Source organism: Billgrantia tianxiuensis, from assembly GCF_009834345.1.
GTDB classification, from domain to species: Bacteria; Pseudomonadota; Gammaproteobacteria; order Pseudomonadales; family Halomonadaceae; genus Halomonas; species Halomonas tianxiuensis.
Genome location: NZ_CP035042.1, coordinates 3,247,807 through 4,160,746, shown reverse-complemented (window position 1 = coordinate 4,160,746; position 912,940 = coordinate 3,247,807). Strand labels below are relative to the sequence as shown.

Here is a 912,940-nt window from a genome sequence, read left to right as displayed (position 1 = left end):
GTCGGCCAGGCGCTGAAGGAGGCCCTGCTCGAAGCCGCGGCGCGGCAGGTGCGTATCGAAGTCACGGTGGACGGCTACGGCACGGCGGACCTTGGGGATGAATACGTCGCCGAGCTGACTGAGGCCGGGGTACACATGCATATCTACGACCCACAACCCCGTCGCCTCGGCGTGCGCACCAACCTGTTCCGCCGCTTGCACCGCAAGATCGTGGTGGTGGACGGTGAGGTGGCCTACATCAGCGGGATCAACTTCGGCTGGGACCACCTGCCCGAGGCATACGCCATGGGCAAGCAGGACTACGGCATTCGCGTGCGGGGGCCAATCGTCGAGGACATCCGCCGCACCGCCAGGGCGCTGCTGCTGGAACACCAGGCCGTGCGGGGGTTGCCGGAAACCCTGGCGGAAACGCCACCGGTGGGGCAGGCCGCCATGCGTATGGCCATCCGCGACAATCACCGACACCGCACCGACATCGAAGATCACTATCTACAGGCGATTCGTACGGCCAGGTCGCGGCTGGTGATCGCCAATGCCTATTTCTTTCCCAGCTACCGTATCTGGCGTGAGCTGCGCAATGCGGCCCGGCGGGGTGTCGAGGTGGTGCTGATCCTGCAGGGCCGGCCCGACATGCCCTGGGCCAGGATGTTCTCCAGCTCGCTGTACAGCTACCTGCTCAAGGACGGCATCCATATCTACGAGTACAAGGAGCGGCCCCTGCACGCCAAGATTGCCATCGCCGATGACGAATGGGCCACGGTAGGGTCGAGCAATCTCGATCCGCTCAGCCTCTCGCTGAACCTGGAAGCCAACCTGTTTATTCGCGATGCCAAGCTCAATCGCAAGATCCACGATCACCTGATGGAGCTGATCGAGAACAGCTGCCACATGGTTACTCCCGAAGCGGCGGAAAGGGGGCGCTGGTGGCGGGCTCCGCTAATGTTCGTGAGCTACCATTTCCTGCGCCACTTCCCGGTCAGCGTGGGCTGGCAACCGGGCCACACCCCGAGGCTCGAGCCGCTGACACCAACCCCTCAGGCCCAGAAGCAGGACAACGAACAGGAACTGCACTGAAGCAAGGATGCCTATGAACGCTTCCGCAACGCACAGGTCCCGCTCACGCCAACGCTGGCTCGGCTGGGCAAAGCGCATCGTCACCCTGGCGTTCTTCGTGCTGGTGGTCGTGCTGCTGTTCTCGCTCATCAGAAACGTCGACTGGCCGGCGGTGGCCGAGACCCTAAGAGGCTACAGCCTGCTGACCCTGGCGGGCGGGTTGGTCATTGCCGTCGCTAGTTATGTCGCGTTCAGCAGCTACGACCTGCTGGGCAAGAGGTACACCGGGCACGAGCTGTCGGTCCGGCAAGTCCTCGAGGTTGCCTTCGTCTGTTACGCCTTCAACCTCAACCTGGGCGCTTGGGTCGGCAGCCTGGCCATGCGCTACCGGCTCTACACCCGCCTGGGCCTCGGGGTGGGCACCGTGACCCGTGTGCTCAGCATCAGCCTGATCGCCAACTGGCTGGGCTACATGCTCCTCGCCGGTACCATCTTCTCATTTCGCCTGCTCGAACTGCCGCGAGCGTGGGAGATCGGCGCCACGGGCCTTCAAATCATCGGCTTTGGATTGCTGGGCGCCTCGTTGGCCTACCTGCTCGCCTGTCGCTTCTCCAAGCGACGCGTATGGCATGTACGAGGCCACGAGATCGTCCTGCCCCCGCTCAAGCTGGCGCTGATGCAAGCAGCGCTGGGAGCGGCGAACTGGTCGCTGATGGCTACGCTGATCTACCTGCTGCTGCCGGAGGAGGTGTTCTTTCCCAGCGTTCTCGGCATCCTGCTGATCAGTGCCATCGCCGGGGTGATCACCCACATACCTGCCGGCCTCGGCGTGCTGGAAGCGGTCTTCCTCGCTCTGCTCCAGCATCGCCTTGCAACGAGCGAGATCCTTGCCGCGCTGATCGGCTACCGCGCCCTCTACTTCCTGCTGCCGCTGGCGGTGGCTTTCCTGATGTTCCTGGTGCTGGAACGGCGGGGGAGGAAGCGCAAGCGGGCCGAGAGAGTCAGCGATAGATAGCCGGACGCGCGGACAGGAGTCAGCGTTGGCTGGCGTCGCCTACCGTCTGGATGACCTCGAAGCCCTCGAATTTCGGCGGACCCAGGTACAGCCCCTCGCGACGGCTCTGGCCGGCATTGGCATGCGCCTTGCGAAATGCCTCGGAGTGGGTCCAGGCCTCGAAATCCTCGCGTGAGCGCCACACGGTATGCGAGGCGTAGAGCACGTGATCCTCCTCTTCAGGGCCGCGCAGCATGTGGAACTCGACGAAGCCGGGCAGCCCCTGCAGATGGGTCTCGCGCTCCAGCCAGATCTGCTCGAACTCTTCCACCCTCTCGGGGTTGACCCGGAAACGGTTCATGGCAATGAACACAGCGACTCTCCTTGGATGTGGTGGCGGTGGCCTGGTGGGTACAGCCTGAAGAGTGACGATGACACCTTGCCCGCGGCGGGGCAAGGTGGGGTGGGGGCTGGAAAGGCGCTGCACTTCACCCAGCAGGACATCACCGACCGGGCCGGCATGGTACGTCAGCAATATCAACGGCTTGAGTGTGGTGGTGCCCCGCGTCTGGATACGCTCGAGCTGGCTGCGGATGGGCTCAATGCCAGACTTATGCTGATCCCATTAAAGAAATTGTATGCTGTACAGGCACTATTGAGAGAAGGGCCGAAGCGGGCCGAGCGTCTGGATGAAGACCCATGGCAAGGTCTTTTGGGAGACGAAGAGTGTGGTGAAAACGGACGCGATGGTAAATGAAGCTCCTTTGCTGAAGTCGTACTGGAGGGTGCCAAGGCATGCGGTATCGCACTGACTCGCTACAAGCCATAACGGCATAAGGCGGCCGATGGCCGCCGTCTTCAATGACGCTGCTCATTCTGCAGTTGGGGGTATGGCCGCCGGGTCCATCCAGAATGACTCCCAGACGTGTCCATCGGGGTCTGCCAGGGAGCGGCCGTACATGAAGCCATGATCTTGCCGCGGGTTGATGTCGGCCGTGCCGCCATTGGTGCCGACCGTCTCGATCATGGTATCCACCGCTGCGCGGCTCTCGCAGGAGAGGGCCAGCATCACCTCGCTGGAGTCGGTCGGCGGAATCGGGCGGTCGGTGAAGATGCGCCACTTGGCATGGGTGAGCAGCATCACGTGGATCGTTTCGCTCAGCACCATGCACGCCGCCGTTTCATCGCTGAAGTTCGGGTTGTTGGTAAAACCGAGCGCCTCGTAGAACGCCATCGACTTTTCGAGATCGGCAACGGGCAGGTTCACGAAGATCATGCGCGACATGGAAAGCTCCTTCTGACTGGAAGAGGGAATGTACTCTCCTGTATCGGATGGGCCGGGGCGGTTTCGACAGTTGGGCTGGAACTCGTTCGGCCTCAGCCCATGTACTGCAACCGCGCCTCGCGCCGCAGGCGCAGCATGGTGATCACGTTGGTCAGAAAGATCAGGCTTTCGGCGATGGTGCCGCCGATGGAGCCCGCCAGCAGGTTGCTGGCCACCCAGCACAGCGCCGCCGCGGCCAGCGCGATGCGCATGGGAATGCCGCGTAGCATGAACATGCCGTAGGTGCCGAGCAGGCCCGCGGCCAAGGCTGGGATGTCCCGCGGGCCGCTCCAGGTCGCTAGGGCGACCGCCACGGTGGCGAGCAGCATGGCCAGCATGACGGCACGGTTGCGAGGAAAGCGGCGCACCAGGGCGATGCGCAGCACGATCAGTGCCGAGATGCCGGAGGCCACCCAGCTCTCGAACAGGGCGAACTGTGCCGCGAAGGCCACGTTGGCGAACAGCAGCAGGACGAACAGGCGGTCGTCGCGCTTGCTGGCGAAGGCGACCAGGCACAGGGTCAGCGCCACCAGGCTGACGCCCTGGCCCAGCAGCCACCGGAGTCCGATCTCGTCCATGCGCCATTCCGTTATCGAGCTAAGAACTCGAGCTTAGCATGGCGACATCGCCAGGGCGCCCCGGGCTTACATCTGCGAGAGGAGGTAGTTCGGTTTGCCCAGCATCTTGATCAGTCGCAGCTGCTGCTCGAGCCAGTAGGCATGATCTTCTTCGGTATCGGCCAGCAATCCCAGCAGCACGTTACGGGTCTGGAAGTCGCGCTCCCGCTCGCACAGGGCAATGGCTTCCTTCAGGGCGTCGCCCACCTCGTATTCGAGCTGCAGATCGTTGGCGAGCATCTCCTCCACATCCTGGCCGACGCGCACCGGGGTGCGGGTATGCATGTCGGGTTTTCCTTCCAGGAACAGGATTCGCTCGATCAACTGCTTGGCATGGCCCTTCTCGTCGTCGAACTCGTGGGCGATGCGCTCATAAAGCTTGGTGAGCCCCCAGTCGGCGTACATTTCGGAATGAATGAAGTACTGGTCCATGGCGGCGAGTTCCGCCGCCAGCAGGCCGTTCAAGGCGTCGATGATGTCTTGGTTGCCTTTCATGGGGTTCCCTGTATTAGCCGAGGGTGGTGATCGGCCTATCCTAGTGCGAGTCGAAGGGCTGGTCAATTTTTCCTTTAAATTCAGCTGCTTGATATTATCTTCGCGTGCGATTCGCATTCGGCTTCCCATGCGGCCGCAAGGAGCCGCCTCGGCGTGCTTGCCGAGGCGGCTCCTGTAGGGACTCACGACATTGGCTCGACTCAATCGACATCGGCAGAAAAGGCCACGTCGCGCTGTGCCTCGAGCATGCGGAGGCGCTCTTCCAACGCCTGCTTGATGCCCGAATATGCCGTGCTGCCGAGTGCCAGCCGCAATGGCGGCTTCGCCGCGTCGGCGGCAGCGATCATGGCGTCTACCGTCCTGGCGGCATCGCCTTTTATCTCGAAGCTGCCATCTGCCAGGGCGCGCCTGACATCGCCCGCCGGCGTTGCGTCATAGGCGCTCATCGGCGCTCCGCGCACGAGCCCTGCGGCGAAGTCGGTCGCGGTGGGGCCCGGTTCGACAATGATGAAGTCGATCCCGAACGGCGCCACGTCCTGCGCCGTCGCTTCGACGAAGCCCTCGATGCCCCACTTGGTGGCGTGATAGAGCGAGAAGTTGGGGTAGGCCTTCTGGCCGCCTTCGGAGGAGACCTGTACGATGCGTCCGCCGTCTTGGGCGCGCAGGTGGGGCAGCGCCGCGCGGATCAACTGAATCGAGCCGGTGAGGTTAGTGGCGATCTGGTGATCGATCTGCTCATCGCTGAGTTCTTCGGCGGCACCGAAGAGCCCGTAGCCGGCATTGGACACCACCACATCGATCCTTTCCATACGCTCGAAGGCCTGTCTTGTGACCTCGCGGATCCCAGCCACATCGGTAAGATCGAGTTTCAGCACCAGCAGGCGTTCGCCATGGGCCTGCTGCAGTTCGTCGAGCACGCCTTCCCGGCGCAGCGTGGCAACCACGCGATCGCCACGCGCCAGCAGACGTTCCGTCATCAGTCGGCCGAGGCCCGAGGATGCTCCGGTAATCAACCATGTCTTGCTCATCGTTCCGTTCCTTCCTTCGGGTGGATTGACGGCTCCATGGTGGCGCTCCCGATTGGAATGAAGAAGTAGGCTACTGTGGTATGAACTCGTGAGAGGATTTCACTAATGACCAAGCCGACACTGGCCGACCTGGAAGCTTTCGCGGTGGTGGCTGCCGAGCGCAGCTTTCGGCGCGCAGCCGATGTCATCGGGGTCTCGCGCTCGGCGCTGAGCCACCGAATGCGGCATCTGGAAGAACAACTCGGCGTGCGGCTGCTACACCGCACTACCCGCAGCGTTTCCCTGACCGATGCCGGCGGCCGGTTCCTGGCGCGTATCACACCGACCTTGAGTGAACTGAACGCCACGCTGGATACCCTCGCCGACGACCGCGGCGAACCCGGCGGCGTGCTGCGCATCAACGCCAGCAGGGCAGCGGCTCGACTGCTGCTTGCCCATGTCGTGCCGGCTTATCTACGTCGCTATCCGGCGGTGGAGCTCGATCTCGTCAGCGAAGGGCGCCTCGTAGACATCGTCGAACAGGGCTTCGATGCTGGGGTCCGGCTGGGCGAGGCGGTACCCCAAGACATGATCGCGGTGAAGCTGGGCGGTGCCATGCGCTTCCTGGCGGTGGCCTCGCCGGAGTACCTGCATCGATTCGGCACGCCCGGCGTTCCCGACGATCTGCACAAGCATCGCTGCATCCGCCAGCGGCTGCCCAGCGGCAAGCGCTACCGCTGGGAGTTCGAGCGGCGAGGGCAGGAGATCGCCATCGACGTTCCCGGCGCGCTGACGCTTGACGACAACGAACTCATGGTCGAAGCGGCAGCCGACGGCCTCGGCATTGCCTACGTTCCCGAAATCGTGGCCGGCGAACGCCTCGCCTCGGGCCAGCTCGTGGCGCTGCTCGAAGCGTGGAGCCCACCATACCCCGGCTTGATGCTCTACTACCCTGGGCATCGCCACGTACCCGCGGCGCTGCGCGCCTTCATCGACCTGATGAAGGCGCCAGATGTTCAGGCTGGCATGGGTATGGCTCCGGCCGCCGATAACCGCTAGCCATTTCCGCAATAATGTCCAAGCTCCCGTCCTGGGCTGGGCCTAAGCTATGCCATAGTGGCGTTCAGGGAGGTGTGGCATGGCCAAGCAATCCAGTCGGTTCGACTACTACAAAAGCCGGCAGATACCCGGAGTGACAGTGCTCCAGGCATCGCTGAGCGACTTCAGCTACGACCGCCATGCACATGAAGAGTACGCTTTCGGCGTGACCCTTTCCGGCCGGCAGGACTTCTTCAGCGGCGGTGAATTCCACCGCAGCCCGCCCGGCAACGTCATCCAGTTCAATCCGGATCAGGTGCACGACGGCCATCCCGGGGACGATGCCACGCTGGGCTATGTGATGATCTATGTGCCCTCCGCCCAGCTCGAGGCCTCGTTTGCCGATGCGGCGGGGTGCGAACGTGCCGCCCGGTTCCACGGCAGCGAAACCCTGCTGGCCGACCCCGAGCTGCGCCACGCCATCCTCGATCTCGCGCAATTGCTGATCCATTGGCAGGGCACGCGCATCGACCAGGAGCACGCACTGCACCGCATGGCGACTCGCCTGGTGCAGCGGGCCGGCAAGTTCCAGCCCGGCGGCAGGGCGAGCCGCCCCGATGCGCTGCTGCTGAGGGCCAAGGAGTACGTGCTTGCCAACCTGGAAGCGGACCTCTCGCTGGACGAGATCAGCCAGGCCGCCCATCTCTCGAAGTTTCACTTCCTGCGCCTGTTCCGGCAGCAGTTCGGCATCACGCCGCACCAGTACGTGTTGAGTTGCCGGGTCAACGCCGCGCGCAGCGCGCTGGAGGCCGGCGTGGCCCCTTCCGAGGTGGCCTTCCGCTACGGCTTCACCGATCTCAGCCACTTCAATCGCCGCTTCAAGCGCATCTACGGCAAGACGCCCTTTCAGTACCAGCGCAGCGTGACCTAGCGGCACTGAACTCCGGCCGCTCGGCCACACACGACACACCATCTATCGGAGAGACTCCCATGGAGATCGTCGCCTATGCCCTGGGCGTCATGTACACGCCTGGGCCCGTGAACCTGCTCGGCCTGAACGCCGGCCTCAACGGCCAGGCCAAGACATCGCTTGGCTTCTTCGCCGGCGTGGGGCTCGCCATGCTCACGCTATTCCTGCTATTCGGTTGGGCCGGGGCGGCCTGGGTGCGCGGCGACATGCTCGCGGTGGTGGGGCAGTGGGGTGCGGCTACATTCTCTACCTGGCGCTCAAGGTCGCCCGCTCCAGCATCGATCTTGGTGCGGTAAAACACGTACCGCGCGTGCTGAGCTTCCGTGATGGCCTGATCATGCAGCTCTGCAACCCCAAGGCGATGATCGCAACCCTGCCGATCGCCACCATCCAGTTCCCCGCCGCCGGCATCCATGGCGTGAGCCTGCTGTTCTGGTCGCTCGGGCTGGCTGCACTGGCCTTTGGAGCTCCCACCAGCTACGCGCTCATGGGCGCCGTGGTTGGTCAGCGCCTCGCGAGTCCCTGGCTGCTGAAGGGCTTCAGCCTCGCCATGGCCGCGCTGCTGGTGTGGGTCGCGATCACCATCGGCTACGAACACGTGTGGCTGCCGCTGGCCTCGGGCACTTTTTGAGAGACCCCTTTCGCCGCGCGGCTACTCCTCAATCCGCCCCGTATCGTCACGATCGCAGTCGTAGCGCTTCATGTGCGGAAACGGCGGCAGCCAGGCCTCGCGGCGCACGACCCAACTTTCGTAGGTGGGCCTTAGCTGGTCAGGGGTATCCAGGGTGCCCAGGTGCACCTCGACTTCGTCCCCGGTGCGGGCGAACACCGACGAGCCGCAGCGGGGGCAGAAGAAGCGCCCATGGTAGTCGCGGGTTTCGCCTTCGATCGCTACCGCCTCCTGGAGGAACACCGCGGAGGCGTAGAAGAGCGCGCCATGATGCTTGCGGCAGTCCAGGCAGTGACAGATGCCGACGCGGTAGGGGCGTCCCGACGCCACGATGCGCACGTTGCCGCAGAGGCAACCGCCGGTGTACTGGTCCATGCTGCGCCTCCTAGGGATCGAGTAACCGGAGCTTCAGGGGGCCTAAGGGGGCAAAGTGCCCTTCGGCGACGATAATGCCAAAGATAGCGGTCAGCCCAGCGCCTGGCGAAATGCAATGCGCGTCGAAATAAAAGATAATAAGCAGGGTAACGAAACGACACGCATATCATGAGGCGACATGAACCCCACCATCGAACTGCTGAAATCCCATCGCTCGATTCGCAAATTCACCGACCGCAAGATCCCGCATGAGCTCTTGGTCGAGCTGATTCGTGCCGGTCAGGCCGCCGCGACCTCCAGCCATGTCCAGGCCTATACCGTCATCCACGTTAAGAACCCGGCCAACCGCGAGAGGATCGCCGAGCTGGCCGGCGGGCAGTCGTACGTAGCTACCGCCTCCGATTTCCTGGTGTTCTGCGCCGACATGAAGCGACCCACCGAGGCCTCGGAACGCACCGGCGCCAACGTCGTGCGCGGTATGACCGAGCAACTGCTGGTAGCCAGCGTGGATACGGCGCTGATGGCCCAGAACGTGGCCATCGCCGCCGAGTCCGAGGGTCTCGGGATCTGCTACATCGGCGGCATTCGTAATAACCCGCAGGCCATCAGCGACCTGCTGCACCTGCCCGAACACGTCTATCCGGTATTCGGCATGTGCCTCGGCTACCCGGCCGCCGATCCGGACGTCAAGCCGCGCCTGCCGGTGGAAGCGATCCTCAAGGAGGACTATTACACCGACGACAGCGAGCTGGTGGCCGCCTTCGATGATGCCATGCAGCACTATTACAGTGAGCGTCGCGGTGGCACCAAGGATTCCAACTGGTCGCGGAACCTGACCCCGCTGTTCGACAGCAAGCTGCGCGCCCACATGCGGGAGTTCCTTACCCAGCGCGGCTTCGAGATGAAGTGAGGCATCTGCCGCCGTTCAATCAGCTTCGCCGCAGCGGCAGATACGAAACTCCCCCGTACCGATATAGGCCGAGGGTAGGGCATCGAACATGTCGCGGCGGTGCGCCTGGTTGGCCGGCAGCAGGCCAAGCAGCATCCATTCAAGCAACAGACGCCGGTAGGGCAGCTCAATGCCCCGCCGGACGCGGCACGCGCACCCCCAACTTGTGCGCCACTTCGAAGGTAACGAAGATCGGGCCGATCAGCAGAAAGACTAGGTCTTCAATGAAGGACGGCTTCTTGCCTTCCACCTTGTGGCCCCATACCTGCACCGCCCACGCCACCACCCAGGTGATCAGCGAGATCCAGAACAGTGGCCATCCCAGGTTCTGGATGGCGAGGATTCCCAACACGGAAAGGGCGAGCCAGGCGAGCATCATCAGGAAGACGCCGAAAGAGAGGCGCAGGTAGACTGCGCTGGCAAACAGGCCCAGCAGGGTGGCGCCATTGATCCACTCGGCGGCGGCACCCTCCAGCCCCAGCCAGCGGCCAATCGGCACCAGCCACAGCAGGCCCAGGGTGGAGAACAGGATGGCCGGCACACAGACGATGTGTACCCACTGGTTCACCGGGTGGCGATGGCTCTCGCCATAGTCGTCGAGAAATTGCTGCAGGCTACGCATGGTCATGCCCTCGTTGTTCTTGGCAGATCATGCTCATGCTAGGCTTGTCGATAGCACGCTGCCTTGTATGTAACCGCTACAGGTTCCAAGCGAGAAATTTCAATGCATTCGAGGTGAAGCGATGACCTCCACCGAGCACCGTATCACCCTTCAACCGCATGATCGACGGGTGCAAGTCATGATCGGCGACACCCTGCTTGCCGATACCACCCGTGCCCTCGAGCTGCGCGAACGTGGCTACCCGCCACGCCTCTATGTTCCCCGCGAAGACGTGAGCCTGGACCGGCTGACCCGCTCCGACACCGTGACCCACTGCCCGTTCAAGGGTGATGCCGCCTACTTTTCGTTCGGCGACCAGGCCGATGTGGCGTGGAGCTACGAGCGACCGCTAGAGGGAATGGAGACGATTGCGGAATACCTGGCATTCGATGACGACAAGGCGCTCGTGACGGAAAGCCGCTAGGCGGAGGGCCGCGACGGCCTGGGCTATGCTTCAGCTCGTTGGACATTCCCCAGGGAGAGGTGAGCCATGGCCAAGCGTTTCAAGGTAGGCGATCACGTGAGCTGGAACTCCGAGGCGGGCCGGGTGAGCGGCAAGATCATCCGCGTTCACACCCAGGATACGGAGTACAAGGGGCACAAGCGCCACGCCAGCGAAGACGAGCCGCAATACGAGATCAAGAGCGACAAGACCGATCATATCGCCATGCACAAGGACTCGGCGTTGACCAAGCTAGACGACTAGGCCTAGCCAGGAGCCCCGGCGGTATCAAACGATTAGCAAAAGGGCCGCTTTTCGGGAAAAGCGGCCCTGCACGTTACGGCTTAAGCAGTCGGCATGTCCGACGTGCTGGTAAATCCTTGAGGTCGGTCTTAGGCGGCTCCCGACTCCCGGAAATGATGCCAGGCATGGTGGTAGAGCACGCCGGCGTAGCCGTTGCGCTGAATGATCTTGAGAATCTTGGCGGGATTTTCTTCATCCAGGGCCTTGTGCAGTTTCGCCTGCTGCTCTTCGTCGAGGGCCTCATACCAGTGGTAGGGCTTACCCTGGGCATTGCTATCCTCGGCCTTGCGCATCAGGTCCATTTCGATACGCCCGCCATGTCGATACAGGATATCGTAACCCTCCTGCAGTTGGGACGACGGCACGTCGCACGGTTTTTCGAGACCTTCCAGCACGTTGTAGTAGTAATAGCTCAGCGGTTGCATGTGGCTCCTCCAGCGGTATGCCGTTGCTTGTCTCTACCAACCTGCTTTCCTCTCTCCATCCTGCCTGAGGCAAGGCGGCGGGCTCAATGGAAAAATGGTCTCTATCCGCGCGCACCCAGGCGACGGCGGCGAAGCCGCGCGGAGCGAGGCCCATCTCGTCGGGCTCACTGCTGGAAGATATTCGGCCAGTGGTCGTCGGCCGCGGCGATGTAGCCGGGAATGTCCCTTTCCCAGCGCCACTGGATCAGCCTGCTGAAGTTCAGATAGAGCTTGCCGTCGACGATCTTCCACGCCTCGGGAATGGTTGCCGCGGCCTCACCGCGCGCCGCTGCCCAAGCGCACCAGCCGCCGTACTGGGGGGCATAGGCTTCGGGGTCTGCCTGGAACCGGTCGCGATGCTCGGCCGACACGAACTGCCAGGTGGCATTGCGCCACTCCCACTGGTAGTCGGGCGAGCCCTGGACCGGTTGCCCCTGGGTGAAGTAGGCCACTGGGTCCGTGCCGCCAATGGCCAGGCCATCGCGGGTAAAGATGCGCCCCTCGGCGAACGCCCCCATGGGCCAAACCAGACCGATCACCAGGGCGGCTGCCAGCCACCAATTCATACGCTTCATGTTTCACCTCCTCACGACTCGTCGCTCCAGAGGTGTTGTCGAGAAATGGTCCTCCCCCTTACAGGCGCTGCCGCCGTACATGACGAGATCAGCCTCAGCCCCAGCAACTGCGTCGATGGCAGTGCCTCGAACATGCCGTGGATCATGCGCTCGGGGGCGGTGTTGGCACTAAACTGAAGTCAGCAAGGGGCATCGGCAAGGGTGTGGAGCAGGGTGGGGGCGGACGATGAACTACGAGCAAGTGGTAAAGACTCTCTGGCGCCATGGTGGCGGGCAGTTGCCCGACCAAGCCGCAAGGCTGAAGGAACTCATTCGCTATGCCACCCTGGCCCCTTCCGGCCACAACACCCAGTGCTGGCGCTTCCACATCGCCGAGGATGCCATCACCATCCTGCCGGATCTCACTCGGCGCACCCCGGTGGTCGATCCGGACGACCACCACCTTTACGTCTCGCTGGGATGCGCCGCCGAGAACCTGAGCCTGGCGGCGCGGGCGCTCGGCATGCAGGGCGAGGTCACCTTCCATCCCGAAGGGGCCGGGGAGGTGCGCGTGACGCTGGCGCCCTGCCACCCGGAGGTCTCCCCACTGTTCGAGGCCATTCCTGCACGGCAATGTTCGCGCACCGACTACGACGGCTCGCCCCTTGCCGATGAAGAGCTGCACTTGCTTCAGGCCGCTGGCACCGGGCATGGGGTTTCCATCAGCCTGCTGACCGAGAAGAAGGCCATCGAAAAGGTGTTGGAGTACGTGCTCCAGGCCAACGGCCGGCAGATCGCCAACGCGGCGTTTCGCCAGGAACTCGAAGGCTGGATCCGCTTCGGCGAGCGGGAAGCGGTCGAGGCTGGGGATGGGCTGTTCGCCCGCTCGATGGGCAGCCCCGCCACGCCGCGCTGGCTGGGCCGCTGGCTGTTTCGCGCGTTGCTGCGGCAAGGCGCCGAGAACGCCAAGGTCGCCCGTCAGGTGCGCAGCTCCGCCGGCATTGCCGTATTCATCTCGGCAGCCGACGACCGGGCGCACTGGGTCGAAGCCGGGCGCTGCTACCAGCGTTTCGCCCTGCAGGCCACGGCGCTGGGCATCTGCAACGCCTTCATCAACCAGCCGGTCGAGGAGGCGAGCGTACGCCCGGCCTTCGCCGAGGCCCTGGGGATCGTCGGCGGGCGCCCCGACCTGGTGGTGCGGTTCGGCCGGGGCAAGGCGATGCCGCGCTCGCTGCGCCGGCCGGTGGAAGCGGTTCTAGTCCCGACAAGCACAGCGTGCCTCAAGACTCGCGATACCCCTCCAGCGCGAAGGGATTGAGAAACTGCCTGCCCCAAAGATAGTCCCGGTCGACTTTGCTCAAGTCGGCTTCATCGCAAACGCTTTCCCACCGTTCCCGAATCGTGGCGAGCTGGCGGCCGATGATCTCTTTTGCCTGCATTTGGGTTAGACCAAGTCCCTCAGCTGCCCTCAGGCAATGGACAAGCTGGCTGCGACGCTCCTGGTCGTGCAGCAGCATCGCTTGAGTGGCTTCTCCCCCGGTTCTTGATTGTGGGCAAATGTCATAGGCTGGCGTCAGCCGATAGGTCTCGCCATCCCAGAAGGCAGCGTGGTTGCGAGCGTGGTCATCGGTATTGCCGCAAAGTATGTTGAAGACGATGCGCCCGAACAGTTCCTGGAGGGTTGAACCCGGCTGGTCGAATTCCGCCCGTATGAGATGGCCCAGATCCTCATAACTGGCATAGCGAGCGGTCATCTCGTCAAGGCCTAACAGAGTCAATGCCGAAAGGACGATCCTCCGGGACCAACCGTCGACGGTTTTCATGCGGTCGAAGCGTTCTACCAGCAGCACGTCTTTACCCAGCGAGCGGGTCATCTCGACGGGAGCCACATCGAGTCCCACGAGACTGGCGAGGCGCATGGCGACGAACTCCGCCTTTACCACGCTATAGAGGTCGGTGCTGGAAGAGAATTTCGCCACCAGCTTGCGATCCCGATCATTTAACAGAGCCTTGGGGCGGGCGCCGCCGATACTGCTGCCGTGCTGAATGGCCTGGTCGAGAGCGGGAGGTAGCGGCTCCCCCGCCTCCACGTATTCAGAAGCCGTCTGCAACTCCGCCAAGGAGGCATCTTGATATTCGCGAGGCTGATATTCGGTGGGAGAGAGCTGAAAATCGAGCGCGCCGATTCGATCCGATCCCGATTCCAGCAGATAAACCATTTCATTGAAGTCGGCCTGATCGGCTCTCGCGCCTGTCTTTCCCGTCAGCCGGTTGATGATGACACGGCGCCCCCAGGCGTCTGGGGACGCATCCCGCAGGCAAGAAGGCAGTGTGCCGTCTGCCTGTTCCTGGCTGCCGGGGCGCAGGGGAAGCTCACGGGGAAAAAGGCTGATGGCATCCTCTCGGGCAAGATAGCGCCGCCCGTAAGCGAAACGGTACCGATCCCGATCCCGATCGTCGCGTTCCACTAGGCCGGCGGTCACTGGAGAGGTCTGATTGGGCAGCCAGACCCAAACATAGGCACGTTGGCTAGAAGTCATCGTCGAGAGGCTCTCGCGGCTGGCGGTAGGCACGCTTGGGCAAGAGTGACAGCCGTTCCAACTGGGTGGTGTACTCGCGTTTCAGGGTGTCAGAATCATCGGTGAACAGCGATACGCCGACCAGCGTAGCTGCTTCGAAGTAGGTGCCGATGGCTACCCGGGGGAACCCTTGGCGATCTGGCGGATCGTGACCACACCAACGCCCACCCGCTCGGCGAGTTCGTCCCGGGTCCAACCCTTGCGTAGCCGCCCCTCCTCGATCAACCCGGCGAACAGGCGAAGCGAGAGGGAGGCTTGGGGGCTGAGGGTGACGTGTCTCGTTTTCATGCCGATAGTATAGTATCGGTTGTAAGCGCTATCGACATTTTAATGTCGGTTTAGGCTGCCGGGTGCCACTAAGCTACCCGGAGCCGCCAATGCCCACCATGAGCCTCGCTTGAACCGTCAGCCGAATCGCCCATCTATTCGGCTCAGCAAGTGAGTCGAATATTCCGCTTTTTCGGCTCATCGGCACGTGCCTACCTGACTGCGCCTGGCTTTGCTTTCGTCCCGAAGGCCTCCATAGTTCTGTCAGTTGTCATTCATTCTGGAGCCCAGCCATGTCCGACTCCCTGCATCTGGCCTGCCCCCACTGCCTGGCCATCAACCGCGTGGCTACGGCGCGCCTGGCCGCTTCGCGCTGCGGCAAGTGCAAGCAGCCAATGTTCACCGGGGCACCCCTGGAACTCACCGGCGCCAACTACGCGGCGTTGATCGAGCGCAGCGAGCTGCCGGTGGTGGTGGACTTCTGGGCCGGCTGGTGCGGACCCTGCAAGATGATGGCGCCGATCTTTTCCCAGACCGCCGCCGAGCTGGAGCCGCGCATCCGCTTCGCCAAGCTCGACACCGAGGCGGAACAGGCCCTGGCCGGGCGCTTCGGCATTCGCAGCATTCCCACGCTGATCGTGTTCAAGCAGGGGCGTGAGGTCGCCCGCCAGGCCGGGGTGTTGCAGGGCTCACAGCTCAAGCGCTGGCTCGAGCCGCACCTGGTCTAAGCCAGACCAGCATGGACCTTTAAATCTACCGTGGAGAGACCATGATGGAGCGCCTGATCCCACCGGCGGCATTGAAGAAGCTGCAGGACAATAACGGTGTGCCCTTTGCCGAGGTGTTCCGACACGGCTCGCTCCAGGTCGAGATCTACAAGCCGGAAGGCGTGGACCGGCAAATGCCGCATACCCGAGACGAGGTGTATGTCGTCATCTCCGGCTCGGGCCATTTCGTCAACGGTGACACCCGACAGCCCTTCGAGGCCGGTGAGGTGCTGTTCGTGCCGGCGGGCGTCGTCCACCGGTTCGAAGACTTCACCGACGACTTCGCCACCTGGGTGTTCTTCTATGGCCCGGAAGGGGGCGAAGCCGCGTCGGACACTCCCTGACCCGGCCACCCATGAGCGTCAGCGATCCAACAGCCCCCGGCCAGCGCCTCGCCGAGCCGGTCCAGGGCGGCGGCCAGCTTCTCGTCGATGACGTGGAGGTACTCCGTCCAGTCGTCGACGTGGTGTAGCTCCGCCTTGCCGTCCGAGATGCCGCGCAGCACCACCAGCGGAACATCGAAGCGGGTGCAGGCGCGCAGGCAGGCGTAGCTCTCCATGTCCACCATCTCGGCGGCGATGGCGGAATAGGCCTCGCCCGAGACGATATTAGCCCCGGTCGAGAGCGTCGCTTCACGAATGCCGGGAATGCGTAGTGGCAGGGGAACGATCGCCGGAAGGTCGAGAAAGGGCGTGGTGCCCTTCTCGAAGCCCAGCGGTGAGGCGTCCATGTCGCGGTAGGCAACGGACGTCGCCTGATAGATCTCGGTCTGCTCGAGCACCCGGCTGCCCGCTGAGCCCAGCGACACCACCAGATCCGGCAGGCGTCCCTGCTGAGCAAGAGCTGCCAGGGCCGCGGTGAGTTCCACTGCCGCCTCCACCGGGCCGACGCCGGTCATGATCGGAATAAAACGCTGCTTGAGATGAGGCCCGTACTCGGCCTCGGCGGCCATGGCGAAAAGAACCTGGTGGCCGCCCAGTGCTGTCAGCGTGGGTGCGCCGCAATCCGCGGCACGGGGGGCAGAAGGTGAGAAATCGTTCATCGATGCGGTTTGCCTTGCCATAAGGGACTTCATGTCAGTGTACCGCCTTGATACAGAGGCCACAGTAATAGGCGGCTAGGTGTCGATCATCTCGGCATCGCATTAACATGTCCAAAAGCCAATCAGCGCCGCAGCAATGCAGGGAAGACAAATGAACGGCAACCAGGACTGGGCGTTACGTGCTCCACCATCCGCGAAGCTGGAGCGCATGGAAGCATTCTTCGGTGGATATGGCTTTGAGCCACACCGCCATGACACCTATGCCATTGGCCGGACGCTGGCTGGGGTGCACTGCTTTCATTATCGCAACAGCATGCGCCACAGTTTGCCGGGCGGGACCATCGTGCTGCACCCGGACGAACTGCACGACGGTGAGGCGGGAACCAATGCCGGCTTCCACTACCGTATCTTGTATATCGAGCCAGCCTTGCTGCAGCAAGCTCTCGGCGGCAAGCCGCTGCCGTTCATACCCGAAGGCATCTCCCGTGATCCGCGGCTGTACGCGGCCACCCAGACCCTCATGCAGGGCATGGAGTGCACAATTGATCCTCTTGAGGAAGACGACGCCATCTATGACCTGGCCCAGGCATTGGCCCTGGTGGCAGGAGCGCGGCGTGGGCGAAAGGCGCTGGATTATCAGGCCGCAGAGCGCGCTCGCGAATACATTCACAGCGCGCTGGACAGCACCATCACCCTCGAAGAACTCGAACAGGCCAGCGGACGCGACCGCTGGTGCCTATCGCGTGATTTTCGGGCACTCTATGGCACCAGCCCCTACCGCTACCTGACCATGCGCCGCCTGGATCATGTGCGCTCATTGATCGTCGCAGGGCAGACGCTGACAGAGGCCGCCCTGATTGCCGGCTTCTCCGACCAGAGCCACATGACCCATCATTTCTGCCGGGCATATGGCATTACGCCGGCGCGCTGGCTGCGAATGCTGCGCTGCCACGGAACGGTCGCTCCCACCTGATCGCTCCCGCAACGCGACCACGGCAAACCTGCACGATCTTACAAGACGCATGTTAAGTCCTCTCTCTAGACTCGCCCTCACGTGACGCAATGGCGAGTGAACGATGAATGATGCGCAACCGGCCATGGATGAGAGGGCGGCACCGTCCGGTGGCAACAGCAGAGTCGCCGTGCTGCGGCGAGTGGCACCAGCGGCAATCGCGGTTGTGCCGGTCAGCATGCTGTTCGGCGTGCTGGCCGTTCGCTTCGACTGGTCACTGCTCGAGGTCGTGGCCATCAGCCTCTTGGGATTCTCCGGAAGTGGCCAGTTTGCCTTGCTGCCACTTGCCGATGCCGGCGCTGGCTTTTTCACCATGCTGCTGGTCACCGCCTCGATCAATAGCCGTTATCTGCCAATCGCCTATATCTCTGCCAAGCGGTTGCCATCGGGGGCTGGCATGCGAGCCTGCCTGGCCCACATGCTGGGAGACGAAGCGTACGCCACGGAGCATGAGCGGGATAACGCCGCCAGCGTGAGGTGGATCCGGCTCATCATTTTCACCGCCTGGGTATTGGCTGGGCTGATTGGCGCGCTGCTGGGGCAGGCCATGCCGGCTGCCTGGCTTGGGTCGGAGGTAAACCTGGGGTATCCCGCCAGTGTGGTGCTGATGTACCTGTCGGCTGTACAGCTGCGAGTTCGGCTGTGGCATCAAGGGCAACGAAGGGGGGCGCTACTGGCCGCGGCCGGAGTGAGCGCAGGTCTGGCACTGCTGTTCATTCTGTGGCTCGGGCCGGTGTACTTCTGGATTCCGAGCGTGCTGCTCGCGACTTTTATTTTGGGGAGAGCGTGGTCGTGAGCGAATCCGTACTGGTGGCGATTGCCGCGCTATTCACCACCAGCTGTCTGGTTCGCATCGCACCGACGTTCATCTCACTGCGAATCGATACACAGACACAGCGCTATTTCGAACGTCTGCTGCCGGCGGCGGTATTCATCAACTTCGCCGTCTACATTGCATATAGTGAAATGGTGCGCGAACCGGTTCCGGCATTGATATCCCTGGCGGTGGTCGGTGCCATTGCCCTACTCAATCTTTTGGGTCTGATTGGCACCGCCGTGCTAGGCCTGACGCTCTACTTCGCACTGGTACACACCTTAGGTTGAAGCAGTCCGTCAGGATCCGATGACCGGATAGGCTTCGATCACTCAGCGCATGCCGCCGTTTGGCTCGCCCCGGCCCAGCGGGGCGTGTGCTTCGGTCGTAAACAGGCCAAGATAGCGAAAACGCCACCCGGGAGAAGACGCCGATGCACCAGGGAAGCTGCCTATGCGGCAAGGTGGAATACGAGTACCGCGGCGAGATCGATGAGGTCTCGATGTGCCACTGCAAGCAGTGCCAGAAGGCCCAGGGCTCGGCCTTCGTTGCCGTGGCGCCCATCCGCTCGGCCGACTTTTCCATCACCCGAGGCGCGGAGTACCTCAAGGAGTATCGCGCCACGCCGGGCAAGGTGAGGGTGTTCTGCGCCGAGTGCGGCAGCCCACTCTACAGCGCCCGCGACGACCTGCCCGAGGCCAAGCGGCTGCGGCTGGGCACGCTGGATACGCCGATAACGCCCAGCAAACGCTACCACGCTTGGGTCTCGTCCAAGGCCGAGTGGTTCGAGTTCGAAGACGGGCTGCCCTGTTATCCGCAAGGCGCGCCGAAGCGCTGATCTTTACCGATAGCCTGGCCTCGTCTCCAGAGCTGGCCGATCCCTTCAGGCCCGGTACATGCCGGCATCTTGCGCCACATGCGCCCCACCCTCGACGGTGAAGCCCTGCTGAGACACCAGAGCGGCACCAACCACATTGGCAGAGTGACCGTGGAAGGCAGAGACTCGAGGTAGGCGGGCCTTCAACTCATGCCGGCTGTCTCGAGAATCGCCTGGCGCAGTGCCTCGGGCGGTTGGGCGCCCGACAGGCCGGTAGTGTCGTTGATGATGAAGGTGGGCACACCGCTCACGCCCAGGCGCCTCGCCTCGTCGAGGCCGGCTCTGACCTCGCGGCGGCCTTGGTCGCTGGCGAGAAAGGCGGGTATGTCGATATTCGCCAGCCCGCCGTCCCGGGCGGCCTTGGCCAGTACCGCACTATCACCGATGTCCTTACCCTCGACAAAGTAGCTGCGGAAGAGTGCTGCGACCACGGCTGTTTGAACACCATGCTCCCCGGCAAGCCAGATCACCCGGTGGGCATCGAAGGTATTGGGCGTTCGCGTCATGCGCTCGTGGTGGATCTGGATGCCGGCCTGGGCGGCAGCGGCCTCCACCTGGGCGTCGAGCGCCTGGGATCGCTCCCACGAGCCGAACTTGGCGGTGCGGTACTCACGCCGCGACAGGCCCCCGGCAGGCATGTCGGGGTTGAGCTCGAAGGGATGCCAGGCCACCGATACGCTGATCTCCTCGGGCAGTTCGGCCAGGGCGAGGTCGAGGTGGCGTTTGCCGATGAAGCACCATGGGCAGATGGCATCGGAGATCACGGCGATGTCGACGTGGGGCATGATCGCGGAGCCATTGGGTAGGGTTTCCTCGTACCCTAGCATCTCCAGGTCGTGTTTGAACGATGTCAGCCATCGAATAGCGAAACGGTATCGTAAGCGCAAGCCACCGGGAAAAGAGACCGGTGTTCTGTGCCGAGTGCGGCAGCCCGCTACGGATAGGCTGGCGACACTTGCCAGGTCAGGTGGTTGCTGTAAAGGTAGTGTAAACCTCGCCGTGGGTGACCGCATGACAGTTGAACCACCTCAGCAGATGCAGCAATCCTTCCACGATGCCCTCATGGGGCATCCGCTGATTCGCGAGCTGTGGAATCACTTCCCCGAGAACATGTTCCTGGTACGTGTGGAGGATAACGGACACTTCACGGTCGAGGCAGCCAACCCGGCGCAGCTCGACACCATTGGCCGTGAGTGCCTGGGCCAGCCGCTGCCGGCATTCTTGCCCGCTGCTACGGCTGAGTCGATCTATGCGCGCTACCGTGAATGCGTGGCGCGGAACAAGCCGATGCGCTATCAAGAGCATGCCGCCTTCTTCGACGAGCATGGCAACGAGCAGTACGGCTACTGGCTGACGCTGATCGTGCCGCTGCACAATGCTGACGATGCCCCGCAGCGCGTCACTCACCTGTTCGGCATCTCTCAGGACGTGACCGAACTGCACCGGGCCCGGGATGCGCTGGAGCGCCACAATCAGGTGCTGGAAGCACGCGTGGAGCAGCGTACCGCTGAATTGCAGTACGCCAACCGCGAGCTCAGGTTGCTCAACGGCCAGCTCGAGGAGATGGCCACCCGCGACTTCCTGACCGGCTGCTACAACCGTCGACATATCGAGACCCTGGGCCAGCGCGAAATTGAGCGGGCACGGCGCTACGGCACTTCGCTCAGCGTGTTGATGATCGATCTGGACGCCTTCAAGCAGGTCAACGACACCCAAGGCCATGCCGCAGGTGACGCCGCGCTCAAGCGCGTTGCGGCGAGCCTGCAGAGCGCCTTGCGCGCAAGCGACCTGCTGGGCCGCTTCGGCGGCGATGAATTCATGATCCTGCTCCCCGAAAGCAGCAACGAAGACGCCCGTGCCACCGCCGAGCGACTGCAGCAGCAGACGCACGAGCTGGCCGCCATCTCGATCAGCGTGGGGGTTGCCACCCTGCGCCGCGATGACAGCCTGGAAAGCCTCGCCGTCCGCGCTGACCAGCAGCTACTCGCCGCCAAGCGGGAGTATCATCGAAAAGTGTCCGGTTAAACGCATTCTACGAGAAGGTGGCCCTCTCTGAAGGCTGAAACGGGAACGGCAGCGGAGCGAAGGAGCAGGCGAATGGCATACCTGGCAATGGCCATAGCCCTGCTGCTGGCGCTAGTACTCATCGGCGTACTGGCCATGCAGGCCTGGCGCCTGACCGACAACAGCGCCATGGAAAAGGCCTGGACCTGGCTGCAAGCCCAGGCGCCCGCCAGCGTCGAAGCGTTCGACCCCGCCATGGTGGAAGGCCTGCCCGATGCCGCCCGGCGCTACTTCCGCTACACCATCGCCCCGGGCACGCCGCTTCATATAGTCAGCGTGATCCGCATGACAGGCGAGATCGGCCTGGGTAGTAAGGAAACACCCGGCTATCGCCCCATGCGGGCACGCCAGCTACTCGCGCCACCGCACGGCTTCATCTGGCACCTCGAACGGGCCGGCGCCGGCCTGATGCAGATGAGCGGCTCGGACGGCATGGCGGAAGGCCGCTCCTGGACGCGCTTCTGGCTCAACGGCACGCTGCCCGTCGCCAGGGCCGGGGGCGACGACAACCACCTGCGCGCCTCGTTCGGGCGAGCGGTGGCGGAAGCCGCCTTCTGGGTCCCGGCAGCGCTGCTGCCGCAGCACGGCGTGCGCTGGGAAGAGACCGGCGAACCCAACCTGGTACGAGCGATCATCACCCACGGCAGCCTGGAGCAAGCGATAGAGATCGCCGTGGCCGAAAACGGCCAACCGCGCTGGGTGCAAATCCAACGCTGGAGCAACGCCAACCCCGAGAAGGAGTGGCGGCTCCAGCCCTTCGGCGGCTACCTGGACGACTTCCAAAACTTCGAAGGCTTCACCCTGCCCACCCAGGTCGAGGCGGGAAACCACTTCGGTACCGAGGCGTACTTTCCGTTCTTCCGGGCGAGGGTGGAGGAAGTGCGGTTTTCGGTGTCGTAGCGCTCAATTGCACTAGGCAAGATCAGCGAGATGCTCGAGGGTTTCAGGATACTTCTGGACCAGCCGGATGAGTGTCATGGCCTGGGCATTGGGCTTGGCGCGGCCTTGCTCCCAATTCTCCAGCGTCCTTGGGTTGGTGCGGAGGTACATGGCGAAAACCGGGCGGGACATATGCAGCCGCTCCCGCAGCTCGATGAGCTCGCTGGCTGTGACGTCGGGAACCTCTGCCAGCTCTACGGAGTGGGAGCGTAGCGTGCGCTTGCCATGGCGCTCATCTGCCAATGCATCGAAGCCCTCGATGAGTTCATCAAAAATGTTACGGCCCATGGTCATGTCCTCGCGTTGATTTCCGCATCCAGCAGCTGTCTCAGGGTCTTGCGCTGGGCTGTCGTGAGGTCATCCTGTGAATCCTTGTCGTACAGGGTGAACAGCCAGAACTGGGAGCCTCCCAGCCACCAGTAGTAAATGATGCGAACACCGCCCCGCTTTCCCTTCTGCCGCTTGGGATCACTGAACCGGACCTTGCGCAGCCCGCCTGTTCCTTGGATGACGTCACCGGCCCCAGGGTTCTGAAGCAAGAAATTCTGGAAGGCACGAAAGGCGGCGTCATCGAAGTAGGTGGAACGGTGCCGCTCGAAGGGTGGCAGCTCGACAAATATGGCTTTCATGTAGTGTACGTAGATTGCGTATAGCTTTGCTGCAGCGCCAGGCTATGTCAAGCGCACACGATGGTTCGACATAGAGATATTACATCAGCAAAGGGCGATGGTTTGCCTTCCCTCGAATCAATCCTCACTCCACCAATCGCAGCTCGAGGACATGGCGAATTCGTTCACCGCCCCACTCATAGCCGAAGTGCCGGCCCTGCCAGGTGGCCGACAATACTGGCGGACGAAGCACCGCGGCATACTCACCGCCCGGATCACGCACGCTTGGGTAGACGCGTGGGGCTCCCAGGCCTTATTGCCTTTTTCTTGGAACCTGTTAGTCAATCAGCTGTGCGCGACAGCTTGCCAGCGCTTCGACATCGAACGGTTCAATAGGCTTGAATACTCCCGTCTTGGTCATTTTTCTTCGCAGCTCGAAGCGCTCCAAAGTGGCAGGTGGCTCGATGTCGGCCAAGGCCTGGAAGTTGATTTCTCGCCACTGGGGCTTAGTGACCAGGACGCTGTAGAGGTAGCTTTCGGTGGGTTGTCCAGTACCAGCGTCGAGTGCCGGCATGTAGGCCGATACCAGCGCCACCTGAACGGTTGGGAGGCGGTGGAATATCTCACCCAGCACCCGCATCGCAACACCATGAGCGTAGTCGCGGTAGAGCATTCGACGTCGCGTGGAGGCAACTTTTTTGACGGAAACCTTTGCCTGTTTGGCGGCCAGGTTGTACTCCACGTCCGGGAAGGCATCCTCTTCGGGTAGCTCGATGTCGATAGCGATGGTGCTGGCATCATCACCGAGATCGAAGCTCACGTTCGTCTCCCTCGGCCATGGGATTTCCCCCAGATGTTCCTCAAGGACATTGGCCATGGCATCGAGGCTCGTCAGTACTAACTCGGTCTCTTGCTTGCGCCGTTGCCGTTCCTGCTCGTTGAAGGCTCGCGCCGCCGCCTCCCATTCGCTGAAGGCGTGTGCGTATTGCCCAGCCCGTTGCTCGTTCTGTTCTTCTAGCCGACGCCCCGCCGGTGGCCAGATACGGCACCACAACGTCGGCTTGAGGCGAGTCCAGCGCTGAGGCTCAGGCTCGGAAAACGCACGAGCCTGAAACACTGGGGTGTCTCGTGGGGGCAGCGTATCAAGGTGCACCGTCGCCAGCGCGGACAGATCGGCGTTTAGCCGATCGCACGCTTGCTGGAGCAAATCGCGCATGCCCTCTCCAGCGTACTTACGAAGTACACGGAGCTCCGTCTCATCATATGGCTGGCCATCGTCGTCGGTGATCACGACCTCGCCGTTCTCATCGACACGGACACGCGCAGCTGCCGAGCCACCTGTCTTGAGCTGTTGCTCAAGTATTTTTCCCGCAGAAGGTGCCCCCGCCAGGGCGCTGGTTGAGCGCCGGCCACCGCTCTTGTTGAGCTTCTCACGGAAGGCGAGGCCGGTACCCGGCAGCCCCACGTTGGCATAAACGCCACGACTCCCTACGCTTATCTTGGCGCCACGAGGACCGATGGAGGCCCCGATCCCGCTTTTGCTGAGGTTGAGGCTAATGCCTGGGGCAATACGGATGCGGCGACGGAATCGAAGTGCCATTCCCTGCTCCCTGTCTTGTCACTTGTTGTTGTCGTTTTCAGCCTGCTCCCGACGTTTCTGCATGGCATCGCTGAAAGCAGCAGCCAGGATGCCGGTCGGCATGGCGATCATGCCGATGCCGACGATGGCGGTCAGGCCTGCAAACAGCTGCCCAGCCGCAGTCACCGGTGTCACGTCCCCATAGCCCACCGTGGTAAGTGTGGCTACGCTCCACCAGAGCGCCCTGGGAATGCTCCCGAAGGCCTCGGGCTGATGGCTGGCTTCCAGAACATAGATCACGCTGCTGGTGACGATCAGCAGTGCCACAGCCACCATCAAGCTTACCGTGAGTTCATAGCGCCGACCGCGCACTGCTGAATAGAGATCGCCGATCGCGTTGGAGAAGTGCCCCAGGCGCGCTAGCCTGAGCAGCCGGATCAGCTTGAGCAGACGCAACGCAAAGGCGTTGACTGCCCCCATGGTCAGGAAGAATGGCAGAATCGCCAGCAGGTCGATGATTGCCCATGGGCTGACCATGAAGCGTAAACGTCCAGCTAGCCCTCGATATCGAGCATCTTCGCCAGCCGCAATCACGCGCGCGACGTACTCCACCAGAAAAGCCAAGGCCAGCACTGCCTCGGCGGTGACGAAGAAGCTAGGAGCCAGCGCTCGAACTACCGGCTCCGTCTCCAAAATCGTCAGTGCCGTTGCGAGAATTATTACCACGGCGATGAAGCGGTTGGGGATCGACAGCCCAGGAGCTTGGCGAGCGGTGGGCTCGAGCATCAGGTAAAGGCGACGGCGCCAACCCGCATAGGGGCTGGCCTTCTGGCTATCCAATGGCTGCATGCGTCCCCCTATCCCGTCGCCAGCTGGCCAGTTCAAGCTTCTCAGACCCATTGCCAAAATGAATGGGGATCGCAGCATTATTAGCATAATGCTTAGGTGTACGGATGGCGCTATTGCCAACGCTTCCACCGAGCCCTCACGGACGAACAGCATGGCGGAAGGCAGCTCCTGGACGCGCTTCTGGCTCAGCGTCACACTACCCGTCGCCAGGGCGGGGGTGACGACAACCACCTGCGCGCCTCGTCCGGCCGAGCGGTAGCGGAAGCCGCCTTCTGGGCCCCGGCAGCGCTGCTGCCCCAGCACGGAGTGCACTGGGAAGAGGCCGGCGTGCGCTGGGAAGATACCGGCGAGCCCAACCTGGCCCGAGCGATCATCACCCACGGCACCCTGGAACAAGCGATAGAGATCGCCGTGGCCGAGAACGGCCAACCGCGCTGGGTACAGTTCCAGCGCTGGAGCAACGCCAACCCCGAGAAGGAGTGGCGGCTCCAGCCCTTCGGCGGCTACCTGGACGACTTCCAAAACTTCGAAGGCTTCACCCTGCCCACCAAGGTCGAGGCGGGCAACCACTTCGGCACCGAGGCGTACTTTCCTTTCTTTCAAGCGAGGGTGGAGGAGGTTAGGTTTCCTGTGGCGCAGAGCTGATCCTTTCGTAGAGCTGCGTTGATTCTCGTCATAGGACAACACATGTTTCGGTGCTAGGCTGAAACGCAAAGATACATAACAATACAACCGTACGCGTAGGACAATCGCCTGGAAAAGGAATCCACTGAGACTAAGCTAACGCTCCAGCCGCTTGGCTGTCGAGAGCATGTTATCCAGCGCCGTTACTCCCAGTGCTATAAAATTTCGCGAGCGAGGATGCCTGCCACGCTGGCCGGTATCGATACAAAGCGGACTGTCGAAGGTTATATTATAAATGAGCAGGGATGCTTAATTTTTTGTGATGAATGCTGGGTGGTGATTGGCTTGCAAGGGTGGTGGTTGGTAATTTCCTGTGCAGCAAGTTGGCGGGGTGGGTCCATGAATCGTATAGTTGGCTTTGTGGTTGTTTTGTTGACTCTTGTTTTTATTTCTGAATGCAGCGCCGCGGCAGGAAAGAGTTATATTAATCCTGAGTATTTAGGGTATGGGTTTTCATCTGTGGCGGTGTATGTGAACAATAGGGGAGATGTTGGGGGAGTTGCTTGAGGAAGACAGTATCTGCTTTGATAGGCGCACTATCAGAGTCAGGAATGATTTAACTTTTGTGTTGCAGGGAGTGGGTTGGGCAATAGGCTTTATGGCCTTGGGGTTTATGTATGCAATGTCCCGCTTATGGCCATATTGGAAACGTTAGTCTATGCTGATGAAAAGCGTTTGGCAGCTGTCGGCCCATAGCGGCCATGGTGGCAAATGCAGCATGCCCGTACATCAGTGTTATGCGGCATGCGCGATGACAGATGTTATTTGGCCGAGCCATTCTTAATGTCTCTGAGTTTCAATGGTTGAGGGGGAAAGTGGCGTGAAGTATGACATTGTTAAACGTGCATGCGGATTCATCCGATATCATGCCGTGTGGTTTAATGCCTGTTGGACATCGAAGCACAGGAGCTCACATGCAAAGAGATAAAGAACAAATTCGGCAGCTTGTATCTACTTGGATGGCTGCCACTAAATCGGGCGATGCCGAGACTGTCTTGTCACTCATGTCCGAGGATGCCATCTTTCTGGTCACTGGCCAGCCGGTAATGAGAAAGAGCGATTTCGTAGCCGCGGCCAATGCCCAATCGGGTGAAAATGCGCCGCAGTTTGATGGCACGAGCGAAGTTCAGGAGATCAAGATCCTGGGAGAATGGGCTTATATGTGGACTAAGCTCACCGTTGTGGTTACGCCGCCTGGCGGTAAAACAGTCACTCGTGCGGGCCATACGCTATCCATCCTCAAAAAAGAGAACGGCAAATGGGTGCTTGCACGGGATGCAAACATGCTGGCTCCAGTGCCGGAGGATGGCGAATGACGCCCAACAAGGCGCTTCAGCCGACCGCCAAACCTCTGCGCGGTTTCCCAGCTGAGCTTGAGCGTTAGGATTCTGCGGCTCCCATCGCTTGATCACCTACTCAGTACCCGAGCTGCTCTCTTCTGTCTCTACCTGCCCGCGCCGCTGCAACCAGCGCATCACCAGCCAGCACAGCGCGGCCCAGGCCGCTCCGGCGGTCCAGCCGGCAAGTACATCCGTCGGCCAATGCACGCCGAGGTAGACACGGCTGATGCCCACCAGCAGGGTGAGCAGTATCGCCAGTATCAGCAGGTAGGCCTTCAGCCTCAGCGCCGGCTGTACTCGAATGAGCAGGGCGGCCAGGGTGAGGTAGGTGACGGCAGACATCATCGAGTGACCGCTGGGGAAGCTCGCGGTGTAGACCATGGCTTCATGCGGCACGAGGTCGGGCCGAGGACGATCGAAGCCCATCTTCATCAACGTGCTGAGCAGCATGCCGCCTGGCACCACGACCGAGGCAAAGAGCGCCGCGCGATAGTGCCGGGCGAGTAGCAGGTAGCCCAGGGCGCCCAGGGTGATCACGACCAGCACGCCGACACCGCCGAGCGCGGTAAAGTCCCGCCCCATTTCCTCGACCCAGCCCGGGCCGAGCGGATCGGTGTGATCGGCAGGATTGCGCAGGGAGAGCAGCAGGGTTTCGTCGATGCTCTGGGTCTCTCCCTCGATGACAGCATCGGCCAGTTCGATGAACCCCCAGACCCCGCCGGAAAGGACCGAGACACACAGCAGCACTGCCAACTCGTAGCGGCCGAGCCGAGCCAGCAGGGAGAGGCCGTGGCGTCTCACATGTTCGATTTTTCTGTAGTGCTTCATTCGCAACTCCCTTGCTTTGATAACTATACATGTCGATTTCCAGGGCACCCCTTGGGCTTTATTACAACTTCCCCAACCCACTCACCCTGACCACCTCCCTCGTCACCGCCTCATCCAGCATGCCGCGGCCCGTCTCCACCAGCGTCAGCCAGTCCCGCGCCCGGGTGATGCCGGTATAGACCAGCTCCCGGGTGAGGATGGGATTGGGGGCGTCGGGGAGCAGCAGGGCGGTGTGGGTGAATTCCGAGCCCTGGGATTTGTGTACCGTCATGGCGAATACGGTTTCCACCGCTTGCAGGCGGCTGGGCAGCACCCATTTGATGTCGCCGCTGCCGTCGCTGGCCGGGAAGGCGACGCGCAGCAGGGTGCGGCCGGGCGTTTCGCTTGCGCTGCGAGCTTCGGGCACGGCGAGGGTGATGCCGATATCGCCGTTCATCAGCCCCAAGCCGTAGTCGTTGCGGGTAACGAGCACCGGGCGGCCTTCGAACCAGCCCTGTTCCAGCTCCAGGTCGCTGGCCTTGAGCCAGCCGGCGCGGCGCAGTGCGCGGCCGATGCGCGGGTTCAGCCCTTCGATGCCCCAGGGGCCTTTTCTCAGTGCGCACAGCAACTGGAAATGGCCGTGGGCGGCGAGTACCTGGCGGGCCCAGTCGTCGTAGGGCTGGCGTGCATCGCCTTCGCCAAAGAACGGCTGGGCGGGCCGCGCGGCCTGCCTCACTTCCAGGTAGTGAGCGTAGCCGCGGGGCGGGGCGATGGGCTCGCCGCGTCGGTCATGGCGGCCTTCGCCGCTGTTGATGAAACCAGCCGGGTTGCCATTCACCACCAGGCGATCCAGCGCCGAGTCGTCGGCGTCCGCCAGGGCGAGCCGGGCGATGTCGGCGTAGCGTGACTTTTCATCAGTGCCGAAGATTTCGCGTACCGCGCGTTTTTTCTCTTTTTGCCCATGCTCGGGTGCGAGCGGGCGGTTGACCGCTTCGGCGAGCTGGCCGATGCCGCTTTTGGCATCGAAGCGGTGGCTCACCCGCAGCATGGCGATGGCCTGGTCCAGCGGCTGGCCGGTTTCGTCCCGGTATTGCTCGGGAATCGGCGTGCCGGTCACCCGTTGCAGCCAGTCGCAGGTGGCCGGGGTGTAGTGGCCGCCTTCGGCGCGTTGGCACAGGTCGCCGAGCACGGCGCCGGCCTCCACCGAGGCGAGCTGGTCCTTGTCGCCGAGCAGAATCAGTCGCGCCTTGGGCGGCAGGGCGGTGAGCACGGCAGCCATCATCTCGATATCCACCATCGAGGCTTCGTCGATCACCAGGGCGTCCAGCGCCAGCGGGTTGCCGGCGTGGTGACGGAAGTGGCGGGTATCCGGCCGTGAGCCCAGCAATCTATGCAGCGTAGTGACTTCGGTGGGAATGCTGTCGCGCAGGGTTGAGATATCCACACCCTGTTGGCCCACGGCGGCGGCCAGTTCCACCAGCGAAAGCCCCTGCACCTGCTTGGCGATGGATTCGTTGAGCCGGGCGGCAGCCTTGCCGGTGGGGGCGGCCAGGCGAATGCGCAGCGGGCGCGGGGCGCTTGAGCCCGCCTGTACCGGCTCCCCCAGGGCCAGCGCCTGGAGCAGGGCGAGCAACTTGACCACGGTGGTGGTCTTGCCGGTGCCGGGGCCACCGGTGATCACGGCGAAGCGCGAGCGGCTGGCCAGCGCACAGGCGGCCTGCTGCCAGTCGAGTTCATGCCCTGGGGTAAAGAGCGCGGCCAGTGCCCGGGCCAGGGTGACGGTATCGGCTTCTGCCTCGGTGGCGGCTGTAAGCCGGCTGCCGATCAGGCCGCGAATGTCCTGCTCGTACTGCCAGTAGCGGCGCAGGTAGAGCCGCACGTTGCCGTCGCGTTCGCTGCGCACCAGCGGGGTGTTTCCCGGTGGTTCGTTGCCGTCCGCCACCAGGGCGGTGTGGTGCAGGGCGTCGCGCCAGGTGGCGAGATCCAGTTCGGCCAATAGGTCGCTTGGCAGCGGCGGCGGGTCGCTAAGGTCGTCGCCTTCCGGCGGCAGCGAGAGCGCCAGGTCGGGAGCGGCGAGGGTCTGGGCGAGGTCGAGGCACACGTGGCCGCGGCCAAGCTGATGGCTGGCCAGCGCCGCGGCGAGTAGCAGCAGGGGCGGGGCGTCGTTCACCTCGCGCTGGAAGAAGCTCGCCAGTGCCCGATCCAGCGCGCGCAGCCAGCCGCGCTCCACCCAGCGGTCGAGCAGGGCGAACAGTGCCTGGGTGTCGTGAAGCGCGGCTTGTGCGCTGCCCGGCGCGGCTTGGTTCGGTTCCGGCTCGGCTTGGGGCGGTTCAGGTTCGGCGCCCTCGTCGGCTGCCTGGCAGCTGCCTGCTGGTTCCTCTCCGAGATCGGCGAACAGGTCCGGGGTGGCGTCGTCGTGGTGCTTGATGCGCTTGCTCATGCCGGCGCCTCCGTGGTGGTGCGGGTGCCTGCCGCTCGGGTGTCGCCCTGGAACAGCGCGTCCAGCGCTTCGATCAACTCCCGCGGGGGGCGCTCGGCGTATACGCCTCGGCTCTCGGCGTTGGCGCCCCGGAGAAAGACGGTGAGCGAGCCGCCGATATGGCGGTCGTAATCGTAGCCCGGCAGGCGCGCCTTGAGCAGACGATGCAGGGCCAGCAGGTAGAGCGCGTACTGCAGGTCGTAGCGCTTGGCGGCCACCGCCTGGCGCATGGCCTCCTGGCTGTAGGCGCTGTCGTCCGGCCCCAGGTGGTTCGATTTCCAGTCGGCCACGTAGTAGCGCCCCTCATGCTCGAACACCAAGTCGATGAAGCCCTTGAGCATGCCGTTGAGGGTGTCGGCATCCAGCGCGGGGCGGGGCAGGCCGGCATCCGAGCTGTTATCCGGGCTTGCCAGTGTGTAAGCACTTACGAGGGCGTCCAGCCGACGGGTGTCGACCTGGCGCGAGGCGAACCAGAACTCCATCTCGACCTGGTAGCGGCTGAGCGCTTCGAGCCTGAGGCTGCCCGCGCCGTTGGGCAGCGGCAGCGGGGCGGCGAGCAGGGTGCCGAACCAGGCGTGCAGGGTGTTCAGCCACGGCTGCCAGCCGCGCACCTGGCAGCGCCGGGCCAGGGTCTCCTCGCGCAGGGCGGGGTCGCGGGCCACGCGGGTGAAGCCCAGTTCCCCAGCCCACTCCAAAATCCCGTGGAGGAAGGTGCCAGGCCCTGGACCCCGGGGGAACCGATGCAAGGAAGGCAACGGTTCGCTCTGGCCGCTGTCGCGGGGCTCTTCCAATACCTCCAACGCGGTGGCTTCCATGGCGGTGGCGGGTTCGGGCAGGCTGTCGCTCCGCTGCGCTTCGCTGTCATGGGGGCTTGGCGGTAAGTCAGTCCTTACTGGGGCGCTGGCCGATTCGACGCTGACGATCTCGCCGGAGAGGCGCAGCGCCGAATAGCTGGCAATCCACCAGTGTTCCCGGGCGGGGCGCGTGGGGGAACGTGCTTCGCCAAGGGCATCGTCGCGCTCGGTCTGGCGGACGATCTGCGCATGGGCCGGCGGCGCCGGGGCGATCTCGATGGCGGCGCAGTCGCCCTTGAGCCGGGTGAGTGCGCTGGGGAATCCTGCCGGGCTCAGCGGTTCGCCGTTGGCCAGCAGCTGGCCGATGGCGCTGCCTTCGCCGCCCTTGAGCGGGGCCATGCCAAGCCAGGTGGCGTGGCGCGCGCGGGTCAGCGCCACGTAGAGCTTGCGCAGGTCCTCACCCAGTCGTTCGCGGTCGACGGTGGCCAGGGTCTCCTCGTCGGCTTCCAGGCTGATGCGCAGGCGGCCCTCGGCGTCGTGCCAGCGCAGCGGCGAGTCGTCCTTCCTGGTCGGGCGGTGGTTGCAGATGAAGGGCAGGAACACCAGCGGGTACTCCAGCCCCTTGGACTTGTGAATGGTGATGACCTGCACCAGGTCGGCGTCGCTCTCCAGGCGCAGCTTGTGGGTATCGCCGTGGCCTTCGGGGTTGGCGATGGCTTCGGCGAGAAAGCGGATCAGCGCGTGTTCGCCGTCGAGCTCCTGGCTGGCGTGCTGCAAGAGTTCACCCAGGTGCAGTAGATCCGTTAGGAAGCGCTCACCCTCGCTGGCGGGGCCGCTGGAGAGCAGCCGCTGCGCCACGTCGAAGTCGTGGATGATCTTGCGCACCAGTGGCAGCACGCCCTGGCGCTGCCACAGCCGATGGTAGTCGCGGAACTGCAGCACGCGGCCTTCCCAGGCCAGCTCGTCTTCGTTCAACTTATCCAGCGTGGCGTTTTCGAGCCCCAGCACCGGGGTGGCCAGGGCGGTGCGCAGCAGTCGGTCCCCCTGTCCTGAAGAAGCGCCGGGCTCGGCGCAGGCGCGCAGCCAGGCGTCGAGCTGGGGGCGACGGGCGAGGCGAACACCTTGTCCTTGTCCGAGAGGTAGACGCTCTTCACCCCGCGCCGGGCCAGCGCCTGACGGATAGAGCGCGCCTCGCCCAGGCCGTTGACCAGCACCGCCATATCGGAAGGCTTGAGTGGCTGCAATTCGCCCTGCTCGTTGAGGAAGCCGGTGCGGCCACTTAGCCCCTCGTTGAGCAGCTCCACCATGGTGGAGGCGCAGCGCTCGGCCATCTCCTGCTGGTAGGCGGTCTTGGAGAGCGGTTCGTCGCACTCAAGCTGCCACAGGGTCATCGCCGGCAGGGGCTGGCCCTGGCGGGTGAGTGAGTCTTTGCGACCTTTCGCTCCCACGGGCAGGAAGGGAACGGGGTTCCCCTCGGGCGAGTTGAACAGGAAGGCGCCGGGCGGGTGCGCTTCGGCGAATGCGAAGCAGCGGTTCACCGCCTCGACCATCTCGCGGCTGGAGCGGAAGTTGGTGCCCAGGGTGACGTGGCGGCCTTGGGTGTCGCGGCGGGCGCGCAGGTAGGTGTGGATGTCGGCGCCGCGGAAGGCGTAGATCGCCTGCTTGGGGTCGCCGATCAGGAAGACTCCGCACTCTGGGCGGTTCTCATGGATGCGGTAGACGCAGTCGAAGATGCGGTACTGCACCGGGTCGGTGTCCTGGAACTCGTCGACCAGGGCGACCGGGAACTGCCGGCGTATCTGCGCGCCCAGCGCTTCGCAGTTGGGGCCGGTGAGCGCCCGGTCGAGATGGGTGAGCAGCTCGTTGGGGCCCATCTCGGCGCGGCGTTCCTGCTCGCGGTCGAGTCGCGCCCGGCACCAGTGCACGGCGTGGGTGAGCAGGTCGGCGTAGGGATCGGGCAGGGCGTTGAGTTCGTCCTGGAGCTTTTCCAGCGCAGCCAGCGCCGGGTGATCCGGCGGCTCGCCCTTGAGCCAGATATCGGCCATACCCTGGGGCGTGAGGCGCTTCCAGGCGGCATCGGTCAGGCCGGGCCAGGTGGCCTCCCCTTGGCACCATTCACGCAGGGCGCCGAGCCAGTTGGCGCGGCTCTTGGCGTTGAAGCTCTGGCCCTTGAAGGCCTTCTGCTGGGCGGCCTCCTCGAACAGCGCTTCGCACTCGTCCACCCACTGGGGCCAGGGGGCCTTGAGCTGGGCCAGGCGCTCGGCGGTCTCGCGGCTGGCGTTGGCGATGGTCTCGGCCGGGGCGGGGCATTCTTGTTCAGCGCTTCGGCTTCGGGCATCAGACCGCGCACGGCGGCGTGGAGCTGCTCGGGCGTGCTCCAGTGGCGCACCACGGTGGCCAGCTCGTCGAGGTTGAGCGGGTAGTAGAAGCTGCGCCAGTAGTCGCGCACCACCTCGAGTTCCATCTCGGTCTGGTCGTTTTCCAGGTCGAGCGAGAACAGACTGCCGCTGTCGAAGGCGTGCTCGCGCAGCATGCGATAGCACCAACTGTGGATGGTGGAGACGGCGGCTTCGTCCATCCATTCGGCGGCGAGCTGCAGGCGCCGGGCGCAGGCGGGCCAGGTGGCGGGGTCATACTGGTCGCGTAATTGAAGAAGAAGACCGTCGCCCTCGGCGCCTTCCACCGGTTGCAGAAAAACATTGGCCGCCTCGACCAGCCGCGCACGGATACGCTCGCGCAGCTCCTGGGTGGCGGCGTTGGTGAAGGTGACGACGAGGATCTCGGGCGGCGTGAGCGGGCGCTCGAAGGCGGTATCGTCGTCGGCCGAGCGGGCGCCGAGCACCAGGCGCACGTAGAGCAGGGCGATGGTGAAGGTCTTGCCCGTACCGGCGCTCGCCTCTATCAACCTGCTCCCATGTAAGGGAAAATCGAGCGGATTTAGCTGCGTCACGTCGCTCATTTCTTGCCTCCCGCTGTCTTCCCTCTTCCCTCTTTGCTCTTCCCTTCTTCTTTCTTGTCGCCTTTCACGGCCAGATGCACCGGGGCGAGCAGCCGCTCAGTGAGTTCGGCGAAGCCGAGCCTGTCCTGGCGGGCTTCATAGAGCGCGGTGAAACTCGGCCAGCGGTGGGCGAGGTAGGCATTGCGGCCCGCCTCGCCGGCATTGAAGTCGTCGCCGTTGTAGGCGCTGGCGGCGGCGCGCCAGGCGTCGCTGTCGCGCTCGCTCTCCGGTGTTCCCAGCTTGCTCAGCCACACGAAGGCGGTGTCGCAGGCCAGCGGCAACGGCATCTGCATGCCGGCCTGCCAGGTGCGGACGATCTCGCGCAGCTGCTGGCGTGCCGCTTCCGGATCGAGGGGCGGCAGGGTGACGTGGCCGGCCTTGGAGAGCAGCAGGCTGGTCATGGGCCTGTCGTTCAAATGCCCGGCCAGGTGCGCAACCCAGTGGCGCAGAATGTGCGACCAGCGGTACTTGCCCTTCTTGACCAGGCTGCTGCTGGCGAGCACCAGGCGGCAGCGCTCGCCGGTGGCGCTCTCGCGCAGCTCATCGAGCCAATCCTCGAGGGGCGGGGCGCCGGGCACGTCGAGCTGCACCGGCTCGGGCTCCTCGATGTCGTGGGGCCAGGCTTCCAGCGCTTCCTCGTAGGCTTCGAACAGCGCGTCCATCGGTTCGCTGAGCTGTTCGCGCATGCGCTCGCCGAAGGCGCCCATGGCCAGCACGCCTTGGCCCTGCAAACGGTCGAGGGTGTCGAGCAGCACGGGCAGGCGCTCGCGGCCTTCATCCACGGCGCGGCGCTGCTCGCGGATCAGCAGGTCCTGTAGCTGCCAGTTGGCGAGACCGTCCAGGTCGAAGGGCTCGTGGTCGAGGCTGACGATGTCCTCGCGTTCCAGGAAGACCTTGAGGCGAGTGGTGAAGAAGGCGCGGGCCGGGTCTCTCAAAAAGCTCCCTAGCTGCGTGAGAGTCAGCGGGGCGTCCTGCGCGTATGGCGTCAGCTCGAGGGGTGCCGCTGCCGGAGCCGCTTCACCATGCACCTCGCGCCATTCGTGGGCGAAGGTGAACAGCCGCCTGGCGGCAACGCTGCGTTCGGCCTGCTGCGCCGCGGTGGGGAAGTAGGTGCGGCTGAACGGCTGCAGCGGGTGCTCGGTGGTGAGGGCGTCGAGCAGGTCGCTGCCATCGCTTGTGCGCCAGCCGGCCTGTAGATGATCGCGCAGCTGGCCGACCAGCACCGAGGGTGGCTTTTCGCTGTTGTCGACGATGCTGCGGCCCACCCAGCTGACGTAGAGCTGCTCCCGGGCGGAGAGCAGTGCTTCCAGGAACAGGTAGCGGTCGTCCTCGCGGCGCGAGCGGTCGCCGGGGCGGTAGTCGCCGTTCATCAGGTCGAAGTCCATCGGCGGGTGGCTGCGCGGGTAGTCGCCGTCGTTCATGCCCAGCAGGCAGACCCGCTTGAAGGGGATGGCGCGCATCGGCATCAGGGTGGCGAAGTTCACCGCGCCGGCCAGGAAGCGCTGCGACAGGCTCGGCTCGTCGAGTTGGGACAGCCAGTGCTCGCGCACCACGGAAAGCGGCAGCTCACGGGCCAGCCCCGCCTCCTCGGCGCTCTCCTGCCAGCTCTGCAGCGCCTGTTCGAGCTGGGCCAGCATCAGGCTGTCTTCCGGCGCTTCCGCCAGAAAGCTCGCTTCCAGCAGGGTGCGCAGGCGCGCTACCCAGCCGGCCACGTCGGTGGGCTCGCGCAGGCGGCGCCACTGCTGTTCCAGGGTTTCCAGCAGCGCGGCCAGCGGGCCGGCAAGCGCCGCTTCCAGCCCGCCGATGTCGTCGAAGGGTTCGATGCCCTGCCACGGGCCGCTGGCGGCTTCGCCCACGGCGTAGCCCAGCAGCAGCCGGCGCAGGCCGAAGGCCCAGGTGTTCTGCTCCATGCCGGCGGGCAGGTCGAGGCTGCCGCGCTGGCCGGCGTCGAGCCCCCAGCGGATGCCGGCGCCCTCGATCCAGCGGCGCAGGGTGGGCACGTCCTGCTCGTCGATGCCGAAGCGAGCGCGGAGGGCGGGCACGTCGAGCAGGTCGAGCAGGTCGCTCACCGAGAGGCGCAGCTCCGGCAGGCGCAGCAGTTTCTCCAGCGCGATCAGCAGCGGCAGGCGGTGGCGGCTGCCCTGGTCGGAGAGGGTGAAGGGGATGTAGCGCGGGTCGTCGCGCTCGATCTGGCCCCTCGCATATTGACCGAAGACCGCCTGAACATGCGGAGCGTAGTGGTCGATATCCGGCACCATCACGATCACGTCGCGGGGCTTGAGCTTCGGGTCGGCGCTGAAGGCGGCGAGCAACTGGTCGTGCAGGATCTCCACCTCGCGCTGGGGGCTGTGGGCGGCGTGGAAGACGATGGAGTCGTCGCGGCTCGGGTCCACCGCCGGCCAGGTCTCGTGGGTCTCGTGCAGCGGGCGCAGCTCGCGGATGTCGTCCTGCAACTGCTGCAGCAGCCGGCCGTCGCCCTCGCGCACGAAGGGCTCGAACAGGTCGATGCGCAGCGAGTCGGCCCGGAACAAGGCCTCGTACTGCTGGGCGTCGTCGTGCTCGTCGAGCAGGCGCAGGTAGTCGCGGCCCTGCTTGCCCCAGGCGGCCAACAGCGGCTGGGCGTGCAGGTGCAGGCTCTCGGCTCCGTCACCACTGGCGTCGCCAACGCCGAGTACGTCGAGCCGCTCGGGCATGCCGGCCTTGCGCCGCTGGCGGTAGCGCTGGGCGCGGAGCAGGTCCTTGTGCTCGATGATGTCGGCCCAGTAGTGCTGGCAGGGGTTGTGCACGCACAGCACCACCTGGCAGCAGCGGGCGATGGCGGCCAGCGCTTCCAGCGCCTGCTGGGGCAGCGAGGAGATGCCGAACACCATCACCCGCCGCGGCAGGCCGGGGGGGCATTCGCTGCCGTGAAGCTCGCGAGCGGCGGCGAGAAAGCGCTGGTGCACCATGGCGCGGCTGGAGGCCACGCCGTCGTCGCCCACGTCCTCGGCAACGCTTTTCACCACGGCACGCCACAGGGCGGGCTGCCAGCGCTGGGTGTCGTCGATAGGGCGGGCCTCGCCGCGGGCGGAGATCAGCACGTCTTCGCCGCGGGACCAGGCCTCGAGCCAGTCGGCGCGGTACACCTGGTACTGATCGAGCAGGTCGGCCAGGCGCTCGGCGAGCTGGTGATGCTTGCGCAGGTCGCTGTCGCCTTCGAGGAAGCGGCGCAGCGGAGCGAACTCGTCGCGCGGCATCAGCTCCGGCAGCAGGCGCAGCAGCCGCCACAGCAGGCGCGACTTGTCGAAGGGCGAGGTGGCCGGCACCGCGTTGGGGTCGCCTTCCACGTGGTTGAGCACCGCGCGGTAGGCCTGCCACAGGAAGCGCGCCGGCAGCGTGACGTCCAGCGCGGCGGCGATGCCGCTGCCGCCGTCGGCCTCGTCGGCGGCCAGCGCCAGCTTCATCCACTGGCCGATGCCGTTGCTCTGCACCAGGATCGTCTCGTTCTCCAGCGGTGCCAGCGGGTGGCGCTTCATCCACTCCACCGCCACGCCGCGCAGGTCCTCCAGGCGATTGCCGTGAACGACCATAAAGCCGGGGGTGAGGTCATTCTGCAGAGGGGCGGCGAACGGCATGGCGGGTCCTTGCTGCAAACTTAAATACAGTTTTGCAGTTTTACAGGTTTACGCTTTTACAGTCATGCGCTTCCAAGCCGAGACGCCTATACGGATAGGCGCTTGTCTGGCCGAAAACTCTGAGGCATGGTCTGGAGATCGTGCGTTGCACTTCTTCATCAGGGACGACCATGGCCTACGATCTCAGCGAACGCTTGGTAATCGGGCTGGCATCCAGCGCCTTGTTCGATCTGGAGGAATCCGATCGGGTCTTTCGCGAGCAGGGCGAGGCGTCCTATCGCATCTATCAGCGTGACAACGAGAACAAGCCGTTAAGCACTGGCGTTGCCTTCCCGTTCATCAAGCGTCTGCTGTCGTTGAACGAGCTGAGCCCGGACAACCCGCCCATCGAGGTGGTGCTGCTTTCACGCAACGATCCGGAAACCGGGCTGCGGGTCATGAAGTCGATCGAGCACCATGAGCTGGGCATCACACGGGCCATCTTCCTGCAGGGGCGTTACCCCCATCGCTTCATTCCGGCGTTGAACATCAGCCTCTTTCTGTCCGCCAATCGCCAGGACGTCGACCAGGCGATCCTGGCCGGGCATCCGGCGGGGCAGGTGCTGTCATCGGGCGATCTCGACCTGACCGACGAGGAGGAGCTGCGCATAGCCTTCGACTTCGATGGCGTGCTGGTCACCGACGAGTCCGAAACCATCTACCAGCAGCAGGGGATCGAGGCATTTCGCGAGTACGAGCGGGCCAATGCACAGGTGCCGGCGGAGGCGGGTTTGCTGGCCGTTTTCCTGCGCAAGCTGGCGCATATCCAGATGCTGGAGAAGCAGCGCGAAGAGGAAACGCAGGGAGCATATCGACCCAAGGTCAGGGTTTCCATCGTCACCGCCCGCAACGCGCCGGCCCATGAGCGGGTCATCCACACCATGCGTAGCTGGGGCGTGACGGTCAACGAGGCCTATTTTCTCGGCGGCATCGCCAAGGAGCATGTCCTCGGCATTATCAAGCCGCATATTTTCTTCGACGACCAGGCGTCTCATCTCTCGGCCACCAGCGATATTCTGCCGTCGGTGCATGTGCCGTTCGGTCAGCTCAATCAGGGCCTCGTTTCCGGTGAGGAGGGGGCGTCTCGACCTGTCCACTCCCTACCTGAAGAGAATTCGCCTTGAAATTAGCCAGCCTTCTGCCAGAAACGACGAAGGGGGCCTAGGGGCCCCCTTATCAATGTGCAGGCTGAAAATGCTATTGCTTGCCTGCATTGGCTTTGTGCTATGCCCACCGATCAACGCGGACGGTGGTGGAACTCCTGGCGGGAGATCCTGCCGTCATGGCTGCGATCCATGAACAGGAATATCTCCGGCAGCGTACCCGCCTGGGCCTCTTCACGTGAGATATAGCCATCCCCATCCAGGTCCAGCCGATCGAAGCCGTTCTGGCCGGTATGCGAGGAAGTGGGAGGTAGCGGAACCAGCTCTTCTGCCCCTTTTCGGCCAAGGCAAATCCCGAGGCTAGAACGAGGGCAAGAAACAGTGCGGTTTTCTGATATTTCATCTGGCTATTCCTTCGGCAATTGAATGACTGCTGAGTGCGGCTCATTGCGGTGGCTGGGCTTATGCCGGGCTGGCGGTGGGGCGGACCACGATTTCGCTGGTGTCCACGTCGTCGGGCTGGTCGATAACATGGGCGATGGCCGTGGCGATGGCGTCGGGCTTGAGCGCGATCTGGCGGTAACTCTTCATTGCTTCGGCGGCGCCGGGATCGGTGATGGTGTCGGCCAGCTCCGATTCGACGACGCCGGGGCAGACGCAGGTGACGCGCAGCGTGTCGTGCTCCTGGCGCAGCCCGTCGGAAATCGCCCGCACGGCATACTTGGTCGCGCAGTAGACGGCGGCGGTGGGCACCACATAGAGCCCGCCGATGGAGGAGATGTTGATTACCTGTCCGCTGCCCTGGGCCTGCATGGTGGGCAGTACGGCGGCTATGCCATGCAGCACGCCGCGGATGTTGACGTCGATCATGCGGTCCCATTCGTCGACCTTGAGCGAGGCCAGGGGCGAAAGCGGCATGACGCCGGCATTGTTGACGATCACGTCGATGCGGCCATGAAGCTTCAGTGCAGCATCGGCGAAGGCCTGCACGTCTTCGCGCAGGGTGACGTCCAGCGCGTGGTACTCCACGTTGCCGCCCTCGCTGCGAATGCCCTGGGCCAGCGCTTCCAGCCTGTCGGTGCGGCGTGCGCCGATGACCAGCCGATGGCCGTGGCTTGCCAGCAGGCGGGCGGTAGCCTCGCCAATACCGCTGCTGGCGCCGGTGAGAAGGATGACTTTGCTCATCAGGGTGACCTCCGTAGGGGTGGCTTGAAACGACCCTCTCGCTGGGCTCGGAAAGCGACCCGTGGGTGAGCCCAGGAGCCAGAGCGTCGTTGAGACAAGACTACGGAGGCGGTGGCAAGGCCGACAGAGCCAATCCTATCGAAGTCTTGCCTGATCCTATTTGTGAGGCTGCGATATCGAGCAAAGTTTGCCGTTTGAATTGCATAAAGATAAATTGATCCGGAAACGAGGAGTTTCCCTGTGGCCAGCCTGTCTTCCCCTCCCCCCCAACAGCGCATGATCGAGCTGCTGTATCGGCTCGCGCCGCACGAGGGCTATACCGAGTCACAGCTGGATGGGGTGCGTTTCCTGCGTTCCAATCGTCCGCTGAAGCTCACCCCGGTGCTGTACGAGCCGAGCATCGTGATCGTGTGCCAGGGTCGCAAGCGAGGCTACCTGGGCGGTGAGGTCTATCTCTACGATGCCCTACACTATCTCGTGCTGTCGGTACCGCTTCCCTTTGCCTCGGAAACCGAGGCCAGCCCCGAGGAGCCGCTGCTGGCCATGTCGATTCGACTCGACATGGCCGTGGTGGCGGAGCTGGTCTTCCTGCTGGACCAGATGGATGCGCGCACTGAGGCGCCGCCGCGGGGCATCCTCTCCACGCCGCTCGGCGCGTCCATGGCGGATGCCACGCTCAGGCTGCTCGAGGCGCTGGCCTCGCCCACGGAAGCGCAGGTGCTGGCGCCCAATATCGTGCGGGAGATCTGCTATCGCGTGCTGGTCGGCGAGCAGGGCGGCAGCGTGCGCGCGGCGCTGGCCCAGCAGGGCCAGTTCGGCAGGATCGCCAAGGCGCTGCACCGCATCCACGCGGAGTTTGCCGAGCCCCTGGAGGTGGGCCGCCTGGCCGGCGAGGTCGGCATGAGCACGGCGGCCTTTCACGTGCACTTCAAGGCGGTGACGCAAACCTCGCCCCTGCAGTACATCAAGTCGACGCGACTGCACCAGGCACGGCTGTTGATGATCCGGGATGGCCTGCCCGCCGCCGCCGCTGCTGCCCGGGTGGGCTACGAGAGTCCTTCGCAGTTCAGCCGCGAGTTCAAGCGCTTCTTCGGCCGGCCGCCCGGCGAGGAGGTGCGCGAAATGAAGGCTTCGCTGGCGCTGTTGCCGCCGGCCCAGGCGGCGGGCATGGCGATGACACATTGAGCAATGCCTCGGCGGGTGTAGGATGGAAGGCCTTACCGAATGCAACAAGGGCTGGCCATGAGCGACTATCTGCTGGAAGAGTCACCGCTGAGCAGCGGGGCCATCTATCGCCTGTTCTGCGGCACCATCTGCCCGCGCCCCATCGCCTGGGTGTCGACCCACGATCGCGACGGTAACACCAACCTGGCGCCGTTCTCCTTCTTCAACGTGGTGAGCGTGGCGCCGCCGGTGCTGGGCTTCTCGCCGCTGCTCAATGGCGAAAGTCAGCCCAAGGACACCATTCGCAACCTGGAGCAGGTGCCGGAGTGCGTGGTGCACATCAGCGGCGAGGCGCTGGTCAATGAAATGAACGCCACCAGCGCCAGCCTGCCGGCGGGAGAGGACGAGTTCGCCCTGGCCGGCCTGGAGAAGGTCGCCATGCCGGGGCTGTCGGTGCCGCGGGTGGCGGCGGCCCCGGTGGCCTTCGGCTGTCGGCTGCGCGAGATCGTGCGCTTCGGCGACCAGCCCATGGCGGGCTGCCTGGTGCTGGCGGAGGTGGTGTCGATCCATATCGACGATGCCATCTGGAACGGCCGTCACGTGAGCGTCGAGGCACTCAAGCCCATCGGGCGGATGGCGGGCAGCGACTACGCCCGTACCAGCGACTTGTTCGGACTGGAGCGGCCGTCGTGAGGTGAGGGTTGCGAGACGCAGGTGCTTCCGTTGTCTCAGTCGTTGGGCTCTTCGGCATGCTGGCGACGCCAACGCTGTGGTGTCATGCCCAAGCGGCGGTGAAAGTGGCGAGTGAAGTGCGATTGGTCGTAGAAGCCGCATTCGTGCGCAATGTGCGATAGCGGTGCAGTACTGGCCAGCATCATCTCGCAGGCCAGGGCCAGGCGACGGCGGGTCACGTAGGCCAGCGGCGGTTCGCCGAAGGTCAGCTTGAAGGCGTGCGAGAAGTGACTGAGGCTGAGGCGCGCTTCGGCTGCCATCTCCTTTACGTGGATCGTCGTATCTAGGTGCGTATCGACGAAGGCGATCACGCGCCGAATCTGCCAGCCGACAAGCCCACCATGCAGCGCCGGCTCCGGTGCGGTTGCCAAAGGTGCCTGTGCCAGCAGCAGCAGGGCCTCGGCCAGGCTTTTGCGTGCCGCTTCCTGATCCCGGGCCAGAGTCGCCGTGGCTTCGTCGAGCAGTTGGATCAACCTTTCCCGCATCTCATGGATGGTGCTTGGTACTCGCGGTGTCCCGGCAGGTAACGGCGTCATTGGCATCGCCCCCGAAAGTTCGGACATCCTGGGCGAAGCTGGAGTCTTGTCGCTCAGAGGGTCTGGTTCCGTTGAACGGGCCGTTAAGAAGTATAGGCTAGCCCAACTCCCGCCAATTCCCATTCGGGCCTGCCGGACAGCTGAATTATCTCCTCCAAGCACAGACGCGAGTGCCTAGGCACTCGCGTCGACACGGGCAGGGATATCGCGATCAGTTAGGGTGATAGTCGTACTCCTGACGGCTGAGAAAGCCGTCGCGATTGTGGTCGAGCTCCCAGAACGAATCGGTCAGCGCCGCACCGACGGTTTCGGCCTGCGACAGCCGGCCGTCGTCGTCGGTGTCGAGTTGATCGAAGCTACGCTTGACCAGCGGGGCTTCCATGCTGCCGCTGCGGGTCATCAGCGGGCCATCCTCGGGGCCAGGACGTTCGGCTAGCGCCGTGATGGGAACGCTGGCCAGGGCAAGCAACAGGGCAAGTGTGCGAAGTCTCATGTTGGCGACCTCCTGTCATGCTCCAGGGGTAACGAGCCGGAAAGTCCGGTTCGTCGCATTGATGATGAGACGTCGCCCAGGATGGGGCTTGCCCGGCCGTGCGGTGGTTTGCACGTTTCTGCTGTGCCAAACGATGAAGTCGTCGTGACCGCCTCAGCGCCGACGCTTCGCAGCAGAGGATCAAAACGCTCCGGCGAGCTTCTTCTCGACCAGCTCCAGGCGGTCCTGGCCCCAGAACGGTTCGCCAGCGACCTCGTACCATGGCACGCCGAAGCAGCCGGCGGCGACGGCTTGCTCGCAGGCATCGTCGAGCCGCTCCTGCCCCGCTTGGGTTTCCGATTCGTCCAGCAGCGCCTGGCCGTCCAGGCCGCAGGCATCGGCGATCTCGCGCAGGGTGGCGAGGTCGGCAATATCGCGTTCCTCGGCCCAGCAGGCCCGCAGGATGGCCAGCGAGAGTCCCGCAATGCCGTGCCCCTGGGCCTTGGCGCTCAGCGCCATGCGTGCCGCCGGGCGATCGTCGGTGGGGAAGTGCTTTGGTTCCACGTTGAGCGGAATGCCCAGCAATTGCGGCCAGCGCTTGAGCTCGATCAGGCGATAGGCCTGGCGCTCCGGCGCACGCTTGGGCAACGGCAGCCCGCCGGTCCGGGGGAACACCGCGCTTACCGTGACCGGCACGTAGTCGATGGTGGCGCCGTGGTGGGTAGCGATTTCGCCTAGCCGGGCGTGGCCCAGGTAGGTCCACGGCGATACCAGGCTGTAGTAGTAGGTGATGGTGTGCGACATGGGGGCTTCCTCACATCCGTTGCGTAGGGTTTCCTGAGGCTAGCGCGCTTGGGGGTAAGTGTCCCGCTTTTGGCTGCACGAACGGAGCGGCGTGACCGTGGCGACAGTGAGACGCAAGCGAGGAGAACGAAGCATTCGTTGGATGCATAACGCCAATTGTGCCGCAAACGCCAAATATCCGGTCGGTCTGGCTACTTCGCTGCGTTCTTGAAAGCACTATGGTCGGCCTTGGAACTGACTTTCATAACTATAATGAGCCCCCCTCATGCACTTACGATTCCGCTCCCTTCAACTGCTCGTCGTCACCCTGGCCGGTGCGTGTCTCTTGGCCGTAACGGCTGCCCTGGTAGGCTATTCACTGGTGTCTGCTTCGCGCACCCAGGACGTGGTGGCCGAACATACCCAGTCACTGCTCGAAAGTGGCATCGATGAGCGGCTCTCCTCGCTCGCCGACGCCGAAGCCGAGCGCATCCGCAACGAACTGGATCGTGCCCTGACCCTGGCCAGCCAGTTGGCCCATGCCAATGCTCTCATGGGAATGTCCGGTGACGACGGTCGCCCCCAGTTGCGCCTGAGTCGCGAGGAGCTTTCCAACCTGGTACGCCACACGGTGGTCGAGAACTCCGGATTGATGGATGCCTATGTCGCTTGGGAGCCGGACGCATTCGGTCCCGACGCCCGGTATGCCGGTCGTGAGGCCGGCTTTGGGGAGGATAGCGGACGCTTTCGGCCCTGGTGGGTGCGCGAGGCCGACGGCAGCATGCGCCTGGGGCTTCTCAACGAGGAGAACATGGAGAGCGAGGCGCCACTGGGCAACGGTATGCGCCGGGGCGAATACTATCTCTGCCCGCGCGATACCCTGGCTCCCTGCATCATCGATCCGGCAGCCTATGACTATGCGGGCGTCATGCGCATGGTCACCTCCTTCAACGTGCCCATTCTCGTCGCGGGTGAGTTCCGCGGTATCGCCGGCGTCGACCTGTCGGTGGATTTCACCCAGGAGTTCCTGAACCGGGCCAACCAGGAACTCTATGACGGTGCCGGCGAGATGGCGCTGATTGCCTCGCTGGGCAGCGTGGCGGCTTATACCGCCGATGACGGTACCTTGGGGGATGCGGCCGGTCAGGTGCTGGGCGATGCGGTTCAGCAGCGCATTCTCGAAGCCCAGCGCAGCGGCGAGATGCAGCGGATAGAAGATGCCGACGGTATGCTCGAACTCTACCTGCCCTTCAGCGTCAGCGACGACCAGGCTCCTTGGGTGCTGCTCACCCGCCTGCCGCGGGAGGTGGTGTTGGCGGAGCTGGGGGCCTTGCAGCGTACCTTGGGCGATCAGCGCCGCGAGCACTTGCTGGGCATGGGCCTGGTGGGGCTGCTGGTCGCCGGCCTCGGCCTGATCGCGATCTGGCTGGTGGGAGGCGGCATCGCCAGGCCGCTGCGAGAGTTGGCCGGGCGCATGCGCGAGATTGCCACCGGCGACGGTGACCTGACCCAGCGCCTGCCGGTCAAAGGGCGCGACGAGAGTGCCGAGCTGGCCATCCAGTTCAATGCCTTCGCCGACAAGATCCATGACGTGCTGCTCGAGGTACGCGTAAGCAGCGAGGCGGTGCGTGTCGCCGCCAGCGAGATCGCCAGCGGCGGACAGGATCTGTCGCGGCGTACCGATACTGCCGCCGCCAGCTTGCAGCAAACCTCGGCCTCGATGGAGGAAATCACCAGCACCGTGGAACACACCGCCGAATCCGCACGCGAGGCCAATGACCTGTCGCAGACAGCCTCCGACGTGGCTGCACGTGGTGGCGAGGTGGTGTCCCGGGTGGTGGTGACCATGGACGAGATCTCCGAGGCCTCACGCAAGATCGCCGAAATCGTCACGGTGATCGACGGTATTGCCTTCCAGACCAACCTGCTGGCTTTGAACGCCTCGGTGGAGGCGGCCCGTGCCGGCGAGCAGGGGCGCGGGTTCGCGGTGGTCGCCGGCGAAGTGCGCCAGCTCGCCAGCCGCTCGGCGGCGGCCGCGAGCGAGATAAAGGCGCTGATCGAGGCATCGGGGGCCAAGGTGCGTGACGGTACCGAGCTGGTCGGCCAGGCTGGCACCACCATGAGCGAGATCGTCACTAGTGTCTCCCGGGTGAGTACCGTGCTCCAGCAGATCACGGCGGCCACCGGCGAGCAGAGCGACGGTATCGGCCAGGTCAATGTGGCGGTTGCCGAGCTGGACCGCATGACCCAGGAGAACGCCGCCCTGGTCGAACAGTCGAGCGCCGCCGCCGAGCGGCTCGAGGAGCAGTCGCTGCGTCTGGCCGAGGCGGTGGGAACCTTCACCTTGGCCGGTGCGACCAGCGGAGCTCCGCTATGGAGCCCTGCTGTCCTGCCGCCGGCAGTTACCCGGGTCGAGGAGGAGGCCCTGGCTGGGGCTCACCCCAGCACCTTGCCCTCACGCCAGTAGCCCATGCTGCTGACGCAGTGCTTGGGCAGCCCGCACTCGTTGACCAGGTAGCGCCGGATACCCAGCGCCACCTTGGTCTCGGCGGCGATCCAGGCATAGAAGGGAGCGCCATCGTTGGTTTCCGCCGCTTCCCACAGCAGCTCGTCGTCGCCTGGCTCCGCTGGCGTCTCGGCGCCGCCTTCGGGGCTGGCGCCCTGGTGGGCGATCTCGCGGCGCAGGTCGACGTCGCGAATCGCGCGCAGCAGCCGCTCGCCGTGGGCGCAGCCGGGCGTGGCATCGCGCGGCAGCCAGCGCACCCCGGCGGTGGCGGCTAGTGGCCGGGCGTCATCGCCCAGGGGGACCTCGATCAGTGCATCCACCTGTGGGCGATCGGCACGCGCAGCGAGTTCCTCCAGGATGCCGGCCGCCGCCGGCAGGGCCGTTTCGTCGGCCACGACGAGGATACGCTTCACGCCGCGCGGCGGCTTCCATTCGTAGCCAACGCCGAGGTTTTCCACCTCGACGGCCGGTGCGGTCATGGCCAGGCGCTCGTCCGGCTGGGCGCGCATGGCCCAGCGCGAGGCGGGGCCTGCGTCGCCGTGCAGCACGAATTCGACGTCGACTTCGCCGCGTTCGGCGCGCAGCTCGCGAATGGTATAGGTGCGCATCGGCGGGCGCAGGGCTTCCGGCAGGGCGCGATAGGCGGCGTACCAGTTTTCGGGCTCGCGCTCGACGCAGTCGAACAGGGCGTCGAGACTGCCTTGGGCTTCGGGGAAGAACAGCTTGATGCGCTGGTCCGGCGCGAAGGTGGTCATGCGCGAGACTTCGGGCCCGGTGAAAGTGAACCTGACCAGCGAGGCGCTGACCTGATGCCGGTGGGCAAGGGTGATATCGAAGACCTGGTAGCTCTGCTTGGCCATGGTTTGTCGCTCCGCGTGAGATGGCGGCAGGCTAGCATTCTTCGATAATGGTTCTCAATACTATTTCTCGGTACTATTTCTCAGTGCCGTTCCGCCGCCGATGGGGCTCACCGGCGGCGTCATAAGGTGGCCGATGCTGTGAATGGCGTGCTTACTGCGCTTCGGGCGGCACCAGTTCCTCCGGTACCTCGATACCGATCTCGCGGTAATAGCGCAGCGCGCCGGCATGCAGCGGCGTGGCAGTGTTCTCCACCGAGATTTCGGCACTCATGCCCTGGGCCGGGGCGAAGGTCTGGCCCAGTTGCTCGACGTTCTCCCAGTAGGCGCGGGTGAATTCGTAGGCGGCGTCCTCCGAGAGGTCGCTGGTGGCGGCGATGCCGATGTAGGTGCCAAGCGTGGTGGCCGCCGGCATGTCGCGGTAGGTGCCTTCGGGGATCTCGGTGGCCGAGAGGAATGGCAGCGCCTCGGTGGCGGTGGCCACCTGTTCGTCGGTCAGCGAGAGCACGTGCAGCGGGCGTGAGGAGTGCACCTCGGTGAAGGCCGGGATCGGCGGGATGCCGTTGTAGCTGAAGCCGACGATGCGTCCATCGACCACGGCATCGGCGGCATCGGACATGCTCATGCGCTGGAAGTCCGGTGAGATGCCCAGGGCATCGAACACCAGTTCGGTGATGTATTCGCCGCCGCCGCCGATGCTGCTGGGGTTGAAGCGCTCGCCCTCGAGATCCTCGAAAGTCTCGATGCCGCTGTCCTGGCGTACCGCCCAGTGCATGGTCGAAGGCGCTACCCACAGCACCATGCGCATCTGCTCGATGGCGTCGTTCTCGTAGCGCCCCGTGCCGGTATAGGCCTCGTAGGCGCCCGGGGCGTCGATCAGGCCCATGTCGATCTCGCCGCGGCCGAGGCGGATGGCGTTCTCCCGCGAGCCGCCGGTCTCGCGCACCGAGACCTCGAGCGGCGAATCGGCGCTGACCAGCCGCGAAAGCTCCGAGAAGCCGAAGTACCAGCCGGAAGCCGCCGGTGCCACGCCGATGCCGATCGCCTCCTGGGCGGCGGCTGGCGCGACCAGGCCGGCGGCGAGAGTTGCCGCGGCGAGCGGCTTCAGGGCGCGCTGGAGTGGGCTGGGCAATCTCATGGCGAATCTCCTCGCTTGTCGTTGTGGTTATGGTGGTGGCCGGTGGCTCAGTTGCCGGCCTGCTGCTCTTCGCGGTAGGCGGCGATCACCTCGCGGGCCACCCGCAGGCCATCGATGGCGGCAGGAAAGCCGCAATAGGGCACGCACTGCAGCAGCACCTCGCGGATCTCCTCCTCGCTGCAGCCGTTGTTGAGTGCGCCGCGCAGGTGCACCTTGAGTTCGTGGGGCCGGTTGAGCGCTACCAGCATGCCGATGTTGATCAGGCTGCGGGTGGGGCGGGCGAGTCCTGGGCGGTTCCAGATGTCGTTCCAGCAATTGCTGGTGACCAGCTCTTGCATCGGCCAGCCGAAGTCGTCGGCCTGGGCGAGGGCGGCGTCGACGTAGGCATCGCCGAGCACCTCGCGGCGGGTGGCGAGCCCGTTTGGGTCGAGCCTGTCTTGGCGTGAGGTCATGGGAGTGTCTCTCCTTGCGGGCGGCCCGTTCACTCGGCCAGGTTCTTCACCGGCCGGCCCGCCTCGAAGGCCAGCAGGTTGTCGAAGGCATCGCCGAAGTAGAGTTCGTAGCTGTCCTTCTCCACGTAGCCCAGGTGCGGCGTGGCGAGGAAGTTGGGCAGCGCGAGCAGGGGATGGCTCGTCACCGGCTCCTCTTCGAACACGTCCACCGCGGCGCGACCCGGGCGGCCGGCGCGCAGGGCAGCCTCCAAGGCGCCCGGCTCGATCAGTGGCGCACGGCTGGTATTGACCAGCAGGGCGCTGGGCTTCATGCGCGCAAGGTCCTCGGCGGTGACGATGCCTTGGGTTTCCGCGTTCAATCGCAGGTGCAGGCTCAGCACGTCGCTGCGCTCGAACAGTTCGGCCTGGCTGCCTGCCACTTCGAGGCCGGCTTCGGCGGCGCGGGCGCGGGTACCCTCGCGGCCCCATGCCAGCACGTTCATTTCGAACGCCTGGCCATAGCGGGCGATCAACTGGCCGATCTTGCCGTAGCCGAAGATCCCCAGGGTGCGGCCCTTGAGGCCAGTGCCCAGGGTGCGCTGCCAGCGGCCGGCCTTGAGGTTCTCGAACTCCTCGGGAATGTGGCGCATGGCCGCCAGTACCAGGCCCCAGGTGAGTTCGGCGGCGGCATGGGGCGAGCCGGTGCCGGCCATGACCGTGACGCCGTGGCGCTGGCAGGCGGCCATGTCGACGTGTGCCGCGCCGCCGCCGGTCTGGCTGATCGCCTTCAGATTGGGCAGTTTGGCCAGCAGGGACTCGGTGATCGGCGTGCGCTCGCGAATCAGTACCAGGGCATCGGCATCCCTGAAGCGTTCCACCAGGGCGTCCTCGTCGCTCACGCTGTCGTTGTAGAGGGTGACTTCCTTGCCCTCCAGCTTGGCGAAGGCGTCGAGGTGGCGCACGCAGTCCTGGTAGTCGTCGGGAATCACGATCTTCATTGGGCAGGCTCCTTGCTGGCCGAAGGGGATGAAGAGGCTCCTAATGTGCTGCGATTCAGCCGATATTGCCAGGCCCACACGGCGCCGATCAGGGCGATGCCCACTGCGTCGGTGATCAGTTGGCCACTGATCAACATCAGTGCTGCTGCCAACAGCAGGCCGCGCTCGGGCCAGGAGCAGGGGCGCAGGAAGTAGCCAATGGTGGAAGCCGCCAGGGCGATGATGCCGAGCACCCCGCTGCCCACCGCCAGGGCGATTTCCAGCCCCGTGCCGTTGCCCAGCAGCGGCGGGTGGTAGATGAACATGTAGGGGATCAGGAAGCCGCCCAGCGAAATCTTGGTGGCAGTGAGCGCGGTGCGGAACCAGTGCGAGCCAGCGATGGCGCCACCGATGTAGGCGGCCAGCGCCACCGGCGGCGTGACGCCGGAGAGGATGGCGAAGTAAAGGATGAACAGGTGGGCCGAGAGACTCGGCAGCCCGGCCTCGACGAAGGCGGCGGCGACCACCGAGGCGGCCAGCATGTAGGCCGCCACGGTGGGCAGGCCCATGCCGAGGATGATTGCCACCACCATGGCCAGCAGCAGGGTGATCAGCACGTCGCCGCCGCTGACCACGAGGATCACCGAGGAGACCTTGAGCCCCAGACCGGTGAGGCTGATGACCGAGGCGATGATCGCCACGCTACCGATGATCACCGCGATCATGGCGGCGGTCATGGCGCCGGTTTCCAGCGCCGCCGGCAGCGACTTGAGGCGCTCGACGAAGGTGCCGGGGCTGCGCCAGGAGAACAGATAGAGCAGCAGCGCCGTGAAGTAAGCCGCCACCGCCGCGGTGGTGGGCGTGTAGCGCATCACCAGCAGCGCGATCAGCACCGCCAGGGGGATCGCCAGGGTCTCGATGTTGTAGAGGCCCTGGCGCAGGGTGGGGCGTTCCGACTTGGGGATCGGGTTGAGCCCCAGGCGCTTGGCTTCGAAGTGCACGCTCATCCAGATGGCGAGGTAGAACAGCAGCGCCGGGATCAGTGCGGCGCCGATGATGTTCAGGTAGCTGGTCGAGATCACGTCGGCCATGACGAAGGCGGCCGCGCCCATCACCGGCGGCAGGATCTGGCCGCCGGTGGAAGCGGAGGCTTCCGTGGCGGCGGCGAAGCGCGGGCTGTAGCCGTTGCGCTTCATCAGCGGGATGGTGAATACCCCGGTGGTGGCCACGTTGGCCGCGGTGCTGCCGCTGATGCTGCCGAACATGGCGCTGCACAGGGTGGCGGCCTTGGCCGGGCCGCCCGCCATGCGTCCGGTGGCCGCGTTGGAGAGACGCATGAAAGTGTCGCCGCCACCGGTGGTGACCAGCAGCGCACCGAACATGATGAACATCACGATTACCGTGGAGGAGGTGCGCATCAGGCTGCCGTAAACGCCGGTGGGGCTCATGTAGAAGGTCGCCACCAGATCGTCCCAGCGGAAGCCGCCATGGCCCCACACCCCGGGCAGGTAATGGCCGAAGGCGGCGTAGGCCAGGGCGATCAGCACCAGGATGGGAAAGGCCAGGCCGATGGCACGGCGGCATGCCTCCAGCAGCAGCAGGATCGCCGAAACCCCGAAGACCAAGTCCAGCGTGGTGGGCATCAGGTAACCCAATTGATAGATGATGCGGTCGAAATGGTGGATGTAGTAGGCGCTGATCGCCACGCCCAGCGCGACCGGCACGATGTCGAACCAGGGCACGCGGTCGGCGTCCCGTGCCCGGCAGCTGTATGCCAGGAAGATCAGCGGAATGGCGAACAGCAAGTGCACGGCGTTCTGCGTGTTCACTGGGCCGGTAACGGCGGTGTAGAGATGGAACAGTGCCATGGACACCGCGGCAAGACGCGTTACCAGGAACCAGAAGCCCGTGAGCTTCCGCTTTCCCGAATCCTCGGAATATTTTTCGACCACTTTCGGATTTTCAGGGGTGTCCATCGGATGACTCCCGTGCCGCCGCATCCGGAGGGAGGCGGCGGCACGTCATGCTGTGGTTACGGTTTGCCTCGCGGGCTGGCGCGGGGCAGGGGGGCGGTTTATTGCGCTTCGGGCGGCAGGACGTCGTCGGGGATGTCGAGTCCCAGCTCCTGATAGTAGCGCAGCGCCCCGGCGTGCAGCGGGAAGGTGGCGTTGTCGATGACAGTCTGAGGCGTCACGCCCTCGGCGGGTTTGAACGAGGCCGCGACCTGTTCCTGGTTCTCCCAGTACGCCTTGGTGATTTCGTAGACCACATCATCGTCGAGGTCGGCGTTGGCGGCCACGCCCATGAAGATGCCGAGCGAGGTGGCCTCGGGCATGTCGCGGTAGGTACCTTCCGGGATCACAGTGCCGGTCAGGAAGGGCAGCTCGGCGGTGACCTGATCGACCTGCTCCTCGGAGAGCGACAGCAGCCGCAGCGGGCGTGACGAGTGCACCTCGGTGAAGGCCGGGATCGGCGGTACGCCGTTATAGCTGAAGCCGACCAGGCGTCCGTCGACCACGCCCTCGGCGGCATCGTCGATGCGCATGCGCTGGAAGTCGGGCTCCACGCCGAGGATGTCGAACACCAGTTCGGTGATGTACTCGCCGCCGCCGCCGATGCTGCTTGGGTTGAAGCGCTCGCCATTGAGATCTTCGAAGGTTTCGATGCCGCTGTCCTGGCGCACCGCCCAGTGCATGGTGGACGGGGCGATCCAGTAGATCAGCCGGGCATCCGGGTTGGGGGTGTCCTCGAAGCGACCGGTGCCGTTGTACATTTCATAACCCACCAGGGCCTCGGTGAAAGCCAGGTCGAGTTCGCCGCGGGTCAGACGAATGGCGTTCTCGCGGGTGCCGCCGGTCTCGCGCACGGTAATCTCGTACGGAGTATTGGCGCTGATCACCCGTGCGCCCTCGGAGATGCCGAAGAACCAGCCGGTGCCGGTGGGAACGGCGCCGAGGTTGAGCGCGGTATTGGCCTGGGCAGTAGTGGCCGCCAGGCTGCCGAGTACCAGCAGGGAGGCGGGTATGATCTGGCGTGTTTTCCAGCGGAATTGCGTCATTGTTATGTCCTCTTGCGGTTAGGGAGGCCATTTCTCGTCAGGCAAAATATGGGAGCCTCTCCTGATTGAATCGGGCCGTTGAGGGCTGCCTGGGGGCACCCCATTGCGGCGCGAAAAGGCGAATCAACCTCGCCATACTCTATTGATACCTGCTCACCATGGCCTTGTGTATTGGTGATTCATGAGCCTGCCTTCGCGAACGGAGAAGGCTGGAAGTGCACGCACTTTTTGCTGCAACCGCGAAGGAAAAGCGGTGAATCAAGCCGGTCTTTGCAGCGGAATTGACTCTTGATCGGCCGCCGACTGCACCAGGTGATCGACGAACAGGCGGGCCGCCATCGAGAGCCGTTCCACGTCCTTCACGTAAATGCATAGCTTGCGCCGCGCCCAGGCGTCGCGAATCGTCAGCACCTTGACCCTCAGTCCGCCTACGTACTGGCGGATGGCCCCCCTGGGTACCACGCCGATGCCCAGCCCGGCCTGCACCATCATGCACAGCGCGTCGTAGCTGGTGACCTGGATGCGCAGCTTCAGCGGCCGGTTGGCGAGGCTTGCCGCCTTGAGCAGCTCCAGGTTGATAGCGCTGGAGGTGTGCAGGCCAACATAGGCATGATCGAGGCTTTCACGAAACGCGATGCTCTCCCTGTCGGCCAGCGGATGATCGAGCGGAGTGACCAGTACCAGGTCGTCCGTATGGTAGGGAAATTCGGCCAGCTCGTAGCCGTGGGGGAGCTTGGCACAGATACCGATATCGGCACCGTTGCCCATCACTTCGCGGGTGATGACCGGGCTGACCTTTTCTTCGAGGTGCACGCCGATATCGGGATACTTGGCGAAGAAGTGCTGAGTCTCTCCTGGCAGGTACTGGGTGATTGCCGACATGTTGGCATAGACACGGATGTTGCCGCGCGCACCGCTGGTGTACTCCTGCATTTGCAGGTCGAGATCTTCCAGGTTGTGCAGCACGCCACGCGAAAGATTGAGCAGGGCGTTGCCCGCCGGGGTCAGTTCGACCCCGCGATTGTTGCGGCGTAGAAGTGGCGTGCCGAAGTACGCCTCCAGCTCGCTCAAGCGCTTGCTGACCGCTGAGGTGGCGATGTATTCGGCCTCGGCTGCTGCAGTGATGGTGCCCGTTTCGGCGACGCGTACGAACAGCTTGAGGGAAGTGGTATCGAGTTTCATGACGTGGCCGAGCGGGCCCCTTTCTTGACATTGTATGCAATGTGGCTCGATTTCTGAGAAATGTAGGCCTATATTGACCCTTTAAGCAAATAATCGTACACAATTATGCCTTCGACCTTAGTCGGGAAACGTTCCGACCCCGGCCCTTCGCCAGGAACCCGAGATGACCGCAACGCCAGTGAGGGCAGCCCGATGACCGCTGCCGATCGCGTTTACCAGATCATCAAGAAGCGCATCCTCAACGGCCAGTATCCGGCGGGAAGCTACGTACGTGAGGCCACTATCGGCCAGGAGCTCGAACTCAGCCGAACGCCGATTCGCGAAGCCCTGCGCCGGCTGGTGTCGGATGGCTGGGTGGAAGCCATTCCGCACCACGGAGCACGGGTCGTGGCGTGGACCCAGCACGACGTCGAGGAAGTGTTCGAGCTGCGGGTGCTGCTCGAACCGCAGGTGGTGAGGCGTGCTGCCTCGCGTATCACAGCGGAGCGCCTGGAGACGCTCGAGGCGCTGGCCGCGCGCATGGACGCCCTCTGTGAGCAGGTCAACGAGGCGGCTGTCGAGGAGATCGCCGAACTCAACGACCGCTTTCACGCCGAGCTCGTCGCGGCGGCCGACAGCCCGCGGCTGCAACGCCTGCTGGAAACCATCGTGCAGGTGCCGGTGTCGCGCCGCAGCTTCCATCACTACACCTGCGTAGAGCTGCGCGGCAGCATGCAGCATCATCGCGAGCTGATCCGCGCCCTTGGCGCCGGTGATGGCGAATGGGCCGCCTCGGTGATGCGTGCTCACATCCTGGCCGCGCGGGCGGCCCAGCTTCGCCCGGCGCCGGGCGAAGAGATGCCTGAGCCGCCGAGGCGGCGCCTGAGCCGGGCCTGACTCGCTACCTGACGATCGGCGCGTATTCGACGACAACCGCCTCCAACAACAACCGTTTTCGACAACAACAGCAACAGGACCGCTCGACATGACAGCCCCCATTCCCGACGGCCCGCTCAACCTGGCCCAGCAGCTCATCCGCGACCACCTGGTGGCCGGAGAGATGAGTCCCGGCCGCGAGATCGCCCTGCGCATGGACCAGGCGCTGCTGCAGGACGTGCTCGGCACCCTGGTCATGCTCGAACTCGAGGCCATGGGCCTCGACCGGGTGAAGACCGAGCCCAGCGTGCAGTACATCGACCATGGCCTGATCCAGGCCGACAACCTCAACGCCGAGACCTACCTGTTCCTCAAGAGCGCCTGCGAGCGCTTCGGGGTGTGGTACTCCGGTCCCGGCAACGGCATCAGCCATCCGGTGCACATGGAGCACTTCGGCGTGCCGGGGCAGTCGATCGTCGGCTGCGACAGCCACACCACCGCCGCCGGCTCGCTCGGCATGCTGGCCATCGGCGCCGGTGGCATCGAGGTCGCCATGGCCATGGCTGGCGAGCCGCTCTACCTGACCATGCCGCGGATCTGGGGTATCCGCCTGGAGGGCAGCCTGCCCGACTGGGTCTCGGCCAAGGACGCGGTGCTCGAGCTGCTGCGCCGCCACGGCGTGGCCGGTGGCAAGGACACCATCATCGAGTACCACGGCCCGGGGCTCGCCAACCTCTCGGCCATGGACCGCCACGTGCTGGCCAACATGGGCACCGAGATGGGCGCCACCGCCACCGTCTTTCCCAGCGACGGCGAGACGCGGCGTTTCCTCGCCGCGCGCGGCCGCGAGGCGGACTGGCGGCCCCTCGCCGCCGAGCCGGGCTGCCGCTACGACCTCGAGGAAACGCTCGATCTTTCCGCGCTGGAGCCGATGATCGCGCTGCCCTCCAGTCCGGACAGGGTAGTGCCGGTGCGCGAGGTGGCCGGCGAGCCGCTGCACCAGGCCTATGTCGGCTCTTCCGGCAACCCCGGCTATCGCGACTTCGCCGTGGTGGCGAGCATCGTCAGGGGGCGCCAGGTCGCCGATGGCGTCTCGCTGGACATCAACCCGTCGTCGCGCCAGGTGCTGGCCACCCTGGTACGCGACGGCTATCTGGCCGACCTCATCGCCTGCGGTGGGCGCCTGCACCAGACCGGCTGCAACGGCTGCATCGGTATGGGCCAGGCCCCCGCGGTGGGGCGCAACAGCCTGCGCACCGTGCCGCGCAACTTTCCCGGTCGCTCCGGCACCCGCGAGGACAGCGTCTTCCTGTGCAGCCCCGAAACCGCTGCCGCTTCGGCGCTGGCCGGGGCGATCACCGACCCGCGCAGCCTCGACATGGCCTATCCGCGTATCGACGAGCCCGAGCGCATGGTGGTCAACCGTGAGCTGTTCACACCGCCGCTGCCGCCGGCCGAGGCACGCCTCAAGCCGTTGCAGAAAACCGAGAACACTCCGGCCCTGCCCGAGCTGGCAGCGCTGCCGGAGCGCATCGAAGTGCCGGTGCTATTGGTCGCCGGCGACAACGTCTCCACCGACGACATCATGCCGGCCGGGCAGCGGGTGATGCCCTACTGGAGCAGCGTCTACGCCTCGGCGCCTTTCACCTTCGAGGCGCTCGATCCCGACTATGCGCGCCGTGCCGAGGCGAGTCGTGGGCATGGCGGTCATGCCATCGTGGCCGGCCATAACTACGGCCAGGGGTCGAGCCGCGAGAATGCCGCACTGGTGCCCCGCTATCTGGGGTTGCAGGTGGTGCTGGCCAAGAGCTTCGCCAGGATTCACTGGCAGAACCTGGTCTGCTTCGGCGCCCTGCCGCTGAGCTTCGTCGACGAGGCCGATCATGCCCGCCTCGAGCGCGGCGACGCCGTGGTGATCGAGAACCTGCATGCCCAGCTCGCTACGGGTACCGAACTCGTCGCCGAGATCGTCGGCAAGGGGCGGGTGAAGCTGCATCATGGCCTGACCGAGCGGCAGCGTAGCTTGCTGGCGTGCGGCGGCGTCATCAACCAACTGCGCTATGGCAGTGCGCCGCCCGAGGTGGTGCAGAGCCGCTAACGCAGCGAGAGCGAGTGGAAGCAGTGAAGAGAGGAATACGGAGGGGTGAACAGGAGGGCGTTATGGTATACCGGGTTTCGATGGATTTCTCGGCATGCCAGGCCTCTCCAGCACCCGCAAGGTCTGGCGGTGACGCTGAGAGTTCACCGAAGAATAGGGAGTTACCGCAGTATCGAGGCGTCAGGAAAATAATCGATTATTCCTGGTTGACAGGTTTTTCCCGCTTGGCTAGTCTCAGTGACGTACGAGGTTGGTATACCAGCTGGCGAGAGCCGGCCGAGCCGATACGAGGTCGATCATGAGCGCCTTGGACAGTCATTCTCCGGGCACCCACTCCCTGGGGCAGTTCAAGCAGGAGCTGATCAAGGACTACAACGAGATCAACCATCGTATCTTCGGTATCGGCGTGGTGCGCCAGAAGGTCGACGTGCAGGGCGACAAGATTCTGATCGTCGCGCTACACAAGCGGGTTCCCTCGCTGGCCTATCTGAATGCACTGAACAGCAACGTGAGCGAGCTGGCCGACCACTACTTGATCAAGGGTTTCAAGAACGAATTCAAGCAGCTGCTGGTAGAGAAGTACGGCTTCGAGATCGTTTCCATCTTCAAGGACTACGACGCGCAGGCCGAGCTTTCCGCTACCGTGGTGTTGTTGCAACGAGACGTGCGCGACTACCTCTGACCCCGACGTCAGGGCATAGGCCGCAAGTCGTACAGGAAAGACCGTTGACTGGTGATGTGAACTCGCCCTGACAGGACGAGTGCTCGAGACCGTCAGCGCAGTTGGAGGCAAAGGCCTCTTGCTGTGCTGGCGGTTTTTTTTGTGGTCGAGATGGCGACCGGAAAGAGGAGAGAGCCGATGGCCAAGGTAGCGGATATCGTCAATGCGATGAGCGTGATAACGGGCGGCAGGACGGTGTCGTCCATGGAGGAGGTGAAGCGGGGGGATCACCCCTTCGTGATCCTGAAATCCTCCGGCATCTACGGCAAGGAGGTGTTGGAGATTCCGGGGCTGATCTACGGCGACCCAAACAAGGAGGTGAAGAAAATCGCCGTGTGCATGACCATGACCGAGCTGGTGATCGAACTGGCGGGCGCCACCGGCGTGGATGCCGTCGTGGCGCATCACCCCATCGCCGATGCCGCCAGCTGCGGCGGGGTGACGCTGAAGAACTACCTCGACCTCTACGACGTGGCGGGGCTGGAGTGCCACGAGGCCTTTCACGGCCTGCACCCCGGCATTCCCTACCTGCACGGCCACAAAGTGCTGAAGGGCAGCATTGCCTACGGCGGCGTGCATGGCAATATCATGTTCGTGGGCCAGGCGCTGCCGGGGATCGCCACCCTGGGCGACATTCTCGACCGCCTGGACGGCTTCATGGCGCTGGACCAGGACCGTGCCCTGCTGGCCGAGGAGCGCCTGGTGCGCGGCATCGAGGAGATCCGCGAAACCAGCGTGGAGACCCGAGGCTTCATCCACCTCGGCGAGCGCGACAGCCGGGTCGAGAACGTGCTGCACATCTTTCCGCATACCGGTTTCTCGCCGGAGAACCTGCGCCAGGCCGTGGCCGAGAACCCCGATGTGGATACCGTGCTGGCCTCGATCAGCCGCGTCTATGCCGGCCACGAACTGATCGAGACGGCCTGTGAGCTGGGGCTCAACTTCCTGGTCGGCAATTGCCACGTGATGGAGATTCTGGAGAACGGACTGCCGCTGGCCCATGCCCTCGCCGAGCTGCTCGAAGGCGTGGAAGTGGTGCTGTTCCGCGACCGGGTCACCTCCACGCCGGTGCACAAGGTCGGCAACGCGGCCATGCAGGCCTATGCGCGCGAGATGTCGGCGAGCCATCTACTGGGCAAGCATGCCTTGAGCGAGACCTAAGCGGACACAGGGTTATGACACGTTAAACACAGGTTATCCACAAGCGCCCGATCAATGACAAGGCCCAACCAACAACAATAGAGGCACCGACATGAAGACCTCAGTCACTACCCTGAAGCGAAGCCCGCGCTGCCCGCGAGCAAGCGCGCCTGGAAGCGCATCGAAGTGGTCGGCATCGTACTGCTGTGCATCTGCCTGCTGATGTTGCTGCTTTCTCCCACCAGTCTCTCGGGACTGTTCAACTCGATTCTCGATTCCGTGCGGCCCGTGGTGGTCGACGTCTTCCTCACCGGCGTGGTCGGTACGGCGATCATCGTCAGCGTGATCATCGGCCGGCTGCTGGAGCGGCTGGGCTTCACCGATGCCCTGGTACGCATCTTCGTGCCCGCCATGAAGCTTTTGGGCGTCAATCCGGCAGTGATCATTCCCAGCGTCTACAACATCTTCGGCGACATCAACGCGGCGGGTAAAATCTCCGGGCCGATCCTCAAGAAGGCGGGCGCCACCAAGGACGAACAGAAGCTCGCCGTGGCCACCATGGTGCAGTCGCAGCAGTCGTTTTCCACCTTCATGCTGGGCCTGATGGCGCTGACCTTCGCCGGCGTCAACGTTTTTGCCGTGGTGCTGCTGGCGGTGTTCCTGCCGCTGGTGATTTCGCCATTGATCCTGTCGAAGGTGCTCTATCGTGACGTCAAGCGGGTCGAGATCGGCCATCTGCCCACCTTTACCCCGAGCGCGACTTCATGCCCACACTGTTCAGCGCTGCGCGGGAGGGCGTGGAGCTGCTGCTGTTGATCCTGATTCCCGCCGTGGCGCTGGTCTTCGCCGTGATCGGCGTGCTCGACTACGTCGGCATCTGGGCGCCGATCGAGGCGGGGCTGGGCAAGGTCATGCTGTTGTTCAACATCCATCCCGAAACCGGCGTGCTGTCGGTGCTGGTCAGCCCGACCCTGGCCATGGGACAACTGCAGAGCATCGCCGCCGATCTCGATCCCTCGCTGGTGGTCGGCTCCTTCGTGCTGGCCTCCTCGGGCCTGCCGCTCTCCGCCGTGTTCGGCCAGGTGCCGGTGGTGTGGGCGGAGAGCTCCGACCTTAGCGAGCGCGAGGCGATGGGGGCCGCCGTGTTGGGCATCGCGATGCGCCTGGTCACGGCCTTCGTGATCGCCTTCTTCGTCACGCCGCTGGTGGTCTAGAAGAAGCAGGGTTGGGAACGAGCGCAGCCCGGCCGGTGCAAACCGGCCGGGCTGGCCTGGGTGGCGAACGCAAGATCAGCGATAGATATCCTGATAGCGCTTGCGCAGCTCGTTCTTCTGCACCTTGCCCATGGTGTTGCGCGGCAGGGTCTCGGCGAAGAACACCCGCTTGGGCTGCTTGTACTTCGCCAGCCGCCCTTCGAGATGGCCAAGCACCTGCTTTTCCTCCAGCCTGGCCCCCGGCTCCGGTACCACCACGGCGGTGACGCCCTCGCCGAAGTCGGGGTGCGGCACACCGATCACCGCCGATTCCACCACGCCCTCCAGTTCGTCGATGACCTGCTCGACCTCCTTGGGATAGACGTTGTAGCCGCCCGAGATCACCAGGTCCTTGTCGCGACCGACGATATGCACGTAGCCCTGCTCGTCGGTCATGGCCAGGTCGCCGGTGACGAAGAAGCCATCCTCCAGCAGCTCCTCGCGGGTCTTCTCGGGCATGCGCCAGTAGCCGATGAAGACGTTGGGGCCGCGAATCTCGAGCATGCCGATCTCGCCTTGGGGTACCGGCGCGTGGGTCTCGCGGTCGGTGATGCGGTACTCCACCCCCGGCAGCGGCATGCCCACGGTACCGGCACGGCGCTCGCCGTCGTAGGGGTTGGAGAGGTTCATGTTGGTCTCGGTCATGCCGTAGCGCTCGAGGATGGCGTGCCCCGTCTTCGCTTCGAAGGCCTGGTGGGTCTCGGCGGTGAGCGGGGCGGAGCCGGAGACGAACAGGCGCATGCTGGCGGTCGCCTCGGGCGTGAGACGCTCATCGGCCACCAGGCGGGTATAGAAGGTGGGCACCCCCATCAATACCGTGCCGCGCGGCATCTCCTCGAAGATCACGTCGGCATCGAACTTGGGCAGGAACAGCATGCTAGCACCTGCCATCAGGGTGACGTTGCAGCCGACGAACAACCCGTGGGTATGAAAGATGGGCAGCGCATGGATCAGCCGGTCTTCGGCGGAGAAGCGCCAGGCATCCTTGAGAGTGGCGGCGTTGGAGCCCAGGTTGCGGTGGGTCAGCATGGCGCCCTTGGAGCGCCCGGTGGTGCCCGAGGTGTAGAGAATGGCGGCGAGGTCGTCGTGCTCGCGCGGCTCGATGCTCGCGTAGGGCTCGGCCTGTTCGGCCAGCGTCAGCAGGCTGCCGTCGGCGTCGGTGCCCAGCGTCTCCACCGCCGGGCAGCCGGTCTCGCCGGCCACGCGGCGGGCCTCCTCGAGGGCGGCGGGGCGGCACACGAACAGCGCCGGTTCGGCGTCGTTGAGGAAATAACGGATCTCGTCAGAGGTATAGCCGGTGTTGAGCGGCAGGTAGACGCCGCCCATGCGCAGGCAGGCGAGATAGAGCAGGATCGCCTCAGGACTCTTGTCGACCTGCACCGCGACGCGGTCGCCGGGAGCGACACCCAGCGTTTTCAGCGCACCGGCCAGGCGGGCGCTGGCGTCCAGGGCATCGCGGTAGGAGTAGCGCCGGCCCTCGCGGGTGGTGATGAAATCGGCATCGCCACGGTCGCGCATGCGGGCGGCGAAGGTTTCGAAGAGGTTGTGACTCATTTGGCAGGCTCTCCTTTGGCCATCTTGCGGGCGCGGCGATTGAGGTCGCGAACCCCACTGGAGCAGACCACAGTGGCATTGGCGGTGTAGTTCTCGTGATTGCGCTCGATGTCGTCGAGCACGTAGAGATAGTTGACCATGAGCCCGGCGGCCTGCTTCAAGCCCTTGGGCGAGATGTCGCCAAGCCAATTGATGCGATGCAGCTCGGCGCCGTTGCCGAGATGGAAGCGGGCTACCGGATTGAGCGGCAGGCCGCCAGCGTTCTTCTCCTCGACCAGGTAGCGGGCGGCAAGCGGCTTGACCACTGCCTTGAGACGCTCGCTGTGGGCCGGGTCGAGGTGCCATTCGGGGGCATCGAGCTCATGCAGCACCTGGCGCAGCTCGTCGGGCAGGATGTCGTCGTCACGGCGCTCGGCCAGCCAGGCGGCGAAGCCCGGCACCGGAGAGAGCGTGACGAAGTGCTTGAGCTGGGGCAGTTCCAGCTTCAGCTCCTGGACCACCTGCTTGATCAGGAAGTTGCCGAAGGAGATGCCGCGCAGGCCGGTCTGGCAGTTGCTGATGCCGAAGAAGGCGGCGCTGTCGGCAGCCTCGGGGTCGTCGATGTCGCGCTCGCCGGCACGCTCCCCGAGAGGATGGGCTGGATACGGTCGGGCAGGCCCCGGCACAGCGCCACCTCGACGAAGATCAGCGGCTCGTCGCCAATGGCGGGGTGGAAGAAGGCGAAGCAGCGGCGGTCGCGGGCGTCGAGACGCCGACGCAGGTCGTCCCAATCGCGAATCTCGTGCACCGCCTCGTAGCGAATGATCTTCTCCAGGATCGAGGCCGGGGTGTTCCAGTCGATACGCTTGAGCACCAGGAAACCGCGGTTGAACCAGGAGCCGAACAGGTGGGCGAAGTCGGCATCGATGGCCTCGAATTCCTGCCTGTCGTCGTCGCTCCGTTCGCGCAACCGCGCGAGCAGCCCTTCGCGCATGCGTACCAGCTCATAGGTGCCGTTGCTGGCCAGGTTGAGACGCCGGAACAGCTCTTGGCGGCGTGGCTCGCAAGCATCGAAAAGCGCCTGCAGGCTGCGGTTGTCGCGCCGCTCCCGGTAGGCCGAGTAGGCCTCGTCGATGCGCGCCGGGTCGGCGGCGAACTCGCTGGCCAGCCCCTCGAAGAAGCGGGTGCGCTCCTCCTCCGTCAGGCGGTTGTACATGGAGAGCGCGCGGCTGGCCAGGCTGATGCTCGAGGCCTCGCCGTCGCTCTCCAGCAGCGCCCGGCAGGCGGTGAGCATCTGGTCGTGGTCGGGAGCGCCGGTATCGCCCTGGCGCCGCCACAGCAGGGCGTCGCGCTGGGTGATGCTGTTGAACAGCTCCTGCAGGAAGGTCATGTTCATGATGGCTCTCCGTCAGCCCATGATCAGGTTGGGCAGCCACAGGGCGATGCCTGGGAAGAAACACAGCAGGACGATGCCCAGCACCATGCACAGGGCATAGGGCAGGCTACCCATGAGGATGTTGCGCAGCGAAATGTCCGGTGCAATGCCCTTGATGATGAACAGGTTGAGACCCACCGGCGGAGTGATCAGGCCGATCTCCAGGTTGATGGTCAGGATCACCGCGAACCAGTAGGGGTCGAAGTCGGCGGCCAGGATGATCGGCAGCAGGATCGGCGCGGTCATCACGATCACCGCCACCGGCGGCAGGAAGAACCCGGCGACCAGCAGGAACAGGTTGATCACACCCATCAGCACCCAGCGGTTCACCTCCATGTCGGCGATGGCCGCGGCCACGGTCTGGGTGATGAACATCGAGGAGAGGGCATAGGCGAACACCTCGGCGCAGGCGATGACCAGCATGATCATCACGCTCTCGCGCAGCGAGTCGCGCATGATCAGCTTGATCGGGCCCACCTGCCACATGCGATAGATCAATACCGCCAGCGCCACGCACAGGAAGGCACCGACCCCGGCGGCCTCGGAGGGCGTGGCCACGCCGCCGTACAGGGCGAACAGGATCCCCGCGATCACCGCCAGGAAGGGCAGCACGCGAACCAGCGCCTTGAGGTTGGCGTCGACGTTGGCCTTGACGTTCTGCTTCACCTGGGCGGCAGCCTGGGCCATGGGATTGGCGTAACCCCCGGCCAGGCGGCAGGCGATCATGGTCCAGGCCATGAACAGCCCGGCCAGCATCAGCCCGGGCATCACGCCGGCAATGAACAGGCGACCGATAGAGGTCTCGGTGGAAATGCCGTAAATGATCATGGTCACCGAGGGTGGGATCAGGATACCCAGCGTACCGCCGGCGGCGATGCAGCCCGCCGCCACGCCGTCGGGATAGCCGCGGGTGCGCATCTCGGGAATGCCCATCTTGCCGATCGCCGCACAGGTGGCCGGCGACGAGCCGGAGAGCGCCGAGAACACGGTACAGGCACCGATGTTGGAGACGGCGAGCCCACCCGGCAGCCGGCCCATCCACAGGTCCAGAGAGCGATAGAGATCGCGACCGGTGGGCGAGGAGGCCACGGCGGCGCCCATCAGGATGAACATGGGGATGGCGACGAAGCCGAATTCGGCGATGCGGTCGAAGAAGGTTTCGCCGAAATAGACGAGTTCCGGCAGGCCGCGATCGTAGATCAGGGCCAGCAGCGAGACGCCGCCCAGGGCGAAGGCGATGGGCGTGCCGATGGCCATCAGCACGATGAGCGCAATGGCGACGATGATACCGAGGGTGATCGGATCCATGCTCACTCCTCCCCGCGCAGGATTTCGGCCACGTACTGCAGCGTGAGCAGGCTGGTGCCCAGCGCCATCGGCAGCAGTCCCGGCCACAGCAGCGGGTTCCATACGGTGCCGGTGCGCCAGTTGAACTGGTACGCCTCGATCACGTAGACCCAGGAGGCGTAGGCCAGCGCCGCGCAGAAGGCGAGCCCGCACAGGGCGGCGACCAGGCGCATGATCTTGCGTGCCACTCCGCCCAAGGCGTCGGGCAGGATCGTGATCGCCACGTGGCCGCCGGTCATCAGTACGTAGGGGCTACCCATCAACATGGCGCCGGTCACCGAAAAGACCGTGAACTCGGTCTGCCAGCTGGTGCTCATGCCGAGCACGTAACGGATGAAGACCATCTGGCAGATCACCGCCACGCCAGCGACGAACATCACGGCTGCCAGGTAGGCGCTGGCGCGGGACAGGAGGTTCATCAAGCGGATGTAGCTGCCGACGAGGCCGGCTCGTTGAGTCAGGGGATGAGAGTGGGCCATGGCCATGCAGTCCTCCCGGGGGTCGAAATGGGGGCCACCCGCTGGGGTGGCCCGGCTCACGCGGGGAAGGGTTCGGCGTCACTCGACCGCGAGGGCCGCGTCGATGATGGCCTGGCCGTTGGGCACGTTTTCGGCGAAGTTCTTGTAGGAGGTCTCGCGGGCGATCTCGAGCCAGGCGTTGTAGTCCTCCTCGCTCATGCGCACCACCTCGATGCCGTTCTCCTCGTAGACCTGGACCATTTCCTGATCGATGGCGGCGGCCTCGGCGGCGAAGAACTCCTCGGCAGCCTTGCCGGCTTCCATCAGGGCGGTCTGCTGCTCTTCGTTGAGGCCCTGCCAGACCTGCTCCGAGATCAGGATCGGTTCATACATGAACCACAGCGCGAAATCGCCCGGTTCGGTCAGGCACTCCACCTGTTCATAGAGGCGGAAGGAGATGAACGACATCGACGAGGTGTTGGCGGCATCCAGCACCCCGGTCTGCATGGCGGTGTAGACCTCCGAGGAGGGCATCGAGGCGATGGAGGCCCCGGCGGCCTGCAGCATCTGCTCGAAAGCCGGGCCGGCGGCACGGATGTTCTGGCCGCGCACGGTATCGGGCGAGGTGATGCACTGTTCGCTGGAGGCGAAGCCGCCGGAGAGCCAAGCATCGGCCAGCACCCGCGCGCCGTTGTCCTGGATCACCTGCTTGATCATGTCCATGTACTCGGACTGGTTGAGCCGCTGGGCATGCTCGTGATTGCGCACCAGGCCCGGCATCAGGGTGGCGGAGAACTCCGGATGGCGACCGCTGGCGTAATCCAGCGGCAGGGCGGTGATGTCGAGGCGGCCGCGCACCAGCGCGCCCCACTGCTCGTTGGCCTTGAACAGCGATTGACCGGGATATACCTGGATCTCGAGCCCGACGTCGGATTCGGCCACCTGGCGGGCCATCATCTGCACCATTTCATCGCGCACGTCGCCCTGGCCACCGGGGAACTGATGCGAGGCGCGCAGCACGGTATTGGCGGATGCGGTGGCGCTCAAGGCGAGGGACAGACCGAGAGCCACGGCCAGGGCGGTTAGGGTTTGGCGTTGCATTTGGCGTCTCCATGATTTGTTGTTGTGTGGGATCATGCTTGTTTTGATGTTTATCAGTCGAGCTGATGTATACTTCAATAGACGCTATGTATATCGATGTCAAATCCATTACAGTTGAAAGCCAAGCGTCGAGGAGGTGCCCATGGCCGATACCAAGCGCTCCGATATCAAGCGCTCCAACGCACAGCGCCTGCGGGATTCGCTGGAGAACGACATCATTAATGGCCGCCGGGTGCCGGGCGAGCGGCTCGACCCCGAAGCGCTGGGTCGCGAGTTCAATGTGTCGCGTACCCCGGTGCGCGAGGCGATCCAGCAGTTGGTAGCCAGCGGGTTGGTCACGGTCAAGTCGAAGAAAGGCACCTTCGTGGCGCGGGTGGGCATCGATCAGCTGATCGAGATGTTCGAGGTCATGGCGGAACTCGAAGGCATGTGCGGGCGGCTGGCGGCGCGGCGCATCAGCGAGGAGGAGCTGGCCGAGCTGCGCGGGGCGCTGGAGCGCTGCGAAGCCGCTGCCCTGGCTGGTGACACCGATGAGTACTACTACGAGAACGAAGCCTTCCACGACTGCATCTACCGGGCCAGTCACAACGGCTTTTTGCTCGGCGAGGCGCGCCAGCTCAAGCAGCGGCTCAAGCCCTATCGTCGCCTGCAGCTGCAGGTTCGCCAGCGCATGCACAGTTCGCTGCGCGAGCATCGGGCCGTGGTGGCGGCCATCGAAGCGGGCGACCCGGCCGCGGCGGAGCATGCCCTGCGCGATCACGTGCTGATCCAGGGCGAGCGCTTCAGCGACTTCGTGGCCAGCATCCGTGAGTTCGAACGGCCGGTTTCCGCAACCGGCTAGTCGCTTGTAAGCGCATGCAAAGACTCTCGATTTTCGCCCTTCGCCCACCTACAGTGACGGCAGGAACGTCAGTGGAGTCGTCATGTTTCCCGCTTTTACCCTTCGCTATTCCCGCCTGCCGGAGCGCTTCTACGAGCGCTTCGAGCCGGTGCCCGTGCGCGAACCACGGCTGATCGCCTTCAACCGGCCGTTGGCGGAAGCGCTTGGTTTCGATCTGGCCGCCTTCGACGCCGAAGAAGCGGCGGTATGGTTTTCCGGCAATGTCGTGCCGCGCGGCGCGGAGCCGCTGGCCCAGGCCTATGCCGGGCACCAGTTCGGTGGCTTCGTGCCGCGACTGGGCGACGGCCGTGCGGTACTGCTGGGCGAGGTGACCGACCGCGACGGTCGGCTGCGCGACATTCAGCTCAAGGGCGCCGGGCGCACGCCGTTCTCCCGCGGCGGAGACGGGCGTGCGCCGCTGGGCCCGGTGCTACGCGAGTACCTGGTCAGCGAGGCGATGCATGCCATGGGCATTCCCTCTACCCGGGCGCTCGCCGCAGTGACCACCGGCGAACACGTGGTGCGCGGCATTCCCGAACCGGGCGCCATTCTCACCCGGGTGGCGGCCAGCCATATTCGCGTCGGTACCTTCCAGTACTTCGCCGCCCGCGGCGACATCGACGGCGTGCGCGAGTTGGCCGATCACGCCATCGAACGGCACTATCCGGAACTCACGAAACGCAAGGGTGGCGAGCGCTACCTGGGGCTGCTGGAGTCGGTGCAGGCACGCCAGGCGGCGCTGATCGCCAAGTGGATGGGTGTCGGCTTCATTCACGGCGTGATGAATACCGACAATACCTCGATCTCGGGCGAGACCATCGACTTCGGTCCCTGTGCCTTCATGGAGCAGTACGACCCGCAGATGGTGTTCAGCTCCATCGATGAAGGCGGTCGCTACGCCTACGCCAACCAGCCGTGGATTGCCCAGTGGAACCTGGCGCGGCTGGCCGAAACCCTGCTGCCGCTGATCGACGACGACACCGACCGGGCAATCGAGCTTGCCACCGAGCTGCTGCAGCGTTTTCCGGAGCGCTACGAAGAGGAGTGGCTCGCGGTGATGCGGGCCAAGCTCGGCCTGGAGCGGGCACAGCCCGGCGACAAGGCGCTGGCCGAGGCGCTGCTGGCGATCATGCACCGGGGGCGTGCCGACTTCACCCTGACCTTCCGCCGCCTGGCGGACGCCGCCGAGAATCGTGAGGCCGAAGCCTCGCTGATCGCGCTGTTCGAACGCCCGGAGGAGATCGCTGGCTGGCTAGAGGATTGGCGCCAACGCCTGGCCCAGGATCTGTGGACCGAAGACGAACGGGCGCGGCGAATGCGCCTGGCCAACCCGGCCTTCATCCCGCGCAACCACCGCGTACAGCAGGCGCTCACCGCGGCCATGGACGAGAACGACTACGGCCCCTTCGAGACGCTGCTCGAAGTCATCACCCATCCCTTCGACGACCAGCCCGGACGCGAGGAGTACACGCGACCGGCCGAGCCCACCGAGCGGGTGTTCCGTACTTTCTGCGGGACCTGAGATGAGCCGCGGCAGCTTGTCACTGTCACTTGGTTCCGAGCGTGGATCGCGACATGATGGCCGAGGCGCCGGGCTGCACCGGCATGCATCGCGGTTATTCCAGGGAGAGAACGAAGACAATGGCAGCAAGAGGCAAGCACGCCTTGCGTTGGGGCGTCGTGGCATGGCTAGGACTGATGAGCCAGCCGCTCTGGGCCCATGCCCATCTGATCGATCAGGTGCCGGTGGAAGGCGAAAGTGTCGAGGTATCGCCGGAGCGCTTCGAGCTCCGCTTCGATGCGCCGCTGCGGATCACCCAGTTCGAGGTCTCCGGCCCAGAAGGGGGAGTCGAGCTGAGCGATGCGCCCGTCGGTGAGATGGGAAAACACCATGAGGCGCGGCCGGCCAATGTCTTGGCTCCGGGCGAGTATCGGGTGATCTGGCGCGGCCTTGCCGGGGACGGCCATACCATGTCGGGAGACTACCGCTTCTCGGTGCAGGAGTGATTGGCCAAATCCTCCTCGGGTTGGATGTCTGGACGGCCGGGCGCGTCGTCGTATCGGCGGGGTTCTATGGCGCCGCTCTGCTAACCGTGGGCGGCCTGCTGTTCCGCCTGGCGTTCCCCAGTCTGCCGTCCTTCGAGGAGCGGACCCTGCGGCGTGTCAGCCTGGTGGCTGCCTGGGCGGGCATCGGCCTGGTGCTTCTGCTCTGGCCGCTGCAGGCCGCCTATCTGGGCGGTGGTAGCCTGGCCGCGGCGAGAGACCCGATCCTGCTTCGAATCGTAGCGGAAAGCCCCAAGGGCATCGCCTCTTTCTGGCTGTAGCCGGGTTCCTGCTGCTGCAACTCAGCCTATGGGAAGGACGATGGCTCGCTGTGCGCCAAGGGGTCGGCTTGGTCGGTGCGGCCCTGGCGCTGCTGGCCTTCGCCCAGGTGGGGCATACCCGCGGCGACTTCCGCCTGGGCGGCCTGCTGATGCTTCATCTACTCGTCGCGGCTTTCTGGCTGGCCGCCCTGTCGCCGCTGTATCGCCTGGCCGGCGAGCAGCATCGCGGCACGCCTCCGGTGCGGTTGCTGCGCCGTTTCGGGCGCCTCGGGCTGGTATTGATCCCCCTGCTGCTGCTCGCCGGGGGCGGCCTGGCGATCTGGCTGGTGGAGGGGCGTCCCGCCTCCCTGCTGGGCTCCGCCTATGGCCAGGTACTGATGCTGAAACTAGGGCTGGTGGTCCTGCTGCTCGCGCTGGGCGCGTTCAACAAGTGGCGCCTGGTCCCGGCCATCGAGCGCGGTGTGCCGGGGGCCAAGCACCGGCTGCGCCGCAGCATCGCCACCGAGGGCGTGCTGATGGGGCTGTTGCTGCTCACGGTGGCGCTACTGTTGACGACGGGGGCACCCCGCGGATAGGCGTCGGTGGCCTTGGGGTGAACTCCCTTCGTACACTGTCGATAGACAGCCGGACAGGACGGGAGCGGCCATGACGAGGAAGAGCAACGAAGCGCCGCGCGGCGGTGCGCTGGACCTCTCGCAGGAGGGCGTCCATTGGGACCAGCCGATGAGCTACGGCGAATACCTGCAGTTGGGGCCGCTGCTGTCGGCCCAGCAGCCGGGTACCGCGGAGCATGACGAGATGCTGTTCATCGTCATCCATCAGGTCTCCGAGCTGTGGCTCAAGCAGTGCCTGCATGAGGCCCATGCCGCCGCCGCCAACATCGCCGCCGACCGCTTGCGCCCGGCGTTCAAGATGCTCACCCGGGTGGCTCGGATCCAGGCGCAGATGATCAACGCCTGGGAGGTGCTGGTGACCATGACGCCGGCCGACTACGCGCGCTTTCGCGACAGCCTGGGCCAGAGCTCGGGCTTCCAGTCCTTCCAGTATCGCGAGCTGGAGTTCCTGCTCGGCAACAAGAATGCAGCGATGGTCGAGGTGCACCGTCGGCATCCGGCGCATTATCAGCGGCTCCGCGAAGTGCTGCATGCGCCCAGCCTCTACGACATCACCCTTCAGCTGCTGGCGCGGCGCGGCTTCGACCTTCCCGAGTCGGTGATCGAACGCGATTGGTCGGAGCCCTACCGGCCCAGCACCGAGGTGGAGCAGGCCTGGGCGGATATCTATCGCGATGTCGGGCGTCACTGGGAACTCTATGAGCTGGCCGAGAAACTCGTCGATACCGAGTACCATTTCCAGCAGTGGCGCTTCAGCCACTTGAAGACCGTGGAGCGCATCATCGGCCAGAAACCCGGTACCGGCGGCACCGGCGGGGCCTCGTATCTCGCCAAGGCGCTGGACCTGCAGTTCTTCCCCGAGCTGTGGTCGGTGCGCACCACCCTCGAGGAGGGCGCCTCGTGAGCCGGCTCCATGACATCTCCCAGCCGCTGCGCCCCGGCATGCCGGTGTGGCCGGGCGATACGGCCTTCGCCCGCGAGCCGAGCTGGGTGCTCGGTGAGCACTGTCCGGTCAACGTCTCGCGCCTGACGCTCTCCACCCACACCGGCAGCCATGCCGACGCGCCGAGCCACTACGCGGCCGACGGCCAGCCGATCGATGAGGTGGACCTGTCCCGCTACATTGGCCCCTGCGTGGTGCTGGACATGCGCCATGCGGTACCGACGGTACGTCCCGAGCACCTGCTGCCCGTGTTGCCGAAAAGCGTCGAACGGGTGCTGCTACGTACCTGGGCGCGCTTCCCTCACGACGAGTGGCGCAGCGACTTCACCACTCTCGCGCCGGAGAGCATCGACCTGTTGGCCGAGCGTGGTGCCAGGCTGATCGGCGTGGATGCGCCTTCGCTCGATCCCGAAGTGGACAGTGCACTGCTAGCGCACCATCGGGTGCGGCACCACGGCATGGCGATCCTCGAAGGGCTGGTGCTGGACGCGGTACCGCCGGGCCATTACGAGCTGGTCGCCCTGCCGCTGAAACTGGCCGGGGCCGATGCCGCGCCGGTGCGCGCCATTCTGCGCGAGCTGGAAGGCTAGCGGCGTGAGCTGGTTGATCGCCGCTTCCCGATCCTTGTTTCCCCTTGCCGGAGCCGATCATGCCCCTGACTCTCGATGATGTCCGTGAGCTGGACCGCCAGGACCCGCTGGCGACTTTCAAGTCACGCTTCGCGCTGCCGGAGGGGGCGATCTATCTCGACGGCAACTCCCTGGGCGCCCAGCCCGTGGCTGCTGCCGAGGCCGTCGAAGCGCTGATGGCGCAGTGGCGCGACTCGTTGATCCAGGGCTGGAACCAGGGCTGGTTCGACGCCCCGAGCGGCTCGGCGACCGGCTGGCGCCGCTGCTCGGCGCCGCGCCGGCCGAGGTGCTGGTGAGCGACACCATCACCCACAACCTCTACAAGCAGCTGGGCTATATCACCGAGGGACAGGGACGGGCGCGGCCAGTGATCCTCAGTGAAGGGGGCAACTTTCCCACCGACGGCTACATCGCCCAGGGCTTCTGTCGCTTCGGCGGCTTCGAGCATCGGGTCGTGCCGGAAGGCGAGCCGCTGGATGCCTATCTCGACGAGCGGGTGGCGGCGGTGGTGCTCAGCCACGTGCACTATCGCACCGGGCGCCTGCGCGACATGGCGGCGATCACCAGGCAGGTCCATGCCAGCGGCGCCGAGGTCGTCTGGGACCTGGCCCACTCGGCCGGTGCCCTGCCGGTGAACCTCGCCGCCTGCGGCGTGCGCTACGCGGTGGGCTGTACCTACAAATATCTCAATGGCGGCCCCGGCGCGCCGGCCTTTCTCTACGTGCGGCGTGACTGTCAGAACCGGGGCTGGCAGCCTCTTTCGGGCTGGCTGGGGCACGCGGCACCATTCGCTTTCGAAGCCGACTACGCGCCGGCGCCAGGCATCTCGCAATTCCGCACCGGTACCCATTCGCCCCTCGCCTTCGCGGCGCTGGAAGCATCGCTGACCCTGTGGCAGGAGGTGGATCTCGCTGCGCTACGCCACAAGAGCCAACGCTTGATTGATCTGTTTCGCGAGTCGCTGAGTGACTGCCTGGACGAGCATGGCATCAGTGACATCACGCCGCCGGAGGCTCAGCGCGGCAGCCAGGTAGGGTTGGTGGTGTCGAACCATGGCTCTTCCAACGCCCCGAACCCTGGCTATGCCATCGTCCAGGCGCTGATAGAGCGCGGCGTGATCGGCGACTACCGCGAGCCGGGACTGATGCGCTTCGGCTTCGCGCCGCTCTACCTGAGCCATGAGGACGTCTGGCAGGCGGCGCGGCATCTGCGTGAGGTGCTTGCCGAAGGCGAGTATCTCGCGCCGCGCTTTCAGCAGCGCGGGGCGGTGACGTGAGCGCGGCTGGGCGTTGCGGCTGGGTAGTGGAGCTCAGGCGCTGGGCAGCACCAGCTCCCGCGCCTCACCCATCAACAGCGCCTGGTTGGCCTCCAACGCCTCACGCAGGAAATCCCACAGCAGCCTCACCCGCGCCAGGCGGCGCTGCTCCTGGCGTGAGGTGATCCAGAACTGGCGCACGATCTCCACTTCTTTGTTTAGCACGCTCTCGAGCCGGTCTCCGGTCTCGGCCATGAAGCACGGAAGCACGGCGAGCCCTGCCCCCTGCAGGGCGGCGGCGTGCTGGGTGGTGACGCTGGTGCTGCGAATCGAGAAATGCGGTGTTGTGCCCACCACCGCAGGATCGAGCAGCGGGTCGAGGTAGCTCAACTGCTCGCTGAAGATCAGGTCGTCGACGTAGCCGATCAGCCGGTGGCGGCCCAGTTCGTCGAGCCGTGCCGGGCGGCCATGGCGGCGGAAGTAGCTCTGGCTGCCGTAGAGACGCAGGCGGTAGTCGCACAGCCGCGAGATGACCAGCCCCTGGCTTGCCGGGCGCTCCACGGTGATCGCCAGATCGGCCTCGTGACGGCTCAGGTTGACCACCCGCGGCAGGGCCAACAGATCCAGGGTGATCCCCGGGTGGCGCTCGCAGAAGGCCGAGAGCAGCGGGGCGATCACCCAGGTGCCGAAGCCTTCGGTCACGCCCAGGCGAATCTGGCCGCTGAGCTGGCGGTTCTTGTCGGAAAGGCTCTCGCCCGCCTCGAAGGCGTGGCGCGCCATCTCTTCGGCATGTGCAAGCAGCTGCTGGCCGGCCTCGGTCAGATGGTAGCCATGGGTGCTACGCTCGAAGAGCTGGGTATTGAGTTTCTGCTCGAAGCGACGGGTGCGCCGCGACAGTGTGGAGTGGTCCAGCCCCAGGCGCCGGGCGGCGTCGGTGAGTCGCTGGCTGCGTGCCACTTCGAGAAAGATCTGGATGTCCTGCCAGTCGAGCATTGGCCCACTCTGTACGCGAGGTTGGTTGTGCATTTTTGCACAAATCTTGTGAATAAGTACGCATTGTCACGCCGGCGGGCGGGTCTATAGACTCAAATTAATCATATTTCGTGTATTTCTACACATAAAGTCTAACCCGGCTCAGCCTTATAACGATGACAAGCACGACAGGAGAATACCGCCATGTCCGTTCGCGAAATTTCCATGTACATCGACGGCCAGGCCGTCCCCTCCAAGAGCCAGGAGTGGCGAGACGTCGTCAATCCCGCTACCCAGGAAGTGGTGGCGCGGGTGCCGTTCTGCACCGCCGAGGAGGTCGATCGCGCCGTGGCCAGTGCCAAGGCCGCGTTCAAGGAGTGGCGCAAGACACCGCTGGCCAAGCGCATGCGCATCATGCTCAAGTTCCAGGCGCTGATTCGTGAGCATACCGAGGAGCTTGCCGCACTGATCACCGAGGAGCACGGCAAGACGCTGCCCGACGCTGCCGGCGAGGTAGGCCGTGGCCTGGAGGTGGTAGAGCACGCCTGTTCCATCACCTCGCTGCAGCTCGGCGAGCTAGCCGAAAACGCGGCCAGCGAGGTCGACGTCTACACCCTCAACCAGCCGCTGGGGGTGGGCGCCGGCATCACCGCCTTCAACTTCCCGATCATGCTGCCCTGCTTCATGTTCCCGCTGGCCATCGCCGCCGGCAACACCTTCGTGCTCAAGCCCTCCGAGCAGGACCCCAGTTCCACCATGCGCCTGGTCGAGCTGGCCCATGAGGCGGGCGTGCCGGCCGGCGTGCTCAACGTGGTGCACGGCGGCCCCGACGTGGCCAACCAGATCTGCGACCACCCCGACATCAAGGCGCTCTCCTTCATCGGCTCCACCAACGTGGGCACCCACATCTACCGCCGCGCCTCCGAGGCGGGCAAGCGGGTACAGTCGATGATGGGTGCCAAGAACCATTGTGTCGTGATGCCCGACGCCAACCGCAGCCAAGCGATCAACAACCTGCTGGGCTCCGCCTTCGGCGCTGCCGGCCAGCGCTGCATGGCCAACTCGGTGGTGGTGCTGGTGGGCGAGGCCAAGGCATGGCTCGACGATATCGTCGAGGGGGCGCGCAACATGAAGGTGGGGCCGGGCACCCAGCGTGACGCCGATCTCGGCCCGCTGGTCTCCAAGGCCGCCCGCGACCGCGTGGTACGCCTGATCGACGCCGGCGAGAAAGAGGGCGCCAAGCTGTTGGTCGATGGCCGCGGCTGCCAGGTGGAGGGCTACCCGGACGGCAACTTCGTCGGTGCCACCGTGTTTGCCGACGTGAAGCCGGAGATGACTATCTACCGCGAGGAGATCTTCGGCCCAGTGCTGTGCGTGGTCAGTGTCGATACCCTGGATGAGGCGATCGAGTTCATCAATGCCAACCCCAACGGTAACGGCACCTCGATCTTCACCAACTCCGGCTGGGTGGCGCGCCGCTTCGAGACCGACATCGACGTCGGCCAGGTCGGCATCAACGTGCCGATTCCGGTGCCGGTGGCCTACTTCAGCTTCACCGGCTCGCGCGGCTCGAAGTTGGGCGACCTGGGCCCCAACGGCAAGCAGGCGATCCAGTTCTGGACCCAGACCAAGACTGTCACCGCACGCTGGTTCGAGCCGGAGAACGTCTCCAGCGGCATCAACAGCACCATCTCGTTGAGCTGACGAAGTCCCACGAGGAAGTCGAGGCCCCGTCCCAGAGGCGGGGCCTTTGCGTAGGTGCTCGTTGCGGCGCAGTGGTGCCGCCCTAATGATGCTAAGGTGTAGGGATCGTAAGGACACGATCATGGAGGCCTTGTGCCCATGCGCTACGCGCTTGCCGGGATGCCAGCCGGCTTGGCCAAAGGGATGGCCGTTCTTTTCTGGCTATTTGCCTGGCTGCCTGCGTGGCAGGCTCAGGCTGCCATCGACATTACCGAGCCTGCCACCACTCTCAATCCCGCTCCGCAGGTGTCGGTGTTCGAGGACGAAGCGAATCGGCTCGGCATCGACGAGGTGCTGGAGGCGAGCGCAACACTACCCTGGCAGCCCTTGCAGCAGGAGACGCCCAAGTTCGGTTTCACCGATTCGGCCTGGTGGCTGAGGCTGGAAATACAGAACGGCTCTCCGGCCCCCTGCGGCGACTGCTCGAACTGGCCTCGCCGCTGCCCGATTTCGTCGACGCCTATGCGGTGGACGAGCAGGGCAGGGTGGTACAGCAGTGGCATACCGGTAGCCGCCGCCCGTTTGCTTCACGTCCCATTGGGCATCGCTCCTTCGTGTTGCCGCTCCATGTGGGGCCGGAAGAGACACGCCAGGTCCTCGTGCGCCTCTCGAGCCACGATGGACTAATACCCGCCACTCCGCTGCTGTTGATGGACGATGTCAGCTTCCTCGAGCGCACCCAGGGCGAGTTGATGGCCTACAGCCTGCTCTATGGCGGACTTCTGGCGCTGCTGATCTACAACCTGTTGACCTTTATCGCCACACGCGAGCGGGCTTTTCTGCATTCCGTGCTCTACCTGGGCGCCTTCCTGCTGTTCAACTTCACCCTGCGAGGGTTCGGCTACCAGTTCCTGTGGCCGGAGTGGCCGCGCTTCAATCAGCAGATGCTGCTGTTGAGTGCCGGTCTGCTGTACGGCGCCTTGACCCTATTCAGCATCGATTACCTGAACCTGCGACAACAGGCGCCGCGCCTGGCCCGGCTATTCGCGTGGCTGACGGGATTGATTCTGTTGTCCGTGCTGCCGGTCTTCGCCGACCGTTTCGCCTGGGTACTGCGCGCCCTGGTTCCGCTGGGTATCGTTTACGCGCTGCTGCTGCTTGGCACCGCCATCTGGCTCGGGCATCGGCGCGACAGCCTGGCGCGGGTCTTCCTGGTGGCCTGGGGCGGTTTGCTGGTGGGCAGCGTGGTCTACTGCTTGCGGCTGGGCGGTTTCGTGCCTTATGGCATCGTCAGCGAGTATGCGCTGGAGCTGGGTGCGGCCTTTGGCTTCCTGCTGCTGGCCTTCGGTCTGGCCTGCAAGATCAGCCGGCTGAAGCGGGCCAAGCTGGCGGCGGAACGCGAAACCTACGAGCTGCAGCGCTCCCTCAGTCAGCAGCTCGAGACCCAGGTAAATGAGCGCACCCAGGAACTGGAGGAAGCCAACCAGCGGCTGGCCGCCATGGTGCGAACGGATCCGCTGACGGGGCTGCTCAACCGGCGCCAGTTCGAGACGTTGCTCAGCGAGGAGATTCTGCGCCATCAGCGCGACGACAAACCGCTGTTGTTCGCCATGATGGATATCGACGACTTTAAGTTGTTCAACGATACCTATGGCCACCAGGCCGGCGACGAGGTGCTGATCGAGGTCAGCAAGCTGCTCAGGGCGCACTTTCGCCGGGCCGGTGACAGGCTGTTCCGCCTGGGAGGGGAGGAGTTCGGCATTCTGCTGGAAGCCGATTCGCTGGAAGCGGGGCAGTTTGCCCTCGAACGCTTTCGTCATTCTCTCCAGCAATTGCAGATCCCGCATAAGAAATCGCGCCATGGCGTCGTGACCGCTTCCTTCGGGCTGGTGTGCTGCAGCGACTACCGTCAGGCGCCCTCGGCCATGGCGCTGTATCGTCAGGCAGACCAGGCGATGTACGAGGCCAAGGAACTTAGCCGCAACCGGGTGGTGACGCGCTCATTGCTGGAGAAGGCTTGAACGGGGTAGGGCCGATATGCATGGACATTTCGTTGACGTTAACGTTAACTGACATGAGCGAAGTGACAACGACAAGAGATAACGCCATGCCAGCACCACTCAGCCGCTTTCCGGTACCCGAATCGATCCAGGACCTGCCCGAAGACATATGCGATGCCATTCTCGCCGTGCAAGAGAAGGCCGGCTTCGTGCCTAACGTCTTTTTGATGCTGGCGCATCGTCCCGACGAGTTCCGCGCCTTCTTCGCCTACCACGATGCGCTGATGGAACGGGAGTCCGACACCCTCACCAAGGCGGAGAAGGAGATGATCGTGGTGGCCACCAGTGCCCGCAACCGTTGCCTCTACTGTGTGGTAGCCCACGGCGCGCTGGTGCGCATCTACAGCAAGGATCCGCTGCTGGCCGACCAAGTGGCGATCAACCACCGCACCGCGCCGCTCAGCGAACGTCACCGAGTGATGCTCGATTTCGCCCTGCACTGCGGCCTGGAGGTAGGGGAACTCACCGACGAATGGCAGGCGCGTCTCACCGAGGTCGGCTTCACCCATGACGACATCTGGGATATCGGCGCCATCACCGCCTTCTTCGGCCTCTCCAACCGCCTGGTCACCCTCACCGGCACGCCGCCCAACCCTGAGTTCTACCTGATGGGACGGGTGCCGAGGGAGAAGTGAGAAGAGAAGCGAGGGCTCAGCGTGTAGGGGCCAGGTGGCGGCACGCCTCCAACAGCATCAGTACCGGCTCGAGCTGGCTGACGTGTAGAACGAGTACGCTGTCACCGGATGCGCCCTCGGCGGGGCACACCACGGCGAACTCGCCCTCCTCGAGATGGAACTCGTGAATCTCGCGAGCGCCATCCGGTGTTTGGCAGTGGATCGAGCGGTAGCTGTCGTCCTCGCCGTAAGTCAGGCGGTGATAGACCTTGAAGAAGGTGTACAGCGAAAGGCCACGCTCGAAGGCGGGCCAGCGGGCGGGAATGGTGCGCGTCTCTTCGTCGAGCACCTGCCCTTTGGCCTCGGCGGCAGCGATGGCCTCGGCCAGCGGCCCGGCCAGCAACGACGTCTCGTCATGCGGTAATGGGGCGGCTTTCTCGAAGGCCTGCTGGAAGTGCAGGCGCACCCGATCGAGTTCGTCGAGTGAGGCAATGCGCTTGTCGCTATGGGCCAGGTCGGCCGGGTCGAAGCCTCCGTTCTCCCAGCCATGGATGACGCGCAGCGTCAGATGGCCGCCAGCCAATGGCTCGCAGACCAGCGCCTGCAGTGCGACCCGCAGGTGCAACTGGCGCTCGACGGCCAGGTTGTCGAAAGCGGAGTAGGGGTCGGCAAAGATGTGATGAAGGCGCCCTGGGGCGTGTTCCTTGGCTTCGCTGAATGGCATGACAGGTTCCCTGCGGGGAGGAGTGTCTGGTTTTTTCGCTGTTATATCAGTTATATCATTCCAGGGGCTCGAGGTCATATCGGCCCGTATGGGGCCAGCTTGAGCCTTGCGAAGAAAAATTCATTCACTGTCGCCAGGGGAGTCTCGCTGCGGCGAGGCTGAGAGAGCGCCTACGCTGACCCTGGAACCTGATCCGGTTCATGCCGGCGGAGGAAGTGCGACATGTCATACCTGACGTCTGCCGTACTCGGCGCGGCGCTGCTATGCTTTGCGCTACTGGGCCTGCGGGCTCGCCGGGCCGACGGCCCCCTCGACGACTACGTCACCGCCCGCAATTCCCAGTCTGCCTCGACCTTGGGGTTGTCGTTCCTGGCTTCTGGGATGGGAGCATGGATCCTCTTCGCGCCGCCGGAGATCGGTGCCTTCGTCGGCCCGGTGGCGCTGGCGGGCTACGCCATCGGTTCAGCGCTGCCGTTCATCGTGCTGGGGCTCTACGGCCCCGCGATTCGTCGCCACCTGCCTGAAGGGCGCAGCATCGGCGAGTTCGCCGAGGCGTGCTACGGCGCCGGCGTGCGCCGCTGGGTATCGCTGATCTCGATTCTCTACATGGCCTGCTTTCTTGCCGCCGAACTGACCGCCATCGGGGCGATCACCGCGCTGCTTTCCGACGTGCCCCCCGCGCTGGTGGTGATCGGCGTGGCCGTGACCACGCTGCTCTATACCGCCATCGGTGGGCTGCGTGCGAGCCTGGCCACGGATCGCTGGCAGGCCTGGCTGCTGATCGTGTTGTTGCTGGTGGTGGGCGGCGTGGCGCTCGTACGCCTGCCCGAAATGCCTGTCCAGGCGGCCTTGCCGGCCATTCCCGTCGGCAGCGCGCTGGGCGTGGCGCTGACGCTGATCATCGCCGTGACCGCGGCCAACCTGTTCCATCAAGGTTACTGGCAGCGGGTCTGGGCGGCTCGCGACGAGCGTGCCCTCAACCGCGGTGCCTGGCTGGGCGGGGCGACCACCGTGGCGGTGGTCGCCCTGGTGGGTGGGCTTGGCATGTTGGCGGCGATGAGTGGCGTGTCGCTCGGCGAGCCGCCGATTCCCTTCTTTGCCCTGTTGGCCGAAGCGCCGGGTTGGCTGGCGTTGCCGGCCCTGGTACTGGCGGTCACTCTGGTCGCCTCCAGCGTCGATACCCTGCAGAACGGTATTGCTTCGCTGGCGGTGGCGGGGTCGGGCAGGCGAGGGTTATCCATCGGTGCGGCGCGGCTGGTCACCGTGGTGCTGATGGTGCCGGTGGTGATCGTGGCGCTGCAAGGGCTCTCGGTGCTGCGGCTGTTCCTGATCGCCGATCTGCTGTGTGCCGCCATCGTGGTGCCGGTGCTGCTGGGACTGTGGCAGCGTATGACGCCGCTGGCGGCAGTGGCGGGAGGCGTGGCGGGCATGCTCGGCGCGATTCTGCCGGGCTGGGTGGCATACGGCAGCGCTGCGGCGGGTGTGTTGGCGGCGAGCTTTCCCGATAGCATTCCCACGCTGCCGCCCTTCCTCGGGGCACTGGTGGCTTCGACTCTGGTCAGCCTGACGATCGCCTGGCTCAAGCCCCGCGCCATGCCGCGCACCGTCTGAGCATTTGCCAGAAGGCGCCATAACGACCAACCTCAGGGGTGCGTAACCGAAACGGAGAGCGCCCCATGAGCGATACCCCGGACCCGCGCCGTCGCCACTCCGCCCCGGTGGTGGATGGTGTCGGCAAGTCTGCCAGCCGTGCCATGCTGCGCGCGGTGGGCTTTTCCGACGAGGACTTCAGCAAGCCCCAGGTGGGCATCGCCTCGACCTGGAGCATGGTCACACCGTGCAACAGCCACATTCATGAGCTGGCCGAGCGAGCCCGCGACGGCGCCGATGCGGCCGGTGGCAAGGGCGTGATCTTCAACACCATCACCATCTCCGACGGCATTGCCAACGGCACCGAGGGAATGAAGTACTCGCTGGTCTCGCGCGAGGTGATCGCCGATTCCATCGAGACCGTGGCTGGTTGCGAGGGCTTCGATGGGCTGGTGGCCATCGGCGGCTGCGACAAGAACATGCCGGGTTGCCTGATCGGCCTGGCGCGCTTGAATCGCCCCAGTGTGTTCGTCTATGGCGGCACCATTCGGCCCGGTGCCAACCGCACCGACATCGTCTCGGTATTCGAGGCCATGGGCGCCCACGGCCGCGGCGACATCGACCGGATCGAGCTGAAGCAGATCGAGGAAACGGCAATTCCCGGTCCCGGCTCCTGCGGTGGCATGTACACCGCCAATACCATGGCCTCGGCGATCGAGGCGCTGGGCATGAGCCTGCCCGGCAGCTCGGCGCAGGAGGCGGTGTCCCAGGCCAAGCGCGCCGATTGCGAGGCGGCCGGTGCCGCCGTGCTCGAACTGCTCGAGCGCGACCTCAAGCCCTCCGACATCATGACTCGCCAGGCGTTCGAGAACGCCATCACCGTGGTCATTGCCTTGGGCGGCTCCACCAATGCGGTGCTGCACCTGATCGCCATGGCCAGTGCCGTGGGCGTGCCGCTGTCGCTTGCCGATTTCACCGCGATTGGCCGCCGCGTGCCGGTGCTGGCCGACCTGCGCCCCAGCGGGCGCTACATGATGAGCGAGCTGGTCGAGATCGGTGGCATCCAGCCGTTGATGAAGACTCTGCTCGAGGCTGGCATGCTGCACGGCGATTGTCTCACGGTGACGGGGCGCACGCTGGCCGAGAACCTGGCCGGAGTCGAACCCTACCCCGAGGGTCAGCAGATCGTCGCACCGCTGGATGCCCCGCTGAAGGAGGAGAGCCACCTGCGCATCCTCTACGGTAACCTGGCGCCCCAAGGAGCGGTGGCCAAGATCAGCGGCAAGGAGGGCACCCGGTTTTCCGGCAGTGCCCGGGTATTCGGCTCGGAGGAGGAGGCCCAGGCGCGCATCGACGACGGCACCGTAGCTGCAGGCGACGTGGTGGTGATCCGCTACGAGGGCCCCAGGGGTGGCCCGGGGATGCGTGAGATGCTCACGCCGACTTCGGCGATCATGGGCCGCGGCCTGGGCAATTCGGTGGCGCTGATCACCGATGGGCGCTTCTCCGGCGGCAGCCACGGCTTCGTAGTGGGACATGTCTCGCCCGAAGCCTTCGATGGCGGCCCGCTGGCGCTGGTGGAGGATGGCGACGCCATCACCATCGACGCCGAGGCCGATACCATCGAGCTGCATGTCGATGAGGGAGAGCTTGCCCGCCGCCGTGCGGCTTGGCGACAGCCCGAGCCGCGCTACACTCGCGGCGTACTGGCCAAGTATGCGCGCACGGTCAGCTCGGCCTCGACCGGGGCGGTCACGGACCTGCCCAAGGAGCCATGAGCCATGAGCCATGAGCCAAGAACCAAGTGCCAGGAGGCCCCGTTTGGCTTTCCGGCAGAGCTTGGCTAGCTTGATCGAGTACGGATGCGGGGTGCCGCACCGTGCGAGACGAGTCCAATCGCAACGCTCAGGGAGGTCCTATGAAAAAGGCGAGCAACAAGCAGGCGCGGGTGGAACCCATCTACGAGGCGAGCGACCTCAACCAGACGGTAATCGGCTGGAACGTAGTCGACGAATCGGATCCCGACAACGAGGTGGTCGTCTCCGAGCACGAGACTCAGAGGGAGGCCATTCAGGCCGCCGAGGCATTCGAGCAGCGTGAGAACTGAGTGCCGCCGTTTTCTCTGGCGGCGTCAAAACGACGCCTCGTCCTTGGACGAGGCGTCGATGTGTCTGAGCCAATCACAACGGGAACCCGGCGGCCCTAGTAGTTCAAGGCGCCTTCCGGATCGATGGTGTGATAGACGAGGCGTAGCTCATCGAGCGAGAGATGCTCGAGGCGGCCGGCCAGCAGATCGCTGATCTTCTGTGCCGGAAGTCCGGCGCGGCGAGCGATCTCGCGGCAGCCGAGGTCGGATACGGCGATGAGCCGTGTAACGATGCGCATCAGGCGTGTGCGCTTTTCCAAATCCCTGACATCGAGGTCAGGGCAACTTCGCGGGGGTCGAGAGGTTCCGCGTTGGAAGTGTGTCGTGCCGTACTCATGATTCTCCAGTGGGCGGTTGCGACAACCACATCATGGGGGCATTTCGGCAATTTTGCCAGTGCCGATTCGCGACTTTTTCGTGACGCTGCGACGCATGCTGCTCAGTGCACGCCCCGACGGCCTGTCGGGCTAAACCGACCTTGGTGGGATTGCCGAAAATCCTTCAGAACGTAGAAACTATCGATTAGCCTCTCAGTGCAGGGGCGTGCTAGCTTTTGTCAGGTAAACGACCGGTTTCCCCGGTGCGTTCCAGGAACAACCATAAACGATCCGGTTTCAGGACGGAGGAGACTCATGCGCGCTCTCAAATATGTCGCGGCCGCTTCGCTGATGGCCACGGCCCCCCTGGCCGCTGCCCAGCAGCTCTCGATCGCCACTGGCGGCACCGGCGGCGTCTACTATCCGATCGGCGGCGGTCTTGCCGAGATGATCAACAACCACATCGAGGGAGCCAGCGCCACGGCGGAGGTCACCGGCGCCTCGGTGGAGAACATGGGCCTGATCATGCGCGGTGACGCCGACCTGGCGCTGGTGCTGGCCGATACCGCCTACCAGGCCTACAGCGGCTCCGGCGACTTCGAAGGTCGCCAGATCGAGAACACCCGCGCCCTGGCGTCGGTCTATCCCAACGCGGTGCAGCTTGTCACCCTGGCCGATTCCGACATCCAGTCGCTTGAGGATCTCAAGGGCAAGCGCGTCTCCGTCGGCGCGCCGGGCAGCGGCACCGAGCTCAACGCGCGTGCCCTGTTGGAGGCCAACGGCATCACCTATGACGATTTCACGCCGCAACGCCTGAACTTCAACGAGACCGCCGACGCCATCCGCGACGGTGACATCGACGCGGGCTTCTGGAGCGTGGGACCGCCCACCAGCTCGATCCTCAACCTGGCTGCCACGCGCGACATTCGCCTGATCGGCTTCTCCGATGAAGAGATCGAGAACGCCCGCGAGGCCGAGCCGGTCTTCGCGCCATACGAGCTGCGCGCCGGCATGTACGAAGGCATGGACGAGGCGGTGCGGACCATCAGCATCCCCAACGTGCTGGTCGTCAACGCCGATATGGACGAAGAGCTGGCCTACGAGCTGACCAAGCTGCTGTTCGAGCGTACCGACGAGCTGATCGCGGTGCATCCGGCGGCCAACGACACCACCGTCGAGTTCAGCATCGACTCCACTCCGGTTCCCTTCCACGACGGCGCGCTGCGCTACTATGAGGAAGTGGGTGCCGAAGTGGCCGACCACCAGCGTCCGTAAGGTTCGCCCTGTCAGGCATCCATGATGCTTGCCTCGAACCTGCGCAGGAGTCGCCGTGCCCTTGGGCCGGCGACTTTCTGCGTGTTGGCCCTGTACTGTGTCACGGCCTGGGCCGATACTTCGCGCCTGGAAGTGCTCGACGATCACGGCAATGTGCTGGTGACGCTGCCGATGCCGGAGGGCGAACGCTGGTGCCTGGAGTGGAATCACTCCGTAACGGGCATTCGTGTGCAGGATTGCTATCGCCACGACCAAGGGAAGATGGTGCTGGAGCGCAGCCACCAGCCGGATTTTGCCGCTGGCCTCGGCCACGTACCGGGGCGGGGCCGCCAGGTTTCGGACGGTCAGGGCGGCTATTGGATCGAGGATATCGACGAGCCGGTGCCCGGCAACCGCTATCGACTACGGGTCGGCTCCGCCAGGGTCGACCATAGACTGCTGCATGAGGGACGTCGGACCAGCCTGAGCGAACTGGCGGCCGGCGAGCGGGTGACGATCCACCTGCGCACCCCTGATTCCACCCCCTGAGAGGCGCGCATGAGCGAATCTGCCAACCCTCCTGTCACCGTACCCGGTGGCAATGCCATCCAGCCCCGACCAATCCTGTGGTTGATCACCCTGGTCGCCGTCGGTCTGTCGCTATTCCAGCTCTACTCGGCGGGCATCCAGCCGCTGGGCCTGTTCTATCAGCGCAGCATCCACCTGATGCTGATCATGATGCTGGCATTTCTGATCTTTCCCGTCTTCGGTCCCAATCGCAGACGCGGTGTGCTGGGCTGGGCCATCGATGCGATCTTCTTCGCCGGTGCGCTGATCACCGGCGGCTACCTGGTGCTCTACCTGGACGAGATCATCCGTCGCGCCGGGTTCTGGAGCCAGACCGATATCATCGTCGGCTGCATTGCCACCATCACGGTGCTGGAAGCCAGCCGTCGCGCGGTGGGGCTGGGCATGACCATTATCGGTGCGCTGGCGATCGTCTATGCCTTCGCCGGACCGCGTGGCGAGCTGCCCTGGCTGGGCGAATGGCTGCCCGGCATCCTCGGACACCGTGGCTACAACATCGATCGTGTGGTGGGTCAGCTCTACCTGGGCCAGGAGGGCATCTTCGGCCTGCCGCTGGGCGTAGCGGCCACCTATATCTTCGTCTTCGTGCTGTTCGGCGCCTTCCTCGAGAGCACCGGCGCCGGCAAGTTCTTCATCGACATGGCCTACGCCGCCACCGGCCGCCAGCGCGGCGGTCCGGCCAAGGCGGCGGTCATCGCCTCCGCCGGCATGGGCTCGATTTCGGGCAGCGCCATCGCCAACGTGGTGACCACCGGGGCTTTCACCATTCCGCTGATGAAGCGCCTGGGCTACAAGCCGCACCAGGCCGGCGGTATCGAGGCCGCCGCTTCCACCGGCGGCCAGATCATGCCGCCGCTGATGGGGGCCGGTGCCTTCCTGATCGCCGAGTACACCAACACGCCTTATCTCGACGTGGTCAAGGTCAGCATCCTGCCGGCAATCATGTACTTCGCCACCGTCTACCTGTTCGTGCACATCATCGCCCTGAAGCAGGGCATGCAGGGCCTGCCCCGCAGCGAGCTGCCGCAGATGCGCGACGTGATGCGTGAGGGCTGGCACTTCCTGCTGCCGTTGGCGGTGCTTGTCTGGCTGCTGGCGATGCACATGTCGCCGATGCGGGTGGGTTTCTATGCGGTTATCACCATGGTCGCCGTGGCCGCTCTGCGCTATGCCATCTGGTTCCTGTTCGTTGCGCCGCAGCAGGGCCAGCCGGTCACGCTGGCTAGCACCGGCCGGGTGGTGTGGGCCGGCGTCGTCAAGCTGATCGAGGGGCTCGAGCTGGGAGCGCGCAACGCGGTGGCGGTGTCCATGGCCTGTGCCGTGGCCGGCATCATCGTCGGCGTGGTGGGCCTTACCGGACTGGGGCTGAAGTTCTCCGCCATGATGATGGCTTTCTCGGGCGGCAACATCGTGCTGGCGCTGCTGATGGTGCTGCTGGCCAGCCTGATCCTAGGCATGGGCTTGCCCGTAACCGCTAGTTATATCGTGCTGATCGTGCTGGTGGGGCCGGCGCTGACTGCCGAGTTCGGCATCCCGCTGCTGATCGCCCACCTGGTGGTGTTCTGGTATTCGCAGGATTCCAACGTCACACCACCGATAGCGCTGGCGGGCTTCGCCGGAGCGGCTATCGCCGGCAGCAAGCCGATGGCCACCGGGGTGCAAGCGTGGAAGTTCGCCAAGGGCCTCTACCTGATCCCGGTGTTCATGGTATTCAACCCCGAGATCATCATGGGCGGTCCGCTGCACGTGCTGGCCTGGAACGGCGTAATTGCCATACTCGCCTTGGGAGCCTTTGCCGCGGCACTGGAGGGCTACCTATTCACCCGCATGTCGTGGTTGCCGCGCATTGCCATTGCCGGCGCGATCGTGGCGGTGTTCTACCCGAGCTTCCTGGTCGAGGCCGCCGGCGTGGCGGTGATGATCGTTGCCATCGGTGCCAACTGGCTGGCCAGCCGGCGTGAAACTCACCCGGCAGGAAGCGGAGCCGCCTGACGGCAGCCGACCGCTTCCGACAGGAAACGGTCGGCTGCCCGACTGGTCAAGATGACGGCGCCTGCGGGCGCCGTTAGAATACCTGCCCTTCGAATTCTCAGCGCCATTCCGGGAGCCACACATGCAGTCCAACGAGCAGCCACGCGTAGGCGTGATCATGGGGTCGAAGTCCGACTGGCCGGTCATGGAGCACGCCGTGGCGATGCTCGAACGCCTGGGCGTGCCCTACGAGACCCGCGTGGTGTCGGCGCATCGCACGCCGGACCTGCTGTTCGACTACGCCAAGAGTGCCGCCGGGCGCGGCCTGCAAGTGATCGTGGCCGGCGCCGGTGGGGCCGCCCACCTGCCGGGCATGGTCGCTTCGCAAACGGCGCTGCCGGTGCTCGGCGTACCGGTGGAGTCCAAGGCGCTGAAGGGGTTGGACTCGCTGCTCTCCATCGTGCAGATGCCGGGCGGCATCGCCGTGGGAACCCTTGCCATCGGCAAGGCCGGGGCGACCAATGCCGGGTTGTTGGCGGCGCAGATCGTCGGCCTTCAGGATGCCAAGGTGCGTGCGGCCGTGGAGGCGTTCCGCGCCGAGCAGACCCAGTCGGTGCTCGACAATCCCGACCCCCGCCCCGACAGCGAATGAAGGAGCGAACCATGAACATCGGCGTACTCGGTGCCGGCCAGCTCGGCCGCATGCTGGCCCTGGCCGGCTACCCGCTGGCCAACCGCTTCACCTTCCTCGACACCACCGGCCACCCCAGCGCCGGGATCGGTGATGTCATGATCTACACCGACCAGCATCACCTGCTCGACGACTTCCTGGCCAAGGTCGACCTGGTCACCTACGAGTTCGAGCACCTGCCCGTGGCGCTGGTGCAGGCCATCGAGGAGGTCAAGCCGGTCTATCCCTCGAGCGAGGCGATCCGTATCTGCCAGAACCGTGCCGAGGAGAAGGCGCTGTTCGACCGCCTGGGCATTCCCACTCCCGCCTACCGAATCGTGGAGAGCGCCGAGGCATTGGAAGCGGCTGCCCGCGAGCTAGGCACGCCGGTGGTGGCCAAGTCGGTCACCGAGGGCTACGACGGCAAGGGCCAGGCGGTGCTGCGCGACCCGGGCGAGGCGGCCGAGGCTTGGCGTTCGATCAATCATCCGAAGCTGATCGTCGAGGCCTTCGTCGATTTCGTGCGCGAGGTGTCGATCATCGCCGTGCGCGGCCGCGAGGGCGAAGTGGCTTTCTATCCCATGGCCGAGAACCTGCATGTCGACGGCATCCTGCGCTACTCGCTGGCGCCCATGCCCGACCTCGACGAGTCGGTGCAGCAGACCGCCGACGGCTATATCCGCGCGCTGCTCGACGAACTCGACTACGTCGGCGTGCTGACCCTGGAGCTGTTCCAGACCCGTGACGGCAAGCTGCTGGCCAACGAGATGGCGCCGCGGGTACACAACTCAGGCCACTGGACCATGGACGGCGCCGTCACCAGCCAGTTCGAGAACCACCTGCGCGCCATCCAGGGCCTGCCGCTGGGCGACACCTCGGCGCGCAAGCCGACCTGCATGGTCAACGTGATCGGCCAGGAGGGCGACCCGGCGGCGATACTCGCCATCACCGATGCCCATCTGCACCGCTACGACAAGAGCGAGCGCCCCGGGCGCAAGCTCGGCCACGTCAACCTGGTGGCCGAAAGCCACGCCGAACTGCTGGAGAAGGTGCACGCCTGCGCCTGGCTGCTGCCCGAGGCGCCGGAGGCGCGCTTTAGCTTCGAGGGTTGATGAGCGACCGGTTGTAGGCTTGCTCGATCAATTCCCGGGTGGCGTCGGCTGACATGGGCTCACCCAGGTACAGCCCCTGTGCCTGGCTACAGCCGATCGTCGCGAGGATGTCTAACTGTTCTGCGTATTCGACTCCCTGGGCAGTGATGTCGAGACCCAGCGTTTCGCCGATGGCGACCATGGCGCTAACCAGGGCCTGGCTGCCCGGATCCGGACTCAGTTGCTCGATAAAGCTGCGCGCGATCTTGATCCGGGTGAACGGGAAGCTGTGCAGGTAGGAGAGCGATGAATAGCCCGCGCTGAATCCGTCGAGAGCCAGCAGGAAGCCCGACTCCAGCAGTCGTTGCATGCGGACGCGGATCACCTCGGTGATTTCCAGCAGCGAACTTTCCGTTAGCTCCAGTTCGATATCGCCGCGGGAGAGAGTAGAGGCGCGCAGTATCGAGACCAGGCCTTCGATAGCCTCATCGTGTTTCAACTGTTGCCCGGAGAGGTTGAGGCTGAGCTTGAGGCCAGGGGCGATGCGTTTCCATTCGGCCAGTCGTTGGCTGGCCTGCTGCAATATCCACTCGCCGATAGGGAGGATCAGTTCGGTGTTTTCCGCGACGGGGATGAATTGAGCGGGAGCGATCTGGCCTAGTTCGGGATGATCCCAGCGCAATAACGCTTCGAATCCGACCAGCTTGCGGTCGGCGGTTGTGTATCGGGGTTGGTAATGCAGCTGTAGCTGATTCGACACCAGGGCTTCGTGCAGGTCGTTCTCTATTCTGAACAGGTTGTCGAGATAGGTCGCCGACTCAGGGCGATAGATACTGTAGCCGTTCTTTCCCTTCTCCTTGGCCTGGTACATGGCAATGTCCGCGTACTTGACCAATAGCTCCTTGTCCGCGGCATGCTCGGGGCACAGGCTGGCACCGATGCTGCCGGTGACGAATACCCGTTTACCCTGCAGTTGGTAGGCCGGCGCCATCAATTCGACCAATCCCTGGGCGAGCTGCTGAATCTGGTCTCGCGTGGCATCGCCTCTGGCAATGATGGCGAACTCGTCGCCACCCAAGCGACAAGCGATGTCGCTGTCGCGAACCCCGTTCCGGAGCCTGGAAGCCACCTGGCGCAGGAGCTCGTCGCCCATGTCGTGGCCCAGGGTGTCGTTGATTTTCTTGAAGCCATCGAGATCGATCATCAGTACCGCGCAGCCATCACCGTGCCGGCAGGCCTGGTCGATCACCTCATCCAGCCGCTCCTTGAAGAAATGGCGGTTGTGAAGACCCGTGACGCTGTCGTGATAAGCCAACTGGTTGAGCCGCGCTTCGGCCGCTCGGCGTTGACGGAGTTCTTCCTTCAGCCGCACGTCGTACCGTTGCAGCTGATCCATCATGCCGTTGAAGTCGCTGGCCAGCCTGCCGACTTCGTCATTCGAGGCGACAACGGCACGCAGGCTGAAATCCTGCTGCTGGCTTACCTGCTGTGTCACTCTGGAGAGATGGAACAGCGGCAAGGTGATGCGGGTGGCGAAGCGCCGCCAGATCAGCAGCGACAGCAGCAGGGTCAACAGGATGGCGAGAATTCCGAATAGCAGCTCGAAAAGGATGCTGGAAAACAGCGGCGCCAGGCTGTACTCGAGGGCAACGCTGCCGATACGTTGCCCGTGCAGGACGATGGGCTTGTGGAGCTGTACGCTGCACCAGGAGAACTGCAGGCTGCTCGACTCCGGCACGACCGATACAGTCGCGATGCCATGGCGACAACCGAGGCCGGCCTGCGAATGGTAGTCGGCCAGCCGAGTGCCGTCGGGGAGCAAAACGGTAGCATGTAGAATGTCGGGTGCGGCGGCCAGTGACGAAAGCACTTCGGCGGCGTCCGCTTCATCGCCGAACAGTATGGCGGCGGCGCTGTTGCGACCGATGACATCGGCCCCGACATGCATGGCGCCGCTCAGCGCCCGGTACTTGTCCCAGGTGTTGTAAGCCAGCGTTCCCAGCATGAGGATGGCCAGGGCCAGGGCGGTGAGACTGACACCGTAAGCGACCAGCTGCGTGCGAATCGATCGTCGGCTTTGCTTCATCGTGTTCCGCCTCATCGGGTGGCGACATGGCGCGCCAGCTTCAGCAGCCGGGCGCTGATGTGCATCTCGGCTTGCTGGGCGGCCCATAAGTTGACTTCGAAGGCGACCCGATTTCGCAGCGTACCCATTTCGATCATTGCACCACGGTCGGCCAGTCCCTGCGCATCGGTGATCGTCAGGATCGGGGCTGAGCCCAGGTGTCTCAGCAGCACATCGATCTGTCGGCGCTGGTTCTCGTCGAAGTAGAGCGAATGGCAGAACGCCAGATCGTCGCCAACGGCGACGTGGACCACCCTGATGGTGATGCCGTGGCGCACCGGCTGACCCTCCAACTGGTGCAGTTCGTTGTCCAGCGAGGTGCGCCCCAGGATGCACAGGTAGAAGGGCTGCTCCAGCGCGATGGGCCACTCGGTGAAGCGGATGAAGTTGTAGATATAGGCGGCCTTGACGGCACGCTCATCCAACGACTGCGCCGAGGCTGTGGTTGCCCACAGCAGCAGTGCCAGAAGGAGGCCGACGAACCTCATGGGAACCGGTACCCCAGCCGCAGCCAGACCGTGCGGCCGTCCTGGGCCAGCAGCCCATTCTCGTCGCCGAAATATGAGACGTGGCCATAGCGGGTGTCGAACAGGTTTCTCACTCCCAGGGTGAGGGTCGTACCGGGCAGTGGCTCCGATGAAGTCAGGGTCAGATCGGTGAGCGTGTAACTATCGAGTGGTTCGTACGCCAAGCTGCGGTGTTCGCCGACGTAACGCAGCGCCAGACTGGCGCGCAGCCGCTCGCCCAGCAGCGGTGTCGATACTTGGAGTTTGCCGATATGGCGGGGTACGTTGGGCATCTCCCTGTCCTGATTGTCCTCCGCGTGCTGCCAGGCATAGCTGAGCCGAAGCGTCCTGGCACCGGGCCACTGCCATTCGGATTCCAGCTCGGCGCCCCGGATCGTCTGCGACTCCACCCCGAGGAAGTCCAACGGCAACCGGTCTACGCGGTAGCGGTACAGAGAGGCGAGCAGGCGGCGGTTGTCCGTGGTGTGCTCCGCCACCAGCTCGGTGGTGCGTACCCTGGATGGCTGATCGACCTCGCTCCGGACCTCGTGGATTGGGATGAGCCGGCTTGCCTGGCCATAAGAGAGCTTGAGCGACAGCTCTTCCCAGGGGGTGTGAATCAGCGCCAGGCGCGGGTTGAAAACATCCTGGGTAGTGTCGAGCGACCGATAGTGACGGCGGTCGTAGCGTCCGCCGACGCTGGCGCTCAACGAGGGAGTCAATGCGATCCTGTCCTCGCCATAGAGACTGAGGGTGTCGCCGTTATCGAGTGCATCCCTCATATACCACAGTTCGCTGCTTGAAACGGCATGGATGCGAGTGTGGAAATCCTGCTGCTCGTCGACGCGGTATTCGCCGCCGAACAGGATCTGATGCCTCTCGAGCCCGAGGTAGATCAGCTTGCTATCGACGCCATACCACCGGCCGTTGTTCCAAGAGTCTTGCGTCATGCCAAAATCGGGATAGTGCGCTCGACCGCTGAACAGATAGTCGCCATAGTAGAGCCGGGTGGTCGTGCGCCAGTTCAGGTCCAAGTCCGCGTCGTAGCCGAGATTGACGAAACGATTACGATCCCTGTTGCGATATTCCATATCAAAGATCGAATTGGCGCTATTCCGCCACTTGTCCGCGGTAGCGGCTTCCAGTGACCATCCCCGGTAGTTTCCCTTCAGGAACAGACGTTCGCCAACCAGGTCGGCATTGGCGATGGTGTCGCCGTCATGATAGTGGCGCACGCCGTCGCTGGTGAGGCGTGAGGCCGAGATCAGCCACTCCGCGCCGTTGGCGAATCGGTTGCCCCAAGTGACCCGGGCCTCTCGCTCATTATGGGAACCTGTGGTCAGCTCGGTATCGAAGCCCTCGAAGTCCCGTCCCTTGCGGGTGATGATGTTGATCACGCCGAGAAAGGCGTTGTTGCCGTAGATGGCCGAGCCCGGGCCGGGGGCGTATTCGACCCTTTCGATCAGGGAGGTGTCGAGATAACCGTCTTCGGCGATGAAGATCTGATTGTAGTAGTTCTCCGCGGCGGAGTAGCCGTCGATCAGAATCATGATACGGCCGGCATACTCACCCGGTGCACCGTAGCCGCGCCCACCCAAGTAGCTGTAATCGCGGTCCCGCGTAATATGGATACCGCGCATGCTGTCGAGTATCTCGGCGATGGTGCGGTAGCCGAAGCGGCGAATTTCCTCGGCGGTGACGACCGATACGGCGGACGGCGCATCGACCATCTGCTGCGCGAAATAGGTCGCGCTGGTTACCTCGGTTTCCGCCAGTTCCTCAAGTGATAACTGGGTGAGGGCCAGGGGGCCTGAGATGGCGTATGCCGAGCCCCATGGGCTGGCATGCAGGCAGAGCGCTGCGAAGAGAGCGAGCGCCGTGGTCCTGGGAAATATCGATGCCTGCGTCTTCAGTGGCGATGAGTGGGCAGGTGGGGAAAGTGCCTCGAAGAGGGAGTGAATCAAGTTCAACATCTAATGTGAAGTATTCCTCGGCTCACTGTCTGTGCACAAATCCTTCTAAGCACAGATTCTTGTCCACGCTGCTCGAAAGCCATTTCGAAGTAAAAGTAATAGGTATATAGTAAAGGGCGGCCAAAGAATAATTGAGGTCAATGTATAATTTGGAAGCACGGTTTCAGGATTTTCTCAACTTGAGAGCTCGCTGTCATGAGAATTAAATCGTCGTTTGTCTCATTAATTGACGATTTGCAAGAAAGGGCATGTGGTATGGCGGCCATATCGGGTCGGGAAAGGACGGGGATGAGAAAGAGAAGAGCGAGAAAAGAATAGCGAGAACGCGAAGCAAAGCAATAGGCGCATCAAAGCGCTGATGCGATAAAGAGAAAACGCCGCTGACATGGGCAGCGGCGTTGTGCGGCGAGGACGATCAGGCGCCGATGATGCCGCCGTCCTCGCGCGTTATCACCAGCGTGGCCGAGCGCGGGATGGCGTTGCCGCCATCCGGCCAGTGGCTGGTCAGTTCGCCCGCGGCAAATGCCTCTGCTTCGGTGGTGGCGCCGGGGTGCTGCACGTTGACGAACATGGTGCGCTGGTCCGGTGTGGTGACCACGCCGGTTATCTCCTGGCCGATGGGGCCGGTGAGGAAGCGTCGCAACTCGCCGGTCTCGGGGTTGGCCACCAGCATCTGGTTGTTGCCGAACACCTCATGGATACCGGTGTTCATCACCGACTCGCTGATGTCGGTCTGGATCCACACGCGGCGGTCTGCATCGATCCACAGCCCGTCGGGCGAGGCCAGGATGGCGTCCTGGTCGAGGGGCTCACCATTCAGGTCGCGGCCACTCTCCTGGTCTCCCGCCAGCAGAAAGATATCCCACTGGAAGCGCTCGGCGGCATGGGTGCCGTCTTCCTGCCAGCGAATGATGTGACCGAAGTGGTTCTCGGCGCGGGGGTTGGCGGCGTCGACTTGCTCTTCGCTGCGGCGAGTGTTGTTGGTCAGGGTGAAGTAGACCTGGCCGGTAGCCGGGTCGACCGCGCCCCACTCGGGACGGTCCATCTTGGTCGCCCCGACGTGGTCGGCGGCGCTGCGGGCATTGACCAGGATGTCGGCCAGGTCAGCGAAGCCGTTCTCCGGCGTCAGGCCGTTCTCGCCCGGCGCCAGGGCCAGCCATTCGCCGCTGCCATCGTCGTTGAACCTGGCCACGTAGAGCGTGCCTTCATCGAGCAGCGAGCCGTCGGCGCTGGCAGCCTGATAGGGTCGGGCCGATACGAACTTGTAGATGTACTCGAAGCGGGCATCGTCGCCGGAGTAGCAGACCACCGGTTGGCCTTCCACCGCGGGAGCGAAGATCACTCCCTCGTGGGCGAAGCGACCCAGGTGGGTGCGTTTGACCGGGGTGCTCTCGGGATCGAAGGGGTCGATCTCCACCATGTAGCCGAAGGCATGGGGCTCGTTGCGGTAGTCGTCACGCGGCGAGTCGCCGCGCGAGGTGGCATCGAAGCGCACGAACTCGTCGGCGCCGCCCTCGGCGCGGTGCCATTGGTAGCGGCCTTCGGCGCGAGTGGCGATGCCGTAGCGGGCCTGGCGCCGGTCGATCTCGGCATCCTCGTTGGCGAAGTAGCCCGACCAGTTTTCCTCGGCGGCGAGGTAGGTATTCCAGGGCGTGACGCCATGGGCGCAGTTGTTGAGGGTGCCGCGGATCATGCTGCCGTCGGGGCTGTACTTCGTCATCACATGCTCGGTGCCGGCCACGGGGCCGGCCAGGCGCATCGGGGTCAGGCCGGTGATGCGACGATTGTAACGATCTTCCACCACCTGCCATTGGCCGTCGCCGCCCTGGCGCACGCGAATTACCGAGACGCCATGGGCGTTGAGTTCCTTGCGTACCTGGTCGGCATCGCGGGAGCCGTCCTCGCGCTGCGGGAAGCCCTCGGAGTCGAGCGCCAAGCCACTGGCCGCGGCATGCAGGAAGCGCGGCTCGACGTATTCGTGATTGAGCACCAGCAGGCCGTCGCGGGAACTGCCATCCAGCGGGAAGAAGTGCATGCCGTCGTGGTGGCTGCCTACCTGGTGGGCCTGATCCTCTCCGCTCGCTTGCAGCGAGAAGGCCGGCATGGAACCGCTGATTGGCGTACCCCACGGAATGAAGGTCTGTACCCGGTAGCCCTCCGGCACTACCACGCTGTCGCCGGTACCGACCGGAATCGCCTTGAAGCCGATACTCGGTGACGGTGCGCCATTGCCTGCGGCCAGGGCGCGGCCGAAGGGCAGGCTGGTGGCCATGGCACCGGCGACCGCCGCCGCCAGGCTACCGCGCAGCAGCGTGCGGCGACTCATGCGTGCCTCGAGGATGTCGCCGAAGTACACGTTGCGGGATGCGTTGCTCGCCGGCTCGTCGCCGGCGGCAAGAATCGGGTCGACGTGTCCGGGCTTGTACGACTGGTTCATGAGTGGCCTCGTGCTGAATAAGAGATCGACGAAGCCCGATCTTGGTAGCGCCATGTTGCATCGGCATGAACGAATGAAGACGATGTCATGACGCTACGATGCCTTGTACCGAGATGCTCGCTTGGAAGTGGGCTTGGTTTAGTCGTCGGTTCCGGGCGACCGCTTGCGACGATAACCCAGGATGGCGCAGGCCAGGCCGATCATCACCATAGTGGCGATCACCCAGATGGGGCTGTAGAAGGTGGTATAAACCTCCCAGCCGGTGAGGCGCAGCAGTTCGGAGAAGCGGGTCGTCGCACCGGCCAGATGACCTCCCAAGGTACCGGTAGTAGCGAACAGCAATCCACCGATCAGTGCCAGGATCACCAGTACCCAGCGCCGGCTTCCGTCAAAGGCGGCCGCACCGGCCCGCCATACCAGCACGGTGAGCATGGTATAGAGTCCCAGCGACCACATCGCCATCAAGATATGGTTGCGGACCATCGGACTGGCCAGGTTGGCCTCCAGCGGCCAGACCAGCAGGCCGCTGACGATGGCAGCCAGGGCGCCGAGCAGGCTGAGCACCAGTACCGGCAGCAGGGCGGCGCGGCTGAGTTCGGCCAGGCGACCGGGCAGCAGGGCGCCGATCAGGATCATCAGGGTGGCCAGCGCCCAGAACGCCTCCGGAAAATGAACGAGCATATGGTGCATACCGGTCATGAGCGGTCTCCTCGGCGATGCGGGCGGAAGGTGGGCAGCAGGGCGAGGGTGACGCCGAGCATGGCGAGCAGGCCGGCGAAGAGGGTCAGCCACCACTGGCCGGTGATGGCATCGTTGAACTCCATCTCCACGCCATAGAGTGCCAGCTGCTTCTCGCTGTGGCGGGGGCGAACAGGCTTGCCGGCGGCGATGTCCGGGGCGCCGGCATGCGCGCGGCTGATCAGCAGCGGCCAGTCCACCTGACCGGGGTAGAACAGGGTCATCTCGAACCAGTCGTCGCTCCAGTCCGGAGAGTCGCCGTCGATGCGCTGGGCCTGGATGTCGGCATGGCGGCCGAGCCCCAGCGAATGGGGATGCGAGACGTAGTGCCAGCGGCTGCCGGTGGCATTGCGGTGTACGGCGATGCCGATGTCGTAGACGCCCTGCTCGCGGAACGCCTTGTCGTCCAGCGGGTTGCGGGTGTCCAGGTCGCGTACCAGGGTCACGTCCCAGTGACCGTCGGCCCAGCGGGCGTTGCCGTGTACGCTGATGTCGCTGCGTGAGCCCTGCCCTTCGCTGAGCAGCCGCCGGGGAATGACATCGCCGTCCTGCCAATCGTGGTCGGGATCGAACTCGACCGCCATGGCCCGGGAGAGGTAGTAGATACCGTCGAAGTCGACCTGGTCAGCCTGGACTTCCTCCCAGCGCAGCGCATGGATCCCGGTGCTCTCGGGATCGAACATCCACCGCGGCTGGCCGGTCGCGCCGTCCCAGTTGGTGGTGAAGGGGCCCTGGCCGGCGTCTCCGAACCGGTCCTCGCCGATCCACTGGTCGTCGGAGACGCCGATGGGGTTGGAGCGTCCGGCACGCCAGTGCCAGAGGTCGAGGAAGTAGCCGGCCTCGCGCTGGGCGGCGAGCGTCTCGGCATCCACCACGCTGCGCCAGTCGGCGGCGTCGCGGCGAGTCTCCGGCAGGTGCTTCTGGACCTCCGTCAGGCCGAGCGTCTCGCCGAGATGGGGGTGGGCGCCTACCTCGGCCGGACTCGCCGAGTCGGTGAAGAAGCGCATCCGGTCACCGACGGTGATATAGCCACCGTAGCGGCCGAAGTCAGGTACGCCACCATCGTCTACCAGCATGGTGACCCGGTCCTCGTAGGTGCCGTCCGGGTCCGGCCCGACACGCGATGCACCGTGTCGTACCCAGTTGCCCCCTTCGTAGCGCAGCATATCGTGATAGACATGGGCGCGCTCGGCGGGCCAGCGGTAGCGGAAGAAAATCCTCTCGCCGTTGTAGGCGGCCTGTACCTGCAGCGGCATGGTCAGGTCGTCGGGAATCCAGATGTTGCGCTCGAGGTCGTTGCCGACCACCCCGGTGCCTTGAGTGATCCAGGACAGTCCGAGGGCAATCGGCAGGCCGAGGACCAGCCACGAGCCGACGCCCTTGCCGTGATTCGCCATATGTTCACCAACGATCATTTGTTAGAGGAATCTTACTGAGTATCAGTGTGGTCGACGTACAATTGGATGAGCTGACCCAGGTCAAGAAAAGAGCGGCAATCTGCCTCATCGATTGAAAGTGCCAGCCAATCCGCAACAATGAGTAGCAGGCGAGGGACGAGGGGGGAGGGATGATGCGGCGCTATCCGAAGCCGGGCGATGTCGCTCTGATAGCAGCCCTGCTAGTGCCGTTGGCGGTGGCACTGCCGCGGCTGGGCTGGCCGGGTGCCGGGGGCGCCATTGCCTGGTTGGATTGGTTCGGCCGTACCGCCGGAATCCTGGGCTTTGCCATGATGCTGCTCGCGGCGGCGGTAAGCCTGCGCGTGCCGGGCTTCGACCGGCCCTTCGGTGGCCTGACCCGGCTGTGGCGAGTGCATCACTGGCTGGGGTTCTGGGCCTTCATCCTGGTCATGCTGCATGCGTTGGCACTTGGGTTTGCCGGCATTCCCCTATCCCTGAACGCCGCTGTTCTCACCCTGTTCCCTCCCGCTGGCGAGTGGGTCATCTGGCTTGGCTGGCTCGCCTGGCTGGCCATGGTGATCTTCCTGGCGCCCACCTTTGGTTTCTTCGGCCGTCTCGAGTATCAGCGTTGGAAGCGGCTGCACTTGGTCTCGGTGGCGGCGCTGGTGCTGGGGCTAGGCCATGCGCTGCCGCTGGCCGGCGAGCGCTGGCCCTGGTGGCTGCTAGGCATCGTCGGGCTCGGGGCCATCGCCTGGCGCAAGGGGGGGCGCCGCAGCGGCGGCAACCTTATCGGATCGAGCAGGTGGTGCCGCTGGCGCGCGGTGTGGTGGAACTGAAGCTGCGCCCGGAGGGGGAAGGCATCAGCCATGGAGTGGGTCAGTTCATCTATCTGACACCGCTCGACGAGACGCTTGCCGCCGGTCGTGGCGAGGAGCACCCCTATACCATCGCCTCGGCACCATCGGATGAATGCCTGCGTATCGGCATCAAGGAGCTTGGCGATGCCAGCCACGCCCTGCAGACGGTCACCCCAGGCACCCGGGTATTGGTCGAGGGACCCTACGGTGACTTCTTCGGCCGTCGCTTCCCGCAGCGAGACATGCTCTGGGTGGGTGGCGGCATCGGGATCACGCCTTTCGTCGGCGCGGCTCGCAACCTGACGCCGGACGGCCCGGCTGAGGGCCGGATACAGCTGCTCTATCTGGCCAAGGATTGCAGTCGCGCCTATTACATGGACGAGCTTGGCCAAATTGCCGAGGCGAATGACGCCTTCACTTTCACGCTTCATTGCTATCGCGACCATGGGTTTCTCGATGAGGCATTCCTGCGCGAGCACTGCCCCGATTTCACCGAGCGCGAGATCTACCTATGCGGCCCGCCGGGCATGAACGCTCATGTCCGACAGCTGCTGATCGGTCAAGGGATCCCTGCCTCACGCATTCACAGCGAGGTCTTCGATTTCCTATGAACAAGATCGCCTATACCGCCTTCGTCGCCTTCGTTTCCAGTGTGCTGAGCCTGCTAGCCGTGAATGCCTTGAGCCTCGCCGGGGAGGAGCGCGACGCGGATGAGCTGCCCCTCATCACCCTGGACGAGCTGGCTGAGCACGATTCGGCCGAGAGCTGCTGGAAGGCCATTCATGGACGGGTCTATGACATCACCCGCTATGTGCCCGACCATCCCACCGACGAGGCTGTCATCCGCGAGTGGTGCGGCAAGGAGGCCAGCGAAGGGTGGGACAACAAGCGCCCCGGCGTGCCGCACAGCCCTCGTGCACAGGACCGCCTCGAACGCTACCTGATCGGACGACTGGAAAGGAGCGATGCCGCGCCGTGGGAGGCCGTGGTCGTGGAATCAGTCGCTGACAGCACCGAGGCGCAGGAGCGAGAGCCCAGCGTGGACGAACGGCTCGCTCGTGCCCTGCTGGGCTTGCCCTTGGACGGCCACTATCGGGGCGTCTTTACCGACCGTGGCAGTATCCAGATCAATGTCACCTTCGACTTGCGTGATGGGCGCATCCACGCGCTGGAGTATCGCCACCTGGCCTACCGCGGCGTCGATTATCTGGCCTTGGAAGAGGGCGACGAGGGGTATGCGGTCTTGCTGCAGCACCGACAGATTGCCGAGCGCCTCGAGGGGGAGCCCGTTACGCGGATCTTTGCGCTCTATGAGCCCGAGCGAGTGGTCGACGACATCGATGGCTTCAGCGGGGCGACCTTGCGGGGAGGCAAGGTGATCTCGGCCATCCGCGATGCCTTGAATCGTGGCGTCTATTCCTGGCCGTAGTTATTTTATTTCTCTGGCTGTAGTTGTTTCTCTGGCTATAGGCACTTCTGGATATAGGCGCTTCGCGGAGCCACGCGGGAGGGTTCGGCGATTGGCACACGGGGGAAGCCGAATTGCGTTGAGGGCACAGCCTCGCCAAATTCGGCGCGATCAAGTAAAGATAGGGCTGCGAACAATAACAGACTCGGACCCCTCCGCATGTCCTTCCCGCTTCAGGATGAGCAACGCGAGCACGACGCGGCACCGCTCTTGGACGTTTCCTACCGTCGCCAGCTGGCCCATGAACAGGTGCGCCTGCTCTATGAGCGGCTATGGCAGCCGATACTGGCCAGTGTCCTGGCGGCTTGCCTGCTGGTAGGCGCCATGTGGACGATCATGCCATCGAATTATCTGTTGGGCTGGCTCGGTGCGTTGATCGCCGTGTCGAGCGGTCGCCTGTGGCTCGCCTGGTACTATCACCGTCAGCCCGCCAGGCAGCGCCAGAGACGGCGCTGGCTCCAGCGTTTCGCCTGGGGAGCGGTCATGGCCGGCCTGCTCTGGGGGGTGGCCGGCGCCTCGATGTTCACCATGGAACACCACGGTCAGCTCGCGGCATTGGCGATCGTGCTGACCGGTATTGCCGCTGGCGGGGTGACCACACTCTCCTCTGTCATGTGGATGGCCCCGCTGTTCGTCCTGCCCACCATGCTGCCGCTATTGGTCCAACTTCTGCTGCAGGGCACCTCCCTCTCTCTGCTGCTGGCCGCCATGGTCATGCTGTTCTTGGGGCTGGTACTGACGATCAACCGGCGGCTGTATCGCACCATTACCGACAATATCTCCCTGCGCCTGGTCGTTTCGTCCCGCGAGCGGCAACTGCGGGTCAGCGAAGCGCGCTACCGTGCGATCTTCCGCCATACGCCGCTGGGCGTGATGCACTTCGACCGCGAAGGCCGGGTGGTCGACTGCAACGAAATGTGCCTCGACATCCTCGGCACCTCCCGTAAGCGTCTGCTGGGCATGAACCTGCTGACCCAGTTGAGCGACGAGCGCGTGACCGGGGCGATACGCGATGCCCTGGAGAGTGGCACCGGCTACTTCGAGGGCACCTACCGCACCGTGGTCAGCGGCAAGCAGACGCCGCTGCGTGCCTTCTACAGCGCTCTGCGCAACGAGTCGGGCGAAGTGGTGGGCGGTGTCGCGGTCATCGAGGACTTCACCGAGCGCAAGCTGGCGGAGGAGACGATACATCGCCAGGCCTACTACGATCCGCTCACCGACCTGCCCAACCGGCGCCTGCTGATCGAGACACTGGCGTCGACCATTCGCGACCGCCGTGACGATGGCCGTGTCGGGCTGGTGATGTTCCTCGACCTGGATCGCTTCAAGATCATCAACGATACCCTGGGGCATGCGGTGGGTGACGAGCTGCTGCGCCAGGTCAGCAAGCGCCTATTGCTGAGCATCGATCAGGACGCCATGGCAGCGCGCCTCAGTGGCGACGAGTTCGTCGTCATGATGCCGGCCTTGAGCTCCGACCGCGAGGCCGAGATCCAGCGTGCCGAACACCGTGCCGAACGGCTGCTCACGACGCTGCGCCGGGCCTACGACCTGGGCGGCCAGCGTATCAGCGTGACGCCGAGCATCGGTTACACCCTGTTCCCGCTGGCCGACGAGGACGTGGGCGACGTGCTGCGCCATGCCGATACCGCCATGTACCAGGCCAAGCTGAAGGGGCGTGCGCAGATCTGCGGCTACGAGCCCTCCATGCAGACCCAGATGAGCTGGCGCCTGGAGATGGAGCAGGCGCTGCGCCGGGCCCTGGCGGAGGATCAACTGAGTATAGCCTTCCAACCCCAGCTCGACGAACGTGGCCGGGTGGTGGGCGGGGAAGCGTTGATGCGCTGGCAGCATCCCCGGCATGGCTGGGTCTCGCCCGAAGTGTTCATCGCCATCGCCGAGGAGAGCGACCTGATCGTCGAGCTCGAGACCTGGATGCTCGACCGTTGCTGCGAACTGCTGTCACGGCTGCCGGCCGAGACCCTGCCGCGGCTGTCGGTCAATATCAGTGTGCGTCACTTCACCCAGCCGGGCTTCGTCGAGGGGCTCACCTGGGTCACCGGCACCCATGGCATCGAGCCGTCGCGACTGATCGTGGAATTCACCGAGAGCATCATGATCGACGGGCTGCAAGACGCCGCCGAGCGCATGCAGGCCCTCAAGCGGTTGGGCGTGCAGTTGGCCCTGGACGACTTCGGCACCGGCTTCTCGTCGCTGGCGTATCTCAAGTCCCTGCCACTGGATGAACTCAAGATCGACCGTAGCTTCGTCAGTAACCTCGATACCGACGGCAGCGATGCCGCTATTGCCGAAACGATCCTGGCCATGGCCCAGCATCTTGGCATCGACGTGGTTGCGGAAGGCGTGGAGAACCGCGCCCAGCACGAATTTCTGTTGGCGCGAGGCTGCCGGCTGTTTCAAGGTTATTATTTTCACCGGCCCATGCCGGCCGAGGCATTCGAGGCGCTGCTGGCCGGCAGGGAAGTGGAGGCCGACCAGCCGCGCGACTGATGCTCAGCCTAGCCCGCCGCTTGCCCATAGCCACAGGGCGATTAGGGCGAAGTGGCCGGGATACCACGCCAGCCACAGCCGGCGGGGCATGGCGGCCGGCACCCCGGGTGTCAGGCGATGGGCGCCGGCGGCCAGCCACAGCACCGCCAGGCAGGTGGCAACGGTGAACGACTTGGCCATGTCGGAGCTGTTCATCAGCCCCGCCACGATCAGCAGCGGAGCGGCCATGGTCACGGCGCCGAGACGCTCGGCAAGCGTCTCTCCCGCATCGTGCAGGTGGTGCATGGCAAGCATGAACAAGGGCACCAGCAGCAGCCCGCGATGGCCGTATTCGACCCACTCGCCGAGCAGGTACCAGACTGCCAGCGTGGCGACTAGCGCAGCCCCCAGCCAGGCACTGCCCAGGCTGCCGCTGCGGTGCCGGGCGAGCAGCTCGCGCAGCCAGGCGCCCCAGGCCAGACCCAGCGCCAGGGTAAAGCAGACATTGAGAATGAAGGCATCGGAAGCCCGCGGCATCAGCATGTAGGGGAGCTGTGCGGCAAGGCCGATGATCAGGATGCGTCGGGCGTAGCGCAACGGGTTGCGCGTATTGAACAGGCCATGCCAGGCGACCATGGCGGCGAACAGGGGGAAGGCGATACGGCCCAGCGAAGAACCGGCCCAGCCGAGTTCCCAGCCGCTGGGCGCCACGTAACGGGTTAGATGATCGATGGTCATGGTGGCGAGCGCCAGCCATTGGCCCCAGCCGGTCCAGGTGGAAACGGGGCGAGCGGGCAGCGGCCGGGCGGCGGCCTGTGCGGTCATCGGGACCTCCCTGTAGTGATGACGACAACGTTTGTGACCGGTGCGCTGCAAAGAGAGTTCCAGCGCCCGGCATAGTAGAGCGAGGATACGCGCATGCGCAGCGGCTTCGGTTTCGATCTTCGCAGCATGGAAATCTTCGTCGAAACCCTGGAACAGGGCAGCCAGAGCGCGGCGGCCAGGCGGCTGGGGCTGAAACAGTCTTCGGTGTCGCAGAGCCTGGCCAACCTGGAGGAGAGCATGGGCGTGACGCTGTTCAAGCGCCACTCCCGTCCACTCGAACCGACCAGCGCGGGACGCTTCTTCTACGACCGCGCCCGGCGCCTGCTCGACGACGCGCGCAGCACCCGCCGCGAGCTGGTCAGCGGCGGCTTCGGCCAGCTCCACCAGGTGCGCCTGGCGCTGGTCGACTCGCTGGCAACGGCGGTGGGGCAGCCGCTGATCGAACTGATCCGACGCTACACCCGCGACTATACCCTGACCACGGGGCTGTCGCACATGCATGGCCACTCCCTGCTGACCCGTCACGTGGATATCATCATTTCCGATGACCGGCTCGAGAACTACGACGGCCTGGAGCGTCATGCCCTGCTGCGCGAGCCCTTCGTGCTGGTGGTGCCGCTCTCCTGGGACGGCCCGCTGGACAACCTGCGCTGGCTGGCGCGACATCTGGATTTCGTGCGCTATACGCCGCAGTCGCTGATCGGCCAGGCCATCGAGCGCCACCTGCGCCTCAACCAGCTCGAACTGCCGGCCCGGCTGCATCTCGACAATACCTTTGCCGTGCTGCGCCTGGTCAGCGCCGGTGCGGGCTGGACCATCACCACGCCGCTGTGCCTCTACCAGGCCGGCCTCGACGCGCTTCAGGTCACGGTTGCGCCACTGCCGCTGGCGCCGCTGGTACGGGAACTGACGCTGGTGGCCCGGCGCGATGAGCTGGGGGAATTGCCTGCACTGCTGGCCCGCGATGGCCGCCGGCTGCTGGAGCAGCGTTTCCGCACCCAGTTGGAGCGGGAGCTGCCCTGGCTCTTTGCTGAAGTCGTGACCCAAGGGTGAGCGTTCCCCTGTTCCCTTCCTGAGTGCTGCCGTGCCCCGATGGGGGGCGCGGTGGGGTGTGTGCGCCCTGTCGCGAGGCACTATCGATTTCATCGATACCCCGGGCGTCGCTATAACCGATGCTCGTTGCGCACCGCACGATTTCGTCCAAAGACTTGAACGAAACTCAAGGCAACCCTCAAGGTCGGCCGAACGATGCCAAGAATAATAACGCTCTACGTTCGCTGGGTGGATGCATTCAACCGGGTGGTGGGGCGCATCGTCATGTTCATGATCTTCGTCATGATCGGCGTGCTGCTCTATGCCTCGGTGTCGCGTACCGCCTTCAACGCTCCTCTGATCTGGAGCATCGAGGTCTCGCAGTTCATGTTGGCCGCCTACTACCTGCTGGGCGGTGCCTACGCCATGCAGATGGGCGCCCATGTGCGCATGGACCTGTTCTACTCGCGCTGGTCCGACCGCACCCGCGCCTGGGTCGATGCCCTTACCATCCTGCTGCTGATCGTCTTCCTCGGCGCGCTGCTGGCTGGCGGTATCTCCAGCACCGAGTACGCGCTGCGCTACGGCGAGAAGAGCTACACCTCCTGGGCACCGCGGCTGGCGCCGATCAAGATCGTCATGACCTTCGGCGTGTTCCTCATGCTGCTGCAGAGCGTGTCGACCCTGTTCAAGGACATTGCCCGGGCGCGCGGCGTCTCCCTGGACCGGGCGGATGCCTCCGTGGAGCGGGGGGCGGGCGAATGAGCTACGAGATGATCGCCCTGCTGATGTTCTCGGCCATGATGCTGCTGCTGCTCACCGGGCAGCGGGTGTTCGGCGTGATCGGCTTCGTCGGCGCCGCCTCGGCGCTGCTGCTGTGGGGGCAGGGTGGGGTGGAGATGCCGTTCAGCGCCGCCATCCAACTGATGAACTGGTACCCGCTGCTGACCCTGCCACTGTTCATCTACATGGGCTACATGCTCTCCGAGTCGGGCATCGCCAGCGAACTCTACGAGATGTTCCACGTCTGGATGGGCTCGCTCAGGGGCGGCCTGGCGGTGGGCACCATCGGCCTGATGGTGGTGGTCTCGGCGATGAACGGGCTGAGCGTGGCGGGCATGGCCATCGGCGCGACCATCGCCCTGCCGGAACTGTTGCGCCGCGGCTACGACAAGATCATGGTCACCGGCGTGATCCAGGCGGGCAGCTCACTGGGCATCCTGGTGCCGCCCAGCGTGGTGCTGGTGCTCTACGGCATGATCGCGCGCCAGCCGGTCAGCCAGCTGTGGCTGGCGGGAGCCATCCCGGGGCTGATCCTTGCCGGGCTGTTCGTGATTTACATCGTCATCCGCTGCCGCCTGCAGCCGCATCTGGGGCCGGCGCTGCCCGCCGAGGAGCGCCAGATGAGTCTGGCCGAGAAGCTCAAGCTGCTGCGCGCCGGCCTGTTGCCGCTGATGATCTTCTTCTTCATGACCGGGCTGTTCCTGATGGGCGTGACCAGCCTGGTGGAGAGTTCGGCGGTCGGCGCCGTGGCCGCCACCCTGGCCGCGCTGATCAAGCGGCGCCTGACCTGGAAGGTGATCGAGAGCACCGTGCACAAGACGCTTGGCATCAGCTGCATGTTCATGTGGATCATCCTCGCCGCCCTCTGTTTCGGCGCGGTGTTCGACGGCCTGGGTGCGGTGCGCGCCATCGAGAACGTGTTCCTCGACCGCATCGGCATGAGCCCATGGCAAATACTCGTGATGATGCAGCTCTCCTACATCCTGCTCGGCATGTTCCTCGACGACACTGCCATGCTGGTGATCGTCGCGCCGCTCTACGTGCCGTTGGTGATCAGTCTCGGCTTCGACCCGATCTGGTATGGCGTGCTCTACACCATCACTGTGCAGATCGCCTACATGACTCCGCCGTTCGGCTACAACCTGTTCCTGATGCGCGCCATGGCGCCGCCGGAGGTGTCGCTGGGCGACATCTACCGCAGTGTCTGGCCCTTCGTCGGCATCATGCTGATCGGGTTGGCGCTGATCACGATCTTCCCGCAACTGGCGCTGTGGCTGCCGCAGCTCTATCGCGGCTACTGACACCCAGGAGGTGAACCCGGCACGACGAAAGAGCACCGCGTTTCTTCCCACAACAAGCAAAAACAGCAGGAGAAGAGAAATGACCAATCGTCGCGACTTTCTCAAGAAGGCGGGCCTGGCCACCGCCGCCACCGTGGGGGCCACGACCCTCGCGGCGCCCTACGTGCATGCCCAGCGCCGACCGATCCGCTGGCGCCTGCAGACCTACGCCGGGCCGGCGCTGGCCGCCCACGTGATCAAGCCCTCCATCGATGCCTTCAACAAGGCCGCCAACGGCGAGATGGAGATCGAGCTCTACTACGCCGACCAACTGGTGCCCACCGGTGAGCTGTTCCGCGCCATGCAGCGAGGCACCATCGATGCCGTGCAGAGCGACGACGACTCGATCAACGCGCCCGTGGACGTCTCGGTGTTCGGCGGCTACTTCCCGTTCGCCTCGCGCTACAGCCTCGACGTGCCCGCGCTGTTCCACCACTACGGGCTCAAGGAGATCTGGGAGGAGGCTTACGGTGAGATCGACGGCGTCACCTGGCTCGGCTCGGGCGCCTGGGACCCGTGCAACTTCGTCACCCGCGACCCGATCAGGAGCCTCGACGATCTGCAGGGCAAGCGCGTCTTCACCTTCCCCACCGCGGGGCGCTTCCTCAGCCGCTTCGGCGTGGTGCCGGTGACGCTGCCGTGGGAGGACATCGAGGTCGCCATGCAGACCCGCGAACTCGACGGCATCGCCTGGGCCGGCATCACCGAGGCCTACACCGTGGGCTGGGCCGATGTCAGCAACTACTACCTGACCAACAACATCTCCGGCGCCTGGGCCGGCTCTTACTTCGCCAATACCGAGCGCTGGAACGAAGTGCCCGAGCACCTGCAGGTGCTGTTCAAGCTGTGCATGGACAGCTCCCACTACTATCGCCAGCACTGGTACTGGTGGGGCGAGGCCCACTACCGCACCACCGGCGGCAAGCTGGAGCTGACCTCGATTCCCGAATCGGAGTGGCAGCGGCTGGAGGACGAGGCGCTGGCCTTCTGGGACGAGATCGCCCAGGAGAGCGAGCGTAGCGCGCGAGTGGTGCAGATTCTCAAGGACTATCGCCAGACCATGCAACAGGCGGGACCTCCCTACCGTTATGGCTGAGGGAAGGACGGGAGTGCCGGGCCCGGCTCGGTACTCCCGCCGGCTTTCATCGAGCGGTTTCGAAGAACTGTTTTGAAGAACAATGACAACGAAGGGTGGACGAGGAAGCAGCAATGAGCCGACTCCAGGCAAGAGACGTAAGAAATGCCGACGATGCCCGGCGGATCGTCGAACAGCGCGGGCTGAGCCACGTCAAGGTCGGCATGTTTGACATCGATGGCGTGATGGTCGGCAAGTACATGCGCCGCGACAAGTTCTTTCACGCGCTGAGCGAAGGCTTCGCCTTCTGCGACGTGGTGCTGGGCTGGGACAGCAAGGACGAGCTCTACGACAACGTGACGTACACCGGCTGGCACACCGGCTACCCGGACGCCGCCCTGCGGGTGATTCCCGAGAGCTGCCGCGAGCTGCCCTGCGAGGGCGACATGTTGTTGTTCCTGGCCGAGTTCACTGGCCCGGCCGGGGAGATCTGCCCGCGCGGGCTGCTGCGCCGCGTGCTGGCCAAGGCCGAGGCCATGGGCTTTACCGCCTGCGGGGCGCTGGAGTACGAGTTCTTCCTGTTCCAGGAAACGCCCGAGTCGGTACGCGAGAAGGGTTTTCGCAATCTCAAGCCCTTCACGCCGGACATGATGGGCTACTCGATGCTGCGAAGCTCGGTGCATGGCGAACTCTATCATGAGCTACTGGGCATGGCCGAGGCGATGGACTTCCCCATCGAGGGGCTGCACACCGAGACTGGCCCCGGCGTGCTGGAAGCGGCGATCCGTGTCGACGAGGCGCTGGCCGCCGGCGACAAGGGCGCGTTGTTCAAGACCTTTACCAAGGTGTGGGCGCAGCGTCGCGGACTGATGGCCACCTTCATGGCCAAGTGGTCGCCGGACTACCCCGGCCAGAGCGGCCACATCCACCTCTCGTTGAATCGCACCGACAGCGGTGAATCGGCCTTCTTCGATGCCGACCAGCCCCATGGCATGAGCGACATCCAGCGCCACTTCGTCGCCGGCCAGCAGAAGCTGATGCCGGAATTTCTGGCCATGTTCGCCCCCACGGTGAACAGCTACACCCGCCTGATTCCCGGCTTCTGGGCGCCCACCGACGCCACCTGGGGAGTGGAGAACCGCACCACCGCGCTGCGGGTGATTCCCGGCAGCGCCAAGTCGCAGCGGGTCGAGTACCGCCTGGGCAGCGCCGACGCCAACCCCTACCTGGCGCTGGCCGCGGCGATCGGCTCGGGCCTCTACGGTATCGAACACCAGCTCGAGCCCGACGAAATGGTAACCGGCAACTCCTACGAGCTGGCCCACCCTGAGCATCAGGCGCTCTCGCGCACGCTGTGGGAAGCCGCCCAGCGGTTGAAAGCCTCCGACGCGGCGCGCAGCCTGTTCGGCGACGCCTTCGTCGAGCACTTCGCGGCCACGCGGGAGTGGGAAGAACGCCAGTTCAGGCGTCATATTACTGACTGGGAGCTCGATCGCTACTTCGAGATTATTTGATCCGCACTGGCTGCGCGATCCGCAGGCTGTGTTGGAGCGAAAACTCGCGATGCTCATTGACTACAGTCAACTCCGCTCGCTCCTTTTCGCTCCGCCTTGCCTGCGAACCGCTCGCTCAGCGCTCACCTTGTACTTGAGGCAATGAATTAGCAGGAGAACGCCAAGTGGCCATACAGAAGACGATTTCTCCGGTCGACGGTTCGGTCTACGTCGAGCGGGAGCTGGCCGACCCAGCGCGGGTCGAGGCGGCGCTGGAAAGCGCGGTGGCGGCGCAGCGTAAGTGGCGCGAGACGAGCCTGGCCGAACGGGCGCGGCTGTGTTCGAGGATGGTCGATGCCTTCGTCGCCCGGCGCGACGAGCTGGCGCGCGAATTGACCTGGCAGATGGGCCGGCCGATCGCCGTGGCCGGCGGCGAGATCGGTGGCTTCGAGGATCGCGCACGGACCATGATCGCCATGGCCGAGGAGGCCCTGGCGCCGATCCGCCTGGCCGACAAGCCGGGCTTCACCCGCTACATCACCCGCGAGCCGCTGGGGGTGTCGTTCATCGTCGCGCCCTGGAATTTCCCCTTCATGACCGCGGTGAACGCCGTGGTGCCGGCGATCATGGCCGGCAATGCAGTGATCCTCAAGCATTCGGCCCAGACCCCGCTGTGCGCCGAGCGCTTCCAGCAGGCCTTCGACGAGGCGGGGCTGCCGGAGGGCGTGTTCCAGCACCTGCACCTCGCCCATGACGACGCGGAAAGCGTGATTCGCGATGTCCGCATCGCCCACGTCTCCTTCACCGGCTCGGTAGCGGGTGGGGCGATGGTCGAGCGCAACGCCGCCGGGCGCTTCATCGCCACCGGCCTGGAGCTGGGCGGCAAGGACCCGGCCTACATCCGCGCCGACGTGAACCTCGACGAGGCAGTGCCCGGGGTGATGGACGGCGCCTTCTTCAACTCGGGCCAGAGCTGCTGCGGCATCGAGCGCATCTACGTGCATGCCTCGATCTTCGACGACTTCGTCGAGCGCGCGGTGGCCTGGGTGCGCCAGCTCAAGCTCGGCAACCCCACCGACCCCGCGACCACCCTGGGGCCGCTGGTGCGCCCGGCGGCGGCGGACTTCGTGCGCGGCCAGATCGAGGAGGCGGTCGCCGTCGGCGCCAGGGCCTGGATCGACCCCGGCGAGTATCCGCTCTCGCGGCCGGGCAGCGCCTACCTGGCGCCACAGGTGCTGACCGAGGTCGATCATTCGATGCGGGTGATGAACGAGGAGAGCTTCGGCCCGGTGGTCGGCATCATGCCGGTGGCGGACGACGACGAGGCCGTGCGGCTGATGAACGACAGCGACTTCGGTCTCACTGCCGCCGTGTTCACCCGCGATATCGCCACGGGCGAGGCCATCGCCCGGCGACTGGAAGCCGGCACCGTGTTCACCAACCGCTGCGACTACCTCGACCCGGAGCTGGCCTGGACCGGCGTCAAGCAGTCGGGGCGCGGCTGTTCGCTGTCCCGCGTCGGCTACGAGACGCTGACCCGACCCAAGTCGTTCCACCTCAAACACGCCTAAGCCGGCCCAGGAGAACGCAATGAGCCACGACATCAACCACTACACCATGGGCTGGAACTACCCCTCGAACATCCTCACCGGGGCGGGGCGGATTCGTGACCTGCCCGACGCCTGCAAGGCGCTGGGCATGGGCGCGCCGCTGCTGGTCACCGATCCCGGTCTGGCGGCGCTGCCGATGGTGCAGGCCTGTGTGCAGGCGTGCCAGGATGCCGGCCTGCGCACCGCCGTATTCAGCCAGGTCAAGGGCAACCCCACCGGACGTAATGTGCTGGATGGTATCGCTGCCTTCCGCAGCGGCAGTCACGACGGCGTGATCGCCTTCGGCGGCGGCTCGGGGCTGGATGCCGCCAAGGCGGTGGCGCTGATGGCCAACCAGCGCGAGGGGCTGTCGCTGTGGTCGCTGGAGGATGTCGGCGACAACTGGAAGAACGCCGACGCCCGGGCCATCGCCCCCATCGTCGCTGTGCCCACCACCGCCGGCACCGGCTCCGAGGTGGGACGCGCCTCGGTGATCACCGACGAGGCGGAGCACGTCAAGCGCATCATCTTCCACCCCGGCATGGTGCCGGCGACGGTGATCCTCGACCCCGAGCTCACCGTAGGGCTGCCGCCGGCGGTTACCGCCGCCACCGGCATGGATGCGTTGTCGCACTGCATGGAGGCGTGGTGCTCGCCGCTCTACCACCCCATGGCCGAGGGCATCGCGGTGGAGGGCATGCGCCGCATCGACCTCTACCTGCAGCGCGCCTACAGCGACGGCAGTGACCTCGAGGCGCGCATGAACATGCTGGTGGCATCGAGCATGGGGGCCACCGCCTTCCAGCGCGGCCTGGGCGCCATGCACGCCTTGGCGCATCCTCTCGGGGCGCTCTACGACGCTCACCATGGAACCTTGAACGCGGTGCTGATGCCCTACGTGCTGCGTGCCAACGAGCGCGCCATCGGCGAACCGATGGTGCGCCTGGGACGCTATCTCAACCTGGACCAGCCGGGTACGGCGGCGGTGATCGAATGGGTGCTCGGCCTGCGCGAGCGGCTCGGCATTCCGCACAGCCTGGCCGAACTCGGTATCGATACGCGCCAGGCCGACAAGGTCGGGCGCATGGCGGTGGCGGATCCGTCGTCGGGCACCAACCCGGTCGCCTTCGACGCCGACGAGTACCGCGGTATCTTCGTGGCTGCCGTGGAAGGTCGGATCTGATCGTATTTGCCCGACGAGGCTGTTGTAGCAGGCTGAGACGACAGGGATGGCTCAATGAAAGGAGATTCACCGATGCGCATCGGACTACTGCAGTGCGATGACGTGGCGCCGGAACTGCGCGAGGCCCACGGCAACTACCCCGAGATGTTCGCCGCCCTGTTCCGACAGGTCGAGCCTACGCTGGAGTTCCAGGTGTGGCGCTGCCTGGATGGCGAGATTCCCGACGACATCGATGCCGTCGACGCCTGGATGACCACCGGCTCGAAATACGGCGTCAACGATGGGCTGCCCTGGGTCGACGAGCTGTGCGACTTCGTGCGCGAGCTGTGGCGGGCCGGCAAGCCGCTGGTGGGCATCTGCTTCGGCCATCAGCTGATGGCCAAGGCGCTGGGCGGCGAGGTGGTCAAGAGCGAGCGGGGTTGGGGCGTGGGCATGTCGTTCAACCGCGTCACGGCGCGGGCGGCGTGGATGGAACCCTGGCAGCCGGGCATCGACCTGCTGGTCAGCCACCAGGATCAGGTCGAGATCCTTCCCCCGAGGCTACCATCGTGGGCGGCAGCGACTTCTGCCCCAACTATTTGATGCAGGTCGGCGAGCACTTCCTCGGCGTGCAGGGCCACCCTGAATTCACCAAGGCCTACTCCCGCGACCTGATGGCACTGCGCCGCGAATTGGTCGGCGACGAGCGGGTGCGCGAGGGAGAGGAGTCCCTGAGCGCCCCGGTGGGGATACCTTGATGGCGCGCTGGATACTGAACTTTCTGCGGCGTGCGATGGCAGCGCGTAAATGAACCCGAGGGTGTCTTCGATTTAGCGAAAACGGCCGGCGCCGCAGGCGGCCAACCAGGCGGGTGCTTCGCCCTTGATGCTGGCCGCCAGCAGCCTTCCGGTGGTGGCCGCCAGGGTCAGGCCTAGGTGGCCATGGCCGAAGGCGTAGCTGACGCCGGGTAGGGCGGTGGCGGGGCCGATCACCGGAAGCGAGTCGGGCAGCGAGGGGCGCAGGCCCAGCCAGGTGTGGCTCGGCTCGCCGAGCGGGCCGAACAGGCTCTCGGCGTGACGGCGAATGTAGTCGAGCCGCCGGGAATTGATCGGGTCGTCATTGTGACCCAGCTCCACGGTGCCAGCGATGCGCAGGCGGCCCTGCATCGGCGTGAGATAGAAGGCGTACTCCCCGGGACTGCAGGGTCGGCTGACCAGCCCCCTGGCAGTGGGAAACTCCAGATGATAGCCACGTTCGGAGATCAGCGGTATGCGGTCGCCGCAGGCCAGTGCCAGCGGTCGCGACCAGGTGCCCGCGGCGATCACCACCTTTTCGGCCTGCCAGGGGCCTCGATCGGTATCGATGTCGATACGGCCGCCGTGCGACGCGAGCCCCAGTGCCTTGGCGCGTACCAGATGAACGCCGCGGCTTTGCAGGCGTTCGGCCAAGCGCTGGGCCAGGGTCAGCGGGTCGCTGACGTGGCAGGCGTCGGGAAACAGGATGCCGCCTCGGGCCAGGCCTTCGAGGGCCGGTTCCAGCTCCGCCAGTGCCTTGGCGTCGAGGCGTTGCTGGTTGACGCCGAAGCGCTCGCGCTCGGAGAGCTCGGCCTGAGCCTTGCGCCAGCCCTTGGCGCTGAGATAGAAGCACAGGCTGCCGCGCTGCTGCAGAAGGGTGCCGTTGTCCTCCAGATCGTCGAAGATAGTCAGCCAGTCATTCACCGAAGGCGTTAACAGCTCGCTCAGGATCTGAGTGGCCTGGGCGGCACTGCGGCGGTTGGCGCGCTGCATGAAGCGCCACAGCCACGGGGCGAGCCCGGGCAGATGGCGCCAGCGCAGGTGAAAGGGGGAGTGCGGCGACAGTACAAGCCCCGGGGCCTGCCGCCAGATGGCGGGTTGGGCCAGGGGCTCGATGGCGAAGTTGGCCAGGAGTCCAGCGTTGCCGGAGGAGGCCGCGGCGCCGGGCGGCTCGGGATCGACCAGGGTGACCTCGAAGCCTTGCCGCTGCAGGTGCCAGGCGCAGGCCAGGCCGACGATACCGGCGCCGATGACCATGATCTCGGTGTGCTCCGATGACTCCCTCATGACAGTCCTTATTGCACCGTGTTCTCCTCGAAGGCTTCATCATGCCCGAGATCACGCTGCGGCCTTTCAACGCCTGGCCGCCTGCCATGGCGTAGCAGGCGCAGTCCGTTGGCCACCACGATCAGGCTGGCGCCCATGTCGGCGAATACCGCCATCCACAGGGTGGCGTGGCCGCTGAAGGCGAGCGCCATGAATACCGCCTTTAGGCCCAGCGCCAGGAGGATGTTCTGCATCAGCACCGTGCGCGTATAGCGAGACAGATGCAGGAAGTCGGCGAGCCGACGTGGGTCGTCGTCCATCAAGGCCACATCGGCGGTCTCGATGGCCGCATCACTGCCGAGCGCCCCCATGGCGAAGCCGATATCGGCTCGCGCCAGTGCCGGGGCATCGTTGACGCCGTCCCCGACCATGCCCACGGGGCCTTGCTGAGCACGCGCCTCGATCATCGCCAGCTTGTCTTCCGGCAGCAGCGAGCCATGAGCCTCGTCGATGCCGGCCTGGGCGGCCATCGCGGCCACGCTCGCCGGGTTGTCGCCGCTCAGCATCAGCGTGGTCACGCCCAGCCGATGCAGCGCCTCGATGGCCTCGCGGCTCTCCGCGCGCAGCGGGTCGCCGACGGCGAACAGCGCCAGAGGCCGGCTCTCCTCGCCCAGGATCACCAGTGTCTCGCCGCGTGCCTCGTGCTCGGCCAGGTGGTCGTCGAGCGCCTCGTCCGTCGTTGCGAACTGCTGCATCAACCGGCGATTGCCGAGCCAGACCTGGCATTCGCCCTGCCGAGCGACCACGCCACGACCGGGAAGCTCGCGTACGTCGTACACCTCCAGCGGGCGGATGCCGTCCGCCTCGGCAGCGCGGGCCAGGGCCGCCGACACCGGATGTGACGAACGCCCGGCGAGTCCCGCAGCCAAGCCACGCAGCCGTGAGCGGGCGGGCTCGTCCAGCGTGGCATCGAGCGGGTGCCAGATTCGCTGCGTGGGGCGGCCCCGGGTCAGGGTGCCGGTCTTGTCGAAGGCCAGGGTCTTGAGGCGATAGCCCTGCTCGAGTACGTTGCCTCCCTTGACCAGGATGCCCGTGCGCGCGGCAGCGGCCAAGCCGCTGACGATGGTCACCGGAGTGGAGATTACCAGTGCGCAGGGGCAGGCGATCACCAGCAGCACCAGGGCACGGTAGGTGCCTTCGAGCCAGCCGATGCCGAACAGCCATGGCCAGCTGAGCGCTACCAGCAAGGCAATGGCGAATACCGCCGGTGTGTAGACGGCGGCGAAGCGGTCGATGAAGCGCTGGGTTGGGGCACGGCTGGCCTGGGCCTGCTCCACGGTGTGGATGATACGGGCCAGGGTGGTATCGCTCGCCGCACGGGTGGTGCGATAGAGAAACTCGCTGCCCTGGTTGACGCTGCCGGCGTACACGGCATCGCCCGGTGCCTTGTCTACCGGCAGGCTCTCGCCGGTGATGGGCGACTCGTCCAGCGACGGGTGGCCTTCCATTACGCTTCCATCCAGTGCCAGGCGCTCGCCCGGACGTACCCTCACCAGGCTTTCGACCGCGACCTCGCTGGCGGGCATGCGTTGAAAGTCGCCGTTGGCCTGGCGCACGCTGGCGCTCTCGGGGGCCAGCGAGAGCAGCTCGCGAATGGCGTTACGCGCCCGGCCCAGCGAACGCGCCTCGATGCACTCGGCCAGGGTGAACAGTACCAGCACCATCGCCGCCTCGGCCCACTGGCCGATCAGCAGGGCGCCGGTCACCGCCACGCTCATCAATGCATTGATGTTGAGCGTACGGTGGCGCAGGGCGATGAAGCCCTTCTTCCAGGTCGGCAGGCCGACCAGGGCGATGGCGGTAAGCGCCAGAGCGGCAGCGAGCCAGGGCTCGGCCAATCCCAGCCAGTGGCTGGCTTCGGCGGCCAGGGCCAACACTGCGGCCACGCCCAGTTTCCACCAGGCCTCTTCCCGGCTCGTGGCAGGCATGCGCTGGGCCGGGTCGTGGCGCTTCGCCGTCATCCCGGTGGCGGCGACACGACGCAGAACGGCTTCTTCCTCCACGTCATGATGGCGCACGGTGAGCACCCGGCCGATCAGGTCGAAGTCGAGCCGTACGATGCCCGGCATGTCGCCCAGCGCCCGACGCAGCAGTGCTTCCTCGGTAGGGCAGTCCATCGCCTCGATATGCAAGCGCAGCGAACGTGTGCCGGGCGGGAGCTCGTCCCGTGTCGGTGGGGCAAGGGTATCGGCAGTGGCGCTGCAACCCGAGCAGCAGGTGCGTTCGGTCATGGTAGGACTCCGTGTCATGGCATATGCTGATGACACACCCTGTAGCAACTACAGAGTCAAGCTGCTGGACATTTGCGTTTTCCAAAGTACATGCGAGGCCTCACATGAAAATCGGCGAGCTTTCCAGCCGCACCGGTTGCCCGGTAGAGACCATTCGCTACTACGAGCGCGAGGGATTGTTGCCCGAGCCTGCACGCTCGAGCGGCAACTACCGGCTCTACGCCGAGCCCCACGCCGAGCGGCTGAGCTTCATCCGCCACTGCCGCACGCTGGACATGACACTCGACGAGATTCGCACCCTGCTCGACTATCACGACCACCCGCGCCAGCCGTGCAACGCGGTCAACGGCTTGATCGACGATCACTTGGCCCACGTCGAGGCGCGCATCGAGCAGCTCCAGGCGCTGCGCGAGGCACTGGCCATCCTGCGTTCGCGTTGCAATGGCGAAACGGACTCCAGCCACTGCGGTATTCTTCAGGAGCTGGCCCAGCCGGCATCGCATCAGCTGCCCTCCGAAACCGGCGAGCCCAGCCACGTTCCTGGGCCGCACGGCGGCCGTTGAAGCTCCGCTGGACGGCTCAATCGCGCCGATACACCCGCCGGCCCAATGCCCACACCTCATCGATGGACCATTCACCTTCGGCTAGTATCAGCAGGTCGGCATCGTGACCTGGCGCCAGTCGGCCCTTGGTACTGAGCCCGAGCGCGTCGGCGGCGTGGGTGCTGGCGACACCGATCGCGGTCTCCCAAGCGATGCCGTGTTCGTCGATACATTCGCCCAACACCTCGAACGGGCTCGACAATCGGCCGGGTTCGAGTCCGACGAAGCGGCGCTCGGCGTCGAAGCGTGGCAGCGAGGCATTGGCATCGGAAGAGAGGGTGATACGCGACGGCTCGACGCGGGCATGCAGGGCGCGAGCCACGGCTTCCGAGGCCGGGACTTCACCGCCGGCGAGAAGCTCCGCCGTGGTACTGGTGGTGAAGTCGATGCGGCCGCCCTCGCGGGCGAAGCGCAGGCCGTCCTCGAACAGCTCGGCGGTGCGGTTGATATGGGTCGGCAGGAACTGGGCGAGGGGAATGGCGCTGTCGCGGCTCGCCGCGCGCAGCGGCTCCAGATGCGAGGGAGCGTCGCCGGTATGTATGAAGACGATCCCCGACTTGCCTGCCAGCATGCCGGCGGTACGCGCTTCCGACGCCAGGCGGGCCAGCTCGAAGGGCGAGGGCTGTGAACCGCGATGGTCGCTGATGGCCACCTCGCCGACGCCGATGAACTCGGGGATGAACAGGATGTCGCTGCCCACCGAGCCGGTCAGGGTGACCGGCGGCAGCTGGTAGGAGCCGGTGTAGCAGTAGGTGGTCAGGCCGCCGGCGGCGAGTTCGCGGGCCTTGCCCAGCAGGTTGGCCGGGGTGCGGGTCAAGGCATCGGTGCCCAGCGCGCCGACCAGCGTGGTGACGCCGGAAGCCAGGGCATCATCGAGCGTCAGCTCGGCGGTGCGAGTGCCGAAACCGCCTTCGCCACCGCCGCCGATGAAGTGGACCAGGGGATCGACCAGGCCAGGAATGACCCGACGCCCCTCCAGATCGATCTCGTCAACCGCCATGCCGAGCGCGGGTGCTTCCCGCTCGGCCGATACCACGGCGGCAATGCGGCGGTCGGCAAGCAGCAGGTGGCACAACCCCATGGAGGTTGGGGCATATAGCTGGGCATTCTTCAGCAGGGTTAGCATCGAGGCTCCTCATCAAGGCGAACGCCGGCCTGTGCCGGCGTTCGCTGGACGGTGCGGATCGGTTCAGAGTTTGACGTCGTAGTTGAAGTAGCGCTCCATGAGGGCATCGTAGGTACCATCCTCCTTGAGCGCCGCCAAGGCCTCGTTGAAACGCTCGGCCAAGGCCTCGTCGCGCGGGCGGAACGCCACTCCCACGCCCTTGCCGAAGATGTGCTCGGGCTCCTTGATGAACCCGCTGATGCGCTTGAAGTCGCTGCCTACGGTATCGATGGCGATGGTGGACTCGGCGACCGGATAATCCATGAAGGTGAGGTCGAGCCGGCCGGCACGCATGTCGGTGACGACGTCATTGGCGCTGGTATAACGGCGGATCTCGAGTACGTCGCCGTACAGCTCTGTCACGTAGTTGTCCTGCAGGGTAGCGCGCTGCACGCCGACCACCAGGCCCTCGAGGCTGGCGCGATCCTCGATGTCGATGTCGCGGTCATTGGCGGTGATCCAGGCGCTGGGCGTGGTGTAGTAGGGTTCGGAGAACAGCACGCGCTCGGCGCGTTCCTCGGTGATCGACATAGAGGACATGATGGCGTCGTAGTTGCGTGCCAGCAGGCCGGGAATGATGCCGTCCCAATCCTGCTCCACCCATGTGCAGTTCACTTCCAGATAATCGCATACGGCATTGCCCAGCTCGATCTCGAAGCCGGTCAATTCGCCATCCGGCTGACGGTACATGAAGGGCTCGTAGGGAATGTCGACACCCAGACGAATGTCGGAATAGTCGCGGGCCTGGGCGGTACCGGCGGTCAGGCCGGCTGCCAGTGAAGCGGCCAGGATCACATTGATGGAACGCATGAGACTTCCTCCCGGGAAGGCATTGTTGTTGAACACGGTTATTGCAATAGGTCGTTGAGACCGAGACAGAGTCGTCAAGACTGAGTCGTGGTCGGGTCTTGCGTATTTGCCAAGGTTGGCGGAAGCGTCGCAGGTTCAGTTGCGACGAGGCTCACGCTCTTCGCCGTTCAGGCGATGGCGTGTCGGATGGCACGGGTGTGCCGACGCAGCCAGGCAGGCCGCGGGAAGGGGCTTATTCGTCGAACCATTCGCTGAGGTAGAAGCTGTCGAAGTAACAGCAGTAAACCTCGCGCGGCGGTTGGTTGAAGAGATCGATCATGGACCAGGCCCTGATGCGATGTTGCGTTGACGATCGTATCGACTGTCAGTGAAAGCGTGGTAGCTGTCAATTCCTGCCCCGGTCGAGCGACCGGGGCAGGGCGACGAATGCGTTATTCGCCGAAGTAGCGCTGGTAGATCTCGTCGTAGGTGCCGTCTTCCTTCAGCGTGGCCAGGGCCTCGTTGAAGCGCTCGGCCAAGGCCTCGTCGCGCGGGCGGAAGGCGATGCCGAAACCTTCGCCGAAATACTCCTCGGGCTCGGTTACCATCTCGCCCACAACCCTATATTCGCCGTCCTCGTTCTCGAGCAGCGTGGCCTGGCCGACGATGAACTCGAGGAAGACGAGGTCCAGGCGCTGGGCCTGAAGGTCGAGCACCATGTCGTCGGCGGTGGAGTAGCGGCTGACGTTGGCTATGTTGCCGTAGTTGTCGGTGACGTAGCCGTCGAAGGTGGTGCCACGCTGCACGCCAATGCTTTTCCCGGCCAGGGTTTCTTCATTGATCTCGTCGACCTCGCTGCCGGCGGGGGCGAACCAGGCGCCGGGGATGGTGATGTAGGGATCGGAGAAGAGCAGGGTCTGGCGGCGCTCGTCGTTGATGGTCATCGAGGACATGATGGCGTCGTAGTTGCGTGCCAGCAGGCCGGGAATGATGCCGTCCCACTCCTGCTCGATCCACTCGCAGGTAACGCCCATCTCTTCGCAAAGTGCATTGCCGAGATCGATGTCGAAGCCGGTCAGTTCACCCTCGGCGGTACGATACTCCATCGGCTCGTAGGGCACGTCGACGCCGAAGCGCACGTGATCGTAGTCACGGGCCTGGGCGGTACCGGCGGCAATGGCCACGCCCAGCAGAGACACAGTCAGCAGTTTTTTCATCTTTCGTTTCCCTTTTGTAGTCGTTCGTGCACCTTTTGGGTGACGTCGCGCCTGAATTTAGCGCAGCCGTGCCTGAGCCGAAAGTCCCAGAGCGCGGTTTTTCCAACGCCTGTTTGACGTTGCTCAATTTCCGCTCTGCGGCTTGAGGTGTGCCAGCAGCCGTTTCTCGAGATAGCGGAAGAAGTAAAGGATGGCGAAGGTCAGGCACAGGTAGATCGCCGCGGCGAACAGGAACGCCTCGAACGGTGCGTAGAAGCGCGCATAGACGAAGCGAGCTGCGCCGGTGAGATCCATCAGCGTGACCACGCTGGCGATGGCGCTGGCATGCAGCATGAAGATCACCTCGTTTCCATAGGCCGGCAGGGCGCGGCGGAAAGCGCTGGGCAGCACGATGCGCCGCATCATCAGGCTCTGGGACATGCCGTAGGCCCGTGCCGCCTCGATCTCGCCGCGCGGCGTGGCCTTGATCGCACCGCGAAAGATCTCGGTGGTGTAGGCCGCGGTATTGAGGGTGAAGGCGATCAGCGCCGGATAGAAGGCCTCGCGCAGGATCGGCCAGAGAAAGGTCTGCTGGATGCCGTCGAAGAACACCACGCCGTAGTAGATGATGTAGAGCTGGATCAGCAGTGGCGTGCCACGGAACACGTAGGTATAGACGTAGATCGGCAGGCTGATCCAGCGACGGCCCGAACTGCGTCCGATGGCCAGTGGTATCGCCAGTACCAGGCCGATCACCAGCGACAGGAACACCAGTTGGGTGGTGGTGACCAATCCCCCCAGTAGTAGGCCAGGGTCTGGGGAGTGAAAATGCGGTTGTCGGCGAGTAGCTCGTTGAGCCAGGTCAGGTCGATCATGTCAGTGCCCTCCGAAGCCGACGTTGTAGCGCTTCTGCAGCCGGGCGAACATCCACTCCGACACGCTGGCGATCAACAGGTAGACCGCGGCGACGGGAATCAGGAAAGTGAACGGTTCGTGCGTTGCGCGAGAGGCCTCGGCGGCCACGCGAACCATGTCCGAGAGCCCGATCACCGAAACCAGCGCGGTGGTCTTGAGCAGTACCATCCAGTTGTTGGAGATCCCCGGCAGGGCGTGGCGCATCATCTGCGGGAAGCGAATGCGGCGGAACACCAGCCATGGCGTCATGCCGTAGGCCTTGCCGGCTTCGATCTGGCCGTGCTCCACGGCCATGAAGGCGCCGCGGAAGGTCTCGCCCATGTAGGCGCCGAAGATGAAGCCGATGGTGATCACCCCAGCGGCGAAGGCGTTGAGGTTGACGTACCAGTCCAGCCCGGTGCGGTCGTAGATGGCGTCGGTGACGATATTCAGCGCCATCTGGCCGCCGAAGAACAGCAGCAGCATCAGTACCAGGTCGGGAACGCCGCGAATCACCGTGGTGTAGAGCGTGGCGACCTTGTGCAGCAACCAATTGCGCGACATCTTGGCGCTGGCGGTGAGCAGGCCCAGCACCAAGGCGAGAATCAACGAGAGCACGGCGAGCTGCAGCGTGACGCCAGCGCCCTCCAGCAATCGTGGGCCGTAGCCGTGTAGATCGAGCATGGTGGTCCCCTCAGTACTTCGGCGCCAGGAACTGCTTGAGCCGCGGCGAGGTGGGGTTGACCAGCACGTCCTGGGGCGGGCCGGCCTCTTCGACCAGGCCCTGATGCAGGTAGATCACCTGGCTGGAAACGTCGCGGGCGAAACCCATCTCGTGGGTTACGACCACCATGGTGCGGCCCTCCTCGGCCAGGTCGCGCATGACCTTGAGCACGTCGCCGACCAGCTCCGGGTCGAGTGCCGAGGTGGGTTCGTCGAACAACATCACCTCGGGGTCCATGGCCAGTGCCCGGGCGATCGCCCCGCGCTGCTGCTGGCCGCCGGACATCTGCGCCGGATAGGCATCGGCGCGTGCCGTGAGGCCGACCCGCTCGAGCAGGGCGCGGGCTTTGTCGATGGCCTCCTTGCGGGGCACGCCGAGCACGTGGATCGGCGCTTCGATGACGTTCTCGAGCAGGGTCATGTGCGACCACAGGTTGAAGCTCTGGAACACCATCGACAGCTTAGCGCGCATGCGCACGACCTGTTTCCAGTCGGCCGGCTCGCGACCGTGCTTGGTCTGCTTGAAGCGGATCTCCTCGCCATGAACGATCAGGTCGCCCTCGTCGGGCTGCTCCAGCAGGTTCATGCAGCGCAGGAAGGTGCTCTTGCCGGAGCCGGAGGCTCCGATCAGGGTGATGACGTCACCCTTGCGAGCCTCGAGCGAGAGGCCCTTGAGAACTTCGGTATCGCCAAAGCGCTTCTTGATGTTGCGCACTTCGAGCGGAATCGGGGTATCGGCCATGGGACGGGCTCCAGATCGGGACGAGTCGCCTGTGGCGACGGGCCAGTGCAAGCGGGCAGGCGCGAAAAAGGGGCGATTCTAACAGGCCTGAGCGCTTTGGGCAGAGGGAGGCGAAGCCCGCATCATGAGACGATGGTCGATAAGCTGAGACAAGGAATGCATCAAAAGGCTCCTGGTTATTGTTATCTATCGAGAAAAATTTGCTGAAGAACTACATGTTTTGGATTTTTATTCCTATGCCTTAGCCAGGCGGTGAGGCTGGTCGGGCCAATAGCGCGGCACGCGCACCCAGCTCGACCTCGGCATTGGGAAATACCACGCTTAGAGGCTCGCCCTCGACGGTGAAGGGGCCGGCCTCGGCATCCTCGGCGAGCCGGCTGCCGGGCGCGAACTCAGTGAAGTTCGGCGTATCGTCGGGAAAGCACAAGCGAAAGTCGGCGGAGTGGCGCCGCAGCTCATGGGCGACCCGGAAGAACACCATGCGCGCGGGATCGGCTCCCCGTGGCTCGCGTCCTTCCAGCAGGGCTTCGATAAGCCGGGCCATCGGCACCAGCGGGATAAGATCGTTGTGGCCGAAGGGGTTGACCCGCCCCAGCTCCAGGGTGAAGGCCTGGGCCTGATGATAGTGCTTTGAGTAGTGCGAAAACGTCCAGCTGTGCTGATGCTGATGCAATACCGCCTGGATATTCGCTTCCGCCAGCCAGCGCCACTGCTCGGGACGCGTGGCCGCATCGGCGAAGGGCTCGACGGCGAAGCGCGGGAAACGGCTATCGCGAATCGCCGTGTGCAGGTCGTAGTGGAGTCGCTCTCGGCCGGGATGGCGGGCGTAGAAGGCATCCACGGCGTCCATCAATTGACGGGCGCGATCCGGTTCCAGGCCGGTTTCGTCGAGGTCGCGGCGGAACAGTCGATTGAGATTGGTGGTTACGTAGCGCTCGGCGCGACGAATGGCCTCGAGGTTGCCGAGGATGATCAGCGCCGGGGCGCCCAGCGGCAGCATGCCCGCTTCGATGCGCGCCAGGCAGTCGCCGAGCAGCTCGATGGGCGCTGTCTCGTTGCCGTGGATGCCTGCCGACACCACGCAGGCGTGCGCCGTCTTGCGGCATTCGCTGGGGGTCAGCTCGAGAATGCCCGGTGCATGCAGGGTGTAGGTGCCACCGCGCAGCCGACCGCTGCGCGATCTGGGGCTGATATCTTCAAGGCTATGCTCGATCCATTCCGACAACATGCTGTGTCCGGGGTAGTGAGTCGTTGATAGTGAACAGGATGGTGCAACCAAGGCCACCTTCCTGCGCACCGGGAAAACGTACAAGCCCGAGCGTCGGGCTGGTGAAAGCCCAGGTGCGATATTGAAACTGGGCGTGCCGACCTTTGGTCAATGGGGGCAGCACCGGGCGAAGGCTATGCTGGACCCTCCTGATCCGGATGGCGAGGAGCCTCGATATGCCAACCGCCCGCAGCGAGATGACACCTGAACACGCTGGCCGGCTCAATGCTCACTACGATGCCGCTAGCGCACACGAAGGCCAGCCCCTGCTGGCCCGCCTGCGCGAGGCATTCCTGGCGGCGGGGCACGACCCGGAGCACTTGAGCCTGGATGATGTGGCCGGTATCGATCAGCTTCATCTCGGTGGGCGCAGTGCCAGTCGTGCGCTGGCCGCACTGGGTGGGCTCGAAAAAGGCGAGCGCGTGCTCGACGTGGGCTGCGGTACGGGTGGCACGAGCCGGCTGCTGGCCGCTGAGTTCGGTTGCGATGTGGCCGGAGTCGACATCACCGCGAGCTTCATCGAGGTGGCGAGCTGGCTCAGCGCGGCCACTGGACTGGCCAAGCATACCCACTTCCTGTGCGCCGATGCCGCCAGTGTGCCGCTAACGGCGGATAGCTTCGAGGTGGTCTGGTGCCAGCATGCCCTGATGAACATGCCACAGGTACCGCGTGTGCTGGCCGAATGGCATCGCCTGCTGGTACCCGGCGGCCGTGTGTTGCTGCATGAGGTCGTGGCTGGCGACAATCCCGCGCCCCTGACACTGCCCGTGCCCTGGGCGCGTACCCCCGATACCAGTCATCTGCGCAATCGGCAGCAGCTCGAGCGTGCGATGGCGCTGGCTGGTTTCGAGCCGCTGAGCATCGAGGACGTCACCCAGGCGGCCCTGGCCTGGCGTCAGGAGCACAGCCGGTGCGAGAGCGGCCCCGGCGAGACTCGCCAGCAGGCATCTGCGCTGCCTGGCCCCACGTTGATCTTCGGCAGCGACTTCGTGCAGATGGGACGCAACCTGCGCGACAACCTGGCGGCCGGCAAGGTGCGGGTGCTCCAGGGAGTCTGGCGGCTCGGGCATCGATAATATCGAAGTGGGCGAACGAAATGCTTCGCTGTTCTTCATCGCATCCCTTTCTATGCTGTAGGCACTCGCTGGCGATGCCGGCGTTTGGATGGCAACGATGAAAGGAGGCGCAAGATGACCAAGGTACTCGTGCTCTATCACTCCATGTACGGCCATATCGACACCTTGGCCAAGGCGGTCGCGGAAGGCGTTCGCCAGGTCGACGGGGTCGCGGTCGACGTGAAGCGCGTACCCGAAACCATGGATCCGGAGGCTTTTGCCAAGGCGGGCGGCAAGACCTTCGATACTCCCGAGGCAAAGCCTCAGGAGCTGGCCGATTATGACGCGGTGATCTTCGGCACGCCCACCCGCTTCGGCAACATGACCGGGCAGATGCGCACCTTCCTCGACCAGACCGGCAGCCTTTGGGCCAAGGGCGTGCTACGCGGAAAGGTAGGCAGTGTGTTTACCTCGACCGGTACCGGGGGCGGCAACGAGACCACCATCATGACCTCGTGGACCACTCTGGCGCATCATGGCATGTTGATCCTGCCGATCGGCTATGGGCTGGAGTCGCAGTTCGACATTTCCAGCGTACAAGGGGGCTCGCCCTATGGCGCTTCGACCCTGGCCGGGGCCGATAACTCGCGTCAGCCGACCGAGCACGAACTGGAACTGGCCCGCCTGCAGGGGCGCAGCGTTGCCGAGGTCGCGCTCAAGCTGGCAGCCTGACCAGAGATGTTGATCAGGCACGAAGAAGGCGCGGCATGGCCGCGCCTTTCTCATTCGGGCTTCTCTCATTCGCTCAGTTCATGCCCTGGTTGGGTTCATTCACGCGTTCATCCCCGTCCAGTTCCTCGAAGTTGTCGTCATCAAGCTCGTTGGCGGCGCGTTCACCGCTTTGGGACTGAAGGACGACTTCACCCTCCGAGCGAATTTCGAGGTCGGAAACCGGGTAGGCAATTTCATCCTCGCCGAAACCGAGGAAGCCACCTTCGCTCACGACCACATAAGTGTCGTTACCCTGGGTATCGCGCACCACGCGATCGATGTCGCCGAGTTCCTCGCCATCCTGATTGACGAGATCGCGTCCCTCGAGTTCGCTGACCTGGATGCCCTGTCCTTGAGCGTCCTGACCCTGAGCAGCCTGATCAGCGTCTTGTTGCTGCTGATCTTGCTCCTGTTCGTCCGGATCACGTAGTTCTGCCTCGGCCTCATCGGCCGGCTGGACCTCGACATCGGCTTCACCCGTCTCCTCGACGGTGACGTTGGGCTCGGCCTGGTCGACCTCGACGTTGGGGTCCTCCTGCTCGATGGTGACTTCCGGCGGCTGCTGCTCGACGGTCACATCGGGTGGCTCCTGCTCAACCTGAACCTCGGCAGGCTCTTGGTCGACGTTCACGTCAGCCGGCTCTTCCTCGATCTGAACCTCGGCTTGACCCTGACCTTCGGCCTCGCCCTCTCCAGACTCACCTTCTCCAGAATAGGGCTGCTGGCCTTGATCCTGGGGGTCGAAGCCGGTTTCTCCCGGCTCGCCGGCACTCTCACCTTCAAACTGATCCTGATCGCTCTCCTCGGTTGCCTGCTGCGGCTCGCGCAGCTGCGCATCCTCATCCTGGGCGAGGACGCCCTGGGTCAGTCCAGTGCTCAAGGCGCCCACTGCGATGGCGATTGCTGTCCTTTTCATGCCTGTTCTCCTTTCATTGCGCTTTGCCCTAGTGAGCTTGCAATGATCAGGCTAGACGAAGAATCTTCTTCAAAGGCCGGCACTTACCGAGTGGAAACGAAAACCAAGCAGAACTTGACGCAGGAGAGTGCCTGTTTCGTTCTCACGGGCATCGAGTTAACACGGATCAAGTCGTGAGTGTGAGACACCCAGGCAGGGCAGGTCGCTATCTCTCAATGGCCTGCCTGAGAGCCGACAGGCCGTCGGCTCTGTTTACGCTTGGCGTCGGATGCTTACGAAGCTACCCGCTCGGCGATGGCCCGGCCCAGGGTCTCGGTACTGCCCTGGCCGCGAACGTCCGGCGTCAGCACGGCCGGGTCGGCCTCTGCCAGTACCGCTTCGAAGGCAGTGACGATGGCGTCGGCAGCCTCCTTGTGGCCCAGGTGCTCCAGCATCATGGCGCCGGACCAGATCTGACCGATGGGGTTGGCAATGCCCTTGCCGGCGATGTCCGGGGCGCTGCCGTGGACCGGTTCGAACAGGCTCGGGAAGGTGCCCTCGGGATTGATGTTGGCCGAGGGCGCCACGCCGATGGTCCCGGTACAGGCCGGGCCCAGGTCGGAGAGGATGTCGCCGAACAGGTTGCTGGCCACCACCACGTCGAACCAGTCGGGATGCATGACGAAGTTGGCGGTGAGGATGTCGATGTGGAACTTGTCGACGCTGACCTCGGGATAGTTGCCCGACATGGCCACGACCCGCTCGTCCCACCATGGCATGGTGATGGCGATGCCGTTGGACTTGGTGGCCGAGGTGAGCTTCTTCCGCGGCCGGCTCTGGGCCAGCTCGAAGGCGAACTTGAGCACCCGGTCGGTGCCGTGGCGGGTCATCACCGTTTCTTGGATCACCACCTCGCGCTCGGTGCCCTCGAACATCTTGCCACCGACGCTGGAGTACTCGCCCTCGGTGTTCTCGCGCACCACGTAGAAGTCGATGTCGCCGGGCTTGCGGTCGGCCAGCGGGCTCTTGATCCCAGGCAGCAGCTTGCACGGGCGCAGGTTGATGTACTGATCGAACTGGCGGCGGAACTGCAGCAGCGAGCCCCACAGCGAGATATGGTCCGGCACCGTGTCGGGCCAGCCCACCGCGCCGTAAAAGATGGCGTCGAAGTCCTTGAGCTGCTCGAACCAGTCGTCGGGCATCATCTTGCCGTGCTTGGCGTAATAATCGCAGCAGGCGAAGTCGAAGTGCTCGAAGGCCAGGTCGATGTCGAAGCGCTTGGCAACGGCTTCGAGAACGCGTAGGCCTTCCGGCATCACTTCGTTGCCGATGCCGTCGCCGGGAATCACAGCGATACGATGGGTCATGGTCGAATCCTCAGGTGGGGGTGGTCATGAATTGAGTAATGCGTGAATACAGCGTTTCAGGCGCTTCCTCAGGAATGTAGTGGCCGCAGGGTAGGGCTTCGCCCTCGACCCGTTCGGCCACGGCTCGCCATTCCGCCAGCGGGTCGAAGCAGCGCTCGATGATGCCGTGCTTGCCCCACAGCACGCTGACCGGGCAGCCGATGCGGCGTCCCGCCGCCCGGTCGGCGCGGTCGTGCTCCAGGTCGATTGTGTTCGACGCTCGGTAGTCCTCGCATAGGGCGTGGGCGGCACCGGGCTGAGCCAGGCAGCGCTGGTATTCGGCGATGGCTGCCGGGTCGAAGGCGTCGAGGCTGGCATGACGCCCGCCCATGGTGCGGGTGATGTAGTCGGCGGGCGAGGCCTCGATCAGGGTCTCCGGCAGCGGCGCGGGCTGGATCAGGAAGAACCAGTGGAAATAGGCGGTGGCAAAGGTGCGGTCGGTCTGCTCGTACATGGCAAGCGTCGGGGCGATATCGAGCAGCATCAGTTTTTCCACCGCCTCGGGATGATCCATGACCAGGCGATGGGCGACGCGCCCGCCGCGGTCGTGGCCGCACAGGAAGAAGCGCTCGAAGCCCAGCTCGCGCATGACCGCAACCTGGTCGTCGGCCATGGCACGCTTGCTGTAGTTGGCATGATCCGGCTCGCCGGGTGGCTTCGACGAATCGCCATAGCCGCGCAGGTCGGTGGCCACCACGGTGTAGCGGCTTGCCAGCGGCTCGGCCAGGCGATGCCAGATCACGTGGGTCTGGGGATGGCCGTGCAGCAACAGCAGGGGTGGCCCCGAGCCGCCGATGCGGCCGTGGATGCGAATGTCGCCGTGGGCGATGTCGAACGTACGGAATCCCTCGAACATGAGTGCTTCCTCCGAATTCTGACTGTCCCAGTCTAGCCCTTGGCTTCAAGGAGATAATCGGGCTGAATGGAAAGCCATTATTGAACGAGAGTGGAGAGTGACATGGCTCAGCTCGATGACCTGGTCTTCTTCCAGCAACTGGCGCGTGCCGGCAGTCTGACGGCCACGGCGCGCGATCTGGGCCTGTCGCTGTCGGCCGTGAGCAAGCGTCTCAAGCAGCTCGAGGCGCGCCTGGGCGTGGAGTTGGCCAGCCGTACCACGCGGCGCCTGTCGCTGACCGCCGAGGGCGAGCGCTACTTGGAGCGCGGGGCGGCCATCCTCGAGGAACTGGCCGAACTGGAGGAGGCGCTGGGCGAGCAGCAGGCGGCCCTCTCGGGACCGCTCAGGGTCAACGCCACCTTTGGCTTCGGCCGCCGTCACGTGGCGCCGCTGCTGTCGGAATTCTGTGCGCGTCATCCAGGCGTCGAGGCGACGCTGGAACTCTCCAACTATCCGTTGAGCCTGGGTGAACAGGGCTTCGACGTTGGCATTCGCGTGGGAGAACCGCCCGATTCGCGCCTGGTGGCGCGACGCATCCTCGCCAACCGGCGGGTGCTGTGCGCCTCTCCCGATTACGTGGCACGCATGGCGTCCTTGGCGTCGCCCGCCGATCTCGCCACCCATCCCTGCCTGATACTGCGCGAGAACGAAAGCGACTACGCCGTATGGCGTTTTCATCGCCGCAGCGACAGTGGGGAAGAGCAGGCGGTCAAGGTGGCCGGCCCGCTGGCCAGCAATGATGGCGAAGTCATCGTGCAATTGGCCCTCGACGGTCACGGTATTGTGCTGCGCTCCTGGTGGGACATCCACCATCATCTGGCACATGGCCGGCTGGTCGAGCTGCTGCCCGAGTGGCGCGGGGTGCGTGCCGATTTCCATGCTGTCTATCAGCAACGGCGCCACGTGCCGGCGCGCATTCGCGCCTTCGTGGCGTTTCTTGAGGAGGGCATGCCGGGCCGGGTGCCGGCGCTGAGCGACGCCCCCTGACCGTCAGTGGCGGCGTCGCCGCCGTTGGCGGGTATCGGCGTAGCGTTTGAGGGCGTAGAGCAGGGCGAGGCCCGCGACGATGCCTCCCGCCGCCCAGGCCAGCTCACGGCGATCCTCGGCGGTCAGTAGCGTGCCGAGCTGGCTGCTCAGCAGAATGATACCAGCCAGACCCGGTGTGGCGCCGATGAAGGTTCCCAGCATGTAGTCGCGAAAGCGGATGTGAAACGCGCCGGCGAGCAGGTTGGTCAGCGTATAGGGGGCCAGGGGCAGTAGATTGAGCACGGTCATGGTGCGTACGCCGCGCCCTGCCAGGTAGCGCGAGAGGCTGACCAGTCGTGTACCGCCATAGCGCAGCAAGGCGTCACGTCCTAGCCAGCGCCCCACCCAGAAGGTGGCGACGGCACCGAGAAGTGTACCGATGAGCGAGTAGACGAAGCCCCATACGGAACCGAAGATCAGCCCTGCCAGCACCACCAGCACGCTCAGCGGAAACAGTACCAGTGAGGCGACGACGAAGACGACAACCACCACGGCGCCGGCCCAGGGCCGGTCGCGCCAGGCCAACGAGCCTTGCAGCATGGTGAAGAGCGTGTTGGCGTCGAACATGTCGCGCGCGGCCAGCCACTGCCACAGGAACCCCAGCAGGGTGAGCGTTACCAGGGCGGCGAGGACGAGGAGGACCTTGCGGGACATGCGGGCGGCCTGCGCAGGAGCGTGGCTTCAGCATAGGCGGGGCCGTTCGCTACGGCCAAATCGGGAAAACCGCGTGGTTCACTCGACTACCTCCAGTACACCGACCATGCCGCGGTCACGGTGGCTGGGGAGAAACAGCAGACGCTCATCACAATAGAACTCGACGCGTCCCGGTACCTCGGGGGTAAAGCGGATCGTAGTCGGCTCGGTCGCAAGCGAGGCCTCGATATCGATCCCCATCGGGGCAGAGCGGATCACGAGGTTGTGAGGAGCGAGGCCGGACCGCCGGCGCGCCTGCAGTTCCACCGGCACGCCAGCCCTCACCACGATATGCTCGGGCTCGAAGTAGTAGCTACCGCCGACCAGGGTGACCCGCTGCACGCCATCATCGGCGACAGGCACCACCTCGATCGGGGTGTCGCCCCATGCCTGGCTCCCGGCCAGCCCCATGGCGATGAGTAGCGCCAGCCATGCGCGGCGAGTGGGGATCGCAATGTTCATCGAATACCGCCTGTTGCGGTCAGCAAGGCCTCGGGCGGCACAGCCTCCGAGGCGCCTTTATTTATCAACATATACTTATCGATATATGTTTATCAACATGGGGCAGGGCCTTGGAAGCGCGTGGTGGAGGCCTGCGGCCAACTTGCTTGCGTAAGGTTCAAGACGACTACGTACTCTCGCCGATCAGCAGTTCGAAGCCGACATCGTGCTGCAGGCGCTGGATCCGCTTGCCTTCCAGGCGGCGTATCACTTCGGATGCGGCGAGCTGCCCCATGTGCTGGCGCGGTGAGCGTATGGTGGTCAGGCGCGGGGTGACGTGCTGGCCGATGGGAAGCCCATTGAACCCGGCAATGGCCAGCTCGTGGGGTACGCGAATGCCGAGCCGCTGGGCGTGCAGCAGGGCGCCGGTGGCCAGGTCGTCGTTGGCGAAGTGAATGGCGCTGACATCGCCATGTTTCTCCAGTGCATGCGCCAACCCCGCGGCGCCGGCATCCAGTCCGCCATGGTCGAGTTCGATCAGCGGTGCCGCGAGACCGGCTTGTTCCAGCACCTCGCGATGGCCGTCGTAGCGCATTCCTGCGCGATAGTCGCTTGCCAGGCGGGCGCCGACGAAGAGCACTTGGCGATGGCCCCGTTCCAACAGGTGGCGAGCCATGCAGCGCCCAGCTTCGGTATGGTCCAGCCCCACGTTGAGATCCAGTGCCTCTCCCAGCTCCATGACCTCCATGATCGGCTTGTCCCAATTGGCGAGCAGGGTACGGCAGGCCTGGCTGTGGCGCAGGCCGGCGGTCACCAGTGCCGAGCAGGACCAGCCGAGGAAGGTGCGGACCAGCTGGTATTCGCGCTCGGTGTCGTAGTCGGTATTGCCCAGCAGGATCTGGTAGCCCTGGGCCTCGAAGGTTTCCTGCAGCCCCTGGATCACCTCGATGAATACGGTATTGGCCAGCGAAGGCACGATGACGGCAATGAAGCGCGAGCGTGCCGACGCCAGGCTGCCGGCCACCAGGTTGGGCACGTAGCCCAGTTGTTCCACGGCCTCGAGTACCCGCGCGCGGGTGTGCTCGTTGACCTGGTCCGGGTGATTCAGCGCACGGGAGGCGGTGATCGCCGAGACGCCGGCGGCCTCTGCCACTTCTTTGAGCGTCGGCTGCTCCGAGCCGCGGCGTCGGCGTGGCGAGTGGGTTTCATTAGACATTGGTCGCATCCTCCTGGCGCCTTCTTGCTGGGCTCCATTAAATCATCTACAACCATGTTAGCGCTAACATGATAGCGCTAACAGGTGATTGTCACTGGCTTAACGTCATCGATGGGTAACGCGAGGCCGCACGGCGGCGGGAGGCAGCAGGTGAGCGACAGCACGACCAAGCCGCGAGTAGGTGTCATCGGCCTCGGTGCGATGGGCCTGGGGTCGGCGACTGCATTGCACGAGCGCGGCCTGACGGTCGTGGGCTGCGACGTGTCCGCAGCGGCACGTCGTGCCTTCGAGGGTGTCGGCGGGCGCTGCGCGGCCAACCCCGCCGAGCTGGCCGAGCAGTGCGACGTGGTGCTGGTCGTGGTGGTCAATGCCGCTCAGGTCGAGCAGGTGCTGTTCGGCGAGCAGGGACTCGCTTACGCCCTGGCGCCGGGTGGGCTGGTGATTCAGTGCGCTACCGTGGCGCCGAGCCTGGCCGAGCGGTTGGGGGCACGCTTGGCCGAGCGCGATCTGCTGATGCTCGATGCCCCGATCAGCGGCGGTGCGGTCAAGGCCCGGGCGGGCCAGCTCTCGGTCATGGCATCGGGTAGCGAGGAGGCCTTCGCCAAGGCCGGCCCGGTGCTCGACGCCATGGCCGCGACCGTCCATCGGCTGGGCGATTCGCCCGGTATCGGCTCGAGCATGAAGCTGGTCAATCAGCTGCTCGCCGGGGTGCATATCGCCGCCGCTGCCGAAGCGGTGGCGCTGGGTATTCGCATGGGCCTGGAGCCGCGCCGCGTGTATGAGGTGATCACCCAATCCGCCGGCAATTCCTGGATGTTCGAGAATCGCGTGCCGCACATCCTCGAAGGCGACTACACCCCGCTCTCGGCGGTGGACATCTTCGTCAAGGATCTCAATATCGTGCACGAGACCGGCCGCGAGCTGGCCATGACCACGCCCATCGCTGCCAGCGCCCTGCAGCAGTTCACCGCCGCCAGGGGCGCCGGCTTCGGTCGCGAGGACGACTCGGCGGTGATCAAGGTCTATCAGCGCCTTTCCGGTATCGCCTTGCCCGAGGCGGCCAACGACGGGGGCAGTGAACATGGCGGTCGTGCTGGGCGCCATTGCCGACGACTTCACCGGAGCCACCGACCTGGCCAACAACCTGGTGCGCGGCGGCATGCGCTGCGTGCAGCTGATCGGCGTACCCGGGCAGGGGCTGGGTGAGTTGGTCGAAGGAACGGACGAGATCGACGCGGTGGTGATTGCGCTGAAATCGCGCTCGTGCCCGCCGGCAGAGGCCGTTCGCGATTCGCTACGGGCGCTGGAATGGCTGCGCGCCGAGGGGGCTCGCCAGCTCTATTTCAAGTATTGCTCTACTTTCGACTCCACCGATGAGGGCAATATCGGCCCTGTCAGCGAGGCCTTGCTGGAGCGTCTCGAGGCGCCGTTCACCGTGATGGTGCCGGCCTTCCCGGCCAACGGCCGCACCGTCTATCAGGGCCATCTGTTCGTCGGCGACCGTCTGCTCAGCGAGAGCGGCATGCAGCACCATCCGCTCACGCCCATGCGCGATGCCGATCTGGTGCGGGTACTGTCGCGCCAGAGCCGGTATCCCGTGGGCTTGCTGCCGTGGTCGACATTGGCCCAGGGCGCCCCTGCCGTCAGCAGGCAGCTCGAGGAATTGACCGGGCAGGGGGTGCGTCAGGTGATCTGCGACACCCTGGATCGCAACGATCTGGCGGTGCTGGCGGAAGCGACGGTCGACCTGCCGCTAGTTTCCGGTGGCTCGGGGCTGGGCCAGGCATTGCCGGCCCAGTATCGTCATCGTGGCTGGTTGGGGGAGGTCTCGGCGGCAGGAGCCCTGGCGCCGGCTTCGGGTAGCGCCCTGGTGCTTTCGGGTAGCTGCTCGCGCGCCACCCTGGCCCAGGTCGATGCCTTTCTCACGCGCTTTCCCGGCTTTCCCCTCGACCCGCTGATGCTGGCCCAGGGGCCCGAGCACCTGCGCCAGGCGCTGGCGTTCGCCCGCCGCCACCTGGCCGGTGGGCGTCCGGTGTTGGTCTATGCCTCGGCCGAGGCCGAGCGCGTGAGTCGGGCGCAGCAGGCGCTGGGCCGCGAGCGTGCCGGCGAGCTGGTCGAGCAGGCCTTGGGGGAGCTGGCGGTGGCGCTGGTCGATGAGGGGGTGGGGCGGTTGGTGGTGGCCGGCGGCGAGAGTTCCGGTGCCGTGGTCTCGGCGCTGGGCGTGCGTGCCCTGCGTATCGGCGAGCAGATCGACCCCGGCGTGCCCTGGACCCAGACCACGCTTGCCGAACACGAGGCGCCACTGTCGCTGGCGCTGAAGTCGGGCAACTTCGGCGGTGAGGACTTCTTCCTGCGTGCTTTCGAGGTGCTGCCATGAGCGTCCACGACGCGAATCGCCTGCGCGAGCAGATCGCCACGCTTGGCAAGTCGCTGTTCGACCGCGGCCTGACCATGGGCTCGAGCGGCAATATCAGCGTGCGCCTGGACGATGGCGGCTGGCTGATGACGCCGACCAATGCCTGCCTGGGGCGGCTCGACCCGGCGCGTATCTCGCGCCTCGACCGTGACGGGCGCCTGCTCGACGGCGACGCGCCGACCAAGGAGAGCTTCCTGCACCGTGCCATGTACGACGAGCGGCCGCAGTCCGGCGCCATCGTGCATCTGCATTCGACGCACTCGGTGGCGGTGTCCTGCCTGCCCGATATCGACCCCTGCGACTGCATTCCGCCACTGACCGCCTACTATGTGATGCGGGTGGGGCGCCTGCCCCTGGTGCCCTACCACATACCTGGCGATCCGGCATTGGGCGATGCCGTGCGCGGCCTGGCCGGCAAGCACAGCGCGGTACTGCTGGCCAACCACGGTCCGGTGGTGGCGGGCAAGAACCTGGAGGCGGCGGTCTACGCCACCGAGGAGCTGGAGGAGACCGCCAAGCTCTACCTGCTGCTGCGCGGCCACAATCCGCGCGGGCTGACGCCCGAGCAGGTCGCTGAACTCGAGGCCCGTTTTCCCCGTGACTGACGCCGCTACACGACCCAAGGACACGAGACACGAGCGATGATACGACTGGCCGCCAATCTCAGCATGCTGTTCACCGAGCACGACTTCCTCGACCGCTTCCAGGCGGCGGCCGACGCGGGCTTTCGCGGCGTGGAGTACCTGTTCCCCTATGCTCACGCCCCCGAGGCGCTGGCAAGCGCACTACGGGAGAGCGGCGTCGAGCAGGTGCTGTTCAACATGCCGCCGGGTGACTGGCAGGCCGGTGAGCGCGGCCTGGCCAGCCTGCCCGGGCGCGAGGCGGAGTTTCGCGATGGGGTGATCGAGGCGCTGCGCTATGCCGAGGCGCTGGGCTGTCCACGCCTGCATGCCATGGCCGGGCGGCTGCCGGAAAGCGCCGACAGCGACACCCTGGCCGCCCACCGTGCCACCTACGTGGAGAACCTGCGCTTTGCCGCCGCCGAGGCTGCCAGGCTGGGGCGCGAGGTGCTGATCGAGCCGATCAACACCCGCGACATGCCGGGCTACTTTCTTTCGCGCCAGGACCAGGCCATGGCGGTGCTCGAGGAGGTAGGCGCCGACAACCTCAGACTGCAGTTCGATTTCTACCACTGCCAGATCATGGAGGGCGACCTGATCCGCCACCTCGAGCGGCAGTTCTCCGCCATTGCCCATGTCCAGATCGCCGGCGTGCCGGAGCGCCACGAACCGAATGTCGGCGAGGTGCATTATCCGGCTATCTTCGCCCAGCTCGAGCGGCTCGGTTATGCAGGGTGGGTCGGCTGCGAGTACCGCCCTGCGGCGGGCACACGCGAGGGCCTGTCCTGGGGACGCGACTACGGGCTTGCGGGCTGATCGGCCGGTTCGCTCGACAACACAACGACAACGACAAAACGGACACGAGACCCATGCATATCGTCATCACCGGCGCCGCCGGCTTCCTCGGCCAACGCCTCGTCGCCCGCCTGCTGGCGCGCGGCGAACTCCAGGGCCAACCCATTCACCGCCTGACGTTGATCGACCAGGACGAGGCTCCGCTGCCCGCCGACCCTGGAGAGGTCGATGTCGAATCTCTGGCCATGGACATCACCGAGCCCGGTGAGATCGACATCGTGCTCGATGCACGTCCACGCGTGATCTATCACCTGGCGGCGGTGGTCAGCTCCGCCGCCGAGGCGGACCTGGAACTCGGCATGCGGGTCAATTTCGACGCCACCCGGCTGCTGCTCGAGGGCTGCCGTGAACGTGGGCTGAACACCACCCGCTTGGTGATGGCCAGTTCGGTGGCGGCCTATGGCGGCGAACTGCCCGCGGTGCTGGACGACATGACCGCGCTGCAGCCACAGAACTCCTACGGCACCCAGAAGGCGATGTGCGAGCTGTTGATCAACGACTACAGCCGACGCGGCCTGGTCGATGGCTGCGTGCTGCGCCTGCCGACCATCATCGTGCGCCCCGGGCGGCCCAACGCCGCTGCCTCGAGCTTCGCCTCCAGCATTCTGCGTGAGCCGCTCAACGGCGAGGAGGCCGTGTGCCCCGTACCCACCGAGCTGACCATGTTCGTGATGTCGCCAGGCAAGGTGATCGAGGCACTGGTGCACGCTGCCGAGGTGGCGGGCGAGACGCTGGCACCATTTCGCGCCTTCATGTTGCCCGGTATCACCGTCAGCGTGGCCGAGATGCTGGAAACCCTGCGCCAGGTGGCAGGGGATGAGGCCTTGGCGCGAGTGCGCCATGAACGCGACCCGCAGGTCGAGGCGATCGTCGCCAGCTGGCCGGCCCGCTTCGAGACTCGCCGTGCGCGGGAGCTGGGCTTCAGCGGCGATCGCAGCCTGCGTGAGATCGTCGAGGCGTTCCTCGACGAGCGCGGCTAGCTAGAAGAGAGCGGCACACAAGTCGCCAATTACAACCAAGGTGTTTCACGACGAAGAGGATACAACAATGAAAATGCAGTTCGTACGCCATGCCCTGACGGTTGCCATCGGTGGTATCAGTGCCGCTGCGATGGCGGTCAACGCCCAGGCGGCCCAGGAGGTCAGCCTGGGGCATACGCTCTCCTCCACCTCCCACTATGCCGTGGGCGCCCAGGCCTTCAAGGAGACGCTGGAAGAACTCAGCGACGGGGCCTTCGTGGTCAATGAGTATGCTTCCGGCGCGCTGGGCGGCGAGCGGGAGATGATCGAGGGCCTGCAGATCGGCACCGTCGATGTCGTCATCACCTCTACCGGCCCGCTCGGCAACTTCGTGCCGGAAACCTACGTGCTCGACCTGCCGTTCCTGTTCGAGAACTACGACCAGGCGCGCTGCGTGCTCGACAGCGAGATCGGCGACGAGCTGCTGGAGAAGATGAGCAACCACGACCTGGTCGGCCTGGCCTGGTCGGAAAATGGCTTTCGCCACCTCACCAACAGCCGTCGTGAAGTGACCAGCCCCGCCGACGCCGAAGGGCTGCGGGTACGCACCATGGAAAACGAGGTGCACCAGGAAGCGTTTCGCCAGTTGGGTGCGCGACCCACGCCGATGGCCTTCCCGGAGCTGTTCACGGCGCTGCAGCAAGGTACCGTGGATGGCCAGGAAAACCCCATCACGGTGATCGTCGCCACCAACTTCTGGGAAGTGCAGGATCACCTCTCGCTGACCGGCCACGTCTATTCGCCGGCCGCCGTGCTGGGTTCGCCGCTGCTGCTCGACGGGCTCAGCGACGAGGAGCGCGGGTGGTTCCGCGAAGCCGCCCGCGCCTCCGCCGAGGCGACCCGCGCCGAAGTGTCGCGCCTGGAAGAGGAGGGCGTGGCACTGCTGCGCGAGAACGGCATGACGGTCAACACGGAGATCGACATCGGCCCCTTCCAGCAGGCCGTGGAGCCGGCCTACGAGATCTTCACCAACCAGCATGGCAGCGAGATGCTGGAGAGGGTGCAGGAGAAGGCCAGTAGCTGTTGAGGCTCCTCACGCTAAATCTCCATGCATGTCCTCGGCGTGATGCCGGGGACATGCCAGCAGGAATCTTGCGCTCATGGTGGACCTGTTTCTTCGTTTCGAACGTCAGTTGACGCGCCTGGCCATGGCGGTCGCGGTGGTCATGCTGGTGGTGTCGGTCTCCTTCAGCTTCTATCAGGTACTGACCCGGTTCGTGTTCAATGCGCCCTCCACCTGGTCGGAGGTGGCGGCACGCACGGCAATGATCTGGTGCGTGTTCATGGCGGCCGCCGCGACCTTCCGCGGCGGCTACATGATGGCCGTGGAAGCGATCTACAAGGTGGTGCCGGGGCGCCTGGTGCCGGTGCTGGAGGTCGCCATCGTGCTGTGCTGCCTGCTGGTGCTGGCGGTACTGATCCACTTCGGCATCCTAATGACCCAGCGGGTCAGCAACCAGACCATGTCAGGCATGAACGTCTCCATGGCCTACGCCTATGCTGCGATCCCCGTTGGCGCCGGTTTCGCCATGGTGGCGGTGCTGGCGCGACTCCTGGCGCAGCTCAGCGGGCGTGAAGCGCTTGGCCCCGACCTGGGCGACGCCTCGCCGGAAGTGGAAATGCACGACCCGAGGCAGACGATGCCCGAAAGCACCGATGCCCCCCGTCGTGGAGGGACACGCCCATGAACCTGGTCATCGGCCTGTCGCTGATCATCCTGTTCGCCTTCGGTGTGCCGATTGCCGTATCGATCATGCTGGCTTCGATCATCGGCATCGAGTTCTTCACCCGGCTACCGCTGCTGCTGGTGCCGCAGCAGATGTTCATCGGCATCGACAAGTTCCCGCTGATGGCGATCCCGTTCTTCATTCTCGCCGGCAACCTGATGGCGGCGGGCGGCATCTCCCAGCGGCTGGTGGATCTGGCCAAGTCGATTGTCGGCGGCGTGCAGGGCGGCCTGGCGATGACTTGCGTGCTGACCTGCATGATGTTTGCCGCCGTGTCCGGCTCCAGCGTGGCGACCACCTTCGCCATCGGCGCCATCCTGATCCCGGCGATGGTGCGCCACGGCTACCCCAAGCCGCTGGCGGCCTCGATCCAGGCCTCTTCGGCGGAACTCGGCGTGCTGATCCCGCCGTCGATCCCGTTGATCCTGTTCGGCGTCAGCACCGACACCTCCATCGGTCAGCTGTTCCTGGCCGGCGTGGGGCCGGGATTGCTGATCGGCATGGCGCTGATCCTGTTTCTCTACCTGTTCTGCAAGGTGCGCGGCTACGGCCTAGAGGATCACAAGGACAGCACCAGCTTCGTGGTCTCCTTCAAGCGCGCCTGGGCGGCACTGCTGATGCCGGTGGTGGTGATCGGCGGGATCTACGGTGGCGTGTTCACCCCCACCGAGGCGTCGGCGGTGGCGGTGTTCTACGCCCTGCTGGTCGGCGGGTTCTACTACCGCGAGCTGAAGGCCGCCGACCTGTGGCCGATCCTGCGCCAGAGCGTGATCTCGACGGCTGCGGTGATGCTGATTATTGCCGCCGCCTCGCTGTTCAGCTTCCTGATCAGCCGCACCGGCCTGCCGGGCCATATCGCCGGCTGGGTTACCCAGGTGTTCGACAGCCCGATGACCTTCCTGCTGGCGGTCAACGTGCTGCTGCTGCTCGTCGGCATGTTCATAGAAACCTCCGCCGCCATTCTGGTGCTGGCGCCGATTCTCACGCCGATCGCCATGCAGTTCGGCGTCCATCCGGTGCACTTTGGCCTGATCATGGTGGTCAACCTGGCTCTCGGCATGATTACCCCGCCGCTGGGCGTCAATCTGTTTGCCGCCTGTGCGGTGGCGAGAATATCCATCGACCAGATGCTGCCCTGGCTGGCGCGTTTCGTGCTGGTGGTGCTGGCTTGCCTGGTGGCGATCACCTACCTGCCGTGGATCTCCATGGGCTTGGTTTGGCTGGTCTATTAGCGAAGAAACGAGGCTTCGCTCGAGGAACGACAACGACAAGAGACAAGGAGGAAACATGACAGCTCTGCCCGTACCCCCCCCGAGCGACGCCCTGATCGGCGGCGAATGGGTGCCGACCCAGGCACTGCTGGAGGTGCAGACGCCCTCCAGTGGCCAGACCATTGCGCAGATCGCCCGCTGCCAGACCGAGGAGGTCATGGTCGCGGTGGATGCCGCGAGACGCGCTTTCGCCGGCAGCGTAGGCGATTGGGCCCGCTGGACGGCCCGGCATCGTGGCGAGTGGCTGCTGGCCTTCGCCGACGCCATCGACGCCGACCGCGACAACCTGGCGGTACTGGAATGCGCCGACACCGGCAAGCCGATGACCCAGGCACGCGGCGATATCGCCGCCTGTGCCCGCTATTTCCGCTTCTATGGCGGCGGAGCCGACAAACTGCACGGCGAGACGATCCCGTTCGACGAGGGGTTCGCCGTGCTGACCCTGCGCGAACCCTATGGTGTATGCGCCCAGATCATTCCCTGGAACTACCCGGCGCAGATCTTCGGTCGCTGTGTAGCGGCGGCCCTTGCCACCGGCAACACCGTGGTGCTCAAGCCCGCCGAAGACGCCTGTTTGAGCGTGCTGCGGCTGGCCCAGCTGGCCCAGGAGAACGGCCTGCCGCCCGGCGTGCTGAACGTGGTGCCGGGGCTGGGGCGTGAAGCGGGGGCGGCCCTGGCATCGCATCCGGCCATCGACCACCTCTCGTTCACCGGCTCGCCCGAGACGGGTACCCACGTGGCTCAGGCCGCGGCGGCGCACCATGTGCCGGTGACGCTGGAGCTGGGCGGCAAGTCGCCGCAGATCGTTTTTGCCGATGCCGACCTCGAGGCCGCGCTGGAAGCGGTAGTGCGCGGTATCGTGCAGAACGCCGGCCAGACTTGCTCGGCCGGCAGCCGCCTGCTGGTGGAGGCGAGCTGCGCCGAGGCAGTGCTGGGAGCACTGGTCGAACGTTTCTCGACGCTGCGCTGCGCTGCCGGCGAGGCGGATGCCGACTGCGGGCCGTTGATCAACGCCCGCCAGAAGACCCGGCTGGAGGCGAGCCTGGAAGCCGCCCAGGCCGATGGTGTGCGGGTGGCAGCCAAGGGGCAACTGGCCGCAGGAGCACCGAGCGGCGGTCACTTCGTCGTGCCACAGTTGCTTACCGACATACCCGCTGGCCATGCCGTGTTGCGCGAAGAGCTGTTCGGCCCCGTGCTGGCGGTGCAGGTCTTCCAAGACGAAGCCGAGGCGCTGCGGCTGGCCAATGCCACCGACTTCGGTCTGTGTGCCGGTGTCTGGACCCGCGACGGCGGCCGTCAGCTGCGCCTGGCCAAAGGCATTCGCAGCGGCCAGGTATTCATCAACAACTATGGTGCGGGCGGCGGCATCGAGCTGCCGTTCGGCGGCGTGGGGCGCTCCGGACACGGTCGCGAGAAGGGCTTCGAAGGGTTGCGCAGCTATACGCGACTGAAGACCGTGGCACTGAAGCACGGATGATCCGAAAGCGGTCAGCAACGAGACATCGGTGAAGAGGAGAAGTGGCATGAAGCAATCACGCAAGGTAGGCCTGATCGGGGTCGGCCTGATGGGGCATGGCATCGCCGCCAATATTCTGCGCGGAAGGCATGCACTGTGCTTCCTGGATCACCCGGGCAACCAGCCGGTGGAGGACCTGCTCGACGCCGGTGCGGGGGCCAAGAGCAGCGGACGCGAGGTGGCCGAGGCCGCCGAGGTGGTGATCCTGTGCGTGACCGGCTCGCCCCAGGTGGAGGCGGTGCTGTTCGAGCCGGGCGGCGTGCTCGAAGGGCTTGCGCCCGGAACGGTAGTGATCGACTGCTCCACGGCGCTGCCGAGCTCCACCGAACGGGTTGCCGCCCGAGTGGAAGCGGCGGGCGGGCGTTTCATGGACGCTGCCATGACCCGCACGCCCAAGGAAGCCGAGGAGGGGCGGCTGAACTTGATCGTCGGCGCGTCCGAGGCGCTGTTCGCCGAAGTGCGCCCGCTACTCGAATGCTTCGCCGAGAACATCGCCCACGCCGGGCCGGTAGGAGCGGGCCATACCCTGAAGCTGTTGCACAACTTTGTCTCGCTGGGCTTCACCGCGGTATTGGCTGAGGCCGCGGCGGCCTCGCGCCGAGCCGGCATCGACGATGCAGCCCTGCTCGACGTACTGGGCAAGGGCGGCGGTGGTGGGGTGGTGCTCGAGCGGCTGCGCCCCTACATCGAAGCCGACGATCCCTCGGGGTTTCGCTTCAGCGTGGCCAATGCGCTCAAGGACATCGGCTACTACCGCACCATGACCGAGGATCTCGCCGCCGAGCATGGCGTGGCGGAAGCGGTGCTCACACTCTACCGGCAAGCCAGCGATGCCGGTCATGCCGAGCGGCCGGTGCCGGAGCTGATCAGCCTGCTGGAGGGAAAATGAACTCAGGCGTGCGTGGTGGCGCCGGCTTCGGGCAGGCGGCGCAGCGGGTCCTGGCGGAAGTAGTGCGTGAGTAGCTCGTAGAGATCGGGGTAGGCGCCGCTGAGCACGTCGGGGGCAGAAAAGAAGTATTCGCAGCACACCGCGAAGCACTCGCCGGGATGGGTGGCAGCGTAGTCGTCGATGGGTGGCTCCTCACCTCGCTTGAGGTGCGCCTGCAAGTCATCCCACACTGCGGTGAATACGCGGTGCCACTCCTTCGGGTCCAGGTCGCGTGGCAGCGGCGGGAAACCGTCGACGTCGAGTGAGTTGCCCATGTCGAGCTTGTGGGCGAGCTCGTGGATCACCACGTTGAAGCCGGTGAAGTCGCCGCTCTCCATCAGGTCGGGAAAGGCTACCACCACCGGGCCCTGATGCGAGGTCTCTCCCGCCCGCTCGTCCTCGTAGGCGTGCATCACGCCGAATTCGTCCATCTCCTCCACCTGACGGTGGAAAGCGTCGGGCAGGATCAGGATTTCGTGAAAGCCGCTGAACGCCTCGTCGTGGTCGTCTTCCGACCAGCTCAGCGTCAGCAGGCAGGCCTGGGCGGCCAGGGCGAGCTGCGCGGGCTCGTCGAACGGTGTGCTCGCGGCCAGGTCGGGGTGCATGCTCAGGCGCTTGGTATGCAGGAACCGCCACGCGCGACGCCCGAGGCGCTCGGCCTCGTCGTCGCCGAGGACGGCCAACAGCGGCAGGCGCGAGCGGGCTTCGGCCCAGGCATCCGCCGGGAACGGGTGGCGGGCCTCGAAGCGCTCGACCCGCCAGCGGCGCAGGCGACCAAGCATGGCCTCAGCTCTCTTCCTGCCGTGCGCCGGACTTCCACGACCAATCGCGCCAGCGCAGGTCGAACAGATCCTTGCGCCGATCCTTGAGGTTGGTCACCGAGCCCTCGGCGCGCACCACGGTGAGGCGGGTGAGGTCGAGGTCGGAGAAGATCACCATCTCGGTGTTGGGCGTGGTCTCGGAGAGCACTGCGTCGTGAGGGAAGGCGAAGTCCGAGGGCGAGAACACCGCCGACTGGGCGTACTGGATGTCCAGGTTACGGATCGACGGCACGTTGCCCACGCTGCCGCACAGCACCACGTAGCATTCGTTCTCGATGGCCCTTGCCTGGGCGCAGTGGCGCACCCGCAGGTAGCCGTTCTTGGTATCGGTCCAGAACGGCACGAACAGGATATCCATGTCCTGGTCGGCCAGCAGTCGGCCGAGTTCGGGGAACTCCACGTCATAGCAGATCAGGATGCCGATGCGTCCGGCATCGGTCTCGAACACGCGCAGCTCGTCGCCGCCCTCGATCACCCACTCGCGGCGCTCCTGGGGGGTGATGTGGAGCTTCGACTGGTGCTCCACGTGGCCGTCGCGGTGGCACAGGTAGCTGACGTTGTAGAGCCGACCGTCCTCACGCTCCTCGATCATCGAGCCGGCAATAATGTTGATGTTGTAGGAGACCGCCATGCGCGATATCTCGGTCTTGAACTGCTCGGTGAAACCGGCCAAGTAGCGAATGGCAGCGAGCTGGTCCTGCTGGGTGGCGCGGTCCTGCAGGCCCATCAGCGGTGCATTGAACAGCTCCGGGAAGACGGCGAAATCGCTCTGGTAGCTGGAGATGGCGTCGACGAAGTACTCCACCTGCTGCAGCACCGACTCAACCGAAGCGCACTCGCGCATCTGCCACTGCACCGCCCCCACGCGCACCTGGGTGGGGCGGTTCTCCAGTACCCGCTCGGCGGGTTCATAGAGGATGTTGTTCCACTCCAGCAGAGTGGCGTAACCCTGGGATTTCTCATCTTCGGGCAGATACTTGCGCAATAGCCGCTTGACCTGGAAGTCGTTGGCCAGCTGGAACGACAGGATCGGGTCGTAGATCGCCTTGCGTGCCACCTGGTCGATGTACTCGGTGGGCGACAGCTCTCCGGCGTGTTCGTGGTACTGGGGAATACGTCCTCCGGCCAGTATCGCCCGCAGGTTGAGCGAGCGGCACAGCTCCTTGCGCGCTTCGTAGAGGCGCCGGCCCAGGCGGTAGCCGCGATAGTCAGGATGGATCAGCACGTCCAGCCCGTACATGGCGTCGCCTTCGGGGTCGTTGAGGATAATCTCGCGGTTGCCCACCAGGTCGTCGTACTTGTGCGGATTGGAGAACTCGTCGTAGTCGACCCGCACGGTCAGCGCCACGCCCACCAGCCGCTCGTCGTCCTCAATGGCGATCTGGCCGTCGGGGAACTCCTGGATCAGCCGGTCGATGGAATGCTGCGGCCAGGCGCCACCGATGTCGTCGTAGACGGCATCCATCAGCTGCTTGAGCTGAGGGTAATCGTCCTGCGTCAGGTTGCGGAGATTGAGATGCAGGTCGTCAAGGGACATTGCGCTCGGTTCCTGATCAGGGGAAAGCTGCCATTCTAGCATGCGGTAAGGGCCGCCAGGACGTCGCCATCGGTCGTCATTCCGTCATCGCTGCGTCATCGAAAGGCGCCAGGATGACCGCAAATTGTCGAATTACCGGCTACGCTGAGTTCGGGAGAATCGATGACAGCCATGTCACGCCTTCACGGGCAACGCGGACGCAGCATGAACCCAGACAATAACAATCAGCGACGCCAAGGCTCGCATGTCGACCTGAGGAACCGTCAGCAAATCCGGCTCGAGAGCGTCAGCAAACGCTGGGGCGAGACCGTGGCCGTCGACAGCATCGGCTTCGACGTGGCGCCGGGCGAGTTCGTCATCCTGCTCGGCCCCTCGGGCTGTGGCAAGTCGACCACACTGCGCATGATCGCCGGTCTCGAACAGGCTAGTGCCGGACGTATCCACATCGGCGAGCGCGACGTTACCCACCTGCCGCCTGGCGACCGGGGCATCAGCATGGTGTTCCAGTCCTACGCGCTGTTTCCCCACCTCAGCGTGGCCGACAACATCGTCTTCGGCCTGCGCAGCCGCAAGGTGCCCAAGGCCGAGCGGTGCGAGCGGCTGGCGCGGGTGGCCCAACTGGTCGATCTCGAAGCTTATCTTGAACGCAAGCCGGCGCAGCTCTCCGGCGGCCAGCGCCAGCGGGTTGCCCTGGCCCGGGCGATCATCTCCGAACACCCCATCTGCCTGATGGACGAGCCGCTCTCCAACCTCGATGCCCGCCTGCGCGGCGAGATGCGCCGCGAGATCAAAGCGTTGCAACAGCGTCTCGGTATGACGGTAATCTACGTCACCCATGATCAGGTGGAGGCGATGAGCATGGGCGATCGGGTGATCCTGATGCAGGACGGCGGCATCGTGCAGGACGGTACGCCTGAAGAGCTCTATGCCAAGCCGGCGACGGCGTTCGCCGCCGGTTTCATTGGCAGCCCGGCGATGAACCTGGTGACGCTCGCCGCTGCCGCCGACGGTGCGGTGATCGAAGGCGAGCCTCACTGCAGCGTGGCGGCTCACGAAGCCAAGGGCCACTGGCTGGGCGTGCGCCCCGAGGAGATTCGCCTGCTGTCGGCCGACGCCCACGGCGTGCCCGCCGAGGTGGTCGACGCCGAATACCTCGGTGCCGACAGCATCGTACGGCTCAAGGTCGGCAGCCAGCAGCTGCGTGCGCGGCTCGACGGCAAGCCGACCGTCGCAGCCGGTTCGGCGTGCCGGCTACAGTGGCGGCGCGAGGCGGCGCATTTCTTCGACGCAGGCGATGGGCGGCGGCTGGCGATTGTGGGGCACGACCTTGCCGCGCCTCCCGGACGTCGTCGCTTCGAGCCGGGCTTTTCCACCGCGGCGCATGCGTCATTGCAAGACAACGAGGCCCGAGCCTCGTCCAACCACGTAGGGAACGACTCTTCAGGAGTGAACCGATGAACGCACGCTTCGCACTCACCAAGAGTGGCCGGCTGAGCGCAACGGCCCTGGTCGGCCTGCTGGCAAGCGGCTCGCTGACCGCCCAGGCCCAGACTGAACTGACCATGTACTACCCGATCGCCGTGGGCGGGGCTCTGACCGACGTGATCGATGGCCTGGTGGCTGAGTTCGAGAACGAGCATCCCGATATCTCGGTGAATGCCATCTATGCCGGCAACTACGACGATACCCGGGTACGGGCCATGTCGGCCATCGAGGCGGGTAATGCACCGCAGCTCTCGGTGCTGTTCTCCATCGACCTGTTCGACCTGCTGGAGCAGGACGCCATCATCGCGTTCGACGAAGTCATCGAGACCGACGAGGAGCGTGAGTGGCTCGATGGCTTTTATCCGGGGCTGATGGAGAACGGCCAGATCGACGGCCAGACCTACGGCATTCCGTTCCAGCGTTCCACCATTGTGCTCTACTGGAACAAGGACGCCTTCGAGGCAGCCGGGCTCGACCCCGAGACGCCGCCGGAGAACTGGGAGGAAATGGCCGAGATGGCTGCCGCGGTGCGCGAGGCAAGCGGCGGAGAGCAGTGGGGCGTGATGGTACCCTCCACCGGCTATCCCTACTGGATGTTCCAGGCCTTTGCCTTCCAGAACGGCCACCGGTTGATGAACGAGGAGGGCACCGAGGTCTACTTCGACGACCCGGCCGCCATCGAGGCGCTGGAGTATTGGGTATCGCTCGCCCGCGATCACCAGGCCATGCCCGACGGCACCATCGAGTGGGGCACGCTGCGCCAGAACTTCATCGAGGGCGCCACTGCCATGATGTGGCACACCACTGGCAACCTCACCGCGGTGCGCAACGAGGCCGATTTTGACTTCGGCGTGGCCATGCTACCCATGAGCACCCAGCGCGGCAGCCCCACCGGCGGCGGCAACTTCTACCTGTTCAAGGACAGCAGCGAGGAGGAGCAGCGCGCAGCGATGACCTTCATCCGCTGGATGACGGATCCCGAGCGTGCCGCGGCCTGGTCGATCGAGACCGGCTACATGGGCGTGAGCCCCGCCTCCTACGAGACCGAGGCGTTGCGCAACTACGTCGAGGAGTTCCCGCCCGCAGCGGTGGCTCGCGACCAGCTCGAACACGCCACCGCGGAGCTGGCCACCTACCAGGGCGGGCGGGTGCGCCGGGCGCTGGACAACGCCGTGCAGGCGGCGCTGACCGGCCAGATGTCGCCGGAGGAAGCGCTCAAGCAGGCCCAGGCGGAGGCCGATGCTGCCTTGCGCCGTTACGCGCGTTCCCGCTGAGGAAACACTGACAAATGGCTGCGCGAGCGAATCGCGGCGTTGCGCGGTGCCGAAGCGTCGGACCGTCGGAATCCTCACCTATACCCCATAGGCTCCGGTTGACTCGCAGCCTTCGGCTTCTCGCCCCTTCGGGGCCAGCCTACGGCTGTTTGTCGCTTCGCTCGGTACTGTGCTCCGTGCGCCTTGCGCTTCATCTCGCTCGCCTATTTGTGCAGCGCTTCCCTTTGTGGACTCAACAAAGAGAGGCAAAGGGAAGCAGGGGCAAGTCATGCTGATACACAATGCCGACCGACGCATGCAGATCTATGGCGCGCTGTTGCTGCTGCCGGCGGCGGTGCTGCTCGGCACCTTCGCCTACCTGCCCACCGTGGCCACGCTGATCAACAGCTTCTTCCTGCCCGGCTTCCGCGGCGCGCCGCCGGAGTTCGTCGGGCTGGAGAACTACGCCATGCTGGTGGAGGACCGCACCTTCTGGCGGGTGGCGCGCAACAACCTGATCTATGCCCTCGGCACCATTCCCACTTCCATCGCCCTGGCGCTGGGCATGGCGCTGTTCGTCAACGCCCGCCTGCCGGGACGCGGCTTCGTGCGCATGGCCTACTTCACCCCGACCATCCTGCCGATGATCGCCGCGGCCAACATCTGGATGTTCTTCTATGCGCCGCAGATCGGCCTGTTCAACAAGCTGCTCGGCGCGCTGGGGCTCTCCGGGGTGAACTGGCTGGGCGACCCAGCGTGGCGCTGACCTCGGTGATCGTGATGACGGTGTGGAAAGAGGCCGGTTTCTTCATGATCTTCTACCTGGCGGCGCTGCAGAGCATCCCGCCGGAGCTGAAGGAGGCCTCGGACCTGGAGGGCACCAGCCGCTGGAGCTTCTTCTGGCGGGTGACCTTCCCGCTCTTGATGCCGACCACGCTGTTCGTGCTGATCAATGCCCTGATCAACGCCGTGCGGGTGGTCGATCACCTGTTCATCCTGACCAAGGGCGGGCCCAACAACGCCACCAACCTGCTGCTCTACTACGTCTATGAGAACGCCTTCTCGTTCTTCGACCGCACCTATGCTGCCACCATCACCGTGGTGATTCTGCTGGTGCTGGCGGTGGTGGCCACGCTCAAGTTCACCGTGATCGATCGCAGGACGCACTATCAATGAACCGAGCCATCAGCCCCGCCGTCAGCCGCTTCGCCCTGCGCGTGCCGAGCCTCGAGACCACGGCCGCCTGGCTGCTGGCCATCATCTGGATATTCCCGCTGCTCTACGCGATCTGGGCCGCCTTTCATCCGCCGGCCTACATGGTGCGCTTCGATCTGTTCGCGCCGCTGACGCTGGACAACTTCGCCAACGCCTGGGCCCAGGCGCCGTTCGCCCGCTACTACTTCAATACCTTCCTGCTGGTCACCGGCGTGGTGCTGGCGCAGTTCGTGGTCTGTACCCTGGCGGGCTTCGCCTTCGCCCGCTTCCCCATCCCCGGCCGCGACGCGCTGTTCATGCTGGTGCTAATTCAGCTGTTCGTCTTTCCCGAGGTGCTGATCGTCGAGAACTACCGTATCGCCAGTGGCCTGGGGCTGGTCGACACCATCACCGGTATCGGGCTGCCCTACGTGGCCAGTGCCTTCGGCATCTTCCTGCTGCGACAGACCTTCAAGACCATCCCCCGCGAGTTGGAGGAGGCGGCCCGGGTGGAGGGCTGCGGCTGGATGGCGATCCTGCTCAAGGTCTACGTGCCCTTGGCCAAGCCCACCTACCTGGCCTACGGCCTGGTGTCGATCAGCCACCACTGGAACAACTTCCTGTGGCCGCTGGTGGTCACCAACTCGGTGGAGAGCCGTCCGCTCACCGTGGGGCTCGGCATCTTCTCGGCGCCGGAAACCGGCGTCAACTGGGCCACCGTCAGCGCCGCCACGCTGCTCAGCATCGCGCCGCTGCTGGTCGCCTTCCTGCTGTTCCAGCGCCAGTTCGTGCAGTCGTTCCTCAGGGCGGGGATTCGCTGAGCCAGCACCACACGCTCACGCCTGTACCTCCCGGCGACAGGAAACCATCGGCGTTTGGGTTGAGGTAAAATAGGCCCGAAAAGCACCGTGGGCAGCGTATCTGACGCGTTCCGTCATGCCGTTGACGTTGGGTGCGTTCGGAGTTGTCCAATGGTTCCTTCCCTGTATCGCGGCGTGCTGGCTTGCCTGTTCGCTCTGGTTCTGTCGCTGGCGACCGGCGGTGGCGTGGCCGTTGCCCAGAATCGGGTCATCGTGGTTGGCGGCGACCACAACTATCCGCCCTACGAGTTCCTCGACAAGGAGGGGCAGCCGGCCGGCTACAACACCGACCTGACCCGGGCGATCGCCGAGGTGATGGGCATCGAGGTGGAGATTCGGCTGGGCAACTGGGCCGAGATGCGCCAGCTTTTGGCGGAGGGTGAGATCGATGTGCTCCAGGGGATGGCTCATTCACCCGAGCGGGCCGAGCTGTACGACTTCGCGCCTCCGCATGCCATCGTCCACCAGTCGGTCTTCGCGCGCAGGGGAGAGGCGGCGATCAATGATCTGCAGGAGCTGCGCGGCAAGGAGGTGATCGTGCAGGAGAACGGCGTCATGCACGACCTGATGCTGCAGCACGACGTCGGCGCCCGGCTGGTTCCGGTCGAGGCCCATGCCGATGCGCTGCGCCTGCTGGCCTCCGGCAAGCATGACTATGCGCTGGTTGCGAATCTGCCGGGGCTCTATCTCGGCCGTGAGCTGGAGCTCTCGAATATCAGGCCGATAGGCAAGACCTTTGCCGCGCGACGCTACGGCTACAGCGTGCTCAAGGGCAACGAGGAGCTGCTGGCGCAGTTCAGCGAAGGACTGGCGATCCTCCGCAACACCGGACGGCAGCAGGAGATCTACGACCGATGGCTGGGGCCGCTGGAACGCCAGGGCATGCCCTGGAAGAAGATTGGCCAGGGCGCGGCGGCGATCTCGGTGCTGCTGCTGGTGATCCTGGGCGGCATCGTGATCTGGAACCGGATGCTCACCCGCGAGGTCGCCCGGCGTACGCAGGAGCTGCAGGTCCAGCAACAAAAGCTGATCCAGACCGACAAGATGACCTCGCTGGGGGTACTGGTATCGGGCGTGGCGCACGAGATCAACAACCCCTGCAGCCTGGTGACGATGAACCTGGCGATGCTCAAGGAGGTGCTGCGCGACAGCGAGGAGGCGTACGAGGCGTATTATGAACAGCACGGCGACTTCCTGCTGGGCCACTTGCCCTACAGCCGCATGAGCAAGGAGATACCGCGCATGCTGGAGGACATCTCCAGCGGCGCGCAGCGCATTCGCCGGATCGTTGACGATCTGCGGGATTTCGCCCGCCAGGGGCCTGTCGAGCTGAACGAGTCGGTGGACCTCAACGAGGTGGTGGCCGCCGCCATTCGCCTGGTCGATAGCACCATCCGCAACTCCACCGATCGCTTCGAGGTCCGCTACGCGCCAGCGGTGCCGCGCTGCCGGGGCAACGCCCAGAAGATCGAGCAGGTGGTGATCAACCTGATCGTCAATGCCTGCCAGGCGCTGGATTCTCGCGACCAGGCCGTCTGCGTGGCAACCTATCACGATGCCGGCAGCCGTCTGCTATGCCTCGAAGTCCGCGATGAGGGGCGCGGCATCGAACCGCAGAACCTTTCGCGGCTCAGCGACCCCTTCTTTACCACCAAGCGGGACCAGGGCGGAATGGGGCTTGGCCTGTCGGTATCCCTCAGCATCGTTCAGGAGCACGGTGGTACCTTGAGTCACGATTCTGCACCCGGCAAAGGGACTTGCGCGGTGCTGGCGCTACCGATCCAGCGGGGAGCAGCGACCCATGAGCAGTAACCTCTACCCCTCCTTCGGCATACTGCTGGTCGACGACGAAGCCTCCTTCCTGCGCAGCTTCAGCCTGATGCTGGAGAGCCAGGCGGGAATCAATCATCTCTACCAGTGCCAGGACAGCCGCGATGTCATGCAGACCCTCGCCCGGGAACCGATCGGACTGGTGCTGCTCGACCTGACCATGCCCCATCTCTCCGGTGAAGCGCTGCTGCGCCAGATCGTCGAGGAGCACCCGGAGATCGGAGTAATCGTCGTCAGCGGCCTGAACCAGCTGGAAACGGCAGTGAACTGTATGCGCCTCGGCGCGCATGACTACTTCATCAAGACCACCGAGGAGAGCCGCCTGATCGACGGCATTCACCGGGCGATCCGAATGCAGGAGATGCGCCTGGAAAACCTGGAGATGCGCCGCCGCTTCCTCAGCGATACGCTCGACCGGCCGGAGGTGTTTGCCGACATCGTGACGCAGGACAAAGGCATGCGCTCGGTGTTCCAGTACCTCGAGGTGATCTCGGCAAGCAGCCAACCTGTACTGATCAGCGGCGAGAGCGGCACCGGCAAGGAGGCGATCGCCCGTGCCATCCATGTATTGAGCGGGCGCAGCGGGCCACTGGTCTGCGTCAACGTGGCCGGCCTCGACGATGGCATCTTTGCCGACACCCTGTTCGGCCACAAGCGCGGCGCCTTTACCGGCGCCGACAAGGCGCGCGCGGGAATGATCGACCAGGCCAGCGGTGGCACCCTGCTGCTGGACGAGATCGGGGACCTCAGCCTGGCATCGCAGATCAAGCTGCTGCGTCTGCTGCAGGAGGGCGAATACTACCCACTCGGCAGCGACCGGCCCAAGCGGCTCCACGCCCGGGTGCTGGTGGCGACCCACCAGGATCTGGAGCGGAAGCAGCGTGACGGCAGCTTCCGCAAGGACCTCTACTACCGCCTGCGCACTCACCAGGTGGAGCTGCCTCCGCTGCGCCAGCGCCTGGGGGACATTCCGCTGCTGCTGGATTACTTCCTCGCCGAGGCCGCCGAGGAGCTCGGGCGCAACAAGCCGACGGTGCCCAAGGAGCTGCCGGCACTGCTGCGCCACTACGCCTTTCCCGGCAACATCAGGGAGCTGCGCGCCCTCTGCTTCGACGCCCTCAGCCGTCACCAGGGCGGTGTATTGTCGATGGAGGTGTTCCGTCGGGTGATCGGGCAGGACACGGCCCCGGCGAACCCCGCTGCGCAGAGCGACGCACCGCTCTTTGCTGCCGAGCGACCCTTGCCCTCGCTGCAGGAGGTGGCCGACCTGCTGGTCGCCGAAGCGATGAAGCGCGCCCAAGGGAACCAGTCCCTGGCTTCGCGCCTGCTGGGGATCTCCCAGCCGGCATTGAGCAAGCGACTGAAGAAATCCCAGTCGTCGTGAGACCCCTATAACCAAGGTTATGGCTATAACCTTGGTTTTCCTCTTTCAAGCTATTGAAATAAAAAGACTCAACGGGGGAGGTCGCGGCCTCGCCATGACTTTCGTTATAGCCCTTCCGACGCCTGTTCCTGTCGCTGCTCTCTTCTCGATACCTACGTGAAAACAAAAGGTTGCCCTTGGTTTTTCTGGGTTGGCAACTTTCTTGCTGTTCCCTACGGGTTGAGCCAAGGCGGATTGCTGCCGTGGCACTCGACACCCTGACAGACCACAACGACAAAGGAGTAGACATGGATTCCACTATTACCGAGTCCCGTCCTGCCGGTTTCTGGAGCAGGCTGGCGCTGTGGAAGAAGATTCTGATCGGCATGGGCCTCGGCATGCTGGCAGGGGTGATCCTGGGCCCCGATGCCGAACTGCTGAAGCCGATCGGAACGCTCTTCCTCAACGCCATCAAGATGCTCATCGTACCGCTGGTGTTCTGCTCGCTGGTGACTGGCGTCACCTCGATGCAGGACACTCGCAAGCTGGGACGCATCGGCCTCAAGTCCCTGGCGCTCTATCTTGGCACCACGGCCGTGGCGATCAGCATCGGCCTTGGCATGGGCACGCTTTTCGCACCGGGAACGGGTGTCAACATGGTGGCCGCCGGCAGTGCGCCTTCCGCCAGCGACGCGCCAACTCTGGTCGAAACGCTGCTCAACATGATTCCGACCAATCCGGTCGATGCGCTGGCGACCGGCAATATCCTGCAGATCATCGTATTCGCCTTGGGATTGGGCATCGCCCTGAACCTGTGCGGTGAGAAGGCCAAGCCGGCGGTGCAGATCTTCGAGAGCCTGGCGGAAGCCATGTACAAGCTGACCGAGCTGGTCATGAAACTGGCTCCCTACGGCGTGTTCGGCCTGATGGCCTGGGTGGCCGGCACCTATGGCATCGGTATCCTGCTGCCGCTGATCAAGGTCATCGCCGTGGTCTACATCGGCTGTGTCATTCACGTCGTGGTGTTCTATAGCGGCCTGATCAGCAGCCTGGGGCGCCTGAACCCGGTGCGCTATCTCAAGGGGGTGATCAATCCTGCGGCGGTAGCCTTCACCACCACCAGCAGCGCCGGTACCCTGCCGGCTTCCATCAAGGCCGCGCGTGAAGAGTTCGGGGTCTCCAAGGGGGTCTCCAGCTTCGTCCTGCCGTTGGGCGCCACCATCAACATGGACGGTACCGCCCTCTACCAGGGCGTCTGTGCCCTGTTCATCGCCCAGGCCTTCGGCATCGATCTGGCGTTTTCCGACTACCTGCTGATCGTCATGACCGCCACCCTGGCGTCGATCGGGACCGCCGGCGTGCCGGGGGCGGGGCTGATCATGCTGTCGCTGGTGCTGACCACCGTGGGCCTGCCCCTGGAGGGTCTGGCAATCATCGCCGGTATCGACCGCATCCTGGACATGGCCCGTACCACGGTGAATGTCTGCGGCGACCTGATGGTGTCGGTGCTGGTCGGCAAGAGTGAAAGCGAGCTCGATGAAAGCGTCTACAACCGCGCGCACTCCGCTGCGAAGGTCAGCGTAGTCTGATTCCGCCTGGGGAAGTCTCAGCAACCCTTGGCGTTAGCACCGTCGGCTCACAGATTCTTCCGGTGAGCCGACGGTGCTTTGGGCGATCCCGCCGTGCCCACCACTGAAGGTTCACCACCGCTGTCGATTGACTACCCTTGGGGGTGAATGCATGACCCAAGGAGAGATGCCATGGCTCACGGACAGACAGCAGGGCAGGTCAAGCAGGCCAAGCTATACCGCATGGTCATGAAAGAGCACCTGTGCCCCTTCGGCCTTAAGAGCAAGGACCTGCTGGAGAGGAAAGGCTTCGAGGTGGAGGATCACCACCTGACCACGCGCGAGGAGACGGAGGAATTCAAGGAGAAGCATGACGTCGATACAACGCCCCAGGCCTTCATCGACGGCCAGCGCATTGGCGGTTATGACGAGCTGCGCGAGCATTTCGGCTTGGACTCGCCGGGCGAGGACGAGACCACCTACCAGCCGGTGATCGCCCTATTCGCCACGGCGCTGCTGATGGGGTTCGCCGTCAGCTGGACCGCGACCGGCTCCTTGCTGAGCGCGAGAATGCCGGAGTACTTCGTGGCCATTGCCATGACCCTGCTGGGGCTGCAGAAGCTCAAGGACGTGGAGAGCTTCAGCACCATGTTCCTCAACTACGATCTGCTGGCTCAGCGCCAGGTGCGCTACGGCTACGTGTATCCCTATGCCGAGACGCTGGCAGGCATCCTGATGCTGGCCGGTGCCCTGGTGTGGCTGGCCGCGCCCGTCGCACTGTTCATCGGTACGGTAGGCGCCGTCTCGGTGTTCAAGGCGGTCTATATCGACAGGCGCGAACTCAAGTGCGCCTGCGTGGGCGGCGACAGCCAGGTGCCGCTGGGCTTCGTATCGCTGACCGAGAACCTGATCATGATCGGCATGGGCCTATGGATGCCGCTACGCATGTATGTCCTGTAGCGTCACTGTTTCGTCTCGGTTTCGGATGAGGAAAGGCCTGTGGCATGGTGCATGCCCTTGTGCGTCCGGGCCGGTGGCGCACCTTCTTGCAGTTGCGCCAGTACGCTGCGATTGCGCCCCTCGCGCTTGGCTTGGTAGAGCGCCTCGTCGGCGTGCGAGAGCAGTGCCGAAGAAGCCAGGGCTGCGACCGGGCGCATCACGGCCACACCGATGCTGACCGTGACCACGGGCGAGTGCGTAACGCCTTCGTTGGGTATGGCCAATGCTTCGATGCCCTGGCGGATGCGTTCGGTGATCTGGAAGGCCGCAGTGACTGAAGCATTGGGCAGCAGCACCACGAACTCCTCGCCACCGTAGCGCACCACCATGTCGGCTTCCTGACGGATATGGCGCTGCATCTCCAGGGCGACCTGGCGCAGGCAGGCGTCTCCCTGGAGATGGCCGTAGCGATCGTTGTAGTTCTTGAAGCAATCGATATCGATGACCAGCAAGCCGATCACCGTACGCTCGGCAATGGCCTCGCTCCAGCGCTGGGCCAGCATGCTGTCGAAATGGCGGCGGTTGGCCACGCCGGTCAAGGGGTCGGTGGCAGAGATCCTGGCCAGGGCCTGATTGTCTTGAAGAGCGGCTTCGTTCCGTAGCTTCTCGCGCAGGAGCAACAAGTAAGATTGCCGTTCGCTGGCTTCCAGACGGTAGTTGGCCACGAGAGTGAAGAGAACGCTGGAGAGAAAGACGACGAAGGTGTAGATCTTCACTTCTCCCTCCATGGGTTCGTAGGGCGCCACGAAGGCCACCATGACGAGAGTGCAGAGCAGCGACGAGACGACGGCGAAGCCAAAGCGCAGTGAAAAGACGATGTTCGGCCGGCCGATGCCTAATTTTACTTTTTATGCCTCTTTTATGCTTCTTACTCGTGCCGCTAGTCCGAATACGTGGCTGTCCTCGGCGCCGAGGTGTTCCAACGCTTCGGCGAGTTGAAGAAGATAGTCGCGATTGGCACCGCTGGGACCATGGGCGGTGGCGATCTGCCGGGCCATCTCTTCAAGCGGGGCGTCGCCGAGGAAGGCAGCGTTACCCTCCGTGGCAAGATAGATCAGCCCTTCGGCGTGGCTACCGTCATGGAAGTGCAATACTACCCGCTCGCGCAGGTAGCCGTTCTTTTCGCGAATATCCAGAGGGCCCAGCGTGTCGGCATCGATACGGTAGGCCATGCCTTGGCAGATCGCGCCGGGAGATTCGACCAGGGTGGCCACGCGCCCCGGTTCCTCTGGCGTGCCGCGGTGGTCATGCGAACCCTGCCAGAAGCGCCTGGCCCAGCCCACGATATGGGCGGGGCGCCGCTCGTGAAAGGGAAACTCGGCTTTCCATATCAGCGAGCCGTAGCCGAACAACCATAGTGTCTGGCCGGTGGTGAAGAAGTTTCTCTCCTGGTTGAGCGAGGTGGTATCGACGGTCATATGTTGCGGGTGGCTCTGCGTATCAGCGGCTGGGTCAGGGTCTGGGCCATGAGTACCCCGGCCAGCACCAGCGCGCCGCCGACCAGATGGAACAGGGCAATGCGTTCGCCGAGGAATGCCATGGCGATCAACGCGCTGAACAGCGGCATCAGGTTGATGAAGATACTGGCCTGGCTGGCGCCGATCTGACGGATGGCACGCATCCACAGGAAGGTGGTGACGATCGAGGCCGGAATGCCGGCGTAGAGGATCAGCCACACGTTCTGGCTGTCCACCGGTGTCATCGGTCCCATCAGGTAGGGTGGCAACAGGAACAGCACGGCGAAAACCACCTGGGCATAGAGCAGCACCCAGGGTGGCAGATCCAGCGGCCAGCGCTTGAGCATCACGCCGTAGAGGGCGTAGCAGGTCGCCGCCACCACCATCAGCAGGTCGCCGAGGGCTACCCGCAGCTCGAGCAACGAGAGCGGATCGCCGCGTCCCAGCAGTATCAGCACACCGAACAGGGCGACGAGCCCGCCCACCGTACCGCCGAGACTCGGTGCCTCGCGCAGGATCAGCGCACTGAGCAGCACCGTGAGCAGCGGCACCATGGCGGCCAGAATGCCCATGTTGGTGGCCGAGGTGGTCTCTGCGGCCACGTAGGCGAGTCCTTGCCAGAGCCCCATGCCGAGCAGGCCGAGAATGGCGAGCTTGAGCCACTCGCGACGGATGGTGTGGCGATGGCGCCAGGCGGCCGGCAGCAGAAAGGGAGTGAGAATCGCCAGGGCCAGCACCCAGCGCAGAAAGGCGATGCTGCTGGGCGCGATGGAGCCCACGGTGAGCTGGTTGATGGTCATGTTACCCGACCAGATCAGCACGGCACCCAGCGGGGGCAGGAAATAGAGCAGCGGCATGGCGATGTCTCGAGCATGGTGTGGCCCCGTGATGCCGGGGCAGCGAAAGGCCCCATGATATCGGGCTGCTTCGCCCATGCAAATCATGAGGACGCTAAGCGTATCCGGTTTGCGTACTCCGGCTGGCATCCGTAAACCGTGGTCTACCCTGATATAGCGAGACTCCCATACACAACGCTAAGGAAACACTGCACAAATGTTTGCGCGCGCGAATCACTACGTTGCGCGGCGCTCGGAATCCTCACATATACCCCATATGCTCCGGTTCCTGCGCTCCGTGCGCCTTGTGCTTCATCTCGCTCGTCGATTTGTTCAGCGTTTCCCTAATACCAAGGTGAAATCATGGAGCTACGACACTACGGATGGATGGCCCTGTGTGCCGCAGTGGGTCTGGTTGGCTTCGGTGGCCATGTTCACGCTCAGGACGACACCGACCCGGCGCTGGAAGACGCCGTTGCCTACGCGGGTCGTTGGGCAACCGAACCGGCGCTTTGCGCCGAGGGAGGCGATGAGGATCGTGCGATCACGCTCGGTCCATCGCGCTTCGAGGGTACCGAGGCGTCCTGCGACATGACGGTGACAGAGGAAGGCGCTAACGCCTGGGTGGCTGAACTCGACTGTCCGCCCGATGACATGGCCACTGACGAAAGCATTCGGATGTCTCTCGAACAGGAAGACGAAGAGGGTGACGGGGAGGTTCTGACGCTGACCTATCTTGACCGTGAGGACCACGAAGTCACGCTGATGCGCTGTCCCGGGCCAGGAGAGTGACCACGAGACGAGCCTCACCAAGGGTGAGGCTCGATGAGGGCCGAGGTGTCCGGGAGGGTGACGATCAGCGCAGTTGGCTGTCCTTGCTGCCGCGTCGGTTGTAGCCGCTGTAGACCGTACGCTGCTTGTCATGCTCGTTCTGGCAGGCGATACACAGGCGTACGCCGGGCATGGCCTCGCGGCGAGCCTGGGGAATCGGCTCATCACACTCCTCGCAGTGCGTCAGGCTCTCACCCCGTGGCAGTTCGCTGCGCGCGCGCTGCAACGCATCCTCTATGGTGCTGTCGATCTGCTCTTGTACCGCTCCGTCTCGCGACCAGCCACCTGCCATGCTTGCCTCCTTCGGCGCTTCGCGTGCCGACTCTCTAATTTTTCAGTTTGGAGTATCCGGTGGGTCCTTGCCAAGCGGCGGGGTCTTGCCAGCCGGCGGGACTTTGTAGAAAGACGAGCCCCACCTGGGTGGGGCTCTTCGGGTCAGGCGATACCGTCTGCGAATTGGCTACGAGGCAGGTTCGGCTTGTGTCACGCCATCGCCTTTCGCAGTGTGGTGGGGAAAGGTTTCCAGGTACCCCTGCTCGCTAGCGTGGGCCAGGAAGCGCAGATGGCGCTGATACTCATTGAGCACGTCATGCACGACCTGCATGCGCGTGTAGCCGTTGAGATCCTGGCCCAGGCCGCCTTCGGCCAGATGCACGTCGAGGCGCAGGTAGTAGTCATCGTCCGCGGGCAGGAAGCTCGGCGGCTGCATGCGCTGCGGACGTATGCCATATACGAAGCTGGGAGCGCCCTCGAAGTCGACCTGCAGGGTCGGGCAGAGCAGTTGGGTGCCATCCACTTGCTGTTCGGTGACGGTGGCCTTCTGGCCGCGGCGGGTCAATTCCTCGGCCAGTTCCGCCAATGCCGGGCGAATGGCGTGACGTAGCGTGCCCTCGGCGCCGTTCTGCGTGGTGGCGTCCAGGGTGCGATCGAGACGCTCGCGCCAGTCGCTGGTGGCGGAGGCGCTGGCAAGGATGTGATGGCGAGCATCGGCCTTGCCGGTTTCGACCTTCAGCGAGCGGTACATGCTGAACATGGTCAGGAAGATGATCGCCGAGAACGGCAGGGCGGCAATCACCACGGCGCTCTGCAGGGTGCGCAGTCCCCCGGCGATCAACAGTGCCAGGGTGATCAGGCCGATGATCGCCGACCAGAAGATCCGCAGCCGGGCGGGGGCGTCGTGGTTCACGTCGCGCAGCACGTAGGTGAAATTGGACAGCACCAAGGCACCGGAATCGGCCGAGGTGACGAAGAACACGATGCTCAGCATCAGCACCAGGGAGGCGGTAAGTCCGACCATGGGCAGTTGCTCGAGGAAGGTGTAGATAGTGGCTGGGGGCCGGTTCACGGCTTGGTCGCCGAGTACCACCAGGCCTTGCTCGACCATGTCGATGCCGCTGTTGCCGAACACGGACATCATCACCATCACGAAGATGAGCGGGATGAACAGGGCGCCGGCGACGAATTCACGGATGGTGCGTCCCCGTGAAATGCGTGCCAGGAACAGGCCGACGAACGGCGCCCAGGCGATCCACCAGCCCCAGAAGAACACCGTCCAGCCGCTGAACCAGCCTTGTGCTTCGGGCGAATAGGCATAGGTATCGAAGCTCTTACCGGTCAGCGCCACCAGGTAGTCACCGGTGTTCATGACCAGCATGTTGAGCAGCCTGAGCGTATCGCCCTGGAGCAGCACGAACAGCACCAGGCCCGCGACCAGCAGCAGGTTGAGTTCCGACAGCCGGCGAATACCCCGCTTCACGCCGCTCACCACCGACAGGGTGGCCAGGGTCACCACCAGCAAGATCAGCATGATCTGCGCGGGCAGCCCCTCGGGTATGCCGAACAGGTAGGTCAGCCCGTAGTTCATCTGCATCACGCCGATCCCCAGCGCCGTGGCGATGCCGAACACGGTAGCCAGTACGGCGGCGATGTCCACGGCATCGCCAATGGGGCCGTAGATGCGCTTGCCCAGCAGCGGATAGAGCGTCGAGCGAATCGCCAGGGGCAGCCGATGGCGATAGCTGAAATAGGCCAGGGCCATGCCCATCAGCACGTAGAGCCCCCAGCCCGAGATGCCCCAGTGCATGAAGGTTTGCACGATGGCTTGCCGTTGTGCCTCGGCGGTACCGCCTTCGCCGAGGGGCGGATTCAGGTAGTGAGTCAGCGGTTCGGAGACCACGAAGAACAGGATGGCGCCGCCCAGGCCGGCGGCGAACAGCATCGCCGACCAGGACAGCAGCGAGAACTCCGGTCGCGAGTGGTCGGGGCCCAGGCGGATCTTGCCGAATCGCGAGAAGCCGATCATCACCACGAAGACCAGATAGGCGACGACCGCCAGCATGTAGTACCAACCGAAGGTGTTGCCGATCCAGTCCAGCCCGGCATTGAAGAATGCCGTGGCGTGTTCGGTGAAGGCAATGGCATAGATCAGGAAGAGCAATATGCCTGCTACCGAGCCGTGAAACACGGCGGGGTTGAGCCGATTAGTCGACTCGCTGTCGGGATGTGGATGTGTCATGGGGAAAGCCTCTCATATTGTTATTGCCATTGGCTTGTCGTGGTTTCGAGCGTTGTCGCCATCGACGAGGCCAGCTCGTTGCAAGCGGGCCATGACGTCGGGCTTGGTCCAGACCAGGTACAGCCTTCCGCCCCGCGCCTGACAGCGACGTGCCTGGCCCTGGAGCAGATGAAGGCCGCTTAGGTCGATGAAGTTGATCCCCGCCGCGAGTACCACCAGGTTCGGCCGGTCGTGAGACTCGAGTTGCCGGGCAACCGATTCGCAGGCACCGAAGAACAGTGATCCGTCGATCCGGACGACGGTGCAGCATGGCTCCTCCAGGGCCTGCTGAATCTCCGCAGGGGCTTGGGACAGCGCGCATACGACCACTGGCGGGCGGGTGGTCCGGCGCAGGTAGACGGCCAGCGAGGCCAGTACGCCGAAATAGATGGCGAACTCCAGCGCCAGCAACAGGGTGCTGAAAAAGGTGATCAGCAGGATCGCCGTTTCCGAGCGGCTGATTGCCAGGGTCTCGCGAATGCTGTGCCGGTCGACCAGCTTGGCGGCAACCAGCAGCAGCAGGCCAGCCATGGCCGACATCGGCACATGGTGCAGCAGGGGAGCGGCGACCAGCACCATCGGTATCAGGAACAGCGCCGACAGTACCGCCGCCAGTGGTGAGCGGGCCCCGGCACTGGCGTTGAGTCCCGAGCGGGTGAACGAGCCCGACGAGACGTAGGCGGAGAAGAAGGCTCCGCCGATGTTGGAGAGCCCCTGGCCGATGAATTCCTGGTTGCTGTTCAACCTTTCGCCCGAGCGAGCGGCGAAGGCCCGCGCGATCGCGGCGGCTTCGACCAGCCCCAGCAAGCCCAGGGCGATGGCGCCGGGTGTCAGCAGGCGCAGGGTGTCGAATGAGAGCTCCGGTGCCGAGAGTGGTGGCAGGCCGGCCGGCACCTCGGCGATGCGCAGGATCTCGCTATGCGTCGGGTCGAGCCAGGCGGCCAGCAGCGACGCTGCTACGAGCGACAGCAGCATGCCCGGCCAGCGTGGCAGCCAGCGCTGAAATGCCAGGCAGAGGGTGAGCGTGAAGCCGGCGATCAGCACGACATCGGGACGGATGTCGCCGACCCGGGCGAACAGCTGGGGCCAGACGTCGAGAAAGCCGCTGCTCACCATGGGAGCCAGTCCCAGCGCATAGGGGAGCTGGCTGGTGGCAATGATCAGCGCCGCGCCGGCGGTGAAACCCGTCACCACCGAATGCGAGACGAGATCGACCAGCACCCCCAGTCGTGCCAGGCCCAGCAGCAGTTGGAAGGCGCCGGCAAGAAAGGTCAGGGTCAGCACCAGGGCGATGAACTCGCCGCTTCCCGCCTCGGCGAAGGGCTGTAAGGTGGCGAACAGCGCGATGGATAGGGCCGCCGTCGGCCCGCTGACCATCTGCCGCGAGGAACCGAACAGCGCTGCCAGCACCGTCGGGACGATGGCGGTATACAGGCCGTACTCGGGGGCAGCCCGGCCAGCAGGGCATAGGCTACCCCTTGAGGCACGACCAGCACCGCTCCGGTCAAACCGGCAACGGCTTCGGCACGCAGCGAGCGCGACGTCTGCTGCGGCAGCCAGTCGAGAAACGGCAACCAGCGCTTGGGCCTGGCCGGTTGCCGGCGAACGTCGGTTGCGGTTTCCATCATGGCTATTCGACGGAGGCCGCCGGGAAGCGCGCGCGCCGCTCGAGATCGTCCAGATCGATGGTGTTGCGCATGTACTGGGTGCTGGCGTCGAACGTCGGCTGGTGATCCCAGGGCGTGACCCTACCCTTCATGAGCGCACGGGAGACCAGCTTGCGCCGCCGCTGGCTGGCGATCACCTCAGCGTGCAGCCGTACATAGTCCCAGCGGCTGGCGACCTCGTCGCGGAACTGCTTGCACAGGTCCAGGTAGGCAGGTTCCTCTGCCAGGTTGCGGAGTTCCAGCGGGTCGGCCTCGAGGTCGAACAGCTGGTCCGGATCCGGCGCGCTGTGGACGAACTTGTAGCGCCCGCGGCGAATCATCAGCAGCGGCGCGATGGCGCCTTCGCCGAGGTATTCGCCGATCACTTCGTCGTGCCCGCCGTTGCCGGTCAGGTGCGGCAGCAGGCTACGGCCGTCGAGGGGCGCGGCGTATTCCGGTGCGATGCCGTCATGGGCGAACTCGGCGAAGGTCGGCAGCAGGTCCATGGTCGATACCGACTCGCGTACCCGGCCCGGAGTGAAGCGGCCAGGAGCGTGAACGATCATCGGCACCCGGGCCGAGTCCTCGAACCAGCTCATCTTGTACCAGAGGCCGCGCTCGCCAAGCATGTCGCCGTGGTCGCCGGAGAAGACAATGATGGTGTCCTGGTCGAGTCCGGTCTCCTCGAGGACCTTCAGCACGGCGCCGATCTGGTCGTCGACATAGCTGATCGCTCCATAGTAGGCGTGGCGTGCGTTGCGGATCTGTGCGTCGCTGAGGGTGTCCTCGTCGAGCTGGTAGACATGGCGCAGGCGCTTGGAGTGCGGGTCCATCAGCTCGCGGGAGTAAGGCACTCGCGGCATGTCGATGGCGTCGTGGTCGTAGCGGTCCCAGTACTCCTGCGGAATGGTATAGGGGTCGTGGGGATGGGTCAGCGACACGGTCAGGCAGAAGGGGCGTTGCTCGCCGTTCCTTGCGAAGTCGTAGAGGAAACGCTTGGCGCGGAAGGTGACCTCGTCGTCGAAATCGAGCTGATTGGAACGTGCGCAGGGGCCGGCCTGAGTGACCGAGGACATGTTGTGGTAGTAGCTCGGCCGCTCGTCGAAGTTTTCCCAGTCGACGAACCAGCCGAAGTCCGCCGGGTAGATGTCGGTGGTCAGGCGTTCCTCGAAGCCGTGGAGCTGGTCGGGGCCGCAGAAGTGCATCTTGCCCGACAAGGCGGTGAGGTAGCCGGCATCGCGCAGATAGTGGGCGTAGGTGGGGATGTCGGCGGCAAAGTCGGCGGCATTGTCGTAGGCGCCGATGCGCGACGGCAGCTGGCCGGCCATCAGCGTGAAGCGCGAGGGGGCGCAGAGCGGGCTGTTGCAGTACGCCGAGTCGAACACGACGCCTTCCTCCGCCAGGCGTGACAGGTTCGGTGTCTTGACCAGTGGATGGCCATAAAAGGGTAGGGCCGATGCCGTCATCTGGTCGGCCATCAGGAACAGGATATTGGGCTGCTTGCGGGTCATGGGGTCTCCTGCCGTTGTAAAAAATAGGCTTGAAAGCAGATGTTCGAACCGAACCTTGACTGGCTGTGACGACAGTCTCTCTGCTAATCTCAGGGCCTGTAAACTCGGTGAATTTTAATGGGAGGCATTAGTTAAGCTAATGTCGTGGATAGCTAGGTCGGTGTCGCCCAACGGCCTTCGGGTGTTCGAGGCGGCGGCACGACATTTGAGTTTTACCGCTGCGGCGCGCGAGCTGCGTTCTACCCAATCGGCGGTTAGCCAGCAGGTGCGCGCACTGGAAGAGCAACTAGGCTTGCCCTTGTTCGAACGCATCTACCGTGGCGTGAGGCTGACCGAAGCGGGACACGCGCTATTCGTCAGCGTGCAGGAGGGGTTCGCGACCATCGATCGCACCATCGAGCGACTTCAGCACAAGCATCGCCATCCTCACGTGAACATCCTCACCGACTTTTCGTTCGCGGCGTATTGGCTGATGCCGCGGCTGCCGCGCTTCCGCGAACAGCATCCGCATATCGACGTGCGCATCGTGACCAACCAGGGCGTGCTCGACTGGCGAGCCCAGGAAGTCGATGTGGCGATCGTGTTCTGTGACGAGCGAACTCTCGCTGGGGGCGTTCCCCTGCTGATTCGAGAAGAGGTCTTTCCGGTCTGCAGCCCGAGCTTCTTGCAACGCCATGGACCGATCGAGAACCTGGAGGCACTCAGCCAGTTACCGTTGCTGACGTTGACCGCCGATCAGGGGCAGAGCTGGCTGGACTGGCCGAGCTATTTCGAGCAACTGGCGGGAGTCGGCTATCTGGGATCTTCGGAACTGACGTTCAACAACTACACGCTGCTGATCCAGGCGGCGATCGCCGGACAGGGCATCGCCATGGGCTGGCATGGCTTGGTCGACGACCTGCTCGAGAACGGCATGCTGGTAGGGCTGAAAGCGCTTCGTTTACGCTCGCCACGAGGCTATGGGCTGGTCGATGCACGACCGGATTCACCCGGTGAGGCAAAGCGAGCCTTGCAGGAGTGGGTATTGGAATGCGCAGCGCAGGAGCGTGAGCGAAGGACGAAAGAATAGCGCGGAGAAGAGATGCCGGGCTGCACGCCCGGCATGAGCATCAAACGCCTAGTATCTCCTTGGCCTCGTTGAGCGCCTCCTCGGACTGGGCGTGGTCGCCATCGTTGTGGTACTGCTCGCCCTGTTCACGCAGCTCGCGCACCCGCGCGAGTTCGTCCTCGCTGAGCTGGGAAACCTTGGCATCATCCTCCAGCGCTTCGTCGATCTCTGACATGAGCATGGGGCACTGGCCGGCCCAGGCGGGCGCCATGAAGGCCATCAGCACCATGGCGGCAAAGAGTTTCTTGATCATTGTGTTTCCTCCCGTTTGGCGCGGCCCTGTCATTGCCATTTGGCCGCCCTGCAATTTGTCGATATCCCGCTAACGTCTGGGTGCCACCTCAGGCCGGTGACACGCCGTGTTCTGGTCTGGCGCTGTCAGTATAGATGGCCGCTGCGCTTCCTACCGAGACGATGAAACGGCAATCAACGGGAGCTTGTGACAGGAGGGTAGGGGTCGTAGGGTGTATAATAAATTCTTATTTATTTTAGATAAAAGGGAAGAATATCGTTATGGTTAGTTCGGGCGATCCAGCATCGACCAGCGACATGCACACGGATTACACCGTGGGCCAGGACAACATCGAGGGGCGGCTGGGGCCTATCGGCTTCGACATACACAATCGGGTCTTCGCCGTCTCGGCGCTCGCCTCCGTCGTTTTCATCATCCTTACCCTGCTGTTCCCGGAAAGAGCGGGTGCCATCTTCCAGGCCATCGTCGGTTTCGCCACCGGCACCCTCGACTGGTATTTCATGCTGGTGGTGGATTTCTTCATCCTGTTCTGTATCGCGCTCGTCCTGCTGCCCTACGGCTCGGTGCGCCTGGGCGGGCCCGATGCCCGTCCGGATTACGGCTATCTCTCCTGGTTCGCGATGCTGTTTTCCGCCGGTATCGGGATTGGCCTGCTGTTCTTCGGCGTGCTGGAGCCGGTCTATCACGCCAACGTCTCCCTGCCGCTGGGTATCCCTTCCCCATTCGGCGCCGACGGCGAGCTCGACCCGGCGGCCATCCCTGAGGCGACGGCCCTGGGCCTGGCCGGCACCTACCTGCACTGGGGCATTCACGGCTGGGCGGTCTACGTGGTGATGGCGCTGGCCCTGGCGATATTCACCTACAACAAGGGCTTGCCGTTCTCCATCCGTTCGGCCTTCTTCCCGATCCTGGGTGAGCGCGTGTGGGGCTGGTGGGGGCATGTGATCGACATCCTGGCAGTGTTCTCCACGCTGTTCGGGCTGGCCACCTCGCTGGGGCTGGGGGCGCAGCAGGCCAATGCGGGGATGAATTTCGTCTTTGGCCTCGAGGTCAGCGCCACGGCCCAGGTGATCATCATCCTGCTGGTCACGGCGGTGGCCCTGGTGTCGGTATGGCGGGGGCTGGAGGGCGGTGTGAAGAAGCTCTCCGAGATCAACATGATCATGGCGGTGCTGTTCTTCTTCTTCGTGCTGCTGGCCGGGCCGACGCTGGTGGCCCTGAGCGGCTTCTGGACGGGGCTTGCGACCTACGTGACGGAGTTCGTGCCGCTGTCGGCTCCCTTCGGGCGCGAGGATGACGCCTATCGTCAGGACTGGACGATCTTCTACTGGGCCTGGTGGGTGAGCTGGGCGCCGTTCGTGGGCATGTTCATCGCCCGGGTGTCGCGAGGGCGCACGGTGCGTGAGTTCGTCATCTGCGTGCTGCTGATACCCAGCCTGTTCATCTTCATCTGGATGGGGGTGTTCGGCAGCGTCGCTCTCGATCAGCTCTATGCCGCGCCGGAGATCAGTCTGGTCAAGGAGTACGTGATCGACAGCTACCGCCCCGAGCTGTCGCTGTTCGGCATGCTCAATGAGCTGCCGCTGACCGCGCTGATGTCGACCGTCGGCATCGTGCTGGCCTTGATCTTCTTCGTCACCTCGTCGGATTCCGGCTCGCTGGTGATCGACACCATCACTGCCGGCGGCAAGATCGATGCGCCCCGGCCGCAGCGCATGTTCTGGGCCACGGTGGAGGGGCTGATCGCCATCGTGCTGCTGCTCGGCGGCGGTCTTGCCGCGCTGCAGGCGGGGGTGACGGCCACGGCGATTCCGTTCTCCATCGTGATGCTGTTGATGTGCTACTCGATCGTCAAGGCGTTGAACGGCGAGCTGCGTCACCGGCGCCCCGGCAAGGCGTGATCGAGCGCTGCGGTTGCGCATGAAAAAGGCCGGCCGCGGCACCCTGTATCGGCAGGGAGACGCGGCCGGCCCGTTCGGCTTCGCCTCAGGCGACGGCGGCGATGCCGGCCTTGGCGACCTGTACGTCCTGGTCGGGCTTGACTCCCGATACCCCGACGGTACCCGCGACCTCACCATCGACCAGCACCGGAACACCGCCGGTGAGCAGGCCTGAAAGGGGGGCGGAGAGGAAGGCGTTGCGCCCGCCGTTGATCATCTCCTCGAAGACTTGGGTCTCCTTGCGGCCGAGAGCGGCGCTACGCGCTTTCTGTGTGGCGACATCCGGCGTCATCGGCGCGGCCCCGTCGAGGCGGCGCAGACCGAGCAGGTGGCCGCCGTCGTCGGCCACGGCGATGGTCACCGCCCAGCCGTTGGCTTCGGCTTCTTTCTGGGCCGCGTCGAGGATGGCGTTGACGTCGGTCAGGGTGAGTACGGGTTTGGTCTTCATGGGGTTCTCCTTGTTTAGTATTGGCTACGGGCTACGGCGGCTGATATCGCTCGCGGCCCGAGGCTCGTCGCCCGCTACCGGGCCAGTGACTCATCGACAATTTCAATCCAATGCCTGACCGGCGTGCGCCCTGCGCCGTTGAGGTGCGTCTGGCAGCCGATGTTGGCGGTCACGATGGTTTCCGGGTTGCCGGCCTCGAGGGCGTTGAGCTTGTTGTCGCGCAGCTGGGTGGCCAGCTCCGGCTGGGTGATCGAGTAGGTGCCCGCCGAGCCGCAGCAGAGGTGGGCGTCCTGGACCGGCGTGAGGGTGAAGCCGAGCTTGACCAGCACGCCCTCTACCGCGCCGCCGAGCTTCTGGGCGTGCTGCAGGGTGCAGGGGCAGTGGAAGGCCAGCCGGCGGCCCGCGTTGACCTGGAGGCTCGTCAGCTCCTCGTCGCGCAGCACCTCGACCAGGTCCTTGGCCAGTTCGCTCACGCGCCTGGCCTTGTCGGCGTAGGCCGGGTCGTCCTTGAGGATGTCGCGGTACTCCTTGACGAAGGCGCCGCAGCCGCTGGCGGTCTGGACGATGGCTTCTGCGCCGGCCTCGATATGCGGCCACCAGGCGTCGATGTTGGCCCGCGCGCGGGCGCGGCCGTCGTCCTGGGCGTTGAGGTGGAAGTCGACGGCGCCGCAGCAGCCCGCTTCGGCCACCGGCGTGAGGCCGATGCCCAGACGGTCGAGCACCCGCGCGGTGGCGGCATTGGTGTTGGGCGAGAGCCCCGGCTGCACGCAGCCTTCGAGGATCAGCATCTGGCGTGCGTGGCGCTTGTGGTCGGGGCGCGTGCCGGCATCCACCGGCTTGGGCGGCAGCTTGTCCTTGAGCTTGCCGGGCACCAGCGGCTTGAAGGTCTGGCCCAGCTTGAGCAGCGCCTGGAAGCGCTTCGGCTCCACCAGGGCCTTGCGCAGGGCGTAGCGCTGGGCGCGCTCGGCGGTGCTGCGCGGCACCCGACGCTCGATCTCGGCGCGGCCGATGTCGAGCAGCTTGTGGTACTCCACGCCCGAGGGGCAGGTGGTCTCGCAGTTGCGACAGGTCAGGCAGCGGTCCAGGTGCAGGCGGGTCTGCTCGGTGACGTTTTCGCTGTCGTCCGGGTTTTCCAGCATCTGCTTCATCAGGTAGATGCGCCCGCGCGGCCCGTCGCGCTCGTCGCCCAGCAGCTGGTAGGTGGGGCAGGTGGCGTTGCAGAAGCCGCAGTGCACGCAGCTGCGCAGGACGCGGTCGGCCTCCTGGATGTGCGGCTGCTTGAGGGCTTCCTCGGTGAAATGCGTCTGCATGTCGAAAGATCCTGTACGTCTCAGAACGCCGCGTAGAGCCGGCCGGGGTTGAACAGTCCCTTGGGGTCGAGCTGCGCCTTGAGGTTGCGGTGATATTTCATCAGCACCTCGGGCAGCGGCGTGAAGGGCTCCACCTCGGCCGGGCGCGGGCCGTAGCAGGTGGCGTGGCCGCCGACGGCCTGGCAGGCGTGGCGCAGGGCCTCGGCGTCGAGGTCGGCACGCAGCCAGCGCTGGGCGCCGGCCCAGTCGTGAATCATCAGCCGCTCGTCGGCGTTGGGCAGTTCCAGCGCCGGCGTGCGGTGAGGCAGCGAGAGCCGCCACAGCGGTGATTTGGTCTCGTCGAGCGGGCCGGCGCGGAAGAAGGGCAGGCGTTGGTCGCGCAGGGCAGCCCAGAAGTCGTTGTCGAGATCGTCGCCGCCGATGCGCGCACGGGTGGCGGCCACCGAGCTGGGGCCGCCTTCTAGGCGCAGGTGCAGGGCGCCGTCGAGCCACGCGGCGGCGCTGATCGGCAGTGGTTCGCGCCCCCATTCGGCCAGGCGCTGGCGGGCCTCGTCGAGGGAGAGCTCCAGGTGCAGGCTGTGGGTAGCCCCGGGCTTAGGCAGCACCTTGAACGAGACCTCGGTGATCAGCCCCAGGGTGCCCTGGGCGCCCACCATCAGGCGCGACAAGTCGTAGCCGGCAACGTTTTTCATCACCTCGCCGCCGAAGCGCTGCTCGTTGCCTTCGTGATTGATCACCCGGGCGCCCAGCACGAAGTCGCGCACGCTGCCGGCCCAGGGGCGGCGTGGGCCGGAGAGGCCGGTGGCGACCATGCCGCCCACGGTGCTTGCCGCGCCGTAGCGGGGCGGCTCGAAGGGCAGCATCTGGCCATGTTCGGCCAGGGCCGCCTCGAGCTCGCCCAACGGCGTGCCGGAGCGTACCGAAACCACCAGCTCCACCGGGTCGTAGAAGCTGATACCGCAGTGCTCGCGAGTCGACAGCTCGCTGCCTTCGACCTCGCGACCGTAGAAGAAGCGCGTGTCGCCGCCGACGATGCGCAGCGGGGTGCCCTCGGCGTTGGCCTCGCGAATACGCTCGGCCAGGGCTGCGCTGGCGTCATGGTCGGAGAGATGCGTTGCGTTTGCCATGGTCACTCCAGTTCAGCCTTGCAGGGTGCCGGGAGCGGTGTCGGCGCTCGCACTCTTGATGGTGCGGAACTCCGAGCAGCGCGCCGGGGTGGGGATGTTCTTGCCCGGGTTGAGCAGGTCGTTCGGGTCGAAGGCGGCCTTGGCGGCGCGGAAGGTGGCCAGTTCGTCGGGGCGGAACTGGGCGCACATCTGGTTGATCTTCTCGCGGCCGACGCCGTGCTCGCCGGTGATGGTGCCGCCGACCCGCACGCACAGCTCGAGGATCTCGCCGCCCAGCGCCTCGGCCACGGCCAGTTCGCCCTCGCGGTTGGCATCGAACAGGATCAACGGGTGCATGTTGCCGTCGCCGGCGTGAAACACATTCGCCACGCGCAGCCCATAGCGCTCGGAGAGGTCGCTGATGCCCTTGAGCACGCGGGCCAGCTCGCGCCGCGGAATGGTGCCGTCCATGCAGTAGTAGTCGGGTGACATGCGCCCCACGGCGGGGAAGGCATTCTTGCGCCCGGCCCAGAACTTGGCGCGTTCGGCGTCGTCGCGGGCCTGCTGGATGCCGGTGGCGCCGGCTTTCTCGAGTACCGCGCGCACTGTCTCGCAGTCGTCGTCGACATCGGCCTCGACGCCGTCGAGTTCGCACAGCAGGATCGCCTCGGCATCCACCGGGTAGCCGGCGCCAATGAAATCCTCGGCGGCGATGATGGCGAGCTTGTCCATCATCTCGAGCCCGCCCGGGATGATGCCGGCTTCGATGATGGCGCCCACCGCGTTGCCGGCCTTCTCCACGTCGTCGAAGCTGGCCATCAGCACCTTGGCGACTTCGGGCTTGGGCAGCAGCTTGACGGTGATTTCGGTGACTACGCCGAGCATGCCTTCGGAGCCGTTGAACAGCGCTAGCAGATCGAAGCCGGGGGCGTCCAGGGCATCGCTACCGAGCGTCATGCGCTCGCCTTCGATGGTGAGAATCTCGACCTTGATCACGTTGTGCACGGTGAGGCCGTATTTCAGGCAGTGCACGCCGCCGGCGTTCTCCGCCACGTTGCCGCCGATAGAGCAAGCGATCTGCGATGAAGGGTCCGGTGCGTAATAGAGCCCATAGGGCGAGGCTGCCTCGGAGATGGCCAGGTTGCGTACGCCGGGCTCGACCCGGGCAATGCGTGCCTCGGGGTCGATCTCGAGGATGCGCGCGAAGCGTGACATCACCAGCAGCACGCCGTGCTCCAGCGGCAGGGCACCGGCAGAGAGCCCGGTGCCGGCACCGCGGGTCACCACCGGCACGCCGAGGCGGTGGCACTCCACCAGCAGGCGCTGTACTTGATCGAGCGTGTCAGGCAGCGCCACCAGCATGGGCAGGGTGCGGTAGACCGAGAGCCCGTCACACTCGAAGGGACGCATGTCCTCTTCGCGGCTAAGCAGGGTCATGTCCGGAATGGCCTGGGTGAGGCTGTCGCGAATGGTCGCCCTGTCCAGCTTCGGCGCCGGACCGTCGAGTCGTTCGTCGTAGAGAATGTTCATGCAAGCGCCTCAATTGCGAGTCTTGGCGGCAAGGTTGTCCTTATGCAGGGCTCCAATCTGCGCCTTTGCGAGACCACCTGTCCAGTCTGCGGTCTACTGGTATGACCAGTTGTTCTTGGCTATGTTGGAAATTATTTTCATGATAAACCATGGCGCATTCGGCCGATCGACTCAAGGCGAACTTCACAGGCCCGGAGGAAGGCATGTTTCAGGACAATGAGCAGATGCTGCCGATGCGCACGCCCGATGCGGTGGCGGCGCGCCTCGAGCAGCTGATTCTCGATGGCGTGTTTCGCCCCGGGCAGCTGCTGCCCTCGGAGCGGCGCCTGTGCGATCGCCTCGGCGTCTCGCGCACCTCATTGCGGGAGGGGCTGCGCGTGCTGCGCAGCAAGGGCATCATCGTTACCCGGCAGGGGCGTGGGTCGGCGGTAGCGGCACTGGTACCGGGGCGAGACGACAGCCCGCTGATGCACCTTTTTCGCGACCACCCACGCACTCTGTACGACCTGCTGGAAGTGCGCTCACTGCTCGAGGGAGAGTCGGCCAGGCTCGCGGCGCAGCGTGCCACCCCGGCGGACCGGGTGATGATCCAGCGTCGCTACGAGGCGATGGTCGAGTACGTCAAGGACGGCGAAGCCATCGACGTGGAGCGGCTGGCACATCTCGATCACGCCTTTCATCTGGCGATCTGTCAGGCCTCGCATAACCCGGTCCTGGTGCATACGCTGCAGTCGCTTACCGACCTGCTGCTCAGCTCCGTGTTCGCGTCGGTGAAGAACCTCTACCATCGCGAGGTGCCGCGGCAAATGATCAACCGCCAGCATGCCCGCCTCTATCGGGCGGTGATGGAGGGCAAGCCCGAGGCGGCCCGTCGCGCCGCGCTCGATCATCTTGCCGGCATCGAGACACAGCTGCGCGAGATCGAAGCCGAGGACCAGCGTCTGGAGCGTTCGGCCATGCGACTGGGGAGTGGGGGTAGCCACCGTGGTGCAATTGACGCTCTGATTTTTTGAATGCATAATTAGATTTATTCGTTCTAGAAGTGAAGTTCCATGGACAAGATCAGGCAGAGTACGCTGCACGGAGAAGTGGCGGAAAGAGTTCGTGACATGATCGCCCAGGGCACCTTGGCTCCTGGCAGCCGGGTTCCCGAGAAGCAGCTGTGCGAACAGTTCGGCGTTTCCCGTACCCCCTTGCGAGAAGCGCTCAAGGTGCTGGCTCACGAAGGCTTCGTCGAGCTGCTGCCCAATCGGGGCGCGCGGGTCGCCAAGCTGACCCGCACCACGTTGAAGAACACCTTCGAAGTGATGCAGAGCCTCGAAGCCCTGGCGGGCGAGCTGGCCGGAGCGCGTATCTCCGATGCGGAGCTGGCCAATATCGAAGCGTTGCACTATCAGATGCTGGCGCATTACAAGAATGGCAACATGCAGGAGTATCTGCTGGCCAACCAGCAGATTCACGAGGCCATCGTGGTCGCCTCACAGAACGACGTGCTCATCGATGTCTACAAGAATCTCAACCATCGCGTGCGCCGGGTGCGGTTCACCGCCGAGCTCAGCAGCGACTACTGGTCCCAAGCCGTGAGCGAGCACGAAGCGATGATCGAGGCGCTGAGAAAGCGTGACGGCAAGGAGCTGGGTAGCATCCTGAGCTGCCACCTGCGTAACAAGGTCGAGGTCTCGGCGCTCGAGGAGATGGCCGAGTAGCGTCCTGCGCCATTTTGTTCAACACCTTTTCCATGCGATACGCAGATGCCACCCCCTGGGGTGGCATCTGCGCTTGGTGCTCATTGCCCCAGCGGCATGCGATAGAAGCGCACCGCATTGTCGTGGAACAGCCGGCGGCGTTCCTGGAGCGTGAAGCCTTCGGTGATGGTCGAAAAACCCGAGAAGATCGTGGCGAAGCTGGCCACCAGGCCGTCGACGGGAAAGTTGCTGGCGAACATGCAGCGTTCGACGCCAAAGGCCTCGATGGTTTCGAGCACGACGCGTCGATTCGTCTCGACGCTCCAGGGCTGTCCCGGCACGCCGATGCCGGAGATCTTCACCGCCACGTTGGGTTGGGCGGCCACTCGCTCCATCGCCCGGCGCCAGCCAGCGAGCCCGGCTTCGCTGCGATCCGCCGGCAGGCCGGTATGGTTGATGATGATCTGGGTCTCGGGATAAGACGCCGCCAGCTCGGCGGCCTCCTCGAAGTGCCACCAGGGCGTCTGCAGGTCGAAGGAGAGATCATGCGCCGCGAGCTGGGCGAAACCCCGACGCCAGGCCGGGTCGCCCATCGAGCCGGGGGCGCCGGGGAACACCTTGGCGGGCGAACTCGCGGCGGCGGGTTTGTGGCGAATGCCACGCACTCGCGGGTGGACACGGTGAGCGGCCAGTATCTCTTCCACATTGGGCCGGTCGAGCCGGGCCTGGGCGACCATCACCGTCGGCAGCCCCTCGCGCTCGGCCAGCTCATGGACCCAGCGGGTCTCCTCCACCGGTGTGCGAGGGTCCCACTCCGTCTCCACGAACACGCTGCCGATCACGTTGAAGCCCCGGGTATCCTGGCGATAATCCTCGGGCATGTAGTTGCGGCGAATGGCGCTGTAGTCGCCATAGCGAAAGGGAATGGGTGTCTTATCGCATAGCCAGGGCAGGTAATTGCGCTCGAGGTCCCAGAAATGCTGGTGGGCATCGATGATCGGAATGTCTGTCATGGTCATGCCCCTTGTGCATTGCCCTGTCGCGCTTGGTCTTCCAGCAGGGTGACGATGGCGGCGCCATCTAGCTCGCCCTTGCCTTGGGCGATCAGCATGCTGTAGAGCGAGTTGGCCATGCCGGCCATGGGCATGGCGACGTTCAGCGCGTTGGCCGCGTCCTGCAGCATGTGCAGGTCCTTGAGGATCTGGCGTGCATAGCCGCGCGGCTCGAAGTCGCTCTCCACCATGCGCGGCAGCAGATCGTTGAGCAGATTGCTGCCGGCGTAGCCCGAGGAGAGCGCTTCGGGGATCTTGCTCACGTCGATACCGAAGCGGTTGCCGAGATTGCAGGCTTCGGCAATCACGCAGTAGTTCGAGAGCACCAGCGCCTGGTTGATCAGCTTGGTGGCCTGGCCCGCTCCCACGTCGCCCATGTGGGTGAACTGGCCGAGCCGCTCCATGACCGGCCTTACGGCTGCGATGGCTTCTGCCGCGCCGCCCGCCATGATGGCCAGGCGACCTTCCGCGGCGGCGCCGGGTCCGCCGGACACCGGGGCGTCCACGAAGGGCATGCCGCTGCGCCGCTCGAGTTCCGCTGCCAGTCGCCGGGTCGTTTCCAGCTCCGTGGTGGAGTGATCGATCACGATCTTGTCGCCGCCCTGGTCGACCTCGGCGATGCCGTTCTCACCGAGTACCACCGCTTCTACGGCGGCGCTGGTGGTCACGCAGATCTGGATGAGATCGGAGCGTGCGGCCACGGCGGCTGGCGAGCCGGCAATGTCGGCGCCGCGGGCTTTTGCCGCATCGCAGTGAGCCGCTTCGATGTCGTAGCCGACCACCGAATAACCTTCGTCGATCAGCCGCGACACGAAGCCGCTACCCATCTTGCCTAGTCCAATGAAACCAACGGTGGAAATCGTCATGGTGAACTCCTTGCATTCTCAGCGCATGAAGCTTGGCAGCCACAGCACCAGATCGGCGGCGAAGGTGATGATGGCCAAGGTGGCGATGAGTGGGATGTAGAAGGGGACCAGTGCTTTCAACAACTGCCGCAGCGATACCTTGGCAATGGAAGAGACGAGGAACAGCGAGAGACCCATCGGCGGCGTCAGCAGACCGATCATCAGGTTGAAGATACACACGATGCCCAGGTGAACGGGGTCGACGCCGGCGAGCACCATGGGCGGTGCCACGATCGGGACGATCAACAGGGTCGCGGTGGTGGAGTCCAGGAAGATTCCTGCCACCAGGAAGATGAGATTGGCGATCAGCAGCAGGACCAGTGGCTCGTGCGATATTTGCAGGATGAAGGCGGCGAAGCGCTGGGGAATTTGCTCGACGGAGAGTATCCAGCCGAACATGGCCGCTGCCGCCACGATGATCAGGATGGCACTGGTGGTCCTGAGTGTGGCCAGTAGGGAGAACACGAGGTGCGACCAGGTGAGCTCCCGATAGAGAACGGAGCTGATGAAGACGACATAGGCTGCCGTTACCGCGGCCGCTTCCGTGGGAGTGAACAGTCCCATGAGCATGCCCGAGATCATCAGTGCTGGGGCCAGCAGGGCGGGCAAGGCCGGGATGAAGGCGCGATTGAGTTCCATGAGCGTTGGCCAGCGCTCGGCTCTCGGCATGTCGTGGCGCAGGGCCAGCAATGCCGCTGTGATCATCAGCAGCGCGATACAGATCAATGCCGGTACGATGCCGGCCAGTAGCAGTTGAACGATCGATACGCTGGTGACCGAGCCATAGACGATAAGAGGAATGCTGGGCGGAAAGATGGGGCCGACGACGGCTGAAGATGCCGTAACGGCGGCGGAGAAGGGCGCTCCGTAGCCGCGCTTCTTCATTGCCTCTATCTCGATCTTGCCCAGCCCGCCGACGTCGGCAAGCGCGGCGCCCGACATGCCGGAAAAGATCAGACTGGAGAATATGTTGACCTGAGCCAGTCCCCCGGCGCCCGGCCCACCAGGGTATTGGCGAAATGGAAGATCCGGTCGGTGATGCCCGACTGGTTCATCAGGTTGCCGACGAAGATGAAGATAGGGACGGCCACCAGGGGGAAGCTGTCCAGGGCATAGGTGACTCGCTGCCCCATCAGGCCCAGCGGCAGGCCTTCGAGTAACACGTAGATCGCAGAAGGAATCAGGATCGCATAGACGACCGGAAACCCGAGCAGAAAGAGAACGAGAAAGATGCCGAGGATGATCAAGCCCATGGAGGTGCCTTATACGCCGGAGTCGGATTTGTTATCGATCGTGCTCGTGCCTTGCAGAAGATGAACCAGGGCTGCGCCTAGGAGGCCAAGAACGGTGGTGCCGAAAAAGATCCAGTAGGGGATTTTCAGTACCGGGGTCGCCCTGTTGAAATTTGTCTGCACGGTGGTGGCGGCGGAGTAGGCAACAAATAGGCAAATGATGATTGAGGCCACCATGATCAGCCGGTTCAGCCATCGTCTCGGCATTGCCGGAAGGGCGTCACGCAGCTCCGACATCTGTATGTTCTCGCCGCTGGCGATGACCAGCGGATAGGATGAAAAGACGAGGCAAATCAAGAGAAAGCGTGTCAGTTCGCCGGAGCCGGGGATCGAGGTGCCGAGCAGATCACGAGAAAGCACTTGCAGGAAAGGAACCAGGATCATGCCGGCAAGAAGCAAGGCGCAGAAAATCTCGAGCCACTTTTTTCCGTATCTCATTTTTCACCCATCGGGTCATGTTCCGGCGAGAGGCCATTGCCCCTCGCCGGTGTATGGGCAGCTGGGTAGTTGCTCTAGCTGGACCGTTACTCCACTTCCCCGATCATCTCGATGTAGGGCTCGAAATTGGGGTAGTCGCGGTTGATCTGTGCCAGTACCTGCTCGCGGAAGGCATCGATATCCAAGCCATCCTCTTCGGTGATGATGGTCATGCCGCGCTGTGTCAGCTCCTCGATGAGCTCATCTTCGGTCTCTTGCGCCCAGCGCAGGGACTCTTCCGCTTTCTCCGTCAGCACGTTGGTGATGGCCTCCTGGTACTCCTCGTCCAGGGACTGCCATACGTTCTCGTTGATGAAGACGGCGAGGATGGAGTGCATGTGGCCGGTCATGGAGACATGCGACTGCACTTCGTGCAGGTTGTCGGAGCGGATCATGGTCAAGGGGTTTTCCTGACCCACGACCAGTCCCGTCATCAGGGAGGTGGGGAGTTCCGAGACTTCTACCGGGGTGGGGTCCGCGCCAAAGCCCCGAACCATGGAGATCCAGATGTCGAGCGGTACGGCACGAAACGGCTTGCCCGCCAGATCGTCGGGAGATGTCACGGGGAAGTTGGCCGTGATGTGGCGAGCGCCGCGATACATCCTGCCGATGATGCGCATGCCGGCCTCTTCGATCAGCTGTTCGTTCATTTCGCTGATGACCGGCGAGGTGGGGTCCGTGGCCCTGAGCGCATGCTCCGCATCGCGATAGATGAAGGGCGCGTTGAACACGGCGATGTCCGGTACGGATTGTGCCAGGGACGCAAACTCGTGGTGGGCCATGGAAATGGAGCCCAGCGAGACGCCGTTCACCATTTCGGACACGCCGCCCAGCTGGCTGGCCGGAAAGATGGTAATGCTGACGCCGCCGTTGGTGGCTTCCTCGATGGCGGCGGAGGCTTCCGAGGCGAAGCGGGTCTGCGCGTCGCCTTCCGCGCCGACATGAGCGTAACGCAAAGTAGTGGCGGAGACGGAAGCGGAGGCAAGCCCAAGGACAAAGGCTGCCGCAAGGGTGAGTGGGAACCGGTGTTTGAGCTTCATGTTGGACCTCGTTGTTGTTGTAGGGCGGGTGCCATGCCCTGGGGCTCTGCCCAGGGATGCGGGCGTGCCTTTGAAAAGCTAATGTTATTATGAACTCATAATTCATTATTTTTATATATACTTTCGTCTACCTCGCGTTGCGTCTCATGTTCATCAATGCGGGCTAAGCGCTGCGGTTGAGGGCATGATGCGCGCCCATCCGGCAGGCGATGGCGAAGGCGTGACGCATGGCTTCCACGCTGGCCTTGCCCTGGCCGACGATGTCGAAGGCGGTGCCATGGGCCGGTGTGGTGATGGGAATCGGCAGGCCGCCCTGAACGGTGACGCCGCGCTCGAAGCCCAGCAGCTTGAGGGCGATCTGGCCCTGGTCGTGGTACATGGTGACGACGGCGTCGAACTCGCCGTCGCGGGCGCGGCGAAAGAGGGTGTCGGCGGGGAAAGGGCCCTGGGCCGAATAGCCGGCGGCGATGCAGGCCTCGACGGCGGGCGCGATGACGTCGATCTCCTCTCGTCCGCAGGTGCCGCCCTCGCCGGCGTGGGGGTTGATCGCCGCCACCGCGATGCGCGGCTGCGTCACGCCCGCTGCCACCAGGGCATCGTGAATCAGGCGGGTGGCATTCAGGATGCGCTCCGGCGTGACGTAGCTGGCGGCCTCGCTGAGCGGCACGTGGGAGGAGATGCGCGAGGTCCAGAGGCTGCCGAGAGTATTGAACTCGCACACCTCTCCCGGGACCTGCAGGTATTCGGCGAAGAAGTGCAGCTCGTCCTCATGGCGCAGGCCGCCCCGCTTCATGGCCAGCTTGTTGAGCGGCGCAAAGCAGATGGCATCGATTCGTCCCGCCTGGGCAGCGTCCAGGCAGTGGGCCAGCACCTTCAGCACCGAGGCACCGCAGGCGGCATCGACCCGGCCGAACTCGACCTCCTCTGGCCGGATGGTGTCCAGCGGCAGCAGTACGGGGCCGGCCTGGCCGCGGACCTGCTCCCAGGAGGCGATCTCGGGCAGCGTAAGAGAAGTGCCGGCCACCCGCTGGCCTTCCTGCCACAGCCAGGGGTCGCCCACCACCACCACGTCGGCCCCTTCGATTGCCTGGCGGTCGGCCAGCAGCTTGGCGACCAGCTCGGGGCCGATGCCCGCCGGGTCGCCCAGGGGCACGGCGATGCAGGGTCTTGAGTGGGTCATCTCGGGTCTCCTTCGCAGTGGGTCAGCTATCCTGCCAGGCGGCGCCGTCCGGGTAGACGTGGCGCGACAGCGACTCGGGGTGGAGGCTGATGCTGTAGCCGGGGGCGGTCGGTACCTGATAGCGGCCGTTGCGGATCGTCACGGGGTGCAAGAAGTGCTCATGCAGATGATCGACGTACTCGAGGATGCGCCCCTCGAGGGAGCCCGAAACGGCGATATAGTCGAACAGCGAGACGTGCTGCACGTACTCGCAGAGCCCGACGCCGCCGGCATGAGGACAGACCGGCACGCCATGCTTGGCGGCCAGCAGCAGTACCACGATGACCTCGTTCAACCCGCCGAGACGGGCGGCATCGACCTGGCAGTAGTCGAGGGCGCCGGCCTGCAGCAACTGCTTGAACATCACCCGGTTGTGACAGTGCTCGCCGGTGGCCACCCCGATCGAGCCCAGTCGGCGGCGGATCTCGGCGTGGCCGAGGATGTCGTCGGGGCTGGTCGGTTCCTCGATCCACAGCGGATCGAATTCGGCCAGCCGGCGCATGTTGGCGATCGCCTCGTCGACGTCCCACATCTGGTTGGCGTCCATCATCAGGGTGCGCTCCCAGCCGATCTCCTCGCGTAGGATCTGGGCGCGGCGGCGATCCTCTTCGAGGTTGCCGCCTACCTTCTGCTTGAAGTGCGTCCAGCCTTCGGCCAACGCCTCGCGCGCCAGGCGCCGCACCTTGTCGTCGTCGTAGCCGAGCCAGCCGGCCGAGGTGGTATAGGCCGGGTAGCCCTGCTCGCGCATCTCCCGTTCACGGTCGGCGCGGCCGGCGGCATTGCGCCGGAGCAACCCCAGCGCTTCCTCGGGCGTCAGGGCATCGGTGACGAAGCGGAAGTCGAGGCAGCGAATCAGCTGCTCGGGCGGCATGTCGACCAGCAGCTTCCACACCGGCTTGCCTTCTGCCTTGGCCCACAGATCCCAGACGGCGTTGACGATGGCCGCCGTGGCTAGGTGGATCGCGCCCTTTTCCGGCCCGATCCAGCGCAGCTGGCTGTCGCCGCTGGTCAGCTCGCGCCAGAAGCGGCCCATCTCGGTGGTGATGTCGTCGAGCCGGCGACCCTCGATCAGGTAGGCCAGAGACTCGACGGCCTTGACGCAGATTTCATTGCCGCGGCCGATGGTGAAGGTCAGGCCGTGGCCGCTGAGCCCGTTTCCGGCATCGGTGTGCAGGGTGACGTAGGTGGCGGAGTAGTCCGGTGCCGCGTTCATGGCATCGGAGCCGTCCAGCGAGCGCGAGGTAGGGAAGCGGATGTCCTGAACCTCGAGGCGGGTGATGGTGGGCATGGCGACAATCCAGCAAGGTCTAAGGGAAGTAAAGATTTGTTGTCCAACCCAGCCTGGCGGCCAATTCAATAACCTGCCAATCGTTTTTTTCGTAACTCCGTTAACCAATGGTTATCAGTGTGCGTTGCAGGCTCGCCGTGACCTTTGAGGATACCGAGCAGTCAGGTCAAGACGCCTGACGGCAGCGGGGCGTTGGTTGATGCCGCTCAAAGCGGCGCCTAAGGTTAGTGATCGCTATTGGTTATCAGAGGCCGAACGTCTTGGACAAATTGTCATCGACCGGCCTGTGCGGCTGGATGCGCTTCAAGCACCTGCTGCTGCTGGTTCACCTCGACAAGCGCCGCAACATGCGCGCCGCCGCCCGACAGATGCATCTCAGCCAGCCGGCGGCCAGCAAGATGCTGCGCGACCTGGAGACCCATTTCGGCTTCGCCATCTTCGAACGCCAGCCGCGGGCGATGGTGCCGACCGAGTTGGGGGCTCAGCTGGTGAGGCATGCCGAGATCCTGCTCAACGACATAGAAAGAATGGTTGAGGACGTCCAGCGCATGCGCGAGGGCGGCTACGGGCGGCTGCTGATCGGTGCCATTCCGGCGGCCGCTCCCGAGATCCTGCCGGCGGCCATTGCCTCGCTCAAGCAACGGCGGCCGCGACTGTCGGTCAGCATCGACGAGCAGAGCAGCGACCGTTTGCTGCAGGCCCTCGAATACAAGCAGCTCGACCTGGTGATCGGCCGGCTCACGGCGGTGAACCAGCACAACCTGTTCGACTTCGAGCCGCTGCTCGAGGAGCCGCTGCGCGTCGTGGTGGCTCACGACCATCCTCTGGCCAGCCAGGAGCGGGTCGAGCTCGCGGCGCTGTGCCACTGGCCGTGGGTTCTGCACCCGCCCACCAGCCCCATGCGGCAGGTCATCGAGGCCGCGCTGGCCGACGCCGGCATCGCCTCGCCCGACGACACCATCGAGACCACCTCGACTCAGACCACCCTGCAACTGCTACTGAACGCGCCGATGCTGGCGGTATTGCCCTGGTCGGTGCTCAAGCGTCCTCTGGCCAGCGGCCAGTACGCGGTGCTGCCGCTGACCATCGGCAAGCCGCTGGACTACTACGGCATCATCACCCGCAAGCGCGAACCGCTCTCCAGCGCCGCCGCCGAGCTGGTGGCGGAGCTGCGCCGGCAAGTGGCATCCGCGAGACCAGGCGTGCCGCATCCCTCATGAAGGTCGACTGCTCACAGCGAGTAGACCAAAGTCGACATTGATGAAATGAATTATGAGTTCATAATTACATAAGACGGGGGAAACGCCCATCCGACCCGTACTCGCACGCCAGTTGCCGCCATGCCTTGGCGACGGCTTCTGAACCGACAACGACAAACAGGGTGATCGAGAAATGACGAAAACACTGATGGTCGGCAAGACCGCACTCTGCGGAGTGCTCTGCCTGGCTCTGGTTGGCGGCGCCCACGCCTGGGAGCCGCAGCGCAACGTCGAATTCGTGGTGCCATACAGCGCCGGTGGCGGCAGCGACATCAACGCACGCATGCTGGTCGAGGCGATTCGCGAGACCGACATGGTCAACCGCAACATTCTGATCAACAACCGGCCCGGCGGCTCCGGCGCGGTAGGCAACAGCTACACCTTCAGCAAGCGCGGCGATGGCCATACCATCACGACCTTCAACGGTGGGCAGATGATGAGCATGGTGGTCAACGACGCCTCGGTACAGCTGGACGACCTCACGCCGCTCGCCACGTTGTCGCTGGATACGCTGTTCGTGGGGGTCAGAGCCGAGGGCGACATCGAGGATCTTGCAGGCCTGATCGAGCGTGCCGAGCAGGATCCTGGCGGTGTCACCGTCGGTGGGGCCGGCCGCGGCGGCGAGGACCACCTGGCCTTCGCCATGCTCAACGATAACCTGGGCGTCGAGTTTCAGTACGTCCCCTTCGACGGTACCGGTGACGTCACTTCCGCCTTGCTGGGCGGTCATATCGATGCGGCCATCTTCAAGCTCGGCTCGCGGGTCGACCAGAGCATGGTCCGCTTCCTGGCCACCTATTCGGAGGATCGTCTCGATGCTCCCTTCGACGAGGTGCCGACCTTCGACGAGCTGGGCTATGAAGGCCTCGAGCTGATGATCTTCCGTGGCTATGCCGGCCCTCCCGACATGCCCGAGGAGGCCGTCGAGTTCTGGGAGAACGTCTTCCGTGCCGCTTCGGAAACGGACAAGTGGACCCAGGAGTACGTCGAGAACAACGGTCTGATTCCAACGTTCATGGGAGCCGAGGAGAGCGCCGAGTACTACCAGCGCGAGCAGGAGCGCTACCGGGCGATGTTCCAGGAGGCCGGCATGATCGACTGAGGCTCGCAGGGCGCGGCCGCCGCTGGGTGGCTGCGCCCCGGTCGTTGCTGCGGTCACTTCGTTTATCCCCGGTCGGCCGCTACCGCAAGAGGCGCACACTATGTCAAGCGTGAATCATGAGCCGGCCCATGAGGGCCGTTCCTGGCTCTCTCCACTGGTCACACTGGGCATCATCGCGATGGGGCTCGCCTGGGCTGGCTTCGGTTGGTGGAAGTATGGGGTATGGATGCACAACGGCCCCGGGGCTGGCTTCTTTGCCTTGGTGGCGGGGCTGGGTACCGCTCTGTTTGGCGGCTACGAGCTGCTACGCTGCAGGTTCGAGACGGATCGCGTGGTCTGGCGCAATCTGTGGCCCGCCTTGGCCATGGGGCTGGCCATCGCCAGCATAGCGCTGTTCGGCATGGTGCTGGCAATGACGCTGTTCATCGTGCTGTGGATGGCGTTGATCGAACGGCAGTCGTGGCTCAAGTCCGTGGTGATCGGCGCCTGCGCGGGCGGTGCGATCTATCTGCTGTTCGGTATGTGGCTGATGGTGGCGTTCCCTGAAGGCGCGCTCATGGCGCTGTTCTCCTAACCGAACGAAGAGTCCCCGTATGGATATTCTACAGTCCCTGATGCTGGGGTTTGCCACCTCGTTGACGTTCAGCAACATCCTGGCGGCCCTGGTCGGTGCCGGCCTCGGCATCATCGTCGGGGCCATTCCCGGCCTCGGTTCGGTCACCGGCATCGCCCTGCTGTTGCCGCTCACCTTCCAGATGGACCCCATCACCGGCATCATCATGCTCGGGGCTCTCTATTACGGCTGCATGTACGGCGGCTCCTACAGTGCCATCCTGCTCAACATCCCCGGCGACGCACCGGCCGTGGTGACCTCGCTGGACGGCTATCCGCTGTCGCAGCAGGGGCATGGCGGCAAGGCCCTGTTTACCGCCAACATCTCCTCGTTCATCGGCGGTACCGTGGGCATCGTCATGCTCACCTTCATGGGGCCCGTGCTGGCCCACGTGGGCCTCATGTTCGGGCCGGCGGAGGTGGCGGCGCTGATCCTGCTGGCGCTTTGCTCCATCGGCTGGCTGCTGGGGGACAACCCCGTCAAGGGCCTGATCTCGACCTTCATCGGTGTGATGCTGGCGACGATCGGCATTGGCACGGCCTTCGGCCAGCCGCGCTTCACCTTCGACTCCATGTATCTGCTCAACGGCATCTCCTTCATTCCGCTGGTGATTGGCATGTTCGGCTTCAGTCAGGTGTTGGTGATGATGGTCAACCGGGTCGACCCATCGGCCAAGGGGTTGAGCGGCCGGCTGGGGCTGAAGGAGAGCCTGCTCGACCGCAAGGAGGCGCGCAGCATCGTGCCGGTTTCGCTGCGCTCCGGGGTGGTCGGCAACCTGGTGGGCATCCTGCCGGGCGCCGGGGCCACCACCGGCTCCTTTCTCTCCTATGTGCTGGAGAAGAAGGTGGGCCGCAACGGCGCCGAGCTGGGCAAGGGGCGCATCCAGGGGGTGGCGGCCTCGGAGGCGGGCAACAACGCCGCCGCCGCCGGCTCGTTCGCACCGCTGCTGTCGCTGGGCATTCCCGGCTCGGGCACTGCGGCGGTACTGCTTGGCGGGCTGATGATGTGGGGCCTGCAGCCCGGGCCGCTGCTGTTCCAGAACAACCCCGACTTCGTCTGGGGGCTGATCTCGTCCATGTACCTGGGCAATGTCATGGCGGTACTGGCGGCGCTGGCGATCATTCCTTTCCTGGTCAAGCTGCTGCTGATCCCGGCTTCGATCATGATCCCGGTCATCGCCGTGGTGTGCGTGGTGGGATCCTACAGCGTCAACAACAGCATGTTCGATGTCTGGTTCATGCTCGGTGCCGGCGTGGTGGCCTTCTTCATGACCGCCGCTCGCTACCCGATTGCGCCGCTGCTGCTGGCCTTCGTGCTCACGCCTCGCCTCGAGACGAGCCTGCGTCAGGCGCTCGACATCTCCCGCGGCGATCCGATGATCTTCCTGAGAAGTCCGATAGCGGCCACATTGCTGACGCTGATCCTGCTGTTCGTGCTCTATCCGCTCGGCAAGCGCCTGTTCATGACGGCACGTCGGCGCGGTCACAAGGTGACGGCTGAATGAGGCCGGTCCACTCGCACCTATCTTCGTGAATTCTGAGTAGGAACCTTCCGGCGGTCGCTGGCTGGACCGCCGGGGGCTCCGCGTGGGGGCGTCCAGCGTAGGAAGCCAAATCCCAGGGTAATGATAATTCAGAATTCATAACAACGTTACAGCGTTCCGTCTGTTTGCCGCTATCAGGCTGTTTCTTATTGGTTTGTCTCCGTCTTCCCTAGGGGCGCTAGCCAAAGGTCTAACTTGATGAAATGAATTATGAGTTCATAATTACAAAAAGAGACGTCAGCGTCGACCCTGGCGCCGGCAGAGAAGGCAGAGAAGGCAGATGAGGCCGTAACGGGCTCCTGCCAGCCGCTGATGAAGCAGGAGGTCAAATGGAGCCGAAATCGACGGCCGAGCTGGAACTCATCAAGGATGGGCGCATCGCGTGGCTGATCTTCAATCGCCCTCAGGTGCGCAATGCCATGACCTGGGGTATGTACGACACGCTCGAGCGGCATTGCCATGCTCTGAGCGAGGACCCGGAAGTGGATGTAGTGGTGCTGCGCGGCAGCGGCGGCGAAGCCTTTGTTGCCGGTACCGACATCAAGCAGTTCACCGGCTTCGAAACGGCACAGCACGCGCTGGACTACGAGCACCGCATCGACGCGGTCGTCGGCGCCCTGGAGTCGCTCGGCAAGCCCACCATCGCTCTGCTTGAAGGGTTTTGCGTCGGCGGCGGCGCGGCCATCGCCATGGCCTGCGATTTTCGCTACTGCACGCCCGATCTGCGCTTCGGCGTGCCTATCGCCAAGACCCTCGGCAACTGCGTCTCCATTGCCAATGTGTCGCGCCTGGTCGATCTGGTCGGGGCCGCCAGGGCCAAGGAGGTGTTGATGCTGGCCAAGCTGTTCGGTGCCGATGAGGCAAAGCAAGCGGGCCTGGTCACCGAGGTCGTCGCCGCCGAGGAGATCGAGGCGGAGGTCAGGAAAGTGGCGGAGAGGCTGGGTGGCTTTGCGCCCTTGACGCTGCGCGCCTCCAAGGAGGAGATCAGCCGTGTGCTGGCGGCACGGCGGCCTCCGGCAGGCAGCGAGGAGGACCTGATCGCGCTCTGCTATACCAGCCGCGACTTCAAGAGCGCCGTCAAGGCCTTCGTCGACAAGACCCCCCATGCCTGGCGCGGCGAGTAGCGCCGGCGCCGTGAGTTTTCCTCAGCACTCCCTCCAATGACACGAGGTGGCAAGCATGCTCCCCTTAATGAAAATGAAGGTTCTCGACATTTCCCAGATCATGGCCGGCCCATACTGCACCATGGTGCTCGGTGACCTGGGGGCGGACGTCATCAAGGTGGAGAAGAACGGCGGCGACGACAGTCGCCAGATGGGACCTTACGTCAACGACGAGTCGACCTGCTTCGCCCAGATCAACCGCAACAAGAAGAGCATTTCGCTGAACCTCAAGGAGGAGGAGGGGCGCGAGATCTTCTATCGCCTGGCCAAGGAAGCCGACGTCATCGTCGAGAACTATCGCACCGGCGTGGCCAAGAAGCTGAAGGTGGATTACGAGACCATCAAGACCATCAACCCCGGCATCATCTACTGCTCCATCTCCGGCTATGGACAGACCGGCCCTTACAGCCACAAGGGGGGCTTCGACCTGGTGGCCCAGGGCATGACGGGGCTGATGTCGATGACCGGGGAGCCGGGGCGGCGCCCGCTGAAGACCGGCATCGCCGTCTATGACATCGGGGCGGGCATCACCGCCGTCTATTCGATCCTGGCCGCCTACATCCACAAGCTGAGCACCGGCGAGGGGCAGCACGTCGACGTGGCCATTGCAGAGTGCGGCCTGCCCTGGTTCACCTGGGAGGCGGCGGCGTTCTTCGCCGAAGGCACCGTGCCCGAGCCCACCGGCTGGCGTCACCGCGTATCGGCGCCCTACCAGGCGATCAAGGTCCGCGACGGTTACATCATGCTGGGCTGCGCCAATCAGCGTAACTGGGAGCGGCTCTGCCACGAGGTGATCGGTCGCCCCGACCTGCTGGAGGATCCGCGCTTCATCAGCAATTACCAGCGGGGGCAGAACGTGGAAGCGCTCGAGGCGCTGCTGGAGGAGATTTTCATCCACGACACGCGTGAAGCCTGGCTGGCAAAGTGCGACCAGGCGGGCGTGCCCGCCGGCCCCATCAACGATTTCGCCCAGGCGCTGGACGACCCTCATTATCAGGCGCGCGGCATGGTGCAGGAGATGGATCATCCGGTCATCGGCAGGATGAAGACCATCGGTTTTGCCAGCAAGCTCTCTGGCACGCCGCCGCAGATCCGCCGTCCGGCACCGCTCTACGCCCAGCACACCGATGAGATCATGACCGAGCTGGGCTTCGAGCAGGCGCACTGCGAGGTGCTGCGTCGCAAGGGGGTGATCAAGTGAAGCAAGGCAAGGTTCCTTGACTTCTCTGAGGGGCGAACTAGCTTCATCAAAGACGCATTACGAATAAAGAATTCAATTTTGCGTCGTTCGCCGACGCTCTATCGGGCGATTCGGCGTGCCGGACGGCCATGCTTCAGCGTCAACACTACAACAAGAGGAAACGCGCCATGCACCTGCTACGTCTCACGGCGGTCGCCGCCGTTGTTGCCTTTGTCTCGGCTCCCCTCCAGGCCCGTGAAATCACTTTTGGCCATGTCGGAGGTCCTGACTCCCTGTTTAGTGATTCCGCTGACTATTTCGCCGAGTTGGTCAACGAGCGTCTGCCCGAGCCCTACGAGGTGGTGGTCTTTGGTTCCAGCCAGTTGGGCACCGATTCGGAACTGCTCCAGCGCATGCGACTGGGCACCGTCGACTTGGCGCTGCCTTCTACCATCATGTCCTCGGTCGCGGACGAGTTCGGCCTCTTCGAGCTGCCCTATCTGATTCAGGACCGTGAGCACATGAAGCGGGTAGAGGAGGAGATCTTCTGGCCGCATCTGGCGCCGTTGGCCGAGCAGAACGGCTATCGGATCCTGGCGGTGTGGGAGAACGGCTTTCGCCACATCACCAACAACCGGCGCCCGATCAACACCCCGGAGGATCTGCGTGGCATCAAGCTGCGGGTGCCCCAGGGGGTGTGGCGCGTGCGCATGTTCGAGGAGTACGGTGCCGAGCCCTCGCCGATGTCGCTCTCGGAGGTTTTCATGGCGCTGCAGACCGGCGTCATGGATGGCCAGGAAAATCCGCTGGCCCAGATCGCCGGGCAGCGCTTCCAGGAAGTCCAGGACTACCTCTCCCTGACCGGACACGTCTACACCCCGGCCTACCTCACCGCCGGGCGTCGCTTCGACAACCTCCCCGACGAGATCCAGGAGATCATCATAGAGGCGGCCAAGGAGACCCAGGCGTTCGTCTACGAACATGCCGCCCAGCTCGATGAGGATCTCATCGACGTGATTCGCCAGGCCAACACCGAGGTGAACGAAGTCGATACCTCAGCCTTCATCGAGGCTTCCGATGCGATCTACGAAGCCTTTGCCAGCGAGGTACCCGGCTCCCAGGAGTTGATCGACAGGGTGCTGGAGCTCGGTAACGACGCTTGATTCGGCCCGCGCAGCCGTGAGGCTTCCACCTCCCCGCGTCGCGCGCTGGCGCGGGGGACCTGTCCCCCCCTGAACGAGTCGATGGCCATGGGTATCGTGAATCAGCTTTCCCGCATCATGGAGCGGCTGCTCGAGATCATCACGGTGGTATTGATGGTTTCGCTGACGTTGGTGGTGCTCTATGCGGTGGTGACCCGTTACGCTTGGCGAACGCCCTCCTGGTATGACGAAGTGGCCGCCATCATGTTGGTCTGGCTGACCTACTATGCCGGGGCTCTGGCAGCGCTCAAGCGCGGTCATATCGGGGTCGACGGAGTCCTGGCCGCCATGCCGGTGCATATCCGCATGCCGATCGCCTATCTCTCCGAGGCGCTATTCATCGGCTTCTTTGCCGTACTGTGCTGGGCTGGGCTGACGGTGATCGAGGTGATGCAGGGCATGTCGCTGATTACCCTGCGTTGGGTGCCGCTTACCTTCACCCAGTCGGTGATTCCCATCGGAGCGGCGCTGTTCATCATCGCCCAACTGCTCAGTATGCCGGCTCACCTGGCCAAGGTGCGCTCGGGGGTGACCCAGGAGGAAGAGGAGATCCGCCACGCCATTGCCGAGGCTGAGCGCGACAATACCAAGGCCGGCTTCACTGCGGATGAGCTGACCAAGAGGGCGCAGCCATGACGCTCCCTTTCATGATAGTGGGCTTGCTGGGGCTGATCCTGATGGGGCTGCCCATCGCGGTGGCGCTGGCAATCGTGGCCACGGTGGCCATCGTGGTCTACCAGGGGCTGGAGATGCTGCCCAACATCGGTCTCACGATGTTCGAGGGAGCCAGCAGCTTCCCGCTGCTGGCCATCCCCATGTTCGTGCTGGCCGGTGCCATCATGAACACTGGCGGCATCTCCAAGCGCCTGATCGCCTTTGCCTCGGCGCTGTTCGGCTTTATCCGCGGCGGGCTGGCGATGATCAACATCGGTGTCTCGCTGTTCTTCGCCGAGATATCCGGTTCGGCGGTAGCCGATGTGGCTGCCACCGGCTCGGTACTGATCCCGGCCATGAAGAAGCGCGGCTATCCCAGTCCCTTCGCTGCGGCCGTCACCTCTTCCTCGGCATCACTGGCGATCATCATTCCCCCCTCCATTCCGATGATCCTCTACGGGGTCATGTCGGGCGCTTCCATCGTCCAGCTGTTCGTGGCCGGTATTGTGCCAGGGCTGCTGGGGGCCGTGGGGCTTATGGCGCTGAGCTACTACTACGCGCGCAAGCATCACTGGCCGGTGGAAGAGGTCTTCCAGTTCAAGCGCGTCAGGCAGACCGCCAAGGAGGCGGCCTGGGCGCTGACCCTGCCGATCATCATCCTCGGTTCCATTTTCGGCGGCTTTGTGACCGCCACCGAAGGGGCCGGCCTGGCGGTGGCCGCAGCGATCTTCATCAGCGCCGTGATCTACCGCGAGCTGGACCTGCGCACCCTGTACAAGGCCATCGTCGATGGCGGCCAGCAGACCGCCGTAGTGATGCTGCTGGTGGCGGCCTCGGCGCTGATCGGGGTGTTCCTGACCGAGATGCGGATGCCTCAACAGTTGGCCCAGGCGGTGCTCAGCCTGACCGATAACAAGTATGCCATCCTGATGATGCTGAACGTCTTCTTCCTGCTGATCGGGCTCTTTCTGCACTCGGCGGCGGCGATCATCCTGGTAGTGCCCATCGTCATGCCGCTGGTCGGTGCGGCCGGGATCGACCCGGTCCACTTCGGCCTGGTGGTATGCCTCAACCTGGCCATCGGTCAGCAAACCCCGCCGGTGGCGAGTGTGCTGATCACGGCCTGTTCCATCGCCAAATCGGACGTGTGGTCGGTGACCCGCTCGAACCTCGGCTTCATCGCCGTGCTGCTCTTCATCCTGCTGCTGGTGACCTATATCCCCGCCATTCCAATGGGCCTGGTGGAGTTCTTCTACCGCTAGCCGAGAGGCCCGGCGATGTGGAGCTTGAGTGGTATAACGACGGAGTGACTCTGATGCTGAATCTCGACTTCCATCCTTCCGGCCGGCATTTTCTGCAGATCCCCGGGCCGTCGCCGGTGCCGGATCGCATACTGCGGGCCATCAGCCTGCCCACCATCGACCATCGCGGCCCGGAGTTCGGTGTCTTGGGCCTGGAGCTGCTGGCCAAGCTCAAGCAGGTCTTCAAGACCGAAGGGCCGGTCATGGTCTACCCGGCCTCGGGCACGGGCGCCTGGGAGGCGGCATTCGCCAACGCGCTCTCTCCCGGCGACCGGGTGCTGATGTTCGAGACCGGCCACTTTGCCACCCTGTGGCACAAGATGGCGCTCCGCCTGCAGCTCGAGCCTGAGTTCATCGGGCTGCCGGGTTATGAAGGCTGGCGCCAGGGCGTTCGGGCCGACATGATCGAGGCGCGGCTGCGGGAGGATGCCGGCCACCGAATCAAGGCGGTCTGCGTGGTGCACAACGAGACCTCCACCGGCGTGACCAGCGACATCGCCGCGGTACGCCGCGCCATCGATGCCGCCGGCCACCCGGCGCTGCTGCTGGTCGATACCATCTCGGGACTCGCCAGTGCCGACTACCGCCATGACGAGTGGGGCGTCGACGTCACCATCTCCGGCTCCCAGAAGGGGCTGATGCTGCCGCCGGGCATCAGCTTCAACGCCCTTTCCGACAAGGCCATCTCGGCCAGTCGCGAATCGACCATGCCCAGGAGCTTCTGGGCATGGGACGAGATCCTCGAGGCCAACCGCAACGGCTACTGGCCCTATACCCCCAGCACCAACCTGCTCTACGGCCTCAACGAGGCGCTGGACATGCTGCTCGACGAAGGGCTGGAGCACGTCTTTGCCCGCCACCAGCGCTGGGCCGCGGGGGTGCGTACGGCGGTCGAGGCCTGGGGCCTGGAGATCCAGTGCCAGGATCCGGCCCTCTACTCGCCGGTGCTCACCGGGGTGGTGATGCCGGATGGAATCGACGCCGACGCCGTGCGCAAGATCATCTACGAGCGCTTCGACCTGTCGCTGGGCATGGGGCTCGGCAAGGCCAAGGGCAAGATGTTCCGCATCGGCCACCTGGGCGACTGCAACGACCTGACGCTGGTCGCCACCCTCGGTGGCTGCGAGGCCGGCATGAAGCTCTGCGGCGTGCCCCTGGCGGGTAGCGGCGTGGCGGCGGCGCTGGAGTACTTCGCCCAACACCCGCTGGAAGCCAGGTGATTCCCCGCAACGGCTGAGGAAGGCACGATGACGTCTCTGACGGACAAGACCGCTACCCCGAATGCGCGGGTCAAGCCGGTGACCGAACTGGCGGCCCGGCTGACCCGGGAGATGGAGGGCGAGGTGCTGTTCGACCTCGCCTCGCGCGGTCGCTATTCCACCGATGCCTCGATCTACCAGGCGATGCCGGTGGGCGTGGTGATCCCGCGCCACCAGCGCGACCTGACGACGGCGCTGGAAGCCGCCCGCGACGCTCGGGTGCCGATCCTGGCGCGGGGCGCCGGTACCAGCCAGTGCGGCCAGACAGTGGGCGAGGCGCTGGTGATCGACACCACGCGCTGGCTCAGGGAAATCGTCGAGTTCGACCGCGAGGCGGGCACCGTGGTGGTCGAACCGGGCATCGTGCTCGACCACCTCAATGCCTGGCTCAAGCCCCATGGGCTCTGGTATCCGGTGGACGTCTCCACCAGTGCCCAGTGCACCCTGGGGGGATGGCCGGCAACAACTCCTGCGGCTCGCGCTCGATCCGCTACGGCAACATGGTGCACAACGTGCTGGGCATCGAGGCCTGGCTGGCCGACGGCAGCGAGGGCCACTTTGGCTTCTTCGACGAGCTGCCGCTCAAGGGCCGCGAGCGCGAGCTAGCCGAACGGGTCAAGGCGATTGCGGAGGGGGTGTCCGCCGAGATCCGCGAGCACTTCCCCAAGGTGCTGCGCCGGGTCGGGGGCTACAACCTGGATCTCTTCGATTGCCAGAACCCCAAGCCCTACGACCCGCAGGGGCGCGTCAACCTGGCCCATCTGCTGGTGGGCGCCGAGGGTACCCTGGGAGTGAGCCGGCGCATCAAGCTGCGGCTCTCGCCGCTGCCGACGCACAAGGTGCTCGGTGTGGTCAATTTCCCAACCTTCTATCAGGCGATGGACTTCACCCAGCACATCGTCACCCTCGACCCCACCGCGGTGGAGCTGGTCGATCGCACCATGATCGACCTGTCGCTGGAGAATCCGGCGTTCCGTCCGGTGATCGAGAAGGCGCTGATCGGTCGGCCCCAGGCGGTGCTGTTGGTGGAGTTCGCCGGTGAGGAGCGGCAGACCCAGCTCGCCTCGCTCAAACGTCTCACCGAGCTGATGGCCGACCTGGGCCTGCCCGGCAGCGTGGTGGAGATGCCCGAGCCCGCCGCACAGGCGGCGCTGTGGAACGTACGCAAGGCCGGTCTCAACATTATGATGAGCATGAAGGGGGACGGTAAGCCGGTCTCCTTCATCGAGGACTGCGCGGTGCCCCTCGAACATCTGGCCGAGTACACCGACAAGTTGACCGAGGTGTTCCATCGCCACGGCACCGAGGGCACCTGGTACGCCCACGCCAGCGTCGGCACGCTGCACGTGCGGCCGATCCTCGACATGCGGCGGGGCGGGGCGCGCAAGATGCGCGAGATCGCCGAGGAGGCTTCCGCCCTGGTGCGCCAATACAAGGGAGCCTACTCCGGCGAGCACGGCGACGGCCTGTGCCGCGGCGAGTGGGTGGCCTGGCAGTTCGGCGAGACCCTCAACGACGCCTTCCGGGCGATCAAGGGCGCCTTCGATCCGCAGAACCTGCTCAACCCGGGCAAGATCGTCGATACGCCGAAAATGGACGACGAGCGCTATTTCCGCTTTCCCACCCGCTACCAGCGCATTCCGCTCACGCCGCTGTTCGACTGGTCGGCCTGGAACGTCACCCGCGACCCGCTCACCGGCGAGCTGGGCGAGCCCGGCAGCGCCGGCGACGCCACCCATGGCCTGGCGATGGCGGTGGAGATGTGCAACAACAACGGCCACTGCCGCAAGTTCGATGCCGGCACCATGTGCCCCAGCTACCGCATCACCCGGGACGAGCAGCACCTGACCCGGGGCAGGGCCAACACCCTGCGCCTGGTGCTCTCCGGGCAGCTCGGCGAGCAGGGCCTGGCCGACGATGCGGTCAAGGAGGCGCTCGACCTCTGCGTCTCCTGCAAGGGCTGCAAGCGTGATTGCCCCACCGGCGTCGACATGGCCAAGTTCAAGATCGAGGCGCGTGCCGCTCGGGTGCGTACCAAGGGGCTCGCCCTGCGCGATCGCCTGATCGGCGAGATGCCGCGCTATGCGCCCATGGCACGGCGGGTCGCTGGGCTGCTGGCGGCGGTGGAGCGTCTCGATTTCCTGGCGCATCCGCTGAAGCGGGCGCTGGGCTTCGCCCCGCAGCGCCGTTTCCCGGCCTTCACCGGCGATTTCCTCAGCGAATGCCACGGCACGCCGGCCCTGGCCTCTTCGATCCAGACTGTCAGGGAGGTGGTCTTGTTCGTCGACACCTTCAACAACTATATGGAGAGCGACAATGCCCGGGCCGCCAAGCGGGTACTGGAGGCGGCTGGCTATCGCGTTCATCCCAACGTCAAGCCGGGGGAGCGGCCGCTGTGCTGCGGGCGTACCTACCTCTCGTCCGGCCAGTTCGACAAGGCGAAAGCCGAGGCCCGGCGAACGCTCGATGCCCTGATGCCCCATGTCGAGCGCGGCGTGGCCGTCGTCGGGCTCGAGCCCTCCTGCCTGCTCGGCATGCGCGACGAATTCCTGCAGTACGGCTTCGGCGAGCAGGCGCGAGCCCTGGCGGATGCTGCGATGCTGTTCGAGGAGTTTCTGGTCAGGGCCCGGCAGGCGGGCGAGCTTTCGCTCGATCTCAAGCCGCTGCCCGGGCGCGCGCTGCTGCACGGCCACTGCCACCAGAAGGCCTTCGACGCGCTGCGCCCGGTGGAGCAGGTGCTGTCCTGGATTCCCGAGCTCACGGTCGAGACCGTCGACGCCTCCTGCTGCGGCATGGCGGGCAGCTTCGGCTACGAGGCGGAGCACTACGACGCCTCGCTGCAGATGGCCGAACTGGCGCTGTTGCCGGCGATCCGCGAGGCCGACGACGACACCGTACTGGTGGCCGACGGCACCAGCTGTCGCCATCAGATCCGCGACGGCAGCGGCCGTGAGGCGATCCATGTGGCCCGCTTGCTCGAGCGGGCGCTGGCGTGAGCTTCGGTACACCATCACCATGACGGAAGCAGGCCTTCGGCCTTGGCGACCTGACAACCCCAGGGAGGAAAATACGATGGCAATCTATCGATTCGGAGAACACCGCCCCGACGTGCATGAGGAGGTCTACGTTGCGGAAACTGCCGACGTGATCGGACAGGTGACGCTCAGGCGCGGCGCCAGCGTCTGGTATCAGGCGGTGCTGCGCGGCGATACCGAACGCCTGGAGGTCGGCGAGGAGAGCAATATCCAGGATGGGGCCGTGTTGCACGCCGATCCCGGTTTTCCACTCAAGGTAGGCAAGGGCGTGACCGTGGGCCACCAGGCGATGCTGCACGGTTGCACCATTGGTGACGGGAGTCTGGTCGGTATCCAGGCGGTGATCCTGAATGGTGCGGTGATCGGCGAGAACTGCCTGGTGGCGGCAGGAGCCGTGGTCAAGGAGGGCGCCGAGTTTCCACCGAACTCGCTGATCGTGGGAGCGCCGGCGCGAGTGGTGCGGGAGCTCGACGATGCGGCCATCGAGGGCTTGCGTCTCAATGCGGCGGTCTACGTGGAAAAAGCGCGCCAGCACGAGCGCGATCTCGAACGTATCAACTGAAGACAGCGGCGTAAAGGAGAGCGCCCCCATGGCGGTTGGCATGGGGGCGCAAGCGTTCACGGGGTCAGGTCAGGCTCAGTCTTCCTGCTCCGCTTCCTCCAGAGGCTCCTGTTCCGCCCCTTCGAACTCTTCCATCTCCTCCTGCGGTTCCGCCGCATCCGCCGCTTCGGCAGGCTCCATCTCCTCGACGATGGGCTGCTCCATCTGGCCCACTTCCATCAGCGGATCGCTGACATTGAGCACGTAGAAGCCCACCATGGCGATGGCGCCGGCGAACACCAGGTAGTAGATCGTCGGCAGGATGGTCTTGCGAATCGTTTCTCCCTCGCGACCGAGCAGACCGACGGTGGCCGAGGCCGCCACCACGTTGTGGATGGCGATCATGTTGCCCGCCGCAGCCCCTACGGCCTGCAGCGCCACCATGAAGGCGGTGGAGAGACCGAGCTGCTGGGCCACGTTGAACTGGAACTCGGCCAGCATCAGGTTGGAAACGGTATTGGACCCAGCGATGAAGGCTCCCAGACCGCCCACGGCAGGGGCGAAGAAGGGGTAGACGTCGCCCACGCTGTCAGCAACGAACTGGGCCATGGCGACCGGCATGGAGACCAGGTCGGCGGCGTTGACGCCGGAGTTGATCAGGATACGCACCATGGGGATGGTGAAGATCAGCACGAAGCCGGCGCCGAGCAGGGTGCGCGAGGATTCACCGAAAGCAGCCTTGAGCTCACCGACGCGCATGCGATGCAGCACCGCGGTGACCAGCACCACCATCAGCAGGATGCCACCGGGCAGGTAGAGTGGGGCGATACTGCCGGATACGCCGGCTTCACCGAGGATGTTGCTCCAGCCGAAGGTCCAGGCGTTGAGCGCTTCACGCAGCGGATCGACGGTGCGAGATGCCACCAGGAACAGCGCCAGCAGCACGTAGGGCAGCCAGCCCATCCAGGTGGAGAGCGGTGTCTTGCCGGCGATATCGTCGATCTTGATCTCGATCTTGCCGATCCAGCCGGCCGGCCAGGCGTCACGCTCGGGGAAGTCCCAGTTGTCCTTGGGCAGCAGGAAACCGCGACGTGCCGCCGGTACGACGATGGCCAGGCCCACCATGGCCCCGATCATCGAGGGGAACTCCGGCCCCAGCAGCACACCCGCCAGGGCATAAGGCACCACGAAGGCCACGCCGGTGAAGAGGGCGAACGGGGTGATCGAGAGCCCCTCCTTCCAGGAGCGATTGGCGCCGAAGAAGCGCACCATGATGACCACCATGATCAACGGCATCAGGATACCGACGATGGCATGCACGATGGCGACTTCCGCTGCGATCAAGCGGAAGTACTCGAGCCAGGTGAAGCCGCCCGCTTCGAGCTGCTCGGTGATGGCGTTCATGTTGACGCCCCCGGTCACGCCGACCACGATCGGGGTGCCCACCGCGCCGAAGGAGACCGGAGTGGACTGAATCATCATGCCGACCACGACCGCGGCCAAGGCGGGGAAGCCCAGCGCCACCATCAGCGGGGCCGCCACGGCGGCGGGCGTGCCGAAACCCGAGGCGCCTTCGATGAAACAGCCGAACAGCCATGCCACGATCAGCGCCTGCACGCGGCGATCGGGGCTGATGCCCGAGAAGCCGTTGCGAATGGCGGCAATGCCGCCGGAATGCTTCAGCGTGTTGAGCAGCAGAATGGCGCCGAAGATGATCCACAGGATCGAGACGGTCAGGATCAGGCCCTGGAGCGTGGAGGCCAGCACCCGGTTGAAGCTCATCTCCCAGGCGAACAGCCCGATCAGGGCAGTGATCACGAATACGATGGGCATGGCCGTTCTGGCAGCCATGCGAAAGCCGATCAACAGCACGCCGGCCAGTATCAATGGCGTAAAGGCGAGTAGTGCTAGGGTTGTATCCGTCATGACGTTTCCTCGGATTTCTCCTTGTTAGAGTCCGGCAGGCGAAGGCCACCCATCGAAGCGCTTCTACCTGAGCCGGCCGCGGAGGCAACGATACGAAGTGCGCTGGGAAGTTGCCATCCTTGGATCATTGGTCTTACCAATTTGTAATGAAGTGGCGTTCCATGAGCCATCGCGATTTTGGATTTAAAATCATGCGGATAAGAGCCAAAAATGCCTGTTGCCACGTGCCTGGAAGCGATTCGTTATTAGACTAATGGACAGACTCATGGCCCCCAGCGTAGTCGAGCTCGGTGTGGTTGGCATAGTGGTTGGCATGGTGGTTGGCATCCTGTCGCCAAGGCTGGCACTATCCGAAGACCACTACCGACGTTCGCCAGGAGGCGCCATGGCAAGGGTTCTCTTCGACCTCTGCGGTATCGATGAAGGTCTGCGTTTTTCCCCATACTGCTGGCGTGTGCGCTACGCGCTCGCTCACAAGGGACTCGAGGCGGAGACGCGTCCTTGGCACTTCACCGACAAGCAGGCCCTGGCATTCGCCGACCACGACAAGGTGCCGGTACTGGTCGACGGTGACGAGACGGTCATCGACAGCTACGAAATCCTGCGCTATCTGGACCGCGCCTATCCCGAAGCGCCCCTGCTGGGCAATGGCATGGCCGAATCCCGGGCGCGCTTCTTCAAGCATTACGCCGAACGGGCGCTGCATCCGGCGATGATGCGGACCATCGTCATGGACCTGCTCAACGCCATCGACCCCAAGGACCGCGACTATTTCCGCACTAGTCGTGAAAAGCGTTTCGGCCGTTCCCTCGAGGAATTCCACTCACCGGCCAAAGGGTTGGCGCAGCTCGACGCCGCTCTGGCCCCGCTGCGAGGCCAGTTGGAAGACAGCGATTTCCTCGATGGCGAGGCACCTGCTGCGGCCGACTATCTCGTTTTCGGTGCCTTCATGTGGGCGCGGGTAGTGTCGACTGCCGACCTGGTATCGAATGCCGACCCTGTCTACGGTTGGGTCGAGCGCATGCTCGATCTCCATGGCGGCCTGGGACGCAAGGCCATGCGAATCACGGATATCGAAGGGGCCTATCGCTGAACGGGGGCGAGTGCGTCGACACGCTGAAGTCGCGGTGCTCAAAAAATGAGCTCAAATAATGTTGCACCGCACAAAACGAGCTGCTATGTTGCAATGCAACAAGGCGCGATCCTGCCTTGATAACGCAACGTAGGAGGTGTCTCATGAGCAAGACCCAAGATAAGGCGACCCAGCAGTTCGAAACCCTGTTCCTCGCTCCGGCGCGTGCCTATGGCTCGCTGACCCTGGAATACTACGAGAAGCTGCTGTCAGCACAGCTGGACGCCTTCCGTAGCTACTCCGACCTGAGCCTGGCCCAGGCCCGCGCCTGGATCGACGTCAAGGACTCCGAAGGCCTCAAGCAGGTGTTCGAGACTCAGCAGAAAGCCGTCAAGGAGCTGGGCGAGCGTCTGCAGGGCGACACCAAGAAGGTGGTCGACCTGAGCCAGGAGTTCCTGCAGAAGGGGCAGCAGCTGACCGAGCAGAACGTCAAGGCCGCCAGCGCCGCGACCAAGTAAGTCGCTGCATCCCCTGCCGATGCAAAGGCCGTCGCCCCTGAGGGGCGACGGCCTTTTTCTTGCGTGCCGTATGCCTCCCTCACGCTGCCGACGCGGTCATTCGCCAAGCAGCTCCATGACTTCCTCCTCCTCCACCTGGCCGAAGTCGATATAGAACTGGCCCACCGCCATGAAGCGCTGCGGGACATCGAGGCAGACGACCTCATCGGCGATCGCCTCCAGCCGCGTGACGGCGCTCGGCGATGCCACCCCCAAGGCTGCCACAAGTCGTGCGGCACGGCCGTGCAGGGTTTGCAGGGCTGCTTCCATGGTTGCGCCGGTGGCGCTGCCGTCGTCGACGATCACCACCACACGGCCCTCGGGCGGTATTGGCGGGCGAACCGGACTGTAGCGTTGGCGCCGCTGCTGAAGCAGCTTGCGCTGCTGCTCGGCTTCGCGCTCTACCGCTGTCTGGGAAAAGTGAGAGGCAGCCTCGTCGAGCTTCATGGTGCCATCTTCGCTGATGGCGCCAATCGCGAATTCGGGGCTGCCCGGGGCGCGGATCTTGCGCACCAGCACGACATCGAGTTCCCCCTCGAGAGCGTCGGCAAGGTAGCGCCCCATGGGAACGCCACCACGGGGAATGGCCAGTACCAGAGGGTTGGAGCCCTTGAGGTGCGCGAGGCGCTCGGCAAGTTGCTCGGCGGCATCCAGGCGGTCGCGAAACATGTCGCATTCTCCTCCATCCATCATGGATAACCGCAGTGTAGAACGCCCTGGCGGGATGGTCGGGCGCAGCGGCAGTACATGGGAAGGAGGGGCTAGGACAGGCTAGGGCAGGGCGAGGCGTGGCCTCGCCCTGATTCCTCCTACACGTTAGAGCGTACCTGCTCGCTCTTCGCGGCTACCGGCTCCTGTGGTGCCTGGCGGCGAGGCTTGCCGGGCAGAATGGCGTCCAGCAGCAAGGCGGCGACGGCCGCCGGTACCAGACCCGATTTCAACAGCAGGCCGGCCTGTCCTGGCATGGTCTCGGAGATCGCCTCCACCGCGGGCAGGCCGATGCCGAGGCTCAGCGACACCGCGATGATCAGCATGTTGCGCTGATCCAGCTCGCACTCCTTGATGATCTTGAGTCCGGCCGAGGCGATCATGCCGAACATGACGATGCCGGCCCCTCCCAGTACGGCATGGGGCATGGCCGCGACCAGGCCACCCAGCTTGGGAAACAGGCCCATGGCGATCAGCAGCAGGCCGCCGATGGTCACCACATGGCGGCTGACCACGCCGGTCAGGGTGATTAGGCCGACGTTCTGGGCGTAGGCGGTATTGGGCAGTGTGTTGAACACGGCGGCGAAGGAGGTCGCCACGCCATCGGCCATTACACCGCCCGAGAGTTCGCGATCCTTGGCCGGGCGCCCGGCTCCGCCGGTGGTAATGGCCGAGATGTTGCCGATGGTTTCGAGCCCCACCACGAACATGATCAGCGTCATGCCGACGATGGCGGTCATGGAGAACTCCATGCCGTAGACGAAGGGCTGGGGCAGGGCGAACCAGGCGGCATCGCGCAGGTTGGTAAAATCGACCATGCCCAGCGCGATGGCAACCAGGTAACCGGCCAGCAAGCCGAACAGGATCGACGAGGCCTTGATGAAGCCGCGCCCCAGCTGATGCACGGCGATGGTCACCACCAGCACGAAGAAGGCCAGCGTCAGGTTGGTCGGTGACGCGAAATTCTCCGAGCCCACGCCGCCCGCGGCGTAGTTGAGGCCTACCGGCATCAGCGTGATGCCGATCAGCAGCACCACGATGCCGGTCACCACCGGCGAGAACCAGTGGCGGATCTTCTTGAGGAACGCACCCAGCAGGATTTGCAGCAGGCCGGCAATGAACGAAGCTCCCAGCACCGCGGGGAGGCCGAAGGCCTTGGCCAGCGGCAGCGCAACGGGCAGGAAGCCGAAGCTGGTGCCTTGCACGATGGGCAGCCGGGCGCCGATGGGCCCCATGCCGATGGTCTGGACCAGCGTTGAAATACCGGCCACGAACAGTGCGACCTGGATGAGAAAGATCTGTTCGCCGGCGGTGGCGCCGATTACGCCGGCAATGATGATCGGCGGCGTCACGTTGCCGGCGAACATCGCCATGATGTGTTGCAGCCCGAGTGGAATCGCCTTGCCCAATGGCGGCATGGCGTCGGGGTTCTGGTTGATCGTGCGTGAGGGCTTGGTTGGCTGAGAAGGCTTTCCAGCGTCGGTCATGGTCAGGCTCTCGGTTGTTGTTGTCGCAGTGGTGCGTGTCCATGCACCACACCCTGCCAAGAAATGTACACAATGCACTGTCGTTTAAAAGACAATTTCTAGCTATTTTTGTCTACTAAAACTGCTTTCTATTCTATATCAATAGGTTGGATGTAGTATTTTGACCGTTTGGTCATGTTTTGTCGGCTATCGGCGATGCTCGAGCAGCGACGAAAAACCCGCCACGATATCACTGGCGGGTTTCCATGGGCCGATAGCACTGCGCCATATCGCAGACCGGCCGAAGGCCGGGAAGTCTGCGAGATCAGCGATTCGCGACACGCTCCTCCAGGCGAAAGCGGGCAATGCGATTGATCTGCTCGATGGCGGTACGGCGCTCCTCCGCGGGTGAGTTCTCCAGGCGCGTCTCGAAGGCCGCCAGAATGGCGTGCCTGTCGCTGCCCTTCACGGCCATGACGAAGGGAAAGCCGAACTTCCCCTTGTATGCCGCATTGAGGCGCTCGAAACGGGCCATCTCCTCGGGCGTGCATTGGTCGAGGCCCGCACCGGCCTGCTCGCGGGTGGAGTCGTCGGTCAGCTCGCCGGCGATGGCGGCCTTGCCTGCGAGGTCGGGGTGGGCGCGAATCACCTCGAGCTGACGTTCCGCCGTGGCGCTGCTCAGCGTCTGGCCCATGGCCTCGGCGAGGCCTGCCGGGGTGTCCTGCGCCGGCTGCAACCCGCGCTCCCAGGTCAACTCGGCCACCCAGGGGGAGTGCTCGTAGATGTCGCCGAAGCGTGCCACGAATTCGTCGCGGTCGAGCGTGCTGGGGCGCGGCGCGAGTGTCTTGTCGTTCATCGTGATCTCCATGGTCAGTGCTGTCATGCAGTGATCGAAGCGTGTTCTTTCAAAAGTGTATACAAAAAAACTTTGAAATGTACCACCAGAATGGCTAAAACTGTCTTCATGGCATGCGGCGAACCTCGGTCAGCGCCAAGGCTCGGGTCAGGGCCGCCGCTCAAGCTCCGGCTGACAACGGGAGAAACGATATGGGACGACTGACCACACACGTTCTGGATACTGCCCAGGGTCGCCCTGGCGAAGGCATCCGCATCGACGTCTATCGCCTGGAGGGCGAGCAGCGTTCGCTGCTGAAGACAGTAAGGACCAACGACGATGGACGCTGCGATGCACCGATTCTGGAAGGCGACGACTTCCGGGCCGGCGAGTACGAGCTGGTCTTCCATGCAGGCGACTATCTGCGCCAACAGGGGATCCAGGCGAGCGAGCCGCGCTTCCTCGATGTCATTCCGCTGCGCTTCGGCGTTGCCGATGCCTCGCAGCACTATCATGTGCCGCTGCTGGTGTCGCCCTACGGGTACTCCACCTACCGCGGAAGCTAAGCTTTATTCGAAGACTGGAAAAATTGGACCGGATTGGGTTAGAGAGCGGCTAAATCTGCCAATCAAACCCCGAGCCTTGGCCGGTTCTTGCCTAGCTTGGCCTCGCTCGCCGGCTTTCCGAATCAAAGCTGCGTATAAAACAATCACGTATCGAGACCCTTCAGATGCAAGCTTACCTGCTGGAATTCGTCAATTTCATGCTGCGCTGGCTGCACGTCATCGCGGCCATCGCCTGGATCGGCGAGTCGATCTATTTCGTCATGCTGGACAACGGGCTGCGCAAGCCCAAGGCCGCCGAGGATCGTGACAAGGGCGTGTTCGGCGAGATGTGGGCCGTTCACGGCGGCGGCTTCTATCACAACCAGAAGTACGCGACGGCGCCCGCCAAGCTGCCCGAGGATCTCCATTGGTCGTTCTGGAAGTCCTATACCACCTGGCTCTCCGGCTTTGCCCTGTTCGTGCTGCTCTACATGACCAACCCGGGCTTCTATCTGGTCAATCCCAACAGCAGTTGGGAGTGGGCCGCCAACATGAGCGGCTGGCAGGCCAACGTGCTGGCGCTGGTGTTTCTACTGGCGGGCTGGGTGATCTACAACGAGATGTGCAAGCGCATCAGCCCCAACATGGAGCGCGACGGGGTGCTCAGCCTGGCCGTCGCCGTGCTGATGATCGTCGTGGCTTACCTCAGCGTGCAGATGTTCTCGGGGCGGGCCGCCTTCCTGCTCACCGGTGCGGTCATGGCCACCGCCATGTCGGCCAACGTGTTCTTCTGGATCATTCCCGGCCAGCGGCGCATGGTCAAGGCGATGAAGGCCGGTGAGGAGCCGAACCCGCTGGACGGCAAGCGCGGCAAGCAGCGCTCGGTTCACAATACCTACTTCACCCTGCCGGTGGTGCTGCTGATGATCAGCAATCACTATTCGTTCGTGTACAACCACGAATACGCCTGGGTGCTGATGTCGCTGTTCATCTTTGCCGGTGCGCTGATCCGCCAGTTCTTCGTACTGATGCACATGGGCAAGATCCAGCCGGCCTACCCGGCGGCGGGCACGGCGCTGATCCTGGTTGTCTTCTGGCTGGCGATGCCCGGTGGGCAGGCCACGACCGGTGGAGCGACCCTGACGGAGGCCGAGGGGCCCAGCTTCGAGGAGGTTCACGCCCTGATCGACCAGCACTGCGTGGCTTGCCATTCGCGTCAGCCGACCCAGCCGGGCTTCTCCGCGCCGCCTGCCGGCATCGCCTACGACAGCGCGGACCAGATTCGCGGGCAGAAGGAGCGCATCCAGCAGGTGGTGGGCAGCAAGTACATGCCGCTTGGCAACATGACCGGCATGACCGATGAGGAGCGCGAGGTGATCGCCGCCTGGTCGGAGTAGACACCCACCGGGATCCGCAGACGCCCCAGCCCGCTCTCGGCGGCGCTGGGGCGTCTTCATTGGTTCGATAGTTGAGGGAGGTTGCGTATACAATGGCTACCAGTGTTGGCATGCGAGGAGGGGGATCATGAACCAGCGGCAGCGTCTGGCCGAAGCTGGCGATGCGGGCAAGGCCAAGCCCCGGCGCATGGGCAAGAATGGCGATGGCGCCGAGCGGCATGAGGCGATCTACCGCACCATCAGCGATGCCATCATCGAACATCGTCTGCGCCCCGGCGCGCGCCTGCGCGAAGATGCCCTGGCCGAGGTATTCGGTATCAGCCGCACCGGCGTGCGCAAGATCCTCCAGCGTCTGGCGCTGGAGCAGCTGGTGACCTTGACGCCGCGTCGCGGTGCCAGCGTCACACGGCCCACCGCCGATGAAGCCAAGGACGTCTTCGATGCTCGTCAGATGGTGGAGTGCGGGCTGATGCCGGAAGTGGCTCGGCGCATCACTGCCGAGGACGTCCGCGAGCTGCGCGACATGGCCCGCCGCGAGCGCGAGGCACTCAAGTCGGGCGAACAGAGCCGGGCAATCAAGCTCTCCGCCGCCTTCCATGAACGCCTGGCCCAGCTCTCGGGCAATGCCACTCTGGCGGCTTTCGTCGGTCAGCTCTGTTCGCGTTCGTCGTTGATCCTGGCGGTCTACGGCAGCTCCGGGCACCTGGGCTGCGAATCCCACGACCACGACGACCTGATCGGCTATCTCGAGGCACGCAACGGCGAGCGTGCCACGGCCTTCATGAGCCGTCACCTCAAGGCGATCGAGGCGTCGCTGTCGATCGTCGAGGAGGAGGCGGAAACCCCGACCTGCATCGTATATTCGGGGCCTGAAGCGCGCCGTCAGGGTAACGGCGCTTTCCTGCATCACCACGGCATGGCGAGATTCAGCAGTGTTCCTTGGGGTGGGGTGAGGCGCATCAGCATGAACATTCCCTGGGCAATGGCGTACACCGTCGCGCCATAGAGCAGGGCCGTCATCCAGCGCATTCGGGCACAGCCGATGAGCAGCCAGGCCAGCAGCAGCAGTGTGGCCAGATTGAACCCGATCAGCCACATGGCGACACCGTAGAGCAGAATGCCGCCGAGCACGGGCAGTTCCCGGCGGCTGGCGAGACTCACGCAACGCCCCCGGCGTCGTATCCTGACCAGCTGGCGGCCCAGTACGTAAAGGCTGAGCAGCAGCCCTGGCACGATACCGAGGCTCGGCATCAGTCGCGCATTGGGGCGGTAACCGAGCATTTCCACCAAAGCGTAGCCAAAAGCCACGGTCATCAGCAGTACCGTGATCAATACGACGCTGCTGTCGTGCCCCGGAAGTTCGCCTTCACCGGCGGTAGCTTCTGTCCTATGTCCCGTATCGTCGTCACCGTCGACTCGCCGCCGCAGTCTTCTTGCCACGTTCAACACCAGCGGAATCACGATCAGCGAGGCGATGATCAGTACGCCGGGGCGAGTCAGCCAAGTGAAGCCGTGGATCTGGGTGGTCAACCAGAAATATTGCTCCATGGGCGTGGCCAGGACGAAGCCGACCAGCACCGGCGCGCGCGGAATGCCAGCATTCTTCATCAGCCAGCCGAGCAGGCCAAGCGCAAGGAGGGCGAGGATATCGCCGAAGGTCTGGGTGCCCTGGTAGGCGCCGGCCACCATGATCAGCAACAGCGGGCGGCGATCAGGGCGAAGTTCACCCGAGTCAGCCGGGCGATGTAGGGTGTCACGGCGAAGCAGATCGCGGCACCCATCACCGAGGCCAGCGCCACGCTCCATACGATCATGTACATCAGATCCGGCGACTCGCTGACCATGCGTGGGCCGGGGTAGAAGCCGAACGAGAACAGCGCGCCGAGGAAAATGGCGGCAGCGGGGCCGCCCGGTACGCTGAACAGCATGGTGGGCACCAGGTCGGAAATGATCGTGGCGTTATTGGCTCCCTCGGCACTGGCTACGCCACGAATCTCTCCCTTGCCGAAGCGTCGTTTGTCCTTGGTGGAACTCATCGCATGACCGTAGGCGATCCAGGTGGAGGCGCTGGCTCCTACCGCCGGGACGAAGCCGCCGAAGATACCGATCACCGAGGAGCGGCAGATCAGCCAGCGGCTGCGCCAGAATTCGTGGAAGCTATCTCCCCACTTTCCCAGTGGAGTCGGCTTGGTGGCGATGCCCCCACCCGAGGCGACCATGCTGATCAGCTCGGCGACGGCAAACAGCCCCAGCGCCACGATGGGTAGCGAAAGGCCATCCATCAGGTAGGACTGGCCGAAGATGAATCGATAGTTGGCGGCGGCCGGCGCGGCGCCAACCACTCCCAGCAGGATGCCGAAGCAGGCGGCCGCAAGTCCCACGGCAAGGTCCTTGCCGACCATGCTGGCGGCAAAGCAGAGTCCCACCAGGGCGAACATGAACAGCTCCGGCGTACCCAGTGCCAGCACCAGGGGGCCGGCGATGGGAATGGCGACGGAAAGGATCAGGGCGCCGAACAGGCCGCCCACCATCGACGCCAGGAAACCGACGCCGAGCGCCAGCGAGGCCTTGCCCTGCTTGGCCAGCGCATGCCCTCGATGGCGGTGGGCGCCGAGGCCGGTGACCCCGGGGCACCGAGCAGTACCGAGGTGATGGTGTCCGAGGTGTAGATCACCGAGATGGCTCCGAGCAGCATGGCTAGCCCGGCGTAGCCGTCCATCAGGTAGATGAACGGCAGCAGAATCGACACGGCGGCTACGCCACCGAGTCCCGGCAGCATGCCGAAGACCATCCCGGCCAGCATACCAGCGAACAGCGCCAGCAGCCGCGCGGGCTGGAACAGGATGTCCAGGGCCGAAACGATATTCTCGAGCACGAGGCAGTTTCCTATGCAGAATCATCGAATGTGACCAGCCGCGGTAACGGCTGGCCACATCGGCACCGAGGCTACAGCTCGACGTCGTACTTGTCGGCGAGCAGGGTGCGCAGGTAATCGCGCACCTCGTCGGAGGGCTGCAGGGATTCGCTCAGCGAGCCGGTGACCACCGAGGCGGGCAACAGATCGTAGCCACCCACGGCTTCCTGGCTCTGCTCCTGGTAGTCGGGATCGGCGTTGATGGCGGCAATGGTCTCCTCGAAGATCTCGAGGACCTCGTCCGGTGTGCCTTCCGGCAGGTAGGCAGTCAGCCCGAAGTTGAAGGTCGTGGCACCGATCGCCTGGAAGGCATCCCACTCCACGCCGGAGGGTGGCTCGCCGTTGATCTCCTCGTAAACCTCATAGACCGAGGGGTAGTCGGGGAAAGCGGGGTCGCGAGCGCTGAGCACGCCGTCGTCGCCCACCGAGCCGCCGGTCATGATCGGAACTGCGGTGCCGGCCTCGACCATATCCACCACCTGCGACATGTAGGCGGGCGTGAACTGGAAGTCGATATTGGTTTCGCCGCGCTCGAAGGCCAGGCGGGCCGGGCCGCGGCCATCGAAGCCGAGCACCGCGCGCAGGTCGAGCTCCAGCAGCTCGAAGGCCAGCAGCACGGGCAGGTCGCTGGCGGCGGCGGCAATACCGCCATAGATGAGCGGCATGTCAGGCGAGTGCAGGTCGGCCGGCGACTCGATGCCGGTGCGCGGCGAGACGTAGATCACCGCCCCGAAGGGCAGGCTATAGGCGGGCCGCATCGCGGCCAGATCGTACTCCACCGCATCCATGCCCAGCACATAGGGATTCGAGGTCGAGGAGGTGGTGAACAGGATCGTCTCGCCATCGGGCTCGGCATTCTGCTGGAACCAGTTGGCGCCGAGAATCGAGCCGCCGCCCGGCCGGGTGCGCACGTTGACCTGGGGATTGCCCGGCAGATGCTTCTCCAGGAAGGGCTCGAGGAACTTGGCCGCCACGTAGGTGGCGCCACCCTCGCCGAACGGTACCACCATCTCGATGGCCTTTCCGGCGTAGAAATCCTCGGCCATGGCCGGGGCGCTGGCTAGACCGGCGGCGGCGACCAGCAGGGCGGCAGCGAGGGGTTTCGGCTTGGTATCGGGAATGTTCATGGCGTGCTCCTGTGTTGTTGTCGCGCTCGTTGGCGCTTGTGGAACCTGGTGCCGTGCAGATGACGGGCCGCTCAGTCGCCGACCCGATTTTCCAATGCGCCCATGCCCTCGACCTCGATACGCACGATGTCGCCGGCCTGCAGGAACCTGGGCGGGTTGAAGCCAATGCCGACCCCAACTGGGGTGCCGGTCAGGATCACGTCACCCGGCTTGAGTTCGATGCCGGCCGAGAGCGTCTCGATCAGCGTCGGTACGTCGAAGATCAACTGATCCAGGCGGGCATCCTGGCGCAGCTCGCCGTTGACCCAGCATTTGATGGTGGCATCATCGCGGTCTACTTCGTCGGCGGTAACGATCCACGGCCCCATGGGACAAAGGCCGTCCAGCGACTTGCCGAGATGCCATTGCTTGTGTTGCTGCTGGAGATCGCGGGCGGTCACGTCGTTGGCGATGGTATAACCCCAGACATGATCGTAGGCGTTGGCCCGCTTGATGCCACGGCCCCCCTTGCCGATGATGACGGCGAATTCAGCTTCGTAGTCGAGCTGGCGGGTGACCTCGGCATGGCGGGGAATGTCGTCGCCATGGGCGATCAAGGTGTTGTAGGCCTTGGTGAAGATGATGGGAAACTTGGGTATCACGTCGTCGGCGGTCGTGCTGCTGTCATAACCGGAGTGACTGAACTCGGCGGCATGCTCGAAGTAGTTCTTGCCGACGCAGAACATGTTGCGATGAGGGTGGATGGGTGGTTCGAGGCGCGCGGCATCGAGGAGGCGTCCTTCACCCTTGGGCGCGATCCGGGCAGCCAGGGAGGCCCAGTCGCGCAGCAACTGCTGCATGTCGCCCTGGAACTCGGGCACCAGCTCGTTCAGTGGCCAGTAGTGCTGGCCCGCAGCGTCGATCAAGGCGACGAGAGGCGGTTGGTCGGGCGCCGGTCGCAGCGTGGCGAATTTCATGACGATTGGCTCTCCATTGGTTTGTTTTTGGTTCTGTAATGACCGAGACTAGAAGCTGATTGGTACTAAATCAAGCTTGATTCTTTGTACTGAAGTACCAAATGGTCTAGATTCAGCAGAAATTGGATCCGCATGAAAGACATGAAGAAGGACGCCCAGTGAGCGAGAGGCCGATACGTGCTAATGACAACCGGGGCTCGCTGGCCGAGAACGGCATACGTTCGGATGGGGCCAGAGCCCTGGCGCGCTACGTGCGAGCCGAGATCGTCAGCGGTCGCTTTCCTCCGGGGCATCGGCTGCCCACGGAGCGTGAGCTGAGCGATCGCTTCGGCGCCTCTCGCGGCGCGGTGAGGCGAGTGCTGGGGCACTTCAAGTCGCTTGGTGCGATCACCCAGGTGGTGGGTAGCGGCACCTTCGTCAGCGAGCGTGCCGCTGAGTTGCTGTCCCCGAGCGGGGGCGAGTCCGCCGACATTGGCTCAGCATCTGCAGGGTCGCCGAGCGTGGGCAGCATGGCGAGACAGGTGAGCCCGGCTCAGTTGATGGATGCCCGGGTGCTGATAGAACCGCAGATGGTGACGTTGATCGTGCGCTTTGCCACGGCTGCCGATTTCGCGCGTATGGACGAGTGTCTCGAGCGCTCGGAGTCGGCCACCAGCATCGAAGCGTTCGAGCACTGGGACGGTGCCTTGCACCAGGCCTTTGCAGAAGCCACTCACAACAGCTTCTTCCTGCGTATTCTCGAATTGACCAACGCAGTGCGTGAGGAGGGGGAGTGGGGGCGGCTCAAGCGAATCTCCCTGACGCCTGAACGCCGCAAGCGTTACGAGGCGCAGCATCGCGCCATCGTCGCGGCGCTGCGCGACCGCGACGAGCAGACCGCGCGCGCACTGCTAGAAGAGCATCTGGGGGAAGTGAAGGCGAACCTGTTCGGGCGCGGCTGATGAGCGCAAGGCAAACCGCCGAACGCCTGGGCGTCCGGCGGTTTGCGTTTCTCCGTGTACGTCGTGGATGGTTCGATCAGGTGGCCGGTGCCACCGGTGCGGCGCGGTAGCCGTGCATGAGGCCGTAGTAGAACAGCCCGCCGAGTGCGGCGCCCATCATCCAGCCGTAGCCGTCGAGACCGGAGAGTGCCGGTACGACCACGGTGGAGATGGAGAACAGTGCGGCACCGCCGAATGCCATCAGCGCCCGGGTGTTCCAGCCCTTCACGTAGTAATAGGCGGTTCCCGGCTCGGAGGAGAACAGCTGCTGCATGTCGAGGTGCTGGCGCTTCACCAGGTAGTAGTCCACCACGATGATGCCGTAGAAGGGCGCGACAATGGCGCCGAGAGCGTTGACGAAGCCCGGCACGCCGATCTGGCTGATCAGCGAGACCCACAGCGCACCGACGAAGAAGGCCACCACGGCAGTGATCAGCCCGCCCACCTTGAAGCTGATCTTGCTGGGGAAGAGGTTGGCCAGGTCATAGGCGGGAGGGATGAAGTTGGCGACCAGGTTGATGCCCACGGTGGCGGCGAAGAAGGTCAGCGCGGCGACGATGGTCAACGGCAGGGAGTCGACCCGCTCGACGATATCGGCCGGGTTGGTCAGGGCATCGCCGAACAGCACCAGGGTGCCGGCGGTGATGATCAGCGCGATGAAAGAGAAGAAGGCCACGTTGAGCGGCAGCCCCAGCAGGTTGCCGAGCTTCATCTGGCGTTCGGTCCTGACGAAGCGGGTGAAGTCGCCGAAGTTGATCACCACCGCGGCGAAGTAGGCCACCATGGTGCCGACGATGGCCAGGAATGCCGCCACGGCGCTGCCGCTACGCTCGCCATCGGCGCTGAAGATGGTTCCAATGGCTGGCAAGAGTTCACTGCCGGCCTGGTACCAGACCACGATCATCAATGCCACCATCACCACGTAGACCAAGGGGCCGGCCCAGTTGAGGAAGTGCTTGATGCGCTCGATGCCGGACCAGAAGATCGCGATCTGGAACAGCCAGACGATCACGAACGAGACCCAGGCCACCCCGGAAAGCCCGAGGAAGGTGGTTCCGTTGCCGGCGCCGAACAGCGCGACGATCAGCAGTGCCACCGCAGTGGAAGCGAAGTAGGTCTGCACGCCATACCAGAAGATGCCGATGATCGCGCGCAGCATGGCCGGCAGGTTGGCGCCGCGTACGCCCATGCTGGCGCGCACCATCACCGGGAAGGGGATACCGTACTTGACGCTGGGCTTGCCGGTCAGGTTGACCAGGAACATGACGATGAAGCCGGCGAGAATGATCGCCGCCATCACCGCCCAGCCGTTGAGTCCGTAGGCCAGGAACAGCGAGGCCGCCAGGGTATAGCCGAACAGGCTCTGGATGTCGTTGGACCAGACGTTGAAGATCTCGAAGGCGCCCCAGTTGCGGTCCTTGTGCTTCAGCGGGGCCAGGTCCTCGTTGTAGAGCGTCGGGTCGATGCGCTGAATGTCCAGCTCACTCTCTTTCATCGTCGTCACCGTTATCGTTGTGGTCGAGCGTCATTCCCGCCCATGACGGGGCGGGAATGCGTGCGTGGAGTCACTGGCGGAAGCGCTGGCAGGGCGCCCAGTGCTGCATCAGCAGGTAGTAGGTCAGGCCGGCCGGGATCAGGCTGGCGTACCAGGAAACGGCGGAGAAGGTCAGTGCCGCCACGATGCCCACTGCGGTAGCGATGACCGCTGCGAGGTTGACGCCCTGGTAGGGGCCGCTCTCGTTATAGAGGTGGCCGAGGTCCAGCGTGCGACGCCGAATCAGGTAATAGTCGACCACCAGGATGGCGAAGATCGGGCCGAGGAAGGCGGAATAGGTCTGCACGAAGAGCTGCAGGCCGGCTGCGGAGTCGGGTTGTACCAGCTTCCAGGGGAAAGTGGCGAAGGCCAGCAGGCCGACGATGACCGAGGAGGTGGTGAATTTCAGCTTAAACACGTCCATCAGCACGTAGGTCGGCGGCACCACGTTGTTGAGCACGTTGGTGGTGACCTGGGCGAAGGCGATGAACAGCAGCGTGGTCATCAGCAGCGGCGTGTTGTCCACCGCGTTGGCGAACACCTGGATGGGGTCGGCGGTGCCGGTGGCCTCGGAGACCATGTAGCCGATCAGGCCCATGAACAGCGTGCAGGGCAGGATCGACATCGCGTAGATGGTCGTGAGAAGGCCTTGGCCGGTACCCTGCTTGTGTTCCCGCGAGTAGTCGCTGACATTGAGCATCATGGTGCTGTAAATGCCCAGGAACAGCATGGTGGCGCCCCAGAATGGCATGCCCCAGGAGCCTTCCATGGTCAGCAGGCTGGCCGAGAGCTCATCGCCATAGCGCTGCACCGTGGCATAGAACATATACATCAGCGAAGCCAGAATGAAGGCACTGCCGATGTTCTCCAGCCATTTGATACCCTGGAAGCCCATCACCGACAGGCCGATCTGCAGGAACTGGAAGGTGATGAAATAGAACACCAGGTTGTCGAAGCCGAACAGGGTAGCCGAGACCATGTTCAGGGCGCCCGCGCCGATCCAGCTCTGGAAGCCATACCACACCACCGCCGGCACCGCCCGCACCAGGCCGGGCAAGCGGGTGCCGGCGAAGCCGAAGGCACTGCGCGCCTGCACCATGAAGGGAATACCGTACTTGTAGCCGGCGGCGCCGTTCAGGGCGAGTGCGATGCCGATCACGAAGCAGCCGATGGCGATGGCCAGGGTCGCCTGGATCAGGTTCAGCGTGCCCACCACGCTTGAGCCCATGGCAAAAGTGCCGATCGACACGCAGCCACCGAACCAGGCCAGGAAGTAGGAGGTGCGCCCCATGATCCGTGTTTTCTGGGGCGCGAGGGATTCGTCGCCCAGGGCCTTGGAAACACCGGGCGCCGTCATGCCGGGATCCACGCTGGAATCCGCAGCCGCGCTATGGGGAGTGGGGTGTTGCATGGGTCTGTCCTCGCAAGTCGTTGCTCTGTGTTGTGGTTGTGCCCGCTGCTGCTGTCGGGCTATGAGACGTGACGTGCTTTCAAGTTGGTGTTGTTGTTATGGAATGCTGTTATGAGGCCATGGGCTCAGCGCTCCCTGGTCAGGTTCGAGTAGCCTTCGAAGCGTCCGATAAAGGCTTTGGGACGAGGGAAGGCCAGGTCGCCATGCTTGCTGGTGCCGAGCCCCAGTCCGACGAGTGCCTCGGCCAGTTTCACCGCGGCCGTGACCCCCTCGATCACCGGCAGACCGACCTCGCGCGAGATGGTCTCGGTCAGGTCGGCCATGCCGCCGCAGCCAAGCACGATGGCGCCGATACCGTCCTCGTCGCGGGCGCGATGGCACTCTTCGATGATGCGTGCCAGCGCCGAGGAACCGTCCTCCTCCAGGTCGAGCACCGGGATCTCGGCGGCGCGGACCCGGCGGCAGTGATGACGGAATCCGTACTGCTCCAACAGGTGTTCGGCGATGATGCCCGTGCGTGACAGGGTCGTGACCACCGAGAAGCGTGTGCTGATCAGGCTGGCCATATGGAAGGCTGCTTCGGCGATGCCGATGACCGGCGCGCGGGTCAGCTCGCGCGCGGCGAGCAGGCCGGGGTCACCGAAACAGGCGATCACATAGGCATCGGTGGCATCTTTCTCGCCGTTCAACACTTCCTCCATGACCCCTACCGCGCTGATGGCTTCGTCGAAGTGCCCTTCGATGGAAACGGGACCATCGGCCGGCTGGGTCGCCACGATCGTTGTACCGGGAGCCGCGATGCGTCGCGCTGCCTCGCCGATCTTGTGGGTCATGGCGACCGTGGTGTTGGGGTTGATGATGCGTAGGCGCATGCGAGCTCCGAACTTTTCTTGTGAACAATAAAAAATATCTTTGTACACAAAATAGGCGTTGCGTCACTTCGACGCAAGAATTTCATTCGATCTTCGATGAGTCGAGGTTTCCATATTTAATTCAATTACTTGTATGAATTTATGTGCAAGAGGGGCCATGCATGGGTTATTAGACAAAGGTCGGGCAGGTGGGTAAGAAAGGAAGATTGACGACGATTCTTCGACAAAATTGTATACAGTTGGATTGATGATGTGTTGCCTGACCGTTAGGCGCTTCCCTAATCAGCGCCAAGTCATGCTGAACAGCTCGCGTACGCATCGTGTTCGAGGGTTGCAGATATCGTTGTTTTTTGTATACAAAGATGGTGTGGCGTGCCAGGCTGTCCATAATGAAACAGGCCGGTTCGCAGGCAGTTGATACGAACAGAGCCCCTGCCAGAACAGCCGTGGCTCTTGGTGGACAACCTATTGCAACCTTCGTGGATACAGTCTATTTTCTGCATTGTATACATTTTGACGGAGCAGGGCCGCTTCGGCAGCATCAAACCCACGCCCTGCCAGCAAGAACAAGAGGAATTGCCGATGAGCGATAGCCGCGACTATCCCCGTGACCTGATCGGTTACGGTCGAACCCCGCCCCATGCCAATTGGCCGGGCCGGGCCAAGATCGCCGTACAATTCGTGCTCAACTACGAAGAGGGTGGGGAGAACTGCGTACTGCATGGCGACCCTGGCTCCGAGCAGTTCCTCTCCGAGATCATCGGGGCGGCTGCCTACCCTGACCGCCACCTCAGCATGGAGTCGATCTACGAGTACGGTTCGCGTGCGGGCGTATGGCGCATCCTGCGCGAGTTCGAGCGTCGTGACCTGCCGCTGACGGTGTTCGGCGTGGCCATGGCGCTGGAGCGCCACCCCGAGGTGGCGCATGCCTTCAAGGAGCTGGGCCACGAGATCGCCTGCCATGGCTACCGCTGGATCCACTACCAGGAGGTGCCGGAGCACGTCGAGCGTGAACACCTGCAGCGTGCCATGGAGATCTTCCAGCGCCTCTACGGCGAGAAGCCCCTGGGCTGGTACACCGGCCGCGACAGCCCCAATACCCGACGCCTGGTGCTCGATGAGGGTGGCTTCCTCTACGACAGCGATTACTACGGTGACGACCTGCCGTTCTGGACCCGGGTGACCGACAGCCAGGGCAGCGAGCACGACCACCTGATCGTGCCTTATACCCTGGACAGCAACGACATGCGTTTCGCAGCTCCCCAAGGCTTCAACACCGCCGATCACTTCTTCACCTACCTGCGCGATGCCTTCGACGTTCTCTACGCCGAAGGCGAGGACTCACCCAAGATGCTTTCGGTGGGCATGCACTGCCGACTGCTCGGCCGCCCCGGTCGCTTCCGCGCCCTGCAGCGCTTCCTCGACCATATCGAGGCACATGACCGGGTCTGGGTCACCCGGCGGGTGGATATCGCGCGACATTGGGTGGAGCACCATCCGGCGCCATCAGCTGGTTGAGAGGGCGTGTCGATGCTGCCAAACGGAATGTCTCACCGCCCGGCTGGGCCGGGTGGTGAGACATTGGCAGGTAGCGCCTCAGCCGACCCATTGCGTTGCCTGGGCGATGGCGAGGAAGCACACCGCGATCACTACCCAGACGCAGAACAAGGGAAAGAAGAACTTCACCCACTTCTGCCAGGGGACGCCGGCGATGGCCAGGGTGGCCATGAAGTAGCCCGAGGTGGGGAACAGAATGTTGCCGATGCCGTCGCCCAACTGGTAGGCAAGTACCGCGGTCTGGCGGGTCACGCCGATGATGTCGGAGAGTGGCGCCATGATCGGCATGGTCACCAGGGCCTGGCCACTGCCGGAGGGAACCACGAAATTGAAGGCGAGCTGAGCGAAATACATGCCGATGGCCGAAAGCAGGGTAGGCAATTCGCCGACCAGATTGCCCAGGCCATAGACCAGGGTGTCCATGATCTGGCCATCCTCGAGTACCACGGCCACGCCGCGCGCCACGCCGGCGATCATGGCGCCCACCAGCACGTCGCGAAAGCCCTTATTGAACGCTTCGCAGATGCTCTCGGTGGTCAGGCCGGCGATCAGGCCGACGACGATGCCCATGACGATGAACAGGCCCGCCATCTCCATCATGAACCAGCCCTGGCGCAGCACGCCGTAGACCAGGATGCCGAAGAAGGCGAAGGTGGCAATGGTGGCCAGTTTCTGGCGGCCGTTGGCGAGCAGTGCACCTTCGTCGGTGGCATGTTGGTAGAGCGAGCGCTTCTCGGCCTCGGTCTCATCACCGTCCATCAAACTCAGCCGGGGGTTGGATTGCACCTGGCGCGCATAGCGCATCACGAAGTAGATGGCGGCGCCGAGTACGACGATGAAAGCAGCAGCGCGCAGGCCGACGCCGGAGTAGAGCGGCAGGTCGGACAGCTTCTGGCCCAGCCCGGTGTTGATCGGGTTGAGGATGCCGGTGGTGAAGCCCGCCGTAGTGGCACACAGGGCCACGGCGGCGGCAGTCACCGAGTCGAAGCGCAGGGCGATCATCAGTGGCAGGATCACCGGCACGTAGACCAGGGCCAACTCCTGGGTGCCGATAATGGTGGCGACCACGGCGAACACCGTCATCAGCACGGGGATCATCAGCAGGCTGCGGTTGGCGAAGCGGCGGCTGAGCTTGTCGACGCCGATCTCGATGATGCCGGTGCGACGCAGCACCATGAACATGCCGCCGATCATGAAGGTGAAGAACACCACCTCGCCGGCACTCATCAGGCCTTTGGGTATCGCCAGCATGAAGTCGACGATGCCGGTGGGGTTCGATGCCACATACTGGAAGGATTCGGCATCGATGGTGGTGCGACCGTCGGGTCCAGGTATTCGCTCGAACTCACCGGCCGGGACGAAGTAGGTCGCTACCGCGGCAATGGCGATGAAGACGAACAGGATGACGTAGATATGCGGGATCTGCCAGTGACGCCGCTTGGCGTCGGTAGCCTGGGTCGTCTCGGAGGTTTGAGTCATGGGGATGCCTCGCCTTGTTGTTGGGGGTGTCGCTGCTGTTGGGGGTATCGCTATAGTGGTGCGGCGCCGAGGTACCCCGGTCACGATAGGCGCCGCGGGAGGGAGCGGACCGGGGAGGCTTGCCTGGGGCGGCCGTGCGTCTCTTCCACGAGCAGGTTGCTGCATGAAGCGGTGGTGACGATCGGCCAGGTGGGACGAGCGATGCCAGACGGGAAGTCCCCCGTCTGAGCCTTGAACTGTGGGGGAGCTTTTCTTGCGCACGCAACAAACCGGCATGAAGCCGCACATCGGCCAGCGCATCTCGGCGCAGTATGCCGAGCTGACCACCCAGGAGCAGCGGGTGGCCGGCTTCATTCTCGACCATTTCGATGATCTGGCAGTCTACAGCGCTGCCGATCTGGCTCGTCTGACTGGGGTCTCCAAGTCCACCGTCAGCCGGCTCTTCCGGCGTCTCGGCTTCGAGAGCTTTCAGGCCGTCAAACGCCATGCGCGCGAACTGCGCAGCCGCGGCGTGCCCCTGGTGACCGAGCCTGCGGGCGTAGCCGGTAATGGCGAGCGATTCAAACGCCACCATGAACGTGAACGGCAAAACCTGCGCAACGCGCTGGAAGGTATCGAGCCACGTGTCTTCGACGCCGTGGTGGAGAGGCTGAGCGCTGCGCACCGGGTCGTACTGATCGGCTTTCGTAACGGTTACCCGCTGGCGCTCCATTTTCGTCAACAGCTGATCCAGGCCCGCAACCTGGTCAGTGTCGCTCCCGAGCCGAATCAGTCGCTGGCCGAGGAACTCGTGGGGCTGGGCGAGGACGACATGGTCGTGCTGTTCGGTTTTCGCCGCCGCCCCAGTATGTTCGATGACTTGATAAACGAGCTGGCCGCGATGCCTTGCCGGCTGTTGCTGATCGCCGATACCACGGCCAGTGGCTATGCAGAACAGGTGGACTGGTGGATGCAATGCCCCATCGACAGCGTTTCCGCCTTCGATAGTTATGCCAGCGCCATGAGCCTTATCAGCCTGCTTGCCAATGGGGTCCTGCATGACCGACTCGCCGAGGGACGAGCCCGTATCGATGAAGTGAGCGAACTCTACCAGCGGCTCGACGAACTCTCGCCCTGACGAGGCTTCCTCGCGCTTGGCGGCATCGACTCCGGAACCTGTTACCACCCAGATACGCCTTGAGGGTCCATGGTTGGGCTCGACTCTTTGAATGAAACGAAAGTTGCTAGACACCGTAACTATGGGACGATAGTTTCACAAGATGGGCGGAGCCGGTTTTTTGATCTATCTCTCAGCCTGAAACGCATATGAAGGATGACACCATGACGACAAGAAAGTACTACGCCCCCCACGGCGGTCACCCGCCCCAGACCCAGCTGCTCTCCGACCGGGCGGTGTTCACCGAGGCCTACGCCTTCATTCCCAAGGGAGTGATGCGCGACATCGTGACCAGCAACCTGCCGTTCTGGGAGGCAACCCGGCTGTGGGTGTTGGCGCGCCCGCTCTCCGGCTTCGCCGAGACCTTCTCCCAATACATCATGGAAGTGGGGCCCGGCGGGGGCAGCGAACGCCCCGAACTCGATCCCGCCGCCGAGGGTGTGCTGTTCGTGGTGGAAGGCGAGATGACCCTGACCATTGCCGGCGAGCGCCACGAAATGGTGCCGGGCGGCTACGCTTACCTGCCGCCGGGCTGCCACTGGCAGCTGCGCAACGAAGCCGATGCGCCGGTGCGTTTCCATTGGGTGCGCAAGGCCTACGAATACGTCGAAGGCATCGAAGTGCCGCAAGCGTTCGTGGTCAACGAGAACGACCTGGAGCCCAACCCCATGCCGGGCACCGAAGGGCGCTGGGCCACCACCCGCTTCGTCGACCCCAACGACGTGCGCCACGACATGCACGTCAACATCGTCACCTTCCAGCCCGGTGCGGCGATCCCGTTCGACGAAACCCACGTCATGGAGCACGGCCTCTACGTGCTCGAGGGCAAGGCGGTCTATCACCTCAACCAGGATTGGGTCGAGGTCGAGGCGGGCGACTTCATGTGGCTGCGCGCCTTCTGCCCGCAGGCGTGCTACGCCGGTGGCCCGGGGCCGTTCCGCTATTTGCTCTATAAGGACGTGAACCGTCACGCGGCGTTGCGCCTGGGCACTCGCTGAGAGAGCAGAGTGCTTCTCCTAGAGAGAGGCGCCGGGAACAGGGTTTGAGAGGAGGTTTCGAGAGGGCGCTCTCATGCCAGCGTTGCACTGGCAGGAGGGCGCCCTTTTCTGAGCCTCCATGCGACAAAAGGGTGCATGACGTAGCACAGTTCCTGTTCCGTGCACTCTCATGGGGCAAGAGCATTCCTTGCTGGTACGGCGTGTACTGCTGTGCTGGCACTGTCTTTAGCACTTAACTCATTGACTTAACTGCGCTCATGGAGAGTTGGTCTCGTCATTGCCTTGTGATGAAACGAAAGTTTCTGAAGTAGAGGTAAGTGCAACGAAGCTTTCGTTAGCCAGACTCAAAAAATGACAGCGATCCCTGGAGAACCCGATGAGTGCCTTCTCTCACTGTGCCAAACGCCTTTACTCTCAGTTACTAGCCATTGGCTTGACCGCCACCGTCGCTCTGGGGGCCGCGGGGGGAAGCCCCGCTGTCCAGGCCGATGCCCTGGAAGCCATAGAGTCGCGTGGCACCATACGCATTGCCGTGCCCCAGGACTTTCCTCCCTTTGGCTCGGTCGGTCCTGACCTGCAGCCACGCGGTTACGATATCGATATGGCCAACTACCTGGCCGATGAGCTGGGGGTGACGCTGGAGCTGGTAGCAGTCACCAGCGCCAACCGGATTCCTTATCTGCAAACCGGTCTGGTGGATCTGGTGATCTCGAGTCTGGGCAAGAACCCGGAACGTGAAGCGGCGATCGATTTCTCCGCTGCCTATGCCCCGTTCTTTCTCGGCGTATTCTCCGCCAATGCCGACGAGAGCGTGAGTTCCCCGGAAGATCTGGCGGGTAAGACCATTGGGGTGACCCGCGGTGCCGTGGAAGACATGGAGCTGTCGGAAATCGCGCCTTCCAGTACTGTTATCCAGCGTTTTGAAGACAACGCCACGACCATCGCGGCGTTCCTGGCGGGCCGGGTGGACTACATCGCCACTGGCAACGTGGTTGCCGCGGAAATCGCCGAGCGCAACAGTGGACGGGCGCCGGAGCTGCTCTACCAGTTGCGCGACTCTCCCTGCTACGTGGGCTTGAACAAGAGCGAGCCGGCACTGATGGCCGAAGTCAATCGCCTGATTGCCCAGGCGCTGGAAGACGGCACCCTCAGCGAATTCTCGCAGCGCTGGTTCAGCGCCGAGCTGCCCGACAACTTCGGTAGCTGAGGCGAGACATGGGAGTAACGCTCGATTTCCTGACGCTACTGCCGTACGTCAGCGAGCTGGCACGAGGGCTAACCACCACGGTCATTCTGACCGTGGTGACCACGCTGACCGGCATTGCCCTGGCGGTCGTGGTGGCCTACCTGCGCATTCATGGTCATCCTTGGGTGCGCATGGGCATGGGCGGCTACGTCGAAGTGACTCGAAATACCCCCTTTATCGTCCAGCTTTTCTTTATCTTTTTCGGCCTGCCCGGGCTCGGTATCAAGATCGATGCCATCACGGCCGCCTTTCTGGCCATGACCCTGAACCTGGCTGCCTATAGTGCCGAGATTCTGAGGGCAGGCATCGGTGCGACCGCCAAGGGGCAGCTGGAAGCCGCTCGCGCCCTGGGCATGACGCGTCTGCAAAGCTATCGCCATGTGGTGCTGGTGCCCGCTTTTGCTAGGATCTATCCGGCGTTGATCAGCCAGTCGATCATCGTCATGCTCGGCTCGGCGGTGGTATCGCAGATTTCAGTCTTCGACCTTACTTATGCCGCCAATTTCATCCAGTCGCGCAACTTCAGGGGCTTCGAAGTCTATCTGGTGATCACGCTGGCCTACCTGCTACTGGCCTTTGGAATGCGCCGTGCCTTCATGCTGGCGGGTAAACGATTCTTTGCCTATCAGCAGGGGGAGCAACGATGATCGAATTCACCTTCTGGGATATCCTGCGCAATCTGTTATTGGCCACCCGCTGGACCATTGTTCTGTCGCTGATCGCCTTCGTCGGTGGGGCCACCGTAGGGCTCGTACTCACCTTCATGCGGCTCTCCAAGAGTCGCTTGATGCAGCGCTTCACCGCCCTGTACGTGGATCTTTTTCAGGGCACGCCGTTATTGATGCAGCTGTTCCTGATCTTCTTCGGCGCAGCGGCGCTGGGGCATCCCATCTCGGCGTGGTTGGCCGCATCGCTTGCCTTGACGCTCTTCACCAGCGCTTTCCTGTGCGACATCTGGCGTGGCTGCCTGGAAGCCGTTGCCAAGGGTCAGTGGCATGCGGCGCGGGTGCTGGGCATGAACTACTTCCAGACCATGCGTCATGTCATTCTGCCCCAGGCGATGCGCCTCTCGGTTCCGCCCACCGTGGGCTTCTCGGTGCAGGTCATCAAGGGAACCGCACTGGCTTCGATCATCGGCTTCGTCGAGCTGACCAAAGCCGGCACCATGCTCAACAATGCCACTTTCGAGCCCTTCACTATCTTCACGCTGGTGGCCCTTCTTTACTTTGCGCTGTGCTATCCCCTGTCCTGCTACGCGCGCCATCTGGAGAGAAAACTCTATGACGCTGGTTTGCGTTAAGAACGTCCACAAGGCCTTCGGCACGCTGGAAGTGCTCAAGGGTATCGATCTCGAGGTCGGCCAGGGTGAAGTAGTAGCAATCATCGGCCGCAGCGGCTCGGGGAAAAGCACGCTGCTGCGCTGCCTGAATCAGTTGGAGAAGCACGACGGCGGCGATATCACCATTGCCGGCAAGTGCCTGGATGGAGACGCCATGTCTCCAAAGGAGCTCAGCGCGAACGTTGGCATGGTGTTCCAGAGCTTCAACCTCTTTCCCCACAAGACGGTAGGGGAGAACGTCTGCCTGGCACCGGTCGTGGTGCGTGGCGAGAGCCGCCGGGATGCGGAACGAGTGGCTCGCGAGGTACTGGAGAAGGTGGGGCTTTCGGACAAGTACGACAGCTACCCCGCCCAGCTCTCCGGGGGGCAGCAACAACGGGTTGCCATTGCCCGGGCATTGGCCATGCATCCCAAGGTGCTGTTGTGCGATGAAGTCACCTCGGCGCTGGACCCGGAACTGGTGGGCGAAGTGCTGCGGGTATTGGAAGCACTGGCCGAGGAAGGCATGACACTGATCCTGGTAACTCACGAGATGGGCTTTGCCCGTGATGTGGCGGACCGAGTGGTATTCATGCATCAAGGGCGCATCCACGAGGCCGGAACTCCCACCGACGTGTTCGGTAATCCCAAAACGGCTGAGCTGAAGCAATTCATTTCGGCGGTGCTCTAGGAGCCTGTCGGGCTTAACGCTGATCTACCCCGAATCTCTCGCGACGTTCGGTCAAATCCGACAGGCTCCTAGTCTGACTGCCTAGGCTGGAGCCGGGGCAAAAGTCGTGGCAAAAAGTGTGTTCATTTTGCCAATATTTTTGTATACGATAAGTTGAGAGCAAGACGGTCTATCACTTCAACCAAGCCTAGGTCGAGGTCGAAGTCGAGAGCCGCGACTTCTTGTGGCGGCACGCCTTCTGCCCGCAGGCGTGCCGCCGGAACAGCCCTGGCGATACGGGCTGACTGCCGAATAAATTCAAGAGGCTGACATGCTGGAACTCAAAGCCGAGCCGCTGACGCCGGAGGCCTTCGCGCCCTTCGGTGACGTCATCGACACCCGCACGGCGGACTACTTTCACATCAACGCCGGGCGCACCCGGCGCTACCACGACCTGGCCAAGGTCGAGACGTTGGGCGAGCAGGCGAGGGCGCTGATCAGCATCTTCGTCAGTCAGCCCGTGTCGATCCCGCTGGAACTCGATTTCCTCGAACGCCACCCCCAGGGCAGCCAGGCCTTCATGCCGTTGCACGAGGAGCGCTTCGTGATCGTGGTGGCACCACCGGGCGATAGCATCGACCCAGCCGAGGTACGCGCCTTCGTCACCGATGGCCGTCAGGGCGTGAACTACCGCGCCGGCACCTGGCACGCCATCCAGTCGGTGCTCGAGCGCGAGGGGGAGTTCCTGGTGGTGGATCGTGGCGGTGAAGGCAACAACTGCGACGAGTATCCGCTGGCGCTACGCATTACGCTCTGATCTCCTCTCAGTGAGAAAGACCCAGGCTACTGTTTTGGCCTGGGTTTTTTGTGCTTAGAGAATTTTATGAAAATATTTTCCAGTTAATGTTGACGATGCGTGTCGAGGCTTCTAATCTCGGTATACAGAAATAATTTCCAAAAACAAAAGGCAGCCACTCACGGGAGGAACCGTCATGGCTCGTATGACCGCAGCAGAAGCCGCCGTTCACGTGCTCCGCAAGGAAGGTATCGACGTCGCGTTCGGCGTGCCGGGGGCCGCCATCAATCCGTTCTATGCCGCCCTGCGCAAGATCGGCGGCATTGACCACGTGCTGGCGCGTCACGTCGAGGGTGCGTCGCACATGGCCGAGGGCTACACCCGCACCAAGGCCGGTAACATCGGCGTGTGCATCGGCACCTCCGGCCCCGCCGGCACCGACATGATCACTGGGCTCTATTCGGCCAGCGCGGACTCCATCCCGATCCTGTGCATCACCGGCCAGGCGCCGCGTTCCAAGCTGCACAAGGAGGACTTCCAGGCCGTCGACATCCAGGCCATTGCCGGGCCAGTGACCAAGTGGGCGATCACCGTGCTGGAGCCGGCGCAAGTGCCGCGCGCCTTCCAGCAGGCCTTTCAGCTGATGCGCAGCTCGCGCCCGGGGCCGGTGCTGATAGACCTGCCGATCGACGTGCAGATGAGCGAGATCGAGTTCGACCCGGACACCTACGAGCCGCTGCCGGCCTACAAGCCCAGTGCATCACGGGCCCAGATCGAGAAGGCCATGGCCATGCTCGACGAGGCCGAGCGCCCGCTGATCGTCGCCGGCGGCGGCATCATCAACGCCGATGCCAGCGCGCTGCTGGTGGAGTTCGCCGAGCTCACCGGCGTGCCGGTCATCCCCACCCTGATGGGCTGGGGCAGCATCGCCGACGACCATCCGCTGATGGCCGGCATGGTGGGGCTGCAGACCTCACATCGTTATGGCAACGCCACGCTGCTCGAATCCGACTTCGTGATGGGCATCGGCAACCGCTGGGCCAACCGCCATACCGGCAATCTCGAGACCTACACCAAGGGGCGGAAATTCGTCCACGTCGACATCGAGCCGACCCAGATCGGGCGCATCTTCGGCCCCGACTATGGCATCGTCTCCGATGCCAAGGCGGCGCTGGAGCTGTTCGTCGAGCTGGCCCGCGAGAGAAAGGCGGCGGGCGCGCTCAAGGATCGCAGCGCCTGGGCCGAGTCCTGCCAGGAACGCAAGCGCACCCTGCTGCGCAAGACCCACTTCGATGACGTGCCGGTTAAGCCGCAGCGGGTCTACGAGGAGATGAACAAGGTCTTCGGCAGGAACACCCGCTACGTCAGCACCATTGGCCTGTCGCAGATCGCCGGCGCCCAGTTCCTGCACGTCTACAAGCCGCGCCACTGGATCAACTGCGGCCAGGCCGGCCCGCTCGGCTGGACCATTCCCGCCGCGCTCGGCGTGTGCAAGGCCGACCCGGAAGCCGAGGTGGTGGCGCTCTCCGGCGACTACGACTTCCAGTTCATGGTCGAGGAACTGGCCGCTGGCGCGCAGTTCAACCTGCCCTACATCCACGTGCTGGTGAACAACTCCTACCTGGGGCTGATCCGCCAGGCCCAGCGCGGCTTCGACATGGACTACTGCGTGCAGCTCTCGTTCGAGAACGTCAACTGCCCGGAGATCAACGAATACGGTGTGGATCACGTCTCGGTGGTGGAGGGGCTTGGCTGCAAGGCCCTGCGTGTCACCCGGCCGGACGAAATCGTGCCCGCCCTCAAGGAAGCAAAGGAGCTGATGGCCCAGTACCGGGTGCCGGTGGTGGTGGAGGTGATCCTCGAGCGGGTGACCAACATCGCCATGGGTACCGATCTCGACGCCATCAACGAGTTCGAGGCGCTGGCCGACGAGGGGGCGGATGCGCCGACCTCAATTGCCCAGCTCACCTAGGAAGGAAACACTGCGAGAACTCATCGTTTCGATTGATTGGCAGGCCGCGCCGAGGGGCGCCGGGGACAGGACGTAGAGGAGGTCTTTTGCCATGGATGGCAAAAGTAGCCCCAGGGATGGGTTCACAGCGCCTCCTCGCAGTCCTGTCGCCGGGTCAGCCCCGTTCGATAGCACAGCGCGAGACCTGGCTACGACCCAAGGAGTCAAATCATGCCCAAGTTTGCCGCCAACCTCAGCATGCTGTTCACCGAGGAGGATTTCCTCGACCGCTTCAAGGCCGCCGCCGAGGCCGGCTTCAAGGGCGTCGAGTACCTCTTCCCCTACGATTATTCCGCCGCCGAGCTCAAGGCGCGCCTCGACGAGCACGGTCTGACCCAGGTGCTGCACAACCTGCCGGCCGGCGACTGGGGTGCCGGCGAGCGCGGCATCGCCTGCCACCCGGATCGCGTCGAGGAGTTTCGCGCCGGCGTGGAGAAAGCCATCGACTACGCCACGGTGCTCGGCTGCAAGCAGGTCAACTGCCTGGCCGGCATCCAGCCCCAGGGCGTGAGCCTGGAGCAGGCGCGGCGCACCCTGGTGGAGAACCTGCGCTACGCTGCGGATAAGCTCGAGGCCGCCGGTATCCTGCTACTTGCCGAGCCGATCAACACCCGCGACATTCCCGGCTTCTTCCTCAACCGCACCGAGCAGGCCCTGGCGATCTTCGACGAGGTGGGCAGCCCCAACCTCAAGCTGCAGTACGACATCTACCACATGCAGATCATGGAGGGCGACCTGGCGCCGACCATCGAGAAGCACCTGGATCGCATCGCTCACGTGCAGTTGGCCGACAACCCGGGCCGCCACGAGCCGGGTACTGGCGAGATCCACTACCCGTTCCTGTTCGCCCATCTCGACCGGTTGGGCTACGACGGCTGGATCGGCTGCGAGTACAAGCCGAAGACGACGACAAAAGAAGGGCTGGGCTGGCTCGACCAAGCCCGCGGCTGAGGCGCAGCAGCCCCTCCTAACGAGGGGCGCCGGGGGCAGGCCAAAGAGGAGGTCTTTTGCCATGGATGGCAAAAGTAGCGCCCAGGGATGGGTTCACAGCGCCTCCTCGACGGCCTGTCGACGGATCAGCCCCGAGTGGCAACGTCATTCGCGACTGCCACTGCATCCGATTGCAACGACAAAGACAAGCGGAAAGGAGAAGCATCATGAGCAAGATCGGTTTCATTGGCCTTGGCATCATGGGCCGCCCCATGGCGGGGCATCTGCTGGATGCCGGCCACGAACTCGTCACCGTCAAGCGCGGCACGCTGGACGCCACCCTGGCCGAGAAGGGCATGCGCGAACTCGACAGCCCCCGCGCCGTGGCCGAGCAGGCCGAGGTCGTCATCACCATGGTGCCGGACACCCCCGACGTCGAGCAGGTACTGTTCGGCGAGGGCGGCGTCATCGAAGGGCTCAAGCCCGGCACCCTGGTGATCGACATGAGTTCGATTGCACCCATCGCCACCCAGGGCTTCGCCAAGCGCATCCATGAGGCTGGCGGCGAATATGTCGACGCGCCGGTGTCCGGCGGCGAGGGCGGTGCCATCAACGCGGCGCTGACCATCATGGTGGGCGCCACCGAGGAGGGCTTCTCGCGTGCCAAGCCGATTCTCGAGGTGATGGGCAAGACCATCACTCATATTGGCGGCCACGGTGCCGGCCAGACCTGCAAGGTGGCCAACCAGATCGTGGTGGCACTCACCATCGAGGCGGTGGCCGAAGGCCTGCTGTTCGCTTCCAAGGCGGGCGCCGACGTGGCCAAGGTGCGCGAATCGCTGCTCGGCGGCCTGGCGCAATCGAAAATCCTCGACGTGCACGGCGAGCGCATGATCAAGCGTACCTTCGATCCGGGCTTCAAGATCAAGCTGCACCAGAAGGACCTCAACCTGGCCCTGGAAGGGGCGCGCAGCCTCAACCTGGCGCTGCCCGGCACCGCCAACGCCCAGCAGCTGTTCCAGGCCTGCACCGCGCATGGCGGTGGGGAGTGGGATCATGCCGGTATCCTGCGCGCGCTGGAGGCGTTGTCCGACCATGAGGTGGGCAACTGAGCTGCGTACATTGAGGAGACGCTATGCGGCCTGCCAGTCGCGCAGACGGTAGGCCAGGCTTCCCTCCGGTGGGCGTCGGGCCGTCGTCCACCAACCGGCCGTACCCCATGCGGCCTTGACCCGGCGGCGGGATCCCCGGCTGGACCCGCCCGTCGCCGGGCTTTTTTCTCTCTTTGCCTGCTGCTACCGTCGAAGCCTGTCGCCAGTGAGGTGTATGTCCATGACTCCTGATCTTCCTTCCCTCGACTCAACGGCGGACGTGGCAGCGTGGTTGCGCCAGCTCGCCGACGTTGCCGTGACCGCCGTGCATCCCGATACCCTGGTCGCCGACCTGCTACCCGACCCTCCTCCGGGTCGCACCGTGGTGGTGGGCGCCGGTAAGGCCGCTGCGGCCATGGCCGCAGCGCTGGAGCGCGCCTGGCAAGAGCGCTGTCCTGACGCACCGCTCTCCGGACTGGTGGTCACGCGCTACGGGCATGGCGAGCCATGCGAGGTGATCGACGTACTCGAAGCCTCTCACCCGATGCCCGACGACTTGGGCGAAAAGGCGGCCCGGCGCATGCTCGAAGCCGTCGAGGGGCTGGATGAGGACGACCGCGTGATCGCGCTGATCTCCGGTGGCGGCTCGGCCTTGATGACGCTGCCTGCCGAGGGCATCTCGCTTGCCGACAAGCAGGCCATCAACCGCGAGCTGCTGCGGTGCGGGGCTCCCATCGGCCAGATGAACACGGTGCGCCGCCATCTTTCGGCGATCAAGGGCGGACGCCTGGCGGCGGCGGCGCACCCCGCCCAGGTGTTGACCTGGCTGATCTCCGACATCCCCGGCGACGTCGCCACGCAGATCGCCTCGGGGCCGACCCTACCGGATCGCTCGACCCCGGCCGATGCCCTGGCGGTGCTGGAGCGCTACGGCATCGAGGTGCCCGCTCACGTGCGTCGTCATCTGGAGCAGGTTCAGGGAGCGCCATCGCCCAACGACGAAGCCTTCGAACGCGACGACAGCGTCACCCTGGCGCGTGCCCGGGATGCGCTGGAGGCTGCCAGGGCCGCGGCCGAAGCGGCCGGCGTGACGGTGAAGGTGCTGGGCGACGACCTTGAGGGCGAGGCCCGCGAACTGGGGCGTGCCCAGGCGCGCCTGGCGCTCGAGGCCCACGACGAGGTCGCTTCGCCATTGCTGATCCTCTCCGGCGGCGAGACCAGCGTCACCGTGCGCGGCGACGGTCGCGGCGGGCGTAACGTCGAATACTTGCTGGGACTGTTCGAGGCGCTGGAAGGTGTTGCGGGCGTCCACGCCCTGGCCATCGATACCGATGGCATCGACGGCTCCGAAGACAATGCCGGCGCGCTGTTCTCGCCCGATGATTGGAACCGTGCCAAGGAGCGAGGCCTCGAACCGGCCGATTACCTGTCACGTAACGACGCGTATACTTTCTTCCAGGCATTGGATCGACTGATCGTCACTGGGCCGACTCGAACCAATGTCAACGACTTCCGTGCCATCCTGGTCTTGCCGAGGACACCATGACGCTTCCGCCACACGCTCCCATTCACGACCCCATCCGCCGCACCAAGATCGTCGCCACCCTGGGGCCGGCCAGCGATCGCGAGGGCGTGCTGGAGGCGATGATCCGCACCGGCGTCGACGTGGTGCGCCTCAACTTCTCCCACGGCAGCGCCGCCGACCACCGCCGCCGACTGATCGCCGTGCGCCAGATCGCCGACCGCCTGGGACGCAGCGTCGCCGCCCTGGGCGACCTGCAGGGGCCCAAGATCCGCATTGCCCGTTTCCAGGACGGCGCCGTGGTGCTCGAGGAGGGCCAGCCCTTCGTGCTCGACATGGCACTCGCCAGCGACGCCGGCGACGCCACCCGCGTCGGCTGCGACTACAAGCAGCTGATCGACGATGTCGCCCCCGGCGATCGCCTGCTGCTCGACGACGGCCGCCTGGTGCTCGTGGTGGAGCGCGTCGCGGGCGAACAGGTCCACACCACCGTGGTCACCGGCGGCAAGCTCTCCAACAACAAGGGCATCAACAAGCAGGGCGGCGGACTCTCGGCCCCGGCGCTCACCGACAAGGACAAGGCCGACCTCGCAACCGCCATCGAGATCGGCGTGGATTATCTGGCCGTCTCCTTCCCGCGCTCGGCCGAGGACATGCACGAGGCGCGCCGCCTGCTGGGCGAGGCGGGCAAGGAGATCGGCCTGGTCGCCAAGCTCGAGCGCGCCGAGGCGGTGGCCGACGACGCCACCCTGAACGGCATCATCGAGGCCTCCGAGGCGGTGATGGTGGCGCGCGGCGATCTCGGTGTGGAAATCGGCGACGAGAAGCTGATCGGCATGCAAAAGCGCATCATCAAGCGCGCCCGCACGCTCAACCGCGCGGTGATCACCGCGACCCAGATGATGGAGTCGATGATTACCTCGCCGCTGCCCACCCGCGCCGAGGTGTTCGACGTCGCCAACGCCGTGCTCGACGGCACCGACGCGGTGATGCTCTCGGCCGAGACCGCCGCCGGCGACTACCCGGTGGAGACGCTGGAAGCGATGCGCCGGGTGTGCCTCGGCGCCGAGCGCGAGCGCATCGCCCAGGAGTCGGGCCACCGCATCCACGAGGGCTTCTCGCGCATCGACGAGACCATTGCGCTGTCGGCCATGTATGCCGCCAACCACCTCACCGGGGTGGCCGCCATCGCCTGCATGACCTCCACCGGCTACACCCCGCTGATCGCCTCGCGCATCCGCTCGGGGCTGCCCATCGTCGGGCTGGCCCACAGCCCCATCGCCCAGCGGCGCATGGCGCTCTACCGCGGGGTGGTCTCGCTGCCGTTCGACACCACGGCGATGGCCGCCAGCGAGCTCAACGACCGGGCGCTGGCGCTGTTGGTGGAACAGGGGATTGCCGAACCGGGGGATCATGTCATCCTGACCCGGGGCGACCACATGAACGCCCACGGTGGAACCAATACCCTGAAGATATTGGATGTTTCCGAGAAACATTCTCCGGCCTGAGGTTTTGTATACAGAAAGTGGGCATTCGTGTGGCCAGGATCGGGGAAACATGCGAAGGTAGGCTCATGAACGAGGGAGACGAGGTCGGCTCATGAGCACTACCTGGCAGGACGAGATTGCCGCCGAGACGCGGGGCGGTGGACGGATCAGCGACCGCTTCATTGTCGACAAGGTACGCACTGCCGTGTTGACCCAGCGTCTGCCGCCCGGCACACGGCTGCCGGAGGTGGCGCTGGGCGAGATATTCGGCGTCAGCCGCTCGGTGGTACGCAAGGCGCTGACCCGGCTGGCGGCCGATCATGTCGTCAGCCAGCAGCCCAACCAGGTGGCCCGGGTACGCGCGCCGAGCATCGAGGAGACCCGCGAAACCTTCGCTGCCCGTCGCCTGGTGGAAGGGGAAGTGGCGGCACTGTTGGCCGGCCGGCTCGACAACGAGCTGCTGGCGAACATTGCCACGCTGGTCGAGCAGGAGGCCGATGCCCATGCTCGCGGCGACGAGCCTGAGCGTATCGAGCGCTCGCTGGCCATCCATCACCTGCTCGCCGAGCACTCGCCCAATCGCGTGCTCGGAGCGATGTTGACCGACTTGATCCTGCGTACCTCCATCGTCATCGCACTGTACAAGCGCGCCGGCCTGGCGAGCTGCTACCTGGCCGAGGATCATCCGGCGCTGCTCGCTCACCTGCGCAGCGGCGACGGCGAAGCGGCGCGGCGCTGCGTTCACGATCACCTCCAGGCGCTGGAAGGGCTGCTCGATCTGACCACTCGCGAAACACGCATCGACCTGATGGCGATCCTCGGTCAGCGCGAGGACGTTGCCTCCTGATTCCACGATGTTGGTGGTGGTACCTCCCCTGGCCGGCTTTACCGGCCGCAGCCGCTGAATGACAATGCCGTCACGTCATTCCCTGCGCCTGGGACGCTCACGATGAAATTTTTCCCCCGCTGGCTGGTAGCCGTCTGTCTGGTCCTGACGTGGAGTCCGGCTCAGGCAGCGTCGCCGATCGTCGCCGCGGCCTCGTCGCTGCAGTTCGCCTTCCCCGAACTGCTGGCGGCGTTCGAGGCCGAAACGGGGCACAGCGTGCGCGTCAACTACGGCGCTTCAGGCAACTTCCGGCGCCAGATCCAGCAGGGCGCACCGTTCGAGGTGTTCCTCTCGGCCGACGAAATCAACGTCGAGGCACTGGAGGAGGCCGGCCTGCTGGAGGAAGGGAGCGAGGTCTATGCCGTGGGCCGGCTGGTCTGGCTGCAGCGGGCCGGGCGTGGCGACCTGCCATCCACCGAGGCGCCGCTTGCCGGCGTGCAGGAGGCCCTGGCCGGGTTCGAACGGGGAGAAGGGCGACAGCGTATCGCCCTGGCCAACCCCGAGCATGCACCCTACGGGGTGGCGGCGCGTCAGGTGATCGAGCAGGCCGGGCTATGGGAAGCCACTACGCCACTGCGCGTATTCGGCGAGAACGTCTCCCAGGCGGCCCAGTTCGCCCTTTCCGACGATGCGCGCGGCGGCCTGGTGGCCGAGTCGCTGGTACTGGCGCCGCCGCTGGCCGAGCGCGGCGATTTCCTGTTGATTCCCGAAGCCTGGCACGAGCCGCTGGTGCAGCGCATGGCGCTGGTCAAGGGAGCCGGCGAGACCGCCCGGGCCTTCTACGCCTGGCTGCAGGAGGACGAAGCCCGGGAGATCCTGTCCCGCTATGGTTTCCGCCTTCCCGGCGAGGCTGGCGAAGACGCGAGCGGCGAAGGGAGCGAGACGCCCTGATGGACTGGACGGCGCTCTCGGTCTCGCTGCAGCTGGCGGTGCTGACCTGCCTGTTCCTGCTGCCCTTAGGCCTGTGGCTTGGCCGCGTGCTCGCCCAGGCGAGCTTTCGCGGCAAACCGCTGTGCGAGGCCCTGGTGGCGCTACCGCTGGTGATGCCGCCCACGGTGCTGGGCTTCTACCTGATGATGAGCTTTGGCCGCGACGCTCCCTTCGGAGCATTCTGGCATCGTCTCACCGGCGAGGGACTCAACTTCACTTTCACCGGCATCCTGCTGGCCTCGCTGGTAGCCAACCTGCCGTTCGCCGTGCAGCCGATCCAGCGCGCCTTCGAGGCGGTGCCGGCCAACCTGCGGGAGGCGGCCTGGTGCTGTGGGCTCTCGCCGTGGCAGACCTTCCTGCGCATCGAGTTGCCGCTGGTCTGGCCGGGTGTGATCTCGGCACTGGCGCTGACCTTCGCCCATACCCTGGGCGAGTTCGGGGTGATCCTGATGGTGGGTGGCGCCATCGACGGCGAGACCCGCACCCTGGCCATCGCCATCTACGACCGGGTGCAGGCCTTCGACGAGCGCGGCGCCGGCATCATGTCGGCCATGCTGCTGCTGGTCTCCTTCGTCACCATCGGCGTGGTATACGGCCTGGCGGGCCGCAGGCGGTGGCGTCGTGTCTGAGCGCAACACGGGACCTGTGCCCGGCCGTGAGTTGCTGCCTGCCTCGGGGCGGCTGGAAGTGGCCGTACAGCAGTCCGGCCCCATTCCTCTCGATGCCCGGTTCCACTGCGATGCCGGCGAAATGCTGGCGCTGGTCGGCCCCTCCGGCAGCGGCAAGACCACGCTGCTGCGAACCATTGCCGGGCTGATGAAGCCGCGCGAGGGGCGTATCGCCTGCGGCGAGGAGACCTGGCTCGACACCGCGGCGGGGGTCGATCGTGGGCCGCAGCGGCGGCGCGTAGGCCTGGTGTTCCAGGACTATGCGCTGTTTCCGCATCTGAGTGCCCGCGACAACATACGCATCGCGCTGCGCCATCTAGAGACCTCGCAGCAGGCGGAGCGCGCCGAGCACTGGCTGGCTCGCGTGCACCTGGAGGGGCTGGGTGGGCGCTACCCGGCGCAGCTCTCCGGCGGGCAGCGGCAGCGGGTGGCATTGGCGCGAGCGCTGGCGCGCGAGCCCCGGGCACTGCTGCTCGACGAGCCGTTTTCAGCCGTGGACCAGGTAACCCGCCGCCGGTTGCAGCGCGAACTGTCCCGGCTGCGCGAGCAGATTCGCATTCCCATCCTGCTGGTCACCCACGACCTGGATGAGGCAGTCGCCCTTGCCGACCGGCTCTGCGTACTGCATGGAGGAAGGAGTCTGCAGGAGGGCGATGCCGAGACACTCTTTCGTCGTCCGGCCAGCGCCGAGGTGGCACGGCTGCTGGACCGCCACAACCTGTTCGAGGGGCGGGTGGTAGCGGCCACCGATGGGCGTCGGCTACAGTGGGGACCGCTCATGCTCGAGGTGGCTCAGGGTCTCGATGCCTGTACGCCGGGACAGCGCGTGAGCTGGTACCTGCCCGATTCCGACGTGGTGCTACATCGGGGAACGCGGGCCGCCGAGGGCAAGCGCGAGAATGTCGTCGAGGGTGTGGTGAGCGAAATGATCGTAATGGGAGGCACCACCACGCTGGCGGTGGATGTCGAGCCGGTCGGAGAAACGCTGCGCTTCGATATCTCCACCCATGCCGCCAGGCGCAGTGCCCTGGCTCGCGGTGAAAGGGTGCAGGTCTCGCTGTTGGCGGCCGGTATCCACCTGTTGCCCGACGAACCCAAGGAGATGGCGACATGATCCGTGATCAAGTACTGAATGGCGGCGGGCTGGCGAGCATCATCGTGCTGGCACTGCTGTCCATGGCCTGGCCGTGGCCTGCGGCTGCCGATGAGCCCTCGACGCTCGAGCGTGTGCCGCTGGAGATTCATGCCGGCGGCGAGCGCTACCGGCTGGCAGTGGAGCTGGCGCGCACCTCGGCCGAGCGCCAGAAGGGGTTGATGGATCGCGACCACCTCGACCCGGAGGCCGGCATGTTGTTCCTCTATCAGGAGCCCCAGCCGCCCCAGGGCGGTTTCTGGATGTACCGCACCCGCATCCCGCTGGATATCGCCTTCCTTGACGCCGAGGGGCGGATCACCGCCCTGCATACCATGCAGCCGTGCACATCGCGTAACCCCTACGACTGCCCGGTCACCGTGGCCGGAGTCACCTATCATGCGGCGCTGGAGGTCAATGCCGGCTTCTTCGCGGCGCGCGGCATCGAGGAGGGCGCCTGCGTGCGCTGGCCTGGGCGCCAGAGTGCCTGCCCGTCAGCGGCCGAATAAGGCTCTGAAGCGGATCACGATCAGCGCCACGCCGGCGAGGACCATGGCGCCGCCGATCAGGATATGGGCGTTGAGCGCCTCGCCCAGCAGCACGATGCCCAGTACCACGGCGCCCGCTGGCACCAACAGGCTCAGCGGCGCCAGGCGGCTCACCGGGTGGCGTCGCAGCAGGCCATACCACAGGCCGTAGGCGACGATCGACGACATCACGGCGGTGTAGAACACCGCACCCCAGCCGAACCAGCCAGCCGCCGCCATGGCGCTCATGTGATCGTGCTCGAACCACCAGGAGCCGAGTGCCACCTGAGGCACGGCGAACAGCGCCGTCCATCCGGCCAATGCCAGGGGGGCGATATTGGGCCCCTTCTTGATCAATAGCTGCGACACCGCCCAGCCGAAGGCGCTGAGCAGCAGCAGGGCCATGGGCAGCGGTGAGGGCAGGCTGGGTCCGCCGGCCAGTACGACCACGCCACCGAACGAGAGCACGAGTCCCGCCAGGCGCTTGGCGCTCAGGCGCTCGCCGAGGAAGATCACCGCCAGCAGGGTGGCGAAGGGCGTGCCCATCTGCACCAGCAGCGCGCCGGTGCCGGCCTCGGCCTGGCCCAGGCCGATGAACAGTAGGGCGAAGTGCAGGGTGCCGAAGGTTGCCGAGATCATCACGAGGAAGGGCAACTGGTGACGCGCCACGGGATGAAAGGGCACCAGCAGGGCGGCGACCAGGATGAAGCGCAAGGTCGTCAGCAGTAGCGGTGGCAGTTCCGCGACGCCCAGCTTGATGACGATGATGTTCAGGGCCCAGATCGCCACGATCACCAGGCCCAGCAGCAGGTCGCGCAGTGGCACGTCGGCTTCCTCGATGAATTCGGCCAGGCGAGGGTAGCAGTCCAAAACCTCCGCGTCGCCCGATATCGTTATCGGGCTACCATTCAACGCATGACATCGTAGAATGTCGAGGCGTGGCGATGCTCGTCGATGCCCGCCAGAACGATAATCACGGCCGGCCCTGTCGGAGCTGGCCTCATCAGCTGCAAGGACACGTCATGAATTCAGCAAGCCGTATCACCCGTATCGCTGCGGCCTTGGCCGGTGCCGCCGTGCTGACCGCTTCGCTCACGGCGCAGGCACGCGAGCTTTCCGTTTCCACCGTGCTGTCCGATGCCTTCCCCTGGGGCCAGGCGGCGGAGAAATGGGCCGAACTGGTGGAGGAGCGCACCGGGGTGAACTCACCCTGCGCGTCTATCCCAACTCACAGCTGGTGGCCGGCGACCAGACCCGTGAGTTCTCCGCCATGCGTTCCGGTTTGATCGATGTGGCCGTGGGCTCGACCATCAACTGGTCGCCCCAGGTACCCGAGCTCAACCTCTTCTCGCTGCCGTTCTTCATGCCCGACGAGGCGGCCGTGGATGCCGTGACCGGCGGCGAGGCCGGCGAAATGATCTTCGAGGCCATCGAGTCGCGCGGCGTGATTCCGCTGGCCTGGGGCGAGAATGGCTTCCGCCAGATCTCCAATTCGCGCGGTCCGATCACCGAACCCGGCGATCTCAACGGCTTGAAGATCCGCGTGGTCGGCTCGCCGCTGTTCCAGGACACCTTCACCGCATTGGGCGCCGATCCCACCCAGATGAGCTGGACCGATGCCCAGCCGGCACTCACCACCGGTGCCGTGGATGGCCAGGAGAACCCGCTCTCGGTGTTCGACGTGGCGCGCATCGACCAGGTCGGGCAGGAGTACCTGACCCTGTGGAACTACATGAACGATCCGCTGATCTTCGCCGTCAACCAGCAGGTATGGGAGACGCTCTCCGAGGAGCAGCGCGAGATCCTGCGCGAGACCGCCGTCGAAGCCGGGGAGTGGGAGATCGCCATGACTCGCGAGCAGGAGAGCGAGCGTCTTGCGGCCATCCAGGAACGTGGCGTGCAAGTCACCGAACTCACCGAAGAGCAGCATCGCGCTTTCGTCAACGCCACCCAGAGCGTGCATGAGAAGTGGACTCCTCGCATCGGTCCGGAACTGGTCGAAGCGGCACGCCAGGCCATCGAGGAGCGCTGAGCCCACTTTCCCGCCGACCCGGCTCCACTGCTGGCGCCGGGTCTCTATCGCGAGGCTGTCATGAAATTCTCTCCCGATGCCAGGCCCGAGCGCTGGCTGGGCTCGTTGGCGCTGGCCGTCATTTCGCTGATCAGCCTGGGCAACGTCATCACACGTTATGTGAGCGGCGGCTCGCTGGCTTTCACCGAAGAGTTCTCGGTGTTCCTGCTGGTGGTGCTGACCTTTGCCGGTGCCTCGGTCGCGTTGCGCCGTAACGGCCATATTCGAATCGGTCTGCTCGAGCGTCACCTGCCGGCCGGCCCGCGGCGGGCCCTGATCCTTTTCCAGGGCCTGTGCGGTGCCACCGTGCTGGGCCTGATCACTTGGTACGGTGCCAAGCTCACCTGGCAGGAGTATCAGTGGGAGTCATTGTCTCCAGGGCTTGGGCTGCCGCAGTGGTGGTACCTGCTGTGGCTGCCGCTGCTCTCGGCCACCATGCTGGTGCGGTTAGCACAGCAGATACTCGACCGCTGGCGCGGGAGACTCGACGATGAGCCCTGACCTTTGGATGATCCTGGCCTTTGCCGGGCTGTTGATCGCCGGCGTGCCGGTGGCCTTCTCGCTGGCGCTGGCCGGTGCGGTCGGCATCGTCATGGGGCTGCCGCCCGCGATGCTGGCGACGCTTGGCACCAATACCTACAACAGCATCGCCAAGTATCCGTTGATCGCCATTCCGCTGTTCATCATGACCGGGCTGATCTTCGAGCGCGCCGGGGTGGCGTTGCGCCTGGTGCGCTTCGCCCAGGCGCTGATCGGGCCGCGCCATGGCGGGCTTGCCCTGGTGGCAGTGCTGGTCTGCATGATCATGGGTGGCATGAGTGGCTCCGGTCCGGCGGATGCCGCCGCGGTGGCCATGGTGATGCTGCCGAGCATGACCAAGGCGGGTTATCCCAAGCCCTTCTCGGCCACGCTGATCGCCGCTTCCGCTTCCACCGCAATCCTGATTCCGCCTTCGGTGGCGCTGATCCTCTACTCCATCGTGGTGCCCGGGGTCGACCTGCGGGCGCTGTTCGCGGCCGGGCTGTTTCCCGGCATATTGGCCGGTCTGGCGCTGCTGGTACCGGCGCTGTTGGTCTCCCGGCGGTACGGCTGGGAGGGGGCAATGCCATGCCGCTCGCCGAGCGGCCGAAGGTGGGGGAGCTTCAAGCAGGCATTGCCGGCGCTGTTCGCCCCGGTACTGATTCTGGGCGGGTTGCGCTCGGGACTGTTCACGCCCACTGAAGCGGCCGTGGTGGCGGTAGCCTATGGCGCCCTGGTCGGGCTGTTCCTGACCCGAGAAATCGGTTGGCGCGACTTGTGGAGCCTGTTCGGCGAAGCGGCGGTGATCTCCGGTGTAGTGATGCTGATCATCGCCCTGGCCGGTATCTTCGCCTGGGCCGGCACCATGCTCGGCACCTTCCGTCACCTGGCGGAGTGGATCATCAGCCTGTCCGACAGCGGCGTGCTGCTGCTGATCCTGATCATGCTGGCGGTGCTGCTGGCGGGCATGCTGCTCGATGCCATCTCGATCTATCTGATCATGATGCCGATCCTGATCCCGGTGATGCAGCACTTCGGTTGGAACCCGGTGTGGTTCGGCATCCTGCTGGCGATGAACATTGCCATCGGTCAGTTCACGCCGCCGGTGGCGGTCAATCTGATGGTCACCACCGAGATTGCCAAGATTCGCCTCGAGCAGACCGTAGGCTGGGCACTACTGTTCGTGCTGGCCATGGCCAGCGCCCTGGCGCTGGTCGCGATCTTCCCGGAAATCGCGCTGTGGTTGCCAAGGGTACTCGGCTACAACGTCTGATCCCGGGAGGTCAGGGTGCGCTGGAAGACTTTGGTGCTGCCGGCGTCGAACAGTACGAAGCGCACCTTGGCGATACCGGGGCAGCGAGGTAGCGTTTCGCGAACCGTGGCGAGGGCGATCCGGGCCACTTCCTCGAGGGGGTAGCCGAAGGCGCCTGCTGACAGGGCCGGAAAGGCAATGCTGGCAAGCCCATGGCGTTCGGCCAGCTCGAGTGCGTTGCGATAGCAGGCAGCGAGCAGTTCCGCTTCTGGCCTGTCGCGCCCGTATACCGGCCCCAGGCAATGAATCACGTGGCGGTTGGGTAGCCCGAACGCCTCGGTGATCACCGCCTGGCCGGGCTCGATCGGCGCCAACGGACGGCAAGCCTGCTCGAGTTCCGGCCCGGCTGCCCGATGCAGTGCCCCAGCGACGCCGCCGCCTGGGCGCAGGGCGGCATTGGCAGCGTTGACGACGACGTCGATATCGGGCTGGTCGGCGATGTTGCCCCGCACGCACTCCACTTTGGCTGGCATGTGGCATTCCTCATGGTGTGTCTTGTCAGTTTGGACAGCGGCGCGGTGCCGATTCAAGTATGGCGCGCGGGGTGTGACGACTCTAGGTGAGACGATGCGTTGCATTTGCTTGCTTTTTTCGTGACATTCGTTGCAATTCGCCTCCAAAACTTGCATCTCACTGCTCAAGACGGTACCAATGTGCTCCCCCGATAAGCCCTGGCTGTGCCGGCCCATGACCGGTGCAAAGGCGTCTCTGTGCGTGTCGCTGGCCAGGGCCATGACAACAGGAGGAGGCAATGAACCAGCGCGTGAACGTCGAACTCGGCCAGGCAGGGGCCGAGCCCATCGAGGCCCGGCAATTCAAGGTCTACACCCATCGCCAATTGGACAAGATCGAGGCGATTCAGTCTCTGCCTGAAGACCTGCGTTTCGAAATGCGGGTGGTCAGCCAGGTACTGCCGTTTCGGGTCAACGAGTATGTCATCGAAGAGCTGATCGACTGGAACGACATACCGGCCGATCCCGTCTTTCAGCTTACCTTCCCGCAGCGCGGCATGCTCAGGCCCGAGCACTTCGACGCGGTAGCCGAGCTGCTGCGCCGTGACGCCGATGCCGCCGAAATGAAACCGGTGATCGAGCGAATACGCGCCGAACTCAACCCGCATCCGGCGGGCCAGATGGATCTCAACCTGCCGCTGCTCGATGGCGAGCTGTTGCCCGGCATGCAGCACAAGTATCGTGAGACGGTGCTGTTCTTCCCCAGCCAGGGCCAGGTTTGTCACAGCTACTGCACTTTCTGCTTCCGCTGGGCACAGTTCGTCGGCGACAAGGATCTCAAGTTCGCCTCCAGCGAAGCCGATTCGCTGCATCGCTACCTGGCCGAGCACACCGAGGTCACCGACCTGTTGATGACCGGCGGCGATCCCATGGTGATGAAGGCCAAGCACCTGCGCCAATACCTGGAAGGGCTGATGGCGCCGGAGCTGGATCACGTCCAGGACATCCGCATCGGCTCCAAGAGCCTGACGTTCTGGCCCTACCGCTTCGTCACCGACCCGGACGCCGAGGATGTCCTGGCGCTGTTTCGTGAGCTGACCGCTGCCGGCAAGCATGTCGCCTTCATGGCGCACTTCAACCACTGGCGCGAGATGGAAACTCCCATCTGCCGTGAGGCGATCCGCCGTATCCGTGCTGCCGGCGCCGAGATTCGTACCCAGGCGCCACTGCTCAAGCACATCAACGACGATGCCGGACAATGGGCGCGCATGTGGATCACCCAGGTGCGCCTGGGGATGATTCCCTACTACATGTTCGTCGAGCGCGATACCGGGGCCCGCCACTACTTCGAGGTGCCTTTGGTCCGTGCGTGGGAGATCTATCGCGAGGCGATCAGGCGGATACCGGGACTGGCACGCACCGCCCGCGGGCCCTCCATGTCGGCCGATCCGGGCAAGGTGGAAATCCAGGGTGTGACCGAGATACACGGCGAGAAGGTGTTCGTACTGCGCTTCATCCAGGGCCGTGACAGCGACTGGGTGCAGCGACCGTTCTTCGCCAAGTACGACGAGACCGCCACCTGGCTCAATCACCTCGAACCGGCGCTGGGCGAGAGCGAGTTCTTCTTCGAGGAGGATTTCGCGGCGATGAAGGAGTACAAGCGGGAGCTGATCCTCCAAGCGTCCTAGCCTCTCAGAAGGGCTGCGCGCCGCGCGGGAACCGTCACGCGCATGGCGTTTCATTCGGTGGCGGTTATGTACGCTCATGGGTCATGCCCAGCAGGCATTAACGATCACTAAACGAAAAACGCGACTAGAATTAAGCCAGTTGAAAAAGACCCATCGTCACGACGTTTTTTTCGCTAAAGTAGAGGGGAGCGGTGGCAACCGCAGCCAAAGGCCAAGCGCCTGGCAACTCAGGGACTTTGCTTTCCAGCAATGACAGCTAGCCAATAACGTCAAGAGGTGTGTTAATGAAACGCCATGCTTTCTCCGCGGCAGCCTTCTCGGGAGCGCTCCTGGGCGCCGCCATGTTCTCTGCACCGGCCGTAGCGCAGGATCGCTTCATCACCATCGGCACCGGCGGTCAAACCGGCGTCTACTACGTGGTGGGTCAGTCAGTCTGTCGCATGGTGAATCGCGGCAGCGACGAGCACAACATTCGCTGTAACGCCCCGTCCACTGGCGGTTCCGTGGCCAACGTCAACGGCATGCGTAGCGGCGAGCTCGACATGGGCGTGGTGCAGTCCGACGTGCAGTACCGCGCCTACCACGGCGAGGACAACTTCGAATCCGACGGCGCCTGGGAAGACATGCGTGCCGTCTTCACCATGCATGGTGAGCCGCTGACCGTGGTGGCACGTGCCGACTCCGGCATCGAGCACTTCACCGACTTCCCCGGCAAGCGCGTCAACATCGGCAACCCGGGCTCCGGCCAGCGCAACACGATGAATGTGGTGATGGAAGCGATGGGTTGGGACACCAACACCTTCTCGCTGGCTTCCCAGTTGGATGCCGCCGAGCAGGCCGCGGCTCTCGCCGACAATAACATCGATGCCATGGTCTACGTGGTGGGCCACCCCAACGGCTCCATCCAAGAGGCCACCACCACCATCGATGCGCGCATCGTGCCGGTGACCGGTGACGAGATCGATGCCCTGATCGAGGAGTATCCCTACTACACCCGTTCGGTCATTCCTGGCGGTCTGTATCGTGGCAACGACGAGGACGTCGAGACCTTCGGCGTCGCGGCAACCTTCGTCACTTCCACTGCCACGGATGAAGAAGTCGTCTACGAGACCGTCAAGGCGGTATTCGAGAATTTCGATCGCTTCAAGCGCCTGCACCCGGCGTTCGAGAATCTCAACGAGGAAGACATGATCTCCGACGGCCTGACTGCACCACTGCATGATGGTGCCGCTCGCTACTATCGTGAGCGTGGCTGGATCGAGTGATGTGGCATTGAGGGGTAGAGATTCCCTCAGGTGAGATGCGCGGACCCTAGGGGGTCCGCGCATCCGTTTTGACCGGCCACTGGCCTTTGAATGAGCTGGCTTCTCGGAGCCGGTAATTTTCAGAGCTAAAGCGATCGTGGGGCACACGGTAATGACTGACGAAAAGACGAATCCACACAAGCCCGAGGCCGACCTCGAGGATATGGTAGCCTCGAGCGACACTGGGGCGCGCAAGCCGCTGGGTGTCCCGGGAAAGCTGCTGGTCGGCGTGGCGGCCGCCTGGTCGCTGTTCCAGCTCTGGATTGCTTCTCCGCTACCTTTTCTGTTCCGCTTCGGGGTATTCAATGCCACCGAGGCGCGTTCGATTCACCTGGCCTTCGCCACCTTCCTGGCATTCATGGCCTATCCGGCACTCAAGCGCTCGCCGCGTGACCGCATTCCGCTGCAGGACTGGGTCCTCGGGCTGGTGGGTGCCTTCTGTGCCGCCTATATCTATCTGTTCTATGCCGAACTCTCCCAGCGTCCCGGTTCGCCGATCCTGCAGGACGTGATCGTGGGTGTCGTGGGTATCGTGGTACTGCTCGAGGCGACCCGCCGTGCGCTCGGGCCGCCGCTGGCGATCGTCGCTTCAGTGTTCATCCTCTACTCGTTGTTCGGCCCCTACATGCCGGGCATCCTGGCTCATCGTGGGGTCAGCCTGTATGGCCTGATCAATCATCAGTGGCTGACCACCCAAGGGGTGTTCGGCATTGCGCTGGGGTCTCCACTAGCTTCGTATTCCTGTTCGTGCTGTTCGGCGCTCTGCTCGACAAGGCGGGTGCGGGGAACTATTTCATCAAGGTCGCTTTCTCGCTGCTCGGCCACTACAAGGGTGGGCCGGCCAAGGCTGCCGTCGTTGCCTCCGGCATGACCGGCCTGATCTCCGGCTCCTCTATCGCCAATACGGTGACCACCGGCACCTTTACCATCCCGATGATGAAGCGGGTCGGATTCTCGGCCGAGAAGGCCGGCGCGGTGGAAGTCTCCTCTTCGGTGAACGGCCAGATCATGCCGCCGGTGATGGGGGCGGCGGCCTTCCTGATGGTCGAATATGTCGGCATTCCCTATGTAGAAGTCATCAAGCACGCCTTCCTGCCGGCGGTAATCTCCTATATCGCGCTGATCTACATCGTCCACCTCGAGGCGCTCAAGGCGGATATGAAGGGGCTGCCGTCGAGCAACCCGGTACGCCCTTTCCTCAACAAGGCGATCGGCTTCCTGACCGGCCTGATCCTGCTCATGGCACTATCGTTCGCCGTCTACTACGGTCTCGGTTGGCTCAAGCCGGTGCTCGGCGATGCCACGCCCTGGGTGGTTGGCGTGGTGCTGGCCGTCGTCTATGTGGGCCTGCTCAAGCTCGGCTCTTACTACCCGAGCTGGAACTCGACGACCCCACCTCCAAGGTGGTGACGTTGCCGCAAACCAAACCCACGGTCATGGTGGGGCTGCACTACATTCTGCCGGTCATCGTGCTTGTCTGGTGCTTGATGGTCGAGCGCCTGTCTCCGGGCCTGTCGGCGTTCTGGGCGACGGTGTTCATGATCTTCATCATGATTACCCAACGCCCTATCACTGCCTTCTTCCGTGGCCGCAGCCGCCTTGTAGCGGACATCAAGGAGGGCTTCCTTGATCTGTGGGACGGCCTGGTCGCGGGTGCCCGCAACATGATCGGTATCGGTATCGCCACCGCGACGGCCGGTATCGTGGTCGGGGCGGTCTCGCAGACTGGGGTTGGCCTGGTACTCGCCGATGTGGTCGAGATACTCGCCATGGGCAACCTGATGCTGATCCTGCTGCTGACCGCCGTTCTCAGCCTGATCCTCGGCATGGGTCTGCCCACCACCGCCAACTACATCGTGGTATCGGCCCTGATGGCGCCGGTGATCGTACTGCTGGGCCAGCAGAACGGTCTGATCGTGCCGCTGATCGCGGTGCATCTGTTCGTGTTCTACTTCGGCATCATGGCCGACGTGACGCCCCCTGTGGGGCTGGCCTCGTTCGCCGCCGCTGCGGTTTCCGGCGGCGATCCGCTACGTACTGGCTTCCAGGCGTTCTACTACAGCCTGCGTACCGCGGCATTGCCATTCCTGTTCATCTTCAATACCGACCTGCTGTTGATCGACGTCGGGTGGGTACAGGGCATCGTGATCTTCGTCATAGCGACCATCGCCATGCTGATCTTCGCTGCCGGCACGCAGGGCTACTTCCTGGTGCGCAACCGTTGGTACGAGTCGATCCTGCTGCTGCTCGTTGCCTTCACCCTGTTCCGCCCCGCCTTCTGGATGGACCGCATACACGACCCCTATGAGTCCATCCCCCCGGCGGAATTCGCCCAGGCGCTGGCAGCGGTGGACGACGGCAGCCAGCTACGTGTGCAGATCGCCGGTGAGGACGCCTTTGGCGATCCGATGACCACCTACGTGCTGGTGCCGGTACCGCGCGGCGACTCGGCCGAGGAGCGAATGGAACGATTGGGTATGGAGCTGTGGGTGGAAGGCGACCAGGCCACCGTCGACTTCGTCGAGTTCGGCAGCCTGGCGGCGGATCTCGGCTTCGACTTCGACCAGGAGATCATCGAGGTGCTGGCGCCGGTGGATCGCTGGGCCAAGGAGTGGATGTGGATCCCTGGCTTCCTGGTGTTCGGCCTCGTAGTGCTGTTGCAGCGTCGGCGTCGCCAGCAGCAGCCATCGACCGCCCATGCCGCTTGAGGAGGGTGAAGATGTACAACAAGATTCTGCTGTCAGTGGACCTCAACGAAGAGTCCTCATGGACCAAGGCGCTGCCTACGGCCTTGACCCTGTGTCGTACTTTCGGCGCCTCGCTGCATGTGGTGACGGTACTACCCGACTATCACATGCCGCTGGTCGGCTCCTATTTCCCGAGCGACTTCGCGAAGAAGGCACACGAGGCGCTGTCCCAGGCGCAGCACCGTTTCATCGAGGAGAACGTTCCCGAGGACATCAAGGTGCAATCGGTGATCGTCGACGGCTCGCCGTGGGAGGCGATCGTCAAGGCAGCCAAGAAGCTCGACGTCGACCTGATCGTGATGGCCTCGCACAACAAGCGTAAATTCGCCGACTATGTGCTGGGCCCCAACGCCGAGCACGTGGTGCACCATTCCAAGATGTCGGTAATGATCGTTCGCTAAAGGCGTAATGCCTCCTTGCTCTCGGCAAAACGCGTTACGCCTTGGCCATGGCCGAGGCGTAACGCGTTTCAGACTTCAGGTTACGTCGAGTTCGGCCACGTGGCGGGCCGTTTCTCCGCTATCGTCCTGCCAGGTGAACTCGACTTCTCCGCTCTCCTGTGGCGCAAGGAAGAAGCGCAGGTAGGGGTTGGCCGATACCGATTGATGCAGTTCCGCTTCGAAGACGGTATCGCCGTTCAGCGAGACGCTGAAGCGCTCGACGATATGGCGTGGCACGACATTGCCGTCGTCGTCCTCGCGCAGCCCGGTCTCCATGGGGTGGTTGATCAACGTACGAACCTCGCCCGGCTCGCCCGCTGCCAGCCCGGAGGGGATGCTGACACGAGGGTTGGAGAGAGGATCCGGCATCTCCCCTCCATTACGCATCAGGCAGCCGCTGACGGTGACACGCACCTCGCGAGCGGTAGCGAAGCGTTCGCCCTGTTGGCTGGTGGCAATGGCGATCACCTGCTGGGTCTCGTTGAGTCGTATCCGGGTGGAGACCTCCGTCTTGCCACCGAGTGGCGTGAGATGGAAGGTGGCGATACTGGGCGATGGGTTGGCATTGGCGAACAGGTCGATGCGCTCGATATAGTCGCCTTCGTCGAGCTCGCCAGCGAAGCTTACCGTCAGCGGTACGGAAGAACCGTCTTCCGAGACATGGGGTAGATCGAGCGTAAGCCCTTGGGTCTGGGGCTCGCTGTCACCCAGCAACGATTGGGCGGCGTCCAGACGCTGCCACGGCTCGTTGGCCAGCGCCGACATGGCGAGCGCAGCGAGTGCGAGGCCGGCGGCAGCATGCGTCAGACTGCGCAGCGGGCCCCGGCGAGACGCGTGGTGGCGAGCGAAGCGGAACGAACGCATGGTCATCTCCATTAGGGTCATGAATTGGACAGCGCCAGTGGCCTGCGGATTCCCAGTTGGGCTCCCAGCACGATGCCGGCCACGGCGACGAAGGAGGTGAGCGACAGCGTCGAGATGCCCGACAGACCCTGGCCGATGGAGCAGCCCAGTGCCATGACGCCGCCAAGGCCCATCAACGCCCCGCCGGCCATGCTGCGCAGCATGTGTGTGGGTGAATCGAAGGAGCGTAGGGTCCAGTCGCGTCGTAACAGCGCCGTTGCCAAGGCGCCCAGGAGCACGCCGGCCACTACGCTGACGCCGAAGCTAAGGCGGGTGCCGGTGGAGAGCATCAGGTACTGCAGCGACTCACCGATGGGAGCGACGAAGGTCAGGCTGGCCAGGCGCACGGGCTCGAAGTCGTCGAAACCGAGTACGCCGGTGGCGTACCAGCCGGCGGGGACCAGTGCGCCGATGATCAGGCCGCCGAGCCAGTCACGCGGTGACGCGCGGAATTCCTGAGCCGCGAATGCCCAGCCCAGCAGGGCGCCACCGATGAGCAGTGCCAGCAGCCAGCCAGGCAAGCCTAGCAACGCGGGCAGGCCGGTGGCGGTAAGGCGCAAGCTGGCACTGCTCTCCAGCCACAGGCGCAAGGGGGCGAGCACGCCGGAAAGCGTCATGTAGGCCGCCAGCCCCAGGCATACCAGCACGACGAAGCTGCGCAGGTTGCCGCTGCCGAGCAGCACCAGGGCACGGGCACCGCAGCCGTTGGCCAGCGCCATGCCGTAGCCGAACAGCAGGCCACCCAGGGGACGGCGAGCCAGGCGAGAGAGGGAGTCGCATACAGCGAGGCGTCGAGCGACACCAGGCCGGCGGCGGCCAGGCTTTGGCTGCCAATCAGTGCCACGCCCATGGCCAGTGCGAAGGCGCGCAGCTTGCGTGTATCGCCCTCGGCCGTTGTGTTGGCGAGACCCCGCAACAGGCAGAACCCGGAGAGCTGGGCGGCGCTGCCGAACAGCACTCCGATCGCCAGGCCGGACCAAACGACTAATTCGGTGTGGGTCATTTTTCCCCCTAAGCGCAGGGCCACCCAAAAGGTGGCCCTGCGCATTATACCGCCGCCCGAGCGGGACGTGCTTCGATCAGACCGGAGTGCCCCAGGTGTCCTGGCAGATCGCGTTGTACCAGCCGACGGCGTACTCGGCTTCCAGGGCACGAGTGGTATCGGGGGCATCCAGCGGGCTTAGCCCTCCGGCTCCCTCCACCTCGGCGATGACGCCATCGCGCACGCGATAAACCCCGGCCACCGAGATGCCATACTCGGGACCCACCAGGCTGTAGCAGGTATTGGTCCAGTAGGCCTCGGGCGCTGGGCGCGACTCCAGGGAGGCGGCAATGGCCGCTGCCACCACCTTGGCCTGGGCATTGGCACAGAAGCCGGACTTGGGCATAGGGGCTGCGACGCTGGCATCGCCAATCACATAGATGTGCTCGGCCTGCTGCGACTCGAAGGTATCCGGCTTGACCGGTACCCAGCCGGAGTCGTCGGTCACACCGGCACGTTCGGCAATCCAGCCGGCCTTTTGCGGTGGAATCACGTTGAGCACGTCGGCCTGGTGGACGGTGCCGAATTCGGTTTCCACTTCCAGGCGGTCGGCGTCGACCCGGGTCACACGGCCGTCACCAGATAATCCTACCCATTCGATGCGATCGCCGTAGAGCCGCTCCCAGCCTTCCATGAACAGGCCCTGCTTGGAGAAGTTGTCCTTGGCATCGAGGATCAGCACCTTCGACTTCGGCTTGTACTGAGCCAGATAGTTGGCCACCAGGCTGGCGCGCTCATAGGGGCCGGGTGGGCAGCGGAAAGGGTTGGCCGGGGCGACCATGACGAAGGTGCCGCCGTCCTCCATGGCTTCCAGCTGGGCGCGCAGAAGCTCCGTCTGGGTACCGGCCTTCCAGGCGTGGGGCGCCTTCTCGGCGGCTGGCTCGTCGTAGCCTTCCAGCGCGTTCCAGCGAATGTCGATGCCCGGTGAGAGAACCAGCCGGTCGTACTCCAGCTCACGCCCCGTGGAGAGTCGCACCGTCCGGGCGGCGGCATCGATGTCCTCGGCCATGGCATGAATCACGCGCACGCCATAGCGATCCTGCAGCTCATCGTAGCCATGAGCAATGTCGTGCATGCTGCGCAGGCCGCCCAGGTGCAGGTTGCTGAAGGGGCAGGTGTAGAAGGTTTCGGCCGGCTCGACCAGAATCACCTCGATGGCCGGGTTGGTCCGTTTGAGATATTTGGCTGCGGTGGCACCGCCAAAGCCGCCGCCTATCACGACGACCTGTCCGGCATGTTGGCCGCCGATGGCAAAGGGTGTGACGCCCCCGACCAGGGGCAGCAACGAGGCAGCACCCAGGCCCTTGATCAGTTGCCGGCGGTTGAGGCCGGGACGTGAAGAATGCTGTGTCATGGCGTGCCTCTCACTGCTGCGGTTCTTGTTCTGATTCCGGAGCGTCGTCTTCATCCGGATCGATGGCGGCAAAATGCCCCGCCAATGCGGCTAGCTCCTCGTCCGTGAAGCCTTTGGCGATACGATCCATGATGGTGGCATCGGTCGTTTCGTTGTGCTTGAAAGCGAGCAGCCGGGCTTCCAGCACGGCCGCCGGGCGGCCGGCGAGGGTTGGCACACTGCCCACCAGGCGGCCATCGGTGCCGTGGCAGTTGGCGCAGGCACTTGCCATGAGATTGACTTGCTCGGAAGAGAAGGGCTCTTCAGCCAGCCCCGGTGAGGCGACACCCGTGAATAGCAGCAAACCGAACAGTGGCATGCCTGCCAGGCGAATGAACCGTTTCATCGTCAGGCTCCCTGGTGCGTTTTCGTTGTTGGGTAATGTTCGATATTAGTAGTATGCAGGGAGGCCCTGAAGTAACGCTTCGGTATCCTCTTATACCCGAATATGCCTCCCGCAAGAGTTCTTATTCCCTACGAGCCATCCAGGCCACGGCTTACCACTCAGGCCATGGCGGAAACAGGGTGAGAAACAGCGACGCATGATTGCCTCGAGTTGTCGCTGCGTTGACAACTTCGCTCGGCACGCTTGTGCACGGTCAACTACAGTAAAGCTGTATGAACAACAAGACGTCGTCCGGACCTCCCGGCCGGAAAGATGCTCACATCGTCCTTCCCATGGCGACCAACGGGGTACAACAATGAATGCAGCCACAAGAAGCGCCGGACAACCCTCCGCACCCAACGTCAAGATCACCATCAACCCTGTCGGCATGGACAGGCCCCGGGCCTGGCTGGCAGCCGGATTCGAGGACTTCCGTCGGGCCACGGCGGTCAGTCTCGCCTATGGCATGTTCTGGGTTGGCTTGAGCATCGCCATCACGGCCGGTGCCATCATGCTCGACCTATGGCACTGGCTATTGCCGCTGATCGCGGGCTTCATGTTCATGGGACCCCTGGTGGCGGTTGGCTCCTACGGTATCAGTCGTGCCCTGGAGGAGAACCGCGCCCCCCACCTGGGCGACGCCTTCGGCGCCTGGCGCCCGCATGCGGGGCAGCTGGCGATGATGGGCGTGATGATGATGATCTTCTTCCTGGCCTGGATTCGCCTGGCTACGCTGCTGTTCGCGCTCTTCTTCGGCTTCGAGGCGCCGGGAGCGGCGGAACTCTACGCTTCGCTGTTGACCACCCCGGACGGGCTCGGCCTGATTGCCGTGGGTACCGCGGTAGGCGCCGTGCTGGCGTTCGGTGCCTTTGCCATCAGTGTGGTCGCCATCCCGACGCTGATGGACCAGGACCTGACCTTCATGGAGGGTATCGAAGCCAGCGTGCGTACCGTGGCGCGCAACTTTCGTCCGATGCTGCTGTGGGCCGTCATCCTGACCGGCTGCGTACTGATCGGTGTACTGACCTTCTACATTGGCCTGGCCTTGATCCTGCCGGTGCTGGGACATGCCAGCTGGCACGCCTATGAGGACCTGGTACGCTGCGAGCCGGTGGAGAAGATGGCCTCCTGACGTCGGGAGTCGAGAGTGGCCGGCAGGGAGGTGTTTCCCTGCCGGCCACTCGAAGTGTTGGCGGGATCTACCTGAACTTTTATTGGCTTTCGCGTACGCTTGGTCCTTTCAGGTGATTACGGAAGCTAAGATGTTCCCACTACGGTCATGCCGCGCAGTCTCGCTCAGCCTGCTTCTCTTCCTCCTCGCGACCCTGCCGCCCGTGATGGCTGCGTCGCTGCCGCCTCCCGAGGGAGACGTTCTGCTGCGGGTGACGGGCAACATCGAGCATCCTAACGTCGGCGACGAGCTGCATCTCGATCGTGAAATGCTGATGTCGCTTTCGCCTCGGGTGATCGAGACGAGCACACCTTGGACGGAGGGGGTCGGGCGCTTCGAAGGACCGCTGCTGCGTGCCGTGCTGGAGGCGGCCGGTGCTCAGGGTGAACACGTGCGGGTTCGGGCGCTGAATGAGTACGAATTCGAGGTGCCGGTAGTGGACTTCCACGACTATGACGTCATCCTGGCCATGACGCGTGACGGCGAGCCCATTGCCGTGCGCGACCTGGGGCCAATGTTCGTGCTTTACCCCTTCGATGAACATCCGGAACTGCTCAACGAGACCATTCGTCATCGCTCGGTCTGGCACGTGGGCGCGCTGCATGTGCCATGACGCTTCGCGACAGCGAATTCGAGGTATGAGGCGCTGAGCATGCTGCGTTATCCGCTGCGCTTGAAGCTGGGGGCGATAGCGGCCCTGCTGTTCTTAACCGCCGCCCTGGTGGTGGTGGGACTGGCCGCCTGGCGCCAGGAGGAGCTCCACCACAGTGTGACCGGCGATGCTGCCTGGCACGCCTACAAGCTCGACCGTGACATCATCCAGTTGCGCAGCGACCTGGCGTGGCAAACCGGCAATGCCCGGTCCCTCGAAGCGCTGAAGCTGCGCTTCGATCTGATCTACAGCCGTATCAACCTGCTGCAGCGAGGCGACGTCAACCAGCTCCTGGCGAAAGTGCCCCTGGCCAGCCGGCTTTTTCCGGACCTGATAGTGTTGATGGACGATATCGACATCCTGCTCGACGAAATCGTGCAGCTGGGAGAGGGCGAGCGCCTGGTGCTGTCCGATCGCCTGGAGCGGGTCGGAGGATTGACCGAACAGCTGATCATCGCCATCAACGGCCACCTTGCCGAAGCGGCGACCCGGGATCGGGAAGTGCTGCAGACCCTTTATGCCGTGCTGCTGGCCCTGATCCTGGCCATGAGTCTGGCCGCCATGCTGGTGGCCGCCTTTCTCGTGCGCGAGGCGCGCGACAACGCCGAAGCCCGCCGTTCGCTGGAATCGCTCAGTCGCGAGCTGCAGGCCACCGCGCAACGGGCCGAGGCTGCCAGCCAGTCGAAGTCGGAGTTCCTGGCAACGGTCAGCCATGAGATCCGCACGCCGCTCAACGGGGTCATCGGCATGAGCGACCTGCTTCTGGATCAGCCGATCGATCCGCAATCGCATGAATACGCCCGTACGCTGCACGTCAGTGCCGCGCGCCTGCTGGAGTTGATCAACGACATTCTCGATTTCTCCAAGATCGAGTCGGGCAAGCTGGAGCTCGAGCGGCGCCCGCTGCGCTTGGCGACGTTGATCGGCGACGCCTGCCGGCTCTTCACCCCGCGTGCCCAGGCCAAGGGGCTCGAGCTGGTGGCCCATGTGTCGTCGTCGTTGCCCGAGCAGCTCATGGGGGACCCCGCACGGCTGCGGCAGGTGCTACTCAACCTGCTCTCCAATGCCATCAAATTCACCGAGCATGGCGAAGTGCGCGTCGAGGCGACGCTGAGCACCGAAGGACGGTTGAACCTGGCGGTCTGCGACACCGGCCCCGGTATCGCCGAGGACCAGCAGGACTGGCTCTTCGAGCCGTTTCGCCAGGGCGATGCCTCGACGGCGAGACGCTATGGCGGGACGGGACTGGGGCTTGCCATCAGCCGACGCCTGACCGAGGCCATGGGCGGTACCATCGGCGTCGATAGTCAGCCCGGCCAGGGGAGCCGCTTCTGGATCGAGTTGCCACTGGAGTCGACGCATAGCGAACACGAGCCGGAACTACTCGAGCCGCCGGTGCCGGAAACCGCCGTGGGCGGCAGGGTACTGCTGGTCGAGGACAACCCGATCAACCAGCAAGTGGCGGTGGCGATGCTGGAGCGACATGGCTGCGAAGTCGCCGTCGCCGACAGCGGGAGCAAGGCGCTGCAGCTCGCTGAGCGGGAAAGCTTCGACATGGTCTTCATGGATGTCCAGATGCCTGGCATGGACGGCTTGGAAACTACGCGCCGCTTGCGGCAGGCTGGCGGCCGAAGCGCCCGGATACCGGTCGTGGCGATGACGGCGGGCGGCCCTGGAGCGGAGCGGGAGCGCTGCCTGGCCGCCGGCATGACCGACTACCTGGTGAAGCCGTTGCGTCGACGTGAACTGGCGGCCGTGTTGCGGCATGGTCTGGCTGGCGCAGCCCGGCCCGCAGAGGCTGGTACGGATGCGGTTGAGGAGAGTCCGGGCGACATCGTGGATGAGAGGGTACTGGACGAGTTGCTGGAGTCGCTTGGGGAGAAAACGCTCGCCGGACTGTTTGCCGTACACCGCGAGCAGTTGCAACAGCATGCCGAGAACCTGCAGCTGGCGCTGGAGCAGGATGACATAGCTTCGCTGGCGGCTGGTGCGCATCGCCTCAAGGGCGAGTCGGGAAGCCTCGGCGGACGTCGGCTAGCCGGCATTGCCGAGCGCCTGGAGCGTTTTGCGCGCAGTGAACGGCGCGACGAAGCGGCTCTCGAACTCCGGCTCCTGCAGGCCAGCATTCCCGTGACGATCGAGGCGATGGAAGCGTGGCTGGAAGACCGCTAGAAGCCGCCTGGGCCGGCCTCTAGCGGATATTGCCAGGCCGTACGCCGTGATGCCGCGTGCAACGGCTCCGGCGTAGCACCGTAAGCATTGCCTTCTAGGCCTCGGGCTCGATCCGATAGAGGCCGCCATCGCTCTCGTCGGTGAGTACGTAGAGCAGGCCGTCCGGTCCTTGACGCACGTCGCGGATGCGGCCCAGCTCGTTCTCGAGCAGCACTTCCTCGTGTGCGATTTCCTCTCCCTCCAGTACCAGGCGATGAAGGCGTTCGGCATACAGGGCGCCGACGAACAGGTTGCCTTGCCAGGCAGCGAACTCGTCGCCGGTATAGAAGGCCAGTCCCGACGGGGCCAGGGTGTCGTACCACACGTGTACCGGGGGAGTGACGCCGGGCGCCTCCTCGCCGATGCCGATGAATTCGTCGGTGGAGTATTCGCGGCCGAAGGCAACCTGTGGCCAGCCGTGGTTGTTGCCGGCCTCGGCGATATAGAGCTGTTCGCCACCGCCCGAGGGGCCGTGATCGATGGCCCACAGTGCCCCGGTGTCGGGGTGCAGCGCCAACCCTTGGTTGTTGCGGTGACCGTAGGAGAAGATCTCGGGGCGAAGGTTGCCGGGCTCCACGCCGATGAAGGGATTCTCTTCATGGGCGCCGCCATCCTCGTTGAGACGAATGATCGAACCGCCCGGATCGGTGAGATCCTGGGACGGATAGCGGATGCCACGATCGCCGATCGAGAACATCACGCTGCCATCACCGGGAAAGACGATGCGCGAGCCGTAGTGGCGACCGGGAGCGGTGCGCGGTACTTGGGCGTAGAGTGTCTCGAGATCGGTGAGTTCGCTGCCGTCGTCGCTCAGGCGGGCGCGGGCCAGTGCCGTGCCGGTGCCGTACTCCTCGTCGCCCATCACCGAATCGTCGTCGCCGGGACTGGAATAGGTAAAGTAGATCCAGCCGTTGTTCGCGTAATCGGGATGCACGGCGACATCCAGCAGGCCGCCCTGGTTGCCACCTTGGGGAGCAGTGAGCTGATCTTCGTCGGCGTCGATCCTGGGCAGGTTGCCGACCTCGGTCACTTCGTCGCCGTCCACCAGGTAGAGCTGACCGGGGCGGGCCGTAATCAACATTCTTTCATCATCCAGCCAGGTCACGGCCCAGGGATGCTCGATACCGCTCACCAATCGGGTGACGCGTAGTGTTGCCTCCTCACTTTCCACTCCTGAGGCCACTTCTTCATGGGTGGCCTGAACCTCGGCATGGGCGAGGCCGCTATAGCTCAGGCCGGTGGCCATGGCGAGAGTAAGGGCGGAAAGCGGGGAAGAGAAAGGGTAGGATGAGACAGGGGTCCATTAAGCTGCATATCGCGTTGCTCCTTGCAGGCGCACCTTGCAGGCAAAGTGAGGGAAGGCGTCCGTAACGCTAGTCCCTCATCAACGTAGAAAAGCCTCGAGATTGTCACAAGGCTCGGTCGATGTTGGGCAAGCAGAGCCAGCACGACTTCCTTGCTGGCTCCAACGAACGAGCCGAACTCCCCCAAAGTACTGCCTCCTGGCAGGGCATCGAATGATTTACTGGACCTGAGTCGCCGGCATGTCGTACGGCTGCTCATCGATCCGACCATCCCACCAGGAGACTCGCCATGTGGACCAAGCCCAGCTTTCGTGATCTGCGCCTCGGCTTCGAGGTCACGCTCTATATCGCCAACCGCTGACCGACTGCCACGGATGGAGCCGGCAACGGCTCCATCCGTCGGTATCAGGAGGGCACCATGCAGGTATTGATACTCGGTTCGGCGGCCGGGGGCGGTTTCCCCCAGTGGAACTGCAACTGTCGCAATTGTCATGACGTGCGGCGGGGGCGCGCCGGCCTCGTGGCGAGAACCCAGTCGTCGATAGCGGTGAGCATGGATGGTGAGCGCTGGCTGCTGTGCAACGCTTCGCCCGACATTCGCGCTCAGCTTGGTGCCTCTCCGGCGCTCTTTCCCAGGCGTGGCCTGCGCCACACCGGCATTGCCGAGGTGCTGCTGGTGGATGCCCAGATCGATCACGTCAGCGGGCTGCTGTCATTGCGTGAGGGTTGCCCGCTCGATGTCTGGTGCACGCCCAGCGTGCATGAGGACCTCTCCAGCGGCTTTCCGCTGTTTCCCATGCTGCGCCACTGGAACGGTGGGCTCAACTGGCGCGAGATCCCGCTGGCAGGTGAGCGTGAGCGCTGTACCTTCCAGGTGCCGAGCTGCCCAGGGCTCGAGATCACTGCGCTCTCGCTGAGCTCCAATGCACCGCCTTATTCTCCGCGCCGTGGCGCACCGACCGTCGGCGATAACCTGGGGCTGCTGCTGCGCGACACGCTGACGGGAGGCACGCTGTTCTACGGGCCCGGTCTGGGCGAGCCGAGCGATGCGGCGCGGGAGCTGATGCAGCAGGCCGATTGCGTGCTGGTGGATGGCACGCTGTGGCACGACGACGAGATGGTGCGCCTTGGTATCGGCCATGCCACCGGACGCGAGATGGGCCATCTGGCGCTGGCCGGGGAGAGCGGCATGATCGCCGAACTCGATGCATTGCCAGAGACGACGCAGTGCATTCTCATCCATATCAACAACACCAATCCGGTACTGGACGAAACCTCAGCCGAGCGCGCCGTTCTGGACCGGCACGGCATCGAAGTGGCCTTCGACGGCATGCGGCTCACTCTGTAGCCGCTTGGCGAACCGGCGGCACACCGCTGAACAGCAACAACAAAAGAATAAAAGAGGTCGATATGAACGCCGTGCACACACCGCTTACGGTTGCACTCACGCCCGAGGCCTTTCGTGAGGCCCTGATGGCCAAGGGCGCCTATTACCATATTCACCACCCTTATCAGGTCGACATGGCCGAAGGGCGCGCCACGCCGGAGCAGATCCGTGGTTGGGTGGCCAACCGCTTCTACTACCAGGTGATGATCCCGCAGAAGGACGCCGCGCTGCTGGCCAACTGCCCGGACGCCGCCACCCGCCGCCGCTGGATCCAACGCCTGCTCGACCACGACGGTCGCGATGATGACGCAGGCGGCATCGAGGCCTGGCTGACCCTGGGCGAGGCGGTGGGGCTGACCCGCGACGAACTGTGGGCCCAGGAGCACGTGCTGCCCGGTGTGCGCTTCGCCGTCGACGCCTACGTCAACTTCGTGCGCCGGGCGAGCTGGCAGGAGGCGGCGATCTCGTCGCTCACCGAGCTGTTCGCGCCCCTGGCGCACCAGAGCCGGCTCGACACCTGGCCGGGCCACTACCCCTGGATCGACGAGGCCGGCTACGGCTACTTCCGCAAGCGCCTGAAGGAGGCGCGGCGCGATGTCGAGCACGGCCTGGAGGTGGCCCTCACGGTGTGTACCACCGTGGAAACCCAGCAGCGCGCCCTCGATATCCTGCAGTTCAAGCTCGACGTGCTGTGGAGCATGCTCGATGCCATGACCCTGGCTTATCAGCTCGACCGGCCGCCTTATCACAGTGTGACCGACCGGGCCGTATTTCATCGGGGGTTGGCATGAGCCCGCAGACGGTGCCGGCGCTGCGCCCCGGCTGGCGGCTGCAGTGGGAGGAGGTCCAGGGCCGTCACGTGCTGCTCTATCCCGAGGGCATGGTGCAGCTCAACGAGAGTGCCGGCGCCATCTTGGCGCTGATCGATGGCCAGCGCCGCCAGGCGGATATCGTCGCGATGCTGGAGGCGCGCTTTCCCGAGGCTAGCGGCATCGGTGACGATGTGGCGGAGTTTCTCGACGAAGCGCAGCGGCAAGGCTGGCTGGTAGCGGTGACGCCATGAGCGAGCGGCATGGTGTCGAAGCGATCGGTGCCCCCCTGTGGCTGCTGGCCGAGCTGACCTATCGCTGCCCGCTGCAGTGCCCCTACTGTTCCAACCCACTCGACTTTGCCCGCTACCGCGACGAACTCGACACCGATGCGTGGATCGACGTGCTGCGTCAGGCGCGGGCCATGGGCGCGGTGCAGCTTGGCTTCTCGGGCGGCGAACCGCTGGTGCGGCGCGACCTGGAGACTCTGGTCGCCGAGGCGAGGCGGCTTGGCTTCTACACCAACCTGATCACCTCCGGCGTGGGGCTGGATGGTGCCCGGATCGAGGCGTTGCGCGAGGCGGGGCTGGATCACATCCAGATCAGCCTGCAGGCGGCGGATCCCGAGATGGCTGCCGCCGTGGCCGGCTCGGCCAAGGCTCATGCCGCCAAGCTGGCCATGGCCCGGGCGGTCAAGGCGGCCGGCTATCCCATGGTGCTCAACGTGGTCCTGCACCGCCACAACATCGACGACGTCGATCGACTGATCGCCCTGTGCGACGAGCTGGGCGCGGATGCGGTGGAACTGGCTAGCTGCCAGTACTACGGCTGGGCCAGACTCAACCGTGCCGGGCTGCTGCCGAGCCGGGCCCAGGTCGAACGTGCCGAGGAGGTGACGCAGCAGTGGCGCCAGCGTCTTGCCGCGCGCGGGCGGGAGATGCGGCTGCTGTTCGTGGTGCCCGACTACTACGCCGAGCGCCCCAAGGCGTGCATGGGCGGCTGGGGGGCGATCTTCCTCACCGTAGCGCCGGACGGCGCCGTGCTGCCGTGTCACAGTGCGCGCGAGCTGCCGATGAGCTTTCCCCGCGTGGGCGACCGCTCGCTGGAGGATATCTGGTACGCCAGCGAGGCCTTCAACCGCTTCCGTGGCGACGCCTGGATGCGCGAACCCTGCCGTGGTTGCAGCGAGCGCCACCAGGATCACGCCGGCTGTCGTTGCCAGGCGTACCTGTTGACCGGCGATCCGGCGGCGACCGACCCGGTGTGCAGCAAGTCGCCGAAGCGCGAGCTGATCGAGCTGGCCCGGGCCGAGGCCGGAGACAAGCCCGAAGGGCGGGGCATCGAGGCGCTGGTATCCCGGCAGTCGAGGAATTCGCGCACTTTCCGGCGCGGCTGAGAGGGTACACGACCAAGGGCGAAGGGCACCGCATCGGAGCAGCTCTTACCATGACCATAATGCGCCCGCGCTAGGCGACGATATAACAAGACACCGCTGATCTCGGCCGTACCTCGCTACCGGTCAGCGTCGAGCGGGAGAACCTGCATGGCATCCAGTATCACCGAGCTGCGCAAGTTCGTGGCTCCCGAGATCATCTTCGGTGACGGCGCGCGTCGCGCCGTGGCCAACTACGTGGCCACCTTCGGTGCCGAGCGGGTGCTGCTGGTGTCGGACCCCGGCGTCGTTCTCGCCGGCTGGGTCGAGGAGGTGGAGACGGACCTGGCGGCCCAGGGCATCGTCTGCCAGCGCTTCACCTCGGTGTCGCCCAACCCGCGCGCCGAGGAGGTGATGGAGGGGGCCATGGTGTACCGCGAGATGGGTGCCCAGGCCATCGTGGCGATCGGCGGCGGCAGCCCCATGGACTGCGCCAAGGGCATCGGCATCGTCGTCGCCCACGACGGCCACATCATCGACTTCGAGGGCGTCGATACCCTGCGGGTGCCGATTCCGCCGCTGATCTTCGTGCCCACCACGGCGGGCACCTCGGCGGACATCTCCCAGTTCGCGATCATTTCCGATCAGCAGCGGCGCATGAAATTCTCCATCGTCAGCAAGTCGGTGGTGCCGGACGTCTCGCTGATCGACCCCCAGGTCACCCTGACCATGAGTCCCTTCCTCACGGCCTGCACCGGCGTCGACGCGCTGGTACATGCCATCGAAGCCTTCGTCTCCACCGGCAGCGGGCCGCTCACCGATGCCCATGCCCTGGAGGCGATGCGACTGATCAACGGACATCTGGTGGCGCTGGTACAGGCCCCCACGACCTGGAGCTGCGTTCCCAGGTGATGCTGGGCAGCATGCAGGCGGGGCTGGCGTTCTCCAACGCCATCCTGGGGCGGTACATGCCATGTCGCACAGTCTCGGCGGCTTTCTCGATCTGCCCCATGGCTTGTGCAACTCGCTGCTGCTGGAGCATGTGGTGGCCTACAACTTCGAGGCCGCACCGGAGCGCTTTACCCGCATCGCCGAAACCCTGGGCATCGACTGCCGCGGCCTGAACCACGGGCAGGTGAAGGTCCGCCTGCTCGATCACCTGATCGAACTCAAGCGTGCCGTGGGCCTGACCGGCACCCTCGGCAGGGTCGGCGTCAGCACCAGCGACGTGCCGTTCCTGGCGCGCCACGCGCTGGAGGATCCCTGCATCCTGACCAATCCGCGGCGCTCCGGCCCGCGCGACGTCCAGGTGGTGTACGAGGAGGCGCTGTGACGCCGGCAGGTGGCCGATGAAGAAGGTGACCGACCCCGACGGTTATTCGGTCAGCCAACTGCTGGGCCTTGGCCAGCAGTCGGCGCGCAAGAGCTATTACCCCGAACTGACGGCGCGCATGGCCGAACTCGAGGCCGAGCGCAACCGCTACAAGTGGCTGTTCGAGAATGCCCTGCACGGCATCTTCCAGGCCTCGCTGGGCGGGCGTCTGCTGGCCGCCAATCCGGCCCTGGCAGCGATGCTGGGCGATGCCGACGTGGCTGCCACGCTGGAGCGCTGTGCCTCGATCGAGGCACTGTTCGCCGAACCCGGGGAGGCGCAGCGGGTGGCGGCCCTGTTGCATGAACGGGGCCATCTGCAGGGGTTCACCACCTGGCTTGCCGGCAGCGACGGCAGGCGGGTGCCGGTGGCTCTGACCCTGCTGCGCAAGCCGGATCAGGGCGAGGAGATCCTGGTCGAGGGTTTCGTTGCCGACATCACCGAGCGCGAGCGCGCGCGACAGGAACTGCTGGCGCTCAATGCCCGACTCGAGGCCAGGGTGCGCGAGCGTACCCAGCGCCTGGAACAGCTCAATGCCGACCTGGCCGGGGAGGTGGCCGAACGTCGCTTGATCGAGGAGCAACTGCGTGCGGCGCGCGATCTGGCCCAGGAGGCCAACCGCAGCAAGGATCGCTACCTGGCGGCGGCCAGCCACGACCTGTTGCAGCCGCTAAACGCCGCCCGCCTGCTGGTCTCCACCCTGCGCGAGCGCAAGTTCGATGCCGACACCAGCCGGCTGGTCGACACCATCCATCTCTCCCTGGAGGGTGCCGAGGAGCTGCTGACCGACCTGTTGGACATTGCCCGGCTCGATCAGGAACGTATCCAGCCACAGCGCGAGTGTTTCTCGCTTTCGCGCATGCTGTGCGGGCTGGTGGCCGAATATGCCCCGCGCGCCCAGCGCAAGGCGCTGCGCTTTCGCTGCGTGGAGAGTTCGCTATGCGTCGACAGCGACTTTCGGCTGCTCGGCCGGGTGCTGCGTAATCTGCTTTCCAATGCCTGTCGCTACACCGAGTCGGGCAGCGTGTTGCTGGCGTGCGGCGCAGGGGCGACGCCGTCTCCATCGAGGTGCACGACAGCGGTCCTGGCATTCCCGCCGATCAGCTCCAGGCGATCTTCGAGGAGTACCACCAGCTCAATGCCGAACGGGCTCGCAATCGCCAGGGCGTGGGGCTGGGCCTGGCAATCGTCGAGCGGATCTGCCAGCGCCTGGACATGGCGATAGAAGTGACGTCCAGGCCGGGCCGCGGTTCGCGTTTTGCCGTGCGGGTGCCGATCGGCCAGCCTTCTCCCGCCCTGGAGGCAGCGAGCGTGACGGCGTTGCCCGAGAGTCCGTTGCAGGGCCGGCGCATGCTGGTGGTGGACAACGACAGTCGTATCCTGCTGGGCATGCAGGCGCTGCTCGAGCAGTGGGGCATGGAGTGCCATACCGCCCACGATCTTGACGAGGCGCTGGCCCAGGGGCTCGCCGCGCCCGACGTACTGCTGGTGGACCTGCACTTGGATGCAGGAGAAACGGGCGATCGCTTGGTGGAGAAACTGCGCCGACACTGGCGACAGCCAACGCTGCCGGCGGTAGTGATCACCGCGGACCGCTCCGAGGAGTGGCGGCGAAGCCTGGCCGGGCTCGACCTCCCGCTGTTGCACAAGCCGGTGCGGCCGGGCAAGCTGCGCGCCGTATTGAGCCAGCTGCTCGGTCGCGAGTCGCGCTGAGAGGTCTACGACCTTGGTCCTATCTCCTGATCTGGGCTTCGACACTCAAGTGCTATGTTGCTGCCCTGCATCAAGGCATAGACTGAAAGCGAGTATCTGGATTGCGAGAGGCCTGACATGCAATTGCCGCTAGCGGTGCCGCAGGAGAGTGGCGCAGTCGCACTGGATGGACCGCTGTGGGTGGCGCAGACCTCCGCCAGCGATCCCGAGCAGGCCGCCCAGTACCTGGCCAGCCAGTTGCTCAACCCCTACCTGGAAGGCGTGCTGTTCTTCTGTTCCGCCGAATACGATCTGCCGGCCCTGGCGGCGGCGCTGGAGGCCCACCTGGGGGGCGTCAAGCTGTGCGGCTGCACCACGGCGGGTGAGCTGGGCGTCGAGGGCTACTCGCGCGGCTCCATCGTGGCGGTAGGCTTCGATCGCCGTGCCTTTGCCCTCGACTACCGGCTGATCCGCGAGCTGGACCGCTTCACCCTGCTCGACGCCCAGCGCATCACCGACCAGTTGATGGAACATTGCACCCGTTCGGGGGTGGCGCCGCTCAAGGGCCACACCTTCGCCATGACCCTGCTCGACGGCCTCTCGGCCTGCGAGGAGCTGGTGCTGCTGACCCTGACCTCGGTATTGGCCGGCATCCCCCACTTCGGTGGCAGCGCCGGTGATGACAACCGCCTGACCGGTACCCACGTCTACGGCGAAGGGGCCTTCCATGATCGCGCCGCCGTGGTGCTGATGGTCAACACCGAGCTGGATTTCGAGGTGCTCTCGACCCATCACCTGCGCCCGCGCGGCGAGAAGCTGGTCGTCACCGCCGCCGATCGCGAGCGTCGCCGGGTGCTGGAACTCAATGCCGAGCCCGCCGCATTGGAGTATGCGCGCTTGGTGGGCTGCCCGGTGGAGGCGCTCAGCCCCGAGCTGTTCGCCCGCCATCCGCTGGCGGTCAGGCTCCACGACAAGACCTACGTACGCGCCATCCAGGGCGTCAATCCCGACCTCAGCCTGAGCTTCTACTGTGCGGTGGAGACCGGCATCGTACTCACCGCCATGCAGAGCAGCGACCTGCTGGCGGATCTCGGACGCGAGATCGATACTATCGCCGAACGCCTGGGGCCCGCCGAGTGCATCATCGGCTGCGACTGCTTCCTGCGCCGCCTCGAACTCGAGCAGGACGGGCTGCAAGCGGCCGCCAAGGCGTTCTACCGGCGCGAGCGCATCCTCGGTTTCAACACCTACGGCGAACACTGCAGCGGTCTGCACCTCAACCAGACCTTCAGCGGCGTGTTCATCGGGCAGGCCCGCCGTGGCCACTGAGCGCGAACGCGAGCTGGAGCGCCAGGTCGCCAAGCTCCAGCGCATCAACGCGGCGCTGATCGAGCGCGTCGAATCGAGCAACCTGCCGCGCACCGCACCCTATGCCGCCTTCGAGCATGCCGCGTTGCTCGCCGAGCAGGTGCGCGAACGCACCCGTGCGCTCAACCAGACCCTGCACGAGCTGCGCGCCAGCAACCGTCTGCTGGGCGAGGCACGCGAGCGTGCCGAGCAGGCCAACCAGTATCTGGTCGATGCCATCGAAAGCATTACCGATGCCTTCGTACTGTTCGATGCCGAGCAGCGCATCCAGCGCTACAACAGCCGCTTCGCTGAGTTCTGGCGCCCGGCCGGCATCGAGGTGCGGGCCGGCATGACGCTAGAGGAGCTGCGCCGGCTGGCGCTCAGCTCGGGGCTGGTGGTCAGCGAGCAGCTCAAGCAGCGCCAGGGGCGCACCGTCTACCAGCTTCACGACGGGCGCTGGGTGCAGGTCAACCAGCGGCCGATACGCGGCGGCGGGCGGGTGTTCCTCTACGTCGACATCACCGAACTCAAGCGCTACGAGCATGCCCAGCGCGAACACGCCCTGGCCCAGAAGTCGCGCCTGCTGCAGGCCACCCTGGACAGCCTCTCCCAGGGCGTGGCGGTGATCACGCGCCACGGCCAACTGGAGATGCACAACCAGCGCTTCTCGCAGCTCACCGGGCTCGAGGGTCTGGCGCTGCCGGTGGCATTGGCCGAGCTGGGGGCGGCGAGCGAGCTGGTCGATCCCGCCGATGCCCAGGCCGTGCTGCCGGCCTGCGAGCGTCGCCTCAGCGATGGCCGCGTGGTCGAGGTGCGCGGTCATCCCATGCCGGGCGGCGGTCAGGTGCTCACCTATACCGACATCACCGAGCGCATTCGCCAGGCCGAGGTGCTGGCCGAACGGGAGCGCTGGATCCGCACCATCACCGACCAGGTGCCGGCGATGATCGCCTACCTGGATCGCGAGCTGCGCTACGTGTTCACCAACCGGGTCTACGAGGAGTGGTACGGCTGGCCCCACGACCTGCTGCTGGGCTCCTCGCTCAGCGACCTGCACTCGGCGGAGCATTGCGCACGCCTGATGCCCTATCTGAAGCGGGTGCTGGCGGGGAGCGCATCAGCTTCGAGCTGCCCGAGCAGAATGCCGGTGGCGAGCACCGCGTGTTGCTGCGCGCCTACGTGCCGCATCGCGACAACGACGGCAGCGTGATCGGTTTCTTCGTGCTCATTCGCGACATCACCGAGCAGCGGCGCACCTCCGAGGCGCTGCATCACGCCTACCAGAACCTCGAGCAGCGAGTCCGTGAGCGCACTGTGGAGCTGACCCGGGTCAATGCCCAACTGCGCGAGGAGATCGAGGAGCGCCTGGCCGCCGAATGCCAGCTGCGCGAGGCCAAGACCGAGGCCGAGGCGGCCAATCTCTCCAAGACCAAGTTTCTGGCGGCGGTGAGCCACGACCTGCTGCAGCCGCTCAATGCGGCGCGGCTGTTCGTCGGCGCGTTGGTGGAGCAGGAGATGTCGGCCGCCAACCTGGAATTGATCCAGCAGGTGGGGCACTCACTGAAGGACGTGGAGACCTTGCTCGGTACCCTGGTGGACATCTCCAAGCTGGACGCGGGGGTGGTCACGCCCGAGATCGCCCCCTTCGCCATCCGCGACCTGCTCGATGGCCTGGCGCGCGAATATCGCCAGGTGGCTGCCAGCGAAGGGCTGGAATTTCACTATGTGGCCTCGTCGGCGCTGGTCAGCAGCGATGCCTCGCTGCTCGCCCGGGTAATGCGCAACCTGCTGAGCAACGCCGTGCGCTACACCCCCAGCGGGCGCCTGCTGCTCGGCTGTCGGCGCCGTCGCGAGGGGCTCGAGATCCAGGTGCTGGATACCGGCTGCGGTATCGCCGAGGAGGAGCGTGAACTCATTTTTCAGGAGTTCCGACGCCTGCCGGCGGCGGTCCACGCCCGCGATCGCGGCCTGGGCCTCGGCCTCTCCATCGTCGACAAGATCTCGCGCATGCTGCGCCAGCCGGTGCGGGTGCGCTCGCAGGTCGGACGGGGCACGCTGTTCGGCATTACGCTGCCCTATGCCGAACGGCTCCAGGCCGGCGAGCCCCGGGCGGCCGTTTCCTGCGGTGCCGGCCGCGAACTCGCCGGCCGGCGCCTGTGGGTGGTCGACAACGATCCCGCCATCTGCCTGGCCATGCGCCACCTGCTCGAGCGCTGGGGCTGCCGGGTGGTGGTGGCCGAGAGCGAGGAGCGCCTGGCAGAACGGGTCAGCCTGGCCCGCGACGACACCGACGCGCTGATCGTCGATTACCACCTGGACCATGAGCGCAGCGGCGTGGTGCTGGCGGAGCGCATCAACGCCCAGCGTGAAACGCCGCTGCCGGTGCTGGTGATCACCGCCGACCACAGCCGCGAACTGCGCCAACGGGTTCGCGAGCTGGGCTTCCAGCTGCTCAACAAGCCGGTCAAGCCGCTGCGGCTGAGGACCACGCTGCAGCAGCTGCTGGCCGATGCGCCGCTGGAAGCCGACGCCGAAGCCGCTCAGGGCTTGCGCAGGTAGCGGCTGAAGTCGATATCGCTGGCCGAGAGAATCGCCTGTACCCGGTTGCTGACACCCAGCTTGCGCAGGATCGCCGAGACATGGGCCTTCACCGTGGTCTCGGCGATGTTGAGGTTGTAGGCGATCATCTTGTTGGACTCCCCGCGGGTCATGTGCTCGAGCACCTGCAACTGCTTGCGGGTCAGTGTCTCGAGCTGTTCCGCGGTGATGGTGCGCTCGCTGGGCTCCTGGGGGCGGGTGCTGCCGGCGCGCATGATCTCGGAGGGCAGGTAGATGTTGCCCTCGAGTATCTGGGCGATGGCCTTGATCAGCTGCTCCTTGGGCGAGGACTTGGTGAGAAAGCCTACCGCGCCGCAGGAGACCGCCTGCAGCATCACGTTCTTGTCCTCCTCGGCGGAGATGATCGCCACCGGAATGGTAGGGGCCTCGTTGCGCAGCTGGATCAGTCCGGTCAGGCCGCTCATGCCGGGCATGTTGAGATCGAGCAGGATCAGGTCGAGGTCCTCTTCGTCGACGGTCACGGCCAGCGTCGCCTCGAGGTTTTCCGTCTCCAGCAGCTCGCTGCCGGGAAAGCCGTCGCCGACCACGCGCGAAATGGCATCGCGGAACAGCGGATGGTCGTCGGCGATCAGGATTCGATAGGTGGGGGCGTGCTCTTCCATCTTGTTATTGTCCTCGTGGCAGAGCCTCGGCGGGCTCGAAATGATAAGCGGCAAAAGGCGGTGGGCGAGGGGTGACGACCTCCAGCGGCAGGCCGGCGGCTTCCCAGCTGTCGATCCCATTACGATACCAGTAAAGTCGTTGAAACCCCGCCTCGGCCAGGCGCTTGACGACGTTCCACGAGAGCCAGCAGTCGGAGCGGCAGAGCACCACGACGGGATGGCTCGTATCGCCGCCGCTGGCGCTTGTGACCGTATCGAGCAAATAGCCCACCCAGTCGTGCCGGCTGTAGTACCAGTCGTCGTCGAGCTGGCCGAGCCCGGTATTGGGCAGCCACAGCGCCCCCGGTATCGAACGGTGCGGTTCGGTCTGCAGGAAGCGGCCGTCACGGAAGGTGAGATTGATCACATCGATCGCCAGCGCCGGTGGCGTCGCGCCCAGCAGGGCGCGTACCTCCTCGGTATCCACCGTGACGGCCCCGGGCGCCGCCTCGGGCGTCGGGCTGCGGTAGCGGTCGATGCGATAACCGCGTTCCGAGAACAGCAGCGCATCGCCCGGTGGCGCTGCGACGGCGGCCGAGCCGAGAGCCGCCAGGAACATGACGAGCAGATGGCGTGGTGCGATCCTCATGCGCAGAAATTCCGTGGCCTCATGTCGCTATGGGACCGCCTTTTGGCGTGGTCCGGAATTGCACCTTTGTAGCGAAGCGTGAAGCACGAAAGTACTATTCTGCCGCGATCCAGGGGCGCCTAGGCTGACGACATGAGCCTACGCACCCTGCCAACGCTCCCGCTGCTGCGCCTCGCGCTCTTCGTGCTGCTGCTGGGGGCTGCCGATTCCCTGCGTGCCGAGCTGCCGACGCTGCCGACGCTGCGGCTCAGCGTGCTGCAGTTCGGCACCGCGCACTGGGAGCTCGACCATCTCGAGCGCCACGGTCTCGACGAGGCGGCGGGCTTTGATCTCGACGTGCGCCTGGTCGCCAACCTGCCGGCCTCGCGCATTGCCGTTTCCAGCGGCGACGTGCATGGCGCCGTGGTCGACCTGACCTGGGCCCAGGCGCGCCATGCCGCCGGGCAGTCCTACCGTTACCTGCCATATTCCTCCCAAATGGGCGACGTGCTGGCACCTCCGGGGCAGCCATTCGCGACCTCGAAGACCTGCGCGGCAAGCGCATCGGCGTGGCGGGCGGCCCCGACAGCAAGAGCTGGGTGCTGATGACTCGGGCGGCACAGGCCCGGGGCCTCGCACTCGAGCGCGAGGCCGAGGTGCAGTTCGGCGCGCCGCCGCTGCTCAGCCAGGCTTTCAAGCGCGGCCAGCTCGACGTACTGGTGACCTTCTGGCACTTTGCCGCCGAGCTCACCGCCGCTGGCGAGGCGGAGGTGGCGCTGCCCATGGCGACGCTGCTGGCGGACCTCGACATGCCAGTGGGGCTGCCGATCCTCGGTTATGTCTTCCCCGAGACCTGGGCGCGCGACCACGAGACACTGCTTGCGCGCTTCGCCACTGCCGTGGCACAGGCCAAGCGGGAACTGCGCGACGAGCCGGATCATTGGAAAGCGCTGCGCCCGCTGATGCGGGTCGGCGACGATGCCCACTTCGAAGCGCTGCGCCAAGGCTACGTGCAGGGCATCCCCGAACCGCTGGACGAGGAGCGCGTGCGCGCACTGCAGCGATTGCTGGTACTGGCCGGCACCGCGCCGGAGGCGGTCATGCCCGCGGGGCTGTTCGTCATGAGCGGGGGAGAGACACCGTGAAATCCTCGCCGCTGGCCTGCTGGGTGGTGCTGCCGCTGCTGATGGCGCTGTGGTGGTGGCTGGCCTGGCAGCTCGACTCCTCGCTGCTGCCTTCACCGCCGGCGGTGCTGCATACCCTGCAGCAGGAGGCCGCCAGTGGTGAATTGCAGCGTCACCTGGCGATCACCCTGCAGCGGGTGCTGATCAGCTTCGCGCTGGCCATGGCGCTGGGGACGATGATCGGCATCGCCATGGGGCGACTGGCGTTGGTCAACGCGCTGCTCGACCCGCTGCTGGTGCTGTTGCTCAACCTGCCGGCGCTGGTGCTGATCATCCTGCTCTATGTCTGGTTCGGCCTGGTGGAGGTCGCGGCGATCCTGGCGGTGGTGATCAACAAGGTGCCCAATGTGGCCGTTACCCTGCGCGAGGGCGCGCGAAGCCTCGACCCACGCCTGGAACAGATGGCCCGGGTCTATGATTTCTCCTCGCTCAAGCGGCTGTTGCACGTATGGCTGCCGCAGCTGTTTCCCTACCTGATGGCGGCGACCCGCGGCGGGCTGGCGCTGATCTGGAAGATCGTGCTGGTGGTCGAGCTGCTGGGGCGCTCCGACGGCGTCGGCTTCCAGCTGCACCTGGCGTTTCAGGTCTTCGACGTGGCGGGGCTGCTGGCCTACAGCCTGGCCTTCATCGCCATCGTGCAGTTGATCGAACTCGCCATCCTGCAGCCCTTGGAGCGGCATGCTTCGCGCTGGCGTCGCGCGGGAGTCCAACATGTCTAAGCCCAGCATGCCTGAGTTCAGTGTACCCGCCGGCCATCCCATCCTGGCGCCGATGACGCTGCAGGTGGCGCGGGGCGATCACATCTGCCTGCTGGGCCCCTCCGGCACCGGCAAGACCACCCTGCTCAACCGACTCGCCGGCCTGGAGCCGGGGCAGCCGCGGCCGGCGCTGCGTGTCGGCTACCTGTTCCAGGAGCACCGCCTGCTGCCCTGGCGTACGCTGCGCGACAACCTGCGCCTGGTCGGGGTGAGCCGCGATCAGGTGGCCCCGCTGCTGGCGAGGGTCGGGCTGGCGGACGCCGCCGATCTCTATCCCGACCAGCTCTCGCTGGGCATGGCCCGCCGTGCCGCCCTGGCGCGCTGCCTGGCCGTGCGCCCCGACCTGCTGCTGCTCGACGAGCCGTTCGCCTCCCTCGACCCGCAGCGCGCCGTCGAACTCCAAGGGCTGATCCGCGAGCTGCTGAAGCAGTTTCCCGACATGGCCATGATCTGCGTGACCCACGAGGTACGCGACGCAGAGGCGCTGGCCAACCGCATCTGGTACCTGGCGGGGCGACCCGCCTGCCTGCAATTCGATGGCGCGCTCGACTCCACCTCGGCCTGCTTCGCCGGTCTCGCCCGGCGTCTGGAGGCGTTGGGACGGGAGGCAGCGAGCCCCGCCTAGGCGGGGCGCGTTCCCAGCAGGCTGGTGCGCTGCGGGCGGAAGCCGCCGATCGCCAGCGCCGCGAGCACCAGGGTCGTGGCCAGGGTGATGGCGATTGCCTCGCCGTTCCACTGCAGATAGAGCGCAAAGCGCAGGGTTTCGACGGCGTGGGTGAAGGGGTTGAGCTGGCACAGCCGATAGATCCAAGGGCTCGCCTCTTGCATCCGCCATAGTGGGTAGAGCGCCGAGGAAAGGAAGAACATGGGGAAGATGACGAAGTTCATGACCCCGGCGAAGTTCTCCAGCTGCTTGACCCAGGTGGCGATCAGCAGGCCCAGGGCGCCGAGCATCAATGACGCCAGCAACAGGGCAGGCAGCACCGCCAGGTAACCCTCCAGCGGCGGGCGCACGCCCACCCCCCAGCGGGCGATCAGCAGGAACGCGTAGACCTGTACCAGCGAGACGCTGCCCATGGCCAAAAGCTTGGTCAACAGCAGGAAGGGGCGCGGCAGCGGGCTGGTGAGCAGCACCCGCATGGAGCCCAGCTCGCGGTCGTAGACCATCGAGAGCGCTCCCTGCATGGAGTTGAACAGGATGATCATGCCGCACAGGCCGGGGACGATATAGGTCTCGTAGGTGGTGTAGGTGACGTAGGGCGGGTTGATCGACACCCCCAGCGCCATGCGAAAGCCGGCGGCGAACACCACCAGCCAGAGCAAGGGTCGCACGAGGGCGCTGGCGAAGCGGGTGCGCTGCTGCCAGAAACGCAGCCATTCGCGCTGCTGCACGCCGATGAAGCAGTACCAGTAGTCGCGCGGGTTCATGCCACGGCCTCCCGGGTCAGGGTGTTGAAGGTCTCCGTCAGGCTGGCGCCGCCGTGGTGACGGCAGAGCGCCTCGCCCGACTCGGCGGCCAGCAACCGGCCGCGGTGGAGCACCATGACCTGGTCCTGCGGTGCGACCTCTTCAATCAGGTGGGTGGCCCACAGCACGGTGAGCCCGCGCTCGCGGCATAGCTCACGAACATGGGCGTTGAGCGCTGCGCGGCTGTCGAGGTCGAGGCCGGCGGTGGGCTCGTCGAGCAGTAGCAGGGCGGGGCGATGCAGCAGCGCCCGGGCGATCTCCACCCGCCGGCGGTGGCCGCCGTTGAGCCGGCGTACCGGCGTGCGGGAGTGCTCGACGAGCTGCTGGCGCTCCAGCTCCTCGTCGCAGCGCTGGCGCGCCTGGCGGGGCGACAGGCCGTGCAGCGCCGCGTGGTACCTGAGGTTCTGCGTCACGCTCAGGTCCAGGTCCAGGGCGTTGTGCTGGAAGACCACGCCCAGGTAACGCATCACCGCGGCGGGCTGCCGCTTGAGTGAGCGACCACCCAGCAGCAGGTCGCCTTGCTGCAAGGCCAGCAGCCGTGTCATCAGGCCGAACAGGGTCGACTTGCCGGCACCGTTGGGCCCCAGCAGGGCATGGAAACGGCCGGAGGCCAGCGTGAAGCTGACCTCCTGCAGGACCGGATGACGCCGATAGCGGTAGCCGATGTCCCGAGCTTCCACGTTCATGACTCGTGCCCTGAGGTAATCTTGACGCCCCATGGGAAGCGGCCCACGTCGATGCTCTTGACCACTTCCAGCTTGTCGACGTCGATCACCGAGACGTCGCCGCTGACGCCGTTGGTGGTGAGCAGGGTCTTCTCGTCGGGGCTCAGCGCCACCTGCCACACCCGCGCGCCCACCAGCAGATAGTCGAGTACCTCGAAGGTCTGGGCGTCCACCACCGCCACGTGATTGGCCGGGCCCAGGGCGACGAAGGCATAGCGCCCATCGGAGGTGAGCTGAATGCCCACCGGCTGGACGCGGTCCTGGTTCACGCCCGGAATGCGAAAGTCGATGGTATGAATCTCCTCGTGGCTCTCGACGTCGATGATGTGCACCGTGCCGCCGATCTCCGCCGAGGCCCAAAGCAGGGCGTCGTCACGGGTGAACTCCACGTGGCGCGGGCGGGCGCCGATCACGATGTTCTTCTCGATCTCCAGGGTCTCGGTATTGATCCAGTGCAGCATGTTGGAGGTCTCGCTGGTGTTCACCGCCCAGCGTCCGTCATGGCTGATCCCCATGCCTTCGGGCTCGATACCCACTTCGATCTGGGCCAGCACGCGCTTGGTCTCCACGTCCAGCACGGTGACCAGGGCATCGTCCTCGTTGGCGATATAGAGGTGACGGCCATCGGGGTGCAGGGCGAACTGCTCCGGGTCCTCGCCGGAGGGCAGGGTGTCGATCACCTTGCGCGTGGCGAGGTCGACCACCTGGACGGCGTCGTCGTCGCTGGCACAGATGTAGAGAAGACGCTCGTCGGGGGAGAGCAGGATACCGCGAGGGCGCTGGCCGACGGGGAAGGTGTCGATGACTTCCAGCGAGGCCATGTCGATCACCGAGATGGTGTGGTCGCGCTCGTTGGAAACGTAGGCCAGGCTGGCGGCCCACAGCGGCGTGGTGAGACCGAGCATCAAGGCAGCGACGGCGAGACGGAGGGGGAGTTTCATTGTTCTGCTCCTGTCGGTTGGCGGGAAAGGAGATCGGCGGGGCAAGGCGTCAGTCGCGCAGGCGACAACGGCTTTCCGGACGGTCGTAGCCCAGGGTGTCCAGTTCGGTACGCTGGTGGAGAAAGCCTTCGAAGGGCGCCATGGCCACCAGGCCGTTGGGGTGGGCAAGGGGCACCGGCTGGCGTAGCTGGCCATTCCAATCGCGGAAGCTGAGCGGCCGGCCCTTGAACGCGGCCAGCTCGAAGTCGTCGTCGAGCAGGTAGGCGCGCAGGGTTTCCATGTCGTCGCTCTCGGTGCGCGTCACCGCCTCGCCCACGGCGCGGATCGCCGCCCAGGCGGCGTAGTCGGTGCCGGTCATGGGGCGCTCGGCCTGCCTGGCGAAGCGGCTCTGCAATTGCGCCGCCCCCCAGGCCTCGATGGCAGGATGCCAGGCATCGGGCCCCATGCCCTGGGTGCCTACCACTGGCCTTGGCAGCCAGGTGTTGAAGGGCACGAAATCGCCGAAGTCGTTGCGCTCGTCGGCCACCACCACCACGTCATAGTCGGGTCCCTGGGTGAACAGCGGCAGCTCGGAGGAGGCGTTGCGGCGCATGTCGGCCTCGAAGGTCCAGGCCTTGTCGGCCACCACGTTCAGGCCGAACTTTCCGGCGGAGCGACGGAAGGCGTCGGCCCAGGCGCGGTCGTCGTCGCTCTGGCCGTGGATCAGGAATACCGAGCGCCAGCGGCGCAGGTTGAGCCACTGGGCCAGGGCGTCGGTCAGCATGGCGTGACTGGGGGCGGTATGCAGCAGGTAGGGCGAGCAGTCGTCGAGCCGCAGCGCGACGTCGCGCGCACCGGCATTGAACAGCAGGGCGCGGTCGCTGCTGATCTCGGCTGCCTGGCGCAGGGTCGCTGCCGGGGTATTCAGCACGACCAGCTCGATGCCGTCGTCGAGCATGGCGGTGAGGGCTTCCAGCAGCGCTTCCTCGCTGTCGAGCATGGCGCTCTCCAACTGGTAGTGCTGGCCGAGGAAACGGCCGGTGCTCAGGTTGTCGCCGACCGCCAGGCGGGCGCCCTGCAGGCCGGCGTCCTCGGGCTCGGGCGTCAACCGGGCCAGGGCCGGACCGCGGTCGGGCTGCCACTGCAGGTAGCCGAGCCGCACCTCCAGTTCGTCGGCCTGGGCCAGGGGAGCGAGCAGCGCTCCACTCAGCAGCAGGGCCGAGGCCGCACGCTGCATGATTGTCGGGGTCTGCATGATGGGCTCCTTGTCGCGAGGCTCGCGTTCGTCACTGCACGACGAAGGTGCCGCTCACGCCGCGCTCTTCCAGGCCGGCGCAGGCCCACTCGTAGGTGCCGGGGCGGATGGGGACGAAGAACAGCTCTGCCTCGCCCTCCCGTTCGAATTCCAGCTCGGTCAGGGTGGGTGCCTTGATCTCGACATTGCCCACCTCGACCTTGCGCAGCCAGGCATTCTTGAAGAAGCCGGGGGCGACCCAGGCGCACTCCTGCATGCCGGTGGCCTCGATCACCAGGCGGTAGGACTGGCCGGTTTCCAGTTGATGCTCGCGCACCGAGACGCCGAGCATGCTCTCGCCGGTGCCGATCACCAGACGCTCCAGGCGCTCTGGTCGGTTGGCCAGGTCCCCGGCGGCCAAGGCCAGGGAGGATGAGAAACCGAGCGCCGCGGCGAGTAGCGCGCTGACATAACGGCGTGTGGAGCGTGTGGCCGGCGAGGCGGAGGGTGCGTAAGGCATGTCGTTTTCCTTGTTGTCGTGGTGCATATCTGCGCGGGGGTATGGAGCAGTTCAGCACTTCGTCCCGAGCCGGCCCATGACACCATGGAGCCCTTGCGCTCCTCCCAAGGGCGTAAGACGGGAGCACTGTGGTCAGAGCGAACTACTACCAAGGAAGGACGGCGAAGAGCCGGAAAGTGGCGATGCGGTGGCGCCGGTGCGCTACCTAGACTCGATTCAACCTGCCGTGGTCCAAGCGCATCGCGGCAGCCCAGGGTGAATCGTCACGACAACGTCAATAAGCAGGTGCCCCCATGAACCCCACGACTACCCCAGCCGTCTCCCTGACCGCTTTCGTCCGACGCACCGCCGTCGCTTCGCTTCTCGGCCTGTCGCTGGGTGCCGCCAGCGTTGCCCTGGGGCATGGAGATGTCACGCCGCAGGAGGTCGACACCCAGGGGCTGCCCGACCTGGGCGAGGCGCCCCTGATGGAGAACCCGTTCCGGCCAGGCAATCAGCACGCAGAGGAGCATGACACGGCCGTCGCCGTGGGCGAGCGCGGCTATGCCGGCAACTGCGCCGTCTGCCACGGCATCCAGGCCAAGTCGGGTGGTTTGACCCCGGACCTGCGCGAGCTCGAGGAATGGGACGACGAGTACTTCATCCAGCGCGTGCTCAACGGCACCGAGCGGGGCATGCCCTCATTCAAGGCGAACCTCGACCAGACGGCCATCTGGGCGATCAAGACCTATATCGAATCGGTGTCACCCTGAGGATTTGTTCAGCGTTTCCTGAGGGAAATCACACCAGGAAGCCGCGTCGGGAGGAAGTGCATATGTGGAAGGGTTTTGTCTTTGCGCTAACGCTGCTGTGCCTGACGCCGGCCTGGGGCACGGAACTCTCGACGGTGGCGCTGCGCGTTGCCGCCGTCGAGGTGGCGGGCGGCGAGTCGAGTGCCGAGCTGTTGCGTCGCCCGGCGCTGCGCGATCTCGATGAGGTGGTGGCATCGGGACATCTCAATGTGGGGCTGTACGAGAACTTTCCCCCCTACTCCTATCGCGACGAACATGGCGAGGCGCGCGGCATCGATGCCGAGATCGGCCGTGCCATTGCCGATGGGCTGGGCGTGGAATTCCGGCCGTTCTGGATCACACCGGGCGAGAGCCTGGGGCGGGATCTCGGCAACAACGTTTCACGCGGCCACTATCTGCGCCCGACCCAGGTGGCCGACGTCATGCTGCGCGTACCTTACGACCGCAACTTCTCCTACATGCGCGACTCCACCGGCGAGTACATCAACAAGAGCGTGGTGATGTTCGGCCCCTACCAGCAGGAGCAGTGGGCCATCGCCTACGACGCTGGACAACTGACACAAGCGCCCACCCTGGGCAGCTTTCGCCAAGCGCGTATCGGCGCCGAATACGACACCCTGCCGGCGACCTACCTAACGGCCACAATGGCCGGTCAGCTGCGCGACAACGTACGCCACTATCGCGACGTCGGTGACGCTTTCGCCGCCATGGAGCGAGGAGAGGTGGCCGGGATAATGGCCATGCGCGGCGAGCTCGAGCACTTCGTGGCACAGTTCCCCGAGCGCGACTTTCGCCTTGCCGATACGCTCTTTCCGGGTATCTCCCGCCAGCAGTGGGATATCGGCATGGCGGTGCGCGACAGCCACCGCCAACTGGGCTACGCCATCGAGGCGATCGTCGACCGGGCGGTACGCGACGGTAGCCTGAACGACGTCTTCCAGGCCCATGGCCTCGTCTATCGCACTCCCGACTTCTATGCCGAGATCCTCGGCCCGGCGGAGTGACGGCCATGCGACCGACTTACCGCGACAGGAGGCGTTGGTGCGGCTGGCTGGTCGCGCTGAGCCAGTTGACTGTCTTGTATTGGCTGCTCGTCGGAGCGGCGCTGGCTGAGCCGCCCGAGGATCCCTACCGCTCGCCGATGTGGCATTACAACCTGGCGCGCTACCTGGGCGAGGCCGCCGACATCCGCCACAGCGACCGGGTCGTGCTCAAGGTGCCGCACTTCGCCGAGGATGCGACCCAGGTGCCGCTGACCGTGGATCTCTCGGCCTTCGAACATGAGGTGGCGGAGGTCGTTACCTGGATCGATCTCAACCCGGTGCCGCATCTCTTCACCCTGCGACCCGAGGCGGCCGAGGTGCGCACCGTCGCGCTCAACTTTCGTATCCAGCAGGCCTCCACCGTGCGCGCTGCGGTACGCGACGAACAGGGCCGCTGGCACGTCGGCAGCGCTCACGTGGAGGCTGCCGGAGGCGGCTGTACCGCGCCCAGCGCCACCGCCAGCAATCCCGACTGGGCAGCCAGCTTCGGCCAACTGCGTGGCGCCCTGTTCAGCCCGGCCGGCGGTCTGGCCGGCGCCCGCCTGAAGGCGCAACTGATGCACCCGATGGACTCCGGCATGGTGAGCCATATTCCGCGCTTTCACATCGAGCATCTGGAGCTGCGCGGCGCCAGCGATCAGGGACGCCTCGCCAGCATGTCGCTATCCGAATCGGCCTCCGAGAACCCGCTGTTCGTCTTCGACCTGGAGCACGATGGGAAGGAGGACGGCATCACCCTATGGATGCGCGACAACGGTGGTAATGTCTTCGAAAGCCGGTTGGGAGGCTGAGCATGCGCTACCTGATTTTGCTGCTCATCAGCTTGGCCCTTGGCTGTCACGTCGCCTTGGCCGACGACTACCGTTATGCGCTTCAGCCAGTGGAAATCGCCCAGGGGGTGTGGCTGTTCGAAGGCGTGACCGAGGATTTTGCACGCGACAATGGTGGCAATATCGTCAACACCGCCTTCATCGTGACCGACGCGGGTGTGATCGTCTTCGACACCGGCCCCACGCGACGCTATGGCGAGCAGATGCGTGAGACGATCGGGACGGTGACCGACCTGCCTGTCACTCACGTATTTCTTTCGCATCACCACCCCGACCATGTCTTCGGTAACCAGGCCTTCGATCCGGAGTCGCTCTACGCCCTGGAGGGCACCATTCAGCGCCTCGCCGAGCAGGGCGACGACTTCTCCGACAATCTCTATCGAGCCTTGGGCGACTGGATGCGCGGTACCGAGGTCGTGCTTCCCACCCGAGGGATCACGCCGGGCCGCATGACGCTGGATGGTCGCGATATCGAATTGATTGCCATGAGCGGCCACTCCGGAGCCGACCTGGTGCTGCTCGACCATACGGCCGGCGTACTGCTGGCCGCTGACCTGGTGTTCTACCAGCGCGCGCCAACCACGCCGCACACCCCGGGGCTGGACGTCTGGCGCGAGGAGCTGCGTGAGCTGGAAGCACTCGATTTTCGCTACCTGGTGCCTGGCCACGGCCCGGTGGTGGAAGGCACGGTTCCCTTCGAGCAGATGCATGACTACCTCGGCTGGCTGGACGACACCCTGCGCGAGGCAGCCCGCCAGGGGCTGACCGCAAGCGAAGTCATGGCGCTGCCCATTCCCGAGCGATTCGACGAGATTGCCGTCGCTCGCCATGAGCTGATCCGTAGCGTCAGTCATCTTTATGGGCGCTATGAACGCGAGGCTCTCGCATTGATTTCCGAGGGAGGGTGAGCTGACGAAGCGCTGATTTATTTCTACCACTTCATGTCGCGCATGGCTTGCCATTCTACTTTCATTTCTTGAATGAAAGAGGGTGGCTTTTTTCATTATAAGCGGACTTTTTCGTGTTCGATTTCGTTAGGTAGTACGACCAAGAGAGGAGGGTGTGTCGTCCCTGTTGGCCATGGCCGGCCAGTCAACGATGGCACAGATTGAGAGGCGAGGCGCCGGTTCGAAGGCGCTGGAACCCGAATAACAACCGTTGACTCACTGCCCCTTCGGAGAGCGTCATGATCCAGCCAATTCCCTTCGGCAAGCTGGCCAGGCCTTTTGCCCTGACGACCCTTGCCGTCGCCATTTCCACCCAGGTCCAGGCCGTCACCTTCGACGACATGCTCAACGATCACCTGGCCACCGATCAGGTCGTCACCAACGGCATGGGGCTGCACGGCCAGCGCTACAGCCCGCTGACGACCCTCAATACCGACAACGTCCATCAGTTGAGGCCGGTGTGGGCCTTCTCCTTCGGTGGCGAGAAGCAGCGCGGCCAGGAGTCGCAGCCGTTGGTCAAGGATGGCGTCATGTACATCACCGGCTCCTACTCGCGTATGTGGGCGGTGGATGCGCATACCGGCGAGGAGATCTGGCAGTACGAGGCGCGTTTGCCCGATGGCATCATGCCCTGCTGTGACGTGGTCAACCGCGGTGCGGCCATCTACGGCGACAAGGTCTATTTCGGCACGCTGGATGCGCGCCTGGTGGCCCTCGACCGCGAAACCGGCAACGTGCAGTGGATCAAGCGCGTGGCCGACTACCAGGCGGGCCATGCAATCTCGGCGGCACCCATCGTGATCGATGGCAAGATCATCACTGGGGTGGCCGGGGGCGAGTTCGGCGTGGTGGGTACCGTCTATGCCTTCGATGCCGAGACCGGGGACGAGCTGTGGACCCGGCCGGTGATCGAGGGCCACATGGGCTACGTCTTCGAGAACGGCGAGGCGGTCGAGAACGGCATTACCGGCGGTGAGGCGGGGCAGACCTGGCCGGGCGACATGTGGCAGCAGGGCGGCGGTGCGCCCTGGCTGGGCGGCTTCTACGATGCCGACACCCACAGCCTATTGATCGGTACCGGCAACCCGGGGCCGTGGAACTCGCACCTGCGCCCCGGCGACAACCTCTACACCTCGTCTCGGCTGGCCATCGATCCGGATGACGGCACCATCAAGTGGCACTTCCAGGCCACGCCCAACGACGGCTGGGACTACGACGGTGTCAACGAGGTGATCTCCTTCGACTACGAGGAGAACGGCAGCCTGGTCAAGGCCGCGGCCACCGCGGATCGCAACGGCTTCTTCTACGTGCTCAACCGCGAGAGCGGCGAGTTCATTCGCGGCTTCCCGTTTGCCGACAAGATCAGCTGGGCCGAGGGTCTCGACGAGAACGGCCGCCCCATCTACAACCCCGCGGGGCGTCCGGGCAACCCGGCCGATGCCGAGGGTGAGCGAGGCGAGGCGGTGGAGGCGTATCCGGCCTTCCTCGGGGCCAAGAACTGGAACCCCATGGCCTACAGCCAGGATACCGGCCTTTTCTACATTCCCTCCAACGAGTGGATGATGGACATCTGGAACGAGCCGGTCTCCTACCGCAAGGGGGCGGCCTATCTGGGGGCCGGCTTCACCATCCGGCCCATCAACGACGACTTCATCGGCGTGCTGCGGGCGGTCGATCCGCGCACCGGCGAGGAAGTGTGGCGCTACGAGAATCGTGCGCCGCTGTGGGGCGGCGTGATGACCACTGCCGGCAACCTGGTATTCACTGGCACGCCCGAGGGTTACCTGAAGGCATTCGATGCCACCACCGGCGAGGAGCTGTGGGGCTTCAACACCGGCTCGGGCGTGGTCGGCACGCCGATCACCTGGGAGATGGACGGCGAGCAGTACGTCTCGGTGGCCTCGGGCTGGGGCGGCGCGGTGCCGCTGTGGGGCGGCGAGGTCGCCGAGGTGATCAAGAACTTCAACCAGGGCGGCATGCTGTGGACCTTCAAGCTGCCGCGAGAGTACGCGCAGTAGGCCCAGTCTGCCGGGCCCGAAGCGGGCCCGGCAGCCTACTACCAAAGACCCTCCCCAATGCCCCCAAGGGAGGATGAGGTACGCACCTCAAGGTTATCTACACTGCGAACTGAGGCCGGCCAACACCACTTGGCAATCTCTGGCGCGCCGGACGAGAGAAGCAAGGGGAGCCATTTTGAACACAGCATATTGGTGGCCCGTGAAAGCTGCAGCCATCGCTGCCTTCAGCCACCACTGAGCAACAACAACGCAACCCAGGAGCATGCATCATGATCTACGCCAATCCCGGTCAGTCCGGTTCCGTCATTACCTTCGAACAGCGCTACGGCAACTACATCGGCGGTGAGTTCGTGCCTCCGGTGAAGGGCCAGTATTTCGACAACGTCAGCCCGGTCAACGGCGAAGTGTTCTGCCAGATCCCGCGCTCCACCGCCGAAGACATCGAGAAGGCGCTGGATGCCGCACACGCCGCCGCTCCCGCCTGGGGCAAGACCTCAGCCACCGAGCGCAGCAACATCCTGCTCAAGATGGCCGACCGCATCGAGCAGAACCTGGAAATGCTGGCCGTGGCCGAGACCTGGGACAACGGCAAGGCGGTGCGCGAGACGCTCAACGCCGACCTGCCGCTGGCCATCGACCACTTCCGCTACTTCGCCGGCTGTATCCGCGCCCAGGAGGGCACGGCGGCCGATATCGACGCCAACACCGTCTCCTACCACTTCCACGAGCCGCTGGGCGTGGTGGGGCAGATCATCCCGTGGAACTTCCCGCTGCTGATGGCGGTGTGGAAGCTGGCACCGGCGCTGGCTGCCGGCAACTGCGTGGTGCTCAAGCCCGCCGAGCAGACCCCGGCCTCGGTGCTCGAGCTGATGAAGCTGGTCGGCGACCTGTTGCCGCCGGGCGTGGTCAACGTGGTCAACGGCTACGGCGCCGAGGCGGGCCAGGCCCTGGCCACCAGCAAGCGTATCGCCAAGATCGCCTTTACCGGCTCCACCCCGGTGGGTGCGCATATCCTCAAGTGCGCCGCCGACAACATCATTCCCTCCACCGTGGAGCTGGGCGGCAAGTCGCCCAACATCTATTTCGCCGACATCATGGACGCCGAGCCGGAGTTCATCGAGAAGGCCGCCGAGGGCCTGGTGCTGGCGTTCTTCAACCAGGGCGAGGTGTGCACCTGCCCGTCGCGGGCGCTGATCCAGGAAGACATCTACGACGCCTTCATGGCCAAGGTCATGGAGCGGGTGGGCAAGATCAAGCGCGGTAATCCGCTGGACACCGACGTTCAGGTCGGCGCCCAGGCCTCCCAGGAGCAGTTCGACAAGATCATGTCCTACATGGACATCGCCCGCGAGGAGGGCGCCGAGTTCCTCACCGGCGGCGACAAGGAGAGCTTCGATCCGGCCTACGACAAGGGCTACTACATCCAGCCGACGCTGCTCAAGGGCAACAACAAGATGCGTGTGTTCCAGGAGGAGATCTTCGGCCCGGTGGTGGCGGTGACCACCTTCAAGGACGAGGCCGAGGCGCTGGCCATCGCCAACGACACCGAGTTCGGCCTCGGCGCCGGGGTGTGGAGCCGCGACATCAACGTCGCCTTCCGCATGGGTCGTGGCATCCAGGCCGGCCGCGTCTGGACCAACTGCTACCACCAGTATCCGGCTCACGCCGCCTTCGGCGGCTACAAGAAGTCCGGCGTCGGCCGCGAGACCCATAAGGTGGCGCTCGAGCACTATCAGCAGACCAAGAACCTGCTGGTCAGTTACGACATCAACCCGCTCGGCTTCTTCTGAGCCAGCATGTCGTGAATCACGCCGCCCGACCGGGCGGCGTCCTTCCTCTTTTTTCGAGAGTGGCCCACCACTCCAGGCCCTGGCGATTGCGTTAATTCCGTCGCTCGGCAACTGCCGTCCGACACGACAGGAGAGATAAGGAGAGCAAGGCTATGGACAAGACGATGAGAGCCGCCGTGGTGCGCAAGTTCGGCGAACCGCTTGCCATCGAGGAGGTTGAGGTACCGCGTCCCGGCCCCGGCGAGGTGCTGGTCAAGATCGCTGCCTCCGGCGTATGCCATACCGACCTGCACGCCGCCCACGGCGACTGGCCGGTCAAGCCCAATCCGCCCTTCATTCCCGGCCACGAAGGCGTGGGCCACGTCGCCGCCGTCGGCGCCGGGGTCAAGCACCTCAAGGAGGGCGACCGTATCGGCGTGCCCTGGCTGCACTCCGCCTGCGGCCACTGCGAGCACTGCCTGGGCGGCTGGGAAACCCTGTGCGAGTCGCAGCAGAACACTGGCTATTCGGTCAACGGTGGCTTCGCCGACTACACCCTGGCGGTGGCCGACTACGCCGGCCATCTGCCGGATAATGTCGGATTCGTCGAAGTCGCTCCGGTGCTGTGCGCCGGCGTCACCGTCTACAAGGGACTCAAGGTCACCGACACCCGCCCAGGCCAGTGGGTGGTCATTTCTGGCATTGGCGGCCTGGGCCACATGGCGGTGCAGTACGCCAAGGCCATGGGCCTCAACGTGGCCGCCGTGGACATTGACGACACCAAGCTGGCGCTGGCCGAGCGGCTGGGGGCGAGCGTTACGGTCAACGCGGCCAAGACCGATCCCGTGGCCTATCTCAAGAGGACCATCGGCGGCGCTCATGGCGTGCTGGTCACGGCGGTGTCGCCCAAGGCCTTCGAGCAGGCCCAGGGCATGGTGCGCCGCGGCGGTACCATTTCACTCAACGGCCTGCCGCCCGGCAATTTCCCGTTACCGATCTTCGAGACCGTGCTCAACGGCATCACCGTGCGTGGTTCCATCGTCGGCACCCGCCAGGACCTGCAGGAGTCGCTCGACTTCGCCGGTGAGGGCAAGGTCAAGGCCACGGTGAGCACCGACCGGTTGGAAAATATCAATGATGTCTTCCAGCGTCTTCACGAAGGCAAGATCGAAGGCCGAGTGGTGCTCGACCTGGCCAGCTGAAACGAATGCTCTCTCGTCGCCAATCGCTGGCGACTTTCAGGCGCGACCCAGGTCGCGCTTTTTTTCTTCGCTGTCCTTCAACCCCAGGACACTGGCTTCATGCCGCCGACGCTGGCGGAGGTCCCACGCCACGGCGGCGGCCAGCAGCACGAAGCCGCTCAGCTCCTGTGCCATGGAGTAATCGATGAACAGGGCATGGAGGATGAGCAGCGAACCGACAGCTCCCACCAGAGTGGGCCATGGAGTACGGTGCCGACGTATGCCGGCGGCGACGCTGGCCAGGGTGACCAGCGCCAGGGTGGCAATGGCGCCGGCCCAGAGTCCTTCGTCGAGGGCCAGGTGAACGCCTAGCAGCGGCAGCAGGACGACCAGCGCCAAGGTGCCGTAGCAGCTCAGTAGCGCCAATATGAGCGCCAGCATCCCGAACAGGCCGCGGCGATACCACAGCCTTAGCCAGCGTCGCGGATCGAGCCGTCGACGCCAACGCTGGGTCCAGGCGGGGCTCGTCGCACCGCGGCGCATGCCGATTTCGACCGAGTGAGCACCGAAGCTGGCGGCGATTTCGCGGGTTTGAGGGCTGGGACTCAGGGCGAAGTAGTCATGGCTATCGACCACGCTGATGTCTTCGAAACCGGCTTCCTCGAACAGTGCCAGCAGTTCCTCCTCCACCGTGGCACCCACCACACACTCGACCCACAGGCGCGGGTCCTCGTGGCAGTCGACCGATACCGGGCGATGGATCACCACATCGGCCAGCTGTACGCGTCCGTGTGGCTTGAGCACGCGAAACATTTCCTTCACGGCGCGGCGCTTGTCCGGCACCAGGTTGAGGGCACCGTTGCTAGTGATACTGTCGATGCTGGCATCGGGCAGCGGCAGCTGTTCGGCGGAGCCCTGCACCACGGCGAGCCCCTCAATGCCGTGGCGCTCGGTGGCCTGCTGGAGCCGGCGCGTCATGGCCGCGGTCAAGTCGAGGGCGATGACCCGACCTTGTGGGCCAGCCAATTGGCGCGCGATCAGCGCATCGCCACCTGCTCCGGCGCCGATGTCGAGCACTCGATCGCCGCGACGGATGGCCTCTGCACGAAAGGGATAACCGACGCCGGCAAAGGCATCGCGTATCTCGGAAGGCAACGCGGCCAGACGCTCGGGCGGATAGCCGAGGCGCCGGCTGGCCTCGCTGCCGACGGGAAAATGAAAGGGGGACGTCGGGGAGTCCGCCACCGCCGTATACATCTCCTGTACCGCAGCCAGGATCTGCGGGCGGGAGTAACCTAGGATAGCCACCATGAGGCGTTCTCCTCACGGGTCAGCGGGTGGTGTCGGACTCGTCGAAGCGATCGAGCAAGGTCCGAATGCGCTGGTGCAGCCGTGGCGGGGCCTTTGCCGTACCGGTGGCCACTACCCTGGCCCGTAGTCGTCGTTCGAATTCGGCGCGTGTGAAACAGTCGCGGCAACGACTCAGGTGCCATTCGATATCGGCCGTCTGCCGCGGGTCGAGCTCCCGGTCGAGGTAGTCGAAGAGACGCTCGATGACTTCTTCGCAGCTCATGGCTTTCGGGCTCATCTCTGCGCTCCTCCGTCTCCCTTGCCGAACGTCATGCCCGCCTCCCTGGCTTGCTCCCACAGCGACTTCTGCAACTGGGAGCGCGCCCGGCTCAAGCGCGAGCGTACGGTGCCGAGCGGGACACCGAGCAGGCTCGCGACTTCTTCATACGTATAGCCCTGCACCTCGACCAGTACAATCGTCACCCGGTAGGCATCGGGCAGGGCATCCAGTGCCCGCTCCAGGTCCTCCTGCAGCAGGCCGTTGAAAAACTGCTCCTCGAGACTGCCCCACCACAGCAGGAAGGGCTGATGCAGCTGCTGGAACAGCGTGAAGCTGGCGCTATCGAGTTCGCTGGGCTCGGTGGTCTCGCCCGAGCAAGCCGATGGGCGGCAGCGCCGCTTGCGCCATTCGCTGATGAAGGTGTTGGTGAGGATATGGAACAGCCAGCCTTCGAAGCGCTGGGGATCGCGCAGCCGATCGAGCTGCGTCCAGGCCTTGGCCACCGTCTCTGCCACGATATCCTCGGCGTCGGCGGGGTGGCGAGTGAGCCGCAGCGCCGTGCCGTAGAGGCGGTCCATCAGCGGTGCCAGGTGCCGCTCGAACCACTCCCGCCGGCTGGCGGCTTCGTCGAAACGCATGCTGGCCCCCGTGGCGACCCGAGACGGGACGCGTGGCTGCGACAGTGGTTGGTCAAGAAGTGAACCTGCCCACGACATGGCGATACCTCTTCGAGCATGGTCCGCTCGCCCTCGTTGGGCAAGCGCTCGGGCATGGCAGGGACGCTTCGCCTTGCGTTTCGGTTCCCACTCCTTCCTCGGGTCATGCGATGGGCAGCCCCGCCGCTTTCCACTCCGGATACCCTTCCTCGAAGCGTCGGACTCGATAGCCGAGTTGACGCAGGCGTTGTACGGCCTCGTGCGACAGGACGCAATAGGGGCCACGGCAGTAGGCAACGATCTCCCTGTCCTTGGGCAGCTTGCCCAGCATGTCTTCCAACTGCTCCAGTGGGATATTGATCGCCTCGGGCAGGTGGCCAGCTTCGTACTCCTCCTCGGGGCGCACATCCAGCAGTGTCACCTCGCCGCTGGCAAGCCCTGCCAGCAACTCGTCCCGGCTGACCGCCTCCAGAACGCCATCGGCGTCATCCTCCGCGAACAGCCGACTGACCAGACGCTCCATCTCGGCCAGGTTGGTCTCGGCCACCTGCCTGAGCAGGCCCAGCAGGTTGACGATCCGCTCATCGGTCAGGCGGTAGATCATCTGCTTGCCGGAGCGCTGGGCCGTGACGAGCCCCGCCCGGCGCAGATGCTGCAGGTGCTGGGAGGCATTGCCGATCGTCAGATCGGTGGTGTTGGCCAAGGTTTCGACTGCGGCGTCACCCTGGGCCAGGCGCTCCAGCAACGCCAGGCGGTGCCCATTACCCAAGGCGCGTGCGACCTGGGCCAGCGTATCGAGAAGGTCCTGTTGCGAGGTCATGAGTCTCTCCGAGGGGCGTCGGCAGCACAGTGTGCACTTGACAGGTGAAGTTATCTATATCCATTATTCTATCAATTCATTGAATGATAGCAAGGGAACACCATGAAGACGCTCATCATCGTCAACGATCCTCCCTACGGTACCGAACGCCTCTACAACGGCTTGCGCCTGGCTCATGCGCTGCTGAAGCGCGAAGGCGACGTCACCGTCTTCCTGATGGGAGATGCCGTGTCCGGAGCCAAGGCGGGACAGAACACCCCGGATGGCTTCTACAACGCCGAGCGCATGGTCAAGCGGGTCACCACCAAGGGACGCGTGCTGCTGTGTGGCACCTGCATGGATGCCCGCGGGCTTACCGACGAGGAGGTGGTGGAGGGCGCCGAGCGCAGCACCATGGATGCCCTGGCGGAAGCCACCGAGCAGGCCGACAAGGTGCTGGTGTTCTAGCCCCAACCAAACGATCTCAAAATCCACGCTCATGGAGAGCATCGCGATGGAGTCAGCGCGCCGGGAAAAACAGAACGTGGCCATCCTGGTGGCCAGTCAGGTGTTGTTCATGGTGGCCTCGATCACCGTGATGACGTTAAGTGGGGTAGTTGGCCAACAGCTAAGCCCGATCCAGGGCTGGCCACGCTGCCCATCGCCATGATGATGCTGGGTACGGTGGTCTCGACCCTGCCGGCCTCGCTTTACATGAAGCGCGTCGGCCGTCGTCGCGGCTTCATCACCGGGGCAAGCCTGGGAGGCGTGGCCGGTGGCCTGCTGAGCTTCGGTGCCATTGCGCTGGGCTCCTTCTGGCTTTTCTGCGCCGGCAATCTTCTGTTGGGGCTCTACCAAGGCTTCGCCATGTATTACCGCTTCGCCGCTGCCGATGTGGCGAGTCCCGCTTTTCGCAGTCGAGCGATCTCCTTCGTCATGGCAGGCGGCGTGGCCGCCGCCTTCCTTGGTCCCTGGAACGCCAGTGCCGCCACCGGCCTCATCGCCGGTGTGCCCTCCGGCGGGCCTTATCTGGTGATCGCCATCCTCGCGCTGCTGGCCATCGGCCTGTTGACGCAACTGCGCGTACCACCCAGCGGCGAGCCGCAGCCCGGGGCGACATCACGCCCGATGGCGGAAATCGCCACCCTGCCCAAATTCAGGGTGGCGGTACTGGCCGGCGCGGTGGGCTACGCCATCATGATTCTGGTGATGACCGCCACGCCACTGGCGATGCGCGCCCAAGGCTTCGAGATGAGCCAGGTCGCCTTCATCATGCAGTGGCACGTGCTGGGCATGTTCGCGCCGTCGTTCGTGACCGGTAGCCTGATCGCCCGCTTCGGCGCGCAACGCATCCTGCTCAGCGGGGCGACGCTGCTCATCGGCACGGTACTGGTCGCCAATCTCGGCACCAGCCTGGCGCACTTCTGGGTTGCACTGGTGTTGCTGGGCGTGGGCTGGAACTTCCTGTTCGTGGGTGGCAGTGCCATGCTTTCCACGGTTCATAGCGAGGCCGAGCGGGGCAAGGTGCAGGGCATCAACGACCTGATCATCTTCACGCTGGTGGCCATCGGCTCGCTGATGGCCGGGCAACTGCTGCACCGCCTGGGATGGGAAGCCCTCAACCTGGCCATGTTGCCGCTGATCCTGCTGGTGGCCCTAGCCACTCTCTGGTTCAGCATGAAAGCCAAATCACAGCTGGCCAGCCAAGTCTCTGGACCACCTGAGTCATAAGTCCCCTTCCGCCATGCCAGCTCCCGTCTATCTGGATCACAACGCCACCCCCCCCCCCCGGTGGCGCCTGAGGTGGTCACGATATTCGCCCGGGAACCCTTTTGCCTGGCGCCGCGTCCTGGCGCACACGGCACCGCTCGGTGTCGTCGTGAAGCCGAATGAGGAGGGAGCAAACATGACCATCACGGCACCACTTTCATCCACCGGCGTGGATCGGCAAGAACTCGAATCGCGGGTCAAGGCGATGTACCGCGATGTGGCCGAATCGCCGCAGGGCGAATTCCATTTCGAGATGGGTCGAGCCCTTGCCGAAAGACTGGGCTACGACCCGAGCGCGCTGGACCGTATCCCTGCCGCCGCCATCGAATCGTTCGCCGGCGTCGGCCATTTCCTCGATCTGGCCGCCATTCAGCCCGGCGAGACGGTGCTCGACCTGGGCAGCGGTTCCGGTATGGACAGCCTGTTGGCGGCACTGGCGACCGGGCCTGGCGGTAAGGTGCTGGGGCTCGACATGACCGCGGCCCAGCGCGACAAGGCCGAGCGGCTGGCCCGCGAGGCCGGCTTCGGCCAGGTCACCTTCCACGACGGCTATATCGAGGCGCCGCCCTTTGCCGATGCCAGCGTCGATGTGGTGATCAGCAATGGCGTGATCAACCTGTCGGCAGACAAGCCGAAAGTCTTTGCCGAGGCGGCACGGGTCTTGCGGCCCGGCGGACGACTGGCGCTGGCCGACATCGTCACCGAATCGGCCCTGCCCGAGAGCGTCTCCTGCAATGCCACCCTGTGGGCCGCCTGCATCGGCGGTGCCCTGCAGCAGGACGACTATCGTGCGGCCATTGAGGCGGCGGGCCTCGTCATCGAAACCTGGCGCGAGCATCCCGAGTACCGTTTCCTGACCGAGTCGGCGCAGAAAGCCAGCGGTACCTACGGGGTCAAGAGCATCTCGCTGCTGGCCGTCAAGCGCTGAGCACGAGGCCTTCACATCGCAGAGGAGTGACGCGACATGAAAACAATCATCACACCGATCGCACTGACCGTTGGGCTGGTTGCGGCCATCCCCATCGGTGCATTCGCCCAGAACGATGCCTTGCCGGCAGGATTCGAGACCTCACCGGTATTGAAGACGACCGTTACCCGTGACGGCGATGCCATCGCCTGGCCCGATGGGTCACCGGAAATCGTCTCCGTGGTCGGTACCATCGAGCCAGGCGGCCGGACGCCGTTGCACCAGCATCCGGTACCCGTATACGTCTACGTGCTCGAGGGCGAGGTGGAGCTGCGCACCGAGGGCGGCGACCCCCAGACCTACGGCACCGGAGAGGCCTATATCGAGGCACTCAACCGCGACCACCAACTCTTCAACGTGACCGACAGCGACGCCAGGGTCCTGGTGGTGTTCGCCGCGGCAGAGGGCCAGCCCACCACGGTGACAAGCGAGTAACCCCTAGGTGCGGTTGCGCGGAGTCAAGGCGACTTCGTACAACCGCACCGGCGGTACAGAACCGGCGTTAATCGTCAATGATGGGGCGGTGCGCCTTGCGATGGCGAGGCAGCACGCTAGCATGGCGGGTAATCCCTCACGAGGAACTCGACCATGTGGCATCAGCAGGAACTGCGCCTGGCACCGCGTTCGCGCGGCTTTCATCTGATCACCGATGAGGTGACGGCAGCCGTCACCGAGTTGCGTAACGTGAGCGTAGGGCTGCTGCACCTGCAGCTATTGCATACCTCGGCCTCGCTGACGCTCAACGAGAACGCCGACCCCGACGTGCGCCATGACCTCGACGCCTTCCTGCGCGAGCGCATCCCGGGGGACCTGCCCTATTTCCGCCACACCCTGGAGGGACCGGACGACATGCCCGCTCATGTCTGCGCCAGCCTGCTTGGCACCCAGCTCACCCTGGCAGTGCGCGACGGACGCCTGGCACTGGGCACCTGGCAGGGTATCTGGCTCGGCGAGCATCGTGACCACGGCGGGGTGCGGCGGCTGATTGCCACGCTACAGGGCGAGTAGTGGACCCATCAGCTAGCCATGGCGGCCAGCCAGCGCTCGGACAATCTCCGGGCGTGGTCCAGATGGCGTACGGTTGATAGGCGCCCCGCCTGACGCTTGAGTCCGGCGCGTTTCAGCTTCACCACCATGCGTGCCGGCATGCCGATGAAGATCAGTCCCACCTGGCGCGCGCGCAGCTCCTCGACCAGCGACTGCAAGGCGACGATAGCCGTGGCGTCCAGGCTCGGTACGTCGCGCATGTCGAGCATCACCACGCGCACCTCGGGGTCGACCACCCGCAGCGAAGAGATGGCCTTCTCCGCCGCGCCGAAGAATAGTGGACCGTTGATGTCGTAGAGCGCCACTTGGCGGGGCAGGTCGCGGCTCTCTTCGTCACTGCCGGGTTCGAGGCGACGAGCGTGGGTCAGGTGAGCCATGCGGCGAATGAACAGCGCCGCGGCAAGGCCGATGCCCACTGCCACCGCCAGCACCATGTCGAACACCACGGTGAGCAGGAAGCAGATCGTCAGGATCGCCACGTCGCTTCCCGGTGCGCTCTTCAGAGTGTGCAGGAAGTGGCGTGCCTCGCTCATGTTCCAGGCGATGACGAACAGCAGGGCGGCCAGCGCGGCCATCGGCACCAGGGCGAGTACGCCGGCCAGTGCGACTACCGCCAGCAGCACGACCAGGGAGTGAACCACTGCGGCCAGCGGCGAGAAGGCGCCGCTGCGTACGTTGGTGGCCGTGCGCGCCAGCGCCGCGGTGGCGGTGATGCCGCCGAAGAAGGGCGCGGCGATGTTGCCGAGCCCCTGGCCGATCAGCTCGGCGTTGGGGTCATGGCGGGTTCGGGTCAGGCCGTCGGCCACCACCGCACAGAGCAGCGACTCGATGGCCGCCAGCATGGCGATGGCCAGTGCCGGTCCGAGCAGCTCGCGGATCAGGGCGAAATCCACCGTGAGTGGCGTACCGTCCGGCCCCGGCAGGCGCCAGGGCAGCACCAGACCGGGGGCGAAGGGGGGAATGCCGCTGCCGGCCTGACCCAGGTGCTCCCAGTGGAAGCGTGAGGCGATGGTCTCGATCTCCATGCCCAGCGGAGCGATGGCGAGCGCCGCCAGCGTGCCCACCGCCAGCCCGACCAGCGGGGCCGGCACCGGCAGCTTCAAGCGTGGCCACAGGATCAGCGTGGCCAGTGTCACCAGGCCCACGCCGAACTCGGCCGGTGCCAGCCCCGGGGCGGCGCGTACGATGGCGGCCAGGTTGTGCAGCGTACTGTCGCCCAGTTCGACGCCCTCGAGCCCGAGGAAGTCGGGCAACTGCAGCAGGGCGATCACCACGGCAATGCCGGCGGTGAAGCCGAGTACCACCGGATAGGGCACGAACTGGATCAGGTTGCCCAACCGTGCCAGGCCCAGCGCCACCAGGATCAGCCCCGCCATCAGCGTGGCGATCAGCAGCCCGCCGAGCCCATGGCTGGCAACGATGGGGAACAGGATCACCACGAAGGCGGCGGTGGGGCCGGAGATATTGAATCGCGAGCCACCGGTGAGCGCGATGATGGCGCCCGCCACGATGGCGGTGTACAGGCCGTGCTGCGGTGGTACGCCGGTGGCGATCGCCAGCGCCATGGAAAGCGGCACCGCAACGATGCCGATGGTCAGCCCGGCCAGCAGGTCGCGCTTGAGCTCGGCCAGGCCATAGCCTTGGCGCCAGGCGGCAAGCAGGGCGCTACCAGGCAGTGGGGGCCGGTAGCGAGGGAGGGTCTTGAACGAGCCATGGCGGTACCGAACGCTGAGCGAAGTCACGATAACGTTACTCCTGCATATTGCGTTGCCACAAGCCGGCCAAGGTCGATGATGGATGAAAAACGGCGGTACCCGGTGGGTACCGCCGTGACAAGGCTTGATGTGCCGGTCAGGCCGGGCTGGCGGCTGCCGGGGGTTCGCCCACCGCGCCCGGCATGGCCTGCACGCTACCGTCCTGGCCGGCCAGGGCCAGGAAGTGCAGGTGGCGCTCGTACTCCGAGAGCACGTCGGCGATCACCTGGCCGCGGGTGAAGCCGTTGAGATCCTTCTCCTGGCCGCCTTCCGCCAGGTAGACGTCGAGCCGCACGTAGTAGTCGTCGTCCGCCGGCAGGAAACTCGGCGTGCGCATGCGATGCGGGCAGACCTGATAGACGAAGCTCGCCGCGTTCTCCAGGTCGACCTGCAGGGTCAGGCTGGGCAGCAATTCGCCTTCGAGCTGTTCCTCGGTCACGTTGGCTTCCTGGCCACGGCTCTCGAGTTCCTGGGCGAACTGCGTCAGCGCCGGACGGATGGCATGCTCAATAGTAGCGGCGGCACCCGCACGGTTGGAGATATCCAGGGCGCGGTCGAGGCGCTCGCGCCAGTCGCCGCCCGGAGCGGTGCCGGCAATGCGGCTACGCGCCTCGGCCTTGCTGCCTTCCAACTTCAGTGCCTGGTACATGCCCAGCATGATGGCAAATATCACCAGCGAGAAGGGCAGGGCGGTAATCACCACGGCACTCTGCAATGCCGCCAGGCCGCCGGCCATTAGCAGGGCCACGGTCACCAGGCCGATCACTGCCGACCAGAAGATGCGCAGCCGGATCGGTGCGTCGTGGTTGACGTCGGACAGGATCGAGGTGAAGTTCGCCAACACCAGCGCGCCGGAATCCGCCGAGGTGATGAAGAAGACGATGCCGAGAATGGTCACCACGGCGGCCGTCATGCCCGCCCAGGGGTAATACTCGAGCAGCGTATACATGGTGGTTTGCGGTGTGTTCAGCGCCTGTTCGCCGAGCTCGACGATGCCTTGGTTGGCCACCAGTTCGATACCGCTGTTACCGAATACCGACATCCACACCATCATGAACGCCAGTGGAATGCCCAGTGCCCCGGCCACGAACTGGCGAATGGTACGCCCGCGAGAGATGCGTGCCAGGAACAGGCCGACGAAGGGCGTCCAGGCGATCCACCAGCCCCAGAAGAAGATCGTCCACCACATCTTCCATTCGTTGGCCTCGTCACCGGCGAAGGCATAGGTATCGAAGCTCTTGGCAACGAAGGTCGACAGATAGTCGCCAGCGTTGTTCACCGCCATGTCGAGCAGCCGCAGGGTATGGCCCTGGAACAGCACGAACAACAGCAGCGCCAGTGCCAGCAGCATGTTGAACTCCGACAGGCGTCGAATGCCCTTCTCCACGCCGCTGACCACCGAGATGGTCGCGAGCACCACGACCAGGGCGATCAGGATCACCTGCACCGAGAGGCTCTCGGGCACGTCGAACATGTAGGCCAGGCCGTAGTTGAGCTGCATCACGCCGATGCCGAGGCTGGTAGCGATACCGAACACGGTGGAAACCACCGCGGTGATGTCCACGGCATTGCCGATGGGGCCATGAATGCGCTTGCCCAGCAGTGGGTAGAGCGCGCTGCGAATGGCCAGCGGTAGGCGGTGACGGTAGCTGAAGTAGGCCAGGGCCATGCCCATCAGCACGTACAGCCCCCAGCCGGACAGCCCCCAGTGCATGAAGGTCTGCACCACGGCGTAGCGCATCGCTTCCTGACTCTCGGGGGCGAGGTCCGGCGGCGCCAGATAGTGGGCTACCGGTTCGGCGACGCTGAAGAACAGGAGGTCGATACCGATGCCGGCGGCGAACAGCATTGCCGCCCACGACAGCGTCGAGAACTCCGGTCGTGAATGATCCGGCCCCAGCCGGATGCGGCCGAAGCGTGACATGCCGATGGCGATGACGAAGACCAGATAGGCCAGTACCGCCAGCATGTAGTACCAGCCGAAGGTTTCACTGACCCAGGCCAGGCCGGCGTCGAAGAAGGCGCCAGCCTGCTCAGTGAAGGTCATGGTAAGAACGAGAAAGACCAGGATGCCGGCCACCGAACCGTGGAACACCACGGGATTGAGGCGGTCGCGTCTCTCGTTCGAGGATAGGTTCTGCGTCATGCGGGAGAACTCCTTTCCGAATGAATGAACCTTCCCGCCTGCTCCTTGCCGAGACATGCTGAGGATTGTTCCTCACAATCGAAAGCACGCCTGAGGACTGCCCCATGTTTCAGACCTGACAAGACCGTCGACGACTGTCGAGGCCGGGAGAATCGCGTAGATGCCGCGGGGGCGGGTGACGGTGTCAGGGCTGACGACTTCAAGGCGGAAAGTCGCTCTTATTGTTGAATGAACGTTCAAATAAAATACGCGCTTTGTGGGAGCCCTTCAACCCTGCGTTAACAGATCGGGACCAAGCGTTAACTGAACATAGGAGAAGCCGCTTGCGCCCACGCTTACCCAAGCTATACCTGATGTAACCGACTGCGAATCAGGGAAGCGAGGCGCATGCTGTGCCAGCATTGGCATGGAGGCTTCGGGATGACTGTGCGACCGGCCCGCGTCGGCTCGGCAGCCAGAAGTACAACGATAATAGTTTCCGGAGTATCTAATGGCTCAAGACAAGAACACGCCCGCGGTACAGGCCGAAGGGCAAACCGCCAGCAACAGCCAATCCACCAACAGCCAATCCACCGACACCTCGCGCCGCCGTTTCCTCACCGGTTCGGCAGCCGCGGTGGGTGCCGGCGCTGCGGCCGCGGTGGGTTTTCCCAGTATCGCCGTGGCTCAAACCACCACGCTGCGCTTCCAGAGTACCTGGCCCAACCAGGATATCTTCCATGAGTTTGCGGCCGACTACGTGCGCATCGTCAATGAGATGTCGGGTGGCAGGCTGCGTCTCAACCTGCTGCCGGCCGGTGCCGTCGTGGGTGCGCTGCAGTTGCAGGATGCGGTCATCTCCGGCGCGCTCGACGGAGGCCACGGGGTGACGGCCTACTGGTATGGCAAGCACAAGGCTTTCTCGCTGTTCGGTACGCCGCCGCCCTTCGGTTGGGATGCGCATCAGTTCCTTGCCTGGTACTGGACCGGTGGTGGCGCGGAGCTCTACACGGAGCTGCTCGAGAGGCTCGAGTTGCCGCTGGTGGGCTATCTCACCGGCCCGATGCCGACCCAGGCGCTGGGCTGGTTCAAGGAGCCTATTCGCGGTGCCGATGACCTGCGCGGGCTCAAGTACCGCACCGTAGGTCTGGCCGCCGACCTGATGCGCGAGTTCGGCGCGGCGGTAACCATCATGGGCGGTGGCGACATCGTGCCGGCCATGGACCGTGGTCTGCTCGACGGTGCCGAATTCAACAACCCCTCCTCGGATCGCCTGCTCGGTTTCCCCGACGTCAGCAAGACCTGGATGCTGCGCAGTTACCACCAGGACTGTGAATCCTTCGAGATCATCTTCAACAAGACCAAGCACGACAGCCTGCCCGAGGAATTCCAGGCGATCCTGCAGTACGCCGCCAAGGCGGCCTCCTCCGAGATGTACTGGAAGGCCATGGAGCGTTATCCGCGCGATCTTCAGGCCATGCGCGAGCAGCAGGGGGTGCAGACCTACATCACGCCCGACTCGGTGCTCCAGGCGCAGCTCGAGGCGTGGAATACGGTGATCGAGAACGAATCGCAGGACGAGTTCTTCAAGAAGGTGGTCGATCACCAGCGCGAATACTGCGAGCGGGTAGTGGGCTACCACCTCGAGCATACGACGCCCAAGGAGCCGGCCTACGTTCACTTCTACGGCAAGTCGCCCACCGACACCTCCACCATCCTGTAAGCCGCCGGGCCTCGATGAAGCCCGGCCTGATCGTGCTGCCCCGGTGCGGGATGCTGCCGGGCTCCATGTTCCACTCCGCATCGCCCCGGTGGGCGATGCGGAGTGGTGAGAGGTGACCATGCGTTTCATCTTCATCATCGATCATCTCAGCACTTGGGTGGGCAAGGTCTTCGCCTGGGCGATCCTGATCCTGACCTTCGTGGTGAGCTACGAAGTCTTCATGCGCTATGCCCTGCGCTCGCCGACCAGTTGGGCCTATGACACCAGCTACATGCTCTATGGCACGCTGTTCATGATGAGCGGGGCCTATGCGCTGGCGCACAATGCGCACGTGCGTGCCGACGTGGTGTCGCGCTACTTTTCCGCCCGCGTGCAGGCCGGCTTCGAGCTGGCGCTCTACCTGCTGTTCTTCTACCCCGGCATTCTCGCCTTGGTGTGGAGTGGCTGGGACTTCTTCGCCATCTCCTTTCGCCAGAACGAGCACAGCTCCTTCACGCCGGGTGGGCCGCCGATCTGGCCCTACAAGTTCGTGATACCCGCTTGCGGCGCCTTCCTGGCGATCCAGGGCATGGCCGAGGTAACCCGCTGCATCCTGTGCCTCAAGCATGGCAAGTGGCCACGGCGCCTGGAGGACGTCGAGGAGATCGAGATCCCGGTGAACAAGGAGGCCGAGATCAAGGCCGCCCAGCAAGAATCAGGAGACAAGCAGCCATGAGCGAACCGGAAATCGGAATCCTGATGCTGGGCATGCTGGTCATCCTGATCATGCTCGGCTTTCCCATCGCCTTCACCCTGATCGCCATGGGCATCGGCTTCGGCTACTTCGCCATCGGCGATATCATCTTCCCGCTGCTGGTGCAGCGTGCCTATGGCGTCATGTCCAACGACGTGCTTATTGCTGTGCCGCTATTCCTGTTCATGGGCTACATGGTCGAACGAGCCAACATCCTCGACCGCCTTTTCGCCAGTCTGCAGCTCGCCGCGCGCGGCATGCCGGCCTCGCTGGCGGTGGCGAGTCTGATTACCTGTGCGCTGTTTGCCACCGCCACCGGCATCGTCGGCGCAGTGGTCACGCTGATGGGACTGCTGGCGTTGCCGGCAATGCTCAACGCCGGCTACGACAAGCGCCTGTCGAGCGGGGTGATCTGTGCCGGGGGCTGTCTGGGCATACTGATCCCGCCGAGCATCATGCTGATCCTCTACGGGGCAATGGCGGGGGTCTCCGTGGTGCGCCTTTACGCTGCGGCGCTGATTCCTGGGCTGCTATTGGCGGGGCTTTATATCCTCTACGTGATGGGACGAGCAATGGTCAATCCCAAGGTGGCCCCCAAGCTGCCGGCGGAGAGCCTCGACGTACCGCTGAAAGAGGTCTACTGGGGACTGCTGACTTCGTTCGTGCCGCTGTTCGTGCTGATCATGGCGGTGCTCGGCGCCATCCTGTTCGGCCTGGCCACGCCCCACGAGGCGGCCGGTATCGGTGCCCTGGGAGCCATGGTGCTAGCAACGGCCTATCGACAAATGACCTGGCAGCGGCTCAAGGAGGCGGTCTTCCTCACCGCGCGTACCAGTGCCATGGTGTGCTGGCTATTCGTCGGTTCGTGGATTTTCTCCTCGGTGTTCTCGCTGCTCGACGGCCACTCGCTGATCGAGCACTGGATCAGCGGGCTGTCGCTGACGCCGCTGCAGTTCCTGCTGTTGGCCCAACTGCTGATTTTCATCCTCGGCTGGCCGCTGGAGTGGACTGAGATCATCATCATCTTCGTGCCGATCTTCCTGCCGCTGCTGCACCTGTTCGGCATCGACCCGCTGTTCTTCGGCGTGCTGGTGGCACTCAACATCCAGACTTCGTTCCTCACCCCGCCCATGGCGATGTCGGCCTTCTACCTCAAGGGCATCGCGCCCAAGGGTATACAGCTGGGCGATATCTTCATCGGTATCGCGCCGTTCCTGCTGATGGTGTTCGTGGCCATGATCATTCTCTACCTGGTGCCGGGTATCGTGTTCTGGCTGCCGGGCGTGCTCTATAACTGAGTCTTGCGGGATGACATGAAACGCAGCGGGCCCGGCATGTTGCCGGGCCCGCTGCGTTTCCGCCTTGACGATCGCTCAACCGCGGTGACGTTCGCCATGATGCTTGCCGTGGCCCTTGTGGTGGCGGGGCTGCATGAAGGCTTCGAGGGCCTCGATCTGCTCTTCGCTCAGCACCTCACCGAGGGCCTCGCGATGCTCGTCGCGCAGCGACTGCCAGGCCTCGCGGCGTTCTTCGCGGGAGTCGAACTCCTGACCGCGCAGCTCCTGCATGTCGGCATACAGCGATTCGCGCAGCTCGGTCAGTCGCTCGCGCTCCTCATCGGAGAGCTCCCAGCTATCGACCAGTGTGGTCAGACGCTCCTGCATGCTTTGGTGGCGCCCATCGCGCCGCTCGGCATGGTGCTCCTGGCGCATCTCACGCTTGGCCTCGCGCAGGGCTTCACGCTGCTCCTCGTCGAGGATCTCGTCCATGCGCTCGCGGTGTTGCTCGTGCAGCTCACGTAGCGCCTGCATGTGTTCGCTGTGGGCTTCTTCCAAGGCGCTGCGGGTCTCCTCGTCGAGTCCGGCGCGCTCGAACAGTTCTTGGCGGCGCTCCTCGAAGCGCTCCTGGCGCTGCTCGTGCCAGCCGCCTTCACCCTGTCCGGGGGCGGCGACAGCCGCCAGCGACATGGGGGCGATGGCCACGGCGAGCAGAGCGGGAAGCAGCAGATTACGGGTGGTGATATGGCGCATCTCGGTCACTCCTTTGCGTTGGGATGCTGGCAGTGTCGTAGGGCGCTGTGCAACCAACTTGCAGCAAACGTGAAAGAAGCAAGGTCACTCCTCGGGCTGGTACTTGTAGCCCACCCCATAGACCGATCGGATGATCTCGCGTTCGGGCCAAACGTCACTGATCTTGCGGCGCAGTTTCTTGACGTGGCTGTCGACGGTGCGTTCGGAGACGATGCGGTGGTCGCGATACATGCGATCCATCAGCTGATCGCGGGTAAAGATGCGTCCCGGCGACTGCATCATCACCTTGAGTAACTGATACTCCACGGCGGTGAGCCCGAGGTCCTGGCCGTCGGCCAGTGCACGCCAGCCTTCGTCGTCGAGCGTCAGCTGGCTGCCGGCGATCGCGGCCGGATCGCGCAGCGCCTGGCTGCGGCGCAGTACCGCCTTGACCCTGGCGACCACCTCGCGCGGGCTGAACGGCTTGCAGATATAGTCGTCGGCGCCGAGTTCCAGGCCCAGCAGGCGATCCACTTCCTCGACCCGTGCCGTCAACATGATGATCGCCACTTCCGGCCAGCGCTGGCGAATCTCGCGGCACAGGGTGAGCCCGTCGGTACCGGGCAGCATCAGGTCGAGCAACACCAGCGACGGTAGTCGCTCTTCGCCGTGCTGTTCCTGCAGCCAGGGCAGTACCTGATCGCCATGATCGATATGCCGAGTGGCGTAACCGCTGCCTTCCAGGTAGTCGGCGACCAGGCGTGCGATCTTGGGTTCATCCTCGACGATCAGCAGAGTGTCACGTGGGGTTTCGGCGTCGTGCATGGGCGGCTTTCCTTATGTTCGCTCATCGGCCGCGAGAGCGGGGAACTCGATAGTCCAGCATAACCCACCCAGCGGGGAGGGTGAGGCCTGCATGGTACCGCCATGGCTCTTGACCAGGGCATTGGCGATGGAAAGCCCGAGGCCGCTGCCGCCGCTGGCGCGGCTACGTGAGCCTTCGACCCGGTAGAGCCGCTCGGTGAGTCGCTCGAGCGCGGTCTCGGGCACTCCCGGTGGGCTATCCTGCCAGATCACCCGTACTTGGCTGCCCGTAGCCACCAGCTTGACTTCCAGTTGCCCCGGCGAGGTGGTGTAGGCGCAGCTATTGTCGAGCAGATTGGTCCACAGCTGGCGCAGGCGGCGGGAATCGCCACGAATCCAGGCTGGCCCCTGTATCGAGGTGGAAAGCGTCATGCCGCAATCGGCGAGCCAACCGTTGGCCTCCTCGAGGCGTGAGGTCAGGCTCGCCGCCAGATCGAGGGGGGCAAGCTGTACCTCGAGCGCGCCGGCATCGCTCTGGGAGAGCAGGCGCAGGTCGGCCACCAGCCGTTCGAGTTGGCCCACCTCCTGCGAGAGTGAGTGCAGGTTGTCCTCGTCGAACGGGCGGATGCCGTCCTGCATGGCCTCGATCTCGCCGCGCAGCACGGCCAGCGGCGTGCGCAGTTCGTGAGCGATGTCGGAGACCCAGCGGCTGCGCGCCTCGCGGCTGGCTTCCAGCGTGGCCGCCAGCATGTTGAAGTCGCGCGCCAGGCGCGAGAGTTCGTCACGGCCGCGCTCCGGCAGCCGCGCGCTGTAGTCGCCCTCGATCAGGCGCCGGGTTGCCAATGCCATGCTGCGGGTGCGCCGCCCCAGCCACCAGGCCAGACCGCCGGCCAGCAGCAGCGAGGCCAGGCCCAAGGCGCCGACGATGATGCCCAGGTTGCGCTGCTGGCGGGACAGGAAGATGCGGTCCATGCGTGCCATCAACTGCTGTGGAGGACGATAGCCGAGCGTGCCGATGCGCTGGCCATCGTGCTCGATGGGCAGCCACTCGAGTTCGGCGGCAAGCTCCCTGTCGTCCGGGGGCAGGCCGATCACCGGCAAGCCTTCGGCGTCGTGCAGTACGAAGTCGCGAGGGTCGCCCAGGCGGCGCTCGATGCCGTGCTGCGGAGGGCGGTCGCCGGGCCACAGCTGTCGGTGCACCAGGCGCTTCCAGGCCGGCGGCGAATCGCGCAACCACTGCCAGTCGCCGCGGCGTGCCCACTCCTCGGCCAGACCATCGGCGAGGGTTTCGGCACGCTGGGTCTGGGTGGTCTCGAGATACTCGAGAAAACCCCGGTCGAGGCTGCGCGACACCGCCAGGAATACCAGTCCGGCGATTGCCACGTTGACCGAGAGGATGATGACGAACAGTTTGACGCCCAGGTGCGAGAAGGGCGGACGGGCGAAGCGTGGCCTCATCGGATCGGCTCCCGGGTAGAGTGGGCGTTGCTCTGGTGCTCCCATCGTTCGCGCAGACCCTCCAGCATGAGATAGAGGCAGGGTACCAGTATCAGCAGGATGAGGGTGGCAAACAGCATGCCGAAGCCCAGCGAGATGGCCATGGGGATCATGAACCGCGCCTGGCGCGAGGTTTCGAAGATCATCGGCGCGAGGCCAAGGAAAGTGGTCAGGGTGGTCATCAGGATCGGCCGCAGGCGGCGGGTCGCCGCAGCGACGATGGCCTCGCGGGCGCCGAAGCCTTCACGCCGTCGCCGGTTGGCGTAGTCGATCAGCACCAGGGCGTCGTTGATCACCACGCCGGAGAGCGCCAGCATGCCCATCAGGCTGATCACCGAGAGGCCGAAGCCCATGATCGCATGACCGGCCATGGCGCCGATGATGCCGAAGGGAATCGCCGCCAGTACCAGCAGTGGCTGCAGGTAGCTGCGAAACGGGATCGCCAGCAGCGCGTAGAGCGCGATCAACGTCAGCCAGGTGGCCTGGCTCAGTGCCGAGACGTTGTCGGCGGTCTCCTGCTGGCGGCCGCCGAGGGTCAACTCCAGCCCCGGCCAGGCCGCCTGCAAGGCGGGAAAAGTCTCCGCCTGTAGGGTGGCGACCACCTGGTTGATTCGGGCGTCGCTGTCGGTGTCGGCGATGACGCTGATCTGACGCCGGCCGTCGAGACGCTCCAGGGTGGTGGCGGCGCGCCCCAGGTGGATCTCGGCGATCCGCTCGAGCGGTACCTCCAGGCCATCCGCGGTGCGGATCGGCAGCCGGTAGAGGTGCCCCAGGCTGTCGCGCTCTTCTCCCGGCAGGCGCACCTCGACGCTGATTTCGTGGCGCCCGACGAACTGCTCGACGGCGGTAACGCCTTGCAGCGGGCCGCGCAGTTGGGCGGCCAGGTCGGCCCCAGTGAGACCCAGGGCGCGCCCCTCCGGCGACAGGCGCAGTTCGAGCTGTGGCTTGCCGTCGGCCAGGCCGCTGTCGATATCGGTCAGGCCGTCGAATTCGGCAAGTTCGTCGGCGAGCCGGGTAGCGGCGGCCTCCAGTGCGCGGCTGTCGGGATGCGACAGGCGCAGGGTGAGCCCGGCGCCGGCGCCCGGACCGCCGAAATCCGACTCGAAGCGCACTGCCTGGGCGCCGAGGACGTCGCCGGCTTCCTCGCGCCAAGCCCGCGCCACGCGTGAAGGTGGCCAGGCGTCGAGGCTGGCGCGTTCCAGCGTCAGTCGCACGTTCAGGCGGTCGCCGTCGATCTGGGCGCGGGTATCGCTGAAGCGTGGGCCGTCGTCGCGTTCGGCGAGTGCCGTGGCGGCGTCCAGCAACTGGTCGCGAATGCGCCGGTCCTCGGCGATGGGGCTGCCCACCGGTAGGGTCACCGTAGCCTGGACCCGGTCGGACTCCACTCGCGGCATCAGCGAGAAGCCCATGCGGCCGCTCAGGCTCCAGGCGATGGCCAGGGTAAGCACGGCAATCGCCAGGCTCACGGTAAGCAGACGCAAATCGAGGGCACGCTGCAGGAACGGCTCGAAGCGCTGCTGTGTGAAGTGGGCCAGCCCATCCTGAAGTGTACGGCGCAGGCGGTCCAGCGGCTGGAACCAGGGGCGCGGCTCGCGACCGCCGGCGCGATGGGCCAGGTGGGCGGGGAGAATGAACAACGCCTCCAGCCACGACACCAGAAACACCGTGACCACCACCAGCGGTACCACGGCGAAGATCATGCCGAGGAAGCCCGGCAAGAACAGCAGCGGCAGGAAGGCGACGATGTTGGAGAGGATGGCGAAGGTGATCGGAACCGCCATTTCGCGCGCACCGCGCACCGCGGCCTCGCGCAGGGAGTGACCCTGCTCGCGGTAGCTGTGGATGTTCTCGCCCACCATGATGGCGTCGTCGACCACGATGCCCAGCGCGATGATGAAGGCGAACATCGACATCATGTTGATCGACACGCCGAGCCACGGCAGAAACAGCATGGCGCCGAGGAAGGCGGTGGGAATGCCCAGCGTGACCCAGAACGCCAGGCGTGCCTCGAGGAACAGTGCCATCAGCACCAGCACCAGGGCCAGGCCCAGCCAGGCATTCTTGAGCAGCAGATCGAGGCGGTCGCGGTAGATCTCGGAGCTGTCCTGGGACACGCTCAGGCTGACCCCTTCGGGCAGACCGGCACGCAGCCGCTCGAGCTGGGCATGCACCGCGTCGGAGATACCGATCGGCGTCTGGTCGCCGATCTGATAGACCTCCAGGCTCAGTGCCGGAGCGCCGTTGAACAGCACCTCGCGATCGCTCTCGGCGAAGCCGTCGACGACTCGGGCAATGTCGCCCAGGCGCAGTTGGCCGCCGTCGGTGGTACCGACCAACGGCAGCTCGGCGAATTCTCGGGCCTCGTCGCGCCGCCCCTGGTAGCGGATCAGCCATTCCCCCTCGGCGGTGGCCAGCCGGCCGCTGGCGAGATCCAGCGCTTCGTCGGCGATGCGAGAGGCCAGGCCGCGATGGTCGAACCCATGGCGATGCATCGCCTCGGCATCGAGTAGCACCTGGATCTCGCGCTCGCGATTGCCCGACAGTTCCACCCGCGAAATGCCGGAGGATGCTTGCAGCTCGGCGCGCAGCTCCTCGGCGACGTCATGCAGCAGCCGTTCGCCGACCCAGCCGTGGACCTGCAGGCTCATGACGCTGCGCGAACGGCCGGCAAGGCTGAAACGCGGCGGGTCGGCGGCGGCAGGCAGGTTGGTGATGGCATTGATCGCCTGCTGAATGTCCTGGTAGGCGCGCATCACGTCGACCCCGTCGATCAGGGTCAGCGAGACACGCCCGGCCCCTTCGTTGGCGGTGGCGGTCATCTCGTCGATGCCATCGACATCGGCCAGGGCCGCCTCCATGGGCAGCAGCAGGCTGCGCTCCACTTCTTCGGGCGTGGCGCCGGGATAGCCGATCGCCACGTGGACGATCTCCAGCTCGAAATCGGGGAAGACCTCTTTCTTGATCGTCAGCGAGGCCAGCAGGCCGCCGACGATCAGCAGTACCATCAAGAGGTTTGGGGCGACACCGTGATGGACCATCCAGGCGATGGGGCCGCGACGCGTCATGAGCGGCGCTCCCCGTGCTCGCCACGTTCGCCAGCCGGGCGTTCGCGGTCGGCGATGCGCGGCCGCAGGCGCATGCCTTCGCGCGGCTGGCCGAGCTGTGAGGTCACCACGCGTTCGCCCTCCTCGAGGCCGGCGCCGACCAGCACGCGTGTCTCGCCGCGATGCACTACCTCCACCGTGCGGCGGCGCAGGCGCTCCTCGTCGTCCAGCACCCACAGCAGGTCACCCGGGCGCAGGGCGGCGGCCGGAACGACGAACAGCCCCTCCCGGGGCCGGGCGTCGAATTCCAGGCGCACTACATCGCCCAGGCGCAGGGCGGGGGCGCCGCTCACGAGACCCAGGGGGTCGTCGACCGCCACCAGCAGCTGGGCCTGGAGGCCCTGCTCCTCGAGCGCCGGCAACATGGCGATCACCTCGCCGTGGCGCGCCTCGCCGCCGGGCCAGGTGCGCGATGTCAGGCGCACCTGGCTGCCGGGGCCGTTGGCATCGGCGGATGCGAGCCAGTCGAGTGCCGCACCGGGTAGCGAGACACGCACCCAGAAACGCGAGACATCGACCAGATGGATGACCTCGGTGCCGTTGGCCAGCATGCTGCCGGCACCCAGCAACTGGGCCTGGACCATGCCGCGCCAAGGTGCTGCGAGGGTGGCCCGTTCGAGATCCAGCCGTGCCCGGTCGCGGACGGCCCGGGCACGTTCCACTTCCGCCTGGGCCTGGCGTAGCTGTGGCTCGCGCAGTACCAGGGCGCGGCGTTCGGCGGACAGTTCGCGGCCGAAGCTGCGATATTCAGCTTCGGCGCGCTGCTGCTCGCCACGCTCCATGGCCAGCTGTGCCTCGGCCTGTGCCAGTGCCGCCTCGGCCTCGCGCAGGGCCAGATGCAGGTCGCTGTCGTCCAGGCGCGCCAGCGGCGTGCCGGTCTCCACCACGCGGCCCGGCAATGCCTCAGGAGTGAATTCGAGCAGCTCGCCGGCGACCCGGCTGGCCAGGCGCGCCTCACGCTCGGCGACGACCCGGCCGAAGCCGTGCAGCTCCGGGGCGGCCGCCTGGCGCTGTGCCAGCACCGTATCGACCAGCGGTGCCGGGACCTCTGCCGGTGCCCTACGCTCGATACGGGGCGGTTGTGAAACCAGCCACCAGGCACCGGCCGCACCCGCCGCCAGGATGAGTACGGCAAGCAAGGCAGTAAAAGTGAAACGACCGCGCTGACGGGCAGCGGCGCCGCTGCGTGAGGGCGGGGAAAGCGATGAAGAGGCTGGCATCGAAGACTCGCAGCGGAGAGTGAGCCCCGGCAGCATCGCGCAAGGCGATGCAGCCAATGGTCACGAAGCGTGCAAGCAGTGTGCAAGCGGGTCCGGCAGCTAGCTCAGGGGCAGGTTTCGCCCAGCATCAGCTCGGTGCCCAGCAGGCGTGAGTGGCCCGGTTCCAGGCCGAGGATCATGCGCGCCGCAAGGCGCCCCTTGTCGCCGCTCTCCTGACGTGCCGTGGTCAGCCGGGGAGCCCGGTATTGTCCCTCGGCGATGCCGTCGAAGCCGGTCAGGCACAGGTCCTCGGGAATGCGCAGGCCGCGCTGCTCGGCGAGTGTCAGAGCGGTCAGGGCGATACGGTCGGACATGCACAGTAGCAGGTCGGGCCGCTCATCGTCGGGAAGGTCGAGGATCTCCTCGAGCACCGGTTCGCAGACCTGGAAGGTGTTTTCCTCCACGTTCCACATGGGGATCCGGTCGGTGTCGAAACCGTGCTTTTCCAGGGCGCGATGGAAACCGGCCAGGCGTGAACGGGTGATGGTCAGTTCGGCCGGCAGCAGGGTGTGCTTGGGGTCGATACGACCGTTGCATGGCTCGCGGGTGAGACGCAGGTTGACGATGGCCGGGCGCTTGCGGGGGGTGGCCGTCAGGGCATGGTCGGCGATCTCGAAGCAGGCCGGCTCGTTATCGACGTGAACCGAAGGGTGGCCCGAGACGTTGAAGTCGACGGCGACCAGCGAGGCGTTGAGCGGGAGTGAGTCGAACAGCTCCTCGGAAGGCATCAGGCCGTAGACGATGAAGCCGTCGGCCATGCTCGCCGAATCGACCAGTTGGCACTTGGCCTGGCGTGCGGAGAGCAGCAGTAGGGTATGCCCCTGGGTGTCGAGCACCTCGGCTACGCCCGAGAGGAATTCGCTGGAGACGGCGTCGTTGAGGCTATAGGTAAGACTCTCGGCCAGGATCACCGCGATGATCCGCGAGCGCCCGGTACGCAGGCTGCGCGCCTTGGCATCGGGGCCGCGAAAACCTAGCCGCTTGGCCTCGGCAAGAATGCGCTCGCGCAGGTTGGGCGAGAGCTGATCCGGGCGGTTGAAGGCATTGGATATGGTGGCGGTGGAGACGCCGAGCTCGCGGGCCAGATCCTTGAGAGTGATACGGCGGGCCGGTGGCGACACGATGATTTTCCTGCTAATGAGTACGGTGCCCAGCATACCGCCCCGGCCGTGGCCGGGACAGTCCCGCCGTCGATTTTTGTGGCGATGCCATGGCCTTAGGCCACGGCACGCGCCGCCTTGAGCGGCAGCGCCCGGTTGCTGGTGTCGAACAGGTGGACGTGCTCGGGGTCGGGCGCCAGCGCCACGCGCTGGCCGACCGACCAGCGTGTGGGGGCTTCGCCGCGCTGGATCAGCAGGGTCTCGCCCTGCTTGGGCTCCAGGTAGACGTAGACCTCGTTGCCGAGATACTCGACGTTGACGATCTCGAACCCTTCGCTGCCTTGGGCCTCGGTCAGGCGCAGGTGCTCGGGCGAATGCCCAGCACCAGCTCCGCGCCCTGGGCGTGACCCGAGGCATCCTGGGGCAGGGCCAGCTCGGCCAGCCCGGCGGCGCTGACGCGGCAGCCGGTGGCATCGGTGCCGACCAACCGCGCGGGCAAGAAATTCATCGTCGGCGAGCCGATGAAGCCGGCAACGAACTTGGTCGCCGGGCGCTGATAGAGTTCCTGGGGGCTGCCCACCTGTTCCACGCGGCCGCCGTTGAGCACCACGATCTTGTCGGCCAGGGTCATGGCTTCGACCTGGTCGTGGGTGACGTAGATCATGGTCGAGCCGAGGCGCTTGTGAAGCCTGGCGATCTCGTTGCGCATCTGCACCCGCAGCGAAGCATCGAGGTTGGAGAGCGGTTCGTCGAACAGCAGGATGCGCGGCTCGCGGGCCATGGCACGGCCCATGGCGACGCGCTGACGCTGGCCGCCGGAGAGCGCCTTGGGCTTGCGTTCCAGCAGCTCTTCCAACTGCAGGATGCGGGCGGTCGCCATGACCCGTTCATGTACGGTCTCCTTGGCGGTCTTGGCCAGCTTGAGGCCGAAGGCCATGTTCTCGTAGACCGTCATGTGCGGGTAGAGGGCATAGGACTGGAACACCATGCCGACGCCGCGTTCCCGCGGCGGCAGCTCGTTGACCACCTGGTCGCCGATCGCGAGTTCGCCACTGGTGATCGACTCCAGGCCGGCGATCAGGCGCAGCAGAGTCGACTTGCCGCAGCCCGAGGGGCCGACGAAGACCACGAATTCGCCTTCGCCGATTGCCAGGTCCACGTCCTTGATGATGTGGGTGCTACCGAAGATCTTGTTGATCTTGTCGAGAGTGACGCTTGCCATTCCATTCCATCCTCGGCCGCTTACGGCCGGTCGTTGTTGTTCAAGACATTGCCACTTGTCCAAAATCGGCGAGCGAAGGCCAGACCAGGCAAAAATCAGCGAAAAGACGGAGTTTACGTTTTGTACATGAGCACTTTGAGCTGATTTTTAACGCAGTATGGCCAAGCGCAGCCATTTTTAGAGGCGGAAATAGGCCGCCTGATACGGCGGCAGATGTAACGTGCCACCGCTCACCTCGTACTGGAAACCATGTTCCTGCAGCGCTTCGCGAATCTCGGGCAGGGCGGCGGTCTGTGGTTGTCCGGTGAGATTGAACACGCACAGCAGCTTGTCGCTGCCCCGCTCGCGGGTGAATGCGACCAGCGCTTCGCCCAGTTCGAGCAGCTCCATGTCGCCGTCGAACAGCGCGGGGTGCTGGTGGCGGAAGCGCAGCAGGCGACGGGTGGCGTTGAGCATCGACTCGGGATCCTCCTGCTGGCGTGCCACCGACAGTGGCAGGTGCGGTTCGGCTACCGGCAGCCACGGTTCGATGGTCGAGAAGCCCGCCAGCGGGGTGTCGTCCCACGGCATCGGGGTGCGGCAGCCATCGCGGCCCTTGAAGTCGGGCCACAGCGGCAGGCCATAGGGGTCCTGGATGCGCTCGAAGGGCACGTCGGCCTCGGGCAGGCCGAGCTCCTCGCCCTGGTAGAGGCAGACGCTGCCGCGCAGCGAGAACAGTAGCGCCAGCGCCACGCGCGGGTAGGCGAAGGCGCACTCCTCGCTGCCCCAGCGGGTGGCGCTGCGCACCACGTCGTGGTTGGACAGCGCCCAGCACGGCCAGGCGTCGCCGGCGAACTGCTGGAAGCGCTGCAGCACGCCGCGGATGTAGTCCGGCGAGCGCGGCGAGTTGAGCAGGTCGAAGGTATAGGCCATGTGCAGCTTGTCGCCGCCCGAGGTGTACTCGGCCATTCGCTCCAGCGGCGTGTCGTCGCCGATCTCGCCCACCGTGGTGGTACCGGGATACTCGTCCATCAGCGCGCGCAGCTCGCGCAGGAAGTCGACGTTTTCGGGTCGGCTGATGTCGTATACGTGGCGCTGCCAGGTATAGGGGTTCTCCTTGGGCGCGCCCATGGTGCGGGTGGCATCGATGGTCAGCGCCGGGTTGCTGCGCAGGTGCTGGTCGTGGAAGTAGAAGTTCACCGTGTCGAGGCGGAAGCCGTCGACGCCCAGCTCCAGCCAGAAGCGCATGTTGTCGAGCTGGGCGGCGCGCACCTCGGGATTGTGGAAGTTGAGGTCCGGCTGGCTCGACAGGAAGTTATGCAGATAGTACTGCTGGCGCCGGCTGTCGAAGGTCCACGCTGGCCCGCCGAAGATCGACAGCCAGTTGTTGGGCGGCGTGCCGTCAGGGTTGGGGTCGGCCCATACAAACCACTCGGCCCGCGGGTTGTCGCGGTTCATGCGGCTCTCCTGGAACCAGGGATGCTGGTCCGAGGTGTGGCTGATGACCTGGTCGATGATCACCTTGAGACCGAGCGCATGGGCGCGTTCCAGCAGCCGCTTGAAATCGTCGAGCGTGCCGAACAGCGGATCGACGCCGCGATAGTCGCTGATGTCGTAGCCGAAGTCGCGCATCGGTGAGGTGAAGAAGGGCGACAGCCAGATGCCATCCACGCCGAGCGAGGCGACGTACTCGAGTCGCTCGGTCACTCCGGGCAGGTCGCCGACACCGTCGCCGTTGCTGTCCATGAAGCTGCGCGGGTAGATCTGGTAGATGACGCCGCCGCGCCACCAGAAGGTGTTGTCTTGCATGGGTTTCCCTTGTTCAAGCCTCGATTGGTGCAGTGTTCGTCAGGTGCGAGTCGGCGTGGACAGTGATGCTCGCACCGGGTTCAATCTTTCTGGCTCATCCCTTCACGGCGCCTGCTGTCAGCCCCGAGACGATGCGGCGCTGGAAGATGATCACCAGGATGACCAGCGGCACCGTGACCACCACCGAGGCGGCCATGATCGGTGCCCAGGGTAGCTCGTAGGCACTGCCGCCCGAGAGCAGGGCGATGGCCACAGGCACGGTGCGCTGGCTGTCGGTCAGGGTGAAAGTCAGGGCGAAGAGGAACTCGTTCCAGGCGGCGATGAAGGCGAGCAGCCCGGTGGTCGCCATGGCCGGCCACATCAATGGCAGGAACACCTTGGTGATGGTCACCCAGGGCGTGGCGCCGTCCATGATCGCGGCCTCTTCGAGTTCCAGGGGCAGCTGGCGCATGAAGGTGGTCAACACCCATACCGTGAAGGGCAGCGTGAAGATGGTGTAGCTCAGGATCAGCCCGCCCGGGTTGTTGTAGAGGTTGAGCGCGCGAATCACCTCGAACAGCCCTGACAGCACCGCCACCTGTGGAAACATCGATACCCCCAGGATTACCAGCAGTACCGTGGTGCGGCCGCGAAAGCGCACCCTGCCCAAGGCATAGGAGGCGGTAATGCCGAGCAGCAGGGCGATGAACACCACGCTGGTGGCGACCACCACCGAATTGAAGATCGCCTGAAGGAAACTGCGCTGGGAGAAGATCTGCAGGTAATTGGCCAGCGTCGCTCGGGTCGGCCACAGTTCGACGCGGAACAGATCGCCGGAGGGGGTGAAGGAGGTCTTGATCGCGTAGTAGAACGGAAACACCGCCATCACCACGACCAGCGCCACCAGCAGCCAGAAGCCGAGGCGTGCGGTAAGTTTGGAAAGCTGGCGCGAGGTCATCATTCACCTCCCAGTTGCAGTTGCTTGCGGCCCAGATAGAGGTAGGCGATGGTCGCCAGGGCGATGATCAGGAACAGCAGCGTGGAAGCGGCGCTGCCGTAGCCCACGTCCTGGAATTCCACCAGCTGTTGGCGGGCGTAGATCGACATCGACATGGTGCTGGTGGAGTTGGAGGTCAGCACGTAGATGACGTCGAACACGCGCAGTGCGTCGAGCAGGCGGAAGATTACCGCCACCATCAGAGCGGGAGTGATCAGCGGTAGGGTGACGCGAAAGAACACCTTAACGGGATGGATGCCGTCGACCTCGGCGGCCTCGTAGCAATCCTTGGGCAGCATCTGCAGCGCGGCCAGCACCAGCAGGGCGACGAACGGTGTGGTCTTCCACACGTCGACCATGATCACCGCCCACATCGAGTAGCGGGCATCGGCGGTCCAGGCGATGGGGCTGTCGATCAGGCCCACGCCCATGAGCAGGTGGTTGATGATGCCGAACTGGTCGTTGAGCATCCACGCCCACATCTGTGCCGAGACGATGGTGGGAATCGCCCAGGGAATCAGCACCGCGGCCCGCACCAGGGTGCGCCCCTTGAACTCAGCGTTGAGGATCAGTGCCACGACGACCCCGAAGACAACCTCCAGCGAGACCGAGACCACCGAGAAGTAGACGGTATTCCATACCGCCCGCCACCAGATGGGATCGGCCAGCACGCCGAACCAGCGACCGTCGTCGTAGACCAGGTAGTTTTCCAGGCCGATGAACAGCGTATCGCTAAGGTCGGAGAGCGAGGCGTCGGTCAGGCTGAAGTAGAAGGTGCGCAGTAGCGGCCAGCCGGCCACCATGGCCAGCGTCACCAGCATCGGTGCCAGGAAATACCAGGCGGCGCGTACCCGTTGGCGGCGTACCTTGGTGCTGCGATAGGTGGCCGGCAGGGGGCGCGCCGGGATCGGCGCGCTTTCTGTCACGGGAGTCGACATCTAAGGCTCCAGGTTTACCAGTTGCGGCGCTTGAGTCGGGTCAGCTCGCGGTCGAGATCGCTGACCGCCTCTTCGCCGCTCTTGTTGCCGGAGAGCACGTCGTGGGTGGCGCTGAAGAAGGCATTGCTGACGCGGCCGTAGGCGTCGCCGGTGGGGGCCGAGGGGCGTGCCACGGCGTTGACGAAGGTGTCGTAGAGCTCACCAAAGAAGGGCACCGCCGCGAGCACCTCATCGTCCTGGTAGAGCGACTCGAGGGTCGGGTTGTAGGCACCCTCGATGGCGCGGCGCTTCTGCTCCTGCTCACCGGCGAGGAAGGCCACCAGCTCGGCGGCAAGCTCGGCGTTCTCGCTGTAGCGCGACACCGCCAGGTTCCAGCCGCCCAGGGTCGCAGCGCTGCTGCCTTCACCGCTATGAGGAAGCTGGGTCACGCCCACCTTGCCGCGCACCTCGCTACCTTCGCTTTGGGCCAGCGCCCAGGCGTAGGGCCAGTTACGCATGAACACGGCGTTGCCGCCCTGGAATACGCCGCGGGCTTCCTCCTCGGTGTAATTGAGCACGCCGCTGGGCGAGATGTCGCCGATCCAGGAGGCGGCCAGATCGAGCGCGGCGGCAGCCTCCGAGTTGCCGATGGTGACCTCGCCGTCGGCATCGACGATGGTGCCGCCACCGTGGCTAGCCACCCACTCCAGGGCATTGCAGGTCAGGCCTTCGTAGGCACGGCCCTGGAAGACGAAACCGTGCATGCGGTCGTTGCCCGCCTCGCGTTCGGCGTTCTGGATCTCGCGGGCGATCTCGGTCAACTCTTCCCAGGTTTCGGGAGCCTCATGACCGTACTGCTCGAGCAGGTCGGCACGGTAGTAGAGTACCCCGGCGTCGGTGAACCAGGGCATGGCTACCAGGCGACCGTCGATGGTGTTGTTCTCGATGATGGCCGAGAAATGCCCCTCTCCCGCGTCGTCTCCCAGTACTTCGCGCAGGTCGAGCAGGTGATTGGCTAGCAGGCCCGGCCACACCACGTCGATCTGCATGATGTCGATATCGGTGGAGTTGGCGGAAAGAATCTGCTGGTAGAGCGAGAGACGTTCGGTGGAGGAGTTGGGGGTCGAGACCACGTCGACGCTATGGCCGGTTTGCTCCTCCCAGGCCCGTACGCCCTGCTGGCAGAGCTGAAGCTCGGCACCCACCGCACCGCAGGAGATGGTCAGGTCGGCGGCCTGGGCGTGGCCGAGGCTGGCGGCTCCTGCCACGACGAGGGTTGAGATCAACGACTTCTTGAACATGAAGAGTATCCTTGTCGGCTTGTTGTTATGGCTGGCTGCTGAACGAGCTTAAACGATTAAGTTCGTATGGCGCTCAGTTAGCCGTTTCTGCTCGACGAGTTCAACCTAGACTTTCGGCTAATCAGGGTGTGTGTCCTGGCACTACCTGAGCATAGCCCAGCCAGGTTTTTTCTCATCAGGGCGGCAGCGGTCAGAGCGAAAGGAAGAACAGGGTCAAGGGCGGCGACAACAGCGAGAGGATGAAGCCGCTGACCACGGCGATGGGCACGCAGGCCACGCCGCCGTGTTGCTGGATCACTGGTAGGGTGAAATCCATCGAGGTGGCGCCACCGTAGCCGATGGCCAGTGGCGCGTGGCGCCTGATGAGCAAGGGGATCAGGATGAAGGCAAGCAGCTCCCGGGTGAGGTCGTTGAAGAAAGCCACGCCGCCAAGCACCGGACCCAATTGATCGCCCACCAGGATCGCTGAGAGCGAATACCAGCCAAAGCCGGATGCCAGCGCCAGGCCCTCGTTCCAGCTCAGTGCCAGCAGGGGGGCGGCGAGCAGACCGCCGATCAGGGAGCTGATCGCCAGGGTCGTGGCAATGGCCAGCCCGTGACGGTTGAGCAGGATCTGCTTCAGTGGCATGCCCGAGTTGCGCAGCTGGCAGCCGATCAGTGCCAGCAGCACATAGAGCACCCATTCGGCCCATTGCTCGGCATGCTGGAAGATGACATCGCCACCCAGCCAGGCGAGCGCGAGCCCGAGCAGTATGCCGCCCGCCACCACGGCTACCAGGGAGAGCGAGCCGAGCAATGCCGCCAGCTTGGTGGTGGGGGCGTCCTTCACCACGGGTGATGAGCCCATGCGCAGCCCCAGGCGACGTGACAGCCACCACAGGGCGGCGAGATTACAGGCGGTGATCACCGCGAACAGCTGCATGGCCTGCCCGCCCATACGTGACAATTCGCGGCTGAGTTCGTCGAGCCCCGCCAGGCCGATGCCCATCAGCAGCAGGATGACGTAGACCGAGGCATTGACGCCGCGGTTGATGACGCTCATCACGCCGGCGTGGCGTACCGGCACCAGATAACCCAGCAGCAGCGGCAGCAGTACGATCAAAAGCCCCGAGAGCATCGCGGTTCCTTCGTTGGAGCCGCCCAGGCCAGGGCGGCGAAAACCGCTAACTCTACCAGCGTTTGGCTCGTTGCGCTGTGCTGGCGCCGTCAATAGGTGTTCAATGGCCCTCAGAGGTCAGCGAAGTAAGGGTGAGACGACTCTTGCGTTCGCCGTCGCGGTGATAATCCACCGCCAGCAGCAGCCCCGGATACTGCGGATGGAAGTGGAACAGCATCTTGCGCTCGGGAGTTTCCGGGTCGTTCACTTCGACCTTGATCGCCTCGAACTCGCCGGCAGGCAGGGTCAACGCTTGCGTTCCCAGCAGTCGATAGTCGAGCGTCTCCTCGCGACCACGATGATCCTGGTAGACGAGGCGGCAGACAGTGTCTTCGCAGCCACCGTTCGAGGCGCGGCGCGAGAGTTCGACCAGCGCCGCCTGACGGTCGGGCAGCCCGGAAAGCTCACTGCTGCCCAGGCGGTAGTTGCCGCCCACGCCCAACAGCGAGTAGCCGCTGGAGTAGTTCACCGAGCGCACGCCCTCCGGGGTGACGATGAAGCGGCTGCTTTCGTTGCCGCGGGCCACGGCAATCGCGGCCTGCATGCGGCTCTGCCAGTGTCCGCTCTCGCGGCTCAACCGGTGATCGATGGTGGCGTTGGGCCAGCCTTTGACCTCCAGCCGATAGCTGGCATTGAACGGCTGCAGGAGGGCTTGGGGCTCCGGCACCGCCGCCAGCGCCATGGCGGGGAGCCAGGCCAGCAGCAGACAGGTGAGGCAGCCGAGAGCGTGTCGGGGTCGGTTCATGGCGAAAGCACCGCTTGACTGAGAGGCGACAGTCCCTGTGAGCCCTGGCCGTGCGTATCGGTTCCCCAGTGCACGGTTGTTTCTTGTTTGCGCTTGGTCAGGAGGCCGCCAGCCGCTGGAGAGTTTCGCTCAGTACGACCGGGTACTCGGTGCTGCTCGTCGGTGGCTCCAGGCGTCGCAACCCTTCGGGCAATCGGGGTAGGGTCTGTTCGACCCGCTCGCGTGCCTGGTCGGCCGCGGCCATATGGGTGGTGTTGAGTTTGCCGCCACGCACCAGTGGCACCAGCAGCGGTTCGGCGTCGTCGAACATTTCATCGCGTCGGGCGATCACGTCGCCGATGTAGTGGCCGGCGTCGCCCTGGCGCCGGAACAGCTGCTTTCGCCCCGGCAGATTGACCTTGCCCGTGGAGTGTTTGACGCGCGGTATACCAGCATATTCCACCAATTTGTAGGAGAGGTCGATCGCTGGAGAATCGGCCGAAACGCCCATCCGTGTGCCAACACCGAAGGCATCGATGGGCGCCCCTTCCTCAAGGAGTCTTGCGATCTTGAACTCATCGAGCCCGCTGCTGGCGACGATCTTTATCCGCTCGTGGCCGGCCTCGTCGAGCAGCGCCCGGCAGTCTCGGGCGAGTTCGCCGAGATCGCCGGAGTCGAGCCGTATGGCGTCGACGCGCAGTTCCGGCTCATCGCGCAGCAGCGCGATGACCTGACGCACGCCGTCGAGCGTGTCGTGGGTGTCCACCAGCAGCGTAGTACCAGGGTAGTGGCGGGCGAAGGCGCGAAAGGCTTCGGTCTCGCTGTCGTGGGCCAGGATGTAGCTATGAGCCATGGTGCCGCTCAGCGGCAGGTCGTGGCGTAGCCCGCCCAGTACGTTGCTGGTGCCGGCCAGACCCGCTGCACGGTAGGCGCGCACACCGCGCACGGCGGCGTCGATGCCATGCATGCGGCGCAGGCCGAAGTCGATCACCGGGCGGCCGCGGGCTGCCAACACGATGCGCACGGCCTTGGAGGCCAGCACCGTCTCGAGCTGTACCAGGTTCATGATCAGGCTTTCTATCAGTTGCGCCTCGGCAATCGGTGCGTCGACTTCCAGTAGCGGCTCGTTGGGAAACACCGGGGTGCCTTCTGCCAGGGTCCAGATATCTCCGGTGAAGCGCCACTCGGCCAGCCAGTCGAGGAAGGCACTATCGAATCGTCCCATCCCGTCGAGGCACTCCAAGGCGGCAGGCGTGAAACGTATCCGGCTGGCAAGAGCCGCGGCGTACTGCTGGCCACAGGCAAGCATGAAGCGCCGCGACGAGGGCATCTTGCGAAAGAACAGGCTGAAGGTGGCTCGCTCGGTCATTGCCTCCTTCCAATAGGCCTGCAGCATGGTCAACTGGTACAGATCGGTCAGCAGCGCCAATTCGCTATCTGCCACCTGCACGGGGCCAGGCTCGCTCATTGTCGAATCTCGACTCCGGCAGCCTGGAGTTCACGGTGGCAGTGGCCGCGTGAATCCGGGGCGACGGGCATGGTCAGGGCATCGAGCACGATGACCTCGAAGCCCTCGCGACGGGCCTCGAGTGCGGTGGCCCGGACGCACACGTCCATCGCCAACCCGCAGACCGCAACGCGGGCGATGCCACGCTCGCGCAGATAGCCGGCGAGGCCGGTGCCGTCGAAAGCGGAATAGGCGTCGGTATCGAAGGCGGTGGCCTTGCTCACGCGCACGGTGTCGTCGGGAAGCTTCAACTGCGGGTGAAAGGCCGCGCCGGGGGTGTCCTGCACGCAGTGCACCGGCCATTGGCCGCCGCGGTGAGTGAAGCTCATGTGATCGATGGGGTGCCAGTCGCGGGAAGCCACGACCAGCGCACCTTCGCGACGTGCTGCCTCTATTTCGAGATTGATGCCTGTGACCAGGGCATCGCCGCCTTTTACCGGGAGCGCACCACCTTCACAGAAGTCGTTCTGCATGTCCACGACCAGCAGCGCGGTATCCGGGCCGTAGTCCACATGACGCATGACGAACCTCCAATGATTGGGAAAGGGTATCTATCAGCGTATGCCCTTCGCAACTCTCGTTGTAGTAGTGATGCAAGCCGTTTCCGCTTATGTCGGCAGGCATCGGGGAGGAGGCCTCATGCAGAGCCGCAGAAACCATGACGCCGATCAGCGTTTTCGCCGACGAACGTTCCGGCGGGTTCAAGATTTTCCGTGCCCGGCCGAAGTAGCGTTAGGCCGACGGATATCACAACAACAACGGCATGCTACGCCAGCCACGTCACGACCTTCGATATCACTGAGCTCGGCAGGGTTCCTATCATGCAAAATCTTCTTCACCGCATCCCGGTGTCACGCAAGTTCATGCTGGCGCTGGCACTCCCTCTTTGCATCATCGTCTGGCTGGCCGGTGTCGGCATCATGGAGCGGCAACGCCTGGCCAATGACATGCAGCAGGTCGATCGTTTCACCGAACTGTCCGCCCGTCTGGGTGGCCTGGTGCATGAACTCCAGGTCGAGCGCGGTCTCTCGGTCGGCTTCCTCGGTAGCCGGGGAGAGAACTTCGGCGATCGACTCGTTGCCCAGCGCACCAGCGTCGACGAACAATTGGCGACCTACCGTACCGCTTGGGAGGGGATAGATCTCAGCGGAGACCCCGAGATTGGCCAACGTCTGGAGGAGGTCGAGTCGCTGTTGGCCGCGATTGCCGGCATGCGCCGCGAGGTGGACGCCCTCGGTATCGCGGACCTGGATGCGCTCGAGTACTACACCGACATCAACTCGCGTCTGGCAGAGGTCGTAGGCCGACTGAACGCGCTCGGCAACGCCGGCTCGTTGACCCGCAGCCTGGGTGCCTATTACGCCTTGCTGGAAATCAAGGAGACCGCCGGCATCGAGCGTGCACTGCTGGCCAGTGCCTTTGCCGCCAATCGCATGTCGCCGGATGTCTACTACCGTTTCCTGAGGCTGCTGGGGGAGGAAGAGGCGTTCGAAGAGAGCTTCACGGTGCTGGCCGATGCCGACATGGCGGCGCGTTACCGTACCGCTACCGCGGAGCACGAGACACATGGCAGCCTGTACATGATGCGCCAGATTGCCATGCGCCAGGGCATCGATGGGGGGTATGGCGTTCGCCCCGAGCGTTGGTTCGAAGCCCAGACCGGCAAGCTCGAGCGTCTGCGCGGCGTCGAACTCGCCCTGGCTGATTACGTGAAAACGCGGGCTGCCGCGCAGGCGAGCGAAGCGCGGTTGGGCCTCTGGACATTCGCCGGCCTGGCGGCATTGGCCATCGCGGTGTCAGTGCTTCTCTCCTTTGTGCTGGTACGCACCATGGTGGTGCCGCTGCGCCGAGCCCTGGGCCAGATCGAAGCGCGCGGCGGCGATCTCACTCAGCGATTGGCCGAGCCCGGCAGCGATGAACTGTCTCAGCTCTATCGCGCCTTCAACACCTCCACCGCCGACATGGAAGCGCTAGTGGCTGCGATCCAGCAGGGCGCGCGCGGTGTCGGTTCGGCCAGCGGCGAGATCGCCCAGGGCAACGAGGACCTGGCGAGCCGAACCGAAGAGCAGTCCTCCTCGCTGGTGGAAACCGCCACCAGCATGGAGCAGATGACATCCACCGTACGTCAATCGGCCGACAATGCGCGCCAGGCCAATGCCATGAGCGAGCAGGCCGTCACCCAGGCCGAGCAGGCCAGCCGGGTCGCCGAGGAAGCGCGCCAGGCCATGCGGCAGATCTTTGAGGCCAACCGCCAGGTCACTGCCATCGTCGAAGCCATCGACGGCATAGCCTTTCAAACCAATCTGCTGGCGCTCAACGCCTCAGTGGAGGCGGCCAGGGCCGGCGAGCATGGCCGTGGCTTCGCCGTGGTTGCTGGTGAGGTGCGCAAGCTGGCCAGCCGTAGCGCCGAAGAGGCCGAACGCATTCGTCAGTTGATCGACAATACTACCCAGCGAGTGGAAACCGGCAATGGATTGGTGGGGCAGACCTCGGAAGCGCTCACGGCAATTTCCCGTGACGTGCGCCAGGTCGCCGACCTGGTGGCGGAGATCTCGTCGGCCAGCGATGAGCAGTCGGCGGGTATCGAGCAGATCAACCAGGCCGTGAGCCAATTGGAGGCCACCACGCAGCAGAATGCGGCGCTGGTGGAGCAGGTAGCGACCGCGAGCCGTTCGCTCGACGACCAGGCCGGCGAGATGTCCAGGCTGATCGAACGCTTTCGTGTCAGCGAGGTCCTGGAGCGCGAGCGGATCGAAGTGGCGGACGTCGCAGCGCTCGACTACCGCAAGACCAAGCGACTGCCACAGCCGGCGTAAAGTGACGAAGATGGGCTGACGGCGGGCTAGGTCTGCCGCCAGCGTATCGGGCAGAGCCAGGACTTCAATAACCCGCTTCGGGGTCGACGGTTTCCACTTTCTCGCCGGCCTCGAAGGCACGGATCGTCTCGACCACCTGGTCGACGGCGTCGAGCAGCGGCGTTGGCCCGGCCATGTGGGGCGTCACCCAGATGCGCGGATGGCGCCATAGTGGGCTGTCTGCGGGCAGCGGCTCCTCGGGGAAGGCATCGAGGATGGCGCCACGCAGGCGGCCTTCCTGCTCGCCTTCCCCCAGCGCTTCGAGCAGTGCCGCCTCATCGATCAGGCTGCCTCGGCCGGGATTGATCAGGCTGGCACCCTCGGGCAGGGCGGCCAGTGCCTTGGCATCGATGATGTGACGAGTCGAATTCGTGCCCGGCAGCAGCACCACCAAGGTGTGCACTTGACCCAGCAGTTCGGCCAGGCCTTCGTCGCCATGATGGCAGGTGATGTCATCGAGCGACTTGGGCGAGCGGCTCCAGCCATGCACGGGGAAACCATCGGCGGCGATCATGGCCGCCACCTTGGCGCCGATGGCGCCGAGGCCCAGTACGCCCACCGGCCAGTCGCGCTTGTCGGTGACGGTGTGCTCACGCCATTCGCGCTGAGTCTGCTGGCGTTGATAGCGATCGAAGTCGCGTTGGAAGTGAAGTATGCCGTAGCGCACGTAGTCGCCGATCAGCTCACCCATGCCGGCATCGCGCAGCTTGACGATGGGAACGTCCCGGGGGAGGGCGGGGTTGCTCAGCAGGGCATCGACGCCAGCGCCCAGGTTGACGATTCCCTTGAGGCGGGTCTGTTCGGCGAGCAGTGCCTCGGGCGGTTTCCATGCCGCCAGGTAATCCGCGTCCCGGCGCTTGTCGGAAGGGTCGGCGGCGGTGACGATCTCGGCGCCGGGCAGGCGTTGGGCCAGGGCGTCGCGCCAAGCCTCGATGTCGTTGATGTGCAGCAGTACGCGCATGGCGGCTCCTGTCGTTGGCGAATGTTCAGCACTCAGCGTATCAATAGACGATCTGCATCATGGGTGGGGGGCCTCGTCGAGCAACACGGCCAGGCGCTTGAGACCTTCCTCGAGGCGGGCAATGTCCTGCTCGGCGCCGAGGCTCACGCGGATGCGTCGTGGCGGTGGGGTCTGTTCCACCATGAACGGCACCGCCGTAGTGATCGCGAGCCCCTCCTGCTCGGCCTGCTGCTGCAGCTCCTCGGCGCGCCAGGCGTCGGGCAGCGATATCCATACGTGCAGGCTGGTGGGGCGTGACTCCAGCGCGTGGTGCCCCAGCAGGCGCCGGGTGAGTTGCTGACGTTCGCCGATCAGCGTGCGCTGCTCGGCGGCCATGGCTTCGACGGTACCGTCGGCCAGCCAGCGATCGGCGATCTCGAAGACCAGCGGGGTCGCCATCCAGGTGGTGGCTCGCATACGTGGCAACACATGATGCAATTGCCCGCGTGGCACGGTGAGATAACCGGCGCGCAGTCCCGGCACGGTCACCTTGGTCAGGCTGGTGACGTGGAAGCTGAGCTGCGGAATACGTGACGCGACCGGCGTGAAGCCCGGCGCCTCCAGCAGCGCATGAACGTCGTCCTCGATCAGCCACACTCGGTGACGAGCCAGCACCTCGGCCACGGCATCGCGGCGGGCCTCGCTCATGGTCGCCCCGGTAGGGTTCAGTTGGGTTGGGGTCAGGTAGAGTGCGCGCGGCTTGAAACGCTGGCAGGCCAGCTCGAGGGCCTCGGGTATTATGCCTTCGGCGTCGATGGCGATGCCACGCAATTGAAAGCCCAAGGTGCGCGACAGGGCGATCAGACCGTGGTCGGTCAGTGCCTCGGTCAACACCAGGTCCCCGTGTTGCACCACGCTGGAAATTGCCAGCATCAAGCCATGAGCGGCCCCGTTGCAGAGAACGCGGTCGTCCATCTCGCCGGGCACGTGGAGGCGGGACTGGAGCCAGACGCTGGCACGCTCGCGCTGGTGGGCGAGCCCGGCGATCGGACGGCAGGCGCTGATCACTTCGGGGCTGGCCTGCTCGGCCAGCTCCGCCAGCGCCTGGCGAAAGCGCAGGTGATGGCTGGGCGGACAGACCGGATGAGCGATCGAGAGATCGATGAGGGGGCTCTCGTGGCGGGTCTCGTGGCCGCGCAAATAGGCCGACTCCTTGGCATCGTCTAGTGCATTGATCCAGGTGCCGCTGCCCACCCGGGCCTGTACCAGGCCCATTTTCTCAGCCTGGGCATAGGCGCGCGAGACGGTCTGCACGCTCACGCCCAGGCTCTCGGCGAGCTGCCGATGAGGAGGCAGGCGCGTGCCGGGGACGAGCTCTCCCTGGCGCACCGCTTCCGACAGTGCGCGAGCGATGGCCAGGTACTTGGGCCCCGTATCCGAGAGATACGGAGTCAGATCAATTGCCATGATTCAATAAAGCCTTTGACCGCCAACCAAGGGGTGATGCTACTATCAGCTTAGCGGCATTGACCCGACATTGTCATGCTTTTGCCTAGGTGAGATCAGGACAATTCGACGCTGGCTCCTCCTGGCCGGCAATGACCGACTATCCGATGGCCCGGTCCTCTTCCTCGTGGAAGCAGGGCCGGTTCTTGGTGATGCTTTTGGCGAGTGCCCAATGACTCAGGTATCCCTGTCCTTCACTCGTGAGGAATATGCAAGCCGCCTATGGAAGGTGCGGGCCGAAATGGCCAGTCGGGGGATCGACGTGCTGGTGATCAGCGATCCCTCCAATATGGCCTGGCTGACCGGCTACGATGGCTGGTCGTTCTATGTCCACCAGTGCGTGCTGGTGGGGCTCGAGGGAGAGCCGGTGTGGTACGGGCGTCGCATGGACGCCAACGGGGCACTGCGTACCTGCTGGATCGATCCCGACAACATCACCTACTACCCCGACTACTACGTCCAGAATCCGGACATGCACCCGATGGACTACCTGGCCCAGTCGATCATGCCCGATCGCGGCTGGCATCAAGGGGTGGTGGGGCTGGAGATGGACAACTATTACTTCTCGGCCAAGGCATACCAGAGTTTGCTGCGCGAACTCCCGCACGCCCGCTTCATGGACGCCAACTCTCTGGTCAACTGGTGCCGCGCGATCAAATCGCCGCAGGAGATTGCCTACATGCGTATCGCCGGCAAGATCGTCGAGGGCATGCATTCACGCATTCTCGAGGTGATCGAGCCGGGGCTGCCCAAGAGCAAGCTGGTCTCCGAAATCTACCGCGTCGGTATCGAGGGCTGCGTCGACGAGCATGGCAAGGTGTATGGCGGCGACTATCCCGCCATCGTGCCGATGCTGCCCACCGGCAAGGATGCTGCCGCCCCGCACCTGACCTGGGACGACACGCCCTTCCGCGAGGGTGAGGGCACTTTCTTCGAGATCGCCGGCGTGTTCAAGCGCTATCACGCACCGATGTCGCGTACCGTGTTCCTCGGCCGGCCGCCCCGGGACTTCGTGCGTGCCGAATCGGCCCTGCTCGAAGGGATCGAGAACGGCCTGGCCGTGGCCAAGCCCGGCAACCGCACCGCCGACATCGCCATGGCGCTGGGCGCGGCGATGGACAAGTACGGCTTCGACCGTGGCGGTGCGCGCTGCGGCTACCCCATCGGTATCAGTTACCCGCCGGACTGGGGCGAGCGCACCATGAGCCTGCGCCCCTCCGACGAGACCATCCTGGAGCCAGGCATGACCTTTCACTTCATGCCCGGCCTGTGGCAGGACGACTGGGGGCTCGAGATCACCGAAAGCATCCTGATTACCGAAACCGGCTGCGAGACGCTGGCCAGCTTCCCACGCCAGCTGTTCGTCAAGTAAGGAGAGCCAAGATGAGCAAACGACCCAGCCCGATCAGCGCTACCGTCGATTTCGATGCCGATGGCGTCCAGCACGGTTTCCTCAAGCTGCCGATCTCCACTGACGAATCGGCCTGGGGCGCGGTGATGATCCCTGTCACCGTGGTCAAGAACGGCGAGGGCCCCACCGCGCTGCTCACCGGCGGTAACCATGGCGACGAATACGAGGGCATCACCGCGTTGATGAAGCTTTCGAGCGAGCTTCGCGCCGAGCAGGTGCGGGGCCGCGTGATCATCGTGCCGATGATGAACATGCCGGCAGCCATGGCCGGCAAGCGGACTTCACCGATGGATGGCGGCAACCTCAACCGCAGCTTTCCCGGAGACCCCGACGGCACGGTGACCGAGAAGATCGCCGACTACTTCACCCGGGTCATGACGCCGATGTGCGACGTGGTACTCGATCTCCACTCCGGCGGTCGCACGCTGGACATCATCCCCTTCGGTGCCTCCCACGTGCTCGACGACCCCGAGCAGCAGCGTCAGGCGCTGGAAGGGGCCAAGGCGTTCGGTGCGCCCTACGCGATGATGATGTTCGAGCTTGACGCCGCGGCGCTGTTCGATACCGCGGTGGAGAGTCAGGGCAAGATATTCGTCGCCACCGAGCTGGGTGGCGGCGGCACCTCGACACCCGAGAGTCTGGCCATCACCGAGCGTGGCGTGCGCAATTTCCTGATTCACTTCGGCCTCATCGAGGGCAAAGTGGAGATGCCCGCCGAGCCTCAGGTCTATCTCGACATGCCCGATGCCAGCTGCTACGTGCAGAGCGAGCATAGTGGCCTGCTCGAGCTGACCCAGGCACTGGGCGACAGGGTGGAGAAGGGACAGGTCATCGCCAGGGTCTACGACATGACCCGCAGCGGTGTGGCGCCGGTCGAGTACCGCGCCGGCCGCGACGGTATCCTGGCGGCGCGACGCTTCCCCGCGCTGGTCAACATGGGCGACACCATCGCCGTGATCGCCGACGTCGTCGATACCCTCGGCTGATTCGAGCCGCGTGCCAATAACAAGTGAGAACGATGAAGCTCGATAGATACGACCTGAAGATTCTCGAGATCCTGTCCCGCGACGGACGCATCACCAAGTCGAAGCTGGCCGAGGCGATCAACCTCTCGGTCAGCCCCTGCTGGGAGCGGGTGCGGCGCTTGGAGAAGGCCGGCATCATCGAGGGTTACAGCGCGCGCATCAATCCCGATGCGCTGGTCAAGCGCACGCCGGTGTGGGTGCAGATCGAGCTCAAGCAGCACAACGCCGAGAGCTTCGCCCGCTTCGAGGCGCTGGTTCACGACACTCCTGAGGTCACCGAATGCGTGGCGGTGGGCGGCGGGGTCGACTACCTGATGAAGGTCGAAGCCGACTCCGTCGATGCCTACCAGCGCCTCGTCGACGAGTGGCTGACTTCCGAGGTCGGCATCGAGCGCTACTTCACCTACATCGTGACCAAGACGGTCAAGCGCCCCGCCTCCGGCCTGGAGCGGGGCGACTTCCACGCCTGAGAGGTTGCGGGTCGACTGATTGCCGTTGGCGGCGCCGAGCTATTTTTTCGCCTTCCAGGTGTTCAGCCAGGCTTGGAAGCGGTTTCGTTTCGCCGAGATGGCGCCGCCAGCGGCATTCAGGCTGCCCTCCACGCCTTCCCATACCGGGTCGAGCCGGTTACGCCGGAAGCGACGCCAGCGCAGGTAGACGTACCCTGCGAATGCGGCCAGCACTACCATGAACAGGTTGGTGAACCAATTGAAGGGCTTGTCCTCGGGTCCATCCACCGGAGTGACGGAGATGGCGTTGGGGAATATCGACAGGAAAATGTTGCGCCAACCGAAGTGCATGATGGCGACCCACTTGGGGTCGGCCTTGGTGGAGATCAGGTCGCTGGCTTCGGTGTAAAGGTTCGCAGTGTCGAACTTGAAGTAGGGTGGCCATCCCCAGCCGGTATCCTCGTTGCGGTAGACGATGGTACGGCCGTTGGGGCGCACCGCCTGGATGAATTGCACGTCGCGATTGGCGAGCCGGCGCGACTGCTCGTCCGGATCCGCCCAGAACATGCGTGTCCAGCTGTCGAGATCCTGGCGTTTCTCGTAGGTGTTGACGATGCGTACGACATCGTACTTGGGCAGGCTGTAATGCAGGAAAGCGGCAACGATGGTCCAGACAATCAGCCAGAACCCCCATTTCACGTAGACCATGACGGATCCTCACATGAAGTTGATGACATAGACAATGAGCAGGATGACGCTCGGCGGCAGCACATAGACCAGGTGGATCAGCTTGCGCCGAATGGAGCGGTCATAGCGCTTCATGCCCTCCCGCAGAAACGTGCCCGGATCGCCGCTTGCCCCCAGCTCCCTCCAGCGCTGCTTGAGTGCCGCGTGGTACCTGAGGCGAACGTAGAGCGCGAGGGCGTTGTAGAAGATGGCCAGAATCGCGCAGAAGGTGAGTACGAGCCTGAGGAAGGCCAGCATCTACCAACATCCTCTCGCGCTCGTTACGAGGCGCTGACCGGCGATGGGCATCATGCCAACAGCGTCTCCCCGCCAGCGTTCGGGCCGGATATGGCGTCTCTCGCCTCGGCCTTGGGTTCTTCGATCGCGCCGTGCATGTCTGGCCCATCACCGAACAGCAAGGCACGAGCACCGGCCTTGTCCATGGCATATTCGCGAGACAGCATGTTCGTCACATAGGCCCTCTTCGATTCGGACCAGCTGCGGTAGCGGCGATAGAATTCATGCTTGTGGCAGATGAAGAGTTGGCGGAAGTCCAATGGCGAAAGTTCGGCCAGCAGCATATTGACGAGATCCCTGTCGGGCGTGTTCGTCGCGCGCAGCAGGTAGAAGTAGCTCGGATGCTCCATGCCGATTCTGGGTCTTGCCCCTCGCGTCTCGGCCCAGCGAGCCATGGCGGCGAGCCCTTCGTACTCCTTGGGAAGATGCTCGGTATGCCTGGGGGCAAGACGTCGCATATCGGAGCGCGACAGGTGATCTAGAGCCACGCCCCGGTGCGCCAGGGTGGCGGCGAGGATAAAGTCCATCTTCTGACGCAATATGACAACCTCGTTGGCTCCACGAGCTTTGACGATAGGCTCGGCAAGCTGGTTGTCCTCGAGGAATCTGGCGATACCCTTGCGGTCTTCGAAACTCAGAACGCGATCGACCGGAAGTCTGCCCCGCGGTTTCTCTCCGCTCGCGATCAGCGCCGAATGCTGCACGTCGGTGAACAGGTAGAGCCCACCGAAATGAGACGTCCAGAAATTCTTCTGCTCGAATTCGGCATGCTGCAGGCGCACCGGGTTGCGTGAGATGTCTCCGGTAAGCTTCGCTGTTTCCACCATTTCGGCGATCAACGCGCCATCGAACCAGGCGTCCTGCTCGCTGAGGAAGCGCTCAATCAGACTCTCCAGGCGAGCCGAGTGGGCGATGGTGCCGCCGGTCGTATCGGCTTCGACGACGATGCGGCGGGTGTCGAACAACTGCTCGGGGGAGGAGACCTCGAGTACCGAGTTCTCCAGTTCTCCGGCCACGGCATCCGTCCCGGTAAGGGCGAACAACTGGCGTTCGTTGGTGTCGATGAACCGGCGCAGGATGTCGCGGCTGGTGGAAAACTCGGCGTTGAGCAGAGGACAATGCCTCTGCTCGGTCGAGAGCAGAATGAACTGGCGGTTCACGCCGCCATGGTTCAGGTAGTAGTGGTCCGCGAGTTCATCGCCGATCTCTGGCGAGTAGCCGGAAATGTCGATATGGAACTCGGCCAGTGCGGTACTCTTTCCTGTCAGGTGACGCAAGGCACGGTTGTAACGCTCGACCAGAACCGGCGTGTCGACATGCATGAGATTGCCGAACATGAGGCCCTTTTCGATCAGGCGCTTCATGCCGTGCGCTCCTCCAGATAACGCCGCTTGGCCTCCTCCTGACGGCTGAGCTCGCGCACCATGGTTTCTATCGCTGCATCGTCGGACTTTCCGGCATAGCGGAACTCACTGTCGGCGTAGCGGTTGATCTCCTGAAGCACCATCTCTGTGGTGATGGGTACCCTCAGTTCAGCGATCATTGCCGTCTTGGTAGCGTAATCCTTGAACAGGAACAGCTCGGGATTTTCCATCCATTCGTCCGGCAGCTCGAAATCCATCGAGCGTACCTTTACGGCGTCGGTGATGTTCTTGACGGCACGTCCGGTGAAGCGCTCGTCGGCTTCCTGAATCGCCTTCAGATAGCTGCCGAGCTTGGCGATGGTGTCGAGTTCGCCGACCCGGGAATGCACGCGGTCGAAGACGGCCAGCAGCATGTCTTCCTGCGGGCGGTTATGCGACTCGAAGGAACGCGCGACGGCTTGCTTGATCTCCTGGGCGGCATACAGGTCGTGTTCGCCCAACGGAATCTCGTGGTTGCCGCCAAGTAACAGATGCAGGACATCAATATAGTCCTCTCGTGTCTGGGGACCGTCCACCAGGAAGCGGGCGCCCGACCGCTGGCGCAGGGCGTCGTCCACGTTCTCGGGATAGTTGGAGAACATGCCGAAGGTGCAGTTGCCTCGTACCAGGGTATTGGCACCGGCAAAGGCATCCATGAGCACGGCGGTGACCTCTTGCTGGCCGGCCGACGACTGGCGGTCACCGCGCTTCCCCGCGATTTGATCAATATCATCCACGGTGCCGAAACCGATTACGCCAGGGTCCATCAGCGCGTTGATGAACGCCTTGGCGTTCTGGCCGGACTTGCCCTGATAGCTGTCGATGTTGTCAATACCAAAGTTCTGGTAGCGAAAGGGATAGCCCGCCACCTGGCAATACTCGTGTAACAAGCCCGCCATCATTTGAATGAGGGTGGTCTTGCCCGTTCCCGGCTTGCCGTCGCCCATGAAGGTGAAGATGAACCCGCCCATCTCGGCGAAGGGGTTCAGGCGCCGTTCGAAATCATAGGCCATCAGCATCTTGGCCAGGCGCAGCGCTTGATACTTGGCGATATGGTTACCGACCACCTCATGAGGCTTCTTGAAGGTCATGGTGAGCGTGGAGGACTTTGCCTTGGTTGCCGGCTCGAAGCCGCGCAGGGTCAGGTCATCGGCTTCGATGCGCCATACCACATCGGAAAAGGACGCGAGTCGAGGTGCGTTCTGCGCGCGTAGAGTGACCCTCTCCATGACCTGCTCGGCAAAGGCGGCCAGGGTGGCGATCAGTCGTGCATCGTCATGGGCATGTATCGCGAGTTTCTGGTCGAGCTCCCAGAGCGTTCCATGCAGCGCAAGCTGAGCGTTGTCGGTCAGCACTTCCTCGACCTCGCCGACCTCGACCTGGACCTCGCTGGCATGAGGGGCAAGCAGGAAGGCAGTGGCGTTGCCAAACACGTGCAGCACGGCCAAGGCTTCAGCGGCCAGCAGCTCCGTGAACTCGGCCCGGCGGCTGGCATTCAGGGTGCCGGCCAGGTTGGCGCGCTTCAGTTCGGCCAGGCCCGAGCTGGAAGAGAAGGCGTCGCCGACGGCCAGGGCGATGGCAAGCGCTCGACGCAGCTGATGCTGCACGGTGGCCTGCAGCGGTGACACGAGAGGCTCGTCGGCATCGGTGGATTCGATCCGCCTGCGGAGATGGACGCCATCGGGACGAGCCGTTGAGCGAGTCACCAGGCCCGGTGTCGTGGAGCGCAGACGGCGCATACGGGCAATCCCGGGCGAGCGCTCGGGTTCCGTCAGGGCATCGGTCTCCTGGGGGTGGGCGATTCGCGGCGTATGATCGAAGCCCTCGAGCATGGACATGGCGGTGCCGTAGTGCTTGCGGATCTCCTCTTCGCGAAGCTCCATCTGGTCGCTGGTAATACTCATGACATTCTCTCTCGTGGGCGTTCCTGCCCAATGATGTAAATCCGGCTCACTCAGTCCCGCGTGCCACGGGCAAACATCAGGAAGCCGCTCTCACTCCGTCGTACGGCGCTTTAAGCTCAGTACTGCAAGACCTGTCCGCTGGGGCTGACGACGAACTTGCGCACCTCGGCAAAACCCGGTGGATCGAGTTCGGCCAAGGCTTGGAAGGGACGCTGGGGCAGGATGATCGCCCGTTCGGTACGCGTTGCGCCCGTATCGGCGGCTTGCCCGCCGAAAGGGTCCAGGGCGAAGACCTCACGCTCTGCCTTGCTGAACCAGCCAACTCTTTGTTCGCGCACGTCCTCGCTCTCCAGTACCTCCATGGTCCAAGCCAACACCCAGTCCTGCCCCTCGGTGCCGCCGGCGGCTTCCAGCATTCGGCGCAGCGAGCCGGCTTGTCGGGTATAGGTCGAGGAGTACATGGGGCCCACGTGAAAGCGCAGCAGGCGTTTGGGATGCAGGCAATTGAAGTCTTCGTCGAAGCCGCGGGCAATGGTGAGAAGCTTCAGGCCGGCCAGCGACTGAGCCATTAGGTGCTCCTGTACATCCGGCCAGCGAGCGAGGTCCTGGAGCAGCGCGATCTTGCCGCTATCCTCGACCTCGGCCAGGTAGATCACAGGCAGATTGACCTGGCTGTCGTAGGCGGCCCAATGCAGCATGAACCGGCGTCGCCCTTGGCCAGCATCGCCGCGCCATTCGCACTGCGGGTGATTCTGGGCCCAGAACAGCTGGCCCTTGGCAAGCTCCTCGTAATAGAGCCGCTGCGACAAGGCCTGCTGCAGTCGGGTCGGTGTCCTGCGCTCGCTCAGAATGGTACGTACCATCTGCTCCTTCAGCTGTGTGGCATTGGGCAGGTGGGCAAGGTGCTTGTGCGCCTGCAGCGCATCGTTCGCCATGTGCAGCAGTTCTGCGGCCAGCGGAAAGCCGCTGTTGTGACGGTCCACGGTCAAGTGGCTGGAGAGACGCCCGCTGTGCTGACCGCTGAACAGGTACTTCATGCTCAGCGCCTGGAAGCTGAAATTGAGCTGAACCAGATAGCCGGTTAGTACCTTCACCGCGTGCTTGTCGAGCTGCCCTTCGAGATGCATGGCGGCAGCGGCTCGCGTCAGATGCTTGAGAATCTGCTCGAACTTGCGGAAATAACGACGTGAGGCAAGGGGATCAGTCAGGTCGGCATGATCCAGACTAGGATCCGTCATCATGGTCTCTCTCTGGTTGCACCGAGCGGTTCGAGTTCTTGAGCGAAGCGCAGCCACTGACGAGGCATGCCCCCATCAGTGGCTTTAGAGACATCTCTTGCCGGCAGGCAGTGAAGGTCAGCCGACGTACAGATTCTTGTCGTGCTTCTCGACGATGGCCGAGAAGCGGCGCGCGAAGCGCTCGTCCGCCTTGGCCTTCTTCTCGAGCACTTCTCGGGCGAACACCATTTGGCCTTCGTGGGCCTCCAGCATGTCAGCCATTCTTTGATTCGTGGCGGCGCCGATCGCGGCCATTGCGGTTTGCGCTTCCTTATCGGTCTCGGTGCCGATTTCGTTGATGCGATGCGCAACGTCTTGCTGCTGGGCGGTCTTCAGCGATTTGGTCAGCGCATCGTAGAGCACCACGCGTTGCTGGGTGTCGGTCTGCAGCTTGTTGATCAGGACCTGTTGTGTCGCCGCCTGGTTCTGGAGGCTGTCGATCCAGGTCTTGCCCTTTTCGATATAGCGCTCCAAGGTCTGGGAGCGTGCGATCATGACCTGCTCGTCCTGAACCATGGCATTGTAGTCTTCGTTGATATCGGCCAGCTCGGTTTCCAGCCTGGCCCGCGCGGCGGCATCCTGCTCGACGGCGATCTTGTTTTCCAGTTCGACGATCCTGGGATCGAGGGCGAGGATGGCAGCGCGGACCTTTTCCAGTTCCTGAACCGTCAACTCCCGATCACCCAGGGTAGCGGCCAGATTGCGCTGCACTTTCTCACGCTGCTCCTCCAGCGTTTCGAGCTGATTCTGCAGCAAACTGACGATGACATCGGATTTGGCGATCAGATCCTGCAGCTTGTCGTCGATGCTCGCGGTACGAATACGCTCCTGGCGCATCGACTCGGATTTGGCCTTGCTGAAGAAACTGATGAAGCTCTCCCATCCGGTCTTGTTGCGCATCTCGTCGAAGTCCTTCGAGAAGGCGGCGGTGGTGTCGTCCAGTCCCATGATGAGTTCGGCGATATTGGCGTTCATCAGCTCGGTATGAGTGTGAACGTCGTCGAGGGTCGCGTTCTCGATATCGATGCCGGCATTCTCGCCAGCCTCGATCTTGCTGCGTGCGGCCTCCATGCGCGAGGTGACGGCAGCGATCTTGGCCTGCGAGTCCTTGACTTTGTCCTGGGATTCCTGAATCAACTTGTCGAACTGCGCGGAGCTCATGAATTCCTTTCCTTAAAGGGCGATGGGCGACCAGTGGGAGGGTGAGATTTATTGTTCTTTTACGTTTGGTGTCAAATCGTAAAAGCTGGCGAAAAACGGTGGTTTTCTGCTCCGCTTGCTCTGGGAAAAGCAGGTATTTCCCTGGGCTGCCGAACCGGAAGGAATCGAGAAGAAATGGACACTACGTCAAGATGACAGTAGAGACGCTGTGGCTTGCTCTTGAGTGTCGATAAGCCAAATTCTTACAGCGCTGTGGACAATATCTTACAAACTAGTACTAATTTAGCGTACAAGAACAGCAGAGACTTCGTACAGCGGAATGGAATTCCCATGGTCCCGCTGTACCTCGGTCTGCCCGATGAAGGGCGATTGGCGCCGTCAGCGGAACACTGCTCTCATGGCTATCGTCGCTGGAAGGATCCATTGCCGCCTCCGGCCTGGAACGGGGCGGCTTCCTCAGTTGATTTAAGCCGAGGTCGCCGGTAGCGCGGCCTCCAACGCGAACTCAACGTTGATGCTCTGAGTGGAACCATGGCATAAGCTAAAGGCGAGGTGAGTGAAGACTCACCAGGCCGGGCGATCTTTCCGGCATGTCATCGTGGTGCCGGACGAGATGGATAGCGCCCAGAGACGAGATCGCCTGACGCAGAGAGATGCCCATGTCCTACTTCACCATCGCCGGGGTGCAGATGCAGGCCCCGCATCACGGCGACAATACCGAGGCCATGCGCCACCGGGTCGATGTGCTGATGAGCCGCTTCCCCCAGGTGCAGATGGTCTTGTTCAGCGAGCTGATGCCGCTGGGTGCCTCGCCGCACCATGCCCACCCGCTACCGAGCCACATCGAGCAATTCTTCTGCCAGTTGGCAGAGCAGTACCGCATCTGGCTGATTCCCGGCTCGATGTTCGAGCGTACCGAGCACGGTATCTACAACACCCTGTCGGTGATCGATCCAAGCGGGCAGGTAGTGGCGCGCTACCGCAAGATGTTCCCCTTCCGCCCCTACGAGGCCGGCGTGGAGAGCGGCAGCGAGTTCGTCCTCTTCGACGTACCCAACGTCGGCCGCTTCGGCGTGTCGATCTGCTACGACATGTGGTTTCCCGAGACCACCCGGACCCTCGCGGCCATGGGCGCCGAGGTGATTCTCCATCCGACCATGACCGATACCATCGACCGCGACATCGAACTCTCCATCGCCCGGACCAACGCCGCGGTCAACCAGTGCTACTTCTTCGACATCAATGGCGCGGGTGCCATCGGTAATGGTCGATCGATCGTCGTGGGGCCTTCGGGCGACGTCATTCACCAGGCCGGCTCGGGCGAGGAGATCATGCCGATCGAAGTGGATTTCAACCGCGTCCGGCGCGAGCGCGAGACCGGCCTACGTGGCCTGGGGCAGCCGCTCAAGAGCTTCCGCGACCGCCAGGTGGATTTCTCCATCTATCGCTTCGAGCACGGCCCCTCGCCGTTTCTGGCCAGCCTGGGGCCGCTGGCCAAGCCGCAGCGCACCGATATTGAGGAGTATTGACCGTCAAGGAGGTCGCCATGTGGGAGTCCCTGGTTCACCTGATACAGCGATGCTTCCAGCCGCCGGGCTCCACCCAGGTATCGGTCGCCGGCCCGGGGCGTGCCGATATCACCCCTACCGTCATCGATGGAGCGAGAACAATGAAAATCAACAACATTGCCGACGTTCGCCGCCATTTTCGCAACAACCAGGAGCCGGTCTACTTCATCTCGGCTACCAACTTCAACCTGCTCGGTATCGGTGACTGGGTAGGCAACTTCCGGCACATCAACTACATCGACTGCTTCGATGGTCAGCAGCGCAACGTCTTCGTGCCCAAGGAGAAGTTCCCGCGCGACTTCGAGAGCATCGAAGACATCAACAACTACCTGCTCGAGCACAAGGAGGTGATCGATTTCATCCAGTCGCGAGCCTCTGGCGAGAATGCCGGGGTGGCCGCGTTCCTGATGTTCGACGAGCATACCGAGGAGATCTGCCGGCAGCTCGGCTTGCGCGTCGCCTTTCCACCGGCGGCACTGCGCAGCCGAATGGACAACAAGATCGAGACGGTGCGTATCGGCAACAAGGCCGGGGTGCCCAGCGTGCCCAACGTGCTGGCCAAGGTCGGCAGCTATCGGGAACTGCTCGAGGTCAGCCGTGAGCTGGGCGATGACCTGGTCGTGCAGACCGCCTACGGCGACTCCGGCCACACCACCTTCTTCATCGCCAGTGAAGAGGATTACTACAAGCATGCCGAGGAGATCGAGGCCGAGCCCGAGGTCAAGATCATGAAGCGCATCAACTGTCGCGGCTCGGCCATCGAGGCCTGTGCCACCCGCTGCGGCACCGTGGTGGGCCCGTTGATGACCGAACTGGTCGGCTTCAAGTCGCTGACGCCCTACAAGGGTGGCTGGTGCGGCAACGAGATGTTCGCCGGCGCCTTCAGCCAGGAGATCCGCGACAAGGCCCGCGAGTACACCTTCAAGTTCGGCGAAGCCCTGCGCGAAGAGGGCTACCGCGGCTATTTCGAACTCGACTTCCTGATCGACATGGACAACGGCGAGGTCTACCTGGGAGAACTCAACCCACGCGTCACTGGCGCCAGTTCGTTGACCAACGTGGCGGCCTTCGCCCACTCCGATATCCCGCTGTTCCTGTTCCACCTGCTGGAGTTCTCCGACGTCGACTTCGATCTCGACATCGAGGAGATCAACGAGCGCTGGTCGCATCCCGACAGCGTCGACAGCTGGAGTCAGTTGGTCATCAAGCACACCGACGAGAGCGTCGACCTGCTCACCCGCGCGCCCCGTACCGGTGTGTGGACACTGGGCGAGGACAACCGGATCGCCTACGACCACTACAGCTACCATCCCCATGCCGCCGAGAACGAGCGCGAGGCCTTCTTCCTGCGTATCAGCGGGCCGGGCGACTTCCGCTACGAGGGCGCCGATCTGGGCATCCTGATCACTCGCGGCCGCCTGATGGATGACGATTTCCAGCTCACCGAGCGGGCCAAGGCCTGGATCGAGGGCATCCGTGGCGAGTATGCCGGCCAACCGCTGCAGGACCCGGTGGTGGAGGAGGTCGCCGTGAATCACGCCATCGGCGGCGGCAATTTCAAGATCCTATGAACGGCGGAGCCAAACGGCATCACGAGGCGCGGCGGGTCGAGATGGAGAAAGTGCTGGTCTTTCGTACCTTGCACGAGGAGACGCCTGGCTCCAAGTGGCGGTCGCTGTTCGACTACCACTGGCCGGCCTACGAGGCGTGGTACCTCTCTGAGGGGGAGCGTGAGCGGCCGGGCTACCTGAGCTGCTACAACGCCCTGCGCCAGCACATGCCGGAGCTGCTGGAGACTTACCGGGCACTGTGCGAGCTGGCCGGCGGTGGCGACCTGGCGGCGCGCTTTCTCAGTCTCTACCAGCCGCCGCCGTACATTACCGGCTGCTCCCAGGCGGTGCTGGCACGCCCTGGCGCGCCCCTGCTGGCGCGCAACTACGACTACCCGCCGGAGCTGTGCGAGGGCACCGTCCTCTATACCCGCTGGAACGGGCGCGGCGTGATCGCCATGACCGATTGCCTGTGGGGCGTGCTGGATGGCATGAACGAGGCCGGTCTCGCCGTGTCGCTGGCCTTCGGCGGGCGCAAGGCGGTGGGCGAGGGCTTCGGCGCCCCCATCATCCTGCGCTACCTGCTGGAGTTCTGCGACAGCGTGCCCCAGGCCGCCGAGGTGCTGGCCCGGGTGCCGACCCACATGGCCTACAACATCACCCTGACCGATGCCGCGGGGCGCTACGTCACGGCGATGATCGCCCCCGATCGTCGGGCCAGCATCCGCCGGGTGCCGGTGGCCACCAACCACCAGAAGAAGATCGAGTGGTACGCCCATGCGCTGGCTTCGGAGACGCTGATCCGCGAGCGCCAGCTATCGATCCTGGTGGACGATCCGGCCACCACCGAGGCGCGCCTGCTCGAGGCCTTCGCCGCGCCGCCGCTGTTTCGCCGTGACTATGCGCGTGGGCTCGGCACCATCTATACCGCGGCCTATTGGCCGGTGACGGGACGGGTGAGCTACCGCTGGCCGGGGGAAACCCTCGACCTGGCCTTCGATCATTTCGCTGAGAAGCAATTGAGGGTCCGTTACGGCCCCAGATAGCCGGTATTGGCGGCGAGCGTCGTCGCCGGAAGAAAGACAATGAACAACGATGGAAAGGGTGTCGCCATGCATGAGAGCAGCCATACCGAAACGCCCTATACCGCGCTGGGCTTCTATCACAAGATTTCCCAGCTTCGCGCCGACACCTGGAACGCGCTCAAGCGCGACCTGGGACAGCTGGTGCGACTCAACGACGAGAGCCGGGCGCGCAACCTGATCAAGGCGATCGACGTCAAGCTGACGCGGCTCGAGATCATCGAGGACTACCACGCCTTTCCCTCCAAGGAGGACTTCCGTCATCTGTGGTCGCTGTTCGACCGCGAGGAGTACGTGCTGCTGGAGAAGGTGGTCAAGCGGCTGGTGCGGGCGCTGATCAGCGAATCCTATCGGCGTCGTCACGTCGACCTCTCCGAGACCGATGCCGACGCCGAGGATCTCGAGACCCTCGATGCCCTGGCGCAGCTGCGCCACGGGCACCCGGCCTCCAACAGCTCGGCGCAGCCCTATTTCGAGCTGCTGATCGTCGACAACCTTTCGGCCCAGGAGGAAGAGGTGGTGCGCGAGGCGTTCCACAGCCTGCGCCGGCCCGAGGACCGTTTCGTCTACGACGTGGTCACGGTGCGCAGCTTCGAGGATGCGTTGATCGCCGTGCTGGTCAACCCCAACATCCAGGCCTGCCTGATCCGCTACGAGTTTCCCTACAAGTCCAAGTACAACCTCAGCGCCCTGCGCAACTACCTGGAAGGGCTCTCGGAGCAGGAGCTGGAGCACCAGTCCGAGGCGGAGCGCAGCATCTTGCTCAGCTCGATGATCCATGAGCTGCGCCCCGAGATCGATCAGTTCCTGGTCACCAGCGGCGACGTGGAGGCCACGGCGAGCCGCGACATTCGCCACTTCAACCGCATCTTCTATCGCGAAACCGACTACATTGAGCAGCACCATACCATCCTGCGTGCCATCGACAGCCGCTATCGCACGCCGTTCTTCGATGCCCTGCGCGAGTACAGCAAGAAGCCCACTGGGGTGTTCCACGCCATGCCCATCTCGCGGGGCAAGTCGGTGACCCGCTCGCACTGGGCGGGGCACATGATCGATTTCTACGGTATCAACATCTTCCTCGCCGAGACCTCGGCGACCTCGGGTGGGCTCGACTCGCTGCTGCAGCCCTACGGGCCGATCAAGAAGGCTCAGGAGTATGCCGCCCGGGCCTTCGGTGCGCGCCAGAGCTTCTTCGTCACCAACGGCACCTCGACGGCCAACAAGATCGTGGTGCAGGCGCTGGTCAAGCCGCGAGACATCGTGTTGATCGACCGCGACTGCCACAAGTCGCACCACTACGGCATGGTGCTGGCCGGTGCCCACGTCAGCTACCTGGACTCCTACCCGCTCAACGACTACTCGATGTACGGCGCGGTGCCGCTGCACGAGATCAAGAAGACCCTGCTTGCCTACAAGCGCGCCGGTCAGCTTCACCGGGTCAAGATGTTGCTGCTGACCAACTGCACCTTCGACGGCGTGGTCTACAACGTGCGCCGGGTGATGGAGGAGTGCCTGGCGATCAAGCCCGACCTGGTGTTCCTATGGGACGAGGCGTGGTTCGCCTTCGCCACCTTCAACCCCACCTACCGGCCGCGCACCGCCATGCACGCCGCGCGTACCCTGCGCGACCGCTACCGCAGCGAGGCCTACCGCGAGGAGTATGCGGCGTGGAAGGCGGAGTTCGACACACTCGATCCCGACGACGACGCTACCTGGCTCGACCGTCGGCTGATGCCCGACCCCGAGGCGGTGCGCATCCGCGCCTACGCCACCCATTCCACCCACAAGACCCTGACCTCGCTGCGCCAGGGCTCGATGATCCACGTCTACGACCAGGAGTTCCGCCAGCGCGTGGAGGCCCCGTTCCACGAGGCCTACATGACCCACACCTCCACATCGCCGAACTACCAGATCCTCGCCTCGCTCGACGTGGGCCGCATGCAGGCCGAGATGGAGGGCTTCGAGCTGGTCCATGCCCAGGTGGAGGCGGCGCTGTCGCTGCGCGAGCAGCTCTACACCCATCCGCTGCTGCAGAAGTACTTCCGCGTGCTCAAGAACAGCGACATGGTGCCCGCCGAGTATCGCGAATCGGGGTCGAGTCCTACTACGACCCGGTGACCGGCTGGAACCAGATGGAGGAGGCCTGGGCGCGGGACGAGTTCGTGGTCGACCCGACCCGAGTGACCATCGCCATCGGCAACACCGGGGTCGACGGCGACGCCTTCAAGAACGAATACCTGATGAACAAGTACGGCATCCAGATCAACAAGACCTCGCGCAACACCGTGCTGTTCATGACCAACATCGGCACCACCCGTGGCTCCATCGCCTATCTGCTCGACGTGCTGATCAAGCTGGCCAAGGAGTTCGAGTACCGTTGGGAGGAGAGCAGCCGGCCCGAGCGCAAGATCATCGAACGCCGGGTGCATTCGCTGACCCAGGAGCTGCCGCCGCTGCCTGATTTCAGCCGCTTCCACGACGCCTTCCGCCAGTGCCCCGAGACCCCCGAGGGCGACATTCGACGTGCCTACTTCCTCAGCTACGACGAGGAGAACACCGAGTACCTGCGCTTCGACAACGGTGAACTCCAGGCCGAGATGCGAGCGGGCCGTGACGTGGTCTCGGCCAGCTTCGTGATTCCCTACCCGCCGGGCTTCCCGGTGCTGGTGCCGGGGCAGGTCATCAGCGAAGAGATCCTCCACTTCCTGCAGGCGCTCGACGTCAAGGAGATTCACGGTTACCGGCCGGAGCTGGGCCTGATCGTGTTCACCGAAGAGGCGCTGGCCGCGCCGCCGGAGACCTGAACGCCGCGCGCAGAAAAAAACGCAACTTAGCCATGGAGGACAAAAAAAAGCGCACTTGCCCTGCTGGTTAACGAAAAGTCCCGCCCTGGGTTTGCCCTTACCCTGTACCCATCGAGCAGCCGCCGGCTGCTCTATCGTTTTGCCACAGCCGGCCCATGAGTGAGGGCCGATGTCAGGGGAGGTGCCCATGAAACTGTCCAACACGCTGGCCGCACGGCTCGAAGATCCGCGCCTGTTTCGCGAGCATGCCTACGTGAACGGCAAGTGGACTCACGGCGATGGCGGCCGTGAGGAGACGGTCTTCGACCCCGCCACCGGCGAGGCCATCGGCTACATTCCCTGGCTCGAGGCGCACCAGATCCGCGAGGCGGTGGACGCCGCCGATGCCGCTTTCGCTCACTGGCGCGCGCTGCGCGCCGACGAGCGCGCCGAGCGCCTGCTGGCCTGGCACGACCTGCTGCAGGCCAACCGCGAGGATCTCGCCACCATCATGACCCTGGAGCAGGGCAAGCCGCTGCCCGACGCCCGCGGCGAGGTGGAGTACGGCGCCAGCTTCGTGCGCTGGTTTGCCGAAGAGGGCAAGCGCACCTTCGGCGAGACCATTCCCAGCCACATCCCCAACGCCGCGCTGGGCACGCTCAAGGAGCCGGTGGGTATCGCTGCGCTGATCACGCCGTGGAACTTCCCGCTGGCGATGATCACCCGCAAGGCCGCCGCTGCCCTGGCTGCCGGTTGCCCGGTGATCGTCAAGCCGGCCGGCGAGACGCCGTTCTCGGCGCTGGCGCTGGCCGAGCTGGCCGAGCGCGCCGGCATTCCGGCGGGCGTGTTCAACGTGGTGCTGGGCGAACCCGCCGAGGTTTCGAAAATTCTGTGTGCCGAGGAGCGTATCAAGGCGCTATCCTTCACCGGTTCCACCCGGGTCGGCCGGCTGTTGCTCGAGCAGAGCGCGCAGACGGTGAAGCGCGTCTCGCTGGAGCTCGGCGGCAACGCGCCGTTCATCGTCGGCCCTGACATGGACCCCAAGGAGGCGGCCTTCGCCGCGGTGGCGGCCAAGTTCCAGACCGCCGGCCAGGACTGCCTGGCGGCCAACCGTATCCTGGTGCACGAGTCGATCCACGACGAGTTCGTTGAATACTTCGCCGAGCGCATGGCGGCGCTGACCGTGGGCAACGGCATGGAGAGCGAGGTCGACCTGGGGCCGCTGATCCATCGCCAGGCGGTGGACAAGGCGGCGGCCATCGTCGACGACGCCATCTCGCGTGGAGCCACGCTGGTGGCCGGCGACCAGACTCGCGCGCCGGGCGACAACTTCTTCATGCCCACGCTGCTCACCGGCGTGACGCCCGAGATGAAGGTGTGGCGCGAGGAGAACTTCGCCCCGGTGGCCGGTGTGACCGCCTACCGCGACGACGACGAGGTCATCGCCATGGCCAACGACACCGAGTACGGCCTGGCGGCCTATGTCTATACCCACGACATCCGCCGCATCTGGAAGCTGCTGCGGGCGCTGGAGTACGGCATGGTCAGCGTCAACTCGGTGAAGATGACCGGCCCGCCCGTACCCTTCGGCGGCGTCAAGCAGTCGGGGCTGGGGCGCGAGGGCGGCATCACCGGGATCGACGAATATCTCGAGACGAAGTACTACTGCCTGGGTGCCTTGGGCTCCGTATCGGGTAGCTAGTCATAATTGAATTTGAACATCTCCCCGCCGCGGCGGGGACCTGAAGAAGAGAGAGCATCATGAGCCAGCAGCACCGCGATCTGATCGAGCGCGACCGCAAGGTCACCTTCCACGCCTCCACCCACCTGCGCGACTTCGCCCATGGCGACGCGCCGGGCCGGGTGATCACCGGCGGCAAGGGCATCCACATCGTCGACAAGGACGGCCGCGAGTTCATCGACGGCTTCGCCGGGCTGTACTGCGTCAACATCGGCTACGGCCGCACCGAGGTGGCCGAGGCGATCTACCAGCAGGCGCTGGAGCTCTCCTACTACCACACCTACGTGGGCCACTCCAACGAGCCGCAGATCGCGCTCTCCGAGAAGATCATCGAGCTCGCCGGGCCCGGCATGTCCAAGGTCTACTACGGCCTCGGCGGCAGTGACGCCAACGAGACCCAGCTCAAGATCGTGCGCTACTACAACAACGTGCTCGGTCGCCCGCAGAAGAAGAAGGTCATCTCGCGCCAGCGCGGTTACCACGGCTCCGGGCTGGCCACCGGCTCGCTGACCGGCCTCAAGGCGTTCCACGATCAGTTCGACCTGCCGCTGGCCGGCATCCTGCACACCGAGGCGCCGTACTACTACCACCGCGCCGCCGAGCAGGAAGGCATGAGCGAGCGCGAGTTCTCCCAGTACTGCGCCCAGAAGCTGGAAGAGATGATCCTGGCCGAAGGCCCCGACACCGTGGCCGCCTTCATCGGCGAGCCGGTGCTCGGCACCGGCGGCATCGTGCCGCCGCCGGAAGGCTACTGGGAAGCAATCCAGGCGGTGCTGGCCAAGTACGACGTGCTGCTGATTGCCGACGAAGTGGTGTGCGGCTTCGGTCGCATTGGCGCCGACTTCGGCAGCCACCACTACGGCATCAAGCCCGACCTGATCACCGTTGCCAAGGGCCTGACCAGCGCTTACCAGCCGCTCTCCGGCGTGATCGTCGGCGACCGCGTGTGGAGCGTGCTGGAGCAGGGCACCGGCCAGTACGGCCCCATCGGCCACGGCTGGACCTACTCGGGCCACGCCTTGGGCTGTGCCGCAGCGCTGGCCAACCTGGCGATCATCGAGCGTGAGGGGCTGACCCAGAATGCCGCCGAAACCGGCGCCTACCTGCAGCAGCGGATGCAGGCCGCCTTCGGCGACCATCCCATCGTCGGCAACGTGCGCGGCGTGGGCATGCTGGCCGCGCTGGAGTTCTCCGTCGATCCAGCCAGGCGCGCGCACTTCGATGGCGCGCACAAGGTCGGCCCGCGCATCGCCGCGGCGGCGCTGGACGAGAACCTGATCGCCCGCGCCATGCCCCAGGGCGACATCCTCGGCTTCGCGCCGCCGCTGATCGCCACCCGCGCCGAGGTCGACGAGATCGTCTCCCGCGCCGAGCGCGCGGTGAACAAGGTCACCGACCAACTGGTCCGCGAAGGCGCCGTCAAGGCCACCATGTCGGTCGGCTAATCCGGCCAAGCTGAACCCAAAGGCCGCGGGGCTCGAACCCGCGGCCTTTTTCTTGGCCCTTGCCGGCAACCTTTCCTAGTCTGGAAACACCTCATCCTTGCAACGAGCCGTTGAGTCCGCATCGACATGTCGCAACCCCAGCACGACGTTTCCCTAGCTTCCGTTTACCAGGCCCGCCGCCGCATCGCCGGCCAGGCGGTACGGACCCCGCTGGTCCGCTCCCACGCGCTCTCCGAGCGCTTCGACGCCGAGATCCTGCTCAAGCTCGAAACCCAGCAGCCGACCGGCGCCTTCAAGCTGCGCGGCGCCGCCAACATGATCGCCGCGCTGATCGAGCGTCACGGTCGCGATGCCCTGGAAGCCGGCGTGGTCACGGCCTCCACCGGCAACCACGGTCGCGCCGTGGCCTTTGCCGCCTCCAGGCTCGGCATTGCCGCGACGATCTGCCTGTCGCGCCTGGTGCCGGCCAACAAGGTCGCCGCCATCGAGGCGCTGGGGGCCGAGGTCAGGCGCGTGGGCGAGAGTCAGGACGAGGCCTTCGGCGAGGTCGAGCGGCTGGTGAGCGAGCGCGGCATGACGCTGATTCCACCCTTCGACGATCCGCTGATCGCAGCCGGCCAGGGCACAATCGGCCTGGAGCTGATGGAGGACGCGCCAGATCTCGACCGGGTCATCGTCGGGCTCTCCGGTGGCGGGCTGCTGGGGGGCATCGGCGCGGCGGTGAAGGCCATTCGCCCCGAGACCCGCATCACCGGCGTCAGCCTCACCCATGGCGCGGCCATGTGGGAGAGTCTTCAGGCGGAGCGGCCCGTGGCGGTGGAGGAGGTCGCGAGCCTGGCCGACTCGCTAGGTGGCGGCATTGGCCTCGACAATCGCTGCACGTTAAGTCTGGTACGCGAGGTGATGGACGACCATTACCAGGTCTCGGAAGTCGCCATCGCCCATGCCATGGTAGACATCCTCGAGCACGAGAAGCTGCTGGTGGAAGGGGCCGCGGCGGTGGGGCTTGCCGCCCTGGCCGAGCATGGCATCCAGGTGCGCGGCCAGCGGGTGGCGCTGATCCTCTCCGGCAACGGCGTGGCGCTGGAGACGCTGGATCGGGCGCGCGCCATGTGTAGGCGCTGATGTGACCAGGAGAGACGAACCAGGAGGAAGGGATGAAGCTCTATCGGCGTGACGAGATCGAGGCGGTGGTGGGTATCGACGACGAGGCGCTGCGCCAGGTAGAGGCGGGGTTCGCCGCCCTGGGCCGCGGCGAGGTGGTGCAGCCGCCGATCCTGTCGATGGCCATGGAGGAGTTCAATAGCGAAGTCGACGTCAAGACGGCCCATATCAAAGGCTGGAAGCGCTACGCGATCAAGGTCAGCAGTGGCGCCTTCGACAACCCCAAGCGCGGCCTGCCGAGCCTGAGCGGTTTGATGATGCTATTCTCCGCCGAAACCGGTCAGGTCGAGGCGGTGCTGTTCGACGAGGGCTACCTGACCATGGTGCGCACCGCCCTGGCCGGGGCGATTGCGGCCAAGCACCTGTCGCGGAGGGACAGCCGTCGGGTCGGTGTGATCGGTGCCGGTGAGCAGGCGCGGCGCCAGGTAGAGGCGTTGCGCCTGGTGCGCAATATCGACACCCTCGATGTGTGGGCACGTCACCGTGAAAGTGCCGAGGCCTACGCCGAGGAGATGCGCAGCCAGGGCTTCACCGTCACCGTGAGCGACAGCGTGCACGCCGCCTGCCAGCAGGCCGACATCATCGTCACCGCGACGCCGTCGCGGGAGCCGCTGTTGCACGCCAGCGACCTGCCCGAGGGCGTGCATGTCACCGCTATGGGCTCGGACAGCCCCGACAAGCGCGAACTCGACGAATCGGTGCTGACCCGTGCCGACGTCTTCGTCTGCGATACCCGCGCCCAGAGCGAGCACAACGGCGAACTCAAGGTTTTCGCCAATGAGAAGCGTGAGCCGCCGTTCAAGGTGCATGAGCTGGGGCGGGTGATCGAGCGGGGCGAGAACCTGCGGCTGTCGGATGCCGCCATCACGCTCTGCGACCTGACCGGTACCGGGGTGCAGGACACCGCCATTGCCAACTTTGCCCTGTCTCGGCTGGCCGGATAATGCGCCATCGCGCCCCAAGCGCTACGCCTTGAGCATGGCGGTATCTGCCCCCATGCTGAGGACTGGCGAAGCGAAACGAGGAGTAGCGCAGATGGCAACGGTTCTGGCCTTCGATGTCTACGGCACCCTGATCGATACCCATGGCGTGGTCACCGAGTTGGAAGAGCGGCTCGGCAGGGCCGGGAAGGGTGAGCTGGCCGCCGAGTTCTCACGGCGCTGGCGCGACAAGCAGTTGGAGTACAGCTTTCGTCGTGGCCTGATGGGGGCCTACGTGCCGTTCGGTCAGTGCACTCGCGAGGCGCTGGATTTCACCGATCGTGCCTTGCAGACGCAGCTGTCGGACGTCGACAAGGACCACCTGATGACGGCCTATGGCCGCCTGCCGGCCTTTCCCGAGACGGCAGATGCCTTGGAGCGCCTGGCCGCCACCGGCATGCGCTGCGTGGCGTTCTCCAACGGCACTCTCGATGCAGTCAGCGGCCTGCTGGAGCAGGCCGGCATCCTCGAGCGCTTCGAAGCGGTGATCAGCGTCGACGAGGTCAAGCGCTTCAAGCCCGACCCCGCCGTCTACGCGCATCTACGCAACCGTCTCGAGGTGGCTCCCGGCGATACCTGGCTGATCTCGAGCAACCCCTTCGACGTGATTGGCGCCCGCCATGCCGGGCTGCACGCCGCCTGGGTGCGGCGCAGCCTCGACGCCCCCTTCGACCCCTGGGGCATCGAGCCGGACCTGACCGTGACCGATCTGGAGGCGCTTGCCGATCGCCTGGGCTGAGGGCTCTCCGACCGCCTGAGCTGAACATCATTCGCGCTGTCGATACGCCTCGACCAACCGGTAGCGCTCGTTCTCCTCGTAGAAGCTGGGATCGTCGAACAGGTCGGGCTGGCTGTCGTCGAAGATCATCTCCAGCGACAGCGGGCTGGTCTGGGTCATTGGCTCGAAGTGAGCATGACCATGCAACAGGTCGGACACGTGGCGGCGGCGATACAGCGCATAGGCGCCGAGCAGGGCCAGCACCGCGGCGATATAGAGAGGCAGCGCCTGGGGACCCAGAGCGCCCATCAGAATGCCGGCGAGAATCGGGGCCAGGGCGCTGCCCGCCCCTTGGGTCACCAGCATGTCCGCCGAGGCCGAGACCACCTCCTCGGGATGCAACTGGTCGATCAACTGCGCCACCGCCAGTGGGTAGATGGCGAAGGAGAAACCGCCCCACAGGAAGAACAGCCCCATCAGCGTCGCCTGATTGGGCGCCAAGGGCATCAGCACGGCGAGCGCCGCGGCGACGATCACCACCCAGGTCATCACCTGCGAGCGGTCGTGCTTGTCGGAGAAGCGGCCGATGGGCAGCTGCAGCAGCGCCCCGCCCAGGATCGTCACGCTCATCAGCATGCCCACGTCGGCGGCGCTCCAGCCCAACTGGCGCGCATACAGGGGAGCCATGCCCCAAAAGGCGCCCATGGCCAGCCCCGACAGCACCGAGGCGGCGACGCACAGGGGGGCAAACCCAAGCAGAGCCTTGAGACTGCTCTTGGCGTTCTCCGGCACCGTAGGCTGCTGGCGCCGGGTCATGGTGATCGGCAGCAGCGCCCAACTGATCAGGATGGCCGTGACGGCGAAGAGCAGGAACCCGCCGGGCGTGTCCAGGCGCAGGATCTGCTGGGCGGCGGCGATCGCCCCTAGGTTGACCAGCATGTAAGTGGCGAAGACCCGGCCGCGCTCGTGGCTCGCCGCCTGCCCGTTGAGCCAGCTCTCGATCACCGTCATCAGGGTCACGAAGGCCAGGCCGTAGAAGAAGCGCAGCACGATCCACACCCAGGGGTCGACGAAGATGATATGCAGCAATGCTCCTGAAGCGCATAGTGCGGCGCAGAAGGCGAAGGCGCGGATGTGCCCGGCACGGCGAATCAGCCGGCTGCTGACCCAAGTGCCGCAGGTGAAGCCGACGAAGTAAGCCGACATGATCACGCCTACCACGGTAGACGAGAAGCCTTCGTCGGTCCCGCGCAAGGTCAGCAGGGTGTTGATGAGGCCGTTGCCGAGCAGCAGCAGGGCGACGCTCCAGAGGATCGAACGGACCGGTTGCAGCATGGCCAGCATGACATTCTCCTTGTCTCGCGTCCGGAAAAGACAGCACTCAGCGAGGTCGCAGCAAAATCACCGCCAGCGGCGGCAGCGTAAGCGCCAGGCTCGCCGGCTGGCCGTGTCGCGGTTCGTCGACGGCCTCGAGCCGGCCAAGGTTGCCCATGTTCGAGCCGCCGTAGCATTCGGCGTCGCTGTTGAAGATCTCCTCCCACTCGCCGCTCTGCGGTATGCCGACCCGGTAGTTCTCACGCGGCACCGGCGTCATGTTGGCAATCACCAGCAGCGGCTCGCCGGCGGTATCGCAGCGTAGCCAGGCAAAGACGCTATTCGTATGGTCGTTGCCGATGACCCAGACGAAACCGCTGGGATCGCAGTCGCCCTGATGCAGGGCGGGCAGCTCGCGATAGATCCGGTTGAGATCGCCCACCAGCAGGCGCACGCCGGCGTGGCGGGGCTCGTCGAGCAGTTCCCAGTCGAGTTCGCGATCGTGATCCCACTCCCGCCACTGGCCGAACTCGCAGCCCATGAACAGCAGTTTCTTGCCCGGCTGGGTCCACTGCGTGGCGAGGTATGCGCGCAGGTTGGCGAACTTCTGCCACTCGTCGCCGGGCATCTTGTCGAGCAGTGCGCGCTTGCCGTGGACCACCTCGTCATGTGAGATCGGCAGCACGAAGCGCTCCGAGTAGGCATAGACCTGGGGAAAGGTCATGTTGTGATGATGGTAACTGCGGTGGATCGGATCCTCGACGATGTAGCTCAGGGTGTCGTGCATCCAGCCCAGGTTCCACTTGTAGGCGAAGCCGAGCCCGCCCTCGGAGACAGGCTGCGTTACGCCCGGCCAGGCGGTCGATTCCTCGGCGATGACCGCCGTGCCGGGTACCTCCTCGGCGACGACCCGGTTGAGATGGCGCAGGAAATCCAGCGCCTCGAGATTCTCGTGGCCGCCATGACGATTGGGAATCCATTCGCCGTCGCGCCGCGAGTAGTTGCGATAGATCATAGAGGCCACGGCATCGACCCTCAGCGCATCGACGTGGAAGTGCTTGAGCCAGTGCAGCGCCGACGAGAGCAGGAAACCGTGCACCTCGCGGCGCCCGAAATTGTAGATGTAGGTGTTCCAGTCCTGATGGAAGCCCTCGAAGGGATGCGCGTACTCGTACAGCGCGGTACCGTCGAAGCGCGCCAGGCCGTGGGCATCGGTGGGGAAGTGCGCCGGCACCCAGTCGAGGATCACGCCGAGCCCCGCCTGATGGCAGGCGTCGACGAAACAGGCGAAGTCGGCCGGCGAGCCGTGGCGCGCGGTGGGGGCGAACAGGCCCAGCGGCTGATAGCCCCAGGAGCCGCCGAAGGGGTGTTCCATGATCGGCAGTAGCTCGACGTGGGTGAAGCCCATCTCCAGCACGTAGGGAATCAGCTGCTCGGCCAGTTCCTGCCAGCTGTAGAGCTCGCCCTCGTTGCCGCCGTGCTTGCGCCACGAGGCGGCATGCACTTCGTAGATCGAGATCGGGCGATCGGGAGCGAGCGTGTCGGCGCGCCGGGCGAGCCAGGCCTCGTCGTGCCATGCGAAGCCTTCGATATCGGCCACCTTCGAGGCGGTTCCGGGCGGCATTTCGCTGGCCAGCGCTACTGGGTCGGCCTTGTGAACCACTTGCTCGTTGGCATCCACCAGCTCGTACTTGTAGCGCTCGCCCGGCTGTAGGCACGGCACGAACAGCTCCCATACGCCGGCCTGGTGGCGCAGGCGCATGGGGTGGCGGCGACCGTCCCAGCCGTTGAAGGCGCCGATCACCGAGACCCGCCGGGCGTTGGGCGCCCACACGGCGAAGCGCACGCCCGCCACGCCGTCGATCTCCAAGCGTTGGGCTCCCAGGCAGCGGCCGAGATCGCGATGGGTGCCTTCGCCGATCAGGTGCAGGTCGATGTCGCCAAGCAGCAGGCCAAAGGCGTAGGGATCCTCGGTCTCGTGCACGCCGTCGGGCCAATGGAGGCGCAGTCGATAGGGGAAGGCCTCGTCCAGTGCGATGACGAACAGGCCCGGGATGGAGCGCTCGGTCAGCTCACCTCGCCAACGACCGCTGTCGCGCTCGAGCACTTCCACGGCCTGTGCGCCGGGCGCGTAGACCCGCAAGACATAACCATCGCCCTGGGCGTGCAGGCCGAGTACGGCGAAGGGATCGGGGTGACGACCGCGGGCCAGGGCCTCTGTGTCGGCTGGGGGCAGGTCGGCCGTGGTAGGGGCTGCTTGTCGCTCTCTGTCCTTCAGTTCCGTCATAGCCTGTTTCCGTAAAGCGTGAAGGCCGGCATTCATGGCGCCTGCTCCAGTTCGAACAGCGCCAGCGAGCGTCCGACCATGGCATGATCCTCGCCAAAGTCTCTCAAGGTGTTCTCCGGCGCCGAACTGCGGCTGGTATCGAGCCGGCACACCCAGCCGATGCCCCGCGGCACTTCGGGCAGGCGAAAGGCGATGGGTTCGGGATCGGCGTTGAACAGGATCAGCAGCGAGCGGTCGTCGCCGGCGCGACGAATGCCCGAGGGTCGCGCGCGACCGTCCAGCAATAGACCGAGGCTGCGCGCTTGGGGATCCTCCCAGCGTGCCACGTCCATCTCGCTGCCGTCGGGAGCGAGCCAGGTCACTTCCCTGAGTCCCATCTCCTCGTTGTACTCGCCGGAGAGAAAGCGGCCGCGGCGCAGGATGGGATAACGCAGGCGCAGTTGGATCAGCCGGCGCAGGTACTCGATCGTGTCGTGGGCGTCGCCCTCGAGATTCCAGTCGAGCCAGCTGATTTCGTTGTCCTGGCAGTAGGCGTTGTTGTTGCCGCGCTGGGTGCGTAGCAGTTCGTCGCCGGCCAGCAGCATCGGCGTGCCCTGGGAGAGCAGCAGCGTGGCCAGGAAATTGCGGATCTGGCGCAAGCGCAGCGAGCGGATGGCGGGATCCTCGGTGGACCCTTCCTCGCCGTGGTTCCACGATAGGTTATGGTCGTGACCGTCGCGGTTGTCTTCGCCGTTGGCCTCATTGTGCTTGTCGTCATAGGCCACCAGGTCGTGCAGGGTGAAACCGTCGTGGGCGGTGACGAAATTGACCGAGGCGAAGGGGCGGCGGCCGCGGCGATCGAACAGGTCTGCCGAGCCCATCAGGCGTGAGGCGAACTCCGCCAATTGGCCTTCGTCGCCGCGCCAGAAGGCACGGCTGGTGTCGCGGAAGCGGTCGTTCCACTCCGCCCAGCCGGGCGGAAAGCCGCCGACCTGATAGCCGCCGGGGCCGCAGTCCCAGGGCTCGGCGATCAGCTTGACCTGGCTCAGCACCGGATCCTGGCGGCACGAGTCGAGAAAGCCGCCACCCTCGTCGAAGCCGTGGGGCTCGCGGCCGAGGATGGTCGCCAGGTCGAAGCGGAAACCATCGACACGCATCTCGGTGGCCCAGTAGCGCAGCGAGTCGGTCACCATCTGCAGCACCCGCGGGTGGCTCAGGTTGAGCGTATTGCCGGTACCGGTGTCGTCGATGTAGTAGCGCGGCTCGTCGGGCAGCAGCCGGTAGTAGGAGACGTTGTCGATACCCTTGTGCGAGAGGGTCGGGCCGAGTTCGTTGCCTTCGGCGGTATGGTTGTAGACCACATCGAGGATAACCTCGAGATCGGCGGCATGGTAACAGGCCACCATCTGCTTGAACTCGTTGATGTTGTCGCCCGAGAGATAGCGCGAATGGGGAGCGAAGAAGCCCAGGGTGTTGTAACCCCAGTAGTTGCGCAGGCCGCGTTCGAGCAGGTGCTGGTCGTCGACGAAAGCGTGGATCGGCAGCAGCTCCACCGACGACACGCCGAGCGAGCGGATATAGTCGACCACTTCGTTGACCATCAGCCCCGAGAAGGTGCCGCGCAGTGCCTCGGGCACCGCCGGATGGCGCATGGTGTAGCCACGCACATGGGTTTCGTAGATCACGGTACGCTCCCAGGGTTGCTGAATGCCGCGGGAACGCCCCCAGGTAAAGGCGGGATCGATCACCCGGCAGCGCGGCATGAAAGGGGCGCTGTCGCGGGTATCGAAGCTGAGGTCGCCATCGGCGTGGCCGATGGTGTAGCCGAACAGCGCCTCGTCCCAGGTCAGCTCGCCCACCAGCTGTTTGGCGTAGGGGTCGAGCAGTAGCTTGTGCGGGTTGAAGCGGTGCCCAGCTTCGGGGTCGTAAGGGCCGTGTATCCGGTAACCGTAGAGCTGGCCCGGGCGTGCATCGGGCAAGTAGCCGTGCCACACCTCGTCGGTATATTCGGGCAGTTCGATGCGTTCCACTTCCCGCGTGCCGCTCTCGTCGAACAGGCACAGCTCGACCTTGGTGGCGTGGGCCGTGAACAGGGCAAAGTTCACGCCCAGACCATCCCAGGTCGCTCCCAGCGGGAACGGCGAGCCCTCGCGTACGCGCGAGTGCCGGATCACGCCGGGAAGTTCATCGACCGCCACGGCGGTGTCGTTCTGTTGCGGCGCTTGCCTGGTGTTCATCGGTTTTCATCCATGAAACAGAGGGGCGCATCTTGCCCCGGTACTTATGCCCCGGTACTTATGGCCTAGCTTTAGGCCCCGGTCTCATCCCTTGGGCTTCGTGCGGCTGGAGCGGCCCGACGATTTGCCTGCCTTGGCCTTAGAGGAGGATGAGGCTGCCTTGGCGCTGCTGGCCGTCTTGCCCGGCACTTGGGAAGTATCGGTCGCGTCAGGCTGGGTCAACCCGTCGTCGCTTCGGCGTGGCTTGCGGGTACGCTTGGCGGTGGCGGACTCCGGCGGCAGCGGCTCCATCGGCCCTGGCCCCGGGTCGGGGGAAGTGGCCGGTGCATCCGGTCCGCCGCGGTTGGCGACGTCCTGGTCCTGGGCGCCGGTGGCGGTGGCCTGTTCCGCAGGCAGCGGGCGGGTCGAGGCCGCGGTGGGCTCGGGTTCGTCCGGGGCCGGCCCGGGGCTGGCGCGATCCTGCACCGGTTCGTCGCGTGCCACGTCGCGGTCGTCGCGATAGGGCAGCTCATCGAAATCGGGCTCGCCATCGGGGGAATCCAGCGGTAGGCGATTCTCCTGGATGCCGATCTCGTCGTCCTCCAGCGGCAGGTCGTCCTCGAGGATGGGCGGCTCGTCCACCGGCTCACCGACTTCTTCGAGTTCCGCATCGATGCCTTCTTCCTCCTCGGCGGTGACGATCCTCAGCGCCATGTCCCAGTGACGCTGCTGCTGTCCCTCGGGGCGCCCTTCCGATTCCCAGATCTTGTAGGCCAGGTTCCGTACGCGTTCTTCGTTAGCCATCCTAGCTCTCCCTTTGCCTGTGCATATGGCGTATATGGATACCGACGGGGAAATCGCGCAGCAGTTCCTCGGCGGCAAGGCTCTTGGCGGTCCCTTTCAGGGTGGTATCGGTCAGCATGTTTTGCCAAGCGGCACCCGTCTCTCCAGGGATCCGCACCCGGGTATCGCCCCAGTACGACGACGGTACCAAGGGGCATTCGGCGCCTGACAGCAGCCCGGCGGCCAGGCGTGGTACTACCACCAGCAGTTGCTGGTTGCCATGCTGGCGCAGGAAGGCCACGAGCCTGTCGTCGTGCTCGCCCTCGACCGGCAAGGCGCGGTAATCGCCATGCGTGAAGAGATCTCGGTGGGCGTGGCGCAGCGCCAGCAGGCGGGCGATCAGGGTCTGTTTGACGCGACCGTCCTGCCAGTGGGTCAATGCCGCCATGGGATCGGGGTCTCGGTGAGTGCGGCCTGACGTGCGCCATGGTCGACCGGGCGGCGATTGTCGGGATCGACCAGGCTGTAGTCCCAGAACTCGCAGCCCTGATAAAGGTCGGGGATGCCGGGAACGGTCAGGCGCAGTGTCGTCTGGACCAGGCCGTTTAGCGCGCCTGGCAGGTCCAGCTCGCGGGCTGCCTCTTCGAGCCCCCGGCACAGCTCGGGGGACGTCAGTAGCCCCTCCAGATAGGTGCGGCAGGCATGCTCGTAGGCTTCGTCAGGCCACAGCCAATGCGTGCGCAGCTTGGCCTCGCGCAAGGCCTTCTGCTGCCACTGGGCGAGGCGCTCGGCAAAGCGGCGCATGGCCTTGGTGTCGTCGCTACGGAGCGTCGGCGGCCAGGCGCCGAGCAGGACCTGGTAGAGGATCAACTCGTCGCCGGGGGCGGGAGCGGGCCCGGTGGGAAGCGAGTGGCGCAACGGGGCGGCCAGGTTGCGCCAGCGCTCCACGCGGGGGGCGAAGCCGTCGGCGTTCTCGCTCAGCGCGGCCAGGCGGGCACGCACGTCTTCGCCGCGCTTGTGATCGTGGGTGGCCGTGGCGACCAGGCCGTGGGGAAAGTGGCGCGCACGCCAGGCGTTGGCCTCGTGGAACCAGCGCGTCGAGTGACTGAAGTGCTCGCCGTCGAAGCCCACGTCGTTGCGCGAGATCAGTGCCGCGCTGCGATAGCCGGCGGTGTCTTCCACGGCCTTGGCGGCCACCGGCGAGGTGAGCTGCTGGAAACGCACGATGGCACGTTGACGCAGCCAGCGCTCCTCGGCACCCTCGGCGTCGGCGGGTGCCTCGCCGCCCAGCCAGCGTTCCAGCCACTCCAGTACCTCGGCATCGGGCGGACTCAGCTCGCCGCGAGCGCCGGCCATGGCCTGGTCGAAGAAGGGCGCGTCTAGTTCGGGGCGGCCGCCGTCGTCGGCGTAGGTGCGGTAGACCGGGAAATGCACGACCAGCGCCGTCAGTGCCCGGCGCACTGCCGCCAGAGTGACGTCGCGGGTGGCCAGGGAGTGGCGGGCCACGGCATGCAGGGCGTGGGCACAGGCTTCGAACTCGCTGGCTAGCAGGCTGGCGAGTACCTCGCGGCGGGCCAGACGTACCTCGGCTAGGAAGTCCTCCTCCCGACCGCTGACGACGCGCCATAGATCACCCAGCGGCTCGGCGCCTGCCGGGTCGTGCTGCAGGGCGGAAATGGCGTTCATCAGCTCGTAGCCGGTGGTGCCGTCGACGCCCCAGTCGCGATGCAGGGTCTCGTCGGCGGCAAGAATCTTCTCGACGAAAATCGCCACGTGGCGCACCGCTTGCGGCGGCCGCCGCTTCTGGCACTCGCCCAGGCGGGCCCGCAGGCGGCGGCAGTAGCCGCGCGGATCGGCCAGGCCGTCGACGTGGTCCACGCGCAGGCCATCGACCCAGCCCTGCTCCACCAGGCGCAGGGGCAGGGCGTGCACGGCCTCGAACACCTCGGGTCGTTCGATGCGTAGCCCGCCGAGCTCGGTGATGTCGAAGAAGCGCCGCCAATTGATCTCGTCGGCTCCCGTACGCCACCAGGCCAGGCGATAGGCCTGCTGCTCCAGCAGATCGTGCAGGCGAATGGCGCCGCCGCGAGTGCTACCGTCGAACAGCACCAGGGCTCGCTGTAGTGCCTGCCCGGCGGTCGGGTTCGCCAATGCCTGGCGCAGTTCGTGGCGACACTCGGCCACGGCGGTATAGGCGTCATCGCGCTGTTGCAGGGCATCGAAGCGTGGCGCCAGGTCCCACAACGCTTCGTGCTCGGCCAGACGCAGGATGTCGCCATAGCGGCGAGGGTCGATGGGGAAACGATGTTCGTGGTAAGCGATATGGAAATCCATCGCTTCGGGCTCGTGGCGCAACACCAGGTCACCGCCGTGCAGGGCGTCGGCGTAGGGCGTGCCGAGGAAAGGCAGCAGCAGCTTGCCGGTGAGCAGTGGATCGGGCGAGTGCCAGTCGATATCGAAAAAACCGGCGCAGGGACTCGCCTGGCCCCAGGCCAGTACATCCTGCCACCAAGAATTCTGTGAGCCGCCTACCGCCACGTGGTTGGGCACGATATCGAGGATCAGTCCCATGTCATGCTCGCGCAGGCACTCGACCAGGCGCTCTAGCGCTGCTTCACCGCCGAGTTCGGGGTCAATGCGGGTGGGGTCGATGCCGTCGTAGCCATGGGGCGAGCCCGCGCGTGACATCTGTAGCGGCGAGGCATAGACATGGCTGATGCCGAGCCTGGCATAGTAGCTCACCCACTCGGCGGCATCGTCGAGGGTGAAGCCACGATGGAACTGCAGGCGTACCGTGGCACGAATCTCACTCATCGAAACCCCCTCTCGCGTCGCCGTGGGCGGCTTCCCGGCGCGCCTCGGCCAGTGCCTTCAGGCGGCACAGCGTCTCCGGCGAGGTGAGCAGGCGCTCGGCGTCGTCCGGCAGGCGGCGCCGCCAGTTGGGATGTTCGTCGAGGGTACCCGGCAGGTTGGCCTGCTCCTCGAGGCCCAGGGCATCCTCCAATGGCAGCAGGGTGAGTGGCGCCGGGGTTAAGCCAAGGCGGCGGGCGCAGGCATCGAGCACCTTGGAGGCGGGCAGGGCAGCGGCGTCGAGAGGCGCCTCCGGCACGTGGTCATCGACCAAGCGCAGCGCCCGAGCCAGTCGCGTCCGTTCGATGCGGCGCTCGGCGTGTTCGCTGTCGACATCTTGGTTTTCACCGAGCAGGCCGAGGCGATCGCGCCATTCGATATCGCACCCCGCCCACCAGCCGGCCAGCGTCGGCAGGTCGTGGGTCGAGCTGGTGGCAACGGCATGCCGCGACCACTGCCCCGGCGCCAGGAAGCCGCCGTCGTCGTCGCGTTCGAACCACAGCACTCGCATGCCGAGAATGCCGTGGCGTGCCAGGCGCTCGCGAAAGCCGGGGGCGACGGTACCCAGGTCCTCGCCGATGACGACGGCGCGGTGCCGCCAGGATTCCAGCGCGACCAGGCGCAGCAGGGCGTCGAGCGGATAGCGCACGTAGCCGCCTTCATCGGGGGATGCGCCGTGGGGCACCAGCCACAGGCGCATCAGGCCAAGTACATGATCGATGCGCAACCCGCCGGCATGGGCGAAGCCGGCCCGCAGCATGTCGATGAATCCGGCGAAGCCTCCACGCACCAGGCCCTGGGGAGAGAAGGGCGCGAGCCCCCAGTCCTGGCCGTGCACGTTGAAGGCATCCGGCGGCGCACCGATCGACAGGCCCTCCAGCATCTCGGTCTGGCGGCTCCAGGCCTGGCTGCCGGCCGCGTCGGCCCCCACGGCGAGGTCGGCGATCAGCCCGATCGGCATGCCGGCCTCACGGGCCGTGGCCTGGGCACGGGCCAGCCCCTCGCTTGCCAGCCACTGCAGAAAGGCATGGAAGCCGACCTCGTGGGTGTGCTCCTCGGCGAAGCGGGTCACCCCGGGACTTGCCGGGTCACGCAGCGCCGCTGGCCACTGGCGCCAGTCGCGTTCTCCTCGCACCTGCTGCAGGGCCTCGAAGCGGCAGTGCGCCTCGAGCATGGCACCGCCCCGTTCACGAAAGGTTGCCAGGGCCTGGCGGGCGCGCCGTGCCTCGGCGTCTTCGCGCTGCATCACATCGTCATGCAGCGCGCGCAACCAGGTAAGCTTGGTGCGCGCCGCACGGGGCCAGTCGATCAGCTCCTGCGCTTCGAGCTGAGCCCGTGTCTCGCCCAGACCGCTGCGCTCGATGGCCGCCGCCACGGCTGCTTCACTGAACAGTGCCTCCGGGGCGGCATGCAGGGCGTGGTAGTGCAGGCGGCTCGAGGGCGAGTAGGGGCTGTAGTGGTTCACATCGGCGCTGAACATGGCGTGCACCGGGCTCACGGCTAGCGCGGCGGCACCGGATTCGGCGGCGTGGCACGCCAGTTGCTCCAGCGCCAGGGTGTCGCCGAGGCCGCCGTCGCCAGGCCGGCGCAGGGCGTAGAGCTGGGCCGCCAATCCCCACAGGCGTGGCGATTCGCCGGCGCAGGCATCCGCCAGGGTAAAGCAGCGCGGCGGGGCCACGGCCAGGGTCAGCTCGGCAGCGGCGATCTGCAGGCGGTGGTAGCCGGGCTCGTCGACGGCGGGCAATACTCCGTGATCGTCGCCAAGCGTACCTTCCCGGTGCTCGCCGCTTTCCAGCACGAGCCGGTAGCGGGTCCCGCGAGAAAGCGGCGACGGCAGTGGGGTACTTGCACCCTGCTCGGCGGTAATCAGTGGTGGCCACTCCTGCGGCGAGGCGGGAGGCCGCAGCCGTTCCAGGCTTGCCGCAATCTCGACTGCGCTATCGGCCGGGTGGCCGAGCCGGCCCAGCAGGTCGCGCTGGGCGGCGTCGCTGAGCCGGTGGCGGCGGCCCTCGCTGTCTTCCCATTCGACGATCAGGCCGGCAGCAATGGCCAACTGTTCCAGACCCTCCTCACTCATGCGCAAAGCTCCTCGTCGCCTGGTACGCGCTTCAGCCAGGCCGCGGCACAGCGCGGCGGCAGGCTGCCGCTCTCGGTGGCAACCGCCACGCCCTCACGGGTCTCAAAGAGACACCGGCCGACACCGAAGGCGCTGGTGGCTGCGGTCCGTTCCCCGAGATTCATGGCGAGGACCAGCCAGGTGTCGTCGTTCATCTGCCAGCGGGCGATGACGGCGCCCTCGGCGAGTGCTTCGGCTCCCAGGGCGTGGGCGCCATCCAGGCGCGGCACGATCTCGGCCTGGCGAATCGCCAGCAGGCGACGGACGAAGGCCAGCCATTCGGCATGGGGGGAGGTGTCGCGAGCCTCGATGTCGGGCTTCGATGCCTCGAAGGTGGCCGCGTCATTGGGATCGGGAATCGCCGCGCGCGAGGCCGGATCCTGGAAGGCGCTGAACGCGGCGAATTCCGCCCGGCGCCCCTCGCGCACGGCCTTGGCCAGTTCGTTGCGGTGGTCGGTGAAGAACAGGAAGGGGCGCTCGCTGGCCCACTCCTCGCCCATGAACAGCAGCGGCACCATGGGCGAGAGCAGCAGCGCCAGCGTGGCGGCTGCCAGCGCCTGCGGCTCGACAAGCCGGGACAGGCGCTCGCCCAGAGCGCGATTGCCGATCTGGTCATGGTTCTGCAGGAAGGCGACGAAGGCGGTCGGCGGCAGGTGCGCGCTCGGCGTGCCGCGGAGAGTGCCTTGTCGGGTGGCGTCTCCCTGATAGATGAACCCCTCGCCAAGGCAGCGTGCCAGCTTCTGCGTCGGGGCGTCGGCAAAGTCGCCGTAGTAGCCTTCGCTCTCGCCGGTGAGCAGCACGTGCATGACGTTGTGCCAGTCGTCGTTCCACTGCGCCGTGAACAGGCCCGGACCGATCAGGTCGGCATCGTTGTGCTCGTTCTCCAGCACCAGATGCACGTAACGCCGCGGATCAATGTGGCTGCGCAGCGTCTCGGCCATCTCGCGCAGGAAGTCGCGCTCGCCGATGGCGTGTACCGCATCGAAGCGCAGGCCGTCGAAGCGGTATTCGTCGAGCCACATCAGGGCGTTCTCGATGAAGAAGCGGCGCACCATGGGTTGGCGAAAATCGATGGCCGGCCCCCAGGGCGTCTGACGGTCGTCGCGAAAGAAGGCATCGGCATAGCGCGGCAGGTAATTGCCATCGGGGCCGAAGTGGTTGTAGACGACATCGAGGAAGACCATCAGCCCCAGGCCATGAGCGTCATCGATGAAGGCCTTGAGCGCATCGGGATCGCCGTAGGTCTCGTCCACAGCATAGGGCAGGACGCCGTCGTAGCCCCAGTTGCGCATACCGGGAAAGGCCGCCACCGGCATCAGCTCCACCGCCGTGACGCCCAGTTCGGCCAGGTAGGGCAGCTGCTGGCGCGCCTGCGCCAGGCCGCCCAGCGCACCCAGGTGCAGTTCGTATAGCACCGTCTCGTGCCAGGGACGGCCCCACCAGTCGGCATGGCGCCAAGCATGGCGGTAGGGGTCGATCACCACGCTCGACCCCTCGACGCCTCCCGCCTGGGCGCGGGAGGCAGGATCGGCAATGGCGATGCCCTCCACCGCGTCGGCGATGAAGACACGATAACGGTAGCGGGCCCCATGATCGCAAGGGGCCTCGCCGACGAAGCGCCCCTCGCCGGCGTGGGTCATGGCGATGGGGGTGAGGCCTTCCACTTCGAGATCGACCCGGCTGGCGCTGGGCGCCCATAACGAGAACTGCGTCCACTCCGGACCGATGACCTGGGCGCCGAAGGTGTATTGGAAACGTTCTGCTTCGTTCATGCCGTGATTCGTGCCTCCACACCGGCTTCTTCGCTGATGCGCTGGTAGAGCTGCGTATAGGGCGCGATCGACTGGCGCCAGTGATAACGGCCGGTCATGGCCGCCCGGCGCATGGCGTAGAACAGCTCCGTGGAGTGATAGACCGAAAAGGCCTGCTGGATCGCCTGCATGAAGCTGGCCAGCTTGACCTCGTCGAACAGGAAGCCGGTCACGCCGTCCTCGATGGTGTCGGCCAGGCCTCCGGTACGGTGGGCGATGGGCAGGGAGCCAAAGCGCTGGGCATACATCTGGCTCAGGCCGCAGGGCTCGAACCGCGACGGCATCAGCAGGAAGTCGCTACCCGCATAGATGCAGCGGGCCTCGTCCTCGTCGAAGCCGATATAGACGCCCACAGCCCCCGGGTAGCGTTCGGCCAGGCGGTCGAGCTGGGCCTCGACACGGCGCTCGCCGCTGCCGATGAAGACCAATTGGCCCCCGGCCTGGACGATGCTGGGGGCCGCCTCGATGACCAGGTCGACGCCCTTCTGGTGCACCATGCGCGAGACCATGGCAAACAGTGGCCCGGCGCTGGGGGCCAGGCCGAAGCGGTGGCGCACGTACTCGGCGTTGGCACGCTTGCCGCGCCAGTCATTGGCCGAGAAGGCCTGCACCAGGTGAGCGTCGGTGCGCGGGTCCCATGAGTCGTCGATGCCGTTGGGAATGCCGCTGAGCCGACCCTGTTCCGACTTGCGGCGCAGCAGGCCGTCGAGCCCGCAGCCGAACTCGGGGGTGGTGATCTCCTGGGCGTAGGTTGCACTCACCGTGGTCACGTGGGAGGCATAGACGATCCCCGCCTTCATGAAGGAAAGCTTGCCGTAGTACTCGACACCCTCGATATGAAAGGCGCTTTGGGGAATGCCCAGGGCGGCGCAGCGCGACGCCTCGTACAGGCCCTGATAGGCCAGGTTGTGGATCGTGAACACCGTGGGAACCGTAAGCCCCTGCCATGCGAGGTAGGCCGGTGCCAGGCCGCATGCCCAGTCGTTGAGATGCAGTAGCTGCGGCTGCCAGTCGAGCCCGGCATGGCCGGCTACGATCTCGGCGGCGGCCAGCGACAGCCGGGCGAAGCGAATGTCGTTGTCTTCCCAGCCGCCACTTCCGTACCCGCCCGGTCCGGTGCCGTAAGGACCGCCTTCACGCTCGTAGAGTTCGGGGCAGAGCAACACGTAAATGACCAGGCCGTCGTCGCAGGTCATTTCGCCGACCTCGCAGGCCGGAAGATCGGCATAAGCAGGGAGGTGACCGACGTGGCGGATCTTGCGTGACGAGGCGAGCACTTCTCGGTAGGCGGGCATCAGGACGCGAATGTCGTGATGGACGGCCAATGCCCGGGGCAGGGCGGACGAGACGTCGCCCAGCCCCCCGACCTTGACGAAATCGGCAATCTCGGAGGTTACGAAAAGAATGCGCTGGGCAGGATGCCTGGAATCGCCACGTTCGAACGGTTCATCGGAGTCCCTGTCCCGCTCGGTGTCGCTGTGTTCATCGAACGCTAAATCGCCGGAAGGAACGCTGATCGAACGGCTGCAACTGTCATTTTTTGTTTCAAAATCGATACCCTTCAGTGCCACATTGCCCATAATGACAGACCTCCCTGTAGTGGCATTGGCCACGCTGCCTGAGTTGGCGCCTCTTGCCTTGGATGAAACGCTCACCGTTAGCTTTTCCTGGCTGCGGGAGGAGCTTGGTCAAGAGGTACCGTTGCATAGGTATAGACGATGAAGAGTAATTCGGCGAAGCCGAGAGCGCCGATAACCTAGGTAAAGCGCCATCGTAAAAAACAGGCCTGGCTCCCTGATGGGCTTGTGGTTGACGGCGTCGTGAAGCTTTACATGGGAGACAACCAGCTTAACTCGCCGTCACAGTTTCACCCGATAGGTTGTGCCATATTGACAACCAGTTTTTAGCGAATGACTTTCGTTAGTTTGTAAAGAAATTCGTCAGATGAGTCGTGAATATTTAATACAGAGGTTGGAGGCTAAGTAGAATTTTAAGTCGGCAGGGAAAGGAAAAGTGCCAGCCGATGTCTGATAAGGTGTGAGGAAAAACGTGAGGTTAGTCATTTCTTTTCTAATGAATGATGTTGCCAGGATTCAAGGGGGTGGGTAAGCGGAAGTTCGATTCGTTTCGAACTGTCCTGAAAGGAAAATATCTGCAAGGAGGTAGAAATGGCTCGCAGCAACAAGTTGCATGACGTAGTCGTGGTGATCACCGGCGCCTCGAGCGGCATTGGCCGCGCTACGGCGCATGCCTTTGCTCAAGAGGGCGCCACTTTGGTTTTGGCGTCTCGACGAGAGCAAGCTCTGCAAGAAACCCTACAGGAATGCGAACGGCTCGGTGGACGCGGCATCGTGGTGCCTACCGATGTAGGCGACGCCGAGCAGGTCGAGCGGCTGTGCGACACGGCAGTCGCGCGTTATGGCCGTGTCGACGTCTGGATCAACAATGCCGCGGTCACGTTGTTCGGAAGGTTGGAAGAGGCACCGCGCGATGCCTATGAGAAGGTCATCCAGACCAACCTGCTCGGCTGCGTCAATGGCGCCCGGGAGGCGATTCGCCAATTCCGCGAGCAGGGGCATGGGCGATTGATCAATGTCTCTTCGATGGTGGCTCACGCCGGTCAACCCTTCACCAGCGCCTACGTAGCCTCCAAATGGGGTATCCGCGGTCTTTCCGAGTGCCTGCGCATGGAGCTTGCCGATGCCCCGAGCATCCATGTCATCACCATCCTGCCCGCCTCCATCGATACCCCTCTCTTTCAGCAGGGCGCCAACTACGTAGGCCAACCGGCCAAGGCGATGACGCCAGTCTACCCGCCAGAAAAGGTGGCTGCGGCGATCCTGAGCGCGGCCAAGTATCCCGTGCGCGAACGCTTCGTCGGAAATTCGGGGCGCATGATGGCCGCGATTCGAACGCTGGTACCGCCTCTGGGAGAAAAGATGATGGAGCGCAAGGTGCACAGCGATCACTTCGCCGAAGACCTGCCCATCGAGCCGAGTCCTGGCAATCTGTTCGATTCGCATGGCAGCGGCAGCGTGCGCGGCGGCTGGATCGAACGCGAACATGGCGGCTCGTCGAGCGGCATGAGCCTGGCGCTGGGACTTGCGGCGGTAGCACTGCCGTTGGCGCTCTACGCTTATCACCGACAGGCCTGACATCGAGCCGAATTGCATCGGCGAGCGACAGGATGCGCTCGCCCCGGGCCATGCCCCGGCACATCGCTGACAGGAGTTTCACATGCGACCCAGTTCCCCTTCTTATATTGCCGACTTCGATTCCGCGACCGGCATGCTGCGTGCGGTTTCCAACTATTTGCATGGGCAGGACTACCCTGGGCTTGGCAAAGGCCACGCCATGGGCCGGCTCGTGCAGGCAGCGAACTGGCTGCCGCAAACGGTGCGTGAGCAGGTCTATGCCGTCGGCGGGGCCACCGAAGGGCACGCTCCCGACAAGCTCGATCAGGTCGATGCCGAGAAGGTGGCGGAGTGGATCACCGCGCGCTATCCCCAGCGCCGCTACCAGGCCGTGATGGTCGGTTCGGCAAGCGGCGCCCTGACCCATCTGTCGGCAGCCTTCGATATTCCCTGGCTGCCGCAAACCTTCTTCATTCCTGTGCGTCACCTGCAAGGAAGCAACGACGACCCCAAGCGGGCGATGGAGTTCGGACGCCGCTACGGCCCCAAGCTGCTGGAGGCCAACCCGGAGTTGCAGCTGCACCACATGCACGATGCCAACCAGGACCGCCTGATGGTGGAGTTCATGGACTACTTCCGGGTCAAGCGGTTGACCCTGGGCCGGGCCTACGAGCGTTTCCTCGAGGCGAATCTCGAACCGGGCGGTACCATCATCGTGACCGAGTGCCGCAGCAGCTGGCCGACGACCCGTATCGGCGAGCGCCACTATTTTCAGCACGGCGCGCTGGGCGGTGCCACCGAGGAGGAATTCCTGCGCGGCAGCGAGCGGGTCGAGGAGTACCTCGAACGCTACGACGCACCGGTACGGCGCTGGGATTCTCCGGAGCCCGATGGCAGGAGCCCCGAGGCGGAGTGGGGGTTCGAGGAAGCGCTGCGTGACGATATCCTGCGCTTCGCCGCCCAGCGGGGCTACAAGGTCAAGCGGCTGATCTTCGACGAGCCGGATTCGCTGAGCCCGCTGGTGGCCGACTTCTACCGCGACTGGTACCGCGAGCGGGGCATGAAGGCCAATCGGGTGCTGGTCGAATCCTTCATCATGCTGGAGCCCTATTGGGCGCTGCGTACCGGCTCGGTGCCATTCTGGATGAAGTTCAACATGGATCCGTCGGTGGATGCCATCGAGTCCTATCTCGACGCCCGCGAGCCGTTCGACGAGATCAACCTGATGCTGTTCAACAACGGCGTCGAGGCGGTGGGGTTCCCGCAGATCGAGCGTTGGCAGCGCGTGCTGGAGCGAGCCCGCAAGCGCGGCCAGTTCATCGGCGTGAGCGAGGAGCTGCACCCGCGGGACTTCGGTTCGCTGGGGCGCTACTACATCGAGACCCGACAGAAAATCGAGGCGCGCTACCCCCTGCCGGGGCCGCTTGTGCTACAGCGCCTGGTGGACTTTACCGAGAAGCGGCGTGGCCAATACGCCGTCGAGCTGCTCGATGCCTGAAGGCAACCGGCTTGCGCTCGGCAAGCGGCGCTCCCTCGACAATGCTCAGGGGGAGCGCTCCTCATTAGGTTCCGGATCGAAACGGTCGCCGGCCCGGTGCAGCAGTTCGAACTGTCGGTTGCACTGGCTGCAGGCACCGCACATGGCGAGATGCAAGCGTAGCGACAAGCGCTCCGACCACTGCAGCGGCTGATCGAGGCGTTGCGACATCAGCTCCGTGGCACGTCGGCACATGATCATGGGCAATCTCCCGATAGCCAGCCCTGCTCGATACAGGCCCGCAGGCGCAGGCGGGCGCGATGCAGGATGACCCAGCAATTGCTCTCCTTGATCGCAAGCTCCTGGCAGATCTGCTCGGTGGTGAGTCCCATCAGCTCGCGAAGCGAAAAGACCCGGGCCAGATTATCAGGCAACACGATCATGCAGGCATCGAACACCTGCCAGAAACGCTCGTTCTCGAATACCGCTTCGGGCTCACCCCAACTGCAGGGATGAGCCTCCTTCCGCCATCGACCGTTCTGTTGGAACTGGCGGTCGATGGCGTCGTCATCGTTTTCGTCCTCGAGCGGGTGCCACTGGCCCTGGCGTTTCTGGCTGCGCATGAGATCGAGAATCTTGTGCTTGAGAATACCGAAGACCCAGGTTTCGTAGCCGGAGCGACCGGAGAAGCTGGCATCCTTCTCGATGGCGGCTTCCAAGGCGTCCTGCACGGCATCCTCTGCCGAGGCCTGGTTGCGCAAGTGCAAGCGGGCGAAGGAGACCAGGCGTGGGCGGACGGCGGCCAGGCGCCGCATCCGCTCTTGTGCTTGCTCGTGATGCTGCGAATCGTCCGATACGGGATCAGGAGTCGTCGGCATTGAGTTGCCCATTCGTGCTGGTGGCTTCCACACTCACGGAACTCATTCTATCAGTTCGCCCACCGTCAGGGTGCCACGGTCGGCCAGGTGCACGGGGCGAGAGTCGTCGCGAGTCCAGGCGGCCATGGAGCCGTCGTACATGGTGACGTTCTCGAGACCTCCTACCTCGCTGAGCTGAAACCAGCCGCTGGAGGCCCAGTGTCCGGTATTGCAGAAGGCAACGGTGGGAGCTTCGCGGTCCAGCTCCAGGGCATCGATGGCTGCCGTCAGCCGCTCGGGTTCCAGGTACCAGGCACCATCGCGCTCCACCAGAGCACCGTCATGGGGAAGGTTCAGTGAACCCGGAATGGTGCCAGGCACGCGAGCGTCGGGCGATTGCTGCGTGCCGGTATAGAAGCCCTCGGGGCGGGCATCCACCAGTTGCTCTCCCGCCTGGCGTGACGCTTCGACCTCCTCGGTGGTGGCCAGCAGCTCTTCGCGCAGCGTCGCAGTAAAGAAAGTCGCCTCGGGTGGGTCGGCCGGGCCACTGGCGGTCTCGAAACCCTGCTGCTCCCAACCGGCGAAGCCGCCGTTGAGGATCGCCACCTCGTCATGGCCGAGTGCCTTGAAGGTCCAGTAGACCCGCGCCGCGCTGCCGAAGTCGGTGGGGCCGGTGCCGCCGGCCACGACGATCACGGTATTCCCATTGTCGATGCCCAGGTCGCCGATCAATTCCGACAGATCCTCGACATCCGGCATCAGGCCGGCCACGCCATCGCGTTCTTCGCGCCAGCCATCCTCGGCATAGTTGCTGTAGCGGCTGCCGGGAATGCGGGCGGTCTCGAAGGCGGCACGGTCGCCGCCGTCATCGATGGCGGAGCGCACGTCCAGCACCACTAGGTCGTCATTGTCCAGTTGGGCATCGAGCCATTCGGCATCGACCAGGGGAGAGGGGTGCATTGCCTGGGCGGTGCCGGCAAACGCCAGCGCGACGGCCGCCACGATTAGAGGGGTTCGCATGAGACTGTCCTCCTCGCTGGGGGTGGAAAGGAGCCTAGGCCGGGGCCAATCAGGTCGCAACGTTTCGTCGAGAACGCTTTCCGTCCGACACATTCCCCAAGGGAATAACGATTCGGGCTGCAATGGCGACAGAGTGCAGATCGACTGCTATCGGTTGTAAGGATCGCGCGGTTGCGGCGACACAGCCTGAACGACAAAGGAGTGGCTTCGGGATCTGCCAGGCCCCGGCGGTTGCCAGTAACGCCGCGAATCCGTGGCGACGGCTCAACAACAAGACACAGGAGATCGCGAGCATGACGGAACAGCAGCCGCCTCCGAGGCGTTTCTGGCTGGCGGGCAAGCGGGCCGCCGAGCAGGATCGGTTCTTTCGCGAGGCCCTCGAAGCCCAAGGTTGGGAGGAAGGCGATGAGCGGCATTGGGATGCCGCCTGGGTCACCGGTATGCCCGAGCCCGCTCAGTTCCGCAACGCCTCGCCCCGGCGGCGGATCAACCACTTTCCCGGCAATGCGGCGCTGACCGTCAAGAGCCGGCTGCACGAAAGCCTGGCGAACCTGCGAACGCGCATGGTCGATGGCTTCGGCGAGCGGCATCCGTTGACCACGCGCCTGGATTTCTTCCCCCGCGCCTACGTCATGCCGCATGACTATCACGCCCTGCAGCAGGCCGCTCGGGACAACCCCACGCAGCGCTGGATACTCAAGCCGACCAATGCCTCCAAGGGCAAGGGCGTACGGGTACTGCGCGATGCCGGCGAGGCGCCGTTGGCGCCCGACTGGCTGGTGCAGGAGTATCTCGATCACCCGCATACCATACGTGGGCACAAGTACGTGCTGCGGTTCTATGTACTGATCGCCTCACTCACGCCGCTGCGGGTGTATCTCTATCGCCAGGGCTTTGCCAAGCTCGCCTCCGAGCCCTGGGACCCGGACGATGCCGACAACCCCTACAGCCAGCTGACCAATCCCGACATCAATGCGCTCAACACCCGCGCCGAAGTGCCGGTGGAGTTCATCGATCTCGACCGCTACCGCGCCTGGCTGCGCGAGCAAGGGCACGACGACGCGGCGCTGTTCGCGCGCATCGAGGAGCTCGTGAGCCTCACCGCCATCGCCGGGGTCGACGCGATGCGAAGCCGTACCGCCGCCGTGGGCGCCGACCCGAAGGGCTGCTACGAGCTGCTGGGGCTCGACTGCCTGATCGACGACACCCTCAAGCCGTGGATTCTCGAATGCAACCTGAGCCCGTCGCTTGGGACCTGTGCCGCACCGGAAAGCGGTGGGCTCATCGAGGAGCGGATCAAGGGCGACCTGGTGCGTGACCTGATCGCGCTGACCGGCCTCGCTGACGGCGATGCTGCCGAAGCCTCCGACCCGCTGGCCGAAGCCGAGGCGGAGCTGGCCAGGGCTGGCGGCTTCCAGCGCCTGCTGCCCGCCGCCGACCCCGAGCGCTACCTGGCGTACTTTCCCCTGCCGACGCCTGAGGACCTGGCGCTGGCCGATGGGTTGGCCGGCCGCCGTGTGCCGCGTCCCCAGCTGATGCGCCGTCGCGTCAGCGAGGTCTACGACGACCGGCAGTTAGCCCTCTACGACGCAGAGAGTGGTCGCCTCTATCGCCCCAACGACACCGCGGCGTTGATCTGGTTGCTGGCCACCGAGGGGCTCGAACCCGAGGCGATCGTCGAGGCGCTAGGGGCGGCGACCGCCGAGGCGGGGGATGCCCCTGGCGCCGAGTCGTTGCGCGGAGAGGTGGGGTCGACCCTATCGGAGTGGTGCCGCCTGGGCCTGCTGTGCCAGCGTGGCGACGAGGGGGCCGCGCTGCCGGAATATGACGCTGCTTCGGACGCACCACCGACGAATCACGAGGTCCGCCAGACGGTGCTGCTGGTGCACGAGGAGCGTCGCTGGGCGCTGGAGGTGGCCGACAGCGCTGCCTTGAGCCGCTTGCAGGCAGGGTTCGGGGATGGGCTCCTGCCGCTCTCCGCCGAGGCGGCCAGGGAACTGCCGCGGCTGGCGCTGTTGAAGGCGGCGGCGGGCTATGCCTTGGCCTCCGATGACACGCTGATCGCCTCCCGCCTGACGCTCCCAGCCATCGTGCCGGCACTGACGGAGTTCCTGCTGCGCCAGGCCGCGACGCCCGGGCAACTGGTGATCGATGCCCATCTGGTGGTGACGCCGGTGGGTAATGCCGCGCTCTGTATCGCCAGCGAACCCAAAGCGCGGGAGGCGCTTGCCGCCCTGCCTTCGGCGCTCCGCAGCAGGTTCTCCCGTGGCGTCAGGCTGGCGGCGGAGGGCGAGGAGGTGCGTCTGGAACCGCTTGGCCTACCTGGGCCGGGAGCCGGCTCGAGCGTGGCGGAAGCTCTCCCGATGCTGCCACGCGAGCTGTCGGTCTGGGTCATCTCCGGCACGGAATCCGCGCCTGCTACCCCCACGCCGCTGTCCCGGCTCGACGCCCTGGCGGTACTGCTGCCGGGCTGTCGCACGGTTGGCGGCGAGCCCCTCTCGGCCGATGCGATGCAGCGGCTGGACCGCTGGCTGGAGGGTAGAGCGTGCTGGACGGTCGGCGTCGAATCCACGCTGACCCAACTGGATGTCTCCCAACCCACCCCGGCCGACTCGATGGCGGCCGGGAACTGAGCAGCCGGTGACCCACCCGTGTGGGCCACCTGTCGAAGCGAGCTCGATGAGCCCGTTTCGTTGCCAGGCGGCGTGACAGTCTTCTGCTGCATGCCGCTTCCACTCCAAGACCCTGAAGGAGAAGACGATATGACAGAGCACGAGGAGAAGCGCCGCACGCTGCTGAGCCGGCTAAGTCGCCGCCTCGGCTACGCGGCCCCCGCCCTGGCGCTGGTTGCCAGCGGCGCCGCGTTGCAGGCCGTGGCCGACGAAGCCGGCACGCAGCCGGCTTATACCAGTGGCCAGGAGGCGCCGCTGATGCTGGCCGAAGCGCATGAGGAGAAGAAGCCTGAAGCAGAAGGTGAGGCTGAAGGTGAGGCCGAGGGCGAAGCGGAAGGAGAGGCGGAAGCCGAGGCCGAAGGCACCTAGGGATTCTCTCGTCCCGCCGTGTTCCGTGCCGGGCACTGACGTGACCCGGTCCGGAGCCGGCAATGCGAGGCCCGTCCACTCAAGAAGGGAAAGGCGCATGAGCGAACCACAAGACACTTCCTGTCTCGACAGCCTCATCGAGGAGAACCGTCTGGCCCTGCATCAGTTGCAGACGTTGCTGGGGAAGCTGACGCCCGCCGTCTATCGATACGCCTTCGGCCCGACGAGGCGCCAGAGCCTGGGCAAGCACGTGCGTCATATTCTCGACCACTACGATGCCCTGCTGGCCGGCGCGGGAGTTGGCAGCATCGACTACGAGAACCGCCGGCGGGACGAACGGCTCGAAACCGAGCCGTCCTTGGCCGTAGCGAGGCTTGTCGAGATCGGCACCGTGCTGTCATGCCTGGAGGCGCATCAGTCGGCCACGTTGAAGGTGCGATACCCCGTCGAGGGGGCCAGCGGATGCCTGTCGTTGACCACCAGCCTGGCGCGCGAGCTGGCGTTCCTGACCAGCCATACGGTGCATCACATGGCCCTGCTGGGAATGATGGCGGAGAGCCTCGGCGTGGACTTGCCGGTGAATTTCGGCGTCCACCCATCGACGCTTCGGTTTTGGCGGCGAGACGCAACCGCGCCTCAGGCAGCCGGCTCCTTCGCCAGGTCGAGCAAACCCAGGCTCGTTCTCAGTGACTGAGTTCGATCACCCGGCCGCCGGCATCCTCGGCGTCTTCCCTGTCATGGGTGACGAGCAGGCTGGGCAGGCCCGCCTCGCGCAGCCGGTCGAAGACCAGCCGGCGCATGTCGTGGCGTAGCGGTCGGTCGAGCTTCGAGAAGGGTTCGTCGAGCAGCACGGCGCAGGGTTCGGAGAGCAATAGGCGCATCAGTGCCACGCGAGCCTTCTGGCCCCCCGACAGCGTAGCGGGATCGCGCGACCCAAAACCACTCAGGCCAACCTGTTCCAGCGCTGCCTCGATTCGCCCTGCCTTGTCGGGCACTGTGCGGGGCATGCCGAAGCGCAGGTTGCCCGCTACCGAGAGGTGCGGAAACAGCAGCGGGTCCTGGAACAGCAGGCCGATGCCGCGCCGCTCCGCCGGCAGCCGGCTGATATCGTGCCCGTCGAGCAGGACCCGTCCGCTGGCCTGAAAGGACGGTGCGAGAAAGCCCGCCAGGTAGGCCAGCAGGGTCGACTTGCCGGAGCCGGATGGCCCCATGACGGTGAGCACCTCGCCTGGGCCGATTTCGGCATCGAGCGACAGCAGGGGCGATCCGGCCAGAGCGATGTGGATGTCCTCCAGCACCAAGCGGTGAGCTGTGTTCATAACGACCCTCGCATACCGCGGCGGTTGGACCAGAGCAACCGCGGCAGGCCCACGGCGATGATGAAGCCCACCAGCGGCAGGCTGGCCTGGACCAATGCCCACACGCCGATCACCCGGCGGTTGCCACCGGCGGCCAGCGACACCGCCTCGGTGGTCACCGTGGCGATGCGCCCGGCTCCGAGCAGCAGCGTGGGCAAGTATTGGCCGATGCTGACGGCGAGACCCACGGCGCCGGCGGTGAGCAGCGGGGCGAGCAGCATGGGCAGCCGCACTCGCCAGAACACGGCGTGGCGTGAGGTGCCAAGGCTAAGGGCGAGCTGCGACCAGCGCGGGTCAAAGCGACGGTAGGCTTCTGAAAGGGACAGGAACACGTAGGGCAACACGAACAGCAGATGACCAAAGATCACCAGCCATAGCCGTGGCCGCGTACCCAGCGATTCCATCACCACCACCAGGCCGAACAGAAAGGCGATCTGCGGCACGATCAGCGGCAGATAGAGCAGCGTCAGCGCCGAGAGCAGCTTGCCCTGAGCCGGGTGACGCCCGCTGCGCTGCTCGTTCTCCAGTGCCGCCAGTGCCAGGGCCAGGGCGATCAGCGTCGCGCCGATGGCGATCAGCGCCGTGGTAGCGACTGGTCCGGCCAGGGTTGGCAGGGCGCGCAGCCAGTGAGCGGCAGTAACGGCCTGGGGCAGGGCATCGGGGAAACGCCAGAAGCCCGCAATGGAGCTGAGCGCGAGGCCGGCCAGACCCACGAAGGCGGTAAGCGAGGCGAGCAGGATCAGTCCCTTGCCTGCCAGGCGCAGCGGCTGCTCGCCTTGGCCGCGACCGCCGCGGGCTAGCCATTGTTGCCCCAGCCGGGCGACGAGGCACTCCAGGCACCACCAGGCGATGAGTGCCGTCGCCGTGACGCCGAGCTGTAGCACGGCACCTGCCGAAGCCATGAAGCGCCGGCTCAGGTCGGGATCCTGGTACCAGGCCAGGATCGACACGGCGAGCGTCGGCGGCAGCGTTGGGCCGAGAATCAGGGCGACATCCACCACTGCCGTGGCGTAGGCGATCACCGCGTAAACCGGCAGCCGTATCAACGGATAGAGCGCCGGAACCACCACTTTGAGCCAGGCAGTCATTGGGCGATAGCCGAGCGAGCGGGCCATGGCCACGCGTCGCTCGGCATCGAGCTGCGGCAGCGCGGCGAGACTCATCAGCAGCAGGAATGGGATCTCCTTGATCACCAGGCCGGCCATCAGCGCCAGTCCCAAGGGTCGTTGACGATCAACAGGTCCGGTGGACGCTGCCAGCCGGACAGCTCCGGCGAGATCAGCCGTGCCAGGAGTCCCGAAGGTGCAATGAGGAACGCCAGGCCGAAAGCGGCGGCGGCGTGGGGGAGCGACAGCAGCGGCGCCACCATGCGCCGTATCCAACGATCCAGCCGGCTGCCCGACACGCTGGCCAGAAACAGCAGCACCACGGCGAGCGATACGGCGGTGGTGACCAGGCCGCTGGTGAAGCTGACCGCCACTGAGCGCGCCAGGCCCGGTTGGGCGAACAGTTCGCGCCAGGGGACCAGGCTCAGGCGTTCGCCGCCCAGCGCCGGCAGATAGCCAAAGGCGGGCAGCAATGCCATCGCCAGACCGGCCAGTATCGGGCCGACCAGCAGCGTGACGATCAGCAGCGGGGCGAGGCGCAGCATCAAAGCGCGTTACCTGCCGCCAGGTGGTGTCGGCGAGTGCATCTGGCCATCTTCAGCGTGTCCTAGGCCCTGTCCGAAAACTGGCTGCGCTCGGTCATACCGCGTTAAAAATCGGCTCAAAGTACTCATTTACACCCCGTAAACTCCGTCTTTTCGACGATTTTTGCCTTGTCTGACCTTCGCTCGCCGACTTTTCAGACAGAGCCTAGCGACCGACGTAGCGTGCCTGCCAGGCATCCTGCAGCGCCGTCATCCAGCTCGGGTGCGGTTCCGGCAGGGTCTCGGCCAGCGCCTCCGGCGGCAGCAGGGCAGGATTGTCGCTCTCCTGCTCGAACAGCGAGCGGGTCTCGGCGTCGAGGTGTGTCACGTCGAGAACGGTGGGGTCGCCCCATACCGAGAGGTCCTGCTTGCGTGCCTGGGCCTCGGGTGAAAGCAGGAAGTTGGCCACGACCATGGCGCCGGCCCGGCGGGGCGAATTGAACGGAATGGCGACGAAGTGCACGTTGCCCAGGGTGCCGCCCTCGAGGACGTAGCTGCGGGTCGACTCGGGTAGCTCGAAGTCGGCCACCGCGGCGGCCGGCTCCGCCGGGTTGAAGGTGAAGGCCAGCGTCAGTTCGCCATCGCTCATCAGGCGACGCAGCTCGGGACCATTGGCGGGAAATTGCCGGCCACTGCGCCACAGGTGGGGATGCAGAGCATCCAGGTATTCCCATAGTGGCGCGGTAACGGTCTCGAAATCGCTCTGCCCCACCGGCTCGTAAAGCATGTCGCTATCGTCGGTCAGGGCGATCAGAGCCTGCTTGAGAAAAGTGCTGCCGAGGAAGTCGGGAATGCGCGGATAGGTGAAGCGCCCGGGGTTGATCTCGGCCCAGGCGAGCAACTGCGCCATGCTGCGCGGCGGTTCTTCTTCGAGTTCCTCGGCGTCGTAGTAGAAGGTGATCTGCGCCTTGCCCCAGGGCGACTCATAGCCTTCCGTGGGCAGCGTGAAGTCGTTCACCACCTCGGGGTTGGCCTCAGGGCGCGTAAGGGCAAAGTGGGGCAGGCGTTCGGCGAAGGGGCCGTAGAGCAGGTCGTTCTCTTTCATGGCGGCGAAGTTCTCGCCGTTGAGCCAGACCAGGTCGACGCTGCCGTCGTCGTGATTGCCCGCGCTACGCTCGGCCAAGACCCGGGAGACGGCGGAGCCGGTGTCATCGATCTTGACGTGTACCAGTTCGACCTCGTACTCGTCCCTTACCCGGCGCTTTACCCAATCGATGTAGTCATTGATCCGTGTGTCGCCGGCCCAGGCGTGCCAGTAGACGGCCTGGCCGCGAGCTTCGTCGAGCACGCTCTCCCATTCCTGCGGGGCGGAGGCCGCGTGGAGTGGGTAGGCGAGCATCGCAGCCAATGGCAGGACACGAAGTAGACGCAGCGACATCGACTCACTCCTCGATAGGGTGGATTAGAGAGTGGCCCAATGTGAAGAGCCGTAGCCTGCCGTCCACAGGATGCCTCTCGTTGCGGATCGTACACCACGGTCGCGAGGGTAGCTGCCATGCTGACACCTTCGCCGAGAGGAGCCCGAGTAAGTCGACACGGCGTGGTATGGCGAGGCCTGCTAACCTGATTTCAGTAGAAACTGAAACACCAAGAGTGGGGTCTTAACAAGCATACCCGTATCACGACGCGAGGAAAGGTTGTCATGAGCGTGCGCCGTGTCGTCTGGTTTCACCGTCTTGTGCTGTGGATGAGCTTTCTGTGTCTGGTTCTTGGAGGTGGCCTGTTGGCATGGCAGAGCCAGGCCCAGGAGAACGGACGCATCGCCCTGGTCATGACGGTGGAGGGCGCCATCGGGCCGGCTACCGGCGACTATTTCGAGCGCGGTTTGCGCCGCGCCGCCGAGCGCGATGCCGAACTCGTGGTCGTGCAGATGGACACCCCGGGCGGGCTCGATGCCACCATGCGCAGCATGATCCGCGCCATGCTGACCTCACCGGTGCCCGTCGCCATCTACGTTTCCCCCAGCGGCGCACGTGCCGCCAGTGCCGGCACCTACCTGCTCTATGGCAGCCACGTGGCCGCCATGGCACCCGCGACGCACCTGGGCTCGGCCACGCCGGTACAGATAGGCGGCGGCTTTCCCGGCATGGACGATCCTGACGACGACGAGGCCAACGGCGAAGAGGCGGATAACGGTGCCAATGGGGAGGAGGCCGCCGAGGAAGAACAGGCAAACGACGAACCGGCCGATACTCGCCGGCGTGGCGAGACCGCCATGGAACGCAAGGTACTCGAGGATGCGGTCTACTATATTCGCAGCCTGGCCGAGCGCCACGACCGCAATGCCGACTGGGCCGAGGAAGCGGTGCGCGAGGCGGTCAACCTGACCTCCCGCGAGGCTCTCGAGATGAACGTGATCGACGTGGTGGCGCGCGACATCGAAGACCTGCTCGAGCAGATCGACGGTCGCGAAGTGGTGATGGAGCGTGGCGAGCGCACCTTGGAGACGGCCGACCTGGCCATCGAACGCTTCGATCCCGACTGGCGCACCGAGCTACTGCAGGTCATTACCAATCCCAACGTGGCCTACTTCCTGATGATCATCGGCTTCTACGGGCTGATCTTCGAACTTTCCAACCCGGGCAGCCTGGTGCCGGGTACCATCGGTGTGATTTCTCTATTACTCGCACTGTTCGCCTTCCAGTTGCTGCCGATCAACTATGCCGGCCTGGCGCTGATCCTGGTCGGACTCGGCCTGATCGTGGGCGAGGCGCTGATGCCGAGCTTCGGCATTCTCGGCATGGGGGGATCGTGGCCTTCGTGATCGGCTCGGTGATGCTGATGGATTCCGACCAGATCGCCGTATCGCTGCCCATGATCGGCGGTATTGCCCTGCTGGCAGCGGGGCTCATGCTGTGGGTGATGGTTCGCTTCACTGGCCTGCGCCGACGCCCGGCCCGTACCGGCCAGGAGCAGCTCGTCGGCAGCCATGCGGTGGCGTTGGAGGATTTCGACCAGGAGGGACACGTGCGGCTGCGGGGTGAGCGCTGGAGAGCTCGCAGCAGCTCGGCCCTGCGGCGCGGGCAGGAGGCTCGGGTGGTGGCAGTCGAAGGGCTGACGCTCGAGGTCGAGCCCGCCGACCGGACTCCGTCGTGAATGTGATGGATTCGCGTTGAAGCAACCTTGCCCTTGAACCGTCAGGGCCCGACACATCGAGGAGAGTGCTCATGATGATCCAATATCTCGTGCCAGTCGTCCTGCTGTTCATGCTGATCGCCGCGTCGATCCGCATCCTGCCGGAGTACAAGCGTGGCGTGATCTTCTTCCTCGGCCGCTTCCAGTCGGTGAAGGGGCCGGGGCTGATCATCGTCATTCCCGGGATCCAGCAGATGAGCGTGGTGGACCTGCGCGTGATCACCATGGACGTGCCGGAACAGGACGTCATTTCCCAGGACAACGTCACGGTCAAGGTCAACGCCGTGCTCTATTTCCGCGTGGTCGATCCGGAGAAGGCGATCATCCAGGTAGAGAACTTCACTGTTGCCACCAGCCAACTGGCCCAGACCACCCTGCGCTCGGTGCTCGGCAAGCACGATCTCGACGAGATGCTCTCCGAGCGCGATAAGCTCAACGACGACATCCAGGAGATCATCGATGCCCAGACCGAGGAGTGGGGCATCAAGGTGGCCAACGTCGAGATCAAGCACGTCGATCTGGACGAGAGCATGATCCGCGCCATTGCCCGTCAGGCCGAGGCCGAACGCGAGCGGCGTGCCAAGGTGATCCATGCCGAGGGCGAGCTGCAGGCCTCCAAGAAGCTGGTCGAGGCGGCCAACGTCATGGCCGAGAACTCCGCCGCCCTGCAACTGCGCTACCTGCAGACCATGAGCGACATGAGCAACAAGAACGCCTCGACCATCGTCTTCCCGCTGCCGATGGACATCATGGAGGCGTTCAGGCACATGAAGGCCTCCCCGGCCGCCCAGGCGCGCAACGCGGGAACGAGACCAGACGACCTGGGCGAAGGCTGAACGAAACGTGCCACGCCCGCCGGGGCGTGGCATCCTGAGGCGACCCTGCCGAGAAAGAGGCCGCCTTGATTCACTCCCTTTCGTACCGCCATCAGGGGCTATTGCTCACCGGAGGCGGTGCGCTGATCATTTCCCCCGATGCCCTGCTGATCAAGCTGATCGGACTGCCCGACAGCGAGATCCTGCTGTGGCGCGGGCTGCTCACCGCGCTGGGCTTCGTCATCATCATGCTCGCCCGCCACCGGGCCGGCACCGTTGCCGCCTATCGCCGCTGTGGCGGGACCGGCATCGGTGTGGCGCTGTTGTTCAGCTTCTCCACCTTCGGCTTCGTGCTTGGCAATCAGTACACCAAGGGCGGTAACGTCTTGATGATCCTGGCCGGGGCGCCGCTGATCGCCGCACTCCTGTCGCGGCTATTTCTCGCTGAGCGGTTGCCCAGGCGCACCTGGCTTGCCATCTGGCTGTGCCTGGTCGGCACCTCGCTGATCGTGCTCGACGATGCGGGGCGGGTTCGTGGGTGGGCAACGGCTTCGCCCTGTTGGCGGCGACGGCGCTGGCGGCCAACTTCACTCTCTGCCGCACCCGCCCCGGTGTCGACATGAGCCCCATGCTCACGCTTTCCGGGCTGATCGTCGCGGCCGTGGCGGCGCTGTTCGGCCTGGCCGGCGGCGGCATTGCCCTGCCACCTGTCGACAGCCTGCTGCTGCTGGTGTTGCTGTGCCTGGTGCTGCTGCCGCTGGGCTTTACCCTGATCCAGCGCGGCCCGCTCTACCTGCCCGCCGCCGAGGTGGGTTTGCTGATGCTGCTCGAGGTGGTGGTGGGCACCTTGTGGGTGTGGTGGCTGCTCAACGAACGCCCGGCGCCGGTGGCGCTGGTCGGGGGTGCCCTGGTACTGGGTACGCTGCTGGCCAAGGGACTCTACGAGCGTCGCATCGAGCGGCGCCTGCGGGCCCAGGGTGCAGCGCCGCGTGGTCTCTGATAATATGCGCCGCTCGTGAGGGGCGTGCCAGGTCGAAAACCGAGCCCCGCGAGTTCCCCTGACCAAGGATGCGACGCAACGTGCTGACTCCTCTGACCGGGCTGGCCACGCCGCCCTAGCGTTCTCTCCCCCCGGGTGATCCGTCATCGGCTCACCACCGCTCGACATCAACCGATGTCACGGGCATCTCGCCCGTACCCGCTTTTTCATTTGAGTCCTATTTGATCAGCCCCAGGGCGGTGTCTTCGACGCCAAGCCAAGGGACGCTTGCGACTCGACCCCTGGTACTTTCCGGCGCTGGCGCCGGCTGGTATGCAACCCATCGACTGGACCGAAGAATGATCCGATCCATCAAGCAAGACTGGTTCTCCAACATCAAGGGCGACACCCTCGCCGGTATCGTGGTCGCATTGGCCCTGATTCCCGAGGCCATCGCCTTTTCCATCATCGCTGGCGTCGACCCCAAGGTTGGCCTCTACGCTTCCTTTTGCATCGCGGTGATCATCGCCTTTACCGGTGGCCGGCCGGGAATGATCTCGGCGGCGACTGGCGCCATGGCATTGCTGATGGTCACCCTGGTGCGTGACCATGGCCTCGAGTATCTGCTCGCCGCCACCCTGCTCACCGGGGTGCTGCAGATCGTGGCCGGTTACCTGAAACTGGCCGACCTGATGCGCTTCGTCTCGCGCTCGGTGGTCACCGGCTTCGTCAATGCCCTGGCGATTCTGATCTTCATGGCTCAACTGCCGGAGCTTACCGGCGTGACCTGGCACGTCTATGCCATGACCGCGGCCGGTCTCGGCATCATCTACCTATTCCCCTACGTGCCCAGGATCGGCAAGACGATCCCTTCCCCGCTGGTGTGCATCGTGGTGCTCACCGCCGTCTACATGGCGAGCGGCATGGACATCCGCAGCGTCGGCGACATGGGCGAGCTGCCCGACACCCTGCCGGTATTCCTGTGGCCCGACGTGCCGCTGACGCTGGAGACGCTGTGGATCATCCTGCCTTACGCGGTGATGCTCACCGTGGTGGGCCTGTTGGAGTCGATGATGACCGCTACCATCGTCGACGACCTGACCGATACCCCGAGCGACAAGAACCGCGAGTGCAAGGGCCAGGGCATCGCCAACATCGGTTCCGGCTTGCTGGGCGGCATGGCCGGGTGCGCGATGATCGGCCAGTCGGTGATCAACGTGAAGTCGGGTGGCCGCGGGCGGCTCTCCACGTTCGTCGCCGGCGTGGTGCTGCTGATCATGGTGGTGTTCCTCGCCGACTGGGTATCGCAGATTCCCATGGCCGCGCTGGTGGCAGTGATGATCATGGTCTCCATTGGTACCTTCAGCTGGGCCTCGATTCGCGATCTCAAGAAGCACCCCATGAGTACCAACCTCGTCATGCTGGCCACCGTGGCGGTGACCGTCGGCACGCACAACCTAGCCATCGGCGTGTTCGTCGGCGTGCTGCTGGCGGCGATGTTCTTTGCCAACAAGGTGGGCAATATTCTCTATATCGGCTCCGAGGAGGCGGACGAAGGGCGGCGACGCGTCTACCAGGTGGTGGGCCAGGTCTTCTTCGCCTCCTCCGAGCGCTTCGGCAACGCCTTCGACTTCAAGGAGAGTGTGGAAAAGGTCACCATCGACCTCTCTCGTGCGCACTTCTGGGATATCACTGCCGTTCAGACACTGGACCGCGTGGTGATCAAGTTCCGCCGCGAGGGTACCGAGGTGGAGCTGATTGGGCTCAACGAGGCCAGCGCCACCATCGTCGACCGCTATGCCATCCACGATGACCCAGCGGCCGTCGAGAAATTGATGGGCGGCCATTGACGCCGGTTGCGGGCCGGTGCTCCTCTTACAAGAGCCGCGGCCCGCTGGGTCGAATCGGGCGTCGCAGTGTTTCTGAACGCTTCGACGACAATGCCAGCTTGGGAAACGACACCATGACAGAACAGGTAATGGCCGCCATCGACGGCTCGCAGTTCTCCACCGCGGTATGCGACTACGCCGCCTGGGCCAGCCTGGCGCTCGGTGCGCCGCTGACCTTCCTCCACGTGGTGGACAACCACCCACAGACTGCTGAGCCTGACCTTTCCGGCAACATCGGGCTGGGCTCCCGGGAGCATCTGCTCGAGGAGCTGTCGCAGCTCGACGAGCAGCGCGCCAAGGTGGCCCAGGAGCAGGGCCGGCTGATGCTCCAGGCGGCCAAAGAGCGCGCCATCGAGGATGGCGTCAGTGCCCCGGGTACACGCCAGCGCAATGGCACTCTGGTCGAGACACTCGACGAGCTGCAGGACGAGATTCGCCTGCTGGTACTGGGCAAGCGCGGCGAGACCGCTCATCAGGCCAGTGAGCACCTGGGCTCCAACCTGGAGCGGGTGGTGCGCACCCTGCACCGGCCGATCCTGATGGTACCGGAGGCCTTCACGCGCCCCGAGCGGGTGATGCTCGCCTTCGATGGCAGCAAGACCACCCGCAAGGGCGTCGAAATGCTGGCCAGGAGCCCGCTGTTCAACGGCATCCCGGTACATGTGGTGATCGTCGGCGCCGAGACCGGCGACAACCGCTCGCAGCTTGACTGGGCATTGGCCACGCTGCGCGAGGCGGGCCACGAGGCCGAGGGGGCGATCCGTGCCGGCGAGGTGGAGGAGACGCTGCGCGTCTATCAGGAAGAGAACGCCATCGACCTGCTGGTGATGGGCGCCTATGGCCACTCGCGTATCCGCCACCTGCTGGTGGGCAGCACGACCACCGCCATGCTGCGCCGAGCCAAGGTGCCGGTCCTGCTGCTGCGCTAGACCGGATGACTTACGGCGCCGGCCGGTTGCCGGTAGCATGGCTGTCTATCGTCCGCTCACACTCCCAGGAGGAAACACTCGTATGACCATCGTCCGTCACGATACCAAGGCACGCATGAGCCGCGCCGTCATTCACAACGGCATCGCCTACCTGTGCGGCCAGGTGGCCGGCCCCGAGGCGCGCCATGGCGATATCACCGAGCAGACCGAGAGCATGCTGGCCCGGGTGGATGCGCTGCTCGCCGAGATCGGCTCCGACCGCGAGCACCTGCTCACGGCGACGATCTACCTCAAGGACGGCAGCGATTTCGCCGCCATGAACGCGGTGTGGGATGCCTGGGTTCCCACCGGCCATGCGCCAGCCCGCACTTGCGTCTGCGCGCCCATGCCCGCCGACGAACTCAAGGTGGAGATTACCGTCACGACCGCAGTCGTCGCCGGCGGCGATTACCCATACTGACGCTAGATTCTTGATTCCTTAACGTGCGCAGGGGTCATCGAGTGGCGCCTCTCGCGGTCGCAGTCGCCGCGAGAGGGCGTCCACGGCGATGTTGAGCATGGCGGTGATGAGCAGCAGGAAGAAGGCCACGTCGAACATCAGGTAGTCGAAGCCCTCCTCGATGAAGAAGCCGAGGGTGGCGATGCCCAGCATGCCGAGGATCGCCGTTTCGCGCAGGATTACCTCGGCGCGGTAGTAGAGTAGTGCCAGGATCCCCGGGTAGACCCGCGGCAGCAGCTCGTAGGCCAGGCGTCCACTGGCCGGTAGGCCAGGCATGCCGGGGGTGATAGCGTCGGCGTGGCGTGCCGCCAGGAAGGCGATCAGGGCGCCATTGTGCAGCGCCAGGGCCAGCCAGGCGGGCAGCAGCGAGGGGCCGAGCAGCAGCAGGAAGACGAACGCCAGCATCAGTTCCGGCGTCGAGCGCAGGAAGATCAGCGCGCCGTGTCCGGCCAGGCGGGTGGCGCGGTTGCCGAAGTGACGGCTGGCCAGCGGCCACAGCGCCAGCGCCACGAGCAGTGCCCCACGGTGCCGAGCAGTCCCAGCAGCAGAGTGTTGCCGATGGCCGGTCCCAGCGACGGGATGCGCGACAGCCACTCCACCAGCCCCGCCCAATCGCCGGCCAGCAGCGCCGCTGGCCAGATATCCGCGGAGACGAAGCGCCACAGCAGCGCACCGTCCACACTTGGCCAGGGGCCGAGCAGCCAGGCACCGCCCACCAGCAGCAGCGGTATCAAGCGCTTGTGCCCCCACCATGGCAGGCTGGCGATCAGCAGGTAGAACAGCCACAGCAGCGCCCCCGCCTCGTGGTAGCGTCCCTCGCGAAACGCCGTCTCGAGATGGAAGCCCAGGGTCGGCAGGCCGACGAAGCCGAGCAGCACGCTGGCGCGCAGGCCGCACTCGAAGCGGTAGCGGGTATAGGCGGCGAGCTGGGTCCAGGCCAGCGGCAGCTCGGCATAGACGAAGCGTGCCAGCCGGCCGCTGCCGGGCGGAAGAGCATCGCGCGGCGCGCGCGGGTCTGTTCGAGGATCTCGGCATAGACCTTGGCGAAGATGCCGGCGTAGGGAATCGCCAGGGCCGCCAGGGCAGTGAGCGCCGAGAGGCCGAACACCTGCAGGAACAGAAGTGCCCAGAACAGCTCATGGATGGCGCGCACGAAAGCGCAACCGGCCCTGACCAGTCGTGAACGGGCGAACAGCAGGGCCAGGGGAAAGCCCAGGATCACCCCGGCAAGCGTACCCCACAGCGCCACCGCCACGGTGAGGCCGAGCGCCGAGAAGGGCGACTCCAGCGCGCCCCAGGCGGGCCAGGCCAGGCCGGCCGCCATGCGGCCGAGCTCTCCCCAGGGATCGCGGGTGTGGACGGCAAGATCGGCGAAAGGCACCAGCAGCACCGCCAGTGCCACCAGGGCCAGAGTATGGCGGGCCAGGCGCAGGCCGGGCGACTTGCCCCGCCACCACTCTCTCCACCCCGATGGGGGCTGGGCCGACAGGCTGTCGCTCACGGTCGCCCCCGTGGGCAGGGGAGGGCGTTGACGCCCGGCACGCCGCTATCGGCGTCACGCGCATCAGGGATGTGCCTCGCGGCATCGGCGTCGGGGTAGAGCGCGTCCAGCTCGGCCAGGGTGAGCGAGTCGGTCGGCGCATCGATCACCAGACGACCGTCACGCAATCCCCAGACGCGATCGAAGTGGGTCAGCGCCAGCTCGCGCTGGTGCAGGGCGACGACCGAAGTGGTGTGGCGGGCATCGATCAGGCTCAGCAGGCGCAAGGCCTGGTGGGGGTCGACGCTGGCGACCGGTTCGTCGCCGAGGAACAGCGGCCGGGCCTGGTAGAGCGCCCGGGCAATGGCTACCCGTTGGCGCTGGCCGCCGGAGAGCTGGCCCACCGGGCGGCGCATCAGATCGGCCAGGCCCAGCTCATCGCACAGCGTGGACACCTCTCGCCATGGGCGGCGCAGGGGATGCACGAGGTTCCACAGGTTGGCCAGCGCCGAATGCTCCGGCAGGCGCCCCATGAAGACGTTGTGATACACCGCGAGCTGCGGCACCAGGCCGTGATGCTGTGGGCACCAGGCAGCCTGGCGGTCGAGTCGGCGGCGCAGCTCGCCGAGCAGCGTCGACTTGCCGGCGCCGCTCTGGCCGAGCAACGCGACCCTTTCGCCCTCACGCAAGGCGAGGGTCAGGCGTGGCAGGACGACATGCGCGCCATGCCCGATGTCCTCACCATCGAAGCGAACCAGCAGGCGACGTTGCTCTCCCTCCATCAGCGCAGCAGGCCGAGTTCCTCGGCCACCTCCTCGATGGGGGCGTAGAGCTCGTTGTCGGCGGGGATGAACGCCTCGCGGGGAAAGGTGGCGAGCAGCTCCGGGTCATCCATCTCGAGGAAGGCGGCCCGGACTTCCTCGGTGAAGCCCTCGCCGAAGCGCTCGTCGGCATCGCCGCGCAGCGTCCAGTTGTAGTCGGGGTAGGGCGGTGTGGCCCAGACCACCTGGACCTGGTCGGTATTGACCCGGCCATCCTCGACGGCGGCCTCCCATACCGTATAGTTGACCGCACCGATGTCGTAGGTGCCGGCTTCCACCAGCGCAATAGTACGTGAGTGGTCGCCGGAGTAGCCTACGCGGGAGAAAAGGCGCTCCGGATTGGCATTGTCGAAGCGCTGGCGCAAGAAGTGCTCCGGCATCAGGCGGCCGGAAGTGGAAGTGCGTGAGCCGAATGTCAGGCTCATGCCTTCGATCTCGTCGGGCAGTTCGTCGGCGCGCTCGAGGCCGGTGGACTCGTGGGCGATGAAATAGCTGACGAAGGCGCCATCCTCGCTGCCCTGGGCCAGCGCTTGGGAGCCCGGCACCAAGCGCCGTGCCTGCACGCCCGACAAGCCGCCGAACCAGGCCAGCTGCACCTGATCGTTACGGAAGGCGGTAACCGCGGCACTGTAGGACTTCACCGGCACGTACTCCACCTCGACGCCGAGGCGCTGCTCCAGATAGTCGGCCACCTGGGAGAAACGCTCCACCAGGCGGGCCTGATCCTCGTCGGGAATGGCGGTGAAGCGGAAGGTCTCGGCGGCGGCCCCCTGAGCGAACAGCGAGAGGAAGGTGGCCAAGGGGAGGGCAGAGAGGGCGATCCGGTGCATGGGGCTCCTTGCGGGCGTGGGAGGTAGAGGCGCTATTGTTGTAGGCCAAGGCGGCGCTGGCAAGTCTGCGGCGAGAGCCGCTTCTTACGGCCAATGACGCTTCGTGATCGCCAACTGGGGAAGAGGGTGGATGCCGAGCCTGCATGCGTGGCTGCAGATGCTCAATGTCCAGCCGTCTTGCTGCCATTGCCACGCCTGGACGTTGCCACCGGGGAGCAAGCGAGCAAGTCGGGTTTCCAATACGCTACTTGGCGTCAGCCCTGAGAGGCTGTCGAGTTTGAACAGAGCTTCGTGCAGCGTCCACGCACTGTAGAATGCCTCCAGCGGGTTGGCGGCCTCGAGTATGGCCCGGCGTACCCAGGCTTCGGGTAGCAGTTCGACCAGTTCTGCCAGGCGAGCCCCATGCCTGGGACGAGATTGCTCGATGTCGATGCCGACCGGCACCGTGGCCAACCCCGCGACCACACGTCGGCCACGGTGGCTGAGGCAAGCCTGCCAGGGGGAAGGGAGAGCCGGGTGCCGCGGTGCACCGCTGCCTCTGGGCGACCAGCCGCCCACGGTGCAGTCGATTCCCTGCCGGGCGGCCAGCCGGGAAAGTAACTCCCGCCCTAATTGCGAAAGACAAGCCCCGCTGCTGCCGGCGGGGGCTTGTGCCAGAAGGAGGTCGAGACGAGACGTCATTCCGCTCCGTTCAGGGTGACGACATCGCCACGCAGCGCCACACCCGCCATGATGGCGCCGGCATGGCATTCGTATTCACTGCTCGATGCCATGGGCTGCCGCTTGTAGTAGCTTTCGATGTTGATGACGGCATTGCCGCCTTCGGCCTGGACGCGCTCCTGCAGGCTGATCAGCGCGGAGAGCATGACCCACTTGCAGGCTTCCTCATCGCTCTTGTTGAAGGCGTTGGTCTTCTTGTTGGTGACGAAATTACCGTGGTTGGTGACGACCTCTCCATGTGGAGTATCGGCAAAGTAGAAGCGGATGTCTGGATCGAGCTGCTCCCTGGCCGCAGGGCTATTCATGGCCTCTTCGATGGAAAGCATGAGTGTGGTATCGCGTGCATGGCTCGTCGTGGCCAGCACCAGGCCGCCGCAAAGGATGCCGAGTGCAAGAAGTCCCTTGGTCATTGAAGTTCCCTTATTTCATGGTTTGGGTTTATGGCGCCGATGGTCGGCATCGTGAAAGATGCTTTGTGGCATCGTCATGGCCAGCGACGGAAAATCAACGAGGTGTTGATGCCGCCGAAGGCAAAGTTATTGCTCATCACATATTCGCAGTCGATGTGTCTTGCCTCGCCGCGTAGATAATCGAGATCCGCGCAAGCGCCATCGGGCCGGTCGAGGTTGGCGGTGGCGTGGAACCATCCCTCGCGCATCATCTCGATGGCGACCCAGGCCTCTAGCGCACCGCAGGCACCCAGCGTATGGCCGGTAAAGCTCTTGAAGGCGCTGATGGGCAGCCTGGAACCGAATACGGCATGCGTAGCGTGACTTTCGGCGATGTCGCCACGATCGGTGGCGGTACCATGCGCGCTGACATAGCCGATCTGCTCCGGTCGTAGTCCGGCATCATCGAGAGCCTGGCGAATGGCTCGTTCCATCATGGCGGCATCGGGCTGAGTGACATGCCGGCCATCGCTGTTGGTGCCGAAGCCAACCAGCTCTGCGTAGATGGTGGCACCGCGTGCCTTGGCGTGTTCCAGCTCCTCGAGAATCAGGGTGCCGGCACCTTCACCGATCACCAGCCCATCGCGCTCGGCATCGAAGGGACGCGGCGAGGTGTGAGGAGCATCGTTGCGGGTGCTGGTGGCGAACAGCGTATCGAAGACGGCCGCCTCGGAAGCCGACAGCTCCTCGCAGCCACCGGCGATCATCGCCGTCTGGCGGCCGAAGCGAATCGCTTCATAGGCGTAGCCAATGCCCTGGCTGCCTGAGGTGCAGGCACTCGAAGTGGTATGGATTCTCCCGCGCACGCCGAGGAACACCCCGATGTTGACCGGCGCGGTATGGGCCATCATGCGGATATAGGAATTGGCGTTGAGACCGTCGGTCGACTTGTTGATCAGCATGTTGCCGAAATCGGCCACTGCGTCGGGTTCTCCCGCCGATGCACCGTAGGCGATTCCCAGCTGGCCGCTACCCAATAGCGGGGAGCCAAGCAGCCCGGCATCCTCCAGCGCCAGTTCGCTGGCTCGGGTGGCCATCTGGGCGCCCCGGCCCATGCTGCGCAGCGCGCGGCGGTGGTAGTGCTCGGGTAGCGTGAAGTCGTTGACGGGGGCACCAAGACGCGTGTTGAGGCCTTCATAGCTGGACCAGTCATCCATGTGACGAATGCCGCTTTGCAGACGCTCGAGGCGTGTCCGTATGCTTGGCCAGTCATTGCCGATCGGCGAGAAGCCGGCCATGCCGGTGACCACCACCCGGCGGCCGAGTCCATCCTTGCGTAACGCGTCGCTTGGCATCAGCACATTCCTCCATTCACGGCGAAGACCTGCCGGGTGATGTAGCCGGCATCAGGGGAGCACAGAAAGCCTACCGTGGCGGCGACTTCCTCGCTGGTGCCTGTGCGACGCATGGGAATCAGCTTGAGAGCTTCCTCGGTGACCAAGTCATCGGTCATGTCGGTGTCGATCAATCCCGGGGCGACACAATTGACCGTGATTCGCCGTTTGGCCAGCTCCACCGCCAGGGCCTTCACCGCACCGATCAAGCCGGCCTTGGCGGCGCTGTAGTTGACCTGGCCGCGATTACCCATCAATCCCGACACCGAGGACATCACCACGATACGGCCTGGAGCACGACGGCGAATCATCGGCATGACCAGGGTTTGACCACGTTATAGAAGCCATCGAGATTGGTATGGATGACGCTATCCCAGTCCTCGTCGGAGAGAGCGGGAAACGCGCCATCGGCGGTGATGCCGGCGTTGCAGACCACGCCGTAATAGGCGCCATGCGCTTCGATATCGGTTTCTATGGCATGCCGTGCCGCTTCGCGGTCGGCGACATCGAAGCACAGGACGCGGGCACCGCGCCCCAGTGCGCGAATGTCATCGGCGACCGCTTCGGCAGCCTCCCTGCGATGACGACAGTGCAGCACGACATCGAAGCCATCCCGCGCCAGGCGCAGGGCAATGGCGCGACCGATGCCGCGGCTCGAGCCGGTGACCAGAATGGTATCGGTCATGGGGTGCTCTCCTGTTGCATGGCCTCCAGCGCCTCTCGAGACTCGGGCTGAAAGACGTTGAGCGTGGTGGTGGCGAGCTCTCGGCCGTCGCTGTCCAGCAGTCGTCCGCGAAAGGCTCCCAGGCCGTTGTCGGCACGAAAATCGAGTTCGACCTCGATGCGTATCGGTTGGTCGAACGCAAACTGCGGTGTCTGACATCGATAGCGTCGGGTGCCGAGCAGAAAGCCGATTTGTGGCGTGCCTCCTCCGTTCACGGCCTGTACGCCGGCCCAGGCGGCAACGGCCTGGGCAAGCCATTCGAGTCCCACCCAGCCGGGTATGCCATCGGCGCTGGCAAACAGGTCGTCACGGCGAGGAGTGACTTCGGCATGCAGGTGTTCGTCTCCCGCCTCGAGCAGAGTGTCGAGCAGGCACATGCCGTGTCGATGCGGCACGTAAGGAGCAATGTCGCAGGGCAGATCGAGCCTGTGGAATGTCGAGGAGTCAGTCATGAATACGTTCCAACAGCAGGGCGATGTTGTTGCCACCGAAAGCGAAGGCATTGCTGATCGCGCGGGAGCCGTCATGTTTCCCGACCGAGGCATAGCTCAGCGGCGATAGCTCCGGGTCGAGCTGGCCGTCATGGACGTGGGGCGGCAACCGGCCGGCGTCGAGGGCCATCCAGCAGAAGGCCGCTTCCAGTGCGCCACAGGCGCCCAACGTATGGCCGGTCAAGGCCTTGGTCGAGCTGCATGGGAGTGTGTCGCCAAAGAGCTGGGAGATGGCCAGGGCTTCCATGCTGTCGTTCTGTCGGGTCGCGGTACCGTGCAGGTTGAGATAGTCGATGGCGGTGGCGGGCAGCCGAGCCATGTCCAGCGCCGCCTGGATGGCTGCGATGGCTCCCTGGCCGTCGGGTCGCGGCGCGGAAATATGATAGGCGTCGCTGGTCTCGCCATAGCCGCTGAGCTGGATGCCGCCGGCTTCGGCGGTGACCAGGAACAGTGCCGCGGCTTCGCCCAGATTGATACCGTCACGATTGGCCGAGAATGGCTGGCAGGGGCTATCGCTGAGCGCCTCGAGCGAGGCGAAGCCATTGACGGTCAGGCCGCAAAGACTGTCGGCGCCGCCGGCGATCACCGCATCGCAGGCGCCACTTGCCAGCAGGCGCTTGGCACTGGCCAGGGCCCGGGCGCTCGACGTGCAAGCGGTGGACAACGTATAGGCCGGCCCCTCGAGGCCGAGCCACTCGGCGACGAAGCAGGCTGGAGAGCCGATCTCGTGGCGCTGGTAGCGAAAATCCGCTGGCCAATCGCCTTCCCGTTGACGTCTGGTCAGGGCGATTTCGGTCTCGCCGATGCCCGAGGTGCTGGTGCCGAGGATCACCCCGATGCGTGCCTGGGGGCGACGCCGGCGAAAGGCATCGAGTGTCGGCTCGAGTCGCTCCAGTGCCGCGGCCAGCAACTGATTATTGCGCGAACGGTGTGCCGCCGGCAGGCTGCCGGCATCGGGCAGGGGAGATCTCACTCGTCCCAGCGGCAATGGGCGGCCAGGAGTGAAGGTGTCGTCGTACACCAAGCCTCGACGACCGTTGAACAAGGCATCGGCGATCGTCACCAAGTCATCGCCCAGGGGGCAGATCAGCGCCGGGGCAAGAGACGGCAGGGCTGGGCCTGCAAGGGAGTCAATCGGCTGGGCATGTAGCGGCTGTCCGGTCGGTTGCGTCGTCAAGTGGTGCGATATACAAGCGATAATCACCTTCGAAATCGTCGATGATACGGCATTCGGCGCTTCCGGTGATGTGCGCGATGTCTCGTCCCCGGTAGCGGACGGTGCGCTCCTCGCGATCTTCCGCCAGTGACCAGTCGCTGCCCTCGAAGGCCTGTGTCAATGATGCTGAAGGCCACAGGCTCCAGGCCAGGCGACTGGCAAGCCACTCGGCCGAAAATGCGGGATCGAACGATGTGTCGGCAACGAAACGGGCTCCATGCTCGTCATGCTCAAGGGTCAGCAAGCGTTGACCTTGAGGGCTCAGCAGGGCCAGGCGCAGCGATTGTTCGTCGTGACGCAAGACGCCGATCAGTTCGTGTCGCTGGTCCTGATGTTCGAACGTCAGGCGTTGCATCCGCGTGCCCAGGTCGGACAGTGCCGCCGGCTTGGGGAGCGGTGCATCGACCGGCTGCCCGGCACAGCCGACCAGTAGTGCCAGGGCGGCAGCCAACAACGCATGACGAAGGAAAGGACGTCGCACCTAGCAAACCTCGCTGATGATGGAGGATGCTTCGTCGCTGCAGGCCTCAGCCAGACTGTTCAGCCGACGGCGGCTGGCGGCGACGAAGGGGTTGTTTTCGTCCCAGGCATAGCCGGCAAGCACCGAACTGATCATCGCGCGGATACGCGGCGTTTGTTGCGCGTTGAAGATAATGCGTGGCAGGCGTCCGTCGTACCAGGCATCGACGAATTCACGGAAGGTAGCCACGCCGCGCCGCAGCGGCTGTTCGAACTGGGTCTCCCAGTCGATTTTTTCTCCGGCGAGCTGACGCTCGACCAAGGGGGCGGCACGCAGTGCCGAGTCCAATGCGATCGTCACTCCCGAGGAAAACACCGGGTCGAGGAATTCGCCGGCATTGCCCAATAGGGCAAAGCCGGGGCCGTGCAATTGCTGGACATCGGCGGAATAGCCTTCCAGGCGGCCGACGTCGCGTGTGGTTTCGGCATTGGCCAGCAACTCGGCAAGCCGGGGTTCGGCATGGATGAAGTGCCACAGGCGTTCGCTATCGTCGATACCGGTGGCTTCGAGCGTTGCCCGGTCGCCGACCACGCCAACCGAGGCGCGTCCATTCCGAAAGGGAATCAGCCAATACCAGATGCCCGGATGATCGGGGTGCAGGCCGATCAGGATCTTCTCGCGGTCGTGCCGCGGGCAGACGATATGATCCTCGATGTGGGTGAACAGGGCGCAGCGCGATTCCAGGGTCGAGGGCCGGGCGAGGCCGGTGAGACGCGCCAGGACACGGCCGTAGCCACTGGCGTCGAGCACGAAACGGGAGCGTAGCGAACGTCGCTCGCCGCTCGGACCAACCAGCGTGAGGGAGGGGTGGTCGGCGTCGGCGACGAAGGCTTCGACGCTGGTGTCGAATTCGACCTCGGCACCGGCTTGGCGTGCCCCCTCGATCAGGCGCTGGTCGAAATCGGCGCGCTCGACCTGCCATGTGGTACCGGGGCCGGGGCTAAACTTGTCTCGGAAATCGATGGCGGTGTCCTGGCCGCGCCAGGTGAAGGCGGCGCCGTTCTTGGGCTGGAAGTCACCAGCCCGTGCGGCCTCTAGCAGGCCGCAGGCCTCGAGGTGCACCATGCACTGCGGCAGCAGACTCTCGCCGATGGAGAAGCGTGGGAAGCGACTGCGCTCGATGACCCGGACATGCAGGCCGCGTCGGGCGAGCCAGGCGGCCGCCGCGGCCCCGGAAGGGCCTGCGCCGATGATGGCGACATCGGTGGTGTCATGAGTGTCCATGTGATTCGTTACTCCTGTTGCCATCATGGCTGGCTGTGTTTGGAAAAAAGGCTCCTGGTGTCCGCCCTGGCGAAGGGCACCAGGGCCCAGGTCGCCGCGAGGCCGACAAGGCAGGTCAGGCCCAGGTAGTGCAAGGCCGGCGTGGCGCTGAAGGAGAGCAGGCCGAAAGCCAGCAGGCTCGATGCGCAGGACAGGCTGATCGCCAGCCAGGCTGCCGGGCTGTCGGGGTGCTCGGTGCTGAAGATTCCGGCATCGAGACCGATACCCAGCACCAGCAGCAGCCCCAGCAGATGAAACAGCGTCAGGCCGATGTTCAAAGCGCTGAACAGCGCGAGGGTCGCGACCAGCGCTCCCAGCGGCGGCAGCAACACGCGCCAGGCCAGGCCGCGATAACGCCAGCCGAACAGCAACGCCAACCCCACCACGGCGACCGCCAACCACATGGCGATCTGATCGCGCAGCCGTGCCAGATGATCGGAAAGCGTTGCCACCCGGTCCTGGTAATGGACATGCGCTGGTGCGGCGAGCCGAGTGAGTGCTTGCTGGGCCATCTCATCGGTGTCGCCCAGCGCGATCAGGGCGGCCAGTTCGGGAGTCGCGGTATCGGACGTGGACACCTCGCCAAGCCACAGCATGCTATCGGCACGTCCCGCCGACATCTTTAGCCATTCCTCGAGGGTCAACAGCGGCACCCTGCGTAGCGGTTCCTGGGCCGCTTCCAGCAGTGCCGGCGGAAGTCCGGCCCTGGCGATGAATTCGGGCAAGGCACTGGCATAGGCTTGACGCACCCGGTCCAGATTGACTTGCTGGGTAGCCGGAGAGGGTACCGCCTGGGCGAGGTGACGGTAGTGCGTCAGGTGCCCCTGCTCCCGCAGTTCCGCCAAAGGCGCCTCGAGGGCTTCCAGTCGCTCCAGCAGGCCGGCTTCATGTTCGGCGGTGACGACCAGATAGCGGCTGCCGGAGGGACGTTCCAGCAAGGTCTGCACGCGTTGCTGCTCGGCGATCAGGGCGGCGGGCGAAGGGTTGAGCTGGCGCAGGTCGTCGTTGGCTGTCAGGCGCGTGACGATCAGTACCCCCGCGACCAAGCCAAGCAAGGCCAGCAGGCTCCAACGATATGTTGCTTGGGGTGGCAAGCGCAGCCGGTCCAGCCGGGCTGCGATGCGTGTCGTCGCGGTGTGAGGGCGTGGGGAGAACCACGGTAGCCATAGCCGCACGGTCAGCCACGCGCCGATCAGTCCCAGCGCGGCGAAAGTGGCCATCTGACGTAGCCCCGGCAAGGGGGTGGCGAGTTGGGCGAGATAGGCCGCCAGACTGGATACCAGACCCAGCAACAATCCGGGCCAAAGGCGTGTCAGCGTTTGCTCGGGAGCCAGTTGGCGAGCGCATTGCAGATGCAGGGCATAGTCGACCGCGATGCCAATCAGGCTGGCGCCGAAAGCCAGCGTGAGCAGGTTGAGCGTGCCGAACAGCAACCAGGTCAATGGCAGCGCGAACAGCACACCACACGCGACCGGCAGCAGCAGGCTGGCGAGGATCGCACCACGTCGAAACGTACCCCATAGCAACAAGCCGATACCCAGCAGCGACCCCAGTCCGATGGTGGAGATTTCCCGTTTGGCCTGGTTAGCCCCGGCGGCAGCATGGAACACCAGGCCGCCACGCAACAACTGGGCCTCGGGGTGGGCATCCCGAAAGCTCGACAGCGCAGCGGTGAGGCGCCGCTGCAGGGCCATGTCGTAGGGGCTGGCGGACAGTCGGCCACTGACGATGAACCAGTGTTTATCCTGGTCGCTGACGGCCGGCAGACCATCGACCAAGCGGATGGGACCGTCCAGGCGTCGTTCCAGCCAGGCGTCGAGCAGACCGAAAGGATCGCGCCGGAGATCGATATCGTTGCCGGGGGTGAACAACCGCCTCAGGCCGTGCTGGACCCAGGCGTCACTATCGGCGCTGGCCAGTGGCTCGGCCAGCAGACGATAGCGGTATGGCGCCAGGGCGCTGTCGGGACGCTCGAAGCTATTGTCGTCGAGGTCGCTGACGCTGGCGGAGTTCCGCAGGCGGGCCTTGAGGTCAGCGACCAGCCGGCGTGGGGACTCGCCGTGGACCAGTAGCACGAAGCGATCCTCGAAGGCTTGGGTCAGGCGCTGTTCGGCCTGTTCGATCAATACCGTCTGGTGGGTTTTGGGAAGTAGTGCAGTGATGCGTGTATCCAGCGGCGTTCCCTGGCTCAGCAAACTTGCCAGCAGGATGGCGCACCCCAGCAGCAGCACGGCCCAGCCCCAGGCCGCGAGGCGCTCGCCACGGGTAGGATGTTGTGCATCGCTCACGATGCAGGATCACCGTCGTCGAGGCTGCCGCAAGTGGCCGGTGTCAGGGTCAGGTCGAGCCGGTCGCCGTCGGCAAACTCGAGTCCGACCTGCTCCACTTGCCGGTTGCCGCTCACCAGCAGTTGCGTGAGTCGTTCGGCGACAGCAGCTTCGTTGGGTACCAGCGTGGCTTGCCAGTCTTCCAGCTCGCCACTGAGTTCGATCGTGAAGTGATGCTCCAATGCCTGCCAGTTCCCCGAGAGAAGACCAGTGAAGACCGGGGCGATGATCTGGAAGCCCAGCGGCAGGTCGTCATTGTCTGCATTCAGGACCACACGATCGTTGACGGGAGCGGTGGTTTGCCAGACGACGCCCTCTTTGTCTTGCTGGAAATGACCGCGGCTGACCAGGCGTGCCTCGAGATCGGCCAGCCAGCGCGATTGTTCGAAGCGACCGCATTGCGGCGCATGCGTGGCCAGGTGCTCGGCGAGAGCGTCGCTATCGGGAGCTGCCCAGGCCGCCGGACCTATCAGGTTCAGGGCGACACACAGTGTCCATGGGAGATGACGCATCACTGGTTAGCCTCCTGCCAGGCGAGAAGACGTTCGATCAGCGCCGGCGGCGACTCCAGGCGCATTTCACGATCGTCCAGTCCCACCGCGACCTGCACGCTCCAGGCCCGGGTCAGGCGTTTGCGCGTCTCGGCATCGCGGATGGTGTAGTCGATCTTGAGACGGTTCTCCCACTCGCTCAGGCGTGCCTCGATGGCGATGCGCTGGGCGAACAGCGCAGGAGCGGCATAGCGCAGGCGTAGATCTATCACCGGCCAGGCGAACCCCGAGGCCTGCATCTGCGGGTAGTTATAGTCGATGGCATCGAGCAGCTTGCAGCGGGCGACTTCCAGATAGCGCACATAGTGGCCATGCCAGGCCACCTGCATCATGTCGACGTCATGGAAGGGGATCGTCAGCTCGGTCTCGCAGCGCGGTAGTGGGCGGTCGTCAGGCGTCATACAGGCTCCAGCGGCGTTGGCGAATCAGGCCACAGAGGGTGCGCAGTTCGGGTTCCAGGGCTCGATCCTCGCCCAGGGCCGGAAACGTCGATCGACAGACATCGAGAAAGCCGGCCAGGCGTTCGGGAAGCGGGGTGGCATCGGCTATCTGGCTGCGCAGCTCGACGGCCTGGCAGGCGGCGTGCAGGGTGGCGGCGGCGACCTGCTCGACGAGTGTCAGGACACGCAGTGCATCGCGGGCGGCGATGGTGCCCATGCTGACCTTGTCCTGGTTGTGACATTCGGTGGAGCGTGAGAAGACGCTGGCCGGCATGGTCAGCTTGAGCGCCTCGGCGGTCCACGCCGAAGCGCCGATCTGTACCGCCTTGTAGCCATGGTTGAGGCTGGCTCGCTGTGGCGTGGCACCACTCAGGTTGCTGGGCAGGCCATGGTTGAAGCGAGTGTCGACCAGCAGCGCCAACTGACGATCGAGCAGGTCGGCCAGGTTGGCACAGGCTTGCTTGAGACTATCCATGGCGAAGGCGACATGGCCGCCGTAGAAATGGCCGCCATGCATGACCTTGCCGTGCTCGGCATCGATCAGTGGGTTGTCGTTGGCGCTGTTGAGTTCGGTTTCGAGAAATTGGCGCCACCAGGGCAGGGCATCTTCCACTACGCCGATCACATGCGGGGCGCAGCGCGTCGAGTAACGGTCCTGCAGGCGGGGCGAGTTGCGTGGCGTGGCGGGAGCATGCAGATCGTCGCGCAGCCGCTCGGCCACGCGGTTTTGCCCGGGGTGCGGCTTGGCGGCGAACAGGTCGGCGTCGAAATGATAGGGATTGCCGTCCAGCGCGTAGACCGACAGTGCGGTAATGCGCGTGGCCAGCCGCGCCAGGTAGGTCGTCCGGGCGAAGGCGAACACACCCAGCGCGGTCATCACCGCGGTGCCGTTCATCAGTGCCAGGCCTTCCTTGGGCTTGAGGCGATAGGGGACGAGGCCGTGTTCGGCGAAGACCTCCGACGTGGCGCGACGCTGGCCGCGGTCGAACACTTCACGTTCGCCACACAGCACGGCGGCCAGGTACGACAGCGGCGTCAGGTCGCCGCTGGCGCCCACCGAGCCTTCTTCGGGAATGACCGGTACGACATCATGCTCGAGCAACCAGGCCAGTCGTTCGAGGAGCTCGACGCTGACCCCCGAGACCCCGCGGCACAGCGACACCAGCCGCACCATGACCACGGCCCGCGCGGCTTCCACCGACAGCACCTCGCCCAGGCCACAGCCGTGGAAGGTATATAGCTGGCGCGGCAGTTGCTCCAGGTCGGAGGCGGGCACTGCGCGGGTACAGGAGTCGCCATAGCCGGTGGTGACGCCGTAGACCACGCCGTCTTCCTCCAGCAGGCGTTCGAGAAACGCATTGCCGCGTGCTATGCGTTCACGGAATTCGGGCGCCGACGACAGCACGACGCGCCGGCGGCCTTCGGTAACGGCCAATACGTCCTCGAGGGTCACGGCCGAGCCATCCAGCGTGAGCGCCTCGCTGCTGGTGGGGCCGGCAAGCGGGTCATGCAGTGTCGTCATGGTGAAATCCAGTGTCGTTCATCCAGAACGGATAGAAATTGAACCATTGCAGGGGATGCTGCCGAACGCGCTCGGCCAGGTGATCGGCATGGCGCTGCATGGCCTCGGAGATCCACGCTTCGCGCTGACGGCGTGGCAGGTTCCCGGTGTCGTCAATGGCTTCGAAGTCGATCCGGAAGCTGCCATCCTCGCGCACGCAGGCGAGGGTGTAGAGCGGGCAACGCAGTAACGCAGCGAGCCAGAATGGGCCCTCGGGGAACATGGCGCGATCGCCGAAGAAATCGAGGCACTGCGTGCGTCCCCCTGACAAGGACAGCCGATCGGCGGCGATGACCACATAGCCACCGGTGTGAATGCGTTCGGCCAGCGCCTGGGCGGTGGCCGGCGTGATCGCGCTGACTTCGAGCACATGCGGGCGGGGCCGGCCCGTGACACGTTCCAGTAGCGCGTTGAACTTGCGCGCATTGCGGGTATGCATCAGCACCGTCAGTTCGAGTCCCGGGTGGCGTTCAGCCAGGGCATTGGCCACGTCGAGATTGCCGTGGTGGGCGACCAGGATCAGGCCGCCCCGGCCACCGTCGATGGCGGCAGTGAAGCGTTCGATGCCCGGGCCGGTCAGGCGTCCGTCGGCGATGTCCCCACTCCACGCCGCGACCTTGTCCATCAGCGCATCGCCGAAGGTGAGAAAGTGGCGGTAGCTGTGCCACCAGCGGGCGAGTGGTCGTCGTTCGAGAGCAGGATAGAGACGTTGCAGATAGGACTGAGAGGCACGTCGTGCCGTGGCATGCGCCAGGAAGTACCACAGCATGACCGGCGCCAGAACGAGTCGGAAGGGCCAGCGTCCCAGGTGGCGCTGTATCGCCACCATCAGCGTCATGCCGGCAAGGGTGCCGCGCTCACCGATCCGAGCCCAATGGCGATTCATAAGGCTACCCTCGCGTATTGCCTGCGCAGGCATCGAGCCAGCAGGCGGGGCAAGCGCAGCAACATGCCGAAGAACAAACGGGTGTGCATGGCGGAGATCTGGCGGTTGTCGCGCCACAACGCGAAGTGGCTCACGCCATCGCGCGGATAGTGCACGCGTACCGGGCGGTGCGCCAGGGCGCCGCCAGCCCAGTGCCAGCGTACCAGTACCTCGGTGTCGAAGGTCATGCGATCACCGCAGGGGTGGCGTGCCAGCAGACGATTGAGCGCGGCGACCGGATAGAGCCTGACGCCGCACATGGAGTCGCGGATCTCCAGGGACAGGGTGTTGATCCACACCCAGACGTGGGTCGCGTAGCGACCGAAGAAGCGCATTCGCGGAACGCTGGCATCATAGCGGGGATAGCCGACCACCAACGTCTCGGGAGCCGACTCCAGTGTGGCGAGAAAGGCCGGCAGGTCTTCACTGGCATGCTGGCCGTCGGCGTCCACCTGCAGGGCGTGGGTATATCCCAGTCGCTGGGCTTCCTGGAGTCCGGCACGTACCGCGGCGCCCTTGCCCTGGTTGCTAGTCAGTCGCAACAGGTGATGGCCGCCCGTGGCCAGGCGGTCGAGCTCAGCCGCGCACTCGTCGTCGCAGCCATCGTCCACCAGTAGCAGCGGTATTCCCAGGAAAGCGAGTTCGTCGCATACCGGGCCGATCGTGGTGGGGTGGTTATAGACCGGAATCAGGATACAGGGGCGCGCTTCAGCCATGATCCTCTCCGTTCGGGGATTGCAGGCGAATTTGCCCGGTGCAGTGGCGTCCCTCATGCGAGTCGATGGCGAAAGCGAGACCGTCGTCGCGACGCGTCAATTGCAGTGTGAAGCGTGCCCCGGGGCGTAGCGCACGCTGAAACTTCAAGCGCTCGATACCCTGGAATTCGCCTGACTCACCGAAGCTGTCGCCGGCAAGTTCGATGGCCCACTGCACCATGACCACGCCTGGCACCAGCGGATACTCTTCGAAATGCCCTTCGAGAAAGATCAGGCGTTCCGGCACTTCCAGGGTCAAGAGGCAGGAAGAAGGATCCGGGCGGTGTTCACCCAGCCAGCGTGGCGCCTTTGCGTCGTCGAGATCGGCGAACAGTCGATTGGCCAGGCTGCGGTCGAGCTTGCCTTGGGCATTGCTCGGCAGGGTATCGACGAAGCGCCAGTAGCGGGGAATGGCGACTCGCTCAAGGTGGCGTGACAGATGCGTTCGCAGACGCTGTATCAGCTCATGGCGGCTGTCGTGCCGGTGCGGTATGAACTCATCGTGCAGAGCGACCACGACCCCCAGACGACTATCGGTTCGACCAAGATCGATACAACGTGCCTCAGTGACTTCCGGAGTGGTGGTGAGGGCATTCTCGATATGATCCAGCGAGACCCGTTTGCCGCCGATCTTTACCAGGCGATCGGCACGGCCCAGCAGCTCGAAGCCGTCGATCGTCGACGCCACCCGGTCGGGTTGTTGCCACCAACTCCGCGGGGCTTCCAGAAACGGCGAACGCAGCGCCAGGCGTTCGTCCACGAATGACAGCTCCACGCCGGGCAGGGCCTGCCAGGCGGAGCCTTGCATTTGTCGACGCTGAGCGATTCCTCCGGTCTCTGTACTGCCATAGATCTCGATCACCGGCGCCTGTAACAGGCGCTCCGTGTGCTGGGCATGCTCTGTCGCCAAGGGCGCGCCGGAGGAGAACACGCGACTGAGGCGGGGCGAGTCGCTCCATGGCAGGTGCTCCGGCAAGCGTGACAACTGAGCGGGAGAGCTCACTACCACGGGGGCAAGGCCGGCATCGCCAGCTTCCTGGAGGCGCGTGATCAGCACTTCGGGATAACGACACTCGTCGCCACAAAAGGGAACGCCGGCGCATAACGGGTGCAACACGCCGGTGAGCAAACCATAGATGTGCTGGTGACTGACCTGAGAGATGACACAGCTACCGGCCAATGGCCACAGCTCGGCATGCGCGGCCAATTCCGCATCGAGCTGGTCGAAACGCTTGGCCAGGCGTACGGGGTCGCCGGTGGAACCGGAGGTGTACAGGACGACTGCCGTGGATGTGGGGGAGAGTATCTTGGGGAGAGGGAGAGTGGCAGTCTCATGATGATCGGGGTCATGTTCGCCAGGGGCTTCAGGCAGCACACCGTCGACCTCGGCGGCGAGCCGTGTCAGGGTTTCAGGACGGTCGTCGGCCGGCAGCACCGCGATGCGGCCGCTTTCCCACAACGCTGCCAGGGCCGCGCAGAAATCCTCGGGGTGACGTTGGCAGAGTAGCCAGTGGCCGGCGGGCTGGTTGGCCAGCCAGCGACGCCAGGCATCGATACGTTGAGGTAGTGAGAACGGGTCGACCCACTGCCGTGGCAGTGAGTGACGGCTCTTGATTGCTCTACGCCAGGGCAGTCGAGTGAGCGGAACGAATGTCACGACAGACTCCTTCGCAACCGATGACGCAGCAGCCATTCACCGGCAAACATGGTGGCGATAAGGGCGTAGCTGATGACGCCGTTGTACAGCGTCCAGGTCGCCAGGTCGGCATACAGGGCGGTCCAGCAGGCGATGGCTCCATTGAGGACGAAGAAGCCACACCATGCCCAGGTGACCCGGCGGGTATAGCGTATCGCGGCCGGTGGCAGGTCGGGTTCACGCAGGCGCGCCAGACGCTCGACGATCGGCATGCCCTGCCACAGGCTGGACAGAAAGAGGGCCAGCATGATGGCGCTGACGGCGACGGGGTAGGCACGCATGCCGAGTTCGGCATGCCCCAAGCCACCCAACGCCAGCAACAGTGCTGCCATCACGGAGGCCAGATAGCGAGCCTGTGGCATTCGCCAGGCGAGCAACGCGGCACCGATCATCAACAGCGGCCAGCTACCCAAGTGATCGTGCAGGCTGAAGACCAGCACTGGCCAAGCCAGCGCCATGCCGACGCCGAGCCACTTGATCGCTTGCTTCGGCATCTCTCAGTGCTGCATCAAGCGTTCGACGGCATTGACCACGTCATCGATGGTGCGCACCGACTTGAAGTCGTCGGGGTTGATGCGCCGACCGGTGAACTGCTTGAGTTCGACGACTAGGTCCACGGCGTCGATACTGTCGATATCGAGGTCCTCGTAGAGTCGCGCTTCGGGCTTGACGTCGTCGGCGTCGAGTTCGAACAACTCGACCAGGGTCTTGCGCACATGAGAGAAAATCTCGGTGCGATTGGCAGCGGCGATATCAGTTGACACGACGGGCCTCCACAAGGGACTGCAGGGCGTTCAGGCTGGCGAAATGGTGGTGAGTTTCCTCGGCTTCGGCATCGAGCTTGATACCGTAGCGCTTTTGCAATGCCAAGCCGAGTTCGAGTGCATCGATGGAGTCGAGGCCCAGACCCTCTCCGAACAAAGGAGCCTCGGAGTCGATATCCGCCGGCGTGATGTCTTCGAGCTCCAGCGTGTCGATGATCAGGCGCTTGAGTTCAAGCGTTAGGTCGCATGTCTCGCTCATGGTGAAGTCGTCCCAGTTCCCTGTTGAAATGATTGTTCAGCCGATGTGTCAGTATTCTGGCGAGCTGCCCGGTTGGCTGTTGGTTATCGTCGTTAATGGGCAGGTCTTCGAGAACATGTAGTTCCATCCGGACCTTGCTCGCCGGGATATGATACCAAGGTTCGCCCTTGGTCAATGTGGTAGGAGTACAACGTATCAGTACTGGTGTGATAGCCGTTTTCGTGCGTAAGGCGATATTTGCCCCGCCGCGTCTGAACTTGATAGGACGTTGTGGCTTGGTGCGAGTGCCTTCTGGAAAAAGGACCAGCGAATCGCCTCTCCTAAGGCTCTCGCCAGCGGCTTCCAGCACCGCTTCGGGCTCATTGTTGGTGATATACCCTGCTGCGCGAATCGGGCCGCGGGTGAAAGGGTTGCTGGCCAACCGGCCCTTGACGATGCAGTTTGCGTGGGGCATATGCGCCAGCAGGAATATCACGTCGATCAATGAGGGATGGTTGGCCAGCACCAGCAGCCCAGGGCGCTGCAGTCGTTCCTGATGACTAAAGTGATAGTCGAGTACTCCGAGGCACCGCATCAATCCGATGAAGCCGCGGAAGCAGCGTTGGATAAGGTGCCTCGCCATACGCTGCCGCCGTTCGGTGTCGTGTACGCATAGGCTCAGCAGGGGTGCGACTGCCAAGCCGATGAACACGCCGCCCAAGCCGAAGGCAATGAAGGAAAGTGCAGTGCCTAGCCCACGCCACCACCTGTCCAACTTCATCCCGCCTCCATTTGCCACCGCTGCCGGCCAGCAAGGAAAGGTGTGTTCCCGCTCAGCCAGGCCATCACTTCAATAGGGGTTGGGCGGGCACTGCGTATCGGGTCAGAGGCCATGAGCCTTCGTCCCCGATCCAGCGTTAACCGCATGCCGACAGCGCAGGCAGTACCCGGGTGCTCTGTGTGCCCTTGGTAAGCCGAGGGAAGCGAGCCTTCCGAGAAAACTGCCACGACGGCTCGGTGACCTTCCAGGAGATAACCCTGAGCTTCGAGGAGAACGGCGTCGAACTCATCACCACAGGCCCCCAGAGCCTGCAAGGGACGATGATGAGCGCACGAAATGGAGTGGACACCCAGCACTGCGTTGTGAACCGACATGGAAAAGCGCGTCGGGGAGATGGGCTCGCCGCTCTCTAGTGCTTCGAGCATGCCCAGGGTATGGGTGGTATCGCCATGTCGAGAAGCGTGTATCAACGGTAAGCCAGCTTCCGGGGCCAGCGCGCTGAGTATCTCGCAGGTGGCGCGCCCAGCATCATCTAGACGTCGGCGCAGCATGGCTGGCAGGTTCTTGCCTGGCTGAGCCGAGATGCGGTGGCTTGGGTCGCAGATGGCCACTGTCTCTTTGGGATGCCATCCCCGCCAGTCTTCGAGATGTAGGAAAAAGGACACGACTCTCACGGCTCATGGGCAAAGGGGCGGATTCTAGCTTGGTTGAGCGCTCTGCGAAAGTGGTGTTACGAAATGTTGTGCGGTGTATGTGATAGATGTGCGCTACCTCGCTGCACGTGTTGGTAGGTGTAGTGATGCATACGCTTGCATTAAATCGTAAGAGGCTGATATAAGGTCTTGGTCGATATTCTTATGTCTTTCATAACTTCAGGCTTAAAGTTTATTGACAATATTAAAATTGAAAATAAATGGAGATAGGCTGTTGAAGCTCAAGTCGAACGCAGGGTTGATGGCAATATTCCTCATGGTGTTTCTTGCAGGATGTGCTACAAATCGCAGCGAGATAGCATTGGCTGTTCCGGAAGTGAGTTCGGAACAATATATTGGTGCGGGACAGGAAGTCTTGATAGGAGAGGTTGTAGATCGACGAATCTTTGAAGAGGCACCAAGAGAGCCTAGTACTCCTTCCCTTGGATCCGGAGGAGTGAGCCAAGCTTCGGATGAAATCAAGGCAAGGGCGATTGGGAGGAAGAGAAATAGTTATGGTAAAGCAATGGGTGATATTCTTCTGGAGGAAGGGCAGTCGGTTGAAGAGGTGGTGCGCAGCAGTCTGACCCTGGCCCTGCAAGAGGCAGGATACAATGTACTTGCTGAGCCGGCTGGTCCGGGAGTTGATGCTCCGATTATAGATGTCTATATTAATGAATTCTGGGCATGGTTCAGTCCGGGTTTTTGGGCTATTACACTAAATACGAGAATCTCTACCGACCTTGAGTTGCGCGAAGGTAGTGCACAGGAGGTCGTGGCGATTCATGCGCAGCAAAGTCGGCAAGTTGCTACTGAGGCTGCGTGGGTCGAGATAGTAGAAAAGGCCTTGGATGACTATAGGAGTGAGGCTTTAATGTCGGTGCCAAGGTTGTTTTGATACGTTTCGTGACTGTAAAGCCGAATAAGTTATCTACAGCTCCGGTCGCATGGCCGGAGTTTTTGTGTGCACATATCTTTTGTATCAATTATGCAGGTTATGATAAGCCCGTGACGTCAGAATATCTGGACCTGCTTGCATTGGTGCATTGAGCTGCGCTTGTGGAATTTCGGTAAGGTTACTTAATTTTTATCGGTTTGTTAGACTAAAGAAGCATGCAAGGAGTGCTTTCTCTGCATAAAATGTAGTGAATTCATCAATGTCAGACATTTGTGCTGGCGCAACGGACTGCTATTGCTTGCAAGGGAGTGTACCCGCATGCATGCCTTGACCCTGCTGTCGTTCCTGTTCTTTACCGGCCTGGTCGCCTTCATCACCTGGCGCCTGACCCGTCGCGACGACCATGTAAGCAGTCGCGGCTACTTTCTGGCCGGGCGCAGTCTCACCTTCCCGCTGATCGCCGGCTCGCTGCTGATGACCAACCTCTCCACCGAGCAGATGGTGGGCCTCAACGGTGCCGCCTTCAGCGACGGCTTGAGCGTGATGGCATGGGAGGTGGTGGCGGTCATCGCACTGGTGGCGTTGGCGCTGTTCTTCCTGCCACGTTTCCTCAGGAGCGGTATCGCCACGCTGCCGCAACTGTTGGCAATTCGTTTCGACTCGGGTACCCAACTGATCGCCAACGTGATCTTCCTGATCGCCTATGCCGTGATCCTGCTGCCGATCATTCTCTACTCCGGTGCCATGGGCCTGCAGGGCATGCTCGATCTTTCCGGGCTGACCGGGATCGAGTCGTCGACCCTGCTGCTGTGGCTGACGGTCTGGATCGTCGGGATCATCGGCTCCATCTATGCCCTGTTCGGCGGACTGCGCACGGTGGCCGTATCGGACACCCTGAACGGCATCGGTCTGCTGATCGGCGGCTTCGTCATTGCCTACTTCGGTTTGCAGGCGGTGAGCGGCGATGGCGGCGTGATCGAGGGCTGGAACGTTCTCAAGCAGAGCGATCCGGACAAGCTCAACTCGCTGGGCGGGGCCGACCAGCAGGTGCCATTCTCCACGCTCTTCACCGGCGTATTCCTGATCAATCTCTTCTACTGGACCACCAACCAGCAGATCATCCAGCGTACCTTTGCCGCCAAGAACCTGGCCGAAGGCCAGAAGGGGGTGTTGCTCACCGGCTTCTTCAAACTGCTGGGTCCGCTTTACCTGGTGCTGCCGGGCATCATCGCCTATCACCTCTATGCCGATCAGGGCGTTCGCGCCGACGAGGCCTACGGCCATCTGGTGTTCAACGTGCTGCCGCCCTACCTCACCGGCTTCTTCGCGGCGGTGATGGTGGGTGCCATCCTGTCGTCGTTCAACTCGGCGCTCAACAGCACTACTACCATCTTCAGCCTGGGTATCTACAAGGGCGTGCTGAAGAAGGACGCCAGCGACGAGGAGGTGGTGAAGTCGGGCAAGGTGTTCGGCTGGATCATGGCCATTACCACCATGACCATCGCGCCGCTACTGGCGGGCCAGGAGAGCCTGTTCGGCTACCTGCAGCGCATGAACGCCATCTATTTCATTCCCATTCTGGCAGTGGTGATCGTGGGCTTGCTGACCAAGCGTGTGCCGCCCATGGCCGCCAAGATCGCCCTGGTAGGCGGTTGCCTGATGATCGCCGCCGGCTACTTCGTGCCGCCGTTCGACCGGCTGCCGACGATCATGCACGAGTTCCATTTCGTGGCCCTGGTATTCGTGCTGCTGGTGGCGATCATGTTGATCGTGGGCAAGCTGCGCCCGCGCGAGACCGATTGGGTGCACGAGTACAGCGGCGACGTCGATCTCACCCCCTGGCGCGGCGCCGTGCCTGCCAGCCTCGCGCTGGTGGTGTTGGTCATCGTCATCTATGCGGCCTTCGCCGGCGGCTGAAGCATGTCGAGGCGGGGCTGAGGTTGAGCGGGGCCGAGAAAACCCCGCTGCTTTTCCCCGGGTATTTGCATCATGCAGGGTGGGGTATGATGCTGGATGTGATAAATGTCTGACATTTTCAGGAGGACGACATGACCCTGGCTTCGCTGCCTCGCCACCATGGTGGCGCCGACGGTCTGGCACGACTGCTGGGCCAGGCGCTGCTGGCCGGGCGCTGGCGTCCAGGCGAGACGTTTCCTCGCGAACGCGACCTCTGCCAGCACTTCGAAGTCAGCCGCAACCAGGTGCGCAACGCCCTGGCGACCCTGGTCGCCCTCGGCCTGATCGAGCGCACCGCAGGGCGTGGCAGCGTGGTCTGCGAGATCGGCGATTGGCACCTGCTCGATCCCTTGGTGAGCGAGTGGATGGCCGATATCCAAACGCCTGACGCCGACCTGCTGCGCGAGATATTCGCCTTTCGCTATTCAGCGGAGCCGGCCGTCGCCCGCCTGGCAGCCCAGGCAGCCGAAAGGGAGGATCTCGAACGCTTGGAGGCGGCCTACGAGGGCATGCGACATACCGCCGGCAGGCCGGAAGCCAGCGCGCGGCATGCCGAGTACGACGTGGCCTTTCATGATGCCGTCTACCACGCCAGCCACAACCTGGTATGGCGCCAGATGGGGCATTTGCTGCGCCCCTCGATCATTGCCCTGATCCAGCGCTCTCAGGCCCACCTCCAGCCCCTCGAGGCCGACCTGGATGACAGCCTGGTGCGCCATGGCCGCCTGCTCGAGGCGATTCGTCGTCGCGATGCCGACGCTGCCGAAGCGGCCGCTGCCGACGTGCTGCGACGTACCGCCGTCGATCTGGGCATTGTGACCGACGTTTCCTCTCATTCGGCTGTCGTACCGGTAGCCGCACTCGACACGCAGGCCAAGGAGCGTTCACTATGAAGATCACTCGACTCAAGACCTGGCAGGTGCCGCCGCGCTGGCTGTTCCTCAAGATCGAGGCCGACGAGGGCTGCTACGGCTGGGGTGAGCCGGTCATCGAGGGCCGCGCCGCTACGGTGGAGGCCGCGGTGCACGAACTCGCCGACTATCTGGTCGGCCAGGATCCGCATCGTATCGAGCACCTGTGGAATACGCTCTATCGCGCCGGCTTCTATCGCGGCGGCCCGATTCTGATGAGTGCCATCGCCGGCATCGACCAGGCGCTATGGGACCTGAAGGGGCGCGACCTGGGGGTGCCGGTGCATCAATTGTTGGGCGGCGCGGTGCGCGAGCGCATGCGCATGTATGCCTGGACCGGAGGCGATCGGCCGAGCGATGTGGGGGCGGGCGCCCGGGAGCTGGTGACGCGCGGCTTCACTGCGTTCAAGATGAACGGCACTGCCGAGATGCAGATCGTCGACTCGCACCGCAAGATCGACGAGGCAGTGGCCCGGGTGGCCGAGGCCCGCGAGGCGGTAGGATCCGAAGTGGGCATTGCCATCGATTTTCACGGCCGTGTGCATCGGCCCATGGCCAAGGCGCTGCTGCGCGAGCTGGAGCCCTACCACCCGATGTTCGTCGAGGAGCCGGTGGCCCCCGAGCACCTGCCTAGCCTGAAGCACATCGCCGGCGGCCTGGGCTATCCGCTGGCCACCGGCGAGCGCCTGCACACCCGGTTCGAATTCCGCGACCTGCTTGCCGACGGCATGATCGACATCATCCAGCCCGACCTCTCCCACTGCGGCGGCATCAGCGAAGGGCTGAAGATCGCTGCGCTGGCCTCGGCCCACGACGTGGCCCTGGCACCGCACTGTCCGCTCGGCCCACTGACCCTGGCCGCCTCGCTCCACCTGGATGCAGTGAGCCACAACGCCTTCATTCAGGAGCAGAGCATGGGCATCCACTACAACCGCGACAACGACGTACTCGACTATCTGGTCGACAAGTCAGCACTGTCCATCGAGGAGGGCTTCTGTGCCATTCCCCAGGGACCCGGTCTCGGCGTGGAGATCGACGAGGCATTCGTCGAGGAGCGGGCCAAGGTGGGGCATCGCTGGCGCAATCCGGTGTGGAGCCATGAGGACGGCTCCATCGCCGAGTGGTGAGGAGGTCGTCATGAGCGATGAGGTACGCGAGCGGCTGGCATGGGTCGCGGTGGACTGGGGCTCGAGCCACCTGCGCGCCTGGGGGCTGGACGAGCGTGGCGAAGTGCTGGCCCGGGGCGGCAGCGACAAGGGCATGCTGGCCCTGGCGCCGGAGGACTACGAGCCTGCGCTACTGGAGACCGTCGGCGACTGGCTGCCCGCTTCGGGACGCGTGGCGGTGTGGATTTGCGGCATGGCTGGCGCCCGCCAGGGCTGGCGTGAAGCGGCCTACCTGCCGTTGCCGACGCGCCTGGAAGAGCTGACTCGCGGCGCCGTGGCTCCTTCGCTGCGCGATGCGCGGCTCGAGGTGCGCCTGCTGCCGGGGCTGTGCCAGCATGCCGACGCCGCGAAGCGCGGCTTCGACGTGATGCGCGGCGAGGAGACGCAACTGGCCGGACTGGTGGCCTGGGAGCCGGAGTTTTCGGGGCTGGTGTGCCTGCCGGGTACCCATGCCAAGTGGGCGTGGCTGGAGGGCGGCGAGGTCAAGCGCTTCGCCACTTACCTGACCGGTGAACTCTATGGCCTGTTGGCCGGTCAGTCGGTGCTCAGGCACACAGTGGCCGACGCCGGGCTCGTCGAGTCCGGCTGTCGCGAGGCGTTCATCGGCGCGGTGCGTGAGGCAGCCGACGAGCCGGGGCGCTTCAGCCAGTGGCTGTTCGGTCTGCGTGCCGCCGACCTGCTCGACGATTCGCTGCCTGCCGGTGAGGCGCGGCGAGCCCGGCTGGGAGCGCGCCTCTCGGGGCTCGCCATTGGCCTCGAACTCGGCGGTGTTCGGCACGAGCTGGCGAGTGTTCCCATCACCCTGATCGGCAGCGAGGCGCTGTGCGAGCGCTATGCGCTGGCCCTCGGGGCGCTCGGTCATACCAGCCGGCGTCTCGATGGCGAAGCGGCGGTACTGGCTGGCCTGGGACTGGCACGGGCCGGCGCGTGACAACCTTATGGAGACGGACATGACCTTGCCCCTGATCGGCATCCTGCGCGGTATCCACCCCGAGGAGGCGGTGGCGGTTGGCGAAGCCGTCATCGCTGCTGGCATCACCACTCTGGAAGTCCCTCTTAACTCCCCGACCCGCTCGAAAGCATCCGCCGCCTGGCCGAGGCGCTGGGCGAGCGTGCGCTGGTAGGCGCCGGCACCGTGCTCGGCGTGGATGAGGTTCGTGCCGTGCATGCCGCCGGCGGGCGACTGGTGGTTTCGCCCAACTGCCGTCCGGCGGTGATCGGGGAGACGCGACGCCTCGACATGCAGAGCTGGCCAGGTGTGCTGACGCCATCGGAGGCCTTCGATGCGCTGGATGCCGGGGCAACGGGGCTGAAGCTGTTTCCCGCCGTGCAGGTGGGTGTGGAGGGTATGAAGGCGCTGCGAGCGGTACTGCCGGCCGCTACCCGCCTCTATGCCGTGGGCGGCATCGGCGCGGATGAGTTCGCCGTTTGGCGTGCTGCCGGCGTGGACGGTGCCGGCCTGGGCAGTGCGCTCTACCGCCCAGGGCAGTCGCCTGCGCAGGTGGGCGAGCAGGCGCGTGCGCTGGTAGCGGCCTGGCTGGCCGCGGCAGGTGAGGGTCGTAGCTGAAGTTTAGCCGCGCGCACCGGGCGGGTAGCGGGTTTCCCGCAGGCTGTCCTTGATCTTCTTCAGGTGGGGCAGGAAATCCTCGCCGCGGCGCAGGGTGACGCCGGTGGCCAGCACGTCGATCAGGGTGAGCTGGATCATGCGCGAAGTCATCGGCATGTAGACGTCGGTGTCCTCCGGCGTGGGTACTTCGAGCGTCTCGGTGCACTCCGCCGCCAGCGGCGAGCCGGGGGCGGTGATACCCAGTACCACGGCGCCGCTCTCGCGCGCGAGTTGGGCGATCTCGACCAGCTCGCGGGTGCGACCGGTCCAGGAGATCACCACCACCACGTCGCCGGTATGGCAGGCCGATGCGACCATGCGCTGCATCAGCACGTCGACGTAGGAAGTGACCGGAAGATTGAAGCGGAAGAACTTGTGCTGGGCATCCTGAGCCACGGCACCGGATGCGCCGAGACCGAAGAAGTGGATCTGCTTGGCCTGGATCAGGTAGTCCACCACCCGCTCGATGCGGGCCGGGTCGATGGTGCGGCTGGCCTCGTCCAGGGCGGCGATGGTAGCGCCGAAGATCTTGCGCGTGTAGTCCGCGGCACCATCGCCCGGCTCCACCGACTGGCTGACATAGGGGGTGCCCCCGGCCAGGCTCTGGGCTAGCTTGATCTTGAAATCGGGATAGCCCTTGGCATTGAAACTACGGCAGAAGCGGTTGACCGTGGGCTCACTGACGGAAGCCGCCTGGGCCAGACTGGCAATGCTCAGACCGGTGGCCCGGGCCGGATCGGCCAGGATGACGTCTGCTACCTTGCGCTCGGAGCGGTTGAGCTCATCGAGGCGTTGGCGGATTCGTTGCAGCAGGTCGTGGGCCATGGCAGAAGAGACTCTCTAAAGCTGATAATGTAGTGATTTAACAACATTGACGCCGGCTATCCTATCGCGGAGTCGGGGCGGGCGCGAATTGAAGGATCGGAAACCTCTATTTTGGGTGTAATATTACAAAAAATCAGTTGATGCCAAGCCTGTTTTTGCGTACTTTTTATGTAAGTTAACCAGATGGGGGCGGACATGAACGCAAGCAAGCGGCCTGAGGAAGAGAGCCGGCCAGTCATCGATCTCGCGCTGTTCGGTGCCTTGGGCGACCTGTCGCTGCGCAAGCTCTACCCGGCACTCTACCATCTCGACCGCGAAGGTCTGCTACACGACGATACCCGTATCCTGGGGCTGGCCCGTCAGGAGATGGAGTCCGACGCTTTCCGGCGACGCGTGGCCGAAACCCTGCAGACCTACGTCAAGCCTGCCGAACTCGATCGTGGGGCAATCAAACGCTTCACCGCGCGTCTCGACTACCTGCAGCTCGATTTCGCCACCGCCGAGGGCTACCGTGGCATAAGCGAATGGCGCAAGGCCGTACGCCATGACACCGTGGTCTGTCCCCTGGTGGTCTACCTTGCCGTGCCGGCGAGCCTGTATGGCGATATCTGCCGCAACCTGCAGGCCGGCGAATGCCTGGACGATCTCTCCCGCGTGGTGGTCGAGAAGCCGATCGGTTACGACTTCGAGTCCTCCTGCGAGATCAACGACGCCATCGGCGAAGTGTTCCCGGAGTCGCGGGTCTATCGAATCGACCACTACCTCGGCAAAGAAACCGTTCAGAACCTGATCGCGCTGCGTTTTGCCAATCCCCTGTTCGGCACCCAGTGGAACCAGAACCATATCTCCCACGTCGAAATCACCGTGGCCGAGCAGGTCGGCATCGAGGGGCGCTGGGGCTACTTCGACCGTGCCGGCCAGCTGCGCGACATGGTGCAGAACCACCTGCTGCAACTGGTCTGCCTGATCGCCATGGATCCGCCGGCCAACCTGGATGCCGATGCCATCCGCGACGAGAAGGTCAAGGTGCTCAAGGCACTGCAGCCCTTCAGCGAGGCCAAGCTGAATCGCGACGTGGTGCGCGGCCAGTACATTGCCGGCACCATCAACGGCAAGGGCGTTCCCGGCTACCTCGAGGAGGAGGGCGCCAACCTCGAGAGCGGCACCGAGACCTTCGTCGCCATGAAGACCGGCGTCTCCAACTGGCGCTGGGCTGGGGTGCCGTTCTACCTGCGCACCGGCAAGCGCATGCCCGAGAAGCTCTCGCAGATCGTGATCCACTTTCGCCAGCAGGCGCACTACATCTTCGATCCCGACCAGCGCAACCTGGCCGCCAACAAGCTGGTCATTCGCCTGCAGCCCGACGAAGGTATCGCGCTCGAGGTGCTTACCAAGGATAGCGGTCTGGATCGCGGCATGCGCCTGCGCCGTGGCCCGCTGCATCTGGATTTCGGCAGCGCCTTTCCCCAGGCGCGCATTCCCGATGCTTACGAGCGTCTGCTGCTGGAAGTGATGAAGGGGCGCCAGTACTTGTTCGTGCGTCGCGACGAGGTCGAGCACGCCTGGCACTGGTGCGACAGCCTGGTCGCCGCCTGGAAGGAGATGGGCGAGCCGCCACGGCGTTACCCCGCCGGCTCCTGGGGCCGGTAGCCTCCATCGCCATGATTACCCAGGATGGGCGCAGCTGGTACGAGGACTACTGACATGACGAATCTAGCAGCCGGGCCGCGCGAGCAGCTCGCCGAGCAGCTTGCCGAAGCCGCCGCCGAAGCGCTGCGCCAGGATCTGAGCCAGAACGACAGAGCCCTGCTAGTGCTCTCCGGAGGCTCCACCCCGGTGCCTTTCTTCCAGGCTCTGGCCAGACAGTCGTTGCCCTGGGAGCGGGTCGACGTGACCCTGGCCGACGAGCGCTGGGTGAGCGAGACCGACGAGGCGAGCAATGCCCGGCTGGTACGGCGCCACCTGCTGCAGGACCAGGCGGAGGCGGCCAGCTTCGTCTCGCTGACCACCGACGACGAGACGCCCGAGCAGGGTGTCGAGGCGGTGACCCGGCGTATCGAGGCGTTGTCGTGGCCGGCCAGCCTGGTGGTGCTGGGCATGGGTGGCGACGGTCATACCGCCTCGCTGTTTCCCGACAGCCGCGAGCTGGAGCTGGGGCTCACCACCGACGCTCCGGTACTGGCCACGCGTACGCCGAGCCAGCCCCAGGCGCGCATCACCCTCAGCGCCGACCGGCTGCACCAGGCGCGTCGCCACGTGTTGCACATCACCGGCGACGACAAGCGCAGCGTTTTGGCCCGCGCCCTGTCCGGCGACGATTCGCGTGAATTGCCGATCCGCGCCTTTCTTTCCTGCCCACTGGCTGTCTACTGGGCCCCCTGAACTGGAGTCTTGCTCATGACCATCGAGAAACAGCTGCCGTCCACGCGCACCACCGAACTCGACAGCATCTGCCTCAAGGCCGAGGTCATCCCGGTGCTGGCCATCGAGCGGGTGGAAGATGCCGTGCCGCTGGGCCGCGCCCTGGTCGAGGGGGGGCTCACCGTGCTGGAAGTGACCCTGCGCACCGACTGTGCCCTGGAGGCGATTCGCCGTCTCAAGGAGGCCCTGCCGCAGGCCAGCATTGGCGTGGGAACCGTGCTGACCCCGGCGCAGTATCGCCAGAGCGAGCAGGTAGGTGCCGATTTCGTGGTCACGCCCGGTACCACCGAGGCGTTATACCGCTATGGTGTCACCAGCCCGGTGCCGATGCTGCCCGGCGTGGCCACGGTGTCCGAACTGATGACCGGCTGGCAATACGGCTACCGCCGCTTCAAGTTCTTCCCTGCCGAGGCCAGCGGCGGCGTCAAGGCGCTGAAGGCCTTTGCCGGACCGATTCCCGAAGCGCGTTTCTGTCCCACCGGCGGCATCAACCTCGACAACGCCGAGGACTACCTGGCGCTGAAGAACGTGATGTGCGTGGGTGGCTCCTGGCTGACGCCGAAGTCCCTGGTCGAGGCCGAGGACTGGAACGGCATCCGCCAGCTCGCCAAGGAAGCCGCCCAGCGTTTTCATCACTGAGCGGCTTAACTGACCTCTTTCTCGTGCTCTCTTGGCAGCCAGTTGCTGTCATTGTGCCCGGCCTTCTGGCCGGGCTTTTTTTATCCGTTGATCAGGCGCGATTAGCGGTACTTACGCGAAAGCGCCGATGCATGTCGTCCAACGGGCGGCGTGCATCGGCGCTTGAACGCCTGTTATGGAGGCGTCAGGCGGTGGCGCCCACCGCCACCGGTGCCGCGCCGCGCTTGATCGCAGCGTAGCCCAGGCCGGTGATCAGCGAGCCGGCGACGATAGCGCCGAGATAGAGCACTACCGGGGTGATAGCGTTGGGAATCAGCAGCACGAAGATGCCGCCATGGGGAGCCATCAGCTGCGCGCCGACCAGCATGGAGAGGGCTCCGGTGATGGCGCCGCCCAGCATGCAGGTCGGGATGACGCGCAGCGGGTCCTTGGCGGCGAAGGGGATGGCGCCCTCACTGATGAAGCACAACCCCAGCACGAACGATGCCTTGCCCGCTTCGCGCTCCGGCTCTGAGAACTTGTGGCGGGCGACGAAGCTGGCGATGCCCATGCCGATGGCCGGCACCATGCCGGCGGCCATGATCGCCGCCATCGGCGCATAGGTCTGGGTGGAGAGCAGGCCAACACCGAAGGTATAAGCCGCCTTGTTGACCGGCCCACCCAGGTCGAAGCACATCATGGCGCCGAGCAGGATGCCGAGCAGCACGGCATTGGCAGAGCTCATGCCGGCGAGGAAGCTGGTCAGGCCGGCGAGGATCGCCGCCACCGGCTCGCCGATCACGTAGATCATGGTCAGCCCGGTCACCAGGCTGGCGATCAGCGGAATGATCAGGATCGGCTTGAGCGACTCGACGCTCTTCGGCAACTTGACGTGCCGGCTCACCGCCAGCGCCACGTAGCCGGCGAGGAAGCCAGCGAGAATGCCGCCGATGAAGCCAGCGCCGATATCCGCCGCCAGCATGCCGCCGATCATACCCGGGGCGATGCCGGGTCGGTCGGCGATGGAGTAGGCGATGTAGCCGGCCAGTACCGGAATCATCAGGGCGAAGGCGGTGCCACCGCCGATCTGCATCAGCGCCGCGGCCAGCGTACCCTCCTGTTCGAAGGCCTCGATGCCGAAGACGAAGGAGAGTGCGATCAACAGGCCGCCGGCCACCACCATGGGCAGCATGAAGGAGACGCCTGTGAGCAGGTGCTTGTAGACGCCTTTTTCCTTCAGGCTCTTTTTCGCCTCGCTGCGGCGTGAGGCGTTGGCGGTGTCCTCCACCTCGGCCTGGTCGAGGGCTGCCTCTATGGTCGGTCGGGGCTTCTTGAGCGCGTTGCCGGTGGAGGTGCGATAGATGCGCTTGCCGGCGAAGCGGGTCGGGTCGACCTCGATATCGCAGGCAAGGATCACGACGTCGGCTGCGGCGATCTCCTCGTCGGTGAGCTTGTCCTGGGCGCCGACGGAGCCTTGGGTCTCCACCCGGATCGCATGGCCAAGACTCCTGCCCGCCTCACTCAGTGCCTCGGCGGCCATGAAGGTATGGGCCACCCCGGTGGGGCAGGCGGTCACGGCGACGATCCGGCTGCCACCGGGGGCTGCCTGCCGGACAGGCGGGGCTGTGCTGGCGGCGGGAGGCGTGAAGGTGTCGGCCTCGCGGTGGGCGCGTTGCAGGAACGCCTCGGGGTCGGGCAGTGCCTCGTTGACGGTCGCTTGGAACAGGCGCTTGCCGGCAAAGCGTTCGGCGGCAGGGATCGGATCGGCGGCAACCACGACCAGGTCGGCTGCGGCAATGGCTTCGGCCGAGGCGGGCTCGACGGTTTCGAGCTGGCTGTGCATTTCGACGCTGGCTTGCCAACCCAGCCGACGGGCGGCCTGCTCCAGGCGACGGGCGGCGAGGAAAGTGGTGGCCATGCCGCTGGGGCAGGCGGTAACGATGATCACGTTCATGCGAGGGCTCCCCCTGCGTCGACGTCATTGAGGCGACGTACGCGGGTCTGTTGTTGGAGTTGCGGGAAGTCGTCGGCGTGGAGATTGCCCACGCCTACGTGACGAACCGATTCGGCAGAAAGGGCGGTGGCCAGGCGCAAGGCCTGATCGGGAGGGTGGCCCGACAGCACACCGTGAAGCAGGGCGGCAAGCAGGGTATCGCCGGCTCCCACGGTGCTGGCGACCGCCAGGCGCGGCGGCATGGCCTGCCAGGCGCCGCGGCGGCTGACCCACAGCACGCCGGCGGGGCCGGCGGAGACCACGGCCTCCTCGATGCCGGCGGCATACAGACGCAGCGCTGCCTTGAGCCGTGCCTCGGCGTTTTCCAGGCTCTCGCCGGCCCAGGCAGTGAGTTCCTGTTCGTTGGGCTTGACCGCGGTGGCGCGAGCCTCGATGGCCCGGGTCAACGCTTCGCCGCTGGTATCGACCCATACCGACAGCCCGGCTTCGCGCAGGCGGGCGGTGAGCACGGAGAGATCGGCCGGCGCCACGCCGGGCGGCAGGCTGCCGGCGATTACCACGGCGTCGGGCCGTCGCCTTGGATCACCGATACGCGTATCGAGACCGTCGAGCAGGCGCTGCCAGGCGGCGGCATCGATGGCGGCGCCGGGTCCATTGATGTCGGTGACCCGGCCGTCGGCTTCGGCGAGCTTGGCGTTGATGCGAGTCTCGCCGGGCACGCGCAGGAAGGCGTCCTCTACGCCCGTGGCTTCGAAGGCGCGCAGGAAGGGGCCGTCGTTGTCGGCGCCGAGAAAGCCCGACACGGTGACATCGTGGCCGAGATCGGCCAGCACCCGGGCCACGTTGACGCCCTTGCCGGCCGCCGTCAGGTGGGTCTCGCGGGTGCGGTTGACCGCGCCCGGCGTCAGTCGCTCCAGGCTTACGGAAAGATCCAGCGCGGGGTTGAGCGTCAGGGTGAGCACGCGGGCCATCAGCGCACCTCCAGGGCGTCGCGAACCGCCTCACTGGTGGCCTGGGCCAGCGCCAGCTCGGCCTGGGCACGGGCTTCGGCGAGGTCGAACTCGCGCAGCCGCGCCTTGACCAGCGGTACCTGTCGTGCGCTGACCGAGAGCTCGTCGACGCCGAGCCCGACCAGCACCGGCACGGCCAGGGCATCGCTGGCCAGCTCGCCGCAAACGCCGACCCACTTGCCGCGGGCATGGGCCGCCGTCACGGTCATCTCGATCAGGCGCAGCACCGCCGGGTGCAGGCCGTCGGCCTGGGCCGAGAGCGCGGGGTGATCGCGGTCGATGGCCAGCGTGTACTGGGTCAGGTCATTGGTGCCCACCGAGAAGAAGTCGACTTCGGCGGCCAGCGTCGGTGCCAGCAGGGCGGCCGAGGGTACCTCGATCATCACGCCGAGCTGCACGTCGGTGGCACGCTCGGCGGCAGGAATCTCGTCAAGCAGGCGGTCGAGAATGGCGCGTGCCGCGCGGAACTCGGCGATGTCCTTGATCATCGGCAGCATGATGCGCAGCGGCCTCGGCGCTTGCTCCGAGCCGGGAGCGGCCGCCATCAGCAGCGCGCGCAGCTGGGTCTCGAGCACCTCGGGGCGGGTCAGGGTCAGGCGAATGCCGCGCAGGCCGAGGAAGGGATTGTCCTCCCGGGGAACCGGCCAGTAGGGCAGCGGCTTGTCACCGCCCACGTCCAGGGTGCGGGCCACCAGCGGGCGGCCGTCGAGGGCATCGAGCGCCTCACGGTATTCGCCGATCTGGGTGTCGAGATCCGGCTCCTGGGCATGGGCCATGAACAGGAATTCGGTACGCAGCAGGCCGACGCCTTCGGCGCCGCGCTCCACGGCATCGGCGGCATGGGCGGTATTGCCCAGGTTGGCGGCCACTTCGACGCGGTGACCGTCGCGGGTACGAGCCTCCTCGAAGCGCGCCTCCCACGCCTCGGCTTCGCGTTGCTGGCGCTCTGCCAGGCGCTGCTCGGCGGCGGCGCGGCGCTCGGCGGAGGGCGCTGGGATCACCCGGCCGCGCTCGCCGTCGAGGATCAGCTCCTCGCCGCCTGCCAGCGTCAGTACGCGCTCGCCGGCGCCCACCACGGCAGGAATGCCCAGCGCCCGGGCCAGGATGGCGCTGTGCGCGGTGGCACCGCCGCGAGCGGTGAGCAGGCCACGTACCCGGCGCGTGTCGAGGCGCGCCACGTCGGAGGGGCCGATGTCGTCGGTGACCAGGATGTAGGGCGTTTCCGGCGGCTCCGGTCGGCTCACCTGGCACAGAATGCCGAGTACGCGGCGTCCGACGTCGCGCAGGTCGGCGGCGCGTTCGGCGAGCAGCCGATCGGCGAGCATTTCCTGGGCATGGGCGGCGGTCTCGATGGCATCCCACCAGGCGGCCTCTGCGGAGCGGCCGTCCTGGATGCTCTCGCGGGCCGCCTCGAACAGCTCGGGGTCGCGCAGCATCTCCTCGTGCATGGAGAGGATCTGGGCCACCTCGCCGCCGCGGGCTTCGCGCTCCAGCACCTCGAGCTGTGCCACGCCCTCGCCGATGGCGTTTTGCAGGCGCCGCTGCTGCTCGGTGGGGTCGGCGGCACGCTCGGGATAATCGAAACGTGGTGTCTGCAGCACGAAGACCGGGGCAATGGCGAGCCCCGGCGAGGCTGCCACGCCCTGGTGGGGAGTGTCATCGGGCAGCGGCTCCGGGGGAGCGGCATCCGCGAGTGGTGTGATGCGCTCGCGGCTCTCGTCGAAGGGCAATACCTGTTCGCCGAGTCCGTCCGCCACGGCCCGGCAGACGGCGTCGAGCGCCGCCTGGGCGTTGTCGCCCTCGGCGGAGAAGATCAACTGCTGGCCGCGCCGGGCACCGAGGTTGATCACCTTGGTCAGGCTGGTGGCCGGCACCGCGGCGCCGCCGCCTTCGGCCAGGCGCACCTGGATGGGCAAGCCCTGATGCCGGGCGACCTGCACCAGTTGCTTGGCTGGACGGGCATGCAGGCCGTGGGCGTTGAGCACCCGAGCGAGCCGGGTATGGGCCATGGCCGACTCGCCCGCCAGCCGGGCCAGCACGGTGGCGGCGTCGGCGCCAGGCAGTTCGGCCGCGGCGCCGCTGTCGAGCAGCGCCAGGATACGCTCCAGCAGGCCGCGATGGGCGTCGCCCTGGGCCGCCAGGCAGAACACGCCCTTCACCGCGGCGTCGGTGCCGGACGGCTCCGCCTCGGGGGTGGCCAGGGCCAGTGCCGGACTTTCCACACCATGCTCGCTGGCGGCCAGCCACAGCCCCTGGCCGAGTGGAAGCGGTTCTCGCTCGGCCACCGCAGCGACGAAACGGCTCTCGACGCAGCCAAGCTGGCGCAGGCGGGCGGCTCCGGCCAGGGCCAACTCGCGGGTGTCGCGAGCAGGGAAACCGAGGCACAGGGTCTCGGCGTCCAGGCGCGCCTCCACCACCGCTTTCGACAGCAGGGCGGCAACCTCGGCGGCGGAGCGTGCGGCGGCAAGGCGATCGCCGACGCCGTCGTCATCGAGCACATGGGTGAGCTGGCGCAGGATGTCGAGATGCTCGTCGCTCTGGGCGGCAATGCTCACCAGTACATGGACGCGCTGGCCGTCATGCCACTCGACGCCATCCGGAAACTGCAGCACACGTACGCCGGTCTTGCGCACATGCTCGCGACTCTCGGGCGTGCCGTGAGGAATGGCAATGGCATTGCCGAGAAAGGTGGAGGATTGCGACTCGCGCTGGAACAGGCCGTCGCGATAAGCGGGGGCGGTCAGCCCCGACTGATGCAGCGACTCGGCGGCCTGCTCCAGTGCTTCGCGCCAGTCGGTGGCCCGACAATCGAGGCGGACATCCCCGGGGCGTAGGCTGAGCATCATGGTTCTCCTGAAGGTGGCTGGGTGACTCAGCAGGCTTTGACGTCATGCGTCAGCTATGCTGAATCGTGTCACCTGACATGTTTTTCATGCTGGAACGATTCATCTGGTTTCGCAAGCCGCGTTTACTTAGACTTTGGGAGGGGGCGGAAAGGCCCGGGCGTGACGTAGAATCGCCCCTTGCCTATAGAGGATTGCCATGACACTCGCCGAAATCGCCCGACTGGCTGGGGTCTCGCGCACGACTGCCAGCTATGTCATCAACGGCAAGGCCGCCGAACGCCGCATCAGCCAGGACACCGTGGACCGGGTCATGGCGGTGGTTCGCCAGCATCATTATCGGGTCGATGCCCAGGCTGCGGCACTGCGGCGCGGATCGAGCCGTCTGCTGGGATTGATCGTGCCCGACCTCGAGAACGTCAGCTACGCGCGCCTGGCCAAGCGCCTCGAGCGCGGTGCCCGAGAGCAGGGCTACCAACTGCTGATCGTCGGCTCCGACGACCAGGCGGATACCGAGCGCGATCTGGCACTGTCGCTGCGTGCCCAGCGTTGCGAGGTGCTGATCACCGCCAGCTGCCTGCCCATGGACGACCCTTTCTATGACGAACTGCAGCGTGGTGGGCTGCCGGTGGTGGCGGTGGACCGTGGCTTCGACCCCCAGCGCTTTGCCAGCGTGGTGAGCAACGATCGCGAAGCCGCCGAGCAGTTGACCCGCTCGCTGCTTGACGTGTCGGTGAAGCGCATCGCCTGGCTGGATGCGGTGCCGGTGCTTTCCATCAGCCGTGAACGGCGGGCTGGCTTCCAGCAGGCGCTGAAAGGGCGCGACATTGAACCGCTGATTCTCGGGGCCGAGCGCTACGACCGTGCCGATGGCGCCCGCATGATGCGCGAGCTGCTCGAGCGTGACGGTCTTCCGGACGCTCTGGTCACGGCTTCGTACACGCTGCTCGACGGGGTGTTCGATGTGCTGTTGGAGGAGGGCGGGCTGCCACAGACGCTGCGTTTGGGCACCTTCGGCGACAGCCGGCTGCTCGACTTCCTGCCGCTGCCGGTCAATTCGGCGGTACAGGATCACGATCGTATCGCGTCGGCCGCACTCACCTGCGCCATTGCCGCTTCGCTTGGGGACTATCGAATCGGGCAGCAGGTCGTGCCGCGTACGCTGCGTCGTCGCCTGCCGGCCCGCTCCTCGGTGGGCTGCTAGCCGCGCAGGCGGGTCAGGTCGTTGCGGTCGGGCAGGGCGGCGTAGGCGCCGGGGCGTGTCACGGCGTGAGCGCCGCAGTTGGCGGCGGTGCCCAGCGCACGCTGCAGGAAGGCGTCGTCCTGATGCCAGTTGCCCTCCGCTCCACGTTCCCCGAGGAAGCCGGCCAGCTCGGCCAGCAGGCCGCCGATGAAGGCGTCGCCTCCGGCGGTGGTATCCACCGCCTCGACGGCTGGCGGCATATGACGCAGCTCCCTGCCGACGCCGAAGGCACGCACCTCGCCGGGACCGTCGGTGATCACCACCAGCTTGACACCGGCGGCGAGCCGCTCGGCCAGCCAGGCATCGGCAGGATGATCGGCGCGCAGGTAGTCGAGTTCGTCGGTCGAGAGCTTGACCAGATCGGCATGGTCGATCAACCGAGTGACCAGGGCGATATCGGTACGGCCGTCGGGCCACAGATTGTGACGCAGGTTGGCATCGACGCTGACCAGGCAGCCGGCGCGGCCGGCCATGTCGGCCATGGCCAGGGTCGTCTCGGCGATTTCCGTCTCGGTCAGGCTATTGCTGCAGAAATGTACGATGGCGGGTTCCGCGAACACGCTGGCCGGCAGGTGTTCCAGACGGTATAGCAGGTCGGCAGCGGGCGGGCGGTAGAAGTCGAAGGTGCGCTCGCCGTTGGCATCGCGGGAGACGAAGGCCAGTGCCGTGCGTGCCTCGTGGGTGCGCACCACGCCGGAGAGGTCGACGCCGTGCGAGGCAAGCTCCGCGGCGAGGAAGTCGCCGAAGTGGTCGGCGCCGAGCATGCCGAGAAAGCGGCTGGGAACCCCCAGGCGCGCGCAGGCCACCGCCACGTTGGCCGGGGCGCCGCCGGCGTAGGGCGTGAAGATTTCCGGGGCGTCGCCGGCAAGATCGCCGAGGCGGCTGGAGAGCATATCGACCAGGGCTTCGCCGAAGGCAATGACGGGTAGCATGTGAATTCCTCGTGTTGTCGTTGTGAGCGGCGAACCTCAGGCCACCTCGTGACCCCGAGCGGACTCCAGCAGGGCATACCAGGTGGGGCGATCCATCTCCGTCCGGGCGTCGGCATGCAAGGCCACGATGCGCTCTTCACGCAGGCTGCCGATCACCGGTCGTGGGCGACCCGGCAAGGCGCGCAGCCAGGCCAATGCCAGCCCGGCCGGCGTGATGTCGCGCTCCTCGGCGAGCCGGATCAGCAGCCGTTCGGCCGGCCCTTGGAAGACCTGGCCGCCGCCCAGGGGCGACCATGCGAGCGGTATCAGGCCGTCGCCGACCAGTGCATCGTAAGTGCCATCGAACAGCGGTTGGTGATGGTCCAGCGAGAGCTGCAATTGGTGGGTCGTCAGGCGATGGTGCATTGCCGCCTGCAGGCGTCTCCACTGGTCTGGCAGGAAATTCGAGATCCCAACGGCGCCGACCTTGCCGGCATCGATGGCGTCGTCCAGCGCTCGACCGGTGGCCTCGGCGTCCATCAGCGGACTGGGGCGGTGCAGCAGGAAATGATCGAGATGTTCGACGCCGAGGCGGGCCAGGGATGCCTCGATGCTGCGGGCAAGGTATTGCGGCGAGCTGTCGTAGTGCTTGACGCGAAACGGCGAGACGTCGCGCTCCGGCGTGACGATGCTGGCCTTGGTGACGACCCTGATACGTGTCGCGAGCCCGGGGCGCGCGCGCAAGGCGGCACCGAACAGGGCCTCGCCCTGGGTATCGCCGTAGATGTCGGCATGATCGAACCACTCGAGCCCCTCATCGAGGCGGGCTTCGATCCAGTCGGCCAGGCGCGCAGGAGGGTGCAGGTCGGTCACCTCGTGCAGGCGCATCATGCCCAGCAGGAAAGGCGTCTCCAGCGCTCCGGCAGCGTGCTTCACGAGCCTGCCTCGCACGACAAGGTAGTGCCCAGCAGATGCTGGGCGCCGGGCACCAGCCATACTGGGTCGAGGCGGGTATTGGCCGACTCCACGCAGAGGAAGTGGCGTGCAGCCATGACCGGCGTGTCGTCGGGCGGTGTCTCGCCCGGGTGCCACACCACTGCTGAATCGCTGCCCTGGCGGGCGACGCGCAGGCGTCGGTGGCCGTCGTCGAGCACCACCTCGGCGTTGCTATGGTAGATGCGGTCGAGCCCGCCGCGCACGGCGAGTTCGCCCTGCTGCTCGCGTTCGGCAAAACCCGCCAGCTTGTCCAGGTAACGGGCGCCGGCCAGGCCCTCGGCGCGGCAGGCGAAGCTGTCGGCCACGGCCAGGTAACTGTGCAGGGCGCCGCTCAGCTTCACTGGGGTCTCGCCGGCATGCTCGGTGATCAGCTCCACGTGCAGGCGCCGGGCATTGGCCTGGATCACCGCGCGTGGTACCAACTGGCTATGCAGACGCTCGGTGGGAGAGAGATGCAGCTCGACGCCGCCCTCGTGCTCGTCCACTGCGTCCAGACGCCATTGGGCCAGGCGCGCCGGGCCGTGCATGGGGCCGGAGCGATCCGGACTTTCGTCGGCGCCGCGCTCGTCGGCGAACCATGGCCAGCACAGTGGGATGCCGCCGCGGATGGCGCCGGGCAGCGCCTGGGGCGTAGGCGTGACCCACAGCCAGCCGCCGGGCACCAGCGCCTCTTCTCCCTCGCCCATGACTTCCGGCGTGCCAGCTTGTGCGGGGGCGGGCGCGGGAAGGTCAGTACGTGTGGCTTCGGGCGCATTACGCGCGGTTTCGGGCGCGGGTAGAAAGTGAAGCACCTGGGCGCCCTGCAAGCAGACCACCAGTTCGCCCCAGGATTCGCGGGCCAGCCACACGCGGCGGTCGGCCCACTCGCACTCACGCTGGCCGTCGGTCTCGTCGATCAGGGCTCGCAGGCTTGCGGGAATCATTCGTTCACCTCTCCTTGCTTCACTTCGTCATTCCACTTCTTCGTTGCGCAGTGCCTCGGCGGCGCCCAGTAGACCCGGCCAGGGTGCGGTGACCACCCGGACCGGAATGGTGCGGGTGTAGCCGCTCATGCGGCCCTTGTCGGTGAAGGCTTCGACGAAGCGGCTCTGGGGCAGCCAGTCCAGCAGCCGTGGCAGGATGCCGCCACACAGGTAGACCCCGCCCTGTGCCCCATGGTCAGCGCGGCGTCACCGCAGACATCGCCGAGAATCTTGAGAAACCGCAGCAGGGTATCACGGGCGATGCCATCGCCGCCTGTCGCGGCGGCGGTCACTTCGGCCGGCGTCTGGCAGGCGGGGTTGGCGCCTTTCAACGAGCAGTGGGCAAGATAGAGGTCGAGCAGTCCCTGGCCGCACAGGATGCGCTCCACGGAGACCCGGCCATAGCGATTGCGGAAGTGACGCAGCAGGTTCTGCTCGCGCTCGTCGGTGGGAGCAAAGGTGACGTGGCCGCCTTCGGTGGGCAGCGGGATCCAGGCATGGCGGCCGGGAAAGATGCCGGCCACGCCGAGCCCGGTACCCGGTCCGATGACCAGGCAGGTGGCGTGGTCGCGAGCCACGCCAGGCTGTACCTCGACCAGCTCGTCGGGCGTCAGGTGCGGTACCCCCAGGGCCTGGGCGGTGAAGTCGTTGATCACCTTGAGCCGCTCGAGGCCAAGCGCCGTCTGTGCCTCGCGACGCGAGAACGACCAGTGGTTGTTGGTCATGGTCACGCGGTCGTCGCCGATGGGACAGGCGAAGGCCAGGCAGGCTTCCCGTGGCGCCGCCTCGGCGGCCAACCCGACCCGCTCCAGGTAGTCGCGTACCGCCTCCACCAGGCCGGGATAGTCGGCGCAGGGCAAGGCAAGGATCTCTCGCGGCGCGTGCTCGCCCGGGGTTACCAGGGCGAAGCGGGCATTTGTGCCCCCGATGTCGCCGATCAGGGCCGGTCGGGTCATTGATCCTCCTGGGAGATTTTCTCGAGCTCGCGGGAGAGCACCTCTTCCTCGAAGCCGCCGAAAACGCCGGCGCCCAGCTCGGCGCCTGCTGCCAGGTGGCGGAAGCCGCCGAACAGCTCGCGGCCCATGCCGAAATGGTAGCGCTCCAGGTTGGGCTCGATGCTGCTGCGGCTGGCGAACTCGGCGGCATCGACCAGTGCGGTCAGCTCGCCGCGCTCGGCATCGAGGCGTACCACGTCGCCGTCACGCAGGCGCGCCAGCGGGCCGCGATCCACCGCCTCCGGGGTGACGTGAATGGCGGCCGGGACCTTGCCCGAGGCACCCGACATGCGCCCATCGGTAACCAGCGCCACCTTGTGGCCGCGATCCTGCAGCACGCCGAGGAACGGGGTGAGCTTGTGCAGCTCGGGCATGCCGTTGGCCTTGGGCCCCTGGAAGCGCACCACCACGACCACATCGCGATCGAGCTCGCCCGACTCGAAGGCGGCCTTGACCTGGTTCTGGTCGTCGAAGATGCGTACCGGCGCCTCCACCACCCGGTGTGCCTGCTTGACCGCCGAGATCTTGATCACGCCACGGCCGAGATTGCCGTTGAGCACCACCAGTCCGCCGGTCGGAGCGAAGGGGTTGGAGACTGGACGCAGCACGTCGGCGTCGAGGCTCTCTTTCGGCCCTTCGCGCCAGGTGAGCTTGCCGTCCTCGAGGAACGGTTCCTGGGTATAGGCGGAGAGGTCGGTACCGAACACGGTGGGGATGTCGGCGTGCAGCAGGCCGGCGCCGAGCAGCTCGCGGATCAGCAGGCTCATGCCCCCGCGGCCTGGAAATGGTTCACGTCGGCGCTGCCGTTGGGGTAGATCCGGGTCAGACTCGGTACCACCGCCGAGAGGTCGTTGAAGTCGTTCCAGTCGATAGTGATGCCGGCAGCGGCGGCCATTGCCACCAGATGCAAGGTATGGTTGGTGGAACCGCCTGAGGCGAGTAGGCCGACCATGGCGTTGACGATGGCACGCTCGTCGATCTGTTGGTAGAAGGGGCGGTAGTTGCCGCTCTGCTCGGTGTTGCGAATGGCCTGCTCGGCGGCGTAGCGGGTCAATGCCTCGCGCAGCGGGGTGCCGGGGTTGACGAAGGAGGCCCCAGGCAGGTGCAGACCCATCATCTCCATCATCAGCTGGTTGGAGTTGGCGGTGCCGTAGAAGGTGCAGGTGCCGGGGCTGTGGTAGGAGCGCGATTCCGCCTCGAGCAGCTCTTCGCGGCCGACCTTGCCCTCGGCATAGAGCTGGCGCACGCGCGCCTTCTCGTCGTTGGGCAGGCCGCTGGGCATGGGACCGCCGGGCACGAAGATCGCCGGCAGGTGGCCGAAGCGCGCCGCGCCGATGAACAGCCCCGGCACGATCTTGTCGCAGATGCCCAGGTAGAGGGCGGCGTCGAACATGTTGTGCGACAGCGCCACGGCGGTGGCCATGGCGATAACGTCACGGGAGAACAGCGACAGCTCCATGCCGGGCATACCCTGAGTGACGCCATCGCACATCGCCGGCACGCCGCCGGCGAACTGGGCGGTGCTGCCCATGCCGCGGGCGGCCTGCTTGATGATCTCCGGGTAGTTCTCGAACGGCCGGTGGGCCGAGAGCATGTCGTTGTATGACGAAACGATGGCCAGGTTGGCGCTGTTGGTCAGCTTTAGGCGGTCCTTGTCACCGGCGTGGTCGCAACCGGCGAAGCCATGGGCCAGGTTGCCGCAGGAGAGCTCGCCGCGATGTACGCCCTGCTGATGCTGCGCGGCCATGTGCACCTCGTAGAGCTTGCGGCGCTGGCGTGAGCGTTCACGAATGCGGGCGGTCACCTGGTCGACTGTCGGATTGAGTGCGGTGGGGCGAGCCATGGGGACACCTCGCGTCGTTGATGGATGTAAATTTACAAAATTATCTCCCATCGCACGGCGGAAATGAAGGGCATTTGCCGAAAGTATGTAGTTTTATTACGGCGATGGAAAAGGTTCGGCAGGTCTGGGCACAATGTAGGCGGCCGTCGGCCAATTGTCAGCCGGCGCTTCGGTCACACCTTCCGGGTACCCCCATGTCCGAGCTGATCCTCAAGCAGCTGCCCGCCATAGAGGCCGTGCCGGCAGTGCAATGGAACGCACTGGTCGGCGACGATCACCCTTTCCTGCGCCACGAATTCCTGCATGCGCTCGAGGCGAGCGGGGCAGCCAGCCGTTCGACCGGCTGGCTGCCGCGCCACCTGACCCTGTGGCGCGGCGAGTCGCTGGTCGGCGCCATGCCGTACTATCACAAGTTCCACTCCTACGGCGAATACGTATTCGATTGGGCCTGGGCCGATGCCTGGGAACGTGCCGGGGGGCGCTACTATCCCAAGGGACTCACGGCGATTCCTTTCTCTCCCGTGCCGGGGCCGCGGCTGGCGCTGGCCAGCGGTGAGGATCCCCTGGCCGCGCGGAATGCGCTGGCCGCAGCGTGGGAGGGAACGGCACTGTCGAGCTGGCATCTGCTCTACGCCGAAGGCGGCGAGATCGATGCCTGGCTTGCGGTGCGCCCGAGCTGCTGGTGCGTCATGGCGTGCAGTTCCAGTGGCGCGACCAGGGCTACGGAGATTTCGACGGCTTTCTGGCCGCGCTGACCTCGAAGCGGCGAAAGTCGATACGCCGTGAGCGCCGGCGGGTGGCCGAACAGGGGCTCACGCTGCATCGCCTAGAGAGCGAGGAGATTGGCGAGCGGGAGCTGGAGCACTTCTTCCGCTGCTACGAGATCACCTACCTGGAGCGAGGGCGCCACGGCTACCTCAATCTCGATTTCTTCCGCCGCCTGCGGCGCGCCATGCCTGAAGCGCTGGTGTTGATCCAGGCGCGCCTCGATGGCCAGCCGGTGGCCGCCGCGCTTTGCCTGCAGGGACGCCGTACGCTCTACGGACGCTACTGGGGTAGCGAGGTGCTGGCCGATTGCCTGCACTTCGAGGCGTGCTACTACCAGGGCATCGAGCATTGCCTGGCGCGGGGTCTGAGCTGCTTCGACCCCGGCACCCAAGGTGAGCACAAGCTCACCCGCGGCTTCGCTCCCCGGCGGCTACGCTCGTTGCACCACCTCGCCGATCCCGGACTGCGCGCTGCCGTGGCGCGCTTCTGCGACGAGGAGCACGGCCATGTCGAAGCCTACTGCCGGGCCGCCGAGAGGGCGTTGCCGTTCAGGATATGAGGCGTTCAGGGCGTGAGCCGGGCGGGCGATGATGGCATAATGCCCGCCATTCAGATCATGAGGACGTCAGCCGATGCTCAAGTGGCTCGCCATCGCCCTGCTTCTGCTGCTGGCGCTGCTGCAGTATCGCCTGTGGCTCGGCGACGGCGGCATCCATGAGTTGCGCGAGATACGCGAGCGCGTCGCCATGCTCGATGCCGCCAACAAGCCGCTGCGTGACCGTAACGAGCGGCTGGCCGCCGAAGTGGTGGACCTCAAGACGGGGCTCGATGCCATCGAAGAGCGGGCGCGCAGCGATATCGGTATGGTGCGTACCGACGAGCAGTTCTACTGGGTACCCGGAGTGGTGATCGAGGGCAGTGTGGGGTCATCCGCGGCGGATCAGGCCGCTACTCCCCGGCAGTCGGAGGCATCGCAATGAGCGATCGGCCTGGCAGCGAGCGGCTGTGGCTGGTGGTGCCCGCGGCGGGGCGTGGGCGACGCATGGGTGCCGAGCTGCCCAAGCAGTACCTGGCGCTGGCCGGGCGGCCGGTGCTGGCGCATACCCTGTCGCGGCTGCATCAGGCCTTTCCCGAGGCGCGCCTGTGCCTGTGCCTCGATCCCGATGATGCCCACTTCGATGCGAGCTGGGTGCCCTTCGACCAGTGGCGACGCAGCCCCGGCGGCACCGAGCGAGTCGACTCGGTGCGTCAGGCACTGACGGCGCTGGCTGGCGAGGCCCGCGACGACGACCTGGTGCTGGTGCACGACGTGGCGCGTCCCTGCGTCACGGTGGCCGACCTGCAGCGGCTCTGGGCGGCCCTGCGCGAAGATTCCGCCGGCAGCCTGCTGGCCACTCCGGCAGCCGACACCATGAAGCGCGACGACGGCCACGGGCACGTGTCCCAGACCGAGTCGCGAAGCGGACTGTGGCATGCCCAGACGCCTCAGGGCTTCCGCTACGGCCTGCTGTGCCGGGCGCTGAACGAAGCCGTCGCGAGCGGCCTCGAGGTGACCGACGAGGCCTCGGCGGTGGAGGCGCTGGGGCTCAAGCCGCGGCTGGTGCCTGGTCGGCGCGACAATATCAAGATTACTCATCCGGAGGATCTCGCGCTGGCGGAGCACATTCTGGCCGCTCAGCAGGGAACGTCCTCGCCGAACCACGCCTACGAGGAGACGCCCTGAATGCTACGCATCGGCCATGGCTTCGACGTTCACCGTTTCGGTGAAGGCGACCATCTCATGATCGGTGGTGTTGCCGTCCCTTCGACCACGGCTTCGTTGCCCATTCCGATGGCGATGTCCTGCTGCATGCCATCAGCGATGCGTTGCTCGGTGCTTGTGCGCTGGGTGACATCGGCCGTCATTTTCCCGATACCGACCCAGTCTGGGCCGGTGCCGACAGCCGGGCTCTGTTGCGCCACGTGTTGGTCCTGGTGCAAGAGGCGGGCTATCGGGTCGGCAACGTCGATGCCACGGTGATCGCCCAGGCACCGAAGCTGGCGCCCCATATCGAAGCCATGCGCGAGCGTATCGCCGAGGATCTCGAACTTGACCCGGGCGCGGTCAACGTCAAGGCCACCACCAGCGAACGGCTGGGCTTCACCGGACGCGGCGAAGGCATTGCTGCCGAAGCCGTGGTTTTGCTGGCACGAGTGGGGGAGGCCAAGTGAGCGATCCCTCCCGGCCAGGCGACTGGCCTCGCGCCACCGAAGCCGATTTTGGACCGCCCGGCCCTGGCGAGTTCCGCGGCACGCCCGAGGACTTCGTGGTCGAGGAGATTCTCGGCTTCGTGCCCGAAGGGGAGGGTGAGCATCTCTGGCTATGGGTGGAGAAGCGTGGACTTACCACCCTGGAGGCGGTACGCCACCTGGCGAAGGCATCTGACGTAGCACCGCGGGCGGTGGGTTATGCCGGCATGAAGGATCGCATCGCCGTGACCCGCCAATGGCTCTCGGTGCATCTCCCGGGACGTCCGGCACCGGAGGGACTGGCCGAGCGGCTGGCCGGCTGCGGCGTGCGAGTGCTCGAGCAGGCTCGTCACCCGCGCAAGCTCAAGCGCGGCGTGCACCGCGCCAATCGCTTCTCACTGCGTATCACGGGGGCGGCACTGCAGCAGGACCTCGAAGAGCGCTGGGCGTGGCTGTGCCAACATGGCGTACCCAACCTCTTCGGACCGCAGCGCTTCGGGCCCGCAGGGCGCAACCTGGCGCGCGCGCATGCGCTGCTGGCGCGTGGCTGGCGCAAGCGTGACGATCGCGAAGGCATGCTGCTCTCCGCCGCCCGCAGCTACCTGTTCAACGAGCTCGCGGCGATGCGTCTGACGGATGACAACTGGCAGCGCCTGGTCGGGGGCGACGTGGCGATGCTCGACGGCACGGCGAGCCAATTCGGCGTCGAGACGCCCGATGCCGAGCTGGAGGCGCGTGCCCTCCGGCTCGACCTGCATCCCACTGGCGTGTTGTGGGGCGTGGGCGACTCGCTTGCCACGGGGGAGGCGGCGCGTTACGAGAGTGCCGTGGCCGAGCGCCATGCCACGCTTTGCCGGGGGCTGGAGCAGGCCGGGGTGCGCATGGCACGGCGCGCCCTGCGCATGCGTCTGGATCAGCCGCGGCTGACGCGGGAGCAAGATGGTGCGCGTCTCGACTTCCAACTGCCACGAGGCAGTTTCGCCACGGCAGTACTGCGCGAACTCATCGCCCATCCCAACTTGACGCTTTCAGCGGAGGCCTAATCGAATGCGCAGACTTCTGCTTTCCAACGATGACGGCGTACATGCACCGGGGCTGCGCGCCCTGTACGAAGCTCTGGAGCCCCATGCCCGGCTGCGGGTGGTGGCGCCCGACCGCGATCGCAGCGGCGCCAGCAATTCGCTGACCCTCAATCGGCCCCTGGCGCTGACGGCGCTGGACAACGGCTTTCACTGTGTCGACGGCACCCCGGCCGATTGTGTCTACCTGGGGGTGAACGGCGTCTGGGACGAGCGCCCCGATCTGGTGATCTCAGGCATCAATCACGGCGGCAACCTGGGCGACGACGTGCTCTATTCCGGCACCGTGGCGGCGGCCATGGAGGGGCGCAACCTGGGCATGCCGGCCATTGCCATGTCGCTGGTCGGCTCGCGCCACTTCGACACCGCCGGGCGCGTGGCGGCAAGCCTGGTGGGAGCGGCGGACCAGCTCTCGCTGCCGCCTCGCAGCCTGCTCAATGTCAACGTGCCGGACCTGCCCTGGGAGGAGATCCAGGGCTTCCGCGTGACCCGCATGGGTTACCGCGGGCCGGCGGAGCGGCCGATGGAAGTGCGCGATCCGCGTGGCCGGTTACGCTACTGGATTGCGGCCGTGGGGCAGAATGCCGATGATGGGCCGGATACCGATTTTGCCGCCATCGAGGCAGGCTACGTTTCGATTACGCCGCTGCAGACCGACCTGACGCAGCGTGCGGCCATTGCGGATGTGCAGGGCTGGCTGGATGCATTCACCTGAACGATTACCCGAGCTGCTGCGCGGTGTCGGCATGACATCGCAGCGAACGCGAGATCGCATGGTGGCTCGCCTGGCCAAGCAGGGCATCACCGACGAGCGTGTGCTCGGCGTGATGGCGGCCGAGCCGCGCCATCTTTTTCTCGATGAAGCATTGGCTCACCGTGCCTATGAGGATACCTCGCTGCCCATCGGTCATGGCCAGACGCTGTCCCAGCCGTGGATGGTGGCACGCATGACGGAGCTGGTGATGAACGAGGCGCCGCGGCGTGTGCTGGAGATCGGCACCGGCTCCGGCTACCAGACCCTGATCCTGTCGCGCCTGGTGCCGGAACTCTGGTCGGTCGAACGAATCAATGCCTTGCATCACCTGGCGGCGAAGCGGCTGCGCCTGCTCAAAGCGCACAACGCGCGTCTGCGCCTGGCCGATGGCGGCCACGGCTGGCAGGAGGCGGCCCCGTTCGATGTGGTGCTGCTCACGGCCTGCGCGCATGAGCTACCCGAGGTGCTGATCTCGCAGCTTTCCGAAGAGGGCGTGATGATCCTGCCATTGGCCGACCCGAACGGCGAACAGTGGCTGACCCGGGTGCGCCGCAGCGGTACTCAACATGACGTCCAGCGGCTGGAGCGAGTGCGCTTCGTGCCGCTGCTGCAAGGAGTGATTCGTTGAAGCGACAACTCAGCATTTTCCTCAAGGGGGCCGGAATGGGGGCGGCCGATGCGGTGCCCGGCGTTTCCGGTGGCACCATCGCCTTCGTCACGGGCATCTACGAGGAACTGATCCATACCATCAAGCAGTTCGGTCCCAGCGCCTTCACGGCGTGGCGCCGCAGTGGTCTGTCCGGCCTGTTCGTTCATCTCAACCTGATGTTCGCCATTCCGCTGCTGCTGGGTATCGGGGCCAGTCTGGTCAGCGTGGCGCACCTGGTGGTCTGGCTGATGGGCGATTATCCGCTGCTGCTCAACGGCTTCTTCTTCGGCCTGGTGGCAGCATCGGCCATCGTGGTCAGTCGCCATCCGGCGGACTGGAAGCTATGGCACCTCGTGCCGCTGATCGTAGGCCTGCTGCTGGCTCATGGACTGCCATCGCTGATGCCGTTGGTGAACCAGTTGGGGAGTCCTTCTCTGGTGCTGATCGTTGGCGGGGCGATCGCCATCAGCGCCTTGCTGCTGCCCGGCGTCTCCGGCAGCTTCCTGTTGCTGACCATGGGGCTCTATGGCACCGTGATGCAGGGCATTCGCAGCTTCGATCTCTCGCTGCTTTCGACCTTTGCCGTTGGCTGTCTGATCGGCCTGTTCGGCTTCTCGCGGCTGCTCTCCTGGCTGCTGCGCCACTATCACACCGCGACCCTGCAACTGCTGATCGGCTTCATCATCGGTTCGTTGCCGGTGCTGTGGCCCTGGCGTGAGCTGGTACGCTACCAGCTCGGCCCTGAAGGCCGGATGATCCCGCTCGACTACCGCTATCTGACGCCCGGCGACTACGCCAATCTGACCGGAGAGCCCGCCTTGCTGGTGCCGGTGGTGGTAGCCATGGTGGTCGGTGCGGCGCTGGTTCTGGTGCTGGGGCGCCATTCGGGGGGCAGTGCGCCTGGCAAGGCTGGGAACGGCTCTCACAAATCGACAGACAAGCAGGAGGGCTCCAATGCGTAAGGTATTTCTCGTCTCAGCCGTGGCCCTGGCAGTGGCTGGCTGTGCCGCCCAGCAGGAGTACGGCGCTCCTCAGGTTCGTGACCTCTCGGTGAGCCGCGAGCGCGCTCCTGCCAGTCATTACACGGTCGAGGCCGGTGATACCCTGTACGGTATCGCCTGGCGTCACGACATGGACTATCGCGATCTGGCCAGGCTCAACCAGATCGGCCCTCCCTACCGCATTCAGCCGGGCCAGCAGTTGCGCCTGAGCGATGGTGCCGCAGCGCCGTCTCCCGACACCCAGTCGCGTGAGCTGGGGGAGGCCCAGGTCGCCACGGCCACCGCGCTTGGAGGTGGAGGCACAGCCCAGACGGCCAGTGATGACTGGCTGCTGCCCGATGAGGAAGCTATCGAGCGCAATCGGCGCCTGACTGCCGAGCCTCTCCAGGGCGAGGCGAGCGTTCCCAGCGACGCCGCGTTGGCGAGTGCCGAAAGCGTTGCCGATACTCGGGCACCCGCACAGCCGGAGCCCCAAGCCCAGCCGGAACCCGAGCCAGAGCCTCGCGTGGAACCCGAGGCGGCCGTTGCGGCACAGGCCGAGCCTGAACCCCAACCCCAGCAGGACCAGTCCCAGCAGGCAGAGCCGACCCAGCCGCAGGCGGATGCTGGCACCCAAGTGGCAGGTGAGCCGGAACGTCAACCCGAAAGTGCGAGTCGTACCTATACACCGGTAGCAGAGGTGCCCTGGCAGTGGCCCGTTGACGGTGAACTGGTCGGCCGCTTCGGTGAAGGTGGAAGCATTACCGCCGGCATTGATATCGCCGGGCAAAAGGGGCAACCTGTCAGAGCAGCCGGACCCGGTATCGTGGTCTATGCCGGCAGCGGGGTGCGGGGCTACGGCAACCTCATCCTGCTCAAGCATAACGATCAGTATCTGAGCGCCTACGCCCACAACGACAGCCTCCGCGTCACGGAGAACGATGTGGTCGAGGCCGGTCAGGTCATCGCCACCATGGGCGACAGCGATGCCGAAAGCGTCAGGCTGCATTTCGAGGTGCGCAAGGATGGCCAGCCTCAGGACCCCTTGAAATACCTGCCGGAACGGTAGTCTGACAACGGTTGCCGTCGGGACATTACAGGTGGTCATGGTACCTCGCGGGTACCAATGAGGAGTCATAACAAATAGAACTCTGCGTGCTGTAAGCCATGCCAGAGCAACAGGCATTTCAGGACGAAACCACGGGGTAGCAACCGATGAGCATGCTTGAACGGGACCTTCAGGATGTTGATCTCGAGGACGTAACCGAGGCCGGCCAGGACCTCGATACGGACTCGGACACTTCGGACAGCGACGACGACGCTGCCTTCGAGAAGGCGCTGAGTCGTGAAGACAAGCACTACCACCACAGCCTCGACGCCACCCAGATCTATCTCAACGAGATCGGCTTCTCGCCTTTGCTGACGCCCGAAGAGGAGGTCTATTACGGCCGCCTGGCGCAGAAAGGCGATCCGGCCGGCCGGGCGAGGATGATCGAGTCCAACCTGCGCCTGGTGGTCAAGATCGCCCGGCGCTACCTCAATCGGGGGCTGACGCTGCTGGATCTGATCGAGGAGGGCAATCTCGGTCTGATCCGGGCGGTGGAGAAATTCGACCCCGAGCGGGGTTTCCGTTTCTCTACCTACGCCACCTGGTGGATACGCCAGACCATCGAGCGGGCGCTGATGAACCAGACGCGCACCATCCGCCTGCCGATACATGTGGTCAAGGAGCTCAACATCTACCTGCGCGCGGCCCGCGAGCTGACCCAGAAGCTGGATCACGAGGCCACGCCGGAAGAGATCGCCGACTATCTCGACAAGCCGGTCGAGTCGGTGAAGAAGATGATGGGGCTCAACGAGCGTGTCTCCTCGGTGGACTATCCGATGGGTGGCGAGAGCGACAAGCCGCTGATCGAGACCCTGGCCGACGACAACGAGCAGGGCCCCGAATCGTCGTTGGTCGATGTCGATGTCAAGCAGCACGTCGACGAATGGCTGGCGGAGCTGACCGAGAAGCAGATGGAAGTGGTGGTACGACGCTTCGGGCTGCGCGGGCACGAGGCGGCGACGCTGGAAGAGGTTGGCGATGAGATCGGCCTGACCCGCGAGAGGGTGCGCCAGATCCAGGTGGAGGCGCTCAAGAAGTTGCGCCGCGTTCTTGAGAAACAGGGGCTCTCGATGGACAACATCTTCAACGAATAATCGCCACGTCAGGAGAAGGCAGCCGACCATTAGGTCGGCTGCATATTTTCTGCATGCTGTTGGGGTATCATTAGCGTCCTCATGATGCAGGGATGAAAAAGGGAAAAGAACATATGCTTCGCCCACCTTTCGCACGACGCTTTCCACGCCGCGGCCTGGCAGTTCTCGTCGGTTTCCTCATGGCCGGCAATGCCCAGGCCGCCGATCTCTGGACCATCGCCCAGGATGCGCTGGACAACGACGCCGAACTCTCTTCCACCCAGGCCGGCTTCCGGGCCACCGAAGCTGCTCGCGACGTGCAGCGCGGTACGCTGCTGCCGCAAATCTCAGTGGGCGGCAACGCATCGCATTCACGGGTCTACAACAGTGCCAACGGCACGTTCCAGACCCCGCCAGGCGAGGGTGCTCCGGGAGGCGGTTCCCCTTTCGCCCAGGACGATACGGTCAATTCCATCGGCCTGAGCCTGGACGCCGAGCAGGCACTCTACGACCCCAGCCGCCGTGCCCAGCTCGAGCGGGCCGAGCGTGAGATCGATCGTGATGCCCTGGGCGTCGATGCGGCCACCCAACAGCTGCTTTTCAACGTGGCCAACGCCTACTTCGAAATCCTCCGGGCCCACGATGTCCTCAGTGCGCGACGTGCCCAGGAGGTGGCTATCAGCCGGCAGTTGGAACAGGCCCGTGAGCGCTTCGAGGTAGGCCTGATCGCGATCACCGACGTGCACGAGGCACAGGCTTCCTACGACCTGGCCCGTGCCCAGCGTATTGCCGCGGAGGGGGCCATGCAGGTCAGCTTCGAGGCGCTGGAGCGTTTGACCGGGCACCGCTACGACAGCATCGATGCGCTGGACGAGGATGTGCCCATCACCCCTCCCGAGCCGGCCGACCGTGAAGAGTGGGTAGCACTGGCGATGGCCAACAGTCCGCTGGTGCTGGCGGCCGAGGCCGGTATCGAAGTAGCGCGCAGCAGCGTCGAGGTGGCCCGCGCCGGCCAGCGACCAGTGGTGTCGGCCTTCGCCAACTATGGCTGGACGGACAGCGATCGTACGGGGGCGGATTATCAGTCGGAGAGCCAGGTCGGACTGCGTGCCAGTCTGCCGCTCTATACCGGTGGCTCGACTCAGGCGCAGATCCGCCAGAGCGGGTTTCTGCTCGAAGCCAGCCAGTACGACTTCGAAGCGCAGCGGCGCGATACCATCCAGCAGGTGCGCTCCTCCTTCACCCTGGCCAACAACAACGTCGAGACCGTCGAGGCGCGGCGGCAGGCGATCGTTTCCAACCAGAGCGCCCTCGAGGCGACCCGTTCGGGTTACGAAGTAGGAACGCGCAACATCGTCGATGTCCTCAACGCCGAGCAGAACCTGTTCAACGCCATTGCCGAGCATGCCGAGGCACGTTACGACTATGTGCTCAGCCTGTTGCAGCTTCAGCTGCAGGCCGGGTTGCTCGGGCCGGACTCGATCCAGGCCGTCAACGCCTGGCTCTCCGAGCAGGAGCGGGTATCGTTGGAATTACCTGACGAAGCGAATAACAATCCGGTCATGAACATCGGTGAACGTCCTCGAGCACCATCATGATAAATTGCTGTGTATCGTGAGAAATTGGGCATTATGTTTCGAGAGCCACCGAGAAATCGGTGGTTTTCTTCGTGAAATGGCTATGCATATGAAAGATAATCTTTCGCCGTTTCACTCTTTGGGAGGTTGTCATGGCGAGGCCCCTGGTCGCCGATATCGATCTTGACGCCTTGCGTCACAACTATGCGCTGGCTCGTGGACTGGCCGGCGACAGCCAGGCCTTGGCGGTCATCAAGGCCGATGCGTACGGGCATGGCGCCGTGGCCTGTGCCCGCGCCCTGGAGTCGCTGCCTGAGGGTGAGCGTCCGCCCGCCTTCGCCGTGGCTTGCCTGGAGGAAGCCGAGGCCTTGCGCCTGGGTGGCATCGAGTCGCCCATCGTATTGCTCGAAGGCATTTTCGAGGCGGCGGAGCTGGCTCGCGTCGAGGCGCTCGGGCTGTGGATGGCGGTGCATAGCGAGTGGCAGCTCCAGGCCTTGCTGGAGCATCGTCCGGCCCGGCCGATCCCAGTCTGGGTCAAGGTCGACTCCGGCATGCACCGGCTGGGCTTTGCCCCCGAGCAGGTGGAATCGGTGTGGCAGCGCCTGGCGGCTGTCCCCGAGTATGCCACCGGCCTGCAACTGATGAGTCACTTCGCCACTGCCGATGCCGTCGATGCCGGTTACTTCGAGACCCAACTGGAACGCATGCGCGACCTGGCGCAGCGCTTGAAGGCACCGCTGTGCCTGGCAAACTCCCCGGCCACCCTGGCCTGGCCGCAGTCCCATGGCAGTTGGGTCCGGCCCGGAGTAATGCTGTATGGCAGCGATCCGCTGGAACGACCCAGCGAGGCCAGCCGCCGGCTGCAGCCGGTGATGACGCTTCGCTCCGAGATCATTGCCCTGCGTGACCTGGCGGAGGGTGAGCCGGTAGGCTATGCCGGTCGCTGGCGGGCGCCGCGGCCATCGCGCATTGCAGTGGTGGCTTGCGGCTATGGCGACGGCTATGATCGGCATGCCGTCGATGGCACGCCGGTACTGGTGGCCGGGCGGTGCACGGCGATTGCCGGCAAGGTTTCGATGGATATGCTGACGGTGGACGTCACCGACATACCCGAGGCCCGGATCGGCAGCGAGGTGATTCTATGGGGCAGGTCCCGCCATGGGGCGGTGCTATCGGTCGATGAGGTGGCACGCCACTGCGATACCATCAGCTACACGCTGCTGACCGGTGTCCTACCCCGGGTGCCCAGGCGCTATCACGGCATGGCCGATCCCGGCACCCTCGTCATGAACAGGACTTGAACGGAACCCTGCATGTCCAAGCGCAATTGGCCCGCATCTTTCGCCCACCCACGGTTCTGGCCGGCCTGGATGGCCATCGGCGCCATGCGGGCAAGTGCCTGGCTACCCTGGCGGCTCAAGCTGGCCATCGGTCGTGGCCTGGGCATGCTGGCCTGGTGGGCCGTGCCGCGCCGTCGGCACATCGTCGATACCAACCTGCGCCTGAGTTTCCCGGAGCTTGGTGAGAACGAGCGCGACAGGCTGGTGCGCGAGACCTTCAAGGCCAACGGCATCGGCATTCTCGAAACCGCTACCGGGTGGTGTCGCGACCCCAAGCATCTGCGTCACCGGGTCACCTACAAGGGCCGGCATCATATGGAGCGGGCTCAGGCCCAGGGCAAGGGCGTATTGATCGTGGGCATCCACTTCTCCACGCTGGATCTGGGCGGGGCCTTGCATTCGCTCTACTTTCCCTCCGACGTGGTCTACCGGCCCCACAACAACCCGCTATTCGACCGTTTCATGACCCGGGCGCGCAGCCGCATCTTCGGTGAGGCGATAGATCGTCACGACCTGCGTGGCGTGGTACGCAGGATCAAGGCGGGGCATATCGTCTGGTACTCGCCGGATCAGGACTTCGGGCGCGACGTCAGCGTCTTCGCGCCGCTATTCGGCGTCGAGGCGGCGACGATCCGCCTGACCGCCAAGATCGCACGAATGACCGGCGCGCCGGTGGTACCGCTGATGTTCCACCGCAACCCCGACGATCGCACCTACACCATCGAGTGCCGCCCGCCACTCGAGGACTTCCCTAGTGGCGACGAGGTACGCGATGCCACTCTCGTCAACGCCTTCATCGAGGAGGCGATCCGCAAGCACCCCGAGCAGTACATGTGGCTGCATCGGCGCTTCAAGACCCGGCCGGAAGGCGAGCCTGGCTTCTATTGAAAGCAGCATGTTTCCGTGGCATGCGCTGGGATACAAGGCGTCACTGGCAGTTACTTGACGATTCGGTCAGCTCACGCAAGGCTGAAAGGCACCTGTTTGGGTAACTGCGCCGAAGGAGAGTTGGCGCCAAGACAGTCAAGGAGGTCTGTTATGCTCGGCAATGCCATGCTGTTTCTTATCATCGCCATCATTGCGGGGGTGCTTGGTTTCACCGGCATCGCAGGTGCGGCCACCACCATCGCTCAGATTCTGTTCTTCCTGTTCATCGTGCTGTTCATCGTTTCGCTGATCACTGGAAGACGACCGTGACCCTCTCCACAATATGAGTGGGCTGCAACGACAAGAGGCCTCGCCAACGGCGAGGCCTCTTGCTTGGTAGTGCATCCTCAGGCGTCGATGCGCTTGTACTTCATGCGATGCGGGGTATCGTTGCCGACCCGCTTGCGGTGATCCGCCTCGTACTCGGTGTAGTTGCCCTCGAAGAATTCCACGTGGGAATCGCCTTCAAACGCCAGGATGTGGGTGGCGATCCGGTCGAGGAACCAGCGGTCGTGCGAGATCACCAGGGCACAGCCGGGGAAGGCCAGCAGGGCCTCTTCCAGGGCGCGCAGGGTCTCGATGTCGAGGTCGTTGGACGGTTCGTCGAGCAGCAGCACGTTAGCGCCCTGCTTGAGGGTCTGGGCCAGCTGCAGGCGGCCACGTTCGCCGCCGGAGAGGTCCTTGAGGAACTTCTGCTGGTCGTTGCCCTTGAAGTTGAAGCGACCGACGTAGGCGCGCGAGGAGACCTCGTAACCGTTGATGTTGAGGATGTCCTGGCCGTCGGAGACCGCTTCCCACACCGTCTGCTTGTCGTCGAGCGCGTCGCGCAGCTGCTCGACGTAGGCGATGTCGACGGTCTCACCGATCACCACCTCGCCGTTGTCCGGTTGTTCCTTGCCGGTGATCAGCTTGAACAACGTGGACTTACCGGCGCCGTTGCCGCCGATGATGCCGACGATGGCGCCCTTGGGCACGCTGAAGGAGAGATCCTCGTAGAGCAGCTTGTCCTCGAAGCGCTTGGACACGCCGTGGAACTCGATCACCTTGTCGCCCAGACGCGGGCCGGGCGGAATGTAGATCTCGTTGGTCTCGTTGCGCTTCTGGAAGTCGCCGGACTGCATCTCCTCGAAGCGATTGAGGCGCGCCTTGCTCTTGGCCTGACGGCCCTTGGCATTGGAGCGCACCCACTCCAGCTCGTGCTTGATCGCCTTCTGGCGCGAGGCTTCCTGCTTGGCTTCCTGTTCCAGACGCTTCTCCTTCGATTCCAGCCACTGCGAGTAGTTGCCTTCGAAGGGAATGCCGTGCCCGCGGTCGAGTTCGAGTATCCAGCCGGCCACGTTATCAAGGAAGTAGCGGTCGTGGGTGATCGCCACCACCGTGCCCGGATAGTCGTGCAGGAAGCGCTCGAGCCAGGCTACCGATTCGGCGTCCAGGTGGTTGGTGGGCTCGTCGAGCAGCAGCATGTCGGGGTTGGAGAGCAGCAGTCGACACAGGGCCACGCGACGACGCTCGCCGCCGGAGAGGTGGCCCACCTGAGCCTCCCAGGGCGGCAGGCGCAGCGCCTCGGCGGCGACTTCCAGCTTGCGCTCGAGGTTATGTGCATCGGCGGCCTCGATGATGTTCTCCAGACGCGCCTGCTCGGCGGCCAGGGCATCGAAGTCGGCGTCCGGCTCGGCGTAGGCGGCATAGACGGCATCGAGCTTGGCCTGTGCTTCCTTGATCTCGCCCAGTGCCTCTTCCACGGTCTCGCGCACGTTCTTGTCGTCGTCGAGCTGCGGCTCCTGGGGCAGGTAACCGATGTTGATGCCGGGCATGGGGCGCGCCTCGCCCTCATGCTCCTTGTCGACGCCGGCCATGATGCGCAGCAGGGTCGATTTGCCAGCACCGTTGAGGCCCAGCACGCCGATCTTGGCGCCCGGGAAGAAGGACAGCGAGATATCCTTGAGAATCTGTTTCTTGGGCGGAACGACCTTGCCCACCCGATTCATGGTGAAGACGTATTGCGCCATGGAATTCCACTGGGGTTGAGGGTTTCAGTGGCCACGATGATAGTGGCCGTACAGGGCAAAGGCCAGCGCCGTAGCGCTTGGTGTCTCGGGGATGGGCCACAAGGCGGGGCTTGGGGCGAATTCGACGAGGCATCCGGGGATGCCTCGTGGCAGGTGCCGTCGACTACTCCTCTTCTTCCTCTTCGTCGAGGAGCATCCAGTCGTCCTCGATGGCGCGCTGCAGGCGCCGCTCTTCGAGCAGGGCCTCGACGCGGCGTCGGGCACGCAGGGTGTCGGCGCGGCTCGAGGCGCGGGGACGCACGTACTCGTCGTCGTTCACCGCTTCGAGGAATTCATCGTCGTCGTGAGAGTCGTTGACAAGGGGTTCATGGCTCATGCGAAATCCTCCCATGGCCCGGTGTCGACCGCTCGGCGATCGACGTGTCGCACTTTCGCTTCGCGTCCGAAGCGACGGACCTGAAGCGCCATCGGTACCAATGATTGGCACCTGACGGCTATATATATCCGGGAGGCGACGAGAGCAAGCCCTGCGTGAAATTTTTTTGCGTGACCGAAGGTATCAGGAGAGGCCGTGTTCGGCCTTGAGCCGCTCAAGCTCCATTTGTGCCTCGACGCGCTCCGTGACGTCCTTCTGTATCCCGATGAAATAGGTCAGGTTGTCGTCGGTATCGAAGACCGGGGTGATCGACAGCTCGTTCCAGAACAGGGTGCCGTCCTTGCGGTAGTTGCGCAGTACCTCACGACACGGGCGCCCCTCGCTGAGGGCCTTGCGGATCTTGTCGAGGGCGGGCTGAGCGCGGTCCTCTCCCTGCAGGAAGCGGCAATCCTGGTAGAGAATCTCGTCGGCACTATAGCCGGTGAGCCGCTCGAAGCCCTGGTTGACGTAGATGAGGATGTTATCGTCACCCTCCTGTTCGGCGACCACGATGCCGTCTTCCGAGGCATTGACGATGCGCTCCAACAGTTCCGGGCTGATCAATGGGGTGCGTTTCATTCGAAGCATTCCTGGCTGAGTCTAGGCAGTCATGTAATTTTATTATGCTATAGCGCCTGCGAGCCTATTGCTCGACTTCCGGCAAGCGCGCGGCCGAGGCGGCGGCGGCCAGTGCCATGAAGGCCAGGGCCACCAGCAGCGAGGCGGTGCCCAGCCACTGTGCCAACACTCCTGTCGCACCGCCCACCAGCAACATCATGCCGCCGGTAAGAGTGTTCGAGAGAGCGACATAGAGGGCACGCCGGTCCTGCCCCGCCATGTCGACCAGATAGGTCTTGCGACCCAGGCGCACGCCGGCATGGGCGATGACAAGCAGAGCATAGACGATGGCGTAGGGCCATACCGTTTGCGTCCACTCGCCCGGCAGCCAGGCGATACCGGCACCGAGCAGACAGCAGGTCGCGGCTCCCAAGCCGGTGTCGCGCAGCACGTTGCGGCTCGAGGCGTCGGCGCGTTTGCCCCAGACCGGGTTGGCCAGCATGCCCGCAACACCCGATACCACGACCAGCACGCCCAGGCCGCCCAGCTCGGCGCCGCTCTGCTGTTGGCCGAGCAGGGCGACGTAAGGTAGCGCCAGGGCGCTGGCCAGCAGCAGCGAGCGCGACAGGTTGAAGTGCAGGAAATCGCGATCGTCACGTAGCAGGCGCAGCCCGAGCTTGATACTGCTCCAGGCGTTCTCACCGCCCTCCACCGCGCCGGGCTCCTCCTTGATGCGTGCCGCGCACGCGGCGTTGAGCAGCCAGCCCAGGGCGGCGACTCCCAGCAGAACCGCGAGGGCCAGCTCGCCAGGGCGATCCTCGAACAGCATCAGGGTGCCGCCGGCGGCCAAGGTCACGGCGCCGGCGACACTGCCGCTCCAGCCCATCAGGTTGCCGCGTCGGCCCTTGGCGATGGTCTTGCCCAACACGTCCTTGGTGGCGATGGAGGAGAGCCCTCGGGCCAGCGACAGGGCGATCAGCGTGGCCAGCACCAGGGCACCGCCCAGGCTGCCCTGGCCATACAGGGCGAGCAAGGCGAGAATCGCGGCGGCCAAGGCCTGGATGACACCACCGACCACCCACGCCCATTTGCGCTGCGGCTTGAGGCGGATGAAGCCGGCGACGAACAGTTGCGGCAGCAGCGCGCCCGACTCACGAATCGGTACCAGCAGCCCGACCATCCACAGCGGAGCGCCGATGACTCCGAGCAGCCAGGGCAGTACCAACCTGGCGCTGGAGAGTTCGTCGGCCAGCTTGTTGCCCAGGGCGGCGAACAGGTGCAGGAAGAAGTTGTGCGGCTGCTCGCGGCACGCTGCGTCGGGAATGTCCTTGCACATGCGGCTGTCGTCGTCACCCGTCAACCATTCGTAGAGACGCGACTGACTGATCTCGCGTTCGGCCATTCAGGCTCCTTGGCTGCTATTATCTCCATTCCATTGTTGCGACAGGGTGGTCCGCATGTCACGCATCCGCATTCATTACTGTACCCAATGCCAGTGGCTGCTGCGCAGCGCCTGGCTGGCTCAGGAGCTGCTTTCCACCTTCGGCGAGGAACTGGAGGAGGTGGCGCTGGTACCCTCCCACGGGGGCTACTTCGAAATCTTCTACGACGACGAGTCGTTGTGGGAGCGCAAGCGCGACGGCGGCTTTCCCGACAGCAAGCAGCTCAAGCAGCGGGTGCGTGACCGGCTCGACCCCGGGCGGGATCTGGGGCATATCGATCGATGAGGGCTATTACGACGAGGGTGGATACCTTGCGCCAGGATCGCGAGGCGATGCTTTTCGGCCTGGGGGCAGTGGCGCTGTGGTCGACCGTTGCCACCGCCTTCAAGGTGGCCCTGGCCTACATGTCGCCGCTGGAACTGATGTGGCTGGCGTCGCTGGTGTCGTGGCTGTTGATGGGGGTGATGGTGGTTCGCCAGGGCCTGCTCGGCGAGGCGTTGCGGCATGGCTGGCGCACCGCGGCCTGGGCTGGCTTGATGAACCCGGTGGCCTACTATCTGGTGCTGTTCGGCGCCTACGACCGCCTGCCGGGGCAGGAGGCCATGGCGCTCAACTACACCTGGGCGCTGGCCATGGCCTTTCTCGCGGTGCCTATCCTGGGGCAACGGCTCACGCGCATCGACGTGCTGGCGGGGCTGGTCGCCTACTCGGGCGTGTGGGTGATCGCCACGCGGGGGCAGGTGCTCGACGTGGCCTTTGCCGATCCGCTGGGCGTGGGGCTGGCCCTGGGCTCGACGCTGCTGTGGGCGCTCTACTGGCTGCTCAATGTGCGCGACGCCCGCCCGCCGCTGGTGGCCCAGTGGCAAAACTTCAGCGTCGGCCTGCCGGTGCTCACGTTGCTGATGCTGATTGGCCCCGGCTTTTCCTGGCACGGCTGGGCGGCCGTGGGCGCTGGGGTCTATGTCGGCCTGTTCGAGATGGGCATCGCCTTCGTGCTGTGGCAGATGGCCATGCATCGGGTGTCGCGCACGGCCAAGGTCTCGAACCTGATCTTCCTGTCGCCGCCAGTGTCGCTGCTGCTGCTTTACCTGGTGGTAGGCGAGCCGATCCTCGTCTCCACCCTGGTCGGGCTGGTGCTGATCCTCGGCGGGCTCGGCCTGCAGCAGTGGCAGAAGGCGCCGGCGGTGGCTCAGGAGAGTAGCTGATACTCGAAGAGGAGTTGCTTGAAGTCCTGGCGCTGATGGGCGAAGAGGTAGATCGAGATCTGCGGTGGCTCGCCCCAGACGCGGTAGATGACACGATAGCCATCGATGAGTAGCTCACGGTAGTGGCTGATGCCCAGCTCCAGGGCCAGTCGGCAGACAGGATAGATATGGGGTTGAGTCGTGAGCCGCTCGAGACTGGTCGTGACGAGATCATGTGAGATCTTCTCGACACGGGGCAGCGAGAGTTCGAGCTGGTCCAGCAGGAAGTTTTCGCAGGATTCCAGGGAGAGCTCAGCCGTAGTTTCGAAGACCACTCGGTGTGGCGTGGTCACGATGATTCGCCACGACGTGCCTCGTGTCTGGCCTCGAGTCGAGTCATGAACTCCTCGGCGCTCATGGTCTTGCCTTGTTCACGGCTCTTCTCGCCCAGGCTCAGCAGCTTGAGCAAGGCGATGGCCTGCTCGCGACGCTCGTGGGCGGCATAGGACTCCACCACGTAGGTGGGCTTGCCCTTTTGAGTGATGACCAAGGGCTCCTCGACGTTGAGTGTGGCCGCATTTTGCTTGAGGTAGCTTATGGTCTCGGTGCGCATGAGGGTACTCCTGATAAATTACCAGTAGTCAAAATATAGACCGTAAATGGACCATTGGCCAGAGTCACTCCTGTGCGGCTTCGGCCAGCTCCACGCCGTTGCCTTTCAGCAGCGGCGCCAGTTCCGGCCATACGTTGTCAAGAATGATCGACTGTGCCTCGCTGGTGGGATGAATGCCGTCGTCCTGCATCATGCCTTCCTCGAGTGCTATCCCTTCGAGCAGGAAGGGCACCAGCGGTGTATCGTAATTATCGGCCAGGCGGATGAACACATCGGTGAAGGCGCGGCGATAAGCCGGCCCGTAGTTGGGCGGAATGTCGATACCGAGCAGCAGGACTTCGGCACCAGTGGTCTGGCTGGCCTCGATCATGCCGGCCAGGTTGGCTTCGAGCTGGCTGGGTGGCAGGCCGCGCAGGCCGTCATTGCCGCCCAGTTCGAGCAGAACGATGTCCGGTTCGTGCTGTCCGAGTAGCTCGGGGAGCCGGCTGGCGCCACCGCTGCTCGTTTCGCCGCTGATGCTGGCATTGACCACCCGTGCGTGTCCGTCGAGCCGCTCTTCCAGCAGGCTGACCCAGCCTGTTTCCTGTTCGATGCCATAGGCGGTGCTCAGGCTGTCGCCCATGACCAGCACTACCGGCCTCTCGGCAGCCATGGCCGCCGAGGCCGCCAGCATCATGGCGAGCAGCATGGCGCCTGTCGAGCCAGGGAAGCGTGCACGCCACCGGATTGGCCAGGCTCGACACATACCGATCACACCAATGGGGAAACCTTTCACCATGTCCGACTCCTCGATTCGAGATGCTGTAGCGCCCGCCACGACTTCCGGCTCCAGGCGTGATGCCAGACCGATTCTACATGCTCGGCAACTGAGCAAGCAGGTCGTGAGCGGAGAGCGGCGGCTCACCATTCTGAGTGGCTTGACGCTAGAAGTGTTCCCCGGCGAGAGCGTGGCGATCCTCGGGCAGAGCGGGGCGGGCAAGTCGACCCTGCTCGGATTGCTGGCGGGGCTCGATGAGCCGAGTGGCGGTGAGCTCGAGCTGTTTGGCGAGACATTGGGCAAGCTCGACGAGGACGGTCGCGCCCGGCTGCGTGCCGGTCGGGTCGGTTTCGTGTTCCAGAACTTCCAACTGCTGCCGACCCTCACGGCGCTGGAGAATGTGCTGCTTCCCCTCGAGCTTTCGCCGCTGCCCGATGCCTCGGCGCGGGCACGCGACTGGCTGACCCGGGTAGGGCTCGGTGAACGCCTGGATCACCTGCCCAAGCAGCTTTCCGGCGGCGAACAGCAGCGCGTTGCGTTGGCGCGGGCCTTTGTCACCGGCGCCGAGCTGGTCTTTGCCGACGAGCCCACCGGCAACCTGGACCAGGCAACCGGGGGGCGCATCATTGAGCTGCTGTTCCAGCTCAACCGCGAGGCTGGGACCACCCTGGTACTGGTGACCCACGATCACGCCCTGGCGGCGCGCTGCGACCGCTGCCTGCGTCTGGAGGAGGGGCGGCTGGTCGAACTCGTGCGCGACGAGGTGGGCGCATGAGCCGGACGTCGAACCGCTCAACCGGTACCAACCTGCTACGGCTTTCCGCCCGTGGGCTCCTGCGTGACCTACGTGCCAGCGACGTTCGTGCGCTGTTCGTTGCCTTGGCCCTGGCAGTGGCGGCTTCCACTATGATCGGTTTCTTCCTCGACCGCCTGGACCGCGGCCTGACCCGCCAGGCCGGTCAACTGCTGGGGGGCGACCTGGTGCTGGAGCAGGGCCGGCCCTTCGGCGACGAGCTGCGTCGTACGCTGGAAGAGGCCGGGATGACGCTGAGCGACCAAGTCGACATGGTGACCATGGTCAGCCTGGGCGAGGCCTTTCAGCCGGCAAGCCTGAAGGCGGTCGACAGCGCCTACCCTCATTACGGTCAGGTCTACGTCGACCGTGGCGCAGGCATCGAAACCGTGGACCACGGACCCGCCCCCGGCGAGGCCTGGCTGGCGCCGCGCCTGGCGCTGCTGCTTGAGGCCGAGCTTGGCGATCGCATCCAGGTGGGCGAGGGCGAACTGACGGTGACTGGCCTGGTCGAGCGCGAGCCGGATCAGTCCGCCGGCTTCGGTAATTTCAATCCACGCCTGATGGTGCATGTCGATGACCTCGACGCCACCAATCTGGTGCAGCCCGGCGCACGGGTGGAGTTCGAGCTGCTCGCCGCCGGTCCGCCCCAGGCGCTGGAACAGCTGGCTCCGCTGCTCGAGCGGCTGCGCCGCGATGGGGTCGAGGTGCGTGACGTGCGCCGCGACCGCCCGGGGCTCGGCAATGCCCTGGAGCGGGCTGAGAAATATCTGAGTCTGGCCGGTCTCGCCGCCGTGCTGCTGGCTGGCGTGGCGGTGGCGATGGCGACGCGGCGTTACGTCGAACGACATCTCGATACCGCGGCGCTGCTGCGCTGTTTCGGTGCCACCCAGCGCGACCTGACCTGGCTGTTTGCACTGCAATTGCTGTGGCTGGCTCTGGCGGCATCGTTCCTGGGAGCGTTGCTGGGCCTGGCCGGGCAGGCCGCGTTGCTGGCTTTGCTGACCACTTTCCTGCCGCTTACTCTGCCGCCGCCGGGTTGGCTGCCGCTGTGGCTCGGTGTGTTGACGGCGCTGGCGGTGCTGGTCGGCTTCGCCGGGCCGACACTGCTGCGGCTCAAGCGCGTCAGTGCGCTCAAGGTGCTGCGCCGCGAACTCGATCCGCTTCCTGCTGCGGCTTGGCTGGTCGTGCTGGTGGCCAGTCTGGTCTTCGGTGGTCTGTTGTGGCTCTATTCCGGCGACTTCGGCCTAGCGGCCTCGTTGCTGTTGGGTGGCCTGCTCATGCTGGTAGTACTGTGGGGCCTGGGTGCGTTGCTGCTCGCCCTGGTGCTGCGTCTCGCGGCTCGCCTGCCGCAGGGGCGCAACAGTGGCGAGCTATCCCAGGCCGTGCGCCTGGGGGGACGCCAGCTGGCCAGGCGCCGTAGCGCCAGCCTGGGGCAACTGCTCGCCTTTGCGGTGACCTTCTTCGCCATGGCGATGATTGCCCTGGTGCGCGGGATCTGCTCACCACCTGGCAGGCCCAGCTCCCCGAGGACACGCCCAATTACTTTGCCATCAACATCCAGCCCGGCGAGCGCGAGGCGTTCATCGACGCCCTCGATGCCAATGCCGACGACCGCACGGCGCTCTATCCCATGGTGCGTGGACGTCTTACCGCGATCAACGGCGAACCGGCACGCGAAGCGGTGCCGGTGGAGTCGCGCGGCGACGGCTCGCTGCGCCGTGAACTCAACCTCACCTGGCAGGCCGAGCTGCCGGAGGGCAACCGGGTAGTGGCTGGCCGCTGGTTCGATGATCTGGAGAGCGTACAGGCAGGGGCAGGCTGGCTCGGGGCAGTGGAAGCCGAGCCCCAGCAGACCACGGTGCCGATCTCGCTCGAGGACGGCCTGGCCGAACGCCTGGGGCTGGCGCTCGGCGACCGGATGACGTTCACCATCGGTGGCGAGGAGATCGTCGGGGAGGTGGCGAGTCTGCGCAACCTGGACTGGGACAGCTTCCGTCCCAACTTCTTCGTCATCTTCCCGCCCGGGGTGCTGGAGCGCTTCGGCCACAGTTTCATCACCGCTTTCCACCTCGAGGCGGGGCAGGGCGAGACACTGCGCCAACTGGTACAGGGCTTCCCGGGCGTATCGCTGCTCAACATCGATGCCATTCTGGCCCAGGTACGCGACGTGGTGACTCAAGTCACGAGAGCGGTGGAGCTGGTGCTGGCCTTCGTGCTGCTGGCCGGCGTGAGCGTGCTCTACGCAGCGCTGACCGCGAGCCGCCCGGCTCGCGCACACGAGAGTGGCTTGCTGCGCGTGTTCGGCGCCGGGGGACGGCTCATTTCCCGCGTGCAGGGGGCCGAGTTCGCCATCCTGGGCTTGGCCAGCGGCCTGATGGGCGCGCTGCTGGCCGAGCTGGCCACAGCCGGCATCTATGTCGCCTGGCTCGACTTGGCGCCGCGGCTGCATCCGTGGCTGTGGGTGGTACTCCCTTTGGGAGGGGCATTGCTGATTGGCGCCATCGGTCATGCACTGTCGCGCGGATTGCGGCGGCAGGCGCCGGCGGCGAGCCTGGGGTTGCTAGGAGAAACGTAATGTAAAAGAGCGGGAATGGGACGATATTCATCATGACAATGGAGTGAAAAACGGCAGTATTTATTCTGTTTTTCGCTCCGTTTCTTGACGGTGCTCGCCGCTGTGCGTAAGCCATGTAATAACAAAATTAGTTGGTGGAATACCATGGAAAGATATGGAGCAAGATAATTTGCAATAGCAGCGGTGAAGGAGGGCTATGAAGAGAGCCTGAGTGCTCGGCCTTCATATGCCGTAAAGGATTATGAAAATACTGATCGTTGGCAACATGGGCTACGTTGGCTCCGTAGTCGTGCGCGAATTGGCCGTGCTTTATCCTTCGGCAGTACTGCATGGGTATGACAACGCCTATTTCGCGCATTGTCTGACGGGGGCGGGGAGACTACCAGAGAGTCAACTCGAACAACAGTTCTTTGGCGATGCCCGCTCCATTTCGGTTGAAATGCTCAAAGGCTACACCGCCGTGGTACAGCTGGCGGCGGTTTCCAACGATCCAATGGGTAACCGCTTTTCAGCGGTTACGATAGACATCAATCAGCATGCTACTTTCTCCATAGCCCGAGCCGCACAGCGGGCAGGAGTGAGAAATTTCGTTTTCGCTTCCAGTTGTAGTATCTATGGCATTGCTTCGGGGCCTCCACGCCGTGAAAGCGATGCTCTTGCACCTATTACAGTCTATGCCAAGTCGAAAATCGGGGCCGAAAAGGCCCTTGCTACCATCGATGGCGACATGGTCATTACCAGCCTGCGCTTCGCTACTGCCTGTGGCATGTCCGAGCGATTACGTCTGGATCTGGTTCTCAACGATTTTGTCGCCTGCGCGCTCAGTCAGGGCCGCATCACAGTACTCAGCGATGGGTCGCCGTGGCGTCCGCTGATTGATGTCACGGACATGGCCAGGGCGATCGACTGGGCAATACAGCGCAAGGCCGACAACGGAGGGCGGCAGTTGTGCGTCAATACAGGAGCGAACGAACGTAATCATCAAGTGAGAGATCTGGCGTCAGCCGTTGCTGACGCAATTCCGGGGACCACGGTCAGCATCAATACCGATGCGCCAGTAGATAGTCGCTCCTATCGGGTGGATTTCGGCCTTTTTTCGAGGCTGGCGCCCGAGCATCAGCCGAAAACGACGCTGTCTCAATCGATCAAAGGCTTGATCGATGGGCTCAAGCGTATGGGCTTTTCCGATACGAATTTCAGGACATCATCGCTAGTGCGACTGCATGTACTACAAGCGCATGTCCAACAGGGGCGCTTATCGGAAAACCTTCACTGGCTGTCCGCTCGAAGAGCAAGCAGCTTTTCGGGAGGGCTTGGTCCTAAGGAGATCACATCATGAAGGTCGCAATCTTTGCAGGTGGGTTCGGAACACGATTGAGTGAAGAAACGGCTATTCGGCCCAAGCCCATGGTGGAGGTGGGAGGTCGGCCCATCATATGGCACATCATGAAGATATATGCTCACTATGGTTTCAGGGATTTCGTCGTTCTGGGAGGCTACAAGGTCGAATGCCTGCGCGACTATTTTCTTAACTATCGGGGGCGGGCTTCCGACTACACCATCAATCTCAAGACGGGAGACATCGATTGGGTGCGGAGCGCGAATGAAGACTGGAACGTCACCGTGCTCGACACCGGCATCGAGACCATGACAGGAGGCAGGCTCAAGAAGGCCAGGTTCCTGCTGTCGGACGGTCCCTTCTGTTTGACCTACGGCGATGGGGTCAGCGATGTCGACATCCCGGCGCTGGTCGAGGCTCACCTTGCTTCCGATTACTGGTGCACCCTCACTGCCGTCACCCAGCCTGGCCGCTATGGGGCGCTGCGATTGGACGAAGGGTTGAGCTGTGTTCAGGGATTTCGCGAAAAGGGACCCGCGGATGGTGGCCTGATCAATGGCGGTTTCTTCGTCTGCGATCCGATGGTGTTCGAAATGATCGATCACTACCAGACCGTCTGGGAGGAGGAGCCCATGAAACGGATGGTGGCGAACGGCAAGCTGGGGTATTTCCACCATGAGGGCTACTGGCAAAGCATGGATTCACTGCGGGACAAGATGGTACTGGAAGAGGCCTGGGCTGATGAGGCTCCCTGGAAAGTCTGGAAAGATTGATGATCATCGTCGATACCGCTCTCGCCGAGCGCCAGGCCGCAGGCAACCCCATTCGCATCGGTATGGTCGGCGCAGGATTCCAGGCCAGCGGAATAGGTCTGCAGATCATGACCGCGACCCCTGGAATGCGCCTGAGTGCGATTGCCAACCGTCGTGTTGAGGCGGCTGCAGAGGTCTATGGCCAGGCTGGCCTCGCGCCGGTCCATTGCGATACGCAAGAAGCACTGGAAACGGCAATCGCGGCTGGCCAGCCGGCCGTCACCGAGGACGCGGTTGCGCTTGCCCGTGCCGAGGGGCTGGACGTGATCATTGAAGTGACAGGCTCGGTGGAATTCGCGGCGCATGCCGTGCTGGCCGCGCTGGAAAGCGGTAAGCATGTCGTCCAGATGAATGCCGAGCTGGATGGCACTATTGGCCCCATTCTGAAGGCGAAGGCCAATAAGAGAGGTGTCGTGTACACCTTCGCTGATGGTGACCAGCCCGGTGTGCAGATGAACCTGTATCGATTCGTGGTGGGCCTGGGGATAAAGCCGGTCCTCTGCGGCAACATCAAGGGGCTTCACGATCCCTACCGCAACCCGGCGACACAGGAGAGCTTTGCGAGACGCTGGGGACAGAAGCCCGCCATGGTGGCTTCTTTCGCCGATGGTACGAAGATTTCCTTTGAGCAGGCGATCGTCGCCAATGGAACCGGCATGCAGGTGTTTCGCCGTGGCATGCTTGGCCCCGACTTTTCCAAGGGCAACCCCAATGCTCCACTGGTGCCGATAGAACAGGCAATGGCGGCCTTCGAGCCCTACCTGGATCCATCGGCTCCGGGGCTGGTGGATTATGTCGTGGGTGCACGGCCGGGGCCGGGAGTCTTCGTTCTCGGCACCCTCGAGCACCCCCGACAGAAACATTACCTGGAGCTTTACAAGATGGGGCAGGGGCCGTACTACTGTTTTTATACGCCTTATCACCTCTGCCACTTTGAAGTTCCCACCTCCGCGGCTCGAGCCGTTCTCTTCAACGATCCAGTATTGACGCCACGGGGCGGCCCGAGAGTCGGCGTGATCGCTGTGGCCAAGAAGGCGCTATCGACAGGCGAGACGATCGAAGAGCTCGGCGGCTACGAGACTTACGGTGTCGCCGAGAACATGGATGTCATACGTCGGGACAACTTATTGCCGATTGGGCTCGCTATCGGTTGTCGCTTGACCAAGCCGGTGGCGAAGGATGTGGCGCTAACCTTCGACGATGTGGATATTCCTACTGGACGTCTCGTTGACCGCTTGTATGCCGAGCAGGAGCGTACGTTTGCATGAACTGTCGCCGGTGCCGGAGGGAAGGGGATGATTTTTCATCGAACGAAACTGGACGATGCCTGGACGATCGAGCTGGAGCCGTATGGCGACCAGCGCGGTTTTTTTGCTCGAACCATGTGTCGATCGGAATTTGCCAAGAGAGGGCTGATTAGTGAGTACGTACAGCAGAATACGTCCTTCTCTGTTCGACGGGGCACCTTGAGAGGCTTTCATTATCAAGTACGACCCCATGGCGAGGCGAAGCTGGTACGTTGTATCCGGGGGGCGATCCTCGATGTCATCGTCGACCTTCGCGAAGCGTCGCCCTCCTATCTGCAACATCAAGCGTTCGAGCTTACCGATGCCAACCGCTACCAGCTCTATGTGCCGCCTGGGTTTGCTCATGCATTTCAGACCTTGAGCGACGATGTGGAGGTCTGCTATCTGGTATCGACTCCCTATCATCCACAGGCCGAACGAGGGCTGAGATACAGCGACGTCCGACTGGGAGTCGAGTGGCCCCTTCCCGTAACGGTACTGTCCGAGAAAGACTCAGCCTGGCCCTTGATCGACGATCGAAGGGCGCCTCTCTATTGAGCTGCAACAGAAAGCGACAACGGAGCGGGCTTCGGGGTGCCTGTATCATGTCGAGTGGCTGTGGGAGTGTTGTTCAACGATGAAACGGAGGAGGCACAGGGGGGCTGGCTGGCGCGATTGCACGGTCGGCTGTTTCTCGCATGCCAAGGTCGCTGCCTGGGACGATCTCGATGTCTGAAGTCGCTAGGTGTCTGAGCTTCTTGATAGAGACTTTCATCGTGAAAGGGGCATTCACCGCTTCGATATCGGGAAAGAACCACAAGCTTTCGATCAACCCGTAAAATATGATTCTTGCCTTGTCGAATCTTGCTTTACACAAGAAGGAGAACAGCAGAGCGGCATTCTTGTATGCTTCGAGTAACGCAGCACCGAAGGATTTATATTTTCTCGCAATGAAGATGTCATTGCGGATGCGATGGCGATGAAACTTCAAGCGAACAGGATTGTGCTCGGTCAATATGCTGATCGGTCCGCTCTCCTGCCGCAGATGTACCACCTTGCTTGCCCCAACGATGAATCCTGGCTTGTCCCGAGTGATTCTCAGCGTAAACTCCGTATCCTCTCCCCAGATGAACATCGAGGCGATGGGCAATCCATGCTCGGCCAGGATGGAGCGAGGTACGAGGATCGAGACGAAGGTTGCGCGCTGCACCGGTGCCATGCCATGTGCGACCCATGCTGGCCAGTTGCGATAACCGATCTGGTTCGGCAAACTGCTCAAGCCAGGAGTGTTGGTGATGAACCCGTTTTCCGTATAAGCCGTTGAAATCAAAAAAGCATGCTCGGTACCTTGGCGTTCCAGCAGCTCATCGGCCGCCAGCAGGTGCTGCAGTGCATCCGGTTCCGCGATGATGTCATCGTCCATCATCCAGATGAAATCGGCACCACTCTGGTAAGCCAGACGGAATCCGGTATTGAAACCTCCCGAGGCACCTATATTTTCAGACAATACATAGACTTCGAGATTGGGATAATCGGCTGCCAGCAAGAATTGCCGGGTACCGTCATGACTGGCATTGTCGACGACGATTACCCTGTCGCAAGGCCGTGTCTGTGCGTAGACGGCATTCAGAGTGCGCTGCAATAGTTCCTTGCGGTTATATGTCAGAATGACGGCAACGACCTGAGGCATGGCGATTTCCTTCAAGCCAGGCTTCTGTTTGTTTTTGCAAGGTTATTTTTCCCAATGGTTCTCTTCTTCCTTTAGGAGAGTAGCCGAAGCTGGGTACCGCTGCCATCGATGAGCGATTGCGGTTCGTCTCGTTCCTACGGTTTCTCTCCTCCCGAAAGGGCCGAATGTCGCAAGTCGAGGTAGACTGTTACGGTTCGTGTCCCTCGAAGTGGCCAGAGAGGGCATCACCGAAGCGCAATACATCGAGCAGGCACGTCAGGGCTTCGCCAAGCCGACTAAACCCTGCATGAGAAATTCTGCACCCGTTCATGACGGCCTTTCATGTGAAAGCCGTCATGGGCTGGGGTATCATGGCGCATCCTGACTTTCCCCGTATGCGAGGTTCCCCGCCAATGTTCAGCCGTGACATGACGATTGCCGGTTTCGATGACGCCCTGTTCGATGCGATGCAAAAAGAGGTCGCTCGCCAGGAAGCGCACATCGAGCTGATCGCTTCCGAGAACTATGCCAGCCCCCGCGTTCTCGAGGCCCAGGGCAGCCAGCTGACCAACAAGTACGCGGAAGGCTACCCCGGCAAGCGTTACTACGGTGGCTGCGAGTACGTCGACATCGTCGAACAGCTGGCCATCGACTACGCCAAGCAGCTGTTCGGCGCCAGCTATGCCAACGTCCAGCCGCACTCCGGTTCCCAGGCCAACAGTGCCGTGTTCCAGGCGCTGGTCAAGCCGGGCGACACGGTGCTGGGCATGAGCCTCGATGCGGGTGGGCACCTGACCCACGGCGCCAAGCCGAACTTCTCTGGCAAGCACTACAACGCCGTACAGTACGGCATCGACAACAGCGGCCGCATCGACTACGAGGAAGTGGCGAGGCTGGCCCGTGAGCACCAGCCGAAGATGATCATCGCCGGCTTCTCCGCCTACTCCCAGATCATCGACTGGGCCAAGTTCCGCGAGATCGCCGACGAAGTTGGCGCCTATCTGCTGGTCGACATGGCACACATCGCCGGTCTGGTCGCCGCCGGGATCTACCCGAGCCCGCTGCCCCATGCTCACGTGGTGACCACCACGACGCACAAGACCCTGCGCGGTCCGCGCGGTGGCCTGATCCTCTCCTCCGAGGGCGACGCCGAGATCGAGAAGAAGCTGCAGTCCGCCGTCTTCCCGGGTGGCCAGGGCGGCCCGCTGGAGCACGTCATCGCCGCCAAGGCGGTGTGCTTCAAGGAAGCCATGGCGCCCGAGTTCAAGGCCTACCAGCAGCAGGTGGTGAAGAACGCCCAGACCATGGCCGGGGTGTTCATCGAGCGCGGCTATGACGTGGTCTCCGGAGGCACCGAGGACCATCTGTTCCTGCTCTCGCTGATCAAGCAGGGGCTGACCGGCAAGGATGCAGACGCCGCCCTGGGCCGCGCCCACATCACCGTCAACAAGAATGCCGTGCCCGGCGACCCGCAGAGCCCGTTCGTGACCTCTGGCCTGCGCATCGGTACTCCCGCCGTGACCACGCGTGGCTTCGGCGAGAATGAGTGCCGTGAGCTGGCCGGCTGGATCTGCGACATCCTCGACACCATGGCCAAGGGCGAGGACACTGCCGCCATCGAAGCCGAGGTGAAGGACAAGGTGGAGAGCGTCTGCGCGCGTTTCCCGGTTTATCGCTGAGCGCTTTTTCACTTCCTTGTGACAGCAATGCCCCACGCCTGTGGCGCGGGGCATTGCGTTGGCGCAGCTTGGCAGCGGCCGGGTGGTACAGGCGTCGCTGGATCACTCGATGATCAGGTTGCCACTATCGAGCATCTTGGTCACCAGATCGGCCGCGTCGGTGGCTTCGAAGGCCAGCTGCAGCTCGGCGAGGGAAGCATTGTCGAAAATGATCTTCTGATCGACGCCGCTGCCCTGGGTCTCGATATGCAGTTCGGCCTTGCCGTCCTCTTCGGTAAAGAGCAGTTCGGCATCGCCGCCGAGCAGGTCCTTGAGGTCGATCTTGTCACCTTCCGTCTTGCTGAAGTCCATGATCCTGTCGACGGCGGGGGTGTCCACGCTGCCCTGATCGCCCAGCATCCACTTGAAGGTGTCGGCGCCCTCACCGCCCCAGAGAATATCGTCTCCCTGGCCGCCAATGAGGGTATCGCCGCCGTTGCCGCCAAACAGCTGGTCGTTGCCTTCTCCACCATACAAGGTGTCGTTGTGATGGCCACCGAACAGAATAACGTCGCCACTGGAGTCATCACTATTGAGAGTATCCGTGCCTCGGAAGCCGAAGATGATATCGTCACCTACCACGGGATTTTCCAGCGTACCATCTCCAGAGGCCTCGGTTCCCGGGATTGTATCAGCGGTATTGCCTAATGCTCCGGCTTTAAAAGTGAAAACTTCGTAGTAAGTCAGGCCACCCTCGTCCTTGGCTTCGATCGTTATCGTAAAGGTTCCGTCCCCCTCCTTGATAACTTCACCTTCCTTAAGTTTCAGCTGATTTCCGTTTACGATCTCGAAACGGCCATCACCAGCGACGATTTCGAAGGTGTGGGTATCACCCTCATCGGGATCAATTGCTGATAGTGTGCCAAGAACCACTCCTGAGGGGGTCTGGCCGCCAGTAGTGGCGTTCCCTGATCCATTCAGGCTCTGGGCAAACTCAAGGTCGATATCGAGGCGAATATCGGTTGGCGCCCGATTCTCGACCTCGCCGCCAGGGACGGAATAGCTATCGAAGAACCAGCGTTCGTGTGTGATCTTTCCCTTGGTCCACTCGAAGGAATCTTTCTCGCCGCTGAAAAGCTCTGTCAGCTCGAAGCTGCTGCTATCGCCGAAGGTCAGGTAGGGCGCGCCATCGATGCTGTTCTGGTTGAGTTCTACCTTGTAGTTGCCTTCCCGGAAGGCATCGAGCTGATCGCCTTCGAGCTGGGTCTCGAGCCAGGCCGTGACGCCTGGGTCACCGAGTACGACGCTGCTGAGCCACGCCGTGTACTCCTTGGAAAAGACGTTCTGGCTATCCAGATTGGTGTCACCGAGGTACTGGAAGAAGGATATCATCGTACGAACCCTCAATGCCTGATCTTGGTTCGAGCTGGAACAGGCATTGGCCAAGCCGGGCTCGCTGCCTGTTTCGCCGCCTTGTGTTTCTTCTGGTTATATCAAGGCGCCTGATTCAGGCGGCCCGGCTGTCTCGTGAGGACGAGACCCGTGGCTTTCCGTCCCTGCATCGCTGCAGGTTTGGCGGTACTGATGGCGCTAAGCGCAGCGTCTGTAGAGGAGTAAGCTCCCTGCGGGCGACAGGCTCAATTCAAATTGTTACCCAAAAGTAAATTTGTGCAACAATTTTGTTTGGGAGCAGTGCCTGCAAGGCGCTGCCCAGTATGGCGAGACTCACTCGTATCGACCATTTTTCTACGCCTCATCAACCTTCTATCCCACCGCGTGCTACCGTGAATGAGATAACCTGTATTCTTCTGTAAGCGTATCGCGCGCTCGCGTCTGCCCGGCAGGTGACCTGTCATGGTCGAGAAAAGGGAAGCCTCGGAACTTCGGCATGCACTGCATGCCTGCCGGGATTCCTTTGCCTCGGTGGGGCTCTTCAGCCTGTTCGTCAATTTGCTGATGCTGGTACCCGCCATCTACATGTTGCAGGTCTATGATCGGGTACTGACGACCCTGAGCGGTGAAACCCTGTTGATGCTCACCCTGGTGGTGATTTTCCTGTTCGCCATCATGGGGCTGCTCGAGCTGGTGCGCTATCGCATGCTGGTGCGTATCGGCAATCGCCTCGACCTGCGGCTCGGCACGAGGCTCTACCAGGCCATGTTTCAGCGCAGCCTGATCACGGGGAGTCGGCAGTCGGCTCAGCCGCTGAGCGACCTGGCCACGCTGCGTCAGTTCCTGGCCGGCAATGGCTTGCTGGTGTTCTTCGATGCGCCCTGGGTGCCGGTCTACTTGGCAGTGCTGTTTCTCTTCCATCCTTGGCTGGGGCTGTTCGCCACCCTGGCCGGCTTGCTGCTGCTGGTGCTGACGGTTGTCGGCGAGAAGATCACCCAGCCGTTATTGAGCGAAGCCGCTGCCGAACAGATCCATACCAACGAGCTCGTCGATGCCAACCTGCGCAATGCCGAAGCGCTGCATGCCATGGGCATGCTGCCTGACATCCTGGCCCGCTGGTCGCAGAGCCATAGGCGTTGCCTGGCCGGGCAGTCGCGCGCCAGCGATCGCGGCGAGACGTTGGCCACTGCCGCCCGGGTGCTGCGATTGCTGGCGCAGTCGCTGATCCTCGGGCTTGGGGCCTGGCTGGTGCTGCGGGCCGAGCTGACCCCGGGCACGATGATCGCCGGCTCCATCGTCATGGGGCGGGCGCTGGCGCCTATTGATCGCATGATCGGCACCTGGAAAGGATGCATTGCTGCGCGCAGCGCTTATCGTCGTCTCGAGGAGCTGCTTCTCCAGGTGCCGGTAGAGTCCGAGCGCATGCCCTTGCCGAAGCCGAAGGGAGAGCTACGACTCGAAGGCGTGACGGCAACCGTGCCAGGTGGCCGAATCCCGGTGCTGCGGAGCATCCAGTTCGAACTGGCATCCGGCGAGCACTTGGGCATCATCGGGCCGAGTGCGGCCGGTAAGTCATCCCTGGCTCGGGTCATGCTGGGCATCTGGCCTGTGCTGAGCGGCACGGTACGTCTCGATGGCGCCGATATCACAAGTTGGAGTCGCGACGCGCTGGGACCATTCATCGGCTACCTGCCCCAGGACATCGAACTGTTCGACGGTACCATTGCCGAAAACATCGCCCGTTTCGGCGACCTCGACTCATCCCGGGTGGTGACGGCGGCGCGCAAGGCCGGCGTGCACGAGATGATTCTTTCCCTTGGCGATGGCTACGACACCGTGATCGCCTCCGGCAGTGGACTCTCCGGTGGCCAACGTCAGCGCCTCGGCCTGGCGCGTGCCCTCTATGGCGACCCGGTACTGGTATTGCTCGACGAGCCCAACGCCAATCTCGACGATCGCGGCGAGCAGGCGCTGGCCGCAGCCATGGCGGCACTCAAGCGGGAGGGCGTCACGCTATGCGTGATCAGCCACCGCATCAGCGTACTGAAGGACATGGACCGGCTGTTGCTGCTGCGCGACGGGGAGGTACAACTCTTCGGCGCGCGCGACGAGGTAATGGCGCGCCTGACCGTCAAGCCCGTGCCCGCCACCGCAACGGCTCGCACCCATATGGCAGCGATGACGGGGCTAGCCGGAGGGAGGGGCGACAATGAACAGCGCGCATGAGATGCCGTTGGACAGGGGCGCGGTACCAACCGAGGCGAACGTTCCTCTCGATGAGCACCGCTATCATCGTTTCGGTCTGCTGATTTTGCTGCTGGGCTTGGGAGGTTTTGCCGGTTGGGCCTTCACCGCTGAACTCTCCGTCTCGGTGGTGGCACCGGGACACGTGGCAGCGGAGTCGTTCCGGCGCACGGTACAGCACCTGGAGGGCGGTATTGTGCGCGAGATACTCGTTGCGGACGGTGACCGGGTCATGGCCAACCAGCCGCTGGTAGTCATCGATGACACGCAGGCGCGCAGTCAGCTGCAGATAGCGCGCACCCAGTATCTCGTTCATCGCGCGGCGGAGCTGCGCTTGATCGCCGAGCAGAGCGGCAGCGATACGCTGGTGATGCCCAGCGAGCTGACGGAGAGCGACTTGCCACGAGTTCAGGAAGTGTTGGCGCTGCAGCAGGCTCTGTTCGTCGCCAGGCGTCAATCTCAGCATGGCACCCTGGAGGCACTGGATGAACAGATGGTGCAGTTGCGGCGCCAGATCGAGGGGTTGGAGGAGACGGTGCGCCTGGGAGAGCGCCACCTGGCCTCGCTGCGGGCCGAGGAGAACGATCTGCGCGGGCTCTTTGCCAAGGGGCTCGTCAACAACCTGCGCCTGCGCGAGGTCGAGCGGGACCTGCTGCAGCTCGAAGGCGAGATCGCCGGTCGGCGGGCCGAGATCGGCAGGCTGGGCTCGCAGCTGAGCGAGAATCGCATGCTGCGGGAGATCCGCCTGCAGGAGTTCCACAAGGATGTCGGCGAGCAGTTGCGGGATGTCCAGGCCCGGGTAGCTGAGGCCGAGGAGCGCGTCACGTCGCTGTCGGACCAGGTGCTGCGTACCGTCATCAAGGCGCCGGTGAGCGGTACCGTGGTGGACCGCCGGGTGCACTCGGTCGGTGACGTGGTGCGCCCCGGCGATTCGCTGCTGGATCTGGTGCCACTGGGCGATGGTTTCCTGATCGAGGCGCGCGTTGCGGGTCGCGATGTCGACCATCTCTATCCTGGCCAGCCTGCGGAGATTCGCTTCACTGCCTTCAATCAGCGTCGCACTCATACGAGCCCGGCCGAGGTGGTTTATGTCAGTGCCGACAGCCAATTCGACGAGGCGACCGGCGCACGCTTCTATCGCGTACGCTTGCGGGTCTCCAACGAGGGGCAAGAGACCATGAACGGGCACATGCAACTGCTGGCGGGAATGCCGGCGGAGGTCATGATCCGTACCGGCGAGCGTACCTTCGCCAGCTATTTGCTCAAGCCCCTTGCCGACATGTTCGCCAGGGCGGTGCGGGAGGAGTGAACTCCTGCCCTGGCGAACCGATATCAGGCGATGAAGGTGTCGTCGTTGAGCTGGATGTCGTTGTACCAGATCTCCTGTGTTTCTTGATTGCGTGCAAAGAGATAAAACATGCCGTCGGTGGCAGCGCCTACGGCGTGTACCGGTGTTTGCGGATCGCTCATGTTCTCTCCCGCTTGGGTGCTGGTCATGATTTTCGTGCCAGAGGCCAAGGCATCGAAGCTCAGTTCAGCGGTGGAAGAAGACTTGAAATAGATATCGCCATAGGGACGGTTGGTATTCTCCTGGTAGAACACGAAGATCTGTTGATTGTCCTCGTCGAAAGCCAGTGTCGGGCGGCTTCCGTTGTGGGTGGCGGCATGAACCAGCACGGGGCTATCCCAATCGCCCGGCATGCCCTTTATCGCCCAGATGGCATTCTTGTCGTCCTTGACGGTCATGATGATGCTGTTGCCGTCCCACAGCACGGCGAGGTGATTGTCGAGCGTGATGGAGTCGGTGATCGTCTCGATCGCCCAGCCACTGGCATAGCCGGAGGGCGAGGAGGGCGTCGCCTGATAGGCAAGCTTCCAGTGCCCCGTCGAGATATCGCCATAAACCAGGCCGACGTAGTCGACACCGTCGATCTGGAAGGCGACGAAATCGACCTTGTTGTCGCCGTTGCTGCCGGTGCCGGTGCTGGGACCACTGTCGATGGTCACCGTTGCCCAATTGGCCAGGCTGGAGGAGGTTGGGTAGGCCAGCTTCAGTCCCGAGCTGCCACCCGAGGCCGAGGGGCCGATCATGGCGATGACGGGTATGCCGTTCTGATCCACTCCGAGGGACATTTCGGTATTCCGCTCCCATTCGGCGCCCGCGAGCTTGCCGCCGGAGCCGGCCAACTGAACGTTCGACTGGATCGAGAACGTTTGCGCCTGATCGTCGTAGCTCATCTGGTAGAGCCGGGGTTTCGTTTCGCTGGGGCCGAAGTTGAGCACATAGAGCGTGTCGCTGTCGTCGTGCCAGGCGATGTCGGCGCGCCGTCCGCTGGTCAGCATGGTGGGGCTGGCGCTGCTCCATCCCCCCATGGTGCCTGGCTCGGGCAGGGCGCCGTCGAAGCGATAGACGTGCCAGCCGGTTTGCTCCGGCAGGACGGCCCACCATTTGCCGTCATGGAAGAAGCTCTTGTTAGCGTTGGTGTGCTCGAAGTTGCGCCGGTCGCTGGTGCCGAACGACGTGGCGATGTAGGAAGTTTCCACGGGCAGGGGCGGTGGTGTGCCCGACGTGACGGAGACGATGACGGTAGCGGAGGAACTCTCTAGGCTACCGTCCGAGGCCCGGTAGGTGAAGCTGTCGCTGCCGATGAATCCCTGGTGCGGCGTGTAGGTGATGGTGCCGCTGGGGTTCAGCGTGACGGTGCCGCTGGTGGGCTGGGTGAAGCTTCCCACCGTCAGCGGATCGCCGTCCGGGTCGCTGTCGTTGGCCAGCACGGCGATCTCGACGGCCATGCCCTGGGTGGTCGTGGCGCTGTCGTCGACGGCCATCGGCGGACGGTTGACCGGCGGCTCGCCATCGAAGCGGTACTCGACGATCAGCTTGGGCGGCACGCTTCCCTCCGCCGAGGAGAAGTCCCAGCCGTCGGAACCCAGCGGCAGGAAGGCCCAGCCGTAGTTGGGCAGGCCATCAGCCCAGGCCTGCAGGCTGGCGGTGACGTCGAGCCGGGTGGTGCCGACGGGGATGAAGCCGGTGCTCAGGTCGTACTGAGCCGCGGCTTCCTGGCCATCGGCCTGGATGCCGCTGCCCAGGCTGTTCCAGGTGTCGGTATCCTGCCAGGGCATCAGCATGCGATGCAGCCGGGCGCCGTCGCCCTTGCCGGTGGTGTTGAGTTCCAGCGTGGCGGAGACGATCACCGCACCCAGCGGAATCTGGCCGGGTTCGCTGCCGAAGATGTGCTCGAAGCGCAGTAGGGTCTGCACCTCGCCTTTTCTGTCCACGCTGTCGACGGTGAGCGATGTCGCCGTCGCCTGGCTGGCGTTGGGCGAGGACTGGTGCAGGTAGGTGTCCTTGACCCCGGCATAGCCGTCCCGGCCATGCTGGAACTGCACGCTGCCTGTGGTCGGCGGCGTCGAACTTGCGGGCTCGACGATGACGGTCACGGTAGCGGGATCGCTGTCCAGCTCCCCATCCGAGGCGTTGTAGGTAAAGATGTCGTCTCCGACGAAGCCCGGAGCCGGTGTGTAGGTGAAGGTACCGTTGGGGCTAAGCGTGACGCTCCCGCTGGCGGGCTGGGTGAAGCTGCCCACCGTCAACGGGTCGCCGTCCGGGTCGCTGTCGTTGGCCAGCACGGCGATCTCGACGGCCACGTCCTGGGTGGTCGTGGCGCTGTCGTCGACGGCCACCGGAGGACGGTTGGCCGGCGGCTCGCCATCACCCTCGAAGCGGTACTCGACGATCAGCTTGGGCGGCACGCTCCCCTCCGCCGAGGAGAAGTCCCAGCCGTCGGAGCCCAGCGGCAGGAAAGCCCAGCCGTAGTTGGGCTGGCCGTCGGCCCAGGCCTGCAGGCTGGCGGTGACGTCGAGCCGGGTGGTGCCGATGGGGACGAAGCCGGTGCTCAGGTCATACTGTACCGCGGCTTCCTGGCCATCGGCCTGGATGCCGCTGCCCAGGCTGTTCCAGGTGTCGGTGTCCTGCCAGGGCATCAGCATGCGATGCAACCGGGCGCCATCACCTTTGCCGGTGGTGTTGAGTTCCAGTGTGGCGGAGACGATGACGGCGCCGAGCGGAATCTGGCCGGGTTCGCTGCCGAAGATGTGCTCGAAGCGCAGCAGGGCCTGGACCTCACCCTTCTTGTCCACGCTGTCGACGGTGATCGACTTCGAGGTCGCCTGGCTGGCGTTGGGCGAGGACTGGTGCAGGTAGGTATCCTTGACCCCGGCATAGCCGTCCTGGCCATGCTGGAACTGCACGCTGCCTGTGGTCGGCGGCGTCGAACTCGTGGGCTCGACGATGACGGTCACGGTAGCGGGATCGCTGTCCAGCTCCCCATCCGAGGCGGAATAAACGAGGCTGTCCTCACCGGTGAAACCGGCCTCGGGCGTGTAGGTTAAAGTGTCGTCATCGGTAAGAGTGACACTTCCGTTGCTCGGCTGGGTGAAGCTGCCTATCGTCAGCGGGTCGTCGTCTGGATCGCTGTCGTTGGCCAGCACGTCAATCTCGACAGCCACGTCCTGGGTGGTCGTGACACTGTCGTCAACGGCCACCGGAGGACGGTTGGCCGGCGGCTCGCCATCACTCTCGAAGCGGTATTCGACGATCAGCTTGGGCGGCACACTCCCCTCCGCCGAGGAGAAATCCCAGCCGTCGGAACCCCGCGGCAGGAAGGCCCAGCCGTAGTTGGGCTGGCCGTCGGCCCAGGCCTGCAGGCTGCTGGTGACGTCGAGCCGGGTGGTGCCGGCGGGGACGAAGCCGGTATCAATGTCGTGCTGTAGTGCGGCCTCCTGGCCGTTGGCCTGGATGCCGCTGCCCAGGCTGTTCCAGGTGTCGATGTCCTGCCAGGGCATCAGCATGCGATGCAGTCGCGCTCCGTCACCCTTGCCGGTAGTGTTGAGCTCCAATGTAGCGGAGACGATGACGGCGCCGGGCGGGATCTGCCCGGGCCCGCTGCCGATGATGTTCTCGAAGCGCAGCAGGGTCTGCACCTCGCCCCCCTGGTCCACGCTGTCGACGTTGAGCAGCGTGGCCGCGGCCTGGCCGGTATTGGGTGAGGACTGATGCAGGTAGGTATCCTTGACCCCGGCATAGCCATCCCGGCCATGCTGGAACTGAACCGTGGTGGAGATCGACTCCGTGTCGTTCAGTGTGTCGAGTGTCACCAGGCCGGCGTCTTCCTCTTCGCCTGGCTGTACTGATGAATTCATGGCAGCCCCTCCCCCAGGATCACCTTGCCTGTTCCCTATGGTAGGGAGCATCCGTGGCAGGCCTCCACCTCAAAGACGCAATCCCCGGACTCCCAGAAACACCATACAAAGCTGATCCAGAGCGGGTTTTTGGTTCTGTTGGAAAAGCTGCCATCCGTTATGCTGAAGACAGGGCTAACTGAATGGCGGGTCTTGTGCTGATGGCGACATTGACATTCCAAGGGGCAGTGGGAGAGGTGACCGGTTCTCGTTACCTGATCGAGGTGGAAGGTGACCAGCGAACCTACCGGATATTGCTGGAGTGCGGCTTGCACCAGGGAGGGAAGGAGGCAGATGCCGCCAACACGACGCCATTCGGAAACCTGGCCAGACAGCTCGATGCGGTGGTGATCTCGCACGGTCATCTGGACCATGCGGGGTTGCTGCCCAAGCTGGTCCGCGAAGGCTATAGCGGTCCTATCTACTGTACTCGGGGCACGCGCGATCTGATCGATATCATGCTCGAGGATGCCGCCTTCATTCAGGCCAAGGACGTCGAATGGGAGAACAAGTGGCGCAAGCGTCACGGCAAACCATTGGTCGAGCCGCTCTATGACATGGAGGATGTGGAGCGAACGCTCAGGTTGTGCAAGTCCCAGGGTTATGGCCAGCCTGTGCCACTGCCCGGTGGCGTGACGCTGGTGTTCCGTGATGCCGGCCACATACTGGGATCAGCGATCGTTGAGCTGGCGGTACCCTCCGGTGGTCAGACCAAGCGCCTCGTGTTCTCGGGGATCTGGGTAATCCCAGCTCGGTATTGATGAAAGAACCCGAGAAGCTCTTTGATGCCGATCTGGTGCTGATGGAGAGCACCTATGGCGATCGTGACCACCGTCCGCTCGAAGAGACGCTCGAAGAGTTTGCCCAAGTGCTGGAGGAGGCGCACGCCAGTGGTGGCAATGTGCTGATCCCTGCCTTCGCCGTGGGCCGCACCCAGGAAATCCTCTATCACCTCAGCGTGCTCTACCATGAGGGCCGGCTACGCCAGCAGATGGTCTTTCTCGACAGTCCCATGGCGATCAAGGTCACGGAGCTCTATCACCGGGCGCGCAAGTCGCTGGATGCCGAAGATCTCAAAGTGCTCAATATCGCCGCCAGTGGCGATGTCGGCCGTTACCTGCCGATCCTGCGCATGACACGCACAGTCGAGGAATCGATGGCCATCAACCGCATCCACGGCGGGGCTATCATCATTGCCGGTGCCGGCATGTGCACCGGCGGGCGCATCGTGCATCACTTCCGCTATAACCTGGAGAAACCCAATACTCGCCTGGTAATCGTCGGCTTCCAGGCCGCCGGCACCCTCGGTCGCCAACTGGTCGACGGTGCCGAGCGGGTGCGAGTGCTGGGGCAGGAACTGGCAGTGAGGGCCAAGGTACATACTATCGGTGGCTTTTCCGCCCATGCCGGGCAGAGCCAGCTGATTGGCTGGGCCGGGGCCTTCCGGGATCATCCGCGTTTCTACCTGGTGCACGGCGAGCCGGAAACCCAGAAAGTGTTGAAGGACGCGCTCGCCGAGAGTGGCATCGAGGCCGAGATACCCCTCTATGGCGATTGTATCGAGCTGTAGGCGGAATGCAGCGCTATCCTCACTACTTTGCTGTGCTGAGTATCTACATCGAGGCATGACGTCAGTGGCTGGCGACCTGGACGTTGGAACGCCTTCTCCCTTGCGCTCTGCTCGCTCATTCGCCGAATCCCGTCTTGTGTCGTGACGCGCCCACCATAACTAATGCCGTTCCCTGGCTTGAGCAGAGAGCCGTATAGGTCTCCTACTCCTAGGAGCGGCTTTTCTTGATATGTATCAAGCTGCGGCCACATGACACATGCCAAGGCTGAGCGGATGCTCTAAGCTTAAATAAAGTTATTTACTTAGATGATTGGGTTATGAATAGGCAGTTGCTGGCTATCGGTCTGATGACCGAGTGCTGTCTGCCGGACATGCCGTGGCCCAGTAATTTCGCCGTCCAAATGCAGGCACAGTTGGAGGTGCTGAGCGTAGCCGAGGACGACACCATCATCGTCATGTGCTGCTCGGGTTCGACCCGCAGCGTGCTTGCGGTGGATGCCATCGCAAGGATGGGCTCCAGCGAAGTCTACTCGGTCACCGATGAGCTTCAAGGGCGGCAAATCTCGGTGAGGGCGATTCGAAGGGAGTCTGCGCCGTCGACGGATGGCGAAACTCCGGGCTGCCGTGGAGCTACGAGATCGATCCCGACGTGGCCTGGCGGCCGGCAGAGTGACTCGTACCTGGTAAGTGATCGTCGACAAAACGGCAACTCAAACAGTGGCAGCACAGCGAAGAGGAGATTAACCGATGACGTTCAAGTCGAGCCTGGTGGCAGCGGTGGCGGCAGGCGCCATGACCTGGGGAGCCTTGGCCATGGCCGATAGCCACGGCGGTGGGGAGATGCATGACAAGGCGCTGGTGATCCTCACCAGCGACTCGCTGCAGACTCAGGGCATGGCGATGATTCTCTCCAATGCCATGCAGGAGCAGGGCACCGATCTCTCGATCCTGCTGTGCGATGCAGCCGGCAATCTCGCCGTCGAGGGGTACGCCAGTGCGGAAGCCATCGCGACACCGCCGAGCAATCCTGCGGGTCAGGTAAAGCCGGAAGGCATTCTGCAGAAGCTGATGGACAACGGCGCCAGCGTGAATGTGTGTGCCATCTACCTGCCCAACAGCGAGTACGCGCAGGAGGATCTGCGCGAGGGTGTCGGCGTGGCTGCACCCGGTCCCATGGCCGAGATGATGCGCAACCCGAGCATCCCCGTATTCAGCTTCTGATTTCCTACCTCGTGAGGTGAATCCCATGAAGAGCAACGTAGGCGCTGTCGACAAGATTCTGAGGATCGTGGTCGGTGCCGTTCTGATCGGCCTGGCCTTGACCGGCACGATCGGCGTCTGGGGCTGGATCGGCGTGCTGCCGCTGGCGACTGGGCTGTTCAACTTCTGCCCGGCGTATCAGCTGCTGGGCATCAATACCTGCAAGCTTTCCAAGAAGTAGCCGGGAGCCCACTTACTGGTGATGAAGGCGCTGTCGCTCCTGGGCGATGGCGCCTTCTGTTTTTCGCTGCCGTGGGCTTGGCTATCGCCACCATCGGGAACTTCAATTGGTAGCCATATCCATAAAAGTAATAACGTTATAACTGAAGTTAGATCCAGGTTTCACACCAACCTTCAGGAGCATCAAGATGGACATTCAGATCTCACAGCCTGTCATGCCCCAGCTCAACCGCCCGGCCCCGGACTTCACCGTCAAGACCACCCACGGCATGAAGTCGCTGTCGGACTACAAGGGCAAGTGGCTGGTGCTGTTCGCCCACCCCGCCGACTTCACGCCGGTGTGCACGACCGAGTTCATGGCCTTCGCGCAGCGCGCCGAGGAGTTCAAGGCCGTCAATACCGAGTTGCTGGGACTCTCCATCGACGGCATTCATGCCCACATCGCCTGGACCCGCAGCATCAAGGAGAACTTCGGCGTCGAGATAACCTTCCCGATCATCGAGGACCTGCAGATGAAGGTGGCCAACGCCTACGGCATGGTGCAGCCGGGAGCCAGCGACACCTCGGCGGTGCGTGCCACCTTCATCATCGACCCGAGGGTTTGCTGCGCGCCATGATTTACTACCCGATGAGCAACGGCCGCTCCATCGATGAGGTGCTGCGCCTGGTCAAGGCGATGCAGACCAGCGACGAGCATGGCGTGGCCACGCCCGAGGCCTGGCAGCCGGGCGAGCCGGTCATCGTGCCGCCGCCGCACACCGTGGCTGATGCCGAGGCGCGCAAGGAGCAGGGCTACGAGTACACCGACTGGTATTTTTGCAAGAAGTCGCTCTGAAGCTTCTCTCGGACCCCGGTCTGTCAGGTCCGGGGTTCGATCTCTGTTATAGCAAAATATAATATTTATATAACTTTAATTGTGCTATATTTATGCCATTGCTCGGAAGCTACACCGACGGAGGTCGATTACCATGTCCAAGCCGATCGTGACCCACTTCTTTGACGAGCCGACCAACACCTTCAGCTATGTCGTGCAGGATCCCGGCAGCAACGCCTGCGCCATCGTCGATTCCGTGCTCGACTTCGATTACGCCGCAGGCAGAACCGACGTGCGTTCCGCCGACGCCATCATCGACTTCATCCAGCGCGAGGGCTTGAAGGTCGAGTGGATCCTCGAGACCCACGTTCACGCAGACCACCTTTCCGCCGCCCCCTATCTTCACGAGAAGCTCGGTGGCAAGACCGGCATCGGCGCCAGAATCACCGTGGTGCAGGACGTCTTCGGCAAGGCCTTCAATGCAGGCACCGAGTTTGCCCGTGATGGCAGCCAGTTCGATCGCCTGTTCGAGGAAGGCGATACCTTCGCCATCGGTGACCTGGAAGGGCGAGTGCTGCATACACCCGGCCATACGCCGGCCTGCCTGACCTATGTCGTCGGCGATGCCGCCTTCATCGGCGATACCCTGTTCATGCCCGACTACGGCACTGCCCGCTGCGATTTTCCCGGCGGTGATGCGCGCACTCTCTTTCGGTCCATCCAGAAGGTCCTGGCGCTGCCGCATGAGACCCGGCTCTTCCTGTGCCACGACTACAAGGCGCCGGGACGCAAGGAGTACCGGCACGAAACCACCGTGGCCGAACAGCGTGCCCATAACGTCCACGTTCATGAAGGCATCGGCGAGGAGGAGTTCGTTAGAATGCGCACCGAGCGCGACGCGGCACTCGACATGCCGCGCCTGATACTGCCGTCGGTACAGGTCAACATGCGCGCCGGCCACATGCCCCCGCCCGAGGACAACGGCCAGGTCTATCTCAAGGTGCCGATCAACAAGTTCTGAGCCGGACAGGAGGCGAGCCGCCATGCAGATACATCAAATTGAGCCCGGCTTTGCCATCGCCGATGCCTTGACTCCGAGCGATCTCGAGGAGGTCGCCCGCCAAGGTTTTCGTGCGGTGATCTGCAACCGCCGATCTGGTGAAGCGGAGGATCACCCAGACGACCGTGCCCTCAGTGCCAAGGCCGCCGAGCTGGGGATCGAGTGGCGTTGCATCCCGGTGACGCCGGGTGAATACGGTGATGCCGATATCGAGGCCTTCGGAAGGGCCCTGGATGAGCTGCCCAGGCCGATCCTTGCCTTTTGCCGGACCGGCAGGCGGGCGGTGCATCTGTGGGCACATGCGCGCAGCCGTGAGGCTCAATGCAACATTCCCATGCTGCTGGCCGTCGCACGTGCTGCGGGGCATGACCTCGAGGAGCGTCGTGCCCAGCTGGAAGCCGCTGCCAGGCAGAACTGAGCGATGAATTTCAAGCGCTACCTGCCGATCCTGCAGTGGCTGCCAGGGTACGGGCGTGCCACCTTGTCCAGCGACCTGCTGGCGGCGGTCATCGTGACCATCATGCTAATTCCCCAGTCGCTGGCTTATGCCATGCTGGCCGGCCTGCCACCCGAGGTGGGGCTCTACGCCAGCATCGCGCCTTTGGTGGTCTATGCTGTGTTCGGCACTAGTCGGACCCTGGCGGTGGGGCCGGTGGCGGTGGTATCGCTGATGACGGCGGCAGCGGTGGGGCAGATCGCCCCCAGGGCTCGCCGGAATACCTCGGCGCTGCGCTAGTGCTGGCGCTGATCTCGGGACTGATCCTGATCCTGATGGGAATTGCCCGGTTGGGCTTTCTGGCCAATTTCCTCAGCCACCCGGTCATTTCGGGCTTCATCACCGCCTCGGGGCTGATAATTGCCGCCAGTCAGCTCAAGCATGTGCTGGGCGTGGAAGCCAGTGGTCACAACCTGCTGGAGCTCCTGGTCAGCCTGGGCGGCAACCTGGGGGAGTGAACGGGCCTACGCTGATCATCGGTCTTTCCGTGCTGGCGTTTCTCCATGTCGCGCGCCGTTGGCTGAAACCGGGCCTGCGAAAGCTGGGCGTGCCGGCACGACCGGCGGACATGCTGACCAAGGCTGCGCCTATCCTCGCCGTGGCAGTGACCACAGTGGCCACCTGGGGGCTGGGCCTGGATGCACAGGGCGTGGCCGTGGTAGGGGCAGTGCCAGCAGGCCTGCCGCCGCTGACCCTGCCCGGTTTCGATAGCGGTCTGTGGAGCCAACTGTTCGTGGCGGCACTGTTGATCAGCGTGATCGGTTTCGTGGAGTCGGTCTCGGTGGGGCAGACCCTCGCTGCGAAGCGGCGCCAGCGTATCGACCCGGACCAGGAACTGGTGGGGCTGGGGGCCTCCAATATTGCGGCGTCCTTTTCGGGGGGCATGCCGGTCACGGGCGGCTTCGCCCGCTCGGTGGTGAATTTCGATGCCGGGGCCGAGACCCCTGCGGCTGGGGCCTTCACTGCGGTGGGCATCGCCCTGGCAGCACTACTGTTGACACCGCTGATTGCCTACCTGCCGATCGCCACGTTGGCGGCCACCATTATCGTGGCGGTGCTGTCGCTGGTCGATTTCGGCGCCATCCGCCGTACCTGGAGCTACTCGCGCAGTGACTTTGCCGCCATGTCGGCCACTATCCTGACGACCCTGGGGCATGGCGTGGAGAGCGGTATCCTGGTGGGGGTGGGACTGTCGCTTGCGCTGCATCTCTACCGTACCAGTCGGCCCCACAGCGCCCTGGTGGGGCTGGTGCCGGGCACCGAGCATTTCCGCAACGTCGAGCGGCATCGTGTGGAAACCGACCCGCAATTGGCTATCCTGCGCGTCGACGAAAGCCTTTATTTCGCCAATTCGCGCTATCTCGAGGATACCGTCATGGAGCTGGCGGCACGCCGGCCCAGCCTGCGCCATATGGTGCTGGCCTGCCAGGCGGTCAATGTCGTCGACGCGTCGGCGCTCGAGAGCCTGGAGGCGATCAATGCGCGCTTGCGCGACGCCGGGGTCGAGCTGCACCTGGCGGAGGTCAAGGGACCTGTCATGGACCGACTGAAGAACACCCCATTTTGCCGCGAGCTGAGTGGGTGCGTATTTCTGAGCACCTATGATGCCTGGAATGCGCTGCATGGCGGGGCTCGGACATTGGGTGATGTGTGCGGGGCCGATGAGCCGGCCGCCCCGCGGCAGAGCAGCTTCAAATTCGAATGATAACGTAGGAGAAGAATGTGGACTGGACATCGAGTCTCTTGGGGCTGGTGGGCGGAGTACTCATCGGGCTGTCGGCCGTGTGGCTGATGGCAACGCTGGGCCGCATCGCCGGTATCAGCGGCATCGTCGGCGGATTGGTGACAACCCTGCCCAAGGGTGACAGCGCCTGGCGCATCGCCTTCGTGGCGGGGCTGGTCAGCGGTCCGCTGCTGCTCATGCTGCTGGGCGGCGGCCTGGGCAATGTGGTCGGAGAGCCTGGGGAGGTGGTTGGCCAGCCCGCCGGTGGCGTGGCGCTGATGTTGGTGGCCGGCCTGTTGGTCGGCGTGGGAACCGGGCTCGGCAGCGGTTGCACCAGCGGTCATGGCGTGTGTGGCCTGGCGCGGCTGTCGCCGCGTTCCATGGTGGCCACGGTGACGTTCCTGCTCAGTGCCATCGCCACCGTCTACATCGTGCGGCATGTGCTCGGGGGTGGGGCATGAAAACGCTAATGGGCTACATTGCCGGGCTGCTGTTCGGCCTGGGGCTGGCGCTTTCCGGCATGACCGACCCCGCCCGCGTGCTCGGTTTCCTCGATTTCTTTGGCGCCTGGGACCCGACGCTGATGTTCGTGCTCGGCGGAGCCGTGGCGACCACCTTCATCGGCTATCGGCTGGTGTTCCGCCTGGTGCGGCCAGTGTTCGCCCGGGCTTTCCAACTACCCACCCGCCAGGACCTGGACACCAGGCTGATCGGCGGAGCCGCCCTGTTCGGCATCGGCTGGGGGCTTTCCGGCTATTGTCCCGGGCCGGCGATCGCCTCCGTTGCCGGATTGACGGCGCCGCTGTTCGCCATGTTGATTGCCATGGTCGCAGGCTGGTTTCTGGCTCGGGCCGTTCCCGCTCGTTCATGATTGCCACGGCGGCCGCCTCGTGGCGGCTGCCGATGAGCTTCTCAGGGAGCCGCACCACCCATCATTTCCACCAGGCGTTCCTCGCTGGGCATGCCGTCCACCCGCTCCAGGCGGCCGTTGCGCTGGTAAACCGTGGTCGGCGTGGCGTAAAGGCCCAGTTCATCGAACAGCTGGTTATTGCGGTAGACCATGTCCTCGATGCGTCGGGGCTGGGCCGAAGGGGTGATTTCATCAGCGCCAATGCTATGGTCGTGCAGGGCCGTCTCGGGATCATCGGCGCCCAGCATGGCGGCGGCCTTGGCGGGGCTGTCCTGCTGCAGCACTCCCACCATGACGTGGCGCAACTGAACCTCGCCAGCCTCGACCCAAGGGCGTGCAGCCTCCCAGAACTGGCGACAGAACGGACAGTTGGGATCGGTGAAGGTATACAGCACTCGCGGGGCCTCGGGGTTGCCGTCGACGATCCAGTGACTCTCCTCCAGGCGCTGCCAGACCGCATCTTCCTGGGGCGCGCGCACCAGTTCGTCCAGCGGTGCCTCGGAGAGGTCATTGCCTTCGGCATCGATCAGGGTGCCGACGACGGCGTGTTGGCCATCGGCGGTCACGAATACGGTCATTTCACGCCCTTGATGGCTGGCAGCGTAACCCGTCAGGCCATCGGGAGCCGGAAAATCGCCATGGACCTCGAGGCCCTCGGCGACCAGGGCGCGAATGGGCGGCGGCCAGTCGTCGGCATGAATCGCCGGGGCGGCAGCGAGCACAGCCAGGGCGGAGGAGAGCAGGGTGAATCGAAAGGGCATGAGCGGATTTCCTTGGTTGCCGAATCCATCGCTGAGTCGCGTTGACGCATCCCGACAGCGCTTCGCAAACGTCGTAGTATGCTGTGCGCTACCTTCCAAGTGCCACGATACAACAAGGAGTCACGAGATGATGCTGCCCCGTTCGTTAGTGGTTGCCACCGGCCTTTCGCTGGTCTCGTTCGCGGCCCTGGCCGACCCTCTGGTCATCGAACAGGCGCAGGTGCGTGCCGTGCCGCCCGGCTCGCCGGCCTCCGCTGCCTTCATGACGCTGCGCAACCCTGGGGAGCAGGAGGTGGTGCTGGTCACTGCGCATTCGCCGGCGGCAGAAACGCTGGAGCTGCACAACCACGTAGACGTGGATGGGGTGATGCAAATGCGCAAGCTGCCCGAGCTTGTTGTCCCCGCCGGCGAGTCGGTCGAGCTGGCGCCGGGGGGCTTCATCTGATGCTGATCGGATTGACCGACCCGCTGGTCGAAGGCGAGCCCGTCGAGATCGAGCTTGGCTTCGAGTCGGGCGAATCGCAGCGTCTGGAAGCACCGGTTCAGCGTATTGTGGTAGAGGAACAAGGGCAGCATGGTCACGCGCACGCTCATGACCACAAGCATGACCACGCGCACTAGGCGAGGCAGACCGGCCGGGGCGCGACGTCGAAGCTGGGCGGGTGACGGGGGAGTGGGTACAATACCGGGGCAGGAAGTATGAATCGTGACCCACGTGTGACCGCTGGGTCGCCCCGCTTCACGTTCGGATCGATACCATGCATTGCCCCTTCTGTGGCGCCCATGACACCCGCGTGACCGACTCCCGCCTGGTAGCGGAGGGCGATCAGGTGCGTCGTCGCCGCCAATGCACCGACTGCGGCGAGCGCTTCACCACCTACGAGACCGCCGAGCTGGTCATGCCCAGAGTGGTGAAGTCCGATGGCTCCCGGGAAACCTTCGATGACCGCAAGCTGCGGGCCGGCATGTTGCGCGCGCTGGAGAAGCGCCCGGTCAGTGCCGAGTCCATCGAGGCGGCGGTGGAGCAGATTCGTCATCGCCTGCGTGCCAGCGGCGAGCGCGAGATCCAGGCGCGCGACATTGGCGAAGCCGTGATGCAGGCGCTCAAGCGCCTGGACCAGGTGGCTTATATCCGTTTTGCCTCGGTCTACCGGCGTTTCCAGGACATCGACGAGTTCCGCGCCGAGATCGATCGCCTATCTCAAGAGCCCGGCTTCCCGCCGGGTACCGCCGAGGACTAGCCCAGCAGGCCTGCGTCTCGGTTTGGCTGTCGATGCCACCGTTGGCGTGCGGGTGCAGCTAGTCTCAACGAAGCATAGGAGCGATATGGCCAAGCCGACCGATGCTGCCTGGATGGCCCGGGCGCTGCAGCTCGCCCGCCGCGGCCTTTATACCACTCATCCCAACCCCGCGTGGGTTGCGTACTGGTCAAGAACCACCGCCTGATCGGCGAGGGCTGGCACGTGCGAGCCGGCGAGCCGCACGCCGAAATCCATGCCCTGCGCAGGGCCGGGGAAGCCGCTCGTCGCGCCACCGCCTACGTGACCCTGGAACCCTGTTCCCACCACGGCCGCACCGGGCCCTGTGCGGTGGCATTGATCGAGGCCGGTATCCAACGCGTGGTGGTGGCCGTGCAGGATCCCAACCCCGAGGTGGCCGGGCGCGGTATCGCCATGCTGCGCGAGGCGGGAATCGAAGTCGAGGTAGGACTGCTCGAGGAGGAAGCGCGCAAGCTGAACGCTGGCTTCATCTCCCGCATGACGCGCCAGCGTCCGTTCGTCCGCTTGAAGATGGCCATGAGCCTCGATGGGCGCACCGCCATGCAGTCGGGGGAGTCGCAGTGGATCACCGGGCCCCACGCGCGGGAAGACGTGCAGCGACTCAGGGCCAGCGCCAGTGCGGTCATGACCGGTGTCGACTCGATCATCTTCGACAATTCGCGCCTGACGGTGCGCGCTTCGCAGCTGGGCCTCGATGATGCCGAAGCCATCGCTGCGCGCCAGCCGCTGCGGGTGGTGGTCGACACCCAACTACGCTTGCCTCAGGCGGCAGCCTGCCTGCGTGAGCCAGGGCGCACGCTGGTCGCGACCGTGCCCGGGCACGAGCCGCAGCGCCGCACACGCCTGGAGGCGGCTGGCGCCGAGGTGGTGGTGCTGCGTGCTGGCGATGATGGCCGTGTCGACCTTTCGGCGCTGATGCGCTACCTGGCCGAGCAAGAGCTGGTCAACGAGGTGCTGCTCGAGACCGGGGCTACGCTGGCCGGGGCGATGCTGGATGCCGGCCTGGTCGACGAGATGCAGCTGTTCGTGGCGCCGACGCTGCTCGGCGGCGAGGCGCGCCCGCTGTTCGCCTTGCCGGGGCTGACACGCATGGCGCAGCAGCGTCCGCTGGAGATCCTCGACATCCGCGCCGTGGGGCGCGACTGGCGGATCACGGCGCGGCCGGAGCGCCGGCAGTAGAGCGTCGTAGCCTCCTGTGCGATGAGCCCGGGGTAGGAGGTTGGGGAGGGGCGCCCGAAGCCGCGCCAATGTACTCGCTACTGGCGCCCGAAGCCGCGCCAATGTACTCGCTACTGGCGCCCGAAGCCGCGCCAATGTACTCTGACGCCCATTCAAAGTGGTGCGATATGGCCGGCAACGTTCTGTTGCGGTGCACTATCGTCCAGCAAGTCGATCGACATACCGGAGATTCCAGCGTGAAATCTTCCCCCGGGGGCCTGGCTTCCATCGAAGAACTGATCGAAGACATTCGGCAGGGCAAGATGGTGATCCTCATGGACGATGAGGATCGCGAGAACGAAGGCGATATCATCATGGCCGCCGAGAAGGTCGAGGCCGAGCATATCAACTTCATGGCGCGCCACGCGCGCGGCCTGATCTGCATGCCGATGACCCGCGAGCGCTGCGAGCGCCTCAATCTGCCGCTGATGGTTCGCGACAACGGCTCCGGCTTCGGGACCAAGTTTACCTTGTCGATCGAGGCGGCGGAGGGCGTGACCACCGGAATTTCGGCCGCCGATCGGGCGCGTACCGTGCAGGTGGCTGCCGCTCGCAACGCACGCCCCGAGGACATCGTTCAGCCCGGTCACATCTTTCCGCTGATGGCCGAGCCCGGTGGCGTGCTACGCCGTGCCGGTCATACCGAGGCGGCCTGCGACCTGGCCGCCCTGGCCGGCTTCGACCCCAGCGGCGTGATCTGCGAAGTCATGAACGACGACGGCAGCATGGCACGTCGCCCCGAGCTCGAGCGCTTCGCCGCCGAGCACGGCCTCAAGATGGGCACCATCGCCGATCTGATCCACTACCGCATCCACAACGAACAGACTGTCGAGCCGGTGGAGTCCACGCTGGTCGATACGGCCGTGGGCAAGCTGACCTTGCACGTCTTTCACGATCGCATCCAGAATGCGCATCATGTAGCGCTGGTCAAGGGACACCCCAGCCCCGAAGACCTGACCACAGTGCGGGTGCACCTGGCCGATACCATGCGCGACCTGCTGGGCCTGCAGAAGAGCGAAAGCCGTAACTGGACGACCCACAGCGCACTGGAAGAGATCGCCCGGGTCGAGCATGGCGTATTCGTGCTGCTCGACGACGGCCGTCCGCACCAGGATTTCCGCGATCAGCTGGAAGTATTCCTCGAGCGGCGGCGCCTGCCGCGCACCAGCGACTCCGACGGTGCCGGCAACTACCTTACCATCGGTACCGGCTCGCAGATCCTGCGCCATCTGGGTGTCGGACGCATGCGGTTGCTCAGCTCGCCGTGGAAGTTCTCGGCGCTGTCCGGCTTCGATCTCGAGGTGGTCGAGCTGATCGCGCCGGGTGAGCGGGCGGGTGAACAAGAGAGCGTCGAGGGCGACTGAGCCGGTGCTCGTCGGGTGACGAAGCGCGTGGGCCGGCACTGGCTGCCGGCTTTTCGATTCGGCAGCACCCATATCGTTTTCAGCAGGACCATTTTTCATCAGGAATTAGCGATGCATACCCTGTCTCAACTGGAAGGCAATTTCGTCGACGTCGACGGTCGCTACGTGATCGTGGTGGGACGTTTCAACCATCATGTCGTCGACAGCCTGGTCGAGGGCGCCGTGGACAGCCTGGTGCGCCACGGCGTGGATGCCGAGAACATCGATATCGTCCATGTCCCCGGTGCCTGGGAATTGCCGCTGGCGGTCAAGCGTGCTTTGCAGGTGGCGCGTCCCGATGCGGTGATCGCCCTGGGCGCGGTGATCCGTGGTGGTACGCCGCACTTCGAATATGTGGCGGGTGGCTGCAACGCGGCGCTGGGCAATCTTCAGCTGGAGTTCGAGACGCCCATTGCCAATGGCGTACTGACGGTCAACTCGATCGAACAGGCCATTGAGCGCTCCGGCACCAAGGCCGGTAACAAAGGGGCTGAAGCGGCCATGGCGGCCATGGAAATGGTTTCCTTGCTGCGTGGCTTCGGTGACGGCGAAGGCCGCAACGGAGAAGCTTCATGAGTGCATCGCGCCCGCAACGCCCCCCCTCAGCGGGCCAGCAAGCGCGGCGAGCGGCCCGTGAACTGGCGGTACAGGGGCTCTATCAGTGGCACATGACCGGCAAGTCGGCCACCTCGATCGAGGCGGAGTTCCGCAGCCAGCAGCCCGACGAGGATCTCGAGGATCACGAGAACTGGGCCAAGGTGATGCAGATCGCCGACTTGGCGCTGTTTCACGAACTGCTGCACAACGTGGTGCGCTTCCGCGACGATCTGGATGCTTCCATCGCTCCGCTGCTCGACCGTCGCCTGGAGGATCTCGATCCCATCGAATTGGCGATCCTGCGCCTGGGCGCCTATGAGCTCAGCCGACGTCTGGAAGTGCCCTACCGGGTCGTGATCAACGAAGGCGTCGAACTCGCCAAGTCTTTCGGCGCCACCGACGGGCACAAGTACGTCAACGGTATCCTCGACAAGCTGGCCGCCCGGTTGCGTAGCGCCGAGGTCAGGGCACGTCGTGGCTGAAGGTGCCATCGGTGGCCAGTGAATTCGAACTGATCGCCCGCTATCTCACTCCTGCCGCATCCGGTGCTCGAGCCGGCGTGCCGCTTGGCGTGGGCGACGACTGTGCGCTACTCGCTCCGCAGCCGGGGCGGCACTTGGCGGTCAGTGTCGATACTTCGGTTGCCGACGTGCATTTTCCCGCCGATGCGCCTGCCGAGGCGATTGGGCACCGTGCGCTCGCGGTGAGCCTGAGTGACCTCGCCGCGATGGGAGCCGAGCCACGTTGGTGCCTCATGGCGCTGGCGCTCGGCGACGACGACGAAACCTGGCTGGCGAACTTTGCCCATGGTTTTCACTCGCTGTGCCAGGCAAGCGGCACGGCACTGGTGGGCGGCGATGTGACCCGCGGTGAACTTGCCATCGGTGTCACGGTAATGGGCGAAGTCATTCCCGGAGAGGCGCTGACGCGCAGCGGTGCGCGCGACGGTGACGTGCTGGCCGTCACCGGCTGCCTCGGTGGCGGTGCGGGAGGCCTGGCGCTATGGCAGCGCGGCGAGCGCGATCTCGATCATCCGCTGCTGGAGCGCTACCTGAAACCCCAGCCCCGGCTGGCAGCGGGGTTGGCGCTGCGCAATCTGGCCCATGCCGCCATTGATATCTCCGACGGACTGTTGGCCGACCTCGAACACCTCCTCGAGGCGTCTGGCGTGGGCGCCAGGCTCGAGCCCGAGGCGTTGCCGCTGGCGGAGGGCTTGGTCGAGGCGTTGGGCGAAGAGGCCGCCTATCGCGCCGCGCTGTGCGGCGGCGACGACTACGAGCTGCTGGTCAGCCTGCCCGGCGAGAGGCTCGACGAGGCCTGCCGACGTCTGGCGGAGCAGGGGCTGACCCTGACTCCGATTGGCACGGTCAGCGCCGAGCCGGGCGTGAGGGGAGTCGACATCGGTGGCGCCCATGGCTGGCAACATTTCCACGGGGGCGAGTCATGAACCGCTGCCCCCAGAGCGTCTGGCGGCGCCCGGTGCATTTCTTCGCCTTCGGCCTGGGTAGCGGCGGCGTGCCTTGGGCGCCAGGCACCTTCGGCACGCTGGCGGCGATCCCCTTCTACTGGCTGCTCTCCGAACTGCCGCTGGGCTGGTACCTGTCGCTGGTGGCGGTTTCCTTTGTGGTGGGAATCTGGCTGTGCGACAAGACTTCCCGCGACCTGGGCGTGCACGATCACTCCGGCATCGTGTGGGACGAATTCGTCGGTTACTGGATCACCATGGCAGCAGTGCCCTTCTCCTGGGAAGCGGCGCTGTGGGGCTTCGTGCTGTTTCGTATCTTCGATGTCTTCAAGCCATGGCCGATCCGCTGGGCCGACCGGCGTGTGGCGGGCGGGTTCGGCATCATGATCGACGACGTGCTGGCCGGTATCTATGCATGGAGCACGATGCACCTCTGGCTCTGGTTGCATTAGGTTACGTTCCGTGTTCGATTTAATGGGGTAGCGCGGGGTTAACGACAGGGAGGTGACGCTATGCGCAAGGAACGTCTCATCGTCCCGTTGCTGGTCGTATTGCTGTTCGCCTGGATGGCGGCGCAGGCCATATCGAGCTGGTTGTTCGAGCGGGAGATGGCGCGTACGCTGGCCGACCTGGAAGCGCGAGGTGAACTCGACATCGAGCGGGTGGATGTCGACCAGGGCTGGTGGACTTCGACCGGACGCATTCACCTGGCACCGCTCTTCGGCCAGGCCTGGCGTCTGGAGTTGACCTACCAGGCGCGTCACGGCGTGCTCAGCACCCACCTCGACGGTGAGGTGATGCTGCGCCATGGTCCCGAGAACAGGCATCTCTTCGGCGAGTCGCTGGCCACGGCTCCGCCCCTGTGGGAAGCTCGCTACCACGTACTGAGCGGTACCCTCGAGGGGGGATCCAGCTCGCGCCGCTGCGCATCACCCAGCAGGAACGGGAGCTGACCTTCGAAGGCGGCAGGCTGCGCTTCAGCGGCGAGCAGGGCAACTGGCGCCTGCGTGCCCAACTTCAATCATGGGTGCTCAGCGACGGAGCGGCTCGCCTGGAGATCGGCCCCGCCATCCTCAACAGCCAGTACGCCTATACCGAAGGGGCGCACTCCTTTACCCAGGAGGATCGCCTGCAGATCGAGTCGCTCTCCTGGCACCAGCCCCAGCTCAAGCTCGATGCCTCTGCCATCCGCCTGGCCAATCGCGTCTCGCTGGACGACCAGGAGCTTCGCATCCAGCTCGACCTGGACCTGGGCGAAATCCATACCGCCGAGCAAGTGCTGCTGACCGGCCAGACGGAACTGGAGCTGTCGCGGCTCAATGCCGATGCAATTCGCGCCACCATGACGCGGCTGCGCAAGCTGGCCGCCGGTGGGCAGACCGGAACGAAGCGGGAAGCGTTGTTGGCCCATCTCGAACCTTACCTGCTGGCGGTCCTGCAGGACTCGCCGCGCCTCGACCTGCAGCGCCTGGAACTGGACAGCCCGATGCTCGGCCTGTCCGCCCAGGTCGATGGCTCGCTGTTCTTCGATGGACGCCGGCTCGAGTCGCTCAGCCTGGTCGACTTCGATCAGCCTGCGGTCAAGGAGCGCTGGCGGCGGCGTCTCGATGGCGATTTCACCTGGCACGAGCTGCCCACCGTGGTGGCTCTCTGGCTCGGCCTGCCGCTGGATACCCGCACGCTCGAGATCGACATCGGGCGGGGCCAGGTGCGGGTAAACAGTCGTCCGCTGCCGCCTCTATGGCGTTAGCCACTGTCCTGATCGCTTCTTTTAGCTGCTCGCGCGACTTGAAGTTCGACTATGCTGCCCGCATTCCACAGGGCAGTGTGCATCCGGCTTTCACAGCTTCAGGACGAGGACTTCATGAACGAGCACGACCAGGACGAGCGCGACTTGCAGCAAGCAAGATCGGATTCCGACGAGACGCTGGGCTCCGACGGCGAGGTGGATGAAGTTGCCAATGCCGTGATTCCGGCCAGCGAATACCTGCCCGAACGCATCTATCTGCTGCCGATCCACAATCGTCCCTTCTTCCCTGCCCAGGTCCAGCCGCTGGTGATCAACCGCGAGCGCTGGGAAGAGACCATCCGCCGGGTCGGCAATACGCCCCACCATACGCTTGGGGTGGCCTTCGTTGGCGATACGGCCGTGGAAGAGCTGAATCATGAGCACTTCCCCGAGTTCGGCACCGCGGTGAAAGTACATAAGCTTCACGGCGAAGAGGGGCAGCTGCAGTTCATCGCCCAGGGCCTGCGCCGTTTCCGCATCCAGCGTTGGCTGTCGAAGAAGCCGCCCTACCTGGTCGAGGTCAGCTACCCTCGCGAGCCGGTCAAGGCCGACGAGGACGAGACCCGCGCCTATGCCATGGCGATCATCAACGGCATCAAGGAATTGCTGCCGATCAACCCGCTCTACGGCGAGGAGCTCAAGCACTACCTCAATCGCTTCAGCCCGCATGAGCCAGGCCCCCTGACCGACTTCGCCGCCGCCATCACCTCGGCCAAGGGCCGTGAATTGCAGACCGTGCTCGAGACCCTGCCGGTGCTGGCGCGCATGGAGAAGGTGTTGCCGTTGCTGCGCAAGGAGATCGACGTCGCCCAGTTGCAGACCGAGATCAGCGAGCAGGTCAACGCCCAGATGCAAGAGCGTCAGCGCGAGTTCTTCCTGCGCGAGCAGCTCAAGGTGATCCAGCGCGAACTCGGCATCTCCAAGGACGATCGCGAGAACGACGTCGATACCTTCCGTGATCGCCTAGAGGGGCTGACAGTGCCGCCCAAGGTCTATACCCGCATCGAGGAGGAACTCGACAAGCTCTCGGTGTTGGAGACCGGCTCGCCGGAATACGGCACCACGCGCAACTACCTGGACTGGCTGACCTCGATGCCATGGGGCGTGCGCAGCCAGGATCAGCTCGATCTGGCGCATGCGCGGACGGTGCTCGACCGCGACCACGACGGCCTCAAGGACGTCAAGGAGCGCATCATCGAATTCCTCGCCGAGGGCACCTTCAAGGGCGACGTCGGCGGCTCGATCCTGCTGCTGGTCGGCCCACCCGGGGTGGGCAAGACTTCAGTGGGCCGTTCCATCGCCGAAGCGCTGGGGCGGGAGTTCTACCGCTTCTCGGTGGGCGGCATGCGCGACGAGGCCGAGATCAAGGGGCATCGCCGTACCTACATCGGCGCCATGCCGGGCAAGCTGGTCCAGGCGCTCAAGGAGGTCGAGGTCGAGAACCCGGTGATCATGCTCGATGAGATCGACAAGCTGGGCAAGTCATTCCAGGGCGACCCAGCCTCGGCGCTGCTCGAGGTGCTCGACCCCGAACAGAACGTCGATTTCCTCGACCACTATCTCGACGTGCGTCTGGACCTGTCCAAGGTGCTGTTCGTGTGCACCGCCAACACCCTCGATTCGATTCCCGGGCCGCTGCTCGACCGCATGGAGCAGATTCGTCTGTCAGGCTACATCGCCGAGGAGAAGATGGCGATCGCCAAGCATCATCTCTGGCCCAAGCTGCTCGAGCGCGACAGGATCCCGCGCAAGCGCATCAATCTTACCGACGCGGCGCTGCGCCAGGTGATCGAAGGCTATGCCCGCGAGGCTGGCGTGCGCCAACTCGAGAAGCAGCTGCACAGCATCGTGCGCAAGGCCGCGGTCAAGCTGCTCGAAGGCGATCAGGCCTCGGTGCGTATCTCGGTCAAGAACCTGGAAGAGTATCTCGGTGCTCCGCTGTTCCGCCAGGAGCAGGTGCTCAAGGGTGAGGGGGTGGTCACCGGCCTGGCCTGGACCGCCATGGGCGGCGCCACGTTGCCCATCGAGGCGGGCAAGGTGCACGCTCTGTCACGCGGCTTCAAGCTCACCGGCAAGCTCGGCGAGGTGATGCAGGAGTCGGCCAACATTGCCTACAGCTACGCGCTGGGACATCTGGCCGAGTACGGCGTCGATGCCGACTTCTTCGACTCGGCCTTCGTCCACCTGCATGTGCCCGAGGGGGCAACGCCCAAGGATGGCCCCTCGGCGGGGGTGACCATGACCACGGCGCTGCTGTCGCTGGCGCGGCATCAGGGCATCGACCGGCCGCTGGCGATGACCGGTGAGCTGACGCTGACCGGCCAGGTGCTGCCAGTAGGCGGGATTCGCGAGAAGATCATTGCCGCCCGGCGCAGCAAGATCTTCGAGGTGATCCTGCCCGAAGCCAACCGCCGCGATTACGACGAGCTGCCGGACTTCCTCAAGAAGGGCATGACGGTGCATTTCGCCAAACGCTATCGCGACGTGGCAAAGGTGGCATTCGGTATCTGAAACCGGCCTGGTGGCGCCATGGGAGCGCTGTGCAAATTGTGCAGCGTTTCCCTACATCGAGACGTTGGCTCCGCCATCAACCACCAGCGTCTCGCCGCTGACGAAGGTGTTTTCGGCGCCGGCGAGGAAGGCCACTGCCCGGGCCACCTCGCCGGCTTCGGCCACCCGGCCGAGCGGTGTCGCTGCCTGCCAGCGCCGCCGCGATTCGGACTCGGCATCCTGCATGCCCACGCTGACCGGCCCCGGGGCTACGGCGTTGACCAGGATGCCGTGGGGGCCGAGTTCCACCGCCAGGGCGCGGGTGAGCGCCAACATGGCGCCCTTGCACATGGCATAGGCCGAACGCTCGCTGGTGGTACGCAGGCCGTGGGCCGAGGCGAGGATGACGATACGGCCACCGCCACCGACCATCATCAATCGGGCGGCAGCCTGCAGTGCCTGGTAGGCCCCGTTGACGTTGATCGTCAGCATCTCCCCGAGTTCTTCGGCTGTCACCTCGACGAAGCGCCCCCGGCGGATCACGCCGGCGGCATTGATGCAGGCATCCAGGCCTGCGCCATGCGCCGCGATACGGGTAAATGCCGCCTCAATGCTAGCCGGCTGGGTCAGGTCGCAGGCAATGAAGGCAGATTGCTCCGGCCATTCATTGAGCAGAGCGCTGGCTCGCGCTTCCGCGCTTGCGTGATCCAGCAGGTAGACGAAGTCACCCGCCGCTATCATCTTGGCGACGACAGCGCTGCCGATTCCCCCGGTGGCGCCCAGTACGGCCGTGATTCGCATGTCTTGTCCTAGGTATGCTTCGGTTGAAAAAATCGGCATTATAGACGTTTGAACGACATTTCTTTATAACGAATCGACCACCACAACAAGACACATGTCATCGCGCAGCGATGCTGGACGCCGAAACGGAGAGACCGATGCCAAACCGCAAGCTCGCCTTCACTCGTACCCTGCTGGCCTCGGCTACGGCTGTAGCATTAGGCGCCACTGCACTGTCCGCCCAGGCCGAGACCCGGGTCACCTACAAGTCCGCCTCGGCGGGGACCGCCTACTACCAGATGGGGTCGAGCTCTCCGAGGCGATCCGCCGGGGTACCGAGGGCGAGATCGTACTGACCCTGGAAGAGAGCCAGGGCTCGGTGCAGAACGTCATGGAGGTCATGGCGCGCCAGGGCAACTACGTCTTCACCACGCCGCCGGGGCTGGTCGACCAGGCCATGGCCGGCGAGGGCCCCTTCGCCGAGCGTCAGAATCCCCGCTTCCAGGAGATTCGTGGCCTGTTCCCGATTCCCGCCATCACCATGCACTTCGTGGTAGCCGGCGACGAGGGTGTGATTGGCCTGGAGGAGTTGGAGGACAAGCATATCCTCATCGGCCGCGGCACCTTTGGCGCCCGTGAGGCGGAGCGCTATCTGGAGCTGTTCGACATGCTGGACAAGGTGCGCGTGGCCAATGCCGAGATCGGCAGCGGTCCCGATGCGCTCAAGAACGGCCAGATCGATGCCTTCGTCACGGCGAGCTCGTTCCCCACGCCCAACGTGATCGAGACCGCCGCCAGCATGCCGATCAGCCTGGTCAGCCTCACCGACGAGCAGATCGAGCAGACCGGCGCAGCACGCCAGACCATTCCCGCCGGCACCTATTCTGGCGTCGACCAGGACGTGCAGACCACCTCGTTGCCGGTGATCGCTTATACCACCACCGGCATGGACGATGATACCGCCTACACCCTGACCAAGACTTTCTGGGAGCGGCGCGATGCCATGGCCGAGGAGACCGCCTGGTGGGGCAGCATCACCCACGACATGATCGGCAACATCGCCGGCACTCTGCACCCGGGAGCCGTGCGCTACTACGACGAAGCCGGCATCGAGATTCCCGACGAGCTGCGCTAATCCGTAAATCACGGCTGACAGTCGGGGCAAGGATGCCCCCGCTGCGGTCGCAAGGCATCCCTGCATTTTATGCTATCGACTTCTTCCTCTTCACCGTTGGCCGGCTCGGCCGTCGGTCATGATGTGCCGCGCATCCATCCCGCCTGGATGCTCCTCGGTGCGGTCACGGTGGTCTTTCACCTGGGGCTGATCTTCTACGGCCTGACGCCGGCGCTGGTCAGCCGGCCCATCCACATGGCCCTGGCGCTGCCCTGGATTCTGATCTTTTCCGCTCGCACTCCTTACGAGCGCTGGAGTGGCTGGCTGTTGACCGTGCTCGGTATCGCCGCCTGCGGCTATATTGCTTTCAATGAAGAAGCCCTGGCCAACCAATACGGCTTTATCGACAATGACTTCCAGATGTTGCTGGGTGTGTTCCTGATCGTGCTGACCCTGGAGACGGCACGCCGGGCGATTGGCTGGCCGCTGCCACTGGTAGCGGTAGCGGCGCTGGCCTACGCGGTGTTCGGTGAGCACATCCCCGGCCAGTTCGGCCATCCGGGGCTGCCGATGCAGAGCTTCGTCGGCACCCTGACCATCGCCGAGAGCGGCCTGTGGGGCTCGCTTACCGGAGTGAGCGTCGGCGTGGTGGCGATCTTCGTTATCTTCGGCGCGGTGCTCAACGCCGGTGAGGCGGGGCGCGGCTTCATGAACATGGCCAGCGCCTTTGCCGGACGCCTGACCGGTGGGGCGGCCAAGGTCTCGGTGATCTCCTCGGCGCTGATGGGGTCGATCTCGGGGTCCGCCTCGGCCAACGTGGCCTCCACCGGGGCCATCACCATTCCCTCCATGGTGAGGCTGGGCTACCCGCGCACCCTGGCCGGGGGTGTCGAGGCGGTGGCTTCCTCGGGTGGGCAGATCATGCCGCCGTTGATGGGGGCGGGCGCCTTCGTCATGGTGGAGCTCACCGGCACGCCCTACACCCAGATCATGGCCGCTGCGCTATTGCCGGCGATCCTCTACTTCGCCACCGTGTGGATGGGCATCAACGCCTACGCCACCCGTCACGACCTGCGACCCATGGCGGCAGCCGACCAGCCTAGCAGCAAGGAAGTGGCGATCACCTCGCTGTTCTTTGCCGTGCCCTTCGTGCTGCTGCTGGAACGTATCTTCCTCGGCGGCTATACGCCGCAGTACGCGGCGAGCATCGCCATCTTCGCTGGCATGCTGCTGCTGTTCTTCGACGTGACGCTTGCCTTCTCGGCACGCGGCTTCACCTCGCGCATGGCCGAGGCGGTGGTCACCGCCGGACGCCAGGTGGCGGTGATCGGCGCCATCATCATCTGCGCTTCGCTGGTGATCGGCGTTCTGTCGCTGACCGGGCTCGGGGTCAAGATTACCTCCGGAATCCTGTCGCTCTCCAACGAGATGCTGTGGCCGGCGCTGTTGCTCACGGCGCTGGCCTGCCTGGTGCTGGGCATGGAGGTACCGACCACGGCCGCCTATGTGATCTGCGTGTCGGTGGCGGGACCTGCGCTCACCGCGCTGGGGCTCGAGCCACTGCTGGCCCATCTCTTCGTGTTCTGGTTCGCGCTGCTCTCGACCATCACCCCGCCGGTGTGCGGCGGGGTATTCATCGCCGCCGGCATGGTCGGGGAGAACTGGCTCAAGGTGGCGATGAAAGCCATGGCGTTGGGCATCGGGCTCTACATCATCCCGCTGGCCATGGTTGCCAATCCCGATGTGATCCGCCTGGCCTTCGATCCGTTCTGGGCAATCTTCGATGCGCTCAAGATCGCCTTGGGCCTCGTCGCCATCTCCTACGGGGTGATCGCGCGGCGCGCAGCGTGGCTGCGGGTGTTACTGGTGGTGGCCGGCGCGCTGGTGATCTTCGCTTTTTGAGATGAGCCCTTGGGAGAAGTGAGATGATCGTTGCCACGCTAGGCCCCGAAGGAAACAACCATGTGCTGGTGCTGCGCCGCTATCTCGACGCTCGTGGGCTTGCCGATGCGCAGGTGAGGCTGTTCGAGGACTTCCATGCGATGTTTGCGGCGCTGGTGGCGGGCGAAGTGGATAGGGTGCTGCAGTGCACGGCTCACTTCAGTCATGCCGACTGCGTGGGACGCTACATGCATCGCGCCTTTCCGGTGGATGCCTTCGTTGCCGGCAGCCATCCGCTGGTGCTGCTGGCGCGCTGCGATGTCGCCACGCCGCGCCAGGTGGCGCGCCAGCCGGCCACTCGCTACTACACCGATCTCTCGGGTTTCAGCGAAGAGATCGATGCGCCCACCACGGTGGCGGTGGCCGAGGGCTTGCTGGAAGGCCGCTTCGAGGCGGGCATCTGCGCCCGGCAAACGCTCGAGGATCATCCCGACAAGCTGCGCCTGGTCGAGGACCTGGGCCCGGCACTGGACGTCTGGGTGTTGTATGGCACCGAGCCGTTAGCCAACGATAGCCCTCTATTAATCTAATCTAGCCGCCTCGGCTCGCGCATGACAGAATCGGTCATACACCATACCTAGACCGTCGCCGCCCATGGGTGGTAGAGACGGCATGAGAAACGCATAGCGCCTAACTGCGCATCAAGAGGACACCATGCCCGAATATCGCTCCCGTACCACCACGGCCGGCCGCAACATGGCCGGCGCCCGCGCCCTGTGGCGCGCCACCGGCATGAAGGACGAAGACTTCCACAAGCCGATCATCGCCGTGGCCAACTCCTTCACCCAGTTCGTGCCTGGGCACGTGCATCTCAAGGACATGGGCCAACTGGTGGCGAGGGAGATCGAGAAGGCCGGCGGGGTGGCCAAGGAGTTCAACACCATCGCCGTGGACGACGGTATCGCCATGGGCCACGATGGCATGCTCTACTCGCTGCCGAGCCGTGACATCATCGCCGACAGCGTCGAGTACATGGTCAACGCCCACTGCGCCGATGCCCTGGTGTGCATCTCCAACTGCGACAAGATCACCCCGGGAATGCTGATGGCCGCCATGCGGCTCAACATCCCCACCATCTTCGTCTCCGGCGGACCCATGGAGGCGGGCAAGACCAAGCTGATCGACCATGGGCTCGACCTGGTCGACGCCATGGTCATGGCTGCCGACGACTCGGTGGACGACGCCACCTTGGCCGAGGTCGAGCGCAGCGCCTGTCCTACCTGCGGCAGCTGCTCGGGCATGTTCACCGCCAATTCGATGAACTGTCTGACCGAAGCGCTGGGCCTGGCCCTGCCGGGCAATGGCACCGTGGTGGCCACCCATGCCGATCGCCGCCGGCTGTTCGAAACCGCCGGGCATCGCATCGTCGAGCTGGCCAAGCGCTACTACGAAGGTGAAGAGGCGCACCTGCTGCCGCGTGCCATCGGTTCGCTGGCCGCGTTCAAGAACGCCATGACGCTGGACATCGCCATGGGTGGTTCCACCAACACCATCCTGCACCTGCTGGCTGCCGCGCAGGAGGCCGAACTCGACTTCACCATGGCTGACATCGACCGCCTCTCGCGGGAGGTGCCGCAGCTGTGCAAGGTGGCGCCCAACACCCAGAAATACCACATCGAGGACGTGCACCGTGCCGGCGGCATCATGGCGATCCTCGGCGAGCTCGACCGGGCCGGCGTGCTCGATACCCGCGTGCCCACGGTCTACGGCGATACCCTCAAGGACGCCCTGGACGAGTGGGACATCATGCGCAACCCGAGCCCCGAGGTGGTGGAGTTCTACAAGGCCGGCCCCGGCGGCGTGCCGACCCAGGTGGCGTTCTCCCAGAGCGCTCGTTGGCCGAGCCTCGACGGCGATCGTGCCACTGGCTGCATCCGCGACCTCGAGCATGCCTTCTCGAAGGAGGGGGGGCTTGCGGTCCTCTACGGCAACATTGCCATGGACGGCTGCGTGGTGAAGACTGCCGGCGTCGACGACTCTATCCTGGTGTTCGAAGGGCCGGCTCATGTGGTCGAGTCCCAGGACCAGGCGGTGGAGCACATCCTGGCCGGCCAGGTGAAGGAGGGCGACGTCGTCGTCATCCGCTATGAAGGGCCGAAGGGCGGACCCGGCATGCAGGAGATGCTCTACCCTACCTCCTATCTCAAGTCGAAGGGGCTGGGCAAGGCGTGTGCACTGCTCACCGACGGGCGCTTCTCCGGCGGTACCTCCGGCCTCTCCATCGGTCACGTCTCGCCTGAGGCAGCAGCGGGTGGCGCCATCGGTCTGGTGCGTTCGGGCGATATGATTCGTATCGATATCCCCAACCGCCGTATCGACGTCAAACTCTCCGACGCCGAACTGGCAGCGCGGCGCGAAGCCGAAGAGGCGCGCGGCGACGATGCCTGGAAGCCGAGCATCCAGCGCGTGCGCAAGGTCTCGGCGGCGCTCAAGGCCTATGCACTGCTGGCCACCTCCGCCGACAAGGGGGCGGTGCGCGACCTCTCCAAGCTCGACTGACGTTGCGACGAACCGGGCCTGGCCCGGTTCGTCATGCCGGGCCCTCTTTCATGCAGCAAGAAGGAACGACGACATGCGCAAGCAGACCTTCGGCGTCGGCCTGATCGGCTTCGGCACGGCCGGCCGTATCTTTCACGCCCCGCTGATCCAGGCCACGCCTGGACTGGAACTGCTGGCCGTGGTCAGCAGCTCGCCCGAGCGAGTGCATGAAGCGCTGCCCGAGGTCGAGGTGTTGCCCAAGGCAGCGGCGCTGTTCTCCATGCCGGAGATCGACCTGGTCGTGATTGCCAGCCCCAATGAGACCCACTACCCACTGGCCAAGGCAGCGCTCGCGGCCGGCAAGCATGTGGTGATCGACAAGCCGTTCACCGTGTCACTGTCGGAGGCTCGGCTGCTCAAGGCCGAAGCCGACAAGACGGAATGTCTTCTCAGCGTGTTCCACAACCGGCGTTGGGATAGCGATTTCCGCACCCTTCAGGAGCTGCACGAAGCCGGCACCCTGGGGCGCACGGTATCGCTGGAACTGCGCTTCGACCGCTTTCGGCCGAAGGTGGCCGATCGCTGGCGCGAGCAACACAAGCCCGGTAGCGGGATCTGGTACGACCTGGGTTCGCATTTGCTCGATCAGGCCAGGACGCTGTTCGGCATGCCACGAGCGATCCTGCTCGACCTGATGGCGGCACGGGATGGCGCCGAAGTGGACGATGAATTCCATGCTTTGTTGGATTACGACACCCTCAGGGTAACCCTGCGCGCCAGCTCGCTGGTGGCCGAGTCGACACCGCAACAGGCCCTTCACGGTACCCGAGGCAGTTTCGTCAAGTATGGCCGCGATCCGCAGGAGAACTGGCTGCGGGACGGGCGCACTCCCTTCCGCGACTGGGGCATCGACCCGAATCCCGGGCAGTTGACGGTGCTTGCGGAAGGCGACGAAGCGAAGCTGACGACACGCGAGTACCCGGGGCTTCCCGGCGACTACCTGGCCTACTATGCCGGCCTCGTCGATGCGCTCTCGGGCAAGGCTCCGGTACCGGTCAGCGTGGAGGAGGGCATCGAGGTCATGACCCTGCTGGAGGCGGGGCTGGACAGCTACCGCCAGAATCGCTGGATTCGCCTCAAGGAGGGCAACGGCAACCTGCGTCAGCTGCATCGTCACGGGTGAGCGGAGCGGCGCGCTACCAGCTCAGCGGGGCCTCCTTGCCACGGCGCTCACGCAGGGTGTCGCGGGCGATGAATAGTGCGGCAATGGCTCGTGCCTCGTGGAAGTCGTCGCGCATCAGCAGGGCCGGCAGCTCCTCCAGTGCGTGAGTTTCGACTACCAGCGGCTCGGGTTCGTCGCCGGGCAGACGCTTGGGGTAGAGGTCCGTGGCGAGCAATACCTGCATGCGGTGACGCATGTAGTTGGGCGCCAGCGATAGCTCCACCAGCGGCTCGATGCGCCGGGCGCCGAAACCGCACTCCTCCATCAACTCGCGGTTGGCCGCGGTGACGATGTCCTCGCCCGGATCCACCAACCCCTTGGGCAGGGTGAGCACGTAATCCTCGAAGCCCGCGGCGTACTCGCGAATCAGCAACACGTGATCCGGGTCGGGCATGGCGATGATCATCACCGCGCCCTGGTCGCTGCCGGTCAGGCGCTCGAAGGTGCGTTCGGCGCCATTGGCGAAGCGTAGTTCCAGCGACTCGATATGGAATAGACGGCTGCGGGCCACGGACTGACGTGACAGTACCTGGGGTCTCTGTAAGGGTCGTTTCTCGGACATGAAGGCTCCGTTTCGTGCGGGCGGGCTGCCGGGAATGCGCTGGCGATATCCATTGAGTACAATACCACGCCTTCCATCGCACAGACGCCACCGGGAGTCGTCATGATCGACTGGCGCGCCATCGATACCGTTCTGCTGGACATGGACGGCACGTTGCTTGACCTGCATTTCGATAGCCACTTCTGGCTGGAGCACCTGCCGCGACGCTACGTTGAACTGCATCGTCTCGACGAGGCCACGCAGGAGCAGATCCGCGCGCGCATACTGCGCGAGCGGGGCACGCTGAACTGGTACAGCCTGGCCTACTGGAGCCGCGAGCTGGGCGTGGACATCGTGGCGCTCAAGCGCGAGATCCAGCATCTGATCGGCCTGCGCGGCGATGCGCTGGACTTCCTCAAGTGGTTGCACAAGGCCCACCCCAGGGTGGTGCTGGCGACCAATGCCGACCGCGAAAGCCTCGAACTCAAGCTGCCACTCACCGGGCTCGAGCGTTATCTGGATGCCATCGTCTCCTCGGCCGACCTTGGCGTACCCAAGGAGGCCCAGGAGTTCTGGTTCGCGCTGCAGGACCTCGAGCCCTTCGATCCGGCACGTACCCTGTTCATCGATGACAATCCCGAGGTGCTGGAAAGCGCCCGAGAATTCGGTATCCGCTATCTGCTTGGCATCAAGCAGCCCGACAGCACGCAGCCGGAAAAGGAACTCAAGGAGTTCATCGCCCTCGACCGCTTCGCCACGATCCTGCCTGAGGGGCTACCCTCGGAGGTACGTAGAGACAAAGGTCTGCACGGCGAGGAGGGCAGCGAGATTGGATAGCGTACGACTCGACAAGTGGCTATGGGCGGCCCGTTTTTTTAAGACACGGGCCCTGGCCAAGAAGGCCATCGAGGGTGGCAAGGTGCACTACAACGGGGCTCGGGCCAAGACCAGCAAGAACGTGGAAGTGGGGGCACTGATTCGCGTACCCAAGGCTGGGACGTGTGGGAGGTGGAGGTCGTGGCGCTCTCCGACCAGCGCCGCGGCGCACCGGAGGCCCGCGAACTCTATCGTGAGACAGCCGAAAGCGCCGAGCGCCGGGCGCACGAGGCCGAAGGCCGGCGATTGACCAATCAGGCCATGCAGCACCCGCTCAAGCGTCCCGACAAGAAACAGCGACGCGACATCCAGCGTTTCCAGCGCCAGGGTGAGTAGCTCTTCGGGCAACTGCGAGCCACGAGCAGCGAGCCACGGGCAGAAAATCAAGCTGGCTGCCGAAGCCCGAAGCCCGAAGCTCGAAGCCCGAAGCCCGAAGCCCGAAGCCTTCATTTATGGATAGACAAATTTCATGACTGACCAGATCCAGCGTTTCCTGTTCGAGCGCACCAACGTGCGTGGCGAGATCGTTACCCTTCAGCGTACCTATGGTGAGGTACTGGACCGTCATGGCTACCCGCCTGCCGTCAACCGCCTGTTGGGGGAGCTGCTGGCAGCGGTGGCGCTGCTCACCGATACCGTCAAGCTCGACGGCATTCTCAGCATTGAGGTGCGCGGCCAGGGCGAGCTCTCGCTGCTGATGGCCGAGTCCAACCCCGGCGGCGAACTGCGTGCCATTGCCCGCCTGGCGGAAGATGCCACGTTGCCCGAAGGCGAGGCGAATTTCCGCGATCTCGTCGGCGACGGCCATATCGTGATCACGCTCGACCCGCGCGAGGGCAATCGCTACCAGGGCATCGTGGCACTCGACCAGGATAGCCTGGCCGGCTGTCTCGAGGCCTACTTCTCACAGTCCGAGCAGTTGCCCACCCAACTGTGGTTGCGCGCCGATGACGAGCGCGCCGGCGGCTTGCTGCTGCAGCGTTTGCCGGATGAGTCGCAGAACCAGGACGAGGATGCCTGGGAGCGCACCGTGCAACTGGCCCGTACCTTGCGCACCGAGGAATTGCTGGGGCTCGAGCAGCGCGAACTGCTGCACCGGCTCTATCACGAAGAGACGGTGCGGGTCTTCGAGCCCAAGCCGTTGCGCTTCGGCTGCACCTGCTCGCGGGAGCGTATCGGCGATGCCCTGCTCACCCTGGGCGCTGACGAACTGCGTGGCGTGTTGGCCGAGCAGGGTGAGATCGAGACCCAGTGCCACTTCTGCCACACCCGCTATCGTTTCCCGGAAAACGAGATCGAGGCGCTGCTGCATGCCCAGGGTGGGCCGCCGCCGGTGCTGCACTGAACGTTACTGACAGGATGGGCGAGGCGATAAGTCGTCTCGTCCATCGCTGCGCAATGCTGCGGTGCACAAGTTTGATGGGCTTCAACCTGCGGCGATATGTCTCGATGTAGTAGTAAAACTACATGAACTTCGGTCAAAGTTCCCGTTTCCTGACGGCGCCCTTTTTGCCATAATGGCGCCCGCCTAAGGGCCGATCGCCGCATTACAAGACGGCAAGCATCCGCACACGGACGATCGGAAACACAATGCAACGGCGTACGGACGCCTGGCACACGAGAGAGAACCGGCCGCAAGGCCCAGGAAACGACATGACCACATCCCAAGCCGCTCCTCAAGCACACGTCAATCTCAGCAGCGCCGAGCTCATTGAGCGTGCCGTGGCACGCGGAGAAGGCCACCTGGCCGCCAATGGCGCCCTGGTGGTGAACACGGGCCTGCGCACCGGCCGCTCGCCCAAGGACCGCTTCATCGTCGACGAGCCCTCTACCACCGACGAGATCGATTGGGGCAGCGTCAACCGCCCCTTCGATGCCGGTAAGTTCGACGCTCTCTGGGCGCGTGTCGAGGACTATCTAAACAGCGGTGAGCGCTTCGTTTCCGAACTCCACGTGGGCAGCGACCCGACCCACTACCTGCCGGTGCGGGTCACCACCGAGACGGCCTGGCACAACCTGTTCGGTCGTACCATGTTCGTACGTCCCGAAGGCTACAATCCTTCGGCCAAGGCCGAGTGGACGATTCTCAATGCGCCGTTCTTCGTTTGCGAGCCGGATCGTGACGGCACCAACTCCGATGGCTGCGTGATCCTCAACTTCGCCCAGAAGAAAGTGCTGATCGCCGGCATGCGCTACGCTGGCGAGATGAAGAAGGCCATGTTCTCGGTGCAGAACTTCCTGCTGCCGGCCTCCGACGTGCTGCCCATGCACTGCAGTGCCAATGTCGGCGAGGATGGCGAGACTGCGCTGTTCTTTGGCCTGTCAGGTACCGGCAAGACCACGCTCTCCGCCGATCCGGCGCGCTACCTGATCGGCGACGACGAGCACGGCTGGGGTCCCGGCACCGTGTTCAACGTCGAGGGCGGTTGCTACGCCAAGTGTATCGACCTCTCGGCGAAGAACGAGCCGGTGATCTGGAACGCCATCAAGTTCGGTACCGTGCTTGAGAACGTGGTGCTCGACGACCGTCGCGAGCCCGACTACACCGACGACAGCCTGACCCAGAACTCGCGCGCTGCCTATCCGCTGGAGCACGTCGACAAGCGGGTGCCGGAGAACCGTGCCGGCGAGCCCAACGCGATCATCTTCCTGACCTGCGACATGTCCGGCGTGCTGCCGCCGGTGTCGGTGCTGTCCAAGGAAGCGGCTGCCTATCACTTCCTCTCCGGCTACACCGCCAAGGTGGGTTCCACCGAGATGGGCTCCTCCGAAGGCCTCTCGGCGACCTTCTCCACCTGCTTCGGCGCGCCGTTCTTCCCGCGTCCGGCTCGCGTCTACGCCGACCTGCTGATCAAGCGCGTCGAGGCCAAGGACGCCCAGGTCTACCTGGTCAACACCGGCTGGACCGGCGGTTCCTACGGCGAGGGCGGCTCGCGCTTCTCCATTCCCACCACGCGCGCCATCATCAGCGCCATCCAGTCCGGCGTGCTGCGCGAGATCGAGACCAAGCGTATCGAAGGGCTCAACCTGGACGTGCCGGTATCGGTGCCCGGCGTCGACTCGAGCCTGCTCGATCCGCGCGAGACCTGGGAAGACAAGGCTGCCTACGACCGCAAGCGCAGTGACCTGGCGGCCAAGTTCGTCGACAACTTCAAGAAGTTCGAAGGTGTCAGCGAGGCTATCGTCAAGGCCGGGCCCAGCCTGACCTGAGGTGAACCCGCGGTTGCCGCGGCGGTCTGAACGGGGAAGAGGCGCAAGCCTCTTCCCCGTTCGCGTTGTGGGCCTGGCATGTCGGCTGACTGACCAGGTGGGAGGGTCCAATGAAACGACGTCTTTTCCTGGGGCTGCTGGGGTCGGTGGGGCCGCGGGGCTGGTACCCGGCCTCGGCTGGGGATTCCCTAGACTGTCGCTGGAGGCGGCACCCGGTCTCGAGCGCCTCGAGCTGTCACGCGACGAGTGGCGCGAGCGCCTTACGCCCGAGCAGTTCGAGATCCTGCGCGATCATGGCACCGAGCCGCCATTCTCGAGTCCGCTGGACAAGGAGTGGCGCGAAGGCGAGTACCGTTGCGCCGGCTGCGACCTGCTGCTGTTCGAGAGCACCATGAAGTACGACTCCGGCACCGGCTGGCCAAGCTTCTTCGAGCATGTCGAAGGGCATCTGCTCAGCCAGCTTGACTTCAGCCTGCTCTGGCCGCGGCGCGAGTACCACTGCGCCCGCTGTGGTGGCCACCAGGGCCACGTCTTCAGCGACGGACCCGAGCCCACCGGGCTGCGCTGGTGCAACAACGGACTGGCGCTGACCTTCGTGCCGACGACTACCTGAACCCTTCCACGATGTGCCGCGCCAGGCCGTCCACCGCGGGGGACGTTGCCTCGGGTGAGCGCAGCAACACGATGGAGCCGGCCGGCAGCGGCGGGAAGCCGTCCGCCTCGTCGAGAATGCGCATGCCCGGCGTGACCAGGCTCTTCATCAGTGCCGAGACGGCAAGGCCCGCGCCCACCACCGCCTGCAGGGTGGCCAGGCTCGGGCTCGAGTAGGCGATGCGGTACTGACGCCCGGCGCGGGTCAGGGCATTGCAGGCATGGCGCCGGCAGAAGCAGGGCTCTTCGAACAGCGCCAGCGGCAACGGCGACTGACGATGTACGGCATGGCTTTCCGCCACGACCCACACGGTCTCCTCGCGACGCAGGATGGTACCGATCTCCTGGCCTACCTCGCGGGTCACGATGCTCAAGTCGAGGCTGCCCTGCTGGCGCCGAGCAGCTCCGACGAGGGGGCACACTGCACTTCGACGTCGACCAGCGGCCAGGTCTGGGAAAAGGATTTGAGAATCCCGGGCAGGAAGCGCATGACGAAATCGTCGGGCACCCCGATCCGCACCCGGCCGACCATGTCCGGCTTGCGCAGTTTGTTGAGCGCCTCGCCTTGCAGGTCGAGGATGCGGCGGGCATAGCCGAGCAACGTGGTGCCCTCGCTGGTCAGATGCATCTGACGCCCCTGGCGCTCGAACAGCGGGCGTTGGATCACGTCCTCTTCGAGCCGCTTGATCTGCATGCTGACCGCCGACTGGGTGCGGTTGACCGCCTGGGCCGCACGGGTAAAGCCGCCATGATCGACGATGGCGACGAAGGTACGCAGCAACTCATGATCGATGGTATGCAACATGGCGGCTTTCCATCATCTGTGGTGATGTATTGCATAATAACTATTTGTTGGATTGATTCAAGTGGCTCATCGACACTGCCTCCTATCGCCATGAACCGGAGGAAGTTCCCATGAGAGCCGCCAGCTGCAATGACTCTTGCTGTGCCGTAACGGGCAATGAGCGGGAGAGCCATGCCTACTTCTCCCTTCTCGGGACAGGGCTGGCTAGAGTGCGGCACCTGATGCAGCTGCGCCGCGAGCGCAGCCAGCTGCAGACGCTGCCTGACGAGCTGTTGCGAGATGTCGGGCTGACGCGAGAGCAGGCCCAGCGTGAGAGCCGCCGCCATTTCTGGGACGACATCGGCTGGCGTCGCTGATCGCGGCGGCGACGGCGTGGCGTTTGTGGTACCTTGGCGCGATCTTTCGTTGTCGCAATACCAAGGAAGTCATGGACGCCACGACCCGGATCATTTCGCGCCTCGCCGAGGAACTCGCCGTTCGCCCGCAGCAGGTGTCAGCCACCGTGGAACTGCTCGACGGTGGCGCCACCGTGCCCTTCATCGCCCGCTACCGCAAGGAGGTCACCGGTGGGCTCGACGATACCCAACTGCGTAACCTCGACGAACGCCTGCGTTACCTGCGCGAGCTAGAAGAGCGCCGTGCCGCCGTGCTCGCCGCCATCGACGAACAGGGCAAGCTGACCCCGGAGCTCGAGAGGCAGCTCCAGGCCGCCGATACCAAGCAGCGCCTGGAAGATCTCTACCTGCCCTACAAGAAGAAGCGCCGCACCAAGGCTCAGATCGCTCGCGAGGCGGGCCTCGAGCCGCTGGCCGATGCGCTGCTGACCGATCCCACCCTCGACCCCGAGGTAGAAGCGGCCCAGTATCTTCGCCCCGCCGAGGGTGACATCCCGGCCATCGAGGATGCCAAGGCGGCGCTGGACGGCGCGCGTCAGATCCTGATGGAGCGCTTCGCCGAGGACCCCGAACTGGTCGGTGCGTTGCGCGAGCGGCTGTGGAAAGAGGGGGAACTCAGCGCACGGTTGCTCGAAGGCAAGGAGCGTGAAGGCGCCAAGTTCTCCGACTATTTCGAACACGACGAGCCGCTGGCCAAGGTGCCTTCACACCGGGCGCTGGCGATGTTCCGCGGTCGCAACGAGGGTGTGCTGACGCTGGCCATCCGCCTGCCCGGCGAGGACGAGGCGCCGATCCACCCCGCCCAGGTGGCCATCGCCAGGCACTTCGATATTCGTGACGAAGGCCGCGCCGCCGACAAGTGGCTGGCCGACGTGGTGCGCTGGACCTGGCGGGTCAAGCTCTATACCCATCTCGAGACTGAGCTGATGGGACGCCTGCGCGAACGTGCCGAGCTCGAGGCCATCGAGGTCTTCGCCGCCAACCTCAAGGACCTGCTGCTGGCCGCCCCGGCGGGGCAGAAGGCGACGCTGGCCATCGACCCGGGCCTACGCACCGGCTGCAAGGTGGCGGTGGTGGATCCCACCGGCCAGTTCCTCGAGCACGCCACGATCTTTCCTCATGCGCCCCGCAACGCTTGGAACGAGTCCTTGGCCCAGCTCGCCAGGCTGGTGGAAAAGCACGACGTGGCGCTGGTCGCCGTGGGCAACGGCACCGCCAGCCGCGAGACCGACAAGCTGGCCGGCGAGCTGGTCAAGGCCTTCGCCGGACGAAAAGCGCTCTCCAAGGTGATGGTCAGCGAGGCCGGCGCCTCGGTCTACTCGGCTTCCGAATACGCAGCCCGCGAGCTGCCCGAGCTCGACGTCACCATTCGCGGGCGGTCTCCATTGCCCGTCGCCTGCAGGACCCGCTGGCGGAGCTGGTCAAGATCGAGCCCAAGTCCATCGGCGTAGGCCAGTACCAGCATGACGTCTCGCAGCTGCAGCTATCGAAGAGCCTGGAGGCGGTGATCGAGGACTGCGTCAATGCCGTGGGGGTCGACCTCAACACGGCCTCCAGCGCGCTGTTGTCGCGGGTGGCCGGGCTCAATCCGGCGCTGGCCGAAAACATCGTCGCGCGGCGCAACGCCGAGGGTGCCTTCCGTAGCCGCCAGCAGTTGCTCGACGTCAGCCGCCTGGGCCCCAAGACCTTCGAACAGTGCGCGGGCTTCCTGCGCATCATGAATGGCGAGAACCCGCTCGATGCCAGCGCCGTGCACCCCGAGGCCTACCCGGTGGTGGAACGCATCGCCGCTCGCAGCGGTCGCCCGGTAGCCAGCCTGATCGGCGACAGCGCCACACTGAAGGCGGTCAAGCCGGCCGAGTTCGCCGACGAGCGCTTCGGCGTGCCCACCATCAGTGACATTCTCAAGGAACTCGACAAGCCGGGTCGCGACCCGCGCCCCGAGTTCAAGGCCGCCGAATTCCGCGAGGGCGTGGAGACGCTCAAGGACCTGGAGCCGGGCATGATCCTCGAGGGCAGCGTGACCAACGTCACTCACTTCGGGGCCTTCGTCGACATCGGCGTGCACCAGGACGGCCTGGTACACATCTCGGCGCTCTCCGACAAGTTCGTCGAGGATCCGCGCTCGGTGGTCAAGGCCGGCGACATCGTCAAGGTCAAGGTGATGAGCGTGGATCACGAGCGCGCACGGATCGGGCTCTCCATGCGCTTGACCGACCAGCCCGGCGAGGCCGAGGGCGGCAGATCGTCGCGTGCTGGCCAGGGCGAACGGCGCGGCGGCCAGGGCAAGGCACAGCGCAAGGGCACGCCCCGCGAGCAGTCCCAGCCGAACCAGATGGGCGCCCTCGGGGCCGCCCTGCTCAAGGCCAGGAAGGGCAAATCTTGATCCGGGCATAGCACTCGCCATACTCTCGACATCATTCGCATGAGGTTGCCGACGGGCTCGTCGGCAACCTCCGACCGCCACGGGCGGCCGGCACGTTTAGATCGGAAGGCCCGATGAAGGCCTCCAAGACACGGGGTCCACGCCTTGTCTGATTCATATTCTGCCACCGTTTCGCATCTCGCCGGGCTGGCTGCCCGGGGGCGCTTCGGGCGTCTGCGCCGCGGCCTGGAGAAGGAGGGGTTGCGCGTCGATCGCGCGGGGCGTATCGCCTCCACGCCGCATCCCCATGCGCTGGGCTCCAAGCTGACCCATCCGCACATCACCACCGACTATTCCGAGGCGCTGCTGGAGTACATCACGCCGGTCTACTGCCGCCCCGGCGATGCCCTCGACTTCCTCGCCGACCTGCACCGCTTCAGCTATCGCCATCTCGGCGAGGAGCTGATCTGGCCGGCCAGCATGCCGGCCAGGCTCGACGGTAACGACAGCGTGATCATCGCCGATTACGGCAGCTCCAACGTTGGTACCATGAAGCACGTCTACCGCAAGGGGCTGGACGTCCGCTACGGCCGGATCATGCAGGCCATCGCCGGCATCCACTACAACGTCTCGCTGCCCGACGAGCTGTGGGGAGTGCTGCGCGAGCGCGACGGTGCCACACAGATGTCGCTCGACGACTATCGTTCGAGTCGCTACTTCGGCCTGATCCGCAACTTCCGTCGCCACAGCTGGCTGCTGCTCTACCTGTTCGGCGCCTCGCCGGCGCTCGACCGCAGCTTCCTGCCCGAGGGCAACATTCCCGACAAGCTGCATGCGCACGGGCGCGATACCCTGGTGTCGCCCTACGCCACCAGCCTGCGCATGTCCGACCTCGGCTATCAGAACAAGGTGCAGGCGCAGCTCAAGATCTGTTTCAACTCGCTCTCCAACTATGTGGGCACCCTGCGCCACGCCATCTCCACCCCCTGGCCCGCCTACGAGGCGCTGGGGGTCACGGATGGCCGCGACTGGCAGCAGCTCAACGCCAACATCCTGCAGATCGAGAACGAATACTACAGCGATATCCGGCCCAAGCGGGTCACCCGGCACAGCGAAACACCGAGCCAGGCGCTCGAGGCACGCGGCGTTGAGTACATCGAGGTGCGCTGTCTCGATCTCGACCCCTTCCTGCCGCTGGGCATCGATGAGCCGCGCCTGCGCTTCATCGATGCCTTCATGATGTGGTGCCTGCTCTCCGAGAGCCCCTGGATCCCCGACGAAGAGTGTGATCGACTGGACGACAACCGACGCCTGGTCGTCGAGCGCGGCCGCGATCCCGAACTCCGGCTGGTCCAGGATGGGCGGCAGCGCTCCGTGGCCGACTGGGGCGGCGAAATCCTCGGCGAAATCGCCCAGGTGGCCGATCTGCTCGACTCCCTGGAGGAGGGAGCGCCCCACGCGGACGCCGTGGCGGCCTTCCAGCCCTGGCTCGAGGATCCGTCGTTGACGCCATCCGGTCGGCTGTTGGCGCGGCTCGAGGAGACCGGCGAGGAGTTCCTCGAGGCCATCCTCGCCATTGCCGGAGAGCATGCCGAGCGGTTCCGCCAGGAAGCCATCGATTCGGCGCGTGCAGCGACCTTCGAGCAGATGGTCGAGACCTCGCATCAGCAGCAGCGCGACATCGAGACTGCCGATACCCAGCGCTTCGATGAGTTCCTCGATCACTACTTTGCCAGTGCCAGCGAGCCTCGGGTCGCCATGGCCAGCCAGGGAGCCGTCCGATGAGCGGAACGAGACTGCAACGCCTCTCCGTGCGCCAGTGGAGTCTGGCCGGACTGGCCTTCTGCGCCCTGATGATGGCCGTCGCCCTGGGCCTGGAGCACATCGGCGGGCTCGAGCCCTGCCCGCTGTGCATCTTCCAGCGGGTCGCCGTGCTGGCCGCGGCGGCCGTGTTCGCCGTCGCGGCGATCCATAACCCGCATGGACGTATCGGCGCAGCCCTCTACGGTGGACTGTCGCTGGCCGCAGTGCTGGGCGGTATCGGTGTGGCCTGGCGTCACCTGTGGCTGCAGTCGTTGCCGCCGGACCAGGTGCCGAGCTGCGGTCCCGGTCTCGACTACATGATGGACATCCTGCCCATGCGTGACGTGGTCGCCATGGTGTTATCCGGCTCCGGTGAGTGCGCCGAGATCGATTTCCTGCTGCTGGGTATCTCGCTGCCTGGCTGGACCCTGATCGGCTTCGTCGTACTCTCCCTGGCGCCGCTGGGAATCCTGCTGGGCGCCTTTCGCCAGTGCCGCTCGAGCCTGAACGGTAGCCACCGCCCGGCGTGACCGGGGCGAAATGACAAAACAAGAACAAGGAAACGCATGCTCTACCGCGACTTCGCCACCCAAGAAGCGATCGACCGTGAGTACGACCCCATGCGCGGTCGCGATCCGGCCATGCTGCTGGCCGACTGGCAGGCTCGCAGCGAAGCGGTTCGGAAGCGTTTGCGTGTATCCCAGGACGTCGCCTACGGGCCGACACTCGCCGAACGCATGGATGTCTACCACGCCGAGGGCGAGGGGGCGCCGCTGCACCTGTTCTTCCACGGGGGCTACTGGCGCTCGCTGGGTCACCGTGAGTTCGGTTTCGTTGCCGAGGGTCTGGTAGCGGCGGGCATCAGCGTGGCGGTGGTCAATTACGCGCTGTGCCCCAAGGTGGCATTCGGCGAACTGGTGAGGCAGGCGCGTGCCGCCGTGGCATGGTCGTATCGCAATGGCGCCTCGCTAGGCGTCGATGCGTCGCGCCTGAGCGTTTCCGGCCACTCCGCCGGCGGGCATCTCGCTGCCATGCTGCTGGCCACCGACTGGACGGAGGAGTACGGCCTGCCCGCCGAGATGATCAAGGGGGCGCTATGCATCAGCGGACTCTACGATCTGCGTCCTTTTCCCTGGTCGTGGCTGCAGCCCAAGCTGCAGCTCACCGGCCGCGACGTCAACGACTACAGCCCGCTGTTCCTGCCCTGCCGGGTGCCCGCAGCGGTGCAACTGGTGGCGGGCGAAGAGGAGTCCACCGAGTTTGCCCGCCAGTTGCACGCTCACGCCGAACACCTCGAGGCCCATGGTGTGGCGGTCAGCCATGAGCTCACGCCTGGCGACGATCACTTCTCGATCCTGGATCACTACGCGCCGGGCGGGCGCTTCGTTCAGCGTATCGCGGCCTTTCATGGTCTCTGATCAGGCCTCAGGCAGTACTGCTGTGGCCTCGATCTCCACCTTCGCCCGATCCTCGATCAAGTCGGCCACCTGCACCATGGTCATGGCCGGGAAGTGCTTGCCCATCACTTCGCGATAGGCTGCACCCACCTCCTTGAGCCGGGCCAGGTACTCCTGCTTGTCGGTGACGTACCAGGTCAGCCGCACCACGTGCTCAGGGCCGGCGCCGGCCTCGTTGAGTACCTCGACGATGTTGGCCAGCGCCTGGTGAACCTGGGCGACGAAGTCGTCGCTCTCGAATACCTGGGCGCCGTTCCAGCCGATTTGGCCGCCGACGAAGATCGTGCGGCCGGAGGCGAGCACGCCGTTGGCGTAGCCCACGGCGGCCTTCCAGTGGGAGGGGTGGAGAAGCTCGTGCAAGACGGGGTCGTTCATCGGGTTATCCTTGTTGGCAGTCCTTGGCGAAATAAGTGCGCATGGCCTCGGGCCAGGGCAGGGGGCGGCCGCTTTCCAGGTCGACGTAGACCAAGGTCGAGTCGCAGGTCAGGCGTGGCTCGCCGCTGCAGTGGGCCACGGTGCGCAGGGTCAGGCTGGTGCGGCCGACGTCACGTAGCGTCAGTTCGAAGGTGAGCGTGTCGCCCAGTCGACTGGGGGCATGAAAGTCGGTCTCGATATGTGCCGTGGGCACGCCAGTGCGGGCTTCCACGTGGAGCCGGTTGAAGTCGTGACCGACCCGCTCGGCGAAATAGTCCTCGACCACCGAGTTGAGCATCTCGTAGTAGCGCGGGTAGAAGACGATTCCCGCCGGGTCGCAGTGCTGGAAACGCACCTTGCGCTGGGTCGTGAACGGCATGGTGGATTCCTCTCAAACGCCCAGGTAACGGTCGCGCAGGGCGTCGTCGAGCGCATCGGGCTCGCCCGTCCACACCGTGCGCCCCTTCTCCAGAATGGTGCAGCGGTCGGCCACCGGCAGCAGCTCGGTCAGCGACTTGTCGACGATCAGCGTGGACTGGCCCTGGGCCTTCAGCTCGCGGATGGCGGCCCAGATCTCCTGGCGGATCACTGGGGCGAGGCCTTCGGTAGCCTCGTCGAGCACCAGCAAGCGGGGATTGGTCATCAGCGCGCGACCGATGGCAAGCATCTGCTGCTCGCCGCCGGAGAGGGTTCGTGCCATCTGGGTGCGCCGTTCGGCCAGCCGGGGGAACAGCGCCTCCACGCGTTCGAGGCTCCAGAGGCCTGGACGTGCAGTGACTAACAGGTTCTCGCGCACCGAGAGGTTGGGAAAACAGCGGCGCCCCTCGGGAACGAGCCCGAGCCCGGCCTGGGCGATGCGATACGAGGGCAGGCGGCGCAGATCGTGGGACTCGAAGGTGATGCTGCCGCTGCGCGCCGGGGTCAGGCCGAAGATGGAGCGGATGGTGGTGGTCTTGCCCATGCCGTTGCGTCCCATCAGCGCCACCATTTCGCCCGGCTGGACGCTGAGGTCGACGCCGAACAAAGCCTGGGATGGGCCGTAGAAGGTTTCAATGGCGGTGACGTTGAGCATCTCAGTCCCCCAGGTAGGCTTCGCGGACTTGCGGGTTGGCGCGGATCGCCGCGCTGTCGCCGTGGGCGATCACGCCGCCGGCCACCAGCACCGAGATGCGATCGGCCAGGCGGAACACGGCGTCCATGTCGTGCTCGATCAGCAGGATCGGCACCTCGTGCTTGAGCGCTTCGAGCAGCTCGGTGAGACGCGCCGAGCCTTCCGGGCCGAGCCCGGCCATGGGCTCGTCGAGCAGCAGTGCGCGCGGCTTGAGTGCCAGGGCACAGGCCACCTCCACCTGGCGTCGCTCGCCGTGGGAGAGCTCGGCCACCGGCGTGTCGGTGCGATGCGTCAGCGCCATGCGCTCCAGAGCCTCCATGGCCGGCGCCAGCAGGCGCTCGTCGTGGTGCACCGGCTTCCAGAAGCGGAAGCTGTGCCCCTGCAGTGCCTGCACGGCGATCATCACATTGCGCTTCACCGTCAGCGGCTCGGCCAGCGACGAGACCTGGAAGCTGCGGCCCAGCCCCAGCCGGGCCCGCTGGGCCACGCTGAGGGAGGTGATGTCGCGGCCGGCCAGCACGATCCTGCCGGCGTCGGGCTTCAGGTTGCCGGCGATCTGGCCGATCAGGGTCGACTTGCCGGCGCCGTTGGGACCGATCAGCGCATGAATCTCGCCCGGGTACAGGTCCAGCGAGACGTCGCGGGTGGCCTGCAGGGCGCCGAAGCGCTTGTTGAGGTTGGCAAGCGTCAGCACGGCGTCACTCATGGCGTTCCCTCCCGGCCAGCCAGCCCATCACGCCATGCTTGGCGAACAGCACCACGAACAGCAGCACCAGGCCGAGGAACAGTTTCCAGTACTCGGTCAGCCCGCCCAGCAGGGTCTCCATCATCACGAACAGGATGGCGCCGGCCAGCGGTCCGTAGAGCCGCCCCACGCCGCCGAGTATCACGATCACCATCAGCTCGCCGGACATGTGCCAGCTCAGCATGGTGGGGCTGACGAAGCCGTTGAGATCGGCGTAGAGCGCCCCGGCGAGCCCGGTGATCATCGCCGAGATGACGAAGGCCACCAGGCGGATGGGGTAGGGGGCGATGCCGGCGGTGGCCAGTCGCGTGTCGTTGAGCCGGGCCATGGTCAGGGCGGCGCCGAAGCGCGACTTCATGATGCGCGAGGTGAGCGCGAGCGACAGCACCAGGCCGCCGAAGCAGATCAGGAAGAAGGTCAGGGCATCGTTGGTATCGATGATCGGCAACGAATTGCGCAGGTAGATCGGCAGGCCGTCCTCGCCGCCGTAGGTGGGCCAGGAGTTGGCGAAATAGTAGATCATCTGGGCGAAGGCCAGGGTGATCATGATGAAGTAGACCCCGGTAGTGCGCAGCGAGATGGCGCCGATGACCAGCGCCAGCAGGCCGCACAGCAGGATCGCCGCGAGCCAGATCGCCAGCATGCTGTCGCTGCCGGGGAGGGCGACCGGCCAGCCGATCACTGGGGTGAAATCGAAGGCGTGATAGGCGCTGATGCCGGCCACGTAGCCGCCCAGGCCGAAGTAGGCGGCATGACCGAAGCTCACCATGCCGCCGTAGCCGATGGCCAGGTTGAGGCCCACCGCCGCCATGGCGACCAGGGTGATGCGCGAGGCCAGGTTGACGTAGTAGATGTGTCCCAGGAAATAGGCCGCCAGCGGGACCAGCAGCAGCACGGCGAGCAGGCCGATCTGCACCAGTCCCTTGCGGTCATGCCAGCTGGCCGCAGGCGCCGGCAGGCCGGGCTGGGGAGCGAGGGTCGGGGTGTCGGACTTATTCATTGGCGGCAAACAGTCCCTTGGGTTTGAAGGCGAGAATCACGGCCATCAGGATGTAGATCAGCATGGCGGCAATGGCCGAGCCGACGCCGGCGGCCTCGGAGGGGCTCATGAACTGGCGGAAGAACAGCGGCAGGAAGACCCGCCCCAGGGTATCCACCACGCCGACCAGGATGGCGCCATACAGCGCCCCTTTGATCGAGCCGATGCCGCCGATCACGATCACCACGAAGGCGAGAATCAGCACCGGCTCGCCCATGCCCACCTGGACCGATTGCAGGGCGCCGACCAAGGCTCCGGCGAGGCCAGCCAGTGCCGCGCCCATGGCAAACACCAGGGTGTACAAGCGGGCGATATTGACGCCCAGTGCACCGATCATCTCGCGATCGCTCTCGCCAGCGCGAATGCGCATGCCGAGCCGCGTGCGAGTGATCAGGAAATACATGCCGACCGCCACGGCCACGCCCACGGCGATGAGCACCAGGCGATAGATGGGATAGCGCAGCCCGCCGGGCAGCGTGACCGAGCCCGACAGCAGTGCCGGAGGGTTGAGCCATAGCGGCGAGGAGCCGAACAGCCAGCGAGTGCCCTCGGAGAAGATCAGGATCAGGGCGAAGGTAGCCAGCACCTGGTCGAGGTGCGGGCGATGGTAGAGGCGACGTATCACGATCAGCTCCACCAGCGCACCGACCGCGGCAGCCGCGGCCAGACCGGCAGCCAGGCCAATGAAGAAAGAGCCAGTGGCGGCGGTGACCGAAGCCGTGGCATAGGCACCGACCATGTAGAAGGAGCCGTGCGCCAGGTTGATCAGCCCCATCACGCCGAACACCAGGGTCAGGCCGCTGGCCATGAGAAACAGCATGGTGCCGAGCTGAAGGCCGTTGATGAGCTGTTCGATGAGTAGTGTCATAAGATCGTCATCGCGGGGTGGCAAAGGTACCGCCGGATCCCATGGACCGGCGGTACGGACTCACATCTGGCACTGGGTGTGGTAGACGTCCTGGATGTCTTCCACGGCGATGCCCACCAGGCGGTTGGTCGGCTGGCCGTCGTCACCCTCGACCACCTCGCGGACGAAGATGTCCTGGATCGGGTGATGATTGGGGCCGAAGCGGAACTTGCCGCGTACCGAGTCGAAGTCGGCTTCGCGCAGCGCCTCGCGGAAGGCGTCCTTGTCGTCCGGGTGGGCCTTTTCCAGGGCGCTCAGGATCAGGTTGGCGGTGTCGTAGCCCTGGGCGGCGTAGAGGGTCGGGGTACGGTCGTAGGCATCGCGGAAGGCCTCGACGAAGGCATGGTTGGCCTCGTTGTCGAGGTCGTAGGCCCACAGCGAGGTGTTCATGGCACCGATGGCCGCGCTACCCACCGCCTTGATGATGATCTCGTCGAAGGAGAAGGCGGCACCGAACACCGGCAGGTCGACCCCGGAGTTCTCCCACTGCTTCATGAATGAGATGCCCATGCCGCCGGGCAGGAAGAAGAACAGGCTGTCGGCGTCGCTGGCGCGGATCTGGGCGATCTCGGCGGCGTAGTCGGTCTGGCCCATCTGGGTGTAGATCTCGTCGACCACTTCCCCTTCGTAGAGGTGCTTGAAGCCGGCCAGGGCGTCGGTGCCCGCGGGGTAATTGGGCGCCATGATGATGGGGCGCTCATAGCCCTGCTCGCGCATGTAGGCGCCCATCGCGCCGTGCAGATTGTCGTTCTGGTAGGCGGCGTTGAAGTAGTTCTCGTGGCACATGCGCCCGGCCAGGTCGGAGGGGCCGGCATTGGGCGAGATGTAGAAGGTGCCCTGGCGCACCGCCGCCGGTACCACCGCCATGGCCAGGTTGGAGAAAATGATGCCGGTGAGAATGTCGACGTTGTCGCGCTGCATGAACTCGTTGGACAGGCTGCGCGCCAGGTCCGGCCGGTTGCCGTCGTCCTGTACCAGCACTTCGACGTCGTCGCGGCCGGAGCGTTCGATGGCCAGCAGGAAGCCGTCGCGTACGTCCACGCCCAGGTGCGAGCCGCCGCCCGACAGGGTGGTGATCATGCCGATCTTGACCTCCTGGGCCTGGGCCGCCGCCATGGCGGTGGTCATCAGCAGGCCAAGGCCAACACTGGCTAGCTTCTTCATGGCTTTTCCCTCTTCGTTCTCGTTTGTTGTGGTTTCGGCGCCGTGTCCAGCGCTTGTGCTCTTGCTGCTCGTCAAACCCTGCCGTCAGGTGGATCGTCCTGTTGGGCTGAACGTCACCTTTCGGGCTAATCACCTTTCGGGCTAATCACCTTTCGGGATAGTGCTCCTGGCGCAGCCGGAAGCGCTGCACCTTGCCGGTGGCGGTCTTCGGCAGCGTCTCGACGAAGCGGATCGAGCGCGGGTACTTGTAAGGCGCGATACGCTGCTTGACGAAATCCTGCAGCCGCTCGACACAGTCCGAATCCGGTTCGACCCCGGGAGACAGTACCACGAAGGCCTCGACGATCTGCCCACGCTCTCCATTCGGTGCGCCGATCACGGCACACTCTGCCACCGCTTCGTGGGCGAGCAGGGCGGCCTCAACCTCGGGGCCGGCGATGTTGTAGCCGGCCGAGACGATCATGTCGTCGTTGCGCGCGGCGAAATGGAAATAGCCGGCCTCGTCCTGAACGAAGGCGTCGCCGGTGATATTCCAGCCTTCTTGTACGTAGCCCTGCTGACGAACGTCGTCGAGATAGCGACAGCCCGTCGGGCCGCGTACCGCCAGGCGGCCCACTTCACCGCGAGGCAGCTCGTTCATCTCGGCATCGACGATCTTCGCCTCGTAGCCGGTCACCGGCTTGCCTGTGCAGGCGGGGCGATGGTCGTCGAGGCGATTGGAGATGAAGATGTGCAGCATCTCGGTGGCCCCGATGCCATCGAGAATCGGCTTGCCCGTCCTGGCGATCCAGTCGTGATAGATCGGCGCCGGCAGCGTCTCGCCAGCGGATACCGCCACGCGCAGGCTATCAAGTTCCTGACCGTTTTCGAGCGAGGCGAGCATGGTGCGATAGGCGGTGGGCGCGGTAAATACGACGGTGGCACGATGCTCGCGGATGATCTCCATCATGTTGGGTGGCGTGGCCTTCTCCAGCAGCACGGCGCTGGCGCCGAAGCGCAGCGGGAAGATGGCGAGCCCGCCTAGGCCGAAGGTGAAAGCCAGAGGCGGCGAGCCGACGAAGACGTCGTCCGCACTCACTTGCAGCACCTCGCGGGCGTAGCCGTCGGCGATGATCAGCAGGTCGCGATGGAAATGCATGGTTGCCTTGGGCTTGCCGGTGGTACCGGAAGTGAAACCGAGCAGGGCGACGTCATCGGCGGCGGTGGCCACGGCCTCGAAGCGGCTGGGCTTGTCGAGCGCCAGGCGGTCGAGTTCGGCATCGTGGTTGGCCGTGCCGTCAAAGCCGACGACTCGCTTCAGGAAGGCGCTCTCGGCGGCACAGGCCTCGAGTTCGTCGAGCAGGCGGGTATCGCACAGGGCCACGGCGACTTCGGCCTTGTCGACGACCTGGGCCAGCTCGCCTGCGCGCAGCATCGGCATGGTGTTGACCACCACCGCGCCGGCCTTGGTGGCAGCCAGCCAGCAGGCCACCATGGCTGGGTTGTTGGCCGAGCGTATCAGCACCCGGTGGCCGGGGCGCACGCCGAGGTCGTCGACCAGCGCATGGGCCAGGCGGTTGGTCCATTCGGCCAATTCGCCATAGGTCCGTCGGCGCCCGTTGCCTACCAGGGCCACGCGCTCGGCGTGGCCGCGCTCGACCCAGCGGTCGCAGAGTTCCACCGCGGCGTTTAGCCGCTCGGGATAGTCGAAGCCATCGAGCCGGAGCTCGGGCCATTCGTTGGCGGGCGGCAGGCGGTCCCGCGTGAAGGTATCGGCATGGGCCGACGTTGTGTTCATGACCATTCTCCGTACATCGTTGTTGTTGTTCGGCGCCTGGGGCGTCGACAGGGGGATACGGGTCTGGCGCTTGGGAAACGCTGTACAAATGCCTGCGCGAGTGAATCGCTGCGTTGCGCGGTGCGCGGAATCCTCACATATACCCCATATGCTCCGGTTCCTGTGCTCCGTGCGCCTTGCGCTTCATCTCGCTCGCCGATTTGTTCAACGTTTCCCCGATCATTTTATTTGTGTCGGGCGGTGTCCTGTTGTGCCAAACAGCTGCGGGCGATGACTATCTTCTGCACGTCCGAGGCGCCTTCGTAGATACGCAGCGCGCGGATCTCGCGATACAGGCTCTCGACGATGTGGCCCTTGCGCACGCCGTCGCCGCCGTGCAACTGCACCGCCTTGTCGATCACCTGCTGGGCGCGGTCGGTGGCGTAGAGCTTGGCCATGGCCGCTTCGCGGGTGACCCGCTCGGCGCCCATGTCCTTGGTCCAGGCGGCGCGATAGACCAGCAGCGCGGCGGCATCCACGTCCAGCGCCATTTCCGCCAGGTGCCCCTGCACCATCTGCAGGTCGGCCAGGCTGGCGCCGAACAGCTCGCGGTTCCTGGCACGCTCGAGCGACTCGTCCAGCGCGCGGCGGGCGAAGCCCAGCGCCGCGGCACCCACCGTGGAGCGGAACACGTCGAGCACCGCCATGGCGATGCGAAAGCCTTGGCCGGACTGGCCGATCATGGCGCTCGCCGGCAGTCGCATGTCATTGAAGCCGAGCCGTGCCAATGGGTGCGGCGAGATCGTCTCCAGTCGCTCGCGGATCTCGAGCCCCGGCGTATCGGCCGGCACCAGGAAGCAGGAGAGCCCCTTGGCCCCGGGCGCCTCGTCGGTGCGGGCGAACAGGGTGTACACATCGGCGATGCCGCCGTTGGAGATCCAGGTCTTCTCGCCGTTGATCCGATAATGGTCGCCGTCGCGTTCGGCCACGGTATCGAGCTGGGCCACGTCGGAGCCGGAGCGCGGCTCGGTCAGGGCAAAGGCGGCCAGTGCCTCGCCGCGGCGAGTCTTGTCCAGCCACTGTTTCTGCTCGGCGCTGCCGAACAGGCTGATAGCCCCGGTGCCCAGGCCCTGCATGGCGAAGGCGAAGTCGGCCAGGCCGTCGTGGCGGGCCAGGGTCTCGCGGATCAGGCACAGGCTGCGCACGTCGATGCCGTCCCCCGCGGTGCCTTCGAGGAAGCCCGCCTGGCCCAGGTCGCGCACCAGTTGGATGCAGGTGGCGTCGACGTCGGCGTGGTCGCGGGGCAGCTCGCGCTGGCACCACGCCTCCAGATGCTTGGCCAGGTCGCGATGGCGGGCCTCGAGGAACGGCCAGTCGAGAAAGCTCGTGTCGCTCATCAATCCCCCTCGAAGACCGGCTTCTGTTTGGCGGCGAAGGCGCGGTAGGCGCGCTCGAAATCGCGGGTCTGCATGCAGATCGCCTGGGCCTGTGCCTCGGCCTCGATGGCCTGCTCCAGGCTCATCGACCACTCCTGGTTGAGCTGGGTCTTGGTGATGCCGTGGGCGAAGGTCGGCCCCTGGGCCAGGCGGGTGGCATAGGCGATGGCTTCGGCTTCCAGCTCCGGTTCCGGTACCAGGCGATTGTAGAAACCCCATTGATGGCCCTCTTCCGCGCTCATGCTGCGCCCGCTGTAGAGCAGGTCGGCGGCACGGCCCTGGCCGATGATGCGCGGTAGCATGGCGCAGGCGCCCATGTCGCAGCCGGCCAGGCCCACCCGGGTGAAAAGGAAGGCGGTACTGGCCTGGGGCGTGGCGAAGCGGATGTCCGAGGCCATGGCGATGATCGCGCCGGCACCGACGCAGACGCCGTCCACCGCGCTGATCACCGGCTTGCCGCAGTGGATCATCGCCTTGACCAGGTCGCCGGTCATGCGGGTGAATTCGAGCAGGCCCTTCATGTCACGCCCGACCAGCGGGGCGATGATCTCGTGGACGTCGCCGCCGGAGCAGAAGTTGCCGCCGTTGGCGGCAAACACCACGGCTTTCACATCCTCGGCGTAGGCCAGGTCGCGAAAGGTGTCGCGCAGCTCGGCATAGCTGTCGAAGGTGAGCGGGTTCTTGCGCTCGGGGCGGTCGAGGCGGATCACCGCCACCTCGCCCTCCATGCGCCACAGGAAATGCCTGGGTGTCAGGTCGGCCAGTTTCATCGTTGTTGTGCTCCCGTGTCGGCCGGCAAGCCGTGCAGCAGCTCGCCGATGTGGTGAGCGTCCTCCGCATCGACGCCATCCAGCAGTTCGTTGACCCAACCCTCGTGAGCCTGCGCCATGACGGTGAAGGCGTCGCACCCGGCGGGAGTGAGACGTACCCGGGTGGCGCGGCGGTCGCCCTCGATGGCGATGCGCTCGACCAGGCCATCCTCGGCCAGGCGATCGACGATGCCGGTGACGTTGCCGTTGGAGACGCGCAGCCGCTTGGAGAGTTCGTTCATCTTGAGCCCCTCGCGTTCGCGGAAAAGTGCCGCCATGACGTCGAAGCGCGGCAGGGTGGAGTCGAACTCGAGGCGCAGCTTCTCGCGCAGCGCCGCCTCGACCTGGCGCGTGACCCGCAGCATGCGCAACCACAGGCGCAGGCGCTCCTTGCTCAGGGTTTCCGGTTTCAACTGTGGCGCCGTCATGTCTCGCCTCCCGAGATGGAGATCGCCTGGCCGTGGATGGCACCGCTATGCGGGCCGCACAGCCACAGCGCGGTTGCAGTGACCTCTGCGGGCTGGATCAGCCGGCCGCTGGGATTGGTCGATTGCAGGTGGGCGCGGGCCTGCTCGGGGCTCTGGCCTGTCTTGGCCACGATGGTGGCGATGCTCTCCTCCAGCAATGGGGTCTCGGTAAAGCCGGGGCACAGCGCGTTGACGGTGATGTTGCGCCCCGCCACTTCCTGGGCCAGGGCGCGCACCAGGCCCACCACTCCGTGCTTGGCGGCACAGTAGGGCGCCACGTAGGGGTAGCCCTTGAGCCCGGCGGTGGAGGCCACGGCGATCAGCCGGCCGCCCTCGCGCAGGTGTTTCAAGCCCTCGCGCAGGGTCAGGAACGCGCCGGTCAGGTTGACCTCCAGCATGCGCTGCCACTGCTCGAGCCCGGTCCTGGCCAGCGACGCGCTCTCGGCGGCCCCGGCATTGGCGATCACGATATCGACCTCGCCCAGGCGCTCGAATAGGGCGACCATGTCAGTCTCGCAGGTGACATCGGCGATCTCGAAGGCGATGGCGGGGTGACGGCCGGCCACATCCTCGAGCGGTGCGCTACGGCGCCCGGTAATGACGACATCGGCGCCGGCCTCGGCAAAGGCCAGCGCCATGTCGGCGCCGATGCCGCTGCCGCCGCCGGTGATCACCGCGCGCTTGCCGTCGAGGGGCTGTATGGTCGTGCTCATGGTCATACCCACCCTTCGCCGCGCTCGGCCAGGCGTTGCAGCTGGTCGCGCCCGGCGCGGTAGGGGGCCGGCCAGTTGCATTCGCGGTCCTGGATGCCAGCGGCGGCGTGCAGCGTCCAGTAGGGATCGGCCAGGTGAGGGCGGGCCAGGCACACCAGGTCGGCGCGACCGGCCATCAGGATCGAGTTGACGTGGTCGGCCTGATAGATGTTGCCCACCGCCATGGTGGCCATGCCGGTCTCGTTGCGGATGCGGTCCGAGAAGGGCGTCTGGAACATGCGTCCGTAGACCGGCCGCGCCCGGGTCGAGGTCTGCCCGGCGGAGACGTCGACAATGTCGACCTCGGCGGCCTGGAGCAGGCGGGCGATCTCGACCGCCTCATCGGGCGTGACGCCCTCGTCGCCGACCCAGTCGTTGGCCGAGATGCGCACCGAGAGCGGCTTGTGGGCTGGCCAGGCGGCGCGCACCGCGCGGATCACCTCCAGCGGGTAGCGCATGCGGTTCGTCAGCGAGCCGCCATACTCGTCGTTGCGGCGGTTGGTCAGCGGCGTGATGAACGACGACAGCAGATAGCCGTGGGCGGCATGCACCTCGAGCATGTCGAAGCCGGCGCGCTCGGCCATCTGCGCGGCAGCGACGAATTCGTCGCGCACCCGGTCCATGTCGGCGCGGTCCATCGCCTTGGGCACCTGGTTGCGCGCCGACCAGGGCACGGCGGAGGCCGCCATGGTTGGCCAGTTGCCCTTGGGCAGTGGCGCGTCCATCTCCTGCCAGCCGAGTTGGGTCGAGCCCTTGGGCCCGGAGTGGCCGATCTGCGCACACAGCTTGGCGGGAGTTTCGACATGGACGAAGTCGCACAGCCGTTTCCATGCTGCCTCATGCTCGGGCGCATAGAGCCCCGGGCAGCCCGGCGTGATGCGCCCCTCCGGCGAGACGCAGGTCATCTCGATGTAGACCAGCCCGGCGCCGCCCTTGGCGCGCTCGGCGTAGTGCACGAAGTGCCAGTCGGTGGGGCAACCGTCCACCGCCTTGTACTGGGCCATGGGCGAGACCACCACGCGATTGACGAGCTGCATGTCGCGCAGTCGGTAGGGGGCGAACATCGGCGCTCGCGCGCTGCCCTCGTTGCCGGCCTGGGCCTGGAACCAGCGCTCGGCGCTCTCGAGCCATGCCGGATCGCGCAGGCGCAGGTTCTCGTGGCTGATGCGCTGGGAGCGGGTCAGCAGCGAGTAGTTGAACTGCACCGGGTCGAGATCCAGGTAGCGCTCCACCTGCTCGAACCACTCGGTGGAGTTGCGCGCCGCCGACTGCAACCGCAGCACCTCGAGGCGGCGCTCCTCCTCGTAGCGGGCGAAGGCGCTGGCCATGTCGGGTTCGCTGTGCAGGTAATCGGCCAGCGCGATGGCGCTCTCCAGTGCCAGCTTGGTGCCCGAGCCGATGGAGAAGTGCGCGGTGGCGGCGGCGTCGCCCATCAGCACCACGTTGTCGTAACTCCAGCGTGCGCACAGCACCCGGGGGAAATTGATCCACGCCGAGCCGCGAATGTGGTGGGCGTTGCTCATCAGCGCATGGCCGCCGAGGTGCCTGGCGAAGATCCGCTCGCAGGTGGCGATCGACTCCTCTTTGCTCATCTCGCCGAAGCCGAAGGCGCGCCAGGTGGGCTCGCTGCACTCGACGATGAAGGTCGCGGTGTCGGCATCGAACTGGTAGGCGTGAGCCCACACCCAGCCGTGCTCGGTCTTCTCGAAGATGAAGGTGAAGGCGTCGTCGAAGGTCTGGTGGGTGCCGAGCCAGACGAACTTGCAGGCGCGCACCTCGATGTCGGGCTCGAAATGCTCGGCATAGCGCTGGCGGGTGCGCGAGTTGAGGCCATCGGCGGCCAGCACCAGGTCGAATTCACGGCGCAGTTCGTCGATGCGCTCTTCGGGTACATCGGTCTCGAAGCGCAGCTCGACGCCCAGCTCTCGGGCGCGCTCCTGCAGCAGGAGCAACAGCCGATGGCGGCCGATGCCGCAGAAGCCGTGGCCGGTGGAGACGGTGCGCACGCCGTCGTGGATCACGGCGATGTCGTCCCAGTAGGCGAAGTGCTCGCGGATGCGCGCGGCGCTCTCGGCGTCGTTGGCGGCGAGGTTGTCCAGCGTCTCGTCGGAGAGCACCACGCCCCAGCCGAAGGTGTCGTCGGGCGGTTGCGCTCGATCACCACGATCTCGTGGGAGGGGTCGCGGCGCTTCATGCTGATGGCGAAGTAGAGACCGGCGGGGCCTCCGCCGAGGCAGGCGATTCTCATGGCTGGAAACCGTATCGTTGTTGTATGAAGTTCAGGCTAGACGCTGTCGTGAATTACTTCAAGCTTAAAATTTCAAGCTTGAACTTTATCGGCTTGAAGTGAATTTTCGTTGCTCCAAGGATTGACAGCCAGGGTGGCAACGGCGAGTCTGGGGCTTCCAACTCGAAGCTCGGTGGGCCGAGCTGGAACAGGCTTCATAGGGGAAGGAGGCTCACGATGCTGGAACAGTGCAAGACCGCCAGGGAGCGCTGGGGGGGCGTGCATCAGCTGATCGATCGATGGCTCGATGAGCGCCGCGAGCTGCTGGTCAGTTTCATCGAGCTCAAGGAGGCCTGCGATTCCGAGCTGGAGGCCGTGAGCAAGCCCCAGATCGATCGCTTCAGTGAATTGCTGATGGACTACATCAGCGCGGGCCACTTCGAGATCTACCCGCAGCTGCGCGAGGAGGCCAACGCCTTCGAGGATCACCAGGCGCTGGAAATTGCTAGCCAACTGTTGGAGCGGCTGGAGCTTTCCACCGAACTGGTGCTGGCGTTCGATTCCGATTACTCGACGCCGGTGCGCTGCCAGCATTTCCTGCCGCGCCTGCCCGCCTGGCTGGATCGCCTGGCTAAGGGGCTGACCGAGCGCTTTGCACTGGAAGATCAACTGATCGCTCGCCTGCATGCGGCGCACACGCCCAAGGCGGAGGCCCAGGCCGAGTAACCTTCGTACCTGCTTCTCGAGCCGATATCACGCCGCCCCGACCCGTGTCGGAGCGGCGCCGTTGTATCTAGCGTCCGTCCTCTCAACGATAGGGCTCACTCCTCGGCGGGCTCTGCCGCTTCATGTGCTGGGTGTTGCAGCAGGCAATATTCGTACACTGAATTAAGCCTTTGACCATGGCTTTTGTAGGAAATCGCCCATAGCAGCGCTCTGCACCGTTCGGATACCCTGATCAGCTTTCTGTTTTAGACAGCCAGGGATAGGAGAAACGGGCCGTGTACTGGAAGCTCATTCGTCGCCATGACGTCAGGGATATCGATCTTCCCTTCATCGAGTTACCCACCTTTGCCGCGAGCAAGATCGAGAGCAAGCTATCGAGGGACTCTGGCCGGGAAACCCTCTCCGCGTTGTATAAACGGGCGGGGGGCTACGATCTATACCCGGACAAGGAAGTGGCGATCCGGAAGATCGTCAAGGCGGTCAAGGAGGGCGATCTGCTGCTGGTGCTGAATGACGGTTTTGACCGCCCCTTCTCTCCCTTGGTCGAGTGGACCGGTCAGCTGTGGCGCTCGAACGCTCATGGGGCATTCAGTGGCAGCGGTCTGGTCGGATTCTTGCTCCCGCGCCTGAACGCCCGAGGGCTGGGGCCGCAAGCCATAGCCTCGCTGCAACGCTTCGGTGACGTTGGTGTAGCGCGCCCCACGCCCGCTCCCGAGCCGAAACTCTCCACCCCGCCGCCGGCGCCGGAAACGCCCCCGCACCGCAGCGTACGCTGCAAATCGGCGTGTTCTTCGACGGCACCGGCAACAACATGTTCAACGACCGCCACCTGCCCGACCGCGATATCACCAACGTGGCCAAGCTGCGCGATCTATATCCGGAAGATGAAGAGAGAGGCTACTATCGAGTCTATGTCCACGGCGTGGGGACCATTACCGGCCGGGAGAGCGAGGACGGCTTCGTGGCCTCCGAAGACCTCGCTGGGCTGGGCACGGGTGTGGGTCCGGAGGGCGGCCACGCGCGTATCGAACAGGCGCTGACCGAGGTCCGCGAGATTTTGGAGGCCAACCCGGATGCCACGATCACCTTCGATGTGTTCGGCTTTAGCCGTGGTGCGGCCTTGGCCAGGCACTTCGTCAACCTGATCCATCGCTGGCCGGAAACCCTGCTGGTGCCGGACTTCCGCCTTGCCAGGCCTGGGTATCAACCACCGCTGCGCCGCATCCTGGCCTTTCCGCCCACGCCGATTCCCTTGCCGCAGGTGCGCTTCGTCGGGCTGTTCGATACCGTGGGCAGCTTCTACTGGCCCGGTACCGACCGTAACCTCGATTTCGATCTCTATATCGCCTCGGGCAGCGCCGCGCGGGTGGTGCAGCTCACTGCCCATCACGAGATCCGCCGTAACTTTCCCCTCAGCAGCATTGCCGATGCCCAGGGCAACCACCCCGGCAACTTCGCCGAAATTGTCCTGCCCGGTGCGCACTCCGATATCGGCGGCGGCTATGAGAACCCCAACTTGGAACTGGGCTTTACCAATCATGAGGAACTGATCGTACGGCGCCGTGGCGGGCTGGGGGCCAATGGCGAGACAATTCGCCGGGCTCAGGCGGAGGCGCAGGCCAGAGGGCTCGACATTCGCGTGGAGGGCATGGACGTGCTCGAGATCGAACGCCGCGCCACGCGCAAGGAGCTGGCCATCTATGCCTTGCACCAGATGTACGAAGAGGCGAAGCGAGCCTGGGTGCCCCTTGATGAACTCCGGGATGATACAGACCATACCATCCCCGCCGAGCTGCAAGCCCTGATCGATGAGTGGTGGGAAGGCGGTAGGCGACGCGGCCAGCAGTGGATGCTGGACATATCGCATGAACATTTCGCCGGCTATATCCATACGTCTCACCGCCAGGAAAGCCTGGCCCATGCGCCGGAGCCCAGCGGTGTGCGCCGGGTCTTCCCCAATCGCCACGAAGCGCCGGTCACGGCCCCGAAGGAGCCTCAGAATGCTTAGGTCGTGGATGACACGCCTGCGCCACGGGCTGCTGCTGGCCTTGCTACTGCTCACCAGCGCCTGCGAGGCGGAGCCTCAGCGCTATGAATTCACTGTTCAACCAGTTGGCGGGCCACGTGGTTGGCCCGTATGGGTGGAGTATCTGACGTTCGATCATGCATGGCAGACCCCAGGCGGGGGACTAAGTGCAGGGTTTGAACGCCGCCCTCCCCGTAGTGGATCGATCAACATCTTGGCGCATCCAATGTCTGCCCCTCAATCTGTTCAGGCCCGCTGGTTCTCCTACCGTACCCAGACCTTCTACGAGATCGATCTGGCACTGCCGGACACGGACGCTCTGCTGCAGCAGTGGCATCGGGATTACCCACCTCCAGATTATCGCCACACTCTGGTGGCTGGCTTCTCCGGCAAGGGGGAGGTTACCGTCTGGTGGCGGGCTCGCTGCCGCGCCTGCGGCGGGGATCGCAGCCGGGATTTCCATGCGCCAATCGTGGAGTCGGCGTGGGCCGAGGAGGTGGAGGGCGATCCGGCGACCTTTCGCAGCCAGACTCAGCGACGGATTGATGAGGGAATCATTCCCTCGCCCTGGGAATGACATGATCAGCGCGTCGAAGCCAGCCTGTGCCGCCCTCATCACTTACTCTCAGAAGATCCTGGGCCATACCCCTGGAGCCTAGCGGTGTGCGCCGGGTGTTCCCGAATGTGTCGCTGCACTCCTACCTACCAACCCAGGAGCCTCAGGATGCCTAGGCTATGGACGACCCGCCTGCGCCACGGGCTGCTGCTGGCCTTGTTACTGCTCACTAGCGCCTGTGAGGCGGAGCCTCGGCGCTACGACTTTACCGTACAGCCATTCGGTGGACCAAGAGGATGGCCAGTTTGGGTAGAAGAGTTGACCTTCGATGACACCTGGCGCTCTCCTGCTGGCAATCTCAGCGTCGGTTTCGAGTATTCCCCCCCACGCAGCGGATCGTATATCCACCTGGCGCATCCGGTGACCGCTCCCTCCTCGGTACAGGCGCGCTGGTTTTCCTACCGCACTCAGACCTTCTATGAGATCGACCTGGCACTGCCGGACACAAATGCCCTGCTGCAGCAGTGGTACCGGGACTATCCGCTGCCCGATTACCTCCATTATCTTATGGTTGGCTTCTCCGGTAGGGGGGAAGCCAAAGTCTGGTGGCGGGCTCGCTGCCGCGCCTGCGGCGGGGATCGCAGCCGGGATTTCCATGCGCCAATCGTGGAGTCGGCCTGGGCCGAGGAGGCAGAGGGGGATCCGGGGCGGTATCGCAATCGTACCCAGGAGTACGTCAACGAGAGTGTAATCCCTTCGCCGTGGTGATTGACTTGGCTACCTCGCACCGCCAGAGCGCTTGGCCAACACCCCGGAGCCCAGCGGCGTGCGCCGGGTGTTCCCCAATGTGTCGCTGCACTCCTACCTGCCGACTCAAGAGCCGCAGGGTGCCTAGTCAATGGGTGACTCGCCTACGCCCAAGCGCTGCTGCTGGCACGGCTTCTATATTGTCCCCCGCCTTTCCTTGCTTGATTCATTTGGCTCGTGCTTCGTCACGTCTCGACAGGCTCTGCCGCTTCACGTGTCGGCCGGCGCTGCCACAGCACCAGCATGCACGGCGTCAGCAGTAGCGTCAGCCCGGTGGCAAACACCAGCCCACCGGCAATGGCGCTGGAGAGCTGGGTCCACCACTGAGTGGAGGGGGCGCCGATACCCAGGCTTGGGGCAAACAGGTTGACGTTGATTTCCAGCACCATTGGCATCAGGCCAAGCACGGTGGTGATGGCGGTGAGCAGTACCGGACGCAGACGCAGGCCGCCAGCCTCGAGAGCGGCATCGTATGGCGCCTGCCCCGCCTGGCGCAGCTCGTTGTAGGTGTCGATCAACACGATGTTGTTGTTCACCACGATCCCGGCCAGGGCAATGATCCCCATGCCCACCATGACGATGCCGAACGGTTGCCCGTTGATCAGCAGGCCCATCAGTACCCCGGCGGTGGAGAATACGATGGCCGAGAGCACCAGCAGTGCCTGGTAGAGGCTGTTGAACTGGGTGACGAGGATCAGCAGCATCAGCCCTATGGCGACGAAGAAGGCGGTAATCAGGAAGCGGCTGGCTTCCTCCTGGTCTTCCTGCTCACCGGCGACGTTGACCCGCACGCCTTCCGGCGGCTGACCCAGTGCCGCCAGCAGGGCGCGTAAGCGCTCGTCGGGTTGGTAGCCTGAAGCCACGTCCGCCTCTACGGTAATGGCACGCTGGCCGTCGATACGGTGCAGCGTGCCCACCCGTGGCGCCGGCTCCAGGCTGGCGAAGTGGGAAATCGGCACCTGACCGCGGGAAGTGTTGAGTGTCAGCCGGTCCAACTGGTCGATGTGACGCCATGAGGGGGGAAAGCGTACGCGAATGTCGACTTCGTCCGGAGCGTGAGCGGGACGATAGGTGGCCACCTGCAGGCCATTGGTGACTAGCTGCACGGCGCTGCCCACCGCGGCCACGTCGGCCCCCAGGCGCGCGGCGGCGGCGCGGTCCACGTTGAGCCTCCATTCGACCCCAGGCAGGCTGCGATTGTCCTCGATGTCGCGGAAACCGCCGAGTCGTGCCATCTCCTGGCGAATGGCCTCGACCGCCGCTTCGCTGTCGCTAGCTTCCTGGGCGCTGACTTCCAACACGATGGGCTTGCCGGCACCCGGCCCCATGTCCTGCTCGCGGAACTCCAGCACCACGCCGGGCAGGTCGGCGGTACGTTCGGCCATCTCGTTCATGATCACCCGGGCCGGGCGGCGCTCCTGCCAGTCGATCAACTGGAACTGCACCGTACCGATCACGTCGCTGCCGATCTGTTCGTTAGGGATGGCATAGGAGCGGGCATAGAGCGCCTGCACCTCGCTCATACCGGCCAGGCGCGATTCTACCCGGCGCACGATGGCGTCCTTTTCCAATGCGGAGAAATCGCCCCGGGAGCGGATCATCACCTGGGCGTTCTCCGGCTCGACCTCGGGGAAGAACTCCACGCCATGATTGAATCGGCCATAGCCGACGAAGATCAGCGCCATCAGCAGCAGGGCGATCGCAAGCGTCATGCCGGGATGGGCCAGCAGCCGTGCCAGCGTGGCGCGATACAGGCGGCCTCCGGCGGTGACCAGCTCGTCGCTGCGGCTGGCTCTGCCGGCACGCACGCTGAATACGCCGCCGAGGGTGGGCAGGAAGATCAGTGCCATGGCCAGCGAGGCGAGCAGACACAGGATTACCGTGGCGGGCAGATACTTCATGAACTCGCCCACCACACCGGGCCAGAACAGCAGCGGGAAGAATACCGCCAGGGTGGTGGCGGTGGCGGCGATCACCGGCCAGCTCATACGGGTGGCGGCGTTGACCCAGGCCTGGCGCGGTGGCTGGCCTTCGCGCAGGTGGCGGTCGGCCAGCTCGCTCACCACGATGGCGCCGTCCACCAGCATGCCGGCGACTAAAATGAGGGCGAACAGCACCACGATGTTGAGGGTGTAGCCGATCGCCCAGATCAGCAGGATGCCGGTGAGGAAGGCGCCGGGGATGGTGAGCCCCACCATCAGCGCCGAGCGTACGCCCATCGCTGCCAGGATCACGATCAACACCAGCACCACGGCGGTGACCACGTTGTTGAGCAGCTCCGAGAGCATCTGCTCGACGGTGACCGACTGATCCATGATCGTGGTGATGGAAAGTTCGTCGGGCAGCAGCGGGGCGGCTTCGGCGAGAATGTTGCGTACGCCCTCGATGGTGGCGATCAGGTTGGCCCCGTCACGCTTGGAGATCTCCAGGACCAGCGCCGGTTCGTCGTCGATGCGGGCGAAGCCCTCGGGATCCTTGAAGGTGGGGTGGATCCAGCCCACGTCGGCGAAGGTCACCACCCGGTCGCCATCCACCTTCACCGGCATGCTGAGCACGTCATCGAGGGACTCGATGATACCGGGCACCTTCACCGGCGTACGGCCGGCGCCGGTATCCAGGCTGCCGGCCGCCACCAGGCGGTTGTTGCGGGTGACCAGGTTGAACAGGGTGTCGAAATCCACACCGTAGCTGTCGAGTACCAGCGGATCGATGACGATCTCCATCAGTTCCTCGCGTTCGCCGCCGATCTCGACCTCGAGCACCTCGGGTACGCCTTCGAAGGCATCCTGCAACTGGCGGGCGATGGCCAGCCGTCGGGTCTCCTCGATCGGTCCCGAGAGGCCGAGGGTCAGCACCGGGAACAATCCGACGTTGACCTCGAAGACGCGCGGCTCCTCGGCTTCCTCGGGCAGCGAGGCGTTGGCGATGTCGACGCGCTCGCGCACGTCGGCCAGTGCCTGGCGCGGGTCGAAGCCGGCGTCGAATTCGAGGGTGACGGCGGCATGCCCTTCGCTGGACTGGGCGGTCATCTTGCGCACCCCTTCGATGGTGCGCAGCTCCTGCTCCATGGGGCGCACCAACAGCCGCTCGCCGTCCTCGGGGCTCACGCCCTCCAATGCCAGCGAGACGTAGATGATGGGGATGGGAACGTCCGGATTGGCTTCCTTGGGCACCGCCTGCCAGGCGGCGAGGCCCGCCACCAGCAGGGCGAACAGCAGCAATAGCGTGGTACGCGACCGATCCAGGGCGGCCTCGATCAGGGTGCGCATGGTCAGGGCGACTCCCGGTGCTCAACGCTCGTGCCGTCGCCGTTCGCGGCCGGCATCGCGATGACGCGATTGCCGGGGGCGACGAAGCCCGCACCCAGGGTAATCAGCCGGATCGTCTCGGGCAGGCCGGCGACATGGGCCTGGGTGGCGTCGGCGGCGACCAGCTCGATCGGGGTACTCACCACGCGATCCTCCTCATCCAGGTGCTTCACGCGCAGCCGGCCCTGCTCGTCCAGTTCGAGCAGGGCGGGAGAAAGGCGATGCACCTCGCGCTCGGGCAGGGTGATCGCCAGGGTGGCGCTGGCGCCGGCCAGACGACGTCGCTCCGGGTTGTCGAATTCGGCTTCGATATAGAAGGAGCGCGTAGACTCATCGGCGCGGCTGGCCACGTGGGTCAACTCCCCGCTCAGGCGGCTGCCGTCTAGCAGGCGCACTTCGGCGGGCAGACCGGGTCTCAGGTCGTGCGCATCGCGCTGGGCCACCCAGGCACTTGCCTTCAGGCGTCGATCGTCCACCAGGCGGGCGTAGGGATCTCCAACCTGAAGCACTTCACCCAGCTCCACGTAGAGGCGGTCGAGTACACCGTCGAAAGGCGCCGCGGGACGGGTTTCGTCGAGCGACTGACGCAGCTCGGCGACTTCCGCCGCTGCCACGCTGAGGCTGCTTTGCAGGCGCAGCAGTTCGGGCTGGGAGATCAGATCGCGGCGACGCAGGTCGTTGGCTCCGGCTAGCTCGGCTCGGGCCAGCTCGAGCTGGTTCTCGGCGCGCTCGAGCTGTGCCTCCAGGGCGTCGCGCGAGAGTGCCAGCAGGGGAGCGCCGGCCTCCACCGAGGCGCCCTGGGTCACGGGCAGACCGGTGACCCGGCCAGCATAACGGGTGCGCAGCTCCACTTCACGGATGGCTTCCAACTGGCCCTGCACCACCCGCTGCGGCAGGTAGGGAGTGGCCGTGCTGGCGTGGTATTCGACCCGGGGCAGGCTCTCTTCGGCCGGTGTCTCCTCAGGCGGTGCCTGCTGCTGGAAGCGCTGGAAGTCGCCGAGGGCCAACCATAGCAGTAGTGCCAGCAGCACCAGGGCAGCAAGCAGGGCGGAAATGGGGGACGTCTCGACATGGGGCCTTCCCTGGGTAAATGCCTGCATTAGCATATTTAGGCACAGCATGATAGCGCATGTGCCGAAGGGTAGCAGTCGCCTCGCGCAGTCATTGTGCAGAGTTTCCACTAACCAGAGGTCGGATTGAGTTTTGTGCAGTGCAGGCATACCATCTTGGCGGTCCGGATTTCGGCCGGGGCGGATCCGCATCCGTCAGGCTCATCTTCAGGAAATGCTGGACAAATTAGCGAGCGAGATGAAGCGCAAGGCGCACGGAGCACAAGAACCGGAGCATATGGGGTATATGTGAGGATTCTGAGCACCGCGCAACGAGGCGATTCGCTCGCGCAGACATTTGTGCAGCGTTTCCCTCAGGCGGCTCAACCGAAGGAGCAAAAATGAAAGATCCCGTACGTATTGCCATTACCGGCGGTGCTGGCCAGATCAGCTACTCCCTTATCTTCCGTATCGCGGCAGGCGACATGCTGGGCCCTGATCAGCCCGTGATTCTCCAGCTGCTCGAGATTCCGCAGGCGATGGACGCCCTGAACGGCGTGGTAATGGAAGTGAACGACTGCGCCTTCCCGCTGGTGCAGGACATCGTCGCCACCGACGATCCCAACGTCGCCTTCAAGGACGCCGATTTTGCCCTGCTGGTCGGTGCCCGTCCGCGCGGCCCGGGCATGGAGCGCAAGGACCTGCTGGAAGCCAACGCCGCGATCTTCTCCGTGCAGGGCAAGGCGCTGAACGACAACGCCAGCCGCAACGTGCGCGTGCTGGTGGTGGGCAACCCGGCCAACACCAACGCGCTGATCGCTTCCTGCAACGCGCCCGATCTGAACCCGCGTCAGTTCACCGCGATGACCCGCCTTGACCACAACCGTGCGTTGACCCAACTGGCTCAGAAGACCGGCAAGCGCGTTACCGACGTCGACAGCATGATCATCTGGGGCAACCACAGCGCTACCCAGTATCCCGACCTGGCCCACACCAAGGTAGCCGGCAAGCCGGCCTTCGACCTGGTCGAGCGCGACTGGTACGAGAACGACTTCATCCCCACCGTGCAGCAGCGCGGCGCGGCGATCATCAAGGCGCGCGGTGCCTCTTCCGCTGCATCCGCCGCTTCTTCCGCCATCGATCACATGCGCGACTGGGCGCTGGGTACCGATCAGGTGGTGAGCATGGCGATCCCGTCCGACGGCAGCTACGGCATCGCTGAGGGCATCATCTACTCCTACCCGGTGCGCTGCCAGAACGGCGACTACGAGATCGTGCAGGGTCTCGAGATCGATGAGTTCAGCCGTGCCAAGATGAAGGCCACTGAAGACGAATTGCGCGAAGAGCGCGCCGCCGTCGAGCATCTGCTGGGCTAAGCGTGTAAGAAATAAGAAGTAAGAGCCAAGAAAAACCCCGAAGGTCTCAGGCCTTCGGGGTTTTTGTCTTTCGTCTTCGCTCTTCCAGGCGCGAAGCGCCGTTCTTACGACTCATGAACTGGCGAAGCCGCTCAGCCCCGCAGGCTCATGATGCGCCAGCCGCGCTTTTCGGCTTCCTCGCGCAGGGTGGGGTCAGGGTCCACCGCTACCGGATGCTCCACCAGTTCCAGCAGCGGCAGGTCGTTGTGCGAGTCGCTGTAGAACCAGGCGTCGTCCAGGGTCAGGTCCTTGTCCGCCAGCCACTCCTCCAGGCGCTTCACCTTGCCTTCGCGGTAGCTCGGCGTACCGCTCACTTGGCCGGTGTAGCGGCCATCGCGGACTTCCGGTTCCACGGCAATCAGGTGGTCCACGCCCAGCCGCTCGGCAATCGGGCCGGTAATGAAGCGGTTGGTGGCGGTGACGATCAGCAGGGTGTCGCCACGGCTGCGATGGCGTGCCAGCAGTTCCTCGCCCTTGGGCAGGATGCTGGGCTCGATCTTGCTGGCCATGAACTGCTGATGCCAGGCGGCGAGCTGCTCGGGACTATTGTCGGCGAGCGGCTTGAGGGCCACGGCCAGAAAGGCGTGGATGTCCAGCGTGCCTGCCTCGTAGTCGGCCATGAAGCGGTCGTTGGCTTCACGATAGGCCTCGGCATCCACGGCGCCCTGCTCGAGCAGGAACTCGCCCCAGGCGTGATCGCTGTCGATGGAGAGCAGAGTATTGTCCAGATCGAAGATGGCCAGACTCACGGCTTACCCCTTGCGATGTGGTGAGTTGTGATTGGTGAGACGTGCTGCGTTGCACGAAAGCTGGCGATTATGTCAGACAACACCCACGCTGCTAAGCCCCGTCGCGCTTTTTCTCGCGTCGGGCTCCGGCGGGTGTGAGCCTACTCCCTGATCGTTGTATTGATGCGCTTTGCGCCCTTGTGGAAGAATGCTCTTAATGACGATTTTCACAAGGTGACGTCCGTGATCGACGCTGACGGCTTTCGCCCCAACGTTGGCATCATCATCGCCAACGCCAGGGGGCAACTGCTTTGGGCGCGTCGGGTAGGACAGAATGCGTGGCAGTTTCCCCAGGGAGGCATCAAGTCAACCGAAACACCGCAACAGGCGCTCTATCGTGAGCTGGAAGAGGAAATCGGCCTGACCGCCGATGACGTCGAGCTACTGGCCTGTACTCGGGATGGCTGCGTTATCGCCTGCCACGACGCATGGTGCGCATGAATTCCAGGCCGGTCTGTATCGGCCAGAAGCAGAAGTGGTTCCTGCTGCGCATTCGCTGTCAGGAGAACCGCATTTGCATGGACGGTTCGGAAAAGCCCGAATTCGATAACTGGCGCTGGGTCAGCTACTGGTATCCGCTGGGCCAGGTGGTGCCGTTCAAGCGCGAGGTGTACCGCCGCGCGCTGAGCGAGCTTTCCCCGCGCGCGCAGCGGCTGGCGCTCGAGGGCCGCTGATCTGACACAATAACGGTTGGGCACGACACGAGGGGCAACGCAGGGCCCCGATAGGCAGCCCACTCTCCCCGAGTGGCTCTCGAGTGGCGATGCTTGGTCTTGACTCCTCTGCCAGGCGAGGGATGACAACAATGGAAAGCAAGACGCCGATGCTGGAGGTGCTGCGCCGGGTCATACAAGAGGTCAACGGTGCCCGTAACCTCGATGCGGCGCTGGCGACCATGGTGCGCCGTATCCGCAAGGCCATGCATACCGACGTGTGCTCCTTCTATCTCTACGATAGCGAGATCCAGGAGCTCGTGTTGATGGAAACCATCGGCCTGCACAGCCAGGCGGTGGGGCACGTGAGCCTGCGGGTGGGAGAGGGACTGGTCGGCCTGGTGGCCGAGCGCGAGGAGCCGCTCAATCTCGAGGATGCCCCCGCGCATCCCCGCTTCCGCTACTTCGAGGCTACCGGCGAGGAGCGCTATTCCAGCTTTCTCGGCGTACCGATCATTCACCAGCGCCGCATGCTCGGCGTCCTCGTCGTGCAGCAGGCCGAGAAGCGCCGCTACGACGAGGAAGACGAAGCCTTCCTCATCACCATGGGGGCGCAACTCGCCGGGGTGCTGGCCCATGCGCTGGCCACCGGTAGCCTCAGCCGTCCCACCTTGCCGGGCGGCCAGGCGCTGTTCACCGGCGTGGCTGCTTCGCCCGGAATGGCCATCGGCGAAGTAGTGGTGGTGGCGCCGCTGGCCGACCTGGACAGCGTGCCCGACCTGATTCCCACCGATGTCGAATACGAAATCGTGCGCCTCAAGGAGGCCATCGAGCGCGTGCGCGAGGAGATTCGCGCCGCGGGCGAGCGTCTGGCCAATCGTATCTCGGCCCAGGAGCTGGCGCTGTTCGAAGTCTATCAGCAGATGCTCAGCGAAGCGGCGCTCTCCCAGGAGGTGGAGAAACGCATTCGCGAGGGGCAGTGGGCGCCCGGGGCCCTGGCCGACGTGGTGCGCCGCCATGTGCAGTACCTGGAGCGGGTCGACGACGACTACCTGCGCGAACGGGCCGCCGACGTGCGTGACCTGGGTCGGCGCGTGCTCGCCCACCTGCAGGAGGAAACGCCGCAGGTGCCCGACACCTTCCCCGAGAGCACCATTCTGGTCGGCGACGAGATCAGCGTCGCCATGCTGGGCGAGGTCCCGCGGGAGCGGCTTGCCGGCCTGGTCTCGGCCCGCGGTTCGAGCACGTCCCACGTGGCGATCGTCGCGCGGGCCATGGGTGTGCCCACCGTGCTGGGCATGGTCGACCTACCGCTGCCGCGCCTCTCCGGCGCCGAGGTGGTGCTCGACGGCCATCGTGGACGCCTGTTCGTGCGGCCCTCGGAGGAACTCAAGACCCGTTACCGCAGCCTGATCGCCGAAGAGGCCGCGCTGATCGAAGTGCTCGAGCACGAGCAAGACCTGCCCAGCGAGACGCCTGACGGCCATGTCATGCCGCTGATGGTCAATACCGGGCTTGCCATCGATACCACGGTGTCGCTCAAGAAGCGCATCAGCGGCGTGGGGCTGTACCGTACCGAAGTGCCGTTCATGGTCGCCGAGCGCTTTCCCGGCGAGCAGGAGCAGGCGCGCCTCTATCGCGATCAGTTGGAGAGCTTCGCTCCGCTGCCGGTGGTCATGCGCACCCTCGATATCGGCGGCGATAAGGACCTGCCCTATTTTCCCATTGATGAGGCCAACCCCTTCCTCGGCTGGCGCGGCATTCGTGTCACCCTCGATCACCCGGAAGTGCTGATGGTGCAACTGCGCGCCATGCTGCGGGCCTCCCAGGGCCTCGACAACATGCAGATCCTGCTGCCAATGGTGACCAACGTCGACGAGGTCGACGATGCGCTGCGCTTGCTCGACCGAGCCATTCGCGAGCTGGGCGAGGAGGGTATCGTGTCGCCGCGGCCCAAAGTCGGCGTGATGCTGGAAGTGCCGGCCACGCTCTACCAACTGGATGCCCTGGCCGAGCGCGCCGATTTCTTCTCCGTCGGCAGCAACGACCTGACTCAATACCTGCTGGCGGTGGACCGCAACAACCCTCGCGTAGCGAGCCTCTACGACGCCTGCCACCCTGCCGTACTGTGTGCCATGGCGCGCCTGGCCGAAGAGTCGGCGCGGCTGAAGAAGCCGATCTCGGTGTGCGGCGAGCTGGCCGGCGACCCGGCCGGGGCGCTGCTGCTGATGGGCATGGGCTTCGACTCGCTCTCCATGAACGCCCCCAGCCTGCCACGAGTGCGGGCAGCGATCCGCCGGGTATCGCTCGACGCCGCCAAGACCCTGGTGCGCGAAACCCTGGCATTGAACACGCCCTCTGCGGTGCGCAGCCATCTGTTCGCACGATTGAGCGAGTGGCAGCTGGCGCACCTGCTGCCGCCGCGGGACTGACGCTACCCCATGTGTCTCATTGCTTTCGACTATCGCCCGGGCACGGCCGTGCCGCTGCGGCTGGTGGCGAACCGGGACGAATTCCACCAGCGCCCCACGTCTGAGCTGGGAGTCTGGCAGGATGCTCCCGACATCGTTGGGGGCGCGATCTCGAGGCCGGTGGCAGCTGGCTGGCGGTGCATCGCCGTGGCCGCGTGGCTGCGGTTACCAACGTGCGCGATCCGGCAATCAGGGTTATGTCTGGCTCGCCGAGCCGAGGGCTCCTGGTGCGTGAGGCGCTGGAGTGTCCCGACTTGCCGGCGTGGCTGACGGAGCTGGCCGAGGGCAGAGGCTGGCGCTACGCCGGCTTCAATCTCCTGGTGGGCGAAGGCCGGAGGCTCTGGCACCTCCACCGTGGTCGGGAGCGGTTGCTGCTCACGGAGGTCACGCCCGGTATTCATGGCCTCTCGAATGCCAGCCTCGATACTCCCTGGCCCAAGTTGATCGCAGCCCGCCAGGGGCTGGCGACGGCGCTGCGCCGCCGCTGGCCGGAGGATGCCGTGGCAGCGATGTCGGAGACGAGCCCGGCCGATGACACGCACCTGCCGGATACCGGAGTCGGGCTCGAGCTGGAACGGCGCCTGTCGCCGCCCTTCATCGTCGGCGAACAGTACGGTACCCGCGCCACGACCTGGCTTGCCTGGGATGCCGAGGCGGGCGTCATCGAGCTGGAGGAGCATCGCTATGGCCCCGAGGGAGTGGCGCAGGGCCGCAGCCGGGAGCGCATTGCGCTATCTTGCGCGCACTTGGACACCTCGTACTGCCCATGACAGCCGAGACCCGGCGACGTAAACTCACTGCACCAACGCTTGGCACAGGGATGCGAATACCCGTGGGAACACGCAAGGACCGCTTCTGGTCGCACCTGATCTGGCCGCTGCTGTGGCCGCTGTTGCTGGTCCAGGCGGCCTTGGTACTGCTCTGTTTGCTGGTGGGGGGCGTGCTGTGGGTGGCCACGCCCGACCCGACCTCCTGGGCTGAATCCGCCTGGCTGCTGTTGGCCCTGCTGGTAGGCACCGCGCTGACGGTGTCGGCCTTCCTGCTGCAGCTGCGCCACCGTATGCACGAGTGCGAGAACCAGATCGAGTCGCGGTTGGGTCGTGTCGAGCGCCTGCTGCAGGAGAGCGAGCAACTGCTGCCGCGCTGGCTCGGGGGGGCGCTCAGGCATTGGAGCATGATGGGGCGGTCATGGAGCGGCTGGAGCGGCTGCACGATGGCATGGTCGAGCTGCAAGGGCGACTGGAACTGGTGCCCAGCCTCGATGGTCTGCTGATGGCCAGCCTGCGCCCGGTCCTGCTGCTCTATCGCGGGCGAATCGTGGGCGCCAACCTGGCCATGGAGCAGCTCCTCGGCGAAAGCCAGGAACAGCTGGAGGGGCAGGACCCCGCAGCCCGGCTGATCGCCACCGAAGCGGCGGGAAACCGCCCGGCCGAGGTGCAGGTGCTGGATGGCGAGGGCCGTTGGCGACATCTCCAGGTGGAATGGCTGGATGCCGCTCCCTATCAACTGCTGATCTTCGAGCGTGCCAGCGCGCAGGAGCTTGGCGATCTTCTGGCCGCTCGTGAGCGTGCCCGGGAGGATTCACGGCTCAAATCGCGCTACCTGACCCTATTGCAGCGCGAGCTGGAGCCGCTGCTCTCCGAGCTGACCGAAGAAATGCGGGGGGGCGACGACCGCATCGCTCCCCAGCGCCATGCTCACCTGAGAGAGCGAATCGCCGATCTCATGCTGCTGATGAGCAGCCTGGCGGGGGAGCAGAAAGGAGAGGCGCTGCGCAAGATGCGCCTGCCTTCCCGCCAGGCCGGGCCGCTACGTGTGCTGGTGGTGGACGATGGTCCGGTCAATCGCATGCTGGCCAGCCAGGTGCTGGAAACCCAGGGGTTGCGCGTCGACAGCGTCGCCAGCGGCGCGGAGGCGCTGGAGCTGCAGCAGCGTCATGCCTACGACATGGTGCTGATGGACATTTTCATGCCTGGCATGGACGGCGTGGAAGCCGCCCGGCACTGGCGCGAGCAGGAAGCGCAGCGGCCCGAGATCAGTCGCAGCATCCTGGTGGCCCTGACGGCCAATGCCACGGAAAAGGACCGTCGACGCTTTCACGACGTTGGCATGGACGACTACCTGGCCAAGCCCTATGCACCACGGGAGCTGGTCGAGCTGTTGCAGCGCTGGCGCCCCGATGCCTTTGAGGAAGCGCCGGCCCAATGACCTTCCTGTTCACGCTTCTCGGCTTCCTGGGGCTGGGGGCGGCCGCCGGTATCATGGCTGGGCTGTTTGGCATCGGTGGCGGATTGATCATCGTACCGGCCCTGGTGTTTGCCTTTGGTGTGCAGGGCGTGGACGCCGCTATCGCCATGCACCTGGCGGTAGGTACCTCGCTGGCCACCATCGTCGTGACCGGAGCCTCGTCGGCCTGGGCGCACTACCAGCGTGGTAGCGTTCGACGTGAGTGGTTTCTGCTGCTGTTCCCCGGGTTGGTGCTGGGGGCGGTGATCGGCGTGTTCGTGGCCGGGGCGCTGTCGGGCGGGTTGCTGGGCACCCTGTTTGGTATTTTCGTGGTTCTGGTGGCGCTCAGGATGGCCCTGGGGCTCGGTCCCAAGGTAGGTCGTGCGGCGCCAGGTCGGTTGGGCATGGGAGTGGCCGGGGGCGTCATCGGCTCGGTGTCGGCGCTGTTCGGCATCGGCGGGGGAACCCTCAGCGTGCCCTGGCTCTCCCGCTGCGGTGCCAGCATGACCCAGGCGGTGGGGACTTCCGCTGCCTGCGGCCTGCCCATCGCCCTGTGCGGTACCCTGACCTTCATCGTGGTGGGCTGGGGGCACCCGGCGCTGCCGACAGGCGCCACCGGTTTCGTGATGTGGCCGGCCTTCCTCGGCATCGTGCTGGCCAGCGTGCCGTTCGCCAGGCTGGGCGTACGCCTGGCCCACGTGCTTTCCGCTCGCGTGCTGCGGCTCTCCTTCGCCGCGCTGTTGCTTATCGTCGGACTCCGCTTCCTGTTTTGAGGTTGACATGAACTATCCCGATATCGACCCAGTGGCCATTTCGCTCGGCCCCTTCCAGGTCCACTGGTACGGCCTGATGTATGTCGTCGGATTCATCGGCGCCTGGTGGCTGGGCCGGTTGCGGGCCGAGCGTTTCGGCCTCACCCGGGACGACGTCGGCGACCTGCTGTTCTATGTCGCCATCGGCGTGGTGGTGGGAGGCCGCCTGGGCTACGCGCTGTTCTATGGCATGGGCCAGTGGGCCGCCGATCCGCTGTGGGTATTTCGCGTCTGGGATGGCGGCATGAGCTTCCACGGCGGGTTGATCGGCGTGCTGCTGGCGGCGCTGTGGTTCGCGCGCAAGAAGGGCATGGCCTTCTTCACCCTGACCGACTTCTTCGCGCCCATGGTGCCGATCGGCCTGGGGGCGGGGCGCATCGGCAATTTCATCAATCGTGAGCTGCCTGGACGGGTCACCGAACTGCCTTGGGGCATGCCGTTTCCCGGCATGGGGCCGGAGCCTCGCCATCCCACCTCGCTCTACGAGGCCTTTCTCGAGGGCCTGGTCCTGTTCGTCGTGCTGTGGTGGGTCTCGGCCAGGCCGCGCCGGCGCGGCCTGGTGTCCGGCCTGTTCCTGCTGCTCTACGGTGCCTTCCGCTTCACGGTGGAGTTCTTCCGCCTGCCGGATGCCCATATTGGGTACCTGGCCTTCGACTGGTTCACCATGGGCATGCTGCTGACGCTGCCGATGATCCTCTTCGGTTGCGTGCTGATCGTCTGGTCGCGGCGCCAGCCGGTGGATGCGGCGACTGTCACGAAGTGATACGAGCCGGGATGGGACGGGAGCGTAAGAGAAAGGTAAACTCTCAACCCGACTGATCATTTCACCCAGAGTTCGCCAACGATGTCTGACGACAACGCCCAGACCGCGCTCGCCAGGTCTCCTCACGAACCGCCCGCGCTCGAGCAGCCTTATCTGGACCTGATGCGCCAGGTGCTCGACCGGGGCGTGGAGCGCACCGACCGCACCGGGGTCGGCACGCGCTCGATCTTCGGCCATCAGATGCGCTTCGACCTCTCCCGCGGCTTCCCGCTGGTGACCACCAAGAAGCTGCACCTGCGCTCGATCATCCACGAGCTGCTGTGGTTCCTGCGCGGCGACACCAACATTGCCTATCTCAAGGAGCATGGGGTCAGCATCTGGGACGAATGGGCCGACGAGCAGGGCGATCTCGGTCCCGTCTACGGCTACCAGTGGCGCAGCTGGCCCGACCCCCGCGGCGGTCATGTCGACCAGATTGCCAAGCTGCTGGAGCAGATCCGCACCAACCCGCGTTCGCGGCGGCTGATCGTCTCCGCCTGGAACCCGGCGCTGGTCGACGAGATGGCGCTGCCGCCGTGCCACTGCCTGTTCCAGTTCTACGTCGCCGAGGGGCGGCTCTCCTGCCAGCTTTACCAGCGCAGCGCCGACATTTTCCTCGGCGTACCGTTCAACATCGCCAGCTACGCACTGCTGACGCAGATGGTCGCCCAGGTTTCGGGGCTCGAGCCCGGCGACTTCGTCCACACCCTGGGCGACGCGCATCTCTACCTCAACCATCTCGAGCAGGCCGAGCTGCAGCTGTCGCGCACACCGCGCCCGGCGCCCCGGCTGGTGCTCGATCCCGGTGTCGAATCGCTGTTCGACTTCCGCTTCGAGCACATCGCCATCGAAGGCTACGACCCCCATCCCCATATCAAGGCCGAGGTAGCGGTATGACGGACGAGACCCTGGTGCCGGTAGCGATGATCGCCGCCGTGGCGCGCAACGGCGTGATCGGTATCGACAACAAGCTGCCCTGGCACTTGCCCGAGGACCTCAAGTTCTTCAAGCGCATGACCCAGGCCAAACCGCTGATCATGGGGCGCAAGACCTTTGCCTCCATCGGCCGGCCGCTGCCGGGGCGGCTCAATATCGTGGTGACCCGGGACGAAAGCTTCCAGCACGATGGTGTGCGGGTTTGTCATGATCTCGAATCGGCGCTGTTCCTGGCCGACCAGCAGGCTACCATCGACGCGGCCGAGGAGATCGTGGTAATGGGAGGGGGCGAGATCTACGCCCAGGCGCTGCCCCATGCCAGCCGCATCTACCTGACCGAGGTGGAGGTCGAGGTGGAAGGCGACGCCCGCTTTCCCGAGCTGGACCAGCGCGAATGGGAAGAGGTACAGCGGGTACCGGGCTCGCCCAAGCCCGGGCAGCCGGACTACAGCTTCGTCGAGTACCGGCGCCGGGCCGAATGAGCCGGAGGGTTTGTCAGCGCCTCGCTTGTGGCACACACTAGGCGGAAGCATGTGGGGGGCAACGCGGCGATTCGCTCGCGCGGACATGTGTGCAGCGTTTTTCCGGGAGGATGCCGGTTTGATCGAAGAGCGTTCACTACATTTATTCAGCGCCCTCGAGGCACGTGCCACCGATGCGCTCGACGAGCTGCGCCTGTGTCGCGCGAAGCTGCAGGAGCTGGAGACCCGGCTTGCCGATGCCGAGGCGGCGCGGCAGGAACTGGAAGCCTCCCGTCTCGAGTTGATGGAGGAAAACCGCGAGCTCGACGAGCAGAACCGCGAGCTCGAGGAAGACAATACCCGCCTGCGCGAACGGCTGCGCAAGGGCGAGCCGGCGCCCGTCTTTCCCGGCGCGGCGCGGCGTGCTCAAGGGCTCGCCGCGCTGATGGGGCAGCGCCCGCGCGAGGATGCGCCACAAGAGGATAGCGCGGGCGAGCCCCCGGCGCCGGGCAGCGAGGAGCGTGGGCAGGTAGAGCCGCCGGTCGGTACGTCGCAGTCGCAGGGCGGGGTGGGGGCGATGCGCAGCCCATTCGCCGCCTCATCGCGGCAGGCGGCAGAGCCCGCTGGCCAGCCCCAGATGCGCCATGCGCCGCAAGACAAGCCAGAACAACAAGCGCAAGTGAGCCCGGCAGGGCACGACGAGCGCCAGGGGCGGCTTGCCATCGAGCAGGCGCCTTCAGCCGATGCGCTGTTGAAACAGTGGTACCAGCGCTATCCCAAGACCTTCTTCAAAGGCCATACCCGACCGCTCAAGGTGGGCATCCATCACGATCTCGCGGCCCGCGAGCCCTGGCCCGAAAAGTTGGTGCGTCGCGCCCTGGCGGGCTACGTCAACCTGCCGCGCTACCTCAAGGCCGTGCGCGAGGGAGCTGAGCGCATCGACCTCGACGGCCAGCCCGCCGGCAGCGTCGATACCCAGGCCGCCGAGCACGCCAAGCGCAAGCTGGAGCGGCTGCAGGACGAACGCCGCGAGCGCGGCCGCGTGGCTGGCGCCACGCCCAAGCGCGACGGCAAGGGTGACGGCAAAGCCCGGCGCGGGAGGCGGATCGATACCCAGCCGCGCCAGACCGAGCAGGGCACTCGCCCCCGGCCCGTGGCGCCAAGCCCTCCACTACCGCCACCCAGGCCGACCCCGAGGCGCGCCTGGAGGCCAAGCTCTCCGCCTTGCTGGCCAAGCACAACGGCCAAGCCAAGGGGCATTGAGCGTTCGTAGACGCGTGCATGAAACGAAGCGTTAAACCCTACCCTTGCCACTCGTCCATCAGCGGGGCATGATGTGCGGGCTCATCGCTGCCAGGCAAACTTTACTGCCATTGCCTGCGGCATGCGGCCCTGGTGGGAGCGCCCGGACCGCATTAGCAGGGAAAAGTTCCGTCGGGGGAGCGGGCGTCGAAGGAAAACAGTGTTTTTTCTTATTGCGTTCCCATTTTTCCCGGTATAGAGTTCTACCTGCGAGCATTGGACTATAACAAGGCTTCGCTGAGGTCATGACCGGCCCAGGCCACTCCTGAGAAGGAATCGAGCCAAGCACGGCGGGACCCATGCCCGGCAAGCTACCTGCACCGATCACCGATCTGTGTAGTAACGATCGAAACAGTAAGCTAGTGAAAGGAACTATCGCGATGAAAAAGACACTGTTAGCGACTGCCATTGCCGGTGCCCTGGGCGCCTCAGCTGCCGCTCAGGCCGCTACCGTTTACGACCAGGACGGCACTCAGCTGATCATCAACGGCCGTATCGCCCTGGGCATCTCCGGCGGCGGTGAAGACGACGTCCAGCCGGGCGAGCCGAAAGCCGGCGGTACCGAGTTCCGCAACATCTATTCGCGCCTCGGCATTTCCATGAGCCACGACATCTCCCGCGATCTGCGTGCCTTCGGCCGCGTCGAGTGGCGTTTCAACGGCGACGAGCGTGACCGTTCCGGCGGCTTCACTGAAGTGCGTCACAGCTATATCGGCCTCGAGAGCCAGCCGTTCGGTACCGTGATGGCCGGTAACTTCGACAGCTTCTTCAACAGCCACGTCATGGCACCGTTCGATGTCTACATCGACCGTGGCCTCGAGTTCTCCAAGGGCGGTGCTGGCGGCGACCTGCAGGCTCGCGGCGACTCCATCGGTTACATCACTCCGGACCTGAGCGGTTTCCAAGCCTTCCTGATGGGCAAGCATTACTCCGGTAATGATCTGGCCGAGATTGGCGAAGATCGCTCTTCCGTGATCAACCTTCAAGGTGGCGTGAAATACCAGTGGGAAGGTCTGCGCCTGGCTGTCGGTTTTGCCCAGGATCGTGACGACTACGCTCTGAGCGGCGGTGAAAACCGCAATCCGGCCGCCACCACTCCCAGCAGCCGTCATCGCTACAACGGTTCCGATCTGCGCGGTGCCGATGAGAACATCTACGGCGCGACAGTTTCCTACGCCTTTAACGATCAGTTCTCTGCTCGTCTGGGCTATGAAACTCAGGACAGCAACGACGCTGCCCTCGACGCTGGCGGCGATATCGAGCAGTACTCCGGCTACAAGACCTGGGGTCTGGGTGCCACCTACTCACTGGGTCAGTGGGCCTTCAATGCCGACGTCTACCGCGTGCGTCCGGACAACGAAGAGAACCGCACTGCCTGGGCTGCAGGCGCCTACTACAAGGTGTCCAACAACTTCGACGTCTTCGGCGAGCTGCACCGTGCCGACCAGGGCGACGTTACCGTCGGTACTCGCGATGGCTTCGACGTTGAAGACAACGACGACAACCTGTACTGGCTGGTTGGCGCTCGCTACCACTTCTAATCGCCTTGCCTTACGGCAAGCGATTAATAGAAGACACGTCGCTTTCTGCGACGACAGAACCGGCCCTTCGGGGCCGGTTTTCTTTTACCTGCCATCAGCTGTGCTAATCCAGCCTCTTGATACAAGTCAACAAAGGTTTCGTTTCGTTGCCTCGAGTGTCGTCCGGACGGGACAGCCGCGGCGGGGCGAGTCAGAATCGAAGCCTGCCGATTCATCAACGAGGAGAGGAGGGCGCTCATGATGCCTCAGACCGTGCCGCGGCCTACGGCCGGTGCGGCCCGCTGCAAGCGCTGTATCCTGCATGCCCGCTGCCTTCCCCTCGGGCTCGAGCGGGATGCGCTGCAATCCTTTGATGCCATCCTCCAACTGCCGCGACCGCTCAAGCGAGGCGAGACCCTGGTGCGCCAGGGCGATCCTTTCACCAGCCTGTACGTGGTGCGCTCCGGTTCGCTGAAGCAGAGCCTGGTCCAGGGAGGGCGGCGTGGCCAGGTGCTGAACTTCTACCTGGCGGGCGAGATCGTCGGCCTGGATGGCATCGGCGAGCAGCGCTACCACAGCAGTGTGGTAGCGCTGGAAGCGACCTTCGTCTGCAAGCTGCCGTTCACTCGGCTGGAGGATCTCGCCGAGCGCGTGCCCGGACTGCGTGGGCAACTCTACCGCTGCATGAGCCGCGAGCTGCGCAACGACCAACGCATGCTATGCCTGCTTTCGGGGCGTACCGCGGAGCAGCGCCTGGCCAGCTTCCTGATCGGGCTCTCCGAGCGTTTTCGCAGCCGTGGCTGCTCGCCGTATCGCTTCCATCTGTCCATGTCGCGTTCGGATATCGCCAGTTACCTCGGCCTGGTGCTGGAAACCGTCAGCCGCACGCTGGCTCGCTTCCAGGAGCAGGGGATGCTCAGCGTCAGCGGACGGGAGTTGGTCATTCACGACCACGAAGCGTTGTCGATGCTGGCGCGGGAAGGGGTGAGTGGCGGCTGCCGGTTGGCTCCTCAGTCCGATTAATGTTTTTCTGATAGACTGGCTCGCCTGATCGCCCCTGATCCTGTGCGAGGAACGGCTGTGGAGCTTGTCTGGTTGGCCTACGTGGCCTTGGGTGGATTGGTCGGTATCATGGCCGGCCTGTTGGGCATCGGCGGTGGCGGCATCATGGTGCCGATACTGACCGCACTGTTCGTCATGCAGGGAGTGCCCCACGAGCATCTGGCTCACCTGGCGCTGGGAACGGCCATGGCCGCCATCATTCCCGCTTCCACGGCAAGCCTTCTCTCTCACCGCCGCCATGGAGCGGTGCGCTGGGAGATCGTTCGCTACCTGACTCCCGGCATTCTGCTGGGAACCTTCTTGGCCACCTTCATTGCCGCCCTGCTGCCGACCCGGGGCCTGGCCATCTTCTTCGCCTGCTTCATGATCCTGATGTCGCTGCAGATGCTGGCCAATCTCAAGCCCAAGCCGACGCGGAACCTTCCGGGGCCTGTCGGCCTTAGTGGTGCCGGGTTGGGGATCGGCGGCATTTCGGCGTTGGTCGCCATTGGCGGTGGCTCGCTCACCGTGCCGTTCCTGACCTGGTGCAACGTCAAGCTGCCCAAGGCCATCGGCACTTCTGCCGCCGTGGGGCTGCCCATAGCTTTGGCCGGCGCCCTGGGTTACGTGCTCAATGGCTGGGGCACGCCCGGACTGCCGGGTGCCGCACTGGGCTTCGTCTACCTGCCTGCGCTGTTGTTGATGGCGCCCTTCAGCATGCTGCTGGCGCCCGTAGGAGCCAAGCTGGCGCATCGCCTGCCGGTAGCGATGCTCAAGCGGATCTTCGCGGTCATGATGATGGGGCTGGCGTTGCAGATGGTGTATACGGTCTTCACCGCCTGATCATCCTCCCGCCGGAACCCAAAGAAGCAACACGGCCACCCGCAGGTGGCCGTGTTGCGTTGTGGCTCAAGGTTGCCGTGCTCCGGTGCTATGGGCTCACCCTCTGCTCGGGGGCGGCCAATACAGCCTTGAGGTGAGCGAGGTCGCGCGAGACGTCGGTCTCGACGAACTCCGCCAGCAGTCGCTCGGCCTCACGTTGGGCCGCCTGCTCCACGTATTCGGCGTAGGTGATGACGGGGGCACTGCAATAACGGCAGACGAGCACGTCCGTTGGTTTCGGATTGCCGTGCCAGAAATTGCTGCCGTTGCATTCGGGACATGCCACTTTCCTTGTGCGCTGAAACATTCGGCCTCCTGCCTGACGTTCGATGGTTGACGTGAATGACTCTACCACGAAAACGATGAAGGTCACGTTACCGTTTATGATAGGCCGCCAGGTGCGCGTCAGCCGATGGATGAGCGCTCACGCAACACCGCCAGCTCTCTTCATGAGCCAACTCCAGAGGCAAAGCCGGTTGGCGGCTTCCTGCCTGCGTTACCTACACTGCGGTCATGCATGGACAACTTACATTACGCAGGCATGGAGCCAAGCATGACCGGAGACACCCCACATAACTTGATGATCCGCAAGCTGGGCAGGATATTCCATCTCTGCGAGGAGGAGCGGCAGGCACTGCAGGACTTGCCGATGCAGGTAGCGGTCGTCAAGGCCGACCATGACATCGTCTCCATCGGCGACCGCCCGCACCAGTGCTGCATGGTCCTGCAGGGCTTCACCTGCGTCTACAAGTTGAGCTACCAGGGCCGGCGCCAGATCATGGCCCTGCACGTGCCAGGCGACATTCCCGATCTGCAAAGTCTGCACTTGAAAGTCATGGATGTCAGCATCGCCTCGATCACCCCTTGCACGGTCGGGTTCATTCAGCATGAGGATATGCGTCGCCTGTGCGATCGCTACCCACGCCTCACTGCCGCTTTCTGGCGCGAGACGCTGGTGGATGCCTCGATCTTTCGCGAGTGGCTGCTCAGCGTGGGGCAGCGGGATGCCTATGCCCGCATGGCTCACCTGCTCTGTGAGCTGCTGATTCGTTTGAAGGCGGTAGGTCTCGTGGAAGAAGGGAACACCTTCGACCTGCCGATCACCCAGAGCGAAATGGCGGATGCGGTCGGTATCAGTGCGGTTCACGTGAGCCGAACGTTCCAGGCGCTGCGTGCCAATGGCCTGGTCGAGACCGAAAAGATGAAGATTACGATTCCAGACTGGGACAAGCTGAAGCAGGCGGGAGAATTCGACCCGCTGTATCTGCACCTGGATGAGGGCATCGCGGCGTGACCTGGCTGCAACAGGGGCCGCTAGGGCGCGACGGGTATCGGTTGGGAAAGTGGCGCCCCCTTCAGGATTCGAACCTGAGACCTTCCCCTTAGGAGGGGGACGCTCTATCCAGCTGAGCTAAGGGGGCAACACGGCTGCGCATTATAAGCGCTTGTGTCGTCGAGATAAACCGTTGGCCAGGGCGACGTTGCCCCGGGAGGGGCTAGCCGGCATCATCCGAGTGTCCGATGGGGAGGGGGGCACATGGAGCTCGAAGAGTATCGCCGGTACGATGCGCTGGGTCTGGCCGAACTCGTACGCAAGCGCGAGGTGAGCCGCGAAGAGATATTCGATGCCGCCTGCCATGCCATCGAACGTGACAATCCGAGGTTGGGAGCGGTGGTACGCACCCGTTTCGAGCGTGCCAGGGCCGAGTCGAACGCCATCGCTCCCGATGCGCCCTTTGCCGGCGTGCCGACGTTGGCCAAGGACCTGCTGATGGCCATCGAGGGAGAACCGTTGGCCTTCGGCAGTGCCGCGTTGGCCGAATGGAGGCCGCCCCAGGACTCGACCCTGATCACTCGGCTGCGCCAGGCCGGCCTGGCCATTCTCGGCCAGACGGCCACGCCCGAGCTGGGGCTGATGGGTATCACCGAGCCCCGCGCCTTTCCCCATCCTGCCAACCCCTGGGACGAGCGCCGCTCTCCCGGCGGCTCCAGCGGCGGGGCGGCGTCGGCGGTTGCCGGTGGCATGGTGCCGCTGGCGATGGCCGGCGATGGCGGCGGATCGATCCGTATCCCCGCCAGCTATTGCGGGCTGTTCGGTCTCAAGCCCTCGCGCGGCCGGGTGCCGTTGGGGCCTCTGCATGCCGAGGTGTGGCAGGGCGCCGTGGTCGAACATGCCGTGACCCGTTCGGTCAGGGACAGCGCGGCGCTGCTCGACGCCACCAACGGCATGGACGAGGGCGCTCCCTATCCCATCAGGCGCGAACAGGGCTTCCTGGCCGCGCTGGAGCGCCCGCCCGGCCCGCTGCGTGTGGCGGTGTCGCTGGGCGAGCCAATGAGCAAGCCGCTGGGCAGCGTGCTCGATCCTGACGTTCGCCTGGCGGTGGAGCAGGCCGCCGCCAGGCTCGAAGGGCTCGGACACCACGTTGAATGGGCCGATCCGCCGGTCGATGGCGAGCGCCTGGCCAATGCCTATCTGTCGCTCTACCTGGGGCATCTCACCGCCGACCTGGCGTGGATCGCCCGCGAGACCGGCGTGCCGGTCTCGCGTCTAGAGGTCGAGCCCTCGACCCGGGCCATTGCCCGGCTCGGCCGACATCTACCGGTGCGCGACTATGAGTTGGCCAAGCGCGACTGGAACGCGATGGCGCGCGCCATGGGGGCTTTCCATCGCCGCTACGACGTGCTGCTGCTGCCGGTCGCCACGGCGCCCGCACCACGCTTGGGCGAGCTTTATCCACCCCGCGCGCACGAGCGCCTGATGTCGTTGCTGGTAATTCCCGGCCTGCCCAAGCTGGCGCTCAAGGCAGGCATGCTCAAGCACTTGGCGCGAGATGCCCTGGCCCGCACGCCCTTCACGCAGTTGGCCAATCTCACCGGGCAGCCGGCCATGTCGCTGCCGCTACACGTTACGTCTCAGGGCCTTCCCCTCGGCGTGCAGGTGCTCGGAGCCATGGGCGACGAGCGCCGCCTGCTGGCGCTGGCGGCTCAGGTCGAGGCCGAGGTGCAATGGGAACGGTACCTGCCCAGGCCTCTGCAAGACAGGTAGAATGCGCGCCACACATACCAGTGCCCTATGCCATGATCGACTCCACCCCCCTTTCGCCGGCCGGTGACCGTCATTTCGATGGTCTGGCCGAAAAATTCGCCGGCAGCCTCTACGGCGGGCCGCGTGGTGCGCTGCGCCTGGCCATGCTCGATGCGCTGCTGCCCGAGATGCTCGAACTCGACGGCCAGCCGCTGCTGGACGTGGGGGGTGGGCTGGGGCAGCTCTCCGCCTGGTTCGCCCAGCGCGGCCACGCGGTAACCTTGTTGGAGCCGGCCGGGGATATGCTCGACCAGGCCCGACAGACGCTCGATGGCCTGCCGGTGAGCTTCGTGCAGGCGCCGCTGCAGGCGCTGCCGGAGCGTGCTGCCGGGCCCTGGCCGCTGGTCGCCTGTCACGCCGTGCTGGAGTGGTTGAGCGATCCCCGCGCGGCCTTTGCCACCCTGGCGGAGAGCCTCGCCCCGGCGGCCAGCTCTCGCTGATGGCGTTCAACCGCGATGCGCTGCGCTTTTCCAACGTGGTGAAGGGCAATCTGCAGAAGGCGCTGGACGACCGCCTCGAGGGCACCGGCAAACGCCAACGGCTGACCCCTATCTCGCCGCTGTGCCATGAGCAGATCGCCACCTGGAGCCGTGAATGTGGGCTGTCGATTCGCTCGGTGGCGGGCATTCGCATCTTTCACGACTACCTGCGCCATCCGCCGGCCAGTGAGGCCGATTGGCAGCGCCTGGTCGCACTGGAACACCGCTACTGTCAGGAAGAGCCGCACTGGCGCCTGGGCCGCTACCTGCTCTATACGCTGGTGCGGGAGGGGCGCGCGCCCGAGGGGGAAGCCCGATGAGTGCCGAAACGCCGGTCTGCCAACTGCTCGAGCGCCAGGACTGCGACTATCGCGGCTGGCTGTGGGTGGCGCCGCCGCGGGATGCCTGGCTCGAGGCAGGAGCAGGCAGTGTGCTCAGCGCCGATCATGGCGTGCTCGAGGCCTGGCGGGAACGTGGCCGCCCGGCTTTTTCGCCGTTCGATGCCGGCTCCGTCAATGAGCCGCCCGGGGCAGTGCTGTTCTGGCCCAAGGCCCATTCCCTCGGCGAATGGTGGCTGCTGTGGCTATGCGCCAATCTGCCGTCGGGCACGCGCCTGCAACTGGTGGGTGAGAACCAGGGCGGCATCAAGCGCGTACTCAAGGTGCTGGCGGCGCTGGGACTGGGCTGTCGCAAGCTCGACAGCGCGCGGCGCTGTATTCTATTCGAGACGCGCCTTGGCAATGTCGGCATCGATCCGGATGCGGCCTGGACCACCTTCGAAGCCGAGGGACTGACGCTTGCCAGTCATCCCGGCGTGTTCGGCCACGGCAAGCTGGACGAGGGCACCCGTCTGCTGCTCGAGCGGCTCGAGGTCGAACTGCCGGCGCCCGACAGGGCTCAGGAAGTCCTCGACATGGGTTGCGGCGATGGCATTCTCAGCGCCTGGCTGGCCCGCCGTGGTCATGCCGTGACGGCGGTGGACGTCAACGCCTTCGCCGTGGAGGCGACCCGCCGCACCCTGGCGGCCAATGGGCTGGAGGGGCGGGCCCTGGCCAGCGACGTCTATTCGGCGCTCGGCGAGAGTCGCTTTGCCGCCATCGTCAGCAACCCGCCGTTTCACCAGGAGCGCAGCATCGACTACGGCCCCGCCGGGCGGCTGATCCGCAAGGCGCCGGAACACCTGCTGCCGGGCGGAGTGCTGCTGCTGGTGGCCAATGCCTTCCTGCCCTATCCGGACCTGCTCGAGAGCGCCTTCGGCGGCTTTCAGATTGTTGCCGACGACCGCCGCTTTCGGGTTTATCATGCCATCAGGCGCTAGGAGGCCTGTGGCGGAGCGAGGCGAGCATGGCGGGGAATCTGCGTAGTGCAGCGGTTCTGGGGGTACTGTTGGCGGTAGGGTTGATCGTAGGCGGCAGTTTCATCAGGCAGGCGGCCGAGGTCTGGCAGCAGTCGTCGCGCAGCGTGACCGTGCGAGGCCTGGCCGAGCGGGAGATGCCGGCGGATCTGGTGCTTTGGCCGTTCAACTACAGTGCCAGCGCCGATACGCTGGGAGAGCTGGAGCGCATCCTCTCACGCGATGAGCAGACGATTCGCGACTTTCTCGTCCAGCGCGGCTTCGATACCGAGCACGTCAGCGTGACGCCGCCGCGCATCACCGACCAGTTCAGCAATCTCTATGGCGGCCAACGCCCGGATGAGCGCTATCGCGGCGAGGCCACGCTGCTGTTGCGTTCGCCGGACGTGGCGGGCGTCAAGGCGGCAATGCCGGAGGTCACCAGCCTGGTGCGCGAGGGCGTATTGCTGTCGCCCAACTACGAATACCGCACCGAATACCTCTTCACCGGCCTCGATGCCATCAAACCCGAGATGATCGCCGCGGCCACCGCCGATGCGCGCCGTGCCGCACAGCAGTTCGCCGAGGACTCAGGCAGCCGGGTGGGGCAGATTCGCCAGGCCACCCAGGGTTATTTCTCCATCGAGGATCTCGACAGCTACACGCCTGACGTCAAGCGTGTGCGGGTGGTGACCACGGTGGACTACGCACTGGAGGACTGAAACTGCCTGCGCTCGGCCATACGGCGTCAAAAATTGGCTCAGCTGCTTAGCCGCCCGGCGTACGGTAGGCGATATCGGTAATGACATAAGTGGTATCGCCTGCCGGCGCCTTGACCGTGACCTCATCGTCCAGTGTCTTTCCCAGCAGCGCCTTGGCCAGCGGGGCATCGACGCTGATCCAGCGCTTGGCGGTGTCGGTCTCGTCGTGGCCGACGATGCGGATGCGCATCTCCTCGCCTTCCTCGTCCTCGAGGGTGACGAAGGCGCCGAAATAGACCTTGTCGGTATCCGCCGGCAGGCGGTCCACCACCTGCAACTTGTCGAGCCGTTTGGTCAGGTAGCGGATACGCGCGATGACCCGGTTGAGCTCCTTCTTGTTGTAGGTGTAATCGGCGTTCTCGCTGCGATCCCCGAGTGCTGCGGCTTCGCCCACCTTGGCCGAGAGGGCGGGGCGCTTGACCCGCGAGAGATGATCGAGAATGCCGCGCAGGCGCTCGGCACCCTCGGCGGTGATCAGATTGCTCTTGGGTTCCTGGCGCGGGTCCTTGGCGGGGTTGCGCCAGCGCGTCATGTTGCGGCCCTTCATGGCGTTACGCTCCTACATTCTTGCAGCGAGTACTTTACTTGTGACGACTTTACTTGTGATGAGAAGGGCAACATACGTCATTGGCTGCCTGTGAGCCAGAAGCTGGCGAGGTTCGGACTGGCGAATCATTCAAACGTTCGTTACATTGCCAGAAGCGGTGCCACGCCGCTGCCAAGAATTCGTCAGCCAATAACAAGCGAAAGAAGGAAGGAGTCTGGACATGTTACGACGTCAGCTCATCGGTGCCGCCCTGGGAGTCGGTCTCCTGCTTGCACCGTTTACCGGCTCCCTGGCCTGGGAAAACGAAGTCGAGGCGCTCAAGCAGCGCTGGGAGCAGATCACCACGCAGCGGGCAGAAGGTCAGCGCCGCGCGGCGCTGAAATCGCTCGCCGAGGAAGCGGAGCGGCTGGTGGAAGCGAATCCCGGCACTGCGCAGCCGCTGATCTGGTACGGCATCATCGAGGCATCGCATGCCCGCGAGCGCAGCGGCTTGGGTGCCCTGGGCAGTGCCCGCTCGGCGCGCGATGCGCTGGAACGTGCCATCGAGATCGATCCCCAGGGGGGCAACGGCTCGGCCTACGTCACGCTGGGGGCGCTCTACGATCGCGCGCCGGGCAGGCCCATCGGCTTCGGTAACAGCAGTACGGCCGAGCGCATGTTCCAGCGGGCCTTGCAGATCCGCCCCGATGGCATCGACGTCAACTTCTACTACGCGACCTTCCTCGAAGACGAGGGGCGCCGTGAGGAGGCGCGAGAGCACGCCCAGCGCGCCGTCGACGGTACTGCTCGCGAGGATCGCCAGGCCTCGGACGAGGCGCTGCGCCAGCAGGCCAGGTCGCTGCTCTCCCGGCTTTGACGCCTTCCCTTTCCATGCGCCTCGTCCACGAGGCGCATGGTAGCGGCAGGTAGCGGTTGGCATGATCGGCCCCGGTCACCATAATGGTCGCCATTCGCAGACTCGGAGGCCTGCATGACCGATAATTCCGATCGCGGCCAGGATGCCGCCCAGCTTCCCGGCTTCAGCGCTGCCGACGTCGACCTTGTGGAGCGTCGCTGCCTGCACCAGGGCTTCTTCCGCCTGGACGAGGTCCATTTGCGTCATCGCTTGTTCGAAGGCGGCTGGAGCGCCGAGATGGTGCGTGAAGTCCACGTGCGCCACGATGCCGTGGGCGTGCTGCTCTATGACGTCGAGCGCGACTGCGTGGCGCTGGTGGAGCAGATTCGCGCCGGTGCGCTGGACGATCCCCAGTCGCCGTGGAAGCTCGAAATCGTCGCCGGGCTGGTGGAGGCCGGCGAGAGCGCGGCCGAGGTGGCGCGCCGCGAGGCCATGGAGGAGGCCGGCTGCGAGGTCACCGAGCTGATCGAGCTGCACACCTATTACCCAAGCCCAGGCGCCTGCACGGAGCGGGTGACGCTATTCTGTGCCCTGGTGGACTGCGATGGGCTGGGTGGCGTGCATGGCCTGGACGAAGAGCATGAGGATATCCGCGTTCACGTGCTACCGTTTAAGCGTGCCTGGGAACTCTTGCTGGCCGGGCGACTCGACAATGCCATGTGTCTGATCGCCTTCTACTGGCTGGCGGCGGAACGGGCATCACTACGAGCAAGGGGGTAGCGTGGCAAGAACCGCCTATGTCACCGATCTGAAGAGCCTGCAGGGGGAATGCAGCGCCAACTACCTGCGCCTGACGCGGCTGATGGGCGGCCTCGGCGTGGGCGAGACGCGCGAGTTCGAACTGTCCGGCCAGCGTGGCCGGTTCGGTACCCTGTGGTTGACGGTGCTGGAACAGGCGCCATACACCACCATTGCCCGGGTCAGCCAAAGCGGTTTGATGGATGCCGTCATCGAGCCGCCACGCATGCGCGTGCATCTCTACCACGACGTACGCATGGCCGAGGTCACCGATTTCCAGCGCGAACGCCACTTCAGCGGGCGCTATCGTTATCCCAACGTGCGCATGCACCAGCCCGACGAAAAGCTTCAGCTCAACCGTTTCCTCGGTGAGTGGCTGGCCCATGGTCTCGAGCATGGGCATCCTACCAACCTGACGGAACTGCCGGGATGATGCGTCTGGTACAGCTCACCGACTGCCATCTGCACGCCGATCCCAAAGCCCGTTCCCGTGCCGGTTTCCCACTGCGCCAGTTGGAATCCGTGGTCGAAGCGGTGCGGGCCACGCGCCCCGATGTGGTTCTCGTTACCGGCGACATCAGCCAGGACGAGACGGCAGCCTCCTACCAGCATGCCCATCGTGTCCTCTCGACGCTCGAGTGCCCCTGGTTCTGGCTGGGTGGCAACCACGACCAACCCGGACTGATGGAGGAGATCAGGGGCTTCCACGATGTCATCGACCTGGCCAACTGGCGGCTATTGACCGTGGATACCTGGGTCCGGGGGCAGGCTCATGGCGAGCTGGGTGAGACACGCCTGGGGCAGCTCGCCGAGCGTCTCGCCGAGGACGAACGGCCGACCTTGCTGGCGATGCACCATCCGCCGCTCGCGGTGGGCTCGGCCTGGATCGACGAGATCGGGCTCAAGGATCGCGACGCCCTGTGGGAGATACTGTCCTCCTTCCCGCAGGTCAGGGCGATTCTCTGCGGTCACATCCACCAGGCCTTTGTCGGGCGGCAAGCGCTCGAGCACGGCGATGTGCTGGTCTACGGTTGCCCTTCGACGACCGATCAGTTCCTGCCCGGCTCCGAGGGCTTCGCCATCGACGAGGCATCGCGTCCCGGCTACCGGATCTTCGACCTGCGTGGTGAGGAGTGGCTGACCTGGGTCGAGCGTGTCGACCTGTGAGCTTCGATTCTTTTTTGGTCTAAAAAGATAGGTAATCATTCTTTTACGTTATTATCGGCTCAAGGTTACCCTGTGCGCATGATCCTACTTGCCCTTCGTCATGCGAGGTATCCGGGCCGATGACCAGTCTTCACGCTCCCGAGCACAAGCCGGCTTCCCCGGCTTCCGACTCGCCGGCCTCTCTGTCGCCGCGCCGGCTGACCCATCTCCAGCAGTTGGAGGCGGAGTCGATCCATATCATCCGCGAGGTGGCCGCCGAGTTCCGCAACCCGGTGATGCTCTACTCCATCGGCAAGGACTCCTCGGTGATGCTGCATCTGGCGCGCAAGGCCTTCTTTCCCGGGCCGCCGCCGTTCCCGCTGATGCACATCAACACCACCTGGAAGTTCCGCGAGATGATCGCCTTCCGCGACCGCATGGCCGGCGAGGTGGGCATGGAGCTGATCGAGCACATCAACGAAGAGGGGCGGGCCGCGGGCATCAACCCCTTCGATCACGGCTCCAGCGGCTATACCGACGTGATGAAGACCCAGGCGCTCAAGCAGGCGCTGGACAAGTACGGCTTCGATGCCGCCTTCGGCGGTGCCCGCCGCGACGAGGAGGCCAGCCGCGCCAAGGAGCGGGTGTTCTCCTTCCGTGACAAGTTCCACCGCTGGGACCCGAAGAACCAGCGTCCCGAGCTGTGGAACCTCTACAACGCCCGGGTCAACAAGGGCGAGTCGATCCGCGCCTTCCCGCTCTCCAACTGGACCGAGCTGGACATCTGGCAGTACATCTACCTGGAGCAGATTCCCATCGTGCCGCTCTACTACGCCGCCCCGCGCCCGGTGGTGGAGCGCGACGGCATGCTAGTGATGGTCGACGACGAGCGCATGCCGCTGGCCCCCGGCGAGGTGCCCGAGGAGAAGTGGGTGCGTTTCCGCACGCTGGGCTGCTACCCGCTGACCGGCGCGGTGGAGTCCAGGGCCGACACCCTGCCCGAGATCATTCAGGAGATGCTGCTGACCCGCACCAGCGAGCGCAGCGGCCGGGCCATCGACCACGACCAGGCCGGCTCGATGGAGAAGAAGAAGCGCGAGGGGTACTTCTGATGGCACACCAATCGACACTGATCGCCGACAACATCGAGCAGTACCTGCACGAGCATGAGAACAAGGACCTGCTGCGCTTCATCACCTGCGGCAGCGTAGACGACGGCAAGTCGACCCTGATCGGCCGGTTGCTGCACGACTCCAAGATGATCTTCGACGATCACCTGGCGGCGTTGACCCGCGACTCCAAGAAGAGCGGCACCACCGGCGATGCCGTTGACCTGGCGCTGCTGGTCGATGGCTTGCAGTCGGAGCGTGAGCAGGGCATCACCATCGACGTGGCCTACCGCTTCTTCTCCACCGACAAGCGCAAGTTCATCATCGCCGACACCCCGGGCCACGAGCAGTACACCCGCAACATGGCTACCGGGGCCTCGACCGCCAACCTGGCGATCATCCTGATCGATGCCCGCTACGGCGTGCAGACCCAGACCCGGCGCCACAGCTTCATCGCCGATCTGCTGGGTATCAAGCACCTGGTCATCGCGGTGAACAAGATGGACCTGGTGGGCTTCGACGAGGCGCGCTTCAACGAGATCGTCGCCGACTATCGGCGCTTTGCCGAGCAGCTCTCGGTCAAGGATCTGCATTTCGTACCGATGTCGGCGCTGGAAGGGGACAACGTGGTCAACCGCAGCGACCGCACGCCCTGGTACCAGATCGACGGCGCAGCGGGACCGGCGCTGCTGGAACTGCTGGAGTCCGTGGAGGTGAGCCGCGACCGTAACCTGGTCGACCTGCGCTTCCCGGTGCAGTACGTCAACCGGCCCAACCTCGACTTCCGCGGCTATGCCGGCACGCTGGAGGCCGGTGTGCTGCGCCCCGGCCTGGCGATCAAGGCACTGCCCTCGGGCAAGACCAGCCGCATCGAGCGGGTCGTCACTTTCGATGGCGACCTGGAGGCGGCGTGGCCAGGACAGGCCGTCACCGTGACGCTCGAGGACGAAATCGATATCTCCCGCGGCGACTGGATCGTTGCCGAGGATGCCGAGGTCACCCTGACCAATGCCTTCGATGCCGACATCGTGTGGATGCACGAACAGCCTCTGGCGCCAGGCCGACAGTACGACATCCGCCTGGCCGGACGTTCGGTGGCCGGTCGCGTGAGTGCGATTCACCACCAGGTCGACGTCAACACCCTGGAGCGGCATGAGGCCGACTGCCTGGAGCTGAATGCCATTGCCCGCTGCCGGCTCGAGCTGACCGCCGACGTGCCGCTCGACGCCTACGATCAAAGTCCGGGCACTGGCAGCTTCATCGTCATCGACCGGCTCAGCAACGTGACCGTGGGGGCAGGCATGGTGCGCAGTGCTGCCGAAGCGACAGGGCAGGCACATGGCGAGGTCGACTGGGCCGCCTTCGAACTCGATCTCAATGCACTGATTCGCAAGCATTTCCCTCATTGGGAAGCGAAGGACGTGCGCAACCTGCTGCGCTGATCGGCCAGGCCAACCATAGACGGTTGAACTGGCGGCATTATCCTCCACACTAGGGACAGGGCTCGGCGCTTGCCGGGCCCTGTCGAGTGTCAGGGAGGAGACATGCCGCACTGCCAGGATCGGCCGATAGCGCAGCGTTCGAAGGGCCCACAGCAAGCTGGCGCATCGCAGGAGGGCGAATGACGGGATTCGTCAGACGTCTTCTGCGCATTGCCGCCCGCCCGATGAGGCAAGACCGCGGGCGTGGCGGTTACGTGGTGCATCCCTACCGCGGCTACGGTTCCCGTCATGAGGCGTTCCTCATGGGGCGGGTGTTCAGGCAGGCCGCGCTGGGCGAGGTGATCCCGCGCTACGGTATGCTGCGCGACCTTGCCGACATCGTTCGGCGCATCTTTCGCCACGGGCTCCCCGAGGTGACCGTCGAAGTGACGCTGGGAGAGAACGTCACCACCGTGACGACCGACCGCGACGGCTACTTCGACGTGCACATGCCGCTCGAGCATCCCCTGCCGCGGGACAGCGCCTGGCATCATGCCGAGCTGCACGTGGTGCTGCCGGACATCGAGCCGGTACAGTCGTTCACCGAGGTCTACATCCCCCCGGCCGAGGCCGACCTGCTGGTGATCAGCGACATCGACGACACGGTGATGTACACCGGCGTGGCCAACAAGCTGCGCATGCTGAATCGCCTGTTCGTCAAGCAGGCTCACCAGCGCATGGCCTTTCCCGGCGTGGCGGCGCTCTACCAGGCGCTGCATGTCGGTAGCAGCGGCAAGGCCAAGAGGCCCATTCTCTACGTCTCGCGCGGGCCCTGGAGCATCTACGAGATGCTCGAAGAGTTCTTCCAGCTCAATCGCATTCCGGTCGGGCCGATCCTGTTCCTGCGCGAGTGGGGTATCTCCTGGCGCAAGCCCTGGCCGCGTCGCGCGGAAGACCACAAGTACGACCTGATCCAGCACATGCTGGCGATGCGCGATGAGCTGCCCTGCGTGCTGATCGGCGACAGCGGCCAGCACGATCCCGAGGTCTATGCCCGGATCGTGCACGAATATCCCGAGCGGATCCGGGCGGTCTACATTCGCCGGGTGGAGCGCCGGCCCGAGCGCGAGCGTGCGATCGACGCGCTGCGCGAAGAGATTCGTCATACCGGCTGCGATCTGGTGCTGGCCGAGGACAGTCTTGCCATGGCCGAGCACGCCTTCACTCAGGGGCTGATCGCCGAGGAGGGGCTCGAGCGGGTGCGTCAGGCGTCACATCCATAGTCAGATCTGGCGCTGCTCCAGGCGCTACTCCACCGCTTTGACGGGTTACAAATTCGTTATTCTGTGTGTCGATTTCTTGCGTTTTTCGCTTCTACCCTGCGCCTGACGCAAGGGGGCTTCGTTAATTTCTCGTTGAGGCCCGCCACGTTTTAGCCCGTGCACGTCTTAGAGAGGTACATGCATGACCACGATCGTATGGGATGGGACTACGCTGGCGACGGATTCGCTGATCAGTGTCAACGGCTCGACCTACAACCATGCGCAGAAGCTGTTCCAGCTCGACAACGGCGAGTGGGTGGCCTTCGCCGGCGAGCAGCAGGAGTGGTGGGAGGTCATGGAGTGGCTCAACGCCGGGGCGCCACGTAACGACAAGCCGCATGTGACGCGGGTCGAGATGATCATTGCCGGGCCCGACGGTGTCTTCGAGATGTTCAACAAGCTGGTGCGCATTCCGGTCAAGGGGCCTGTTGCCTACGGCACCGGCTGGAAGTGGGCGCTGGCCGCCATCGATCATGGCAAGAATGCCATCGAGGCGGTGGAGTACGCCAAGACGCGGGACCATGACAGCGGCGGCGAGGTGCAGTCCGTCACGCCTGCGACCAGGGCCGGAGTGCCCTTCGAGACGATGATGCGTGACGTCGAGGCGGAACCGGAACCCGCGACGACCTAATATCGGCTAGACCCCGCACAGCCCCGGCCAACTGGCCGGGGCTGTGTCGTTGGGGGCGAAGGAAGTTGCGGCGTCAGCGCGTCAGTACCATCAGTGGTGTCCCATCGCCGTGGCTTGCCCGGGTTTCCAGCTCGGCATCGAACACCCGGGCTACGGAGCCGGGGCTGAGCACTGCGCTGGGTGGGCCGAAGGCGATGCGTCGGCCGCGCTCGAGCAACCAGACCCGATGGGCGAAGCGCGCCGCCAGGTTGAGGTCATGCAGCACGCAGGCTATCGCCAGGCGCTGCGTTTCAGCCAGTTCGCACAGCAGACGCATCAGGCGCTGCTGCTGGCCGATGTCCAGCGCGCTGGTGGGCTCATCGAGCAGCAGCACGCGGCCCGCTGAAGCCTCTGTGCTGTGCCCCAGACCCAGCTGGCACAGTGCTCGCGCGATCATCACCCGTTGGGCTTCGCCGCCGGAAAGGCTCAGGGCGCCGCGCTCGGCGAACGCCTGGAGATCGAGCAAGGCCAGCGCATCATCGACATCGGCCGGCGACGCCTCGCTGCCCAGTGCCACCAGCTCACGCACCGGCCAGTCGAAGCCCAAGGTGAGCTTCTGCGCCACCAGGGCGCGGCGCCGGGCCAGTGCGGCGGAATCCCAGTGATGTAGCGGTGTGCCGTCCAGGCAGACGCTGCCCCCATCCGGGCGGCGATAGCCCGACAGCAGCGACAGCAGGGTACTCTTGCCGGCCCCGTTGGGGCCGACGATGGCAAGCAATTCTCCCGGGACGAGGCAGTCGCTGAACGGCGTGAGCGCTGGCGCCTTGGCAAAACCTGCGTCGGTCAGGGTCAGCATGAGACTCTCCGCTTGAGCAACAGCCACAGGAAGTAGGGCCCGCCTAGCAGGCTGGTGAGCAGCCCCACCGGGATCTCCGCCGGGCTTGCCAGAGTTCGCGCCAGGGTATCCGCCACGATCAGCAGCAGGGCACCGCCCAGCATCGAAGCGGGCAGCAGCAGGCGGTGCCCCGGTCCCAGCCACAGGCGCAGGCAGTGGGGTACCAGCAGGCCGAGAAAGCCGATGATGCCCGCCAATGCCACGCATAGCCCCACACCCAGCGCCGTGGCCGGTATCACGCGGCGCTTGAGGCGTGGCGCGTCGAGTCCGGCAGCGTGGGCAGTCAGCTCGCCGAGCTGCAGCAGATCGAGCCCACGCGCGCAGCGCAGCAGCCACCATAGTGCCGGCGGAATGCCAAGCAGCGCGCCCAGGGTGGCGCTCCACAGCGCATGGGAGAGACTGCCCATGCCCCACAGGCTGAGCTGGCGCAGCTGCTCGTCGCTGGCGATGAAGGCCATCACGCCACCCATGGCGCCTGCCAGGGTATTGATCGCCAGGCCCGCCAGCAGCAAGGTGAAAAGGGCCTCCTGGCCTTGTTGACGCTGGCCCAGGGCGAACACCAGCACGCATACGCCCAAGGCACCGAGAAAGCCGGCCAGGAATTGACCATAGAGTCCAAAGCTGCCGGCGGCGCCATCGAACAGTACGATCCACAGCGCCACGGCGAGCCCTGCGCCGCTGGCCAGGCCCAGCAGGGTGGGGTCGGCCAGCGGGTTGCGAAACAGCCCCTGCATGGCTGCGCCGCTGCCGGCCAGCATGGCGCCGACCAGGGCTGCCAGGAGCAGGCGCGGCAGGCGCAATTGCCACCATACCTGCCAGGCCAACGGGGTGGGCCACTCGCCGAGCAGGACCCTGGGCGAGAGCCCCGCGCTGCCGCTCATGGCCGCCACCAGCAGCGCCCCCAGCACGGCCAGGCTCAGGACGAGGAGCACTCGGGCGGGAGGAAAGACGCCGCCGTGCCGGCCTGGCGCTGCGGCGATGCGCCGTCGAGGGAGGGCGGCGGCACGGCTCATGAGGTCACCCTCCAGCAGCCCTCCTCGTTGGTGGTATCCGTGACAGCGGAACGCAACGCCGAATGCAGGGCCATCAACGTGGTGGGCGTGCGCGGGCCGAAACCGAGCAGCGCCTGATCATCGCATACGACCAGGTTGCGCGCGTGTCCTGCCGGCGTCATGGCCAAGCCAGGCAGCTGCCACAGCTGCGCCTCGCCGCCGATGCCCTCGAGCCCGCTGCGAGTGGCGATCACCACCTCTGGGGCTACATTCACCAGGGCTTCCGCGCCCACCGCCTTGTAGCCGTTGAAGCTGGCGAAGGCATTGCGTGCCCCGGCGGCCTCGATAACGGCTTGGCCGGCGGTGTCGCGCCCTGCTGCCATGGGCGTCATGCCGCTATGGCTGAGCAGGAACATGGCGCTCGGTCCGGGCCCTTGTGTCGTCTGGCGCTGCGCTTCGAGCGTGGCGAACTTCGCCTCGATCTCGCTCACCAAGGCATCGCCGGCGTCATCGCGACCGATGGCACTGGCCACCGCCCGGATCTTGGCAGGCAGTGCTGCAAGGTTCGCGCCTTGCTCGATGCGCACCACTTCGACGCCAACCGCCTCGAGCTGGGCCAGCACTTCCCGTGGGCCGGCGGCGGCACCAACGATCAGCCGCTCGGGGGCAAGCGAGAGAATGCCCTCCGCCGCCAGTTGCCGCAGGTAGCCCACCGAAGGCAGAGCAGCGACGCGCTCCGGATACTGACTGGTGTCGTCACGTCCCACCACTCCCTCGAGTGCATCGAGCATGGCGAGGATCTCGGCCACGTCGCTGCCGATCACCACGGTGCGTGGCGCTTCGGCGAGTGCCACCTGGTATCCCAGTAGCAGGCCGGCTCCTAGGCCGAGGAGCAGGCATCTCCATCGCTTCATGCCGCGGCCTCACGGGCGTCGAGTTCGTCCAACAGCTGGCGCCATTCGCTCCGCTCGGGCTGGCCCTCGCGGCGTTCGGAGAAGATCTGCAGCACCAGCCCGCCTTGAGCATCGAACGCCTCCAGGCTGGTGACACCACCGTCGCGGTTGGGCTTGTGCACCTGCCACACGCAGGCGATGTTGGCGTCGTCCAGATGCAGGGTGAAATCCTTGGCGAACAGGTTGAGCCAGCCGCGCATGCGCTGTGGCGCGGGAATTCGTCCGGTGCGGATCTGCACACAGCCGGGGCTGGCGACGAACAGCATCAACGGCAGGTGGTTTGCCGCGGCATTGAACAGCGCTCGTCCACAAGCCTCGGGCCGCAGAGCCCGGGTGAACCGCCCTTCCATCAGCGCGTTGGCTTCGTGGCGACGTAGCTGGTGGCGATTCAGCAGACCGAAGAACTGATGCACGTCGCTCATCTGTGCCCACTCCTCGGCCAAGGTGGGCACCGTCGGCAGGGCGCGCGGCGGCGGTTCGACGGATTGGGTGAAGGCTGGCGCATCGGTGATGCCCAGCGCTTCCAGCTCTTGCCATGCCGGAGTTGCTTCTTCTGCCAGAGAGAATGCCTTGTGCAGAGCAATGCCATGACGGTTGAAGACCTGCAGGCTCAGGCGCTCCGGGCTGTCGTCACCCGCTCTTGGCCGGCGGTCGCGAATCAGGCAGGCCCAATGCCACTGGGCAAGGTGCAGGCGCAGGTCGAGGCCGCCCGGGGCGAGTAGCAGGCCGGCCTGCTCCGAACCGCGCAGTATGGGATATTGCCCGTGCTGCTCGAGTACGGCGTGGCGCGAGCGGGTCAGTGCCTTGACCTCACCCAGTCGATGGAAACGCGATGCCAGCGCATGAGGCGACAGCGGCAGGGTGACCACGTCGCGTCCGAGACGGGCGGCCTGTAGCTCGCCCTCGCTGATTTCCAGGCGACGGGCAATGTCCAGCGCCGGCAGGTGAGGAGTGGCCTCGCGGGCGGCGTCGAGGGCTTCGAGAATGGCTTGGCGGGTCTGGGTCGTTGCGTTCATCGATCTCTCCTTGTCACCACTGCAGGCTGACGTTGGCGAGCAGGCTGCGACCGTCGCCGAGGTTGCCGTCGGGGCGATGCCACTCCTTGTCGGCGACGTTGCGCAGCTTGAGCGAAGCGGAAAGCAGCGGCGAGAGCTGCCAGGCGAGCTGCACGTCGTGCAAGCCGTATCCGGGCAGCGCTTCATCTTCGCCCCGTTTGTCGAAGGAGCGGGCGAATCGACCGCGCCAACCCAGGGTCAGGTCGGGGCCGGCCAGGTGGTAATCGAGGCCGGTAAGCGCTTCCAGCGAGGTCAGGCTGCCCAGCGGCTCGCCGCTGTCGCGGTCGTGACCGCTCACTTCGGCCAGGCCGAGGAAGGCCGTGACGGGGCCGCCCGCAGGCGACCAGTCGAGGCGGGCGTCATAGCCCCACAGCCGGGCGCGGCTGACGTTGATGGCCCGGGTGGTGCCGGCGAAGAGATCGACCTCGGTGTCGATGAAGTCCTCGGCGCGGGTATCGAAGTAGCTGGCGCGCAGGCCCCAGTCGCCGAAGCGCCAGGCCAGGCCGCTCTCCCAGCTCTTGCTGGTTTCCGGCTTCAGGTCGGGGTTGGGCACCCAGAAGTTATCGGGCACGCAAACGAAGGGGCCCATGCAGAAGCCGCCGAAGTGACGCTCGTCGGCATAGAGTTCGGAGAGGGTGGGAGCGCGGAAGGCTTCGGCATAACCGGTGTAGAGCATCAGGTTGCTGCTGGGGTGCCAGGCCAGGCGCAGACGCGGAGAGAGGCGGCTCCTGTCGCTCTCGCGGCCTTGGCTGTCCTCGGCGCGGTAGCTGTCATGACGGGCGCCGAGGCCGAGGTCGAACTCGCCGATGCCGCCCTGGTCGAGATGGCGGCCCACCGTCAGGGTGTCGTCGAGGTAGAGGGCGACGCTGTCGATGTCCGCCTCGGGGAAGCCCGAGGCCGTACCGCCCGGGCGCTGGGTGGCGCGGCTCGCCTCGGCGCCGAAGGCCAGCGTCTGCGACAGCCAGCCGTGCTCCAGGCGGTGGTAACCGTCGCTCTGCACGCCCAGGCGCTCGAGCGTGCGCTCGGCGCCGGGCTCCTCGATCTGCTGTCGGCTCAGGGTCAGGCGGCTATCGAGTTGGGTGGCGGGTGCTGGCGTCCAGCGATGTCCCAGTTGCAGGTTGTCGCTGGTGGTATCGCGGTCGCGCAGCTCGCCCTCGAGCACCAACTGTTGAGGGTTGGGTGGCTGGGCGGCGTCTTCGGCGTAGTGCTGCCAGCTGGCGAACAGGCGATGAGAGTCGTTGAGCTGCCAGCCGCCCTTGGCTAGCAGGCTATTGAGGCTGGCATCCTCCGGCGTGGTTTGGCCGCCGGCACGGCGGATGTCACCGGATTCGCTGCGACCCAGGGCGAGCAAGCCGTCGAGGCTGCTGCCGTCGGCGAGGTCGCGCTTGCCGAACAGGCTCAGCGTGGCGCCGAGCTCGTCGCTGGCGGTGGCGCCACGCAGCGAGAGCCGGGCGCCACGGCTTTCACCCGGGCGCAGCAGATCTTCGGCATCCACCGTTTCGAAGCTGATCACCCCGCCCATGGCGTTGCTGCCGTAAAGACTCGACAGGGCACCGCGGGCGATCTGTACTTCGCGCAGCAGTGCCGGATCGAGGAAGAAGTTGCCGAGGTGGCCGGTGTTGATGTCCTGGCGCACGCCGTCGAGGCGTACCAGCACGCCGTTCTTGTCGAAACCGCGCAGGCTCAGGGTCTGGCCGTTGCGTCTCCCCTGGCCAGTCACGTGCAGGCCGGGCTGATTGGCGAGAATGTCCTCGATGCGCGAGGCGGTGCCAAGCGTGGGGTCGTGCCGGTCGATCACGTCGACGATCAGCGGAGCGAAAAAAGTGTCGGTGGGGGTGCGTGTGCCGGTGACGACCAATGGCGCCAACTCAGGTGTTGCGGTGGGCGGGTCGGCAGGCGTCTGGGCCAGGCCCAGCGGTGACACCAGCAGTAGCGCCAGGGTGCCGGTATGGCTCGTAGCTCGCTTCATGTTCCTGAAGTTCCTTGTCGTATCAGGCGATGAGCGGCTGGCTGGGTGGCGTGGGCTACCTGGCTGGCGTTCTTTTCGTCGTCGGGTTTATGAGGTCAGTATCAACTTGCCGTTACGCGTTTCGCGCAGCTGATAACGCTTGCCGCGGTGCTCGATGATCAACTGGCCCTGTTCGCCGAGCAGCGCGCTGCTTTCGACGATGCCGGGCTTGCCCGGGCGCTCCTGCGGCGTGGCGGCCTGCGCGCGCGTCATGATCGGGTCGGGGGAGGTTGCGCACATGGTGGTTGGCCTGAATGGGTTATTGTCTCAAACGCGAATAATTATTGTTTGTGGTGTGGCTGGCGTCAAGTCCCGCCGCCAAGTCCTGGGGCGACGCATGAACGCGAAAAGGTTAGGCTTGGTCCAAATTCAAGACGCTGAAACGAGACCCGAAACGCCATGATCGTGCTGCTGATTGCCTTTCTGCTGGCCATCTTCGTGTTGCCTAATGCCTGGGCCAAGTGGGTTTTGTCGCGTCATTCCCGCGGGCGCGACGACTACCCCGGTACCGGCGCCGAACTGGCCGACCATCTGCTGCGCCGCCTGGGCATCGAAGGGGTCAAGGTGGAGATGACCGAACAAGGCGATCATTACGACCCGGAGGCCCGCCGGGTGCGGCTCTCCCGCGAGCACTACGAAGGACGCTCGCTGACGGCGGTCACCGTGGCCGCCCACGAGGTAGGCCACGCCATCCAGCACCATGAGGGATATGCCCCGCTGATCGCCAGGGCGCGTATGGTGGGCGTGGCGCAGCGGGCCGAGAAGCTCGGCGCGCTGTTGATGATGGCCGCTCCCTTCCTGTTCATCCTGACCCGCCTGCCGGGGGACTGGCCATCGTGATTGCAGCGGCGATAATCAGCTTCGGCACTGCGGCATTGGTGCACCTGGTGACCCTGCCGGTGGAGTTCGACGCCAGCTTCAATCGCGCCCTGCCGCTGCTGCGCGAATACGTGCCGCCCTACGACATGCCCGGCGCCCGCCACGTGCTGACCGCCTGTGCCTTCACCTATGTGGCTGCCTCCCTGGCGAGTGTGTTGAACCTGGGGCGCTGGCTGGTGATCCTACGGCGCTGACCCTTCCAAAATCCTGGCCCTTCCAAATCCTGACCCATCCAAACCTTGAGCGTAAGCGGGAGCGGTTTCTAGAGTTCTAGGCATAGTCATCAGCCTTCATGGAGGAGGTGCGATCATGACGACTCCCCAGGACTTCGTGCGCGACAATGCCTTACCGCTCGCCGGTCGGAGCAGCGACTACGACCGCCTGCTTAAGGAGGTTGGTGAGCGCTCACTGGTGCTGCTCGGCGAGGCCTCCCACGGCACCGCCGAGTTCTACCGCATGCGTGCCGAGATCACTCGGCGCTTGATTCGCGAGAAGGGCTTCGAGGCGGTGCTCGTCGAAGCCGACTGGCCCGATGCGCTGCGGCTCAACCGCTACGTGCGCGGCGAGGGCGGCGACACACTCAAGAGCGCGTTCGACGACTTCCGGCGTTTTCCGCAATGGATGTGGCGCAATACCGAGGTGCGTGACTTCATCGGCTGGCTCGAGGAGCACAACGCCGGGCGGGACGAAGCTGCTCAGGTGGGCTTTCATGGCCTCGACGTTTACAGTCTGCACCGCTCGGCGGAAGCGGTGATCGAGTACCTCGATGGCATCGATCCGGAGCAGGCGCGTATCGCCCGTGAGGGCTACGGCTGCCTCGACCATGGCGGCGATCCGGTACGTTACGGCCACGATGCCGCCTTCGGACTCAGCCGTATCTGCGAGGATGCCGCCGTTCGCTTGCTTGCCGATCTGCTCGAGAAGTCGACCGGCTACCTGCGCGAAGATGACCGGCGCTCGCGGGACGAGCAGTTCTACGCCGAGCAGAATGCCCGTGTGGTGGTCAGTGCGGAGCACTACTATCGGGCCATGTTCGGCTCACGGGTGGATACCTGGAACCTGCGCGACGAGCACATGACCGATACCCTTGCCGAGCTGCGCGAACATCTGCGTCGCCAGGGCGGACGGGGCAAGGTGGTGGTGTGGGCGCACAATTCCCACCTGGGCGATGCCGCGTTCACCGACATGGGCTGGCATCGCGGCCAGCACAACGTCGGCCAGCTGGTGCGCCATCGCTTCGGTGCCGACCAGGCGCTGCTGGTGGGCTTCACCACCCATACCGGTTTCGTCTCGGCGGCCCGCGACTGGGGCGGCCCAGTGGAGCATCGCAAGGTGCGCCCCGCGATGGAGGGCAGCGTCGAGCGGCTGTTCCACGACAGCGGCCCCGGCGACTTCTACCTACCTCTGGGCGAGCGTGCCGCGCCCTTGAGGGAGCCGCTGTGGGAGCGTGCCATCGGCGTGATCTATCGCCCCGAGTCGGAGCGCATCAGCCACTACTTCAAGGCCTCGGTGGCCGAGCAGTTCGACGCCGTTTTCCACCTCGACGAGACCCTCGCCGTGGAACCGTTCGACAAGGGCGAGATGTGGCGGCCCGAGGAGGTGCCGGATACTTATCCCTTCGGCGTGTGACACTCAGGGATGGAACCGGCCTGCCTTCAAAACTCCGATACCTTGCCCCAGGCGCCCTTGTTCAGACGAGCCAGCCGGTACTGGCGATGCTCGACGAAGGGTGTCTTGCCCGTGACCATTTCCGCGATCAGGCGTCCGGCCCCCGGGCCGACGCCGAAGCCGTGACCGGAAAAGCCGGCTGCCAGCAGGAAGCCGGGCAGGTTCTCCGGCTGGTCGATGACTGGCACGCCGTCGGGGGTGCTGTCGATGTAGCCGGCCCAGCCGGCCTGAACGGGCACACTGCCCAGGGCGGGCAACAGCAGGCGCGCACGGGTCAGGGTCTCCCTCAGGATTCGTTCCGATGGGCGCGGATCGAGAATGCGCACCCGCTCCATCGGCGTGGGCCGGTCGAGCGCCCATTTCCTGCGCGTCTCATGACCGGATTGCCAGCCCTGCAGGTCGCCGGGGGAGAGCAGTTGCCAGCGCTTGGCGAACATCGGCAGGAAATGCGTGGAAAAGCGGAACTGCTGCGGTGTCAGGTCCAGGCAGGCGCGACCCGAGGTGGCAAGCGTATAGCCGCCGTCTCCCCGTCGGGTAACCGTTACCTCTGCCGTGTGCAGCGCATCGGGCAGGCCCTTGGCGCCTGGCATGACCGAGAGAATGGATGAGCGCACCGAGGCCTGCGGAAAACGGATACCGAGCTGGCGGCAGAAGGAGGAGGCCCAGGCGCCGCCGGCCATCACCACCTGTGACGTCTTGATCACGCCCTTCTCGGTGATCACCCCCGACACGCGTCCGGCCTCGGTTTCGATCCCACGCGCCGCACAGAACTGATGAATCGATCCGCCGTGCTTGATGACGCCCTTGGCGATCAGCGGTGCCGCCCGCGATGGATCGGCGATGCCGTCCGTGGGCGAAAACACTCCCCCCAGCCAGGATTTGCCGGTCATCGCGCCGCGCTCGGTGGCTTCGGCGGCGCTCAGCATATGGGTCGTGACCCCCTGGGTGATGGCAAAGTCGCGCCATCTGGCCCAGCCATCCAGCTCGGCTTGGCTGTCCGACAGATAGAACAGCCCGCAGCGGCGGAAACCGAGGTCCTCGCCGAGGTCGGCGGTGATCTCTTCCCAAAGCTCGAGGCTCTTGGTCGACAGTGGCAGCTCGCGCGCGTCACGGTTCTGCTGGCGGCACCAGCCCCAGTTGCGGCTGGACTGTTCGGCGCCGATGCGGCCCTTTTCGAGCAGCGCCACACTCACGCCCTGGCGGGCCAGGTAGTAGGCGGCGCATACGCCGATGATGCCGCCGCCAATGACCACGGCATCGGCGCGCTCCGGCAGGTCCGGCGTGGATGGAATCGCTAACAATGGAGCCGGCATGTGGCTTCTCCTGGCCTGGCTATCTGTGGTTATACCGCTTCAGCGTGCTGATATGGCCTGCGCCGCCAAAGCGGTAGGCTGCGACAATGCTCGATTCGTCCGTTCAACTCTGCTGTTCGCCGAAAGAACGACCGGGCCGCGACGCTTCAGGCGAGGTTGCCCTGGCACAGGTATTTGGTTGCCATGTAGTCGTCGAGGCCGTAGCGTGAGCCTTCGCGACCGTAGCCCGACTCCTTGATGCCGCCGAAGGGAGCCGATTCGGCGGCGAGCGCGCCTTCGTTGATACCGACGAGGCCGGTTTGCAGACGCTCGGCGAGGCGCCAGATGCGCTCCACATCGCGGGAGAAGAAATAGGCGGCCAGGCCGTAGGGCGTATCGTTGGCCGCAGTCACCACCTCTTCTTCATCGGCGAAGCGGAACAGGGGCACCACCGGACCGAATGTCTCGTCCTGGGCCAGCTCCATGTCGTGGTTGGCGTCGCCGAGCACGGTGGGAGCGTAGTAATTGGGCCCGCTGGTGACGCCGCCGCTCAGGCGCTGCCCCCCAGTGAGCAGCGTGGCGCCTCTGGCCAGGGCATCCTGCACGTGACGTTCGATCTTGTCGACGGCGCGGGCGTTGATCATCGGGCCGATCTGGCTTTCTGCGCGGTCGCCGGGACCGACGCGCAACGACTGGACACGGGCCACCAGCTTGTCGGCGAAGGCCTCATAGACCGACGCCTGGACGTAGACACGATTCGGGCTGACGCAGGTTTGGCCGCCATTGCGGAACTTGGCGGCCATCAAGCCCTCGACCGCTGCATCGAGATCGGCATCCTCGAACACGATGAATGGGGCATTGCCACCGAGTTCGAGCGACAAGCGCTTGAGCGTGGCGGCCGAATCGCGGGCCAGCAACTTGCCGACCGCCGTCGAGCCGGTGAAGGTGATCTTGCGCACCCGGGAATCGCTCAGCCAGGCGCCCACGACATCGCCGACACGCTCGCGCGAGGAGGTGACGATGTTCAGCACGCCGGCAGGGAGCCCGGCCTCCTCCGCCAGCGCGACCAGTGCCAGCGCGGTCAGCGGCGTGTCCTCGGCCGGCTTGGCGACCACGGTGCAGCCGGCGGCGAGGGCCGGTGCGATCTTGCGGGCGATCATCGCCAGCGGGAAGTTCCAGGGCGTGATTGCCGCCACCACGCCGACCGGCTCCTTGGTCACCAGCATTCTCTTGCTGCCCACCGGTGCGGGGATGATGTCGCCGTAGCTGCGCACCGCTTCCGCCGCGAACCAGTCCACGTAGGAGGCGCCGTACGCCACTTCGCCGCGCGCTTCCGCCAAGGGCTTGCCCTGCTCACGGGAGATCAGGCGGGCGAGATCCTCGGTATGTTTCACGATCAGGGCGTACCAGCGTTTGATGATCTGCGCACGCACCGCTGCCGGTTGCTGACGCCAGCTGTCGAATGCGCGGTGCGCTGCAACGGTGGCAGCCTGTGCATCGGCGGCGGTGCTGTCGGCGACGCTGATGAGGGTTTCACCGGTTGCCGGGTCGTCGACGGCGTAGTGTTCGCCGGTGGCACCTGGTTGCCACTGTCCGTCGATGAAGTTGTCGGAGCGTACAAGATCGGGACGATCGAGATTCAGGGCCATGGCTGCTGCCTCGTTGGTGTAATGGGTGTCGAAGCCAGAGCAGCCAAAGGGCCTTGCCCCGATATGATGTCGGCTGCTGCATTGACCCTATATTAGGCGCCCCGTCCCGGCGGAGGCTTTCGTAATGAGGTCCTGCAATCGCAGATTCGGGCGTTTTCGAGGGAGCTCACGGAAGCTTATGCCGTGAGGGTAAGGAGGAGAGGCCAGTCGGAAGGGGTCAGTCGTGATCGCTGATCAGTTTTTCAATTGGATAGTATTTTTTCACGACGGGCGACTTGATCACAATATAGCTGAAGTACTTGTCGATACCGATATTCTGCTCGAGCAGATCCTCCATGACACTTTGGTAATGGACGACATTGCGGGTAAGAAAGGTCAATTGGTAGTCGAAGCCACCGCTCACCAGATGACACTCGAGAACTTCATCCACTTTGCGTATATAGGCCTCGAAGCGTGCGAAGTCTTCGAGGCGGTGATCGGAGAGCGTTAGCTGGGTAAAGACCCGCTGAATACTGCCAAGCTTCTCGAGCTGCAGGTGCGCGCCATAGTCGATGATATAACCGGCTTTTTCCAGGCGTTTGACACGAGTCAGGCAGGGACTGGGGAGAGTCCGACGGCGTCTGCCAAAGCGACATTGGAGATACGGCCGTTACGCTGCAAATGGCTCAGAATGCGTATGTCGAGGCGGTCCAGTTTGGGTGCGCCGATCATCCAAGGCTCCGGTGGGTTCGGTCTGTCGGTCCGGCAATGACAGAAAAATGCGACGCACCATTACCTGCGTGCGTCGCATGCGACTGTCAGCGCAGGGCCTGGCGTACTTCGGGTTGGTCGAGCACTGCATTCAGGGTGCGTTCGAGGCGCTCGAACAGTAAATCGAAGTCATTACTTGTATAGCAAAGTGCGGGAGCAAAGCCAAGAACGTTATCGGCGAAAGCCCGCAGGATGATGCCGTTGCCATAGGCAGCTTCGAAGAGACGATCGGCCAATTTTAATGAGGGGTCGAAGCGCTCTTTGCTCTGCTTGTCGGCAACCAGTTCGAGGGCGCCAAGGAAGCCGCGACTGCGAGCATCGCCGACAAGGGGATGAGCGAGCATGGAGCGCAGGCCTGCTTCGAAACGCGGTGCCAGGGCGATGCCGTTCTGCAGCAGGCCATCCTCATACAGGCGCAGCACCTCCAGGGCGACGGCGGCACTTACGGGATGAGCGGAGTAGGTATGGCCGTGTCCGATCGGGAATTCCGCACCACCGCCTTCGGCGATGCCCTGATAGACGGCTTCACTCATCATCACGGCCCCCATGGGGGCATAGCCAGCGGTCAAACCCTTGGCCAGGGTCATCAGGTCCGGCGTGACACCTTCGGCCTCACAGGCGAACATCGGCCCCGTGCGACCGAAGCCGGTGATCACCTCGTCGACCACGAACAGAATGCCCAGCTCCTGGCAGCACTCCTGCATGGCCTTCAGCCAGCCCTTGGGCGGTACGATTACGCCGCCGGAGCCCTGAATGGGTTCGCAGAAGAAGGCCGCGACGCGGTCGGTGCCGAGTTCGCGCACCTTGCCTCGTAGTGCCGCCACGGAGGCCTCGATGATGGCGGCGGGATCCGAACCGAGCGGGTTGCGGTAAGGGTAGGGCGAAGGAATGCGATGCTGATTGGGCAGCGGCAGATCGAAGTTGCGATGGAACACCGGCAGGGCGGTCAGCCCCGCGCCCTGGGACGAGGATCCATGATAGCCGCGCTCGAGAGTAATGAAGTGCTTCTTCTCACTTTTCCCCTGAGCGTTCCAGTAGTTGACGATGAAGCGGATCGCCGAGTCCACCGCGTCGGAGCCGCCCATGGTGAAATAGACGCGCTGCAGCGATGCCGGGGTCAATTCCACCAATTTGGCGGCCAGGCGGATGGCTGGTTCGGAGCCGAAATGGAAGTAGCCGGTAGCGTAGGGCAGCCGGCGCATCTGCTCCTCGGCCGCACTCACGATGCTCTCATGGCCATAGCCGGTGTTGACGCACCAGAGGCCGGAAAAGGCGTCGAGGAGCTCGCGGCCGCTGCTGTCCTGCAGGTAGGCACCGCGCCCCGCCGTGAGTACCGTGACGCCGCGCTGTTCATGAGAGCGGTAGTTGACGACCGGATGGACGAGGTGGCCGCGATCCAGGGTGACGAGATTATCTGTGTGCATGGGTCTGTCCGCCGAAATGCTAATGAACGTTGGGCCTGGTGCGAGCCGCGCCGATTTAGCGCGGGTGTCGGCCTGCCAGTTATCCTCGGCGGTTGACACGATGCACCCACGACCATGATAGTCACCCGGCCGCAACGTTTTATTGCGACTATTCGCTTCGCCAGAACCGATAGTTTCGTAATCGTCACTGTTTCGGAAGATACTGTCGGCACCGCTCTATCGCCGCCATTGAGCCGCTGCCGCTCGTTGCTTCATGCACTTCGCTCGGCGGCACACGCGCCGCACGATCGAGCCCCTCGTTGCCGCGTCACGTCATGCCCAGCTTGGCTTGCCGGTTGCGATCACGGTCAGTGGATACCCACGTTGCTCGAGTGGTCGGCGCAATACGACCCGGCTGGAGAATTTCTCGATGCCGATGTCGTCTTCCAACAGCCGCTCCATGAGCGCCTGGAAATGGGCGATATCCGGCGCCACGATTTTCAAGAGGTAATCGTAGCCACCGCTGACGTTATAGCATTCGACGATCTCGTCGTACTTGCCGGCCCCGGTTTCGAACTTGCGGAAGTCGTGCGGCCGGTGGTTGCTGATGGTCACCTCGGAAAACACGATGACGTGGCTGCCCAACTTCTCCAGCGCGACGTCCGCGCCGTAGCCCCGGATGACGCCGGTCTCCTGCAGTCGCTTGGTACGGGCGAGGCATGGGCTCTCGCTGAGGCCGACGGCCGCGGACAGGTCGACATTCGAGCAGCGTCCCTCGCGCTGAAGATGCACGAGAATCTTCATGTCGAACTGATCGAGGGAGGCTGCAGATCGCATGGTCGATTACCTTCGAGGCCGCCGGTTACTATGCTTGTGCCACGAAGCCCAGCGCTTCGTCGAGCACTTCGATCACTATCCCGGCCTGTTCCGCTGACAGTACCAACGGCGGTCGAATCTTGAGCACATTATGGCCCATTGCGCAGGCGCTCAGCAGCACGCCCTTGTCGCGCATGCGATTGACGACCCGGGTGGTGAACTCGCGGTCGGGTGTGCGCGTTGCACGGTTCGAGACGAGTTCCACGCCGACGAACATGCCCACGCCGCGTACGTTACCGATGGCCTCGTGCCGGCTGGCAAGCTCGGCGATGCCGTCGCGCAGTAGTTTCCCGACCCTGGCGGCATGCTGTATCAGGCCTTCCTTTTCGATCGTATCCAGCACCGCCAGCGCTGCCGCACAGGACACGGTGTTGCCGGCAAAGGTGTTGAAGTAGCGGGATTTTTTGCCGAAGTCCGCCAGCGCATCGGCGGTGGCCAACAGCCCTGCGATGGGCTGTCCGTTGCCCATCGGCTTGCCCATGGTGACGATGTCCGGAGAGATGCCGTGACGCTGGAAGCCCCACATATGCTCACCCGTGCGGCCGAAGCCGGGTTGCACTTCGTCGGCGATGAACAGGCCGCCGGCGCGCTTGATCGCCTCGACCGCGCCCTTCAGGAAGCCCGCAGGCTCGGGGAGGATGCCGTCGCTGGTGAAGACGGAGTCGACCAGGAGCATCGCTGGCTTGATGCCATGGCGCTTCAGGTCGGCGATCGCCGCCTCGACGTCGCGGGTGAAGCGCTCGCCGAGATCGGCCCCTTCGGCATGATAGAAGCACGGTGCAGGGACCGTGCGCACGTGAGCGCCGAGATCGACTGTTGTACCGAGCGATGGTGAGAATTTCGACACCGCATCGGTGAAGCCATGGTAGGCGGTTTCGGTCACGATCACACCGGTGCCGCCGGTACGGACCTGGGCGATGCGATAGGCGACATCGTTCGCTTCGCTGCCGGTGCAGGTCAGCATGAGATGGGCAAGTTCGGTCTCGGGCACGGTGGCGAGCAGGCGTTCGGCCAGTTCGAGAATCGTGTCGTGAAGATAGCGGGTGTTGGTCGCGAGGACCTTGACTTGCTGGCAGATCGCCTCGGTCACCGCCGGGTGGCAGTGCCCGAGCGAGGCGACGTTGTTGTAGATGTCGAGGTAGCGGCGGCCATCCGGATCGATCAGCCACACGCCTTCGCCGCGCACGATATGCAGCGGATGTTCGTACATCAGCCGATAGGCCGGACCGAGCAAGGCGTCGCGCCGCTCGATCATCGCCGCGGTGACGGGGCCCACGTCGACGCGCCCGGGGATATAGGCGTTGACCATGTTGAGGTCGGTGGTGCTTTTCATCGGCTTTCTCCTTTTCGCACTTCGGTCAGCAAGCGGTCGCGCGCTTCATCGCGGGAAAGAGCGTTCATCATGGCCAGCGCCGCCCAGGACGCAGGATTGTGGCGCATGATGTAGTCGCGGTTCTCGGGGTAGCGCTTGGCACGCCATTCCGAAATCAATACGGTGATGAGGTGGCGTGTCGCCATGAGATCGGCAACGATCTCCTGCTCGATGTCGGTAAGCGGCAACGTCGCGTGATAGGCCCCGACGAACTGCGCCGGCCCCGCGAACGGGTCGGCATTGCCCGTGGTGTGGAAGGCTGCTGCCGTCGCGACCTCGCCGACCAGTGGCGCATGCAGCATGTCGCCGAAGTCGATGATCCCTACGATGCGCTCATGATCGTCGGGTGTGACCAGCACGTTGTAGAGGTGAAAATCGTTGTGGATGACCTGAGCCCGCACCGAGGCAAGGCGGGGCAGCACATGGTCGGTGAAACGCGTCATGAACGACTCGGCGAGCGCACGACGCGGGGCGTCCACGATGGCCTCGAGCTTGTCGGCCAGCCGGTGCGCGGTGGCGACGTTCCACAGCAGGTCATGCGTTGCCCCAGGGTGCGAGAAATCACGCAGCGCGAGGTTCAATTCGGCGAGCATGGTCCCCATGGCCTGGCGCTGCGTAGCGGTCCGAGGTGTCTCGCGTATCTGGACGCCGTCGAGATAGGTCAGCATCCGCACGGTGGTCTCGACCCCGTCGGGAAGGGTCACCGTGTCACGCGACCGCCCATCGAGTGTTCGTACCACGCGGGGCACCGGCTGGTCCGGCGCTATACGGGCGATGTGGTCGAGTGCGGCGATCTGAAAATCGATGACCGAAGCCGGTTCGGATGGATTGCTGATCTTGAAGACGTAACGCCTGCCGTCTGCGGTCTCGATGCGACAATTCTGGTCACGCTCGCCCGCCAGTGATTTGACGCTGCCGGTGATACCGTAGAGACGACAGACCAGGGCTTTCACCTCGTCCGGGGCAAGATTGGGCACCGCCGTGCTCAGCGCCGCTGTTGCAATCGCAAGATTCTCCACCATCACATACCTCGTTTCATCGTGGTGGTATGGGGCAGGCATCCGGATTCAAGCAAGTCGGGAGGTTGGAGTATTCCGGTCAGCCCGAACGCGTATTCGAGTGCCTGGGCCCGTGTCGGTGTGTAAGCACTGACAAGTTTATGGCGGTCGGATCCAAGGCGATGCTTAATTGCCGCAAGACTCGAGCAGTTTCCTTTTCGATCCGAATCATGTGTGACATTTTCTGCGGCGGGGTCTAAGGAAGCGCTGCACAAATGCCTACGCGAGCGAATCGCTGCGTTGCGCGGTGCTCGGAATCCTCACATATACCCCATATGCTCCGGTTCCTGTGCTCCGTGCGCCTTGCGCTTCATCTCGCTCGTCGATTTGTTCAGTGCTTCCCTAATAACCGCGAGTGCGATCGACCAACCCCTTCAATGGAAGTCCTTCCCGGTGGCGGCGCAGGTTGTCGAGCACGGCTTCGGCAGATGTGTCCGGCTGCGTCATGCTGGCGATATGGGGCGTCAGCATGATGCGCGGGTGATGCCAAAAAGAATGCCCTTCCGACAGCGGTTCGACACTGCATACGTCGAGAATCGCCGTCGAGAGATGGTTGCTATCCAGGGCAACCAGCAGGTCCTCTTCGACCAGGTGGTCGCCACGTCCCAGATTGAGCAACATGGCTCCTTGCGGCAGCTGCCGGAACAGCTTCTGCGACAGGATGCCTCGTGTCTCGTCGGTCAACGGCAGCAGGCAGACCAGGATGTCGGTACGTGCCAGGAAATCCGCCAGGCCCTGCTCGCCGGTGAAGCATTCGACGCCAGGGAGGCTTCGTTCCGAGCGGTTCCAGCCGGCACACTGGAAACCGAAGTCGCGCAGCTTCTCGAGCACCGCCTTGCCCAGCACGCCCATGCCGAGCACCCCGACACGGCGCGTATTCGCCGTGCGCACCGGCATCGGCTTCCATATCCCGCTGCGCTGCTGGTTGGCATAGGTGAGCCAGTCACGGTGGGCCGCCAGCACGGCCAGCGTGGCGTATTCGACCATTCCTGCGACCAGACCGCTCTCGATCATTCGCACGACCGGAATATGCTCCGGTATTTGAGAAAGGTCGAACTGGTCGACGCCGGCTCCCACCGAAAATACCAGTTCCAGGTTGGGGAAGGTCTGAGCGATGTCCTGGGGTGGCTCCCAGGCGGCGAGGTAGCGCACCTGTCTTGGATCGCCGATGGAAGGCCAGATATGGAAATCAATGTCTGGCGCACGCTCGGCGAACAGTTCTGCCCAGCGTGCGCCGCGCACCGGTTCTGACTTGTAGAGAAAGCTCATACATTTTCCTCCAATGCAGTTTGGGGAAGAGGTGATGGATTGATCAACTCTGACAACATCGAAGGACCAAAACTAGGACAATCTTGCCTGTGATTTCGCATGACACGGCTGGTCGAAGCTCAGTGAACATTGGCGGCATGATGTGCCGAAAAACGGCAGAAATACCGTGAATTATGTGTTCGAGCCTATCGAAAACGGGGCAGTCATGCAGGAGGCGGGTGCTGTAATGGCGGAGCGATTGAAATGTTTTCCAGGAGGCTTTCCCTGCCAGTAGCGCAATGATGGTAGTAAAACGTTAGCAGTGCAACTAAAGAAAACACTTGGAGGCATCAGATGAAAAATAACAAACTGCCCGGTACTCAGCTCGCTTCGAGCCTGATGCGAACAGCCGGCCAAGGCGGCCATGGTTTCACACGGCGTGATGTGTTGCGCGGCATGGCCGCCGGTACCGTGCTGGCCACCGCCGCTGGCGGCTTGATGACCGGCGCATCGTCCGCCTTCGCCCAGACGCCCCAGCGCGGTGGACGCATCAAGGTCGCGAGTGCGACCAGCTCGACCGCCGATACGCTGGATCCGGCCAAGGGGGCGAACTACACCGACTACTGCCGTCACTTCATGTTCTACAACGGCCTGACCACGCTGGATGAGGTGCTGGTGCCGCGTATGTCGCTGGCGGAGTCGTTCGACACCGACGATGCCCTTTCCTGGGTCATCAAGCTGCGTCGGGACGTCGTCTTCCACGACGGTCAGCCGTTCACCTCGGCCGACGTGGTCTACTCGCTGAACCGCCACAAGGATCCGGACACCGCCTCCCGCGCCCTCAGCGTCGCCCAGCAGCTCGAGGAGGTCAGGGCCGCCGGACCGCATGAAGTGCATATCCGGCTCACCAGCCCCAACGCCGACCTGCCGGCGATCCTCGCCACCTCTCATTTCCTCATCGTGCGCGACGGCACCACGGACTTCAGTCTCGCCAACGGCACCGGGCCCTTCGAATGCGCGGAGTTCCAGCCGGGTGTGCGTTCGGTCGCCGTGCGCAACGACAGCTACTGGAAGCCGGGCCAGCCCTACCTCGACGAGATCGAGTTCTTCGCGATCCCCGACGAGGCCGCACGCATCAATGCCCTGCTCGCCGGGGACGTCGACCTCATCAACCCGGTCAATGCGCGCTCGATCCCGCGCATCCTCAACAGTGCCAACGCCACGGCGATGGAGTCGCCGACCGGTGCTTACACCAACCTGGTGATGCGCGACGACCTGGGGCCGGTCAACAACCCGGACTTCGTGCTGGCGATGAAGTACATGCTCGATCGCGAGCAGATCCAACGGCTCGCCTTCGGCGGCTTCGGCACCCTCGCCAACGACCAGCCGATCGCGCCCAGCCACCGCTACCACCTCGCCGACCTGCCGCAGCGCGAGTTCGATCTGGACCGGGCGAAGTACCACCTGGAGCGCGCCGGCGTAGGGAACCGTTCGATTCCCCTGGTGGCCTCCGAGGCCGCCACCGGCTCGGTGGACATGGCCCAGTTGATGCAGCTCTCGGCGCAGCAGATCGGGCTCAACCTCGAGATCCGTCGAGTGCCGTCGGACGGCTACTGGTCCAACCACTGGATGAAACATCCGCTGGGCTTCGGCGCCATCAGTGCGCGGCCGACCGCTGACCTGATGTTCAGCCTGTTCTTCCAGTCCGATGCCGCCTGGAACGAGGCGGGCTGGCGCAACGAGCAGTTCGACCAGTTGCTGCTGGCGGCGCGCGGCGAGACCGACGAAGACAAGCGCAAGCAGATGTACGGCGACATGCAGGTGCTGATCCACGAGCACGGTGGTATCGGCATTCCGCAGTTCAGGAGCAGCATCGACGGCCACAACACCAAGCTGCGGGGGCTGAGCCCCCATCCGCTGGGCGGCCTGATGGGCTACATGTTCGCCGAACACGTCTGGCTGGAAACCTGAGGAGCCGGATGCCTGAGGTGTAGTACATCCGGTGAAACGCGGAACGTGAGAAGTGAGAAAGGAGAAGGGAGCGGCCACACTGGCCGCTCCCTTCTTAATTGCTGGTTTTATTGCTAGAGCGCAGCTTATGCCGGGCGGTAAATCGCGTACACCTTCTTCACATCCTCGCGGCTTTCCCAGCTCCATACGGCCCCTTTCTCGACCAGGCAGATGTCGCCCTTGGTATAGGTGCGAGTGGCGCCGCTCTGCTCCACGACCGTGACGGCTCCCGCCAGCAGGTGCATCAGTTCGTACTGCCGCGATTCCATGGCGCGGCGGTGGTAGGGAGTCGAATACCAGGTGCCGCACATGAATTCCTCGTCGGCGGAGCGGTAATCGGTATGGTTGCGGCAAGAGGGCGTCGGTCCGACCAGCAGCTCCACCAAGGGAGTGCCGGAGGGCTCCAGCGCTGCCGATTCGTCGATGGCGATCAGATTGCCCTCGCCGGCACTTTCTCCCAGGTAGCGTATGTAGAGGAGGGTGGTGGGTTCCGGGCAGTGCCAGTCGAAGCCGGCGCCGGCACTCAGCACGGCACTGGCGCTGTCGGCCAGCTCGAGCGTCTGGCCCTGGCGGTTCAGTGTCAGGCTGCCGTCGCAAAGAATGATGAACTCGTCGGCCGGCAGCTCGGCCACGCGGCCCGTGCCCGCTTCCAGCCGGATGGCGCCGATTTCGACCGGACAGGCGGGGATTGCCAGAGGGTAGCGGTTTGCCAGGAAGGCATCCGTTTGGCCGTCGGCTTGGCCAGCGGTGTCGGCAGTGACCTCTCTGGCGAACTGGCGCAGGTCGATGATGGAAGGATGGGCTGGCCGGCTGGACGCCTGACGCGAGTCGAGAGAGTGCAGCATGAGAACCTCGGATCGATTATGGGTGGAAGTCATCAGGGAAGCATGTCTTTCATGCGGTAATATGCCCCCACGATGGGCAGGAACCAGGGCTTGCCCGTGTGCATGGGGACGGCTCGCCAGGACAGACCCTCGAGCGGATTGGTGCCCTTGCGGCCCATGGCGATATCGGCGAGCACGTTGCCGATCAGGGTCGAGACCTGCGCGCCATGTCCCGAATAGCCCATGCCGTAGATCACCCCGTCGGCGGTGCCGGCGCGCGGGTAGCGATCCTGGGTGCAGCCGACGAGACCGCCCCAGCAGTAGTCGATCTCCACGTCGGCAAGCTGCGGGAAGACCTCGATCAACTGCTTGCGCAGCAGTTGGCCGGAGCTGACGTCCGTCTTCTGATTCGAAGCGGAGGAGAAGCGGGCCCTGCCGCCGAACAGCACCCGGTTGTCCGGGGTGAGGCGGAAGTAGTTGGCGATGTTGAGCGAGTTCGTGTAGTTGCGGTTGCCCGGCATCGTCGCGGCGACCTCTTCCGCGGTGAGCGGGCGCGTGACGATGATGAAGGAGGCGACCGGCATCATCCGCCGACGGAAATAGCCGAAAGTCTCCGTGGTGTAGGCATCGGTCGCCAGGATGACCTGCCTGGCGACGAGGGAGCCGGTCGGCGTGGTCAGTCGCCAGCCCTGCGGCACTCGCTCGCGGGCAATGACCGGATTGTGCTCCCAGATGGTCGCGCCATGACGATGGGCGGCCTGGGCCATGCCGGTGACGTAGCGTCCCATGTGCATCATGGCGGATTTCGGCGACAGCACACCGCCGTGGAAGGCGTCCGAGCCCAGTTCCTTGCGCACGTCCTCGCGTGAAAGCCACTCCACCGTGGGGTCGACCTCGCGGCGGAGCTCGTCGCACATGGCCTGCAGCTTCTTCACGTGGGAGGGCTTGGAGGCCAGCTTGATCTTGCCGCCACGGCGGAAGCTGCAGTCGATCTTCTCTTCGTCGATGATCGCCTCGATCATGTTGATCGAATCGTCATAGGCTTGCCACAAGCGACGTGCCTGGGCGTCGCCGAAACGGGCCTTGATGGCGCCGAAACTGGCGAAATGACCGCTGTTGAGGTGCCCGCCATTGCGTCCCGATGCGCCGAAGCCGACATGCTCGGCCTCGAGCAGGGCGACCTTGAGGCCGGATTTCGCCAGCTGCCGGGCAGCGTTGAGGCCAGTGAAGCCTGCGCCGATCACCGCTACCTCGAATTCCCCGAGACGGGGCCAGCCGCGGCCTGGTCGAACGGAACCGAGGTATCGTGCCAGTAGGATACGAATTTCATTGCTACATCTCCGCGAGAAGTCGACATGGGTGAGCAGGGGCGTACGAAGCCGAAGGCGTGGCTGGCAGGCCAGGCGGATGGCCGCATCGACTCGGCTCATCGGCTGGCGCGCCACATTGCGATTCGGTCCTGCATTCCATAGCCCTGTATGACGGCCGGCATGAACCACGGGTTGCCACGATAGAGCGGGATGAAGGCGGGCGGCCGGAAGTCGAAGGCCGAGCAGGGGTGTTCGCTGCTGCGCAGCAGTTTGTGGGCTGCGCGGGTCCCGACCCATGGCGCCCAGACCACCCCCGAACCGCAGAAGCCGGTGGCATAGAGCACGCCATCCTTCTCGAAGATGCGGGGTAGCATGTCGCGGTTCATCGCCACGTTGCCGAACCAGCTGTGGGAGAGGCGCACGTTCTCGAGCTCGGGAAAACGCGTCACCAGCCCCTTGTGCAATCGCAGCGTCGGTGCCGCCGGGTCGCCGACCCGGGAGCTGTCGCGGCCGCCCAGCAGGATCCGTCTGCCGTCGGGCGAGGGGCGGTAATAGAAGCCCAACTGCAGGCCTTCGCCCATCATCATTCGCTTTGGCATCAGCCGTGCCATCATCTCGGGGGCGAGTTCCTCGGTGGCGATGATGCGGCTGCGGACCGGCACTAGGCGACGGCGCAGGTAGGGCGTGGCACCGTCGGTATAGCCGTTGGTGCAGACCAGAACCTGCCGCGCTTGAACCGTTCCGGCCACGGTCGTGACGCGGAATCCAGAGCCGTCCCGCGCTATCGAGCTAACGGAGGTGTTCGAGTGGACCGTCACGCCTGCAGCCAAGGCCACGCGCAACAGCTCGGCGTGGAGCTTGGCCGGGTTCAGTCCGCCGATATCCATCCTGACCGTGCCGCCGCGGTAGAAGTCGGTGCCGATATAATGGCGCTGCTCGGTATGCGGAACGGCATAGGACTCGATTCCCAGTCTCTTCGCCAGCGCCTCGGCACTGCGGGCCATGCTCTCGTACTGTTCATGGCCGATGGCACCGCGAAACAGGCCGGTAAGCTGGAAGTCGCAGTCGAGTCTTTCGACTTCGATGAAATCGTAGAGGAATTCCCGGGCGAGCTTGCCTTCCGCCTCGATGGCCAGTGCCTTCTTCTCGCCGAAGCGGCGGCTGAGCGTGGCATGGTCCGGGCGAATGCTGCCACTGGTGATGCCGCCGTTGCGCGATGAGGCTCCTTCGCCCGGACTCATGGCATCGAATGCGGCAACCGACCGTCCAGCCCGTGCCAGTACAAGCCCCGCCGCAAGCCCGGCGTAGCCTGCGCCCACGATCAGCACATCGAGCTCCTTGGCCAGAGACTGCTGCGGCAGTGGTTTGACGGGTGCCGCTTCCCACCAAAAGGGAGTGCTCTGTTCGGCGATGTTGCGCTCGTGCATGGGAAGACCTCACGTCGAGTATCAGGCGAGGGTTGATATCGAGAGTTTGCCGGGCCGGCGACCCGTCATGATAAGAAGTATGGCGCTTTAGTCTTCTTTAGAGTCGCCGAAACTCGAGGGGTAGGCGGCAGGAAACACCGAAAACGGCGCCGATGTTGGTATATCGATCCGCGCGCTATGCAAGAGGTCCTTGCGCTGTCATGGCATCTTCGTGCAGCACGATCGCCATTGTCTTTTACTGGTGTGGAGAAAAGGAGAGGAGGGGGTATTCGCCACCTCCTCTTGTGTTGACCGTGATGAGTAATGACGTTCCGGGATCAGCCCAGCGCCTGGTTGATGATGGCGAACTGCTGCAGGCCGGGAACCGGTACCGGTGCTTCGCCCTTGACCATGGCAACGACGGAATCGACCTGCAAGAGGCCAAGCTCCTGGAGCCAGGGGCTCAAATGACCGGAGTCGTGGACGTCGATACGGATGAAGGAGTCGACACGTGCCCCCATCCAGTAGCTGATCATGGCCTTGGCCCGCTCGGAGAGGAGGCCACTACCGGTCCGATCACGTAGCCGTGACCGAAGCGCCGCATCAGGGCGAATCCGGTGAGCTCTCCCTGGTTGTCGAGCACTACGCCATCGGCGACCTGAAGCAGTTCGTCCAGCGCCGCTGCCCGGGGCATGCCGGTGCCGCCTGTCGCCAGCTCGATCAGCTTGGCGCGATCATTCACGCCCGCCGGCCGTATGCGCTCCCCGGGCGGCGGTGCAACGATTTCGGGTTGCACGACGGTGCCCTGGTGTTGGTGGACCGTGCCGATGGGCTTGAAGCCGAGTCGCTCGTAAAGCGGCTGTCCCTCTGGAGTGGCGAGCAAGAGCGTATTGCGCTCGCCGATCAAGTCGAGAATCGACTCCATCAATGCGCGCCCAATGCCTTTGCCTTGGGCTTCGGGCGACACGATGATCATGCCGAGCGTCGCATGATCGCTGCCATGACTCCAGCACATGGCAGTGCCGATGACCTCACCATCGCGTTCGGCAACGAAACCGCTGCCGAGACGATGCACGAGCTGCCAGTCTTCCAGGCGATGCGGCCAGCGTACCGCTTGCGAGAGTCGATGAGCGGCAGGTAGGTCGCTCCCCAGCATGGGCCGATAGGTAATGTCGGTATCAAGGTTCTGGACTGCCATAAGAAGTTCCTCCATAGCTTTTTGTACTCTGGCGTCTGCAGAGGGGCATTACTAGGATGTTCTTGCCGATATGGAGGGCTGATTATGGTGGTGGGAAAATTCGGTAGTAATGTTCGAAGAGGGAAGCCGGAGCGAATGATAGTGCTGCCCTGAACCTCGTTTTTAGCATGATATAGATATGCTTTTTCTTGCCGCTGAGACTGCCGATGGAATGGTGATGTGCTTATGCGCTCTGTCTCTTCAGACGGAGCGATGTGCGATCGGGGATGATGAGTGCGGCAGTTTTCGTACAAAGCCTAACCCAGGGATTGGTTCACGAGTGCAAACGTATGAACCTCGGTATCCACCGATTCCGTAGTGGTGGGTAGGGTCATGACCGACACCTGATCATATTCCCGCATTCCGCAGTGCCCGAGAAACTCGGTGAAGTCGCCTTCGGGTTGGGTAGTATCGACACGGAGAAATCTTCCTGCATGCTTTTGCACATGAGGAGCGACCAGTGCGATGGCGTCGGCGGAGTCCTTCGCGACAACCGGGCCCACGATATGCCCCCGGCCGAACCTGCGGCACAGGGCAAAACCGGCGATACGGCCCTCCCGCTCGAGCACCGTGCCGGTGGATCTCCCGACCAGTTCCTCCAGGATGGTCGCTCTATCGGCACCGAAGGCGGCCTGGTCGAGGCGGGCGATGTCGGTGAAATCCGCCGCTTTCAATGGGCGAATTCGGCTGTCGGTCGGCAGCGAGATCTCGCCTGGAACGACTGCCGTGCCTTGGTGCTGATGCACGACGTTCACGGCCTTGAAGCCAAGGGCGTGGGCGAGACGATAGGCGACCCGGGGAGCGATGATCTGAAGACGACGGCCGTGACACTGCTGCATTACGTGATCCATCAGCCAGCCGCCACCGCCCTGGGCCTGCAGCTGTGGCGTGGTAATGACCATGCCGATGGTGGCGAAATCGTTGCCCATCGGAAACCACATTGCCGAGCCGACGATCCGGCCGATCTTGTCGCAGCCGGCGAATCCCTGTCCGACCTTGAGCAGCATGCGCCAATCGTCTGGCCGGTGCGGCCAGCCGACACCGACCGACAGCTGGTGCAGCTTGTCGATATCGTTCTCCTCAAGGTCTCGCAGCGTCAGCTCATAAGTCTGCAGGCGCTTTGACGTCTCTTTGGACACCTGGCTCTCCATAGTGGCTTTCCCTGGCAATGGCAGTTTGGCAGCTGATAACCGCCATGACTAGGACGTTCTTGCCGCACCTGTAGGTTGGCGGCACTGCAAAGCCAGGCGAATCATGTCGTGTGCATGACCAGAGCCAGTGAAAACCCCTCTCCCAGCCTGAGTGGCCGATATGACTGACTTGTCACCGGGGCAGCTCCGGGCGTGCGGCAGCTTCTGCCGTATGGTGCGGCCAATGCCAACGATTGTATGTGCGAGTGGGGCCAAAACGAACCAAAAGCGTTGTGCATTGGTGCTGTAATTGTTTCAACGGTTTGTTCACAACCGATGAGGCATGCGAGTCGAGCCTTTAGCTTGTTACGACGGTCGGGAGCAAGAGTATCGGCTTAGGCAGAAAGCGTCACGCGAGATAACGGTAATTACCCCGGATTGCCTGAAGTGGCCCCTTGGTTAACGGCGCGCCGATATAACAACAGCAAGCAATGATAAGCGGATAGACGGAGGCATGATATGAAGAACAGGAACTTCCCTGGCCATGATCGGCGGGCCATGACGGAGCTGATGCGAACAGCTGGCCAAGGCGGCCATGGTTTCACACGGCGTGATGTGTTGCGCGGCATGGCCGCCGGTACCGTGCTGGCCACCGCCGCTGGCGGCTTGATGACCGGCGCATCGTCCGCCTTCGCCCAGACGCCCCAGCGCGGTGGACGCATCAAGGTCGCGAGTGCGACCAGCTCGACCGCCGATACGCTGGATCCGGCCAAGGGGCGAACTACACCGACTACTGCCGTCACTTCATGTTCTACAACGGCCTGACCACGCTGGATGAGGTGCTGGTGCCGCGTATGTCGCTGGCGGAGTCGTTCGACACCGACGATGCCCTTTCCTGGGTCATCAAGCTGCGTCGGGACGTCGTCTTCCACGACGGTCAGCCGTTCACCTCGGCCGACGTGGTCTACTCGCTGAACCGCCACAAGGATCCGGACACCGCCTCCCGCGCCCTCAGCGTCGCCCAGCAGCTCGAGGAGGTCAGGGCCGCCGGACCGCATGAAGTGCATATCCGGCTCACCAGCCCCAACGCCGACCTGCCGGCGATCCTCGCCACCTCTCATTTCCTCATCGTGCGCGACGGCACCACGGACTTCAGTCTCGCCAACGGCACCGGGCCCTTCGAATGCGCGGAGTTCCAGCCGGGTGTGCGTTCGGTCGCCGTGCGCAACGACAGCTACTGGAAGCCGGGCCAGCCCTACCTCGACGAGATCGAGTTCTTCGCGATCCCCGACGAGGCCGCACGCATCAATGCCCTGCTCGCCGGGGACGTCGACCTCATCAACCCGGTCAATGCGCGCTCGATCCCGCGCATCCTCAACAGTGCCAACGCCACGGCGATGGAGTCGCCGACCGGTGCTTACACCAACCTGGTGATGCGCGACGACCTGGGGCCGGTCAACAACCCGGACTTCGTGCTGGCGATGAAGTACATGCTCGATCGCGAGCAGATCCAACGGCTCGCCTTCGGCGGCTTCGGCACCCTCGCCAACGACCAGCCGATCGCGCCCAGCCACCGCTACCACCTCGCCGACCTGCCGCAGCGCGAGTTCGATCTGGACCGGGCGAAGTACCACCTGGAGCGCGCCGGCGTAGGGAACCGTTCGATTCCCCTGGTGGCCTCCGAGGCCGCCACCGGCTCGGTGGACATGGCCCAGTTGATGCAGCTCTCGGCGCAGCAGATCGGGCTCAACCTCGAGATCCGTCGAGTGCCGTCGGACGGCTACTGGTCCAACCACTGGATGAAACATCCGCTGGGCTTCGGCGCCATCAGTGCGCGGCCGACCGCTGACCTGATGTTCAGCCTGTTCTTCCAGTCCGATGCCGCCTGGAACGAGGCGGGCTGGCGCAACGAGCAGTTCGACCAGTTGCTGCTGGCGGCGCGCGGCGAGACCGACGAAGACAAGCGCAAGCAGATGTACGGCGACATGCAGGTGCTGATCCACGAGCACGGTGGTATCGGCATTCCGCAGTTCAGGAGCAGCATCGACGGCCACAACACCAAGCTGCGGGGCTGAGCCCCCATCCGCTGGGCGGCCTGATGGGCTACATGTTCGCCGAACACGTCTGGCTGGAAACCTGAGCAATCACTCTGACGACAACTCAACCATGAAGGCGTCACCTTGGCGGGAATAAAGTGACGCCATAATAAGAAGGGCAAACCATGAACAGCAGCATTCCACGGCTCATCATCGGCCGGCTGGGTATCGGCGTGCTCACCCTGCTCATCGTCTCGTTGGTGGTCTTCATTCTCACCAGCCTATTGCCGGGCGACGCAGCCCAGGAACAGCTTGGCCAGGAAGCGACACCGGAAGCGGTGGCGGCGCTGCGTGCGAAGTTGGGTCTGGACCTGCCCGTGTACATGCGTTATCTGAGCTGGCTAGGTGGCCTGGTGGCGGGCAACCCCGGTGTTTCACTGGTCAACGGCATGCCGGTCGACGATCTGATCGCGAGCCGGCTGCCCAACTCCCTGAAGCTGGCAGCGGCCACCGCTCTGATTGCCGTGCCCCTGGCGCTGTCCATCGGCATCCTTTCGGCGATGTATCGTGGATCGATCTTCGATCGCTATACCAACATGCTGGCGGTATTCCTGGTGTCGGTCCCCGAGTTCCTGATTGCCACCGTCGCAGTGCTGATTTTCGCGGTCAAGCTGGGCTGGCTCTCGGCGCTGTCGCGTTCCGTGGAAGTCGACTCTTTCATGCAGCTGCTCAGTGTCTATGCCATGCCGGTGCTGACCCTGTGTTGCGTACTGATTGCCCAGATGGCGCGCATGACACGGGCGGCCGTCATCGATCAGCTCAGTTCCCCCTACGTAGAAATGGCGGTGCTCAAGGGCGCGCGACCGATGCGGGTGGTGCTCCGGCATGCGCTGCCGAATGCCATCGGGCCGATCGCCAATGCCGTGGCGCTGAGTCTGTCGTACCTGCTTGGCGGTGTGGTCATCGTCGAGACGATCTTCAACTATCCGGGCATTGCGACGCTGATGGTGAATGCCGTGGTGACTCGCGACATGCCGCTGGTGCAGGCGTGCGTGATGCTGTTCTCCCTGGGCTTTCTGTTGCTGGTGCTGATCGCCGACATCATTGCCATCCTATCCAACCCGAGGCTGCGCACATGAATCCGAACGCTCTTCCGCCGTCACCGAAATTGAGCACGTCGGGTGCTCGAGCCGAGGCCGCGCTCGATGTGGCGTTCGGCGACAAGCCGTCCAAGGTCGTGCGCCGCCGTGCCAAGCGGCCGATCAGCGGTGCCCTGGGGCTGCTGATTGTCGGATTCTGGCTGCTGATGGCCCTGGCCGGCCCCTGGTTGGCGCCCCATGGTGCCAACGCGCTGGTCAGCTTCGAGGTATTCGGCCCAATCAGCCTGGAATACCCGCTTGGCACGGACTTCCTGGGCCGGGACATCCTCAGCCGCTTGTTGCATGGTGCGCCCTACACGATCGGCGTGGCGCTGGCGGCAACGATACTGGCCTGCCTGTTCGGCGTGGTGCTGGGCCTGGTGGCGGCGGCCTCCGGTGGCTGGCTCGATGCTGCCATCAGTCGCACTCAGGACGCCCTGATTGCCATCCCCAACAAGATCTTCGCGCTGATCATGGTGGCCTCTTTCGGCTCTTCGGTGCCGCTGCTGCTGGTCATGGCTGCCTTTGCCTATATGCCCGGTTCATACCGCATCGCGCGTGCGGTCGCCGTCAATGTCATGACGATGGACTTCGTCCAGGTCGCGCGGGCGCGGGGTGAGGCCATGCCGTACATCATGTTCATCGAGGTGTTGCCGAACATGCTCCGTCCAGTGCTGACCGACTTCGGCCTGCGTTTCGTCTACGTCGTGCTGCTGCTGAGCGCGATGAGCTTTCTCGGTCTGGGCGTGCAGCCGCCGGATGCGGACTGGGGCTCTCTGGTACGGGAAAACATCCAGGGTCTGGGTGAAGGCGCTTCGGCCGTATTGGCGCCGGCGATTGCCATCGCCACCCTGACCGTCGGGGTCAACCTGATCATCGACAGCTTCGGTGCACGGGCCAAGCGCGAGATGGAGAACTGAGATGAACGATATCGTCAAGGTCAGCGGGCTGCGCGTAGCAGCGCGTAACGATGCCGGCGTCGATGTACCGATCGTGCACGGTGCCGATTTCACTCTGAAGAAGGGCGAGGTGCTGGCGCTGATCGGTGAGTCCGGCTCCGGCAAGACTACCATCGCCCTGGCGTTGATGGGCTATGCCCGCGCCGGCTGTCGTATCGTCGGGGGCTCGGTGCGCATCGGTGACGTCGACGTGCTGAAGCTGTCGGATGGCGAGCTGGCGAAGCTGCGTGGACGCACCGTGGCCTATATCGCCCAAAGTGCGGCGGCAGCGTTCAACCCCGCCAAGACCATCATGGAGCAGGTGATCGAGAGTGCGCTGATCCATGGCGTGCTGTCGCGGCGAGAGGCGCAGGCCAAGGCGGTCGAGTTGTTCCGGGCGCTGGCGCTGCCGGACCCCGAGAACATCGGCGCACGCTATCCGCATCAGGTGTCGGGTGGACAACTGCAGCGGCTGATGGCGGCGATGGCGCTGATCACCGATCCGGCGCTGGTCATCCTCGACGAGCCGACCACCGCGCTGGACGTCACCACTCAGATCGAGGTGTTGCGGGCGTTCAAGAAGGTGGTGCGCGACCTCGATACCACGGCGGTATACGTCTCGCACGACCTGGCGGTGGTGGCGCAGATGGCCGACCGCATCGTGGTGCTGCGCAACGGCGAGATCCAGGAGAACAGCCGCACCGAGCAGATCCTGGTGGAACCCGAGCATCCTTATACCCGCAGCCTCCTGGCGGCGATGAAGCCGGCGGAGCACACGGCTGAAGCGGTGCCGGCATCCGCCGGTATCGATGAGGATCTGCTGCTCGAGGTGCGCGATCTCGAGATCTGCTATGGCAGCAAGCGGGTCGTGCAAAATATCGACCTGAAGGTTCGTCGCGGAGCAACGGTCGGAATCATCGGTGAATCCGGGTCGGGCAAGACCACCGTGGCGCGGGCCATTGCCGGCCTGGTGGAGCCGTCGGCCGGGCAGATCCTGCTGGATGGCCACCCGCTCAGCAGGTCGTTGTCGGGACGTACGCGGGATGAGTTCCGGCGCGTCCAGTACGTGTTCCAGAATGCCGATACGGCGCTGAATCCGCAGCACACCATCGAAGAGATCCTGGCGCGCCCCCTGCGTTTCTACCACGGCATGCGCAGCGCGCAGCGCCGCCGCCGAGTGGCCGAGCTGCTGGAGCTGGTGCAACTGCCGGCGAGTCTGGCGAAGCGACGCCCAAGTGAGCTGTCCGGTGGCCAGAAGCAGCGCATCAACCTAGCGCGCGCGCTGGCGGCCGAGCCGGATCTGATCCTCTGCGACGAAGTCACCTCGGCCCTGGATACGGTGGTCGGCGCCGCGATCCTCGAACTCATGGCGGAACTGCAGCGGGAGCTGAACGTTACCTACCTCTTCATCAGCCACGACATCAGCACGGTGCGGGAGATCTGCGACGAGGTGGTAGTGATGTATGCCGGCAACAAGGTGGAGCAGGGGGGACGCTCGACGTTCCAGGCACCGCCGTATCATCCGTACACCCATCTGCTGATCGAATCGGTGCCGGAGATGCACCAGGGCTGGCTCGAGGAGACCCGGGCGGGGCGCGGTGCACTGCCGCAGATCGACCCGCCGGCCTCGTCGACGCAACTCTGTCCGTTCCTGTCGCGCTGTTCGGTCAGGATCGACGGCAAGTGCAACAAGGTCTCGCCACCGCGGGTGTGGCTCGACAAGGGCAACGAGATCCTATGTCACCACAGCGATATCGAACTGCGGAAGCTCGACGAGCCTGTGCCCGCCATGGCGGCCAGCAACTGACGTTGCATTCTGTCATGCCGGTAGCACCGGGCTTGCGGTGGTGCCGGCGTAGGGAGTGTGGAACATGAACGACAAGAGCGGCATCCCTCCGATGTGGCAGGCGGGCGAGCCTGACCCTGACGAAACGGCCGTGGCGATGGCAACGGCCAAGCAGTACATCGATGAGCACTTCTGCGAGCCGATCAATCTCAACGATCTGGCCGAGCTCGTCGGCATGACACGTTTCAGCCTGGCCAAGCGGTTCCGGAAGCGATTCGGCATTTCCCCCTATCGCTACGTCTGTCAGGTACGGGTCCGGCAAGCTCAAACGATGATGGAGCAGGGGCTGCGGCCGACGGAGATCGCCAGCGAGATCGGCTTCTTCGACCAGAGCCACCTGGCGAGGCATTTCAAGCGTCTCTGTGGGATGACGCCACGTCAGTACAGAACGCGATATACACAGTCCGCAGGTCAGTGAAGCTGGCGGCAACTCAAGGGGATAGTCGTGGAAAAGACAGCGGTAACGCTCGAGGACATAAAAAAAGCGGCTGTGCGTATCCGGCCTTATATTTGCCGTACTCCGCTACTCAGAGAAATCAAGATGGATGGGGCTTTGGGCTGTCAGGTCTACGTCAAGCCCGAAATGCTCCAAGTGACAGGTGCGTTCAAGATCAGGGGGGCGTTGAGCAAGATACTGTCCTTGACGCAGGCCGAACGGGACAAGGGAATCATCACCAGCTCATCGGGTAACCATGGTCAGGCATGCGCTTATGCAGGAAAAGTGCTCGGCATTCATGCGACCGTCATCGTTCCGGAAGACACGCCCAAGCTAAAGGTCAACAATGCCAGATCGATGGGTGCGGAGGTGATCCTGTGGGACCGTGCCTATACAGAGCGTTGGAAAAAGGTTCATGCCGAGGTCGAGGAGCACGGCTATACCATAGTGCACAACTATGAAGACTTCGACGTCATGGCTGGCCAAGGCACGATTGCACTCGAGATCCTGGAGGATCTGGCGGATGTGGAAACCGTGCTCGTCCCCATCGGGGGCGGCGGGCTCATCTCGGGTATTTCCACCGCCATCAAAGAGACCAATCCTGCCATAAGGGTGATCGGCGTTCAGGCCGAAGCGTGCTGCCCTTACTATTTGAGCCGCCAAAACGGCGAGCGAACCAAGGCGACAGTGAAGCAGACCCTAGCCGACGGCCTTGCCTGCGATTGGCCTGGCAACAACACCTACCCGATTATCGAGAAGTATGTGGATGAGATCGTCATCGTCTCGGAAGAAGCCATCGAGGAGGCGGTAAGGATGGTGGCAAACGATGCCAAGCTCGTGGCAGAGCCATCAGCCTGTGTAGGAATCGCCGCCTTGCAGTCTGGTGTCGTGACGACTCGCGCGGATGAAAAGGTCTGTGTGGTCCTTACCTCCGGTAACTGGGGCATAGACATGATCGGCAGGCTCCTCAAGGGGAGCGTGTGGCGGGCATTTTTTAACGAAACTTTAAAAGGTTCGAACATGAAGACTCTGCTGCTGAACAAGGATGAAGTGGGATCGCTCATCGACCTGGATGCCGTACTCGAAGCCGTGGAAAACGGCTATAAAGCATTTAATAGCGGGAAAGTTGTTCAGCCGGATTTCATGAGCATAGAGCTCCCTGGTTCACATGCGTGCATCGATTTCAAGGGTGGCCTCGATCTTGCTGGGGGGTATATCACCATCAAGTCCTCCGCCGGTGGATACAAGGGAAATCCTGAGTTGGGCCTGCCGACAGGCATGAATACCGTGATGCTGTTCGAGGCCAGCACAGGTGCTCTCAGGTGCGTCATGGACGGCACCTGGATCACCGGCTGCCGTACCGCTGCCGCGGGTGCCATATCGGTAAAATACCTGGCACGTGAGGATGCGAAGACGCTTTGTATCATCGGTGCGGGCAATCAGGCGCGCAGACAGCTTAGAGCCATTATCCGGGTGAGGGATTTTTCCGAAGTCGTGGTGTGGAATGCCTCTCCGGGAGCACTCGATGAGTACGTTCGGGAAATGTCCGCGGAAACGGGCCTCGACATCCGCAAGTGCGAAACCGCGGAGGAGGCGGTTCGCGCCGCTGACGTCGTCGTCACTACCACCCGCGCCCACAGGGGACCGATTGTCCAGAAGGCGTGGCTGAAGCCTGGCACCCATATCGTGGCCATTGGCTCCGACATGCCGGGCAAGCAGGAGCTTGGCGCCGACATATTCAAAGAGGCCAAGGTGGTCAACGACGCTGTCGAGCTCTGTATCAAGTACGGCGATACCCAGCATGCCGTTAATGAGGGCATCATCACGCCGGAAGAGATTCATGCGGAAATCGGCGAGATCCTGCTGGGGAAAAAGGCCGGTCGCGAAAGCCAGGAAGAGATAACGATCTTCGATTCGGTCGGCATGGCCATTCAAGACACCGTGACGGTTGCCATGCTGTACGAGGCGGCCCTCGACAAGGGGCTCGGTACGCCCTACGAGTTCTTCAAATAAGAGGTCTTGGGGCGTTCCGGCTGCCCTGGGCTCTATCTGAAAGTCGATGGGGCTAGGCCCGTTCTATACGGGCCTACGCACATCTCACACCCCTCGCCCCACACCCACTCACACCCCTCGCCCCACACCCATGTGGGGCGAATCCCCCATATTTCTGACGCCTCGCATCGCGAGCGTGACCCAGCCCGATACGGACGCGCGGGTGCTGCGCCATAACATGCATCGGCGAGGCGCTGCCGAACGCCATCGATCGGTCGCATGGCGAGTGAACGGGGAAGGCCGGGCAAAAGTGGCAAGAGGCAAGGGGCAGTGAGACCTTCGGTAGGTTCGGTGCAAAACAGACCGCGGCCCTGCGCTTCGCCGTGGGCGAAGCGCGGGGCCGCATCGAGGAGGGAGGCTTCGTACTTTAGAGGCCCACCAGAGCGGCCAGGCCGCCCATGTCCTTGATCTCGTGTGTGGCGTAGTTCGGCATCAGGTTCGGTTCATGGTTGCGGTTGACCAGAACGCGCGCGCCGTAGCCCAAGTCGGAGGCGGACATGAGATCGTAGCGGAAGCTGCTGGAGACGTGCATGCACTCTGCCGGTGAGCAGCCGAGCTGGTCGAACATGTATTCGAAGGCCTGGAGGCGCGGCTTGTAGGCACGGGCCTGCTCTGCGGTGAAGACATGGGCGAACGGGGCGCCGAGCTTTTCGACATTCCGGTAGATCTGATCGTTGTCGGCGTTGGACAGGATCACCAGCGGAATTTCATGGGCGACCTTGAGCAGACCTTCCGGCACGTCCGGGTGCGGGCCCCAGGTCGGTACGGAGTGGTAGATCTCCAGTGCCTCCTCCTCGCGGAACTCGAGCTTCCACTTGCGGCAAGTGCGCTCGACCGAGTTGCGAACGACGTCTTTGAACGGCTTCCAGTCGCCCAGGACCTCGTCGAGGCGATAGACCCTGAAATCCTCGACGAAAGCATCCATCTGCGCCGGGCTGATGCGATCCGCGAAGATCCTGCGCGCCGACGGGCCCATCTGGAAGTTGGTCATCGTGCCATAGCAATCGAAGGTGATGTACTTCGGCTTGAATGTGCTCATGAGTTGGGTTTCCTGTTTTTTTCGATGGTGAAAGAAAAGCCCTTCGGCGTAGTAAGCAGTATCCTGGAGGCATTGCCTCACGAATTGGGTTCATTCACTTTGCGCCGTAAACCCATTACACCATGTAGGTGCAAACAGATGGTTTCGATGCATGGGGGGGAAACCGCAAGAAACGTCGCTTTTTGGGGTGCTCGCGGCATATATAAGCGTCCGTTCGGGTAACTTGTTGCTCAGGGTTTCCAGTCCGGTCAACTTTTGGAAATGCAGTCGTGGCCACGGCCCAAGGCTCATGAGTTCAAGTCGTTGGGTCATGGCTTGTGCCGCCATGACGGACCGGCCTGCCCACACGGCAAGCCGATCTCAAGCGACAGATAGTATCTGGGCTAGGAGGCCGTCGATTGGCAGCAGGAGCAGGCAGCGTTGGCGTCACTCTGGGCGGCTTGTTCTTCCGGCGTGACTGCGGTGGGCTCGCGGTCGGCCGAGGTATAGAAGGCATCGGCATGGATGTGGTCCGCCGGCACACCGCGGGCCGCAAGCAGTTCGGTAGCCGCTTCCACCATAGGGGGCGGGCCGGCCAGGTAGGCGCGGTAGCTGGTCAACCCGTCCTCGTTCGCCGCCATGAACTCGGTGACCAGACCGGTGGCGCGCTCGGTGGAACCGGTGGGCTCTGACAGCACGATATTGACCTGCAGGTTGGCGTGACGTGCGGCCAGGTCCTGGAAGTGGGCTTCCAGGTAGACGTCACGCTCGTCGCGGACGCCGATATAGAGGTGTATAGGCTGACGCATGCCGGCGGCCAGCGCCGTTTCGAGGATCGACTTCACCGGCGCCAGACCGGAACCGCCGGCCACCGCGACGATGGGGCCGGCATGGCGCTCGCGCAGGTATGAGCTGCCGAAAGGCCCCTCCACTGCCACCCGGTCGCCTACCGTCAACCTGCTGGCCACATGAGTGCTGGTAGTACCGCCCGGGACATGGCGCACGTGAAACTCGAGTATGGGTTCGTCCGGGCGATTGGCCATGGAGTACTCGCGGGTCGGGCAGCCGGGGAAGGTTACCTGGGCGTACTGGCCGGCGGTGAAGGCAAGGTGTCCGTCGCCTTCCAGGCGCAGTTGGACCCGCTTGATGTCGTGGGTGAGGTCGTCGAGCGCTACCACGGTACCCTCTACCTTGCGCACCGGGTGGGCGGCTCGCGCGTCGTCATCGAGTAGCCAGGCGACGGTGCAGTCGCGGCGGGGCAGGGCGCGGCAGGCGAGTATCAGGCCGGCGTCGCGCTCCTCGTCGGTCAGCGAGAAGCGCGTGTGGGGGAGCAGATCGACCTCACCCTCCACCAGCCGCGTCTTGCAGGCGCCGCAACGGCCGGCGCGGCAGCTATGGGGATAATCGATGCCTGCTGCCATGGCGGCATCGAGAAGGGTGTCGCCATCCTCCACGGTGATGGTCTGGCCGGCAGTGGTGATCTGAACGTCGTGGCTCATCTTCTTGTTCTCCGAGCTGGGTGTGCGCCTCCTGTTTGGGAGGCATGTCGTCAGGCAGGCATTTAGGCGGCTTGTGGGACCTGGCGGCCCGGTGCCGCGGCCTCATCCGCTGCGATCGCGATCGGCGGCCGGAAGCCCTTGAGGCGCAGCGCATTGGTGAGGACACAGATGCTCGAGGCGGCCATGGCCACGGCGGCGAAGATCGGCGAAAGCAGGATTCCGAAGGCGGGAAACAGCACGCCGGCGGCCACCGGGATCAGCACGGTGTTGTAGGCGAAGGCCCAGAAGAGGTTCTGCTTGATGTTGCGGATGGTGGCCCGCGACAGTGCAATGGCATTGGGCACGTTGCGCAGGTCGCCGGACATCAGCACCACCTCGGCCGACTCGATGGCAATGTCGGTACCGGTACCGATGGCGATCCCCACGTCGGCCTGGGCCAGCGCCGGGGCATCGTTGATTCCGTCGCCCACGAAGGCCACCAAGTCACCATCTGCCTGCAGGCGCTTCACCGCATCCACCTTGCCGTCGGGCAGCACTTCGGCCACCACCTTGTCGATACCAAGGCGGCGGGCAATGGCTTCGGCGGTGCGCCGGTTGTCGCCGGTGATCATCGCGACCTGCAGGCCTTCGGCGTGCAGCGCGCGGATGGCGGCCGGCGTGGACTCCTTGATGGGGTCGGCGACGGCGATGATCACGGCCAGGCGGCCATCAATGGCCGCATAGAGCGGTGACTTGCCCTCGTCGGCGAGCCGGTGTGCGGTCTGGGTAAAGGCTTCCACGTCCAGGCCCAGTTTGCGCATGTAGCGGTCGGCACCGACGTCCACCCGGTGCCCATCGACCCGGGCTGCGACCCGAAGCCGGGGATGGCCTCGAAGCCCTGGATGGTGGCGGTTTCCAGCCCGCGGGCCTTGGCCGCGTTGACGATCGCCTCGGCGATGGGGTGTTCCGACTGTCGCTCGACGGAAGCTACCAGGCGCAGGGTATCGGCCTCGTCGAAGCCATCGGCCACGACCAGGTCGGTGAGTTCGGGTCGGCCCTTGGTCAGGGTGCCGGTTTTGTCCAGCGCTATTACCTTGGCGTCACGCAGCGACTGCAGGGCTTCGCCCTTGCGGAACAGCACGCCCATCTTCGCCGCCTTGCCGGTACCCACCATGATCGAGGTGGGGGTGGCTAGGCCCATGGCGCAGGGGCAGGCAATGATGAGCACTGCCACGCCGTTGACCAGGGCGAAGGTCAGCGCCGGGGCGGGGCCGAAGATCAGCCAGACGCCGATGGTGGCCAGGGCCGCGACGATCACCGCCGGTACGAAGTAGTTGGTGACCTTGTCGACCATGGCCTGGATGGGCAGCTTCGAGCCCTGGGCCTGCTCGACCATGCGTACGATCTGGGCAAGCAGGGTGTCGGCGCCGACTTTGGTGGCGCGGAAGGTGAAGCTGCCTACCTTGTTGATGGTGCCGCCGACCACGTCCGCGCCGGCTTCCTTGCGTACCGGCACGGGTTCGCCGGTAATCATCGACTCGTCGACGAAGGAGCTACCGTCAATGACCTGGCCGTCCACCGGGATCTTCTCGCCGGGCCGCACCAGCACGCTATCGCCTTGGCGCACCTCGTCGATGCCGATTTCCATTTCCTCGCCATCGCGGACCACGCGGGCGGTCTTGGCCTGGAGCTTCATCAGCGCCTTGATTGCCTCGCTGGTGCGCCCCTTGGCAATCGCTTCGAAATAGCGGCCGACGAGGATCAGCGTAATGATTACCGCTGAGGCTTCGAAGTAGACGTTCACCGTGCCGGCCGGCAGCACCTGGGGCAGGAAGGTCGCCACCACCGAATAGCCCCAGGCCGCGGTGGTACCCAGCATCACCAGCGAGTTCATGTCGGGGCCGCCGCGCATCAGGGCGGGCCAGCCTTTCTGGTAGAAGCGCAGACCGGGACCGAACTGCACCACCGAGGCCAAAGCGAAGAACAGGTAGAACAGGTTCTGCTGGCCCACGCTCATGTGCAGCCAGTGATGCAGCATGGGGATGAAGTGCGAGCCCATGTCCAGTACGAAGACGGGCAGGGTGAACACCGCGGCGATGGTGACCGCGCGCTTCAGCTCGGCGATTTCCCGTTCGCGGGCCTCGCGTTCGCGGTCGCTGCGGTCCGGTGCGTCGCTGGCGGCTTCGGCGTCGTAACCCGCCGCCTGCACGGCCTCGATCAGGCGCTGCGGGGTCACGGCCTCGGCGACCACTCTCACGGTCGCCGTTGACGTGGCCAGGTTGACATTGGCCTCGAGCACGCCGGGTAAGTCCGCGAGCTTGCGCTCCACGCGGCCGACGCAGGAGGCGCAGGTCATGCCCTTGACTGTCAATTCGATGGTATCGGTAACGGCAGGGTAGCCGGCGCTGCCCACCGCCTGTACGACACCGGCGAGGTCTGTCCGGTCGGAAGCGAATGCCACCTGGGCGCGCTGGGTGGCCAAGTTGACGGAAGCGTCGACGACCCCTGGCACGCCGCGAATCGCCTTCTCGACCCGGCCGACGCAGGAGGCGCAGCTCATGCCTTCGATGGCCAGGGAGTACACATCGGCTTCGCCGCGGGTGTTCTTGTTTGTTGACGGTATGTTGTCGGTTGGCATGGTCACCTCCTCTGGTGTGCCGCAGGGGATATTGGGAAGCCTAAACCTTCTCATCATGGGAAGGTCAAGAATCTTTCTGAGCGGCTTGTATGTTGTCTACAAAAGACTGTTGACAAAATTTTTTTCGTCTCCCTATCTTTTTTCAACAGTGCAAGGCTTGGCGAAGTGGCGCGGGATACCTGATGGCGCGTGGCGAGATGCCCAAGCGTGACGGCAGCGAGAGGGGTGGCAGCGTGGGTTCGGCACGGCATCCAGAGGCGTCAGGCATCGTTCTCTTGACTTTCCGATCGCCTCTTGACCTTCCCAGTATGGGAAGGTCTAAGTTCCCAAATAACGCCATCGCGACCCACTAGAGCGGGGCATGCCGGCCAGCAGGCGGAGTGCTCGTGGCCAGCATCAATCTGGCCAATGGCGGTGCCGCGATCGCGCAACGACCGATCAACAACAAGAGAGGCGGGATGCCCCAGCGAAATCCTTCGCTACATGACGTTCTGCACAATAACAAGCAAGAGGGTGAGACCCATGAATACTCCAAACTGCCTAAAGGCGGTACCCGCCCTGCTCCGAGGGGTGGCTGTCGCTGTCATGATCGGCCCCATGGCCGCTTCGGCCTCGGCAGCCTCCGGTGGAAAAGTCGTCTTCGGTGAGCTGTTCACACCGGCGTCGGGCTGGGCGGTGGAGACCATCGATGCCTACGTGTTGTCGCGGGCCGGCTGTCTGGAGGGACTGACGCGCATGGACTACGACGCTACGATCAAGCCGGCGCTGGCCGAGTCCTGGGAGCAAGTATCGCCGACGGAGTGGGAGTTCCAGCTTCGTGAGGGAGTGACCTTCAATGACGGCACTGCCCTGACGCCGCAAGTCGTCAGCGATCAGCTCAATCGGCTGTTGAACGTGGCGACCCCGCCCCCGGGTTTTTCGCCGAGCGTGATCGAATCCGTCGAGCCAGCGGGTGAGCGCACCGTGCGTATCGTCACCAAGGCACCGGATGTCTTCGTGCCCAACCGCTTGGCCAACCCCAACACCGGTATCCTGTCGCCCGCCGCGTTCGCCGGCGACCGTATCAACCCGGTGGGTCACTGCACGGGACCCTTCGAGATCGTGCGCGAAATTCCCCGCCAGGGCCTGGAGCTCAAGCGCAACGAGAACTATTGGGGGGCGAGGTGCAGCTGGCCGAAGGAGAGGTGCGCTACATCCCCGACGGGCAAGTGCGTTCCATGATGGTGGAAACCGGTGAGATTCATATCGCTCGCCAGATACCCGCGGCGGCGCTGGCACAGATGGAGCGCTCGCAGAAGCTGAAGGTGCACACCGTCGAGGCGCCGCGAACCACCTCGCTCTATCTCAACAACCGCCGTGCGCCGCTGGATAACATGAAGGTTCGACAGGCGATCCAGAGCGCCATCGACGTGGCCGGCATCGCCGAAGCGGTCTACGAAGGCTCGGTGAGTCCGGCAGTGGGACAGTTCTCGCCGAACACCCCCTGGGCGCCCGAGAATGCCTCGGTCATTCCCCAGGACCTGGAGCGAGCCCGTCAGCTGCTGGCGGAGTCGGGAATACCGGCAAGCGAGCTTCGTCTCGAGCTGCTGGCCTATGTGGAGCGCCCGGTGCTGGCCGACCTGGCCGCGGTCATCCAGTTCCAGCTTCAGCAACTGGGCATGCAGGTCAATATACGGGTCTCGGAGTATGGAGCGATCGAGCCGCAGCTGCTCTCGGGCGACTTCGACATGGTCCTGCTCTCGCGCGGCTACCTCACCGACGTGGCGGACCCGATCGGCACCCTGGCCGAGGATTACGGATGTAACGGCAGCTACAACCTGGCCGGCTTCTGCGATCCGGAGGTGGATGCACAGCTGGAGAGAGCGAGAGCGCTGGTGGAGCCTGAGGAACGCAATGCCATCTACCGGGACATCGCTGCGCGCCTGCAGGAGGAAGCGGTGAATGTCTTCCTGATCCACGAGACCATCAGTGAGGCGGTCGCCAACACGGTGGAGAACTACCAGGTGCATGTCTATGAGCGCACCGCCTTCCACAAGGACCTGGAAGTGAACTCGCTCTAGCGGCTCGTCGTTAGGAAGCGCTGATTCATGTCGCGAGTCCTGCATTGCGTCAGCGCTTCCCGAACGAAGATGACAACAATAACGGAGACCCCTCTGATGAACAGCCCGAGACTTCAGCCCCCAAGACTGCCTTCCACGATCCTCGACCGGCAGAGCCCCGCGAGACGTCGTGGCTGACTGCCCGCCGGTGAGGATGGTGTCGATGCGACGCATGGCATCACGGCGCCTGGTTCCGACCGCGTCGGAGCGGGATCCGCGCAAACCCTGGGAGGGCTGACAAAATGCCTATTTTTATCCTACGCCGATTCGCGGTGCTGGTGCTGGCGCTGCTGGTCGTCACGTTTCTGGTCTTTCTCATCCCCTATATCGGGGAGACGGATCCGGTGCGGGCGCTGGCTCGGGCGCGCTTCGGTCGCCTGGACCTGAATGCGGCCACCATCGAGGCACTACGCCTCGAGCTGGGAATGCACCGGCCGTTGGTCGTGCAATATCTGGACTGGCTGCGCAGTGCGGTGACGGGCGATTTCGGCAACTCGTACATGAGTCGTGAGCCCGTCGTCGAGCAGGTCTGGTCAGCGCTCAAGGTATCCGTCGTGCTGACGCTGGCGTCGCTGGGCTTCGCCTTCGCCGTGGCCGTTCCCACCGGCAGCATCGCTGCCCTGCGGCGGGGCGGCTCCTTCGACATGGCGACCAAATCGCTTAGCCAGGCGTTCGTCGCCGTGCCGGAATACTGGCTCGCCCCCATGAGCATTCTGGTCTTTGCGCTCTATCTGGGCTGGCTGCCGTCAGCGGGCTGGCGGGGGCCGGAGTCGGTGATCCTGCCGGCCCTGGCGTTGTCGCTGCGTCCCATGGGCTATTTTACCCAGGTCATGCGAGCCTCGATGATCGACGTGCTCAACTCCCCCCATATCGTGGCGGCGCATAGCCGCGGCATGAGCGTCCGGCGCACGCTGATCGCCCATGGCCTGCGCAACGCCCTGCTGCCCGTGATCACGCTGTTCTCGGTATGGATGGCCGGCCTGCTGGGTGGGGCGGTGGTCATCGAGGTCATCTTCGCGGTACCCGGCATGGGCCGGCTGGTCTACTCGGCGATCGTCAATGGCGACATACCGGTGCTGCAGGCGGGCCTGGTCGCCATCGTGACCCTGGCTGTCGTGATCAACACGGTCACGGACCTGGCCTACACCGTTCTCAACCCGGTAGTGAGGATCGACAATGCCACAGCTTGATACCCCCCTGTCGCCGGACAGCGTGCAGGGCATGAGATCGAGAATGGGCAACCTGCACATGGTGAAGACCTGGCTTGTCCATCTCTCCCGACACAACCGCACGCTGTTGGTGGCCGGCAGCGTCTTCGCCACGGTGATCTTGCTCCTGCTGCTCACGCCCTGGATAGCGCAACACGACCCGTCGGCAATGACGCTTGCGCAGCGCTTTGCAGGCCCCAGTGCGGAACACTGGCTGGGGCAGGATCACCTGGGCCGGGATGTCTTCAGTCGCCTGCTCTATGGCGGCCAGTTCTCGGTCTCCATTACCACCATTACCCTGGTGATCTCGGCCGTGCTTGGCACCCTGCTGGGCGTGATCAGTGCCCGGGTCGGCGGCGCCGTGGATGAATTCCTGATGCGCCTCGTGGACCTGATGATCTCGTTTCCCGATGTGCTGGTGGCACTGCTCCTGGTCGCCATCCTGGGGCCGGGCTATGGCACGCTGGTTCTGGCGCTCGTCCTGACCGGCTGGACGCCGTTTGCCCGCATGACGCGTGGGCTGGCGCTGGAGATCAACGCCAAGGATTATATCCGCGCGGCGGAGATACTCGGCTGCTCGCGCACCTTCATCATCGTGTATCACGTGATTCCCAACGTCCTGAGGCCGCTGGCCACGATCGCGTTCCTGCGCTTCGGCCACAAGCTGATCACGGTGGGAAGCCTCTCCTTCCTGGGGCTTGGGGTACAGCCGCCCGATACGGATTGGGCCGCGATGCTGGCCGAGGCGCTGCCCTATCTGGATCGTGCCCCCGCCCTGGTATTCATTCCCGGCCTGGCCATCTTCATCACCGCATTGAGCGTCACGCTGGTCGGGCAGGGCTTGGAGGCGCATCTGGATGCGAAGATGAAGTGGCGTCACGAAAGTAAATGAATGCGTTTCGATCGAGATAAGGAGAGTCGTCATGATGCAGCTGCATGCGGGACCGAAACCCGTCGTTCGCTCGACCATGTCGAGCATGGTCACTGAACAGATTCGCGATGCCATCCTGTCTGGTGCCTATCCGCCGGGCATGCAGTTGAACGAAAAACTGGTCGCCGAGAGCTGTGGCGTCAGCCGCGGGCCGGTCAGGGAGGCCATCCAGCGTCTCCTGCAGGAGGGGCTGCTGGTCAGCGAGCCGCACCGTGGCGTTTTCGTGCTGGAACTCACGGAGGACGATCTCGAGGACATCTATTTTACCCGGGATGCGGTAGAGCGCGCGGCCTTGCGGCGCATTGTCCAGTCCGGTCGCGGAGAAGAGCTTTCTGCTCGACTCCGGGCCATCGTGGCGTCCATGCGCAAGGCCGTCGAGCAGGAGGCGTGGACCGAAGTCGCTTCCCTGGATATTCGCTTTCACTCCGAGCTGGTGAATGCCGCCGGCAGTCGGCGGCTGTCCCGCCTGTTTGCCACGCTGATGGCGGAAATGGGGCTCTGCCTCAATCAGTTGCTCGGAGTCTACCGCGGCCGCGGTCGGCTGATCGAAGAGCACGAGTACCTGGCAGAGCTGGTAGCGAGCGGCGATACCGAAAAGCTCGAAAAAGCCATGGCCGACCATCTCCAGGAACCGGTCGAGACCATCTGCAATGCCTGGGAGAGGGCGAGGCAGGAAAACGGACGATTGGCGACCTCGGGTGCGGCGAAAGGCTGAGCCGCAATGCCGGATATCGAATAGGCCTGGCTAGACACAATCACCCACATAATCACAACAGAGGGGATGAAAAAATGCTTGCCAACCAAACGATCGTGCAGCAACAGCTACGACCGGAGGCATGCGCCCCGGTGCTCGAAGTCGAGCATCTCACCGTCGGTGTTCCCGGGGTCGGTGCCATCATCAGCGACCTGAACCTGACCATTCGGCGCGGTGAGATTCTGGCCCTGGTCGGCGAATCGGGCTCCGGCAAGAGCATGACGGCGCGCAGCCTGATGCGTCTGATGCCCTCCGGCATCTCGATACTCGGAGGGTCGGTACGCGTCGGCGGGGAAGAGGTGCTTGGCCTGTCCGAGGAGAATTTCAACAAGATCCGTGGCTCCAGGATCGCGATGCTGTTTCAGCAGCCGCACGTGATGCTGGATCCGACCTGCACGGTGGGCGCCCAGGCCGGCGAGGCGCTGCACGTCCACCAGCATCTGACCGCCGAAGAGGAGCATGAGCGGGTCGTTCAGCTGTTCCGCGACGTGGGCATCCCCGAGCCCGAAGAACGGATGAAGTGCTATCCGCACCAGATGTCCGGGGGGATGGCGCAGCGGGTGATGATCGCAGCGGCCCTGAGCGCCGATCCCGACCTTCTCATCGCCGACGAGCCGACCACGGCGCTGGACGTTACCGTTCAGGCGCAGATTCTGCAGCTGCTGGATCGCAAGCGGCGTGAACGCAACCTCTCCATCCTGCTGATCACCCATGATCTCTCGGTGGTCTCGGCGATCGCGGATCGGGTGGCCGTTATGTACTCGGGCGAGATCGTGGAGCAGGGTACCACCGACGAGATCCTGCACAGCCCCAAGCACCCTTACACGCAATCGCTGATTCATTGTTCCCTCCTGCAGGCGGATGAGTCGGGCGAGCTCTACGCCATACCGGGCACGCCCCCGGAACTGCTGTCGAAGATCCCGGGGTGCCGGTTCCGTTCGCGCTGTCAGGTCGCCGAAACGTGGGGGCACCCGGAAGTCTGCTCGCGAGTTGCCCCCCCAATGGTCGAGCATGGCGGCCCCGGTTGCTGCGCACGCTGCTGGGTCGGGGCGCCGAACGACGTCCAGGCGCAGGCCATCAGGATCTGCCAGACCGAACTGGAGGGCCATCGAGATGGCTGTTGAGACACGCACCGTTCCTCATGCGGCGGGCAGCCCGATTCTGCGCATCACCGACGTCATGAAATACTATCCGCTGCGCGGCGGTCTTTTCCGCCCGCGACGGCAGGTACGTTCCGTGGATGGCATCAGCCTCGCCGTCGCCAAGGGCGAATCCCTGGGGCTGGTGGGCGAGTCGGGGTGCGGCAAGAGCACCCTGGCGCGGCTGATTCTCGGCATGTCGTCGCTGACCTCGGGCCATATCGATATCGACGGCATCGACGTCTCGTCGGCCGAAGGAGGCGAGCGCAGGCGTCTGCGCCGCACCGTTCAACTGGTGTTCCAGGATCCCTTCAGTGCGCTGGACCCCCGTATGACGATAGGCCGCAGCCTGTATGCGCCGTTGTCGCAGAACCGCATCGGGACCCGGTCCGAGCGGCTGCAGCGGATCATCCGGGCCCTGGACGATGTCGGCCTGGATTCGAGCTTCATCAACCGTTTCCCCAGCCAGTGCTCCGGGGGACAGCTGCAGCGGGTAGTGATCGCGCGTGCCCTGCTGCTCGAGCCGCAGGTGCTGGTATGTGACGAGCCGACCTCGGCGCTGGATTCCTCGATGCGCTCTCAGATCCTGAACCTCCTGGCATCGCTCAGGAAGCGCTACGATCTCACTCTGGTGGTCATCTCCCATGACCTGCGTGTGGTGCATTACCTCTGCGATCGAGTGGCGGTGATGTACTTGGGCCGCATCGTCGAGGTGGCCGAGAGCGAGGAGCTCTTCGCGAACCCGCTGCATCCCTACACCCGCTCGCTGATCAACGCCTCGATGCTCGAGGAGAAAGGACTCGAAGGGTGTGCCATGGCACGCGGTGAACCGCCAAGCCCGATTGCGCCGCCGTCGGGTTGTAGTTTCCATCCCCGCTGCCCCATTGCCAGGCCGGCGTGCAGCCGTTCCCTTCCCGAATTGATCGCCACCAGCGAGGGGCACCAGGTTCGCTGCCCCTATCATGCCGCTGCGCCAGGGGAGGGTGACCCTGCCGGTCGGCTGGACATGGCGGCAGCGAGTTCCGGCTAGCGAGGTGGATCATGTTCGAACCCCTGCAGGATTGGCGATACCGACGTTTGTTCTCTGCCCAGTGCATGGCCCTGCTGGGGACGGGCCTTGCCACCATCGCGCTGGCGCTGCTGGCCTACGAGCTGGCGCAGGAGCGGGCGGGGGTGGTCATGGGCACGGCGCTGGCCATCAAGATGGTCGCCTACGTCATCGTCGCACCGCTGGCGCAGGCCTTCGCCGAGCGCTTGCCTCGACGAGGGGTGCTGATCGTGCTGGAAATGCTGCGAGGCAGCGTGGTGCTGCTGCTCCCCTTCGTCACTGAGGTGTGGCAAGTCTATGTGCTGATCTTCGTGCTGCAGTCGGCATCGGCGGCGTTCACGCCGACGCTGCAGGCCACGATTCCCGCGGTGCTGCGTGAGGAGAGTCGTTACGTGAAGGGGCTCGCCCTGACCCGGCTGGCGCACGACCTGGAAAACCTGCTCAGCCCCCTGCTGGCCGCCTACCTGTTGACCCTGATGTCCTTCAACCTGCTGTTCGTCGGCACGGCGCTGGGGATGTTCGCGTCGGCGGCGCTCATCGCCACCACGATCCTGCCGCGCGTCGAGCGCACCGAGCAGCGTTCCTATGCCGCCCGCGCACTGCGGGGAGTGAGGATCTTCGTCCATACCCCCAGCCTGAAGGGGCTCACCGCCATCCACTTCGCCATCGCCGCAGGCGGTGCCATGGTGCTGGTGAATACTGTGGTCTACGTACAGGGCGTGCTGGCGTTGGGGCAGCGCGAGGTGGCGCTGGTCATGGCCTGCTTCGGTGTCGGTTCCATGAGCGTGGCGCTGCTGGTGCCTCACATCATCCATCGTGTCCGGGACCGGACCATCATGCTGGCGGGTTGCCTGGCCACCGTGCTGGCGATGGCCATCGGGGCGCTGACACCGCAGACGCTATGGAGCCTGCTGCTGCTCTGGCCGCTACTAGGGGCCGCCCTGGGCGCGGGTGTGACCACGGCGGGGCGGGTACTGCTCCATTCGTCCAGAGAGAGTGACCGTCCTGCGGTCTTTGCGGCGCATTTCTCCATTTCGCATGCGGCCTGGTTGGTAACCTACCCCACCGCCGGCGTGGTGGGCGCCCGATATGGTCTCGATGCTGCCTTCCTGGTGCTTGGCGTGCTGGCGCTGCTGGGAACCGTGCTGGCCGTGCGCGCCTGGCCGGCCGGGCTGGTGCTGACGGTGGAGCATGAGCATGCGGACCTGTCCCCCGACGACCCTCACCTCGCGGATGCCCAGGGCGGGCGCCACGCCCATCCCATCGTGATCGACGACCTGCATGGCAGCTGGCCAGCCCCGGGTGGCCGAGTGGGTCGCCTGTAAAGGAGTTACTTGCCGTGTCTCCAACGATAAAGCACATCCCAAGTGACGAGAGCCTTCCTCCATCGGCGGAGGTCGTCATCATAGGCGGCGGCATCATCGGCGCAACCACAGCCTATTTTCTAGCCAGACGGGGCCTTTCTGTCGCCCTGATCGAGAAGGGCTATGTCGGCTGCGAACAGTCGAGTCGCAACTGGGGCTGGTGCCGACAGCAGAACCGTGATGCCCGTGAATTGCCTATCTCCGGCATAGCCATGCGGCTATGGGACGAACTCACCGCGGAGATAGGCATTGACCTCGGGTTTCGCCGTTGCGGCCTCCTGTACGCGACCGACGATGCCAAGCAACTCGCTCAATGGGAAAGCTGGCTTGAGACGGCACGCCAGTTTGGCATCAATACACGGATATTAAGCCCTGCGGAGGCGACCTCCGCGATTCCGTCTGTAGGTCGCAAATGGCTGGGCGGCGTCCACTCCGTCGATGATGGCAAGGGGGAGCCCGCCATCGCGGCGCCGGTGATTGCCGAGGGGGCGCGCGCACTTGGCGCCAGCATTCACCAGAACTGCGCCGCCTACGGTCTCGATATCACCAATGGCGCGGTGACGGGCGTGGTCACCGAAAAAGGGGGGATCCGGACCAATGCGGTCTTGTGTGCCGCCGGCGCCTGGGCATCGGCGTTCTGTCGGCGCCACGGGATTCGCTTCCCCCAAGCGAGCGTGCGCCAGACCGCGCTGCGTACTCGGCCGGCGCCGAACATCGGCGAGGCGCTCTACACACGGGATTGCACGCTTACCCGCCGTCTCGATGGCAGTTATACCGTGGCCCTCAGTGGCAAGGCACGGCTTGAAATCACCCCCCAGGGCATCCGCTATGGCAAGGAGTTCCTGCCCATGTTCATCAAGCGGCTGGGCGCCATGGAGTTCGGCATCGGCGACTCTTTCGTTCACGGTCCTGAAGGGTTGGCCGGCTGGGGTTCGGATAAGCCCTACGCGTTTGAGCGCAACCGTGTGCTCGATCCCGCGGCAAGGTCCGCGGCCGCGATTCTGGAGCAGGTCCGAAAGCGCTTCCCGGCGCTGGCGAACATCGAAATGGCCGAGTCCTGGGGGGCTATGTGGATTGCACGCCCGACGCGGTGCCGGTGATCTCCACCGTGGAGGATATATCAGGTTTCGTTCTTGCTGCGGGTTGTTCCGGACATGGGTTTGGCCTGGGTCCGGGGCTCGGCTACCTGGCGGCTGACCTGGTCGCCAACGATACCCCCTGTGTCGATCCCAAGCCCTACAGTCTCTCGCGCTTGCTCGATGGCTCGAAGGTGGAGGTGGGTGCGCTATAACTCGGGCTAACCGTGCCGCGCTGTCGGTACTCGGATCCGCATCCTGCCCAATCATGCCTGCGCCAACGGCGCCCAGCACGGCAGTGTCATGTGGTTCGCGAAGGTTCCGATGTCATTGAGGCCGAATGGCCGCGTTTCGGAGGCTGGTGATCGATAGCAGCCCTTCCGGTATTGCGGGAAAAGGCTGGGGTGTCGTTCACCAACACTGCCACTCAGATCGACAGATGGCGTTCGACCAGTGCGACATGCAGGCGAATTCCGATTCCCAGCACATCGTCGTTGAAGTCGTAACGGGGATGATGCAGCGGTACGTCCGCATCACCGCGACCCTGGCCCAACCAGAGATAAGCGCCCTTGCATGCCTGCAGCATGAAGGCGAAATCCTCCGAGGTGAAGGCCGGTTCCGGCGCGAGTTCGGCGCGGGCAACGCCGGCGGCAGCGGCCAACGCCTCGTCGGCGGCAGCCGCGTCATTGATCGTCGCCGGGTAGTAGCGCTGGTAGGTCACGGTCATGCGTGTGCCGCTGGCCAGGGCCACGCCCTCTGCGACCTGCCGCAAGGCTTCCTCGATCCTGTCCTGCACCGCGATGTCGAAGGTGCGCACCGTGCCGACAACGCGGACGGCAGCGGGAAGGACGTTGTGCGAACTTCCTCCCTCGATCTGGGTCACGGAGAGCACCGCCGTGGACATCGGCGGAATCCGGCGTGACACCAGCCCATTGAGCTGGGTGACGAGGTCGCTGGCTGCCAGGATTGCGTCGGGTGTCTTGTGCGGCATCGCGGCATGGCCGCCGCGCCCCTCAACCAGGATTTCAAACTTGTCGGCCGCCGCCATGATCGGCCCCGGCCGCGTCGAAACCGTCCCGGCCGGAAGATCCGGCCAGTTGTGGAAGGCGAAAACCCGATCGCAGGGAAACCGCTCGAACAGCCCGTCCTCGACCATGGCGCGGGCGCCGGCGTGCCCTTCTTCGGCCGGCTGAAAAATGAAATAGACGGTACCGTCGAAACGACGGGTGCGCGCCAGTTGCTGGGCGGCGCCCAGCAGCATTGCCACATGCCCGTCGTGACCGCAGCCATGGAAGACGCCCGGGTTGCGGCTGGCGTAGGGCAGGCCGGTTTCCTCATGAAAAGGCAGCGCATCCATATCGGCGCGCAAGCCGATAGCGCGATCGGAACTGCCTACCTTGAGGGAAGCGACGACACCGGTTCCACCGATGCCGGTATGGACTTCCAGCCCGAGCTGGCGCAGCGCCTCTTCTATCTTGCGCGACGTACGGCGTTCTTCGTAGGCAAGTTCGGGGTGGGCATGCAGGTCGCGGCGAAACGATACCAGCGGCGCCACCAGATCATCGATTTCCGATCCCTTGTCTGACATTTTCAGCCTCCATCGAGCAGCTTCAGCCATGTTCCGCCCCTTCGGGTTGCCGGAAGGGTGTGCTCATATCATGCACGAGAGCCGCGACAGTATCTTGCCAATACCGGGTGGTTTAATGGCATTTCCTACCGTTCACTCTGCGAAATGAGCAGCCCGTACTGCATGGCTGGCGTTAAAGTGAACGGCAACGGAAAACACTGACTTTGTTCGTTCTTTACCGCGGCTCCCCGTGTCGATCCAGCATCCATCAGTTCGTGATTGCTAGGCCGGGGTTTTTCTGAGCCCGGTCACTTCGAGCCCGTGTTTCTTGCTCATTTCGGAAGCCCACAGTCGTTTAGAGGATAGACTTCCATGACCTCGCCCATCACACATCTCAACAACGCAGGCCTTCTAGTTCGCATGTTCATCGACGGCGAGTGGACCTTGCCCGAGCACCCGACCCGAATCGATGTCGTCGATCCTTCGACGGAGGAGCCCATTGCCGGGATCGCCCTGGGTGGCCGCGCGGACGTCGACATGGCGGTGGCCGCGGCGAGGCGGGCCTTCGCGGGCTGGGCCGCCACCTCGCCCGAAAGCCGGGCTCAGTTTCTGGATCGCGTCCATGCCCTCCTTCTCGAGCGCGTGGAACTGTTTGCTCAGGCGATCTCTCAGGAGATGGGAGCGGCTATCGGCTATGCGCGCAGCGCTCAGGTGCCGCTGGCGGCGGAACACATTCGTGTGGCGCGGGACAACCTGGCCACCTATCCCTTCATCACCCATCGTGGCACCACGGCCATCCTGCGCGAGCCAATCGGAGTGTGTGGCCTCATCACGCCCTGGAACTGGCCGCTCTACCAGATCACCGCCAAGGTAGGCGCTGCCCTGGCGGCGGGGTGTACGATCGTGCTGAAGCCAAGTGAGCTGTCGCCCCTTAGCGCCTTGCTCTTCGCGGAGGTGGTGCAGGACGCCGGCATTCCGGCGGGCGTCTTCAACCTAGTGAACGGCGATGGTCCCGGGGTCGGTGCGGCCCTGTCGGCCCATCCCGATGTGGACATGATCTCGCTGACCGGCTCGACCCGGGCCGGTGTCCTGGTGAGCCAGGCGGCCGCCCCGACAGTGAAACGGGTGGCCCTGGAACTCGGCGGCAAGTCGCCCAACGTCATCCTGCCGGATGCGGACCTGGCTCGTGCCGTCGCGCCCGGCGTGGCGGCCGCGTTCCGCAACCTCGGACAGTCCTGCAGCGCCCCTACGCGCATGATCGTGCCCCGCCGGCACCTACGGGAGGTCGAGCGTCTCTCGCGCGAGGCGGTATCCGGCATGGTGGTCGGCGATCCGCGTGCGGAGGCGACGACCCATGGCCCAGTGGCGAACCGCGCCCAGTTCGAACGCGTACGGCAGATGATCGACGTCGGGATCGGCGAGGGCGCGCGGCTCGTCTGCGGTGGGGCTGGCCGGCCCGAGGGCCTGGAGCGGGGCTTCTACGTTCGTCCCACCGTCTTCTCCGAAGTGCGGTCTGGAATGAGGATCGCCCAGGAGGAAATCTTCGGGCCGGTCCTCTGCGTCATTCCCTATGACACCGTCGATGACGCCGTGGCGATTGCCAACGACACCGTCTACGGCCTCGGCGCCCACATCCAAGGTGGAGATCTCGAGGCGGCGCGGGCCGTGGCGGCTCGGATCCGCGCTGGGCAGGTGCACATCAACTATCCGGCCTGGGACCCAAGTGCACCCTTCGGCGGCTACAAGCGCTCGGGTAACGGCCGCGAATACGGCATCGAGGGCATGGAGGAGTATCTGGAGACGAAGGCCGTGCTGGGATTCTCGTGAGCCCCGGCGAAGCGTCATGCATGCCAGGGAATGGGGCGCAGCGCGCCGGAGTGGTACCACCCGGATGGCTGATGAGGTCGGTGGCGAATCAGGGGGCCACGGATACGCGCCGTACCCTCGGCCCCCTCAGTGCTACGCCAGCTCGTTGGGATAGCCGGCTTCTTCGAGGACAGCCGCCAGGGCTGCCGTGTCGGAGCTGCTCTCGACGGTCACTTGGCGCTGTGCCAGGTCGATGTCCACGCTGGCATTGGCATCGACAGTCTTGATCGCGGTGGTGACGGTCGAGGCGCAGTGGCCGCAGGTCATCTGGGGAACATTGAACGTTGGCATGATCCTTCCTCATTGGGTTTTGGGGAGTTTTCAGCCTAAGGCTTCCCACCATTGGAAGGTCAAGCGGGAAAGCAAGATTATCCGCCGCCCCTGGCGGGCTGGGGTGCTGGCATATCCTCGGTGGCGACTTCGAGCGCGTGGTGGCACAGAGGACGTCTCTCGCGAAGTTTCCTATCCTTGGAGAGTTGGCCCCACTGTTTGGGGTTCAAGGCAGGCCCCCTCAGTGGTTCGTAATGGGGTGGCCCTGCGTGTCCATGACTTGGAGGTACCCGATGAATATCGGTCAAGCGTCGAAGGCATCCGGCATCTCGGAAAAGATGATTCGCTACTACGAGAGTATCGGCCTCATTGCCCCGGCCAAACGGACGGAGTCGGGGTATCGGATCTTCAGCGAGAAGGACGTTCACGCGCTGCGTTTCATCTCCCGGGCCCGTGACCTGGGCTTCTCGGTGGAGCAGATGGGTAACCTGCTCGCCCTGTGGCAGGACCGCCATCGGGCCAGTGCCGACGTCAAGGCCGTCGCCCAGGCGCACATCGAGGAGCTGGATGGCAAGATCAAGAAACTGCAGGGTATGCGCCGTACCCTGGAGCACCTGGTGAAGCACTGCCATGGCGACGAGCGCCCGGAGTGTCCGATCCTCGGCGACCTGGCGGCAGAAAGCCTCGAACTGGAAGCCGAGACTCCCTGACGCAGCATCTGCTCACTACGTTGGTCTCGTCGCCATCACCACCGCCCGGCGGGGCGCGGGTAGCCCTCGCGGGTGCGCGTGGGGTCGGCCGGGTCGAGGAAGTCGGCCAGCGACTGGAAGGTCATCCACTCGGTGGAGCGCTGCTCCTCCAGGGACGTGAACGCTTCGTCCACTACCCGCACGTCAACGAAGCCGCAGCGTTCGAGCCACTGGCACAGCGCTGCGGAAGAGGGCAGGAAGTAGACGTTGGGCATGGCGGCGTAGCGCTCGCCGGGCAGCAGCACCGTGGTGGCGTCACCTTCCACCACCAGCGTCTCCAGCACCAGCTCGCCGCCGGGGCGCAGGGCGTCCTTTAGCTGCAGCAGATGCTCCAGCGGAGAAGGACGGTGGTAGAGCACACCCATGGAGAACACCGTGTCGAAGAAACCGAGCCGCTCGGGCACGTCCTCGATGCCCACCGGCAGGAAGTGGGTGCGCCCGCCGTCGGCATCGCTGACGAAGTGACGCAGCGCCTGGAACTGGTAATAGAAGCGTGGCGAGGGGTCGATCACCAGCACGAAGGCGGCACCGGCGCCGGCCATGCGCCAGGCGTGGTAGCCGCTGCCGCCGCCCACGTCGAGCACCCGCCTGCCGGTCAGCGGGGCCAGGTGGGGGGAGACCCGCTGCCACTTCCAGTCGGAACGCCACTCGGTGTCGATATGAATACCGGCGAGCCGGTAGGGGCCCTTGCGCCACGGCGATAGCTTCCTCAGCAGGTTCTCGCACTGCCGCCGCCGGCTGTCATCGAGGGTGCAATTTACCGTCACGGTATCGACGTCCAACTGGACGTCGCGTGCCTCGGGTAGGGCGGGCAGCTTGGCCACCGCCTTCTCCCAGGCCGGCAGATCGCCGTAGCGCTTGCGGTCTAGCCCGCGGGCCAACTGCTCCGGCAGGCGAGCAAGCCAGGAGTCCAGCCCCTGGTCGATAAAGGCGCGGTAAAGAGAGCGCTGCTCTGGAGGAATCGCCACTTCAGGCCTCCTTGAACGCAATCAGCGAGGCGAAGTTCAGGTACTGGAACCAGGTCAGCGAGCGTGGGAAGCCGGCCCGGGCCAGACGCGCATGGTGGGCTTCCAGGGTGTCCGGTACCAGCACGTTCTCTAGCGCCGTGCGCTTCTGGCTGATTTCAAGCTCGCTGTAGCCATTGGCGCGCTTGAAGTCGTGATAGCGCTCCACCCGCCAGGCGTTGTCACGCTCGTCCGGGTCGATCATTTTCTCCGAGAGCACCAGCACGCCGCCCGGTTCCAGTGCGGCGTACAGACGTGCAAGCAGCGATTCGCGATCCTCGGGGGGCAGAAACTGCAGGGTGAAGTTGAGAATCACCATGCCCGAGGGCTGGTAGTCGAGGGAGCGAATATCGCCCTCCATGACTTCAATGGCGTGCTGGGGACACTCGGTGGCTAGTGTCTCGCGGGCGCGGGCGACCATGGCCGGTGAGATGTCCACCGCAGTGAGACGAAAAGCGTCAGGTGGCAGCTGGCCGGCCAGGGCCAGGCTGGCGGCACCCAGCGAACAGCCCAGGTCGTAGACATGGGCGCCGTGGCGCAGATGACGCCCGGCGATCAGCCCCAGCATGCCCAGTATCTGGCCGTAGCCGGGTACCGAGCGGCGAATCATGTCGGGAAAGCAGGCCACGACTTGTTCGTCGAAGGAGAAGCGTGCGACCCGGTCCAGGGGTGTGGAAAAGATCGCGTCGCGATAAGATGCGTCACTCATGAGCAGGCCGTAACGTGGAACAGGCCGGTATTCTACGCCTGCTGCCGGCCGGCTGCACGGTCGCTGTGCTCTGCCGGCATGGCGGGAGCCCGTGAGTCGCGGGCCTATGGATTTACAGGCGGATACAAGGCTAGCCTGTGGGCGAAGGACGTTTGCCCGACTTTCCTTGTGGGGATCGTCAACGAATGATAGCCCCGCATGACGTCAAGGAGGATCGCTATGAATCATGCCCCCATCGACCAGACTGGTGCCTGGCAGCGGCTGAAAGAACATGCCGAGGAGGTGCGCCCTACCCATCTGCGCGAACTGTTCGCCGACCAGGCGCGCGGCAGCGCCTTTACGCGGCGGGCAGCGGGGCTGACCCTCGACCTGTCGAAGCAGCGCTGGAATGACACCACGCTCGAGCGACTGCTCGATTTGGCTCGCGAGGCCGAGGTGTCGCAGCGTATCCAGGCGCTGCTGAGTGGTGAGCACGTCAACGTCAGCGAGGATCGCCCGGCGCTGCATACGGCGCTGCGCCTGCCCGCTGAAGCTTCTCTGGTCGTCGACGGCGAGGATGTGGTGCCCGGTGTACATGCCACCCTGGACCGCATGGCCACCATGGTCGAGAGATTCCACTCCCGGCAGTGGCGTGGCGCCACCGGTCGACCGATTCATGACGTGGTCAATCTGGGGGTGGGGGGCTCCGACCTCGGCCCGTTGATGGTGACCCATGCGCTGGCCGACTATCGGCCCACCGATGCACACCACGTCGAGGTGCACTTCGCCTCGACCATGGACGGCTCCCAGCTCGCCGACTACCTCAAGCGTTTCAATCCCGAGACCACGCTGTTCGTGATCTCTTCGAAGTCCTTCACCACCATCGACACCCTGTCCAACGCGCGCACCGCACGCGACTGGCTGATGGCGCGCCTGGTCGAGGATGGCATTCAGGGTGTCGACGAAGAAATGGTGATGCGTCAGCACTTCATCGGCGTTTCGGCCAAACCCGACAAGATGAGCGAATGGGGCATCGCCGAGGCCAACCAACTGCTGTTCTGGGAGTGGGTCGGCGGTCGCTATTCGCTGTGGGGAGCCATTGGCCTGCCCATTGCGCTGGTGATCGGCATGGCCAACTTCCGCGAGCTGCTGGCCGGTGCCCATGCCATGGACAAGCATTTCGCTGCGGCGCCGCTCGGCGACAACCTGCCGGTGCTGCTGGCCCTGGCGGGCATCTGGAACGTCAACTTCCTCGACATCCGCGCCCACTCGATCCTGCCCTATGACGGTCGCCTGGAACATTTCGCCGCCTACCTCGAGCAGCTCGAGATGGAGTCCAACGGCAAGTCGGCGACACATGACGGCCGCCAGGTGAATTATTCCACCTGTCCGGTGCTATGGGGCCAGCTCGGTCCCAACGCCCAGCACGCCTTCTATCAGCTGCTGCACCAGGGCACCCAGCCGGTGGTGTGCGACTTCATCGCCCCGCTCAAGCGCTACGACGACGTCGAGGATGCGGCAACCCGCCAGCACCTGATGGGACAGCACCGCTTGACCCTGGCCAACTGCTTCGCCCAGTCGCGCCTGCTGATGCTCGGCGATGACGCCATCGACGAGCCGGGCGAGCGTCCAGGCCACAAGCGCTACCGCGGCAACCAGCCCTCCACCACGCTGCTGCTCGACCGCCTGACCCCGGCGACCCTGGGGGCGCTGATCGCTCTCTACGAGCACAAGGTGTTCGTCCAGGCCACCATCTGGGGTATCAACTCCTTCGACCAGTGGGGTGTCGAGCTGGGCAAGCAGATCGCCGGCGAAACGGAGCGTATCCTGGCCGAGCGGCAGGGGCACGAGAAAATGGATGCCTCTACCCGGGCGCTGGTCGAGGCGGTATGGAACGCCGAACGGGAGAACGAACGTTGAAGCAAGCGAGCAGCGAACGATAGGGAAGGGCTGGCAATGTATACAGTTCGTTCGGTATGCTGAGCGCGTCATTGGCTCCGCTGCCCGCCAGCGGCCTGCTCTACCTGCATGGCTTCAATAGTGGCTATGGTTCGCCCAAGGCAGCGCTGATGCGAGCCGCCTGTGCGGAGGTGGCGCTGCCCTGCGAGACGCCCCAGTTGCCGCATCGTCCTGCGGCCGCGCTGAAGATGGCCGAAGCGCTGCTGAAGGCGTTGGGGCCGAGTCCGCTGCTGGTCGGTAGCTCCATGGGGGGCTTTCTGGTCACTTGCCTGGCCGAACGCCATGGGCTCCCGGCGGTGCTGGTCAATCCCGCGGTGCGGCCGGCGCGGCTGGTGGGGGAGTGGGTAGGCGAGGCCTTCGTCAATGAGCATACCGGTGAGCGTTTCGTCATCGAGACGGCCCATCGCGAGGAGCTGGTCGAACTGACGCCGCAGCGCGTGTGCCCCGAGCGCTACCTGCTGCTGCTGGGAACCGCCGACGAGACGCTCGATCCGGCGGATGCCTTCGCGCTCTACCGCGGCGCCCGGACCGTCCTGCATCCCGGCGGCGATCATGTGTTCGGCATGCTGGAGAGCTACCTGCCGGCCGTGCTCGCCCATGGCGGACACTGCCTGCCACCGGGGCGCGTGGTGACCGAAATGCGGGAGCAATGACGCGGCCGGGCTTTCAGGGAAGGGGCAGGAAACCTGCAGGGAGCGCAATCGAATTCGTAATGGCTTTGGGACACGCATGACACAGTACAGTGCCAGCTCAATCGAAGTACTCTCCGGTCTCGATCCGGTGCGCAAGCGCCCCGGCATGTACACCGACACCACCCGCCCCAACCATCTGGCCCAGGAAGTCATCGACAACAGCGTCGACGAGGCGCTGGCCGGCCATGCCCGGGAAGTCACCGTACGCCTACTGGAGGATGGCGGTATCGAAGTGGCCGACGACGGCCGCGGCATGCCCATCGACATCCATCCCGAGCACGGCGTCTCCGGGATCGAGCTGATCCTCACCCGGCTGCATGCCGGCGGCAAGTTCTCCCAGTCCAGCTATCGCTTCTCCGGCGGTCTGCACGGCGTCGGGGTGTCGGTGGTGAACGCCCTGTCGCGGCGCCTGGAGGTCGAGGTGATGCGCGACGGCGCCCGTCACGCCATGGCCTTCGAGCATGGCGACAAGGTCTCGGAGCTGGCCGAGATCGGCAGCGTGGCCAAGCGCACCACCGGTACCCTGGTGCGCTTCTGGCCCGACGAGTCCTACTTCGACAGCCCGAAACTGGCCATGGGCCGGCTCAAGCACCTGCTGCGGGCCAAGGCGGTGCTCTGCCCGGGGCTCAAGGTCACCCTGGTGGAAACCGACGGCGCCGAGAGCGTGTGGCAGTACGAGGATGGCCTACGCGACTACCTGGCCCAGGCCACCGACGGCTTCGAGGTGCTGCCGGTCTCACCCCTGGTAGGCCACTTCGCCGACGACGAGCAGGCCGTGGACTGGGCGGTGCAGTGGCTCCCCGAAGGCGGCGAGACGCTGATGGAGAGCTACGTCAACCTGATCCCCACGCCCCAGGGCGGCACCCATGTCAACGGGCTGCGCTCGGGGCTGCTCGAGGCGCTGCGCGAGTTTTGCGAATACCGCAACCTGCTGCCGCGGGGCGTCAAGCTCACCGCGGAGGACCTGTGGGAGCGTGTCGCCTACGTGCTCTCGGTGAAGATGCTCGACCCGCAGTTCGCCGGCCAGACCAAGGAGCGTCTCTCCTCGCGCACGGTGGCGGCGTTCGTCTCCAGCGTGGTGAAGGACGCCTTCTCGCTGTGGCTCAACCATCACGTCGACCAGGCTGAGGCGCTGGCCGAGCTGGTCATCAGCGCCGCCCAGCGGCGCCAGAAGAGCGCCAAGAAAGTGGCGCGCAAAAAGGTCACCGCCGGCCCCGCGCTGCCGGGCAAGCTGGCCGACTGCTCCGGCCAGGACCCGGCCCAGGGCGAGCTGTTCCTGGTCGAGGGCGACTCGGCCGGCGGCAGCGCCAAGCAGGCGCGCAACCGCGAGACCCAGGCGATCCTGCCGCTGCGCGGCAAGATCCTCAACACCTGGGAAGTCGACAGCCACGACATCTACGGCTCCCAGGAGGTCCACGACATCGCCGTGGCGGTGGGCATGGACCCGGGCAGCGATGACCTGACCCAGCTGCGCTACCACAAGATCTGCATCCTCGCCGACGCCGACTCCGACGGCCTGCACATCGCCACGCTGCTGTGCGCGCTGTTCGTGCGTCACTTCCCGGCGCTGGTGGACGCCGGCCACGTCTACGTCGCCATGCCGCCGCTCTACCGCATCGACCTGGGCAAGGAGGTGCACTATGCCCTGGACGAGAGCGAGAAGGCGGCGATCCTGCGCAAGCTCGAGGGCAAGCGCGGCACGCCCAACGTGCAGCGCTTCAAGGGCCTCGGCGAGATGAGCCCGCTGCAGCTGCGCGAGACCACCATGGCGGTGGAGACCCGACGCCTGGTGCAGCTCACCCGCGAGGTCGGCGACGGCACCATGGAGATGATGGACATGCTACTGGCCAAGAAACGCGCCGCCGACCGCAAGAGCTGGCTCGAAGATTATGGCAACCTGGCGGATATCGAAGTCTGAGCTACGAGCTACGAGCTACGAGCTACGAGCTACGAGCTACGAGCTACGAGCTACGAGCAGTGGGTTCTAAGCCCGAAGCTCGCGGCTCGCAGCTCTTCCAGAACATTTCGTGCGGGCACGGCCCGCGATTTTTCCATGATGGCAGATAGGGCGCAGAACCCATGACCATGGATATCCAGGTGGCGGAGGGCGACGTCGAGCGCCTCTCGCTGCGCGAATACACCGAGAAGGCGTACCTCGACTACTCGATGTACGTCATCCTCGACCGGGCGCTGCCCCACATCGGCGACGGCATGAAGCCGGTGCAGCGGCGCATCGTCTACGCCATGCGCGAGCTGGCGCTGAACGCCAGCGCCAAGTACAAGAAGTCGGCGCGTACCGTCGGCGACGTGCTGGGCAAGTTCCATCCTCACGGCGACAGCGCCTGCTACGAAGCGATGGTGCTGATGGCGCAGCCGTTCAGCTACCGCTACCCGCTGGTGGACGGCCAGGGTAACTGGGGCAGCCCCGACGATCCCAAGTCGTTCGCGGCGATGCGCTACACCGAATCGCGCCTCTCGAAGTTCGCTGAGGTGCTGCTCGCCGAGCTGGGCCAGGGCACCGTCGACTGGACCCCCAACTTCGACGGCACCATGAACGAGCCGGTGGTGCTGCCGGCGCGCCTGCCTCACGTGCTGCTCAACGGCGGCACCGGCATCGCCGTGGGCATGGCCACCGACATTCCGCCGCACAACGTGAACGAAGTGGTCGAGGCTACCTGCCACCTGCTGCGCCATCCCGAGGCCACCACCGCCGACCTGATGCAGCATCTGCCGGCGCCGGACTTCCCCACCGCGGCGGAGATCATCACTTCCCGCGACGACCTGCACAAGCTCTACGAGAGCGGTCGCGGCTCGGTGAAGCTGCGTGCGCGCTACACCATGGAGGAGGGCAAGGTGGTAGTTACCGCGCTGCCCTACCAGGTCAGTGGCTCCAAGGTGCTCGAGCAGATTGCCGCCCAGATGCAGGCCAAGAAGCTGCCCATGGTCGACGACCTGCGCGACGAGTCGACCCACGAGGAGCCGACCCGGCTGGTGATCGAGCCGCGCTCCAACCGTGTCGATATCGAGGCGATGATGGCGCACCTGTTCGCCACCACCGACCTCGAGAAGAACATCCGCGTCAACCTCAACGTGATCGGCCTCGACGGCCGGCCGCGGGTGATGCCGCTGCCCGACATGCTGGGTGAATGGCTCTCCTTCCGGCGCAAGACCGTGCGTCGGCGCCTGGAGCATCGTCTGGGTAAGGTCGAGGACCGCCTGCACATCCTCGAAGGCCTGCTGGTCGCCTACCTCAACATCGACGAGGTGATCCGCATCATCCGCGAGGAGGACGAGCCCAAGAGCGCGCTGATGGCTGCCTTCGGCCTCTCCGACCGCCAGGCCGAGGCAATCCTCGAGCTGCGTCTGCGCCACCTGGCCAAGCTCGAGGAGATGAAGATCCGCGGAGAGCAGGATGCGCTCGAAGCCGAGCGCAAGCGCCTCAAGGAGCTGCTCGGCAGCGAGGCCAAGCTCACCGACCTGATCGAGGAAGAGCTGCGCGAGGCAGCCCGCGAGCACGGCGACGAGCGCCGTTCGCCCATCGTCGAGCGCGAGGAGGCCAAGGCGCTCTCCGAGGTCGAGCTGATGGGCGCCGACCCCATCACCGTGGTGCTCTCCGAGAAGGGCTGGATCCGTGCCGCCAAGGGCCACGACATCGACCCGGAAGGACTCTCCTACAAGTCCGGCGACCGCTTCGCCCTGGCCGCCCGCGGCAAGACCAACCAGCCGCTGGTGTTGCTCGACGACACCGGACGCGCCTACACCCTGGCCGCCCACAACCTGCCCAGCGCCCGTAGCCAGGGCGAGCCGGTCACCGGGCGGGTCAATGTGGTCGCCGGGGCGCACATGGCCGGGCTGATGCTGGCCCCGCCCGAGAGTCGCTACCTGCTGGCCAGCGACGGCGGCTACGGCTTCGTGGCCAAGCTCGAGGAACTGATCGGCAAGAACAAGTCGGGCAAGGCGGTGCTCTCGGTACCCAAGGGCTGCCGGGTCATGGCGCCGGTACGCGTGCCCGAGGGAGAGGACATCTGGGTGGCGGCGGTCTCCAACGAGGGGCGGCTGCTGCTGTTCCCGCTGGAGCAACTGCCCGAGCTGGCCAAGGGCAAGGGCAACAAGATGATCGACATTCCCGGAGCCCGTGCCGCGCGGCGTGAGGAACTGGTGCGCGACATCGCGCTGTTGCCCGCAGGGGCGGGGCTGATCGTGCATGCCGGCAAGCGCCACCTGACCCTCAAGGACGCCGATCTGGACTATTATCGCGGCGAACGCGGTCGACGCGGCAGCAAGCTGCCCCGCGGCCTGCAGAAGGTGGATAGACTTGAGTCGGAAGAGGGAAGATAGAAGAGGGAAGACGGGAGGTAGGGTATAGTGAATTTCTTCTCTCTTCCAGGCGCGCAGCGCCGCTCTTCCTTCTTCCAGCTAGGGGTAACATGACACGACGACTGCTGATTCGCGCCACCGGCGCGGCACGACCCGGCCAGTTGGCCGGCCTGGGCCAGGCCCTGGCGCGCAGCGGCGCACGGCTGCTCGACATCAACCAGAGCGTGACCTTCGGCATGGTCTCTCTGGAAGCGCTGGTCGGGCTCGATCGCGACAGCGATCTGGAGAGCGCTCTCAACGAGGCGGGAGACGGCCTGGGACTCGACGTGCAGGCGATCCAGGTCAGCGCTGAGGACTATCAGCGCTGGAGCGTGCAGGCCAGCGAGCCGCGACTGATCCTGACCCTGCTGGCGCCGCACCTGCCTGCCGGCATCCTGGCCGAGGTAGGAGCGCTCACCGCCGAGCACGGCCTTACCGTGGAGCTGATCCACCGCCTCTCCGGTCGCGAGGCGCTGGACGGCGGCGTCCCTCCCTTCGGCGCCTGCGTGGAGTGCTGGCTGCGCGGCGAGGAGGTCGATCTCGATATCCTGCGCGAAAAAGCCCTGGCATTGGGGGCCATGCACGGGGTCGACATTGCCATTCAGGAGGACTCGATCTGGCGTCGCCATCGCCGTCTGGTCTGCTTCGACATGGACTCGACCCTGATCCAGGCCGAGGTGATCGACGAGCTGGCGCGCCGCCACGGCGTCTATGAGGACGTGGCCGCGGTCACCGAGCGGGCCATGCGCGGCGAGCTCGATTTCCAGCAGAGTTTTCGCGAGCGCATGGCCAAGCTCAAGGGGCTCGACGAATCGGTGCTGGCCGAAATCGCCGAGGAGCTGCCGCTGATGGATGGCGTCGAGCGGCTGATGAAGCACTTGAAGCGCCTGGGCTACCGTACTGCGATTCTCTCCGGCGGCTTCACCTACTTCGCCCGCCACCTGCAGGAGAAGCTCGGCTTCGATGAGATCCACGCCAACGAGCTGGTGATCGAGAACGGCAAGGTTACCGGCGAAGTGCGCGAGCCGATCCTCGACGCCAGCCGCAAGGCCGAGCTGCTGCACGAGATTGCCGCACGCGAAGGGCTTGCCATGGAGCAGACCATCGCCGTGGGCGACGGCGCCAACGATCTCAAGATGCTCGCCGCCGCCGGGCTTGGCATCGCCTTTCGTGCCAAGCCGCTGGTACGCAGCCAGGCGCGCCAGTCGATCTCGACCTTGGGCATCGATGCCGTGCTCTACCTGATGGGCTACCGCCAAGGCGACCTGGAGGACGACAGTCGGGCGGGTTGACCGGCAGTACTGGTGAAGCAAGGGGAAGTGGCGTACCTTCGAAGATGACTTGAAGAGCCTGTCTCGAAAGATCTGATCACATCGGAGAACGCCATGGCCCAAGCGCATTTCACCGCCGAGCTGCTGGACGAGCTGAACCTGCTCTGCCTGTACAACCTCGACACCAGCCAGGAGGGCATCAAGGTGCACTCCAATGCCGCGCCGGAAGCGGTCGCTGCCGCCTCGCGGCTGCATGCCAAGGGCCTGGTGACCCAGGCCGACGGTGGCTATCTGACTCCGCGCGGCCGTGAGGCCGCCCACTACGCCCAGGAACTCGCCGGGTTGCTGAACCCCGCCGAACTGACGACATGAGTTCGCCGGCTACCTGAGTCTATCGGCCAACTGAAGCAATATGACGACGCCCGCCTCCGAGAGGCGGGCGTCACGCTTTTCCAGTGAGTTTCAGGATCGAGTACTGCGTCAGGTATTGAGTACCACGCCACCGTTGAGGTGCAGCGTCTGGCCGCTCATGTAGGAGGACTCCTCGCAGGCCAGATAGACGTAGGCCGGTCCCATCTCCGAAGGCTGGCCGGCGCGGTTCATCGGCACCTGACCGCCGAAGGAGGCGACCTTCTCGGCGGGAAAGCTGGCCGGGATCAGCGGCGTCCACACCGGGCCCGGGGCCACCGAATTGACGCGAATCCCTTTCTCGGCCAGCGGTACCGCCAGCGAGCGCACCAGGCCCTGGATCGCGCCCTTGGTGGCGGTGTAGTCGATCAGCGTCGGGTTGCCCTTGAAGGCGTTGATCGACGAGGTGCAGATGATACTGTCGCCCTCGTGCATGTGAGGCAGGGCCGCTTTGGTCAGATAGAAGTGGCTGAAGACGTTGGTCTGGAAGGTGCGCTGCAGCTGCTCGGGCGGGATGTCGGTGATGTCGTCCCAGTCGTACTGCTCGGCGGCGTTGTGCACCACGATGTTGAGCTTGCCGAACTCCTTGAGTGTCCTGTCGACGATCTCGTCGCAGAACGAGGGCTCGCCCACGTCGCCCTTGAGTACAAGGCAGCGCCGCCCCTCGGCCTCGACGAGACGCTGGGTGTCGCGGGCATCGGTGTCCTCTTCCAGGTGCACGATGACGCAGTCGGCGCCCTCGCGGGCATAGTGCACCGCCACGGCACGGCCGATGCCGCTGTCGCCGCCGGTGATGATCGCCACCTTGTCCTTGAGCTTGTCGGCGCCGCGGTAGCTCTCGCGGATGTACTCCGGCTGCGGGTCCATCTTGTACTCGGCGCCGGGTTGGTGGGATTGCTCCTGGGGAGGTTGCTTCTCTTCGCTCATGTGCCGGACTCCTTTTCCTTTGCACGTGATGATTTGAAAGTAGGCAGCGTGCAACCTTCTGGACAAGGCAGGGAGCGTGAATAAAGGTTTCGCTGTCGTAACGTCTGGTGTTGGTGCTTCCCGGGATGGGGAACGTCCCATCGTTTCTCGCTCGTGCTAACATCACGCCGCCGTCCGCAGGTGGGATATACGGCTGCCGTCAGGCGGCTCGGGTTACAGTCACAGCGTGCTTTCGAGAATGTCCATGAGCGCTTCCTTTGGTACCTGGCGCGACCGCTTCGAGCGGCTGCGTGCCAACAAAATCTTCGAACTCACGGTGATCGCCATCATCGTGCTCTCGGCGCTGCTGATCGGTGCCAAGACCTACGAGGAAGAGGTCAGCCCCTTCCAGGAGTGGCTGCTGCTGCTCGACGTGGGGGTAACGGTTTTCTTCCTGGTGGAGATCCTGATCCGCATGGCGGCGGAGAAGCGCCTGCTCGACTTCTTCAAGAAAGGCTGGAATGTCTTCGACTTCCTGATCGTCACCGCCAGCCTGATCCCCATGGAAGACTCGGAAATGGTGCTGTTGGCGCGGCTGCTGCGCATCTTCCGCGTGCTGCGCCTGGTGTCGATGATCCCCGAGCTGCGCATGCTGATCGCGGCACTGTTCAAGTCGATCCCGCGGATGGGCTACGTGGCGCTGCTGATGTTCATCATCTTCTACATCTACGCGGCGATCGGCAGCTTCCTGTTCAGTGACGTCGACGAGCGGCTGTGGGGCAACATCTCGCTGGCCATGCTGACGCTGTTCCAGGTCGCCACCTTCGAGAGCTGGGCCACGGCGGTGCTCTACCCCACCATGGAGCACTACCCCTACGCCTGGATCTTCTTTCTCACCTTCATTTTTCTCAACGCCTTCATCTTCCTCAACATGATGATCGGCATCGTGCTCGACGTGATGCAGAAGGAGAGCATCCAGGTCCAGTTGGAGAGCGGCGAGGGGGAAGCCGCCGAGCTGCACGGCCTGCGCGATGACGTGCGTCAGCTGCGCGACCAGCTGTCACGCATGGAGGCGATGCTGGAGCGGCGCGAACGGTAGGGTGTTTCCGCTATGCTCTTAGTGTCCGGGCTCGATGAGCGAGCCGCATGGCACGAAGGAGAGGAAACGGATGACCGACTTGCCCGCTGCCTGTGCTAGGCATTTTCTACCACCCTACCTGCTAGAGCGCATCGCCAGCGGTGGCTCTTCCCGCCTGAGCGAATGTGCTCGGCATACCCTGCTGGTCGACGGTCGGTTTCGCGCCCGTGCGGGAGCCGTTGCCCTGCCTCAGGGCAGCGCCCGGCGCGGCGAGCCGGCTCGCTACGTGTATTCCGCCGAGCAGCAGCAGACCCTGCCCGGCACGCTGGTGAGGCGCGAAGGGGAGGGCGACAGCGGCGACCCGGCCGTCGACGAGGCCTATCGAGGCCTGGGGGCGACCTATCGGCTGTTCTGGGAAGCCTACGAGCGCCACTCCATCGACGATGACGGCATGGCGCTGCTGGCCACGGTGCACTATGGCCAGGATTACGAGAACGCCTTCTGGGACGGTCGCCAGATGGTGTTCGGCGATGGCGACGGCGAACTGTTCAATCGCTTCACCATCGCGCTGGATATCGTTGCCCATGAATTGAGCCATGGGGTCATCCAGCATGAAGCCGCGCTGGCCTACGTGGGGCAATCGGGGGCGCTGAACGAGTCGCTGTGCGACGTGTTCGGCAGTCTGGTCAAGCAGCGCGAACTGGGTCAGAGCGTCGACGAGGCGGACTGGCTGATTGGCGAGGGGCTGTTCACCGACCGGATCGTCGGCAGTGCCCTGCGCTCCATGGCGAAGCCGGGGAGCGCCTACGACGACCCGCTGCTGGGGCGCGACCCGCAGCCCGGCCACATGGACGCTTTCGTGGTCACCGAAGCGGACAATGGCGGGGTACACATCAATTCGGGCATTCCCAACCGGGCCTTTCATCTTGTGGCAATGGCACTGGGTGGTCATGCCTGGGAGCGGGCCGGTCGGATCTGGTACGACACTCTGATCGACACCCGACTCCGTCAGGACAGTGACTTCGTCGCCTTTGCCAGCCTGACGGTGGACAATGCCGAGCGGCGCTTCGGGGCGGCGAGTACGGAAGCCGAAACGGTGCGCGAAGGCTGGCGAGGCGTGGGGGTATTGCTGCCATGAGCCAACCGCCTCACTTGACTCCGGACAACGTGGTTCGGCTGCGACGAGAAGGGGGATTGGCCCACTTTCCCGGCTTGGCGCGGCCACGCTGCATTGATTGCGCCCGCTGCAGCGAGGCCCAGCGTGACGAGCTGTGGCGCTTGTTGTCCTATGCAGAAGCCAGCGCCGGCCAGGGCGGAGCGCCCGGTGCCGATCGGCGACGCTTCTGCCTGCGCGTGGAGGATGCCAGCGGCGCTTCGATATGGAGCGTGACGGTGGCCGAGGAAGTGGTGCCTCCGGGTCTGCTGGAGTGGTGGCGACGAGCCGACATCCAAGCGGAAAACGGCGGTGAGTCTTGACAAGCGTCGGCCATGCTGATTTTCTAGAGGGCATGAACATGACATTTTGCTACCTCAGCCTGAACCTACGACTACTAGCCGGCCTTTGAGCGTCGGGCGATGCGTTGTGCATCGCGTTTTTGTCCAGGTCAGTCGAGGTACCGAAATGTCAACCAACCGAATTGCTTCTCGCTACGTACGTCGTTTCGCCGTGACCGTCATCGGTCGCGAAGATCGTTTCGTCCATTGCCACGACGCCCCGGTATGCTCCACGCATCCGGGGCGTCGTCGTTTCTGAACGCCGCCTGTCCGAACCAGAGCCGCCAGCCTAGGGAGACCGCCATCATGATGCTCGACAACCCCGCCGCCAAGTACCGCCCCTTCGTTGCCGTCGATTTGCCCGACCGCCAGTGGCCGAATCGCCGCATCGAGTCGCCACCGCTGTGGTGCAGCGTCGACCTGCGCGACGGCAACCAGGCGCTGATCGACCCCATGGACCAGGAGCGCAAGCAGCGCTTCTTCGACCTGCTGGTGAAGATCGGCTTCAAGGAGATCGAGGTCGGCTTTCCCTCGGCGTCGCAGACCGACTTCGACTTCGTGCGCGCGCTGATCGAGCAGAACAAGGTGCCGGACGACGTCACCATCCAGGTGCTGACCCAGGCGCGCCCACACCTGATCGAGCGCACCTTCGAGTCGCTGAAGGGGGCCAAGAACGCCATCGTGCACGTCTACAACGCCACCGACCCGGTGTTCCGCCGCGTGGTGTTCAACGTCAGCAAGGAGGAGTGCATCGGCATCGCCGTGGACGCCACCCGGCAGATTCGCGAGCTGATGGAGGCGGCGCCGGAAACCAACTGGACCTTCCAGTACTCGCCGGAACTCTTCACCACCACCGAGATGGATTTCGCCAAGGAGGTGGTCGAGGCGGTGATGGAGGCCTACGGCGCCACGTCGGAGAAGCCGATGATCGTCAACCTGCCGGCCACGGTGGAGGCGGCCACGCCCAACAACTACGCCGACCAGGTCGAGTGGTTCTGTCGCAACGTGAAGAATCGCGACCACCTGATCGTCAGCGTGCATCCCCACAACGACCGCGGCACTGGCGTGGCGGCAGCCGAGCTTACCGTGATGGCCGGCGCCGACCGTGTCGAGGGCACCCTGTTCGGTAACGGCGAGCGTACCGGTAACGTCGACATCGTCACCCTCGCCATGAACCTCTACACCCAGGGCGTGCATCCGGGGCTCGACTTCTCCAACATCACGCCGATCATGCGTGAGGTGGAGTACTGCAACCAGCTGCCGGTACACCCGCGTCATCCCTATGTCGGCGATCTGGTCTTCACCGCCTTTTCCGGCTCCCACCAGGATGCGATCAAGAAGGGCATGGCTGAGCGTCGCGCCAATCCGGACGCCATGTGGGAGGTACCCTACCTGCCCATCGATCCAATGGATGTCGGCCGCAGCTACGAGGCGGTGATTCGCGTCAACAGCCAGTCGGGCAAGGGCGGGGTCTCCTACCTGCTCGAACAGGAGCACGGCATTGAGCTGCCGCGCCGGCTCTCGATCGAGTTCAGCCAGGTGGTGCAGGAGGTGGCCGACCGTACGGGCAAGGAGATCACCTCGCAGATGATCTACCAGGCCTTCGCCGACGAGTACCTGACGCGTACCTCACCCTATGCCATGGTCAATCATCGCCTCTCTTCCGAACCCGACAGCCCCCGGGTGAAGCTCGAGGCGACCATCGAGGAGCGCGGCGAGCGGCGCGCCATCGGCGGCGAGGGCAACGGCCCGCTGGCGGCCTTCATCAAGGCCCTGGCGGCGGCCGGCCATGACGTGGAAATCATCGACTACCACGAACACTCCCGCGGCCAGGGCGCCGACGCCGAGGCGATCGCCTACGTGGAGGTGCGCATCGACGGCAAGGCGGTGTTCGGTGTGGGTACCGACGAGAGCATCACCAGCGCCTCGATGAAGGCGGTGATGAGCGCCATCAATCGCCATGTCTCTACCCAGCCGGTCGCGGCCAATGTGACTGCCGAAAGTTTGGGATAAGCACGCTGGTGGTGCGGGGAGGGGCGATGATGCGGCCTTGGAGGGTAATGGTGCTGGTCGCCGTGCTGGTTGCCAGCGTCGTATCCGCGGCGGCGTCTCACGAGCCATACGAGGCCAGGCTAGTGCGCTTGGAGGTACAACGCACGCTTCCCGAGCTAGCGCCGATGCTGCGCGAGGAGCCGCCAGAGGTCAGCGCGCTGTTTCTCGGCTTCGCCTCGGATCAGGCGCTGTGGATGAGTGCTTCCCTGGCGATGATACGCCACGGCGACATAGCGCGGAGCACGTTGCTCGATTATGGCTTGTCTCCGGCGTTCCAGAAGGTACTGGTGCGTTACGGCGCGGATGCGGTACTACCAGTGAGCTACTTCCGCGATCATGATATTGCCACTCTGCGAGCACGTCACTGGCTTGGCGAGCGCTATCGGCAAGTCAGTGGTTGGTGGGACGACGAGGCGGACGCTGAGCCTGCGATGGCGGAGTTGACGCCTTATCGACGCGGCCAGATGGGCATTGCGCTGCTGGAGACGCATGGGTACGGGCTGCTCAACCAGTTCGTGGTCAGCGACGAAGGGCGCGTGGAGTGGCTGCAGGGCGAGCGTGTAGTGGCGGGAGTGGGGGATTTCTTCACTCGCGGTCTACGCGACCTGGAGAGCCAGTGGCGCCGTGGCGAAGCAATAGGGGCAAGCGACTTGGGCTGGGCGGGTCTCGATCTGCTGGTGATGGCCAGTACCGTCAAAGTACTCAAGGCCGGGCGGGCGGCGCGTGGTGCGCGGGTGGGTAGTATCGAGGCTCAAGGCGCCCGATCAGGAGTGCGGCAGGGCGTGGTCGCCGGCGGCGGACGCTTCGCCGCGCTGCCGCGCATGGCCAAGGTGGCTGCGGTGGCTGGCACTGCTTATGTGTTGGTTCGCCACCCTAGCTTGATCAGTGCGCTCGGTGCCACGCTCGCTGAGTGGCTCGGCTGGCCTACCTGGTTGGGCCAGTTCCTTCTATGGCTGATCGTGCTGTTGCCGGTGTTTGTCGTCGCCCGTCTTGTCCGTCGCTGGTTGCTCGCCCCGCTGCTGTGGCTGCTGACGCCGGTGATGCGGGCGTGCCTCGGCTTGGCTAGCCGTCGGCTGGCCAAGCGCGCGCATGACACGGCGGTGGCGCGCTGACGTACGCTTGAAACGAGCGGTGACATGGAGCGAGCGCGACACATGGCTACAGCGGCGTCTTGCTCGCTTCGCCGGGTACTTCCCTGACCAGGCGCGGCAGCAAGAAGCCCGGCAGCACCTCTCTGAGGCCCGCGATCAGCTCGCGGGCCTCTTCGTCGGGTACGTCGAAGTGGGCCGCGCCCGCCACCGGGTCGAGCACATGCAGGTAGTAGGGCAGCACGCCGGCCTCGAACAGCCGCTCGGAGAGCTGGGCCAACGCCGCCACCGAATCGTTGACGCCGCGCAGCAGCACGCTCTGGTTGAGCAGGGTCACCCCTGCGCTCTTTAGCCGCTCACAGGCCTCGACCACCGCCTGGTCGATCTCCTGGGCATGGTTGATATGCAGCACCATCACCTTCTGCAACCGCGTGGCTCCGAGCCAGCCGGACAGGGCATCGTCGATCCGGTCGGGAATGACCACCGGCAGGCGGGTGTGGAGGCGCAGACGCTTGAGGTGAGGGATCGCCTCGAGGCGTTCGACGAGCCAGGCAAGCTGGCGGTCGCTGGCGGCCAGCGGGTCGCCACCGGAGAGGATCGCCTCGTGGATCGAGGCATCCTGCCTCAGCGTGTCGAGGGAGCGCTCCCACTGAGCCCGCGAGGGGCTGTTGTCGCCATAAGGGAAGTGACGACGGAAGCAGTAACGGCAGTTTACCGCGCAGGCGGGGCTCGCAATCAGCAGCACGCGGCCGGCGTACTTGTGGATCAGCCCCGGTCCCGGCGTGTGCTCGGCCTCTTCCAGTGGGTCGGTCACGTAGCCAGGTACGTTCGCGCTCTCGGCGATGAGCGGCAGTACCTGGCGCAGCAGCGGATCATGCGGATCGCCATAGCGCATGCGAGCCAGAAAGGCCTCGGGCACCCGCACCTCGAATAGGACATGTCCCGCCTCGGCGCCGGGCAGCCACGAATCATCCAGGCCAAGGCGCCGGCATAGCTCACGCGGGTCGCGGATCGCCTGCGACAGCTGGGTCTGCCAGGCGCTCGGCAGCGACAAAGGCTTCACGTCAGCGCTTGGCGATTCCGGTCTCTGCAAAAGGGCGGAGCTTCGGGTTATCATGCGGCACACCAGTCACAAAGGGGCGAGGGCTCGAATCCTCGTCGATTCGGTTTCTTGCGCGCCGGAGCCTGCTGCGGCGCGCCCGATCATTCGAGAGGCAACATGGCTAGCTATTCTACCAACGAATTCAAGGGCGGTCTGAAGGTGATGCTGGACGGCGACCCCTGTGCGATCGTCGAGAACGAATTCGTCAAGCCGGGCAAGGGCCAGGCGTTCAACCGCGTGAAGCTGCGCAACCTGATCACCGGCCGCGTGTGGGAGCGCACTTTCAAGTCGGGCGAATCCCTGGAAGGCGCCGACGTGGTGGACCTCGAGATGGAGTACCTCTATACCGACGGCGACATGTGGCACTTCATGAAGACCGATGGCTCCTTCGAGCAGTACGCGGTGGAGAAGAAGGCGCTGGGCGATACCGCCAAGTGGCTCAAGGAGCAGGTGGTCTACACCGTGACGCTGTGGAACGACAACGCCATCAGCGTAACGCCGCCCAACTTCATCGAGCTGGAAGTGGTCGAGACCGACCCGGGCCTGAAGGGCGATACCGCCCAGGGCGGCTCCAAGCCGGCCACGCTCTCTTCTGGCGCCGTGGTGCGGGTGCCGCTGTTCATCAACCAGGGCGAAGTGCTTAAAGTCGATACGCGCTCCGGCGAATATGTGTCACGCGCCTGACCGGGTGCCTAGCTGTTTCAACGCCGAGTCCTGTTGGGCTCGGCGTTTTCGATGGTGACGACCATGCAAGAGATCGATTGGCAGCCCACTGCCACCATGGCGACCTTGCGCGAGCGGGCAAGGCTGCTGGCCGAGGTACGGGCATTCTTCGCCGCGCGCGGCGTGTTGGAGGTGGAGACGCCGGTGCTGGGGCACGGTGGCAGCACCGACGTGCACCTGGCCTCGCTGTCGCTCGAGGCGACCACGCCGGCGGGGCGCGAGCGGCTGTGGTTGCAGACTTCTCCGGAATTCCACATGAAGCGGCTGTTGGCCGCTGGCAGCGGGCCGACCTTCCAGCTCGCCCGCAGCTTTCGCGACGGTGAGGTGGGCGGGCGCCACAACATCGAGTTCACCATGCTGGAGTGGTATCGCCCGGGCTTCTCCCTCGACGAGCTGATCGAGGAGACCGTGGCGCTGATTCATCAGGTGCTCGGACCAGAACTGGGGGGGGAGGCGGGCCCGCTGCGCCGCCGGCGCTACCGCGAGCTGTTCCGCGAGGGGCTGGGGCTCGACCCCTTCAGCGTCGATCTCGATGCATTACGGCTACTGGCCGGCGAGCGCGGTGGGCTCGATATGCGCGATGCTCAGCGCGAAGACTGCCTCGACCTGCTGATGAGCTTGGTCATCGAGCCTACGCTTGGGCACGAGGGGGTCGACGTGGTGGTGGACTACCCGGCGAGCCAGGCGGCCCTGGCGCGGCGCCATCGCGATCCGGAGGACGGCGAGTGGGTCGCCTCGCGCTTCGAGGTCTATCTCGCCGGGCTGGAGCTCGCCAACGGCTACGACGAACTCACCGACGCCGACGAGCAGCGTGCGCGCTTCGCCGAAGACAACGCCGCCCGGCGACAACTGGGCCTGCCCGAGGTAGAGGTCGACCGGCGCCTGCTGGCCGCGCTGGAGCACGGCATGCCGGCCGGCAGCGGTGTGGCGCTGGGCATGGATCGGCTGATTCAGCTTGCTCTAGGGAAAGCGAGCGTGGCGGAGGTGATGGCCTTCGCCACGCCCAATTGCTAGAGCAGGCTGCGTCCGAAAAGTCGGGGCGAGCGAAGTCTAGACGTACTCGGGGCCGGGATCGGGCACCCCACCCAACGACTGGCCCATGCTGACCTTGGTCTTGGGTGCCAGGCTGGGATCGAAATCAACCTTGCCGGCGAAGGCCATCACTACGGTAGAGCCGAGCTTGAAGCGGCCCATCTCCTCGCCGCGCTCCAGGTGAATCGGCTGGTCGAAGCGGACTCGCTGTACCTGGCCGGAGAGCGGTGTGATCTGACCGGCCCACACCGTCTCGATGGCGGCGACGATCATGGCGCCAACCAGCACCACCGCCATGGGGCCGTATTCGGTATCGAAGTGGCACACCAGGCGCTCGTTGCGCGCGAACAGGTTGGGCACGTGATCGGTGGTGGCCGAGTTGACCGAGAACAGCCGCCCCGGCACGTAGACCATCTCGGTCAGGGTGCCGGCCAGGGGCATGTGCACGCGATGGTAATCCTTGGGCGAGAGGTAGACGTTGGCGTAGCTGCCGCCGCTGTAGCGCCGCGCCGCCTCGGCGTCGCCGCCCAGCAGGTCGATCATCGAGAAGCGATGTCCCTTGGCTTGAAGCAGCTTGTCGGCCTCGACGGGCCCGAACTGGGACAGGTTGCCGTCGGCAGGGGAGAGCAGGCCCTCGCCGAGGGGGCGGGCATCGGGCTTCAGCTCCCGGGTGAAGAAGTCGTTGAAGGTGGCATAGGCGGTAGGATCCGGCTCGGCGGCCTCGCCCATGTCGACCTTGAACACCTTGATGAAGGCGCGGACCAGCGCATTCTTGAGCCAGGCGATGCGGGTTTCGGCAAGATAGCCCACCAGCCGCGAGAGCAGGTGGTGGGGAATCGGATACTGGATCAGGGCGAAGAACTTGGCAGGGGTCACGAAGGAGTCATTCCTCAAAAGGGGGTGGAAGAAAGAAGAAGGAAGAGGGAAGAGGCGAGCCCTTGCCCTGCCAGGTGCAAAGCACTGATCTTCCCTCTTCGAGCGGCGCAGCCGCGTCTTCCAGCTTACTTCTCTATCGGCGTATCGTCGCGGTTGCCCCACTCCTTCCAGGAGCCGGCGTAGCCGCGGATGTTCTCGAAGCCCAGCGCCTTGCCCACCAGCCAGGTAAAGCCGCTGCGATGGTGGCTCTGGCAGTGAGTGATCACTTCCATATCCGGCGTGAGCCCCAGCGCCTCGAGTTCGGTGACCAGTTCGGCGTAGTCGCGAATGCGCAGCGCACGTTCCTTGTCCATGGCCTCGGTCCACTCCATGTTGACCGCACCGGGGATGTGGCCGAGCTGCTTGTTCTCGCCTTTCTCGCCGCGATACTCGGCTGGCGAACGGGCATCCCAAATGGCAAAGCCCTTCTCGCCCAGACGCTCCTGTAGCTCCAGCCGATCGATGGCGACTTGCGGATGCAGGATCTCGGCTTCGTACTTGCTGGGCGTCGGCGAGGTCGGCTCATGGGAAACGGGCTGGCCGGTCTGGCGCCAGGCGTGAATGCCGCCGTTGAGATAGGAGTAGCGGGTATGGCCGATCAGTTCCAGGGTCCACAGCAAACGCCCTGCCCAGCCGCCGCCCTCGTCGTCATAGGCCACCACGTGGGTATCGCGGGTGAGTCCGAGCGACGAGAACAGCTGCGACAGCGCTTCCGGGCTCGGTACCTCGTTGGGCACCTGGCCCTCGCCGCGCAATAGGCGGCGATGGTCGAGAAAGACCGCGCCGGGTACGTGCCCCTCCTGGTAGCTTTCGGTCTTGAGCGGCACATCGACGATCAATAGCTGCGGATCTTCCAGATGCGCGGCGAGCTGTTCTGGCTCGACGATCAGCGGTAGCAGATTCTCTTCGGAACTCATGGTGCTCTCCTCGTTCTCGTTCGGGCCGAATCAGGTCTCGCTGAGACTATCGACGATGTGGCGGTAGCTGGCAAAACGCTCGGGGTGGATATCGCCGCGTTCCACGGCTTCGAGCAGGGCGCAGCCCGGCTCCTGGCGATGGCGGCAGTCGCGGAAGCGGCAGCGACCCAGAAAGTCGCGAAACTCGATGAAGCCTTCAGCGACCTGCTGTTCATCCAGGTGAATCAGGCCGAATTCCCGAATACCTGGCGAGTCGATCAGCTCGGCGTCGTCGGCGGTGGGCAAGCGGTAGAGGCGGGCCGTGGTGGTGGTGTGGGTGCCCTTGCGTGAGTCCTTCGACAGTTCGCCGATGCGCAGCGACTCCTCGGGCAGCAGGCGATCGATCAGTGACGACTTGCCCACGCCGCTCTGGCCGACGAACACCGAGGTACGCCCGGCCAGGCGAGCGAGCAAGTCGTCGAGCCCCGCTTCGCGGGCCGTGGTAGTGGCCACCACCGGGTAGCCGAGCGCCTCGTAGCGTGCCAGCAGCGCACGCAGCTCGCCGCCGCTTTCGGGCAGCAGGTCAATCTTGTTGAGCACTAGTACCGGGGCAATGCCGGTGGCCTCGGCGGCGACCAGGTAGCGGTCGATCAGGTTGGGGTGCGGTGCCGGCTCCACGGCAAAGACGATCAGGATCTGGTCGATGTTGGCCGCCACCGGCTTGAGCTGGCCACGGGCGTCGGGGCGTTCCAGCACGTTCTGGCGCTCGCTGCGGGCTACCACTACGCCCTCGACCACGTTGCCCTCGGCATCCTGAGCCGCACGCCAGATAACCCGGTCACCGGTGACCAGCCCCTCGAGATTGGCGCGCAGGTGGCAGCGAACGCTGGTCTCGCTGCCGTCGCCCTGTACGTCCAGCGTGCGGCCATAATGGGCGATGACCCGGCCCGGTCGTTCGGGCCCATATTCGCCCGCGGCGAGCTTGTGCGAATCCTTGGCGTCGCGCTGCTCGGCGCGCCGAGACCGCTCGGCCTGTATCTTCTCGATTCGCCAGCGTTGCTGGCGACTTAGCTTGCGTTTGCTCATGGGCGCCCGAAGATCGTTACAATGCTGGCATTGTACCCAGCGTGGCTCGGCCTGTCCTGCCGCGCCCTTCAACCTGGAGCCTGACCCATGCCCAACACTCCTGCGCCGCGCGAAGATCTGCTGGTGTGGATCGACCTCGAGATGACCGGGCTCGAGCCCGAGCGCGAGCGCATCATCGAGGTGGCCACCTTGATCACCGACAATGACCTCAACCTCGTCGCCGAAGGGCCGGTGATCGCCGTGCACCAGCCCGACAGCCTGCTCACCGCCATGGACGAGTGGAACCAGAAGACCCACGGCGAGTCGGGCCTGGTCGAGCGGGTCAAGCAGAGCCGTATCGACACCGCCGAGGCCGAGCGGCAGACCCTCGAGTTCCTGAAGCGATACGTGGTGCCCGGCACCTCGCCCATGTGCGGCAACAGCGTGCACCAGGACCGGCGCTTCCTCGAGCGCGAGATGCGCGAGCTGCTGGCCTTCTTCCACTATCGCAACCTGGATGTCTCCACCGTCAAGGAACTGGCCAAGCGCTGGAACCCGGGGGCGCTGGCCGGCTTCAGCAAGCGCAATACCCACCAGGCGCTGGACGACATCCGCGAGTCGCTCGCCGAGCTGGCGCACTATCGCAATACGTTCCTGCGGTTGGCCGGCAGCGAGCGCGACGAAGAGGAGTAGGGGCGACCTTGGCTGGCACCACCAAGGGTGAGCGGCGCCGGGGACAGCTCGAAGAGGAGGTCCTTTTCCAGGGATGGAAAAGGTAGCGCCCAGGGATGGGTTCACAGCGCCTCCTCGAAGAGCTGTCGCCGGTAAAGCCGCGGCCCACCACGGTCAGACGCTTGCGATCAGCCGGTCACGCTTCTCCCGCTGTCGCTCGAGTGCCCAGCGCACATGCTCGCGCACCAGGTCGGAGGGATAGGCGAGGCGGGCGCGCAGGGCGGCTTCCACGCTTTCGCTCCAAGGGGCGTTGCCCAGCCCCACCGCCAGGTTGCGCAGCCAGCGTTCGTAGCCGATGCGGCGGATCGGGCTGCCGGCGGTCTTGTCGAGAAACTCCTCCTCGCCCCAGGCGAACAGCGACACCAGGCTGGCCCGATCCAGGTCGTGGCGCGGGGCGAAGTCGTCCTCCGCCGTGGCGCGGGTGAAGCGGGTGAAAGGGCAGACCAGTTGGCAGTCGTCGCAGCCGAACACACGGTTGCCCATGGCCTCGCGAAAGCGCTCGGGTATGCTGCCGAACAGTTCGATGGTGAGGTAGGAGATGCAGGCCCTGGAGTCGACCACCTTGTCCTCGACGATGGCCCCGGTGGGGCAGGCCGTGCGGCAGGCGCTGCAGCTGCCGCAGTGCTCGCTGTCGAAGGGGGGATCGACGGGCAGCGGCAGGTCGACGTAGAGTTCGCCGAGAAAGAACAGCGAGCCGGCCCGAGGGTTGAGCAGCATGGCGTTCTTGCCCACCCAGCCAAGCCCGGCCTTGCGCGCCAGGGCGCGCTCCATCACCGGCGCCGAATCGACGAAGGCACGGTAGCCAAACGGGCCGATGCGTTCCTCGATCCACTTGGCCAGGGTGGCCAGGCGCTTGCGCATCAGCTTGTGGTAGTCGCGACCTACCGCATAGCGTGAGACATAGGCTGTCTGCGGCTGGCCAAGTACCTTGGCGCTCTCGACTTCGGCAGGCAGGTAGTCCAGGCGCACGCTGATCATGCGCAGGGTGCCGGGTACCAGCTCCTCGGGACGAGTGCGCTTGTTGCCGTGCTTGGCCATGAAGCCCATTTCACCGTGGTAGCCGGCATCGAGCCAGCGCTGCAGATGCAGCTCGTCCTCGGCCAGGTCGACGTCGGCGATGCCCACCTGCTGGAAGCCGAGCTCACGGCCCCAGGTCTTGATGGTGGCGGCCAGCTCGACCAGCGCGTTGTCGTCCAGGGTCACGGGGAGAGTCATGATCGAGAAAAAACCGGGCAAAAACACAGCGAGGGGATTGGCGTCGGCGACGTGACGCTTAAACTCCCATGATAAAGCAATGCTGGCAGGGAGACACCGGATGTCTGGCAATCGTTCCGATCAAGAACAGGTGGCGCTGCGCCCACTGTACCGTGCCGATCAGGTCCGCGAACTCGATCGGCGCACCATCGCCGCCGGGATCGAAGGCTTCGCGCTGATGCAGCGGGCGGCCACGGCGGCCTGGCAGAGTCTCAGGGCGGGCTGGCCCGGGGTGAAGCGCGTCAGCGTGCTGTGTGGCGGTGGCAACAACGGCGGCGATGGCCACGTGCTGGCCGCGCTGGCGGCAGTGGCGGGCGTTGAGGTGCAGCGCATTGCGCTGAAGCCGCCGAAGACGCTCGAGGGCGATGCGGCGCGAGCAGCTGAAATGGCTACCGCTGCAGGCGTAGGTCTCGAGCCATGGCGCAAGGGGATCGAGTTTTCAGGCGAAGTGATCGTCGACGCCATGCTCGGTACCGGCCTCACCGGCGACGTGCGCGGCGAGTTCCGCGAGGCCATCGAGGCCGTCAATGCCAGCGGCCTGCCGGTGCTGGCCATCGACATCCCGTCGGGACTGGCCGCCGATACCGGGGCGGAGCTCGGCGTGGCGGTACGTGCGACACGTACGGTGACCTTCATCGGCGACAAGGTCGGCCTCCACACCGGGCGCGCTCCCGCACGTACCGGCGAGGTCCACTTTCGCGCCTTGGGCGTCGATGCGCGGCGCCATGCCGATCTGGCGCCGGCCGCCGAGCTGTTGGACAAGGTCTTGCTCGAGGTGTGGCTGCCGCCCCGCTCGCGCGATGCCCACAAGGGTGGCATGGGGCACGTGCTGGTACTGGGTGGGGCGCCGGGCTTCGGTGGTGCAGCGCTGCTCGCCAGCGAGGCGGCGGCGCGTCTGGGCGCCGGCAAGATCAGCCTGGCCACGGCGCCGGAACATGTCACGGCCTGCCTCACCTACCGGCCCGAGGTGATGGTGCACGGCTTGCGCGGGGCCGCCGAGCTTGGCGAGCTTCCCAGCAAGGCCGATGTGCTGGTGGTCGGCCCCGGATTGGGGCAGGGCGCCTGGGGGCAAGGCATGCTGCAGGCGGCACTGGCCGAGTCGAAGCCGCTGGTGGTGGACGCCGACGGTCTCAATCTGCTGGCGGCGCGCTTCCCGGGGCTGCGGCGCGACGACTGGGTCCTCACGCCGCATCCCGGTGAGGCCGGGCGGCTGCTGGGCTGCAGCGCGGCGGAGGTGGAGGCCGACCGGCCCGCGGCGGCACGCGAACTGCAGCAAAGCCGCGGTGGCGTGGTCGTGCTGAAGGGCGCCGGCAGCCTGGTGGCGGGCCCGGCGGGTATGGCGGTGTGTCCCTACGGCAACCCGGGCATGGCTTCCGGCGGTATGGGCGATGTGCTGTCGGGCATCCTCGGGGCGCTGCTGGCCCAGGGGCTGCCTCTCGAGACGGCAGCCCGGCTGGGTGTCATGGTGCACGCCATGGCGGCGGACATGGCGGTGCGCGACGCGGGCGAGCGTGGCCTGCTGGCTGCCGATCTGGCATCCTATGCCCGAGTCATTGTCAACCCCGGTTTCGAGCCGGGGCTTCATTTGCTGGCAGGGGGCCATTGATGCGCATACGACTCGTCGACGAAGAACGCCAGGTCGTCTTCGGGCAGCGCCTGGGCAAGGCTCTCGAGGGGCGAGGGCGCATTTATCTCGAAGGAGAGCTGGGGGCAGGCAAGACCACCTTGACCCGTGGCATCCTGCGCGCCCTGGGACATGCCGGCGCGGTCAAGAGTCCGACCTATACGCTGGTCGAGCCCTACGAACTCGGCGAGCGGCAGGTCTACCACTTCGATCTCTACCGCCTGGGCGACCCGGAGGAGCTGGAGTTCATCGGTGGCCGGGACCTCTTCGCCGCCGACGCCCTGTGTATCGTCGAATGGCCGAGCCGGGGCGAAGGCTGGCTGCCACCACCTGATGTGGCCGTCGTCCTGTCGCTGTGCGAGAGCGGTCGCGAGGCATTGCTCGAGGCACATACCGAGCATGGCCGAACAGTACTGCATACCCTGGCCCGGGATGCCGATATGGCCGACATGATCAGTAATGAAGAGCGTGAAACGCCGTGATGAGATCCCGCTTCCTGTCCAGGCTCCGTAGCGGTGAGCTGGCCGACCTTTGGCGCAGCTGCCTGGTATTGCTGTTGTTGCTCTGTTTTACCCTGCCTGCCCAGGCGGCCGAGGTCGATAACATTCGCCTGTGGGCGGCGCCGGACCATGCGCGCCTGGTGTTCGACCTCTCCACCCACGCCGAAGCCAACGTCTTCACCCTGGACGGCCCGCGGCGCCTGGTGATCGATCTCGACCAGAGTCGCCTCAACACCGACCTGGCGAGTCTCAATCTGGATGGCAGCGCCATCACCGCCGTGCGCAGTGGCGCGCGTGATGGTGGCGGGTTGCGGGTGGTGCTGGAGCTCTCGCGCGAGGTTGAGCCGCGTCACTTCACCCTGCCGCCCAACGACCAGTACGGCCACCGCCTGGTAGTGGACATGGAGTATCCCGGCGAGAGCGCGGTGCAGAACCCCATCGATCCGATCGAGGCGATGATTCGCGAGCAGGAAATCGCCGCCAATCGGCATCGCAGCGGAGCCGCCGAGGCGGATGCACCGCGCATCGATCCCGAGGTGGTGGCACAGCAGCCGGCGGCACCGCATCCGCGCCGCGACATCATCATCGCCATCGATCCCGGCCATGGCGGCGAAGACCCCGGCGCCATCGGCCCCAGTGGTACCCGGGAGAAGGACGTGGTGATGGAGATCAGCCGTCGCCTGCAGCGCCTGGTCGACGATACCGAAGGCTTCCGCGCGGTGATGATCCGTGATGGTGATTATTATATCGGGCTGCGCCAGCGTACCCGTATTGCCCGGGAGCAGAAGGCTGACTTCTTCGTCTCCATCCATGCCGATGCCTTCAACAGCCCGCGCCCCAACGGCAGCTCCGTCTATGCCCTGTCCCAGCGTGGTGCCACGTCGGAGACCGCCCAGTGGCTGGCGGCCAGCGAGAACCAGGCCGACCTGATCGGCGGCGTGGACGGCAACCTCTCGCTCAACGACAAGGACGAGGTGCTGCGCGGCGTGCTGCTCGACCTGACCATGACCGCCACCCTCAACGATTCCCTGGCCATCGGGGGCAGGTGCTCGACCAGTTGGGGCGGGTCAACCGCCTGCACAAATCGCGGGTGGAGCAGGCCGGCTTCATGGTCTTGAAGTCGCCCGACATCCCCTCGCTGCTGATCGAGACGGGGTTCATCTCCAACCCCGACGAGGAGCGTCGCCTGCGCGACTCAGGCCATCAGCAGCGGTTGGCGGAATCGATCTTCTCGGGAATACGCTCTCACTTCCGCACCAACCCGCCGCCAGCCAGCCTGCTTGCCTGGCAGCGCGACAACCAGCGCACGCCCTCCGGCAACGAGTACCGTATCCAGCCGGGCGACACCCTGTCGCAGATCGCCGCCAGACATGGCGTGCCGGTGGCGCAGCTCAAGCAGGCCAATGAACTCAATGGCGACGTGATCCGCGTCGGACAGGTACTACGGATTCCCCGCTCATGACAGTCGTCGAAGAAGCCCGCCGCATCCGCGTCCTCGATCCCCGTCTGGCCAACCAGATCGCAGCCGGCGAGGTGGTGGAGCGGCCGGCCTCGGTGGTCAAGGAACTGGTCGAGAATGCCATCGATGCGGGCAGCACTCGTATCGAGGTGGAGCTCGAGGCGGGTGGCGCCCGGCTGATCCGCGTGCGCGACGACGGTAGCGGCATCGCCGAGGACGACCTGCCGCTGGCACTGTCACGCCATGCCACCAGCAAGATCGCTTCGCTGGAGGATCTGGAGGGCGTGGCGAGCCTCGGTTTCCGCGGCGAGGCCTTGGCCTCGATCAGCTCGGTGTCGCGCCTCGAACTCGTCGCCAACGTCGACGACGATCCGCGCAGCGGCTGGCGCGTGGTGGCCGAAGGTCGCCAGATGGAGCCTCGCGTCAGTCCTGCGCCGCATCCTCGCGGCACCTCGGTCACGGTGCGCGACTTGTTCTTCAATACGCCGGCTCGGCGCAAGTTCCTGCGTACCGAGAAGACCGAGTATGGCCACGTGGAGGAGACCTTTCGCCGCCTGGCGCTGTCGCGCTTCGATATCGCCTGGGTGCTGCGCCACAACCAGAAGACAGTGCAACAGCTGCCGGCGGGCGACGATCCGGCTCGCCGCGAGCGGCGTATTGCGGCGCTGCTGGGCAAGGGTTTCCTCGACAATGCCCTGCATCTCGATCTTGCCGTCGGCGGCCTGCGCCTATGGGGCTGGGTAGGCTTGCCCACCCACTCCCGGGCCCAGGCCGACCAGCAGTACTTTTTTGTCAACGGTCGCGTGGTTCGCGACCGGCTGGTGGCGCATGCCATCCGTCAGGCCTACCGCGACGTATTGTTCCATGGCCGGCATCCGGTGTTCGTGCTCTATCTCGAGGTCGACCCCATGGTGGTGGACGTTAACGTTCATCCCACCAAGCACGAGGTACGCTTTCGCGACGGCCGCCTGGTGCACGACTTCCTCTTTTCCAGCCTGCATCGTGCACTGGCCGAGGCGCGTCCGGCCGAGCGCGAAGCGCAAGCCGGCGACATGGCCGAGGAGAAGAATCCCGACAGCAGCGCAGTGCGGGAGCCCGCGGCGCGCTGGCAGCAGCAGCCCATCGCCCTGCATCCGTCCGGCGACTCGTCCGAGCGGGTCACGGCCGATCGTGTGCGCGCCTTCATGAGCGGCTACCGTGCGCTGCATCCCGAGCATGAAGAGCGTCTGCTGACACCGCAAGCAGCCGGCGACGAGATTGCTGGCGCCGTGGCGCCACCTCCACCAGCGGCGTTCCCGGCCAAGGTGGAGTCACCGGCGCTGCCCGCCGCGGAGGAAGGCAGCGGTATCCCGCCGCTGGGCTTTGCCATCGCCCAATTGCACGGCATCTACATTATTTCCCAGACCGCGCAGGGCATGATCATCGTCGACATGCACGCCGCTCACGAGCGCATCGTCTACGAGCGCATGAAGGCTCAGGTGCATGGCGGCGCGCTCGAGGCGCAGCCGCTGCTGGTGCCGGTGTCGATGGCGGCCAGTCACGCCGAGGTAGCGACCGCCGAGGCCGAGCGTGAGGCCTTCGCCCGGTTGGGGGTGGAACTCGACGTGGCGGGTCCCGAGACCCTGCTGGTGCGCCAGGTACCGACGCTGCTGGTCGATGCCGACGTCGAGCCGCTGATTCGCGATATGCTCGGCGACCTGGAACGCTATGGCCGCTCCGACCGCCTGGAAGCTCATATCAATGAGCTGCTGGCGACCATGGCTTGTCACGGCAGCGTGCGTGCCAATCGGCGCCTGACCACGGCCGAGATGAATGTGTTGCTGCGCGACATGGAGCGCACCGAGCGGAGTGGCCAGTGCAACCATGGCAGGCCGACCTGGACTGAAATGTCGCTCAAGCAGCTCGATCGGCTGTTCCTGCGGGGCAGTGAGGAACGTTCCTACCATGTCCGAAAGACGCCCCCTCGCCATCCTGCTGATGGGTCCTACCGCCGCCGGCAAGACCGATCTGGCCATCACGCTGCATGAGCGGCTCGACTGCGAGCTGATCAGCATGGACTCGGCCATGGTCTATCGCGGCATGGACATCGGCAGTGCCAAGCCCTCCGCCGAAGAGCTGGCCCGTGCGCCGCATCGGCTGATCGACATCCGCGATCCCGCCGAGCCCTACTCGGCGGCGGATTTTCGCGAGGATGCTCATCGCGAGATGCGACGAATTACCGCAGCCGGACGCATCCCACTACTGGTTGGCGGCACCATGATGTATGCCAAGCGCCTGCTCGAGGGCGTGGCCAATCTGCCGGCGGCCGATCCATCGATACGTGCCGAGCTGGCCTGTGAGGCCGAACGCCATGGCCTGACGGGGCTGCACGCTGAGCTCGCCCGGGTCGACCCCGAGTCTGCCCGGCGCATTCATCCCAACGATCCGCAGCGGCTGATGCGGGCGTTGGAGGTCTATCGGGCCAGCGGCACGACGCTTACCGAACTGTGGCGTCGGCAACGTCCTGAAACCTTCCCATGGAATGTGCTGTCGATAGGATTCACGCCCTTTGATCGTCGTATCCTGCACGAGCGAATCGCGGCTCGCTTCGAGGTCATGCTGGATGCCGGCTTCATTGGGGAGGTCGAGGCGTTGAGAGCGCGCGGCGACTTGCATCCGGGCTTGCCGTCGATGAAGAGCGTGGGCTACCGCCAGGCTTGGGAGTATCTCGACGGGCAGGGCGATCTGGAGCAGTTGCGGCAGCGCACCGTGGTGGCGACCCGGCAGTTGGCCAAGCGCCAACTGACCTGGCTGCGAAGCTGGCCGGAGCTACACTGGGTCGATAGCCAGGGGCGAAATGCACTGAGCGAAGTCCTGAATTTCGTGCGTGAATCGGGCTCTTAGCGTAAGATATTGGCTTCGAGTGGCCGGGCGACCAGCCGAGAAAGAACACAACTTCCACCCCTCAAGAGAACGTTTTAGGGAGAGGTAACATGTCCAAAGGGCAGTCCCTTCAAGACCCGTACCTGAACATCCTGCGCAAGGAGCGCATTCCGGTTTCTATCTTCCTGGTCAACGGCATCAAGCTGCAGGGACAGATCGAGTCGTTCGATCAGTTCGTGATTCTGCTGCGCAACACCGTCAGTCAGATGGTCTACAAGCACGCCATCTCCACTGTGGTGCCTTCGCGCAACGTGCGGCTGCCGCCGCAGGATCCCGCGGCCCAGCCGGACAGCAACGCGTGAGGTATTGATTGTTTTTTGAACGACCCGATGCCGGCGAAACGGCAGTACTGGTTCATGTCGACTTCCAGGACGAGCGTGAGCGCGAAGATCCCGGTGAGTTCTTGGAACTGGTCCGTTCCGCCGGCGCCGAGCCGGCCATGCTGCTCAGCGGCAGCCGGCATCGGCCCGATTCACGCACCTTCATCGGTAGCGGCAAGGTAGAAGAGCTGCGCGAGGCACTGCAGGTGCATGGCGCTGAACTCGTCATCTTCAACCATGGCTTGAGCCCCTCTCAGGAACGCAACCTGGAACGAGAGCTCAAGTGTCGGGTACTTGATCGCACGGGGCTGATACTCGATATCTTCGCCCAGCGTGCGCGTACCCACGAGGGCAAGCTGCAGGTCGAACTGGCCCAGTTGGAGTACATGTCTACCCGCCTGGTGCGTGGCTGGACTCACTTGGAGCGTCAGAAGGGCGGTATCGGCCTGCGAGGCCCCGGTGAGACACAGTTGGAAACCGACCGGCGACTGCTGCGTGCACGCATCAAGGCGATCCACAAGCGTCTCGACAAGGTGCGTAGCCAGCGCAGCCAGAACCGGCGTGCTCGGGCCAGGGCAGAGATTCCCAGCGTCTCGTTGGTCGGCTATACCAACGCCGGCAAGTCGACGCTATTCAATGCCCTGACCTCTGCCAAGGTCTATGCGGCCGACCAGTTGTTCGCTACGCTCGATCCGACCCTGCGCCGGTTGGAGATCGGCGATGTCGGTCCGGTGGTGCTGGCGGATACCGTGGGGTTCATCCGTCATCTGCCCCACAAGCTGGTAGAGGCCTTCCAGGCCACTCTTCAGGAAGCGGCCGAAGCCTCGCTGCTGGTGCACGTGATCGATGCCGCCGATCCCGACCGTGAGCTCAACGTAGCTCAGGTCGAAGGGGTGCTCGACGAGATCGGTGCGCTCGACGTGCCCATGCTCAAGGTGATGAACAAGATCGACCTGCTCGACAGTGCGCCGCGCATCGAGCGCGACGGGCAGGGCCGGCCCGAAGTGGTTTGGCTGTCGGCCCGTGAGGGGCGCGGACTCGAACTGCTCGAGCAGGCTCTCTCGGAATGCCTGGCGGAGGATGTGATCGCCTTCGGCATGCTCCTTTCTCCGCAACAGGGCCGCCTGAGGGCGGGCTTGCATGAGCTTGGCGCCGTACGCGAAGAACGTTACGAAGAGGGTGGCCAGGTGCATCTCGAGGTGCGCCTGCCACGCCGCGATTTCCTGCAGTTGATGGCCCGATTGGGAGAGCGGGCGGAGGATTACCTTCCGCCCGAGTTGCACGAACGACCGGTATGGGATGCGTGACGGCTGCGGTCGTTCGGCTCGACAGGATTGATTCTCCAACAACTAACGGCACCGGGCGCCGAAGGGCGTTCTACAGGACAGCAACCGAACTTCCCGGTCGCAGACAGGCACAGGCGAGCGGTCGGGAGGAAACGCAGAGTGGAGACGACGTATGGCTTGGAATGAGCCGGGTGGTGGCAACCAGCATGACCCCTGGAGCGGCGGGGGCCGACGCGGTGGCAACGGCGGCGGCGGTGGCAACCGTGGGGGCAACCAGGGGCCACCCGACCTTGACGAGGCCCTGAAGAAGTTCCAGGACAAGCTCAACAGCATGCTTGGCGGTCGTGGCGGCAAAGGCGGTGGCGGTCGTGGCGGCAAGGGCGGCGGTCGCCCGCGCAATACGTTCGCCTTGCCGGGTCTGCTGCTGGTCATCGCCCTGGGTATCTGGGGGGCAATGGGCTTCTATCTGGTCGACCAGGCCGAGCGTGGCGTGGTGCTGCGTTTTGGTGAGTTCCAGACGGTGGTAGGGCCAGGCTTGCACTGGAATCCGCCGCTGATCGACGACGTGCGCATGGTCAACGTGACTCGCGTGCGTTCGCTGACCCAGACCCAATCGATGCTGACCCGCGACGAGAACATCGTCGAGGTCGAGATCTCGGCCCAGTATCAGGTCAACAATCCGCGTGACTTCGTGCTCAACGTGCGCAATCCCCAGCTCTCCATCGAGAATGCTCTGGATTCCGCGTTGCGCCATGTGGTTGGCGGTACCGACATGATCGAGATCCTGACCTCCGGTCGTGAGATTCTCGGTAGCTCGGTGGCGAGCCGCCTGCAGACCTATCTGGATAGCTACGGCACCGGCATTCGCCTGCAAACCATCAACATCGAGTCGACCTCGGCGCCGGCACCCGTTATCGATGCCTTCGATGACGTAATCCGCGCCCGCGAGGATCGCCAGCGGACCATCAACGAGGGCATGGCCTACGCCAACGCCATCATCCCGGCCGCTCAGGGCCAGGCGCAGCGTCTGGTCGAGCAAGGCCAGGGCTATCGCGAATCGGTGGTGGCCGAAGCCCAGGGTCAGGTCAACCGCTTCAACGCACTGCTGGCCCAGTACCGCAACGCACCGGAGATCATGCGCGAGCGTCTCTACATCGATGCCATGGCCGATGTCTTCGCGCGTACGCCGAAGGTACTGGTCGACGTGCGTGAGGACGCACCGCTGATGTATCTGCCGCTCGACCAGCGCCCCGGAAGGGGTGGCGATGGTGAAGGCAACGGCGAGGCGGCTCGTGGCGAAAGCGGCGAACTCGATCCGCGCGTGCTCGAGCGCCTGCGCACGACGAGTTCGGCGCAGGGTGGCAATACCGGTGGTATCCGCAGGGAGGGCCGCTAAATGGTGAACAACCGTTCCTTGATCATCGTGGGCGGCCTCGCTGCCGTGGCCTGGCTTGCCAGCAATAGCCTCTACGTGGTCGATGAGACCGAGCGTGCCGTCAAGCTGCGCTTCGGTGAGGTCATCGAAGAGAACATCCAGCCCGGCCTGCACTTCAAGGTGCCGATCACTCAAACGGTTCGCAAGTTCGACACCCGGGTACTGACGCTGGATACCGATACCAGCCGCTACCTGACGCTCGAGCAGAAGGCGGTCATCGTGGACTCCTACGTCAAGTGGCAGGTGATCAACCCCACCCGCTACTACGAGGCCACCGCCGGCGACGAGATGATGGCGATCCGCCTGATCCAGCCGCGGGTCGATGAGAGCCTGCGTAACGAGTTTGGCCGCCTGGACCTGCAGCAGATCATCGCCGAGCGCCGCGACGACCTGATGATTCGCCCGACCCAGGAACTCGACTCGTTGATGCGCGAGGAGCTGGGGGTGTCGATCCTCGACATCCGCGTCAAGCGTATCGACCTGCCCGAGGACGTCTCTGCTGCGGTCTTCGACCGTATGCGCTCCGAGCGTGAGCGTGAAGCACGTGAATGGCGTGCCCAGGGCCAGGAGGAAGCCGAGCGCATCCGCGCCAATGCCGACCGCCGCCGCCAGGTGCTGCTGGCCCAGGCTACTGAGCGGGCCGAGACCCTGCGCGGTGAGGGCGATGCCGAAGCAGCAGCGATCTTCTCAGAGGCATACGGCCAGAACCCGGAGTTCTTCACCTTCTGGCGCAGTATCAACGCCTATCGTGAGAGCTTCGACGGTGAGCGGGACATGCTGGTGCTTGACCCGACCAGCGATTTCTTCCGCTATCTGCGCAGCCCGGCAGTGCAGAACGGCAGCGACGAGTAAGAGGCACCGGACCGGGCCCAGCGGCTGTCGCTTTCCAGGCATGTCGCTGGGCTTGTCCCGGCATCGCGGGGTTCAACCCGTCGCCAAACGTGATAGAATCCGTCAACCGGGCGTGGCCCGGTTTTTTTGTGGGCCTTTTTTGCCATCGAATCCTTTTTTGCCCGCCCCAACGCCTTGCAGGATTGACGACATGACCATTGCTGACCGCTGGCTGTTGCCCGACGGCATGGATGAGGTGCTGCCGCCCCAGGCAAGCCGTATGGAGGAGCTGCGGCGAACGCTGCTCGACCTCTACTATCGCTGGGGTTACGACCAGGTAATGCCACCGCCGGTGGAGTTCCTCGACTCCCTATTGACCGGTACCGGCACCGACCTGGATCTGCAGACCTTCAAGCTGACCGATCAACTGACCGGCCGCCTGATGGGGGTGAGCGCTGACGTGACACCCCAGGTGGCGCGCATGGACGCCCACTCCATGCACCACCAGGGGCCGGCCAGGCTGTGCTATTGCACCAACGTGCTGCGGGCCAAGGCCGACCAGCACCAGGGAGGGCGCAGTCCGGTCCAGGTCGGTGTCGAACTGTTCGGCCATGCCGGCCTGGAAGCGGACCTCGAGATCCTGCGCCTGGCACTGTTGAGCCTCGAGGCCGCCGGGGCCAGTGAACTGCATTTGGCGTTGGGCCATATCGGCATCTATCGTAGCCTGGTACAGGCAGCCGAGTTGGATCGCGACCAGGAGCGGGCGCTGTTCGAAGCGCTGGAACTCAAGTCGCCGGGGGCCTTGGCCCAGCAGGTCGAGGCCAACGTGGCCGATCCTGCCCTGGCGGAAATGTTCCGTGCGCTGGGCCGCCTGAACGGTGGCCCCGAGGTGTTGGATAGCGCGCGCGAAGCGCTTGCCGGCGCTCCCGCTGCGGTAGGCGAGGCCTTGGCGCAGCTCGGCGCGCTGCACCGTGGCGTGGCCAGTGAGCACCCCGAAGTGGCGCTCTATTTCGATCTGGCCGAGCTACGTGGTTATCAGTACCACACTGGAATGATGTTTGCGGCCTTCGTGCCGGGCTACGGCCAGGCCCTGGCCAAGGGCGGACGCTATGACGATACGGGACGAGCCTTCGGCCGTGCGCGTCCCGCCACGGGCTTTTCGATGGACCTGAAGCTGCTTGCCACGCTGGTGCAGAGCGAGCCGGCCTGCGACGGCATCTGGGCGCCGGCCTCCGGCGAGGGCGTGGCGGAGGCGATTGCATCGCTGCGCGACAGCGGGCACCGGGTAGTGCAGGCGCTGCCGGGCCAGCAGACGCCCCCCGAGGCGCATCGCTGCAGCCAGCAACTGGTAATGGTCGATGGCCGCTGGCAAGCGGAGGCACTCTAGGCTCTGTTTGAAAAGTCGGCGTGGCGGCCGAGGCCTAGTTTGGACGATACCGGCAAGCGGGCCGGAAGACGAGCGCGGCCCGCGGGCCGGATGATCGACGCGCACATACGCGGCGCTGACACGAGAGACGAGACACAATGGGCAAGAACGTAGTCGTACTGGGCACACAGTGGGGTGACGAAGGCAAGGGCAAGGTGGTCGACCTGCTGACCGAATCCGCTGCGGCGGTGGTACGTTTCCAGGGCGGGCACAACGCCGGGCATACGCTGGTCATCGACGGCGAGAAGACCGTGCTGCACCTGATTCCCTCCGGCATCCTGCGTCAGGGCAAGACCTGCATCATCGGCAACGGTGTGGTGCTGTCTCCCGAGGCGCTGATCAAGGAGATCCGCGAACTCGAGGAGAAGGGCGTGCCGGTGCGCGAGCGACTGCGTCTCTCGCCGGCCTGTCCATTGATCCTGCCGTACCACGTGCGCCTCGACCTGGCCCGCGAGAAGGCCCGTGGCGTGGCCAAGATCGGCACCACCGGCCGCGGCATCGGCCCGGCCTACGAGGACAAGGTGGCGCGTCGTGGCCTGCGCCTGGGCGACATGCTGCATCGCGAGCGCTTCGCCTCCAAGCTTGGTGAGGTGCTGGACTATCACAACTTCGTGCTGGTCAACTACCACGGCGAGAAGGCGGTCGACTTCCAGGAAGTGCTGGACAGCGCCATGGCCATGGCCGAGGAGCTGCGGCCGATGGTCTGCGATACCGTTACCCTGGTACACGAACTGCGCCGCGCCGGCGAGAACATTCTGTTCGAGGGGGCCCAGGGCTCTCTGCTGGACATCGATCACGGTACCTATCCGTTCGTCACCAGCTCCAACACCACCGCCGGCGGCACCGCCACCGGCTCCGGCGTCGGACCGCTCTACCTCGACTACGTGCTGGGCATCACCAAGGCCTACACCACCCGTGTCGGCTCCGGCCCGTTCCCCACCGAGCTGTTCGACGAGCATGGCCGTCACCTGGCCGAGCGCGGCCACGAGTTCGGTGCCACTACCGGTCGACCCCGCCGCTGTGGCTGGTTCGATGCCGTGGCCCTGCGCCATGCGGTGCAGATCAACTCGGTATCCGGACTGTGCCTGACCAAGCTCGACGTACTCGACGGGCTGGAGAATATCCGTGTCTGCGTGGGTTATCGCAGCAAGGATGGCGAGGTGATGGAGAATCCGGTCGATTCGGAGGGTTACGAAGCGGTCGAGCCGGTCTACGAGGATCTGCCGGGTTGGAGCGAGTCGACCCTGGGCGCCAAGCGCATCGAGGACCTGCCGGCCAATGCGCGCTCCTATATCAGCTTCCTCGAGGAGAAAGTGGGCACTTCGATCGACATCGTCTCGACCGGCCCCGACCGCAACGAGACCATCGTGCTGCGCAACCCGTTCGAGGGTTGAGGCGCGCTACCTGAGCGTGCCCACCGCATCACCCGACGAGGCCGGCGCAAGCCGGCCTCGTCGTTCATGCGTCAGTTGGACAGTCCTTCGAAGGCCCGTGTCTGGCGCTCCTCTTCGTTGTGGCGAATATGCTGCTGGGCTTCGGGATCCATGAAGTAGAGCGTCGCGTAGCCGCCCGCCCCGCGGTTGTAGATGGGGCGCATCGAGGCCAGGAAGTCGTCGAAGCGGGATTCGCCGAAGCGAGCCCGGTACATCTCCATCCAGGCGAAGTACTGGTTGTCCTTGAGAAAACCCGTGTACTGCTCCCGCGGCGCCAGGTCGCCGAGCTGCGAGGGATCTTCGAGGATGTCCATGGCGAAATCCACCGCATCGTGCATGGTGCCGCCGTCCACCTCGTATTCATAGATATCGTATCCCTGGCGCGCGACGATCTCCATGATCGGAACCAAGTAGAGTAGGGCATAGTTCTGGTAGTGGGTGGCCCGCCTGCCACGCTCCATCTCGAGCGGAAAGGCTCCCTCTTCGGTCATGTCGTGAAGCGCGGAGTAGATGGCGCTGACACCGAAGCGGAACATGGCATCGTCCTCGGTCAGCACGCCGACCATGGCGGCGTAGAGCGCCCGACGGTAGAAGTGGTTGTTGCAGCAGCTGCTATCAGCCCCTTCGATCTCCATGTGTACACTGGCAAGCTCATTGAGCCACTCCTCGACCCGGGCCCGTTCCTCCTGCATGCCCTCGACGAACGGTCGGGCAACGGAATAGGCCATGCCGGCGGCGAAGATCATCGATTCCAGCGAGAACCAGGCTTGCGGTTGCTCCCAGTGATAGTGAAAGTCGAGTAGGGCGTCATCCTGAGCCCACCGGTCCAGGAACTTGACCAGGCATTCGGCGTAGTACACGTTGCCACTGGCCACGTAGGCGCCGGCCAGCTCCGAGACGGTATCCTCGAATTTGAACAGTGGCTCGGTGGCGAGCTTCCAGTCATCGGGGTGGGTAGAACCCCGGGATGCGCATTTTCTCGGTAATGGTCGGAATTTCCAATCGCTGCCGGCAGCTTGGCGCATACTTGGCCAGTTCCTCCCGGTGCTGCATCAACAGGCTATTGTCCGTTTCGTGCAGCACCTCCATGCGTTCCTCAACGTTGAAGTAGGATGCGTCGGGGTCGACAACCTCGTACGCGGAGAGGTCGAGCTGCTCGCGCTCCTCCAGCGTCAGGGCTTTAGTCTGGGCAATGCTTCCCAGTGCCAGGGTCAGGCACGCCGCCGTGCAGCTCAACTGGCGTAGGTAGCAGTGTCTTGGATCTTGTCCTGGTTGCGTCATAGCGTATCTGCCTCCTGCATTGATAGCGCTGCGACTGCGAATCCTCTTGTCAGCCGCTCCTTCGGCTCGGGGCGAACAGGCGGAAGTCGGCGAAATCGACATGCTGGTCGCGCGGCGTTCGCCACTCTTCGCCGGTGCCGCCAAAGAAGGTGGAGAACATCACGCCATCGACACCGACCTCCTCGGTGGTGCGATAGACGAGGCCGCGCTGCTCGAGCACGGGCCAGCCGTCGATCCACAAGCGCACGATGCCGTCCTCCTCGCCGGGCGTGTTGAGGATCACTTCCTGCTCGACGCTGACCCAGCGGCCCGAGGGGAAGTACCAGGAGCCTCGACCGATGGACTCGCCTTCACGTCCGACCAGGTAGGCGTAGAGTTCACCTTGGCCATCTTCGCGCCACATCAGTCTTAGCGAGTAGCCGTTCTTGCCGGTGGCCTCCTCGCCCCGCTGGGCGCTTCGCCTGCGTAGAGTCCGGGGAGTTTACCTCCTTTGACAAAGTCAAAGTTCGCTTCGAACCGTAACCGGTAGTGTAGACACACCCGATCGGCGCCCTGCAAGCGCGCTTCCTCGGTATAGAAGCCCAGACCGCCTCGCGGCACTTCGGTCTTATCGGCATCGCTCGGCGAGGAGCTGTCCTTGGGATAGAGAACGCGCAGTGCGGGCTCCGCCAGGCCGCTGCTCAAAGGATCGAGCAAAAGAACGTTCTCCTCGGTGCCCCAGTCCCGGGTCGAGGAGAAGTCCTGGCGGATGGCATCCTTGCCTGTTTGTAGCCAGTGCGCTGGCTGCAGGTTGGCTACGAGGGAATAGCGCTCCGAGCAGGGGGCCAACCTGGGTTGGGCCACGTCATCATTTCCATGTGCGGACACGAGCGCTGAACCCAGGCTCGCCATGGCCAGCAGCCATGGAGCGGCGCGTGCTTTCCACGGCGTTAGCTGTCTCATGCTTGCCTCATCGGGTCGAAGCGACTCGCCCCACGGGTTGGGCCTGTGGGGCGAGCGAGGACTTACTCTTCTGCCTCTACCTCCACCTCACTGGCGGCGGCAATGGCCTCTTCATCGGTAAGCAGTTGACGCAGGGTTTCGATGGCGAGCTGGCCCTCGCTCTCGAAGACATCATCCAGCCACAGCAGGGCCTGCTGCTGGTTGGCCTGCTCCAGGCCGCGGGATGAAAGGTAGGCTTCGGCCAGGGCGAGACGCGCGCTGCTATGCCCCTGGCTAGCCGCCTGGTAGAGGTAGTCCGCCCCGCGCTCCGGGTCGGCCTCGATGTTCTCGCCACGCAGATATTCGCGTCCGAGTGAGGCCTGGGCGCCTGGATGTCCCTGTTCGGCGGCATCGAGCAGCAGCTCATGACCCTGCTCGACATCCTGGTCGATGGCGCCTTCGCCGCGGATCAGGGCGAGCCCCAGGGCGGCACGCGCATAGTCGGCGCCGGCATCGCTAGCCTGGCGGTACCAGCGTTCGGCCTGCTCGGCGTCTTGTTCCACGCCGTTGCCGTGCTGGTAAGCCTCGCCCAGCACAAAGGCCGCATGGGTTGCCCCGGATTCCGCCGCTGCCGTCAGCAACTCGATGCCACGCTCGGTATCAAGCTCCACGTGGTCACCGGTCAGGTAGGCTTCGCCCAGGTCGCTGCGGGCGCCGGCGTGTCCGCGTGCCACGGCGGCTTCCAGATAGTCGATGCCGCGCTCGCTGTCGCCCCGGTCCATATACATCCGGCCAAGGCTTGCCGCGGCGCCGGCATGACCCGCCTGGTGAGCTCGGTCCAGCCAGTATTCGGCTTGCTGCTGGTCGCGCTGAACGCCTTCGCCATCGAGGAAGGCGCGGCCAAGATCGGCCATGGCGCCGGGATGGCCATCCTCGGCAGCGGCGACGAGCGCCTCGATATTGCCTTGGGCGCCCAGGTCGCGCTGTACGTAGGTGAGCGCATCGTCCGCGGACTCGTGCCCCGCCTGCTGGGCTAGCGTCAGCCAGCGGTTGGCCTCGTTCAGGTCGCGCTCCACGCCGTTGCCGTTGCGATAGGCGCGGCCCAGGACCACCATGGCATAGGCGTCGCCCTGCTGGGCGGCCTGGGTCAGCAGTTGGATGCCTTGGGTGGGGTCCTCCCGCAGCGGCCCTTCCAGGTAGGCCTCGCCAAGTTGGGTCATGGCCGTGGTATCGCCAGCCTGTGCGGCTTGACGCAGCAGTTCCTCGCCACGGCTGGGCTGGAAGTTGGGGTTCTCCTCGTCCAGGTAGGCTTCGCCGAGCAACCGCATCGCGCCCGACTGCCCGTGCTCGGCGGCCTGCCGCAGCAGTTCCTCGCCCCGGGCGGGATCCTGCGGCACGCCACGCCCCTCGAGATAGGCTGCCCCCAGCTGCTGTGTTGCCCAAGGGTGGCCGAGTTCATGGCTACGCTCGAGATAGTCGACGGCAATATAGGGCTGGCCGGCGATTCGCTCGTCGTCCAGATAGAGCGAGCCCAGCTGCGCCAGCGCCAGGGGGTGGTCGTGCTCGGCGGCTTGCTCGAGCAAGCCCATGCCACGTGGCAAGTCGTTGAGACCACCCTGGCCTTCGACCAGGGCGCGGCCGAGGATCACCTGGGCATCGACCGAGCCGGCGTTGATCGCCTCACGCAGCCAGCGCTCGGCTTGTACTGGTTGCGGCTGGCCGGACTCGGGTTCGAGCAGTGCCTGGCCAAGGTAGGTCATGGCATCGACATGCCCTTGGCGGGCGGCATCCGCCAGCAGCTCGATACCCTGCCGGTATTCGCCGACCTCGATCATGTCGCGTCCTGCCCCGCCAGGGCATCCAGGTCGCCGGCCTGGGCTGCCTGCTGCAACCAATGAATGCGCTGGCTGGGTTGATCGCCCAGCAGGCCGTCAGCCGAATAGAGCGAGGCCAACTGAAGCATGGCATTGACGTCGCCTGCACTGGCTTGCTGCTGGAGCACCTCGGCGTGCCGCTGGGCATAATCCATGGCCTGGGCCGGATCTTCCTCGAGCCAGCCGCCGGGCGCATGCGCCTCGGCCAGGGCTTGCAGGGCTTGCTGTTGACCTTGGGCAGCCGCCTGCTCATAGAGCTGGCGGGCCAAGTCCGGGTCGGCCTCGACTCCTTCACCGCCTTCGGCTAGCAGGTCGGCGAGCAGCACTTCGGCGGTGCGCTCGAGGTCGGCCTCCTTGGCTTGCCAGAGCAGATGGTAGGCCAGCACGTCGTTACGCTCTACGCCACGGCCCTCGAGATAGAGCCGGGCGAGGTTGAGCGAGGCGTGGCCGCGCACGGAGGAGGGCCGCTCGATGGCAAGGCCATAGAGACGCGCCGCTTCGGCGGGGTTTTCCTCGATGCCCAGGCCCTGGTCGTAGAGCTTGGCCATTTCGTAGTAGGCAGGCGGCACATCGCGATTGACCAGCGGCTGCAGGTAGTCGATGGCTTCGTTGTAGCGCCCCTCATCAATGAGCTCCTGGGCGCGATTGATGCGGCTCCAGTCCGACGAGTCGATGTCGGCCTCAAGACCGCCGGCGAACCAGGCGGCATACTGCTCGGGAACGGCCCGTGCATGCTCGCCACTCGGCGGTTCGTCCGAGGTCACTGCACAGCCGGCCAACCATGCCGATAAGGTGATCGCCGCGGTCAGTCGCAGCGAGGGGAGGCGTCGAGTCCCGTTCGTCAAGCGTTCCATGTTGTCCCCTCTTTTCTATGTGGTTCCGGGAAGTCCTTTCGTCTTCAATTGCCCAGGCCGCGGAAGGCCTCGGTACTCCGGCGCTCCTCGTCGAGATAGATATGTTGCTGGGCCTCGGGGTCCATGAAATAGAGCGTAATGAAGCCTCCGGCGCTGCGGTTGTAGGTGGGGCGCACCCGGGTGACGAAATCGGCTACCTGCGGATGATCGAAGTGGGTGAGGTAGATATCCATCCAGGTGAAATACTGGGGATCCCGCAGGAAGCCAGTAAATTGTTCCTGCGGCGCGTAGTCGCCCAGCGCCGCCGGGTTGTCGAGAATCTGGAAGAGGAAATCGATGCCCTCGTGAATGTCGTTGCCTTCGTATTCCAGATCGAAGATGTCGTAGCCTTGGCGATGAATGATCTGCATGTTGGTAATCAGATAATTCAGCGCATAGTTCTGGTAGTGCGTTGCACGCCGGCCGCGTCCGACTTCCAGCGGCAGGGCGCCGTTCTCGGTCATGTCGTGTAGTGCCGAGTAAACGGCGCTGACGCCGAAGCGAAACAGGTCGTCGTCCTCTACCAGCACGCCGATCATGGTGGCGTAGAGTGCACGCCGGTAGAAGTGGTTATTGCAGCAGCTCTCTTCCGGCTCGCCGGGGAATGCTGAATGTTGTAGGGCGAGGCCATGCAGCCACTGCTCGACTTCGGCGCGCTCCTCCTCGAGGCCATCCACATGGGGGCGCACGATGGAGTAGGCCATGGCCGCGGCGAACAGCATCGATTCGGAGGCGAACCAGGCTTGGGGCTCCTGGGGTCAAAGACGAAAGTGGTCAGCGCCTTGGCTTCGGCCCAGCCGTGCAGAAAGCGCACCAAGCAATCGGCATAGAAGGTGTCGCTGCTGGCGACGAAGGCCCCGGCCAGCACCGACACACTATCTTCGAAGGCGAACAGAGGCTCTGTGGCCAACTCCCACTCCTCCGGGTTGGGATAGAAACCGGGGATCCCGCCTCGTGTGGTGATGGGAGTGAAGTTGAGCTTCTGCTGGCAACTGGGGCCTAGTGACAGCTCGTCCTTCAATTGCAACAGAATGGGATTCTGGGTCTCGCGCAGCAACTCCATGCGCGCTTCCACATCGAAGTAGCTGGCGTCCGTGTCAGTGACACGATACTCCGAGAGGTCGAGCTCCATGCGCTCCTCTCGCGAGAGGGTGTCGTCGGCCGTCGCGGTGACGCCTGCCAGCAAAACGCAGGCGAGCATCATGGGCAGTCGTACGATAAATCCTTTTACTACGGCAAGGGGCATGATCGGCGTCGCTCCATTGGCGCTCGAATGCAAATTGATCAAGGCTGCGGCGTATAGAAACGGAAGGCGGCGAAGTCCACGTACTGATCGCGTGGCGTGCGCCAACCTTCGCCGGTACCGCCGAAGAACGTGGAAAACATCAGGCCATTGATGGTGATCTCCGGCGTGGTGCGGAATACCACGTTCTGCTGCTCCAGCACCGGCCGGCCATCGACCCAGAGACGGGCGATGCCATTGTCGAGGTCGGGATCGTTGAGCACGATCTCCTGTTCGACGGTGACCCAGCGGCCAACCGGGAAGTGCCAGAAGCCGCGGCCCACCGAATCACCCTCGAAGCCGACGACATAGGGATAGAGCTCGCCTTCCCCCTCTTCACGCCACATCAGGCGCATGGAGAAGCCGCTCGTGCCGTCGACGTCCTCGCCCCCCGATGGGGCTTCGCCGCCGTAGAGTCCCGGCAGCTTGCCACCGCGAACGAAGTCGAAGTCCGCCGGGAAGCGCACCATGTAGCTGAGACAGGCCCGATCAGCGCCGCGCAGCGATGGTGGATCGCTATAAAATCCGGCACCGCCACGGGGTTCGTCTCCCGGCGAAGAGGTGCCGGCGGGGTAATGCACGCGCAGTCCGGGTTCGCCGATGCCGGTCTGCGCGGCGCCTAGGCGCTCCACGTTCTCCTCGGTGCCCCAGTGGCGACTGGTATGGAAGTTCTGCCGAATGGCGGCATGGCCGTTCGCAGCGTGCTGCGGACGGGGCGTCTCGGCCTGCACGTAACGCTGCGAACAGGCTTCCTCCTGGGGAATGCCGACGAGGGCATTCTCGGCCTCGTCGGCATGGGCGGCAGATACCGGCAACATCATCAGGCCACTCAATAGCAGCAATCGGCAATTGCCGAACGGTATGCGGGCAGCATTAGCCTTCATCGGTAACTTCATCATTGTCCTCCGTGGCGGCGCGATAAATGTCGTCGCCGAACTGGATGACCGAGCGTACGCCCTGCCAGATCCGCTCCGAGGCGGCACCCAGCAGTGGAGCTTCGGTGAAGCGTACGTCCACGGGTTGGCCGACGCTCTCTGCGGGCAGCGGCTCCTCGGGTACCAGCAGTACGCTGGCCACGTTCTGCTGCTGGCGCACCCAACTGGGGAAGCCGGCACGCGGCTGGCGTTCAACGTCGAGCGCAACGTTGCGCACCCGGGCGCGGATCGGCTGGTTGGCGTTGGCCAATGTCACGTAGGCCTGCTGGTTGGGTTCGATGCGGCTGATGTCGTTCATGTGCACCAATGCCTCGACCAGCACATCGTCCTCGTCAGTGCGAATCAGGGTCATGATCCGCTCGCTTTCGTTGATGTAGACCCCATCGGCGCTGCTCAGCGCCCAGGCCACCAGGCAGTCGCAGGGACTGTAGATGTCGTTGCTTGCCATGCGCGCCTCGAGCGCGGCAATGCGTGAACTCTCGTAGTCGCGTACTGTCTCGAACTGCTCGATCCGGGCCTGGGCAATCTCGGGCGAGACCGACTCGAAGGTCATGGTGTCGCCGCTGGCGGGTTGTGCCGAGTTGGCTAGGCTGACCTCCTGCATACCGCCTTCGAGGTGCTCGCGGAGGTTCTCGAGCAGGCGGTTGTTGTAGTCGATCGCCGCCTCGGCAAGGATCAGGTCCGATTCCAGCTCGCTGTTGACCACGTTGGTCAGCAACTGATCGCGCTCGACCCGATCACCGGCCGTTAGGTCGTGCTCGCCGAGAATCCCGGGGCCGGGCGCCCGGATGTCGATACGCGGCGCCGTCACGGCGGCGAAGCTCGGCTCGATCAGCATGAAGTTGCGGTAAGCGGTAGCCGCCCCTACCAGCACCAGCAGGCCGATGGCGACGAACAGCAGGATATAGCGTCCCATCGGCTTGGGCGGACGCGCGGGCGGCAGCGGCTTGGTCGCCTGACGCTTGCGCGGCGTCTGCGGATCCTCGCCACCGATCAACCCTTCGACATTGGGCGAGCGGCCGCTCAGCGCGCTGCGGATGATCTGGCGCAGCAGCTCGCGATGCTGCGGCTCGATCTCGGTGATCTCGAAGCTGATGTCGTAGCCATTGCCGCTCGCCGCGCGGGTGGTGCGCAGGCACTCGGCCTTCAGCGGAACGATCAGCTCGGTGGCGCCCGCCATCATCAACAGTGAGGCCGAGATGCGATCGCCGGGTTCGAATCTATGCGAACTCTGGGCGGAAAAGCCTCCCAGCGAGACATCATTGCCGTTCAGCTCAATGTCGCTGTCGTCGAGATCGACACGAAACGGGAGCGTAACGCGTATGTAGCCCCGTTCGTCGCGACGCTCATGCTGGAGTCGGTCGCCCCGGGTCAGGCGCACGCTGTCATGGTCCGCGTTGTCAGGCTCGGCAGAAGAGGCGGGCCGTCGCCTTGAACGCGCTTCTCCCAGGGTAGGCTCATGCCGCTTGGGGTCGTCGTGGGAAAAATGATCAGCCATCCGTTGGTCGCTCCTTGCATTCAGGGATGAGCCGCTGCCACGTTGGCGGGGGCTTCGGGCTCGACCCTGAGTCGTACGTTGACAAGGGTCAGGTTATGTTCGTCGAGAGCCAGCTGGCAGTTGGCATCCACGGTGCACTGGACGGCATCCTGGATGGGCTCGCCACTCGGTCCTTGCATCAGTTCCGCCATGGCCGGAGAAATAGCGAGGATCGTGGTTCCTAGGTTGCCCTCGATTTGCTTGCTTTCGGCCAGGGTGTTCCGCTGCAGGGTCTCGATCAGCTCGCCGCCCAGCCGGAAGTGTCCCGAGGGGAGTTGCACCGCGTCGCGGGTGTTGTCGACGAGAGTTGCGCCGAGCCAGCGGTCAAGCCGCTCGGGCTGCTGATTGCGCTCCCAGGTCTGGTCGCGGGCGATGTGCAGCGATACCCGGTCCGGAGGGGTCATGACACCGGTCGAGAGAATCAGCACGAACAGCAGCACGCCGTAGGCGAAGCCATGCAGCACATGGCCCATGCGGCGCTGCCGGCGCGCGGCGACAGGGTCGTTCGGTTCGCCTGCCGAGATGCCCTGGCGCGACCACTTCTGGCGGTTGAAGCGGAAGCTGACGTAGGTCTTCAGCATCGCGCCCCAGACCTGGTTGTAGTAGATCAGCGGGATCCACAGCAGGCTGAAGCGTCCGCGTTGCCAGGCCAGAATCGAGGTCGCGATACCGCGAGTGAAGAGAATCCACAACACGTAGGCGAAGAAGAAGGAGGGCCGCACGAACAGCGACACTAGCGTGACTACCGTGGGGCCGACCAGGGTCGTCCACATCGAGAGGCGCTGATCGATCAGGCTCCACCAGGTGAATACGCCCATCGGCCGTGGCCCCAGGGAGATGGCGCGGTTGCTGGTACGCAGCATGTTGCCGTACCAGCGGCGCATCAGGTCGGTGGTCGAGGCGAAGAAGCGCCGTCGGTCGGGCAGCTCCTCGAATCCGGTCACGAAGACATCGGGAATGTAGAGCATGCGCCAGCCGTTCTTCAGCAACCAGTACCAGGAGGACTTGTCGTCGCCCGAGAGGAACTTGAAGTTGCCGAAGCGCCAGTGCTCGACATGATCGTTCTCGATCAGCTCGATGAAGTCCGGCTGCGTTGCCAGGTCGGCGCGGAACACGCTGTAGCGTCCTGTCAGCACCAGCAGGCGACGCGATACCGACATCGAGCTCATCATCAGGTGCCGCTGTGCGTAGCGCAGGTCATACCACTCGCAGGTGGCATCGTTGCCGGTCACCTCGGCCCGATTGTTGGTGGTCAGCGCACCGAGATCGTCCTGGGCCTGGAAGAAGGAGAGCGAGCGCGAAAGGGTGCCTGGCTCCAGCCGGATATCCCCATCCATCGAGATCAGCAGCGCTCCCGGCGCCGGCAGGCGCCGGGAGATCGCACGCAGCACCTCGGCCATGGCCGAGCGCTTGCCGTCCCCCTTCTGGAACATGTAGCGGACTTCGACGTTCCGCGGCCAGCCGTGCTCGTCCATCACATGAGTGATGACGTCCACGTCGGTACGGTCCGAGACGGAGGCGAAGATGGTCGTCGGCACGCCATAGTCGCGCGCTTCCCGGATCAGAGCGTCATAGACTTGGAAGTTGACCCTGGCCTCGATGCGGAAGGAGGTGCAGAGCACGAATAGCTCCGGTGGCCGCTCCAGCTCGCCCGCCGCATCGGCCTCCGCTCGCAGGCGCGGGAAGATCATCCGGTTGTACCAGGTCGAGCGCGCCGCCTGCACGGCCCACCATGAGTAGCGCCACATGGCAATCGCCCCGATGACGAAGAAGAAACTCTGCGACTCGGGGGAAAACACATCCGCCGGCAGCTCGCTGATGATGACGATCAGCAGCGACAGGCCGAGCAGGAACGTCGTCAGCTCGGTGATCCGGCTGGCCGTGGTATGGTCTCGGGGAGTAGCGGACATGGTCACTCCTCAGGCCAGTACGGGCCGCACGGAGTCACCTCGTCCGATACCGTAGTAGGCGAGCCCGGCGGCCTTGACGGTATCGGGTTGGAACAGATTGCGGCCGTCGACCAGCACCGGCTCCTCGAGCTTTTCGTAGAGTTCGGGGAAGTCGATGGTGCGGAAGGCCTTCCACTCGGTGCAGATGACCAGCGCATGGGCGCCTTCCAGGGCGTCGTCACGCTGCTCGGCCAGCACCAGATCATCGCGCTCGCCGTAGATGCGGCGGCACTCGTCCGAAGCCTCCGGGTCGTAGGCCTGAACTCGCGCCCCGGCCTCCCACAGCGCTTCCATCAAGGCGCGGCTGGGTGCCTCGCGCATGTCGTCGGTGTTGGGCTTGAAGGCAAGTCCCCAGATGGCGATGGTCTTGCCCGCGAGCTGGCCGTCGAAGGCCTGGCAGAGCTTCTCGAACAGCTTGTTCTTCTGCCGGGCATTGACTCGCTCCACTGCCTTGATCATCTCGGCGGGGTGCCCGATCTCCTCGGCGGTATGGGCCAGAGCCTTGACGTCCTTGGGGAAGCAGGAACCGCCATAGCCGCAACCGGGGTAGATGAAGCTGTAGCCGATACGCGGGTCGGAGCCGATGCCATGGCGCACCTCCTCGACATCGGCTCCGAGACGCTCGGCCAGATTGGCGACTTCATTGATGAAGCTGATCTTGGTCGCCAGCATGGCGTTGGCGGCGTACTTGGTCAGCTCGGCGCTGCGTACGCCCATGAACATCATCTTGTCTCGCTGGCGGTTGTAGGGCCCGTAGCACTCCAGCATGGCTTTCCTGACGCGCTCCGAGTCGGTGCCGACGACGATGCGCGAACCGCGCGAAAAATCCTCGATAGCGGCCCCTTCCTTGAGGAATTCGGGGTTCGAGCAGACATCGAACTCCAGGTCCAGACCACGCTTTTCCAATTCGGCGGCAACGGTACGTTCCACCTTGCTGGCGGTTCCCACCGGTACGGTGGATTTATCGACGACGATCTTGTAGTCGTGCATGTGCTGACCGATGGTCTCGGCAACCTTGAGCACATACTTGAGGTCGGCGCTGCCATCCTCGTCGGATGGCGTGCCCACGGCGATGAACTGGAGCAGGCCGAAGTCGACCGCCTTGGCGGCGTCGGTGGTGAACTCGATGCGGCCGGCGGCCTTGTTCTTTGCGATCAATTGCTCCAGGCCAGGCTCGTAGATGGGCACTTCGCCAGCGTTGAGGCGAGCTACCTTCGCCTCATCGACGTCCACGCACATGACCCGATGGCCGACATCGGCCAGACAAGCGCCGGTTACCAGTCCCACATAGCCAGATCCGAAGATGGTGATCTTCATGGTCGTCGTCGCTCCTTGCTGATTGGGCCCTGTTCATCCAATCAACGCCACCGCGCCGGTGGTAACCGACGCCGGTGGCGAGTAGGGCCAGTTGGTTTCGTTAACGTGCCATACGGTACGCAACATCCACGCCAACTGGAAAAGTCTCTTTCCAGTCAGTGAGTTGGAGAGGAATGAAGGGATTATTGTAGTTCGCTGTGGCGTTATTATGTCGCCAATAAGAGACATATCAGGCCCGAAGTTTTCTGAGCCTTTCAGATCAAGGAGTTGCGCTGTCTCTTAATGGCGACAAGAATAGTTCACCAAGAAGTAAATTGCTGAATTGATTTGTTTTGGTGGGTGAGTGTGGGTGTGATTGGTTTAGCGGGCACCTTCCGTCCTGGCCGCGACCCGCGCTTCCATACGAGTCAAAAAGACCTCCATGATGCGCTCGTAGAGCTGGCGCCCGAGCACGCTGTCCTCGATGCCGGCGTCGACATTGGGGTTGTCGTTCACCTCGATGACGACGACGCGATCCTTTGTCTGTTTGAGATCCACGCCATAGAGCCCGTTGCCGATCAGGCGGGTAGCCTTGAGTGCCGCCCGAATGACGGCTGGTGGCACCTCGGCGGGGTCGTGGGTAGTGAAGCCGCCGCTCTTCACCCGTGCGCCTGAATGGTCATAGATCTGCCAATGTCCGCGAGCCATGTAGTAGCGACTGGCGAACAGCACCTGCCCATCCAGAACGCCGATACGCCAGTCGTACTCGGTCGGCAGCCACTCCTGCAGCAGCAGCAGAGCGGAGTCCTCGAACAGGCGCCGGGCCTCGCGCTCTAGCTGCTCCAGCGATTCGACCTTGACCACGCCGCGAGAGAAGGAGCCGTCGGGAATCTTCAATACCAGAGGGAAGCTCAGGCCGGCGATTCGCTCGCCGAGCGGGCGCCGGTCGCGGCGCTTGAGCAGTACGCCTTCCGGCGCCGGCACGCCGCGGGCGCGCAGCAGCGCATGCAGGTAGACCTTGTTGGTGCAACGCAGGATGTCGCGTGGCGCATCGATCACCACCAACCCTTCGTGCTCGGCCAAGCGGGCCATGCGATAGGTGTGATGGTCCAACGCCGTGGTCTCGCGGATGAAGAGTCCATCGAACTCGGCCAGCCGCCCTGCATCGCGTCGAGTGATCAGCGAGACATCGATGCCTAGCTTGCGCCCAGCACGGATGAAGGCCTTGAGCGCGCTCTTGTTGCTCGGTGGCATGGCCTCCTTGGGGTCGATCAGAATGGCCAGGTCGAAGCGATAGCGACGGCGCGCCTTGGGTGTGCGCCATACCTTGCGCGAGTGGCGATTGAGGGCGGAGGCGAAGAGATCCTGTTCCTCGGCGTTGAGGTCACGAAGGTGGATTGGCTTGAGTCGGGCCAGCCGCCACAGGTCGTGGCGCCGCACCAGGCGTGCCTCCAGCAGGGGGCACGGCAGGCGTTCGAAGAGCTTGCGCGCCAACCGGGCAAGTTCGGGTTCTCGACACTCGCCGAACAACACGCGCAGCGTCACGCTGTCGCCGGCCAGGCGTCCCTGGCGTGCCAGCTCGCCAAGCAGCGGTGCCAGCGTATCCAACTGCAGATCGACCAGGACCTTGCGCGATAGCTCGTTGAGCGTTTCGACGCTCGGCAGCACACGTTGACCGCGGGCCTGGGCGAGCAGCGAAACATAGTAGCCGGTACCCAGGTAATCGAGTTCGCCGCACAGGTTGATCACGTGGGTGCTGCGATCTTGGTCGGCGGCCGCGCGATGACGCCGATCCAGGGCCAGGAAATCATCTGCGCTGATCAGGTCTTCGGAAGGGTAGTAGGGCTGCCAGTCTTCCTGCCGATCGATGACGATTCGCAAAGGGCACATGGGCGAGTTCCGTTCGAGTGTAAGAGGCGGCATGACGCCGCTGGATGCGGCCAGCATGCCGTTGCATCTTGCAGTCGACAAGCGCTTCGACAGGTGAAATGATTTCATGACTGACGGCCCAGTCGTCGTCCGTATGGTCATCGCCCTGTTGCCACATCGCTGCAGCCAGTCCCGGAGAATTTCATGAACGTCACCCTGCGCCAGGCCCATCCGCAGGATCTGGGCGCACTTTATCGCCTGGAGCAGGTGGCCTTCAGCGGCGATCGCTTCAGTCGTCGACAGCTGTGGCACCTGTTGAATCGCGCTCATGCCGAGACTCTCGTCGCCGATGACGGGGAGAGACTGGTGGGATACGGCACCCTGTTGTTCCGGCGTGGCAGCCGCCGCGCCCGGCTCTATTCGTTCTGCGTGCATCCGCAAGCGCGCGGCAGCGGGTTGGGGCGCCAACTGCTCGAAGCCCTGGAGCGGGTCGCCGTCCGTTACGATTGCACCGCGCTGGGCCTGGAGGTCCGGGTAGATAACCGTGCTGCCCTGGGGCTCTACCGGCGCATGGGCTTTCGCCTCGAACGCTGGCTCGAGGATTACTACGAGGATGGCTGTGCCGGCTGGCAGATGAGCAAGCCTCTTGTCGTTGCAACGGAAGAGCGGGCTGTCGGACTGAACTGACAGCCCGCTAGGCGCGCAGGGATCGAGAGGGACTGGTAAACTTCCGGCATGTTTGGGCAAACAGAGACATCGCCATGCCTTCTTTCGATATCGTTTCCGAATATGACAAGCATGAAGCCAGCAACGCCGTCGATCAGGCCAACCGTGAGATTCAGGGGCGCTTCGATTTCAAGGGCGTCAAGGCAAGCTTCGAACTGAATGGCGATACGGTGCTGCTGGAAGCCGAGGTCGACTTCCAGCTCAAGCAGATGCTCGACGTGCTGCGCAACCGGCTCATCGCTCGCGGCATCGATGCCCGCTGCATGGACGTGCAGGAGCCCGAGCTCTCCGGTGTCAGAGCCCGTCAAGAGGTCAAGCTCAAGCAGGGGCTCGAGCAGACGGAAGCCAAGGACATCGTCAAGCGTATCAAGGACAGCAAGCTCAAGGTCCAGGCTCAGATCCAGGGCGAGAAGGTGCGCGTCACCGGCAAGAAGCGCGACGATCTGCAGGAGGTCATCGCCATGCTGCGCGGCGAGGGCGGTCCCGACCTGGCCCTTCAGTTCGACAATTTCCGCGACTGATACGCCGCGCTTGCCATCGGCCAGTCGTGGTCGATGGTAAACTTGACCTGGCGCAAGGGATGTCCGAACTCCCCTTGAAAAGCAGCTGGGCGCCACCAATTCTCTTCGTGCTAGTGCAGTGCCGGTGAGGCCTGCCCGATGCGTCACATTGGCTTGTCACGAACAGGAGGTGGCGTATGAAATTGCACAAACTCTCTCCCTGGAATTGGTTCAGGAGCGAGCGCGGCGATGCCGGAGTACCGGTTCCCGTGGAGCCCAGGCAGAGTGAGCTGACACCGTTCGTCGGCTTGCATCAGGAACTCGATCGCTGGATGAACGACGTCATGCGTCAATTCGGCATGCCTTTCCTAGAGAGCCGCTTCGGGGAGATGCCGAGCTTGTTGAGGCCGCAGCTCGACATCGCCGAGCGCGATGACGAATACATGATCAGCGTCGAAGTGCCTGGCGTGGAAGAGAAGGACATCAAGCTCACCCTGGACGACAGCCGCCTGGTCATCGAAGGCGAGAAACGCCAGGAGAGCAGTACCCAGGAGGATCGCTACCAGCGTATCGAACGCTCTTATGGCAACTTCCGCAGGGTGCTGGACCTACCCGCCGATGCGCAGACCGAGGAGATCAAGGCATCCTTCGATCACGGCATACTCAAGATAAGGGTGCCGCGCAGTGGCGAGGTGAAAGCGAATCGCCGCGAGATTCCCATTCAGTAAAAGTGGCTTGGGTCTGTCAGCTCGCCTTCGGGCGGGCTTTCTTTTTACGCAGTGATTTTTTTACGAAGAGGTCCATAGCCTTAGCCGATTGGCCTGCCAGAGGGAGATGGGCTTCAATGGAAGCAGCAGCAAAGATGCCGAATCTGGAGCTTCATGCATGCATTCGCTTCGTCGAGCCCTTTATATCGCCTTGGCCTGGGCCAGTTTCGCGCTCGGCGTGGTAGGCGTCTTCGTGCCATTGATGCCGACGACCTGCTTCATGCTGCTGGCGGTATGGGCGGCCTCCCGTGGCTCGCCGCGTTTTGCCTCGTGGATACGTGAGCATCCACGTTTTGGCCCCACCGTGGTGGCTTGGGAGGGGAGCGCGCCATACCCCGCCATGCCAAATGGATTGCCGGCCTGATGCTGGCCTTCTCGATCCTGGTGCTGCTGGTGACGCTCAGCGTGGTATGGCTGAAGCTACTGTTGGTGTCTGGTCTGGCCTTGCTGGGGTTGTGGATCGTGACGCGGCCAGAGCCCGGCAGCACAGCGGTGCGCCTGATCCGGCGTTGAGGGCAAGCGCCTTTGAGGTTGGGGAGCCGGCAACCGTACAATGGGCGTCGACCATGGACAGGAGCCATTCCCGATGTCTGAACCCAAGCCGACCCATCGCCACGACTACCGGCCGCCCGCCTATCGTGTGTCTCATGTCGAGCTGACCTTCGAACTGGACCCCGCCGCTACCAGCGTCAAGGCGAGCCTGCAAATTGAGCGCCACCCGCAGAGCGGAGGCGACGCGCCACTGCAGCTCGATGGCGAGCAACTGATACTCAAGCGTATCGCCATCGATGGCCAGGTACTGGCCGACGACGAATACACACTGAGCGATACCGGATTGACCGTGCACAACCCGCCCGGTCGGTTCCGCCTGGATACCGAGGTGGAGATCGCGCCCCAGGAGAACACGGCACTGGAAGGGCTCTATCTCTCCAACGGCATGTACTGCACCCAGTGCGAGGCCGAAGGATTCCGCCGCATCACCTACTACCCCGATCGTCCGGACGTGATGGCGACCTTTTCCACCACGGTGATCGGCGATCGGGCGAGCCTGCCGGTGCTGCTTTCCAACGGCAACCCGGTAGAGCGGGGCGAGCTGCCCGGGGGGCGCCACTTCGTCACCTGGAACGACCCCTTTCCCAAGCCCAGCTACCTGTTCGCCCTGGTAGGCGGTGACCTGCAAAAGGTGGAGGATCGCTTCGTCACCATGAGTGGACGCGAGGTCACGCTGCAGATCTGGGTCGAGGAGGAGAACCTGGGCAAGACCGACCACGCCATGGCCTCGCTCAAGCGTGCCATGCAGTGGGATGAAGAGACTTACGGCCGCGAGTATGACCTCGACCTGTTCATGATCGTGGCGGTCAACGACTTCAATATGGGCGCGATGGAGAACAAGGGGCTCAACATCTTCAACTCTGCGGCGGTGCTGACCCATCCGCACACCGCTACCGATGCCACCTTCCAGCGGGTCGAGGGAATCGTCGCCCATGAGTATTTCCACAACTGGTCGGGCAACCGCGTCACCTGCCGCGACTGGTTCCAGCTGTCGCTGAAGGAGGGGTTTACCGTCTTTCGCGATCAGTGCTTCTCCGCCGACGTCAATTCGGCGGCGGTAAAGCGCATCGAGGACGTTGCCTTTTTCCGCACCGCCCAGTTCGCCGAGGATGCCGGCCCCACCGCCCATCCGGTGCGCCCCGACCACTACATCGAGATCGGCAACTTCTACACTCTGACCATCTACGAGAAGGGTGCCGAAGTGGTACGCATGCTGAGCAACCTGGTGGGCTGGGAGGCCTTCCGCCGCGGCAGCGACCTCTACTTCGAGCGTTTCGACGGCCAGGCGGTGACCATCGAGGACTTCGTCGACTGCATGGCAGAAGCCTCAGGCCAGGACCTCTCCCAGTTCATGCTGTGGTACTTCCAGGCCGGCACGCCAGAGATCGATGCCTACGGCGAGTACGACTACGCCAACACGGCGTATCACCTGACCTTGCGCCAGCGTACGCCGGCGACTCCCGGCCAGCCCGAGAAAAGCCCGCTGCACATTCCCATTCGCATGGGGTTGGTGGGCACCAAGACGGGGCGCGACCTTGCCCTGACGCTGGAAGGGGAGTCGCTCGGCGGCGATGGCGTGATCCACCTGCGCGAGGCGGAGCAGACCTTCGTCTTCACCGACGTGCCTGAAGCGCCGGTACCCTCGCTATTGCGCGGCTTCTCGGCACCGGTTCAACTGCGCTTCCCTTATAGTCGCGAGGATCTGGCCTTCCTGCTGGCCAACGATTCGGATGGCTTCAATCGCTGGGACGCCGGCCAGCGCCTGGCGATGCTGGCGCTGGACGACCTGATCGCCGCCCATCGCAATGGCGTCGAGAAGGTCATGGACCCGCGCGTGGTCGAGGCGTTCCGCGCTCTGCTCGAGCGCGGCAGCGACGACAAGGCGGTGCTAGCCGAGATGCTGACGCTGCCGAGCGAGGCCTATATCGCCGAGCAGCAGCCGCTGGTCGACGTCGAGGCGATCCACGCGGCGCGCAACTTCGTCAAGCAGTCGCTGGCGGCGACGCTGCGTGATGGCTTCCTGCGCGTCTACGAGGAGAACGTGAGCGATGCACCCTACGCGCCGGAGCCCGAGCAGATCTCCCGGCGCAGCTTGAAGAACGTGGCGCTCTCCTACCTGATGGCGATCGAGGACGAGCAGGGCATTGACATCGCTCGCCGGCAGTTCGAGGCCGACCATAACATGACCGACGTACGTCATGCGCTTACGCTGCTTACCCATAGCAGCCGCGACGACCTGGCGGCGCCGGCCCTGCGTGCCTTCGGTGAGAAGTGGGCTCACGACTCGCTGGTAATGGATCAGTGGTTCACCATTCAGGTCACCCGGCCTCAGCCGGATGCGCTGGAGCGGGTCAAGCACCTGATGGCGCATCCGGCCTTCTCGCTGAAGAACCCCAACAAGGTACGTGCTCTGGTTGGCGCCTTCGCCAACCAGAACCGGATCAATTTCCATCGTGCCGACGGGGAGGGCTACCGGCTGTTGACCGACGTGGTGATCGAACTCAACCGGCTCAACCCCGAGATCGCCGCGCGCCTGGTCACGCCGCTCACCCGCTGGCAGCGCTTCGACGAATCGCGTCAGGAACTGATGAAGGGCGAACTCGAACGCATCCGTGCCGAGAAGCTCTCGCCCAATGTGTATGAGGTGATCGAAAAAGCCCTTGCTTAATGTGCAGGCAATTGGGCGAGAGTGATTTGCGTCGCGAGCGATGAGAGGCTGGTCGCCGCCGGAGCGCAGCTCCCGGAATGTAGCCTGCTACATGAGGAGAGCGACAGTCCGACGTATCGGCACCGCCGGCGGCCAGCTTTTATCATCAAGTGCCTGAGCGCAGCAGCAAAGCCTCCGCCCAATCAATAGATCAGCCAGCTCAGCACCACCACCCCAGCACCGCCCAGATCAGGGTGGCGATGATGCGTCGGCGCAGCAGGGCGCGCAGGGCGAGATAGAGTAGCCACAGGCCGAGCAGCAGCACCGCCAGGCTGATCAGCGTGGGGGGTATGCCCAGTGCGTTGGCCAGGCCATCGAAAAAGCCCCGGGCGGAAGCCCCCAGGTTGTAGAAGAACAGAATCAGCAGGTCGACCACGAAGCGAATGATCTCGCCCAGGGTCTGGCCCAGCCAGGAAAAGAAATCTTGCATAAGCGGGTCCGGTTGGCTTACTCGATCATGTCGAGAACGGTGCCTACGATATCATCCATGGTGACCAGACCCAGTAGCTTGTTGTCGTCGAGCACCAGCACCCGCTTGACCACGCTGTCGGTCATTAGGCTGGCCACATGGCGTACATCGAGCGACTCACCTACGCCGATGGCGGGTTTGGCGCAGACGTCGTAGACGTTGATCAGGTCGATGTCGCCGTTTTCCGCGACGATGGTCTTGAGGATATTGGTGTAGGTGATCAGCCCCCAGGCGTCATGTGGATCCTGCTGCTCCACCACCAGACTCTTGAGGTTGTGGCGCTTCATCAGGCTCAGCGCGTCGCGCAAGGTGGCAAAAGGCGAAACTGTCACCACGTCGCGGTTCATGATGTCCTTGACCAGCATCTGGTTCTCTCCGTCAATCCACTCGTTCAAACATCTTGTCTGAGTCGTTCTTCGAAGCGCTTGACCTGCGCCATGTCGATGCCACCCAAGTGCTCCACCGGCAACGTCATCACCAGCCCCCGCGAGTCCTCGCCTGTCGGGTTGAGCACCTGGCGTATCGCCTTGAGTACTCTCAGCGAGAGACTCTTCTCCAGCGTCAGCAGCATGATGCTCTGGCTGCCCTCGTAGGTCAGCCCAAAAAAAGTCTTCTTGCGTTCGCCACCAATGCCACGGCCGGTCATCAGTGTCATGCCGACTGCCCCGGCCTCGGTCGCGGCGTCGATGCACTCCTGCTCGAGATCTTCCGGCACGATGGCGACCAACAGCGAAAACTTCATCTCGTCTTGCCTCCCGGCGGTGCCATCCTTTCCATCAGAATGGCATAGCTCATCACAGTCACGATAGGAAAGATCGAGGCGAAGGCGATCAGCCCGAAGCCGTCGATCAGCACGTTGCGCCCCTCGATCTGGCTGGCCAGGCCGATCCCCAGCGCGGTGACCAGTGGCACCGTCACCTCGGATGTGGTGACGCCGCCGAGATCGAAAGCCAGTGCCACGATGTAGCGTGGCGCCAAAGCGGTGAGCAGTATCACCAGCAGGTAGCCGCCGATGATGTAATGGTGGATGGAATCGCCGACGATGATGCGGTGCACGCCGATGGTGATGCCGATGGCTACCCCAGGGCGACCAACAGGCGAATGACGTTGCCCTGGATCTTACCGGCGGCGGCTTCCTCAGCCTGCTGACCCACGGCGATCAGTGCCGGTTCGGCCATGGTGGTGGCAAAGCCGATGCAGAAGGCGAACAGGTAGACCCACAACCAAGTATCGAAGCCGATCAACTGGGCGGCCATGCTCTGACCGATCGGGAACAAGCCGAGCTTGAGGCCCACCACGAAGGCATACAGGCCCACGATCACCAGGGCGAAGCCCACACCAACCTTGAGTGGGCTGGCCAGAGGGTGGCGCAGCACGGCGTACTGAAAGAAGAGAATCACCAGAATGATCGGCAGCACGTCGCGCAGCATGCCGAACAGATCGAGAATCATCGTCACCCAGCCGGCGGGAGGCTCGGCGTCGCTCTCGGTGAGCATCAGCTCGGCACCGCCGGCCAGGGTACCCGGGTCGGCATAGACCAGGATGCCGTAGAGCTGCACGCTGATCATCGGCACCATCACCGCCAGCGCTACCAGGCCAAAGCCGTCGGTGAGCGGATTGCGCCCACGGATCGAGGCGGCAAGGCCGATACCCAGTGCAGCGATCAGCGGCACGGTCACGATATTGGTGGTCACACCGCCGGAGTCGTAGGCCAGCCCCACGATCTCCTCGGGGCGAAGAAAGTCACCAGCACCACCATCACGTAGCCGACGATCATGTACCAGTGCAGGGGGTGGCCGAGAATCACGCGGAATACGCCCATTGCCATCACCAGCCCTACCGAGCTTGCTACGATCAGGCGCAGGGTGAAGGCGTCGATGCGCCCTTCGCTGATCATGGCGGCCTGTTCGGCCACGGCGATCAGTGCCGGTTCCGCCACCACGGCGGAAAAGCCGATGGCGAATCCGAACAGCATCAACAATGGCATGGAGCCGCGGCGGGCAAACTGATTGGCGAGCCGCTTGCCCACCGGAAAGATGCTCAACTCGAGTCCCTGCAGGAACAGGGCGACGCCAACGGCGACAACCAGCAGCCCCGTTGCCATGCCCAACCCGCCCTCCGGCCACTCGCGCAGCAGCAGTGCCTGAAACGCCACCACTACGATGATGATGGGTAACAGGTTGCGTAGAGCATGGGTCAGTGCGTGTAGGAAATCCCTGAGTTGCGCTACCAAGACCGACTCCCTGGCAATGATCGGTTGGGCAAGACGTACCGCGGAGAGCACAGGCATGACTGTCGGGTTGGCTGGCCCGGGCGGCCGCCACACTATACCATCGGCCTATGACGTTGAGCAGGCGCTAATGCAGGCTCCGGCATTGACTCACATCAAGCGTGGGTCGATGGCAGCGAAAGGGAGAGAGCGAATGAACGTGACACTGATCGTCGTACTGGTGGTAGTGGCGCTGTTGGTGATCTACGGGGCCAGCATCTACAACCGCCTGGTGGCACTCCGGAATCGCTACCAGAACGCCTTTGCCCAGATCGAGGTGCAGCTCAAGCGCCGCTACGACCTGATCCCCAACCTGGTCGAGACCGCCAAGTCCTATATGGCCCACGAACGCGATACGCTCACCGCCGTGACCGAAGCGCGTAATGCTGCCCTGGCCGGTTTGCAGGCGGCAGCCGCCCGACCGGGCGAGCCTGGCGCCATGGCCGAGCTGGCAGGTGCCGAGGGGGCACTCGGGGCTGCCTTGGGGCGGTTGAACGTAGTGATGGAGGCCTACCCCGATCTGAAGGCCTCGGACAACATGCGCCAGCTCTCCGAGACGCTCACCAGCACAGAGAACCGCGTGGCATTCGCTCGCCAGGCCTTCAACGATGCGGTCATGCAGTACAACACCTACAAGCAGAGCTTTCCGCCGGTGTTGCTGGCAGGGCCGCTGGGCCATCGTGAGGATGCGGCGTTGCTGGAATTCGACGACAGCGCCGAAATTCAGGCGGCGCCGCGCATCAACTTCTAACGGCACGCGGCAATGGATTTCTTCGGTGCCCAGGAGCGCGCAAGACGCCTCAGCCTTTGGTTGGTCGTGCTGCTGATCGTGGCAGTGGTTGGAATGATTGCTGCCGCCGTTGCGGTGATTGCGCTTGCCATGGTGCTGATCGACGGCGGCCAGCCCGGGGGCGATCCGCTGGCCCGTGCGCTCGATCCGTTGCTGCTTGGCGGTGTCGCCTTTGGCGTGCTGCTGGTGGTCGGGGCGGGCAGCCTGGCGCGGCATCTGCAGCTGCGCTCCGGCGGATCGGCGGTGGCCGAGGCGTTAGGCGGCCGAGTGATCAACGCCGCCACACGCGATCCCGACGAGCGCAGGCTGCTCAACGTGGTGGAGGAGATGGCCATTGCCTCGGGGCTGCCGGTGCCGTCGACCTACTTGCTCGACGAGCCCGGCATCAACGCCTTTGCTGCCGGCCATACGCCGCAGGACGCCGCGATTGGTGTGACTCGCGGGGCGATTCGCTGCCTGACGCGGGATGAGCTGCAGGGGGTGATCGCCCATGAGTTCAGCCATGTGCTGCATGGCGACATGCGGCTCAACATGCGCTTGATCGCGCTGCTCTATGGCATTCTGGTGATCGGACTCGTGGGGCGCATGCTGCTGCGGGGCACGGCGGCGCGGCGCATGACGCGTGGGTCGCGCCAGAACAATGGCCAGGTCGTGCTGCTGGGAGCTGGCCTGGCGCTGATGCTGGTGGGCTTCGTCGGCACCGTGTGTGGCAACCTGATCAAGGCGGCGGTAAGCCGCCAGCGTGAATTTTTGGCCGATGCCAGCGCGGTGCAGTACACCCGCAATCCGGCGGGGTTGGCAGATGCGCTGAAGCGCGTCGCGGCCCATGCCCATGGCTCTGAACTGCATGCCAGCCGTGCCGAGGAATTCAGCCATCTCTACTTCAGCCGAGGCCTGCCGGGCCTGCGCGGCCTTACCGCTACCCATCCGCCGCTTGCCACTCGCATTCGCCGCCTCGATCCCGCATGGGATGGCCACCTGCCTGAGCCGAGTGTCGAACGCGAACCCGAGCCCGTTGCCGCAGCTGCAGCCGGCCTCGAAGAGCCTGCGGATCAGACTCGGGCTGCCGCGCCAGCCGCTGGCATGGCCCCGTTGTTGGCGATGAGCGTGGCGCGGCGGGTCGGTGAGCCGAATGACGAGGATCTACAGCAGGCCCGGCGGGTATTGGCTGGCATCGATCCCATATTGCTCGAGGCCGCTCACGATCCCTACGCGGCGCGTGCAGTCGTGTACGGCATCCTCATGGGCGCCGAGCCGAGCAGCCGGGCGCGGCAGCGCGAGGCCCTGGTCGATGCCGCCGTGCCGGAAGTACTGGTGGAGCTGGATCGTCTCGCCGAGCCTCTTGCCGCGGTCCGGCCGGGTCAGCGGCTGGCGCTGATCGAACTCTGCCTGCCCATGTTGCAGCAACTGTCGGTCGCCCAGTATGCCCGTTTTCGCGACTGTCTCGAGCGGCTGATGGCGGCCGAAGACGACCCTGGTGCCCTGCAGTGGGCTTTGCACCGCCTGGTCATCAGCGGTAGCGAAGGCGTCGTGCCACGGCGTGGGCATCGGCATCTGGCACAGGTCGAGGGTGCGGTCGCCTGTCTACTGTCGAGCCTGGCGCTTGCGGGGAGCCGCGACGAAACGATGGCCGCAGCGGCATTTCGCCAGGCGGCCGATACGCTGGGCCTGTCCGCGGCCTTCGCTCCTCGGCCGGCTGCGCCGGGATCTCGATGAGGCCCTGAACCATTGTCGTCAGCTGGCCGAAGCGGAGCGCCCCAGGCTACTCGATGCCATGGCACGCTGCGTGGCCCATGACGGTCGTGTCCATCCGCAGGAAGCCGAGCTGCTGCGAGCCGTGGCCTGGGCGCTCGACTGCCCCTTGCCGATGAGCGCCACGGATTGAGAGGCTGTTCTGTCAATACCTCTGGGGCCGGAGCGGGATCGTTTTCCGCCTTCGCTGTCCAAGGGAAAGAGACTTGCCCGGCGGCTTGCAGCGACCGTCGGGCTCTGCTGGAATAGAGCCCTTTTGCTGGTCTCATATGGATGGGAGAAAGCCGATGGCCAAGACACCCTGGATCCCTGCCGCCTTAGCGCTGACCCTTGCACTGGGGTTGGCGGGCTGCGGAGAAAGTGACGAGGAGGCTGCCGCTCCGACCGAGGCCGACGCGCCTGTCACGGAAGCCGAACCCGGGCTAGAGGCGAACGATGAAGAGCCCACCACGCCACCTCCGGCGGCGGAAGAGGAGGCCGATACTGCCGATGAATCGCTGCCTGGCGTGCCGGAGGAGGAAACGACGCTCGAGCCAGGCGAGGAGATCGAAGCCGATACCGACACCCTGGGTGAATCACCTGTCGATACGTTGGAGGAGGGCGGCGCACTGCCCGGTGAGCCCACCCGCTCCGATATCGATGCCATTCTCGAAGATACCGAGCGACGTTTCGAAGAAGCGCAGCGTCAGATCGACCAGCAATTCGAAGAAGTGGAGAGGGACTCGCCTGTTCTGGAGCCAATGGAGGGAGGCGCCGATTTCGAGCCGTCGCTCGAGCCGATGGAAGATGGTGAGGCTGGTACGACCTCGGACATTGAACGAGAGGCGGAACGAACCGGTGAGGTCACTCAGTCCGATGTCGATGCCTGGCTCGAAGAGACCGAACGCCGCTTCGAGGAGGCCCAGCGTCAGCTCGATGAACAATTCCGTGAAGCGGAGCAGAGCGATCCGAGGCGCGGCTCATCGCAGCTCGAGAGCGAGAATGAGTAATACCAACCCATGAAAAAGGCCCACCTTGAAGGTGGGCCTTTCGTCTGACTAGCTGGCCCGTTTATGTTGCCAGGCCAGACACCAAGTCTTCCGAGCCGAAGCGTTGCCTCAGTTGGAAACCCGGATGTTGGAGGCCTGAAGGCCTTTCTTGCCCTGGGTCACGTCGAAGGTAACCTTCTGACCGTCCTGCAGGGTCTTGAAGCCTTCAGCCTGAATCTCGGAGAAATGCGCGAACAGGTCATCACCGCCGTCGTCCGGAGAGATGAAGCCGTAGCCCTTGGTATCGTTGAACCACTTGACAGTGCCAGTTGCCATTGTCGATTTTCCTTACTTACTGATTGATCGTGCTGGGCACTCGGCAATACCGGGGCCCGAAGTGCGTGGGCAAGAGACGAAAAGTGCGCTTCGGGTGTATCGAAAAACTCGACATACTACGGACGACTTTCCACTTCCAGGCCAACGCAGCGGAGCATCCGGTGAAGCAGGTTGCAATCTGCAGTGAGTTCCCACTCCCACCATGCCATCCGCTCAATCCACTGTAGATAGAAAAATTCCAAGCGTCCAGAGATTCCGTTGCCTTACCTTGGCCGTGCTTCGTGCCACAATGGCACGAACCAGGCCTCCACTGGGCGGAGCCCATGCCTGGCCACTGTGCCTCGTCATCCACCCAGTACTGGAGTCACCTGTATGCTGGACGCACAATTCTGGCCCTTCCTGATTGCCATCACGCTGCTGTCGATGAGCCCGGGAGTCGACACGTTGCTGGTTATTCGCAATACCGCCCGCGGAGGAGTACGTGATGGCGTGCTCACCAGCCTGGCGATCTGCTGCGGCCTGTTCGTACATGCCACGATCTCGGCGCTGGGCATCTCGCTGATCCTGCTGCAATCGGCCTGGGCATTCAGCGCGCTCAAGCTGGCGGGGGCGGCCTACCTGATATGGCTAGGCATCAATGGTCTGCTGGCCGCCCAGCGCGGCAATGCTTTGCCGCTGGGGGCCGTACAGGGTGGGCGCCAGGCCGTGCCGGTATGGCGGCCGCTGCGCGAGGGGCTGCTCTCCAATGTGCTCAACCCCAAGACGGTGGTCTTCTACATGGCCTTTCTGCCGCAGTTCATCGCACCGACAGACCCTGCGCTGCTCAAGTCGCTGTGGCTTGCTGGGGTGCACTTCGTCATCGCCAACCTGTGGCAGATCGCCATCGTGTTCATGGTCGGCAGCGCGGGGCGCTGGCTCGGCAGTCGCTTTTTCGCCCGCGCACTGAACGGTGCGACAGGCGCGGTACTGATCCTGTTCGGCGTCAGGCTGGCGCTGGAGCGCCAGCCTGCCTGAGCAGCAGGTGAGCGTCAGTTCCTGGCCAACAGCGAGGCATCGTAGCGCACCGTCTTCTCCGCCTGGCTGAGCATCGATACGCCTTCGCTGCTGCCGCCGTTGGCCAGGCTCTCGAAGATCACTCGATAGGAGAGTACCGCCTGGACGTAGTCGCGGGTTTCACGGAAGGGAATCGACTCGACGAACAGGTCGAATTCCTCGGGAGCATCGCGCAGCCAGCGGTCCACCCTGCCGGGGCCGGCGTTGTAAGCCGCCGTCGCCGCGAGGCGGTTGCCCCGGTAGCGGTTGGTCATGTCGCGGATGTAGGTGCTGCCAAGGCGGATGTTGAGCTCGGGGTCCAGCACGCCGTAGGGGCCGGGGTCGCTGATACCCAACTGGCGACTGAGCAGCGTGGCGGTGCCCGGCATGATCTGCATCAGGCCGCGGGCACCGGCCGGCGACAGTGCCGTGGGATTGTAGGCACTCTCGCGCCGGGCGATGCCCATCAGCAGGTAGGGATCGACCCCGGTCTGCTGTCCCCAATGCAGGAAGTGCTCGCGATAGGCTTCGGGGAAACGCCAGTCGAGGGCGTCCCACAACTGGGCGGTGATCGTGGTCTGCACCAGGCGGGCATGCCAGCCGCGCCGCTCGGCGTAGTCGGCCAGTGCCCGCACCTCGCGCGGCGTAGCGTTGGCCACCGCATGCAGCCATTCGCTGTTGGCCAGGCCATCCTCGCCGATGCGCAGCAATGCCTCGGTGCGCTGCACGGCCGGCCACTGTGCCACCTGGTCACGGAAATCACCGTTGAAGCTGCTGCGCTCCAGATTCAAGGAATAGGGCCTGCCGATGCGATCGGCTGCGGCGAAGCCGAAGAAGTTGCGCCCTTGGGCGGCTCGTGCATAGGCCGCCTCGGCACGCTCCTGATCGCCGAGCTGTTCATGAGCGCGTGCCTTCCAGTACTGCCAGCGGCTGTCATCGCGGGAGTCCTCGGGCAATAGTTCGGTCCAGCGTAGCACGTCGTTCCAGTTGCGCTGGGCCAGCGCGTGGCGGATGCGAAGCTCGAGAACGCGGGTAGTGCCGATTCGCGGCAGCGCCTCGTCGACCCAGCCCATGTTGTGCTCTATGCCGCGCACCAGTGAATAGAAGGCGAGATCCTCCTCGATGGCGTGGCGGTGGCTCTCCTCGATCGGCAGGTGCGCAGCGATCTTGCGCCATGCCTCCATGGCGGCTTCCGTATCGGCACGGATGAAGCCGTGCATGGCGGCAACGAAGAGTGGCCCGCTGCCGCGGCATTCGGGACCGATGCAGGTGGGAATGCGGGTAATGTCGGCATAGCTGCGCTGCAGCCGCTCCACGGCGTCGCGGCCCTCCTGCCAGCGGCTGCCGAGCAGCCGGCCCAGGTAGCTGACCAGGCCGGTTTCGCCTTGCTCCCAGGCCAGCATCTTGCGTTCCCAGATATCGAACTCGCTGATCTCGCCGCTGGCGCGCAGATGGTCGAACAGGGTATCGCAGGCCGAGGGCTGCGAGCTGCCGACGCGCCACAGGGTGCGCCCCCCTTCGGCAGCGGCCTGCGGGTCGCTGCCGAGCAGCGCCGTGTAGTAATAGCACTGGCGCTCGGTGCCGCTGGGCTTGCCATCGGCTACGGCGAGCAGGCTGCCGTAGCGGCCGGCGGCACCATAGCGGCTGATCGCCTGGCCGCGCATCCAATCGGCGACGGGAGCACCGCGATGGCGTTCAATGAACTCCAGTATCTGGCCTGGCTCGGCCTGGGGAAGGCGGCTGCGCAGCCGGTGATATTCGACGTAACCCTCCAGCACGTGGCCGCTGATGGCGGCCTCGTCGATACGTTGCCACTGATGATTGCGCGCGGCTTCGAGTGCCGTACGCATGGCGCTGTCGCTGGGCTGGGCATGCGCGGTGACGGAAACGCTCAGAGCGGCTACGGCGAGCCAGCTCGTCGCGCGACGAAAAGATAAGAAATAGCGCATGTTGACGGCCTCCGGAAGGCGGTGACGAACCCACTGTATCCTCGCTTATTGGCGCCGTCTTGAGTAGACCGTCGCGACGTTTTCTCGCTGCGTCAACGGCATTTCCTCTCGTGGGTAGTGACCGTGCGACGCTTGTCTCCCAACTGGGCTCGGACTAGTCTAGAAACCTGATCAAACGCTTGTTGGAGGGTGGGGTGAACGAACGCGAGGAGCTGCAAAGGGGGGCTGTCGTGGCAGGCCGAAGTCCCGACAGCTGGCGAGCCGGCCTGAGCCGTTTCGTCACTATCATTCCACATACCCGCAACCTCGGGCTCGAGGTCGAAGAGGTCAGTCCGCCCTGGGTACGCATGCGCCTGCCGTGGCGAGACGAACTGCTGGGCGACGTCGATCACGGTCTGGTGCATGGCGGCGTGTTGACCATGCTGCTGGATACCGTGTGCGGCTCGGCGGTGCTGTGTGGATTGCCGTCGCCGGAGGTCTGTCCCACGCTCGATCTGCGGGTCGATCACTATCGCCCGGCCTTGGCCGGCCAGCCGATCATGGCCGAGGCTCGCGTGCTGCGCGTGACCGGCGCCATGGTCTTCACCGAGGGGACGCTGTGGCAGGACCCGCAGCGACCCATTGCTCGCGGCATCGGTAACTTCGTTCGGCTCGGGCCGCGCAATACGCCGCCGGGCTTTGCCGAAGCGCTGTTTGGGGAGGCCGACCATGCCTGAAGGATTCCACGACGTGGCCTGGCTGGCCAGGACCCGTGACCAGGGCGACGTGAGTGCCTGGCTCGAGCGACTTCCCTATGCGCGTCATATCGGCGTTTCGGCGTCGCGGGATGCCGCCGGCGATGGCCTGGTGTTCCGTCTCGAACCGCATGAGCACAATGTCGGCAACATCCTGCTGCCGGCCCTGCACGGCGGCGTGGTGGCGGCTTTCATGGAGACCGCCGGCACTCTCGACCTGATGTTTTCGGCACGTGAGCCGCGCCTGCCGCGCATTGTCGACTTCTCCATCGATTACCTGCGCACGGCGCGCGTCGTACCCACCTACGCACGCTGCCAGCTCCTTCGCGAGGGGAGGCGCCTGGCCAACGTCCAGGTCACGGCCTGGCAGGAAGCGGAGGATCAGCCGGTGGCCACGGCCCGCCTGCACCTGGTGTTGGCAACGCCGGAGCCAAGCGACGCTTGAAAAGTGGGATGTGGACCCCATATCGCTGAACAGTTCTGAAACGGCGGTGCGTCGCGCGCCGCCGCGGGTTCAAGCCATGAGGTAAGCGATCCATGTCCACTACCGCTCACGAGGAAACCCTCGGCTTCCAGACCGAGGTAAAACAGCTGCTGCACCTGATGATCCACTCCCTGTACTCCAATCGGGAGATCTTCCTGCGCGAGCTGATTTCCAATTCCGCCGATGCCTGCGACAAGCTGCGCTATGCAGCGCTCGACAACGATGCGCTGTATGAGGGCGACAGCGAGCTGCGCATCGAGATCGAGCACGATGAGAAAGCGCGTACAGTGACCGTACGCGACAATGGCATCGGTATGAGCCGTGAGGAGGTGATCAAGAACCTCGGCACCATCGCCCGTAGCGGCACCGCCGAGTTCCTCAAGCAGCTCTCGGGCGAGCAGCAGAAGGACGCGCGGCTGATCGGCCAGTTCGGCGTAGGTTTCTATTCCAGCTTCATCGTTGCCGATGAAGTCACGGTGCGCACCCGCAAGGCGGGCAGCGACAAGGGTGAGGGCGTCGAGTGGCGTTCCAAGGGCGAGGGCGAATTCACCGTCGCCGATCTTGAGCGCGAGGTGCATGGGACCGAGATCGTCCTGCACCTGAAGAAAGACGCCAAGGAGTTTGCCGACGACTTCCGCCTGAGGAGCCTGGTGCGCAAGTACTCCGATCATATCGAGGTGCCGGTGCGCATGCCTAAGGTCGAGACCGCCAGGGACGACGAGGGCAACGAGATCGAGGGCAGCGAGGTCACCACCTGGGAGACCGTCAACGAGGCCACTGCGCTGTGGGTGCGACCCAAGGGCGAGATCTCGGACGATGAGTACAAGGCCTTCTACAAGCACGTGGCCCACGATTTCGCGGACCCGTTGACCTGGAGCCACAACAAGGTCGAGGGCAAGCTCGAGTACACCAGCCTGCTCTACGTGCCGGGGCGTGCGCCCTTCGATCTCTATGAGCGCGATGGTTCCCGCGGCGTGAAGCTCTACGTCCAGCGCGTCTTCATCATGGACGATGCTGAGCAGTTCTTGCCGCTCTACCTGCGCTTCGTCAAGGGTGTGCTCGATACCCGTGAGCTGTCGCTCAACGTCTCTCGCGAGCTGCTGCAGCAGGATCCCAAAGTCGAGAAGATCAAGAGTGCGCTGACCAAGCGTGCGCTCGACATGCTCAAGAAGCTGGCCAAGGACCAGGAGGCCTACCAGACCTTCTGGAACACTTTCGGCAGCGTGTTGAAAGAGGGCCCCGCGGAGGACTTCGCCAATCGCGAGAAGATCGCGGGGCTGCTACGCTTCTCCTCCACCCACACCGATAGTGCCACCCAGGACCAGTCGCTGGCCGACTACGTCTCGCGCATGAAGGAAGGGCAGGAGAAGATCTACTACATCGTTGCCGACGGCTTCAACGCGGCAAAATCGAGCCCGCACCTGGAGATCTTCCGCAAGAAGGGCATCGAGGTGCTGCTGTTGCACGATCGCATCGACGAGTGGCTGATGAGTCACCTGCACGAATTCGAGGGCAAGCGCTTCGTCGACGTGGCCAAGGGTGAGCTCGACCTCGGCGAGATCGAGGGCGAGGAGGAGAAGAAGGCCCAGGAGGAGACCGCCAAGGCCAAGGAGGATCTGGTCAAGCGGGTCAAGGAAGCGTTGGGCGATGCCGTGCAGGATGTCAAGGTGACCCACCGGCTGACCGACTCACCGGCCTGCGTGGTGCTGCCCGAGCACGAGATGGGCTACCAGATGCGCCGCATCATGGAAGCGGCGGGCCAGAAGATGCCCGAGGTCAAGCCGATCCTCGAGCTCAACCCGACCCATGCCCTGGTGGAGCGGCTCGAGGCCGCCGAGAGCGAGCGCTTCGGCGATCTGGCTCGGGTGCTGCTCGACCAGGCGATCATCGCAGAGGGCGGTCATCTCGACGACCCGGCCGCCTACGTACGACGCCTCAATGCGCTGTTGACCGCCTGACGTAGGGCTAACGACATAGCACTTTCGGCCGCTTTCGGGCGGCCTTTTCGTATCTATTCGCGTCTTCTTGCCCCTTCTTGACGTAAGCGTCAGCAAGCTTTTTTTTCGGCATTTCAGCTGGATAGTGTTGCCCACGAGCCAGCAGGAAAAGGCTGCGCTGCTGTTGTGCATCGCAGTAAGGTCAGGTATGAATAGTCGGATTGCCTAACCAGAAAGTTCAATAACCATAAAGGGAGATCCAACGTGAAGATTGGTGCACCCAAGGAGCTCGCCACGGGAGAAGCGCGTGTCGCGCTCACCCCTGACAGTGCACAGCTCATTCAGAAGCTTGGACACGAGTGCTTGATCGAAACCGGGGCTGGCGTTGCCGCCGGCTTCGACGACGAGGCCTATCGCGACGCCGGCGTCACGGTGGTGGAGAGCGCCGAGGCGCTGTGGCGTGAGGCAGAGGTGGTGATCAAGGTTCGCGAGCCGAGCGAGGCGGAAGCCGACCTGCTGCGCAAAGGCCAGACGCTAATCAGCTTCTTCTGGCCGGCCCAGAACGAAGCGCTGCTGGAGAAGAGCCGGGCCAAGGGCGCGACCGTGATCGCCATGGACATGGTGCCGCGGATCTCGCGGGCCCAGAAAATGGATGCGCTCTCGTCCATGGCCAACATCGCCGGCTACCGCGCGGTGATTGAGGCGGGCAACAATTTCGGACGCTTCTTCACCGGCCAGGTTACTGCGGCGGGCAAGGTGCCGCCGGCCAAGGTGCTGGTCATCGGCGCCGGTGTGGCAGGCCTTGCTGCCATCGGCACGGCGACCAGCCTGGGTGCCGTAGTGCGCGCCTTCGACGTACGCCCCGAAGTGGCCGAGCAGATCGAGTCCATGGGCGCCGAGTTCCTGTTCCTCGACTTCGAGGAAGCTCAGGACGGCTCCGGCACCGGCGGCTATGCCGCGCCCTCTAGCCCCGAGTTTCGCGAGAAGCAGCTGGCACTGTTCCGTGAGCAGGCCCCCGAGGTCGACATCGTCATCACCACCGCGCTGATCCCGGGTCGCCCGGCGCCCAAGCTGTGGCTCGAGGACATGGTCAAGGCGATGAAGCCAGGCTCGGTGATCGTCGATCTGGCCGCCGAGAAGGGCGGCAACTGCGACCTCACCGTACCGAACGAGCGCGTGGTCACCGACAACGGCGTGGTGGTGGTCGGCTACACCGACTTCCCGTCGCGCATGGCGACCCAGTCTTCACTGCTCTACGCCACCAACATTCGTCACATGCTCACCGATCTGACGCCGGAAAAGGACGGCGCGATCGTGCATGACATGGAAGACGACGTGATTCGCGGCGCCACCGTGACGCACCAGGGCGAGATCACCTTCCCGCCGCCTCCGCCCAAGGTGAAAGCCATTGCCGCGGCCAAGCCCAAGGAGAAGGTCAAGGAGCCGACGCCCGAGGAGAAGCGCGCGGCGGAGCTTGCCAGCTTCAAGGAGCAGACCAAGCGTCAGGTCACCCTGCTGGGCATCGGCGGGGCGCTCATGCTGCTGCTCGGCCAGATCGCGCCGGCCTCGTTCATGCAGCACTTCATCGTCTTCGTGCTGGCCTGCTTCGTCGGCTTCCAGGTCATCTGGAATGTCAGTCACTCGCTGCATACGCCCTTGATGGCGGTCACCAATGCCATTTCCGGCATCATCATCCTCGGCGCCGTGCTGCAGATCGGTTCGGGGAACTGGCTCGTCGTGCTGATGGCGGCCATCTCGGTGCTGATCGCGACCATCAATATCGTGGGGGGCTTCCTGGTCACCCGTCGTATGTTGGCCATGTTCCAGAAGTCCTGAGCGGCGGAGACAAGTCATGTTGGCACAAGGTTTCGTATCGGCCGCGGCGATCGCGGCGAGTGTTCTCTTCGTGCTCTCCCTGGGCGGGCTGAGCAATCAAGAGAAGGCCAAGCGGGCGGTGTGGTATGGCATCGTCGGCATGGCTGTGGCGGTGCTGTTCACCGCCTTCGGCCCGGGGATCGGCAACTACTGGCTGATGATCCCGATGGTTGCAATCGGTTCGGTAGTGGGGTGGCACGTGGCCAAGCGGGTGGCCATGACCGAGATGCCCCAGCTGGTGGCGGCGCTGCACAGCTTCGTCGGTCTGGCCGCAGTGTTCGTGGCATGGAATGCCGATCTGGAGCGGCGCCGGGTGCTGGCCGCCCAGGCGATGGGCGCCACGGCGGAGCAGTTCTCCGCCTTCGCCGCCCTGGTGGCCACCAAGGCATCGGATGAACTCACCTTTCTGCAGCTCGAGGTCGTGTTCGCCATCTTCATCGGCGCGGTGACCTTCACCGGCTCGGTGATTGCCTTCGGCAAGCTGGCTGGCAAGGTCGACGGCAAGCCGCGCAAGCTGCCCGGCGGGCACCTGCTCAATGCCGGGGCAGCAGCGCTCTGTCTGTTGCTGGCGGTTCTCTACCTCAACGGCGCGGGCTTCTGGACGCTGCTGCTGCTTGCGGCACTGTCGTTCTTCATTGGCTGGCACCTGATCATGGGCATCGGTGGCGCCGACATGCCTGTGGTGGTATCGATGCTCAACAGCTACTCGGGCTGGGCCGCGGCAGCCATCGGCTTCACGCTCTCGAACGATCTGCTGATCGTCACCGGTGCCCTGGTAGGCTCCTCGGGTGCGATTCTCTCCTACATCATGTGCAAGGCGATGAACCGCAACTTCGTCAGCGTCATTCTCGGTGGTTTCGGCGGCACCCAGGGGCCCGCCGCAGAAATCGAGGGCGAGCAAGTGGCAATCGATGCGGCAGGGGTGGCCAGCGCGCTCAACAATGCCGACAGCGTGGTCATCGTGCCGGGCTACGGCATGGCGGTTGCCCAGGCCCAGAACGCCGTGAGCGAGCTGACGCGCAAGCTGCGTGCTGCGGGCAAGCAGGTACGCTTCGCTATCCACCCGGTGGCCGGTCGCCTGCCGGGCCACATGAACGTGCTGCTGGCCGAGGCCAAGGTGCCCTACGACATCGTGCTGGAGATGGATGAGATCAACGATGATTTCCCCAAGACCGATGTGACCATCGTCATCGGCTCCAACGACATCGTCAACCCGGCTGCCCAAGAGGATCCCAACAGCCCCATCGCCGGCATGCCGGTGCTGGAAGTATGGAAATCCTCGGTGGTGTTCGTGTGCAAGCGCGGCCAGGGCACGGGCTACTCGGGCATCGAGAACCCGCTGTTCTACAAAGAGAACACACGCATGTTCTATGGTGACGCACGCGAAAGCATCGACTCGCTGTTGTCGCTGATCGACTGAACCAGGTGCGGCGCCCTGAGGCGCCCACTCCAAACACATGCCCCCTGACGGGGGCATTTTTCGTTACACTCTGGTCGATTCCTCCTGTTTCCATCGACCGACTCACGGGGCAGACATGTCAGACGATCCCATGCGGGTGGCAGTTCTGGGGGGCGGTAGCTTCGGTACGGCACTGGCCAGCATCGCCGCCGACAACGGGGCCAAGGTGTGCCAGTGGCTGCGTGACCCCGAGCTGGCGGCGCAGATCAACCGCGAACACTGCAACCCGCGCTATTTGCCGGACTATGCCATCAACCCGGCAGTGCGTGCTTCCAGCAACATGCAGGAGGTGCTCGAGGGGGCCGAGCTGGTGCTGGTGGCGATTCCCTCCAAGGCCTTTCGCGACGTGGTGCGCCAGGCCCGGCCCTGGCTGCATGAGGAGCAGATCCTGGTGAGCACTACCAAGGGCATCCAGGAGGAGGGCTTCAAGCTGATGAGCCAGATCCTCGAGGAGGAGACGGGGTTTTCCCATATCGGGGTCATCTCCGGACCGAACCTGGCCACCGAGATCGCCCAGAAGCAGCTCACCGCCACTGTGATCGCCAGCGACGATGCGCTGACACGTACCCGGGTGCAGCAGGCGCTGGGCTGTGACTACTTTCGCGTCTACGCCAGCAATGACCGCTATGGCGTCGAGCTGGGCGGGGCGCTGAAGAACATTTACGCCATAGCTGCCGGCATGGCCGCGGCACTGGGCATGGGCGAGAACACCCGCAGTATGCTGATGACCCGGGCGCTGGCCGAGATGGGGCGCTTTGCCGTGAGCCTGGGAGCCAACCCCATGACCTTCCTCGGGCTGGCTGGAGTGGGTGACCTGATCGTGACTTGCTCCTCGCAGCTGTCGCGCAACTACAGGGTTGGCTATGCGCTTGGCCAGGGCAAGGGCCTCGATGAAGCGATCGAGGCGCTGGGCCAGGTTGCCGAGGGGGTCAATACCATCCGCCTGGTACGCGACAAGGCACGCGCGGAGGGGGTCTACATGCCGCTGGCCGAAGGACTTTATCAGGTGCTCTTCGAGGGCGTGCCGGCACGGGAGATGGCACGCATGCTGATGCGCGGCGAACAGAGCAGCGATGTCGAGTTCGTGCTGCCGCGCGAGGACGTGCAGCGGGCTCACCGCCGGGTCGAGGCGGGCGAGGGCAAGCCATGACGGGACGACTCTACATCATGCGACACGGCGAGGCGGCGCCGGGCCATCCGGACAGCGAGCGCGAACTGACCGCTCGCGGCCGCAGTGAGGCCGAGCGCATGGCGCGCTGGCTGGGAGCGCAGGTGGCGAAAGACGCGCGTCTCTATGTAAGCCCCTACGTGAGGGCGTGCCAGACGGCACTGCCGCTGGCCGAGGCGTTGGGCGTAGAGCCTGAAGTCCTGCCCATCATCACGCCGGACGACGCGCCAGAGGCGGTTTGCGACTGGCTGCTCGCCAATGCCGACGAGGCTCCCATCGTGCTGGTCAGCCATATGCCGCTGGTTGGCCTGCTCACCGGGCTGCTGGTGGAGGGGCGCGGCGACCACGGGCTCGCCTTTCCCACCGCCGCCGTGGTCGAACTCGACAGCACGGTGTGGGCGGCGGGCTGTGCACGACTGCATCGCTTCACCACGCCTGTCGACATCCGCTAGCCGGCAGCTAGATCCAGCCAACCACTTTCAGGGCAAACACGCCAACGGTAATGGTCAGGCTGGCCATCAGCGTGGTCAGGGCGATGATATTGGCCGAGAGCGCGGCATTGCCCCCCATCGCCTTGACCATCACGAAGCTGGCTGCGGCCGTGGGGCTGGCGAAGAATAGGAACAGCACGCCCAGCTCGCGTCCTTCGAACCCGATCAGCCAAGCCGCCAGGGTAGCCAGTAGCGGCAGCGTGACCATCTTCATCAGGCTGGCTCCCGTGGCCAACCCGCCCGATGCCCGGATCGAGCCCAGCGACAGCGTGGCGCCGATGCAGATCAGGGCCAGGGGCAGGGTCAGCGAAGCGAAGTACTGTCCCGAGGTCATCAGCCAGCCGGGCAGGCGCAGCTCCAGCGCCGCCACCGGCACGGCGGCCACCACGGAAAGGATCAACGGATTGCGTGCGATATGTTTGGCAATGCTGTGCCAGTCGGCACTCCGACCCTCCTGATAGGTGGCCAGAACGATGACCGAGAAGGCGTTGTAGGTGAGAATTACCACACCCAGCAGTAGCCCGCCGGCGGAAAGTCCATAGTCGCCGTACATGCCGGCGGCCAGCGCCAGGCCGACGATTCCGCAGTTGCCGCGAAAGGCCCCTTGTACGTAGACGCCGCGTTCGGCGTAGGGCACGCGCAGGATGGCCCAACCCCAGGCAAGCAGGAAGCTGGCCAGGGTAGCCAGGGCGAAGAAGCCGAGCAAGGCGGGATTGAGCGTGGCGTCCAGGTCGGCCTTGATGATGCTGAGAAAGATCAGCGTCGGCATGGTAGCCTTGAATACCAGGCTCGAGGCAGTGGCGATAAAGGCTTGGTCGATCCAGCCCAGGCGCTTCAGTCCTTGGCCGATGAAGACCATGGCGAACACCGGCAGGGTGATTTCGAGAGTGGCGAAGAAGAGTTCGTACAAGCCCATGTCAGCGTGCCAGCCACAGGCCAACGACGATGGCGGCAGTCACGGTGAACCAGAACAGGCGGTTGCGCGCGCGGGTATCGCGCCGGGGAGGACGGGGCATGGCTGACTCCAGAATAAAACGGACGACATGGGCCGGAGGTCGACTTGGCGAGATAGAGTAAACCCGTTAGCCTGCTATCGCCACTGGCGACCTGCCAGAACCGCTACTGGATCCCTTCATGAACGACCCTACTACTCATTCGCGTCCGCGACTGGTCTTCGCCCATGCCAACGGCTTTCCCGGCATGAGCTACCGCAGCCTGCTCGCTCCGCTGCACGAGCGCTTCGACATTCATCCGGTCGATCGTCTCGGGCACCATCCCGACTACCCTGTGGGCGCCAACTGGCTGGCGCTGCGCGACGAGCTGCTCGAACATGTGCTGGCCGGCGATGGCCCGGTCGTCGGCGTGGGACACTCCATGGGCGGTGTATTGATGGCCATGGCGGCGGAGCACGCCCCCGAACGCTTCCGTTGCGTGGTGATGCTCGACCCGCCATTGATGCTGGGCCTCGATGCCTGGAGCATGAAGGTCGCCAAGCGCTTCGGCTTCGTCGACCGGGTCACGCCGGCCGGCAAGAGCAAGGGGCGTCGTGCTTCCTGGCCCGACCGCGAGGCCATGGCCAATCATTTGCGCCGCCGCGGGCTGTTCCGGCGCTTCACGCCGGATGCCCTGCACGACTACGTCGAGGGTGGCACTCGACTGCGCGACGACGGTGTTGCCGAGCTGATCTACGATCCGGCCATCGAGACCGAGATCTTCCGCAACTTGCCCGATCACCTCGGCCGCCTGCCCCGACGGCTGAAGATTCCCTTCGCCGTGCTGGCCGGCAGCGATTCCGATCTGATCACCCCCAAGCGGCGCCGGCGTCTGGCCGCCCAGGGCATTCCGCTGGCCATGGTGCCAGGTACCCACATGTTTCCCATGGAGCACCCTGAAGAGACCCGCCAGGCGCTGCTGACGATGCTCGACGAGCTGCTGGAGGGTGGGGCATGAGCGAGGCGCAGCCGCTGACCCTGGCCGAGGGCCGCCTGGCGGCACTGGCCTGGGGCGACGAGGCGGCACCGACCTGGCTGGCGCTGCACGGCTGGCTGGACAACGCGGCCAGCTTCTCGCGCTTGGCGCCAATGCTCGTGGCGCGGCTCGGTATCCGCATCGTGGCGCTGGATTTTGCCGGCCATGGCCATTCGTCCCATCGTGAGGGCGACTACGCCTTGTGGGACTATTGCCACGACCTGCTCGATGCCGCCGACGAGCTGGGCCTGGAGCGGGTGCCGTTGCTGGCGCACTCGATGGGAGCCGGGGTGGCTTGCCTGACTGCGGCGGCATTGCCGGAGCGGGTCGAGCGGCTAGTCCTCATCGACGGCCTGGGTGCCGTGACCACCCCGATCAGCGAGAGTGCTGCCCAACTGCGCAAGGGGTTGCGCGCGGCCAGGCGTCCGCGTTCGGCGGCCCCGCGCTATCCTGAAAGCAGGACCGCCATTGCCGCGCGTGTGGCGGGGGTGTGACGCCGATCGACACCGCAACGGCCACACCGCTCGTCGAACGCAACTTGGTGAGGGAGCCCGATGGCCATGTGCGACTGCGCACCGACGGCAGGCTGCTGTGGCCCTCGCCGGTGCGGCTGAGTCCCGAGCAGGCACTGGCATTGCTGGAAGCGATCCAGGCGCCAGCTCTACTAATCGAGGGTGAGGGCGGCATCCTCGGCGAGCGCGACATGGCCCGGGCGGCGCGAGCGGCGGTGTCGCATCTGGCGCGTCGGGTATTGCCAGGCGGACACCATCTGCATCTCGAGCCCGGCAGTGTATTCTGCGTGGCAGAGACGATCGAGGCGTGGCTGGCCTCGGCGGAGTAGGCGGAGGCTGGAGGGCGCGATGAGCAGCAAGGCGGTGGAGGAAATGGGCAAGCGAGTGGCACTGACGCTGGGCAGCGGCGGTGCGCGCGGCTATGCCCATATCGGCGTGATCGAAGTGCTCGAGGCGCGCGGCTACGAGATCGTCGCCATCTCGGGTTGCTCGATGGGCTCGGTCATCGCTGGCGTCTACGCTGCAGGGCAGCTCGAGGCCTACCGTGATTGGGTCTGCCAGCTCGACTACTTCGACGTGCTCAAGCTGGTCGACGTCACCTGGAGCCCGATGGGGGCAATGCGCGCCAGCAAGGTAATGAGCAAGCTCGAGGAACTGGTGGGCGACATTCTGATCGAGGACCTGCCGATTCCGCTGACCACGGTAGCCACCGACCTGGTGCGTCAGCGCGAGGTGTGGTTCCAGTCGGGGCCGCTGCTGCGGGCGATTCGTGCTTCCATCGCCATTCCGGGCGTCATCACGCCGGTGCATATCGGCGACAACACCCTGGTCGATGGTGGCCTGCTCAATCCGCTGCCGATCACACCTACCGTTTCGGCCCACGCCGACATGATGCTGGCAGTCAACGTGACCGCCCACAGCGCCCGGCCGGTGGCGCTCGACGATCTGCTGCCCGCCGAAGAGCAGGCTGAAAACGAAGCCGAGGCGGAGGCCGCGGCGCGCAAGTGGATGGATGTCCGCGGTGCGACCCGCTGGCTGTTCGAAGGCCTCGGTGGGCCCGATCTCGGCGAGACCGAGGCCGCTGGCAAAGGCGGGCGTGCCGCCACCGGACGACGCGCCTGGGGGCGGCTGGACATGATCCTGGCTTCTTTCGACATCACCCAGGCCTCCCTGGCCAAGTACAAGATCGCGGGCTATCCACCCGATGTGCTGATCGAGGTACCCAAGACGGTGTGCGGTGCCTTCGAGTTCCATCGGGCCGAGGCGCTGGTTCGCCTGGGGCGTCACCTGGCCATGGAGGCCCTGGACCGCTATGAAGGACGCACTCACAGCGGCGATGGCGGCAGCGGCGGCATGATCGTCGAGCCGCCGCAAATGCCGGCCGATCGTGAGTCGGGAGGCGGGGGCTAGAGGGCCTGTCCGCGACGCCGCAACAGCACATAGACGGCACCGGTGCCGCCGTCGCTCTCGCGGGCAGAGCAGAAGGCCAGAACCGTGGGCCACTCACGCAGCCAGGCATTGATGTGGCTCTTGATCACCGGGTAATCCGCCGTGCTTCCCCACGCCTTGCCATGGACCACCAGCACGCAGCGCATATGGCTGCCGACTGCCTCCTTGAGAAAGCTCTCGAGTTCGAGGCGCGCCTCGTCGAGGCTGTAGCCATGCAGATCGAGGCCTGCTTCCCAGGCGATCTGGCCGCGCTTGAGCTGGCTGCGGGTGCGGTAGGGCAGGTCGGGCAGGGCGAAGTCGAGATATTCGGAAGGGCGAACCGGCTCCACGCGACCGTCACTGGTACGACTGACGAGATCGTTGGCGTCGCTCGACACCGCGGCGGCGCGCCGCTGTGCTGCGGCCGGGTCCGAACGGCGTGCCCGCCCCGGGTCGGCGCGGTTGACCTTGATACGGCGCACGCCGGCCTCACGCAGCGCCCGGCGAAAGGCATTGGTATCGTCGTCTTCGTCGTCGGGTGGGCGGCGTTGGCTCATGAGCGCTCGTATGATGTCGTCGAGCGGCCCAGTATAGCGGCCTGAGCGTGGCTGTGAACCGCCTGCCGCCGCGGGTACAATCTAGCCATCGACCTACAACGACCCTGCAGGACCTTTCGTGGCCAATTCCATCGTTTCCCGCTCGACCCTCACCCTGGACGACGAGGCGCTGTGTCGTGATCTCGTCACCCTGCGCGATTTCCTGCGCTGGGCGGCCAGTGAATTTCATCTGGCCGGGCTGTTTCACGGCCACGGCACCGATTCTCCCTGGGACGAAGCCGTCGCCCTGACGCTGGGTGCGCTGCATCTGCCCTGGAACGTCGACCCGGGAGTGCTCGAAGCCAGGCTGCTGCCCATGGAGCGAGCGCGTATCGTCGGCCTGGTGCGCGAGCGTATCTCCTCACGCCGGCCGCTGCCCTACCTACTCGGGGAGGCGTTCTATGCCGGCTTCCCATTCGACGTCGACGAGCGCGTGCTGATTCCGCGCTCGCCCATCGCCGAGCTGATCGAGTCCGGCTTTGCCGCTTGGTTTCCCGAAGAGCCGCCCGCCAGGGTGCTCGACCTGTGCACCGGTTCGGGCTGCATCGGTATTGCCACCGCCCTCTACCTGCCGACCTGCGAGGTCGATCTCTCCGACGTCAGCGTCGATGCCCTGGCCGTCGCCAAGCAGAACATCCAGCGTCACGATGTCGGTGCGCGGGTGCGGGCGGTGCTCTCGGATCTGTTCGAAGGATTGGCTGGACAGCGCTACGACCTGATCGTCTCCAACCCGCCCTACGTGGATGCCCGTGATCTCGCCACCATGCCCGCCGAGTATCGCCATGAGCCCGAGCTGGCCTTGGGGGCTGGGGCCGACGGGCTCGACATCGTGCGGCGCATCCTGCGCGAGGCGCGTAATCACCTCAGCGACGACGGCGTGCTGATCGTCGAGGTCGGCAACTCCGACCGTCACCTGGAGGCGGCCTTCCCCGAGGTGCCTTTCCTGTGGCTCGACTTCGAGCGCGGCGGCCAGGGCGTGTTCGCCCTCACCGCCGCGGAACTCGACGCCCATGCGGCGTCCTTCGCCTGATCCACCACCAAGATATCGGGAGGCACGTCCATGTCCGGCAATACCTTTGGCAAACTGTTCACCGTCACCACCTTTGGCGAGAGCCACGGCCCGGCGCTAGGCGCCATCGTCGACGGCTGCCCGCCGGGGCTGCCGCTCAGCGAAGCCGACCTGCAGCGCGACCTAGACCGCCGCCGCCCGGCACCTCGCGGCATACCACCCAGCGCCGCGAGCCCGACCAGGTGCGCATCCTTTCCGGTGTGTTCGAAGGCGTGACCACCGGCACCGCCATCGGCCTGTTGATCGAGAACACCGACCAGCGCTCCAAGGACTACGGCAACATCAAGGACCAGTTCCGTCCCGCCCACGCCGACTACACCTACCACCACAAATACGGGGTCCGCGACTACCGCGGCGGCGGCCGCTCCAGCGCCAGGGAAACCGCCATGCGCGTGGCCGCCGGGGCCATTGCCAAGAAATTCCTGGCAACCCAGGGCATCACCGTGCGCGGCTACATGAGTCAGCTCGGCCCGCTCGAGATCGTCTTCAAGCAATGGGAGGCCGTGGACGAGAACCCCTTCTTCTGCCCCGATCCCGCGCGCGTGCCAGAGCTCGAAGCATTCATGGACCAACTGCGCCGCGACCAGGATTCGGTGGGAGCGAAGATCACCGTGGTTGCCGAAGGGCTGCCCCCGGGCTTGGGTGAGCCGGTCTTCGACCGTCTGGATGCTGAGCTGGCCCATGGCCTGATGAGCATCAATGCGGTGAAGGGCGTGGAGATCGGTGACGGCTTCGCCGCGGTGGCAAGCCGCGGCAGCGAGCACCGCGACGAGATGACACCGCAAGGCTTTCTCTCCAACCATGCCGGTGGTGTGCTCGGCGGCATTTCCTCCGGGCAGCCGCTGATCGCCCACCTGGCGCTCAAGCCCACCTCCAGCATCACCATCCCCGGACGCAGCATCGACATCCACGGTAACCCGGTCGAAGTGGTGACCAAGGGGCGTCACGACCCCTGCGTGGGCATTCGCGCCACGCCGATTGCCGAGGCGATGATGGCACTGACGCTGATGGACCACCTTCTGCGTCATCGGGCGCAGAATGCCGCGGTGAGGGTCGAAACGCCGGTCTTGCGTTGAGGAGTCTGGCCCCGGCGCGCGTTGCGCCTGGTGCCGGGTTGCTACACTGAGGGAACACTCAAGCAGGTGATGCCATGAAGATAAACGTCGAGTTCGACCTGACCCCCGAGGAGTTCCGTCGCGCCCTCGGCCTGCCGGATGTCGAAGCCTTCCAGCAGGAGCTGTTGAACCGGATCCAGAAGCAGATGGAATCCGGCGTCGAGGGCTACGACCCCATGAGCCTGATGAAACCCTTTCTGCAACAAGGTCTCACTCAGGACATGAGTCAAGGGCTCTCACAGGGGCTGGCCAGCTTCGGCACCTACCAGCAGATGATGCTCGACATGCTGCGCCAGGCGGGAAGCGCCATGGGCAAGGCGCGTGAGCCTGGTGAGGCCGGTGAGCCGGAGGCTCCGTCAAAGCCGGCAGGCAAGGGCGGGACGGCCAGTGCGCGGTCGCGCTCCCGGCGCTCGGAGTAGCCGTGGCGTAATGGCGAGCCTCCTTGCTGAGTGAGGTTCTGCTTGCAGTGGAAGGGTATTGCAGCGAGAGCCCTGTCGGGCTACGCTTTGTGCGGTGCAGCATAGGTGCCGTGCCACGCACTATCGGCTTGTGTGGCAAATAGGGAAGGGCGTTGGTCGAGTTGCCTTGAAAGGCGCTGGCGCTGCCCCCGCATGTTTCCGGTCCACAGGAGGTTACCCCCATGCAGGACAAGATGCTCGATGAATTCAACCAGCAGACACGGCGCTTTTTCGAACCCATGCGCAAGCTGAACTCGCTGATGCTCGGCAATATGGAGAAGATGACCGAGTACCAGCTCGAAGCGATGAAGCGTTATAGCCAGATGGGCACCGAGCGCATGCGCAGCGCTTCCGAGATTCGCGACGCCCAGGATCTGCAGGCCTTTGGTGCCAAGCAGGCCGAGATGATGAGCGAGCTCTCGCGTCAGATGATGGAAGACGCCCAGGCCCTCGGCGAGATGAGCCAGCAGTTCCGCACCGAGCTGGAGCAGCTGTTCGGCGAAGTCAGCCAGGAACTGACCGAGCGGACCCAACAGGCCCAGCAACAGGCCGAAGCGAGCGCCAAGCCGGCCGCGTCGAGCAAGTCCGACGCTCCGGCCAAGGCTAGCAGCCAGGCGTCACGCAAGAGCTGAGGCCGTGTGCCTCTGCGAGTGATGGCGGCCCGTCTCCACGGATCGACGTGCGTTTCGTGGAGGCGGCCGGCAACACTCGCACCGAATCGAAGAACAGGGTCTGAAAACAGGAGAGGGCGATGCAGTCAGGGGATGCGGTTTCCTCCCAGGTCGAACTGGAGGAGTGGAACGAACAGCTTCAGGAACTGGGCCAGCACTACCAGGCACTGATGCAGGAACTGTTGCAACGCATGGCGCCCGACGCGGCCGCCGACTCCATCCAGGCCGACATGCGCGACGCCTTTCGGGCGGGCGCCGAGTCGCTGATGAGCAATCCGCAGCTGCTGTGGCAGACCCAGGCGCGCCTTCTTCAGGATCAGTTCCAGCTTTGGCAACAGGGCCTGAAGGCGCTTGGCGGTGAACTGGGCGAGCCGTTGGTTGCTCCGCCCAAGGGCGATCGTCGCTTCAAGGACGAGGCCTGGCAGCAGGAACCGTTCTACCGTGCCATCTTGCAGCAGTACCTGCTGTTTTCGAGTGCGGTCGAGGAGCTGGTCGAGCAGTTGGAAGGGTTGCCCGAGCGGCAGAAGCGCAACCTGGCGTTCTATGCTCGCCAACTGGTCAACGCCATGGCGCCGACCAACTTCGTCACCACCAACCCCGAAGTGATGCGGCGTACCCTGGAAACCAAGGGACAGAACCTGATCGAGGGGCTCGCCCAACTGCGTCGTGACCTGGCCAACTCCTCCGACGGTCTCAACGTGGCCATGACCGACCGCAGCGCGTTCGAGATCGGACGCAACATCGCTGTGACTCCTGGCTATGTGGTCTACGAGAACGAGCTGATACAGCTGATCCAGTACACGCCGACCACTGAGACGGTATTCAAGACCCCGCTGCTGATCGTGCCGCCGTGGATCAACAAGTACTATATTCTCGACCTGCGTCAGGACAACTCGCTGGTCAAGTGGCTGGTGGACCAGGGCCACACCGTCTTTCTGATCTCGTGGCGCAACCCGGGACCCGCGCAGCGCGACCTGACCTGGGCCGACTACATGCAGATGGGGCCAATCGCCGCCATGGAAGCCATCGAGCAGGCTTGCGGCGAGAAGTCGGTCAACCTGCTCAGCTACTGCATCGGCGGTACCCTGACCGCCTCCACCGTGGCCTACCTCACCAGCACCCGGCGCGGACGTAAGGTCAAGTCGGTCACCTACATGGCCACGCTACAGGACTTTCGTGACCCGGGAGAGCTGGGTGTGCTGCTCAGCGAGCCGATCCTGCAAGGGATCGAGGCGCGCATGGAGCAGGACGGCTACCTGGATGGCCGCTCCATGGCCTACACCTTCAACCTGCTGCGCGAGAACGATCTGTTCTGGTCCTTCTACGTCAGCAACTACCTGAAGGGAGAGAACCCGGCGCCGTTCGACCTGCTCTACTGGAACACCGACGGCACCAACCTGCCTGCCGGTACCCACGGTTGGTACCTGCGCCACATGTACCTGGAGAATCGCCTGGTGGAGCCGGGCGGCATCGAGCTCGACGGCGTGCGCATCGACCTGCGCAAGATCTCCACGCCGAGCTACTTCGTTTCCACGCGCGAGGATCACATCGCCAAGTGGAACAGTACTTACTACGGTGCGCTGCTGCCCAAAGGGCCGGTCACCTTCGTGCTGGGCGGTTCCGGTCATATCGCCGGTATCGTCAACCCTCCGGCACGCAACAAGTACGGCTACTGGACCAACGACGCGCTGCCTGACGATCATGAGGCGTGGCTTACCGGGGCGGAGTTCCACGAAGGCTCTTGGTGGCCGCACTGGCAGCAATGGATGACCGAGGGCGGCTACGCCGATACCGGTAAGATGGTGCCGGCTCGTCAGCCGGGCGAGGGTGAACTCAAGCTGCTCGAGGAAGCCCCGGGGCGTTACGTGCGCATGACCATTCCCGAGGTGCTGGGTGAGGTGCCGACGCAAGCCGGTTGAGTCGCTGGCTCGTATCCACCTGGTGAATCGACGAGGCCCGCATGAGCGGGCCTCGCTGCGTTTGGGTCGGAAAGAATCAGAAAAGTCGCCGCTGGCGGCGTGGCCAACGCAGGCCGGGAATGACCAGCAGTGCACTGAGCAGCCAGATCGGCCAGCTGCCGGTGCGGGTGAAGGGTGTCAGGCCCTGCATGGGAACGGCCTCGGCCAGCAGTGCTACGGTCTCGAACTGGGGCACGCTGGCAACGAGGCGGCCGTGATGGTCGATCACCGCCGTGACGCCGTTGCTGGTGGCACGCACCACGTAGCGGCCGTTCTCCAGCGCCCGCAGGCGGGCCATTTGCAGGTGCTGCAGCGGGCCGATCGACTCGCCGAACCAAGTGTCGTTGGATACCGTCAGCAGCAGCTCACTGTCCCGGGCCTGTTGTGCCACCAGATCGGCGTAGATGATCTCGTAGCAAATGGCATTGCCGATCACGGTGCCGGCGGCGCGGATCGGCGGCTGGCCCGCCGGTCCGGGCGTCATGGCCGGCATCGGCAGGTCGAAGAAGGCGATGGTGCCGCGCAGCCAACGTTCCAGCGGTAGGTACTCGCCGAAGGGCACCAGGTGCGCCTTGCGATATTCGCCTTCGGCGTTACCCAGGCCGATCACGCTGTTGTAGTAGAGTCCGCGCCCCTCGCGCTGAAGAATGCCGGTAAGCAGGGCGCTGCCCGGTACCAGGTGGGTCTGGGCGCGGGCCAGGATCGGCTCGGCTTCGTCTTCGAACATCGGCAATGCCGCCTCGGGCCAGACGACCAGATCGGCGTCTTCGGCATATTCCCTCGTCATCTCCAGGTAGGTGTTGGCGGCGATGCGCTGGCCTTCGGGAGTCCATTTGATCAGTTGGGGAAGGTTGCCCTGCAGCAGCGCCACGCGCAGCGGCTCGCCGGCAGGTTGCGTCCACTGGGTAGGGAGGGCCAGCGGTGCAAGCCACATGGCGGCAACCGGAAGGACGGCCCACCAGCGTCGGCGCAGGAACTCCGCTCCCAGGGTGCCGGAGAGCGCAACGATTAGTGACAGTAGGTAGACCCCTCCGATGGGGGCCCAGGGCGCCAGCGGAGAATCGACGTGCGAGCTGCCCAACAGCAGCCAGGGAAATCCGGTGAACAACCAGGTGCGCAGCCACTCGCCGAGCACCCAGGCCCCGGCGAAAGTGAGGAAGGCCAGGCGCTGGCCGCATAGCAGGCGGTAGAGCCATAGCGTAACGGCGATGAACAGCGCCATGGCGCAGACGAACAAGGTGGTCAGGAATACCGCCAATGGCACGCCGGTGTAGCCATAATCGTGGATCGATACGTAGACCCACGAGGCGCCGGAACCGAACAGGCCAACACCGTAGCACCAGCCTAGCAGCGCCGCCTGGCGAGGACGCAGCGGCTGAATGACCCAGTAGACGAGGCCGACGGCGAGCGGGCCCAGCCACCACAGTTCGTAGGGCGAGGCGGTGAGAGTGGTCAGAACCCCGGCGACGAGCGCGGCCAGGTAGCCGAGCGTCGGTGACGGACGAGAGTGAGTCATGGCGTGTCGTTCCTGTGACGGCCGTGGTTCAGTCTTGGGACAGCATCGATTCGTCCTGCCATACGGCCTCGAGCAGGCGTATGCGGCGATTGTCGGCGTTGAGCACGGTAAAGCGCCAGCCGCCCAGCTCGGTATGCTCGCCGCGGCCGGGCAAGTGACCGAAGCGCTGCATGACCAGCCCGCCTACGGTATCGAACTCGTCGTCGGAAAAGCGGGTGCCGAAGCGCTCGTTGAAATCCTCGATGGGTGTCAGCGCGCGGATCGCGTAGCGGCCTTCGCCCAGCTCGCGAATGTCGTCGTCCTCGTCGGTATCGTGTTCGTCCTCGATGTCACCGACGATCTGCTCGAGGATGTCCTCGATGGTGACGATGCCGGCGGTGCCACCATACTCGTCCACCACCACCGCCATGTGGTTGTGGGTGTCGCGGAACTCCTTGAGCAGGCTATTGAGGCGCTTGGATTCGGGACGAACATGGCGGGGCGCAGCACGTCTTCCAGACGAAAGCGCTCGCGCTCCTCGGTAGGACGGTTGAGCAACTGCAGCAGATCCTTGACCAGTAGCAGGCCCTTGACCTCGTCGAGGTTCTCGCCGATGACCGGGTAGCGTGAGTGGCCGGTTTCGTTGATCAGGGCCAGGTACTCCTCGGCGGGTTGATCCACGGCGATGGCGGCCACCTGGGAGCGGGGGATCAACACTTCGCGAACCTGCTGGTCGCTGATCTGCAGAGCGCCCTCGATGATCATCATGGCGTCCTGGTCCAGCTTGAGACGAGTGGCTGCCTCGCGCAGGAACTCCATCAGCTCTTCCCGCGAACTGGGACCTTCGTTATCCCCGAGAGGGCACCGAGCAGCTTGTCGAGCCAGGACCTTCCGCCTTGGCCGGTCGTTCGGTCGTCACTCATCGATCGTGTCTCTCGTCCTTGCTGTCGTCTTGTTGTTCATCGCTGCCCGGAGGCGTGGCGTAGGGGTCGGCAATGGCGAAGTCCGAGAGGATCTCGCGCTCCAACTGCTCCATCGCCTCTGCCTCCTCCTCCTCGAGGTGATCGTGGCCGAGCAGGTGCAGCATGCCATGCACCACCAGGTGGGCATAGTGATCCTCGACACGCTTGGTTTGCTCGGAGGCTTCACGTATCACCACCGGGTGGCAAAGTACCAGATCGCCAAGCAGCGGCAGCGGGACCCCAGGTGGGCACTCGAAGGGGAAGGAGAGCACGTTGGTAGGCTTGTCGCGACCGCGATAGTCGCGGTTCAACGCCTGGCCCTCCTCGGCGTCGACGATACGCACGGTGACTTCGTGGCGCGCTTCCTGCGGGAAGCGCGCCAGCACGGCGCCGACCCAGGCCTCAAGCTCGGCCTGACCAGGTGCGCCCTGGCCCGTGGTGATCAGTTGAAGGTCGACGATGGGAACCGCGGTCATTTTCCGTCGTCTTCCCTGTTACGCTCGCGCTCCAGACGCAGCGCCTCGCGTTCGCGCTCACGCGCTTCGCGGCGGGCCCGCTCCTGGGCCTCCTCGGCGGCCTCGAAGCTGTCGTAGGCTTCGATGATGCGTTGCACCAGCGGGTGGCGCACCACGTCCTTGGCGGCGAAGTGGGTCACGCCGATGCCGGCGGTATCCTTGAGAACCTCGAGAACCTGGATCAGCCCGGAGCTCTGCCCACGTGGCAGGTCGACCTGGGTGACGTCGCCGGTGATCACCGCGGTGGAGCCGAAGCCGATGCGAGTCAGGAACATCTTCATCTGTTCGCGGGTGGTGTTCTGGCTCTCGTCGAGAATGATGAAGGCATTGTTCAGGGTGCGCCCACGCATGTAGGCCAGCGGAGCGATCTCGATGACCTGTCGCTCGATTAGCTTACCGACCTGCTCGAAGCCGAGCATCTCGTAGAGCGCATCGTAGAGCGGGCGCAGGTAGGGGTCGATTTTCTGCGCCAAATCGCCAGGCAGGAAGCCGAGTTTCTCGCCGGCCTCCACGGCCGGGCGTACCAGCAGGATGCGGCGCACTTCCTGCTGGTTGAGCGCTTCCACCGCCGCGGCGACGGCCAGGTAGGTCTTGCCGGTACCGGCCGGGCCAATACCGAAGTTGATGTCGTGCTGACGGATGCTGGTGACGTAGCTCTGTTGGTTCTGGCCGCGTGGCTTGATCAACACCTTGGGTGTACGTAGCAGTACCTCGTCCTCGGCGGGGCCCTCTTCTTCATCGAGAGCCTCGCGTCCCGACTCCTGCAGGAACAGGTGGACGGTATCCGGCGATAGTTCGCTAGCCTCGGCTTCGCGATAGAGATGCTCCAGCACGTTGGCGGCAGCCTTGACCCGATGACCGGGGCCTGCCAGTTGAAAGACGTTGCCGCGATTTCGCAGGGTGACGCCGAGGCGCGACTCGACCAGTTTCAAATGCTCGTCCCGCTGACCGCAGAGGTTGGCGAGACGCTGTGGGTCATTGGGCTCGAGGCTCAGTGTGATGATGCGGTTGGCCTGTGCGGCGTGTTGACTCAAGGTGGCGAAGTTCCTGCGTTGCGTGGTTTGGCACTCAGCTTACTGCCCTGCCTCTCGGCAGGGCAATCCTTGCGGAAACATCATCCCTCCAACGCGGCGCATAGGAGGCCACGATGCTTTCCTGTCGTCAGTGTAGCGCCGGGGAAGCCAGCTCGCCGCGTAGAGAATTGGGTAAAGCCTCGGTGATCGTCACGTCGACGAAGTAACCGATCAGCTCGGTGGGGTTGGCGGCGCGAAAGTTGACCACACGGTTGTTCTCGGTGCGGCCCGACAGCTGTCCCGGATCCTTGGGCGAGAAGCCGCTGACCAGGATGCGCTGGGTAGTGCCCACCATGCGCCGCGATATCTGCATCGCCTGCTGATTGATGCGCTCCTGCAGGATAGCCAGGCGCTGCTTCTTGACGCTCTCGGGGGTGTCGTCGGGTAGTGCGGCTGCCGGCGTGCCGGGACGAGCCGAGTAGACGAAGCTGAAGGAGTGGTCGAAGCCGATGCGATGAATCAGGTCCATGGTCGCCTCGAAGTCCTCCGCGGTTTCGCCGGGGAAGCCGACGATGAAGTCGGACGAGAAGCTGATGTCGGGGCGCAGCGTGCGAATGCGCTCCATCTTGGCCACGTACTCCTCGACCATATGGCCGCGCTTCATGGCCGCGAGTATCCGGTCGGAGCCGGCCTGCACCGGTAGGTGCAGGTGGCTGACGAGTTCGGGAATCTCGCCATAGGCTTCGATCAGGCTGTCGCTGAACTCCACCGGGTGAGAGGTGGTGAAGCGAATGCGATCGATGCCCTCCACCGCCGCCACGCAGGCGATCAGTTCGGCCAGGTCGATTTCGTCGCCGAGCTGGTTCTCGCCGCGATAGGCGTTGACGTTCTGACCCAGCAGGTTGATCTCGCGAACGCCCTGGTCGGCCAGGTGGATCACCTCGTCCATCACCGCCTCGAAGGGGCGCGACACCTCTTCGCCGCGGGTATAGGGCACCACGCAGAAGGTGCAGTACTTGGAGCAACCCTCCATGACCGAGACGAAGGCGGTCGCCCCATCGGAACTCGGTTTGGGCAGGTGGTCGAATTTCTCGATCTCGGGGAACGTCACGTCGACGACGGAGATCTGGTCGTTGCGCCTGGCATCGAGCATAGACGGCACGCGATGCAGGGTCTGTGGGCCGAATACCATGTCCACGTAAGGTGCTCGCTTGCGTAGCGCCTCGCCTTCCTGACTGGCCACGCAGCCGCCGACGCCGATCACCAGATCGGGGTTGGCCTCCTTGAGTTTCTTCCAGCGGCCGAGCTGGTGGAAGACCTTCTCCTGGGCCTTCTCGCGAATCGAGCAGGTATTGAGCAGGATGACGTCGGCCTCGCCTTCGTCGTCGGTCAATTCGAGCTGGTGCGATTCGCCGAGCAGATCCGCCATGCGTGCGGAGTCGTACTCGTTCATCTGGCAGCCGTGGGTCTTGATGAAGAGTTTCTTCGCCATAGGATTGAGGGTCGGTCGTCCGACGCGTGCGTCACCGGTGAGTGGAGTGTCGCGGGAATAGGCCTTGTGGCCGTCCTCGAAGGTGGCCGTATTATACGGAAGGCAGCCTGATGGGACCAGTAGGGGCACCGCGGCCAGGGATGCCTGTGGTACGCTAACCCCTTGGCGGTCCCGTAGCGGGACATCTAATTAGCGCAACCGAACGTTGAGGACAGACGGCCTTATGGCGGCCAAGCCGATCTATCGGGTGGTTTTCCACCAGCAGGGTGAAGTCTGGGAGCTCTATGCCAGGGAGATCTACCAGAGCGAACTCTGGGGGTTCATCGAGGTCGAGGAATTCGTCTTCGAGGACGGCTCGAAGCTGGTCGTCGACCCCTCTGCCGATCGCCTGCGTCACACTTTCGATGGCGTCAAGCGCAGCTATCTGCCGCTCAACGCCATCGTGCGTATCGACGAGGTGGAGCGTGAAGGGCCGGCCAGGGCCATCAAGAGTGAGGGGCGCATTGCGGAGTTTCCGCGTGGTCCGATGCTGCCGCCGAAGAGCGAGCGCTGACAACAATGAACGCAGGGAACGGCATGCCTGCGGTCTGCTCAGGAAATGACCATCCTGTCGTAGGCCAGTGCCGGGGTGCCAGATAGCCGCCTTTCCAGCGGTTTTCCCGGGGTTTATCCACAGATACTGTGGATAGGCCAGTGAAAGAGAGATTTGCCAAGGGCTTGTCGATGGCAAGCCCTCGGCTTTGATAGCCAGGACATCGGCATGAAGCATCGATCCAAGTTTCTCCTTGCAGGCGTCACGCTGGGCATGATGGTCTCGCCGCTGCATGCGCAGCAGGCGGATGACGCCACCCATTGGGTTTCCGACGAGTTGACGACCTACGTGCGCAGCGGGCCGACCGACGGCTACCGCATCGTCGGCACGCTGACGGCGGGCGAACCGGTCACCGTGCTCGAGACCAGCGGCGATTACAGCCGGGTGGAGAACGGCGACGGCGAACGGGTCTGGATACTGAGCGACGAACTGCAGGAGTCGCCGAGCGCACGGGATCGGTTGCCGCAGCTGGAGCAGCAGGTCGAGCAGCTCGAAACGGAGCTTGGTGGTATCAACGAGACCTGGGAAGGGCGCGTCGCGGCCATGACCGAGACACTCGAGGCCCGTGAACGGCGCATTGCCGAACTGGAAGAGCGCAATCGTCAGCTCGACAGCGAGGCCGACCGCTCACGTCAGACCATTCGGCAGTTGCAGGCCCGCCTGGATACCCAGGAGGAGGATCTGCTGATGCGCTACTTCATGTACGGAGGTGGTGTGGCCGGCGCCGGTCTGCTGGTGGGTCTGATCGTTCCGCACCTGCCGCGCAAGCGGCGCAAGCGCGATCGCTGGTTCTGAGCGGATGAGGTGGGGCAACCATGACGCGTGAATGGCTCGAGCGCTGGCGCGAGGGGCGCATCGGCTTCCATCGCCATGCGACGCATCCGGCGCTGGTGCGCCATTGGCCGCGGCTCGGCGTGCGGACGGGTACCAAGGTACTGGTACCACTGTGTGGCAAGAGTCTCGATATGCGCTGGTTGGCGAGCCATGACCACCCGGTGCTCGGTATCGAGCTTGCCGAGGAGGCGATCGAGCAATTCATGGCCGAAGGGGTGGGGGATGTCTCCCGCTACCGCCAGGAGCCATTCTCGATCTGTCGCCAAGGCAGCGTGGAGCTATGGTGTGGCGATTTCTTTCATTTTCACATCGCCCAGGCCGCGGAGATCGGTGCCTTCTATGATCGCGCCGCCCTGATCGCTCTGCCGCCGGCCACTCGCCAGCGTTACGCCTTCCATCTCGCCCAGCTCATTCCGCCGGGCTCCCGCGGGCTATTGATTGCGCTGACGCGGGCAACGGGGGACGAAGCGGCCGGGCCTCCCTACCACGTCTCGGCGGAGGAGGTCCGTGAGCTGTTCGAGCCCAACTTCCTGGTCACTCACCTTGAGGACGGGGAGCCGGAAGCGGAGAGCGGCTTTCGCGAGAGCGTTTGGGCACTGACCCGGCGTGGCCCGCTAACTTGAGCGATATCGGCGAAACGGCAAAGGGCCGCCCATGGGCGGCCCTTGGTGTACCGATATCTGCTAGCCTCAGCGGGCCAGCAGCTGGGCCAGTTCCGGGTCGCTGAAGGCGCGGTCCAGGGCGTCGGCGATCAGGTCGTTGAGCATGCGCCGGTTGGCATCACGGCCGGGGCGCAAGGCGTAGCTCTGCGAGCGACGCGAGGTGTAGGTGCCAGTGTAGGTCGTGCCCTGATTGGTCACCTTGACCTCTAGCACGGCCTCCAGGCGGGCTTCGTCGATCACCGGCCGGCTGTCGCCGCGCTCGTAGCCGAGGTGGAGCAGGGACACCGTCAGGCCGGGGCGCCCGTTGCCGGGTTGAGTGGTCGGTGCAAAGCCCATGTCGCGCACGGCGCGCTCGGCTTCGCGCTGCAGGTGCGGGACCAGTTCATGGGCGCTGACCGTGATGACCGCAGTGGACATGGCGCTGCCGGTACGTGTGCCGATCACGTCATCGTCGCGCTCGTCCATGGCCGCCACCGTTACGGCCTGGCCGCTACCGACCTGTGGAACCGAAACGCTGCGTTGCGGATTCAGCTGCAGATAATGGGGGCTGGCGCAGCCGGCCAGCAGGGCGGTCGCGAGCAGCACGGCTGCGGCACGCAGGGCATGACGTCGGTTCATTCTCCCTCCCGGAAGTCGTCGTACGGGGTAGGCCATGGCCCGGAACGCGTGGTGCCCGAAGCCTCGTCGGGTACCTCCGTTCACTAGTTTCAGGCACTTGCGCAGTATATCGCCGTGCGCGGAATGACAACAGCGTTACACTCTTGGCAATCGAAGCGGTTACACTAGCTCTCTCAAGTGAGGGAGATGCTTCATGATTCGTCCTGCCGTTCCCGAGGACATACCGCAGCTCGTCGACATCTGGCTGCGTGCTTCGCTGCTGGCCCACGACTTCATTCCCGCGGCGTTCTGGCATGAGCGCGCCGACGATATGGCGCGGATCTACCTGCCTGGGGCGGAAACCTATGTGCTGGAGGCGGCCGGTCGCGCCGTGGGCTTCGCTGCACTCAACGGCGATCATCTGGAAGCGCTGTTCATCGACCCCGAGCTGCAGAGCTTCGGTCATGGCACCCACCTGATGGCGTATGCCATGGGCCAGCGGGAGCGAATCACTCTGTGTGTCTACTCGCGCAACGTGCGTGCCGTCTCCTTCTACCGTCGGCTGGGTTTTCGGGTCGTCGAGGAGCGCCCTGAGCCGCTCAGCGGAGAAGACGAGACGCTGATGGCCTGGGCGCGCTGAGCGGGTCCCAGGTCGAGCTGCTCATAGCCAGCGTGGTGTATCGTGGCCAGCCGGGGCACGACTCAACCGATAGCGTAGTTTTGGTAGAGTGCGGGCCACCGGTGGCAGGCGGGTCGCCATTACCAACCCGGCTAAGGCGGCATAAGTCACCCATTCTTGCATGTCGGCGCGGACTACCCAGAAGAAGTGAAGCAGTACCAAGCCTAAAATGACGTAGGAAAATTTGTGTAGCGGCTTCCAGCGTTTTCCTAGACGACGCATCGCCCAGCGGTTGGAGGTGGCGCCCAGCACAGCGAGGCCGATCAGCGCAATCATGCCGACGATGATGTAGGGCCGTTTGACCAGCTCGCTACCCAGCAGTGCCCAGTCAAGCCCCAGGATAAACAGCGCGTAGCAGAGCATATGCAGGGTAGCGTAGGCGAGTGTCCACAGACCCAGCTGGCGCCGGATAAGCGCAAAGCCTTTCCAGTGGGAAAGCTTGGTCAAGGGCGTAAGGCTCAGGGTGAGCAGTAACATCCATAGTCCGCCAATGCCAATATTCAGCAGCAGATATTTCCCCGGCTCGGGGCCTGCGGCATTAATGGCTACCTGCCAGCCCCAGAATACCAGCGGCGCTAGCGCAGCCAGGAACACCCCCAGGCGCCATATTAGCCAGACTTTCGGCGCTGCCATCAGTAATGCTTCCTTAAATCCATGCCTGCATACAGCTCGGCGACATCCTCGGCGTAGCCGTTAAACATCAGAGTATCGATGGTATTGGTGTTGAACAGGCTATTGGGTAATCGGCGTTCGGTGGCCTGACTCCAACGGGGATGGTCGACCTGCGGATTAACGTTGGCGTAGAAACCGTACTCATTGGGGGCGATTTGCTGCCAGGAGTTGACCGGCTGCTCTTCCACCAGCGAGATACGAACAATCGACTTGATGCTCTTGAAACCGTACTTCCAAGGCACCACTAGCCGCAAGGGGGCGCCGTTCTGGTTGGGCAGTTCGCGGCCATACATGCCCATGGCGAGCAGTGTCAGTGGGTGCATGGCCTCATCCAGGCGCAGGCCTTCCACGTAAGGCCAGTCGATGATCGAGAACGATGAGCGCTGGCCGCGCATCTGATCGGGATCTACCAGGGTTTCAAAGCGCACGTAGTTGGCTTTGCTGGTGGGGTCGGCGCGCTTGATCACCTCAGCAAGGGGGATGCCCAGCCAGGGGATCACCATGGACCACGCCTCTACGCAGCGCAGGCGGTAGATACGCTCTTCAAACTGTGAGGGCTTGGCGAAGTCCTCCAGGGCAATACGCCCGCCGTTATTGACTTCTCCATCCACCACCACGCTCCAAGGCTGGGTTTCCAGGCTGCCTGCATGGCGGGCAGGATCGCGCTTGTCTGTGCCAAACTCGAAAAAGTTGTTATAGCCACTGGCGTCATCAAAGGGCGTCAGCGCATCTTTTTCGGGATCGCTTGGGGTGATGGCTCGCCACTGGGTATCGCTGATCTTTTCCTCAAGCCACGCAGGCGCGTTGCCTTCAGGTACATCCGAGTAGTCGGCATTGGCACTTACGTTACCGGGTAGGGCAAGCCCCGCGCCCAAGCCGGCGATACCCCCCATGAAGCGTCGACGTGAAAGATAGATGGACTCTGGAGTGACATCGGATTCGTGCAGATCACTTGGCTTGGCAATCTTTATCAGCATCTGGCACCTCTCGCCGGGAGTAAGCCTGTCAATAACATGCTTGGTAGCGACTTCGATCAGTTTGCATGAGATTTATCACAGCCAGCTCCCCAGGTTATGACGTGTTTATAACGTCAGATGAGGGGGAAGTGTACGCCGGTAACCGTATGCAGAAAGAGGCTCCCCCGGAGGCAAGGTTCTCAACGCGAATATCACCGCCCTGAAGCGTCATGATCCTGCGGGCAATCGCCAGCCCTAGCCCGGCATGGCCAGAGCCGTCAGTGGCTTCGCCGCGATAGAAAGGATCAAAGATATGCGGTAGATCCTGTTCTGAAATACCCGTGCCGCTGTCCCGCACGCAGACCTCCGGTTCGCCACCCGCCTGGCCGACCACGACGTCAATGCGACCGCCAGCAGGGCTGTAGGCGATGGCGTTGCTGATCAGGTTATCCAGTACGCGCTCGGTCATGGCCAGGTCGGCGTAGGCGGTCGGCAACGCCGGATCTCCGCTCAGGGTTAGCGTCAACTGATTGTCCCGAGCTGTCTGATCGTGTTTCTGCACCACGTCGTGGACCAGTTCTGCCAGCGGGAAGGGCTCCGGCACGGGCTGTTTCTCCCTCGCCTCGAGGGCGGCAAGTTCGAAGAGCTCATCCACCAAGCGGCTCAACCGCCGACCTTCCTTGAGCGCGATGTCGAGAAAGCGATCCTGCTCTTGCGGACTGAGACGGTCACGTCGCAATTTCAGACTCTCGATATAGCCCTGCATGGACGCCAGCGGCGTGCGTAGATCATGGGATACCTGGGCGATCAGACGACGGCGCTGGGCATCCTTTTCCGTCAGCTGTTCGATCTGGCAGGCAATGCGGTGGGCCATTTCATCGAAGGTAACGCCCAGATAGTCGATCTCATCACGCACCACGGGCCGCCTGCCGTGCCATCTACTGTTGTGCCCAGTGCTATTAGAGCAAGTGCTAGGTGGGCTGAGGCTCATGTCGCTGTTCTCGAATTCCTCCACTAGCCGCGTCAGCGATCTCAGCCGGCGGGTCAGCAGGCGGAAGATCGTCAGTCCTGCGATCATTGCCACCACCAGGCTCACCAGCAGCGCCCAGGCGCTCATCTCCAGCACTTTGCCGCCGCGGGCCATGGTTTCCGCCGCGTCGTATTCCTCACCCCGCAATACCACATAAAGATAACCTTCGGGATTCTCCGCCCCTGGCACCGGGGTGACGGAAAAGACTTTCTGCCGGTCATGACTGCGGGGGTCGTCACCGAGTAGAGGGTACAGGCTCATGTCACCCATCAATCTATGTATGGGCGACAGTGAGACCTGGTTGCGTTTGATCTTCGTCGGGTCTGCGGAATAGGAGAGGATGGTGCCATCCAGGTCCAGCAGGTAGATCTCGATGCTGGGGTTAATCGTCATGTACAGAGCGAACAGCTCTTCCAGGGCGCTACGGTCAAGTTCTCCTTCGCTGACCAGGTTCCTGTCTGATACCAGGTTCTTGGCCAGATCCTGGTAAAGCGCCTGGTTGACCGAGGCGCTATATTCACGCAACGAATAGAGGCTGATGAAGGTATACAGCAGGCCGACAGCCAGCAACAATAAAAACAGGCCCAAGGACAGCCGTGTGTAGAGTGTCTTCAGCATGGATCATTCACGGAAACGATAGCCCACCCCCAAACCGTCTGGATGAACTCCGGTCTGGCTGGGTTCGTTTCGATCTTGCCCCGCAGGCGATTGATGTGGGTGTTGACGGTATGTTCGTAACCTTCGTGGCTGTAGCCCCATACGGTATCCAGTAGTTGGACACGGCTGAATACCCGCCCCGGATGGCTGGCAAAGTGCCAGAGCAGGTCAAACTCCCGCGCGGTAAGTTCGACTGGCTGATCTTTTACGAATACCCGACGGCGCAGCGGGTCAATACGCAGCCCATCGGCGGACAATTCTTCATTGCAGGTTTCCGCTGCCGACGCAGACGCCATGGCGTCCACGCGCCGGAACAAGGCCTTCACCCTCGCGGAGAGTTCGGCCACACTGAAGGGTTTGGTAAGGTAATCATCCGCCCCCATTTCCAGGCCCAGCACTCGGTCCAGTTCACTGCCTTTGGCCGTCAACATCAATACGGGGACGTAGCCAGGACCTGAGCGGATTTCACGACACACCGACAGCCCGTCCATGCCGGGCAACATCAGGTCGAGGATTACCAGGTCGATATCCCCCTCACGAAAACGCGTAAGGCCGGTATCGCCCCGTTCACAAAGAACGGGGTTCATACCAAGTTCGGTCACGTGCATGCTTACGAGTTCACCGATACCCGGGTTGTCTTCGACAATCAGTACGTTTCGCGTCATGGGTTCCTTGCTCTAGGCGCGTGAATGGCCGCGATGAAACCCGGGAGCCTGAGATTTACATGCTCTCGCTTTCCATCTCTTCATCCATGTCCATCTCGTCTTCCGTATCCATGTCGTCTTCCATGTCACTGTTCATTTCCATGTCGCTTTCCATTTCCATGGAGTCGGACATGCCTTCCCTTTTCATGTCGCTCTCGTCAATGGATTCATGCATGTCGTCTTCCATCATGCCCTCTTCGGGCATCATTTCATCCGCCTGGCTGGCCGTTGTCATCAGGCTGAAGAGACAGGTTGCAGCAACTGCAGTGAACTTGTTCATAGTGATTTCTCCTCCGAAGATGCAGCCTGCCGGGCTGGCAGGCTCGAACCTATCGTGGATGCATGGCATCACGGGAGAATCACGGGGTGATTAAGAGTGTATCGCGAAAAGTTCACAAATGTATCACGGCCGGGCTTCATATCCGCTCGGCGACGTTTCGGACGAAGCCCTGGGTCAGGCCGTGGTGGGCTGGCGTAGACGACTGGCTGCATCGCTGAAGCGATGCCAGCGCCGGGGAACGGCGTAAAGGCGCGCGCCGCGGGTGAGCGCCAGCCGCTCGTAATCGGCATGGCTCACAGTGGCGAGCCAGGGTTCGCCCAGCCAGTCCGCCTCCAGCTCCACCCGTACTTCGGCTCCCACCGGCGAGATAGCGGTCACGCACACCGGCAGGTGGGCGTGCTGCGTGGCGTTGGGTGTGAGCTCCAGCTCGTGGGGGCGCAGCAGCAGCTCTTCCGGGCCGTCGGCTAGGTCCACCGCCAGACGGGCGTCACCGCAGGTCAGCACGCCGTCGCGCACCGTGCCTTCGAGGTGATTGACGTCGCCCAGGAACTCGAACACGAAGCGGTTGGCCGGATGACGATAGAGCTCGTCGGGGGTGTCGATCTGCTCGATGCGGCCGTTGCTCATCACTACTACGCGGTCGGAGAGCTCGAGCGCTTCCTCCTGGTCGTGGGTGACGAACAGGCTGGTGAAGTTGAGTTCGTCGTGCAGATGCCGCAGCCAGCGGCGCAGCTCCTGGCGCACCTTGGCGTCCAGTGCCCCGAAGGGTTCGTCGAGCAACAGCACGTCGGGGCGCAGGGCCAATGCCCGTGCCAGCGAGACCCGTTGCTGTTGTCCACCGGATAGTTGGGCGGGGTAGCGGTGGGCCATGTGCTCGAGTTTGACCATCTCCAGCAGGCGATGCACCCGGCGGCGGATCTCGCCGCTCGAGGGACGACTCTTGCGCGGCATGACGGTGAGGCCGAAGGCCACGTTGTCGAACACCGTCATGTGCCGGAACAGCGCGTAGTGCTGGAACACGAAGCCGATACGCCGGTCGCGCACGTGCAGATGGGTCACGTCGCGCTCGCCGAACAGAATGCGGGCGCCGGCAACGTTGTCTGCCGTCTCCAGTCCGGCAATGATGCGCAGCAGCGTGGTCTTGCCGGAGCCGGATGGGCCGAGCAGGCCGACCAGCTCGCCTTCGGCGATATCCAGATCGATCGGCTCCAGCGCCTGGGTCCTGCCGAAGTGCTTGCCGATCTCGTGAAGGCGGATGCTCATGGGTGAACCTCCCGGCGCGCAGCGCGCCATTCCAGGCCGGCCTTGGCGACCAGCGTGAGCAGGGCGATCAGTGCCAGCAGCGATGCGCTGGCGAAGGCGCCCACGGTGTTGTAGTCCTGGTAGAGCTGCTCGAGGTGCAGCGGCAGGGTGTTGGTCTGGCCGCGAATGGCGCCGGAGACCACCGAGACGGCACCGAACTCGCCGACCGCCCGGGCATTGGTCAGGATCACCCCGTAGAGCAGCGCCCAGCGGATGTTGGGCAGCGTCACCCGACGAAAGATGGTCCAGCCGGGAGCGCCCAGGGTCACGGCGGCCTCCTCCTCGCGGGAGCCCTGGGCTTGCATCAGCGGAATCAGCTCGCGGGCAACGAAGGGGCAGGTGACGAAGATGGTCACCAGCAGGATGCCGGGCCAGGCGAACATCAACTGTATGTCGTAGCCGTCGAGCCAACTCCCGAGCCAGCCATTGCGTCCGTAGAGCAGCAGGTAGACCAGACCCGCCACCACCGGAGAGACAGCGAAGGGGATGTCGATCAGCGTCTGCAGGATGCGCCGTCCCGGGAAGCGGAAGCGGGTCACCAGCCAGGCCAGCGCCACGCCGAACACCAGGCACACCGGAATCGTCAGCACGGCGATAAACAGCGTCAGTTGAATCGCTGCCAGCGTGTAGTGGTTGGTGACATTGGCCCAGAACACGTCGATACCCCGGGCGAAGGCCTGGGCGAAGATCGCCACCAGCGGCAGCAGCAGGAACAGGGCCGCCAAGACGACTGCAGCGCTGATCAGCAGGCGCCTGACGGCGGGAGCGTCACCGATCCGTTGCATCAGCCGTGTCCTCCATGCAGGCGCTTGATGAAGCGGCCCTGCCAGATGTTGATGGCGAGCAGCAGGGCGAGCGAGGCGAACAGTACCACCGAGGCGATGGCCGAAGCGCCGGCGTAGTCATACTCCTGCAGCCGCACGAAGATCATCAGCGCGGTGATCTCGGTCTCGTAGGGCATGTTGCCGGCGATGAAGATGATCGCGCCGAACTCGCCCAGCGAGCGCACGAAGGCGAGCCCGGTGCCGGTCACCAGCGCCGGCCATAGGTGAGGCAGGATCACGCGGCGAAAGCCGGTGAAGTCCGAGGCGCCAAGCGTTAGCGCGGCCTCGTCCATCTCGTGGGGCATGTCCTCCAGCACCGGCTGTACCGTGCGTACCACGAAGGGAATGCTGGTGAAGGACATGGCCAGAGCGATGCCCACCCAGGTGTAGGCCACCTGCAGTCCGAGCGGTTCGAGCAACTGCCCCATCCAGCCGTTGCTGGAGTAGAGCGTGGCCAGGGTGATGCCGGCCACGGCGGTGGGCAGGGCGAAGGGCAGATCCATCAGTGCATCGAGCAAACGCTTGCCGGGAAACTCGTAGCGTACCAGGACCCAGGCCAGCAGCAGGCCGAAGGCTGCGTTGACGATGGCTGCCACGGCGGCGGCACCGATGGTGACTACATAGCTCGCCACTACCCGGTCGTTGGTGATGATCGCCCAGTACTCGGCCAGGCTGAGTCCGGCCAGCTGTCCGAACAGCCCGGTCATGGGCAACAGCAGCATCAGCGAGACGAAGGTCAGGCTGATACCTAGCGACAAGCCGAAACCCGGCAGCACCCGCTTGGGGGTGCTGCCGAGGCCGATGGCTAAAGAACGAACGCTCATGGTATCTCGCTTGCGTCGTGCACGTCAGGCGCTTCTGCCATCAGCGACGCCGCTGCAACTGATCGAGTAGGCCGCCGCTGTCGAAGTGCGTTTCCATGGCTTCCTCCCAACTGCCGGCGATGTCTTCGACCAACAGCAGCTCGGTGTCGGGGAAGCGGTCGGCGAACTCCTCGACCACTGCCTCGTGGTGTACGCGGTAGTTGAAACCGGCCAGCATGCGCTGGGCTTCTTCGCTGTAGAGGTAATCCAGGTAGGCCTGGGCCAGGTCCAGGTTGCCGTTGCGCTCGGCATTGGGTTCGACCACGGCCACCGGGAACTCGGCCAGGATGCTCACAGGCGGCACGATCACTTCGTAGTCGTCCTCGCCGTACTCCTGGCGAATGTTGTTCACTTCGGACTCGAAGCTGATCAGCACGTCGCCGATGCCGCGCTCGATGAAGCTGGTGGTGGCGCCACGGCCGCCGGTATCGAAGACCGCCACGTTGCGCAGGAAAGTGCGCATGAAATCGTGGATCTGCTCCTCGTCGCCGTCGAATTCCCGATCGGCAAAGCCCCAGGCGGCCAGATAGGTATAGCGGCCGTTACCGGAAGTCTTGGGGTTGGGGAAGACCATCTTGACGTCGTCGCGTACCAGATCGTCCCAGCTCTCGATGCTCTTGGGGTTGTCCTTGCGCACCAGGAAGGCGGTGGTGGAGTAGTAGGGCGAGGCGTTGTTCGGCAGTTGCTGTTGCCAGTCCTCTGCGACCAGGCCGGCATCGGCCAGTACCTGCACGTCGGTGACCTGGTTGTATGTGACGACGTCGGCGCGCAGCCCCTGCAGGATCGCGCGTGCCTGGGCCGAGGAGCCACCATGGGATTGCTGGATGCCGATCTCTTCGCCGTGCTCCGACTGCCAGTGGTTACGGAACTCGGGGTTGATCGCGGCGAACAGCTCGCGGGCGATGTCATAGGAGGAGTTGAGAATCTCGCGCTCGGCAGCCAGCGCCGGTGTCGCCAGGCCAAAACCCACGGCGGCGGCAAGAAGCGTCCGGCGAAGGGGGGAAAGTCGCATTGGGTGTCTCCGGCAAAGGGAACTTGGTTAGCAAGAGTAAGATCGCGGATGTGGAATTACAATCCGTGTTTTTATTCTTTTTTTCTATATGGTTCATTGATGAAATACCTCTCCCGCTGCTCGAGGAACAGGTGGGTCTGGTAACATGGCGACTTCTATCCGTGCGATGACTGGTAACCCGATGAGCGACGCGAACCGCGACTTTCTGATAGCCCCCTCCATCCTCTCCGCCGATTTCGCCCGGCTGGGCGAGGAAGTGGACCAAGTCCTGGCCGCCGGGGCGGATATCGTCCACTTCGACGTCATGGACAACCACTACGTCCCCAATCTGACCATTGGTCCGATGGTTTGCGAGGCGCTACGCAAGCACGGGGTTACCGCCCCCATCGACGCTCACTTGATGGTCAAGCCGGTGGACCGTCTGATCGGCGATTTCATCGACGCCGGCGCGACCTACATCACCTTCCATCCGGAGGCGTCCGAACACATCGACCGCTCCCTGCAACTGATCCGCAGCGGCGGTTGCAAGGCCGGGCTGGTGTTCAACCCGGCAACGCCCTTGTCCTACCTCGACTACGTCATGAATAAGGTCGACATGATCCTGCTGATGAGCGTCAACCCCGGCTTTGGCGGCCAGGCCTTCATACCGGGCACGCTCGACAAGCTGCGCGAGGCGCGCCGTCGCATCGACGCCTCGGGCCGTGCCATTCGCCTCGAGATCGATGGAGGCGTGAAGGTCGACAACATCGCCGAGATCGCGCGTGCCGGTGCCGACACCTTCGTCGCTGGCTCGGCGGTCTTCAGTGCCGGCCGCGACAGCGACCCGAATCGCTACGACAGCGTCATTCGCGCCTTCCGCGAGCAGCTGGCGACGGTATAGTCGGCGAGCGATGAAAAATCCGTCGCCTTTGTGGTACCTCTACATGGTCGAAACCCGGCAAGGGGTGCTCTATACCGGCATCACCACAGATGTCGAGCGGCGCCTGGCGCAGCATGAGACTGGGCGGGGTGCCAAGGCCCTGCGTGGGCGCGGGCCACTAGCGCTGGTTCATCATGAGCCGGTAGGCAGCCACGGCGAAGCGCTTCGGCTCGAGGCCGAGGTCAAGCGTCTCTCGGCAGCGCGCAAAAGGATCTGGTTGAAAGATCGGCAGGGCCAAGAGGAGTCGCCATGCACCCCATCCTGAACGACATCCGTCTGATCAGCTTCGATCTGGACGGCACCCTGGTCGACTCGGTACCCGACTTGGCAGTGGCCGTGGATGCCAGCCTGGAACGGCTCGGGCTGCCGGCAGCCGGTGAAGCGCGGGTTCGCGACTGGGTGGGCAACGGCTCGTTGAAACTCGTCGAGCGGGCGCTGACCTTCGCCCGAAACGCCCCTCCCGACGAGGCACTGCTGGCTCGCGCCCATGAGGTATTTCTCGAATGCTACGGCCGTGACCCCGGCTCGCGCACACGGCTCTATCCCGGCGTGCGTGAAGCGCTGGATGGCCTGCGTGGTGGCGGCTGGATCCTGACGCTGGTCACCAACAAGCCGTTCGCGTTCATACAGCCGATTCTGTCGCAGTTCGGGCTCGAAGCGCATTTCACCTTGTGCCTGGGGGCGATAGCCTGCCGCAGAAGAAGCCCGATCCGGCCCCGCTGCTGCATGTGGCGGCCCACTTCGGCCTGCCGTCGTCGGCCTGCCTGATGGTGGGCGACTCCCGCCACGACGTTGCCGCCGGTCGGGCCGCCGGCTTCCGTACTCTGGCCGTACCCTACGGCTATAACCACGGCGAACCGGTGCGCGACAGCCGCCCGGATGCGCTGGTTGATTCACTGGCGGAACTCGTTTAGGGTAATTTTCGGTCTTTATCAATGACCTCGGAATCCTTCCGTTTGCCTCCTGCGGGAAACGCTTCGATGGACAGCATGATGCTGCATGACGACCTCTCTGCCCGTGGCTGCCTTCGCTCGGCCGCCACCCTGACGGTGCCACTTTCTGCCCAGCCCGCTGGCTGGCGATGGTGAAGCTCGCCGAAGCATCGCCCTGATTCACCTACCGTCACCGTCTTATATTCGAGGGCCTGGTCATGATGACTCCCGAACGTTTCCGTACGCTGGTTGACGCCGGCTACAACCGTATTCCGGTCACCCGCGAGGTGTTGGCCGATCTCGACACGCCGCTGTCGACCTACCTGAAGTTAGCCGACGAACCCTGGACCTTCCTGCTCGAATCGGTGCAGGGCGGAGAAAAGTGGGGGCGCTACTCGATTATTGGCCTGCCGTGCCAGGAGCGTATCGAAGTGCGTGGTTTCTCCGTCAGCCACATGCGGCAGGGTGAGTGCGTCGAACGTTTGGAGGTAGAGGATCCGCTGGCCTGGATCGAGCAGTTCCAAGCGCGTTTCCGCGTGCCCAACCTCGATGACCAGCCGCGTTTCGATGGTGGCTTGGTGGGGTATTTCGGCTACGATACCATCCGCTACATCGAACCGCGTCTCAGGGGCGTCGAAAAACCCGATCCGCTCGGCGTGCCGGACATCCTGCTGATGGTCTGCGACGAACTGGTGGTGTTCGACAACCTCTCGGGGCGGCTGACGCTGTGGACTCATGCAGATCCGGCCGCTCCGGATGCCTATGCCAAGTCGGTGGCACGCCTCGAGGGCCTGGAGCGGCGCCTGCGCAGCGCTGGCGTTCAGGCCGCCAGCCCCGGTACCGGGCGTAGTGAGGTAGAGGAAGGGCACTTCACCTCGGGATTTACCGAGGCCGGTTTCAAGGCGGCGGTGGAGAAGATCAAGGAGTACGTGTTGGCTGGCGACGTGATGCAGTGCGTGCCTTCGCAGCGCATGTCGATCCCCTATCAGGCCTCGCCGCTCGACCTGTACCGCGCGTTGCGCAGCCTCAATCCCTCGCCCTACATGTTCTTCTTCAACCTGGATGATCACCATGTGGTGGGGTCATCTCCTGAGATCCTCACACGGCTGGAGGACGGCGAGGTCACCGTGCGACCGATCGCCGGCACTCGGGTTCGCGGCAAGACCGAGGAAGAGGATCGAGCGCTCGAGGCCGAGCTTCTGGCCGACCCCAAGGAGATCGCCGAACACCTCATGCTGATCGACCTGGGGCGTAACGACGTGGGCCGCATCAGCGAGACGGGATCGGTGCAGGTGACCGATCAGATGGCCGTCGAACGCTACTCCCACGTCATGCACATCGTCTCCAACGTCACCGGGAGACTGAAGCCTGGGCTTAGTGCCATGGATGTGCTTCGTGCCACTTTTCCAGCGGGCACGCTTTCCGGTGCGCCCAAAATTCGCGCGCTGGAAATCATCGACGAGCTGGAACCGGTCAAGCGAGGCATCTATTCCGGCGCAGTGGGCTACCTGTCGTGGCACGGCAACATGGACACTGCCATCGCCATTCGCACCGCGGTGATCAAGGATGGCGAGCTGCACGTGCAGGCGGGAGCCGGTGTGGTCGCCGATTCCGTGCCCGAGCTCGAGTGGCAGGAGACCCTCAACAAGGGGCGTGCCATCTTCCGTGCCGTGGCGATGGCCGAGAAGGGGCTGGATAACCTCTAGACGACTTCGGCCGCTGGCACGTCCATGGTGCGGGCGGCCGCTCTCTCAACGAAGGCAAACCCGGCTCATCGAGACGAGGCGAGTACTTACTCGCTCACGCTGCTGCCTTCCGTTTCCTGCTCGACATCCTCTGCACTCTCTTCGCTCTCTTCCTGGATCAGGGCGTTGCGGATCAGGTTGGCATTGTGGCGCATCATGGCCACGTAGTTGGAGGCCTCGCCGCCGGACTCGCTGAGCGAGTCGACGTAGAGCGGACCGGCAACCGGTATGCCGGTATCGGTAGCGATGCTGCGAATGTAGCGGTCCGACAGGGTACTTTCCCAGAACAGGGCGCCGGGTCGGGTCTCGTCGATCAGGTCGACGATGCGCATGACCTGCTGGGGTGAGCCTTCGGTCTCGGCATTGTTGCCCCAAACGCCATCATGGCGAAAGCCGTAGGCCTCGGCGAAGTAGACAAAGGCGGCCTCGGTGGTGATCAGGGTCCGCTGCTCCTCGGGAATCTGCACCAGGATTTCCCCACTTCCTCATGCAGTGCTGCCAGCTTCTCCTTGGCGGCATCGGCTCTTGCCTGGAAGTTGTCGGCGGCCTGGGGATGGAGTTCAGCCAGGTGATCGGCGATCACTTGCATGTACTCTGCTACCGCGCGTGGGTCCATCCATAGGTGGGGTCGGGTTCGCCAGTATATTCCCCGGTGACGATCGGCTGTGTCGGGTATTCCGTGGCTTCGGCAACCGGTATCAGTGGGGCCCGGTTGCCTACGGTGGCGTAGACCTGGCGCATCCACTGCTCGAGCTGGTAACCGTTGTAGAAGACGACATCGACATCTTCCAGGGCAATGAAGTTATCCGGGGTCAGCTCCCATTCGTGCACTTCGGCCCCGGCAGGGGTCAAGACAACCAGTTCGATATCGTTACCGCCAACCTGATTGACCAGATCGCCAAGTAGGGAAAAACTGGCGACAACTTTGGGATTGGCTGTTGCAGCCGTGACGTCGCCAACCATGGCAGCGAGAGGCAAGGCCAGCCAGAAACAGGCTCGGCGGGTATAGCGCATCGTCAATCTCCTTTTTGCGGTAGCGCATGTGCCCCGATGATAGAGATTGGGAAGAACACTGGCCAGCAGTGACGGGCGTCGCTTCCCATTCGCGCATGCCGGTTCGCTCACGGTACGGCTTGCCGCCATCTTGCGTTGACAGCCCGGCCGCCACGACGGCACTATTGCGTCATGAACGCAAACGCCCACATGCCGAACATGATCCAGTGGTGGCGCTCCTGAGCGAGGGGCGGCACGCTGACGATTGAAGAAAATGCCGCCGTCGGGGCGGCTTTTTTGTGTCCGAAGCAGGCCCTGCACGGCTGGCCGAGCCTTATGAACATTGCAAAGATTGAACGGGACCTTACGCCATGTCCGTGCTGATGATCGATAACTATGACAGCTTCACCTTCAATGTGGTGCAGTATTTGGGGGAACTGGGTGCTGAAGTGGCGACTTATCGCAACGATGCCATCACGCTGGAGCAGATCGAAGCGCTGGCGCCGAGCCACCTGGTGATCTCGCCGGGACCTTGCACCCCCAACGAGGCGGGCATTTCACTTTCCGCCATTGAGCATTTTGCCGGTCGCCTGCCAATTCTCGGCATCTGCCTGGGACATCAGGCCATCGGTCAGGTCTATGGCGGCAAGGTGGTGCGTGCGCCCCAGGTGATGCATGGCAAGACCTCGCGGATTCGCCATACCGGCCAGGGCGTCTTCGCCGGCCTCGAGCACCCGCTGGAGGTCACCCGTTACCACTCCCTGGTGGTGGAAGCCGAAACCCTGCCCAGTTGCCTTGAGGTTACCGCTTGGACCGATGAGGACGACGTGACGCCTGGCTTGATCATGGGCCTGCGTCACCGCGAGCTGGACATCGAGGGCGTGCAGTTCCATCCGGAATCGATCCTGACCCGTCAGGGGCACGAGCTGCTGGCCAATTTCCTGAAGCGCCGCTGAACCGCAAGAAAGAGGAGTTCCTGTCCATGCAGATGCGAGACGCCATTGCCGCGGTGATGCGCCACGAGAACCTGAGTTTCGATGAAACCCACTCGGTAATGCAGCAGATCATGACCGGAGAGGCCACCGATGCTCAAATCGGTGGCCTGTTAGTTGGCTTGGCCATGAAGGGGGAGACCGCCGAGGAGATCGGTGCCGCCGCCCAGGTCATGCGCGAACTGATGAAGCGGGTGCATTTGGTTGCCGAGAACGTGGTGGACATCGTCGGTACCGGCGGTGATGGTGCCAACCTGTTCAACGTCTCGACCGCTTCGAGCTTCGTTGCCGCTGCGGCCGGCGCCCACGTGGCCAAGCACGGCAACCGTAGCGTCTCATCCTCTTCCGGCAGCGCCGACCTGTTCGACATGGCCGGCATCCATCTGGACCTCAAGCCGGAACAGGTCGCGCGCTGTATCGAACAGGTGGGGGTCGGCTTCATGTTCGCCCCCAACCATCACCCCGCCATGCGCTTCGCCATCGGCCCGCGCCGCGAGATGGGCGTACGCACCCTGTTCAACATTCTCGGCCCCTGACCAACCCCGCAGGCGCGCCTAACCAGGTGTTGGGTGTGTACGCTGCCGAACTGGTGCCGCTGATGGCCGAGGTGTTGCGTCAGCTCGGCAGTCGTCACGTCATGGTGGTGCATGCCGAGGATGGCTTGGACGAGATATCCCTGGCCGTTCCCACTCAGGTGGCCGAACTCAAGGACGGCGAGATTCGCCGCTACACCATCGCTCCCGAGGACTTCGGCATCGAGCGCCAGGAGCTGGCCCCGCTCAAGGTAGTCAGCTCGGAGGATAGCTTGCGCCTGGTGCGCGAGGCGCTGGTGGGCGAGGGGCCGGGGGCTGATATCGTCTCCCTCAATGCCGGTGCGGCGCTCTACTGCGCGGGGATCGCCGACACCCTGAAAGAGGGCGTGATGATGGCCCAGGACGCCCAGGCCTCCAAGCTGCCGCTGGAGAAAATGAAGGAACTGGCGGACTTCACCCGCGTACTGATTTCCTAATGACCGGGGCGCCATGCGGCGCCCCCTTCTCGTTACGGCCCCATCGTGGTGTCCTCCGTTCGGATCAGCAGCGATGGGTGGCTCTCAGGCGGATGTCCTGTGTCCCGCTCCCGCACCAGTGGCTGGTAGTGCCACCAGACTCAGAATCCTGCCGTTGTCCAGGCAGACCATGCCTGTCACCTCCCGGCCAGCCATCCAACCTTTGCCCAAGTCCTCCAGCAGGCGCAAGCGTACGGAGCCGATGCCGTGCCAGGCCACCAGCTCGGCGGACTGAAAGTGAAACATGCGGCCCACCAGAGGGTAGAGGGCCTTGAACAAGCTTTCCTTGAGGGAAAAAGTCGCGCCGACCATTAGCCCTACGTTCGACGGGTCCAACTGCTCCAGTCGAGTTGCCTCCCCCGGTGCAAGCACTCTTCTGGCCAGTCGCTGGGCCTCCTCGGTGCCAAGCAGCCGCTCGGCGTCCAGCCCGAGCCCTAGATAGGCCTGCCGGTGGGCGACCAGGGCCGCGGCCCAGCCGTCGTTATGGGTGAGGGCGCCAACGCAATCCACGGGCCAGCGGGGGGAGCGATCATCGTTCATGCCCGGGCAGGCATCCCGACCGTCCAGCAGCCACAGTGCACGCTGGGCGCAAAGGCGTCCGGCGACATACTCTGCCCGCCGCTTGGCAATGGCTCCATGCAGGCGGGACGGAAGGGTGACGCCATGACAGTCTGAAGGGGGAGCTGCGCCTGCCTGCTCATCGAAAAGAGCAGAGTCGAAGCGAGTCGCGACCAGACGGATATCCGGCAGGGGTGAATCCCAGGGCCAGTCGCTGGTAAAGGGGCCGATAAAGGAAGGAGACGTGTCCATGGGCGGATTCTGGCATGGGCCGGAGTGTTGGCGCCATGTTGTGCTGGTATTCGAGCTGGGTGAGAAGGAGGCTACGCGCCGACTTTGGGCGCTGTGACTTTCCATGTCGAGCCGGGGCTAGGTAAGATGGAACGCTTTCCGGCATCACCCGCGGCCTGCGCCGCCTGCACCGAGACAGTACCATGAGCCCAACCAAGGACGCCCCGACCATTCTCACCCGCATCCTGGCCCGCAAGGACGAAGAAGTGGCCGAGCGCAGCCGCGCCGTGTCCGAAGCCGAGCTGCTGGAGCTGGCCCAGCGCCAGAGCGCCCCGCGCGGTTTCATCGCCGCCCTGGACCGGCGCATCGCCGAGGGCGACCCGGCGGTGATTGCCGAGATCAAGAAGGCCTCGCCCTCCAAGGGCATCATTCGCGAAGACTTCCGCCCCGCCGAGATCGCCGCGAGTTACGCCGCCGGTGGTGCCGCCTGCCTCTCGGTGCTGACCGACGCTGACTTCTTCCAGGGACACGAGGACTTCCTCATCGCGGCCCGCGAGGCGTGCGATCTACCGGTCATCCGCAAGGACTTCATCGTGCACGGCTATCAGGTCAGCGAGGCACGCGCCATCGGTGCCGATTGCATTTTGCTGATCGTCGCCGCACTGGACGACACCCAGATGGCCGACCTCTACCAGCAGGCAACGGCGCTGGGTATGGACGTGCTGGTCGAGGTGCATGACGCGCTGGAACTCGAGCGCGCGCTCAAGCTCGGCATCGGCCTGGTGGGCATCAACAACCGCAACCTGCACACCTTTGAGACTCGCCTGGAAACTACCCTGGAGCTGCTGCCGCGGATTCCCGCCGAGGTGACCGTGGTGACGGAATCCGGCATCCATACCCAGGCCGACGTGCTGCGCATGCGCGAGCACGACGTGCATGGCTTCCTGGTCGGCGAAGCTTTCATGCGCGAGCAGGAGCCGGGCGAAGCGCTGCGGCGGCTGTTCTACTGAGCGCTGCGTGAATTACTCCTCGACAGGCCCATAGTGAGCGAGGAAGTGTGCCAGGGCATTGATTTCCTCCTCGTCGATGCCGCGCATGATATCGATCATGGTGGTATCCGGGCCGCCACGGCTGCGCTCTCGATAGGCCAGCATGGCCTGAGCGAGATAGTCCTCGCGCTGATGTGCCAGGCGAGGCATCTGCTCCTGTCCGGAAAAGTCGGAGCGATGACAGCTGGCGCAGCGATGCTGACGCGCCAGCACGCGCCCTCGCTCCATCAGTTCCGGCTCCGGTTCGGTCTCGGGTGTCTTCACGGGACGCTCGGCGTAGTAAGCCGCCAAGGCCTGGATCTCAGCGTCTGAAAGCCCTTGGGCCTGGGGCGTCATGATCTCATCCCGCCTCAAGCGTTCGCGAAAATAGATCAGTTGATTGACGATGGCGAGAGGCGGCTGACCGGCGAGCGACGGAACGCCCGACGTGCTGGAATTGCCGTCCTCGCCATGGCAACTGGCACATATCGTGACTTGCTCCTCCAGCGGCAGGCCCGCTGCCGGCCCTTCCTCCCCCCAGGCCGGCAGTGCCGCTAGAGCGACCCCTACCACAACGATGGCAGGGGCACGCCGCCATGGCGACGTGCGTCCATAACGGGGCATGGCTTCACTCCATGTAGCTTGGGGTCTCGTAGCTGATACGATAGATCGCGCCGTTCTGCTCGTCGGAGACCAGCAGCGCGCCGTCCGGCATCTGCAGCACATCCACCGGCCGTCCAGAGAAGGCGTTCTCGCGTGGGTCCAGCAGGCCGACCATGAAGGGCGACAGATCGGCACGCCTCCCGTCCTCGGAGAGCTTGGCCACCAGTACGTCGTAACCCACGCTCAACGTGCGGTTCCAGGAGCCACGGCGGGCGATGAAGATGGCGTTGCGGTACTCCTCGGGGAACATCTCACCGGTGTAGAAACGCATGCCCAGCGGAGCGCTGTGCGGATCGGTGACCGCGGCAGGGAGCGTCTTGTCATCGCAGGCATCGGCACTGCCAAGTTCGGGGTCGATCATGCCCACGCTGTGGCACACGGGAAAGCCGAAGTGCTCGCCCGGCTCGCCGAGGCGATTGAGCTCGTCGCCGGGACCGTGCTCGCCGATCCAGTCCTGATTGTTGTCGGTGAACCATAGCTCGTCGGTTTCGGGATGAAAATCGAAGCCAACGCTGTTGCGTACACCACGTGCCTCGACCCGCATGTCGCTGCCGTCCGGCTCGAAGCTGTGGATGGTGGCATGGGTGTCGGGATCGACCTCGCAGCCGTTGCAGGGTGCTCCGACCGGAACGTAGAGTCGCCCATCGGGACCGAAGGCCAGAAACTTCCAGCCGTGGTGCTCGTCATCGGGCAGGCCGAAGGCATCGGTCAGTTCCTCAGGCTCGGGAATGTCATCACCATTGGCCAGATGCGACTCGATATCGTCGTAGCGGAAGATGCGGTTAATGGCCGCCACGTAGAGACTGCCATCCTTGAAGGCGACGCCGTTGGGCTGGGTCAGGCCCTCGGCGACAATGACGTGTTCCCGCTCGTCGCCGTTGTCGCGCACCGCATAGACACGCCCGATACCGCGGGTGCCGATGAACAGCGTGCCTTCGTCCCGAGTGCCATCATGCGTGCGCCCGGCATACCGTGCGCCCAGATCTCGGCATTGAACCCATCCGGCATGCGCAGGTGGTCGAGGGGGATCTCCTCTCGCGGAGTGGTCGTCAGCGGAGTGGCGTGGGGCGAGAGGGGTGAGTCGGCCATGTCGGCCGAACGGCCTTGGGCCCAGGCGGGTTCGTGCTCGTCTCCCAGCGCGGCGAGAGAGGCGGCGCCGAGAAGGCCTGTGGCGGAAACGGTCAGGACGAAACGTTGCAGGGAAGAGGGAGACATCGTTGGCTCCTTGTTCTTGTTCGCGTTTTCGTTCGTCGCTGGCGTGTACCTAACTAAGCCAAGCGAAGCGTGCCCACATCAGCCTAGGAGTTCGTTTGCCGTCTAACCGATATATTTTTTCTATCGAATCCCTCAGCAGACTTGGTGCATCGCCGCACAGCGTAGCGTGGGCCGTCATGGCTGTGGATTGCGTTGACGTGCGCTAGCGGGCTATGTGTTGCGGTTGTCATTCCTCCTTGACTCCAAGAGGTCGATGGAGGGTAATGGCTGATCAAGTCTGTCGGTCGATAGGGAAATGGAACCAGTCATTCAAGAAGAAATATCCGGTTGTGGCATTGCTGCGAGCGCCGTTATTGCTGGCGTTACATATGCTGAGGCAAAGCAGAAAGCTAACGCTATAGGTATTTACGCCGAAGACACGGCCTTGTGGTCCGAGACTGAGTATGTGCGGAAACTGTTAAGGGAGTTTAGTATTTCGCTTGCTCCCAAGGAAACGCCATTTGAGACATGGGAGCTGCTTCCAGACAAGGCTCTCATGGCCATTAAATGGCGTATGGAAAAAGGCAGCCCATTCTGGCATTGGGTGGTTTTTTTCAGAGATGAAAGCGGCGCTGTGGTGCTGGATTCAAAAAAGCCTTGAGAACCAATGTTCGAAGGGATTTTGGACGCATAAGGCCCAAGTGGTATATTGCGGTAGACAACTGAAAATTTCAGATAATGAAAAGCGTCCACGGTGGGCCGCCGCTATGCTTTGCATTGGGTGGAAAGCGAGCAGGGAAGAGCTAATGAAACAAGACGAAATCAAGGCATTATTCGATCAACAGGCTGCAGGCTACGATACGCAGTGGGAAAAGACGTTGCCGATTCGAAACTGTCTTCACTTTCTACTGGAGTCGGCGTTTGTCGAGCTTCCCTCAGATTCGCACATTCTCTGTGTCGGGGTCGGAACGGGAGCGGAGCTGGCTCACCTTGCTCACAACAACCCTGGCTGGCGGTTTACCGCGGTAGAGCCATCCGGCGCAATGCTCGAAATCTGTCGGCAACTGGCCGAAAAGGATGGATTCGAGATGCGCTGCCACTTTCACGAAGGCTATCTTGAATCACTTGCCGATGTTGCAGAGTTCGATGCGGCGACCTGCTTTCTGGTCTCTCAATTCATTCTCGATCAACAGGCGCGCTCTGAGTTTTTTCTGGAAATAGCGAAGAGGCTCAGGCCAGGAGGGCTTCTTGCGAGTTCTGATTTGTCTTCGGATATAGGATCCCCTGAATATGAGGTGTTGCTTCGCCTCTGGATGAACATGATGGCGCGGGCAGACATTTCGCCCGAGGGAGTTGAGCGCATGCGTAAGGCTTACGCCAATGACGTTGGAGTGCTTCCGCCGAGTAGAGTGGCGTCAATCATCGAGTCAGGTGGCTTCGAGTCGCCAGTACAATTCTTTCAGGCTGGGTTGATTCATGCCTGGGTGTCGAGGCGTACCCCGGGGCGGATCATCTAAGAATATTTAAAGCATGGTCAACGACTAGAGGCTCAATCTTCAGCGGCTGTGGCCGATAACAATAAGGACGACCCACGAGGGGGAGCCGCCATGAGCCGGATTCGCAGCATGCAAACCCGCGCTGAGGATGCCTGCACTGCCGTACGGGAGTTTCATCAGGAGGTGATCCAGCCCGATACCGAGCTGGTGCTGTTCTTCTGTTCCAGTCACTATGATCTGGCAGCGCTGGCTGACGAGATGAATCGCCTGTTCGGTGACATACCGGTGGTGGGGTGCACTACCGCCGGTGAAATCGGTCCCCTGGGTTACCTCGACCACACGCTCACTGGTGTCAGCTTCCCGGCTGGCAGCTGTACGGCGGTCACCGGACGGTTGGATGACCTTCAGCAATTCAGCATCGCGCGTGGCCAGACCTTTACCGACTCTCTCCTGCAACGCCTCGATGCGCGGGCGGCAAAGCCGAGCGGCGGCCATAGCTTCGGTTTTCTCCTCATCGATGGCCTGTCCGTGCGTGAAGAGCAGGTAGCACGAACGCTGCAGACGGCGCTGGGGGATATCGTGCTGGTGGGCGGCTCGGCCGGCGATGACCTGTGCTTTGATCAAACCTGGGTATTCCATGACGGTGCCTTCCACCACGACAGTGCCGTACTGACCTTGTTGAGTACTGATTTTCCGTTCCGCCAGTTCAAGACGCAGCATTTCCTCTCGCTGGAGGAGCGCTTGGTCGTCACCCGGGCCGATGCGGAACAGCGGGTCGTCTACGAGATCAACGGCATACCTGCTGCCCAGGCCTATGCCGAGCTGATAGGCGTCACCGTGGAAGCGCTCGAGCCGCACCATTTTGCTGCTGCACCGGTGGTCGTACTGATCGATGGCACCGACTACGTTCGCTCGATACAAAAAGCCGGGCCAGACGGTAGCTTGACCTTTTACAGCGCCATCGATGAGGGGCTGGTCCTGCGTGTGGCCCAGGGCATGGACTTGGTCTCTGACCTGGAGGCAACCATGACGCAGCTGTGCGAGGAACTCGGCTTGCCTCAGTTGGTTCTCTCTTGCGATTGCATACTGCGCAACCTGGAGGTCACGCAGAAGAATACCAAGGCGGCGGTAGAGGCGGTTCTTGATCGCTACAACGCGGTTGGCTTCAGTACTTATGGCGAACAATACGGCGGTGTGCACATGAACCAGACACTGACCGGTATCGCCATTGGCGATTGCATCCGCAGTAAAATGAGTGGGTTGGTAAGCGGTTGGAGTTTGCATGATCGACACAAACAGCAAGCGCCGCGAGCTGTAGCACCCCGGCCGGTGCCGCAGCGACAGCTTGAGGCCGAACAACTGCGCAAGATGGTGCAGGCCTTGATGGACCGAGCCGAACGCAGCACCAGCGTGCGAGGCTCGGGTTTCAGTCTCTTCCAGACCGCAGTGATGCTGGAAGACCAGGTACGGGCTCGAACCAGGGAACTGGAGGCGGCGCTGCGCGAGAACGAGCAGATCAACCGCGCCTTGCAGCAGGCTCAGGAGGACATGGCGCGGGAGATTCGCGAACGGCGCGAAGCCCTCGTGGCCCTGGAGCGCGAGAAGGAGGAGCAGCGAGTCCTCATCGGTAAGCTGGAGGAAGCTCATAATCAACTGCTCCAGTCGGAGAAGCTGGCTTCGATCGGCCAGCTTGCCGCGGGCGTTGCCCATGAGATCAACAATCCCATTGGCTTCGTCAATTCCAACCTCAACACCCTGCGTCGGCACATCAATGATCTGCTGCGCCTGATCGATGCCTACGAAGCGGTCGAGCCGTCATTGACGGCCGAGGCTGCTGGGCAGATCGCGCAGCTCAAGATAGAGCTCGAACTGGGCTATTTGCGAGAAGATGTTGGTGCACTGATTGCTGAGTCGATCGATGGCACGTCCCGGGTACGGCGCATCGTTCAGGATCTGCGCGACTTCTCCCGTACCGGTGCCACCGATTGGCAGTTTGCCGACCTCCACCAGGGGCTTGAGAGTACACTCAACGTGGTGGCCAACGAGATCAAGTACAAAGCCACGGTAGTGCGAGAGTATGGCCAATTGCCTGCCGTCGAGTGTGTACCAGCCCAGCTCAACCAGGTATTCCTCAACCTGCTGGTCAATGCGGCCCAGGCGATCGAAGAACACGGCACCATTACCCTTCGAACCGGCTGTGAGGGCGATCAGGTTTGGCTCACCTTCGCCGATGACGGCGCGGGAATTCCAGACGAGTTGCAGTCGCGGATCTTCGATCCCTTCTTTACCACCAAGCCGGTTGGGCAGGGGACCGGCCTCGGCTTGTCGCTCTCCTATGGCATCGTGCAGAAGCACGGGGGCCGAATCGAGGTCGACAGCCGGCCTGGGGAGGGCACGACTTTCACCCTATGGCTGCCAGTTAGACGTACCGCTGAAGAAAATGCTTCAGCGGTTGAACAGCCACAATAACCCACTAATGAGCAGGCTCAGCAGGATCATGGTGGTGATCGGGAAGTAGAACGAGAAGTTCTCGCGGCGAATGGTGATGTCGCCCGGCAGTTGACCGAGCGGCAGCTTGGAGAGCCATGGCCAGAATAGGCCGATGACGATGATACACAGGCCGATGAGGATCAGGGTGCGGGACATCCGGCCTCCTGCTCTCCAGCTTGTTTTTCCTGCTGGTATGACTTGTTTGGCCAGCAAGGCTGGCGGGTATCCCGCCAGCCTTGCTCGTTTACCAGCTTAGCTGACGCAGGTGGCTGAGCAGCCCCTGCAGCGGGTGCGGCAGAGCCTGGCCGGAGAGGCGGCTGGCCTGGCTGCGGCAGGAGTAGCCGGTGGCCAGCAGGCGGCTCCGGTTGGCCTCATCCTCGACCACTGGCTGCCACGACTGGGCGTAGATGGTCCTCGAAGTCTCGAGGTTGCGCGCCTCGTGGCCGTAGGTACCGGACATCCCGCAGCAGCCGGTGGCGACGAGTTCGAGCTCGAAGCCGAAGGCGGCGAATACCTGCTGCCACGCCTTGGGGCTACCCGGGGCGTTGGTCTTCTCGGTGCAGTGGGAGAGCAGCCGGAAGCTCGGGTCGTCGAGTTTCTCGAGCTCCCGGGCCAGGGCCGGCGGCACCAGGCGCTTGCCCTGAGCCACCAGCCACTCCTGCAGCATCAGCACCTCGGGCACGGCATCGGGCCCCAGCGCTTTCACGTACTCCTGGCGGTAGGTGAGGGTCATGGCCGGGTCGATGCCCACCAGCGGCACGCCGAACTCGGCCAGGGCGCGCAGCCGTCGGGCCTGTTTCGCTGCCGTGCGCTCGAATGCGCCAAGGAAGCCCTGCACGTGCAGCGGCTTGCCGTTGGCTGAGTAGGGGGCGACGAACACCTTGATGTCCAGGCGCGAGAGCAGCTCGACGATGTCCATCACCAGTTCTGCCTCGAAGTGGCTGGTGAAGGCATCCTGCACGATGACCACGCTCCTGGCTTTCTGCGCCTCGCTGAGCAGGCCCAATGAGGTCGGTGTAGCCTCGGCGACGCCCCAGGTGCGCAGCTGCTTGGTCAGCCGTGCGCGAGAGAGGCGTGGGCTGTCGACCAAGCCGATGTGCTGCGACAGCAGCCGGTCCACCAGGCGTTGCTTCAGCGCGGCGTTGTACAACGGCGCGGCGTGGGCGAGATAGGGCACGAAGAACTCCATGCCGCCGATCAGGTAGTCCCGCACCGGGCGCAGGTAGCGGCCATGGTAGACCTCGAGGAACTGCGAGCGCGAGTCTGGTACGTTGACCTTGATCGGGCACTGGCCGGCGCAGGACTTGCAAGCCAGGCATCCCGCCATGGCGTCGTAGACTTCATGGGAGAAGTCGGCCTCTTCCCGGCGGCGCCAGGTGTTACGCACCCGAGCCGGCAGGCGCTTGAAAAAGCCCCAGGCGCCTTCGTGGCGCTGTTGGCGCGCCTCTTCCACCAGGTCGATCCCGGCATTGCCCTGTAGGCGCAGCCACTCGCGGACGAGGCTGGCGCGGCCCTTGGGCGAGTGGATGCGATCGCGTGTCGCCTTCCACGAGGGACACATGGCGTCGTCGGGGTCGTAGTTGTAGCAGGCGCCGTTGCCGTTGCAGTACACCGTGGCGGCGTGGGCCTGCCAGGCGCGCTCGTCGATCTGGCGGTCGAGCTGGCCGCGGGTGGGCACGCCGTCAATGGTCAGCAGGCCCGGGTCGACCAACTGTACGGGTGTTCCGGCCTCGGCTTCGGCAGGCGTGGCAATCTTGCCGGGATTCAGCTGATTGTGTGGGTCGAAGGCGGCCTTGACCCGCTGCAGGCTGGGGTAGAGTTCGCCGAAGAACTTGGGGGCATACTCGGAACGCACCCCCTTGCCATGCTCGCCCCACAGCAGGCCGCCGTACTTGTGGGTCAGCTCGGCCACTTCGTCGGAAACCTCGCGGATCAGCCGCTCCTGTTCCGGATCCTTCATGTCGATGGCGGGGCGCACGTGCAGCACGCCGGCATCGACATGGCCGAACATGCCGTAGCTGAGCCCGCGGGCGTCCAGCGCGGCGCGGAATTCGGCGATGAAGTCGGCCAGCTGCTCCGGCGGTACGGCGGTGTCCTCGACGAAGGGGATCGGCCGCTTCTCGCCCTTCTCGTCGACCTTGGCATTGCCCAGCAGACCCACGGCGCGCTTGCGCATGCCGTAGACCTGCTGGATCTGGGCGCGCCCCTGGGCCAGGGTGTAGCCAAGGCGAGGTACGCTCTCATCCGTTTCCAGATGACGACCGAAGGCAGCCACCCGCTCGGCGAGCCGCTCGGGATCGTCGTCGTTGAACTCGATCAGGTTGATGCCGCGTATGGCCACCGCCTGCCGTTCGGCTGTGGCGGTATCGCCCACGGCAGCGGTGGCAGACGCCTCGCTGGGGAAGAACTCCGCCACGCTGTCCCAGACGAAGTCCTCCATGGCCAGCAGCAGTACCCTGTCGTCCACCGTCTCGATGGAGGTGGGTCTGGCGGCGGAAGCCATCAGTGCCTTGGCGTCGCGCAGGGCGTCCATGAAGCCGGCATAGCGCACGTTGACCAGGGTCGAGTGCTTGGGGATCGGCAGCACGTTGAGCACGGCCTCGTTGAGGAACCCGAGTGAACCCTCGGAGCCACACAGCAGGCTGTTGAGGTCGAGACGTCCTTGTGCGTCCCTGAGATGCGCCAGATCGTAGCCGGTCAGGCAGCGGTTGAGCGGCGGAAACTTGGCCTCGATCAGCTCGCGCTGGGTGTCGATGATCTCGCGGGCGGTACGGTAAGCGTCGCCGATCACGCCGCTGTGGTGACACAGCGTCTCCAGCTCGGCGTCGTCCACCGGGCGACTGAGCAGCCGCTCGCCGCCAAGTAGCACGGTGTCGAGCTCGATTACATGATTGCGGGTCTTGCCATACTCGCAGCTGCCCTGGCCGCTGGCATCGGTGGAGATCATGCCGCCGATGGTGGCGCGATTGGAGGTGGAGAGGTCTGGGGCGAAGAACAGCCCATGAGGCTTCAATGCCGCGTTGAGCTGATCCTTGACCACGCCGGCCTGCACGCGCACCCGGCGCTGCTCGACGTCGATCTCCAGTATCCGGTTCATATGGCGGGAGACATCCACCACCAGGCCATCGGTGAGCGACTGGCCGTTGGTACCGGTGCCGCCGCCGCGGGGCGTGAGCACCACCTGGCGATGCTTGGGCTCGGCGGCGAGCCGGGCGATGCGTTCGAGATCCTCGGCGTGGCGCGGGAACAGTGCCGCCTGGGGCAGGCGCTGGTAGATCGAGTTGTCGGTGGCCAGCACCGTGCGGTCGGCATAGTCCGGGGCAATCTCGCCCTCGAAGCCCGAGTCTTTCAGCGCCTCGAGAAAACGCAGGTAGTGAGCGCCGAGGCCCTCGATGACAGGAGCGTCGGCGATGTCCAGTCTTGCGATCATGGCTAGTCGTATTCGGTCGTTTGATGCCGCCCGTTAGGCGAGACGGCAAGGAGTGACGCTACTTTACCGCGAGAGGCAGTGACGCGCATCCGCAGGATGCGCTGGCGAGGCTGGGTCGGCAGCGCCTGCCGCGGTTTGGGCTGCGGCAAGCGGTATCGAGTGGCTGGCATCTCGTCTCTAGGCATTGGTCTGGCAGATGATGATAGGACGTCACCGCACATTGGCAAAGCCAACGAGCGAAAACTGGGCAGCCTGCATGAGGGGGCCGTGAGCGCGTGGCGCCCTCACGGCCTTTTGCCTACAATGGACGGCTCGATTTTCCGATTCACCGACTGTTACGGACCGGATTCCATGCTCGATCCCAAACTGCTGCGCAGCGACCTCGATACGGTTGCCCAACGACTGGCCAAACGTGGCTTTACCCTCGATACCGAACGGCTCGAGGCGCTGGAGTCCCGGCGTCGTGACTTGCAGACCGAGACCGAGTCCCTGCAGAACGAGCGCAATACCCGCTCCAAGGCGATCGGCAAGGCCAAGGCATCCGGCGAGGACATCCAGCCGCTGCTCGACGAGGTGAGTGACCTCGGCGACCGCCTCGATGCCGCCAAGCGGCAGCTAGCGGAAGTTCAGGAGGAGTGGGATGCCCTGGTCAGTGGCATTCCCAACCTGCCCCACGACAGCGTGCCGGCAGGCGAGAGTGAGGAGGACAACGTCGAGCTGCACCGCTGGGGTACGCCGCGCGAATATGACTTCGAAGTGCGCGACCATGTCGACCTGGGCGGGCTCAAGGGAGAGCTGGACTTCGAACTGGCGGCCAAGCTGACCGGTTCGCGCTTTGCCGTGATGCGTGGCCAGATCGCCCGCCTGCACCGGGCGCTGACCCAGTTCATGCTCGACAAGCAGACCCTCGAGCACGGCTACGAGGAGTGCTACGTTCCCTACATGGTCAACGAGGCCTCGCTGTTCGGTACCGGCCAGTTACCCAAGTTCGGCGAGGATCTGTTTCGGCTGGACGACGAGCGCAGCTTTCATCTCATCCCTACCGCCGAAGTGCCGCTGACCAACTTCGCCCGCGACGAGATCCTCGAGCATAAGATGCTGCCGCTCAAGCTCACGGCGCACACGCCGTGCTTCCGCAGCGAGGCGGGTTCCCACGGTCGCGACACCCGTGGCATGATCCGCCAGCACCAGTTCGACAAGGTCGAGATGGTGCAACTGGTCGAGCCCGAGAAGAGCTATGAGGCGCTCGAAGAGATGCGCGGACACGCCGAGGCGATTCTGCAGGCGCTCGAGTTGCCCTACCGGGTGGTCACGCTATGTACCGGTGACATGGGCTTTGGCGCGGCCAAGACCTACGATCTGGAAGTGTGGCTGCCAAGCCAGCAGACCTACCGCGAGATTTCTTCGGTCTCCAACTGCGAGGATTTTCAGGCGCGACGCATGCAGGCGCGCTTCCGCCATCCCGAGCAGAAGAAGCCGCAGCTGTTGCATACCCTCAACGGCTCGGGCCTGGCGGTGGGACGCTGCCTCATCGCAGTGATGGAGAACCACCAGAATGCCGATGGCTCCATCACCGTGCCCGAGGCGCTGCGCCCCTATCTGGGTGGCATTGCCACTATCAATTCTCGATCTCCCAACTGACGCTGACGCCCGCCTCGATGACGATCGTCCCGGGGCGGTACTCGGCCTGCTGGGTACTCTCCCGGGCGTCAGCGCTCATTGCCATCATGCGCGGCATGTAGATAGGAGAGCGCGTCTCGCTGATAGAGGCTACCGGTCCCAGCGAGACGTTCATGGTGCGCGCCATCAGCTCGGCCTTGTGGCGGGCCTTCTCCAAAGCCATCACCAGTGCCTCGTCGGTGGCGGCATCGCGATCGGCGAGGTCGTAGCTGATTCCATCCATGGCATTGACGCCGGCCGCGGTCAAGGCGTCGAGCAAGCGCGGCAGGCGCTCCAGATCGTCGACGCGGACCTGAAAGGGCCGCTCGAGTCGGGTGCGCATCAGCATCTCCTGGTCGGTGTCGCTACGCCGTGGAGCGGGTACGTACTCGGGCTGCACGCTGAGCGAGCCGGCACTGATGTCGTCGCGCTCCACGCCGGCTTCCTCCAGCGCGCCGATCAGAGCGGCGGCGCGCTCCTCCAACCGATCACGAGCCTGGCGCAGAGCGTCGGGATCGGTATCGTCGTCGTGGCGCGCCACAGCCGGCGTGCGCTCCCATAGCCGGGCACTGAGCGTCGCACGATCCGGCACCACATCGAGCTGGGCTTCGGCCTGCACGTCCAGCCGGGCACGTGGCTCATCGGCTTGGGTAGCGGTTGCCATGAACGGAACGACGGTCAGCCAGCCACCTAGCAGCAGGTAGCGAAAGCGAATCGAGGGCATCGGGAAAGCCTCCTTGCGGCAATGAGAAAAATGGGTAGTGGGGCCTCGGGTCGTATGATGCCCGCACTACCGCCGGGAACGGGCGAGTTTGTGCGCCCGCCCGGTAGGGCTCATGATAAGCAGGACACGCCAGACAGGGATAGATGGCATGCTTAACCGCGACGACAACGTGCGATACGGTCTTCCGCTCACCTTGACGCTGGCGCTGGCGGCGTTGGTGGTGATCGTTGCCGGTATTCGCGCTGGCGCTGACCTGATCATCCCGATCCTGCTTGGGTTGTTCATCGCCGTGATCTGCACCTCTCCGGTGAACTGGCTCCATCGTCTGGGCCTGGGCCTGCGCCTGGCGGTAGTCGTGACCCTGCTGGTGATCGGTGGCTTTCTCTCCCTGGTGGGGCTGCTCGTCGTCAATGCCTTCGGCACTTTCATCGAGGCGTTGCCGGGCATCGAGGGACGTCTCTACGAACATTATCTCAACCTACTCGACAGCCTGGCCGCCATGGGCCTGGCCATCAATCCTGACACGCTGGCCGGCCTGGTCGAGCCCGAAGACGAGGGCGGCTGGCTCACGGCGTTGCTGGGAGGGCTTGGCAACCTGTTGATGCAGAGCGTTGTGGTGGCGCTGCTGGTCATCTTCATGCTGTTCGAGACACTCAATTTCCGTCGCAAGGTGGCCCATGCTCTCGACCACCCCGAGGCCAGCCTGCAGCGTTTTCAGGAGTTCAGCCAGACCCTCAAGCGCTACTTGGCGGTCAAGACGTTCGTTAGCCTGCTGACCGGTCTCATGGCCTGGTTGGCCTGCCTGGTGGCCGGGGTGGACTTCCCCCTGCTATGGGGTGTGCTAGCCTTCGCGCTCAATTACATACCCAATATCGGCTCCGCCATCGCGGCATTGCCGCCGGTGTTGTTGTTGCTGGTCTCCCAGGACGGCGGGTTGTTCCAGGCTTTTGGCCTGGCCATGGCTTATTTGGCCATCAACTTCGTGCTCGGCAACCTGGTCGAGCCGCGCTTGATGGGCCGTGCCCTTGGGTTGTCGGCCTTCGTCGCTTTCCTGTCACTGGTGGTGTGGGGCTGGATGCTGGGAGTGGTTGGCATGCTGCTCTCGGTGGTGCTGACCATGACGCTGAAGATTGCCTTGGATAGCCACCCGCAGACGCGCTGGATCGCTTACCTGCTGGGGCCGGGCAAGCGACCCATGGCCGATAGGGTGATGGTGGAAGAGGGCGGAAAGGCTTCCTTGAGTGGTGACGAGGCCGAGATTCCCCGCACCGAAACGCAATCGCCCCGGCAGGAGCCGGGGCGAGAAGAGCGCTAAGGTGGGGCGTGTCAGACGTTCTGGTCGATGAACTGCACCAATTGCGACTTGGACTGCGCGCCGACCAGTGAGGCGACCTTGGAGCCAGACTTGAACAGCATGACGGTCGGCACGCCACGCACGCCCTGTTCGGCCGCGATCTCGGGGGCATCGTCGACGTTGATGCTGACGACCTTGAGGCTGGCGGTACGCTCCTCGGCAACCTCGTCGATCACCGGGGCCATGACCTTGCAGGGGCCGCACCAGGGGGCCCAGAACTTGAGCAGCACGGGTTGTTCCGCCTTCAGGACTTCCTGCTCGAAGTTGGCATTGGTGACATCGACGTTATTGGCCATGTGAATCTCCAGTTACGTTGCGCTACATCGAGCGGATCGAGTGACACGCCATGGGCATGTCCGGTCGGCAGATGTTAGCGGTCGGCCGGGTGTCTGGCAAATGGCCGATGGCGTCTCCGTCGAGCCTCGTTCCAGATAGAGACAGCCGAGAGAACGCCGAGCCATCCATGACCGAGTATTGATCGGCAGTTTAGACAAGCCGGGAGAAGTTGACTAACGTGCCTAGCACGGAGCGAAAGTTATACGGATATGGCTCGGCTCCTGGTGCTCTAGTGGTTACCGTTGCGACCTGATCGACAGTTGACGCGTGAAGGAGACGCCACCTGCCTGCTTGGAAATCCGAGCGGTGACAGGAAGGTCGGGGCGAACCAGACGGGCACACCTTGTCGCCGGGCCGCGATAGGGAGAGCCGGGTCATGACGACGAACTGCACGATTGTGCTCGATGGTGAGCGCCTACGGGGCCGGGCCGACGAGCCGCTGGTCGATTTCCTCAAGGAGCAAGGCATCGACCTGCCGCACGTCTGCTATCACCCTTCGCTGGGTGCGCTCGAAACGTGCGATGCTTGCTGGGTCGAGGTCGACGGTGAACTCAAGCGCGGTTGTACGCTGAAGAGTGCCGATGGCCTGAGGGTCGATACCCGCGGCGCGCATATCAGGGCTGCCCGCGAGGAGGGCATGGACCGCCTGCTGGCCAAGCATGAACTCTACTGTACGGTATGCGAGAACAACAACGGCGATTGCACGCTCCACAACACCATGGTGGACATGCAGATCCCCATCCAGCGCTACGAATTTCAGCGCAAGCCCCACGAGAAGGACACCTCGAGCCCTTTCTACACCTACGATCCCGACCAGTGCATCCTGTGTGGACGCTGCGTTGAGGCGTGCCAGAACGTCGAGGTCAACGAGACGCTCTCCATCGACTTCTCAAGCGACAATCCTCGCGTACTGTGGGATGGCGGCAAGGAGATCAATGACTCCAGCTGCGTGCACTGCGGTCACTGTGTCACCGTTTGCCCCTGCAATGCGCTGATGGAGAACAGCATGAACGGTAAGGCGGGGCCGTTCTCCGCCATGCCCTGGTCGCTCAAGCGACCGATGATCGAGATCGTCAAGAAACTCGAGACGACGACGGGAGCAGTGCCGGTATCCGGGCTCTCGGAAATCGACATGCATCTGCGTCAGCCCGAGATCAAGCGTACCAAGACGGTGTGTACATACTGTGGTGTTGGCTGCTCGTTCGAGATGTGGACCCGCGATCGCCATATCCTGAAGGTGCAGCCGGTACCTGAAGCGCCGGCCAACGGTATCTCTACCTGCATCAAGGGCAAGTTTGCCTGGACTTCGTCAATAGCGAGAAGCGCCTGACCATGCCGTTGATCCGTGACAACGGTCGCTTTCGCGAGGCGGGCTGGGACGAGGCGCTCGACCTGGTCGCGCGCCGCCTGCTCGAGGTGCGCGACGCCCACGGTCCGGATAGCCTGGGTTTCATCGGCTCGAGCAAGGGCACCAACGAGCAGGCCTATCTGGTACAGAAGATCGCTCGGCGCATCATCGGTACCAACAACGTCGACAACTCGTCGCGCTACTGCCAGAACCCCGCGACCAAGGGGTTGTTCCGCACCGTTGGTTATGGCGGTGACGCGGGTTCCATAAAGGACATTGAGCAGGCCGAGGTGGTAGTGATCGTTGGCAGCAACACTGCCGAGAACCACCCGGTGATCGCTGCCCGCATCAAGGCGGCGCAGAAGCTGCGCGGGCAGAAGCTGATCGTGATCGATCCGCGCAAGCACGAGATGGCCGAGCGGGCGGACCTCTTTCTGCGCCCGAAGTCCGGTACCGATCTGGTCTGGGCCTCGGCGCTGTCGCGCTACATGTTCGACCACGACCTGGCGGATCGCGAGTTTCTCGAGCACTGGGTCAACGGTGTGAAGGAGTACCGAGATTCGCTTGCTCCCTTCTCCCTGGAATTTGCCGAGGCCGAGACGGGCATCGGGCGCCAGGACCTCGTCGAGGCCGCCGAAATCATCGGCAGGGCGAGGAGTGTCTGCCTGTTGTGGGCCATGGGTATCACTCAGCACAGCCACGGCTCGGACGCCAGCACGGCGCTTTCCAACCTGCTGCTCGTCACCGGCAACTACGGCAAGCCGGGTACCGGCGGCTATCCATGCGCGGCCACAACAACGTGCAGGGGGCCAGCGACTTCGGCTGCCTGCGCGACCGCTATCCGGGCTATGGCCACGTCACCGACGATGAAGCGCGCAAGCGCTGGGCGGAAGGCTGGGGCATCTCACCCGATGAGCTCTCCGATGAGCCGGGCTACGGCAATTTTCTGATGGTGCAGGCGGCCGACGAGCGGGAAATCAAGGCTATGTACATCGTCGGTGAGGAGACGGCCTTTTCGGACTCCAATACGCACAACGTGCATACGGCCTTCGAGAAGCTCGACTTCATGGTGGTGCAGGACATTTTTCTGAGTCGCACCGCTGAATTTGCCGACGTGGTGTTGCCCGCCTGCCCCAGCGTGGAACAGGAGGGCACCTACGTGAACACCGAGCGGCGCATCCAGCGCTCCTATCAGGTGCTGGAGCCACTCGGCAATAGCCGTCCCGACTGGCGCATTCTTACCGATGTCGCCACTCGCATGGGCCACGACTGGGGCTATACCCATCCATCCGAGATCATGGCGGAGTGTGCCCGCATCGCGCCCATGTTCGCCGGCGTCAGCTATGAGCGGCTCGAGGGTTGGAAGTCGCAACTGTGGCCGGTAGCCGAGGATGGCACCGACTCGCCGCTGCTTTATATCGACGGCTTCGCCAACGAGGACGGCAGGGCCAACCTGCATGCGCTGGAATGGCAGCCGCCCGTGGAGGCTCCGGACGAGGAATATGATCTGCTGCTCGATAACGGCCGCCTGCGTGAGCAGTTCCAGGGCACCAACCAGACCGGTCGTACCGAGGGCATCTGGCAGCAGATTCCGCACGGCTTCGTCGAAGTCAGCCCGAACTCGCCGCCGAGCGCGGCATCGAGGAGGGCACCTGGGTGCGGATCAGCTCGCGTCGCGACAGCCTAGAGTTTCCGGCGGTGATCACCGACCGTGTGCGCGGCAAGACGCTGTTCATGCCCATCCATTTCGGCAAGCCTGGCGTCAACCTGCTGACCGGTGAGCACAACGACCCCGACGTGCAGACACCGGCCTTCAAGGAAACCGCCGTCAAGCTGGAGGTCCTCGACAGGCGCGGCGATCCCCCGCTACCCGCCCACAACTATCGTTTTGGCCATCCGACGCCGATGACGGGCGTCGAGGTCGAGGTGAAGTGGGCGCGGGGAGACTACACGCTGCCGCCCGCCCAGCAATCCAACCCGAGGAAGATGTAATGGCCGAACGAATCTCGCATGACGTGACGCCGCCCAGGATCGGTCCCGATGCTCACGAGGAACTCGAGCAGCTGTTGCAGACGCTGCATGAACACGGTGTGTTGCGCCTGGCCAAGGACGTGGTGGGAGCCAATACCTCGATTGCCAGTGTCGTCATGGATGGCCTGGGCAAGGAGGCCACTCTCAACGCCATTCAGAACCTGGCCATCCTTGGCATGATGCTATCGGAGATACCGCCGGAGCGCTTCTATCGCGTAACGTTTGCCCTCAGGGAGGCGCTGGACCGGATTGGCCAGTATCAGCCCGGCGAGGAGGGCGGCGATGCGCCTGGCGTCAGCGGTGCCTACCGCATGCTCAACGACGATGAGCTGTGGCGAGCGGTGACGCCGCTGGTGGAGGGGCTCAAGGCATTCGCCGAGCGCCTCGACAAACCGGTCGACAAGCCGGTTAGCGATTACTTCGGCAAGCCCACCAGCGGCCCTTGATCATCGCCCATTAATGATTGGCCGCAGGCTTTCGACTTGGGGCGTGTCGCTCCCATGGCCGGAATACTCTTTTGACGTTATGCTATTTGGTGATTAGACAGAGATGTCTAATCACCGATGCATCTGTCTTGCCGGGCGTAAGGGAGCCAAGTCGATCATGAAACTACAGCAACTGCGCTACGTCTGGGAAGTGACCCGCCATAACCTCAACGTGTCGGCAACGGCCCAGAGCCTGTTCACTTCGCAGCCCGGTATCTCCAAGCAGATTCGCTTGCTCGAGGACGAGCTGGGGGTGGAGATCTTCGCCCGCAGCGGCAAGCATCTCACCCGCGTCACGCCAGCGGGCGAATCCATCGTCGAGCTGGCCGGACAGGTGCTGCGGCTCACCGATAACATCAAGCAAGTGGCACAGGAGCATAGCGACGAACGTCGTGGAAGCTTGTCGATTGCCACCACCCATACCCAGGCTCGCTACGCCCTGCCCCCGGTGATCGGTGAGTTCACACGCAAGTATCCGGATGTCGCTTTGCACATGCAGCAGGGCACGCCCAAGCAAATTGCGCAGATGGTCAGCGATGGCATGGCCGACTTCGCCATTTGCACCGAGTCGCTGGAGCTGTTCACCGATCTGGTATTGCTGCCGTGCTATCGCTGGAACCGTTGCGTACTGGTGCCGCGGGGGCATCCCCTGGCCGATGGAGGGGAACTCACCCTCGAGCGCCTGGCTGAGCAGCCGATCGTGACCTATGTATTCGGCTTTACCGGACGTTCCCAACTCGACGATGCCTTCCGTGCCAGCGGGCTTACTCCTAACGTGGTGCTTACCGCTGCCGATGCAGACGTGATCAAGACCTATGTCAGGCTCGGCCTGGGGGTCGGCATCGTGGCGCACATGGCCTACGATCCCATGCTCGACGACGATCTGGTCGCGCTAGAGGCGGGACACCTGTTCGAGAGTTCCGTGACCAAGATAGGCATTCGCCGCGGCACCTTCATGCGCGGCTACATGTACGATTTCGTCAAGGGCTTTGCCAGCCATCTCGAGCGCGATCTGGTCGACACCGCGCTCGCTGCCGGACCGCGCCACGAGGCTGAACTGTTCGACGGTATCGAATTGCCGATGCGCTGAAAGCAACGACGCAAGGCGGGCCGCTTGGCCCGCCTTGGTCGGAGAGAGGGGCGGAGGGAATCAGTGCTGCAGGTGTAGTCCGCACTCGCGCTTCGCTTCCACCTTGGTGGGATCGAAATAATCGAACTCGTTGGGCAGGTCGTGCTGCTGCAGGTACTGGTAGAGCCCCTTGGCGCTCCAGTGCAGCAAAGGGGAGACCTTGAGCAGCCCATCGGCGTTGCGACTGACGGGTTGCATGCGGGCACGTTCGGGGGTGTCCTCGGCGCGCAGCGCCGTGAACCAAACGTCCGGGGCCATTTCGCGTAGCGCCCGCTCGAACGGTTCCAACTTGACCTCTCGCGTGAACGCCTCGTGGCGCGGGTCGTCGATGCCCGGCATGGGGCCATCCACCGCTTCACGGTGGGCGCGGGTGCGCCGCGGTATATAGCTAACCAGGTTGAGGTTGAGCCGCTTGACCAGCGTGTCGGCGAAGCGATAGGTCGCCTCCGTGTTGTAGCCGTGATCCATCCAGACCACCGGAATGTCGGGCCGCTGTTGCGTCACCATATGCAGAATGACCGCCTCGAAGGGGCGGAAGTTGGTGGTGACGATAGGGCGCTGGCCCTGCGTCAGAGCCCAGCGAATCAGCCCATCGGGGTCGCTGCCCAGTTCCTGATTGATCGCATCGAGTGCTGCCATGATGGCTCCAGAGTCGTTGACCGTGTTGGCCATACCCTACCAAAGGCGGCTGACAGGGCCCCAATATCGTTTCATTGGATAAATATAGCCAAATGAAAGATAAAAGGGCTCTTCTTATTCCTGGTGGTGCTTTGTCTTGGCCAGCGCCTGCATGAGATGGCGAATCTTGTCCAGGGTCTCGACGTATTCGGCCTCGACATTGGAGTCGGCCACCAGCCCGCCGCCGCCCCACAGATGGATGCGCTCCCCGTCGGCCACGGCGGTGCGAATGGCGATGGAGGTATCCATGTTGCCGCGCACGTCGACGAAGCCCAGGCTGCCGCAGTACACGCTTCTGCGGCTCGGTTCCAGTTCGTCGATGATCTGCATCGCTCGCACCTTGGGTGCACCGGTGATCGAGCCGCCGGGAAAGGCGGCTGCCAGCAAATCCAGCGGACGTTTTCCCGCCGCCAGTCTGCCGCACACGACGCTGACCAAGTGATGCACGTTGGCGTAGCTCTCGAGGCCGCACAGCTGCGGCACCCGCACACTGCCTGGCCGGCACACGCGGCCCAAGTCATTGCGCAGCAGATCGACGATCATCACGTTTTCGGCGCGGTCCTTGAGGCTCGAGATCAGCTCCATAGCCAGCTGCCAATCCTCTTCGGGCGTGCTGCCCCGCGGACGAGTGCCCTTGATCGGGCGTGTCTCGACGTGGCCGTCCGATTCGCACAACAGGAAACGCTCGGGGAGAGGGACAGGATAGCTTGCTCACCTCGCTCTGAGGGCCAGGCCATGTAGCCAGCAAAAGGGGTGGGCGTGGCCAGGCGCAGGCGCAGGTAGGCGTCCCAGAGATCGCCGCTGTACGGTGCGCTGAAGCGCTGTGCCAGATTGATCTGGTAGCAGTCGCCGGCCCGAATGTACTCCTGTACGGCAGCAAACCGTCTGGCATAACCGCTGCGATCCATCTCGCCTTCGAAAGGGGCGAGCAGCCCGAAGGCCGAGGTGGGGCCAGCGGTATGGCGCAGCCAGTCCATGACCTGCATGCGCCTCTCGGTCGTCGCTACCAGCCAGCTTTCTTTCCGCTGATGATCTTGAATCAGCGCCCAGTCGTAGAGTCCCGTACGGCAGGCAGGAAGGGAGACTCTCTCATGGGCCGAGTTGCCTACCGGCTCGAGAGAGCGGCCCAGGTCGTAGCCCCAGTAGCCGATCAGACCACAGAGGAAGGGCAGCTCGCTGGACGGCACCTCGAGAGCCAGGCTCTCCAGCAAGGTTTGCTGCGCCATGAAAGGGTCATGGCCTTGCTGCACTTCGCCGTCGATACGGATGACTCCTTTGCCGTCGACGGTGAGCACCGACACGGGGTCGCAGCTGATGATGTCGTAGCGACCGCCCGGTGCGGCGGGCTTGCCGCTGTCGAGCAGGACCGCTCCGGGGCGTTGGCGCAGCGCCCCAAAATAGACAAGCGGATCGTCCTGATAGGGGAGCGGGGTAATGTGGAGTCTTGCTTTCATGAGGGGGCCTTTCAGAACCGGCCATCCATTCTAGGGGGCAGAGTGCGTTTTGTCGTGAGAGTCGTTGGCCTGTTAATGATTTTTCCATCAACGCTGGCTGGATTGTCGACAGCGAGGGCGGTATTTTGCCAGCCGCTTACAACCAAAGGCGAAGCATATCGCAGTAAATGGGTGGTTGACCGACAAGGAGGCAATGTCTAAAGTCACTTTAACCCATGATTGTCGACAATTGCCATGAACCCAGTCGCTCCTGAACAAACGTCTCCTGAAGTCCGTACGCTGGCCGAACGTGTCTTCCATCAACTGCAAGATGCCATCGTCCGTGGTGAGCTGGCACCGGGCAGCAAGATCACCGAGCCGGGCCTGTCGAAGACCTACGGCATCTCCCGTGGCCCGTTGCGCGAGGCGATGCGTCGCCTGGAGGCCCATCGCCTGATCGAACGTGTACCCCATGTCGGGGCTCGGGTAGTCAAGCTCTCGATGAAGGAGCTACTGGAGCTGTTCGACGTTCGCGAGGCGCTGGAGAGTATGGCCGCACGCCTGGCGGCTGAACACATGACCCGCGAGGAAATTGCCGGGCTACGTGAGGTGCTGGCATTGCACGAGCGTCAGGCCGACCTCAAGAGCGGTGAGGCCTACTACCAGCGCGAGGGCGATCTCGATTTCCATTATCGCATCGTACAAGGCAGCCACAACCGCATGTTGATGACCATGCTGTGTGACGACCTCTACTACCTAGTGCGCCTCTACCGTACCCAATTCAGTGCCAGTGGTACACGACCTCAGCTCGCCTTCGTCGAACATCACCGTATCGTCGATGCCATCGAGGCGGGGGATGCCGAATTGGCTGAGCTGCTGATGCGTCGACATGTCAGCGCTTCGCGGGCCAACGTGGCCGACCGCTACGCCGCCATACTCAAGCAGCAGGCCGAAGCGACCGCTTGAACCTTGCCCGAACGATAGAGAGGAATCCGATCATGACGCAACCCACCCCTGGTGCCCGCTTCCGTGCCGCACTCGAGGCCAACCGGCCACTGCCCATCGTCGGTACCATCAACGCCTACACTGCGATGATGGCCGAGCGAGTCGGCCATCAGGCCATCTACCTGTCAGGCGGCGGCGTGGCCAATGCATCCTTCGGCCTGCCCGACCTGGGCATGACCACCATGAACGATGTGGTGGAGGACGCGCACCGTATCTGCGGTGCCAGCGATCTACCGCTGCTGGTGGATATCGATACCGGGTGGGGTGGCGCCTTTAATATTGCGCGCACCGTCAAGGAGATGCAGCGTGCCGGCGTGGCTGCCGTGCACCTCGAGGACCAAGTAGCGCAGAAGCGCTGCGGCCACCGCCCCAACAAGGAGATCGTGTCGAAACAGGAAATGGTCGATCGCATCAAGGCCGCTGCCGATGCGCGCATCGACCCGGACTTCACCCTGATCGCACGCACCGACGCCTTCCAGAAGGAGGGGCTCGACGCCGCCATCGATCGCGCCAATGCCTGCATCGAGGCGGGCGCCGATGCCATCTTCGCCGAAGCGGTGCATACCCTGGACGATTACCGTGCCTTCTGTGAGCGGGTCGATGCGCCCATCCTCGCCAACATCACCGAGTTCGGCGCCACGCCGCTGTTCAGCCAGCAGGAGCTCGCCGAGGTGGGCTGTCGCATGGTGCTCTATCCGCTGTCGGCCTTCCGCGCCATGAATGCGGCCGCGCTGAAGGTCTACCGCAGCATTCTGGAAAACGGCCATCAGCGCGACGTGGTCGAGCTGATGCAAACCCGCGACGAACTCTACGACTTTCTCAACTATCACGCCTTCGAGCAGAAGCTCGATGCCCTGTTTGCAGGAAACCAGCTCGCAGAAAACCAGCTTGCCGAGAAGGGCTCGGGTACCTGAGCCTGGTTCGTTACGACGATAAGAAAACGCTAGACAAGGAGACACGACATGGCAGACAAACCCATCGGTGGTGCCGGCCTGCGTGGCCAGAGCGCCGGAAGCACGGCCCTGTGCACCGTGGGCAAGACCGGCTCGGGCCTGACCTACCGTGGTTACGACATCAAGGAGCTTGCCGAGAAGGCACGCTTCGAGGAAGTGGCCCATCTGCTACTCAAGGGCAAGCTGCCCAATCAGGCCGAACTCGATGCCTACGTCACCAAGCTCAAGGGGCTGCGTGGCCTGCCGGCAGCGCTCAAGGCCGTGCTCGAGCAGATCCCGGCCAGCGCTCACCCCATGGATGTGATGCGTACCGGCGCCTCCATGCTCGGCAACCTCGAGACCGAGGAGAGCTTCGACGAGCAGCAGGACGTTTCCGATCGCCTGCTGGCGGTGTTGCCATCGATCATCTGCTACTGGTACCGCTACAGCCATGACGGCGTGCGTATCGAGACCGAGACCGACGACGATTCCGTAGGCGCTCACTTCCTGCACCTGTTGCGTGACGAAGCGCCCTCCGAGCTGCATGCCCGGGTCATGAACGTCTCACTGATCCTCTACGCCGAGCATGAATTCAATGCCTCGACCTTCACCGCCCGGGTGTGTGCGTCGACCCTTTCCGACATGCACTCCTGCGTGACCGGTGCCATCGGCTCGCTGCGTGGCCCGCTGCACGGCGGCGCCAACGAGGCGGCCATGGATATGATCGAGAACTGGAAGTCGCCGGAAGAGGCCGAACGCGAGATTCTCGGCATGCTCGAGCGCAAGGAGAAGATCATGGGCTTCGGTCACGCGATCTATCGTGAGTCCGACCCGCGCAACGCCATCATCAAGGAGTGGTCGAAGAAACTCGCCGAGGACGTGGGCGACACCGTGCTCTATCCGGTTTCCGAGCGCGTCGAGGAGGTCATGTGGCGCGAGAAGAAGCTGTTCTGCAACGCCGACTTCTTCCATGCCAGCGCCTATCACTTCATGGACATCCCCACCAAGCTGTTCACGCCGATCTTCGTCTGTTCGCGCGTCACCGGCTGGTGTGCCCATGTCTTCGAGCAGCGCGCCAACAACCGCATCATTCGCCCCAGTGCCGACTACATCGGCCCGGAAAAGAGCCAATGGGTGCCGATCGAGGAGCGTGACTGAGCCAGTGTCCGAACGAGGCGGCCTGCGGGCCGTCTCTCTCCCTCGCCCGATCCAACACCACGCGAAGACCGTCGACCCATGAATACTCAATACCGTAAACCGCTTCCCGGCACCGAGCTGGACTACTTCGACGTGCGTGCGGCCGTCGAGGAGATCCAGCCCGGTGCCTACGACACCCTTCCTTATACTTCTCGCGTACTGGCCGAGCAGCTGGTGCGCCGCTGCGAGCCGGAGCTGCTCACCGATGCGCTCAAGCAGCTGATCGAGCGCAGGCGCGACCTGGACTTCCCCTGGTACCCGGCGCGAGTGGTGTGCCATGACATTCTCGGCCAGACGGCGCTGGTCGACCTGGCCGGCCTGCGCGACGCCATCGCCGAGAAGGGTGGCGACCCGTCCAAGGTCAATCCAGTGGTGCCGACCCAACTGATCGTCGACCACTCCCTGGCCGTGGAGTGCGGCGGCGACGATCCCGATGCCTTTGCCAAGAACCGCGCCATTGAGGATCGCCGCAACGAGGATCGCTTCCACTTCATCGACTGGACCCGCACCGCGTTCAAGAACGTCGACGTGATCCCCGCCGGCAACGGCATCATGCATCAGATCAACCTGGAGAAGATGTCGCCGGTGATCCAGGCCCGCGACGGTGTGGCCTACCCCGATACCTGTGTGGGCACCGACAGCCACACCCCGCATATCGACTGCCTGGGCGTCATCGCCATCGGCGTGGGTGGGCTCGAGGCCGAGACCGTAATGCTCGGCCGCCCCTCGATGATGCGCCTGCCCGACATCATCGGCGTCGAGCTAACCGGCAAGCGCCGGCCCGGCATCACCGCTACCGACATCGTGCTGGCGATCACCGAGTTCCTGCGTCAGGAGCGGGTGGTGGGCGCTTATCTGGAGTTCTTCGGCGAAGGCGCCGAGAGCCTGACCATCGGCGATCGTGCCACCATCTCCAACATGACGCCGGAGTACGGCGCCACCGCGGCGATGTTCTACATCGACCAGCAGACCCTCGACTACCTGACCATCACCGGCCGCGAGCCGGAGCAGGTGGCGTTGGTCGAGAACTACGCCAAGACCGTGGGGCTGTGGGCTGACAGCCTGAAGAATGTCGAGTACGAGCGCGTGCTCACCTTCGATCTCTCCAGCGTCGAGCGCAACCTGGCCGGGCCTTCCAACCCGCATCGTCGCCTGCCGACTTCGGCGCTGGCCGAGCGCGGCATTGCCGTGAACCTGGAGCAGGCGCTGGCCGAGGAGAAGGCCGGCAGGATGCCGGACGGTGCGGTGATCATCGCCGCCATCACCAGCTGTACCAACACCTCCAACCCGCGCAACGTAGTGGCGGCGGGGCTGCTGGCCAAGAAGGCCAACGAACTGGGTCTCGTGCGCAAGCCGTGGGTGAAGTCCTCCTTCGCCCCGGGCTCCAAGGTGGCGCGCCTTTATTTGGAGGAGGCCGGCCTGCTACCGGAGCTCGAGAGGCTCGGCTTCGGCATCGTCGCCTACGCCTGCACCACTTGTAACGGCATGTCCGGGGCGCTGCGCCCGGAGATTCAGCAGGAGATCATCGACCGCGACCTCTACGCCACGGCGGTGCTTTCCGGCAATCGCAACTTCGACGGGCGCATTCACCCCTATGCCAAACAGGCCTTCCTGGCCTCGCCGCCGCTGGTGGTGGCCTACGCCATTGCCGGCACCGTGCGCTTCGACATCGAGAAGGACGCGCTGGGCTACGACAAGGCTGGCAACCCCGTCACCCTCAAGGAGCTGTGGCCCAGCGACGAGGAGATCGATGCGATCGTTGGCGAGTACGTGAAGCCGGAGCAGTTCAAGCAGGTTTACATCCCTATGTTCAACCTCGACGAGGTGGAACAGGCCAAGAGCCCACTCTACGACTGGCGTCCGCAGAGTACCTACATTCGTCGTCCGCCCTATTGGGAGGGCAACATGGCGCGTGAGCGTGCGCTGAAGGGTATGCGGCCGCTGGCAATCCTGCCCGACAACATCACCACCGACCACCTGTCGCCCTCCAACGCCATCCTGCTGGACAGCGCGGCGGGCGAGTACCTGGCCAAGATGGGCCTGCCGGAGGAGGACTTCAACTCCTACGCCACCCACCGCGGCGACCATCTCACCGCGCAGCGAGCGACCCTGGCCAACCCCAAGCTGTTCAACGAGATGGTGCGGGACGAGAAGGGCGAGGTGATCCAGGGTTCGCTGGCGCGTATCGAGCCGGAAGGCAAGGTCACCCGCATGTGGGAGGCCATCGAGACCTACATGGAACGCGGCCAGCCGCTGATCGTCATCGCCGGGGCCGACTACGGCCAGGGCAGCTCGCGTGACTGGGCGGCCAAGGGCGTGGCGCTGGCCGGCGTGGAAGCGATCGTCGCCGAGGGCTTCGAGCGCATCCACCGCACCAACCTGGTGGGCATGGGCGTGATGCCGCTGCAGTTCCAGGAGGGCACCACGCGACATACGCTCAAGCTCGACGGCACCGAAACCTATGACGTCGAAGGCAAGCCGGCGCCGGGAGCGACCTTGACCCTGGTGATTCATCGTGCCGGCGGCAACAGCGAACGCGTGCCGGTGCTGTGTCGCCTCGATACCGCCGAGGAGGTTTCCGTCTACTCCGCCGGTGGGGTGCTGCAGCGCTTCGCCCAGGACTTCCTCGAGTCCGAAGCGGTGGCCTGATCCACACATCGCGTGAACGCCCCGGTGCCATCGCCGGGGCTCTCCGTCATTTCACGAAGCGAGTGCCATGGCTAACGTTCCTCAAATCAAGATTCCCGCCACCTACATGCGTGGCGGCACCAGCAAGGGCGTCTTCTTCCGTCTGGATGACCTGCCCGAGGCGGCACAGAAGCCCGGGCCTGCCCGCGATGCGCTGCTGCTGCGGGTGATCGGCAGCCCCGACCCCTACCAGAAGCAAATCGACGGCATGGGCGGGGCCACCTCCAGTACCAGCAAGACGGTGATTCTGTCGAAGAGCGAAAGCGCCGACCATGACGTCGATTACCTGTTCGGTCAGGTCTCCATCGACAAGCCCTTCGTCGACTGGAGCGGCAACTGCGGCAACCTCTCCGCCGCCGTCGGTCCCTTCGCCATCAGCAACGGTCTGGTGGATCCTTCGCGCATCCCCGAGAACGGCATCGCCACGGTGCGCATCTGGCAGGCCAACATCGGCAAGACCATCATCTCCCGGGTACCCATCACCAATGGGCAGGTGCAGGAGACCGGCGACTTCGAGCTCGACGGCGTGACCTTTCCGGCGGCCGAGGTGGCAGTCGAGTTCATGGATCCGGCCGACGGCGAGGGCGCCATGTTCCCCACCAGCAACCTGGTCGACGAGCTCGAGGTGCCGGGAGTGGGAACCCTCGAAACCACCATGATCAATGCCGGTATTCCGACGGTATTCGTCAACGCCGGGGCGATCGGCTATAGCGGCACCGAGCTGCAGGAGGCGATCAACGGCGATACCAGGGCGCTGGCGATGTTCGAATCGATTCGCGCCCACGCCGCGGTGCGCATGGGGCTGATCAAGGAGGTCAGCGAGGCGGCCGAACGTCAGCACACGCCCAAGGTGGCCTTTGTCGCGCCGCCGGCCGACTATGTCGCCTCGAGCGGCAAGGCGATCAAAGCCTCGGACATTGACCTTGTCGTGCGCGCGCTCTCCATGGGCAAGCTGCACCACGCCATGATGGGCACGGCAGCCGTGGCTATCGCCACGGCGGCGGCGGTGCCCGGCACCCTGGTCAACCTGGCGGCGGGTGGTGGCGAACGTAACTCGGTGCACTTCGGCCATCCCTCCGGCACCCTGCGAGTGGGAGCGGAAGCCTCCCAGTCCAACGGCCAGTGGACAGCCACCAAGGCGGTAATGAGCCGCAGCGCCCGGGTGTTGATGGAAGGGTGGGTGCGTGTGCCCGGCGATTCGTTCTAGGTATTAGCCATGTCAGGTTTCGCCCCGGGTCGCAAGGCTTGGGGCGTTTTCTATAGTGAGAGGAGACGACATCGAGCCAGCGACAGGAGGGAGCATGAGCGCCACCGTCGAACGCAACGTCCGTCCCGATTACGACCCTGAACTGCAGAAGATCGCCGACTACGTTCTCGACTATCGGATCGAGAGCGACGAGGCGCTGGATACCGCACGCAACTGTCTCATTGATACCTTGGGTTGTGGCCTGCTGGCGCTGCGCTTCCCGGAATGCACCAAGCACCTGGGGCCGCTCGCCGAAGGAACCGTCGTGCCCCATGGGGCTCGAGTGCCCGGCACCTCTTTTCGCCTCGACACGGTCAAGGCCGCCTGGGACATCGGTTGTATCGTGCGCTGGCTCGACTACAACGACACCTGGCTCGCGGCCGAGTGGGGGCATCCTTCCGACAACCTGGGCGCCATTCTCGCCGTGGCGGATTACCTCTCGCAAAAGCGAGTCGCCCAGGGCGAGGCACCGCTGACCATGCGCGACGTGCTCGAGGCCATGATCAAGGCTCATGAGATCCAGGGCGTGCTGGCGCTAGAAAACTCCTTCAACCGGGTTGGCCTGGATCATGTGGTACTGGTCAAGGTGGCATCCACGACGGTAGCCGCCCACCTGATGGGGGCGAATCGGGAGCAACTGCTGTCGGCTCTGTCGCATGCCTGGGCCGACGGTCAGAGCCTGCGTACCTACCGCCATGCTCCCAATGCCGGCTCGCGCAAGAGCTGGGCCGCGGGAGATGCCACTTCTCGTGGCGTGCGTCTGGCCGACATCGCCCTGCGTGGCGAGATGGGCATACCCGGGGTACTCAGTGCGCCACAATGGGGCTTCTACGACGTGCTCTTCTCGAAGACCAACAAGGATCAGGCGATCAAGCCGGAAGGGGAGAGGAAGCTTCGCTTCCAGCGCGAGTTCGGCACTTACGTGATGGAAAACATCCTATTCAAGATCGCCTTCCCGGCAGAGTTCCATGCCCAGACTGCCTGCGAGGCCGCAGTGCGTTTACACCCTCAGGTCAAGGACCGCCTCGAGGAGATTGAACGTGTCGTCATCACCACTCATGAATCGGCGATTCGTATCATCTCCAAGGAGGGCGAGTTGGCCAACCCGGCGGACCGTGACCACTGCTTGCAGTACATGGTGGCCGTGCCGTTGATCTTCGGCGATCTGACCGCCGAACACTACGAGGATGACTTTCATCGCCAGCACCCGCTTATCGATACGCTGCGCGGGAAGATGGAAGTGAGAGAGGAGCCCCGCTACACCCAGGACTATCTGGCTGCCGACAAGCGCTCTATCGCCAATGCCATCCAGGTGCTCTTCCGCGACGGCAGCGCCACGGAGTGCATCGAGGTTGAATACCCCATCGGTCATCGCCGACGTCGCGACGAAGGCATTCCCATTCTCGAGGAGAAGTTTCGGCGCAATCTGGCCACGCGCTTCCCCGCCGGGCGCTGCGAGCGAATATTCTCGTTGTGCAGAGATCAGGCGCAGCTAGAAGCCACGCCGGTACATCGATTCGTCGAACTCTTCGTCATCTGATGCATCCCGTCTCCTACGGTAGCGGGTGAGAAAATTGATCGCCGTCATGGCTGCTGCCAGAAACCTGAGCTATATTTTTTTGACGCAAAGGGTTGCGTCCTTGCTGGGCAGCCCTTAAAGTACGCATCCGCTGCCGGCGACGGGCAACGTTGCAGGCGGTGGATAGGGTGGTAAGTGGTTGTCATGATTTGGATTTTTCGACTCGCTTCGCAAAATTCGCACTTGACGCCCACGGCGGATTCGGTAGAATGCGCCCCACTCGAAAGCAAGTCCGGCAACGGGCTTGCGGTCGCCGGCTCCGGCTGGTCTTCGCGGTCAGGGTCACCTCGGTGGCGGCCTCGAAGAGAGTTGACAAACTCCGGCGCTTCAGTAGAATACGCCTTCCTCGCAGGGCGCTGGCGAGGCCGCTTGATCCCAGGATTGACGGCCACGACGGCAAGCGAGACGCTCCGCGCTTCAGGCTGAGGCTTGAAGAGAAAAGGAGCCGCTCTTTAACAATCGATCAGGTAATTCATGTGGGCGCTTGTCGATGAGGTGGTGAGAAGTCACACCATTTCAAGGCAAGCGACTCGTCGAGACCTTCGGGTCTTTTGAGAAGCTTTGACCTTGAGCCGAGTTTGGTTCGCTTTCGTCCGTTTCTTCGGGAAGGGGCGAGCAAGAACCGCACGATCTTAAACTGAAGAGTTTGATCATGGCTCAGATTGAACGCTGGCGGCAGGCCTAACACATGCAAGTCGAGCGGCAGCACGGGGAGCTTGCTCCCTGGTGGCGAGCGGCGGACGGGTGAGTAATGCATAGGAATCTGCCCGGTAGTGGGGGATAACCTGGGGAAACCCAGGCTAATACCGCATACGTCCTACGGGAGAAAGCAGGGGACCTTCGGGCCTTGCGCTATCGGATGAGCCTATGTCGGATTAGCTGGTTGGTGAGGTAATGGCTCACCAAGGCGACGATCCGTAGCTGGTCTGAGAGGATGATCAGCCACATCGGGACTGAGACACGGCCCGAACTCCTACGGGAGGCAGCAGTGGGGAATATTGGACAATGGGCGCAAGCCTGATCCAGCCATGCCGCGTGTGTGAAGAAGGCCCTCGGGTTGTAAAGCACTTTCAGTGGGGAAGAAAGCCTTCCGGTTAATACCCGGGAGGAGGGACATCACCCACAGAAGAAGCACCGGCTAACTCCGTGCCAGCAGCCGCGGTAATACGGAGGGTGCGAGCGTTAATCGGAATTACTGGGCGTAAAGCGCGCGTAGGCGGCTTGATAAGCCGGTTGTGAAAGCCCCGGGCTCAACCTGGGAACGGCATCCGGAACTGTCAGGCTAGAGTGCAGGAGAGGAAGGTAGAATTCCCGGTGTAGCGGTGAAATGCGTAGAGATCGGGAGGAATACCAGTGGCGAAGGCGGCCTTCTGGACTGACACTGACGCTGAGGTGCGAAAGCGTGGGTAGCAAACAGGATTAGATACCCTGGTAGTCCACGCCGTAAACGATGTCGACTAGCCGTTGGGTCCTTCGCGGACTTTGTGGCGCAGTTAACGCGATAAGTCGACCGCCTGGGGAGTACGGCCGCAAGGTTAAAACTCAAATGAATTGACGGGGGCCCGCACAAGCGGTGGAGCATGTGGTTTAATTCGATGCAACGCGAAGAACCTTACCTACCCTTGACATCCTGCGAACCCTTCGGAGACGAAGGGGTGCCTTCGGGAACGCAGAGACAGGTGCTGCATGGCTGTCGTCAGCTCGTGTTGTGAAATGTTGGGTTAAGTCCCGTAACGAGCGCAACCCTTGTCCCTATTTGCCAGCGATTCGGTCGGGAACTCTAGGGAGACTGCCGGTGACAAACCGGAGGAAGGTGGGGACGACGTCAAGTCATCATGGCCCTTACGGGTAGGGCTACACACGTGCTACAATGGTCAGTACAAAGGGTTGCGAACTTGCGAGAGTGAGCCAATCCCAGAAAGCTGATCTCAGTCCGGATCGGAGTCTGCAACTCGACTCCGTGAAGTCGGAATCGCTAGTAATCGTGAATCAGAATGTCACGGTGAATACGTTCCCGGGCCTTGTACACACCGCCCGTCACACCATGGGAGTGGACTGCACCAGAAGTGGTTAGCCTAACCTTCGGGAGGGCGATCACCACGGTGTGGTTCATGACTGGGGTGAAGTCGTAACAAGGTAGCCGTAGGGGAACCTGCGGCTGGATCACCTCCTTAAACGACGAATCACGCCTCGCGGCAAGTGCTCACAATGAATTACCTGATCGGCCAGAGCAAAGACTGTTTGGGTCGGCGAGCGATCGCCGATGCATCGGTAGCAAGCCGGGTCTGTAGCTCAGTTGGCTAGAGCGCACCCCCTGACCTTTGTGGAAAGAAGGGTGAGGTCGGCCAGCCGACGGCTAGCAAGCTTGCAACCGTACAGTGCCGGGTCTGTAGCTCAGTTGGTTAGAGCGCACCCCTGATAAGGGTGAGGTCGGCAGTTCAAATCTGCCCAGACCCACCAAATTTCGCCGGATACGGCGTTGCTTTGAACCTCGCATAGCGAGCTATGCGTCGGCCCAAAGCGCCTTGTCTCCGACGAAATTCATCGCCAGTTGCAACGCGATGATCAGTGGGGCCATAGCTCAGCTGGGAGAGCGCCTGCCTTGCACGCAGGAGGTCAGCGGTTCGATCCCGCTTGGCTCCACCAAACTTCTCCCCTCAGTCTCATGTTTCGTGACCAGTGATAAGCGCAAGGTGTGCTTATCACTGTTCTCTGAACAGTCTGCTCTTTAACAATGTGAATCATGCTGACAAGTTTTCTCCGCAAGGAGAAAACGCAAGAGATACGTCTCAAGCGTATCCGGCAATTGTCGTACGTGATCGCAGACCAGACCCCTTCGGGTTATATGGTCAAGCGATTAAGCGCATACGGTGGATGCCTTGGCAGCCAGAGGCGATGAAGGACGTGGTAGCCTGCGATAAGGCTCGGTGAGGTGGCAAACGACCTGTGACCCGGGCATTTCCGAATGGGGAAACCCACCCTGCACAAGCAGGGTATCCCACACTGAATCCATAGGTGTTGGGAGGCGAACCGGGGGAACTGAAACATCTAAGTACCCCGAGGAAAAGAAATCAACCGAGATTCCCCAGTAGCGGCGAGCGAACGGGGAGTAGCCCTTAAGCATGTGACTGGTTAGGCGAACGAGCTGGGAAGCTCGACCATAGGGGGTGATAGTCCCGTAGCCGAAAACCTGAGCATGTGAAATCGAGTAGGTCGGGGCACGTGAAACCTTGACTGAACATGGGGGGACCATCCTCCAAGGCTAAATACTCCTGGCTGACCGATAGTGAACCAGTACCGTGAGGGAAAGGCGAAAAGAACCCCGGAGAGGGGAGTGAAATAGATCCTGAAACCGTATGCGTACAAGCAGTGGGAGCCCCTTCGTGGGGTGACCGCGTACCTTTTGTATAATGGGTCAGCGACTTATTTTCAGTGGCGAGCTTAACCGAATAGGGGAGGCGTAGGGAAACCGAGTCTTAACTGGGCGACCAGTCGCTGGGAATAGACCCGAAACCGGGCGATCTATCCATGAGCAGGTTGAAGGTTGAGTAACATCAACTGGAGGACCGAACCAGGACCTGTTGAAAAAGGTTTGGATGACTTGTGGATCGGAGTGAAAGGCTAATCAAGCTCGGAGATAGCTGGTTCTCCTCGAAAGCTATTTAGGTAGCGCCTCACGTATCACCGCCGGGGGTAGAGCACTGTTTCGGCTAGGGGGCCATCCCGGCTTACCAACCCGAGGCAAACTCCGAATACCGGTGAGTGCAGCGTGGGAGACACACGGCGGGTGCTAACGTCCGTCGTGAAAAGGGAAACAACCCAGACCGTCAGCTAAGGTCCCGAAATCCTGGTTAAGTGGGAAACGATGTGGGAAGGCTCAGACAGCTAGGAGGTTGGCTTAGAAGCAGCCATCCTTTAAAGAAAGCGTAATAGCTCACTAGTCGAGTCGGCCTGCGCGGAAGATGTAACGGGGCTAAACCAGGTACCGAAGCTACGGGTTCGTCGAATGACGAGCGGTAGAGGAGCGTCGTGTACGCCGATGAAGGTGGATTGAGAAGTCTGCTGGAGGTATCACGAGTGCGAATGCTGACATGAGTAACGACAAGGGGAGTGAAAAACTCCCCCGCCGGAAGACCAAGGGTTTCTGTTCGACGCTAATCGGAGCAGAGTGAGTCGGCCCCTAAGGCGAGGCCGAAAGGCGTAGTCGATGGGAAACGGGTCAATATTCCCGTACCTCACTGTATTGCGATGGGGGGACGAAGAAGGCTAGGTGGGCCAGGCGTTGGTTGTCCTGGTGAAAGCCAGTAGGCTGGGATCTTAGGCAAATCCGGGATCCCAAGGCCGAGAGGCGAGACGAAGGCACTACGGTGCCGAAGTCATCGATGCCACGCTTCCAGGAAAAGCCTCTAAGCTTCAGATACAGTGGGACCGTACCCCAAACCGACACAGGTGGTCAGGTAGAGAATACCCAGGCGCTTGAGAGAACTCGGGTGAAGGAACTAGGCAAAATGGTGCCGTAACTTCGGGAGAAGGCACGCCGCGTTAGTGTGAAGGCCCTCGCGGCTGGAGCACGAGGCGGTCGAAGATACCAGGTGGCTGCAACTGTTTATTAAAAACACAGCACTCTGCAAACGCGCAAGCGGACGTATAGGGTGTGACGCCTGCCCGGTGCCGGAAGGTTAAGTGATGGTGTTAGCCCTCGGGCGAAGCTCTTGATCGAAGCCCCGGTAAACGGCGGCCGTAACTATAACGGTCCTAAGGTAGCGAAATTCCTTGTCGGGTAAGTTCCGACCTGCACGAATGGCGTAATGATGGCCACGCTGTCTCCACCCGAGACTCAGTGAAATTGAAATCGCAGTGAAGATGCTGTGTACCCGCGGCTAGACGGAAAGACCCCGTGAACCTTTACTATAGCTTCACACTGGACGCTGATGTTGCTTGTGTAGGATAGCTGGGAGGCTAGGAACCCCGGACGCCAGTTCGGGCGGAGCCAACCTTGAAATACCAGCCTGGCATCATTGGCGTTCTAACTCAGGTCCGTGATCCGGATCGAGGACAGTGTGTGGTGGGTAGTTTGACTGGGGCGGTCTCCTCCCAAAGCGTAACGGAGGAGCACGAAGGTACCCTCAGCACGGTCGGAAATCGTGCAGTGAGTGCAAGAGCATAAGGGTGCTTGACTGCGAGACAGACACGTCGAGCAGGTACGAAAGTAGGTTCTAGTGATCCGGTGGTTCTGTATGGAAGGGCCATCGCTCAACGGATAAAAGGTACTCCGGGGATAACAGGCTGATACCGCCCAAGAGTTCACATCGACGGCGGTGTTTGGCACCTCGATGTCGGCTCATCACATCCTGGGGCTGAAGTCGGTCCCAAGGGTATGGCTGTTCGCCATTTAAAGTGGTACGCGAGCTGGGTTTAGAACGTCGTGAGACAGTTCGGTCCCTATCTGCCGTGGGCGTTGGATGTTTGAGAAGAGCTGCTCCTAGTACGAGAGGACCGGAGTGGACGCACCTCTGGTGTTCCGGTTGTCACGCCAGTGGCATTGCCGGGTAGCTACGTGCGGACGGGATAACCGCTGAAGGCATCTAAGCGGGAAGCCCCCTTCAAGATGAGACATCCCCGAGGCCTCGAGCCTCCTGAAGGGCCCAGCGAGACCAGCTGGTTGATAGGCCGGGTGTGGAAGCGCTGCAAGGCGTTGAGCTAACCGGTACTAATGGCCCGTGAGGCTTGACCATATAACCCCAAGGGGTCTGCGCATCGCGCGCAATTGACGGATACGACGAGACGTAGCGTCAGCATGATTCCAACCGTTTTCGCCTGACGACCATAGCGAGTGGGAACCACCTGATCCCATGCCGAACTCAGCAGTGAAACCGCTCAGCGCCGATGGTAGTGTGGGGCCTCCCCATGCGAGAGTAGGTCATCGTCAGGCATCTTTTCAGAAACCCAGCTTCGAGAGAGGCTGGGTTTCGCCGTTTAGGGCCTCCCACGGAGAGTCGCGGGGAGCCGCCCTGGACATCGTCAGGCATTTCTTCAGCAACCCCGGCCAACTGGTCGGGGGTTCGCCGTTTGGGGGCCCCAAAGCGTCCCCCCTGATCGCCAGCGGGACGACCCGATGGTGTGCTGCAACCCGGGGACGGCCTCGGACCCTCAAGAAGGAAATCTCAATGGCCTGGTTGATGTTGGTCGTTGCCGGTCTTCTCGAAGTGGCGTGGGCGTTGGGCCTGAAGGCATCAGCGGGCTTTACCCGACCGCTTCCCAGTCTGCTCACGATTATGGCCATGGTGGCCAGCTTTTATCTGCTGGCACAGGCAATGAAGGCGTTGCCCGTGGGTACCGCCTACGCCATCTGGGTAGGCATTGGCGCGGTGGGTACGGTCTTGCTGGGCATTCTGATCTATGGCGATAGCGCTTCGCCGCTGCGGCTGCTCAGCCTGGTGCTGATCCTTGCTGGCCTAGTGGGCCTGAAGCTGGCTGCTTAGTGGGGGGAAGGACGTACCCGTATGAGACAAAGCCCTGGTCGAGAAGACCGGGGCTTTGTCATGTTCGGCCATCGTCGGGAGCCCGACGCCCCAGGTGCCAGATGGAGTGGCGCTATACGACACCTTGATCAATCATGGCATCGGCCACCTTGCGGAAGCCGGCGATATTGGCACCGAGTACCAGGTTGGTTGGCTCGCCGAACTCCTCTGCAGTGCTCGCACACTGCCGATGAATATCTGCCATGATCGCCTGCAGCTTGGAGTCGACCTTCTCCAAGGTCCACTGCTGCATGCTGCTGTTCTGTGCCATCTCTAGCTGGCTGGTGGCCACGCCGCCGGCATTGGCGGCCTTGCCGGGGCCATAGGCGACCCTGGTCTCGAGGAAACGGTCGACGGCGGCTGCCGTAGAGGACATGTTGGAGCCTTCGCTGATGCAGTGCACACCATTGTTAAGCAGGGCGATGGCATCGGCCTCGGTTACTTCGTTTTGAGTGGCGCTGGGGAAGGCCACGTCACCCGCGATACGCCATACGGCATGGCCGTCGCTCGGGTAGTCCTGGGCATCGATGTACGTTGCCTCGGGATGGTGTTCGACATACTCACGTAGTGAGGTGCGCTTGATCTCCTTGAGCAACTTGAGTGTATCGAGGTCGATCCCCTCTGGGTGATGGATCGTGCCGCGGGAGTCCGAGCAGGTAATGGGCCGGGCGCCGAGTTGGTAGAGCTTCTCGATCGTGTAGATGGCCACATTGCCGGCACCGGATACCAAACAAGTCTTGCCGGTAATGCTATCGCCACGCGCTTCGAGCATGTTCTGGGCAAAGTAGACCGCACCATAGCCGGTAGCTTCCTTTCGGCCGAGAGAGCCGCCCCAGTTCAGCCCTTTGCCAGTGAACACCCCTTCGTAGCGGCCCGTGAGGCGCTTGTACTGACCATATAGGTAGCCGATCTCCCGGGCGCCCACGCCGATGTCACCGGCGGGAACGTCGATGGTCGGCCCAATGTGGCGGTACAGCTCGTTCATGAACGACTGACAGAAGCGCATGATCTCGCCGTCGGACTTGCCCTTCGGGTCGAAGTTGGAGCCTCCCTTGCCACCGCCGATGGGCAGTCCGGTCAGGGCGTTCTTGAAGATTTGCTCGAAACCCAGGAATTTGATGATGCTGGCGTTGACGCTGGGATGAAAGCGCAGGCCGCCCTTGTAAGGGCCAAGTGCCGAGTTGAACTGGATGCGATAGCCCTTGTTGACCTGAACCTTGCCGGCATCGTCAACCCAGCTAACGCGGAACATGATCTGGCGCTCGGGCTCGACGATACGCTCAATGATGCTGTGTTGATGATAGCGCGGCACGGTTTCGAGCAGAGGCCGCAGGCATTCGAGCACTTCCTCGGCGGCCTGGTAGAACTCGCCTTGGGCCGGACTGCTCCTGCGCAACCCTTCGAGGGTGTCGTGGATGTAGGTCATTGAGAGCATCCTGAGTTTAATTAGGTGCGCTCACTATAATTCAATGCACCATTATGCAGCAATCGCATAGGCTATGTTTGGATTAGACATTGATATGAGCCGAAATTGCTTTCAAATTACCCAAAGATGTGCACCAATATGAATCATTTGTTTAATTTAATATACGAAAATTAAACGATGTGCTGGATGGCCGTCCATGCCGACAGCCGCTGCCAAGGCTGTTACCATTGCTGCTTGAAACCTGCCGGAGCCCATCCTGTTGATGTCAATGATTCCACCGCCTCCTGTTGCCTCCGTGGCTCATGCCAGCCGAGCCGGACAGGGCAGGCCGCAGCTACCAGAAGGGAATGCTTGAAATGCCACAAGGGGAAGTGCGCGTGGTACCGGATCAGCTGCTGTTCTATTGTCGTCCGGGGTTCGAGCATGACGTAGCCGCTGAAGTGGCGGTGCATGTCAAGCTGTTAGGGTGGCAGGGCAGGTCGGACTTTTCTCCGCAGGAGGGTTACGTGTGCTTCCTCGTAGAGGATGAGCGACCAGCCAACGAATTGCATCGTGAGCTACGTTTCGAGCAGCTCGTCTTTGCGCGCCAGTGTCTGGTGGCGTTGCCGCCGCTTTCCCTGGCGCGAGATGACAGGCTCTCCGCTATTGTGACGCAGGTTGTTGCCAGTGGCTGGAGCTTCGATGCCATATGGCACGAGACGCCCGATACCAACGAAGGCAAGGCCCTGGCGGGGCTGATCAAGGCACTGACACGCCCGCTGGAATCGACGCTGCGCAAGCGCGGCGCTCTGCGTCGAAAGGCGGCAGGGCGTCGACTGCACCTGTTCTGGACGGACGGCGATCGTGTCCAGTTGGGCATGAGTTTTGCCGGTAACCGCAGCGAGCTGCCAGGCGGCATACGGCGTTTGCGTTTCCCTTCGGCTGCCCCCAGTCGTTCGACCTTGAAGCTAGAGGAGGCTTGGCACGAGTTCATACCCCGCGATGAGTGGGATGAGCGCCTGGCCGAAGGTATGCAAGCTGCCGATCTGGGGGCAGCGCCAGGTGGTTGGACCTGGCAGTTGGTCAATCGTGGAATGCATGTCTTTGCCATCGACAACGGTCCCATGAAAGGGGATCTGATGGCCACAGGGCTGGTCGAACATCTACGTGAGGATGGTTTTGTCTGGGAGCCGCCGTATCGGCTGGATTGGCTGGTATGCGATATCGTCGACAAGCCGGCTCGTGTGACGGCGATGGTACAGCGTTGGTTGACCCGGCGCTGGTGCCGGGAGGCAGTGTTCAACCTCAAGCTGCCAATGAAGCGGCGCTGGGAAGAGGTCGAACGTTGCCTGGCTCAGTTGGAGGATGCGCTGGCGGATGCCGGTGTGCGCGCTATGCTGCGCTGCCGGCATCTCTATCACGACCGTGAAGAGGTCACGGTGCACGTCAGGCTACGAGACTGACGACATGAACTCCTCTCAGTAGGAGGGTTCATAGATGCGGATGGTCTCGTCCTCGGTCAGCAGCGGCAGAATGCGCTGCATTGCCCTGGAGCGTTCTTCGCTGGTGTACCATTCGTTCCAGGCGTTCAGGTCGCGCCATTTGACGATCATCAGACGCCGGTCGCTGTGGCCGCGTTCGACCAGGGTCTCTCCACCCACGAACCCTTTGGCGCCGAGCGAGTGACGCATGGCTTCGCGCGCCGCCTCCTCGTATTCCTCTTCCAGGCCAGGCATGATACGACGTTCGATAATGATCTTGATCATCTAGCAGCTCCCTACGCCGAGGTCGATCGATGACGAATACCGCCGACTCACAGCCCACCTTCACCCATCAGGTTGAGCTGGATACGACCGGACTCTACTGCCCGGAGCCCATCATGCTGATGCACAACAAAGTGCGCGACATGCAGCCTGGCGAGATTCTCAAGGTGATCGCCACGGATCCGGCGACCACTCGGGACGTGCCCAAGTTTTGTAGCTTTCTCGGCCATGAGCTGATCTCGCAGCAGGAGTCGGACGGGCAGTATCTCTACTTTATCCGTTTAGGCTGATGTACTGCCAGCCCGCCCGCTCACTGCCATTCGTTCAGTTGCCGGCTCCTTCCGCGGCGCAGGGGATGACCATCAACGCCAGAGCCTCGAGAGTGCCTGGATCCTGTTCACGGATTCGATTGGCAATGCTGCGCTGGAAAAAGTAGACCACCCTGTGACGGCTGCGGCCGGGGTAGAGGCAGGCATCGCCAGGCAGGATCGGCGTCGACTCGACAAGCGTCTCATCGGCCAGAAGTGCTTCCACGTTGCCATCGCTGTATAGGCGCCAGCCGAATACCTGCTTGAGCTGCCAGGGGCGACTGTCGTCGTCGATGCATAGGGCATGGGTGCCCTGGGTATCGGGGATCTGCTGAATGAGGGTGATCTCGCGGGTTTCTTCGTAGTCGAAATAGGCGGCGGCATGCGTCAGTTCGCAGGCCTTGTGTGGCGGGGGAACCTCGAGAAGCTCCTCGGTCTCGGGATCGCGGTAACCCACGAAGCAGCCGTGTTCGGCATCATCGAGAAGGTGGCACGGGGTCAGCGTTTCCATCCAAGGGACAAGGCCAACCACGTCGCCATTCTCACGCAGGCCCCAGGCAAGAATGGGCATGCCGTAGAGGGAGTCGGGGTCCGAGGCCAGGCTATAGACCATCTCGAGACCGTCGAGCTCAGGGGAGAGGCGTACCAGGCGGCGCTTGGCCTGGAGCTTCTGGCGCATCGTTTCCAGGTCGATGACCCGGGCAGGGCGGGGTGACAGTGTCATACCCATGTTCCTCCCTCCAGATTCTGCATGGGCCGAGCGGTAAGCTCACGGCTACGGCAAGGCTGACGGGATCGACTCCTACCTCTTACGGTTCACCAATATCACAGAGTTGCCGTGCAAGTTAAGTCCGACGACGCCTTTTCATGAGCAGCGCTCGGCCAGGGCATGCCAATGCTGACGGTGGTCACGGCGGGCCTGGCGCAGGGCGGGCAAGGGAGCGTCCGGATTTTCCAGTGAGAGCCAGCGCTGACGATACTCGTCAACCGCAGCGGGAGGAGAGACGTGGCTCTCGAACAGCTCGTCCATCGCAGCTAGCCAGCGGGTAGCCAGTGTCTCGAGCTGTTCCAGCCACTCGTATGCCGGGGTGTCGGTCAACCGCTGGTGCAATTCCTGGGGTGATGCTTCGAGTGCGCGACAGGTATCGTTGTGAGCGAGGCTGTTGACCAAAAGCTCGGTTGCTTCCCCCAAGCGCTGCTCGGCGAGCAGCAACGCACGCAGTAGTTCGGCCGTCAGTGGGCGGCTGCGCAGGGACTTCAAGTGGTTCTCCAGCGTGGAGGATGCATGGCTCCATGCCGGATTGAACTGATTGAGTGTGGCCTGGTGCAGCCAGGCCATGGCTTCGAATTGAGCCTCGATCCCACGGGTGTCGTCAGGTGCCAGGGGTGAGCTCGCACGAGAGAAGCTGCGGATCCACTCTTCGGAATCGAACAGGCTGTTCCAGCTCACCAGGGGCAACTGCTCAGTCTTGGTGCGTGTCAGCCGCTCGAGGCGGTTGCGGTCGGTTTCGCCCAACTCATCCGGCACGTCACTGTGCCAGCAGGCGTGCAGTCGGCGCCAGAGCTCGAGCTCGTAGATCCATTGCTGGCTGGGTGGCGCCACGCGACCGAGCTGGTTGTTGCGGGCGGCGACGAGGGAAGTGATCTGGCACTCGCGCAGGGCATAGATATCGAGCATGCTCTCGCGGGTTTCTCCGATGTCATGGAGGCGCTCGGCACGGTCGGAAGGGCGCCGATATTGGGCGGAGCGGCCCTTTCCGGTAGTGGCTGCTTCAGCGCCTCTGCCAGCGCCTGTTGGTATTCCGCCAGCCTGGCCGCACCTTCGCCCTCTCCGCCACAACCGCTCAACAGCAAGAGAGTGAGCACGCAGACGAGGCAGCCTCTCGTTTCAATCCTGCGGAATGTCCAGCCTGCCATTCGCGACTCCCCTGGCCTTGCGCCGCAGACGTACGCCGAGCAGGATTGCCGCCACGGTGAGTCCGGCGATCAGGCCAATCCAATAGCCATGCACTCCCAGCGGTCCGCCCCAGTCTGCCAGTCCTCGGGTGCCCAGCCAGTGGCCGCCGCCCAGTCCCACTGCCCAATAAGCGAACAGGGTGATCACCATGATGATCCGGGTATCCTTGTAGCCGCGTAGGGCGCCAGCCAGGTTGACCTGGAGCGAATCGGACACTTGGTAGAGCATGGCCAGCAGAACCAGTGACAGGGCCAGGCGCTGCACGGCCGTATCGTGAGTGTAGAGGGCCATGACCGGCTCTGCCGTGAACCACAGCAGTGTGCTGTTGAGCAGGGCGATCAGCACCGACACCAGCACGCCGTTCCAGGCCACCAAGCGCGCCCGCTCGGGCTTGCTCTGCCCGAGTGTGTTACCGACCCTGACGGTCAGTGCCATGCTAAGGGCCAGCGGCAGCATGAACAGGATCGAGGTGTAGTTCAGGGCGACCTGATGCGCCGCTACCGTCACTTCACCCAGGCTGGCGATGAACAGCGAGATCAGCGTGAAGAGCGTGACCTCGACGAAGATCGCCACGCCGATGGGTACGCCTACATAGAGCAGTTCGCCGATCAGCTTCCAGCGCGGAGGCGTGGGCGAGTGCCACAGCGAGACGCTGCCGTAGGCTCGCGAACGACGGGTATAGAGGATCATGGCCAGGCACATGACCCACATGGAAAGAGCGGTGGCGATGCCGCAGCCCAGCGCACCCAGAGCTGGTAGCTCCTGCAGCCATGCTGGCAACCAGGTGCCGAATAATCCAGTGAGCCCCTCACCGCCGTAGATCAGCACGAAGTTGCTGGGAATGTTCACGCCGAGGCCCACCAGGCTGATCCACAGAGAGGGGCGGGTATGGTTCATGCCGTCGGAGAAGGCGCGCAGGGCCTGGAACAGTGCGACACCCGGCATGCCCAAGGCGACGGCGGAGAGGTAGGCCGCCGAGCGTCGAGCGACCTCGGGGGAACGTCCATCAGGCGGAAGATCGGCGTGACCGTGAACCATAGCAGCAGTGCTGCCAGCACTCCCATGGCCAGGGCGACCCACAGCGCTTGGTGAACGTTGGGACGGATACGCTCGGTGGCACCACCTCCTAGTAGATGGGCGACGATGGGCGTCAGCCCCATCAGCGTACCGGTCATGAACAGCATCAATGGCAGCCACAGGCTGGAGCCGACGGAAACGGCCGCCAGGTCGGTGGCGCTGACACGGCCCGTCATCATCACGTCGGTGACGCTCATGCCGGCTTGGGCCAGTTGGGCGCCGCAGATCGGCAGGGTCAGCCGCAGCAGGGGCCGCGTTTCCGTGCGGCTGACGCTCAGCAGGTCGGTGAAGAACGTTGCCAAGGGGATGCTCCATGCATGTCAGGGCCTTGGCCACATGCCAAGGAAACCGAATATGTTAGCAATTTCCGGTGAATTTCGCTGCGCAAACGACTCGCCTATACTGGCGGGCCATTCGTCATGCATGGAGAACCCGTGACGCATCGCCTCGATGACGTGATCGTCTTGTTCAACGGCCTATTCCAACCGCATTTCAATACCCGCCTGATGCGCGGCGGGGATGAGCCGCTCTACCTGCCCGCCGATGAGGTCGTTCCCTGGCATCGGGTGATCTTCGCGCGAGGCTTCTATTCGAGCGCCTTGCACGAGATCAGTCATTGGTGCATTGCCGGTGAACAGCGGCGTCTGCTGGTGGATTACGGCTACTGGTACCTGCCCGACGGCCGCAACGCAGAGCAGCAACGCCGGTTCGAGCAGGCCGAAGTGGCGCCTCAAGCACTGGAAATGCTCTTCTCCCGAGCTTGCGGGCTGCGCTTTCATGTCAGCGTCGACAACCTGGGCGGTGAGGTCGAGGTCGACCGTGAGGCCTTCCATGACCGCGTTGCGCAACGTGCGGCCCGCTATGAGCAGGAGGGGCTGCCGCGCCGGGCTGCCGCTTTCCGCGCTGCGCTGCTGGCCTTCTACCAAGAGGGCGAGCCTATGCAGAGCGCCCTGTCAGCGGGGCTGCATGTGCTCGATCAACTGCGCTCGCGAGCTTCCCACGCCGCTCTACCGAGCTGAAGCAGCGGGGCCAGTGCCGGCATCGCCTGGCGTGCGGGGTAGGCGACGCCGATGGTCTGGCGAATATCGAGCTCGGCAAGGGGGCGGCTCTGCACGTCCGGGTGAGCGAGGATCTCAGGCCAGGCTGGCACCAGCGAGGCACCGACCCCGGCCGCCACCAGCCCCAGGGTATATTCGATGGTGCGCAGGCGCGCTCGCACCTGGCAGCGCACGCCGGCATCGCTGAGCGCCGTGGCCAGCTCCTGCATGGCGGCGCAAGGGTGGCGCCAGATGAACGGCAGTCCGTCGAGGTCAACCAGCGAGACAGTGCCCTTCAGGCCCAGCGGGTGCCCGCTGGGCAGCGCGAGGAGATAGCTGTCGTGCCAGATCGGCTGGAAGGCTTCGCCGGGCGACAGGTCCTGTTCGCCGATAATGCGCGCATCGCAGCGCTCCTCCGGATTGACCAGGGTCAGTGCCAGGTTGTCGCCCTGGCCGATGTATTCCTTGAGCAGGGCGGTCATGCGGTTGGCGCCAAGGGAGCGCATCAATCCCAGGCGAACCGGTGTCGGCGGCGCTGGAGTGCGAAACAGGCGGCTAATGGCATCGAGGTCCTCGCTGACCTGGCGGGCCAATGGATAGAGCCGGTGTCCCTCTTCGGTTGGCGTGATGCCGCGACGGTGGCGTTCGAACAGCGGCGTGCCCAGCCGTTCCTCCAACTGCACCAGCGCGGTAGAGATGGAGGGTTGCGCCACATGGCAGCGCCGGGCGGCGGCGCTGATCGAGCCGCCCTCGTAGGCGGCGATGAAGTAGCGCAGGCTTCGTACATCCATAAACTATGCCTATATCTGGGGCAGGATATCGATATTATCGCTTTGTCTGCTGGGCACGCTAGGCTGTAACCATTACCTTGGCAGCCCCGGAGCCTGCACCGTGCTCGAACCTCTTCCTCAGGAGCAGCGATTCTACGCTGCGCTACGTAGCGGCGACTGGCCCGCGCCACAACGGGAGTGGCAGCTCGATGAGGTCGGGCTCACTTCCTCCGGCCTGGCCGAGCTGTTCGAAACCCAATTGATGAGTCGTCATCTGGACCTGCACGCCCGGCGCCTGCAGGCTCGGGGCGAGGCCTTCTACACCATCGGCAGCGCGGGCCATGAGGGCAACGCCGCCATTGCGCGTGCCTTTCGTGCCACTGACCCCGCCTTCCTGCACTATCGCGACGCGGCCTTTCTTATCCAGCGCAGCCGGGCGGTGCCGGGGCAGACACCGTTATGGGACCTGCTGCTGAGCTTTGCTGCCTCGGCGGAAGATCCGATTTCCGGCGGCCGGCACAAGGTGCTGGGTTCGAAGACACTGCACATACCGCCCCAGACCAGTACCATCGCCTCGCACCTGCCCAAGGCCGTGGGAGCCGCCTACAGCTTCGGACTGTGGCGGCGGTTGGGCAGCGTTGGCGAGTGGCCTACCGATAGCGTGGCGATCTGCAGTTTCGGCGACGCTTCGTTCAACCACTCCACCGCACAGGGGGCGCTCAACGCTGCCGGCTGGGCCGCCTACCAGGGTGCGCCGATGCCCTTGGTGATGGTGTGCGAGGACAACGGCATCGGCATTTCCACGCTCACGCCGGATGGCTGGATCGAAGCGAGCATGCACAGCCGCCCCGGTTTCCACTACCTGAGCTGCGACGGTCTCGATCTGCTCGACACCTGGCGTGCGGCGCGCGAGGCGGAGCGCATCGCCCGGAGCCGCAAGCAGCCGGTGTTCCTGCACATGCGCTGCGTGCGCCTGTTCGGCCACGCCGGCTCGGATGCCCAGCAGGCCTACATGACGCCGCAGCGCATCAAGGCCGACGAGGCGCGTGATCCGCTGCTGGTCACGGCCGGGCTGCTCGAGCGTCACGGTGTGCTCGGGCGCGATGCCATCGAAGCGCTCTACCGCTCGGTGGCCGAGCGAGTCGCGCATGTCGCCGAGGAGGCGATTCGCCGGCCCAAGCTGAAGGCGGCCGGCGAGGTCATGGCGAGCATCGTGCCGCCACCAAGGCCGGGGCGTGCGCGGCCCTGGCAGGGCGAGGTGGACGCGACCCCGGCACCCATGGCCAAGCTGCTCAACCAGGCGCTGCAGCGCTTGATGACCCGCTATCCGCACTTGGTGATGGCGGGTGAGGACATCGGTCGCAAGGGTGGCGTGTACGGCGTTACCCAGCGCCTGCAGGCGCAGTTCGGGCCGCATCGGGTGATCGACACCCTGCTTGACGAGCAGAGCATCCTCGGGCTCGGCATCGGTCTGGGTCAGAACGGCTTGGTGCCGATCCTAGAGATCCAGTTCCTGGCCTACCTGCATAACGCCGAGGATCAGTTGCGTGGCGAGGCGGCCACCCTCAGCTTCTTCTCCAACGGTCAGTACACCAACCCCATGGTGGTGCGCATCGCCGGACTCGGCTATCAGAAGGGCTTCGGTGGGCATTTCCACAATGACAACGCCATTGCCGTGCTGCGCGACATCCCTGGGCTGCTGGTGGCCTGCCCATCGAACGCCGCCGACGCCGTGGGCTTGCTGCAGGAGGCTGTGCGCCTGGCCGACGAGGAGCAGCGCGTGGTGGTAGTGATCGAACCGATCGCGCTCTACCACACCCGCGACCTGCTTGAGGAGGGCGACCAGCGGTGGTGTTTTGCCGATCCGGGACCGGAACATCGCCTGGCGGTAGGCGAACTTGGCCAGTGGGGGAGGGGCGCGAACTGGCCATCGTCACCTACGGCAACGGTGTCTATCTGTCGCGCCAGGCTGCCGCCAGGTTGGAAGCCGACGGCGTGGCGCTGCGCATTGTCGATCTACGCTGGCTAACCGCTATTGATCATGACGCCGTACATCGCCTGGTTGCTGACTGCGCCCAGGTACTGATCGTCGACGAGTGTCGGCGCAGCGGTTCGCCCAGCGAGGAGCTGATCGCGGGCCTGGTGGAGCGTGGTATGGCGAGTGACAGGCTGCACCGGCTGACGGCCGAGGACAGCTTCATTCCCCTGGGGCGGGCAGCCACGGTCACGTTGCCCTCGGTGGAGGCGATCGTGTCGCAGGGGCGACGCCTAGTGGCGCCCGGGCAGCACGGCGAGATGGCCGCGAAGGCGGTAGGCACAGGCAAGGTCACGGCAGGGAGTGGTGAGGCATGAACCGCAGCGACAGCAAGATGAACGGCGAATCGGCCCGCGAGCGTATATTGATCGTCTGCCCCGGCCGCGGCACCTACAACGCCGCCGAGTGGGGCACCCTCAACCGGCTGGCGGGCGGCAGCAAGTGGCTGACACGCTTCGACGCCATGCGCCGCGAGGCCGGCATGCCGACGCTCACGGAACTGGACGGTGAAACACCCTTTCGCCAGAGCCTGCACGGTCGAGGCGAGCACGCCTCGCCGCTGATCTATGCCTGCGCCTGGGCCGACCTGCTGTCGATCGACCGTGAGCGCTACGAGATCATGGCAGTGACCGGCAACTCCATGGGTTGGTACATCGCCTTGGCGGCGGCCGGCGCCTTGGAGCCCGACGAGACGCTGCATCTAATCGGCACCATGGGCTTGCTGATGCAGAAGAGCCTGGCCGGCGGTCAGGTCATCTATCCGTGGGTCGATGAATCATGGCGGCCGGACTGGGCGCTGCGCCAGGAGCTGCTGGCATTGGCCGAGCGTATCCATGGCGGCGAAGGGGCCGAGCTTTACCTCTCGATCGACCTCGGTGGCATGTTGGTCTTCGGCGGCAATGAAACGGGGCTTTCGCGCCTGACCGAGCGGCTGCCGGCGCGCGAGCGATACCCGCTGCGGCTGCACCAGCACGCCGCCTTCCATACGCCCCTTCAGGAAGGAGTGAAACGTGAGGCGCGTCGGCGGCTTGGTGCCGAGCCGTTCCGCGCTCCCGAAGTGCCGATGATCGACGGCCGCGGTTACATCTGGACGCCCTGGAGCACTGACCCGCAGGCGCTGTGGGACTACACCCTGGGCGAACAGCTGGTCGCTCCCTACGACTTCACCGCGGCCGTCAAGGTCGGCGTGCGTGAGTTCGCCCCCGATCGCATCGTCATACCCGGCCCGGGGTCGACCCTGGGCGGGGCCACGGCCCAGGCACTGATCCAGCTCGGCTGGCAGGGTTGGAAAGACAAGGCCAGCTTTCAGGCCGGCCAGCAGCAGGAGCCACGCCTGCTGTGCATGGGCATTGCCGAACAGCGCGACCGACTGCTGTCGGCCGAGGGAGCATCAGCTTACGACTAAGCGCTCGTGCAGGCGCAACATCACCTCGACCTCGTGCTCAGGCCGTAGCGGCTCGAGCCCCATTTCACCGAACAACTCGTTGCGTGCCCGGCTCCATTCGCCGGCAGACAGCTCGGGATAGAGACTGTCGGCGGGAGCCAGCTCGACGAAGGGGTCGATGCCGTAGGTGTCGAACAGGCGTGCCAGGGCAGCTTCATCGCCGCTGATACCTGCGGTGAACAGCGTGGCGTTGAAGTGATCACCTTCGAGCTCACGGATCACATCCAGAGGACTCGCGCCGAAACTGTGCAGCTCCTCCAGGCTGTAGCCATTGAGCTCGTTGAATTCGTCATCGAGCCACTCGTCATCGGGCTGGATCAGGGTGTGCTTGATGCGTCCATCGGGCAGCACCCAGGCAATGGCCAGCGGTAGATCGCTGTCGTCGCCGGTCTCAACGGCGATGAATCCGGGTATTTCGACCATTTCACGGCTCCTGTTGGGCACGGCCATTCTCCTGATCTTCGCCTGCCTGCGGCAAGCGAAAGAAGCGTCGAGCGGTATCGCTGGTGGCGCAGGCCAGTTCCGCCTCGTCAGTGTCTCGCCAGTGGGCAATCTCACGCACGATCCATGGCAGCAGTGCAGGCTCGTTGCGTCTGCCCTTGAGTCTGGCAGGTAAATCGCGTGGCAGCAGGTAGGGACAGTCGGTTTCCACCATCAATCGCTCGAGGGGGATGGCTCCCACTAGTTCGCGTAGGTGATGGCCGCGGCGCTCGTCGCAGATCCACCCTGTCAGACCGATGTGCAGGTCCAGGTCGAGGTAGCCGTAGAGAGTGTCGCGGTCGGCGGTGAAACAGTGCACCACGGCATCGGCGATATCGTCGCGCCAGGTCCGCAGCATCTCGCGCATGCGTGGCCCGGCATCTCGCTCGTGCAGAAACAGCGGCTTGCCGCTCTCTGCGGCAAGCCCCAACTGGGCCTCGAAGGCACGCTCCTGCTCGGCCGGCGTGGAGAAGTTGCGGTTGAAGTCGAGACCGCACTCACCCACGGCCACCACCTCGGGGCGTTGATGCAACTCCCGCATGGCAGCGGCCAGGGAGGTATCCCAGCGACTGGCATCGTGGGGGTGTACGCCGGCCGTGGCATGCAGCCCAGGATAGCGCTGGGCCAGCTCCACGGCCTGCTCGGCATGGGCGCGGTCGGTGCCGGTCACGATCAGGGTCGCCACGTTGGCCGCCCGCGCACGACGCAGTACCGCTTCGAGATCGCGGCCGAAGCTGTCGTGGGTCAGGTTGGCGCCGATGTCCACCAGTGGGGCAGGAGCGCGAAAGCGCAACGCCTCGGGCAGAAACTCGTCGAAGGTGGCGTCGATGTCGGCCAAGGGGAACTCCTCTGCTAATTCACGCGCATTGTAACCAAAGCCACGGCGGGCCAGCCATGCGTTACACTAGCTGCCTGCATGATAGATGAGGTGAACGCGTGACCCTGCTACGTCTGGAAAGCTTGCAATTGGCCTACGGCACTCATGTGCTGCTCGACGGCGCCGAGCTGGTGCTGGAGAAGGGGGAGCGCCTGGCGCTGGTAGGGCGCAACGGTACCGGTAAGTCGACCCTGCTCAAGCTAGTGGCGGGTGACATCCTGCCCGATGACGGCAGCATCTGGCGCGCGCCGGGACTGAAGATCGGTGTGCTGGAGCAGGACCTGCCGTCCGCCTCGGGCGAGACCATTTTCGACGTGGTGGCCCAGGGTCTGCCCCAGGCCGGCGCGCTGCTGGCCGAGTACCACCACTTGGTGCAGGCCGCCGAGCCCGACATGAAGCGCATGGCGACCCTGCAGAGCCGGCTCGAAGCCATCGACGGTTGGTCGTTCCACCAGCGCATCGATGTGGTGCTGACCCGCTTGGGGTTGCCGGCCGACGATCCCATGAGTTCGCTTTCCGGCGGCTGGCGCCGGCGCGTGGCGCTGGCTCGGGCGCTGGTGGCCGAGCCCGACCTGCTGCTGCTCGACGAGCCCACCAACCACCTGGATCTCGACACCATCGCCTGGCTGGAGGAGCAGCTGCTCGACTTCAACGGCGCGGTGCTGTTCATCACCCACGACCGTGCTTTCCTGTCGAAGCTGGCGACGACGATCCTCGAGCTCGACCGTGGCCGGCTGGGACGCTATCCAGGCGACTACGCCAAATACCAGCAGCAGAAGACCCATGAACTCGAGGTGGAGGCGCGCGAGAACGCCGAGTTCGACAAGAAGCTGGCTCAGGAGGAGGCGTGGATCCGGCAGGGCATCAAGGCGCGGCGTACCCGTAATGAGGGCCGGGTTCGCGCGCTCGAGCAGCTGCGGCGCGAACGCAGCCAGCGGCGCGAGGTGCAGGGCCGCGCCAGTTTCGGCATCGACAGCGGCGAGCGCAGCGGCAAGCGCGTGGTCGAACTCGTCGGCGTGACCCACCGTTTCGGCAACGAGACGATCGTTCGCGACCTTTCGCTCGAGATCCAGCGCGGCGACCGCATCGGCCTGATCGGGCGCAACGGTGCCGGCAAGACCACGCTGCTCAAGATCCTGCTCGGCGAACTCGAGCCCAGCGAAGGTACGGTAAGGCTGGGCACCAATATCAAGGTGGCCTACTTCGACCAGCTGCGCGCGGGGCTGGAGCCGGAGAAGAGCGTCTACGACAACGTGGCCCAGGGCAGCGACAGGATCAGCGTGGGCGGCAAGGACAAGCACGTCATCAGCTATCTGCAGGACTTCCTGTTCACCCCGGAGCGGGCGCGTCAGCCGGTCAAGGCGCTCTCCGGCGGAGAATCCAACCGCCTGCTGTTGGCGCGGCTCTTCACCCAGCCGGCCAATGTGCTGGTGCTCGACGAGCCGACCAACGATCTCGACGTCGAGACCCTGGAACTGCTCGAGGAGCTGCTGCTCGATTTCGATGGCACGTTGCTGCTGGTCTCCCACGACCGTGCCTTCATGGACAACGTGGTGACCGGCGTGCTGGCCTTCGAGGGCGACGGCGTTGTGCGTGAGTACGTCGGTGGCTACAGCGACTGGGTGCGCCAGGGCGGAAAGCTGCCGCCGGCGCCGTGGGAGGGGGCGGCGCGTCAGCAGGTGGAACCTACGGCGAAGCCGATGGAGAAGGCTCCGGTCAGTGCGGCGGCCTCAGCGCCGGCAGCGAAGAAGCCCGCCAAGCTCTCCTACAAGCTACAGCGGGAACTCGACGCCCTGCCGGCAGAGATCGAGAGGCTCGAGGCCGAGGTGGCGGAGTTTGAAGCCAGGGTGGGCGACCCGGCTTTCTATCAGCAGGACGCGGGGGTGGTATCCGAGGTGCTGCAGGCCATGAGCGACAAGCAGGCCGAACTCGATGCTGCCATGGAGCGGTGGATGGAGTTGGAAGCCCTCGCCGCAGGGGAGTAAGCGGTGATTCGCTACTGCGCTTGGGCAGTTGAGGAATAGGTTGGCCGCCGGCGGTGCCGAAGCGTCGGACCGTCGAATCCTCATGTAGCAGGCTACACTCCGGTTGACTCGAAACCTTCGGTTTCTCGCCCCTTCGGGGCCATCCTCCGGATGTTTGTCGCTACGCTCGGTTCTGCGCTCCGGCGGCGACCAACCTATCTGCGCTCGTGACGCGTATCCAACCCTTCCTCAAGATGGTAAATGTTCAGTGGCGTATGTCAGGCGGCAGCTTACTCGGCGCTCTCGCCTTTTTTTCCTACCCGTACGGCGAGGACGTCGCACTGGGCGCCGTGCAGTACGCCAGTGGAGGTGGAGCCAAGCAGCAGGGCGAAGCCATGCCGGCCATGGGAGCCGACCACGATCAGATCGACACCGTTCTCTTCGGCAAAGCGGTGGATCTCGGTGTCGGGCATGCCGACCAGTACGTGCTGGTTCTCCTTGGCCACGTGCGGATCGGCGATCTCGGCCAGACGCTGCTTGGCGTGCTCGTCCAGCTGATCCTGGATGCTGGTAAGGTCCATGGGGATATCGCCACCATAGGCAAAACCCAGCGGCTCGAGGGTATGCAGGATGGACAGCTTGGCCTGGTTGCGCTCGGCGATCTGCATGGCACGTTCCAGGACCTTGTGGGAATCCTTGGTCAAGTCCACGGCGACCAGGATATGGCGGTATTCGTTGCTCATTTCGGACTCCTGCGTAACGGCACGTGATCGATATGCCTTCACTCTAGGACGGCTGATGAGCCAAGACAACGACTTGCGTCAAGAATCAGGAGAAACCGATGGTCTGGTTGGTCATATTGGTGGCACTGTTGCTGATGATCTCGCCAGTGATGTGGCTCAAGCCCAGTGTCAGGCAGCGTCGCATCGTGCCGCTGCGTAACGCGGCGGCCAAGGCAGGGGTGAAGGTGGTACTGGAAAAGCCCCCTCTGCACGGCGTCGAGACCGCCATGCCAGGTTACCGCTGGACGTATCCGGGCGATGCGCCGGGACCAAGATTCCTCTTGGTACGGGCTAGCGAGGCCAGCGATGTGCTCAAGCCCTACGTGGCTGACTGGCGTTGGCGGGTCGAGCCTCTGCGCCCTCTGCCCGAGGCGGCGCGAAACGCGCTTGAGGCAATCCTGACGCGTCTGCCTCAGGATGCGCTGGTCCTCGAGTCCGGCGAATCGGCGATTACCCTGTGGTGGTGGGAATCACAAACTGCCGAACGCTTTCTCACCTACATAGAGGACTTTCGCCAGCTGCGCGACTCTCTGGCCGGCCATGCCGAGCATGTCGGGGGAAGGCGAGGCTTCGGCGAAAGCGCGCCTCGCGACTAGAGTCGTGAAAGCGCTGGGCGGCCTCAGCCTTCGCTTTCCCTGGCCTGGATCTCCAGCCCGTTGTTCTCGATATGTTCCAGCAGGGCATCGAGTCGCTGCACTTCTTCGTCACTCAGGCCGGCCAGCATTTCGCGCCTGGCCTGAGTGACCACCTCATCGATCTGCTCCAGCAGGGGATCTGCCGCCGCGGTCAAGAAGACTCGCTTGGTGCGTCTATCCTGATCGCAGGGACAGCGTTCGATCAGCCCTTGCTCTGAAAGCTGGTCGAGGGTGCGGACCAGGGAGGGTGCCTCGACGCCGATCGCACGAGCCAAGTCGCACTGGGGCTGGCCGTCACCAAGCCGCCATAGATGGTACAGCGTGATCCAGCGCGTCTGCGTCAGGCCTAGCGGAGCGAGACGCCGATCGATGATGGCACGCCACAGGCGAGGCAGACGGGACAGTCGGAAGCCGATGTTCTGGTGCATGGGACTCCGCTTAATCGTTGAATTTGCCGAATTGTCCGGACCCCTTGCGTGTAATGCAACTTGTCGCGTCGTGAAACGGCTAGTCACATTTCGATTAACGGACTAATGGAAAGGTTCCACGTCAGGAGAAAGCATAGCGGATAGCGCCGCCGGAGGGCTGCCGAACCCATCATTGCGGCCAGCCTGCACGGCTCGAAGCCCATGTTGAGTTCGGTGCCATTAAAGCGTCAATGAGGACTTGACGTGCCGGCCCGAGTGCACCAAGCTTTCTCGAATCAAACGGCCGTATGAAATCTGGCACTCCTCCAACGCCAACCTCTGTGTGGAGATTCGTGGATGATCTATCAAGGCAATGCCATCACGGTGGCACGCGGTACCGGAAACGGTAACGCTGACATCGCCATGCTCACCTTCGACCTGAAGGACGAGTCCATCAACAAGCTGTCCAGCGCCGTGGTTGCCGAGCTGGATGAGGCCGTTCAGGCCATTCGCGCCGAGAACGGCCTGAAGGGATTGGTGATCGGCAGTGGCAAGGAAGTCTTCATCGTCGGGGCCGATATCACCGAATTCCACGGTATCTTCGAGAAGGGCGAAGAGTACCTGGTCGAGATGAATCTCAGGGTGCACGAGATTTTCAACGCTATCGAGGATCTGCCGTTCCCCACGGTGACTGCCATCAACGGGCTGGCGCTGGGTGGCGGTTGCGAAGTGACGCTGACTACCGACTTCCGTGTGATGGGCGAGAAAGCCAAGATCGGCCTGCCCGAAACCAAGCTCGGCATCCTGCCTGGCTGGGGAGGCTGCGTACGCCTGCCACGCCTGATCGGTTCGGACAACGCCGTGGAGTGGATCGCTGGTGGTGGCGAGAATCCTGCTGATGCCGCCCTCAAGGTGGGTGCGGTGGACGCCGTGGTGCCAAACGAGCAGCTCGAGGCGGCGGCATTGGACATCCTCGCGCGAGCCAACGCCGGTGAACTCGACTACCAGGCGCGCCGTGCCGAGAAGACCGGACCGCTCAAGCTCAACGCCATTGAGCAGATGATGGCCTTCGAGACCGCCAAGGGCTACGTGGCTGGCAAGGCTGGGCCGCACTACCCGGCGCCGGTCGAGGCGATCAAGGTGATCCAGAAGGGGGCCGGCGAGGAGCGCGCCCGTGCCCAGGCCATCGAGGCCAAGGCCTTCGCCAAGCTGGCGCTGACCGACGTCTGCTACAACCTGGTAGGGCTGTTCCTCAACGATCAGGTGGTCAAGAAGAAGGCTGGCAAGTACGAGAAGCAGGCCAAGGCGGTCAAGCAGGCGGCAGTGCTGGGGGCCGGCATCATGGGTGGTGGCATCGCTTATCAGAGTGCCTCCAAGGGTACGCCGATCCTGATGAAGGATATCAAGGAGGAAGCCATCGAGCTGGGGCTCAAGGAGTCGCGCAAGCTGTTCGCCAAGCAGGTGGAGCGCGGCAAGCTCAGCACCGAGCTGATGGCCGAGAAGCTGACTCACATCCGCCCGACACTCTCCTACGGCGATTTTGGTCACGTCGACCTGGTGGTCGAGGCGGTGGTCGAGAATCCCAAGGTCAAGGACGCGGTGCTGACCGAGGTGGAAGGCCTGGTGGGCGAGGACACCATCCTCACCTCCAATACCTCGACCATCTCCATCACTCGCCTGGCACAGAACCTCAAGCGCCCCGAGAACTTCTGCGGCATGCACTTCTTCAACCCGGTGCACCGCATGCCGCTGGTCGAGGTCATTCGCGGCGAGAAGACCGGCGACGCCGCGGTGGCGGCTACCGTGGCCTATGCCCGGGCCATGGGCAAGACACCGATCGTGGTCAACGACTGCCCCGGATTCCTGGTCAACCGCGTGCTGTTCCCCTATTTCGGCGGTTTCAGCCTGCTGGTCGAGCAGGGTGCCGATTTCCAGCGCGTCGACAAGGTGATGGAGAAGTTCGGTTGGCCCATGGGCCCTGCCTATCTGCTCGACGTGGTGGGCATGGATACTGCCGTGCACGCCAATGAGGTGATGGCCGAAGGCTTTCCTGATCGCATGGCACGCGACGCGAAGACGGCAATCCAGGTCATGTACGAGAACGAGCGCCTGGGCCAGAAGAACGACAAGGGTTTCTACGCCTACGAGGAAGACAAGAAGGGCAAGCCGAAGAAGGTCAGCGACGACAAAGCCCATGAGCTGGTCAAGCAGGTCGTCCAGCAGGAAAAAGAGTTTTCCGACGAGGACATCATCGCCCGCATGATGGTGCCGCTGTGCCTGGAGACCGTGCGCTGCCTGGAAGACGGCATCGTCGAAACCCCAGCCGAAGCCGACATGGCACTGATCTACGGCATCGGCTTCCCGCCGTTCCGTGGTGGCGCGCTGCGCTATATCGACGCCATGGGGGTGGCCGAGTTCGTCAAGCTGGCCGACGGTCTGGCCGAGGAGCTGGGAGCGCTCTATGCCCCCACCGACAAGTTGCGCCAGATGGCCGAGAGCGGCGAGCGCTTCTATCCCAAGGCCCAGGGCTAACCCACCACGAACAGGAGTAATGATATGAGCTTGAACCCGAGAGACATCGTGGTGGTCGACGGCGTCCGCACCGCCATGGCCAAGGCCAAGAACGGCGCCTTCCGTCACGTGCGTGCCGAGAACCTTTCCGCTGCGGTGATGCAGGCGCTGTTCGAACGCAATGCGGGGCTCGACCCGGCCGAGGTCGACGACGTGATCTGGGGCTGCGTCAACCAGACTCTCGAGCAGTCGATGAACATTGCTCGTAATGCGGCGATCATGACCGGCATTCCGCGTACGGTACCGGCCCAGACGGTCAACCGCCTGTGCGGCTCCTCGATGACCGCGCTGCACATCGCGGCGGCCAACATCAAGGCCGGTATGGGCGATTTCTACGTCATTGGTGGCGTCGAGCACATGGAACACGTGCCCATGGCTCACGGGGTCGACGTCAACCCGGCGGCCAGCAAGTATGCCGCCAAGGCCGCCATGATGATGGGCCTGACCGCCGAGCTGCTGGGCAAGATGCACGGTGTCACCCGTGAGGATCAGGACAAGTTCGGCGTGCGTTCGCACCAGCGCGCCGCCGCGGCCAGCGACAAGGGCTACTTCGACAACGAGATCGTTGGGGTCGAGGGGCACGACGAGCGCGGTTTTCGCCAACTGGTCAAGCGTGATGAAGTCATCCGCATCGACGCCAGCCTGGAGGAAATGGCCAAGCTCAAGCCGGTGTTCGATCCGCGCGGCGGTACCGTCTCGGCCGGCACTTCTTCGGCGCTCTCGGTTGGCGCTTCCGCCATGGCGATCATGAGCTACGAGCGTGCACGTGCGCTGGGGCTCGAGCCCATTGCCCGGGTGCTCTCCACCGGCGTGGCGGGCTGTGATGCCTCGATCATGGGCTACGGCCCGGTGCCAGCCTCGAAGAAGGCGCTCAAGGCGGCTGGCCTGTCGTCCGATGACATACAGACCGTCGAGCTCAACGAAGCCTTCGCCGCCCAGGCTATCCCGGTGCTCAAGGATCTAGGCTTCCTCGAGGCCATGGACGAGAAGGTCAACCTCAACGGCGGTGCCATTGCGCTGGGTCACCCGCTGGGTTGTTCCGGCTCGCGTATCTGCACCACACTGCTCAACGTGATGCGCCAGCAGGACACCACCCTGGGGCTCGCCACCATGTGTATCGGTATGGGACAGGGCGTGGCGACCGTCTTCGAGCGGCTCAAGTAACCCTTGCCCCGACCATTCTTTTCTTGCAATGCAGCGGCACCCCTCGGGGTGCCGTTTTGCTAGAGAATGCCGGCCTCGAGCCCAGCTGCCAGGTAGAGGCCTAGCTCCTCCACCTGCTCGGCGAATTCCTCCCGCCACTCGCCGCGCAGGATCAGTGGCTCTTGAACCCAGCGCCAGCGCAGCCCGGTGACAATGCTTTCCACCGCGCGGCGCGTACCGGTGCCATCATGACCGGCGCGCACATAGAGCGCGCAGGGCAGGCCCTGTTTCTCTTCCAGTAGGGGGTAGTAGCTGCGGTCGAAAAAATCCTTCAGTGCGCCGCTCATGTAGCCCAGGTTCTCGGTGGTGCCGAGCAGGACGGCATCGCTGGCACGTATGTCCTCCGGACCCGCCTCGAGGGGGGCTTTACCACAACCTCGACTGCCTCGACGTCAGGGTGTTGCGCGCCGCGCGCGGCGGCGTCCCGCAGGCGTTGGGTATTGGGCGAGGGCGCATGGGCCACGATCAGCAGGCGTTTCATGTTTGACAGTCTAACGGCTTTTTCCGACGCTGTTTCGGCATCATTTCGCTTTGCCAATACAGGAGGAATCACGCTAATGGCTTTTGCACTTTCTAACATGCAACTGGAAAGTTCCGCTTTTCAGTCACATGGTGCGATTCCCACCCGACATACCGGTGAGGGCGACGATACCTCGCCGGCGCTGAGCTGGCGCAGCGCTCCCGAGGGCACCAAGGGGTATGCGATCATCTGCCACGATCCCGATGCGCCTCTCGTTCAGTACGGCAGCTATGGCTTCGTGCATTGGCTGCTCTACAACTTGCCGGGTTCCACCACGACACTGGCCGAAGGTACCAGCGATGGCACGAGGGGCAAGAACGATTTCGGCAAGCTCGGCTATGGTGGTCCCATGCCGCCGGAGGGGCACGGCGTGCATCATTACTACTTTTGGGTGCTGGCTCTCGACAAGCCGACCGATTTGCCCGAGGGGCTTGGGTTGGAGGAGCTGCTCAAACAGCTCGAGCCGCACCTGCTCGGCATGAATCGGCTGATCGGCACCTACCAGCGCGGTTGATCGCTGGCGTAGCTTTCGTCGCAGTCAGGGAGGATTGCAATGCTCGACTGGGTCACCCAGCACGGGGACGACGTCTCCGTGCTGACGGATATCGGTACCCTGATCGTATGGGTCGTTTACGCACAACTCCTCTACTTCAGTTTTCGCCGCCAGCGCCGGCCGCGCCTGCTGATCAACCGGGGCCGTAAAAAGGATATCGATGCCCTTTGCATCATCAGCAACATGAGTGCCGAGCCGGTTTTCATCCAGCACATCATTGCCGAACTGGAAACTTCACAGGGCGTCGTGCGGGTCGACGTGACGGATCGTACCGAAAGCTACAGCGACGGCGACGGCGACGAGAACCGTGAGGGAGACGGTTCCACCCTTGCCACCGACTCGTCTCCCATCGTGCGCGACGGGTCGCATCAGGGGCCGCTGGGGTCAGGCAACTTCGTGCACATCGACAGCTTCGGTGCCCTGACCCGGCGGCTGGCCCACGATGGTGGCTTCGAGATGGAGGGATATCGTCCGCTGAACGACGTCGTGTTTCGCTCTCTGACCATCCGCATCATCTGTATTTACGGTTCGGAGGATCTGCCGATCGGTGCCGAGCGGCGTTTCGAGTTCATCGATCAGCAACCGGGCTGCGGTCTGGTACCGGCAACCTGGGATACCAAAAGACTCTCATCGTCCTGGCAACGGCGGCGATTGTGCCGTGAGATCAGACAGTGGAACCGTGCGGATAATCTTTCGACACTCAGCAACCGTGATTAAGCTCGTCAACGCGATTAGTCAGGATTCGATTACGGTTAATTTTCGTTGCGCAATAGGCCGATACAAACTCGCTTTGCATGCAAACGTTTCCAGGTCTAGGTTGAGTGATTACCAATGGGAAGATTGGCATTTCGCTTGGATTCATGGAGGAGCATGCGATGAAAAAGGACGTACAGGATCTGTTTCCCACGCGCTTGGAGCGCAAGCTGGGGATGTTCGAGCGTATCGATCCCGTTGTCTTCAGCGAGGGGGCCCAGCGCAACGATGGACCTCTGAGCGAGGAGCAAGTACGCGAATACGAGGAGAAGGGCTTTCTTTCGTTTGAAGGCTTCTTTGATCGTGAGGAAATGGAAGCTTTTATCCACGAACTTCGTGAGTATGAACAAGATGATGATCTCAAACTCTCCGAAGGTACCATTCTGGAGCCTGGGCGGGAGGAGATTCGTTCTATCTTCGGCATTCACGAGATATCGGAGCGCTTCAGCCGTCTGACCCGCGATCCCCGGCTGTTGGCCATGGTCGAGCAGTTACTGGGCAAGGACGTATACATTCATCAATCCCGCATCAATTACAAGCCGGGCTTCAAGGGCAAGGGCTTCGATTGGCATTCCGATTTCGAGACCTGGCACAGCGAGGACGGCATGCCACGCATGCGCTCCCTGAGCTGCTCTATCGTATTGACCGACAACGGCGAGTTCAATGGCCCACTGATGCTGATTCCGGGCTCACACAAGTATTTCGTGCCTTGCGTGGGACGCACGCCGACGGACAATTACAAGGAGTCGCTCAAGAGCCAGGACGTGGGCGTGCCTGACAACGCCAGCTTGCGCGAGCTGATGCTCAAGGGGGATATCGAGGCGCCCAAGGGGCCGGCCGGCACCTTGGTGATGTTCGAGTGCAATACCATGCACGGCTCTAACATCAACATGTCATGCTGGCCGCGCAGCAACCTCTTCTTCGTCTATAACAGCGTAGACAACGGCCTGATGAATCCTTTCTGCGGTAACCGGCCGCGTCCGGAATTTCTGGCCAATCGTACGGATTGGAGCGCACTCGAGCCCATCGGCTGAGTCAGCCGTCAGGGGACGGCAGGAGTGCCGTCCCGCTGGGCTGGCGCATGGGCAGGAGACGCTGCGTGTCAGCGATGTGCCTTCACCCGCAAGCGAACGTAATCGGCCGTCCAGTTGCCATGGCTGTCGCGCAGGCTCGGTGTCAACAGCGACTCCGCGTCGTCCAGTATTGCCTCGCGGAGTTCTTCGTCCAGGCCATGCAGGAAAGGATTGGCAAAGGTGGCGAGCCAGCCGGCCATACCGGTAGACAGGCGGGTCGGTCGCGGGATCAGCTCGATGGACTCGACCTTGAATCCTGCCGCTTCCAGAGATTCACGGTACTCCTCTGGTGTGGGAAAGAACCATGGGAAGCGAGCCTTGCCGCTGATGCCTCGCGCCTGGAGTGCCGCCAGCATGGCGGTACAGATCGCTGCGACGTTGCCATGGCCGCCGAATTCAGCCACAAAGCGCCCGCCCGGCTTGAGGGCACGATGGATACTTGCCACCACGGCTTCGTGATTCAGCATCCAGTGCAGGGCGGCATTGCTGAACACGGCATCGAACTCATGTTCGAAGGGCAGGTTGTGGGCATCCAGGACGCGAGCGTCGAGCCCCCGTGCCCGGGCGGCTTCGACCATGTCGATAGCGGCGTCCACGCCCACGACGGTGGCCCCGGACTTCGCCAGCACCTCGGTCAGGGTACCGTCGCCGCAGCCCAGGTCGAGTATGCGTTCGCCGCGGCGAGGGGCGAGCATTCTCGCTACCGTGTCGCCCAGCTCGGCGACGAAATCGGCGTTGTGCATATAGGCCTCGGCATCCCAGCGCTGGCCCGGGGCATTGTGGGGAAGTTCGCTCATCATGGGGCTCCATCGGGGCAGAGAGGCACTTTCCGGTGCGATATGCCTCCATGAATTAAGCATACTCCAATATGCCCTAGCGGTCTTGGCGGGGCACGCTACGTTGCTTGTGGCAACTCCCCACGCGCTGCCAGCTCCTGGGGCAGCAGGGCGGCATGGATGATGCCATGCACCGGGGTGGCGACGCCCACCGCCTGTCCCAGGCGCACTACGGCGCCATTCTGCGACTCCAGCTCGGAGGGTTCGCCAGCCATGATGTTGCGCTGCATGGAAGAGGTGCTCTCCGCTGGCATGGCATCGATGAACTGCATGGCACGGGCGACGGCATCGGCAGGAAAGGCAACGCCATGGGCTCGGGCGACCTGGTCGATCTCCTCGAGCATGGCCTGGATCAGAGCCCGGGTTTCGGGAAGTTGGCGCGTGACGCCGATCGGGGCGCGAGTGATGCTGCCTATGCCGCTCATGGCGCAGATGAACAGGAATTTGCTCCACTGAGCGACGCGAATGTCGTCGGGAATCTCGGCACTGACGCCGTGTACCTTGTCGAATACGGCCTTGAGTCGTGCCGTACGCGCACTGCTATGATTGTCGCGCTCACCGAAGCGTATGAATGGGTCCACGCCGGCATGCCGAATGTGTCCCGGTGCTTCCCGCCAGGCCAGGATCCCGCAGAGTCCGTCGAGCACCGGAGCCTCTCCCAGCACTTCGGCGAGGATGTCGGCGGCTTCCACGCCATTCTCCAGCGGCAGGACCAGGGTATCGGGGCCGACCAGAGGACGAATCGACTCGGCCGCCTCGCGAACCTGCCATGCCTTGACCGCCACGATGACGCAATCCACCTCGCCCAGCGTGGCGGGATCCTCCGTGGCCTTGACTTGCGCCAGGTCGACGTCTCCCTTGATGCTGCTCACGCGCAGGCCTTGGCGTTGCATGGCGGCAAGATGCTCGCCGCGGGCGATAAACGTCACATCCTCGCCGGCTTCGGCCAGGCGCGCGCCGAAGTAGCCGCCGACACCGCCGCTACCCATAATGGCAAATTTCATAGCGTCTCCCGTCTTAGCTGCCTCTTTCCTCGGAGCATAGTGGCAAAGTCGCCAACTGTACCGTTCTCCTGCATCCCGTACCCGCCGCTTGACGATGTCGTAATGGGTCAAGCTTGTCCTGGGTCATGGCAGCCAGCCAACATGCTGCCCAAGCCGTGGCAAATGGGGCAGACTCAGAGTATTGCCTCAGGACGATACGACGCATGAACCGTACCTGCTCCTCCCAAGCGACCAGTGACGAAGCCACCGAAGAGTCGGGGCTGCCCCTCGCTCTTTGTCGCGTGGCGATCGATACTTACCGTGAAAACGTCGCCTACCTTCACCGCGATTGCGACCTGTACCGGGCCGAAGGCTTCCAGGCGCTGTCGAAGGTCGAGGTTCGTGCCAATGGGCAGCGTATTCTGGCGACCCTGAATGTGGTCGATGACGTTGCCATCGTCGGCCATACCCAACTGGGTCTCTCCGAAGATGCCTTTGCCTTGCTGGGGGTAGAGGAGGGACATCCCGTGAGCGTGTCGCAGGCGGAACCACCTGCCTCCATTCCCGCCCTGCGGCGCAAGATAGCCGGTGAGCGCCTCTCGCGTCGGGACTTTCGCGAAATCGTTCAGGACATCGCCGAGCTGCGCTACTCGAAAATCGAGCTGACCGCCTTCGTGGTGGCCTGTGAGCTGGGCGAGCTCGATCGAGAGGAGATCTTCTACCTGAGCGACGCCATGGCACGGGTGGGGCGCCGGCTCGACTGGCATGAGCATCCAGTCGTCGACAAACACTGCATCGGTGGGATTCCCGGCAATCGTACCTCCATGCTGGTGGTGCCCATCGTGGCGGCCCACGGTCTGCTGTGCCCCAAGACCTCGTCGCGCGCGATCACCTCGCCTTCGGGAACCGCCGACACCATGGAGGTGCTGGCCAAGGTGGAAGTGCCCTTCGACGAGCTGGGTGAGTTGGTGCGTACTCACCGCGGATGCGTGGCCTGGGGCGGCACCAGCGAGCTTTCCCCGGCCGACGACGTGCTGATTGCAGTGGAGCGTCCGCTGTCGATCGACTCGCCGGGACAGATGGTGGCTTCCATTCTGTCGAAGAAAGTGGCTGCCGGCTCGACCCACCTGCTGCTCGACATTCCAGTGGGCCCCCACGCCAAGGTGCGCAGCATGCCGGAGGCACGCCGACTGCGTAAGCTGTTTGAGTTCGTGGCAGGGCGTATGGGCCTGGTGCTGGACACGGTGATAACCGATGGCAGTCAACCGGTGGGGTGCGGAATCGGCCCGGTGCTGGAGGCCCGCGACGTGATGCGAGTGCTCACTAACCACCCGGACGCCCCCATGGACCTGCGCCAGAAATCGCTGCGTCTGGCGGGGCGAATGCTGGAGTTCGACCCCGACATTCGCGGTGGCGACGGCTTCGGCATTGCCCGGGACATCCTCGACTCCGGCCGTGCCCTGGAAAAGATGCAGGCCATTATACGCGCCCAGGGAGAGAAGCCTTTCGACATCGACGATCCCGAGCTGGCGCCGCATCGCTTCGAGGTGCTGGCACCCCGGGAGGGAGTGGTGACCGCCATCGACAACCTGCGCCTGGCCCGCATCGCGCGCCTGGCCGGCGCGCCCAAGGCCCAGGGCGCCGGGGTCGATCTGCTGGCCAAGATCGGCGATCGGGTCGAACGGGATCAGCCCCTCTACCGAGTGCATGCCGCCTTTCGTAGCGAACGAGGATTCGCCCATCAGTGCAGTGAGCACGACAGCGGCTACAGTATCGGTCAGTCGGATGAGATCAATCGCCTGAACGTGGAGTTCTGATGCACGCAGCCCTGCTCTATTTCGACGAGGAGGCCCATCCTGCCAGGCGCCTGGCCGCGGCCCTCGCCATCGAGGCCCAACGGGTAGGTCGTCATCGCTTCCCCGACGATGAACTATGCCTTCGGCTGCCCGTTGAGGAATTGCCGACATGCTTGGTGATCTACCGCAGCCTGAACCATCCCAACGACAAGCTGGTGGAACTGATGTTGCTGGCTCGTCACGCACGCGAGCGTGGCGTCGAGCATCTGGTATTGGTGGCTCCCTACCTGGCCTACATGCGTCAGGACATGGCCTTCAACCCGGGAGAGCTGGTCAGCCAACGCCTGGTAGGCGGTTTCCTGGCCGAATCGTTCGACGCCGTGGTCACCGTCGACCCCCACCTGCACCGGATCGAGCGTCTCGACCAGGCAGTGCCCCTGCGCCATGCCATCGCTCTCTCGGGCGCTCCCCAACTGGCGGTGACGATTGCCGAGCGGCGTCACGAGGCGCTGTTGCTAGGGCCCGATGCGGAGTCGGCGCAGTGGGTGGAGAGCGCTGCCCGGGTGGCGGGGCTCGACAGCGGCGTGTGCACCAAGGTGCGTCACGGCGACCGTGACGTCGACATCGCGCTGCCGGATCTGGCCATTGCCGGACGTCGTATCGTGCTGCTCGACGATATTGCCAGCTCCGGCCGTACCCTGGCCCAGGCTGCACAACGAGCACTGGAGGCCGGGGCCGCCAGCGTGGACGTGGCAGTGACCCATGCGCTGTTTGCCGGCGATGCGTTGAGCGTCATTCGCGAGGCCGGTGTGGGAGAGGTGTGGAGTACCGATACCATCGCCCACGAAAGTAATGTCGTGTTCATGGCACCCGTGCTGGCCGAGGCCCTGAGCGTGATCATGGCGGAGCGCTGACGGTACAACCCAGCGCGAATCCGGGCCGGGAGGGCAGGGTCAGCGCGAAGGCCCCGCCCCGCTCCAGTCGTTCGACCTGCTGCGGATGCCAGGCCACGAAGCTGACCAGCATACCGCCCAGCAGTACCTGGCGCGGCAGTGCACCGACCTCACGAATGGCGTCGCGGCTGGTGCGAGCGGGCTTCCCAGGAAGAAAAAAGGCGACCAGGACCTGTGGAGCCTCGAAGTCGTCGATCGCCTGACGGGCGGGAAGCAGGCCGATGACCAGGCTCACGGCGACTGCCAGGGCGGCGAAGCCGGTGGCGAAGGCATGAAGGTCCAGGGAAGGGGCGGACATGGATCAGCCTCCCGTTCCCAGCATGGTGGCAGGCCTGGGGGCTGGCCGCTCGCGAATCGGCAGATGGATCAGGCCCGCAGCGGCTCCAAGCGCGGCGGTGAGCCACCACACCAACTGATAGCTGGCGGTCAGCTCGAACAGCCGTCCACCCAGCCAGACGCCAAAAAACGACCCGACCTGATGACTGAGGAAGATCAAGCCGAATAGCGTGGCCATGAAGCGCGTGCCGAACATCAAGGCAACCAGGCCGGAGGTCAGCGGCACGGTGGACAGCCACAGCAGGCCCATCGTGGTCGCGAACAGCAGCACGCTGGCGTTGGTGATGGGAAAACTCATGAAGAGCACGATGGCCACAGCGCGGGCGAAATAGATGAAGGAGAGTAGCCCGCGTTGGCTGAGGCGGGTACTGAGCATGCCTGCGGCATAGGCACCCAGTACGTTGGCCAGGCCGATGGCCCCGATGGCCCAACCGGCGATTGTTGCGTCCACGCCCTGGTCGTTGAGGTAGGGAGGCAGGTGCACGGTGATGAAGGCGAGCTGAAAACCGCACACCGAGAAGCCCAACAGCAGATAAACGTAGCTGGAATGACGCATTGCCAGGCCCAGCGTTTGCCGCAGCGTCAGCTCCGGCTCCTGCTCGACGCCGGCCGCTTGCAGCGTGCCACGTACGCCAAACGCCAGGCCCAAGACCATCGCGACACCGCCGGCGAGGAGCAGGGCGGCGGTCTGCCAGCCGTAGCCGGCAATGAAGGCCTGTCCCAGCGGGGCAAACAGGAACTGGCCGAGCGACCCGGCTGCCGTGCCCATCCCCAGCGCCCAGCCGCGCTGCGAGGCTGGCACCAGCTTGCCCAATGCACCCAGTACGGTGACGAAGGAGGCACCGCCCATGCCGAGCCCCACCAGTACTCCGGCACTCAACGTCAGAGTCAGCGGCGAAGCGCTTACCGCCATCAAGGCCAGCCCGGCGGCGTAGCACGCCGCTCCCGTGACCAGCACCCGCACGGGGCCGTAGCGGTCGACCAGAGCGCCGGCGAAGGGTTGAGTCAGACCCCAGACGAGATTCTGCAAGGCAATGGCAAAGGCGAAGGTTTCGCGCGTCCAGCCATGGGTTTCGACCACGGGATCGGTAAACAAGCCAAAAATCGAGCGTACGCCGAAAGTGATGAGGGAAATGGCGCAGGCGCAGCCGACCAGCACCAGCAACGCCGGCGCCGAGGATGCCGAGGGAGGCACGGCAGGGGAAGCGGTCATGGTAGTCACTCCAGTAGGCGAGCGAGAACATGACCGCATTGCAACCGAGTGCAGCGCACGGCTCAAACGAAACCTTTTCTCCCCCGGTTGAACGATATTCGTCACCGTGGGTGGGTCTGGTCTCGATGCTGCTATGCAGTCGCGACCTGCTGCAGCAGCCAGTCGCGAAACAGCGCGATCATGGGCTCGCTTCGACGTCGCGGCGGTATCGCCAGCCAGTAGCCGGTCTCGATGTCCACGCTGTCCCGCCATGGCGGAACGAGCAGGCCGCGCTCGAGTTCGGCATCGACCAGTGGCTGCCGCCCCATGGCGATGCCGAAGCCGCTGGCGGCTGCTTCGTAGGCCAGTTGCAGCGTGTCGACGAAGAACGCCTTGTCGGGGGTAGGCGGAGGGTGGCCGGTGGCATCGCACCAGCTCTGCCATTCCTCATGTACCGTGCGCATGTGGATATGACAGATGCCGGCGGGATCGGCTCTTGCTTGGTCCACCAACGAGGGGGCACATACCGGTACCAGGCGTTCGCGGAACAATAGGTCGCAGGCAAGCGCGGGCCAATCGCCACGCCCCATGCGAATCGCCATGTCCATCTCTCCGGTTTCCAGCGATACCTGTTGCTGCGAGGTATCGAGCAAGACGCTGATGTCGGGGTTAAGGGCACGAAACTCGGCGAGCCGCGGCAACAGCCAGCGGACAGCGAAGAAAGGGGTGACGCTGATGGCCAAGCGCCGAGGCTCCTGCACGCCGAGCAGTCTTTCTGTACCGTCGCCTAGTAGCGTCAGCGACTCGCGCACGATCGCCGCATAGCGTTCGCCCTCGGCGGTCAGCCGAAGGCCTTGCGGGGTGCGCTGGAACAGCGCGATGCCGAGCCAGCGCTCGAGCGCACGGATGCCATGGCTCACCGCGCTCGGGGTCAGCGACAGCTCATCGGCGGCGACCTTGAGCTGCCCGAGTCGTGCGGCAGCTTCGAAAAGGCGCAGCGTGTTCAATGGGGGAGTCGTCGTGGCATCTTATCCCTCGCCCGGAGCGATATTTGTTCATACCATGAGAACCCCGTGGCGGCCATCCGTGGCGCCATGTAGTGCACGAGTGAGAGGAGTGGTGCCCAGGTGATGCCGAGAGACCCGAGATTCATCCCGATCCTGCTTACCCTGCTGCTGGCGGCCGGTTGTGCCGGTCGTGAGGCTTCGCAGGCCGAGCCTGCCGCCGACCCCGAGCCGGAGGTGTCGGCCGAGCCGGCTGCGAGGCCGGTGCCCACCACTCAGCACGATCGCTTCTGGGTGCCTCCGCTCTACGCCTCGCAAGAGGACGAGGTCCATTACTACATCAGCCGTTTGGCCGACAAGCGCTTCATCGACGTGCAGGGCGGCAGCGAGCACCCGAGGGTCTGGTACATTGCCGCAGAGCGGCTCGGGCAGATTGGCGAGCCGGCCGTGCCGATGCTGTTCGCGCTTATCGACACGCAAGATCAGTACGAGCTGATGCTGGTACTTTATTCCCTGCAGCTGGCGACCCAGGATCCGCAGCTAATGGCCCAGACAGGCGGCGATTACGTGCGCCTCACCGAAACGCTTGAGCAGAGCGCCAATGCGGAGAATCGCGCTATCGCCCTGGAGTGGTGGGAGCGGCATGGCTGGCGTTGGCAATAGGCAGCGAGATTTGGCGGCGGGCAAGCCGCTCGGGCATCTGCTATGGTCACGGCGAGACCCGCAAAGGACATGACGAGGAGGCGGCATCACATGGATCGCTACATGCGAGCCGCAATCGAGGAGGCCCGTATGGGCCTTACCGAGGGCGGGATTCCCATCGGTTCGGTGCTGGTGCACCGTGGAGAAATCATTGGACGCGGCCATAACCGGCGTGTCCAGTCCGGCAGTGCCGTGCTGCATGGCGAGATGGATGCGCTCGAGCAGGCTGGCCGCCAGCCGGCTTCGGTCTATCGCGACTGCACCCTGTACACTACGCTGTCTCCCTGTCCCATGTGCAGCGGCGCCATTCTGCTGTACGGCATTCCTCGGGTCGTCGTCGGCGAGAACCAGACCTTTCTGGGCGAGGAGGAGCTGTTGCGTTCCCGTGGCATCGAGGTCGAGGTCCTGCAGCTCGATGAGTGCATCGACATGATGACCCACTTCATCGAGACCTCTCCGGAACTGTGGAACGAGGATATCGGTGAGTAGGGCAACGATGTCATGAAACTGTCACACAGGAGGGGTACCGTTCGCCGGCAGTAACGCAAGCGTCATGTATTCGTCACATTCCAGGCACGGAGCAAGCGGCCCCCTCATGTCGAAATCCCCCCTTTCCTCCAACGCAACGCAGCGTGCGGCACTGGCCCGCGAGTCGGGACGTGAAGTGCCGGCCTGGATGCGCGGCGTCTATGCCGGCATCTGCCTGTACCTCTTCCTGGCGGCGCTCAATGTACTGGGCTCGGGCCTGGGCACCTTCGGCCAAGCCAGCGACTTCCTGACCCAGCTCTTCGCCTACGGCGAGAATCCCTTCGTTGCGCTGTTGGCGGGGGTGCTGGTGACCATGATCGTGCAGAGTTCTTCATTCACCTCGGCACTGATCGTGACCTTGGTGGCCAGCGGGGAGATGACGCTGGGCACGGCCGTATTCGCCATCATGGGCGCCAACATCGGTACCGCTGTCACCGGAGTGATCGTGGCACTGGCCAACGTGCGCATCCGGCGCAATTTCAGGCGCTCCTTCACCGCTGCGCTGATGCACGACTTCTTCAATATTCTCACCGTGCTGGTGGTGTTTCCGCTGGAACTCATCAGCGGCCTGTTCCATGAAGCGGGGCGCGGCATGTTCTCGCGCCTGGCGGGCTGGATGGCCGATGTGATCGGGCTCGAGGAAGTGGCACGCCCCAACAGTCCCATCAAGCTCATCACTCAGCCGGTCGTCGAACTTTTCAATGGTATCGGCGCCTGGCTGATGCCGACCCTGGCCGGGCAAGGGCTGCTGGTCGCCGGGCTGGGCCTGCTGTTGATGTTCATTGCTCTGATCTTCATGGTGCAGAACCTGCGTGGCGCCCTGTTGCGACACATGGACGGCCTGTTTCGAACCTATTTCTTCCGCAGCGACCTGCGGGCCTATAGCGTGGGGCTGGTCTCCACCGTGCTGGTGCAGTCGAGCACCATCACCAGCAGCCTGATGGTGCCCCTGGCCGGTGCCGGTGTGGTTCGCCTGCGGCGCGTGCTACCGTTCATGATGGGGGCGAACCTGGGCACTACGGTGACCAGCCTGCTGGCTGCGACCGCCAACCCGGTGGCTGCCGCCATGACTGTGGCGCTCTTCCATGTCACGTTCAACCTGACCGGCACCGCCATCTGGTGGCCGCTGCGCTATGTGCCGCTCAAGGTGGCGACCTGGTACGGAAAGCTGGCGGCGCGCCAGACCCGCTATGCCTTCATCTTCCTGATCGGCGTGTTCCTGGTGATACCACTGTTGGGAATCGGTGCCGTCGAACTTTTCACCAGCCTGCGCTGAGCGCGGTATTTCAGGAGTGACCTCCATGTTTCGTCAGCTATACAGCGCCCTGACTTCAGAGAACACCATCAACCAGGCTTTCGAGGACCTCACCCAGATGCTGCGGCACGGGGCCTGGATGTTCGATCGGGCCAACGAGGTCCTGCACAGCACGGCTCCCGCCGATGAGGTGCGGCAGCCGCTCTATGATCGCGATCGCAGCATCAATGAACTCGAGCGTTCGATCCGGCGCAAGGTACTTCGCCACCTGACCGTCAACCCGGGCCACGACGTGGCGATCTGCCTGGCGCTGATGAGCGTGGCCAAGGATGCCGAGCGCATTGGCGACTACTGCAAGAATGTCTTCGAGGTGGGGCATTTCTACCGCGAGGGCTTCCATGTCACCAAGTACCAGGAGCCGCTGGACAGGATCGCCGCCCAGGTGGTGGAGATGTTTGGCCTTGTCACCAAGGCGGCCCGGGATTCCGATGAGGCGCAGGCTCGCGAGGCCCTGGCCAAGGCTGGCGAAGTGCGTCCGCACTGCGATCGCCTGATCGAGGAGCTGTTTCGCGACGAGGACAAGGTCGAGTTTCACGAGGCCGTGGCCTACTCGTTGCTGGCCCGGCATTACAAGCGTGTGGCGGCGCACCTGGCCAATATCGCCACGGCGGTGCTTGGGCGCCTCGAAGATCTCGACTTTTACTCCGATGACGACGAGGCCTGAGTCGGGAGACAGGCTGGCAGGGAGTCGCGCAGCGAGCGTGGCAGAATATCGAGGTCGGCGAAGGTGCCCACACCTTCGCCGACCGTGTTGTCTGCCCCCATCATGATGACTTGATCGCGGGTCAGCGGCGGCTCGGGAAGCGGTGAGGCCAACAGGGCCGCAAGGTGCCAGAGCGGGAAGGGGATCGGTAGCACGGGGCGCTCATTCCCGAGATGAACCATGACCGATTCCACGACTTCCCGGTAGCTCAGGATATCCAGACCGCCTAGCTCGAATAGCCGGCGCTCGGTCGAGGGTTCGCCCATCAGCCGCACCACGGCCCTTGCTACGTCTCCGACATGCACTGGTTGCAGTCGGGTTTCCCCGTGACCGAAAAGCGGGACGAGGGGGAGCCGAGTCAGGTCCGCCAAGCGGTTCAGGAAGGCGTCCTGGGGGCCGAACATGACGCTTGGGCGCAGGATGACCGCCTTCGGGTAGACATCGATCACGGCTGACTCTCCGCGTCCCCTTGCTCTTACGTAGCGCGAGCGCGAGGCGCGATCGGCGCCTATGCCGGAGAGCTGCACCAAGGTGCTGACCCCGTGTGTCAGGGCTAGGCGGGCTAGGCGACCGGCACCTTCCACATGAACCTGCTCGAAGCTTGCCCCACGCTTTTCGACGTAAAGGCTGACGGCATTGACCGCGCCGTAGGCACCTTCGAGCGCCCCGCTCATATCGGCTTCGCTGCGGATATCGACACTCATGAGTTCAAGTGGATCCCCGGGTTCCGCCCATTCGGGCAGTGTCGGCCGACGTGCCGCGATGCGCACCGCATGGCCTGCATCGCACAGCTCTTGCACGACATGACGCCCGAGAAAGCCGGTGCCACCGAATACGGTAATGGGGGCCTTCGGCATTTCGTTTCCACCCCTTCGCTTGCGCCAGGGCCCGCCTTGCCCGTCTGCTGTCATTCAGACGATAGGCAGTGGCAGCGGACCGTTTTCCTTGACCGTTCTGATCGCAAAGCTGCTATCGACGGTACTGATTGTCTTCAGTTGACGGAAGTGCCGCAGCCATTGTTCGAAAGCCTGGATATCTGCGGTTATGACCTGCAACAGGTAATCGAAGTGGCCGGAAACGCTGTGGCACTGAACCACTTCCGGCATATGGCTCACGCTCTGCTCGAATTCTTCCACTTGCGCTTGCAAGTGTTGAGAGAGCCGGACCTGCACGAAGATCGTGACCATCAGGCCGAGCCGGGCCTTGTCCAGTTCGGCTCGGTAACGCGTGATCAATCCTGCCTGCTCGAGCCGGCGAATGCGGCGAGCGCAAGGGGAGGGAGAGAGGTTCACGAGTTCCGCCAGTTCGGCGGTGGTCAGACGGGCGTCCTGCTGGAGAGCTTCTAGCAGCATGCGATCGATGCGGTCGAGTTTGAGATTGCGCATGGGGTGCCTCGTCAATGTGGCGTTCAGTGGTTCCTTGGCCAATACGGCTAACCATCATGACAAGTCTGGCGAATACGGCTCGTACTCGCCAGTTCTCAAGCTGGCAATGGCTCGCGACGCCGTGCCTGAGGGCAGAGTGAGGCGAAGCGTTGACGGCCAGCACAGTCGCTTCGCACCATGTTGTATACACTGCGAGTACCAGATGTTTAATAAATTTAGCGCGCAGGTCAGGGAGGGGGAGCCGACATGGCAGGCATGAGCAGTGTACTGCACGCCTGGCGTGCCTTGGAGCGGCGGTGGCAAACCTGGCCGCAAAACGTACGTCACGTCTGTCGCGTCCTGACGCTGGGAAGCTTGTTGGCGCTGGGTACGGCGCTCGTTTATGTCACCGGCGGTACCCGGTATGCCTACCCCTACCTGATGTTGATACCTGTACTGCTGGCGGGAGCTTGGTATACCTGGCGGGGCTCATTGCTAGTGGCGCTGATGGCTGGCCTGCTGATGGCAGCAATGCCGCTCTCCGTCGAAACGGGAGAGGTGCAAACGCCGCTCAACTGGATGATTCGCCTTGGGCTGTATCTGGTCATCGGAGGTTTCGCCGGAGGGCTGTTCGAGCGCCTGAGACAGAGCTATCTCAGTGTGGAGCTCGCGTCGCGTACCGATCCGCGAGCCGGGCTGCCCAACGAGATCGCGCTGGAAATGGACCTGTCACGCTGGCTCAAGCGGCCACCGCGGCAGGATGCCCGCAGCGTGGGCGTGGTAATGGTACGTGTCGAGGACATTGGCGAGATCATGGAGGCGCTGGGAGCGGATGCCTGCGATGAGTTGATGGTTGCGATCAGTCAACGCCTGACCCGACTTGGACCCAATCTCGTGGGCTGTTACCGGGTCGGTGGTGCCGAACTGGTGTTGCTTTTCTGGCCGGTCGGGCTCAAGGAACTCGAGCGCCTCGCCTGTAAGGCGGCGGATCTGGGCGAGGATAACCTAGTGGCGCTCGGGGTTCCGCTCCGGATTCAACTAGTGCTGGGCAGTTCGCTACAGAACGGCAGGGGGGCGTCGCCCGGCAGTCTGATCCGCGAGGCGAGAATCGCCATGCTGGCCGCCTCCGAAAAGCACCGGGTCCACTGCCATTTCCAGCCCTCCTTCGCTCGTCGCAGCGTACAGAACATCCAGCTCATCGCCCGTGTGCGTCGGGGCCTGGCCCAGGGCGAGTTCGAGCTCCATTACCAGCCCAAGCTGCGCCTGGCGGACGGACGTGTCAGTGGCTTCGAAGGGCTCATTCGATGGCGTGACGAACATGGCAACCTGATTGCTCCCGGTATGTTCATGCCCAAGGTCGAGAACACTACCTTGATTGCGCCGGTCACGCGTTTCGTCATGAGCGAGGCTTGCAAATTCGCTCGCCGCCATGGGGCAAGGTAAGCATCAACTTTTCGGTGCGCAACCTGATGGACGACGTCTTGTTGGAGGAACTGGGCCAGTTGGTCAAGCAGTCGGGCATCAGTCCGTCGCAGCTCGAAGTGGAAGTGACCGAGAGTGCGCTGGTGCACGATCTGTTCGCGGCCAAGCAGGCGCTGGAGCGCATACGCGGTTGTGGTATCCAGGTCAGCATCGACGACTTCGGGACCGGCTTTTCCTCCTTCGAGTACCTGCGCCACCTACCCATCACCGGGCTCAAGATCGACCGAGCCTTCGTCGAGGGCCTCGAGCAGGACGAGCGCGCGCGCAAGCTGATGGCATGTCTCATCGACGTGGGACATGCACTCGATTTACAGGTGACTGCCGAAGGCGTCGAGACCCAAGGGCAGCACCGCATTCTCCAAGAGCTGGGCTGCGAGCAGGCACAGGGGTTCCTTTATTCCAAGGCGCTACCCGTCGAGGAGCTCCTGGCCTGGCACCATGAGCGCGAACGCCTCCTCCGGCTGGGAGACCCTCTGGCCATCAAGCATCGATAGGCAACGCTTACAACGCAACAGAGCCTGTCGCCTTCCTCCTGCTGTCATCCGCATGCCGCTGAGCGGCGGCGATCCGTTGGAGTTCTCAAATGAGAACGATTGTATTTATTGATGCTAACGGCGCCGAACATGCTGCCATCTGGAGGTTTTCGAGGCTTCTTTCGCATGCGCAGGCTTCACATCGAACCCATACAGGACTAAAATGGTCCCAAATGGAGCGATGGCAATATCCGCATCGCGATACCCAGGAGTCAGGCATGCTGAAGCTTTCCCGGCTGACCGACTACGCCGCCGTGATCCTGGCGCAGATCGCCCGGCATCCCGAGCAGCCTCATGCGGCGGCAGAGCTGGCCGAGACCGTGCAGTTGCCGCACCCCACGGTGAGCAAGACCTTGAAGATGCTGGTCAAGGCGGGGCTGTTGGAGTCGCGTCGTGGCGCCCAGGGTGGCTACTCGCTGGCGCGGCCGGCGTCGCGGATCACCGCCATCGACATCATTACCGCCATCGAAGGGCCGGTAGCGATGACCGAGTGCAGTCATGCCGAAGGTGACTGCGACCTGCTCGCGACCTGCGGCGTTTCCGACAACTGGAAGCGCGTTTCACTGGCGGTACGCACCCTACTCGACAGCGTGACCCTGGCCCACCTGGCCGATACCGCGCCGATCAAGCTACCGGTTCAGTTACCCATACAGAGCGTGAGCCTGGCCGCCGACACGGCCTGAACCATCGAACAGAATTCATTACCCGAGGCGAGCTTGCTCGCCAGCCCAACCGCCCGGGAGGGGAGAGAACATGGCAAGTCAGGAAATGGAACAGCTGGTCCGCCGCGAATACAAAGAAGGCTTCGTGACGGACATCGAGAGCGAGACGGTACCGCCGGGGCTCGATGAGAGCGTCATTGCGTTCATTTCCAACAAGAAGGGCGAGCCCGAATGGATGCTCGAGTGGCGCCTCAAGGCCTACCATCAGTGGCTCAAGATGAAGGAGCCCTCCTGGGCGCATCTGGACTATCCGCCCATCGACTACCAGGCGATCTCCTACTACAGCGCACCCAAGCGTCCCGAGGACCGCCCGCAGAGCCTCGACGAGGTCGATCCCAAGCTGCTCGAGACCTATGAGAAGCTGGGTATTCCGCTGCACGAGCGTGCCGCCCTGGCTGGCGTGGCGGTGGACGCGGTGTTCGACTCCGTATCGGTGACCACCACCTTCAAGGAGAAGCTGCACGAGGCGGGAGTGATCTTCTGCTCGATCTCCGAGGCGATCCGCGACTACCCGGAGCTGATCAAGCAGTACCTGGGCACGGTGGTACCGGTGGCGGACAACTACTTCGCCGCGCTCAACTCGGCGGTGTTCACCGACGGTTCCTTCGTCTTCGTGCCCAAGGGCGTGACCTGTCCGATGGAACTCTCCACCTATTTCCGCATCAACGCGGCCAACACCGGCCAGTTCGAGCGCACCCTGATCATCTGCGAGGAGGGGGCCCAGGTCTCGTACCTGGAGGGCTGCACCGCGCCGATGCGCGACGAGAATCAGCTTCACGCAGCGGTGGTTGAGCTGGTGGCGCTGGATGACGCCTACATCAAGTACTCCACGGTGCAGAACTGGTATCCCGGCGACGAGGATGGCAAGGGCGGCATCTACAACTTCGTCACCAAGCGCGGCGACTGTCGCGGCGATCGCTCGCGCATCAGCTGGACCCAAGTCGAGACTGGTTCCGCCATCACCTGGAAGTACCCCTCCTGCGTGCTGCGCGGCAAGGACAGTATCGGCGAATTCTATTCGGTAGCGGTGACCAATGGCCGTCAGCAGGCCGATACCGGCACCAAGATGATCCACATCGGTGAGGGTACGCGCTCTTACATCGTCTCCAAGGGTATCTCTGCCGGCCGCAGCAATCAGTCATACCGCGGACTGGTCAAGATCGGTCCGCGGGCCAAGGGCGCGCGCAATTTCACCCAGTGCGACTCGCTGCTGATCGGCGACAAGTGCGGGGCGCATACCTTCCCGTACCAGGAGATTGGCAACAGCACGGCAACCATCGAGCACGAGGCGACCACCTCGAAGATCGGCGAGGATCAGCTGTTCTACTGCCAGAGTCGCGGCATCTCCGAGGAAGACGCGGTGAGCATGATCGTCAACGGCTTCTGCAAGGACGTGTTCCAGGAGCTGCCGATGGAGTTTGCCGTGGAAGCCGAAGCTTTGCTCAACGTCACTCTGGAAGGCGCTGTTGGTTAATGCCGTTTTCTCAAGTAGCCGGGCGAGATGAGCGCCGGGGACAAGACGAAGCGAGGGTCTTTTGCCATGGATGGCAAAAGTAGCGCCCAGGGATGGGTTCACAGCGCCCTCGCTAAGCCTTGGCGCCGGAGAAGCTCATCCAGATTAAGCGTGTGGTATGTCCATGCAGCTTAACAACGAATCCATTTGTGCAAGTCGCCGCGGCGGCTCGCCAGAATCGAAAAGGTACTCATGATGCTCGAAGTCAAGGATCTGCACGTCAAGGTGGAAGGCAAGAACATCCTCAAGGGCCTCAGCCTGACCATCAACGCCGGGGAAGTGCACGCCATCATGGGCCCCAACGGGGCCGGCAAGTCGACCCTCTCGGCAGTGATTGCGGGCAAGGATGGGTATGAAGTGACCCAGGGGTCGATCACCTTCGAGGGCCGGGACGTGTTGGAAATGGAAGTCGAGGAGCGCGCCCAGGCGGGCCTGCTGCTGGGCTTCCAGTATCCGGTGGAGATCCCCGGCGTGAAGAACATCTATCTGCTCAAGGCGGCGCTCAACGCCCAGCGTGAGGCTCGCGGCGAGGGAGAGGTCCCGGCGCCGGAGTTCATGAAGCTGGTCAAGGAAAAGCTGGCGCAGATGAAGATGGATGCCAGCTTCCTGCAGCGCGCCGTCAACGAGGGCTTCTCCGGCGGCGAGAAGAAGCGCAATGAGATCCTGCAGATGCTGGTGTTGCAGCCCAAGCTTGCCATGCTCGACGAGATCGATTCAGGTCTCGATATCGACGCCATGCGCGTGGTGGCCGATGGCGTCAACTCCCTGCGCGACGAGAAACGCGCCATCCTGCTGGTGACCCACTACCAGCGCCTGCTCGACTACATCGTGCCAGATCGGGTGCACGTACTGGTCGATGGCCGCATCGCCAAGAGCGGCGACGCCGAGCTGGCTCGTGAACTGGAAACCCGCGGCTACGATTGGGTCGTGGAGGAGTCCGCTGCATGAGCGATGTCGAACAGCAAGCAAGAGAGGTGAAGGCCTTTCTCGACCGCCTCGCGGAGCGCAATGCCTCCCGCGGACAGGAGCCGACCTGGATTGCCGCGCGGCGCCAGGCTGGTGCCGCGCGCTTCGAGGCGCTCGGCTTCCCCACGCGGCGCGACGAGGCGTGGAAGTACACCGACGTGCGCGCCATCGCCCGTGGCGACTTCGTGCTGACCGATAACGCCGAGTTCTCGCCGGCCTCGGCCGCGGCGCTGACGTTGCCCATCGAGGCGTATCGCCTGACCTTTGTCGACGGCGTTTTCTCGCCGGCGCTCTCCGATCTGGGCGATTTGCCCGGCGGCGTGGCGGTGTTGCCGCTGTCCCAGGCGTTGGCCGAGAATCACGAGGCCGTTGGCGGCCCGCTGGGCCGGCTGACCGGCGTCGAGTTCTCACCGTTCTCGGCGCTCAATACCGCTTTCATGGAGGAGGGCGCCGTGGTGCGCCTGGCGCCGGGCAGTGTGGTGGAGAAGCCGATCCTGCTGCAGTTCCTGTCAAGGGCCAACGCCGAGCCGGTGATGAGCCACCCACGCATCCTGGTCGAGGCCGGCTCCCGCAGCCAGGCCACGCTGATCGAGCATCACGTCGGCGAGAGCGAGGCGGCCAATTTCACCAACCTGGTGGCCGAGCTGATGCTCGACCGCGGGGCGATCCTGACCCACTACAAGCTGCAGGAGGCGCCGCTTGGTGACCTGCATGTGGCCAGCATTCACGTCGAGCAGAACCGCGATAGCCGCTACACCTCGTTCAATCTAAACCTGGGCGGCGGGCTGGTGCGCAACGACCTGATCGGCGAGCTCAACGGCGAAGGGGCTGAGACCAACTTCTATGGGTTGTTCTACGGCCAAGGGCGTCAGCACATCGACAACCACACCCTGGCCAACCACAACGCCCCGCGCACCTTCTCCAACGAGAACTACAAGGGCATCCTCGATGACCGTGCTCGTGGCGTGTTCAATGGCAAGGTAGTGGTCAAGCGCGACAGTCAGAAGATCGAGGGCTTCCAGAGCAATGCCAACCTGCTGCTCTCCGATCGCGCCGAGATCGACGCCAAGCCGGAGCTGGAGATCTACGCCGACGACGTCAAGTGCTCCCACGGCACCACCACCGGCCAGCTCGACGAAGAGGCAGTCTATGCCCTGCGTACCCGCGGCATCGACGAGCAAACCGCGCGTGGCCTGCTGACCCTGGCCTTCGCCGGCGAGGTGATGGAGCTGGTCGATCTGGACGCTATCTCCGAACGGGTGGAGCTGGCAGTGGCCGGCAAGCTGCCGGAACGTTTCAACCTGGCCGGGCTGGTGGAAGCCGCCGTGGCCCTGCACGACGAGTGATTCGAGGAGAACGCGGATGAACCACCTGGCCACCGAGCGACCGCTCAGCGCACCGGCCTTCGACGTGGCCGGGATTCGCGCCCAGTTCCCGATTCTCGAGCGGCAGGTGCATGGCCGCCCGCTGATCTATTTCGACAATGCTGCCACCAGCCAGACGCCATTGGCGGTAATCGATACCTTCCGCGACTACTTCTGCCGCTACAACGCCAATATTCATCGTGGCCTGCACACCCTGGCCGACGAGGCGACGGCGGCTTATGAAGCGACTCGCGAGACGGTGCGCAATTTCCTGAATGCCGCCGACCGGCGCGAGATCGTCTTCACCCGTGGCACCACCGAGGCGATCAACCTAGTGGCCAACAGTTGGGGCCGTGCCAACCTGAAGGCCGGCGACGAGGTGCTGGTCTCGCTGCTCGAGCATCACTCCAACATCGTGCCGTGGCAGCTCCTGGCCGCCCAGCTCGGCATCAAGGTCAGGGTGATTCCGGTGGACGAGCGCGGTGTGCTCGACCTCGACGCCTACCGTGCGCTGTTCACCGAGCGCACCCGGCTGGTGGCGGTCAACCACGTCTCCAACGCCTTCGGCACCATCAATCCGGTACGTGAAATGGCGACCATCGCTCACGAGCATGGTGCCCTGATCTTGGTCGACGGTGCCCAGGCGGTGCCGCACCAGCGGGTTGACGTGCGTGCCATCGAGGCTGATTTCTACGCCTTCTCCGGCCACAAGGTCTATGGTCCCACAGGGGCAGGTGCGCTCTACGCCAGGGCCGAGTTGCTCGAGGCCATGCCGCCATGGCAGGGCGGCGGTGAGATGATCAAGAGCGTCTCCTTCGACGTGCCCACCACCTTCGCCGACATTCCCCACAAGTTCGAGGCGGGTACGCCGGCCATCGCCGAAGTGATTGCCCTGGGCGTGGCGCTGGACTGGGTCCGCGGCGTGGGGCTCGAGCGTATCGGTGCTTGGGAGGCGACGCTGCTGGAGCGCGCCACGATGGCGGTGTCGCGCATTGACGGGCTGCGCATACTGGGGACCGCACCGGACAAGGCTGGTGTGCTCTCCTTCGTCGTCGACGGGGCGCATTCGCAGGATATCGCCCTGTTGATCGATCAGCTCGGCGTGGCCATTCGCACGGGCAACCACTGTGCCCAGCCACTGTTGGCGCACTTCGGTGTGACGGCGACTTGCCGGGCGTCGTTTGCCGCCTACAACACGCTGGAAGAGGTCGACGCCTTCGTCGACGCCCTCGAGCGTGTCATTGGCATGGTGCGCTGAGCCATGTCGACCATCGAACAGATCGCCAGCCTGCAGAAGGGCCAGACGCTGCCGCTGCAGCGTGACGTGGACGCCATCTCGATCCCCTTCGGCAAGACCGTGACCCTGACCGAGGATAGCGTGGTCAGCGTGATGCAGGCCAAGGGCAGCTCGGTCAGCATCGGCTACGAGGGACGTCTTTACCTGATCGAGGGTAGCAATCTCGATGCCCTGGGGCTCGAGCCGCTGCCGCGACCGACCCTGCCCGAGGATGCCACGGACGAGGAGATCGAGCAGTTCGTCTGGGATCAGTTGCGCACCTGCTTCGACCCCGAGATTCCGGTCAACATCGTCGACCTGGGGCTGGTCTACGGCTGCCGTATCGAGCGGCTGATCAGCGGCGAGCGTATCGTCACCATTCGCATGACCCTGACCGCGCCCGGCTGCGGCATGGGCGACGTGATTGCCGCCGATGCGCGCAACAAGATCCTCGGCGCCCCGCAAATCAGCCGGGTGCATACGGAAATCGTCTTCGATCCGCCCTGGAGCCGTGAGATGATGAGCGACGAGGCGAAGCTGGAACTCGGCATGTTCTAGCCCCTAGGTGAAGTCATGTGCCGCGCACAGGCTTCGCTTCTTGCTGTGCAGTGAGGGTGAATGCAGGCGCTGCTGTGGAAAACCTTCAAGCTTCTTCTGATGTCGCTCGGCGCACTGTTGCTGCTGGCCGTGCTGCTGTTCGTGGGCGCCAACCTGTGGGTGCTGGCGCAGACGCATGGCCGTATCGAACACGAGCTGCCGTTGTGCGGTCCCGAGCGGGTGGGCATCGTCTTCGGGACTTCCCACTGGACCCGCAGCGGTGTGCGCAATCCGCATTTCGATGCGCGCATCAACGCAGCATCCCGCCTGATGCGGTTGAGCCGGGTCGAGCACCTGCTGCTTTCCGGTGATAATCGTACCCGTCAGTACAACGAACCCATCACCATGTGGCGCGACTTGCGCGCCCAGTACGTGCGTGATGAGGATATGACCCTCGACTACGCCGGTTTCAGTACCTTCGATACCCTGGCGCGGGCGCGGGACGTGTTTGGCGTCGATCGGGTTCTGCTGGTCACGCAGTCGTGGCATTTGCCGCGCGCACTGTTCATTGCCGATGCGCTTGGTCTCGAGGCGTATGGCTGCAGTGCGCCGTCGCGTCCGGTGGCGGGCCTGTGGCGTCTGCAGGCGCGGGAGTGGATGGCGCGAGCGGCCACCGTGGGTGATCTCTACGTATGGGGGCGCGAGCCGTATTTCCTGGGGCCGCTCGAGCCGCTACAGATCGCTCCGCCAGCCTGGCGTCAGTTGCTTGACCTGGAGCCGGAGGCGGAGGAGTTGCCGTGACCGCCTGGCGGGTTCAGCGGCGGCGCGGCTTCTGCTGACGGTAGAGCTCGCGAATCAGTTCCCGGCAGTCCTTCCAGCATTGTTCCACGACTGGCTCGAGCGGGTTGGGTAGGGGATGCGTGTAGAGGGTGGCCAAGGCCTGCATCAATACACGCTCTTGTTCGAGTAGCTCTCCGATGACCACTTGGCTCTCGTTGCCGACGAAGCTTTTCAGACGACTCCACAGCCACATGTAGTCGTCGCGTTCGACATCGGCATCGCGTGGGAGCAGCTTGAGGTGACGCCGGGCCAGTTCCTGTAGCTTTTGCAGCGTCTTGGCGCGCCCCTCATAGTGAGGCTTGAGCGTTTCGCGCAGGGAAGGGCGCAGGCGCTCGAGGTTGTCCTGGAAATAATCGATGCTGTCGGCCAACGCTTCCAAAACGCTGTCCATCGCCACTTGGCGATTGTCGAGAAACATGAGCGGTCACCTCCTCCGGTGACGCAGATTGTGGCCGGGGAAACAGTGTTTTTCTACCCCCGCGAGCAAAATAAGTGCTCTTTCTACAAATTATGGCGCTTTTCTCGCAATTACCCTTTGGGCTTGGGTGGTGCCTTGCGTGGAGCCACGGCATTCTTTTCGATGTGTTCGATGATCATGCCAGCGATATCCTTGCCGGTAGCGGTCTCGATGCCCTGCAGCCCCGGTGAGGAGTTGACTTCCATGATCACCGGACCGTGATGGGCGCGCAGCAGGTCAACCCCGGCCACCCTCAGGCCCATGGCCTTGGCGGCGCGAATTGCCGTTGAACGCTCCTCGGGGGTGATGCGAATGAGACTGGCCGTGCCGCCACGATGAAGGTTGGAGCGGAATTCGCCTTCGGCTGCCTGGCGCTTCATCGAAGCGACCACCTTGTCGCCGATCACGAAACAACGAATGTCGGCGCCACGGGCCTCCTTGATGTACTCCTGCACCATGATGTTGGCCTTCATGCCCATGAAGGCCTGGATCACCGACTCGGCGGCCTGGTTGGTCTCGGCCAGCACCACGCCGATGCCCTGAGTGCCTTCCAGCAGTTTGATGACCAGAGGCGCGCCCTTGACCATGGTGATCAAGTCGGGAATGTCATCGGGGAATGGGCAAAGCCGGTAATCGGCAGGCCCAATCCCTTGCGCGAGAGCAATTGCAGTGAGCGTAGCTTGTCACGCGAGCGGGTAATGGCGACCGAGTCGTTGAGTACGTAGGTGCCCATCATCTCGAACTGGCGCAACACGGCGCAACCGTAGAAGGTCACCGAGGCGCCGATGCGCGGTATGACCGCATCGAAGCGTTCGATTTCCTGACCCTTGTAGTGGATCGAGGGGTGGTGGGCGGCAATGCTCATGTAACAGCGCAGGGTGTCGATCACCCGGGCCTTGTGGCCGCGTTGTTCCGCGGCTTCCACCAGGCGTCGCGTGGAGTAGAGGTTGCGATTGCGGGATAGCAGCGCGATATGCATTCGGGAGGGCTCCGGGGCGGTAGGGCCGGGTGGGGCGTCAGGGTTCGCCATGCAGGAAGGTGACGCCGGGCGCCACCAGTAAGCGGCGCAGGGCGCGACGGCCGAGCAGCATGGGATAGCGCATGTCACTGCGGTCGGCGAGGGTCAGCTCCACCATCACCTCCAGCTCGCCCAGCTGCATCGGCGTGCGAATCACGTAGCGCCACTCCTTCTGACCGTTGGAGCTCGTCACGCGTCGCCGGTCGTGCAGGTGGGTACGGTAGACGTGAGGTGGCGACTCCAACCCTCCGCTACGGGTGGTGAAGCTGACCCAGAGGTGACCCTCCTCTTCGAAGATCTCGATATCCTCGGCATGCAATGCCGAAGTGTAGGCCCCGGTGTCGATCTTGGCGCAGACGGTCATGCCGATGGTGGGCAGGGTGACCATCTCGAGGCGACCAATCACGGCCTTGGGGATATAAGGCAGTTCCTTCATCGCGTTATTTTCCAGCTTTCCTTACTTACTTTCTGGACTTATTGAGCCAGGCCGGCCAGGCGTTGGCCGATAGCGGAATCCTGCCGCGCTTCGCGCAACGTCACCAGGACTGGCAGGCGAAGGCGCGGTATCAAGGCCAGATCGCGCGCTGCGCTGGAAAAATCCGCCTTTGACTGCTGTGCCAGCCGTTCGAGAAAACGCGGCAGACGCTGGCCGTCTTCCAGGTGCTCCCAGCCGCGCGCCGCAATGGCCGCCAACAGGTCGGGGCCGCAGGCGGCCGGGTCATCGAGCAGCGAGTCGAACCAGGGGCCGGCGATCGTCCTCTCGGCACTGCCGACGGCCCGGACGCAGGCGCACAGCGTTTCCAGGTGGCCCGCTGCTGCTGCTTGCTCGCCTCGGTCGCGCAATGCGTGCGCAAGCGCAGCGGGTATGGTGACATGCTCTAGACAGTAGCACAGCGAATGCAGCACTTCGTCGGGCAGGGTGGGGAGCGTCGAGGCCAGCAGGCTAGCGGCTTCCTCGTCCAGGCGAACGGCGAAATCGGCTAGTCCTTGCAGTCCCAAGAACTGCCAGTCCACCTGTTGTTGGCCGCTGAGATAGGCTTCCACCGGTTCCAGATGGGGGCTGGCGGGATTGCCGGTGTCATGGGTGGCACGAGCATGCAGCATGGCTTGGAAAGGCAGCGAAGGCGTGAAAGCCAGCGGGTTGTCGTGCATCAGATTGTCGATTTCGCCGCTGTCCGAAGCGTGATGTCCCACTCGCTCGACGTTACGGCCCAGCGTCACGAGCAAGCGTTGCAGGAAGGCGTCGCGAGGGGCGGGAACCAGTTGTCCCTGTTCATCCAGTGGCAGGGCGAGGAACCAGATCAGCGGGTCGGCGAGATCCCCAAGGCGAAAGACGATGCCCAGGCGAGCCTGACCCTGCCAGGGTAACGGCCACGGGCTGGTGTCGTTTTCCAGGTCGGCCAACGTTCGTAGCGAGCACGGCTCGACCCTGCGCCCCATGTGATAGAGGCGAACCTCGGCACCGGTGCGGTCGAAGAAATCGTGAAGCGTGTGGATCGGCTGCATATGGGCTCCCTTTTGAGCGTGCACTCTACCGTGACGGCCGGGGGGTTGTCAGCCACCCGTCGGCGCGGATCGTCGCAATCTGGTTAAGAAATGAGCATGCCTGGCGAAGCCCCGTATTCTCTGCTACCGGAGCGGGTTTCCAAAGCTTATCCACAGCCTCTTGCAGCAAATCTGTGCATGACCTTCAACTGCCCGGCTACGCTATGGCAGTCATGCATCAATTCAATGGTAGAGGTGGGAGCCATTCGCTCCCGCTTTTGTTAAAGTGGAATAACAGTAGCGGTATCTATTACGAATCGATATTTATGGAGGTCGACCATGTCGTCGCGTGTTCTTGTTGCAGCGGTTCTTTCCGGCGCTCTTGCTATCGCGGGAAGCGCTCAGGCCCAAGATGACGTGCTCAGGGTGGGCATGTCGGGCAGCTATTTTCCTTTCACCTTCGTCGAGCGGGACACGCTCAAGGGCTTCGAAGTAGAGGTCATGCAGGCGGTTGGCGAAGAGCTGGGCCTCGAGGTGGATTTCGTGACCGCCAATTTTTCGGGACTGTTCGGCATGCTCGAATCGGGGCGCATCGACACCATTGCCAACCAGATCACCATTACCGAAGAGCGCGAGGTGAAGTACCTCTTCACCGAACCCTACGTCTATGACGGTGCGCAAGTGGTCGTCAGGGCAGGCAACGAGGAGATTGAAGGCGTAGAGGACCTGAAAGGCAAGCGGGTTGCCGTCAACCTCGGCTCGAACTACGAACAGCTGCTGCGCGAGCTGCCCTATGCCGACGAGATCGATATCCGCACCTACGACAGCAATATCGAGCAGGATACCGCCCTGGGGCGTGTCGATGCCTTCGTCATGGATCGTGTCAGCGCCAGCCAGGTGATCCAGGAGCGGTCGCTGCCGCTGCAGCTCGCCGGTGAACCCTTCTCGAGTATTCGCAACGCACTGCCGTTCCGCGACACCGAAGCGGATCGTGCCCTGCGCGATCGAGTCGATGAGGCGCTTGCCACCTTGCGTGAAAACGGGACCCTGGCATCCATCTCGGAGCGCTGGTTCGGTACCGACATCACGCGTCCGTGATTCACTGAGCGCCTGTCATGCGTGTTCTCGATCTCGATTACATGCTGGGGCTGATCCCCATCCTGCTGCGCTATTTGCCGCTGACGCTGCAGATGGCGGCGGCAGGAATGGCGTTTGCCCTGGTACTCTCCTGCGCTCTCGCGGTCATTCGCGTCTTGAAGATTCCGGGGCTGAACGCAGCGACGCTGCTGTTCATCTCCTTTTTTCGCGGTACGCCGCTGTTGGTGCAGCTGTTCCTGTTCTACTACGGCCTGCCTCAACTACTGGCCTTCCTGACGCACATCAACGGTATCACCGCCACCATCATGGGGCTGACACTTCACTTTTCGGCTTACATGGCGGAATCGATACGTGCTGCCATCGTAGGGGTCGATCGCAGCCAGACCGAAGCTGCCCTGTCGATAGGCATGACCAACGGGCAGCTGATGCGTCGCATCGTGTTGCCCCAGGCCACTCGCGTGGCCGTGCCCACGCTGATGAACTACTTCATCGACATGATCAAGGCGACTTCCCTGGCCTTTACCCTAGGCGTTACGGAACTGATGGGGGCAACGCAGAAAGAGGCGGCCGGCAGCTTTCTCTACTTCGAGGCCTTCATCACCGTGGCAGTCATGTACTGGATCATCGTCGAGCTGTTGGCCTGGTTCCAGAGATGGCTGGAGACACGACTCAACAGGGCTTATCGCAGATGATCAAAATCAGCCATCTCGTCAAGCGATTCGGCAACGCAACCGTGCTCGATGGCATCGACCTGGAAATCGAACAGGGCGAGATCATCGTCGTGATCGGCCCTTCGGGGACCGGCAAGTCGACCCTGCTGCGCTGCCTCAACTTCCTCGAACGACCGGATGCCGGTCGCCTGGTCATCGGCGATCTGGACGTCGACGTCACCCGGGCCAGCCGGGCCGAGATACTGGCGGCGAGGCGCCGCACGGCGTTCGTGTTCCAGAACTACGCGCTGTTTGCCAACAAGACCGCGCTCGAGAACATTGCCGAAGGCCTGATCGTGGTCAACCGCTGGCCAAAGGACAAGGCGCATGCTCGCGCCCGGGAGATCCTGCAACGCATCGGCCTGGCCGACAAGGCGGACGCCTATCCGGCTTCGCTCTCCGGTGGTCAACAACAGCGGGTCGGTATCGGGCGCGCCATGGCAGCGCAGGCCGAGGTGATCCTGTTCGATGAGCCGACCTCCTCTCTCGATCCGGAGTGGGTCGAAGAGGTGCTCGCGCTGATGAAGCAGCTGGCCCGTGAGCGCCAGACCATGTTGGTGGTGACTCATGAGATGGGGTTTGCCAGGGACGTGGCGGATCGCGTGGTGTTCATGGAGGGTGGGCGTATCGTCGAGCAGGGGCCGCCTTCGCAGCTGTTCAATGCTCCTCAGGACCCGCGTACGCGGGACTTCTTGCGCAAGATCCTGGCCGGCCAGCTCGCATGAGCAGGCTTCGCATGGGGAGGGCGGGCGAGTTGTGCGATAATGAATGACATGTCCAACAGGAGATGTCATGACCGTACACGAGGAACTCGATGTAGCCCTGCGCCGTCTCGAGGCCACCATGAAGGCTACTAACATGTGGCAAATGAGTGCGCCGGAGCCGGCGGCCTATGAGAGCCAGCAACCGTTCTGCATCGATACCATGGCCTTGCCTCAGTGGCTGCGCTTCGTGTTCATCGTTCGTCTCGATGCGCTGATCGAGGCGGAGGCGCCGATGCCCGAGAAGTGCGATGTGGCGCCTGTGGTCGATATCTATCTGGCCCAGCAGGGGGCACGAGCCACGGATCGATTGTTGCTGTGCAAGGCGGTGGAAGAGATCGACCGCCTGATCACTGATAACTGACCAGACCAGACCAGACCAGACCAGACCAGACCAGACCAGAGAAGACGAAAACCGATGCCGTTCTATTTTGCCTACGGCAGCAACATGAATATTGCCAGGGTCGAGGCGCGCATCGGTGCGACACGCCGTGCTCTGGCGGGCGTGCTGCACGACCATGTGCTGCGCTTCGACAAGGCGTCGCGGGTGGCCGGGATCGCCCATGCCAACGTGGTGCCGACAGCGGGAGAGAGGGTGGAAGGTGCTCTGTTCGAGCTGCTCGAGCCCGCCCAGATCGAGCGAATGGATCCCTTCGAGGGGTATCCGCACGAGTACGAGCGGCGTCGCCTGCCGATCGCTACTGCAGAAGGGGAGATCGAAGCCTGGGTCTACATTGCTGCACCCGGCACCACGGCGCCATCCCTCAAGCCAGCGCGGGAATATCTCGATCACCTGCTGGCCGGGGAGCCGTTTCTCAGCACCGACTATCATCGGCAACTGGCTCGGGTCGAGGCCATCCATGGTCTCGAGGATCGCATCCTCTCCCTGCTCGGCTTGTCGCGCCACTCTCCGCGCTGATGCCAGCGCTGCTCCGTCAATGCCGTAAACACCGCGAGGCCCGCCAGTGGCGGGCCTCGCGGTGTTCAGAAGGCCGCTCAGAAACGGTAGCTGATGCCGGCCATGAACACCCAGGGATCGATGTTGACCTTGCCTATGTCAGTGCCATTCAGGCTGGCGTCGGTATCGATGTCGATGTACCAGGCCGCGGCGTTGACGCCCCAGTTGTCGTCTAGGCGCACATCGAGCCCCAACTGGCCAGCCAGGCCCCAGGAACTGTCGAGGTCCAGATCGGCCCCTTCGATGTCGAGCTTTTCACTGAAGAAGTGGGTGTAGTTGAGGCCAACGCCGGCATAGGGCTGAACTTGGGCGCCGGTACCACCCAGCGGGTAGTACTGCAAGGTCAGGGTCGGTGGTAAGTGCTTGGTGGAAGCGACCTCATCACCGTTCAGTCGAATATCGTGCTTGAACGGCAGCGCTGCCAGCAGCTCGACACCGAGCTTGTCGTGGAACAGGTAGCCCAGGGTAAAGCCCAGGTTGGTATCGCTGCGTACGTCGACGTCAATGGCGCCATTTGCCAGGCTGCCATTATCGCTCTTGGGGTCGACATGGGCGACGCCCACGCGGGTGATGAAGTCGCCTTGGTTGTAGGCGAGCGCCTGGCTGCTGGCCAAGAGGGCGGTGGCCGCAATGCCGGCAGTGAGTAGGGTGGGAAGGGCTTGATTGCGCATGAGTCGACTCCTGTCGTTGGCAAAGGAGCAGCCTGGGCTGCCATCAAAACGAAGTCAGTCTACTCAGAGCTTGGCGGCGGAATATTGACCCACGACAATAGTTGTTCCGGCAACTAAAAAGGCATTTAAAATATTTCTTATGGCTTGGAGAGCTGAGCTGGAAAGGCTGCACAATGAAAAACGCCGGGCATGGCCCGGCGTTTCGATGCGACATGGCTTCGTCAAGCTTAGAAGCGGAAGGTGACGCCACCGCCGATAGTCATTGGATCGACTTTGGCGGTGCCGATGCGCTCGCCGTCGGCAGAAATACGGGAATCGACGTCGGCATAGTTGGCAAAGCCGTTGAGCATGAAGTTGTCGGTAATCGCCAGATCGATCCCGACCTGACCCACGGCGCCATAGGAGCGGCGTGCGTCGATGCCTTCCGGCTCGCCAGAGAAGCGGGTGTAGTTGAGGCCCGCGCCGACATACGGCTGCACCTTGGAATCCAGTCCGCCGAGCGGGTAGTAGTTCACCAACAGGTTGACCGGCATGCGGTCGATGGATCCTGTCTCGCCGCCGAGCGTCACGTCATGCTCGATTTTCTCGGAGCCATTCAGCTCGATACCCACCTTGTCGTGGAACAAGTAGCCGGCACCGTATGTGAAGCCGGTCTCACCACTACTGATACCGTCGGCGATACCATTGTCGGAACGAGTGTCGGACTTGGCGAAGCCGCCACGTACGAAAGCATCGCCGGCGCCATAGGCCAGAGCTGCCTGGCTGGCGAAGAGAGTGCTGGCCGCAAGAGCAACCACAGGAATCAGACGAATCGGTTTCATAATAGCGTCCCCCTGGTTTCTAACGCCGGAGGTTCCCGGCAGCATTGGACGTTGACTACTATACGAACACTGTTTCTAAAAGTCCTGTTTAATTTTGTTATCGTCGATATAGCGCTGATTGATTGACCCAATCGCGTGATCACCTAATTTCAAAGCCATGAATATGACAAATAACGTGCATTTTGCTGTACAACTATTGTTGTGATGCAGCATGGCGCAAGGAACGACCAAGGGCTAAGCCTTGGGTAGGTGTTGAGAGGAGAGGGCAAGATGCGGACAGAGGTTCATGATCGTCCGATGTGGCTGACGCTGGCCGCCATGCTGGTGGCCGCTGCATTGGCGCTGTGGCTGCTGATTCGTCCCGAGCTGCTCAGTGGGCTGCCGATGTTCCTGCGCATGCCAGCCATCGGGCTGGGCGTTTGGGCGCTGGGAGCGGCCTTCATGCAGCCGCTGGGGCTGGGGTTCCGCCGTCATTGGCTGCGGCGTGCCACCAACCCGCCATGGAGCTGGGCGGTGCTGGGCTCCTTTGCCGTAATTGTAGTGATACGTGCTTTCTGGTTGGCATGAGTGAAAAACGAGAAAGCCGCCCATGGGCGGCTTTCTCGTTGCGTGATAGTGTTGGCCGATTACGCTTCCTCGAAGGTATCGAAGTCGGCGGTAACGCGAAGATCCGGCTCCTCGGTGGCCAGGCTCGCCACTACGATGGCGATATAGGCCAGGATGACGCCAGGTACGATCTCGTAGAGATCGAAGATGCCGCCGGACAGCTCGGCCCAGACCACCACGGTGACGCCGCCTACCACGATGCCGGCCAGTGCGCCCCACTTGTTCATGCGACGCCAGTAGAGCGACATGATCAGCGCGGGGCCGAAGGCCGCACCGAAGCCGGCCCAGGCGTAGGCGACCAGGTCGAGCACGGTGGCATCGGGATTGAGCGCCAGCAGGTAGGCAAGGACGGCAATGGCGATGACGGCCAGGCGCCCCACCCACACCAGCTCGGTCTGGCTGGCATCCTTGCGGAAGATCGCCTTGTAGAAGTCATCGGTCAGCGCCGAGGATGAGACCAGCAGCTGCGAATCGGCAGTGGACATGATTGCGGCCAGGATGGCGGCAAGCAGGATGCCGGCAATCACCGGGTGGAAGATCAGGTTGACCATCACCATGAACACTGTCTCACCGTCGGCCAGGTCGCGCTGCACGAAGCCCACTCCGAGCAGGCCCACGGCCACTGAGCTGATCAGGGCGATGGCGGTCCAGGTGACCGCAATGCGGCGCGCGGTAGGAATGTCGCGATCGCTGCGGATAGCGGCAAAGCGAGCCAGGATGTGCGGCTGGCCGAAATAGCCAAGGCCCCAGGCCAATGAGCTGACGATGCCGATGAAGGTCAGCGCTTCGCCCGTCGAGGCATCACGGAACCAGGCCAGCATGTAGGCACTCTCGTCGGCAAGCGCGGCGCCGGCACCGGCGGTGCCGCCCAGGTCGCCAAAGGCGATGATCGGCACGATGGCGAGTGCCGCTGCCATCATCAGGCCCTGGATCAGGTCGGTCCAGGAAACCGCCAGGAAACCACCGAAGAAGGTGTAGGAGATCACCGCGATGGTACCGATGGTGACCGCGACGGTGTAATCGTAGCCGAACACCGTCTCGAACAGCCGGCCGCCGGCGACCAGACCGGAGCTGGTGTAGAAGAGGAAGAACATCAGGATGAACACCGCCGAGATGACCCGTAACAGCTGCGAGTTGTCACGGAAGCGATTGGCGAAGTACTCGGGCAGGGTCAGGGCGTCGCTGACCTTGAAACTGTACAGGCGCAGGCGGCGCGCCACGATCAGCCAGTTGAGCCAGGTGCCGATCAGCAGGCCCACAGCGATCCAACTGGCGGAGATACCGCTGACATAGGCGGCACCGGGCAGGCCAAGCAGCAGCCAGCCCGACATGTCCGAGGCTCCGGCGGAGATAGCCGAGGTCCAGGGACCCAATGAACGGCCACCCAGGATGTAGTCGGAAAGGTTGGTCGTGCGCTTGTAGGCGACGATACCGATGCCGAGCATCAACAAGAGGTACACCACGAAGGTGAAACCGACAGCCATGTTATTCTGAACCATAGGGGTTCCTTCAAATGTTGTTGTGGTCAATGACGAGTGCGGTCACTCGTCTCCCAGCGCAAGCAGTGACGCGTTACCGCCCAGCGCGGCGGTATTGACGGTCACGGTCTTCTCCGTGGCGAAACGCAGCAGATAGTGCGGTCCGCCCGCCTTGGGGCCGGTACCGGAAAGACCTTGCCCGCCAAACGGCTGCACACCCACGACGGCGCCGATGATATTCCGGTTTATGTATACATTGCCAACGCGAATCTTCTGCGCGACGAGCTGTGCGAAGGATTCATTGCGGCTATGTACGCCGAAAGTCAGCCCGTAACCCTTGGCGTTGATCGACTCGAGCACCTTCTCGATCTCGCTGGCCTTGTAGCGCACCACGTGCAGCACCGGGCCAAACTGTTCCCGCTCCAGAGCATCGATGGTATCGATGCTGAAGGCGACCGGCGGCACGAAGGTGCCATGAGCGGTATGGGCCGGATCCAGGCGGGTTTCGGCCAGCAAGCGGCCTTCGCCCTTGAGTTTCTCGATGTGTGCCAGCAGATTCTTGCGTGCATCCTCATCGATCACCGGCCCTACGTCGGTACCCAGGTCGCGGGGGTCGCCGACGTGCAGCTCGTCCATGGCGCCACGCAGGATTTCGATGACCCGGTCGGCCACGTCGTCCTGCAGGTAGAGCACGCGCAGCGCGCTGCAGCGCTGGCCGGCACTCTGGTAGGCGGACTGGACCACGTCGGCCACGACCTGCTCCGGCAGGGCGGTGGAGTCGACGATCAGCGCGTTCATGCCACCAGTCTCGGCGACCAGGGCCGGCAGCGGGGCGTTTTCGCGGGCCGCCAGGGCGCGATTGATGATCTGAGCGGTATCGGTACCGCCGGTAAAGGCGACGCCGGTGATGCGCGGGTCGGAGGTGAGTACGCTGCCCACGGTGGGGCCGTCGCCCGGCAGCAGCTGCACCACGTCGCGTGGCATGCCGGCTTCGTAGAGCAGCTCGACCACGCGATGAGCGACGATGGAGGTCTGCTCGGCGGGCTTGGCCAGTACGCTATTGCCGGCCACGGCTGCCGCCACCATCTGGCCGCAGAAGATCGCCACCGGGAAGTTCCATGGGCTGATCGCGGCGAACACCCCCTTGCCGCTTAGCATCAGACGGTTCGATTCACCGGTAGGACCGGGCAGCTCGAGCGGCTCGCCGAACTGCTCCTCGGCGCGCATGGCGTAGTAACGGCAGAAATCCACCGCCTCACGGATCTCATCGACGCCATCGGTGAGCAGCTTGCCGCCCTCGCGGGAGCACAGCGTCATCAGTTCGGCCAGGTTCTCTTCCATCAGGTCGCCCAGGCGACGAATGATGGCGGCACGCTCGGCTACCGGGGTAGCCTCCCAGCGCGGGAATGCGGCCCAGGCGGCATCCACTGCGCGAGCGGCCTGGTCGCGGCTGGTCCACTGCACGCTGCCGACTCGCTGACGGCGGTCATAGGGACTGAAAACCTCGTGCACGTTGGCCGGGTCGCGTTCCACATCAAAGGCCAGCAGGGGCCCGACTTCGTAGCTGCGTTCCATGAAGCCCGACATGGCCTTCATCAGCGGTTCGTAATGGCTGCGCACGTTGAGGTTGACTCCCCTTGAGTTGCGTCGTTTTTCGCCGTAGATGTCCTTGGGCAGAGGAATCCGCGGGTTGGAGAAGGTGCGGTACTGGCCCAGCGTTTCCACCGGATGCACGCACAGCGTTTCCACCGGCACCTTGGGGTCGACCAACTGGTGCACGAACGAGGAGTTGGCGCCGTTTTCCAACAGCCGGCGTACCAAGTAGGGCAGCAGGTCCTTGTGCGCACCCACCGGCGCATAGATCCGGCAATAGGTACCCTTGGGGGCACGCTTGAGTGCCGCATCGTAAAGCGCCTCGCCCATGCCGTGCAGGCGCTGGAACTCGAAGGGACGAGTGGCTTCGTCGGCCATTTCGAGGATGGTGCTGATGGTATGGGCGTTATGGGTGGCAAACTGCGGGAAGATGCGACCGCGGGTTTGGTCGGAAAGCAGGAAGCGGGCGCAGACCAGATAGGCCACGTCGGTGCAGGCCTTGCGGGTGTAGACCGGATAACCCTCGACGCCGAGCTGCTGCGACTCCTTGATCTCGCTGTCCCAGTAGGCGCCCTTGACCAGGCGTACGGGAATTTCGTCGCCCTGACGTTCGGCCAGACGGTTGAGATAGTGCAGCACCGGCAGGGCGCGTTTGGAGTAGGCCTGGACCACCAGGCCGAAGTGGCCCCAGCCCCTGCAGGCGTCGCTCTCGTAGACGGCGCGGAATACTTCCAGCGACAGCTCCAGGCGATCCACTTCCTCGGCGTCGATGGTCAGCGCCACGTTACGCTCACGGGCCATGCTCACCAGCTCGCGTACGCTGCCCACCAGTTCGCGCAGAATCTGCTCGCGACGACCGAATTCGTAGCGCGGGTGCAGTGCCGAGAGCTTGATTGAGACGGAAGGCGCCGGGGTGCGTTCGGAGAGTTTGGTGCTGGTCAGGCCGACCCGCTGGATGGCCTTTGCATAGTCGTCGAAGTAGCGCTTGGCGTCGGCCCGTGTGCGCGCCGCTTCGCCCAGCATGTCGTAGGAGTAGGTGTAGCCCTTGTCGAACAGCGGACGGGAGCGCTTCAAGGCCTCATCGATGTCGCGGCCGAGCACGAACTGCTTGCCCATGATCTTCATCGCCTCGTACATGGCGCGGCGGATCACCGGCTCGCCCATACGATTGACCAGGCGGTTGATGAAGCCTGAAGGCTTGCCGTCGCGCGGCTTGTCGAGGGTGACCACGTGTCCGGTCATCAGTAGCCCCCAGGTGGAGGCATTGACCAGCCAGGAGTCGCTCTGTCCGACATGGGCCTTCCAGTCGGCGGGGCCGAGCTTGTCCTCGATCAGGGCGTCGGCCGTGGCCGTGTCGGGAATACGCAGCATGGCTTCGGCCAGGCACATCAGCATCAGCCCTTCGTGGGTGTCGAGGCTGTATTGCTGCAGCAACTGATCGATCGTATCGACTGCGGTGTCCATTTCGCGCACCTCGCGGACCAGCTCGGCGGTCTTGCCCGCAATGCGCCGGAAATCCTCGGTATCGGCGCTGAGTACGTTGACCAGCTCCTTGACGAAGATTTCTTCGTCCACCACGTAGTGTTCGCTGATACGCGAGAACAGGCTATCGAGATCCTGCTGCCAGGTAGCAGCATTCAGCATGGTTTCGGCATTGAGCATAGGAGTCCCCGGGTATCCACCCGTTCCAGAACGGCAAAACGCCATGTGCGTGGCGTTCTGCCCGAACATGGGTGTGTCTTCCTTGACTGTAGGGCTGGTTGGAGGAGGCTGCTTGCCAAAAACCGGGAAGGATTTATGAATTTCGCGGCAGATTACCGCAGAGCCATTGAAATTTAGACTTAAGTCGTATGTCGTAGACGGTTTGTGACTTCGAGGGCAGAGCGCTCCAAAACGGCGCGCCGGAGTTGGCTTGGCGGACAGCCGAACGTGCTGCGAAACGCATGCGTCAAGGCGCTCTGATGGGCAAAGCCGGTATTCACGGCGATCTGCGACAGCGGCATACGGCTCTCCTCGAGCAGCCGACGTGCCGCTTCCAGTCGCCGTCGGCGTACGTATTGCCACGGAGAAAGCCCTGTCTGCTCGCGAAAACGGTTGCGGAAGTGAGCCTCGCTGAGACACGCCTGGGCGGCCAGGTCGGCCACGGAGATCGGTGAGGCCAAGTGCCGGTCGATGAAGCGGTCGAGTTTGGCCAGGTCCAGGCGGTGCACGCTGGAATGGGAAGCCGTTCCACCGAGCCTGGCATGCAGGCAGCCGAGAAAGGTGGCGGCCAGGCGGTCGCTCTGTGCGGCGCTCAGGCCCCCCTTGTCGTTGGCCTGTTCGAGCAGCAGAAACTCGAGGTAATGCTTGAGAGGGCTGTCCAGGGCGAAGAAGCGCGGGGCATCGAAGAGGCGCGACAGCTCGTGGTGGTAGCCGGTGAGCGAGGGGGCATCGGCGGGCAGGTCGAGGATCAACTGGCGGTTTTCACCCTGGCCAACGTAATAGTGCACGTGGTTGGCGGGCACGATGCAGCCGGAGAAGGCGGAAATCGCGCCGCCGAGGCCTTCGATCTCGAACTCCGCACGGCCCTGCAGGCCGATGACGATCTGGTGAAAGTCATGGGCATGATGCTGGGTGGCGGTGTCGAGAGGAATCTGGCGTATGACGCTGGACATGGGGGTCTCCCGCCTGTGGCTATCGCATTGAAGCTTACCACACTCGACGCCTGGTCAACGCTTGGGCTGGTTGCGCTGTTGCTCTCTCAGGCGCTGGTGAGACGCCAGGTGATGGCGCAGCGCAGTCAGTTCATCGCGACCGGTCTTGTCGAGCAGGGGCTTGCCTTGGGCGAGCTGCCAGGGACGGCCATGCTCCTGCATCAGGCGCTGGGCCCGGCGCCGCACTCCTTCGAGGTAGTCGTCGTGGCGAATGGGGTAGTTCATCACGATGTTCCACTCCGTCTCTCCAACCTTGTTCTCAAGGGCCTTGTCGAACAGTGCCAGCAGCTGCTCCGGCTCGGTGCGATAGCGCGGCGTGCGCGAGAACAGCAGGATCAGCACCATGCCGCCGATGACGAACAGGCAAACGGCGAAGATGAGCAAGAAGAGTGCCATGAGTGAGCCACGCTGGCGGAGAAGGCTGGCGGGAGGCACCAGGGGGTGTCAGCCCGCAGCGGGAGTTGGAGCGGGTGAAGGGAATCGAACCCTCGTCTTAAGCTTGGGAAGCTTCTGCTCTACCATTGAGCTACACCCGCAGGCGGATTCGATAGTAAAACCAAGGGTTTGGGCTTTGCAAGCCGTTGTGTGCCTTTCTCGTTCCTCTCTCGTTAAGTGATTGTTTTACCGATCTTGCATGGCGTGTGGCAAAGGCGGGGTAGCGCGAGATAAAAAAATTAACGAACAGTGGCGAACTTTTTTGCTTGCTGCTGTCATATCTGATACAGGCAACAGCGCGATGGCAGTCGCTAACACTGTTGCTCTGGCTCGCAGTTTCGATCTTGCCGCCCATGACCCCATGGGCGGTTTTTTTTTCGTCAGGTACGACGCATGCAGAGCCGGCCCGCCCGGGGGCGGCCGGGCGGGTCGAGCACGCTGGCTGATACGGCTTGGCTTGGATGCCCAGCGCTTCGGCCGGGCGATGATGGACTCAGCTATGACGCATGCGCAGAATTGCGGTCAGAACGTCGCGACGGGTCACGATGCCGCATAGACGTCCTTGCTCGGTTACCGGGTAGACCTTGGGTTTCTGTCCCAGCATCTCCTGCGCCAGATCGGTAATGCTCTTGGTTGGCGAAACGGACAGGACCTCGTTGCGCATCAGCTCCTTGACCAGCGGTGCTTCGTCATTGAGATAGGCACTCTGTAACAGCTTGCCCAGTACGTCCTGTTCCGAGATGAAACCGATGAGATTGTCATGCTCGTCGACGACCGGCACGCCAGGCAAACGATGCAGGGCGAGGCCTTGGGCCAGTGTGGTGATCGAGGTGTTGCCGGTGACCCGGTAGCAATCCCGGGACATGATATCGCGAACGACGGTAGGGGCCCTGTTGAGCATGGCGCATCTCCTTGTTTCGGTCGCTCTTGGCGGGACACTTTCAGCATAGTCGAGCCGACTCGGATATAAGGGAAGTCTTCAACACCTTGCCAACGCTCTGAGCCGGAGGCCGAGGGCTAACAACGATGGCGGAACATGATCATGGCCGTGTGGCTCCAACAAGTCAGGAGTGTGGACTAGCTTGTAGGCAGGCTAGGCGAACCTGATGCCCAAGGGGAGGTGGGTCATGGATGCGCGCGAATACCTGGCAAGAAAGGGGCTCGATGGCAGTCGCGATGAGGAGCGCCCCAACACCCTGGAGGAGAAGGCCTGGGAGCGTGCGCGCCAGGCGGGCGGCCACCAGCCGCGTGCGGGAACGCCCCACGACTGGGAAGATTGGGAGCGCTATCACGATAAGTTGGCCGAAGGCGCCGACACCATCGAGCAGAAGATCGATCACGAAGCCCATCGCCAAGCCAAGGAAGAGGCGGAGGGGGTGAGTGAGGCCGAGCCCGTGGTGCGGGAGTACGTACCGCCGAAAACCCATGAAAAAATGGCCTCAGTCCGGCAGGTTCCACCGTCCATGTCATCTCTGGGCCGGCAAGATTCGCTGACGCTGCGTTTCTCCTTGATGGCGCTGGCCCTGTTGCTGCCACCCTTGGCCGTCGGTCTATCGCGGGGCGGTGCCGGGCGTATCGCCATCTGCCTGCTACTCACGTTGCTGGGCTGGCTGCCGGGTTGCCTCTATGCCTGGTGGTGGTTGCGGCGCGGGGCTTAACTGACTCCTTAACCTGCCTGGATGCTCGCTCTGGTCCTGGTGGGCATCATCGTATCTCTTCATTGCCGTCCCGTTTCTCTGACCCTGTATTCGAAATCGAACAGTGTTGTCGAAAAACGAAAGCTTGTTAGGGAAGGAGGGTTCACTTGTCGGAGATGCCTAGGGTAAGCCATTCTCGGCCGCCGGTAGACTATAGTATGACGGTTTGTTCGAACATTGACGTTGCCCCTTATCTACCTCTGCGCTAGTCTCGCTATCGTAAATCGAACATGTGAGGTTGTTTTTTGATTGAAAACGAACATGGTGCGCTCTCTCCTGTTCGTTTTTTCCGGCAAGACCTCCATGGCTACGACCCGACAAGAATAACAGGGCGAGGCTAATGTCCTACTTACTCTCCATCGATCAAGGCACGACCAGCTCGCGTGCGGTTCTCTTCGATCGTTCGCTGCGTCCGCTGGTCATGGCTCAGCGGGCGCTGGCTCAATCATTCCCGGGCGACGGTTGGGTGGAGCATGACGCTGAGGCGATCTGGCAGTCCGTACTGGGCGTGTGTCGGGAGGCCTTGCAGCCTGTCGCTCCTGCTGAGGTGGCGGCGATCGGCATCACCAATCAGCGGGAGTCCACCGTAGTCTGGGATCGCGCCACCGGCGAACCGATCCATCCCGTGATCGTGTGGCAGGATCGACGCACTGTTGCTCAGTGCGAGGCGCTCGCCGCTGCCGGCCATGGCGAGGTGGTTCGCGACCGTACCGGGCTTCTGATCGATCCCTATTTCTCCGCCACCAAGCTGGCCTGGATCCTGGATAACGTGCCCGGAGCACGTCAACGCGCCGAGCGCGGTGAGCTGGCCTTCGGCACCGTCGACAGCTATCTGATCTGGCGCCTGACCGGTGGCCGGCGGCATCTGACCGATGCGACGAACGCTTCGCGCACGCTGCTGTTCAACATTCACACCCAGCAGTGGGATGCGGAGTTGCTGGCTCTGTTCGATATCCCGGCGGCGCTACTACCGGCGGTATGCGACTCCAGCGACGACTATGGGGTCACTGATTCCACCCTGTTCGGCCATGAAATTCCCATCCTCGGCGTGGCCGGTGATCAGCACGCCGCGCTGGTCGGTCAGGCCTGCTTCGAGACCGGCATGCTGAAGAGCACTTACGGCACCGGCTGTTTCATGATGCTCAACACCGGCGAGCGGGCGGTCGCCTCCCATAACCGCCTGTTGACCACACTGGCCTATCGGCTGAATGGCGTGCCCACCTATGCCATGGAGGGCAGCATCTTCGTGGCCGGCGCCACGGTGCAGTGGCTGCGCGATGGCCTGGGGCTGTTCGAGGATGCGGCTGAAACCGAGTGGCTCGCCGAACGGACCCGAGGAAGTCACGGCGTCTACTTGGTGCCGGCCTTCACCGGTCTGGGCGCGCCTCATTGGGATCCGCGAGCTCGCGGAGCGATCCTCGGCCTGACCCGCGATACGGGCATCGCTGAGCTGGTAGCGGCGGGCCTGCGTTCGGTGTGCTTCCAGTCGCGCGATCTCTATCAATGCATGATGCAGGACGTCGGCACCGACCGGGGCAGGCTGAGGGTCGATGGCGGCATGGTGGCCAATGGCTGGCTGATGCAGTGCCTGGCCGATGTGCTGGGGCAGGAGGTGGATCGTCCCGTGGTACGGGAAACGACAGCCCAGGGGGCGGCCTACCTGGCGGCTCTGGGCGTCGGTTGGTATCGCTCGCTGGATGAGCTGGCGGCGCTGTGGCAATGCGAGCGCACCTTCATGCCTGCGATGTCTGCTGGCATGCGGGAGTCGCTCTACGCTGGTTGGCAGATGGCCGTGGCAAGAGTGAAGAGCGATCGCGGCGATGATCAGGCCAACGCATCGCATGACGCCATGTCGCTGGCCGGCTAGGCGTACGCGCCAGTTCAACAACGACTCAATAACGATGACAAAGAGTTCAGCATGTCTCTGATACTTGAAAACATCGACCATGTGGTCAATGGAGCCACGCATATCGAGGGGGTCAACCTCGAGTTGGCTCCCGGCTCCTTCAACGTACTGCTGGGACGAACCCTGGCAGGCAAGACGACACTGATGCGCATCATGGCGGGCCTCGAGGCACCAACCCGCGGCAGGGTGTTGATGCATGGCGAGGACGTGACGCGCAAGTCGGTGCGCAAACGCAACGTTTCGATGGTCTACCAGCAGTTCATCAACTACCCGAGCCTGACGGTCTTCGACAACATCGCCTCGCCGCTCAAGTTGGCTCGCGTGCCGCGAGAAGAAATTCGCCGGCGTGTGCTCGAGACGGCCAGGATGTTACATATCGAACATTTATTGGAGCGTTATCCAGCGGAGCTCTCCGGCGGCCAGCAGCAGCGCACCGCCATGGGCCGCGCGCTGGTCAAGGATGCCGATCTGATCCTGTTCGACGAGCCGCTGGTCAACCTCGACTACAAGCTACGTGAGGAGTTTCGCGAGGAGCTGCGCGAGCTGTTCAAGGCGCGTAACTGCATCGCCGTCTACGCTACCACCGAGCCCAATGAGGCGCTGGCTCTGGGTGGTCACACTGCCGTGCTGCACGAGGGGCGCCTGCTGCAGTACGGTCCCACCGAGGACGTTTACCATCGTCCCCGCGACGTGCTTACCGCCGAGATGTTTTCGGAGCCGCCCATCAACGTAGTGCCGGCGATGGTTTCCGGCTCCGAAGTGACCTTCGATCGTAATGTCCACTTTCCGCTCAACCGCGATCTGGCGAGTCTCACACCGGGCCAGTACCAGTTTGGCGTGCGTGCCTCGCACATTGGACTGCAGCGTCAGGCGGACGACGATCTCGAGCTGGACGTGACGGTCGATATCGCCGAGATCAGCGGCTCGGAGACCTTCCTTCACGTGCACAACGACCTCTTCCACCTGGTGCTGCACCTGGCCGGGGTGCATGAGTTCGGCGTCGACCAGCGTATCAAGGTCTATTTTCCGACTCACAAGATCTATGCCTTCGATCGGCATGGCGACGTCGTGCACATCCCGGCACGGCCAGGAGCGCACTGATGGCCCAGATCACCCTCAAGTCGCTGGCGCACAGCTACGCGCCGAACCCCTCGGGGCCCGATGACTATGCCATTCGCGAGATGGAGCACGTGTGGCACCAGGGCGGGGCCTATGCCCTGCTAGGGCCTTCCGGGTGTGGCAAGTCGACCTTGCTCAATATCATTTCCGGCCTGCTGACACCCTCGAACGGGCAGGTGCTGTTCGACGACCAGGTCATGAACGAGCTGCCACCCGAGGAGCGCAACATTGCCCAGGTGTTCCAGTTCCCGGTGGTCTACGACACCATGACGGTGTACGACAACCTGGCCTTTCCGCTGCGTAATGTGGGTACTCCCGAAGCCAAGGTGCGCGAGCGCGTCGCCGAGGTGGCCGATATCCTCGATCTCACCTCGCTGCTCAGGCGCCGGGCGCGCAACCTCACCGCCGACGAGAAGCAGAAGGTCTCCATGGGGCGCGGCCTGGTGCGCGACGATGTCTCGGCGATCCTCTTCGACGAGCCGCTCACGGTGATCGATCCCCAGCTCAAGTGGAAGCTCCGGCGCAAGCTCAAGGAGATCCACGAGCGCTTCAACATCACCATGATCTACGTGACCCACGACCAGCTCGAGGCTTCGACCTTTGCCGACAAGATCGCGGTGATGTACGAGGGCCAGGTGGTGCAGTTCGGCACCCCGCGTGAGCTGTTCGAGACGCCGGCGCATACCTTCGTCGGATACTTCATCGGCAGCCCCGGCATGAACCTGATGGAGGTGGCGCGCACTGACAGCGGGGCGCGGGCCGGTACCGTCGACCTGACGCTCTCTCCGGCGCTTCAGGGCGCCATCCAGCAGGCCCGTTCACGCAACATCAAGCTCGGGATTCGCCCCGAGTTCGTCGAGGTGCGGGAAACTCCGGCCACGGATGCCTACCCGATCGAGATCGACAGCGTTCAGGACCTCGGTACCTACCGCATCGTGTCGTTCGCATTCGCCGGCAAGACGTTCCGTGCGCGCCTGGGTGAAGACCAGCCGCTGCCGCCACGGCAGGCGTTCGTCCGCTTCCCCGAAGCGTGGCTGCACCTTTATATCGACGAGTTCCGCGTGGAGGTGGGGCAATGAACAAGGTCTACAACAACCGGGCGTGGTTCCTGATCCTGCCCATGCTGCTGCTGGTGGCATTCTCGGCCATCATTCCACTGATGACAGTGGTCAACTACTCGGTGCAAGACGTGTTCGATGCCAACACGCGCTTCTTCACCGGCACCGAGTGGTTCGAGGTGATGCTGAACGACTCGGCGCTGCAGGCGGCACTGCTGCGCCAGTTCGCCTTTTCCTTCACCATTCTGGCGATCGAGGTGCCGCTGGGGATCGGTATCGCCCTGCTGATGCCCAAGCGCGGCTGGCAGGCTTCCGCCGTGCTGATCCTGATCACGCTGCCGCTGCTTATCCCATGGAACGTGGTGGGCAGCATCTGGCAGCTCTTCACCCGTGGCGACATCGGGCTGATGGGCGTCGGCATTCGCGAGCTGGGCTACCCCTATAACATCACCCGCAATGCTACCGATGCCTGGGCCACGATCATCCTGATGGATGTGTGGCACTGGACCCCGCTGATCGCCCTGCTGTGCTACAGCGGCCTGCGCTCGATTCCCGATGCCTATTACCAGGCGGCACGCATCGATCGTGCCTCGAAGTGGGCGGTGTTCCGCTACATCCAACTGCCCAAGCTTACCAACGTGCTGGTAATCGGCGTGCTGTTGCGCTTCATGCACTCGTTCATGATCTATGCGGAACCGTTCGTGCTCACCGGCGGCGGGCCGGGCAGTTCCACCACCTTTCTCAGCCAGTCGCTGACCACCATGGCCATCGGGCAGCAGGACCTGGGCCCCTCGGCGGCGTTCTCGCTGATCTATTTCCTCATCATTCTGCTGGTCTGCTGGGTCTTCTACACCGCGATCATGAACAGCCAGAAAGACGACACCTCACAGGGAGGCGCCTGACATGACCCGCTCCGTGCCGACCACCCCCGAAAGCGTACGTCAGCAGGCGGCCGACAGTGCCGCCAGGCGCCGCAAGCAAGCCCGCTCGGCCAGCGTCCGTTGGCGTCGCCGCACGCTGCTCGGGCTCTATCTAGTGTTCGTGATGCTGCCGATCTACTGGCTGCTCAACCTGTCGTTCCAGACCAACAGTGAGATTCTCGGCACCTTCTCGTTCTGGCCGCAGAACTTCACCCTGGGCAACTACGTGGGTATCTTCACCGACGCCAACTGGTACATGGGCTACGTCAACTCGCTGGCCTACGTGCTGATGAACATGCTGATCAGTATCACGGTGGCGCTGCCCGCCGCCTATGCCTTCAGCCGCTTCAAGTTCATCGGCGACAAGCACCTGTTCTTCTGGTTGCTGACCAACCTGATGGCGCCGCCGGCGGTATTCCTGCTGCCCTATTTCCAGCTCTACTACTCGGTGGGGCTGTTCGATACCCATATCGCTGTGGCGCTGGCTCACTGTCTGTTCAACATTCCGCTGGCGGTATGGATTCTCGAGGGCTTCATGAGCAGCGTGCCCAAGGAAGTCGACGAAACCGCCTATATCGATGGCTACAGCTTTCCGCGCTTCTTCGTCACCATCTTCCTACCCATGATCCGCTCGGGAATCGGCGTGACGCTGTTCTTCCTGTTCATGTTCTCCTGGGTCGAGCTGCTGCTCTCCCGCACCCTGACCGCCACCAAGGCCCAGCCCATCGCCTCGATCATGACGCGTACCTCGACGGCATCGGGTATCGACTGGGGCACCCTGGCCGCCGCCGGCGTGCTGACCATCATCCCGGGCATCGTGGTGGTCTATTTCGTGCGCAACCATATCGCCAAGGGCTTTGCCCTGGGCCGGACCTGAGGGGAGGAAACCACGATGGATTGGATGGTCTGGACACTGCCCACGGCGGTTTTCTTCGCCGTCATCGCCGCGATACTGCTTGGCATGACGGCCTGGGAGCTGGTTTCGCCCACGGTGGAACGGCGCGGCTTCCTGCCGATCGCTACTACCCGCGGCGATCGGCTCTTCATAGGGCTGCTTTCCGCTGCCTATATCCACCTGGCGGTGGTCGGCTTCACCGAACTCTCGATTTGGTTTGCCCTAGGGGCTTCCGTCCTCTGGTTGCTGGTGCTGATGCGCTGGGGCTGAACCAAGGCCGTACGGACGATAACCGTGTCATGGACGACATCCACACGCAGACGAGGTCAACATGAAGAATAAAAGGATCCAACTGACGGCGATCGCGGGCAGCCTGCTGCTCGCTTCGGCCGGCCTGCACGCCCAGTCAGACGATGCCCGTGCGATCGCCGAGCGGCTGGTCGATACGCACTTCCAGAACTCCACGCTTTCCCGCGAGGAGCAGATCGAGGAGTTGCTATGGTTTGCCCAGGCCGCCGAGTCGTTCCGCGGCATGGAGATCAATACCGTCGCCGAAGGTCTGACTACCCACGTCTGGGAGCGTGACGTACTGGCGCCGGCCTTCGAGGAACTCACCGGCATCCGGGTCACCCACAACATCATCGGCGAAGGTGACGTGGTGGACAACATGCAGACCCAGATGCAGACCGGGCGCAATATCTACGACGGCTACGTCAACGACTCGGATGCCATCGGTACCCATATCCGCTACGGCACTACCGTCAATCTGTCCCAGGCCATGGAGAACGAGTGGGCCGACTTCACGTTGCCGACCCTCGATCTCGACGACTTCATCGGCCTGCAGTACACCACCGGGCCGGACGGCAGCATCTACCAACTGCCCGATCAGCAGTTCGCCAACCTCTACTGGTTCCGCTATGACTGGTTCCAGCGCGAGGACCTGCAGGAGCAGTTCCGCGAGATCTACGGCTACGACCTGGGCGTGCCGACCAACTGGACGGCCTACGAGGACATCGCCGAGTTCTTCACCGAGCACGTTGGCGAGATCGACGGCCAGCGGGTCTATGGTCACATGGACTACGGGCGCCGCGATCCGTCGCTGGGCTGGCGTTTCCACGATTCCTGGCTCTCCATGGCGGGCATGGGCAGCCCCGGTGTGCCGTTCGGCAATCCGGTGGACGATTGGGGCATTCGCGTCGACGAAGAGAGCCGCCCGGTGGGGGCCAGCGTCAGCCGTGGTGGTGCCACCAACTCGCCGGCCTCGGTCTTCGCCGTGACCAAGATGGTCGAGTGGCTGGACAAGTACGCGCCGCCCGAGGCCCAGGGCATGACCTTCGGTGAAGCCGGTCCGGTGCCTGCCCAGGGCAACATCGCCCAGCAGATCTTCTGGTACACCGCCTTCACCGCCGACATGACCGACCCGGGGCTGCCGGTCACCGATGACGAAGGCAACCCCAAATGGCGCATGGCGCCGTCGCCCACCGGGCCGTACTGGGAGGAGGGCATGAAGGTGGGCTACCAGGACGTGGGTTCCTGGACCTTCTTCGATTCCACCCCGGAGGACCGGCGCACCGCGGCCTGGCTGTTCGCTCAGTTCACCACCGCCAAGACCGTATCGCTGGAGAAGCTGATGGCCGGTCTCACGCCGATCCGCGAGTCCGACATCTTCTCCGACCAGATGACCGAACTGGCACCCAAGCTGGGCGGCCTGGTGGAGTTCTACCGCAGCCCCAACGAGTCGAACTGGACCCCGTCTTCCACCAACGTGCCGGATTATCCGCGCATGGCACCGCTGTGGTGGCAGAACCTGGCCCCGGCCGTGAGCGGTGAGATCACGCCCCAGGAGGCGCTCGACAACCTGGCCGGCGCGCTCGACAACATCATGGCGCGGCTGGCACGGGCCAACGTGTTCGAGGCCTACCCGCCGATGCTCAACGAAGAGCGCGACCCGGAGTACTGGCTGTCGCAGGAAGGCTCGCCCAAGGCCAAGCTCGACGACGAGATGCCGCAGGGAACCACCGTGCCTTACGACCAGATGATGGAGGAGTGGATGGCCGCCGGTACACGCTGAGGCAAGCGTCGGGCCGCACCCGGCGAGCCAAGTTGCCCGGCGCGTTGTGCCGGGCCCAGACACCATCACCGTGTTCCGGTAGCCCGTCCGGGTCATCCTTGCCCCGCTCGGCGCTCGCCGAACGGGGCTTTTGCTTCAAAAAGGTCCGTACATGGAACTGCGTAGCAGTAATATCAATAAGTTGGATAACGGAGACTTCGACGTACTGATCGTGGGGGGCGGCATCAATGGCGCCTCTGCGGCGGCGGCACTGGCCGGCAAGGGAGTACGGGTTGCGCTGATCGAGCGGGGCGATTTCGCCGGCAGCACCAGCATGCACTCGTCCAACCTGGTGTGGGGCGGCATCAAGTACATGGAGAGTCGCGACTTCGCCCTGGTGCGCAAGCTCTGCATGAGCCGCAACCACCTGATCAGGAGCTATCCCGCCACGGTGCAGGAAATCCGCTTTCTCACCACCATCACACGGGGCTTTCGCTACCACCCGCGCTACCTGTGGGCCGGTGCATGGCTTTACTGGCTGATCGGCAATGGCTTTACGCGGATTCCGCGCTTTCTCTCGTCCAGCGCGATTCGTGACAGTGAAGCGATCATCGACACGCGCGATGCCATCGGCGGTTTCGAGTATTCCGATGCCTACCTGCACGACAACGACGCCCGCTTCGTCTTCAACTTCGTGCGTGGGGCGCTCAACTACGGTGCGGTGGCGGCGAACTATGTGGAGTCGCTGGGTGCGCGACGCGAGAACGGCGGCTGGGTGACGCAGGTGCGCGATGTCGTCACCGGGCGGCAGTTCGTCGTACGCTCCAGAGTCCTGATCAACGCCGCCGGCCCCTGGGTCGACGAGCACAACAGCCTCACCGGGCAAGCCACGGACCATCGCCACGTATACTCCAAGGGCATCCACCTGATCGTGCCGCGTCTGACCGACAGTCGACGCGTGCTGGCGTTCTTCGCCGATGATGGCCGACTCTTCTTCGTCATTCCCATGGGGCCGCGAACCTGTATCGGGACCACCGACACCCGCGTCGAGAGACCCGAGGTGACGGCCACGGAAGACGACATTCGCTTCGTGCTGGACAACATCAACAAGCGCCTCGAACTCGACAGGCCGCTGGACAAGCAGGACATTATTTCCATCCGCTGCGGTGTGCGTCCCCTGGCGGTCAAGGCCGATGGCGGCAGTGGGCGCGACTTCCTGCAGCTCTCGCGCAAGCATGCCATCGACATCAACCAGGCCGACTCGCATCTGAGCATCTTCGGTGGCAAGCTGACCGACTGCCTCAACGTGGGCGAGGAGATCGTCGCCGCGGTCGGCCGGATGGGTGTCGAGGTGCCGTACCCCAAATATCGCTGGTACGGCGAGCCGCCCGATCAGGTGCGCCATGAGTTTCTCCACCAGGCGAAACTCATGGGGCTCGATGATTTCACCGCGAGTGACGCCTCCGAGCCGCTGTCGACCCGACTGTGGCGACGCTATGGCACCCATGCGCTGGAGATGCTCGAGGAGATCCGCGAGGATCCGCGCCAGGCCGAGGTGCTGATCGAAGGTACGGAATACCTGCGCTGCGAGCTGCACTACGCCAAGCGGCGCGAGATGATCACCCGCCTGGAGGATTTCCTGCGGCGGCGCTCCAAGGTCGCCCTGGTGGTGCATGAGGAGGCGATGCGCCAGTCACCTGGCTTGCGTGAGGCGTGTGCGATCCTGTTCGGCGATCAGGCCGATGTGCGCCTGGAGGAGTATTTCGCCACCACACGTCGTGAGCGTGGCGAGGTGGCGTCGGGGAGCCTGTCATGTCGAGCGAGTCGGCCCGCTCGCCGACATCCGGTGCATGAAGCGCCTTGGCGTCGGTGCATTGAAGGGCGGCGAAATGGCCGTATAATCGCCAGTCAACTCAAATTATTCCAAGAGGTTAACCGTGGGTTATCTCGTCGGCGTCACTGTGCTCTGGGCCTTCTCGTTCTCGCTGATCGGCGTCTACCTGGCCGGGCAGGTGGACAGCTACTTCGCGGTACTGATGCGTGTCGGCCTGGCGGCCCTGGTGTTCCTGCCGTTCCTGCGGCCGCGGCTACTGGTGGGGCGCCAGCGTCTGGCCCTGATGGGTCTGGGCGCTGTGCAGCTGGGCGTGATGTACATCTTCTTCTACCAGTCCTTCCTGTTGCTATCGGTGCCGGAAGTCCTGCTCTTCACCATTTTCACACCCTTCTACGTGACGCTGCTCGACGATGCCTTGTTCGGCCGCTTCACTCCGTTCTACCTGCTCACTGCCGCCCTGGCGGTGATGGGAGCGGCGGTGATCCGCTACGACGGCATCGACAGCGGTTTCTGGCTCGGCTTCCTGGTGGTGCAGGGGGCCAACTTCTGCTTCGCCCTGGGTCAGGTGGGCTACCGTCGCTTCTCCGTGACGCTACCCGCTGAATTGCCGCGCCACAGCGTCTTTGCCTGGTTCTATCTGGGTGCGCTGATCGTGGCATTGCCGGCCTTCGCTCTGCTGGGCAATGCCGCGGCGTTGCCCTCCACGACAGTGCATTGGGGCGTGCTCGCCTGGCTGGGCCTGGTGGCCTCGGGCCTCGGCTACTTCTTCTGGAACCTAGGGGCCACCCGGGTGGATGCCGGAGCGCTGGCGATCATGAACAACGCTCTGATTCCTGCCGGTCTCGTGGTCAACCTAGTGATCTGGAACCGTGATGCCGACCTGGTGCGGCTGGGGCTGGGGGGAGCGATCATCGTGGGTTCGCTGGTGCTCAACGAATGGTGGCTGCGCCGTCAGGCGGTCACCGCTGTCTAAGGCGTGTTTGCCCGCCCTGGGCCCAGCCCCCATAATGAGCGGCCACGATCCGAGAGGCCAGGGCATGCAAAAAGAGCACGGCGGATTCAAGAACATCGGTCTCATCGGCCGCCTTGGCAGCACCAAGGTGGTCGAGACCCTCAAGCGCCTGATGCGCTTTCTCGACGAGCGCGGCCTCCATGTGATCGTCGAGGACCGTACCGCTACCGTGCTGCTCGACCATGGTCATCCCGAAGCCAGCCGGCGCACCCTTGGTGAGCTGTGCGATCTCGTCATCGTGGTGGGTGGCGATGGCAGCCTGCTAGGTGCCGCCCGCACGCTGTGCCACAGCGGCACCCTGGTGCTGGGCGTCAATCGCGGACGCCTGGGCTTTCTCACCGATATCTCACCCGACGAGCTGGAGGAACGGGTCGGCCAGGTGCTGGACGGCCAGTATGAGGTCGAGGAGCGCTTCTTGCTTGATGCCGAGCTGTATCGCGACGGCACCCTGGTCGGCAATGGCGATGCCCTCAACGAGGTCGTACTGCACCCCGGCAAGGCGGTGCGCATGATCGAGTTCGAACTGTTCATCGACAAGCAATTCGTTTGCAGCCAGCGTAGCGACGGACTGATCATGGCCACACCCACTGGCTCTACCGCCTATGCGCTGTCGGGCGGAGGTTCGATCATGCACCCCAAGCTGGATGTGATCGAACTGGTGCCGATGTTCCCGCATACCCTGTCCAGCCGGCCCATCGTGATCGATGCCGCCAGCGAGATCCACGTTCATATCGGCGAGACCAATCAGACCTATCCTCACATCAGTTGCGACGGTCAGACCCGTGCCGTGGCCAAGCCGGACGATGTGCTGGTGGTGAAGCGCAAGCCCCAGCGGGTGCAGTTGGTGCATCCGCTCGGCCACAACTTCTACGAGGTCCTGCGCAGCAAGCTGGGCTGGAGCAACCGGTTGGGGATTGAGGTGAGACAGGCGGCGATCGAAGGCTACGACCTGATCGGTGACGTGCATGGCTGCGGCGCCACCCTGGCGGCCCTGCTCGAGAAGCTCGGCTACCATCAGCGCGGTGGCGTCTACCGCCATCCGCGGCGCAAGGCGATCTTTCTCGGCGACCTGATCGATCGTGGCCCGCGCATTCGCCTGGCCGTCACCATCGTGCGGCGCATGGTGGAGGAGGGTGAGGCGCATATGGTCATGGGCAACCATGAATACAATGCGCTGGCCTATTGTCACCCTGCGCCGCGCCAACTGGGACGCGAATGGCTGCGTGAACACTCTCCTCGGCACAACCGCATCATCAAGGAAACTCTCGACCAGTACCGTGATCATCCCGCCGAGTGGGACGAGACGCTGGCCTGGTTCATGGAGATCCCCCTCTACCTCGATTTCGATGCATTCCGAGTGGTGCACGCCTGCTGGGACCAGGAACTGATCGACGCGCTCGAGCGCGAATGCCCGAGGGGTATCATCGATGAGCCCTTCCTGTGTCAATCCGTGGAGTCTGATACGCTGGCCTATCGGGTTCTCGACCGCTTGACCCGTGGGGTACACCTGCCGTTGCCCCCCGGAGTGGAGATTCACTCCGGCGACGGTTTTACTCGGCGCAGTTTCCGCGCGCACTTCTGGGCCCGCGAGCCACACACTTGGGGTGACGTGATCTTCCAGCCCGACAATCTCCCCGACGATCTGGAAGCACGTGAGCTGGCCGCGAACGAACGCGCCCGCCTGCCTCATTACGGGCTCGACCAGCCGCCGCTGTTCATCGGTCACTACTGGTGCGAGGGCATTCCGGCCTTGCCTACGGCCAACATCGCCTGCCTCGACTATAGCGCAGTGAAATTCGGCCGCCTGGTGGCCTATCGCTGGAGCGGCGAGCGGCGGCTGGACGCCAACCATTTCGTCTGGGTGAGGGTGCCGCAGGAGGAAGCTGCAAGGCCACGGCCGTGGGAAATCGACTTTGATTGAAGAGGGATACAAAGTTTTACAACTTTTTTGCTCGTCGCCATGAACTTCCCCTCGGCTCGCTCGTCAGAGTAGGTGTTCCCTTGAATGATCCCTTGCTCTTGTCCGGCGGCCCCCTTCCGCCGGATTTTTTATGTGCCTCCAGCGGCGGTTCGAAGACGAAGGGATTTGAGAAAAGCCTCGTTGCAGCGCAAGATGCTGCCAAGGGTTGATTTAGGAAGAGTTCATGTATCGCATCATGCTGTTTCCACACGACACGGATACCCGCGAGCTGCGCCGTGCGCTGTGGGCTCACCGGATCGGGCACCGCTTCACCGAGGAAGCGGAGGGGCAGGTCCTATGGCTCGCCGATCTTGACCAGCACGATGCGCTGATGCACTTGCTCACTCGCTGGCAGCGTGGTGAGCGCATCATGCCGGAACGGCGCCGCCGCTCGACGAGCGGGGCCTCTCTCTCCGTTGCCTTGCGGCAAGTGCCGGTCACCACCGCGGCGTTGGGCATTTCGCTGCTGGTATTCGCCCTGATGGCCGTGCTCGGCGACATCGTGGTGGCCATGTTGACCATCGTGCCGGTCGCCGTCGTTGGCGGCAGCCTGGCCTTCGGCAACTTGGCCGACGTGTTGACCTCGGGGCAGGTATGGCGCCTGCTGTCGCCGGCCTTTCTCCACTTCGGCTGGATGCACCTGATCTTCAACATGATGTGGCTATGGTACTTCGGCCGCCAGGTCGAGACGCTGCAGGGCAGTGGACGCATGTTGACGATCCTGCTGGTGGCAGGCGTTGGCGCCAACCTGGCCCAGTACGCCACCGGCACCGTGCTGTTTGGTGGCATGTCGGGTGTCGATTTCGCCCTGCTCGGCTACGTCTGGCTGATGTCGCGCCGGGCGCCGCACAGCGGCTTCTTCGTGCCACAAATGCTGGTGGTCTTCATGCTCGGCTGGATGGTGTTCACCATGACCGACATGGCCGGCGCGGTCGGCTTCGGCAACGTAGCCAACGAGGCGCACCTGGGGGGACTGGTCGTGGGGCTTCTGTTGGGGTGGTATTATTCGGGCCGAGCCAGGCGTCTTCATTGAGCCGTCACTTCGAGAGAATTTCCCCAATGAGCGATATGACCTTCGAGCGCATGATCCGGCAGATGACGCCGGCCATCTACGACAGCCTCAAGCAGGCGGTGGCGCTGCGCAAGTGGCCTGATGGGCGCAGGCTGACTGCGGAGCAGACCGAGCTCTGCCTCGAGGCGGTGATTCGCTACGAGCACGAGAACAACGTGCCCGAGGAGCTGCGGGTCGGGTATCTGCAGCAGCGCACCTGCGGCAGTGCCAGCAGCGGCACCGATGTGCCGCCCGAACTCGCGGGGCTGGCTCGGGATGCCAGCCGTGATTGAAGGTGGACGGATAGAAGCGGCTCCGGTCGTGCAGGGCTGCCTGAGCAAGATGGCCATCGCACCCGGGGAGCCGGGCGGGCCCGTCAGGTATACGCTGCGTGCCGGCGAGCATCGCCTGGACCTCAATGCGCGCCTGGGCCAGCCGCTCGAGCTGAACTGGACGGGCGCCATCGCCTGCACCCACTGTGGCCGGGCGACGAAGAAAAGCTTCGCCCAGGGCTACTGCTACCCCTGCTTCAAGAAGCTGGCCCAGTGCGATACCTGTATCGTCAAGCCCGAGACCTGTCACTTCGATGCCGGCACCTGCCGCGAGCCCGAGTGGGCCGAGCGCCACTGCTTCCAGCCGCATGTGATCTATCTGGCTAACTCCTCGGGGCTCAAGGTAGGCATCACCCGGGGCACCCAGGTGCCGACGCGTTGGCTCGACCAGGGGGCGATCCAGGCGTTGCCCATCCTGACGGTGGAGACGCGCCAGCAGTCCGGCCTGGTCGAAGTGCTGTTCAAGGAAGAGGTGGCCGACCGCACCAACTGGCGCGCCATGCTCAAGGGCGAGGTGGAGGCGCTTGATCTCCTGGCCGAGCGTGATCGCCTCCTGGCCCGTCTCGACGGCGGGCTCGGACGGCTGCGTGAACGTTTCGGTGTCGATACCATCCGAGCGCTCGACGAGGCGCCGGTCACTTTCGACTATCCGGTGCTGGAATTCCCGCGCAAGATCGTTTCGCACAACTTCGACAAGCAGGCGCGGGTGAGCGGTACGCTGCTGGGCCTCAAGGGGCAGTACCTGATCCTCGACACGGGTGTGATCAACCTGCGCAAGTTCACCGGCTATGAAGTGGCGGTGAGCTGATCTGAACTGAACGTAGCCGAGAGGCTGCGCTATGCTCCCGTGAGAGACTTCTTCCAAGGGGGGCTGCCATGAGCCAGATGCGCGCCATGCGGTTGCATGGCCCGGGCCAGCCGCTGCAGCTGGAGTGGGTATCCCGGCCTGAGCCCGAGGCGGGCCAGGTGCAGTATCGTGTGCTGGCCTGCGGCGTGTGCCGCACCGACCTGCACGTCGTGGATGGCGAGCTCCCTTCGCCGCGTCTGCCGCTGGTGCCTGGTCACGAGATCGTCGGCGAGATCACGGCGGTGGGGCAAGGCGTCAACCACCTGGCGCCCGGCATGCGCATCGGCGTGCCCTGGCTGGGCTGGACCTGCGGCGAATGCGAGGCCTGTCTGGCCGGCCGCGAAAATCTCTGCACTCAAGCTCGATTTACCGGTTATACCCTTGATGGCGGCTATGCCGAATACGGCGTGGCCGATGCCCGCTACTGCTTTCCGCTGATGGCGGAGGACGCCCAGGCCGCCGCGCCGCTGCTTTGCGCGGGGCTGATCGGCTATCGCACTTGGCGCCTGGCAGGCGGTGAAGAAAATCGCCACCTAGGAATCTATGGCTTCGGCGCCGCGGCGCATATCCTCGTACAGCTCGCCGTGGCACGTGGGCAGCGGGTCTATGCCTTCACCCGTCCGGGCGACGACGCGGCTCAGGCCTTCGCGCTGCGGCTCGGTGCGGTGTGGGCCGGCGATGCCGACCAGACGCCGCCGGAGCCCCTTGATGCCGCGCTGCTGTTCGCGCCGGTGGGCGAGCTGGTACCGCTGGCCCTGGCTCAGGTGCGCCCTGGTGGGGCGGTCGTTTCCGGGGGGATTCACATGTCCGATATTCCCGCCTTTCCCTATCGCCTGTTGTGGCAGGAGCGCAGCGTCAAGTCGGTGGCCAATCTCACCCGCCAGGATGGCGAGGAGTTCCTGGCGCTGGCGCCCACGGTTCCGATACGCACCGAGACGCATGCCTACCCCCTGGCGCAGGCCAACCAGGCCCTGGCCGACCTGCGCGAAGGAAGGCTGACGGGGGCTGCGGTGCTGATCCCTTGACTGGCGCTCTTGCTGAACGGCGACGAGGTTTTCCAACGATCCGTCTGGCAGAGAGTCAGATTGGCAGGCTATGCTGTCATGCCTCCCCTAGGTGACGGTAACTGACATGTATCGCCTGCATATTGCCAACAAGAACTACTCTTCCTGGTCGCTACGCCCTTGGGTGTTGATGCGCCAATTGGACATCCCCTTTGAGGAGCGCCTGACCCCCTTCGAGTCTGACTCGAACTGGAGCACCTTTCGCGCTTTCTCACCCTCCGGGCTGGTGCCCTGTCTGGAGGATGGCGAACGCACCGTCTGGGAGTCACTGGCGATCGTCGAATACCTGGCCGAGCGCCACGCCGGCGTATGGCCCGCCGACGAGGAGGCACGCGCCTGGGCTCGCTGTGCCAGCAGCGAGATGCACGCCGGATTTTCCGCCCTGCGCAGCCTGTGTCCAATGAACTGCGGCGTCAGGGTGAAGCTGCACCATATGCCGGATGCCTTGGCAGGCAACCTGGCTCGCCTCGATGAACTCTGGCAGCAGGGGCTCTCCCGTTTCGGGGGACCTTTCCTGGCGGGTGAGTCCTTCACTGCGGTGGATGCCTTCTTTGCGCCGGTGGCATTCCGGGTACAGAGTTTCGGGCTGGAACTCGGTGCGCCCTCGATGGATTACGTCTCCCGGCTGCTGTCGCTACCTGCCATGCAGCAGTGGTATGAGGAGGCGCTGGCCGAGCCATGGCGAGAGGCGGCTCACGAGGCCGAAGTCCAGCAGAACGGCATCATCATAGAGGATCGGCGGCCTGGCTGATCCTCCGCCTGGCTCGTTTCTCTTCCACGTTGCCGGCTCATTCGAACAGGTCGCCCTGGGCTCGGGGCGGCCTGAAGGCCGTGGTGTCCAACTGGCGCGAGTCGCGCTTCTCGGGGTCGTTGAGCCCCAGGCGGCGACAAGCCTTTTCGAAGCGCTGGGCGATGAGCTGAGCGAAGATGCCCTCGCCGCGCATGCGCTTGCCGAAGCGGCTGTCGTAATCGGCGCCTCCCCGGCATTGTCGCATCAGGCTCATCACCTTGCCGGCACGCTGCGGATAATGCGCCTGCAACCATTCATCGAATAGCGGCGCCACTTCCCGCGGCAGGCGCAGCAGCGTCCATCCGGCAGACTCCGCCCCGGCATCGCGCGCCGCCTCGAGCAGGCGCTCCAGCTCGTGGTCGGTCAAGCCCGGAATGATCGGTGCGACCATGACACCTACCGGGATGCCGGCGTCCTTCAAGCGCTCGACGGTACGTAGGCGGGCCGCAGGAGAGGCGGCGCGCGGCTCCAGGCTACGCTTGAGCTCGGTATCCAGGCTGGTGAGGCTTATCGCTACTCTGACCAGACGCAGGCGCGCCAGCTCGGCCAGCAGGTCCAGGTCGCGCAGGATCAGGGCGCTTTTGGTGATGATCGAGACCGGATGGCGGCATTCGAGCAGGAAGGCCAGTATCTTGCGGGTGGAACCACGCTCCGCTTCCAGCGGCTGGTAGCAGTCGGTATTGCCGGACAGGGCGATGGGCCGGCACACGTAGCTGAGCTTGCAGAACTCCTCATGTAGCCGCTCCACCAGGCCGCTGCGAGCGATCAGCCGGGTTTCGAAGTCGATCCCGGGGGAAAGATCCCAGTAAGCGTGACTGGGTCGCGCGTAGCAGTAGATGCAGCCATGCTCGCAGCCTCGGTACGGGTTCAGCGAGCGATCGAAGCCAATATCCGGCGAATCGTTCCAGGAAAGCGCGCTGCGGGCCTGTTCGTTGCTGACCACGGTGGCCAGGCGCGTCGGCATCTCCTCCTGCCACCAGCCGTCGTCCTCCGTTTCACTGTGCGTGGGCGCGAAGCGGTTGTCGGGGTTATAGGTGGCGCCGCGTCCCTTGCGCGGCTGCTGCTGGTCGAACTGCGGCATGGCGGCGACCTCAATAGTGTATTTATATACAGTATATCGGCTCATTCACGAAGCGCCAACGCTGGATAAATGGCCGTGGGTCGTTACGCTGTTGAGCATGATGCCAACTCCCGATTCCCCGTCCACCCGCCGCGCCGAAGCCCTGTATTCGGTGCAGGGGTTGTGGTGCACCAGCTGTGCGCTGGCCGTCGAGGCCCAATTGAAGCGGCTGCCCGGGATTGGCGCCGCCAGCGTGCACTACCCCAGTGCTACCCTGCTGGTGGAAGGTGAGCCGGAGGCCCTCGACGAGCCCCGGCTGGCGGCTGCCGTACGCCGTCTCGGCTACCGCCTCGGTCCGCCCGAGGCGGTAGCCGATGCCGAAGCGCGGCTCGACGCCGAGAGCCGCTATCTCACCCTGCGGCTGCTGATGGCCGTGGCCTTCGGCATGTGGACCATGCTCGCCTCGCTGCTGATCTATGTCGGCGCCATGCCAAGCCCGCGACTGGAACTGGTCATGGCCTGGGTGTCCGGCGCCTTTGCGTTGCCGGTGGTCAGCTACGTGGCCTTTCCGTTCTACCGTGCCGGGTGGCGTACGATCAGGGCTCGCAGGCCTGGCATGGATGCGTTGGTGTCGCTGGGGGCGCTGACGGCGGTAGGTGTCTCGCTGTGGCTGCTGATGCTGGGCTCGCCGGAGGTCTATTTCGATACCGCCGTGATGTTGGTCACTCTGCTACTGGTCGGCCGGCTGGTGGAAACGCTATGTCGCCACCGCGGGCTGCGTGCGCTCCAGGCACTGCATCGGCCGCCGGCGCAGGTGCAGCGCTGGGTGGCGGATGCCTGGCAGTCCCGTGCGCTGGAAGCGGTGGCGGTGGGGGATCGGCTGTGCGTCGAGCCCGGCGAGACCCTGCCGCTGGATGGCGTCCTCCGCGATGGCGAAGCGCTGCTCGACCTCTCACCGCTGACCGGCGAAAGCGCGCCGCGGCGCTGCCTGCCGGGCGATGCCGTGGCGGCCGGCTGCCGTAACCTCGGCGCGGCGCTGGTATTCGAGGTCACCGCGCCCGCCGGCGAGTGTCGTCTGGACCGGCTGCGCGAGCAGATGTGGTGGCAGCAGGCGCGCAAGGGCGAGCTGCAACGGCTGGCGGATCGCTTCGCCGGCTGGCTCAGCCCCCTGGCGGTGGTGCTGGCATTGCTTACCCTGGTGGCGACCTGGCTGGCCGGCGTGCCGACCGAGGAGGCCTGGGTGAGGGCGCTGTCGGTGCTGGTGGTGGCCTGCCCCTGTGCCGTGGGCCTGGCGATTCCCCTGGCCGGTCTGGCGGGTAGCGGCCAGGCCCTGGAGCGCGGCGTAGTGATTCGCGACCCGGGGCCTTCGAGACGCTGGCGCGAATCCGCAGCGCCGCCTTCGACAAGACCGGCACCCTCACCGCCGGAGAGCCGCAGGTGCAGGCCATGCACTCGGCGGCCAACCTGACTGAACCGGAGCTGCTGGCGCTGGCCTCGGTGGCGGCGCGTGGCAGCGAGCACCCGTTGGCGCGGGCCGTGCGTCGCTATGTTCAAGATGTGCAAGATATTCAAGATGCCCGAGGGGCCCAGGATGCCGGGGCGGGCGGGGAGCTCGAGATCGTGCAGGCCGAGGAGGTCGGCGGACGCGGGCGCCGGGTCTCACTTGGCGACGGGCGAGAGCTGCTGCTGGGCAGCCGTGCCTGGCTCGCCGAGCAGGGCGTTGCCACCGAGCAGGCCGCCGACTCGGGAGAGAGCGAAGTACTGCTGGCCTGCGACGGTGCCCTGTCGGCTCGCTTCACCCTGGGCGAGACGGCCCTGCTCGGCACCGCAGAAACGCTGGCCGAGCTGCGCCGTCACGGCCTCGCGCTGGCGCTGATCAGCGGCGACAGGGCGCCGGCGGTGAGGCGGCTGGCGGATGCGGTGGGCATGAAAGCGGAGGAGTGCTATGCCGGGCGCAGCCCCGAGGCCAAGGCCAAGCTGCTGGCGGCCATGCCGCAGCCGTCGCTCTACGTCGGCGACGGGCTCAACGACGTGGTGGGTCTAGCCACCGCCAGCGTCGGCGTGGCGCCGCTGGGTGCCAACAGCACGGTGCAGGAGGGCGCCAGCGTGGCGCTGCTCAAGCCCGGGGTGGCCGGGGTCGAGGTGGCCTGGCGCCTGGCGCACCGCACGCGCCGGGTGATGCGCCAGAATCTGGTGCTCTCCGGCATCTACAACCTGCTGGCACTGGGGCTGGCGGTGGCCATGCCGATTCCGCCTCTGATAGCGGTGCTGGCCATGGTGGCCAGCTCGCTCAGCGTGGTGGCGAATTCGGCACGCCTGGCCCTGGCCGGCGAGCGGGAGCCTCAGGCGCGACAGCAGAGCCAGCAGGTGGGAGCGCTGGGCACGGCGCCGTGACAGGCCGAGCCAGCCTGTTAAGATGGCGGCTGCTCCACGCCCTATCAGGATACGCTCATGCTTGCCGATACCCTGGCCGCCATCGTACCGGTCGATGACGCTCTTGCCCCCACCGTGCAGACACGCCTCGACAACCTCACCAAGCCCCCCGGCAGCCTGGGTCGTCTCGAATCGCTGGTCATCCAGCTTGCCTGTCTGAGCGGCAGCGCTGCGCCTGCGGTGAGCCCGCCCGGGGTGATCGTCTTCGCCGCCGACCATGGCGTGGCCGAGGAGGGGGTGTCGGCCTTTCCCCAGGAGGTCACCGCGCAGATGGTGGCCAATTTCGCCGCTGGCGGTGCCGCCATCAACGTCTTTGCCCGGCAGATCGCGGCACGGCTCGAGGTCGTCGATGTCGGCGTGAAGGGTACCGTCGAAGGTGAGGGCGTGGTCCACGACAAGGTGCGTCCCGGCACCGCCAATTTCGCCCGCGAGGATGCCATGAGCCTGGCCGAGGCCCAGCGCGCCATCGAGGTCGGCATACGTGCCGCCGCGCGCAGTCACGCCGCCGGCTGCCGCTGCCTGATCGTCGGTGAGATGGGCATTGCCAACACCACCGCGAGCAGCGCCTTGCTGGCGGCGCTGAGCGGCCGGCCAGCGAGTCGCCTGGTCGGCCAGGGCACGGGTATCGCCCCTGCGCGCCTGGCTCACAAGGCCGGGGTGATCGAAAGCGCCCTGGCGGCTCGCGATGCCGACCCCACCCGGCCCATGGAAGTGCTGGTCAAGCTCGGCGGGCTGGAGATCGCCGCCATGGCCGGCGCCTACCTGGGTGCGGCCGCCCGGCGCATGCCGATCCTGGTCGATGGCTTCATCGCCACGGTGGCGGCGCTGGTGGCCTGCCGCCTCGCGCCTGCGCTGCGCGGCTACCTGATCTTCGGCCACCGTTCCTGCGAGCCGGGCCACGACGTGGCGCTGGAGCTGCTCGAGGCCGAGCCGCTGCTCGACATGCAGCTGCGCCTGGGCGAGGGCACCGGGGCGGCGCTCGCTTTCCCGCTGCTCGAAGCCGCCTGCCGCATGCTGAGCGAGATGGCCACCTTCGATTCGGCCGGGGTGGCCGCCGGTGGCGCCGAGGCATGAGTGTCGAGCCGCTGAGCCTGGCCCTACTGGCACTGCTGCTGGGGGCCATCGCGCTGGATCTGCTCATCGGCGACCCGCGCTGGCTTCCCCATCCGGTGGTCGCCATGGGGCGGCTGATCGAGGTGCTGGAGCGTCGCTGGAACCACGGCAGCCCGCGAGCCCGTCGCTGCAAGGGCTTTCTGCTCACCGGTTGCGTGGTGGCGCTCGTCTATGCGCTGGCCTGGAGTGGGCTGACGCTGCTCGCCTGGCTGCACCCCTGGCTTGGGCGCATCGGCGAACTGCTGTTGCTGGCCAGCGCGCTTGCCATCAAGGGGCTGCGCGATGCCGCCTTCGTGGTGGCCGACCCGCTGGTCAAGGGCGACCTCACAGGTGCGCGCCGGGCCGTTGCGATGATCGTCGGGCGCGATACCGATACCCTCGACGAGGCCGGCGTGACCCGGGCCACGGTGGAAACCGTGGCCGAGAACACGGTCGATGGCATCACCGCGCCGCTGTTCTGGGCGCTGCTCGGCGGGGCGCCGCTGGCGCTGGCCTACAAGGCGGTGAACACCCTGGACTCCATGGTCGGCCATCGCAGCGAGCGCTACGCCGATTTCGGCTACGCTTCGGCCAGGCTCGACGACCTGGCCAACTGGGTGCCGGCCCGGCTCACCGCCCTGAGCATGTGGCTGGCCGCCCTGGCGCTGCCGGGGGCGCGCTGGCGAGGGGCACTGGCCGGCACCTGGCGCGAGGCGCCGGGCCACCCCAGCCCCAACGCCGGCTGGCCCGAAGCGATGATGGCGTACCTGCTCGGCGTGCAGCTCGGCGGCACCAATACCTACGGCGGTCGGGTCTCAGAGCGGGTAAGGCTGGGCGAGCCGCACGAGCCGCTGCGGGTCGTCCATATCGAACGTGCCGTGCGCCACATGCATGGCGCCTGGGCGGTGTTCTTCCTGCTGATGGCCGCTGTGGCCGGAGTGCGGAGCGCCTGGGCATGAGCGAGGGGGGAGACGCATGAGCGACTGGCCGAGCCATGGCGGGCGCCCCGAGCAGCTGCTGCCGCGCTTCGGCCTCGCTGGCGACAGTGAGGTCATCGACTTCAGTGCCAACCTCAACCCGCTGGGGCCGCCGCCCTGGCTGGCGCAGCGGCTCGCCGCCTGCGTGACGGAACTCGCCGTCTATCCCGACCCTGACTATTGCGAGGCGCGAGACGCTATCGCCATGAGCGAAGGGCTCGGGCCCAAGCAGGTAAGGCTCACCAACGGCGGCGCCGAGGCGATCTTCCTCGCTGCGGCGCTGCTGGCCAGGCAGGGGGTGCGTCGGGCCGCGATCGTGCAGCCCACCTTCGGCGAGTATGAGCGGGCCTGCCGCCACTACGGCATCGCCGTGGAGCATGTCGAGCTGGCGCCGGGCAGTTTTGCGCTGGATGAGGCACGTGCCGATGAGGCCATGCGCGATGCCGGCGCGCTGTTCCTGTGTCGCCCCAACAACCCCACCGGAACGCTGATCGAGCGCGGGGTCGTCGAGCGCCTGCTGGCGACGGGCCGTAGCCACGGCGCCATGCTGGTGGTGGACGAGGCGTTCGTCGATTTCGTCACGCCGGACGAGCGACTCACGCCGCTGCTGGCTCGCTTCGACAACCTGCTGCTGCTGCGCTCGATGACCAAGCTTTACGCCATTCCCGGCCTGCGGCTGGGCTACCTGCTGGGCTCAGCCGCAGCGGTAAACGCTATTGCCGAGTTGCAGCCGCCGTGGAGCGTCAACGCTCTGGCGGCGGGGTTGGTCGCGCCGCTGTTGGCGGACCGGGACTATCTTGCGCGAACCCGCGCCTGGCTCGACGCCGAGCGCCCCTGGCTGCAGGGCGAGCTCGCGGCGCTGGGGCTCGACGTCGTGCCGTCCCACGCCAACTTCCTGTTGTTCAGGGATGCTCGGCTCCAGGATGCTCGCGGCGGGTCGATGCCGGCGCTGCTGGAACACCTGGCGCGCGGCGGCATTCTCGTCCGTCATACCCACCATTTCATCGGCCTCGAGGGCGCCTGGCTGCGGGTGGCGGTGCGCTCGCGGCCGGAGAACCGGGCGCTGGTCGAGGCCATCGCGCGTTGGAGACATCCATGATCGCTTTCATCAGCGGCGGGGCGCGCTCCGGCAAGAGCACCCATGCCGAAGCCCTGGCGCGGCGCTGGCAGGCCGAGCGGGGCGGGGCCCGCTACTACCTGGCGACCGCCATGAGCGGCAGCGACGAGTGGCAGGCCCGCATCGGTCGCCATCGGCAAGCCCGGGGCGAGGGCTGGATCACCCTGGAGGAGCCGGTGGATCTCATCGCCGCCCTCGAGCGGGTGGAGACCGGCAGCACGCTGTTGCTCGACTGCCTGACCCTGTGGGCCAGCCAACTGCTCTATTCCAGCGAGCATGCCAGTCATGCCAGCGAGCTCGCCGAGGTGCAGGGCATCGCCATGATCGAGCGCCTGCTGGCCGAGGCCCGGCGACGCGACGTGGCGCTGGTGATCGTCTCCAACGACGTCAACGAGGGCATGCCCCCTGAGGACGCCGAAGTATGGCGCTACCTGGCCTTTCTGCAGCGAGTCCACCGCCTGGTGGCACAGGAGGCGGATGAGGTGATCCAGGTGATGGCCGGGCTGCCGCAGGTGTGGAAACGCCGTGGTGAGGAGCGCTCATGAAAGACGCCGCCTTTGGCCTGGTGCTGGCGCTGCAGTTCCTCACCCGCCTGCCGCTGCCGTTCGCCTGCCCCTGGACGCCGGCCACCCGGCGCTGGGCGGTGCGATGCTATCCGCTGGTGGGCATGCTGCTCGGCGGCCTGCTGGCGACAGCCGCGCTGCTCGAGAACCTGCTGCCCGCGCCGCTGCTGGCGCTGGCCCTGCTCACGCTGTGGGTGGCGCTCTCCGGCGGGCTGCACCTGGACGGCCTGATGGACGTGGCCGACGCCCTGGGCAGCAACGCGCCGCTGGAGCGCAAGTGGGAGATCATGAAGGATCCCCATGTGGGCAGCTTCGGCATCCTGGCGCTGGTGTTCCTGCTGCTGTGGAAGGCTGCGCTGCTGTTCGTGCTGCTCCAAGCCGGCGCCAGCCTGCTGCTGCTGGTGATGATCCTGGGGCTGGGGCGCTTTTCTGCCGTGGCGCTGCTGGTGCTGGCCCCGGCGGCGCGGCCCGAGGGCATGGCCGCCAGCTGGAAGCGCGATCTTTCACCGCGCGATCTCTGGCTTGCGGCGCTGCCGCTGCTGCCGCTGGCCGCACTGGTGCCGGGAGGCGTGTGGCTGTGCCTTGCACTGGCGCCGTTCCTGATGCTCTATGCCTGGGGCATGCTGCGCGCCTTCAAGGGCATCAACGGCGATATCGTCGGAACCGCAATCGAGGGAGGAGAGCTATGGCTGCTGCTGGTCGCCTGGAGCTGGTGGTCGTTCGTCACGGGGTGACGCAGTGGAATCGCGAGCGTCGCTACCAGGGGCAGCGCGACATCCCGCTGCTGCTGCCCGAGGCCTTGCCTGGTCTCGACCGGCTGCGCGAGGCGCTGGAGGAGCAAACCTTCGATGCCGTGCACTGCAGCGATTTGACCCGCTGCCGGCAGACCCTGGCGCACGTGGTCGAAGGGCGCGAGCGGGCCTGGCCGACGCACTTCGATGCGCGCCTGCGCGAGCTCGACTTCGGCGACTACGAGGGGCGCACCTATGATGAGCTGAAGTCGCAGCCCTTCTATCGCGCCTGGATCGACAGCGAAGGCCAGCAGCCGCCGCCCGGCGGCGAATCCACCGCCGAGCTGCGCCAGCGGCTCGACGACTGGTTCGCCGACCTCGTGAACGGCTGCTCGCCACACGACCACCATCGCGTGCTGGTGGTCTGCCATGGCGGCGTGATTCGCGAGCTGCGCCGCCGCTTCGAGGGCATCGGCTTCTGGGAGGGCGGCGTCGTTCAGGCCGAGGGGCGCCGATTCACCTTCACTCATGACGGAGGGCGCTGGCAATGCAGCTCTTCATCGGCGGTACCTGCGCCGGCAAGCGCGGCGTCGTAAGGCAACGCTTCGACGCCCCGCATTGGCACTCCGCCCATGCGCGAGACCGGCTCGAGGCGTGGCCTTCGGTTGCCGACACCGCATGCCTGGTGCTGGAGGGCTGGGAGCGCTGGATCGGCGAGCGGCTCGCCGCCGAGCCCGACGACGACCGGCTGCGCCAGGCCATGGTGCGGGAGCTCGATGCGCTGCGGGCCTGGGAGGCCGAACAGGGCGGCCAGGCGGTGCTGATCCTGCTCGAGATGGGCCGCGGTATCGTGCCGCTCGGCCTGGATAACAGGCGCCTGCGCGACCTCAACGGCTGGCTGGCCCAGGATACCGCGGCCCGCTGCGAGCGGGTGTGGTACGTATGGAACGGACTGGTGAAAGAGCTAAGTTGTTGATCTATATCAGCCTGAGCGCAACGGTGCGTTGACGTTCGTCGGCGCTGTTGTTAGCTTACGCCCACTCTCAGGCGCCTCATTGTCCTATCGAGGTTAAACGGGAAGTCGGTGGTCCTCTTTGCAAGTCGAAGAGGCGCATTCCGACGCTGCCCCGCAACGGTGATCGAGTGCAGGTCCATCATCACGCCACTGTGCTTTGCATGGGAAGGCGATGGACCCGAAGCGTGTAGTCGGCGCTTCACTCGTCAGCCCGGAGACCGGCCTGAGAGCGGGAAACATCTTACAAATCGCCGAGCGGGATGAAGCGCAAGGCGCACGCAGCGCAAAAACCGGAGCCTATGTGGTATAGGTGAGGATTTTGAGCAGCGCGCAACGCAGCGATTCGCTCGCGCAGGCATTTGTAGGTGTTTCCCTCATGCCGGGTTGCGGTGGGCTACCTCGAGGCAGGGCCGCACCTCTCCCTTTCTCGATCCCCTTCACGCCATCCCGGCTTCGCCTAGAAGACCGTGCGGGTAGGCACGGCGAGCAAGGGAATCGAAATGAAAACCAGACATCACCTGGCCGCGCAGGGCCTGGCCGCCTTCGGCCTGGCAGCGCTTCCTCTGGCCGTTCAGGCCCAGGCCACCACCGCCGAAGAAACCGACACCGTCGCGCTCAACCCGATGGTGATCACCGCTACCCTGGCGCCGCGTACCGCCGACGAGACGCTCTCCTCGGTGACCGTGCTCGACGAGGCCACCCTGCGCCGGCAGGATCCCACCAGCGTTACCGATATGCTGCGCGGTCAGCCGGGGGTGGACGTCATCACCAACGGCAGCTTCGGCAAGAACAGCAGCGTCTACCTGCGGGGTACCGGCAACGAGTCGACGCTGCTGATGATCGACGGCATTCGCCTGCGTTCGGCGACGGCGGGCGGCGCGGCCTGGCAGTTCCTCGACCCGCGCATGTTCCAGCGCGCCGAGATCGTGCGTGGCCCGCGGGGCAGCCTCTACGGGGCCGATGCGGTGGGCGGCGTGGTGCAGCTGTTCACTCATGAAGCGCAGGAGGGCGGTCCGCACCCACGCGTCTCGGTGGGCGGCGGCTCCTTCAACACCCAGCGCTACAGCGCCGGGCTCTCCGGTAGCAGCGGCGGCACACGCTACAGCTTTGCCGGCAGTCATTTCACCACCGATGGAACGCCGGTACGTCGTGATAGCGAGGACAAGGGGTACGACAACACGTCAGCGCTGGCGCGTATTGCCCATACTTTCGAAAATGAAGTGGAAGTAGGTGTGCTGGCATTGCGTACCCGTGGCAACACGGAGTTCGATCGCTTCGGGGCGCCGTCCGATACGGACTTTGTCCAACAGGTCGCCGGCATCTATGGCGAAATCCCGTTCACCGACACCTGGCGTAGCCGTCTCACACTGAGTGAATCCCGCGATGAGCAGGATACGAGCTACCCCACCGGCACCAGCTTTTTCGATACGCGCAGCCGGGCGGCTCGCTGGGACAATACCCTGGATTTCGGCCCCCATCAGCTGGTGGTAGGCTCCGAGTACATGCATGATGCCATCGAGGCGACCGACGATTTCGTCGAGGAAAGCCGCGACAATGTCGCCGTGTATGCCCAAGCGCTGCTCGACTTCGACCCCTTCTCGGTCCAGGCGAGTTTGCGTCACGATGACAACGAAGCCTTTGGTCGGGAACTGACCGGGGGCATCGCACTGGGTTCGAGTTCGACGCTCACCATACGCTCCGCGCCAGCTACGGCACTGCCTTCCGCGCGCCTACGTTCAATGATCTCTACTACCGGGACGAGTGGGGCAGCGAGGGCAATCCGGACGTCAATGCCGAGACTTCCCGTACCTTCGAGCTGGGTGCCAGAGGCCAGTATCGCAGCGGCTTCTGGGATCTGGCCGTTTACCAGAGCGATATCGACGATCTCATCGCCTGGACGCCCGACCCCGCCGACCCGTTCCGCTGGACCCCCATGAATGTCAACGAGGCCCGTATTCGAGGTATCGAACTCGCGACAGGTGTCGAACTCCAGCACTGGACCTTGCAGACGGCCCTGACCTGGATCGATCCGGAAAATCGTAGCGGAGCCAATGCGGGCAATCGTATCCAGCGCCGGGCCAGCCAGAGCGCACGTTTCGACGTGGATCGCGAGCTGGGCGAGTGGTCGCTGGGCGGCTCCTGGATCGTTCAGGGGTATCGCTACAATGATGCCGAGAACCAGGATCGCATCGGTGGCTTCGGGCTGGTCAACCTGCGCGCCGGGTGGCAGTTCGCCCCGCTGTGGTCGGCTCGCCTGACGGTGGAGAACGCCCTGGACAAGGAGTACGAAACTTCCCGTGACTACCTCAACGCCGGCCGTGCGGCCTTCGTCAGTGTCCACTTCGGCCAGTAAGGGTCGATTCGGCGGGGCCCTTGGCCCCGCTGCATTTTCCTGTGCCTTGCTGGCACTGGCCCTGTCGGGGCCGGTGGCCGGCGAGGCGCGTGCCGGTTCGCTGTGCGCCATCGACGACCGCGACCGTGAGGTGTGTCTTGACCAGCCTGCCGAGCGCATCGCCGCGCTCTCGCCCGGTGCCACCGAGCTGGTCTACGCCGCCGGGGCGGGGGAGAAGGTGGTGGCGGTGGTGGCCTTCAGCGACTATCCGCCCGAAGCCAGGGACGTACCGTCGGTGGGCAGCCATACCCGCATGGATCTGGAGACCCTGGTGACGCTGACCCCCGACCTGGTGATCGGCTGGATGACCGGCAACCCTCCCGAGCAGCTCGAGACCATCGAGGCGCTGGGCATGCCGGTGTTCTACATCGAGCCGCGGGACTTCGAGGGAGTTTCCAGCGCCGTCGAGCGTCTGGCGCTGCTGGCCGATACCCGCGAGCAGGGCGATCGCGTGGCGGCCGAGTTCCGCGACGGCATGGCGGCGCTGGCCGGGCGCTACGCCGATGCCGAGCCGATATCGGTGTTCTACCAGGTGTGGGACGAGCCGCTGATGACCATCAACGACGAGCACCTGATCGGCAAGGTGCTGACCCTATGCGGCGGGGTCAACGTGTTTGGCGAGCTGTCGCGGCTGGTGCCGCGCATCGACGACGAGTCGGTGCTGGCCGCCGACCCCGAGGCGATCCTGGCCGGCGGCATGGGCGAGGAGAACCGCGGCTGGCTGACCCATTGGCAGCAGTATCCGAGCCTGACCGCCGTCGAACGCGACAATCTCTACTTCGTGCCGCCATCGTTGATCCAGCGCCCCACGCCGCGGCTGCTCGAGGGCAGCCGCCTGTTCTGCGAGCAGCTCGAGCGTGCCCGTGCCAAGCGCTGAGGCCGGCATGACCACGCCCCGGCGCTTACTGTGGCCGCCGCTGGCCGTGCTCGCGCTGCTGGGGCTGGCGGCGCTGCTGCTGTCGGTCACCCTGGGCAGTGCCGCGCTGTCGCTCGCCGACGTCTGGGCGGTGGCGCGCGGCCAGGGCAGCCCCCTGGCGCGTACGCTGATTCTCGACCTGCGCATCCCGCGTTCTCTCTCGGCCTTTGCCGTGGGCGGCCTGCTTGCCGTGGCCGGTGCTCTGATGCAGGTGCTGTTGCGCAATCCCCTGGCCGACCCCTACGTGCTGGGCCTCTCCGGCGGGGCCTCGGTGGGGGCGCTGGCGGCGATGCTGGCGGGCTGGGCGGGGCGGTGATCACCGGCTCCGCCTTCGCCGGGGCCTTTCTCTCCACGCTGCTGGTGTTCGGCCTGGCCCACGGCACCGGTAGCTGGACCCCGTCGCGGCTGCTGCTCACCGGCGTGGTAGTGGCCGCCGGCTGGGGTGCAGTGATCACCCTAATGCTGGCGATAAGCCCCGCCGAGCGCCTGCCTGGCATGCTCTACTGGCTGATGGGCGATCTCTCCTACTCACGCTCCCCGTGGCCGACGCTGGCGCTGCTGCTGGTCATCTGCCTGCTGCTGATGCCGCTGGGGCGCAGCCTCAACGTCATGGCGCGCGGCCCGCTGCAGGCGGCGGCGCTGGGAGTCAACGTGCGACCGCTGGAGTGGACGATCTATGTCGTGGCCAGCGTGCTCACCGCCACGGCGGTGACTACTGCCGGCAGCATCGGCTTCGTCGGCCTGGTGGTGCCGCACATGCTGCGTCTGGTGCTGGGCAACGATCAGCGCCTGATCCTGCCGGCCTGCGCCCTGGCCGGCGGCACCCTGCTGGTGCTGGCCGATACCCTGGCGCGTACCATGATCGCCCCGGAGCAGCTGCCGGTGGGGGTGATCACCGCGCTGCTCGGCGTACCCACTTTCCTCTATCTGCTGTACCGGAGCCGCTGATGAACCGCCTCGAGATCCGCGAGCTGGTCATCGACGTGCCGGGGCGGCGCGACGGCCGGGCGCTCACGCTCAGCGTCGAGCCGGGGCAGGTGTGGGGCGTGCTCGGTCCCAACGGCGCCGGCAAGACCACCCTGCTGCACACCCTGGCTGGGCTGCGCGGGCCGCGGGCAGGGCAGGTGCTGATCGACGGCCGCCCGCTGGCGGCGCTGGGCCGGCGACAGGTGGCGCGTAAGCTGGGGCTGGTGTTCCAGGAGCGCCACGACGGCTTTCCCGCCACGGTGCGCGAGACCGCACTGATCGGTCGGCATCCGTGGCTGTCGGCGTGGCAGATGGAGGGTGGCGAGGACCTGCGCCTGGCCGAGGCGGCGCTCGAGCGGCTCGATGTCGATCACCTGGCCGAGCGCCTGGTCAGCACGCTCTCGGGAGGGGAGCGCCAGCGCCTGGCGATTGCCACCGTGCTGACCCAGGCGCCGCAGATCTGGCTCGCCGACGAGCCCACCAACCATCTCGATCTGCATCACCAGAGCGCGGTGATGGCGCTGCTCGCCGAGCAGGCCGCCGAGGGCCGCGCGGTGATGATGTGCCTGCACGATCTCAACCTGGCGGCACGCTGGTGCGACCACCTGCTGCTGCTCTATCCCGACGGCGAGGCGTGCTGGGGGCCGGCCAGAGACATGCTGGTACCCGCCGCCCTGGAGCGGCTCTATGGCCAGCGCCTGGCCACCGCCGAGATCGACGGCGCCCCGGTGTTCGTGCCCATTAGATGAGGAACGCTGACGGAGCCAGCATCGGGCTGATCAGTCGGGCTCCTCAGTCGGACTTTTCATAGTGCGCAGCGAAAGCGCATGATCCGGCGTCGATCGACGGGGTCTTCGATGATGTCGGCCTGCACGCCGAAGGTGCGGCGCAGCCTGGCGGCGGTCAGCACCTGCTCGGGCGTGCCGAGGTCGACCAGCCGGCCGGCTTCCATCACGCCGATACGGTCGCAGTCCATGGCCTGGTTGAGGTCGTGCAGGGCGATGACCACCGTCACCGGCAGCTGCTTGACCAGCCGCAGGATCGAGAGCTGGTGGCGGATGTCGAGGTGGTTGGTGGGCTCGTCGAGCAGCAGAATGCGCGGCTGCTGAGCCAGGGCGCGCGCAATGTGCACGCGCTGGCGTTCGCCGCCGGAGAGGGTGTGCCAGAGGCGTTCTGCCAGGGGCAGCATGCCGACGTCTTCGAGGGCGCGGTGGACGATGGCGTCATCCTGCTCGGTCCAGGGTTGCAGCGGCGAGAGGAAGGGGGTGCGGCCCAGCTCCACCACCTCCCTGGCGCCGATGCGCTCGTGAGTCTCCGCCTGCTGCTCGACGAAAGCGATGCTACGGGCGATATCGCGCTGCGGCATTGCCTGCATCGGTCGGTCGTCCAGCAGCACACGCCCACGCTTCGGTCGTTGCAGTCCGGCCAGTACGCGCAGCAGCGTGGTCTTGCCCGAGCCGTTCGGGCCGATCAGGCCGAAGGTCTCGCCGGGCGCAATGCCGAGGCTGACGTCATCCAGCAGCTTGTGCCCGTGGATTGCCCAGCCGACGCTTTCCGCGGTCAGTTTCATCGTCTTCTCGTCCCACGAATCAGAATGACGGCGAAAGCCGGCGCCCCGACCAGGGCCGTGACCACGCCGATCGGCAGCACCTGCCCCGGCACGATGACGCGCGAGATGATGTCGGCGCCGATCAGGAACACGGCGCCGGCCAACGCCGATGCCGGTATCAGCCGGGTGTGGCGGTTGCCCACCAGAAAGCGCATGGCATGAGGAATCACCAGCCCCACGAAGCCGATGGCGCCGACCATCGACACCATCGTTGCCGTCACCAGCGCCATGACGGCGATCAGGATCGCCCGCACGCGGCGCACGGCGATGCCCATCGAGGCGGCGCTGTCGGCACCGAAGGTGAAGGCGTCCAGGGCGCGCCGATACCATAGGCACACCAGCAGGCCGCCCAGGGCGGCGGGCAGGCCCAGGGTGACGTCGTCCCAGCGCACCCCCGAGAGGTTGCCCATCAGCCAGAACATGATGCCCCGGGCCTGTTCGGCATTCGCCGACTTGGCAATGATGAAGGCGGTAAGGGCATTGAACAGCTGCGACCCGGCGATACCGGCCAGAATGATGGCACCTGCGGCCTGGGCGCTGCGCCCACCCCCGGTGCCGCTGCCGGCGGCACGGGCGAGCAGTACCACCAGGGAGAACGCCAGCCCCGCACCGGCAAAGGCGCCGAGCGAGAGCGTCACGACGCCGGCACCGAGTCCGGCGATGGTGACCGCCACGGCGCCGGTCGAGGCGCCGGCGGAAATTCCCATCAGGAAAGGGTCGGCCAGCGGGTTGCGCAGCAGGGCTTGCAGGACGACGCCGGACAAGGCCAGCCCGGCACCGCAACAGGCGGCGAGGATGGCGCGGCTGAGCCGGTAATTCCAGATGATGCCGGCGTCGATTCGGTCGACGGCATGCTCCGCTCCCCACAGCCGGTTCGCCAATACCTTGAGAATGGTCTCCAGCGGAATCGCCGTTTCGCCGATCGCGGTGCCGGCCATCACGGCCAGGAACAGCGTCGATGGCGCGAGCCAGACCCAGCGCCATCGAAAAACCATTGGTAACTGCACTGCTGCGGCCAGATTCATCGTTCGAAGGAGAGTGTCGTCAAGGAATCGGCCAGCATTTCCAGGCCAAAGATCGTGCGCATGGTGGCACTCATTGCATGAGCATCCATCTCGATGATGTTGCCGTTCTTCACCGCCGTCATCTCCCGGGTCACCGGATCGCTATGCAGGAAATTCAGCTTTTCTTCGATATCGTCAGCGGGAAAGCGCCGGCGATCCATGCGCGCTATCACGATCAGGTCAGGGTCGGAGCGGGCAATGGCTTCCCAACCGACGATAGGCCATTCTTCATCGGATTGAATGACGTTCTGAATACCGAGTTTCTCCATCATGTAACCGGGGGAGCCGAGCCGGCCTGCCACGTAAGGATCCACCGAGCTATCGGGAGAAGAGAACCAGAATACTGCCGACAGATCTGGAGGAAGTTCCAGGCTTTCGGCCTTGGCAATGGCGTCGGCTTCACGAGCTTCGAGATCGGTCACCAGGGCTTTGCCGGCTTCCTGCACATCGAAAATGGCAGCCAGCTCGGTGATGCCTTTGTAGACGTGCGTGGGGGAGAAGGCGGCGGTACGGGTGCCGTCGCCCCCGGTGCTGTTGTCCTTTGTGTCGCAGTCGGCGGGCATCACATAAGTGGCGATACCCAACTCGTGGAACTGTTCGCGACTCGCCACGCTGCCGGTGGGTCCTACATGCCACTCGTACTGGGCCGCGACGAGCTGCGGTCGACGATTCACCACGGCTTCGAAGCTCGGGTCATTGTCGGCCAGCCGTTCGATGCCGGCGTTGACCTCGCTGAACTCAGGCAGCACGGGATTGAACCAGACCGAGGTGCCGAGCACCCGATCGGAAAGGCCCAGGGAATAGAGAATCTCGGTGGCGGACTGTCCAACGGTAACGACGCCTTCAGGAGCGGAAGAGAAACTGATTTCCGTGCCACAATTGGTAAGGGTCAATGGATATTCCGTATCGCTTGCCATGGCGAATGAGGCGGGAATTAGCGATAATGGAAGCAGGAAATGGCGAGCGATTTTCATTGGTCGGTGTCCGGAATCTGGGAGAATTCTTCGGATGATTTGGCGTGAAACCCGGCATTGCTGCCATCTCTGTCCTCGCGCCGGCCGTGGATTCACTGCCATTGGCCTGAGATGCCGTGTGCGAATGGCGAGGATCATGATTCAAACCTGCGGTAAAATACAACCCCAAAATTTCCTTCGAGGTTGAGGTTTCCGTAGCGTCTTGGCGCTGCACGGAGAAGCTTTTTCCTACCTGTGAAATCTAGAGTTTTCAGTCGATTGCGAGAGAGTTTGCTGTGCAATCAGCCACCGCAGGCACTGAGGTCAGGCCAGGGCACGCTACGCATTGCGCTGGTTGCGGCAGTTCCTTTACGATGGTCCGACTGAAATGGGTGCCCCTGTGTCTAGGGGATAATCGGGAAGTATGGTGAGGCCGTAGGCCAATTCCATCGCTGCCCCCGCAACGGTAATGAGTGAGTCGCCTGCAGGAACCACTGGCATTGTGCTGGGAAGGTGCAGGCTTCGACGTCGTTCTGGCGTCCTCCTCGAGCCCGGAGACCGGCCCATCAATCCATCATCATCCCGTAACGGTGCGGTGGGCACCGAGGAGATGCCGTGTCTACGTTCGCTCTATCCGCCCCTCCCGCGGGGTTGTCGCCGTTTACGACCGATGCCTTGTCGGCCGTGTGCCGCTGCCTGTCCAGCCGGTGCATGGCGAGGCTCCCGTGAGCGAGTTTCCCTTCGCCGCCGTGGTCGGCCTGACAGAACTCAAGACCGCGCTGCTGCTCAACGCCATCCACCCCCGGCTCGGCGGGGTGCTGATCAGCGGGCCGCGTGGCAGTGCGAAATCCACCCTGGCGCGGGCCCTGGCGGCGATCCTGCCTGACGATGGCGAAGGGCGTCGGCCGCCCTTCGTCACCCTGCCCCTGGGGGCCAGCGAGGAGCGCCTGACTGGTAGCCTGGACCTGCAGCGGGTACTCGCCGAGCGCGAGGCGGCCTTCCAGCCGGGGCTGCTGGCCAAGGCGCACGGCGGCGTGCTCTACGTCGACGAAGTCAACCTGCTGCCGGACTCGCTGGTGGACCTGCTGCTCGACGTGGCCGCCAGCGGTACCAACGTCGTCGAGCGCGACGGTGTCAGCCATTCCCATCCCGCGCGTTTCCGCCTGATCGGCACCATGAACCCGGACGAAGGCGAGCTGCGCCCGCAGCTGCTCGATCGTTTCGGCCTCTGCCTCGAGCAGCACGCCTCGGTCAGCGTGGAAGAGCGCATCGCCATCGTGCAGCAACGCGAAGCCTTCGACCGCGACCCCCAGGGCTATGTGGCACGTCACGCCGAGGCCCAGGCAGCGCTGACCCAGCGTATCCGGCGTGCCCAGTCGGCGCTGCCGGAGATCGTCAGCGAGGCATGGGTTTACGAGCACATCGCGCTGGGTTGTCAGGCGGCCGGCGTCGAAGGGCTGCGGGCGGACGTGACCTGGCATCGTGCGGCCCAGGCCCACGCCGCCTGGCGCGGCGCCGCTGCCGTGGCCAGGGAGGATCTGGATGTCGTCGGGCCCTGGGTGCTGGCGCATCGGCGGACTTCGCCGCCTACCCAGGAGCCCGTCAGGCACCCGGACCATAATCCGCCACCGCCGCCGCCAAGCTCCGGTACGCCAAGCTCCGGTACACCACCTGCGTCGAGCGGGCCGGCAGGTCCCGGTGGCGGCACGTCAGGCTCGAGCGGCCAGGGGCAGTGGGGCGCCATGCCGCCGGTAGCGCAGAAAAGCGTCAGCGTGCCGGCCCCGAGCCTGTCGGACATTGTCGCCCATGAGCGTGGACCCGATGGCGTCATGGTTCCCCCGATGCCAGCGGCCAGGCGTCGGGGCCATCAGCGTCGCTCCTACCAGGCATCGCCCCGGCCGGACTGGTTCGCCACCCTGATTGCCAATCGCGGTCGCTGGCCCTGGCGCCGACTGCAGTATCGCCAGGCGCGAATCGTCCCGCCGACGGTTCATCTGGTGCTGCTGGATACCTCCGCCTCGACCCTGGGGCGGCAACTGCTGGGGCGGGCCAAGGGGCTGGTCGAGCAACTGGCCCGGCAGGCCTATGCCGCCCGCGAGCAAATGGCCGTGCTCGGCTTCGGCAATGACGGTGTCACGCCGATCCTGCTGCGCCGCCGTGCGCCCAAGGCGCTGCGTGAGCGGCTCGACAGCGCCGACGGGGGCGGCGGTACGCCGCTGCGCCAGGTCGTGTTGCAGGCGGCGCGGTTGATTCGCCAGTGGCGGCGGCAGGAGGCCGACCTGCGAATACGCACCTACCTGATCACCGACGGCCGCACCCGGCAATCCCTGGCCGGCCTGCCGGCGCTGGGCGATTGCCTGGTCGTCGATACCGAGCAGGCCGCCGTCAGGCGGGGGCGGGGCGAGACCATCGCCGAGCAGCTCGGCGCCCGCTATTGTCGCCTGCCGCTGTCGGCGGGCCGTTCATGGCCAGGAGGCCAGGCGTGATGCAGGAACCTGTCGAGCGGACGAGCGCAGCCTGTCCCGCGCTGTTCATCGCCGCACCGGCCTCGGGCCAGGGCAAGACCACGCTGACCGCGGCGCTGGCCCGGCTGCTGCGCAACCGCGGCAAGGTGGTGCGGGTGTTCAAGACCGGGCCGGACTACCTCGACCCTCAGATCCTGGCCCAGGCCTCTGGCCGGCCGGTGGATCAGCTCGATCTGTGGATGGCGGGGGAGACCTACTGCCGCCAGCGCTTCTTCGAGGCGGCCTGCGAGGCGGATCTGATCCTGGTGGAGGGCGCCATGGGGCTGTTCGACGGCGAGCCCTCCAGCGCCGACCTGGCCGCCCTGTTCGGCCTGCCGCTGGTCATCGTCATGGACGTCAAGGGCATGGCCCAGACCGCCGCGGCGCTGGTGGCCGGCCTGGCGGGCTTTCGCGACGACATCCTCATCGCCGGGCTGATCGCCAACGCCTGCGCCTCGCAGCGCCACCGTGAGCTGATCGAGTCCGCACTGCCTGCCGAGATTCCGCTGCTGGCCGCGGTGGCGCGGGACGGCGCGCTGACCCTGCCGGAACGCCACCTGGGACTGGTGCAGGCCGACGAGATCCGCGCCGAGCTGGAGCTGCGCTTCGAGGCCGGCGCCAGGGCGCTGGATGCCGAAGGGCTGGCGGAGGCGCTGCTGCAGCTGCCGCCGGTCACCTTCGAGGCGCCGCGGCAGGCCGCCGAGCCGCCCATGCCCTCGCTGCAGGGACGGGTCATCGGCGTGGCCCGGGACGCGGCCTTCAGCTTCATCTACCAGGCCAACCTGGATCTGCTGGAGCGCATGGGGGCGACTCTGCGCTTCTTCTCGCCCCTGGCCGACCGCCACCTGCCCCCCTGCGATGCGCTGTGGCTGCCGGGCGGCTACCCCGAGCTGCACGCCGCCCAACTGGCGGCGAACGCGTCGATGCGCGACGAGCTGCGCCGCTTCTTCGCCGCCGACAAGCCGATCCTCGCCGAGTGCGGCGGCCTGCTCTACTGCCTGGAGAGTCTGACCGACATCGACGGCGAGACCCACACCCTGCTGGGGCTGCTGCCGGGCCACGGCGCCATGCGCGGCCGCCGCGGCTGCCAGGGCATGCAGACCGCCGAGCTGCCGGAGGGGCCGGTGCGAGGCCACGCGCATCACCGCTCGGTGGCGGAAGGCACGCCGGCGCCCATCGCCTTCTGCCGGCGTCAGCGCCACCCCGCGCCGGGCGAGGCGATCTATCGCCAGCGCGGCCTCACGGCCAGCTACCTGCATCTGTTCTTTCCCGACAACCCCGACGCCCTGGCCCGGCTGCTCATGGCGAGCGGGCAGCCGGCAAGCGCTTTAGAGACTCATTCCCTTACCCCCGAGGAGTCCCAAGGATGAACCTGAACAAGATCCCCGCCACGGTGGTGACCGGCTTCCTGGGCAGCGGCAAGACCACCCTACTGGCCGCCATGCTGCGCCAGGTCACCGGCAAGCGCATCGCCGTCATCGTCAACGAGTTCGGCGAGCAGGACATCGACTCCAGCCTGCTGCGCGGCTGTGCCTTGAGCTGTGAAGAGGGCAATGAAGAAGGCCGCGACGAGGCGGGCGGCGCCCCGGTCGAGATCGAAAACGGCATCTATGAGCTGGCCAATGGCTGCATCTGCTGCACCGTGGAGGAGGAGTTCCTGCCGGTCATGAAACAGCTGATGGCCCGCCGCGACACGATCGACCATATCCTGATCGAGACCAGCGGCCTGGCCCTGCCCAAGCCGCTGGTGCAGGCGTTCAACTGGCCGGAGGTGCGCCAGCACTGCACCGTGGATGCGATCATCACCGTGGTCGACGGCCCGGCGGTGGCCGCCGGCCGCTACGCCCACGACGTGGAGAGGGTGGAGGCCCAGCGCCGGGCCGACGAATCCCTCGATCACGATCCCAGCCTGCGCGAGCTGCTCGACGACCAGCTCAGCGTGGCGGATCTGGTGCTGGTCAGCAAGACCGACCTGCTCGACCCGGCCGAACGGGCTCGGGTGGAAGCGCTGGTCGCCCAGCGGGTGCCGGCCTCGGTGAAGACCCTGTTCATCGACAAGGGGCTGGCCGAGGACCGCGCCCAACTGGAGGCGCTGATGGGCATCGGCGCGGCCAGCGAGGAGGGCATCGACCGTATCGACAACCACCACGATCGCCACCACGCCGAGGGCGCCCATCACGACCACGCCCACGATCACTTCGACTCCTGCGTGATCCGCCTGGGCGAGGTCGACGGCGAGGCCCTGGCGGCGCGCCTGCAGCAGCTGCTGCAGCATCACGAGATCTATCGCGCCAAGGGCTTCGCGGCGATTCCCGGCAAGCCCATGCGCCGGGTGATCCAGGCCGTGGGCGAACGTCTGGACGGCTACTTCGACCGGCTGTGGGGGCAGGACGAGCCGCGCGCCACCCAGCTCGTCTTCATCGGCAAGGGGCTGGATGGCGCGGCGCTGCACGCCGCCCTGGCGGACGTCGAGATCGCGACGAGCGCCTGATGCATCTCTTCGCCGCCAAGCCGGGGGGCTTCGTCGACGACGAGGGTATCGTCGATCTGCAGCAGAGCCCCGCCGAGATCGTCATCCTGTCGGCCGCCGACAGCAGCCTGTCGGCCCTGGCCCAGGCGGCGGAGCGCTTGGCCGAGGCGGGCGGCGAGGGATTTCCCTCGCTGCGCCTGGCCAACTGGATGAACCTGATCAAGCCGGCCGCCTACGACCTCTACGAGGACCGGGTGCTGGAACAGGCGCGGCTGGTGATCGTCTCGCTGCTGGGCGGCAGCGGATACTGGCGCTACGGCTTTGATCGCCTACTGGCCTGGGCCGCTGCCGACCGGCGCCGTCAGCTGATCCTGGTGCCGGGCTGCGACGCCCCGGACGACGCCCTGCTGGCGGACTCCAGCGTGCCTGTCGCCACGGCCCATCGGGTGTGGCGCTACCTGCGCGAGGGTGGGGTCGACAACGCCGAGCAGCTGCTGCGCTGTGTCGGTAGCGAGTGCCTTGGGCTGCCGCTGGCGTGGCGCGAGCCTCAGGCGCTGCCCGCGGCGCTGCTCTATTTGCCCGCAACGCCCGCTCGGCAATCCCCGCACGGCCAGCCGGCGGTGACACTCAACGAGTGGCGAAGGCAGCAGGATGGGACGCGCCCGGTCTGTCTGCTGCTGTTCTATCGCAGCCATCTACAGGGCGCCAACACCGCGGTGCTGGATGGCCTGCTCGAGGTGCTCGAGGCCCAGGGGTTCGCGCCTCTGGCGGTGGCGGTGGCCTCGCTCAAGGAGCCGGCCTGCCTGGCCTTCGTCAACCACCTGATCGAGCAGACCGGGGCCGGCATCGTGATCAACACCACCGGCTTCTCGGTCAATCGCCATGCCGACGAGAGCGAGGCGCCGCTGGAAGAGCAGCTCGACCAGGACCTCGCGGGGCTCTTCGTCGGTCGGCCGGTGGTGCTGCAAGCGATCCTTTCCAGCAGCACCGAGGAGGACTGGCAGGCCGAGGCCGGCGGCCTGCGCAGCCGCGACATGGCCATGCAGGTGGTACTGCCGGAGATGGATGGCCGCATCCTGACCCGGGCGGTGGGCTTCAAGAGCGAGGCCCACTACAGCGAGCGCTGCCAACTGCCGGTGATCCGCCACGTCCTGCACCCCGAGCGCGCCGCCTTCGTCGCCCGGCTGGCGCGGCGCTTCAGCGACCTGCAGCGCACGCCGAACCGGCACAAGCGTCTGGCGCTGGTGCTGGCCAACTACCCCAACCGCGACGGCCGCATCGGCAACGGCGTCGGCCTCGATACGCCGGCCTCGACGCTGGCGATCCTGCGCGCCCTGGCCGCGGCGGGCTATCCGGTCGACGACCTGCCGGCGGATGGCGATGCCCTGATACGGCGGTTGCAGGCGGGGGTGACCAACGACCCCCGCGGGCTGGACCAGCGCGGCTGCTGGCAGAGCATCGCCCTTGATGACTACCTGGCCTGGTTCCGGACCCTGCCGCAGGCCCTGCAGGAGGCGGTGTGGCGGCGCTGGGGCGCACCCAGCGAGGACCCCAAGCATCGCCAGGGCCGGCTGATGATCGCCGGCATTCGCCTGGGCGAAACCTTCGTCGGCATCCAGCCGCTACGCGACCTGGGTGACGATCCGCTCCAGAGCTACCACGACAGCGAGCTGGTGCCGCCCCACAGCTACCTGGCCTTCTATCTCTGGCTGCGCGAGCACTACCGGGTGGATGCGCTGATCCACGTCGGCAAGCACGGTAACCTGGAGTGGCTGCCGGGCAAGAGCGCGGCGCTCTCCGCCGAGTGCTGGCCGGACGTCGCCCTGGGGCCGCTGCCGCACTTCTATCCCTTCATCGTCAACGACCCGGGCGAGGGCGCCCAGGCCAAGCGCCGCAGCCAGGCGGTGATCGTCGATCACCTGATGCCGCCGCTGGCCCGTGCCGAACTCTACGGCGCCATGGCCGAACTCGAGGCGCTGACCGACGAGTACTACCAGGCCCTGGGCATGGATCCGCGACGCGAGACCCTGCTGCGCGAGCGCATCCTCGTCCACCTGCGCGACACCGGCATCGACCGCGAACTGGCGCAGGGCAGAACAGGCGGGGAGGTGGCCGGGGAGGTGGATGACGAGCGCCTGCTCAACGAGCTGGACACCTATCTGTGCGACATCAAGGAGGCGCAGATCCGCCACGGCCTGCACGTGCTGGGCAGCCTGCCGCCGCGGGACAAGCTGGCCGGGACCTTGGTCGCCATCCTGCGGCTGCCGCGGGGCGATCAGCCGGCCCAGCGCGGCCTGTTGCACAACCTGGCCGCCGACCTGGGGTTGCCGCCGGCATTCGACCCCCTGGCGGCCGGGGCCGAGCCCTGGCACGGCCCGCGGCCGGCGGCGCTGGCCGAGCTGGATGATTCCCCCTGGCGCAGCGCTGCCGATACCCGCGAGCGCCTGGAGCGGCTCGCCCACCGCCTGGTGGAGACGCACGTCGTGGCGGAGGGCTGCCTGGCCAGCCTGGCCCATGACTATCCGGCCACCGCCGAGCAGTTGCGCCATGTGCGCAGCGGGCTCTGGGCGGCCATGCAGCGCGGCGTCGAGATGGAGATCCAGTCGCTGCTGGCCGGCCTCGCGGGGCGTTTCGTTCCGCCCGGGCCGAGCGGTGCGCCCAGTCGCGGGCGTCTGGACGTGCTGCCCACCGGGCGCAACTTCTTCAGCGTCGACAACCGCTCGATTCCGTCGCCGGCCGCCTGGTCGCTGGGCGAGGTCTCGGCCCGGGCCTTCGTCGAGCGCTACCTGCAGGATCACGGCGACTATCCGCGGCGGCTGGGCCTGTCGATCTGGGGCACCGCCACCATGCGCACCGGCGGCGACGACATCGCCCAGGCTTTCGCCCTGATGGGCGTGCGGCCGGTGTGGTCGCTGGGCTCGCGGCGGGTGATCGACGTCGAGGTGATTCCCGCCATGCTGTTGGGGCGGCCGCGGGTGGACGTCACCCTGCGGGTCTCCGGCTTCTTCCGCGACGCCTTCGCCAACGTCATCCGCCTGTTCGACCGGGCGGTACGGGCGGTGGCCGAGTACCAGGAGCCGGGGGAGGCCAACACCATCCGTGCGGCGGTCATGGCGCGCCGGCAGGAGCTCGAGGCGCAGGGCCGCTCCCCTGAGCAGGCGGCGCGGGAGGCCGGCTATCGGGTCTTCGGCAGCCGGCCCGGCGAGTACGGCACCGGCCTCAACCGGCTGCTCGACGAGCGCGCCTGGCGGCACGCCGATGACCTGGCCGACGCCTACCTGGCGAGCGGAGCCTACGCCTACGGCCAGTTTCCCGAGTCGGGGGTGGCGGCCCGGGCGGCCTTCGAGCACCAACTCGAAGGGCTGGAGGCGGTGATGCACAACCAGGACAACCGCGAGCACGACATCCTCGACTCCAACGGCTACTACGCCTTCCAGGGCGGCATGGCCAACGCCAGCCGCGCCCTCAGCGGCCAGGCACCGAGCATCTATCACGCCGATCATGCCAATCCGGCGCGACCGCGCATGCGCAGCCTCGAGCAGGAACTGGCCCGGGTGATCCGCTCCCGGGTGCTCAACCCCAAGTGGATCGAGGCCATGCGCGAACACGGCTACAAGGGGGCTGCGGAGATGGCGGCAACGGTGGACTACCTGTTCGCCTACGACGCCACCACCGACTTGGTGGCCGACTACCAGTATGCCCAGGTCAGCCAGGCGCTGGTGTTGGATGACGAGAACCAGGCGTTCCTGCGCAAGCACAATCCGGCGGCCATGGAGGAGATGGCCGAGCGCCTGCTCGAGGCCATCCAGCGCGGCCTGTGGCGGGAGCCCGGCGAACAGGGCCCGGCCCTGCAGGACCTGCTGCTGGAGATCGACGAAACCCGGGAGGTGGCGGCGCCATGACGAACCAGGCGAATCGGCCGGCGGGCGCGCCGCGCATCAAGGGCTGGTGTCCCGGCGCCTGGCGCCCCATGGCTTCCGGCGATGGGCTACTGGTGCGCGTGCGCCCCCCGCTGGGGCGGCTCACCCGGCACCAGATGCTGGCCCTGTGCGAGGCGGCCGAGACCTTCGGCAGCGGCCTGATCGAACTCACCAATCGGGCCAACCTGCAGCTGCGCGGCGTATCCGACGCCAGCTGGCCCGGGCTGATGACCTTTCTCGTCGAGCACGGCCTGGTGGCGGCAGACCCGCAGGAGGAGCGTCGGCTGCCGCTGTTGCTGGCGCCCGACTGGCAGCCGGGCGACGCCACCCATGAGGTGGCGCGACGCTTGGAAGCCCGGCTCGATGCGCTGCCGGCACTGCCGGCCAAGATGGGCGTGGCCATCGATGCCGGCGCCGTGCCGCTGCTGGGCGAAGTCTCGGCGGATTTCCGTATCGAACGCTCGCTGGAAGGGGGCTTGGAAAGGGGCTTGGAAGGGGGCTTGCCGGCGCAGTCTTCGGGCGCCTTGCTCGTCCGTGCCGACGGGCGGGAAAAGGGCACCCCGGTGGACTCGCCCGCGGCCGCCGTCGAGCTGCTGATTTGCCTGCTGCACTGGTTCGTCGACAGCGGCGGGATCGACGCCGGCCGCATGCGTCGGCACCCGGCGCCGCTGCCGCCCTGGGCGCCTGCTACGCAGCGGCCTGCCGCCGCCGGTTGCGTGCCGGCCCTGGGACAGCACGCCTGGGGCCGGGTGCTGGGCCTGCCGTTCGGGCGGGCACCGGCGGCGACGCTGCGGGCCCTGATCGTGGCGGAGTCAGTCGTGGCGGCGTCAGCCTCGTCGGATTCGGTCGGCGCCGTGCGGCTCACCCCCTGGCGGCGGCTGCTGGTAGAGGGCTTTCCCGTCGGGGCGTCTTCGCCGCCGGGGCTGCTGGAGAGCGAGAGCGATCCGCGCCTGGCCATGCAGGCCTGTCCGGGCGCGCCCTACTGCGAGCAGGCCAGCGTGGCGACCCTGGGCCTGGCTCAGGAATTGACCGAACGGCTGGACGGCCAGGGATCGCGCAGCGTGCACCTGTCCGGCTGCGTCAAGGGCTGCGCCTGCCAGGCGCCGACGGACCTCTGCCTGACCGGCCGGGAGGGACGCTTCGACCTGATCGTCGGCGGTCGCGCCGATGGGACGCCGGTGGCCACCGGCCTGGATGAATCCGAGGCGCTGGAAACGATTTCAAGGCGGTGGGCTAGATGAGCGCCGGGGACCAAAGCTCCCGGTGGACAAGAACACTGATGGTGAATCTGGAGAGAATGAATGCCTCACGTCTATGAAACGGACGGCCCGGCCATCTACCGGGAGTCCTTTTCCATCATCCGGCGCGAGGCCGAGTTGGCGCGCTTCGCGCCGGAGGAGGAGCCGGTGGCGGTGCGCATGATCCATGCCGCCGGGCTGGTGGAACTCGCCGCGCATATCCATTTCCGCGGCGATGCGGTGAACCGGGCCCGGACGGCGCTGGAGCAGGGCGCTCCCATCCTGTGCGATGCACGCATGGTCTCCGAGGGCATCACTCGCAAGCGCCTGCCGGCGGACAACGCCGTCATCTGCACCCTGCACGACGAGTGCGTGCCCGAGCTGGCCCGGGAGCTGGACACCACCCGCTCGGCGGCGGCGCTGGAGCTGTGGCGGCCCCATCTCGACGGGGCGGTGGTGGCGATCGGCAATGCGCCCACCGCGCTGTTCCACCTGCTCAACATGCTGGAAGACCCGGCGTGCCCGCGTCCGGCGGCGATCATCGGCTGTCCGGTGGGCTTCGTGGGGGCCGCCGAATCCAAGCAGGCCCTGTGGGAGAGCGCCGCGGCTCCCTGCGTGATCGTCGAAGGCCGCCTCGGCGGCAGCGCGGTGACGGTGGCCGCCCTCAATGCCATGGCGGATCGCAGCGAATGAGCCAAGCAACCATCACACCGGGCACCATCCATGGCGTCGGCCTCGGCCCCGGCAGCCAGGACCTGATGAGCGTGCGCGCCGACCGGCTGATTCGCGGGGCCACCCACGTCGCCTATTTCCGCAAGAAGGGGCGCCGCGGCCATGCCCGCAGCATCGTCGAGGGCCTGCTGGCGCCCGACGCGATCGAGATTCCGCTGGAGTATCCGGTCACCACCGAAATCCCCTTCGACGACCCGCTCTACAACGAATTGCTGGCGGCCTTCTACGAGAACAGCGTCGCGCAGCTCCGCGAGATCGCCGAGGCCGGGTGCGATGCAGTGGTGCTGTGCGAGGGCGATCCGTTCTTCTACGGCTCCTTCATGCACCTCTATACCCGCCTGCAGGGTCGGGTGCCGGTGGAAGTGGTGCCCGGCATCACCGGCATGTCCGCCGCCTGGACCGCCACCGGGCAGCCGGTGACCTGGGGCGACGACATCATGACCGTGCTGATGGGCACCCTGCCCGAAGCGACGCTGGTCGAGCACATCGCGCGGACCGATGCCCTGGTGGTGATGAAGATCGGCCGCAACCTGGCCAAGCTGCAGCGCGCGCTGGCCGAGGCCGGCCGGGAGCAGGAGGCCTGGCTGATCGAGTACGCCGCCATGCCGCAGCAGCGGATACGGCCGTTCCGCGAGGTCGGCGACAGCGTGCCCTACTTCTCCATCGTGGTGATCCATGGCAACGGGAGGCGGCCATGAGAGATCCTGAGTGGGGGAAGGAAGGGTGGCTGAAGGTGGTCGGCCTCGGTCCGGGCGATGCTGCGCTGATCACCCCGGAAGTCTCCGCCGCCCTGAACGAGGCCACCGACGTGGTGGGCTACGTGCCCTACGTCGAACGGGTGGCGCCGCGGCCGGGACTTACGCGCCACGGCTCGGACAACCGCGAGGAGCTCCGCCGCGCGGAGCAGGCGCTGCGGCTGGCCGCCGAGGGGCAGCGGGTGGTGGTGGTCTCCTCGGGAGACCCCGGGGTGTTCGCCATGGCCGCGGCGCTGTTCGAGGCGCTCGAGGCCGGCGAGCCCGAGTGGCGCGAGCTGGACATCCAGGTGCTGCCGGGCATCTCCGCCATGCTGGCCGCCAGTGCACGCCTGGGGCACCGCTGGGCCACGACTTCTGCTGCATCAACCTCTCCGACAACCTCAAGCCCTGGGGGCTGGTGGAAAGGCGTCTGCGATTGGCCGCCGAGGCCGATTTCGCCATGGCCTTCTACAACCCGCGCTCCCGCGCCCGGCCGGAGGGCTTCGTCCGCACTCTCGAGGTGCTGCGCGAGGCCTGCGGGGCGGAGCGCCCGATCATGTTCGCCCGGGCCGTCTCCACGCCGGAAGAGTCGCTCAGCGTCTCCACCCTGGGCGAGGCCACGGCGGAGATGGCCGATATGCGCACCCTGGTGATGGTGGGCTCCAACCAGACGCGCCTAATCCGGCGCGAGGGCGTGCCGTGGGTCTATACCCCGCGCTCGGCCCTGGGGCCTGACTCAAGGCCTGACTCAGGAGCCGAGCCGTGATGCAGCCAGGCCAACACCGCATCGACCGAATGCGCCTCGCGCCGGGGCGGCGGCACTGGCCGCTCGATCATCACCACCGGTACGCCCAGCCGGCGAGCGGCGTCGAGCTTGGCGATGGCGCCGGTGCCGCCGGCGTTCTTGCACACGACGCGCTGGATGCCGTGCTCGCGCAGCAGTGCCAGGTCACCGTCCAGCGTGAAGGGGCCGCGGTCGAGGACGATGCGGTGGCGGGGCAGGGGCGGTGGCGTCTCGGGGGCGTCGACCAGGCGCAGCAGATAGTGGTGCTGGGGCTGCGCCGCGAAGGCGGCGAGCTGCTGGCGCCCGATGGCCAGCAGGATACGCTCGGCCGGGCCGGCCAGGGCGCTCACCGCTGCTTCGACGCTGGCGACCGGCTCCCAGCGGTCCCCGGCCTGGGGCACCCAGGGCGAGCGGGTCAGGGCGATCAGCGGAATGCCGCTGTGGCTTGCCGCGGCCACGGCGTTACGGCTCATCCGCTCGGCGAAGGGGTGGGTGGCATCGACCAGATGGGTAATGCGCTGCTCCGTCAGGAAGGCGGCCAGGCCCGCCACGCCGCCGAACCCGCCGACCCGGGTGGGCAGCGGCTGTGGCTTGGGAGTGCTCACTCGCCCGGCATAACTGAACAGGGCCGGGACCTCGCGCTCGGCCAGCGCGGTCGCCAGGGCACTGGCCTCAGTGGTTCCCCTAGAATCAGGATTTTCATATGACGGACCTTGACGACGCTCCCTGGCTGACCCTGCTCGGCTGGGGGAAGGTGGCACAGAAGGGCTGACCGCGGCAAGCCGCGAGGCGCTGGAGGCCGCCGAGCTGGTGTTCGGCGCCCGGCGCCATCTACGCCTGCTGCCGCCGCTGTCCGCCGAGGTGCGGGAGTGGCCGGTGCCCTTCGCCGAGGGCATTCCTCGACTGCTGGCCGAGCGGGGCCGGCGGGTGGTCATGCTGGTCTCCGGCGATCCCTTCTGGTTCGGCGCCGGGTCCACGCTGGCGCGCCATCTGCCCGCTGCGGAGTGGCGGGCCCTGCCAGCCCCTTCCACCTTCAGCCTGGCGGCAGGGCGCCTGGGCTGGCCGCTGGAAGCGTGTACCTGCCTCGGCCTGCACGCCAAGCCGCTGACGCGCATCCGGCCCTACCTGCAGCCGAACCGACGCTTATTGGTACTGCTGCGGGACGGGAACGCCGTCCATGAACTGGCCTGCCTGTTGGTGCGCTTCGGCTTCGGTGGGTCGCGGCTTCACGTGCTGGAAGCGCTGGGCGGAGACGACGAGCGCATTCGCTGTATACGGGCGGATGCCGCCCTGCCCGGCGATATCGCCCACCCGGTGGCGGTGGGGCTTGAGGTGGCCGGTGAGGGGCCGGCCTTGCCGCTGACGCCCGGCCTGCCGGACGCGCTGTTCGAGCACGATGGCCAGATCACCAAGCAGGCCGTGCGCGCCATGACCCTGGCCGCCCTGGCCCCGGTAGCGGGGGAGCGGCTGTGGGACATCGGCACAGGCTCGGGCTCGATCGCCATCGAGTGGCTGCTGGTTCATCCAGAGAACCAGGCGGTGGCTTTCGAGTTCCACGCCGAGCGGGCGGCGCGGGCGCGGCGTAATGCCGACAACCTCGGCGTCGACTGGCTCGAGGTGGTGGAAGGCGATGCCGTGGCGATGTTGGAAGGGGTGCCCTGGCAGACGCACCAGCGCCCGAGGCGGTCTTTATCGGCGGTGGACTATCGGACACCTTGCTGGAGGCGCTGTGGCGGCGCCTGCCGCCCGGGGTGCGCCTGGTCGCCAACGCAGTGACCCTGGAGTCCGAGGCCCTGCTGGCCGAGTGGCAGCGGCGGGCCGGCGGCGAGCTGCTGCGCATCGAGCTGTCCAGCGCCGCTCCCCTCGGCAACCGTCGCGGCTGGAAGGCCAGCTACCCCATCGTGCAGTGGCGGGTGACCCGATGACGGCGGCATCGAACGACATGCGCGTGGTCGGCTTCGGCTTTCGCCGCGCGGCACCGCTGGCCTCGCTGGCCGACCTGCTGGCACAGCTGGAGGCGCGCTATGGCCCCGTCGACCGCCTGGCGGCGGCAGCGTCCAAGCAGGCGCTAGTGCAGGCGCTGGGACGCGCGAGGGGCCTTGCTGTGATCTGCGTGGAAGACGAAACGCTGCCATCGGTCGCTACCCTCACGCACTCCCGCCATAGCCTGACGGCCCGGGGCACGGGCAGCGTCGCCGAGGCCATCGCCCTGCTGGCGGCGGGGCCGGGGGCGACCCTGCTCGCGCCCCGGCTGGTTTCTGCGGATCGCATGGCCACTGCGGCGCTGGCCCGAGCGTCACTGCCGCCAGGAGAGTCGACATGACCATACACTTCATCGGTGCCGGCCCCGGGGCGCCGGACCTGCTGACGCTGCGGGGCCGGGATCTCATCGCATCGTCTCCCGTATGCCTCTACGCGGGCTCGCTGGTGCCCGAGCAGATCCTGGCCCACTGCCCGGAGGGCGCCCGTATCGTCAATACCGCGCCGCTCTCCCTCGACGAGATCGTCGCCGAGATGCGCGCCGCCCATGCTGCCGGTCATGACGTGGCCCGGCTGCACTCCGGCGACCTGTCGATATGGTCGGCCCTGGGCGAGCAACTGCGCCGCCTGCGCGAGTTGGCGATTCCCTACACCATCACCCCGGGCGTGCCGGCCTTCGCTGCGGCGGCTGCCAGCCTGGGCCAGGAGCTGACCCTGCCGGGGGTGGCGCAATCGCTGGTGCTGACCCGCACCCCGGGGCGCGCCAGCGCCATGCCGGCGGGCGAGACCCTGGCCAACTTCGCCAGCAGCGGCACCACCCTGGCGATCCACCTCTCCATCCACAACCTGTCCCAGGTCGTCGCCGAGCTGCTGCCCTACTATGGCGCCGAGTGCCCGGTGGCCATCGTCTGGCGGGCCAGCTGGCCCAACGAGCGGGTGGTGCGGGGGCGCCTGGCGACGGTGGAAACCCTGGTCGACGACGCCTTGCAGCGCACCGCGCTGATCCTGGTGGGGCCGGTGCTGGAGAGCGAGGATTTTGCCGAGAGCTGCCTGTATGCGGTTGGCTACGACCGCCGCTTTCGGCCGCAGTCGGCGGACTCGCCCTTCGCCGCCGGCGAGAGGGTCGATAAGAGGAGTGAGCGATGATCCACCTCTCGCTGATCGGCATCGGCACCGGCAACCCGAGCATGTCACCCTGGCCGCGGTGCGGGCGCTCAACCAGGCGGACCTGATCCTGCTGCCGCGCAAGGGGGAAACCAAGTCGGACCTGATCGACCTGCGCCGGTTGCTGTGTCGCGATCTGCTCGAGGCGTCATCCCGCACCCGGGTCGTGGAGTTCGATCTGCCGCACCGCGATGCCCGCACCGACTATCTGGGCGCGGTGGACGACTGGCACGACGCCATTGCCGAGGTGTGGGCGGACCTGATGGCAACGCACCTGCCCCGGGGCGGGCGGGTCGGTATGCTGATCTGGGGCGATCCCTCGCTCTACGACAGCAGCTTGCGTATTGCCGAGCGTCTAGGTGGCAAGGGGCAAGCGCTCGAAATACGCGTGGAGCCCGGCATCACCAGCCTGCAGGCACTCACCGCTGCCCACCGCATCCCCCTGAATGCGCTGGCCGAACCGGTGTTGATCACCACGGGCCGGCGACTGCGGGAGCGCGGCTGGCCCAGTGACGCCGAGAGCGTGGCGGTGATGCTCGACAGCGGCGGTGCCTTCCAGGCGCTGCCTCAGGAAGGCCTCACTATCTGGTGGGGGGCCTATCTGGGCATGGACAAGCAGTGCCTGATCGACGGCCCGCTGGTGGACGTGGCCGCGACGATCCTCGAACGGCGTGCCGCCCTGCGTGAACGGCACGGCTGGATCATGGACGTCTACCTGTTGCGGCGAGTGTAATTAAGGAGAGTGCAATGAAGACGGTCGACCCCCAGCGCCATGCCGAGCGCATGGCCCACAAGCAGAAGATCATGCATGAGCGCATTGCCCGCGCCGACAAGGAGCAGGGCGTGCTGCTGGTGCTCACCGGCCCCGGCAAGGGCAAGAGCAGCTCCGGCTTCGGCATGCTGGCTCGCGCCTTGGGCCACGGCATGAAGGTGGGCGTGGTGCAGTTCATCAAGGGCAAGTTCCAGACCGGCGAGGAGGCCTTCTTCCGCCAGCAGTCGAACGTCGACTACCACGTGATGGGTGAGGGCTACACCTGGGATACCCAGGATCGCGACAAGGACGTGCAAGCCGCCGAGGCAGCCTGGGAGGTGGCGCGCGGCATGCTCGAGGATCCCGCGGTCGATCTGGTGCTGCTCGACGAGCTCAACATCGCGCTGCGCCACGGTTACCTGGAGCTCGATCGCGTACTCGACGACCTGCAGGCCCGCCCGCCCATGCAGCACGTGGTCGTTACCGGCCGGCACGCCCCCGAGGCGCTGATCGAGCTGGCCGACACCGTCACCGAAATGAAGGTGGTCAAGCACGCCTTCAAGGAGCAGGGGATCAAGGCGCAGAAGGGCATTGAACTCTAGCTGATGATTCGGCTGGAGGGGATGATGAGCTTCTCCGGCGACAAGCCATCGCGAGGGCGCTGTGAACCCATCCCTGGGCGCTACTTTTGCCATCCATGGCAAAAGACCCTCGCTTAGACTTGTCCCCGGCGCTCATCCTGCCGAGCTCACGCATTATCAGCTTTTCGCTGGCAGTCATCCTGCCGACTCGTTCCCTCATGACTTTTTTGGAGAGCCGCATGGCAGAACACAGCGGGCGAGCCGATCACGCTTTTCCCCCGCCACAGCGGGAGGGACTCTACCGCGCGATTCACGAGCGCCGCGACGTGCGCGCCCAGTTCCTGCCGGATCCCGTGCCGCCCGAGGTGCTGGCCCGGCTGCTGGACGCCGCGCACCATGCGCCGTCGGTGGGCTTCATGCAGCCCTGGGACTTCCTGGTGATCGACAGCCGGGAGGTGCGCCGCCGGGTGCATCGGCTGTTCCTGCGGGAGAACGAGCGGGGAGCGCAGCAGTTTTCCGCTGAGCGGCAGCAGGCGTACCGCCGCCTCAAGCTCGAAGGCATCCTTGAGAGTCCGCTCAACCTCTGCATCACCTGCGACCGGAGCCGTGGCGACGGCCCGGTACTGGGGCGCACCAGCATCGTCGACACGGACCTGTTCAGCACCTGCCTGGCAGTGCAGAACCTGTGGCTGGCGGCCCGCGCCGAGGGCATCGGCGTGGGCTGGGTCAGCATTCTCGATCAGCAAGAGCTGGCGACGATCCTCGACCTGCCAGAACAGGTCTACCCCTTGGCGTACCTGTGTCTGGGCTACGTCAGCGAGTTTCTGCAGCAGCCCGAGCTGGCCCGCTCCGGGTGGCGCCAGCGCCTGCCGCTCACCGAGCTGGTGCATGGCAACGGCTGGAGGCAGGCGCTGGCGGACGAGGCGCTTCACGAGGCACTGCAAGAGGTGGCCAGACCATGCCAACCCTAATGATCCAGGGCACCACTTCGGATGCCGGCAAGAGCACGGTGGTGGCCGGGTTGTGCCGGGTGCTGGCGCGGCGCGGGGTATCGGTGGCGCCGTTCAAGCCGCAGAACATGGCGCTCAACAGCGCGGTGACAGTGGATGGCGGCGAGATCGGCCGCTCCACGGCGCTGCAGGCGCTGGCGGCAGGCGTCGAGCCGCATAGCGACATGAACCCGGTGCTGCTCAAGCCCGAGAGCGACCGCGGCGCCCAGGTGATCCTGCGCGGGCGGGTCCACGGCCACATGGACGCGCTGGATTACCACGCCTACAAGCGCACCGCGCGGGAGAGCGTGCTGGCGGCGTGGCAGGCGTTGTCGTCGCGCTTCGACGTGATCGTCGCCGAGGGGGCGGGCAGCCCGGCCGAGATCAACCTGCGCGCCAACGACATCGCCAACATGGGCTTCGCCGAGATGGTCGACTGCCCGGTGGTGCTGGTCGGCGATATCGACCGCGGCGGTGTCTTCGCCCAGCTGGTCGGCACCCTAGAGCTGCTCAGCGTGAGCGAGCGCTCACGTACCCGTGGCTTCATCGTCAACCGCTTTCGCGGCGACATCGCTCTGCTCGAACCGGGGCTCGACTGGCTCACCGAGCGCACCGGCAAGCCGGTATTCGGCACGCTGCCCTATCTGCAGGGCCTGCTGCTCGATGCCGAGGACAGCATCGGCCGCAGCGGGCGGGTGGGGCCGGGGGCCACGCTCAAGGTTGTGGTACCGGCGCTGCCGCGCATCAGCAACCACAACGACTTCGACCCGCTGCGCCTGCATCCGCAGGTCGACTTGACCTTCGTCGGGCCTAACCAGATAGGGCCAGGCCGGGAGATCCCGCCGGCGGATCTGATCGTCCTGCCCGGCAGCAAGAGTACCCGTAGCGATCTCGAATGGCTGCGCGCCCAGGGCTGGGAAGAAGCGATACAGCGCCATCTGCGCTACGGCGGCCGGGTGCTCGGTATCTGCGGCGGCCTGCAGATGCTGGGCCGGGCGGTGCACGACCCGGAGGGGCTGGAGGGGCCGGCGGGCTCGACCCCCGGGCTCGGACTGCTCGAGTTCGAGACGCGCATGGTAGCGGGCAAGCAGCTGCGCAACGTGAGTGGGCGCTTGCTTCGCGAAGGGGTGCCGATCGCCGGCTACGAGATCCACAACGGGGTGAGCGAGGGGTCTGCCCTGGCGCGGCCGCTACTAGAGCTGCAAGGCCGGCCGGACGGTGCCGAAAGCGCAGATGGCCAGGTCATGGGCACCTACCTGCACGGGCTGTTCGACCGGCCCGAGGCGTGCACGGCGCTGCTTGCCCGTTGCGGGCTCGAGGCGCAGGGAAGCGCGGTGGACTATCAGGACCATCGCCAGCAGGAACTCGATCGACTGGCCGACTGCCTGGAAGCGAACCTGGACATGGCCGCCATCGAGTGCCTGCTGGGGTGTGAGCGTGAACGTGAGCGGAGCGGTCGGCTGCCGCGCGGGCCGACATGCCGGTGTCGGCCCGCGCCTCGTCGTCAGCTCGCGGTGTCCGGCGTGAGCGGCAATTGGCGCTTGTGCTCGGTGCGCCGGTAGGTGATCACGATGGTATCGAAGGCGGGGCGGGAGACGTCCCGGTTTTCCAGGAAGGCGTCGATCTCGTCGTAGCTGACGCCGAGGGCCACCTCGTCGAGCTTCTGCGGTGCCAGCGACTCGAGGTCGGCGGTAGGCGCCTTGTTCACCAGCGTTTCGGGGGCGCCGAGCTGCTGGCCCAGCAGGCGCACTTGGCGCTTGGTCAGGCCGGTGAGGGGGCGACATCGCAGGCGCCGTCACCATACTTGGTGAAGAAGCCCATCAGTGCCTCGGCGGCCTGGTCGGTGCCGATGACCAGTCCGCCGCGCGCGCCGGCCACGGCGTACTGGGCCACCATGCGCTGGCGCGCCTTGATGTTGCCCAGCACGAAATCGCGCTGATGGGCATCCGTGAATGCCAACCCGCCGCTCTCCAGTGCTTCCAGCAGGGCATCGCTGCCGGCCTGGATGTTCACTTCCAGCACTTCGTCGGGCTGGATGAAGGCCAGCGCCCGCTCGGCGTCCTCGGCATCCTGTTGCACGCCGTAAGGCAGCCGCATGGCGACGAACCTGGCCTGTTCACCTTCCTCGCGCAGCTGCTCCACGGCGAGCTGCGCCAGGCGCCCCGCGACGGTGGAGTCGACACCGCCGCTGATGCCCAGCACCAGGGTGTGCTGTCCACTCTCCCGCATGACCTTGCAGAGAAAGTCGCGGCGTCGCTCGAGCTCATGCCGGGCGTCGACGTTCGTTCTGGACCGCAGCTGCACGCCGATAGATCTCTGCTCGGCCTGGCGTGAACGGCGCTCTTCTTCGCCCCTTATCGATTCGGCGTCGGTGCATAGCCGGTGATAGTAAGGCAGTCGTTCCAGCGCGTAGTGGGCCGCGGCCAGGCGCACTTCATTACGCGTGCCGTCGAAGCGGCGGGTTTCGCTGAAATGGTGGTGCCGGCCATTCTCGCGGAAGGCCCAGGCGAAGCAGACCGTGCCGATGGGGTGTCGTCGTCGCCGGGGTTGGGACCGGCGATGCCGGTGTTGGCCAGGGCCACGTCGGCATCGTTGTTGTTCAGTGCTCCACTGGCCATTTCGCAGGCCACGGCCTCGCTGGTCAGTCCATATCGATCGATGGTGTCGAAGCTGACCCCGAGGTAACGATACTTCGATTGTGGCGAATAGACGCCAAGGCCGCAGTCGATGCTCTGGCCGCTGCCAGGCACCCGGGCCAGCTCGGACACGATCAGCCCAGCGGTACAGGACTCGGCGGTGGCAAGCTTCAATTCGTTGTCGATTAGATAGTCTGCGATTCTATCGAGCAGTTCCATTGCTTCTTCTCCCGAAAATTGCCTCTCCTCCTGGGGGGCGGCTAGCCTGAAAGGCCAAGGCAGTGACAATTTGCCCCCATACCCTAGGTCAGTTTAGCCATTGTTGCGTGATGGCTATGTTCGAATGGCTATGCTCGATAGGTACCCCGAGCCGTTCAGGATAGCGAAGGGAGGCATGGATGGAGCGTATCGACGGAGCGATGACGGCGGACCTCGAAGAGGTGGTGGAGTGTGAATGTCGTGTCCATCACGAGAGCGGGATGACCCCCTTCACGGAGCGAATCGGCGAGTCGGGTAAAGAGAGGGTCGGCATTGCCATCGTGGGGGCGGAAGGACAACTGGCTCAGGCAGGCGATGCCGAACGGCCGTTTCCCCTGGAGAGTGTCTCCAAGGCGGTGGTGCTCGCCCTGGCCCTGGAGGACGTGGGGGCCGAGGCATTGTTCGAGAGGGTTGGCATGGAACCCTCCGGCGACCCTTATCACTCCATCGCGACCCTGGAAGAAGGAGAGCTGGGCGTTCCTGCCAACCCCATGATCAATGCCGGTGCCATCGTGGCGACCGCCATGGTCCGCGCTCGCGACGGCGAGGAGCGGTTCGGCCGTTTGCTGGATTTCTTTCGCCGCCTCTGTGGCAACCCCGGGCTGGACTACAACCGCGAGATGTTCGAGGCCGAGGACAAGGATCTCAACCGGGCGCTGTTCTACTACATGCGCAACCACGACGTGGTGCAAGGCAGCGAAGAGGACCTGCTGGTGCCCTATCTCAAGCAGACCTCCATCGAGATGAATTGCCGGGACCTGGCCCGGATCGCCGCGGTACTCGCCAATGGCGGTAAGGACCCCGAGAGTGGCGAGAGGCGGATCAGCGAAGAAACGGTGCGTATCGTGCTCACCCTGATGCTGACCACCGGCATGTATGACCAGTCGGGCAGGTACGCCGTGGAAGTGGGCATGCCCTCGAAGAGTGGAATATCCGGCGCCATCCTGGCCGTGGCTCCTGGCCGACTGGGTGTCGGCTGTATCGGCCCAGCACTGAACGAGCACGGCAACAGCGTTGCAGGGCTGCGCCTGCTCAAGGCGCTGTCGTGCCGCCGGCGGCTGGGCGTGTTTGCTGAGTGAGTCGTCTGCCGGCGCTCAGGCCGGGGTAATGGCGGGCGGCGGGGCGATGTCGACGAATAGGGCCGGGTCGTCGCTGATGGCGCTGTCCACCCCCACGACCAGCGGTTGGCGAAGGCGGCCGGATCGTTGGGCGTGTAGCACAGCAACCGGTAGCCAGCATCCTTGATCTCACGAGCGCGGCGCGCGGTGAGCCGGGTCCAGTCGGTATGAATGCTGTAGGCATCGAGCGCCTCGCAGCGTGAGCGCCACTTTTCCGGCACGCTCTCGGTCAACACACCGATGGGCAGCAGCGAGGCGTCGGCCAGCGAGCGCGCATGATGCAGGGCGGGCTGATCGAAAGAGGAGAGAATCAGCCGCTCCGGCGGCAAGGCCTTGAGCAGGCGAGGCACGACCACTTCGGCCAGCTCGGTGCCACTGCGCCGGCTAGTGACCTTGAGCTCCATGTTGACGCCCATGTCCAGTTCCACCAGCAGTTCGAGCATGTCGCTCAAGGTGGCCATGTGCTCGCCGCGGAAACCGTCGCCGAACCAGCCGCCGACATCGAGCTTGCGCACCGCGGCGAGATCCAGCGTGGCCAGCCGGCCATGGCCGTCGGAACAGCGCTTGAGCGTAGCGTCGTGCCAGATCACCGGAGTGCCATCGCCGAGCAGTTGTACGTCGAGCTCTACCCACTGAAAGCCGGCTTCATGGGCGGCTCTCACCGCAATGAGGGTATTTTCCGGAGCATGGGCGGAGAGCCCGCGATGAGCGATCAAGCGGGGCAAGGCGATATCGGGGTGCTTTGGCATGTCGGGGCTCCGCATGAAGGTCGTGGCAGGCTAAACGATGAGGGTGACGGAATGGCGACTCGAGCGTGTGACGCGCATGGAATCGACCGCGACTATGCTAGGCTTGCAGCCTTTGACGATGCAACGAGGCAAGGCATGAAGGTGATGACCCCCGAGTGTGACGAGCAGCGCGATGCTTGGCTCGCACGCCTGTGCGCCGATATTTATGGAAGGGAAGCGGGGCTATCGCCGTTGGTCACGTTCACCGGCACGCGACAGTTGCTCTTCGCTCATGAGGCCGCGCGTTTGTGGGCGCTGGTGGACGACCAGGGCAGGCCCGGAGCATTGGCCCTATTGACGCTCGATGCGTCGGGTGCGGGCATGACCTTGTGGTTGCATGCTTCGCCTGGCGGCGACCGTGAGAGCCTGCGACGGCTGATTCGCGAGCTGGCCCAGAAAGCCCCTCTTCGGGTCGACGCAGCGGATCAGGACGAAGAGGCGTTCTTCCGCCGTTGCGGTATCGAGCGCTGGTTTGCGATCCCCGGCGGTCGACGCGTTGGGCTCTCTTCTCACCATCCGGCTCGAGGCGTGAGTGAACTGGAGCCGGCGCTGAGCTTCGATGACGATGCCGTGCTGCGTCGTTTCAAGCACGATCCGCACTTTTTCGAGCAGGAGAAGGGCCGCTTCGTCGAACGGCTGGCGGCGTTTCCCGGCTGAGTGCCGCCCGTTCGATGAGGAGAGGGCTTGACCGGGTGGAGCGGGGAAGGTTGGATGAAGCACACTCAGTTAGCGAACGAAGGAAAGTGACATGGCCAAGCGAATCCAGTTTGCTCGTACCGGCGGTTCCGAGGTTCTTGAACTCGTCGACGTGACGCCGGCCGATCCTGCCTCTGGCGAGGTTCGTGTCCGCAACGAGGCGATTGGCCTCAATTTCATCGACATCTATTTCCGTACCGGGCTTTATCCGGCCCCTGGGCTTCCGTCCGGTCTCGGTACCGAGGGCGCCGGGGTGGTCGACGCCGTGGGCGAGGGTGTCAGCCACCTCAAGGAGGGCGACCGGGTCGCCTATGCCCAAGGCCCGCTCGGTGCCTACGCCGAATATCACGTGCTGCCTGCGGAGAAGGTGGTGGTACTGCCCAACAGTGTCGACGCGGAGACAGCTGCTGCCAGCATGCTCAAGGGGCTGACCGTGCAGTACCTGCTGCGCCAGACCGCTCCGCTCAAGGGTGGCGAGACGATCCTGTGGCATGCCGCGGCCGGTGGGGTGGGCTCCATCGCCTGCCAGTGGGCCCGTGCTCTGGGCGTCAAGCTGATCGGGACCGTCAGCTCGGAAGAAAAGGCGAAGCTGGCCAAGGCGAACGGCGCCTGGGAAACCATCGACTACACCCGCGAAGACGTGGTCGAGCGGGTGCGTGAGCTCACCAATGGCGAGATGTGCGACGTGGTTTACGACTCGGTGGGCAAGGATACCTGGATCACTTCGCTGGATTGTCTCAAGCCGCGTTCGCTGATGGTCAGCTTCGGCAACGCTTCGGGGCCGGTCGAAGGGGTCAATCTTGGCATCCTCAACCAGAAGGGCTCGCTGTTCGTGACCCGCCCCAGTCTCAACGGCTATGCCGACACCCGCGAACGGCTGGAAATGATGTGCCGCGACCTGTTCGACATGCTGGGCAGCGGCAAGGTCAAGGTCGACATCGGCCAGCGCTTCGCCCTGGCCGATGCCGGCAAGGCCCAGGATGCGCTGGCCGGCCGCCAGACCACCGGCTCGACCATACTGTTGCCCTGAAGCCGCACCGACACGACGCCCGTCTCCTCGAGGCGGGCGTCGTCGTTTTCGCTTGTGACCCTCGGCAGTGCTAGGCGTACTCCCGCGGCGACTCGATGCCGAGCTGAGGCAGGATGGCGTCGAGTTCGAATTGAGAACGAGGCGTCAGGGAACCGCTACGAGACTCTCCGAATGAAGGCGAGGCAAGTTCGAAGCCTTCGGCATGGGCGTCGAACCGGCTGATATCGCCATCGAACTCGTCGAGCGTGTTGTGCAGATTGTCGCGCAGTGCGGCGAGCATGGCGGTTCCGTTCTCACTCTCGGGAATCGTGTTGATCCACTCCACGGTCTGCTCGGGCGAGAGTCCGTGAAGTTCGCCATAGCGCATCAGCAGGGGCACTACGCTATGCCCATCGCCGCTCTGGTCGATCAGCAGTTGGGCGGCCTCTTCGCTGAAACCGGCGTGGGCGAGGAAGTCCGCCGTGGTCTGGGTCTCGAAGCGACTGTTGTGCTGCGCCGTCAGGTAAGCGTCACGACCGAACTGGACCAGGGTGGCCAGGGTGGCAATGCCGAAGCCGATTGGACCTGCCAGTGTCGAGCTGCCGAACACTGCATAGCCGACCCCGCCCGCCACCGCCGCGTTGAGACCGGCACCGACCACGTCGCCCTCGTTCAGGCGAGCCAGGGCATCGGCCCCGGCCAACGAGGCACCGAGCAGATGCACGAATTTGCCGCTCAGCTTGAGGCCAGGCGTGGCCCGGGAACCTTCGCTGCCGGTGAACAGAGCGTCGACCAGTTGGGCGCCATCGACGCCGACCCGTGCTGTTTCGATCGATACTTGCAGGGCGTTGCGCAGCGAAGGATCGTCGCCGTAGGTCTCGATGGCATTGGCCAGCCCCGAGCCGACGATGGAGAGGGCGGAAGCGCGGAAGGCGCGATTGTAGGGCGAGTCGCGGAAGATCTCGTTGGTCTTGTCCAGGGTGTTGTTGAGATTGCGCGCCACGTCGATCTGGTAGCGCTGCGGGTCGAAGTCATCGGTGAATTCGGGTACCAACGCTGTGAAGGTGTCGGCGAGCGCATCGAGTTCGCCGGTCGTGGTGCCCAGCAGCTCGGCGAGCTGGGGATTGTCGCGCAGCGTCTCGTCCAGCCGCGCCTGGGGCTCCTCCAGCGACTGAGGGTCGCTGGGATCGATGTAGACCGCAGGCAGGATCACGTTCTCGCGCAGGTAGGCGCCGACCAGGCTTACCGCCAAGGGATGGTCTTCGGTGATACCCAGTTCGTTGAAGGTCTCGATCAAGGCGTCGCCTGCTTCCCCCGACACCAGCTCGGGTTTCTCCTGGAGGGCAGTCGATACGGCCAACTGGGCATTGGCATCTTCGAGCAAGGCCTCGATACGCGACTGCTGGTCCGCGCCCGCTTCGTCCGGTAGCCCCCGCAGCTGTTCTATCTGTTTCAGCAGCCCGGCACCGATGCCGGCCAACTGCTCCTGCAGCGCCTCGAATTCCGTTTCCCAGTCGGGATTGGAGGCGATGTAATCGTCGATCGCCGCTGCGAGCTGCTCCTCGGTCATTGCCGCACCACCGTTGAGGATCAGGAAGCTCAATTCATCGAGATGCTCATGGTACTCGCCGGCCTGTCCGCCGATGGTGTGGTCGCGGAACTGCTCCACGGCGGTGAACAGCTCGTCGCGAAAATCCTCTGCGCCTTTCAGCGAGGCGATTGACAAGGCCAGGCTGGGAATGGCCTCGCCGGAGGAGATCGCTTCGTGCATCTCGTTGCGCACCGTATTCATGTCCACCGGCAATTGTTCCGCAAGCCGGTTTGCCGCACGATCCCCCGCATCCGTCCCGGCGATACGGTCGAGGATTTCCAGCAGGAGCGTGGTGCCGTTTGGCCCGGCCATGGCTCCGCCATAAGCCTGTAGATCACCTTGGTTGGCCGTCTCGATCTCGTCGATCAGGGCTTCCACTACCTCGCTGGCGAGCTCAGGCTCCAGTCCTTCGGTCAGGGTGTCGAGGCGTTCTATCATCTCGAGTGTGCGCCGCTCGGGGGTGTCCGTTCCCTGCAATTCGCCAGTGAGAGGTTCGGCGGCCCAGGCGGCGGTATCATCGATGATCGCCTGGGCGTCGCTGGATCGGTCGAGAGCGTTCTGCACCCGTTCGGGAGCCTCGGCTCGCCCCGCCTCGAAGATACGCAGTGCACTGGCCGGATCGTCCTCGGCGCGGGCAGCGTCGATGATCTCGGCGCCTGCTTCGGCGGCGATCTCCCTGGCGCCACTGGAGCGATCCAGGGCGACCTGGACCGTAGACGAAGCTCCTTCGTACCCCTCTTCGAGAGTTTCGAGCGCCGCTTGCGGATCACTCTGTCCTCGGGCCTCGTCAATGATCTCGCGTGCTGCGGCTTCCGCTTCCGGGCCGGTATGACTGCTTGGCTGAAGTGCCAGCCCGCTGTTCTCCGCGGCTTGTTCGATGGCCATCTGGGCAGGACCGGCATCGCGCCAGCTATGGTCGTAGAGGCGTTGCAGGGAGGGCTGTCGTTCATCAACCGGAAGCGCCGCCAGGTAACGTTCAACATCCTGGGAGAGGGAATCGATCTCGCCATCATAATCGACCGTGGCTGGGTCGTCGGCGTATTCAAGATCGTTGCCGCGTTCGCGCAGGCCGTCGATGAACTCGTCTTCTCCAACGGGAACGCCTTGGGTATCACGTGGCGACTGGGCCGCCTCCTCGGGAGAGGTATGCGGAACGAACACGACGTCGCCTGGATCGATCTCTCCTGGGTCGGGCATGTCGTCACGTTCGTTCAGGGCGAGAAAATCGTCGTAATCGACGTGGAGCTCTTCGGCGATCTCCCACAGGCTGTCGCCTTCCTCTACGACGAAAACCCGCTCCGTTGCGCTGTCGAGTTCGCCGGTGCCTCCTGCTGATGCGCGGGCGTTGAGGGCTTCTTCGACGGCTTGCTCGAAGCGCTGGCGCTCACCCTCGGTCATGGCCTTGGATGCCACGCCGTCGGCTTGATAACGGCGCAGTGATTCGATATCGATCCGGTATGACATGCTCCGCTCCTTCCTCCGTGAAGGTTTCACCATAGGGAGGAGCGCAGGCAGGTTGTCTGAAGTTTTGTTGAATCTTTTGTGGCACGCGTCTCGCCAGCGTGCCTATGCCGTCACTCGTTGCTGACGTAGGCGCCCATGGCACGCATGCGCGACTCGAAGCGTGCCACGTTATCGACAAGGCCATCGGGTCCGTAGGCCACGCATTCGGCCAGCAGCACTTCGATCAAGGTGATGGCGGAGAGGATCGAGGGAAAGAAGTGCGGGGTGGCGTTGGCCACGGTGAAGGTGATGGCGGCGCCCGGTACCAGCGGGGAACGCAGCGTGTCGGTGATGACGATGGGAGTGGCGCCGCCTTCGCGGGCGATATCCAGGGCACGCACGGTTTCGGCGCAGTAGGGCTCGAAGGCGAAGGCAACCACCACATCGTTCTCGCCGTAGGGTGCCAGTTCCGTCAGCAGCCCGCCTTCCTGACCGCGGATCAGCTGGATGTTGGGCATGGCGATACGCCCTACGTAGGCGAAGTGATAGGCGCAGGCGAAGGTATCGCGAAAGCCCACCACGGCGATCTTTTCTGCCCTGAGCAACGTCATGGCGGCATCGCGCACCCGAGTCTGGGTATCGGCGGTGAACAGCCGGCCGATGTTGTCGAAGGCGGCGTCGCCTACGTCGAGAAACACTTGGTCGTCGGTCTGGCTGGCCAGGGTGCGAAGGTTGCTGGCCCTGCCCGAGAGTTCCACCGGGCCAGCCTGCACGGCGGACTGGAACACCTCGCGGAACTGCTCGTAGCTGTCGAAGCCCAGGCGCTTGGCCAGGCGCACCAGGGTCGAGGCGGTCACGCGGGCGGCGCCGGCCGACTTGCGAATCGACTGGAAGGCGATCTCGACCGGGTGCTCCAGCACGTAGCCAGCGGCAAGCTTCAGTTGCGGACTGAGCTCGGGATAGGCGGCGGCCAGCTGCTGGTTCACGGCATCCAGCCCCGAGGGCGCGGTTGGCTCGTCGGTGGGGAGTTCGTCACTTTGTGGATCCTGTTCCAGCACGGCGGTCTCCTCGGTCGGTCATGGCCCGGCGGCGCGTCAGGGCAGCCAAATGTGAGCGAAAGCGCATTGTAACGCATGGAAACGGTGAATGAACGAAACAAATGTTTCCTTGTTGTATTGATTTTGACACGCATGTATTGACGTCATTTCGTGGCTTGGCTAGGATGCCGGCAAAACAAGTGTGCCGATCTTGTTTTGATAACGGTACGTTTGTTTCTATTCGGTGCCGATGGTGCCGAGCGTTATGCAACACCCTGTTCCACCAAACAGTTCACGAAGCCCGAGAGTGCCTTACGCCATGAGCCCAGCCAGTCCTGAAACCCTCATCATCGACCGCCAGGGAGCGGTCATGGAGATTCGCTTCAACCGGCCGCATCGCCTCAATGCGGTAGTGGAGGCCTTCTACGGCGAATTGCTCGCGGCCCTGGCCGAGGCCAAGGCCGACCCAGAGGTGCGCTGCGTGATCCTGACCGGCGAGGGGCGGGCCTTCTGCGTCGGTGCCGACATGAAGGAGCACGGCGGGGCCAAGCGCACCCTGTTCCAGCGTCGTCAGTACCTGCAGCTCGGCAATGACGTTTGCGAGGCGATCCTGCGTCATCCCAAGCCGATCATTGCCGCTGTCAACGGCTATGCCCTGGGCGCCGGTGCCGAAATGGCGGTGGCCTGTGACTTCATCGTGATGGCGGAGGACGCCCAGATGGGCTTTCCCGAGACCAGCATCGGGACCTGTGTCGGTGGTGGCGTCTCCAAGCTGTTGCCGCAGTTGGTGGGAATGAACATGGCGCGCCAACTGCTCTACACCGGGCAGCGCATCGACGGGCACGAGGCGGCGCGCATCGGCCTGGCCACCTCCTGTCATGCCGGCGATCGACTCATGCAGGAGGCCCATCGCCTGGCCGAGAGCCTTTCCCGGCAGGCACCGGTATCGATTGCCATGCTCAAACGGCTGGTCAACCAGAGCAGCGACACCGGGCTTGAAAGCCAGCTGCAGCAGGAACTGGACGCGGTCTTCACCTGCTCCACTACGGCCGACTGGCAGGAGGGCGTCGACGCCTTCGCCGAGAAGCGCTCCCCCGGTTTCAGGGCCACTGACAGACTCAAGGATGCGAGACATGAACCCGATCGAAGGACATCTTCCGACACGCAGTCCGCTGCACGAGATCCTGGCGCCGTCCGGCATTGCCGTGGTCGGCGCTTCGAGCGACCCGACCAAGCGCGGTTACAAGGCCATGGTGGGCCTGATCAAGGACGGCTTCCGTGGCGCTATCTATCCGGTCAACCCCAAGGCCGACCTGATCCTGGGGGTCAAGGCCTGGCCCTCGATCGCCGAGATTCCCGGCACCCCGGAGCTGGCACTGATCTGTACTCCGGCTGCCAGCGTGCCGGGCCTGATTGCCGAATGTGGCCGCCATGGCATCAAGGGCGCGGTGATACTGGCCAGCGGCTTTGCCGAGATAGGCGGTGAAGGCGCCGAGCTCGAGCGCGAGATGATGGCTCAGGCGGAAGCGCATGGTGTGCGTGTCATCGGCCCCAACACCTCCGGGGTTTTCAACCTGCACCATCACCTCAACCTGCTGGCACTGGACAACGTCAAGCCGGGCGACGTGGGGATCATCTCCCAGTCGGGCAACATGCTGCTGTCGCTGGCGCTCGAGGCCCAATACAACGGCCAGGTCGGCTTTTCCACTTATGTCGGCCCCGGCAACCAGAGCGACATCGGTTTCAACGACTACCTGCGCTACCTCGGCGAGGACGAACAGACCCGCGTGGCCACCCTCTACGTGGAGGGCTTCCGCGACGGACGCAAGTTCCTCGAGGTGGCGCGCGACGTCACTGCCATGAAGCCGGTGGTGGTCTACAAGTCGGGCTCCACCGAGGCCGGCCAGAAGGCGGCCAGCTCGCATACCGGTGCGCTGGCCGGCAGCTATGCCATGACCGTGGACCTGCTGCGCCAGGCCGGCGTCAGCGTGGTGCATCGCTCCGACGAGATCCTGCCGGTGGCCGAGGGGCTCGGCTTGCTGCAGAAGGCGCGCGGCAAGCGTGTGGCGGTGATCTCCGACGGTGGCGGCCAGGCTACCATCGCCTCCGACCGCCTGGCCGAGGCGGGCCTATCGCTGGCCGAGCTCTCCGAGGAGACCCGCCAGAAGCTGCGCGACGTGCTGTTCCCCCAGGCCTCGACGGTCAATCCGGTGGACGTGGCCGGCTCCACCGACGCCAACCCCTCGCTGCTGGCCACCTGCATGGAGATCGTCGCCGCCGACGACAACGTCGACAGCATTTTCCTCGTTGGCATGTTCGGCGGCTACAGCATTCGCTTCGCCGAATCGCTGCTGGGCGACGAGATGCGCGGCGCCGAGGCGATGGTGGACCTGTCCAAGGCCACCGACAAGCCGCTGGTCATCTACAGCCTCTACACGCCAATCAAGCCGCCAGCCCTGCGCCGGCTACACGAGGCCGGCATTCCGATCTACTCCTCCATCGAGCAATCAGTACGCGTACTGCGGGCGCTGGGCGAGCGCGGCGACTACCTCCAACTGTGCGAGCAGTATCCGCGTGAGCCGGCGCTCGAGCCGAAACCGGAGCTTGGCGAGATGTTCGCCCGCGCCCGGGCCGAGGGGCGCGACATGTTCGAGTACGAGGCCAAGCAACTGCTGCGCGAGCATGATATCGAGGTGCCGCAGGAGAGGGTCGTGCGCAGCGACGCGGAGCTGGCCGAAGCGGTGGCCGCCTTTGGCGAAGCGCCGCTGGCGATGAAGGTGGTCTCCAAGGACATCCTGCACAAGTCGGATGCCGGCGGGGTCAAGCTCAATCTGGTCGGCGAGGCCGCGCTGCGTCGTGCCCGGGAAGAGATCCTGGCCTCCTGCCGCGCCTATGATGCCAAGGCTGAGATCGAGGGCGTGCTGGTCGCGCCGATGGCGAAGAAAGGCGTTGAGGTCATCATCGGTGTGATCCGCGACCCGATCTTCGGGCCGGTGCTGATGTTCGGCCTGGGTGGGATTTTCGTCGAGATACTGGAAGACGTTGCCTTCCGTTCGATACCGCTATCGCGCCACGATGCGCGCAGCATGGTGGAGCAGATCAAGGCTCGCAAGGTACTCGAGGGCGCCCGCGGCGAGCCGGCGGTCGACAAGGAATCCCTGGTGGAGCTGCTGCTGACGGTGTCGCGCATCGCCGATGCCTACCCCGAGCTCAGCGAACTCGATCTCAACCCGGTCATCGTCAACGCCGACGGCTATGCCGTGGTGGATGCCCGCGTTATCGTGGAGCGCGAACCCCTCAACGAAAACGTCAAGGAGTCCGCGGCATGAGCGTGAGCACGAGTCAGCCCCCTCAACCCGTCCTGCAGGATGCGCTGCTGACCTTGGAAGGGCGCGTGGCGACCCTGACCCTGGATCGCCACGACGTGCGCAACGCCCTGACCGGTACGGCACTGGCCGACGACATCGTCGCCGTGGCGGAGTGGGTAAACCGTTGCGACGAGGTTTCGGTACTGGTCATCGCCGGCGCGGGTTCGGCCTTCTCCGCCGGCGGCAACGTCAAGGACATGGCCAACCGCGGTGGCGACTTCGCCGGCGACGTGGCCGAAGTGGCGGGGCGCTATCGACGGGGTATCCAGCGCATCCCGCTGGCGCTGCAGGCGGTGGAGGTGCCGGTCATCGCCGCGGTCAATGGCCCTGCCATCGGTGCCGGCTTCGACCTGGCCAACATGGCGGATATCCGCATCGCCTCGAGAAAGGCCAAGTTCGGCGAGACCTTCCTCAACCTGGGGATCATCCCCGGCGACGGCGGCGCCTGGTTCATGCAGCGTCTGATCGGCTACCAGCGGGCCTTCGAGCTGACCCTCTCCGGGCGGGTGATCGATGCCGAGGAGGCCAAGGAGTACGGCATCGTGCTCGAGGTCACCGAGCCGGAGGCGCTGATGGAGAAGGTGAACGAGCTGGCGGCACGCATCGCCGCCCAGCCGCCCAAGGCCACGCGGCTGACCAAGCGCCTGATGAAGATGGCACAACGCACCGAGCTCAAGGATTTCCTCGACTTGTGCGCCGTGTTCCAGGGCATGTGCCACAACGAGCCGGAGCACCTGGCGGCGGTCAACGCCATGCTCGAGAAGATGGCGAAATAACCGGCGCTTTATGACCAAGGAACCCGGCTGCGGCCGGGTTCTTTCGTTTCGGCGCGTGCTGAACGCATGCCAAGGTAAAGAAAGCGCTGGATTTTTTCGCGTGTGGCTGTTGTGCTGAAAGCTCGCCGACACAGGGAGTGGAAATGGCCGACCATACGCTGGTTTTCATCGTGCTGGGACTGACGCTGGCCGCTTTCGTCTGGGGACGCTTCCGCTACGACCTGGTGGCGCTCTCGGCCCTGCTGGTCTCGGTCATGCTGGGGTTGGTGCCGGGCGACGACGCCTTCCTCGGCTTCGGTCATCCGGCGGTGATCACCGTGGCTGCCGTGCTGGTGCTCAGCCGCGGCTTCGAGCGTTCCGGCGTGGTGGATGTCATCGCCGAGCAGGTGCTTAAGGTAGGCGACCGCCTGTTCCTGCAACTGGTAGCGCTCACCGCCACCGTGGTGGTGCTGTCCGGCTTCATGAATAACGTGGGTGCCCTGGCGCTGCTCCTGCCGGTGGCCATGCGCCTGGCGCGTGAGCACAATACCTCGCCTTCGCTATTGCTGATGCCGCTTGCCTTCGGCTCGCTGCTCGGCGGTCTCATGACACTGATCGGTACCCCGCCCAACATCATCATCGCCAGCTATCGCGGCAGCGTGACCGGCGAGACCTTCGGCATGTTCTCGTTTTTCCCCGTGGGGGCCAGCGTGGCCCTGGTGGGGCTTGCCTTCATCGTGCTGCTCGGCTGGCGCCTAGTGCCCAGACGGGCGGGCAAGGCGTCTACCGAGGAGATGTTCGATACCGCCAATTACCTCGTGGAACTGAAAGTCGCTGAGGATTCCAAGGCCGCTGGTTGGACGCTTCGTGAACTGCAGCGGGAGTTGGAGGAGACCGTGCCGGTATTGGCCGTAGTACGCGGAGATCGACGCTGGGCCGGACATGCCTTTCTTGGCACGCTGAAGGCGGAAGACATCCTGTTGGTCGAGGCCGGGCCCGAGGAAATGAAGCTGCTCGAGGACAAGGCCGGGCTACTCGTGGGCTTGGGACCTGAAGAGCAGGAGGCGTTGGAGAACGAGGCGCAGCCCCAAGAGGCGGGGGACAACCCCGCCGCAAAGCTCGAGGTCACGCCCCGGGCGATGGGCGATGCCAGCCCTCGGCGGGACAACGGCGAACAGGACGCCGGCAAGAAGGCGGAGAAGAAGAAGAAGCCGGCCACCACCGAAGGTCTCGAGCTGATCGAGGCGGTGGTGCGCAACGACTCCATGATGATCAACCGGACCGTCACCCAGTTGCGCCTGCAGAACCAGTACGGTTTGCACCTGATCGCCGTCGCTCGTGATGGCGGGCGGCTCAAGCAACGCCTGCGTGACATTCGTTTCCGCGCCGGCGACGTGCTACTCCTGCAGGGGGGCGAGAGCAATCTTGGCGAGAGCCTGGCGACGCTGGGCTGCCTGCCGCTGGCCCGGCGCAACCTGCCGCTCGGACAGCCGCGCATGCTGCTGGTATCGATTGCCGTTTTCGCCGTGGCGATTCTGGCCATGCTGATGGACCTGCTGCCGGCGGCGGTTGCCCTGTCGGCGGCTGCGCTGGTTTCGCTGCTGGTGGGGGTGCTGCCGCTGCGCGAGGCCTACCAGGCCGTCGATGGGCCGGTCATCGTGCTGCTGGGAGCGATGATTCCGGTGGGGCAGGCGTTGGAAACCAGCGGCGGGGCCAGCCTGATCGCCGAAGGGCTGCTCACGGCCGGCCAGCAGTGGCCGATCATGGCGCTGCTGGTCGGTCTGTTCCTGCTCTCGATGCTGCTTTCCAACGTGATCAACAACGCCGCGGCGGCGCTGTTGATGGCGCCCATCGCCGCCAGCCTGGCGGAGGGCTTCGGTGCCTCGGTCGACCCCTTCCTCATGGTAGTGGCGGTGAGTGCTTCATGCGCCTTCCTGACACCGATAGGCCACCAATCCAATACCCTGGTGATGGGGCCCGGTGGCTATCGCTTCGGCGACTATTGGAAGATGGGCTTGCCGCTCTCACTGCTGGTGCTGGCGGTGGCGATGCCGATGATTCTGCTGGTCTGGCCCCTTTAAGCAAAAGCCCCGGCGCTGGGCCGGGGCGGTGGTGCAGTGGTCGAGACAAGCGTCAGGCGGCGTTGTGGCGCAGGATGTTGGCCTTGTCGGTGGCGAATTCGTCGTACTCGAAGTCGTCCACGCTGAGCAGTTCGAGTACTTCGGCTTCGAAGCGGCGCATGAACTCGGCGTCCTCCTCGCTGACCAGGCCCTTCTCCCGCGCTGCCTCCAGCCGCGCCTCGGGATGCAGCGCCTGACGCGGCAGTTCGTCCTTGGCGTAGGCCTTGTTGACCGTGCGGTAGAGCGCTTCGGCGCGGTCGTAGTCGGCCAGCAGGGCGTTGTAGCGGGCCAGCGGGTTGTCCTTGACGCCGTCGTTCTGCTGCCAGGCTGCCGCGAGGAGCTTGGCGCGCAGCGCGGTGTTGCGCGACACGGACTGAGCGATCTGCCGGGTCAGGTGATCGGCGGGGCGCTTCCAGCGCCGTCCCAACGGCATCGTCACCGCGCGCAGCACGCCGGCCAGCGCGCGGTTGGGCAGGTTGTCGAACAGCTCGTCGAAGGCTTGCTCGGCACGCTGCAGCAGGTGGGTGCAGCTGTAGTGGAGTAGGGCGGCCTCGCCTTCCACCTTGTCGCCCTCCTGCCAGTGCTTGAGCACCATCGAAGCAAGGTAGAGATTGGAGAGCACGTCGCCCAGGCGTGCAGAGATCATCTCGCGCTGCTTGAGCGTGGCCCGAGGCTGGCCATGGCGGCATCGGCACACAGGCTGAAGCCGGCCGAGAGACGCGCCATGTCGCGGGCGTAGGGCGCGGCGACCGCATCGAAGGGCACGCTCGGCTTGCCGATGCCGAGCCCCATGGTGAAGGCGCGTGCGGCGTTGCTGAAGACTAGGGCTGCGTGGCCGAAGAAGGCACGATCGAAGGCCGGCAGATCGTTGCTGTCCGAAGCGGCCAGCTCCTCGAGCACGAACGGATGGCAGCGGATGGCGCCCTGGCCGAAGATCATCAGGTTGCGGGTCATGATGTTGGCACCCTCGACCGTGATCGACACCGGGTTAGCACTGTAGCCGATGCCCAGGTAGTTACGCGGGCCCAGGGTCACCGCCTTGCCGCCGTGGATGTCCATGGCATCGGAGAGCCCGAGGCGCTGGAACTCGGTGAGCTGGCTCTTGAGGATTGCCGATGGTACGGAAGGCTTCTCACCGCGGTCGATGGTGTTGGCGGTCTGGTAGACCGCCGCCTGGGCGATGTAGCCCAGCGAGGCCAGGCGTGCCAGCGGCTCCTGTACGCCCTCCATCTCAGCGACGGGTACGTTGAACTGGCGGCGAATGCGGGCGAAGCCGCCGGTCCAGCCCAGGGCGTAGCGCATGGTGCCGCTGGCACCGGAGGGCAGGGTGATGCAGCGGCCGATGGAAAGACACTCCACCAGCATGCGCCAGCCCTGACCGATCATCTCGGTGCCGCCGATGATGGTGTCCAGTGGGACGAAGACGTCCTTGCCCTTGATCGGGCCGTTGAGGAACGGGCTGCCGATGGGGTGGTGGCGGCGGCCGATCTCCATGCCAGCGGTATTGCGAGGCACCAGTGCGAGGGTGATGCCACGATCCTCCTCCCCGCCCAGCAAGTGGTCGGGGTCGAACAGGCGGAAAGCCAGGCCTATGACGGTGGCGATGGGCGCCAGGGTGATCCAGCGCTTCTCGAAGTTGAGGCGCAAGCCCAACACCTCTTCACCGTCGATCACTTGCTTGCAGACGATACCGGTGTCGGGAAGCGAGGTGGCGTCACTGCCGGCGCGGGGGCCGGTCAGGCCGAAGCAGGGGATTTCGCGGCCGTCGGCCAGGCGCGGTAGATAGTGATCCTTTTGCGCCTGGGTACCGTACTTGAGCAGCAGCTCGCCCGGGCCCAGGGAGTTGGGCACTCCCACCGTGACCATCAGCGTCTCGCTGATCGAGAGTTTCTGCAGTATCAGCGACTGGGCCTTGGCCGAGAACCCGAGGCCGCCGTACTCCTTGGGGATGATCATGCCGAAGAAGCCCTCCTTCTTCAGGTACTGCCACAGCTCTTCGGGCAGATCGGCACGCTCCTTGGCGATCTCCCAGGCATTGCACATGCCGGCGGCCACCGAGCACTGATGCTCGAGGAAGCTGCGCTCCTCCTCGCTTAGGCCGTCGTCGCGGTAGCTCATCAGCTTGTCCCACTGCGGACGACCCGAGAACAGCTCGCCATCCCAGGCCACGGTGCCGGCTTCCAGCGCAATACGCTCCGTGTCGGAAACCTTGGGCGAGACGCGCTTGAACATGACGAACAGGCGCGGCGTGAGCCACTGGGTGCGCAGCGCCGGCAGGCCAGCCACGGCGACTGCCGCCGCGCCGAGCAGCAGCAGTACGCCAAGTACGGGGGAGACCAGCAGACTCACCAGGCCAAGGCCTCCGAGCATGACCAGGATCGGCATGGCGCCGGCCTCGCGCCGCATTAACGCCAGCAGGCCAGCGACAGTGAGGATGAGGAGTATCAGGGTGAGCATGTGTTCGGCGCTCCCTTGGTTCATGTTTAGAACGGTTGTTTGAATGTGTCAGCCTAGCCGATCTCCCCGGTGCTGGCCAGCCCTGAGGCACAGACGAAATGACAGCGCCCTGCTCGGTGGCAGGGCGCTGGGTGGGGAGGGAGTAACAGGCTCAGGTTAGGCGTCGCTGGGGCTCGCGCCTGGCCGGACTGTCACCGGCCACGTAGTAGGGCGCGTCCGAGGGTGGCAACGGCTCGCGGCCACGGATACGGTCGGCGATCTTCTCGGCCAGCATGATGGTCGGTGCGTTGAGGTTGCCGGTGGGGATCACCGGGAACAAGGAGGCATCCACCACACGCAGCCCTCCAGGCCGTGCACGCGGCCCTGGCCGTCGACCACGGCGTCGTCGCCTTCTCCCATGCGGCAGCTGCCGCAGGGGTGGTAGGCAGTCTCCGCGTGCTCGCGCACGAAGGCATCCAATTCCTCATCGCTCTGCACGTCCGGCCCTGGCGATATCTCGCGGCCGCGATACGGATCCATGGCGGGTTGGGCGATGATCTCGCGGGTCAGGCGAATGGCATCGCGGAATTCCTGCCAATCCTTCTCCTTGGCCATGTAGTTGAACAGGATGCTGGGAGCGGCCTTGGGATCGCGCGAGGTGAGGCGAATGCGCCCGCGGCTCTCGGAGCGCATCGAGCCCACGTGGGCCTGGAAGCCGTGCGCCTGCACCGCGCTCTTGCCGTTGTAGCTGATGGCGATGGGCAGGAAGTGATACTGCAGGTTGGGCCAGGGCTCCTCATCGTGGGTGCGGATGAAGGCGCACGACTCGAACTGGTTGCTGGCACCGATGCCGCTGCCGAGAAACAGCCATTCCGCGCCGATCTTCGGCTGGTTGAACCACTTGAGCGCGGGGTAGAGCGTGATCGGCTGCTTGCACTCGTACTGGATGTACATCTCCAGGTGGTCCTGCAGGTTCTCACCGACACCGGGCAGGTCGTGAACCACGGGAATGTCGAACTCGCGCAGGTGCTCCGGATTGCCGACCCCCGAGCGCAGCAGGATCTGCGGCGAGGCGATGGCCCCGGCGCACAGCAGTACCTCGCGGCGGGCGTGGACCCGGTGGGGCTGGCCGCGACGCAGGTAGCGCACGCCCACGGCGCGCTTGCCCTCGAACTCGATCACGTCGGTGGTGGCGTGGGTCTCGATGGTGAGGTTGTCGCGCTGCTTGGCCTGGTCGAGATAACCCCGGGCGGTGGAGGCGCGACGCCCCTTGGGCGTGACGAAACGGTCCATGGGGCCGAAGCCCTCCTGCTGGTAGCCGTTGACGTCCTCGGTTTCGGGGTAGCCGGCCTGCACGCCGGCATCGACGAAGGCGCGGTAGAGCTCGTTGTTGCCCTCCTTGGGCGTGGTCACGCTCACCGGCCCGTCGCCGCCGTGGTAGGCGTTGGCGCCGATGTCGCGGCACTCGGCCTTCCTGAAGTAGGGCAGGCAATCAGCGTAGCGCCAGTCCTCGAGCCCCGCCATGCTGGCCCAGTTGTCGTAGTCCAGGGCATTGCCGCGGATGTAGCACATGCCGTTGATCAGCGACGAACCGCCGAGCCCCTTGCCGCGGCCGCACTCCATGCGGCGGCCGTTCATGTGCGGCTCCGGGTCGGTCTCGAAGGCCCAGTTGTAGCGCTTGCCCTGCAGCGGGAAGGCCAGGGCGGCGGGCATCTGGGTGCGGAAGTCGAAGCGGTAGTCGGGGCCGCCGGCCTCGAGCAGCAGCACGCTGACCGCCGGGTCCTCGGTGAGGCGGGTGGCCAATACGTTGCCGGCCGAGCCGGCGCCGATGATGACGTAGTCGAATTCACGAATCTGGGACATGACATCTCTCACTGATAACGCGACGGGGCGGGCCTTTAACGGGGTCGCTCGGGGCTGATCCGTCGACAAGCCCCGGAGCGCCGGACCGGCGAGGAGGCGCTGTGGGCGCTACCTACGCCATCCATGGCGTAGGACCTCCTCTTCGGCTTGTCCCCGGCGCCCCTCGCTGCAGCCAGCCGCACTTGACTTGGGCCGACACGCCATGTGTGTGCGAGCGGCAATGACGGGTCTCTTCACTGATACCTAGAACACCGACTCGAAGGGCCCCATCTCGACCTGCACCGACTTGGTCTGGGTGTAGTGGGCCAGGGTCTCGACGCCGTTCTCGCGGCCGACGCCGGACTGCTTGTAGCCACCCACGGGCATCTCGGCCGGCGACTCGCCCCAGGTGTTGATCCAGCAGATGCCAGCCTCGAGGCGGTGAATGGTGCGGTGCGCGCGGGCGAGGTTCTCGGTGAACACGCCGGCAGCGAGGCCGTAGAGGGTGTCGTTGGCGCGGCGGACCAGCTCCTCCTCGTCGTCGAAGACGAGAATCGACATCACCGGGCCAAAGATCTCCTCGCGCACGATGCGCATGTCGTCGCTGCAATCGGTGAACACCGTGGCCGGGGCCCAGGCGCCGTGGGCGAAATCGCCCTCGGCCAGGGGTTCGCCACCGATCAGTACGCGTGCCCCGTCCTGCTTGCCGTACTCGATGTAGTCGAGCACCTTGGCCTGGTGTTCGAAGCTCACCAGCGGGCCGAAGTTGACGCTGGGGTCGAGCGGGTCGCCGGCGCGGATGCGGGCCACACGAGCGACGATCTTCTCCTCGAAGGCCTGCTTGACCGAACGCTCGACGAAGACCCGAGTGCCGTTGGTGCAGATCTGTCCGCTGGAATAGAAATTGGCCATCATCGCCGCGTCGGCGGCACGATCCAGGTCGGCATCGGCGAAGACGACCAGCGGCGACTTGCCGCCCAGCTCCATGGTCACGTCCTTGAGGGTCGAGCCGCCCGCAGCCGACATGACCTTCTTGCCGGTACCGACCTCGCCGGTGAACGATACCTTGGCGATGTCTTCGTGCTCGGTCAGCATCCGGCCGACGCGGCCGTCGCCATGCACGACGTTGAACACGCCGTCGGGCAGTCCGGCTTCGGTGAAGATCTCGGCGAGCTTCATGGCGGTCAGCGGAGTGACTTCGCTTGGCTTGAACACCACGGCGTTACCCGCGGCCAGCGCCGGCGCGGCCTTCCAGCAGGCGATCTGGATCGGATAGTTCCAGGCGCCGATGGCGGCGATCACGCCGAGCGGCTCGCGGCGGGTGTAGACGAACGACGACTCGCGCAGAGGAATCTGGGCGCCCTCGATCGCCGGAGCCAGGCCGGCGTAGTACTCGAGCACGTCGGCGCCGGTGACGATGTCCACAGTGGCGGTTTCGCTGATCGGCTTGCCGGTATTGCGCGTCTCGAGCTCGGCGAGTTCGTCATTTCTCTCTCTCAAGAGCGCGACGGCACGGTTGAGGATGCGAGCGCGCTGCATGCCGGTCAGGGCGGCCCAGTGGCGTTGGCCCTCCCGTGCCGCAGCGACGGCACGATCGATATCGGCCTGGCTGGCCTGTTCAACCTTGGCCAGCAGGCTGCCATCGTAAGGGTTGATGACGTCGAAAGTTTCGCCGGAGGTTGCCGGCTCCCGACGGCCCGCGATGAAGAGGGGCTCGGTGTTGTAAGCTGTCATGCAGTCTCCTTTGTGGACGCAAGGGAGGTGTCGTAACCGGTCAGTAACTGATCGAGATAGGCGTGCGCCAAGCGTCGGGCGCGCTCGGTATCCAGCCCCTCGGGACTCAGGGTGCCACGCAGCCATAGGCCGTCGATCATGGCGGCAAGGCCGCGAGCGGCATCGCGTGCCGCTGCGTGCGGCATCAGGCGGCGAAACTGGCAGCACAGGTTGGAATAGAGCCGCTGATCGTTGACATGCTGGAGCCGCTGGAGCCGCGGCTTGTGCATGCTGCTGGCCCAGAAGGCGAGCCAGGTCTTGGCTGCTGGGCCGGAGATTTGGCTACGGTCGAAGTTGCCATCGATGATGGCGCCGAGATGGTCGCGTGGAGAGCCATCTTTCAACTGACCGCGCCGGGCCGCTACGGCCTGGCCCAGGTCAGTGAGGATCTGGCGCATGGTGGCCTCGAGCAGGCCGTCCTTGCCGCCGAAGTAGTGACTGATGATGCCCGCCGATACGCCGGCATGCCGGGCGATTCTCAGTACGGTAGCATCCGCCAGACCGACCTCGTCGATGGCAGCCATGGTGGCCTTGATGAGCTGGCTACGCCTGATCGGCTCCATACCTGTCTTTGGCACCGCTGACTCCTGTGAATGCAATGACTCCACGTTGGCTCATCAGTATGTCATTTTTTTATTGAACGTTCAATCAATAAAAACAAAGCAGCTACCGGCTTGCTTGCATGCTAGGTATCGTGCATAATCCTGCCGCGTTGAAGGGGCCTTGTTCCCCCGAAAAGGCTACGTAGCTCAGCCGGTTAGAGCACATCACTCATAATGATGGGGTCCCCTGTTCGAATCAGGGCGTAGCCACCAGATTCTCCACATGACGCCCGCGCAGTTCCCGTTGCGCGGGCGTCATGTGTTTTGAGGGCAGTGCCAGGCCAGCAGAATCCGCCCTTGACCTTATGTGAGCGATCCGTATACTACGCACCGTGTTCAGGGCCATTCCCGGATAGCTCAGTCGGTAGAGCAAGTGACTGTTAATCACTGGGTCGCAGGTTCGAGTCCTGCTCCGGGAGCCAAGAACACACGCTGATCCTGACGCTCGTCATTCCTCGATAGCTCAGTCGGTAGAGCAAGTGACTGTTAATCACTGGGTCGCAGGTTCGAGTCCTGCTCGAGGAGCCATCAGCCCAAGTTCGAAAAGAGCCATCAGCTCAAGTTCGAAAAGAACCATCAGCTCGGCTTCAAAGAGAGCCATCGGCTCTTTCCAGAAGTATTGCGCCATTCCCGGATAGCTCAGTCGGTAGAGCAAGTGACTGTTAATCACTGGGTCGCAGGTTCGAGTCCTGCTCCGGGAGCCAGCTTTCGTTTCCCTCTCCATTTTGATCCTTGCCTGACGCTGAGTGCTGTCGGCTCTCCTGGTGACGGCTGTCGTCTTCCATGTCAATGCGCTCGACGCTCAGATAGCGGCGTTCGATCTCGGCCGGCTCACGGGCAGGGCTGAAATGGTAGCCCTGGTAGCCCCAGCATGCTTGTTGTCGCAGGAAGGCCAGCTCCTCGGCGGTTTCCACCCCTTCGGCAACGGTATGCAGGCCCATGGTGCTGGCCAGCGCAATGATGGCGCGTACGATGCCTTGATTCTTTCTGTCCTGGTGCACCCCCTTGATGAAGCTCATATCGATCTTGACGGTATCGATGGGGAAGTCGCGTAGGTAGGCGAGCCCCGAATAGCCGGTGCCGAAGTCGTCGATGGTCAGCGTTACGCCCAGTCGTTTCAGCGCCTGCAGCGTGGATAGCGTGTAGTCCAGGTCGAGCATGGCGACGTGCTCGGTGATCTCGAGTTCCAATAGCCGGGCGGGTACGCCGCCTGCCTTGAGCCACTGCGCGAGTTCGTCGACGAACTCCGTGCGCGAAAACAGCGATGCCGATACGTTGACCGCCACCGGGAACTCTTGGTATCCCGCCTGGCGCCAGCGCGAGAGCTGGTCGATCACCGAACCCAGCATCCATCGGTCGATGGCGGTAATCTGTCCGCTCATCTCGGCAGCCGGGATGAATTGGCCTGGCGTTACCAGGCCGCGCTCGGGGTGTTGCCAGCGAACCAGGGCTTCGAAGCCGACGAGCGTGCCCTTGGCGATGTGGACCTTGGGTTGGTAGTGCACGCGTAGCTCGTTACGCTGCAAAGCCTTGTCCAACTCTCCCCGCAGCCGCAGGTGGCTTTGCGCTTGATCCTGCATCTCACTGGAGTAGAACGCGAAGACACCGCGACCACGCGATTTTGCCTGGTACATGGCGGTGTCGGCGGCCTGGATGAGTTCGTTCAGGCTGGAACCGTCCTGGGGCGCGAGGGCGATACCAATGCTGCAGCCGATGTGCACGGACTGGTTGTTGAGTTGGTAGGGCTGTCTGATCTGGCGGATCAGGCGCTTGGCAAGAGAGTCGAGTTCCTGGTGCTTGCCTACGACCAGGACGACAAACTCGTCGCCGCCGAAGCGCGCCAGCGTGTCGCTGTCGCGCAGTTCGCCTTGCAGGCGCTCCGCCACCAGGCGCAGCAGTTTGTCGCCCTGCTGATGGCCCAGGGCGTCGTTGACATGTTTGAACTCGTCCAGGTCGATGAAGAGAACCGCGAGCTCCGGCTCGACTTCCCGGGTTCGCAAGGGAGCCTGGCGAAAGCGACTCTCCAGCAGCAGCCGATTGGGCAGCCCCGTCAGGGCATCGAAGTTGGCCAGGCTCATTATCCTCTCTTCGGCCTGTACCTGAGCGGTCACGTCTTCCATCACCGAGATGAAGTGCTCGATATTGCCCTGGTCATCGCGTACCGCCGTGATGGTGCCGCGCTGCGGGTAGAACTCGCCGTTCTTGCGGGCGTTCCAGAACTCCCCGGTCCAGTTTCCCTCTGTCAGCAGGCTGTGCCACAGCGCTTGGTAAAACGCCTTGTCCTGGCGACCCGATTGCAACATGCGCGGGTTGCGGCCAATTGCCTCTTCGCGCGTATGGCCCGTGATCCGGGTGAAGGAAGGGTTGACGTCGAGGATCCGTCCCTCCGCATCGGCGATGATGATCGACTCATGACTATGCTCGAACACTTCCGAGGTGAGCTTGAGTCGGTGCCGGTCCGCCATCATGTTCAGAGCGAAGGCGATATCGCCGGCCAGTTCATCGAACAGCCGTACCATGTCGGCATCGAAAGCCTGGCTCTGCCCGCTGAATACCGTCAAGACGGCATGAATCGTCTTGCCATCCGGCCGGATGGGAAAAGCCGCCACGGATCCCTGGGCATGCTGGGTGACGCTGGAGTCGTTGCTGTCCAGTACCTGCTGCACTACCGGGCACACGGGCTCGCATGGATCGGCCAGTTGTCGCTCCTTATCCTTGTGCACGCAGATGTTGCTGGGCGGCGATGGCACGGCAGTGGTATCGATCGGGTCGGTGCGCAGCGTGGTGATGCATGCTTTGGAAAAATCGCTCTCGCTGGTGATGATCTTGCACATGCGCTCATAGTGCTGTGCTGGCGTCAGCTTGAGGTTGATCAATGCCTGATTGGCATTGCTCAGCATCTCGTACATGTCGCGCATCTTCTGGGCGCGCCATAGGGCGCGGCGGCGCTCGTCTATGAGGGTGCCCAATAGCCATACGATGACCAGATTGATCAACTGAAAGGCGAAGAGGGCAATGAGGCTGCGCTGGGCGCTGTCCTGCGTATCGCCCGCGCCTAGTGCATCGGCTGCACCTGCGACGATGGTTGCAGAAAGTACCACAAAGAGGCTTGCCGTCAGTGGCAGGCGAATGGCGACAATGACCAGCAGGGGAGTCAGCAGGAAGCTATATGTCGCCAGTGCCCGGCCGGCGGGGTTGCTGATGCTGAAAGCCACCGCAGCGGCACCGCAAGTGAGTATCCATAGCGCAACGAACTCCCATGCCGGCGGACGTGTGGGCGGGAGGCGTTCGGCGTCGGGGAGGCGGTGAAACAGCAGCACCAGGAGTGGTGCCAGCAGCAGCAGTGCGCTAAGGCGCTGCATGAACCACCAGAGCCATTCGGCGAGCAGTGAATTATGCGCGCCAACATGGGCCAGGGCGGCAATGAGTGAGGAAAAGGTGACCGGCACCAGGCATCCCCACAGCAGGAACAGTAGAATGCCTCGCTGGGTATTGGGATGACGTGCCCAAGGAGGTTGAAGCTGCAGCAGATAGGCGCCGAGGCATGCCTGCAGCAGCAGCGAGATGCTGATCCAGGCCGCGGCCAACGGAGGCGCATCCGCCAGAACGGTGTGAATACCGAAGTCGATCAGTCCGGCCGCAGTGAGAAAGCCTAGCCGTTGGGCGCGATGTGAGGGCATGACCAACAAGGCGGCGAGCAGAATACCGCCTTGCGGTAGCAGCAGGTAGAACCCGTGCTGAGGGTTCACCAGCGCCTGCGCTGCCAGCGCCAGGGTAAGGTAGAGGAGAAGCCAGGCCGACCAGTGCCGGCTTGCACTATATGCCGTGTGCGACAACCGATGGATCATCATACGACCTCTCTGCGGGCCGGCACGATACCGTGTCGCTGACATGCGCTATGTCGTCTCACCCGGCATCACTTGCGTTGAGTATAAGTGAAGCCTTTATCAGGGGCTCGATTCGGCACAAACGCTAGTGGGTAAGCCGGATACGAGCCTGTGTGGTTCAATGGACGCCCAAGACGCCCGGTCATCGCAGCCGGGCACCTTGGGCGGAAGAGTCAGGAAGGGAGTCGAGGTGCGTCTCGATCAGGATCGGCCGGCCAGGCGCCGTTGGGTCAGCTCGGCATAGTCGGCAAGGATCGCCGCAGCCTCGACGACTTGGACGCGGTCCACGGGTTCGTCCTCTTCACCTTCTTCCTCACCGCGAGCATCGATCAGCTCGTCCAGCGGCTCCAGTCCCAGGGCCTCGCGGCGGCGATTTTCGAGAGCCAACTGCTCCGCATCGCGGGCTTCCACTTCGCGCTGGCGCTGCTCACGGTCGAGACTGACGCTGGTGTGCTCCTCGCGCATGCGACGTGCCAGTTCCACGCGCTCCTTGAGATAGACGAAGTTGGGGTGGGAGTCGGCCCGCTCGCGATGCCGGGAGCGCAGCGTTTCGAGATATTCCCACGGCTCGCCGTAGTGGCGATACTGGACCGCCTGGACGGTATCCCACTCCAAGGCGTTGTCCAGGCTGCTTTCGCCGATCCGATCCGGATCGATCATGTCGGGGAACAGAATGTCGGGTTCGACGCCGCGATGCTGGGTACTCTCACCCGAGATGCGGTAGAACTTGGCCCGGGTCAGCTTGATCTGGCCATGGCTGAGGTCGTTCAGGGTCTGCACGGTGCCCTTGCCGAAGGTGGAGCTGCCCAGCACCAGGCCGCGACCGTAATCCTGGATCGCACCGGCGAAGATCTCCGAGGCCGAGGCCGACAGGCGGTTGACCAGCACCGCTAGCGGACCGTCATAGAGAGTGCCAGTCTCGGTGTCGCCGTAGAGGCTGATGCGGCCGCGAGCGTCGCGCACCTGCACGGTGGGACCACGGTCGATAAACAGGCCGAGCAGTGAGTTTGCCTCCTGAAGCGCGCCACCGCCGTTGTTGCGCAGGTCGAGCATGATGCCGTCGATACCCTCTGCCTTGAGCCGCTCGACTTCGCGCGCCACATCGCGGGTGGTGCTGCGAAACTCCTCGGCGCCGGACTGCCAGGCATCGAAATCGACGTAGAAGGTGGGGATTGTGATTACGCCGATGCGCTTAATGCCGTCGTCACGCTCTACTTCGACGATTTCCCCCCGAGCGGCCTGTTCTTCGAGGTCCACGGTGTCGCGGGTGATCTCGATGGTGTGCGAGCGGGTCATGTCCACGGCTTCCGCAGGCACTACCTCGAGGCGCACCACGGTACCCTTGGGGCCACGGATCAGGTCGACCACTTCGTCCAGACGCATGCCGACGACGTTGACGACTTCATCTTCATCTTCCTGCCCGACACCGACGATGCGATCGGCGGGCTCGAGCACACCGGCGCGATCCGCCGGACCGCCGGGCACCAGGCTGGTCACCTTCACGTATTCACCGTCGGATTGCAGCATGGCACCGATGCCTTCCAGCGACAGCCGCATCTGGATATCGAAGGATTCGCCCTGGCGCGGGGAGAGGTATTCGGTATGCGGGTCGATACTGCTGGTCACGGCCGCCATGAACAGGCCGAACACGTCTTCGCCATTGGTTTGGCGAAGCCGCGAGAGTTGGCCTTCGTAGCGTTGGCGCAGGTTGTTCGTTACCTGCTCCTCGTCCTGGCCGCTGATGTCCAGGGTCAGGGCAGCGTTCTTCAGACGCTTGCGCCACAGGTCGTCGAGTTCTGCCTCGCTGGTGGCCCAATCGGCGTCGCGGCGATCGAGGTCGAGCCGCATATCGGTTTCATAGGTGAAGTTCAGCCCTTGATCGAGGGCGGAGAGCAGCCATTCGAAGCGGCTCTCGGCACGATCGTGATAGCGCTGGTAGAGCTGGTAGACGGAAGTCAGGTCGCCTTCGAACAGCATGTCGTCGATGCGTTCCTCGAGATGGCGAAATTCCTCGATGTCGCTTTCCAGCAGGAAGGCGCGCTGGCCGTCGAGGATGTCGAGGTAGCGCTCGAAGGCCAGTTGCGACCAGGCGTCATCGAGAGCGGCGTCGGCATAGTGGCCATAGCGTAGCGATTCGGCCACCTCTACCGCGGCCTGCCGTTGGGCATCGCCGGGCTGGATCTGAGCAAGCGCCAGTTGAGCGCACGACAACAGCAGCACCAGCGTCATGATCGCTGTGTGCCGAATAATGACTAACTGGCTCATCGATGAAGCACCCCTGGTTTCGTGTACACTTCCTTCCCTAGACAAGCGTATGGCGTGTGAGTTGCCAAGCAGAAACCGCATTGTAGCAGCTCTCGCGCCAACCACGACCCCTGATGAGGATCCACATGTCTCGGGAAGCCCGTCTCGAGCGACTGCTCGATTTTCTGCATCGTTCCCTACGCCCTGGCATGCCGTGGCAATAATGGCCGACCGGCTCGAGGCCGCCGGGTTTCGTCGCCTCGACGAGCGCCAGTCATGGCAGCTTTCACCCGGCGAGCGAGTCTTTGTCACGCGTAACGACTCATCCATCGTGGCGCTGCAGCTGCCTCGGCAGGAACTTGAGTCACTGCGCATGATTGGCGCCCATACCGATAGCCCCGGCCTGAGGTTGAAACCCAACGCGGCCCAGAATTCGGCGGGCTGGCTGCAGCTCGGCGTCGAGTTGTACGGCGGCGTGCTGCTGGCCCCCTGGTACGATCGCGACCTGGGGCTGGCCGGGCGAGTCCACGTGCGACATGCCGACGGTTGCATCGAAGGCGTGCTGCTGTACGTGGACCGGCCGATCGCCATCATTCCCAGTCTTGCCATTCATCTCGATCGCGAGGTCAACAACGGCCGGGCGATCAATGCCCAGACCCAGATGCCGCCGGTCTTCCTGCAGGGCGGAGAAAAAGCCGACCTGCAACGCCTGCTGCTCGAGTGGCTGGAGGTGCAGCATGGCATCGCCGGAGCCGAGATCCTCGATTTCGAGCTGGCACTCTACGATGTGCAGCCACCGGCGCTGGTGGGCATCGAGCGCGAGCTGGTAGCGAGCGCCCGCCTGGACAACCTGCTTTCCTGCTTCATCGGCCTGGAAGCGCTGCTGGAGAGCGACGGCAGCCAGGGCGTGGTGCTGGTGGCCAACGATCATGAAGAAGTCGGTAGTGCCAGCGCCTGCGGTGCCCAGGGACCGTTCCTCGGCGACGTCTTGCGTCGCGTGAACGCGCAGCTCGGCGAACCAGGCGAAGAGGGCTTCATTCGTCTGATCCAGGCCTCGCGAATGATCTCCTGCGACAACGCTCACGCTCTTCACCCCAATTTTACCGACAAGCATGACGCCGCCCATGGGCCGGCGCTCAATGGCGGACCGGTGATCAAGGTCAACGCCAACCAGCGCTATGCCACCAACAGCGCTACGTCTGCGCTGTTTCGCGATCTCTGTCGCGAGGCCGGGGTGCCGGTGCAGACTTTCGTTACTCGCGCCGACATGGGGTGCGGCAGCACCATCGGTCCGATCACTGCCACCGAACTCGGTGTGCCGACGCTGGATGTGGGTGTGCCACAGTGGGCCATGCACTCGATTCGCGAGACGGCGGGCAGCCACGATGTCGAATATCTGACCCGGGCGCTGATCGCCTTCGCCAACCGCCCCCAGTTGGTTTGAGTCTTCACCACGAAAAACCCGGCGCCAGGAGGCGCCGGGTTTTTTTCGATCTCTGGTGGCTACGCCCTGACTCGAACAGGGGACCCCATCATTATGAGTGATGTGCTCTAACCAACTGAGCTACGTAGCCAATCGACGGAGGCGAAGTTTACGGATTCGCCCCCATCAGGTCAAGCCTGAAGGCTACACATTGAAGCGGAAGTGGATCACGTCGCCGTCCTGCACCACATACTCCTTGCCCTCCAGGCGCCACTTGCCGGCGTCCTTGGCGCCCTGTTCGCCACCCAGGGTGACGAAGTCGTCGTAGCCGATCACTTCGGCGCGGATGAAGCCCTTCTGGAAATCGGTGTGGATCACGCCGGCGGCCTCGGGGGCGGTGGCACCCACCTTGACGGTCCAGGCGCGCACTTCCTTCACCCCGGCGGTGAAGTAGGTCTGCAGGCCCAGCAGCTTGTAGCCGGCGCGGATCACCCGGTCGAGCCCGGGCTCTTCCATGCCCATCTCGCCGAGGAACATGGCGCGCTCGTCGTCGTCGAGCTCGGCGATCTCGGCTTCGAGCTGGTTGCACACCGGCACCACCACGGCACCTTCCTCGGCGGCAATCTCGTTGACGATATCGAGGTAGGGGTTGTTCTCGAAACCGTCCTCGTTGACGTTGGCGATGTACATGGTCGGCTTGAGCGTGAGGAAGCCGAAGCTCTTGACCTGGCGCTTCTCATCCTCGTCGAGGCCGAAACTGCGCAGCGGCTGGCCTTCGGCCAGGTGCGGCTGGACGCGCTCCAGGATCGCCTTGGTGGCGATGGCATCCTTGTCACCGCCCTTGGCCACACGCACCAGGCGCTGGATGGCACGCTCGACGGTGTCGAGGTCGGCCAGCGCCAGCTCCAGGTTGATGGTCTCGATATCGGAGCGCGGATCGACCTGATTGGCCACGTGGATGACGTTGTCGTTGTCGAAGCAGCGCACCACGTGGGCGATGGCCTGGGTCTCGCGAATGTTGGCCAGGAACTGGTTGCCGAGCCCCTCGCCCTTGGAGGCTCCCGCCACCAGGCCGGCAATGTCGACGAACTCCATGGTGGTGGGAATCACCTTCTGCGGCTTGACGATCTCGGCCAGCTTGTCGAGGCGTGGATCGGGCATCGGCACGATACCGACGTTGGGCTCGATGGTGCAGAAGGGGAAGTTCTCGGCATCGATGCCGGACTTGGTCAGGGCGTTGAAGAGGGTCGACTTGCCCACGTTGGGCAGACCGACGATACCGCAGTTGAAACCCATGATGATGTCCTGAGTAAGATGGCGAGTGGTGCTCGCGAACGGGCGCTATTCTAGCCCAGCCTTGGCGCCGGTTCAGCCCGAGAAGCTGTGCAGTCGACTCATGGCCTTGGCCCAGTCGCCCGACACGGCCAGCGGCAGCGTGGCCAGGCACTCGTTGAGGGCGCCGCCGATGGCCTCGAACTCCGCCTTGCCGGGGCGACCCAGCACGTAGTTGGTGACCTGGCGCGAGTCGCCGGGGTGGCCGATGCCGATGCGCAGGCGGTTGAAGCCCTTCTCGCCCAGCGCGCTGATGATGTCGCGCAGGCCGTTGTGACCGCCGTGGCCACCGCCCTGCTTGTAGCGGGCCGTGCCGGGGGGATGTCCAGCTCGTCGTGAGCCACCAGCAGCTCATCCGGGGCGATCTTGTAGAACTGGCACAGGGCCGCCACGGCGGCGCCGCTGCGATTCATGAAGGTAGTGGGTTCGAGTAGATGTAGTTCCTGGCCGTCGAGAAGCACCTTGGCATACAGACCGAGGAACTTCTTCTCCGGGCGCAGCTCGGTGCCGGCCTGGCGGGCCAGGATTTCCACCAGCCAGGCGCCGGCGTTGTGGCGTGTGGCGGCGTACCCGTCACCGGGATTGCCCAGCCCGATGATCGCCTTGATCTGGGGCATGAGGGGTCTCCAAACAAAAACAAGCGCCGCAGCGCTTGATGGGACCGGGAAGGGGCCGCCCGCTTGGGCGACCCCTGCGGGGCAGCTTACTCGGCGCTGCCTTCGCCTTCCTCGCCTTCACCTTCACCTTCGCCTTCGTCAGCCTCGCTGCGGCCCTTGGGCTTGGTGATGCTCAGTACGGCGTTGTCGTGATCCGCACCGTGAGTCAGCTCGACCAGGGTGACGCCGGCTGGCAGCTTGAGATCAGAGAGGTGCAGGGTGGTGCCCATCTCGACGTTGCTGATGTCGACTTCGAGGAAGTCGGGCAGGTCCTTCGGCAGGCAGCTGATCTGGACCTCGTTGGAGAGCACGTGCAGTTCGCCACCCTGGTCCTTGATGCCCTTGGACTTCTCCTCACCCACCACGTGCAGCGGCACGTTGATGGTGATCTCGTGGGTGGCGTCCACGCGCATGAAGTCGGCGTGAGTGATCAGCGGCTTGTACGGATGACGCTGCAGGTCACGCACCACCACCTGCTCGCTCTTGCCGTCGATGACCAGGTTGAGCACGGAGGAGAAGAAGGACTCGTCCTCGATGGCCTTGTAGAACGCGGCTTTCTCGACGGAGATCGGCTGCGGAGCCTTCTCGCCACCGTAAACGATGGCCGGCACCTGGAGGTTCGAACGACGCAGGCGGCGGCTCGCACCTTTCCCCAGGTCGTTACGAACGCTGGCATTGAGTGTGAAATCGGACATGGTATTGCCTCTTGCTGAATGTAAGGGAGGCGTGCGACCCGCGACCTGATCGCTACGCTTCCCGAAAGCCCCCGTGGGGGCGCTACTCCGGCGCCTGTTTTGCTGAGAGCTGCTGAGTGTCTCAGTGGAACATGGCGCTGACGGATTCCTCGTTGCTGACGCGGCGGATCGCCTCGGCGATCAGGCCCGCCACGCTGAGCTGACGAATCTTGCCGCTGCGACGGGCAACGTCGGACAGCGGTATGGTATCGGTCACCACCACCTCGTCGAGTACCGAGCCGGTGATGTTCTCCACCGCCGGGCCCGACAGGATCGGGTGGGTGGCATAGGCTACCACGCGCCGCGCGCCGTGGTCCTTCAGAGCATCGCCGGCCTTGCACAGGGTGCCGGCGGTATCGATCATGTCGTCCACCACCACGCAGGTGCGGTTCTCGATCTCGCCGATGATGTGCATCACCTGGGCCTGGTTGGCCTGGGGACGCCGCTTGTCGATGATGGCGAGGTCGGCGTTGAGCTGCTTGGCAATGGCGCGAGCGCGCACCACGCCGCCTACGTCGGGCGATACCACCACCAGATCGTCGTAGTTCTGGCGCTCGATGTCATCGAGCAGAATCGGCGAGCCGTAGACGTTATCCACCGGCACGTCGAAGAAGCCCTGGATCTGGTCGGCGTGCAGGTCCATGGTCATGACACGATCGACGCCGGCCTTGACCATCATGTCGGCCACTACCTTGGCGGAGATCGGGACTCGGGCGGAGCGTACCCGCCGGTCCTGACGCGCGTAGCCGAAGTAGGGCACCACGGCGGTGATACGGGTGGCCGAGGCGCGCCGCAGGGCGTCCACCATCAGGATCAGTTCCATCAGGTTGTCGTTGGTCGGCGCGCAGGTGGACTGCAGAATGAATACGTCCTTGCCGCGAACGTTCTCGTTGATCTCGACCGCGATCTCACCATCGCTGAACTGCCCGACCGTGGCATTACCCATACGAGTATCGAGACTCTCGGCGATCTTCTGGGCGAGCTCGGGGTTGGCATTCCCGGCAAAAACCATCAATTTTGACACGCGCGTCCACCTATGCAGTATTGGGGAGCTCCGCAGGCGATGAGGCTTTACCGTCAGCGCGGTGATCGGACCGCGCGCTGAATGGCGACATGTTCATCGACCTAGAGCAGCATGTAGCGGGGAGAGGTTCAGGCCGCGGGCCGTGAAAGCAGTATAGCGGTCCGGCAGGTCGGCCAATAGACGCTTCGCTTCGGCTCTTGAATCGAACCAGGCGAAGACACAGGCTCCGGTTCCCGTCAGCATGGCGGGTGCCCGGCTACCAAGCCAGTCGAGTGCTTCGGCGACAGGCGGATAGAGTGACCTGACCGTCGGTTCGCAGTCGTTGTGCCAGCTGGGCGCTCCCCCTGCAGTGCGCGCGCCATGGTAATCGGGGCAGTGTCACGTGTCAATTGCGGCGCCCTGAACACGGCGGCGGTGGCGACCTCGATGCCAGGGTGCACGACCACGAACCAGGGGGTGTCGAGTGCCACCGGTGTGAGCTTCTCGCCGACACCTTCGGCCCAGGCGGCCTGGCCGTGAACGAACACCGGCACATCGGCCCCGAGCTGCAGGCCGAGTTCGGCCAGGTGGTCGAGCGGGAGGTCGAGACGCCACAAGCGGTCGAGGCCAAGCAGCGCGGTGGCGGCGTTGCTGCTGCCGCCGCCAAGGCCGCCGCCCATGGGCAGGCGTTTGGTCAGTTGAATGTCGGCGCCCAGGGGGCAGCCGCTTACCGCCTGCAACAGCCGGGCTGCCCGCACGATCAGGTTGTCGCTGTCGGGCACGCCCGGCAGGCCGGGCGTCAGGTGGATCTCGCCATCCTGCCGCAACTGAAAGCGCAGCTCGTCGCCATGGTCGAGAAACTGGAACAGCGTCTGCAGCTCGTGATAACCGTTCGCTCGGCGGCCGACGATATGCAGCAGGCGATTGAGCTTGGCCGGCGCCGGCAGCGTGAGTGCGTTCATCGACGGATGGCTCGGTGCGCTTGCTTGCGGCTCAGTCGTCAATGACGGGTCGCCACTCGGTGACCACCAGCGTGACGCTGAGGTCGTCGTATTCCATGCTCAGGCGTCGCGGTAGCCACAGCGATTCGACCTGGGCCCAGTCGCGATAGACGATCTGCCAGCCATCCTGTTCGAGCTGCTGGGGAAAGCCGCGCTCGTCGCGTTCGAGACGGTAGTCGCTGTGGTCGGCAGGCAGGCCGCGAATCCAGTCGGACAGCGAGCTGACCGGCAGCGACCAGCCCAACTGCTGCTGCATCAGGGATTCGGGAGAGGGAGCTTCGAAGCGGCCCTCGGCGTTGGTCAGGGTGAAGCGTCCCTCGCGCCCTTCGAGCAGGTTGCGGCCGCTGCCGAAGGGGCCGCTGATCAGCATGCGGTAATAATGTGGGTGCTGACTCCAGTCGAGGTTGGCGCTGGTCGTTTCCCGGGAGGTGCGCAACCCGGCCTTGCCGATCAGGATCCAGGTATCCAGCGCCTCCAGGCGTTCCTGCTGGGCTTGCCATTGGTCGGCCGAGCGTCCGCCGTCCGGTGTCGTGCCTGGCGTGGCGCAACCGGCCAGCAGGGCAAGGGCGAGGCTCATGGCAAACCAGCGTATCGCGAGAGTGGGGCGTCTCATGGCGTCGTCTCGTTGACTGTGGATGATGTGGGCGCCAGTTCGGGAATGCGCTCGAGGAGTTCATCGATCAGGGGATGTTCATCGTAGCGGAGCAGGGTTTGCTCCACCACGCGACGGGCATCCTCATGCCGTCCGAGTGCCCAGAGAACCTCGGCGAGATGGGCGGCGATCTCCTGGTCGGGCATGCTGGCATAGGCCCGTTCGAGCCAGGGCAAGGCGCGTTCCGGATCGCCCTGGCGGTAATAGACCCAGCCCAGGCTATCCATGATCGCGGGGCTGCCCGGTTCGAGGGCGTGAGCGCGCTCGATCAGCTCGCGGGCTTCGTCCAGTCGCTCTTCCTGGTTGAGGTCCGCCAGGGTGTAGCCCAGCGCATTCAGGGCCGAGGCGTTGTCCGGGTTGGTCTCGATAATGCGGCCAAGATCCCGCTCCATGGCATCGATGTCACCTTGCTCCCAGGCACGCATGGCGCGCAGGTAGAGCAGCGGCTCGTCGTTGGGCGTGCGCGAGAGTTCACGGTTGAGCAGGGCATTGGCTTCGGCATGCAGCCCGGCCTCGTCGAGCAGTTCCACCTCGAGGGCAACCAGCTCGCTGAAGCGCGATTCGTGGCGCAGGCGCTCGATGCGCAGGAAGGCGCGGGCATCGAGCAGGCGGTCGTCCTCGATCAGCATCTGCGCTGCCCGCAGTCGCGCACGCAGGAAGTCACTGCCGGGGGATACCTGACGGTAATAAAGAAGGGCATTGTCGATCTCGCCCTCTTCCTCGGCGATGAGGCCCATCAGGTAGAAAGCCGCGGGAGGTGGCTCGTCGCTGCTGACCAGTGGCAGCAGCAGGCGGCGAGCCGCATCCAGGTGATTGTCCTCGAGGTAGAGGCGGGCCAGTGAAATGCGTAGCTCCTGATTGCCGACGTGCTCGTCCAGCAGGGTGGAGGTGTGCTCCTCCGCTGCGGCGACGTTGCCCAGCATCAGCTCGGCTTGCGCCATCAGCAGCAGGAAGCGGGGATCGCCGGGAGATATCTCGAGGCCGCGGCGCGCGGCCTCGCGGGCCTGGCGCGGACTGTCGGCTTCCAGCGCCAGTTGGGCGCGGGTCAGCCACAGGGCGGGCAGTTCCGAGTGGTCGCGGGCGAGTAGGTCCAGGCGTCGTTCGGCCTGCTGGCGCTGACCGGTGGCGGCCTCGAGAATCGCCATGGCCAGCACGGCATCGTAGCGATGAGGATGCGCGTCGGCACCGGCGCGCTCGAGGTGCTCGCGCAGACGCTCGCGCAGGGGAAGTGGGTCGGTGCCGGATTCCAGGGCGAGTTCGGCGAACAGCGCCAGCTCGCCGTGCAGCCCCTGCTCGACCAGTGTCAGGCGCCGATCGAGTGCCGTCGGCCAGTCGCCGCGCTGCAGTGCCAGGCCTGAGAGGAGGCGCAGCGGTGCCTCGGCGGCGGGGTCGAGCTCATGCCAGGTGCTGACCGCTTGTTCGAGCAGCAGTACGTCGTTGCTGAAGCGCGCCGCCAGCGTGCCGCGCTCCGCCAGTTGCGGGGCGCGGTAACGCTCGGCCATGGCCAGGTAGCCCAGCGTGGCACGGCGATAGTCGCCGCGCTGTCCTGCCATCTCGGCGCTCAACAGCGTGGAGAGGCCCTCTGCATCCAGCCCACGCTCGATGGGGGGTGCCGAGGCCAGAGGGTCTTCTTGAGGCGTGCCGAAGGGGGAGGAGGCCAGGCCTTGGCAACCGCTCAGCAAGACGGTTAGACCAAGCACTGCCAGTCCTTGGCGAGAAGAGCGTATCAGCGTCGAGGGCATGCGTATCTCATCCGGTATCCCGAGGTGCCAGCATACCGGCTAGCGGCCCATGGGCAAAGGGATCGCTGCATCGCAATGCGCGGTTGGCGAATGAGCCGCGCCTTGTCGTGCGTCAATTGCCGGGTTGCTGCGCCTGGCGCCGAGTTCGAAAGGCTGTGATAGAATGCAGCGCCGCAGAGACGTTTTTTCATTTACGGTGCCGCCGGCCGACTTTTCCGAAGACGCTTAACGCATGACGCTTCTTGCCCTTGGAATCAACCACAGGACGGCCACCGTCGCGGTGCGCGAGCGGGTCGCCTTCACCCCCGCTCAGTTGGAGTCGGCGCTGACCGAGCTGCGCCATATCCCCCAGGTGCATGAAGCGGCGGTGCTCTCGACCTGTAACCGCACCGAGCTCTATTGCGTTACCGAGCCGGCCGGCGAGCGTCTCATCCTCGACTGGTTGAGCCACTTCCATGGGCTGCAGCTCGAGGAGCTTACCCCCTGTGCCTATCATTACCTGGACAACGATGCCGCCCGGCACCTGATGCGCGTCGCCGTGGGGCTGGACTCCATGGTACTAGGCGAACCGCAGATACTCGGCCAGCTCAAGGAAGCTTACCAGTCGGCGCGCCAGGCGAGTGGGCTGGGCGGTGAGCTGGAGCTGCTCTTTCAGCATACCTTTGCGGTGGCCAAGCAGGTGCGGACACGCACCGGCATCGGTCAGAACCCGGTCTCGGTGGCTTATGCGGCGGTCAGCCTGGCCAGTCGCATCTTCGATGATTTCAGCCGTTCACGGGCACTGTTGATCGGCGCCGGTGAGACCATCGAGTTGGTCGCCCGCCACCTGCGCGAGGCGGGCGTGCGCAACATGATCGTGGCCAATCGGACGCGGGAGCGCGCCGAGCTGCTGGCCGGCGAGTTCAATGCCGAGGCGATCTCGCTCGACGAGATTCCCGATGCCCTGTCCCGCGCGGACATCGTCATTTCCTCGACCGCCGCGCCGCTGCCGATCCTGGGCAAGGGTATGGCGGAGCGGGCGCTGAAGAAGCGGCGTCACCGGCCGATCTTCATGGTCGATATTGCCGTGCCGAGGGACATCGAACCCGAAGTCGGCGACCTGGACGACATCTTTCTATACACCGTCGACGACCTCAACGAGGTGATCCAGGAGAACCGTCGCCATCGCCAGGCGGCCGCCGATCAGGCCGAGGCTCTGATCGAGCATGGCGTTCACGTCTGGTTGCACGAGCGGCGTATCCGCAGCAGCGGGGAATTGATTCGCCGTTATCGCGACCAGGCAGCCGATCTGCGCGAGCTGTCGGAGCGCCAGGCACTGGCCAGGCTGGCACGTGGGGAGGACCCCGAGGAAGTGATTCGGCTGATGGCACACCAACTGACCAACCGCCTGCTGCATCGACCCACGGTGGCGCTGCGCGAGGCGTCGGGTAGCGAGCGACGTGACCTGCTCAACGCCGCCGAGGCGCTGCTGCTCAACCCCACATCAACGAAACCCTGACAGGACACGCCATGAAAGCGACCCTGCGCCAGCGTCTCGATGGCTTCGTCGAACGCTTCGAGGAGCTCGCCGCCCTGCTGGCGGAGCCCGAGGTGATTAGCGATCAGCCTCGCTTCCGCGACTATTCCCGCGAATACGCCGAACTCGAATCCCTGGTCGAGGCCTGGCGCGACTACCGGGCGACCGAGAGTGACCTGGAGGACGCCGAGCTGCTGGCCGGCGACAGCGATGCCGAGATGCGCGAACTGGCGCAACTGGAGCTGAGCGAGGGACGCGAACGCCTGGAGGAGCTGGAGGTTCGACTCAAGCGCTTGCTGGTGCCGCGCGACCCGGACGACGGCCGCAACGTCTTTCTCGAGATCCGTGCCGGCACCGGCGGTGACGAGGCCGCGCTGTTTGCCGGCGACCTGTTCCGCATGTATTCCCGTTATGCCGAGAAACAGGGCTGGAAGGTCGAGGTGATCAGCGCCAGCCATGGCGAGCAGGGCGGCTACAAGGAGATCATCACGCGAGTGAAGGGTGAGGGCGTCTATGCCCGGCTCAAGTTCGAGTCGGGCGCACACCGCGTGCAGCGCGTGCCGGCGACGGAATCCCAGGGGCGCATCCACACCTCCGCCTGTACCGTGGCCGTGATGCCCGAAGCCGATGAGGTGGGCGATGTCGATATCAACCCGGCCGATCTGAGAGTGGACACCTTCCGCTCCAGCGGCGCCGGCGGCCAGCACGTCAACACCACCGATTCGGCGATCCGGATCACTCACTTGCCGAGCGGGGTGGTGGTCGAGTGCCAGGAGGAGCGCAGCCAGCACAAGAACCGGGCCAAGGCCATGTCGCTACTGGCCGCGCGCCTCAAGCAGAGCGCCGTGGAGAGTCATCAGCGCGAGCGGGCCGACACGCGTCGCAGCCTGGTCGGCTCGGGGGATCGCAGCGAGCGCATTCGCACCTACAACTTCCCCCAGGGCCGGCTGACCGACCACCGCATCAACCTGACGCTCTATAAGCTTGGCGAGGTCTTGGCAGGCGAGCTAGACGAAGTGCTCGATCCCCTGGTTCACGAGCACCAGGCCGAGCAGCTCGCGGCGCTGCAGCAGGAAGCCTGATGCAGCTCGATACGCTGCTGGCGCGGGCTGCCGAGCGCCTGGCGCGAGCCGGCTCGCCCAGCCCACGGCTGGATACCGAGGTGCTGCTGTGCCATGTGCTGGGTGTCGAACGCGCCTGGCTCTATACCTGGGGTGACCGGACGGCGCACACCTTCCAGCGCGCCCGCTTCGAGGCTCTCGTCGCCGCGCGGGCGGCAGGCCACCCGGTGGCCTACCTCACCGGCGAGCGGGAATTCTGGGACTTGCCCTGGCCACTTCGCCGCATACCCTGATCCCCCGGCCCGATACCGAAACCCTGGTGGAGGTGCTGCTCGGTCTGGCGGGCGAGACTTCGGGCCGCCTGCTCGACCTGGGGACCGGTACCGGGGCGATTGCGTTGGCCTTTGCCAGCGAGCGCCCTGGCTGGCAGGTTCTCGGCATCGACCGGGTGCCCGAGGCGGTGGCCCTGGCCGAATCGAATGCCCGGCGGCTGGACATCGCCAACGCACGCTTCCTGGTCAGCGACTGGTTCTCGGCAGTGGCGCAGCAGCGTTTCGCGCTGATCGCAGCCAATCCGCCCTATATCGATGCGCGCGATCCGCACCTGGCTCAGGGTGACGTGCGCTTCGAGCCGAGAAGCGCCCTGGTGGCTCTTGAATCGGGGCTGGCCGACTTGCGCCATATTGCCGAAAGCGCTGTTGACCATCTCGTTCCCGGCGGCTGGCTTGCCCTGGAGCATGGGCACGACCAGGCGGCGGCCGTGCGCGAGTTGCTCGAGGCGAGGGGGTATGGAGACGTCGCGAGTCGGCGGGACCTGGGGGGCAGGAGCGGGTCACTTTCGGCCGAGGACCGAATCAGCGTTGAGGGAGGCGCATTGGAGGGGAAGCGGTGGCTGTGGTACATCTGTTCAGGAAATAATTCCAAATGTCGGCATGTTTGTGCGACCGAACACCAGCACCTCGCCTGATTGCCGCGATTTTTCAGGCCGATCTGCTGTCATGGCGACACGTCATCCACTCTGACCCGGCTTCCCCGACACGACAATGAAAACCAAGACCCGCTCGCTCGACCGTATCGACCTCAAGATCCTGCGCTGCCTGCAGGAAAATGCGCGTATCTCCTATGTCGACCTGGCTGCCCAGGTCGGGCTCTCCACCACCCCCTGCCTGGAGCGCGTCAAGCGTCTCGAGAAGTCCGGCGTGATCCGTGGCTACAAGGCGATACTCAATCCGCGCTCGCTCAAGGCCAATCTGCTGGTATTCGTCGAGATCAGTCTCGAAACGCAGTCGCCGGCGGTCTTCGATGAGTTCCGCCGCGCCGTCTCCCGCCTGCCGCAGATTCAGGAGTGCCATCTGGTTTCGGGGCAGTTCGACTACATTCTCAAGTGCCGGATTCCCGAGATGTCCGCCTATCGTCAATTGCTCGGCGACGTGGTGTTGACCCTTCCCGGCGTCAAGGAGTCGAAGAGCTACGTGGTGATGGAGGAGGTCAAGGAGGAGTTCTCGCTCTATGTACCCGACATCGAGGAGCTCGAAGGCAAGTAAATGGCGATGAACGACGAGGCGCTGTTGCGCTACAGCCGGCAGATCATGCTGGAGGCGATCGATATCGAGGGGCAGGAGCGCCTGCTGGCCTCGCGGGTGCTGGTGGTGGGCGCCGGAGGGCTGGGCTCGCCGGTGGCGCTCTATCTGGCCGCCGCCGGAGTGGGTCGCCTGACCCTGGCCGATGCCGATGCGGTGGAGCTTTCCAACCTGCAGCGCCAGATCGCGCATGGCATGACCGACCTGGGACGTAACAAGGCGCAGTCGGCGCGCGACGCGGCCATGGCGCTCAACCCGGGCTGCGAGATTCGCGTGATCGAGGCGCATCTCGATGAGGCCGCGCTCGATGCGGCCGTGGGGGAGGTCGATTTGGTGCTCGACTGCACCGATCGCTTCTCTAGCCGCTATGCCATCAACGCTGCCTGCCATCGTGCCGGTGTGCCGCTGGTTTCAGGGGCGGCGATTCGCTTTTCAGGGCAGCTGGCGGTATTCGATCCCCGCGATACCGCCTCGCCCTGCTATGCCTGCCTCTATCCTCCAGGGGAGGGCGGCGACGAAGAGCTGCGCTGCGCCGAGAACGGCGTGGTGGCGCCCCTGGTCGGGCTGATCGGCTGTTTCCAGGCGCTGGAGGCGGTCAAGTTGCTCAGCGGGGCCGGCATTCCTCATCGTGGTCTATCCACCTTCGACGGGCTTTCCGGTCAGTGGCGCCACTACCAGGTGCCGCGCGATCCTGGCTGTCCTGTCTGCGCCGGGTAGACTCGCCGGCCGATCCACCTTGAGAAATATCGACTCGTGATTGTCATTACTTGACACGCTGGGTTTGGTGAGTACGGCCGTTATCAGTATCGAGAGGCGATTATTCTGCCGAATACTGCCATGGTTGAGCCATGTTGCATCGTTTTGAAAATCCCTAAGACAGGGCAAAACGAGCGCAATCGTTATTGAATACTTGACAGCCTATGGCGGTTTGGTGCCAGACTAGTTGCATCCAGTGCCTGGTCGTGCCGGCCGCCGATGCGGACATGGCTTTCGTTGGCTCGACCCGGATCGGTTCAATTTTCGGGAAACCGCTGCATGGCGACTGATGCCCAGACCGACTTCCCCGCTACCTACTACCGCGATACGGTCGCGCTGACTCTCGATCAAGGCTGTTCGCCGTTGCGCGGGCAGCGACGTGTCGACGTCTGCGTGGTTGGCGGTGGGATCACGGGCTGCTCCACGGCTCTGCACCTGGCGGAGCGCGGTTATTCGGTAGCGCTGCTCGAGGCACACGAGGTGGGGTTTGGCGCTTCCGGGCGCAGTGGGGGACAGATACTCCCCGGCCTGGGAACCGATATCGCCACGGTGGAGCAGGCGCTGGGCCGCGAGCGTGCCCGCGAGGTTTGGGAGATGAGCCGCGAGGCGGTGCGCCTGACGGTGGAGCTCATCGAACGCCATGCGATTCCCTGCGATCTTGCCTGGGGCTATCTGCACGCCGCAGTGAAACCGCGGCACGTGCGCGAGATGCGCCAGTTCCAGGAGCGCATGGCCCGCGATTACGACTACGAAGCGCTAGATTGGCTTGAAGGCGAGGCACTGCGCGAGCGGGTGGTCACCGACGCCTATCCCGGCGCCCTCTTTGAGCGTGAGGGTGGGCATCTCCATCCGCTGAACTACACCCTGGGGCTGGCGCGAGCGGCCCAGCAGGCGGGGGTGTCGATTTACGAGCACAGCCCGGCCCTGGCCATTCGCCGCGGTCAGCCAGCCATCGTGCAGACGGCTCAAGGAGAGATCGTCGCCGACTTCGTGGTGGTAGGGGCCAATGCCTACCTGGGGCGCCTTCTGCCGGAACTGGAGGGGCGCATCATGCGCGCGGCCAACTACATCGTGGCCACCGAGCCGCTGGGCGAGGCGCGTGCGGCTCAAGTGCTACCGTGCAACGATGCCCTGTCCGATGCCAATTTCGTCCTCGACTACTATCGTCTCTCAGCTGACAAGCGGCTGATTTATGGCGGTGAGGTCAGCTACGATGGCCGGGAGCCGCGCGGTCTTCAGCAGCGCATGGATGCCAAGATTGCAAGGCTGTTCCCGGTGCTCGAAGGCGTGCGAATCGATTACCGCTGGGGCGGCGACGTGGCCATCACGCTCAACCGTGCGCCGGATTTCGGCCGCCTCGGCAACAACGTCTACTATGCCCAGGGCTATTCAGGTCACGGCATGGCGCTCGCCGGTCTGGCCGGAAAGCTGATGGCCGAGGCTATCGGTGGGCAGAGCGAGCGCTTCGATGCCTTTGCCGCCATGCCCCACCGCCATTTTCCGGGGGGCGAGCGCCTGCGCACGCCATTGCTGGTACTGGCGACTGCTTTCTACAAGCTGCGCGACCGACTATAACGAACGTGACGCCCGGGACGGGCCGCAATGAGGTTCCCATGAAAGACCTGGAAAGCTGGCTGAAGGAGCGACGCATCACCGAGGTGGAGTGCCTGGTCAGCGATATCACCGGCATCGCCCGCGGCAAGATCACCCCGGTGTCGAAGTTCATGGCCGAGAAGGGCATGCGTCTCCCCGAAAGCGTACTGCTGCAGACCGTGACCGGCGACTATGTCGAGGATGAACTCTACTACTCGCTGCTCGATCCCGCCGACATCGACATGCTGTGCCGGCCCGATATCTCGGCGGTGTATCCGGTGCCCTGGGCCATCGAGCCCACCGCACAGGTCATCCACGACTGCTATGACAAGATGGGCAACCCCATCGAACTCTCCTGCCGCAACCAGCTCAAGCGCGTGCTGGCACTCTATGCCGAGCAGGGCTGGAAGCCGGTGGTGGCACCGGAAATGGAGTTCTACCTGACCAAGCGCTGCGAGGATCCCGATCTGCCTCTGCTGCCGCCTATCGGCCGCAGCGGCCGCCAGGAGACCGGCCGGCAGTCGTTCTCCATCGATGCGGCCAACGAGTTCGACCCGCTGTTCGAGGACATGTATGACTGGTGCGAGATCCAGGGCCTGGATATCGACACCCTGATCCATGAAGAGGGCACCGCCCAGATGGAGATCAACTTCCGTCACGGCGACCCTTGATGCTGGCCGACCAGGTCTTCCTGTTCAAGCGCACCCTGCGCGAGGCGGCGCTGAAGCACGATGTGGTAGCGACCTTCATGGCCAAGCCGATCACCAACGAGCCCGGCAGTGCCATGCACATTCACCAGAGCGTGCTGGACGTCGCCACCGGGAAGAGTGTGTTCGCCAACGAGGATGGCTCCATGAGCCAACTGTTCCTCCATCATATCGGCGGCATGCAGCGCTTCATTCCCGAAGCGCTGCCGCTGATGGCGCCAAACGTCAATTCCTTCCGCCGGTTCCTGCCCGACACCTCGGCACCGGTCAATGTCGAGTGGGGCGAGGAGAACCGCACCTGCGGTCTACGGGTACCCGACTCCTCGCCGCAGAACCGGCGCATCGAAAACCGCCTGCCCGGTGCCGATGCCAACGCCTACCTGGCCATTGCGGCGAGCCTGCTGTGCGGTTACCTGGGCATGGTGCAGAAGCTCAACCCCTCTGCACCGGTGCAGGGTCGCGCCTTCGAGCGGCGCAACCTGCGCCTGCCGTTTACCCTTGAGCAGGCGCTCGAGCGAATGGAGAACTGCAGCGAGCTGGAGCGTTACATGGGGCATCGGTTCGTGACTGGCTACGTCGCGGTCAAGCGGGTGGAGAACGAGAACTTCAAGAAGGTCATCAGTTCGTGGGAGAGGGAGTTCCTGCTGTTGAGCGTCTGAGCCTTATGCGAAAAGTGACCGCGCTTGCCGTCGACTTTTCGCACAGGGCTCGGCTGCCGGGTCTATGTGTGGGCCTGGCAGTGTGACGCTCGCCGCGGCGCTTGGCGCCGCGTGGCCTGCCGTCCGTTGTGACGGGCCATGGGATTGGCGGCCGCCGAGAGTCGATCCGAAGAACTTGGCCGGATCGATGTCGATGCCTACAACGCAAACAACAGAAGAGGTGCCATCATGACCTGTCAACGCAAGCTGTCGCTGGCCGTCGCCCTGGGCTCGCTGGCCATGGCCGCAACCGCTGCCCAGGCCAACGAGGTGAGAGTCTACAACTGGTCGGATTACATCGCGCCGGATACCCTGGAAAAGTTCACCGAAGCCACCGGCATCCGTGTCATATACGATGTCTACGACAGCAACGAAGTACTCGACGCCGCGATGCTCTCGGGCCGTTCCGGCTACGATGTGGTGGTGCCCTCCAACCACTACCTGACCCGTCAGGTCAGTGCCGGGGTCTACATGGAGCTGGATCATGACAAGATCCCCAACATGGAGAACCTCAACCCCGAGCTGATGGACGATCTGGAATCGATCGATCCCGGCAGCCGCTACTCCATTCCCTACATGTGGGGCACCAACGGCATCGGCTACAACGTCGAGCGGGTCACCGAGATACTTGGCGAGGACGCGCCGCTGGATTCCTGGGCGCTGATCTTCGATCCCGAGACCACTACTGCACTGCGCGAGGGCGGCTGTGGTATCGCCATGCTCGACACTGGCGATGACATGCTTTCCTCCGGCATGGCCTACCTGGGACTATCGCCGCTCTCCGAGGAATCCGCGGATATCGAGGCGGCAGGCGACCTGATCGCTGCGGTGCGCGACAACATCACCTATTTCCACTCTTCGCGCTATATCTCGGATCTCGCCAACGGCGATATCTGCGTGGCGGCGGGCTACTCCGGCGATATCTTCCAGGCCGCAGACCGCGCCGAGGAGGCGGGACGCGATTTCACCATTGCCTATTCCATACCCAAGGAAGGGGCGGCGCTGTGGTTCGACATGATGGCGATTCCGGCGGATGCGCCGAACCCTGATAACGCCCACGCCTTCATCAACTTCATCCTCGAGCCCGAGATTGCCGCCGGCATTACCGAGTACGTGGTCTACGCCAACCCCAACATTGCCGCCAACGAGTTTCTCGACCCCGACATCCTCAACGATCCGGCCATCTACCCGGACCAGGAGGTAATGGATAACCTGTTCGTGCAGGAAGAGAAGCCGTTGGCCGTGCAGCGCGTACGCACTCGTGTCTGGAACCGGGTGAAGTCCGGCATCTGATCGCTCCGTGCCGGCCCCATGGGGCCGGCAGAGCATGCTGACCGGTGCCGCTCTGGCCACTGCCTACGGCATCTTCAGCATCCTCAACGATCCCGTTTGCTACAGGAGATGCTGTGATGCCGCAGTCCCAGACCCAAGCCGCGGAGTCGCCGCGACGAACCGTCGAGCGTTCGACCGATGCCGACGCCATGGTAGGCAAGCCGCGCCCTGCCCACAACGAGGCCTTGATGGAGATCCGCCGCGTCAGCAAGCGCTTCGACGGGGTGTTGGCGGTGGACGATGTCAGCCTGTCGATCCGCCGTGGCGAGATCTTCGCACTGTTGGGCGGTTCCGGTTCGGGCAAGTCGACACTGCTACGCATGCTGGCCGGCTTCGAGAAGCCCAGCGAAGGACAGATCGTGCTCGATGGCGAGGACATCACCGCCATGCCGCCCTATGAGCGGCCGATCAACATGATGTTCCAGTCCTACGCGCTGTTCCCGCACATGACGGTGGCACAGAACATCGCCTTCGGCCTCAAGCAGGACAAGCTGCCGCGCCGCGAGATCGACGAGCGTGTAGCCGAAATGCTCAAGCTGGTGCACATGGAAGCCTACGCCCGACGCAAGCCGCACCAGCTTTCCGGTGGCCAGCGTCAGCGCGTGGCGCTGGCGAGATCGCTGGCCAAGCGGCCCAAGCTGCTCCTGCTCGATGAGCCGATGGGGGCACTGGACAAGAAACTGCGCACCGAGATGCAGCTCGAAGTGGTACAGATCCTGGAGCGGGTCGGGGTGACCTGCATCATGGTCACCCACGATCAGGAGGAGGCCATGACCATGGCCGATCGGGTGGCCATCATGGCCGACGGCTGGATCGCCCAGGTCGGCACGCCGATGGATGTCTACGAGAGTCCGGCCAACCGCATGGTGGCGGAGTTCGTCGGCACGGTGAACCTGTTCGAGGGTGAGATCGTGGTCGACGAGACCGATCATTGCGTGATCGAAAGTCCTGCACTAGGCCGTGCGATCCGTATCGGCCACGGCGTCAGCACTCAGGCCGACGAACGCCGGGTGTGGGTGGCGGTGCGGCCGGAAAAGACCTGGCTGACCCGCGAGTGCCCATCGGGCGACTTCAACTGGGCGGCCGGTATCGTCGAGGACATTGCCTACCTCGGCGGCTTCTCGGTCTACTACGTGAGGCTCGAGAGCGGGCAACTGGTCAAGGCCAGCATGGCCAATACCGAGCGACGCGGCGACCGGCCACGCTGGGATGAGCCGGTGTTCGTTCACTGGGACGACCAGAGCGCCGTCATCCTGCACGACTGAGCAAGACGCCGGGAGATCCGCATGACTAACTTCACCGCTCGCCTGCAGCGACTGTTCAAGCCCAGTCGCGGCTGGGTCATCGCCGTGCCTCTGCTATGGCTGACCCTGTTCTTCCTGCTGCCGTTCGGCATCGTGCTCAAGATCAGCCTTTCCGAGGCGGCCATCTCGATACCGCCCTATGGCCCCATCTTCGACTACGCCAACGAGACGCTGAACGTCATCGTCACCTTCAGCAACTACCTGTTCCTGACCACCGATACGCTCTATGTCTCGGCCTACTGGGGTTCGGTGAAGATCGCCCTGCTCGCCACCGTGCTGTGCCTGGCGATCGGTTACCCCATGGCCTACGCCATGGCCCGCGCCCCGGCCCATTGGCAGTTGGTGCTGCTGTTGCTGGTAATGCTGCCATCGTGGACCTCGTTCCTGATTCGCGTCTACGCCTGGATGGGCATCCTCAGCAACAACGGCCTGGTCAACAACCTGCTGATCTGGGCGGGGCTGATCGACTCGCCGATTCGCATGCTCAACACCAACTTCGCCGTGATCCTCGGCATCGTCTATGCCTACCTGCCGTTCATGGTGCTGCCGCTCTACGCTAACCTGACCCGGCTCGATACCTCGCTGCTGGAGGCCGCCTCGGATCTCGGTTCGCGCAAATTCAATACCTTTCTCAGGGTGACCTTGCCGCTATCGAAGGGCGGCATCATCGCCGGCTCGATGCTGGTGTTCATCCCGGCGGTGGGAGAGTACGTGATCCCGGAGCTGCTGGGCGGACCCAACACGGTAATGATCGGCAAGGTGCTGTGGGAAGAGTTCTTCCACAACCGTGACTGGCCGGTCGCCTCGGCGCTGGCAATGGTGATGCTGGCGATCCTGATCGTGCCCATCGCCCTGTTTCATCGCTATCAGTCCCGCGAGCTGGAGGAGTGACCATGCGCAAGCCATCCTTCACCACCGTGATGCTGATCGCCGGGCTGGTCTTCCTTTACCTGCCGATGATCATCCTGGTGATCTACTCCTTCAACTCGTCGCGCCTGGTCACCGTATGGGCAGGCTTCTCGGCGCGCTGGTATGTGGAACTCTTCCGCGACCAGCAGATTCTCTCGGCAGTATGGACCAGCCTGCGAATCGCCTTCTTTTCCGCCTCCATGGCGGTGTGCCTGGGTACGCTTGCCGCCTTCGTGATGGTTCGCTTCGCCCGCTTTCGTGGCAAGACGGCGCTCTCCAGCATGGTCACCGCACCGCTGGTAATGCCCGAGGTGATTACCGGCCTGTCGCTGCTGTTGCTGTTCGTGCACATGGCGCAGTTGATCGGCTGGCCGGCGGATCGCGGCATGGTCACCATCTGGATCGCCCATACCACTTTCTGCAGTGCCTACGTCGCGGTGGTGGTGGCCTCGCGTCTGCGCGAGGTGGATCTTTCGATCGAGGAGGCGGCCATGGACCTGGGAGCCAGGCCCGTGCGTACCTTTTTCCAGATTACCTTACCGGTGATCGCGCCGGCGCTGGCGGCGGGCTGGCTGCTGGCCTTCACTCTGTCGCTCGACGACCTGGTGATCGCCAGCTTCGTCTCTGGTCCCGGTGCGACCACGCTGCCGATGGTGGTGTTCTCTTCGGTGCGCCTTGGCGTCTCGCCCAAGATCAACGCCCTGGCCACGCTGATCATCCTGGCGGTGTCGCTGGCCACTTTCCTCGCCTGGTACCTGATGCGACGCAGCGAAGCGAGGCGGCGGCAGGCGATGCTCCAGGACATGACGGCTGGAAGGTAACTCTTTTCTTTGAGTATGAGGTAGTTATGTCGACCCAAGCCAACACCGAGCACGTGGCGTCCTACTATGCGGCGACGGCCAATTCGTCGCCCGAGCGTCCCGCCCTGGTCGGCGACATCGAGTGCGAGGTGTGCGTGGTGGGGGCCGGCTTCACCGGCATCTCGTCGGCGCTGCATCTCGCCGAACAGGGGTATCGAGTGGTGGTGCTGGAGGCCGCGCGGGTGGGATTCGGTGCTTCCGGGCGCAACGGCGGCCAGATCGTCAATAGCTACAGCCGCGACATGGACGTGATCGAGGACAGGTACGGCGCCGACACCGCGCGGGCCTTGGGCGACATGGCCTTCGAGGGCAATCGCATCATTCGCGACCGCATCACCGGCTACGCTATTGCCTGTGACCTGAAGGAGGGCAACCTGTTCGCCGCCTGCAACCACAAGCAACTCGCCGGACTGCGCGAGCACAAGGCGCTATGGGAGCGCTACGGCAACCAACAGTTGGAGCTGCTGGAGGGCGAGGCCTACAAGCGTGAGATCGGCAGCGAGCGCTATGTCGGAGCATTGGTGGACCACTCCGGTGGCCACCTGCACCCGCTCAATCTGGTACTGGGCGAGGCCGCTGCGTTCGAGTCGCTGGGCGGCACGATCCATGAGCAAACACCCGTGCTCGAGGTGAGCCACGGCGCGAGCGTGACGCTGCGTACGCCGCAGGGGCGCGTGCGTGCCCAGCGGGTGGTCATGGCCGGCAACGCCTACCTGCAGGGGGTCTTGCCGGAGCTGGAGAGCAGGTCGATGCCTTGCGGCACTCAGATCATCACCACCGAGCCGTTGCCGGAAGCCTTGCGTCGCGAGCTGATCCCCCACGACATGGCGGTGGAGGATTGCAACTATCTGCTCGACTATTACCGCTTCACCGCCGATGGCCGTCTGCTCTACGGCGGTGGCGTCAACTACGGTGGCCAGGATCCCTCGGACATCGCCGCGGTGATTCGACCCAAGATGCTCAAGACCTTTCCACAACTGGCCGATACGCGCATCGATTATGCCTGGAGCGGCAATTTCCTGATGACGCTCAATCGATTGCCGCAGTTCGGTCGTCTCAATGACAACGTCTACTACGCCCAGGGCTACTCGGGCCACGGCGTGACCTGCTCGCACCTGGCTGGCAAGCTGATCGCCGAGGTGATGCGTGGCGAGAGCGAGCGCTTCGACGCCTTCGCTGGGCTGCCGCACCTGCCGTTTCCCGGTGGGCGGTTGCTGCGCGTGCCGCTTTCGGCGCTGGGCGCCTGGTATTACGCGACGCGGGATCGGCTCGGCTGGTGAAGTGTCGCCGGGAACTGACACCGGGACAAAAAACGTGAAAGCCGCTGCGTCGCGCTTATTGCCTTCCTTCGACGTCGTATAATAAAGCGATGAAGCGGGTGGCACGGAGTCGCCGCCCCGCGTCTCTCCTCCACATCGCATCGAGCCTAGCCTTAGTCAGCCCGGGGCGCCTAACGCCCTGCAGGAGGAGTGTCATGAACAAGTCGATCGTGATCGGAACGACGTTGAGCGTGCTCGGCCTGGGTGGTCTAGCCCTGGGTGCGTGGCAAGTGCAACAGGAGCCGCAGGAGAGCGGTCCCCAGTTTGCCGAGGTCGTGGCGGTACAACCGGTGACGCGCAGCGTCGAGACGCCGCGAGAGGTGTGTGAAGACGTGGTGGTGCAACAGCAGGCCCAGGCACCCAGCCGCGACCCGCATCGCATCGCCGGCACGGCGGCGGGGGCTGTGGTGGGAGGCCTGCTCGGCAATCAGGTCGGTGGCGGTAGCGGCAAGACGCTGGCCACCGTGGCGGGGGCGGTCGGAGGTGGCTTCGCCGGACGTGAAATCCAGGGACGTATCGAGGCCAACCAGACCCAGACCTACACCACCACGCAGCGCCAGTGCCATACCGTGATGGATACCCGAGAGGAAACCGTCGGCTATGACGTGACCTGGCGCCACGGCGAACTCACCGAGGTGTCGCGTCTGGAACATCAGCCCCAGGGCAACCGCGTACTGCTCGAGGAGGGGCAGCCGCGCTGGGACCTGCCGCTGGCCAGCGCGGACGGCTGATATTCTCCTTCAGCTGACTTTTTTCTCCTTCATGCTTTCTCCTTCATGCATCGCCCCGACCCGGTTCGGGGCGTTACTTTCAGTTCGGCATGATTCTTCGCGCACGAGACCCAGCACTCTTTGGCCGCTCTGTAGGGACTCCTTGGCAATGCTCCTTGTTCGCAGTAATGCCGACGGCCAGGTTAGGTTGTGTGAAATCGTACGCCCTCACGAAAGCCAGTTTTATTTATCTTTATGCTAAATGCTTGCGAATCGATCATTGGCATATCCAAGTCAATTGGAAAACTTAACCACCTTCCTCGGTAGTGGTCAATTTCTTAGCTGGCTTGGATTTCTCGGTTTGATTGCCGAAAAACAGCGCTGATGTGCTCCGTCATGACGATGGACATGGCGTACCTCCTGCCACGTGCGGCCGCACGCCGCTTCCTGCCGCTCCATGCAATCTTTGCATGAGAAATAAAAATAAAGAGTTGGCCGCCCATTGAGGTGCTGTATGACCATGACCACTCGACCCGGCTGTTTCACGCGCAGGGCCCTATAACGATAAGCAGGAAATTTCACTATGGCGGACACACAAACCCTACCACGTCGAGGTTTTCTCTCTCCCTGGACCCGACTTCCGCTATGGAAGCAAATCTTCATCGCCCTGGTGCTCGGCCTGAGTCTAGGGGTCGTGCTCAATCAGGTGGGGCGCGCCGACCTCGCTGCCGACATCAAGCCGTTGGGTGATCTGTTCATTCGCGGCATCAAGATGTTGATTGTGCCACTAGTGTTCGTTTCCCTGGTGACCGGGGTGGCGTCGCTAAACAACTTATCCAAGATGGGCCGCCTGAGTTTCAAGACACTGCTGCTATATCTAGGCATGACGGCAGTGGCCATTGCCATCGGGTTGGTGCTGGCAAGCGTGTTCCAGCCTGGTGTCGGGATTGAACTTGGCACAGTTGCAGCAGTAGCAGTGCCTGAGGCGCCTACGGCAGTGGAAACCCTATTGGGACTGGTGCCGACCAATGCTGTCGAAGCCTTCGCCGAAGGCAATGTGCTGCAGATTATCGTGTTCGCCATCCTGTTCGGCCTTTGCATCACACTGGTCGGCGAGAAGGCGCGGCCTGTGCGTGAGTTCTTCGAGTCCGCTGCTGAAATCATCTACCGCATGACCAGTATCATCATCGCGTTCACTCCCTACGGCGTCTTTGCTCTGATGACTTGGGTGGCTGGCACTTATGGTTTGGAGATGCTGTTGCCGTTAGCCAAGGTGATCGGGATCGTCTACCTGGGCTGCATCGTTCATGCCGTGGTGGTTTATGGTGGCATGCTTCGCTTCTTGGCGCGGCTGAATCCGTTACGCTACTTCCAGGGCAGCATCGAGCCGATCATGCTGGCTTTTACCAGCACCTCAAGTGCCGGCACACTTCCTGTTACCATGATGGCCGCTGAGCAGAATTTAGGTGTCAAGCGGGGAGTTTCCAGCTTTGTACTTCCGCTGGGTGCCACGATCAACATGGATGGTACTGCGCTTTATCAGGGTGTCTGTGCGTTGTTTATCGCCCAGGCCTATGGTGTCGATCTGGGCGCTGGCGCTTACGCGACCATCATTCTGACAGCAACCTTGGGTTCCATCGGTACGGCTGGTGTGCCGGGCGCGGGGCTGATCATGCTGTCTCTGGTTCTAACCTCGGTGGGCTTGCCGCTGGAGGGTGTTGCCATTATTGCGGGTATCGACCGTGTGCTCGACATGGCACGTACCGGACTTAACGTAGCCGGAGATTGTGCGGTGAGCTGTCTGGTGGCCAAGAGCGAAGGCGAACTGGACGAAGCTGTCTATAACACGCCTCACGTAATGCGGTCCTCAT

The 912,940-nt window shown here is 64.6% G+C and carries 788 protein-coding genes, 9 tRNA genes, 3 rRNA genes, 70 pseudogenes and 4 riboswitches (2 of these 874 running past the window's edge); of the genes and pseudogenes, 509 read left to right on the top strand and 361 right to left on the bottom strand.

Annotated features, from left to right (window positions below; all coding sequences use genetic code 11):
- Positions 1-1,074 carry the 3' portion of a cardiolipin synthase ClsB gene (gene clsB / locus EKK97_RS19375; protein ID WP_159554436.1) on the top strand. It extends 138 nt beyond the left edge of the window, so the window shows 1,074 of its 1,212 coding nt (coding positions 139-1,212); its start codon lies beyond the left edge, outside the window; its stop codon occupies positions 1,072-1,074.
- Positions 1,075-1,087: 13 nt separating this feature from the next.
- The gene (locus EKK97_RS19370) at positions 1,088-2,068 is read left to right on the top strand and encodes a lysylphosphatidylglycerol synthase domain-containing protein (RefSeq protein WP_201296936.1); all 981 of its coding nucleotides are present in this window, start codon (positions 1,088-1,090) and stop codon (positions 2,066-2,068) included.
- Between the two features lie 19 nt (positions 2,069-2,087).
- On the opposite strand, the gene hmuQ is transcribed toward EKK97_RS19370, so the two are convergent.
- A complete protein-coding gene (gene hmuQ, locus EKK97_RS19365; protein WP_159554432.1) occupies positions 2,088-2,420 on the bottom strand; it encodes a heme-degrading protein HmuQ in 333 nt (110 codons plus the stop codon).
- 90 nt (positions 2,421-2,510) lie between these two features.
- Here hmuQ and EKK97_RS19360 point away from each other — a divergent pair, with 90 nt between their 5' ends.
- Positions 2,511-2,804, top strand: coding sequence for a helix-turn-helix domain-containing protein (locus EKK97_RS19360; protein ID WP_201296935.1), 294 nt, complete (start codon positions 2,511-2,513; stop codon positions 2,802-2,804).
- 114 nt (positions 2,805-2,918) lie between these two features.
- On the opposite strand, the gene EKK97_RS19355 is transcribed toward EKK97_RS19360, so the two are convergent.
- The 4 genes from EKK97_RS19355 to EKK97_RS19340 all read right to left on the bottom strand — a co-directional run bounded on the left by EKK97_RS19355 (position 2,919) and on the right by EKK97_RS19340 (position 5,511).
- Positions 2,919-3,332, bottom strand: a complete 414-nt coding sequence (locus tag EKK97_RS19355) for a VOC family protein (protein ID WP_159554428.1) — start codon at positions 3,330-3,332, stop codon at positions 2,919-2,921.
- A 92-nt stretch (positions 3,333-3,424) separates the two neighbouring features.
- Entirely contained in the window at positions 3,425-3,949 is a 525-nt protein-coding gene (locus EKK97_RS19350) for a YgjV family protein (RefSeq protein WP_159554426.1), read from the bottom strand.
- A 66-nt stretch (positions 3,950-4,015) separates the two neighbouring features.
- Positions 4,016-4,483, bottom strand: a complete 468-nt coding sequence (gene bfr, locus EKK97_RS19345) for a bacterioferritin (protein WP_159554424.1) — start codon at positions 4,481-4,483, stop codon at positions 4,016-4,018.
- A gap of 200 nt (positions 4,484-4,683) precedes the next feature.
- A complete protein-coding gene (locus EKK97_RS19340) occupies positions 4,684-5,511 on the bottom strand; it encodes an SDR family oxidoreductase (protein WP_159554422.1) in 828 nt (275 codons plus the stop codon).
- A gap of 105 nt (positions 5,512-5,616) precedes the next feature.
- On the opposite strand from EKK97_RS19340, the gene EKK97_RS19335 reads away from it, so the two are divergent.
- The 4 genes from EKK97_RS19335 (at position 5,617) to EKK97_RS19325 (ending at position 8,129) form a co-directional block, all read left to right on the top strand.
- A complete protein-coding gene (locus EKK97_RS19335) occupies positions 5,617-6,549 on the top strand; it encodes a LysR family transcriptional regulator (protein WP_159554420.1) in 933 nt (310 codons plus the stop codon).
- Positions 6,550-6,628: 79 nt separating this feature from the next.
- Positions 6,629-7,459, top strand: a complete 831-nt coding sequence (locus EKK97_RS19330) for an AraC family transcriptional regulator (RefSeq protein ID WP_159554418.1) — start codon at positions 6,629-6,631, stop codon at positions 7,457-7,459.
- Positions 7,460-7,518: 59 nt separating this feature from the next.
- The gene (locus EKK97_RS25985) at positions 7,519-7,794 is read left to right on the top strand and encodes a hypothetical protein (protein ID WP_340162900.1); all 276 of its coding nucleotides are present in this window, start codon (positions 7,519-7,521) and stop codon (positions 7,792-7,794) included.
- Positions 7,725-8,129 carry a LysE family translocator gene (locus tag EKK97_RS19325; protein ID WP_340162899.1) on the top strand — a complete coding sequence of 135 codons (405 nt, stop codon included), beginning with the start codon at positions 7,725-7,727 and terminating at the stop codon, positions 8,127-8,129. The genes EKK97_RS25985 and EKK97_RS19325 overlap by 70 nt, the downstream gene beginning before the upstream one ends.
- 21 nt (positions 8,130-8,150) lie before the next feature.
- Here the strand turns inward: EKK97_RS19325 and EKK97_RS19320 are convergent, their stop codons facing one another.
- Complete coding sequence (locus EKK97_RS19320; RefSeq protein WP_159554416.1) at positions 8,151-8,543, bottom strand: GFA family protein; 393 nt, start codon at positions 8,541-8,543, stop codon at positions 8,151-8,153.
- A 178-nt stretch (positions 8,544-8,721) separates the two neighbouring features.
- Between EKK97_RS19320 and nfsA the strand changes: the two genes are divergently transcribed.
- Positions 8,722-9,453 carry an oxygen-insensitive NADPH nitroreductase gene (gene nfsA, locus EKK97_RS19315; protein ID WP_159554414.1) on the top strand — a complete coding sequence of 244 codons (732 nt, stop codon included), beginning with the start codon at positions 8,722-8,724 and terminating at the stop codon, positions 9,451-9,453.
- Positions 9,454-9,468: 15 nt separating this feature from the next.
- Here the strand turns inward: nfsA and EKK97_RS25520 are convergent, their stop codons facing one another.
- A complete protein-coding gene (locus EKK97_RS25520; protein ID WP_267964087.1) occupies positions 9,469-9,600 on the bottom strand; it encodes a hypothetical protein in 132 nt (43 codons plus the stop codon).
- 19 nt (positions 9,601-9,619) lie between these two features.
- Positions 9,620-10,114 carry an Mpo1 family 2-hydroxy fatty acid dioxygenase gene (locus EKK97_RS19310; RefSeq protein ID WP_201296934.1) on the bottom strand — a complete coding sequence of 165 codons (495 nt, stop codon included), beginning with the start codon at positions 10,112-10,114 and terminating at the stop codon, positions 9,620-9,622.
- 121 nt (positions 10,115-10,235) lie between these two features.
- Between EKK97_RS19310 and EKK97_RS19305 the strand changes: the two genes are divergently transcribed.
- Positions 10,236-10,577 carry a DUF427 domain-containing protein gene (locus EKK97_RS19305; RefSeq protein WP_159554410.1) on the top strand — a complete coding sequence of 114 codons (342 nt, stop codon included), beginning with the start codon at positions 10,236-10,238 and terminating at the stop codon, positions 10,575-10,577.
- Between the two features lie 66 nt (positions 10,578-10,643).
- Positions 10,644-10,859, top strand: coding sequence for a hypervirulence associated TUDOR domain-containing protein (locus EKK97_RS19300; protein ID WP_159554408.1), 216 nt, complete (start codon positions 10,644-10,646; stop codon positions 10,857-10,859).
- A gap of 128 nt (positions 10,860-10,987) precedes the next feature.
- On the opposite strand, the gene EKK97_RS19295 is transcribed toward EKK97_RS19300, so the two are convergent.
- Positions 10,988-11,323, bottom strand: coding sequence for a hypothetical protein (locus tag EKK97_RS19295; RefSeq protein WP_159554406.1), 336 nt, complete (start codon positions 11,321-11,323; stop codon positions 10,988-10,990).
- A gap of 164 nt (positions 11,324-11,487) precedes the next feature.
- Complete coding sequence (locus tag EKK97_RS19290; RefSeq protein ID WP_159554404.1) at positions 11,488-11,937, bottom strand: YHS domain-containing (seleno)protein; 450 nt, start codon at positions 11,935-11,937, stop codon at positions 11,488-11,490.
- Between the two features lie 226 nt (positions 11,938-12,163).
- Between EKK97_RS19290 and EKK97_RS19285 the strand changes: the two genes are divergently transcribed.
- Positions 12,164-13,234 carry an Acg family FMN-binding oxidoreductase gene (locus tag EKK97_RS19285; RefSeq protein WP_159554402.1) on the top strand — a complete coding sequence of 357 codons (1,071 nt, stop codon included), beginning with the start codon at positions 12,164-12,166 and terminating at the stop codon, positions 13,232-13,234.
- Here EKK97_RS19285 and EKK97_RS19280 read toward each other — a convergent pair.
- Both EKK97_RS19280 and EKK97_RS25045 read right to left on the bottom strand, forming a co-directional pair.
- Positions 13,197-14,456: a type II toxin-antitoxin system HipA family toxin gene (locus tag EKK97_RS19280; protein WP_159554400.1), complete on the bottom strand. Its 1,260-nt coding sequence runs from the start codon at positions 14,454-14,456 to the stop codon at positions 13,197-13,199. The two genes, EKK97_RS19285 and EKK97_RS19280, sit on opposite strands and share 38 nt — an antisense overlap.
- A gap of 153 nt (positions 14,457-14,609) precedes the next feature.
- Complete coding sequence (locus tag EKK97_RS25045) at positions 14,610-14,783, bottom strand: helix-turn-helix domain-containing protein (RefSeq protein WP_236551292.1); 174 nt, start codon at positions 14,781-14,783, stop codon at positions 14,610-14,612.
- Positions 14,784-15,055: 272 nt separating this feature from the next.
- Here EKK97_RS25045 and trxC point away from each other — a divergent pair, with 272 nt between their 5' ends.
- On the top strand, positions 15,056-15,490 hold the full coding sequence (gene trxC / locus EKK97_RS19270; RefSeq protein ID WP_159554398.1) for a thioredoxin TrxC: 435 nt from the start codon (positions 15,056-15,058) through the stop codon (positions 15,488-15,490).
- A 41-nt stretch (positions 15,491-15,531) separates the two neighbouring features.
- Entirely contained in the window at positions 15,532-15,873 is a 342-nt protein-coding gene (locus EKK97_RS19265) for a cupin domain-containing protein (RefSeq protein ID WP_201296933.1), read from the top strand.
- On the opposite strand, the gene EKK97_RS19260 is transcribed toward EKK97_RS19265, so the two are convergent.
- Positions 15,831-16,571 (bottom strand): 5'-methylthioadenosine/S-adenosylhomocysteine nucleosidase, encoded by a 741-nt coding sequence (locus EKK97_RS19260; protein ID WP_236551291.1) that lies wholly within the window; start codon positions 16,569-16,571, stop codon positions 15,831-15,833. The genes EKK97_RS19265 and EKK97_RS19260 overlap by 43 nt on opposite strands.
- A 151-nt stretch (positions 16,572-16,722) precedes the next feature.
- Between EKK97_RS19260 and EKK97_RS19255 the strand changes: the two genes are divergently transcribed.
- The 4 genes from EKK97_RS19255 (at position 16,723) to EKK97_RS19240 (ending at position 19,235) form a co-directional block, all read left to right on the top strand.
- The gene (locus EKK97_RS19255; protein ID WP_159554396.1) at positions 16,723-17,544 is read left to right on the top strand and encodes an AraC family transcriptional regulator; all 822 of its coding nucleotides are present in this window, start codon (positions 16,723-16,725) and stop codon (positions 17,542-17,544) included.
- A gap of 103 nt (positions 17,545-17,647) precedes the next feature.
- Positions 17,648-18,379 carry an AzlC family ABC transporter permease gene (locus EKK97_RS19250; protein ID WP_201296932.1) on the top strand — a complete coding sequence of 244 codons (732 nt, stop codon included), beginning with the start codon at positions 17,648-17,650 and terminating at the stop codon, positions 18,377-18,379.
- Positions 18,376-18,687 carry a hypothetical protein gene (locus EKK97_RS19245; protein WP_159554394.1) on the top strand — a complete coding sequence of 104 codons (312 nt, stop codon included), beginning with the start codon at positions 18,376-18,378 and terminating at the stop codon, positions 18,685-18,687. The genes EKK97_RS19250 and EKK97_RS19245 overlap by 4 nt, the downstream gene beginning before the upstream one ends.
- A gap of 143 nt (positions 18,688-18,830) precedes the next feature.
- Positions 18,831-19,235 (top strand): GFA family protein, encoded by a 405-nt coding sequence (locus EKK97_RS19240; protein ID WP_159554392.1) that lies wholly within the window; start codon positions 18,831-18,833, stop codon positions 19,233-19,235.
- A gap of 182 nt (positions 19,236-19,417) precedes the next feature.
- Here the strand turns inward: EKK97_RS19240 and EKK97_RS19235 are convergent, their stop codons facing one another.
- Complete coding sequence (locus tag EKK97_RS19235) at positions 19,418-20,059, bottom strand: DsbA family oxidoreductase (RefSeq protein WP_159554390.1); 642 nt, start codon at positions 20,057-20,059, stop codon at positions 19,418-19,420.
- A 226-nt stretch (positions 20,060-20,285) separates the two neighbouring features.
- On the opposite strand from EKK97_RS19235, the gene EKK97_RS19230 reads away from it, so the two are divergent.
- The gene (locus EKK97_RS19230; RefSeq protein WP_201296931.1) at positions 20,286-21,299 is read left to right on the top strand and encodes a sensor domain-containing diguanylate cyclase; all 1,014 of its coding nucleotides are present in this window, start codon (positions 20,286-20,288) and stop codon (positions 21,297-21,299) included.
- A gap of 72 nt (positions 21,300-21,371) precedes the next feature.
- Positions 21,372-22,238: a DUF6544 family protein gene (locus EKK97_RS19225; RefSeq protein ID WP_159554388.1), complete on the top strand. Its 867-nt coding sequence runs from the start codon at positions 21,372-21,374 to the stop codon at positions 22,236-22,238.
- Between the two features lie 12 nt (positions 22,239-22,250).
- Here the strand turns inward: EKK97_RS19225 and EKK97_RS19220 are convergent, their stop codons facing one another.
- From EKK97_RS19220 to EKK97_RS25515, 4 genes are all read right to left on the bottom strand, one after another.
- The gene (locus EKK97_RS19220; RefSeq protein ID WP_159554386.1) at positions 22,251-22,565 is read right to left on the bottom strand and encodes a helix-turn-helix domain-containing protein; all 315 of its coding nucleotides are present in this window, start codon (positions 22,563-22,565) and stop codon (positions 22,251-22,253) included.
- Positions 22,566-22,567: 2 nt separating this feature from the next.
- Positions 22,568-22,906, bottom strand: coding sequence for a toxin (locus EKK97_RS19215; RefSeq protein WP_159554384.1), 339 nt, complete (start codon positions 22,904-22,906; stop codon positions 22,568-22,570).
- A 316-nt stretch (positions 22,907-23,222) separates the two neighbouring features.
- Positions 23,223-24,485, bottom strand: coding sequence for a DUF4236 domain-containing protein (locus EKK97_RS19205; protein WP_159554382.1), 1,263 nt, complete (start codon positions 24,483-24,485; stop codon positions 23,223-23,225).
- Positions 24,486-24,503: 18 nt separating this feature from the next.
- Positions 24,504-25,544: a potassium channel family protein gene (locus EKK97_RS25515; protein WP_277987321.1), complete on the bottom strand. Its 1,041-nt coding sequence runs from the start codon at positions 25,542-25,544 to the stop codon at positions 24,504-24,506.
- On the opposite strand from EKK97_RS25515, the gene EKK97_RS23980 reads away from it, so the two are divergent.
- The 3 genes from EKK97_RS23980 to EKK97_RS19185 all read left to right on the top strand — a co-directional run bounded on the left by EKK97_RS23980 (position 25,482) and on the right by EKK97_RS19185 (position 27,313).
- On the top strand, positions 25,482-25,958 hold the full coding sequence (locus tag EKK97_RS23980; protein WP_340162986.1) for a DUF6544 family protein: 477 nt from the start codon (positions 25,482-25,484) through the stop codon (positions 25,956-25,958). The two genes, EKK97_RS25515 and EKK97_RS23980, sit on opposite strands and share 63 nt — an antisense overlap.
- A 216-nt stretch (positions 25,959-26,174) precedes the next feature.
- A complete protein-coding gene (locus EKK97_RS19190; protein ID WP_159554378.1) occupies positions 26,175-26,504 on the top strand; it encodes a hypothetical protein in 330 nt (109 codons plus the stop codon).
- A gap of 407 nt (positions 26,505-26,911) precedes the next feature.
- Complete coding sequence (locus tag EKK97_RS19185) at positions 26,912-27,313, top strand: YybH family protein (RefSeq protein ID WP_159554376.1); 402 nt, start codon at positions 26,912-26,914, stop codon at positions 27,311-27,313.
- 96 nt (positions 27,314-27,409) lie between these two features.
- Here EKK97_RS19185 and EKK97_RS19180 read toward each other — a convergent pair whose 3' ends face one another.
- The 4 genes and pseudogenes from EKK97_RS19180 to recC form a co-directional block, all read right to left on the bottom strand.
- Positions 27,410-28,165 carry a phosphatase PAP2 family protein gene (locus tag EKK97_RS19180; protein WP_159554373.1) on the bottom strand — a complete coding sequence of 252 codons (756 nt, stop codon included), beginning with the start codon at positions 28,163-28,165 and terminating at the stop codon, positions 27,410-27,412.
- A 61-nt stretch (positions 28,166-28,226) separates the two neighbouring features.
- Positions 28,227-30,584, bottom strand: a complete 2,358-nt coding sequence (gene recD, locus EKK97_RS19175; protein WP_159554371.1) for an exodeoxyribonuclease V subunit alpha — start codon at positions 30,582-30,584, stop codon at positions 28,227-28,229.
- Positions 30,581-34,376: pseudogene (gene recB, locus EKK97_RS19170) on the bottom strand (exodeoxyribonuclease V subunit beta). Before recB ends, recD begins: the two are co-directional and overlap by 4 nt.
- Positions 34,373-38,029 (bottom strand): exodeoxyribonuclease V subunit gamma, encoded by a 3,657-nt coding sequence (gene recC / locus EKK97_RS19165; RefSeq protein WP_159554369.1) that lies wholly within the window; start codon positions 38,027-38,029, stop codon positions 34,373-34,375. The pseudogene recB and the gene recC overlap by 4 nt, the downstream one beginning before the upstream one ends.
- A 170-nt stretch (positions 38,030-38,199) precedes the next feature.
- Here recC and EKK97_RS19160 point away from each other — a divergent pair, with 170 nt between their 5' ends.
- On the top strand, positions 38,200-39,192 hold the full coding sequence (locus tag EKK97_RS19160; RefSeq protein WP_159554367.1) for a 5'-nucleotidase: 993 nt from the start codon (positions 38,200-38,202) through the stop codon (positions 39,190-39,192).
- Between the two features lie 113 nt (positions 39,193-39,305).
- Here the strand turns inward: EKK97_RS19160 and EKK97_RS26180 are convergent, their stop codons facing one another.
- Together EKK97_RS26180 and EKK97_RS19150 are read right to left on the bottom strand one after the other, a co-directional pair.
- Positions 39,306-39,494: an EF-hand domain-containing protein gene (locus tag EKK97_RS26180; RefSeq protein WP_422673579.1), complete on the bottom strand. Its 189-nt coding sequence runs from the start codon at positions 39,492-39,494 to the stop codon at positions 39,306-39,308.
- Between the two features lie 139 nt (positions 39,495-39,633).
- On the bottom strand, positions 39,634-40,356 hold the full coding sequence (locus EKK97_RS19150) for an SDR family oxidoreductase (RefSeq protein ID WP_159554365.1): 723 nt from the start codon (positions 40,354-40,356) through the stop codon (positions 39,634-39,636).
- A 240-nt stretch (positions 40,357-40,596) separates the two neighbouring features.
- Between EKK97_RS19150 and EKK97_RS19145 the strand changes: the two genes are divergently transcribed.
- Entirely contained in the window at positions 40,597-41,541 is a 945-nt protein-coding gene (locus tag EKK97_RS19145; protein WP_234286680.1) for an AraC family transcriptional regulator, read from the top strand.
- Positions 41,542-41,598: 57 nt separating this feature from the next.
- Entirely contained in the window at positions 41,599-42,213 is a 615-nt protein-coding gene (locus EKK97_RS19140; protein ID WP_159555864.1) for a flavin reductase family protein, read from the top strand.
- A gap of 35 nt (positions 42,214-42,248) precedes the next feature.
- Here EKK97_RS19140 and EKK97_RS19135 read toward each other — a convergent pair whose 3' ends face one another.
- The 3 genes from EKK97_RS19135 to EKK97_RS19125 all read right to left on the bottom strand — a co-directional run bounded on the left by EKK97_RS19135 (position 42,249) and on the right by EKK97_RS19125 (position 44,064).
- A complete protein-coding gene (locus EKK97_RS19135) occupies positions 42,249-42,788 on the bottom strand; it encodes a helix-turn-helix domain-containing protein (protein ID WP_159554363.1) in 540 nt (179 codons plus the stop codon).
- 211 nt (positions 42,789-42,999) lie between these two features.
- Positions 43,000-43,281 (bottom strand): EF-hand domain-containing protein, encoded by a 282-nt coding sequence (locus EKK97_RS19130; RefSeq protein ID WP_159555863.1) that lies wholly within the window; start codon positions 43,279-43,281, stop codon positions 43,000-43,002.
- A gap of 180 nt (positions 43,282-43,461) precedes the next feature.
- The gene (locus EKK97_RS19125; protein ID WP_159554361.1) at positions 43,462-44,064 is read right to left on the bottom strand and encodes a 2-hydroxychromene-2-carboxylate isomerase; all 603 of its coding nucleotides are present in this window, start codon (positions 44,062-44,064) and stop codon (positions 43,462-43,464) included.
- Between the two features lie 265 nt (positions 44,065-44,329).
- Here EKK97_RS19125 and EKK97_RS19120 point away from each other — a divergent pair, with 265 nt between their 5' ends.
- Positions 44,330-46,510: a methyl-accepting chemotaxis protein gene (locus EKK97_RS19120; protein WP_159554359.1), complete on the top strand. Its 2,181-nt coding sequence runs from the start codon at positions 44,330-44,332 to the stop codon at positions 46,508-46,510.
- On the opposite strand, the gene EKK97_RS19115 is transcribed toward EKK97_RS19120, so the two are convergent.
- From EKK97_RS19115 to EKK97_RS19085, 7 genes are all read right to left on the bottom strand, one after another.
- A complete protein-coding gene (locus EKK97_RS19115) occupies positions 46,480-47,409 on the bottom strand; it encodes a siderophore-interacting protein (protein WP_159554357.1) in 930 nt (309 codons plus the stop codon). The two genes, EKK97_RS19120 and EKK97_RS19115, sit on opposite strands and share 31 nt — an antisense overlap.
- A gap of 151 nt (positions 47,410-47,560) precedes the next feature.
- Positions 47,561-48,544: a TAXI family TRAP transporter solute-binding subunit gene (locus EKK97_RS19110; protein ID WP_159554355.1), complete on the bottom strand. Its 984-nt coding sequence runs from the start codon at positions 48,542-48,544 to the stop codon at positions 47,561-47,563.
- Positions 48,545-48,591: 47 nt separating this feature from the next.
- Positions 48,592-48,996, bottom strand: a complete 405-nt coding sequence (locus EKK97_RS19105) for a carboxymuconolactone decarboxylase family protein (protein ID WP_159554353.1) — start codon at positions 48,994-48,996, stop codon at positions 48,592-48,594.
- Positions 48,997-49,025: 29 nt separating this feature from the next.
- A complete protein-coding gene (locus tag EKK97_RS19100; RefSeq protein ID WP_159554351.1) occupies positions 49,026-49,973 on the bottom strand; it encodes a D-2-hydroxyacid dehydrogenase family protein in 948 nt (315 codons plus the stop codon).
- On the bottom strand, positions 49,970-51,928 hold the full coding sequence (locus EKK97_RS19095) for a TRAP transporter permease (RefSeq protein WP_159554349.1): 1,959 nt from the start codon (positions 51,926-51,928) through the stop codon (positions 49,970-49,972). The genes EKK97_RS19100 and EKK97_RS19095 overlap by 4 nt, the downstream gene beginning before the upstream one ends.
- Before the next feature lie 98 nt (positions 51,929-52,026).
- Positions 52,027-53,010 carry a TAXI family TRAP transporter solute-binding subunit gene (locus EKK97_RS19090; protein WP_159554347.1) on the bottom strand — a complete coding sequence of 328 codons (984 nt, stop codon included), beginning with the start codon at positions 53,008-53,010 and terminating at the stop codon, positions 52,027-52,029.
- A 258-nt stretch (positions 53,011-53,268) separates the two neighbouring features.
- Entirely contained in the window at positions 53,269-54,192 is a 924-nt protein-coding gene (locus tag EKK97_RS19085) for a LysR family transcriptional regulator (RefSeq protein WP_159554345.1), read from the bottom strand.
- 192 nt (positions 54,193-54,384) lie between these two features.
- Between EKK97_RS19085 and EKK97_RS19080 the strand changes: the two genes are divergently transcribed.
- The 6 genes from EKK97_RS19080 to EKK97_RS23970 all read left to right on the top strand — a co-directional run bounded on the left by EKK97_RS19080 (position 54,385) and on the right by EKK97_RS23970 (position 60,220).
- The gene (locus tag EKK97_RS19080) at positions 54,385-55,068 is read left to right on the top strand and encodes a GntR family transcriptional regulator (RefSeq protein ID WP_159554343.1); all 684 of its coding nucleotides are present in this window, start codon (positions 54,385-54,387) and stop codon (positions 55,066-55,068) included.
- Positions 55,069-55,156: 88 nt separating this feature from the next.
- Complete coding sequence (locus EKK97_RS19075; protein ID WP_159554341.1) at positions 55,157-57,145, top strand: aconitate hydratase; 1,989 nt, start codon at positions 55,157-55,159, stop codon at positions 57,143-57,145.
- Positions 57,146-57,443: 298 nt separating this feature from the next.
- Positions 57,444-57,827: a Na-translocating system protein MpsC family protein gene (locus EKK97_RS19070; protein ID WP_159554339.1), complete on the top strand. Its 384-nt coding sequence runs from the start codon at positions 57,444-57,446 to the stop codon at positions 57,825-57,827.
- Positions 57,828-58,004: 177 nt separating this feature from the next.
- The gene (locus EKK97_RS19065) at positions 58,005-59,027 is read left to right on the top strand and encodes a Nif3-like dinuclear metal center hexameric protein (RefSeq protein WP_159554337.1); all 1,023 of its coding nucleotides are present in this window, start codon (positions 58,005-58,007) and stop codon (positions 59,025-59,027) included.
- 165 nt (positions 59,028-59,192) lie between these two features.
- Positions 59,193-59,822 (top strand): hypothetical protein, encoded by a 630-nt coding sequence (locus EKK97_RS23975; protein ID WP_201296928.1) that lies wholly within the window; start codon positions 59,193-59,195, stop codon positions 59,820-59,822.
- Positions 59,771-60,220, top strand: coding sequence for a hypothetical protein (locus EKK97_RS23970; RefSeq protein WP_201296927.1), 450 nt, complete (start codon positions 59,771-59,773; stop codon positions 60,218-60,220). Before EKK97_RS23975 ends, EKK97_RS23970 begins: the two co-directional genes overlap by 52 nt.
- Positions 60,221-60,295: 75 nt before the next feature.
- Here EKK97_RS23970 and EKK97_RS19055 read toward each other — a convergent pair whose 3' ends face one another.
- From EKK97_RS19055 to dctP, 5 genes and pseudogenes are all read right to left on the bottom strand, one after another.
- Complete coding sequence (locus EKK97_RS19055; protein ID WP_159554335.1) at positions 60,296-61,813, bottom strand: malonate--CoA ligase; 1,518 nt, start codon at positions 61,811-61,813, stop codon at positions 60,296-60,298.
- Positions 61,810-63,188 (bottom strand): annotated as a pseudogene (locus EKK97_RS19050) (malonyl-CoA decarboxylase). The gene EKK97_RS19055 and the pseudogene EKK97_RS19050 overlap by 4 nt, the downstream one beginning before the upstream one ends.
- 12 nt (positions 63,189-63,200) lie before the next feature.
- Complete coding sequence (locus tag EKK97_RS19045; protein ID WP_159554333.1) at positions 63,201-64,535, bottom strand: TRAP transporter large permease; 1,335 nt, start codon at positions 64,533-64,535, stop codon at positions 63,201-63,203.
- A gap of 2 nt (positions 64,536-64,537) precedes the next feature.
- Positions 64,538-65,059 (bottom strand): TRAP transporter small permease subunit, encoded by a 522-nt coding sequence (locus EKK97_RS19040; RefSeq protein ID WP_159554331.1) that lies wholly within the window; start codon positions 65,057-65,059, stop codon positions 64,538-64,540.
- 72 nt (positions 65,060-65,131) lie between these two features.
- Positions 65,132-66,133 (bottom strand): TRAP transporter substrate-binding protein DctP, encoded by a 1,002-nt coding sequence (gene dctP / locus EKK97_RS19035; protein ID WP_159554329.1) that lies wholly within the window; start codon positions 66,131-66,133, stop codon positions 65,132-65,134.
- Between the two features lie 142 nt (positions 66,134-66,275).
- On the opposite strand from dctP, the gene EKK97_RS19030 reads away from it, so the two are divergent.
- From EKK97_RS19030 to EKK97_RS19000, 9 genes are all read left to right on the top strand, one after another.
- On the top strand, positions 66,276-66,974 hold the full coding sequence (locus EKK97_RS19030; RefSeq protein ID WP_159554327.1) for a GntR family transcriptional regulator: 699 nt from the start codon (positions 66,276-66,278) through the stop codon (positions 66,972-66,974).
- Positions 66,975-67,056: 82 nt separating this feature from the next.
- Complete coding sequence (locus tag EKK97_RS19025) at positions 67,057-68,535, top strand: protein adenylyltransferase SelO (RefSeq protein WP_159554325.1); 1,479 nt, start codon at positions 67,057-67,059, stop codon at positions 68,533-68,535.
- A 176-nt stretch (positions 68,536-68,711) separates the two neighbouring features.
- The gene (locus tag EKK97_RS19020) at positions 68,712-69,020 is read left to right on the top strand and encodes a copper resistance CopC family protein (RefSeq protein WP_159554323.1); all 309 of its coding nucleotides are present in this window, start codon (positions 68,712-68,714) and stop codon (positions 69,018-69,020) included.
- Positions 69,017-69,337 (top strand): hypothetical protein, encoded by a 321-nt coding sequence (locus tag EKK97_RS23965; protein ID WP_201296926.1) that lies wholly within the window; start codon positions 69,017-69,019, stop codon positions 69,335-69,337. Before EKK97_RS19020 ends, EKK97_RS23965 begins: the two co-directional genes overlap by 4 nt.
- Positions 69,338-69,387: 50 nt before the next feature.
- Positions 69,388-69,912 (top strand): CopD family protein, encoded by a 525-nt coding sequence (locus EKK97_RS23960; protein ID WP_201296925.1) that lies wholly within the window; start codon positions 69,388-69,390, stop codon positions 69,910-69,912.
- Positions 69,913-69,982: 70 nt separating this feature from the next.
- On the top strand, positions 69,983-70,855 hold the full coding sequence (gene kynA / locus EKK97_RS19010; RefSeq protein ID WP_159554321.1) for a tryptophan 2,3-dioxygenase: 873 nt from the start codon (positions 69,983-69,985) through the stop codon (positions 70,853-70,855).
- Positions 70,852-71,484, top strand: a complete 633-nt coding sequence (gene kynB, locus EKK97_RS19005; RefSeq protein ID WP_159554319.1) for an arylformamidase — start codon at positions 70,852-70,854, stop codon at positions 71,482-71,484. Before kynA ends, kynB begins: the two co-directional genes overlap by 4 nt.
- A 59-nt stretch (positions 71,485-71,543) precedes the next feature.
- Positions 71,544-71,819: a hypothetical protein gene (locus EKK97_RS25040; RefSeq protein WP_236551290.1), complete on the top strand. Its 276-nt coding sequence runs from the start codon at positions 71,544-71,546 to the stop codon at positions 71,817-71,819.
- A complete protein-coding gene (locus tag EKK97_RS19000; RefSeq protein ID WP_236551289.1) occupies positions 71,816-72,799 on the top strand; it encodes an aminotransferase class V-fold PLP-dependent enzyme in 984 nt (327 codons plus the stop codon). Before EKK97_RS25040 ends, EKK97_RS19000 begins: the two co-directional genes overlap by 4 nt.
- A gap of 33 nt (positions 72,800-72,832) precedes the next feature.
- Here the strand turns inward: EKK97_RS19000 and EKK97_RS18995 are convergent, their stop codons facing one another.
- Positions 72,833-73,771 carry a LysR family transcriptional regulator gene (locus tag EKK97_RS18995; RefSeq protein WP_159554317.1) on the bottom strand — a complete coding sequence of 313 codons (939 nt, stop codon included), beginning with the start codon at positions 73,769-73,771 and terminating at the stop codon, positions 72,833-72,835.
- 183 nt (positions 73,772-73,954) lie between these two features.
- Between EKK97_RS18995 and EKK97_RS18990 the strand changes: the two genes are divergently transcribed.
- From EKK97_RS18990 to EKK97_RS18980, 4 genes and pseudogenes are all read left to right on the top strand, one after another.
- Positions 73,955-75,454 (top strand): CoA-acylating methylmalonate-semialdehyde dehydrogenase, encoded by a 1,500-nt coding sequence (locus EKK97_RS18990; RefSeq protein ID WP_159554315.1) that lies wholly within the window; start codon positions 73,955-73,957, stop codon positions 75,452-75,454.
- Between the two features lie 138 nt (positions 75,455-75,592).
- A pseudogene (locus EKK97_RS26175) lies at positions 75,593-76,062 on the top strand (7TMR-DISMED2 domain-containing protein); the annotation flags it as partial.
- An 81-nt stretch (positions 76,063-76,143) separates the two neighbouring features.
- Positions 76,144-77,454: a GGDEF domain-containing protein gene (locus tag EKK97_RS18985; RefSeq protein ID WP_422673578.1), complete on the top strand. Its 1,311-nt coding sequence runs from the start codon at positions 76,144-76,146 to the stop codon at positions 77,452-77,454.
- A gap of 86 nt (positions 77,455-77,540) precedes the next feature.
- A complete protein-coding gene (locus tag EKK97_RS18980; RefSeq protein ID WP_159554311.1) occupies positions 77,541-78,128 on the top strand; it encodes a peroxidase-related enzyme in 588 nt (195 codons plus the stop codon).
- 16 nt (positions 78,129-78,144) lie between these two features.
- Here EKK97_RS18980 and EKK97_RS18975 read toward each other — a convergent pair whose 3' ends face one another.
- Positions 78,145-78,831, bottom strand: a complete 687-nt coding sequence (locus EKK97_RS18975; RefSeq protein ID WP_159554309.1) for a hypothetical protein — start codon at positions 78,829-78,831, stop codon at positions 78,145-78,147.
- A 125-nt stretch (positions 78,832-78,956) separates the two neighbouring features.
- Positions 78,957-79,064: riboswitch (TPP riboswitch) on the top strand.
- Here EKK97_RS18975 and EKK97_RS18970 point away from each other — a divergent pair.
- The 3 genes from EKK97_RS18970 (at position 79,054) to EKK97_RS18960 (ending at position 82,528) form a co-directional block, all read left to right on the top strand.
- Entirely contained in the window at positions 79,054-80,442 is a 1,389-nt protein-coding gene (locus tag EKK97_RS18970) for a sodium:solute symporter family transporter (RefSeq protein WP_159554307.1), read from the top strand. It overlaps the preceding riboswitch by 11 nt.
- Before the next feature lie 65 nt (positions 80,443-80,507).
- Entirely contained in the window at positions 80,508-82,199 is a 1,692-nt protein-coding gene (gene ilvD / locus EKK97_RS18965; RefSeq protein WP_159554305.1) for a dihydroxy-acid dehydratase, read from the top strand.
- A gap of 140 nt (positions 82,200-82,339) precedes the next feature.
- A complete protein-coding gene (locus tag EKK97_RS18960; RefSeq protein WP_159554303.1) occupies positions 82,340-82,528 on the top strand; it encodes a hypothetical protein in 189 nt (62 codons plus the stop codon).
- 95 nt (positions 82,529-82,623) lie between these two features.
- Here the strand turns inward: EKK97_RS18960 and EKK97_RS25035 are convergent, their stop codons facing one another.
- A complete protein-coding gene (locus EKK97_RS25035; RefSeq protein ID WP_236551288.1) occupies positions 82,624-82,806 on the bottom strand; it encodes a helix-turn-helix domain-containing protein in 183 nt (60 codons plus the stop codon).
- A gap of 393 nt (positions 82,807-83,199) precedes the next feature.
- Here EKK97_RS25035 and EKK97_RS18950 point away from each other — a divergent pair, with 393 nt between their 5' ends.
- The 5 genes from EKK97_RS18950 (at position 83,200) to EKK97_RS18930 (ending at position 88,479) form a co-directional block, all read left to right on the top strand.
- Positions 83,200-84,159 carry a TAXI family TRAP transporter solute-binding subunit gene (locus EKK97_RS18950; protein WP_159554301.1) on the top strand — a complete coding sequence of 320 codons (960 nt, stop codon included), beginning with the start codon at positions 83,200-83,202 and terminating at the stop codon, positions 84,157-84,159.
- 81 nt (positions 84,160-84,240) lie between these two features.
- Positions 84,241-84,687 carry a DUF1850 domain-containing protein gene (locus EKK97_RS18945; protein ID WP_159554299.1) on the top strand — a complete coding sequence of 149 codons (447 nt, stop codon included), beginning with the start codon at positions 84,241-84,243 and terminating at the stop codon, positions 84,685-84,687.
- A 9-nt stretch (positions 84,688-84,696) separates the two neighbouring features.
- Positions 84,697-86,718, top strand: coding sequence for a TRAP transporter permease (locus EKK97_RS18940; RefSeq protein WP_159554297.1), 2,022 nt, complete (start codon positions 84,697-84,699; stop codon positions 86,716-86,718).
- Between the two features lie 121 nt (positions 86,719-86,839).
- Positions 86,840-87,349 (top strand): 5-(carboxyamino)imidazole ribonucleotide mutase, encoded by a 510-nt coding sequence (gene purE / locus EKK97_RS18935; RefSeq protein ID WP_159554295.1) that lies wholly within the window; start codon positions 86,840-86,842, stop codon positions 87,347-87,349.
- An 11-nt stretch (positions 87,350-87,360) separates the two neighbouring features.
- Positions 87,361-88,479 (top strand): 5-(carboxyamino)imidazole ribonucleotide synthase, encoded by a 1,119-nt coding sequence (locus tag EKK97_RS18930; RefSeq protein ID WP_159554293.1) that lies wholly within the window; start codon positions 87,361-87,363, stop codon positions 88,477-88,479.
- On the opposite strand, the gene EKK97_RS18925 is transcribed toward EKK97_RS18930, so the two are convergent.
- The 6 genes from EKK97_RS18925 to EKK97_RS18900 all read right to left on the bottom strand — a co-directional run bounded on the left by EKK97_RS18925 (position 88,463) and on the right by EKK97_RS18900 (position 97,634).
- Positions 88,463-90,544 carry a putative bifunctional diguanylate cyclase/phosphodiesterase gene (locus EKK97_RS18925; RefSeq protein ID WP_159554291.1) on the bottom strand — a complete coding sequence of 694 codons (2,082 nt, stop codon included), beginning with the start codon at positions 90,542-90,544 and terminating at the stop codon, positions 88,463-88,465. The two genes, EKK97_RS18930 and EKK97_RS18925, sit on opposite strands and share 17 nt — an antisense overlap.
- 11 nt (positions 90,545-90,555) lie before the next feature.
- Entirely contained in the window at positions 90,556-91,071 is a 516-nt protein-coding gene (locus EKK97_RS18920) for a YfiR family protein (protein WP_159554289.1), read from the bottom strand.
- Positions 91,068-93,062 carry a TonB-dependent receptor plug domain-containing protein gene (locus EKK97_RS18915; protein WP_159554287.1) on the bottom strand — a complete coding sequence of 665 codons (1,995 nt, stop codon included), beginning with the start codon at positions 93,060-93,062 and terminating at the stop codon, positions 91,068-91,070. The genes EKK97_RS18920 and EKK97_RS18915 overlap by 4 nt, the downstream gene beginning before the upstream one ends.
- A gap of 415 nt (positions 93,063-93,477) precedes the next feature.
- On the bottom strand, positions 93,478-95,499 hold the full coding sequence (locus EKK97_RS18910) for a PhoX family protein (protein ID WP_159554285.1): 2,022 nt from the start codon (positions 95,497-95,499) through the stop codon (positions 93,478-93,480).
- A 138-nt stretch (positions 95,500-95,637) separates the two neighbouring features.
- A complete protein-coding gene (locus EKK97_RS18905) occupies positions 95,638-96,198 on the bottom strand; it encodes a DUF2231 domain-containing protein (protein WP_159554283.1) in 561 nt (186 codons plus the stop codon).
- Entirely contained in the window at positions 96,195-97,634 is a 1,440-nt protein-coding gene (locus tag EKK97_RS18900; protein ID WP_159554281.1) for an ethylbenzene dehydrogenase-related protein, read from the bottom strand. Before EKK97_RS18900 ends, EKK97_RS18905 begins: the two co-directional genes overlap by 4 nt.
- Before the next feature lie 173 nt (positions 97,635-97,807).
- On the opposite strand from EKK97_RS18900, the gene EKK97_RS23955 reads away from it, so the two are divergent.
- The 4 genes from EKK97_RS23955 (at position 97,808) to EKK97_RS18885 (ending at position 102,470) form a co-directional block, all read left to right on the top strand.
- Complete coding sequence (locus tag EKK97_RS23955; protein ID WP_201296924.1) at positions 97,808-98,470, top strand: ferric reductase-like transmembrane domain-containing protein; 663 nt, start codon at positions 97,808-97,810, stop codon at positions 98,468-98,470.
- A complete protein-coding gene (locus EKK97_RS23950; protein WP_201296923.1) occupies positions 98,440-99,102 on the top strand; it encodes a ferric reductase-like transmembrane domain-containing protein in 663 nt (220 codons plus the stop codon). Before EKK97_RS23955 ends, EKK97_RS23950 begins: the two co-directional genes overlap by 31 nt.
- The gene (locus EKK97_RS18890; RefSeq protein WP_159554279.1) at positions 99,099-99,920 is read left to right on the top strand and encodes a cytochrome b5 domain-containing protein; all 822 of its coding nucleotides are present in this window, start codon (positions 99,099-99,101) and stop codon (positions 99,918-99,920) included. Before EKK97_RS23950 ends, EKK97_RS18890 begins: the two co-directional genes overlap by 4 nt.
- Before the next feature lie 198 nt (positions 99,921-100,118).
- A complete protein-coding gene (locus EKK97_RS18885; RefSeq protein ID WP_159554277.1) occupies positions 100,119-102,470 on the top strand; it encodes a putative bifunctional diguanylate cyclase/phosphodiesterase in 2,352 nt (783 codons plus the stop codon).
- 3 nt (positions 102,471-102,473) lie between these two features.
- Here EKK97_RS18885 and EKK97_RS18880 read toward each other — a convergent pair whose 3' ends face one another.
- Positions 102,474-103,274: a TraX family protein gene (locus EKK97_RS18880; RefSeq protein ID WP_159554275.1), complete on the bottom strand. Its 801-nt coding sequence runs from the start codon at positions 103,272-103,274 to the stop codon at positions 102,474-102,476.
- A gap of 93 nt (positions 103,275-103,367) precedes the next feature.
- Between EKK97_RS18880 and EKK97_RS18875 the strand changes: the two genes are divergently transcribed.
- The 9 genes from EKK97_RS18875 to EKK97_RS25980 all read left to right on the top strand — a co-directional run bounded on the left by EKK97_RS18875 (position 103,368) and on the right by EKK97_RS25980 (position 112,506).
- Positions 103,368-104,327, top strand: a complete 960-nt coding sequence (locus EKK97_RS18875) for a LysR family transcriptional regulator (RefSeq protein WP_159554273.1) — start codon at positions 103,368-103,370, stop codon at positions 104,325-104,327.
- Positions 104,328-104,522: 195 nt separating this feature from the next.
- Positions 104,523-105,071, top strand: a complete 549-nt coding sequence (locus EKK97_RS18870) for a TRAP transporter small permease subunit (protein WP_159554271.1) — start codon at positions 104,523-104,525, stop codon at positions 105,069-105,071.
- Entirely contained in the window at positions 105,068-106,390 is a 1,323-nt protein-coding gene (locus EKK97_RS18865) for a TRAP transporter large permease (protein WP_159554269.1), read from the top strand. Before EKK97_RS18870 ends, EKK97_RS18865 begins: the two co-directional genes overlap by 4 nt.
- Before the next feature lie 79 nt (positions 106,391-106,469).
- Positions 106,470-107,525 carry a TRAP transporter substrate-binding protein gene (locus tag EKK97_RS18860; protein ID WP_159554267.1) on the top strand — a complete coding sequence of 352 codons (1,056 nt, stop codon included), beginning with the start codon at positions 106,470-106,472 and terminating at the stop codon, positions 107,523-107,525.
- 113 nt (positions 107,526-107,638) lie between these two features.
- On the top strand, positions 107,639-109,018 hold the full coding sequence (locus EKK97_RS18855; protein ID WP_159554265.1) for a glutamine synthetase family protein: 1,380 nt from the start codon (positions 107,639-107,641) through the stop codon (positions 109,016-109,018).
- A 164-nt stretch (positions 109,019-109,182) separates the two neighbouring features.
- Entirely contained in the window at positions 109,183-110,568 is a 1,386-nt protein-coding gene (locus EKK97_RS18850) for an aldehyde dehydrogenase family protein (RefSeq protein ID WP_159554263.1), read from the top strand.
- A gap of 19 nt (positions 110,569-110,587) precedes the next feature.
- Positions 110,588-111,769 (top strand): iron-containing alcohol dehydrogenase, encoded by a 1,182-nt coding sequence (locus EKK97_RS18845; protein WP_201296922.1) that lies wholly within the window; start codon positions 110,588-110,590, stop codon positions 111,767-111,769.
- Between the two features lie 72 nt (positions 111,770-111,841).
- A complete protein-coding gene (locus EKK97_RS18840; protein WP_340162898.1) occupies positions 111,842-112,351 on the top strand; it encodes a glutamine amidotransferase-related protein in 510 nt (169 codons plus the stop codon).
- Positions 112,318-112,506, top strand: coding sequence for a type 1 glutamine amidotransferase family protein (locus EKK97_RS25980; protein WP_340162897.1), 189 nt, complete (start codon positions 112,318-112,320; stop codon positions 112,504-112,506). Before EKK97_RS18840 ends, EKK97_RS25980 begins: the two co-directional genes overlap by 34 nt.
- 72 nt (positions 112,507-112,578) lie before the next feature.
- On the opposite strand, the gene EKK97_RS18835 is transcribed toward EKK97_RS25980, so the two are convergent.
- Together EKK97_RS18835 and EKK97_RS18830 are read right to left on the bottom strand one after the other, a co-directional pair.
- Positions 112,579-113,829: an NAD(P)/FAD-dependent oxidoreductase gene (locus EKK97_RS18835; protein WP_159554261.1), complete on the bottom strand. Its 1,251-nt coding sequence runs from the start codon at positions 113,827-113,829 to the stop codon at positions 112,579-112,581.
- Between the two features lie 8 nt (positions 113,830-113,837).
- Positions 113,838-116,099: a heavy metal translocating P-type ATPase gene (locus tag EKK97_RS18830; RefSeq protein ID WP_159554259.1), complete on the bottom strand. Its 2,262-nt coding sequence runs from the start codon at positions 116,097-116,099 to the stop codon at positions 113,838-113,840.
- Between the two features lie 104 nt (positions 116,100-116,203).
- On the opposite strand from EKK97_RS18830, the gene cadR reads away from it, so the two are divergent.
- Positions 116,204-116,662 carry a Cd(II)/Pb(II)-responsive transcriptional regulator gene (gene cadR / locus EKK97_RS18825; RefSeq protein ID WP_159554257.1) on the top strand — a complete coding sequence of 153 codons (459 nt, stop codon included), beginning with the start codon at positions 116,204-116,206 and terminating at the stop codon, positions 116,660-116,662.
- A gap of 16 nt (positions 116,663-116,678) precedes the next feature.
- On the opposite strand, the gene iadA is transcribed toward cadR, so the two are convergent.
- The 7 genes and pseudogenes from iadA to EKK97_RS18790 form a co-directional block, all read right to left on the bottom strand.
- Complete coding sequence (iadA, locus tag EKK97_RS18820) at positions 116,679-117,827, bottom strand: beta-aspartyl-peptidase (protein ID WP_159554255.1); 1,149 nt, start codon at positions 117,825-117,827, stop codon at positions 116,679-116,681.
- A gap of 63 nt (positions 117,828-117,890) precedes the next feature.
- A complete protein-coding gene (locus EKK97_RS18815; protein WP_159554253.1) occupies positions 117,891-118,676 on the bottom strand; it encodes a transporter substrate-binding domain-containing protein in 786 nt (261 codons plus the stop codon).
- 431 nt (positions 118,677-119,107) lie between these two features.
- Entirely contained in the window at positions 119,108-119,872 is a 765-nt protein-coding gene (locus EKK97_RS18810; RefSeq protein ID WP_159554251.1) for a transporter substrate-binding domain-containing protein, read from the bottom strand.
- A gap of 123 nt (positions 119,873-119,995) precedes the next feature.
- Positions 119,996-120,726 (bottom strand): annotated as a pseudogene (locus tag EKK97_RS18805) (ABC transporter permease).
- 1 nt (position 120,727) lies between these two features.
- Positions 120,728-121,429 (bottom strand): ABC transporter permease, encoded by a 702-nt coding sequence (locus EKK97_RS18800; RefSeq protein ID WP_159554249.1) that lies wholly within the window; start codon positions 121,427-121,429, stop codon positions 120,728-120,730.
- 10 nt (positions 121,430-121,439) lie between these two features.
- Positions 121,440-122,210, bottom strand: a complete 771-nt coding sequence (locus EKK97_RS18795; RefSeq protein WP_159554247.1) for an ABC transporter ATP-binding protein — start codon at positions 122,208-122,210, stop codon at positions 121,440-121,442.
- A gap of 241 nt (positions 122,211-122,451) precedes the next feature.
- A complete protein-coding gene (locus EKK97_RS18790; RefSeq protein ID WP_159554245.1) occupies positions 122,452-123,438 on the bottom strand; it encodes a succinylglutamate desuccinylase in 987 nt (328 codons plus the stop codon).
- Between the two features lie 215 nt (positions 123,439-123,653).
- Between EKK97_RS18790 and EKK97_RS18785 the strand changes: the two genes are divergently transcribed.
- Together EKK97_RS18785 and wrbA are read left to right on the top strand one after the other, a co-directional pair.
- Complete coding sequence (locus tag EKK97_RS18785) at positions 123,654-124,553, top strand: class I SAM-dependent methyltransferase (RefSeq protein WP_159554243.1); 900 nt, start codon at positions 123,654-123,656, stop codon at positions 124,551-124,553.
- Positions 124,554-124,667: 114 nt separating this feature from the next.
- Positions 124,668-125,264, top strand: a complete 597-nt coding sequence (gene wrbA, locus EKK97_RS18780) for an NAD(P)H:quinone oxidoreductase (RefSeq protein ID WP_159554240.1) — start codon at positions 124,668-124,670, stop codon at positions 125,262-125,264.
- Between the two features lie 73 nt (positions 125,265-125,337).
- On the opposite strand, the gene EKK97_RS18775 is transcribed toward wrbA, so the two are convergent.
- The 3 genes from EKK97_RS18775 to EKK97_RS18765 all read right to left on the bottom strand — a co-directional run bounded on the left by EKK97_RS18775 (position 125,338) and on the right by EKK97_RS18765 (position 128,460).
- The gene (locus EKK97_RS18775; RefSeq protein WP_159554238.1) at positions 125,338-126,219 is read right to left on the bottom strand and encodes a PRC-barrel domain-containing protein; all 882 of its coding nucleotides are present in this window, start codon (positions 126,217-126,219) and stop codon (positions 125,338-125,340) included.
- Positions 126,220-126,491: 272 nt separating this feature from the next.
- A complete protein-coding gene (locus EKK97_RS18770) occupies positions 126,492-127,565 on the bottom strand; it encodes a tartrate dehydrogenase (protein WP_159554236.1) in 1,074 nt (357 codons plus the stop codon).
- Between the two features lie 10 nt (positions 127,566-127,575).
- A complete protein-coding gene (locus EKK97_RS18765) occupies positions 127,576-128,460 on the bottom strand; it encodes an alpha/beta fold hydrolase (protein ID WP_159554234.1) in 885 nt (294 codons plus the stop codon).
- 102 nt (positions 128,461-128,562) lie between these two features.
- Between EKK97_RS18765 and EKK97_RS18760 the strand changes: the two genes are divergently transcribed.
- Positions 128,563-129,486 carry a LysR family transcriptional regulator gene (locus tag EKK97_RS18760; RefSeq protein ID WP_159554232.1) on the top strand — a complete coding sequence of 308 codons (924 nt, stop codon included), beginning with the start codon at positions 128,563-128,565 and terminating at the stop codon, positions 129,484-129,486.
- A gap of 3 nt (positions 129,487-129,489) precedes the next feature.
- Here EKK97_RS18760 and EKK97_RS18755 read toward each other — a convergent pair whose 3' ends face one another.
- The 3 genes from EKK97_RS18755 to EKK97_RS18745 all read right to left on the bottom strand — a co-directional run bounded on the left by EKK97_RS18755 (position 129,490) and on the right by EKK97_RS18745 (position 131,875).
- Positions 129,490-130,179: a TVP38/TMEM64 family protein gene (locus tag EKK97_RS18755; RefSeq protein WP_159554230.1), complete on the bottom strand. Its 690-nt coding sequence runs from the start codon at positions 130,177-130,179 to the stop codon at positions 129,490-129,492.
- Between the two features lie 78 nt (positions 130,180-130,257).
- Positions 130,258-130,680 carry a cupredoxin domain-containing protein gene (locus EKK97_RS18750; RefSeq protein ID WP_159554228.1) on the bottom strand — a complete coding sequence of 141 codons (423 nt, stop codon included), beginning with the start codon at positions 130,678-130,680 and terminating at the stop codon, positions 130,258-130,260.
- A 166-nt stretch (positions 130,681-130,846) separates the two neighbouring features.
- A complete protein-coding gene (locus tag EKK97_RS18745) occupies positions 130,847-131,875 on the bottom strand; it encodes a LacI family DNA-binding transcriptional regulator (RefSeq protein ID WP_159554226.1) in 1,029 nt (342 codons plus the stop codon).
- A gap of 150 nt (positions 131,876-132,025) precedes the next feature.
- Between EKK97_RS18745 and ltnD the strand changes: the two genes are divergently transcribed.
- From ltnD to EKK97_RS18695, 10 genes are all read left to right on the top strand, one after another.
- Positions 132,026-133,081 carry an L-threonate dehydrogenase gene (ltnD, locus tag EKK97_RS18740; RefSeq protein WP_277987320.1) on the top strand — a complete coding sequence of 352 codons (1,056 nt, stop codon included), beginning with the start codon at positions 132,026-132,028 and terminating at the stop codon, positions 133,079-133,081.
- Positions 132,966-134,252, top strand: coding sequence for a 3-oxo-tetronate kinase (gene otnK, locus EKK97_RS18735; protein ID WP_236551468.1), 1,287 nt, complete (start codon positions 132,966-132,968; stop codon positions 134,250-134,252). The genes ltnD and otnK overlap by 116 nt, the downstream gene beginning before the upstream one ends.
- The gene (gene otnC / locus EKK97_RS18730; protein ID WP_159554222.1) at positions 134,249-134,896 is read left to right on the top strand and encodes a 3-oxo-tetronate 4-phosphate decarboxylase; all 648 of its coding nucleotides are present in this window, start codon (positions 134,249-134,251) and stop codon (positions 134,894-134,896) included. Before otnK ends, otnC begins: the two co-directional genes overlap by 4 nt.
- A gap of 36 nt (positions 134,897-134,932) precedes the next feature.
- Complete coding sequence (gene otnI / locus EKK97_RS18725; RefSeq protein ID WP_159554220.1) at positions 134,933-135,727, top strand: 2-oxo-tetronate isomerase; 795 nt, start codon at positions 134,933-134,935, stop codon at positions 135,725-135,727.
- Positions 135,728-135,780: 53 nt separating this feature from the next.
- Positions 135,781-136,746: a D-erythronate dehydrogenase gene (denD, locus tag EKK97_RS18720; protein ID WP_159554218.1), complete on the top strand. Its 966-nt coding sequence runs from the start codon at positions 135,781-135,783 to the stop codon at positions 136,744-136,746.
- Positions 136,747-136,813: 67 nt separating this feature from the next.
- Positions 136,814-137,812: a TRAP transporter substrate-binding protein gene (locus tag EKK97_RS18715; RefSeq protein ID WP_159554216.1), complete on the top strand. Its 999-nt coding sequence runs from the start codon at positions 136,814-136,816 to the stop codon at positions 137,810-137,812.
- Between the two features lie 73 nt (positions 137,813-137,885).
- Positions 137,886-138,473 (top strand): TRAP transporter small permease, encoded by a 588-nt coding sequence (locus EKK97_RS18710; protein ID WP_159554214.1) that lies wholly within the window; start codon positions 137,886-137,888, stop codon positions 138,471-138,473.
- On the top strand, positions 138,470-139,744 hold the full coding sequence (locus EKK97_RS18705) for a TRAP transporter large permease (protein ID WP_159554212.1): 1,275 nt from the start codon (positions 138,470-138,472) through the stop codon (positions 139,742-139,744). Before EKK97_RS18710 ends, EKK97_RS18705 begins: the two co-directional genes overlap by 4 nt.
- Positions 139,745-139,799: 55 nt before the next feature.
- Entirely contained in the window at positions 139,800-141,260 is a 1,461-nt protein-coding gene (locus EKK97_RS18700) for an aldehyde dehydrogenase family protein (RefSeq protein ID WP_159554210.1), read from the top strand.
- Positions 141,261-141,306: 46 nt separating this feature from the next.
- Positions 141,307-142,188 (top strand): NAD(P)-dependent oxidoreductase, encoded by an 882-nt coding sequence (locus EKK97_RS18695; protein ID WP_159554208.1) that lies wholly within the window; start codon positions 141,307-141,309, stop codon positions 142,186-142,188.
- A gap of 2 nt (positions 142,189-142,190) precedes the next feature.
- On the opposite strand, the gene EKK97_RS18690 is transcribed toward EKK97_RS18695, so the two are convergent.
- Both EKK97_RS18690 and EKK97_RS18685 read right to left on the bottom strand, forming a co-directional pair.
- The gene (locus EKK97_RS18690; RefSeq protein ID WP_159554206.1) at positions 142,191-143,009 is read right to left on the bottom strand and encodes a M90 family metallopeptidase; all 819 of its coding nucleotides are present in this window, start codon (positions 143,007-143,009) and stop codon (positions 142,191-142,193) included.
- 4 nt (positions 143,010-143,013) lie between these two features.
- Positions 143,014-144,585, bottom strand: a complete 1,572-nt coding sequence (locus tag EKK97_RS18685; RefSeq protein WP_159554204.1) for a bifunctional GNAT family N-acetyltransferase/carbon-nitrogen hydrolase family protein — start codon at positions 144,583-144,585, stop codon at positions 143,014-143,016.
- A 204-nt stretch (positions 144,586-144,789) separates the two neighbouring features.
- On the opposite strand from EKK97_RS18685, the gene EKK97_RS18680 reads away from it, so the two are divergent.
- The 8 genes and pseudogenes from EKK97_RS18680 (at position 144,790) to EKK97_RS18645 (ending at position 155,098) form a co-directional block, all read left to right on the top strand.
- Positions 144,790-146,043 carry an ABC transporter ATP-binding protein gene (locus tag EKK97_RS18680; RefSeq protein WP_159554202.1) on the top strand — a complete coding sequence of 418 codons (1,254 nt, stop codon included), beginning with the start codon at positions 144,790-144,792 and terminating at the stop codon, positions 146,041-146,043.
- On the top strand, positions 146,040-147,344 hold the full coding sequence (locus tag EKK97_RS18675) for an ABC transporter substrate-binding protein (protein WP_159554200.1): 1,305 nt from the start codon (positions 146,040-146,042) through the stop codon (positions 147,342-147,344). The genes EKK97_RS18680 and EKK97_RS18675 overlap by 4 nt, the downstream gene beginning before the upstream one ends.
- Positions 147,345-147,612: 268 nt before the next feature.
- A pseudogene (locus tag EKK97_RS18670) lies at positions 147,613-148,499 on the top strand (carbohydrate ABC transporter permease).
- Positions 148,496-149,338 (top strand): carbohydrate ABC transporter permease, encoded by an 843-nt coding sequence (locus tag EKK97_RS18665; protein ID WP_159554198.1) that lies wholly within the window; start codon positions 148,496-148,498, stop codon positions 149,336-149,338. Before EKK97_RS18670 ends, EKK97_RS18665 begins: the two are co-directional and overlap by 4 nt.
- Before the next feature lie 150 nt (positions 149,339-149,488).
- Entirely contained in the window at positions 149,489-151,189 is a 1,701-nt protein-coding gene (locus EKK97_RS18660; protein ID WP_159554196.1) for a transporter substrate-binding domain-containing protein, read from the top strand.
- Entirely contained in the window at positions 151,179-152,591 is a 1,413-nt protein-coding gene (locus tag EKK97_RS18655) for a sigma-54-dependent transcriptional regulator (RefSeq protein ID WP_159554194.1), read from the top strand. The genes EKK97_RS18660 and EKK97_RS18655 overlap by 11 nt, the downstream gene beginning before the upstream one ends.
- A 287-nt stretch (positions 152,592-152,878) precedes the next feature.
- Positions 152,879-154,159 (top strand): dicarboxylate/amino acid:cation symporter, encoded by a 1,281-nt coding sequence (locus tag EKK97_RS18650; RefSeq protein ID WP_159554192.1) that lies wholly within the window; start codon positions 152,879-152,881, stop codon positions 154,157-154,159.
- 171 nt (positions 154,160-154,330) lie between these two features.
- On the top strand, positions 154,331-155,098 hold the full coding sequence (locus EKK97_RS18645) for a glutaredoxin family protein (RefSeq protein WP_159554190.1): 768 nt from the start codon (positions 154,331-154,333) through the stop codon (positions 155,096-155,098).
- A 2-nt stretch (positions 155,099-155,100) separates the two neighbouring features.
- Here EKK97_RS18645 and EKK97_RS18640 read toward each other — a convergent pair whose 3' ends face one another.
- The 3 genes from EKK97_RS18640 to EKK97_RS18630 all read right to left on the bottom strand — a co-directional run bounded on the left by EKK97_RS18640 (position 155,101) and on the right by EKK97_RS18630 (position 157,451).
- Positions 155,101-155,883, bottom strand: coding sequence for a diguanylate cyclase (locus EKK97_RS18640; RefSeq protein WP_159554188.1), 783 nt, complete (start codon positions 155,881-155,883; stop codon positions 155,101-155,103).
- Positions 155,884-155,985: 102 nt separating this feature from the next.
- Positions 155,986-156,555: a gamma-glutamylcyclotransferase gene (locus EKK97_RS18635; protein ID WP_159554186.1), complete on the bottom strand. Its 570-nt coding sequence runs from the start codon at positions 156,553-156,555 to the stop codon at positions 155,986-155,988.
- Complete coding sequence (locus tag EKK97_RS18630) at positions 156,552-157,451, bottom strand: DMT family transporter (protein WP_159554184.1); 900 nt, start codon at positions 157,449-157,451, stop codon at positions 156,552-156,554. The genes EKK97_RS18635 and EKK97_RS18630 overlap by 4 nt, the downstream gene beginning before the upstream one ends.
- A gap of 342 nt (positions 157,452-157,793) precedes the next feature.
- Between EKK97_RS18630 and EKK97_RS18625 the strand changes: the two genes are divergently transcribed.
- On the top strand, positions 157,794-158,222 hold the full coding sequence (locus EKK97_RS18625; RefSeq protein WP_159554182.1) for a hypothetical protein: 429 nt from the start codon (positions 157,794-157,796) through the stop codon (positions 158,220-158,222).
- Positions 158,223-158,286: 64 nt separating this feature from the next.
- Here EKK97_RS18625 and EKK97_RS18620 read toward each other — a convergent pair whose 3' ends face one another.
- From EKK97_RS18620 to betC, 5 genes and pseudogenes are all read right to left on the bottom strand, one after another.
- Positions 158,287-158,553, bottom strand: coding sequence for a DksA/TraR family C4-type zinc finger protein (locus EKK97_RS18620; protein WP_159554180.1), 267 nt, complete (start codon positions 158,551-158,553; stop codon positions 158,287-158,289).
- Between the two features lie 168 nt (positions 158,554-158,721).
- Positions 158,722-160,776, bottom strand: a complete 2,055-nt coding sequence (gene betT / locus EKK97_RS18615; RefSeq protein WP_159554178.1) for a choline BCCT transporter BetT — start codon at positions 160,774-160,776, stop codon at positions 158,722-158,724.
- 12 nt (positions 160,777-160,788) lie between these two features.
- Entirely contained in the window at positions 160,789-161,145 is a 357-nt protein-coding gene (locus tag EKK97_RS25030; RefSeq protein WP_236551467.1) for a sodium-independent anion transporter, read from the bottom strand.
- A 156-nt stretch (positions 161,146-161,301) separates the two neighbouring features.
- Positions 161,302-162,440, bottom strand: a pseudogene (locus EKK97_RS18610) (SulP family inorganic anion transporter); the annotation flags it as partial.
- A 5-nt stretch (positions 162,441-162,445) separates the two neighbouring features.
- Complete coding sequence (betC, locus tag EKK97_RS18605) at positions 162,446-163,972, bottom strand: choline-sulfatase (RefSeq protein WP_159554176.1); 1,527 nt, start codon at positions 163,970-163,972, stop codon at positions 162,446-162,448.
- A gap of 160 nt (positions 163,973-164,132) precedes the next feature.
- On the opposite strand from betC, the gene EKK97_RS18600 reads away from it, so the two are divergent.
- On the top strand, positions 164,133-165,041 hold the full coding sequence (locus EKK97_RS18600; RefSeq protein ID WP_234286669.1) for a choline sulfate utilization transcriptional regulator: 909 nt from the start codon (positions 164,133-164,135) through the stop codon (positions 165,039-165,041).
- A 40-nt stretch (positions 165,042-165,081) separates the two neighbouring features.
- Here the strand turns inward: EKK97_RS18600 and EKK97_RS18595 are convergent, their stop codons facing one another.
- The gene (locus EKK97_RS18595) at positions 165,082-165,333 is read right to left on the bottom strand and encodes a hypothetical protein (protein WP_159554172.1); all 252 of its coding nucleotides are present in this window, start codon (positions 165,331-165,333) and stop codon (positions 165,082-165,084) included.
- A gap of 296 nt (positions 165,334-165,629) precedes the next feature.
- Between EKK97_RS18595 and EKK97_RS18590 the strand changes: the two genes are divergently transcribed.
- Positions 165,630-167,234, top strand: a complete 1,605-nt coding sequence (locus EKK97_RS18590) for a BCCT family transporter (protein ID WP_201296921.1) — start codon at positions 165,630-165,632, stop codon at positions 167,232-167,234.
- Between the two features lie 85 nt (positions 167,235-167,319).
- Here the strand turns inward: EKK97_RS18590 and EKK97_RS18585 are convergent, their stop codons facing one another.
- The 4 genes from EKK97_RS18585 to glcD all read right to left on the bottom strand — a co-directional run bounded on the left by EKK97_RS18585 (position 167,320) and on the right by glcD (position 171,667).
- Complete coding sequence (locus tag EKK97_RS18585; RefSeq protein ID WP_159554168.1) at positions 167,320-167,721, bottom strand: GlcG/HbpS family heme-binding protein; 402 nt, start codon at positions 167,719-167,721, stop codon at positions 167,320-167,322.
- A 74-nt stretch (positions 167,722-167,795) separates the two neighbouring features.
- Positions 167,796-169,031: a glycolate oxidase subunit GlcF gene (gene glcF / locus EKK97_RS18580; RefSeq protein WP_159554166.1), complete on the bottom strand. Its 1,236-nt coding sequence runs from the start codon at positions 169,029-169,031 to the stop codon at positions 167,796-167,798.
- Positions 169,032-169,051: 20 nt separating this feature from the next.
- The gene (gene glcE / locus EKK97_RS18575; protein ID WP_159554164.1) at positions 169,052-170,158 is read right to left on the bottom strand and encodes a glycolate oxidase subunit GlcE; all 1,107 of its coding nucleotides are present in this window, start codon (positions 170,156-170,158) and stop codon (positions 169,052-169,054) included.
- Between the two features lie 12 nt (positions 170,159-170,170).
- Positions 170,171-171,667 carry a glycolate oxidase subunit GlcD gene (gene glcD, locus EKK97_RS18570; protein WP_159554162.1) on the bottom strand — a complete coding sequence of 499 codons (1,497 nt, stop codon included), beginning with the start codon at positions 171,665-171,667 and terminating at the stop codon, positions 170,171-170,173.
- A 203-nt stretch (positions 171,668-171,870) separates the two neighbouring features.
- On the opposite strand from glcD, the gene glcC reads away from it, so the two are divergent.
- Both glcC and EKK97_RS18560 read left to right on the top strand, forming a co-directional pair.
- On the top strand, positions 171,871-172,680 hold the full coding sequence (gene glcC, locus EKK97_RS18565; protein WP_159554160.1) for a transcriptional regulator GlcC: 810 nt from the start codon (positions 171,871-171,873) through the stop codon (positions 172,678-172,680).
- Between the two features lie 39 nt (positions 172,681-172,719).
- Complete coding sequence (locus EKK97_RS18560; protein WP_159554158.1) at positions 172,720-173,373, top strand: GntR family transcriptional regulator; 654 nt, start codon at positions 172,720-172,722, stop codon at positions 173,371-173,373.
- A gap of 80 nt (positions 173,374-173,453) precedes the next feature.
- On the opposite strand, the gene EKK97_RS18555 is transcribed toward EKK97_RS18560, so the two are convergent.
- The 7 genes and pseudogenes from EKK97_RS18555 to EKK97_RS18525 all read right to left on the bottom strand — a co-directional run bounded on the left by EKK97_RS18555 (position 173,454) and on the right by EKK97_RS18525 (position 180,625).
- Positions 173,454-174,365, bottom strand: a complete 912-nt coding sequence (locus EKK97_RS18555) for an amidohydrolase family protein (RefSeq protein ID WP_159554156.1) — start codon at positions 174,363-174,365, stop codon at positions 173,454-173,456.
- 2 nt (positions 174,366-174,367) lie between these two features.
- Positions 174,368-175,270, bottom strand: a complete 903-nt coding sequence (locus EKK97_RS18550) for an NAD(P)-dependent oxidoreductase (RefSeq protein ID WP_159554154.1) — start codon at positions 175,268-175,270, stop codon at positions 174,368-174,370.
- A gap of 18 nt (positions 175,271-175,288) precedes the next feature.
- A pseudogene (locus EKK97_RS18545) lies at positions 175,289-176,562 on the bottom strand (TRAP transporter large permease).
- Between the two features lie 9 nt (positions 176,563-176,571).
- On the bottom strand, positions 176,572-177,039 hold the full coding sequence (locus EKK97_RS18540) for a TRAP transporter small permease (protein WP_159554152.1): 468 nt from the start codon (positions 177,037-177,039) through the stop codon (positions 176,572-176,574).
- An 86-nt stretch (positions 177,040-177,125) separates the two neighbouring features.
- On the bottom strand, positions 177,126-178,118 hold the full coding sequence (locus tag EKK97_RS18535) for a TRAP transporter substrate-binding protein (RefSeq protein WP_159554150.1): 993 nt from the start codon (positions 178,116-178,118) through the stop codon (positions 177,126-177,128).
- A 163-nt stretch (positions 178,119-178,281) separates the two neighbouring features.
- A complete protein-coding gene (locus EKK97_RS18530) occupies positions 178,282-179,298 on the bottom strand; it encodes a 4-hydroxythreonine-4-phosphate dehydrogenase PdxA (protein ID WP_159554148.1) in 1,017 nt (338 codons plus the stop codon).
- 22 nt (positions 179,299-179,320) lie between these two features.
- On the bottom strand, positions 179,321-180,625 hold the full coding sequence (locus tag EKK97_RS18525) for an L-fuconate dehydratase (RefSeq protein WP_159554146.1): 1,305 nt from the start codon (positions 180,623-180,625) through the stop codon (positions 179,321-179,323).
- A 260-nt stretch (positions 180,626-180,885) separates the two neighbouring features.
- On the opposite strand from EKK97_RS18525, the gene EKK97_RS18520 reads away from it, so the two are divergent.
- The 13 genes from EKK97_RS18520 to EKK97_RS18465 all read left to right on the top strand — a co-directional run bounded on the left by EKK97_RS18520 (position 180,886) and on the right by EKK97_RS18465 (position 195,498).
- The gene (locus EKK97_RS18520) at positions 180,886-181,845 is read left to right on the top strand and encodes a LysR family transcriptional regulator (protein WP_159554144.1); all 960 of its coding nucleotides are present in this window, start codon (positions 180,886-180,888) and stop codon (positions 181,843-181,845) included.
- 172 nt (positions 181,846-182,017) lie between these two features.
- The gene (locus EKK97_RS18515) at positions 182,018-182,986 is read left to right on the top strand and encodes a Bug family tripartite tricarboxylate transporter substrate binding protein (protein ID WP_234286666.1); all 969 of its coding nucleotides are present in this window, start codon (positions 182,018-182,020) and stop codon (positions 182,984-182,986) included.
- Positions 182,987-183,086: 100 nt separating this feature from the next.
- Complete coding sequence (locus tag EKK97_RS18510; RefSeq protein WP_159554142.1) at positions 183,087-183,560, top strand: tripartite tricarboxylate transporter TctB family protein; 474 nt, start codon at positions 183,087-183,089, stop codon at positions 183,558-183,560.
- 19 nt (positions 183,561-183,579) lie between these two features.
- Positions 183,580-185,103: a tripartite tricarboxylate transporter permease gene (locus EKK97_RS18505; protein WP_159554140.1), complete on the top strand. Its 1,524-nt coding sequence runs from the start codon at positions 183,580-183,582 to the stop codon at positions 185,101-185,103.
- A 368-nt stretch (positions 185,104-185,471) separates the two neighbouring features.
- Positions 185,472-186,266: an enoyl-CoA hydratase/isomerase family protein gene (locus EKK97_RS18500; RefSeq protein WP_159554138.1), complete on the top strand. Its 795-nt coding sequence runs from the start codon at positions 185,472-185,474 to the stop codon at positions 186,264-186,266.
- Positions 186,267-186,321: 55 nt separating this feature from the next.
- On the top strand, positions 186,322-187,506 hold the full coding sequence (locus EKK97_RS18495; RefSeq protein ID WP_159554136.1) for a CaiB/BaiF CoA transferase family protein: 1,185 nt from the start codon (positions 186,322-186,324) through the stop codon (positions 187,504-187,506).
- A 167-nt stretch (positions 187,507-187,673) separates the two neighbouring features.
- Entirely contained in the window at positions 187,674-188,648 is a 975-nt protein-coding gene (locus EKK97_RS18490) for a TRAP transporter substrate-binding protein (protein ID WP_159554134.1), read from the top strand.
- Positions 188,649-188,735: 87 nt separating this feature from the next.
- Positions 188,736-189,323 carry a TRAP transporter small permease gene (locus EKK97_RS18485; RefSeq protein WP_159554132.1) on the top strand — a complete coding sequence of 196 codons (588 nt, stop codon included), beginning with the start codon at positions 188,736-188,738 and terminating at the stop codon, positions 189,321-189,323.
- Positions 189,320-190,603 (top strand): TRAP transporter large permease, encoded by a 1,284-nt coding sequence (locus EKK97_RS18480; protein WP_159554130.1) that lies wholly within the window; start codon positions 189,320-189,322, stop codon positions 190,601-190,603. Before EKK97_RS18485 ends, EKK97_RS18480 begins: the two co-directional genes overlap by 4 nt.
- A gap of 53 nt (positions 190,604-190,656) precedes the next feature.
- Entirely contained in the window at positions 190,657-191,862 is a 1,206-nt protein-coding gene (locus tag EKK97_RS18475; protein WP_159554128.1) for a pyridoxal-phosphate-dependent aminotransferase family protein, read from the top strand.
- Between the two features lie 27 nt (positions 191,863-191,889).
- A complete protein-coding gene (locus tag EKK97_RS25025) occupies positions 191,890-192,507 on the top strand; it encodes an FAD-binding oxidoreductase (RefSeq protein WP_236551287.1) in 618 nt (205 codons plus the stop codon).
- Positions 192,402-194,897, top strand: a complete 2,496-nt coding sequence (locus tag EKK97_RS18470; protein ID WP_340162985.1) for an FAD-binding and (Fe-S)-binding domain-containing protein — start codon at positions 192,402-192,404, stop codon at positions 194,895-194,897. Before EKK97_RS25025 ends, EKK97_RS18470 begins: the two co-directional genes overlap by 106 nt.
- 76 nt (positions 194,898-194,973) lie before the next feature.
- Positions 194,974-195,498: a gamma carbonic anhydrase family protein gene (locus EKK97_RS18465; protein WP_159554126.1), complete on the top strand. Its 525-nt coding sequence runs from the start codon at positions 194,974-194,976 to the stop codon at positions 195,496-195,498.
- A 75-nt stretch (positions 195,499-195,573) separates the two neighbouring features.
- Here the strand turns inward: EKK97_RS18465 and EKK97_RS18460 are convergent, their stop codons facing one another.
- Entirely contained in the window at positions 195,574-197,403 is a 1,830-nt protein-coding gene (locus EKK97_RS18460) for an L-lactate permease (RefSeq protein ID WP_159554124.1), read from the bottom strand.
- A gap of 385 nt (positions 197,404-197,788) precedes the next feature.
- Here EKK97_RS18460 and EKK97_RS18455 point away from each other — a divergent pair, with 385 nt between their 5' ends.
- Complete coding sequence (locus EKK97_RS18455; protein ID WP_159554122.1) at positions 197,789-198,496, top strand: glutathione S-transferase N-terminal domain-containing protein; 708 nt, start codon at positions 197,789-197,791, stop codon at positions 198,494-198,496.
- 143 nt (positions 198,497-198,639) lie between these two features.
- Positions 198,640-198,993 carry a phasin family protein gene (locus EKK97_RS18450; RefSeq protein ID WP_159554120.1) on the top strand — a complete coding sequence of 118 codons (354 nt, stop codon included), beginning with the start codon at positions 198,640-198,642 and terminating at the stop codon, positions 198,991-198,993.
- Positions 198,994-199,089: 96 nt separating this feature from the next.
- On the opposite strand, the gene EKK97_RS18445 is transcribed toward EKK97_RS18450, so the two are convergent.
- From EKK97_RS18445 to uraD, 3 genes are all read right to left on the bottom strand, one after another.
- The gene (locus tag EKK97_RS18445) at positions 199,090-199,701 is read right to left on the bottom strand and encodes a phosphoribosyltransferase (RefSeq protein ID WP_159554118.1); all 612 of its coding nucleotides are present in this window, start codon (positions 199,699-199,701) and stop codon (positions 199,090-199,092) included.
- Positions 199,702-199,841: 140 nt separating this feature from the next.
- Positions 199,842-201,227, bottom strand: coding sequence for a uracil-xanthine permease family protein (locus EKK97_RS18440; RefSeq protein ID WP_159554116.1), 1,386 nt, complete (start codon positions 201,225-201,227; stop codon positions 199,842-199,844).
- A gap of 304 nt (positions 201,228-201,531) precedes the next feature.
- Positions 201,532-202,062, bottom strand: a complete 531-nt coding sequence (gene uraD, locus EKK97_RS18435) for a 2-oxo-4-hydroxy-4-carboxy-5-ureidoimidazoline decarboxylase (RefSeq protein ID WP_159554114.1) — start codon at positions 202,060-202,062, stop codon at positions 201,532-201,534.
- A gap of 191 nt (positions 202,063-202,253) precedes the next feature.
- Here uraD and uraH point away from each other — a divergent pair, with 191 nt between their 5' ends.
- From uraH to EKK97_RS18420, 3 genes and pseudogenes are all read left to right on the top strand, one after another.
- Entirely contained in the window at positions 202,254-202,607 is a 354-nt protein-coding gene (uraH, locus tag EKK97_RS18430) for a hydroxyisourate hydrolase (protein WP_159554112.1), read from the top strand.
- Between the two features lie 164 nt (positions 202,608-202,771).
- Positions 202,772-203,983 (top strand): urate hydroxylase PuuD, encoded by a 1,212-nt coding sequence (locus tag EKK97_RS18425; RefSeq protein ID WP_159554110.1) that lies wholly within the window; start codon positions 202,772-202,774, stop codon positions 203,981-203,983.
- A gap of 187 nt (positions 203,984-204,170) precedes the next feature.
- Positions 204,171-204,856: pseudogene (locus EKK97_RS18420) on the top strand (GntR family transcriptional regulator).
- 33 nt (positions 204,857-204,889) lie between these two features.
- On the opposite strand, the gene EKK97_RS23945 reads toward EKK97_RS18420, so the two are convergent.
- The 4 genes and pseudogenes from EKK97_RS23945 to EKK97_RS18405 form a co-directional block, all read right to left on the bottom strand.
- Entirely contained in the window at positions 204,890-205,681 is a 792-nt protein-coding gene (locus EKK97_RS23945) for a hypothetical protein (protein WP_201296920.1), read from the bottom strand.
- A pseudogene (locus EKK97_RS23940) lies at positions 205,675-206,762 on the bottom strand (tripartite tricarboxylate transporter permease). Before EKK97_RS23940 ends, EKK97_RS23945 begins: the two are co-directional and overlap by 7 nt.
- 167 nt (positions 206,763-206,929) lie before the next feature.
- Positions 206,930-208,024, bottom strand: a complete 1,095-nt coding sequence (locus EKK97_RS18410) for a Bug family tripartite tricarboxylate transporter substrate binding protein (RefSeq protein ID WP_159554107.1) — start codon at positions 208,022-208,024, stop codon at positions 206,930-206,932.
- A 71-nt stretch (positions 208,025-208,095) separates the two neighbouring features.
- A complete protein-coding gene (locus EKK97_RS18405; protein ID WP_159554105.1) occupies positions 208,096-208,980 on the bottom strand; it encodes a fumarylacetoacetate hydrolase family protein in 885 nt (294 codons plus the stop codon).
- A gap of 158 nt (positions 208,981-209,138) precedes the next feature.
- On the opposite strand from EKK97_RS18405, the gene EKK97_RS18400 reads away from it, so the two are divergent.
- A complete protein-coding gene (locus EKK97_RS18400; protein ID WP_234286663.1) occupies positions 209,139-209,921 on the top strand; it encodes a FadR/GntR family transcriptional regulator in 783 nt (260 codons plus the stop codon).
- Between the two features lie 76 nt (positions 209,922-209,997).
- On the opposite strand, the gene EKK97_RS18395 is transcribed toward EKK97_RS18400, so the two are convergent.
- From EKK97_RS18395 to EKK97_RS18385, 3 genes are all read right to left on the bottom strand, one after another.
- Positions 209,998-211,455: an NCS1 family nucleobase:cation symporter-1 gene (locus EKK97_RS18395; RefSeq protein ID WP_159554103.1), complete on the bottom strand. Its 1,458-nt coding sequence runs from the start codon at positions 211,453-211,455 to the stop codon at positions 209,998-210,000.
- Positions 211,456-211,525: 70 nt separating this feature from the next.
- The gene (locus EKK97_RS18390) at positions 211,526-212,851 is read right to left on the bottom strand and encodes an NCS1 family transporter (RefSeq protein ID WP_159555858.1); all 1,326 of its coding nucleotides are present in this window, start codon (positions 212,849-212,851) and stop codon (positions 211,526-211,528) included.
- Positions 212,852-213,030: 179 nt separating this feature from the next.
- Positions 213,031-213,777, bottom strand: a complete 747-nt coding sequence (locus EKK97_RS18385; RefSeq protein ID WP_159554101.1) for an aspartate/glutamate racemase family protein — start codon at positions 213,775-213,777, stop codon at positions 213,031-213,033.
- Between the two features lie 582 nt (positions 213,778-214,359).
- On the opposite strand from EKK97_RS18385, the gene puuE reads away from it, so the two are divergent.
- Positions 214,360-215,295, top strand: a complete 936-nt coding sequence (gene puuE, locus EKK97_RS18380) for an allantoinase PuuE (protein WP_159554099.1) — start codon at positions 214,360-214,362, stop codon at positions 215,293-215,295.
- 78 nt (positions 215,296-215,373) lie between these two features.
- On the opposite strand, the gene EKK97_RS18375 is transcribed toward puuE, so the two are convergent.
- On the bottom strand, positions 215,374-216,813 hold the full coding sequence (locus EKK97_RS18375; protein WP_159554097.1) for a YfcC family protein: 1,440 nt from the start codon (positions 216,811-216,813) through the stop codon (positions 215,374-215,376).
- Between the two features lie 253 nt (positions 216,814-217,066).
- On the opposite strand from EKK97_RS18375, the gene EKK97_RS18370 reads away from it, so the two are divergent.
- From EKK97_RS18370 to EKK97_RS18290, 17 genes are all read left to right on the top strand, one after another.
- Positions 217,067-217,930: a MurR/RpiR family transcriptional regulator gene (locus EKK97_RS18370; RefSeq protein WP_234286662.1), complete on the top strand. Its 864-nt coding sequence runs from the start codon at positions 217,067-217,069 to the stop codon at positions 217,928-217,930.
- A gap of 203 nt (positions 217,931-218,133) precedes the next feature.
- Positions 218,134-218,967, top strand: coding sequence for a bifunctional allantoicase/(S)-ureidoglycine aminohydrolase (locus EKK97_RS18365; RefSeq protein WP_159554095.1), 834 nt, complete (start codon positions 218,134-218,136; stop codon positions 218,965-218,967).
- A gap of 376 nt (positions 218,968-219,343) precedes the next feature.
- A complete protein-coding gene (locus EKK97_RS18360) occupies positions 219,344-220,174 on the top strand; it encodes a transporter substrate-binding domain-containing protein (protein WP_159554093.1) in 831 nt (276 codons plus the stop codon).
- Positions 220,175-220,182: 8 nt separating this feature from the next.
- Positions 220,183-220,860, top strand: a complete 678-nt coding sequence (locus EKK97_RS18355; RefSeq protein WP_159554091.1) for an amino acid ABC transporter permease — start codon at positions 220,183-220,185, stop codon at positions 220,858-220,860.
- Positions 220,857-221,513 (top strand): amino acid ABC transporter permease, encoded by a 657-nt coding sequence (locus tag EKK97_RS18350; protein ID WP_159554089.1) that lies wholly within the window; start codon positions 220,857-220,859, stop codon positions 221,511-221,513. Before EKK97_RS18355 ends, EKK97_RS18350 begins: the two co-directional genes overlap by 4 nt.
- Positions 221,494-222,222 carry an amino acid ABC transporter ATP-binding protein gene (locus EKK97_RS18345; RefSeq protein ID WP_159554087.1) on the top strand — a complete coding sequence of 243 codons (729 nt, stop codon included), beginning with the start codon at positions 221,494-221,496 and terminating at the stop codon, positions 222,220-222,222. Before EKK97_RS18350 ends, EKK97_RS18345 begins: the two co-directional genes overlap by 20 nt.
- Positions 222,223-222,532: 310 nt before the next feature.
- Positions 222,533-223,018 (top strand): ureidoglycolate lyase, encoded by a 486-nt coding sequence (locus tag EKK97_RS18340; RefSeq protein ID WP_159554085.1) that lies wholly within the window; start codon positions 222,533-222,535, stop codon positions 223,016-223,018.
- Positions 223,019-223,193: 175 nt separating this feature from the next.
- On the top strand, positions 223,194-224,969 hold the full coding sequence (gcl, locus tag EKK97_RS18335) for a glyoxylate carboligase (RefSeq protein ID WP_159554083.1): 1,776 nt from the start codon (positions 223,194-223,196) through the stop codon (positions 224,967-224,969).
- A gap of 210 nt (positions 224,970-225,179) precedes the next feature.
- Positions 225,180-225,959 carry a hydroxypyruvate isomerase gene (hyi, locus tag EKK97_RS18330; RefSeq protein WP_159554081.1) on the top strand — a complete coding sequence of 260 codons (780 nt, stop codon included), beginning with the start codon at positions 225,180-225,182 and terminating at the stop codon, positions 225,957-225,959.
- Positions 225,960-226,165: 206 nt separating this feature from the next.
- On the top strand, positions 226,166-227,050 hold the full coding sequence (locus tag EKK97_RS18325) for a 2-hydroxy-3-oxopropionate reductase (protein WP_159554079.1): 885 nt from the start codon (positions 226,166-226,168) through the stop codon (positions 227,048-227,050).
- A gap of 214 nt (positions 227,051-227,264) precedes the next feature.
- Positions 227,265-228,575, top strand: a complete 1,311-nt coding sequence (locus tag EKK97_RS18320) for a glycerate kinase type-2 family protein (protein WP_422672860.1) — start codon at positions 227,265-227,267, stop codon at positions 228,573-228,575.
- On the top strand, positions 228,572-230,059 hold the full coding sequence (gene pyk, locus EKK97_RS18315; RefSeq protein ID WP_159554075.1) for a pyruvate kinase: 1,488 nt from the start codon (positions 228,572-228,574) through the stop codon (positions 230,057-230,059). The genes EKK97_RS18320 and pyk overlap by 4 nt, the downstream gene beginning before the upstream one ends.
- Before the next feature lie 91 nt (positions 230,060-230,150).
- A complete protein-coding gene (locus tag EKK97_RS18310) occupies positions 230,151-230,885 on the top strand; it encodes a GntR family transcriptional regulator (RefSeq protein WP_159554073.1) in 735 nt (244 codons plus the stop codon).
- Between the two features lie 102 nt (positions 230,886-230,987).
- Entirely contained in the window at positions 230,988-231,815 is an 828-nt protein-coding gene (modA, locus tag EKK97_RS18305) for a molybdate ABC transporter substrate-binding protein (RefSeq protein ID WP_159554071.1), read from the top strand.
- Positions 231,815-232,483, top strand: a complete 669-nt coding sequence (modB, locus tag EKK97_RS18300; protein ID WP_159554069.1) for a molybdate ABC transporter permease subunit — start codon at positions 231,815-231,817, stop codon at positions 232,481-232,483. Before modA ends, modB begins: the two co-directional genes overlap by 1 nt.
- On the top strand, positions 232,476-233,636 hold the full coding sequence (locus tag EKK97_RS18295) for an ABC transporter ATP-binding protein (protein WP_234286728.1): 1,161 nt from the start codon (positions 232,476-232,478) through the stop codon (positions 233,634-233,636). The genes modB and EKK97_RS18295 overlap by 8 nt, the downstream gene beginning before the upstream one ends.
- A complete protein-coding gene (locus EKK97_RS18290) occupies positions 233,633-234,163 on the top strand; it encodes a DUF192 domain-containing protein (RefSeq protein ID WP_159554067.1) in 531 nt (176 codons plus the stop codon). The genes EKK97_RS18295 and EKK97_RS18290 overlap by 4 nt, the downstream gene beginning before the upstream one ends.
- On the opposite strand, the gene EKK97_RS18285 is transcribed toward EKK97_RS18290, so the two are convergent.
- Entirely contained in the window at positions 234,149-235,006 is an 858-nt protein-coding gene (locus tag EKK97_RS18285) for a DMT family transporter (RefSeq protein ID WP_159555855.1), read from the bottom strand. The two genes, EKK97_RS18290 and EKK97_RS18285, sit on opposite strands and share 15 nt — an antisense overlap.
- A 197-nt stretch (positions 235,007-235,203) precedes the next feature.
- Here EKK97_RS18285 and EKK97_RS18280 point away from each other — a divergent pair.
- The 3 genes and pseudogenes from EKK97_RS18280 (at position 235,204) to EKK97_RS18270 (ending at position 238,044) form a co-directional block, all read left to right on the top strand.
- Positions 235,204-236,213 (top strand): annotated as a pseudogene (locus EKK97_RS18280) (DctP family TRAP transporter solute-binding subunit).
- Positions 236,214-236,273: 60 nt separating this feature from the next.
- Positions 236,274-236,753 (top strand): TRAP transporter small permease, encoded by a 480-nt coding sequence (locus EKK97_RS18275; RefSeq protein ID WP_159554065.1) that lies wholly within the window; start codon positions 236,274-236,276, stop codon positions 236,751-236,753.
- Complete coding sequence (locus EKK97_RS18270; RefSeq protein ID WP_159554063.1) at positions 236,743-238,044, top strand: TRAP transporter large permease; 1,302 nt, start codon at positions 236,743-236,745, stop codon at positions 238,042-238,044. Before EKK97_RS18275 ends, EKK97_RS18270 begins: the two co-directional genes overlap by 11 nt.
- Here EKK97_RS18270 and EKK97_RS18265 read toward each other — a convergent pair.
- Entirely contained in the window at positions 238,032-238,556 is a 525-nt protein-coding gene (locus EKK97_RS18265; RefSeq protein ID WP_159554061.1) for a macro domain-containing protein, read from the bottom strand. The two genes, EKK97_RS18270 and EKK97_RS18265, sit on opposite strands and share 13 nt — an antisense overlap.
- Before the next feature lie 278 nt (positions 238,557-238,834).
- Here EKK97_RS18265 and EKK97_RS18260 point away from each other — a divergent pair, with 278 nt between their 5' ends.
- The 4 genes and pseudogenes from EKK97_RS18260 (at position 238,835) to EKK97_RS18245 (ending at position 244,675) form a co-directional block, all read left to right on the top strand.
- On the top strand, positions 238,835-240,223 hold the full coding sequence (locus EKK97_RS18260; protein ID WP_159554059.1) for a KamA family radical SAM protein: 1,389 nt from the start codon (positions 238,835-238,837) through the stop codon (positions 240,221-240,223).
- A gap of 284 nt (positions 240,224-240,507) precedes the next feature.
- Entirely contained in the window at positions 240,508-241,488 is a 981-nt protein-coding gene (locus EKK97_RS18255) for a TAXI family TRAP transporter solute-binding subunit (RefSeq protein ID WP_159554057.1), read from the top strand.
- A 151-nt stretch (positions 241,489-241,639) separates the two neighbouring features.
- Positions 241,640-244,235 (top strand): annotated as a pseudogene (locus tag EKK97_RS18250) (TRAP transporter permease).
- A gap of 11 nt (positions 244,236-244,246) precedes the next feature.
- Complete coding sequence (locus EKK97_RS18245; RefSeq protein ID WP_159554055.1) at positions 244,247-244,675, top strand: universal stress protein; 429 nt, start codon at positions 244,247-244,249, stop codon at positions 244,673-244,675.
- 75 nt (positions 244,676-244,750) lie between these two features.
- Here the strand turns inward: EKK97_RS18245 and soxZ are convergent, their stop codons facing one another.
- The 5 genes from soxZ to EKK97_RS18225 form a co-directional block, all read right to left on the bottom strand.
- Positions 244,751-245,578 (bottom strand): thiosulfate oxidation carrier complex protein SoxZ, encoded by an 828-nt coding sequence (soxZ, locus tag EKK97_RS18240; protein WP_159554053.1) that lies wholly within the window; start codon positions 245,576-245,578, stop codon positions 244,751-244,753.
- A gap of 17 nt (positions 245,579-245,595) precedes the next feature.
- On the bottom strand, positions 245,596-246,336 hold the full coding sequence (locus EKK97_RS18235) for a YeeE/YedE thiosulfate transporter family protein (protein WP_236551286.1): 741 nt from the start codon (positions 246,334-246,336) through the stop codon (positions 245,596-245,598).
- Positions 246,231-246,620 (bottom strand): YeeE/YedE thiosulfate transporter family protein, encoded by a 390-nt coding sequence (locus EKK97_RS25015; protein WP_236551285.1) that lies wholly within the window; start codon positions 246,618-246,620, stop codon positions 246,231-246,233. The genes EKK97_RS18235 and EKK97_RS25015 overlap by 106 nt, the downstream gene beginning before the upstream one ends.
- A gap of 76 nt (positions 246,621-246,696) precedes the next feature.
- Positions 246,697-248,013, bottom strand: a complete 1,317-nt coding sequence (locus tag EKK97_RS18230; protein ID WP_159554051.1) for an NAD(P)/FAD-dependent oxidoreductase — start codon at positions 248,011-248,013, stop codon at positions 246,697-246,699.
- 10 nt (positions 248,014-248,023) lie between these two features.
- Entirely contained in the window at positions 248,024-248,398 is a 375-nt protein-coding gene (locus tag EKK97_RS18225; protein WP_159554049.1) for a c-type cytochrome, read from the bottom strand.
- Between the two features lie 355 nt (positions 248,399-248,753).
- On the opposite strand from EKK97_RS18225, the gene EKK97_RS18220 reads away from it, so the two are divergent.
- The 3 genes from EKK97_RS18220 (at position 248,754) to EKK97_RS18210 (ending at position 252,432) form a co-directional block, all read left to right on the top strand.
- Positions 248,754-249,569: a DUF2189 domain-containing protein gene (locus tag EKK97_RS18220; RefSeq protein ID WP_159554047.1), complete on the top strand. Its 816-nt coding sequence runs from the start codon at positions 248,754-248,756 to the stop codon at positions 249,567-249,569.
- A gap of 130 nt (positions 249,570-249,699) precedes the next feature.
- On the top strand, positions 249,700-250,221 hold the full coding sequence (locus EKK97_RS18215; RefSeq protein WP_159554045.1) for a putative pterin-binding protein: 522 nt from the start codon (positions 249,700-249,702) through the stop codon (positions 250,219-250,221).
- Positions 250,222-250,260: 39 nt separating this feature from the next.
- Positions 250,261-252,432, top strand: a complete 2,172-nt coding sequence (locus EKK97_RS18210; protein WP_159554043.1) for an ATP-binding protein — start codon at positions 250,261-250,263, stop codon at positions 252,430-252,432.
- Positions 252,433-252,526: 94 nt separating this feature from the next.
- Here the strand turns inward: EKK97_RS18210 and EKK97_RS18205 are convergent, their stop codons facing one another.
- A complete protein-coding gene (locus EKK97_RS18205; protein ID WP_159554041.1) occupies positions 252,527-253,717 on the bottom strand; it encodes a PQQ-dependent sugar dehydrogenase in 1,191 nt (396 codons plus the stop codon).
- Positions 253,718-254,064: 347 nt separating this feature from the next.
- Here EKK97_RS18205 and pqqA point away from each other — a divergent pair, with 347 nt between their 5' ends.
- The 12 genes and pseudogenes from pqqA to EKK97_RS24995 all read left to right on the top strand — a co-directional run bounded on the left by pqqA (position 254,065) and on the right by EKK97_RS24995 (position 264,316).
- A complete protein-coding gene (gene pqqA, locus EKK97_RS18200; RefSeq protein WP_010627037.1) occupies positions 254,065-254,136 on the top strand; it encodes a pyrroloquinoline quinone precursor peptide PqqA in 72 nt (23 codons plus the stop codon).
- Positions 254,137-254,193: 57 nt separating this feature from the next.
- Positions 254,194-255,123, top strand: a complete 930-nt coding sequence (pqqB, locus tag EKK97_RS18195; protein ID WP_159554039.1) for a pyrroloquinoline quinone biosynthesis protein PqqB — start codon at positions 254,194-254,196, stop codon at positions 255,121-255,123.
- A gap of 62 nt (positions 255,124-255,185) precedes the next feature.
- Entirely contained in the window at positions 255,186-255,953 is a 768-nt protein-coding gene (gene pqqC / locus EKK97_RS18190; protein WP_159554037.1) for a pyrroloquinoline-quinone synthase PqqC, read from the top strand.
- On the top strand, positions 255,950-256,225 hold the full coding sequence (pqqD, locus tag EKK97_RS18185; RefSeq protein ID WP_159554035.1) for a pyrroloquinoline quinone biosynthesis peptide chaperone PqqD: 276 nt from the start codon (positions 255,950-255,952) through the stop codon (positions 256,223-256,225). Before pqqC ends, pqqD begins: the two co-directional genes overlap by 4 nt.
- A complete protein-coding gene (pqqE, locus tag EKK97_RS18180) occupies positions 256,222-257,367 on the top strand; it encodes a pyrroloquinoline quinone biosynthesis protein PqqE (protein ID WP_159554033.1) in 1,146 nt (381 codons plus the stop codon). The genes pqqD and pqqE overlap by 4 nt, the downstream gene beginning before the upstream one ends.
- 147 nt (positions 257,368-257,514) lie before the next feature.
- The gene (locus EKK97_RS25510; RefSeq protein WP_277987319.1) at positions 257,515-258,255 is read left to right on the top strand and encodes an iron-containing alcohol dehydrogenase; all 741 of its coding nucleotides are present in this window, start codon (positions 257,515-257,517) and stop codon (positions 258,253-258,255) included.
- Between the two features lie 61 nt (positions 258,256-258,316).
- Positions 258,317-258,676 (top strand): dehydroquinate synthase/iron-containing alcohol dehydrogenase family protein, encoded by a 360-nt coding sequence (locus tag EKK97_RS25505; protein WP_277987318.1) that lies wholly within the window; start codon positions 258,317-258,319, stop codon positions 258,674-258,676.
- A gap of 16 nt (positions 258,677-258,692) precedes the next feature.
- A pseudogene (locus EKK97_RS25010) lies at positions 258,693-259,475 on the top strand (PAS domain S-box protein); the annotation flags it as partial.
- 275 nt (positions 259,476-259,750) lie between these two features.
- Positions 259,751-260,428 carry an ATP-binding response regulator gene (locus tag EKK97_RS25005; protein ID WP_236551284.1) on the top strand — a complete coding sequence of 226 codons (678 nt, stop codon included), beginning with the start codon at positions 259,751-259,753 and terminating at the stop codon, positions 260,426-260,428.
- 117 nt (positions 260,429-260,545) lie between these two features.
- Positions 260,546-261,736, top strand: a complete 1,191-nt coding sequence (gene nosP, locus EKK97_RS18165; protein ID WP_159554031.1) for a nitric oxide-sensing protein NosP — start codon at positions 260,546-260,548, stop codon at positions 261,734-261,736.
- Positions 261,726-262,951: pseudogene (locus EKK97_RS25000) on the top strand (PAS-domain containing protein); the annotation flags it as partial. The gene nosP (EKK97_RS18165) and the pseudogene EKK97_RS25000, both read left to right, overlap by 11 nt.
- Positions 262,925-264,316, top strand: a complete 1,392-nt coding sequence (locus tag EKK97_RS24995) for an ATP-binding response regulator (protein ID WP_422673577.1) — start codon at positions 262,925-262,927, stop codon at positions 264,314-264,316. The pseudogene EKK97_RS25000 and the gene EKK97_RS24995, both read left to right, overlap by 27 nt.
- Here EKK97_RS24995 and EKK97_RS18155 read toward each other — a convergent pair.
- Together EKK97_RS18155 and EKK97_RS18150 are read right to left on the bottom strand one after the other, a co-directional pair.
- Positions 264,298-264,978 (bottom strand): response regulator, encoded by a 681-nt coding sequence (locus tag EKK97_RS18155; RefSeq protein ID WP_159554029.1) that lies wholly within the window; start codon positions 264,976-264,978, stop codon positions 264,298-264,300. The two genes, EKK97_RS24995 and EKK97_RS18155, sit on opposite strands and share 19 nt — an antisense overlap.
- Before the next feature lie 4 nt (positions 264,979-264,982).
- Positions 264,983-265,606 carry a rhodanese-like domain-containing protein gene (locus tag EKK97_RS18150; RefSeq protein WP_159554027.1) on the bottom strand — a complete coding sequence of 208 codons (624 nt, stop codon included), beginning with the start codon at positions 265,604-265,606 and terminating at the stop codon, positions 264,983-264,985.
- A gap of 132 nt (positions 265,607-265,738) precedes the next feature.
- On the opposite strand from EKK97_RS18150, the gene EKK97_RS24990 reads away from it, so the two are divergent.
- Genes EKK97_RS24990 through EKK97_RS18135 form a run of 4 tightly spaced genes read left to right on the top strand, consistent with a single transcriptional unit; the run spans position 265,739 to position 268,152 of the window.
- Positions 265,739-266,191 (top strand): substrate-binding domain-containing protein, encoded by a 453-nt coding sequence (locus EKK97_RS24990; protein ID WP_236551282.1) that lies wholly within the window; start codon positions 265,739-265,741, stop codon positions 266,189-266,191.
- Entirely contained in the window at positions 266,155-266,730 is a 576-nt protein-coding gene (locus EKK97_RS18145; protein ID WP_236551281.1) for a substrate-binding domain-containing protein, read from the top strand. Before EKK97_RS24990 ends, EKK97_RS18145 begins: the two co-directional genes overlap by 37 nt.
- A complete protein-coding gene (locus EKK97_RS18140; RefSeq protein WP_234286738.1) occupies positions 266,727-267,488 on the top strand; it encodes an ABC transporter permease in 762 nt (253 codons plus the stop codon). Before EKK97_RS18145 ends, EKK97_RS18140 begins: the two co-directional genes overlap by 4 nt.
- The gene (locus EKK97_RS18135) at positions 267,481-268,152 is read left to right on the top strand and encodes an ABC transporter ATP-binding protein (protein ID WP_201296919.1); all 672 of its coding nucleotides are present in this window, start codon (positions 267,481-267,483) and stop codon (positions 268,150-268,152) included. Before EKK97_RS18140 ends, EKK97_RS18135 begins: the two co-directional genes overlap by 8 nt.
- Here the strand turns inward: EKK97_RS18135 and EKK97_RS18130 are convergent.
- Genes EKK97_RS18130 through EKK97_RS18110 form a run of 5 tightly spaced genes read right to left on the bottom strand, consistent with a single transcriptional unit; the run spans position 268,149 to position 272,393 of the window.
- Positions 268,149-268,955 (bottom strand): ABC transporter permease, encoded by an 807-nt coding sequence (locus tag EKK97_RS18130; protein ID WP_159554025.1) that lies wholly within the window; start codon positions 268,953-268,955, stop codon positions 268,149-268,151. The genes EKK97_RS18135 and EKK97_RS18130 overlap by 4 nt on opposite strands.
- Positions 268,952-269,680 carry an ATP-binding cassette domain-containing protein gene (locus EKK97_RS18125; RefSeq protein WP_159554023.1) on the bottom strand — a complete coding sequence of 243 codons (729 nt, stop codon included), beginning with the start codon at positions 269,678-269,680 and terminating at the stop codon, positions 268,952-268,954. The genes EKK97_RS18130 and EKK97_RS18125 overlap by 4 nt, the downstream gene beginning before the upstream one ends.
- The gene (locus tag EKK97_RS18120) at positions 269,677-270,660 is read right to left on the bottom strand and encodes a YVTN family beta-propeller repeat protein (RefSeq protein ID WP_159554021.1); all 984 of its coding nucleotides are present in this window, start codon (positions 270,658-270,660) and stop codon (positions 269,677-269,679) included. The genes EKK97_RS18125 and EKK97_RS18120 overlap by 4 nt, the downstream gene beginning before the upstream one ends.
- 49 nt (positions 270,661-270,709) lie before the next feature.
- Positions 270,710-271,894 carry an ABC transporter substrate-binding protein gene (locus EKK97_RS18115; protein ID WP_159554019.1) on the bottom strand — a complete coding sequence of 395 codons (1,185 nt, stop codon included), beginning with the start codon at positions 271,892-271,894 and terminating at the stop codon, positions 270,710-270,712.
- 31 nt (positions 271,895-271,925) lie between these two features.
- Positions 271,926-272,393: a cupredoxin domain-containing protein gene (locus tag EKK97_RS18110; protein WP_201296918.1), complete on the bottom strand. Its 468-nt coding sequence runs from the start codon at positions 272,391-272,393 to the stop codon at positions 271,926-271,928.
- Positions 272,394-272,686: 293 nt separating this feature from the next.
- Here EKK97_RS18110 and pedF point away from each other — a divergent pair, with 293 nt between their 5' ends.
- From pedF to adhP, 7 genes are all read left to right on the top strand, one after another.
- Positions 272,687-273,145: a cytochrome c-550 PedF gene (gene pedF / locus EKK97_RS18105; protein WP_159554017.1), complete on the top strand. Its 459-nt coding sequence runs from the start codon at positions 272,687-272,689 to the stop codon at positions 273,143-273,145.
- Positions 273,146-273,207: 62 nt separating this feature from the next.
- On the top strand, positions 273,208-274,188 hold the full coding sequence (locus tag EKK97_RS18100) for a substrate-binding periplasmic protein (protein WP_159554015.1): 981 nt from the start codon (positions 273,208-273,210) through the stop codon (positions 274,186-274,188).
- Between the two features lie 5 nt (positions 274,189-274,193).
- On the top strand, positions 274,194-275,018 hold the full coding sequence (locus EKK97_RS18095) for a quinoprotein dehydrogenase-associated SoxYZ-like carrier (protein WP_159554013.1): 825 nt from the start codon (positions 274,194-274,196) through the stop codon (positions 275,016-275,018).
- Between the two features lie 2 nt (positions 275,019-275,020).
- Complete coding sequence (locus EKK97_RS18090) at positions 275,021-275,965, top strand: quinoprotein relay system zinc metallohydrolase 1 (RefSeq protein WP_159554011.1); 945 nt, start codon at positions 275,021-275,023, stop codon at positions 275,963-275,965.
- A 278-nt stretch (positions 275,966-276,243) separates the two neighbouring features.
- The gene (locus tag EKK97_RS18085; RefSeq protein WP_159554009.1) at positions 276,244-278,022 is read left to right on the top strand and encodes a PQQ-dependent methanol/ethanol family dehydrogenase; all 1,779 of its coding nucleotides are present in this window, start codon (positions 276,244-276,246) and stop codon (positions 278,020-278,022) included.
- 269 nt (positions 278,023-278,291) lie between these two features.
- Positions 278,292-279,812 (top strand): acetaldehyde dehydrogenase ExaC, encoded by a 1,521-nt coding sequence (gene exaC, locus EKK97_RS18080; RefSeq protein ID WP_159554007.1) that lies wholly within the window; start codon positions 278,292-278,294, stop codon positions 279,810-279,812.
- A gap of 152 nt (positions 279,813-279,964) precedes the next feature.
- On the top strand, positions 279,965-280,993 hold the full coding sequence (gene adhP, locus EKK97_RS18075; protein ID WP_201296917.1) for an alcohol dehydrogenase AdhP: 1,029 nt from the start codon (positions 279,965-279,967) through the stop codon (positions 280,991-280,993).
- Positions 280,994-281,029: 36 nt separating this feature from the next.
- Here the strand turns inward: adhP and EKK97_RS18070 are convergent, their stop codons facing one another.
- The 4 genes from EKK97_RS18070 to EKK97_RS18055 form a co-directional block, all read right to left on the bottom strand.
- Positions 281,030-282,283, bottom strand: a complete 1,254-nt coding sequence (locus tag EKK97_RS18070; protein WP_159554005.1) for a MerC family mercury resistance protein — start codon at positions 282,281-282,283, stop codon at positions 281,030-281,032.
- Positions 282,284-282,302: 19 nt separating this feature from the next.
- Positions 282,303-282,560, bottom strand: a complete 258-nt coding sequence (locus EKK97_RS18065) for an anti-sigma factor family protein (protein ID WP_159554003.1) — start codon at positions 282,558-282,560, stop codon at positions 282,303-282,305.
- On the bottom strand, positions 282,557-283,180 hold the full coding sequence (locus tag EKK97_RS18060) for a sigma-70 family RNA polymerase sigma factor (RefSeq protein WP_159554001.1): 624 nt from the start codon (positions 283,178-283,180) through the stop codon (positions 282,557-282,559). The genes EKK97_RS18065 and EKK97_RS18060 overlap by 4 nt, the downstream gene beginning before the upstream one ends.
- Before the next feature lie 181 nt (positions 283,181-283,361).
- Positions 283,362-284,018 (bottom strand): ArsR/SmtB family transcription factor, encoded by a 657-nt coding sequence (locus EKK97_RS18055; protein WP_159553999.1) that lies wholly within the window; start codon positions 284,016-284,018, stop codon positions 283,362-283,364.
- 102 nt (positions 284,019-284,120) lie between these two features.
- On the opposite strand from EKK97_RS18055, the gene EKK97_RS18050 reads away from it, so the two are divergent.
- From EKK97_RS18050 to EKK97_RS18030, 6 genes are all read left to right on the top strand, one after another.
- The gene (locus tag EKK97_RS18050; RefSeq protein WP_159553997.1) at positions 284,121-284,465 is read left to right on the top strand and encodes a DsrE/DsrF/TusD sulfur relay family protein; all 345 of its coding nucleotides are present in this window, start codon (positions 284,121-284,123) and stop codon (positions 284,463-284,465) included.
- Positions 284,466-284,511: 46 nt separating this feature from the next.
- The gene (locus tag EKK97_RS24985) at positions 284,512-284,667 is read left to right on the top strand and encodes a hypothetical protein (RefSeq protein ID WP_236551280.1); all 156 of its coding nucleotides are present in this window, start codon (positions 284,512-284,514) and stop codon (positions 284,665-284,667) included.
- The gene (locus EKK97_RS18045) at positions 284,664-285,728 is read left to right on the top strand and encodes an MFS transporter (RefSeq protein ID WP_236551279.1); all 1,065 of its coding nucleotides are present in this window, start codon (positions 284,664-284,666) and stop codon (positions 285,726-285,728) included. Before EKK97_RS24985 ends, EKK97_RS18045 begins: the two co-directional genes overlap by 4 nt.
- A 175-nt stretch (positions 285,729-285,903) precedes the next feature.
- Positions 285,904-286,695, top strand: a complete 792-nt coding sequence (locus EKK97_RS18040) for a methyltransferase domain-containing protein (RefSeq protein ID WP_159553995.1) — start codon at positions 285,904-285,906, stop codon at positions 286,693-286,695.
- Positions 286,696-286,731: 36 nt separating this feature from the next.
- Positions 286,732-287,169, top strand: coding sequence for a cupin domain-containing protein (locus EKK97_RS18035; RefSeq protein ID WP_159553993.1), 438 nt, complete (start codon positions 286,732-286,734; stop codon positions 287,167-287,169).
- A gap of 153 nt (positions 287,170-287,322) precedes the next feature.
- Entirely contained in the window at positions 287,323-287,742 is a 420-nt protein-coding gene (locus EKK97_RS18030) for a secondary thiamine-phosphate synthase enzyme YjbQ (protein ID WP_159553991.1), read from the top strand.
- An 8-nt stretch (positions 287,743-287,750) separates the two neighbouring features.
- Here the strand turns inward: EKK97_RS18030 and dauA are convergent, their stop codons facing one another.
- Both dauA and betT (EKK97_RS18020) read right to left on the bottom strand, forming a co-directional pair.
- On the bottom strand, positions 287,751-289,523 hold the full coding sequence (dauA, locus tag EKK97_RS18025; RefSeq protein ID WP_236551278.1) for a C4-dicarboxylic acid transporter DauA: 1,773 nt from the start codon (positions 289,521-289,523) through the stop codon (positions 287,751-287,753).
- 109 nt (positions 289,524-289,632) lie between these two features.
- Positions 289,633-291,681, bottom strand: a complete 2,049-nt coding sequence (betT, locus tag EKK97_RS18020) for a choline BCCT transporter BetT (protein WP_159553989.1) — start codon at positions 291,679-291,681, stop codon at positions 289,633-289,635.
- Between the two features lie 490 nt (positions 291,682-292,171).
- Here betT (EKK97_RS18020) and EKK97_RS18015 point away from each other — a divergent pair, with 490 nt between their 5' ends.
- The 3 genes from EKK97_RS18015 (at position 292,172) to EKK97_RS18005 (ending at position 295,414) form a co-directional block, all read left to right on the top strand.
- Positions 292,172-293,383 (top strand): TRAP transporter substrate-binding protein, encoded by a 1,212-nt coding sequence (locus EKK97_RS18015; protein WP_159553987.1) that lies wholly within the window; start codon positions 292,172-292,174, stop codon positions 293,381-293,383.
- A gap of 118 nt (positions 293,384-293,501) precedes the next feature.
- A complete protein-coding gene (locus tag EKK97_RS18010) occupies positions 293,502-294,098 on the top strand; it encodes a TRAP transporter small permease subunit (protein ID WP_159553985.1) in 597 nt (198 codons plus the stop codon).
- Positions 294,095-295,414, top strand: a complete 1,320-nt coding sequence (locus EKK97_RS18005) for a TRAP transporter large permease (RefSeq protein WP_159553983.1) — start codon at positions 294,095-294,097, stop codon at positions 295,412-295,414. The genes EKK97_RS18010 and EKK97_RS18005 overlap by 4 nt, the downstream gene beginning before the upstream one ends.
- A 75-nt stretch (positions 295,415-295,489) precedes the next feature.
- Here EKK97_RS18005 and EKK97_RS23930 read toward each other — a convergent pair whose 3' ends face one another.
- The 15 genes and pseudogenes from EKK97_RS23930 to EKK97_RS17930 form a co-directional block, all read right to left on the bottom strand.
- Complete coding sequence (locus tag EKK97_RS23930; RefSeq protein ID WP_201296915.1) at positions 295,490-296,146, bottom strand: hypothetical protein; 657 nt, start codon at positions 296,144-296,146, stop codon at positions 295,490-295,492.
- 84 nt (positions 296,147-296,230) lie between these two features.
- Positions 296,231-296,950, bottom strand: a complete 720-nt coding sequence (locus EKK97_RS17995) for a response regulator (RefSeq protein ID WP_159553981.1) — start codon at positions 296,948-296,950, stop codon at positions 296,231-296,233.
- Between the two features lie 12 nt (positions 296,951-296,962).
- Positions 296,963-298,387, bottom strand: coding sequence for an ATP-binding protein (locus tag EKK97_RS17990; RefSeq protein ID WP_159553979.1), 1,425 nt, complete (start codon positions 298,385-298,387; stop codon positions 296,963-296,965).
- Entirely contained in the window at positions 298,384-301,491 is a 3,108-nt protein-coding gene (locus EKK97_RS17985) for an efflux RND transporter permease subunit (protein WP_159553977.1), read from the bottom strand. The genes EKK97_RS17990 and EKK97_RS17985 overlap by 4 nt, the downstream gene beginning before the upstream one ends.
- Complete coding sequence (locus EKK97_RS17980) at positions 301,488-302,750, bottom strand: efflux RND transporter periplasmic adaptor subunit (protein ID WP_159553975.1); 1,263 nt, start codon at positions 302,748-302,750, stop codon at positions 301,488-301,490. The genes EKK97_RS17985 and EKK97_RS17980 overlap by 4 nt, the downstream gene beginning before the upstream one ends.
- Before the next feature lie 104 nt (positions 302,751-302,854).
- Complete coding sequence (locus EKK97_RS17975; RefSeq protein WP_234286741.1) at positions 302,855-303,910, bottom strand: LacI family DNA-binding transcriptional regulator; 1,056 nt, start codon at positions 303,908-303,910, stop codon at positions 302,855-302,857.
- A gap of 95 nt (positions 303,911-304,005) precedes the next feature.
- Positions 304,006-305,111: pseudogene (locus EKK97_RS17970) on the bottom strand (ABC transporter ATP-binding protein).
- A 177-nt stretch (positions 305,112-305,288) separates the two neighbouring features.
- Positions 305,289-306,899, bottom strand: coding sequence for an alpha-glucosidase family protein (locus EKK97_RS17965; RefSeq protein ID WP_159553973.1), 1,611 nt, complete (start codon positions 306,897-306,899; stop codon positions 305,289-305,291).
- A gap of 94 nt (positions 306,900-306,993) precedes the next feature.
- Positions 306,994-307,836, bottom strand: coding sequence for a carbohydrate ABC transporter permease (locus EKK97_RS17960; protein ID WP_159553971.1), 843 nt, complete (start codon positions 307,834-307,836; stop codon positions 306,994-306,996).
- On the bottom strand, positions 307,836-308,813 hold the full coding sequence (locus EKK97_RS17955; protein WP_159553968.1) for a carbohydrate ABC transporter permease: 978 nt from the start codon (positions 308,811-308,813) through the stop codon (positions 307,836-307,838). The genes EKK97_RS17960 and EKK97_RS17955 overlap by 1 nt, the downstream gene beginning before the upstream one ends.
- Before the next feature lie 14 nt (positions 308,814-308,827).
- Positions 308,828-310,093 (bottom strand): ABC transporter substrate-binding protein, encoded by a 1,266-nt coding sequence (locus EKK97_RS17950; RefSeq protein WP_159553966.1) that lies wholly within the window; start codon positions 310,091-310,093, stop codon positions 308,828-308,830.
- Positions 310,094-310,283: 190 nt separating this feature from the next.
- On the bottom strand, positions 310,284-311,210 hold the full coding sequence (locus tag EKK97_RS17945; RefSeq protein WP_159553964.1) for a LysO family transporter: 927 nt from the start codon (positions 311,208-311,210) through the stop codon (positions 310,284-310,286).
- A gap of 100 nt (positions 311,211-311,310) precedes the next feature.
- On the bottom strand, positions 311,311-311,994 hold the full coding sequence (locus tag EKK97_RS17940; protein WP_159553962.1) for a hypothetical protein: 684 nt from the start codon (positions 311,992-311,994) through the stop codon (positions 311,311-311,313).
- Positions 311,995-312,091: 97 nt separating this feature from the next.
- A complete protein-coding gene (locus EKK97_RS17935; protein WP_159553960.1) occupies positions 312,092-313,441 on the bottom strand; it encodes a nicotinate phosphoribosyltransferase in 1,350 nt (449 codons plus the stop codon).
- Complete coding sequence (locus tag EKK97_RS17930; protein WP_159553958.1) at positions 313,438-314,001, bottom strand: nicotinamidase; 564 nt, start codon at positions 313,999-314,001, stop codon at positions 313,438-313,440. The genes EKK97_RS17935 and EKK97_RS17930 overlap by 4 nt, the downstream gene beginning before the upstream one ends.
- A gap of 300 nt (positions 314,002-314,301) precedes the next feature.
- On the opposite strand from EKK97_RS17930, the gene EKK97_RS17925 reads away from it, so the two are divergent.
- A complete protein-coding gene (locus tag EKK97_RS17925; RefSeq protein WP_234286743.1) occupies positions 314,302-316,296 on the top strand; it encodes a methyl-accepting chemotaxis protein in 1,995 nt (664 codons plus the stop codon).
- A 64-nt stretch (positions 316,297-316,360) separates the two neighbouring features.
- Here EKK97_RS17925 and EKK97_RS17920 read toward each other — a convergent pair whose 3' ends face one another.
- Both EKK97_RS17920 and ehuR read right to left on the bottom strand, forming a co-directional pair.
- On the bottom strand, positions 316,361-317,296 hold the full coding sequence (locus EKK97_RS17920; RefSeq protein WP_159553956.1) for a 2-hydroxyacid dehydrogenase: 936 nt from the start codon (positions 317,294-317,296) through the stop codon (positions 316,361-316,363).
- A gap of 57 nt (positions 317,297-317,353) precedes the next feature.
- On the bottom strand, positions 317,354-318,742 hold the full coding sequence (gene ehuR / locus EKK97_RS17915; RefSeq protein ID WP_159553954.1) for a MocR-like ectoine utilization transcription factor EhuR: 1,389 nt from the start codon (positions 318,740-318,742) through the stop codon (positions 317,354-317,356).
- A 211-nt stretch (positions 318,743-318,953) separates the two neighbouring features.
- Here ehuR and doeA point away from each other — a divergent pair, with 211 nt between their 5' ends.
- Genes doeA through EKK97_RS17900 form a run of 3 tightly spaced genes read left to right on the top strand, consistent with a single transcriptional unit; the run spans position 318,954 to position 321,687 of the window.
- Positions 318,954-320,153 carry an ectoine hydrolase DoeA gene (gene doeA, locus EKK97_RS17910; protein WP_159553952.1) on the top strand — a complete coding sequence of 400 codons (1,200 nt, stop codon included), beginning with the start codon at positions 318,954-318,956 and terminating at the stop codon, positions 320,151-320,153.
- 11 nt (positions 320,154-320,164) lie between these two features.
- The gene (gene doeB, locus EKK97_RS17905) at positions 320,165-321,178 is read left to right on the top strand and encodes a N(2)-acetyl-L-2,4-diaminobutanoate deacetylase DoeB (protein ID WP_159553950.1); all 1,014 of its coding nucleotides are present in this window, start codon (positions 320,165-320,167) and stop codon (positions 321,176-321,178) included.
- Between the two features lie 32 nt (positions 321,179-321,210).
- Entirely contained in the window at positions 321,211-321,687 is a 477-nt protein-coding gene (locus EKK97_RS17900) for an Lrp/AsnC family transcriptional regulator (RefSeq protein ID WP_159553948.1), read from the top strand.
- Between the two features lie 39 nt (positions 321,688-321,726).
- Here the strand turns inward: EKK97_RS17900 and EKK97_RS17895 are convergent, their stop codons facing one another.
- The 6 genes from EKK97_RS17895 to EKK97_RS17870 form a co-directional block, all read right to left on the bottom strand.
- On the bottom strand, positions 321,727-322,374 hold the full coding sequence (locus EKK97_RS17895; RefSeq protein ID WP_159553946.1) for a DUF1523 family protein: 648 nt from the start codon (positions 322,372-322,374) through the stop codon (positions 321,727-321,729).
- Positions 322,375-322,383: 9 nt separating this feature from the next.
- Positions 322,384-322,650: a hypothetical protein gene (locus EKK97_RS17890; protein ID WP_159553944.1), complete on the bottom strand. Its 267-nt coding sequence runs from the start codon at positions 322,648-322,650 to the stop codon at positions 322,384-322,386.
- A 50-nt stretch (positions 322,651-322,700) separates the two neighbouring features.
- Positions 322,701-324,053: a DUF6638 family protein gene (locus EKK97_RS17885; RefSeq protein ID WP_159553942.1), complete on the bottom strand. Its 1,353-nt coding sequence runs from the start codon at positions 324,051-324,053 to the stop codon at positions 322,701-322,703.
- Positions 324,050-325,996, bottom strand: a complete 1,947-nt coding sequence (locus tag EKK97_RS17880) for an AAA family ATPase (protein WP_159553940.1) — start codon at positions 325,994-325,996, stop codon at positions 324,050-324,052. Before EKK97_RS17880 ends, EKK97_RS17885 begins: the two co-directional genes overlap by 4 nt.
- Before the next feature lie 116 nt (positions 325,997-326,112).
- Positions 326,113-327,237 (bottom strand): hypothetical protein, encoded by a 1,125-nt coding sequence (locus tag EKK97_RS17875; RefSeq protein ID WP_201296913.1) that lies wholly within the window; start codon positions 327,235-327,237, stop codon positions 326,113-326,115.
- A gap of 114 nt (positions 327,238-327,351) precedes the next feature.
- Positions 327,352-328,434, bottom strand: a complete 1,083-nt coding sequence (locus tag EKK97_RS17870) for a hypothetical protein (protein WP_159553938.1) — start codon at positions 328,432-328,434, stop codon at positions 327,352-327,354.
- Between the two features lie 659 nt (positions 328,435-329,093).
- Between EKK97_RS17870 and EKK97_RS17865 the strand changes: the two genes are divergently transcribed.
- The 10 genes from EKK97_RS17865 (at position 329,094) to EKK97_RS17825 (ending at position 341,489) form a co-directional block, all read left to right on the top strand.
- Positions 329,094-329,963: a carbon-nitrogen hydrolase family protein gene (locus tag EKK97_RS17865; protein WP_201296912.1), complete on the top strand. Its 870-nt coding sequence runs from the start codon at positions 329,094-329,096 to the stop codon at positions 329,961-329,963.
- Positions 329,964-329,980: 17 nt separating this feature from the next.
- On the top strand, positions 329,981-331,573 hold the full coding sequence (locus EKK97_RS17860; protein ID WP_234286745.1) for a biotin carboxylase: 1,593 nt from the start codon (positions 329,981-329,983) through the stop codon (positions 331,571-331,573).
- Entirely contained in the window at positions 331,570-332,598 is a 1,029-nt protein-coding gene (locus EKK97_RS17855; protein ID WP_159553934.1) for a C45 family autoproteolytic acyltransferase/hydrolase, read from the top strand. Before EKK97_RS17860 ends, EKK97_RS17855 begins: the two co-directional genes overlap by 4 nt.
- Positions 332,599-332,637: 39 nt before the next feature.
- Entirely contained in the window at positions 332,638-334,755 is a 2,118-nt protein-coding gene (locus EKK97_RS17850; RefSeq protein ID WP_236551277.1) for a PLP-dependent aminotransferase family protein, read from the top strand.
- Positions 334,752-335,441, top strand: a complete 690-nt coding sequence (locus EKK97_RS24980; protein WP_236551276.1) for an Orn/Lys/Arg family decarboxylase — start codon at positions 334,752-334,754, stop codon at positions 335,439-335,441. Before EKK97_RS17850 ends, EKK97_RS24980 begins: the two co-directional genes overlap by 4 nt.
- A gap of 187 nt (positions 335,442-335,628) precedes the next feature.
- On the top strand, positions 335,629-337,122 hold the full coding sequence (locus EKK97_RS17845) for an NAD-dependent succinate-semialdehyde dehydrogenase (RefSeq protein ID WP_159553932.1): 1,494 nt from the start codon (positions 335,629-335,631) through the stop codon (positions 337,120-337,122).
- Between the two features lie 59 nt (positions 337,123-337,181).
- Entirely contained in the window at positions 337,182-338,606 is a 1,425-nt protein-coding gene (locus EKK97_RS17840; RefSeq protein WP_159553930.1) for an aminotransferase, read from the top strand.
- Positions 338,607-338,732: 126 nt separating this feature from the next.
- Complete coding sequence (gene eutB, locus EKK97_RS17835; RefSeq protein ID WP_159553928.1) at positions 338,733-339,731, top strand: hydroxyectoine utilization dehydratase EutB; 999 nt, start codon at positions 338,733-338,735, stop codon at positions 339,729-339,731.
- A gap of 32 nt (positions 339,732-339,763) precedes the next feature.
- Entirely contained in the window at positions 339,764-340,714 is a 951-nt protein-coding gene (locus tag EKK97_RS17830) for a cyclodeaminase (RefSeq protein WP_159553926.1), read from the top strand.
- A 91-nt stretch (positions 340,715-340,805) separates the two neighbouring features.
- On the top strand, positions 340,806-341,489 hold the full coding sequence (locus EKK97_RS17825; protein ID WP_159553924.1) for a haloacid dehalogenase type II: 684 nt from the start codon (positions 340,806-340,808) through the stop codon (positions 341,487-341,489).
- 27 nt (positions 341,490-341,516) lie between these two features.
- Here the strand turns inward: EKK97_RS17825 and EKK97_RS17820 are convergent, their stop codons facing one another.
- The 9 genes from EKK97_RS17820 to glgA form a co-directional block, all read right to left on the bottom strand.
- Positions 341,517-342,812, bottom strand: a complete 1,296-nt coding sequence (locus tag EKK97_RS17820) for an MFS transporter (protein WP_159553922.1) — start codon at positions 342,810-342,812, stop codon at positions 341,517-341,519.
- 37 nt (positions 342,813-342,849) lie between these two features.
- Positions 342,850-345,069, bottom strand: coding sequence for a 1,4-alpha-glucan branching protein GlgB (gene glgB, locus EKK97_RS17815; RefSeq protein ID WP_159553920.1), 2,220 nt, complete (start codon positions 345,067-345,069; stop codon positions 342,850-342,852).
- A gap of 32 nt (positions 345,070-345,101) precedes the next feature.
- Positions 345,102-347,285, bottom strand: coding sequence for a glycogen debranching protein GlgX (gene glgX, locus EKK97_RS17810; protein ID WP_201296911.1), 2,184 nt, complete (start codon positions 347,283-347,285; stop codon positions 345,102-345,104).
- 84 nt (positions 347,286-347,369) lie between these two features.
- On the bottom strand, positions 347,370-348,068 hold the full coding sequence (locus EKK97_RS17805; protein WP_159553918.1) for a DUF2934 domain-containing protein: 699 nt from the start codon (positions 348,066-348,068) through the stop codon (positions 347,370-347,372).
- A 1-nt stretch (position 348,069) separates the two neighbouring features.
- Positions 348,070-348,495 carry a hypothetical protein gene (locus EKK97_RS24975; protein ID WP_236551275.1) on the bottom strand — a complete coding sequence of 142 codons (426 nt, stop codon included), beginning with the start codon at positions 348,493-348,495 and terminating at the stop codon, positions 348,070-348,072.
- Positions 348,483-350,861 (bottom strand): malto-oligosyltrehalose synthase, encoded by a 2,379-nt coding sequence (treY, locus tag EKK97_RS17800; RefSeq protein WP_236551274.1) that lies wholly within the window; start codon positions 350,859-350,861, stop codon positions 348,483-348,485. Before treY ends, EKK97_RS24975 begins: the two co-directional genes overlap by 13 nt.
- Entirely contained in the window at positions 350,854-352,974 is a 2,121-nt protein-coding gene (gene malQ / locus EKK97_RS17795; RefSeq protein WP_159553916.1) for a 4-alpha-glucanotransferase, read from the bottom strand. Before malQ ends, treY begins: the two co-directional genes overlap by 8 nt.
- Positions 352,971-354,785: a malto-oligosyltrehalose trehalohydrolase gene (treZ, locus tag EKK97_RS17790; protein ID WP_159553914.1), complete on the bottom strand. Its 1,815-nt coding sequence runs from the start codon at positions 354,783-354,785 to the stop codon at positions 352,971-352,973. The genes malQ and treZ overlap by 4 nt, the downstream gene beginning before the upstream one ends.
- Positions 354,782-356,404 (bottom strand): glycogen synthase GlgA, encoded by a 1,623-nt coding sequence (glgA, locus tag EKK97_RS17785; RefSeq protein ID WP_159553912.1) that lies wholly within the window; start codon positions 356,402-356,404, stop codon positions 354,782-354,784. Before glgA ends, treZ begins: the two co-directional genes overlap by 4 nt.
- Positions 356,405-356,992: 588 nt before the next feature.
- Between glgA and EKK97_RS17780 the strand changes: the two genes are divergently transcribed.
- Positions 356,993-357,979 (top strand): SDR family oxidoreductase, encoded by a 987-nt coding sequence (locus EKK97_RS17780; RefSeq protein WP_159553910.1) that lies wholly within the window; start codon positions 356,993-356,995, stop codon positions 357,977-357,979.
- 82 nt (positions 357,980-358,061) lie between these two features.
- Positions 358,062-359,456 carry a hypothetical protein gene (locus tag EKK97_RS17775; RefSeq protein WP_159553908.1) on the top strand — a complete coding sequence of 465 codons (1,395 nt, stop codon included), beginning with the start codon at positions 358,062-358,064 and terminating at the stop codon, positions 359,454-359,456.
- 45 nt (positions 359,457-359,501) lie between these two features.
- Here EKK97_RS17775 and EKK97_RS17770 read toward each other — a convergent pair whose 3' ends face one another.
- Genes EKK97_RS17770 through EKK97_RS17760 form a run of 3 tightly spaced genes read right to left on the bottom strand, consistent with a single transcriptional unit; the run spans position 359,502 to position 361,312 of the window.
- The gene (locus tag EKK97_RS17770; protein WP_159553906.1) at positions 359,502-359,696 is read right to left on the bottom strand and encodes a zf-HC2 domain-containing protein; all 195 of its coding nucleotides are present in this window, start codon (positions 359,694-359,696) and stop codon (positions 359,502-359,504) included.
- Positions 359,693-360,313, bottom strand: coding sequence for a sigma-70 family RNA polymerase sigma factor (locus EKK97_RS17765; protein ID WP_234286748.1), 621 nt, complete (start codon positions 360,311-360,313; stop codon positions 359,693-359,695). The genes EKK97_RS17770 and EKK97_RS17765 overlap by 4 nt, the downstream gene beginning before the upstream one ends.
- Before the next feature lie 42 nt (positions 360,314-360,355).
- Positions 360,356-361,312: a sulfurtransferase gene (locus EKK97_RS17760; RefSeq protein ID WP_159553904.1), complete on the bottom strand. Its 957-nt coding sequence runs from the start codon at positions 361,310-361,312 to the stop codon at positions 360,356-360,358.
- Between the two features lie 293 nt (positions 361,313-361,605).
- Between EKK97_RS17760 and EKK97_RS17755 the strand changes: the two genes are divergently transcribed.
- The 3 genes from EKK97_RS17755 (at position 361,606) to EKK97_RS17745 (ending at position 365,047) form a co-directional block, all read left to right on the top strand.
- On the top strand, positions 361,606-363,945 hold the full coding sequence (locus EKK97_RS17755; protein WP_159553901.1) for a PqqD family peptide modification chaperone: 2,340 nt from the start codon (positions 361,606-361,608) through the stop codon (positions 363,943-363,945).
- Positions 363,946-364,074: 129 nt separating this feature from the next.
- Positions 364,075-364,353: a hypothetical protein gene (locus EKK97_RS17750; RefSeq protein WP_159553899.1), complete on the top strand. Its 279-nt coding sequence runs from the start codon at positions 364,075-364,077 to the stop codon at positions 364,351-364,353.
- A 97-nt stretch (positions 364,354-364,450) separates the two neighbouring features.
- Entirely contained in the window at positions 364,451-365,047 is a 597-nt protein-coding gene (locus EKK97_RS17745) for a DinB family protein (RefSeq protein WP_159553897.1), read from the top strand.
- On the opposite strand, the gene EKK97_RS17740 is transcribed toward EKK97_RS17745, so the two are convergent.
- The 4 genes from EKK97_RS17740 to EKK97_RS17730 all read right to left on the bottom strand — a co-directional run bounded on the left by EKK97_RS17740 (position 365,037) and on the right by EKK97_RS17730 (position 368,779).
- Entirely contained in the window at positions 365,037-365,672 is a 636-nt protein-coding gene (locus tag EKK97_RS17740; RefSeq protein ID WP_159553895.1) for an ATP-binding cassette domain-containing protein, read from the bottom strand. The genes EKK97_RS17745 and EKK97_RS17740 overlap by 11 nt on opposite strands.
- Positions 365,669-366,931 carry an ABC transporter permease gene (locus EKK97_RS17735; protein ID WP_340162896.1) on the bottom strand — a complete coding sequence of 421 codons (1,263 nt, stop codon included), beginning with the start codon at positions 366,929-366,931 and terminating at the stop codon, positions 365,669-365,671. The genes EKK97_RS17740 and EKK97_RS17735 overlap by 4 nt, the downstream gene beginning before the upstream one ends.
- Positions 366,916-367,362: an ABC transporter permease family protein gene (locus EKK97_RS25975; protein ID WP_340162895.1), complete on the bottom strand. Its 447-nt coding sequence runs from the start codon at positions 367,360-367,362 to the stop codon at positions 366,916-366,918. Before EKK97_RS25975 ends, EKK97_RS17735 begins: the two co-directional genes overlap by 16 nt.
- Before the next feature lie 205 nt (positions 367,363-367,567).
- Positions 367,568-368,779: an ABC transporter substrate-binding protein gene (locus EKK97_RS17730; RefSeq protein WP_159553893.1), complete on the bottom strand. Its 1,212-nt coding sequence runs from the start codon at positions 368,777-368,779 to the stop codon at positions 367,568-367,570.
- Positions 368,780-369,043: 264 nt separating this feature from the next.
- On the opposite strand from EKK97_RS17730, the pseudogene EKK97_RS17725 reads away from it, so the two are divergent.
- The 7 genes and pseudogenes from EKK97_RS17725 (at position 369,044) to EKK97_RS17700 (ending at position 375,608) form a co-directional block, all read left to right on the top strand.
- Positions 369,044-370,497 (top strand): annotated as a pseudogene (locus tag EKK97_RS17725) (NfeD family protein).
- Positions 370,498-370,568: 71 nt separating this feature from the next.
- Positions 370,569-371,372 carry a slipin family protein gene (locus EKK97_RS17720; protein ID WP_159553891.1) on the top strand — a complete coding sequence of 268 codons (804 nt, stop codon included), beginning with the start codon at positions 370,569-370,571 and terminating at the stop codon, positions 371,370-371,372.
- Positions 371,373-371,437: 65 nt separating this feature from the next.
- A complete protein-coding gene (locus tag EKK97_RS25970; RefSeq protein ID WP_340162894.1) occupies positions 371,438-371,974 on the top strand; it encodes an EamA family transporter in 537 nt (178 codons plus the stop codon).
- On the top strand, positions 371,890-372,351 hold the full coding sequence (locus tag EKK97_RS25965; RefSeq protein ID WP_340162893.1) for an EamA family transporter: 462 nt from the start codon (positions 371,890-371,892) through the stop codon (positions 372,349-372,351). The genes EKK97_RS25970 and EKK97_RS25965 overlap by 85 nt, the downstream gene beginning before the upstream one ends.
- Positions 372,352-372,689: 338 nt before the next feature.
- On the top strand, positions 372,690-374,180 hold the full coding sequence (locus tag EKK97_RS17710) for a SulP family inorganic anion transporter (RefSeq protein WP_159553889.1): 1,491 nt from the start codon (positions 372,690-372,692) through the stop codon (positions 374,178-374,180).
- A 113-nt stretch (positions 374,181-374,293) separates the two neighbouring features.
- Complete coding sequence (locus tag EKK97_RS17705; protein ID WP_159553887.1) at positions 374,294-375,148, top strand: universal stress protein; 855 nt, start codon at positions 374,294-374,296, stop codon at positions 375,146-375,148.
- 82 nt (positions 375,149-375,230) lie between these two features.
- Entirely contained in the window at positions 375,231-375,608 is a 378-nt protein-coding gene (locus EKK97_RS17700; protein ID WP_159553885.1) for a RidA family protein, read from the top strand.
- An 18-nt stretch (positions 375,609-375,626) separates the two neighbouring features.
- Here the strand turns inward: EKK97_RS17700 and EKK97_RS24970 are convergent, their stop codons facing one another.
- From EKK97_RS24970 to EKK97_RS17585, 25 genes and pseudogenes are all read right to left on the bottom strand, one after another.
- The gene (locus EKK97_RS24970; protein WP_236551273.1) at positions 375,627-376,157 is read right to left on the bottom strand and encodes an ABC transporter permease subunit; all 531 of its coding nucleotides are present in this window, start codon (positions 376,155-376,157) and stop codon (positions 375,627-375,629) included.
- Positions 376,079-376,525, bottom strand: coding sequence for a hypothetical protein (locus EKK97_RS24965; protein ID WP_236551272.1), 447 nt, complete (start codon positions 376,523-376,525; stop codon positions 376,079-376,081). Before EKK97_RS24965 ends, EKK97_RS24970 begins: the two co-directional genes overlap by 79 nt.
- Entirely contained in the window at positions 376,414-377,148 is a 735-nt protein-coding gene (locus EKK97_RS24960) for a PhnE/PtxC family ABC transporter permease (protein ID WP_236551271.1), read from the bottom strand. Before EKK97_RS24960 ends, EKK97_RS24965 begins: the two co-directional genes overlap by 112 nt.
- Complete coding sequence (locus EKK97_RS17690) at positions 377,145-377,909, bottom strand: ATP-binding cassette domain-containing protein (RefSeq protein WP_159553883.1); 765 nt, start codon at positions 377,907-377,909, stop codon at positions 377,145-377,147. Before EKK97_RS17690 ends, EKK97_RS24960 begins: the two co-directional genes overlap by 4 nt.
- Positions 377,909-378,778: a putative selenate ABC transporter substrate-binding protein gene (locus EKK97_RS17685; protein WP_159553881.1), complete on the bottom strand. Its 870-nt coding sequence runs from the start codon at positions 378,776-378,778 to the stop codon at positions 377,909-377,911. The genes EKK97_RS17690 and EKK97_RS17685 overlap by 1 nt, the downstream gene beginning before the upstream one ends.
- A gap of 84 nt (positions 378,779-378,862) precedes the next feature.
- Positions 378,863-379,222 (bottom strand): 4'-phosphopantetheinyl transferase superfamily protein, encoded by a 360-nt coding sequence (locus tag EKK97_RS24955; protein WP_236551464.1) that lies wholly within the window; start codon positions 379,220-379,222, stop codon positions 378,863-378,865.
- A gap of 233 nt (positions 379,223-379,455) precedes the next feature.
- A complete protein-coding gene (locus EKK97_RS17675) occupies positions 379,456-379,908 on the bottom strand; it encodes an excinuclease ATPase subunit (RefSeq protein ID WP_159553877.1) in 453 nt (150 codons plus the stop codon).
- A 74-nt stretch (positions 379,909-379,982) separates the two neighbouring features.
- On the bottom strand, positions 379,983-381,242 hold the full coding sequence (locus tag EKK97_RS17670) for a beta-ketoacyl-ACP synthase (protein WP_159553875.1): 1,260 nt from the start codon (positions 381,240-381,242) through the stop codon (positions 379,983-379,985).
- A pseudogene (gene fabG / locus EKK97_RS17665) lies at positions 381,242-381,966 on the bottom strand (3-oxoacyl-ACP reductase FabG). Before fabG ends, EKK97_RS17670 begins: the two are co-directional and overlap by 1 nt.
- A complete protein-coding gene (locus EKK97_RS17660) occupies positions 381,963-382,457 on the bottom strand; it encodes a hotdog family protein (RefSeq protein WP_159553873.1) in 495 nt (164 codons plus the stop codon). Before EKK97_RS17660 ends, fabG begins: the two are co-directional and overlap by 4 nt.
- Positions 382,450-383,559 (bottom strand): beta-ketoacyl-ACP synthase, encoded by a 1,110-nt coding sequence (locus tag EKK97_RS17655; protein WP_236551463.1) that lies wholly within the window; start codon positions 383,557-383,559, stop codon positions 382,450-382,452. The genes EKK97_RS17660 and EKK97_RS17655 overlap by 8 nt, the downstream gene beginning before the upstream one ends.
- A gap of 67 nt (positions 383,560-383,626) precedes the next feature.
- Positions 383,627-384,163, bottom strand: coding sequence for a DUF3261 domain-containing protein (locus EKK97_RS17650; protein ID WP_234286755.1), 537 nt, complete (start codon positions 384,161-384,163; stop codon positions 383,627-383,629).
- Positions 384,164-384,193: 30 nt separating this feature from the next.
- A complete protein-coding gene (locus EKK97_RS17645; protein ID WP_159555842.1) occupies positions 384,194-385,480 on the bottom strand; it encodes an NAD(P)/FAD-dependent oxidoreductase in 1,287 nt (428 codons plus the stop codon).
- Positions 385,480-387,783, bottom strand: a complete 2,304-nt coding sequence (locus EKK97_RS17640; protein ID WP_159553869.1) for an MMPL family transporter — start codon at positions 387,781-387,783, stop codon at positions 385,480-385,482. The genes EKK97_RS17645 and EKK97_RS17640 overlap by 1 nt, the downstream gene beginning before the upstream one ends.
- On the bottom strand, positions 387,780-388,334 hold the full coding sequence (locus EKK97_RS17635; RefSeq protein WP_159555841.1) for a LolA family protein: 555 nt from the start codon (positions 388,332-388,334) through the stop codon (positions 387,780-387,782). Before EKK97_RS17635 ends, EKK97_RS17640 begins: the two co-directional genes overlap by 4 nt.
- Positions 388,334-388,774 carry an acyl-CoA thioesterase gene (locus EKK97_RS17630; RefSeq protein ID WP_159553867.1) on the bottom strand — a complete coding sequence of 147 codons (441 nt, stop codon included), beginning with the start codon at positions 388,772-388,774 and terminating at the stop codon, positions 388,334-388,336. Before EKK97_RS17630 ends, EKK97_RS17635 begins: the two co-directional genes overlap by 1 nt.
- Positions 388,764-390,335 (bottom strand): HAL/PAL/TAL family ammonia-lyase, encoded by a 1,572-nt coding sequence (locus EKK97_RS17625; RefSeq protein ID WP_159553865.1) that lies wholly within the window; start codon positions 390,333-390,335, stop codon positions 388,764-388,766. The genes EKK97_RS17630 and EKK97_RS17625 overlap by 11 nt, the downstream gene beginning before the upstream one ends.
- Positions 390,319-391,260 (bottom strand): LpxL/LpxP family acyltransferase, encoded by a 942-nt coding sequence (locus EKK97_RS17620; RefSeq protein ID WP_159553863.1) that lies wholly within the window; start codon positions 391,258-391,260, stop codon positions 390,319-390,321. Before EKK97_RS17620 ends, EKK97_RS17625 begins: the two co-directional genes overlap by 17 nt.
- Positions 391,257-392,015 (bottom strand): glycosyltransferase family 2 protein, encoded by a 759-nt coding sequence (locus EKK97_RS17615; protein WP_159553861.1) that lies wholly within the window; start codon positions 392,013-392,015, stop codon positions 391,257-391,259. Before EKK97_RS17615 ends, EKK97_RS17620 begins: the two co-directional genes overlap by 4 nt.
- Complete coding sequence (locus EKK97_RS17610; RefSeq protein WP_159553859.1) at positions 392,008-393,711, bottom strand: ApeI family dehydratase; 1,704 nt, start codon at positions 393,709-393,711, stop codon at positions 392,008-392,010. Before EKK97_RS17610 ends, EKK97_RS17615 begins: the two co-directional genes overlap by 8 nt.
- A complete protein-coding gene (locus tag EKK97_RS17605; RefSeq protein WP_159553857.1) occupies positions 393,708-394,244 on the bottom strand; it encodes a COG4648 family protein in 537 nt (178 codons plus the stop codon). The genes EKK97_RS17610 and EKK97_RS17605 overlap by 4 nt, the downstream gene beginning before the upstream one ends.
- 3 nt (positions 394,245-394,247) lie before the next feature.
- Positions 394,248-394,514, bottom strand: coding sequence for an acyl carrier protein (locus tag EKK97_RS17600; RefSeq protein WP_159553855.1), 267 nt, complete (start codon positions 394,512-394,514; stop codon positions 394,248-394,250).
- A complete protein-coding gene (locus tag EKK97_RS17595; protein ID WP_159553853.1) occupies positions 394,504-394,773 on the bottom strand; it encodes a phosphopantetheine-binding protein in 270 nt (89 codons plus the stop codon). Before EKK97_RS17595 ends, EKK97_RS17600 begins: the two co-directional genes overlap by 11 nt.
- On the bottom strand, positions 394,745-395,533 hold the full coding sequence (locus tag EKK97_RS17590; protein ID WP_159553851.1) for a lysophospholipid acyltransferase family protein: 789 nt from the start codon (positions 395,531-395,533) through the stop codon (positions 394,745-394,747). The genes EKK97_RS17595 and EKK97_RS17590 overlap by 29 nt, the downstream gene beginning before the upstream one ends.
- Positions 395,530-396,198 carry a beta-ketoacyl synthase chain length factor gene (locus EKK97_RS17585; RefSeq protein WP_277987317.1) on the bottom strand — a complete coding sequence of 223 codons (669 nt, stop codon included), beginning with the start codon at positions 396,196-396,198 and terminating at the stop codon, positions 395,530-395,532. The genes EKK97_RS17590 and EKK97_RS17585 overlap by 4 nt, the downstream gene beginning before the upstream one ends.
- 262 nt (positions 396,199-396,460) lie before the next feature.
- Between EKK97_RS17585 and EKK97_RS17580 the strand changes: the two genes are divergently transcribed.
- The 6 genes and pseudogenes from EKK97_RS17580 to EKK97_RS17555 all read left to right on the top strand — a co-directional run bounded on the left by EKK97_RS17580 (position 396,461) and on the right by EKK97_RS17555 (position 402,723).
- Complete coding sequence (locus tag EKK97_RS17580) at positions 396,461-397,123, top strand: YajG family lipoprotein (protein ID WP_159553847.1); 663 nt, start codon at positions 396,461-396,463, stop codon at positions 397,121-397,123.
- A gap of 318 nt (positions 397,124-397,441) precedes the next feature.
- Positions 397,442-399,040, top strand: a complete 1,599-nt coding sequence (locus tag EKK97_RS17575) for a solute:sodium symporter family transporter (RefSeq protein WP_159553845.1) — start codon at positions 397,442-397,444, stop codon at positions 399,038-399,040.
- A 131-nt stretch (positions 399,041-399,171) separates the two neighbouring features.
- Positions 399,172-399,972 carry a FadR/GntR family transcriptional regulator gene (locus EKK97_RS17570; protein WP_159553843.1) on the top strand — a complete coding sequence of 267 codons (801 nt, stop codon included), beginning with the start codon at positions 399,172-399,174 and terminating at the stop codon, positions 399,970-399,972.
- Positions 399,969-401,117, top strand: coding sequence for a galactonate dehydratase (gene dgoD, locus EKK97_RS17565; protein ID WP_159553841.1), 1,149 nt, complete (start codon positions 399,969-399,971; stop codon positions 401,115-401,117). The genes EKK97_RS17570 and dgoD overlap by 4 nt, the downstream gene beginning before the upstream one ends.
- Positions 401,118-401,127: 10 nt before the next feature.
- Positions 401,128-402,087 carry a 2-dehydro-3-deoxygalactonokinase gene (locus EKK97_RS17560; RefSeq protein ID WP_159553839.1) on the top strand — a complete coding sequence of 320 codons (960 nt, stop codon included), beginning with the start codon at positions 401,128-401,130 and terminating at the stop codon, positions 402,085-402,087.
- Positions 402,088-402,106: 19 nt separating this feature from the next.
- Positions 402,107-402,723 (top strand): annotated as a pseudogene (locus EKK97_RS17555) (2-dehydro-3-deoxy-6-phosphogalactonate aldolase).
- Between the two features lie 3 nt (positions 402,724-402,726).
- On the opposite strand, the gene EKK97_RS17550 reads toward EKK97_RS17555, so the two are convergent.
- Positions 402,727-403,587 carry a MurR/RpiR family transcriptional regulator gene (locus tag EKK97_RS17550; RefSeq protein ID WP_159553837.1) on the bottom strand — a complete coding sequence of 287 codons (861 nt, stop codon included), beginning with the start codon at positions 403,585-403,587 and terminating at the stop codon, positions 402,727-402,729.
- Between the two features lie 195 nt (positions 403,588-403,782).
- Between EKK97_RS17550 and zwf the strand changes: the two are divergent.
- From zwf to EKK97_RS17535, 3 genes and pseudogenes are all read left to right on the top strand, one after another.
- Positions 403,783-405,290 (top strand): annotated as a pseudogene (gene zwf / locus EKK97_RS17545) (glucose-6-phosphate dehydrogenase).
- Between the two features lies 1 nt (position 405,291).
- Positions 405,292-405,969: a 6-phosphogluconolactonase gene (pgl, locus tag EKK97_RS17540; RefSeq protein WP_159553835.1), complete on the top strand. Its 678-nt coding sequence runs from the start codon at positions 405,292-405,294 to the stop codon at positions 405,967-405,969.
- A gap of 15 nt (positions 405,970-405,984) precedes the next feature.
- A complete protein-coding gene (locus EKK97_RS17535; RefSeq protein ID WP_159553833.1) occupies positions 405,985-406,647 on the top strand; it encodes a bifunctional 4-hydroxy-2-oxoglutarate aldolase/2-dehydro-3-deoxy-phosphogluconate aldolase in 663 nt (220 codons plus the stop codon).
- A gap of 184 nt (positions 406,648-406,831) precedes the next feature.
- Here the strand turns inward: EKK97_RS17535 and EKK97_RS17530 are convergent, their stop codons facing one another.
- The 3 genes from EKK97_RS17530 to ptsP (EKK97_RS17520) are packed head-to-tail and all read right to left on the bottom strand — an operon-like array spanning position 406,832 to position 412,433.
- Entirely contained in the window at positions 406,832-408,580 is a 1,749-nt protein-coding gene (locus EKK97_RS17530; RefSeq protein WP_159553831.1) for a PTS fructose-like transporter subunit IIB, read from the bottom strand.
- Positions 408,577-409,551 (bottom strand): 1-phosphofructokinase, encoded by a 975-nt coding sequence (gene pfkB, locus EKK97_RS17525; protein WP_159553829.1) that lies wholly within the window; start codon positions 409,549-409,551, stop codon positions 408,577-408,579. Before pfkB ends, EKK97_RS17530 begins: the two co-directional genes overlap by 4 nt.
- Positions 409,551-412,433 carry a phosphoenolpyruvate--protein phosphotransferase gene (ptsP, locus tag EKK97_RS17520; protein WP_159553827.1) on the bottom strand — a complete coding sequence of 961 codons (2,883 nt, stop codon included), beginning with the start codon at positions 412,431-412,433 and terminating at the stop codon, positions 409,551-409,553. Before ptsP (EKK97_RS17520) ends, pfkB begins: the two co-directional genes overlap by 1 nt.
- Before the next feature lie 199 nt (positions 412,434-412,632).
- Between ptsP (EKK97_RS17520) and cra the strand changes: the two genes are divergently transcribed.
- The gene (gene cra, locus EKK97_RS17515) at positions 412,633-413,637 is read left to right on the top strand and encodes a catabolite repressor/activator (protein ID WP_159553825.1); all 1,005 of its coding nucleotides are present in this window, start codon (positions 412,633-412,635) and stop codon (positions 413,635-413,637) included.
- On the opposite strand, the gene EKK97_RS17510 is transcribed toward cra, so the two are convergent.
- The 5 genes and pseudogenes from EKK97_RS17510 to edd all read right to left on the bottom strand — a co-directional run bounded on the left by EKK97_RS17510 (position 413,634) and on the right by edd (position 419,383).
- Positions 413,634-414,608, bottom strand: a complete 975-nt coding sequence (locus EKK97_RS17510) for a carbohydrate kinase family protein (protein WP_159553823.1) — start codon at positions 414,606-414,608, stop codon at positions 413,634-413,636. The two genes, cra and EKK97_RS17510, sit on opposite strands and share 4 nt — an antisense overlap.
- 36 nt (positions 414,609-414,644) lie before the next feature.
- Complete coding sequence (locus EKK97_RS17505; protein WP_422672820.1) at positions 414,645-415,523, bottom strand: aldo/keto reductase; 879 nt, start codon at positions 415,521-415,523, stop codon at positions 414,645-414,647.
- Positions 415,520-416,506, bottom strand: coding sequence for an aldose epimerase family protein (locus EKK97_RS17500; protein ID WP_159553821.1), 987 nt, complete (start codon positions 416,504-416,506; stop codon positions 415,520-415,522). Before EKK97_RS17500 ends, EKK97_RS17505 begins: the two co-directional genes overlap by 4 nt.
- 27 nt (positions 416,507-416,533) lie before the next feature.
- A pseudogene (gene glk, locus EKK97_RS17495) lies at positions 416,534-417,501 on the bottom strand (glucokinase).
- A pseudogene (gene edd, locus EKK97_RS17490) lies at positions 417,498-419,383 on the bottom strand (phosphogluconate dehydratase). The pseudogenes glk and edd overlap by 4 nt, the downstream one beginning before the upstream one ends.
- Before the next feature lie 194 nt (positions 419,384-419,577).
- On the opposite strand from edd, the pseudogene EKK97_RS17485 reads away from it, so the two are divergent.
- From EKK97_RS17485 to EKK97_RS17420, 14 genes and pseudogenes are all read left to right on the top strand, one after another.
- Positions 419,578-420,710: pseudogene (locus tag EKK97_RS17485) on the top strand (GNAT family N-acetyltransferase).
- 73 nt (positions 420,711-420,783) lie between these two features.
- Entirely contained in the window at positions 420,784-421,131 is a 348-nt protein-coding gene (gene ftsB / locus EKK97_RS17480; protein ID WP_159553819.1) for a cell division protein FtsB, read from the top strand.
- On the top strand, positions 421,128-421,874 hold the full coding sequence (ispD, locus tag EKK97_RS17475; protein WP_159553817.1) for a 2-C-methyl-D-erythritol 4-phosphate cytidylyltransferase: 747 nt from the start codon (positions 421,128-421,130) through the stop codon (positions 421,872-421,874). The genes ftsB and ispD overlap by 4 nt, the downstream gene beginning before the upstream one ends.
- Positions 421,875-422,362 (top strand): annotated as a pseudogene (gene ispF, locus EKK97_RS17470) (2-C-methyl-D-erythritol 2,4-cyclodiphosphate synthase).
- A complete protein-coding gene (truD, locus tag EKK97_RS17465; RefSeq protein ID WP_159553815.1) occupies positions 422,359-423,423 on the top strand; it encodes a tRNA pseudouridine(13) synthase TruD in 1,065 nt (354 codons plus the stop codon). Before ispF ends, truD begins: the two are co-directional and overlap by 4 nt.
- Positions 423,424-423,427: 4 nt before the next feature.
- On the top strand, positions 423,428-424,174 hold the full coding sequence (gene surE / locus EKK97_RS17460) for a 5'/3'-nucleotidase SurE (protein WP_159553813.1): 747 nt from the start codon (positions 423,428-423,430) through the stop codon (positions 424,172-424,174).
- Positions 424,161-424,841, top strand: coding sequence for a protein-L-isoaspartate(D-aspartate) O-methyltransferase (locus EKK97_RS17455; protein ID WP_159553811.1), 681 nt, complete (start codon positions 424,161-424,163; stop codon positions 424,839-424,841). The genes surE and EKK97_RS17455 overlap by 14 nt, the downstream gene beginning before the upstream one ends.
- Positions 424,838-425,824 (top strand): DUF368 domain-containing protein, encoded by a 987-nt coding sequence (locus EKK97_RS17450; protein WP_159553809.1) that lies wholly within the window; start codon positions 424,838-424,840, stop codon positions 425,822-425,824. Before EKK97_RS17455 ends, EKK97_RS17450 begins: the two co-directional genes overlap by 4 nt.
- Complete coding sequence (locus tag EKK97_RS17445; protein WP_159553807.1) at positions 425,817-426,911, top strand: peptidoglycan DD-metalloendopeptidase family protein; 1,095 nt, start codon at positions 425,817-425,819, stop codon at positions 426,909-426,911. The genes EKK97_RS17450 and EKK97_RS17445 overlap by 8 nt, the downstream gene beginning before the upstream one ends.
- Before the next feature lie 146 nt (positions 426,912-427,057).
- Entirely contained in the window at positions 427,058-428,044 is a 987-nt protein-coding gene (gene rpoS, locus EKK97_RS17440) for an RNA polymerase sigma factor RpoS (RefSeq protein WP_159553805.1), read from the top strand.
- A gap of 113 nt (positions 428,045-428,157) precedes the next feature.
- A complete protein-coding gene (locus tag EKK97_RS17435) occupies positions 428,158-429,621 on the top strand; it encodes a TolC family outer membrane protein (RefSeq protein ID WP_159553803.1) in 1,464 nt (487 codons plus the stop codon).
- 131 nt (positions 429,622-429,752) lie between these two features.
- Entirely contained in the window at positions 429,753-430,901 is a 1,149-nt protein-coding gene (gene alr, locus EKK97_RS17430) for an alanine racemase (RefSeq protein ID WP_159553801.1), read from the top strand.
- A 12-nt stretch (positions 430,902-430,913) separates the two neighbouring features.
- Positions 430,914-431,828, top strand: a complete 915-nt coding sequence (gene lpxL, locus EKK97_RS17425) for an LpxL/LpxP family Kdo(2)-lipid IV(A) lauroyl/palmitoleoyl acyltransferase (protein ID WP_159553799.1) — start codon at positions 430,914-430,916, stop codon at positions 431,826-431,828.
- A gap of 150 nt (positions 431,829-431,978) precedes the next feature.
- Positions 431,979-432,137, top strand: coding sequence for a DUF1328 domain-containing protein (locus tag EKK97_RS17420; RefSeq protein WP_159553797.1), 159 nt, complete (start codon positions 431,979-431,981; stop codon positions 432,135-432,137).
- A 77-nt stretch (positions 432,138-432,214) separates the two neighbouring features.
- On the opposite strand, the gene ettA is transcribed toward EKK97_RS17420, so the two are convergent.
- From ettA to EKK97_RS17400, 4 genes are all read right to left on the bottom strand, one after another.
- The gene (gene ettA, locus EKK97_RS17415; RefSeq protein ID WP_159553795.1) at positions 432,215-433,876 is read right to left on the bottom strand and encodes an energy-dependent translational throttle protein EttA; all 1,662 of its coding nucleotides are present in this window, start codon (positions 433,874-433,876) and stop codon (positions 432,215-432,217) included.
- Positions 433,877-434,039: 163 nt separating this feature from the next.
- Positions 434,040-434,252 carry a PA3496 family putative envelope integrity protein gene (locus EKK97_RS17410; protein ID WP_159553793.1) on the bottom strand — a complete coding sequence of 71 codons (213 nt, stop codon included), beginning with the start codon at positions 434,250-434,252 and terminating at the stop codon, positions 434,040-434,042.
- A 183-nt stretch (positions 434,253-434,435) separates the two neighbouring features.
- On the bottom strand, positions 434,436-434,870 hold the full coding sequence (locus EKK97_RS17405) for a PAS domain-containing protein (RefSeq protein ID WP_159553791.1): 435 nt from the start codon (positions 434,868-434,870) through the stop codon (positions 434,436-434,438).
- A 64-nt stretch (positions 434,871-434,934) separates the two neighbouring features.
- Positions 434,935-436,251: an MFS transporter gene (locus EKK97_RS17400; protein WP_159553789.1), complete on the bottom strand. Its 1,317-nt coding sequence runs from the start codon at positions 436,249-436,251 to the stop codon at positions 434,935-434,937.
- Between the two features lie 55 nt (positions 436,252-436,306).
- On the opposite strand from EKK97_RS17400, the gene EKK97_RS17395 reads away from it, so the two are divergent.
- The gene (locus EKK97_RS17395) at positions 436,307-436,576 is read left to right on the top strand and encodes an Rdx family protein (protein ID WP_086509404.1); all 270 of its coding nucleotides are present in this window, start codon (positions 436,307-436,309) and stop codon (positions 436,574-436,576) included.
- 26 nt (positions 436,577-436,602) lie between these two features.
- On the top strand, positions 436,603-437,496 hold the full coding sequence (locus EKK97_RS17390) for a DMT family transporter (RefSeq protein WP_159553787.1): 894 nt from the start codon (positions 436,603-436,605) through the stop codon (positions 437,494-437,496).
- On the opposite strand, the gene EKK97_RS17385 is transcribed toward EKK97_RS17390, so the two are convergent.
- From EKK97_RS17385 to EKK97_RS17375, 3 genes are all read right to left on the bottom strand, one after another.
- Positions 437,481-437,828 carry a type II toxin-antitoxin system RelE/ParE family toxin gene (locus tag EKK97_RS17385; protein WP_159553785.1) on the bottom strand — a complete coding sequence of 116 codons (348 nt, stop codon included), beginning with the start codon at positions 437,826-437,828 and terminating at the stop codon, positions 437,481-437,483. The two genes, EKK97_RS17390 and EKK97_RS17385, sit on opposite strands and share 16 nt — an antisense overlap.
- A complete protein-coding gene (locus EKK97_RS17380) occupies positions 437,825-438,088 on the bottom strand; it encodes a type II toxin-antitoxin system Phd/YefM family antitoxin (protein WP_159553783.1) in 264 nt (87 codons plus the stop codon). Before EKK97_RS17380 ends, EKK97_RS17385 begins: the two co-directional genes overlap by 4 nt.
- Before the next feature lie 64 nt (positions 438,089-438,152).
- Positions 438,153-438,866, bottom strand: a complete 714-nt coding sequence (locus tag EKK97_RS17375; RefSeq protein WP_159553781.1) for an arylesterase — start codon at positions 438,864-438,866, stop codon at positions 438,153-438,155.
- On the opposite strand from EKK97_RS17375, the gene EKK97_RS17370 reads away from it, so the two are divergent.
- From EKK97_RS17370 to rfbC, 6 genes and pseudogenes are all read left to right on the top strand, one after another.
- A complete protein-coding gene (locus tag EKK97_RS17370) occupies positions 438,865-439,620 on the top strand; it encodes an ABC transporter ATP-binding protein (protein WP_159553779.1) in 756 nt (251 codons plus the stop codon). The two genes, EKK97_RS17375 and EKK97_RS17370, sit on opposite strands and share 2 nt — an antisense overlap.
- Positions 439,617-442,216: pseudogene (locus EKK97_RS17365) on the top strand (ABC transporter permease). The gene EKK97_RS17370 and the pseudogene EKK97_RS17365 overlap by 4 nt, the downstream one beginning before the upstream one ends.
- Positions 442,217-442,457: 241 nt before the next feature.
- Complete coding sequence (locus EKK97_RS17360; RefSeq protein WP_159553777.1) at positions 442,458-443,555, top strand: NAD-dependent epimerase/dehydratase family protein; 1,098 nt, start codon at positions 442,458-442,460, stop codon at positions 443,553-443,555.
- Positions 443,552-444,328, top strand: a complete 777-nt coding sequence (rfbF, locus tag EKK97_RS17355; RefSeq protein ID WP_159553775.1) for a glucose-1-phosphate cytidylyltransferase — start codon at positions 443,552-443,554, stop codon at positions 444,326-444,328. Before EKK97_RS17360 ends, rfbF begins: the two co-directional genes overlap by 4 nt.
- Positions 444,328-445,635: an NAD(P)H-dependent oxidoreductase gene (locus tag EKK97_RS17350; RefSeq protein ID WP_159553773.1), complete on the top strand. Its 1,308-nt coding sequence runs from the start codon at positions 444,328-444,330 to the stop codon at positions 445,633-445,635. The genes rfbF and EKK97_RS17350 overlap by 1 nt, the downstream gene beginning before the upstream one ends.
- Positions 445,636-445,662: 27 nt before the next feature.
- Positions 445,663-446,211, top strand: coding sequence for a dTDP-4-dehydrorhamnose 3,5-epimerase (gene rfbC / locus EKK97_RS17345; protein WP_159553771.1), 549 nt, complete (start codon positions 445,663-445,665; stop codon positions 446,209-446,211).
- A gap of 73 nt (positions 446,212-446,284) precedes the next feature.
- Here the strand turns inward: rfbC and EKK97_RS17340 are convergent, their stop codons facing one another.
- On the bottom strand, positions 446,285-447,343 hold the full coding sequence (locus EKK97_RS17340; protein ID WP_159553769.1) for a glycosyltransferase family 2 protein: 1,059 nt from the start codon (positions 447,341-447,343) through the stop codon (positions 446,285-446,287).
- Between the two features lie 392 nt (positions 447,344-447,735).
- Here EKK97_RS17340 and glyA point away from each other — a divergent pair, with 392 nt between their 5' ends.
- Positions 447,736-449,001, top strand: coding sequence for a serine hydroxymethyltransferase (gene glyA, locus EKK97_RS17335; protein ID WP_159553767.1), 1,266 nt, complete (start codon positions 447,736-447,738; stop codon positions 448,999-449,001).
- A gap of 102 nt (positions 449,002-449,103) precedes the next feature.
- Here the strand turns inward: glyA and EKK97_RS17330 are convergent, their stop codons facing one another.
- On the bottom strand, positions 449,104-450,426 hold the full coding sequence (locus tag EKK97_RS17330; RefSeq protein WP_159553765.1) for a type I secretion C-terminal target domain-containing protein: 1,323 nt from the start codon (positions 450,424-450,426) through the stop codon (positions 449,104-449,106).
- A 61-nt stretch (positions 450,427-450,487) separates the two neighbouring features.
- Positions 450,488-450,567: riboswitch (cyclic di-GMP riboswitch) on the bottom strand.
- A gap of 267 nt (positions 450,568-450,834) precedes the next feature.
- Between EKK97_RS17330 and EKK97_RS17325 the strand changes: the two genes are divergently transcribed.
- Together EKK97_RS17325 and EKK97_RS17320 are read left to right on the top strand one after the other, a co-directional pair.
- Positions 450,835-452,598: a type I secretion system permease/ATPase gene (locus EKK97_RS17325; protein WP_159553763.1), complete on the top strand. Its 1,764-nt coding sequence runs from the start codon at positions 450,835-450,837 to the stop codon at positions 452,596-452,598.
- The gene (locus EKK97_RS17320) at positions 452,582-453,925 is read left to right on the top strand and encodes an HlyD family type I secretion periplasmic adaptor subunit (RefSeq protein WP_159553761.1); all 1,344 of its coding nucleotides are present in this window, start codon (positions 452,582-452,584) and stop codon (positions 453,923-453,925) included. The genes EKK97_RS17325 and EKK97_RS17320 overlap by 17 nt, the downstream gene beginning before the upstream one ends.
- Before the next feature lie 23 nt (positions 453,926-453,948).
- Here the strand turns inward: EKK97_RS17320 and EKK97_RS17315 are convergent, their stop codons facing one another.
- Entirely contained in the window at positions 453,949-457,818 is a 3,870-nt protein-coding gene (locus EKK97_RS17315) for an Ig-like domain-containing protein (protein ID WP_159553759.1), read from the bottom strand.
- 200 nt (positions 457,819-458,018) lie between these two features.
- Between EKK97_RS17315 and EKK97_RS23925 the strand changes: the two genes are divergently transcribed.
- The 11 genes and pseudogenes from EKK97_RS23925 to EKK97_RS17270 all read left to right on the top strand — a co-directional run bounded on the left by EKK97_RS23925 (position 458,019) and on the right by EKK97_RS17270 (position 465,831).
- Positions 458,019-458,618 carry an MBL fold metallo-hydrolase gene (locus tag EKK97_RS23925; protein ID WP_201296909.1) on the top strand — a complete coding sequence of 200 codons (600 nt, stop codon included), beginning with the start codon at positions 458,019-458,021 and terminating at the stop codon, positions 458,616-458,618.
- Positions 458,618-459,427, top strand: a complete 810-nt coding sequence (locus EKK97_RS23920) for an MBL fold metallo-hydrolase (protein ID WP_201296908.1) — start codon at positions 458,618-458,620, stop codon at positions 459,425-459,427. The genes EKK97_RS23925 and EKK97_RS23920 overlap by 1 nt, the downstream gene beginning before the upstream one ends.
- Before the next feature lie 747 nt (positions 459,428-460,174).
- Positions 460,175-460,648: a DsrE family protein gene (locus EKK97_RS17305; RefSeq protein ID WP_234286765.1), complete on the top strand. Its 474-nt coding sequence runs from the start codon at positions 460,175-460,177 to the stop codon at positions 460,646-460,648.
- Between the two features lie 25 nt (positions 460,649-460,673).
- Positions 460,674-460,868, top strand: a complete 195-nt coding sequence (locus tag EKK97_RS17300; protein WP_159553757.1) for a YgaP family membrane protein — start codon at positions 460,674-460,676, stop codon at positions 460,866-460,868.
- A gap of 187 nt (positions 460,869-461,055) precedes the next feature.
- Complete coding sequence (locus EKK97_RS17295; protein WP_236551270.1) at positions 461,056-461,484, top strand: redoxin domain-containing protein; 429 nt, start codon at positions 461,056-461,058, stop codon at positions 461,482-461,484.
- The gene (locus EKK97_RS24950) at positions 461,481-461,702 is read left to right on the top strand and encodes a thioredoxin domain-containing protein (protein WP_236551269.1); all 222 of its coding nucleotides are present in this window, start codon (positions 461,481-461,483) and stop codon (positions 461,700-461,702) included. The genes EKK97_RS17295 and EKK97_RS24950 overlap by 4 nt, the downstream gene beginning before the upstream one ends.
- 133 nt (positions 461,703-461,835) lie before the next feature.
- Complete coding sequence (locus EKK97_RS17290; RefSeq protein WP_159553755.1) at positions 461,836-462,702, top strand: MBL fold metallo-hydrolase; 867 nt, start codon at positions 461,836-461,838, stop codon at positions 462,700-462,702.
- 22 nt (positions 462,703-462,724) lie between these two features.
- On the top strand, positions 462,725-463,159 hold the full coding sequence (locus tag EKK97_RS17285) for a protein tyrosine phosphatase family protein (protein WP_159553753.1): 435 nt from the start codon (positions 462,725-462,727) through the stop codon (positions 463,157-463,159).
- Positions 463,160-463,162: 3 nt separating this feature from the next.
- Positions 463,163-464,942: pseudogene (locus tag EKK97_RS17280) on the top strand (SulP family inorganic anion transporter).
- 17 nt (positions 464,943-464,959) lie between these two features.
- Positions 464,960-465,421, top strand: a complete 462-nt coding sequence (locus tag EKK97_RS17275) for a YeeE/YedE family protein (RefSeq protein WP_159553751.1) — start codon at positions 464,960-464,962, stop codon at positions 465,419-465,421.
- Positions 465,418-465,831, top strand: coding sequence for a DUF6691 family protein (locus EKK97_RS17270; protein ID WP_159553749.1), 414 nt, complete (start codon positions 465,418-465,420; stop codon positions 465,829-465,831). The genes EKK97_RS17275 and EKK97_RS17270 overlap by 4 nt, the downstream gene beginning before the upstream one ends.
- A 41-nt stretch (positions 465,832-465,872) precedes the next feature.
- Here EKK97_RS17270 and dsbG read toward each other — a convergent pair whose 3' ends face one another.
- Positions 465,873-466,631, bottom strand: coding sequence for a thiol:disulfide interchange protein DsbG (gene dsbG, locus EKK97_RS17265; RefSeq protein ID WP_159553747.1), 759 nt, complete (start codon positions 466,629-466,631; stop codon positions 465,873-465,875).
- On the opposite strand from dsbG, the pseudogene EKK97_RS26290 reads away from it, so the two are divergent.
- The 11 genes and pseudogenes from EKK97_RS26290 to lon all read left to right on the top strand — a co-directional run bounded on the left by EKK97_RS26290 (position 466,630) and on the right by lon (position 476,894).
- Positions 466,630-467,252: pseudogene (locus tag EKK97_RS26290) on the top strand (copper chaperone PCu(A)C). The gene dsbG and the pseudogene EKK97_RS26290 sit on opposite strands and share 2 nt — an antisense overlap.
- A gap of 137 nt (positions 467,253-467,389) precedes the next feature.
- The gene (nrdR, locus tag EKK97_RS17250; protein ID WP_159553742.1) at positions 467,390-467,872 is read left to right on the top strand and encodes a transcriptional regulator NrdR; all 483 of its coding nucleotides are present in this window, start codon (positions 467,390-467,392) and stop codon (positions 467,870-467,872) included.
- Between the two features lie 85 nt (positions 467,873-467,957).
- Positions 467,958-469,090, top strand: a pseudogene (gene ribD, locus EKK97_RS17245) (bifunctional diaminohydroxyphosphoribosylaminopyrimidine deaminase/5-amino-6-(5-phosphoribosylamino)uracil reductase RibD).
- Positions 469,091-469,326: 236 nt separating this feature from the next.
- On the top strand, positions 469,327-470,493 hold the full coding sequence (ribBA, locus tag EKK97_RS17240; RefSeq protein WP_159553740.1) for a bifunctional 3,4-dihydroxy-2-butanone-4-phosphate synthase/GTP cyclohydrolase II: 1,167 nt from the start codon (positions 469,327-469,329) through the stop codon (positions 470,491-470,493).
- 111 nt (positions 470,494-470,604) lie between these two features.
- Positions 470,605-471,108 carry a 6,7-dimethyl-8-ribityllumazine synthase gene (gene ribH, locus EKK97_RS17235; protein WP_159553738.1) on the top strand — a complete coding sequence of 168 codons (504 nt, stop codon included), beginning with the start codon at positions 470,605-470,607 and terminating at the stop codon, positions 471,106-471,108.
- Complete coding sequence (gene nusB / locus EKK97_RS17230) at positions 471,105-471,611, top strand: transcription antitermination factor NusB (RefSeq protein ID WP_159553736.1); 507 nt, start codon at positions 471,105-471,107, stop codon at positions 471,609-471,611. The genes ribH and nusB overlap by 4 nt, the downstream gene beginning before the upstream one ends.
- Positions 471,612-471,622: 11 nt before the next feature.
- Positions 471,623-472,576, top strand: a complete 954-nt coding sequence (thiL, locus tag EKK97_RS17225; RefSeq protein ID WP_159553734.1) for a thiamine-phosphate kinase — start codon at positions 471,623-471,625, stop codon at positions 472,574-472,576.
- A complete protein-coding gene (locus tag EKK97_RS17220; RefSeq protein WP_159553732.1) occupies positions 472,573-473,046 on the top strand; it encodes a phosphatidylglycerophosphatase A family protein in 474 nt (157 codons plus the stop codon). Before thiL ends, EKK97_RS17220 begins: the two co-directional genes overlap by 4 nt.
- A gap of 60 nt (positions 473,047-473,106) precedes the next feature.
- On the top strand, positions 473,107-473,547 hold the full coding sequence (locus tag EKK97_RS24945; RefSeq protein WP_236551268.1) for a hypothetical protein: 441 nt from the start codon (positions 473,107-473,109) through the stop codon (positions 473,545-473,547).
- A complete protein-coding gene (locus tag EKK97_RS17215; protein ID WP_236551267.1) occupies positions 473,457-474,344 on the top strand; it encodes a DUF945 family protein in 888 nt (295 codons plus the stop codon). The genes EKK97_RS24945 and EKK97_RS17215 overlap by 91 nt, the downstream gene beginning before the upstream one ends.
- Positions 474,345-474,458: 114 nt before the next feature.
- Complete coding sequence (gene lon, locus EKK97_RS17210) at positions 474,459-476,894, top strand: endopeptidase La (RefSeq protein ID WP_159553730.1); 2,436 nt, start codon at positions 474,459-474,461, stop codon at positions 476,892-476,894.
- A gap of 51 nt (positions 476,895-476,945) precedes the next feature.
- Here the strand turns inward: lon and EKK97_RS17205 are convergent, their stop codons facing one another.
- On the bottom strand, positions 476,946-477,674 hold the full coding sequence (locus tag EKK97_RS17205) for an SDR family NAD(P)-dependent oxidoreductase (RefSeq protein WP_159553728.1): 729 nt from the start codon (positions 477,672-477,674) through the stop codon (positions 476,946-476,948).
- Between the two features lie 137 nt (positions 477,675-477,811).
- Between EKK97_RS17205 and EKK97_RS17200 the strand changes: the two are divergent.
- The 5 genes and pseudogenes from EKK97_RS17200 (at position 477,812) to EKK97_RS17180 (ending at position 484,369) form a co-directional block, all read left to right on the top strand.
- Positions 477,812-478,788: pseudogene (locus EKK97_RS17200) on the top strand (TAXI family TRAP transporter solute-binding subunit).
- Between the two features lie 69 nt (positions 478,789-478,857).
- Positions 478,858-480,669 (top strand): TRAP transporter permease, encoded by a 1,812-nt coding sequence (locus EKK97_RS17195; protein WP_201296907.1) that lies wholly within the window; start codon positions 478,858-478,860, stop codon positions 480,667-480,669.
- Between the two features lie 23 nt (positions 480,670-480,692).
- Positions 480,693-481,238 (top strand): hypothetical protein, encoded by a 546-nt coding sequence (locus EKK97_RS17190; protein ID WP_159553726.1) that lies wholly within the window; start codon positions 480,693-480,695, stop codon positions 481,236-481,238.
- A 124-nt stretch (positions 481,239-481,362) separates the two neighbouring features.
- Positions 481,363-483,207: a dihydroxy-acid dehydratase gene (gene ilvD, locus EKK97_RS17185; protein WP_159553724.1), complete on the top strand. Its 1,845-nt coding sequence runs from the start codon at positions 481,363-481,365 to the stop codon at positions 483,205-483,207.
- 73 nt (positions 483,208-483,280) lie between these two features.
- Positions 483,281-484,369, top strand: coding sequence for an oxidoreductase (locus tag EKK97_RS17180; RefSeq protein WP_159553722.1), 1,089 nt, complete (start codon positions 483,281-483,283; stop codon positions 484,367-484,369).
- 13 nt (positions 484,370-484,382) lie between these two features.
- On the opposite strand, the gene nudE is transcribed toward EKK97_RS17180, so the two are convergent.
- Entirely contained in the window at positions 484,383-484,970 is a 588-nt protein-coding gene (nudE, locus tag EKK97_RS17175; protein WP_159553720.1) for an ADP compounds hydrolase NudE, read from the bottom strand.
- 102 nt (positions 484,971-485,072) lie between these two features.
- Here nudE and yrfG point away from each other — a divergent pair, with 102 nt between their 5' ends.
- From yrfG to msrB, 5 genes and pseudogenes are all read left to right on the top strand, one after another.
- The gene (yrfG, locus tag EKK97_RS17170) at positions 485,073-485,786 is read left to right on the top strand and encodes a GMP/IMP nucleotidase (RefSeq protein WP_159553718.1); all 714 of its coding nucleotides are present in this window, start codon (positions 485,073-485,075) and stop codon (positions 485,784-485,786) included.
- Positions 485,779-486,161 (top strand): annotated as a pseudogene (gene hslR / locus EKK97_RS17165) (ribosome-associated heat shock protein Hsp15). Before yrfG ends, hslR begins: the two are co-directional and overlap by 8 nt.
- A 133-nt stretch (positions 486,162-486,294) precedes the next feature.
- Complete coding sequence (hslO, locus tag EKK97_RS17160; protein WP_159553716.1) at positions 486,295-487,170, top strand: Hsp33 family molecular chaperone HslO; 876 nt, start codon at positions 486,295-486,297, stop codon at positions 487,168-487,170.
- 308 nt (positions 487,171-487,478) lie between these two features.
- Positions 487,479-489,035: a phosphoenolpyruvate carboxykinase gene (locus tag EKK97_RS17155; protein WP_159553714.1), complete on the top strand. Its 1,557-nt coding sequence runs from the start codon at positions 487,479-487,481 to the stop codon at positions 489,033-489,035.
- A gap of 110 nt (positions 489,036-489,145) precedes the next feature.
- Positions 489,146-489,648, top strand: a pseudogene (msrB, locus tag EKK97_RS17150) (peptide-methionine (R)-S-oxide reductase MsrB).
- On the opposite strand, the gene EKK97_RS26285 reads toward msrB, so the two are convergent.
- Both EKK97_RS26285 and EKK97_RS26280 read right to left on the bottom strand, forming a co-directional pair.
- Positions 489,641-490,051, bottom strand: coding sequence for a LysR substrate-binding domain-containing protein (locus EKK97_RS26285; protein WP_479688644.1), 411 nt, complete (start codon positions 490,049-490,051; stop codon positions 489,641-489,643). The pseudogene msrB and the gene EKK97_RS26285 overlap by 8 nt on opposite strands.
- Positions 490,052-490,056: 5 nt before the next feature.
- Entirely contained in the window at positions 490,057-490,491 is a 435-nt protein-coding gene (locus EKK97_RS26280; protein ID WP_479688632.1) for a LysR family transcriptional regulator, read from the bottom strand.
- A 110-nt stretch (positions 490,492-490,601) separates the two neighbouring features.
- Here EKK97_RS26280 and EKK97_RS17140 point away from each other — a divergent pair, with 110 nt between their 5' ends.
- From EKK97_RS17140 to EKK97_RS17120, 5 genes and pseudogenes are all read left to right on the top strand, one after another.
- Positions 490,602-490,847, top strand: coding sequence for a DUF1127 domain-containing protein (locus tag EKK97_RS17140; RefSeq protein WP_159553710.1), 246 nt, complete (start codon positions 490,602-490,604; stop codon positions 490,845-490,847).
- Positions 490,848-490,918: 71 nt separating this feature from the next.
- Positions 490,919-493,272 (top strand): annotated as a pseudogene (locus EKK97_RS17135) (Tex family protein).
- 144 nt (positions 493,273-493,416) lie between these two features.
- Entirely contained in the window at positions 493,417-495,036 is a 1,620-nt protein-coding gene (gene gshA / locus EKK97_RS17130) for a glutamate--cysteine ligase (protein ID WP_159553708.1), read from the top strand.
- Complete coding sequence (locus EKK97_RS17125; RefSeq protein WP_159553706.1) at positions 495,033-495,584, top strand: disulfide bond formation protein B; 552 nt, start codon at positions 495,033-495,035, stop codon at positions 495,582-495,584. Before gshA ends, EKK97_RS17125 begins: the two co-directional genes overlap by 4 nt.
- Before the next feature lie 36 nt (positions 495,585-495,620).
- On the top strand, positions 495,621-496,472 hold the full coding sequence (locus tag EKK97_RS17120; protein ID WP_159553704.1) for an alpha/beta hydrolase: 852 nt from the start codon (positions 495,621-495,623) through the stop codon (positions 496,470-496,472).
- Here EKK97_RS17120 and EKK97_RS17115 read toward each other — a convergent pair whose 3' ends face one another.
- The 13 genes from EKK97_RS17115 to EKK97_RS17055 form a co-directional block, all read right to left on the bottom strand.
- The gene (locus EKK97_RS17115; protein ID WP_159553702.1) at positions 496,473-496,886 is read right to left on the bottom strand and encodes a RidA family protein; all 414 of its coding nucleotides are present in this window, start codon (positions 496,884-496,886) and stop codon (positions 496,473-496,475) included.
- Positions 496,887-496,890: 4 nt separating this feature from the next.
- Positions 496,891-497,304, bottom strand: coding sequence for an acyl-CoA thioesterase (locus EKK97_RS17110; RefSeq protein ID WP_159553700.1), 414 nt, complete (start codon positions 497,302-497,304; stop codon positions 496,891-496,893).
- Positions 497,305-497,316: 12 nt separating this feature from the next.
- Complete coding sequence (locus tag EKK97_RS17105) at positions 497,317-497,997, bottom strand: ABC transporter ATP-binding protein (protein WP_159553698.1); 681 nt, start codon at positions 497,995-497,997, stop codon at positions 497,317-497,319.
- 1 nt (position 497,998) lies between these two features.
- A complete protein-coding gene (locus EKK97_RS17100; protein ID WP_159553696.1) occupies positions 497,999-498,742 on the bottom strand; it encodes an ABC transporter ATP-binding protein in 744 nt (247 codons plus the stop codon).
- A complete protein-coding gene (locus tag EKK97_RS17095; protein ID WP_159553694.1) occupies positions 498,735-499,781 on the bottom strand; it encodes a branched-chain amino acid ABC transporter permease in 1,047 nt (348 codons plus the stop codon). The genes EKK97_RS17100 and EKK97_RS17095 overlap by 8 nt, the downstream gene beginning before the upstream one ends.
- Positions 499,774-500,688: a branched-chain amino acid ABC transporter permease gene (locus tag EKK97_RS17090; protein WP_159553692.1), complete on the bottom strand. Its 915-nt coding sequence runs from the start codon at positions 500,686-500,688 to the stop codon at positions 499,774-499,776. The genes EKK97_RS17095 and EKK97_RS17090 overlap by 8 nt, the downstream gene beginning before the upstream one ends.
- 60 nt (positions 500,689-500,748) lie before the next feature.
- Positions 500,749-501,891 carry an ABC transporter substrate-binding protein gene (locus EKK97_RS17085; protein ID WP_159553691.1) on the bottom strand — a complete coding sequence of 381 codons (1,143 nt, stop codon included), beginning with the start codon at positions 501,889-501,891 and terminating at the stop codon, positions 500,749-500,751.
- 145 nt (positions 501,892-502,036) lie between these two features.
- A complete protein-coding gene (locus EKK97_RS17080; RefSeq protein ID WP_159553689.1) occupies positions 502,037-503,668 on the bottom strand; it encodes a benzoate-CoA ligase family protein in 1,632 nt (543 codons plus the stop codon).
- A 224-nt stretch (positions 503,669-503,892) separates the two neighbouring features.
- Positions 503,893-505,044: an acyl-CoA dehydrogenase family protein gene (locus tag EKK97_RS17075; RefSeq protein ID WP_159553687.1), complete on the bottom strand. Its 1,152-nt coding sequence runs from the start codon at positions 505,042-505,044 to the stop codon at positions 503,893-503,895.
- Positions 505,044-505,853 carry an enoyl-CoA hydratase family protein gene (locus tag EKK97_RS17070; protein WP_159553685.1) on the bottom strand — a complete coding sequence of 270 codons (810 nt, stop codon included), beginning with the start codon at positions 505,851-505,853 and terminating at the stop codon, positions 505,044-505,046. The genes EKK97_RS17075 and EKK97_RS17070 overlap by 1 nt, the downstream gene beginning before the upstream one ends.
- Positions 505,850-506,320, bottom strand: coding sequence for a MarR family winged helix-turn-helix transcriptional regulator (locus EKK97_RS17065; protein WP_159553683.1), 471 nt, complete (start codon positions 506,318-506,320; stop codon positions 505,850-505,852). The genes EKK97_RS17070 and EKK97_RS17065 overlap by 4 nt, the downstream gene beginning before the upstream one ends.
- The gene (locus EKK97_RS17060; protein WP_159553681.1) at positions 506,317-507,072 is read right to left on the bottom strand and encodes an SDR family NAD(P)-dependent oxidoreductase; all 756 of its coding nucleotides are present in this window, start codon (positions 507,070-507,072) and stop codon (positions 506,317-506,319) included. The genes EKK97_RS17065 and EKK97_RS17060 overlap by 4 nt, the downstream gene beginning before the upstream one ends.
- 2 nt (positions 507,073-507,074) lie before the next feature.
- Complete coding sequence (locus EKK97_RS17055; RefSeq protein ID WP_236551266.1) at positions 507,075-509,231, bottom strand: bifunctional salicylyl-CoA 5-hydroxylase/oxidoreductase; 2,157 nt, start codon at positions 509,229-509,231, stop codon at positions 507,075-507,077.
- Between the two features lie 344 nt (positions 509,232-509,575).
- Here EKK97_RS17055 and rsd point away from each other — a divergent pair, with 344 nt between their 5' ends.
- The 4 genes from rsd (at position 509,576) to EKK97_RS17035 (ending at position 513,414) form a co-directional block, all read left to right on the top strand.
- Positions 509,576-510,064: a sigma D regulator gene (rsd, locus tag EKK97_RS17050; RefSeq protein WP_159553679.1), complete on the top strand. Its 489-nt coding sequence runs from the start codon at positions 509,576-509,578 to the stop codon at positions 510,062-510,064.
- A gap of 784 nt (positions 510,065-510,848) precedes the next feature.
- Positions 510,849-512,072, top strand: coding sequence for a phospholipase effector Tle1 domain-containing protein (locus EKK97_RS17045; protein WP_159553677.1), 1,224 nt, complete (start codon positions 510,849-510,851; stop codon positions 512,070-512,072).
- Positions 511,984-512,667: a DUF2931 family protein gene (locus EKK97_RS17040; RefSeq protein WP_340162892.1), complete on the top strand. Its 684-nt coding sequence runs from the start codon at positions 511,984-511,986 to the stop codon at positions 512,665-512,667. Before EKK97_RS17045 ends, EKK97_RS17040 begins: the two co-directional genes overlap by 89 nt.
- Before the next feature lie 147 nt (positions 512,668-512,814).
- On the top strand, positions 512,815-513,414 hold the full coding sequence (locus EKK97_RS17035) for a DUF2931 family protein (protein ID WP_159553673.1): 600 nt from the start codon (positions 512,815-512,817) through the stop codon (positions 513,412-513,414).
- Between the two features lie 224 nt (positions 513,415-513,638).
- On the opposite strand, the gene EKK97_RS17030 is transcribed toward EKK97_RS17035, so the two are convergent.
- Positions 513,639-516,722: an efflux RND transporter permease subunit gene (locus EKK97_RS17030; RefSeq protein ID WP_159553671.1), complete on the bottom strand. Its 3,084-nt coding sequence runs from the start codon at positions 516,720-516,722 to the stop codon at positions 513,639-513,641.
- 2 nt (positions 516,723-516,724) lie between these two features.
- Positions 516,725-517,882 carry an efflux RND transporter periplasmic adaptor subunit gene (locus tag EKK97_RS17025; protein ID WP_340162891.1) on the bottom strand — a complete coding sequence of 386 codons (1,158 nt, stop codon included), beginning with the start codon at positions 517,880-517,882 and terminating at the stop codon, positions 516,725-516,727.
- Positions 517,883-518,211: 329 nt separating this feature from the next.
- Here EKK97_RS17025 and EKK97_RS17020 point away from each other — a divergent pair, with 329 nt between their 5' ends.
- The gene (locus EKK97_RS17020) at positions 518,212-519,186 is read left to right on the top strand and encodes a malate dehydrogenase (RefSeq protein ID WP_159553669.1); all 975 of its coding nucleotides are present in this window, start codon (positions 518,212-518,214) and stop codon (positions 519,184-519,186) included.
- Positions 519,187-519,317: 131 nt separating this feature from the next.
- Here the strand turns inward: EKK97_RS17020 and EKK97_RS17015 are convergent, their stop codons facing one another.
- Positions 519,318-519,974, bottom strand: a complete 657-nt coding sequence (locus EKK97_RS17015; RefSeq protein WP_159553667.1) for a histidinol-phosphatase — start codon at positions 519,972-519,974, stop codon at positions 519,318-519,320.
- 222 nt (positions 519,975-520,196) lie between these two features.
- On the opposite strand from EKK97_RS17015, the pseudogene EKK97_RS17010 reads away from it, so the two are divergent.
- The 13 genes and pseudogenes from EKK97_RS17010 (at position 520,197) to EKK97_RS16950 (ending at position 533,080) form a co-directional block, all read left to right on the top strand.
- Positions 520,197-520,687, top strand: a pseudogene (locus EKK97_RS17010) (RNA pyrophosphohydrolase).
- Positions 520,688-520,836: 149 nt separating this feature from the next.
- Positions 520,837-523,098, top strand: coding sequence for a phosphoenolpyruvate--protein phosphotransferase (ptsP, locus tag EKK97_RS17005; RefSeq protein ID WP_159555836.1), 2,262 nt, complete (start codon positions 520,837-520,839; stop codon positions 523,096-523,098).
- A gap of 9 nt (positions 523,099-523,107) precedes the next feature.
- Positions 523,108-523,907 (top strand): annotated as a pseudogene (locus tag EKK97_RS17000) (NRDE family protein).
- 62 nt (positions 523,908-523,969) lie between these two features.
- A complete protein-coding gene (locus tag EKK97_RS16995) occupies positions 523,970-524,410 on the top strand; it encodes a hypothetical protein (protein ID WP_159553665.1) in 441 nt (146 codons plus the stop codon).
- Positions 524,326-525,345 carry a response regulator gene (locus EKK97_RS16990; RefSeq protein ID WP_159553663.1) on the top strand — a complete coding sequence of 340 codons (1,020 nt, stop codon included), beginning with the start codon at positions 524,326-524,328 and terminating at the stop codon, positions 525,343-525,345. The genes EKK97_RS16995 and EKK97_RS16990 overlap by 85 nt, the downstream gene beginning before the upstream one ends.
- A complete protein-coding gene (locus tag EKK97_RS16985; RefSeq protein WP_159553661.1) occupies positions 525,342-526,136 on the top strand; it encodes a sulfite exporter TauE/SafE family protein in 795 nt (264 codons plus the stop codon). The genes EKK97_RS16990 and EKK97_RS16985 overlap by 4 nt, the downstream gene beginning before the upstream one ends.
- A 7-nt stretch (positions 526,137-526,143) precedes the next feature.
- Positions 526,144-526,938 carry a prolipoprotein diacylglyceryl transferase gene (gene lgt, locus EKK97_RS16980; RefSeq protein ID WP_159553659.1) on the top strand — a complete coding sequence of 265 codons (795 nt, stop codon included), beginning with the start codon at positions 526,144-526,146 and terminating at the stop codon, positions 526,936-526,938.
- An 81-nt stretch (positions 526,939-527,019) separates the two neighbouring features.
- Complete coding sequence (locus tag EKK97_RS16975; RefSeq protein ID WP_159553657.1) at positions 527,020-527,874, top strand: thymidylate synthase; 855 nt, start codon at positions 527,020-527,022, stop codon at positions 527,872-527,874.
- Positions 527,871-528,395, top strand: coding sequence for a dihydrofolate reductase (locus EKK97_RS16970; protein WP_159553655.1), 525 nt, complete (start codon positions 527,871-527,873; stop codon positions 528,393-528,395). Before EKK97_RS16975 ends, EKK97_RS16970 begins: the two co-directional genes overlap by 4 nt.
- Positions 528,396-528,513: 118 nt before the next feature.
- The gene (locus tag EKK97_RS16965) at positions 528,514-529,647 is read left to right on the top strand and encodes a ProQ/FINO family protein (RefSeq protein WP_236551265.1); all 1,134 of its coding nucleotides are present in this window, start codon (positions 528,514-528,516) and stop codon (positions 529,645-529,647) included.
- 409 nt (positions 529,648-530,056) lie between these two features.
- The gene (locus EKK97_RS16960; RefSeq protein ID WP_159553653.1) at positions 530,057-531,217 is read left to right on the top strand and encodes a porin; all 1,161 of its coding nucleotides are present in this window, start codon (positions 530,057-530,059) and stop codon (positions 531,215-531,217) included.
- Positions 531,218-531,454: 237 nt separating this feature from the next.
- Complete coding sequence (gene fnr / locus EKK97_RS16955) at positions 531,455-532,219, top strand: fumarate/nitrate reduction transcriptional regulator Fnr (RefSeq protein WP_159553651.1); 765 nt, start codon at positions 531,455-531,457, stop codon at positions 532,217-532,219.
- A gap of 57 nt (positions 532,220-532,276) precedes the next feature.
- On the top strand, positions 532,277-533,080 hold the full coding sequence (locus EKK97_RS16950) for a sulfite exporter TauE/SafE family protein (protein ID WP_159553649.1): 804 nt from the start codon (positions 532,277-532,279) through the stop codon (positions 533,078-533,080).
- 88 nt (positions 533,081-533,168) lie between these two features.
- On the opposite strand, the gene EKK97_RS16945 is transcribed toward EKK97_RS16950, so the two are convergent.
- Positions 533,169-533,426 (bottom strand): hypothetical protein, encoded by a 258-nt coding sequence (locus EKK97_RS16945; RefSeq protein WP_159553647.1) that lies wholly within the window; start codon positions 533,424-533,426, stop codon positions 533,169-533,171.
- A gap of 246 nt (positions 533,427-533,672) precedes the next feature.
- On the opposite strand from EKK97_RS16945, the gene EKK97_RS16940 reads away from it, so the two are divergent.
- Positions 533,673-534,413, top strand: coding sequence for a Crp/Fnr family transcriptional regulator (locus EKK97_RS16940; RefSeq protein WP_159553645.1), 741 nt, complete (start codon positions 533,673-533,675; stop codon positions 534,411-534,413).
- Between the two features lie 50 nt (positions 534,414-534,463).
- On the opposite strand, the gene EKK97_RS16935 is transcribed toward EKK97_RS16940, so the two are convergent.
- A tRNA-Arg gene (locus EKK97_RS16935) sits at positions 534,464-534,540 on the bottom strand.
- A 116-nt stretch (positions 534,541-534,656) separates the two neighbouring features.
- Between EKK97_RS16935 and EKK97_RS16930 the strand changes: the two genes are divergently transcribed.
- The 4 genes and pseudogenes from EKK97_RS16930 to EKK97_RS16915 all read left to right on the top strand — a co-directional run bounded on the left by EKK97_RS16930 (position 534,657) and on the right by EKK97_RS16915 (position 538,738).
- A complete protein-coding gene (locus tag EKK97_RS16930; protein WP_159553643.1) occupies positions 534,657-536,165 on the top strand; it encodes an amidase in 1,509 nt (502 codons plus the stop codon).
- A 32-nt stretch (positions 536,166-536,197) separates the two neighbouring features.
- Positions 536,198-537,003, top strand: a pseudogene (locus tag EKK97_RS16925) (methyltransferase domain-containing protein).
- A complete protein-coding gene (locus tag EKK97_RS16920; RefSeq protein WP_159553641.1) occupies positions 537,000-538,001 on the top strand; it encodes a methyltransferase in 1,002 nt (333 codons plus the stop codon). Before EKK97_RS16925 ends, EKK97_RS16920 begins: the two are co-directional and overlap by 4 nt.
- Positions 538,002-538,027: 26 nt before the next feature.
- Positions 538,028-538,738, top strand: coding sequence for an SIMPL domain-containing protein (locus tag EKK97_RS16915; RefSeq protein WP_159553639.1), 711 nt, complete (start codon positions 538,028-538,030; stop codon positions 538,736-538,738).
- Between the two features lie 46 nt (positions 538,739-538,784).
- Here EKK97_RS16915 and greB read toward each other — a convergent pair whose 3' ends face one another.
- Complete coding sequence (greB, locus tag EKK97_RS16910) at positions 538,785-539,324, bottom strand: transcription elongation factor GreB (RefSeq protein WP_159553637.1); 540 nt, start codon at positions 539,322-539,324, stop codon at positions 538,785-538,787.
- 220 nt (positions 539,325-539,544) lie between these two features.
- Here greB and EKK97_RS16905 point away from each other — a divergent pair, with 220 nt between their 5' ends.
- From EKK97_RS16905 to EKK97_RS16870, 8 genes are all read left to right on the top strand, one after another.
- Positions 539,545-540,180 carry a tetratricopeptide repeat protein gene (locus EKK97_RS16905; RefSeq protein ID WP_159553635.1) on the top strand — a complete coding sequence of 212 codons (636 nt, stop codon included), beginning with the start codon at positions 539,545-539,547 and terminating at the stop codon, positions 540,178-540,180.
- A 114-nt stretch (positions 540,181-540,294) separates the two neighbouring features.
- The gene (locus EKK97_RS16900) at positions 540,295-540,939 is read left to right on the top strand and encodes an NUDIX domain-containing protein (RefSeq protein ID WP_159553633.1); all 645 of its coding nucleotides are present in this window, start codon (positions 540,295-540,297) and stop codon (positions 540,937-540,939) included.
- Between the two features lies 1 nt (position 540,940).
- Complete coding sequence (locus tag EKK97_RS16895) at positions 540,941-541,390, top strand: DUF1249 domain-containing protein (RefSeq protein WP_159553631.1); 450 nt, start codon at positions 540,941-540,943, stop codon at positions 541,388-541,390.
- Positions 541,390-542,124: a phosphodiesterase gene (locus EKK97_RS16890; protein WP_201297137.1), complete on the top strand. Its 735-nt coding sequence runs from the start codon at positions 541,390-541,392 to the stop codon at positions 542,122-542,124. The genes EKK97_RS16895 and EKK97_RS16890 overlap by 1 nt, the downstream gene beginning before the upstream one ends.
- Positions 542,125-542,243: 119 nt before the next feature.
- The gene (gene cysD, locus EKK97_RS16885; RefSeq protein ID WP_422672787.1) at positions 542,244-543,215 is read left to right on the top strand and encodes a sulfate adenylyltransferase subunit CysD; all 972 of its coding nucleotides are present in this window, start codon (positions 542,244-542,246) and stop codon (positions 543,213-543,215) included.
- Positions 543,215-544,654: a sulfate adenylyltransferase subunit CysN gene (gene cysN / locus EKK97_RS16880; RefSeq protein ID WP_159553627.1), complete on the top strand. Its 1,440-nt coding sequence runs from the start codon at positions 543,215-543,217 to the stop codon at positions 544,652-544,654. The genes cysD and cysN overlap by 1 nt, the downstream gene beginning before the upstream one ends.
- 179 nt (positions 544,655-544,833) lie before the next feature.
- Entirely contained in the window at positions 544,834-545,916 is a 1,083-nt protein-coding gene (locus EKK97_RS16875) for an App1 family protein (protein WP_159553625.1), read from the top strand.
- A gap of 181 nt (positions 545,917-546,097) precedes the next feature.
- On the top strand, positions 546,098-546,586 hold the full coding sequence (locus tag EKK97_RS16870; RefSeq protein ID WP_159553623.1) for a 20S proteasome subunit A/B: 489 nt from the start codon (positions 546,098-546,100) through the stop codon (positions 546,584-546,586).
- 73 nt (positions 546,587-546,659) lie between these two features.
- On the opposite strand, the gene EKK97_RS16865 is transcribed toward EKK97_RS16870, so the two are convergent.
- The 6 genes from EKK97_RS16865 to hemP form a co-directional block, all read right to left on the bottom strand.
- Positions 546,660-547,421, bottom strand: a complete 762-nt coding sequence (locus EKK97_RS16865; protein WP_159553621.1) for an ATP-binding cassette domain-containing protein — start codon at positions 547,419-547,421, stop codon at positions 546,660-546,662.
- Positions 547,415-548,473: a FecCD family ABC transporter permease gene (locus EKK97_RS16860; protein ID WP_159553619.1), complete on the bottom strand. Its 1,059-nt coding sequence runs from the start codon at positions 548,471-548,473 to the stop codon at positions 547,415-547,417. Before EKK97_RS16860 ends, EKK97_RS16865 begins: the two co-directional genes overlap by 7 nt.
- Complete coding sequence (locus EKK97_RS16855) at positions 548,470-549,366, bottom strand: heme/hemin ABC transporter substrate-binding protein (protein WP_159553617.1); 897 nt, start codon at positions 549,364-549,366, stop codon at positions 548,470-548,472. Before EKK97_RS16855 ends, EKK97_RS16860 begins: the two co-directional genes overlap by 4 nt.
- Positions 549,363-550,421 (bottom strand): ChuX/HutX family heme-like substrate-binding protein, encoded by a 1,059-nt coding sequence (locus EKK97_RS16850; protein ID WP_159553615.1) that lies wholly within the window; start codon positions 550,419-550,421, stop codon positions 549,363-549,365. Before EKK97_RS16850 ends, EKK97_RS16855 begins: the two co-directional genes overlap by 4 nt.
- A gap of 13 nt (positions 550,422-550,434) precedes the next feature.
- The gene (locus EKK97_RS16845; RefSeq protein WP_159553613.1) at positions 550,435-552,429 is read right to left on the bottom strand and encodes a TonB-dependent receptor domain-containing protein; all 1,995 of its coding nucleotides are present in this window, start codon (positions 552,427-552,429) and stop codon (positions 550,435-550,437) included.
- 87 nt (positions 552,430-552,516) lie between these two features.
- Positions 552,517-552,681, bottom strand: a complete 165-nt coding sequence (gene hemP / locus EKK97_RS16840; RefSeq protein ID WP_159553611.1) for a hemin uptake protein HemP — start codon at positions 552,679-552,681, stop codon at positions 552,517-552,519.
- Positions 552,682-552,867: 186 nt separating this feature from the next.
- Here hemP and EKK97_RS16835 point away from each other — a divergent pair.
- Both EKK97_RS16835 and EKK97_RS16830 read left to right on the top strand, forming a co-directional pair.
- Positions 552,868-553,541 (top strand): annotated as a pseudogene (locus EKK97_RS16835) (zinc metallopeptidase).
- A 115-nt stretch (positions 553,542-553,656) separates the two neighbouring features.
- Positions 553,657-554,976 carry an erythromycin esterase family protein gene (locus EKK97_RS16830; protein WP_159553609.1) on the top strand — a complete coding sequence of 440 codons (1,320 nt, stop codon included), beginning with the start codon at positions 553,657-553,659 and terminating at the stop codon, positions 554,974-554,976.
- A gap of 26 nt (positions 554,977-555,002) precedes the next feature.
- Here the strand turns inward: EKK97_RS16830 and EKK97_RS16825 are convergent, their stop codons facing one another.
- The 9 genes from EKK97_RS16825 to EKK97_RS16790 form a co-directional block, all read right to left on the bottom strand.
- Complete coding sequence (locus EKK97_RS16825) at positions 555,003-556,328, bottom strand: NAD(P)/FAD-dependent oxidoreductase (RefSeq protein WP_159553607.1); 1,326 nt, start codon at positions 556,326-556,328, stop codon at positions 555,003-555,005.
- 146 nt (positions 556,329-556,474) lie between these two features.
- On the bottom strand, positions 556,475-557,956 hold the full coding sequence (locus tag EKK97_RS16820) for an NAD-dependent succinate-semialdehyde dehydrogenase (protein WP_159553605.1): 1,482 nt from the start codon (positions 557,954-557,956) through the stop codon (positions 556,475-556,477).
- Between the two features lie 217 nt (positions 557,957-558,173).
- Positions 558,174-558,395: an Lrp/AsnC family transcriptional regulator gene (locus EKK97_RS26275; RefSeq protein WP_479688643.1), complete on the bottom strand. Its 222-nt coding sequence runs from the start codon at positions 558,393-558,395 to the stop codon at positions 558,174-558,176.
- A 149-nt stretch (positions 558,396-558,544) separates the two neighbouring features.
- A complete protein-coding gene (locus EKK97_RS26270) occupies positions 558,545-558,667 on the bottom strand; it encodes an AsnC family transcriptional regulator (RefSeq protein ID WP_236551263.1) in 123 nt (40 codons plus the stop codon).
- Between the two features lie 86 nt (positions 558,668-558,753).
- Complete coding sequence (locus EKK97_RS16810) at positions 558,754-560,130, bottom strand: aspartate aminotransferase family protein (RefSeq protein ID WP_159553603.1); 1,377 nt, start codon at positions 560,128-560,130, stop codon at positions 558,754-558,756.
- 312 nt (positions 560,131-560,442) lie between these two features.
- Positions 560,443-560,946, bottom strand: a complete 504-nt coding sequence (locus EKK97_RS16805; protein WP_159553601.1) for an Lrp/AsnC family transcriptional regulator — start codon at positions 560,944-560,946, stop codon at positions 560,443-560,445.
- A 28-nt stretch (positions 560,947-560,974) separates the two neighbouring features.
- Positions 560,975-562,318 (bottom strand): aspartate aminotransferase family protein, encoded by a 1,344-nt coding sequence (locus tag EKK97_RS16800; protein ID WP_159553599.1) that lies wholly within the window; start codon positions 562,316-562,318, stop codon positions 560,975-560,977.
- Positions 562,315-563,379 carry a phosphotransferase gene (locus EKK97_RS16795; RefSeq protein WP_159553597.1) on the bottom strand — a complete coding sequence of 355 codons (1,065 nt, stop codon included), beginning with the start codon at positions 563,377-563,379 and terminating at the stop codon, positions 562,315-562,317. Before EKK97_RS16795 ends, EKK97_RS16800 begins: the two co-directional genes overlap by 4 nt.
- Before the next feature lie 378 nt (positions 563,380-563,757).
- Positions 563,758-564,684 (bottom strand): 2-hydroxyacid dehydrogenase, encoded by a 927-nt coding sequence (locus tag EKK97_RS16790; protein WP_159553595.1) that lies wholly within the window; start codon positions 564,682-564,684, stop codon positions 563,758-563,760.
- A gap of 333 nt (positions 564,685-565,017) precedes the next feature.
- On the opposite strand from EKK97_RS16790, the gene EKK97_RS16785 reads away from it, so the two are divergent.
- Entirely contained in the window at positions 565,018-566,634 is a 1,617-nt protein-coding gene (locus EKK97_RS16785) for an ABC transporter substrate-binding protein (RefSeq protein WP_159553593.1), read from the top strand.
- A gap of 125 nt (positions 566,635-566,759) precedes the next feature.
- On the opposite strand, the gene EKK97_RS16780 is transcribed toward EKK97_RS16785, so the two are convergent.
- From EKK97_RS16780 to EKK97_RS16760, 5 genes and pseudogenes are all read right to left on the bottom strand, one after another.
- Positions 566,760-567,518 carry a cupin domain-containing protein gene (locus EKK97_RS16780; protein ID WP_159553591.1) on the bottom strand — a complete coding sequence of 253 codons (759 nt, stop codon included), beginning with the start codon at positions 567,516-567,518 and terminating at the stop codon, positions 566,760-566,762.
- A gap of 32 nt (positions 567,519-567,550) precedes the next feature.
- The gene (locus EKK97_RS16775; RefSeq protein WP_236551262.1) at positions 567,551-568,927 is read right to left on the bottom strand and encodes an NAD(P)/FAD-dependent oxidoreductase; all 1,377 of its coding nucleotides are present in this window, start codon (positions 568,925-568,927) and stop codon (positions 567,551-567,553) included.
- On the bottom strand, positions 568,924-570,234 hold the full coding sequence (locus EKK97_RS16770) for an NAD(P)/FAD-dependent oxidoreductase (RefSeq protein ID WP_159553589.1): 1,311 nt from the start codon (positions 570,232-570,234) through the stop codon (positions 568,924-568,926). The genes EKK97_RS16775 and EKK97_RS16770 overlap by 4 nt, the downstream gene beginning before the upstream one ends.
- Positions 570,235-570,551: 317 nt before the next feature.
- A pseudogene (locus EKK97_RS16765) lies at positions 570,552-571,369 on the bottom strand (GNAT family N-acetyltransferase).
- A gap of 338 nt (positions 571,370-571,707) precedes the next feature.
- Positions 571,708-572,589 (bottom strand): GNAT family N-acetyltransferase, encoded by an 882-nt coding sequence (locus EKK97_RS16760; RefSeq protein WP_236551259.1) that lies wholly within the window; start codon positions 572,587-572,589, stop codon positions 571,708-571,710.
- 510 nt (positions 572,590-573,099) lie between these two features.
- On the opposite strand from EKK97_RS16760, the gene EKK97_RS24925 reads away from it, so the two are divergent.
- The 7 genes from EKK97_RS24925 (at position 573,100) to EKK97_RS24920 (ending at position 580,988) form a co-directional block, all read left to right on the top strand.
- Positions 573,100-573,405, top strand: a complete 306-nt coding sequence (locus EKK97_RS24925; RefSeq protein ID WP_236551258.1) for a hypothetical protein — start codon at positions 573,100-573,102, stop codon at positions 573,403-573,405.
- On the top strand, positions 573,387-574,655 hold the full coding sequence (locus tag EKK97_RS16755; protein ID WP_236551257.1) for an ABC transporter substrate-binding protein: 1,269 nt from the start codon (positions 573,387-573,389) through the stop codon (positions 574,653-574,655). The genes EKK97_RS24925 and EKK97_RS16755 overlap by 19 nt, the downstream gene beginning before the upstream one ends.
- Before the next feature lie 146 nt (positions 574,656-574,801).
- Positions 574,802-575,755, top strand: coding sequence for an ABC transporter permease (locus tag EKK97_RS16750; RefSeq protein WP_159553585.1), 954 nt, complete (start codon positions 574,802-574,804; stop codon positions 575,753-575,755).
- Positions 575,752-576,675, top strand: coding sequence for an ABC transporter permease (locus EKK97_RS16745; RefSeq protein ID WP_234286788.1), 924 nt, complete (start codon positions 575,752-575,754; stop codon positions 576,673-576,675). Before EKK97_RS16750 ends, EKK97_RS16745 begins: the two co-directional genes overlap by 4 nt.
- A gap of 1 nt (position 576,676) precedes the next feature.
- On the top strand, positions 576,677-578,500 hold the full coding sequence (locus tag EKK97_RS16740) for an ABC transporter ATP-binding protein (protein WP_159553583.1): 1,824 nt from the start codon (positions 576,677-576,679) through the stop codon (positions 578,498-578,500).
- A gap of 64 nt (positions 578,501-578,564) precedes the next feature.
- The gene (locus EKK97_RS16735; protein ID WP_159553581.1) at positions 578,565-578,957 is read left to right on the top strand and encodes a helix-turn-helix domain-containing protein; all 393 of its coding nucleotides are present in this window, start codon (positions 578,565-578,567) and stop codon (positions 578,955-578,957) included.
- A gap of 27 nt (positions 578,958-578,984) precedes the next feature.
- A complete protein-coding gene (locus EKK97_RS24920) occupies positions 578,985-580,988 on the top strand; it encodes a pyridoxal-phosphate dependent enzyme (RefSeq protein WP_236551256.1) in 2,004 nt (667 codons plus the stop codon).
- A gap of 406 nt (positions 580,989-581,394) precedes the next feature.
- Here the strand turns inward: EKK97_RS24920 and EKK97_RS16720 are convergent, their stop codons facing one another.
- The 4 genes from EKK97_RS16720 to EKK97_RS16710 all read right to left on the bottom strand — a co-directional run bounded on the left by EKK97_RS16720 (position 581,395) and on the right by EKK97_RS16710 (position 586,161).
- On the bottom strand, positions 581,395-582,066 hold the full coding sequence (locus EKK97_RS16720; protein ID WP_159553579.1) for a haloacid dehalogenase type II: 672 nt from the start codon (positions 582,064-582,066) through the stop codon (positions 581,395-581,397).
- A gap of 383 nt (positions 582,067-582,449) precedes the next feature.
- Positions 582,450-583,544: an NADH:ubiquinone reductase (Na(+)-transporting) subunit F gene (locus tag EKK97_RS16715; RefSeq protein ID WP_159553577.1), complete on the bottom strand. Its 1,095-nt coding sequence runs from the start codon at positions 583,542-583,544 to the stop codon at positions 582,450-582,452.
- Between the two features lie 62 nt (positions 583,545-583,606).
- Entirely contained in the window at positions 583,607-584,344 is a 738-nt protein-coding gene (locus EKK97_RS26265; protein ID WP_340162888.1) for an HAD-IC family P-type ATPase, read from the bottom strand.
- Entirely contained in the window at positions 584,236-586,161 is a 1,926-nt protein-coding gene (locus tag EKK97_RS16710) for a heavy metal translocating P-type ATPase (RefSeq protein ID WP_340162887.1), read from the bottom strand. The genes EKK97_RS26265 and EKK97_RS16710 overlap by 109 nt, the downstream gene beginning before the upstream one ends.
- Before the next feature lie 408 nt (positions 586,162-586,569).
- Here EKK97_RS16710 and EKK97_RS26170 point away from each other — a divergent pair.
- The 8 genes and pseudogenes from EKK97_RS26170 (at position 586,570) to EKK97_RS16665 (ending at position 595,995) form a co-directional block, all read left to right on the top strand.
- Positions 586,570-588,221: pseudogene (locus EKK97_RS26170) on the top strand (ABC transporter substrate-binding protein).
- Positions 588,222-588,502: 281 nt separating this feature from the next.
- Positions 588,503-589,450: an ABC transporter permease gene (locus tag EKK97_RS16695; protein ID WP_159553571.1), complete on the top strand. Its 948-nt coding sequence runs from the start codon at positions 588,503-588,505 to the stop codon at positions 589,448-589,450.
- Positions 589,437-590,360, top strand: coding sequence for an ABC transporter permease (locus EKK97_RS16690; protein WP_201296906.1), 924 nt, complete (start codon positions 589,437-589,439; stop codon positions 590,358-590,360). The genes EKK97_RS16695 and EKK97_RS16690 overlap by 14 nt, the downstream gene beginning before the upstream one ends.
- A gap of 31 nt (positions 590,361-590,391) precedes the next feature.
- Positions 590,392-591,114 (top strand): GntR family transcriptional regulator, encoded by a 723-nt coding sequence (locus EKK97_RS16685; protein ID WP_159553569.1) that lies wholly within the window; start codon positions 590,392-590,394, stop codon positions 591,112-591,114.
- Positions 591,115-591,188: 74 nt separating this feature from the next.
- The gene (locus EKK97_RS16680) at positions 591,189-592,277 is read left to right on the top strand and encodes an ABC transporter ATP-binding protein (protein WP_159553567.1); all 1,089 of its coding nucleotides are present in this window, start codon (positions 591,189-591,191) and stop codon (positions 592,275-592,277) included.
- A complete protein-coding gene (locus EKK97_RS16675; RefSeq protein ID WP_159553565.1) occupies positions 592,267-593,322 on the top strand; it encodes an ABC transporter ATP-binding protein in 1,056 nt (351 codons plus the stop codon). The genes EKK97_RS16680 and EKK97_RS16675 overlap by 11 nt, the downstream gene beginning before the upstream one ends.
- A gap of 11 nt (positions 593,323-593,333) precedes the next feature.
- Positions 593,334-594,665 (top strand): MFS transporter, encoded by a 1,332-nt coding sequence (locus EKK97_RS16670; RefSeq protein ID WP_159553563.1) that lies wholly within the window; start codon positions 593,334-593,336, stop codon positions 594,663-594,665.
- Positions 594,666-594,679: 14 nt separating this feature from the next.
- A pseudogene (locus EKK97_RS16665) lies at positions 594,680-595,995 on the top strand (NAD(P)/FAD-dependent oxidoreductase).
- Positions 595,996-596,207: 212 nt separating this feature from the next.
- Here the strand turns inward: EKK97_RS16665 and EKK97_RS16660 are convergent.
- Complete coding sequence (locus EKK97_RS16660; RefSeq protein WP_159553561.1) at positions 596,208-597,368, bottom strand: M20 aminoacylase family protein; 1,161 nt, start codon at positions 597,366-597,368, stop codon at positions 596,208-596,210.
- Positions 597,369-597,719: 351 nt separating this feature from the next.
- Between EKK97_RS16660 and EKK97_RS16655 the strand changes: the two genes are divergently transcribed.
- A complete protein-coding gene (locus EKK97_RS16655; protein WP_159553559.1) occupies positions 597,720-599,174 on the top strand; it encodes an aldehyde dehydrogenase family protein in 1,455 nt (484 codons plus the stop codon).
- A 132-nt stretch (positions 599,175-599,306) separates the two neighbouring features.
- On the opposite strand, the gene EKK97_RS16650 is transcribed toward EKK97_RS16655, so the two are convergent.
- Entirely contained in the window at positions 599,307-599,504 is a 198-nt protein-coding gene (locus EKK97_RS16650; protein WP_159553557.1) for a heavy-metal-associated domain-containing protein, read from the bottom strand.
- Positions 599,505-599,776: 272 nt separating this feature from the next.
- Between EKK97_RS16650 and cueR the strand changes: the two genes are divergently transcribed.
- Positions 599,777-600,193, top strand: coding sequence for a Cu(I)-responsive transcriptional regulator (cueR, locus tag EKK97_RS16645; protein ID WP_159553555.1), 417 nt, complete (start codon positions 599,777-599,779; stop codon positions 600,191-600,193).
- Positions 600,194-600,208: 15 nt separating this feature from the next.
- Here the strand turns inward: cueR and cmoB are convergent.
- A pseudogene (cmoB, locus tag EKK97_RS16640) lies at positions 600,209-601,200 on the bottom strand (tRNA 5-methoxyuridine(34)/uridine 5-oxyacetic acid(34) synthase CmoB).
- A gap of 1 nt (position 601,201) precedes the next feature.
- A complete protein-coding gene (gene cmoA, locus EKK97_RS16635) occupies positions 601,202-601,945 on the bottom strand; it encodes a carboxy-S-adenosyl-L-methionine synthase CmoA (protein WP_159553553.1) in 744 nt (247 codons plus the stop codon).
- Positions 601,946-602,164: 219 nt separating this feature from the next.
- Between cmoA and pgi the strand changes: the two genes are divergently transcribed.
- The 6 genes from pgi (at position 602,165) to EKK97_RS16605 (ending at position 610,574) form a co-directional block, all read left to right on the top strand.
- On the top strand, positions 602,165-603,844 hold the full coding sequence (gene pgi / locus EKK97_RS16630) for a glucose-6-phosphate isomerase (RefSeq protein WP_159553551.1): 1,680 nt from the start codon (positions 602,165-602,167) through the stop codon (positions 603,842-603,844).
- Between the two features lie 71 nt (positions 603,845-603,915).
- Positions 603,916-604,536 carry a YqiA/YcfP family alpha/beta fold hydrolase gene (locus EKK97_RS16625; protein WP_234286794.1) on the top strand — a complete coding sequence of 207 codons (621 nt, stop codon included), beginning with the start codon at positions 603,916-603,918 and terminating at the stop codon, positions 604,534-604,536.
- A gap of 76 nt (positions 604,537-604,612) precedes the next feature.
- Positions 604,613-606,493: a DNA topoisomerase IV subunit B gene (parE, locus tag EKK97_RS16620; protein WP_159553547.1), complete on the top strand. Its 1,881-nt coding sequence runs from the start codon at positions 604,613-604,615 to the stop codon at positions 606,491-606,493.
- A 161-nt stretch (positions 606,494-606,654) separates the two neighbouring features.
- Complete coding sequence (gene parC, locus EKK97_RS16615; RefSeq protein ID WP_159553545.1) at positions 606,655-608,913, top strand: DNA topoisomerase IV subunit A; 2,259 nt, start codon at positions 606,655-606,657, stop codon at positions 608,911-608,913.
- Between the two features lie 89 nt (positions 608,914-609,002).
- Positions 609,003-610,223 carry a phosphoserine phosphatase SerB gene (gene serB / locus EKK97_RS16610; protein WP_159553543.1) on the top strand — a complete coding sequence of 407 codons (1,221 nt, stop codon included), beginning with the start codon at positions 609,003-609,005 and terminating at the stop codon, positions 610,221-610,223.
- 93 nt (positions 610,224-610,316) lie between these two features.
- A complete protein-coding gene (locus EKK97_RS16605; protein ID WP_159553541.1) occupies positions 610,317-610,574 on the top strand; it encodes a TIGR02647 family protein in 258 nt (85 codons plus the stop codon).
- A 108-nt stretch (positions 610,575-610,682) separates the two neighbouring features.
- Here EKK97_RS16605 and EKK97_RS16600 read toward each other — a convergent pair whose 3' ends face one another.
- Positions 610,683-611,537, bottom strand: a complete 855-nt coding sequence (locus EKK97_RS16600; protein ID WP_159553539.1) for an SDR family oxidoreductase — start codon at positions 611,535-611,537, stop codon at positions 610,683-610,685.
- Between the two features lie 244 nt (positions 611,538-611,781).
- Here EKK97_RS16600 and EKK97_RS16595 point away from each other — a divergent pair, with 244 nt between their 5' ends.
- The 5 genes from EKK97_RS16595 (at position 611,782) to EKK97_RS16575 (ending at position 617,252) form a co-directional block, all read left to right on the top strand.
- Positions 611,782-612,615 carry an ion transporter gene (locus EKK97_RS16595; RefSeq protein WP_159553537.1) on the top strand — a complete coding sequence of 278 codons (834 nt, stop codon included), beginning with the start codon at positions 611,782-611,784 and terminating at the stop codon, positions 612,613-612,615.
- A gap of 70 nt (positions 612,616-612,685) precedes the next feature.
- Positions 612,686-613,732, top strand: coding sequence for a M4 family metallopeptidase (locus EKK97_RS16590; RefSeq protein ID WP_159553535.1), 1,047 nt, complete (start codon positions 612,686-612,688; stop codon positions 613,730-613,732).
- Entirely contained in the window at positions 613,729-614,070 is a 342-nt protein-coding gene (locus EKK97_RS16585) for a protealysin inhibitor emfourin (protein WP_159553533.1), read from the top strand. Before EKK97_RS16590 ends, EKK97_RS16585 begins: the two co-directional genes overlap by 4 nt.
- Before the next feature lie 324 nt (positions 614,071-614,394).
- Entirely contained in the window at positions 614,395-616,101 is a 1,707-nt protein-coding gene (gene leuA / locus EKK97_RS16580) for a 2-isopropylmalate synthase (RefSeq protein ID WP_159553531.1), read from the top strand.
- 26 nt (positions 616,102-616,127) lie between these two features.
- Entirely contained in the window at positions 616,128-617,252 is a 1,125-nt protein-coding gene (locus EKK97_RS16575; protein ID WP_340162886.1) for a hypothetical protein, read from the top strand.
- Positions 617,253-617,298: 46 nt separating this feature from the next.
- Here the strand turns inward: EKK97_RS16575 and epmB are convergent, their stop codons facing one another.
- Entirely contained in the window at positions 617,299-618,345 is a 1,047-nt protein-coding gene (gene epmB, locus EKK97_RS16570; RefSeq protein WP_159553529.1) for an EF-P beta-lysylation protein EpmB, read from the bottom strand.
- Between the two features lie 102 nt (positions 618,346-618,447).
- On the opposite strand from epmB, the gene efp reads away from it, so the two are divergent.
- Positions 618,448-619,014: an elongation factor P gene (gene efp, locus EKK97_RS16565; RefSeq protein WP_103968377.1), complete on the top strand. Its 567-nt coding sequence runs from the start codon at positions 618,448-618,450 to the stop codon at positions 619,012-619,014.
- A 63-nt stretch (positions 619,015-619,077) separates the two neighbouring features.
- On the top strand, positions 619,078-620,067 hold the full coding sequence (epmA, locus tag EKK97_RS16560) for an EF-P lysine aminoacylase EpmA (protein ID WP_159553527.1): 990 nt from the start codon (positions 619,078-619,080) through the stop codon (positions 620,065-620,067).
- A 36-nt stretch (positions 620,068-620,103) separates the two neighbouring features.
- On the opposite strand, the gene asd is transcribed toward epmA, so the two are convergent.
- The 3 genes from asd to rsgA form a co-directional block, all read right to left on the bottom strand.
- Complete coding sequence (gene asd, locus EKK97_RS16555) at positions 620,104-620,961, bottom strand: archaetidylserine decarboxylase (protein WP_159553525.1); 858 nt, start codon at positions 620,959-620,961, stop codon at positions 620,104-620,106.
- Between the two features lie 125 nt (positions 620,962-621,086).
- Positions 621,087-621,917: a sulfurtransferase gene (locus EKK97_RS16550; protein WP_159553523.1), complete on the bottom strand. Its 831-nt coding sequence runs from the start codon at positions 621,915-621,917 to the stop codon at positions 621,087-621,089.
- Between the two features lie 30 nt (positions 621,918-621,947).
- Entirely contained in the window at positions 621,948-622,982 is a 1,035-nt protein-coding gene (gene rsgA / locus EKK97_RS16545) for a small ribosomal subunit biogenesis GTPase RsgA (protein WP_159553521.1), read from the bottom strand.
- A gap of 87 nt (positions 622,983-623,069) precedes the next feature.
- Here rsgA and orn point away from each other — a divergent pair, with 87 nt between their 5' ends.
- Positions 623,070-623,654 (top strand): oligoribonuclease, encoded by a 585-nt coding sequence (gene orn, locus EKK97_RS16540; RefSeq protein ID WP_159553519.1) that lies wholly within the window; start codon positions 623,070-623,072, stop codon positions 623,652-623,654.
- Between the two features lie 153 nt (positions 623,655-623,807).
- On the opposite strand, the gene queG is transcribed toward orn, so the two are convergent.
- A complete protein-coding gene (gene queG / locus EKK97_RS16535) occupies positions 623,808-624,908 on the bottom strand; it encodes a tRNA epoxyqueuosine(34) reductase QueG (RefSeq protein ID WP_159553517.1) in 1,101 nt (366 codons plus the stop codon).
- A gap of 100 nt (positions 624,909-625,008) precedes the next feature.
- Here queG and EKK97_RS16530 point away from each other — a divergent pair, with 100 nt between their 5' ends.
- The 11 genes and pseudogenes from EKK97_RS16530 to EKK97_RS16480 all read left to right on the top strand — a co-directional run bounded on the left by EKK97_RS16530 (position 625,009) and on the right by EKK97_RS16480 (position 638,144).
- Positions 625,009-626,553 carry an NAD(P)H-hydrate dehydratase gene (locus tag EKK97_RS16530; RefSeq protein ID WP_159553515.1) on the top strand — a complete coding sequence of 515 codons (1,545 nt, stop codon included), beginning with the start codon at positions 625,009-625,011 and terminating at the stop codon, positions 626,551-626,553.
- The gene (tsaE, locus tag EKK97_RS16525; protein ID WP_159553513.1) at positions 626,553-627,053 is read left to right on the top strand and encodes a tRNA (adenosine(37)-N6)-threonylcarbamoyltransferase complex ATPase subunit type 1 TsaE; all 501 of its coding nucleotides are present in this window, start codon (positions 626,553-626,555) and stop codon (positions 627,051-627,053) included. Before EKK97_RS16530 ends, tsaE begins: the two co-directional genes overlap by 1 nt.
- Positions 627,053-628,533 (top strand): annotated as a pseudogene (locus EKK97_RS16520) (N-acetylmuramoyl-L-alanine amidase). Before tsaE ends, EKK97_RS16520 begins: the two are co-directional and overlap by 1 nt.
- Positions 628,530-630,557 carry a DNA mismatch repair endonuclease MutL gene (gene mutL, locus EKK97_RS16515; protein WP_159553511.1) on the top strand — a complete coding sequence of 676 codons (2,028 nt, stop codon included), beginning with the start codon at positions 628,530-628,532 and terminating at the stop codon, positions 630,555-630,557. The pseudogene EKK97_RS16520 and the gene mutL overlap by 4 nt, the downstream one beginning before the upstream one ends.
- Positions 630,475-631,413 (top strand): tRNA (adenosine(37)-N6)-dimethylallyltransferase MiaA, encoded by a 939-nt coding sequence (gene miaA / locus EKK97_RS16510; RefSeq protein WP_159553509.1) that lies wholly within the window; start codon positions 630,475-630,477, stop codon positions 631,411-631,413. The genes mutL and miaA overlap by 83 nt, the downstream gene beginning before the upstream one ends.
- Positions 631,414-631,502: 89 nt before the next feature.
- Positions 631,503-631,754, top strand: a complete 252-nt coding sequence (gene hfq / locus EKK97_RS16505) for an RNA chaperone Hfq (RefSeq protein WP_103968388.1) — start codon at positions 631,503-631,505, stop codon at positions 631,752-631,754.
- An 8-nt stretch (positions 631,755-631,762) separates the two neighbouring features.
- On the top strand, positions 631,763-633,079 hold the full coding sequence (gene hflX / locus EKK97_RS16500) for a ribosome rescue GTPase HflX (RefSeq protein ID WP_159553507.1): 1,317 nt from the start codon (positions 631,763-631,765) through the stop codon (positions 633,077-633,079).
- Positions 633,080-633,230: 151 nt separating this feature from the next.
- Complete coding sequence (hflK, locus tag EKK97_RS16495) at positions 633,231-634,454, top strand: FtsH protease activity modulator HflK (RefSeq protein ID WP_159553505.1); 1,224 nt, start codon at positions 633,231-633,233, stop codon at positions 634,452-634,454.
- Positions 634,455-635,345, top strand: coding sequence for a protease modulator HflC (gene hflC, locus EKK97_RS16490; protein WP_159553503.1), 891 nt, complete (start codon positions 634,455-634,457; stop codon positions 635,343-635,345).
- Between the two features lie 190 nt (positions 635,346-635,535).
- The gene (locus tag EKK97_RS16485; protein ID WP_159553501.1) at positions 635,536-636,711 is read left to right on the top strand and encodes an ATP phosphoribosyltransferase regulatory subunit; all 1,176 of its coding nucleotides are present in this window, start codon (positions 635,536-635,538) and stop codon (positions 636,709-636,711) included.
- A 137-nt stretch (positions 636,712-636,848) separates the two neighbouring features.
- Entirely contained in the window at positions 636,849-638,144 is a 1,296-nt protein-coding gene (locus EKK97_RS16480) for an adenylosuccinate synthase (RefSeq protein ID WP_159553499.1), read from the top strand.
- A gap of 71 nt (positions 638,145-638,215) precedes the next feature.
- On the opposite strand, the gene EKK97_RS16475 is transcribed toward EKK97_RS16480, so the two are convergent.
- The 11 genes and pseudogenes from EKK97_RS16475 to EKK97_RS16430 form a co-directional block, all read right to left on the bottom strand.
- The gene (locus tag EKK97_RS16475; protein WP_236551253.1) at positions 638,216-639,208 is read right to left on the bottom strand and encodes an alginate lyase family protein; all 993 of its coding nucleotides are present in this window, start codon (positions 639,206-639,208) and stop codon (positions 638,216-638,218) included.
- Entirely contained in the window at positions 639,126-639,464 is a 339-nt protein-coding gene (locus EKK97_RS24910; protein WP_236551252.1) for a hypothetical protein, read from the bottom strand. Before EKK97_RS24910 ends, EKK97_RS16475 begins: the two co-directional genes overlap by 83 nt.
- 49 nt (positions 639,465-639,513) lie before the next feature.
- Positions 639,514-640,355 (bottom strand): annotated as a pseudogene (locus EKK97_RS25945) (polysaccharide lyase).
- 113 nt (positions 640,356-640,468) lie between these two features.
- Positions 640,469-642,220 carry a tetratricopeptide repeat protein gene (locus EKK97_RS16460; RefSeq protein WP_236551251.1) on the bottom strand — a complete coding sequence of 584 codons (1,752 nt, stop codon included), beginning with the start codon at positions 642,218-642,220 and terminating at the stop codon, positions 640,469-640,471.
- Entirely contained in the window at positions 642,217-643,113 is an 897-nt protein-coding gene (locus tag EKK97_RS24905) for a tetratricopeptide repeat protein (RefSeq protein WP_236551250.1), read from the bottom strand. The genes EKK97_RS16460 and EKK97_RS24905 overlap by 4 nt, the downstream gene beginning before the upstream one ends.
- Before the next feature lie 44 nt (positions 643,114-643,157).
- Positions 643,158-643,874 (bottom strand): alginate lyase family protein, encoded by a 717-nt coding sequence (locus EKK97_RS24900; protein WP_236551249.1) that lies wholly within the window; start codon positions 643,872-643,874, stop codon positions 643,158-643,160.
- A gap of 562 nt (positions 643,875-644,436) precedes the next feature.
- Positions 644,437-645,318, bottom strand: coding sequence for a polysaccharide lyase (locus tag EKK97_RS16450; RefSeq protein WP_159553493.1), 882 nt, complete (start codon positions 645,316-645,318; stop codon positions 644,437-644,439).
- A complete protein-coding gene (locus EKK97_RS16445) occupies positions 645,308-646,867 on the bottom strand; it encodes a PilZ domain-containing protein (protein ID WP_159553491.1) in 1,560 nt (519 codons plus the stop codon). Before EKK97_RS16445 ends, EKK97_RS16450 begins: the two co-directional genes overlap by 11 nt.
- A 20-nt stretch (positions 646,868-646,887) precedes the next feature.
- On the bottom strand, positions 646,888-648,816 hold the full coding sequence (locus tag EKK97_RS16440) for a glycosyltransferase (RefSeq protein ID WP_159553489.1): 1,929 nt from the start codon (positions 648,814-648,816) through the stop codon (positions 646,888-646,890).
- Between the two features lie 9 nt (positions 648,817-648,825).
- Positions 648,826-650,172, bottom strand: a complete 1,347-nt coding sequence (locus EKK97_RS16435; protein WP_159553487.1) for a UDP-glucose dehydrogenase family protein — start codon at positions 650,170-650,172, stop codon at positions 648,826-648,828.
- A gap of 360 nt (positions 650,173-650,532) precedes the next feature.
- Positions 650,533-652,041, bottom strand: a complete 1,509-nt coding sequence (locus EKK97_RS16430; RefSeq protein WP_159553485.1) for a RimK family protein — start codon at positions 652,039-652,041, stop codon at positions 650,533-650,535.
- Positions 652,042-652,224: 183 nt separating this feature from the next.
- Here EKK97_RS16430 and rimI point away from each other — a divergent pair, with 183 nt between their 5' ends.
- The 6 genes from rimI (at position 652,225) to pepN (ending at position 657,233) form a co-directional block, all read left to right on the top strand.
- On the top strand, positions 652,225-652,707 hold the full coding sequence (gene rimI, locus EKK97_RS16425) for a ribosomal protein S18-alanine N-acetyltransferase (protein WP_159553483.1): 483 nt from the start codon (positions 652,225-652,227) through the stop codon (positions 652,705-652,707).
- 74 nt (positions 652,708-652,781) lie between these two features.
- The gene (locus EKK97_RS16420) at positions 652,782-653,267 is read left to right on the top strand and encodes a YajQ family cyclic di-GMP-binding protein (protein WP_159553482.1); all 486 of its coding nucleotides are present in this window, start codon (positions 652,782-652,784) and stop codon (positions 653,265-653,267) included.
- Between the two features lie 176 nt (positions 653,268-653,443).
- Positions 653,444-653,974, top strand: coding sequence for an Hsp20/alpha crystallin family protein (locus tag EKK97_RS16415; protein WP_159553481.1), 531 nt, complete (start codon positions 653,444-653,446; stop codon positions 653,972-653,974).
- 157 nt (positions 653,975-654,131) lie between these two features.
- Positions 654,132-654,377: a YbaN family protein gene (locus EKK97_RS25940; RefSeq protein WP_340162885.1), complete on the top strand. Its 246-nt coding sequence runs from the start codon at positions 654,132-654,134 to the stop codon at positions 654,375-654,377.
- On the top strand, positions 654,377-654,526 hold the full coding sequence (locus tag EKK97_RS25935) for a hypothetical protein (protein ID WP_340162884.1): 150 nt from the start codon (positions 654,377-654,379) through the stop codon (positions 654,524-654,526). Before EKK97_RS25940 ends, EKK97_RS25935 begins: the two co-directional genes overlap by 1 nt.
- 73 nt (positions 654,527-654,599) lie before the next feature.
- Positions 654,600-657,233 carry an aminopeptidase N gene (gene pepN, locus EKK97_RS16405; RefSeq protein WP_159553480.1) on the top strand — a complete coding sequence of 878 codons (2,634 nt, stop codon included), beginning with the start codon at positions 654,600-654,602 and terminating at the stop codon, positions 657,231-657,233.
- 199 nt (positions 657,234-657,432) lie between these two features.
- Here pepN and EKK97_RS16400 read toward each other — a convergent pair whose 3' ends face one another.
- The 5 genes and pseudogenes from EKK97_RS16400 to EKK97_RS23910 all read right to left on the bottom strand — a co-directional run bounded on the left by EKK97_RS16400 (position 657,433) and on the right by EKK97_RS23910 (position 659,974).
- A complete protein-coding gene (locus EKK97_RS16400) occupies positions 657,433-657,702 on the bottom strand; it encodes a hypothetical protein (RefSeq protein WP_236551248.1) in 270 nt (89 codons plus the stop codon).
- A 17-nt stretch (positions 657,703-657,719) separates the two neighbouring features.
- A complete protein-coding gene (locus tag EKK97_RS16395; protein WP_010627336.1) occupies positions 657,720-658,106 on the bottom strand; it encodes a CBS domain-containing protein in 387 nt (128 codons plus the stop codon).
- Between the two features lie 26 nt (positions 658,107-658,132).
- On the bottom strand, positions 658,133-658,483 hold the full coding sequence (locus EKK97_RS16390; protein WP_159553479.1) for a P-II family nitrogen regulator: 351 nt from the start codon (positions 658,481-658,483) through the stop codon (positions 658,133-658,135).
- Positions 658,480-659,435: pseudogene (locus EKK97_RS23915) on the bottom strand (DUF1538 domain-containing protein). The gene EKK97_RS16390 and the pseudogene EKK97_RS23915 overlap by 4 nt, the downstream one beginning before the upstream one ends.
- Entirely contained in the window at positions 659,432-659,974 is a 543-nt protein-coding gene (locus EKK97_RS23910; RefSeq protein WP_340162883.1) for a DUF1538 family protein, read from the bottom strand. Before EKK97_RS23910 ends, EKK97_RS23915 begins: the two are co-directional and overlap by 4 nt.
- Positions 659,975-660,164: 190 nt before the next feature.
- On the opposite strand from EKK97_RS23910, the gene EKK97_RS16380 reads away from it, so the two are divergent.
- The 3 genes from EKK97_RS16380 (at position 660,165) to EKK97_RS16370 (ending at position 663,541) form a co-directional block, all read left to right on the top strand.
- Positions 660,165-660,761 (top strand): LemA family protein, encoded by a 597-nt coding sequence (locus EKK97_RS16380; protein ID WP_159553478.1) that lies wholly within the window; start codon positions 660,165-660,167, stop codon positions 660,759-660,761.
- Positions 660,762-660,773: 12 nt separating this feature from the next.
- Positions 660,774-662,516 (top strand): M48 family metallopeptidase, encoded by a 1,743-nt coding sequence (locus EKK97_RS16375; protein WP_159553477.1) that lies wholly within the window; start codon positions 660,774-660,776, stop codon positions 662,514-662,516.
- A gap of 323 nt (positions 662,517-662,839) precedes the next feature.
- Positions 662,840-663,541 carry a hypothetical protein gene (locus EKK97_RS16370; protein WP_159553476.1) on the top strand — a complete coding sequence of 234 codons (702 nt, stop codon included), beginning with the start codon at positions 662,840-662,842 and terminating at the stop codon, positions 663,539-663,541.
- Positions 663,542-663,649: 108 nt separating this feature from the next.
- Here EKK97_RS16370 and EKK97_RS16365 read toward each other — a convergent pair whose 3' ends face one another.
- Positions 663,650-663,856 (bottom strand): cold-shock protein, encoded by a 207-nt coding sequence (locus EKK97_RS16365; RefSeq protein WP_111413787.1) that lies wholly within the window; start codon positions 663,854-663,856, stop codon positions 663,650-663,652.
- Between the two features lie 372 nt (positions 663,857-664,228).
- On the opposite strand from EKK97_RS16365, the gene EKK97_RS16360 reads away from it, so the two are divergent.
- Entirely contained in the window at positions 664,229-664,870 is a 642-nt protein-coding gene (locus EKK97_RS16360; RefSeq protein ID WP_159553475.1) for a LysE family translocator, read from the top strand.
- Between the two features lie 14 nt (positions 664,871-664,884).
- On the opposite strand, the gene EKK97_RS16355 is transcribed toward EKK97_RS16360, so the two are convergent.
- Positions 664,885-666,837 (bottom strand): transglycosylase SLT domain-containing protein, encoded by a 1,953-nt coding sequence (locus tag EKK97_RS16355; RefSeq protein WP_159553474.1) that lies wholly within the window; start codon positions 666,835-666,837, stop codon positions 664,885-664,887.
- A 194-nt stretch (positions 666,838-667,031) separates the two neighbouring features.
- Between EKK97_RS16355 and EKK97_RS16350 the strand changes: the two genes are divergently transcribed.
- From EKK97_RS16350 to sixA, 7 genes are all read left to right on the top strand, one after another.
- Complete coding sequence (locus EKK97_RS16350; RefSeq protein WP_159553473.1) at positions 667,032-667,553, top strand: PaaI family thioesterase; 522 nt, start codon at positions 667,032-667,034, stop codon at positions 667,551-667,553.
- Entirely contained in the window at positions 667,546-668,016 is a 471-nt protein-coding gene (locus EKK97_RS16345) for a PaaI family thioesterase (RefSeq protein WP_159553472.1), read from the top strand. Before EKK97_RS16350 ends, EKK97_RS16345 begins: the two co-directional genes overlap by 8 nt.
- A gap of 92 nt (positions 668,017-668,108) precedes the next feature.
- Positions 668,109-670,013, top strand: a complete 1,905-nt coding sequence (gene htpG / locus EKK97_RS16340) for a molecular chaperone HtpG (protein ID WP_159553471.1) — start codon at positions 668,109-668,111, stop codon at positions 670,011-670,013.
- A gap of 243 nt (positions 670,014-670,256) precedes the next feature.
- The gene (locus EKK97_RS16335; protein ID WP_159553470.1) at positions 670,257-671,828 is read left to right on the top strand and encodes a Re/Si-specific NAD(P)(+) transhydrogenase subunit alpha; all 1,572 of its coding nucleotides are present in this window, start codon (positions 670,257-670,259) and stop codon (positions 671,826-671,828) included.
- 16 nt (positions 671,829-671,844) lie between these two features.
- A complete protein-coding gene (locus tag EKK97_RS16330; RefSeq protein WP_159553469.1) occupies positions 671,845-673,287 on the top strand; it encodes an NAD(P)(+) transhydrogenase (Re/Si-specific) subunit beta in 1,443 nt (480 codons plus the stop codon).
- Positions 673,288-673,402: 115 nt separating this feature from the next.
- Positions 673,403-674,476 (top strand): NAD(P)H-dependent glycerol-3-phosphate dehydrogenase, encoded by a 1,074-nt coding sequence (locus EKK97_RS16325; protein ID WP_159553468.1) that lies wholly within the window; start codon positions 673,403-673,405, stop codon positions 674,474-674,476.
- Positions 674,473-674,946, top strand: coding sequence for a phosphohistidine phosphatase SixA (gene sixA, locus EKK97_RS16320; protein WP_159553467.1), 474 nt, complete (start codon positions 674,473-674,475; stop codon positions 674,944-674,946). The genes EKK97_RS16325 and sixA overlap by 4 nt, the downstream gene beginning before the upstream one ends.
- Positions 674,947-674,953: 7 nt before the next feature.
- On the opposite strand, the gene EKK97_RS16315 is transcribed toward sixA, so the two are convergent.
- The gene (locus EKK97_RS16315) at positions 674,954-675,901 is read right to left on the bottom strand and encodes an AEC family transporter (RefSeq protein WP_159553466.1); all 948 of its coding nucleotides are present in this window, start codon (positions 675,899-675,901) and stop codon (positions 674,954-674,956) included.
- Positions 675,902-676,119: 218 nt separating this feature from the next.
- Here EKK97_RS16315 and EKK97_RS16310 point away from each other — a divergent pair, with 218 nt between their 5' ends.
- The 3 genes and pseudogenes from EKK97_RS16310 (at position 676,120) to EKK97_RS16300 (ending at position 678,875) form a co-directional block, all read left to right on the top strand.
- Complete coding sequence (locus EKK97_RS16310; protein WP_159553465.1) at positions 676,120-676,935, top strand: alpha/beta fold hydrolase; 816 nt, start codon at positions 676,120-676,122, stop codon at positions 676,933-676,935.
- Positions 676,932-677,794: pseudogene (locus tag EKK97_RS16305) on the top strand (alpha/beta hydrolase). The gene EKK97_RS16310 and the pseudogene EKK97_RS16305 overlap by 4 nt, the downstream one beginning before the upstream one ends.
- A gap of 19 nt (positions 677,795-677,813) precedes the next feature.
- Positions 677,814-678,875 carry a patatin-like phospholipase family protein gene (locus EKK97_RS16300; RefSeq protein ID WP_159553464.1) on the top strand — a complete coding sequence of 354 codons (1,062 nt, stop codon included), beginning with the start codon at positions 677,814-677,816 and terminating at the stop codon, positions 678,873-678,875.
- On the opposite strand, the gene EKK97_RS16295 is transcribed toward EKK97_RS16300, so the two are convergent.
- Complete coding sequence (locus EKK97_RS16295; RefSeq protein ID WP_159553462.1) at positions 678,872-679,450, bottom strand: Smr/MutS family protein; 579 nt, start codon at positions 679,448-679,450, stop codon at positions 678,872-678,874. The two genes, EKK97_RS16300 and EKK97_RS16295, sit on opposite strands and share 4 nt — an antisense overlap.
- A gap of 118 nt (positions 679,451-679,568) precedes the next feature.
- Here EKK97_RS16295 and prmB point away from each other — a divergent pair, with 118 nt between their 5' ends.
- From prmB to phaC, 5 genes and pseudogenes are all read left to right on the top strand, one after another.
- Positions 679,569-680,519, top strand: a complete 951-nt coding sequence (gene prmB, locus EKK97_RS16290; RefSeq protein ID WP_159553460.1) for a 50S ribosomal protein L3 N(5)-glutamine methyltransferase — start codon at positions 679,569-679,571, stop codon at positions 680,517-680,519.
- Between the two features lie 30 nt (positions 680,520-680,549).
- A pseudogene (gene aroC, locus EKK97_RS16285) lies at positions 680,550-681,634 on the top strand (chorismate synthase).
- Between the two features lie 74 nt (positions 681,635-681,708).
- Positions 681,709-682,092 (top strand): DUF6489 family protein, encoded by a 384-nt coding sequence (locus EKK97_RS16280; RefSeq protein WP_159553458.1) that lies wholly within the window; start codon positions 681,709-681,711, stop codon positions 682,090-682,092.
- A gap of 221 nt (positions 682,093-682,313) precedes the next feature.
- Positions 682,314-682,763 carry a phasin family protein gene (locus EKK97_RS16275; protein ID WP_159553456.1) on the top strand — a complete coding sequence of 150 codons (450 nt, stop codon included), beginning with the start codon at positions 682,314-682,316 and terminating at the stop codon, positions 682,761-682,763.
- A 119-nt stretch (positions 682,764-682,882) separates the two neighbouring features.
- Entirely contained in the window at positions 682,883-684,721 is a 1,839-nt protein-coding gene (gene phaC, locus EKK97_RS16270) for a class I poly(R)-hydroxyalkanoic acid synthase (RefSeq protein WP_159553454.1), read from the top strand.
- Positions 684,722-684,797: 76 nt separating this feature from the next.
- Here phaC and lnt read toward each other — a convergent pair whose 3' ends face one another.
- From lnt to miaB, 5 genes and pseudogenes are all read right to left on the bottom strand, one after another.
- Positions 684,798-686,276, bottom strand: coding sequence for an apolipoprotein N-acyltransferase (gene lnt, locus EKK97_RS16265; protein ID WP_159553452.1), 1,479 nt, complete (start codon positions 686,274-686,276; stop codon positions 684,798-684,800).
- A gap of 28 nt (positions 686,277-686,304) precedes the next feature.
- Positions 686,305-687,178 (bottom strand): annotated as a pseudogene (locus EKK97_RS16260) (HlyC/CorC family transporter).
- The gene (gene ybeY / locus EKK97_RS16255) at positions 687,175-687,693 is read right to left on the bottom strand and encodes an rRNA maturation RNase YbeY (RefSeq protein ID WP_159553450.1); all 519 of its coding nucleotides are present in this window, start codon (positions 687,691-687,693) and stop codon (positions 687,175-687,177) included. Before ybeY ends, EKK97_RS16260 begins: the two are co-directional and overlap by 4 nt.
- Complete coding sequence (locus EKK97_RS16250; RefSeq protein ID WP_159553448.1) at positions 687,690-688,766, bottom strand: PhoH family protein; 1,077 nt, start codon at positions 688,764-688,766, stop codon at positions 687,690-687,692. The genes ybeY and EKK97_RS16250 overlap by 4 nt, the downstream gene beginning before the upstream one ends.
- Positions 688,767-688,893: 127 nt before the next feature.
- Positions 688,894-690,237, bottom strand: a complete 1,344-nt coding sequence (gene miaB, locus EKK97_RS16245) for a tRNA (N6-isopentenyl adenosine(37)-C2)-methylthiotransferase MiaB (protein ID WP_159553446.1) — start codon at positions 690,235-690,237, stop codon at positions 688,894-688,896.
- A 223-nt stretch (positions 690,238-690,460) separates the two neighbouring features.
- Here miaB and EKK97_RS16240 point away from each other — a divergent pair, with 223 nt between their 5' ends.
- From EKK97_RS16240 to EKK97_RS16230, 3 genes are all read left to right on the top strand, one after another.
- Positions 690,461-690,790, top strand: coding sequence for a DUF1820 family protein (locus tag EKK97_RS16240; protein ID WP_159553444.1), 330 nt, complete (start codon positions 690,461-690,463; stop codon positions 690,788-690,790).
- 207 nt (positions 690,791-690,997) lie between these two features.
- Positions 690,998-691,624, top strand: a complete 627-nt coding sequence (locus EKK97_RS16235; protein ID WP_159553442.1) for a TIGR04211 family SH3 domain-containing protein — start codon at positions 690,998-691,000, stop codon at positions 691,622-691,624.
- A gap of 20 nt (positions 691,625-691,644) precedes the next feature.
- Positions 691,645-692,286: a thiopurine S-methyltransferase gene (locus tag EKK97_RS16230; protein ID WP_159553440.1), complete on the top strand. Its 642-nt coding sequence runs from the start codon at positions 691,645-691,647 to the stop codon at positions 692,284-692,286.
- Positions 692,287-692,352: 66 nt separating this feature from the next.
- Here the strand turns inward: EKK97_RS16230 and EKK97_RS16225 are convergent, their stop codons facing one another.
- A complete protein-coding gene (locus tag EKK97_RS16225; protein WP_159553438.1) occupies positions 692,353-692,943 on the bottom strand; it encodes a YajG family lipoprotein in 591 nt (196 codons plus the stop codon).
- A 193-nt stretch (positions 692,944-693,136) separates the two neighbouring features.
- Here EKK97_RS16225 and EKK97_RS16220 point away from each other — a divergent pair, with 193 nt between their 5' ends.
- Positions 693,137-693,562, top strand: a complete 426-nt coding sequence (locus EKK97_RS16220) for a GNAT family N-acetyltransferase (protein ID WP_159553436.1) — start codon at positions 693,137-693,139, stop codon at positions 693,560-693,562.
- A 21-nt stretch (positions 693,563-693,583) separates the two neighbouring features.
- Here EKK97_RS16220 and msrQ read toward each other — a convergent pair whose 3' ends face one another.
- From msrQ to cysP, 9 genes are all read right to left on the bottom strand, one after another.
- Positions 693,584-694,234: a protein-methionine-sulfoxide reductase heme-binding subunit MsrQ gene (gene msrQ / locus EKK97_RS16215; protein ID WP_159553434.1), complete on the bottom strand. Its 651-nt coding sequence runs from the start codon at positions 694,232-694,234 to the stop codon at positions 693,584-693,586.
- Entirely contained in the window at positions 694,234-695,250 is a 1,017-nt protein-coding gene (gene msrP / locus EKK97_RS16210; protein WP_159553432.1) for a protein-methionine-sulfoxide reductase catalytic subunit MsrP, read from the bottom strand. Before msrP ends, msrQ begins: the two co-directional genes overlap by 1 nt.
- Before the next feature lie 94 nt (positions 695,251-695,344).
- Positions 695,345-696,877 carry a sensor histidine kinase gene (locus EKK97_RS16205; protein ID WP_159553430.1) on the bottom strand — a complete coding sequence of 511 codons (1,533 nt, stop codon included), beginning with the start codon at positions 696,875-696,877 and terminating at the stop codon, positions 695,345-695,347.
- The gene (locus EKK97_RS16200; protein WP_236551247.1) at positions 696,871-697,581 is read right to left on the bottom strand and encodes a response regulator transcription factor; all 711 of its coding nucleotides are present in this window, start codon (positions 697,579-697,581) and stop codon (positions 696,871-696,873) included. Before EKK97_RS16200 ends, EKK97_RS16205 begins: the two co-directional genes overlap by 7 nt.
- Positions 697,582-697,636: 55 nt before the next feature.
- Positions 697,637-697,900 (bottom strand): hypothetical protein, encoded by a 264-nt coding sequence (locus tag EKK97_RS16195; RefSeq protein WP_159553428.1) that lies wholly within the window; start codon positions 697,898-697,900, stop codon positions 697,637-697,639.
- A 174-nt stretch (positions 697,901-698,074) separates the two neighbouring features.
- On the bottom strand, positions 698,075-699,163 hold the full coding sequence (locus tag EKK97_RS16190) for a sulfate/molybdate ABC transporter ATP-binding protein (protein WP_159553426.1): 1,089 nt from the start codon (positions 699,161-699,163) through the stop codon (positions 698,075-698,077).
- Positions 699,160-699,987 (bottom strand): sulfate ABC transporter permease subunit CysW, encoded by an 828-nt coding sequence (gene cysW, locus EKK97_RS16185; protein WP_159553424.1) that lies wholly within the window; start codon positions 699,985-699,987, stop codon positions 699,160-699,162. The genes EKK97_RS16190 and cysW overlap by 4 nt, the downstream gene beginning before the upstream one ends.
- On the bottom strand, positions 699,987-700,850 hold the full coding sequence (gene cysT, locus EKK97_RS16180; protein ID WP_159553422.1) for a sulfate ABC transporter permease subunit CysT: 864 nt from the start codon (positions 700,848-700,850) through the stop codon (positions 699,987-699,989). Before cysT ends, cysW begins: the two co-directional genes overlap by 1 nt.
- A gap of 40 nt (positions 700,851-700,890) precedes the next feature.
- Positions 700,891-701,901, bottom strand: a complete 1,011-nt coding sequence (gene cysP, locus EKK97_RS16175; RefSeq protein WP_159553420.1) for a thiosulfate ABC transporter substrate-binding protein CysP — start codon at positions 701,899-701,901, stop codon at positions 700,891-700,893.
- Positions 701,902-702,082: 181 nt separating this feature from the next.
- On the opposite strand from cysP, the gene rpe reads away from it, so the two are divergent.
- The 4 genes and pseudogenes from rpe (at position 702,083) to trpE (ending at position 705,458) form a co-directional block, all read left to right on the top strand.
- Positions 702,083-702,781, top strand: a complete 699-nt coding sequence (rpe, locus tag EKK97_RS16170) for a ribulose-phosphate 3-epimerase (protein ID WP_159553418.1) — start codon at positions 702,083-702,085, stop codon at positions 702,779-702,781.
- 43 nt (positions 702,782-702,824) lie between these two features.
- The gene (locus EKK97_RS16165; protein ID WP_159553416.1) at positions 702,825-703,085 is read left to right on the top strand and encodes a GIY-YIG nuclease family protein; all 261 of its coding nucleotides are present in this window, start codon (positions 702,825-702,827) and stop codon (positions 703,083-703,085) included.
- Positions 703,070-703,734: pseudogene (locus EKK97_RS16160) on the top strand (phosphoglycolate phosphatase). The gene EKK97_RS16165 and the pseudogene EKK97_RS16160 overlap by 16 nt, the downstream one beginning before the upstream one ends.
- Before the next feature lie 239 nt (positions 703,735-703,973).
- Entirely contained in the window at positions 703,974-705,458 is a 1,485-nt protein-coding gene (gene trpE, locus EKK97_RS16155) for an anthranilate synthase component I (protein ID WP_159555829.1), read from the top strand.
- 86 nt (positions 705,459-705,544) lie between these two features.
- Here trpE and EKK97_RS26160 read toward each other — a convergent pair.
- Positions 705,545-706,113 (bottom strand): annotated as a pseudogene (locus EKK97_RS26160) (metal ABC transporter solute-binding protein, Zn/Mn family).
- Positions 706,095-706,511, bottom strand: a complete 417-nt coding sequence (locus tag EKK97_RS26155) for a metal ABC transporter solute-binding protein, Zn/Mn family (RefSeq protein WP_422672744.1) — start codon at positions 706,509-706,511, stop codon at positions 706,095-706,097. The pseudogene EKK97_RS26160 and the gene EKK97_RS26155 overlap by 19 nt, the downstream one beginning before the upstream one ends.
- A 350-nt stretch (positions 706,512-706,861) precedes the next feature.
- Between EKK97_RS26155 and EKK97_RS16145 the strand changes: the two genes are divergently transcribed.
- On the top strand, positions 706,862-707,446 hold the full coding sequence (locus EKK97_RS16145) for an anthranilate synthase component II (protein WP_159553414.1): 585 nt from the start codon (positions 706,862-706,864) through the stop codon (positions 707,444-707,446).
- A gap of 26 nt (positions 707,447-707,472) precedes the next feature.
- Positions 707,473-708,491 (top strand): annotated as a pseudogene (gene trpD, locus EKK97_RS16140) (anthranilate phosphoribosyltransferase).
- 84 nt (positions 708,492-708,575) lie between these two features.
- Here the strand turns inward: trpD and EKK97_RS16135 are convergent.
- Positions 708,576-709,340: a 4'-phosphopantetheinyl transferase family protein gene (locus tag EKK97_RS16135; protein WP_159553412.1), complete on the bottom strand. Its 765-nt coding sequence runs from the start codon at positions 709,338-709,340 to the stop codon at positions 708,576-708,578.
- Positions 709,341-709,522: 182 nt separating this feature from the next.
- On the opposite strand from EKK97_RS16135, the gene trpC reads away from it, so the two are divergent.
- Positions 709,523-710,329, top strand: coding sequence for an indole-3-glycerol phosphate synthase TrpC (trpC, locus tag EKK97_RS16130; protein WP_159553410.1), 807 nt, complete (start codon positions 709,523-709,525; stop codon positions 710,327-710,329).
- A gap of 12 nt (positions 710,330-710,341) precedes the next feature.
- On the opposite strand, the gene EKK97_RS16125 is transcribed toward trpC, so the two are convergent.
- The 3 genes from EKK97_RS16125 to EKK97_RS23905 are packed head-to-tail and all read right to left on the bottom strand — an operon-like array spanning position 710,342 to position 712,225.
- Positions 710,342-710,971: a c-type cytochrome gene (locus EKK97_RS16125; RefSeq protein WP_159553408.1), complete on the bottom strand. Its 630-nt coding sequence runs from the start codon at positions 710,969-710,971 to the stop codon at positions 710,342-710,344.
- 4 nt (positions 710,972-710,975) lie between these two features.
- Entirely contained in the window at positions 710,976-711,899 is a 924-nt protein-coding gene (locus EKK97_RS16120; protein WP_201296905.1) for a PQQ-dependent sugar dehydrogenase, read from the bottom strand.
- Positions 711,848-712,225 carry a hypothetical protein gene (locus tag EKK97_RS23905; protein WP_201296904.1) on the bottom strand — a complete coding sequence of 126 codons (378 nt, stop codon included), beginning with the start codon at positions 712,223-712,225 and terminating at the stop codon, positions 711,848-711,850. The genes EKK97_RS16120 and EKK97_RS23905 overlap by 52 nt, the downstream gene beginning before the upstream one ends.
- Positions 712,226-712,520: 295 nt before the next feature.
- Here EKK97_RS23905 and EKK97_RS16115 point away from each other — a divergent pair, with 295 nt between their 5' ends.
- The 3 genes from EKK97_RS16115 to nosP (EKK97_RS24895) all read left to right on the top strand — a co-directional run bounded on the left by EKK97_RS16115 (position 712,521) and on the right by nosP (EKK97_RS24895) (position 716,169).
- Positions 712,521-712,865, top strand: coding sequence for a hypothetical protein (locus EKK97_RS16115; RefSeq protein WP_340162880.1), 345 nt, complete (start codon positions 712,521-712,523; stop codon positions 712,863-712,865).
- 145 nt (positions 712,866-713,010) lie between these two features.
- Positions 713,011-713,721: a class I SAM-dependent methyltransferase gene (locus EKK97_RS16110; RefSeq protein WP_159553406.1), complete on the top strand. Its 711-nt coding sequence runs from the start codon at positions 713,011-713,013 to the stop codon at positions 713,719-713,721.
- Between the two features lie 90 nt (positions 713,722-713,811).
- Positions 713,812-716,169, top strand: a complete 2,358-nt coding sequence (gene nosP / locus EKK97_RS24895; protein ID WP_340162879.1) for a nitric oxide-sensing protein NosP — start codon at positions 713,812-713,814, stop codon at positions 716,167-716,169.
- Here nosP (EKK97_RS24895) and EKK97_RS16095 read toward each other — a convergent pair.
- A complete protein-coding gene (locus tag EKK97_RS16095; RefSeq protein ID WP_159553404.1) occupies positions 716,146-716,346 on the bottom strand; it encodes a DUF2905 domain-containing protein in 201 nt (66 codons plus the stop codon). The genes nosP (EKK97_RS24895) and EKK97_RS16095 overlap by 24 nt on opposite strands.
- Positions 716,347-716,434: 88 nt before the next feature.
- Entirely contained in the window at positions 716,435-719,620 is a 3,186-nt protein-coding gene (ydiJ, locus tag EKK97_RS16090; protein WP_159553402.1) for a D-2-hydroxyglutarate dehydrogenase YdiJ, read from the bottom strand.
- 351 nt (positions 719,621-719,971) lie between these two features.
- Between ydiJ and serS the strand changes: the two genes are divergently transcribed.
- Complete coding sequence (serS, locus tag EKK97_RS16085) at positions 719,972-721,261, top strand: serine--tRNA ligase (protein ID WP_159553400.1); 1,290 nt, start codon at positions 719,972-719,974, stop codon at positions 721,259-721,261.
- Here the strand turns inward: serS and EKK97_RS16080 are convergent.
- Positions 721,239-722,003: an SIMPL domain-containing protein gene (locus EKK97_RS16080; protein WP_159553398.1), complete on the bottom strand. Its 765-nt coding sequence runs from the start codon at positions 722,001-722,003 to the stop codon at positions 721,239-721,241. The genes serS and EKK97_RS16080 overlap by 23 nt on opposite strands.
- A 148-nt stretch (positions 722,004-722,151) precedes the next feature.
- Between EKK97_RS16080 and EKK97_RS16075 the strand changes: the two genes are divergently transcribed.
- Complete coding sequence (locus EKK97_RS16075; RefSeq protein WP_159553396.1) at positions 722,152-723,318, top strand: AI-2E family transporter; 1,167 nt, start codon at positions 722,152-722,154, stop codon at positions 723,316-723,318.
- Between the two features lie 11 nt (positions 723,319-723,329).
- Here the strand turns inward: EKK97_RS16075 and trxA are convergent, their stop codons facing one another.
- Positions 723,330-723,653 carry a thioredoxin gene (gene trxA, locus EKK97_RS16070; RefSeq protein WP_159553394.1) on the bottom strand — a complete coding sequence of 108 codons (324 nt, stop codon included), beginning with the start codon at positions 723,651-723,653 and terminating at the stop codon, positions 723,330-723,332.
- Between the two features lie 416 nt (positions 723,654-724,069).
- On the opposite strand from trxA, the gene EKK97_RS24890 reads away from it, so the two are divergent.
- The 6 genes from EKK97_RS24890 (at position 724,070) to cysB (ending at position 728,647) form a co-directional block, all read left to right on the top strand.
- Positions 724,070-725,023: a 2Fe-2S iron-sulfur cluster-binding protein gene (locus EKK97_RS24890; protein WP_236551245.1), complete on the top strand. Its 954-nt coding sequence runs from the start codon at positions 724,070-724,072 to the stop codon at positions 725,021-725,023.
- Between the two features lie 2 nt (positions 725,024-725,025).
- A complete protein-coding gene (locus EKK97_RS24885) occupies positions 725,026-725,991 on the top strand; it encodes a molybdopterin-dependent oxidoreductase (protein WP_422672737.1) in 966 nt (321 codons plus the stop codon).
- Positions 725,943-726,728, top strand: coding sequence for a molybdopterin oxidoreductase family protein (locus EKK97_RS24880; protein WP_422673575.1), 786 nt, complete (start codon positions 725,943-725,945; stop codon positions 726,726-726,728). The genes EKK97_RS24885 and EKK97_RS24880 overlap by 49 nt, the downstream gene beginning before the upstream one ends.
- Entirely contained in the window at positions 726,698-727,033 is a 336-nt protein-coding gene (locus EKK97_RS24875) for a molybdopterin dinucleotide binding domain-containing protein (RefSeq protein WP_236551243.1), read from the top strand. The genes EKK97_RS24880 and EKK97_RS24875 overlap by 31 nt, the downstream gene beginning before the upstream one ends.
- Positions 727,033-727,518 carry a helical membrane plugin domain-containing protein gene (locus EKK97_RS16060; protein ID WP_159553392.1) on the top strand — a complete coding sequence of 162 codons (486 nt, stop codon included), beginning with the start codon at positions 727,033-727,035 and terminating at the stop codon, positions 727,516-727,518. Before EKK97_RS24875 ends, EKK97_RS16060 begins: the two co-directional genes overlap by 1 nt.
- A 157-nt stretch (positions 727,519-727,675) precedes the next feature.
- A complete protein-coding gene (gene cysB / locus EKK97_RS16055; RefSeq protein WP_159553390.1) occupies positions 727,676-728,647 on the top strand; it encodes an HTH-type transcriptional regulator CysB in 972 nt (323 codons plus the stop codon).
- 60 nt (positions 728,648-728,707) lie between these two features.
- On the opposite strand, the gene EKK97_RS16050 is transcribed toward cysB, so the two are convergent.
- Both EKK97_RS16050 and pabB read right to left on the bottom strand, forming a co-directional pair.
- Positions 728,708-729,325 carry a phosphoadenosine phosphosulfate reductase domain-containing protein gene (locus EKK97_RS16050; RefSeq protein ID WP_267964226.1) on the bottom strand — a complete coding sequence of 206 codons (618 nt, stop codon included), beginning with the start codon at positions 729,323-729,325 and terminating at the stop codon, positions 728,708-728,710.
- A 114-nt stretch (positions 729,326-729,439) separates the two neighbouring features.
- A pseudogene (pabB, locus tag EKK97_RS16045) lies at positions 729,440-730,818 on the bottom strand (aminodeoxychorismate synthase component I).
- 234 nt (positions 730,819-731,052) lie between these two features.
- Here pabB and EKK97_RS16040 point away from each other — a divergent pair.
- From EKK97_RS16040 to sugE, 12 genes are all read left to right on the top strand, one after another.
- A complete protein-coding gene (locus EKK97_RS16040; RefSeq protein WP_159553388.1) occupies positions 731,053-731,763 on the top strand; it encodes a GntR family transcriptional regulator in 711 nt (236 codons plus the stop codon).
- A 32-nt stretch (positions 731,764-731,795) separates the two neighbouring features.
- Positions 731,796-732,716, top strand: coding sequence for a methylisocitrate lyase (gene prpB / locus EKK97_RS16035; protein WP_159553386.1), 921 nt, complete (start codon positions 731,796-731,798; stop codon positions 732,714-732,716).
- A 48-nt stretch (positions 732,717-732,764) separates the two neighbouring features.
- A complete protein-coding gene (prpC, locus tag EKK97_RS16030) occupies positions 732,765-733,892 on the top strand; it encodes a bifunctional 2-methylcitrate synthase/citrate synthase (RefSeq protein ID WP_159553384.1) in 1,128 nt (375 codons plus the stop codon).
- 78 nt (positions 733,893-733,970) lie between these two features.
- Complete coding sequence (gene acnD, locus EKK97_RS16025; RefSeq protein ID WP_159553382.1) at positions 733,971-736,580, top strand: Fe/S-dependent 2-methylisocitrate dehydratase AcnD; 2,610 nt, start codon at positions 733,971-733,973, stop codon at positions 736,578-736,580.
- Between the two features lie 67 nt (positions 736,581-736,647).
- Positions 736,648-737,826: a 2-methylaconitate cis-trans isomerase PrpF gene (gene prpF, locus EKK97_RS16020; RefSeq protein ID WP_159553380.1), complete on the top strand. Its 1,179-nt coding sequence runs from the start codon at positions 736,648-736,650 to the stop codon at positions 737,824-737,826.
- A 94-nt stretch (positions 737,827-737,920) separates the two neighbouring features.
- Positions 737,921-739,405, top strand: coding sequence for a 2-methylcitrate dehydratase (gene prpD, locus EKK97_RS16015; protein ID WP_159553378.1), 1,485 nt, complete (start codon positions 737,921-737,923; stop codon positions 739,403-739,405).
- Between the two features lie 673 nt (positions 739,406-740,078).
- Positions 740,079-741,618, top strand: a 16S ribosomal RNA gene (locus tag EKK97_RS16010).
- Positions 741,619-741,827: 209 nt separating this feature from the next.
- Positions 741,828-741,904 (top strand) — tRNA-Ile (locus EKK97_RS16005).
- 110 nt (positions 741,905-742,014) lie between these two features.
- Positions 742,015-742,090 (top strand) — tRNA-Ala (locus EKK97_RS16000).
- 201 nt (positions 742,091-742,291) lie between these two features.
- A 23S ribosomal RNA gene (locus EKK97_RS15995) occupies positions 742,292-745,179 on the top strand.
- An 81-nt stretch (positions 745,180-745,260) separates the two neighbouring features.
- Positions 745,261-745,376: ribosomal RNA gene (gene rrf / locus EKK97_RS15990) — 5S ribosomal RNA — on the top strand.
- Together the 16S, 23S and 5S rRNA genes with 2 tRNA genes alongside form the textbook arrangement of a ribosomal RNA operon.
- Before the next feature lie 235 nt (positions 745,377-745,611).
- A complete protein-coding gene (sugE, locus tag EKK97_RS15985) occupies positions 745,612-745,926 on the top strand; it encodes a quaternary ammonium compound efflux SMR transporter SugE (protein WP_201296903.1) in 315 nt (104 codons plus the stop codon).
- Between the two features lie 112 nt (positions 745,927-746,038).
- Here sugE and gdhA read toward each other — a convergent pair whose 3' ends face one another.
- The gene (gene gdhA / locus EKK97_RS15980) at positions 746,039-747,391 is read right to left on the bottom strand and encodes an NADP-specific glutamate dehydrogenase (RefSeq protein WP_159553376.1); all 1,353 of its coding nucleotides are present in this window, start codon (positions 747,389-747,391) and stop codon (positions 746,039-746,041) included.
- 356 nt (positions 747,392-747,747) lie between these two features.
- Here gdhA and rlmM point away from each other — a divergent pair, with 356 nt between their 5' ends.
- Complete coding sequence (gene rlmM, locus EKK97_RS15975; protein ID WP_159553374.1) at positions 747,748-748,833, top strand: 23S rRNA (cytidine(2498)-2'-O)-methyltransferase RlmM; 1,086 nt, start codon at positions 747,748-747,750, stop codon at positions 748,831-748,833.
- A gap of 15 nt (positions 748,834-748,848) precedes the next feature.
- Here rlmM and EKK97_RS15970 read toward each other — a convergent pair whose 3' ends face one another.
- Complete coding sequence (locus tag EKK97_RS15970) at positions 748,849-749,136, bottom strand: antibiotic biosynthesis monooxygenase family protein (protein WP_159553372.1); 288 nt, start codon at positions 749,134-749,136, stop codon at positions 748,849-748,851.
- A gap of 29 nt (positions 749,137-749,165) precedes the next feature.
- On the opposite strand from EKK97_RS15970, the gene tusA reads away from it, so the two are divergent.
- The gene (gene tusA / locus EKK97_RS15965) at positions 749,166-749,423 is read left to right on the top strand and encodes a sulfurtransferase TusA (protein WP_159553370.1); all 258 of its coding nucleotides are present in this window, start codon (positions 749,166-749,168) and stop codon (positions 749,421-749,423) included.
- Positions 749,424-749,457: 34 nt separating this feature from the next.
- Here the strand turns inward: tusA and EKK97_RS15960 are convergent, their stop codons facing one another.
- The 3 genes and pseudogenes from EKK97_RS15960 to EKK97_RS15950 all read right to left on the bottom strand — a co-directional run bounded on the left by EKK97_RS15960 (position 749,458) and on the right by EKK97_RS15950 (position 752,777).
- On the bottom strand, positions 749,458-750,171 hold the full coding sequence (locus tag EKK97_RS15960) for a hypothetical protein (RefSeq protein WP_159553368.1): 714 nt from the start codon (positions 750,169-750,171) through the stop codon (positions 749,458-749,460).
- Between the two features lie 135 nt (positions 750,172-750,306).
- Positions 750,307-751,281 (bottom strand): DUF3080 family protein, encoded by a 975-nt coding sequence (locus EKK97_RS15955; protein ID WP_236551242.1) that lies wholly within the window; start codon positions 751,279-751,281, stop codon positions 750,307-750,309.
- Between the two features lie 48 nt (positions 751,282-751,329).
- Positions 751,330-752,777, bottom strand: a pseudogene (locus EKK97_RS15950) (MATE family efflux transporter).
- Between the two features lie 132 nt (positions 752,778-752,909).
- Between EKK97_RS15950 and EKK97_RS15945 the strand changes: the two are divergent.
- Positions 752,910-753,494 carry an elongation factor P hydroxylase gene (locus EKK97_RS15945; protein ID WP_236551241.1) on the top strand — a complete coding sequence of 195 codons (585 nt, stop codon included), beginning with the start codon at positions 752,910-752,912 and terminating at the stop codon, positions 753,492-753,494.
- On the opposite strand, the gene EKK97_RS15940 is transcribed toward EKK97_RS15945, so the two are convergent.
- Positions 753,452-754,303, bottom strand: a complete 852-nt coding sequence (locus EKK97_RS15940; protein WP_159553364.1) for a LysR family transcriptional regulator — start codon at positions 754,301-754,303, stop codon at positions 753,452-753,454. The two genes, EKK97_RS15945 and EKK97_RS15940, sit on opposite strands and share 43 nt — an antisense overlap.
- 100 nt (positions 754,304-754,403) lie before the next feature.
- Here EKK97_RS15940 and EKK97_RS15935 point away from each other — a divergent pair, with 100 nt between their 5' ends.
- Genes EKK97_RS15935 through EKK97_RS15930 form a run of 3 tightly spaced genes read left to right on the top strand, consistent with a single transcriptional unit; the run spans position 754,404 to position 757,722 of the window.
- Positions 754,404-756,311 carry a dehydrogenase E1 component subunit alpha/beta gene (locus tag EKK97_RS15935; RefSeq protein ID WP_236551240.1) on the top strand — a complete coding sequence of 636 codons (1,908 nt, stop codon included), beginning with the start codon at positions 754,404-754,406 and terminating at the stop codon, positions 756,309-756,311.
- Entirely contained in the window at positions 756,206-756,634 is a 429-nt protein-coding gene (locus tag EKK97_RS24870; protein WP_236551462.1) for a transketolase C-terminal domain-containing protein, read from the top strand. Before EKK97_RS15935 ends, EKK97_RS24870 begins: the two co-directional genes overlap by 106 nt.
- Positions 756,631-757,722, top strand: a complete 1,092-nt coding sequence (locus tag EKK97_RS15930) for an ACP S-malonyltransferase (RefSeq protein WP_159553362.1) — start codon at positions 756,631-756,633, stop codon at positions 757,720-757,722. The genes EKK97_RS24870 and EKK97_RS15930 overlap by 4 nt, the downstream gene beginning before the upstream one ends.
- On the opposite strand, the gene EKK97_RS15925 is transcribed toward EKK97_RS15930, so the two are convergent.
- Both EKK97_RS15925 and EKK97_RS15920 read right to left on the bottom strand, forming a co-directional pair.
- Positions 757,708-758,184, bottom strand: coding sequence for a hypothetical protein (locus EKK97_RS15925; protein WP_159553360.1), 477 nt, complete (start codon positions 758,182-758,184; stop codon positions 757,708-757,710). The two genes, EKK97_RS15930 and EKK97_RS15925, sit on opposite strands and share 15 nt — an antisense overlap.
- 1 nt (position 758,185) lies before the next feature.
- The gene (locus EKK97_RS15920; RefSeq protein WP_159553358.1) at positions 758,186-759,079 is read right to left on the bottom strand and encodes a TatD family hydrolase; all 894 of its coding nucleotides are present in this window, start codon (positions 759,077-759,079) and stop codon (positions 758,186-758,188) included.
- Positions 759,080-759,177: 98 nt separating this feature from the next.
- Between EKK97_RS15920 and EKK97_RS15915 the strand changes: the two genes are divergently transcribed.
- The gene (locus tag EKK97_RS15915; RefSeq protein WP_159553356.1) at positions 759,178-761,103 is read left to right on the top strand and encodes an ATP-binding cassette domain-containing protein; all 1,926 of its coding nucleotides are present in this window, start codon (positions 759,178-759,180) and stop codon (positions 761,101-761,103) included.
- Positions 761,104-761,372: 269 nt separating this feature from the next.
- Here EKK97_RS15915 and EKK97_RS15910 read toward each other — a convergent pair whose 3' ends face one another.
- A complete protein-coding gene (locus tag EKK97_RS15910) occupies positions 761,373-761,825 on the bottom strand; it encodes a universal stress protein (protein ID WP_159553354.1) in 453 nt (150 codons plus the stop codon).
- 98 nt (positions 761,826-761,923) lie between these two features.
- Between EKK97_RS15910 and EKK97_RS15905 the strand changes: the two genes are divergently transcribed.
- Positions 761,924-762,460, top strand: a complete 537-nt coding sequence (locus tag EKK97_RS15905; protein ID WP_159553352.1) for a preprotein translocase subunit YajC — start codon at positions 761,924-761,926, stop codon at positions 762,458-762,460.
- Positions 762,461-762,483: 23 nt separating this feature from the next.
- Here the strand turns inward: EKK97_RS15905 and slyA are convergent, their stop codons facing one another.
- Complete coding sequence (gene slyA / locus EKK97_RS15900) at positions 762,484-762,927, bottom strand: transcriptional regulator SlyA (protein ID WP_159553350.1); 444 nt, start codon at positions 762,925-762,927, stop codon at positions 762,484-762,486.
- Positions 762,928-763,263: 336 nt separating this feature from the next.
- Here slyA and fadB point away from each other — a divergent pair, with 336 nt between their 5' ends.
- Positions 763,264-765,438, top strand: a complete 2,175-nt coding sequence (fadB, locus tag EKK97_RS15895; RefSeq protein ID WP_159553348.1) for a fatty acid oxidation complex subunit alpha FadB — start codon at positions 763,264-763,266, stop codon at positions 765,436-765,438.
- 24 nt (positions 765,439-765,462) lie between these two features.
- Positions 765,463-766,641, top strand: coding sequence for an acetyl-CoA C-acyltransferase FadA (gene fadA / locus EKK97_RS15890; RefSeq protein WP_159553346.1), 1,179 nt, complete (start codon positions 765,463-765,465; stop codon positions 766,639-766,641).
- Between the two features lie 59 nt (positions 766,642-766,700).
- Here the strand turns inward: fadA and EKK97_RS15885 are convergent.
- Positions 766,701-767,161: pseudogene (locus EKK97_RS15885) on the bottom strand (flavodoxin family protein).
- A 76-nt stretch (positions 767,162-767,237) separates the two neighbouring features.
- Between EKK97_RS15885 and EKK97_RS15880 the strand changes: the two are divergent.
- The 3 genes from EKK97_RS15880 to thpD all read left to right on the top strand — a co-directional run bounded on the left by EKK97_RS15880 (position 767,238) and on the right by thpD (position 769,540).
- A complete protein-coding gene (locus tag EKK97_RS15880) occupies positions 767,238-767,714 on the top strand; it encodes a YbhB/YbcL family Raf kinase inhibitor-like protein (protein WP_159553344.1) in 477 nt (158 codons plus the stop codon).
- Positions 767,715-767,753: 39 nt separating this feature from the next.
- Positions 767,754-768,470, top strand: a complete 717-nt coding sequence (locus EKK97_RS15875; protein WP_159553342.1) for a hypothetical protein — start codon at positions 767,754-767,756, stop codon at positions 768,468-768,470.
- 158 nt (positions 768,471-768,628) lie between these two features.
- Positions 768,629-769,540, top strand: coding sequence for an ectoine hydroxylase (gene thpD / locus EKK97_RS15870; protein ID WP_159553340.1), 912 nt, complete (start codon positions 768,629-768,631; stop codon positions 769,538-769,540).
- A 68-nt stretch (positions 769,541-769,608) separates the two neighbouring features.
- On the opposite strand, the gene EKK97_RS15865 is transcribed toward thpD, so the two are convergent.
- Together EKK97_RS15865 and EKK97_RS15860 are read right to left on the bottom strand one after the other, a co-directional pair.
- On the bottom strand, positions 769,609-770,376 hold the full coding sequence (locus tag EKK97_RS15865) for a class I SAM-dependent methyltransferase (protein WP_159553338.1): 768 nt from the start codon (positions 770,374-770,376) through the stop codon (positions 769,609-769,611).
- A 98-nt stretch (positions 770,377-770,474) separates the two neighbouring features.
- A complete protein-coding gene (locus EKK97_RS15860) occupies positions 770,475-771,419 on the bottom strand; it encodes a 2-dehydropantoate 2-reductase (protein ID WP_159553336.1) in 945 nt (314 codons plus the stop codon).
- Between the two features lie 203 nt (positions 771,420-771,622).
- Between EKK97_RS15860 and EKK97_RS15855 the strand changes: the two genes are divergently transcribed.
- Positions 771,623-773,215, top strand: coding sequence for a thymidine phosphorylase family protein (locus EKK97_RS15855; protein WP_234287153.1), 1,593 nt, complete (start codon positions 771,623-771,625; stop codon positions 773,213-773,215).
- Positions 773,215-774,108, top strand: a complete 894-nt coding sequence (locus tag EKK97_RS15850) for a ribose-phosphate diphosphokinase (RefSeq protein WP_159553334.1) — start codon at positions 773,215-773,217, stop codon at positions 774,106-774,108. The genes EKK97_RS15855 and EKK97_RS15850 overlap by 1 nt, the downstream gene beginning before the upstream one ends.
- Here the strand turns inward: EKK97_RS15850 and EKK97_RS15845 are convergent.
- From EKK97_RS15845 to EKK97_RS15835, 3 genes are all read right to left on the bottom strand, one after another.
- Positions 774,092-774,445: a hypothetical protein gene (locus tag EKK97_RS15845; RefSeq protein ID WP_159553332.1), complete on the bottom strand. Its 354-nt coding sequence runs from the start codon at positions 774,443-774,445 to the stop codon at positions 774,092-774,094. The two genes, EKK97_RS15850 and EKK97_RS15845, sit on opposite strands and share 17 nt — an antisense overlap.
- 3 nt (positions 774,446-774,448) lie before the next feature.
- A complete protein-coding gene (locus EKK97_RS15840; RefSeq protein ID WP_159553330.1) occupies positions 774,449-775,696 on the bottom strand; it encodes an MFS transporter in 1,248 nt (415 codons plus the stop codon).
- A gap of 131 nt (positions 775,697-775,827) precedes the next feature.
- Complete coding sequence (locus tag EKK97_RS15835; RefSeq protein WP_159553328.1) at positions 775,828-776,682, bottom strand: LysR substrate-binding domain-containing protein; 855 nt, start codon at positions 776,680-776,682, stop codon at positions 775,828-775,830.
- 123 nt (positions 776,683-776,805) lie between these two features.
- Here EKK97_RS15835 and EKK97_RS15830 point away from each other — a divergent pair, with 123 nt between their 5' ends.
- From EKK97_RS15830 to EKK97_RS15815, 4 genes are all read left to right on the top strand, one after another.
- Positions 776,806-777,342, top strand: a complete 537-nt coding sequence (locus EKK97_RS15830; RefSeq protein ID WP_159555824.1) for a hypothetical protein — start codon at positions 776,806-776,808, stop codon at positions 777,340-777,342.
- A 90-nt stretch (positions 777,343-777,432) separates the two neighbouring features.
- The gene (locus EKK97_RS15825; RefSeq protein ID WP_159553326.1) at positions 777,433-777,870 is read left to right on the top strand and encodes a nucleoside deaminase; all 438 of its coding nucleotides are present in this window, start codon (positions 777,433-777,435) and stop codon (positions 777,868-777,870) included.
- A gap of 106 nt (positions 777,871-777,976) precedes the next feature.
- On the top strand, positions 777,977-779,185 hold the full coding sequence (locus EKK97_RS15820) for a Na/Pi cotransporter family protein (RefSeq protein ID WP_234287155.1): 1,209 nt from the start codon (positions 777,977-777,979) through the stop codon (positions 779,183-779,185).
- A 25-nt stretch (positions 779,186-779,210) separates the two neighbouring features.
- A complete protein-coding gene (locus tag EKK97_RS15815) occupies positions 779,211-779,888 on the top strand; it encodes a phosphate signaling complex PhoU family protein (RefSeq protein WP_159553324.1) in 678 nt (225 codons plus the stop codon).
- Here the strand turns inward: EKK97_RS15815 and EKK97_RS15810 are convergent.
- Entirely contained in the window at positions 779,864-780,784 is a 921-nt protein-coding gene (locus EKK97_RS15810) for a complex I NDUFA9 subunit family protein (protein WP_159553322.1), read from the bottom strand. The two genes, EKK97_RS15815 and EKK97_RS15810, sit on opposite strands and share 25 nt — an antisense overlap.
- 54 nt (positions 780,785-780,838) lie before the next feature.
- Complete coding sequence (locus tag EKK97_RS15805; RefSeq protein WP_340162877.1) at positions 780,839-781,354, bottom strand: Lrp/AsnC family transcriptional regulator; 516 nt, start codon at positions 781,352-781,354, stop codon at positions 780,839-780,841.
- Between the two features lie 204 nt (positions 781,355-781,558).
- Between EKK97_RS15805 and EKK97_RS15800 the strand changes: the two are divergent.
- The 8 genes and pseudogenes from EKK97_RS15800 (at position 781,559) to EKK97_RS15760 (ending at position 790,485) form a co-directional block, all read left to right on the top strand.
- Positions 781,559-783,267: pseudogene (locus tag EKK97_RS15800) on the top strand (putative bifunctional diguanylate cyclase/phosphodiesterase).
- A 257-nt stretch (positions 783,268-783,524) separates the two neighbouring features.
- Positions 783,525-783,989, top strand: a complete 465-nt coding sequence (locus EKK97_RS15790) for an SUF system Fe-S cluster assembly regulator (RefSeq protein ID WP_159553306.1) — start codon at positions 783,525-783,527, stop codon at positions 783,987-783,989.
- Between the two features lie 70 nt (positions 783,990-784,059).
- On the top strand, positions 784,060-785,502 hold the full coding sequence (gene sufB, locus EKK97_RS15785; RefSeq protein WP_159553304.1) for a Fe-S cluster assembly protein SufB: 1,443 nt from the start codon (positions 784,060-784,062) through the stop codon (positions 785,500-785,502).
- A 234-nt stretch (positions 785,503-785,736) separates the two neighbouring features.
- Entirely contained in the window at positions 785,737-786,489 is a 753-nt protein-coding gene (gene sufC / locus EKK97_RS15780) for a Fe-S cluster assembly ATPase SufC (RefSeq protein ID WP_159553302.1), read from the top strand.
- Entirely contained in the window at positions 786,486-787,853 is a 1,368-nt protein-coding gene (sufD, locus tag EKK97_RS15775) for a Fe-S cluster assembly protein SufD (protein ID WP_159553300.1), read from the top strand. The genes sufC and sufD overlap by 4 nt, the downstream gene beginning before the upstream one ends.
- A gap of 16 nt (positions 787,854-787,869) precedes the next feature.
- Positions 787,870-789,129: an aminotransferase class V-fold PLP-dependent enzyme gene (locus EKK97_RS15770; protein ID WP_159553298.1), complete on the top strand. Its 1,260-nt coding sequence runs from the start codon at positions 787,870-787,872 to the stop codon at positions 789,127-789,129.
- Between the two features lie 3 nt (positions 789,130-789,132).
- Complete coding sequence (gene sufT, locus EKK97_RS15765) at positions 789,133-789,705, top strand: putative Fe-S cluster assembly protein SufT (protein WP_159553296.1); 573 nt, start codon at positions 789,133-789,135, stop codon at positions 789,703-789,705.
- Positions 789,706-789,765: 60 nt separating this feature from the next.
- Positions 789,766-790,485: a SanA/YdcF family protein gene (locus tag EKK97_RS15760; RefSeq protein WP_159553294.1), complete on the top strand. Its 720-nt coding sequence runs from the start codon at positions 789,766-789,768 to the stop codon at positions 790,483-790,485.
- 13 nt (positions 790,486-790,498) lie between these two features.
- On the opposite strand, the gene EKK97_RS15755 is transcribed toward EKK97_RS15760, so the two are convergent.
- The 4 genes and pseudogenes from EKK97_RS15755 to EKK97_RS15740 form a co-directional block, all read right to left on the bottom strand.
- On the bottom strand, positions 790,499-790,942 hold the full coding sequence (locus tag EKK97_RS15755; RefSeq protein ID WP_159553292.1) for a hypothetical protein: 444 nt from the start codon (positions 790,940-790,942) through the stop codon (positions 790,499-790,501).
- A gap of 110 nt (positions 790,943-791,052) precedes the next feature.
- A pseudogene (gene rimK / locus EKK97_RS15750) lies at positions 791,053-791,960 on the bottom strand (30S ribosomal protein S6--L-glutamate ligase).
- Between the two features lie 37 nt (positions 791,961-791,997).
- Positions 791,998-792,435, bottom strand: a complete 438-nt coding sequence (locus EKK97_RS15745; RefSeq protein ID WP_159553290.1) for an ATP-dependent zinc protease family protein — start codon at positions 792,433-792,435, stop codon at positions 791,998-792,000.
- A gap of 38 nt (positions 792,436-792,473) precedes the next feature.
- Positions 792,474-793,505: a DUF3549 family protein gene (locus EKK97_RS15740; protein ID WP_159553288.1), complete on the bottom strand. Its 1,032-nt coding sequence runs from the start codon at positions 793,503-793,505 to the stop codon at positions 792,474-792,476.
- A 318-nt stretch (positions 793,506-793,823) separates the two neighbouring features.
- Here EKK97_RS15740 and EKK97_RS15735 point away from each other — a divergent pair, with 318 nt between their 5' ends.
- The 5 genes from EKK97_RS15735 (at position 793,824) to EKK97_RS15715 (ending at position 796,972) form a co-directional block, all read left to right on the top strand.
- A complete protein-coding gene (locus EKK97_RS15735; RefSeq protein ID WP_159553286.1) occupies positions 793,824-794,582 on the top strand; it encodes an amino acid ABC transporter substrate-binding protein in 759 nt (252 codons plus the stop codon).
- Positions 794,583-794,599: 17 nt separating this feature from the next.
- Complete coding sequence (locus tag EKK97_RS15730) at positions 794,600-795,274, top strand: amino acid ABC transporter permease (RefSeq protein WP_159553284.1); 675 nt, start codon at positions 794,600-794,602, stop codon at positions 795,272-795,274.
- On the top strand, positions 795,271-796,017 hold the full coding sequence (locus tag EKK97_RS15725; protein WP_159553282.1) for an amino acid ABC transporter ATP-binding protein: 747 nt from the start codon (positions 795,271-795,273) through the stop codon (positions 796,015-796,017). The genes EKK97_RS15730 and EKK97_RS15725 overlap by 4 nt, the downstream gene beginning before the upstream one ends.
- 67 nt (positions 796,018-796,084) lie before the next feature.
- Positions 796,085-796,417, top strand: a complete 333-nt coding sequence (locus tag EKK97_RS15720) for a YqcC family protein (protein WP_159553280.1) — start codon at positions 796,085-796,087, stop codon at positions 796,415-796,417.
- A 54-nt stretch (positions 796,418-796,471) separates the two neighbouring features.
- Complete coding sequence (locus tag EKK97_RS15715) at positions 796,472-796,972, top strand: gamma-glutamylcyclotransferase family protein (protein WP_159553278.1); 501 nt, start codon at positions 796,472-796,474, stop codon at positions 796,970-796,972.
- Positions 796,973-797,049: 77 nt separating this feature from the next.
- Here the strand turns inward: EKK97_RS15715 and EKK97_RS15710 are convergent, their stop codons facing one another.
- Together EKK97_RS15710 and EKK97_RS15705 are read right to left on the bottom strand one after the other, a co-directional pair.
- Positions 797,050-797,682 carry an OmpW/AlkL family protein gene (locus EKK97_RS15710; protein ID WP_159553276.1) on the bottom strand — a complete coding sequence of 211 codons (633 nt, stop codon included), beginning with the start codon at positions 797,680-797,682 and terminating at the stop codon, positions 797,050-797,052.
- A gap of 227 nt (positions 797,683-797,909) precedes the next feature.
- Entirely contained in the window at positions 797,910-798,503 is a 594-nt protein-coding gene (locus EKK97_RS15705; RefSeq protein WP_159553274.1) for an OmpW/AlkL family protein, read from the bottom strand.
- 270 nt (positions 798,504-798,773) lie between these two features.
- Here EKK97_RS15705 and EKK97_RS15700 point away from each other — a divergent pair, with 270 nt between their 5' ends.
- Entirely contained in the window at positions 798,774-799,070 is a 297-nt protein-coding gene (locus EKK97_RS15700) for a hypothetical protein (protein WP_159553272.1), read from the top strand.
- A gap of 59 nt (positions 799,071-799,129) precedes the next feature.
- Here the strand turns inward: EKK97_RS15700 and putP are convergent, their stop codons facing one another.
- The 6 genes from putP to EKK97_RS15670 form a co-directional block, all read right to left on the bottom strand.
- Entirely contained in the window at positions 799,130-800,608 is a 1,479-nt protein-coding gene (putP, locus tag EKK97_RS15695) for a sodium/proline symporter PutP (protein ID WP_159553270.1), read from the bottom strand.
- A gap of 42 nt (positions 800,609-800,650) precedes the next feature.
- Entirely contained in the window at positions 800,651-803,842 is a 3,192-nt protein-coding gene (gene putA / locus EKK97_RS15690; protein ID WP_159553268.1) for a bifunctional proline dehydrogenase/L-glutamate gamma-semialdehyde dehydrogenase PutA, read from the bottom strand.
- A gap of 179 nt (positions 803,843-804,021) precedes the next feature.
- Positions 804,022-804,834 (bottom strand): AraC family transcriptional regulator, encoded by an 813-nt coding sequence (locus EKK97_RS15685; protein WP_159553266.1) that lies wholly within the window; start codon positions 804,832-804,834, stop codon positions 804,022-804,024.
- 54 nt (positions 804,835-804,888) lie between these two features.
- Positions 804,889-805,269: a hypothetical protein gene (locus EKK97_RS15680; RefSeq protein WP_159553264.1), complete on the bottom strand. Its 381-nt coding sequence runs from the start codon at positions 805,267-805,269 to the stop codon at positions 804,889-804,891.
- A 66-nt stretch (positions 805,270-805,335) separates the two neighbouring features.
- Positions 805,336-805,409, bottom strand: a tRNA-Gly gene (locus EKK97_RS15675).
- A gap of 392 nt (positions 805,410-805,801) precedes the next feature.
- A complete protein-coding gene (locus EKK97_RS15670) occupies positions 805,802-806,209 on the bottom strand; it encodes a CBS domain-containing protein (protein WP_159553250.1) in 408 nt (135 codons plus the stop codon).
- 226 nt (positions 806,210-806,435) lie between these two features.
- On the opposite strand from EKK97_RS15670, the gene EKK97_RS15665 reads away from it, so the two are divergent.
- The 17 genes and pseudogenes from EKK97_RS15665 (at position 806,436) to EKK97_RS15585 (ending at position 823,804) form a co-directional block, all read left to right on the top strand.
- Complete coding sequence (locus tag EKK97_RS15665; protein ID WP_159553248.1) at positions 806,436-806,966, top strand: YqaE/Pmp3 family membrane protein; 531 nt, start codon at positions 806,436-806,438, stop codon at positions 806,964-806,966.
- 379 nt (positions 806,967-807,345) lie between these two features.
- Positions 807,346-808,872, top strand: coding sequence for a glycerol kinase GlpK (gene glpK, locus EKK97_RS15660; RefSeq protein ID WP_159553246.1), 1,527 nt, complete (start codon positions 807,346-807,348; stop codon positions 808,870-808,872).
- A gap of 51 nt (positions 808,873-808,923) precedes the next feature.
- On the top strand, positions 808,924-810,012 hold the full coding sequence (locus EKK97_RS15655) for an ABC transporter ATP-binding protein (protein ID WP_159553244.1): 1,089 nt from the start codon (positions 808,924-808,926) through the stop codon (positions 810,010-810,012).
- A complete protein-coding gene (locus EKK97_RS15650; RefSeq protein ID WP_159553242.1) occupies positions 810,012-811,109 on the top strand; it encodes an ABC transporter ATP-binding protein in 1,098 nt (365 codons plus the stop codon). Before EKK97_RS15655 ends, EKK97_RS15650 begins: the two co-directional genes overlap by 1 nt.
- Entirely contained in the window at positions 811,106-811,990 is an 885-nt protein-coding gene (locus tag EKK97_RS15645; RefSeq protein ID WP_159553240.1) for a carbohydrate ABC transporter permease, read from the top strand. The genes EKK97_RS15650 and EKK97_RS15645 overlap by 4 nt, the downstream gene beginning before the upstream one ends.
- A 1-nt stretch (position 811,991) precedes the next feature.
- A complete protein-coding gene (locus EKK97_RS15640) occupies positions 811,992-812,885 on the top strand; it encodes a carbohydrate ABC transporter permease (protein WP_159553238.1) in 894 nt (297 codons plus the stop codon).
- A gap of 15 nt (positions 812,886-812,900) precedes the next feature.
- The gene (locus EKK97_RS15635; RefSeq protein ID WP_159553236.1) at positions 812,901-813,173 is read left to right on the top strand and encodes a DUF2160 domain-containing protein; all 273 of its coding nucleotides are present in this window, start codon (positions 812,901-812,903) and stop codon (positions 813,171-813,173) included.
- Between the two features lie 61 nt (positions 813,174-813,234).
- The gene (locus tag EKK97_RS15630) at positions 813,235-814,974 is read left to right on the top strand and encodes an ABC transporter substrate-binding protein (protein ID WP_159553234.1); all 1,740 of its coding nucleotides are present in this window, start codon (positions 813,235-813,237) and stop codon (positions 814,972-814,974) included.
- A gap of 151 nt (positions 814,975-815,125) precedes the next feature.
- Positions 815,126-816,730: pseudogene (locus EKK97_RS15625) on the top strand (glycerol-3-phosphate dehydrogenase/oxidase); the annotation flags it as partial.
- Between the two features lie 160 nt (positions 816,731-816,890).
- Entirely contained in the window at positions 816,891-817,760 is an 870-nt protein-coding gene (locus EKK97_RS15620) for a carboxylate/amino acid/amine transporter (protein ID WP_159553232.1), read from the top strand.
- Positions 817,761-817,824: 64 nt separating this feature from the next.
- Positions 817,825-818,712: pseudogene (locus tag EKK97_RS15615) on the top strand (NAD(+) kinase); the annotation flags it as partial.
- A 21-nt stretch (positions 818,713-818,733) separates the two neighbouring features.
- Positions 818,734-819,720 (top strand): metallophosphoesterase, encoded by a 987-nt coding sequence (locus tag EKK97_RS15610; protein ID WP_159555822.1) that lies wholly within the window; start codon positions 818,734-818,736, stop codon positions 819,718-819,720.
- Positions 819,721-819,943: 223 nt separating this feature from the next.
- Positions 819,944-820,792, top strand: a complete 849-nt coding sequence (locus EKK97_RS15605) for a rhomboid family intramembrane serine protease (RefSeq protein ID WP_159553230.1) — start codon at positions 819,944-819,946, stop codon at positions 820,790-820,792.
- 26 nt (positions 820,793-820,818) lie between these two features.
- The gene (locus EKK97_RS15600; protein ID WP_159553228.1) at positions 820,819-821,103 is read left to right on the top strand and encodes a YeaC family protein; all 285 of its coding nucleotides are present in this window, start codon (positions 820,819-820,821) and stop codon (positions 821,101-821,103) included.
- The gene (locus EKK97_RS15595; protein WP_159553226.1) at positions 821,087-821,950 is read left to right on the top strand and encodes a DUF2797 domain-containing protein; all 864 of its coding nucleotides are present in this window, start codon (positions 821,087-821,089) and stop codon (positions 821,948-821,950) included. The genes EKK97_RS15600 and EKK97_RS15595 overlap by 17 nt, the downstream gene beginning before the upstream one ends.
- A 68-nt stretch (positions 821,951-822,018) precedes the next feature.
- Positions 822,019-823,014, top strand: coding sequence for a zinc-dependent alcohol dehydrogenase family protein (locus EKK97_RS15590; protein WP_159553224.1), 996 nt, complete (start codon positions 822,019-822,021; stop codon positions 823,012-823,014).
- Positions 823,015-823,120: 106 nt separating this feature from the next.
- A complete protein-coding gene (locus EKK97_RS15585; RefSeq protein WP_159553222.1) occupies positions 823,121-823,804 on the top strand; it encodes a glutathione S-transferase family protein in 684 nt (227 codons plus the stop codon).
- A gap of 37 nt (positions 823,805-823,841) precedes the next feature.
- Here EKK97_RS15585 and EKK97_RS15580 read toward each other — a convergent pair whose 3' ends face one another.
- The gene (locus EKK97_RS15580; RefSeq protein WP_159553220.1) at positions 823,842-824,924 is read right to left on the bottom strand and encodes a PA0069 family radical SAM protein; all 1,083 of its coding nucleotides are present in this window, start codon (positions 824,922-824,924) and stop codon (positions 823,842-823,844) included.
- Positions 824,925-825,021: 97 nt separating this feature from the next.
- On the opposite strand from EKK97_RS15580, the gene EKK97_RS24865 reads away from it, so the two are divergent.
- The 13 genes and pseudogenes from EKK97_RS24865 to EKK97_RS15520 all read left to right on the top strand — a co-directional run bounded on the left by EKK97_RS24865 (position 825,022) and on the right by EKK97_RS15520 (position 837,854).
- Complete coding sequence (locus EKK97_RS24865; protein ID WP_236551239.1) at positions 825,022-826,371, top strand: heavy metal translocating P-type ATPase; 1,350 nt, start codon at positions 825,022-825,024, stop codon at positions 826,369-826,371.
- Positions 826,350-827,297, top strand: coding sequence for an HAD family hydrolase (locus tag EKK97_RS24860; protein ID WP_236551461.1), 948 nt, complete (start codon positions 826,350-826,352; stop codon positions 827,295-827,297). The genes EKK97_RS24865 and EKK97_RS24860 overlap by 22 nt, the downstream gene beginning before the upstream one ends.
- A 57-nt stretch (positions 827,298-827,354) precedes the next feature.
- A complete protein-coding gene (gene cobT, locus EKK97_RS15570) occupies positions 827,355-828,410 on the top strand; it encodes a nicotinate-nucleotide--dimethylbenzimidazole phosphoribosyltransferase (RefSeq protein WP_159553218.1) in 1,056 nt (351 codons plus the stop codon).
- The gene (gene cbiB / locus EKK97_RS15565) at positions 828,407-829,387 is read left to right on the top strand and encodes an adenosylcobinamide-phosphate synthase CbiB (protein ID WP_159553216.1); all 981 of its coding nucleotides are present in this window, start codon (positions 828,407-828,409) and stop codon (positions 829,385-829,387) included. Before cobT ends, cbiB begins: the two co-directional genes overlap by 4 nt.
- A gap of 16 nt (positions 829,388-829,403) precedes the next feature.
- Positions 829,404-830,504: a threonine-phosphate decarboxylase CobD gene (gene cobD / locus EKK97_RS15560; protein ID WP_159553214.1), complete on the top strand. Its 1,101-nt coding sequence runs from the start codon at positions 829,404-829,406 to the stop codon at positions 830,502-830,504.
- The gene (locus EKK97_RS15555; protein ID WP_159553212.1) at positions 830,501-831,067 is read left to right on the top strand and encodes a bifunctional adenosylcobinamide kinase/adenosylcobinamide-phosphate guanylyltransferase; all 567 of its coding nucleotides are present in this window, start codon (positions 830,501-830,503) and stop codon (positions 831,065-831,067) included. Before cobD ends, EKK97_RS15555 begins: the two co-directional genes overlap by 4 nt.
- On the top strand, positions 831,064-831,819 hold the full coding sequence (cobS, locus tag EKK97_RS15550) for an adenosylcobinamide-GDP ribazoletransferase (protein ID WP_159553210.1): 756 nt from the start codon (positions 831,064-831,066) through the stop codon (positions 831,817-831,819). The genes EKK97_RS15555 and cobS overlap by 4 nt, the downstream gene beginning before the upstream one ends.
- Positions 831,771-832,412, top strand: coding sequence for a histidine phosphatase family protein (locus EKK97_RS15545; RefSeq protein WP_086509938.1), 642 nt, complete (start codon positions 831,771-831,773; stop codon positions 832,410-832,412). Before cobS ends, EKK97_RS15545 begins: the two co-directional genes overlap by 49 nt.
- Positions 832,364-832,792, top strand: coding sequence for a bifunctional adenosylcobinamide kinase/adenosylcobinamide-phosphate guanylyltransferase (locus EKK97_RS15540; protein WP_159553208.1), 429 nt, complete (start codon positions 832,364-832,366; stop codon positions 832,790-832,792). The genes EKK97_RS15545 and EKK97_RS15540 overlap by 49 nt, the downstream gene beginning before the upstream one ends.
- A 52-nt stretch (positions 832,793-832,844) precedes the next feature.
- Positions 832,845-833,072: riboswitch (cobalamin riboswitch) on the top strand.
- Positions 833,073-833,331: 259 nt separating this feature from the next.
- Positions 833,332-835,184: pseudogene (locus EKK97_RS15535) on the top strand (TonB-dependent receptor domain-containing protein).
- 46 nt (positions 835,185-835,230) lie between these two features.
- Positions 835,231-836,100, top strand: coding sequence for a cobalamin-binding protein (locus EKK97_RS15530; RefSeq protein ID WP_159553206.1), 870 nt, complete (start codon positions 835,231-835,233; stop codon positions 836,098-836,100).
- A gap of 7 nt (positions 836,101-836,107) precedes the next feature.
- Positions 836,108-837,087 (top strand): annotated as a pseudogene (locus EKK97_RS15525) (FecCD family ABC transporter permease).
- Positions 837,087-837,854 (top strand): ABC transporter ATP-binding protein, encoded by a 768-nt coding sequence (locus EKK97_RS15520; RefSeq protein WP_159553204.1) that lies wholly within the window; start codon positions 837,087-837,089, stop codon positions 837,852-837,854. Before EKK97_RS15525 ends, EKK97_RS15520 begins: the two are co-directional and overlap by 1 nt.
- 56 nt (positions 837,855-837,910) lie before the next feature.
- Here the strand turns inward: EKK97_RS15520 and EKK97_RS15515 are convergent, their stop codons facing one another.
- From EKK97_RS15515 to EKK97_RS15505, 3 genes are read right to left on the bottom strand one after another with little or no spacing between them, the layout of a single operon-like run.
- Positions 837,911-838,675 (bottom strand): ABC transporter ATP-binding protein, encoded by a 765-nt coding sequence (locus tag EKK97_RS15515; RefSeq protein WP_159553202.1) that lies wholly within the window; start codon positions 838,673-838,675, stop codon positions 837,911-837,913.
- Positions 838,672-839,709, bottom strand: coding sequence for a FecCD family ABC transporter permease (locus EKK97_RS15510; protein WP_234287162.1), 1,038 nt, complete (start codon positions 839,707-839,709; stop codon positions 838,672-838,674). The genes EKK97_RS15515 and EKK97_RS15510 overlap by 4 nt, the downstream gene beginning before the upstream one ends.
- A 26-nt stretch (positions 839,710-839,735) precedes the next feature.
- A complete protein-coding gene (locus EKK97_RS15505) occupies positions 839,736-840,890 on the bottom strand; it encodes an ABC transporter substrate-binding protein (protein ID WP_479688631.1) in 1,155 nt (384 codons plus the stop codon).
- 214 nt (positions 840,891-841,104) lie between these two features.
- A riboswitch (cobalamin riboswitch) is annotated at positions 841,105-841,310 on the top strand.
- Between the two features lie 146 nt (positions 841,311-841,456).
- Here EKK97_RS15505 and EKK97_RS15500 point away from each other — a divergent pair.
- The 8 genes and pseudogenes from EKK97_RS15500 to cobJ all read left to right on the top strand — a co-directional run bounded on the left by EKK97_RS15500 (position 841,457) and on the right by cobJ (position 853,095).
- On the top strand, positions 841,457-843,217 hold the full coding sequence (locus EKK97_RS15500; protein ID WP_201296902.1) for an AAA family ATPase: 1,761 nt from the start codon (positions 841,457-841,459) through the stop codon (positions 843,215-843,217).
- Positions 843,217-844,605, top strand: a complete 1,389-nt coding sequence (locus EKK97_RS15495; protein ID WP_159555820.1) for a cobyrinic acid a,c-diamide synthase CobB — start codon at positions 843,217-843,219, stop codon at positions 844,603-844,605. The genes EKK97_RS15500 and EKK97_RS15495 overlap by 1 nt, the downstream gene beginning before the upstream one ends.
- Positions 844,602-845,726 (top strand): cobalamin biosynthesis protein CobW, encoded by a 1,125-nt coding sequence (gene cobW, locus EKK97_RS15490; protein WP_159553196.1) that lies wholly within the window; start codon positions 844,602-844,604, stop codon positions 845,724-845,726. Before EKK97_RS15495 ends, cobW begins: the two co-directional genes overlap by 4 nt.
- On the top strand, positions 845,726-849,607 hold the full coding sequence (cobN, locus tag EKK97_RS15485) for a cobaltochelatase subunit CobN (protein WP_159553194.1): 3,882 nt from the start codon (positions 845,726-845,728) through the stop codon (positions 849,605-849,607). Before cobW ends, cobN begins: the two co-directional genes overlap by 1 nt.
- Positions 849,604-850,866 (top strand): cobalamin biosynthesis protein CobG, encoded by a 1,263-nt coding sequence (locus EKK97_RS15480; RefSeq protein WP_159553192.1) that lies wholly within the window; start codon positions 849,604-849,606, stop codon positions 850,864-850,866. The genes cobN and EKK97_RS15480 overlap by 4 nt, the downstream gene beginning before the upstream one ends.
- 60 nt (positions 850,867-850,926) lie before the next feature.
- Positions 850,927-851,556 carry a precorrin-8X methylmutase gene (locus EKK97_RS15475; RefSeq protein ID WP_159553190.1) on the top strand — a complete coding sequence of 210 codons (630 nt, stop codon included), beginning with the start codon at positions 850,927-850,929 and terminating at the stop codon, positions 851,554-851,556.
- Between the two features lie 11 nt (positions 851,557-851,567).
- Positions 851,568-852,293 carry a precorrin-2 C(20)-methyltransferase gene (cobI, locus tag EKK97_RS15470; protein WP_086509926.1) on the top strand — a complete coding sequence of 242 codons (726 nt, stop codon included), beginning with the start codon at positions 851,568-851,570 and terminating at the stop codon, positions 852,291-852,293.
- Positions 852,290-853,095: pseudogene (gene cobJ / locus EKK97_RS15465) on the top strand (precorrin-3B C(17)-methyltransferase). The gene cobI and the pseudogene cobJ overlap by 4 nt, the downstream one beginning before the upstream one ends.
- Here the strand turns inward: cobJ and EKK97_RS15460 are convergent.
- Positions 853,035-853,816: pseudogene (locus EKK97_RS15460) on the bottom strand (cobalt-precorrin-6A reductase). The pseudogenes cobJ and EKK97_RS15460 sit on opposite strands and share 61 nt — an antisense overlap.
- On the opposite strand from EKK97_RS15460, the pseudogene cbiE reads away from it, so the two are divergent.
- The 7 genes and pseudogenes from cbiE to EKK97_RS15425 all read left to right on the top strand — a co-directional run bounded on the left by cbiE (position 853,817) and on the right by EKK97_RS15425 (position 860,140).
- A pseudogene (gene cbiE / locus EKK97_RS15455) lies at positions 853,817-855,038 on the top strand (precorrin-6y C5,15-methyltransferase (decarboxylating) subunit CbiE).
- On the top strand, positions 855,035-855,436 hold the full coding sequence (locus tag EKK97_RS15450) for a cobalamin biosynthesis protein (RefSeq protein ID WP_159553188.1): 402 nt from the start codon (positions 855,035-855,037) through the stop codon (positions 855,434-855,436). Before cbiE ends, EKK97_RS15450 begins: the two are co-directional and overlap by 4 nt.
- A complete protein-coding gene (gene cobM / locus EKK97_RS15445; protein ID WP_159553186.1) occupies positions 855,433-856,239 on the top strand; it encodes a precorrin-4 C(11)-methyltransferase in 807 nt (268 codons plus the stop codon). The genes EKK97_RS15450 and cobM overlap by 4 nt, the downstream gene beginning before the upstream one ends.
- Positions 856,236-856,990 (top strand): annotated as a pseudogene (gene cobF, locus EKK97_RS15440) (precorrin-6A synthase (deacetylating)). Before cobM ends, cobF begins: the two are co-directional and overlap by 4 nt.
- Positions 856,991-857,004: 14 nt before the next feature.
- Complete coding sequence (gene cobO / locus EKK97_RS15435; protein ID WP_159553184.1) at positions 857,005-857,610, top strand: cob(I)yrinic acid a,c-diamide adenosyltransferase; 606 nt, start codon at positions 857,005-857,007, stop codon at positions 857,608-857,610.
- Between the two features lie 218 nt (positions 857,611-857,828).
- Complete coding sequence (bluB, locus tag EKK97_RS15430) at positions 857,829-858,560, top strand: 5,6-dimethylbenzimidazole synthase (protein ID WP_159553182.1); 732 nt, start codon at positions 857,829-857,831, stop codon at positions 858,558-858,560.
- Positions 858,548-860,140, top strand: coding sequence for a cobyric acid synthase (locus tag EKK97_RS15425; RefSeq protein ID WP_236551238.1), 1,593 nt, complete (start codon positions 858,548-858,550; stop codon positions 860,138-860,140). The genes bluB and EKK97_RS15425 overlap by 13 nt, the downstream gene beginning before the upstream one ends.
- On the opposite strand, the pseudogene nadE reads toward EKK97_RS15425, so the two are convergent.
- Positions 860,083-860,882 (bottom strand): annotated as a pseudogene (gene nadE / locus EKK97_RS15420) (ammonia-dependent NAD(+) synthetase). The gene EKK97_RS15425 and the pseudogene nadE overlap by 58 nt on opposite strands.
- Before the next feature lie 50 nt (positions 860,883-860,932).
- Entirely contained in the window at positions 860,933-861,433 is a 501-nt protein-coding gene (locus tag EKK97_RS15415; protein ID WP_340162876.1) for a CinA family protein, read from the bottom strand.
- A 179-nt stretch (positions 861,434-861,612) separates the two neighbouring features.
- On the opposite strand from EKK97_RS15415, the gene glsA reads away from it, so the two are divergent.
- Positions 861,613-862,551, top strand: a complete 939-nt coding sequence (gene glsA, locus EKK97_RS15410) for a glutaminase A (protein WP_159553180.1) — start codon at positions 861,613-861,615, stop codon at positions 862,549-862,551.
- 167 nt (positions 862,552-862,718) lie between these two features.
- Here glsA and EKK97_RS15405 read toward each other — a convergent pair.
- Positions 862,719-863,339 (bottom strand): annotated as a pseudogene (locus EKK97_RS15405) (glycerophosphodiester phosphodiesterase family protein); the annotation flags it as partial.
- A 135-nt stretch (positions 863,340-863,474) separates the two neighbouring features.
- On the opposite strand from EKK97_RS15405, the gene EKK97_RS15400 reads away from it, so the two are divergent.
- Both EKK97_RS15400 and EKK97_RS15395 read left to right on the top strand, forming a co-directional pair.
- Positions 863,475-864,035, top strand: a complete 561-nt coding sequence (locus tag EKK97_RS15400) for a hypothetical protein (RefSeq protein WP_159553178.1) — start codon at positions 863,475-863,477, stop codon at positions 864,033-864,035.
- A gap of 91 nt (positions 864,036-864,126) precedes the next feature.
- Complete coding sequence (locus EKK97_RS15395; protein ID WP_159553176.1) at positions 864,127-865,104, top strand: NADPH:quinone reductase; 978 nt, start codon at positions 864,127-864,129, stop codon at positions 865,102-865,104.
- Positions 865,105-865,174: 70 nt separating this feature from the next.
- Here EKK97_RS15395 and EKK97_RS15390 read toward each other — a convergent pair whose 3' ends face one another.
- Together EKK97_RS15390 and EKK97_RS15385 are read right to left on the bottom strand one after the other, a co-directional pair.
- Positions 865,175-868,138 (bottom strand): LysM peptidoglycan-binding domain-containing protein, encoded by a 2,964-nt coding sequence (locus tag EKK97_RS15390; protein ID WP_159553174.1) that lies wholly within the window; start codon positions 868,136-868,138, stop codon positions 865,175-865,177.
- Positions 868,139-868,248: 110 nt separating this feature from the next.
- A complete protein-coding gene (locus EKK97_RS15385; RefSeq protein WP_159553172.1) occupies positions 868,249-869,175 on the bottom strand; it encodes a MurR/RpiR family transcriptional regulator in 927 nt (308 codons plus the stop codon).
- Between the two features lie 229 nt (positions 869,176-869,404).
- Here EKK97_RS15385 and EKK97_RS15380 point away from each other — a divergent pair.
- The 4 genes and pseudogenes from EKK97_RS15380 to EKK97_RS15365 all read left to right on the top strand — a co-directional run.
- Positions 869,405-870,247: pseudogene (locus EKK97_RS15380) on the top strand (enoyl-CoA hydratase/isomerase family protein); the annotation flags it as partial.
- A gap of 40 nt (positions 870,248-870,287) precedes the next feature.
- Entirely contained in the window at positions 870,288-872,483 is a 2,196-nt protein-coding gene (locus tag EKK97_RS15375) for an acetate--CoA ligase family protein (protein ID WP_159553170.1), read from the top strand.
- Positions 872,480-873,298, top strand: a complete 819-nt coding sequence (locus EKK97_RS15370; RefSeq protein ID WP_159553168.1) for an enoyl-CoA hydratase-related protein — start codon at positions 872,480-872,482, stop codon at positions 873,296-873,298. The genes EKK97_RS15375 and EKK97_RS15370 overlap by 4 nt, the downstream gene beginning before the upstream one ends.
- 143 nt (positions 873,299-873,441) lie before the next feature.
- Positions 873,442-875,358 carry an SLC13 family permease gene (locus tag EKK97_RS15365; protein WP_159553166.1) on the top strand — a complete coding sequence of 639 codons (1,917 nt, stop codon included), beginning with the start codon at positions 873,442-873,444 and terminating at the stop codon, positions 875,356-875,358.
- Between the two features lie 52 nt (positions 875,359-875,410).
- On the opposite strand, the pseudogene EKK97_RS15360 reads toward EKK97_RS15365, so the two are convergent.
- The 4 genes and pseudogenes from EKK97_RS15360 to betI form a co-directional block, all read right to left on the bottom strand.
- A pseudogene (locus EKK97_RS15360) lies at positions 875,411-877,854 on the bottom strand (acyl-CoA dehydrogenase).
- A 151-nt stretch (positions 877,855-878,005) separates the two neighbouring features.
- A pseudogene (betA, locus tag EKK97_RS15355) lies at positions 878,006-879,696 on the bottom strand (choline dehydrogenase).
- A 243-nt stretch (positions 879,697-879,939) separates the two neighbouring features.
- Positions 879,940-881,409, bottom strand: a complete 1,470-nt coding sequence (betB, locus tag EKK97_RS15350; protein WP_159553164.1) for a betaine-aldehyde dehydrogenase — start codon at positions 881,407-881,409, stop codon at positions 879,940-879,942.
- Positions 881,406-882,026 carry a transcriptional regulator BetI gene (gene betI / locus EKK97_RS15345; protein WP_201296901.1) on the bottom strand — a complete coding sequence of 207 codons (621 nt, stop codon included), beginning with the start codon at positions 882,024-882,026 and terminating at the stop codon, positions 881,406-881,408. The genes betB and betI overlap by 4 nt, the downstream gene beginning before the upstream one ends.
- Before the next feature lie 160 nt (positions 882,027-882,186).
- Between betI and EKK97_RS15340 the strand changes: the two genes are divergently transcribed.
- The 4 genes from EKK97_RS15340 to EKK97_RS15325 all read left to right on the top strand — a co-directional run bounded on the left by EKK97_RS15340 (position 882,187) and on the right by EKK97_RS15325 (position 882,754).
- Positions 882,187-882,263 (top strand) — tRNA-Met (locus EKK97_RS15340).
- 133 nt (positions 882,264-882,396) lie between these two features.
- Positions 882,397-882,472, top strand: a tRNA-Asn gene (locus tag EKK97_RS15335).
- A gap of 30 nt (positions 882,473-882,502) precedes the next feature.
- A tRNA-Asn gene (locus tag EKK97_RS15330) sits at positions 882,503-882,578 on the top strand.
- A gap of 100 nt (positions 882,579-882,678) precedes the next feature.
- Positions 882,679-882,754: transfer RNA gene (locus EKK97_RS15325), tRNA-Asn, on the top strand.
- Here the strand turns inward: EKK97_RS15325 and EKK97_RS26150 are convergent.
- Entirely contained in the window at positions 882,713-884,515 is a 1,803-nt protein-coding gene (locus EKK97_RS26150) for a putative bifunctional diguanylate cyclase/phosphodiesterase (protein WP_479688642.1), read from the bottom strand. The genes EKK97_RS15325 and EKK97_RS26150 overlap by 42 nt on opposite strands.
- Before the next feature lie 1,623 nt (positions 884,516-886,138).
- Complete coding sequence (locus EKK97_RS15305) at positions 886,139-888,202, bottom strand: carboxy terminal-processing peptidase (RefSeq protein WP_234287174.1); 2,064 nt, start codon at positions 888,200-888,202, stop codon at positions 886,139-886,141.
- A 125-nt stretch (positions 888,203-888,327) separates the two neighbouring features.
- On the opposite strand from EKK97_RS15305, the pseudogene EKK97_RS15300 reads away from it, so the two are divergent.
- Positions 888,328-889,625: pseudogene (locus EKK97_RS15300) on the top strand (M18 family aminopeptidase).
- Between the two features lie 53 nt (positions 889,626-889,678).
- Here EKK97_RS15300 and EKK97_RS15295 read toward each other — a convergent pair.
- From EKK97_RS15295 to EKK97_RS15260, 8 genes and pseudogenes are all read right to left on the bottom strand, one after another.
- Positions 889,679-889,755: transfer RNA gene (locus EKK97_RS15295), tRNA-Met, on the bottom strand.
- Positions 889,756-889,808: 53 nt separating this feature from the next.
- Positions 889,809-890,900, bottom strand: a complete 1,092-nt coding sequence (gene ychF / locus EKK97_RS15290) for a redox-regulated ATPase YchF (protein ID WP_159553160.1) — start codon at positions 890,898-890,900, stop codon at positions 889,809-889,811.
- A gap of 72 nt (positions 890,901-890,972) precedes the next feature.
- Positions 890,973-891,553 (bottom strand): annotated as a pseudogene (gene pth, locus EKK97_RS15285) (aminoacyl-tRNA hydrolase).
- Between the two features lie 86 nt (positions 891,554-891,639).
- Positions 891,640-892,287 (bottom strand): 50S ribosomal protein L25/general stress protein Ctc, encoded by a 648-nt coding sequence (locus EKK97_RS15280; protein ID WP_159553158.1) that lies wholly within the window; start codon positions 892,285-892,287, stop codon positions 891,640-891,642.
- 121 nt (positions 892,288-892,408) lie between these two features.
- Complete coding sequence (locus EKK97_RS15275) at positions 892,409-893,350, bottom strand: ribose-phosphate pyrophosphokinase (RefSeq protein WP_010629229.1); 942 nt, start codon at positions 893,348-893,350, stop codon at positions 892,409-892,411.
- A 93-nt stretch (positions 893,351-893,443) separates the two neighbouring features.
- A pseudogene (gene ispE / locus EKK97_RS15270) lies at positions 893,444-894,291 on the bottom strand (4-(cytidine 5'-diphospho)-2-C-methyl-D-erythritol kinase).
- Between the two features lie 31 nt (positions 894,292-894,322).
- Complete coding sequence (gene lolB, locus EKK97_RS15265) at positions 894,323-894,943, bottom strand: lipoprotein insertase outer membrane protein LolB (protein WP_159553156.1); 621 nt, start codon at positions 894,941-894,943, stop codon at positions 894,323-894,325.
- Complete coding sequence (locus EKK97_RS15260; RefSeq protein WP_201296900.1) at positions 894,940-896,724, bottom strand: tetratricopeptide repeat protein; 1,785 nt, start codon at positions 896,722-896,724, stop codon at positions 894,940-894,942. Before EKK97_RS15260 ends, lolB begins: the two co-directional genes overlap by 4 nt.
- 232 nt (positions 896,725-896,956) lie before the next feature.
- Here EKK97_RS15260 and hemA point away from each other — a divergent pair, with 232 nt between their 5' ends.
- The 14 genes and pseudogenes from hemA to EKK97_RS15190 all read left to right on the top strand — a co-directional run.
- Positions 896,957-898,222, top strand: coding sequence for a glutamyl-tRNA reductase (gene hemA / locus EKK97_RS15255; RefSeq protein ID WP_159553154.1), 1,266 nt, complete (start codon positions 896,957-896,959; stop codon positions 898,220-898,222).
- Positions 898,223-898,233: 11 nt separating this feature from the next.
- Positions 898,234-899,322, top strand: a complete 1,089-nt coding sequence (gene prfA / locus EKK97_RS15250; RefSeq protein WP_159553152.1) for a peptide chain release factor 1 — start codon at positions 898,234-898,236, stop codon at positions 899,320-899,322.
- A pseudogene (prmC, locus tag EKK97_RS15245) lies at positions 899,322-900,165 on the top strand (peptide chain release factor N(5)-glutamine methyltransferase). Before prfA ends, prmC begins: the two are co-directional and overlap by 1 nt.
- A 179-nt stretch (positions 900,166-900,344) precedes the next feature.
- Positions 900,345-900,845 (top strand): winged helix-turn-helix transcriptional regulator, encoded by a 501-nt coding sequence (locus EKK97_RS15240; protein ID WP_159553150.1) that lies wholly within the window; start codon positions 900,345-900,347, stop codon positions 900,843-900,845.
- A gap of 6 nt (positions 900,846-900,851) precedes the next feature.
- Entirely contained in the window at positions 900,852-901,598 is a 747-nt protein-coding gene (locus EKK97_RS15235; protein ID WP_159555814.1) for a HesA/MoeB/ThiF family protein, read from the top strand.
- A 318-nt stretch (positions 901,599-901,916) separates the two neighbouring features.
- On the top strand, positions 901,917-903,212 hold the full coding sequence (locus EKK97_RS15230) for an NAD(P)/FAD-dependent oxidoreductase (RefSeq protein ID WP_159553148.1): 1,296 nt from the start codon (positions 901,917-901,919) through the stop codon (positions 903,210-903,212).
- Positions 903,213-903,250: 38 nt separating this feature from the next.
- Positions 903,251-904,596, top strand: a pseudogene (locus tag EKK97_RS15225) (glutamine synthetase family protein).
- Positions 904,597-904,824: 228 nt separating this feature from the next.
- Positions 904,825-905,928, top strand: coding sequence for a polyamine ABC transporter substrate-binding protein (locus tag EKK97_RS15220; protein WP_159553146.1), 1,104 nt, complete (start codon positions 904,825-904,827; stop codon positions 905,926-905,928).
- 227 nt (positions 905,929-906,155) lie between these two features.
- Entirely contained in the window at positions 906,156-907,232 is a 1,077-nt protein-coding gene (gene potA / locus EKK97_RS15215; protein WP_479688641.1) for a polyamine ABC transporter ATP-binding protein, read from the top strand.
- A 21-nt stretch (positions 907,233-907,253) separates the two neighbouring features.
- Positions 907,254-908,162, top strand: coding sequence for an ABC transporter permease subunit (locus tag EKK97_RS15210; RefSeq protein ID WP_159553142.1), 909 nt, complete (start codon positions 907,254-907,256; stop codon positions 908,160-908,162).
- A 2-nt stretch (positions 908,163-908,164) separates the two neighbouring features.
- Positions 908,165-909,001: an ABC transporter permease subunit gene (locus tag EKK97_RS15205; protein WP_159553140.1), complete on the top strand. Its 837-nt coding sequence runs from the start codon at positions 908,165-908,167 to the stop codon at positions 908,999-909,001.
- Positions 909,002-909,027: 26 nt separating this feature from the next.
- On the top strand, positions 909,028-910,320 hold the full coding sequence (locus EKK97_RS15200) for an NAD(P)/FAD-dependent oxidoreductase (protein WP_159553137.1): 1,293 nt from the start codon (positions 909,028-909,030) through the stop codon (positions 910,318-910,320).
- A 194-nt stretch (positions 910,321-910,514) separates the two neighbouring features.
- Complete coding sequence (locus EKK97_RS15195) at positions 910,515-911,090, top strand: glycine zipper 2TM domain-containing protein (protein ID WP_159553135.1); 576 nt, start codon at positions 910,515-910,517, stop codon at positions 911,088-911,090.
- Positions 911,091-911,652: 562 nt separating this feature from the next.
- A protein-coding gene (locus EKK97_RS15190) for a dicarboxylate/amino acid:cation symporter (protein WP_159553133.1) crosses the window boundary here: on the top strand, positions 911,653-912,940 show its 5' portion. It continues 8 nt past the right edge of the window; 1,288 of the gene's 1,296 nt are visible here — the first part of the coding sequence; it begins with the start codon at positions 911,653-911,655; the stop codon falls past the right edge of the window.

Excerpts from the sequence above, each read along its gene's own strand:
- EKK97_RS19370 (WP_201296936.1), top strand. The coding sequence starts at position 1,088 with ATGAACGCTTCCGCAACGCACAGGTCCCGCTCACGCCAACGCTGGCTC.
- EKK97_RS19355 (WP_159554428.1), bottom strand. The coding sequence starts at position 3,332 with ATGTCGCGCATGATCTTCGTGAACCTGCCCGTTGCCGATCTCGAAAAG.
- EKK97_RS19350 (WP_159554426.1), bottom strand. The coding sequence starts at position 3,949 with ATGGACGAGATCGGACTCCGGTGGCTGCTGGGCCAGGGCGTCAGCCTG.
- bfr (WP_159554424.1), bottom strand. The coding sequence starts at position 4,483 with ATGAAAGGCAACCAAGACATCATCGACGCCTTGAACGGCCTGCTGGCG.
- EKK97_RS19340 (WP_159554422.1), bottom strand. The coding sequence starts at position 5,511 with ATGAGCAAGACATGGTTGATTACCGGAGCATCCTCGGGCCTCGGCCGA.
- EKK97_RS19335 (WP_159554420.1), top strand. The coding sequence starts at position 5,617 with ATGACCAAGCCGACACTGGCCGACCTGGAAGCTTTCGCGGTGGTGGCT.
- EKK97_RS19330 (WP_159554418.1), top strand. The coding sequence starts at position 6,629 with ATGGCCAAGCAATCCAGTCGGTTCGACTACTACAAAAGCCGGCAGATA.
- EKK97_RS25985 (WP_340162900.1), top strand. The coding sequence starts at position 7,519 with ATGGAGATCGTCGCCTATGCCCTGGGCGTCATGTACACGCCTGGGCCC.
- EKK97_RS19320 (WP_159554416.1), bottom strand. The coding sequence starts at position 8,543 with ATGGACCAGTACACCGGCGGTTGCCTCTGCGGCAACGTGCGCATCGTG.
- nfsA (WP_159554414.1), top strand. The coding sequence starts at position 8,722 with ATGAACCCCACCATCGAACTGCTGAAATCCCATCGCTCGATTCGCAAA.
- EKK97_RS19310 (WP_201296934.1), bottom strand. The coding sequence starts at position 10,114 with ATGCGTAGCCTGCAGCAATTTCTCGACGACTATGGCGAGAGCCATCGC.
- EKK97_RS19305 (WP_159554410.1), top strand. The coding sequence starts at position 10,236 with ATGACCTCCACCGAGCACCGTATCACCCTTCAACCGCATGATCGACGG.
- EKK97_RS19300 (WP_159554408.1), top strand. The coding sequence starts at position 10,644 with ATGGCCAAGCGTTTCAAGGTAGGCGATCACGTGAGCTGGAACTCCGAG.
- EKK97_RS19295 (WP_159554406.1), bottom strand. The coding sequence starts at position 11,323 with ATGCAACCGCTGAGCTATTACTACTACAACGTGCTGGAAGGTCTCGAA.
- EKK97_RS19290 (WP_159554404.1), bottom strand. The coding sequence starts at position 11,937 with ATGAAGCGTATGAATTGGTGGCTGGCAGCCGCCCTGGTGATCGGTCTG.
- EKK97_RS19285 (WP_159554402.1), top strand. The coding sequence starts at position 12,164 with ATGAACTACGAGCAAGTGGTAAAGACTCTCTGGCGCCATGGTGGCGGG.
- EKK97_RS19280 (WP_159554400.1), bottom strand. The coding sequence starts at position 14,456 with ATGACTTCTAGCCAACGTGCCTATGTTTGGGTCTGGCTGCCCAATCAG.
- EKK97_RS25045 (WP_236551292.1), bottom strand. The coding sequence starts at position 14,783 with ATGAAAACGAGACACGTCACCCTCAGCCCCCAAGCCTCCCTCTCGCTT.
- trxC (WP_159554398.1), top strand. The coding sequence starts at position 15,056 with ATGTCCGACTCCCTGCATCTGGCCTGCCCCCACTGCCTGGCCATCAAC.
- EKK97_RS19265 (WP_201296933.1), top strand. The coding sequence starts at position 15,532 with ATGATGGAGCGCCTGATCCCACCGGCGGCATTGAAGAAGCTGCAGGAC.
- EKK97_RS19260 (WP_236551291.1), bottom strand. The coding sequence starts at position 16,571 with ATGAACGATTTCTCACCTTCTGCCCCCCGTGCCGCGGATTGCGGCGCA.
- EKK97_RS19255 (WP_159554396.1), top strand. The coding sequence starts at position 16,723 with ATGAACGGCAACCAGGACTGGGCGTTACGTGCTCCACCATCCGCGAAG.
- EKK97_RS19250 (WP_201296932.1), top strand. The coding sequence starts at position 17,648 with ATGAATGATGCGCAACCGGCCATGGATGAGAGGGCGGCACCGTCCGGT.
- EKK97_RS19240 (WP_159554392.1), top strand. The coding sequence starts at position 18,831 with ATGCACCAGGGAAGCTGCCTATGCGGCAAGGTGGAATACGAGTACCGC.
- EKK97_RS19235 (WP_159554390.1), bottom strand. The coding sequence starts at position 20,059 with ATGCCCCACGTCGACATCGCCGTGATCTCCGATGCCATCTGCCCATGG.
- EKK97_RS19230 (WP_201296931.1), top strand. The coding sequence starts at position 20,286 with ATGACAGTTGAACCACCTCAGCAGATGCAGCAATCCTTCCACGATGCC.
- EKK97_RS19225 (WP_159554388.1), top strand. The coding sequence starts at position 21,372 with ATGGCATACCTGGCAATGGCCATAGCCCTGCTGCTGGCGCTAGTACTC.
- EKK97_RS19220 (WP_159554386.1), bottom strand. The coding sequence starts at position 22,565 with ATGGGCCGTAACATTTTTGATGAACTCATCGAGGGCTTCGATGCATTG.
- EKK97_RS19215 (WP_159554384.1), bottom strand. The coding sequence starts at position 22,906 with ATGAAAGCCATATTTGTCGAGCTGCCACCCTTCGAGCGGCACCGTTCC.
- EKK97_RS19205 (WP_159554382.1), bottom strand. The coding sequence starts at position 24,485 with ATGGCACTTCGATTCCGTCGCCGCATCCGTATTGCCCCAGGCATTAGC.
- EKK97_RS19190 (WP_159554378.1), top strand. The coding sequence starts at position 26,175 with ATGCCTGCCACGCTGGCCGGTATCGATACAAAGCGGACTGTCGAAGGT.
- EKK97_RS19185 (WP_159554376.1), top strand. The coding sequence starts at position 26,912 with ATGCAAAGAGATAAAGAACAAATTCGGCAGCTTGTATCTACTTGGATG.
- EKK97_RS19180 (WP_159554373.1), bottom strand. The coding sequence starts at position 28,165 with ATGAAGCACTACAGAAAAATCGAACATGTGAGACGCCACGGCCTCTCC.
- recD (WP_159554371.1), bottom strand. The coding sequence starts at position 30,584 with ATGAGCAAGCGCATCAAGCACCACGACGACGCCACCCCGGACCTGTTC.
- recC (WP_159554369.1), bottom strand. The coding sequence starts at position 38,029 with ATGCCGTTCGCCGCCCCTCTGCAGAATGACCTCACCCCCGGCTTTATG.
- EKK97_RS19160 (WP_159554367.1), top strand. The coding sequence starts at position 38,200 with ATGGCCTACGATCTCAGCGAACGCTTGGTAATCGGGCTGGCATCCAGC.
- EKK97_RS19150 (WP_159554365.1), bottom strand. The coding sequence starts at position 40,356 with ATGAGCAAAGTCATCCTTCTCACCGGCGCCAGCAGCGGTATTGGCGAG.
- EKK97_RS19140 (WP_159555864.1), top strand. The coding sequence starts at position 41,599 with ATGAGCGACTATCTGCTGGAAGAGTCACCGCTGAGCAGCGGGGCCATC.
- EKK97_RS19135 (WP_159554363.1), bottom strand. The coding sequence starts at position 42,788 with ATGACGCCGTTACCTGCCGGGACACCGCGAGTACCAAGCACCATCCAT.
- EKK97_RS19130 (WP_159555863.1), bottom strand. The coding sequence starts at position 43,281 with ATGAGACTTCGCACACTTGCCCTGTTGCTTGCCCTGGCCAGCGTTCCC.
- EKK97_RS19125 (WP_159554361.1), bottom strand. The coding sequence starts at position 44,064 with ATGTCGCACACCATCACCTACTACTACAGCCTGGTATCGCCGTGGACC.
- EKK97_RS19120 (WP_159554359.1), top strand. The coding sequence starts at position 44,330 with ATGCACTTACGATTCCGCTCCCTTCAACTGCTCGTCGTCACCCTGGCC.
- EKK97_RS19115 (WP_159554357.1), bottom strand. The coding sequence starts at position 47,409 with ATGGCCAAGCAGAGCTACCAGGTCTTCGATATCACCCTTGCCCACCGG.
- EKK97_RS19110 (WP_159554355.1), bottom strand. The coding sequence starts at position 48,544 with ATGAGATTGCCCAGCCCACTCCAGCGCGCCCTGAAGCCGCTCGCCGCG.
- EKK97_RS19105 (WP_159554353.1), bottom strand. The coding sequence starts at position 48,996 with ATGACCTCACGCCAAGACAGGCTCGACCCAAACGGGCTCGCCACCCGC.
- EKK97_RS19100 (WP_159554351.1), bottom strand. The coding sequence starts at position 49,973 with ATGAAGATCGTGATTCCCGACGACTACCAGGACTGCGTGCGCCACCTC.
- EKK97_RS19095 (WP_159554349.1), bottom strand. The coding sequence starts at position 51,928 with ATGGACACCCCTGAAAATCCGAAAGTGGTCGAAAAATATTCCGAGGAT.
- EKK97_RS19090 (WP_159554347.1), bottom strand. The coding sequence starts at position 53,010 with ATGACGCAATTCCGCTGGAAAACACGCCAGATCATACCCGCCTCCCTG.
- EKK97_RS19085 (WP_159554345.1), bottom strand. The coding sequence starts at position 54,192 with ATGAAACTCGATACCACTTCCCTCAAGCTGTTCGTACGCGTCGCCGAA.
- EKK97_RS19080 (WP_159554343.1), top strand. The coding sequence starts at position 54,385 with ATGACCGCTGCCGATCGCGTTTACCAGATCATCAAGAAGCGCATCCTC.
- EKK97_RS19075 (WP_159554341.1), top strand. The coding sequence starts at position 55,157 with ATGACAGCCCCCATTCCCGACGGCCCGCTCAACCTGGCCCAGCAGCTC.
- EKK97_RS19070 (WP_159554339.1), top strand. The coding sequence starts at position 57,444 with ATGAGCGCCTTGGACAGTCATTCTCCGGGCACCCACTCCCTGGGGCAG.
- EKK97_RS19065 (WP_159554337.1), top strand. The coding sequence starts at position 58,005 with ATGGCCAAGGTAGCGGATATCGTCAATGCGATGAGCGTGATAACGGGC.
- EKK97_RS23970 (WP_201296927.1), top strand. The coding sequence starts at position 59,771 with ATGCCCACACTGTTCAGCGCTGCGCGGGAGGGCGTGGAGCTGCTGCTG.
- EKK97_RS19055 (WP_159554335.1), bottom strand. The coding sequence starts at position 61,813 with ATGAGTCACAACCTCTTCGAAACCTTCGCCGCCCGCATGCGCGACCGT.
- EKK97_RS19045 (WP_159554333.1), bottom strand. The coding sequence starts at position 64,535 with ATGGATCCGATCACCCTCGGTATCATCGTCGCCATTGCGCTCATCGTG.
- EKK97_RS19040 (WP_159554331.1), bottom strand. The coding sequence starts at position 65,059 with ATGGCCATGGCCCACTCTCATCCCCTGACTCAACGAGCCGGCCTCGTC.
- dctP (WP_159554329.1), bottom strand. The coding sequence starts at position 66,133 with ATGCAACGCCAAACCCTAACCGCCCTGGCCGTGGCTCTCGGTCTGTCC.
- EKK97_RS19030 (WP_159554327.1), top strand. The coding sequence starts at position 66,276 with ATGGCCGATACCAAGCGCTCCGATATCAAGCGCTCCAACGCACAGCGC.
- EKK97_RS19025 (WP_159554325.1), top strand. The coding sequence starts at position 67,057 with ATGTTTCCCGCTTTTACCCTTCGCTATTCCCGCCTGCCGGAGCGCTTC.
- EKK97_RS19020 (WP_159554323.1), top strand. The coding sequence starts at position 68,712 with ATGAGCCAGCCGCTCTGGGCCCATGCCCATCTGATCGATCAGGTGCCG.
- kynA (WP_159554321.1), top strand. The coding sequence starts at position 69,983 with ATGACGAGGAAGAGCAACGAAGCGCCGCGCGGCGGTGCGCTGGACCTC.
- EKK97_RS25040 (WP_236551290.1), top strand. The coding sequence starts at position 71,544 with ATGCCCCTGACTCTCGATGATGTCCGTGAGCTGGACCGCCAGGACCCG.
- EKK97_RS18995 (WP_159554317.1), bottom strand. The coding sequence starts at position 73,771 with ATGCTCGACTGGCAGGACATCCAGATCTTTCTCGAAGTGGCACGCAGC.
- EKK97_RS18990 (WP_159554315.1), top strand. The coding sequence starts at position 73,955 with ATGTCCGTTCGCGAAATTTCCATGTACATCGACGGCCAGGCCGTCCCC.
- EKK97_RS18985 (WP_422673578.1), top strand. The coding sequence starts at position 76,144 with ATGGACGATGTCAGCTTCCTCGAGCGCACCCAGGGCGAGTTGATGGCC.
- EKK97_RS18980 (WP_159554311.1), top strand. The coding sequence starts at position 77,541 with ATGCCAGCACCACTCAGCCGCTTTCCGGTACCCGAATCGATCCAGGAC.
- EKK97_RS18975 (WP_159554309.1), bottom strand. The coding sequence starts at position 78,831 with ATGCCATTCAGCGAAGCCAAGGAACACGCCCCAGGGCGCCTTCATCAC.
- EKK97_RS18970 (WP_159554307.1), top strand. The coding sequence starts at position 79,054 with ATGTCATACCTGACGTCTGCCGTACTCGGCGCGGCGCTGCTATGCTTT.
- ilvD (WP_159554305.1), top strand. The coding sequence starts at position 80,508 with ATGAGCGATACCCCGGACCCGCGCCGTCGCCACTCCGCCCCGGTGGTG.
- EKK97_RS18960 (WP_159554303.1), top strand. The coding sequence starts at position 82,340 with ATGAAAAAGGCGAGCAACAAGCAGGCGCGGGTGGAACCCATCTACGAG.
- EKK97_RS25035 (WP_236551288.1), bottom strand. The coding sequence starts at position 82,806 with ATGCGCATCGTTACACGGCTCATCGCCGTATCCGACCTCGGCTGCCGC.
- EKK97_RS18950 (WP_159554301.1), top strand. The coding sequence starts at position 83,200 with ATGCGCGCTCTCAAATATGTCGCGGCCGCTTCGCTGATGGCCACGGCC.
- EKK97_RS18940 (WP_159554297.1), top strand. The coding sequence starts at position 84,697 with ATGAGCGAATCTGCCAACCCTCCTGTCACCGTACCCGGTGGCAATGCC.
- purE (WP_159554295.1), top strand. The coding sequence starts at position 86,840 with ATGCAGTCCAACGAGCAGCCACGCGTAGGCGTGATCATGGGGTCGAAG.
- EKK97_RS18930 (WP_159554293.1), top strand. The coding sequence starts at position 87,361 with ATGAACATCGGCGTACTCGGTGCCGGCCAGCTCGGCCGCATGCTGGCC.
- EKK97_RS18925 (WP_159554291.1), bottom strand. The coding sequence starts at position 90,544 with ATGAAGCAAAGCCGACGATCGATTCGCACGCAGCTGGTCGCTTACGGT.
- EKK97_RS18920 (WP_159554289.1), bottom strand. The coding sequence starts at position 91,071 with ATGAGGTTCGTCGGCCTCCTTCTGGCACTGCTGCTGTGGGCAACCACA.
- EKK97_RS18915 (WP_159554287.1), bottom strand. The coding sequence starts at position 93,062 with ATGTTGAACTTGATTCACTCCCTCTTCGAGGCACTTTCCCCACCTGCC.
- EKK97_RS18910 (WP_159554285.1), bottom strand. The coding sequence starts at position 95,499 with ATGAACCAGTCGTACAAGCCCGGACACGTCGACCCGATTCTTGCCGCC.
- EKK97_RS18905 (WP_159554283.1), bottom strand. The coding sequence starts at position 96,198 with ATGACCGGTATGCACCATATGCTCGTTCATTTTCCGGAGGCGTTCTGG.
- EKK97_RS18900 (WP_159554281.1), bottom strand. The coding sequence starts at position 97,634 with ATGGCGAATCACGGCAAGGGCGTCGGCTCGTGGCTGGTCCTCGGCCTG.
- EKK97_RS23955 (WP_201296924.1), top strand. The coding sequence starts at position 97,808 with ATGCGGCGCTATCCGAAGCCGGGCGATGTCGCTCTGATAGCAGCCCTG.
- EKK97_RS18890 (WP_159554279.1), top strand. The coding sequence starts at position 99,099 with ATGAACAAGATCGCCTATACCGCCTTCGTCGCCTTCGTTTCCAGTGTG.
- EKK97_RS18885 (WP_159554277.1), top strand. The coding sequence starts at position 100,119 with ATGTCCTTCCCGCTTCAGGATGAGCAACGCGAGCACGACGCGGCACCG.
- EKK97_RS18880 (WP_159554275.1), bottom strand. The coding sequence starts at position 103,274 with ATGACCGCACAGGCCGCCGCCCGGCCGCTGCCCGCTCGCCCCGTTTCC.
- EKK97_RS18875 (WP_159554273.1), top strand. The coding sequence starts at position 103,368 with ATGCGCAGCGGCTTCGGTTTCGATCTTCGCAGCATGGAAATCTTCGTC.
- EKK97_RS18870 (WP_159554271.1), top strand. The coding sequence starts at position 104,523 with ATGCCAAGAATAATAACGCTCTACGTTCGCTGGGTGGATGCATTCAAC.
- EKK97_RS18865 (WP_159554269.1), top strand. The coding sequence starts at position 105,068 with ATGAGCTACGAGATGATCGCCCTGCTGATGTTCTCGGCCATGATGCTG.
- EKK97_RS18860 (WP_159554267.1), top strand. The coding sequence starts at position 106,470 with ATGACCAATCGTCGCGACTTTCTCAAGAAGGCGGGCCTGGCCACCGCC.
- EKK97_RS18855 (WP_159554265.1), top strand. The coding sequence starts at position 107,639 with ATGAGCCGACTCCAGGCAAGAGACGTAAGAAATGCCGACGATGCCCGG.
- EKK97_RS18845 (WP_201296922.1), top strand. The coding sequence starts at position 110,588 with ATGAGCCACGACATCAACCACTACACCATGGGCTGGAACTACCCCTCG.
- EKK97_RS18840 (WP_340162898.1), top strand. The coding sequence starts at position 111,842 with ATGCGCATCGGACTACTGCAGTGCGATGACGTGGCGCCGGAACTGCGC.
- EKK97_RS18835 (WP_159554261.1), bottom strand. The coding sequence starts at position 113,829 with ATGAGGGAGTCATCGGAGCACACCGAGATCATGGTCATCGGCGCCGGT.
- EKK97_RS18830 (WP_159554259.1), bottom strand. The coding sequence starts at position 116,099 with ATGACCGAACGCACCTGCTGCTCGGGTTGCAGCGCCACTGCCGATACC.
- cadR (WP_159554257.1), top strand. The coding sequence starts at position 116,204 with ATGAAAATCGGCGAGCTTTCCAGCCGCACCGGTTGCCCGGTAGAGACC.
- iadA (WP_159554255.1), bottom strand. The coding sequence starts at position 117,827 with ATGCTAACCCTGCTGAAGAATGCCCAGCTATATGCCCCAACCTCCATG.
- EKK97_RS18815 (WP_159554253.1), bottom strand. The coding sequence starts at position 118,676 with ATGCGTTCCATCAATGTGATCCTGGCCGCTTCACTGGCAGCCGGCCTG.
- EKK97_RS18810 (WP_159554251.1), bottom strand. The coding sequence starts at position 119,872 with ATGAAAAAACTGCTGACTGTGTCTCTGCTGGGCGTGGCCATTGCCGCC.
- EKK97_RS18800 (WP_159554249.1), bottom strand. The coding sequence starts at position 121,429 with ATGCTCGATCTACACGGCTACGGCCCACGATTGCTGGAGGGCGCTGGC.
- EKK97_RS18795 (WP_159554247.1), bottom strand. The coding sequence starts at position 122,210 with ATGGCCGATACCCCGATTCCGCTCGAAGTGCGCAACATCAAGAAGCGC.
- EKK97_RS18790 (WP_159554245.1), bottom strand. The coding sequence starts at position 123,438 with ATGTTGTCGGAATGGATCGAGCATAGCCTTGAAGATATCAGCCCCAGA.
- EKK97_RS18785 (WP_159554243.1), top strand. The coding sequence starts at position 123,654 with ATGCCAACCGCCCGCAGCGAGATGACACCTGAACACGCTGGCCGGCTC.
- wrbA (WP_159554240.1), top strand. The coding sequence starts at position 124,668 with ATGACCAAGGTACTCGTGCTCTATCACTCCATGTACGGCCATATCGAC.
- EKK97_RS18775 (WP_159554238.1), bottom strand. The coding sequence starts at position 126,219 with ATGAAAAGGACAGCAATCGCCATCGCAGTGGGCGCCTTGAGCACTGGA.
- EKK97_RS18770 (WP_159554236.1), bottom strand. The coding sequence starts at position 127,565 with ATGACCCATCGTATCGCTGTGATTCCCGGCGACGGCATCGGCAACGAA.
- EKK97_RS18765 (WP_159554234.1), bottom strand. The coding sequence starts at position 128,460 with ATGTTCGAGGGATTCCGTACGTTCGACATCGCCCACGGCGACATTCGC.
- EKK97_RS18760 (WP_159554232.1), top strand. The coding sequence starts at position 128,563 with ATGGCTCAGCTCGATGACCTGGTCTTCTTCCAGCAACTGGCGCGTGCC.
- EKK97_RS18755 (WP_159554230.1), bottom strand. The coding sequence starts at position 130,179 with ATGTCCCGCAAGGTCCTCCTCGTCCTCGCCGCCCTGGTAACGCTCACC.
- EKK97_RS18750 (WP_159554228.1), bottom strand. The coding sequence starts at position 130,680 with ATGAACATTGCGATCCCCACTCGCCGCGCATGGCTGGCGCTACTCATC.
- EKK97_RS18745 (WP_159554226.1), bottom strand. The coding sequence starts at position 131,875 with ATGTCTAATGAAACCCACTCGCCACGCCGACGCCGCGGCTCGGAGCAG.
- otnC (WP_159554222.1), top strand. The coding sequence starts at position 134,249 with ATGAGCGTCCACGACGCGAATCGCCTGCGCGAGCAGATCGCCACGCTT.
- otnI (WP_159554220.1), top strand. The coding sequence starts at position 134,933 with ATGATACGACTGGCCGCCAATCTCAGCATGCTGTTCACCGAGCACGAC.
- denD (WP_159554218.1), top strand. The coding sequence starts at position 135,781 with ATGCATATCGTCATCACCGGCGCCGCCGGCTTCCTCGGCCAACGCCTC.
- EKK97_RS18715 (WP_159554216.1), top strand. The coding sequence starts at position 136,814 with ATGAAAATGCAGTTCGTACGCCATGCCCTGACGGTTGCCATCGGTGGT.
- EKK97_RS18710 (WP_159554214.1), top strand. The coding sequence starts at position 137,886 with ATGGTGGACCTGTTTCTTCGTTTCGAACGTCAGTTGACGCGCCTGGCC.
- EKK97_RS18705 (WP_159554212.1), top strand. The coding sequence starts at position 138,470 with ATGAACCTGGTCATCGGCCTGTCGCTGATCATCCTGTTCGCCTTCGGT.
- EKK97_RS18700 (WP_159554210.1), top strand. The coding sequence starts at position 139,800 with ATGACAGCTCTGCCCGTACCCCCCCCGAGCGACGCCCTGATCGGCGGC.
- EKK97_RS18695 (WP_159554208.1), top strand. The coding sequence starts at position 141,307 with ATGAAGCAATCACGCAAGGTAGGCCTGATCGGGGTCGGCCTGATGGGG.
- EKK97_RS18690 (WP_159554206.1), bottom strand. The coding sequence starts at position 143,009 with ATGCTTGGTCGCCTGCGCCGCTGGCGGGTCGAGCGCTTCGAGGCCCGC.
- EKK97_RS18685 (WP_159554204.1), bottom strand. The coding sequence starts at position 144,585 with ATGTCCCTTGACGACCTGCATCTCAATCTCCGCAACCTGACGCAGGAC.
- EKK97_RS18680 (WP_159554202.1), top strand. The coding sequence starts at position 144,790 with ATGAACCCAGACAATAACAATCAGCGACGCCAAGGCTCGCATGTCGAC.
- EKK97_RS18675 (WP_159554200.1), top strand. The coding sequence starts at position 146,040 with ATGAACGCACGCTTCGCACTCACCAAGAGTGGCCGGCTGAGCGCAACG.
- EKK97_RS18665 (WP_159554198.1), top strand. The coding sequence starts at position 148,496 with ATGAACCGAGCCATCAGCCCCGCCGTCAGCCGCTTCGCCCTGCGCGTG.
- EKK97_RS18660 (WP_159554196.1), top strand. The coding sequence starts at position 149,489 with ATGGTTCCTTCCCTGTATCGCGGCGTGCTGGCTTGCCTGTTCGCTCTG.
- EKK97_RS18655 (WP_159554194.1), top strand. The coding sequence starts at position 151,179 with ATGAGCAGTAACCTCTACCCCTCCTTCGGCATACTGCTGGTCGACGAC.
- EKK97_RS18650 (WP_159554192.1), top strand. The coding sequence starts at position 152,879 with ATGGATTCCACTATTACCGAGTCCCGTCCTGCCGGTTTCTGGAGCAGG.
- EKK97_RS18645 (WP_159554190.1), top strand. The coding sequence starts at position 154,331 with ATGGCTCACGGACAGACAGCAGGGCAGGTCAAGCAGGCCAAGCTATAC.
- EKK97_RS18635 (WP_159554186.1), bottom strand. The coding sequence starts at position 156,555 with ATGACCGTCGATACCACCTCGCTCAACCAGGAGAGAAACTTCTTCACC.
- EKK97_RS18630 (WP_159554184.1), bottom strand. The coding sequence starts at position 157,451 with ATGCCGCTGCTCTATTTCCTGCCCCCGCTGGGTGCCGTGCTGATCTGG.
- EKK97_RS18625 (WP_159554182.1), top strand. The coding sequence starts at position 157,794 with ATGGAGCTACGACACTACGGATGGATGGCCCTGTGTGCCGCAGTGGGT.
- EKK97_RS18620 (WP_159554180.1), bottom strand. The coding sequence starts at position 158,553 with ATGGCAGGTGGCTGGTCGCGAGACGGAGCGGTACAAGAGCAGATCGAC.
- betT (WP_159554178.1), bottom strand. The coding sequence starts at position 160,776 with ATGACACATCCACATCCCGACAGCGAGTCGACTAATCGGCTCAACCCC.
- betC (WP_159554176.1), bottom strand. The coding sequence starts at position 163,972 with ATGACCCGCAAGCAGCCCAATATCCTGTTCCTGATGGCCGACCAGATG.
- EKK97_RS18595 (WP_159554172.1), bottom strand. The coding sequence starts at position 165,333 with ATGATCAAGAAACTCTTTGCCGCCATGGTGCTGATGGCCTTCATGGCG.
- EKK97_RS18590 (WP_201296921.1), top strand. The coding sequence starts at position 165,630 with ATGCACACGGATTACACCGTGGGCCAGGACAACATCGAGGGGCGGCTG.
- EKK97_RS18585 (WP_159554168.1), bottom strand. The coding sequence starts at position 167,721 with ATGAAGACCAAACCCGTACTCACCCTGACCGACGTCAACGCCATCCTC.
- glcF (WP_159554166.1), bottom strand. The coding sequence starts at position 169,031 with ATGCAGACGCATTTCACCGAGGAAGCCCTCAAGCAGCCGCACATCCAG.
- glcE (WP_159554164.1), bottom strand. The coding sequence starts at position 170,158 with ATGGCAAACGCAACGCATCTCTCCGACCATGACGCCAGCGCAGCCCTG.
- glcD (WP_159554162.1), bottom strand. The coding sequence starts at position 171,667 with ATGAACATTCTCTACGACGAACGACTCGACGGTCCGGCGCCGAAGCTG.
- glcC (WP_159554160.1), top strand. The coding sequence starts at position 171,871 with ATGTTTCAGGACAATGAGCAGATGCTGCCGATGCGCACGCCCGATGCG.
- EKK97_RS18560 (WP_159554158.1), top strand. The coding sequence starts at position 172,720 with ATGGACAAGATCAGGCAGAGTACGCTGCACGGAGAAGTGGCGGAAAGA.
- EKK97_RS18555 (WP_159554156.1), bottom strand. The coding sequence starts at position 174,365 with ATGACAGACATTCCGATCATCGATGCCCACCAGCATTTCTGGGACCTC.
- EKK97_RS18550 (WP_159554154.1), bottom strand. The coding sequence starts at position 175,270 with ATGACGATTTCCACCGTTGGTTTCATTGGACTAGGCAAGATGGGTAGC.
- EKK97_RS18540 (WP_159554152.1), bottom strand. The coding sequence starts at position 177,039 with ATGAGATACGGAAAAAAGTGGCTCGAGATTTTCTGCGCCTTGCTTCTT.
- EKK97_RS18535 (WP_159554150.1), bottom strand. The coding sequence starts at position 178,118 with ATGAAGCTCAAACACCGGTTCCCACTCACCCTTGCGGCAGCCTTTGTC.
- EKK97_RS18530 (WP_159554148.1), bottom strand. The coding sequence starts at position 179,298 with ATGACCCACTCAAGACCCTGCATCGCCGTGCCCCTGGGCGACCCGGCG.
- EKK97_RS18525 (WP_159554146.1), bottom strand. The coding sequence starts at position 180,625 with ATGCCCACCATCACCCGCCTCGAGGTTCAGGACATCCGCTTCCCTACC.
- EKK97_RS18515 (WP_234286666.1), top strand. The coding sequence starts at position 182,018 with ATGACGAAAACACTGATGGTCGGCAAGACCGCACTCTGCGGAGTGCTC.
- EKK97_RS18510 (WP_159554142.1), top strand. The coding sequence starts at position 183,087 with ATGTCAAGCGTGAATCATGAGCCGGCCCATGAGGGCCGTTCCTGGCTC.
- EKK97_RS18505 (WP_159554140.1), top strand. The coding sequence starts at position 183,580 with ATGGATATTCTACAGTCCCTGATGCTGGGGTTTGCCACCTCGTTGACG.
- EKK97_RS18500 (WP_159554138.1), top strand. The coding sequence starts at position 185,472 with ATGGAGCCGAAATCGACGGCCGAGCTGGAACTCATCAAGGATGGGCGC.
- EKK97_RS18495 (WP_159554136.1), top strand. The coding sequence starts at position 186,322 with ATGCTCCCCTTAATGAAAATGAAGGTTCTCGACATTTCCCAGATCATG.
- EKK97_RS18490 (WP_159554134.1), top strand. The coding sequence starts at position 187,674 with ATGCACCTGCTACGTCTCACGGCGGTCGCCGCCGTTGTTGCCTTTGTC.
- EKK97_RS18485 (WP_159554132.1), top strand. The coding sequence starts at position 188,736 with ATGGGTATCGTGAATCAGCTTTCCCGCATCATGGAGCGGCTGCTCGAG.
- EKK97_RS18480 (WP_159554130.1), top strand. The coding sequence starts at position 189,320 with ATGACGCTCCCTTTCATGATAGTGGGCTTGCTGGGGCTGATCCTGATG.
- EKK97_RS18475 (WP_159554128.1), top strand. The coding sequence starts at position 190,657 with ATGCTGAATCTCGACTTCCATCCTTCCGGCCGGCATTTTCTGCAGATC.
- EKK97_RS25025 (WP_236551287.1), top strand. The coding sequence starts at position 191,890 with ATGACGTCTCTGACGGACAAGACCGCTACCCCGAATGCGCGGGTCAAG.
- EKK97_RS18470 (WP_340162985.1), top strand. The coding sequence starts at position 192,402 with ATGGTGCACAACGTGCTGGGCATCGAGGCCTGGCTGGCCGACGGCAGC.
- EKK97_RS18465 (WP_159554126.1), top strand. The coding sequence starts at position 194,974 with ATGGCAATCTATCGATTCGGAGAACACCGCCCCGACGTGCATGAGGAG.
- EKK97_RS18460 (WP_159554124.1), bottom strand. The coding sequence starts at position 197,403 with ATGACGGATACAACCCTAGCACTACTCGCCTTTACGCCATTGATACTG.
- EKK97_RS18455 (WP_159554122.1), top strand. The coding sequence starts at position 197,789 with ATGGCAAGGGTTCTCTTCGACCTCTGCGGTATCGATGAAGGTCTGCGT.
- EKK97_RS18450 (WP_159554120.1), top strand. The coding sequence starts at position 198,640 with ATGAGCAAGACCCAAGATAAGGCGACCCAGCAGTTCGAAACCCTGTTC.
- EKK97_RS18445 (WP_159554118.1), bottom strand. The coding sequence starts at position 199,701 with ATGTTTCGCGACCGCCTGGATGCCGCCGAGCAACTTGCCGAGCGCCTC.
- EKK97_RS18440 (WP_159554116.1), bottom strand. The coding sequence starts at position 201,227 with ATGACCGACGCTGGAAAGCCTTCTCAGCCAACCAAGCCCTCACGCACG.
- uraD (WP_159554114.1), bottom strand. The coding sequence starts at position 202,062 with ATGAACGACAAGACACTCGCGCCGCGCCCCAGCACGCTCGACCGCGAC.
- uraH (WP_159554112.1), top strand. The coding sequence starts at position 202,254 with ATGGGACGACTGACCACACACGTTCTGGATACTGCCCAGGGTCGCCCT.
- EKK97_RS18425 (WP_159554110.1), top strand. The coding sequence starts at position 202,772 with ATGCAAGCTTACCTGCTGGAATTCGTCAATTTCATGCTGCGCTGGCTG.
- EKK97_RS18410 (WP_159554107.1), bottom strand. The coding sequence starts at position 208,024 with ATGAACATTCCCGATACCAAGCCGAAACCCCTCGCTGCCGCCCTGCTG.
- EKK97_RS18405 (WP_159554105.1), bottom strand. The coding sequence starts at position 208,980 with ATGAAATTCGCCACGCTGCGACCGGCGCCCGACCAACCGCCTCTCGTC.
- EKK97_RS18395 (WP_159554103.1), bottom strand. The coding sequence starts at position 211,455 with ATGAAAGAGAGTGAGCTGGACATTCAGCGCATCGACCCGACGCTCTAC.
- EKK97_RS18390 (WP_159555858.1), bottom strand. The coding sequence starts at position 212,851 with ATGACGGCGCCCGGTGTTTCCAAGGCCCTGGGCGACGAATCCCTCGCG.
- EKK97_RS18385 (WP_159554101.1), bottom strand. The coding sequence starts at position 213,777 with ATGCGCCTACGCATCATCAACCCCAACACCACGGTCGCCATGACCCAC.
- puuE (WP_159554099.1), top strand. The coding sequence starts at position 214,360 with ATGAGCGATAGCCGCGACTATCCCCGTGACCTGATCGGTTACGGTCGA.
- EKK97_RS18375 (WP_159554097.1), bottom strand. The coding sequence starts at position 216,813 with ATGACTCAAACCTCCGAGACGACCCAGGCTACCGACGCCAAGCGGCGT.
- EKK97_RS18365 (WP_159554095.1), top strand. The coding sequence starts at position 218,134 with ATGACGACAAGAAAGTACTACGCCCCCCACGGCGGTCACCCGCCCCAG.
- EKK97_RS18360 (WP_159554093.1), top strand. The coding sequence starts at position 219,344 with ATGAGTGCCTTCTCTCACTGTGCCAAACGCCTTTACTCTCAGTTACTA.
- EKK97_RS18355 (WP_159554091.1), top strand. The coding sequence starts at position 220,183 with ATGGGAGTAACGCTCGATTTCCTGACGCTACTGCCGTACGTCAGCGAG.
- EKK97_RS18350 (WP_159554089.1), top strand. The coding sequence starts at position 220,857 with ATGATCGAATTCACCTTCTGGGATATCCTGCGCAATCTGTTATTGGCC.
- EKK97_RS18345 (WP_159554087.1), top strand. The coding sequence starts at position 221,494 with ATGACGCTGGTTTGCGTTAAGAACGTCCACAAGGCCTTCGGCACGCTG.
- EKK97_RS18340 (WP_159554085.1), top strand. The coding sequence starts at position 222,533 with ATGCTGGAACTCAAAGCCGAGCCGCTGACGCCGGAGGCCTTCGCGCCC.
- gcl (WP_159554083.1), top strand. The coding sequence starts at position 223,194 with ATGGCTCGTATGACCGCAGCAGAAGCCGCCGTTCACGTGCTCCGCAAG.
- hyi (WP_159554081.1), top strand. The coding sequence starts at position 225,180 with ATGCCCAAGTTTGCCGCCAACCTCAGCATGCTGTTCACCGAGGAGGAT.
- EKK97_RS18325 (WP_159554079.1), top strand. The coding sequence starts at position 226,166 with ATGAGCAAGATCGGTTTCATTGGCCTTGGCATCATGGGCCGCCCCATG.
- EKK97_RS18320 (WP_422672860.1), top strand. The coding sequence starts at position 227,265 with ATGTCCATGACTCCTGATCTTCCTTCCCTCGACTCAACGGCGGACGTG.
- pyk (WP_159554075.1), top strand. The coding sequence starts at position 228,572 with ATGACGCTTCCGCCACACGCTCCCATTCACGACCCCATCCGCCGCACC.
- EKK97_RS18310 (WP_159554073.1), top strand. The coding sequence starts at position 230,151 with ATGAGCACTACCTGGCAGGACGAGATTGCCGCCGAGACGCGGGGCGGT.
- modA (WP_159554071.1), top strand. The coding sequence starts at position 230,988 with ATGAAATTTTTCCCCCGCTGGCTGGTAGCCGTCTGTCTGGTCCTGACG.
- modB (WP_159554069.1), top strand. The coding sequence starts at position 231,815 with ATGGACTGGACGGCGCTCTCGGTCTCGCTGCAGCTGGCGGTGCTGACC.
- EKK97_RS18290 (WP_159554067.1), top strand. The coding sequence starts at position 233,633 with ATGATCCGTGATCAAGTACTGAATGGCGGCGGGCTGGCGAGCATCATC.
- EKK97_RS18275 (WP_159554065.1), top strand. The coding sequence starts at position 236,274 with ATGAAATTCTCTCCCGATGCCAGGCCCGAGCGCTGGCTGGGCTCGTTG.
- EKK97_RS18270 (WP_159554063.1), top strand. The coding sequence starts at position 236,743 with ATGAGCCCTGACCTTTGGATGATCCTGGCCTTTGCCGGGCTGTTGATC.
- EKK97_RS18265 (WP_159554061.1), bottom strand. The coding sequence starts at position 238,556 with ATGCCAGCCAAAGTGGAGTGCGTGCGGGGCAACATCGCCGACCAGCCC.
- EKK97_RS18260 (WP_159554059.1), top strand. The coding sequence starts at position 238,835 with ATGAACCAGCGCGTGAACGTCGAACTCGGCCAGGCAGGGGCCGAGCCC.
- EKK97_RS18255 (WP_159554057.1), top strand. The coding sequence starts at position 240,508 with ATGAAACGCCATGCTTTCTCCGCGGCAGCCTTCTCGGGAGCGCTCCTG.
- EKK97_RS18245 (WP_159554055.1), top strand. The coding sequence starts at position 244,247 with ATGTACAACAAGATTCTGCTGTCAGTGGACCTCAACGAAGAGTCCTCA.
- soxZ (WP_159554053.1), bottom strand. The coding sequence starts at position 245,578 with ATGCGTTCGTTCCGCTTCGCTCGCCACCACGCGTCTCGCCGGGGCCCG.
- EKK97_RS18235 (WP_236551286.1), bottom strand. The coding sequence starts at position 246,336 with ATGGCGCTGGCCAACGGCTGCGGTGCCCGTGCCCTGGTGCTGCTCGGC.
- EKK97_RS25015 (WP_236551285.1), bottom strand. The coding sequence starts at position 246,620 with ATGACCCACACCGAATTAGTCGTTTGGTCCGGCCTGGCGATCGGAGTG.
- EKK97_RS18230 (WP_159554051.1), bottom strand. The coding sequence starts at position 248,013 with ATGACACAGCATTCTTCACGTCCCGGCCTCAACCGCCGGCAACTGATC.
- EKK97_RS18225 (WP_159554049.1), bottom strand. The coding sequence starts at position 248,398 with ATGAAACGGTTCATTCGCCTGGCAGGCATGCCACTGTTCGGTTTGCTG.
- EKK97_RS18220 (WP_159554047.1), top strand. The coding sequence starts at position 248,754 with ATGAATGCAGCCACAAGAAGCGCCGGACAACCCTCCGCACCCAACGTC.
- EKK97_RS18215 (WP_159554045.1), top strand. The coding sequence starts at position 249,700 with ATGTTCCCACTACGGTCATGCCGCGCAGTCTCGCTCAGCCTGCTTCTC.
- EKK97_RS18210 (WP_159554043.1), top strand. The coding sequence starts at position 250,261 with ATGCTGCGTTATCCGCTGCGCTTGAAGCTGGGGGCGATAGCGGCCCTG.
- EKK97_RS18205 (WP_159554041.1), bottom strand. The coding sequence starts at position 253,717 with ATGGCCACCGGCCTGAGCTATAGCGGCCTCGCCCATGCCGAGGTTCAG.
- pqqB (WP_159554039.1), top strand. The coding sequence starts at position 254,194 with ATGCAGGTATTGATACTCGGTTCGGCGGCCGGGGGCGGTTTCCCCCAG.
- pqqC (WP_159554037.1), top strand. The coding sequence starts at position 255,186 with ATGAACGCCGTGCACACACCGCTTACGGTTGCACTCACGCCCGAGGCC.
- pqqD (WP_159554035.1), top strand. The coding sequence starts at position 255,950 with ATGAGCCCGCAGACGGTGCCGGCGCTGCGCCCCGGCTGGCGGCTGCAG.
- pqqE (WP_159554033.1), top strand. The coding sequence starts at position 256,222 with ATGAGCGAGCGGCATGGTGTCGAAGCGATCGGTGCCCCCCTGTGGCTG.
- EKK97_RS25510 (WP_277987319.1), top strand. The coding sequence starts at position 257,515 with ATGGCATCCAGTATCACCGAGCTGCGCAAGTTCGTGGCTCCCGAGATC.
- EKK97_RS25505 (WP_277987318.1), top strand. The coding sequence starts at position 258,317 with ATGTCGCACAGTCTCGGCGGCTTTCTCGATCTGCCCCATGGCTTGTGC.
- nosP (WP_159554031.1), top strand. The coding sequence starts at position 260,546 with ATGCAATTGCCGCTAGCGGTGCCGCAGGAGAGTGGCGCAGTCGCACTG.
- EKK97_RS18155 (WP_159554029.1), bottom strand. The coding sequence starts at position 264,978 with ATGGAAGAGCACGCCCCCACCTATCGAATCCTGATCGCCGACGACCAT.
- EKK97_RS18150 (WP_159554027.1), bottom strand. The coding sequence starts at position 265,606 with ATGAGGATCGCACCACGCCATCTGCTCGTCATGTTCCTGGCGGCTCTC.
- EKK97_RS24990 (WP_236551282.1), top strand. The coding sequence starts at position 265,739 with ATGAGCCTACGCACCCTGCCAACGCTCCCGCTGCTGCGCCTCGCGCTC.
- EKK97_RS18135 (WP_201296919.1), top strand. The coding sequence starts at position 267,481 with ATGTCTAAGCCCAGCATGCCTGAGTTCAGTGTACCCGCCGGCCATCCC.
- EKK97_RS18130 (WP_159554025.1), bottom strand. The coding sequence starts at position 268,955 with ATGAACCCGCGCGACTACTGGTACTGCTTCATCGGCGTGCAGCAGCGC.
- EKK97_RS18125 (WP_159554023.1), bottom strand. The coding sequence starts at position 269,680 with ATGAACGTGGAAGCTCGGGACATCGGCTACCGCTATCGGCGTCATCCG.
- EKK97_RS18120 (WP_159554021.1), bottom strand. The coding sequence starts at position 270,660 with ATGAAACTCCCCCTCCGTCTCGCCGTCGCTGCCTTGATGCTCGGTCTC.
- EKK97_RS18115 (WP_159554019.1), bottom strand. The coding sequence starts at position 271,894 with ATGCAGACCCCGACAATCATGCAGCGTGCGGCCTCGGCCCTGCTGCTG.
- EKK97_RS18110 (WP_201296918.1), bottom strand. The coding sequence starts at position 272,393 with ATGCCTTACGCACCCTCCGCCTCGCCGGCCACACGCTCCACACGCCGT.
- pedF (WP_159554017.1), top strand. The coding sequence starts at position 272,687 with ATGAACCCCACGACTACCCCAGCCGTCTCCCTGACCGCTTTCGTCCGA.
- EKK97_RS18100 (WP_159554015.1), top strand. The coding sequence starts at position 273,208 with ATGTGGAAGGGTTTTGTCTTTGCGCTAACGCTGCTGTGCCTGACGCCG.
- EKK97_RS18095 (WP_159554013.1), top strand. The coding sequence starts at position 274,194 with ATGCGACCGACTTACCGCGACAGGAGGCGTTGGTGCGGCTGGCTGGTC.
- EKK97_RS18090 (WP_159554011.1), top strand. The coding sequence starts at position 275,021 with ATGCGCTACCTGATTTTGCTGCTCATCAGCTTGGCCCTTGGCTGTCAC.
- EKK97_RS18085 (WP_159554009.1), top strand. The coding sequence starts at position 276,244 with ATGATCCAGCCAATTCCCTTCGGCAAGCTGGCCAGGCCTTTTGCCCTG.
- exaC (WP_159554007.1), top strand. The coding sequence starts at position 278,292 with ATGATCTACGCCAATCCCGGTCAGTCCGGTTCCGTCATTACCTTCGAA.
- adhP (WP_201296917.1), top strand. The coding sequence starts at position 279,965 with ATGGACAAGACGATGAGAGCCGCCGTGGTGCGCAAGTTCGGCGAACCG.
- EKK97_RS18070 (WP_159554005.1), bottom strand. The coding sequence starts at position 282,283 with ATGGTGGCTATCCTAGGTTACTCCCGCCCGCAGATCCTGGCTGCGGTA.
- EKK97_RS18065 (WP_159554003.1), bottom strand. The coding sequence starts at position 282,560 with ATGAGCCCGAAAGCCATGAGCTGCGAAGAAGTCATCGAGCGTCTCTTC.
- EKK97_RS18060 (WP_159554001.1), bottom strand. The coding sequence starts at position 283,180 with ATGCGTTTCGACGAAGCCGCCAGCCGGCGGGAGTGGTTCGAGCGGCAC.
- EKK97_RS18055 (WP_159553999.1), bottom strand. The coding sequence starts at position 284,018 with ATGACCTCGCAACAGGACCTTCTCGATACGCTGGCCCAGGTCGCACGC.
- EKK97_RS18050 (WP_159553997.1), top strand. The coding sequence starts at position 284,121 with ATGAAGACGCTCATCATCGTCAACGATCCTCCCTACGGTACCGAACGC.
- EKK97_RS24985 (WP_236551280.1), top strand. The coding sequence starts at position 284,512 with ATGGAGTCAGCGCGCCGGGAAAAACAGAACGTGGCCATCCTGGTGGCC.
- EKK97_RS18045 (WP_236551279.1), top strand. The coding sequence starts at position 284,664 with ATGATGATGCTGGGTACGGTGGTCTCGACCCTGCCGGCCTCGCTTTAC.
- EKK97_RS18040 (WP_159553995.1), top strand. The coding sequence starts at position 285,904 with ATGACCATCACGGCACCACTTTCATCCACCGGCGTGGATCGGCAAGAA.
- EKK97_RS18035 (WP_159553993.1), top strand. The coding sequence starts at position 286,732 with ATGAAAACAATCATCACACCGATCGCACTGACCGTTGGGCTGGTTGCG.
- EKK97_RS18030 (WP_159553991.1), top strand. The coding sequence starts at position 287,323 with ATGTGGCATCAGCAGGAACTGCGCCTGGCACCGCGTTCGCGCGGCTTT.
- betT (WP_159553989.1), bottom strand. The coding sequence starts at position 291,681 with ATGACGCAGAACCTATCCTCGAACGAGAGACGCGACCGCCTCAATCCC.
- EKK97_RS18015 (WP_159553987.1), top strand. The coding sequence starts at position 292,172 with ATGGCTCAAGACAAGAACACGCCCGCGGTACAGGCCGAAGGGCAAACC.
- EKK97_RS18010 (WP_159553985.1), top strand. The coding sequence starts at position 293,502 with ATGCGTTTCATCTTCATCATCGATCATCTCAGCACTTGGGTGGGCAAG.
- EKK97_RS18005 (WP_159553983.1), top strand. The coding sequence starts at position 294,095 with ATGAGCGAACCGGAAATCGGAATCCTGATGCTGGGCATGCTGGTCATC.
- EKK97_RS23930 (WP_201296915.1), bottom strand. The coding sequence starts at position 296,146 with ATGCGCCATATCACCACCCGTAATCTGCTGCTTCCCGCTCTGCTCGCC.
- EKK97_RS17995 (WP_159553981.1), bottom strand. The coding sequence starts at position 296,950 with ATGCACGACGCCGAAACCCCACGTGACACTCTGCTGATCGTCGAGGAT.
- EKK97_RS17990 (WP_159553979.1), bottom strand. The coding sequence starts at position 298,387 with ATGAGGCCACGCTTCGCCCGTCCGCCCTTCTCGCACCTGGGCGTCAAA.
- EKK97_RS17985 (WP_159553977.1), bottom strand. The coding sequence starts at position 301,491 with ATGACGCGTCGCGGCCCCATCGCCTGGATGGTCCATCACGGTGTCGCC.
- EKK97_RS17980 (WP_159553975.1), bottom strand. The coding sequence starts at position 302,750 with ATGCCAGCCTCTTCATCGCTTTCCCCGCCCTCACGCAGCGGCGCCGCT.
- EKK97_RS17965 (WP_159553973.1), bottom strand. The coding sequence starts at position 306,899 with ATGCAAGACAACACCTTCTGGTGGCGCGGCGGCGTCATCTACCAGATC.
- EKK97_RS17960 (WP_159553971.1), bottom strand. The coding sequence starts at position 307,836 with ATGACCTCGCGCCAGCTTTCCAAACTTACCGCACGCCTCGGCTTCTGG.
- EKK97_RS17955 (WP_159553968.1), bottom strand. The coding sequence starts at position 308,813 with ATGTCGACTCCCGTGACAGAAAGCGCGCCGATCCCGGCGCGCCCCCTG.
- EKK97_RS17950 (WP_159553966.1), bottom strand. The coding sequence starts at position 310,093 with ATGTTCAAGAAGTCGTTGATCTCAACCCTCGTCGTGGCAGGAGCCGCC.
- EKK97_RS17945 (WP_159553964.1), bottom strand. The coding sequence starts at position 311,210 with ATGCTCTCGGGGCTTTTGATCGTACTGCTGCCGCTGCTGCTGGGTTAT.
- EKK97_RS17940 (WP_159553962.1), bottom strand. The coding sequence starts at position 311,994 with ATGAACCGACCCCGACACGCTCTCGGCTGCCTCACCTGTCTGCTGCTG.
- EKK97_RS17935 (WP_159553960.1), bottom strand. The coding sequence starts at position 313,441 with ATGAGCGAGCCTGGCCCCGTGCAGGTGGCAGATAGCGAATTGGCGCTG.
- EKK97_RS17930 (WP_159553958.1), bottom strand. The coding sequence starts at position 314,001 with ATGCGTCATGTGGACTACGGCCCGGATACCGCGCTGCTGGTCGTGGAC.
- EKK97_RS17925 (WP_234286743.1), top strand. The coding sequence starts at position 314,302 with ATGCAAAATCTTCTTCACCGCATCCCGGTGTCACGCAAGTTCATGCTG.
- EKK97_RS17920 (WP_159553956.1), bottom strand. The coding sequence starts at position 317,296 with ATGCGCGTACTGCTGCACATCAACGACATCGAGGCTTGGCGCGACGCC.
- ehuR (WP_159553954.1), bottom strand. The coding sequence starts at position 318,742 with ATGGCAATTGATCTGACTCCGTATCTCTCGGATACGGGGCCCAAGTAC.
- doeA (WP_159553952.1), top strand. The coding sequence starts at position 318,954 with ATGACTCAGGTATCCCTGTCCTTCACTCGTGAGGAATATGCAAGCCGC.
- doeB (WP_159553950.1), top strand. The coding sequence starts at position 320,165 with ATGAGCAAACGACCCAGCCCGATCAGCGCTACCGTCGATTTCGATGCC.
- EKK97_RS17900 (WP_159553948.1), top strand. The coding sequence starts at position 321,211 with ATGAAGCTCGATAGATACGACCTGAAGATTCTCGAGATCCTGTCCCGC.
- EKK97_RS17895 (WP_159553946.1), bottom strand. The coding sequence starts at position 322,374 with ATGGTCTACGTGAAATGGGGGTTCTGGCTGATTGTCTGGACCATCGTT.
- EKK97_RS17890 (WP_159553944.1), bottom strand. The coding sequence starts at position 322,650 with ATGCTGGCCTTCCTCAGGCTCGTACTCACCTTCTGCGCGATTCTGGCC.
- EKK97_RS17885 (WP_159553942.1), bottom strand. The coding sequence starts at position 324,053 with ATGAAGCGCCTGATCGAAAAGGGCCTCATGTTCGGCAATCTCATGCAT.
- EKK97_RS17880 (WP_159553940.1), bottom strand. The coding sequence starts at position 325,996 with ATGAGTATTACCAGCGACCAGATGGAGCTTCGCGAAGAGGAGATCCGC.
- EKK97_RS17875 (WP_201296913.1), bottom strand. The coding sequence starts at position 327,237 with ATGATGACGGATCCTAGTCTGGATCATGCCGACCTGACTGATCCCCTT.
- EKK97_RS17870 (WP_159553938.1), bottom strand. The coding sequence starts at position 328,434 with ATGAGCTCCGCGCAGTTCGACAAGTTGATTCAGGAATCCCAGGACAAA.
- EKK97_RS17865 (WP_201296912.1), top strand. The coding sequence starts at position 329,094 with ATGTCCTACTTCACCATCGCCGGGGTGCAGATGCAGGCCCCGCATCAC.
- EKK97_RS17860 (WP_234286745.1), top strand. The coding sequence starts at position 329,981 with ATGTGGGAGTCCCTGGTTCACCTGATACAGCGATGCTTCCAGCCGCCG.
- EKK97_RS17855 (WP_159553934.1), top strand. The coding sequence starts at position 331,570 with ATGAACGGCGGAGCCAAACGGCATCACGAGGCGCGGCGGGTCGAGATG.
- EKK97_RS17850 (WP_236551277.1), top strand. The coding sequence starts at position 332,638 with ATGAACAACGATGGAAAGGGTGTCGCCATGCATGAGAGCAGCCATACC.
- EKK97_RS17845 (WP_159553932.1), top strand. The coding sequence starts at position 335,629 with ATGAAACTGTCCAACACGCTGGCCGCACGGCTCGAAGATCCGCGCCTG.
- EKK97_RS17840 (WP_159553930.1), top strand. The coding sequence starts at position 337,182 with ATGAGCCAGCAGCACCGCGATCTGATCGAGCGCGACCGCAAGGTCACC.
- eutB (WP_159553928.1), top strand. The coding sequence starts at position 338,733 with ATGTCGCAACCCCAGCACGACGTTTCCCTAGCTTCCGTTTACCAGGCC.
- EKK97_RS17830 (WP_159553926.1), top strand. The coding sequence starts at position 339,764 with ATGAAGCTCTATCGGCGTGACGAGATCGAGGCGGTGGTGGGTATCGAC.
- EKK97_RS17825 (WP_159553924.1), top strand. The coding sequence starts at position 340,806 with ATGGCAACGGTTCTGGCCTTCGATGTCTACGGCACCCTGATCGATACC.
- EKK97_RS17820 (WP_159553922.1), bottom strand. The coding sequence starts at position 342,812 with ATGCTGGCCATGCTGCAACCGGTCCGTTCGATCCTCTGGAGCGTCGCC.
- glgB (WP_159553920.1), bottom strand. The coding sequence starts at position 345,069 with ATGACGGAACTGAAGGACAGAGAGCGACAAGCAGCCCCTACCACGGCC.
- glgX (WP_201296911.1), bottom strand. The coding sequence starts at position 347,285 with ATGAACACCAGGCAAGCGCCGCAACAGAACGACACCGCCGTGGCGGTC.
- EKK97_RS17805 (WP_159553918.1), bottom strand. The coding sequence starts at position 348,068 with ATGGCTAACGAAGAACGCGTACGGAACCTGGCCTACAAGATCTGGGAA.
- EKK97_RS24975 (WP_236551275.1), bottom strand. The coding sequence starts at position 348,495 with ATGGCGGCATTGACCCACTGGCAGGACGGTCGCGTCAAACAGACCCTG.
- treY (WP_236551274.1), bottom strand. The coding sequence starts at position 350,861 with ATGAGTGAGATTCGTGCCACGGTACGCCTGCAGTTCCATCGTGGCTTC.
- malQ (WP_159553916.1), bottom strand. The coding sequence starts at position 352,974 with ATGAGTGAGGAGGGTCTGGAACAGTTGGCCATTGCTGCCGGCCTGATC.
- treZ (WP_159553914.1), bottom strand. The coding sequence starts at position 354,785 with ATGAACGAAGCAGAACGTTTCCAATACACCTTCGGCGCCCAGGTCATC.
- glgA (WP_159553912.1), bottom strand. The coding sequence starts at position 356,404 with ATGGGCAATGTGGCACTGAAGGGTATCGATTTTGAAACAAAAAATGAC.
- EKK97_RS17780 (WP_159553910.1), top strand. The coding sequence starts at position 356,993 with ATGGCTCGCAGCAACAAGTTGCATGACGTAGTCGTGGTGATCACCGGC.
- EKK97_RS17775 (WP_159553908.1), top strand. The coding sequence starts at position 358,062 with ATGCGACCCAGTTCCCCTTCTTATATTGCCGACTTCGATTCCGCGACC.
- EKK97_RS17770 (WP_159553906.1), bottom strand. The coding sequence starts at position 359,696 with ATGATCATGTGCCGACGTGCCACGGAGCTGATGTCGCAACGCCTCGAT.
- EKK97_RS17765 (WP_234286748.1), bottom strand. The coding sequence starts at position 360,313 with ATGCCGACGACTCCTGATCCCGTATCGGACGATTCGCAGCATCACGAG.
- EKK97_RS17760 (WP_159553904.1), bottom strand. The coding sequence starts at position 361,312 with ATGCGAACCCCTCTAATCGTGGCGGCCGTCGCGCTGGCGTTTGCCGGC.
- EKK97_RS17755 (WP_159553901.1), top strand. The coding sequence starts at position 361,606 with ATGACGGAACAGCAGCCGCCTCCGAGGCGTTTCTGGCTGGCGGGCAAG.
- EKK97_RS17750 (WP_159553899.1), top strand. The coding sequence starts at position 364,075 with ATGACAGAGCACGAGGAGAAGCGCCGCACGCTGCTGAGCCGGCTAAGT.
- EKK97_RS17745 (WP_159553897.1), top strand. The coding sequence starts at position 364,451 with ATGAGCGAACCACAAGACACTTCCTGTCTCGACAGCCTCATCGAGGAG.
- EKK97_RS17740 (WP_159553895.1), bottom strand. The coding sequence starts at position 365,672 with ATGAACACAGCTCACCGCTTGGTGCTGGAGGACATCCACATCGCTCTG.
- EKK97_RS25975 (WP_340162895.1), bottom strand. The coding sequence starts at position 367,362 with ATGCTGCGCCTCGCCCCGCTGCTGATCGTCACGCTGCTGGTCGGCCCG.
- EKK97_RS17730 (WP_159553893.1), bottom strand. The coding sequence starts at position 368,779 with ATGTCGCTGCGTCTACTTCGTGTCCTGCCATTGGCTGCGATGCTCGCC.
- EKK97_RS17720 (WP_159553891.1), top strand. The coding sequence starts at position 370,569 with ATGATGATCCAATATCTCGTGCCAGTCGTCCTGCTGTTCATGCTGATC.
- EKK97_RS17710 (WP_159553889.1), top strand. The coding sequence starts at position 372,690 with ATGATCCGATCCATCAAGCAAGACTGGTTCTCCAACATCAAGGGCGAC.
- EKK97_RS17705 (WP_159553887.1), top strand. The coding sequence starts at position 374,294 with ATGACAGAACAGGTAATGGCCGCCATCGACGGCTCGCAGTTCTCCACC.
- EKK97_RS17700 (WP_159553885.1), top strand. The coding sequence starts at position 375,231 with ATGACCATCGTCCGTCACGATACCAAGGCACGCATGAGCCGCGCCGTC.
- EKK97_RS17690 (WP_159553883.1), bottom strand. The coding sequence starts at position 377,909 with ATGGAGGGAGAGCAACGTCGCCTGCTGGTTCGCTTCGATGGTGAGGAC.
- EKK97_RS17685 (WP_159553881.1), bottom strand. The coding sequence starts at position 378,778 with ATGCACCGGATCGCCCTCTCTGCCCTCCCCTTGGCCACCTTCCTCTCG.
- EKK97_RS17675 (WP_159553877.1), bottom strand. The coding sequence starts at position 379,908 with ATGACCAAGGGACTTCTTGCACTCGGCATCCTTTGCGGCGGCCTGGTG.
- EKK97_RS17670 (WP_159553875.1), bottom strand. The coding sequence starts at position 381,242 with ATGCCAAGCGACGCGTTACGCAAGGATGGACTCGGCCGCCGGGTGGTG.
- EKK97_RS17660 (WP_159553873.1), bottom strand. The coding sequence starts at position 382,457 with ATGACTGACTCCTCGACATTCCACAGGCTCGATCTGCCCTGCGACATT.
- EKK97_RS17645 (WP_159555842.1), bottom strand. The coding sequence starts at position 385,480 with ATGGCAACAGGAGTAACGAATCACATGGACACTCATGACACCACCGAT.
- EKK97_RS17635 (WP_159555841.1), bottom strand. The coding sequence starts at position 388,334 with ATGCGTCATCTCCCATGGACACTGTGTGTCGCCCTGAACCTGATAGGT.
- EKK97_RS17630 (WP_159553867.1), bottom strand. The coding sequence starts at position 388,774 with ATGACGCCTGACGACCGCCCACTACCGCGCTGCGAGACCGAGCTGACG.
- EKK97_RS17625 (WP_159553865.1), bottom strand. The coding sequence starts at position 390,335 with ATGACGACACTGCATGACCCGCTTGCCGGCCCCACCAGCAGCGAGGCG.
- EKK97_RS17620 (WP_159553863.1), bottom strand. The coding sequence starts at position 391,260 with ATGAATCGCCATTGGGCTCGGATCGGTGAGCGCGGCACCCTTGCCGGC.
- EKK97_RS17615 (WP_159553861.1), bottom strand. The coding sequence starts at position 392,015 with ATGGCTGAAGCGCGCCCCTGTATCCTGATTCCGGTCTATAACCACCCC.
- EKK97_RS17605 (WP_159553857.1), bottom strand. The coding sequence starts at position 394,244 with ATGCCGAAGCAAGCGATCAAGTGGCTCGGCGTCGGCATGGCGCTGGCT.
- EKK97_RS17595 (WP_159553853.1), bottom strand. The coding sequence starts at position 394,773 with ATGAGCGAGACATGCGACCTAACGCTTGAACTCAAGCGCCTGATCATC.
- EKK97_RS17590 (WP_159553851.1), bottom strand. The coding sequence starts at position 395,533 with ATGAAGTTGGACAGGTGGTGGCGTGGGCTAGGCACTGCACTTTCCTTC.
- EKK97_RS17575 (WP_159553845.1), top strand. The coding sequence starts at position 397,442 with ATGCATGCCTTGACCCTGCTGTCGTTCCTGTTCTTTACCGGCCTGGTC.
- EKK97_RS17570 (WP_159553843.1), top strand. The coding sequence starts at position 399,172 with ATGACCCTGGCTTCGCTGCCTCGCCACCATGGTGGCGCCGACGGTCTG.
- dgoD (WP_159553841.1), top strand. The coding sequence starts at position 399,969 with ATGAAGATCACTCGACTCAAGACCTGGCAGGTGCCGCCGCGCTGGCTG.
- EKK97_RS17560 (WP_159553839.1), top strand. The coding sequence starts at position 401,128 with ATGAGCGATGAGGTACGCGAGCGGCTGGCATGGGTCGCGGTGGACTGG.
- EKK97_RS17550 (WP_159553837.1), bottom strand. The coding sequence starts at position 403,587 with ATGGCCCACGACCTGCTGCAACGAATCCGCCAACGCCTCGATGAGCTC.
- pgl (WP_159553835.1), top strand. The coding sequence starts at position 405,292 with ATGACGAATCTAGCAGCCGGGCCGCGCGAGCAGCTCGCCGAGCAGCTT.
- EKK97_RS17535 (WP_159553833.1), top strand. The coding sequence starts at position 405,985 with ATGACCATCGAGAAACAGCTGCCGTCCACGCGCACCACCGAACTCGAC.
- EKK97_RS17530 (WP_159553831.1), bottom strand. The coding sequence starts at position 408,580 with ATGAACGTGATCATCGTTACCGCCTGCCCCAGCGGCATGGCCACCACT.
- pfkB (WP_159553829.1), bottom strand. The coding sequence starts at position 409,551 with ATGGCCCGCGTGCTCACCCTGACGCTCAACCCCGCGCTGGATCTTTCC.
- ptsP (WP_159553827.1), bottom strand. The coding sequence starts at position 412,433 with ATGCTCAGCCTACGCCCCGGGGATGTCCGCCTCGATTGTCGGGCCACC.
- cra (WP_159553825.1), top strand. The coding sequence starts at position 412,633 with ATGACACTCGCCGAAATCGCCCGACTGGCTGGGGTCTCGCGCACGACT.
- EKK97_RS17510 (WP_159553823.1), bottom strand. The coding sequence starts at position 414,608 with ATGCTACCCGTCATTGCCTTCGGCGAAGCCCTGGTCGATATGCTCTCC.
- EKK97_RS17500 (WP_159553821.1), bottom strand. The coding sequence starts at position 416,506 with ATGATTCCCGCAAGCCTGCGAGCCCTGATCGACGAGACCGACGGCCAG.
- ftsB (WP_159553819.1), top strand. The coding sequence starts at position 420,784 with ATGCTCAAGTGGCTCGCCATCGCCCTGCTTCTGCTGCTGGCGCTGCTG.
- ispD (WP_159553817.1), top strand. The coding sequence starts at position 421,128 with ATGAGCGATCGGCCTGGCAGCGAGCGGCTGTGGCTGGTGGTGCCCGCG.
- surE (WP_159553813.1), top strand. The coding sequence starts at position 423,428 with ATGCGCAGACTTCTGCTTTCCAACGATGACGGCGTACATGCACCGGGG.
- EKK97_RS17455 (WP_159553811.1), top strand. The coding sequence starts at position 424,161 with ATGCATTCACCTGAACGATTACCCGAGCTGCTGCGCGGTGTCGGCATG.
- EKK97_RS17445 (WP_159553807.1), top strand. The coding sequence starts at position 425,817 with ATGCGTAAGGTATTTCTCGTCTCAGCCGTGGCCCTGGCAGTGGCTGGC.
- rpoS (WP_159553805.1), top strand. The coding sequence starts at position 427,058 with ATGAGCATGCTTGAACGGGACCTTCAGGATGTTGATCTCGAGGACGTA.
- EKK97_RS17435 (WP_159553803.1), top strand. The coding sequence starts at position 428,158 with ATGCTTCGCCCACCTTTCGCACGACGCTTTCCACGCCGCGGCCTGGCA.
- alr (WP_159553801.1), top strand. The coding sequence starts at position 429,753 with ATGGCGAGGCCCCTGGTCGCCGATATCGATCTTGACGCCTTGCGTCAC.
- lpxL (WP_159553799.1), top strand. The coding sequence starts at position 430,914 with ATGTCCAAGCGCAATTGGCCCGCATCTTTCGCCCACCCACGGTTCTGG.
- EKK97_RS17420 (WP_159553797.1), top strand. The coding sequence starts at position 431,979 with ATGCTCGGCAATGCCATGCTGTTTCTTATCATCGCCATCATTGCGGGG.
- ettA (WP_159553795.1), bottom strand. The coding sequence starts at position 433,876 with ATGGCGCAATACGTCTTCACCATGAATCGGGTGGGCAAGGTCGTTCCG.
- EKK97_RS17410 (WP_159553793.1), bottom strand. The coding sequence starts at position 434,252 with ATGAGCCATGAACCCCTTGTCAACGACTCTCACGACGACGATGAATTC.
- EKK97_RS17405 (WP_159553791.1), bottom strand. The coding sequence starts at position 434,870 with ATGAAACGCACCCCATTGATCAGCCCGGAACTGTTGGAGCGCATCGTC.
- EKK97_RS17400 (WP_159553789.1), bottom strand. The coding sequence starts at position 436,251 with ATGGCCGAACGCGAGATCAGTCAGTCGCGTCTCTACGAATGGTTGACG.
- EKK97_RS17395 (WP_086509404.1), top strand. The coding sequence starts at position 436,307 with ATGTCACGCATCCGCATTCATTACTGTACCCAATGCCAGTGGCTGCTG.
- EKK97_RS17380 (WP_159553783.1), bottom strand. The coding sequence starts at position 438,088 with ATGCGCACCGAGACCATAAGCTACCTCAAGCAAAATGCGGCCACACTC.
- EKK97_RS17370 (WP_159553779.1), top strand. The coding sequence starts at position 438,865 with ATGTCCGACTCCTCGATTCGAGATGCTGTAGCGCCCGCCACGACTTCC.
- EKK97_RS17375 (WP_159553781.1), bottom strand. The coding sequence starts at position 438,866 with ATGGTGAAAGGTTTCCCCATTGGTGTGATCGGTATGTGTCGAGCCTGG.
- EKK97_RS17360 (WP_159553777.1), top strand. The coding sequence starts at position 442,458 with ATGAAAATACTGATCGTTGGCAACATGGGCTACGTTGGCTCCGTAGTC.
- rfbF (WP_159553775.1), top strand. The coding sequence starts at position 443,552 with ATGAAGGTCGCAATCTTTGCAGGTGGGTTCGGAACACGATTGAGTGAA.
- EKK97_RS17350 (WP_159553773.1), top strand. The coding sequence starts at position 444,328 with ATGATCATCGTCGATACCGCTCTCGCCGAGCGCCAGGCCGCAGGCAAC.
- rfbC (WP_159553771.1), top strand. The coding sequence starts at position 445,663 with ATGATTTTTCATCGAACGAAACTGGACGATGCCTGGACGATCGAGCTG.
- EKK97_RS17340 (WP_159553769.1), bottom strand. The coding sequence starts at position 447,343 with ATGCCTCAGGTCGTTGCCGTCATTCTGACATATAACCGCAAGGAACTA.
- glyA (WP_159553767.1), top strand. The coding sequence starts at position 447,736 with ATGTTCAGCCGTGACATGACGATTGCCGGTTTCGATGACGCCCTGTTC.
- EKK97_RS17325 (WP_159553763.1), top strand. The coding sequence starts at position 450,835 with ATGGTCGAGAAAAGGGAAGCCTCGGAACTTCGGCATGCACTGCATGCC.
- EKK97_RS17320 (WP_159553761.1), top strand. The coding sequence starts at position 452,582 with ATGAACAGCGCGCATGAGATGCCGTTGGACAGGGGCGCGGTACCAACC.
- EKK97_RS17315 (WP_159553759.1), bottom strand. The coding sequence starts at position 457,818 with ATGAATTCATCAGTACAGCCAGGCGAAGAGGAAGACGCCGGCCTGGTG.
- EKK97_RS23925 (WP_201296909.1), top strand. The coding sequence starts at position 458,019 with ATGGCGACATTGACATTCCAAGGGGCAGTGGGAGAGGTGACCGGTTCT.
- EKK97_RS23920 (WP_201296908.1), top strand. The coding sequence starts at position 458,618 with ATGAAAGAACCCGAGAAGCTCTTTGATGCCGATCTGGTGCTGATGGAG.
- EKK97_RS17305 (WP_234286765.1), top strand. The coding sequence starts at position 460,175 with ATGACGTTCAAGTCGAGCCTGGTGGCAGCGGTGGCGGCAGGCGCCATG.
- EKK97_RS17300 (WP_159553757.1), top strand. The coding sequence starts at position 460,674 with ATGAAGAGCAACGTAGGCGCTGTCGACAAGATTCTGAGGATCGTGGTC.
- EKK97_RS17295 (WP_236551270.1), top strand. The coding sequence starts at position 461,056 with ATGGACATTCAGATCTCACAGCCTGTCATGCCCCAGCTCAACCGCCCG.
- EKK97_RS24950 (WP_236551269.1), top strand. The coding sequence starts at position 461,481 with ATGATTTACTACCCGATGAGCAACGGCCGCTCCATCGATGAGGTGCTG.
- EKK97_RS17290 (WP_159553755.1), top strand. The coding sequence starts at position 461,836 with ATGTCCAAGCCGATCGTGACCCACTTCTTTGACGAGCCGACCAACACC.
- EKK97_RS17285 (WP_159553753.1), top strand. The coding sequence starts at position 462,725 with ATGCAGATACATCAAATTGAGCCCGGCTTTGCCATCGCCGATGCCTTG.
- EKK97_RS17270 (WP_159553749.1), top strand. The coding sequence starts at position 465,418 with ATGAAAACGCTAATGGGCTACATTGCCGGGCTGCTGTTCGGCCTGGGG.
- dsbG (WP_159553747.1), bottom strand. The coding sequence starts at position 466,631 with ATGCCCTTTCGATTCACCCTGCTCTCCTCCGCCCTGGCTGTGCTCGCT.
- nrdR (WP_159553742.1), top strand. The coding sequence starts at position 467,390 with ATGCATTGCCCCTTCTGTGGCGCCCATGACACCCGCGTGACCGACTCC.
- ribH (WP_159553738.1), top strand. The coding sequence starts at position 470,605 with ATGCATACCCTGTCTCAACTGGAAGGCAATTTCGTCGACGTCGACGGT.
- nusB (WP_159553736.1), top strand. The coding sequence starts at position 471,105 with ATGAGTGCATCGCGCCCGCAACGCCCCCCCTCAGCGGGCCAGCAAGCG.
- EKK97_RS17220 (WP_159553732.1), top strand. The coding sequence starts at position 472,573 with ATGAACCGCTGCCCCCAGAGCGTCTGGCGGCGCCCGGTGCATTTCTTC.
- EKK97_RS24945 (WP_236551268.1), top strand. The coding sequence starts at position 473,107 with ATGCGCAAGGAACGTCTCATCGTCCCGTTGCTGGTCGTATTGCTGTTC.
- lon (WP_159553730.1), top strand. The coding sequence starts at position 474,459 with ATGAACGAGCACGACCAGGACGAGCGCGACTTGCAGCAAGCAAGATCG.
- EKK97_RS17205 (WP_159553728.1), bottom strand. The coding sequence starts at position 477,674 with ATGCGAATCACGGCCGTACTGGGCGCCACCGGGGGAATCGGCAGCGCT.
- EKK97_RS17195 (WP_201296907.1), top strand. The coding sequence starts at position 478,858 with ATGCTATCGACTTCTTCCTCTTCACCGTTGGCCGGCTCGGCCGTCGGT.
- EKK97_RS17190 (WP_159553726.1), top strand. The coding sequence starts at position 480,693 with ATGATCGTTGCCACGCTAGGCCCCGAAGGAAACAACCATGTGCTGGTG.
- ilvD (WP_159553724.1), top strand. The coding sequence starts at position 481,363 with ATGCCCGAATATCGCTCCCGTACCACCACGGCCGGCCGCAACATGGCC.
- EKK97_RS17180 (WP_159553722.1), top strand. The coding sequence starts at position 483,281 with ATGCGCAAGCAGACCTTCGGCGTCGGCCTGATCGGCTTCGGCACGGCC.
- nudE (WP_159553720.1), bottom strand. The coding sequence starts at position 484,970 with ATGTCCGAGAAACGACCCTTACAGAGACCCCAGGTACTGTCACGTCAG.
- yrfG (WP_159553718.1), top strand. The coding sequence starts at position 485,073 with ATGATCGACTGGCGCGCCATCGATACCGTTCTGCTGGACATGGACGGC.
- hslO (WP_159553716.1), top strand. The coding sequence starts at position 486,295 with ATGACTGACCAGATCCAGCGTTTCCTGTTCGAGCGCACCAACGTGCGT.
- EKK97_RS17155 (WP_159553714.1), top strand. The coding sequence starts at position 487,479 with ATGACCACATCCCAAGCCGCTCCTCAAGCACACGTCAATCTCAGCAGC.
- EKK97_RS26280 (WP_479688632.1), bottom strand. The coding sequence starts at position 490,491 with ATGTTGCATACCATCGATCATGAGTTGCTGCGTACCTTCGTCGCCATC.
- EKK97_RS17140 (WP_159553710.1), top strand. The coding sequence starts at position 490,602 with ATGAGAGCCGCCAGCTGCAATGACTCTTGCTGTGCCGTAACGGGCAAT.
- EKK97_RS17125 (WP_159553706.1), top strand. The coding sequence starts at position 495,033 with ATGAGCGGAACGAGACTGCAACGCCTCTCCGTGCGCCAGTGGAGTCTG.
- EKK97_RS17120 (WP_159553704.1), top strand. The coding sequence starts at position 495,621 with ATGCTCTACCGCGACTTCGCCACCCAAGAAGCGATCGACCGTGAGTAC.
- EKK97_RS17115 (WP_159553702.1), bottom strand. The coding sequence starts at position 496,886 with ATGAACGACCCCGTCTTGCACGAGCTTCTCCACCCCTCCCACTGGAAG.
- EKK97_RS17110 (WP_159553700.1), bottom strand. The coding sequence starts at position 497,304 with ATGCCGTTCACGACCCAGCGCAAGGTGCGTTTCCAGCACTGCGACCCG.
- EKK97_RS17105 (WP_159553698.1), bottom strand. The coding sequence starts at position 497,997 with ATGCTCAACGTCACCGCCATTGAAACCTTCTACGGCCCATCCCAGGCT.
- EKK97_RS17100 (WP_159553696.1), bottom strand. The coding sequence starts at position 498,742 with ATGAGTGACGCCGTGCTGACGCTTGCCAACCTCAACAAGCGCTTCGGC.
- EKK97_RS17095 (WP_159553694.1), bottom strand. The coding sequence starts at position 499,781 with ATGAATAAGTCCGACACCCCGACCCTCGCTCCCCAGCCCGGCCTGCCG.
- EKK97_RS17090 (WP_159553692.1), bottom strand. The coding sequence starts at position 500,688 with ATGACACTACTCATCGAACAGCTCATCAACGGCCTTCAGCTCGGCACC.
- EKK97_RS17085 (WP_159553691.1), bottom strand. The coding sequence starts at position 501,891 with ATGAAGAAGCTAGCCAGTGTTGGCCTTGGCCTGCTGATGACCACCGCC.
- EKK97_RS17080 (WP_159553689.1), bottom strand. The coding sequence starts at position 503,668 with ATGAACACAACGTCGGCCCATGCCGATACCTTCACGCGGGACCGCCTG.
- EKK97_RS17075 (WP_159553687.1), bottom strand. The coding sequence starts at position 505,044 with ATGAGCGACACGAGCTTTCTCGACTGGCCGTTCCTCGAGGCCCGCCAT.
- EKK97_RS17070 (WP_159553685.1), bottom strand. The coding sequence starts at position 505,853 with ATGAAACTGGCCGACCTGACACCCAGGCATTTCCTGTGGCGCATGGAG.
- EKK97_RS17065 (WP_159553683.1), bottom strand. The coding sequence starts at position 506,320 with ATGACGGCGCCACAGTTGAAACCGGAAACCCTGAGCAAGGAGCGCCTG.
- EKK97_RS17060 (WP_159553681.1), bottom strand. The coding sequence starts at position 507,072 with ATGAGCACGACCATACAGCCCCTCGACGGCAAGCGCGCGGTGATCACC.
- rsd (WP_159553679.1), top strand. The coding sequence starts at position 509,576 with ATGCTGGAACAGTGCAAGACCGCCAGGGAGCGCTGGGGGGGCGTGCAT.
- EKK97_RS17040 (WP_340162892.1), top strand. The coding sequence starts at position 511,984 with ATGCGCCGGAGCCCAGCGGTGTGCGCCGGGTCTTCCCCAATCGCCACG.
- EKK97_RS17035 (WP_159553673.1), top strand. The coding sequence starts at position 512,815 with ATGCCTAGGCTATGGACGACCCGCCTGCGCCACGGGCTGCTGCTGGCC.
- EKK97_RS17030 (WP_159553671.1), bottom strand. The coding sequence starts at position 516,722 with ATGCGCACCCTGATCGAGGCCGCCCTGGATCGGTCGCGTACCACGCTA.
- EKK97_RS17025 (WP_340162891.1), bottom strand. The coding sequence starts at position 517,882 with ATGCTGTGCCTAAATATGCTAATGCAGGCATTTACCCAGGGAAGGCCC.
- EKK97_RS17020 (WP_159553669.1), top strand. The coding sequence starts at position 518,212 with ATGAAAGATCCCGTACGTATTGCCATTACCGGCGGTGCTGGCCAGATC.
- ptsP (WP_159555836.1), top strand. The coding sequence starts at position 520,837 with ATGCTGGAGGTGCTGCGCCGGGTCATACAAGAGGTCAACGGTGCCCGT.
- EKK97_RS16990 (WP_159553663.1), top strand. The coding sequence starts at position 524,326 with ATGGAGCGGCTGGAGCGGCTGCACGATGGCATGGTCGAGCTGCAAGGG.
- EKK97_RS16985 (WP_159553661.1), top strand. The coding sequence starts at position 525,342 with ATGACCTTCCTGTTCACGCTTCTCGGCTTCCTGGGGCTGGGGGCGGCC.
- lgt (WP_159553659.1), top strand. The coding sequence starts at position 526,144 with ATGAACTATCCCGATATCGACCCAGTGGCCATTTCGCTCGGCCCCTTC.
- EKK97_RS16975 (WP_159553657.1), top strand. The coding sequence starts at position 527,020 with ATGTCTGACGACAACGCCCAGACCGCGCTCGCCAGGTCTCCTCACGAA.
- EKK97_RS16970 (WP_159553655.1), top strand. The coding sequence starts at position 527,871 with ATGACGGACGAGACCCTGGTGCCGGTAGCGATGATCGCCGCCGTGGCG.
- EKK97_RS16960 (WP_159553653.1), top strand. The coding sequence starts at position 530,057 with ATGAAAAAGACACTGTTAGCGACTGCCATTGCCGGTGCCCTGGGCGCC.
- fnr (WP_159553651.1), top strand. The coding sequence starts at position 531,455 with ATGATGCCTCAGACCGTGCCGCGGCCTACGGCCGGTGCGGCCCGCTGC.
- EKK97_RS16945 (WP_159553647.1), bottom strand. The coding sequence starts at position 533,426 with ATGTTTCAGCGCACAAGGAAAGTGGCATGTCCCGAATGCAACGGCAGC.
- EKK97_RS16940 (WP_159553645.1), top strand. The coding sequence starts at position 533,673 with ATGACCGGAGACACCCCACATAACTTGATGATCCGCAAGCTGGGCAGG.
- EKK97_RS16930 (WP_159553643.1), top strand. The coding sequence starts at position 534,657 with ATGGAGCTCGAAGAGTATCGCCGGTACGATGCGCTGGGTCTGGCCGAA.
- EKK97_RS16920 (WP_159553641.1), top strand. The coding sequence starts at position 537,000 with ATGAGTGCCGAAACGCCGGTCTGCCAACTGCTCGAGCGCCAGGACTGC.
- EKK97_RS16915 (WP_159553639.1), top strand. The coding sequence starts at position 538,028 with ATGGCGGGGAATCTGCGTAGTGCAGCGGTTCTGGGGGTACTGTTGGCG.
- greB (WP_159553637.1), bottom strand. The coding sequence starts at position 539,324 with ATGAAGGGCCGCAACATGACGCGCTGGCGCAACCCCGCCAAGGACCCG.
- EKK97_RS16905 (WP_159553635.1), top strand. The coding sequence starts at position 539,545 with ATGTTACGACGTCAGCTCATCGGTGCCGCCCTGGGAGTCGGTCTCCTG.
- EKK97_RS16900 (WP_159553633.1), top strand. The coding sequence starts at position 540,295 with ATGACCGATAATTCCGATCGCGGCCAGGATGCCGCCCAGCTTCCCGGC.
- EKK97_RS16890 (WP_201297137.1), top strand. The coding sequence starts at position 541,390 with ATGCGTCTGGTACAGCTCACCGACTGCCATCTGCACGCCGATCCCAAA.
- cysD (WP_422672787.1), top strand. The coding sequence starts at position 542,244 with ATGACCAGTCTTCACGCTCCCGAGCACAAGCCGGCTTCCCCGGCTTCC.
- cysN (WP_159553627.1), top strand. The coding sequence starts at position 543,215 with ATGGCACACCAATCGACACTGATCGCCGACAACATCGAGCAGTACCTG.
- EKK97_RS16875 (WP_159553625.1), top strand. The coding sequence starts at position 544,834 with ATGACGGGATTCGTCAGACGTCTTCTGCGCATTGCCGCCCGCCCGATG.
- EKK97_RS16870 (WP_159553623.1), top strand. The coding sequence starts at position 546,098 with ATGACCACGATCGTATGGGATGGGACTACGCTGGCGACGGATTCGCTG.
- EKK97_RS16865 (WP_159553621.1), bottom strand. The coding sequence starts at position 547,421 with ATGCTGACCCTGACCGACGCAGGTTTTGCCAAGGCGCCAGCGCTCACG.
- EKK97_RS16860 (WP_159553619.1), bottom strand. The coding sequence starts at position 548,473 with ATGAGCCGTGCCGCCGCCCTCCCTCGACGGCGCATCGCCGCAGCGCCA.
- EKK97_RS16855 (WP_159553617.1), bottom strand. The coding sequence starts at position 549,366 with ATGAAGCGATGGAGATGCCTGCTCCTCGGCCTAGGAGCCGGCCTGCTA.
- EKK97_RS16850 (WP_159553615.1), bottom strand. The coding sequence starts at position 550,421 with ATGAACGCAACGACCCAGACCCGCCAAGCCATTCTCGAAGCCCTCGAC.
- EKK97_RS16845 (WP_159553613.1), bottom strand. The coding sequence starts at position 552,429 with ATGAAGCGAGCTACGAGCCATACCGGCACCCTGGCGCTACTGCTGGTG.
- hemP (WP_159553611.1), bottom strand. The coding sequence starts at position 552,681 with ATGACGCGCGCGCAGGCCGCCACGCCGCAGGAGCGCCCGGGCAAGCCC.
- EKK97_RS16830 (WP_159553609.1), top strand. The coding sequence starts at position 553,657 with ATGACGACTCCCCAGGACTTCGTGCGCGACAATGCCTTACCGCTCGCC.
- EKK97_RS16825 (WP_159553607.1), bottom strand. The coding sequence starts at position 556,328 with ATGCCGGCTCCATTGTTAGCGATTCCATCCACGCCGGACCTGCCGGAG.
- EKK97_RS16820 (WP_159553605.1), bottom strand. The coding sequence starts at position 557,956 with ATGGCCCTGAATCTCGATCGTCCCGATCTTGTACGCTCCGACAACTTC.
- EKK97_RS26270 (WP_236551263.1), bottom strand. The coding sequence starts at position 558,667 with ATGATCGGCGCACCCAAACTGGACCGCCTCGACATACGCATTCTGAGC.
- EKK97_RS16810 (WP_159553603.1), bottom strand. The coding sequence starts at position 560,130 with ATGCACACAGATAATCTCGTCACCCTGGATCGCGGCCACCTCGTCCAT.
- EKK97_RS16805 (WP_159553601.1), bottom strand. The coding sequence starts at position 560,946 with ATGCGATCTGCAGCCTCCCTCGATCAGTTCGACATGAAGATTCTCGTG.
- EKK97_RS16800 (WP_159553599.1), bottom strand. The coding sequence starts at position 562,318 with ATGAAAAGCACCACCGACCTCAACATGGTCAACGCCTATATCCCCGGG.
- EKK97_RS16795 (WP_159553597.1), bottom strand. The coding sequence starts at position 563,379 with ATGGTGGAGAATCTTGCGATTGCAACAGCGGCGCTGAGCACGGCGGTG.
- EKK97_RS16790 (WP_159553595.1), bottom strand. The coding sequence starts at position 564,684 with ATGAGCTTTCTCTACAAGTCAGAACCGGTGCGCGGCGCACGCTGGGCA.
- EKK97_RS16785 (WP_159553593.1), top strand. The coding sequence starts at position 565,018 with ATGAAAAATAACAAACTGCCCGGTACTCAGCTCGCTTCGAGCCTGATG.
- EKK97_RS16780 (WP_159553591.1), bottom strand. The coding sequence starts at position 567,518 with ATGCTGCACTCTCTCGACTCGCGTCAGGCGTCCAGCCGGCCAGCCCAT.
- EKK97_RS16775 (WP_236551262.1), bottom strand. The coding sequence starts at position 568,927 with ATGAGCCGAGTCGATGCGGCCATCCGCCTGGCCTGCCAGCCACGCCTT.
- EKK97_RS16770 (WP_159553589.1), bottom strand. The coding sequence starts at position 570,234 with ATGCACGAGCGCAACATCGCCGAACAGAGCACTCCCTTTTGGTGGGAA.
- EKK97_RS24925 (WP_236551258.1), top strand. The coding sequence starts at position 573,100 with ATGAAGAACAGGAACTTCCCTGGCCATGATCGGCGGGCCATGACGGAG.
- EKK97_RS16755 (WP_236551257.1), top strand. The coding sequence starts at position 573,387 with ATGTTCTACAACGGCCTGACCACGCTGGATGAGGTGCTGGTGCCGCGT.
- EKK97_RS16750 (WP_159553585.1), top strand. The coding sequence starts at position 574,802 with ATGAACAGCAGCATTCCACGGCTCATCATCGGCCGGCTGGGTATCGGC.
- EKK97_RS16745 (WP_234286788.1), top strand. The coding sequence starts at position 575,752 with ATGAATCCGAACGCTCTTCCGCCGTCACCGAAATTGAGCACGTCGGGT.
- EKK97_RS16740 (WP_159553583.1), top strand. The coding sequence starts at position 576,677 with ATGAACGATATCGTCAAGGTCAGCGGGCTGCGCGTAGCAGCGCGTAAC.
- EKK97_RS16735 (WP_159553581.1), top strand. The coding sequence starts at position 578,565 with ATGAACGACAAGAGCGGCATCCCTCCGATGTGGCAGGCGGGCGAGCCT.
- EKK97_RS16720 (WP_159553579.1), bottom strand. The coding sequence starts at position 582,066 with ATGAGCACATTCAAGCCGAAGTACATCACCTTCGATTGCTATGGCACG.
- EKK97_RS16715 (WP_159553577.1), bottom strand. The coding sequence starts at position 583,544 with ATGAGCCACGACGTTCAGATCACCACTGCCGGCCAGACCATCACCGTG.
- EKK97_RS26265 (WP_340162888.1), bottom strand. The coding sequence starts at position 584,344 with ATGCGCAAACTGGGCCTGGACGTGGAAGCCTTTACCCAGACCGCACAC.
- EKK97_RS16710 (WP_340162887.1), bottom strand. The coding sequence starts at position 586,161 with ATGCCAACCGACAACATACCGTCAACAAACAAGAACACCCGCGGCGAA.
- EKK97_RS16695 (WP_159553571.1), top strand. The coding sequence starts at position 588,503 with ATGCCTATTTTTATCCTACGCCGATTCGCGGTGCTGGTGCTGGCGCTG.
- EKK97_RS16690 (WP_201296906.1), top strand. The coding sequence starts at position 589,437 with ATGCCACAGCTTGATACCCCCCTGTCGCCGGACAGCGTGCAGGGCATG.
- EKK97_RS16685 (WP_159553569.1), top strand. The coding sequence starts at position 590,392 with ATGATGCAGCTGCATGCGGGACCGAAACCCGTCGTTCGCTCGACCATG.
- EKK97_RS16680 (WP_159553567.1), top strand. The coding sequence starts at position 591,189 with ATGCTTGCCAACCAAACGATCGTGCAGCAACAGCTACGACCGGAGGCA.
- EKK97_RS16675 (WP_159553565.1), top strand. The coding sequence starts at position 592,267 with ATGGCTGTTGAGACACGCACCGTTCCTCATGCGGCGGGCAGCCCGATT.
- EKK97_RS16670 (WP_159553563.1), top strand. The coding sequence starts at position 593,334 with ATGTTCGAACCCCTGCAGGATTGGCGATACCGACGTTTGTTCTCTGCC.
- EKK97_RS16660 (WP_159553561.1), bottom strand. The coding sequence starts at position 597,368 with ATGTCAGACAAGGGATCGGAAATCGATGATCTGGTGGCGCCGCTGGTA.
- EKK97_RS16655 (WP_159553559.1), top strand. The coding sequence starts at position 597,720 with ATGACCTCGCCCATCACACATCTCAACAACGCAGGCCTTCTAGTTCGC.
- EKK97_RS16650 (WP_159553557.1), bottom strand. The coding sequence starts at position 599,504 with ATGCCAACGTTCAATGTTCCCCAGATGACCTGCGGCCACTGCGCCTCG.
- cueR (WP_159553555.1), top strand. The coding sequence starts at position 599,777 with ATGAATATCGGTCAAGCGTCGAAGGCATCCGGCATCTCGGAAAAGATG.
- cmoA (WP_159553553.1), bottom strand. The coding sequence starts at position 601,945 with ATGAGTGACGCATCTTATCGCGACGCGATCTTTTCCACACCCCTGGAC.
- pgi (WP_159553551.1), top strand. The coding sequence starts at position 602,165 with ATGAATCATGCCCCCATCGACCAGACTGGTGCCTGGCAGCGGCTGAAA.
- parE (WP_159553547.1), top strand. The coding sequence starts at position 604,613 with ATGACACAGTACAGTGCCAGCTCAATCGAAGTACTCTCCGGTCTCGAT.
- parC (WP_159553545.1), top strand. The coding sequence starts at position 606,655 with ATGACCATGGATATCCAGGTGGCGGAGGGCGACGTCGAGCGCCTCTCG.
- serB (WP_159553543.1), top strand. The coding sequence starts at position 609,003 with ATGACACGACGACTGCTGATTCGCGCCACCGGCGCGGCACGACCCGGC.
- EKK97_RS16605 (WP_159553541.1), top strand. The coding sequence starts at position 610,317 with ATGGCCCAAGCGCATTTCACCGCCGAGCTGCTGGACGAGCTGAACCTG.
- EKK97_RS16600 (WP_159553539.1), bottom strand. The coding sequence starts at position 611,537 with ATGAGCGAAGAGAAGCAACCTCCCCAGGAGCAATCCCACCAACCCGGC.
- EKK97_RS16595 (WP_159553537.1), top strand. The coding sequence starts at position 611,782 with ATGAGCGCTTCCTTTGGTACCTGGCGCGACCGCTTCGAGCGGCTGCGT.
- EKK97_RS16590 (WP_159553535.1), top strand. The coding sequence starts at position 612,686 with ATGACCGACTTGCCCGCTGCCTGTGCTAGGCATTTTCTACCACCCTAC.
- EKK97_RS16585 (WP_159553533.1), top strand. The coding sequence starts at position 613,729 with ATGAGCCAACCGCCTCACTTGACTCCGGACAACGTGGTTCGGCTGCGA.
- leuA (WP_159553531.1), top strand. The coding sequence starts at position 614,395 with ATGATGCTCGACAACCCCGCCGCCAAGTACCGCCCCTTCGTTGCCGTC.
- EKK97_RS16575 (WP_340162886.1), top strand. The coding sequence starts at position 616,128 with ATGATGCGGCCTTGGAGGGTAATGGTGCTGGTCGCCGTGCTGGTTGCC.
- epmB (WP_159553529.1), bottom strand. The coding sequence starts at position 618,345 with ATGATAACCCGAAGCTCCGCCCTTTTGCAGAGACCGGAATCGCCAAGC.
- efp (WP_103968377.1), top strand. The coding sequence starts at position 618,448 with ATGGCTAGCTATTCTACCAACGAATTCAAGGGCGGTCTGAAGGTGATG.
- epmA (WP_159553527.1), top strand. The coding sequence starts at position 619,078 with ATGCAAGAGATCGATTGGCAGCCCACTGCCACCATGGCGACCTTGCGC.
- EKK97_RS16550 (WP_159553523.1), bottom strand. The coding sequence starts at position 621,917 with ATGAGTTCCGAAGAGAATCTGCTACCGCTGATCGTCGAGCCAGAACAG.
- rsgA (WP_159553521.1), bottom strand. The coding sequence starts at position 622,982 with ATGAGCAAACGCAAGCTAAGTCGCCAGCAACGCTGGCGAATCGAGAAG.
- orn (WP_159553519.1), top strand. The coding sequence starts at position 623,070 with ATGCCCAACACTCCTGCGCCGCGCGAAGATCTGCTGGTGTGGATCGAC.
- queG (WP_159553517.1), bottom strand. The coding sequence starts at position 624,908 with ATGACTCTCCCCGTGACCCTGGACGACAACGCGCTGGTCGAGCTGGCC.
- EKK97_RS16530 (WP_159553515.1), top strand. The coding sequence starts at position 625,009 with ATGTCTGGCAATCGTTCCGATCAAGAACAGGTGGCGCTGCGCCCACTG.
- tsaE (WP_159553513.1), top strand. The coding sequence starts at position 626,553 with ATGCGCATACGACTCGTCGACGAAGAACGCCAGGTCGTCTTCGGGCAG.
- mutL (WP_159553511.1), top strand. The coding sequence starts at position 628,530 with ATGACAGTCGTCGAAGAAGCCCGCCGCATCCGCGTCCTCGATCCCCGT.
- miaA (WP_159553509.1), top strand. The coding sequence starts at position 630,475 with ATGTCCGAAAGACGCCCCCTCGCCATCCTGCTGATGGGTCCTACCGCC.
- hfq (WP_103968388.1), top strand. The coding sequence starts at position 631,503 with ATGTCCAAAGGGCAGTCCCTTCAAGACCCGTACCTGAACATCCTGCGC.
- hflK (WP_159553505.1), top strand. The coding sequence starts at position 633,231 with ATGGCTTGGAATGAGCCGGGTGGTGGCAACCAGCATGACCCCTGGAGC.
- hflC (WP_159553503.1), top strand. The coding sequence starts at position 634,455 with ATGGTGAACAACCGTTCCTTGATCATCGTGGGCGGCCTCGCTGCCGTG.
- EKK97_RS16485 (WP_159553501.1), top strand. The coding sequence starts at position 635,536 with ATGACCATTGCTGACCGCTGGCTGTTGCCCGACGGCATGGATGAGGTG.
- EKK97_RS16480 (WP_159553499.1), top strand. The coding sequence starts at position 636,849 with ATGGGCAAGAACGTAGTCGTACTGGGCACACAGTGGGGTGACGAAGGC.
- EKK97_RS16475 (WP_236551253.1), bottom strand. The coding sequence starts at position 639,208 with ATGCGCCAAGCTGCCGGCAGCGATTGGAAATTCCGACCATTACCGAGA.
- EKK97_RS24910 (WP_236551252.1), bottom strand. The coding sequence starts at position 639,464 with ATGACGCAACCAGGACAAGATCCAAGACACTGCTACCTACGCCAGTTG.
- EKK97_RS16460 (WP_236551251.1), bottom strand. The coding sequence starts at position 642,220 with ATGATCGAGGTCGGCGAATACCGGCAGGGTATCGAGCTGCTGGCGGAT.
- EKK97_RS24905 (WP_236551250.1), bottom strand. The coding sequence starts at position 643,113 with ATGGAACGCTTGACGAACGGGACTCGACGCCTCCCCTCGCTGCGACTG.
- EKK97_RS24900 (WP_236551249.1), bottom strand. The coding sequence starts at position 643,874 with ATGCTGTTCGCCGCGGCCATGGCCTACTCCATCGTGCGCCCCCATGTG.
- EKK97_RS16450 (WP_159553493.1), bottom strand. The coding sequence starts at position 645,318 with ATGAAGGCTAATGCTGCCCGCATACCGTTCGGCAATTGCCGATTGCTG.
- EKK97_RS16445 (WP_159553491.1), bottom strand. The coding sequence starts at position 646,867 with ATGGCTGATCATTTTTCCCACGACGACCCCAAGCGGCATGAGCCTACC.
- EKK97_RS16440 (WP_159553489.1), bottom strand. The coding sequence starts at position 648,816 with ATGTCCGCTACTCCCCGAGACCATACCACGGCCAGCCGGATCACCGAG.
- EKK97_RS16435 (WP_159553487.1), bottom strand. The coding sequence starts at position 650,172 with ATGAAGATCACCATCTTCGGATCTGGCTATGTGGGACTGGTAACCGGC.
- EKK97_RS16430 (WP_159553485.1), bottom strand. The coding sequence starts at position 652,041 with ATGTGCCCTTTGCGAATCGTCATCGATCGGCAGGAAGACTGGCAGCCC.
- rimI (WP_159553483.1), top strand. The coding sequence starts at position 652,225 with ATGAACGTCACCCTGCGCCAGGCCCATCCGCAGGATCTGGGCGCACTT.
- EKK97_RS16420 (WP_159553482.1), top strand. The coding sequence starts at position 652,782 with ATGCCTTCTTTCGATATCGTTTCCGAATATGACAAGCATGAAGCCAGC.
- EKK97_RS16415 (WP_159553481.1), top strand. The coding sequence starts at position 653,444 with ATGAAATTGCACAAACTCTCTCCCTGGAATTGGTTCAGGAGCGAGCGC.
- EKK97_RS25940 (WP_340162885.1), top strand. The coding sequence starts at position 654,132 with ATGCATTCGCTTCGTCGAGCCCTTTATATCGCCTTGGCCTGGGCCAGT.
- EKK97_RS25935 (WP_340162884.1), top strand. The coding sequence starts at position 654,377 with ATGCTGGCCTTCTCGATCCTGGTGCTGCTGGTGACGCTCAGCGTGGTA.
- pepN (WP_159553480.1), top strand. The coding sequence starts at position 654,600 with ATGTCTGAACCCAAGCCGACCCATCGCCACGACTACCGGCCGCCCGCC.
- EKK97_RS16400 (WP_236551248.1), bottom strand. The coding sequence starts at position 657,702 with ATGCAAGATTTCTTTTCCTGGCTGGGCCAGACCCTGGGCGAGATCATT.
- EKK97_RS16395 (WP_010627336.1), bottom strand. The coding sequence starts at position 658,106 with ATGCTGGTCAAGGACATCATGAACCGCGACGTGGTGACAGTTTCGCCT.
- EKK97_RS16390 (WP_159553479.1), bottom strand. The coding sequence starts at position 658,483 with ATGAAGTTTTCGCTGTTGGTCGCCATCGTGCCGGAAGATCTCGAGCAG.
- EKK97_RS16380 (WP_159553478.1), top strand. The coding sequence starts at position 660,165 with ATGAACGTGACACTGATCGTCGTACTGGTGGTAGTGGCGCTGTTGGTG.
- EKK97_RS16375 (WP_159553477.1), top strand. The coding sequence starts at position 660,774 with ATGGATTTCTTCGGTGCCCAGGAGCGCGCAAGACGCCTCAGCCTTTGG.
- EKK97_RS16370 (WP_159553476.1), top strand. The coding sequence starts at position 662,840 with ATGGCCAAGACACCCTGGATCCCTGCCGCCTTAGCGCTGACCCTTGCA.
- EKK97_RS16365 (WP_111413787.1), bottom strand. The coding sequence starts at position 663,856 with ATGGCAACTGGCACTGTCAAGTGGTTCAACGATACCAAGGGCTACGGC.
- EKK97_RS16360 (WP_159553475.1), top strand. The coding sequence starts at position 664,229 with ATGCTGGACGCACAATTCTGGCCCTTCCTGATTGCCATCACGCTGCTG.
- EKK97_RS16355 (WP_159553474.1), bottom strand. The coding sequence starts at position 666,837 with ATGCGCTATTTCTTATCTTTTCGTCGCGCGACGAGCTGGCTCGCCGTA.
- EKK97_RS16345 (WP_159553472.1), top strand. The coding sequence starts at position 667,546 with ATGCCTGAAGGATTCCACGACGTGGCCTGGCTGGCCAGGACCCGTGAC.
- htpG (WP_159553471.1), top strand. The coding sequence starts at position 668,109 with ATGTCCACTACCGCTCACGAGGAAACCCTCGGCTTCCAGACCGAGGTA.
- EKK97_RS16330 (WP_159553469.1), top strand. The coding sequence starts at position 671,845 with ATGTTGGCACAAGGTTTCGTATCGGCCGCGGCGATCGCGGCGAGTGTT.
- EKK97_RS16325 (WP_159553468.1), top strand. The coding sequence starts at position 673,403 with ATGTCAGACGATCCCATGCGGGTGGCAGTTCTGGGGGGCGGTAGCTTC.
- sixA (WP_159553467.1), top strand. The coding sequence starts at position 674,473 with ATGACGGGACGACTCTACATCATGCGACACGGCGAGGCGGCGCCGGGC.
- EKK97_RS16315 (WP_159553466.1), bottom strand. The coding sequence starts at position 675,901 with ATGGGCTTGTACGAACTCTTCTTCGCCACTCTCGAAATCACCCTGCCG.
- EKK97_RS16310 (WP_159553465.1), top strand. The coding sequence starts at position 676,120 with ATGAACGACCCTACTACTCATTCGCGTCCGCGACTGGTCTTCGCCCAT.
- EKK97_RS16300 (WP_159553464.1), top strand. The coding sequence starts at position 677,814 with ATGAGCAGCAAGGCGGTGGAGGAAATGGGCAAGCGAGTGGCACTGACG.
- EKK97_RS16295 (WP_159553462.1), bottom strand. The coding sequence starts at position 679,450 with ATGAGCCAACGCCGCCCACCCGACGACGAAGACGACGATACCAATGCC.
- EKK97_RS16280 (WP_159553458.1), top strand. The coding sequence starts at position 681,709 with ATGAAGATAAACGTCGAGTTCGACCTGACCCCCGAGGAGTTCCGTCGC.
- EKK97_RS16275 (WP_159553456.1), top strand. The coding sequence starts at position 682,314 with ATGCAGGACAAGATGCTCGATGAATTCAACCAGCAGACACGGCGCTTT.
- phaC (WP_159553454.1), top strand. The coding sequence starts at position 682,883 with ATGCAGTCAGGGGATGCGGTTTCCTCCCAGGTCGAACTGGAGGAGTGG.
- lnt (WP_159553452.1), bottom strand. The coding sequence starts at position 686,276 with ATGACTCACTCTCGTCCGTCACCGACGCTCGGCTACCTGGCCGCGCTC.
- ybeY (WP_159553450.1), bottom strand. The coding sequence starts at position 687,693 with ATGACCGCGGTTCCCATCGTCGACCTTCAACTGATCACCACGGGCCAG.
- miaB (WP_159553446.1), bottom strand. The coding sequence starts at position 690,237 with ATGGCGAAGAAACTCTTCATCAAGACCCACGGCTGCCAGATGAACGAG.
- EKK97_RS16240 (WP_159553444.1), top strand. The coding sequence starts at position 690,461 with ATGGCGGCCAAGCCGATCTATCGGGTGGTTTTCCACCAGCAGGGTGAA.
- EKK97_RS16235 (WP_159553442.1), top strand. The coding sequence starts at position 690,998 with ATGAAGCATCGATCCAAGTTTCTCCTTGCAGGCGTCACGCTGGGCATG.
- EKK97_RS16230 (WP_159553440.1), top strand. The coding sequence starts at position 691,645 with ATGACGCGTGAATGGCTCGAGCGCTGGCGCGAGGGGCGCATCGGCTTC.
- EKK97_RS16225 (WP_159553438.1), bottom strand. The coding sequence starts at position 692,943 with ATGAACCGACGTCATGCCCTGCGTGCCGCAGCCGTGCTGCTCGCGACC.
- EKK97_RS16220 (WP_159553436.1), top strand. The coding sequence starts at position 693,137 with ATGATTCGTCCTGCCGTTCCCGAGGACATACCGCAGCTCGTCGACATC.
- msrQ (WP_159553434.1), bottom strand. The coding sequence starts at position 694,234 with ATGGCAGCGCCGAAAGTCTGGCTAATATGGCGCCTGGGGGTGTTCCTG.
- msrP (WP_159553432.1), bottom strand. The coding sequence starts at position 695,250 with ATGCTGATAAAGATTGCCAAGCCAAGTGATCTGCACGAATCCGATGTC.
- EKK97_RS16205 (WP_159553430.1), bottom strand. The coding sequence starts at position 696,877 with ATGCTGAAGACACTCTACACACGGCTGTCCTTGGGCCTGTTTTTATTG.
- EKK97_RS16200 (WP_236551247.1), bottom strand. The coding sequence starts at position 697,581 with ATGACGCGAAACGTACTGATTGTCGAAGACAACCCGGGTATCGGTGAA.
- EKK97_RS16195 (WP_159553428.1), bottom strand. The coding sequence starts at position 697,900 with ATGAACAAGTTCACTGCAGTTGCTGCAACCTGTCTCTTCAGCCTGATG.
- EKK97_RS16190 (WP_159553426.1), bottom strand. The coding sequence starts at position 699,163 with ATGAGCATCCGCCTTCACGAGATCGGCAAGCACTTCGGCAGGACCCAG.
- cysW (WP_159553424.1), bottom strand. The coding sequence starts at position 699,987 with ATGCAACGGATCGGTGACGCTCCCGCCGTCAGGCGCCTGCTGATCAGC.
- cysT (WP_159553422.1), bottom strand. The coding sequence starts at position 700,850 with ATGAGCGTTCGTTCTTTAGCCATCGGCCTCGGCAGCACCCCCAAGCGG.
- cysP (WP_159553420.1), bottom strand. The coding sequence starts at position 701,901 with ATGCGACTTTCCCCCCTTCGCCGGACGCTTCTTGCCGCCGCCGTGGGT.
- rpe (WP_159553418.1), top strand. The coding sequence starts at position 702,083 with ATGAGCGACGCGAACCGCGACTTTCTGATAGCCCCCTCCATCCTCTCC.
- EKK97_RS16165 (WP_159553416.1), top strand. The coding sequence starts at position 702,825 with ATGGTCGAAACCCGGCAAGGGGTGCTCTATACCGGCATCACCACAGAT.
- trpE (WP_159555829.1), top strand. The coding sequence starts at position 703,974 with ATGACTCCCGAACGTTTCCGTACGCTGGTTGACGCCGGCTACAACCGT.
- EKK97_RS26155 (WP_422672744.1), bottom strand. The coding sequence starts at position 706,511 with ATGCGCTATACCCGCCGAGCCTGTTTCTGGCTGGCCTTGCCTCTCGCT.
- EKK97_RS16145 (WP_159553414.1), top strand. The coding sequence starts at position 706,862 with ATGTCCGTGCTGATGATCGATAACTATGACAGCTTCACCTTCAATGTG.
- EKK97_RS16135 (WP_159553412.1), bottom strand. The coding sequence starts at position 709,340 with ATGGACACGTCTCCTTCCTTTATCGGCCCCTTTACCAGCGACTGGCCC.
- trpC (WP_159553410.1), top strand. The coding sequence starts at position 709,523 with ATGAGCCCAACCAAGGACGCCCCGACCATTCTCACCCGCATCCTGGCC.
- EKK97_RS16125 (WP_159553408.1), bottom strand. The coding sequence starts at position 710,971 with ATGCCCCGTTATGGACGCACGTCGCCATGGCGGCGTGCCCCTGCCATC.
- EKK97_RS23905 (WP_201296904.1), bottom strand. The coding sequence starts at position 712,225 with ATGTCTCCCTCTTCCCTGCAACGTTTCGTCCTGACCGTTTCCGCCACA.
- EKK97_RS16115 (WP_340162880.1), top strand. The coding sequence starts at position 712,521 with ATGGAACCAGTCATTCAAGAAGAAATATCCGGTTGTGGCATTGCTGCG.
- EKK97_RS16110 (WP_159553406.1), top strand. The coding sequence starts at position 713,011 with ATGAAACAAGACGAAATCAAGGCATTATTCGATCAACAGGCTGCAGGC.
- nosP (WP_340162879.1), top strand. The coding sequence starts at position 713,812 with ATGAGCCGGATTCGCAGCATGCAAACCCGCGCTGAGGATGCCTGCACT.
- EKK97_RS16095 (WP_159553404.1), bottom strand. The coding sequence starts at position 716,346 with ATGTCCCGCACCCTGATCCTCATCGGCCTGTGTATCATCGTCATCGGC.
- ydiJ (WP_159553402.1), bottom strand. The coding sequence starts at position 719,620 with ATGATCGCAAGACTGGACATCGCCGACGCTCCTGTCATCGAGGGCCTC.
- serS (WP_159553400.1), top strand. The coding sequence starts at position 719,972 with ATGCTCGATCCCAAACTGCTGCGCAGCGACCTCGATACGGTTGCCCAA.
- EKK97_RS16080 (WP_159553398.1), bottom strand. The coding sequence starts at position 722,003 with ATGCCCTCGATTCGCTTTCGCTACCTGCTGCTAGGTGGCTGGCTGACC.
- EKK97_RS16075 (WP_159553396.1), top strand. The coding sequence starts at position 722,152 with ATGCTTAACCGCGACGACAACGTGCGATACGGTCTTCCGCTCACCTTG.
- trxA (WP_159553394.1), bottom strand. The coding sequence starts at position 723,653 with ATGGCCAATAACGTCGATGTCACCAATGCCAACTTCGAGCAGGAAGTC.
- EKK97_RS24890 (WP_236551245.1), top strand. The coding sequence starts at position 724,070 with ATGACGACGAACTGCACGATTGTGCTCGATGGTGAGCGCCTACGGGGC.
- EKK97_RS24885 (WP_422672737.1), top strand. The coding sequence starts at position 725,026 with ATGCCGTTGATCCGTGACAACGGTCGCTTTCGCGAGGCGGGCTGGGAC.
- EKK97_RS16060 (WP_159553392.1), top strand. The coding sequence starts at position 727,033 with ATGGCCGAACGAATCTCGCATGACGTGACGCCGCCCAGGATCGGTCCC.
- cysB (WP_159553390.1), top strand. The coding sequence starts at position 727,676 with ATGAAACTACAGCAACTGCGCTACGTCTGGGAAGTGACCCGCCATAAC.
- EKK97_RS16050 (WP_267964226.1), bottom strand. The coding sequence starts at position 729,325 with ATGGCAGCACTCGATGCGATCAATCAGGAACTGGGCAGCGACCCCGAT.
- EKK97_RS16040 (WP_159553388.1), top strand. The coding sequence starts at position 731,053 with ATGAACCCAGTCGCTCCTGAACAAACGTCTCCTGAAGTCCGTACGCTG.
- prpB (WP_159553386.1), top strand. The coding sequence starts at position 731,796 with ATGACGCAACCCACCCCTGGTGCCCGCTTCCGTGCCGCACTCGAGGCC.
- prpC (WP_159553384.1), top strand. The coding sequence starts at position 732,765 with ATGGCAGACAAACCCATCGGTGGTGCCGGCCTGCGTGGCCAGAGCGCC.
- acnD (WP_159553382.1), top strand. The coding sequence starts at position 733,971 with ATGAATACTCAATACCGTAAACCGCTTCCCGGCACCGAGCTGGACTAC.
- prpF (WP_159553380.1), top strand. The coding sequence starts at position 736,648 with ATGGCTAACGTTCCTCAAATCAAGATTCCCGCCACCTACATGCGTGGC.
- prpD (WP_159553378.1), top strand. The coding sequence starts at position 737,921 with ATGAGCGCCACCGTCGAACGCAACGTCCGTCCCGATTACGACCCTGAA.
- sugE (WP_201296903.1), top strand. The coding sequence starts at position 745,612 with ATGGCCTGGTTGATGTTGGTCGTTGCCGGTCTTCTCGAAGTGGCGTGG.
- gdhA (WP_159553376.1), bottom strand. The coding sequence starts at position 747,391 with ATGACCTACATCCACGACACCCTCGAAGGGTTGCGCAGGAGCAGTCCG.
- rlmM (WP_159553374.1), top strand. The coding sequence starts at position 747,748 with ATGCCACAAGGGGAAGTGCGCGTGGTACCGGATCAGCTGCTGTTCTAT.
- EKK97_RS15970 (WP_159553372.1), bottom strand. The coding sequence starts at position 749,136 with ATGATCAAGATCATTATCGAACGTCGTATCATGCCTGGCCTGGAAGAG.
- tusA (WP_159553370.1), top strand. The coding sequence starts at position 749,166 with ATGACGAATACCGCCGACTCACAGCCCACCTTCACCCATCAGGTTGAG.
- EKK97_RS15960 (WP_159553368.1), bottom strand. The coding sequence starts at position 750,171 with ATGGGTATGACACTGTCACCCCGCCCTGCCCGGGTCATCGACCTGGAA.
- EKK97_RS15940 (WP_159553364.1), bottom strand. The coding sequence starts at position 754,303 with ATGGATGTACGAAGCCTGCGCTACTTCATCGCCGCCTACGAGGGCGGC.
- EKK97_RS15930 (WP_159553362.1), top strand. The coding sequence starts at position 756,631 with ATGAACCGCAGCGACAGCAAGATGAACGGCGAATCGGCCCGCGAGCGT.
- EKK97_RS15925 (WP_159553360.1), bottom strand. The coding sequence starts at position 758,184 with ATGGTCGAAATACCCGGATTCATCGCCGTTGAGACCGGCGACGACAGC.
- EKK97_RS15910 (WP_159553354.1), bottom strand. The coding sequence starts at position 761,825 with ATGAGCAACGAATACCGCCATATCCTGGTCGCCGTGGACTTGACCAAG.
- EKK97_RS15905 (WP_159553352.1), top strand. The coding sequence starts at position 761,924 with ATGGTCTGGTTGGTCATATTGGTGGCACTGTTGCTGATGATCTCGCCA.
- slyA (WP_159553350.1), bottom strand. The coding sequence starts at position 762,927 with ATGCACCAGAACATCGGCTTCCGACTGTCCCGTCTGCCTCGCCTGTGG.
- fadB (WP_159553348.1), top strand. The coding sequence starts at position 763,264 with ATGATCTATCAAGGCAATGCCATCACGGTGGCACGCGGTACCGGAAAC.
- fadA (WP_159553346.1), top strand. The coding sequence starts at position 765,463 with ATGAGCTTGAACCCGAGAGACATCGTGGTGGTCGACGGCGTCCGCACC.
- EKK97_RS15880 (WP_159553344.1), top strand. The coding sequence starts at position 767,238 with ATGGCTTTTGCACTTTCTAACATGCAACTGGAAAGTTCCGCTTTTCAG.
- EKK97_RS15875 (WP_159553342.1), top strand. The coding sequence starts at position 767,754 with ATGCTCGACTGGGTCACCCAGCACGGGGACGACGTCTCCGTGCTGACG.
- thpD (WP_159553340.1), top strand. The coding sequence starts at position 768,629 with ATGAAAAAGGACGTACAGGATCTGTTTCCCACGCGCTTGGAGCGCAAG.
- EKK97_RS15865 (WP_159553338.1), bottom strand. The coding sequence starts at position 770,376 with ATGAGCGAACTTCCCCACAATGCCCCGGGCCAGCGCTGGGATGCCGAG.
- EKK97_RS15860 (WP_159553336.1), bottom strand. The coding sequence starts at position 771,419 with ATGAAATTTGCCATTATGGGTAGCGGCGGTGTCGGCGGCTACTTCGGC.
- EKK97_RS15855 (WP_234287153.1), top strand. The coding sequence starts at position 771,623 with ATGAACCGTACCTGCTCCTCCCAAGCGACCAGTGACGAAGCCACCGAA.
- EKK97_RS15850 (WP_159553334.1), top strand. The coding sequence starts at position 773,215 with ATGCACGCAGCCCTGCTCTATTTCGACGAGGAGGCCCATCCTGCCAGG.
- EKK97_RS15845 (WP_159553332.1), bottom strand. The coding sequence starts at position 774,445 with ATGTCCGCCCCTTCCCTGGACCTTCATGCCTTCGCCACCGGCTTCGCC.
- EKK97_RS15840 (WP_159553330.1), bottom strand. The coding sequence starts at position 775,696 with ATGACCGCTTCCCCTGCCGTGCCTCCCTCGGCATCCTCGGCGCCGGCG.
- EKK97_RS15830 (WP_159555824.1), top strand. The coding sequence starts at position 776,806 with ATGCCGAGAGACCCGAGATTCATCCCGATCCTGCTTACCCTGCTGCTG.
- EKK97_RS15825 (WP_159553326.1), top strand. The coding sequence starts at position 777,433 with ATGGATCGCTACATGCGAGCCGCAATCGAGGAGGCCCGTATGGGCCTT.
- EKK97_RS15820 (WP_234287155.1), top strand. The coding sequence starts at position 777,977 with ATGTCGAAATCCCCCCTTTCCTCCAACGCAACGCAGCGTGCGGCACTG.
- EKK97_RS15815 (WP_159553324.1), top strand. The coding sequence starts at position 779,211 with ATGTTTCGTCAGCTATACAGCGCCCTGACTTCAGAGAACACCATCAAC.
- EKK97_RS15810 (WP_159553322.1), bottom strand. The coding sequence starts at position 780,784 with ATGCCGAAGGCCCCCATTACCGTATTCGGTGGCACCGGCTTTCTCGGG.
- EKK97_RS15790 (WP_159553306.1), top strand. The coding sequence starts at position 783,525 with ATGCTGAAGCTTTCCCGGCTGACCGACTACGCCGCCGTGATCCTGGCG.
- sufB (WP_159553304.1), top strand. The coding sequence starts at position 784,060 with ATGGCAAGTCAGGAAATGGAACAGCTGGTCCGCCGCGAATACAAAGAA.
- sufC (WP_159553302.1), top strand. The coding sequence starts at position 785,737 with ATGCTCGAAGTCAAGGATCTGCACGTCAAGGTGGAAGGCAAGAACATC.
- sufD (WP_159553300.1), top strand. The coding sequence starts at position 786,486 with ATGAGCGATGTCGAACAGCAAGCAAGAGAGGTGAAGGCCTTTCTCGAC.
- EKK97_RS15770 (WP_159553298.1), top strand. The coding sequence starts at position 787,870 with ATGAACCACCTGGCCACCGAGCGACCGCTCAGCGCACCGGCCTTCGAC.
- sufT (WP_159553296.1), top strand. The coding sequence starts at position 789,133 with ATGTCGACCATCGAACAGATCGCCAGCCTGCAGAAGGGCCAGACGCTG.
- EKK97_RS15760 (WP_159553294.1), top strand. The coding sequence starts at position 789,766 with ATGCAGGCGCTGCTGTGGAAAACCTTCAAGCTTCTTCTGATGTCGCTC.
- EKK97_RS15755 (WP_159553292.1), bottom strand. The coding sequence starts at position 790,942 with ATGTTTCTCGACAATCGCCAAGTGGCGATGGACAGCGTTTTGGAAGCG.
- EKK97_RS15745 (WP_159553290.1), bottom strand. The coding sequence starts at position 792,435 with ATGAAGGAACTGCCTTATATCCCCAAGGCCGTGATTGGTCGCCTCGAG.
- EKK97_RS15740 (WP_159553288.1), bottom strand. The coding sequence starts at position 793,505 with ATGCAGCCGATCCACACGCTTCACGATTTCTTCGACCGCACCGGTGCC.
- EKK97_RS15735 (WP_159553286.1), top strand. The coding sequence starts at position 793,824 with ATGTCGTCGCGTGTTCTTGTTGCAGCGGTTCTTTCCGGCGCTCTTGCT.
- EKK97_RS15730 (WP_159553284.1), top strand. The coding sequence starts at position 794,600 with ATGCGTGTTCTCGATCTCGATTACATGCTGGGGCTGATCCCCATCCTG.
- EKK97_RS15725 (WP_159553282.1), top strand. The coding sequence starts at position 795,271 with ATGATCAAAATCAGCCATCTCGTCAAGCGATTCGGCAACGCAACCGTG.
- EKK97_RS15720 (WP_159553280.1), top strand. The coding sequence starts at position 796,085 with ATGACCGTACACGAGGAACTCGATGTAGCCCTGCGCCGTCTCGAGGCC.
- EKK97_RS15715 (WP_159553278.1), top strand. The coding sequence starts at position 796,472 with ATGCCGTTCTATTTTGCCTACGGCAGCAACATGAATATTGCCAGGGTC.
- EKK97_RS15710 (WP_159553276.1), bottom strand. The coding sequence starts at position 797,682 with ATGCGCAATCAAGCCCTTCCCACCCTACTCACTGCCGGCATTGCGGCC.
- EKK97_RS15705 (WP_159553274.1), bottom strand. The coding sequence starts at position 798,503 with ATGAAACCGATTCGTCTGATTCCTGTGGTTGCTCTTGCGGCCAGCACT.
- EKK97_RS15700 (WP_159553272.1), top strand. The coding sequence starts at position 798,774 with ATGCGGACAGAGGTTCATGATCGTCCGATGTGGCTGACGCTGGCCGCC.
- putP (WP_159553270.1), bottom strand. The coding sequence starts at position 800,608 with ATGGTTCAGAATAACATGGCTGTCGGTTTCACCTTCGTGGTGTACCTC.
- putA (WP_159553268.1), bottom strand. The coding sequence starts at position 803,842 with ATGCTCAATGCCGAAACCATGCTGAATGCTGCTACCTGGCAGCAGGAT.
- EKK97_RS15685 (WP_159553266.1), bottom strand. The coding sequence starts at position 804,834 with ATGTCCAGCGTCATACGCCAGATTCCTCTCGACACCGCCACCCAGCAT.
- EKK97_RS15680 (WP_159553264.1), bottom strand. The coding sequence starts at position 805,269 with ATGGCACTCTTCTTGCTCATCTTCGCCGTTTGCCTGTTCGTCATCGGC.
- EKK97_RS15670 (WP_159553250.1), bottom strand. The coding sequence starts at position 806,209 with ATGCTCAACAGGGCCCCTACCGTCGTTCGCGATATCATGTCCCGGGAT.
- EKK97_RS15665 (WP_159553248.1), top strand. The coding sequence starts at position 806,436 with ATGGATGCGCGCGAATACCTGGCAAGAAAGGGGCTCGATGGCAGTCGC.
- glpK (WP_159553246.1), top strand. The coding sequence starts at position 807,346 with ATGTCCTACTTACTCTCCATCGATCAAGGCACGACCAGCTCGCGTGCG.
- EKK97_RS15655 (WP_159553244.1), top strand. The coding sequence starts at position 808,924 with ATGTCTCTGATACTTGAAAACATCGACCATGTGGTCAATGGAGCCACG.
- EKK97_RS15650 (WP_159553242.1), top strand. The coding sequence starts at position 810,012 with ATGGCCCAGATCACCCTCAAGTCGCTGGCGCACAGCTACGCGCCGAAC.
- EKK97_RS15645 (WP_159553240.1), top strand. The coding sequence starts at position 811,106 with ATGAACAAGGTCTACAACAACCGGGCGTGGTTCCTGATCCTGCCCATG.
- EKK97_RS15640 (WP_159553238.1), top strand. The coding sequence starts at position 811,992 with ATGACCCGCTCCGTGCCGACCACCCCCGAAAGCGTACGTCAGCAGGCG.
- EKK97_RS15635 (WP_159553236.1), top strand. The coding sequence starts at position 812,901 with ATGGATTGGATGGTCTGGACACTGCCCACGGCGGTTTTCTTCGCCGTC.
- EKK97_RS15630 (WP_159553234.1), top strand. The coding sequence starts at position 813,235 with ATGAAGAATAAAAGGATCCAACTGACGGCGATCGCGGGCAGCCTGCTG.
- EKK97_RS15605 (WP_159553230.1), top strand. The coding sequence starts at position 819,944 with ATGTATCGCATCATGCTGTTTCCACACGACACGGATACCCGCGAGCTG.
- EKK97_RS15600 (WP_159553228.1), top strand. The coding sequence starts at position 820,819 with ATGAGCGATATGACCTTCGAGCGCATGATCCGGCAGATGACGCCGGCC.
- EKK97_RS15595 (WP_159553226.1), top strand. The coding sequence starts at position 821,087 with ATGCCAGCCGTGATTGAAGGTGGACGGATAGAAGCGGCTCCGGTCGTG.
- EKK97_RS15590 (WP_159553224.1), top strand. The coding sequence starts at position 822,019 with ATGAGCCAGATGCGCGCCATGCGGTTGCATGGCCCGGGCCAGCCGCTG.
- EKK97_RS15585 (WP_159553222.1), top strand. The coding sequence starts at position 823,121 with ATGTATCGCCTGCATATTGCCAACAAGAACTACTCTTCCTGGTCGCTA.
- EKK97_RS15580 (WP_159553220.1), bottom strand. The coding sequence starts at position 824,924 with ATGCCGCAGTTCGACCAGCAGCAGCCGCGCAAGGGACGCGGCGCCACC.
- EKK97_RS24865 (WP_236551239.1), top strand. The coding sequence starts at position 825,022 with ATGATGCCAACTCCCGATTCCCCGTCCACCCGCCGCGCCGAAGCCCTG.
- EKK97_RS24860 (WP_236551461.1), top strand. The coding sequence starts at position 826,350 with ATGCACTCGGCGGCCAACCTGACTGAACCGGAGCTGCTGGCGCTGGCC.
- cobT (WP_159553218.1), top strand. The coding sequence starts at position 827,355 with ATGCTTGCCGATACCCTGGCCGCCATCGTACCGGTCGATGACGCTCTT.
- cbiB (WP_159553216.1), top strand. The coding sequence starts at position 828,407 with ATGAGTGTCGAGCCGCTGAGCCTGGCCCTACTGGCACTGCTGCTGGGG.
- cobD (WP_159553214.1), top strand. The coding sequence starts at position 829,404 with ATGAGCGACTGGCCGAGCCATGGCGGGCGCCCCGAGCAGCTGCTGCCG.
- EKK97_RS15555 (WP_159553212.1), top strand. The coding sequence starts at position 830,501 with ATGATCGCTTTCATCAGCGGCGGGGCGCGCTCCGGCAAGAGCACCCAT.
- cobS (WP_159553210.1), top strand. The coding sequence starts at position 831,064 with ATGAAAGACGCCGCCTTTGGCCTGGTGCTGGCGCTGCAGTTCCTCACC.
- EKK97_RS15545 (WP_086509938.1), top strand. The coding sequence starts at position 831,771 with ATGGCTGCTGCTGGTCGCCTGGAGCTGGTGGTCGTTCGTCACGGGGTG.
- EKK97_RS15540 (WP_159553208.1), top strand. The coding sequence starts at position 832,364 with ATGCAGCTCTTCATCGGCGGTACCTGCGCCGGCAAGCGCGGCGTCGTA.
- EKK97_RS15520 (WP_159553204.1), top strand. The coding sequence starts at position 837,087 with ATGAACCGCCTCGAGATCCGCGAGCTGGTCATCGACGTGCCGGGGCGG.
- EKK97_RS15515 (WP_159553202.1), bottom strand. The coding sequence starts at position 838,675 with ATGAAACTGACCGCGGAAAGCGTCGGCTGGGCAATCCACGGGCACAAG.
- EKK97_RS15510 (WP_234287162.1), bottom strand. The coding sequence starts at position 839,709 with ATGGTTTTTCGATGGCGCTGGGTCTGGCTCGCGCCATCGACGCTGTTC.
- EKK97_RS15505 (WP_479688631.1), bottom strand. The coding sequence starts at position 840,890 with ATGATCCTCGCCATTCGCACACGGCATCTCAGGCCAATGGCAGTGAAT.
- EKK97_RS15495 (WP_159555820.1), top strand. The coding sequence starts at position 843,217 with ATGCAGGAACCTGTCGAGCGGACGAGCGCAGCCTGTCCCGCGCTGTTC.
- cobW (WP_159553196.1), top strand. The coding sequence starts at position 844,602 with ATGAACCTGAACAAGATCCCCGCCACGGTGGTGACCGGCTTCCTGGGC.
- cobN (WP_159553194.1), top strand. The coding sequence starts at position 845,726 with ATGCATCTCTTCGCCGCCAAGCCGGGGGGCTTCGTCGACGACGAGGGT.
- EKK97_RS15480 (WP_159553192.1), top strand. The coding sequence starts at position 849,604 with ATGACGAACCAGGCGAATCGGCCGGCGGGCGCGCCGCGCATCAAGGGC.
- EKK97_RS15475 (WP_159553190.1), top strand. The coding sequence starts at position 850,927 with ATGCCTCACGTCTATGAAACGGACGGCCCGGCCATCTACCGGGAGTCC.
- EKK97_RS15450 (WP_159553188.1), top strand. The coding sequence starts at position 855,035 with ATGACGGCGGCATCGAACGACATGCGCGTGGTCGGCTTCGGCTTTCGC.
- cobM (WP_159553186.1), top strand. The coding sequence starts at position 855,433 with ATGACCATACACTTCATCGGTGCCGGCCCCGGGGCGCCGGACCTGCTG.
- cobO (WP_159553184.1), top strand. The coding sequence starts at position 857,005 with ATGAAGACGGTCGACCCCCAGCGCCATGCCGAGCGCATGGCCCACAAG.
- bluB (WP_159553182.1), top strand. The coding sequence starts at position 857,829 with ATGGCAGAACACAGCGGGCGAGCCGATCACGCTTTTCCCCCGCCACAG.
- EKK97_RS15425 (WP_236551238.1), top strand. The coding sequence starts at position 858,548 with ATGCCAACCCTAATGATCCAGGGCACCACTTCGGATGCCGGCAAGAGC.
- EKK97_RS15415 (WP_340162876.1), bottom strand. The coding sequence starts at position 861,433 with ATGGAACTGCTCGATAGAATCGCAGACTATCTAATCGACAACGAATTG.
- glsA (WP_159553180.1), top strand. The coding sequence starts at position 861,613 with ATGGAGCGTATCGACGGAGCGATGACGGCGGACCTCGAAGAGGTGGTG.
- EKK97_RS15400 (WP_159553178.1), top strand. The coding sequence starts at position 863,475 with ATGAAGGTGATGACCCCCGAGTGTGACGAGCAGCGCGATGCTTGGCTC.
- EKK97_RS15395 (WP_159553176.1), top strand. The coding sequence starts at position 864,127 with ATGGCCAAGCGAATCCAGTTTGCTCGTACCGGCGGTTCCGAGGTTCTT.
- EKK97_RS15390 (WP_159553174.1), bottom strand. The coding sequence starts at position 868,138 with ATGTCATACCGGATCGATATCGAATCACTGCGCCGTTATCAAGCCGAC.
- EKK97_RS15375 (WP_159553170.1), top strand. The coding sequence starts at position 870,288 with ATGAACCCGATCGAAGGACATCTTCCGACACGCAGTCCGCTGCACGAG.
- EKK97_RS15370 (WP_159553168.1), top strand. The coding sequence starts at position 872,480 with ATGAGCGTGAGCACGAGTCAGCCCCCTCAACCCGTCCTGCAGGATGCG.
- EKK97_RS15365 (WP_159553166.1), top strand. The coding sequence starts at position 873,442 with ATGGCCGACCATACGCTGGTTTTCATCGTGCTGGGACTGACGCTGGCC.
- betB (WP_159553164.1), bottom strand. The coding sequence starts at position 881,409 with ATGACAGCTTACAACACCGAGCCCCTCTTCATCGCGGGCCGTCGGGAG.
- EKK97_RS26150 (WP_479688642.1), bottom strand. The coding sequence starts at position 884,515 with ATGGCGGACCGGCACCGACTCAAGCTCACCTCGGAAGTGTTCGAGCAT.
- EKK97_RS15305 (WP_234287174.1), bottom strand. The coding sequence starts at position 888,202 with ATGAGCCAGTTAGTCATTATTCGGCACACAGCGATCATGACGCTGGTG.
- ychF (WP_159553160.1), bottom strand. The coding sequence starts at position 890,900 with ATGGGTTTCAACTGCGGTATCGTCGGTCTGCCCAACGTGGGCAAGTCG.
- EKK97_RS15280 (WP_159553158.1), bottom strand. The coding sequence starts at position 892,287 with ATGTCCGATTTCACACTCAATGCCAGCGTTCGTAACGACCTGGGGAAA.
- lolB (WP_159553156.1), bottom strand. The coding sequence starts at position 894,943 with ATGAGACGCCCCACTCTCGCGATACGCTGGTTTGCCATGAGCCTCGCC.
- EKK97_RS15260 (WP_201296900.1), bottom strand. The coding sequence starts at position 896,724 with ATGCCCTCGACGCTGATACGCTCTTCTCGCCAAGGACTGGCAGTGCTT.
- hemA (WP_159553154.1), top strand. The coding sequence starts at position 896,957 with ATGACGCTTCTTGCCCTTGGAATCAACCACAGGACGGCCACCGTCGCG.
- prfA (WP_159553152.1), top strand. The coding sequence starts at position 898,234 with ATGAAAGCGACCCTGCGCCAGCGTCTCGATGGCTTCGTCGAACGCTTC.
- EKK97_RS15240 (WP_159553150.1), top strand. The coding sequence starts at position 900,345 with ATGAAAACCAAGACCCGCTCGCTCGACCGTATCGACCTCAAGATCCTG.
- EKK97_RS15235 (WP_159555814.1), top strand. The coding sequence starts at position 900,852 with ATGAACGACGAGGCGCTGTTGCGCTACAGCCGGCAGATCATGCTGGAG.
- EKK97_RS15230 (WP_159553148.1), top strand. The coding sequence starts at position 901,917 with ATGGCGACTGATGCCCAGACCGACTTCCCCGCTACCTACTACCGCGAT.
- EKK97_RS15220 (WP_159553146.1), top strand. The coding sequence starts at position 904,825 with ATGACCTGTCAACGCAAGCTGTCGCTGGCCGTCGCCCTGGGCTCGCTG.
- potA (WP_479688641.1), top strand. The coding sequence starts at position 906,156 with ATGGAGATCCGCCGCGTCAGCAAGCGCTTCGACGGGGTGTTGGCGGTG.
- EKK97_RS15210 (WP_159553142.1), top strand. The coding sequence starts at position 907,254 with ATGACTAACTTCACCGCTCGCCTGCAGCGACTGTTCAAGCCCAGTCGC.
- EKK97_RS15205 (WP_159553140.1), top strand. The coding sequence starts at position 908,165 with ATGCGCAAGCCATCCTTCACCACCGTGATGCTGATCGCCGGGCTGGTC.
- EKK97_RS15200 (WP_159553137.1), top strand. The coding sequence starts at position 909,028 with ATGTCGACCCAAGCCAACACCGAGCACGTGGCGTCCTACTATGCGGCG.
- EKK97_RS15195 (WP_159553135.1), top strand. The coding sequence starts at position 910,515 with ATGAACAAGTCGATCGTGATCGGAACGACGTTGAGCGTGCTCGGCCTG.